The organism is Halorubrum trapanicum (assembly GCF_002355655.1).
GTDB classification, from domain to species: Archaea; Halobacteriota; Halobacteria; order Halobacteriales; family Haloferacaceae; genus Halorubrum; species Halorubrum trapanicum_A.
The window spans coordinates 612,567-1,504,227 of sequence record NZ_AP017569.1 but is presented as its reverse complement, the minus strand read 5'-3'; the positions used below and the strand labels follow the sequence as shown (position 1 = coordinate 1,504,227).

The window sequence follows — 891,661 nt, the reverse complement described above, 5'->3', positions numbered from 1 at the left end:
CGGCTCCACGCTCGCGCTCGGTGGCGTTTCCGGCTGTCTCGGGCGAGCGTTCCGCGACGACCTCCCGGCAGCGACCGTGTCGGTGCGGTCGACCGAGCGGGTCGACGACTCCGCACACGACGCGACCGTCGAGGTAGCCGACCGGACCGCGCGGATCGAGGGGCGGTTCGCCGCGCCGGTCGACTGCGTCGCCCTTGACGCGAGCGTGTTCACCTCGAGGCCCGACGAGGGCCTCGCAGTCGTGGAGATCGCGGCCACGGAGACCGAAGCGGGCTGTGACGGTCCCGCGGCCGTCGCGTACGAGGGCGAGATCGAGTTCGAGTTCACGGTCCGCGATTTCACCCTGACACACTATCTCCGCGACGACGAGGACCAAGTTAACGTGGCGCACTACGAGCGAGGCGACTGACCTCCGTCCCCGTTCGCGGCGCGCGCGAGCGACGAATACCGGTTAGCCGGCGGCTCGCGCCGGTTGCGTAACACACGATCACACATCTTAACAAGACGAACGTCTCTTTTTGACACAAAATAGAATACGCACGTACAACTCTATGCCGTTCATATTCTGTAACACTCTCTAAATAGCGTTAGTGTTATATATTCGTCCATCTACTAACTGGTTGTACCCGATGACGTCCAAATCCGTCGCCACCGCGCTCACGCTGTACCGCTCCCGCACCCTGACGCTCGAACAGGCCGCGACCGTCGGCGGCTGCTCGACGACGCAGCTGGAAGAGAGCGCCCGGGCGTTCGCGCCGACGCCGGGCGAGGCCCCCGCCGACGACTGACCCGCGCGCACGTTACCGGCCGGCGCGCTCCCGTTGACGATCGACGTCCTCCGAAACCCGTACGTACGCCCGAATCCTAACCCGCGTAATGAGTCTGGACGCCGACTGGCGGGCCGACCTCGACGCGGTCGACGCGGCCCTCATCGACGAGTACCAGAGCGGCTTCCCCGTCGAGTCGCGCCCGTTCGAGCGCGTCGCCCGCGAGATCAGCGCCGAAACGGGAGCCGATGTCGACGCCGACGAGCTCCTCGGCCGCGTCCGCGACCTGCGCGACCGCGGCGTGTTCCGGCGGTTCGGCGCCGTGCTCAACCCCCCGGTCATCGGCTCTTCGACGCTGGCGGCGGTGCGCGCGCCCGAGGACCGGTTCGACGAGGTCGCCGAGGTGATCAACGGCTACCGGCAGGTGAACCACAACTACCGCCGCGACCACGAGTGGAACCAGTGGTTCGTCGTCACCGCCGGCTCGCGGGAGCGACGGGACGAGATCCTCGCGGAGATCGAGGAGCGCACCGGCTGCGAGGTGCTCGCGCTCCCGATGCTCACCGACTACTACATCGATCTGGAGTTCCCCGTCGTCAACGGCGACCGATTTGCGAGAGAGTCCCTCGAAGAGACCGACGTGTCGGCCACCCGCATCTCGGAGGACGCGCGCGGCGACCTCACGCCCCTCGAAGCCGACCTCCTCCTCGCGATTCAGGACGGCTTCCCGCTGTCCGCGACCCCCTACGCCGACGTGGCGGACGAGATCGGCGCGAGCGGCTCCGAGGTTGACCCGACCGTCGACGAGGTGCTCGCGGCGGTCGAGCGCCTGCTCGCGGACGGCTGTATCAAGCGGATCGGCTGCGTCGTCAACCACGTCGTCACCGGGTTCACGAACAACTGTATGGTGGTCTGGGACGTGCCCGACGACGAGCTCGACGAGCGCGGCGAGGCCGTCGGGAGCCTCCCGTATGTCACCCTCTGTTACCACCGGCCGCGCCGCCCCGACCAGGGGTGGGAGTACAACCTGTTCACGATGATCCACGGCCGCGAGGCCGAGGCGGTCGACGCGAAGATCGACGAGCTGGCGGCCGATCATCTCCCGTTCGCTCACGAGCGGCTCTACTCGACTGAGACGCTGAAACAGACCGGCGCGCGCTACGCGGACCTCGTCGCGGACGGCGAGTAGAAGGGAAAGCAGCGAGAAAGAAGAAACGGACCGCAGATTAGTCGTCGCCGAGGACGGTCGTCCGCTCTTCGGTCCCGGAGTCGGCGGCGACGAACTCGTCTTCGGCGGCGTCCACGCCGAGCCCGCCGTCGGCGCCGAGGCGGTCGAGCGCGTCGGCGCCCGCGACCGCGACGACGACGAAGCCGACCTTCGAGACGACGTCGAGGTAGACGAACACGAGCATCTCCGTCGCGGGCGTCAGCAGGCCGAAGCCTGTCGGCGCGAGCAGCCACACGACCGGGTACAGCGTCCACAGCACCACCGTGATGTTCCGGAGGGTGCCGAAGACCGCGCGGACCCGGTCGCCCTCCGCCGAGGCCGACCGCGGGAGCGAGACGAGGAGCCCGTAGACGAGCGCGAGGTACGCGACCCCGGCGACGCCGAAGGCGATCCACGAGACCGTTCCGCCGGTGGCGGCGGCGGCGATTCCGCCGGCGATGATCACCACGTCGACGCCGATCAGCCCGGCGAGCACGCGCCGGGACGGCCGCGCGAGCAGCCCGAGGTACAGCAGGATGAGCGGCGTCGTCACGAGCCAGTCGACGTACCGGACGACCTCCAGCTCGCCGGCCGCCGTCGACAGCGTGCCGACGCCGAGCGCCATCGCGAGGTACGCGAGCGCCGCGACGCCGGTGACGCCGGCGAGGGTGCCGTAGTAGACGGCGTGCGACTCGTCGGCCTCCGAGGACCGGGAGAACAACGCCCACAGCGGGGGAACCGTCCCGGCGCCCATCGCGAGGGCGCCGATCCACGCCCAGACGGCGGTGTCGACGAGCATCTCAGTTCACCCCCTCCTCGGCGGCCGCGTCGTCGTCTCCGACGGTCGCCTCCTCGTCTCCGCCGTGCGAGAAGTCGAACTCGGTCCCCTCGCCGTCCGCGGTCCCCCCGTCGGAGACCGCCGTGGCGGTCGCGTCCGCGCCGTCCGCGTTCCCGGCGAGGCCGTCGTCGGCCGCGAACTCGAAGTCGTCGACCGCGTCGCGCAGCGCGAGCGCGCGGTCGGAGAGCGACCCGGCCGCGTTTTCGACCGCCCCGAGGGTCCGTTCCTGTTCGTCGACCGCGCCGGTGACGTCGCCGGCCGCGCTGGCCGTCTGCGCGCTGATCGCGGAGACGTCCTCGACGTGACCGACGACCGCGTCGACGGAGTCCGCCTGCGTCTCGGTCGCGCGGGTGATCTCGGTCATGCTGGTGTCGGTGCGCTCGGAGGCCTCCGCGAGGCGTTCGAGCGCGTCGATCGACGTCTCGACGGTCTCGACGCCGGCGGAGATCCGCTGTTCGGTGCGCGCCATCGCGTCGGCGCCCGTCTCCGCGCGCTCCTGGACGGAGCGGATCCGGGCCTCGATCTCGCTGGCCGACTCCTGGGTCTCCTCGGCCAGCGCCTTCACCTCCTCGGCGACGACCGCGAAGCCGGCGCCCTCGGCGCCGGAGCGGGCCGCCTCGATGGAGGCGTTCAGCGCGAGCAGGTTCGTCTGCTCGGCGATCTCCGAGATGGTGTCGACCACCTCGCCGATCTCCTCGACCTCCTCGGCGAGCGCCTCGACCTCCGCGGTCGTCTCCGCGGTCGTCTCCTCGACCGCGTCCATCTCCGCGAGCGCCTCCTCGGCGGCCTCGCGGCCCTCCTCGCCCACCTCGGCCGCGTGTTCCGCGGTCTCCGCCACGTCGGTGACGGTGGAGGCGACCTCCTCGGCCGACGACGCGAGGTTCTCGGCCTCGTCGGTCGCCGCCTGGAGGTCGTCGCGCTGGGTGCGCGCGCCCTCGGCGATCTCCTCGACCGCCTCGCTCACGGTCCCGGTCGTCGCCCGCAGGTCCTCCGTGCGGTCGTCGACGGTCCCGGCCACGTCGGCGGTGTCCTCGGCGACGGTCGCGACGGACGCGACCGTCTCCTCCAGCTCGTCGGCCATCTCGTTGAACGCGACGCCGACGCGCGCCATCGCCTCGTTGTCGACGTCGGAGTCGACCCGCTGGGTCAGGTCGCCGTCGGCGAGCGCGCGCATCGCCGACTCGTACTCGGTCGCCTTGCGCTCGACCGTCTCGGCGCGCGCGTCCGCCTCCCGCCGCGCCCCCTCCGCCTCCTCGCGAGCCGCTTCCGCGTCGGCGATCTCCGAGCGCAGCGAGCCGCGCATCTCGTCGAACGCCCGGAACAGCCGCCCGATCTCGTCGGTTCGGCCCGTCTCCAGTCGCACGTCGAGGTCCCCCTCGGCCATCCGCTCGGCCTTGGCCGTGAGCTGTCGCAGGGAGATGACCGTGTTCGATCCGACCGTGACGCCGATGAGCGCGAGCCCGATCACCGTCAACAGCGTCATCCCGACGAGCCCGGAGCGCACCGCTGCGCCCGCGGCGCCGGCCTCCTCCGCGCGGAGGTAGACGATGACACCGTATGAAACTGAAACCCCCATGACCCCGATCAAAGACAGCGCGAGCTTCGCGCCGTAACTCGACCGGATGCCGGAGGACGATCCCGCTTGCATGTGTATCGATCGACAGGGATCGTATCGGGATAATAACTGCTCCCCGAATATTAGCTGTGATAACTGTGATCGGCGCTGCGCCCGTTTAGCTCGCGGTTGGCGGCCGAATCGGTCAGGGAGACCGACCCCGCCTCATCCGAGGAGGTACCGCGTCCACGGGTACCGCTCGACGAGGGGCTGGCCGCCGATGTCGTACTCCTCGACGACCGAGTCGAGTCCGAGGATCCGGCCGGCGCCGAAGGCGGCGACCGAGAGGAACACGAGCATGTACGCGAAGTCGCCGTTGATGTAGCCGTGCGAGATGTCCCAGTTGCCGAGGTAGAAGAGGAGCATCATGAACGCCCCCCAGAACGCGGCGAGCCGCGTGAGGAGCCCGACGATCACGCCGAGGCCGATGAGGACCTCTCCCCACGGCACCGCGACGTTCACGAAGTCGACGAACAGCGCGTTCTCGCCCATCGCGGCGAACAGGCCGGCGGCCGGACTCCCGTTCGCGGCGGGCGCGTTCTGGAGGTAGCCCGCGGCGCTGAACTCGCCGCTGAGGACCTTGCTGAGCCCGCTCTGGAGGAACGCGAGGCCGATCATCAGCCGCAACGCGAGGATGAACCAGACGCTGAGCGTGTGGAGCTTCCCCTCGACCGAGACGCCGCCGATCGTGCTTCGGAGCGCGACTTCTTTCGTTGACATACGTCCCCCGACTCTCGGAGGTAACTTAAATAGAACGGCGGATTCTCGGGCGGTACGAGCCGTTCGAGGCCGGTCTCGCGATCTGTTCGAGGTCGCTCCCGCGATCTGTTCGGGGTCGACCCCGTGGTCTGTTCGAGGTCGCTCCCGCGATCTGTTCGGGGTCGACCCCGTGGTCTGTTCGAGGTCGCTCCCGCGATCTGTTCGAGGTCGCTCCCGCGTTCGTTGGCGACCGGTACGTTGAGGGCGTCGCCGTCCGCGTGGGGGACCATGGCAGACGCCTTCGACCGACTCGGGTACGGGACGTACAAGCTGGCCGCCGGCGAGGAGTGCGCCGCCGGCGTCGCCCACGCGATCGAGACCGGCTATCGCCACGTCGACACCGCGCAGGGGTACGACAACGAGGCGTCGGTCGGCGACGGGATCGACCGGAGCGGCGTCGACCGCGACGACCTGTTCGTCGCGACGAAGCTCTCGACGGACAACCTCTCGTACGACGACGCGGTCGAGACCGCCCGCGCCAGCCGCGACCGGCTCGGCGTCGACTCGATCGACCTGCTGTACGTCCACTGGCCGATCAACACGTACGACCCGGAGGAGACGCTGCCCGCGCTCGACGACCTCGTCGACGACGGCGTGATAGACCGGATCGGGCTCTCGAACTTCCGCCCCGACCAGCTCGACGAGGCGATCGACCGACTCGCGAACGACGTGTTCGCCCATCAGGTGGAGTGTCACCCCCTGCTTCAACAGGAGCGGCTCCGCGAGTACGCCGTCGAAGACGACCACTGGCTCGTCGCCTACTCCCCGATCGCGCGCAACCGCGTCGCCGACGTCGGCGCCCTTCAAGACGTCGCCGCGGCGCACGACGCCACCCCGGCGCAGGTGAGCCTCGCGTGGCTGCTCTCGAAGGAGCGCGTCGCGCCGATCCCGAAGGCGGCCGACTTCGGGCACGTCGAGGAGAACTGGACCGCCCGAGAGCTCGACCTGACCGACGACGAGATCGCCCGGATCGACGCCGTGGACCGCGGCGAGCGGATCGTCGACTTCGAGGAGGCGCCGTGGAACCGGGGATGACCCTCTCGTCGCCCGCGCGCTCGGGAGCGCTCAATATCGGTATTGTCGCCTCATAGTCGGTTTTACCTTTCGACCGTGCCACGCACGAACCGTGCCGGACCCGGACCGTGACACCGTCCCCGACCGCGACTCCGGCCCCCGCGACCGCCCGGCCCTCCTCGCCGCCACGCCCGACGCGGAGGCGGTGTCCGACTGGCTCCGGACGCTCGCCGCCCTCGCGGGCCTCCTCGGACTCCTGCTGACGCTGATCGCGGTGGAACTGCTCGTCCGGCTCTGAGTCGCCGCTCCTCGTCCGGATCCGAGCCGCCGCCCGACACCGCTCCGCCGTCCGCGGCTCCCGGCGAACCGGAACTGAACGCGAAATCCCCTCGATCGGGCTTCGGACCCGCCCTCACCGCAGATTTCACTTTCGCTTTCGGGCGCGTTTTTAAAAGGTGCGGGCACGACGTGTCCGGTATGGGCCAGTCCACGTTCGACGACGACGACCTGTTCGGCGAGGCGGCCGAGGAGACCCGCGCGGAGGTCGAAGAGCACCTCGCGGCGGCGCGCGACCAGCTCCCCGACCCCGACGCGGTCTGGGAGACGGACGCGGACAACGTCCTCGGCGCGCTCAACGGGCTGAAGTCCGCCCTCGACGCCGGCGACGCGGTCGACAGCGTCCGCTCGGCGAAGAAGGCGTACGTCCTCGGCGAGCGCGCCGACGCCTTCGAGGACGCCGACGATTTACAAGAAGAGATCGAGGAGCTGGAGTCGCTCGTCGGCGACATCGAGGACGCCGCCGAGGAGGTGGCCTCGCTCACCGGCACCGTGCCCGCGATCCGCGGGGCGCTTCAGGACGCGGCGGACGACGCGGACGAGGAGTAGCGACCGCGCCGCGCTTCTTTTAAGTGGCGTCGCGGTCGACGACGGCCGCCGCCAGCTCCGCGAGCGCCGCGCTCGCGCGGTCGAGCAACTCCGTGCCGCGCTCTGCGTCTCCCTCTCGCGGGTCGCCGACGACGCCGTTGTCGGTGAACTCGTCGGAGTCGTGCGCGAGGTTCACCCCGGCGACCCACTCGCCCCACCGGTCGGCGGCGCCCGCGCTCGCCTCGCCGACCCGCTCCTCGCGGACCAGCTCCGGGTTCGTCGCGCGAAGCAGCGCCGTTTCCAGCGGGCCGGCGTGGCCCATGTCGCTCGCGTGGTCGCCGACCGCCTCGAACCAGGTGAACGCGACGCCGTACCCCGCGTGGGCGTCGTCGCGCGAGAACCGGCGGGCGACCTCCGCGAGCGCCTCGACGTTCCCCCCGTGGCCGTTGACGAACACGACGCGGTCGACCCCGTGCGAGGCCAGCGACTCGGCGGCCTCCCGGACGTACGCTCGGAACGTCTCCGGCGAGACCCACATCGTCCCGTCGAACGCGCGGTGTTCCTCGGCGACGCCGACCGGTACCGGCGGCGCGACCGCGACCTCGCCGCGAGACGCGTCGGCGTCGGCGCTCGCTCCCGCCCCCTCGTAGGCGTCGGCGCCAGCCTCCGCGACCGCGACGGCGTTCAGCGTGTCGGTTCCGAGCGGGGCGTGCGGCCCGTGCTGTTCCGTGCTGCCGACCGGGAGGAACGCGACGTCCACGTCGGCGTCGCGCACGTCGGTCCAGGCGACCTCGCTGAGGCGCATACCGTGCCCTCGACGCGCGGCGCCGTATAGGCGGCGGTCACCCCCGACGACACGGCCGATCGGCCCGCCCGGCGGTCGCCGGGCACGCGGACGCTCCCGGGGTATTATGACCCTCCACGTGGATCGCGACCGCATGAGCGGTGACAACGCGGAACACGACCAGGAGGCGCACGGTTCGGCTCCCGCCGTGACGTTCGGCCCGCTGAAGCGGGCGCTCCGCGAACACCGCTACCCGGTAACGGCGGCGGAGCTGATAGAGCAGTACGGCGCCGCGAAACTGGAGACTCCGACGGGGACGGCGCGGCTCGACAGCCTGCTCGAAGGGAGCGAGGAGACGCAGTTCCGGGAGCCGGCTGAGGTCCGCGAGGCGGTCCTCGACGCGCTCGGCCACGCCGACGCGTCTCCGGAGGCGCCCGCGGACGAGTGGACCGAACTCCCGCGGTGATTCGGTCGTCGGGTCCCGCGGTCCCGACCGGTCGGTCCGGCACGTCGCCGCTGGCGGCCGCGGTCCCGGTCAGTCGTCGTCGCCCTCGGCGTCCTCGACGATCCGGGCGGTGCGCTCCTGGGCGCGGTCAATGAACTCCTGCGGGAGTTCGTCGATCTCGCCGGCCTGAACGCCCCAGAGGTGCGCGTACAGCCCGTCGTTGTCGAGCAGCTCGTCGTGCGTGCCGCGCTCGGCGATCTCTCCCCCCTCCAGCACGAGGATCGTGTCCGCGTCCTTGATCGTCGAGAGCCGGTGGGCGATGGCGAACGTCGTCCGGTCCGTCGTGAGTCGGTCGAGCGAGCGCTGGATCAGCATCTCCGTCTCCGTGTCGACGTCGGAGGTCGCCTCGTCGAGGATCAGGATGTCCGGGTCGGTCAGCACGGCGCGCGCGATGGTGATCCGCTGGCGCTGGCCGCCGGAGAGCTTCACGCCCCGCTCGCCGACCATCGTGTCGTAGCCGTCGGGGAGGTTCTGGATGAAGTCGTGGGCCTCGGCGGCCTCGGCGGCCTCGCGGACCTCCTCGTCGGTCGCGTCGAACGTGCCGTAGGTGATGTTCTCGCGGACGGTGCCGTAGAACAGGTACGACGACTGGCCGACGTAGCCGATCGACCGGCGCAGCGACCGCAGCGTCACGTCGCTGACGTTCTGGTCGTCGATCCGGATCTCGCCCTCGTCGACGTCGTACATCCGGAGGAGGAGCTTGAGCACGGTCGACTTGCCGGCCCCGGTGGGGCCGACCAAGGCGAGCGTCTCGCCGCCCTCGACCTCGAAGTCGATGTCCTCGACGATGGTCTCGTCGTCGTAGCCGAAGGAGACGTCGTCGTACACGACGTTGCCGTCCTCGACGACGAGCTCCTCGGCGTCGCGGTCCTCCGCCAGCTTCGAGGGCTCGTCCATCAGCCCGAAGATCCGCGCGGAGGAGGCGCGGGCGCGCTGGTACATGTTGATGATCTGTCCGAACTGCGCCATCGGCCAGATGAACCGCTGCGTGTAGAGGATGAACACGACGAACATCCCCTCGGAGAGCTCGCCGGTGAACGGCCCGGGCGGCCCCTGGAACACCCAGAGCCCGCCGACGATGAACGTGAGGACGAAGCCGATGCCCGCGAGCACGCGGAGCGCGGGGAAGAACTTGATCCGCGTCTCGATGGCGTCCCAGTTCGCGTCGAAGTAGTCGTACGAGACGTCGTCGACGCGGTCGGACTCGTAGGACTCGGTGTTGGCGGCCTTGATAACCTGGATGCCGCCGAGGTTGTTCTCCAACCGGGAGTTCATCTTGCCGACCGTCGACCGCACCTCGGCGTACTTCGGCTGGATGATCCGGATGAACAGGTAGGTGAACCCGGCGATGACGGGGACGGGAAGCAGCGCGACCAGGGCGAGCTGCCAGTTGATCCAGAAGAGGAGGACGCCGATCCCGACCACCATCACCGACAGGCGGAACACGGAGTTCATCCCGTCGTTGAGGAACCGCTCCAACCGGTTCACGTCGTTCGAGAGGATGGACATCATCTCCCCGGTCTGCTTGTCCGAGAAGAAGTCCATGTTGAGCCGCTGCATCTGGTCGTACGTGTCGGTCCGGACGTCGTGCTGGATGTTCTGCGCGAAGGCGTTGAACCCCCAGTTCCGGACCCAGTGGAAGCCCGCGCCGAAGGCGAACGCCCCGGCCAGCACCGCGATCGTGAACCAGAACTGCGCCGCCTGCTCCGTCGGGAGCCACGCGTCCGGCAGCAACACGAGCGGGATCTGCTCGTCGAACGCGGCCTCGCCGCGGAAGACCGCGTCGAGGGCGATCCCGAGCATCAGCGGGGGAAGCAGGTCGAGCAGCCGCGCGAAGATACTGGCGACGACTCCCACCGTCACCTGCGGGACGTAGTCGCGGCCGTACTCGACGAACAGCCGCTTCATCGGATTCTCGATCTTGTCCCGCTGCTCCTCGAAGGGATCGTCTTCCTCCCATTCGACGCCACTCATCACAGAGTCGTATCAGGTAAGACGGCAAATAGGTTTCCTTCGAACCGAAATACATCGGCAGAAAACGCCGCTAACGGGCGGTCGATCGGGTGATCTCGCCTTCCGGAGTGCGGTCGACGGCGGGGACGCCTCCGGTCGTGCCGGGGTAGAATCGGTGCGCGCGGCGGCGTCGGTCCCGGCGGCTGTGCGGCGGCCTCGGACCCGTCGACTGCCCGGCGGCCGCGGATCCGACGACCGCGCGACTCAGAGTTCGCGCCGTTCGACCTCGGTGTCGATCCCGGCCTCGTCGAGGTCCTCCCGGACGCGCCGCCGGAGCGGATCCGGAACGCCGTCGCGCGGGACCGGCGCGGCCGTTCCGCCCTCCTCGTCGTCGGTCGGGACCGCCCAGTAGAGGACGCGGGCCGTCTCGGCGTAGAACTCCACCGCGTATCGGTCGTTACCCCCCTCGTAGTGGACGCGGGCGGCCGCGCCCTCCGCGCGCCACCCCTCCTGTTTGACCAAGGCGGCGATCGGCTCTCGCATGCCCCCGCTCGGGCGGCCGGACTCATGTGGGTGTCGGCCGACTCCCCGCGAGGCCGAACCGGCGGTTCCCTCCCCCGCATCGACACCGGTTTACAAACGGCGCTCCGACGAGCGGGCATGTCTCTTCGCGTCACCTTCCTCGGGACGGGCGGCGCCGTCCCGACCGTCGAGCGCGCGGCGAGCGCCGTCTTCGTCAACCGCGAGGGCGACCGCTTCCTCTTCGACTGCGGCGAGGGTACCCAGCGCGAGATGATGCGCGCCGGCACCGGGTTCGCCGTCGACCGCGTGTTCGTCTCCCACCTCCACGGCGACCACGTCCTCGGCATCCCCGGCCTCGTCCAGACGCTCGGGTTCAACGACCGCACCGACCCGCTCACGATCCACTGCCCGCCGGGGACCGACGGCCACCTCCACGACCTCGTCCACGCGGTCGGCCACGACCCGGCGTTCCCGGTCCGGATCGAGCCGGTCGCCCCCGGCGAGGTCGCCTACGAGGCCGACGAGTACGCGGTGCGCGCCTTCGAGACGGAACACCGGACGAAGTCGCAGGGGTACGTCTTGGAGGAGGACGACCGCCCCGGTCGGTTCGACCGCCCGAAGGCGGAGGCGCTCGGCGTCCCCGTCGGCCCGAAGTACGGCCGCCTCCACGAGGGCGAGCCCGTCGAGGCCGAGGACGGCACGGTCGTCGAGCCCGAGCAGGTCGTCGGCCCGCCGCGCCCGGGCCGCAAGCTGGCGTACACCGCGGACACGCGCCCGCGAGAGTCGACGGTGGAAGCGGCCGAGGGCGCCGACCTGCTGATCCACGACGCCACCTTCGCCGACGACATGGCCGACCGCGCCCGCGACACGGCCCACTCCACCGGCCGCGAGGCGGGGTCGATCGCCGACCGCGCGGACGCGAAGCGGCTCGCGCTCGTTCACATCTCTTCGCGTTACGCTGCGGACGCCTCCCCGATCCGCCGCGACGCCCGCGAGGAGTTCGACGGAGAGTGCCTCCTGCCCGACGACGGCGACCTGATCGAGGTGCCGTTCCCCGACGCGGACTGAGACGTTGACGGTTCGACCGGTCGGTCCTCCCCGAATGATTTTGTGACCGGCATGGAGACCGCCGAAGCCCTAGCCGCTCGGCTGTACGACGGCGGTTTTATTTATAAACAGCCGATCGATGCGGGCAGCACCGAAGACCTAGTCGCTCGGCTGTACGATGGTGGATTTACTTATAAACAGCTGATCGATATGGACACCACCGAAGCCCCAGTCGCTCGGCTGTACGATGGCGGTTTTATTTATAAACTACCGATAGATACAGAGGCCACCGAAGCCCCAGTCGCTCGGCTGTACGATGGCGGTTTTATTTATAAACTACCGATAGATACAGAGACCACCGAAGCCCCAGTCGCGAGGCGGGCGCACGCTCGCTGCGGTCCTCAGTCGTTCGCTCCGCTCACTCCTTGCGGTCCTTACATCGCCTGCGCCCGCCTCGCGACTGCCCCTTCGAGTCCCACCCCGCACCGCAGCCTCACGCCTCCCCAGCCTCGTCGCTGGCACCCTCCGCTTCGCTCCGGGAGCCAGCGACTCCCTCGCGCGTGCGACTCGCAGCCTTTGGCTGCTCGTCGGCACGCGCCACCGCTCCGCTTCGTCACCTCCGTCGAATCTTCTCCTGTGTGACCCCGAACCGTGTGATCGTTCCACTCGAAACGAAGCCCGCGCACGGCTGACGGGCGTCTGACGCGAGCGAGGTCGTCCCGTCGGTCGATCTTCTCGGATCGAAAGAACACCGCGTAGCGGCCCGCAAGCGGGCGTTTCGTTCCACTTTCACCGCGGTCACGTACATTTTAATACCATCTGGAACCAACCGTCGTACGCCTCCCACTGAAAACAAGACCGGAGGCGGAGACACCCCATGAGCGAACTGCGACAGGAAGCGGAAGCGATAGCGGAACAGTTCTCGGACCACACCGACGTCGACCCCGACGACGTCGAGGAGCGGCTTGAGACGCTCGTCGACGAGTACCGCGTGCCGCTCGACGAGGCGAGCCGGAGCGTCACCAACAGCTACCTCGAAGACGCCGGCATGGAGCGCGACGAGCTCGGCCGCGGCGGCAGCGAGGAGGTCCTCGTCAACGACATCGACGAGGACGAGCAGTGGGTCGACCTGCGCGTGAAGCTGGTCGACCTCTGGGAGCCGCGCAGCGACTCGATCTCGCAGGTCGGCCTGCTCGGCGACGAGTCGGGCACGATCAAGTTCGTCGCCTTCGAGACCTCCGACCTCCCCGAGTTAGAGGAGGAGCAGGCGTACGAGCTCTCGAACGTCGTCACCGACGAGTACGAGGGGAGCTACTCGGTGAAGCTCAACCGGACGACGGGTATCACCGAGATCGACGAGGAGATCGAGGTCGGCGACAACGCCGACACGGTCGAGGGCGCCCTCGTGGACATCCAGTCCGGATCCGGGCTGATCAAGCGCTGCCCCGAGGAGGACTGTACGCGCGTCCTCCAGAACGGTCGCTGCTCCGAACACGGCCAGGTCGAGGGCGAGTTCGATCTGCGGATCAAAGGCGTCCTCGACGACGGCGAGACCGTCACCGAGGTCATCTTCGACCGCGAGGCCACCGAGGAGCTCACCGGCATGACCCTCGAGGAGGCCAAGGACATGGCGATGGACGCGCTCGACACCACCGTCGTCGCCGAGGAGATGGGCGAGGACGTGCTCGGGCGCTACTACCGCGTCACCGGTCCCACCTTCCGTCGGTACGTCCTGGTCGACGAGATGGAGGACCCCGGCACCGTCGACGTTGAAACTGCGCTGATCGAAGCGAGGTCGATTTAAATGAGCCAGTCAGCCCCCACCCGAGAGGTCGCCCGGCGCGTGTTCGCCACCGAGTTCAACGACGCCGGCTACACGTTCACCGAGTCCGACGACGAGCGCGCCCCCGTCTACGCGCTGTTGCCGACGGGCGAGTCATCGAACCGCGTGTTCTTCGTCGGCACCCTCACGGAGAAGGAGGACGTCGGCGAGGACAGCGAGTACTGGCGCGGTCGCATCGTCGACCCGACGGGCACGTTCTTCGTGTACGCCGGCCAGTACCAGCCGGAAGCCGCTTCCAAGCTCCGGGACTTAGAGCCCCCGGCCTACGTCGCAGTCGTGGGGAAGCCCCGGACCTACGAGACCGACGACGGCACGGTCCGGGTCTCCGTCCGCCCCGAGTCGATCACCGAGGTCGACGCCGCCACCCGCGACCGCTGGGTCGCGGAGACCGCCCGCCGCACCGTCGAGCGCGTCGCCGCGTTCGACGACGAGGGCAACGAGTACGCGCGGATGGCCCGCGAGGAGTACGACTTCGACCCCCAGACGTACAAGGCCGCCGCGCTGTCGGCGCTGGAGGACCTCGACGAGAGCGACGACGAGCTCGCGGGCGACGAGTCCGGGAGCGACGACGCCGCGCTCGACGACGCGTCGGACGGGACCGACCCGGCCGGCGCGCCCGAGCCCTGACGCGGCCGGCGGCTCGGCGTTCTGACGCGGTCGACGTGCCGGAGCGCCGACGCGCCGATCCCGGTTTTCGCGACGTTCGGCGCGGTTCTGCCGCCGAACGCGGTTCTCGTTCTTGCGATCGTCTGACAAACGCTTAAGTGATCCGCGGAACGAACGGTCCGATAATGGGCAACAAGAACAAGACGATCTCGTTCCGCGTCAACGAGGACGCGTTCGAGACCCTCCGCGACATCGCCGAGGAGCGAGACATCTCCCTGTCGGCGGTCTTCCGGGACTACGTGGATACGCTCGTTGCCCACGACGGTCAGGTCCGGGTCATCCCGGAGGCCGAACTGGACAGCATGGGCGACAGCGGGGAGTCGTTCCCCCCGAAGATCGAGGTCCCGAAGAGCTTCGTCCGCGAGCACGAGCGGTTAGAGCTCGAGGCCGAACACCTCCGCGAGCAGCTCGAAGAGCACAAGCGCTACGTCAACTACCTCCGCGAGCAGCTGGAGGACGGCGACGAGGAAGTGATCCAGCTGGAGGACCTCGACGGCGAGCCCGACGAGCCCTCGTTCCGCCTCGGGTAGCGGTCCGGTCAGCTTCAGACACCCATCGCGGCCGATCTTCTCGCGCCACTCGCGACCGCCGAACCGTGACACGCACGATCGGCGAGCCGCGGCGCCGCGACGTCCGGCTCCCCCGACGTCCGGCTCCCGCGTCGGCCGACCTACTGCGCGCGAAAACCTTCCTGTTCGTCCGTTACTGACCGACGAAACGCCCATCTTGGCGAAAATATTGCCGAACGACTCGGAGTTTGTTCAGAAACGTCCGATTCTCTCCGAATCTGATGGACGGTCTCTCAGCGCGAAGCCGCTATTTCTGATTATACTAAATTATTTACGAAAACGATATTACCCGGGCGGTGGACGTATCGGACATGCGAAGGTGGGTTCGACCGTGACCGTGTTCGACAGGGCGTACGACGATACGGTTCGCGTCCTCGACGAGGACGGCGAGGTCGTCGGCGACGTTCCCGACCTCGACGACGACTCGCTCGTCGAGATGTACAGGCACATGCGGCTGGCGCGCCACTTCGACGGCCGCGCGGTGAGCCTCCAGCGGCAGGGCCGGATGGGGACGTACCCCCCGCTCTCCGGGCAGGAGGGCGCCCAGATCGGGTCGGCGTACGCGCTCGCCGCGGACGACTGGATGGTCCCGTCGTACCGCGAGCACGGCGCCGCCCTCGTCCACGGGCTGCCGCTCAAACAGACGCTGCTCTACTGGATGGGCCACGAGGACGGCAACAACGCGCCGCCGGACGTCAACGTCTTTCCGGTCGCCGTCCCGATCGCGTCGCAGGTGCCCCACGCGACGGGCGCTGCGTGGGCCTCGAAGCTCCGCGGCGAGGACGACGCGTTCATCTGCTACTTCGGGGACGGCGCGACGAGCGAGGGCGACTTCCACGAGGGGGTCAACTTCGCCGGCGTGTTCGACACGCCGACCGTCTTCTTCTGTAACAACAACCAGTGGGCGATCTCCGTCCCCCGCGAGCGGCAGACCCGGAGCGCGACGCTGGCGCAGAAGGCGGAGGCGTACGGCATCGACGGCGTCCAAGTCGACGGGATGGACCCGCTCGCGGTGTACAGCGTCACGGAAGCGGCCTTGGAGAAGGCGCGGGACCCCGAGGCGGACCGGCCGCGGCCGACGCTCATCGAGGCGGTCCAGTACCGCTTCGGCGCGCACACGACCGCCGACGACCCGACCGTCTACCGCGACGACGACGAGGTCGAGCGCTGGAAGCGCAAGGACCCGATCGACCGGCTGGAGTCGTACCTCCGCGGCGAGGGCGTCCTCGACGAGGAGCGCGTCGCGGAGATCGAGTCGTCGGTCGAGACGCAGGTCGCGGACGCGATCGACGCGGCGGAGTCGATGGCGCGGCCCGACCCCAGAGAGCTGTTCGAGCACGCCTACGCGGAGCTTCCGCCGGAACTGGAGCGGCAGTACGAGGAGTTCGCCGCGCTGCGCGACGAGCGCGGCGACGCGGCGTTCCTGGAGGACTGAATGACCGAGACACAGAACCTCACGCTGGTACAGGCGGTCCGAGACGGATTACACACCGAACTTCGCGAGGACGACGACGTCGTCGTGATGGGCCAGGACGTCGGGAAGAACGGCGGCGTCTTCCGCGCCACCGAGGGCCTCTTCGACGAGTTCGGCGGCGATCGAGTGATCGACACGCCGCTCGCCGAGTCGGGCATCGTCGGGACCGCGGTCGGGATGGCCGCGATGGGGATGCGACCGGTCCCGGAGATCCAGTTCTCCGGGTTCATGTACCCCGGCTTCGACCAGATCGTCTCGCACATGGCGCGGTTCCGAACCCGCAGCCGCGGGCGGTTCACGCTCCCGATGACGCTGCGGGCCCCCTACGGCGGCGGCATCCGCGCGCCGGAGCACCACTCCGAGTCGAAGGAGGCGTTCTACGCCCACGAGGCGGGGCTGAAGGTGGTGATCCCCTCGACGCCGTACGAAGCGAAGGGGTTACTCGCGGCGTCGATCCGCGACCCCGACCCGGTGATCTTCCTCGAACCGAAGCTGATCTACCGGGCGTTCCGCGAGGAGGTGCCCGAGGAGCCGTACACGGTCCCCATCGGCGAGGCGGCCACGCGCCGCGAGGGCGACGACGTCGCCGTGTTCACCTACGGCGCGATGACTCGCCCCACGCTGGAGGCCGCAGAGACGCTCGGCGAGGAGGGGATCGAGTGCGAGGTCGTCGACCTCCGGACGATATCTCCGCTGGACCGCGAAGCGATCGTCGAGGCGTTCGAGAAGACCGGCCGCGCGGTCGTCGTCCACGAGGCGCCGAAGACGGGCGGGCTCGCGGGCGAGATCACGGCGATCCTCCAGGAGGAGGCACTGCTGTACCAGGAGGCGCCGATCGGCCGCGTCACTGGGTTCGACGTGCCGTACCCGCTGTACGCCTTAGAGGACTACTACCTCCCGTCCGCGGCCCGTATCGAGGAGGGAATCCTGGAGGCGGTCGAGTTTTAAGATGGCCGCCGGAGATACACCCATGAACACCGAGGACCGGCGCACGACCGTCGAGCGCCGACGCGCGACCGCCGAGGTGGTCGATCGATGACCGTCAAGGAGTTCAAGCTGCCCGACGTCGGCGAGGGTGTCGCGGAGGGCGAACTCGTCAGCTGGCTGGTCGCGCCCGGCGACCGCGTCGAGGAGGACCAGCCCGTCGCCGAGGTCGAGACCGACAAGGCGCTCGTCGAGGTGCCGTCGAGCTACGACGGGACCGTCGAGGAGCTGTTCGTCGAGGAGGGGGAGATGGTCCCCGTCGGCGACGTGATCATCTCGTTCCGCGTGGACGAGGAGGGCGATGCCGAGGCGGCCGCCGACGACGCGGGAACTGACGCCGAATCCGAGTCCGATTCGGCCGCGGGCGACGAGCCCGAGCCGGAACCCGGCGCGGCCGCCGATGAGGCCGGCGCGACCGCCGCCGAGCCCGAAACCGAACCCGACACGCCCTCCGGACGAACCTTCGCGCCGCCGTCGGCCCGCCGGCTCGCCCGCGAGCTGGGCGTCGACGTCGCCGCGGTCGACGGGAGCGGTCCCGGCGGCCGCGTGAGCGAGGCCGACGTGCGGGCGCACGCCGAGGGCGGGGCCGCCGCGAGCGGCGGGGGCTCCGACGGCGACGCGCCGACGCCGCGGCCCGCGCCGACCGACACCGGATCGGGCGAGCGGAAGTCCGCGGTCAGCAAGCGGGGCCCCGCCGACTCCGCGGATTCCTCCGCGGCCGGCGCTGGCGGCGATGCCCCCGAGCCGGCGGGCCGTGAGACGACGCTCGCGACGCCCGCGACGCGGAAGGTCGCGCGCGAGCGCGACGTGGACATCGACGACGTGCCGACCGACGAGACCCGCGACGGCGAGGCGTTCGTCACGGCCGACGCCGTGAACGCGTACGCGGACGCGTTGGAGTCGCCGGCAGAGCCGACGGCGGAGCCGGAACCGGTCGACGCGGAGCCGGCCGACGCGGACGCGACACCGGAGCCCGCCGCGACGGACGCGGCCGCCGCCTCGGGGACCGCGCCGACCGAGCGCGACGGCGACGAGACGGTCCCTTACCGCGGCGTCAGGCGGACCATCGGGAAGCAGATGGAGCGATCGAAGTTCACCGCCCCGCACGTCACCCACCACGACACCGCCGAGGTCGACGCCTTGGTTGAGGCGCGCGCGGACCTGAAGCCGAAGGCGGCCGAGCGCGACGTGAAGCTCACCTACATGCCGTTCGTGATGAAGGCCATCGTCGCCGGCCTGAAGGAGCGCCCGTACCTCAACAGCGAGCTCCGCGAGGACGACGAGGAGATCGTCTTGAAGAAGGAGTACAACCTCGGGATCGCGGTCGCGACCGACGCGGGCCTCATGGTCCCCGTCGTCGACGACGTGGACGAGAAGGGGCTCTTCGAACTGGCCGACGAGGTGAACGACCTCGCTTCCCGCGCCCGCGAGCGGAAGCTGAAGCCCGACGAGATGAAGGGCGGCACGTTCACCATCACCAACTTCGGCGCCATCGGCGGCGAGTACGCCACGCCGATCATCAACTACCCCGAGACCGCGATCTTGGGGCTCGGCGCCATCGAGGAGCGCCCGGTCGTGCGCGAGCGCGACGGGGAAAGCGAGGTCGTCCCGGCGCCGACGCTGCCGCTGTCCTTATCGATCGACCACCGAGTCGTCGACGGGGCGATCGCGGCCGAGTTCGCGAACACCGTCATGGAACACTTAGAAAACCCCCTGCTGCTACTCAACGAATAATGGTCGTCGGAGACGTCACCACGGGAACGGAGGTACTGGTCATCGGCGCGGGGCCGGGCGGCTACGTCGCCGCCATCCGCGCCGCACAGGAGGGGCTCGACACGACCTTGGTCGAGAAGGACGCCTACGGCGGCGCCTGTCTCAACCGCGGCTGTATCCCCTCGAAGGCGCTGATCACGGGGAGCGGCCTCGCCCACGAGGCCGGCAACGCGGAGTTCATGGGCGTCCACGCGGACCCCGCCGTCGACATGGGGAAGATGGTCGAGTGGAAGAACGGCGTCGTCGACCGGCTGACGGGCGGCGTCGAGAAGCTCTGTAAGGCGAACGGCGTGAACCTGATCGAGGGGACCGCCTCGTTCGTCGGCGAGGACACCGTTCGCGTCGCGCACGGCGGCGACGGGCAGGGCTCCGAGACGCTCTCGTTCGAACACGCGGTTATCGCGACCGGATCGCGGCCGGTCCAGATCCCCGGCTTCGAGTTCGCGGAGGACCACGTCTGGAGTTCCGCCGAGGCGCTCGACGCCGACACGGTCCCGGACCGACTCGGGGTCGTCGGCGGCGGCTACATCGGGATGGAGCTGGCGACGACGTACGCGAAGCTCGGCGCCAACGTGACGGTCGTCGAGATGCTCGACGATATCCTCGACCCCTACGAGGACGACGTGAAGCGGATCGTCCGCGAGCGCGCGAAGGAGCTGGGCGTCGAGTTCCACTTCGGCGAGGGCGCGAGCGAGTGGTCCGAGGCGCCCGACGGCGGCTACCTCCTTCACACGGAGACGGAGGAGGGCGAGGAGTCGACGTACGGCGTCGATAAAATCCTCGTCGCGGTCGGCCGCCAGCCCGTCACGGACGGGCTCGACCTGGAGAGCGCCGGGATCGAGACCGACGAGCGCGGGTTCATCGACACCGACGACCGCACCCGCACCGCGGTTGAGCATATCCACGCCGTCGGCGACGTCGCCGGCGACCCGATGCTCGCGCACGCGGCCTCGAACGAGGGGATCGTCGCCGCCGAGGTGATCGCGGGCGAACCCGCCGCGATGGACCAGCAGGCGATCCCCGCGGCCGTCTTCACCGATCCCGAGATCGGCACGGTGGGAATGACCGAGGCGGAGGCCGAAGACGCCGGCTTCGAGCCCGCGGTCGGCGAGATGCCGTTCAACGCCTCCGGGCGGGCGATGACGACCGGCCACACCGAGGGGTTCGTCCGGATCGTCGCCGACGAGGAGACCGGGTTCGTCCTCGGCGGGCAGATCGTCGGGCCGGAGGCGTCGGAGCTGATCGCCGAGGTCGCGCTCGCGATCGAGATGGGGGCGACGCTGGAGGACGTGGCCGCCACCGTCCACACCCACCCGACGCTCGCGGAGGCGGTGATGGAAGCGGCAGAGAACGCCCGCGGGCAGGCGATTCACACGCTGAACCGCTGACCGCGCTCGACCCTTCCGTGGCTGAACCGCCGACCGCGTTCGACCCCTCCGTGTTCCGTGCGGCCGCGATCCTCGCCCCGCCAAGGTCCCGCGACGAAGCGAAGCGATGCGCCGCCGAGTCCCTGAATGTGACTCTCACTCACGACAGTCGAACTGTCGAAAAGACGACTCGTCGCCGCCGGCAGCGGACACTTACCGCGCGGTAAACCTCTCGGAGCGCCGCTGCGGTCCCTGTTGCCGACTTCGCGGATCCACAAATAGAACTTCATTATTTCGATAGAAACCCTCTGTTATAACGATGATTCTCTTTCCGAAGTAGACAATATTATCTGCGACGAGGGGCGACCATTTCTTGATGGCTAGTAACACCCAAGAGTGGTGGCCGGACCAGTTGGACTTGGAGCTACTCGATCAGAACTCCGCCAATATCGGTCCCTACGACGAGGACTTCGACTACGCGGCGGCGTTCGAGGAGCTCGACCTCGACGAGGTCAAATCCGACCTCGAAGACGTGATGACCGACTCGAAGGAGTGGTGGCCCGCCGACTACGGACACTACGGGCCGCTGTTCATCCGGATGGCGTGGCACAGCGCCGGCACGTACCGCTCGCTCGACGGGCGCGGCGGCGCCGCGGGCGGCCACCAGCGGCTCCCGCCGATCAGCAGCTGGCCGGACAACGTGAACCTCGACAAGGCCCGGCGGCTGCTGGAGCCGGTCAAGACGAAGTACGGTGAGAAGCTCTCGTGGGCGGACCTCATCGTGCTCGCCGGTAACGTCGCGCTGGAGTCGATGGGCTTCGAGACGTTCGGCTTCGCCGGCGGCCGCGAGGACGACTTCCGCGGCGACGACGCCGTCGACTGGGGCCCCGAGAGCGAGTGGGAGATGACCTCCGAGGAGCGCTTCGACGAGCAGGGTGACCTGAAAGCGCCGCTCGGCAACACCGTGATGGGCCTCATCTACGTCAACCCCGAGGGGCCGAACGGCGAGCCGGACCTCGAGGGCTCGGCGAAGAACATCCGCCAGTCGTTCAGCCGCATGGCGATGAACGACAAGGAGACCGTCGCGCTCATCGCCGGGGGCCACACCTTCGGGAAGGTCCACGGCGCCGACGACGGCGACAACCTCGGTCCCGAGCCCGAGGACGCCCCCATCGACCTCCAGGGCCTCGGCTGGGACAACGAGTTCGGCGAGGGGATGGGTCCCGACACGATCACCAGCGGCATCGAGGGGCCGTGGAACGCCACCCCGACCGTCTGGGACATGAGCTACGTCAACAACCTGCTCAGCTACGACTGGGAGCCGGAGAAGGGTCCCGGCGGCGCGTGGCAGTGGACCACGAAGAACGACGAGCTCGACGACGCCGCGCCCGGCGTCGCGGACCCCGACGACAAGGAGGACGTGATGATGCTCACGACGGACGTGGCCCTGAAACACGACGACGACTTCCGGGCCGTCCTTGAGGAGTTCCGCGACGACCCCGACGAGTTCCAGGAGACGTTCGCGAAGGCGTGGTACAAGCTCATCCACCGCGACATGGGTCCGCCGGAGCGATTCCTCGGCCCCGAGGTCCCGGAGGAGACGATGATCTGGCAGGACCCCCTACCGGAGGCGGACTACGAGACGATCGGCGACGCCGAGGTCGCGGAGCTCAAGGATGCGCTCCTCGACTCCGGACTCTCGACCGGCGAGCTCGTCAAGACCGCGTGGGCGGCGGCGTCCACCTACCGCGACAGCGACAAGCGCGGCGGCGCCAACGGCGCCCGCATCCGCCTCGAACCGCAGCGGAGCTGGGAGGCCAACGAGCCCGAGCAGCTCGCCGACGTCCTCTCGACGCTCGAAGACGTCCAGGCCGAGTTCAACGAGTCGCGCGCCGACGACGTCCGCGTCTCGCTCGCCGACCTCATCGTGTTGGGCGGCACCGCGGCCGTCGAGCAGGCCGCGGCCGACGCCGGCTACGACGTCGAAGTGCCGTTCGCGCCCGGCCGCGTCGACGCCACCGAAGACCAGACCGACGTCGACTCCTTCGAGGCGCTCAAGCCCGACGCCGACGGCTTCCGCAACTACCTCGGCGACGCCGACGAGGACGTCGAGGATCTCATGGTCGACAAGGCGGACCTGCTGAACTTAACCGCCAGCGAGATGACCGTGCTGGCCGGCGGCCTGCGCGCGCTGGGCGCGACCTACGCCGACCGCACGGCGTTCACCGACGATCCCGGCACGCTCACCAACGACTTCTTCGTCAACCTGCTCGACATGGAGTACGAGTGGGACGAGGTCACCGACGCCGAGGACCTCTACGAGGTCCGCGACCGCGACACCGGCGAGGTCGCGTGGGAGGCGACGCGCGCCGACCTCATCTTCGGCTCGAACGCGCGGCTCCGCACCGTCGCGGACGTGTACGCCAGCGACGAGGAGAAGTTCGTCGAGGACTTCGCCGAGACGTGGAGCGACGTGATGAAGCTCGACCGCTTCGACCTCGACTGAGGTCCCCCGGTCGCCGTCGGTTTTCTTTTCGAGTCCGCTCGGACCGGTCCCGGTAGTTCCCGGTCCGTCGCTCGGCGACGTCGGTCCGACTCCCTGTCCTCGTCCGACTGAGTCCGCGGCTCACGACGAGGCGTGGCGTACCGGTCGCCGCGCCTGAGAAATTCTATATCGCGGCATGCGATTTATTTCACCGTCCACGGTCGAATCTCTCGTCCGACCGTACGCTCGGTTTTCGGTCCGTTTCGGCGTCTCGACGGCGATCGACCGCCTTTTTTCCCGCCGGACCCTCGCTCGCGACATGGCCGACGAGTTCGACCCGGAGAAGTTCGAGGACAAGTACGCGCACTACTTCAACGAGCTCCAGCGGGCGTACAAGAACGCCTTCGAGCAGATGAACGACCGGTACGACTCGGAGCTGATCCACGGGATCGACCAGACCGTGCTCAACGAGTCGGAGCCGTTCTACGAGGACGGCGAGTTCCGCGTCGAACTCCCGGAGAACCCCCGCGAGCGCATCCGCGGCGCCGTCGCGGTCGACGACGAGACGTTCGAGGAGACGCTCGAGGAGTACGCCGAGCGGATCGAGTCCGAGCTGTACCGCACCCTCGGCGTCGATCGCCCGGAGTGACGGGGCACGACGGGGCGGTGTCGCGGCCCGTATCCGCCCGAACCAAAGGCATAAGCCCGCCGCCCGCCAACTCGCGGGCATGAGCACGGACACCGACGCGGCTGACGCGGAAAACGAACTCCGCGAGCGGATCACGAACTTCCTGCGGCGCAACTTCCCGCAGATCCAGATGCACGGCGGGAGCGCCGCCATCGCCCACCTCGACCGCGAGAAGGGAGAGGTGACGGTCCAGCTCGGCGGCGCCTGCTCCGGCTGCGGTATCTCCCCGATGACGATCCAGGCGATCAAGTCCCGGATGGTCAAGGAGATCCCCGAGATCGAGACGGTCCACGCGGACACCGGCGCGTCCGCCGGCGCCGACGGCGACCTCGGCGGTACCAGCAGCGGCGGCGGGATGTCTCCCTCCTTCCCCGGCGAGACGACCGACGACGACGGCGGCGACGACGAAGGCCCCCAGGCCCCGTTCTGAGCCGGTTCGACCTCCGAGCCTCTCCTCTCTCTTCCCGCTTCGCCAGTCGCATCGCCGCCGATAGTCGACCGTTCTCGCAGGTTTGCGGCATCGTAACGGGTCTTCCGTCGTTTCTTCCGTGTCTCTCTATCGACGCTAGCTAAATTTTATATCGCTATATCAAATTCACTCCGCCGGTCCCGCTCGGTCCGACTGAAGCCTTTTTCTCCCCGGCCGCCGTGGGGAGTTGCTATGTACCATCGCGAGGTCGAACCCACGGCGGAGTACGTCGCGCGGTTCGAGACGGGCGCCGACTGGCGCGAGGAGATAGAGAGCCTCGCCCGCGAGGAGGACGTCGAGGCCGGCTGGTTCACGGCCCTCGGCGCGGTCCAGGACGCGGACGTCTGGTTCTACGACCAGGAGGAGACCGAGTACCGCTCGGTCACCTTCGACGAGCCGCTGGAGGTGGCCGCCTGCGTGGGCAACGTCTCGCTTTTGGAGGGGGACGTGTTCGCGCACACCCACGCCGTACTCTCGCGGCCGAGCGGGCAGGCGCTCGCGGGGCATCTCGACTCGGCGACGGTCTGGGCCGGCGAGTGTCACCTGCGCGCGTTCGCCGAACCGCTGGAGCGCTCGCACGACGAGGCGACCGACCTCGACCTGTGGCTGTGACCCGACGAACGCGCCGCGCGGTTCCCTCGACCGAGGCCCGATGAGACCGGACGACGAGCGCTACTTCGCGCGGATCGAGGAGCGGCTCGACGAGGCGTGGGACGTCGCGGAGACGGCCAAAGAGCAGGGTCGGGACCCGGAGCCCGAGATCGAGATCCCGGTCGCCCGCGACATGGCGGACCGCGTCGAGAACATCCTCGGCATCGACGGCGTCGCGGAGCGCGTCCGCGACCTGGAGGGCGAGATGTCCCGCGAGGAGGCGGCGCTGGAGCTGGTCACCGACTTCGTCGACGGCAACGTCGGCGACTACGACTCCCGCGAGGGGAAGATCGAGGGAGCCGTCCGCACCGCCGTCGCGCTGCTCACCGAGGGCGTCGTCGCCGCGCCGATCGAGGGGATCGACCGCGTGGAGCTGCTGGAGAACGACGACGGCACCGAGTTCGTCAACGTCTACTACGCCGGTCCGATCCGGTCGGCGGGCGGGACCGCGCAGGCGCTGTCGGTGCTCGTCGCCGACTACGCTCGCTCGCTGCTGGGCATCGACGAGTACAAGCCGCGCGACGTGGAGGTCGAGCGCTACGCCGAGGAGATCGCCTTGTACGACAAGGACACGGGGCTCCAGTACACGCCGAAGGACAAGGAGTCGAAGTTCATCGCGAAGCATATCCCCGTCATGCTCGACGGGGAGGCGACGAGCGACGAGGAGGTCTCGGGGTTCCGCGACCTCGAGCGCGTCGACACCAACTCCGCGCGCGGCGGGATGTGCCTCGTCGCAGCCGAGGGGATCGCCCTGAAGGCGCCGAAGATCCAGCGGTACACGCGCGACCTCGACGAGGTCGACTGGCCGTGGCTCCAAGACCTGATCGACGGGACGATCGGGAAGGACGGGGCCGGCGACGGGGACGCCGCGGCGTCCGACGCGGCCGATGGGGACGACGCGGAGGACGGTGACGGCGAATCGGAAGAGGCGGGCGACGAAGCCGCCGCCGACTCCCCCGAGGCTGACGCGGATGGCCCGCCCCGCGCCGAGCCCTCCCAGAAGTTCCTCCGGGACCTGATCGCGGGCCGGCCCGTCTTCACCCACCCGAGCGAGGCGGGCGGGTTCCGCCTCCGGTACGGCCGCGCGCGCAACCACGGGTTCGCGACCGGCGGCGTCCACCCCGCGACGATGCACATCGTCGACGACTTCCTCGCGGCCGGGACGCAGATCAAGACGGAGCGGCCCGGGAAGGCGCACGGCGTCGTCCCGGTCGACTCCATCGAGGGGCCGACGGTCCGGCTGGCGAACGGCGAGGTCCGGCGGATCGACGACCCCGAGGAGGCGAAGGCGGTCCGCAACGGGATCGAGAAGGTGCTCGACTTAGGGGAGTACCTCGTCAACTACGGGGAGTTCGTCGAGAACAACCACCCGCTCGCGCCCGCGTCGTACGCGCCCGAGTGGTGGGTCCAAGAGTTCGAGGCGGCCGGCGCCGACGTTCAGGCCATGGGCGACGACCCGCACGTCGACCTCGAACACCCGGAGGTCGATCAGGCGCTCGCGTGGGCGCGCGAGTACGACTGCCCGCTCCACCCCGAATACACCTACCTCTGGCACGACGTGTCGGTCGACGCGTTCGAGGCGCTCGCCGAGGCGGTCGCCGCGGGCGAGGTCGTCGAGAGCGTCCTCGCGATCGAGCGCACCGACACGGTTCAGGACGCGCTGGAGTCGCTGCTGGTCGAGCACGCGGCGACCCCGGACGCGCTCCGGATCCCGACGTGGCGCCCGCTCGCGCGGTCGCTCGGGATCGACGACGGGCTTCGCCGGGAGTGGGACGCGGCCGACCTCTCGGCCGCGGCCCGCGAGTACGCCGACGGCGAGAACGCGATCCGCGCGGTCAACGAGGTGGCGCCGTTCGAGGTGCGCGAACGCGCGCCGACCCGGATCGGCAACCGGATGGGTCGCCCCGAGAAGTCCGAGAGCCGCGACCTCTCGCCGGCCGTCCACACCCTGTTCCCGATCAACGAGGCGGGCGGCCCCCAGCGCGACGTGGCCGAGGCGGCGAACGTGATGGACGACACCGGCCACCGCGGACGACACGAACTAGAGGTCTCCGACCGCGTCTGCCCCGACTGCGGCGAGCACACCTACGCCGCGCTGTGCCCCGACTGCGAGACGCACACGGAGCCGCACTACGAGTGTAACGACTGCGGCACCGTCTGCGAGCCGGACGAGGCCGGCCGCGTCGAGTGCCCGAACTGCGAGTGGGAGGTGACGGCCGCGACCCGCCAGGAGGTCGACGTCAACGACGCGTACCGCTCCGCGCTGGAGACCGTCGGCGAGCGTGAGTCCGCCTTCGAGATCCTGAAGGGGGTCCAGGGGCTCACCTCGCGGAACAAGACGCCCGAGCCGATCGAGAAGGGCGTCCTGCGCGCGAAAAACGGCGTCACCTCGTTCAAGGACGGCACGGTCCGCTACGACATGACCGACCTCCCGGTCACCGCGGTCAAGCCCGCGGAGCTCGACGTCACCGCCGACCACTTCCGAGAACTGGGGTACGAGACCGACGTCGACGGCGAGCCGCTCCGCCACGACGACCAGGTGGTCGAGCTCCGGGTCCAGGATATCGTCCTCTCGGACGGCGCGGCCGAGCACATGCTGAAGACCGCGGACTTCGTCGACGACCTCCTCGAACAGTTCTACGGGCTCGACCGCTTCTACGAGGTGAACGAGCGCGACGACCTCGTCGGCGAGCTCGTCTTCGGGATGGCGCCCCACACGAGCGCCGCGACTGTCGGGAGAGTGGTAGGTTTCACCTCGGCCGCGGTCGGATACGCTCATCCGTACTTTCACGCCGCGAAACGTCGGAACTGCTTCCATCCGGAGACGAAAATCTGGTACGAGGACGAGACCGGTCAGCTACGATACGACGAAATCGAGGCGTTCGTCGAGACGTACCTCGATCGATCCGACGTCGAGTTCGACGACTTCGGAACGGCTGTCGGCGAACTGGAGGGTGTCGACGGAAACCTGCGCATTCCGTCGCTGACCGCGGACGGCGATCGTGTCTCTCGTCCGGTAGAAGCAGTTAGCAAGCACGACGCACCGAACCACCTCGTGCGGGTTCGTACCGAGTCAGGTCGATCGATAACCGTCACTCCAGACCACGGGGTTCACGTGTACGACGACGACCGGGACGAGGTCGCCAGCAGAGAGGCGCGAGAACTCGACGCGAACGACAGGCTGGTGATCCCCGACTCGATCGGGTCCGACGACATCAGTCGGGACCCGCAGCGGTTCGACCTACTCGCCGAGTTTGTCCGGTCTGACGCGGTTCCGACCGACCGCCTTATGATCAAGGGGCTGGACAAAGACCGGCTGTACGATCTCTTCGAGGACGCTTTCGCGGATGACTGGGACGGGCGGTTCTATCCCCTCCAGAGCATGACCGAAGTGTTCGAGACGAACAAAAAGACGCTGAGTAACTACCTATACCGGGAGAGCTTCCCTGTCTCGTATCTTCAGCAGTGTTTCTCCTCGCTCGACGAGATGCTCGCGTTCGTTCCGGACGACGTCACCCTCGGAATGAAACGCGATCGCACGGAGATCGATCGGTTCGTCGATCTCAACGAGCGCGTTGCGACGCTACTCGGCTACTACGCGGCGGAAGGGTTCGCCCGCGAACAGGAGACGCCGAAGGGGACGATCCACCAGACGACGATCTGCGGGACGGAAACGGAGGCGAGGGAGTTCTTCCTCAACGTTTTGCGAGAGGAGTTCGGGGTCGACCCGTACGAAGAGAATCACGCCAAAGTGACCGTCTCCGGTCGCCTGTTGCGTGCGTTCTTCGACTCGGTGCTCGACTCCGGTGTGTACGCACACACGAAGCGAGTCCCTGATCGGATCTTCGGTGCACCCGATGAGATCGTCGGAGCGTATCTGAGTGGCTACTTCAGCGGCGACGGCAGCGTGGACGACGGGTCGCTCCGAATCACCGCGACGACGGTGAGCGAGGAGCTTCGAGAGGACTTGATCGGTCTCCTGCGGCGGCTCGATATCCACGCGACCGTCGACCGACCGAAGAGGGTCCAACTCCACGATAAGTTCCCCGAGTTCTACGACGAGAGCAATCCGCGGATGACCGCGCAGACGTACGTCCTCAGTGTCTCGTCACACGACGCCGTTCGGTTCTCCGAAATTGCCGGCTTCCACCTCTCTCGGAAGCGCGACCGGCTGATGGAGAACGTCTCGTCCGTCGAGCCGTACGCACCGAAGGTGTCGGACGGCGGATCCGGAGAGTACCTCGTCGAGAATGTCGACGAAGTGGAAGTCGTCGAGAGCGACGTTGAGCACGTGTACTGCCTCACCGTCGAAGACACGCACTCTCTCGTTGCGAACGACCTGTCGGTCGATCAGTGCGATGGTGACGAGGATTGCGTGATGCTGCTCATGGACGGACTTCTCAACTTCTCGAAAGAATTTCTGCCGGACCAGCGCGGCGGGCGGATGGACGCCCCGCTGGTGATGTCCTCACGGATCGACCCCTCGGAGATCGACGACGAGGCGCACAACGTCGACATCGTGCGGGAGTACCCGCTGGAGCTGTACGAGGCGTCGCGGGAGCTGGCCGATCCGGAGGCGGTCGAGGAGCTGATCCAAATCGGCGAGGACACGCTCGGCACCGACGACGAGTATCACGGGTTCGACCACACCCACGACACGACGGACATCGCGATGGGGCCGGACCTCTCGGCGTACAAGACGCTCGGCGACATGATGGAGAAGATGGACGCGCAGCTGGAGCTGGCGCGGAAGCTGCGCGCGGTCGACGAGACCGACGTGGCCGAACGCGTCATCGAGTACCACTTCCTGCCGGACATCATCGGCAACCTGCGGGCGTTCTCTCGGCAGGAGACGCGGTGTCTCGACTGCGGCGAGAAGTACCGGCGGATGCCGCTGACGGGCGAGTGCCGCGAGTGCGGCGGCCGCGTGAACCTCACGGTCCACGAGGGGTCGGTGAGCAAGTACGTCGACACCGCCATCGAGGTCGCGGAGCGGTTCGGCTGCCGGCCCTACACGAAACAGCGGCTGAAGGTGTTAGACCAGTCGCTGGAGTCGATCTTCGAGGACGACACGAACAAGCAGTCGGGCATCGCGGACTTCATGTAGCGGTCCGGGACTGCGTGCGCCCAACCCGGGTCGGGGCCTCACCACCCGTGACCTCACCACCCGTGCCCGCCTATCCGGACGACGGCGCCGCAGCCGGGGCACTCGAACACCTGTAACGGGTCGTCGACCGAGTTGGCGACGACGAGCCGGCTCGGTCGAGTCGATTCGCCGCAGCGGACGCAGACGTCGTTCCCGCCGCTCATGGGATTGCGCTCATGACTACCATACGCTCGCCGACGAGATAACCTACTACTCACGTTTCGCTGTCACGTTTACCAGTCCGAGTCGGGGCCACCGACGCGGTCCGGCCGAGCCGGTCCGGTCGTCTCTACCCGTCGTCTCGCGCCTCCTCGACCACCCGCGTGAACTCGCGGGCAGTCTGGGTGATACTCTCGTAGTCGCCGCGCTCGGCGGCGTCGTAGTCGACGAGCGCGCCGCCGGCGCCGACCGCGAACGCGCCCGCGTCGACGTAGTCGGCGGCGTTGTCGGGACTCACGCCGCCGGTCGGCATCATCGGGATCTGGCCGAGCGGACCCTTCATCGCGCCGAGGTGGTCCGGACCGACCGTCTTCGCGGGGAACACCTTCACGAAGTCGGCGCCCGCCTCGTAGCCGCGGATCGCTTCGGTGGGGGTCATCACGCCGGGCGCCGTGACCGCGCCGTAGCGGTTGCACGTCTCGATGACGTCCTCGTGGAGGCTCGGGGAGACGACGAACTCCGCGCCCGCCATCAGCGTCGTCCGGGCGGTCTCGCTGTCGAGGACGGTCCCCGTGCCGACGACGACCTCGTCGCCGAAGGAGCCGGCGACCTCGCCGAGCTTCTCGGCCACGTCGGGCGTGTCGGCGGTGATCTCGACGGCGGTGACGCCGCCCTCGCGCAGCGCCTCCGTGATCTCGATCAGCTGGTCGGCCTCGACTCCGCGCAACACCGCGACGACGCCGCTGTCGTCGAGCCGTGAGAGCGTCTCGTTCATACCCCACGTTTCCCGAGTCGGCCCTTAAAACCGACCCGATGCTCGCGGGCCGCGGTGACGAGCGTCGCCGGCGCCGACGACCGCGAACGGGCGTCGGTCTCCCGCCTGTCCCGTGACACCGGTCGACACGAAATCGGCGGCGATCGGGGGTACTCGCCCGCGAAACGGCCGCGACGAAACACTACCCTTTTGACCCTCCTTTCGGTAACACTCGGTATAATGGGCCGACGCAAGAAGATCGTTCAGGAATGTGAGCGGCTGATGGACACCCCGGAGAACATCCGGAACATCGCCATCGCCGCCCACGTCGACCACGGGAAGACGACGCTCTCCGACAACCTGCTGGCGGGCGCCGGCATGATCTCCGAGGACACCGCGGGCGAGCAGCTCGCGATGGACACGAAGGAGGACGAGCAGGAGCGCGGGATCACCATCGACGCGGCGAACGTCTCGATGACCCACGAGTACGAGGACACCAACCACCTCGTCAACCTCATCGACACCCCCGGTCACGTGGACTTCGGGGGCGACGTCACCCGCGCGATGCGCGCGGTCGACGGCGCCTTAGTGGTCGTCGACGCCGTCGAGGGCGCGATGCCCCAGACGGAGACGGTGCTCCGGCAGGCGCTCCGCGAGGGCGTGAAGCCGACGCTGTTCATCAACAAGGTCGACCGCCTCATCTCGGAGCTCCAGGAGGGGCCCCAGGAGATGCAGGAGCGGCTGATGTCCGTCATCGCCGACGTCAACGAGCTCATCCGCGGGATGGCCGAGAACATGGACGACATCCCCGAGGACTGGACCGTCTCCGTCGAGGACGGCACGGTCGGCTTCGGCTCCGCGCTGTACAAGTGGGGCGTCTCGATGCCCTCGATGCAGCGGACCGGCATGGACTTCGCCGACATCATGGAGCTGGAACAGAACGACAAGCGCCAGGAGCTCCACGAGCGGACGCCGCTGTCGGACGTCGTGCTCGACATGGTCTGCGAGCACTTCCCGAACCCGGTCGACGCCCAGCCCCGCCGCGTCCCGCGCATCTGGCGCGGTGATCCCGAGTCCGAGCTGGCCGACACAATGCGGCTGGTCGACGAGGACGGCGAGGTCGTCTTCATGGTCACCGACATCTCGATGGACCCGCACGCGGGCGAGATCGCGACGGGCCGCGTCTTCTCCGGCACGCTGGAGAAGGGCCAGGAGCTGTACGTCTCCGGCACCGCGGGCAAGAACCGAATCCAGAGCGTCGGCCTCTTCATGGGGTCTGAGCGCGAGGAGGTGGACCGCGTCCCGGCGGGGAACATCGCGTCCGTCACCGGGCTGCGCGACGCCATCGCCGGCTCCACCGTCTCCTCCGTGGAGATGACGCCGTTCGAGTCGATCGAGCACATCTCCGAGCCGGTCATCACGAAGTCCGTCGAGGCCCAGAACATGGACGACCTGCCGAAGCTCATCGAGACGCTCCAGCAGGTCGCCAAGGAGGACCCGACGATCCAGATCGAGATCAACGAGGACACCGGCGAGCACCTCATCAGCGGGCAGGGCGAGCTCCACCTCGAAGTGATCACCCAGCGGATCCGCGACAACCAGGGCATCCCGGTCATCACCGGGGAGCCGATCGTCGTGTTCCGCGAGCAGCCCCAGGAGGCCTCCCGCGAGGTCGAGGGGCAGTCGCCGAACCGACACAACAAGTTCTACATCACCGTCGAGCCGATGGCTCAGGAGATCGTCGACGCCATCCAGCTCGGCGAGGTCTCGATGGACATGCCCGAACTGGAGCGCCGCGAGGCGCTGCAGGAGGCCGGCATGGACAAGGACACCTCGCAGAACGTCGAGGACATCCACCGGACCAACATCCTCATCGACGACACGAAGGGGATCCAGCACCTCAACGAGACGATGGAGCTCGTCTTGGAGGGGCTTCAGGAAGCGCTCGACGACGGCCCGCTGGCCGCCGAGCCGGTCCAGGGGTCGCTGTTCCGCCTGCACGACGCGAAGCTCCACGAGGACACCATCCACCGCGGCCCGGCACAGGTCATCCCGGCGGTCCGCGACGCGGTCCACCGCGCGCTGATCGACGGCGAGGTCCGCCTGCTCGAACCCATCCAGGACGTCCGGATCGACGTGCCCAGCGAACACATGGGCGCGGCGTCCGGCGAGATCCAGGGCCGTCGCGGCCGCGTCGACGACATGTACCAGGAGGGCGACCTCATGGTCGTCGAGGGCATCGCGCCCGTCGAGGAGATGATCGGGTTCTCCTCCGACATCCGCTCGGCAACCGAGGGCCGCGCCTCGTGGAACACCGAGAACGCGGGCTTCCGCGTGCTCGTCGACAACCTCCAGCGCGAGAAGATCATGGAGATCCGCGAGCGCAAGGGGATGAAGCTGGAACTGCCGCAGTCGATCGACTACTTCTGAGTCGACGGCGCGGTTCGCGGTAGCCGGTCCCCGTTTTTCCTCTCTCTTTGAACTCCATTTCCCGCAGCGGCGCGGCCGTCAGCCGCGGATCCGCTTGACGGTCGATACCCCGCCGCCGAGGGCGAGGAACAGGCCGAGTACGGCCGCGAAGAGCGGGGCGTTCGACGTCTCCGTCTTCAGGAATCCCCCGTCCGGATCGGCGGGGTCGACGTAGGCGGTGGTCGACTCGCCGGCGGCGTACTCCGAGACGACCTCGCGGGCCGCCGACTCGGTGTCGTAGTTCGACGTGATCGCCGACGGGAAGACGCTGGTGCTCGCGTACTCGGTCCCCTCGTACTCGTAGGTGAACCGGACCGTCGGCCGGTAGTCCACGCCCGGACTGCTCCCGCTCGACGCCGACTCGACGCCGACGTCGGTGACCGTGGCGTCGACCGCGACGGCGTCGTCGACCGCGTCCGACTGCTGCGTGTAATCGTACGCGCCGTAGCCGGTGACCGCGAGCCCGATCAGCAACAGGAGGACCGCCCCCTTGAGCGTCTTCGGGCCGTCGATCGAGAGCCCGCCGTCGCTCATTCCCCCGGCTCACCTCGGCTCGGTGAACGGCGGCTCGGCGCGGGTAACTGCGTCACGACGCTCGGCGAACTGCGTGGAGGGTGTCGCACGCCGGAGCCTCGGACCCCGCCGCCCATAACTGTGGGGATGCTCCCGCCCGCCGAATCCGTGCGCCGCGTTGACAGGCGCGAGGGCGAGGCAACGCCTGCCATCGCCGAAGGCTTATACCCGATCGTCCGACTCCGTTCGGGTATGCAGACGGGTACGACTCCCCCCCGGCGCACCGCGACGGAGCCACCCAGCGACCGCTCCACCCCGGGGACAGGAACGTGCCTGCGAGCGCGCGCCCTCGCCCCGGCCGGTCGCGGCGAGGCGCCGGAGGTGGCGGCGTGAGCGACCGTCGCGACGGGACGCCGGAGGCCGCGCTCGACGCGGAAGACGCGGCCGATTCGACCGGCGCCGAGAGCGCGGACGCGGCCTCCCCGGACGGCGGCCACGCGGCCGCGACCCCCTCGACGCACACGGTCCGGCTGGAGCTCGTCGACGAGCCCGGCCAGCTGCTCGCCGCGCTCCACCCGATCGCGGACAACGGCGGCAACCTCCTGTCGATCTACCACGAGCGCGGGAACAAGACGCCCCGCGGGCGGATCCCGGTCGAGGTCGACTTCGAGGCGACCGCCGAGCGGTTCGAGGAGATCGTCGACGCGCTCCGCAGCGAGGGCGTGAACGTGATGCAGGCGGGCACGGAGCGGTACGCGGAGGAGGTGACGATCCTCCTGTTCGGCCACCTCATCGACACCGACCTCTCCGACACGCTCTCGCGGATCGAGGCCTGCGAGTCGGCGTCGGTCGCCGACGTGTCGCTCGCGGCCCCGCAGGGCACCGAGGAGGCGTCGAGCGCGCGGCTCCGCTTAGAGGCTCGCGCCGGCGAGACGGACGCGGCGCTGGCGGCGGTCCGCGAGCTCGCCGACGAGAAGGAGCTCCGCGTCGTCGAGCCGCTCACGGGGGTGGACGCGTGAGGCTCGCCGTGATCGGCGCGGGCGCCGTCGGGCGCTCCGTCGTCGAGCTGGCGGGCGAGTACGGCCACGAGGTCGTCGCGGTCGCGGACTCCTCGACGGCGGTCGTCGCGGACGGGGGCGGTGCGAGCGGGACCGGCGGTGCCGGCAGCACCGACGGCGTCGACCCCGACGCGGTCGTCGCGCGGAAGGCGGAGCGGGGAATCGTCGGCGACGCGGACCCGGCGGACGCGCTGGCGGCGGACTACGACGTCCTCGTGGAGGCGACGCCGACGACGCTGGGCGACGCCGAGCCCGGCTTCTCGCACGTGACTCGCGCGCTGGAACGCGACCGCCACGCGGTCCTCGCGAACAAGGGCCCGGTCGCGGAGCGATTCGGCGACCTGCGGGCCGCGGTCGACGACAGCGACGGCGAGATCCGGTTCGAGGCGACCGTCGGCGGCGCGATCCCCGCGGTGTCGACCGTCGAGGATATCGAGCCCGGCCACGTCACCGCGGTCCGGGGCGTGCTCAACGGGACGGCGAACTTCATCCTGACGCGGATGGCCGCGGAGGGGCTCGACTACGACCACGTGCTCGCGGAGGCGCAGGACCTCGGCGTCGCCGAGGCCGACCCCTCCTTCGACGTGGACGGGACCGACGCCGCGCTCAAGTGCGTCATCCTCGCGAACGTGCTCTCCTTCGGCGCGGCCGACGACCCCGGCGACGCCCGGGAGTTCGCGCTCGACGACGCCGACGTCTCGGGGATCCGCGACGTGCCCGGCTCCGCGCTCCGGCTCGCGGCCGAGGACGGGCGGACGGTGCGGCTGATCGGCGAGGCGACCGGCGAGACGGTCCGCGTTGCCCCGCGGCTCGTCCCCGAGAACGGGACGCTGGCAGTCTCCGGCACGCAGAACATTGTCCAGATCGAGACGACCCACGCCGGCCGGCTCAACATCTCCGGTCGCGGCGCGGGCGGCCCCGAGACCGCGAGCGCGGTCCTCGGAGACGTGGGACGGCTGGAGTAGCCCGGCTCGTTCGGCCGGAGTATGCGACTCCGCCCGCCGAGTCCGCCGCCGCGGACCGGGGGCGTGTGTCGCTCTGTCGTGTCCCGCGTTGTCGAGAATCGCCGGACGGCGGCGCGATACTCTGTGGCCCGTATCGAAACCGTTTTAGTGGAATCAACCGAAACTTACTCACAGAGCGCCTTAGCGCGTGATTACCCCATGAGTGACAAACCGCACCAGAACCTGGCCATTATCGGCCACGTCGACCACGGCAAGAGCACGCTCGTGGGTCGCCTCCTCTTCGAGACGGGGAGCGTCCCCGAGCACGTAATCGAGCAGCACCGCGAGGAAGCCGAAGAGAAGGGCAAGGGCGGCTTCGAGTTCGCCTACGTGATGGACAACCTCGCCGAGGAGCGCGAGCGCGGCGTCACGATCGACATCGCCCACCAGGAGTTCGACACCGACGAGTACTACTTCACCATCGTCGACTGTCCGGGCCACCGTGACTTCGTGAAGAACATGATCACGGGCGCCTCGCAGGCCGACAACGCGGTGCTCGTCGTCGCGGCAGACGACGGCGTCGCGCCTCAGACCCGCGAGCACGTGTTCCTGGCCCGCACGCTCGGGATCAACGAGCTCATCATCGGCGTCAACAAGATGGACCTGGTCGACTACCAGGAGTCCTCCTACAAGGAGGTCATCGGCGAGGTCGAGGACCTGCTCAACCAGGTCCGCTTCGCGACCGACGACACCACGTTCGTGCCGATCTCGGCGTTCGAGGGCGACAACGTCGCCGAGCCGTCCGAGAACACCGACTGGTACGACGGGCCGACCCTGCTGGAGTCGCTCAACAACCTGCCGGAGGCCGAGCCGCCGACGGACGCGCCGCTCCGCCTGCCGATTCAGGACGTCTACACCATCTCCGGCATCGGGACCGTCCCCGTGGGACGCGTCGAGACCGGAATCTTAAACACCGGCGACAACGTCTCCTTCCAGCCGTCCGACGTGGGCGGCGAGGTGAAGACGGTCGAGATGCACCACGAGGAGGTGCCCAAGGCCGAGCCCGGTGACAACGTCGGGTTCAACGTCCGCGGCATCGGCAAGGACGACATCCGCCGCGGCGACGTCTGCGGCCCCGCCGATGACCCGCCGAGCGTCGCCGAGACGTTCAAGGCGCAGGTCGTCGTCATGCAGCACCCGTCGGTCATCACGGCCGGCTACACCCCGGTCTTCCACGCCCACACGGCGCAGGTCGCCTGTACGATCGAGTCCATCGATCAGAAGATCGACCCGTCCTCGGGCGAGGTCGCCGAGGAGAACCCGGACTTCATCAAGTCCGGCGACGCCGCGGTCGTCACCGTGCGCCCCCAGAAGCCGCTCAGCATCGAGCCCTCCGGCGAGATTCCGGAGCTCGGCAGCTTCGCCATCCGCGACATGGGTCAGACCATCGCGGCCGGCAAGGTGCTCGAAGTCAACGAGCGATAACCGATGCAGCAGGCACGCGTCCGCCTCGCCGGCACGAGCCCCGAGGACCTCGACGACATCTGCGACGACGTCCGCGAGATCGCGGACTCGACGGGAGTCGCCCTGTCGGGCCCGATCCCGCTGCCGACGAAGACGCTCGAGATCCCGTCGCGCAAGTCCCCGGACGGTGAGGGGACGGCGACGTGGGAGCACTGGGAGATGCGCGTCCACAAGCGGCTTATCGACATCGACGCCGACGAGCGCGCGCTCCGCCAGCTGATGCGCGTCCAAGTGCCGAACGACGTCAGCATCGAGATCGTTCTCGAAGACTGAGCGCTAGGGCGTTTCTCTTTCCCCCTCTCGTTTTTTCGTCCCGTCCAGCGGCGGCGCCGCCGATCGCGTCTCGCCCGGGGTCCCGCCCCGCTCAGCTCGCGTCGAGCAGGCCCATCCGTCCGGCGACGAGCCCGCAGAACGCGCCCGTCGCGTGTGCGATCAGCGCGACGCCCGGCGCGGCCGTCGTCGCGGTGAGGACGACGGCGACGAGGCCGAACAGGAGCAGCTGGGCCCGCGAGGAGAGCCGCAGCCGGTCGAACAGCGTCGCGCTCACGACGTTGCCGGCGAGCAGATAGCCGCCGAGCGCGAAGACGGCGCCGCTGATTCCCAAGACGGCCGCCGGGGGACCGAGCAGGCTCCCGAGCGTCACCTGTGCGACGCCCGCCAGCGCGCCGGTGGCGACCACGAACGCGTGGAACCGCGGGCGGGTCGTCCGGCGCTCGACGAGGGGGCCGACGAGCAGCAGCGCGAGGGCGTTCGCCACGAGGTGGCCGACGGAGCCGTGCGCGTACACGCTCGTGACGAGGGTCCACGGCGCGACGGAGAGGGGGGTAGACAGCGCGAGGAGTCCGAAGAGGCCGACGAGGCTCAGGAGGGCCTGCGCGGCGCCGACGAGGAGGACGAGCGCGAGCGTTTCGAGGGTGGCGCGCATGGGGTGAGGGTTGGAACCGCGCGGTGAAAAGGGTGTGCGGGGGGTTCGTCTCCCGACCGGCTCGCGACTCAGATCACGTCGTCGGGGTCGTGCGCGTTCGCCATCCGGATCGCCTCGGCGGCGTACCGCTCGCGGTCGTCGGGGTCGTCGACGGTCCCGACGTTCGACGGCGCCGCGTCGACGGCGGCCGTGGTGTCGCGCACGTCGGAGAAGGAGGTGAGCGCGCGCTCCTTGCGGAAGTAGCGCTCGCCGTCCGGCGTCGCGTACGTGAGGATCACCATATTTTGCTCGTCGTCGGAGTAGGTGCGCTCGACGAGCCACATCCGCACGGCGTCGGTCGCGGAGCCGGGGACGGCCTCGTTCGCGTTCATGCGTGGTATTTCGATTTCCACGAACAAACGCGTTGCGTCGACCCGGAGCGGGATCGCGCCGCCGCCGCTCGCCTCCGCGAACCGCCAGCGTTTTATTCTTTAGGGCGACCTAAACGAATGGATGAACCCGCGCGTCGCCGCCGCTCGGCTCCGCGAGCGCCTCGTTCGACTTTGGGAGCGTCTGCCCCGGGGCTCGCTCGCGGTCGCGGGCACGCTCCTCGTCCTCGCGGTCGGCGGCGCGGTGTTGGCGCGGACCCTCGACGTCGGGACGGTCGTCGACGCGGCCGCGACCGCGGACCCGGCGCTGCTCGCCGCGGCGCTCGGCGCGTACCTGCTGTCGTGGCCCGTCCGCGGCCGGCGGTACGGAGATGTCCTCGCCCCGATGGGCCGCCGCTGCCGAACCGCGTTCCTCACGGCGGCGGTGTTCGCGAGCCAGACCGCGAATCTGATCGTCCCCGCCCGGGCCGGCGACGGCGTGCGCGCGTACCTGCTGAACGACCGGCGCGAGGTGTCGTACCCGACCGGCGTCGCGTCGCTGGCGGTCGAGCGCGCCTTCGACCTGGTCGCGCTCGGCGTCCTCGGCGGCGCCGCGCTCGCGGTCCTGCTCGTCGACGGGCGGGCCGCGGCGCCGGACGGGTCGGGGCGAGCGGTCGCGGCCGCCGGGGGGATCGCGGTCGCGGCCGCGCTCGGCTCGGCGGTCACCGTCGCGGTCGCCCGGAGCGACCGCCGGTTCGGTCCGACGCTCCGCGAGCGCGCCGACGGCTCCCGGCTCGCTTCGGTCGCCGACGCCGCGGTCCGGTTCGGCGCCGCCGTGCGCGTCGTGGCGGCGGACGGGGCCGCGCTGGTCCGGGTGTTCCTCGCCAGCGCCGTCGTCTGGGGACTGGACGTGGCCACCGCGGTCCTCGTGCTCGCGGCGCTCGTCGGCGGCTTCGGCGGCGGCGCCGCCCCCGTCACGCTGCTCGTCGTCGGTACCCTCGCGGTCTCGGCCGGGAACCTCGCGAAGGTACTGCCGCTCTCGCAGGGCGGGATCGGGCTGTACGAGGCCGCCTTCACCGGGATCGTCGTCGCCACGACGCCGATCGCTCCCGAGGTCGCGCTCGCCGCGGCGGTGCTCGACCACGCGCTGAAGAACGGCGTCACCCTCGTCGGCGGCGCGGTCGCGGCGGCCGCGTTCGACCTCTCGCTGACGGGCCGTCCGGACGAGTCCGCGCCGGAGACGGAATCGACCGCGGCGCCGACGGCGACGGACCGCTAGATTTTTAGGTCGGCCTAAAAACTATCGCACATGCCGACCACCGCCCAGCGTCCCGACGACTCGGACATCTGCGTGATCGTCCCGACGATACGGGAGTACGAGTGTCTCCGCGTGTACGTCGCGAACGCCCGCGAACACGGGTTCGACGTCTCGCGGCTCCACTTCCTCTTAGTCACCGAGGACTTCTGCGAGACCGACGAGATGCGCGCCATGCTCGACGACCTCGACGTCTCCGGCGAGGTGTTCGACGGCACCCGCCGCGAGGAGTGGTACGAGGCCAACGGCGTCGCGGAGTACGACCACGTCGTCCCGGCCGCGAGCCACGCCGAGACGAGCTTCGGCCTGCTGTACATGTGGGCCGACGACTCCTTCGAGTACGGCGTGTTCATCGACGACGACACGCTCCCGCACGACGACGTCGACTACTTCGGGCGCCACATGGAGAACCTCGCGTTCGACGGCGAGATCGAGCGCGTGCGCTCCGACGAGGACTGGGTGAACGTCCTCTACGACGACGCCGACGAGCACGGGCTCTACCCCCGCGGCTACCCGTACTCGGCGATGGACGAGACGGTCGAGACGGACGCGGTCGACGTCGAGGGCGGCGAGGTCGTCGCCTCGCAGGGGCTGTGGACGAACGTCCCCGACCTCGACGCGGTGCGGATCCTGATGGACGGTGACCTGGAGGGGCAGGCGCAGACCCGCACGACCGCCGACGACTTCGGCGAGGACTTCGTCGCCGCGCGCGGCAACTACCTCACCGTCTGCTCGATGAACCTCGCGTTCCGCCGCGAGGTGATCCCGGCGTTCTACCAGCTCCCGATGGACGACAACGAGTGGGACGTGGGCCGGTTCGACGACATCTGGTCGGGCCTCTTCTTAAAACGCGCCTGCGACGTGCTCGGCAAGCGGATCTACAACGGCGACCCGCTGTGCGAACACAACAAGGCCCCGCGGTCGACGTTCGACGACCTCGCGAACGAGGTCGCCGGGCTGGAGCTGAACGAGCACGTCTGGGAGGTCATCGACGGCGCGGGCGCGGACGCCGACTCGTACGAGGCGGTCTTCGACGAGATGGCCGACGCGCTCGCGGAGGGCGACTTCTCCGAGTGGAACAACGGCGCGTTCCTCAACCACTGCGGCGAGTACATGCGCGACTGGCTCGACTGCCTCGACGGGATCCGGCGGACGCCGGCGCCCGCGGACGACTGAATCGACACGACTAAAAGTATTTAGGTAAGCCTAAAACACATGACGAACCACGAATCCGACGGACACGACGGACGCGACGTTCGACGACGAAAGTTCATCGCGGCCGCCGGCGCGGTCGGCGTGGCGGGGATCGCCGGCTGTAACGGGACCGGCGACGAGGGCGACGGCGGCGACGGGAGCGACGGCGGGTCCGCGGTCGGCCAGATCGGGTCCGGCCGCGCGGGCCGCGGGCTCCCGGGCGGCACGCCGATGGCCGAGATGCCGGCGCTGGAGGGCGAGCTCACCGTCTACTCCGGCCGCGGCGAGTTCCTCGTCGGCGAGCTCGTCGGCTACATCGACGACCTGTACGACGACCTCGACCTCACCGTCCGGTACGGCGGCTCGACCGACCTCGTGAACCAGATCATCAACGAGGGCGAGGGGTCGCCCGCGGACGTGTTCTACTCTGTCAACTCCGGCGCGCTCGGCGCGCTCGCGGACCAGGGGCGCACGCAGGAGCTCCCGTCCGAGGTGACCGACAAGGTGCGCGAGGAGTTCCGGACCGAGCAGTGGATCGGCACCTCCGGGCGCGCCCGGACGGTCCCGTACAACACCGACGAGTACTCGGAAAGCGAGATGCTCGACGACATCATGGCGTACCCCGAGGAGTTCGAGGGCGACCTGGGCTGGGCGCCGTCGTACGGCTCCGCGCAGGCGTTCATCACCGCGATGCGCATCCTCGAGGGCGAGGAGGCCACCCGCGACTGGCTCGAGGCGATGGTCGAGCGCGGCGCCTCGACGTACCCCGACGAGTTCGTCACCTGTCAGGCGATCGCCGACGGCGAGATCGACGCCGCGTTCACGAACCACTACTACATCCAGCGCGTGATCGACGGGAACCCGGAGGCGCCGATCGCCACCTCGTTCACCGAGGGCGACGCGGGCGCGGTGTTCAACGTCGCCGGCGCCGCGGTCGTCGACACCGCCGACGACGACGACCTCGCGGCCAACTTCGTCCGGCACCTGCTGTCGGCCGAGGCGCAGGACTACTTCGCGCGCTCCACCTTCGAGTACCCGCTGATCCCGGAGGTCGAGCCGATCGGCAACCTCCCGCCGATCGACGAGCTCGACGTCCCGGACCTCGACCTGACGCAGCTGTCGAACCTCGAACCGACGATCGACCTCATGCGCGACGCCGGCGTCCAGATCTGAGGTCGCCTCACCCACACCACGCCCATATCACCCCCGCTCACCGTTCGTGTCACTCCTTCCACCGTCCGTGCGGCCCCACCGACTCGCCGTCCGACTCCGCCAGCGGCTCGCCCGCGCCGACCGCGTGACGCTCGCGGCCGCGCTGGTCGCCGTCGCGGCCGGCGCCCTGACGTTCGCGATCGCCGCCACCGTCTTCTCGCACCACTCCGCGAACCACGACGAGGGCGTCTACCTCACGCAGGCCGCGCTCCTCTTAGGCGGCCAGTTGGAGTTCCACGCCGGCCCGCTCGCCGACGCCGTCCACCCGTGGTTCTTCATCGAGGACGACGGCCGGCTCTACCCGAAGTACAACCCCGTTCCCGCGGCGACGTTCGCGGTCTCGATGTGGCTGTTCGACGAGCCGCGCGTCACGCTCGCGGCGATCGCCGCGGGCAACGCCGCCCTGGTGTACCTGCTCGGCTCGCAGACGTTCGGCCGGCGGGCGGGGCTCGCCGCGAGCCTCCTGTTCGCGGCGTCGCCGATGGCGATCGCGACGTCGTCGGCGTTCCTCCCGTACGCGCCCACGACGTTCTTCAACCTGGTCTTCGCGGTCGCGTACCTCCGCGGGGTCCGCGACCGGTCGCTCGCGGCCGCCGGCGTCGCGGGCGTCGCGATCGGGATCGCGTTCTTCTCGCGGCCGTACACCGCGGTGCTGTTCGCCGCGCCGTTCATCGCCCACGCGCTGTGGCGGGTGGGGGCGGCGGTCCGCCGCTTTGGCGCCGAGACGGGGCGGTCGACGCCGCGCGCGTTCGCGGCCCTCGGCCGCCGCGCGGTCGCGGTCGGTCGGTCCGGCGAGCTCCCCGGCCCGATCCGTCGCCAGGGGTTGACGGCGCTGTTCGGCGTCCTGTTCGTCGGCGTCACGTTCGCGTACAACGCCCGGATGACGGGGTCGCCGCTCGTGTTCCCGTACCAGGAGTTCGCGCCGATGGACGGCCCGGGCTTCGGCGAGCGGCGCATCCTCGGCCACTCGGTCGACTACACGCTCGAACTGGCGCTTGAGTCGAACGGGTACGCGCTCGCCGAGATCGCGACCCGGTGGTTCGTCGCCGGCCCGCTCGGCACCGCGCTGGCGGTCGGGGGCGTCGCGGCCGCGCTCTGGGGGTGGCTCGCGGGCGGCGACCCCCGCGGCCTCCTCGGCGGAGCGTCCGCCGGCGCCGCGCGGGTCGCCGACGGCGGCGACGTCGATGACTCGCCGGGAGCGCCCGCCCCGTCCGACTCCCCCGCGTTCCGCCGGACCGCGGCCGCGCTGCTCGCCGGCGTCGCGGGCTCCGTCGTCGTCGGGAACCTGTACTTCTGGGGGACCCACAACGCGCTCGCGGACCTCTCGGACCCGACCGACGGGCTCGCGTCGCTGTTCGGCCCGTTCTACCACTTCGACCTGCTCGTCCCGCTGGCGGTGTTCGGTGGACTCGGCGTCGCCGTCGGGTGGCGGGGGCTCGTCGCGGCCCGCGAGCGGCTCGCGGCCCGGGGCGTCTCGCCCGCGGTCACCCGCGTCGCGCTCGCCGTCGTCGTCGCCAGCGCGGTCGCCGTGGCGGGCGTCGCGGCCGTCGACGCCGCCTCCGAGCCGATCGACCGGAACGCCGCGGTCGGCGAGAAGCTCGAGGCCGCGTACGCGCCGATCGACGAGACGACGTTCGAGGACGGGCTCGTGTTCCTCCCCACGCCGTACGGCGAGTGGCAGAACCACCCGTTCCAGTACCTCCGGAACGGGCCGGGGCTCGACGGCGACGTCGTGTACGCGCTCGAACGCGACCCGGTGGAGAACTTCGCCGTGTTGGACGCCTACCCCGACCGCACGCTGTACCGCTACGGCTACCACGGCGTCTGGGGCGTGAGCCCGGACGCGCGCGTCGTTCCCAAGCTTGAGGCGCTGGACCGGCGGTCGGGGGCCCGCATCGACGCGGAGACGACCGTCGGCGTCCCCGACCGCGTCGCCCGCGCGCAGGTCCGCGTCGACCCGCGTCGGGGCGCCCCGGGCGGCCCGGACCACGTCTCCTACACCGTGAGCGACCTCGGCGAGTCGCTCGCGGTCGACTGGGCGCTGACGCCCGAGGGCGCCCGGCTGTCGGGCGCGGGCGCGGCGGCCGCGGGCGACGGCGCTGCCGGAAACGCGACCGAGCCGGTCCCGTTCGACCCCGACGGCGACGTGATCGCCGTGACCGTGACGCTCGTCGACCCCGCGGGCGCGACGTACACCTACCGGCAGGAGGTCACGGTGCGGGTGACGGAGGGTGACGAGGCGGGAGCCGACGGCGAGCGCGTCGAAGTCGTCTGGCCGCCCGAGCGCTCGACCTGTCGGCTCGTGACGGAGTGCGGCAACGAGGGGACGTACCTCCCCGACGAGCCCCAGACCCACCCCGAGTGGGTCGTCTTCGAGACGGACGCCGAAGCGAGCGACTAATACATCGATTTCTTATAAATAGTTGTCAGCAGATCGGCGGCGAACACCTCCAAAGCCCCAGCCGCTCGCTTATAAATAGTTGTCAGCAGATCGGCGGCGGCCACCTCCAAAGCCCCAGCCGCGAGGCCGCAGTACGCTCGCTGCGCTCCTCGGTCGCGCTGCTCCCTGCGGTGCTTACATCGCCTACTGCGGCCTCGCGACTGCCCCTTTGAGTCCCACCCCGCACAGCCCCGCACGGCACCTCACGCCTCCTCAGCCTCGCGATTCGCTCGGGCTCCCTCCGGTCGCCCCTCACTCACCGCGTCCCTCGCGCGTGCTGGCTCGCGGCCGCCGAGGGCGGCCGCTCGCAGGCGCGCGCCGACCGCATCCGCGCGTTCATTTATAAGTAGTCGGCGCCGCCGCTCACGAGTGTAGAAACGTCGCCGGCGGCGGTCCACTGTGCCCACAGTGTACCTCCGGACCGCCGTCCGACGACGGCGTCGAGGGACGAGGTGCCCTCAGAACCGTCGGAGCTGCTCTTCGAGACAGACGGTGACGATCGACTTCGCGATGGCCGCGCCGCCGCCGATCGGGTCGAGCTTCGTCTCGCCGAGGCGCTCGGCGTAGCGGATCGGCCGCTCGCGCACGTCGTAGCCCCGCATCAGCGGGCGGATGAGCAGTTCGGCGGAGAGGCCGGTGTTCTCCGTCCAGCCGATCTCCTCGACCACGTCGCGGCGGTACGCGCGCATCCCCGTGGTGGTGTCGTGGACGCGCTCGCCCATCAGCAGGCTCGCGAGCGCCGCGAACGCGTGGTTGCCGAAGCGGTTGAACGCCGGCATCGCATCCGCGCCGTGGTAGAGCCGGTCGCCGCTCACCACGTCGGCGCCGTCGTTGATCTCCGCGAGGAACTCCGGCAGCGCCTCCATCGGGTAGGTGTCGTCGCAGTCGGTCGTGACGACCACCGGGCGGTCGGGCGTCAAGATCGCCTCGCGCACGGCGACGCCGTACCCCTGCGGCTCCTGCTCGACGACGGTCGCACCGTGCTCGCGGGCGATCTCCGGCGTTCGGTCGGAGGAGCCGTCGACGCAGACGACCTCCGCCTTCCCGTTCGTGACCTCTTCGATGTCCTCCAGCACCGTCGCGATGGCCTCCTCCTCGTTGTACGTCCCCATCACGACGCTGAGGTCGTCGAAGGTGTACGCCTCTCCGCCGTCGGCGGTCGCGTCCGTGTCGTCCGAGGAGTCCGCCTCGTTCGTCGCGTCGGTATCGTCCAAGGAGTCCGCCTCGTTCGTCGCGTCGGTATCGTCCGTTGCGGCCGCCTCGCTGCCGTTCCCGACCGCGGCCGCGGACCCGTTCGTCGCGTGCGCTGAGTCGCTCATTACCCGCATCTCTGCCCGTACCCACTTGAATTTTTAGGTTTGCCTAAAATAGTGAAAGGCCGCCGTCAGGTCCCCTCCGAGAGGCGGGCGTCCACGTCGTCGGCGACGCGGAGCGCGAGCGCGGCGATGGTGAGCGTCGGGTTCATCGCGCCGCTCGTGGGGAAGACGGAGCTGGAGGCGATCCAGCAGTTGTCGAGGTCGTGGGTCCGACAGTCGGCGTCGACGACGCCCGAATCGGGGTCGTCGCTCATGCGCGTCGTCCCCATATGGTGGTAGGCGGGCCCCGTCGCGTCCGGGCCGGCGACCCACTCGACGTCGGCGCCGAGCTCCTCTAAGATCTCGACCTGGATCTCGTTCGCCCGCTCGATCGTGTCGAGTGCGCGGTCGCCGACGGTCCACTCCATCTGCGGCACGGGGTTGCCGCGGTCGTCGGTGCGGTCGTCGGCGAGGGTGATCCGGCTGTCGGCCCGCGGCGCCTGCTCGACGAGCCCGCCCATCGCAATGTGGTTCCCGTACCCGTCGCGGAGCCGCTCTAGGAGCGGGTCGCCCCAGTCGTCGCCCGTGAGCGCCATCTCCACCGGCGAGGGGCCGGCGTAGTTGAAGAACTCCAGCTTGAACGGCGCCTGCTCGGCGTCGGCCTCGTCGTAGAACTGGTCGCAGGCGCTGGTGTAGAAGCCGACGTGGTTCTGTCTCGTCTCCTCGTCGAGCGTGCCGCCCGCGCCCGCGAACAGGTGGTCCATGAAGAACTCGCCGACGTGGCCGCTCCCGTTCGCGAGCCCGTCGGGGTAGCGGTCGGAGGCGGACAAAAGGAGGAGCCGCGGCGTCTCCACGCCCCCGGCGGCGACGACGAACGCGTCCGCCTCCTGTCGGTGGCGCTCCCCGTCCGGCGTCGCGTAGACGGCGGCCGTCACCCGGTCGTCGCCGTCGTGTTCCAGCCGCTCGACCGGCGCGCGGTCGACCACGGTCGCGCCCTTCTCCTCCGCGCGCTCGACGTGGACCGTCGCGTCGTACTTCGCGCCGCTCGGGCAGACCGGCTGGCAGGTGCCGTAGCCGACGCAGGGCGACCGGTCGTCGTACGGCTCGGAGTTGCGCGCGTTCGGCACCGAGTGCATGTCGATCCCCAGCTCCTCGCAGGCCTCGGCGAACAGCGAGTCGCTGTAGGAGGGCTCGAACGCCGGCATCGGGTGCGGCTCCTCGCGCGGCGGCGCGTAGGGGTTGTCGGAGGCGCCCGCGACGCCCAGCTCCTTCTCCGCCTCGGCGTAGTACGGCCGGAGGTCGGCGTAGTCGATGGGCCAGTCCGGGCCGACGCCGCGCTCCGTGCCGGAGTTGAAGTCGTCCTCGTGGAGCCGCATCACCATCCCCTGCCAGTGGAGCGTCGACCCGCCGACCCCCTTCACGCGGGCGTGGTTGAGCGGGTAGAACCAGTCGCCGGCGTTCTCGTGGGCGTCGCGCGCGCCGCCGACGCCCCACACGTCCGGCCGGCCGTAGAACGGCCGAATCGCCCGCTCCTGTCTGGCGAGGCGGTCGGCGGGGTCGAACCGCGGCCCGGCGTCGAGGACCACCACGTCGCGGTCGCCCGCGAGCCGGTCGGCGACGAGCGCGCCCGCGGGACCGGCGCCCACAACGCAGACGTCGGCGTCGGGGACCGGAGTGCGGTCGACCTCCTCGCCGGCGCCTCCCTCAGCCCCCGACCGCCCGTCGCCGACGCTCTCGGCGCCGCTCATCGCGGCCCCTCCTGGTAGCTCTCCGCGCCGCCGGCATACCCCTGCGGGTTCTCGATGCCGACGAGCTCGCCGCCCGTCGGCGACGAGTACAGCGCGAGCAGCAGCTCGTTGACGACGAAGAAGCGGACGCGCTCCGCGGCCGTCCCTCCGGGGTCCTCCTCGGCCGTGTCCGCGCCGAGCTCGCGGAGCAGGTCGTCGCGCTCGGCCGCCGAGAGTTCGGCGACTGGCGCGTCGTACCACGACCGGGCCGCCGACTCGACCTCGGCGACGGCGGCGCGGACGCCCTCGGCGTGCGCCGACCCGTCGAGGCGCCCGTCGAGGAAGCGGTCGACGAACGCGTCGATCCCGGAGACCTCCTCCGGGTAGAGGACCCGCGCGGCCGCGGTCATCGCCTCACGGACCGCCTCGTCGTCCGGGGCGCCCTCGCCGTCCCACGCCGCGTCGGCCTCGCCGTCTCCCGGTCGGCCCCGATCGTCGGTCGCCCGACGGACGCCGAGCGCGACCCCGCCGGTCGCGCCGATCGCGGCCAGCGCGGCCGCCGCGTCGCGTCGCGTCAGTTCCATGGAACTTTTTAGGCAGCCCTAAATTCATATATCCGTCGGAGTGCGCTCGCCGGGCGATCGGAACCCCTAACGCGGGGCGGCCCCTCGCTCGGACAGAGCGACTCCCTCCTCCGTACAATGACCCTGCGAACCCGGATCCGCGACCGGCTGACCGACGGCGACGACAAGCTCCCGATCGGGCTCACGCTGCTGTGCGCGGCGATCGCCGGCACGCTCGTGTTCCCCCTGACGTGGCTCGTGATCAGGGCGGCGGCCGTCGACCGGCAGCGGGCGATGGACCTCGTGTTCAGCGCCGGCACCGCCGAGGTGCTCGTCAACAGCCTCGTGCTGATGGCGGGCGTCACCGCCGCCTCGATCCTCATCGGCGTGCCGCTCGCGTACCTCACCGCCCGGACCGACCTCCCGTTCCCCCGCTTCTGGTCCGTCGCGGCCGCGCTCCCGCTCGTCGTGCCGAGCTACGTCGGCGCCTTCTCGTTCGTCTCCGCGTTCGGCCCGCAGGGGGCGTTCCACAACGTCCTCGCGCCGCTGGGTGTCGAGCGGGTGCCCAACATCTACGGCCTCTCCGGAACGATTTTCGTGATCACGCTGTACACCTACCCCTACGTCTACCTCACCACCCGGGCCGCGCTGCTGTCGTTCGACACGACGATGCTGGAGGCCGCCCGGACGCTCAACCACGGCCGGCTCGCGGCGTTCCGCCGGGTGACGCTCCCGACGATCCGGCCCGCGATCGCCGCCGGGGCGCTGCTCTCGGCGCTGTACGCCGTCTCCGACTTCGGGACGCCCTCGATCATGCAGCTCCCGGTGTTCACCCGACAGATCTACGTGGAGTACAACTCCTTCGGCAGCGACTACGCCGCGCTGCTTTCCCTCCAGCTGCTCGTCGTGGTCATCCTCGTGCTCGCCCTGGAGTGGGCCGTCCGCTCGGACCGGAACACGAGCGGCGACGACGCGGGGCGGACGGACGACCGGGTGTCGCTCGGCCGCCTGCGCTGGCCCGCGACGCTGCTGCCGGCCGCGGTGTCCGGCACCGCGCTGCTCGTCCCCCTGTGGATCCTCGGGCTGTGGCTGCTCCGGGCCGAATCCGGGCGCCGCCCCTCGCTGGCGTTCGAGCCGATCATGGTGCTCAACTCCGTGTCGGTCTCCGCGGCGGCGGCCGTCGCCGCCGCGCTCGCCGCGATCCCGGTCGCGTACTTCGCCGCGAACCACGACTCGCCGTTCGCGGTGATCTTCGAGCGGGCGACGTACGTCGGCTTCGCGGTGCCCGGCATCGTGTTGGCGCTCGCGTTGGTGTACTTCGGCTCCGGCTACGCGCCGTGGCTCTACCAGACGCTCCCGCTCCTCGTGTTCGCGTACGTCGTCCGCTTCCTCCCCCAGGCGGTCGGGTCGACGCGGACCTCCATCCTCCAGATCGACCGGCGGCTCGTCGAGGCCGCGCGCACCCTCGGTGAGTCGTCGACCGGCGCGTTCAGGCGCGTCACGTTCCCGCTCACGCGCTCCGGCATCGTCGCCGGCGCCGCGCTCGTGTTCCTCACGACGATGAAGGAACTGCCCGTCACGCTCGTGCTCCGCCCGACCGGGTTCGACACGATCGTCACGCAGATCTGGCGCGCGCAGCAGAACGCGTTCTACCAGTACGCGGTCGTCCCCACGCTCATTCTGCTCCTCATCTCCGGGCTCTCGATGGTCGTCCTCCTCACGCAGGAGGGCGGCGAAGAGGGACTGTGAGGGGCGAGAGCGGCTCGGCGCGTCGACCGCGTCGGCGCACGGCGGACCGATCGCTTCCGCTCGGCAGCTGTTCTGAATCAAGTGTACAAGATCGGAGCTGCGGATCCGACGGCGAAACGCGGATCAGTCGGCGGTCGACGTCTGCTGTTGCCGCGTCACGCGGAGCGAAGTGACCGTCGTGTAGAGGACCGCGGCCGCGACGACGACCGCCGCGCCGATGACGAGTACCAGTCCGAGCAGCTCAAGCGTCGAGTTGCCGAGGTAGGACCCTATTTCGCCGATACCCACGGCGATGGAGCCGACCAGCAGCATCCCGCCGAAGTACACCTTGATCTCGTCGGAATCGACGACCGCGGTCGCGGCGGAGCCGATGCGCGCGCCCAGCGCGCTCCCGAACAGCAGCGGGGCGACGATACCGAGGTTCACGCCGCCGCCCTGCCCGTAGAGGTAGCTCCCGAGCCCGCCGGAGAAGACGATCTCGAAGAGGTCCGTGCCGACCGCGACGGGCACCGGGACGCCGATCGCGTAGATCATCGCTGGCATCCGGATGAAGCCGCCGCCGACGCCGAGGAAGCCGGACAGGACGCCGGTCGCGAAGGCGACGGCCGTGATCACCCACGCGGAGACGCGGACGTCGCCGCGGAGCGTCACCATCGGCGGAATGCGAACGGTCCGCTGGATTTTCTTGGCGATCTCGGGGATCTCGTACTCGTCGAGGTCCCTGTCGGTCGCCTCGTGGTCGATTCCGCCCCCGCCGTCGCCCTTGAGGGCGTCGCGGGTGACCATCGCCCCGACGCCGCCGAGCAGGACGACGTAGGCGACGCTGATGACGCCGCCGGCGAGCCCCATCGATTCGAGGTAGTAGACGCTGGCGCGCCCGGCCTCGATTCCGATCGTCGTCCCCGTGATCATGATCGCGCCGAGCTTGTAGTCCACCTGCCCGAGGTCGTGGTGTTTCAGCGTCGCGATCACGGCCGTCCCGAAGACGAACGCCATCCCGCTGCCGACCGCGACGGGGGCGGAGTAGTCTAGCATGAGCAGGGCGGGGGTGACGAGGAACGACCCGCCCATGCCGAAGAACCCGAACAGGACGCCGACGACGAGGCCGAATCCGACGAACAGGGCGAGCATCTCGGGGCTCGTCCCCAGGAAGCCGGGCCCGCTGAGAAGGCTACCGAGCACTCGCGTCACCTCCCACGACGAGTTCCATCAGATAGGGACCGACGAGCCGTTCGAGGCCGCCGTACCCCACGTACAACACGAACGCTTCCAGGAGGATCGCGCCGATAAGCAGGGCCGTCTCCGGGTCCCACGTGGGAATCTCTAATCCTGCCATCGACTCTCCCTCCGACTTCCGAACGCGGAATTTCGCTTCTGGCACATTTCTGCTCACTCTCCCCTACCCGCTTCGTACCTATAACGGTTTTGGGCTTACTGTACAATACTATATTCGGGTAACCTCGGCCGGAGTACCGATAACTTACGGAGAGGTTTTGCCTGCGAGGAGCCTCGCGGACCGTCGGTGGGCGTTGCCCTCGTCGGACTCTGGAAGCTCCTGTCGATCGTTTATAAATGACTGGCTGTGGATCGGTGGAAAGCGCCTCTAACTTCCGAGTCGTTCGCTTATAAACAACTGACCGTGGATCGGCGGCGAACACCTCCAAAGCCCCAGCCGTGAGGCGGGCACACGCTCGCTGTCGTTCGAGACGCCTCCGGCGTCTCGTGATGACGAAACGGCTCCGCCGTTTCGAACCACGCTCCTCGTCACTCGCTTCGCTCGTTCCTACGGTGCTTGCGTCGTCATCAGAACGCTTCGCGTTCTGATTGGCTCACGAGAGCTGCGCTCTCGTGAACGCCTGCGCCCGCCTCACGGCAGCGTGGCGCTACGCGCCACGGGAAACCGGCGGCGGAGCCGCCGGTGACTGCCCCTTTGAGTCCCGCCCCGCACCGCCCCGCACAGCACCTCACGCCTCCCCAGCCTCGTCGGGCGCGTCTTCGGGCTCCCTTCGGTCGCCCTCGTCGCGCCCGACTCCCTCGCGCGTGCGACTCGCGCCGCGTTGCGGCGCTCGTCGGCACGCGCCACCGCGTCAGATTGAACACTTATAAAGAACTGACGCCGCGGCGCGTCCGTTTATAAAAAGAGCGCCGCCGCGGCGTACGCGAGCGCGAACGAGAGGGCGAACGAGCCCGCCCACGCCCCAACCGTCACGAGGATCTTCCGCGCGTCCACCGCGTCGCGGCCCCCGACGGCCGCGCCGCTCCCGATGATCGCGCTGACGACGATCTCGTTGAACGAGACGGGAACGCCGAGCAGCACCGCCAGCTGCGCGATGAGGAACGACGGGACGAGCGCCGAGATGGAGCGGCGCGGCCCGAGCGAGGAGTAGTCCTGCGCGAGCGACTTGATCATCCGCGGCGCGCCGGTCCACGAGCCGACCAGCATCCCGAACCCGCCGCCGACGAGCGCGGCGGTCGTCGAGATCATCCCCACCTCGTCGAGCAGCGGGAGCAGCGGTCCGACCGCCAGCCCGACCTGACTCCCGCCCGCGGAGAACGCGACGAGCGAGCCGAGCGCGAGCAGGACGCGCCGCAGTCCGTCCTCCTCGTCGCGGCTCACGTCCCACCGGACGACGGCCGCGACGGCCAGCGCCGCCAGGCCCGTGATCGCGACCGCCGACGCGAGCCCGTCGACCCCCAGCGCGTGCTGGGCGACGCCGCGGAGCGTGCCCGATTCGGGCCCGTCACCCAGGAAGCTGAATCGGACGTTCGCGAGGACGCTCCCGACGAGCCCGGCGAGGGCCGGGACGCTGTACCGCTCGGGAACGCCGGGCCGCGGGAGGACGGAGGCGATACCGAACGCGATGCCGCCGCCGACGAACGGCGTGAGGACCCAGACGGCGCCGATCTGTTGGTACTTCGACCAGACCGGCGTCCCGCCGAGCGCGAGGCCGACGCCGATGACGGCGCCGGTCACGGTGAACGCGGTCGCGATCGGGATCCCGGTGGTGATGCCGACCGCCATCAGTCCCGCGCCGAGGACGAGCACGAGGATGACGCCGGTGACGGGCAGACTGATGCCGCCGACGAGGCCGCTACCGACGGCTTCGGAGACGTTTCCGCCCTGCGTGACGGCGCCGGCGAAGCCGAAGACGCCGACCAGAAGGGCCGCGCGCATCGTGCCGATCGCGTTCGCGCCGACGGCGGGGGCGAACGGCGTCGCGCCGCTCGACCCGGCGCCGATCACCCACGCCATGAAGAGGCTGGCGAGCGCCGCGCCGACGAAGAGGGCGACGAGAGCGGGGTCCATAGTGCCGGTCGGTCAGTCCGCGCCCGCCGCGGCGGCGTCGCGGGCCCCGGTCCGGCTCCGCCAGTAGCCCTGCGCGTACGCCCCGACGAACATCCCGCCGAGCGCCCAGAGGATCGTGACGTTGCCGACCCCGAGGCTGGCGTACGCGGCGCCCGGGCAGATCCCGGAGAGCCCCCAGCCGACGCCGAAGACGGCGCCGCCGACGAGGACGTTCCGGTCGAACGGTTTCAGCCGGCGCTCGTAGGGGTCGCCCGTGAGGGGCGCGGCGTCCCGGACCCGGGGCAGCAGCGCGAACGCGATCCCGGAGACGATCGCGGCCCCGAACATCACGAACGGGAGCCCGAGATCGTCGAACAGGAGGAAGTTCACCACGACCTCCGGCCGCGCCATGTGGCTGAACCCGAGGCCGAACCCGAAGGTGATACCGCCGACGAACACCAGCGGCTTGAACAGGGGATGGCGGTCCGCGCTCACGTGTCGCTCCCTCCGGTCGCTCCCGTTCGCGCAGTTCGAGACGCTCGCGTCTCGCGCATTACGGACTCACCCCCAGCGCGGCGACGACCTGCGCGGTCCCGATCGCCACGGTCAGGAACGTCGCGACGCCGACCAGCGACGTCTTCGACGCCGAGCCGACGCCGCAGACGCCGTGGCCGGACGTACACCCCTTCCCGACGCGGGTCCCGACACCGACTAAGATCCCGCCGAGGAACAGCCGCCACGGCTGGATCTCCGTCGTCCACAGCGTCACGCCGGCGACCTCGTACAGCTGGCCGGTCGTTCCGGGCTCGTACAGCGGGCTCGTGACCAGTCCGGACTGGAACGTCGCCGCGAACGCCAGCCCGCCCAGGACGATGCCGGCCGTGAACACGACCCGCCAGTCTCGCGAGCCGACGTACCGCTGGAACCGCGACTGGTCGGAGACGTACGACAGCGTCGACTCCAGGAACGTGCTCGCCCCGGCGGGGATCCCCGTCCCGACGTAGATCAGGACGGTCCCGAGGCCGACGAGCAGTCCGCCGACGGCGTACCGGCTGATCCCGTTGGGGAACAGCTCGGCGACAGCCTGCAGCAGTACTGGGTCAGCGACCATGTGCGTCGTCAGTCACCCGCGAGCGAGTCCTGGCTGGCGGCGCAGTTGTTCGGCCCGAGCTCTAAGGTGAACGCCTCCTCGTCGTCGACGGCGTTCTGCCCGAGGTTCGTCGCGATGATGTCCTCGTAGTTGGCCGGCCGCGGCGGCATGTCCGAGAGGATCAGGTCGACGAACTCCCCTTCGTCCATCGTGAGCGCGTCCATCTCCGCGACGAGCTCGCCGATGGGCGCCGTGTAGGTGCCGTCGTCGGCCGGGACCGCGGCGTCGCTGAAGTGCGCGCCGCCGATCAGGGTGTCGTCGGGCAGCGAGAGGACGCGCTCCTGTAGCGACTCGTACAGGGTGCGCGCCGCGTCGGGGGCGCCCTCGTCGCCCTCTTCGAGATCGGGGCGAGCGACGCTCTCGACGAACAGCCCGTCGCCGGTCGCGAGCAGGCTCTCGTCGACGAGGTAGGAGGTCATCCCGGTCGTGTGGCCGGGGGTGTAGACGGCCTCGATCGTCGCGTCGCCGACTTCGAAGGTGTCGCCGTCTTCAGCCGTGGTCAGCTCGTCGGCGTACGTGACGCCGCGGTCGACGGCGGCCGCCGGGATGACGCCCTCCACGCCCTCGGCGTCGAGGTCGCGCACGCCCGAGATGTGGTCGGCGTGGACGTGCGTGTCGATGGCGTACGTCAGGTCGACGCCGAGGTCGTCGGCGTCGTCGAGGTAGCGGTCGGTGAACGCCCGCAGCGGGTCGATGATCGCGGCCTCGCCGCCGTCGTAGAGGAGGTAGCCGAGGCAGCCCGAGGAGGGGCGCTGGTACTGGAGCAGCGTGCCGGCGCCGTCGTAGCGCTCGACCTCGACGGCCTCGTAGATGCTCGCCCAGCCGTTCATCCCGTCTTCGAGGTGGTCGACGTCGTAGCCGCGCTCCGCGAGCGCGCCCGCGACGTACTCGCTGGCGCCGCCCTTCGCGCACAGCACGGTCACCTCGCGGTCGTCGGGGATCCGATCGAGGACGTCGTCGTCGATCTCGTCGTCGAGGAACTCGAAGTACGGGACGTTGATCGACGTGACGTTCTCGCCGTCGATGCGCCACTCCTCGTAGTCAGACCCCATACGCGCGTCGAGGATCGTCACGTCCTCGCCGGCGTCGATTCGATGTTTGAGCGAGTCCGGGTCGACGGAGTCGACGTCGACGTCCGGAGTCGGAAAGTCGTCGGCATTCATATTTCGCAGTCGGTTCTACCGGGTCGACGCACAAAAGCATTTTCATAGTATTTCCTTTTTTGAACAATACTACTGCCGGACGTGGGCGTCAGATATTCCTCTAAAGTATCTAATACGGGTTATGGGGTGCCTGAATACGTTTCGCGTTATATGGTAGTTGGCGCTGTTCACAAGAACCAACAATCTTTTACCTTGCTGGAGGGTATTGTGCGATAGCTCCAATACACACGACCGGAGCAGATACACAATGAGTTCCGAATTCGACATCGCGGAGACGCTCGACGTGAAAGGCGCATCGTGCCCCATGCCAGTGGTGAAGACGAAGTCCGCCATCGACGGTCTCGCCGCGGGCGAGGTCCTCGAAGTGCTGGCGACCGACCCCGGCAGCATGAGCGACATCGACGGCTGGGCCGACGGCACCGCGGGCGTCGAGCTCGTCGACCAGACGGAGGGCGACGACGTGTACAAACACTACGTCCGCAAGACCGAGTAACGATGGGCACGGACACACCCGACGCGTCGGCCGACGACTCCTCCGAGGCGACCGACGGCGACGTCCCCTCCCGCGCGGAGCTGGCCGCGCGCGTCGACGAGCTCGAGGACGCGCTCGCCGAGGCCACCGACGGCGGCAAGAAGATGAGCATCATCGCCACGAAGGGGACGCTCGACATGGCGTACCCGCCGCTCATCCTCGCCAGCACCGCGGCCGCGTTCGGCTACGAGGTGACCGTCTTCCACACGTTCTGGGGGCTCGACATCCTCCACGAGGAGCGCTCGAAGAACCTCAAGCTCAGCTCCGTCGGCAACCCCAACATGCCCGTTCCCAACGCCGTCGCCGCGCTCCCCGGCATGGACCGCGTCACGACGCGGATGATGGAAAAGCGGATCGCGGACAACGACACCGCCACGGTCGAGGAGCTCCTCGAGACGAGCCTCGACATGGGCGTGGAGTTCCAGGCCTGTCAGATGACTATCGACCTGATGGACTACGACGAGGACGACTTCTACGACGGCGTCACCACGGGCGTCGGCGCCGCCACCGCGCTTCAGGACATGGCCGAGGCGGACATCCAGCTGCTGGTCTGACCGCCGAAAAACGAACCGCTGTTCCGATCCCCGAACTCCCGTTCTCCCGCTACGACTCCCCAGCGGTGCGCTCGCGATCGGCTCACTCGCGATCGGCTCACTCGCGATCGGCTCACTCGCGATCGGCTCACTCGCGATCGGCTCACTCGCGATCGGCTCACTCGCGACCGGATCGCTCGCGGCCGATCGCGCCCGCCACCGCCAGCAGGTAGCCCAGCCCGTACTGGACCTCCGGGTCGCGCACGCCGCGGAGCAGCCCGACGGCGCCGACCCGCTCGGGCGACTCGCTTTCCGCCTCGCCGACGCCCTTCAGCAGCGTCTCGACGCCGTCGCGGGCGTCGTCGTCGGCCGCGGTCTGCGCCACTTCGCCGAGCGCGGCGCCGGTGCCGGCCAGCGACCTCACCATCTCGTCGTCAAGGGCCGCGGTCGCCAGCGACCCGACCTCGGCGATCTCGGCCAGCTCGTCGAGCGTCCCGCTCCGCTGGAGTTCGAGCAGCGTGTCGAGCGCCGCCCGCAGCTCGTCGCCGTTCTCGCCGACCGCCTCGGCCAGCGCGACGGTCTCGTCGGTCGCCAGCCCGTCGGCGGACTCCGCGAGCGTCGACCCCGTTGCCGAGAGCTCGCGGACCATCTCGTCGTCGAGCGCGCTCTCGCCTAAGGAGAGCACGTCCAGCAGCTCGTTGACCGCGTCGAGCCGCTCCACGAACGCGGCGACGGCCTCGGGATTTTCTTGGATCGCCGTCTCGAGATCGGCCGATTCGGAGGGTTCCGTCTCGGACATGGTCAGAGCAGCCCCCGCGCGGTGAGCCAGTAGGACTCGTTGTACGCCAGCTTCGACCAGTGGAGCTTCTCCGAGGGCGGCGCGGGCGACGGCGGGGTCTCGTAGTCGAACTCGACGAACGAGGCCGAATCCATCCCGGTCTCGACGAAGCACAGCGTCTTGCCGTCGTACGTCGCCGTCGCCGGGCGACCGCGGACCTCGCTGGCGAGGCGCCGGCCGACGACGCCGGCCTGGTAGTGCGCCACGCTGCCCGCGTTCGGGACGCCGGTGTCGGCGGTGTCGCCGAGCGCGTAGACGTCCTCCGCGGCCTCGGCCTCCAGCGTGTGCTTGTCGACGTCGACCCAGCCGTCGTCGCCGAGCCCGGCCGCCTCGATCAGGTCGACGCCGCCGTGGGGCGGGATCGTCACGAGGAGGTCGTAGTCGAGCTCGGTCCCCTCCATCGACGTGACCGTCTCCGCGTCGGAGTCGACCGACTCGGCGTTGAAGAACGTCTCCACCTCGATGTCCCGTTCCTCCATGATGGGGCGGGCCCACTCGGCGATGTGGGGATTGCCGTGGACGCGCTGGATCGGGTACGTGTAGGTGATGTCGACGTCCTCGCGCAGGCCGCGCTCGCGGAACCAGTCGTCGGCCATGAAGACGAACTCCAGCGGCGCCGCCGGACACATGTGGGGGGTGCCGACGACGCTCAACACGAGCTCGCCCTCGGTGAATTCCAGCAACTCGTCGCGGAGGGCGGTCGCGCCCGACTCGCTGTAGTAGTCGTGGCCGCCCTCCGCGAGGCCGGGAACCCGGTCGGGCTCCAGCGTCGATCCGGTCGCCAAGACGAGGTGATCGTACTCCATCGACGGCTCGCCGCCGTCGAACCGGAGCCGCCGGGCGTCGGTGTCGATCTCGGTCACCCGATCGATCCGGAGGTCGACCGCCTCGTCGACGAGTTCGTCGAGCGCGCGGCGACCGTCCGCCGGTTCGCGCTGTCCGAACGGCACGTACAGCCAGACCGGCTTGTAGACGTGGTCGGGGTCGTCGTTGATCAGAGTGACCTCGACGTCGCCGGCGTCGAGCTCGGGTTCGAGCCGATCGGCGAGGTCGTTGGCGAGGACGGTGCCGCCGGTCCCGCCCCCGACGATGACGACGCGCTCGGTCATGCTTTCTCCACGTAAAACGCGTTGTGGTCGTCGAGCTCCTCGACGGCGAGCAGCTCGTTACCGGCCTCCTCGGCCCACTCGGGGACGTCGGTGAGCGATCCCTCGCTGTCGCTCAACAGTCGGACGACGTCTCCCGACTCCGCGCCCCGAATCGCGCCGATGAGGTCCATCAGGGGGCCGGGGCACGCCGCGCCCCTCGCGTCGACGGTCTCGTCGGGTTCGATGTCGGTCATGGCTGTCTCACACGCGGTAGTTGCCGGCGTGTGGTATTAATATTGTGAGTAAATTCCAATATTCTAAAAACACTCGGACAGGGGGGTCGCGATCGCGGTATCCCGACCGTCCCACCGACGTGTACCGGGCGGGTGCGGGGCGTCGACTATCGGTCCGTCTCGGTCCGCCACGCCGCCGGCAGCCGGGCGTAGACGACCGCGTTGTCGACGAGCGCGTCCACCGGGACGTACTCGTCGGGCGCGTGGAGCGTGTCGGTCCCGAGCGCGAACTCGACGGTCGAGATCCCGGCGTTCCGGAGCTTCTTGGCGTCGCCGCCGCCCGTGGCGCTCCGCCTGAAGACGCGGTCCCCCGTGACGGCCGCCGCCGTCGACGCGACGGCCTCGACGAGCGGACCGTCGGGGTCTTCGGCCGTGCCGACGCTCCACGAGACGTCGGCGACCGTGACCCCCTCGCAGTCGGCGACGCACTCGCGGATCCCCGCGAGCACGTCGGGCGTGTGGACGCCCGCCGTCAGCCGCACGTCGATCTCGGCGCGCGCGGCCCCCGGGACGGCGTTCACCGCGTCGCCGCCCTCGAAGACGCCGAGGTTGATCGACGGGTACCGGAAGAGGTCCCGCGCGGCCGCCTCGCCCATCGACGGGGCGTAGTACGCGACCGACTCCTCGACGATCGGCTCCATCTCGGCGCCGATCGCCAGCCGCTCGGTGCCGAATCGATCGCGCATCGTCTCGACGGCGTCGTACAGTCGGTCGACGGCGTTGACGCCGAGCGTCGGCCGGGAGCCGTGCGCCGCCTCGCCCGACGCCTCGAGCGTCAGCCAGATGCTTCCCCGGTCCGCGACCGTGACGGAGCGGCGGCCCTCCTCGCAGGTCGGCTCGCCGATCACGCAGGCGTCCGCGTCGAGCGCCCCCGCGTCGAGCAGCGCCGGGAGCCCGGCGTCGCCGCCCACCTCCTCGTCGCTCACGAAGGCGAACAGGAGGTCGACGGCCGGGTCGGTTTCGGTGGCCGCGAAGGCTCGGATCGCGAACAGCAACGACGCCACGGCGCCCTTCATGTCGGTCGCGCCCCGCCCGTAGACGCGGTCGTCGTCGCGCTCGCCGAGCGGATCGCGCGTCCACTCCGTCTCGTCGAACGGCACCGTGTCGAGGTGCCCGTTGTACAGCAGCGTGCGGTCGGCGTCGCCGGGGACCCGCACGAGTAGGTTCGGCTTCGCCGGGTCGACGGCGAACCGCTCGACCGCGACCGGGAGGGGGTCGAGGAACCGCTCGATCTCCGCGACGACCTCGCGCGTGTCGCCGGGGGGATTCGACGTGTCGACCGCGAGCAGATCGAGGGCCAGCGAGACCAGCGCCTCGCGGTTGGCCCGCACGTACTCGGCGGGCGCGTCGTCGCCGGTCGTCGCCGATCCGGCCGCACCCGTGTCTTCGGCCATGCGTCTCCCTTCGGTCCCCAGCGATTTATTTATTTTGTATGTTTCACACAATACTGCGGTGAGCGACGCGACCGACCGCCCGCTAGGAACCGGAGGGAGCCGAGCGGTCCCCGCCGTCGCTCGCCCCCCCGTCACACCGATCTTCGAACTCCTGGATGAGCCGCCCGACGGTCGCGTACCAGCTGTTGAGCAGCCGCCGCATCTCGCGGGCGACCTCCTCGCGCGTCCGCGGCCGGTACACGTAGTAGTATCCGCCGTGGTCGTAGTTCACCTGCCGCTGGGCGACCACCTCGGCCTCGACCAGTCGCGAGATCGACCGGTGCGCCGTCGAGCGCTCGCAGCCCAGCCGCTCCGCCACGTCGTCGACGGTGAGCGCCTCGTCCGCTTGCTGGAGCGCCCGAAACACCGCCCGATCCCGCTCGTTGAGCCCGTGGATACACTCCAGGAGGTCCAGACACTCCATGTCGCGTTCGAGGTCCTCGCGCACTGACGCGGTCATCGTATCGGACGATACGGCGGCAGAGCGGGTTAAAGTTGTTCCCAAACAGTACAATACTACCCCCGGTCGCGTCGGCCGCAACGCCGTTCGATCGGGTGATGGGTCGCTCTCTCGCCGAGCCATCCGAAGAGACTTTGTTACGTAGGTCCAAGACGATACACGAATGACGCTTCCCATCGACCCGACGCAGATCGACCCGGACGACATCGGCGAACAGCAGGCCACCCTCGAGATGGATCACGAGGCGGCGATCGAACACGTCCGCGAGGTGTTCACCGACGCCGGATTCGGCGTCCCCGTCGAGTTCTCGCCGTCGGAGATGCTCAACGAGAAGGTGGACGCGGGCCGCGACCCCTACTACGTCTTGGGCGCGTGTAACCCCGAGGTCGCCGACCGAGCGCTCGACGCGACCGACAACAAGCTCGGCGCGCTGATGGCGTGTAACGTCGTTATCTGGGAGGAGGAGCCCGGCGTCCAGCGCGTCTACCACGTCTCGATCATGCGTATCGCCCGGCTCGTCGGGATGGCGCCGGACGACGACGAGATGGAGAATATCGTCGCCGACACCGGTGAAATCGTCGACGAGGCGTTCGAGAACTTATAGCGGCGCCTCGACCGCCGACCCCGTCCCGATTCCACACCTACTTATCCGCGAGCGCCGACCGACCGGTATGAACCTCGCCGATTCGCGCGTCCTCGTCACCGGGGGCGCCGGCCTCGTCGGGAGCCACCTCGCGGCCGACCTGCTCGACCGCGGCGCGGCCGTCCGCGTCGCCGACGACCTCTCGAAGGGGACCCGCGACCGGGTGCCCGCCGGCGCCGAGTTCGTCGCGGCCGACGTGACCGACCCCGACGACGTCGCCCGCGCGGTCACCGGCGACCTCGACGTCGTCTTCCACTTCGCGGCGTACACGGACACGAACTACGACGACGACCGCGTCCTCTTCGAGGAGAACACCGCGATGACGTACAACGTCTTAGATCGCATGCGCGAGGTCGGCGTCGACCGCTTCGCGTTCACCTCCTCGTCGACCGTCTACGGCGAGGCGCCGCGCCCGACGGCCGAGGACTACGCGCCGATGGAGCCCATCTCGATCTACGGCTCCTCGAAGCTCGCCGACGAGGGGCTCATCTCCACGCACGCCCACTCGTACGGGATCCAGTCGTGGGTGTTCCGCTTCGCGAACATCGTCGGCCCGCGCCAGCGCGGCAACGTGATCCCCGACTTCATCGAGAAGCTGGACGAGGACCCGACGGAGCTGGAGATCCTCGGCGACGGCCGGCAGGAGAAGTCGTACATGCACGTCACCGAGTGCGTCGACGCGATCCAGCACGTCGTCGAGGGCGCGGACGACGCGTACAACGTGTACAACCTCGGCACGCGGACGACCACCTCCGTCACCGACATCGCCGACATCGTGAGCGAGGAACTCGGTGTCGACCCCGAGTACAGCTACACCGGCGGCGACCGCGGCTGGACCGGTGACGTGCCGAAGATGCGCCTGTCGATCGAGAAGCTGGCCGACCTCGGGTGGGAGCCGTCGATCGAGAGCGACGCGGCGGTCCGGCGCAGCGCGCGTGAACTGATCGACGAGATCGTCTCGTAAGAATACGACTCCGGGATCGGCTGTTCTGCGGGAGGTGCTTCCGAACTCTCGGCCGCTCGCTTATAAATAATCGGCTCTGTTGAAATCCTCAACAAGTGATGTATTCCGCCCCAGCAGCGGTCAATACAGCCGAATCAATGAACGATCAGTTATCGCGGTGGCGCGCCGGTGAGCGGTCGCCACAGGCGACCGCGAACCGCCCGCGAGGGAGTCGACCGGCCGGAGCGAAGCGGAGGCCGGTCGACGAGGCTGGGGAGGCGTGAGGTGCGGGGCTGTGCGGGGCGGGACTCAAAGGGGCAGCCGCGAGGACGAAGCACGGCGACGCAAGCACCGCAGGGAGCGAACGCAGTGAGCGACCGAGGAGCGCAGCGAGCCGCGCGAGTCCTCGCGGCTGGGGCTTTGGAAGTGTTCACCGCCGATCCGTTATGAGCTGTTTATAAGTGAGCGGCTGGGTCTTGGAGGTGTTCACCGCAGGTCTACCGGCGATTATTTGGCGCTGTTGAAATCCTAGTCTTCAGACAGAGTTTCACCTGAAACGTCTGGTCGCTGAAAAGTGCTTGTTGATCGATAGCGAGGGTGGTTGAATGAGTATGCTTGATCGGTTGCTTATAAATTGGATTGTGGTGTTGCTGGTAGCTGTTTAAAAGATATCTCGCTCAGATCGACGGCGAACACCTCCCCAGCCTCGTCGCCGGCAGCTCCGCCGCCGGCTGCCAGAGGCGCGTCGCGCCTCGCTGCCGCTCGCTCCCTCCGGTCGCTCGCGGCGTCCCTCGCGCGGTGCTGTTCGGCCGCGATGCGGCCTCACAGGCACGCGCCACTGCGGTTCGTAGGGTTTCACGTTTCGCCCCACCGATTTCCCGTCTTCCGTTTCGAGCCGCTTCGGAAGGGCCTTTTAACCCGCCCGTCGAACGGACGGTATGTTCAGGCAGTTCCGGTCGGAGGTCGAGGCGGCGCTCGCGGACGCGCTCGGCTCGCTCGACCTCCCGACCGACGACCTCGGCATCGAACGCCCGCCCGACGACATGGACGCGACGCTCGCCTCCAGCGTCGCGTTCCGACTCGCGGGCGAGGTCGGCGACGCGCCGCCGAACGTCGCGGCGACGGTCGCCGAGGCGGTGTCGGTCGAGGGCACCGACTACGTCGCGAGCGTCGACACCGCGGGGCCGTACGTCAACTTCCACGCGAACGAGCGCTACCTCGCGGACACCCTCGACGCGGCCGCCGTCGACGCCGACTACGGTGCGCTCCCCGACCGGGACACCTCGGTCGTCGTCGAGCACACCAGCGCGAACCCGACCGGCCCGGTCCACGTCGGCCGCGCGCGCAACCCGATCGTCGGCGACGCCGTCGCGAACCTCATGGAGTACGCGGGGTACGACGTCGACCGCCATTACTACGTCAACGACGCCGGCCGGCAGATGGCCGTGTTCACCTGGGCGTACGAGCGGTTCGACGAGTCCGACCTCGACGCCGACCCCGCGCGCGACCGCGCGGAGTACAACCTCGTGCGCTACTACCGCAAGGGGAACGCCTTCCTGGAGGAGGCCGACGCCGACGCGGTCGAGGCCGCGGAGGCGGAGATTCAGGAGATTCTCCAGGGGCTCGAAGCCGGCGACGAGGCGACGTACGAGCGCGTCGGCGAGGTCGTCGACACGGTGCTGGGCGGGATGAAGGAGTGCCTCGCGCGGCTCCCCGCGGAGTTCGACGAGTTCGTCAAGGAGACCCGGTTCATGCGCGACGGTTCCACCGACGACATCGCGGCGCGGCTCAAGGAGACCGACCACGCGGTCTACGAGGAGGACGCCTGGCAGCTGGAACTCGACGAGTGGGGGATCGAGAAGAACCTCGTCTTCCTCCGCTCGGACGACACCAGCCTCTACACCACCCGGGATCTCGCGCACCACGAGTGGAAGTTCGACAACTACGACCGCGCCGTCACGGTGCTCGGCGAGGACCACAAGCTCCAGGCCGACCAGCTCGACGCGACCTTGGAGCTGCTCGGCAACGACACCGACCGGCTCGGCCACGTCATCTACTCGTACGTCAACCTCCCCGACGGGAAGATGTCCACCCGGAAGGGGACGGGCGTGATGCTCGACGACCTGCTCGACGAGGCGATCGACCGCGCCCGCGAGGCGGTCGAGTCCCGGATGGACGACCGCATCCGCGACGACGACCTCACCGACGCGGACGTCGAGCGCATCGCCCATCAGGTCGGGATCGGCGCCGTGCGGTACGACATCGTCTCGAAGCAGCCCGCGAAGGCGATCACCTTCGAGTGGGAGGACGCGCTCGACTTCGAGGCGCAGTCGGCCCCGTTCGTCCAGTACGTCCACGCGCGCTGCGCCGGCATCCTTGACGAGGCCGCGGCCGAAGGCGTCGATGTTCCGGGCGTGACGGCCGACGCCGACGGGCGCGTCGATCCCGACGCGCTCGACGTGGACGCGGGCGCCCTCGAAACCGACGCGGCCCGCGACCTGCTCCGCGAGGTCGCGCGCTTCCCCGCGGCGATTGAGGCCGCCGCGGACGACCTCGAACCGCACACGATCGCGACGTTCACCCGCGAGTTCGCCGACGCGTACAACGCCTTCTACCGCGAGTGCCCGGTCGTGACCGCCGAGACCGACGAGCTGCGCGACGCCCGCGTCGCGGTCGTCGCGGCCGCGAAGCACACGATGGCGAACGCACTCGACGTGCTGGGCGTCGAGGCGCCCGAGTCGATGTAGCTCCGTCGGCGCCCGCCACACACACCGCTCCGCCTGCCTCGCGCACCGCTCCGCCCGCCCCGAACCGCGACCCCCGCAAACGGTTTCCTCCCCGCGGCCGTACCGTCGTCCGATGCTCGAACTCTACCAGTCGGAAGGCTGTCCGCACTGCGCGAAGGTCCGCGAGACGCTCTCCGAGCTCGGCGTCTCCTACGTCGCGCACAACCCGCGGCTTCCCGGCGATGTCGGCGGCGACGTGACCAACGAGGTCACCCACGACGAGCTCACCGCGGGCGGCGACGACCAGATCCCGTACCTCGTCGACACCGACCGCGGCGTTACCATGTACGAGAGCGACGACATCGTCGACTACCTCGAGGAACACTACGCCTGAGGACGGCTCCCGCCTCGTCGCGCCCGATCGCGGCCGGGGGGTGACCGCTCTCCCGGTGAGCCGGCAGGTCAAAGCTTACTTACACGCACGCGACCGTATTTCAGGCAATGAGTAGCGACGCACAGGAGGCGAACGAGGACCGCCGGAAGTACGAGTTCCGCAAGGTCATCGAGGAGCTCAAAGACTACGAGGGCTCCGGCACCCAGCTCGTCACCATCTACATCCCCGAGGACAAGCAGATCTCCGACGTGGTGGCCCACGTCACCCAAGAGCACAGCGAGGCGTCGAACATCAAGTCCAAGCAGACCCGGACGAACGTCCAAGACGCGCTGACGTCGATCAAGGACCGACTGCGCTATTACGACACCTTCCCGCCCGACAACGGGATCGTGATCTTCTCGGGCGCCATCGACGCGGGCGGCGGCCAGACCGACATGGTCACGCGGACCCTGGAATCGCCCCCGCAGCCCGTCGAGTCGTTCCGCTACCACTGCGACTCGGAGTTCCTCACCGAGCCGCTCGAACACATGCTCGAGGACTCCGGACTCTTCGGGCTCATCGTCTTAGACCGCCGCGAGGCGAACGTCGGCTGGCTGAAGGGGAAACGCGTCGAGCCCGTCAAGTCCGCCTCCTCGCTCGTCCCCGGCAAACAGCGGAAGGGGGGGCAGTCCGCACAGCGGTTCGCCCGTCTGCGCCTCGAAGCGATCGACAACTTCTATCAGGAGGTCGCGGGGATGGCCGACGACCTGTTCGTCGACAAGCGCCACGAGCTCGACGGCATCCTCGTCGGCGGCCCCTCGCCGACGAAAGACGAGTTCCTCGACGGCGACTACCTCCACCACGAGCTGCAGGACAAGGTGCTCGGCAAGTTCGACGTGGCCTACACCGACGAGTCCGGCCTGAAGGATCTCGTTGACAACGCCAGCGAGGTGCTCGCCGACCAGGAGATCGTCGAGGACAAACGCAACATGGAGGAGTTCTTCGAGAAGCTCAACACCGGCGAGGAGGCGACCTACGGGTTCGAGCAGACCCGCCGGAACCTGATCATGGGATCCGTCGACCGGCTGCTCATCTCCGAGGACCTCCGCTCCGACGTCGTCGTCTACGAGTGCCCCAACGGCCACGAGGAGTACGAGGTGCTCGACGCCCGCCATTCGACGCCCGACCACGAGTGTAGCGAGTGCGGCGAGGCGGCCGACGTCGAGGAGCGAGAGGACGTCATCGAACACCTGATGGCCATCGCGGAACAGCGCGGGACGGACACGAAGTTCATCTCCACCGACTTCGAGAAGGGCGAGCAGCTGCTCGACGCGTTCGGCGGCATCGCCGGCATTCTGCGGTACTCGACCGGCGTCTAAGGATCGCTGACGGATCTTCTGCGACCGTTCCTACTGCTGTTCCGGCTCGACCGGGGCCGCCGCGACTTCGAGACACGCGCAGGCGTCCGTCTCGGGGTCGAAGCAGTCCGGGCACTCCGGCTGGCGGTCGATGATCGTGTCGAGCCGCTCGGCGACCGTGTCGTCGATGACGGCCTCCAGCTCGCGGGCCTCGGCCTGGAAGTCCTCGACCGCGAGGACGTTCGCGAGGAACCGCTCGATGATACAGTACGTCTGGAGGGCGTCTCTGGCGCGGACGATGCCGTCGTCGGTCAGCCGGACGCCCTTGTACTTCTCGTGTTCGGCGAGCCCGCGCTCCTCGAGCTTGCCGATCATCTCGTTGGCGCTGGCCGGGCTGACGCCGAGCGAGTCGGCTATCGACCCCGTCGAGGCGGGGCCGTCCTCCTGGTCCTGTACGACGTATATCGTCTTGAGGTACTGATCTGCGGTGTTCACGGCTGTCCTCCGTCGGCGCTCGTCGGCGACTCGTCTCTCCGGTTCATCGGCGCTCCATGACCTCCGTGACCTCGCGTACTCCCTCGGCCTCCTCGTCGCGGATCGCCGTCAGGGTGGCGAGCAGCTCCTCGCGGTCGATCGAGAACGCGGCGTCGGAGTCCTCGATCGCCTCGATGAGGTCGTCGTAGAACTTGTACGCCGTCTCCTCGTTGCACAGCTGGTCGTACAGCACGTCGTCGAAGTCCTCCGGCCGCGTCCGCCCGTAGCGGGCGTCGACCAGCGACTCGATCTCGCCGAACGGGACGCTGTCGACGCCGAGCCCCTCGATCAGCGATTCCAGCCGCTCGCGGTGGTCGGCGGACTCCTCGGCGGCGTCCGCGAGCAGCGTCTCCACCTCCTCGTCGAGCTCGGCGTCCAGCTGCTGGTAGTGGCGGTGCGTTCGCGCTTCGACGACCTCCTCGAGCACGATTCCGATCTGGAGCAGCCGCGCGAGCTGGTCGTCGGAGGCGACCCGCTGGCTCACGCTCACCGCGACCACCCGAGACGGCGCGACACGCGGGTTCGCATACCTCCGACTCGGGCGTCGTCGGTCTTAAGAGATTCCCCTCGCGCGCCCGTCGCTTCGCGGGCGGTCGGCGATAAGAAAACGGTCCGCGAAGACGACCTACTGGAGACGCTCGAGGACGAGCTCCTCGACGTCGTCGCGGAACTCGTCGACCGCGATCTCTTCGAGGACGGGCACGAAGAAGCCCTCGACGAGCATGTTCCGCGCGGTCCGGGAGTCGATCGAGCGGCTCTCCAAGTAGAACAGGTCCTCGGCGTCGACCTGCCCGACCGTCGCGGAGTGGGACGCCTCGGTGTCGTGGTTGTGGATGATCAGCTTCGGCGACGCGTCGGCCTCGGCGTCGTCCGACAGCATCAGCGTGTTCTCGCGCTGGTAGCTGGAGGTGTTCCACGCGTCCTCGCCGACGTCCTGAACCCCCTCGTAGACGGAGCGGGCGACGTCGTCGAGCACGCCGCGGGTGACCAGGTCGGCGGTCGTCTGCTCCGCCTGGTGCCACACGCGGGCGTTGATGTCGAAGTGCTGGTCGTCCGTACCGAAGAACGTCCCGACGATCTGGCTCTCGGAGCCGTCGCCGTTGAGCTCGGTCTCGATGTCCGAGCGCGTGAGCTTCGAGCCGAAGTTGCTCTCGATCCAGTCGACCGTCGCGTACGTGTCCGTCACGCCGCGCTTCAGCGAGTAGGTGTACGCGTCGTCGTCGAGGTTCTGGAGCGAGCCGAACTGGACGTTCGCGTTCTCGCCCGCGACGACCTCGACGAGGTTCGAGAAGTACCGGTCGTCGCCGATCTCGGCGTCACCTGTCTCGATCGACTCGAGGATCGTCACCGACGACGACTCCTCGGCGACGACGAGCGTCTGGCTGAACAGCGAGCGGGAGTTCATCTCCGCGCGCACCGTCACGTCCTCCACGTCGACGCCCTCGGGGACGTAGACGAACGTGCCGGTGGTGAACAGCGCGACCGAAAGCGCCGTGAGGTAGTTGTGTTCCGGGTCGAGGACGGAGCCGAAGTTCGCCTCGATGACGTCGCCGTACTCGCCGAGCGCCTCGGTGAACGGGAGGACGACGACCTCGTCGTCTCCCGCGGTCCGCTCGGTCTCGTCGGCCTGGTTCAGCGGGTCGACGAGCGCCTCGAAGTCCAGCGCCTCCAGGTCGGTCCAGCGGCGGCCGGGGGTCTGGATGACGTCGGGCAGCTCCGCGGTCTCCAGCGCTGCCAGCGCGTCCAGACGTGTCTCCAAGAGCCACTCGGGCTCGTCGCGTTCGTCGGCGATGCGTCGTACCGTGTCCTCCGAGAGGCTCTCGATTTGCTTCGTGCTCATGTTATCCGAGCGAACCCTCCATCTCCAGCTCGACGAGCCGGTTCAGCTCGACGGCGTACTCGATCGGCAGCTCCTCCGTGATCGGCTCGATGAACCCCGAGACGATCATCTGTTTCGCGTCGTCGTCGTCGAGGCCGCGCGACTGGAGGTAGAAGATGTCCTCGTCGCCGATCTTCCCGACGGTCGCCTCGTGGGCGACGTCGACCTTCGACTCGTTGATCTCCATGTACGGCATCGTGTCCGACGTCGACTCGTTGTCGAACATCAGCGCGTCGCACTCCACGGCGGTCGAGGAGTTCTCCGCGCCGTCCGCGATGTGGACGAGGCCGCGGTAGTTGGTGCGGCCGCCGTCCTTCGCGATCGACTTCGACTCGACGGTGGACTTCGTGTCCGGCGCGTTGTGGTACACCTTCGCGCCGGTGTCGATGTCCTGGCCCTCACCCGCGAAGGCGATGGTGATGTGGTTGTCGGAGGCGCCGCGGCCCTTCAGGATCGTCGACGGGTACAGCATCGTCGCCTTCGACCCCATCGAGCCGGAGATCCACTCCATGCGCCCGCCCTTCTCGGCGATGGCGCGCTTCGTGTTGAGGTTGTACGTGTTCTTCGACCAGTTCTGGACGGTCGAGTACTGGACGTGGGCGTCCTCGCCGACGAACACTTCCACGCCGCCGGAGTGGAGGTTAAAGGCCGAGTACTTCGGGGCGGAACAGCCCTCGATGTAGTGGACCTCGGAGCCCTCCTCGGCGATGATGAGCGTGTGCTCGAACTGGCCCATCCCCTCGGAGTTCATCCGGAAGTACGCCTGAATCGGCATCTCCACGGTGGTGTTCTCCGGGACGTAGACGAACGAGCCGCCGGACCAGATGGCGCCGTGAAGCGCCGCGAACTTGTTGTCGCTCGGGGGGACGCACTTCGTCATGAAGTGCTCGCGGACGATCTCCTCGTGCTCCTGGACGGCCTTGTCCATGTCACAGAAGATGACGCCCTTCTCCTCCCAGCGCTCCTGCATGTTCTGGTAGACGATCTCGGACTCGTACTGCGCGCCGACGCCCGAGAGCGCGTTCTTCTCGGCCTCCGGAATTCCCAGCTTGTCGAAGGTGTCTTGGATCTCCTCCGGGAGGTCCTCCCAGCTGTCCGCGCCGCCGCGCTTGTCGATGTCCGGCCGGATGTACGGCACGATCTCGTTGATGTCGACCTCCGAGAGGTCCGGCTGGCCGGGCCAGTCGGTCGGCATCGGCATCTCTTGGAACTGCTCGAGCGCGCGCAGGCGCCGCTCCAGCATCCACTCCGGTTCGTCCTTGTCCTCCGAGATGACGCGGACCGTCTCCTCGGTGAGGCCCTTTTCGCTCTTGAAGGCGGAGTTCTCCTCCTTCTTGAACTCGAAGCGCGCCTCGGTGTCTGTCTCCTTGAGGTCGTCCTGTTGTGAACTCATAGTGTATTGTTACGGATTCCCGTGTTTACGTGTGTCGCGTGCCCGCATTCGGTTACGCCGCCTCGAAGGCGTCCTCGCGGACCCAGTCGTACCCCTCGTCCTCGAGCTTCTCGGCGAGCTCCGCGCCGCCGCTCTTGACGACTTCGCCGTCGAGCATGACGTGGACGTGGTCGGGCTCGACGTAGTCGAGGATGCGCTGGTAGTGAGTGATCTGGAGGATGCCCGTGCCCTGCTCGTCGCGGAGCGCGTTGATCCCCTTCGAGACGTCCTTCAGGCGGTCGATGTCGAGCCCGGAGTCGATCTCGTCGAGCACGGCGACGCTCGGCTCCAACATCGCGGCCTGGAGGACCTCGTTCTGCTTCTTCTCGCCGCCGGAGAAGCCGGCGTTGAGGTACCGCTGCATGAACTTCTCGTCCATGTCGAGCAGCTCCATCTTCTCCGAGAGGATCTCCTGGAACTCGGCGACGCCGATCTCGCCGTCGTCCGCGGGGCCCTCCATCGGGGAGGTCTCGTAGCCTTCGTCGTCGTCCGCCTCGGCTTCCTCCTCGTCTTCGTCCTCCTCTTCGAACAGCTCCTCGCGCTCGTCGGCCTTCGCGTTGAGGGCCTGGCGGAGGAAGTTCGTCATGGTGACGCCCTCGATCTCAGCGGGGTACTGGAAGCCGAGGAAGATGCCGAGCGCGGCGCGCTCGTTCGGCTCTAACTCGAGCAGCTCCCAGTGGTAGTCCTCGTCGTCGAGCTCGGCGTCGACGTCCGCGACGTCCGCCTCGCTGAGGTGGAGGGAGATCGACCCGTCGGTGACCTCGTAGGCCGGGTGGCCGGCGATCACCTTCGCCAGCGTCGACTTGCCGGAGCCGTTGGGGCCCATCAGCGCGTGGATGTCCCCGGACTCGACGGTCAGGTCGACGCCGAGAAGGATGCGTTCGCCGCCCTCTTCCGCCACTCGTGCGTGAAGATCGTTGATTTCGAGAGTAGCCATGTGTATTCTCGTGCCTCGTACCTTGACGGTGGGGGTTGAGGGGGTTAATGGTTACGCATCTACCCGTCAAAAGTCGCAGATCGACCAAGAAATTTTCTCTCAATCGAAAACTGCTTTCGACGGGGCGCGTTTCGCCTCGCCGTCGGTCACATGAACGAGCCGAGCCCGGTCTGCTCTTGGCCCGTCTTGACTTCCTCCCACGACATGCCGAGCGCCTCGATGACGCGCTCGATGGGGCCTTTCAGGGTCTTGTCCAGCATCTTCTCCCAGTCGACCTCGAACTCGTCGGGGACCTGGTCGGCGTACTCGAAGCAGATCACGTCCGGGTCGCGCTTGAACTCCCCGTACAGTCGGTCCCGCTGCGGGTCGAGCCCCTCTTCCTCTTCCATCCGCGCCCAGAAGTCGGGGTGGACCTTCTCGATGTACAGCCGCTTCGGCTTCGACCCGCTCCCGAAGTTGGTGCCGAGCATCATGTTGGCGTACTTCGCGCCGCGGACCTGCGCGGTCGGCGTGTCGTAGGCGTCCAGCTTCTTGCCGATCCCGCCGGGGATCCCGATCTCGTCGAGGTCCACGTCGCCGTCGAGCACGCGCGCGATGACGTCCACGAGGTACGCTTTCACCTCCTCCATGTCCTCGTCGATGTCGTCGCCCGTCACGATCGTCTCGATGACGTTCTGTTGGACCTCCTTCGTGATGCCGGCGATGTCCGACCGCTTGTACTCGAAGCCGGTGATGTCGATGTCGTCGACGTCTTTCCCCTCCTTCCAGACGATGTGGCCCGCGTACCGCTTCTTCTTGCCCGCCTGGAAGAACCGCCGGTAGAGCTTCTCGAACTCGATCTCGAAGCGGTGTTCGTCGGCGTTGAGCTCCTCGCGCGCGAAGTCGTCGTAGCGCTCGTTGATGTGGTCCGCTATCTCGAAGGAGGTCTCGATGGCATCTTCTTTCGACAAATCACCGAGTGAAAGCATGACGCTGTCCGTATCTCCATATGTTACTTCTCTGTTAAGTTCGCTGGTCACGTCGGCGGTGAATGCGATCACCTCGCGGTTGGTAGACGTGACGCCAGCGCTCATCTCACGGTCGTATAGACGGAATCGATCCCATCCAAAAACGCCGTACAGGCTATTCATCAAAACCTTGACAGCTCCCTGCTGACGGTCGTACTGCTCGTACGCCTCGGTGCCCGGATCGTGTTCGTTCCGGAGCGCCTTCTTTTCCTCGCGCTCGTCGAGCAGTTCGTTCACCATCTCCCGGATGATCCCGTCCGGCTCCTTCCGGAAATGGACACCCGTCGGGGTCTGGTACGTCTCACCGTCGTACTCGTTGGGATCGACCTTCGTCTCCGGTGAGGCGTTGATCGTCACCATCGACATGGGGTAGAGGCTCTTCAAGTCGAGCACGCTCACCATCTCGCGGACTCCCGAGATCGGGTCGAACACCGCGCCGCCCTCGAACTCCTCGGCGTCCTGCTGTCCCTTCGAGGGAAGCGCGAAGTTGCCGTACGCCATGTGGAGCACGTACATGTCGACCGCGTCGCCGGGCGTCGTCGCGTCCTCCAGCTTACAGCCGACGATCTTGCGGGCGTCGTCCCAGAAGGCGATCACGTCCTGCGCGCGGTCGATCTCGACGCAAAGCTCCACGTCGCGGATGCTGTACTCCAGCAGGCGCTCGGGGTCCTGCTCCCAGAGGTCGCCGATGTCGCCCGTGTAGCGCTCCTTGCCGACGCCCAGCTCGCGCTCACCGACCGCGTCAAGGCGGTACGACTCCAGTTCGGTGAACATCGTGCGCTTGTAGGCGTACAGCAGGTCGAAGACGACTCGACCTTTGATGTCGGGACCCCCCCAGCCGGAGCGCCACACCTCGCCGATCCGGGAGAGTCGGTCGACGGAGAGGTCGTACTCGCTCTCCTCGTCGAGTACCTCCATCCGATCGAGGAGGTACGGCGCGTCGAAATCCTCGAAATTCCACCCAGTCATAACGTCTACGTCGGTTTCTCGGATGTATTCGACAAACGCGTCGAGCATCGCGGCCTCCTCCTCGAAGGTGCGGACCTCGAAGTTGAGCTCCTCGCCGTCGCCGACGATCCCCTCGTAGTCGGGGAGGTCCTCGGGCGGCGGGACCTCGGCCTCGGGCGCGTCGTACAGCCAGACGACGTACTCGTCGTCGTAGGAGTCGTGGCTGGTGAGACAGATGATCGGCTCCTCGCCGTCCTCGGGGAAGCCGCGCCGGTCGTCCACCTCGATGTCGAAGGTGTTCACCCGCATCTCGGCGTCGACCTCGGCCGGTTCGAGGTGGCCCTCGTGGACCTGGATCGTCCCCTCGCCGTCGTCGAGCCGCCGCTCCTCGACGCGGATCCCGCCGTTGAGCCCGTTGTCGATCAGAAATCGGTTCGGGAAGAGGATGTCCGCCTCGAAGCTGGTCGCGAAGTCGTCGCGGATGTTCCCCACGTCGCGGGGCGTCCGGGTGACGATCCGGGTGAGCGGCTCGCCGCGGATGCTCTCGTACGGCTCGCCGTCAGGGTTCTCCTCCCGGGTCCCGATCACCACGTCGTACTCCTCGACGGGGTCGCGGTCGAGGTCGGCCGTGGGGACGTAGAAGTACGGCTCGACGCCCAGCACGCGGAGGTGTTCGACGACGTCGTGGTCGGCGTCCTCGACGTGCTCCGCCGGCCGCCGGCCGAACACGTGGACGACCGGGTACTCGTCGCTGCCGTACCCCTCGACGGCGTAGTCGATCTGGGTGATCATCAGCTCGACGGTTCCGGTCGACTCCGGGAACTTCGCCTCGTCGACGTCGACGACGTCGCTGACGTGGCCCCGCCCGCCGCCCGCGACGGCGGCCGCCTCCTGGGCGGCCAGCTCCTCCCGTTCGGTGTCCGTGTCGCCGTCGGCCTCGCCGCCCGCGTCCCCGGTCGACGAGAAGTCCGACAGCCCCGACTGAGTCATATCCGTCCTTCGGCGTCACCCGGCTAAAAAACTCGGCTTTCGGGTGCGGCGAGGTATCCCGCCACGGAAAGGCATATAATGTGTGACGACTTACCACGGTCCATGTCTTCGGACCCACGTTCCGAACCCCAGGCGGCTCGCCCGGCCGACTCCGACGCGGTCGACGCCGAGGTGGAGGCGTACGAAGACGACGGGAACGTGGTGCTTTTCGACGCCACGAACCCCCTCGCGTGGGTCGAGGCGAGCCGAACGGTTCGGCTCGCCGACGCGGTCTGACGGACGGAACCCCTTTGCCCCGGCACGGCGTACGTCCGGGCGTGTTCAGCCTCGACGAGGACGACGAGGGCGAGATCTCCGTCGGCGAGAGCTCCGACGCCGAGCGGGAGATGACGCCCGAGGTCCCGAAGGCGCCCTCCGTGAAGACGTTCGACGACGGCGGCGACTTCGAGGGCGCGAGCGACGTGGACCGGGGGACCCTCCGCGCGTTCGTCGTCGCCGTCGTCTACGCCAACGCCGCCGTCCTCCTCGTCGCGCTCGGCCCGATGGTGTGGTTCTTCGAGGGCTGGTCGCGGGTCGGTCCGGCGCTGCTCGTCGGCGGACTCCTCGCGGGCGTTCGAACCTACCAGACGTACCGGGCGTGGGAGCGCTCGCGGGACGAAGTGGACGAAGACGCCGAGGCCGAGGCAGACGCCGAAGACGCCGAGGCTGAAGAGAACGCCGAGACCGACGAGGACGACTTCGACCCCGACGCGACACGCCCGGAAGCGTAATGTCCACGGGCCGCCCCTTTTCCACCATGCAGACGGTCCGCGACAGCGACGGCGAGACGTACCTCCTCGTGAAGCGCTCCGCCGAATCCAGCCGCGTGCGGGACCCGGCCACCGGCGCGGAGCGGTACGTCGACAACGAGGAGATCAGCGTCGTTGACGGCGAGTCGCCGCTCGCGACCGCCGCCTCCGGCGTGCCGGAACCGGTCCGCCGGACGCTCGGCGCAGTTCGGGACGACCGGTCGCTCGGTCTCCTCGCTGTGGTCGTCGATGAGGGACCGATCGCCGCGGTCGACCTCCTCGACGCCGCCGACATGTGCGAGTCCGACCTCCACGGGACGCTCACAGAGTTCCGCGCGGCCGGATTGGTCGACGAGGCCGAGGTCGCGGGGCAACGCGGCTACGAGGCGACCCCTGTCGCGGTCGAGGCGTTGGGACTGCTACGGGGCGAGGCGGACGAGGGCGACGGGGTTGGTGAGGACGACGGCGACTGACCCTCTATTTATAAGTACGAGCCGCAGCTGTTCGCGGTCGTTCGCGTCCGTATCCTCGATCGGTCGAGCGTGAGCCTCACGCCTCCCCAGCCTCGTCGGGCGCTTCCTACGGGCTCCCTCCGGTCGCCCTCGTCGCGCCCGACTCCCTCGCGCGGTGCTGCTCGCGCCGACGTGGAGGGGCGGGCTGACGTCGCCGTCCCTCTCGGCGGCGGTGTCGCCGCGGACTTCTACGGTTCCTGCCGTCGTCTGTTGTTTATAAAAGGACCCGGCGCAGCGGTGGCTCAGTCGTCCGCGAGCGAGGCGACGTCGAGGTCCGCCGCGTCCTCCCGGCGGACCGTCGAGCGGTTCGAGCGCGGGTCCTTCTCGACGGTGACCAGCTCGTCGGCCGCGCCGACCAGCTCGTCGTCGTGGCTCACGATGACGATCTGACGCACGCCGAACCCGCGCATCTCCTCGACGAGCCGGACGAGCCGGGAGACGTGGCCGGAGTCGAGGAAGACGGTCGGCTCGTCGAGGATGAGCGGCGGGGTCGGCGCCGCGCCCTCGATCCCCTCCGAGAGCAGCCGGTAGATCGCACAGCGCAGCGAGAGGTTGAACAGGGCGCGCTCGCCGCCGGAGAGCTGCTCGGGGTCGAGCGGCTCGCCGTCCTTCTGGTAGACGGTGAGGACGTACTCGCCGTCGAGCTCGATGTGCGAGTAGGCGTCGTTGCCGTAGACGAGCTCGAACGTCTCGTTGAGGGTGCGTTCCAACTCGGCGACGTTGCGCTGGCGGAGCTCCGCGCGCAGGTCGCCGTACATCGACTCCAGCTCGCTCGTCTCCTCGTGGAGGGTTTCGAGCGCTTCGACGCGCTCGCCGAGCGCCTCGCGCTCCTCGCGGAGCGCCTCCAGCTCGCTGAGTTCGCCTTTCACCCCGCCGATCGCGTTCTGAAGCTCTTCCCGCCGCTCGCCGAGTCGGTCGAGTTCCTCGGCGACCTGTTCGAGGTACCGCTCGGCGTCGGCTTTCCGCTCCTTCGCGTTCTCGACAGCGGCCTCGTCGACGGCGGCCGCCAGTTCGTCGCGGCGCTCGCGCTTGTCCGCGAGCCGGTCGCGCCGCTCGTCGTTCACCTCTTCGAGGTTCTCCCGCTTCTCGCGGCGTCGCTCGATCTCGTCTTCCGCGTCCGCGACCGCGGACAGCCGCTCCTCGACCGCCGTCACCGCCTCGCGGGCGTCGTCGATCGCCGACAGCGACGCCTCCAGCTCCTCGACGCGTTCCGCGGCCGATTCCGCCTCGTCGCGCTTCTGCTCGGCGACCTCGCGGGTCTCTTCCACCTCCTCGCGGAGCTCGGCGGCGCGCTCGCGCTTTGCCTCGGCCGCCTCTCGTTTCCGTTCCGCCTCGTCGCGCTTCTCCTCGACCCGCGCTTCGAGGGTCTCGACCCGCTCGTCGATCTCGTCGAGCCGGTCCGCGGCGCTCGCCAGCTCGTCCAGCTCCGCGATCCGCTCGTCGAGGTCGTCCTCGCGCTCGCGGGCGTCCTCCAGCTCCGCTTCGAGCTCTTCGACGCGCTCGCGGTCCGCCTCGATCCCGCTGGCGTGCGGGGAGTCCTCGACCGGCTGGCCGCACTCGGGGCACTTCCCCGCCGCGAGCAGCTCCTCGGCCTCCTCGACGCGCTCGCGGGCGTTCTTCAGCTCCGCCGACAGCTCGGCGATCCGCTCGCGGAGCTCGCCGCGCCGCTCTCGGAGCCGCTCTAACTCGTCGTCGACGCCGTCGCGGTCGACGTCCGCGTCGGCGGCCGCGAACCGCTCTCGGTACCCGTCGGCCTCCTCGCGCAGTTCCTCGATCGAGGCCTCGCGTTCGTCGGCCTCCTCGGCCGCCGCCTCCGCCTCGTCGGCGAGGTCGTCGGCCTCGGCCTCGACCTCATCGGCGCGCTCGGCGCGGTCGTCCGCCTTCCCGGCGAGGTTCGTCGCCTGGTTACGGAGCCCCTCGGCCGTCACCCGCTCGTCGTCGAGCTCGTCCCGAATCTCCGCCTCCCGGTCGTCGAGCTCCTCGCGGCGGTCGTCGATCGCCGCCTCGCTCGCCGCGTCGAGCCCGGCGTCGTCGAGCCGGTCGTCGATCGCCGCCTCGATCTCGTCGATCCGCTCGCGGGCCTCGCGGATCGCGTCGCGGTGGTCGTCGCGCTCGCGCTCGGCCTCGCGGATCGCCGCTTCGATCTCGTCGATCTCGTCCTCGACCGACTCCAGCTTCTCGCGTTTCTCGGCGTGGGTTTCGAGCGTCTCCGCGGCCGCGTCGCGCGTCTCCTTCGCCTGCTCGCGCTGGCTCTCGTACCGGTCGATCTCCTCGTCGACCTCGGCGAGCTCGCTCTCCAGTTCGTTGAGCCGCCCGTGGAGGTCCCGGTCTTCCTTCGCCGCGATCTGCTCGTCGAGCTGGTCGAGCCGGCCGCGCCGGTTCTCCAGCACGTCCTCGACGCCGAGCCGGGCGTCGCCGGCGCGCTCGCGGTACTCCTCTAACTTCCCGAGCTGGAGCAGGTCGTCGATCGTGTCCTGCCGCTCCCGCGGGGTGGCGTTGATCAGCTTGTTCACCTCCCCCTGCCGGACGTACGCGCAGTTGACGAACGCCTCGGCGTCCATCCGCAGCAGTTCGGTGACGAACTCGCGGACCGCCCGCGCGCCGTCGCGGGTCACGTCGCTCCCGTCGGTCGACTCGAGCGTACACTGGTGGTCGATCCGGTCGTCGTAGGCCCTGAGTCGCCGCTCGATCCGGTAGGAGACGCCGTCGTGGGTGAACCACAGCTCGACCTCCGTCTCCTCCTCGCCGTTGGTGATGACGTCTTCGAGGGTCCCGTCGAGGGCCTTCGACCCGTACAGCGCGAAGAAGCACGCTTCTAAGAGCGACGACTTCCCGCTGCCGTTGAGCCCGTGGATCACCGTGACCCCCTCCGTGAGCCGGAGGTCGGCGTCGCCGTACGGCTTGAAGTTCGCGAGGCGGACGCGGTCGAACTTCACAGGTAGTCCTCCATGGAGACCTGGCCGTCGGTCGACGCCGGATCGGGGTCCGCCGCCTCCGCGCAGTCGGACTCAGCGTTCGACTTGTCGGGGTCCGATTCGCCGGGTTCCGGCTCGTCGGCGTCCCGTTCATCTGGTCCCGGTTCGTCGGGGTCCGATTCGTCGCCGCCGCCATCGGCGGTCTCGTCCTCCGATTCGTCGTCACCGCCGTCGCCGTCATCGACGGGTTCGTCGACCGCCTCGACCGGTTCGAACGCGCCGAGGTCCGCCTCCTCGTCGAGCCGCTCCTCGACCCTGCGTTTCACCGTCTCGCGGACGTTGGCGTCGGGGACCGTGTCCTCGCGGACCGCGCGCTCCACGTCGCGCGCGGCCGTCGAGAGCGCCATCTCGTCGAGCCGGTCGCGGACCGCGTCCTCCGGGTCGGCGAAGCTCACGTCCACCTCGCCGTCGGCGTCGGTCTCGCGCCGGTCCGTGACGCGCGCGATGAGCGCGCCCTCGTCGGTGGCGAACTCCTCGACGGCCGCCGGCGTCACCGGGTCGCCCTCGCCGGTGATTTCGACGTGGACGACGGCCCCCGCGAGGTCGTACTCGCGAACGCGCTCGCGGACTCGGGACTCGCCTTCCCCCTCGCGCAGTTCGACCGAGACGAAGACGAACGGGCGCGTGTCGAGCGCGCGGCGCCGGATCTCGACGCGGTCGTCGCCCCCGGCCGCGTCGGCGTCGAAGACGACGAGGTTGTAGCCGCGCCCCTCGCGCTCGCTCGCGCTCGCGCGCTCGGTCGAGCCCGGGTACGTGACCCACGTGTCGGCGACCTCGGCGGTGTCGGGCGTGTGGTTGTCGCCGAGCAGCATCGCGTCGAAGTCGACGTCGCTCTCGGTGAGCACGGTCTCCGTGTCCCAGTCGGCGTAGCCGAACGGCTCGAAGAGCCCGTGCGCGACGAGCGCCGCGTACTCTGCGTCGTGGTCGGCGAACGCGTAGTCGAGGTCGTCGCGCCGCGAGACGGGGACGTGGTCGAGCCCGTAGAAGGCGGCCTCGCCCACGACGACCGGCTCGTCGCCGAGCCGGGTCGCGAGCCCGAGCCGCTCGAAGAGATCGAGCCACTGTCCGCCTCGGGTCGACTCGTGGTTGCCGACGACCGCGAGGAAGGGGATCCCGGCGTCGTCGAGCCGGCGGAGGACGGAGATGGTCCCCATCAGGTCCCGCAGTTCCGGCCGGCGGTCGTGGAAGAGGTCGCCCGCGTGGACGACGGCGTCGACGCCGTCGTCGACCGCGTCGTCGACCACGGACTCGAACGCGTCGAGGAAGTCCTGGCGTCGGACCGGCGAGTGGTACTGCGAGTACCCGATGTGGGTGTCGCCGGTGTGGATCACCCGTGTCATCTGTCCGCGTCTTGGCCGGTGTCCGGCTTAGGGATTCCGGGGCCGGAGCGGAAGTGGTCGCGGTCGGCGTCGCGATCCGGTCGGAGGTCACCGTCCCTCTCGTCGCCGTCGCGCTCGTCGCCGTCGCCCGCCGCTGCCCGCCGGAACTCCCGATACGCGGCGAGCGCGTCGCGTCCGCGCTCGGCGGCGGCCTCGTCGCCCGCGCGGTCCGCCGCGTCGACCGCGTCCGCGAGTCGGTCGAGCCCGACGGCGTCGACGAACCCGGCCGCGCGCCGGAGATCGGTTCGCGCGGCGTCCGCCTCGTCGATCACGGCGACGTACGGGCGTCTCGCGGTGTCGGTGCGCGTCGCGAGCGCGGCGAGGGCGCGCTTGACGGCGGTAGTCGAGACCACGGGCCGACTGGCGCGCTATCGGATATAAACCGTCGCGGACGGCGCCGCTCCACGCGGCCGCGAGCGGTCGCCCGGGCGCGCCCGTTCAGATCCCCAGCGAGTACAGCCGCTTGCGGGCGTCGGTGAAGGAGAACCGGGAGTCGACGACGCCCTCCTCTTCGAGCCGCGACAGCGCGTAGCGGACGGTCCGCGGCGGGAGCAGCGTCTCCTCGGCCAGTTCGCTCTGCGTCAGCGTGTCGTTGTAGTCTAACACCTTCGCGACTAGCTTTGCGCTCGGCGGGAGGTCGCGAACGGCCGCCCAGCGGTCCGCTGCTCCGTCGTCGGTGGTGACGGCGTCGGTCGTGCTCATGCGTACTTCGATCGTACCAATGCCGGGTAATAATATTTACTATCCTATTTAATTACTATTGGGAATTAAATTGCCCCAACCGACCGAATCCGCCCGGACGCAGACCGCCGCCGTACGGCGTCTCGTTGGCGGAACGCCCCCGTCGTGCCCCCACCCGAAGCCTCTTATCCGCGAGACGCTTTAATAAACACAATGAGCGACACGGTCGACGACGTCGATATGCCCTACGACGAGGGAGCGGCGTCGAAACAGGAGAAGATCGACTCCTTACAGGAGCGGCTCGACGTCTTGGAGTCCCAGAACGAGGAGATGCGCGACAAGCTCCTCGACGCCAACGCGGAGAACAACAAGTACCAGCAGAAGCTCGAACGGCTCACCCACGAGAACAAGAAGCTGAAGCAGTCCCCGCTGTTCGTGGCGACGGTCCAGGAGATCACGCCCGACGGCGCGGTGATCAAACAGCACGGCAACAACCAGGAGGCGCTCACCGAGATCACCGACGAGATGCGCGAGAAGCTCGACCCCGACGACCGCGTCGCGGTCAACAACTCGCTGTCGGTGGTCAAGAAGCTGGAGAAGGAGACGGACGTCCGCGCCCGCGTCATGCAGGTCGAGCACTCCCCGGACGTCACCTACGCCGACATCGGCGGGCTCGAAGACCAGATGCAGGAGGTCCGCGAGACCGTCGAGATGCCCCTCGAACACCCCGACATGTTCGAGGACGTGGGCATCACGCCCCCGAGCGGCGTGCTGCTGTACGGCCCGCCGGGCACCGGGAAGACGATGCTCGCGAAGGCCGTCGCCAACGAGACGGACGCGACGTTCATCAAGATGGCCGGCTCCGAGCTCGTCCACAAGTTCATCGGCGAGGGCGCGAAGCTGGTCCGCGACCTGTTCGAGGTCGCCCGCGAGAACCAGCCCGCCGTCCTGTTCATCGACGAGATCGACGCGATCGCCTCGAAGCGGACGGACTCGAAGACCTCCGGCGACGCCGAGGTCCAGCGGACGATGATGCAGCTGCTCAGCGAGATGGACGGCTTCGACGAACGCGGTGAGGTCCGGATCATCGCCGCGACCAACCGCTTCGACATGCTCGACCCCGCCATCCTCCGCCCCGGCCGCTTCGACCGCCTCATCGAGGTGCCCAAGCCGGAGACCGAGGGCCGCGAGATCATCTTCCAGATCCACACCCGCAACATGAACCTCGCCGACGGCGTCGACTTCGCCGAGCTCGCCGAGCTGACCCCGGACGCCTCCGGCGCCGACATCAAGGCGATGTGTACCGAGGCCGGGATGTTCGCCATCCGCGACGACCGCACGGAGGTCACGCTCGACGACTTCCTCGAAGCCCACGAGAAGCTCAGTCAGGACGAGGAGACGAGCGCAGACGACTCGCTGGCGTTCGCCTGATCGGGTCGCCGTCGCTCCGCTCCGGGAGCCGTCGCCGACTCGCCTTTTCTCCTTCGACCGCCCTCAAAGCGCCGCGACCGCGAGGTACGGCAGGAAGAAGATCAGCAGGAACACCAGCCCGACCGCGAGGGCGTAGCCGGCGCCGACGCCGGCGAGCGCGAGCCACCCGTCGTCGAGCGCGTCAGCGACGTCCATGCCCGAAGGACCGCCGCCCGGAACTTAAATCCGCACGCTCGCGTCCGATATGGCCGCCTCGGTTCTCCGTTCCGCCGCGCCGGTCCCGGTCACACGTCGCCCGCCATCGCCCGGAACAGCCCGTCGGCGAGGGCGTCGCGGTCGACGGTCTCCGGCTCTCCCTCACCCGTGGGGTCGACCTCCGGCTGGATCGTCCCGCCGCCCATCCGGGAGTGGCCCCCGCCGTTACCGTTGTCGACGTCGTCCAACACCGCCGCAATCGCGTTGCCCATGTGGACCCGGTCGTCGCGCGACCGGCCCGAGAGGTGGACGGTCCCGTCCCGCTCGCCGATCACCACGACGGCGCTGACTCCCTCCAGCTGGATCAGCTCGTCTGCCGCCTGCGGGATGGCGTCGACGTTGTTCACGCCGCCGACGTCGGCGACCCCGAACGACCCCTCGATGCGCCGCCCCGCGATCGCCCGGGCCTTCACCTCCAGCACCTCCGCGTCGACCGCGGGGTTCGCGATGCGGTCGAGCCGGTCTTGGTCGACGCCGGGGTAGAGGTAGGCGGCCGCCGCGAAGTCGGGCTCGCTGGCGCCGACGGTGAGGTGTTTCGTGTCGGCTAAGATCCCGTACAGCAGCCCGGTCGCGGTGTCCGTCGACAGCGTCAGGTCGCTCGCCGTCTCGCTCGCGTGCTTGTCGGGGGGGACGGGAACGGCGTCGTTGTCCTGAAAGTACTCGGCGACGACCGACGCGGTCGCGCCGTAGTCGGTCCGCACGTCGGTGAACGACTCGCCGGCGCCGTCCCCCGGGTGGTGGTCGACGACCGCCGTCGGCAACACCCCGTCCGCGCCGGCGAACCCCCGCGGCTCGTTGTGATCGACCAGGACGACCGACTCCGCCGCGAGGTCGCTCACGTGTTCGATCGGGTCCAGTTCGAGGTCGAGGACGGTCCGGAACGCCCGGTTCTCCTGGTGACGGATCTGGCCGGGGTACTGGACGGTCGCGTCGACGTCCACTTGGGCGGCGAGCGAGGCGACCCCGACCGCGGCCGACATCGCGTCGGGATCCGGGTTCGGGTGCATCAACACCGTAATCTCGTCTTCGTCGGCCAGCAGTCGCCGGAACCGCACTCCCGGCGTCCGCCGGGACCGCAGCACCACTACCCCGGCCGCGACGGCGATCAGGACGACGAGCGCCACGGCGACGGCGAGTTCGGGATTCTCCCGGGCCATGGCCTCCGCCTGCGAGAACCGATCGCCGACCCCGCTCATCGCTCGCATGGGTAGTGGCGAATCGCTCCCGACACATGAAGGTTCGTTACCGTTCCGACGGAGCGGAACCGACGGAATTCGGTCGTTTCCGGGCGGTTACACACCGAACCGGCCGTCGTCCGGCCGGGGCGGGCTACTCGGTCCGCGCCCGGTACGCGCGCACGGCGTCGCGGTACCCCGACCGGAACGTCGGGTGGACGAACTCGTAGCCCAGCTCGCGGAGCAGCGCGTTCGAACACCGCTTGCTCGTTCGAATACGGCGCTCGGCGGCCGCGGAGAGGTCGCCGGCCGCGATCCGCTCGTCCTTCGACAGCTTCTCCGGCCGCTGGACGCCGCAGGCGTCGGCGAGCCAGTCGGCGAACGCGTGCTTGTCGACCGGTTCGTCGTCGACGACGAGGACGACGCGGTCGCGAGCGCGATCCGTCTCTAGGAGGTGTCGGATCGACCCCGCGGCGTCCGCGCGGTGGACCATGTTCAGGTAGCCGGCCGTCACCGGCCCCTCCACGTAGCGCTCCAGCCGGTACCGGTCCGGGCCGTACAGCCCCGCGAACCGGACCACGGTCCCGTCTATTCCGGCGTCGCCCGCGCGCTCGGTCGCGATCCGTTCGGCCTCGGCGAGGACCCGGGTCTTCTCCGTGGTCGGATCGACCGGCGTCTCCTCGTCGACCCAGCCGCCGTCGTGGTCGCCGTACACGCCGGTCGAGGAGGTGTACACCAGCCGATCCGGCGGCGAGGACCGCGAACCGTACTCGTCGACGACGTTCGCGAGCCCGTCGACGTATACTTCCCGCGCCGCGTCGGCGCCCCGTCCACCGGAACTGGCCGCGAAGACGACCGCGTCCGCGTCCGGGAGCGTCGAGAGCGACTCCGGATCGGTCGCGTCAGCCCGGACGGCCTCGACGTCGGGACCGACGGCGTCGACCGCGTCGAGCCCGTCGTCGGACCGCCGGACGCCGGTGACGTCGTGGCCGCGTTCGGCGAGCTGCTCCGCCAGCGTCAGCCCGACGTAGCCGCAGCCGACGACGACGACCCTCATGGCTTCCGGCGCTCGATGACCGCGAGGATCTCGGCGAGCTGGCCGAGCGTCATCGCGGTCCGCCCCTCCAGCGCCTGCTGAACCTCCTGGCCGGTGAGGTCGGCGTCGATCTTCGCCGCGATGGCGTCGACGTCGAGGACGGCGGTCGCCATCCCCATCAGCAGGTGGTCGCGCACCTCCGCCACCATCGCGTCGGCGTCGCGGTCCGGGTTCGCCGCCGCGAGGACGGCCGCCCCGTCCGCGAGCGAGAGCGCGGCGACGTCCCCGTCGCGGGCGGCGCTCGCGTCCGCCTCGGACAGTCCGATCTCGTCGACGAGCCGGTCGGTGTCGATCGCCGCCGCCGCCTCCGTTACCATCGCTTCGAAGGCGGCGAGCAGATCCGCCGCCGCCGGCTCGTCGGCGTCGACGTCGGGTCCGGCTCCGCGGCCGTCGACGACCTCGTGGAACATACCGCCACTCGGTCGCCGCGTCTCAAAACGCCTGCGGTCGGGCGGCTCCGGGCCGTTCGCCCCCTCGACCGGTCCTCACGGCCCCGTACACTCGTCGGCCGCTCCCGGCGACGCGCCCAGCGGGCCCGGACACGGCCAGCCGCTCGACCGCTCGTCGCGCGTCCCGCCGACGTCGCCGACGCCCGGCGGCCCGGCGGGGACGGCGACGACGACGACCGTCCGGGTCTCGAACGCGACCGGCTCCGTCACCCCGAGCGCGACCGACTCGCCGTCCACATCGACGCTGACCGTGCCGGGCTCTCGGACGTACTCGAACGGGCGATCGGGCGTCCCGACGTTCGCGCGGAGGGCGAACCGGGGATACTCCCCGCGCACCTCCACGTTCCACGCGTTGACCGTCGCCACCCAGTACCCGGGAACGGGCGCGACCGGAAGTCCCGCCCCGACGGTCCGGACGGGCTTCGGCACGCGCTCGTCCGGCACCGACGCGACCGCCTCCTTCGCGCGGCCCTCGATCGCCGACTCGACCTGCTTCCGGCGGATCGCGCGGGACGCGGCCGTCGTCTCGTCGACGAACCGGGCCGGAACGCGGACCGCGTTCCGTCCCGCTTCCCTCCGCGTCTCGACGCGGAGGTGCGCGGCGAGCCCGAGCCGCTCCGACGACGAAAGGGACCCGACCCGGGCCGCCTCGCTCGCGACGCGATCCGGGTACTCGCCGTCGCCGACCGCGACGGCCCTGTGGCCGAGCGAGTCGTACTCGGCCGCGGCGTCCTCCAACACCTCGTTCCGCTCCTCGCGCGAGAGATCGGTCCGCTCCGCGAGCCGGTCCGCCAGCGCTTCGTCGACCCGGTCGAGCGAGGCGTCGACCCGCCCGGCGAGCGCGCGTCGGTCGGCGCGCAGATCGTCGTCGTCGGCCGCCGCGAGCGCCTCGTCGGCCGCGAGGAGCGACCGTCCGGCGACGCCGAGACGGACCGTGTCGTCGGTGCCGAGGATCCGGTCGGCGATCCCGCCGGCGACGTCGCTGTACGGGAGCGTGACGTAGTTCACGTTCCGGGTTACGAGCGGTCGCGTCGTCGTGCCGTCGACGCCATCGACGCGTTCCCCGTCGACCGCCGTCCGCGGGAGGTACCCCGGCGACCCCTCCGGCGCGAACGTGACGGCGCCGCCCGGCCCCTCGTCGCCGACGCTGTAGGTCCCCGGGTCGCGGGCGGCCTCGCGGCTGGCGATCACCTCGCCGACGGGTGGCCCGCCGAACGCGTCGTTCACGCGGTCGAGCACGCCCTCGGTCGCCGCCTCTCTGTCTTCGGAGGCCGCTTCGAGCTCCGCGATCACGGCGTCGAGGTACGCGACGCGGGCGGCGACGCGTCCCCGGTCGACCGCGCCGTCGTACCTCGGCGGAGCGTCGCGGAGCGCGTTCCGGCGGTCCCGCACGGTCGCGGCGAGGTCGCGGTACGGCGTCGACTCGCCGACGGCGGCGTCCGCCATCGACGCCTCGGTCTCGATCTCGCGGACGCGCTCCGACAGCTCCGAGACGTCCCTCGCGATCCGGTCCAGGTCGGCGTCCGACCGCTCGCCGTACACGACCGTCGACCGCGTCTCGTCGCCCCGTTCGACCGCCTCGCGCGCCAGCCGGTCGATGTCGCCGTCGGTCTCGACGTCGAGTTCCGCCCGCGCGGCCGCCGGAGTGTCCGCGAGGTCCGGGCCGTCGACGCCCTCGGCGGCGCCGAACGTCCCCGTCGGCCTGTCGGGCGCGCCGGTGCGCGGCGCGTACGTCCCGGTCACCGACACGCGGACGCGGTACCGGTCCGTCGCCTCGTCGGTCGTCACGGCGCGGTCGACGCTCACGTTCTGTACCGTCCCGTTCGGCCCCCGCTCGACGACTCGCCGCTCCCACGTCGCGGTCGCGGCGCGCTCGACGACGACCTCCCGGGTCGCGCCGCCGAACGACACGGATTCACCGGCCGACACCGTCTCGCCGTCGGTCCCCGTTCGGAGGTCGCTCCCGTCGACCACGCGGACGCGCTCCGTCCGCGACGCGTCGACCCGTTCCCACGGTTCGTCGAGCAGCGATCGGGGGCGGTCCGGCGTCACGGGGCCGCCGTCGGCCACCCGGGTCGTCTCCGTCTCCGCGGTCGCCTCGACGCGGTGGCTCGCCCGAACGATCGATTCGAGGCCGTCGTGGACGCGCGTAGCGGCCCGGTCGGCCGCGTGCCCGACCTCGACCGACGCGGTCTCGCTCGTCGCGTCCGCGGCCGGGTCGAAGGCGGCGTCCTCGCTCGCCGTCGCGTCCCCGGTCGAGGCCGTGTTTCCCCCCTCGCCGTCCCCCGTCCCCGTCGGCGTCGGCGCTCCGAGGACGGCGTCCGTCCAGGCGGCCTCGGGGACGCCGGTCGGCGACAGCAGGTCGGTCACGCCGGTCCGCGCGGCCGCCCGCGCGACGCCGCCGCGCGCGTCGGGGTCGCTGGTCCCGAACACGTCCCGCTGGACGCGGACGATCCCGGCGTTCGTCGACAGCTCGACGTGGCGGTTCGCGACGACGTTCTCGACGGGAGCGCCGGCGTACTGGCCGTACCCCCGGGCCCATGCCATCGCGTAGAGGCTGGCGGTGACCTGTCGACCGAGCCCGGGCCCCTCGACGGGTCCGCGGTCGAGTCGACGCTCGAACCGCTCGGTCCGTTCGTGGGCGGCCAGGGTCGGCACGGCGACCGTGACCGTCCGCGACCGCGTCCGGTTCACGACCGTTCGGCCCTCCCGCGTCGCGGTCGTCGCGACGCCCGCGAAGGTGACCCGCGTCGCGGTCCCGTTCGCGGTCGGTTCGACGCTGACCCGCTCGCGCGCCGCGACGAGGTCGGCGGCCGAGTCGACCGCCGGCAGCGACGCGTTCGCCTCGGCGCCGCCGACGTCGCTCTCGACCGCGCGCAGCGCCTCCGCCCCCGCGATAGCGAGCCGGACTCGGAACGCGTCCTCGAAGGCGGACCCCTCGCGGACCGCCCGGGTTCCGGGCCCCGATCCGTTCGGCGCGCGCGTCACTGGCTCTCTCGCCGCGTCGTGGGCGGCCTCGCGGGCCGCGCTCCTGAGCGCGGCGGTGGCGTCGGCGTCGACGCGCTCGACCGCGCGTTCGACGCGGCGGTCCTCGCCGACGAGCCCCTGCTCAGCGAGCCCCGCGGCGTACGCCGAACTCGTCACGAGCAACAGCACGCCGACGAGCGCGAAGGGGACGCGCGCCCGTTCGTCGACGGTGAACGTCCGTGCGCGACCCGTGTCCGCGGACTGGCCGCAATCTCGATCCCCCACGCTCACCACCTCCGGACGACGATCCGAACGACGCCTTCCGCCGAGCGATGCGATCCCTGTTCGCCGTCGAACCGGTCCGGAACCGGTTGTCGGACCACGGCGACGGCGACGTCGGCGTTTCGCGGCGGTTCGGGGCCGACAGCGACTGCTACCCCGGATTCGGTCGCGTCGGCCGCTCGGCCCCGCCCGCCGCTCCTCCGCAACGGAACCGCCTCGCCGGCGATCGAGTGCGGAGACACCGCCGCCACGCCCCGGGCCCTCGGAGCGCCGGGCGGTCCCTGCGATCCGCCGTGTCCCGGGCCGACGACGATGTCGTCTGCGTCGCTCTCGCCGCCGCGTCGGACCGTTACGTCGACGCGCGTCCGCGGACCGACTCCCGCGCGGACTGCCTCGACGGCCCTGCGGTCGAACGCGCCCTCCGCGTCCCGGACGGCGACCAGTGCGAGCAGCTCCGCGCGGGTCGCGTGGACGCGACGCGTGCCGTTCGGCGCGTCCTCGTCGGAGTACGAAACGGTCGCGGTCTCGGTGACGAGCCGGTCCGCGGCGTCGGTCGCGGTCGGGCCGTCGGGGCCGCCGGCGTCGCTCGCGCCGAGCCCGACGACGCTCGCGGAGACGCAAAGCAGCAGCACGGTCACGTCGAGGACGGTGCTGGTCACCGCCACACCACCGCCCGGAGCGTCCCGCGGACGTTTCGGCCCGGCGCCACGCGGACCGTCACCCGCCGCTCGGCGACCGCGACCGCGTCCGGCGACCGGACCTCCGGCGGTCCGGGAGCGTCCGGGCCCGACGCCGCCAGCCACCGCTCGCCGCCCGCCTCCAGTTCGATCGCGGTCGCGGTCCCCGGCGCTTCCACTCGTCGCATCCGCGCGGGGTCGACGACGCCGCCGACGGTGATCGCCTCCTCGACGCGGTCGAGCGCCGCCCTCGCGGCCGACCGATCGTCGTCGGGCGCCGCGTCCGCGAACGCGCCGGCGTACAGCCCCAGCGCGAGTCCGACGACCACTACCGCGACGAGCGCGGCGGTCGGTTCGACGGCGGCGCGGTCGGCGGTCGAGAGCGCCGCAGCAGGCCGCTTCGACGCCCCCGACGTTTCCGGTCCGTCTGGTTTCACGGAGTCGTGTGACACGCGAGATCACCCCACGAGCGTGACGCGGACGCCTCCGTAGTGGACCCGTCGAACCGTGACCCGCTCCGGTGCGGGCATCCACGCCGCGTCCGCCGCTCGCGCGCGCTCGGCCGCCGCCGCGAACGCCGCCGGATCGTCGAACGCGGCGTCCGGGGGAGCGCCGTCGAGGACGCGCCGAAGCCGCGGGTCGGTCGTCGCGTTCGGCGTCATCCCCGCGTCCGGCCGGATCACCGGCGTAATCCGCGGGGCGTCGAGCGTCGCCCGCGCCGTCTCCCGATCGTCGCCGAGCGAGACGGATCCCTCCGCGAGCCGGAGCCTCTCCGCGGTGATGCCGTGTTCGGCCGTCGCCGGGTACTCCCCGTCCGCGACCGAATCGATCGTGCGCGCCACGCCGTCGGCGTCCGGCGGCGGCGAGGCCGGAAACGATGCGGCCACGCCGACGGCCGCGACGCTCACGACGGCCAGACCGAGCCACGCGTACGTGGCGTCGAGGTGCGTCTCGAACATGGCGCGGCTGGGCGCGGCTTGGTATATAAATGATCGGCGCGGAGGTCGGGTCCGAACGGGACCTCGTTCCCCCGCCGTCCGATTTCAAAACAGGAGCCCGGCGCCGGCGAACGCGACGAGGAACGTCGCGGTGGCCGTCGGCAGCGCGATGCCGATCCGATACGCCACCAGCGTCCGGTCGAACCCTCGCTCCAGGCCGGTCGCGAGCCCGGTGAGGAGTGCGGCGAGCAGCAGCACGTACGTCCCGACGATCCGTCCGAGGACCGGGACCGACAGGGTTCCCGCACCGCCGTTCGTCCCGGCCGCGCCGCTCCCGCCGGCCGCACCGCCGGCGCCGGCGGTCGCTCCGCCCTCCGCGCCGACTCCGCCGCCGGCGAGGGCGTCGGCGCCCGCGGCCGCCCCGGCGCCGAGACCGCCGACGTCGACGGCGTCGATCCCCGTCGCGAGCGCGACGGTCGCCCCGCCGACGAGCGGCGCGAACACCGCGGCGGTGTTCGAGAGCGTCCCCGTGACGGTCGCCAGCTGGCGGCGCGCGTCGCGTTCGAGCTCGCGCAGCGACTCCAGCTGGTCCGCGAGCTCCAGCAGGACGTCGCCGGCCGGCCGACCCTCACGCGCGGCGACGGCGAGCAGCGCTATCGCGCCACGGAGGCGGGGCGACGGGACGGCGGTCGCCGGTCCGCCCTGTCCTAAGAACGCCTCGCGGACGCCGACCCGCAGCGTGTCGCTCCGCCGTCCGGCGCGCTCGAACAGCTCGCCGGTCGCGCCGTCCAGCCGCTCGCCGGCGTTCGCGACCGCGGTCTCGACCGCCACGCCCTCCGCCACGTCGCCGCCGATCACGGTCATCGCGTCCGGGAGCCCTCGCTCGACGTCGCGCACGTCCGATAACACCGCCCGACGAGGTCGCGCGAGGACGAACAGCGCGCTCCCGACGCCGACGCCGACCCCCGCGACCGGCCGCGCCCACGGCGCGACCGTCCGCGCGGCGACGACGGCCGCCGCCGCTCCGAGGGCGCACCCGACGACGAGCGCGCGGCCGCGCCGGTCCGGCACGTCCGGGTGGTCGCCGCCGATTTCCGGCGGCGGGAACGCGACCGGTCGCCGGAAGAGCAGCCACGCCGAGGCGGCCAGCAGTCCGGCGGGAAGCGCGACGAGGTACAGGCCGGCGACGAGCCCGGGACCGATGGCGACGCCGGCGGCGGCGCCCGCGGGAAGCAGCGCGATGAGCGCCAGCGGGAGCAGCACGCCGAACGCGTACAGCGCGGAGACCGGTCCCCGAACCGCCCCGACGAACGACGCGAGTCGGTCCGTCGTTCCGGAGAGCGTCGCGTCGAGCGCGCGGTCCAGACACCGCCCGCGACGCTCCGGCGGCGCGGTCGCCGCCGTCCGGACCAGCGCCGCGGCGCGGTCGATCGCCGGGAACCAGGGCCGCCACTCGCGGGCGAACGCCCGGAGGCCGCTCGTCGGTCCGTCCGCGCTCCCCCGCTCGTGGCGGGCGAGCGCCGCGGCCAGCGGTCCGTCCCCCGTCCGGCCGGCGAACCGCACCGCCCGCTCGGTCGAGGGGTCCAGCCGCATTCGCAACACGAGCCGCCCGACGAGTCCCGGCGCTGCGCCGAGCGCCCGCGTCCGCCGGAGCGACGCGAGCCACACCGGCGCACGGTGGACCGCGTGTGCTCCGCCGACGAAGGCGGCCAGTCCCGCGGGCGCGGCGGCGACCGCGCCGGCGACGAGCGCCGAGACGACGGTGACGACCGCACCCGTGACGATCCCGACCCGATACCCGACGGCCACGACGCGCTCTGCGGAGGCGTCCCACCCGAGGAACGCGACCGCCCGGCGCAGCTCCTCCGAAACGTCTGATTCGTCGTCGCCGGCGGAGCGGAGGGGCCCGTCGGACGCGGTCGGCCGACGCTCCGTCATCGGTCGCCTCCCGCGTACCGCGTCGGCGCGGTCCGTCCCGTTCGAACCGCGTCGCGGATTCGGTCGCTCCGCCGGTCGACGGCCTCTCGAACCGCGGCGTACGACTCGCTCGCCTCCGCGAGGTCCTCGATCAGTCGGCTCTCGCCGCGGTCGATCCGCCCCGTCGCGACGAGCCCCTGTTCGGTCCGCTCGAAGAGGGGATCGAAGCTCACCCCGTCGTCGCGGTCGCCGACCTCCACGATCGATTCGACGCGGTGGTCGTCGAGAACCGCGATCAGGTCGGTCGCGGCGAACGACGAGCGGGCGACCCCGAGGTCGGTGACGACGCGCTCTTCGACGGCCGCCGGGTCCTCGCCGTGGATCGTCCCGAGGACCGTCTCGCCGGCGGCCCCGACCCGCATCGCCTCGTACAGCGCCTGCGCCTCCTCGCCGCGCACCTCGCCGACGCACATCGCGCCGCCGCCCATGCGGAGCGCGGTCCGCACGGCGTCCGCCGGCGCGAGCTCGGCGCCGTCGCCGACGCGGAGCCGCTGGGCGTCCCGCCCGGCGTCGGCGAGCGCGTCCACCGGGAGTTCCGGCGTGTCCTCGACCGCGATCGTCCGCGTTTCGGAGGGAAGTTCCCACAGCAGGGCCCCGAGCGCGGTCGTCTTCCCGGCCGCTCGACCCCCCGCGACGAGCCCGGTCACGCCGCGCTCGACGGCGACCGACAACAGGCCGGCCGCCGCGGGCGTGAGCGTGTCGACGGACACCAGCCGAGCGAGCGTCCACGCCTCCGGGTCGCCGCGCCGGAAGGTGAACGAGAGGCCGTCGCTCGCCGGTGCCGTGGCGGCGGCGACCCTGACCCGTCCGGTCTCGGACTCGATCGTCGCGTCGAGCGTCGGCGTCGCCCGCGAGAACGCCCGCCCGCTCGCCCGTCGAAGCCTGGACGCGAGCGTGGCGGCTCCCTCAGGCGGAAGCCGCACGTTCGTCCGACACCGTTCGCCGTCGAGGACCACTCGCAGGGGGTTCTCCGCGACCGGCGCCGTCACCGTCGCGTCGCTCACGCGGTCGTCCGCGAAGACGTGTTCGAACGCGCCGTAGCCGTGCGTGTGCCGCCGCAGGACCTCGGTCAGGTCCGCGACCGGGTCGACGTCGTCCGCCACGGCCCGCACCGCTCGTCCGGGCGCCCTGTCGCCGCCGCGGGGATCGCCGAGCAGCCGGTCCCGCGCGGCGGCCAGCGTCGCCACGCTCTCGGCGTCCAGGTCGGCGCTCGGCGGCGTGAGGTGATACGTCCTGAGGGATTCGTCGCCCTCGTAGAGCCGGACGGTCGCCCCGGTCGAGACCGTCCAGCGGTCGGCCAGCGTCGCGCCCGGCGGCGGCGCGGCCGCGACGCGCGCGGTCGCGGCCGTCGGCCCGACGTGCGCCCGTAGCCGCTCGTTCAGGTCGCGGTCGCTCTCCGCTCCGTCCGCGTCTCCCGCGAGTTCCTCGGCGGCCGACAGCAGTCCCGTCTCGGTCGCGATCCGCTTCGCGGGACTCGCGCGTCCGGCCGCCTCCGCCGCCGCGCCGAGCGGATCGCGGGCGACCCGATCGACGAGCCGCTCTTCGTGGAAGCCGATCCGCTCGCGGAACCGTCCCGCGGCGATCAGGAGGTCGGCCGCCCGGTCGGCGTAGGAGCGCTCTCGTCCGCGGTGTCGAGTCCTTATCACGTCCGCGTCCCGGTCGGTGAGCGCCGCGATAACGGTCGCGAGGCAGTCCGGGCTCGCGGCGAGGTCGCCGCGTCCGGGGCAGCCGTCGGCGTCGACATCGAGGACGACCCGGTCCTCGACGCCAGTCCCCACGGGCTCGCGGAACGCCGGTTCGCACCGGCACCTGCCGCCGCCGTCTTCGACCCACGGAAGCCGTCCGATAAGCGTCTCGCCGTCGTCGCCGGCGATCCGCTCGCTGAGACCGAGGTTCATGGCGGGCGTGGCCGCGGTTTGATATATAAACGATCGGCCGATCGTCCGCTCTCGGTTCCCTCTGTCGAACGGGGCTGTCCGACACGACGGATCCCGACCGGTCGGATCTATCCAATTCGACGGATCCGGACCGTCGGCCCTCCGTCGTCGACGTATTTGATCCGAATCCGGTTCGCCCCGCCCGGCCGGAGTTCGACCGGTCCGCCGGCGAGGTCGACCGCCGTCTCCGCGGGCCCCGTGCCGACGCGGAGCGTGCGCTCCGGGCGGTCGTCGATCCGATACGTGAGGGCGACGCCGTCTGGTCGGTCCGGCGGCTCGACGAGCGCGACGCGGTCGACGTCCGCCGCGGCGAACCCCGTCGGAACCCGGAGGAGGACCGTCGTCTGCGCCGCCATCGCGGGGTCGCTCACGGGCGTCGACCCGGCGACGACGCCGCCGATCGCCCGCTCCAGCCGGTCCGCCTCCGCGCCGATCCGCTCCGCCGTCGTCGCGGTTCGGGCCGTCTCGACCGCGGGCATCGACGCCGCCAGCAGCGCGACCGCCACGAGGACGGTGAGGACCACCCGGATCACGGCCCGCTCACAGCGACTCCCGGAGCCGGTCCAGCGCGTCCGTCGCCCACGCGCCGTCGTCGCCGTCTCCGCCGTCCTCGGCGCGCTCGCTGTCGCCGGTACGCGGTCCGGACGTCGGCCGGTCGTCCGGCAGGGCGGCGTCGAGAGCGCTCTCCGACGGAACCGCACCGTCGGGGCCGTCCCCGTCTCGCGCGCCTCGGTCGGGCGCGGCGCTCTCGCCGTCTCGACCGGTCCCGTCGCCGGCGCCTCGATCTCCCCCGTCGCTGGCGCCTCGACCGATCCCGTCGCCACCGCCGTCCCGTCCGCTTCCTCGCCCGGCCTCGGTCGCCCGCGCGAGCGCGAGGTCGGCCCGCCGCTCGACCTCGCGGTTGACGGCTCTGACCGCCCCCGCGTAGCCGCGGACCGCCTGCGTCGCCGACTCCAGCTCCGCGACGCGCTCCTCGAGGTCGTCGAGCCGCGATTCGAGCCGCTCGCGCTCGGCGGTCGCCTCCGCCTCCGAGGCGGCGTCCGCCGGGCGCGCGTCGCTCCCGGTCACCGCGCGCTCGACCGCGCTGAGCCGGGCCTCGATCCGATCCCTCGGATCGTTCCCTTCGTTCTCTCTCGCCCTCGCCTCGGGTTCCGCCCCCGTCGGCGCCGCCTCCGTTCCCGTTCTCGACGGCTCGGCCCCCTTCGCGTGGTCGGTCATGCGACCCGTTGCCCGCGGTTTCACTCTTAAACCTCGGGGAAAGGGTATTGTTCCGGGGAGTGGTACGTCCCCGCATGAAGGCAGTCCTCCTCGGCGTCGGACAGGCGGGCGGCAAGCTGGCGACCGCCCTCGCGGAGTTCGACGCCGACGCCGGCTACGGCGCGGTCCTCGACGCGCTCGCCGTCAACACGGCCGCGGCCGACCTCGACCCGCTCCCGCTCGAAACGGTCCTCGTCGGGCAGTCGCGCGTCAGCGGCCACGGCGTCGGCGGCGACAACGAACTGGGCGCGGAAGTGATGGACGAGGACGCCGTCGAGGTGTTGGACGCGCTCGCGCCGAAGGTCACCGCGGAGGCCGAGGCGATACTCGTCGTCGCCGGCCTCGGCGGCGGGACGGGATCCGGCGGCGCGCCGGTCCTCGTCCGCGAGCTGAACCGCGTGTACGACGTCCCCGTCTACGCGGTCGGAATCCTCCCCGGCCGCGACGAGGGGACGATGTATCAGGTGAACGCCGGCCGCTCGCTGAAGACGCTGGTCCGCGAGGCGGACGCGACGATCCTGTTGGACAACGACGCGTGGCGCTCCTCGGGGGAGTCCATGGAGGGCGGCTACGAGGCGATCAACGCCTCGATGGCGAAGCGGATCGGGCTCATCCTGGCCGCCGGCGAGGCGGTCGAGGGCGTCGGTGAGTCCGTCGTCGACACGAGCGAGGTGATCAACACGCTCCGCGCGGGCGGGATGGCCGCGGTCGGGTTCGCGTCGGCGCCCGCGGCCGAGGACGCGGAGGAGAACGTCACCACGGTGACGAGCGCGGTCCGCAGCGCGGTGATGACCGGGCTCTCGCTACCGAATGCCACCGACGCCGATGCGGCCCTCGTCGCGGTCGCGGGCGATCCGGACCGGATCTCGCGGAAGGGCGCGGAGAAGGCCCGGAAGTGGCTTCAAGAGGAGACGGGGTCGATGCAGGTGCGCGGCGGGGACTTCCCGCTCGACTCCGAGCGGATCGCCGCCCTAGTCCTCCTCGCGGGCGTCGAGCGCTCGCAGCGGGTGGAGGCGTTCCTAGAGCGCGCCAGGCAGGCGGTCCGCGACGAGCGCGAGGAGAAGCCCGACCCGGCGGCCGCGTTCGACAACGACGAGATAGACGACCTGCTCTGAGCGCGCTCCGCCGTCCGGAACCGGGCGACGCGCCCGGTCGACGGGACAGGTTCCGCACCTTTTTGTTCTCGCCCGGTGGAGTCTCGGCCGATGACCAATCCGTGGGACGACTGGGACCACGTGCTGAAGGTCGACCCCGACAAGGACCTCCGGTCGGGCGAGACCTTCGAGGACGTCTGCCGGACCGGGACGGACGCGATCGAGATCGGCGGGACCCTCGACGTCACCGCGGAGAAGATGACGCGCGTCGTCGACGCCGCAGCGGAGTACGACGTGCCGCTGTATCAGGAGCCGTCGAACCCGGGCGTCGTGATCGACTCGCCGGCGCTCGACGGCTACCTGATCCCCACCGTGTTCAACGCCGGCGGCCCCTTCTGGATCACGGGCGCGCACAAGGAGTGGGTCCGGATCGACGACCTCGACTGGAGCCGGACCCACACCGAGGCGTACATCGTGATGAACCCCGAGGCGTCGGTCGCCCAGCTGACGGAGGCCGACTGCGACCTCACCGCCGACGACGTGGGGGCGTACGCCAAGGTGGCCGAGCGCATGTTCGGCCAGGAGATCGTCTACGTCGAGTACTCCGGCACGTTCGGGGACACCGAGAAGGTCGCGGCCGCCCACGACGCCTTGGACGACGCCACCCTCTTTTACGGCGGCGGGATCGGCGACTACGAGTCGGCCAACGAGATGGCCGCCCACAGCGACGTGATCGTCGTCGGCGACCTGCTCCACGACGAGGGCGTCGACGCCGTCCGCGAGACGGTGAAGGGCGCGAAGGACGCGCACGACGACTGACCACCTTTTTCGAGGAGCGGTTCCTTCGCTCACTTCGTTCGCTTCTGGAACCGCTCCTCGAAAAACCCGGAGGAAAAACCCGACGGCTCGGCGTTCGCCTCGCCGTCGGTGAACCGCTCGCTTCGCTCGCGGATGCGCTGTGCGGGGGACAGTCAATCCGCCGGACTGGGTGGACCTCCGATGCGGCCGGCGCGTGCCTCCGAGCGCCCAGCGGGCGCGAGGAGCACGCGCGAGGGAGTCGGTGGTCCGGAGCGAAGCGGAGGACCACCGACGAGGCTGGGGAGGCGTGAGGTGCGGTGCGGGGTGGGACTCAAAGGGGCAGCCGCGAGGGCGAAGGCGCGCGACGCAAGGACCGCAGGCGCGAACGGAGTGAGCGCCGAGGACCGTGGTTCGAGACGCCTCCGGCGTCTCGTCATCACGAAAGCCGCTCCGCGTCTTTTCGAACGACAGCGAGCGCACCGAGCCCTCGCGGCTGGGGCTTTGGTGGCAGTCACCGCAGTCTCGTCTCCGGAGTTACACGACCAAACTGTTCGGCAGTTCGAACCACCGTCTTCCCGTAACGCTTCTCAGGCGTACCCGTCCAGCATGTTCTCGACGTACTTCGCGATCACGTCCACCTCCAGGTGGACCGGGTCGCCGACCGACTTCTCCGAGAGCGTCGTCAGGTCGTAGGTGGTCGGGATGATCGCGACGTCGAATTCCCCCTCGCGCTTCTCGGCGACCGTCAGCGAGATGCCGTCGAGCGTCACGGAGCCCTTGTCGACGAGGTAGTCGCCGTGCCCCTCGGGGATCGCGAAGGTGAACCGCCAGTCTTCGCCGACGCGCTCGATCCCCGTCACCTCGGCGACGGTGTCGACGTGGCCCTGAACGACGTGGCCGTCGAACCGCCCGTCCGCGGGCATCGCGCGCTCGACGTTGACCGCGTCGCCCTCGCGCACGTCGCCGAGGTACGTCTTCGCGACCGTCTCGCTCGCGAGGAACACAGAGAACCAGCCGGACTCGTCGCCGTCCCGCTCTCCGTCGCTCGACTCCCCGTACTCCTCGACGGTGAGGCAGACGCCGCTCACGCTGATCGACTGGCCGTGATGGAGGTCGTCGAACCCGTCGACGCCGATCCGCAGCCGCAGTCCGTCGTCGGTCTCGGTCCGCGACCGGACCGCGCCGGTGCCCTCGACGATGCCGGTGAACATACCGGAACTGGGGGCGGGCGACGGTTATCGGTTCTGGGTCCGCGCGGTCGCGTCGGGCGACGGACCGGCTCCGCGACCTCGCGGCCCGCCGCCGCGTCCCTTTTCTCCCCCGGGGATCAACGGGGCCGCAATGCGACTGGGACTGCTGGACATGATCGGGCTGGCGGCGTCGCTCGTCTTCGCGCTGCCGCTCGCGAACTACGCCGTGGTCCGGCTGGTCGCCGGCGAGGTCGCGCTCGGCGCCGGCCTCCTCGTCGTCGCCGTCGCGATGGTCGTCCTCCCGCAGTACTTCCTCGATCCGGCCCGAATCGCCCGCAGGCTCCTCTCCGGGCTGTTACCCCGGCAGCTGCGCGGCGATACCGACAGCGCGGACGCCGGCCGCGAAAGCGGCGCGGACGAGTCCGAGTCACCGGACGCCGCCGCGGTCGACGGCGACGACGCGACGGGTCGGTAGGTCGGCTCCTCAGCGCGCGTCCGACCGCTTCTCCGGGACAATTCCGAACGGGTACTCGGCCAGTATCTCGTACCCGTCGTCGGTGACGACGATCAGGTCTTCCAGCCTGATCCCCCCGATTTCGGGGTCGTAGACGCCGGGCTCGACCGTCACGACGTGCCCCGGGCGGAGCTCGCCCGCCCCCGACAGCGACGGCCCCTCGTGGAGGCTCACGCCGACGCCGTGGCCGGTGCCGTGCGTGAAGCCGGCCTCGCCCTCGGCCGCGTTCGGGTCGAAGCCGTACGCGGCCAGCTCCGCGGCGGCCTCGCCGTGGACCGTCTTCGCCGGGACGCCCGGTTCGACCTCGTCGAGCGCGGCCTCGCGGGCGGCCTCGACCGCGACGTACGCGCGGCGCTCCCAGCCGCCGTCGCCGCGTACGACGAACGTCCGCGTCGCGTCGCCGTAGTAGCCGTCCGGGCCGCGCGGGGAGACGTCCAGCAGCACCGTCTCGCCGGGTCGAATCGGGTCGTCGCCGACGTAGTGGAGGTCGGCCGCCGACGGCCCGGCGCCGATCACGGTGTTGCCGGCGTCGCGGACCCCGCGAGTGGTGAGGACGCGGTTCACCTCGCGGCGGAGCCGCTCGGTCGTGAGGGGTTCGTCGTCCCAGCGGAGCGGCGGGCGGCGGCCGTCGCCGGAGCGGTCGTCCGCTTCGCGCTCGTCGTCCCCCGCTCCGACGACCTCGCTCTCGGCGAGCACCGCCTCGGCGCGGGCGAGCCCGGCGACCGTCGCGCGCTGGACGCGCCGGAGCCGGTCGACCTCCGCCGGCGTCTTCCGCTCCCGGGCGGCCGCGACCGCGTCCGTCGACGCGAGATCGACGCCCGCCCGTTCGAGGTACACCGCGGCGTCGTGGGGGATCGAGGCGGGCGCGAGGACGGTCGGGTCGTCCGTGTCGCTCCCGTCGGTCAGGTCGTCGACGACCGCGGCCGCGCGCTCGCCGGCGTGGTCGCCGACGCGGTCGGTCCGGACCTCGCGAGCGATCCCGTCGTGGAACTCTCCGTCGGCGTCGCCGGTCGGTCCCGAGTCGGCGTCGTCCGCCGAGTCGGCGGCCGGATCGCGGGCGGCCGCGACGAACTCCCGCTCCGCCTGCTCGCGGAAGAGCGCGGGGGCACAGCAGACGGCGCGCCCGACGCGGTCGGCACTCTCGCCGTCCGGGGAGACGACCAGCGCGTAGGGGCGGTCGGGTCCAGAAAACCGCGTCAGGTAGCGCAGGTCGTCGTCGAAGCGGTCGCCGACGGCGACGAACGCGGCCGCGTCCGCCTCGCGGACCGCCTCGACGATCGGTCGGAGATCGGTCCGGAGGGGAGCGGCCTCTCCCTCGGCGGCTTCCGGCGTCGCGTCCTCTCCGCTCACGGCTCCGGTTCGGGCACCGCCAGCTCGGCCTGGACCTCCTCGACGAGCTCCTGGGCCGGCTCCTCGCGGAGCTCGTTGAACAGCAGGACGCTGATCGGGAGCGTCGGCGCGCCGCCGATGAGGCTCTCCATGATCACGAGCCGCTCGCGGGCGCGGGACATCCCGACGTAGAAGACGCGGCGCTCGTTGTCGGTGAGGACGGGCACGGGGCTCGTCGCCTTCGTGAACTCCTCGACGCCGTCGACGTCGGTCGGGTCGTCGATGGAGGCCGCCATCTGCTCGACCACCTTCTCCGTGAGGTCGGTGGCGACGAACACGTGGTCGGCCTCGCGGCCCTTCGCGGAGTGGATGGTGCCGACGCGGACGCGGGTCGGGTCGGCCCCCTGGTACTCGCCCTCGAAGTACGCGCCCATCGACTTGCGCTGGAAGCTCGTCACCTTCCGCACCATGTCGTCGGCGCTGGCGGTGTCCGGCATGAACGGGATGTACTCGTCGAGCGTGTCGGCCGGGATCTCGATCAGGGAGACGTCGTCGGCGTCGGCCGCCTCCTCGCGGTCGTCGAGGTAGTCGTAGAACTCCTCGCGGTCGTGGGTGCCGAACGCCGACTCCTGGAGCATGTCGGCGAGCCGCCGCGCCTCCAGTCCGGTGACGGGCTCGTCGGCCTCGGCCTTCTCGATCGCGCTCACGTAGTCTTGAACACGGTCGGTCCACATCCGCCCGTCGGTGAGCATCGTGAACGGGATGCCGTGGTCGATGAACTCGTCGATGAAGTCGAACATCTGGTAGCGCGCCCGGAACAGGCACATGATGTCGCCCTCGTCGTCCTCGACGGTGTACCGGACGTTCCGGACCAGCTCGATCATCGACGGCGACTCGATCGCCTCGACGGTGCCGCCCTCCTTGCGCGGGTGGAGGTCCTTCTCCTGGCGCTTGTCGATGTGCCGGATCTCGGCGTTGACGACGTTGAGGATCTCCGAGGGGAGCCGGTAGGAGTTCGGGAGGACGACGTCCTCGTCGACGTCGGTGTCGAGGAGGAGGTCGGGGTCGGCGCCCTGCCACGCGTAGACGACCTGGTCGTCGTCGCCGGCGATCAGCACCCGGTCCATGTGCGGGCGCCACTCCTCGAAGACGTTGTACTGGAGCGTCGTGATGTCCTGGAACTCGTCGATGATCAGGTAGTCGACGCTCGGGACGAGCGAGCGCTGCGCGACGCGTTCGAGCATGTCCGCGAAGCCGACGAGGTCGTTGTCGCCCTTGTACGCGCGCCACGCACGGATCGTCTCGGGGATGTCGATCCGGTCGTCGTCGGAGGGCCACGTCGGCGTGTACTTGTTCCCCTGCTGGGCGTTGGGGTCCTCCTCCGGCGGGAGCCGGACCTCCTCGACGTTCCACTGGAAGGGGACGTCGTACCAGTCGGCCACGTCGCGCTCGGTGCGCTGGAGCCACTGCGAGGTGGCGATGACCTTGTTGCCGATGGTCGTCGAGCGCGCGGTTCGGCGGCCGGCGCCGCCGTGCTGGTCCTCGAACTCGATGCCGTACTCCTCGCAGAACGCCTCCTTGTCGTCCTCGCCGACCACGTCGCCCCGCGAGAGGTCGAGCAGCTCGTACGCCTTCGCGTGCATCGTACTCACGTTCCCCTGGAGGCTGCGCGGCGAGACGTCGAGGCGCTCGGCGAGCCGCTCGCGGATCTCCGCCGCGGCCGCGCGCGTGTACGAAACGACGAGTACGTCGCGGACGTCGGCGTCCTCCGCCTCGAGGATCTCCTCGACGCGGTCTAGGAGCGCGGTCGTCTTCCCGCTCCCGGGGCCCCCGAACAGCCGCGTCACCGTGGTATCAGTCATTATTACCCCCAGATTCCGACTCTCCTTAAACGCCGTGGCTCGGCGATCGTCGACCCCGGTCCCGGTTCGGCCCCGCCGGTGCGGCGTCTCGTCGCTCGGTCGGCTCGTCGCTCGGTCGGCTCGTCAGCTGCTCCGCGTCGCGCGCGCTTCGCGGACGTCGGCGCCGTCGCGGACCATGTCCTCGCAGGCCGGACAGACGCGGGGCCGATCGACCTCGTTCGGGGTGAACACCCGAACGTAATCCGTCGTCACGAACGAACCGCAGTTCTGACACGTCGGCATGGTAGTCACTATCGAGTAATTCCACATAATACTACCGGGGAGTATGACGGAAAGAAAATTCGCGGAACCGGGCGTCGACCCGGGCGTCAGTTCGGCCGCCAGTCGCAGACGGAACACCGCGCGGACCCTTCCTCGTGGAGCGCACCGCACTCGGGACACTGGAGCTTGTTATAGGACCGCTCCCAGTCGACGATCTCTGTCTCGTGGCCGTGGTCGGAGAGGAACTCGTCGAACACGTCGTCGTCCGAGCTGGGTGCACTACTGGACATGCGTGATATGGTATGCCACACCAGCATATATATCTTTCTGCCGTTCTCGTCGCTGCGAATTTCATCGATAAACGGTCGGTTATTCGGAGAATAACCGACGATACGAAACTTCCGACGGCACTGGGCTACGAACGACGGCTACGCCCCGCTCACCACGGTTCGTCCTTCAGCCCGAGCGCGTACGCGCCGACGTTCGTGACGACGTGGAGGACGGGCGTCATCACGAGGACGACGGCGAGGACGCGCGGCGTGAACACCGCGAGCGCCCAGTCGGCGTCGACGAGGAAGACGAGTCCCAGCGCGCCGACGACGAAGTCCAGCTGGTCGAGCCCGGGGAACGCGGCGCCGCGCTCGCGCCCGGACCGGCGCTTGAGGAACGAGGCGCCGATGTCGCCGCACATCGCGCCGAACGCGAGCGCGAACGCCGCCGGGAGCGCGAACGTCGGCAGGTCGGCGCCGAGCGCGGCGCCCGCGGGGTCGCTGAGGCGATTGAGCCCGAGCGCGAGCAGGACGCCGACCAGGGTCCCGACCGCGGTGCCGCGCCACGTCTTCCCGTCGCCGAGCAGCCGCGCGCCGCGCCACTCGCGCCCGCCGTCGATGGGGCGTCCGCCGCCGGCCAGCACCGCGGCGTTGTTGGGGACGTACGCCGGGAGCATCGCCCAGAACGCGGTCGCGACGAGCGAACCGATCATGTCCCCACCGGCGGCGCGCGGCGTGTTATAAACCCCGGATCCGTTTCCGTCGCGACGCCCTTTCCCCCTCCTCCCGGTCGCCCTTCCCGACGCGGACTCGCGGTCACGGCCGCCGGGTCGGCAACAGTAAAGTTCGCGCCGACCGGAACCGTACGTATGATCCCCCCGATCGCCCGGCGGTTCGTCGCCGGCGAGAGCGTTCCGGCGGCCCTCGACCACGCCCGCGCCGCGAACGAGGACGGCGTCGCGGTCATCCTGAACCTGCTCGGCGAGCATTACGACGACGTTGCGGGCGCCCGCGCGGACGCGGACGCCTACCTCCAACTGCTCGACGACATCGCCGACAGCGGCCTCGACGCCTGCGTCTCCGTGAAGCCCTCCCAGATCGGGATGGACGTCTCGGTGGACCTGTTCGAGGAGCACTACCGCGAGATCGTCGCGCGCGCCGCCGAGCTCGACGCGTTCGTCTGGTGCGACATGGAGGACGCCGACACCACCGACGCCACCCTCGACGCCTTCGAGTCCATCGCCGCCGACTACCCGTGGAGCGTCGGCCAGTGCGTCCAGTCGAACCTCAGGCGGACCGCGGACGACCTCGACCGCCTCGTCGACCTCCCGGGCGAGATCCGGCTCGTGAAGGGCGCGTACGACGAGCCGTCGTCGATCGCGTACACGGACAAGGCGCGCGTCGACGAGGCGTACCGCGACGACCTCCGCTTCCTCTTCGAGCGCCGCGACCGGGGGATCGCGGTCGGCAGCCACGACCCCGAGATGATCTCGTTGGCGGACCGGCTCGCGCGCGAGCACGGCGCCGACTACGAGGTCCAGATGCTGATGGGGGTCCGCGAGGACGCGCAGCGCGACCTCGCCGCGCAGGGGGTCGACGTGTACCAGTACGCGCCGTACGGCGACAAGTGGCTCTCGTACTTCTATCGGCGCGTCCGCGAGCGCAAGGAGAACCTGACGTTCGCGGCGCGTGCGGTGCTGGGGCGGTAGTCGGGGCGAATCCGGGCGGGTCGACCGCGGGCCGTCGACGCGTAGAAGCCCCTTTAAGGATTGCCGACACATACCTATCCGATAGATGTCCACGTGGAAACGCGACTTCGCCAGCGGGCTCATCGTGCTGTCGCCGCTCCTCGTTTTACTCTTAGTCCTCCGTTGGATCTACCAGTACATCGCCTCGATCCCGCTCATCGAGGGGCTCCAGCCCGAGGTCATCCCGGCGCCGTTAGAGCCCGTCTCCCGGGTGGTGATCGCGTTCGCGGTGTTCGCGACCGTCGTCCTCGCGGTCGGCTACTTCATGCGGACCACCCTCGGACGCTTAGCGGAGTCGGCGGTGGACGACGCGATAAACCGTATCCCGGCGCTGCGGGTGGTGTACAACGCCTCGAAGCTCGCGATCGAGACGGCCGTCTCCGGCACCGACGAGCTGCAGAGCCCGGTGTACATCGAGACGTGGCCCGGGATCCGGATGACCGCGTTCCGCACCGGGAAGAAGACCCGCGACGGCAAGATCGTCTTATTCATGCCGACCGCGCCGAACATCACCACCGGCTTCGTCATCGAGGTCGAGCCCGAGAAGATCGAGGAGACCGGCGAGACCGTCGAGGAGGGGATGACCCGCGTCCTCTCCGCCGGGTTCGCGGAGTCGGCCCATCAGGTCCCCGTCCACGAGGAGAACCCGGGCGAGGGCGACGGCGCGGACACCGCCGACGGGTTCGGACACGTCCGGACCGACGGGACCCCCGGCGACGGGGAGGGGTCGGCGGCGGAGGGAAGCAGTTCGGCCGAGTGAGGCGATTCGGGGCGTCCGCCCGTGGTCAGACGTCCCGGCTTAGAGGTAGGTGAACCACTCGTCGTGGTCGTCCGTCCGCCGCTCGACCAGGTCGAAGAAGGCCTGCTGGAGCTCCTCGGTGACCGGCCCGCGGGTGCCCGCGCCGATCTCGGTGTCGTCGACCGAGCGGATCGGGGTGACCTCCGCGGCGGAGCCCGTGAAGAACAGCTCGTCGGCGGTGTACAGCTGGCCGCGGGAGATGACCGCCTCGTCGTGGACCTCGTAGCCGCGCTCCTCGGCGAGGGCGATCACGGTGTCGCGGGTGATCCCTTCGAGGATGGACTGGGCGGGCCCGGTGGTGTAGATCTCGCCGTCGTTGACCATGAAGATGTTCTCGCCGGGGCCCTCCGCGACGTTGCCCTCCTTGTTGAGGACGATGGCCTCGACGTAGCCGTTCCGGCGCGCCTCCTCGCCCGCCAGCATGGAGTTGACGTAGAGGCCGGTCGTCTTCACGTTCGTCGGCACCTGCGAGGAGGCGTGTTTCCGCCACGAGGAGACCATCACGTCGACGCCGTCTTCGAGGGCCTCCTCGCCGAGGTACGCGCCCCACGGCCACGCCGCGAGGACGAGGTCGGTCGGGCAGTCCTTCGGGGAGACGCCCAGCGAGTCGTAGCCGTAGTAGGCGATCGGCCGGATGTACGCGGAGTCGAGGTCCTGCCGGTCGAGCAGTTCGAGGGTCGCCTCGGTGATCTCCTCGCGGGAGTGTTCGATGTCCATGTCGTACATCTTCGCGGAGTCGAACAGCCGGTCGAGGTGTTCCTCCCAGCGGAAGATCGCCGGTCCCTGCTCCGTGTCGTAACAGCGGACGCCTTCGAACACGCCGCTCCCGTAGTGGAGCGCGTGGGTCAGAACGTGGGTCGTCGCGTCCTCCCAGTCGAGGAACTCCCCGTTCTTCCAGATCGTGTCGACGTCCATCTCGTCGAATCCCATGGTACGTGGTTGCGGCCGGCGGGCTTAAAACTGTAACAACCGGCCGGGGCTGTCGCGAGGAAGCGAGATCAGACTCCGGTGACGGAGCGACGGCGAACCGCTCCGAAGCTCCAGCCGCTCATTTATAAATAACAGACTGCGGATCGGCGGCAAACACTTCCAAAGCCCCAGTCGCTCGGTTATAAATAGCAGACTGCGGATCGACGGCAAACACTTCCAAAGCCCCAGTCGCTCGGTTATAAATAGCTGACAACGGATCGGCGGAGAATACTTCCAAAGCCCCAGTCGCGAGGACAGCGCACGCTCGCTGCGCGCTTCAGTCGCTCACTTCGTTCGCTCCTTCCAGTGCTTGCGTCGCCTGCGCTGTCCTCGCGACTGCCCCTTTGAGTCCCACCCCGCACCGCACAGCACCGCAGCCTCACACCTCCCCAGCCTCGCGGCTCACGACTCGCGGCTTCGCCGCTCGCGTTCGCCGCGTCCCTCGCGCGTGCTGGCTCGCGGTCGCCGGGGGCGACCGCTCGCAGGCGCGCGCCGCCGCACAGCACGGTGGTCGGTTACTTCAGCGCTTCGACGAGCGCCGCGCCCTCGACGTACGGGATGTCGCGGCGGGCCGCGTAGGCGGCGGCGTCGGCGGGCGCGAGCGCGTCGCCCGTCTCGTCGTCGAGCATCTCGCAGACGACGGCGGCGGGCGCGGCGCCCACGGCCTCGGCCATCGCGAGGCCGAGTTCGGTGTGGCCCGTCCGCCCGGAGAGGCCGTCGCGGTCGCCGCGCAGGACGTGGACGTGGCCGGGCGCGCGGAACTCCGCCGCGAAGTCCTCCGGCCCGTAGCCGGTCGGGTCCTTCCGGACGCGGCCGGCGGCGTTCGCCACCTCGACGATGGTCTTCGCGCGGTCGGCGTCGGTGATCCCGGTGAACGTCTCGCGGTGGTTCACCGGCAGCGAAAAGGAGGAGCGGTCGTCGTAGTCGGGGTCGTCGTCGACCGCGGGGTGGTCGAGCGCGTCCGCGAGGAACGGCAGGTCGAACGCGTCGCCGACCGCGTCGCTCACGGCCACGCAGATCAGGCCCCCCGCGTCGTTGCGCATGTGCGCGACCGCGGCCTCGTCGACGGCGCCGGCCGGGTAGACGATGTCCGTCTCCCCCTCGCGGTCCGCGAAGTCGTGGACGCAGACCGGGTCGCCGGCGCGGAAGGCGTCGAGCGCGCGCTCGACGGGGTCGGTCGCGTCCGCGGACTCGGCGGCGTCGGTCGACTCGCCGGCGCCCGGGCTCGCCTCCGGGTCGGCGTCGACGTCGGCGCGCATCAGGCGGCCTCCGTCTCGACCGCGGTCGCTCCCGGCTCGTCGGCGCGGCTCGTCGGCTCGACGCGGACCTCCACGCTGTCGCCGTCAGTGAGGTCGAGCGCGTCGCGCAGGCGGTCCGGCGCGATCAGCTCGAGCTGGTCGTCGTCGTGGTGGGTCCGGTCGGGGACGATGGCGTGGACCTCCTCGTACCGCTCGTCGCCCGCGACGAGGGTGACCCCGTAGCAGGTGGCGGCGCCGTAGGTGCGGTCCTCGCCCTCCCACGCGTCGATGGGGACGGCGTCGATGCCGGCCATCTCGCCGCGCCGGCGGACGCTCTCCTCGGTGAGGTCGACGTTGAGCGTGCCCGGGAACGGGTCGTAGCCGAGCCGCTCGCGGAACTGCTCGGCGTACCCCGGCAGCGTGATGTAGTGCCGCCCCTCGCCCATCCCGCCGGTGACCGAGCCGCGGAGCGAGAGCTCGACGTCCGACTCGAACAGCCGGCGGTAGTCGGCGTACTCCGCGCGGAGCGCGGCCTCGCCCGCGTCGGTCACCCGAACCCACTGCCCGTCGCTGACCACGTCGCGCTCGACGTAGCCCGCGGATTCGAGCGTCTGGAGGCGTCGGGAGGCGGTCTGCGTGGAGGCGTCGAGCCGGTCCCCCAGCGCCGCACACGACACCTTCGTCTCGGAGAGGCCGCCGACCAGCCCGACGTGTTTGAGGGCCGCGAGCGCAGCCGGGTCCACGTCGGCCGCCGCGTCGGTCGCCGTCGCGTCTGTCATACCCGGAGTTCGGTCGTCCGCGGGCAAAAGGGTAACGAATATGGAGCGCATCTCAAAAACGTTAATCAGTCGGCGGAACCGACCGGTGACTGCTGGACGAGATGGTTCCCGCGCTGGATATGTAATCCCGTCGGTGCCGGTCGGCTTCGCGGCGACTCCGGTGATCCACCGAATCTGTTCGGTTCTCGGATGTGAGCGTCTCCCGCACCGGTCAGCGAAAGGTAAGGTACAAATACGAACGGGGATTGATTCGTGATGAGGGCTCGTAGATCAGTGGCAGATCGCTTCCTTCGCAAGGAAGAGGCCCGGGGTTCAAATCCCCGCGAGTCCACTTCTTCACTCTCTTCGTTCGCTTAGTCGTTCCCTCGCTTGGTCCCACTCGCTCACTCCGTTCGCTCGCGGGACCCCCGCGAGTCCACTTCCCGCAGACTGCTACGTCGATAGCGCGTTCTCAGCGGCGGCTCGGTCCGGGAAACCCTCACCGAGGGCCAAGAAATCGACCAGCCTGTCGGTCGCCAGCGGACGGTAGTCCAGCAGTTCGATCGAGATGTTCACGCGGCGGGCGTCGTGGTCGATGAAGGGGAACCGATCCGGCCAGTTGTTGTGGTGGTGGCCGTGGAGTACCCAGCCCTTCGGGTTCGACGGTCCGTCCGCCGGGTCGTGGACGGCGTGGAACGGGACCCCCCGCCGCTCGAAGCGGAACTCCTCGACGAACTGAACCCCGTCCAACCGCTCCAGTATCGTCCCGTCGTGGTTTCCGATGAGGAAGACGAGCTCGCCGTTGAGTTCGTCGAGCCAGTCCAACAGGGCTCCCGCTGAACTGCGGATCGTCAGGTCGCCGCCGTACAACACCTCGTCGGTCGGATCGACGACGCGATTCCACCGCTCGACCAGCGTCTCGTTCATCTCTTCGACCGAGCCGAACGGTCTATCGCAGTAGTCGATGATATTGTCGTGGTCGAGGTGGAGATCTGAGACCAGGTACTCCATCGAATACGAGTGCTTTCGATTAATCGGGCTTTAGCGTGACGACCACCGGCCGATCGGTCGACGTTCCGCTGGTACCTCCCCGACCCAGACCGCTTATATATCCCGAGTAAGTTGAGCGTCGTATGGGCGTCTCCGAGATACTCGAAGGAACGAACCTCACGCACCGACAGATGGGGATCATCATGGTCGGGTGGATTCTGCTCGTCACCATCATCTCTGTCGGGCTGCTGCTGTACACCTCGTCGCTGTAGCGCCGGCGCCCTCGACTCTCGGCAACCGCGGCGGCTACCCCCGAGGTTATCACCCGACCCGACGAACCCCGGATCCACATGGACGCCGCCGAGCGCCGGATCGTCAAATTCACCGCGGGGTCGCACGGGCTCGTCCACACCTACGAGCTGTCGATCCCGATTCTGTTGACGGTGTGGGTCGGGGAGTTCTCGACGACCGCGGCCGCGCTCGGCGTCGTCGTCACGCTCGGCTACGGGCTGTTCGGCCTCGGTGCGCTGCCGGGCGGCATCTTGGTCGACCGCTTCGGGTCGAAGCCGCTGATCCTCGCCTGCCTCGCGGGCATGGGGGGATCGTTCCTCCTGGTGAGCGCCGCGCCGACGCTGCCCGTCCTCGCCGCGGCCATCGCGGTGTGGGGACTCACCGCCAGCGTCTATCACCCCGCGGGGCTGTCGCTGCTCTCGAAGTCGGTCGACCAGCGCGGGACCGCGCTCGGCTACCACGGGATCGGCGGGAACCTCGGCATCGCGCTCGGCCCCCTCGCGACCGCGCTGCTGCTCTTGGCGTTCGACTGGCGGCTGGTCACCGCGGCGCTCGCGCTCCCCGCGGTCGCCGTCGCCGCGTACGGGGTCACCGTCGACGTCGACGCGGCGCTCTCGTCCGCGGCCGCCGACGGTGCCGGCTCGGACGACGAGACGAACCCGCCCGGCGACTCGTCCGGCGGCGCGAAGGGCGAGGTCTCGCTGTCGTCGATCGCGACGGACACGCGGCTGCTGATCGCCGGCGGCTTCCTGATCGTGTTCGCGTTCGTCACGTTCAGCGGGCTCTACTACCGGACGTTCCTCACGTTCCTCCCGGACCTCCTCGGCGACGTGCTCGGCGGCCTCGTCGACGTCCGGCTCGTCGACCCGTCGAGCCCGTACGCCGACCAGTTCGACGTGGGCCGGTACCTCTACGTCGCGGTCCTCACGGTCGGCGTGTTCGGTCAGTACCTCGGCGGCCGGATCGCCGACCGCGTCCCGCCGGAGTGGGGGCTGATGGCGCTGATGGGCGTCCTGTCGGCGCTCGCGCTGCTTTTCATCCCCGCGACGGGCGCGGTCGCCACCTTCGTCGCGGTGTCGCTCGCGCTCGGCGTCGCACTGTTCACGGTCCAGCCGCTCTCGCAGGCGACGGTGGCGGCGTACTCGCCGAGCGAGGCGCGCGGCCTCTCGTTCGGCTACACGTACGTCGGGATCTTCGGGATCGGCGCGCTCGGCTCCACGCTGGCCGGGACGGTCCTCACCCGGGCCGGGCCCCGGGAGCTGTTCCTCGTCTTAGCTGTCATCGCGGCGCTCGGCGCGCTGTCGGCGACCGCGGTCACGCGGTTCGCGACGCGACGGGACTGAGCGTCGGCTGACGGCCGCTCAGACGGCGTGTTTCGCCTCTTCGGGGTCCTCGACGACCTCGACGCCGCGGTTGTTGACCGCGTACGGGTCGAGCCCCTGCTCCTGGAGGAACTGCTTATAAAGGCGCTCGGCGGTCTCGCCGTCCTTCTGCTTGTCGCTGGCGTGGTCGCAGAGCTCCACGAGGGTCTCCGGCACGTCGTTCTCGTGGACGATCCAGTGGTTGATCGTGTCCGACAGGCGGCGGATGGGCGAGGTGAAGTGGCCGTAGATGTCGAAGTTGAGCGCGTGGTGGCCGCCGAACGGGTCGTTCATGTACTTCGCCCGGGGCATCACCTTCAGCACGGCGCGCTGGATCTTGTTGAGCTGGCGCTCCGGCGACTCTTCGAGGGCGGCGTTGACCGCCTTCCGCGGGTCGTCGCCCCACGCGTCGCCGGGGATGGAGACGCCGTCGAGTTCCTGGATCTCTTTTAAGGCCTCGTTCCACTGGTCGGGGGTCGGCTGCGGGTGGACGCGGTACATCGCCTCGACGCCGCGGTCCCACATCAGGGTGTGCGTCACCGCCTTGTTCGCCTTCAGCATCGACTCCTCGATGATGGTGTGCGCGCGGTCGCGCCGGGGGTTCAAGACGAGCGAGCCGTCCTCCTTGCGCTGCTCGTGCATTCGGTCCGCGAGCTCGAAGGCGAGCTGGTTCTCCTCGCTCAGTGGCAGGTCGGGGTCCTCCAGCCGGTTCTCGCACTCCTTGTAGGTGAGCCGCTCGTCGGAGTTGATGACGGACTTGTAGATGTCGATGTCCTCGAAGGATAGCGTCTCCTCGTCGATCTCCATTTCGACGGTGTGCGCGAGCCGGTCCTCGTTCGGCACGAGCGAGCAGACGGTCTCCGCCAGCACCGGCGGGAGCATGTGGATCGTGTAGTCGGGCAGGTAGACGGTGTTGGCGCGCTCGACCGCCTCCTCCCACATCGCGGTGTCCGGGGTGACGTAGTGGGTCACGTCGGCGATGTGGACCCACAGGCGGTAGGCGCCCTCCTCGCGCTCGATGGAGATCGCGTCGTCGAAGTCCTGCGCGTCGACCGGGTCGGTGGTCCAGGTGGTGAGGTCGCGGAGGTCCTCGCGCTCGTCGACCTCGGCTTCGATCTCCTCGTAGACGCCCTCGGTCCGGGCCTCCGCCTCGCGGAGGACCTCGCTCGGGAACTCGTCGCGGATCTCGAACTCCTCGAACAGCTCCTCGCGCTTCTCGGCGAGTCGGTCCGCGAGCGCCGGCGTGATCGTCACGGGGCCCTGGTCCTCGGCGGACCCTTGCTTCGGCTCGTCGTCTGACATACCTCCACCAACGCGGGTCCGTTAGAAAGGCCTGTCGGGCGGGTGGAACGGGCGCGCGACGCCTCAGACGAGCGTCGTGAGGATCGGCGACAGCAGCAGGGCCCCGATGCCGAGCGCGAGGGCGCCGAGGGCGATCGGAATCGCCGACGAGCCGACAAGCCGGAGCGCGGTTCGCCGCGCGCTCGCGTCCGAGACGACGAACGGCGAGCCGCCGGCGAGCCGCGATTTCACCTCGCCGACGGGCGCGTCCGGGAACGCCTCGGTGTCGCCGACGACGGTCACCTCGTCGCCCGGGCGGAGGGTCCGCTGGACGTACCGGCGCCGCGGGTCGTCGCCGATCGTGAGCGGGCCGACCTCGTAGCCCGTCTCCGTGTCGTCGACCTCGTCGACCGCCTCGATGAACCCCCGGACGCGCTCGGGCGGCTCCTCGCCGGCGTCGATCTTGACCTTCTCGTCGACGGCGAGCGAGAAGGTCGCCGCCCCGGGGTCGACCCGGACGCCGGTCCCGCCGTCGTCGACGCGGAAGGGGACGCCCGCCTCGCCCGCCTCGATCGTGACCCACGACTGTCCGTTCCCCTGACTGCGGAGCTCGGAGACGTCGTACTCGACGCAGAGGCCGGGGTCGCCGCCGAACGGCGCCGGTAGGGTCTCGTCGTCGACCGCGGCGGCGCGGCCCGTGACCCGTATCCGCCGCTCCGCGCCGTCGAGCCCGGCCGGGCTCGTCGCCGTCGTTCGGAGGACCCGGGCCGCGTCGGCGGCGCCGCTCGCGCCGCGCGCGAGGAACGCGAGTCCGAGGACAAACGCGCCGACGCCGATGACGGTCGTGACGGGGTCGACGGCGCCGATGACGGTCGTGACGGGGTCGACGGCGCCGATGACGGTCGGGACGGATTCGACGGTGCCGACGGCGATCGGAAGGGATTCGACGGCGCCGATGACGGTCGAGAGGAAGTCAGCGGTCGCGGCCGCTACGTGGAGGGCGCACATGCGTACGGTCGCGGTACCGAGCCGCGACGGGTAGAATTATCGGTCGCGGTCGCGATCGGAGCGCGTGCGGTCCGAGCGGTCGCGGTCCGAGCGGCTTCCCGCGCCGCCCTCGCCGGTCCGGTCGTCGGCGTCGTCCGCGACCGCGTCGGCGTAGCGGTTGAGGAACTCCTCGGTGGTGAGGCCGTCCGACTCGATCGAGAGGATCAGCGATTCGAGGCCGTCGCGCGGCTGGTGAGAGATCTCGTCGTCGCAGTCGACACAGAGGTACTCGAACTCCTTGTCGCGCCGGTTCCAGCGGTCGCCCTCCTTGTCGTACTCGCGCGCGTCCTCCCGCAACACCGAGTCCCCGCACGCGATGCACACCACCGTCCGCCGGTCCCGACTCCCTCGGGAGCGCCACATACGAATCCCCTCGGTCCCGCCCCACTTAGCGTTTGGTGCGGCGGCTGACGCCCGTCGGACGGGACTGCTGAACGGTCGCCTCCCGCGGCTCTCGGGAGCCGACGTACAGACATATTACGGTGGGCGCGCTGGAGCCCGTATGACGATCACCGAGTCCGACCTCCCGGGGGTCGGGAAGAAGTTCGAGATCGAGTTAGGCGACGGCGAAGAGATGATCGTCGTCATCCACAACACCGGGAAACGAGAGGTGTTCCGCCGCAGCGACCCCGAGGCCGACTCCGAGAAGGCGTTCGAGTTCTCCGACGACCTCGCGCGGACGATCGGCTCGATCATCGAGGGGGCGCACTTCCAGCCGGTCGAGCCGGACACGCAGGAGACGACCCTGCCGGGCGGGGTCCTCTTAGAGTGGTACGAGCTTCCGCCCGGGTCGCCGCTCGTCGGCGAGACGCTGGCGAGCGCCGACATCGGCAACCGGACCGGGCTCGCCGTCGTCGCGATCCAGCGCGGCGACGAGGTGCTCGACAGTCCGGGCGCCGAGACCACCCTCCGCGAGGGCGACACCCTGATCGGGGTCGGGACCCGCGAGAACTGCGAGGCGTTCGAGGAGATCCTCACGGAATGAGCGGCCGGTACGGCGCCGCCTGTTTCGGCGTTACGGTCCGCTCTCCCGGGGGTGACAGGTAGTGGCGCTGCTCGACGTCGGCGTCATGTTCGTCGCGGTCGCGGTCGCCGGCGCGCTCGCGAACCGCCTCGGGCAGTCGGTGATCCCCTTCTACATCGTCACCGGGATGCTGCTCGGGGAGTACGTCCTCGGCCGCCTCGCGCTCCCGGCGATCGGGACCGCCTACGTCCCCGAGACGGAGTTCATCTCGCTCGGGGCGGAGCTGGGGATCGTCTTCCTCCTCTTCTTCCTCGGGTTGGAGTTCAACCTCGATCGACTGCTCGCCCGGCGGGGGCCGATCGGGACGGCGGGCACGATCGACCTCGCGAACTTCGGGGTCGGGCTCGTCCTCGGCTGGCTCGTCTTCGGGGCGTTCCTCCCGGCGTTCCTGGTCGCGGGGATCGTCTACATCTCCTCGTCGGCGGTGATCACGAAGTCGCTCATCGACCTCGGCTGGATCGCCAACGACGAGGCGGAGCCGATGCTCGGGACCCTGGTGTACGAGGACCTGTTCATCGCGGTGTACCTCTCCGTCGCGTCCGCCCTGGTGCTCGGCGGCGGCGACGTCGCCGCGGCCGCGGTCGACGTGGGGATCGCGCTCGGGTTCATCGCCGGGCTGTTCGCGGTCGTCAGGTTCGGCACGCCGCTCTTCGACCGGCTCGTCGCGACGGACAACCGGGAGTTCGTGGCGCTGCGCTCGGTGGCCGCGGTCGTGTTCGTCGCCGGCGCGGCGCTCGCGCTCGGCGTCAGCGAGGCGGTCGCCGCGTTCTTCGTCGGGATGGCGTTCGCCCCGACCGATCGGGCCCACACGATCGAGACGATCCTGGAGCCGGTCCGGGACCTGTTCGCCGCGGTGTTCTTCTTCTGGATCGGGCTCGTCACGGACCCCGCGCTGTTCGCGGACGTGGCGGCGTTCGTCGCGCTCGCCGTCGTCGTGACCACGCCGCCGAAGGTCGTCACCGGCTACCTCGCGGGGCGCGCGTTCGACCTCGACGTCCGCCGGTCGACGCGGGTCGGCCTCGGGATGACCACCCGCGGCGAGTTCTCGCTGATCATCGCGACGGTCGCGGTCTCCGGCGCGAACGCCGGCTCGTTCGACCCGGCGCTCGCGGGGACGATCAACGCGTTCGCGGTCGGCTACGTCCTCGTGATGGCGGTGCTGGGGACGACGCTGATGGGCTACTCCGCGCCGTTCGAGTCCGTCGCGACCTCGTGGCTGGACCGTGGTGAAGCGGACGGCAGCGGGGCGAGCGGGTAGGATTTCGGTGCGCGGGTCGTTTACTTATAAGGAGTTGTCAGCGTGTCGACGGTGAACACGGCCGACGCCTCAGGCGCTCGTTTATAAATAGCTGTTAACTGATCGACGGCGGACACCACTAAAGCCCCAGCCGCTCGCTTATAAACGGTTGACCGCAGATCGGCGACGAACACCTCCAAAGCCCCAGCCGCGACGGCTCGGTGCGCTCGCTGTCGCCCGAAAATCGGATATTTTCGGGATGACGAGAGAGCTTCGCTCTCTCGAACCACGCTCCTCGTCACTCGCTTCGCTCGCTCCTGCGGTCCTTGCGTCGCGCGCCTTCGCCCTCGCGGCAGCGTGGCGCTACGCGCCACGGGCAGCCGGCGGCTTCGCCGCCGGCGACTGCCCCTTTGAGTCCCACCCGACCACCCCGCACAGCACCTCACACCTCCCCAGCCTCGTCGCTGGCCCCTCCGCTTCGCTCCGGCGCCAGCGACTCCCTCGCGCGTGCTCCTCGCGGCCTCCGCTTCGCTCCGGCCGCTCGGAGGCGCGCGCCGATCGCTGTTTTATAAATATCTCTCGTCGTCTCGGCTGCTGTTTATAAATAGAATCGTCGCGCTCGACGCCTACTCGGTCGCGACCGGGCCGCGGCCGACGACCTCCTCGACTTCTTGGACGAAGTCGCTCCGGCTCTCGAACAGCGGGACCTCGGACTCCGCGAGCACGTCGTCGAGCGTCTGCGGGCCGTCGGGCGTTCGGATCTCGGCGTCGCCCTCCTGTTCGCGGACGTCGCTGCGCGTCGCGGGCCAGGTGAGCCGCGACGCGACGCGGGCGACCGGCTCGCCGGCCACGTCCGGCCCGTCGCCGAGTTCGACGGCCGGCTCCGCTTCAGCCTCCTCGTCCCCCTCGTCCGCGTCTGTGTCGCTCATGCCCCGCGGTTCCGCTCGGGCGACACTAATGGTTTCGATGCCGCTCGGGGGGTCGCGGGGACGCACCCGTGAGAACGCACTCGCGAGGACGCACCCCGAGGCCGCCGTCGGCTCGGTCCGACTCCGCGAATACACCCGAAATAATTCGGTAATACTGTTATATTATCCGGCCGTAATCTCCGGTTGGGGGCACGGCACACGACTCCCGCATTCGCGTGTCGGGCGCCGACACGCCGGTCTCCGCGTTTTCCTCTCGCGCCGCTCCGGCGACGAGCGGCACGTCTCGCTCGCCGAGGAGCGGTGCTGCTCGCGCTCGTCACGCCCAGCCGCGGTCGGTGCGGTTCAGTCGCTCGCAGCCGTCCTCGGTGACGACCACGAGGTCCTCGATCCGACAGCCGAACCGCCCGTCGAGGTAGATCCCGGGCTCGACGGAGCAGACCATCCCCGGCTCCAGCGCGCGGTCGTTGCCCGCGACGAGGTAGGGCTCCTCGTGGACGTCGAGGCCGACGCCGTGGCCGGTCCGGTGGACGAACGCGTCGCCGTACCCCGCCGCTTCGATGACCTCGCGCGCGGCGCGGTCGACGGCCGACGCGGGGACGCCCGGTTCGACCGCCTCCACGCCGGCCGCCTGCGCCTCGCGCACGACCTCGTGGACCTCCCGGTACGCCTCGCTCGGCTCGCCGCCGAAGGCGAGCGTCCGCGTCTGGTCGGAGGGGTAGCCGTCGACGCGCGTCCCGAAGTCTAAGACGACCGGCTCGCCCGCGCGGATCTCGCGGTCCCCGTGGCCGTGGTGGGGCTTCGCGCCGTTCTCGCCCGCCGCGACCACCGTCTCGAAGCTGACGCCGCGCCCGCCGCGCTCCGCGAGTCGGTCCGAAATCCGATCGGCGAGTTCGGCCTCGGTCATCCCGACCGCGTCGGCGCCCAGCTCGCGGAGGTCGCCGACGACCGCGTCCGCGACCGCGGCCGCCTCGCGGAGCGCCGCCAGCTCGGCCTCGTCCTTCCGGACCCGCAGGTCGGCGAGCGCCTCGCTCGCGAGCCCCCACGTCGCGTCGGGCGCCGCCGCGCGGAGGTCCTGCGTGAACCGCGCCCACATCGTGTCGTCGACGAGCAGCCGCCCCGCGTCGAGCCCGCGGTCCGCGAGCAGGTCGCGCGTCGCCGCGACCGGGTCGTCGCCGTCGCTCCACGTCCGTATCTCGGCGATACCCGTCGCCTCCCGGACCTGCGTCTCGTACAGCGCCGGCACGAGCAGCGCGGGCTCCGGGTCGGCCGCGCTCGCGGCCGGGAGCACGAGGAAGAAGTGCCGCTCGCCGGGCTCCTCGGCGAAGCCGGTGAGGTACTGGAGGTTGCGGCTCGGGAACGCGACCAGCCCCGCCGCGTCGACCTCGTCCAGCCGCCGCGCGGCCCGTTCGCGTCGTCGCTCGTGCGCGTCGGTCAGTCGCTCTCCCCCCGACCGGTCCGCGTGTGCGTCGTCGGTCACGCGCCGGAGTTCGGACGCGGTATATAAGTAGGGTGGCGTTGACCGGGCAGCAAGCGGCGCATAACTACGGCGGATCGGTCGCTACGCGATAGCATGTCAACCGAGAACGCCGCGACGTTCGACTGCCCCGAGTGCGACGTGAGCGCCCCCTCGACGTCGGTGCCGTACGACTCGCTCGGCTACGTCGTCTGCCCGGTGTGCGGCTACGCCGCCACGCCGGCCCCGGAGCGGTCGTCGAGCGCCGAGCGGTCGCCGAGCGCGGGCGACTGACTCGGCCGCGACCCGCCCCGCCGAACCCGGCGCCGCGCCGCGACCGCGGAACCGCACCGCTTTAGCCGCGGGGCGCGTCCGCCCGGATATGAGCTGGTCGCTGGAGCGCGACGACGGCACGGTCACCGAGTGGGAGCGGTCGGACGGGTACGCGACCGTCAGGCTCCGCGAGCGCGCGGCGGGGGCTTCGTCGTCCGCCTCGACGTGATGGAGCAGGCGGCCGACGAGTCGGCCTACGAGCGGGAGCGGTTCGACGACCGCGAGGCCGCCGAGGAGCGCGCGGCCGCGTGGCGCGACGAGCGCACGCTCGACGAGTAGCCGTCTCGAACGCCGTTCTCTCCGGCCTACTCGATGTCGACGCTGTCGTCCAAGAAGACCTGACACTCGACGGTCCGGCCCTCCGGGTCCTCGGCGAAACACTGGTAAATGCCGTACGTCTCGTTCTCTCTCGGCTCTTTCACGACCGCGTCGCCCAGCCGACCGGCGGCGGCGTCGACCCCCTCTCGGTCCGGGTAGACGAAGGTGAGTATCCCGCAGTCGTCGGCCTCGTCGCGCTCGCAGAAGCCGAACAGGAACCCGTCGAACGCCAGGATCGTGCAGTCGGGCTGTTCGAGCCGCACGGTCGCGCCGAGCCGCTCGCGGTAGAACTCGACGACCGCGTCGCGCCGCTCCGTCGCGTGGAAGACGATACCGGTCACAGCGGTCGCTCGCGGCCGAGGCACTTCATCGGTTCGGGTGGGCCGGTCGCGGGAGTGACGGGCCCGCCTCACCGCTCCGGGTGCGTCGGCGCGTCGAACCCGCCGCGGACGAGGGGCTTCGCGACGTGGCGGCGCGCGCTCGGCGGCACCTCGTACCACCCGGCTTCGAGGTCGCGCTCGATCGGTTCCGCGGCCTTCCCCGGCGCGCTCGTCCCGCAGTCGCGACACCGGTACCCCTGCCCGCTCCCCGCCGAGGACATCGACCGCCCGCAGTCGGGACACGTCGGCACCGCGGGCGCCGTTCGGACGAGGTCGCGGACGGCGAACTTCTCCAGCTTCAGCGTGTTCTCGGACCCGTCCGCGTCGTCTCGCACCTCGTGTTCCCGCACCTCGTGTTCTCGTACCTCGTGTTCGCCGCAGAGGGTAACGCGGTCGCCCGGCCGGAGCGCGCGCACCCGGTCGCGGAACCGCCCCGTGGGCGCGAACGCGACGGCGCGGAGGGTGTCGCGGTCCGCGGCCGGACCGCCCTCGCTCGCCCCGTCCCCGGGGGCGTCGCTCGCGACCTCTACGTGGACGTGCCCCCCCTGTCTCGTCTCCGGCGCGCTCGCCACCACGCCCGCGACGCGGTAGCCGGCGCCGTCGCGGAGGTCGCCGATCCGACCGGGCGCGAGGTGCGCGTCGGTGCCCTGGTTCGTCAGGAACGTCGCGGCGCGGTCGACCGTCTCGCCGTCGATACCGGCCGCGGCCTCGCGACACGCGGCCGGGTCGTCGCCGCGGATCCCGTGGAGGATCGGGCCGGGGGCGTTCGGGACGCAGACGGTCGCGCCGGTCTCGCGGTCGACGGTGTCCCAGACGGTCGGGTACCCCTCGTCGGCGGCGGCGAAGACGCTCTCGGCGTCGATGTCGCGGGGCGTCCCGCAGCGGTCGAGCTCGCGGTAGGAGATGCGCTCGAAGGTCCAGTCGTCGAACGCGGCCGGCGCGCCGACCGCCGCGAGCGCGCCGATCCGCCCCCGTCCCGCGACGGCGTCGGCGTCGTCCGCTCCGTCCGCCCCGCCCGCCGAGCCCACCGCGGCGTGTCGGAACCCGTGTTCCTCGGCCAACTCGACCGCCTCCCCGACGGAGAGCCGCTCGCGGAGCGCGCGGCGGGCGAACCCGGAAATCTCGTCGGGGATCGGCGATCCGGTCGGGTCGAAGGGGTCGCCGTCGACGTCGCGGTCGGCGACGACGACGCCGGGGGAAGTCCGCGGGTCCGCGGCCGCGGCGAACTCCTCGACCGTCTCGACTGCGACGGTCGCGGCCCGCTCCGCGTCGACGCCGGCGACGTGGAGCGCGACCGCGGCGTTCCCGCGCGTCTTGTGCTTCACGGCCGGGTTCAGGCGCACGAGCAGCCGTCGGCGGACTCGCCCCCCGTCGTCCGCGAGCCGCTCCGCGATCCGCGTCGCGACGTACGTCGTGCACATCCCGCGCTCGCGGGAGTCGGTGTCGTCGACGGCGACGATCGGCATGCGACGCGGTTCGTGGCGGCGCGTCAAGCCCCTTTCGAGGGCGGCCGGGAGGTGTCCGCCGACCGCGAAGGCGCTCTCGGCCCCGGTCGAGTATTTAACCGTTTCCCGTGCCGAACGCGGAAAATCGCAGGCGGGCGGCAGTTTCGTCGGGAGCGGGACGACACAACGCATATATACGCCGAGCCGCTTGTTTCGGCTATGTCCCGGACTGCGCTCATCGGGAACGTCACCGCGATGCTGGAGGACGCGGGGTTCCTCGTCAGCGACCGGTGTGCGGTCCGGCCCAAGAGCTTCGACGTGGCGGCCCGCCGCGACGAGGACCTCCTCCTCCTGAAAATCCTGGGTAACGTCGACGCGCTCGACGCGGAGACCGGCGCGGAGATGCGCCGGCTCGGCGAGTACCTCAGGGGGACGCCGATGGTGATCGGGGTCCGCACCCGCGACGAGGAGCTGAAGCCCGGCGTCGTCTACTTCAGGCACGGCGTCCCGGTGATCAACCCGGACACCGCCTACGACCTGTTCGTCGAGGGGATGCCGCCGCTCATCTACGCCGCCCCCGGCGGGCTGTACGTCAGCCTCGACGGCGACCTGCTCGCCGACGAGCGCGAGGAGCGCGGCTGGTCGCTCGGCCGCCTCGCGACCGAGCTGGGCGTCTCCCGGCGCACGGTCTCGAAGTACGAGGACGGGATGAACGCCTCCATCGAGGTGGCGATCCAGCTGGAGGAGCTGTTCGACCAGCCGTTCTCTAGCCCCGTCGACGTGCTCGACGGCGCGGACGAGGTCCGCGACTCGGAGCCGACGCCCTCGGCGCCCGACGCCGACCCGGACGACGAACACGTCCTCGGCGTGCTCACGAGCGCCGGCTTCACCGTCCACCCGACCGCCCGCGCCCCCTTCAAGGCCGTCTCGGAGGACGAGGACAGCCCCGCGACGCGCGTGCTCACCGGCCACTCGGCGTTCACCGCCGCGGCCGAGAAGCGCGCCCGGATCATGTCCTCCATCGGCGAGGTGGCACGGACCCGCTCGGTGTACTTCACCGAGGAGGACGAGAAGCGCGAGTCCGTCGACGGCACCGCCCTCGTCTCCTGTGAAGAGCTCGCGGCGGTCACCGACCCAGAGGAGATCCGCGAGCTGATCCGCGACCGCGCCCGCGCCCCCTCGGAGGCCTGACCGCGCCGCCGCGGTCCGAACGGCTCTCGCGTCCGTTCTCTCCAGCTGAAAACCCTCCCTCTTCAGCCGGCCTCACCGGCCGAGGAGCCGGCTGAAGAACCCGCCGTCCTTCTCCGGCTCCTCGTCGTCGACATCGGCAGACGACTCTTCCTCGTCCGCCGTTTTCCCGTCGTTCGCCCCACTGTCGTCGTCCGCCGCCTGCTCGCCGTCCGCGTCCGCCTCGCTCTCGCCGTCCTCCTCCGACAGCACGGTGTTCATCGTCCCGGAGTCGTCGTCGCGGAACGGGATGCTGCCGGCGAGCTCGTCGTCGATGTCGTCGTCCGCCGCCGTCGGTTCCTCGCCCGCTCGCCCCTCGTCGACGGCGCCGTCGCTCGCGGGTTCGTCCTCGTCGGTCGACTCGCGCGCCGTCTCGTCCGCGTCGGGAATCGCGCCCGAGCCCGCCTCCTCCTCGGCGGCGCTCTCGTCCTCGTCGCTATCGACTTCGTCATCACCGTCGGTCTCGTCGTCGGCACCGCCCTCGTCGCCGGCGGTCGCCTCGTCTTCGGTGACGGCGTTGTCGCCGGTGTCGGTCGTGACGGCGTCGTCGAGGCCGGTCTCGTCTCCGTCGCCGTCGTCGGAGTCCAGCTCCTCGTCGCCGGCGTCGTCCGCATCGGCGTCCGCCGCCTCGTCCTCGCTCGCGACGATGATGTCGTCGCCGTCGCCCGGCTCCGTCACCCCGGTCGCGTCGGGGTCCGCGACGATGATATCCTCGTCGTCTCCGCGTTCGACACCGTCCCGCTCGTCCGCTTCCGCTCGGTCGTCGCCGTCCCCGTCGTCGGCCGGCGCGTCGTCGTCGGCCGGCTCATCGTCGTCGACGATCACCGCGTCGTCCTGTGTCGCGTCCGGTTCGACCTCGTCTTCGTCGTCGCTTTCGGTCTCTTCGACGACTTCGTCCGCGTCCGCGGCGCCGTCTTCCGCGGCGCCGGAGTCCGCGATGTCGCCCGCGCGCGCTCCGGCGACGGTCGCCGCGTCGGCCGCGGGCTCGTCGAGGCCCGCGCCGTCGACGTCCGCGCCGGTCAGCGCTCGGGCCAGGTCTCTGTACGCCCGCGTCGCCGGCGCGTCGGGCGCGGCGTCGAGCAGCGGGCGGTTCGCCGCCGCGGCCCGGGCCACGGCCTCGTCGTCCGGGACCCGCCCGAGGACGGGGGCGTCGAGCAGGGTCGTGACCACCTCGTCGGCGTCGTCCGTCACGCGGGTGATCGCGGCGCCCGCGACGGTCCCGCCGAGCCGCTCGGTCAGCTGTCGCGTCTTCTCGGTGTCGCCGAGGGCGCTCCGCTCCGGGGTCGAGACGAGCAGCGTCTCGTCGGCGATCGCGAGCGGCATCGTGGAGTCGTGCGAGAGCCCGGCGCCCGCGTCGACGAACACGTAGTCGGCGTCGTCGAACGCCTCGATTGCCCGGCGGAGCCCCGAGGGGTCCGCGGCCGCGTACGCGTCGAGGTCGGTCGCGCCGGGGACGACCCGGAGGCCGGACTGCCCCTCGCGGACCGCCGCCTCCGGGTCCGCCTCGCCGGCGAGGACGTCGTGGAGGGTGGTCTCGCCGGGGGTCACCCCGACGGCGCCCGCGAGGTTCGCCATGCCGAGGTCGGCGTCGATCGCGACGACGTCGGCGCCCGAGTCCGCCAGAATCGTCGCCAGCGCGGCGGTCGTGGTGGTCTTCCCGACGCCACCCTTCGCCGACGCGACCGCATACACCGTTGCCATACGGTGTGGGTCCGGCGACTGCTACTTAAATGTAGGCGGCGGCGCCCGGATCCGGACGACGCGTCGGCCGCGTTCGGTCCGTAACTCGTCCGGAATCTCCTCGGAATCGGCGCGCGACCCCGCGGGCTTTCGCAAACACCTTATACGTCGCTTGTAGAGTTTCAGGCGATTAGTAGCATGGCGAGACCAGAGGTGCTCAACTCGATCAAGGAGGCCGAACGGGAGGCGGACGAGATCATCGCGGACGCGGAGTCGGACGCCGAGGAGCGCCTCGCCGAAGCTCGAGAGCGCGCGGACGAGATCCGCGCCGAGGCCGAGGAGGAGGCGGAGGCCGAGGCCCAAGAGCGGCTCGAAGCGGCCCGCGAGGAGATCGAGGAGCGGCGCGAGGAGATCCTCGAATCGGGGCGCGAAGACCGCGACGAGCTCGAACGCGAGGCCCGCGACCGGGTGGAATCGGCCGTCGACTACGCCGTCGAGCGGTTCGAGGCGGCGGTTCACGACCAGGCCGAGGAGGCGGTGGATGCTCAGGCCTGAGCAGATGAGCCGGGTGTCGGTGACGGGCTCGAAGCGCGTCATCGACGACGTCATCGAGGCGGCGTACGCCCACCACTCCCTGCACGTCACGGACTACGACGACCGGTACGAGGGGTTCGAGCCGGGGACCTCGCTCGACGGCGCCGAGGCCGTTAACGAGCGCCTCGTGACGGTCCGCTCGCTGGAGAGCATCCTCGACGTCGACGCCGAGGACGCCGACGTCGCCCGGTCGCTGGACGACGACGAGCTCGTCGACGAGCTGGAGCGCGTCCGCGAGCGGGTCAACGAGCTCAACGACGAGCGCGACGAGCTCCAGACCGCGATCCGGGACCGGCAGGAGGAGATCGACCGGCTGGAGCCGTTCGCGGAGCTCGGGATCGACCTCGAGTACCTGCGCGGCTACGACTCGGTCGAGGTCGTCGTCGGCGAGGCCAAGCCCGCGGCCGTCGAGGCCGCGCTCGAAGACGCCGACTCGATCGACGTCTTCGACGTCTTCGTCGGCGGCGACGTGGTCGCCATCGTCGCGCGGCCGACCGACCCGGACGCCGAGGGCGTCGTTCAGGACGCGCTCGTCGGCGTCGACATCGCGCTGCTCGACGTCCCCGACGCGGACGCGAGCCCCGAGGAGTACGTCGCGGAGCTGGAGGCCGAGCAGGCCGACCTCCGCGACGAGCTCGACGCCGTCGAGAGCGAGCTCGAATCGGTGAAGGAGGAGGCGGCCGGCTTCCTGCTTCGCGCCGAGGAGGAGCTCACTATCGAGGCCGAAAAGAAGGAGGCGCCGCTCTCCTTTGCGACCACCGAGAACGCGTTCGTCGCCGAGGGGTGGGTGCCGACCGAGACGTACCCCGACTTCGAGGCGGCGGTCGTCGACGCCGTCGGCGACCACGTCGAGGTCGAGGAGCTCGAGCGCGCCTCGTTCACCCCCGACGGCGACCACCACACCGAGTCGGTCGACGGCGAGGGTGACGGATCCGCGAACGAGGGCGTCGCGGACGCGGAACGCGAGACGGAAACGGCGGTCGCCACCGACGGCGGCCACGCGGCCCACGGCTCCGACGACCCGCCGGTCGTCCAGGACAACGGGAGCGCGGCCGGTCCGTTCGAACTGCTCGTTCAGGCGTTCGGGCGGCCGAAGTACTCGGAGTTCGACCCGACGCTTCTGGTCTTCCTCACGTTCCCGGCGATGTTCGGGTTCATGATCGGCGACGTCGGCTACGGCGTCCTCTACGCCGCCATCGGGCTCTTCATGTACTCGAAGTTCGACGGCGCGTTCCGCGAACTCGGCTCCGTCGCGATGTGGGCCGGCGGCTTCACGATACTGTTCGGCATCTACTACGGTATCGACCTGTTCGGCTACCACGCCTACCAGCTGCTCGGGATCCACTGGCCGGTCGAGGGGAAGGGCCTCTCGCCCGCCGACCTCGACTGGGGGCTCTCGTTCCTCGTCGTGAGCGTGGTGTTCGGCATCGTCCACCTCAACATCGGCCACGTCCTCTCGTTCGTGAGTACCGCCCAGCAGCACGACGTGAAACACGCCGTCTACGAGGCCGGCTCGTGGCTGCTGATCCTCAACGGCGCGTGGATCTGGATCTTCAGCCAAGTGTTCCCCAACTCGAAGCCCGACTTCCTGTTCGAGGCCGTCTCGACCCTGACGTTCGGCGCCGTCTCGTTCAGCGGGTTCCCGGTCCTGGTCGGCTGGGCCGGCGCGGCCGCCGCGGTGCTCGGACTCGTCCTGCTCGGGATCGGCGAGCCGCCGGAGCTGGCCGAGTTCCTCTCGCCCGTCGTCAACGTCATCTCGTACGCCCGGCTCATGGCCGTCCTGCTCGCGAAGGGCGGGATGGCGCTGGCGGTCAACCTGCTCGCGTTCGGCGCGTACATCGACGACGGCGGCGACGGGAGCTTCCACTTCATCTTCAGCGCGGACTACCTCGCCGAGGTGCAAAACACCGCGGACTACGAGCTCGTCTTCGCGGGGATCACCACGGCGTTCGACCCCGCCTCGATCGGTCTCGTCGGGGTCGTCGCGCTCGTCGGCGGCGTCGTCGTCGCGCTCGTCGGCCACCTCGTCGTCCTCCTGCTCGGGGTCACCTCCGCCGGCATCCAGGCGGTCCGCCTCGAGTACGTGGAGTTCTTCGGGAACTTCTACGAGGGCGGCGGCCGCGCGTACCTGCCGTTCGGCCGCGACCGGAAGTACACCCGCGACGACTGACGACCCGACCGGTCGTCGGTCGCCGCTCGGTCTCGTCGCTTCGCGTGCGGTCGAACCCGGCAATTCCGTCGGGTATCTGACCGCAGCAGCCGCCGCTTTCCCCGCCGTTCTCCCGGATTCCGTTCGGTCGTTTTGGGAAGCTTTATGACTCCTGTAGGGGCAAATAGCAACCGTTCGGAGACGAGCAACAGCAACTACTACCAATGTTTGAAGCTACCAACGAACTCGGGAACCTCGTACTGTCGACCGGTGGAACGCTGACTGACCCCAACGCCGCGGCGGCGCTCGCCGTCGGGCTCGCGGCGCTGGGCGCAGGCTACGCGGAGCGCGGTATCGGGTCGGCCGCCGTCGGCGCGATGGCCGAGGACGACGACCTCTTCGTCAACGGGCTCATCCTGACGGTCCTTCCCGAGACGATCGTCATTCTCGCGCTCGTCGTCGTCTTCATCGTCGGGTAACTCTCCAGCGTTTTTCAACCAATGAGTTTGGAAACCGTCGTTGAGGACGTTGAAGATGAGGCCCGCGCGCGTGCGGAGGAGATCCGCGAACAGGCCGAGGCGGAGGCCGACGAGATCCTCGCCGACGCCGAGGCCGACGCGGAGCGGATCCGCGAGGAGCGGCTCGCCGAGGTCGAGAGCCAGATCGACCAGGAGCGCGAACAGACGCTCTCCTCGGCGAAGCTCGAGGCCAAACAGGAGCGGCTGGGCGCCCGCCGCGACGTCTTAGAGGACGTCCGCGACGACGTCGAGGCGGCGATCGCCGGCCTCGACGGCGACGACCGCCGCGAGCTCACCGAGGCCTTACTCGACGCGAGCCTCGCGGAGTTCGACGACGACGAGGACGTCGCCGTCTACACCCGCGCCGAGGACGTCGAGCTGCTCGAGGAGCTCGTCGCGGACCGCAACGCCGAGGTCGACGGCGAGATCGACTGTCTCGGCGGCGTCGTCGCCGAGAGCGACACCTCCCGCGTTCGCGTGAACAACACGTTCGACTCGGTCCTGGAGTCCGTCTGGGACGACGAGTTGAAGAACATCTCGGAGCGGCTGTTCGACCAATGAGCGCCGCCGGTAGCTCGAACCCCGAGTACGTCGTCGCGCGGGTTCGTGCCCGCCGCGGCAGCCTCTACGGGGACGAGGAGTACCGCAAGCTCACCCGGATGGGGCCGGCCGAGATCGCCCGGTTCATGGAGGAGTCGAGCTACGGCGCGGAGATCAACGCCCTCGGCAGCCGCCACGGCGGCGTGGACCTGATCGAGTACGCGTTGAACCGCAACCTCGCCGAGCAGTTCGACGCGATCCTCGACTGGAGCGAGGGGCCGCTGTACGACCTCATCGCCCGGTACCTCCGGAAGTTCGACGCCTGGAACGTGAAGACGGTCATCCGCGGCGTCTACACCGACGCGGACCAGTCGGCCGTCGAGGTCGACCTGATCCGCGCCGGCGAGTTCGACGACCGCCGGATCCGCCGGCTGCTGGAGGCGGACTCGATCGACGCCGTGATCGAGGTCCTCGAGGACACGATCTACGGGGAGCCGCTCCGGGCGGCGTACGCGGAGTACGAGGAGACGGACGTGCTGGTGCCCTTGGAGAACGCGGTCGACCGCGCGTTCTACGAGCGGCTCCTCTCCGGGCTCGGCGGCGACGAGCCGACCCGGCAGTACGAGGCGTTCCTCAAGGCTGAGGTGGACTTCCGGAACGCGACGAACGCGCTCCGGCTCGCCCGCTCGGGCGCGGACATCGATCCCGCGGCGTACTTCATCGAGGGCGGCGACCTGTTCACCCGGTCGTCGCTCGCGCGGCTGGCGCAGAACCTCGACGAGCTGGTCGAGTACATCGGCGACAGCCAGTACGGCGACGAGCTCGGGCCCGCGTTACGCGAGCTCGAGGAGGCGGACAGCCTCATCGCGTTCGAACACGCGATCGACGGCGCCCTGCTCGCGTACGGCGACCGGCTCGGCACGATCCACCCGGTGTCGGTCACCCCGGTGATCTCCTACATCCTCGCGAAGGAGCGCGAGACGGAGAACATCCGGGCGATAGCCCGCGGGAAGGAGGCCGGCCTCTCGCCCGACGAGATCGAATCGGAGCTGGTGATAACATGAGCCAGGAGATAGCGGTCGTCGGCAGCCCGGAGTTCACGACCGGATTCCGTCTCGCCGGCGTCCGGGAGTTCGAGAACGTGCCGGACGACGAGAAGGACGAGAAGCTCGACGACGCCGTCGAGCGGACGCTCGACGACGAGGGCGTCGGCATCATCGTGATGCACGACGACGACCTCGACCACCTCTCGCGGGGGACCCGCGAGGCGGTGGAGGGGAGCATCGAGCCGGTCCTCGTGACGCTGGGCGGCTCCGGCGCCGGCAGCGGCGGGCTGCGCGACCAGATCAAACGCGCCATCGGCATCGACCTGATGGAGGAAGACGACTAATATGAGCAAAGCAGACACAACCGACGCCGAGACGGACAACGGCGTCATTCAGAGCGTGAGCGGTCCGGTCGTGACCGCCCGCGATCTCAACGCCCGCATGAACGACGTCGTCTACGTCGGCGACGAAGGGCTCATGGGGGAAGTGATCGAGATCGAGGGCGACCTCACGACCGTTCAGGTGTACGAGGAGACCTCCGGCGTCGGCCCCGGCGAACCCGTCGAGAACACGGGCGAGCCGCTGTCGGTCGACCTCGGCCCGGGGATGCTGGACGCCATCTACGACGGCGTTCAGCGCCCCCTGGACGTGCTGGAGGGCAAGATGGGGAGCCCCTACCTCGACCGCGGGGTCGACGCGCCCGGCATCGACCTCGAGGAGGAGTGGGAGTTCGAGCCCGAGGTCGAGGAAGGCGACGTCGTCGAGCCCGGCGACATCGTCGGGGTCGTCGAGGAGACGGTCACCATCGACCACAAGGTCATGGTGCCGCCGGACTACGAGGGCGGCGAGGTCGTCGCCGCCGAGGCCGGCAGCTTCGACGTGACCGAGACGGTCGTCGAGCTCGACAACGGCGAGGAGGTCTCGATGCACCAAGAGTGGCCGGTGCGCGAGGCCCGCCCCGCGGAGGACAAGAAGACGCCCCGGACGCCGCTGGTGTCCGGGCAGCGCATCCTCGACGGGCTGTTCCCCATCGCGAAGGGCGGGACGGCCGCGATTCCCGGCCCGTTCGGCTCCGGGAAGACGGTCACTCAGCACCAGCTCGCGAAGTACGCCGACGCGGACATCATCGTCTACGTCGGCTGCGGCGAGCGCGGCAACGAGATGACCGAGGTCATCGAGGACTTCCCGGAGCTCGAGGACCCGGCCAACGGCAACCCGCTGATGGCCCGCACCTCGCTCATCGCGAACACCTCGAACATGCCCGTCGCGGCGCGTGAATCCTGTATCTACACGGGGATCACGATCGCCGAGTACTACCGCGACATGGGGTACGACGTGGCGCTGATGGCCGACTCCACCTCGCGGTGGGCGGAGGCGATGCGCGAGATCTCCTCCCGGCTGGAGGAGATGCCCGGCGAGGAGGGGTACCCCGCGTACCTCGCCGCCCGGCTCGCGCAGTTCTACGAGCGCGCCGGCTACTTCGAGAACATCAACGGGACGGAGGGCTCCGTCTCGGCGATCGGCGCGGTGTCGCCGCCCGGCGGCGACTTCTCCGAGCCGGTCACCCAGAACACGCTGCGGATCGTGAAGACGTTCTGGGCGCTCGACGCGGACCTGGCGGAGCGCCGCCACTTCCCGTCGATCAACTGGAACGAGTCCTACTCGCTGTACAAGGACCAGCTGGACCCCTGGTTCGAAGAGGAGGTCGCCGACGACTGGGCCGAGCGGCGCCAGTGGGCGGTCGACGTGCTCGACGAGGAGACGGAGCTGCAGGAGATCGTCCAGCTCGTCGGGAAGGACGCCCTGCCCGACGACCAGCAGCTCACCCTGGAGGTCGCGCGCTACCTGCGCGAGGCGTACCTCCAGCAGAACGCGTTCCACCCGGTCGACACGTACTGTCCCCCGGAGAAGACGTACCTCATGCTGACGACGATCCAGACGTTCAACGACGAGGCGTTCGACGCGCTCGACGCCGGCGTCCCGGTCGAGGAGATCATCGACATCGAGTCGGCCCCGCGGATTAACCGCATCGGCGTGCAAGAGGACTACGAGGAGTACGTCGAGGATCTCAAAGCCGAGATCACCGAGGAGCTCCGGAGCCTCTACTGACCATGAAAGAGTATCAAACCATCACCGAGATCAGCGGTCCCCTCGTGTACGCCGAGGTCGACGAGGCGATCGGCTACGACGAGATCGTCGAGATCGAGACGGCACAGGGGGAGACGCTGCGCGGGCAGGTGCTCGAATCCTCGGAGGACGTGGTCGCGATCCAGGTCTTCGAGGGCACCTCAGGCATCGACAGAGACGCGTCCGTCCGCTTCCTGGGCGAGACGATGAAGATGCCCGTCACCGAGGACCTCCTCGGGCGGGTGCTGGACGGCTCGGGCCGCCCCATCGACGACGGCCCGGAGATCGTCCCCGAGGAGCGACAGGACATCGTCGGCGCGGCGATCAACCCCTACTCCCGGGAGTACCCCGAGGAGTTCATCGAGACGGGCGTCTCCGCGATCGACGGGATGAACACGCTCGTCCGGGGGCAGAAGCTCCCGATCTTCTCCAGCTCCGGCCAGCCGCACAGCGAGCTGGCGATGCAGATCGCGCGACAGGCCAGCGTGCCCGAAGAGGAGGAGGGCGGTGACGACGAGGAGGGCTCCGAGTTCGCCGTCATCTTCGGCGCGATGGGGATCACCCAGGAGGAGGCCAACGAGTTCATGGAGGACTTCGAGCGCACCGGCGCCCTGGAGCGCTCGGTGGTCTTCATGAACCTCGCGGACGACCCCGCCGTCGAGCGGACGGTCACGCCGCGGATGGTCCTGACGACGGCCGAGTACCTCGCCTTCGAGAAGGACTACCACGTCCTCGTCATCCTGACGGACATGACCAACTACTGCGAGGCGCTCCGCGAGATCGGGGCGGCCCGCGAGGAGGTGCCCGGCCGCCGCGGGTACCCCGGGTACATGTACACTGACCTGGCGCAGCTGTACGAGCGCGCCGGCCGGATCAAGGGCCGCGACGGCTCGGTCACGCAGATCCCGATCCTCACGATGCCGGGCGACGACGACACCCACCCGATCCCGGACCTGACCGGGTACATCACGGAAGGGCAGATCTACGTCGACCCCGACCTGAACAGCCAGGGCCTCCAGCCGCCGATCAACGTCCTCCCCAGCCTGTCGCGGCTGATGGACGACGGGATCGGCGAGGGGCTCACCCGCGCCGACCACGCCGACGTGAAAGACCAGATGTTCGCGGCGTACGCGGAGGGCGAGGACCTCCGCGACCTCGTGAACATCGTCGGTCGCGAGGCGCTGTCGGAGCTGGACAACCAGTACCTCGACTTCGCGGACGCGTTCGAGTCGGAGTTCATCGACCAGGGCTTCGAGACGAACCGCGACATCGAGGAGACGCTGGAGATCGGCTGGGACCTCCTCTCGATGCTGCCGAAGGACGCCCTCAACCGGATCGACGAGGAGTTCATCGAGGAGCACTACCGCGAGGACGACGCCGAGCGCGAAGTCGTCGAAGCGGCCGACTAACGTCTCGGCTCACTTTTTGACGCCCGTCGCACGCTCGCTCGGTAGCGACGGCGTCGCCGGAAATCGCCCGTCGACGAGGCCGGATCGATCCCCCCTCGCCGGCCCGCCGAACCGACGCGTCTGAAAAGAATTATCCGCCTCGGAGCGGAACCTTCCCCCAAGATGGCCAAGGACGTCAAACCGACGCGGAAGAACCTGATGGCGATCGAGGACCGCATCGAGCTCTCCGAGCGCGGCCACGACACGCTCGAACAGAAGCGCGACGGGCTCATCATGGAGTTCATGGACATCCTCGACCAGGCGCAGGACGTCCGGTCCGAGGTCTCCGAGAACTACGAGACGGCCCAGCGCAAGATCGACATGGCCCGCGCGATGGAGGGCGACGTGGCCGTCCGCGGCGCGGCCGCGGCGCTGAAAGAGCACCCCGAGATCACGACCCAGTCGAAGAACATCATGGGCGTCGTGGTCCCGCAGATCGAGTCCTCGAAGGTGAAAAAGAGCCTCGACGAGCGCGGCTACGGCCTGCTCGGCTCCTCGGCGCGCATCGACGAGGCGGCCGATGCCTACGAGGAGCTGTTAGAGAAGATCATCCTCGCGGCCGAGGTCGAAACGGCGATGAAGAAAATGCTCACGGAGATCGAGACCACGAAGCGCCGCGTGAACGCCCTGGAGTTCACCCTGCTCCCGACCCTCTACGAGAACCAGGAGTACATCGAGCAGAAGCTCGAAGAGCAGGAGCGCGAGGAGATCTTCCGCATGAAGAAGATCAAGGCGAAAAAGGAGGAAGAGGAGAAGGAAGAGGCCGAAGAGGACGCCGCGGTCGCGGCCGCGGAGACCGAAGAGCCCGAGCCCGCCGACTGACGGCTCCCCGACCGATAGCCCGTCGCGCGTCGGCTCCCGAACCGCCATCACCGCTCCCGCGTCGGTCGCCGCTTCTCTCTCTCTGCCGTCGACTTTTACTCGGACCCGCTCGTAGCGACGAGCGTGTCCTGTCCACACTGCGACGCCGACGTCGTCGCGTTCGCCGTGCCGTCCGCGCTCCGCGAGTACGCCCCGGCCGACGCGGCCGCGATCTGTACGCGCTGTCTGCGAGTCGTCGCCGCGGACGAGGCGGGCTTCGAGGGCGCGGCCGACGAGGCGGGGGTCGCGGACGGAGTGCCCGACGATCCCGACCTGTCGGCGGTCGACCCCGCGTTCCCGTCCGGCGAGGCGGGCGTCGCGCTGGCGCTCTGCTGCGGGAAGCTGGAGTCGTTCGCGCTGAATCGGGCGTCGATCGAGGCGCTGATCGGCCACGCCGAGGGAGCGGGCGCCGACGCGTTCGCCTTCTTCGACCGGCTCGACGCGCCCGAGGCCGCGTTCGACTTAGACAGGCGGCGGGCGGCGCTTTACGATGCGATTTAGGACTGATCGGGTTTCAATAAAGGCGATGTTGCCAGTTGTCATTTATAAATAGCTGATTGCGGACCGACGGACGATACCGCCAAAGCCCCAGCCGCTCGCTTATAAATGGCTGCTGATGAATCGATTATGAACAGCTCCAAAGCCCCAGCCGCGAGGACGGCGCACACTCGTTGCGCTCCTCGCTCGTTCGCTCCGCTCACTCGCTGCGGTGCTCACGTCGTCTGCGCCGTCCTCGCGGCAGCGTGGCGCTACGCGCCACGGGCAGCCGGCGGCGAAGCCGCCGGCGACTGCCCCTTTGAGTCCCGCCCCGCACGGCACCGCACCTCACCCTCCCCAGCCTCGTCGGCCTCCCTACGGTCGGCCGACTCCCTCGCGCGTGCGATTCGCGCCCTTCGGGCGCTCATCGGCACGCAGGGAGGCGCGTAGCGCCTCTAGCAGCCGGCGGCAGAGCCGCCGGCGACGCCATCCCGGCAGGCGCGCTTTTTAAACCACGGCGGCGCCGACGGTCGGTATGCTCGTCGTCGTCTCCGACACGCACGCACGCGAGGAGTCGAAGCTCCAGGGACGGACCGCGGAGGCGGTCCGCGAGGCGGAGCTGGTGATCCACGCCGGCGACTTCTACCGCGAGCCGGTCCTGGACGCGTTTGGGTCGGCCGCCGCGAGCCTCCGGGCCGTCTACGGCAACAACGACGACGCGGCGATCCGCGACCGGGTCCCCGAGGTGCGGACCGTCGAGTACGCGGGCGTCCGGTTCGCGGTCACGCACCGCCACCGCAGCGGCGACACCGGGCTCGTCATGCTCGGTCGCGGCCGCGACGCGGACGCCGTGATCTGCGGCCACAGCCACCGCCCGCGGTTCGACGACTCGGGCGGGCTTCCGATACTGAACCCGGGCAGCCACGCGCAGCCGCGCGGCAACCGGCCGGCGCACGCGGAGCTGATCGCGTCGGAAGACGGGAGCGGACTTGACGGGAGGCTGGTGACGCCGGACGGCGAGGTCTTCGAGACGTTCCGGATCGCGGGAGGGGGCGAGGAGTAGCGGGAGGGTCGAACGCGGCGGGGACCGATCGCGACGCCCCGCGTGCGGCCGGACCGGTCGACGATCGTGTGCACGGTGGCGGACCCGAATCGACGCGGGTGTGGGCGCGGACGCCGGCGGTCGGGCGGAGCGGCCGGGGAGGGGTTCCGGGCAGGGGAGGGAGCGGCCGCGAGTCCGACCGGCCGGCGGGTCGACCGGGGTGTTCGAGCGTGTGAGGGCCGAAGCGGGGGTCGCGACTACACGTAGTGCGGGTACCGACATATACGTGGCCGAGGGACAAAGACGCGTTTTAGTCATCGCTCCGAGCGCCCGCGGGCGGCCGCGGCTCGGAGGGGCGCGACCGGCTAGCTCGAAAGTTATAACCGCGTGCCGACGGATTCGAGCGTATGCTCCCGGTCCAACCGCTGTTCGTGCTCTTATTGGTGGGTCTTCTCGGGCTGTTCTTCTTCGGGTTCCTCCTCGTCCGGCGCACGGTGACCGGGCTGAACGAGGGGTACAACGACGGGCGGAACTGATGGTCGTCGTCACCGTTGCGACCCTGTTCGTCGCCGCCGCGGCCAGCCTCTTCATGGCGTGGTCGATCGGCGCCGGCTCCTCCGGCTCGACCCCGTTCGCCCCCGCGGTCGGCGCGAACGCCATCTCCGTGATGCGCGCCGGCCTGATCGTCGGCGTCCTCGGGCTGCTCGGCGCGATACTCCAGGGCGCGAACGTGACGGAGGCGGTCGGCACCGAACTGATCGGCGGCGTGACGCTCACGGCGGCGGCGGCCATCGTCGCGCTCGTCACGGCCGCCGCGCTAGTCGCGATCGGCGTGTTCGCGGGGTACCCGATCGCGACGGCGTTCACCGTGACCGGGGCGGTCGTCGGCGTCGGCCTCGCGCTGGGCGGCGACCCGGCGTGGCCGAAGTACGCCGAGATCGCGACGCTGTGGGTGCTCACCCCGTTCGTCGGCGGCGGCGTCGCCTACGGCGTCGCCCGGATGCTCACCGGCGAGTCGCTGCCCGAACGGCCGCTCACGGCCGTCCTCGCCGGACTCGTCGGCGCGATCCTCGCGAACGTCGGGTTCGCGCTGCTCGGTCCCGCCGGCGAGCAGGCCTCGGTCGCGAGCGTCCTCGGGTCGGGGCTCGGGATCGGCGGCGCGGGGGCGCCCGCGGTGAGCCTCGCGATCGCCGCCTTGGTCGCGGTCGCCGTGTACGCCGACCTCGGCCGCGACCGCGAGGGCGCCCAGCGGCGGTTCCTGCTCGCGATGGGGGGCCTCGTCGCGTTCTCGGCGGGGGGCTCGCAGGTCGGCCTCGCGATCGGCCCGCTCGTCCCGATCTTCAGCGAGGTCGGGGTCCCGCTGTGGGCGCTGCTCGTCGGCGGGGGCGCTGGGCTGCTGGCCGGGTCGTGGACGGGCGCGCCACGGATGATCAAGGCGCTCGCGCAGGACTACGCCTCGATGGGGCCGCGGCGGTCGATCTCGGCGCTCATCCCCTCGTTCGCGATCGCGCAGACCGCCGTCGCCTTCGGGATCCCCGTGTCGTTCAACGAGATCATCGTCTCCGCGATCGTCGGCGCGGGCTACGCCGCCGGCGACGCGGGCGTGAGCCGGAGGAAGATGGGGTACACGGTGCTCGCGTGGGTCGGCTCGCTCGCCGGCGCGTTCTCGCTCGGGTTCGTCCTCTACTCGGCGGTCGACTTCGTCGTGTGAGTGGATTCGACGGCCTCGCGGCCGCTCTCGTCCGTCTCAGGCGCGCAGCTCAGGGTACGTCGGCAGTCGGGCGGACCCCGCGCTCCCGTCGACGAACGGGAGGTCGACGGCGGTCACCGGGACCTCGTCGCCGTCGACGCGGACGGTGACCCCGTCGCGGTCGGCGTCGAACCCGACGAGCGCGAGGGCAATCGGGACGTCGGTCGCGGGGCCGACCGCGGCCCGGGTGACCTCGCCGATCGCCTCGTCGCCGTCGAAGACGGCTGCGCCGGGCGCGGGGAGCGCGTCGTCGATCCCCCGCGGGTCCGCGTTCGCGTCGAGGTCGGCGACCGCCTCGGCGACGCCGTCGAGTTCGAGGCCGACGAGCCGGCGGCTCGGTCGCCCCTGGTTCTCCACGCGCGAGACGACCTCCTGCCCGACGTAACACCCCTTCTCGAAGTCGAGCGCGTTCCGGAGGCCGAGGACGTTGGGGACAGTCCCCGCCAGCTCGTGCTCGAAGAGGGGCGTCCCGGCCTCGGTCGCGAGAGCGTCCCACGTGCGGTAGCCGAACGGGGCGGCGTTGAGTCCGCGGTTGATCAGGGTGTCGAACACGTCTCCCGCGTCGGCGGCGGCGCAGACGATTTCGTACCCCTCCTCGCCGAGCGGCGCGTCCGTCGCGATCACGGTGACACCGGCGTCGACCATCGACCCGCGGACGAACGAGAGCGGCTCCTCGGGGGCGCCCGGCCCGCCGAGGACGGAGGCGACCTTCTCGGTCGACTTGGGGCCGTGGACGCCGAACACGCCGAACTCGTCGGAGACGTCGTCGATCTCGACGTCTTGAATGAACACGTTCTCCGCCCAGTCGGCGGCGACCGACTCGGCGCGCTCCGGGGGAGGAAGACGAGCAGTCGCTCGTCGGCGTTGTACACGTACATGTCCGCCTCGATCCCGCCCTGCGGGTCGAGCAGGAGGGCGTACGTCCCCTCCCCGTCCTCGGTCGGGACGCGGTTGGAGACGGCGTTGTCGACGAACTCGACGCGGTCGGCGCCCCTGACGGCGAGGACGCCGTACCCCATCTCGATCACGCCGGCGATGTTGCGGATCGCCTTGCCGACGCGGACGGGCTTCCCGTAGTGGTCGACGACCTCGCGGCCGCCGCGGTCGCGGTACGCGGCGCCGTGCGCGTCGTGGGTGCCGGAGACGAGCGTCATGGTCGGAGAGACGCGATCGAGGGCCAAAAGGCCGCCGTCTCCGGCGGCTACAGTCCGAGGCGGTCGCGGATCGCGTCAACGAGGCTCTCCGAGGGGTCGTCGTCCGGGGCGTCCGGGTCCGGGACGACCCGCTCGTGGGCGTACACCCGGACGCGTTCCTCGGACTCCACGGTGATGAGCGAGTCGTCCTTCAGCGCCGAGAGGGCCTCCTCGACGGCGTCGATGTCGGCGTCGACGGCCGCGCGAAGCTCGAGGACGGTCATCCCCTCGTCGCCGCGGTCGACGAGCGCGTCGAGCAGCGCGACCTCGACGTCCGGCCGGTCGCGGTATTCCGGCTTTGCGGCCATACGTGTCCCTTACGCGGGGCGGACTTTACGTCTACCGGCGAGGAGGAGCGAACGCGACCCGAGCGAGCGGCGCGTCAGCGAACGATCCGAGAACAGGTGCCACAGAGGTTCTCCTCTTTCACGTCGACCTCGCGGACGGTGGGGGAAAACGACATCACGCACTTGCTGTTGTCGCAGTGTTCCAAGCCGAGCGTGTGGCCGATCTCGTGAACGACCTCCTTGCGGACGCGGTCGCCGAAGACGTCGACCGCGGGCTTCGTGGAGACGCCGCCGTCCGAGGAGGTGCGGAGTCGGTGAGTCGAGATGACGGAGCCGCTGCCGTTGAGGTACGCGAGGCCGAACACGTAGTTCCGGCGGCGGTAGTAGAGGTCCTCGGACGTAATTCCGATGTTCTTCTCGCCGCCGCCGACCCGCGTGACCGTCTCGATGAGGTCCTCGGCGCGGTACTGGTCGCGGTCGGCGTCGAACGCGGAGTCGGGGATCGCCTGATCGTCGTGGACCGTCACGTCGCAGTCGTACACGGAACGCAGCGCACCGGAGGCCTCCCGCTTCACTCGGGGGGTGACCTCTCCGACCGGGACGATGTCCACGAGCATGGAACCGCTTTTGACCGCCGCGGCCATAAAGGCCGCGCCGTGGGCCAACCACCGCCGTCGGAACGGGCGCTGGTCGCCGCGCTCGACCGATACGAGCGACTGATCGAGGTCGGCGTCGGGCGGCGCCCGGACGTCGCTCGCGCGCTCGCCGACCGCGGTCGCGAGGTCGTCGCGATCGACGTCGAGGTGAGCGAGGCGGCGCGAGACGCGTCGACGGAGCCCCGGCCGTCGAGCGCGGGGTCGCTCCGCGTCGTCGCCGCGGACGTGACGGCGCTGGCGACGGCTGACGACGACCGATCGACACGGGACGCGCTCGGTCCCGACGCGAACGCCGAGGGCGGCGCGGACGCCTCGAAGGCGGCCGCCGGCGTCGACGCCGTGTACGCGCGGAACCTCCCCGCCGAGCTCCAGCGCCCGACCGTGGCGCTGGCGGAGCGGCTCGACGCCGCCTGTCTGTTCACCACGCTCGGCTTCGAGGAGCCGGTCGTCGACGTCCGCCGGCGGTCGGGGGAGTCGGGGACCGTCGTGTACGTGGCGCGATGACGGAACGAACCGGCGACGTCGGCCGCGAACCCGAACGTTCATTCCGCCGCCAGCCGGGGTAGCGGTATGCAGGTCGACGCAGTCGTCCTCGACATCGACGGGGTGTTGGTCGACGTGGCGGACTCCTACCGGCGGGCGATCCTCGAGTCGGTCGACCGCGTCTGCGGCAAGCCGATCGACCGGGACGCGGTCCAGGCGTTCAAGGACGCCGGCGGGTTCAACAACGACTGGGAACTGACGGACGCGGCCGCGCTGTTCGTGTTGGCCCGCCGCGAGGGGCTCCGGATGGACGTCGACGAGTTCACCGACCGCGTCCGCGAGCTCGGCGGCGGCCTCGACGCCGCCAAGGAGGTCGTCGGCGACCTCCCGCGGGTCGCGCAGGCTCGCGTCCGCGACCAGTGGGACCGGGACGCGCTCCGCGAGACGTTCCAGGCGCTGTACCTCGGCGCGGAGCTGTACCGCGAGCTGGAGGGCGGCGAGCCGCCGATCGAGGCGGAGGGGTACATCCACGACGAGCCGACGCTCGTCGACCCCGAGACGATCGCCGACCTCACCGAGCGGTTCGACGTCGGCGTCCTCACCGGGCGCCCGGCCGCGGAGGCCGACATCGCCTTGGAGCGCGTCGGCCTCGACGTGCCCGACGACCGCCGGTTCACGATGGACGACTGGGAGGAGGGAAAGCCCCACCCGCGGGCGCTCGTCGAACTCGCCGAGCGGTTCGACGCCGAGCGCGTCGCGTTCGCGGGCGACACCCTCGACGACGTGCGGACCGCGCGTAACGCCGACGAGACAGACGAGACGCGCGTCTACTACGGTATCGGCGTGCTCACCGGCGGACTGACGGGCGAGGCGGGCCGCGAGAAGTTCGCCGAGAACGGCGCCGACGCGGTGGTCGAGGACGTGAACGAACTGGTGGAGTTGTTGGAGTAGTCGGCCGCGCGCTCGCGGCCGCGGCTCCCTGACGGTCGAGCGGTCCGAGATCGTTCCGGGGGCGCGCTCGCAAAAATCTCCGGTGTCCGTGACGCGTCGTGGTGGCGTCAGACGACGAGCGAAGCGGAATCAACGTTCTCAGCGCTTCGAGGCTGCTTCTGCGCGAGGCGGCGGCGTCACGGTCACCGGCACGAACCGGACCGGCTTCGACGGTTTATGCGCCCTCGTCCGCTAACGCAGTCGATGAGTGACGCCAACGCGACGCAGCGGATGGAGGTCAGCGGCGAGAGCGACGGCGAGTCGAAGTTCGTCGCCCGGGCCCGCGACCACGAACTGGTGATGGACGACCCGGAGGCGATGGGCGGCGACGACGAGGGCGCGATGCCCGTCGAGTACCTGCTCGCCGCCTGGACCGGCTGCCTCAACGCGACCGTCCGCGCGGTGGCGCCGGACTTCGACCTCGACGTCGAGGGCGTCGCGGTCGAGGTCGCCGGCGGGTTCGACCCCCGCAAGCACCTCGGCCGCGCCGAGGAGCCCCGGGCGGGCTACCAGGGCGTGGAGGCGTCCGTCGACGTGGACTTCGCCGGCGACGTGGACGACGAGACGTTAGCCGAGTTCACCGCCGCCGTCGAGGCGCGCTGTCCGGTGAGCGACAACCTGGCGAACGAGACCGCGACCGACGTGACGCTTCGACGGGAGTAAACGGCGTCGTGCGCCGCGTTTTCGGCGACCGGACGATCTGATCCGCGGAGGGACCGTCCGGTAACGGGTATACCGTGGATGGGCCCTGCCGGATTCGAACCGGCGATCAACTCGTTATGAGCGAGTCGCTTTAACCGGACTAAGCTAAGGGCCCGTACTCGTCGGTACGTCCGAGACGTTTTTGAGCGTACCGACTCGCGGCGAAGCGGGTGAAACAGAAGGCGCCGAAGCCAGGACTCGAACCTGGGACCGCCTCGTTAACAGCGAGGCGCTCTACCAACTGAGCTACTTCGGCTCACTTCCGGGTACTCGCGTCGTTTTGATAGGGCTTTCGTTTCCGCCCGACGGAGCGGGATCCGCCCGACGAGAGCGGAGAGAAACGCTACCGCGAGCGCGCTCAGCGCGGCCCCGATCCGACCGACACGTTTTCGGCCGGACCGCGAGACCGTTCGGTATGGACGAGTTGGAGGCGGTGCTGTCGCGGGTGCGCGAGCGCGTCCTCCCGGAACCCGAGGAGCGCGAGCGGCTGCGCGCGACGGCCGCGGAGCTGACCGAGCGGACCCGCGAGGCGATCGCCGACCTCCCGGTCGAGGCCGACGTGGTTCAGGTCGGGTCGACCGCGCGCGGCACGTGGGTCGCGGGCGACCGCGACATCGACCTCTTCGTCCGGTTCGACGCGGACCTCGACCGCGCCGAGCTGGAGGAGTACGGGCTCGAAATCGGCCACGCGGTCCTCCCCGACGGCCACGAGGAGTTCGCCGAACACCCGTACGTGAAGGGGAGCTACGAGGGGTTCGACGTCGACCTGGTTCCCTGTCACGACGTGGAGCGGGCGGCCGAGCTGGTCTCCGCGGTCGACCGCACGCCGTTCCACGACGCGTACCTCTCCGCGCGGCTCGACGACGACCTCGCGGCGGACGTTGTGCTGGCGAAGGCGTTCCTGAAGGGGATCGGCGCGTACGGGAGCGACCTCCGCACCGAGGGCTTCTCGGGGTATCTGACGGAGCTGCTCGTGTTGGAGCTCGGCGGGTTCGTCCCGCTGGTCGAGTCGGCCCGGAGCTGGCACCCGCCGGTGGAGTTCGACCCGGAGGGACACGCCGAGCGGACGTTCGAGGATCCCCTCGTCGTCGTCGACCCCACGGACCCGACGCGGAACGTCGCGGCAGTCCTGTCGGCGGCGAACCTCGCGCGGTTCCAGCACTACGCGCGGGAGCTGCTCGCGGCCCCGAGCGAGGCGCTCTTCGAGCCCGACGACCCCGAGCCGCTCGACTCCGAGGAGGTTCGCGCCCACCTCGACCGGCGGGGGACGACGCCGGTCGCGGTCGTCTTCGACGCCCCCGACGTGGTCGACGACCAGCTGTGGCCGCAGCTTCGGCGCTCGCTGGACGGGGTCGTCGGCGGCCTCAACGAGCGCGGCTTCGACGTCCTCCGGGCGCGGGCGATGACGGACGCCGCGGGAGCGGCGGGCATCCCTGGGACGAGCGACGCCGCGGAGACGGCCGATCGCGACGGATCCGACGAGGCGACGCGGGCCGCGCTGTACGCCGAGCTGGAGGTGACCGAGCGGCCGACCGTCGAGCGCCACGAGGGGCCGCCGGTCGCGGTCCGGAAGCACGCCGCGAGCTTCTACGAGTCGTACGTCGACGACGTCGACCCGGACACGTACGGGCCCTTCATCGACGGCGATCGGTACGTCGTCGAGCGGGAGCGAGAGTTCGCCACCGTCCGGGAGTACCTGGAGAGCGAGGCCGCGAGCGACGTGGCGCTCGGCGCGCGGGTGGAGCCGGCGTTCGCCGACCGCGACGTGCTGGTCGGCGAGGCGGTCGCGACGCTCGCGCCCGCGTTCGGCCGGCCGCTCAGGGAGTTCTACGAGCCGCGGCCGTGAGCGCCGTCGGCGGGAACGTCGATCGTCAGCCGGAGACGCCGTCGAGGAGCCGGTAGACGAGCGCGGCGACGGCGGCGACGATCAGCGCGACCGCCGAGAGGAGGCCGGCGGCGCGGGGGAACGACAGCCAGAACGCGGCGTAGAAGGCGAGCGCGAACGCGAACAGACCGACGACCAGCAGTCCGCGAGAGGGGTTCTGCGCGGCGGCGACGAACGCGCGCTGGGGGATCGAGAGGTCGCCGAACTCGGGGACGTCTTCGGGGTCCGGCTGGTCGGAGAGCGGGCCCGAGTCGGCCGGATCCCCCGACTCGGCGTCGACGGAGCGGTCGGTGTCGGTCACGGGCCCGGATACGGGCCGGAGGATGCTGTACCTATCGCTTGCCGAGCCGGCAGCTGGCAGGCGGAAGGGAACTCTCGATCAGGCGAAGACTCCGGCCACGAGGACCGACCCGAGGAGGAATGCGACCAGCGCGGCCGCGAGGTTCGACGCCGCGACGACCGCGGCCGCACGGCCGCCCGTCTCGCTCGTCGCCCGAACGGTCCCGACCGCGAACGAGGAGAACGTCGTGAACGCGCCGCAGAAGCCGACGCCGAGGAGCAGCGCCGCCGTCGACCCGATCGGCGCGGCGGAGACGGCGCCGAGGGCGAAGCTCCCGAGCGCGTTGACGACGAGGACCGATCGGCGTCCCTCGACGCGGAGCCCGACCGCGTGCCGGGAGACGGCGCCGAGCGCGCCGCCGACGCCGACGAGCGCCGTCGCGAGGAGCGGTGCGGCGGTCATCGGCGATTTCGCCCTCCGAGCGCGAGTCCGAGCGCGGCCGCGGCGAACCCGGTCGCGTAGCTGACGGCGACGTACCACGCGCCGGCGGGCGTTCCGAGCGCGACCGCGTCGGCGACGAACGTGCTGTACGTCGTGAACGACGAGAGCGCGCCGGTTCCGACGAACAGGCGGATCCGGTCGCTCGACGCGCGGGTCAACAGGAGCCCGAGCGCGAACGACCCGGCGACGTTCGCGACGAGCGTCCCCGCGCCGGTCGGCGGTCCGTCGAGGACCGCGAGACCGGTCCCGGCGGCGCCCGCGGCGAGGGCCAGACCGACCCCGACGTCGACGGCGTGTCTGGCGACCGCGCCGAGGAACCCGCCGAGCGCGACGAGCATGAACCCGTACGGCGTCCGTTCCATGCGCGTGAGTGAGGCCGAGACGGCTTGTGCGTTCTGAACCGCGTCACTGGAACGTCGCGTCCGACAGCCGACTCGCTCGGGGGCTCTCCCCCTCGTGTGGCGTCCGCCGCTCTCGGATCCGAACCGTGTGGGCCGTCTCGGTGGCGTCGTCGACCACGAGCGCCTCGCCGACACCCTCGGGGAGCCGCGAGGCGAGGTCGCCGGCGAGGTAGGTCGCCTCCGCCTCCGCCAAGCGGTCGACGTCGCGCGCGGCCGTGAGGCGGTGGGAGACGAGGAGGTCGGACTGGGAGACGGCGACGCTCGGCAGCGCGGCCGGTCGCTGGGTCGCACAGACCAGCGAGACGCCGGGCGCGCGGCCGCGGGTGAGGAGCGTTCGGAGCGCCGGCTCGGCGATCCCGTCGAAGAAGGCGTGCGCCTCGTCGACGAGGAGCCACGGGAGCCGAGGGAGGTCGCCGTCGATCCGCGCGTCGTAGAGGCCGCGAGCGACGGCGCGGACGACGGCCGCCGCGGCGGCGTCGGCCACGCCGGCGAGGTCGAGGACAGTCGGGTTCCCGTCGGCCGCGAGCGACGCGACCGGCGGCGCGTCGGCGTCGAAGACGCCCCACGAGTCCGCCAACCGGAGGTGGTTCGCCGCGGCGCGCCGCGTCTCCGCCGGCGCGTCGGCCGCGTCGACCGCCTCCCGAAGCGTCGCGAGCGAGGGCGAGGAGCCGCCGTCGACCGCGTCCGCGACGACGCGCCAGACGAGGCTCCCGGGGCCGCTCGCCGGGTCGAGCCCGAGCAGGTCCGGCCACGTCGACGGCGGTATCGAGGCGGGACGGACCGCGGGGTCGACGGCGCGACCGCCGGCCGCCTCGAGGCCGCCGAAGACGCCCATCGGGTCGGCGACGATCGGAACGACGCCGTCAGCGTCGGCTATTTCCTCCGCGAGGACGCCGAGCGTGTACGACTTCCCGGTTCCGCGTTTCCCGAACACGACCCCCGCGTGCGGCCGGTCGAGGTCGACCCCCACGGGAGCGCCGGCGCTCCCGTCGCGAGCGAGGAAGGATCCGATCCGTGCGGTGTGCTGGAGACGGTCGGCGTCGCGGTCGCTCTCCCCGCCGAGGGCGGTTTCGGCGTCGCGGTCGCTCACGCTGTCGCGGCTGGTCTCTCCGTCGCTGTCGGAGCCCGTCCCGTCGCGGCCGAGTACGTACACGCGGCCGGGTGGCCGCGGCATCGGATAAAAACGGTCGGGGGCAGTCCGAACTCCTCGACGCCGATCGCGTCTCGCGGACGCCCGGGCCGGCGCCGTCGGGTCCGTCCGACTCTTTATAAGTCATACCGCGGCCAGCGGGCCGTATGTCCGATCGAACACACGACTCGCGCACCGCGAACCGCCGGACGTTCAGCACCGACACCCGCGCGATCGAGGGGCTCCCGGTCCGGCTCGTCATCGCGCTCGTCGTCGGCGTCGCCAGCCTCAGCGTGATGATGGGGATGATCGGCGACATCGACGGGCTGGCCGCGACCGAACTCGACGCGCAGCCGCAGCCGGAGGTGACCACGCCCGGCGACCAGTCGATCGACGTCGCGGTCGTCGATCCCGACGGCTCCCGCGTCGCGGACGCGACGGTCATCGTCCGCGGCGGCTCCGCGCAGATCGACGGCGTCGTCACCGCGAAGACGGACGGCGAGGGGATCGCGACCGTCGACGTCGACCCCGAACTCGGACCGAACCAGGCCGACGGGACGCTCACGATCGACATCAAGCCGCCGGCGGAGGGCGACTACGTCGACGAGCGCGGGAACACCGAGGTGCTCGTCGTCGAGGAGTGACGCCGCGAGCGACGCGGGCGAGAGGGGCTTTCAGAGGTGGTCGTCCCAGTCGATCCAGTCCTGCTCCCACCCGTGCCGGCGCTGACGCCCGCGTTCGGCGCGTTCGGCGTCCTCCCGACGGGTCCGGTTCCGTTCCGCCCCGGGCTGCTCGCCGTCGACGAGCATCGGTTGGAGCCGCGCCGGCCCGTGCGTCTCGACCGTCTCGAACCCCGCGGGCGCCGGGTCGTCGTCCGCGTCGGAGTCAGATTCGGACGGAGCAGTCAGGTCGGTTTCGGCGGTGGGCGACGGTTCGATCGCCGCGACCGTCTGGACGCCCGCGCCGCGCGGGTAGACGATCCGGCCGCCGGACGCCAGCTGTTCGCGGAGGGAACGCGGCGGCTCGACGACGGCGGTTTCGAGGAGGATCCGGTCGTAGGGCGCGTACGCGGGGAGGCCGTCGGCGCCGTCCGCGCGGTCGACGAGGACCGCCCCGTAGCCGGCCGCGTCGAGGTTCGACCGCGCGGCGTGGACCGCGGACCGGTCGATGTCGATCGCGTGGACGCGCCGCGCGCCGGCGATCTCGGCGAGCATCGCGACCGAGTAGCCGACCCCCGCGCCGACGACGAGGACCGAGTCGCCCTCCGCGGCGTCGAGCGCGGTGACTAACCGGACCAGCGTCGGGAGGGAAAGCGAGTGCGGGTCGTCGCCGTCGACGCCGCCGCGGGGCGAGTCGTCGACGAAGGGGTCGCGCGGGACGCGCTGGAGGGCGGTCAGCACGGGCGGCTCGATCGGCTCGCCGATCTGGTGTTCGAGCCCCTCGATCATGTCCGCCCTGAGCGACGCGTCGTCCATGACCGGTCTCGGGGCTCGGTCCTCTAAAACCGTGCGTTCGGCGGGCCGGGGGCGGACACCCGGGCGGCGCACCCGGTTACCGCATCGGAACGAACCGCACCCCGCCGTGGTCCTCGCGGTCGATCCCGTCCTCGCGGACCGTGAGCCGGACGAGCCGCTGGCGGCCCCCCTCGCGGACGGGGGCGACGACGCGGCCGCCCGTTCGGACGCGGTCGACGATCGCGTCCGGGACCGACTCGGGCGCCGCGCAGGTGAGGTAGGCGGCGTCGAACGGGGCCTCGTCGGCGAACGCCTCCCGGCCGTCCGCGGCCGCGACGGTCACGTCGTAACCGAGGCGATCGAGCCGGTCGCGGGCGTCCGCGGCCAGTTCCGGGACGCGCTCGGCCGAGAAGACGTTGCCCGGGCCGACGATCTCAGCGACGACGGCGGCGTGGTAGCCGCAGCCGGTTCCCACCTCGAAGACGCGGTCACCGCGCTCGATTTCGAGCAGGTCGGTCATCAGCGCCACCATGTGCGGCGCGCTGACCGTCTGGTCGTGGCCGATCGGGAGCGGTCGGTCGGCGTACGCCGACGCGCGCTGTGGTTCCGGGACGAACTCGTGGCGCGGGACGGCGCCGATCGCCGACAGCGTCCGCTCGCTCGCGTCGAGGCGGTCGCGGAGCGCGCGCACCAGCTCCTCCCTGGCGGCCGCGTGGTCGGCGTCGTTCATGCGGGTAGTTAGCACTGGGAGCGTGGAGAAAGCACCGGCCGGAGAGGAAGGGGAATTAGTTCACGTCGATCCGGTGACCCTCGTCGGCGTCGACCGCGTCGAGCGGGACCGTCACGGTGAGGACGCCGTGTCGGTACGTCGCGGACGCGTCCTCGGTGCGGGCGGTCGCGGGGAGGTCGATAGTGCGCGTGACGGACTCGTGGCGCCGCTCGCGTCGGAGGTACCGTCGCTCGGTGTCCTCGCGCTCCGCGTCGCGCTCGGCGGCGATGGTGAGCCGGTCGCCGTCGACCCGGACGTCGATGCCGTCGCGGTCGAACCCCGGCAGGTCGGCGGTGACGACGAACTCGTCGTCGTACTCGGCGACGTCGACGTCGGCGGTCCGGAGGTCGCGGCCCCAGGCCCGCTCGCCCGCGAAGGGGGTGCGGCCGAGGAACTGCTCGATCTCGTCGAAGGGATTCGTCGTGTTCATACCAACAGGAAGGCGCCGTGAGGTATTAAACAGCGAGTGACGCGTGCTATCTCGCGATCGCGGCGGCGGGCGAAATCGATACCGACGGCGCGATCGAGGCTCAGCTGACGTCGATCGTGTGTCCGCGGTCGTCGTCGGGCGAGCGCTTGGGGAGCGTGACCGTGAGCACGCCGGCGTCGAAGGTCGCCGTCGCCGCGTCGGCCTCGACCGGTTCGGGGATCGGAACCCGGCGGGAGACGGACCTGAGGCGGCGTTCGCGTCGGTGGTAGCGGACCTCGTCGTCGGCCTCGTGTGCGCCGGCGGCGGCGTCGTCCGCGTCGGTCTCACCGGCCTCGCCGTCGTCGTCCGCGTCGGCGACGTCGAACTCGGTCGCCTCCTCGCGGGATCCGGAGATCACGAGCGCGTCGTCGCGGAACTCGACGTCGATGTCGTCGGCGTCGAACCCGGGGAGGTCGGCGACGACCGTGACCGCCTCGTCGTCCTCGATCACGTCGACGTCGACGTTGCGGGCGCCGGGGAACCGCGGGACGTCGGGACCGGTCCCCTCCAGCGTGCCGCCGAGCTCCTCGAACTCGCGGCCCATCCGTTCGAGCAGGTCCTCGATCTCGTCGAAGGGATCGCGTCGGGTCATACGGGACAGGATTCGGGGCGGAGCGTCTTGAACGTACTGGCGGGACGCGGCGCGGAGCCGCGGGGCCGCGGGGCCGACGAGGGTCCAAACGACGACCGCCGACAGACACTATCCGCTCGCGCCCCAGGCGATCGTATGCGCCTGTACTGGCACCGAGGCGACGCGCGGACGCGGGACAACGCCGGCCTCGCGGCCGCGGCTCGGGAAGGTGAGGTCGTCCCGACGTTCGTGTACGACGCCGACCTGCTCGCGACGGTCGGCGCGCGCCAGCGCGCCTTCTTCCTCCGCAACGTGAAGCGGCTGGAGGAACGGTACCGCGAGCTCGGGAGCGACCTGGTCGTCCGCGCGGGCGACCCGGACGAGGTCCTCGTCGACCTCGCCGCGGAGCACGACGCGGAGGCGGTGTACTACAACGACCACTACCGGCCGGCCCGCCGGAACCGGCAGCGCGCGGTCGAGGCCGCGCTCGCCGACGCGGGCGTTGGGGCGGACTCGCGGACCGACCTCGTGCTGGTCGATCCCGGCCGGCTAGAGACGCGCTACCCGAACCACAGCCGGTTCCACGACGACTGGGAGGTCGTGCCGAAACGCGGGCCGTTCGCCGAGCCGGAGCCCGACGATCTCGCCGACGTCCGCGACGGGAAGACCGTCCCCGAGCCCGACGCGGACATCGACCTCCCCGAGGCGGGGTACGAGGCCGCGCGCGAGCGGTTCGACGAGTTCCTCGACGACGGGATCGCCTCCTACAACGACACCCGCGACGACCTCGCGCGAGCCGTCGAGGCGCCGACGCACGCCGTCTCCCGGATGTCCCCGTACCTCGCGACGGGCGCGATCGGGATCCGGGAGGTGTGGGCGGACGCGGGCGACGCGTACGACGCCGCGACCGGCGGCGAGCGGCGCAACGTCGACAAGTACCGGTACGAGCTGTCGTGGCGCGAGCAGATGTACCACCTGTTGTACTACAACCCGGACTTGGCGGTGTCGAACTACGTGTCGTTCCCGAACGAGATCGCGTGGCGCGACGACGACGACGCCTTCGAGGCGTGGACGCGCGGCGAGACCGGCTATCCGCTCGTCGACGCCGGGATGCGGCAGCTGAACGCGGAGGGGTACGTCCACAACCGCCCGCGGCAGGTGGTCGCGAGCTTCCTGACGAAACACCTCCTGATCGACTGGCGGCGCGGCGCGCGCTACTTCACCAAGCAGCTGATCGACCACGACTACGCCTCGAACCACGGCGCGTGGCAGTGGACCGCCTCGACCGGCACCGACTCCGTCGACGTGCGCATCTTCGACCCGGTGAGCCAGATGTCGAAGTACGACGAGAGCGCGCGCTTCGTGACGGCGTACGTTCCCGAACTGGCGGACGTGCCGGCCGACAAGGTCGTCGACTGGCCGACCCTCTCGCGGGCGGAGCGCGAGGAGCTGGCGCCCGACTACCCGCACCCGATCGTCGACCGAGACGAGGGGTACGAGCGCGCCCAGCGCGTCTTCGAGGAGGCGCTCGGGAAGCGGTGAGGCCGGGAGGTCAGCGCGCCTGTACCGCCGTTCCGAAACCGAGTTCTTTTGCGGGGACCGGGCGAACACCGCGCTCATGTCCCCCGTCACGATCGACGACGTCGAGGCCGCCGCAGCGCGGCTCGCCGGCACCGACATCGTCCAGCGGACGCCCGTCGAGCGGAGCCGGTCGCTGAGCGAGCGGTGCGGCGCCGACGTGCGCCTGAAGATGGAACACCTCCAGCGAACGGGCTCGTTCAAGACGCGCGGCGCGTACAACGCGATCTCGCTGGCGATCGGCGAGTCCGGAGAGGGGTCCGAGGGGGAGACCGACGGGCCGGCGATCGAGCGCGTGGTGGCCGCGAGCGCGGGCAACCACGCGCAGGGGGTGGCGCTGGCGGCGGCGGACGCCGGGATCGACGCGACGATCGTGATGCCGGAGTCGGCGCCCGCGGCGAAGATCGAGGCGACGCGCGCGTACGGCGCCGAGGTGGTCCTCCGCGGGAGCGCGTTCCCGGAGGCGATGTCGCACGCGCGGACGCTGACCGACGACCCCGGGACGCGGTTCGTCCACGCGTTCGACGACCCGGACGTGGTCGCCGGGCAGGGGACGCTCGGCTTAGAGGTGCTCGACCAGGTGCCCGACGCCGACACGGTCCTCGTCCCCGTGGGCGGCGGCGGGCTCGCTGGCGGCGTCGCGACCGCGATCAAGGCGCGCTCGCCCGAGACGCGGGTGGTCGGGGTCCAGACCGAGGGCGCCTCCACGCTCTCGGAGAGCCTCGCGGCCGGGGAGCTGGTGACGCGCGACGAGCCGGACACCATCGCGGACGGGATCGCGACCGGCGGGCTGAGCGATCTCACGTTCGACCTCCTCGACGAGCATCTCGACGACGCCGTCGTCGTGAGCGACGACGACGTGGCGAGCGCGATCCTGCTGCTCTTGGAGCGCGCGAAACAGATGGTGGAGGGCGCGGGCGCGACCGCCGCGGCCGCCCTCTTAAACGACGACGCGGTCGACGAGCTCGACCTCGCCGGCGAGACGGTCGTCCCGCTGCTCTGCGGCGGCAACATCGACGTGACGACGCTGAAGGAGGTGGTGACCCACGCCCTCGTCGACCGCGACCAGCTGATCGAGCTCTTCGTCCGGATCGACGACACGCCCGGGACGATGGGCGAGATCGCGACCCTGATCGGCGGCGAGCGCGCGAACATCCGGACGGTGCGCCACGAGCGCAGCCGCCCCGATCTGCCGGTGGGCGACGCCGACCTCGTGTTCGAGGTGGAGACGAACGGCCCGGCCCACGTCGACCGCGTCCTGTCGGCGGTCCGCGAGGCGGGGTACGAGGTGGCGTGGACGACGCGGGAGGCGTGAGGATAGGCAATCGTCTATTTATAAATAGAATCGCGGTGGCGCGTGCCTGCGAGCGGCCGCCCCCGGCGGCCGCGAGGAGCACGCGCGAGGGACGCGGTGAGCGCTCGAAGAGCGCGAACCGCGAGGCTGGGGAGGCGTGAGGTGCGGTTGCTGTGCGGTGCGGGGCGGGACTCAAAGGGGCAGTCACCGGCGGCTTTGCCGCCGGTTGCCCGTGGCGCGTAGCGCCACGCTGCCGCGAGGGCGACGTAGGGGACGCAAGCACTGGAACGAGGGAGCGAACGCAGTGAGCGACCGAGTGAAGCGCGCAGCGAGCGTACGTCGCCCTCGCGGCTGGGGCTTTGGCGGTGTTCGCCGCCGATCCGTTATCAACCATTTATAAGTGGGCGACTGGAGATTCGGCGGAGTTAGTCACCGATCCGGCATCGACACCGACGATTCACTCTCGAACGGTCGAACCGACAGAGAACACGTCTGCCTCGTCTCGCCCGATCCGACGATTTAAAAGGCTCACCTCGGCAACCACGTCGTAATGAGTCTCGTCGTCACCGACACCCTGGAAGACGAGCGCGTCGAGTTCACCGCGGACGGCGACGTCACGCTGTACGTCTGCGGCCTGACGGTGTCGGACGACCCCCACCTCGGCCACGCCCGGCTGTGGTTCCACGCCGACGTCCTCCACCGGTGGCTCGAACACGAGGGGTACGACGTGCGCCACGTCGAGAACGTCACCGACGTCAACGAGAAGATCACGGCCCGCGTCGGCGAGCGCGACGAGTGGACCGCGGAGCGCGACGTGGCCGAGACGTTCACGGCGAGCGTCTTCGATTCGATGCGCGGGCTGAACCTCAAGCGCGCCGAGGTGTACCCCCGCGTCACCGAACACGTCCCGGAGATCGTCGACCTCACCGAGACCCTGATCGAGAAGGGGTACGCCTACGAGTCGAACGGCTCGGTCTACTTCGACGTGACGCGTTTCGACGACTACGGGAAGCTCTCGAACCAGGACCTCGACGCGCTCGAGGCGCAGGGCGAGCCGGACGAGCGCTCGGAGAAGCGCAACCCCGCGGACTTCGCCCTCTGGAAGGCGGACGGCGTGAGCGAGTCCGCGGCGCGCGAGCACGCGAAACACGACCACGGCGCCGAGACGCCGAGCGGCGAGACGTGGGACTCACCGTGGAGCGAGGGGCGCCCCGGGTGGCACGTCGAGTGCTCGGCGATGTCGACGACGCACCTCGGCGACACCCTCGATATCCACATGGGCGGCCGCGACCTCGTCTTCCCGCATCACGAAAACGAGATCGCGCAGTCGGAGGCCGCCACTGACGAGGCGTTCGCGCGCCACTGGCTCCACGTCGGCTTACTGGAGATGGACGGCGAGAAGATGTCCTCCTCGATCGGCAACTTCTGGACGGTACCGGACGCCTTAGACGAGCTCGGCGTCAACGTGATCCGCACCTTCTACGCCGGCGCCGCCTACCGCTCCGAGCAGGCGCTCACCGAGGAGACGATGGCGGAGGCGGAGGAGCGCTGGGAGCGCCTCTCACGCACCTACGACCGCGCGGTCGAGGCGCTCGACTCGACCGACGCCCGCGCGAAGGCCGCGGACGCGGCCCTCCGTGAGGCGGTCGCGACCGCGCGCGAGGAGTTCGCGGCCGCGATGAACGACGACCTCAACCTCCGGGAGGCGACCGCGGCCCTGCTGGACCTCACCGACGCGGTGAACCGGCACGTGGACGCCAACAGCGACTCGGCATACGACTACCGCGGCCTCCGCGAGGCCGTCGAAGCGTTCGAGGCGCTCGGCGGCGACGTGCTCGGCCTCCAGTTCGAGTCGCCGAGCGAGGGCGACGTCGACCTGGCCGGCGAACTGGTCGAGCTCGTCCTCGACGTGCGCGAGGCCGAGCGCGAGGCCGGCAACTACGAGCGCGCCGACGAGCTCCGCGACGCGCTCCGCGAGGTCGGCGTCGAGATCGAGGACGGCCCGGACGGCGCGACGTACCGGTTCGAATAGGACGCGTACACAAATTTTTCCGAGGCGGCCGGTAGTTAGGTGACGAGTGCCGGTGTTCGTGCGCGGCGTTTTGTTGTTCGCAGTGGCACGGAGAACACCTCCAAAGCCCCAGCCGCGAGGACTCGATGCGCTCGCTGCGGTCCTCGTCACTCGTTTCACTCGTTCCTGCGGTCCTTACGTCGCGCGTCTTCGTCCTCGCGGCTGCCCCTTTGAGTCCCGCCCCGCACAGCACCGCACCTCACACCTCCCCAGCCTCGTCGGGCGGCCTCCGCTTCGCTCCGGCCGCCCGACTCCCTCGCACGCGCTCCTCACGGCCGCCGACGGCGGCCGCTCGGAGGCGCGCGCCACCGCACCGCTGCGTTCATCTATAAATAGTCGTCATCGTCGGATCTGATCATATAAATATCTGATCGGCGGCGTTGAATCGTAATCTCCCGAAGTCGAGCCCTCAGTCCAATACGTGCTCGGTATCGTACGAGCCGAGCACCTTCACCCACCCGTTGTCCGCGATGGCCTCCACGTCTTCGACCGCCTTCGCCATGTGGTCCTCGTAGAGGCCGGCGTCCACGTCGAAGTGGAAGAGGTAGTCGCCGAGGCGCTCGCCGCTCGGGCGCGACTCGATCCGCGAGAGGTTGAGGTTGCGGTCGGCGAACGCCTCCAGCAGTTCCAGGAGGAGGCCGGGGTAGTTCGCGTTCGGGTAGACGATCAGCGTGGTCTTCCCGCCGGCGTCCGAGCGCGCGGACTCGGGCGCGACGACGAGGAACCGGGTCGCGTTCGAGGTTCGGTCCTGGATGTCCGCGGCGAGGATGTCGAGGTCGTCGCCGGCGTTGTCCGGGTGGCCGATGCCGGCGACGCGGGCGTCCTCGCGGGCGCGCTCGACCCCGCGGGCCGTGGAGGCGACCGCTTCGAGGCCGGCGTCCGGGTAGTTCGCCTCCAGCCAGTTGCGGCACTGCGCGAGCGCCTGCGAGTGGCTGGCGACGACCTCGAACGCGTCGTCCTGCGCGAGGAGGGCGTGGCGGATCGGCGTGACGACCTCGCGGGTCACCGACACGTCGTAGTCGGCGAGCGCGTCGAGGCTCTCCGTGACGGACCCCTCGATGCTGTTCTCGATGGGGACGACCCCCCGCTCGAACTCGCCGCTCGCGACGGCGTCGACGATCGCGGTGACCGACTCCCGGAACGACACCTCGGCGGCGACGGAGCGCGCGGCGCGGTGCGAGTACGTGCCGGCGGGGCCCAGCGTGACGGCGTTCATTACCCCACCGTACCGGGGGCGGCGAGAAAAGCCTGCGGGGCGCGGCGATGTTTCCGGGGCGGGGGGTCGGGTCGGACCCCCTCAGCAAGTCACTCCTCGTCCGGGTCGGTCGGCACGCCGCCGAGGTTCCCCTCGTCGTCGAACAGCTTCGCCCGGAGGAAGCGCGTCCGGTAGCGGTTCGCCCCCTCCTTCGTGTCGGCCTCGCGGATCTCGTCGATCCGGCCGTCGGCGACCGCGTCGATGATATCTTCGACCTGCTCCTTCTCGCTCGGCGTCAGCTCGAACTCGTAGGTCCGGGGCTGCTCGCTCTCCAGCCGCGTCCACTTGCGCGCGGCCGACACCACGACCGAGCAGGGCTCGCGACAGGGGAAGACGCCGTCGCCGCCGTCGACGTCGAGGTCGGTCTCGTCGTCGTACTGCCACTCCCGGCGCTTGAGACACTGCGAGTCGTCGCAGCACGCCTCCGCGACCCAGTCGACGTGCTCGTGCCCCTCGCCGCGGTCCCACGTCTTCACGACGCCGTAGATACCCGACTGACGCTCCATCGTCTCGCGCCAGTGAGTCACGTCGAGCTCGCCCTCGCGCTCGCGGTGCCAGTTGGCGACCGTCGCGGGGTAGATCGTCTCGACCGCCTCGTAGAGCTCGCGCGGACCGAGGTCGGGGAAGACCCACCCGCCCGCGAGCGACGGCGCCGTCTTGAGCGGCCGGTACCGCCCCTTCTCGTCGTACGTGACGAGTTCGCGCGCGTCGAGCGGGTCCTCGTACGCGTCGAGGTCGTCGACCGGAACGCCGGCGTCGTCGGCGTGGCGCACGTCGTAGCGGCGCTCCCCGCGGTCGGTGACCGTCGCCGTGATCTTCAGTTCGCCCCAGGCGCGCTCGATCCCCTCGGCGAGCGCCGCGTACCGGGTCGCCACGGTCTCGCCGTCGGCGTCCTCGATCCAGCGGACGAAGGCGCGGCGCGGCCCGAACTCGCCGACGACGCGCTCGAAGGCGTACCAGTCGGTGACGGCTGCGGCGCGCTCGGACAGCGCCTCGTGGAGCTCGCGCTCGTCCATCGGCTGCGGGGGCGTGTCCGCAACGAGGGCGTACGCCCCCTCGCCGTCGCGCGCGACGCTGAACCCCTCGAACCGGAGGGGCTTGCCCGGGTCGCGGTCGTCGAGCGCGTCGAGGACCGCGTCGAACGCGTCGCCCGGGAGATCGATTTCGGGGACTGCGGGCGCGTCGTCGCCCGCCTCGTTGCCATTGCCCGCCTCGTTGCCGTCGCCCGCCTCGTCGTCGTCGGTCGCGGAGGTGGAGTCGACCACGGTCAGTCCCCCGTGGCGACGCGGGTCGTCTCGCGCACGTCGTCGAGCGCGGTCCCGAGGTCGGCGCCGGCGTCGGCGGCGCGCTCCAAGACCACGTCGGCCATCAGGGGCTCCGTCCCCACGGCGCCGGCGTACCAGATCCGGGTGCCGTCGACCGTCTCGGGGACGTCGTACCCCTCGGTGTGGTCCTCGCAGAGCCCCACATCCTCCGGGATGTCCTCCTGCGTGTGGTAGCCGTCGGCGATGAAGAGGGGGACGAGGACGACGTCGTCGCTCTCGAAGTGCTCGGGGAGGTCGTCGACCTCGGGCTCCTCGTCCATGTACAGCGCCTTCACCTCGTCGAAGCGGTCGCGCTCGGCGATCCGGTCGGCGTGGTACTCGATCGCCTTCGCCGAGTTCTCGTTGCGCTCGGTGCCGTGGCCGACGACCGCCAGCCCGAACCCGTCGCCCACGTCGGGGTCGTCCGTCACGGACTCCGCGCGCCGGACGATCACGTCGGTCATCGCGCGGTGGGTCCCCACCGGCCCGCAGTAGTGGACCTCGCGGCCGATGTCCTCGGCGACGAGGGTGGCCTGGTCGGCGGAGAGGCCGTCGGAGTCCCACTCGGAGACGTCCCAGCCGGCGAGGCGCAGCTCGCGGGGATCACCTGCTCCGTGAAGTAGCCCTCCGAGACGAACAGCGGGACGACGTATATCTCGTCGCCCTCGACGGTGCGGAGCACCTCTCGGAAGTGCGGTTCCTCCTTCCAGAACCCGGTGCGGACCTCGTCGAAGGCACCGGTGGCGCGGATCGTGTCGGCGTGGTCGTACGTCGGCGCGCTCGACTCGGGGTTGAGGTGGGAGCCGTGCGCGACGATGACGAGCGACTGCATACCCACACTGGGGCCGCGCCGCTCTTAGGGACTTCGGAGGCTGCGAGGCGACGAGAACGGCGAGCCGTCGCCGGCGAACGATCCGCGCGTTCCGCCGGGCGATGCGCGCGCCCCGGCGGGGCCCCGGACCGAAACGATCTTGCCCGCCCGACTCACAGCCTCGCGCATGTCGCTGGCAGCCGAGACGCGCGAGGCGGTCAGGGCGCGCCCGTTCGTCCGCGACGCGCTCCGCGCCGGACTGGTGAACCACAGCGCCGCGGCGACCTGGCTCGCCGAGCGGGCCGACCTCGACGGCGACCCGGACGCGATCGCGGCCGCGCTCCGCCGCTTCCGGGAGGACCTGCCGGCGTACGAGACCGAGTCCCGGACCGCGAGCGTCACCATGCGGAGCGGGGTGGGCGTGGTCGACGACGCGGGCGACGGCGACTCCGGCGCGGGCGACGCGGACGACCTCCCGCTCCTCCGCGTCGGCGACGCGGCGGTCGTCGACGGCGGCGACCGCACGGCGATCCTGGCGACCGGCGACGTCGACGCCGCGGCGCTGGCGGACGCGCTCGGCCGACTCGCCGCCGCGGACGTCGAGATCGCCGCCGCGGGGGTGGCGGGCGACGCGCTCGTCTGCGTCGTTCCCCGGCGCGACGGCGCGAGCGCGGTGCGGGTCGTCGAGGCGGCGCTGGGGGCGGTGCCGGTCGACGAGGGCTAACCGGCCGGCGAAGCGCTACCCGATCCTGTCCGGGACGGTCTTTTTCCCGCTCTCGTGCCCACCCGATCCCGTGCTGCTCACGACCGCCTTCGTCCTCCACGTGCTCTCCGGCGCGCTGTGGACCGGCGCGACGCTGTACGTCGTCTACGCGACGCTGCCGCGGGCGACCGACGGGACGCTCGGCCGCGCCGCGTTCGTCGACGCCGCCCACCGCCTCCTCACGGTCACGCGCTGGACCGGCGTGGTCCTCCCGGTCACCGGCGCGTACATGGTCTGGCGGCTGTACACGCCGCTGGAGCTGCTCGCGACGACCCCGAGAGGATGGGCCGTCCTCGCGATGCTGTCGCTGTGGGGCGCGATGAACGGGCTCGTCGAACTCGGCGTCCTCCGGATGCGCCGCGAGATCGATCCCGACCTCGGGTGGGCTCGGTACATGGCCGAGGGGTTCCCGGTCGACGCGCTCGCCGGAGTCGGGGGCGTCCCCGGGTCCGCTCGGTTGGCGTCGGTCGCGCGCCCCTACCTGCTGGCGAGCGCCGGCCTCGCCGTCCTGCTGCTCGTCGACGCCGCGCTCCTCGCCGGCGGGGTACCCGGGTGAGGTTGAAATAAACGGAGTATATAAACGGCGTCGGATCGCCGTTCTCACGGCGACAGAGATCAATGCTAACTCCCCGCATGAAATGGAGGCGAACACCGCCGTGTCAGGTGGTTTTTCGCGAACGACCTCGTCGCGGGGGGTCTGCGCCTGACGGCCCCTCACCGAGAGGTTTATATAGAATCACAATCAATCAAACGCTGTATGAGTCAGCGAATGCAGCAGGGCCAGCCGATGATCATCATGGGCGAGGACGCCCAGCGCGTCCAGGACAAGGACGCTCAGGAGTACAACATCTCCGCGGCGCGCGGCGTCGCCGAGTCGGTCCGCTCGACGCTCGGACCGAAGGGGATGGACAAGATGCTCGTCAACTCGATGGGCGACGTCACCATCACCAACGACGGGGTCACCATCCTCCAGGAGATGGACATCGACAACCCGACCGCCGAGATGGTCGTCGAGGTCGCCGAGACCCAGGAGGACGAGGCCGGCGACGGGACGACCAGCGCGGTCGCCATCGCGGGCGAGCTGCTGAAGAACGCCGAGGACCTCCTCGAACAGGACATCCACCCGACCGCGGTGATCAAGGGGTTCAACCTCGCGAGCGAGTACGCCCGCGAGCAGGTCGACGAGGTCGCGACGGCCGTCGACCCCGACGACACGGAGACGCTGCGTAACGTCGCCGAGACGTCGATGACCGGCAAGGGCGCGGAGCTGGACAAGGAGACGCTCGCCGACCTCGTCGTCCGCGCGGTACAGGGCGTCACCGTCGAGGCCGACGACGGCTCCCACGTGGTCGACCTCGCGAACCTCAACATCGAGACGCGCACCGGCCGCGCGGCGGGCGAGTCCCGCCTCCTCTCCGGCGCCGCGATCGACAAGGACCCCGTCCACGAGGACATGCCGACCGACTTCGAGTCGGCGAACGTCCTCCTCCTCAACGACCCGATCGAGGTCGAGGAGGCGGACGTCGACACCTCCGTCAACGTCGACTCCCCGGACCAGCTCCAGAAGTTCCTCGATCAGGAGGAAGAGCAGCTCCGCGAGAAGGTCGATCAGATCGTCGAGAGCGGCGCCGACGTCGTCTTCTGTCAGAAGGGCATCGACGACCTCGCGCAGCACTACCTCGCGAAGGAGGGCGTCCTCGCGGTCCGGCGCACGAAGAAGTCCGACCTGACGTTCCTGAAGAACGTCCTCGGCGCGCCGATCGTCACCGACCTCGACTCGCTTTCCGCCGACGACCTCGCGGTCGGCTCCGTCACGCGCGACGACGACGAGGAGCTGTTCTACGTCGAGGGCGAGGACGCCCACGGCGTCACGCTCCTCCTGTACGGCACCACCGACCACGTCGTCGACGAGCTCGAACGCGGCATTCAGGACGCGCTCGACGTGGTCTCGACGACCGTCTCCGACGGCCGGACGCTGCCCGGCGGCGGCGCGGTCGAGGTCGAGATCGCGCGTCGCCTGCGCGACTACGCCGACTCCGTCGAGGGCCGCGAGCAGCTCGCCGTCGAGGCGTTCGCCGACTCCCTCGAACTGATCCCGCGCGTGCTCGCCGAGAACGCGGGCCTCGACGCCATCGACCTGCTGGTCGACCTCCGCGCGGCCCACGAGGCCGGCGACCAGAACGCCGGGCTCGACGTGTTCGCCGGCGAGGTCGTCGACACGGCCGACGCGGGCGTCGTCGAGACGGCCCACGCGAAGGAGCAGGCGATCGCCTCCGCGGCCGAGGCGGCGAACCTCGTGCTGAAAATCGACGACATCATCTCGGCGGGCGACCTCTCGACGTCGGGCGGCGACGACGAGGGCGGCGCCCCCGGCGGCGGCATGGGCGGCATGGGTGGCATGGGCGGCGCGATGTAAGCGAGGTTCTGAAAGAACCTCGAACGGCGAGCGGGGAGCGAGAGCGACCCGCGAGCCGGAAATCTGTCGGAGACAGATTTCCATAGACCGTCAGGCTCCGCCTGACGCAGTCGATGTAGGCGAGGTTCCGACGGAACCACCACACCCACGCCGACCGCGATCGCCCCGACGACTTCCCCCGTTCGAACGCTCCGATTTTCCCCCGTTTTCGCGCACTACCCGGGAGGCTCCCTTATCCCCGAATTCACGGCCGAGACGGGACGATCGTCGACGCGCCCGCCCCGACCGCCCGTGCGCGTCCGACGCATCCGCGGCCGCACCTCTTTACGGATCCGAGCCGTACGCGACGGTGATGGCGAACCTAACGCTCTACGAACTGGAAGGCTGTCCGTTCTGCGCGAAAGTCAAGACGAAGCTGTCGGAGCTCGACTTGGAGTACGAGTCGGTGATGGTGCCGCGTTCGCACGGCGACCGGACGGAGGTGGAGGAGGTCTCCGGGCAGACCGGCGTCCCGGTCCTCGTCGACGAGGAGCACGGGATCGAGGGGATGCCCGAGAGCGACGACATCGTCGAGTACCTCGAAGAGACGTACGGCGGCGCGAGCTGAGCCCGGCGCGCTCGGCCCGCGTCGGAGCCGGCGGACCGCGGCCCCGCAACGAGAGGCTATTTATCCGCCCGCGGCGAGGTAGCGGGCGTGCGACTCGTTCATCGCCCCGCGCCGGGGAGCGACCGGACCGAGACCGTCCTCGCGAGCGACGTCGACGTCGCGCGCTCGACGCTCGAACAGGCGCGAGGCCTGATGTTCCGACGCTCTATCCCGGACGACTACGCGCTGGTCTTCCCCTTCGACGAGCCCGACACGCGGTGGCTCCACATGCTGTTCGTGCCGTTCGCGATCGACGCGGCCTGGCTCGTCGACGGCGAGGTGACGGCGACGAAGCGGCTCGCGCCGTTCGTCGGGCTGGGTCGCGGCCGCGCGGACACGGTCGTCGAACTGCCGGCGGGCGCGGCCGAGTCGGTGGCGGTCGGTGACGAACTGCGACTCGACGAGTGAGAGTTCCTCGACCGACCTACGCCCCGTCCCCGAACTCGTCGGGATCGAACAGGTCCGCGTCCTCCGGCGGTTCCTCCGCGGCGCGCAGCGACAGCTCGATCCGGCTGCCGCCGGCCTTGCTCTCGGCGATGTCGAGGCTCCCGCCGCCCGCGGTGACGATCCAGTTCACGTACCAGAGGCCGAGCCCGCTCGCGTGTTCGAGCGGCGTCTCCTCGCCGGTGAGCACGGCGCGCTCGGCCGGCGGGATCCCCGGCCCGTCGTCCGCGACGACGAGCGAGACCCACGACTCGCTGGGCAGCTCCGCGGCCGAGATCCGGACTCGGGGGGCGTCCGCGTCGCTGTGGCGGACCGCGTTGTCGACGAGCTCGGTGATCGCCTCGGGAAGGAACGCGACCGCAGAGACGGCGAGCCCCTCGGGAACGTCGACATCGACGGTCGCCCGGGCGCGGACCTCCTCGTCGAGCGATTCGAGCGCCGCGTCCACCGCGGGCGCGAGCGCGACCGGCCGCGGCGAGGGCCGATAGGAGAGCAGCCGCTCCACCTTCCGGGAGGTCTCGCCGAGCCGGAGCAGTCGTTCGGCGGTGTCGACGACGCGTTCGAGCTCGGCGACCAGGTCGGGGTCGTCGACCGCCTCGATGGCCCGCCCGGTGAACCCCGTGACCACGTTGAGGTCGTTCCGGAAGTTGTGCCGCAGGACGCGCGTCAACACCGCGAGCCGCTCCTCCCTGAGCGACGCCTCGGTGAGATCCTCGCCGACGCCGACCGCGCCCACGACCCGATCGCCGTCGGTGACGGGCCCGAGCGAGAGCCGGTACGGGACGCGCTCGCCGGAGCGGGTGAGCAGCTGCGCCTCGCAGGAGGCGGGTTCCCCCTCGCGGTACACCCTAGAGAGGGAGTCGCTCACGAGGCCGCTCGTCTCCTCGTCGAACAGCGAGGTGAGCGCACGCCCCGACAGCGACTCGGGGTCGTATCCCGAGTCGGCCGCGAGCCGCTCGTTCCACCGCGAGAGCGTCCCCTCCTCGGTACAGCGGAACAGCGCGAGCGGGACGGTCTCGGCGACGGCGTCGACCAGTCGGCGCTCGGCGGCGCGCTCGGCCTCGGCGGCGACGCGGGCGGTGGCGTCGGAGAGGCCGACGACGAGCCACTCGTCGCCGGCGATCGTCGCCGCGCGGAGCGCCGCGTCGACCCGCAGTCCCGGATTCCCGAGCCGGAGGTCCCACTCGAACTGCTCGACCGCGGCGCCCGAGTCGGCGGAAGCGGGGGATCCCGCGGCCGGCGCGGCGGCAGCGACGTCGGCGATCGACTCGCCGGAAACGGTGACCTCGTTCTCGCCGACGTCCGGGAGACCCATCAGCGTCAGCGTGCCGCGGTCGTGCCCGAGGAGGTCGGCCGCGGGCGCGTTCGCGGCCCGGATCGTCAGCGTCTCCGGATCGCAGACGAGCGTCGGGGTGGGGACCGCCTCGACGAACGCCCGGAGGATCCCGGTCGGGGCGGCGTCGCCGCTCGGCGACGGTCGGTCGTCGGCCGACGGATCTCCCCTGCGGTCCCCCATCTGTCGATGATCGAGACACTCCGTCCATATGTGTTTATGGTTTTATGAGTCCTGTCGGTCCGGAAACAGCTGTCGGCCCGAAACCGGTCAGTCCGCTTTGGCCTGCCAGTCGCGGACGGTGTCGGCGCCCACGCCGTCGACGTCGCTCGCGAGGGCGTCCGGGTCGGCCGACTTGAGCTCGTCGACGCCGTCGACGCCGGCGTCCTTCAGCTTCGCGGCGGTCTTCTCGCCGATCCCCTCGACCGCCTGGAGCTCCGACCCCTCCTGGCGGGCCGTGAACTCGCGGTAGTTACAGATCGGACAGCCGAGCTCCCACGGCTCGTCGCCGGAGTGGACGCGGAGGTGGGGGAGGTCGTGGTCCTCGCAGGTCTCGTCGGTGATTTCGATCTCGCCGCGGCGGGGGAGCGGCAGCGAGTAGTCGCAGTCGGGGTAGCGCGTACAGCCGACGAGCCGGGAGCCGGAGCGGAGGCGCTTGATCGCGAGCTCCCCGCCGTGTTCCGCACCGCAGTCCGGACAGACGCCGATCACCTCGTCCTCCTGCTCGTCGGCCTCGTCCGCCTTACACTGCGGGCAGCCGTGGACGAACGTCTTCCGGCCGGCGAGCATCTTCACGTGGCGGAGCCCGTGCTCCTCGCAGGTCTCGTCGAGGATGAGCGGCTTCCCGGTCGAGGGGAGCGGGAGGGTGTACTCGCAGTCGGGGTAGCCGTCGCAGCCGACGAAGTACGACCCCTGTCGCGACTTCCGGACGAGGAGGTCCGCGCCGCACTCGGGACACGGACCGAGCGTCTTGTCCGCCTTCAGCGAGTTCTGGAGGTGGTCGCCGACCGCCTCGCGCGACTCGGTGAGGTCGTCGAACACGCGCGAGAGCAGCTCGCGGGAGGCCTCGGTCACCTCGTCGTACTCCTTCTCGCCGGCCGCGATGGCCGCCATGTCCTGTTCGAGCTGGGCGGTCATCTCCTCGCTCACGATCCGGTCGGCGAACTCCTCGGCGGCCTCGACGACCGCCTCCGCGAGCCGCGTCGGCCGCGGCGGGTCGCTCTCGACGTAGTTGCGGTCGTACAGCTTCTCGATGGTCCGGTGGCGGGTCGCCTTCGTGCCCAGCTGCCGCTTCTCCATCTCCTCGATGAGCCGCGACTGGCCGTAGCGGCGGGGCGGCTGCGTCTCCTTGCCCTCGGTAACCCGGTTCGACAGCGACAGCGTCTCGCCGACCTCGACGTCCGGGACGATCCGCTCGTCGCTGGAGCGGTACGGGTAGACGTCGTGGTAGCCGGCCTCCAGGAGCCGCTTCCCGTTGGCCTTCAGCCGCAGGCCGCCGTCCGCGACGAGGTCGGCCGGCTTCGACGCGTCGTCCGGATCGCGGAGCGCGGCGAGCCCGTCGGCGCCCTCGGCGATCGGCGTCGCCTCGCCGTTCGCGAGCGCCACGACGCGCAGGCGCTCCCACGTCGCGGGGTCGGCGCAGGTCGCGAGGAACCGGCGAACGATCAGCTCGTACACCTCCCACTCGTCGTCGGAGAGGTCGGAGGCCGAGGGGAGCTCGCCGGTCGGGTGGATCGGCGGGTGGTCCGTCGTCTCCTCGTCGCCCTCGGTCGGCTCGATCTCGCGGTCCTCGGCGAGCAGGCTCGCGGCGTCTTTTCCGAACGTCGAGGCCGCCGAAAGCTCCTCGATCAGCTCCTCGGGCTCCAAGTCGTCGGGGTACACCGTGTTGTCGGTCCGGGGATAGGTGACGTAGCCGGCGGTGTAGAGGTCCTCCGCGAGCGACATGGCGCGCTGCGCGGAGTAGCCGAGCGACCCCGCCGCGCGGATGAACGCGGTGGTGTTGAACGGCGTCGGCGGGTCGTCGGTCTGCGTCCGGCGGGTGACGTCGTCGACGGTCGCTCCCTCGGCCGCGGCGAGCGCCTCGGTGAGCGTCTCGGCGACCGCCTCGTCCCAGACGCGCTCGCGCTCGTTGCCCTCGTCGTTTAAATAGAAGTAGCGCGCCTCGAACGGGTCGCCGCCCGACTTCGCCAGCTCGCCCGTCAGCTCCCAGTAGGACTCGGGGTCGAACGCCTGGATCTCGCGCTCGCGGTCGACGATGAGCTTGAGCGTCGGCCCCTGGACCCTGCCGACGGAGATGAAGTCGTCGCCCATCTGTCGGGCCGAGAGGGAGAGGAACCGCGTGAGCGCCGCGCCCCACGTGAGGTCGATCGTCTGTCGGGCCTCGCCGGCGGCCGCCAGCTCGAAGTCGAGGTCGTCGGGGTTCGCGAACGCCTCCTGGACCTCGTTTTCGGTGATCGACGAGAAGCGCACGCGGTCGACGGGGACGTCCTCGTTCACCTCGCGGACCAGCTCGTACGCCTCCTTGCCGATGAGCTCGCCCTCGCGGTCGTAGTCTGTCGCGATGACGACACGGGAGGCGTTGCGCGCGAGTCGGCGCAGCGCGGCAACGATCCCCTCCTGCGTCGGGGTCTTGGTGACGGGCGCGTCGATCAGCTCGACGGGCTCGACGTCGCGCCAGTCGTTGTACTCGGCGGGGAAGTCCACGCCGACGACGTGGCCGGAGAGCCCGATACACCGCTTGCCGCCCCACTCGTAGACGTTGACGTCGTTCATCCGCTCCGCGGTCGCGGACTCGCCGCTCAGGATGTCGGCGATGCGCCGCGCCGCGTTGTCCTTCTCCGTGATTATCAGCTCGGGGCCGCGACTCATTGCGCCGAGATACGCCGCTCCCGGGTCTAAAGCTTTCGCGACGCGAGATTGCGGGCAGGCTCGGGGACGGATGGCCTCAAAGAACGAATCGGCGCGCGACCGTCACCGGGCCGCGTCGTCGGACTCGGCGAGGAACTCCGCGTCGGTGGCCTCGCGGTACGGTTCCGGCGGTTCGTCGTCCGCGTCGAGTTCGCGCCGTGCGAGGTGGTTCTCGAGTTGGCGGCGCTTGTTCCTCCCTTTCCGCTCGCGGCCCGATTTCGTGTCTGGCATCGTCACCCGTGTCAACTACACCCATACTTATGAGTCTTGTGTCGGTGTGCGGACGTATCCCCAAGCGGCGGGAGCGGACGCCGTCGAAGTAGCGCAGCCCGACAACAGCGACTGGATATTTAAATATCGACAGCCGGCAGCGACGATTACTTATAAATGAACGAGGCGGTGGCGCGTGCCTGCGAGGCCGCTCCGCGGCCGAGCAGCACCGCGCGAGGGAGTCAGTCGCCGGAGCAAAGCGGAGGCGACTGACGAGGCTGGGGAGGCGTGAGGCTGCGGTGCGGTCGCGGTCGGGGTGGGACTCAAAGGGGCAACCGTGAGGAGTTCGGAGGCGACGCAAGCACCGCAGCGAAGGAGCGGAGCGACTGAGCGAGGAGCACAGCGAGCGTCCGAACTCCTCACGGTTGGGGCTTTGGCGGTGTTCGCCGCCGATCCGTAGTCAACTGTTTATAAATAATCACCAGCGACATCGCTCGGTCTCTTATAAATAGGCAGTTAGACAGGAGCGTCGACGCCGAACTCGCTCGTCGCTGTCGCTCCTCGCTCGTATTCGGCGTCGGCAGAACGCCAGGAGAGGGATTTGAACCTCAGTCGTTCCGCTCGCTGCTCGCGGCTTCGCCGCTCGCAATCGAGGTGCTCGCTTCGCTCGCACCTCGCACCGCTCGCTTCACTCCCTGGTTCAAATCTCAGTCTCGGTTTTCGACGAACGGCTCGCTACGCTCGCCGTGTCGTTCGTCGAAAACGCCAGGAGAGGGATTTGAACCGAAATCAGACGTGCTCGCTCACTGCGTTCGCTGCGCGCGACTGATAGGGTTCAAATCCGTCCGCACTTCGCTGTCGCGGTACTCGCTCGTCGCTGTCGCTCCTCGCTCGTTGTTGCGACAGCGAAGCGCCAGGAGAGGGATTTGAACCCCCGATCCCGGATGGGAACACGCTTTCCAGGCGTGCGCCTTACCACTCGGCCATCCTGGCTCACGCGGAGATAATCCGGTGCGACTGTTAAGTCCTTCTTTTCGCACGCACCCGGGCTTCGGCGAGGTACGTAAGACCGGCCGACGCGACCGCCACCGCGACCGCGACGAGCGCCAACCCGCCGAAGCCGACCGGCAGCGATCCGGGACCGAGGAGCCGGTACCCCTGCGCGAGGACAAGGAAGGCGAACCCGCCGACGATCCCCCACAGCGCCGCGGAGCGCGCTCTGGCGCGCGGCGTGGCCGCCGCGCCGGGCGCGGGGACGGACCCATCGGTCGCGGCGTCCGCCTCGCTCTCCGACCCCTCCTCGCCGTCGACCATCTACTCGACGACGGCGACCGCCTCGATCTCGACGCCGGCCCCCTTCGGGAGCGCGCCCGCCTCGACCGCGGAGCGGGCCGGCGGGGACTCGTCGAAGTAGTCGGCGTACGTCTCGTTCATCTCGTCGAAGTCGTCGATGTCGGCCATGAACACCGTCGTCTTCAGCACGTCCTCGGCCCCGGCGCCCGCCTCCTCCAGCACCGCGAGGAGGTTGTCGAGCGCCTGCTCCGTCTGGTCCGCGATCGGCGCGTCGTCGAGCAGGTCGCCCGCGGGCGTCAGCGGAATCTGCCCGGCCGTGAAGACGAGGTCGCCGTCGGTCGTCGCCTGGCTGTACGCGCCCACCGCCGCCGGGGCGTCGTCCGTGTGAATGGTCTCTTTCATGCGGGTGTGCCTTCGACCGGCGGCCTCAAGAGTACTCTGGAGCGGAACCGCCGAACCGGCCGAGCGGAACCGCCGAACCGGCCAATCGAGATCGCCGAACCGGCCGAGCGACCCCACCGCACCGCGCCGACCGACCGGTCCCACCGTCAGACACAAAACGCTGGGATGGTAACATTACGCATATGACGGGTGATCAGCTCCTCCCGCTCGCCGCGATCTTCGCCGGCGTGGCCGCGCTCAACCTCGCGGTGACGTGGCTGCTCGTCCGGCGGAACCGCGACCCCGCGGAGCTGTTCGGCTCGGTCGCGACCCGGTCGTCGGACGGCGACGGCGAGGGCGCCGATGTCGGGCCGACGCTCGCGCTCGACGGCGACTCGGACGCCGATCCGACTGGCGAGGCGGGCGACGGAGGCGGTGGGGACGACCCCCCGCCGCTCGACGCCGACGGGGAGACCGTCGTCTGCCGCCACTGCGGCGCCGAAAACCGGGCGGGATATCAGTACTGCCGGTGGTGCGTCCGGTCGGGGTTCGTCGACGAGGACGCCGGCGTCACCGCGGGGAGCGCGATGGCCGACCGGCCGCTGTGAGCGTTCGCGGCGGGTCGGCGAGGACGCCGGCCCGACCCAATCAGGCCGCGTCGATCTGGCAGCCGGCCGCGTAGTCGATCCCGTCGATGCTGTCGATTCCGTCGTCGCCGCACACCGGGCAGTCGGGGTTGCGCGCGTACGGCACCGTCTCGAACGAGAGGTCCATCGCGTCGTAGAACAGCATCCGCCCGACGAGCGGCTCGCCCACGTCCATGATCACCTTCACCGCCTCCGTCGCCTGGAGGCAGCCGACCGTCCCGGGGAGGACGCCGAGGACGCCCGTGCTGGCGCAGTCCGGTACCGTCCCCGGCTCGGGCGGCTCGGGGAACAGACAGCGGTAGCAGGGGCCGTCGGGCGAGAGCGTCGTCACCTGCCCCTCGAACTTGTAGATCGCGCCGTGCGAGACCGGAACCCCCTCGATCCGGGCGGCGTCGTTCACCACGTAGCGGGTGGCGAAGTTGTCCGAGCAGTCGACGACGACGTCGTGATCTGCGATCAGCTCGCGGGCGTTGCCCGCGTCGAGGCGCAGCTCGTGGCGCTCGACGTCGACGTCGGGGTTGAGGTCGGCGACGAACTCCGCCGCCGAGTCGACCTTCTTGCGACCCACGTCGCCGTCGCCGTGGATCACCTGCCGCTGGAGGTTCGACCGCTCGACGACGTCGTCGTCGACGATCCCGATCGTCCCGACGCCCGCGGCCGCGAGGTACTGGATCGCCGGCGCGCCGAGCCCGCCCGCGCCGACGACGAGGACGCGGGCGTCGAGCAGCCGCTTTTGCCCCTCCGGGCCGACGTCGTCGAGGATGACGTGTCGAGAGTAGCGGTCGAGCTGGGTCGCGTCGAGCGAGAGGCTCATGTCCGCAACCAGTGCCGGCGCGGATATAATCGTGTTCCCGATCGCCGGTCGGGACGCCGCGGCCGGCGCTTCCCGGGGGGCACCGACCGGTCGGCGCTTCCCGAGCCGCCGCCGCGCGGACCGCGTTCACTCCGTCGACGCCGCCACGGCGTCGGTCATCCAGCAGTCGTCCACGTCGCCGAGGGAGCTGTCCGTGTCCCCGCTCCCGCCGCCGACGCGGACGAGCCGGAACTCGTAGCGGCCGGTGACGCTGCCGTTCTCCCGGGTGACGACCTCGACAGAGGCGGCGCCGTCGGCGATCTCGGGAACCGAGTACTCGGCGGTGTCGTACGTGAGCATCGGCGCGTACAGCGGCGTCTCGAACAGCTCGACGTACTCTCCGGTGGAACCGACCAGATCCTTGTTCCGCGGCGACGCGAACGCCCGCAGGGTCCGGATACCGTCGTTCGTCGCGTTGTCGTTGTACCGGAGCGCGTTCATCTGGATCTGGACGACCTGAAGCGCGGACCGCTCGCAGGTGGGCGCGAGGGCGGTGTTCCGCTCGGCCTCGCCTGTCGGGTCGCCGTCCGCGACCGAGACGGTGTTCGCGCCGTCGTCGTCGCCTCCGAGCGACCCCTCGCTCCCGTCGTCGCTTCCGTTTGCCGGCCCGGTCGCGCCCGACTCGGTCGGTTCGGGGTCGGTCGTTCCGTCGTCCCCGACGCCGGCGACGCCGCCGAGGCCGCCGATCCCGGCGGTGCCGGCGGCGAACCCGGCCCCGGCCGCCGCGACGAGGAGCGCGACGACGGCGACCGCCGCGAGGACGGTCCGGGGAGACCGCCGATCGCTCGGCGCGTCGGCGGTGACGGACTCGGTCGCCGCCGGCTCGCCGCTCGGATCGGACGCGGCGGCGTCGCTCGGTCGGTCGTGAGCCCGCGAATCGTCGGCCGATTCGGCGGCGGGCCGGTCGGTGGGTGAGGGAGCGGTATCGCCTCTAGTCGCGTCCGACGCGACGGCGTCCATCGCCGTTCCGTCGTCGGCCGCCGTTCCGTCGCCGTCGACATCGGTCTCACCGCCGCCTCCGTCGTCCACCGCGTCGGTGTCGGAAGCGGCCGCGCAGTCGTACGCTTCGGACCGGACCGAGACGCCGAGGAGCCGGTCGGCGAGCGCGTTCGCTTCCGCCGGCGGGACGGCGTAGAGGAGCCGTTCGCGGAGGTCCGCCGGCGTCACCAGGTCGGCGTCGAGTTCGGAACCGAGGTCGTCGAGCGAGTCGCTCGCGACGACGACCGCGTCGACGGCGTCGTCGGGGGCGGCGTGACCATCGGGGACGCCTCGGTCCGCGGCCGCGACGGCGAGCAGTTCGGTCCGGCGGTCCCCCTCCCACACCGCGATGCGCGGCGGGTCGACCTCCACCTCGTCGGCGGTCGCCGCGTACGCCTCGGCGACGAGCGCCGCGAAGGCGTCGCTGTCGAGCGACTCGAGTTCGGTCGCGAACGCGTCGAGGGGGATGGGGCTGCTCGCGGTCACTTGGCGATCGCCACGTACTATTGGTAGTATGTGACGCGGTCTCTTTGCTCTTGCGTCGAGGAGAGACGGAGCGGCCGCTCGCCGTGAGAGCGGACCGCGAGTAAAACGTCGGAGCGGTCGAGGGCGCTACTTGCCCTGCCGGTCGTTCGAGGTGACGCTCGGGCGCGTCTTCTCGGTGCCCTTGCCGCGCTTGCGCTGGCCGCGGCCCTTGGTGCCGGCGGAGGTGAGGCCGCGGTACGCGCGGCCCTTGTGGTCGTCCGAGCAGATCCAGTTCAGCTCGTCGTCGTTCTCGATCGCGGGGTGGGCGGGGTCCACGAGGATGACCTCGTGCCACTTCTGGGAGCCGTCCTCACCGACCCAGTAGGAGTTGAGCACGCGGAGGTTGCGGTACTTCCGCGAGGCGCGCTCCTCGGCGATGCGCTGGATCGACTTGCGCCGCGAGACGCGGTTGACGCCCTGGCGCTTCGAGCGGCGGCCCGCCTTGAAGCGCTGCTTGCGCGAGCCGCCCTTCCGGACGCTCACGCGGGCGACGATGACGCCCTGCTTGGCCTTGTAGCCCAGTTCGCGGGCCTTGTCCAGCCGGGTGGGGCGCTCGATGCGCTCGATGGCGCCCTGGTCGCGCCACTCCTGTTTGCGCTGCCACTGCAGCTCAGCCAGTTTCCCCTCCTTGGGGGACCGCCACGCCTCCTTGATGTGCGAGTAGAAGCTTCGTGCCATTGTGTGTCCGCGGACGGTTGCGATTCAGCCGCGAGGGGCCACATTTCGTCTCGTCCCGGGGCGCGCGGCGGTCGGTCCGACCGCGTCCCGGCGGCGAGTGCCCGCTGTGTCCGCACCAGCGAGTTGGCGGAGATACCCGCGGTTCGCCCTTAACCGCTTCGCTCCGCGGGTCGCGTGAGAGCTGATGACAATGGAACGCCCCGCCGACTCCGGACCGCCGTGCGTCGATCGATTAAAGTTCACTTGTATCGATGAACCGCCAGTGGTACACATCGACGCCGCGCCGGGAGACCGCGGGCTCGACGGAGGGGGTTCCGGATGGGCGAGGTGAGGCTCGTCGTCGTCGCCGGAACGACCGAGACGGCCGCGATCGACGGGATCAGCGCCGCGGGCGCCGACCCGGAGCTGCGCGTCCACACGCCGAGCGCCGACCTCGAAATCGTCGAGGCGGGGCGCCCCGCGCCGGACTCCCCCGTGCCGGTGAGCCCGAACGGCTGTCCGACGCCCGCGGTCGTCACCCGCGCGGTCCGCGAGCTGCTCGGCCCCGAGTCGCTCCCCGTCGAGTTCCTCGACGCCGGGCTCGGCGCGCCGACCGCGGCGACGGCCCGCGACGTCGGCGCCGCACCGGGCGGCGACGTCCGCGACCCGGAGCCGGTCCCGGAGGCGGCGACCGTCTTCGAGCGCGCCCGAGAGTTAGCTCCCGAACTGGCCGCGTCCGGTGAGGAGGGCGGCTCCGACAGCGGCGACGAACCGGCCGAACTGCTCGTCGCCGAGACGATCCCCGGCGGGACGACGACCGCGCTCGGCGCGCTGACCGCGCTCGGCGAGCGAGCCGCGGTCTCCTCGTCGCTGCCGGCGAACCCGATCGAGCGCAAGCGCCGCGTCGTCGCCGAGGGACTGGACGCGAGCGGCGTCGACCCGGGCGGCGCGGCCGGCGAGCCGATCGAGGCGGTCCGGCTGGCCGGGGACCCGGTCCTCGCCGCGGTCGCCGGCCTGATCGTCGGCTGCGCGGAGACCGGGATCGGCGTCACACTCGCCGGCGGCACGCAGCTCGCCGCTGCGGCGGCGCTCGCCCGGCACGCCGGCGTCGACCGCCCGCTCCCGCTGGCGACCACGTCGCTCGTCGCCGACGACCCGACCGCGGACCTCCCCGCCCTCGCCGAGGACCTCGACCTGCGGCTGGCGGCCGCCGACCCCGGGTTCGCCGAGGGCGACCACCCCGCGATGGCGGCGTACGCCCGCGGCGAGGCGAAGGAGGGCGTCGGCATGGGCGGGGCGCTCGCGCTCGCCGACCGCGCCGGCGTCGCCGACGCCGCCGTCCGCGACCGGATCGCCGCCGTGACCGACCGACTGCTCGCCGACCGCGCTGGAACCGGCAAGGGTGACGGACGCCCCGCCGCGAACGGAGGCGACGCGCGGTGAGGGGGCTCGTCCTCGCCGGCACGGCCTCCGGCGTCGGCAAGACGGTCGCGACGCTCGCGACGCTGCGCGCGATCGAGGGCACCGGGCGGACCGTCCAACCGGCGAAGGCGGGCCCGGACTTCATCGACCCGAGCCACCACGCGGTGGTCGCCGACCGCCCGTCGCGGACCCTCGACCCGTGGCTTCAGGGGACCGAGGGGCTCCGACGCAACTACGCCCGCGGCGACGGCGACGTCTGCGTCGTCGAGGGGATGATGGGGCTGTACGACGGCGGCGCCGCCAGCACGGCCGGCGTCGCGGCCGCGCTCGACCTCCCGGTCGTCCTCGTCGCCGACGCGAGCGCCGGCATGGAGAGCGTCGCGGCGACCGCGCTCGGCTTCGCGACCTACGCCGACCGGACGGACCACGACCTCGACGTGGCCGGCGTGATCGCCCAGCGGGCCCACGGCGGGCGCCACGAGGAGGGGGTCCGGGAGGCGCTCCCCGACGAACTCGCCTACTGCGGCCGGATCCCGCCCCGCGAGGACCTGGAGATCCCCGACCGGCATCTCGGACTCCAGATGGGCGAGGAGACGCCGCTCGACGAGGCGGCGCTCGACGCGGCCGCCGAGACGCTCCGGACCGACCGGCTGCTCGACCTCGCCCGGGAGCCGACGCCGGCCGCGGAGGCGGCGACCGAGCCGTCTCCCGGGAACCCCCCGGAGGGCGGCGATCCTCCGCGGATCGCGGTCGCCGACGACGAGGCCTTCCGGTTCGTCTACCCGGCGACCCGCGAGCGCCTGAGCGAGCGCGCGACCGTGGTCCCGTTCGCGCCCGCGGCCGGCGACGACCTCCCGCCCTGCGACGGCGTCTACCTCCCCGGCGGCTACCCGGAGCTCCACGCCGCGGCGCTCGCCGAGGGCCCCGCGCTCGGCTCGATCGCGGACGCCGCGGCCGAGGGGACCCCCGTCCTCGGCGAGTGCGGCGGGCTGATGGCGCTCGCGGAGACGCTGACGACGGTCGACGGCGACACCCACGAGATGGCGGGCGTCCTCCCCGCGAGCGTCGAGCGCCGCGAGCGGTACCAAGCGCTCGACCACGTCGAGCTTCGCGCCCGACGGAACGCGCTCACGGCGAGCGCCGGCGAGCGGCTCCGCGGCCACGAGTTCCACTACTCCGCGGCCGACGCCGCGTCCGACGCGCGGTTCGCCTTCGACGTGGAGCGCGGGACTGGGATCGACGGCGACCGCGAGGGGCTCGTCGAACACCGAACGCTGGGCACGTACTGTCACCTCCACGCCGCGAGCGGGGCGTTCGACGCGTTCCTCGACGAGGTGGAACGGTGACGGGGGTCGGCCCCCTCCCGGCCCCGGCCGTCACGCTCGTCGCGCCGCTTCTCCTCGCCGTCGCGCTGGACCTCGCGGTCGCGGAGCCGCCCCGCCGGGTCCACCCGGTCGCGCTGTTCGGGAGCGTCGTCGAGCCGTTCGACCGGGAGTGGGCCCGTCCGGGGCTCGTCGGCGTCGCGGTCGCGGTCGCGCTCCCGCTCGCCGCGGCCGCCGTTGCGGGCGGAGCCGTCGCGCTCGCGGCCGAGTACGGACCGCAAGTGGGGGACGTGCCGGTCCTCGCCGTGGCGGTCGCGGCCGGCGTCCTCTTCTCGGCCGCGAGCCTGCGGATGCTGTGCGACGCGACCCGCGAGGTCGTCGCCGAGAGCGAGGCGGACCCCGACGCGGCCCGCGAGTCGGTCCGGGCGCTCGTCGGGCGCGACCCCGCCGACCTCTCGCCGGCCGACCTCCGGAGCGCCGCGGTCGAGAGCGCGGCCGAGAACCTGGCGGACGGGTTCGTCGCGCCGCTGCTCTGGTACGCGCTCGGGGCGACCGGCGGCGCGGCGCTGGGCGTGATTTCCGGAGGCACCGCGGGAGTCGCCGAGACCGCCCTCGCCGCGGGAATCGCCGCCGCGGCCTGGGCGAAGGCCGTGAACACGCTCGACTCGATGCTCGGCTACCGCTCGAAGCCCGTCGGCCGGGCGAGTGCCCGCCTCGACGACGCGGTCATGTTCCTCCCGGCGCGGGCCGCGGCGTGCTGCCTCGCCGTCGCCGCTCGGTCGCCGGCCAGCCTGCGGCGCGCACGGTCGCTGGCCCGCGAGCCCGCCTCGCCGAACTCGGGGTGGCCGATGGCGACGGCCGCGGTCGCGCTCGGCGTCCGCTTAGAGAAGCCGGGCGCGTACGCGCTCACCGGAGGCCCCGAGCCGCCGACGCCCGCGGCCGCCCGCGACGCCGTGCGGCTCGTCGGCGCCGCCGGCGGCGTCGCAGTCGCGGTCGCGGCGGGATCGCTCCTCGCGCTCGCGGGGGTGATCGCGTGGTCCTGACGGCCGCCGCGCTCCGGGGCGCGCTCGGGTTCCTCTCGCGGATCCCCGTCGGCCGCGACGACGCGGACTGGGAGGCGTTCCGGCGGACGCCCGCGGCGCTGCCGGCGGTCGCGTACGCGCTCGGCGCCCTGATCGCGCTCCCGGTCGCCGCGGCGGCGCTGGCGCCCGTCCCGGTGCCCTCGCCGACGATCGCGGCCGCGTTCCCCGCGTGGCTCTACCTCGTCACCGGGATCACGCACCTCGACGGCGTCGCCGACCTCGGCGACGCGGCGGTGGTCCACGGCGACGTCGACCGCCGGCGCGAGGTGCTGAAGGACGCCGCTCTCGGCGTCGGCGGCGCGGCCGCGCTCGCGCTCGCGCTGTTCGGCCTCGCGACCGCGGGGACGGTGGCGGTCGACCTCGCCCGCCTCTCGCTCGTCGACGCCGTCGCCCTCGTCATCGCCGCCGAGGTGGGCGCGAAGGCCGCGACGGCGACGCTCGTTTGCGTCGGCGACGCGCCCCACGAGGGGCTCGGATCCGCACTGACCGAGGAGTCCGGGCCGCGCGCGCTCGTCGGCGTCGCGCTCGCGACGGCCCCCGCGGCGCTGCTCGGCTTCCCGTCGCTCCGCCCCGAGGCCCTCGCGTTCGGGAGCGCCTACTACCCGGCCGCCGCGCTCGCCGCCGCGCTCACCGTCGCCGGGGTCACGTACGCCTGGGCGAACGCGCGGCTCGGCGGCGTCAGCGGCGACGTCCTCGGCGCGACGAACGAACTCGCCCGCGTCGTCGGGCTCCACGCGGGGGTGATCGCGTGGACGCTCTCGTGATGTGCGGCGGCCGGGGGACGCGACTCGGCGACGGCGAGAAGCCGCTCGCGACGGTCGCCGGGCGGTCGATGGTCGACCGCGCGCTCGACGCGCTCGCGGCGAGCCGGGTCGAGACCGCGTACGCGGCCGTCTCGCCGCACACCCCGCGAACGCGAGAACGACTGGTCGAGCGCCAGAGCGGTGGCGGGACCGAGCCGGAACCGGAGCCGCCCGAACTCGCCGTCGTCGACACGCCGGGCGATGGCTACGTCGCGGACCTTCAAGCGGCGCTCGCCGAGGGACCGGCGGCGCCGACGCTCGCCCTCGCGGTCGACCTCCCGCTGCTCGACGGGGCGGCCGTCGACGCGGTCCTCGACGCCCACGCCGCGGCGGCCGCCGACGCGCTGTCGGTCCGCGTGCCCGCGGCGCGCAAGCGGGAGCTGGGCGCGAGCGCCGACGCCGCGACCCGGTACGAGGAAACGCCCGCCGATCGCGTCCCCGCCGGCGTCAACGTCGTCGGCGCGCTCGACGGCGCCGGCGACGAGGCCGCCCGGGTCACCCGCGACGCCCGCCTCGCCGTCAACGTCAACCGCCCGGGAGACCGCCGACTCGCCGAACGGATCCTCGCCGGCGACCCGGACGCGCCCGCGCTCCCGAGCGGCGGGGTCGACTGGCTCGACGCGGGCGACGCGGGCGAGGGGTCGGCGGGAGGTGAGTCGCGATGAACCGGGAGCGCGCGGCGGCGCTCGACCGCGAGCCGCACGGCAGCATCGACGACCCCGACCTGCTCGACTTCAGCGCGAACGCGAACCCCGAGGTCCCCGAGGGGGTCGAGCGCGCCTACCGGGCGGCCTTCGAGCGGGCGCGGGCGTACCCGCCCGAGCCGCCGGCGGCGTTCCGGCGGGCGGCCGCCGACTACGTCGACTGTGACCCCGAGTCGGTCGTTCCGACGCCCGGCGGGCTGGCGGCGATCCGGCTCGGGGTCGCGCTCGCGGTCGACGACGGCGACCGCGCACTCCTGCCGGCGCCGAGCTTCGGCGAGTACGCCCGCGAGGTCCGGCTCCAGGGGGGCGAGCCGTCGTTCGTCGACGCCGACAGCGTCCTCGACGCCGACCCGAGCGGCCACGCGCTCGCGGTCGTCTGCACGCCGAACAACCCCACCGGGACCGGCTACGACCGCGACGCGCTGCTGGGGTTCGCGGAGCGGTGCCGGGCGGCCGGGACCGTCCTGCTCGTCGACGAGGCGTTCCTCGGGTTCACCGAGCGCGCGTCGCTCGCGGGGACCGACGGCGTCGTCGTCGCGCGGGCGCTCACCAAGCTGTTCGGCCTCCCCGGGATCCGGGCCGGCTTCGCGGTCGCGACGGGCGGCCTCGGCGCGGCGCTGCGGGGCGCCCGCCGGACGTGGAACCTGGGCGCCCCGGCGCTCGCGACGGGCGAGTACTGTCTCCGGCAGGAGGAGTTCGTTCGCGAGACCCGCGAGCGCGTGCGGCGGGAGCGCGAGCGGCTGCGGGCCGCGCTCGCCGAGCGGTACGACGTGGCCCCCTCCGAGGCGCCGTTCCTCCTCCTCGACGTCGGCGACCGCGACGTCGACCGCGTCATCGAGCGCGCCCGCGACCGGGGCGTCGCCGTCCGCGACGCGCGCTCCTTCCGCGGGCTCGGCTCGCACGTCCGCGTTGCGGTGCGCCGCCCGGCGGAGAACGACCGCCTGCTGGCGGCGCTCGGCGTCGGCGGTGGCGGGGCCGGGGAGGGCGGGTCGGACGGTGACGGAGGGGTGGAGAGCGATGTTTGAGGCGACAGTTCGCGAGGGCGTCCTCCGGCTCCGGCGGCCGGGGACGCGCTGGCTCTCGACCGGGTGGGACGGCGGGCGGTCGCGGGCGGCGACCGCGTACAACGTGACCGTCCCGGAGGGGTTCGACCGGACCGACCTCGCGGCCTACCGCGACGAGCGGCTGGCGCGGGCGGAGTTCGATGCCGAGGGGAACGTCGAGGGGGACCGCGACGCCGCCCCGACGCTGTTCACGGGCGTCTCGATGGCCCACGCCCGGGGCGCGCGGCTCGGCTCGGTCGTCGCGTACGCGACGGTCGGCCTCTCGAACCCCGCGACGCTGCCGATGGTGTCCGGGGCGGAGAGCGCGGCGGCCGCGGGAACGGCGGGCGGGGCCGAGCCGCGCGAGTCGACGGGGCACACCGAGGGTCCCCCAGATCCCGGAACGGTCAACCTGATCGTCGGCACCACGCGGCGGCTCGCGCCCGGGGCCGCGGCGAACCTCGTCGCGGTCGCGGCCGAGGCGAAGGCGGCGACGCTGCTCGCGGCGGCGGGCGTCCCGGGGACGACGAGCGACGCCGTCGTCGTCGGCGACGACCCAGGCGGGGAGCCGGCCGAGTTCTCGGGCAGCGCCACGGCGGTCGGCGGCGCGGCCCGCGCCTGCGTCCGGGACGCGGTCCGTGCGAGCCTGCGGTCGCGGTACCCGGACGGCGACGTGCCCGGTCCGGCGGCCGACGCCGAACACGGCGTCGTCACCGACGAGCGGGCGGAGGTTTTCGACCCATGACAACGAACCACGACGACGACGCTGACGCACCGGAACCGAGCGAGGACCAGCGGCGCGCCGCCACGCCCGGCGGGGGCACGGCGCCCGAGCCGCAACCGATCGAGCCGGCGGCGCCCGAGGAGTTCGGGCTCGTTCAGGCCTGGTGGGGCGACGGCAAGGGGAAGACCACGGCGGCGATGGGAATGGGCTTCCGGGCCGCGGGCCACGGCTACCGCGTCCATATGCTCCAGTTCATGAAGGGGGGCGCGGACAGCGTCGAGGGGGTCCGCGGCGAGTACAACGCGATCGCCGCGGTGCCGGGGTTCTCCTACGAGAACGCCGGCCACTACGGCTGGCACGGCCTGCTCGACGGCTCGGCGGACGACGAACACGAGGCGAAGGCGGCGGCCGCCTTCGAGCGCGCGGAGGCGCTCGTCGCGGGCGCCGCCGACGCGGACCTGACCGAACCGCTCCCGCTCGACGGCGACCCGGAGGCCGGCGTCCACGTGCTGATACTCGACGAACTGCTGTACGCGGCCGACCGCGGCCTCGTCGACCCGGACGACGTCGTCGCGCTCGCCGAGTCGAAACCCGAGGGGCTCGAACTCGTCCTCACCGGGAGCCACGCCGAGCCCGACTACCTCGACGGCGTCGCCGACCTGATAACGAACGTCCGCAAGGTCGCGCACCCGTTCGACGACGGGCAGCGCGCTCGGCGGGGCACGGAGTACTGAGGGGGAAGCCCGAGAGATGTCCGGCTCCGACGCCGACACCGTCCTGATCGCGGGCACCGCGAGCCACGTCGGCAAGAGCACGCTCGCGGCGGGGCTCTGTCGCCTGCTCGCGCGGCGAGGCGTCTCGGTCGCCCCGTACAAGGCCCAGAACATGAGCAACAACGCGCGCGTCGCGCTGACGCCGGACGGCGAGTGGGGCGAAATCGGCGTCTCCCAGCACGTCCAGGCGCGGGCGGCCGAGATCCCGGCGACGACCGACATGAACCCCGTGCTGCTCAAGCCCCGCGGCGGCGGCGAGAGCCAAGTGATCGTCGACGGCGAGGCGGTCGCGAACGCCCCGGCGTCGGCGTACTACGACGACCACTGGGACGACGCCCGCGCGGCCGCCGTGGCGGCTCACGAGCGACTCGCGGCCGACCACGACGTGATCGTGGCGGAGGGCGCCGGCAGCGTCGCCGAGATTAACCTCCGCGACCGCGACCTCGCGAACGTCGAGTGCGCGCGGTTCGCGGACGCGGCGATCCTGATCGCGGTCGACATCGAGCGCGGCGGCGCGTTCGCGAGCCTCTACGGGACCCTCGAACTGCTCCCCGACGACCTCCGCGAGCGCGTGTGCGGCGCCGTGATCACGAAGTTCCGGGGCGACCCGGACCTCCTCGAACCCGGCATCGAGGAGATAGAGGCGCGGACGGGGGTGCCGGTCGTCGGCGTCGTCCCGCACGACGATCCGGGGCTCCCCGCGGAGGACAGCCTCTCGCTGCCGGGCGGGGCGACCTCCGGGGGCGGAGACGGGAGCGGGAGCGAGAGCGGTGACGGCTCCGAGAGCGGAGGCGGCCTCGGCGGCGACGACGGCGTCCCCGACGACGCGAGCGTCCGGGTCGGGGTCCCGCGGCTCCCCCGGATCTCGAACTTCACCGACCTGGAGCCGCTGGCGCGCGAACCGGGCGTCCGGGTCGCCTACCTGCCGCTCGACGCCGCGCTCGACGGGGTCGACGCGGTCGTCCTCCCCGGGTCGAAGAACACCGTCGACGACCTCCTAGCGCTCCGCGAGGCGGGTTTCGACGCGGCGCTGCGCGCGTTCGACGGCCCCGTGGTCGGCGTCTGCGGCGGCTACCAGCTGCTCGGCGAGCGGCTCGTCGGCGCCGACGTCGAGGGCGTCGGCGACCGCGAGACGGTGCCGGGGGTCGGGCTCCTTCCCGTCGAGACCGAGTTCTCGACTGACAAGCGCGTCGAGCGCGTGACGTGCGCCGTCGACGGCGTCGGACCGATCGCCGGCGCGGCGGGGCGGGCGACCGGGTACGAGATCCGTGCGGGGCGGACGCGACTCCTCGATGACGCCGCGAGCGACGGCCTAGCGACGGCGCCCCTCGGCGCGGAGAGTGTCGCCACCGACCGAGTCCTCGGCACGTACCTCCACGGGCTCTTCGAAACGGCGGCGCTGCGAGACGCCTTCGTTGAGGCCGTCTTCGCGAGCGCGGGCCGGACGCGCCCGGACGCGGGGAGGGCAGAGCGTTCCCCGTACGAGCGGGCGGCGGACCTCGTCGCGGACCACGTGGACCTGGCCGCGGCCGGTCTCGACGGCCTCGGCGAGTCGGCGGAGTGAGGCGTCGAGCGGATCCGGAGGCGGAAGGTATATTGTTCTAAGCACCCAATACTGGTGTATGAGCGACGCAGCCGACGCGAACGATTCGGCGGGGGACGACGCGAAGACGGAGCGCGAGCGCATCCGCGAACGGAAGCGGCGGGAGCTCGAAGCGCGCCTCGGCGACGGCGAGGCGGTCGACGGGAGCGCCGGAACCGATGCCGGCGACGACGGCGGAGCGGCGACTCCGAGCGAGCCGATCCACGTGAACGGAACGGAGGAGCTTCAGCGCACGATCGACGACCACGACGTCGTCCTCGTGGACTGTTACGCGGACTGGTGCGGCCCCTGTCAGGTGATGGAGCCGACGATCGAGGCACTCGCGGCCGAGACCGACGCCGCCGTCGCGAAGGTCGACGTGGACGCCAATCAGGCGGTCGCCCAGCAGCTGGGGGCGCGCAGCATCCCGACGCTCGTCCTGTACGCGGACGGCGAGGCCGTCGACCGGTTCGTCGGCGCGCAGGACCGCGCGACGCTCGAATCCGCGATCGACGAGCACGCCGCCTGAGACGGTGTGGAGCGGAGCGGTCAGTTCTCCGCGAGCGTCTCTTCGAGGAGCTTCCGCTGGGCCGTCGCGAGGTGCTCGGCGAACGTCGAGGGGGAGATGTCGAGCGCGTCGGCGACCGAGCTCGCGTTGGCGTCGCGGGGGCGCTCGAAGTAGCCCATGCGGTAGGCGGTCCGCAGCACCTCGCACTGGCGGTCGGTGAGCCGGCCGCGGTCGACGAGCGTGCGGTCGGAGACGTCGTCACCCCGCGACGCGCCGTGGACGAGGTAGCGGACCTCGACGCGCTCCGCGGTCCCGTCGAGCGCCGAGACGATGTCGCGCAGGCGTTCGAGGTCGGGCAAGTGGAGCGTTAAGAGGAGGACGCCGTCCTCGGCGCGCGCGTCGGCGATCGGGCAGTCGAGCCCCTCGATGATTCGACAGGCGCACTCCCCGTCGCTGGGGCGATCGTACCGGTACACCCGCTCGTCGCCGAGGTCGACGACCGACGCGGGCGACCGGACCCCCTCGGCGGCGTCGACCGCGTCGGGGTCGCGGGCGCGGAACTCCTCGGTGTGCGTGTCGCCCGCGTGCGTCCAGTTGACGCCCGTGATCGGACCGTCGTGAGCGGTCGACGCGGCGACGACCGGACAGTTCCCGGTCCCGTGGATCGCGACGCCCGCCCGGACGCCGTTCGGCGCGGCTTCCACGCCGTCATCCGCCGACTTCCCTCCGGATTCCATCGATTCGGGCTTAGAGCGACGGGTACAAAGGCCTGATCCCCGACGGACGGGGGCGCTGTGTCGGGGTACCCGAGAAGGCCCGCAGTACTGAGGGTCGATCGGTATCGGTAGGCGCCACGGAGCCACGGGCGTGAAACGAGCGATACACGCCCTCGGGGCGACCGCCCTGGCCGGCGCCGGGGGCGCGATGAGCGTCGCGGCGACGGCCGGTCTGATCGCCGACGGCGGAGCGGGAACCGGGACGGACGACGGCGTCGCGCTGCTAGTCTTCGCCCTCGCCGCCGCGGTCGCGGCGACGAGCCTCGGATACACCGTCGCGAAGGAGACTCGATACGCGCTGCGGACGGACGGCTTCCGCGTCACGCGAACCGACATCGGCAACGCGACCGCCGTGGCCGCGGCGGCCCCGGTCACCTACGCGCTCTCCGTCGAGGTGGGCGTGGGGCCGGTCGTGGCGTCGGCGCTCGTCGGACTCTGTGCGTACCTCCTCTCGAAGACGTACGGCGCCCCCGCGTACTGCGGCTCGTTCGTCGGGATGGTCACCCCGGCGGCCGGCGCCGACATCGGAGCGGTCGTCGCCGCGGGGCTCGCGGCCGCCGTCGCGTTCGTGGCCGCCAAGCGCGCGTTCAACGGGTTCGGCGGCAAGCTCGGGACGACGGCGTTCGTCGGCTGCCTGTCGGTGGCGGCGTTCGGCGGGCTGGCCCCCGGGACGGGGACGGTCCCGGAGCCGCGCGTCGCGGCGGGACTCGTCGTCGCGGCCGCCCTCGCCGCCGTCGCCACGTTCCTCGTGAGCGTCCGGCTCGACCACGGTCCGGTCGTCGCGAGCGCGGTCGTCGGGCTCGTCGCCGGGGTCGTCTGTCCGCCGCTGTCCGCCGCGGGCGACGCGGTCGCGGCGGTCGCCTTCTGCGCGTCGTTCGCCGGGATGGCGACGCCGGAGCGGATCCCCGGCCCCGGCGCGATGCTGCTGGCCGGCGGGACCGCGGGCGTCGCGTTCGTCGGCGCGACGCCGTACTTCGTCGGCTTCGGCGGGAAGCTCGGCACCATCGCGTTCGCCGCCTGCCTCGTGACCTCGGGAGTCCTGTCGCTCGGCAGCCGCGTGGCGCCGGTCGGCGGCGACACCGTGACGGGGTGATCGGTCGGCGGCGACACCGTGACGGGGTGATCGGTCGCCGGGCAGCGTGACTGGGTGATCGGTCGCCGGGCGGGCGGCCGCGGCGAGCGCGCGGCGGCTTAAAACACCACGCAACTCCGGTGGCACGGGGAGGGTCGTGGAGCCCCTACCGACAGGCGATGACCGACCCGACCGAGACGACTGACCGGAGCTTCGAGTCGAACCCCACCGTCTGTCCGTTCTGCGGCGTCGGCTGTAGCGTCGAGTACGCCGGGGGCGGCGCCGCGACCGGCGTCGAGGGACCGGTGAACGGGCGCGGCGAGATCTGCCCGAAGGGGGCGGCCGCGTTCGACGTGGTCGACAGCGACGACCGCCTGACGGAGCCGCTCGTCCGGCACGACGGGCGCTTCGTCACGGCGCCGTGGGACGAGGCGCTCGACCGCGTCGCCGAGGGGATCGGGCGCGTCGTCGACGAGCACGGCCCGGACGCCGTCCAGTTCTTCGCGTCGTCGAACTGTACGAACGAGGAGAACTACGTCCTCCAGAAGCTCGCGCGCGTCCTCGGGACGAACAACGTGGACAACTGCGCGCGGCTCTGCCACGCCTCGACGGTCGCAGCGATGAGCGAGCGGCTCGGGGCGGGCGCGATGACGAACACCTTAGACGACCTCGGGGAGGCCGACTGTCTCTTCGTCAACGGCGCCAACCCGGCCGAGCAACACCCCGTCGCGTTCCGGTCGTACCTCCTCCCGGCGATCCGCGACGGCGCGACGCTGGTCCACGTCGATCCGCGCGCGAACGACACGACCGAGGCGGCCGACGTCCACCTCCCGCTGCGGCCCGGCACCGACATCGAGGTCGCGAACGCGGTCGCCGCGGTGCTCGTCGAGGAGGACCTCGTGGACGAGGAATTTCTCGCGGAGCGGACGACCGGGTTCGACCGGCTGCGCGAACACTTCGCCGAGGTGGACGTCGCCGCGAGCGCCGAGGCGGCCGGGGTCGACCCGGAGACGGTCCGCGAGGCCGCGCGGGCGTACGGCGAGGCCGACCGCGCCGCGATCGTGACGGGAATGGGGACGAGCCAGCACCGCTGCGGCACCGACAACGTCCACGCCCTGCTCAACCTCGCGCTCCTGACCGGCAACGTCGGCCGCCCCGGGACCGGCGTGAACCCCCTGCGCGGCCAGAACAACGTCCAGGGCGCGAGCGACGTGGGCGGGCTCCCGAGCGTGCTCCCCGGCTACGAGCCCGTGACCGACCCGGACGCCCGCGAGCGCGTCGCCGCGGAGTGGGGCGTCGAGCCGCCGGCGGAGCCCGGGTTGACCGAGGTCGAGGCCACGCACCGCTTCGGCGACGACGTGCGCGCCGCGGTCGTCTTCGGGGAGAACCCGGCGGTCACCGAGCCGAACGCGACCGCGGTCGCGTCGGCGTTCGACGACCTCGATTACTGCGTCGTCGTCGACCTGTTCGAGACGCGGACGGCGGCGCACGCGGACGTGGTCCTCCCCGGGAGCGCGTGGGCCGAGAAGGCCGGTACGGTGACGAACACCGACCGCCGCGTGATGCGGATGCGTCCCAACGCCGACCTGCCGGGGAACGCGCGGCGCGACTTCGCGATCCTGACCGCGCTCGGCCGGCGGCTGACCGACCGCTCGAAGGCGTTCGACTACGACGGCCCCGAGGACGCGTTCGACGAGCTGACGCGCGTCGCGCCCATCTACGAGGGGATGAGCTACGATGGCATCGGCGACGGCTACCAGCGGTGGCCGTTCGACGCCGACGCGGGGCGCGGTACGGAGGTGTTACACGACGAGACGTTCGCGACGGGCGAGCGCACCGCGCCGCTCGCGGTCGTCGACCCCGTCCCGCCCGCGGACGACCTCGCCGCCGGCGAGCTGACGCTGACGACCGGCCGCGTGCTCCAGCACTTCAACAGCGGGGCGCTCAGCCGGCGCTCGGACCGCCTGATGGCGATGCGCGGCGAGGACGCGCTCCAGATCCACCCGGACGACGCGGCCGAGCGCGGGATCGAGGACGGGGACCGGGTGACCGTCTCGAACGAACGCGGGACCGTCGAGGTCGCGGCCGACGTCACCCCGGCGGTCCGCGAGGGCGTGACGTTCTGTACGTTCCACTACGCGGAGCCGCTCGCGAACGCCCTGACGGGTGACGCGCTCGATCCCGAGGCCGGAATCCCGGAGTTCAAGCACTCGGCGGTCACCGTCGAACCGGCCGCCGCCGGCGAGGCGGGCGACAGAAGCGAGGCGGCCGGCGACGACTGACCAGTCGTCGACCCGGCGTGACCGGTCGCCCGTCCCGGAGCGACGCCGCACGACCTCGGTATCACTCGTGAGACGCGGGAGTTTCCGTTTATATAATCCAAGCGGAGAGGGACCGGTATGGCTACATCTGGAGAGTACGGCCGGAAGGACTTCGGCCAAGGCGGCTTGAATGACGGGCTCGACGCGTCAGCCCTGGTCGACGAGATCGGGCTCGACGACGACGAGATCGCGTGGCGGAAGGAGTTCGTCGGCTTCGACGAGGAGGACGAGCGGCGGCTGAGTCGGTACGAGGACGCGTTCGCGGACAACGCGGACCAGATCGCCGATGACTTCTACGAGAACCTCACCGGCCACCAGCAGACGGTCGACGTGATCGGCCGGTCGGAGAAGGGGCTCGAACAGCTCAAGCGGACGCAGTCGGCGTACCTGGTGACCCTCGCGGAGGGCGACTACGGCGAGGAGTACTTCGAGGACCGGGCGCGGATCGGCAAGATCCACGACATGCTGGAGATGCCGATGAAACACTACCTCGGGCAGTACGGCGTGTACTACGACCTCATCCTCCCGATCATCGGCGACCGCCTTGCCGACTCGCTCACCGATCGGCTGGCCCCCGACGCCGCCGATGCGACGGTTGACGACGCGACCGCGGCGGCGGTCGAGGAGGAGGTCGACGACGCGATCGAGGACCTGCTCTCCGTCCTCCGGATCGTCAACCTCGACATGCAGGTCGTCACGGACACGTACATCCACTCGTACAGCGAGAAGCTCTCGAAGGTCGTCGAGGAGAACGAGCGGCTGATGGCGGAGGTGGAAGACGAGGTCGAAGAGCCGATCGCCGACCTGCGCGAGTCGGCGAGCGACGTCGCCGACAGCGCCGCCGAGGTCGGCGACGCGGCCGAAGACCAGTCAGAGCGGGTCGCCGAGGTCTCCTCGGAGGTGGCGAACCTCTCGGCGACGGTCGAAGAGGTTGCGTCGACCGCCGACGAGGTCGAGCGGACGAGCAGCCGGGCGGAGACGCTCGCGGAGGACGGCCGGGACGCGGCCGACGACGCCGCGGCGGCCATGGACGACATCGGCGACGCCGTCGACGAGGTGGCAGAGGACGTCGAGGCGCTCCAAGAGCGCGTCGAGGAGATCGACGAGTTCGTCGACGCGATCAACGGGATCGCCGACCAGACGAACCTGCTCGCCCTGAACGCCTCGATCGAGGCGGCGCGGGCCGGCGAGGCCGGCGCCGGGTTCGGCGTCGTCGCCGACGAGATCAAGTCGCTCGCGGAGGAGTCGCAGGAACACGCGAGCGACATCGAGTCGATGGTCGACGGGATCCGCACCGACACCGAGGAGACGGTCGAGAGCCTCTCGGAGACGACGGTGCGGGTCGACGAGGGGAGCGAGCGCGTCGACGACGCGACGGAGAGCCTCACGGCCATCGCCGAGGCGGTGACGGAGACGGCGGACGGGATCGACGAGGTCTCCGACGTGACCGACGAGCAGGCCGCCGCAGCCGAGGAGATCGCCGCGACGATCGACGGGGTGGTCGAGCAGTCGAGCCGGATCAGCGAGCGGATGCAGGAGTTAGCGGCCGAAAGCGAGCGCCAGTCCGCGGCGGTCGAGGAGGTGGAACGGACCGTGCGCCGGTTGACCCTTGAAAGCGGGACCGATAGCGGTGTCGGCAGGGCGTCTCTGACGGACGGCGGAACGCGGGTGAAGCGGGCGGACGCGGAGGTGCCTACGGAGGCGGAGAAAAGTCGGTCGCTGCCGGCCGGGCTTCCCGAAGGGACGCCCCAGTTCGTGATCGACCGCCTCTCTGACGAGGAACTGCGTGCGATCGCCGACGGAGAGCTAGAGATGGACGATCTGCGGTGAGTCGACGGGGCTGACCGCTCGACCCGCAATCGGGGGACGCGGACAGAGCTCAGGGTGCGAAGTACGCGTCCGGTCCCCGAATCTCGGGGAGTTCGCGGAGCGCCCGGGCGCCACACCGGCCGCAGACGGTCGGCTCATCGGGGTCGGCGGGCTGCGCGAACACCGTCTCGCAGGCGTCGCAGGCGACGTACCGGAGCGCGAGCGACGGAGTCTCGGCCATGGGTCGGGTAGGAGGCCGACGCACTTGAACCGACGCTTCGCGCGTCCTACTGCCCGGAACCGGGGTCGCCCGACGACGCGATCCGCGACTCGTACTTCGCCAGCGCCTCGTCGAGCGCGTCGTCGGCGTCGACGCCGGCCGCCTCGGCGAGCGCGAGCAGCGCGAACAGCGCGTCCCCGATCTCGTCGGTCGCGATCGACGCGGCGGCGGGGTTGCGTCCGTAGTCGGTCGAGGTGGTCACCTCCTTCGCGATCTCGCCGACCTCGCTCTCCAAGTCGAGCGCGTGGTACGCGAGGTCGGTCTCTAACCCGTACTCGTCGACGAACGCCGCGACGCGGTCCTGCTCGTCCATGGGCGTCGCCTCCGCACGTTCCGTCAAAAGTGCCCCGCTCTACGGTCGCCTTCGACCGTGGCGAGGACGGCCGGTCACGCAACCCATAAGCCGCGAGCGACCCCACGGATCGTATGAAAATCGCCATCTTGGGCGGCACCGGTGACATCGGCGAGGGGCTCGCGCTCCGGCTGGCGGCGGACACGCCCCATCGGGTCGCAGTCGGGTCACGGGAGGCCGAGAAGGCCGAGACCAAGGCGGAGGAGTACACCACCGAGCTGGAGAGCCGCGGGCTCGACGCGACCGTCGCGGGCGGCGAGAACGCCGCGGTCGCGGCCGACGCGCGGATCGTCGTCCTCGCGGTCCCGCCGTACCACGTCGGCGACACCGTCGAGGCGGTGGCGGCGTCGCTGGACGACGGCGACGTGCTCGTCTCGCCGGCGACGGGGATGAAACGCGACGACGAGGGGTTCCACTACCACAGGCCCGGCGCGGGCTCGGTGACGAAGATCGTCGCCGACGCGGCGCCCGAGGGCGTCGCCGTCGTCGGCGCGTTCCACAACCTCGCGGCCGCGCGCCTCGCGAACCTCGACGCCGACCTCGGGGTCGACACCCTCGTCATCGGCGACGACGAGGACGCGAAGCGGACGGTCGCGGACGTCGCCGAGGGGATCGAGGGGCTGCGCGCGCTCGACGCGGGCGGCATCGCCAACGCACCCGAAATCGAGGGGTTGACGCCACTTCTCATCAACGTCGCCTCGAACAACGACGGCCTCCACAATCTGGGCGTGCGGTTCGAGTAGACGGTCGTTCTGAGCGGGAGTTGCTTATAAATGAACAGCCGGGCGTTCAGCGTGGCTTATAAACGGGACCGGGCGGCGGGGACGGTCGCCGCTCCGGTGATCGATCACTTATAAATAACTGAACCCAGATCGACATCTGACACCGCCAAATCTTCATCCGCTCGCTTATAAATAACTGATTGTAGCTCGACGGTGAACACCGCCAAAGCCCCAGTCGCGAGGACGCCGCACACTCGTTGCGCTCCTCGGTCGCTCACTGCGTTCGCTCCCTGCGGTGCTTACGTCGTCTGCGGCGTCCTCGCGACTGCCCCTTTGAGCCCCGCCCCGCACGGCACCGCCCCGCCCCTCACGCCTCCCCAGCCTCGTCGCTGGCGCCGTCGGCGCCAGCGACTCCCTCGCGCTTGCTGTCTCGCGGCCGCCGAGGGCGGCCGCTCGCAGGCACGCGCCGCCGCAGTAATAGGGATAAGTGGCGTCGTCGCCGTCGCCCGAATCCGGCGCTCGGCGGGCGTTCCGTTAGGCCTTTGCGCGCCGGGGCCCTCCGAACGGTAGATGGAGTACTTGCAGCGTCGGGTCGGGCTGGTCGAGGACCGGATCGAGTCGGTCATCGACGACGTCGAGCCCGAGGAGCTGTCCGACGAGGTCGGCCACGTCGTCCTCGCGGGCGGCAAGCGCGTCCGGCCCGCGGTGACCGTCCTCGCCTGCGAGGCGTTCGACGGCGACCCCGAGCAGGCCGTCGACTTCGCGGCCGGCATCGAGTTCGTCCACAACGCCTCGCTCGTGATCGACGACATCATCGACCGCTCGGAGGTCCGGCGCGGCACCGCCGCCGCGTGGGCGGAGTTCGGCTACGGCCCGGCGATCATCGCCAGCGACGGCCTGCTCGGCGAGGCGTTCGCGCTGTTCTCCGCCGAGCCGCGCGCGATGCGCACCGTCGCCGAGGCGATGGTCGAGCTCGGCGAGGGCGAGGCGACGGAGCTCGCGGCGCGCCCGACGAACGAGGCGGAGTACATGGAGCTGGCGCGTCGGAAGACCGGCGCGCTGTTCCGCGCCGCGGCCGAGCTGGGCGCGGTCGCGGGCGGCGCGGAGCCGCACGCGATCGACTCGTTCGGCGAGTACGCCGAGCGCGTCGGCGTCGCCTTCCAGATGCGCGACGACGTGTTAGACGCCACCGCCGACGCCGACGACCTCGGCAAGCCGACCGGGCAGGACGCGGAGATGGACCGCCCGTCGGTCCTCCAGGTCACGTCGCTGTCGCCCGAGGAGATAAACGAACGCGCCCGGACGGAGTCGGAGCGCGCGCTCGCCGCCCTCGACGACGCCGACCCCCCGGAGACCGAGGCGATCGAGTACCTCCGCGACCTCGCGGAGTTCGTCGTCGTGCGCGAGCGGTAAGGAGAGAGCGGTAAGAGAGCGGTCCGCGCGGTTCGTTTTACCTGAATTGAGGCGCTAAGGCCCCTTCCTCAACGAACGAGCGAAGAGAGTGAGTAGGGAGGGGATACAGCGCCGCACGGTTCTCAAACACGTTCGACGCTCGGCCCACAGGCCCACGCAATCGAAACAACCATACGCATAGATACGCATAATACGTATGTAGTGAGGCGGAAGAACATCACCATCCGCGAAGACCAAGCCGAGTGGGTCGAGGAGAACCATCTTAACCTCTCGTCGTTCGTTCGCGGACAACTTGACGAACTCATCGAAGAACGCTCGTGAACTACAACTACAGGTATCGACTCCGACCGTCCGACGCTCTCGAAGAACAGTTAGCGTGGACTGTCGATACCTGTAGACAGGTCTACAACCACTTTCTCCACCGACTCAACCGCACCGACGACACCTCGGCGTACTCTGAGCAGAAGCTCCTGCCGAGTCTCAAGAAGTGGTGGAGCGACCTGAAAAGCGTTCACTCGAAGGTACTACAGAAGGTCGTACAACGGCTGTACGATAACCTCTCGACACTACGAGAGCGCAAAGAGAAGGGCTACCGCGTCGGGACGCTCAAGTGGAAGGCACCGGGCGAGTACCGCAGTTTCACCTACAGTCAATCCGGCTTCAAGCTCAAGAACACGGGCGGTCGGACGCGACTGTGGCTCTCAAAACTCGGAGAAATCCCCCTCACCTTCCACCGCGACCTCCCCGACGACGCTGACATTAAGACCGTCACGGTCAAGCAAGAACCTACCGGGAAGTGGTACGCCATTCTCGGCATCGAGACGCCCGACGACCCGCCGGAGAAGCCGGAGAATCCCGAGAACTGCGTCGGTATCGACGTGGGGATTCTCAAGTACGCTCACGACACCGACGGAACCGCCGTCGAATCCCTCGACCTGTCCAACGAACGCGAACGTTTGGAACGCGCACAGCGCGACCTCTCGCGGAAACAGCACGGGTCGGACAATTGGGAGAAACAGCGTCGGGTTGTGGCAGAACGCCACGCCGAGTTGAAGAACAAACGCCGCGACTTCCTTCACAAGCTCTCGAACTACTACGCTCGGGAGTACGACTTGGTGGCCGTCGAGGACTTGGACGCGAAGGGGTTGGTCGAACTACCGGGCAACTCGCGGAACCGGGCAGGTGCGGCGTGGGGGACGTTCCTGCGGATGCTCAAATACAAGTGCGAACGCGAAGGAACGCACTTCGTTGCTGTGAATCCGCGCGGAACGACGAAAGAGTGTGCGTCCTGCGGCGTTTCGACCGAGAAACCGTTGTGGGTGCGCGAACACTCCTGCCCGGCGTGCGGGTTCAAGGCCGACAGAGACGCGAATGCGGCGTGGAATATTCTTTCTCGCGGTGTGAAGAAGCGGTTAGGAGCGGGACGCTCCGAATCAACGCCTGTGGAGACTGCGCTCCCTGTGTCCTCGGTTGTGGATGCAAAGCGCGTCGTGGAAACAGGAAGCCCCACCCTCAAGCGCGAGGGCGTCAGCCCGACCGGTAGGGTGGGGTAGTTCACCCGGTCCTCAAAGTTCGTATCCCGCCTTCTCCATGAGGTCCGCGAACACGTCCGTCCCCATCGCCCCCTCGTAGACGACGGCGGTGAGCATCCCGCCGGGGTAGATCCCGCCGTTCTGGACGTGGTCCACCTTGTGGCAGTGCATCGGGTAGATACCGGGGTCCGCGTTCGCCTCGAACTCGACGGTGTACCGCTCCGCGGGCGCGACGTTCACCACGTCCTCCGGTAACTGCAACACCTCGGGGTACTCGGCGCCGTCCTTCTCGACGGTGCGGAACCGGTGGTTGTGCGTGTGCATCGGGTGGGCCATGAACCCGGCGTTGACCAGGTGGAGCCGCACCGTGTCCCCTTCGCTGACGACGATCGGCGAGCCGTGGTCCGGGTTGAGCGTGTACGGCGCGACGCGCCCGTTGATCGTGAACGCGTCCGGCCGCCGGTTCTGGACGTCGTAGCTCGCGTCCTCACCGCCGTACGACCGGGAGAGCCGCGTGTCCCAGTCTTTCAGCGTCATGAACTGCTCGACGTCGGCCGCCTCGTACCCCTCGGGGTCGATCCGGAGGATCCCGTACATCCCCATGTCCATGTGCATCGGGGTGTTGAAGTGGCAGTGGTAGAGGTGGGTGCCGGGCACGTCCGCGCCGATCTCGTAGGTGTGTCTCTCGCCGGGCATCACGGTGATCCCCGTCGTCGACGGGACCCCGTCGTCCTTCCACGACTTCGAGACGCCGTGGAAGTGGAGCGTGTGGGGCATCTCCGCGTCGGTGTTGTCGAGCGTGATCGACAGGTCGTCGCCCTCGGTCGCCCGGAGGACCGGTCCGGGGACGCTCGGCGTGCCGTCGTCGGCCTGGAACGCCCACGTCACCGGCATCTCGACCGGCCCGCCCAGCGAGCTGCCGGGATGTGCCGCGTGGCGGGCGTGGACCGAGCGCAGCGTCACCTCGCGGCCGCGCTCGTCGAGGTCGACGACCTCCGGCGACCCCGTCTCCGGGAGCGCGGGCCCCTCGTCGTCGGTCTGCGCCGCGTCCGCGCCGTCACCGGTCGCGGCGGTGTTGACCGTCTGGCTCATACAGCCCGCCAGTCCGGCGACGCCCGAGAGCCCCGCCGCCTGGAGGATCGTTCGCCGCGCGAAGCCGCCGTCGGAGCCGGAGTCGCTGTGCGTCATGTCTCAAGCGAGGGGAAGCGGCGGCATAACCGGGTCGCGGCTTCTCGCCTCGGGGTAGGACTGACGAACTGGTTCGGGCCGTAGTATATAAACGAAGGGACGACCGCGGAACCGAAGGCGATCAGTCGTCCGCCGGTTCGCCGGCGTCGGGCGCTTCCTCGGCCGCCTCGTTCTGACCGATCGGCTCGCTGTCCCAGTACGCGTGGTCGTCGTCCGCCCGGAAGCAGGTCGCCGTCCGGCCGTCGCCCACGTCGTACCCCGGCGGCGCCGACTCTCGGCAGGCCGCGCGCGCCTCCGGACAGCGCGTGTGGAACCGGCAGCCTGCGGGCGGGTTCCGCGGCGAGGGCACGTCGCCGTGGAGCGTCTCGAACTCCTCGTCGCGCGCCTCCGTGCTCGCCCGCGGGACGCTCGACAGCAGCGCCTTCGTGTACGGGTGCGCGGGGTCGTCGAAGATCTCCTCGACCGGGCCGATCTCGACGATCTCCCCTAAGTACATCACCGCGACGCGGTCGCAGACGTGCCGGACCACGCCGAGGTTGTGCGCGATGAAGAGGAACGTGAGCCCGAAGTCGTCCTGGAGGTCCTCCAGCAGGTTGAGGATCTGCGCCTGAACGCTCACGTCGAGCGCCGACACCGGCTCGTCGAGGACGACGAAGTCGGGGTCCAAGGCGAGCGCCCGGGCGATCCCGATCCGCTGGCGCTGCCCGCCGGAGAACTCGTGCGGGTACCGGTCCACCTGGTCGGCGGAGAGCCCGACCCGCTCTAACAGCTCTCGGGCCGTCTCGCGGCGCCCCTGCCTGTCCTCGACGTCGTGGATCCGGAGCCCCTCCGTGACGATGTCGCCGGTGGTCATCCGCGGATCGAGACTTGAGAACGGGTCCTGGAACACGATCTGCGCGCGTCGCCGGAACTGGTTCAGCTCCGCGTCGGTCATCCCGCGGACGTCGGTCCCGTCGAAGGTGATCTCGCCCTCGGTCGGCTCGCGGAGCCGCAGCACCGTCTCGCCGGTCGTCGACTTCCCGCAGCCGGACTCGCCGACGAGCCCGAGCGTCTCGCCCTCCCGCACGTCGAAGGAGACGCCGTCGACCGCCTTCACGCTCTCCGACTCCTCCCCGAGCAGGCGGTCGATGAGCGACGGGTCGTCCGCGTAGTACTTCTTCAGTCCCTCGACGGAGAGCAGCGAGTCGCTCATTCGTCGCCACCCCCGTCGGTCGCGGCCGGGGCACCGTCGTCGGGATCGGCCGCCTCTCCGGCATCGCCGAAGTAGCCGTCCGGGAGCGCGTCTGCCGGGTCGTACTCGCGGTCGGCGAGGACGCACTTGGCGCCGTGGTCGGCGGCGGCGTCGACCGTCGCCTCGGGCGGCTTGTCGAGGCACGCGTCCATCGCCTTCGGGCACCGGTCCGCGAAGTAACACCGGTCGTCCATCTCGGCGTCGACCAGGCTCGGGACGTTGCCGGTGATCGGTTCGAGCCGCGCCCGCGGGTCGTCGACGTCGGGGATCGAGCCGAGTAACCCCTGCGTGTACGGGTGAACCGTGTCCTCGAACACCGAGTCGAGCGTGCCGCGCTCGACGACCTCGCCCGCGTACATCACACAGACGCGGTCGCACATCTCGGCGATGACGCCGAGGTCGTGAGTGATGAGCACGATGCTCATCCCGCGGTCGGCCTGGATCTCCTTCAGCAGGTTCAGGATCTGCGCCTGGATCGTCACGTCGAGCGCGGTCGTCGGCTCGTCGGCGATCAGCACGTCGGGCTCGCCGGCGAGCGCCTGCGCGATCATCGCGCGCTGGAGCATCCCGCCGGAGAACTGGCCGGGGTACTCGTCGACGCGCTCCTCGGGGTCGGGGATCCCGACCTGCCCGAGCAGGTCGACCGCGCGTTCCATGCTCTCCTCGCTCGTGTAGTCGCGGCCGGGGACGATCCCGTCGAGGAGGTACTTGCCGAGCCCGTACCCCTGCGTCCGCGAGCGCGTCGAGCGCGGGTTCGCCCGCGCCCGGCGCTGTACCTCGACCGCCTCGGCGATCTGCTCGCCGACCGTGATCGAGGGGTTGAAGCTGCTCATCGGGTCCTGGAAGATGACGCTGAACGAGGGCCCCCGCAGCGATCGCCGGACGCGCGGCGGCACCGTCCGGAGGTCGACGTGGTCGCCGTCGACCCGCACGGCGTCGTCCCCGCGGAACTCCTCGGCGAGGTCGGGGTCGCGGTACCACACCTCGCCGGCGGTGACGCGACCGGGCGTCTCGACGAGGTCGACGAGCGACAGCGCGGTCACCGACTTGCCGGAGCCGGACTCGCCGACGACGCCGAGGATCTCGTCCTCCCGGAGGTCGAACGACACCGACTCCACCGCGTTGATCTGCCCCTCCTCGGTGAAGAATCGGGTCGAGAGGTCGCGGACCGAGAGCACGTCACCGGCCGCGGGCGTCCCCGTCGGGGCCGCGTCGCCGGTGCCGAGGGCGTCGGCGGCGTCGCTCGCGCCGCCGTCGGTCGCCGCGTCGGGCTCGTCGACCGGCCGCTCGGCGTCGCTCATGCGGCACCCCCTTCGCCCTCGATACCGGGGTCTAAGGCGTCACGCAGCCAGTCGCCGAGCAGGTTGATCCCGATCACCGACAGCATGATCGCGAGCCCGGGGATGGAGGCGATCCACCACTGGCCGGAGGAGACGTAGTCGCGCCCCTGCGCGATGTCGAAGCCCCACGACAGCGTCGTCCCGGAGAAGCCAAGGAACGACAGCGAGCTCTCCAAGAGGATGATCGCCGCCACCTGCACCGTCCCGAGGACGATGATCGGCGTGATCGCGTTCGGGAGGATGTGCCGGAGGATGATCGTGTTGTCGTCCGCGCCGAGCGCGCGAGACGCCTTCACGTACTCCTGCCCGCGCAAGGAGAGCGCCTCCCCGCGGGCGACCCGGGCGAACCACACCCAGTTGACGAGGCCGACGACGATCACCACCGTTATCGGCAACACGAAGCTCTCGGGCATCTCCGGCGCGAGCCCGGCGGCGACGAACGGGTCGGGGATGTCCACCGCCGCCCGCCCCCACAGCCCGATCAGCGCGACCGCCAGCACGAGCGAGGGGAACGCGAGACTCACGTCCGCGATCCGCATCAGGACGTCGTCGACGCGCCCGCGGTGATAGCCGGCGAGCAGGCCGACCGGCACGCCGATCGACGCCGCCAGCAGCGTGCCGAGGACGCCGACGACGAGCGACGTCCGAGCGCCGTACACCACCCGCGAGAACATGTCGCGGCCGAGCCCGTCGGTGCCGAACACGTGGTCGGGGTCGGCGCTGATCTCGACCTCCTCGGTGACCGTCTGGATCTCGCCGTCGACCATCTGCGAGGTGGTCCGCTCCTCCGTCTGCGAGAAGCCGATCGGCGGCAGCTCGCTCTGGTTGAGCTGTTGGTCGGTCGGGTTGTGGGGCGCGATGAACGGGGCGAACACGGCTGTAAGCACGATTATCACCACCAGCGCCAGCCCGAGCTTCGCGAGCCCGCTCTGTCTGAACTCCTTTTTGAGGTTTCGAATGACACGTGAAGAGACCATATTAGTCGGTTATTACCTCCGGGTCGAGATACGCGTACACCACGTCGACGAGGATGTTGACGAGGACGAAGCTCGTCCCGATAACGATGAGACTGCCCTGTAGCGTCGGCCAGTCTCGGGTGTTGATACTGTCGATGACGAGCGAGCCGAGCCCCGGCCACGAGAACACCGCCTCCGTGATGACGGCGCCGCCGATCAGCGTCCCGAGCTGGAGGCCGAGGACGGTGATCACCGGGATCAGCGTGTTCCGGAGCGCGTGTTTGTACCGGATCAGGGTCTGCGGGAGCCCCTTGGCCCGCGCGGCCTGAACGTACCCCTTGCTGAGTTCGTCCAACATCCCCGAGCGCGTCAGCCGGGTGATGAGCGCCATGAAGTACGTGCCGAGGGCGATCGCGGGCAGCGTGATGTACGCGAGCCACGTCAGCAGCGTCCCGAACACCGGCTCCGGCCCGACGACCGACAGCGCGACGTCGACGACGGTGACCCCGCGACCGCTGGTGTTGAAGATGTTGAACTCCACGGCGAACACGAGGATGAGCATGATCCCGAGCCAGAAGTTCGGGGTGGAGATGCCGCCGAGCGAGAGCAGCGTCGCGCCGTAGTCGACCGGCTCGTTGCGGCGGGTCGCGCTGATCACGCCCAGCGGGATGGCGAGGACGATGGCGACGACGCTGGCGGCGAGCGCCAGCTCGACCGTCGCGGGGAGGCGACCGAACACGAGCGTCGCGACGTCCTGTCCCTTGATGTACGAGAACCCCATGTCGCCGCGCAGGAGGTCGAAGATGTACTGGCCGTACTGGACGTACAGCGGCTGGTCGAGCCCCAGCTCGGCGGCGATCGCCTGTCGCGTCTCCTGAGAGGCGTCGAGCGGTGCGACCGCGTTGATCGGGCTGCCGGGCGTGACGAACCGGAGCGCGAACACGACGGTGACGACGCCCCAGACGACGCCGATCCCTTGGAGGCTTCTTTTGAGTGCGAATCTTCCGAGTGACATTAATAACGATGTAGAGCGGTAGGGGTAGGGGTCGCGTTACTGTTGCGTTGCGGTGTCCGGGTCGATGAACTCGTCGGCCCGCGGCTCCCAAGAGATATCGCTGGAGACGCCGTAGACGCTGAACTGCTGGTGCATGAACACCCACGGCGCGAGGTCGTGGGCGAGCTGGTTCGCCTCCTGAAGGATGTCGACGCGCTCGTCGGGATCTCGGGTCGACTCCGCCTCTTCGAGGAGGCCGTCGAGCTCGTCGTTTTTCAGGATCGTGAGCGCACCCTCGGAGGAGAGCAACGGCGTCAGGGTCTGACTCCCGTCGAACTCGGCGTTCCCCCACCCGAGGAGGGTGAAGTGCGGGCGGTCCTCGATGTTCGGCGCGGTGACGTCCTGGACGAGCGAGGAGAACTCGCGCTGTTGCAGCTCACAGGAGACGTTCGACAGCGAGTCGATCTGGTTGGCCGCCGCCTGCGCGATCTCGACGTCGCGGAGGTAGCGCCCGATCGGCGTCTGAAGCGTGATCTCGACGCCCGCGTGTCCCGACTCCTCGACGAGCCGCTCGGCCTCGTCGGGGTCGTACGGGTACGGGTCGATGTCGGGGTTGTACCCGACGTGACCCTCGAGCGTCGGCTGGGCGGTGAGGTTCCCGAAGCCGTTGAGCACGTTTTCGATGATGCTCTCGACGTCGACCGCGTGGTTCATCGCCTGCCGGAACTGCTGGCTGGAGAACGGCTCCACGTCGTAGCGCATCTGGAGGAAGATGATCCGCGCGCTCGCCACGGAGTTGATCGTCGCGACGTCGGAGCTATTCACCCGAGAGACCTCGTTCGGCGGGACGTTCGTCACGATGTCGGTCTCCTCCGCGAGAAGCTGGTTGACCCGCGTGCTCGACTCGCTGGAGGCGCTCATGGAGAGTTCGTCGACCGCCGGCGCGCCGTCCCAGTAGTCCTCGTTCGGCCCGTAGCGGACCACGTTGCCCGACTGGTACTCGGTGAGACGGAACGGTCCCGTCCCGTTCGCGTTCCGGTTGATGTAGTCGGTGCCGTTCTCCTCGACCCACGACTGCTGCATGATGTCGCCGTTCGTCGCGAACAGCTGGAACGCGATCGGGTTGTACCCCTCGAAGGAGACCGTCACCTCCCCGTCGCCGGTCGTGACCTCCGAGACCGGACCGAGGTCGTTCGTCTGCGGACTGACGATGCCGACGTCGTTGAAGACGATCCGGCGGATGCTGAACCGGACGTCCTCCGCGGTCAGGTCGTCGCCGTTGTGGAACGTGACGCCGTCGCGCAGCATGAACCGGACGCTGCCGTCGTCCGTGCGCTCCCACTCGTTGGCGAGGCCGGCGATGATGCCGCCCTCCTTGTCGCGGTCGAGCAGGCCCTCGTACATCTGGCCGGTGATGATCTCGGTGTTCGTCTCGGCGTGGTCCTGCGGGTCGAGGCCGGAGTCCATCTGGCCCATGGTGACGCCGAGTTCGAACGTGTCGTCGCCCCCGTCAGAGCCGTCCTCGCCGTCCGAGCCGTCCCCGCCGTCCATACCGTCCTCGCCGTCCGAGCCGTCCGAGCCGTCACCGCCGTCGCCGCCGTTTCCGGAACAGCCAGCGAGGCCGACCGCACCGGCCGTTCCCGCGTACTTGAGCACCGTCCGCCTGTCGACGTGATCGTCGTTGTCAGTAGGCATAGGCGATACCAAACCATAGAGCGTTATGAACCTACCGGCAGGGGTCGCTCCTTTTTCGACCGGCCGCCGGAGACCGGTTGACGAAACGACACACCGGAGTTCGGGTGTGAGGGGGAAAGCGGGAACCGACGCGAAGGGAAACCGACGCCTATGTAGGGGGGCCGGCGGTAGGCGAGCGGTATGGACGCACCCGATCCCGGACCGCGGTGGGACGCGGTCGAGGAGGACGCGGAGTCGACGGCGGCGGCGTACCGAGAGCGCGGCTGGACCGCGATCGCCGGGCATCCCGGACAGGTGAACCCGGTCGCGGACGCCGCCCGGATCGACGTACTCTTACCCGAGTCGGAGTTCGACGCGGCGCTTTCCGCGGTCGACGACGCCGCGATCGACGGCGTCGACGTGTACGCGGGCGCCGCCGACGACACCGCGTACCGGCTGGTGGTCGCGACCGACGAGGCGGCGCAGGTGGCGCTCTGCGTGCCGACGTACCTCGCGAGCGACGACCTCGCCGCGCTGCGCGCGGCCGCCGAGGCTGCGGGGGCGCTTACCGTCCGGCTGCGCCCCCTCGACGACCGCGACCACGTCGAGATCGCGATCGACGAGCCCGCCGTCTTCTTCGACGCGCCCGAGGCGTGAGGCGGTCGTGAGGATCGGCGTCGAGGTCCGTCGCCCGCCGTCCGAATCCGCGGCCGTGTGACGCACGCACGTGGGTATCCATGTCGCACTTGACTTCGACGTATTCATAGTTGTGCGATCGCGATCATCCGTATGAACCGCGCAGAGAAGGCGGCCCTCCAGCTACAGGCGGTCGCCGTGTTGCGGATGCTGAAGGAGACGCGAACGTACGAGGAGCTCTCGGAGGTGACCGGGCTGCCCGCGGGGGACCTGAACCGGTACGTGAACGGGCACGTGTTACCGGGGACCGACCGCGCGAGCGAGGTCGTCGAGTCGGTCGGCCGCGAGGCGCTCGCCGACGAGCTGGTCGCGCGCGTCGAGTTCGACGACGAGGGGTACGTCGACAACTCCGGCGTCGTCTTCGACCAGTCGTTCCTCGATCTGGTGGCGCCGGTCGCCGCGGAGACGTTCGAGTTCGAGTCGCCCGACGTGGTGCTGACGGCCGCGACCGACGGGATCACGCTGGGCGCGGCGATGGCCTCCTTCTTCGACGCGCGCCTGGCGTACGCGAAGAAGTCGAAGGAGACCGCGGTCGAGGAGTTCATCGAGTCGCGCCAGCGGCTCGCCTCCGGCATCGAGCTCACCTACTACCTCCCCGCGAGCGCGATCGACGCCGGCGACACGGTGCTGGTCGTCGACGACCTGATCCGGTCGGGCGAGACCCAGGAGCTCCTCCTCGACATCGCCCTCCAGGGCGACGCAGACGTCACCGGCGTGTTCGCGCTCATCGCGGTCGGCGACGAGGGGATGGACCGCGCGCGAGCGATCACCGACGCGCCGGTCGGGGCGCTGACGACGTTCGAGTAGCCACGTTCGCGCATACTCTCCGCGAAAAAATCCATTTGAGAGGCATTTTGATCCATATATACGGATCGTATTCCGGTTCGTTCAGCAAGGCTTATCACCCGATCCGCGGGAACACCCACCCGTTCAATGGGCCTTTCAGACACGCTGGCCGCGCGGTTCGACGTGGAGTCGCTCGGGTCGGACGTCCGCACCGAACTGGTCGCCGGGCTGACGACGTTCCTCGCGATGTCGTACATCATCGTCGTGAATCCCGCCATCCTCTCGGAGGCGATCCAGATCGAGGGGTACGGGCAGGGGGAGGTGTTCCAGATGATCGCCATCGCGACGGCGCTGTCGGCGGCGATCGCGACCCTCGTGATGGCGCTGTACGCCAACCGGCCGTTCGGGCTCGCGCCCGGGCTGGGACTCAACGCCTTCTTCGCGTACACGGTCGTGCTCGGGCTCGGCGTCCCGTGGCAGACGGCGCTGGCCGCGGTGTTCGTCGAGGGCGTCCTGTTCATGGTCCTGACCGCGGTCGGCGCGCGGGAGTACGTCATCCGGCTGTTCCCGGAGCCGGTGAAGCGGTCGGTCGGCGCCGGTATCGGGCTGTTCCTGCTGTTCATCGGCTTTCAAGAGCTCCAGATCGTCGTGCCCGACGAGGCGACGCTCGTCACGCTGGGCGGCGTGTTCGGGAACCCGTGGGCGATACTGGGACTGCTCGGGCTCGTGTTCACCTTCGGCCTCTGGGCGCGGGGGATCACGGGCTCGATCGTGATCGGGATCGTGGCGACCGCCGCCGTCGGCTGGGGGCTCACGCTCGCCGGGGTCTTCGGGCGCGGCACGGTCACGCCGGAGTCGCTCCCGAGCGCGCAGTACGACATCTCGCCGCTGGCGGGGGCGTTCGTCGACGGGCTCGGGGGGATCGACCCGCTCACGTTCGTCCTAGTCGTGTTCACCTTCTTCTTCGTCGACTTCTTCGACACCGCGGGGACGCTCATCGGCGTCTCGCAGTTCGGTGACTTCCTCGACGAGGACGGCGACCTCCCCGACATGGACAAGCCGCTGATGGCCGACGCGGTGGGGACGACCGCGGGCGCGGTCCTGGGTACCTCCACGGTGACGACGTACATCGAGTCGTCGACCGGCGTCGAGGAGGGCGGCCGGACCGGCCTGACGGCGCTGGTCGTCGCGCTGCTCTTCCTCGCGTCGCTCGTCCTGATCCCGCTCGTGGCCGCGATCCCGGCGTACGCCTCCTTCATCGCGCTGATCGTCGTCGGCGTGATGATGCTCCAGGGGCTCGTCGAGGTCGACTGGACGGACCCGGCGTGGGCCGTCTCCGCGGGGCTCACGGTCACCGTGATGCCGTTCGCCTACTCCATCGCCGACGGGCTCGCGGCCGGCATCGTCGCCTACCCGCTGATCAAGGTCGCGGTCGGCGAGTACGACGAGGTCGCGCTCGGGCAGTACGTCATCGCGGCGCTGCTCGCGGCCTACTACGTGCTCCAGACGCGCGGCGTCATCCTCTAAAACGGCCGACGAGCCGCGTGATATTTCCGCACACCGCCTTTTGAGCTTATAGATACCCACGGGCGAGCGCTGCGGCTTTTATAAAAGAGGATGCGGTGGCGCGCGCCGACGAGCGCCCGACAGGGCGCGAGTCGTCCGCGCGAGGGAGTCGCTGGCGCCGTCGGCGCCAGCGACGAGGCTGGGGAGGTGTGAGGCTGCGGTGCTGTGCGGTCGGGTGGGACTCGAAGGGGCAGTCGCGAGGCGGGCGCAGGGGACGTAAGTACCGCAGCGAAGGAGCGTCAGCGACTGAGCGAGGAACGCAACGAGCGTGCGCCCGCCTCGCGACTGGGGCTTCGGCGGTGGCCGTGTCGATCGGAGATTTATAAGTAAATACGTAGAGCCGAGCGACTGGGGCTTTGACGGTGTCGTCCGTCAGTCTGGTAGCAACTATTTATAACGCCAGAACGCTCTTGGGGCGCCGGCGCGCATCCCGAGCGAGGCGACCCAACCGATGCCCGATCAGTCCGCCGACACCGCCGTGACCGTCGCCGAGCGCGAGCGACACGCGAGCGACCCGGCCCGCGAGCTCGCGCTCGACTGCGTCACCGCGGGGATCGAGGCCGCGCACCCTGAACGCGTCGTCGCGGACGCCCTCTCCCTCGACGACGGCGTCCTGACGGTCACCGGCGTCGACGACGCAACGGCCACCTACGACCTCGCTACCTACGACCGCGCCCTCGTCGTCGGCGCGGGCAACGCGGCGGGCCACTTCGCGGCCGCGGTCGAGGAGCTCCTCGGCGACCGAATCGACGGCGGCGCGGTCGTCACGGACGACCCGACCGACACCGATCGCATCTCGGTCCTCCCCGGCGACCACCCCACCCCGAGCGAGGCGGGCGTCGAGAGCGCCCGAGAAGTCCGCGAGGTCGCGGCCGACGCCGGCGCGGACGACCTCGTGGTCGGGCTGCTCACCGGCGGCGGGAGCGCGCTGCTGGCCGCGCCCGCCGAGGGGATCGGACTCGCCGACCTCCGCGAGACGACCGAGGCGCTGCTGGCGAGCGGCGCGGCCATCGACGAGATCAACGCGGTCCGAAAGCACCTCTCGGCGGTGAAGGGCGGGCGGCTGGCGCGGGCGGCCGCGCCCGCCGACGTCCTCGGGCTCGCGATAAGCGACGTGACCGGCGACGACCCGGCCGTGATCGCGAGCGGCCCGCTGTCGCCCGATCCGACGACCTACGCGGACGCGCTCGCGGTCCTCGACCGACACGGGATCGACGCGCCGGCGGCCGTCACCGACCGGCTGGAACGCGGCGCCGTGGGCGACCTCGCGGAGACCCCGGGACCGGGCGATCCCCCGTTCGACGGCGACGGCGTCGACGTCCGGATCGTCGCGAGCGCGCGCACCGCCCTCGGCGCCGCTCGGGAGGTCGCCGCGGCGCGCGGGTACGAGCCGCTCGTCCTCTCCTCGCGGGTGCGCGGCGAGGCGCGCGAGGCGGCGAAGACGCACGCGGCGGTCGCCGAGGAGTGCCGCGCGGCCGGCGAGCCGGTCGAACCGCCCGCGGTCCTCCTCTCGGCCGGCGAGGTGACGGTGACGCTCGGCGACGACGCCGGCGCGGGCGGCCCGAATCAGGAGTTCGCGCTGTCGGCCGCGGTCGAACTCGGCGGCGCGGGGGCGATCGGCGTGGGGACCGGCGACGCGGCCGCGGTCGCCGTCGCGAGCGTCGACACCGACGGGATCGACGGCGCCACGGACGCCGCGGGGGCGCTGGTCGACGACCGCCTCGTTGGGGGGGGCTCCGACGGCGGCGACGGTGACGGCGACACCGGGAGCCCGCTGGCCCGCGAGGCGGCCGTGGACGCCCTCGACGCGAACGACGCGTACCCGGCGCTCGACGCGGCTGGCGCGCTGCTCCGGACCGGGCCGACCGGGACGAACGTCAACGACCTGCGGGCGATCGTGGTCGCCGAGCGCGACGCCCGTTCGGCGAGTCCCGACGCCCGTTCGGAAGGCCCCGGCGCGTCTTCGGAAGACACTAAGTAGCGGCTGGCAAATTCTGCGACATGCAGACGCTGCTTCTCAACGCGGACGACGTCGACGAGAACGCCGAGATGGACCGCGTGATCGACGCGGTCCGCGGCGCGTTCACGGCCTACGAGCGCGGCGACGCCAAGATGCCGGCGAAGTCGTACATCGACCTCCCCGAGTACAACGGCGACTTCCGGTCGATGCCGGCGTACCTCGACGTGCGCGAGGAGGACGTCGCCGAGGAGACCGCGACCGGCGACGGCTGGGACGCGGCCGGGATCAAGTGGGTGAACGTTCACACCGACAACCCCGCCGACCACGACCTCCCGACGGTGATGGGGACGATGATCTACTCGGACCCGGAGACGGCGTTCCCGCTCGCGGTCCTCGACGGGACGACGCTGACGATGAAACGCACCGGCGCGGCCGCCGCGGTCGCGACCGACCACCTCGCGGTCCCCGACGCGACGAGCCTGGGGATCGTCGGCGCGGGCGTCCAGTCGTACACGCAGCTGGAGGCGATCTCGACGGTGCGAGACATCGAGGAGGTCGTCGTGAGCGACCTCGACGAGGAGCGCGTCGCCGACTTCGTCGACGCCTTCGAGGACCGGTTCGACGTGCGCGCGGGCTCGGTCGCCGAGGCCGGCCACTGCGACGTGCTCTCGACGGTGACGCCCGTCGAGGACCCGATCGTCGGCCCCGACGACGTGGGCGAACACACCCACATTAACGCGATGGGCGCGGACGCGGCGGGGAAACACGAGCTCGCGGACGAACTCCTCCTCGACGCCACCGTCGTCATCGACGACCACGAGCAGTGCACCCACTCCGGCGAGATCAACGTCCCCTACGCCGCGGGGACGCTCACCGACGACGACATCTACGGCGAGATCGGCGAGATCGTCGTCGGCCGCCGTGCGGGCCGTCCGGGCACCCCCGGGACGCCGGCCGACGCCGACGGCGTGCGCGGCGTCAGCGTCTTCGACTCGACCGGGCTCGCGATCCAGGACGTGGCGGCCGCGCGCGTCGTCTACGAGCGCGCCGACGAACTGGACAACGGCTACCCGTTCGACCTGCTCGGCCTCGACGGCTGAGGCCTCCCTCCCCTGTCGGGTTCCGGCGGCCGAGTCCGCTCGCCCGTCCGGCCTCGACCCCCGAACCCGACGCGCCGCTTTTGCCCCTCCGTCCCGTATCCGACCCGTGAGACTCGTCAGCGTCGCCGCGCTCGCGGAGAACCGGGTGATCGGGAACGAGGGGGAGGTACCGTGGCCCCACATCGAGGCGGACGTTCGGCAGTACCGCGAGCGCGTCGCGGGCTCGCCGGTAATCCTCGGCCGCCGCACCTTCGACTCGATGCGCGACGACCTCCCCGGCAGCCGGCAGATCGTCGTGAGCCGGAGCGTCGAGGCGGTGGACGCCCCGACCGCGGTCGTCGCGAACGACGTCGAGACGGCGATCGACCTGGCCCGCGACCTCGTCGGAACGGCCGCCCCGACGGCGGACGCCGAGGCGGCCGGAGCGGGCGCCGACGCGGACCGGGTCGCCGCCGAGGCGGATCCGATACCCGAGGAGTCGACGGACCCCGGCGGGACCGACACCGCCGGCGGGACCGACGACCCCGTCTACGTCCTCGGCGGGGGCGGGATCTACGAGCTGTTCCAGCCGCACCTCGACGGGATGGTCCTCAGCCACGTCGACGGCGTCTACGAGGGGGACACGTACTACCCCGAGTGGGACGAGAGCGAGTGGGAGATCGCGGCGGAGACGGCGTACGACCGGTTCACGCTGCGCGAGTGGACGCGTCGGGAGCGCTGAACGGCCGAGCGGTCGGTTTCGGTTCCGCGGGGTCGGCAGCTTCCCCATATCGGCGGCGACGCTACGAGCCGTCGGCGCGCTCCTCGGCGTACCGTTCGAGCTGCAGGGCGGTGCTGTCGGCGAGCCGTTCGACCGCGGAGTCGACCCCGTGCTCGCGGGCGTCGACGGACGCCTCGGCGACGAGCGTCCGGACCGTATCGAACGGGCCGATCCGGGCGCCGGTCGTGGCGACCGCGTCCTCGGCGTCGAGCAACTGGTTTATCGCGGTGCGGTAACCGGGGTTCTCGTCGAACCACCCGTCGCGGTCGAGCCGGTCGACCGCGCCCTCGTGGACCGGGAAGTAGCCGGTCTCGCGGTGCCAGCGCGCCTGCCGCTCCGGCGCCGCGAGCCAGCCGAGGAACGCCGCGGCCGCGCGCTGCTCGGCCGTCGACGCGCCGTCCGCGACCCACAGCGACCCGCCGCCGACGACGACGCCGTGCCGCTCGTCCGCGACCGGGAAGTAGCCGACCCCGACGGGGAAGGAGGCCCCCTCCCGGACGTCGACCATCGCGGAGGTTGAGCCGATCAGCATCCCGGCGCGCCCCTCGTGGAACGCCTCGCGGGCCTGCCCGCGGGCCTCGATGCCGGGGTCGTGGTAGAGGCCGTCGGCCGCCATGTCGGCGATCCAGCGGTAGACCCGCTCGCCGACCGGCCCGTCGAGCCGGCTCTCGGTCGGCGTGCCGCCCCGCCCGTTGTCGGCGTCGACGAGCGGCTCGCCGGCCTCGGCGAACCACTGCTCGACGAACCACGAGTACGTCGCGAACGTGATTCCCGTCTCCGTCGCGCCGCGCTCGACGAGCCGCTCCGCGCAGCGGCGGACCTCGTCGAACGTCTCCGGCGGGTCGTCGGGGTCCAACCCGGCGCGCTCGAACGCCGCGCGGTCGTAGTACAGCACGGGCGTCGACGCGTTGAACGGCATCGAGTGGAGGACGCCGTCGGTCCGGTAGTAGTTGGCCACGGGGTCGAGCAGGTCGTCGGGCGAGAACCCCGAACCCGGGCCGCCCGCGGCGTCGGTCGGCCCGACCCCCGCGTCGGTCCCTCCGACGCTGCCGGCGCCGCCCGCGTCGAGGAGGCGCTCGACGGGCGTGAACGCCCCGCTGTCGAGCGCGCGCTGGGTGCCGATCTCGTAGAGGTGCGCGATCGCTGGCGGGTCGCCCCGGTCCGCCGCCGCGAGCGTCGCCTCGAACACGCCGCGGTAGCTCCCCTTCGAGGAGGGCCGGACCGCGATCCCGTCAGTCTCGGCGGCGAACTCGGCCGCGAACTCGTCGAGGAGCCGGGCCTTGCGGCCGCCGAACGCGTGCCAGAAGTCGAGGACGACCGCGTCGTCGGCCGCCGTGCCGTCCGCGTCGTAGGCGTCGAGCGCGTCGTCGAGGGTGCCGGTCCGGTCGGCGAGCGTCGACGCCCCGGCCGCCACCTCCGCAAGCGACGTCTTCTGCGCGTGCGCGACCGCGGTGGCGTCGCCGGCGTCGGCGGCCGTCTCCTCGGCGAGGTCGCCGACCGACTCGACCGCGTCGACCACCGCCTCGATCGAGGTCGCCTGGTCGTCGGTGGCGTCGCGGATCTCCTCGACGCCGCTCGTCGTCTCCTCGACGTCGGCGGCGAGGTCGGTGAACGCCTCCAGCGCCTCCTCGGCGGTGGTTATCCCCTCGTCGGCGCGCTCGCGCATCTCGGCCATCTCGTCGACGGTCGCGTCCGTCTCGGCGCGCACCGACCGGATCGACGACTCGATCTCGCTCGTGGCGTCCCGCGCCTCCTCGGCGAGGCTCTTGACCTCCTCGGCGACCACCTCGAAGCCGGCGCCGGCCTCGCCGGCGCGGGCGGCCTCGATCGACGCGTTGAGCGCGAGGATGTTCGTCTCGTCGGCGATGTCCTGGATCAGGTCGGTGACGTCCTCGATCGCCGCGACCTCCGACTCGAGCGTCTCGACCCGTTCGAGGGCCTCCTCGGTCCGCTCGTCGACGACGCGGAGCTCCTCGATGGCGGCGGTCGCGGCGTCGGTCCCCTCGTCGGTCCGTTCGGCGACGCCGGCCGCGGTCTCGGCCACCTCGTCCGCGGAGGCGGCGACCTCCTCGGTGGCGGCCGAGACGGTCTGGAGCTCGCTCGTCGCGGCCGCGATGTCGTCGCGCTGGCGGGTCGCGGCCGCCTCGATGTCGTCGACCGCGGCGTACACCTCGTCGCTCTGCGCCTTCGCGCGGTCGACGTTCGACCGGACGTGTTCGGTCGCGCCCGCCACCTCGTCGCCGAAGCCGTCGACGGCGGAGACGGTCTCGGCGACCCCGTCGACGAACTCGTTGAGCGTCGCCGCCAGCGCCGCCGCCTCGCCGTCCGCCTCCTCGGCCGGGAACCGCGCTCCGAGGTCGCCGTCGGTCAACCGTTCCGCGGCCTCGCGGAACGCCGAAACGGGAACGTCGCCGCCCGCGGCGGCGCTGGAGGCCGCCGCCGTCTCGTCGGACGCGACCCCGCCGTCGGTGGTCGCGTCCGCGTCCGTCGATGCCGCCGAACGGTCCGCGTCCGTCGATGCCGCCGAACGGTCCGCGTCCGTCGATGCCGTCGAGCCGTCCCCGTCGGCGGAACCGCTCTCGGAACGAGCCCTCGCGTCGTCGCTGTTCATTCGTCGTCACTCGCCCGCGGGGGTATATAAGAATCAGAGTCGAATTATCCCGGCTGATAGCGGCGCCCCCGGGCCCGGTCGGCTGGCGAGCGGTCGGGCGGCCGCGGCGCCGCCGTCGCGAGCGGTCGCCCGACCGCGACGGCTCAGTTCGACGCGTCCGAGCCGTCCCCGTCGACGGGCTCGGCGAAGCCGAACCGCGGCTTGACGTCGGTGACCTCGACCGTCAGCGTCTCGCCCACGTCGCCGTCGACGAACAGCGTGTACCCCTCGACGTAGGCGATGCCGTCGCCCTCGTCGCCCTCCTCCTCGACCGTCACCTCGACGCGGTCACCCTCGGCGACCGGCGAGGTCGTGTACCCCTTCGCGACGAGGTACACCTCCGAGGAGGCGTCCCGCGAGGCGGGCGGCGAGACGGTCCGCACGTACTGGAACGACTCGCTCACGTCGTCGCGGAAGGCGTCGAGGTCCTCGCCCTGGAAGGCCTTCACGACGAAGTCGCCGCCGGGGGCGAGCAGCTCGTCGGCGGCGTCGAACGCCTGCCGCGCGAGGTGGATCGACCGGGCGTGGTCGAGGTTGTACTCGCCGGTCATGTTCGGCGCCATGTCCGAGAGGACCGCGTCCGCGCCGCCCTCGCCGACCGCCTCGCGCAGGTAGTGGCGGGTGCGCTCCTCGGTCATGTCGCCGCGGATCGTCTCGACCTCGTGGTCGTCGAACTCGTCGATGCGCTGGAGGTCGACGCCGACGACGGTCCCCGACTCGCCGACTTCCTCGGCGGCGATCTGAAGCCACCCGCCGGGCGCGGCGCCGAGGTCGACCACGGTGTCGCCGGGGTTGAGGAGGTCCGCCTCCTCGTCGAGCTGTTTCAGCTTGTAGGCGGACCGGGCGCGGTACCCCTGTTGCTTGGATCGGTTGTAGTAGTCGTCTTTGCCGCTCATGTCTCGATCACCGCGGCTCGGAAGGGAGTCGCCGAAATCGAGGGCGAAGTAGCGCTCATACCCGTAACGACGGGGGCGACCGGGAAATGAACGTCGAATGCGGGCGCGGGCCGTCTCCGCGGTCGGGTTCGCCGGAAGGCCGGCAGCGGGCGGCTACTCGCGGCCGGGTCGCAGCCGCCCCGCGACCCGTCCGACGCCGGACGCGACCGCGGCGAGGAGTCCCCGTCCGTCGCTCGGCTCCGGCGCCGCGGCGTCCGTTTCGGACGGGCGGTCGGGCGCCCGTCGGGCCGCGACGATCGACTCGTAGTTGTCGATCACCTGCTGGCGCTGCCGCTCCTTCGACTCGACTTCCGCCTCCAGCGCCGCGACCTCCGCTTCGAGCGCGGCCACTTCGTCCGCGAGCCGCTCGACGCGGTCCTCGGGGAGGTCGCGCTCGGTCTCGGAGGCGTCGCCGCGGACGCGTCGGTCCGCGGCGGGCCGGTCCGCGGTGCTCGGGCTGTCGTCCGCGGACGCGGTCGATCGGAGCCGGGGACCGTCGATCGAGTCCACCGCTTCGACGTCGATGCTACCGGGGTCGGGCGAGCCGGGCGCTGAGGGCATCATCTGTGGGGAACATGTGTACTCATACCATACTGAAAAAGATCAGTCAGCCGCGAGTCGGACGCGCCGCTTACGGTCGGTTCACGCCGACTCGCGGCCGCCCACCGACAGTTTCCCGTCGAGGCGATCCGAGCCTCGGTCCGCGGCGTCTCCCGCCGCTTCCTCCGACCGGATCGTGAACCCCAGCGCCTCGTAGAACGCCCGCAGATCGGCGTCGAACCGGGCAGTGACGGCCTCGATCGCGGGATCTGATTTACCTCGGTCGACCGCGGCCGCGACGAGCGCGGAGCCGATCCCCCGACCGCGTCGCGCCCGCCTGACGGCGACGGCGTCGACGTGAAGCCGGTCCGAGGCGGGTCGCACGGCGACTAAGGCGCCGACGACGCCGCCGGTCCGCGTCGAGCGCGCGACGAGGACGTCGCCGGCCGCGATCCGGTCGTCGACCGCGTCCGCGTCGGTCTCCAGCATCGCCGCGTCGAGAATTCGGAGGACGTCGAGGCGGTCGTCGGGGACTGCGGGCTCGACGGTCACGTCGCCGGGCGGGCCGGGGAGATCGTACTCGTCGGTCACGCGTCGCCGTCCGTCGCGTCGCCGTCCGTCGCGCCGCCCTTTATCAATCGGAGGACCCGGACCCGCTCGGCGTCGACGACGCGGTCGCCCGGGACCGGCGAGCCGTCGACCAGCGCCGACGCCTCCTGCGGGTGGTAGCCCGCCTCGCGGATCAGGTCGTCGTACGTCGCGTCGGCGGGGAGGCTGTACTCGGCGGTCCCCTCGCCGACGACCTCGACGGTCACGTCCATGAGCGCCGTAGCGGGCGCGGCGGCGTCAATCGCACGGTTTCGGCGCGCTCAATAGTACGTAGCCTCCGCGGTGAACCACTCCAAATCCTCGAATACTCGCTTATAAACAATTGACCGGAGATCGACGGCGAAGACCTCCAAAGCCCCAGTCGCTCATTTATAAATGGGTGTTGGCACATCGGCGGCGAAGACCTCCAAAGCCCCAGTCGCGAAGACTCGCGCGGCTCGGTGCGCTCCTCGCTCGTTCGCTCCGCTCACTCGCTGCGGTGCTTCCGTCGCCGTGCTTCGTCCTCGCGACTGCCCCTTTGAGTCCCGCCCCGCACCGCTCCGCACGGCACCTCACGCCTCCCCAGCCTCGTCGGCGGTCCTCCGCGTTGCTCCGGACCGCCGACTCCCTCGCGCGGTGCCGTTCGCGGCCGCCAGTGGCGGCCGCTCACGGGCACGCGCCGACCAAATCGTCTTTTATAAGCTATCGTCGCCGCAGCTCATGTGTATTTAAATACCGTATCGCCGCCACAGATCCGATTAGTCCGCTCCCGAAATCGTTCGAGGTCGGCCCCGTCTCAGCCGTCCAGCTCCTCGCGGAGCAGGCCGTTCACCTGGCCGGGGTCGGCGCTGCCGCCCGTCGCCTGCATCACCTGGCCGACGAGGAAGTTGATCGCGCCCTCGTCGCCGTCGCGGTAGTCGGCGACGGCGTCGGGGTTCTCGTCGATGGCGGCCGCGACCGCGGCCTCGACCTCGCCGCTCTCGGCCTTCCCGAGCCCCTCGCGCTCGATGACGGTCTCGGGGTCGTCGCCCTCGTCGAGCATCTCGCGGAGGACGACCTCCTCGGCGTTCTTGACGGTCAGCTCGTCGGCCGCGACGAGTTCGATCAGGCGCGTGAACTCGTCGAGCCTGTCCTCGACGTCGGTGATCTCCATCTCGCGGTAGTTGAGCTCGCCGAGCAGGTTGTCGGCGACCCACGTCGCGGCGAGGTCGGGGTCGAACTCGCTCGCCACGTCCTCGAAGAAGTCCGCGACCGCCTTCGTGGAGGTGAGCTTCGAGGCGGCCTCGCGGTCGAGCCCGTACTCCTCGCGGAAGCGCTCGCGGCGGGCGTCGGGCAGCTCCGGGATCGCGATCTGCTCCTTCCAGTCGGCCACCTCCAAGGCGGGGAGGTCGCCCTCGCGGAAGTAGCGGTAGTCCTTCTCCGCCTCCTTCGAGCGCATCCCGACGGTGACGCCGCGGTCCTCGTCCCAGTGACGGGTCTCCTGTTCGATCTCGCGGCCGCGCCGGAGGACGTTCTCCTGTCTGGTGACCTCGTAGGCGAGCGCCTGCTCGGCGCCCTTGTGACTGGAGATGTTCTTCACCTCGGCGCGGCTCACGTCGTCGAGCGCGTCGGCGTCGATCGTCCCGTCGTCCGCGACGTGCTCGTCGGGGACGAGGGAGACGTTGGCGTCGACGCGCAGGCTGCCGTCGCGGCCGGGGTCGAAGACGCCGAGGTATTCGAGGACCTCCTCCAGCTTCGCGAGGAACGCGCGCGTCTCGGCCGGCGAGCGGAAGTCCGGCTCCGTGACGATCTCCATGAGCGGCGTGCCGGCGCGGTTGTAGTTGACGAGGGTGTGCGTCGCCGACTCGATGGAGCCGCCCGCGTGCTGGAGGCTCCCGGGGTCCTCTTCGAGGTGCGCGCGGGTGATCCCGATCGCCCGCGGCTCGCCGTCGACGCGGACCTCTAACTCGCCCGACTGGCAGATCGGCGCGTCGTACTGGGTGAGCTGGAAGTTCTTCGGGAGGTCGGGGTAGTAGTAGTTCTTCCGGTGGAACGTCGTCGTCTCGGGGATGTCGGCGTCGATCGCCTTCCCCACCTTCACGGCGGCCTCGACGGCGGCCTCGTTGAGGACGGGGAGCGCGCCCGGCAGCCCGAGGCAGGTCGGGCAGGTGCGCGTGTTCGGCGCCTCGTCGTCTCCGGGCTCCGTCGAGCAGCCGCAGAAGATCTTCGTGTCGGTCTCGAGCTGGACGTGGACCTCCAGCCCGATCACGACTGTCCGGTCCGCCGTCGCGGCCTGCGTACTCATTACCGGCCCGTTGTGAGCGGGCCGCCTAAATCGTGTCGGGACGATCGCCGCCGAGGCGGTCGCCGGACGGCGCTCTCAGATCCGAAAAATCGGAGGGAACGATTATCAGGGGGCCGTCCGTAGCAGGCGCGATGAGCGAACCGATGACCGCTGGAAGCACCGGCCCCGAGCGTGCGACGGGCCCCCGCCGGGCGCCCGGCCGAGCGCGTGAGACGAGGGGGCCGCGGCGGGAATGACCGCCGCGGACCGCCCTCGTCGCGGACGACCGCCGCGGAACGTACTCGTCACGGATGACCGCTGAGTCGACGCTTCACGTCGGCGAGCCCGTCGACGCCGCCTGGGGAGCGCTCCCCGAGGAGACGCGCGTCCGCCGAGCGGGCGACGTCGCGGGCGACGGGGACGCGGATTCGGGCGCGACCGGCCGCCCGGACGCGGACGCCGACTCGGACGCGGCCGCCGGTCCGGAGCGCGTCGTCGTCCGACTGTGCGACGACGACGGGGACCTCGGTGACGACGCTGCGTCCGAGCTGAACGGCGGCGGACCCGGACCGAGCGGCGACGGCGGGTCCGGACCGAGCGGCGGGGGCGCCGCGAACGCCGACCTCGCGGCCGGGAGCGACGCGGTCGCGCTCGACCGCCTCGGGGCGGTCAGCGACCGCTACCCGGACGCGACGGTACTCGCCTACTCGGTGCGAGACCGCCCCGACGCCGGCATCGACGCGAGCCGGCTCGGGGTCGAGTACGTCTCCGGGCGGCGGCTCGCGGCCGACGGCGAGACGCTCGCTGACAGGCTGGCCGAGGGATCGGATGAGAGACGCGTGCGTGAGCGGGACGCCGAGGAGGAGCCGGTCCTCGAACCGTTCATCCGGGTCGTCTCGGACCGGACGACCGACCTCGACGAGAAGCTCGACCGGCTGCTGGAGCTGGGCCGCGACCGGCTCGGGCTGTCGATCGGCTACTCCTCGCGGGTCGACGGCGACCGGCTCGAACTCCGGCGGTACAGCGACGGGACGGGGCTGCTGGACTCGCTCGGCGAGCGCGACCTCGACGACGACGGGACGATCCCGCTCGAACTGACCTACTGCCAGCGGACGGTGCGGAGCGACGACGTGGTCGCGTTCACGGACCCCGAGGCCGCGGGCCTCGGGGACGACCCGGCCTACGAGGCGTTCGGCTTCGGCAGCTACGTCGGCGGGCGGGTCGTCGTCGACGGCGAGACGTACGGGACGCTCTGTTTCCTCGACCCCGAGCGCCGCGACCGCCCGTTCGACGAGTCGGAGCGGCTGTTCGTCGAGCTGCTCGCCGACTGGCTGGGACGCGCGATCGAGCGGCGGATCGCCCGCGAGGAGCGCGAGGCGGCGGTCGAGCGGTTCGAGGACACCCTCGAACGGATCGACGACGCGTTCTTCGCGCTCGACGCCGACTGGCGGTTCACCTACGTCAACGAGAAGGCGGCGTCGCTGCTCGACCGCGAGCCGGACGAGCTGCTCGGCGCCGACGTCTGGGAGGAGTTCCCGGCCGCGATCGGCGAGGAGTACGAGGAGAACTACCGCCGGGCGATGGAGACGCAGGAGCCGGTCTCGTTCGAGGACCGCTACGAGCCGCTCGACCTGTGGACCGAGGTGACCGCGTACCCCTCGCCCGACGGGCTCTCCGTGTTCTTCGCGGACGCCTCGGAGCGGAAGCGCCGCGAGCGCATCCTCGAACGGCTCCTCGGCACCGTCGAACGAATCCAGCGCGCCGACGACAGGGAGGCGGTCGCGGACCGGCTGATCGAGGCCGCCGACGAGGTCCTCGGCTACGAGATCAGCGGCGTCCGGCTGTACGATCCCGAGACGGATCGCCTCCGGCTGGTCGCCACGAGCGACGGGCTCGGCGACCGGTTCGCGGACAGCCGCGGGCCGCGCCGCCCCGGCGAGGGGCTCACCGGCGGGGTGTTCGAGACGGGGGAACCGCGGGTGGAAGACGACCTCGCGGCGGTCGACGACGGGCGGTCGTACCACGGGATGCGCTCCGTCGCGGCGGTTCCGCTCGGCGGGCACGGCGCGTTCATCGTCGGCGCCGTCGAGCCGAACGCCTTCGACGAGAGCGACGTCTCAGTCCTCGAACTGCTGGCGACGAACGCGGTCGCCGCGATGGACGCCGCCGACCGCCGCCGCCGGCTCCGCACCTACGAGGACGCGCTCAAGAACGTCGACGACATGGTGTGCGTGCTCGACGGCGACGGCGCCGTCAGCTACGCCACCGCGCCGTTCCTCGCGTGGATCGGCGCCGACGACCTCGACGACGTCGCCGGGGAACCGCTCGACGCGTTCGTCGACGAGGCCGACGCGCCCCGGGTCGCCGACGCGGTCGCGGCGCTCACCGACGCGGCGACCGAGGCCGGCGGGACGCCGGAGCCGACCCGGACGGTCGACCTGACCGCCGACCGCGACGGCGACCGCCGGCCGCGACACGGCGAACTGCGGCTGTCGCGGCTCTCCGACCGCGGGGCCGGCGTCGTCGGGTCGCTGTCCGACACGACCGACCTCCGCCGGACGCGCACGGAGCTGTCCGCCGAGCGCGACCGCTTCCGGCGGCTGTTCGACCGGATCCCGGACCCGGTGATGGAGGTCATCTTAGAGGACGAGGAGACCGTCATCGACGGGGCCAACCCCGCGTTCGAGACGCAGTTCGGCGTGGACGAGGCGACGCTCCGCGGCCGGTCGATCGGCGCGTTGGACATCCACGACGACCGGCTCGGTGACCCCGAGGAGCGCGGCGGGGTCGTGGCGACGGACCTCGACTCGCTGGTCCGCGAACGCGGGTTCGCGACCGAGGAGGTGCGCCGGCAGACCGTCGACGGGACGCGCGAGTTCCTCTTCCGCGGGTTCAGCTACGAGACCGAGGGGACCCGCCGGGCGTTCGGCATCTACACCGACATCACCGACCGGAAGCGCCGCGAGCGGTACGTCCGGATCGTCAACCGGATCCTCAGACACAACCTGCGAAACGAGCTGAACGTCGTGTTCGGCTTCGCCGCCGAGATCGCCGATCGGACCGACGACGATCGAATCCGTGAGTTCGCTGAGCGGATCGAGGCCACCGGCAAGCGGCTGAGCGGCGTCGCCGAGGGAGCCGCCACCCTCCGTCGCGTCGTCGAGAACGGGTACGTCACCGACCCGGAGCCGATCGACGTGGGCGCCGTCGTCGCGGAGGTCGTCGAGCGCCACGCGAGCGAACGCGCGGACGCCCGGATCACCGCCGACGTGCCGGAGGGGCTGGCGGTGCGCGGGGACGACCGCCTCTCGATCGCGGTCGACCACCTCGTGGAGAACGCCGTCGAACACGGGGGCGACGCCCCGCGCGTCGCGGTGAGCGCCGAGCGCGACCCGGACGCCGGGGCGGTGACGCTGCGAGTCGCCGACGACGGACCGGGGATCGCGACCGCGGTTCGGGAGGTGATCACCGGGGACCGCGAGGTGACGCAGCTCCGGCACAACACCGGCGTCGGGCTGTGGATTGCCGCCTGGGTCGTGGAGGCGTACGGCGGCGAGATCCGGTTCGACACCGGGATCGACGGCGAGGGGACGACCGTGGCGCTCGTCCTCCCGGCGGCAGAGGGGGGCGGGCCGGAGTTCGCCGACGAGGCGGAGCGGTAGCCGACCCGCGGCGTCCGCGCGTTCCGACCCGTTTATTGTCGCCGGCGGCCCGTTTCCCCGTATGACCGACGACGACCGACGACGCGAGCTGATCGCCGCGCTCACCGCGGCCGACGCCGTCCGGTTCGGCGAGTTCGAGCTGTCGCACGGCGGCACGAGCGACTACTACGTGGACAAGTACCTCTTCGAGACCGATCCGGACGCCCTCCGGCTCGTGAGCGAGGCGTTCGCCGACCGCCTCGCGGACACGGACGCGAAGCTGGCGGGCGTCGCGCTGGGCGCGGTGCCGCTGGTGGCCGTCACGGCCGCCGAGCTGGGTCGCCCGTACGTCATCGCGCGAAAGCAGGCGAAGGAGTACGGCACGGGCAACCGGATCGAGGGCCGACTCGACGACGGCGAGGAGGTGGTCGTGATCGAGGACATCGCCACGACGGGGCAGTCGGCGGTCGACGCGGTCGAGGCGCTCCGCGAGGCGGGCGCGGCGGTCGACCGCGTGCTGGTCGTCGTCGACCGCGAGGAGGGCGCCGCGGAGCTGCTCGCCGAGCACGACGTGGAGCTGGAGTCGCTGCTCACGGCGACGGAGCTGCTGGCGGAGCGAGACGACGAGTAGTTCGCAGCTTCTTCGGCTTTGTTAAAATCCTATTCTTCAGACATATTCTCATCTGAAACAGCCGTTCGATGAGAACTGCATAATAACCGGAAAAACCAGTCGGCCAGTGTATGTAACACAGATGGTTTTTTAGCCGCAGTAACCACAGTTCGGGATATGCGTCGTGCCCTCCGGTACGCTGTGTCACTACTTGTTGGACTGTTAGTTACGGCATCCGTCGCAGAATTCGCTGCGACAGATCACTTGCTTACAATCTCACTATTACCGCTCTATGTGGCTGTGAGTTCAATAATGATAGCACATCGCCGAACGTTTATTTCTCTCTCTCGTGAGGCCGCCCCGGCAAGGAAGCGTGGAGCTATTGTTGGCGGTGTTAGTGCGTTCACCGGCGGATTCCTCCTACAGAGCTCGATCCCGGCAGGTGCCGCTGGGTTTGGGTTGATGTTTCTCGGCATGGCGACTACCGTTGCTGACTTCGACGACTTATAAGAAGTTGTGTAGGTTGATTCGGTCGCTGTACCGAACGATCTGTGGGTCGCCTGTACTGAGCGATTGAGGGAGTGAAACTGTCAGCTTCTGAGATTTTCAACAAAGCCGCTTCTTTTTAAACTGACGCCTCACGCCTCCGGCGCCTCGACCGTCGGCACCGCGACCCGGTCGAGCACGTCGGCGATCACGTCGCGCTCGTCGACGTCGTTGACCGCGGCGTCGGGCGTCAACACGAGCCGGTGGGCGAGCGTCGGCTCCGCGACGCGCTTCACGTCGTCCGGCGTGACGAACTCGCGGCCGGCGATCACCGCCGCCGCGCGGGCGGTCTCGAAGAGGCGCTGCGTGCCGCGGGGGGAGACGCCGGCCTCGACGCGGCGGTCCTCGCGGGTCGCCCGCGCGAGCGACGCCGCGTAGCGCAGCAGGTCGTCCTCCACCCGGACGGACTCGGGCACCTCCCGCAGCGCGGCCACGGCGTCGGGGTCGAGGACGCGGTCGACCGTCGGCGACTGCTCGACGCGGCCGGCGCGCCGGCGAAGCAGCTCTAACTCGCCGTCCTCATCCGGGTAGCCGATCGAGGTCTTGATCGTGAACCGGTCGAGCTGCGCCTCCGGCAGCGGGAAGGCCCCCTCGCTCTCGACCGGGTTCTGGGTCGCGATGACGTAGAACGGGCTCGGCAGCTCGTGGGTGTCGCCGTCAACGGTCACCTGCCCCTCCTCCATCGCCTCCAGCAGGGCAGCCTGGGTCTTCGGCGGCGCGCGGTTGATCTCGTCGGCGAGCACGACGTTCGCGAAGATCGGCCCGGGGGAAAAGGAGAAGGAGCCGTCGCTTTCGTCGAACACGTTGGTCCCGGTGACGTCGGCGGGCAGGAGGTCCGGGGTGAACTGGATCCGGGAGAACTCCAAGCCGAGCGCGGTCGCGAACGAGCGCGCGGAGAGGGTCTTGCCGGTGCCGGGCACGTCCTCTAAGAGGACGTGGCCGCGGGCGAGGATGCCGAGCGTGACGCGGTCGAGGAACTCGCGGTCGGCGACGACCGCGCCGCCGACCTCGTCGACGACGCGGGAACAGGCGTCGGCCGCTTCGGGGACGTCCATACCGACCGCACGGGGGCCGGGCCGAAAAGCGTTGCCGGCGGCGGGCGCCGACCGAGCCGGCGGCGGCGAGCGACCGGGACGACGCCGGGCGCCGACCGGGACGACGCCGGGCGCCGACCGGGACGACGCCGGACCGCGGACCGCGCGAAAGCGATCGAAACGCATAACAGCGGAACCGGCCAACGACGAGACGAGCCGAGGTAGCCTAGCCTGGCCAAGGCGGTAGATTCGAAATCTACTGTCCATTCGGACACCGGAGTTCAAATCTCCGCCTCGGCGCTTCTCTCAGTCCCGTTCGGAGAGCGACGGCGCTTCCGTGCCCGTTCGCTCGATCGTCCTCTACGCGATCAGCGACGCCGCGAGGAACATTCCGCCCGCGGCCGCCGGCGGGATGGTGAGGTTGTCGTCGACGGCCACGCCGCGGACGAGCGGCGGGAGCCCGTCGGCGATTGCCGCGGGGATCGCCCCCGCGAGCGCGACGATCACGCCGGGGTCGGGGCCGAACTCGGGGATCGCGTACGGGACGGCGATCCCGAAGCAGACGAACACCATCGCCGCCACCACGGAGAGCCGCTTGGGCTCCGTCGCCGCGTTCTCGCCGAGGCCGCCGCTTATCGGGTCGCCGACCGAGAGCATCCACATCGCGGGCACGGCGAACACCGGCGCGAACGTAAGCGCGGCCGCGGCCATCCCGACCTGGTACAGCGCGTAGCCCGCGATCCCGTCGGCCTCGTACTCGCGGACGAGCGCGTCGTACAGCGGTTCGAGCGGGCCCACGGAGCCGGAGAGCCGCAGCGCTTCGAGGACCCCCGCGACGACGACGCTGAGGATCATCAGCCGCCCGGTCGTCTCCCAAGAGATCCAGCCCAGCAGGTACGGGACCGGGTAGAGGGTGCCGCTCGCGTGGACGAGCCGCCGCTCGAACTCCACGCGCTCGCGCCACGCGGCGTCCGGGAGGGTCACCCCTCAGTTCCCCGCCGTCTCGACGTCGGTGTCGACCGCGTCGTACCGGTCCGCCACCGACGCGAACGGCTCGCCCCCGCGCAGCGCGGTCAGCTCGTCGGCGAGGTCGGCGACCGGGATCCGGACCTGCGCCGCGGAGTCGCGCTCGCGGAGCGTGACGGTGTCCGGGCCGTCGCCCTCGATCCCGTCGCGGTCGACCGTGACGCAGAACGGCGTGCCGACCTCGTCCTGCCGGCGGTAGCGGCGGCCGATCGAGCCGGAGTCGTCGTACGCGACCGCGAGGCCCGCCGCCCGCAGGTCGGCCGCGACCTCGTCGGCGAGCGCGGTGAGGCGCTCGTCGTTGGTCACCAGCGGGAAGACGGCGGCGTCCTGCGGCGCGACCTCGGGTTCGAGGGAGAGGTAGGTGCGCTCCTCGCCGTCGACCTCGTCCTCGCTGTAGGCGTGCGCGAGCAGCGTCTGGACGGTGCGGCCGACGCCGAACGACGGCTCGACGACGTGCGGGGTGATGTGCTCGCCGCTCTCGGTGGTCTCCTCGACCGAGAAGTTCGCCACGTCGGCGTCGACCTCGACCTCGCGGTCGCCGTCACCGAGCGTCACCTCGACGGTGTCGCCCTCGAAGGCGTCCGGGTCGCGCTCGGCGAGCGATTCGAGCGCCTCGGCGACCGCGGCGGCGTCGCCGCCGAACTCGGGCCCGAGAACGGACATGTCGGGGTCGACGGTCGCCCGCTCGACGGTCTTCGGCTCGTCGTAGCGCTTGAACACCGTGAACGAGTCGTCGCCGTACTCGTCGTGCTTCGAGAGGTCGTAGTCGCCGCGGTAGGCGAAGCCGGCGATCTCGATCCAGTCGCCGCCGACCTCGCTCTCGGCGTCCCAGCAGTCGGCCGCGTAGTGGGCGCGCTCGCCGGCGAGGTGCTGGCGGAAGCGGAACCGGTCGAGGTCGACGCCGACGCGCTCGTACCACTCCTGCGCGACGCCGAGGTAGTAGCCGACCCACGGGGAGCCGATGACGCCCTCGTCGACCGCCTCGCCGACCGTCGTGTCGAGGTAGTCGCCGTCGTCGGCCTCCTGCTCGGTCGCGGGGTACAGCCGGACCTCGACGTCGCGGACGCGGTCGAGCGGCGGCTCGTCTTCCTCGGGGTCGATGAACTGCTCGAGCTCGGCCTGCGTGAACTCGCGCAGGCGGAGGAGGCCGCCGCGCGGCGAGATCTCGTTGCGGTAGGCGGGGCCGATCTGGGTGATGCCGAACGGGAGGTTCCCGCGGGCGTACTCCTTCAATCGAGGGAACTCGACGAAGATGCCCTGCGCGGTCTCCGGGCGGAGGTAGCCGGGCTGGGCGTCGCCGGGACCGATGTCGGTGGCGAACATGAGGTTGAACGCCTCGACCGGCTGACCGGCGAGCTCGGTGCCGCAGGCCGGACAGGCGATCCCGTTGTCGGCGATGAGCTCGGCGACCTCCTCGCCGGGGAGCGCCTCGGCGTCCTCGATCTCAGTGGCGTCCTCGACGAGGTGGTCGGCGCGGTGGGACGCGCCGCACTCGGGGCACTCGACGAGCATGTCGTCGAACCCCTCCAGGTGGCCGGAGGCCTCGAAGACGGCCTCGGGCATCACCGTCGGCGCCTCGATCTCGCGGTTCCCCTCGCGGATAGTGAACCGGTCTCGCCACGCGTCCTCGACGTTCCGCTTGAGGGCGGCGCCCTGCGGGCCGAACGTGTAGAAGCCGGCGGTGCCGCCGTACGCGCCGTTCGAGCCGAAGAAGAACCCGCGGCGCTTCGCGAGTTCGGCGAGCGCGTCCGCGGCCATCTACAGCCCCTCCAGCAGGTCGACGTCCCGGACGATCCCGTCGAGGTCGGTGCCCGAGACGAGCGGGACCTGCTCGATGTCGTTGCTGATGAGCTCCTGTGCCACCTCCTTGGCCGTCCGCGTGGCGTTGACGGTGACGAGGTCCGCGGTCATGAAGTGGCGGACCGCCTCCGCCGGGATCTCGACGTTCCGGGTCGGGAGGTAACGGGCGCCGGTCGCCTTGATCCCCTCCCAAGACCACTCGGAGTCCTCCTCGGCGATCGAGTCGCCGGTACTCGCCTCGCCCTCGACGACGCGGGCGACCGCTAAGATGTCGACCTCGGTGAGCATCCCGGCGACCGCGGCCTCGTCGTCGAGGACGACCGCGTACGGGACGCCGGAGAGCGCGATCTCGCGCTCGGCGACCGGCAGCGGCGTCCCCGCGTGGGTCGCGTTGACCTCGCGCGTCGCGAGCTCGCCCACCTCGGTCTCGCCGTCGACCTCGCCGCGGGCGATCGCCCGCACAACGTCGGTGACGGTGAGGATGCCGACGAGCTCGTCGCCGTCGACCACGGGGAGCCGCCGCGACCCCTCCGCGACCATCGTCCGCGCGGCGTCGACGATGTCGTCGGCGGCCCCCGCGGTCGGGACCTCGCGCATCAGCAGCGCGAGCTGGTCCTCGTCCGGCTGGTCGATCAGGTCGTCGCGCGTGACGAGCCCGCGGTACACCTCGTCGCCGTCGACGTCCTTCACGACCGGGACCGAGGAGAACCCGTGCTCCTGGATGTACTCCAACACGTCGTTCCGGCTCCCGGGGATCTCGACGACGACGAGCTCCGACCGGGGCGTCATGGCGTCTGCGACGTTCATGCCCGTCTTTCAGCGTGCCACCTCTTGTATACTGCGAAGGTGTGCGGAGCCGGACCGCCGACCCGCGGCGTCGAGCGGCGGCGTCCGCCTCCGTCCGCCCGAGCGCGGCGACCGCCCCGTCCGCGGGCGTGGTACCGAGACCCGAGAGCCGATGAGAAACTCGACACGTTCGGGCATATCATCGCCCGAGCGGCGGTTTTTCGGGAGATACGTCGGCGGGCAGTACCCGGAATCCCCGATTCGACGACCGACTCCGCGCGCGTTCGCAACTCTTATACGTACTGTGAACTATTCACAACCATGTCACGGAGTTCCACCCCTTGGGACGACCCGGACCCCGACCGCCGTCGGACGGCGCTGCCGACGGACCCGGCGCTCGACGCCGGGAACGAGCCGGACGTGATGGCGTCCATCGACTCCTCGTCGTCGCGACCGGAGCTCGTCATCGCGGACGTCTCGCGGGAGGACGCGTGGGTGTCGGTCGACGAGACCGACGCGACCGTCCTCGAGGAGTGGTGTTGAGAACGTAGCCGCCCCGCTCGCTTTTCTCCGGCCGCCGCGCCTACAGCGCAGGCGGCGCCCCGCTCACCGCAGCCCGCGCGCCGCCTCCCAGCCGCGGATCAGCGACCCGATCGTCCGACAGGTCGGGGCCGAGACGCCGTGGCGGTCCGCCCGTTCGGCGACCGCGCCGTAGATCGCGTCGACCTCGGTGCGTCGTCCGTTCGCAACGTCCTCGTACATGGACGACCGGTTGGCGGCGGTGTCGGCGGCGACGCGCTCGACGGCCTCGACCGCCCGCTCGTCGGGGAGGTCGACCCCGACCGCCCGGGCGACGCGGGCCGTCTCGCGGGCGGCCTCGCGGGCGACCCCGCTCGCGGGGCCGTCGAGCGTCGGGCCGTTCTCGGTTCGGGCGAGCGCCGAGGGGCCGTTGATCCCGGCGTTGACCGCGAGCTTCTCGAAGCGGCGCACCGGCATATCCTCGGCGACGACCGCCTCGATACCGGCCGCGTCGAAGGCCGCGCCGACCCTGTCGGCGGCGGGGCTCGCGCCGCCGGAGAGCGCGCCGACCGTCACCTCACCGACGCCGGTACAGGTGACGCGGCCGGGTTCCGCGAACCGGGCGCCGTAGCTCGCGGTGCCGGCGAGCACCGTCGCGTCGAGCGCGGCGACCAGCCGCCCCTCGGTGAGCCCGTTCTGGAGCGAGCAGACCACGTCGTACTCGCCGGTGGCGAGCGCCCGCGCCGCCGCGTCGGTGTCGTACGCCTTCGTCGTGACGAGTGCGAGGTCGGCCGCGCGGTGCGTCCCGTCGGTGAGCGCCCGCGGGGAGACCCGCGCGTCCACCTCGCCGTCGATCCGGAGCCCGTCCTCGCGGATCGTCCGCATGTGCGGGTCGCGCCCGACGAGCGTCACGTCGTGTTCGCGCGCCAGCAGCCCGCCCACGAGGCTCCCGAGCGCGCCGGCGCCGTAGACGAGCACCTCCATGTGAGAACCGAGTACCGCCGATCGAATAGGGGTAACGGTGCGGCCGGTCGCCGTCCCGCGCGCACCGGGCAGAGCGCCCGGCTCAGCCCTTCAGGCCGCTCCCCGTCAGCGGCACGACGGCGTCCTCGTCGGGACCGATCTCGCCGCGGTCACGGAGGGTCCGCAGCGCGGCGGGCGCGACCGCGCAGGTCGGCTCCGTGTAGAAGCCGGCGGCGTGGAGCCGGTCGAGCTCGCGCGTCGCGGTTGCCTCGGTGACGGCGAGCGCGTCGCCGCCGGTCGCGTCGATCGCCGCCCGGATCTCGCGGTCGCGGACCGGTTCGGCGATCTGGATCCCGTCGGCCGCCTCGTTGACCGCGCCGTCCGGGTCGGCGGCGTCGGGGCCGTGAAGCGCTCGCACGACGGGCGCGACGCCTGCCGCCTGCGCGCCGTAGAGCCGCGGGACCGAGTCGATCCAGCCGGCCCGTTCGAGCCGCCGGAATCCGCGGTAGGCGCCGAGAAAGAGCGTCCCGTGGCCGAGCGGCGTTACGACGGCGTCGGGGGCGTCCCAGCCGCGCTGGTAGGCGATCTCGTACGCGACCGTGGCGGTCCCCTCGAAGAACGCCGGGTTCCAGGCGTGGCTGGCGTACCAGGCGTCGGTCGGCGACTGGTCGCCGTCCTCGCCCGCGCCCGAGCCGCTCGCGCCCGAGTCGCCCTCAGCGAGCGCCGCGACGCAGGCGTCCGTCACGTCCTGACGGCTCCCCTCGATCCGGACCGGCTCGGCGCCGGCGCGGCGGATCGCCGTGAGCTTCGACTCCTTGACGTCGGCGGGGACGTAGATCTCGGCCGCGATCCCGGCGCGGGCGGCGTACGTCGCGATCGCGGCGCCCGCGTTGCCCGAGGAGTCCTCGACGACGCGCTCGACGCCCAGCTCGCGGGCTCGGGTCAGCGTCGCGGTCGCGCCGCGGTCCTTGAACGAGCCGGTCGGGAAGACGTACTCCAGCTTGAACGACGCGTTCCACGGGGGAGCGTCGTCGTCTCGGGCGGCGCCGTCCGACGTCCCCGCGTCCGCGTCGACGAGCGGCGTCATCCCCTCGCCGAGCGTCACCCGGGCTCGGGGGTCGTCGCCGACGGCGAGGAAGTCGTCGAACGCCCACAGGCCGTCGCGCACGTCGAACGACCCTGAATCGGGCGCCGCACCCTCAGGGGTCGGCGGGGCGGCGAAATCGAGGGGCGCGCCGCACCGACAGCGCCAGCGGTCGCGGTACGTCTCGCCGCACTCGGCACAGCGGAGCCGGCGGGGAGCGCGCGCTCCCCGATCCGATTCGTCAGAGGACCCCATCAGTACTCGTCGACGTTGGTCCCGATCGAGCAGACGTACTCGCCGGCGGCCACCTGCGGGAGCCGGCGCGTCCGCCAGAAGATTCCGTCGGTGTCGGCGGTGACGCGGCCTTCCAAGGCGCCGAACGTGTCGGTCACCTCGAAGAGGACGTCGCCGGCCGAGACGCGCTCGCCGAGCTCGCGCTCGAAGCGGACTAAGCCGCCGGCCGGCGAGCCGTACTGGTCGAATCCGCGGGCGCGCGTCTGCGATTCGAGGGATGCGTCGCCGTCGAGGAACCCGTAGTGGCGGAGCACGTTGAACACGCCCTCGACGCCGTACTGAATCGACTCCTCGTCCCAGCCGACGCAGCCGCCGAGCTCCGGGTCGACGGTGGGGATGCCGTGCTCCGGACCGGCCCTAGCGAGCTGGCCGTCCGGGCCCTTGATGTCGAGGACGTGCCCGCAGCCGAACGCCTTCGCGAGCTCTAAACAGTCCCCGTGGAGGCGGTGGCGGACGCCGCAGCGCACGCGCGTCTCGTTTATCATCCGGCTCGTCGACCCCTGGTGGAGGTCGAGGATGTAGTCCGCGCGCTTGGCGACCTGGAACGTCTGGTGGGCGATCCGCTCGCTCGTCGTCCCGTCCGCGTCGCCCGGGTAGCCGCGGTTCATCTTCCGGTCGTCGACGGGGTTGCGGTGTTCGGCGGCCTGGAACGCGAAGTGGTTCACGATGCCGACGACGAGGACGGACCCCGACAGCTCGGCCGGGTCGAGCCGTGGGACGACGCGGTTGACGACGCCTAAGCCGTTCAGCTCGTCGCCGTCGCTCACCGCCTGGACGTACAGCGTCGGCCCGTCGGTCGCACCGTTGATCGCGGCGACCGGCAGCCGGACGGGGCTCCCGTCCCGCATCTCCCCCACCTCGAGACGGCCCGTGTCCGTCTCGCCCGGAGAGGCGCGGGCCGTTCCCAGCGTTATCATTACGCGGAGATGGGGCGGCCGGGACTTTATCCGTTCGGTCCGCGGCGATCCGACCGACGCAAGCTTTATCGCCGCTATCGCCCAACCGGACGGTACTACCCCCCGCGGCGTCGGTTCACGCCCGCCCCGACGACCGCCGCGGCGAGTCCCCATGAGCATCGACATCGACCCGCTGCGCGAGGCCGACGGGATCACCGTCACCGACCACATCGAGAACACGCAGTTCGAGGTGTACACCGACCGGCCGGTCGAGCCGCGCCGACGGCCCGAGTCGGACCACTACTTCCCGGTCGACGCCAGCGTCGCGGTCGAGACCGGCGCGATCGAGATCCCGCGCGTCGCGGTCGTCGAGACACGAGACGGCGACGGAGTACTCCTGACCCACGGGGACTGCTACGAGATGCCTGACGGGACCTATCACGTCGGTATAAACCCCGCGCCGACGAAGCTGTACCTCACCTTCGACGCCGGCTTCTCCGTGTCCACGACCGACCGGACGACTCGGATCGACCTCAACACGCCGGGCACGGTCGGGCTCGGGTTCCGGTCGCTCCACCAGACGCCGGCGGGGACGATCACCACGCCGACCGATCCGGAGTCGCTGATGGACGCCGTCTCGCTGCTCGGGTCGGCGCTCCAGACGACCAGTCCTGAGCGGTCGTTCCCGACCCTGCGGGGCCATCCTCCCCTCATCGAGCCCGGCGAGGAGTTCCGCGTCCCCGAGCGGGTCGAGCCGGTCGAGAGCGGCGTGCGGATCGTCGTCCCGCCCGAGTACCGCTACCTCTACCCCGTCGTCTCGCTGGCGTACTACTTCGCCGCCGACGTCGTCCCCGGCGACGCTCCGCGAATCGAGGGCGAAGGGTGGACGTACCCGCTCGAACCGGGGTTCGAGGAACGGACCGCGCAGGTGCTCAGACAGTCGTTCCACATGGACTGTCTCGCCCGCACGGAGGGGTTCTACCCGGTCGACCTCCACGAGCGCGAGGCGACCGACCTCGACCTCGACTGGGAGCGGCTGTACGACCTCCCGCTCGCAGAGCGGCTCGGCGAGTACCTCGAGGTGCCCTTCGAGGCGGTCGAGCCCGAGCTCCCGCAGTGGACCCTGACGACCGACGTCCGTCCCCACCCGGGAAATGTGGAGATGCTCCCGTTCGTCGCCGGCGAGCTGTCGATCGTCCGCTCGCCGGAGACCGTCACGCCGGTGGACGACGACGGGGGAGTCGGCGTCGGCTTCTTCGGCGGCGCGGACCGAAGCTCGTCGGCGGCCACGAGGCGGGAGGTCCCTGCCGGCGGCGTCGGCCTCGACGGCGGACGTGCCGTCGTCGACCCCGACAGCGGCGGCCTCGACGACGGCGAGTTCGTGCGCGGTGGTGCGGGCGCGGGAGCAGCGATCCCGGGAGCCACCCGCGGCGCAGACGCGACCGAGAACCGCGGCGCCGTCGCAGCCCAGACCGACTTCGTCCGGCCGGAGCCGGTCGACACCGTCGAGCACGCGTGGGTCGGCGACGGCGTCCCGCTCGACGCCAACAAGGCGACGCTCGACGCGTACCACCGCCGGCTCGAAGCCGGGCAGGTCGAGCAGTCGCGCATCTCCGTCCTCGTGGTCTGTAACGACGACCAGATGCGCGAGGAGGGGAACGTCGCCGACCTGTACGGGCTCCGCGACATGGTCCAGTTCGACATCGAGGTGCGCCACGACCTCACCCGCGAGGAGATGCGCGAGACGCTCGAGTCCGACATCGACTTCCTCCACTACATCGGCCACGTCGACGACCGCGGGATGCAGTGCGCCGAGGAGTACCTGGACCTGACCGACGAGGACCTCGAGATCGGCGTCAGCGCCTTCCTGCTCAACGCCTGCCAGTCCTACCAGCAGGGTGAGGCCTTAGTCCACCGCGGCTCGCGCGGCGGCATCGTCACCCTCTCCGACGTGGCGAACTCGCCCGCGACGACGCTCGGCCGGATCATCGCCCGCCTGATGAACAGCGGGTTCAACCTCCGGACCGCGCTTCACGTGGCGAAACGGGAGTTGATTACGGGTCACCAGTACATCGTTGTCGGCGACGGGGGGACGACGATCTGTCAGAGCCGGAGTGGATCTGTAGTTGTGCTTGACATTTCGAACGGATCTGGGGACTCATGGGAATTGGTTGCGGAAATGTTTCCGAATGGCCCCTACGGGAAAGGTTCTCTTACAAAAATGAATATGTCAGGAGAGTCAGACAACCACTACATCCCTACAAGGATATCCATAGAAAGTGTTCAGAAGAGCAAACTCAAGAGTTTCCTCGAGCTTGAGACAGTACCGATTTTTATTGACGATGAGTTAACTTGGAGTGACGAGTTTGTTATCGATTAAGGACCAGGGTTCGTAGCAGCCATATTCGCCGCCGCGGGCGCCGCCTGCGTCAGCAGCAGGAGGGCGGTGAACAGGACGCCGGCCATCTTCGGGTGCTCTGCCACGTAATCTGCCACACTTTCGTGCATATTCGAAAAGTATCAGGATAAATAAATATTAAGATTGTTCTGCGGCTGAATATAGTAGATATTTAAAGTTAGAAATGATTGTATTAAACTGGCAGAGCGGCAGATAAGCGGTATCTATCCAGTACCCGACATCGTGGACCCGGAAACGCTGTCCGCACCGCCGCGGCAGATCGAGAGACCGCGTTTTTTCACCGCGCGGCGCGGAACGGACCGTGCCATGACCGACATCGAAGCCGCGATCCGAGAGGCGTTCGAGCACACCGAGTACGACCTCGGCGACGTCGCGGTCAACCGCCGACAGGTCCGCGTGCCGGTGATCCAGGAGGGCGCCGACCCCGACGCGCTCCGGGCGGTGATCGAGGAGGCGCTCGGCGCGGACGCGCTCGCGGCCGTGACGGTGACCACGGAGCGCATCGCCGGCGAGGACACCGTCGGCACCGTCGTGTCATTCCGATACCGGGACTGACGCGGCCGACGGGCGGGCCGCGACCCGAGCGCGGCGACCCGCTCCGCGACGCGGTACGATTAACAGGGCGGTACCCGTACACAGGGATCATACGATGAGGGCCGAGGACGGACACGACGGCGCACAGTACCTCGCCGGCTCGCCCGTTCGGGTCGCGATACTCCGGGCGCTGCGCGAGGATCCGCGGCGCCCCGCGGAGTTGACCGACGCGGTCGACGCCACCCGAACGACGGTCCAACGGATCCTCGCGGGGTTCCGCGAGCGGGACTGGGTGGTGAAACGCGACGCCGACTACCGGGTGACGCCGACCGGGGAGCGAGTCCACGACGCGTACGAGACGCTGCTGACCGAGGTCGAGCGCGCCGACCGCTACGGGCGGTTCGCGGAGACCGTCGAGCGCGTCGGCGTCGACTTCCCCGCGGAGGGGATCCCCGACAGCGACCTCACGGTGGCGTCCGACCAGAACCCGCTGGCGGCCGTCGACCGGCTCACGGAGCTCCTGCGCGAGAGCGGCGGGGCCGAGATCCGGGCCGTCTCTCCCGTCGTCCTCCAGCAGTTCAACGACGCGGCGGCCGCGGCGCTGGACGGCGGCGCGAACGTGGAACTGATCATCGACCGCGACGTGGTCGACACGTCGGTCACGGAGTTCGGGCCGGCGACCGACCGCGCGCTGAACGACGACGGCGCCGAGGTGTACGTGAGCGCCGAACCGATCGAGTACGGGCTCGTCCGGTGTGACGACGTCGCGTGCGTGACCGCGTACGACGAGCGGAACAACCCGCGGTGCGTGCTCGAATCGACCGAGGAGACGGTGGTCGACTGGGTCGACGACGCGTTCGCGTCGCTCCGAGACGACGCGACGCGGCTCTCCGCGGTCGTCGAACGCGCCTGAGAAGGGGAGCGGCGGCCGCTACGCGTCGTCGCTCGCGGCGGCCTCGTCCTCGGCGGCCGTCTCGACCGCCGCGTCGTCGTCCGGGTCGAAGTTCGCGGGCACGACCGTCGGGTGATCGATGCCGACGGAGGGCGTGGTGGCGCTCATGGTTCTGCGCGATCGTACGCGACTCCCGCCCTAAAAATTACCCATAGGCATAACGCATTCGGACGTGGGCGACGGATGCGCTCGGGTTATATCGGCGTTAGGCGACCTGCTCGTCGTACAGGTCCTGCGCGTGTTCGATGGCCTCCTTGGCCGCCGCCTTGTCCTCCCAGCCGAGCGTTTCGACCTCCTTGCCGGCCTCGAGGTTCTTGTAGGTCGCGAAGAACTCGTCTATCTCGTCGAGGGTCTGCTGGGGGATGTCCTCGAGGTCCTCGATGTGGTCGAACCGGGGGTCCTCGGTCGGCACCGCGATCACCTTGTCGTCCTGCTCGCCGTCGTCGTCCATCTTCATCATGGCGACGGGGCGGGCCTCGACGACGCAGCCGGGGAACGTCTGGTCCTCGACGAGCACCATCACGTCGAAGGGGTCCTCGTCGTCGTAGTACGACTGCGGAATGAAGCCGTAGTCGTACGGGTAGTGGACGTTCGAGTGGAGCACGCGGTCGAGCACGACGCCGGGGATGTCCTTGTCGTACTCGTACTTGTTCCGCTCGCCTTTGAGACACTCGACGACGGCGTAGATCTCGTCCGGCGCGTTCGGTCCCGTCTCGAGATCCTCCCAGAGGTTGACCATGTGCCCGTTGATCGGTCGATGTCGGGCAAAGTCCTTTCGGGATCGCACGGGCACAACGACAGGGTCGGCGTCGGCGACGCAGCGACGGGGAGCCTGCGGCACGGGAACGGAACCGGTCGAACGCCCGATCGCCCGGTTTCGATCGCGTGCCGTACGCGGGGCGCGACCGACGATCCGTCGGCCTATCGGCCGAAAACGGAACCGATCAGTCGAACGCGCTCCGCCGCCGGATCGGACGAGCGTCCGCCGAGAGACCGTCGATACCCAGAGATCCGGACAAACGTTAGAGGTTACGCATCGCTACGATCGTGATTGTTGAGAAAGACTATAAGTTCGGGTCCCCTCCTGTTAGGCATGTCAGAGGCACAAACAGTCACTGATGAATCGACGGCCGCGAGCGATCTCACGGCGTTCCAACAGAACATCCTCACCATCCTCGCCGAGGAGCCGATGTACGGCCTCGCCATCAAGCGGGAGCTGGAGGCGTACTACGGCTCCGAAGTGAACCACGGCCGGCTCTACCCCAACCTCGACGACCTCGTCGACCACGGGCTCGTCGAGAAGAGCGAACTCGACAAGCGGACGAACCAGTACGAACTCACCGACGAGGGCCACGACGTCGTCCTCGGCCAGATCGAGTGGGTCCTCGACCGGTTCGTCACCGACGAGACGCGCGCGGACGAGGTCCGGGCGCTGCTCGAGTAAGGCGGCGCCCGCGCGGCCCGGACGGCACCGACCAACGACCGACCTTTTGGCACACGGCGCGGCGAAAGCCGCGTTCTCTCTCCGCCGAGCGACCGCTACGCCGAGTCGCCGTCGGTGGCCGATTCTTCGCCGTCGAAGGTCTCGACGGCGACGGATTCGTCCACGTCGCCGGCGACCGACTCGATCACGGACAGCGACTCGTCGACGGCGTCGAGCTGTTCGTCGGTCGGCCACCCGTTCCGGACCAGGTACTCCTCGCGGAACTCGGCGCGCATCTTCGGCGTGGCGTCGTCGACCGGGCGGACGTAGTGGTTGCTCATGAACGTCGCGAACGTCTCCGCGGTCCGGGCGTGGACCTCGGCCTCGCGCTCGGCGACCGCCTCGGCGACCGCCTCGTTGTACGCGGCCACCTCGCGGTAGCGGTCGGCGTCGCCGGGGCCGGACAGCGACACCTCGACCGCGCGGTCGGTGTCCCCGACGCGGTCGAGCTGTACCGTCCCCTCGTCCATCCACTCGTCGGGGTACAACACGAGCGCGTCGTCCTCGTCGCGGATCCTGGCGGTGTAGCCGTACTCGGCCGCGAGCGCGTCGCGGCGCTCCCGGTACTGGTCGGCCGCCTGCTCGATCTCCGGCGTCGGCTCCGCGGACTCGGCCTCGCGGGCGAGCCGCGTGAGCCGCTCCGCCTCGTCGACGGCCTCGACCGGCACGTCGGGGACGCGCTCCTCGTCGCGGTCGGGCGACTCCGCGGCGCTCGCGGGGTCGTCCGCGTCGGCGGGGGCGTCCGCTCCCTCGTCGTTCTCCGCCGCCATCATCTCTCGCGCCCGTTCCTTCGCCCACTCCGGCGGGTCGTCGTCAGTTCGCGTCATCGAGTGCCTCGTTCGCCAGATCGTCGGCGCGCTCGTTTATCTCCCGCGGTACGTGGGCGATCGACCACCGATCGAACCGCTCCAGTAGCTCCCGGGCTCGGACGCGGCGCTCGCGGAGCTCCGGGTCGTTGGCGTCCCACTCGCCGCGGACTTGCTTGACGGTGAGCTGGGAGTCCCCCCGGACGTCGATCTCGTCGAAGCCGTACTCGTCGGCCGCCTCCAGCGCGCGGATCAGCGCGGCGTACTCGGCCTGGTTGTTCGTCGCGCGGCCGATCCGCTCGCCGCCCTCGGCGACGACGCCGTCGGACGTGACCAGACACCAGCCGACCGCGGCCGGCCCCGGGTTCCCGCGGGAGGCGCCGTCGAAGTAGACGTGCGCGCGGCCGCCGCCGTCGCGCAGCAGGGCGGTCAGTCGGGTGGGGTCGCTCCCCTGGACGACGACCTTGTCGTCGTACGCGACCGCGACGGCCCCGTCGCGCTCGGCGCGCCACCGCTCGTGGGGGGTGTTCCCCTCGTCGATCCGGACGCCCTCGCCCGCGAGCCGCTCGCGCGCGGCGGTCGGGTCGCAGTCGATCGTCGGCATTCGTCCGGGCTCCGCGCCCGGCGAACAAAGGGCTGTCCGTCCGCTGTCCGCACGAGACCGACCGGGAGCGCTCCATCCGTGGTACTCTCCCGCATAGTAACGAACTTTTAAGTTAAACCGTTTGGATACTATATAAATGCGATGACACGGCCCACCCGGCAACGGGATCACGACCGGCAGCGCGTGGGGGACGAAGACGCCGAGGAAGACGAGATCGACGTCGAGGAGGTCGAGGACATCGACGAGCTGGACCCGGAGGACTTCGATCCGGAGGACCTCACCCGGACGGCCGACGGGGAGCTGATACACGAGGAGACGGGGATGATCATCGAGGACGAGCAGATCGATCCCGGCCCGGAGTGGCGCGCGTTCAACCACTCGGAGCGGCAGGAGAAGTCGCGCGTCGGCGCCCCGACGACGAAGACGATGCACGACAAGGGGCTGACGACGACGATCGACTGGAAGGACAAGGACGCCTACGGTCGGTCAATCTCCTCGAAGAAGCGGTCGCAGATGCACCGCCTCCGCAAGTGGCAGGAGCGCATCCGGACGAAAGACGCCGGCGAGCGCAACCTCCAGTTCGCGCTCTCGGAGATCGACCGGATGGCCTCGGCGCTCGGCGTCCCGCGCTCGGTACGCGAGGTCGCGTCCGTCATCTACCGACGCGCGCTCAACGAGGACCTCATCCGGGGCCGCTCCATCGAGGGCGTCTCCACGGCCGCGCTGTACGCCGCCTGCCGCAAGGAGGGGATCCCGCGCAGCTTAGAGGAGATCTCCGAGGTGTCCCGCGTCGACCGCAAGGAGATCGGTCGCACCTACCGCTACATCTCCCAGGAGCTCGGGTTGGAGATGCGCCCGGTCGACCCGAAGAAGTACGTCCCGCGGTTCTCCTCGGAGCTGGAGCTCTCCGAGGAGGTCCAGTCGAAGGCCAACGAGATCATCGAGACGACCGCCGAACAGGGTCTCCTCTCCGGGAAGTCGCCCACCGGCTACGCCGCCGCCGCCATCTACGCCGCCTCGCTGCTCTGCAACGAGAAGAAGACCCAGCGCGAGGTCGCCGACGTCGCGCAGGTCACCGAGGTCACCATCCGCAACCGGTACCAAGAGCAGATCGAGGCGATGGGCATCCACAGCTAGGGGCGTCGGCTTCTCACGGCCTGCCTTCCTCCGGTCTTCCTCGGCTTCTCCTCCGTTGTCTCCGCGCCGCGCTTCGCGTCCCGTCGCGCCGGAAACGTTCAAGCCGCCGCGCCGCCAACGCCGATCCGAATGCGGCTCGACGAGTTCATCGAGTTCGAGGCGAACGAGCGCGCCGAGCGGCGGCGCCTCGCCGCCGAGAAGGACTACGGAATCTTAGACCACCTCGACTCCTTCGAGCGGCGCTTCGACGAACACGTCTCCGACGACGCCGTCGTCGGGAGCGTCTCGCCCTCCATCTTCGTCGGCCGCGCGGACTACCCGAACGTCTCGACCGGACTGTTATCCCCGGTCGGCCGCGAGGAGCGCGCGGCGGCGTTCGAGACCTCCGCGGCGTGGTACGACGAGGGCGTCTCGATTTCCGACGTGTTCGACCGTCGGACGAGCCTGCTCAACTCGACGCGCGGCGTCGACGTCGCGGACGCCGGTGCGACCGGCGGGGTGAAGTCGGTCGGCGGCGGGAGCGGCCCGGCCGAGAGCGTCCACGACGCGTGGGACGGCTGGCTCGGCGTTCAACGGGAGGTCGCCATCGCGGACCGCCCGGTCGACGTGGAGATCGGGCTCGACGGCCGCCCGGACCTCGACTTCGAGGTCGGCACGGAGGACATCAAGACGCCGACCGGGCCGCGGGCGGCGGCCCGCTCTGCCGACCTGGGCGAGAATCCGCACGTCCCGCGACCGGTGAAGAAGACCTTGGAGGACGACGACTGGCGCGCGGAGGGGGCGATGACGTACCTCTACCGCCGCGGGTTCGACGTGTACGAGATCAACACGATCCTCTCGGCTGGCGCGCTCGGGCGCGGCGAGAACCGCCGCCTGGTCCCGACGCGCTGGTCGATCACGGCCGTCGACGACACGGTCGGCCAGTTCCTCCGCGGCTCGATCCGCGACAACCCCGCGGTCGACCGGATCGAGGTCCACCGCAACGAGTACCTCGGCAACGCGTTCTGGGTGATCCTCGTCCCGGGGCGGTGGGAGTACGAGCTCGTCGAGATGAAATCGCCCGGCTCGATCTGGAACCCCGACCCCGAGGCCGGGGTGTACCTCGCGGCCGCGAGCGAGGGGCGCGAGGGGCGGACCGGCTACGTCGAGGAGACGGCGGGCGCCTACTACGCGTCTCGGCTGGGCGTCTTAGAGCACCTCGACGACCGCGGGCGGCAGGCGAAGGCGCTCGTCTTACGCCACGTCTCCGACGACTACTGGGGGCCGGTCGGCGTCTGGCAGGTGCGGGAGGCGGTCCGGAACGCGTTCGAGGGCGAGTTCGGGGCCGCGGAGACGTTCGGCGAGGCGGTCCGCGGCGTCGCCGACCAGCTCCCCGTCTCCCTCGGCCGGCTCCGGCGGAAGTCGACGATGGCGGCCGGGCTTCAGGCGAACCTCGGGGACTTCGTGGACGCGGACTGAGCCGAGGGGCGACGGCTCGTCGCCCCGACCGTTTTAGTTGCCGGACCGAGTGGGCGGCGTATGGTCTCTCTGGTCCCCGCGTTCGGCGGTATCCCCGTCGGGCCCGAACTCCTGATAATCCTGATCGTCGCCGCCCTCCTGTTCGGCGTGCCGCTCGTCCTCGTCGCGGGCGCGGTGGTGTACCTCGCGACGCGCGCCGAGGACGAGACGGCGGACGCAGAGACGGCGGACAGCGAGACGGCTGACGACGACCGGATCGCGGAACTGGAGACGGAGGTCAAGCGCCTCCGCGAGCAGGTCGGCGACGAGTCGGACGAGCTCAAGGAGGAAGAGGAGAGCTCGTAAGCGCCCGAAACGGCCGGCGCGCGCCTCCGAGCGGCCGACAGGCCGCGAGGAGAACGTGCGAGGGACGCGGTGAGCGCTCGAAGAGCGCGAACCGCGAGGCTGGGGAGGCGTGAGGTGCGGTCGCCGTGCGGGGGCGGGACTCGAAGGGGCAGCCGCGAGGCGGCCGCAGACGACGTAAGTAGCGTGGCGCTACGCGCCACGGAAAGCCGGCGGCTCCGCCGCCGGCAACACCGCAGGGAGCGAGTGAAACGAGCGACCGAGGAGCGCAGCGAGTGTGCGGCCGCCTCGCGGCTGGGGCTTCGACGATGTTCGTCTCGATCAGATATTTATAAACACCAGTAGCGTACGGCCGAGCGGCTGGGGCTTCGATGGTGTTCGCCGCGCCGACGCGGTTAGCCGTTTATAAATAAACGACGAGAACAGGCGGGGTTCCCGCCGTCGTCGTCTCAGTCCTCGGCCCAGTAGTACAGCTCTTCGCGGGGCGCGTCGCAGTTCGGGCAGTTCGCGGGGAGCTGGTCGCCGATCTCGCCCATCTCGCCGCACTCCCAGCAGCGCCACATCACGTACGCGGTCCCGAACACGTCGCGCGCGTCAGTGAGCGCCAGCGTGTCCGTGTCCGACGGCGACGCGACGTAGAAGCCGTCGTCGTCGACCCCCCGGATCGACCCGAGGCGCTCGCCGTCCTCGTTGTACACCTCCTGTCCGATGCTCACGTTCGCGAAGACGGGTTCTTCGGAAGCCATACGCGGCCGTACGCGCTGATCCCCTATAAGTGTGGGAGCAGATAGCACGCCACGTGGAGGATATTCAACTACTGCTCGACGGTGAACGCCGCCAAATCCCTAGCCGCTCGCTTATAAAATGGTGACTGCGAATCGGCGGCGAACACCGACAAAGCCCCAGCCGCTCGCTTATAAATGACTGGCCGTGGATCGGCAGCGAACACCTCCAAAGCCCCAGTCGCGAGGACTCGCGCGGCTCGCTGCGCTCCTCAGTCGCTCGTTTCACTCGCTCCCTGCGGTGCTTGCGTCGCCGAGCTTCGTCCTCGCGACTGCCCCTTTGAGTCCCACCCCGCACAGCACGGCGACCACACCTCACACCTCCCCAACCTCGCCGCTCACGCCCTCCGGGCGTTCGCGGCGTCCCTCGCGCGGTGCTGTCGCCGGCGCTTCGCGCCGGCTTCCAGAGGGACCTCCGGTCCCTCGCGGCTCGGCCGCAACGCGGCCTCGCAGGCACGCGCCACCGCACAGCAAACCAGTGGCGACGCGGTGGTAATTCGATCGGACGTAAGCGAAAAGTCGACGCAAAACCCGAAAACGACCGCTTCAGGCGACCGGGGTGCGTTCGACGACGGTGCCGTCGACGGTCGGGTACTGCTCGACGATCTCGCCCTCGTCGAGGTCACCGTCCTCGACCATCTCCTCTAAGAGCCACCACGCGACCTCGACGTGGTCCGACTTCACCGTGTAGAACTCCTCGGGGACGCCGAGCGACTCGAAGCGATCGCGGTCGGCGAACGCCTTCCCGTAGACCAAGGTCCCGTCGTCCGTCACCTCGTCGAACTCGCGACGGATGTTCTTCGCCATCCGCTTCAGGCGGTTGCGGTGTTGGGCGGCGTCTTTGAACACCGAGGTGCAGAAGTACACCTTCTCGTGGCTCGCCATCTCTTCGAGGATGGCGTCCTTCGACCCCTCGACCGCGGACATGTGCCCCTCCTGGAGCTCGAACCCCTCCTCTTGCATCCGGCGGTAGTTCCCGTCGGACATCTCGAACTCGTTGATATTACAGAACTCCGCGGCGCCCTCGTCTAAGAACTCCAAGAACTCCGGCTCCGCGCGAATTCCGGGGATCTCGAAGGCGGGCGTGAGCCCCTCTTCACGGGCGATATGGAGGATCTCCTCCCACTCGGTGCCGTGCATGTCGCCCCACAGCTCGACGGGCGGGTGGAAGCGGATCTCGTCGAGGCCGGCCTCCGAGAGCTTCCGCATGTTCTCGCGGCCGCCCGTAATTCCGGTGTAGAGGTGCGTGTGGTGGTCCTCGCCGAACTCGTCTTTCAGCAGTTCGAGGTACCGGGTCGTCTTCGCCATCGCCTCCTGCGGCTCGCCGCCGGTGATCGAGGTGCCGAGCGCGCTCATGCGCTTGGCCTCCTCGATCACGTCCTCGTCGGACTCGACCTTCCGCTCGTTGGCGTACACGTCGGTGACGTTCTTCCGGTTCTCTCCGAGGGGGCAGTAGAAGCAGTCCCGCTGGTCGCAGTACCCGTAGACGAAAAGCACCATCTTCCCGCCCTTGGCGCACTGTTCACAGCCCTTGGAGATCATCTACCCCCTTCTACCGGCCGCGACGTGAAAAAGCGTGCGAAGCGCGGAGTCGGGCGAGATCGGTTGTCACGGCGACGTGTTCGGACGACGGCGGTCGCGCGGCCCGCGCCCGGACGACGGCGGCCACAGGTCCGCACGCGGACGACCGAGCGCTCGGCGGCGCCCGCAGCGGCGTTCGCCCGAACACAAAGTATGTACCCCCGCCGCCGCCAGTGGCGGGCATGGACCGAGATCCGACCGACGACGACGCCGAGAACGAGACACCGAGCGACGCGGTCACGCGCCGCCGGGCGCTCGCCGTCGGCGGCGCGGTCGGCCTCGCAAGCCTCGCCGGCTGCACCGCGCTCGACGTCGCGACCGGCGACGGGCCCGCGGAGTTCGCCGCCGGTACCGCGACAGTGGGCGACGCGACCCTCGACGAGAGCGGGTACGACCTCAACGAGGTGACCGACGAGGTGATCGCTCGGGAGGTGGAGGTGGCCGGACGGACCCGCGAGGTGCGCGTGACGAACACCGTCGCCGAGTACGACAAGGCCGTCGAGCTGTTCGGCGAGCGCTACCAGGCCGCCGTGTTCGCCGCGGTGACGACGCCGCAGATCGAGGTGCTCGGGCGGGCGCTCAACCCGATCGCCGAGATGGATACCCGCGAGCGCGCCGAGCTCATCCTGAGCCGCTACGAGGGCGTCGGCGACCTCGAACGCGGCTCGGAGTACTCGACGGAGGTGCTCGGTTCGGATGCCGAGGTCGTCGTGTACACGGCCGACGCGGAGATCGAGGGAACGGGCGTGACCACCGAGCTGGAGCTTCACATCGGCGAGCCGGTCGAGGCCGGCAGCGACTTCGTCCTCCCGCTGGCGGCGTATCCGGCCGCGTTCAGCGACGGCGAGAACGTCCGCCGGATGATGAACGGGCTCGAACACGAGCCCAACGAGGAGGAGTGACGGAGCGAGCGTTCGGACCGGCGCGGTCGCCGGGTTCGCCGGGCGCAACCCGAGCCGAAAACATATGCCGTCCCCCCGCGTAGCCTCGAACGATGCTGCTCGTCCTCTGCGTCGACCTCGACGACGACCTCGGCCGGAAGACGGGGATCCCCACCCCCGTCATCGGCGCCGACGACGTCACCGAGGCCGCGGTCGCGCTCGCGACCGCCGACCCCGAGGACTCCGACGTGAACGTCTTATTCCAGGGCGTCAACGTCCACGACGAGCTGGCCGCCGAGGGCGAGGCCGTCGAGGTCGCGGCCGTCACCGGCGTCGACGGCGCGGACGTGAAGGCGAACCGCGCGGTCGGCCAGGAGGTCGACCGCGTGCTCGCCGAGCTGTCGACCGGCGAGGAGGTGTCCGCGGTCGTGATCACCGACGGCGCCCAAGACGAGTCCGTCCTCCCCGTGATCCGGTCGCGGATGCCGATCGACGGGATGCGCCGGGTCGTCGTCCGGCAGGCGCAGGACCTCGAGTCGCTCTACTACACGATCAAACAGGTGCTCGCCGACCCGGAGACCCGCGGGACGATCCTCATCCCGCTGGGCGTCGTCCTCCTCATCTACCCGCTGGTCGTCGTCGCCAACCTCTTCGACGTCGCGGGCGCGGCCGTGCTGGGGATCCTCTCGGGCGCGGTCGGGCTCTACTCGCTGTTCCGCGGGCTGGGACTGGAAGACACGGTCGACGGCGCCGCCGAGAGCGTCCGCAACGTGCTGTACACCGGCCGCGTGACGCTCGTCACCTACGTCGTCGCGCTCGCCTTGGTCGTCGTCGGCGGGGTCCAGGGGGTCGACACCGTCGACGTCGTCCGGACCGCGCAGGGGAGTTCGCTCGCCGTCGGCACCGCCCTCGCCGCGTTCGTCCACGGGTTCGTCCAGTGGCTCGGCGTCGCCGGCGTCACCTCCAGCCTGGGACAGATCACCGACGAGTACCTCGCCGGCCGGTTCCGGTGGCGCTACCTCAACGCCCCCTTCTACGTGGCCGCCATCGCCGTCGTGCTGTTCGCCGTCTCCGGCTTTTTCCTCCCGGACGCGCCCGGCGTGACGGCGCTGGGTCTCTCGGAGCTGGCGCTGGCGCTCGCGGCCGGGACGCTCATCGGCGTGTTGAGCACGCTCGCGTTCGCCGTCGCGGAGTCGCAGCTCCCGTCGGCGGAACCGGTCTGAAACGCGGAACGGCGGAAAAGAGCGGACGGCGCTCACCGCGGCGTCCAGGAGTCGCACGCCTCCATGTCGTCCATCAGCTCGTCGTAGTGCGCGCAGTAGGGCCGCATGCCGTCGTCGGTCCGGACGTAATCGAACTTCGCGCAGTTGCCGCAGTAGGTGTCGCCCGGGCCGTCGCGCGCGGCGGGCGAGTCGGGCGAGGGCGCGGACTCCGGCGTTGACGGCGAGTCGGGGCCCTCCGGCCCCGCCTCGTCGAGCGGCGAGGAGATGTCGGTGTCTGCGCTGCCGCCGTCGCTCACGCCCGCCGAGCCGGGCGCGGGGGATCCGCCCGTTCCGGACCGGCCCGCGTCGCTCGTCCGCCCGCCCGCGCCGGTGCCTCCCGCGCCGCTCGACCGGCCGCCGGTGGGGCCCGACGCACCGGTGCCGGCGGTCGTCCCGGAGCTGGCCGCCGCGCCGGTGGCGTCTCGATCCGCCGGCTGGTTCGCGTCGCGCGCGGACTGGTTCGCGTCGCGCGCAGGCTGGTTCGCGTCGTCCGGGCGGTTCGTCTGCGTCTCGACGTCGCCGTCGGGGGTGCCGCCGAGGAGGCCCACGCCGCCGCGGCTCCCCAGCTGGTCGCGGGGGACCTCGACCACCTTCGTCTCCCCCTTGTGGGTCACTTCCATCGAGACGGTGCCGCCGGGGTCGTTGCGGGTCTTGAAGTTCGCGACGCCGACGAACACGCTCCACAGCGTCGTCGCGGCGCCGAGGAAGTAGACGCCCGCGGTGTGGAGGGTGAGGTTCCGGAGCTCGGGGCGCGGCCCGCCGACCCACCGCTCCGGGTACGCGTACGTGAACAGCGCGACGCCGAGCCCCATGACGACCGCGCCGACGATCGCCGCGGTGTAGGTGCTGCGGTCGGCCGGCAGCACGGCCATCACGCCGAGCAACACGAGCGGGACGCCGACCCCGCCGAGGCTCCCGCCGAGCTCCCGGGCCGCGCCCGCGGAGTAGCTGGCCGGCACCGCCACCTCGGCCGCCGCGAGGATCCCCGCGACGACGAGTAACGCGCCCGCGACGAACGACCCCACGCCGAGGTACAGCCGCCGCGGGTCGACCCCGGAGCGCCCCCGTCCGCCGTACGCCTCCGAGAGACTGGTCATAGGCGGGGTACGTCGTCCACCGTGAAAACAGTACGTCAGACGATCACGGATCGCGGGCGACCGCGACCGCGGATCGCAGGCGACCGCGACCGCAGACCGCAGGCGGCCCGGACGGGGCGAGCGGGCGAACGGCCCGGGGGATCGCCGGCTCAGACCAGCGCGTCCACGTCGACGTGGTCGCCGAGCAGCTCGGCCATCCGATCGACCGTCCGGACGTCGCGCGTGCGCCCGCCGCGGACGATCTCCTCGGCGCGGTCGATGGCGGTGACCGTGTCGGTGTTGACGGCGAGCACCGGCTTGCCGGCGTCCGCGGCCTTGCCCAACACCGCGCCCGAGGGACGGTGGCCGCCGGTCAAGACGAGACACGCGACCCCGGAGGCTTCCAGCGCCGCCGTCTGGACGTCCGCGCGGTCGCCGCCGGTGATGACGGCGGCGTCGCGGGCGCGCCGGAAGTAGCGGAGCGCCTCGTCGCCGCCCATCGCGCCGACGAGGAAGCGCTCGACGAACGCGTCGGTGGGCGCGTCGGTGAGCAGTTCGGCGCCCAGCTCGTCGGCGAGCTCCCCGACCGTGACGCCCGCGAGCGCCTTCTCGTGGGGGATCGCGCCGAAGACGGTGATCCCCTTCGATTCGAGGAACGGGATCCCGTCCTGATCGAGCGACTCGAAGGCGTCGTCGGACACCTTGTTGAAGACGACTCCGGCGAGGCGGTCGCCGAACGCGTCGGCGGCCGCCAGCACCTCGTCTAAGTCGTTCGGCGAGCCGTACTCCGCGACGAGGACGACCCGCGCGTCGAGCAGCTCCGCGACGTCGACGTCGGTGAGGTCGACGACGCCGCCGGTGGTCCAGCGCCCGCCGCCCTCGACGAACACCCGGTCGTTGTCGGCCGCGATGTCGTCGTACTCCTCGCGGATCCGGTCGCGCAAGGCGTCCGGGTCCTCGGTGCCGCGGACCGCGCCCTCGACGAACGTCGGCGAGTAGACGACGGGCTCCATCTGGTGCATCTCGGCGTCTAAGCCGAGCACCTCGCGGGCGAGCATGGGGTCCTGGTCGAGCGTCTTCCCGACGTTCGACTGGAGCCGGGTGCCCTTCGGTTTCATGTAGCCGACGCTGCGGTCGCGGTCGGCGGCGAGCCGCGCGAGGGCGACGGTGATCGCTGTCTTTCCGGCGCTGTCTCCGGTCGCGGTGACGAGTGTGGTGGGTGTGTCAGTCATCGGTGGGTTCCTCCGCGTCGAGCGGCTTCGGATCGGTCTCCGCGTCGGCTCCCGGCGGGTCGAGGGCCTCCGGGTCGACGGTGAGTCTCACGTCGACGGCGGCGGCGTTCGTGCCGCCGTCGTCGTCGGGCAGTGCGACGAGCGGGTTGATGTCGAGTTCGAGGATCGCCGGGAAGTCGGTGACCAGCTGCGAGAGCCGGCCGATCGTCTCGATCACGGCGTCGACGTCGACCGGGTCGCGGCCGCGGGCGCCGCGCAACAGCGGCGCCGACTGGATCTCCTCGGTCATCTCGCGCGCCTCGGGCTCGGAGACCGGGGCGACGCGGAAGGTGGTGTCCTCCATCACCTCCACGAAGATGCCGCCGAGCCCGAACATCAGCAGCGGGCCGAACTGCGGGTCGCGGTTCATCCCGACGATGGTCTCGACGCCGTCGTCGAGATCCACCATCTCCTGCACTTGGACGCCGAGGACGGTCGCGTCCGGCTGGTAGTTGCGCGCGCGGGTGACCAGGTCCTCGTAGGTGTCGCCCACGTCGTCGTCCGCGACGCCGACGGCGACGCCGCCGATGTCGGACTTGTGCAGGATGTCCGGCGAGACGATCTTCATCACCACGTCGCCGTCGACGCCCGCGGCGACCTCGCGGGCGCGCTCGGGCGAGTCGACGATCTCGCCGGCGGGCGTGGGGATACCGTACGCGTCGAGCAGCTCCATCGCCTCGACGCCCAAGCGGTTGTCGTCGCGGTCGCGCACCGTCCCGAGGATCTCGCGTGCGCGCTCGCGGTCGACGTCGAAGGACATGGGGGGCGCGTACTCGCGCGACTTGATGTCGCGGTAGCGCGCGAGCGTCGCGAGGCTCTCGATCCCGCGAGCGGGGTCGAAGTAACAGGGGATCCCCTTCGCCTGGAGCTGCTGCTTCGGCTCGCGGGTCCGGTCGCCGCCCATCAGGCAGGCGGCGATGGGCGCGTCCATCTCGTCGCTGACCGACTCGATCGCGTCCGCGAGGTCCGCGAAATCGATCGTCGCCGTGGGCGCGGCCAGCACGAGGGCGGCGCCGACGTTGTCGTCGGCGACGGTGATTTCGAGGGCCTCGCGGAACCGCTCCACGTCGGCGTCGCCGATCACGTCGACCGGGTTGTGGATGTTCGCCTCCTCCGGCATCGACGCGGCGAGCGCGTCGCTCGTCTCGCCCGTGAACGACGCCATGTCGAGGTCGGCGTCGCCGACCGCGTCGGTCGCCATCACGCCGGGGCCGCCGGCGTTGGTGACGATCGCGACGCTGTCGGTGTCGGGCAGCGGCTGGCTCCCGAGGATGCCCGCCGAGTCGAACAGCTCGTCGACCGACTCCGCGCGGATGACGCCCGCCTGGTCGAGGCCGGCCTCGTACGCCTTGTCGGAGCCCGCGAGCGTGCCGGTGTGCGAGGAGGCGGCCTGCGCGCCGGCGCTCGTCCGCCCCGACTTCACGGCGACGATCGGGGTGTCCTGGGTCGTCTCGCGGGCGGTCTCGATGAACTCGCGGCCGTCCTCGATCCCTTCGAGGTAGCCGATTATCACGTCGGTCTCCTCGTCGTCGCCCCAGTGGTCGACGAAGTCCGTCTCGTCGAGAACGGCCTTGTTCCCGAGCGACACCACGTCCTTGAACCCGATCCCGTTGTCGTTGGCCCAGTCGAGGACCGCGGTGACGAACGCCCCGGACTGGCTCATGAAGGAGAGCCCGCCGGGGAGGGCGTTCTCGGGGCCGAACGTCGCGTTCATCCCCGATGGGGTCGACATGATCCCCAGGCTGTTGGGGCCGACGAGGTTGAGGTCGTACTCGTCGGCTAGCTCCGCGAGGCGACGCTCCCTCGCCGCTCCGTCCTCTCCGGTCTCGCCGAACCCGGCGGTGATCACGACGACGTTGCGGACCCCCGCCTCGCCGCACGCCTCGATGGCGTCTAAGACGATCGAGGGGGGGACGACGATCACCGCGACGTCGGCGTCCGCGTCGGCGACGTCGTCGACGCACGGCGTGCCGAGCACCGCGTCGTAGTTCGGGTTGACGGGGACCGTGTCGCCGTCGAAGTCGTCGAGGAGATTCGACGTGACGGCGCGGCCGACGGCGCCCTCGCGGGCGGTCGCGCCGACGACGGCGACCCGGTCCGGGTCGAACAGCTCGTTGAGCGTACCCATCAACCCGAGAGTACGCGAAGCGTCGGCTTAAGATCGGTGGGAGGTTCTTCGAAATCGGGTCCTATGGTGAACGATCGATCGGGTTTCGGTCGGCCGCCCGGCGAACCTCACGGCGGACCGGGGGCGGCGTCGGGGTCGTCGGGGGTGCGGTCTCCGGTCGGCTCGCGGTCCCCGGTCGACTCGCGGCCCGCCGCGGGCTCACCGTCGGCGGGGTCGCGCTCGTCGGGTTCGGGGCCGGCGGACTCGGGCGCGACCGCCTCGGAGCCGGCGGCCGGCGCCGTCGCGCCGCCGTCCGGTTCAGCCGCGGCCGGCCGGACTTCGGAGGCCGGCGGCGGGCCGCGGTCGGCCGCCGGGAAGGAGGGCTCGCCGTCGGCGTCGGGGACGCTGATCGTCACCTCGTTGCCGTCGGCGCCGGCGTCGAACGCGAGGTCCCCCCCGGAGCGGTCCGCGATCCAGTAGACGAGCCACAGCCCCATCCCGCCGGTGTGTCTGAGGTCGTCCATCTTCCACCGGTCCGTGATCGGGTCGCGCTCGGCCGCCGGGATGGGGGGCGCGTCGTCGCGGACCGCGATCTCGACGCGGTCGGCGGGCGCCGTGACCTCGATCTCGACCGTCGCCGCCCCCTCGGCGTGTTCGATCGCGTTCTCGATCAGCTCGGCGATCGCGTAGTCGAGCTCCGGGTGCGTGAACGCGCGCACGTCGTCGGGACAGGAGACGGTGACGTCGGCGGGCGCCTCGCCCGCGTCGTCGACGGCGTCCGCCACCGCGCGCTCGACGAGCGGCGCGACCCGGAGCGGCTGGGGCGACTCGTGCTCCCGGAGGAGGTCGATCACCCCGCGCTGCTTCTCGGCCGTGGTGAGCAGGTCGTCGGCGACCCGGCGGACCGTCTCCGCGTGGTCGATCAGGTCGGCGGCGAGTTCGGCCAGGTCGACGTCCGGGGGGACCGCGTCGTCCGTCTCTGTCGCCGTCGACGCCGCGGCGACGGCGTCGTCGACCCGGTCGGCGATCCGCTCCGCGGTGCCGTCGACGATGTTCATGTCGTTGCGGATGGTGTGCCGGAGCAGGTTGTCCATCACCGTGAGCTGGCGCTCGCGGCGGTACTCGTCGGTGACGTCGCGGGCGAACCCGGTGACGGCGACGACCTCGCCGTCCTCCCGCACGGGGCGCGCGGGCACCCTGACCCAAGTTGTCGGCCCGTCCGGGGAGCCGATCCGGTAGTCGAGATTCGTCGGATCGCCGGCGGAGAGCCGCTCCATCGCGCACTCGACGTCCGCCCGGTCGTCGGGGTGGACGGCCTCCAAGAACGCTCGCGGCCGGCGCTCGAGGGTTTCGGGGTCGATCCCGAACACCGACTCGATCGCGCCGTTGACGAACAGCAGTTCGCTCCAGTCGGCGCCGAACATCCACAGCACGTCCGGCGACGTCGAGGCGATGGTCTCCAGGCGCCGCCGGGACTCGACTTCGAGGGTGATGTCGCGAGAGCTCAGCGCGTAGCCGTCGAGGCCGGTCTCCGCCGGCGGAAACACGCGGGTGCGGAACCACACCCAGTCGCCGTCGGCGGTCTCGTAACGGTATTCCAGCGGGGCGTCCGGCCGCGTGCCGTCGGCGACGAGCGCCTCGAACGCCGCCCGGACGCGGTCGACGTCGTCGGGGTGAACCAGGTCGAACGCGTCCGTCCCGACCAGCTCGTCCGGGTCGAAGCCGAGCAGGTTGCTGGTGGCCGCGTTGAGGTACCGGAACCGGCCCGCCTCGTCGATCACCGCGATTTTGTCTTGCGCGAGATCGATGAGGGTCTCTGGCTCCGGCGAGCGAGACATATCGGACACGACCGCGAACTGGTGTAAAACCTTGACCGTTCAATTATCAGATTCGAAACGCAGCCCCGCGGCGCGGTGGCGGGGCGGTGGCGGTGGCAGTGGCGGGGCGGCGCAGTGACGGTGGCGGGGCGGCGCAGTGACGGTGGCGGGGCGGCGCTGCGGCTCGCCGTCGCCGGGAACGGCGGTCAGTCGGCCGAGACGCCGGGGGAATCGAGCGCGGCGGCGAGGGGGTCGGTCCCCCCGTCGTCGACCGTGAGCGCCACGCCGTCGTCGCCGAGTTCGATCGCGGCGTCTTCGGCGTCGCGGACGTACTCGGCGGCGTGGTCGCCGTCCGGGTCGAACCGGACTCCCTCCGCGAGCAGCGGCGTCTCGCTCAGCAGCTCGACCTTCCGGTAGGCGGTCGAGAGCGCGATGTCGCAGTCCTCGGCGAGCTCGCTTGTCGTCTTCGGCGTCGCCGCCGCCGCGAGGATCGCCCGGCAGTCGGCGTCGGCGAGCGCCTCGAACGTGGCGTCCAGCGCGTCGTCTCCCTCGGTCGTCGTCGCGTCGGTCGTGCGCGGGGGGCGTTTCATATCTGTAGAGAGGGGCTCCACCACCCCGAACGGTGGCCCATCATATGCGGGGGGTTTTATACCGCGGCCGCGCGCCCGCCAACGTTTTTGCCCGGGGCGGGTACGGACGAACGAGATGGGATCGGGAATCCGGGCGGAGGTCTCGCTACCGACCGCGCTGTCCCCGTTCGACGGGGTCGTCGACGGGGCGACGCCGGTCACCGAGGTCACGCGCTGCACGCCCGCGGACGACCGCGAGCGCGTGGTCGTCGAGTTCATCGCGGACGCCGACCTCGCGGTCCCCGAGGGGGTCGAGGTCGTCTTCGACTACGGCGGCCGGGCGGCGTACCGGTTCGACGCGGACGTCGACCCCGACTCGCCGTTCGCCGTCCTCGACCGCCACGAGACGCCCGTGTCGGAGGCGACGATCCGCGACGGGCGGCTCCGGCTCACCTTCCACGCGAGCGACCTGCCGACGCTGCGGTCCGTGCTGGAGGCGTTCCGCGAGGGATGTTCGGACATGGAGGTGTTGCGCCTGCTCCAGTCGACGACGACGCCGACGGAGTCGGACCTCGTCACCGTCGACCGGAGCGAGCTGACGGAGCGCCAGCGCGAGGTGTTGGCGGCCGCCTACGAGGCGGGCTACTTCGACCACCCGAAGGGGGCCAACGCCGGCGAGGTGGCCGAGTCGCTGGGGATCGGCCGCTCGACGTTCACGGAGCACGTTGCGGCCGCCCAGCGGAAGCTGTTCGGCGCGCTGCTGGATTGAGGATCGATCATCACATTCCGAAGCTCCGAGAATCCGAATCCCGTTTGATGGGCGTGGGGGTCGTACCCACGGGTATGACGGGGCGATCCACCCACACCTTCGTCTGCCCGGAGTGTCGGCGCTCGATCGAGGTGGACGACGCGATGCGGGCGACGCTGCTCGAGACGGGCTGCGTCGTCTGCGGGGCGCCGATCACCGAGGAGGACGTCGGCGAGGCGCCGGCGATCAGCTGAGCGCGACCGCGAAGCGGCCGCCCCGCGCTCCCTGCGCCGCGTCGTCGACACCGCCTCTCGGTCCCTGCGCCGCGTCGTCGACACCGCCACGCGGTCCCGCACCGCGTCGCCGATCATCCCCTCGTTCTCCCCCCACGTCCGCACCGTCTCGTGCCCTTTAAGCCGCCGTGCGAAGAAATTCGGGGTATGCCGACGAACAGCGAGGTCGAGATGACGCCGGCCGAGGTGGACGCGCACCTGTCCCGCCACGAGACGGGGGTCCTCGCGCTCGCGCGCGACGACGCGCCGTACGCCATCCCGATCTCCTACGGGTACGACGCCGACGAGCGCGCGTTATACCTCCGGCTGGTGTCGACGCCCGACAGCGAGAAGCGCGAGTTCCTCGCGTCGACGCCGCAGGCCCGGATCGTGGTGTACGAGGACGAGGACGACGAGTACGCGAGCGTCGTCGGCGTCGGCGCCCTCGAACGGGTCGACCTCGACGAGCTCACCCCGGAGACGATCGCGCAGTACGGCGAGACGCAGCGCCCGCTCTTCGAGATCTGGGCGGACGACAAGCCGGACCTCGACATCAGTCTCTACCGCTTCACGCCCGAGACGCTGACCGGGCGGACGGTCGTCGTCGAGCGCGACGAGGAGTAGGGAGTCGCGCCAGCAACCGACCGCAGGACGGCTGCGCAGCAGTTTCTTTTCGTACGCTCACGTACTGCGCAGCATGAACCAGGACTCGGACGACGACATGGTGAAACTCGACGTGAAAGTCCCGAAGCGGTTAGTGGAGGACATCGACAAACTGGCCGCAAAGCGGGAGTACACTAGCCGCTCGGAGTTCATCCGTGAGATGCTACGCGATGCCACGGAGCCAATTCTAACGTCGGAAGCGCAGGAAGGTGTCGCTGAGGGCTACGCGGACGTGGCGGCAGGACGGACCATGTCCACGGACGTGGCTCGGGAACGGCTCGGCGTCGAGACGAACTAACCCTTTATCCAGCTTTCTTACCGAGGCCTTAGTCCCGAGCCGAATCACGAGTCGCTCTCGGCGTCGTCGAACGCGGCGCGGGCGGCGTCGAGGGAGTCGTGACGAGACGCTTAATAAACGAGCGAGACGCTCAGAACAGAGGTGTCGTCTCAGTTACTCCGGACCAACCAGTGTGCCGACAACACGTAGGGGAGGTGACCCACACGGTCGCCACGCCCTCGGCGTACAGTCCTCCATCGAGTCGCGGACGAGCGCGGCCGATGCGTGGTCGCGTCGCCGTGTCCGGTTGCGGTACAGGCGACCAAGGTGAAAACGGGGAGTAGGACGCGAGTGAGTCGAAGCAGGTGCGAATCGCGCTGGTCGAAAACTAAATAGTCGATTCTATGAAGCTCGCTTTTATTTGGTGTGGCAGCCGACATAAGGGCATGAAGCGGAGGAAGGCTCTCTCTGTGCTGGCCAGTGGGGTGGCGATACCACTGGCGGGATGCTTATCTGGAGAGGTTTTGCCCGGTGGTACAGATGAGCCGAGCGGTGGGAGTACCATCACGGAAGTTGAGAACTACATCGACCGTGCGACAGAACGTCTTGCTGAGGAGACCGCTCTTTCATTTACTCGCAGTCCTCGTGTCTCAATTCAGACAAGTGAGATTGCGCTCACGCTCGATAACGCGCAAACGGCAATTGACCGTGTCGCCAACAACCCTGACACAGACTCGAGTGTCGAAATACAGGCGTATCGCACCTATGTGACGGCACTAAAGGAACTAACTACGGAACTCAAGAGAGTCGAAGAAGCGCTGAACACGATCTCGGCCGCCCAGGCTTATCGTGAAACAGAGCGGTATGAAAACGCCACAGAGGAAATCAGGGCCGCAGAGGAGCTCCTCATAGCGGCTCTAGAGATAATCTCGGCCACACAGACACGCCTAGAGGAGGTTAACACAAACCTCATTGATACAAGTGCGGTTAATCGGACAGAAATCAGAGAACTATACGGGAATCTGAGTGCGTTAATTGATACGTATCAGCGCTATGCTCACGCAACATACCCGTATTACGAGGGGCTCGGGGTATACTGGGCTGGAGTAGAGGCGTACAACCGGATGGAGTATCAGGAAGTAGACGTGACATTTGTCGAAGCGAGTGGCCGGTTTGATACAGCCCGCTCCCGGTACCGGAGCGCTGAATCAGCAGTACCGGCATCCGCCCGGGAAGTCTTCATTGAACAGACCTGTGTGGCTGAATCGATGCGGGAATCGAGTGAACAGTTCATCGAGGCAGCTATTGATAGTCAGAACGGTGAGGTAGAGCAGGCCGACGACCACGTCAAGCAAGGAATTGACGCGCGAGATCAAGACTGTAGCACGCAGTAACCGGGGAAAATCACATCGTGTCAACGGTGGAAGCGAACGGTTTCAGCGGAGAGCCGTTTGCCAGGATAGTACCAGACACCGTCACGCGACTCGACTGCGAGTTCCGTGCCACGGCAACTGTCAGTAGTCGTCGCATGACAGCGTCCGGCACGTGGTGATCGATGAGAGACTTACTTCAATCTATGCTGTCCATGCTAATTTTTGCCACAGAAACCAGCAGAAGAGTATTATAAAACAGACATGAGAGACAGCCTGTCGAGGCGAACACCACGGGGGGAGACCCCGAGGCAATTCACCCCCAGCACTGAACCTGGAACGAGCCTCTCAGGGGGAAGACGGGGACAGGACAGTATCCGACAAGGCGCTCTGATATCGTTCCCACAACAGAACGGCCGGCGGGAGCGCAACGATGGTGAAGATAAATGAGTAGATTACGCTCAACGCCATCAGTAAGCCGAAGTCCCCAAGGACAGGGGTAATTGCCAACGCAAGCGCACCGGTCCCGAGCGACGTGGTAAGCATACTGCCGAGCAACGCACCACCGGTCCCAGAGAAGGTGATTATCATCGATTCGAGCGCGTCTGCGTTCTCGTTGTACTCGTCGATGAACCGGTGTGTTGCGTGAACAGAGTAGGCAATCCCGAGTCCAATCGAGATAGAGAGGATTGTCGCAGTCAAGGCGTTGAGTGACAGCCCAAGAGCTCGCATCGTTCCGAGGAGGAATGCGATGGCGATTACAATTGGGAACAGGTTCACAATCCCGAGCAGTGGTTTCCCTTCTAAGACCCCGTATGAGATGATCAGGAAGACGCCAGTCAGCCCCATCGCGAGGACCAGCCCCTGAATTGCTGAGTTGAAGATAATGTCCGTGACCGCATCGAACACCACGAGTTGTCCCGTCGCTGTCGCCTCGAGGCGGAAGTTCTCGGCGAATTGTCGCGCATCAGCAGCGGCCTCGCCTTGGCTCGCACTCGCGTCGATGGCGTAGTCGATCTGAGCGTTCCGCCGATCCGGAGTGAGGTACTGTGCGGCCCGGTCGCCGGCCGATGACGCGAACAACTCATCGTAGATCAGCTCAAGATTCCGATCGGGAACCCCGTTCCCGTCGACATCACTACGGGCAACGAGACGGCCAAATTCAGGGTCGCGTTCGGCCTGTGACTGGATCACCGTGACGATGCTCGTCGGCCGAGCACGGCCACCGTCGCCAACGGCAAGTGCTTCAGGCGGATTTTCGTTCGGAGCGACGAGCGCCTCTAAGGCGTGTTCCTCTTCGAAGTTTCCTTCAACATATATTGTCACGGATTGGTCTTGGCTGGTAGAGAAGCGATCCTGTAACAGCGAGATGGTTTCCGTGACGGTGTATTCACTGGGCGCAAACGGCTCTGGAAGCGCCGTAACGTACTCGGGTAACTCCTCGGGAGGGAGGAAATCTTCCGTTTCGAAAGAGGTGTCAACACCGCTGCCATAGGCAGTTGCCATCCCGCCGGTAATAAGCAGCACCACGACGAACGCGATCGGCGCGTACTGACTAACCTGTGTTGGGAAGGTTAGTAACCGACCCAGCGTGGAGTCGCTCGATGAGATCGGTGCCGAGTTGAATTCCGGAACGCCGTACGCGTCGCGTAGTTTGTCAACTTCAAGCTTCGCTGCTGGCAGGAACAAGCCGAAAATCAGGAACGTGAAGATGATCCCGATCGCCGAGGCGATACCGAGATCGCGGATCGGGCCGAGGTCGGAGACGACGTTGGCGCCGAATCCAAACACCGTCGTGACGGTGACGATAATGAAGGCGATCATCAGCTGATTATTCGCTTCTCGCATCGCCTCAACGGCTTGGTAGCCTTTGACCGTCTCCTCACGATAGCGGTTGATGATATGGATTCCAAAGTCAACCCCGACCGCGAGCAACAACACCGGGACAGCGATCATCTGTTGGCTAAACGGGATCCCAGAGAATCCTAGGAAGCCGAACGTCCAGATGACGGTCATCAGCAGCGATAGCAATCCTAACGAGAGATCAATCGGATCGCGATAGGCGACGACCAAGAATATCAGCAGGAGCAGAACCACGACCGGCATGACGATCGTCAGCGAGTCACCAATGACGTTCGCCGTTTCGGCGTTGGTTATACCAGTTCCAAAGGCCCGAATATCAGCCGGGTAATCGTTAGTAATCGACTGGATAGTGGTCTGGAGTTCCTGAAGATTCGAGAAGCCGGCGGGAACATCGTGAGACACGACTGTGATCGATGCCGACGCGCTGACAGCTGTCGGGTTGAAATCGGTCGACAGTGACCGACTGAACTGCGGACTTTGAGACAGTTGACGAACAGTCCGACGGACCGCGGTCGGACTGGCTGACTCGACCGCACGCCGCTGTTCTGCGATCGTCGTTGCTGACGGGTCGAGCGTGGTCGCAACAACCGTGGCGGGACCGTTCACCGATCCGACCCGGAGGTCATCACGCTGTGAGATATCCTCGAGTAGCCGCAACTCTCGTGTGAGTGCCTCTTTCGTGAGGACATTCCCACCGGTATGGATGAGCTGCGTGGACTCACTGTCTGCTTCAAACGGATCGTCGAACTCTTGATTGACCGCGTCGAGTGCTTCCTGTTCGTCAAGTCCCTCAGTGAACGCATCAGTTGCTCCGGTGTCGGTACTGACGAGTCCCATCCCACCGGCGAACACGACAGTGAGCACGAGGAACACGGCAATCACTTGCCGTGGCCGGTCGACGATGGCGTCATTAAGCCGTCGGACGCCCGCCTCGATCCGATCACTGAGTGCCATCAGTTACTGCCGCCTCCGGTAGATGACAAGCGCGGCGGTGCCTACCATGAGCAGTGCGACGACGATGATGGGAATCGGGAGTCCGCCGCCTTCGCTCGCTGTCACGTCGATCGGGGCCCGATAGGTATCAGAAAGGTGGCTGTCTCCATCAACATCGTCATATCGGAAGTCAAGTGAGATGGGGTACGTACTCCCGGGTGTTGCGGACCCAGTCGTAGTCAGTTCAAACGTCATTGTTGTCGACTCGCCGGCCGCAAGCGACTGGACGTATCCCGTATCGGTGTCGCCGGTCGCAAGTGGGTCGTTGGCGAACAGCCGTGCCTCAAGATCGCTTGCGGGCTCTCCGAGATTGTTCGTTACGGTCACTTCAACCGTGCGAGTTCCGCCAGCCTCGATGGTCTGGTTCGCGATCGCGACGCTGAACGCGTCTCGTTCCGGCGCAACCTCGGCGTTGACGGCGACATCACTATAGGCGCGCGCTTCGCCGTCGTCGTTGCGGTACTGGACCGCAAAATCAACTGTTCGGAGTCCCGACTCGGCTTCGCCACCAATCGAAAGCGGCAGCGTGAACGCTGACGATTCACCCGCATCGAGTGGCCCGACCGCCGCTGACTGCTCGATCGGAAGAATGCTTTGAGACGTATCCGTATATTGGACGACGACGTTATCGGCCGGAACCGGGCCGGTATTGACTACAGTACCGGTTATCTCACCGTCTTCGCCGACACGCAGTGTCGACTCAATATCCTCTAAGGCAAACGTCTGCTCCGCAAGGGGTGTCACTCCTGCTGAGAGCCCTTGATCGACGTGAGAGATGCCATCCGATGTTTCAAACGAGACTTGCCCGGAGATAGCATACTGTCTGTCCGGCGCAGTTGACGCGAAAGCGACATTGTACGGGACAGTAACGGATTCTCCCGGCGAAAGTGATCCGACGAGGGCTGTATCTGCGGTCCGCTCTCCGAGCGTGAGTCCAGCGCTTGAAGATTCAAGTGCGACAGTCGTCTCGTACGCAGCCGTTGCGCCAACGTTCTTAACCGTGGCTTCGAGTGTCCCCTGGTCGCCAACCTGCGAATTAGTGGTGATATCGACAATTCTGAACCGTGCGTCGTCAGTTACCGTGACATCGACATCAGCGGTGACTGTCTCCTCACGGTCGTAGGTAACACCGCTACTGTACTGACTTGTATAGGAGTATTCGAGTTCGACCTCAAGCTCGTAATTCCCCGGTTCGGTGCCGTTTGGCACGCTTACCGCTACCGGAACTTCTCGGGGGGCCTCTTCCGCCACAGCACCAAGTGCGACTGTCCCCGTTTCGACCGAAAGCGGTGAGTCATCGCTCGTCGCGGTGAGTCGAACGCTACGTGCGGTAGTGACGATGCTTCGGGACTGCGGTGTTCCCAGATCAACCTCACCGTCGTTGACAACTTGGAGTGTTACCTCGTTTATCCGTCCCGGGGTAACCTCATTCTGGGAAATCAGCACAGACAGGTCCGGAGAGCCGCGAACAAGACCCGTTGCTTGTGGTTGAAGGGGTGACCCAGCCGCGGTCGGGGCAGAAAGATCTGTGGTCGCTGTGTCACCAACTGTCGGATTCGAGGCTGTCGCCCCAGCGACGACGCCAACCGTCCCGCTGGTGAGCAGGAGAGCCGTCACGAACACGGTAAGAATCGACCGCTGTGTCACGGGAACCCCCCGCAGTTCGGCCGCCCCTCGAGGTCTGTTCGAGATGTGTTTCGCCGCCTACAGGTCGTAGTCCAACAGCCACGTCCTTTGACTCGCTCATTTGACGTACACTAGTTCGCAGGCTCACAAATTGATAAACGCTTTGTTCATAGAATTCTAAGTGGCAACCGATGCGGGAAAGTCAGTCAAGAAGCGACGCTCAATCGGCAGACAAATGAGCCGATTTAGCGACCAAGAGAAGGAGCGAATTCGTTCTCAATTGATTGAGGCTGGGCGAGAGTTGTTTGCGCAGTATGGCTTCGACCGGACTCGAATCAGCGACCTGACAGCCGAGGCCGATATTGGTACAAGCACATTTTATCAATTCTTTGATTCAAAAGAGGAACTGTACTTCAGGGTACTCCTACGGGAGCGAGAAGAGCTTGAAAAGAAGATTGCTGAAACCGTTGCCGAAGGAGAGACCCCGCGAGAAGAGGTACAGCTGGTTCTCGAGACAACCTTCAACGAAGTCCAATCGAATCCGCTCATCTCCGCGTTAATTGTCGAGGGAGAGTTGCGAGAACTCCAAGACCGGCTCGCAGCGGCGGAAATGGAGAAACCATTCGTCGAAGAGCAATGTAGTAGTGTGGCCCTCACCTTTTCTGAGCGGTGGGCAGAGCTCGAGTCGTTCCGCTATGACGACCCAGCCCTGATTGATCAGTTATTCACCTCGATCGTGTTTACCGTACGGTCGCAAAACGCGCCCATCGGATCGAGCAACGAGATCGACTATGACCACGTTGAAGACGCGCTTATTGAGACAATTGTAGACGGGCTGTTCACTGAGAGCTGATTGCGTCGCACGGGGGCACGCGTGAGCACAGTCCAATTTTTCTTTCAGTCCTGTTACGGAAATTGAGATCCTGCTCCGTCTGAAGCCGGAGAAAGATCGTTGAACCGCTCCGAAACTGGTATCGAAAGCCGACGACACGCCGAGCGTCGAGCCGATGCCACGGGATACGACGTACGCTGGGTCTCGGAACGCGTCGTCGACAAGTATCGGTTACTTGTGCCGAATAAATAGATATGGCTCCGAACAACACTGCGGTCGGTAGTGCTGTCGCTCGGAGTGTGAGTCGAGCGCGATAAAGAAAGACCGCGTGTGGGTCGGCCCGCGAGGGCCGATGGTTGGAAGCTACGAGTCGCGACCGTTAGGCAACGATGTTACTCGTTGCGGCGGGTCGCGAGCAGCGCAGCGGCGATGAGCGCGACGAGTGCGACGAGCGCACCGAAGCCGGGCGTTCCGTCGTCGGTCTCGCCGGAGCCGTCGGAGCCGTCGGAACCGTCGGAGCCGTCGGAACCGTCGGAGCCGTCGGATCCGTCACTACCGTCGGAGCCGTCGGAACCGTCGCTACCGTCGGAGCCGTCCGCGGCTTCGATGGTCAGCGTACCCGTGGCCTCATCGTCGTCGGTCGCGATGCCGTGCGTGTAATCGCCGGCTTCGAGACCGGACGTGTCAGCCGTGAACTCGACGGTGGTGGTGTCGCCGGGCGCGAGGGTGACTTCAGTCGTGTCGAGCTCGTCGCCGTCAAGCGTGAGCGCGACATCCTGAGTCGCCTCGCGACCGCCGGTGTTCTCGATCGTCGCCGAAACGTCGACCGAGTCACCAGCCGTAGCGGTTGCCTCAGCCGGGCTCAGGTCCGAGACCTCGAAGACCGCGGGCTCTTCGACCTGCTCGACGACCTGACCGTCGGACTCAGCCGTGAAGGCAGCCTGACGGACCTCAGCGGTGAAGTTGTCGCCAACTGCCGCCTCGCTGAAGTCGAACGTTGCCGTCCACGTGCCTTCCGGCGTCACGACGATGTCTTCATCGTTCTGGATGAAGCTCGTCGAGGCGTCGTCGTCGCTGCGGACGCGAACGTCGAGTTCAGTCCCGGGCGCGACGTTGGTCGTACCCGTGATGGACTGATTCTCGGCGTTCGTCACCTGAATCGAGTCTTCGTTGTCGAACTCGCCCTCGGCTGCCTCAGCCGTGAACGAGGCCGACGTCTCGACGAACTCCTCTTCGAAGTCGTCTGCATCGGCCTCTTCGAGGAGGTCGAGGAGACGCGCGTCCTGAACGTTGATCTGGACCTCGTACTGGTCCTCATCTTCGATCTGACGGTCCTCGTCAACAACGTTGTTCAGTTCGTCAATGTTGGTGACGATGTAGTAGGTGTCCGTCTGGTCGTCGTAGACGACCGTGAACACGTCCGAGAACGCGCTCGCGGATCCGATCTCATCGTTAGCGAGCTCGTTCACGTCGATGGACGTGGTCGGCTCGTTCGGGCCGGGGTTATCCAGCTCCATGACCAGCTCGAGCTGGTCCTGCTCGCCGTCTGCGGCGTTTTCGCCAGTGTACACGCTGTTGTTCTGCTGGAGCAGCTCGTAGAGCGCGGCGGTGCTCTCGGCGCTGCCGAGGTTCTCACCGCTGGCGCTCGCAAGCGGCCCTTCCAGACCAGGTGCGGTATACTGGTGGACGAGCACGTCGCTGCGGTCGCCGTCCTCGTCGATGGCGAGCGAGCTGGTCTGCGTGACCAGGTCGCCCTCGACAGCCTCGTTAATCAGCGAGACCGTCGCGCTCTCGTTCTCGTCGTCCAGTTCCTCAGTGATGTCGGACTCGACGCTCTCGCTGGTCCGCCAGAGAGCAAGCTCCGAGTCACCGCGCTCTTCGATCGTGAGCGAGGAGATGGAGTCCGGGTCGTCGATAGTGTTCTCGAAGCGGTCATCACCCGTGTACGGGCCGACCGACACGTCGTACGTACCCGTGTCGAGGATGTCGGTCAGGTCCGTCTCGTTGTCGAGCTGAACGTTTGCATCCTCGTCTTCGGTGTAGACGATGGTGTCTGCGTCAGTCCCATCGGCGAGGGTGCCGGCAGCGTACGTGTTGAAGAGGACGACGACTTCGTCGTCTTCGTCGTCTTCAACGGTGATGTTCGCTTGGTAGCCGTCGTCTTCTTCGTTACCGATCACGAGCGTGCCCGTGTCGGTGTTGTCGAGTTCGACGGTGATAGCGGCAACGTCACCCTGCTGTTCGATGACCGAGTCGGCGATGTCGCCCTCGCCGTCCTCAGCCTCCGTCACGTTGAGCGTGGCGGTGTCCTGAGCTTCGGTGTCGGGCACTTCGAATTCGAAGTCGTACTCGCCCGCATCGATGTCGGTGAAGTTCGCCGCGAAGTCACCGTCAGAGATGCCGACGAGCGTAGCGACCTCTTCGTCCTCGTCTTCGAGGTCAATGTCGCTGACGCTGTCCTCGAAGATGGTTTCGATCTCGGTGTCGTCGAGACCGCTCGCGCTCACGTTGAGGTCGTAGGTCCCGCGGTTGGAGTCGACTTCAAGGTTGATCTCTTCACCTTCTTCGACGCTGTCTTCTTCCCAGTCGATGGAGAGGCTCTGCGTGGAGACCTCGAAGATGGTGTCTTCTTCCTCTGCGTCGGAGATACCCGGGCCGCGGAGGAAGTAGTCACCAGTTTCGAGGTCGCCAGTGTTGATCGTGTACGCGCCAGTCCCGTTCGTGGTGAACTGCTCCACCGGACTGCTCGTACTGATGTTTCCTTCGTCGGTCCGGCTGTCAACCTCGCGGAGCTGGTAATCTGTACCACTCGAGAGTCCGTCGACTACAATCTCCTGACCGGAGTAGTACAGGTTCGATTCAGGGGTGTAGGACGGATTGACACCGCTGTTGTCCGTGTCGAGGATGGTCACGTCGGGCGTATCAACAGTGCCAGACGAGGAATCAGCATCATTGAAGTTCACCGTGAGCGGCGCCGACGTGTCACTGTTGACATTCGGGAAGTCAACGTTCACGTCAACGTCGATGGTGAGCTCAGAAGCATTGACACTGGAGGTGTCAACAGGCACCGTGAGAGTGTCACCGGAGGGATTCGGGGAACCGAGGGCGCTGGAAACGTTCGTACCAGTTCCGTTGGTAACCGAGTTTACACTCTCGACTGCGGTGCTGTTGAAGTCACCAGCCGGTAGGACCACTTCGTAGGTGTGGCCCGAAGCGTTGCTGATGTTCTGAATCGTTACGTCTAGATTATGCGTCCGCGTCGTCTCCTCGTCCACTTCCTGGGGCGAGAAGTTGTTGACGGTCAGGTCGGAGTCTGTCACCGCTGCTGCCGGCGCTACCGCAAAGCCGGCCGCAACCATGGAGACAACCATGACCGCCGCAAAGAAGACCGCGTTGGCCTTCGAGCGTGTGGTATTGTCGTTTGTCATTGTATGTTGTTTCGTTCTGCGTCGCGTTGACAGCTTTCTCCGTCTCCTGATGCCCGATCGTCGACGACCAACATTACCTCGAGGGCGCTACCGGACTTGGGTCAGGGTTACTCGCTCTCACGCATGCGGGTGGGGTACTGCGTTAGAACCGTGTGCCGGTTCTGGTAAATACTTTGTGTCTATGTAGGGTCGTGATAACCCCTACCAAACAGCGATAGAGGGCGTCAGACACCAGATTTTGATTTCCGATACGTTCGTCTGTCGGAGGAGACGACACTCGAACGTCCGACGACGGCGAGGACGGCAGAGCGCAATCCTTACCACTTCCGGCCGTGTACGGAAGTATGAGCCCGCAACGGGGCATGACACCGTTTTCCTTGGGTAGGGTACAGTGATGCCCTGTTGGTTTCGAGACGCGCGCCACGTCGCGCCGGGTTCACTCGGACCCCCTGCTTTCATCCGCCGATTCAGTATCGAACGCTTCCTCGAGCGCCGCTGACCACGAGCCGAACCGTCGCTGGTACGTACTACACCCGTACGCGCCGTGGTCGGTCATATCGTTCATCGAGGGGCGCTTCTCCAGTTCGTCACGCAGCCGATGGAGTTCCGCAAGCAGCTCAGCGTCCGTGGGGCCGCGATCCGGATCGAAGCCGGCCGCGTCGAGCGCCTCGCGCCACGACCCGAAGCGCTCGTAGTACGTGATGTAGGCGTACCCGCCGTGTTCGTCCATCTGCTCGGCGGTCGGGATCCGGCCCACCTCGTCACGAAGCCACCGGAGTTCAGCGACGAGCTTGTCACGCGGGATCTTGTCGGCCTGTGTGTGAAAGTCGAACCCTGCCTGTTCGATCGCAGTTCGCCATGAGCCGAAGCGGCGCCGCACAATCTGTGCCGACATATCCGCCTCATCGCCGAACGTCCGTTCGCTCGGCGGACCATCGACATGAGAGAGATCGGCAACGCGACGGATCTCTTCGAGGAAGTCCGCGTCCGAGTACTGGGGCATATTCGAGGGAGTATTTGCGAGGTGGATGAGTGTTCGGAGATCTTCCACGGTTTGCGGTCCCGTGTGGTACCTCCTCCGAAGCGAGTGCGACGGCCGTTTTCGAAAAGCGGTTCGGAACGAGGGGGGTGGGCAGGGGTTGCGGGATCGTATAAAAGGAGTCGGCTGCGGGGGTGTCGGTGGGTGGATTTCGGATTTGTCTTCGCGGGCGCGTGCGTATGGCTCGGTTCGCTCGACCGGTTCTCGGCCCGATCGGTGCGAGTGGACGACGAATCGCGGTCTCGAAGCCACCATGCGACTTCCCGCTGGAAGCGCTCGACCCAGTGGCGATCTTCGTGGAACACCCGACCTCGTGGTGACCCCCTGAGCGGCGATAGTACGTTCCGCGGTGTCGAACTGGTCGGTATGAGCAGCATCGATCTGCCGTCCGGGGTGCTGGACGCGATCGCGGCACCGCCGGCGGACCGCGAGCCCATCGTCCGGCAGGAGCTCGCCGTCTCGCTGTACCGAGCGGAGTACCTCTCCTTCGGGACGGCACGGGAGCTGGCCGGCCGCTCGACGGCGGCATTCCAATGGCTGCTCGGCGAGCGGGAGGTCGAGCGTCACGACACCGCGGCGGACCTCGCGCTCGACGTCGAGTACGCGCGGAACTGACGGTCGTCATCGGTCGAGGAACGCGCGCGGTCGCCGATTGTACCCGCCAGTTCAAGTTCGGTGCCAGTCGGAGCGACGATGTCGAGCCGGCCATCGTCGGACGATTTGACGGCGTCGATACGAGCGAATCTACGGCTTCAGTCGCGGGCCACTGACTCCCAGATCGTTTCGTACCCGGCGTCGCGGATGACACCGTCGGTCGTGAGGATCGCGTCCGTCTCCCGTGCGCGGTGGCTGGCGACGATCAGCCCGTCGTGGATGCTGAACTCGTCCAGCAGTTGCGCGTACGTTGCCAGCTCCGGCTCGTCGACGGGGGCGACCGAGACCGGCCCGTTTCCGACCAACGCCTGCCGGGCATCCTCGGGCGTCCCGGTGAGTGTGATCCCTCGGACGTCCTTGTCGCGGGAGACCGAGTACAGTACCTCGGCGAGAGCCGTACTCGGTGCTTCGATGACCGTTTCCCCGGCTTCTGCCTCGGCGAACGCCTGGTCGGCCCCTTGCGGGAGCGCATCGACGAGATACGCCAGTAGCGAGACGGCGTCGGCCGTGTACGTCGCCATCTCAAACGTCCTCATAGTTACGGTCGCGGCGGTCGCGGACGCGCTGACCCAGTTCCGCTGCGATCTCCTCGCGCTTCTCCGCGGAGGTGCCCTCGGGAACGAGCATCCCACGGCCACCAGTGCGGGTGCGCTTCTTTACGACGATCCCCTCGTCGGTGTCCATCCAGACGACCTCGTCACCGGGCTGTAAGTCGTACTTTTCGCGGAGTTCGTGAGGGATCGTCGCCTGGCCCTTCTCAGTGACACGCGTAGACTTGCTCATATCTAGTAATACCCCCCGTAATACCTTAGTCTTGTGGGGGTCGGACTATCGCCGTTAAAACGGTTATAACGGGGGAGAAGCAAGCAACTCCGACAACCGCGTCGACCGTCTATTGCTCTCCCCTCGCGAGCCGATCGACGAACTCCCGGCGGTCCCGCTCCGCTCGGTGGCGGTCTCCTCGTACTCGGCCTCGACCCGCTCGCGATAGGCGTCGACGTCCCGGTCGTCTCCGACCAGCCGAATCCCGTCCCGGAGGGCGGCGCGCGCGATCGGGACGGGAAGGTCTTCGATGTCGCTCACGTCGACGAAGGCGTCCGCGTGACTCTGGAGGTCCGCGTCGATCCGGTTCCGTCGGCGGAACCGCTCCGTGGGAGACAAATCGTCCGGGAACCGGAGGGCGACGTCGACGTCGGACGACTCGTGGCCGTCGCCGCGGACCCGCGAGCCGAACAGGACCGCGAATCGGACGTCCGTCTCCGCGAGATACCGCCGCATCGCCGCCACGTCCACGCCCTCGACGGGCGGTTCCCCGTGGTTCGCTCCCGCCGTGCCGTAGACCGGTGTGGCGGGGGACAAAACCGTTTGGTGGCTGGCGGAGCGGTCCGAAGCGATTTCTCGACGATGATTCGCTGGACCATGCGTTTCAAGTCGGTACGAGTCGATTCTCCGGTATGGGAATCGTTCGGGATAGCGACCACAGCGACGGGGCTCCGACCGTCGGAGAAACGGGGATCCGCGTGAAAGACATCGCGTCGGCGTACGAACACAGCGGGTACAGCCCCGACGAGATCACGCAGCTGTACCCCGACCTCACGCTCGGCGACGTTCACCGAGCCCTCGCGTACTACTACGACCACATCGATGACTTCCGGTCGTCGTCCTCCGAGCCGGCCTCGGCATGACGCGACCGCTGTACTGCGACGAGAGTATCTGGATTCCCGTCGCCGACGGACTCCGTCGGCGCGGGTGGACCGTACACACCGCCAGAGATGAGGGGACGCTGGGGGAACCCGACCGCGAACAGTTACGATACACCGTGGAGAACGATTGGACCTTGCTGACCTTCGACGACGACTTCCTCTCACTCGTCGAAGGTCAGGAACTGCCCCACAGGGGACTGATATACGTCCGACAGGCCGGGCGACAGATCGGTGACGTCGTGAAAGTCGTCGACGAGCACCTACAGAACCGCTCGGAAGACGATCTATCGGTTCAGTATCTGTAGCACCTGGTAGGACCCGTCGGCTATTGAGTATCTCTCACGGCATCAGGCGCGGGGATTCGCGTGAGTCCGACAGTCAGCTTGGTTCGTCGGGACTAGGGCGATCCCTCGTTCACGCGCTCGCGCCCGCTCTCGTTGATCCTGTCGGCGATCTCCCGAACGTCGCTCTCGGTGAGCTCGCTCTCGGAAGCGAGTTCGTCCATCACTTCCAGCGTCTCGATCTTCTCGCGGATGGCCTGTCGCGTCACCTCGCTCCAGTTGATCTCGGGGTGGTTCTCCATGCGCGTTTTGAGGTCGTCGTCCACGTTGACCGTGATACTGGGCATACAGAATCTATGCACACACAGAATACTGTGTTTTTCGGCGTGTTTCGTGTTTCCTGATTTCTACCTAGTTCCTGTCGGGGTTCCCGTCTGAGCGGCGATGTTAAGTGCTGAGGCGCCGGACTTAGTCTATATAGATAGGATCGATCTGCCGTCCGGGGTGCTGGACGCGATCGCGGCACCGCCGGCGGACCGCGAGCCCATCGTCAAGCAGGAGCTCGCCGTCTCGCTGTACCGAGAGGAGTATCTCTCCTTCGGGAAGGCACGAGAGCTGGCCGGCCTCTCGAAGGAGGAATTCCACCGGCTGCTCGGCGAGCGCGGGGTTGAGCGTCACTACACCGCGGCGGACCTCGCGCTCGATGTCGAGTACGCTCGGGACTGACGACGATAGCCGAGCTGCGTACGAGTCTGTCGACCGGCAACCCCTTCACCCATTTCTCCGTTCGAGCGGCGACGAGCAGTCGGTGATGGCCTGGGACGAGGAATCGTCAGATACCGCGATCTTGATTACAGTCGTTACAGCTATTACAGCTGCAAACGTACCGACGCGCGTGCCCATCGACATCGACCGGTTCGAAGAGGGGTCGAGTCGCGACCTCCGGGCGGACGGGCGGACGAACGCGGAGACGATTCTCTCCTTCCTGGCCGGGTCGCCCGAGAAGGCGTACACGCCGAAGGAGATCCACGAGGCAACGGGCGTCGCGCGCGGCAGCGTCGGCGTCGTCCTTTCCCGACTGGAGGACCGGGGCCTCGTCCGCCACCGCGGCGAGTACTGGGCCGTCGGCAACGCCGAAGACGTCGAGACGACGCTCACCGCGCTCGCCGGGTCGCGCGCGCTGTCGGAGCGTCTCGGTCCGGAAGACCCCGACGAATGGGGGCACGGCGTCGAGTCCGAGGCCGAGCAAGCCGATGAGTGACCGGCAGGGCGAGGTCTGGTGGGGACCGGCGCCGCACAAGTCTGACCCGGCGTACCGACCGTGGCTTATCGTCAGCGGAGACGCCCACCCGTTCTCGGCCGTCGAGTGTCTCGTCGTGGGGATGACCACGACCGAACACCCGGACGGTATCGCCGTCACCGACGAGGACTGGATGCGAGGCGGATCTGACGTGGCCGCGTACGTCTCGCCGTGGTACGCGACCACGATCAAGTATCGCGACTTCGACGACCAGCAGGGCGAACTGGCTCCGGAAGTGGTTCGGAAGACCGTCGACGCGCTCCACCGATACACGCCGCGTCCCACCGAGACGTGACCGGACGGGGCTTCTCGAGTTCGACGGTGCCGACCTCGGAGATCGTCGTCAACGGACACCACCGTCGCTCGTCGGAACGAGCGACATTCGGAAGGACGGCAGACGGCCGTCACTTCGGAGGGTGTCCCCGGGTGGAAACGAGAGTGCGAACGTCATCGCTGACCCGAACGACTATTATGAACGCGATAATATTATCGCCCGCATAATGATAAACCGAGAGGCGGAGCTCGAGTGGCTCACGTCGCATCTCACGCGCGCGGAGCGACAGCTACTCGTCGTGTACGGCCGACGGCGGGTCGGGAAGACAACGCTGGTGACGACAGCGCTCGAGACGCTCGACGACGCCTCGGTCTACTACCTCTGTGACGAGCGGGGCGCGGCGCACAACGCCCGGCGGTTCGCGGCGCAGTGCGCCGAGGCGTTCGACGACGTCACGCCGGACGTCGACGGGTACGTCGACGCGTTCCGGTACCTCACGGCCCGCGTCGACGGGCCGTGTGTCGTGGCGCTGGACGAGTTCTCGTATCTCGTCGCCGAAGACGACACCGTCCCGTCGGTGTTTCAGACCGTCGTCGACGACGTGCTCGCGGGGACGGACGTCTCGCTCGTGTTGTTGGGCTCGTCGATTTCGATGATGAAGGAGGGCGTGTTGAGCTACGAGAGCCCGTTGTACGGACGCCGAACCGGACAGTGGGAGCTCGCTCCGCTCTCGTTCGCGGACGTTCGCGGGTTCTTCCCAGACGAGGATTTGGAGACGCAGATCCAAGTGTACAGCGTCCTCGGCGGCGTCCCCGCGTATCTCGAACAGTTCGACCCGGAGCGGAGCCTCCTCGAGAACGTCGAGCGGGCCGTCCTCTCGAAAGGCGAGTTCCTGTACGAGGAGCCGGAGTTCCTGTTACGGCAGGAGCTTCGTGAGCCCGCGACGTACATGGCGATCCTCGAGGCCATCGCCGGTGGCGCCACGCGTGTCACCGAGATCGCCAACGAGATCGGCCGCGACGCGAGCAGTCTCTCCCGGTACCTCCAGAACCTCACGCAGCTGGCGATCCTCGAGCGAGAACACCCGGTAACGGATCCTGACGGCCGGGGACTGTATCGATTGACGGACGATTTCCTTCGATTCTGGTTTCGGTACGTGGCACCCAATCGAGGAACGCTCGAACAGGGGCGCACGGAACCGGTCCGGTCGGTGATCGCCGAGACGCTACCGACGCACACGAGTCGGACCTTCGAGACCGTGTGCCAGCAGGCGGTTCGGACGTCGGCGTTTCCCGTCTCCTGCTCGCGGGTCGGCCGGTGGTGGTACGGCGGCGAGGAGATAGACGTCGTCGGGATCAATCAAGAGACCGAGACCCTGTTGCTCGGCGAATGCAAGTGGACCACAGACCCCGTCGGGCGAGCGGTGTTCGACGATCTCACGGCGCTCGAACCGGAGGTCCGATGGCGGGGACGCGACCGGGATGTACGGTACGCGGTCTTTTCCCGAGCCGGCTTCACCGAGGAGTTACGGACTGCCGTCGACGAGCGATCCGACGCGTCGCTGTACGGAATCCGAGAACTCACGTCGCTGTTCGACGCCGAACAGTAGCAAGCGATTTCACCGCTACCCGACGACGGTCACGGACATCCCAGACAGCAGTTCCAACCGATCGACCGCTCCGAGCGAAGTTGAGACGGTGGTATCGACGAGCGCCATCCGCCGATTACTCGAGGAACGTTTCCAGCCGATCCTCGCGGGCGGACTCGTCCAGGAATCCGGCCTCCCGGTCGATCCCCCGATCCGCGAGTTCGCGTTTGAAGGACTCAGTCGAGACGCCGGCCAGTTCTGCCCCCCGGTTGAGACTCACCGCTCCGGTGCGGTACTTCTCGACCGCGAGCGAGAGCCGAAGCTCCGGACGCCGACGCAACAGCTCGCGGACGGCCTCCTCGACCACGGCGTCGGTGTCGTCGTAGCCGCCGGCGGCCGCGATGGCATCGAGGTCCGCTTCGAGCCCGGACATATGACTCGCTATGTCGGAACTACAGATAAATATGCTGCCGCACTCGATATCGCCGCCGACTTATCTCCCGTCCGACTCCCACAGCGAGCCGACCCGCTCGTCGACCCACGGCAGCACGGTCCCCTCGATGACACGCGTGAGGTCCGTCGCGTAGCTCCGGTCGACCGCGGCTGTTGTGTCTGCGTCCGGGAGCGGATGGAAGTGGTCCCGCGTGTTGTGCGGCTGGTCGTGGCGGTCCCATCGACACTGCCGCCGGTCGCCGGCGCGCGTCTCGTGGTACGAGACGTGAAAGTCGCCGTTCGTGTACGCGCGGAGTTCGAGCGAGACGACCCCGACGAGTTCGGGGTAGTACTCGGCGTCGAGCGTCACGGCGAGACGCTCCGGCTTGTTCGCGGGGAACAGCGACGTCTGGCTCACCTCGTCCCGTCGACCGAACGCGCGACCGAGATACCGGAGGGTCGCCTCGTCGACGGACCGCGACGGGGCGGACTCGGTCACGCAGCGTTCTCCTCGGCGGACAAGTCGGAGCCGCGACCGCGCCGGACGGCCTCCAGCCGGTCGATCCGTTCCCTGACGGTGTGCCACTCGCTCAACGCGAGCCACACCGTCTCGATGTCGTCGTACTCCGCGTGGTGGAGCGCATCCACGTCGGTCGGCGACTCGGCGTCGAAGCGCTCGCGAAACGCGGACTCGCGCTCGGTGAGTTCGGTGAGTCTCTCGTGGAGCTCGTCGCGTGACAGGGCTTCGAGCCGATTCCGAAGTCGCCACTCGAAGTATGATTCGTTACGGGCGAACGTGAGCGGCGACTCCGAGACGCGTTCGACGACGCCGATGTCGGCCAGTCGCTTGAGATGTCGCCGCGCGGTGTCCGGCGCGCACGAGGCGCGCTCCGCGATTTCCGACACGCCCGCCGGGTCGTACAGCTGGAGCGCGACCCGGTACACCCGCTCGTCGGCGGGTTCGGCGTCGAGGTCCGCGCTGAACCCCTCGGCGAGTCCGAACTCCTCGCCGGGCCCGTCGGCAGGCATACTCGTCAGTAGCGGAAGAGACTATATAATTCTGGCGTCGCCGAATTATGTAGTCGAAAAGGAGCGAGCCGATCGACGAACTCCCGGCGGTCCCGCTCCCGCTCGGTGGCGGTCTCCTCGTACTCGGCCTCGACCCGTTCGCGATAGGCGTCGACGTCCCGGTGGTCCTCGACCAGCCCCGCGAAACGTTCCGGAGATGGTGTTTGCCGTCGGCACGGTCTCGCGTTCGGTGACGACGACGTGCCCGACGCGATGTCCGACCTCGGAATCCACGTTCCTCTGGTTTAGTCACGAAAACTCGACGCGCACTGGCGCGTCGGGCCGGTAGTCATCGAGGGAACCACCCCCTCGCTCGCCGAGAAAGACGATCGCGTCGAGCTCCCCGCGCGTGAACCGTGCTTCGTACGACCAGTGGAATCCGTCTTCGATGTCGTCGCTCCGGCCATGGAATTCGAAGCTGCCGTGCATATTGTGGTCGAGCCAGAGCTCCTCGTCGACGGTCTGGGGGTTCGGCGCTCCAAGACCGATTCCACGTTGGATGCGCTCATCTGGGGCTGCGTCCTCACAAAACGAGACGTACGCCTCCCACGAGTCGAAGCCGTGATCGGCGGCCGCCGTCTGCTTTTCCTCGGGCGTCTTCTCACGGAACTCCCGCTCGCGTCGCAGGAGCCGTCCGTCTGCGGTCAGCTTGTACGCTTTCATGGCCGGCCGACCGATATCTTTCGTCTGCCACTCGATATCGGACGGACTGGCATCGGCCGGAAACTTCGGCAGCCTGACGCCATCCGCGGCCAGCACGACATCGTACAGGCCCATGGAAGGGTATCAGTGAACGCCGACAAAAAGCACCCTCCCGGATTGACAGTGAGTGGATTGGTGATCGGTGACAATACAGACAGCCCAGAGAAGCCGACTGCGCCGACTCAGTCCGCGCTCGACGTCGACACCGTCGCGGCCGGACCCCGTCCCGCATCATCGCCAGCATCGCCGACTTCGGATTCCTCCGCCGCCGCCAGCGTCTCTACATTCGCGAAGACGAAGCCCGCGAAGCCGACCCGCAAGAGGAGATCAAGATACTCTAAGGTCACCGCCGCGGTGAACGTATCGAACAGCCCGGCGATCTGTAACATCGCCCACGCGATCAACACGCCGAAGGCGAACAGCGCGAGGTTCCGCGTCTTCTTGTAGAACAGCTCGCGTGCGGGCGTCTGCCGCGCCGCCGCGCTCGCCACTGGCCCGAAGAACAGCCCGACGAGCGTCGCGTAGCCGACGAGGATCCCGAGGGTGCCCGCCGTCGCGAGCGGCCCCGCGAACACCTCGGCGAAGTCGTAGCCGAGCCGCATCGCGACGGTGATCGCGACGATCCCCCCGACGTACCGCCGGCCCGCCCCCGCGACGAACGCCGCGAACCCGAACAGGAACGGGTACGCCACGTAGTCGGAGAGCAGCTGGCCGGCCTCCAGCGTGCCGGTCCCGACAGCGAACGTCCCGATCCCGGCGCCCCAGCTCGCGATCCCGACGCCCGCGAGCGCCACGACCGCGACGAACGGGTAGCAGTACCGCCGCAGGTCTGCGGGCTTGCGCCGCGCCAAGGCGAGCAGCACGACCGCGGAGACGGCGTAGATCCCTGCGGAAGCGAACCGCACCGTCGACGGCTCAATCATCGGCGTGCACCTCCGCGTCGCCGGCGGTCGGAGCGGGAGCGCCCGCGGCCCCGCCTCCGACGTCGGCCGCGTCCGCACGCGTTTCGAACTGCGCGAGCCGCTCGGTGAGCGACGCGGTGCGCTCCGACAGCGCCGTCGCCGTCGCCGCGAGATCGCCGACGGTCTCGGCCGTCTCGTCGGCGGTCTCGGCGAGCGACCGCGCGCGGTCCGCGGCGTCGGTGGCGGAGCCGTGGACCGCTTCGACGCGCGCCGCGACCGACTCGATCCCCTCGGCGCCCTCGTCGGTCGCCCGCGCGATGTCCGCCATCGCGACGTCGACGTCCTCGACGGTACCGGTGAGCTCCTCGATCGCCTCGCCCGCGGCCTCGACCGCCGCGGTCGTCTCGTCGAGCTCCGTCATCGTCCGGTCCATCTCGCCGGCGACCGCGGACACGTCCTCCGTCACCTCGCCGATCGTCGCCTCGATCTCCGTCGTCGAGGCGCGCGTCTCCTCGGCGAGCCCCTTCACCTCGTCGGCGACGACCGCGAAGCCGTCGCCGTCGCCGCCCGCCCGCGACGCCTCGATCGAGGCGTTCAGCGCGAGGATGTTGGTCTGCTCGGCGATGTCGGCGATCACGTCGGTCGTCTCCGCGACGCCGTCCATTCGGTCGTCGAGCCCGGCGACGAGCTCGTCCAGCTCCGCCAGCAGCTCGCCGATCGCGGCGATCGCCTCGACCGCCTCGGTCGCCCGCTCTTCGCCCTCCGCGCCGAGGTCGGCCGCGGCGCTCGCGTCGCCGGCCACCTCGTCGGTGGTGGAAGCGATCTCCTCGACGGTCGCGGAGAAGTCGTCGGTGTCGTTGGCCGTCTCCCGTAACCGCTCGGTTTGCGCGTCCAGCTCGTCGGCCAGCTCGCGCATCTCGTCGGCCACCTCCCGGTTCATCCCCGCGACCTCGTCGGCCTCCGCGGCCATCTCCTCGCTCGTCGCCTCCACGTCGCCCGCGAACGCCTGGATGTCCTCGATCGTCGTCGCGAGCCCACCGGTCATCTCGTTGTACGCCGCCGTGATGCGCTCGATCGCGTCGACCTCACCGTCCGCGTCGAGCCGGCGCGTGAGGTCGCCCTCGGCCGCGTCCTCCATGGCGCCGCCGATCTCCTCGGCGCGCTCCAAGAGGGTGTCGGACAGCGCCTCGGCCTCCTCGCGGGCCGCCTCCGCCTCGGACTGCGCCCGCTCGGACTCGGCGACCGCGTCCCGGAGCGACCGCCGGGTCTCGTCGAAGGCGTCGAACAGCCGCCCGATCTCGTCGCCGCGGTCGGACGTGGCGCGAGCGTCGAACTCGCCGCGCCCGACCGCCTCGGCCGTCTCCGTCAGCCGCCGGAGCTCGACCGCGACGTTTCCGACCAGTACGATGCCAAGCAGCCCGAGGTTCAGCGTGACGACGACGCCGACCGACGCCAGCGCCGCCGTCGCGGCCGCCGGGGTCCCGACCGTCGTCACGTGCCCCGCGAAGAGAGCGACGAAGCCGAGCGTCACGGCGAGCGTCAGGAGGACGGCCGCGCCGACCCGCCGACCGTACCGCGCGGTGATCGCGTTCATCATCTGTTGTTCGCCCGCAGAAAGCTGCCCTATTTAGGAGTAAAGACCAAATTACACGATCTGATAACTAACCGAGCGGCCGGGCGAGGACGGTGAGGAACGAGCCCCGGTGCCCGGGCGACGCGACGGGTGGGCCGGTGTTTTTCCCGCGGCCGCGCTACCAGCGAGTATGCCCAGCGTCAGCGACACGTACATCGAGAACCGCCAGCGCGTCCAGCCGACCCACACGAACAACTACGAGTCGGCCCACGGGGGGAACGTCGTCAAGTGGATGGACGAGATCGGCGCGATGTCGGCGATGCGCGCCGCCGGCGAGACCTGCGTCACGGCCAAGATCGACGGGCTCGACTTCAAGCGGCCGGTGCCGCAGGGCGACACCTGCGTCATCGAGTCGTACGTGTACGCGGTCGGGCGCACGAGCCTCCGGACGCGGATCCGCGCGTACCGCGAGTCGCCCCGCACCGGCGAGCGCGAACTCACCACGGAGTCGTACTTCGTGTTCGTCGCCGTCGACGCGGACGGGAACCCGACCCCCGTGCCCGAACTCGAAATCACGGGCGAGCGCTGCCGGGAGCTCCGCGACGAGGCGCTCGCCGCGGAGCCGGACGAGGACCGGTAGGAAGCGCGGCAAACACGACCGGGAAACTCCGACGACGACCCTGCGGCGACGGCGATGTCCGCAATTGTCGTTGTGGTTAGAGAACAACGAAAAGCGTTAACACTGTTGAGTTTGTACCACAACATACGAAACAGATGCCCGCCACGGTCGTGTACCGGGAGAATCCGAGAAACCGGACGGCAGTCGGTATGAAATGGTCGCGTGGCAGGTCCCGGAAAGCGAGGAATACCCGGAAGGGCTGAAGTACAGCTTCCAATACATGGACGCTGACGGCGGCACGCTCCTCCGGTACGACAACGCGCCGCATCACCGAGACGTCGGGCGCCACCATCGCCACACGCAGGCCGGTGAGGTCACCAAACTGGACTTCACCGGTCTCGCCGACCTGATCACCGACTTCCAAGCCGAGGTGAACGACATCCATGACCGACGAACCAACTGACACCCACCCCACCCACGACGAATTTACACCTGACCCGAACGATGCCGAGTACCCCTCGACGCTCCGAATCACGTCGCTGCCGGCGGAACAGGCACAGGCGGCAGCGATCGAGCGCGCCGAGCGCTGGGAGGACGGCGAGGCGGTCCCGCACGTGGTCAACTTCGAGGACCGTGCGCGGCTCCGCCAGTTGCTCACGGACCGCCGGATGGAGCTCTTAGAAGCCGTCATGGAACGGCCGCCCGAGAGCATCCGCGGGCTGGCGGACCGGCTTGGCCGCGACGTCCACGTCGTCCACGACGACCTGTCGCTGTTGGCCGATTACGAGATTGTCCACTTCGAAGCGGACGGCCGCGCGAAGCGGCCGTACGTCCCCTACGAAACGGTGCGGATCGAGGTCGAGTTCGGACTGCCACGCGGCGACGAGTCGGAATCGACGGCGTCGGCGTGACCGCCGCGGCGACGACGTGTGACGACCGCTTAGTGTGTCGACGCGCCGCGCTCAGTAGTCGCCGAGCACGCCGAGCCGCCGCGCCCGCCGGGTCGCGCCCTGAAAGACGAGGTAGCCGCCGACGAGGTAGCCGCCCGCGACCGCGACGAGCAGCGCCACGTCCGCGAGCGGGAACTCCCACAGCCGGATCCCGTCGACCATCGCGCGCTGGAGCATGGCGCTGCCGTGCGCCAGAGGGAGCACGCGCGTCCACGGGAGATCGAAGACGGGCGCCGAGATCAGCGCGACGAAGCCGAACTGGAGCAGGTTGAGCCAGTTGCCGATCCGCTTGTACAGCACCGTCACGCCGCCCGCAGCGAAGCCGAGCCCCAGCACCGAGACGATCGACAGGCCGGCGACGACGACCACGGTCACGGGCGCGAGGCTCAGCCGCGTCCCGGTCGCGAGGAGCATCACCGCGAGGATCACGGCGCTCGTGAGGAACGTCCGCACCACCTTCGCGACGCCCTTCAACAGCGCGACGGGCGCGAAGCCGAACGGCGTGGTGATGTGGCGTTCGAGGGTCCCCCACTGCACCTCGCTGCCGATGTCGTTCGACACCGACGAGTACGCGCCCACCGACAGCGTCCACAGGAAGTAGCCGACGACGATCCCCTCGATCGAGTCCGCGAGCGCCTGCCCGGCGAGCAGCTGCCCGCCCAGGAACAGCGCGGCGAAGAAGAACAGCGACACCACGATCCCCCCGATCGCGTTGGCCGGGTACCGCACGAAGATCAGGAACTCGCGATACAGCACCGCCCGCGCGAGGTGGTAGTAGGTGGCCGGCCGGGGATCGTCGTCGGCGATCGCGTCGGTGGCCGCGGACGCCTCTGCGGGCGACGAGTCAGCCGCGGTCGCGTCCCCGGGCGGCGCGTCCGCGCTCACGAGGATTCACCCCCGGACGCGGCACCGGCTGGACCGGCCGCACCGGGGACGGTTCCGGTGCGTTCGAGGAACACCTCTTCGAGGTCCGGCTGGACCGTGCGGATGTCCGAGACGGTGACGCCGGCCGCCCGGAGCGCGTCGGTCAGCTCGTACAGCCGGTCGCCGCCGGCCGCGACCGTCACCGCGGGCGGGCGCGCGTCGCGGTCGACTCCGACGACCTCGAGCCGCTCGCGGAGGTCGGCGACCGTCTCCGGGGTGAGGTCCGGGCTCGCCACGCGGACCGCGTCGCTCGCGGCCGCCCCCAGCAGCGCCTCGACGGTGTCGTCGGCGACGATCCGACCGTTCGACAGCATGACGACGCGGTCGCACACCGCCTCGATCGTCGTCATGTCGTGGCTGCTGACGACGATGGTGAGCCCCTCCTCGGCCGCGAGCCGCCGCAGCTCCGCCCGGAGCGTCCGCGCGCTCTCGACGTCGAGCCCGAGCGTCGGCTCGTCGAGAAAGACGAGTTCGGCGCCGCCCGCGAGTACGCTCGCGAGCGACACCTTCTGTTTCATCCCCCGGGAGAGGTCGCGGACGGGCGTGTCCGCCTTGTCGGCCAGGTCGAGCCGGTCGAGCAGGCGGTCGTGGCGCGTCGCCACGGAGTCGGGGTCGACGCCGCTGATCGTCGCGAAGTAGCGGAGGTTCTCCCGGACCGTGAGCCGCCAGTAGTCGTTGCGCGCGCCCTCCAGCATCGCGTCCACGTCGGCGTACGCGGCCCGCCGACCGTCGCGCACGTCGTTCCCGAACACACGGACCGACCCCGCGTCGGGGATGACGATGCCCAGCGCGCACTTGATCAGCGTCGTCTTGCCCGCGCCGTTCGGCCCGAGCAGGCCGACGACCGACCCGCGCTCGACGGTGAGGCTCACGTCGTCGACGGCCACCACCGCGTCGTCGCCCTCGCCGAACCGCTTCGTGAGCCCCTCGACCGCGAGGGCCGGCGGGCCGGTCTCGTCGTCGGGCGCTTCCTCGCCGCGTGCCGCGTCCGGCTCGTCGCGCTCGCGGGGACCGCCGCGCGCGCTCGTCGCGCTCCGTGCCATCGCCCTCCGTACGGGCCGGCGGCGGATATATCCGCGCTCGCCGGCGACCGCGCGGGGCACCGACTCGACCGGGCGGTCGCGCGGGAGTCGGCGGTCGGGATTTATGCCGCTACCGCGCGAGGCCGACGCATGGAGATTCTCCACACCTGTCTGAACGTGGCGGACGCCGACCGGGCCGCCGACTGGTACGTCGACGAGCTCGGCTTCGAGCGGTCGTGGGAGTTCACCATCGACGACACCCGCAACGTGTACGTCGCCGACGGGAACGGCGTCGAGTTCCAGCTGTCGGACACCGAGGGCGAGGCGCCGAGCGCGGACGGCGACCGCTACGACCACGTCGCCGTCGGCGTCGACGACGTGGACGCGGCGTTCGCGGAGATCGATCACCACGGCGTCAGGGAGGCGCCGACCGACCACCCGGAGGCCGGCGCGCGGGTCGCCTTCGTGAAGGACCCCGACGGCCACGTCGTCGAGCTGATCGAGCCGCTCTGATCGGTCGCGGCCGGTTCGGAAATGAGGTCCGGGACGCGATCGACACTGTGCGCCTGCCTCGCCGCCGACGGAGATCGGGTCCTCGTACCACCACCGCGTGTCGATGCCGTTCTTCCGGAAGCTCAACACCGTGCCGCCCCAGTCCCCTTCACGGGCGGCCGCGACCAGCGGCTCGCGGGCGACCGGCTTGCCGTTCGGCGCCACCGCGTCCCTCAGTCGAGGAACACCTCGGCGGCGTCGCTGTCGGCCGCCGAGCGCATCATGTCCTCGTCGCGATCTGGCGGACTCGGCACGGTGGCAACCGGAGGGCGGATCGGGGTCGCCGAGGTCGGACGTGGGCCGGACGACCGTGAAAAGAATACTGCGTTCGCCGACGAGGTCTCAGGCGACGAAACCGGCGGTCACCGAGACGGGGGGGAGGGCCGAACGGGGCGACCGACGGAACGCCGACCCGCGTTGTTCGGGTAGAGGGGGAGAACACACGTCTGCGGGGACCTTCGTCGGCGATCGGATACAACGCCCTCGGTCGGATATGAATTACGCTGACACAGTCAAAACAAACGACAATGTGATCATAATCGTCAATATCGTCCCGATAATCAGCTGATATATGAACGATCTCGACGTGCCGAAACGTGTCCATATCGTTCCGCTGGGATACGAATTGGACCGGATCGTCCGTCCGGTCGTCGACGGGAACGCCGACGAGGTGATCCTCCTCGAACCCGACGCCGACAAAGAGGGCGTCGACCGACCGTCATACCACGAGACGGCCCGTCAACGCGTTCGAGACGAAGGGATTCGGACCGAGACCGTCGAGTGCGACATCTTCAATCTCTTCAGTTCGCTCGGGACGATCGCCGAGATCTCGAACCGTCTCCGTGACCACAACGTCTACGTGAACCTCGCGTCGGGGTCGAAGGTGACCGCGATCGGCGGGATGATCGCCTGTATGGTCACCGGCGCGATCCCGTACTACGTCCACGCGGAGGAGTACGCGGGCGGCGAGGAGCGACCGGTGGCCTCGGGCGCGAAGCCACCGGAGACACTCCCGAAGTACCCGATCGAGGAGCCGAACGCCGAACGCGTCGCCGTCCTCGCGTACGTCGAACGGAACCAGCCCGTCACCAAGAGAGAGCTCATCGACTACGGCCGCCGGGAAGGCCTCCCTTTCGTCGAGCGCTACGACACCGATGGGGTTCAGAACCCGAAACGCGGGTACTACCGGCGGCTCAACACGCACGTCGTCGAGCCGCTTGAGAGCCGCGGGTTCCTCGAGGTCGAGAAACACTCCAAGTACCAATACCTTTCCGTCACCGAGAGCGGATCGAACCACCTGCGCGCGTTCCGCTACCTGCTCCGCGAGTAAACTACCCTACCCTACTTCGCTCGCCCCATACGGGGTTCGCTCGTTGAGGGTAGGGCTTTGATGTGGACTCCCAGCGCTCAGTCGCCAGCAATGGACTGGTGACTCTTGCCGTTCAACGTCCCACCATTTACACGCACGTCTACTGGTGCGTCTCCGCTCCCCGACTTGGGCGAGGAGCGGAGTCTGTGTTTCCGCTTTCGGGCATACCGTACCCCGATATTCTTCGCCGCGTTGTAATCCGCGTTGACCTCATAGCCGCATTTCTGGCACTCGAAGTGTTCGCCGTCACGGTTCGCTTCGTGCGTGAACCCACAATCCGTCCGAGAACAGCGCTGGGACGTGTGGTTCGGCTCGACTTGCTCCACGGAGACGCCCTGCTCTGGTGCCTTGTAGGAGACGTACTCGGACAGGCGTCGGAACGCCCACACGTGGTGCCATTTCGCCTGCGGGAGCCGCTCGCGGATGTCGGTTAACTCCTCGAACACGATTACGTCGCAGTCGTGTTCGATGGCTTCCGAAACGAGCTCATTGGCAACCGTGTGGATGTACTGCTTCCGCCACGCTTCTTCGCGCTTTCCGAGGCGAAGCAGGGCGTTGTGCGCGGGTTGCGTCCCGCGCTGTTGCATCTCACCACGCCGCTTCTCGAATTCACGGCACCAGTGATCGTATTCGTCGCCCTGCCAGAACGTGCCGGTCGAAGCGACTGCGAGGCTGTTGACGCCGAGGTCGATACCGAGGACTGTTTGGTGCTCGGTATCTTCCGAAACCTCGGATTCGTCGGTATCGTACTTCCGCGTCGTGATGTGGAAATAGAACTCGTCAGTTGCCTTGTCGTATTGCAGTGTGCTCGCCCGGAACTCGTAGTCCTCCGAGAGAACGTACTGTTCGTAGGGAGTCGGGCTATCCGCCGGAAGTTCAAAGTCGCACTCGACGCGCCCGTTGACGGTCGAAAGAGACACACGGTCGCGGTAGAACGTCGCGCTTCGCTTGTCGTAGACCATGCTCCACGACGTGAACTCCGGCTGGCTCACCCGCTTGCCCTGTTTCCACCGTTCGACGCATCCTTTCGTCGCTTGGACGGCACGACGGATAGCCGCTTGAACGAGGTTCGCAGTAAGATCAGTTTCCTCTCGTAGTTGTTCGTAGAGCGCGTCCCGTGCGGTCGAGTTCGCCGTAACGCAGTTGGCGTAGGAGTCGTCGTCCCAACAGAATTCAGCGGCACGATTCGCACAGTGAAGGAACTGTCGCGCGGATTCGTGGAGGTCGTCGTACCGCTTGTCGGGAACAACAAGTTTGACCGGCGCAGTTCGACGCACCTCCATGTTTCAGATTACTATCTAACGGTACTTATTTATTGGGGAGTCAGGTAGCTACCGTCGTGCGGTTGCGTCGTGCGTTGTCGGTTTCCTCTCCGACCTACTCGCTCGCTGCTCTCGCTCCTTGAGGTCGGAGGCTCCACCTCGAATCATGCTGAGCCGAACCCCGATCGATGAGTCACCTCCGCGATCTATCACGAATCCGACACCCCGGGCTGCCCGAGCATACGCGTTCGGGGTAGGGCGTGCGAACCAGTAGCCCGCCCTGAACAGCACGACCCCGGCAGCGAATCCGTACAGCACGGCCAGCGGCCCGAAAATGAGTGCGATGGGGCCGACGGCGGGCGGCGCGGCCGCTCACGGAACAGCGACACGCGATAGAAAGTCGGGGTTCGAGGCGGGGTCGTCCCCGACCGCGTCAGTCGTCGGCCGGGGCGCGCGGCTCCGCCGGGGGCTCGGGCTCCTCCGTCTCGTCCGCCGGCTCGTCGACCGCGTCGACGTCGGGCGCTTCGTCGAGCTCGTCCGCCTCCTCGGACCGGTGACGCGCCTTGACCTCCGTCCACGTGCGCGCCTCGTCGTAATGGTGGCACATGACAACGGATGACAATGACTTGGGAGTACTAAAGGTTACGCCGATACCGTCGGAAACGAACGTTTGAGCGGATCTGTCTGCGGTGCGTCCGAATGCCCATCGGCGGCTACTGGCCCGGCGACGGCTGCGGAATCCACGACCGCCCCTTATAAATGAGCGACTACACCTCGGCGACGAACACGGCCAAATCTCCAGCCGTTCGCTTATAAATGGGCGTTTGTGGATCGACGGCCAACACCGCCAAAGCCCCAGTCCTTTACTTATAAATGGGCGGCTGTGTCTCGACGGCGGAGACCTCCAAAGCCCCAGCCGCGAGGGCTCGCGTGACTCGCTGCGCTCCTCGGTCGCTACGCTCCCTGCGGTGCTTGCGTCGTCAGGCTTCGCCCTCGCGGCTGCCCCTTTGAGACCCGCCCCGCACGGCACCCGCACCTCACGCCTCCCCAGCCTCGCGGTTCGCTCGGGCTCCCTGCGGTCGCCTCTCGCTCACCGCGTCCCTCGCGCGTGCTCCTCGCGGCCGCCGAGGGCGGTCGCTCGCAGGCACGCGCCACCGCTTAAAAACCGAGTCGAGCAGACGTAGATCGAAGATCCGGTTTCGCGGCCGCCTACGCGTCGCCGTGCGGCTTCACCAGCACCTTGATCGCCTCGCGCTCGTCCATCATCCGGTACCCCTCGGCGACGTCGTCGAGGCCGACCGTCTCGGTGAAGACCGGCGCGGGGTCGAGCGTCCCCTGGAGCACGTCGTCCATCAGCTCCTCGGCGTAGGCGCGGACGGGGGCGACCCCGCCCGCGAGGGTGACGTTCTTGCCGAACATGCCGAACACGTCGAGGCCCTCCTCCTCGACGCCGTAGGGGACGCCGACGTACCCGATCGTGCCGCCGGGGCGGACGGCGTCGATCGCGGTGTTCATCGCGCTCGCGGCGCCGACGCACTCCATCACGTGGTTCGGGCCGCCGTAGGTGAGCTCTCGGATGCGCTCGACCGCGGCCTCCCCGCGCTCGGAGACGGTCTCCGTGGCGCCGAACTCCTCGGCGAGTTCGAGGCGGTCCTCGTGGTGGCCGACCGCGACGATCCGTTCGGCGCCGAGCCGCCGGGCCGCGAGGACGCCGCAGAGCCCGACCGCGCCGTCGCCGATCACCGCGACCGTCGAGCCCGCCTCCACGCCCGCGCTGACCGCGGCGTGGTGGCCGGTGCCCAGCACGTCGGTCAGCGGGAGCAGCGAGCGGAGCGTCTCCTCGTCGTCCGCGTGGCGGTCGGGCACGCGCACGAGCGTGCCGTCGGCGTGCGTCGAGCGGACGTACTCGCCCTGCCCCCCGCCGTTGTCGCCGCCCCACGAGTCGCCGTTCTCGCAGGAGGTGTGGAGCCCCTTCCGACAGAACTCACACTCGCCGCAGGAGATAGCGAAGGGGGCGAGCACGCGGTCGCCGGGGCTGACGGAGGTCACGTCGTCGCCGACTTCCTCGACGATCCCCATCGGCTCGTGGCCGACCGGCGAGCCCGCGTCGCGGTCGCTGTCGCCGCGGTAGAACCAGAGGTCGGAGCCGCAGATCGCGGTGTGGGTGACGCGGACGATCGCGTCCGTCGGCGCCTCCACCTCGGGGCGGGGCCGCTCTTCGACGCCTATCTCGCCGGGACCGTTGAAAACGGCTGCGCGCATACCGTCGGTGCGGCGCGAACGCACAAAAGCGCGGCGTCAGCGAGCCCGGCGGCTCAGATCCCGCCGCCCGCCATCGCGAACAGCGCGACGGCGATGACCGCGAACAGCCCGCCCACGCCCGCCTTGATCGTCCCGGTGTCGAGCGCGGTCGAGACGTACGGCGCGATCTGGCCGCCGAGCGTCGCCGCCGGGACCGTCCAGACGACCATGTTCCACGGCGTCGTCGCCAGGTCGATAGAGTGGCCGCCGACCAGGCCGCCGCCGAACACGTGGACGACGGAGGCGAGCACGGCGGTGGTCGCGACGACGATGTGGTTCGTGCCGATGGCGACGCGGACCGGGACCTGCGTGCGGAGCATCGAGATGATCCCGAGCTCGCCGATCCCGAAGCCGGCGAGCCCCTGGAACACCCCGCCGACGCTGTAGTTGAGGAACCGTTCGAGGTAGCCGCCCCGGGAGTACGTGTAGTCGTCGCCGTCGCGGTCGACCCGAGTCACCGTGCCGGAGTCGTCCGTCTCGACGCCCGCTGGCCCGAGTTTGTCCGCGTCGTCAGGGAGGCCCCGTGAGGATCCGCCGTCCGTCGCGATCCCGTCGCCGCCCCCGCCCCCGGTCGGCTCGTCGTGGCCGAGGTTGGCCTTGAACAGCAGGTACGACGCCGAGAGCAGCGCGATCCCCAACAGCGCGTGGAACAGGGGTTCGGGGATGACGAAGGAGAGGAGCGCCCCGCCGACCACGAAGGGGATACCCCCCAACACGAGCGACAGCGAGAGCCGCCGGTCGACGAGCCCGTACTGGATGAAGGCGAGCGACGAGCTCGACAGGCCGAACGACTCGCTGATGAGCCCGATCTTCACCAGCGTCGTCGGCTCCAGGGGATACGCGACGAGCGGGAAGACGAAGATGAGGAACGGCACGAACAGCGCCGACCCGCTGATCCCGACGGTGTTGACGATGGTGGCGCCGATGGCGAACGCGATGAACAGCCACCAGTACTCGGTCCAGTACTCGACGCCGGCGTCGGCCGGCGTCGGTGCGAAGGCGTACACCCCCGCCACGAACAGGACGGGAGCGAGGAACACGAAGACGTGCTGATAGCGCAGGAAGGCACGCTGGACGCCGCTCGACAGTGAGCTACTCATTGAGTCGTGGAACGCGAATTACGTGGGATATTATAAATGCGTTTCCACACATCACGATCGTTATGAACGATCGTCAACGTCACAGGGTCGGCCGTAGAGTCCGTCATAGCGGCGAAATACGTGCGGCCGTAGAACGTTTTCGCGATCCGAAATGAACGTTCTATGATAGAAAGAAACGGTTAAACGGCGGCATCGGTCACCCGCGGATCGAACGATGACGCGGGTACTCGGAACCGCAGCGCGCGGCGGCTCGGGAACGACGACGCGCCGGACGAACGCGAGAGGTGCGATCCGGCTGACGGACGCGCCGAGCGCGCGGCGACGAGAGCCGACGGCGGCGACTCGGCGGACACGGGGGACGGCGTCGTGAGCGACGGCGCGACCCTCCGGATCGTCGACGAGCCCGACGACGATCCGGGCGGCGCGGTCCCCGCACCGGTGCCGCCGGGCGACCCGGAGGCGTGGTACGCGCCGGACGTCCGGGCGCAGTACGAGGCGGCGCCCGGCGTGGTGGCGACCGTCCGCGAGCGCGACGGCGGCCGGTTCGGCTACGACGTCCGCGAGCCGCCGCTGTCGGCGGCCGACGAGGCGGCGCTCGACCGCGTCCGCGACCGCTTCTCCGCGGTGCGTCACCGCCGCCCGCTCACGCGGGTCGGCGTCGTCGAGCGCGCCGAGCGGGGGTTCGATCCGAAGTACGCGACGGCGATCGACCGGCTGGTCGACGCGAGCGCGGCCGCGCGCCGCCGGGTCGACTACCACGCGCTGCGGGAGTTCCGGCTGCTCGGCGAGCTCACGCCGGTCGCCTTGGACGACCGGATCGAGGTCGCCGACGTGGGCGACGACCGCGAGCTGGTCGTCCACACCGAGACGTTCGCGCCGCTGGAGACCGGCATCGACGCCGACGCCGACTACGTCGAGCGGGTGGCCGCCGAGCGGCTCGCGCAGTACGCCGTCGAGTTCGCCGGCATCGGGATCGAGGTGGTCGTCTACCGCGAGCGGCTGCTCGGCTCCGACGCGTTCGAGACGAAGTACGCCGTGCTGGAGCCCGACCTGCTCCCGGGCGACGAGGAGCTCATCGAGGAGTGCAAGTCGCGGATCTGGGAGACGACAGTGAGCGACGTGATCGAGGACCGCGAGTCGTTCGTCGCCGCCCGCGCCCGGCGGTTCCTCTCGCGGCGGCTGACGGCGCGCAACACCCGCGCGTGGCTCGACGCCGCGCTCCACCGGGCGCGGGCCGCGCTCGCGGACCGCGGGCTCGCCGCGCCGCCGGTCGACTCGCGGTTCGCCCGCGACCGCCTCGACGACCTCGCCTACTACGTCCTGCGCGACTTCGTCGGCGAGGGGATCCTCACGGTGCCGATCCGCGACCCCCACCTGGAGGACGTGGAGGCGAACCGCGTCGGCGAGCGCGTGAAGGTCGTCCCCCGCGCCTCGGTGCTCGCGGGGGCGGCGGACGGGGAGCGCGGCTTCGACGCCGACGGGCAACACGGCTTCGACGCCGACGGGGGACACGGCTTCGACGCCGACGACGCCCCCGAGGCCGGCACCCGCGTCCCGACGAACCTCGCGTTCGACGAGGAAACGACGTTCGTCGACGTCGTCACGGGGATCGCCGCTCGCGACGGGACGGAACTCAACGCCTCGACGCCCTCCGCGAAGGTGAACCTCGAACTCGACGGCGTCCCCCAGACCATCCGGTGTGCGGTGGCGCTGCCCGTCATCTCCGAGGGCGGCCCGCACGTCTCGATCCGGAAGCAGCGCGCGGACGCGCTCACCCCGGTGGACCTGGTCGAGCGCGGCACCCTGTCGGTGGAGCTGGTGACGCTGCTGTGGCTCCTGTACGAACACCGCGGCGTCGTCCTCTTCGCGGGCCCGACCGGCGTCGGGAAGACGACGCTGCTCAACGCCCACGCCCCCTTCATCCCCTTCGACGCCCGCCCCGTATCCGTCGACGAGGGGTCCCGAGAGGTCCGCTTACCCCACGAGACGGGCGTCTCGCTCACCACCCGCGACCACGAGGACGCCTACAAGTCGGTAGGGATGGCGGAGCTGATGACCGAGGCGAATTATCTCAATCCCGACGTGGAGGTCATCGCCGAGATCAACACGCCCGAGAGCTTCGAGACCTTCGCCGAGAGCCTGAACACGGGTCACGGCGTGATCGGCACGACGCACGCGGAGGACGTCGAGGCGCTCGCCAACCGCCTGCGCGAGCGGGAGCTGCCCGCCCGGCTGCTGCGCGAGGTCGACCTCGTCGTCTTCCCCCGACAGGTCGACGGCGAGCGCTACGTCTCCCGGGCGATCGAACCCCTCTCCGAGGCCGCGTACGACGGCCTCGACCCGGAGGCGACGCGGAGCCCGACCGGCGACCCGAAGCGCGGCGGCGCGGGCGTCGTCGAGGCCGGCGGCGAGTCGGTCCGCTTCAACACGGTCGCCTGGCGCGACGGCGACGGGGAGTTCCGGTTCCCCGGCGCGCCGGGCGGCGACGCGGACGAGGGGGTTTCGAGGGCGGGCGCGGCCGGGACGAGCGACGCTCCGGGCGGCGGACGCGGCGCCGGCCCGCGGTTCCGGGTCTTCGACCGGATCGCCAACCGGACCGACCGCGACCGCGAGGCGGTCGCCGCCGAGTTCGAGTCGAAGCGGCGGTACGTGGAGTACCTCGTGCGCGACGGCGTCGACGACCCCGAGGCGCTGTTCGAGTTCCTCGCCGACCTCCGAACCGACGAGGCGGCGACGGTCGAGCGCGCCGCCCGGACGATGGACCGCGGGACCGCGGACCGCGACGGCGACGGGGACCGGGACGAACCCGCGGACCGGGGGCGGCCGTGAGCCGGCGAGGGACGACCGGGGCGGTCGCCGGGAGCCGTGACGCCGAGGACGGATCCGCGGACGACGCGCTCGCGGCGGGCGGCCGGCTGGCGGTCGTCGACCGCGTCTGCTACGCGCTGTTCGCGCGCCACGCGAGCGACCGGCGGCACGACGCCGACCGGAAGCGGTACCGCGGCACCGCGCTCGACACCGGGTTCGAGACGTACCTCGCGCGGGCGTACGGCCTCTCGTGGGTCGTCGCGGCCGCCGCCTTCTTCCCCGCGCTGGTCGTCGCCGCGGGCGCCGCGCCGGCGGTCGCGGCCGCGGTCGAGGCGCGGTTCGGCGCGGCGCTGCTCTCGGCCGGGTCGACCGCGGCGCCCGCGCCGACGCCGGACTCCGTGGGGCCGCTCCGCACGGGTCACGCCGCGCTGCTCGTCGCCCTCGCGGTCGCGCTCCTCGCGAAGCGCGCGACGGTGGCGGTCGCCGGCCTCGGCCTCCGCTGGGTGGTCGCGACGCGGCGGACGGACATCGAGCGCACCCTCCCCGGGGCGGTGCGGTACCTCGACCTGCTCTCCTCGGGGAGCGACGGGCCGCGGGCGATGCTCCGCAAGGCGGCCGACGGCGACGCGTACGGCGCCACCGCCACCTCGCTGCGGAAGGCGCTCAACGCCGCCCGGCTCGCGGGCAGCCTCGACGAGGGGCTCCGGCGCGTGGCGCGGGACACGCCCTCGCGGGAGCTGCTCGCCCCCTTCCTCCTGAAGTTCCGGAAGCGCGCCGCGGCCGGCGACGAGGCGCTCTCGGAGTTCCTCGCGACCGAGCGCCGCATGCTCTCGCACCGGCAGGACCGCGCCCGGAAGCGCGCGCGTCGGTTCCTCGAACTGCTGACGGAGCTGTTCGTCGCCGTGCTGGTGTTGCCGGCGCTGCTCGTCATCGGCGCGACCGCGCTGTCGGTCGTGATCCCGGAGCTGCTCCCGCCGGTCGCAACGCCGGTCGGCGTGGTGCCGACGCGGGCGGTGGTGCTGTACGGCGCCGTCGCGTTCCTCGTCGCCTTCGGGCTCGCGGCCGCGGTCGCGGTCGGCACGCTCCGCCCGCCGAGCCAGCGCGCGAGCTACGAGCTTCCGACGGGCCCGCGGGCGGTCCTCGCGACCGCCGGGCGCAACCCCGCGAGCACGGCGGTCGTCGCCGCGGCGCCGGCCGTCGCGCTCGTGGCCTGGCTCGCGCTCGCGGAGTACACGCTCGTCAACGTCGCGCTCGTCGGCTACGCCGCCTTCGCGGTGCCGGTCGGGCTGGTCGCCGCGCGGCGCACCCGGATCGACGACGCGAAGGACCGCGAGCTGGCCGACTTCGTCCACGCCGTCTCGGGCCACGTCGCGCAGGGGCGCCCGCTCGAAGCCGCGGTGGCGGCCGTCGCGCGCGACGCCGACCTCGGCGTCCTCGACGACGACGTGACCGACCTCGCGTTCGCGCTGCGCTCGACGACGGCGCCCGAGGGGGCGGTCGAGGATGGGTCCGGCTCCGCCGGGGAGTCGGGCGCGGTCGACGTCCGCGCGGCCGCCATCGAGCGGTTCGTCGACCGCGTCGACACGCCGCTGGCCGCGCGGACGCTCGGGCTCGTCACGGGCGCGCTCGACGCCGGGGGCGACGCCGACGCGGTCTTCGAGACGCTCCGGATCGAGGTCGGCCGGCTGTACAGCGAGCAGCGCGCGCTCCGCTCGTCGATGCAGCCGTACATCGCGGTCGGCTGGGCCGCGGCGGTCCTCGTCGCCGGCGTCGTCGCGGTCGTGAACACGCAGGTGGTCGACGCCGCGCGGCTCGCCGAGATCGCCGCCGCCTCGGAGGCGGTGACCGAGCCGGAGGGCGTGTATCCGGAGTTAGAGCGCTTCCGGCTGTACGTCGTCACGCAGGCGACGGTGCTGGCGTCCGGGTGGTTCGCCGGCACCGCCGCGCGGGGGCGATATGCGGCCTTGCTTCACTCGGGCGCGCTGGTGGCGTGCTGTTACGTAGTGTTTACTGTGGGCGGGCTGGTGTGAGGTCGCAACGCCGGCGGTGGGGGCGCCGCGTCGACACGACCCTTTTCTACCGCGCCCGCGTAGATCGACTCCCATGGACGAGAAGACCGCCGACCTCCGCGACCTGTTCGTCGACGCCACCGGCTCGGAGACGGTCACCGAACGCCAAGAGGCGGAGCGGGGGACCCTCGTCGACCGCGACGACGAGGCGGTCGACGACGCGGTCCGCGACCTCGTCGCCGCGATGCGCGAGCGGGACGGCTTCTCGACGCCGCTCGGCGACGACGCCTACGTCCGAGTGGCGCGCGGCCGGTTCGCGGACGAGGGCGACGCGGCGATCGCGGCGGCGATCCGCGACGGGCTGGCCGACACAGACGGCGACAGCGACGTCGATCGCGACGAAATTGACGCCGAGACCGTCCGCAAGGCGCGGCTCGACCTCCACCTCGTCCGCGAGTCGGACCGGGACGTGAAGGCGGACGGGGAAGGCGACGAGGCCGACCCGCCCTTCGAGTACGCCGACCTGAAGCGGCTCACCGCGGCCGGGAACTCGATCGTCGAGTGCGCCGAGGAGCTGGACGCCGAGCCGGACGAAGTTGCCAAGTACGCCGCCGTCGCGCGGACGGACATCGCCTCCACGCGGGCGAACGACCGCTTCCGCGACGCGTTCCGCGACCTGCTCACCGACGCCGACATCGAGGGGTCGCTCGCGAGCGACGCCCGCGAGGACGGCCTCCGCGAGGCGACCGAGGACATCGAAACAGACGTGTCTTTATAAGTAGTTGATCGTGGATCGCCGATGAACGCCGCCGAAGCTCCGGTGGCTCATTTATAAACTGCTGTTTGCTGATCGGCGACGAACACCTCCAAAGCTCCAGCCGCTCGGCTATAAGCAGCTGACAGCAGATCGGCGACGAACACCTCCAAAGCCCCAGCCGCGAGGACTCGGTGCGCTCGCTGCGCTCCTCGGTCGCTCGTTTCACTCGCTCCCTGCGGTGCTTGCGTCGCGCGCCGTCGTCCTCGCGGCTGCCCCTTTGAGTCCCACCCGACCGCACAGCGACCGCACCTCACACCTCCCCAGCCTCGTCGGCCTCCCTGCGGTCGGCCGACTCCCTCGCGCGACGCTCCTCGCGCCCGCTGGGCGCTCGGAGGCGCGCGCCGCCGCACCGCCGTCGTTTGTTTATAAATGAAGCCGCGGCCAGCCCGCCGCGTGACCCTCGTCCCGTTCAGCGACCTGGCCCGCGCGGCGTACTGCCCCCGACAGCTCTACTACGTGCGGCGCGACGACGAGCGGAGCGTCCCGCCGAAGGCGCGCGAGCGCATCGACCTCGCGTTCCGGTACGACGAGCTGGTCGACGCGCCGGATCGGGTCCTTCGGCAACTTCCGCTCCACCGGTCGCCGACCGACTATCGCCGAAATCTGACCCGACTGCGCGAGCGCGACGAGTACGGCGACCTCGTCGACCCCGCGACCGAGCGCGGATTCCTCTCGGGCAAGGACTGCCATGGAACCGTTCACAAGGTGTTGGAGCCGGCCGCGGGCACAGAGGAACCGGACGATGCCGGGCCGTCACCGCCGCCGATTCCGACCCTCGTCTCCTCGGGCGAGCCGCCGGCAAACGGCGTGTGGGAGCCGCAGGCGGTCCGCGCGGTCGGGCTCGCGAAGGCGCTGGCGTGGGAGCGCGAACGCGAGATCGAGCGCGCCCTGGTCGAGTACCCCGCGGTCGGAGTGGTCCGCGAGGTGCGACTGACGCTCCGGAAGAAGGCGGCGTATCGAAAGGCGCTCCGCGCGGCCCGGTCGATCGACGGCCCGCCGCCGCGCGTCGACGACGACCGGTGTGACGCCTGCGACTACGCGGCCGAGTGCGGCACCCGGCGGCGGTCGCTGCGGTCGCTGCTGGGGTGAGGCGGGTGCGGTGGCGCGGCGTGGTCGTCTCGAACGCCGCGAACGAGTCTCACGGCGAGAACGACGTGCCGCACTCCGTACAGGTGAACCGGAATCGCCCCTCGTCGGTGAGTTCCGTGTCGTGGACGCGCTCGCCGCCGCAGTCGCGGCACTCGACGATCGACTCGATCTGGTCCCAGTCGTGGTGCGCGCCCGGCGCGCCGATCGCCCACGCGACCACCTCCTCGTCGGCGTCTTCGGCCACGAACCCGGACTGGAACTCGCCGGGCGCGAATCGGATCGCCTCGTCGGGGCCGACCTCGACGCGCTCGCGGTCGCGCCCGACCTCGAACGTGGCGGTACCCGAGAGCACGTAGAATATCTCCTCCTGGTCGCCGTGGGTGTGGAGCCCGCCGGAGAAGCCGTCCCCGGGCGCGAGCTCGAAGTAGTTCATCGCGACGTGGTCGGTACCGAGTGCGCGCGAGACAGGCTTTCGGAGGTCGTGGACGTCCATCGGGTTCGTGACGACGTCGACGTCGTCGATCGCGACTCGCTCCATGCGAGCCGGTCGCAGGGGAGTCCCCTAACGCTGTCGGCGGGGCGAGAGATCGTCGGCCGAAGCGGGCCGACGCCGAAGATCGCTCGGCCAAACCTGACGCGACCCGACAGTTTATCCGTGTGTACACAGTCCGCACGGGTACGAATGACGCGAGACGAACGCGTTCGTTCGGAGGATAGAGGAAGTCGCCTCACGGCGGCTGGCCGCGAAATTCTCCGGCGATAAGGACGACGGGGCACGACCGCCCCGCGGCGGCACCGACCCCGAGACCACCGCAGAGCCGACGGACCATCTTTTGACCCGAACCACACTCACCGACCTCGACGAGGTACAGCTGTTAGACACCACGCTGCGCGACGGCGAACAGATGCCCGGCGTCTCCCTGACGCCCGGCGAGAAGGTCGACGTCGCCCGCGAGCTCGACGCCGCCGGCGTCCACCTGATCGAGGCCGGCTCGGCGTGCACCTCGGAAGGCGAGCGCGAGGCGATCCGCCGCGTCGCCGACGAGGGACTGGACGCGACCGTGACGAGCTTCGCCCGCGGGGTTAAGCGGGACGTGGACCACGCGCTCGACTGCGGCGTCGACGGCGTGAACCTCGTCGTCCCCGCCTCCGACAAGCACGTCGAGACGAAGGTGGGGTCGACCCGCGACGAGGTCGTCGAGACGACGGTCGAACTCGTCGAGTACGCGAAAGACCACGGGCTGTGGGTAGAGGTGCTCGGCGAGGACGGCTCGCGCGCCGATCTCGACTACCTCGACCGCCTGCTCGGCGCCGGCCTCGACGCGGGCGCGGACCGGATCTGCTACTGCGACACCGTCGGTGCGGCCGACCCCGAGCGCACCGCCGAGGTGGTCTCCCGGCTCGCCGCCCTCGGCCCGACGAGCCTCCACACCCACGACGACCTCGGGTTCGGCCTGGCGAACGTCCACGCCGGGCTGAAGGCGGGCGCCGACACCGTCCACGGCACCGTCCTCGGCGTCGGCGAGCGCGCGGGCAACGTCGCGCTCGAAGAGGTCGCGATCGCGCTCGGCGAGTCGTACGGCGTCGATACCGTGGAGCTGGAGCGACTCTACCGGCTCTGCCGGACCGTCTCGGAGGCGACCGGCGTCGCGCTCCCGCCGAACAAGGCCGTCTGCGGCGCCAACGCCTTCGCCCACGAGTCCGGCATCCACACCGACGGGACCCTCAAGGACGGGACGATGTACGAGCCGTACCCGCCGGAGACGGTCGGGCGGGAGCGCCGGCTCGTCTTGGGCAAACACGCGGGCCGGGCCGGCGTGAAGGCCGCGCTCGCCGAGCACGACGTGGCGGTCGACGACGACGAGCTGCGCGAGGTCGTCGCCCGCGTGAAGGAGCTCGGCGAGCGCGGCAAGCGCGTCACGGACGCCGACCTGCTCGCGATCGCCGACGACGTGCGGGGCCGCGAGCGCGAGCGCCACGTCGAGCTCGTCGACCTCTCGGCGACCTCCGGGGGCAACCTCCCGACCGCCTCGGTCCGGCTCCGCGTCGGCGACGACGAGCGCGTCGCCTCCGGCACCGGCGCCGGCCCGGTCGACGCCGGGCTGGAGGCGGTCCGCGCGGCGCTCGCGGGCGACGAGTCCGACTCCGGAGCGGAGGGAGCGGCCGATCACGACGGCGTCGCGTTCGACCTCGACTCCTACCACGTCGACGCGATCACGGGGGGAACCGACGCGGTCGTCACGGTCGAGGTCGACCTCTCGCGGGGCGACCGCTCCGTGAGCGTCTCCGCGTCGGACGCGGACATCACCCGCGCGAGCGTCGTCGGGATGGTCGACGGGCTCGACCGCCTGCTCGCGGCGGAGGCGGGCGCCGCGGACGCCGAGCCGGGCGCCGTCGCCGACGACTGAGCCCGCGGCGTCTGACGAGGTTTTTACCTGATGGCGTCCGACCTCGGGGTGTGAGCGTCGTCGTCGCGATCAAACCGTCCGCGCGCAAGCGGAACGCGAAGGTGGGACGGCTCGTCTTCGAGGACGGGTCTCGCCACGCGTTCGAGAGCCGCGCGGCCGCCGAGCGCTGGGCGGACGACCTCTCGGCCGGCGACGGCCACGTCTGGGTCGCGAGCGCGCACCCCCGCGACGACGGCGACGCCGACTGTTACCTCGTCTCGCGGGCGACGAACGCGAAGCTGGAGGCCGCCTACGACAAGCGCCGCCGACGGCTCAGGGGCGACCCGGGCTCCGAGCAGGAGTCGCTCGGCGGCGAGCCCTGACCGAACGGCCCCGGCGGCGGCGAGTTGCCGCTACTCGTCCGCGGGCGGGCCGTCGCCGGACGCGGCGTCGGGCTCGGCGCCCGGCCCGGACCCGCGCGCGTCCATCATGTCCGCGGCGCGGCTCGCCCAGTCCGTGTAGCGGAAACCGGCGGCGACGAGGAGCGCCATCCACGCGTACGCCGCGGACACACCGACGTACGCGCCTTCGGGACCGAACCCCGCGGTGCGACCGAGCAGCCACGAGAGGCCTAAGAAGAGCCCGAACATGCCCGAGACGCGCGCGACGAGGGGGATCCGCGTCTCGCTGGCGCCCTGGAGCGACCCGGAGAGCGCGGAGAAGCAGGCGAGCGCGGCGCCCGCGACGCCGTACACCCGCGCGAAATCGACCGCGGACGCGATCGTCGGGGCGTCGTCGGTGAACACCGGGACGATCCGCGGCGCGGCGACGACGAGTCCGAGCCCGATCGCGCCGACCGTGAGCACGCCGAGGCTCGCAACGGCCCAGCCGTTGAACCGCGCGGCCTCCGGGTCGCCCTCGCCGAGCGCCTGCCCGACGAGGATCGACGCCGCGACGTTGTAGCCGCGCGAGAGCGGCCCGGTCACCTGCTGGTAGACGCGGCGGCCGATCTGGAAGCCGGCGTTGACCGTCTCGCCGAAGCCGAGGAGGAGCGCGTTGAAGGGGAACTCCGCGATCTCGGAGCCGAACCCCTCCAGCACGCGGGGGGCGCTCACGACGAGGAGCTGTTTGGCGATCGTGAGGTCGCGCGGCCACGCGAACTCCGCGTCGGTCCACGACCCCCAGATGGCGACGCAGAGCAGGCCGGCCGTGAGCACGTTGGCGCCCGCGGTCGCGAGGCCGACGCCGAGGACCTCCAGCCGCGGGAGGCCGAACAGGCCGAGCCCGAGGACGACCGAGCCGGCGATGTTGACGGAGTTGGCGGCGATGTTGACGTACATCGGCGTCCGGGTGTCGCCGGTCCCCTGGAGCGCGCGGGCGCCGACCAAGGCGACGTGGCGGGCCGGGGCGGTCGCGAACACGACCGCGAGGTACGTCGAGCCGAGGTCGACGACCGCGGGCGCGGTCTCCTCGCCGACGATGCGGCCGAACACGTCGATCGCGAGCTCGCCGAAGAGGAACCCGAAGAGGACGAACGGGACCCCCGCGAGCGCGCCGAGCAGGATCGCCTGCGTCACCGCCTCGTCGCGGTTCTCCGCGGCGCCGGCGCCGGTGTCCTGCGAGGAGAGCGCGATGGCGCCGCCGCCGAGGCCGAGCCCGATCCGCAGCGGGAACCGGGCGTACAGGTCCGCGAGGCCGATGGCGACGACCGCGGCCGGCGAGAACAGCGCGGTGACGAGGATGTCCGTCGTCCGCATCGCGGTGCGGAACGTCTGCTCGGCCATGACGGGCCACGCGAGCGCGAACACGCGCTTCCAGACGCGCCGCAGCCGCGGGAAGTCCATGTGACCTTCCCGACGGTCGCCCGCGGTATTGATATACCGGAGCCGGTCGGCGTCGCCGGCACTCGGCGTCGCCGGCACTCGGCGTCGCCGGCACTCGGCGTCGCGAGGGGCGATCGCACCTCCAGCCGACCGCGTCGGACCGGGAGCGCCCGAACGTTGAAGCCCGCGAGCGACCCACGGCCCCCATGGACGTCTTCGTGTACGGGACGCTGACCGAGCCGGAGCGGGTCGCCGAGGTCGTCGACTCGTACGTCTTCGTCGGCCCCGCGACGCTCGACGGCCTCCGCCTCGTCGAGGGGCGGTACCCGACGCTCGCGCCGGGCGGCGAGACGGCGGGACGGCTCCTCCGGACGGAGGCGGTCGACGCGCTCGACGCGTACGAGGACGTCGACGGCGGGCTGTACGTCCGCGAGCCCGTCCCGCTCGACGCCCCGAGCGAGTACCCCGAGACCGCCGCGGTGTACGTCGGCGACCCCGACCGCCTCGACGCGGACGCGACGTGGCCCGGATCCGGCCCGTTCGCCGACCGGGTGCGATCGGTCCTCGCCGAGCGGGACGTGCGGGTGCGGCTGACCCCCCGAGACCCCGTCTGACGGAGCGATGACGGCGCCGCAGTCGTGCGTTTTCACTTTCGCTCTGGTAGCCTCACCTTTTTGTATTCCCGTCGCCTCGTTTCACTCGCACGTCACACGCGTGCATTCCCCCCTTATCAACCGCGAGCCGCCGGGCCGTCGACCCGGATCGGCGCGACGTCGACTTGGATCGGCGCGCCGACTGACACGGCGGCCGCGACGCGACGACCGCGGCCGCTCGCCGTCGCTCCCCGGTCGGGTCCGACCGGAACCGATTAGCGGTCGGCGCGGCGACGAGGTTCCATGCTCACACTCGCCGACATCCGCGAGGCGCGCGAGCGGGTCTCGGGCGTCGCCCGGCACACGCCCTTGGAGCGGTCGCGCTCGTTCTCCGAGATGAGCGGCGCCGACCTCCACCTCAAGTTAGAGAACTTCCAGCGCACCGGCGCGTTCAAGATCCGCGGCGCGATGAACCGGATCGAGACGCTCTCCGAGGCGGAGCGGGAGGCGGGCGTCGTCACCGCGAGCGCCGGCAACCACGCGCAGGGCGTGGCGCTGGCGGCGAGCCGCGCCGGCGTCGACGCCACCGTCGTGATGCCGAAGTTCGCGCCCGTCTCGAAGGTGAAGGCCACCCGCGGGTACGGCGCGAGCGTCCGCTTAGAGGGCGTCGACTACGACGAGGCGCAGGCGTACGCGCACCGGCTGGAGCGCGAGGAGGGTCGCACCTACGTCCACGCGTTCGACGATCCCGTCGTGATGGCGGGGCAGGGGACGCTCGGCTTGGAGATCGTCGACGACTGCCCCGACCTCGACACCGTCGTCGTCCCGATCGGCGGCGGCGGGCTGATATCGGGGGTCGCGGTCGCGATCAAAGAGCAGCTCCCCGACGTCCGCGTCGTCGGCGTTCAGGCGGAGGGCGCCGCCTCGGCCGCGAAGTCGCTGGAGGCCGGCGAAGTCACGGAGATCGACAGCGTCGACACGATCGCCGACGGGATCGCGACGCGGTCGGTCGGCGAGGAGACCCTCGAAGTGATGGAAGAGTACGTCGACGAGGTCGTCACCGTCGACGACCGCGAGATCGCCTTGGCGCTCACGCTCCTCTTGGAACGCGCGAAGACGCTCGTGGAGGGCGCGGGCGCGGTCGCGCTCGCCGCCGTCCTCTCCGACGCCTTCGAGTACGACGACGGCGAGACGGTCGTCGCCGCGCTCTGCGGCGGCAACATCGACCTCAACCGCCTCGGCACCGTGATCCGCCGCGGGCTGGTCCAGATGGGCCGGTACCTCAAGATCACGATCGATTTAAAAGACCGCCCCGGCGAACTGGAGCGCGTCTCCAGCATCGTCGCGCGCACCGGCGCGAACGTGTACGCGGTCCACCACGACCGCACCTCGCGGGACGTGGCCGTCAACGCCGCCGAACTCGAACTCGAACTGGAGACCGACGACGCCGAACACGCCGCCGACATCGTCGACGCGCTCGAAGCCGAGGGGTACGAGGTGGAGATTCTGTCGTGAGGCGAGCGATCACGACGACCATTTATAAATAGAACCGCGGTGGCGCGCGCCTGCGAGCGGCCGCCCCCGGCGGCCGCGAGGAGCACGCGCGAGGGAGTCGGCCGCCCGGAGCAACGCGGAGGGCGGCCGACGAGGCTGGGGAGGCGTGAGGCTGCGGTGCCGTGCGGGGTGGGACTCAAAGGGGCAGCCGGGAGGCGGGCGCAGGCGATGCAAGCACCGCAGGAGCGAGTGAAACGGGCGACGAGGAGCGTGGTTCGAGAGAGCGAAGCTCTCTCGTCATCACGAAAGGCGCTCCGCGCCTTTCGAACGACAGCGAGCGTGCGCCCGCCTCCCGGCTGGGGCCTTGAAGTCGTTCACCGTCGATCTACGGTCAGCTATTTATAAACGAACGGCTGGGCTTTGAACTCGTTCAACGCCGGTGGAACATCAATCTCCGGACGAGTTCGCGGATTCGTCCGTCTGTTCCGGGGCCGAAACGCTTCCGCTCACGCTCGTCGAGCCGCCGAGGAGCGAGGAGTCCGAGTCGCCGCGCAGCGTCGTGACCGTCTCGCCGTCCTGTTTCACGATCAGGGTCCAGGGGTCGTCGCCCGCGGGGATCCGCATCGTACCGTTGTAGCGGACGACGCCCGAACACGACCGCGACGCGTTCCCGACCTCCTCGATCGGAACGTCGAGGACGTAGGCCGACTCGTTCAGTCGTTCGAACGTCGGGCCGCCGACGGCGTGTGAGGAACTCGGCAGCGAGACGTTTCGAGCGTACGTTATTTCCGTGTTTCTTGGGCCGGCGGCCACCGATGTCGAACCGTTGGCCGCGAACTCGTCGGGACAGCGGACGTCGTCGGTGTCGAACTGAAGCAGCGCCGGCGGCTCGCTCGCCCCGCCGAGGAGGCCGCCGGGCCCGCCCGACACGGGGCCGGCGAGGGCGACGGCGCTACCAGTTACGAACAACGCGAGCGCAGCGGCGACGACGGCCAGACCGCGTCTGTTCATCTCGTCTCGAACGACGGAGGCACCGCGGATAGTACCACGCATAACGCAAAGAGAGGTTTGCGTCACCGATCGCCTCACGGGTGCGGACGGGGCCGTCGGGGCGGCGAACCGGACGCGCCCGAAACGACGAACCGCCGCTCAGTCGTCCGCGGCCGCGGCGTCGACCTCGGCCTCGTACAGCTCGCCGGCGCGCTCGCGCTCGGAGAGGTACTCGTCGGCGTCGAGCGCGGCCTTCACGCCCATCCCGCTGGCGGTGGCCGCCTGCTGGTAGTGGAAGTCGACCACGTCGCCCGCGCCGAAGAGGCCCTCGACGCCCGTACGCGTCTGTCCGCCGCCGCGGCCGCCCTCGGTTATCAGGTAGCCGTCGTCGTCGGTCTCGATGCCGGTCCCCTCCAGGAAGTCGGTGTTCGGCGTGTGGCCGATGGCGTAGAAGACGGCGCCCACGTCGAAGTCGTACTCGTCGACCTCGTCGGCGGTCGCGGGGTCGTCGAGCTTCTCCTTCGGGTGACCGTCGGGGTGCTCGACGAGGGTCACGTGATCGATCCCGTCCTCTGGCGTGCCGTGGATCTCGGTGAGCTCGGTGTTGAGGAGCAGCTCGATGTCGCCGTCCTCGACGGCGTCCATCGTGCGCTCGATCCACACGTCCTCGGCGCGGAACTCCTCGCGGCGGTGGGCGACGTAGACGGTGTCCGCGAACTTCGTCAGGAAGTTCGCCTCCTCCATCGCGGCGTCGCCGCCGCCGACGACGAGCATGTCCTCGTCGCGGAAGAACGCGCCGTCGCAGGTCGCACAGGTCGAGAGGCCGTACCCCATCAGCTCCTCTTCGCCCGGGACGCCGAGCGTCCGGGCGCTGGCGCCCGAGGCGGCGATGACGGCGTCGGCGGTGTACACGTCGCCGTCGGAGAGCGCGACGCGGAAGTGGCCCGCGGGCTCCTTCGAGACGTCCTCGATGACGCCGTTGCGGGCCTCGGCGCCGAACTTCTCGGCCTGCTCTTTCATGTCGTTGATCAGGCCCGGCCCGGAGACCCCCTCGGGGAAGCCGGGGTAGTTCTCCACGTCGGTCGTCAGCGTGAGCTGGCCGCCCGGCTCGTCGCCCTCGATGAGCAGCGGCTCGTTGTTCGACCGCGCGGCGTAGATCGCCGCCGAGAGCCCCGAGATACCGGTGCCGGCGATGATCAGTCGACGGTGTTCGACGATGTCGTCGGTCATGAGAGTGGGTTCGCCGGCGCGCCGTATGTACGTTGCGACCGTTGCGCGGTTTCCGCACGACCGCCGGGAGAGCGAGGGCGCGTCGCGCGACGCCGGGACCCCTACCGCACCGCGACGAACACGCTCCGGTCGTCGCCGGGGCCGTACCCGTCCGCGACGTCGACGTCGCCGAACCCGGCCGCGGCGAGCGCGTCGGCGATCCGGTCGTCGGCGAACGGCGTCATCCGCCGTCGATCCGTGAACGCGTCACCGTCGCGGGTGAACGTCACCGCCCGCCAGTCGAGCCGTCCCTCGCCGGTCGCAACGTGGTGCGCGACGCGGACGTACTCGATCGCGCCCTCGGCGTCGCGGCCCACGTCCAGTCCGGGTCGATTCCCGTCGGGCGGCAGCGGGGAGTTGTCGAAGACGAGGACGCCGCCCGGCCGCAGACGGTCGCGGAGCGCGGCCAGCGCGGGATCGAGATCCCTCGGCGCGAGGTGGTTCACGACGCCGCGGATCGCGACGGCCGCGTCGAACGGTGCCGAGTCCGCCAGGTCCGGGTCCGGAAGGCCAGTCAGGCAGAACTCGACCGATCCCGGGGCGTCGCCGTCACCGAAGTCGTCGTCGCCGACGCCGGCGTCCACGCCGGCGCACTTCTCGCGTGCGACGTCCAGCATTCCCTCGTGGACGTCTATCGCGGTCACGTCGAGCCCGCGGGCCGCGAACCGGCGGGTGTGCTCGCCGGTGCCGCAGCCGACCTCCAGCAGGCGCTTGGGGGCGACGCCGCCGAGGTCGACCCCGCGGTCGGCGAGCGTGTCGCGGACGAAAGCGACGTCGCGGTCGTAGTCCCACTCGGACTGGATCGCGTCGTACAGCCGGGGGCGCTCGACGTAGAGGCCGTCGGACATGGCGGCGACGGCGAGGGGATCGGCGGCCGGCGAGGAGTGTCTTACGCCGCCGCGTGACCGGTTCGCACGCCCCGGCCTCAGTCCGTCGGGAACTCCGGCGGGAGCCCGGTCGGCTGGGCGGGCGCGTCGTCGAGCGCCTCGAAGAACCGCCCGGCGACGAACGCCTCGACGACGTCCGACAGCGACTCCGACTCGGAGACCTCCGAGAGGATGCCGAGCGGGACCTGCGCGCCGGCCATCGAGGCGTGCCCCCCGGCCGAGCCCACGGGGTCGAGCGCGTCGCGTAAGAGTTCGCCGGCGTCGAGGTCGGCGCCGCGGGCGCGGGCGGAGCCGTAGATCACGCCGTCCATGTAGCCGTAGACGAACGTCACCGTCACGTCCTCCAGATCCAAGAGGCGCTCGGCCGCCTGCGAGAGCGCGTCGCGGTCGGAGATCTCGCCGACGCAGGAGGCGGCCACCGACCCGCGGACGTCGCGGTTCTCGATGGCGGCCGCGAGGACGCGCAGCGTCTCCGGGCTCACGCTCGGGCTCTCGACGCGTTCGAGCGTCGACTCGTCGGCGTGCGCGAGCAGCGCGGCGGCCGCCTCGAAGTCGTCGGTGGCGGTCGCGCGCGTGAAGTCCTTCGTGTCGATCCGGATGCCGTACAGAAGCGCCGTGGCGAGGTCCCGCTCCGGCGCGATCCCGTACCGCGAGAGGTACTCGGAGATGAGCGTGCTCGTCGCGCCGATCTCGGGGCGGATGTCGACGAACGACCCCGCGACCGGCCCCCGCGGCGGGTGGTGGTCGACCACGACGTCGACGGGATGGCCCTCCGGGAGGCTGTCGTTGATCCCCGCGCGAGAGTGGTCGACCAGGGCGACGCCGCCGTACGCGTCGAGGTCGACCTCGTCGAACGACCGCAGCCCGATGTCGAGGAGGTTCACCAGCGCGCGGTTCTCCTGATGGGCGATCTCGCCGCCGTAGCAGGCGTCCGCGTCGACGCCGATCGACGCCGCGATCCGCGCCAGCCCGATCGCGCTCGCGATGGCGTCCGGGTCCGGGTTGTCGTGCGCGACGACCAGCAGCGGCCCGGAGAGGCGACGGAGCGTCCCGAGCAGTCGGGCGGGCTTCTCGCCGCCGTCGTCCGCGGGGGCGAACTCCGCGTCGGCGGCGCCGCGGCCGTCGTCGAGGCCGACCGCCTCGAAGACGCGGTCGGCGACCGCCTCGACCGGGTCGACCACGCGGTCGGCGGCCGCCTCGACCGCCGCCCGCTGCTCGTCGGTCGGCGCCGTCCCGAGGTGCGCGACGATCAACGCCTCAGGGTACCGCTCCCGGGCCGCCCGCGCGGCGGCGACGTTTCGCTCGGCGTCGTCGCTCGCGATCAGCACGACGGCTGCGCTGTCGGGGTAGGTCCCGGGGTCGGTCGGGTCGGCCTCGACGGTGGCGACGTTGCGGTCGCGCAGCGTCGACACCCAGCCGGTGTCGTCGGTGATCGCCACCAGGTCGTCGCGCCCGCCGCGCTCGTCGCGGGCGTGTTCGACGAGCGCGCTCCCGACCGCGCTACAGCCGAGCAGCAGGCGCCGGGTCATACGGGCGCGAGGGGGTCGCGAGGCAAAACGCTGCCGTCGGCGCGGCGCGAGACCGGGACCGGAGGCCGGGTCCGAGTCATTCCGCGCCGTCTCCGTCGCGCAGCGCCCCGTTCACCGCGGCGGCGACGTCGACCGCGGCCCGGTTCTCGCCGACGTCGTGGACCCGAACGATGTCGGCGCCGCGGTCGGCCGCGAGCGCGGTGCCCGCGACCGTCGCGTGCTCGCGGTCGTCGGCGTCGCGCCCGACCGCGCCGTACAGCGACTTGTGCGAGTGGCCGACGAGGACCGGGCAGCCGAGCGCCGCGAACTCCCCGCAGCGAGCGAGCAGCTCGAAGTCCTCGGCCGGCGACTTCCCGAAGCCGAGCCCGGGGTCGACGATGACGCGGTCGCGGTCGATGCCGGCCGTGTCCGCCAGCGCGAGCCGCTCGCGGAGGGCGTCCACCGCCTCGCTCACCACGTCGTCGTACTCGGGGTCGGCGTCCGGGTCGACCGGCGCGTCGAGGCTGTGCATCACGATCACCGGGCAGTCGGCGTCGGCGACGACCGACCGCATCTCCGGGTCCTCCAGCCCGGTCACGTCGTTAATGACGTCCGCGCCCGCGTCGAGCGCCGCCTCGGCGACCGCCGGCTTCCGGGTGTCCACCGAGACCAGCACGTCACCCGACTCGACCGCGGGCACCGACTGGATCGCCTCGACCGTCGGCACGACGCGCTCGATCTCCGCCTCGACCGGGACCGGCTCCGCGCCCGGTCGGGTCGACTCCCCGCCCACGTCGACGACGTCGACCCCCGCGTCGACCATCCGCTCGACGCCCGCGACCGCGTCGTCGAGGTCGGCGTGGCGCCCGCCGTCGTGGAAGGAGTCCGGCGTGACGTTGAGCACGCCCATCACCGCGGTGCGGTCGCTCCACGGGAAGTCGGGGGTGGCCTCGTCGGCGTCGCTCTTCTCTTCCGTTCCGCCGATCCCGTCGGTCTCGATTCCGACCGCCGCGGCGAGGTCGGCCGCCACCCCCCCGAGCCCGCCGCCGTCGGCCGCGTCGAGGCGGTCGACGAGCGCCCGGATCTCCGCGACCGTCCCCGCGACGGTGACCGGGACCTGCTCGCCGCTCGCCCCGCGGTCCTCGCCCGCGCCGAGGCCGCCGAGCGCCGCGTCGCCGCCGACCGCCCGGGCCTCGCTCGCGACGCGCTCGGCGCGGTCGCCGCGCAGTCGGAGGGTGAGGACCCGGTGGTCGACGCCGTCCCGGTGGGCCGCGACGCCCTCGGGCGGGACCCCGGCCGTGTCGAGCGCGTGTTCGGCGTCCTCGGCGTCCCGAACGGCCCGCTCCCGGACCGTGCGCATCTGAGCCGCCCGGGCCTCCGCGACCGCGAACAGCGAGCCGACGAGCAGCACGCAGTCCCCCTCGTCGGCGCGGTCGACCGCCGTCGCGAGCGCGTCGGTCACGTCGTCGCCGGCCGTCACCTCGCCGACGCCCGCCGACCGGAGCGCGGCCGCGAGCACCGTGGGGTCCTCCGCCCGGTCGATGGCGGGCCGACAGGTGACCGCGGTCGCCGCCTCGGGGAGCGCCGCGGCCGTCTCCGCGTGGTCCTTGTCGTGCATCGCGGCGTACACGAGGTGGAGGTCGTCGTAGTCGTACTCGTCGAGGGTCGCGGCGAGCGTGCGGGCGGCCGCGGGGTTGTGCGCGCCGTCGAGGACGGTCAGCGGCGCCGTCTCGACCACCTCGAACCGCCCCGGCCACGTCGCCCGCGCGAGGCCGTCGCGCACGGCGCGCTCGCCGAGGTCGGTCCCCAGCGCCGCCGCGGTCCGGTCCGCGAGCGCGACGGCGACCGCCGCGTTCGCGGCCTGATGCCGGCCGACGAGGGGGAGCCGGTAGGTCCCCTCGCGCTCGCCGCTGAGCGAGACCTCGGCGTCGGTGGCGCTGACCCGACCCTCGTAGGTCGCCGCGAGCGCGGGCGGGTCCTCGGTCTCATCGGATTCGGAGCGCCCGGCGCCCCCGTCGCCGGTCACGCGCGTCACCGGCGCGCCGGCTTCGCCGGCGACCTCGCGGACCACGTCGAGCGCCTCGCCCTCGCAGGCGGTGACGAACGGGGCGTCCGGACGGGCGATCCGAGACTTGGTGCGGGCGATCTCCTCGATCGTGTCGCCGAGGACCGCGGTGTGTTCCAATGAGACGTTCGTCACGGCGGTCGCGACGGGGTCGACCGCGCTCGTCGCGTCGTACTCGCCGCCGAGGCCGACCTCCAGGACCGCGACGTCGACCTCGCGGCGCGCGAACTCCCGGATCCCCATCGCCGTCACGACCTCGAAGAAGGTGAGCGGCTCGCCGGCGGCCGCGCGCTCGATCAGCCAGGGGCGCACCTTTGCGACGAAGTCGGCGACCGCGGCCTCCGTCATCTCTCGGCCGTCGACGCGGACCCGCTCGGCGAGCGCCGAGAGGTGCGGCGAGGTGTACAGCCCCACCGACAGCCCCGCCTCCCGCAGGACCGACTCCGTCAGCCGCGCCGCGCTCCCCTTCCCGTTCGAGCCGGCGATCTGGACGAACGGCACGTCGTCCTGCGGGTCCCCGAGGTGCGCTAACAGCGCCTCGACCCGCTCCGTGCCGGGCTTGACCGAGAAGCGGCGGAGGTCGAAGAGGAACGCCGCCGCCTCGTGGTAGTGCATACGCCGTGGGTCGGCGGCGCGTCGCTTATGCGTAACGGAGCGGGCCGGGCCGACCGAAAAGCAACCCTTACGCGCGCCGCGGCCGCATCCGATCGCATGGACGAGACAGCGACCGACGCGGCGGTCGACGCCCCCGCCGACGGGGCGACTCCGGGCGGCCCCGCGGCCGACCCGGTCGTCGTCGGCGAGGGGGTCCGGAAGTCGTACGGCGACGTCGACGCGCTCGACGGGGTCGACCTCGACGTGGCGGCCGGCGAGGTGTTCGGGCTCATCGGCCCCAACGGCGCCGGGAAGACGACGCTGGTCCGCGCGCTCACGGGGACGACCGAGGCGGAGGGCGACCTGCGCGTGTTCGGCGCGCCGCCGAGAGAGGTCGATCCCGCCCGGATCGGGCTGCTCCCGCAGTCGTTCGACCCGCCCGCGCGGCTCACGGCCCGCGAACTGGTCGACTACTACGGCGGGCTCTACGACGCGGCGCGCGACACCGAGGCGGTCCTCGACGACGTGGGGATGGCCGGCGACGCCGACGCCTGGTACGAGACGCTCTCCGGCGGCCAGAAGCGGCGCACCTGCGTCGCGACCGCCGTCGTCAACGACCCGGACCTCCTCTTCCTCGACGAGCCGACGACCGGGATCGACCCCGCCGGCCGACGGGCGATCCACCGGCTGATCGAGCGGCTCGCGGCCGGCGGGACGACGGTCTTCCTCACGAGCCACGCGATGGACGAGGTCGAGCGGCTCGCCGACCGCGTTGCCATGCTCCGCGACGGGCGCGTCGTCGCCACCGGGGCGCCCGACCGGCTGGTCGCCGAGCACGGCGGCGCGCCCCGGCTCGACGCGGCGACGGCGGAACCGGCGACCAACGAGGTCGTCGAGGCCGTCGCGGCCGGCGTCCGGGAGCGACTCGGGGCCGACCCGACCGTGGAGGCGACCGACGAGGGGCTCCGAGTGCGCGGCGTGCGGCCAGAGTCCATCGGCGCCGCGGTCGACGCGCTCGACGGCGCCGGGGTCGCGTTCGACTCGCTCTCGTGGTCGGAGCCGTCGCTGGAGGACGTGTACCTGCGGCTCACCGGCGAGGAGTACACCAGACGCGGCGGGGACGCCCCTGAGGGCGTCGCCGACGCGACGCCGGCCGCAGCGGCGGACGGGCGGCGCGCACCCGACGACGCGGCGCCGGACGGAGGCGACCGATGACCCGCCTCGGGCGGATCCGGACGGAGGCGGTCGCGGCGGGGCGCTCGTTCCTCCGGCGGCGGACGGCGGTGTTCTTCACGTTCTTCTTCCCGGTCATCCTCGTCGTCATCTTCGGCGCGCTGGTCCGGACCCAGCCGACCGGGGGCGGGCTCTTCGCCGAGCCCGCGGGCTACTACATCCCGGGCTACCTCGCGGTCGTCGTCCTGTTCACGCCGCTGTCGCGGGTCGGCTCCGAGATCGCGCGCCACCGCGACGGGGGGCGGTTCGAGAAGCTGGCGACGACGCCCCTCTCCCGCGCCGAGTGGCTGCTCGCGCACACGCTGGTCAACGTGGGGATAATCGGCGCCGCGAGCCTGCTCATCCTCGGGCTCGTGCTGGCGGTGACGGACGCGACGCTGATCGTCTCGCCCGCGCTCGCCGCGCTCCCCCTCTTCGTCGCGGTCGCGGTCGCGCTCTTCTGCGGCCTCGGCGCCGTCCTCGGCGCGCTCGCGGACTCGCAGGACGGCGTGATCGCCGCGAGCAACACGGTCGCGCTCCCCCTGCTGTTCCTCTCCGAGACGTTCGTCACCCCGTCGCTGCTGCCGGAGTGGTTCCTGCCGGCGGTCGCCGCCTCGCCGCTGACGTACTTCGCGCGCGGGACCCGGGCGATAACCTTCGAGGGCGGCGCGTGGGCGGGCGACCTGCTCGTGTTGACCGCGCTCGCGGCCGCCTTCCTCGCGGTCGGCGCGTACGCGGTCCCGCGGACCGAGTGAGCGGACGCCGGCGAGCGCGGGGCGGGCGGCGCCCCGCGTCGCCCCGGAACCGTCCATTTATGTTCGCAGCCCGCGTCCGAGGGGAACGAGAGGAAAAGCCGTTGACCACCGTTCACTTCACCTGTCCGGACTGCGCGCAGACCATCGAGGTCAACGACGCGATGCGGGAGACGATACTCGACGCCGGCTGTCCGGTGTGTACCGCGGCCGCGACGGAGGCGGACTTCGCCGTGACCTGCGAGTAATCGCCCCCGCGCCCGTCCTCGGCGATAGAGACGCGTTCGCACACCGCATCCGGTTGCTGAGGCTTTTTGCGTCGACCGCGACAACCGTTCGGCGATGACGCCCGAACTCGACGAGATCGACCTGGGAACCGTGCCGCTCGGCCGGACCGGCCTGCGGACGAGCGAGCTCCAGTTCGGCACGTGGCGGTTCGGCCGCGTGACCGAGGAAGGGAACGTGGAGATCGACGAGGACCGCGCCCACGAGCTGCTCGACGCCTACGAGGCCGCCGGCGGGCGGTACATCGACACCGCCGACGTGTACGGCGGCGGCGACTGCGAGCGCTGGATCGGCGACTGGCTCGCCGAGCGCGACCGCGAGCGGTACACGGTCGCCTCGAAGGTGTACTGGCAGATCCGCGACGGCGACCCGAACAGCCGCGGCACGAACCGCAAGAACGTCCGGCACCGCGTCGACGCCCTGCTCGACCGGCTCGACACCGACTACATCGACGTCCTCTACATCCACCGCTGGGACGACGAGACGCCCGCCCGCGAGCTGATGAAGACGCTGAACGGGCTCGTCGAGTCCGGCAAGGTCCACTACCTCGGCGCCTCCACGCTCCGTCCGAACGCGTGGAAGGTCGCCCGCGCCAACGAGATCGCCCGGAGCGAGGGGTGGGAGCCGTTCAAAGTACTCCAGCCGCGGTACAACCTCGTCGACCGCGAGGTCGAGGGGGACTACCTGGAGTTCGCGCGCCAGCGCGACCTCGCGGTCTCCCCGTGGAGCCCGCTCGGGCAGGGCTTTTTGACCGGGAAGTACGACCGCGACGCCGACCTCCCCGACGACTCGAAGGCCGCCGAGTCGAGCCGGTTCCAGGAGGCGTACCTCACCGAGGAGAACTTCGACGTCCACGACGAACTCGACGCCGTCGCCGACGAGGTGGACGCCTCGCCCGCTCAGACCGCGCTCGCGTGGCTCACGCACCGCGACGGCGTCACCGCGCCGATCGTCGGCGCCCGGACGGTCGACCAGCTGCGCGAGAACCTCGCGGCCGCGACGATCGAGCTCTCCGACGACCAGGTCGACCGCCTGACGGCCGCCAAGCCGGGCCCGTACGACGAACTCTGAGAAAAGCGAACGCGGTCGCCGACTACTGCTCCGCGCAGTAGTCGACGAAGTTCCGCAGGATCTTCAGCCCCGTCTCGCCGCTCTTCTCGGGGTGGAACTGCGTGCCGAACACGTTGCCGGCCTCGTTGGCGACGACGGCTGGGAAGTCGACGCCGTAGTCCGCGGTGGCGACGACCGCGTCGGCGTCGTCCGGCGCGGCGTAGTAGGAGTGGACGAAGTAGGCGTACTCGCCGTTAACCCCGTCGACGATCGGGTGGTCGCGCGCGACCTCCAGCTCGTTCCACCCCATGTGGGGGACCTTCCGGTCCACGTCGAACCGGACGTTGGTGCCGGGGACTAAATCGAGGCCCGTCACCTCGCCTTCGCCCTCGTGGTCCGCCTCCTCGCTCGTGGTGAGGAGCATCTGCATCCCGAGGCATATCCCGAAGAGGGGGCGGCCCGCCGCGGCGTGGTCGGTCAGCGCCTCGCGCAGGGGGCCGGCGTTCTCCATCCCCTCGCGGAACGCGCCGACTCCGGGGAGGACGACGCCGTCCGCGGCCGCGAACGCATCGGGGTCGTCCGTTATCTCGACGGAGGCGCCCGCGCGTTCCAGCCCGCGGGTCGCCGACCGGAGGTTCCCGAGACCGTAGTCCACGAGGGCGACGGACACCTCTCGATCCGTTGGAGATTCGTCCATGTTACCGATATATCATCTGCGTGGAAGTCAGTTTCTATCCGGGATCGGTTACAGAGCAGTATATACCTGTACGTATATTTGAACAGCAACACTTTTGATAGATCAGTAGAACGCCAATATGTACTCCTCATGGAGCGACGACGCCAATTCCTCAAGGTCGCGGGCGCAGCAAGCATCGTTGGACTGGCCGGCTGTAGCGGCGGCGACGGCGGCGACGGGTCGGACGGCTCCGACGGGTCGGACGGCTCCGACGGCTCCGACGGGTCGGACAGCGAACCGGAGATGACCTTCGGCGGCGACGGCACGGTCGACTTCGGCATCTCGCCGTCCGTGCCGCAGGAAGACCTCAACGTACAGTACTCCCCGCTCGAAGACCACATCGGGAGCTACCTCCGGGAGAACTACGACGTCCCCAGCGACCTCAGCGTTGAGGGGACCATCGGAAGCAACTACAGCGCCATCATCCAGTCTCTCGGCCAGGGAACGCTGGACATCGCCGAGACCGGCCCGTTCGCGGCCGCCCTCGGCGTGAAGACCGGGAACGCGGAGATCATCCTCCAGCGGTACGGCTACGGCGGTTGGACCTACAAGAGTATCATCGCGACGCCGAACGACAGCGACATCACCGAGCTGTCCGACCTCTCCGGGAAGACGGTCGCGTTCTCCGACCGGCTCTCGACGAGCGGCGCGCTGTACCCGCTGTACAGCATGTCGAACCAAGGGGGCCTCGACGTCGGCGAGCTCCCCGAGGGCAACGGCTCGCAGGCCGAGTTCGACGCCCGCTTCGCCGGCGGCCACGTCGGCTCGTACACCCTGCTCGAACAGGGCCGGGTCGACGCGGCCGCGATGGGCGGGTTCGTCCGCGACACGGGCACCGGCCCGTCGCCGGAGGCGTGGCAGGAGGTCGCGACGACCCTCCACGAGGACGAGGGCCTGCCGCGCGCCCCGGTCGTGGTCTCGCCCGAGCTGAGCGACGACGTGAAGTCCGCGCTCCAGGAGTCGTTCCTGGAGGGGCCGGACAGCATCTACTACGGTGCCGACGGCGAGGACGGCACCGAAGACGACCTCTGGTTCAGTCGCGTCCGCGAGGCGACCCAGGACGACTACCAGTCCGTCATCGACGTCGCCGACGAGCTCGGCGTCGGAACCGACATCTTCGGCGAGTAGGGCACCGCTCTCCACCCTAACTTCGGATCACTTTTCACACGATTGGTCCGTTTTCGGACAAAGCCACACCTCATGCCAACGATCGAATTCGAAAACGTCAGCAAGATATACGACGAGGACACCGTCGCCCTCGACGACGTGTCGTTCACCATCGACGAGGGGGAGTTCGTCATCCTCCTCGGTCCCTCCGGTGCCGGCAAGTCGACGATGCTGCGGGTGTTGAACGGGCTCACCCAACCCACCGAGGGCTCCGTCCGCATCGGCGGCGAGGAGCTTCAGGGGAACCGCAGCGGGGTCGGGATGGTGTTCCAGGAACACTACCTCATCGAGAGCAAGACGGCGTTCGGCAACGCGCTGTCGGGAGCGCTCTCCCGGAACGGACTCCTCCGGAGCGCCCTCGGGATACACGACGACGCGGACAAGCGGACCGCCCTGGAGGCCCTCCAGACGGTCGGCCTCCTCGACGAGGCCGGCCAGCGCGCCGAGTCGATGAGCGGGGGCCAGAAACAGCGCGTCGGGATCGCTCGCGCCTTGGTCCAGAACCCCGAGATCGTCCTCGCCGACGAGCCGGTCGCCAGCCTCGACCCGAAGGCCGCCCGCGACGTGATGCGCTACCTCAAGAAGGCGGCGACCGAGCAGGACCTCACCACGATCACCAGCCTCCACCAGGTGAACATCGCGCGCGAGTTCGGGGACCGGTTCCTCGGCATCCGCGACGGCGAGGTGATCTTCGACGGCGACGCCGACGACCTCACCATGGACGAGATGGACCGGATCTACTACGGCGAGGCCCAGGGCGGCAAGACGGTTCCGACCGGCACGAGCGGCGACGAGCTCGGCGAGGCCGACGCCGCCGCCGACGGAGGTGAGCGGGCGTGAGCTCGCCGCCCGACTCGGCGATCGACGACCAGTTCCGCGCGCTCGAACGGCTCCGCCGGCTCAAGTACGTGCTGTGGGGCGTGCTGCTCGCCGCTGTCCTCGGCGTCACCTACTGGGGGCTCGGCTTCATCGGCTTCCAGCCGAACGTCGTCGCGGGGCGGCTCCCCGGGATGTACGAGTTCATCGCGACCGGCTTCTTCCCGCCGGACTTCCAGAACTTCACTATCTACACCAAAGACCAGGGGATCACCGGGCTGCGGGCGATCCCCGCGAGCTTCGGCGACGGCGGCGCGCACATCATCGAGAGCTTCCAGTCGCAGCGGCAGTCGCTGGTGAAGGCGAGCCTGGTGACGCTCCTCCTCGGCTTCATGGGCACCGTGTTCGCCTTCCCGCTCGCGCTCGTCCTCGGCGTCCTCGGGAGCGAGCGCGTCACGCCGTTCCCGTTCAACTTCATCTTCCGGGGCACCCTCAGCGGCATCCGCGCCATCCCCGCCATCGTCTGGATCTTCCTGTACATCCCCATCGGCCCGCCGGGGCAGGTCACGGCGGTGCTCGCGATCGCGACCGACAGCATCGGGAACCTCGGCCGCCTGTTCACCGACGACTTAGAGGAGATCGACGAAGGGCCGATCGAGGCGATCCGGTCGACGGGCGCGTCGGGCACCCAGACCGTGAGCTTCGGCATGCTGAGTCAGGTGTCTCGGTCCTTCATCGCGTGGACGCTGTACATCCTCGAGATCAACACCCGGATCGCCATCTCGCTCGGCGTCGTCGGCGCCGGCGGCCTCGGGCTGATGATCCGGAACAGCCAGGACCTCTTCGAGTTCCAGCAGACCGCGGCCGGGCTGATCATGGTGTTCATCGTCGTCCTCGGCATCGAGCTGATCTCCTCGCGCATCCGCGCCCGGCTCCGGCCCGGCGAGCACGAGGGGAAGGGGCTCGTCGAGGCGATCCGCGGCCTGTTCGACGCGAAGAAGTGGCTCGGCGTCGGCGACCGGTCCGACCGGGACTGATCCGGCGTCAGAACTCGCCGAGCCGCGACTGGCCGTCCCCGCCTTCTTCTCCCCGTTCTCCGACGCCGCTCAGCTCCGCCGCCCGCGCGACCGTCTCGAAGAACCCGTCGCGCTGGCTCCGGTCGTACAGCGTCGCCGCCGGGTGGACGGAGAGGAGGACGCGCCGCGACTCGCCCGCGAGGCGCGCGTCGACCACGTCGCCCGACTCCGACGTGATCGCTACCGAGCGGTCGAGGAGGTGTTCGCTCGGCACCTTCCCGAGGGTCACGATCAGCTCCGGGTCGAGCCGGTCGATCTCCGTTTCGAGGTAGCCGCGGCAGTTCGCCAGCTCCTCGGTCGTCGGGTCTCGGTTGTCGGGCGGCCGGCACCGCACGCAGTTCGTGATCCGCACGTCCGCGCGGGCGAGTCCCGCGTCCCGGAGCGCCTCGTCGAGCACGTCGCCCGACCGCCCGACGAACGGCTCGCCCTCCTCGTCCTCGGTCGCGCCCGGCCCCTCGCCGACGAACAGCAGGTCCGCGTCGGTCGGGCCGACCCCGTCGACGATCCGGCTCCGCGACGCGACGAGCTCGGGGCACCGCTCGCAGGACGGCACGCACAGGTCCTCGTCGAGGCCGGCGCCGTCGCCGCCGTGTTCGCTCATACAGGCGCTGCGGGCGCGGTCGTCTAAGTAGCGTCGGTCGGTCCGGAGCGTTCACTCGCCCGTCACGGCCTCGCGGTGCGCGCTCGCGGCGAGCGCCGCCATCCGGAGCGGCTCGCAGCGCCGGAACCCGTCGCGGGTGAGCCCCCTGACCGCCGCGGCGGCCTCGTCGGAGTCGAGGCCGACCGCGCGGACGAAGCGGGGGTCGTCGGAGTCCGACACGTCCTCGTCCGCGTCCGCGGAGTCGACCGGAACCCGCGGCGGCAGCGACCGGTACGTCGCGAGGCGGTCGGCGAGCGCGTCGCCGTCGAACGCGTCGCGCAGGGCGGGTTCGAGCCCGGGGCTCCGCTCGTAGCTCACGGCGTAGACGGGACGGTCGAGGGTCTCGTGGAGGCGCCGGAGGTCGAGGAGGTTGAACCACGCGGGCGCGACGCCCGCGCAGGCGACGTGGCGGACGTCCTCGCGGTCGAGCGCGCTCCAACAGTCGAGAACGGCGTCGGTCGCGTCGGTCCCGCCGACGGTACAGGTCGCGAACGCGAAGCCGTCCGGCGTCCCGTCGGCGCGGACGACGACGCCGGCCGCGTGGCTCGCGTCGCGGGCGTCAGAGAAGGCGATGCCGAGCGTGCGGCTCGGCGGCGTCACTCACGCGTCCTCGGACTTGATCTCCTGGAGTCGGTCGAGAAGCTCGTCGTTCGAGGCGCCGGGCTCGTAGTCGACGGACCCCTGGTGGGTCTCCTGGGCAGCCCGGACACCGTCGTCGTCGTCGAAGTCCGCGTCCAGGTCCTGATTCTCCTGTTCGGACTCGTCGTAGCTGCCGAAACCCATCTGTGCGTGAGACTAACAGCGGGTGTCAAATAAATCCACGGCCGGTGGTGCCTCCGAAACGCCGCCCCGGGGCCCGAACGCCGCGCGCGCCGCGGCTGTACCCTTTTGTCGCTGCGCGAGCGAGTACGGGCATGGAGCCGATCACCGTCACCGCGGACGCTGAGGAGTTCACCTGTAACGCGTACCTCGTCGCCGGGGACGCGACGACGCTCGTCGACGCCGGAACGATGCCCGGGGTGGACGAGGTGATCGCCGACGCGCTCGACGACGCGGGCGTCGACGGCCTCAACCGCCTCGTCGTGACCCACCAGCACCACGACCACGTGGGGGAGCTCGACGCCGTCGTCGACCGGTTCGACCCGCGGGTGTTCGCGTACGCCGACCACCCGCGCCGCGACGTCGCGCTCGCGGACGGCGACGAGATACTCGTCGGCAGCGAGGCCTGCGAGGTCGTCCACACGCCGGGCCACGCCGACGACCACGTCTCGCTCGTCGGCGAGGAGCGGTGCTACTCCGGCGACGTGGTCGTCTACAACGACGGCGCCTTCGACGACGGCTCGTTCGGCCGCACCGACATGACCGGCCAGTCGCGCGAGCGCCTGATCGAGAGCCTCCACGAGATCCTCGACCGCATGCCCGACACCACCGAAGCCATGTTCCCCGGCCACGGCGACGTCTACCGCGCGGCCGACGGCCCGGACACCGTCCGCGAGGTGATCGAGCGCGCGACGGAGCGCGCCGAGCGCCGCGAGCCGAAGTACCCCGAGGAGTGAGCGGGAGCCGTATTTAAATGCGAGCGAGCGCCGGGACCGACCGCCGACTTCGGCGCGTGCCGACGAGCGCCCGCAGGGCGCGAGTCGCACGCGCGAGGGAGTCGCTGGCGCCGATGGCGCCAGCGACGAGGCTGGGGAGGCGCGAGGCACACGCGCGGCCGGCGGTCGAAGCGGGGCCCACGCACGGCTGGCCGGCAAAGAGTGAACTCGAGAGAAGGGCCGAAATCGGCCCGGGGTCGACCGGATTACGCGGCGCGGCGCTCGGTCGCCTTCGGGCGGAGCTTGGTGTAGCCGCACTTGCGGCAGCGCTCGGCCTCGGAGGCGTTGCGGGCGTTACAGCGCATACAGATCTGTCGGTCGAGCATGCGACGTTCGGCGGCGTCGAAACTGGCCATACAGCTACTGGACGGGCGGTGCTGTAAAAGGTTGCGAGACGCCGCGGCGGCCGCGGGAAGAACGGGTGCGAGCGAGGACCGGCGTCAGGTGTCCGCTTTAGGCGCCGGCTTCGTTGAGCGCGGCCTCGATGTCCTCGCGCTGCGTGACGCCGACGAAGCGGTCGACGACGCCGTCGTCGTTCTCGACGATGAGCGTCGGGAGCGAGCGGACCTGGTACTGGTTCGCGACGTCCTGCTCCTCGTCGACGTCGACCTTCTGGAGCTCGAACGCGTCGCCGAGGTCCTCCTGAATCTCCTCCAGGATGGGGTCTTGGGTCTTACACGGGCCGCACCACTCGGCGTGGAAATCCAGCAGTCGAACGGTCATAGTCGGCGTCAACTATCCCCGGCCCGCGCATAAGGGTTTCCCACTCGTGTGTGCGCGCGGTCATCGCGGCCCGCCGAGACCGACGGAAACGACGGGAGGCCCGCGCCCGGCGGACCGCGCGGCGGTGACGACCGCTGCGACCCGCGCAGCGAACGAAACGTTTAGAACCCGGCGCCGCCCAGATCCGGGCATGAGTGGTTCCAACTCCGGCGGGCTGATGTCCAGCGCGGGACTGGTCCGCTACTTCGAGAACGAGGACCGGAACGCCATCGCGATCGACCCCAAGACGGTCGTCGCGTTCTGCGTCCTCTTCGGCGTGTTCGTCCAGATCCTGTCGCTGACGGTCGCGTAGGCTCGAACCGCCCTCGTTTTGCGGACGGACTGGCCCCCGAATCGACCGACCGCGTAGCGCGCCCTTTTTCCACGCGCCCGCCCCACCGATCCGTATGAAAGCAGGCGTCATCGCCGTTCAGGGCGACGTGGCCGAACACGCCGCCGCCGTCCGGGTCGCCGCGGCCGCCCACGACGAGACGGCCGAGGTCGTCGAGGTTCGGGACGCGGGGATCGTCCCCGACTGCGACGTCCTCCTCATGCCGGGCGGGGAGTCGACGACCATCTCGCGGCTGATCCACCGCGAGGGGATCGCCGCCGAGATCGAGGAACACGTCGAGAGCGGGAAGCCCGTCCTCGCGACCTGCGCCGGGCTCATCGTCTGCTCGACCGACGCGAAGGACGACCGGGTCGAGCCGCTGGGGGTAGTCGACGTCTCCGTCGACCGCAACGCGTTCGGGCGACAGAAGGACTCCTTCGAGGCGAGGGTCCCGGTCGCCGGACTCGACGACCCCTTCCACGCCGTGTTCATCCGCGCGCCCGCCATCGACGACGTGGGCGACGGCGTCGAGACGCTCGCGACGGTCGACGGCCGCCCCGTCGCGGTGCGCGACGGTCCGGTGGTCGCCACCGCGTTCCACCCGGAGCTCACCGACGACCCGCGGATCCACGACCTCGCCTTCTTCCCCGAGCGGGAGGTGGTCGCGTGAGCGACCCGACCGAGGGCGACGGTCCGGACCCCGAGCGCGACGGTCCGACCCCCGAGCGCGACGAGGGCCCCCAAGCCGACGAGGATCCGGACGTCCCGTCCGAGGTCGTCCTCGACGAGCTGTTCGCCACCATCGAATCGCGGCAGGCGGAGCTGCCCGAGGAGTCGTACACGGCCTCCCTCTTCACCCACGAGAAGGGCGAGAACGCCGTCTTAGAGAAGATCGGCGAGGAGACGACGGAGGCGATCCTCGCGGCGAAGGACGACGACCGCGAGGAGCTCACCGCCGAGAGCGCGGACCTCGTCTACCACCTGCTCGTGCTGTTCGCGATGAAGGACCTCGACGTCGGCGACCTCCGCGAGGAGCTTCGCGACCGCTTTTAAATTCCCTCACCGCTCCCGTTCGAGTTCGCGGTCGATGTCGTCGACCTCCTCGGTCTCTAACTCCTCGCCGATGCGGCGCTCGAACTCCGCCTCGCTGATCTGCCCCTCGACGTACTGCTTGCGGAGCCGGTCCTGTCGGCTGGTCCCGGCGTCGGCCGAGGTCGACGACGACCCGATCGAGTCGAGCGAATCGGCGCCGATCGAGTCCCCGTCGTCACCGAGGAGCCACGAGCCGGCATTATAAGCGACGTAGACGATTCCGGCGAGGACCGCAAAGGAGACGATCCCGGAGACGATCGCCGACACGAGACCCAAGATCGCCGAAACCACGCTCACGACGATGCTGACGCCGATCAACACCGCGATCGCGATCGCCGCGTAGTAGAGGGCCTTCTTCCCGTCCATGCCCCCGAGTCGGGCTGCCGGCCGCAAATACCTTCTCCCGCGGATCCGCGGCGACCCGACTCGGGAGCGGTCGTCGTCGGAACGGCCGGTCGCTACAGAGACCGTTTTGAACGATTGCGGGAGTACGTGTAGTACGTGGTGAGTGTTGTCGTTTATAAGTCGGAGCGCGGTGTTGCTGTCTGCTGTTTATAAATATTCGATCGGGTTGCGCTGACGACCTCCAAAGCCCCAGCCGCGACGGCTCGCGCGCCTTGCTGCGCTCCTCGCTCGGTCGCTGTCGCTCCCTCGCTGCGGTGTCGCCGGCGGCTTCGCCGCCGGCTGCCCGTGGCGCGTAGCGCCACGCTGCTTGCTGCGGCGTGCTTCGCCCTCGCGACTGCCCCTTTGAGTCCCGCCCGACCGCGACCGCACAGCACCTCACGCCTCCCCAACCTCGCCGCTCACGCCCTGCGGGCGTTCGCGGCGTCCCTCGCGGGCTGGCTCGCGGCCTCCGCTTCGCTCCGGCCGCTCGCAGGCGCGCCACCGCACCCCTTTTTATAGCCCCTCGTCGCCGTCGCTCGTGGCTATTTAAATACGTTTTCGTCGCCATCGATCTGCGATACTCACTCCCGCCGTGGATCGTCTCCGCGCCTGTGCTGACCGGAGCCGGGCCCGGGGTCTCATTCACTGCGGGATCGAGAGGAGTGGGGCGTCAGAAGTGTTATTCGTGCGGCTCTCGTCGCCACAGAAAATGAATCGGGACGCCGACGCCGGCGACGGCGCGATCGGACCTGACCGGGGCGAAGCGTCCGGCGGGGATCCGCCGAACGGCGTCGACCGTCGGACGGTCCTCGGGGCGCTCGCGGGCGCCGGGAGCGCCGCGGTCGCCGGCTGCTCCGGCTCGGAACCGGACGACGCCGCGACGACCGACCTCGACGCGGACCGGCTCGACGAGCTCGCGACGCGGTTCGCGCCGACGCTGTTCTTCGACGCCGCCGAGCCGTGGTTCCCGACCGACCCGCGCCCGTACGCGGTCGAGGAGGACGGCGAGACGGTCGTCGACGGGTTCGCGGCGTTCGACGGCTACCACGAGCGGTACGACGAGGCGGGCGAGCCGCCGGACCCGACGGTGTTCTACAACGGGATGCGGTACGAGGACTCCCCGCTCGGGGTCGTCCAGTTCTGGTTCTACTCCGCGTTCGACCAGTTCACCGCGAACTTCCACTGGCACGACTGGGAGGTGCTCCACGTCTTCGTCGACCTCGACACGGGCGACCCGCAGCTGTACGTCGCCAGCTCGCACTCCCGGAGCGTGCCGAACAACGAGTTCCTCGATCCGGACCCCGACGTAGTTCCCCGAATCCTCTCGGAGCTCGGCTCGCACTCCAGCACGCTCTCGGTCAACGAGAACCCCGACCAGTTCCGGCGCGTCGGCGACGAGGGGCTGCTCGCGGACATCACCAACACGACGATAGACACCGTCGAGGACCTCCTCGGGATCCCCATCGCGTACGGACTCCCCCGCGACGAGCAGATACGGCTCCCGTTCGTCGTTCCCGAGTACGAGGGCGAACCGATCTACGACCACCCCGACCTCCCCTCGGTCACCGAGGAGTCGCTGGTCGACGGCGCCCTCGCGATCCGCTCGCTCGACGCGCTGCGGTCGCCGCCGACCGACCTCCCGCTCCGGGAGACGGGGACCGCCTACCGATACGGCGGGCGGTCGTCGGGGGGCGACGACGCCGCGCTCGCCGACGGGTTCGCCGACTCGGTCGTCGAGTACGACCTCGTCGAGAGCGCCGAGCTGGAGGACATCTCGGCGTTCACCGGGCCGCAGCTCAGCTTCGAGTTCGCGGTCCCCCAAGTGGTCGAGGACGCCGTCGCGAGCCACATCACGACCACCGGCGCCCCGTGGGAGCAGCCCCGCTACGAGAACCCCGAGCTCGACGTCACCGCCGGGAACCACCGGTCGGAGCTGGCGGCCCGGTACGACGCGATCGCCGACGACCCCTCGTTCGGCGACGACGCGGCCGGAGCGCTCGACGCGGTCGTCGCCCGCGTCACGCAGACGACGCAGAGCGACGAGGCGCCGGCGGGCGAGGGGCTGACGACGACCGAGACGAGCGTCGAGTCGTTCGTCCTAATCGAGAGCGACCCCGAGGCGGTCCCGACGTTCGCCAGCGGCGTCGCGGTCGCGAACGGCGTCCCCGAGGGTGACCACCGCTTCACGGTCAACGGCGCCGGACGGGCCCCCCACAGCGAGACGCTGACCGTCTCGGCGGACGAGTCGGTGACGACCGCCGGCGTCGACGGCGAGATTCCGCTCGTCGCCCGCGAGGACGCGCGGAAGGTGGAGTTCTCGGACGCCGAAAGCGACGTGAACCTTGCTCGGTCCGCGATCGAGGACGACTTCGCCGGGCGGATCTACGACTCCGCGATCGACGGGAGCGACGCGGTGTACGTCGACGCCGGCGGCGCGTACACGACGGAGGTCCGCGACGCCGACGACGAGGTCGGCGCGTACCGGGTCAACCCCGCCGCGGACGATACCGAGACCCAGGAACCGATCCGGATCGAGCGCCCGGAGACGGGAGCGGCCCCGCTCGCCGGCTACGTCGCCGACGTGGCCGAGGAGACGCGCGCCGCGGTCGCGGCCGCGGCGGCCGAGGGCGACGACGGCGACGATGACGACGGCTCCGGCGGAGGCGGCTCCGGCGGAGGCGGCTCCGGCGGAGGCGGCTCCGGCGGCGGCCCGTCGAACGCGGTCAATGGACTGGAACGGGCGCTGGCCGCCGCTGTCGAGGCCGCCGAGCGGGCCGAGGAGCGCGCCCGCGAGGGGGACGGCGAGGGCACGAAGCGACAGCTGGCGAACGTGCTCGACCGGATCGCGCGGATCGAAGAGCGGCTCGCCGCCGCGCGCGACGGGCTCCCGCCCGGGCTCGCGAACGCAACCGGGAAGCGGATCGAAGAGGCGACCAAGCGCGTCGAGCAGGCGCAGAACGCGGAGAAGCTGTAGGATTCGGTCGGGCTCCGCCGCCGGGGACCTCGCGTTCTCACCCCGCGAGGCCGCGTGTCACGGCCCACCACTGGATGGAAAGCTATACGACGCCGAGCCGACCACGGATATATAAGCAGATGTCTCAGGAGGGATACGACCACGCGACGGTCGAGGAACGCTGGCAGGAGGCGTGGGACGACGCCGCCGTCTACCACGTCCCGGACGAGGCCTCGGACCCGACGTACGTCCTCGGGATGTACCCGTACCCGTCCGGGAAGCTCCACATGGGCCACGTCCGCAACTACACCATTACGGACGCGTACGCCCGCTACCGGCGGATGCGCGGCGACGACGTGCTCCACCCGATGGGGTGGGACGCGTTCGGGCTGCCCGCCGAGAACGCCGCCAAGGAGCGCGACACCAACCCCCGCGACTGGACGTTCGACTGTATCGACACGATGCGCGGGCAGATGAAGTCGATGGGGTTCGGCTACGACTGGGACCGCGAGGTCACCACCTGTACCCCCGAGTACTACCGGTGGAACCAGTGGCTGTTCCGCCGCTTCCACGAGGCCGGCCTCGTGGAGCGCCGCGACGCCGAGGTGAACTGGTGTCCCTCCTGCGAGACCGTCCTCGCCGACGAGCAGGTCGAGGGCGACGACGAGCTGTGCTGGCGCTGTGACACCCCCGTCGAGACCCGCGAGCTCGACCAGTGGTTCCTGAGGATAACCGAGTACGCCGACGAGCTGCTGGAGGCGATAGACGAGCTGGAGGGGTGGCCCGACTCCGTCCGCCAGATGCAGCGCAACTGGATCGGTCGGCAGCACGGGAGCGAGGTCGATTTCGAGGTGGAGGGCCACGGATCCGTCACGGCGTTCACGACCCGGATCGACACGATCCACGGCGCGACGTTCTTCGCGATCGCGCCCGACCACCCGATCGCCGAGGAGCTGGCCGCTGAGGACGCCGAGATCCGACGATTCATCGAGGAGGAGGCCGACCCCGACGGCGACGAGCCGAACGGCGTCGCGACCGGCCTCACCGCCACCAACCCCGTCACGGGCGAGGAGATCCCCGTCTACGTCGCCGACTTCGTCCTCTCCGACGTCGGGACTGGCGCGCTGATGGCGGTCCCCGCCCACGACGAGCGCGACCACGCGTTCGCGACGAAGAAGGGCGTCGAGATCCGGCCCGTGATCGCGCCGGAGCCGGACGACCCGGACGGGGAGACGGTCCCCGACGCTCCCGACGTGGAGGCGGAGGCGTTCACCGACGACGGGGTCGTCATCGACTCCGGCGAGTACACCGGCCTCGACAGCGAGACCGCCCGGGAGCGGATTACGGCCGACACCGACGCGGCGAGCGAGGCGACCCAGTACCGCCTGCGCGACTGGGGCATCTCCCGGCAGCGCTACTGGGGGACGCCGATCCCGATCGTGAACTGCGACGACTGCGGGGCGGTCCCGGTGCCCGACGAGGACCTGCCCGTCGAGCTGCCGGAGTTCATCAACACGACCGGGAACCCGCTGGACGCCGCCGACGAGTGGAAGGCGACGACGTGTCCGGACTGCGGCGCGCCCGCGACCCGCGAGACCGACACGATGGACACGTTCGTCGACTCCTCGTGGTACTTCCTGCGGTACGTCTCGCCGGACCTGGAGGACGCCCCGTTCGACCTCGACCGCGCGAACGACTGGATGCCGGTCGACCAGTACGTCGGCGGCATCGAGCACGCCGTGATGCACCTGCTGTACTCGCGCTTTTTCACCAAGGTGCTGGCCGACGAGGAGGGGCTCGACCACCGCGAGCCGTTCACGAACCTGCTGGCGCAGGGGATGGTCCAGCTGGAGGGCGAGAAGATGTCCAAGTCGAAGGGGAACGTCGTCTCGCCCCAGCGGATCGTCGACGAGTACGGCGCCGACACCGCGCGGCTGTTCATGATGGAGGCCGCCCAGCCCGAGCGCGACTTCGACTGGTCCGAGGAGGGCGTCAGGTCCACCCACCGCTTCCTGACCCGCCTCAGCGACCTCGTCGAGGCGTACGCCGCGGGCGAGATCGCGCTCGCCGGCGACGGCGACGCCGCGGCCGCCGACCGCGACGAGATCGACGACTACGTCGCCGACGAGACGGACGCCGCGGTCGCCATCGCGGGCGCGGAGTACGACGACTTAACCTTCAACGTCGCGCTCCGCGAGGCGCAGGACCTCGTGGGGACGCTCCGGAGCTACCGCGAGTACGCCGACCCGCACCCCGCCGTCTTCGAGCGCGGGCTCGACGTCGCGGTTCGACTGCTCGCGCCGGTCGCACCCCACCTCGCCGAGGAGCTGTGGGAGACGCTCGACCGCGACGGGTTCGTCGCCGAGGCGGAGTGGCCGACCGCGAGCGTCGACCGCGACACCGTCGAGCGCCGCCGCCGGCTGGTCGCGAACACCCGCGAGGACGTACGCGACATCGTCGAGGTCGCCGGGATCGAGGACCCCGAGCGGATCGACGTCGTCGTCGCGCCCGACTGGAAGTACGACGCACTCTCGATCGCGATCGACAGCGACGCCGACAACCTCATCTCCGAGCTGATGGGCGAGGACCACATCCGCGAGCAGGGGGACGCCGCCGCCTCGTACGGCCAAGACCTCCAAGCGAACCGCGAGGCGCTCCGCGAGACCCTCGACGGCGACGCCGAGTACGACGCCCTGCGCGCCGCCGCGTGGCTGATCGAGCGCGAGTTCGACGCGCCGGTCCGCGTCGAGCGCGCCGAGAACGTCGACGAGAGCGTGGTCAGCAAGGCGGAGCCGGGGCGGCCCGCCATCGACATCGTCGAGTAGCGCTCGGCAGCTCTTTTTTAAACTACCGCCCGACCCCGGAAACGCTTAGTCGCCGGCGCGGCGCCCTCGTGTATGGACGACCCGTACGCCCCCGCCCGGGACGCGCTCGCGGGCGAGGGGCTCGGCGGCGCAGACGGCGGGACAGCGGCCCGCGACGACGAGGCGAACGACGCCGACCCCGCCCTGATCGCCGCGCGCCTCGACGATAACGACCCGCTCTCCGAGTTCGCGGACCGGTACCGGATCCCCGACGACCTGCTGTACATGGACGGCAACTCGCTCGGGCCCGCGAGCGACGCCGCACTCGAGAGCCTCGACCGCGTCGTCGACGAGTGGCGCGACCAGCTCATCTCCGGCTGGACCGACGCCGACCCGCCGTGGTTCGAGGTCGGCGAGCGACTGGGCGACGCGCTCGCGCCGCTGGTGGGCGCCGACCCCGACGAGGTGGTCGTCAGCAACTCGATCACCGTCAACATTCACACCCTGATCGGCACCTTCCTCGACGAACTGCTCGCCGGGAACGGCCCGGAGCACGAGGGGGTCGCCGAGGCCGACGGGGAGTGGGCACCCGACGGCGACCCCGGCACCGACCCCGCCGTCCTCGTCAACGAGCTCGACTTCCCCTCCGACCACTACGCGATCCGGGCGCAGCTCCGCCACCGGGGGATCGATCCCGACGAGAAGCTCCGGGTCGTGCCGAGCCGCGACGGGCGGACGATCGACCACAGAGACATCGAGGCGGCGCTGGAAGCGCACGACGACGTGGGGATCGTCTTCATGCCGACCGCGCTGTACCGCTCCGGCCAGCTGTTCGACGTCGAGCGGATCGCCGCCGCGGCCCACGAGGCGGGCGCGTACGCCGGCTTCGATGCGGCCCACTCCGCGGGCGCCGTCCCGCACGAGTTCGACGACGCGGGCGTCGACTTCGCGGTGTGGTGTACGTACAAGTACCTCAACGCCGGCCCGGGCTCGATCGGCGCGCTGTTCGTCGCGGAGCGCCACCACGGGCTCACGCCCGCGCTGGCGGGGTGGTGGGGCCACGAGAAGGCGACGCAGTTCGAGATGAACATGGAGTACACCCCGGCTGACTCCGCGGGCGCGTGGCAGATCGGCACCCCGCCGCTGCTCTCGGCCGCGCCGCTGGAGGGCGCCGTCGAACTCCTCCGGGAGGCCGGTATCGAGCGCCTGCGCGAGAAGTCGCTCGCGCTCACGGACTTTCTCATCGCCCTCGTCGACGACCGACTCCCCGAGGTCTCGGTCGGAACCCCCCGCGAACGCGACGCCCGCGGCGGCCACGTCGCCCTCGAACACCCCGAAGCCGAGCGGGTGAGCGAGGCGCTCAAGGACCGGGGCGTGGTCGTCGACTTCCGCCCGCCGAACGTGGTTCGCGTCTGTCCCGCGGCCCCCTACACCTCCTTCGCCGACGTGCTGGAGGTCGTCGACGAGATCGAGTCGATCCTCGATTCGGGCGCGCACGAGGCGTACGCGACGAGCGAGGGCGGGGTGACCTAGCGGGCGCGGAACGTGGGAGTCCGCGGCCGGGGTCGACTGACGAGAGGGTTCTGCCGTTGACATCCGCAGTATTATCAGTCGAGGTGGCGTAGATAGTATAAGAGAGCCAATGGGAGGAGAGTCACACACAGCCGACGGAGCTGGTCGGTCCGGGACGGACGGTGACCGGGTGACCAACGCCTACGAGGCGATGTTCCGAGCGGCGGACGACGCGATATTTCTCCTTGACGTGGTGCGAAGGGACGGCGAATACGAGTTCACGTTCAAGCAGAACAACACCGCGTACCAGCAACAGACCGGGCTGACCGAGGACGCGATGTTCGGGCAGACGCCGCGGGAGCTCCTCGGGGACGAACAGGGGATCGCGGTCGAAGCGAACTACCGCCGGTGCGTCGAGGAGGGGACGACGATCGAGTACGAAGAGCGGCTCGATTTCCCGGCCGGGACAACGGACTGGCAGACGAAGCTGACGCCGGTCACGGAGGACGGAACGGTGACGCAGATCATCGGCGTCGCTCGCGACATCACGGAGCAGAAGGAACGCGAGCGGGAACACCGGCGGACGTACCGTCGGTTCCAGACGGTGTTGGAGACGATGTCCGCGGCGGTGTTCCTGAAAGACACCGACGGGCGGTACCTCCTAATGAACCAGGCGTGCCGCGACGTGTTCGACATCGACGAGGACCCCGTCGGAATGACCGACGAGGACCTCTTTCCGGAGGCCGTCGCGGCGCAGGCCCGAGCGGACGACCGCAGAGTGATCGAAGGCGGTGAGCAGATCGAGATCGAGGAGACGGTTCCGACGCCCGCCGGAGAGAGCGTTCGACTGACGCGGAAGTCTCCCGTATACGATGAGGAGGGATCGATCCGGGGAGTGTGTGGGGTTTCGACCGACATCACCGAACAGAGAGAGCGGGAGCGAACCCTCCAGCAGATCAAAGACCGACTCGAACTCGCGGTCGAGGGCGCGCAGATCGGCGTCTGGGACTGGGACATGACCACCGACGAGGTCGAGTTCAACGATCAGTGGGCGGAGATGCTGGGTCACTCGTCCGACGAGATCGAGCCGCACCTCGTCGCGTGGGAACGCCGCGTCCATCCCGACGACCTCGCAGCGGTCGAAGACGCCCTGTCTGAACACATGGCGGGCGAGACGGAGTACTACGACACGAAACACCGGATGCGAACCGCGGCGGACGAGTGGAAGTGGATCCGCGACGTCGGAAGGGTCGTCGAGCGCGACGACGACGGGGAGCCAGTCCGGGCCGTCGGAATCCACCTCGACATTGACGACCAGAAGCGGCGAGAGGCGGAGCTGGAGCGCACGCAAGCCCTCATCGAGCGCACCCAAGAGAGCGCGTCGATCGGTTGGTGGGAGGTCGACCTGGTCAACGAGTCGCTCACGTGGAGCGACGAGGTGTACCGGATCCACGAGGTGCCGGCCGACGAGACGGTGGAACTAGAAGACGGAATAGAGTTCTATCACCCGGACGACCGGGACGCGATCGAACTGGCGTTCGAGCGGCTGACGGAGGAGGGCAAGTCGTACGACCTCGAACTGCGGATCGTCACGGCGACCGGACGAACCCGGTGGGTCAGGGCGGTCGGCGATCCGCAGTTCAACGACGCGGGGGAGGTCGTCGGCGCGCTCGGACTGTTTCAAGACATCACCGAGCGGAAGCGGTACGAGATGGCCCTTGAGTCGACGCGCGAGGAGCTACGGACAGTCATCGACCTCGTGCCGGACCTGGTGTTCGTGAAGAACCGCGATGGCGAGTATCTCCTGGCGAACGAGGCGACGGCCGCGGCGTACGGACTGACGCCGGACGAGGTCGAGGGGAAGTCCGAAGGCGAGATCATCCCGGACGCCGACGACTCCGCGGCGTTCCGGCAGGACGACTTGGAGGTGATCGAGTCCGGGGAACCGAAGAACGTCGGCGAGGAGACGTTGACGACGGCGGACGGCGAAACGCGCATCCTCCAGACGGTGAAGATCCCCTACAGGGTGCCGGAAACGGGTGAAGACGCCGTTCTGGGATACGCCCGCGACGTCACCGACCTCAAGCGGTACGAGCAGACGCTCGAAGAGCAGCGGGACACCCTCATGCTGCTCAACCAAGTCGTGCGCCACGACATCCGGAATCAGCTGATGGTCGTCACGTCGTACACCGAACTGCTCGAGGACTCGCTACCGGACGACCAGAGCCGGACGTACGCGCGGACGGTCATCGGGGCGGCGAAGCAGGCGGCCGACATCACGGAGACCGCCAGGGACGTCACCGACGTGTTGCTACAGGTCGGAACCGACCAAGAGCCGGTCGATCTCCGCACCGAACTCAACCAGCAGATCGAACGGATCCGATCCAAGAAAGACCGCGCGACGGTCACGGTGAACGGATCGATCCCGGACGTGACGGTGTTGGCCGACGGCCTGCTGGAGGCGGTGTTCCGGAACCTGCTGACGAACGCGGTCGTCCACAACGACAAGCAGGTGGCCGAGATCACGGTTTCGACCAGTTTGTCGGAGGACGCGGTGTGCGTCTCGGTCGCCGACAACGGGCCCGGAATCCCGGACGATCACAAAGAGCAGATCTTTCAGGAGGGCGAGAAGGGACTGGAGAGCGGCGGAACCGGGATCGGCCTGTACCTCGTCAAGACGCTCGTCAACAGGTACGACGGCGACGTGTGGATCGAGGACAACGAGCCGACGGGGAGCGTGTTCGTCGTCAAGCTGCCGCTCGCCGAGTGATCGGCGAGCGACCCCTCCGGCGACGGCAGCGCTCGGCCGCGCGGTCAACCGTCTGAATCTCGTACAGCGACGGGCTTAATCACCCGAGCGCCCAACGTCCGACGATCAGTTAATGGCGGAACCGTCGGGCATGGACGCGTTCGCGCACCTCGGGAGCGAGATCCGCGAGGCGCTCTCCGACCGGGGGTTCACCACGCCCACCGAGCCCCAGCGCGAAGCCATTCCACCGCTCGCCGAGGGAAAGAACGCCCTCGTCCTCGCGCCGACCGGCACCGGGAAGACGGAGACCGCGATGCTCCCCGTCTTCGACGCGATCGTCGACGCCCGCGACGCGCCCGGCGACCAGCCTCGCGAGGGGATCTCCGCCCTCTACATCACCCCGCTGCGCGCGCTCAACCGCGACATGATGGACCGGCTTGAGTGGTGGGGCGAGACCCTCGGCGTCGAGGTCGCGGTGCGCCACGGCGACACCACCCAGTACGAGCGGGGCAAGCAGGCCGACGACCCGCCCGACGTGCTCATCACGACGCCGGAGAGCCTCCAGGCCATTCTGACGGGCTCGAAGATGCGCGTCGCCCTCGAAGACGTCGCGCACGTCGTGGTCGACGAGGTCCACGAGCTCGCCTCGGCGAAGCGCGGCGCCCAGCTCACGGTCGGCATGGAGCGGCTCCGCCGCGTGGCGGGCCCGTTCCAGCGCGTCGGCCTCTCCGCGACGGTCGGCGACCCCGAGGAGGTCGGGAAGTTCCTCGTCGGAACAGGGAAACGCGACCCCGACCGCGAGGGCGACCGCGCGTTCGAGACGGTCGAGGTCGCGGCCGGAACGCGGACGGACGTGCGCGTCCGCGACCCCGAGATCACCGACCGCGACGCGACACTCGCGGGCGAGCTCGCCGTCGACGAGACGACCGCGAGCCACGTCCGGACGATCCGCGAGATCGTCGCGAACCACGAGTCGACGCTGATCTTCGTCAATACGCGACAGACCGCGGAGGCGCTCGGCTCGCGGTTCAAGACGCTCGCGGAGAAGGAGCGGGAGGCGGCGGATAGAACCGACGGAGCCGAGGATCCCACCGAGATCGAGCTCCACCACGGCTCGCTGTCGAAGGAGGTCCGGATCGACGTGGAGGACCGGTTCAAGTCGGGCGAACTCGACGGGCTCGTCTGCACCTCCTCGATGGAGCTCGGCATCGACGTGGGCCGCGTCGACCACGTGGTCCAGTACGGGAGCCCCCGCGAGGTCGCACGTCTGCTCCAGCGCGTCGGGCGCGCGGGCCACCGCCGCGACCTCGTCTCAGAGGGGACCGTCGTGACGCAGGGCGGCGACGACACGCTCGAAGCGCTCGCCATCGCGCGGCGGGCGGGCGAGGAGCTCGTCGAGCCCGCGAACATCCACCACGGCAGCCTCGACACGGTCGCGAACCAGATCGTCGGGCTGGTGATGGACGAGGGCGACGTTCACGCGCGCGAGGCGTACGAGACGGTCACGAACGCCTACCCGTTCAGGGACCTCTCGGAGCCGGAGTTCCAAGAGGTCGTCCGCGAGCTGGACGGGAACCGCCTGCTGTGGCTCGACGAGGAGACGGACACGCTCGAAAAGTCGGGGGGCATCTGGCAGTACTTCTACGCGAACCTCTCGATGATCCCCGACGAGGCCACCTACGAGGTGTACGACATGTCCTCCAGACGCGGCATCGGGACCCTCGACGAGCAGTTCGTCGTCAACTTCGCCGGCCCGGGCGAGACGTTCGTCCAGCGCGGCGAGATGTGGAAGATCACGGAGATCGACGAGGAGGAGGAGCGCGTGAACGTGACGCCGATCCCCGACCCGACCGGCGAGGTGCCCTCGTGGGTCGGCCAGGAGATCCCCGTCCCGAAGCCGGTCGCCGAGGAGGTCGGTCGAATACGCGGCGAGGCCGCAGCTGCCCTGAACGCCGGCTCCACCCCGGAAGCCGTCGCGATCGACCTCGCGGAGCGGTACCCGACCGACCGAGAGACCGTCGCGGCGGCCCTGAAACCGGTCGTCGACCACGTCGAGGCCGGTCACCCGATCCCCACGGACGAGCGGATCGTGATCGAGGGCAGCGCGCGCACCGTCGCGGTCAACGCCGCCTTCGGCCACGAGGTCAACGAGACGCTCGCGCGCCTGCTCGCGGCCTTGGTCGGCCAGCGCGCCGGCTCGTCGGTGGGGATGGACGTCGATCCGTACCGGATCGAGTTCGAGGTGCCCCACGACGCCGGCGTCGGGGACTTCCGCGAGGTGCTGGAGACGACCGACCCCGACCGGCTGGCGGCGTACCTCGAACTCGCGGTGAAGAAGTCGGACGCGCTGAAGTTCACGCTCGCGCAGGTCGCCGCGAAGTTCGGCGCCGTCAAGCGGTACAAGGAGGGACGCGGAAAGTTCGGCGGCGACCGCCTGCTCGCGGCCCTCGAAGACACCCCCGTCTACGACGAGGCGCTCCGCGAGGTGTTCCACGCCGACCTCGCGGTCCCGGAGACGGCCGACCTGCTCGCGGGGATCCAGGCGGAGAGCGGCGGCAGCGGCGGCAGCGGCGGCCGCGGCGGCTCGCTCGACCTCGCGATCGCCCGCGAGCGCACCCCGCTCGGCACCGCGGGCCGCTCCGCCGGCACGGAGTTCCTCGTCCCGGACAACGCCGACGCCGACGTGATCGAGACGGTCAAAGAGCGGATTCGGGACGACCGGGTGATCCTCTTCTGTCTCCACTGCACGGACTGGAAGCACACGACGAAGGTCCGGCGCGTCCGCGACCAGCCCGAGTGCCCCGACTGCGGGTCCACCCGGATCGCGGCGCTGAACCCGTGGGACGAGGAGACCGTCGCCGCGGTGCGCGCGCCCGAGAAGGACGACGAGCAGGAGCGCCGCACCGAGCGCGCCCACCGCGCCGCGAGCCTCGTCCAGACGCACGGGAAGCGGGCGGTAATAGCCCTCGCGGCGCGGGGCGTCGGCCCCCACAACGCCGCGCGGATCATCAACAAGCTCCGCGAGGACGAAGACGAGTTCTACCGCGACGTGCTCAGACAGGAGCGCGAGTACGCGCGCACCCAGTCGTTCTGGGACTAGCTCCCCCCTCGCCGCTGTCCGGCGGCGGCTCGGACTCCCGTTTTTAAGTATCGGACGGCCGATCGGGAGACATGGACCTCTCCGCCGCCGTCACGGCAACGACAGCGACCCTCCGCCGACGCCCCGCAGACGTCCTCCCCTTCTACCTCCTCGGCACCGCGATACCGGTGATCGCCCGCCTCGGCACGTTCGCCGCGCTCGCGGGGATCTACCTCCACCTCGAACTCACCGGGCGACTCGCGGCCGCCGGCGAGGCGCTCGCCGGGGTCGAGCCGCCGCCGGACACGCAGGACGCCGAGGCGTTTCAGGCGTGGGCCGAGGGGCTGACGCCCGCGTTCGAGCCCCTGTTGACGCCGACCGTCGGGATCCTGTTCGCCGCCGGCGTGCTCGTCTCCGTCGTCCTCGCGGTCGTCGCGTACGCCGTCGTCTCTGCGGGCCAGCTCTCGGCCGTCATCGCGAGCCTCCGCGACGAACGGGGGCTCGTCGGCGGGATCGCGGGCGCCCGGTCGAGGTGGCTCACGTTCCTCGGGCTGTACGTCGCCGAGCTGCTCCTCTGGATCGGCGTCGTCGCGCTCGGGTCGCTCGCGGTCGGCGCGGCGTTCCTCGCGAACCCGTTCCTCGGGGCCGCGGTCGCGGTCGCCGCCCTCCTCGTCGGTCTCGTCGCCCTCGCGCTCGTCCGGATCCTCTTCGCGTTCGCGCCGGTGGCCGTCGTCGTCGACGACGCCGGCGTGGTCGGTGGGATCGAGGGCGCGGGCGGCTTCGTGCGCTCGAACCCCGTCGACGCCGCGGCCTACCTCGTGGTCGCGATCGGCGCGCTGGTCGCCGTCGCGTCGGTCGCCTCCGGGATCGCGTTCCTCGGCGGCGGCCCCGTCGTCGCGCTCGCCAGCGCGGTCGTCGTCGCGCCCGCGCTCGACCTGTTGAAGACCGTCCTCTACGGCGACTACCGCGGGACGGTCGACCCGGTCTCGCCGCCCGAGGCCGGCGTCCGCGCCCAGTTCGTCGGCGGCCTCCGCCGCGGGTGGCGCGAGCTGGCCGGGTTCGTCCGCTCGACGCCGGGCAGTCACGCCCTCGCGCTCGCGGTCGCGGTCGGCTTCGGCGCGGTCGGGTGGTACGCCGCCGCGCCGTTCGCCGAAACGGTCCCGACCTCGATCGAGGGGCGGATCGCCGGACAGATCCCGCCCGTGGCGACGCTGACGTACTTCGGGAACAACTGGGGGGTCGCGATCGCGACCGCCTTCTCCGGCGTCGGCCTCGCCCTCCCCGCGCTCTCGTCGCTCGCGTTCAACGGCCTCGCGCTCGGCGCCACCGCCGCCTTGGAGGAGAACCTCCTCGCGCTCGTCGCGTTCGTGGTCCCGCACGGGATCTTCGAGATCCCCGCGCTCATTGCCTCGGGCGCGCTCGGGATCCACCTCGGCGCCGTCTCGTGGCGGACGTTCCGCGGCCGCGCGAGCCGCGCGCGGCTCGCCGACGCCTTGGAGGCCGCGTTCTGGGTGACCGTCGGGCTCGGAATCTTATTCGCCGTCGCCGCCGTCATCGAGGGGTTCGTCAGCCCGTACTACTGGCGGCCGTTCCTGTGAACGGCGTCTGGTGACGTGCCGTCCGCGGCCTCGCCGCGGCCGAGCGCCCGGCCGCCCGCACGCTTATTACCGCGCGGTCGAAGCGACCGTATGCAGCCGTTCGTCGCCGTCATCCTCGTCGGCGTCCCGCTCGCGTGGCTCGTCGGCTTCGCCGCCTACGCGTACGTCGACGCGCCCAAGTACGGCATGAACCCGCGCAAGTGGGCGCTGATCGCCTTCGTCGTCCCGCTGTTCGGCTTCCTCGCGTACGTCTTCGAGCGCGACGAACTCGACTACGACCCCGAGGAGGACCCGTACGCCGGCGGCGACGACGGCCGCACCGGCGGCTTCGCGGTCCACGAGTCGCGCCAAGGCGAGAAGCGCCTCGGCCCCGCCGGAACGGAGGCGGACGGCGGCGACGACGAAGACGACGAGTGGAACGACCCGGACGGCGTCGACCTCTGAGAGGGCGACCGGACGGGTTCCGGTCGGCACGGATACGACGGCGAGCGATGCGACATTTAAATACCTGAGAGCGGGTGGCGTCGATGTTTATAAACAACAGTGCGGTCGGCGCGTGCCTCCGAGCGCCCAACGGGCGCGAGGAGCACGCGCGAGGGAGTCGGGCGGCCGGAGCGAAGCGGAGGCCGACCGACGAGGCTGGGGAGGCGTGAGGTGCGGTTGCTGTGCGGGGCGGGACTCAAAGGGGCAGTCGCCGGCGGCTTCGCCGCCGGCTGCCCGTGGCGCGTAGCGCCACGCTGCCGCGAGGACGGCGCAGACGACGTAAGCACCGCAGCGAGTGAGCGGAGCGAACGAGCGAGGAGCGCAACGAGTGTGCGCCGTCCTCGCGGCTGGGGCTTTGGCGGTGTTCGCCGTTGATCTACTCTTAGTTATTTATAAACGAGCGGCTGGAGCTTTGGCGGTGTTCGCCGTTGATCTGCTCTCAGTTATTTATAAACCAGCGGCTGGGGCTTTGGCGGTGTTCACCGGCGATCCGCAGTCAATCATTTATAAATGAGCCGCTGGGACTTTGGCGGTGTTCAACATCGTTCCGCTATCGCCCGATCTGTTATCAAATGCTTATAAACAAACGACCGGATCTCCGGCCCCAGTCTATCGCTATTCGTCCAATGAAAGCGCCGCGAGCAGCGACTCCAGCTGGACCTGCTCGTTGGCCCCCTCGGCGATCCGGTAGTCGGCCTCGCCGATGCGCTCCATCAGTCGCACCGCCTCGCGCTCGCTCAGCTCGAACTCCCAGACGGAGCGGTGGAGCTGGTCGATCACGTCGCCGCCGGCCATCCCCGTCTCGGTGAGCAGCGTGTCGAGGGTCGACCGCGCCCGCGCGAAGTCGCCGTTCAGCGCGTCGGTCACCATCGACTCGATCTCCTCCGGGCGCGCGGTCGCCGTGATCGCGTACACCGCCTCCTCGTCGACGACGTCGCCGGTCGTCGCCGCCGCCTGAAGCGAGTTGATCGCGCGGCGCATGTCGCCGTCGGCCGCGTAGACGAGGGCGTCGACGCCCGCGTCGGTCACCTCGATCCCCTCCGCGGCCGCGATCTCGCGGACCATCCCGCCGACCGCCTCGTCCGAGAGCGGCGAGAACCGGAAGACGGCGCAGCGCGACTGGATCGGGTCGATGATCTTCGACGAGTAGTTGCACGAGAGGATGAAGCGGGTGTTGTCGGAGAACTGCTCCATCGTGCGGCGGAGCGCTGCCTGTGCATCATCCGTGAGGCTGTCGGACTCGTCGAGAAACACGATCCGGAAGTCGCCGCCGAACGAGGAGCGCGCGAACCCCTTGATCCGGTCGCGGACGACGTCGATCCCGCGCTGGTCGGAGGCGTTCAGTTCGAGGAAGTTCCCGCGCCAGTTGTCCTCGCCGTAGATCTCGCGGGCGATCGCGGTGGCAGCGGTCGTCTTGCCGCTGCCCGCAGGCCCTGAAAAGAGCAGGTGGGGCACGTCGTTCTGCGCGATGTAGCTCTGGAGCCGCTCGACGATCTCCTCTTGTCCGTGGATGTCGTCGAGCGTCTGCGGCCGGTACTTCTCGATCCAGATCTCCCGGCCGGTCGCGGTCGCAGCCGGCTGCTCGTCGGCCTCGCTCATTGCCCGATCGGAGGGCCGGCGGGGTGATAAACGAACCGAGAACGCGACGCGACCCGGTCGGCGCTTGCTCCCCGGCCCCTCGCCTGACGCTCGCTCCTCCGTTCCCTACGTCAGCCGTCCGAACGCCTCGCGGAACCCGCCCGCGGCGTCGCCCTCGGTCTCCGCGTCCCGCAGGCGCGCGATCTCACCCGCGTCGAACCCGGGCGCGAGCACGACCGCGGCGGCGCCGGTCGCGACGGTCTCCGTCCGCCAGTCCACGTACGGCCCGCCGGCCCATTCCGGGAGGTCCGCCCGCAACACGGCGTTCCGCCAGGCGAACTCCCGAACGCCCTTTAACCCCAGCAGGGCCAGCCGGTCGTCGAGTGGGTCGAACAGCGCGTCGATCCCGGCGACGCCGACCGCGTCGTACGCCTCGACGAGCGCGTCCTGCGCCGTCTGGACGAGCCGCGCGAGGATCGCGTTTATCCGGTCGTGGTCTTCGCGCTTGGCGTCGCGGTCGGGGTCGATCCCCGCGTCGCCGAGCGTGTACGTGAGGTCGTACGTGATGTGCGCGTTGATGCCGAGCAGTGCGTCCTGCGCGACCAGCGTCTCTCCGCGGGCCGCGGCGGCGAAGGCGATCAGCCACGGCCGCGGGAGCGAGTCGAACGACCGGCGCTCGAACGCGACCAGCGCCCGCCGGTAGCGTTCCGCGAAGGCGACGAGGTACGACGCCGCCCACTCGGAGTCGACGAACGCGCCGTCGTCGATTGCGCTCCGGACGGCCGCCGTCATCCGGCTGTACACCGTGAGGAACACCGCGCGCCGGTCGCCGCGCTCGCGGAGGTACGACTCGGTCCGCGCCAGCCGCTCGGCGACGTCGTCGACGGACGCGAACGGCTCCGACACCAGATCGAGCAGCGCCGCGTCCGGCTCCTCGCCCGCCAGCTCCGCGGCGATCGCGTCCCAATCGCCGTCGATCGCCCGGCTGAGACCGACGAGCAGCGCTCTCGCCTCCTCGGTCGTCGGGACGGCGGCGCGGATGGGGATCATCGGGGAGCCGACGGCGGACGCCGTCTGCCCGTCCGGTTCTCGACCGGAGTCAAAGAACGTTACTGCCGGAACGGCGCCGCCGGCCTACGCGAACTCGTCGATCAGCTCGGGCACCACGTCGAAGAGGTCGCCGACGATCCCGTAGTCGGCGATGTCGAAGATGGGGGCGTTCGGGTCGGTGTTGATCGCGACGATGGTGTCGGACCCCTTCATGCCGGCGACGTGCTGGACCGCGCCGGAGATGCCGACCGCGATGTACACGTCCGGCGTGACGACCTTCCCCGACTGGCCGACCTGCCGGTTCTTCGGCAGCCAGCCGTTGTCGACGATCGGCCGCGAGGCGGACAGCGTCGCGCCGAGCGCGTCCGCGAGCTCCTCGACGAGTTCGAGGTTCTCCTCCTCCTCGATACCGCGGCCGACCGAGACGAGCACGTCGGCGTCCGCGATGTCGACGTCGCCGCCGCCGACCTCCTCGAAGCCCGTGACGCGGGCGCCCGACTCGGGGATGTCCACGTCGGCCGCCTCGACGGTCGCGTCGCCCACCCCTTCCGCCGGCGGCCACTCGCCGCCGCGGACCGTGAGGACGAACCGGTCGCCGGCGACGTCGACGGTCGTCTCGACCTTCGAGCCGTACATCTCGCGGGTGACGGTGAGCCCGTCGTCGTAGTCGAATCCGACCGCGTCGGTCACGATCGGGACGCCGAGGGCCTCGGCGAGGGCGGGCGCGTAGTCGAGCCCGTTGACGGAGTTCGGCAGCACCACCGCGCCGGCGTCGATCCGGTCGGCGAGCGTCGAGACCGCCGCCTGGTAGGCGTTGTGGTCGAACTCCTCGCCGTCGTCGACGGCGTGGATCGCGTCGACGCCCTCGCGGTTGAGCTCCTCCGCGAACCCGTCGACGTCGCCGCCGACGACGGCCACGTGGAGGTCGCCGCCGCGCGCGTCGGCGAGCTCCCGCCCGGCCGTGATCGCCTCGTAGGTGACGTCCCGGAGCGCGCCGCGGCGGTGTTCGGCGGCGACGAGCACGTCGGCCATCACGCGCCCACCCCCTTATCGCGGAGGACCTCGGCAAGGCGCCCCGCGGACTCGCCGGCGTCGCCTTCGATGATCTCCGCGTCGGACTCGCTCTCCGGCTCGTACATCTCGGTGATCGTCAGCGCGCTCTCGACGTCGTCCGCGGTCAGCCCGAGGTCGGACAGGTCCCTCGCGGCGATCTCCTTGCGCTGCGCCTGTCGGATGCCGCGAAGGCTCGCGTATCGCGGCTCGTTGAGCCCGGTCTGGACGGTCAACACCGCCGGCAGGTCGACGTCGGTTAGCTCCTCGACGCCGCCCTCCAGCTCGCGGTGGACGTGCGCCACGCCGGCGTCCGCGTCCACGTCGAGCTGGTTGACGACCGCCGCGTGCTCGAAGCCGATCCGCTCCGCGAGCGCGACGCCCGTGGCGCCGAAGCCCGTGTCGGCGGCCTGAACGCCGCCGAGGATGAGATCCGGCTCCTCCTCGTCGACGACCGCCTCGAACAGGGCGACCTTCGAGGCGACGTCGGCGAACCCGCCGTCGAGCGCCTCGTCCCAGACCCGGACCGCGCGGTCCGCGCCCTTCGCGAGCGCCATCCGGATCGTCTCCTCGGCGCGCTCCGGGCCGACGGTGACGGTCACGACCTCGTCCGCGATCCCGGCCTCGGCGAGCTGGACCGCGGCCTCGACGGCGTAGTCGTCCCACTCGTTGAGGTCGTACTCGAGGTCGGACTCGGCGATGTCTGTCCCCTCGATCGCGAAGTCGTCGTCCGCCTCCGCGACCTCCTTGACGGTCACCAGAACTTTCATGATCGATACTCGGTCGCTCGCCCTGTAATGGTTTTCGGAACGGGCGACGGCGGACCATCGGTTTCCGCTCGGGCCGGTCGTCGTTCGGTCCGCCGGCCCGCCCGTCGTTCGGTCCGCCGGTCGGCGCGGCCGGTGCCGCCGCTCGTCGGCAGCCGGTTCGCTACTCGCCGGCGCCGCCCTCACCGCCCTCGCTATCCTCGCCGTCGGGCAGCGAGATGAGGTTCTCGCGGCCGAGCCGGAGCTTCTCGACGCGCCCCTCGTCGGCCATCGCCGAGAGCAGCTGCGACACCTTCGCGTCCGACCACCCGGTCTCGGCGACGATGTCGGCCTGTCGCATCCGCCCGCCGTTCGCGTCGAGGAGCCGCTCGACGCGCTCCTCGTCCGAGAGCAGCGAGAGGTCCTCCCCGTCGCCGTCGGCCGCCTCGTCGGCCGCGTCGGCGCCTGCGTCATCTCCCGGGCTCGGGCCGGCGTCGTCGACGTCCATCGCGTTCGGACCGCTCGCCGTTTCCTCGCCGCCGATCGCAGCCGACTCGTTCGGGTCGCTCTCCCCGGCGCCGATCCGCCGGTACCCGACGACGCTCCCGGCCACGAGGGCCGCGGCGAGCACGATCGCGGCCATCAACATCGTCCACGGGGGCCCCGCTCCGGCGGGCCCGTACACTATCACCACGGGCTCGCCCCCCTCGAACGTCTGGGGCCCCTCGATGATCACGTCGCCGTCCGAGAGCTGCGTCACGGCGCTGCTCGGCGTCCCGGTGACCGTGTACCCTTCCGGCGTCGCCACCTCCATCGTCTGGCTCGCTTCGAGGCTCCGGAGCCACGTCTCGTTACCGGGCGTCGTCAGCGCGTCCCCGAGAACGAGGCTCTCGCCGTCCTGCGCGAGGAACGACGTCCAGGTGAAGCGCAGCCGGAGCTCGCCGACCGCGACCGCCTCCTCCGTGGCGACGTCGAACTCGCCCGGGTTCTCGTGGACGACGACCTCGCGTTCGACGTCCTCGATCGCCATCGACCGGTCGACGTTCCGGTTCGCCTCGCGGCGGAACCCCTCGAACAGCTCGGCGCTCGGGCCGACCTCGCCGTCGCGGAAGCGGGCGCCGGCGTCTCTGAACGCCCTCGTCTCGTTCTCGTCCGCCAGCGAGTACCGGACCGCGACGGTCCAGTCGGCGCTGCGGTCGGGGTTCAGCTCGATTCGGATCCGCGTCGCGGAGGGGGAGGCGACGCCGTCGCCGGTCTGCTGTCGGACCGCGGTCGAGCGGTCCCCGACCGCGTCGCGACCGTCGGGGTCGTCGCCGACGGTCGGAACGTCGGCCGGGGCCTCGTCCGCGTCGAGGAGGGAGGGGGTCGTGGTCGCGCCGTCGGACGCGCCGCCGGCGCTCGCGACCAGCGCGAGCGCGACGACGGCGATCAGGAGCGCGCGGAAGGCGGGGTGCCGCATACGTCCCGGGGAACTCGCGCGCCGGGCAAAACGCTTTCCATACACTGTTTTTTGACACGACGTCCGCGAGAACGCTCGCCGCAACCGGGGCCTGGACCGGATTCGACCGCGTCGGAGCGGCCCGCACCCCCCGGCCGACCGTAGTGGGTGGATTTTTGTGTCGCGGGTCGAACTCCCGGACGATGAGAGCCCTCCCGATCGCCGCGGTCGCGGTCCTGTTGCTCGTGGCCCCGGTCGCCGGCGTCACCGCGCCCGGCGCCGTCTCGCACTCCGCCGATTCGGCCGCTTCCGCCGATCCGGCGCCGTCCGTCGATTCGACCGTTTCCGTCAATTCCCCGCTGTCCGCCGATTCGGCATCGACCGCCACCGGGCAGACGACGCCGCAGATCGACACGGCGAACCTCACGCTCCGAACGCTCTCGACGCCGCCAGGGGCGGCGACGCGCGTCAGCGAATACACTCGCGGTCCCGACCTCGGGTCGTCGCTCGGGTTCGCGACGGCCGACGCCGACGCCGCTTTCGAGACCGCCGCCGTCGTCGACCGGATCGAACGCGCCGAGGGGGGCGTCGAACGCCAACAGCAGATCCTCGCGGAGATCAACCGCGTCGAGCGCGCCGAGGTGGCGCTCAACAGCCAACAGGCGAACGCGTTCAGTGCCCACGCGTCCGGTGAACTCAGCGACCGCGAACTGGTCGACGAGCTCGTCCGCGTGGCCGCGACCGCCCGCGAGTACGACGAGCGGCTCGACGCGATCGACGAGCTCGCCGAGGCGACCGACGACTTCAGTTCGCCCGGCCGGCTCGACGAACTTCAGGTGGCGCTTCAGGTGTACGAGGGACCGGTCCGCGACCACGCGCTCGCGATCGCTCGCGGACAAACCGGCCCGAGCGACATCTACGTACAGTCGAGTCAGGGCGCCGTCGTGCTGGCGACGGTCGTCGACGGCGAGTACGTCCGCGAGGTGTTCCGCACCGACCGCTGGGACCGCGGGGGCAGCGACATCACGAACGACGCGGCGATCGAGATGACCGAGGCCGCCTACCCCGAGACGGCGGCGCTCCGCGAGCCCGACGCCTTCGGCGCGGGCTCCGTCCACCGGATCACGATCCCCCACGAGTTCGGTACTCTCCGGACGTTCGTCAGCGGCGGGACCGAACAGGTGTTCGTCGAACACCAGTGGATCGACCTGTCTGCGTTTCCCGACAGCGAACCGGTGTCGGAGACCGGCGACGGGTTCAACGTCACCGTCGAGCGGACGTATCCGGGCGGTCCCGTGACCGTCACCGTCCGCGACGAGGAGACGGGCGAGCCGATCCCTGGCGTGACGGTCACCAAGTCGGTCGGCGACGGCGACAGTCAGGCGATCGGCACCACGAACGACGCGGGCGTCGTCCGGACGCTCTCGCCGGCCGAGACGTACCGCATCACGGTCGTCGACGAGCCCCGCGTCGTCGTCCTCGGCGACATCGAGCCGCTCCCGACGCCGCGGCCGGTCGACGACGAGTGACGGCCCGACTCGGCCGCCTCCCGGGCCGACCCTTTTACCCGAAACCGCCGCAGGGCCGCCGTGCCACCAGTCGTTCGTCGCGCCCGAGGGATCGCGCCCGTTGCGGGCGTGCTGCTCATCGCGATCACGGTCGTGTTAGCCGGCGGCGTCGCGGCCGCCGCGCTCGACGGCCCGAGCGCGACGGTACCGCCGTCGGCGGTGCTGTCGCTGTCGGCGACCGACGACCGGATCGCGATCGACCACCGCGGCGGCGACCCGATCGACGTCTCCGCGGTGACGGTCCGCGTCAGCGTCGACGGCGAGCCGCTCGACGAACAGCCGCCCGTCCCGTTCTTCTCGGCCGCCGGCTTCCACCCCGGGCCGACGGGGGCGTTCAACTCCGCCGGCGGCGACACGCTGCGCGTCGGGGAGACGGCGACGTTCCGCGTCGCGGACACCAACGACCCGACGCTCGAACCGGGCCGGCGGGTCGCGGTCGAAATCACGGCCGACGGCCAGCCGGTCGCGGCGCTGGAGACGGTCGTCGAACCCGGGTAAAAACGCGCGCCTCGGGCGGGGTCGGCGTCGGCGCCGTTACTCGGCGTCGGGCGCCGCCGACGCGGACTCCCCGGCGCCCGACGCGGAATTGCCGCCCGCCTCGTCGCCGCCCGGGACGCGGGCGACGGTCGTGATGGCGCGCGGGCTCTGGGGGGTCGCCTGCTGAATGTGGTGTTCGAACTCCTCGAAGCCGGCCGCCTCGAACATCCGGTCGGCCTCGTCGGCGTCGTAGAACAGCATGATCGCGTCGGCCACCCGCTGGAGGATCAGGTTGTGGGGGTAGTCGGGGCCGACGACGAGGACCTGTCCGCCGGGCTTCGCGACGCGGCGGAGTTCGCGCAGCCCCTCGACGGGGTTGGGCCAGTACTCGATGGAGCCGGACGACCAGACGACGTCGAACGCGTCGTCGCGGAACGGGAGCCGCTCGGCGTCGCCGCGGTAGAAGTTCACCCTGTCGTGTTTCCCGAACTTCTCGAACGCCTTCTCCATCTGGTGGACGCTCTGGTCGAGCCCGTGGACGTCGTCGGCGTGCTCGAGCAGTCCCTCGGTGCCGAACCCGGTGCCGCAGCCCACGTCGAGCACCGTCGGGTCGTCGCCGAACTCCAGCCACGAGAGCGCCTCCGCGCGCATCTCCTCGTTCCAGTTGAAGCTGTTAATCCGGTCGTACACCTTCGAGAGGTACTTGTAGAAGAGCCGGGCGTTCGACTTGTCCTCGAGGATCCCCATTTACCGGTTCATTGGGTTGGCGGCCCCATAACGACACGGATCCGCGACCGGGATCCGAGTCGGATACGCGGCCGAGACCCGAGGGGGACGACCGCGCCGCTCCGCTTCCGACCGGCTTTTCCGCCCGCCGCCCCACCGACGGGTATGGACCCGACGACGAGCGGCCGGTTCCGCGTCCACGACCGCCGCCGACGGCCGGACATCGACGACGAGTCGGGCGCGGCCGACGCGGTCGACGAGGCGGGGAGCGGCGACGACGAGGCGGGGAGCGGCGACGACGAGGCTGACGCGGCCGTCGTCGACGGCGCCGAGGAGTTCGTCCTCGTCGAACTCGCGGACGAGCCGGTCGACCCGACGGACCCCGACGCCGAGGACCGCTTCGACCCCCTCTACGCCACCGCGGAGGGGTACGAGGGCGACCTCGCCGACGCCGTCGACGCGCTCGAACCCGGCTTCGTCGTCGACGCGACGCTGGCGTGGACCGACGGCTCCGCACGCTTCCGCGACGTCGAGGTCGTCCGCGAGACCCGGTTCCGTTTCGCCGACGGGGTCGAGGGGATGTTCGAAGCGGCCGTCGAGACGTGGCGACAGATCCGCGCCGAGGGGGAGCCGGTCGGCTCGATCACGACCCGATCGAACGACGGCGACCCCAACGGCGCGTTATACCTCTTCGCCGACGCGCCCGGCAGCGACACCTTCGACGAGGTGCGGACGGGCCGGCTCCCGATCGAGCCGCTCGTCGCCCGCGTGAACGAGTCGCGGGACGACGACGACCCGCGGGAGGTGTTCGTGTTACGCCCCGCTGAACACGAGTTCGTCGCCGTCTACGTCGTCTTCGACCGCGACGGCGTCCTCGCGCAGACGGTGCGGGACACCTACGACCTCGGGGCCGGCCTCGCCGCGGGGCTCGACGCGAGCTACCCGGGCGGGGACGGCGACGACCTGCTCGACGCCGGCGACCCGGACGACTCGGGGGATGACGACCTTGACGACGGCGACGACTTCGACGCGCTCGACCGCCTGTAGCCCCTCTCGTCGCTCCGCCCGCAACCACCGCCGTGCCTACAGCCAGTCCGCGTCGGGGTCGACCCGACCGTCCGGCGTCTCGCCGTTCAACACGGCGGCCACGTCGGCGGCGCCGCTCCGGTTCAGGTCGTCGCTCGCCTCCTCGCTGTACCACGCGGCGTGCGGCGTGACCACGGTATCGTCGCGGCCGACGAGCGGGTCGTCCTCGGGCGGCTCCTCGGCGAGAACGTCGAGGCCGGCGGCCTTGATCTCGTCCGCTTCGAGCGCGTCGAGCAGCGCGTCGGCGTCGACGACCGGGCCGCGGCTCACGTTGACGACGACCGAGTCTTCGCTCAGCCGCGCAAGCGCGTCCGCATCGACGATCCCCCGCGTCGCGTCCGTCAGGGGCGCGTAGACGCCGACGTGGTCGGCGCGGTCGAACAGCGCCTCGAACGCGACCTTCTCGACGCCGTAGTCGGCCATCTCGTCGGCGTCGACGAACGGGTCGTGCGCGACGAGGTCGGCGCCGAACCCGGAGAGCTGCTCGGCCGCCTGCCGCGCGATCGGCCCGAACGAAAGCAGGCCGATCGTCGACGCGCTCACTCGTCGGGTCGGGGCGCCGACCTCCCAACTCCACCCGCCGTCCTCGACCGCGTCGTCGTACGGCTTCAGCGAGCGCAGGCAGCCGAGGAGCAGCGAGACGGAGTGGGTCGCCACCTCCTCGGTGCAGTAGTCGGGCACCCGGGTGACGGTCACGCCGCGCGCCGCGGCCGCCGCGACGTCGACGTTGTCCACGCCGACGGCCGAGCGAACGACGACGTCGAGTTCAGTGGCGTCGAGCGCCGCCTCGGTCACGGGGGTGTCGATGTCGGTGACGACCGCGTCGGCGCCGGCCGCGGCCTCGATCAGCCGCTCCGTCGACCCCAGCTCCGCGACCTCGACGTCGACCGGCTCGTCGACGGCGTCGGCGAGGACCTCGCGGTACGTCTCCGGGTCTATCATCGGGAACGCCGACAGCACGACTCTGGGCATACGCGTCGGTTTTCCACCGACCCACTTGACGGCTGTCACTAACGGCGTCAGGTTCTCGTACGTCCGTTTCGATCGTGAGGATCCGCCGTCGCTCGCACCGGACTGCCCGCACCGCGGGTCGCGTTCCGATGACTCTTTGCGGTCGCCGGCCGTACGACCTCCCGTGAGCGAGGACAGTTCGAAGCCGCCGATGCTGGTTCTGTTGGAGTCGCTGTCGTTCTACCGCAACGTCCGCGTCGGCGCGGCGGCCGGGGCGCTGCTCGCGGTCCTGTTGTACCTCGTCCGGACCTTCGAACTGCTCGGGCCGGTGATCGACACGCGCGACTACCCGCTGTTCGGGCCGGACGTCTGGTTCCTCCTGCTCGCGTTCGTGCTGGCGGCGACGTCGGCGCTGTCGGTGGCGGTCGTCCTCACGATAGCGGCGGCGGTCCGCGGCGCACGCGAGGGCGAAGCGGAGCGGCCGGAGTAGCCGAACACCGCGGAGCGGCAGGCGTGACGGAGACGCGCCGCTCGGGGTCATCGGCGGGCGGGTTTTTAAAGACTGAGACCGTGCGGACGACGGGAAACGGAGCGTCAGTCGGCGGTACAGGAGGCCTCGCTCTCGTCGGCGGTGAACTCCTGTGCCGGCTCCGTCAGCTTGTAGAGGTTCTGTCTGGCGTCCGCGAAGTAGACGTCCTCGTCGACGACGTCGATCCCTTCGAGCCGTTCGAGCGCGTACCGGACGGTGCGGGCCGACAGCATCGACTCTTGGACGATCCCCTTCTGGGTCAGCGGTCCGTTGTACTCGAGCACCTTGAAGACGAGTTTGGCGCTCGGTGGGAGGTCGTCGAGCCCCTCCGTTTGAGTTCCTTCCATCGTTACGATTCGAAACCGTACACGCTCATAAATGTTGATGGAGTCCCGCCGTCTGAGCGGGTTTCACCGGCAAAACCGGCCGATTTTTGGGCCGAATACCGGCAGAAAGTTCTGGTAATCGGCCGCTGGACTGACCAGTCAGTCAGCGATTTAGCTCGCGCGCGCCTCGGCCGCGCCGTCGCGCGCCGAGTCGACGAGCGGAGCAAACCCCCGGTCGCCCCGTCGCGGCCGCGGGCGGCGGCGGGAACGAACGGCTTTTCACGGGCGCTCGCGGATCCGAAGGCATGAGCGACGATTCGGGCCTGTCCGACCACGCGCGCGGCGTGGTCGTCACGACCATCTGCTGTCTCGCCGGGATCGCGGCCGGCGTCGTCTCGGCCGTCTACGTCGGCACCGATCCGGCGTCCGCCGCGAGCACCACCGCGGTCTTCGTGCTCGGCGCGTTCGTCATCGCCCAGTACCCGATATTCAAGGCGGTCGGCGTCGGCGACCTCGGGATCAAAGACAACCTCTACGTGGCGTTTCTCACGTTCACCCTCTGGTTTATCAGCTACACCGTCCTGCTGACGTCCGCCGTCGACCTGGGGGTCTGAGATGGCCGACGACAGCATCGCGGTCGTGGACCTCGACCGGTGTCAGCCCGACCGCTGCAACTACGAGTGTATGAAGGACTGCCCGCCCAACCGGACGGGCAAGGAGTGTATCACGGAGCGGGGCGAGGACGCCGAGGAGGGCGACCCGGACCAGATCCACATCTCCGAGGAGATCTGTCTCGGCGAGAGCTGCGGCATCTGCGTCCAGTCGTGCCCGTTCGACGCGATCGAGATCATCAACCTCCCCTCCGAGCTCGACGACGACCCGGTCCACCGCTACGGCGACAACGCGTTCTCGCTGTACGGCCTCCCAACGCCGGAGCCGGGCAGCGTCACCGGCATCCTCGGGCCGAACGGGATCGGGAAGTCCACCGCGGTCCACGCGCTCGCCGGCGAGATGGTCCCGAACCTCGGCGACCACGCCGCCGACGGCGACTGGGAGCGCGTGCTCGACCGCTTCCGCGGTACCGGGCTCCAGAGCTACCTCGAATCGCTGCGGGACGGCGACGTGACCGTCGCGCGCAAGCCGCAGTACGTCGACCAGATCCCCAACCAGTTCGACGGCAACACCCGCGAGCTGCTGGAGCGGACCGACGAGCGCGGCGCGCTCGACTCCCTCGTCGACCGGCTCAACATCCGGCCGGTGATGGACCAGGACATCGACTCCATCTCCGGCGGCGAGCTCCAGCGCGTCGCCATCGCGGCGTGTCTCGCCCGCGACGCCGACTTCTACTTCCTCGACGAGATCACGCCGTACCTCGACATCGGCCAGCGGATGATCGTCGCTAGGCTCATCCGCGAGCTGGCGGACGACGACGCCGCCGACCGGTCGATGCTCGTCGTCGAACACGACCTCGCGATCCTCGACCTGCTCGCGGACACGCTCCACGTCGCGTACGGGGAGCCGGGCGCGTACGGGGTCATCACCGACCCGAAATCGGTCCGGAAGGGCATCAACGAGTACCTGAAGGGGTACCTCGACAACGAGAACATGCGGATCCGTCCCTCCGCGATCACCTTCGAGGAGCACGCGCCGCGGGTCGCCTCCCGCAGCGAGACGCTGATCGAGTACCCGGACTTACGGAAGTCGTACGGCGACGGCGAGTTCGAGCTCCGCGTCGAGGGCGGCGAGATCAACCGCTCCGAGGTGCTGGGCGTCGTCGGCCCGAACGGGATCGGGAAGTCCACGCTCGCGCAGCTGTTCACGGGCGACTTAGAGCCCGACGAGGGCGAGCTCGACTTCGCGCTCGACATCTCCTACAAGCCGCAGTACATCGACATCGACCAGCACATGCGGGTCGACGCGTTCCTCTCCTCTATCACCGACGAGTTCGGCTCCTCCTACTGGAACACCGAGATCGCCCAGCCGCTCCAGCTGGAGCGGATCATGGAGCAGAACCTCTCGGACCTCTCCGGCGGGGAGCGCCAGCGCGTCGCCATCGCGGCGTGCCTCTCCGACGACGCCGACCTCTACCTGCTCGACGAGCCCTCGGCGCACCTCGACGTCGAGCAGCGCGTGCGGGCGACGACCGCGATCCGCCGGTACGCCGAGAACCACGACGCGACCGTGATGGTGATCGACCACGACATCTACATGATCGACCTCCTCGCGGACCGCCTGATGGTGTTCGACGGCGAGCCGGCGGAGCGCGGCCGCGCCGCGCCGCCGCAGGACATGCGCGACGGGATGAACGAGTTCCTCGCCGACCTGGAGATCACCTTCCGCCGCGACGAGCGCACCGGCCGCCCCCGGATCAACAAGCCGGGGTCGCAGCTCGACAGCCAGCAGAAGCGCGACGGCGAGTACTACTACTCCGGCTGAGGCGGTCGCCTCGACCCCGAGCTTTTCCTCGCCCGACGCCGCACCCGACGGTATGCCAGAGACGGACGCCGACCTGTTCGGCATGACGTGGGAAGCGGCGGGGGACGCGATCGACGAGGCCGACTTCGCGGTCCTCCCGACGGGCAGTATCGAGCAGCACGGCCCGCACCTCCCGGTGTCGACAGACACGCTCCGCGCGGACCACCTCACCGCCGAGCTCGTCGACGCCGCCGACGAGTTCGACCTCGACATGCTACGGCTCCCGACGCTGCCGTACGGCCAGTCGGAACACCACATGCGGTTCCCGGGGACGATCACCCTCTCGACGGAGACGTACGTCGACGTCGTCCGTGAGATCGGCGAGTCGGTGGTCGAACACGGCGTCGACCGGCTACTGATCGTGAACTGCCACGGCGGGAACCGCGAGCCGCTGTCGATCGCCGCCGATCGGCTCGGCCGCGACACCGACCTCACGGTTCATTTCGTCCACTGGACCGACTTCGCGGAGGAGGATCTCGAGGAGGCGTACGGCGAGGGGTGGGGTCACGCCGGCGACCACGAGACGAGCTTCGTCGAGCTGTACCGTCCGGATCTCGTTCGGACGGAGAAGAAGGAGCCGCAGGAGGCCGCGGAGATGCCCCGCACCCGGAGCTACGAGTACTTCGACGAGGTGACCGAGCTGGGCGGGCTCGGCGATCCGACGAACAGCGATCCGGACGCGCTCGAACCGATCGTCGCCGCGACGACCCGCGAGATCCTCGGCGCGCTCGTCGAGGACCTCGACGCGGGCTGGTGAGCGTCACGCCGGCGGTGCGCCGACCCGCCCCACTCGATCCCGCGGGGAGCCGCCGCGATCCGATCCGCGGTATCGAAGCGATTAAGCCCGGAACACGCGAACGCCGGCACATGCACCACCTCATCATCCGCGGCGACCCCGACATCCGGCGGGACGCGGTGATCGAGCACGACGGCGAGGAGCTGGTCTGTTTCGGAATCAACGTTCAGGGCGGCTGGCACGGTCCGGACGAGCCGCAGCTCTGGTGTACCGTCGGCACCGAGGACGAGCGCGAGGCGTACGACAAACGCGAGTACGTCCCCCACTGGCTCGACGTCGAGACGGTCGACGCCGAGGACCTGAACGTGGTCAAAGCGAAGGGCGAACTCTCCGTCTAACCGGCACAGACGGACGCCTTTTGCCGGCTCTCCTCACTCCTCTACCGGCGGGTCCGCCAGCCACGCCTCGATGGCGCCGGCCATCGCGCCGCGCCGGTGGATCGTCCCCGCCTCGGGGTCGACGACCGTGCTCTCGGTGCCGGGGGCCTCCCCGTCGTCGATCACGGCGGCGACCCCGTCGCGAATTCGGTCGTCGAGGTCGTCCGGATTCGTGACGCTGCCCGTGCCGGAGACGTTAGCGCTCGTTGCGGTGATCGGTCCGGCCTCGTCCAGCAGCGCCCGCGCGAGGTCGTGGTCCGGCACGCGGATCCCGACGCGGTCGCGCCCGGCGGTGAGCGCGTCGGGCACCCGGTCGCCGCGCTCGACGACGACGGTCACCGGCCCCGGGAGGAACGCTCGAGCGAAGGCGACCGCGCGCTCGGTCGGCCGGGTGTAGCGGAGCGCGTCGTCGACGCTCGCGACGCCGAGCGAGAGCGGGTTCGACCGGTCGCGGCCCTTCAGCTCGAAGGCGCGCTCGACGGCGTCGGGGTCGAGCGCGTCGGCGCCCAGCCCGTACACCGTCTCGGTCGGGTAGACGACGAGGTCGCCGCGGTCGACGGCGGCGGCCGCCGCGCGCAGCTCCTCGGATCGGTCCGGCCGGTCGCTGCTCCTGTCGGCTGTCACGGGCGACGGTTCGGGGTCGAGTTGAAAAAGGGTGACGAGTGTGCGCTCGGCGGGCACGGGCTCGCGTCGGTCGGCGGGCGCGGCGCCGATCAGTCGACGAGGTCGGCGACCGCGTCGCCGATCGCCTCGGCGTCGGGGAACTCGGGGTGTTCGCTCGCGACCCACGCGTACTCGACGGTGCGGTCGGAATCGAGGAGGAAGACGGCGGGGCGGCTCTCCGTGATCCCCGTCATCCCGTCGATGTCGTGCGCGAGGCCGTACTCCTCGATCACGCCCGCGCCCGGGTCCGAGAAGATCCGGACGCCGTCGCCGCGCTCGGCGAGCAGGCGCTTGTGGGCGTACGGCGTCGAGACCGAGAGACCGAGGACGTCGAGGTCGTCGCTCCACTCGTTGTCGTCGACCGTGTTGTAGAGGTACGTCCCCTGGAACGTGCCGTCCATCGGGTGGAAGAGGAGCAGGGTCGGACCGTCGACGACGTCAGCGAGCGCGCGGTCCTCCCAGTACTCGCCGTTCACGAGCGGGCGGGTGAAGTCGGGCGCCACCTCGCCCTCGGCGACGTGGTCGGTCTCCGGCAGGGAGACGACGTCGAAGTCGGGCATCTCAGGCACCCCCCTCGGCGTCGACCGCGCGGCCCCCGTCGGTCGCCGCGTCGTCGACTGCGCGGCCCCCATCGGTCGCCGCGTCGCCGTACGTCCCCTTCAGGTACTCGACGATGTTCGCGCTCTCAGACATGGTGACGCCGGTCTCGCGGTCGACGATCGCCGGGACGCTCCGGGCGCCGGAGACGCGCTTGACGACGTTGCGCTCGGAGTGCATCGGCTCGACGTACCGGGAATGGTACTCCAAGTCGAGCTCGCTCAGCGTCCGGACCACGCGCTCGCAGTACGGACACGCCTGGAGCCGGTACAGGGTGATCTGTGGATCGCTCATGTCCCGTGATTCGCCCGCGAGACGGGTAATCGTGTCGGCAGCGGCACCCTCGGCGGCGGCGGGGCCGGCGAGCGGCGGGGGGAGAGCGGGCCGATCCGAGGGTACTCGAAGGGAACGCTTTAATCGCGGGCCGACGGAAGACAAACGAACATGGGCTTGTCGTCTACTGCGCCGCTGGTCGACGTCCTCCAAGTACCGATGCCGGGCGACGGGGTCATCACCGCACTCGGCGTCGTCGCGATCCTCCTTTTAGTCGCGCTCTCGGCGTTCTTCTCCTCGTCCGAGATCGCGATGTTCTCGCTGCCGCAACACCGCGTCGACAGCCTCGTCGACGAGGGGGTGACGGGCGCGAAGACGATCCGCGAGATGAAACAGAACCCCCACCGGCTGCTGGTGACGATCCTCGTCGGCAACAACATCGTCAACGTGGCGATGACCTCCATCGCCACCGCGCTGTTCGGGATCTACCTCTCCCGCGGCCAGTCGGTGCTGGCGACGACGTTCGGGATCACGACGCTCGTGCTGATCTTCGGCGAGAGCGCGCCCAAGTCGTACGCCGTCGAGCACACCGAGTCGTGGGCGCTCAAGATCGCCCGGCCGCTGAAGGCCTCCGAGTACGCGCTGTACCCGCTCGTCGTCCTCTTCGACTACATCGTCAAGGGGGTCAACAGCATCATCGGCGGCTCGGCGGCCATCGAGTCGACGTACGTCACCCGCGACGAGATCCAGGACATCATCGAGACGGGCGAGCGCGAGGGCGTCATCGAGGAGGAAGAGCGGGAGATGCTCGACCGCATCTTCCGCTTTAACAACACCATCGCGAAGGAGGTGATGACGCCCCGGCTCGACGTCACCGCCGTCGCGAAGGAGGACTCCGTCGAGGAGGCGATCGAGACGTGCATCCAGGCCGACCACGAGCGCGTCCCCGTCTACGAGGGGAACCTCGACAACATCATCGGCGTGGTGACGGTGCGCGACCTCGTCCGCGAGCTGCGCTACTCCGAGGGGACGCCCTCCTTAGAGCGCGTCGTCAAGCCCACGCTCCACGTCCCCGAGTCGAAGAACGCCGACGAGCTGCTCGCGGAGATGCAGGACAACCGCCTCCAGATGGTGACGGTGATCGACGAGTTCGGGACCACGGAGGGGATCATCACCCTCGAAGACATGGTCGAGGAGATCGTCGGCGAGATCTTGGAGGGCGACGAGGAGGCGCCGGTGGAGTTCGTCGACGACAACGTCGCGGTCGTTCAAGGCGAGGTGAACATCGACGAGGTCAACGAGATCCTCGGCATCGACCTCCCCGAGGGCGAGGAGTTCGAGACGCTCGCCGGCTTCGTGTTCAACCGCGCCGGGCGCCTCGTCGAGGAGGGCGAGGAGATCGAGTTCGACGAGATCCGGATCCGCATCGAGCGCGTCGACAACACCCGGATCATGTCCGCGCGCGTCACCGTCCTCGACGGAGACGCGCGGGCGAAGGGGTCGAGCGCCCCGGTCGAGGCGGCCGACTCGACCGACGAGGGCGAGACGGTCGAGGCGGACGGCGACGGCGAACCCGCGCAGAGCGACGCGGAATAGGACGCTGAATGCGGCGTTTTCGGGGAGCGGAGCGATCGTTTATAAATGGCTGTCGGCATTTCAGTGGCAAACACGGGCGAAACCACAGATGCTCATTTATAAATAACAAGCTGTGGATCAGCGGACGACACCGTCGTAGCCCAGCCGCTCACGTATAAATAGCTGATTCCGGATCGACGGTGAACACCTCCAAAGCCCCAGCCGGTTACTTATAAATGACTGACTGTGGATCGGCGGATAACACCTCCAAAGCCCCAGTCGCGAGGGCGGCGCACACTCGTTGCGCTCCTCGCTCGCGCTGCTCGCTGCGGTGCTTACGTCGTCTGCGCCGCCCTCGCGACTGCCCCTTTGAGTCCCGCCCGACCGCAACCGCACGGCACCTCACGCCTCCCCAGCCTCGTCGGCGGTCCTCCGCTCCGCTTCGGACCGCCGACTCCCTCGCGCGTGCTGTCTCGCGGCCGCCGAGGGCGGCCGCTCGCAGGCACGCGCCACCGCTGTTTTATTTATAAGTAATCGCCGCAGCCGGTCTCGTCTCCAAAAGGCGTAGTCCGCAACCGAACGTCCGTGTGCGGGATTGATCTTTTAAACCGCGTAGGCGCGGGCGGCCGCGACGAGCGCCTTCCGGTAGTCGCTCTCGGAGGGGTCGTGGCCGAGGTCGAGGAACCGCTCTTTGAACGCGTCGACGTCGACGGCGTCCGTGTCGCTGCCGGCGGCGCGCGCGAGGTCGTAGATGCGGTGGTCGGGGCCGGCGATGTCGTGCCGCTCGACGAGAGCGAGCGCGAACGCGGCGTTGACGGCCGTGATCTCGGGGTCCGCGCCGGCCGTCACGGGCGGCGAGCCGGTGCGCGACACGTCGGGGCGGTCCGCGACGGCGGCCGCCAGCGTCGATTCGAGGAACCCGAGGAGCTTGTCCGCGGGCGCCACCGAGAGCGTGATGTCGTCGGCGTAGATGTCCTTCATGTGGTTCGCTATCTGGTAGCAGTGCGCGAGCTTCCGGCGCTCGACCTCCTCGCCGGAGAGCCCGAGGTACAGCGCCTCCTCCGTCGACTGGAGGTGCGAGGGGTGGCCCTCCTCGTAGCGCGCCATGTGCGCGAGCTCGTGGACCGCCAGCTCGCGCGCCATCGCGCTCGTGGCGGCCCGCCGCGAGACGTTCAGCACGTGGTGGTCGTCGTAGTGGCCGGCCCAGGTCCGCTCGTCCGGGTCCTCGCGGACCACGACGCGGACCGGCGCCTCCACGGAGCGCTCGGTCTCGAAGAGGTCCGCGGCGCCGAGAAACGGGTCGGGGGGAACGTCCCCCTGAACGCGAAGATCCATGCGTACAGTTCACACGGGAGCGGGCGGTAAGTCTCTTGCGCTCGCGGACCCCCGGGTCGCACGCGCCGGGTCCCGACACGCCGGGCCCCGACGCGCCGACGCCTCGCCCCGCACCCCCCGGCGTACCCTTTTGAGCCTCCTGTCCGAACGCCGACCCATGCGCATCTACGCCGCCTACGACGACGGGCTCCGGATCGTCGACCCCGCGGCCGGCGCGGTCGAGACGCGCCTCGCCGGCCAGCGCGTCGAGTGCCTCTCGGTCGCGCGCGGCGAGGCGGACGCCCACGCGGACGGTGCCGGAGACCCAGCTCCGCGCGTGCTCGCCGGGACGTTCGGCGAGGGGCTGTTCCGCTCGGTCGACGGCGGCGAGCGGTTCGCCCGTGCGACCGCCTCGACGCTCGGCCCCGAGGGGTCCGGCCCCGACGCGGTGACCGCGGTCGCGACGAGCCCGCACGACCCCGACGTCGTCTGGATCGGCACGGAGCCCTCGCGGGCGTACCGCTCCGCGGACGGCGGCGAGACGGCGGCGCGCGTCGGGGGGCTGACCGACCTCCCCTCCGCCGACGAGTGGTCGTTCCCGCCGCGGCCCGACACGCACCACGTGCGGTGGATCGAGCCCTGCCCGGCCGATCCGGAGCGGTGGCTCCTCGGCATCGAGGCGGGCGCGCTCGCCGTGACCGCCGACGGCGGTGCGACGTGGACCGACCGCCCGCCGGGGTCCCGGCGGGACAATCACGCGATGGCGACGCACCCGGACGCGCCCGACCGCGTCTACGCGGCCGCCGGCGACGGGTTCGCCGAGAGCGGCGACCGCGGCGACTCGTGGGGCGTCCGCGACGCCGGCCTCGACCACGGCTACGTCTGGGGGCTCGCGGTCGACCCCGGCGACCCCGACACGGCGCTCGTCAGCGCGGCCGAGAGCGCGACGGCCGCCCACCGCCGCGGCGAGGCGTACCTGTACCGCTACCGTCGCGGCGAGGGGGGCGAGGGAGCGGGAGCGGAGTCAGGGAGCGACGCCGGGTCGTTCGAGCGCCTCGACGACCGCGGGGTCCCGACCGGCGAGGGCACGTACCGTGCTGTCCTCGCGTCCGGTCGGACGGCGGGAGCGGTCTGGGCGCTCTCGAACCGGGGACTCTTCGTCACCCGCGACGCGGGCGACTCCTTCGAGCGGGTCCCGGCCGACCTCCCGGACCGGGCGGCGCGGGCGCTGGCGGTCGCCTGAGCGGAGAAACCGGGTCGCACGGCGGTCCCGGCCGACCGGTCAGTTCCGGACGGCGCCGACGATCAGGTAGACGACCGGCGTGTCGAGGAGGGCGATGACGAGCTTGAGGAGGTACTGGCCGACGCCGAGCGCGAGCAGCGCCGGCGGGTCGAACACCGGGCCGACGCCGAGCAGGAGCGGCGCGGCGTAGAAGGCGACGCCGACGAAGATGGCGGTGTCTATCGCCTGACTCGTGGCGGTCGAGCCGATGTTGCGGAGCCACAGCATCCCCTCGCCCGTGCGGTCCCGGATCGCGTGGAAGACGAACACGTCCCAGTTCTGGCTGACGACGTACGCCAGCAGGCTGCCGGCGACGATGTTCGCCGCCGGGCCGAGCGCGGTCTGGAAGGCGCTCGACACCTCGGGGTCGACGCCGGGCGCCGCGAGCGTCGACCACACCAGTCCCAACACGAGGAAGTTCGCGAGGAACGCGACGTTGACGACGACCTGCGTCGCCCGCCGGCCGTACAGCTCCGCGTAGCAGTCGGAGGCGAGGAACGTGAGCGCGTACGCGAGCGCGGCGCCCGGCAGCAGGATCTCCGGACCGACCACCGGCAGCGCGAACGGCAGCGGCAGCGCGAGCACCTTCGCGGCCGTGAGCTGCGCGGTCGCGAGCGCGACCGTGAACAGCGTGATCAGCGCGACCGCCGCGACCGCGGACCGGTCTAGCGGATCGGTCCGGAAGGGGCCGTCCTGCCCGCCAGCAGTCCGGCTACTCATCGGTCTCCTCCGCCGCTCCGGCCGCGGTCGACGCGGAATCGCCGTCGAGGCGGTCGTGTCGGGCGTCGATCTCGTCGAGCAGGTCGAGGTTCTTCCGGATCGACGCGCGCACCGCGTCGCTGCGGTTCACGAACTTCCCGTCGTCGCCGACGTGCTCGTCGAGGTCGGCGAGCAGCTCCGCCGGAATCTCGACGCTTATCTTGGGCATACTCGCGTCGTGGACGCCGGGTAGGGATGAACGTTATTATCCGAGGATTATCGAGGGGGCCTCTCGGTGCTCGAACTCGGATTCGGCCGAGCCGCTCCGAACTCGTAAACCGCTACGTTAAAGTGGGTTTACGAGTCCGTTCGGGTATGGCAACGAACACGGAGTCCGTCGACCTCGTCGGCGACGAGGCGGCGACGAACCTCGCGCGCGCCGCGCTGTTCGCGGCGCTCGTCGGCGCGTTCGCGTACGTCACGTTCCCGAACCCGGTCTCGCCGGTGGACGTGACCCTTCAGGTGCTCGGCGTCTTCCTCGCGGGGATCTTCCTCGGTCCCGTCTGGGGAAGCGCGTCGCTCGTCCTCTACCTCGCGGCCGGGGCGCTCGGGGCGCCCGTCTTCGAGGGCGGGTCGGCCGGCGTCGGCGCGCTCGTCGGGCAGACGGCCGGCTACCTCTGGTCGTACCCGATCGCCGCGGCGGCCGTCGGCGCGGTCGTCCACCGGGGCGCGGCGCTCCGCGACCTCGATTCCGTCGGCCTCCCGACGCTCGTCGGCGCATTGGTCTTCGGCACCGCCGTCATCTACGGGTTCGGCGTCGCCGGCCTGATGATCGTCCTCTCGCTCGGCCCGGTCGAGGCGGTCACGGTCGGCGCCGTCGCGTTCCTCCCGGCCGAGGCGCTGAAGATCGCCGCCGCGGTCGGCGTCGTCAGGTCCGACGCGATCGCCGCGACGTGAGCAGTTTGCGCGCCGCCGCGAGGTGACGACGTGATCGAACTCGACGGCGTCACGTGTCGGTACGGCCGGTCCGGGAGCGGGGACGGTGACGGCGCCGGGGGCGACGCCGACGAGGGCGACGCCGACTCCCCGGCCACCGTCGCGGTCGACGACGTCACTCTCACCGTCCCCGACGGCGAGTTCCTCGTCGTCGCGGGCGCGAACGGGTCGGGGAAGACCACGCTCGTTCGGACGTTCAACGGCCTCGTCGAGCCGGACGCCGGGACCGTCTCGGTGAACGGGACCCCGGTCGCCGAGGACCTCGTCGCCGCGCGCTCGGCGGTCGGGATGGTGTTCCAGGACCCCCGCGACCAGTTAGTCGCCGCGACCGTCGGGGCCGACGTCGCGTTCGGTCCGGAGAACCTCGGCCTCTCGCATTCGGAGATCGATCGGCGCGTCGACGAGGCGCTCGCGGCCGTCAACATGGCGGGCCGTGAGCGCGAGCGGATCGACTCTCTCTCCGGGGGCGAGCGCGAACGGGTCGCGATCGCCGGCGCGCTCGCGATGGAACCGGACCACCTCGTCCTCGACGAGCCGTTCACCGGTCTCGACGAGCCCGCCCGGCGATCGGTCGTCGAGCGGCTCAGGGCGCTCCACCGCGAGGGGACGAGCGTCGTCGTCGTCACCCACGACCTCCGCGACGTCGCCGCGCTCGCCGACCGGATCCTCGGGCTCGCGGACGGGCGGGTCGCGGTCGACGCGCCGCCAGAAGAAGCGGTGTCGGCGCTGCCCGGGCTGGACGTTCGGGTGCCGGAGGGCGGCGAACTCGGAACGCCGACCCGATGACGCTCTCCTTCGTCCCCGGCGACTCGTTCGCCCACCGGCTCGACCCGCGGTCGAAGCTGCTCGTTCAGGTCGCGTTCGCGGCCGTCGCGTACGCGTACACCACGCCGCGGGGGCTCGCCCTCCTCACGCTCGTGGCGGTCGGCTGCCTCGTCGCCGCCGACGGCGGGCCGCGGGACCTGTGGGGCTATCGGGTCGCGTTCCCGGTCCTCCTCTTCGCTCCCCTCGTCGCGGGCGCGACGCTCGGCGCGCCGTGGTTTCGGGTCGAGCGCGCCGCGGCCACGGGACTCGCGAGCTACCGCGTCCTCCTGCTGCTCGTCGTCGCGGCCGCGTACGTGCGCTCGACGCCGGTCCGCGAGTCGCGCGCGGCGCTCCAGCGGACGATTCCCGGCCGGCCGGGCGTCTTCCTCGGCGTCGGCGTCGCGCTCGTCTTCCGCTTTCTCCCCCTGCTGAAACGCGACCTCGTCGCGACGCGCGAGGCGGTCCGGGCCCGGCTTGGCGCGGAGCGCTCCCGCCGCGAGCGGATGCGGCTCGTCGCGGTCGGCGGGCTCTCGCGGGCGTTCTCGCGGGCGGACCGGCTCGGCACGGCGCTCGTCGCCCGGTGTTTCGCGTGGAACCCGACGCTCCCGCGGCTGGCGTTCCGCCGCGTCGACGCCCCGGCGCTGGCGCTCGCCGCGTCGATGTTCGCGGCCGCGGTCCTGCGGATCGCGTGAGGCGGCTGCGCGTCGGCGGAGCGTAGCCCGAGCCCCGAACCGCGTGAACCCCGAGCGACGAACTCCGCGTTGTGGCAAGCTTTAACCCGACCGTATCCCGGTGATCGATCATGACTCCCCTGCAGGCTGCCACCCGAGAGACCTTCTGGACGATCGGTCCGGTGGGGAAGGCGGCGTTCTACTGGCTCGCCGCCGTCGCGGTCCTCGTCTTCCTGTACGGCGTCTACGCGCGGTTCGCGGCGTACGCGCGCGGGAGCGCAGACCCGCGGGATCGACTGTCGAACCTCCCCGGTCGGGTCGTCGCCGCGACGAAGACCGTCCTCGCGAACGAGAACCAGTTCGACGGGGACCTCTACACCGGCGTGATGCACACGTTCGTGCTGTGGGGGTTCCTCGTCTTACTCGTCGCGACGACGATCCTCGGGATCGACATCGATCTGTACCGCCCGCTCACGGGCGAGTCGTTCTGGGTCGGCGACTTCTACCTCGCCTACCAGTTCGCCGTGGACGCGTTCGGCCTGCTGTTCGTCGTCGGCGTCGGCATGGCCGCGTACCGCCGCTACCGGCAGCGCGAGGGGCGGCTGTGGGGGAAACACACCTCCTTCGAGGACGACGCGTTCGTCTGGACGCTGTTCCTGCTCGGCGTCGGCGGCTTCCTCGTCGAGGGCGTGAGCATGGTCGGGCAGCCGCAGCGCGCGACCGAGACGGTGAGCTTCGTCGGGATGGCGCTCGCGACCGGGCTGGAGGCGGCCGGGCTCACGGCCGCCGGCGCCGAGGCGATCTACGGCGCCCTCTGGTGGAGCCACTCGCTGCTCGCGTTCGCGTTCGTCGCGTGGATCCCGTACGCGAAGCCGTTCCACATGATCTCCTCGTTCGCGAACGTCGTCGCCCGCGACGAGAAGGCGGGCGCGCGGCTCCCGAACGTCCCCGCCGACCTCGACCACACCAACGCGGAGTCGCTCGACGACTTCACGTGGAAGGAGCTGATGGACGGCGACGCCTGCACGAAGTGCGGCCGGTGTACCGACGCCTGTCCCGCCGACACGGTCGGTCGCAACCTCGACCCGCGGAACGTCATCCTCGACCTGAAGGCGTATCGCGAGTCGGTGAGCGACGATCCGGTGGCGGGGAGCGGGGGCGAAGCGATGGCGACGGACGGCGGCGTCGCGAGCGCAGATGGTGGTACAGTCCCCATCGTCGCCGACGAGGGCGGCGTGGTCGACGCCGAGTCGATGGAGTCGTGTATGTCCTGTATGGCGTGTATGGACGCCTGTCCGGTCGACATCGAACACCTCACCTCGTTCACGAAGATGAACCGCCAGCTCGTCGACGAGGGGGCGGTCGACTCGAACCTCCAGGACGTGTTCCAGGACGTTATGCAGAAGGGGAACACCTTCGGCGAGTCGCAGTCGGCGCGCGGCGACTGGACGGACGACCTCGACGACGCCGTCGAGGTCCCGGACGCCCGCGAGACGGAGGTGGAGTACCTCTGGTACGTCGGCGACTACCCGAGCTTCGACGACCGGAACAAGAAGGTCGCCCGCGCGCTCGCCCGGCTGTTCGACGAGGCCGACGTGTCGTTCGGAATCCTGTTCGACGACGAGAAGACCGACGGCAACGACATCCGCCGGATCGGCGAGGAGTTCCTCTACCTCGAGCTCGCCGGCCACCACGTCGAGACGTTCGCGGACTGCGAGTTCGAGAACATCGTCTGTACCGATCCGCACTCGTACAACACCATCAAAAACGAGTACCCCGAGGTCGACTTCGCGGAGTTCGCGGACGACCCGATGATGCCGTTCGAGCGCGAGGAGCCGTGGAACCCGGAGGGGGAGATCGACGTGTTCCACTGGACGCAGGTGGTCGAACGGCTGGTGAGCGAGGGCCGGCTCGACCTCGCCGGCGACGAGCTCGACTACACCGTCACCTACCACGATCCCTGTCACCTGGGCCGGTACAACGACGAGTACGAGGCGCCCCGCGAGCTGATCCGCGCGACCGGCGCCGACCTCCACGAGATGCCGCGCTCCCGGGACGACTCGTTCTGCTGTGGCGGGGGCGGCGGCGGGCTCTGGACCGAGCACGAGGAAGACGTGAAGCCGAGCGAGGAGCGCCTCCGCGAGGCGGTCGAGGACACCGACGCGGGCGACGACATCGAGAAGTTCGTCGTCGCCTGCCCGATGTGTACGACGATGTTCGAGGACGGGCGGAAGACGGGGAACTTCGAGGACGACGTCGAGATCGTCGACGTCGCGGAGCTGCTGATCGAGGCGGTGGAGGCCGGCTCGTAGCGGTCGAGGGTCGTTTTTCTGCGAGGCGGGCGGATCCGGGGCTTACGCGCGCCGCGACCGCGCGTCCGTCGCGTCGTCGGTGCGGCGCAGCAGCGCGCGTCCGGGGGCTCGGTCGCGGACCGGCGCGTCGCCGAGGTAGTCGACGAGCGCGTCCCGGAGCAGCGCGATGTCCTCGTCGTCGAGCGCGGCGCCGCGCTCTATCGACTCGATCGGACGGCGGTACGCGGCGTCCTCGTCGGTCGCGCTCTGCGCGGCGTCGAGCAGCGCGGCGTGAGCCACCCACGCCTCCTCCCGGGAGGTGGTCGGCGCCGGCGGCCCGTCGGTGGTGGGAGGGGTCATTCGTCCGGCTTCTCCCGGTACGGGGACTTAAAACCACGTCTCAGTTCGGGGCCGTGAGAGGGACGGACACCCCCTCGGCCCGACGGCGGCGACGACCGCGGCGCCGGCGAACGCGTGTCGCTATATAGTGTATATAGTAGCACATAGTCGTATGGGGCCGTACGCGTCGCCCCATACCCATCATAGCATACTACTTAACCGGAACTCGCCTGCCTTCAGGTGATGGCTTCCAGCCACGACGCGGACGCAACGGGGATCACGCGGCGGAAATCGCTTGCCACGCTTGCGGGCGCCGGAGCGCTCGCGCTCGCGGGCTGTACGTCCGGCGACGGTTCCGATGGCTCAGAGGAGCTCTCCGGAGACATCCGGATCTCCGGGAGCAGTACGGTGTATCCGGTCGCCCAGGAAGTGACTCGTCGGTTCGCCGAACAGAACTCGGAAATCAACTTCAACCTCACCCGGGACGGCAGCGGTGGTGGGTTCAACAACGTCTTCATCCCCGGCGACAGCGACATGAACAACGCGAGTCGGCCGATCACGGAAGACGAGCTTCAGCGGTGCCGCGACAACGGTATCGAACCGGTCGAGTTCTTCCTCGCGCAGGACGCGCTCACCGTCGTCGTCAACAACGAGGCCGACTTCATCGACTCGATCTCGCTGGAGGACCTCGCGACGATCTGGTCGCCGGACACCCCGCCCGAGCTGTGGAGCGACGTCAACTCCGACTGGCCCGACGAGCCGCTCGACCTCTACGGCCCGGCGAGCACCTCGGGGACGTACGACTACTTCATCGAGGCGGTCATCGGAGAGACCGAGGCGGATCAGCCGATCCGCGAGGACTTCGAGGGGACCGAGGAGGACGACCTGATCGCGCAGGGCGTCGCCGGGAACCAGTACGCGCTCGGCTACCTCCCCTTCGCGTACTACACGAACAACCCGGACTCGGTCAAGGCGCTCAGCCTCAGCGAGGGCGGCGACGACCCGGTCGCGCCGAGCCTCGAAGGCGCACAGAGCGGGAACTACCCGCTCGCCCGGCCGCTGTTCACCTACGGCCACATGGGCAAGATCCAGGAGAAGAATCACCTCCAGGAGTTCATCGAGTTCTACATCAATCAGGCCGGGATGGACTACGTCGCCGAGGACATCGGCTACGTCCCGGCCAGCAGCGACATGGTCGAGAGCAACCTCACCAACCTCGAAGAGGCGATCGCCGGCGAGTACGAGTTCAGCCGGTAGGGATCGAAGGGGAACGCTGATTACACACCTTCCGTTTTACCAATCTACATGAGCAAGGAATCGGAGAGCGGACTCGGGTCGCTCCAACGGAGCGGGTTCGTCGTCCGGAAAGAGCGGCTCTACGGCCGTCTGATCGCGGCGTGCGCCGTCCTGACGATACTCGTGACAGTCGGGATCATCTTGGCGCTGTCGGGACGAGCCATCTCGTTCTGGTCGCAGATATCGCCGGTCGCGTACTTCACCGGGACGAGCTGGAGCCCCGTCATCGCTCAAGACTACGGGGTGCTCCCGCTAGTGAGTGGGACCCTCATCGTCACCATCTTCTCGGCGCTCATCGCGCTGCCGGTCGGGCTGGCGGCGGCGATCTACCTCAGCGAGTACGCGAGCGACAAGGCCCGGTCGATACTGAAACCGGCCTTGGAGATCCTCGCCGGCGTGCCGACCGTGATCTACGGCTACATGGCGCTCGTGTACGTCACACCGATGATCGACGCCTTCCTTCCGTTCTCCGTACAGCTCGTCCCGGCCGGCGTTCCGGTCCTCCCGGAGTTCACGCTCGTCATGCCGTCGCTCGGGACGTTCAACGCGCTCTCCGCGAGTATCGTCGTCGGGATCATGATCATCCCGATGGTCTCGTCGATCAGCGAGGACGCGCTGAGTGCGGTCCCGGACAGCCTCCGACAGGGGGGGTACGGGCTCGGGTCGACGAAGTTCGACGTCTCGACGAAGATCGTCGTCCCGTCGGCGACCTCCGGTATCGTCGCGTCGTACGTGCTCGCGCTCTCGCGAGCCATCGGGGAGACGATGGCCGTCACGATGGCGATGGGGATGAGCCCGCAGATGCCGTACTTCCCGAACGTCCTCCGCAACCTCGCGGAGTCGAGTCAGACTATCACGGCGGCGATGGTACAGATCGCCGGCGCCGACTCGTACGGGAGCGGTCCCACGTACGAGGCGATGTTCGCGCTCGGCATCACGCTGTTCGCGATCACGCTGACGATGAACATGCTCGCAGAAGGTGTCCGGCGTCGATTCCGGGAGGAGTACTAACATGGCAACCGAAGACACTACCGGCGACCGACTCGGGCAAACCACCGCACTCCGGATCCAACAGCTGAAGGGACAGCTCTTCGAGGTCGCGCTCGTCGCGGCGACGCTCGTCGGGATCGTCTCGTTGCTCGCGTTGTTCGCGCAGATCTCGAACGACGCGTTCCAACCCGGAACCGCGTCGCCGTCGTGGTTCCTCGTCTACTTCGGCACCCTCGTGGCGCCGACGGCGGCGTTCACGCTGTACGCCCGTCGGAGACCGGCGGTGCGGGAGACGAACGCCGTGACGTTCGCCGCGGTGTTCGGTGGGCTGCTCTTGAGCTTCGTCACGTACGCCGTCGTCGACGCGCTCAGTCCCTACGACGTGTTTCTCTACGCCTACTTCGCGTCGCTCCCCCCGGTCCTCGTCGTCGCGTACGATCGGACGAAGGACGACTGGGCATACACCGGCCCGCTCGTTCCCGTGTCGATCCTCGTCGGTATCGGGCTCGCGGCGTTGGTGGACGGCCCGATCAGCGGGCCGCTCGGGATCGCCGCGGAGTGGATCATGTACTTCGGTCTCGTCACGGTCCCGGTGGCGCTCCTCGTCGCGTGGCTGACCGCCTCGCGTCGCGATCGTCGCGCCGGCGCCGTCGCGGGGGGAGCCGTCGCCGCGGGCGGGTTCGCCGTCGCGGTGGCGTCGATCGTTACCGGAGCCAACGCGTCGCTTTTCGTCGTCCTCTTCTCGGCGTTCGTCGTCCCCACGGGCTACGTCGTCGCGCGGTCGGTCCGAACGAATCCCGAGGGGCGCGTCGGCGTCGCGGGGCCGTTCGTCCCGATCGGGGGCACGCTGCTCGGCGCCGCGGTCGTCTCGCGGTTCGGGATCGAGAATCCGGACACGTTTCTCACGCCGACCCTCCTCCTGGAGTCGTGGGACGGGCTGACCGCGAGTAACGCCGGCGTCTACCCGCAGATCGTCGGATCGATAATCATCGTCGGGTTCATGGCGGTCCTCGCGTTCCCGGTCGGAATCGGCGCGGCGATCTACTTGGAGGAGTACGCGCCGGACACCGGGCTTCGCGGGCGGCTCGCGACGCTGTTAGAGGTGAACATCTCGAACCTCGCCGGCGTCCCCTCGGTCGTGTACGGGCTGCTCGGACTCGCGCTGTTCCGGCGGACCCTCGGCTTCGGAACCGGCGTCGTCGTCTCCGCGGCGGGGACGCTCGGGCTGCTCATCCTCCCCATCGTTATCGTCTCGACGCAGGAGGCGCTGCGCTCCGTTCCCGACGACCTCCGACAGGGGTCGTACGGGATGGGCGCGAGCCGATGGCAGACGCTGCGGGAGGTCGTCCTGCCCGAGGCGATTCCCGGGACCCTCACCGGGACGATCCTCGCGCTGGCGCGGGCGATCGGCGAGACGGCCCCGCTCGTCATCATCGCGGTCGCCACGACGAAGTACAGCCCGCCGAGCGGGCTGTTTTCCAGTGCGACGGCGCTCCCCCTACAGATCTTCGCCGCGTCGGCGAACGCGAAGCCGGAGTTCCGACACGGCGTCGTCCCGGCAGCGGCCGTGGTGTTGCTTATCCTGATGCTGCTAATGAACGCCACGGCAATCGTTATCCGAAACAAGTACGCACGTGAGACCTAACGAATGAGCGAATCAGACACTTCCCCGAAGATACAGACGACGATCGAAACCGGCGACGAGGAGTCGCGCAGCGCGCCTCTCTCCGCCCGAAACACCGTCATCGAGACGCGCGATCTAGACGTTTACTACGGCGAGGAACAGGCGCTAGACGGCGTTTCGATGGAAATCAACGAGCACGACGTGACCGCGCTGATCGGCCCCTCGGGCTGCGGCAAGTCGACGTTCCTCCGGTGTATCAACCGGATGAACGACATGATAGACGTCTGTCGCGTCGAGGGCGACGTGGAGTTCGACGGCAAGAACGTGTACGACGACGACGTCGACCCGGTCGCCCTGCGCCGGAAGATCGGGATCGTGTTCCAGAAGCCGAACCCGTTCCCGAAGTCGATCCGCGATAACGTCGCGTACGGCCTGAAGATTCAAGGATACGAGGGCGATGTCGACGAGCGCGTCGAGGAGTCGCTCAAGCGCGCCGCGCTGTGGGACGAGGTGGAAGACCAGCTCGACACCTCGGGGCTCGACCTGTCCGGCGGGCAACAGCAGCGGCTCTGTATCGCCCGCGCCATCGCGCCCGACCCGGAGGTCATCCTGATGGACGAGCCGACCTCCGCGCTCGACCCCGTCGCGGCCTCGAAGATCGAGGACCTGATCGACGACCTCGCGGAGGAGTACACCGTCATCATCGTCACGCACAACATGCAGCAGGCGGCCCGCATCTCCGACCGGACCGCGGTGTTCCTCACCGGTGGCCGGCTCGTCGAGTACGACGACACCACCAAGATATTCGAGGACCCCGAAGAGCAGCGCGTCGAGGACTACATCACGGGGAAGTTCGGGTAGATGCCCCGCGAGAACTACCAGGAGCGGCTCGACGAGCTCCGGGACGGCGTGGTCGCGATGGGCGAGACCGTCTGCGACCGGCTCGACGACGCGGTCGAGGCGGCGGTCTCGGGCGACGACGAGCTCGCCCGCTCGGTGATCGAGAGCGACCACGAGGTCAACGAGACGTACCTCGACTTAGAGGACGAGTGTACGGAGCTGCTCGCGCTCCAGCAGCCGGTGGCCGGCGACCTCCGGCTCGTCGCCGCCTCCTTCAAGATCATCACCGACCTCGAACGCGTCGCCGACCTCGCGACGAACCTCGCGGCGTACGGCGGCCCGGAGGGCGGCGTTCACCCCGCGGTCGACGCCCGCGCCCTCGGCGAGACGGCCCGCGAGATGGTCAGCGACGCCGTCGCGGCCTACGCGGCCAGCGACCCCGACGCCTGTCGCGAGATCGCGGCGAGCGACGACGCGTTCGACGAGCGCTGTCGGGAGGCGAGCGAGGCGGTCGTCCGCGAGCTGCTGGAGGCCGACCGCGCCCGCAACGCGGCCCGAGACGGCGCGGCGCCGACGGACGGCGAGGCGCTCGAAGCCTCCCTCGACGACGTGTCGCAGGCGCTGCTCGCGGTGCGCGACCTCGAACGGATCGCGGACCACGCGGTCAACGTCGCGGCGCGGACGCTGTACATGATCGAGAACGACGACGAGCTGATCTACTGAGCGCGGCTCGCGGTTCGCCCCGGCGCGGGCGGACCGGCTTTCGTCTCGACGCCTTCGGAAGCCTCAAGAGATCGACGGTGGACGCCTCCAAAGCCCCAGCCGCGAGGCCGCCGTACGCTCGCTGCGCGCTTCACTCGGTCGCTCACTGCGTTCGCTCCCTCGTTCCAGTGCTTACGTCGCCTACGGCGGCCTCGCGGCTGGCCCCTTTGAGTCCCGCCCCGCACAGCACTACCGGAAGACGGTCCTGCTCGCTTCGCTGCGCGGGCTGCGACTTCCGTACTCCCGCTCGCTCCCTCCGGTCGCTCGCGGGATCGCACCTCACGCCTCCCCAACCTCGTTAGTCGCCGGAGCGAAGCGGAGGCGACTGACTCCCTCGCACGCGCTGTTTCGCGGCCGCCGAGGGCGGCCGCTCACAGGCGCGCAGGGAGGCGCGACGCGCCTCTGGCAGCCGGCGGCTACGCCGCCGGCGATGCCACCGTATTTCTTTATAAGGACTGGGTTTCCGCTGCCCGGACCCGGACCTCGATGCCGTCGGCGTCCGTCACGGTGACCCCGTCCGTTCGCTCTTCGACCGCGAACTGGGCGCCGCCGTCGGCCCCGACCGCGTCGAGTCGGTCCCGGACCGCGTCAAGCGCGGCCGCGTCGGGGACGACCGCCTCGAACCACGCGAGCCCGCGCCCCGCGGCGGGGGTCGTCCGCCCCCGCCACGTGTTCGCGCCGAGGTGGTGGTGGTAGCCGCCGGCCGCGACGAACCGCACGTCCGGGCCGCTCATCCCGACCTCGAAGCCGAGGCCGTCGACGTAGACGGCCTCGAACGCCGACAGCGAGGTCACTTCGAGGTGGACGTGCCCCACGTCCGTGCCGGCGGGGGCGCGGTCGACGAGGGCGGCGGAGTCAGCGCCGCCTTCCTCACTCTCGCCGGCCGCCGCCGCGGCGACCCCCTCGACGTCGAGCGGGTCGGTCGCCATCCGGGGCGTTCCGCCGTCGTCGACGGGCCATTCCTCCCGGGGCCGGTCGCGGTATATCTCCACGCCGTTCCCCTCCGGGTCGTCGAGGTACAGCGCCTCGCTGACGAGGTGGTCGGAGGCGCCGTCGAGCCGCCACCGCTCCCGCACGCGCCCCAGCGCCTCGCCGAGCGCGGCCCGCGAAGGGACCCGGAACGCGGTGTGGAAGAGCCCGGCGTCGGTCCGGCTCCGGGCGGGGCGGTCGGCGTCGCGCTCCAAGACGAGCAGGGGCGTCTCGTCGACCCCGAGCGTCGCGCGCTCGGCGTCGCGGTCGAGGACCGCCAGTCCGACCACGTCCCGGTAGAACGCGGTCGTCTCGTCGAGGTCGGCGACCCGGAGCGCGGCGCGGCCGATCCGCGTCTCGGCCGGGAGTCGGTCGTCGCGGTCGCTCGCGGCCGTGGCGGAGTCGCCCTCGGCGTTATCGGTCATTGAGCGGAGTACGGTCGCCCGCGCGTTCAACGCGTCGGTCGCGGATCCGGTTCGGACGGGCTCGCCCGAACCTTCCCCATCGTCCGTTAGAATCAAACCCGCACGCGACCCAGAAGGGTGTATGAGCGCCGAACAGCAGGAACGGGCCGTCCGGTGTCTGGTCGCGAAGGTCGGGCTCGACGGCCACGACCGAGGGGCACACGTGATCGCGCGGGCGTTCCGCGACGCCGGCTTCGAGGTCGTCTACTCCGGGCTCCACCGGGCGCCGGAGGACATCGTCCAGGCGGCGGTCCAGGAGGACGTCGACGTCCTCGGCATCTCTATCCTCTCGGGCGCGCACAACACGCTCGTCCCGAAGGTGATCGAGGGGCTGAAGGAGTACGACGCGTTCGACGACACCCTCGTCCTCGTCGGCGGGATCATCCCGGACGAGGACGAGGACGAGCTGAAGGAGCTGGGCGTCGCCGAGGTGTTCGGTCCCGGGACGCCGATGGAGGAGACGATCGAGTTCATCCGGAACAACGTCCCGGAGCGCGCGTAGATGGCCGGGCCGGACGCACCCGCGTTCGCGGACGCGCCGTCGCTCACCGACGCGGACGCCGCGCTCGTCGAGGACCTCCTCTCCGGGAGCCACCGCGCGCTCGCCCGCGTCATCACCAAGATCGAGAACCGGACGCCGGGGTACCGGGCGATCGTCTCCGCGCTCCACGAGCACACCGGCGGCGCGGACGTGATCGGGATCACGGGCTCGCCGGGCGCCGGGAAGTCGACGCTGGTCGACAAGCTCGCGGCCGCCTACCGCGACCGCGGCGACACCGTCGGCGTGATCGCGGTCGACCCCTCCTCGCCGTACACCGGCGGGGCCGTCCTCGGCGACCGGATCCGGATGGGGTCGAACGTCGGCGACATGGACGTGTTCTTCCGGTCGATGAGCGCGCGCGGCCAGCTCGGCGGCCTCTCGACCGCGACCGCGGACGCCGTGAAGGCGCTCGACGCCTTCGGGAAGGACGTGGTCGTCTTAGAGACCGTCGGCGCCGGACAGAACGAGGTGGACGTGGTCCGCACCGCCGACACGGTCGCGGTCCTCGTCCAGCCCGGCTCCGGCGACGACGTCCAGACGCTGAAGGCCGGCATCTTAGAGATCGGCGACGTCTTCGTCGTCAACAAGGCCGACATGGACGGCGCACAGCGGACCGTCGCGGAGTTGGAGGAGATGGTTCACCGCCGGGAGGGCGGAACGACCGGGCGCGGCGCCGGCCACCACGGCGCGGCCTCGATGGCCTCGACCGGCGCGGGCGGATCCGCGGCGGGGCACGGCGACGGCCACCACGAGGGCGGCCACCACGACGGCGATCACGCGGACGGTTCCGGGCACGGCGAGTCCGACGCGCACGCGGGCGATGCCGACGCGAACGCGGACGGTTCCGACGAGTCGTGGACGCCCGAGGTCTTGGAGACCGTCGCGAACAGCGGCGAGGGGGTCGCGGCGCTGATCGAGGCGTTCGACGCGCACGCGGCGTACCTCCGGGAGTCCGGCGAGATCGAGACGACCGAGCGGCGCCGGTACGCCGCGGAGATCCGCACGCTCGTGCGCGCGGACGTGGGAGCGCTCGCGACCGCCGAGATCGAGCGGCACGGCGGGATCGACCGGCTCGCGGAGCGGGTCCGCGACCGCGAGACGGACCCGTACGCGGTCGCGGAGGCGATCGTCGGCCCGATAGCCGACTGCGTCGACGAGGAGCGCGCCGCCGGCGACGAGCGCGACGACTGAGGGTCGGGCGCGTCGCGGACCGGCCTGCCCGTCGCGGCCGCGGGCCCAACTGGCCCGCTCGACCCGACCGACGGCGCCGCCGCGTCCCACGAGTATAAGTCGCCAGCGAACCAACAGGTTTCCATGAAGCTCAGGAACCTCCTCGGCAGTGTCGTCCTCGGCGTCGGCGCGCTCGCCGCGATCAACACCGGCCTCCGGTACGAGGGCGAGTTGGAGTCCCCGCTCGACGGCGACGACCGCACCTTCCGCTGGCGCGGGATGGACGTCGCGTACACCGAGGCGGGCGATCCGGACGACCCCGATCTCCTCTTACTCCACGGGATCAACGCCGCCGGCTCCTCCGGGGAGTGGCGCGCGGTGTTCGACGACCTGGCGGCCGACTACCACGTCGTCGCGCCCGACTTCCCGGGGTACGGCCGCTCCGACCGGCCGCCGCTCCGGTACTCCGCCGCGCTGTACGAGGACTTCGTCCGCGACTTCCTCGCCGAGTTCGACGAGCCGGCCGTCGTCGCCTCCTCGCTGTCGGCGGCGTACGCCGCCGCGGCGGTCGACGGCGGAGACACGGAGGGCGGGGTCGAGCTGAGCGGGTTCGTCGGCGTCTGCCCGACGGCGACCGCGGGGCCGAGCCCGGCGAAGGGGTGGCTGCGGGAGCTGTTCCGCGCGCCGCTGGTCGGACGGGCGCTGTTCAACGTCATCACCGCGAAGCCGTCGATCCGCTACTTCAACGCCGACCACGGCTACGACGACCCCGCGAACCCGAGCGCGGAGTGGACCGACTACGAGTGGCGCACGACCCACGTCGAGAACGCGCGGTTCGCGCCCGCCTCGTTCATCTCCGGGACGCTCAACAGCGAGGTCGACCTCGCCGCCGCGCTCGCCGACCTCGACGTCCCTCCGACGATCGTCTGGGGCCGGGAGGCGACCGTGAGCCCGCTCACGGACGGCCGCGAGCTGGCGGACGCCGCCGACGCCCGCCTCGTCGTCTTCGACCGCGCGCGGCTGCTCCCGCACGTCGAGCACCCCGACCGGTTCGTCGAGACGGTCGAAGAGGCGTTCGTCGCGGCCGCGGCGGCCTAACTTCGACGCCCGGACTCGACCCGGCTACTCGTCGCGGCGCACGTACAGCGTCTTCTCGCAGGCCGCGTGGACTTCTCCCTCGTCGTCGACGAGCGAGACGAGGTACTTCCGGTCGGTCGACTCGCCCGGCCCGAGCGCGTCGCGGATCGCCTCGGTCTCGGCGGCCGGGAGGTCGAACTCCGCGTACAACGTCTCGCGGCCGGGCTTGATGAACTCCAGCGCGGCCGACTTGTCCCAGATCGTGAACTCGTCGCCCAGCGTCCGCTGAAGCATCGTCATGTAAACCGGATCGATCGCGCCGTAGATGCTGCCGCCGAAGATCGTCCCGACCGCGTTCCGGGTGCGCCACTTGAACGGCACGCGGATCCGGACGTAGCGCCAGTCGCCCGCGATGTGGTCGACGCGCGCGCCCGTGCCCCGGTATGCCGGGAGGAGGTTGAACCCGAGCCGCCAGAGCCGGGTCCGGCGGCTCTCCGCCGGCGGGTCCTCGCGCAGGGGACGGGGTTCCGGGTCGCGGTCGACCCCGGTCGGGGAATCGCTCACGGCGATCCGGGACGGCCCGGCGACAAACCGGTGTCGGAACCGGCGACAACCGGCCGGGGGTTGTCGACGTCGAACGCTCGTTTACACTACCCTCGTGGCGCGTGCCCGTGAGCGGTCGCCCCCGGCGACCGCGAGACGGCACGCGCGAGGGAGTCGCGAACGCCCGCAGGGCGTGAGCGACGAGGCTGGGGAGGCGTGAGGTGCGGTCGCGGAGCGGGGCGGGACTCAAAGGGGCAGCCGCGAGGACGAAGCACGGCGATGCAAGGACCACAAAGAGCGAGCGAAGCGAGCGACTGAGGACCGCAGCGAGCCGCGCGAGTCCTCGCGGCTGGGGCTTTGGAGGTGTTGTCTGCCGATCTGTCAGCACTCATTTATAAGCGAGCGGCTGGGGCTTTGGAGGTGTTCGCTGCCGATCTGTCAGTAATCATTTATAAATGGACGACTGGGGATTTGGAGGCGTTTTCAGCCGATCTACCAGTGACGATTTATAGGTGATCGGCTGAGGCTTCGACCGCGTTCGCCGTCGTTCCGCCAGCGACTGTTCATTTATAAATGGCCGTCGCCTCGGGAGCGTTCGAATCGACGTCGCTTCCACCCACCTCCGGTACCTCCCTCACGTAGCCGGCCCGAAACGGGTATCCCCGCGCGACCGCAACCCGACACCGATGGAGTGCGACAAGTGCGGGAGCGATGCGATCCACCACGCCGCCTACTCCGGGGCGCACCTCTGCGGCCACCACCTCCGGGAGTCGGTCGAGAAGCGCGTGAAGCGTCGGGTCCGCGAGGACGGCCTCCTCGATCCGGACGCGACGCCCGACGACCCCGACCGCTGGGTGATCGGGCTCTCCGGCGGGAAAGACAGCGTCGCCCTGACGCGGATCTTAGACGACGTGTTCGGGAAGGACCCCCGCGTCGAGATGCTCGCCCTGACGATCCACGAGGGGATCGAGGGGTACCGCGACGCCAGCGTCGACGCCTGCGTCGAGCTGGCCGACGAGCTCTCCCTGCGCCACGAGCTGGTCTCCTACGAGGAGGAGTTCGACGTGCGCATGGACGACGTCGTCGAGGACGACCCGGAGGACATGGCCGCCTGCGCGTACTGCGGCGTGTTCCGCCGCGACCTCCTGGAGAACTACGCCGCCGAGTTCGACGCCGACAAGCTGCTCACCGGCCACAACCTCGACGACGAGGCGCAGACGGCGATGATGAACTTCCTCGAAGGCGACGTGCGGCAGGTGGCGAAACACTTCGACGCGTCGCTCGGCCCGTTCGACGAGCGCGCGGAGACCGACGCGTTCGTCCCGCGCGCCAAGCCGCTCCGCGACGTGCCCGAAAAGGAGATCGCCTTATACTGCCACGTCCGCGACCTCCCGACCCACATGGCCGAGTGCCCGCACGCCGAGGAGGCGTACCGCGGCGAGATCCAGTCGACGATCCACGAGTTAGAGGAGAACCACCCCGGCGCGCGCCACTCGATCATGGCCGGCTACGAGGAGCTCTCGGCGCTCGCGGCCGAGGCGTACCGCGGGGACGACGAGAACGACGAAGGCGGCGACGAGGGGGACGACTCCGGCCTCCGCGAGTGCGAGCGCTGCGGCTCGCAGACGAGCCGCGACGTCTGCCGGAAGTGCCGGCTGCTGGAGTCGATCGAGGCGGCGACCTGATTGGGTCGCCGTTCACGCGCCGCCGTCGACGCCACCGGGGCGCTGTTCACACGCCGCCATCACCGTCGACGCGACCGATGAGGTCGAGCTGGTGGGTGAGGTAGACGAGCGTGCCGGAATCGACCTGTCCGCGACGAATATCGTGCCACGCGTCGAGGTCGGCGGCCGAGATCGGGATCGGATCGCCCCCGTCGGCGATCACCTCGCCGACCGCGGCCTCGACGGTGTCGAGGATGTGTCGGAGGAAGAACGCCTCGTCGCTCGGATAGCCGGCCTCGCCGTCGGCCGGGCGCACGACCCAGTCGGAGCCGGCGACCCCGAGGAGGTCCGAGCCGTCCGCCTCGCGCAGCCGCGCGAGGGCGGCGCCGCCGGCGCGGCTGTTCCCGCCCGGCTTCTCGTCCATGTGCCGGTGGTACAGATCCTCTATCGCCCGGTCGTCGGGACGTGCCGGGCGGAACCGGGTCCCGCCGTCGAAGGTGATCGGGAAGTAGTAGGTCCCGCCGGGCGCCAGCGCGTCGAGCAGCGGGTCGAGCCGGTCGAGCCCGAGCACGTCCAGTAGCGCCATCCCGATCAGCGCGTCGGACTCCCCGGCCTGCGCCTCGGCGTGCGCGACCGCGTCGGCGGCGACGGGTTCGACCCTGACCGTGCGCTCATCCGTCTCGACGACGAGCGCGTCGTCGCCGCTGCCGCCATCGTCGATGGACGTCGGTGCGTCTCGTTCCGCCGCCCACTCCCGGAGGAAGGGACCCAGCCCGGCGAGCGCGTCTGGGTCGCGGTCGACCGCGACGTACCGCGTCTCCCCGGGCGGGAGCACCTCCCAGTCGATCAGCCGGGCGATCATCGTCCCGACGCCGGCGCCGACCTCCAAGACGCGCAGAGGGCCGTCGCGCGCCGCCGCGCGGTCCGCGAGCCGCTCTCGGAGGGTCCCGACGAGCCGCCGGTCGAGCGCCCGGTCGTCGACGGTGCGCTTCGCCAGGAGGTAGCGCCGGAAGGCGGCGTCGTCGGCGGCGAGGGCGTCGCCGTCCGCGGGACCGCCGTCGGTCCCCGTCACGCCGACACCTCCGGTTCGGCCGCGTCGACGGCGTCGGGCGCGTCGGCGACGTCGGCGAGGAGCCGACGGACGCGGGCCGTCGTCTCCTCCCAGTCCGGGTGGCGCTCGTACCGCCGTCTCGCGGCGCGGCCCATCTCGGCGAGCCGGTCGGGATCGGCCGCGAACCCGTCGAGCGCGCGGGCGACGGCGGCCGGGTCGTCCGGGTCGACGAGGACGCCCGTCTCGCCGTCGGCGACCGTCTCGCTCGCGCCGCCCGCCCGCGAGGCGATCGCCGGCAGGCCGAAGCTCATCCCCTCTAAGTAGACGATTCCGAACCCCTCGTACCGGGAGGGGACGGCGAGGACGTGGCTCTCGCGGAGCGCGTCGGCCAGTTCGGCGTCCGACAGCCGGCCGGCGAAGCGCACGCGGTCGCCGAGTCCCCGCTCCCGGACCAGTCGCCGCACGTCGGCGACGTGGGACTCGTCGACCGCCCGGCCGACGACCGTGAGGTCGACGGCGGCGTCGGCGCGGGCGACCCCCTCGACGAGCGTGTCGAGCCCCTTCCGCGGCTCGACGTTGCCGACGAACGCGACTCGGAGGGGCTCGGGGTCGGAACCGTCGAGCGACGCGGCCCGCGCCGCGATCGCGTCGTCGTCGATCGCGGGGTCGAACCGGTCGCCGGCGGGCGGCGCGACGACGGTCGATTCGGGATCGACGCCGAGGGCGGCGACGGCGTCGCGGGTCGCCGCGCTGTTGCAGACGACGCCGTCGACGGTCGCGAGGTAGCGGCGTTCGACGACGCGGTACAGCGGCGAGAGCCGACGCGGCTCGCTCGCGCGCAGGTGGTGGACGACGCTCACGACCGGGTACGGCAGGTCGCGGTTGGCGCGGAGGAGTGAGGGGTGCGCGAGCTCGTCCTGTAACATTACGTCGACGTCGACGCGGAGGCGGTCGCGGATCCCCGGGAGCGCGTTGTCCAGCAGCCCGCGCGGGTACGCCCGCCACGGGAGCTCGACGATCTCGACCGCGTCGCCGGCGGCTCGGAGCCCCTCGACAAGCTTCCGGTCGTAGCGGAACCCGCCCGACCGCTCGTCGAGACTGCCGTACAGCGCGAGCCCGACCCTCATACCGGCGCGTCGTAGGCCGCGGCGGCCGCGTCGTCCTCCCAGACCGTCACGGCCAGCTCGGTCACGGTCTCGTCGGTCACCGCGTCGGTCACTCGCTCGAATATCACCCGGGCGAAGCGCTCGACGCTGGGATTTCTCCCCTCGAACTCGGGGAGGTCGTTGAGCAGCTCGTCGCGGTAGCGGTCCGCGAGCTCGGCCAGCGCCGCGTCGGCGTCGTCGATGTCGACGAGGTAGTCGTGCTCGTTCAGCTCGGGGCCGCGGAAGGTCAGCTCCACCTCGAAGTGGTGGGAGTGCGGGACGCTCTCCGGCCCCTCGTCGACGACCGTGAGGTAGTGCTGGGCCACGAAGTCCGTCAGCACCGTCGTCGCGTACATGAACAGATCCACGGGCGCGAGCAACCTAAAGCCGGAGGGCGGCGGAAGGACGCTCGCCGCGCCGGGGTATTTATACCGAGAGGCGAGCGGCGACGAGGCCGTTTATAAGTAGCCGAGCGCGCGCAGCCGGTCCCGGTCCGTCTCGCCCTCGCCGCCGTGGACTCGCGACACCGGCAGCGGCTCGGGCGGCGTCAGGGTCGGCTCACGCCCGCCCTCGTCCGCGCCGTCGACCGTCGCCCACGGGACGGCGAGCAGCGCGGGGACGGGCGCGTGCATCGGGTGGCCGTACAGCCCCCACTCGCCGAAGCAATTGCCGTGGTCGGCGGTGACCGCGATCCGCCCGTCGACGTTCGCCGCGAGGGACTCGACCTCGCCGAGGACGTGTCGGAGGTTCGCCTCGTACGCCGCCCAGACGCGCTCGACCGAGACCTCGCCGCGCCGGAGCAGCACCCACGGGTTCCCCGCGTTGCTGTGGCTCCCGGTCCGCGCCAGCCCGTCGTCGCCGTCGAGGGGGTCGGGGACGAACGGGTGGTGCGGCTGCATGTAGTGGACGACGAGCCGGTCTGGGTCGCGCTCCCGAGCGAGCGCGATCGCCCGGTCGGTCACGGCCGCGGCGGGCACGGTTCCCGCCCCCTCGTCCCACGCGTACTTCCACACCTCGTCGAGCGCGGCGAACGCGTCGGCGTCGAGGTAGCGGTCGGTCCACGTGTTCCCGGTGACCATCGCGGTCCGCGCCGTCTCGGAGTGGTTAACGAAGGTGTTCTCCAACCACTCCGAGGAGGAGCTCCCGACCGATCGAACCGTCTCGACCTCGCCGAGGAACTCGAAGTCGGGCGCGACCGAGCGCAGCAGGTCGGCCCGACAGGCGTCGAGGACGACGAGGACGTCCCACTCGCGGTCGAAGGCGTTCGTCCCGTAGTCGAGCCGCCGACCGATCGCCTGTAACCCCCGCAGGTAGGCGGTCCCGAGGCGGCCCATGCCCGGCTCCGTCACGACCGTGAGTTGTCGCGAGGCGACTAAACCGCTCCGGGGGGAGCGCCACCGTCGCCCTCGTCGACGCCCCGCCGCCGTCGAGACACCTATACGTCTCGCCGCCTCGGTACGACCGTGAACTGCCTGCTCGTCGGCGCGGGGGCGATCGCGCCGGAGTACGCCGCCGGCCTGCCCGAGAGCTCGCTGTCGCTGGCCGGCGTCGTCGACCTCGACGCCGACCGCGCCGCCGCCCTCGCCGCGGACCGCGGCTGCCCGTCGTTCGCCGACCTGGAGACCGCGCTGGAGCGCGTCGACGCGCCGCTTGTCGTGAACCTGACGAGCCACGCGGCCCACGCGGCGGTGACGCGGACCGCGCTCGAAGCGGGCCGCCACGTCTACTCGCAGAAGCCGCTCGCGCTCGACGCCGACGAGGCGCGGTCGCTGGTGGCGCTCGCCCGCGACCGCGGGCTCGCCCTCGGCTGCGCGCCCGGGACGCCGCGAGCGCCCTCGCAGCGCCGCGCGGGCCGACTCCTCGCCGACGGGCGGCTCGGCCCGGTGGGGCTGGGGTACGCCCACGCCCACGTCGGCCGCGTCACCGACTGGCACGACCGGCCCGACTCCTTCCTCGAGATCGGGCCGCTGTACGACGGGGCGGTGTACCCCCTCGCGCTGCTGGTGGCGTGGTTCGGGCCGGTCGAGCGCGTCCGCGTCGCCGACGCGCTCGACGTGTGGCCCGAGCGCGAGGAGCGCCGACCGTCGACGCCGAGCCACGTCGAGGCGACGCTCGCGTTCGCGGCGGGGCCGACCGTCAGGCTCACGGCAAGCTTCTACGCGCCCCACCGGAGCCGGGAGTTCTACGGGCTGGAGCTCCACGGCGACGACGGCTCGCTGTACCTGAAGGGGACCGGTGCGATGGACGACGACCGCGACGGCGTCCGGTTCGGCCGCGTCGGCCGGGAGTACGTGAGCGCGCCGCCAGATTCGCCCACCGAACCCTACGAGTACGTCGACGCCGTGGAACGCCTCGCCGCGTCGGTCGAGGCCGGGTCCCCGTCGCGGGCCGGCGGACGACGGGGCGCCCACGTCGTCGCCGTCTGTAACGCGATCGAGGCCGCCGCCGAGGGGGACGGCCCGGTCGCGGTCGACGACTGCGGCGCGACCGCCGACCCGCCGCCGGCGCCGGTGGTGCGGCCGGCGGCGTCGGGCGAGGGCGACGCGAGCGGAGGGGCCGCGGGTGACGGGAGCGGGGGAGGCGGAGAGGGCGCCGCCGCGGTCCGCCTCCCCGCCGTCGGCTTCGGCTGCTCGCGCTACCGCGACGGGGAGTACGTCGAGCGCGCCGACTCGATCGCGACCGCGCTCGACGCCGGCTACCGCCTCCTCGACTCGGCCGAGCTGTACGGCAACGAACACCGGATCGGGGAGCTGCTCGCCGCGCCGGGCGCGCCCGACCGCGAGCGCGTGTTCCTCCTCGGGAAGGCGTGGCGCACGAACCACCGCCGCGAGCACCTGCTCGCCGCCTGCGCGGGCAGCCGCGAGGAGCTGGGGATCGACGCGTTCGACTGCTACGCGCTCCACTGGCCCTCGGCGCTCGAACACCGGGGCGAGCTTCGCCGCCTCGCCGAGAGGCCGGTCGAGCGGCAGGAGGCGCTCACCTTCCCCGAGGACGCGGACGGCGAGCCAGCGACCGACGACGTGTCGCTCGCGACCGCGTGGGAGAACCTGGAGGCCGTTCACGACAGGGGGTGGGCGCGGACGCTCGGGGTCTGTAACGTCTCGCGGGCGCAGTTGGAGACGGTGCTGGAGGCGGGGACGGTCGATCCGGCGCTCGTACAGGTGGAGCGGCACCCCTACCGCCCCCGGAACGATCTGATCGACTTCTGCCGCGAGCGCGGGATCCGGGTGGTCGCGCACTCGCCGCTGTCGGCGCCCGGCCTCCTCGACGAGCCCGCCCTGAACGCGATCGGGGCGGATCGGGGACTCTCGCCCGCCGAGGTCGTGATCGCGTGGAACGCCTCGCAGGGGGTCGTCCCGATCCCGTCGAGTACCACCGAGTCGCACGTCGTCTCGAACCTGGCGGCCGGGAGCGAGCGGCTGGCCGCCGACGAGATCGCGCGCGTCGACGCCCTTCGGGACCCCGACTTCGAGCGGTGACGGTCGGCGGCGATCGGACACCGGGGTCTGGGGCGGTATTTCTATGTGAGTGAAGCCCGTGCGTGTGGTATGGCAACGACCGAAGCGCGGCAGTCCGCGGTCGACATCGGCTCGTTGAACGGCCTCCACTGGGTGGGCATCGCCGCCGCCCTCGTCTCCGCCGCCGTCCACCTCCTCCTCGGCGTCAGGATGTTCCCCTCGCCGATGGGGATCAGCTTCGTGCTGGCCGGGCTGGGGTTCGTCGGGGGCGTCGTCCTCCTCGCGATCGACTACCGGCGTCGCACGGTGTACGCCGTCGGGATCGCCTTCACGCTCGTCCAGATCGTCCTGTGGTACGTCATCAACTTCGCCGGGGGAGCGAAGTCGTTCCCGGCCGACGTCGGGACGCTCGGCGCCGTCGACAAGGTCGCACAGGTCGCGTTGATCGCCGTACTGGTCCTCCTACTGCGCCGGTAGCCGTGTCGACTCGGAAGCGCCGACCGCGGCGCGGGCGCGCAGCCGGGGTCGCGGGTACCGCCGCCGGAGGTGACAAGTAGATGGCCGGCGCACGCCGGCGGCGCTCCCTCCGCGTCGGGGTCGGCGTCGGGCTCCCGCTCTTCGCCGCGGTCGCGCTCGCGGCGCTCCTCTTTCGGCTGTATCCGATGGACGCGACCGGCCGGTGGGGGCTCTCTCCCGCCGTCGTCGCGGGCGGCTGCTGGGCCGGCCAGCTCTGGTACGTCGGCTACCGGCTCGACCCGGAGCGGTTGGCCGGAGGGTTCTGGCGGCGGCTGCTCGGGCTGGCGAACGCGGTCACGCTCGTCCGGGGTGCGCTGTACGCCGTCGTCGCCGGGTTCGCGGTCGTCCCGTCGGGAACGACGCTCGCGTGGGTGCCGGCGCTGTGTTACGGGACCGGCGTCGCCCTCGACAGGCTCGACGGGGTCCTCGCCCGGACTGTGGGCCGGGAGACCGAGATCGGCCGCCGGCTCGACATGGCGTTCGACACCTTCGGGTTCGTCGCCGCGCCGCTGGTGGCGGTCCTGTGGGGACTGCTGCCGGTCTGGTACCTCTCGATCTCCGCCGCGCGGTACGTCTTCCGCGGTGCCGTGTGGCTGCGCCACGTCCGCGGGCTCCCCGTCGGCGACCTCCCCGACAGCGACCTCGGGAAGTACCTCGCGGGCGTCCAGATGGTGTTCGTGACGGTCGCGCTCGTCCCGCCGGTCCCGACGGGGCTCGTGTGGACCGTCGCGCCCGTCGTCCTCCTCCCGTCGCTCGCGGTGTTTACGCGCGACTACCTCGCCGTCAGCGGGCGCCTCCCCGACCGCGGGTGACCGCGACGGCCGTTCACTCGTACTCTAAGATTACCTGTACCGTCTCGTCGGTCGCCGAGTCGAGCAGCTCGTACGCCTCCGCCGCGCGCTCGAACGGGATCCGATGGGTGATCAGCTCGTCGGCGGGGATCCGGCCGAGCCGTTCGAGCGCCGCGTCCATGCGTCGGTCGCGGTCCCAGCGCCCCCGGAGCTCGGGGCTTATCGTCGACACCTGACTGGAGACGATGTCGATGCGGTCCCGGTGGAACCGCCCGCCGAGCCCGATCGGCTCGCGTTTGGTGCCGTACCACGACCCGACGACGATCCGCGCGTCGTAGCCGACGACGCCGAGCGCGTCGTCGAGCGCGCTCGGCTGGCCGGAGAGCTCGACCGCGAGGTCCGCGTCGTCGAGCGCGGCGCCCGAACCGCCGAGGCCCGCGTCGGCGGGATCGTCGAGAGCCGTCGGCGTCGTCGTCCGGTCGGCGCCGAACGACGCCGCGAGGGCCCGACGACGCTCGATGGGGTCGACCACGACGAGCGACTCCAGCGGGAACGCGGCCAGCAGCCGGGTGACGCAGAGCCCGATCACGCCGGCGCCGAACACCACGACCCGTTCTCCGAGCCGAGGGGCCGCGTCGAGGACGATGTTCGTCGCGGTCTCGACCGAGGGGAGGAGCGACCCGACGGCCGGCTCCGTCCCCGGCGGGAGCGCGACCACCGAGTCGGGGGTGGTCCGGAAGCTCGTCTGGTGAGGGACGAACGAGAACACCGACCGACCGACCCAGTCGGGGTCCACGTCCGCGCCGACCTCGCTGACGACCCCGCTCGCGGCGTACCCGTACTGGAGGGGGTACGAGAGGTCGCCGTCGAGCGCGTCGAGCGTCTCGTCGGCCGGGAAGTCTCCCGGGGTCTGGTCGCGGTACACGAGCAGTTCCGTCCCGGCGCTTATCGCCGACGCCCGGGTGTCGACGAGCAGTTCGTCGGCGTCCGGCGGGCCGACGGACGTCTCCCGCACCTCGACGGTCTCCGGACCCGTGAAGTAGAGCGCCGCGTCGGTCATCGTGTCGTCGCGAATCTGGCCCGTCCGCGGACGGGGGCGGAGCGACGTCGCGCCCCCCGGATCGGCTGGTGACGTGACACGTAGCTCTACACGGACCGTGTGATGTTAAGTCCTCGCGCCGTGCGCGGGGCGGAAGGGTATCGACGGAAAACTGAATCGGAACCGAACCGCAGCGGTCGCGAGGCGCTCAGCGGATGACGTCGAGCCCGTTGTTCTTCTCGATCGGGTCGCTGCCGCCGTCGGACTCCCAGCCGCGGTCGGTGCCGCCGGAGACCGCCGGCTCGCCTCTCTCGCCCGCGGCGCCCGCGCTCTCGTTCGCCTCGGCCGCCCGCGAGCGCGAGTCGCCGAGGTCGTCGGCGTCGACCGCGGCGCGGGACTTGTCGGCCTGCTTCTGGGTGGAGGGGCCGAGCACCTGCGCGCTCTGGACGCCCGTCATGATCGCCATGACGCGGACCTTCCCCTTGTACTCCTCCTGGATGCGGGCGCCCCAGATCACGTTGGCGCTCGCCTCCAGCCGCTCGGTGATGTTGTTCGCGATCCCCTCGGCCTCCTTCAGCGTGAGGTCCGGGCCGCCCGTGATGTGGACGAGCCCGCCCGAGGCGCCGCGGTAGTCGACGTCGAGCAGCGGGTGGTTCATCGCGTCGTTGACCACCTCTTGGGTCTTGTTCTTGTCCTGCGTCTCGCCGACGAGCATGACCGCGACGCCGCCCTGGTTCATGATCGTCGACATGTCCGCGTAGTCGAGGTTGATGAGGCTCGGCTGGGTGATCGTCTCCGAGATCCCCTTCACCGTCTCCGCGATGATCTGGTCCATCACGGAGAACGCCTTCCCGATCGGCAGGTTCGGGACGTAGTCGAGCAGCCGGTTGTTGTCTAAGACGATGATCGAGTCGGCCTCGTTGCGGAGGTCTTCGAGGCCCTCCTCGGCTTTCACCGTGCGGGCGCGCTCGACGTTGAACGGCGTCGAGACCATCCCGACGACGATGGCCCCCTGATCTTTGGCGATCTTCGAGACGACCGGCGCCGCGCCGGTGCCCGTGCCGCCGCCCATCCCGGCGGTGACGAAGACGAGGTCGGCGTCGCCGAGCACCTCCTTGATCGTGCCCTGGGCCATCTCGGTGGCGCGCTCGCCCATCTTGGGATCGCCGCCGGCGCCGAGCCCCTGCGTGAGCGACTTGCCCACGAGGATCTTGGTGTCGGCCTCGATCATCTTGAGGTGCTGTTTGTCCGTGTTGATGGCGATGGTGTCGGCGCCGTCGACGCCGATGTTGTAGAGCCGGTTGACCGTGTTGTTCCCGGCGCCGCCGGCACCGACGATGACGATCCGGGGGTCCCCGAACTCGTCGTCGCCCATGTCGACGTCGTCCATGTCGCGCTTCTCCGCCTCCGCGTTGTCGAGGGCGTCCTGAACGAGATCTTGCATCAGTTTACACCTTCGCCCAGTTGCGGTTGCGGCCGCGCTCGTCGCGCTCGCCGTCCTGTTCGTTCAACATGTCGCGGACGGCCGACCGGATCGCCTCGCTCCGGTTCGGGAACTCGCCCGTCTCCACCATCTGTTCGACCTCGTCGATCTGCTGTTTCGGGATTCGTAGTGTCACACGCTCCATTGGTATTCCCCCGGTAAGACGGCGAACACGCGACGCGTGTGTCTTACAGCGCGAAACCGCCCGACTGCGGGGCGACACCCCGCACCGGCCGGCCGCTGTAAGACGACCGTCTTACGCAATTGAAGTCACCGAGCGAACCATTATAAAACTACCGGAGGGTGTAAGACAGAACGTGAAAACGCCCGAAAATAGGCGTATACGGGCCGTCAGAGTCGATTATTGATCTTTCAAAACGTCCGCCGCCGGGGTCCGGCGTCCGCATCCGGGACAGAACGCCCAGTCGGTTCGGAGCTCGTCGCCGCACTCGCAGAAGGCTCTATGCGACTGCTTTTCACCGCAATTCGGGCAGTAAACGTGGTCAGACGGGACGGTTTCGCCGCATCCGCCGCAGGCGTTTTCGCGCGTTTGCGCGCCCGGACCCCGGTCCGTCTTACGCGCGCTCGCCTCCGCCTCGTCGGTCGTCTCACGCGTCACACGCACCTCGTCGTCTCGGTCGTCCGATCCGGCGTCCGGGGCGTCGAGCGTGACGTTTACGTTGATATCGCCGGCGCTCTCGGGTGTATACGCCCGCGTCGAGGCACCGCCCGCCGGACCGAGTCGCTCGTCGAGCGCGGCGTCGAGCCGCTCCGCGATCAGCTCGTCGACGCGGTCCACGAGGGCGTCGTCGACGCTCCCGGTCGTCGCGTCGGACGCGTCGGACGCGTCCCCCTCGCCGTCGAGATGGGTCCGGAGCGCCTCCCGCATCACCTCGCTTTTGGAGGCGTCACACGCTTCCAGCCGGTCGACGAGGTCGTCGTCCGCCCGGAAGGTGATCTTGCTCATACCGCGGGTGTACCCTCGGTCGGTATAAGTATCTTCTCCTGTCGTCTGACACGTTTCACGGTGCCGAAACGTTCGGCGGGCGGCGGCCGAATCGTGCGGTTTGGTCACACATGTGTCTGACGCAGATTTATACGCGTCGCGCGAGCATGCGTGTGTATATGAGCAACCGCGTCGAGGACCTCGAACGGCAGGTCGCGGAGCTACAGGCGGCGGTCAACGGGCTCACCGAGGAGCTCGTCGAGATGAAAGAGCGCGTCCGACAGCTGGAAGACGAGCGGTCGGTCGCGGTCGAGGAGGCGGCCGCCGAGGCGACGGCCGGTTCCGAAGCGGCGGACGCCGCGGCCGACGAGTCCGCGACCGAGGAGTCCGCCTCCGACGACGCGTCGGCGGTGTCCGGCGGCGAGCGGACGACCCACTCCGACGACCACGTCGACGTCTTCGAGTCGGTCGAGGAATCGTCCGACGGCGCCGACGAGGAGGCGGCGACCGACGACGCAGACGGGGGAGGCGACGTCGTCGTCCCCGAGCAGTCGGCGACCACGCCCGACGCCGACGGCGAGGAGACCGCCGAGGACGACGACGGCGAGTCGAGCGAGGGCGACGACATCATCGTCGCGTAAGCGGTCCCCTCCGACCCCATGCACATCACTGAAGTCGTTCTGGACGGGTTCAAGAGCTTCGGGCGTACGACGAGGATCCCCTTCTACGAGGACTTCACCGTCGTCACCGGGCCGAACGGCTCCGGCAAGTCGAACATCATCGACGGCGTGCTGTTCGCGCTCGGGCTCGCCCGCACCCGCGGGATCCGCGCGAAGAAGCTCACCGACCTCATCTACAATCCCGGCCACGACGACGGCGAGGCCGCGGACGGGCCGAGCGAGGCCTCCGTCACGGTCGTGCTCTCCAACGAGGACGGCACCCTCGACCGGTCACAGGTCGTCTCCGCGGCCGGCACGGAGAACATCGGCGACGTCTCCGAGATCACGATCAAGCGCCGCGTGAAGGAGACCGAGGACAACTACTACTCGTACTACTACCTCAACGGGCGCTCGGTGAACCTCTCGGACGTCCAAGACCTGCTCGCGGCCGCGGGCGTCACCCCGGAGGGGTACAACGTGGTGATGCAGGGCGACGTCACCGAGATCATCAACATGACCCCGTACCAGCGGCGGGGGATCATCGACGAGATCGCGGGCGTCGCGGAGTTCGACGAGAAGAAGGAGGCCGCCTACGAGGAGCTGGACACGGTCGAAGACCGGATCGGCGAGGCGGACCTCCGCATCGGCGAGAAAGAGGACCGGCTCGACCAGCTCGCCGACGAGCGCGAGACCGCCCTCCAGTACCGGGAGCTCCGCGACGAGCTGGAGGAGTACCGCGGGTTCCGGAAGGCCTCGGAGTTAGAAGACAAGCGCGACGCGCTCGCGGACGTCGAGGGCGACATCGACGAGGCCGAGACGGACCTCGAATCGCTCCGCGAGGAGCTCGACGCCAGACAGGGGAAGCTCACCCGACTGGAGGAGGACCTCGAAGACCTCAACCACGAGATCGAGACGAAGGGCGAGGAGGAACAGATCCAGATCCGCTCGGAGATCGAAGAGATCAAAGGCGAGGTCTCGCGGCTGGAGGACAAAATCGAGTCCGCCGAGTCGCGCGCGGAGTCGGCCGAGAACGACCGGCGGCAGGCGTTCGTCCAGATCGATCGCAAAGAGGAGAAGGTCGAGGAGCTGGAGGCGGAGATCCGCGAGACGAAAGTGGAGAAGGCGTCGGTGAAGTCGGAATTGGCGACGAAGCGCTCCGAGCTCGCCGACGTCGAGGCCGAGATCGAGGGCGCGGACACGGAGTTCGACGAGCTGAAAAGCGACCTCGCGGAGAAGAAGGAGGCGATCGAGTCGCTCCGCGAGGAGAAAAACGAGACGCAACGCGAGAAGGACCGGCTGCTCGACGAGGCCCGCCGCCGCTCGAACGCGGTCAGCGAGGCCCGCGAGGAGCTGGAGGAGGCCCGCGAGTCGATCCCGGAACACAAGGCGCGCATCTCCGAGCTGAAAAGCGAGCTCGACAAGGCCGAGAAGAACCGGGAGACCATCGAGGACGCGGTCGCCGACCTCTTCTCTGAGAAGGCGGAGACGGAGGAGCGCTTAGAGAAGATCGAGGAGACGCTCCGCGAGAAGCAGAACGAGTACGCCAAGCTGGAGGCGGCCGCCGACGAGCGCGGCGACGCCTCCTGGCCCCGGGCGGTCACCGAGGTGAAGAACGGCGGCATCGACGGCGTCCACGGCGCGGTCGGCGAGCTGGGCTCGGTCGAGGCCGAGTACGCCGAGGCCTGCGAGACCGCCGCGGGCGGCCGGCTGGCGAACGTCGTCGTCGACGACGACGGCGTCGGCTCGACCTGTATCGACTACCTGAAACAGCGCAACGCGGGGCGGGCGACGTTCCTCCCCATCACGAAGATGGACGACCGGAGCCTGCCGCGGAAGCCCTCGCTTCCGGGGGTCGTCGACTTCGCGCGGAACCTCGTCGACTACGACGCCGAGTACGAGTCGATCTTCTCGTACGTGCTCGGCTCGACGCTCGTCGTCGAGGACATGTCGACGGCCCGGGAGCTGATGGGCGACTACCGGATGGTGACGCTCGACGGCGACCTCGTCGAGAAGTCCGGCGCGATGACCGGCGGCTCCGGCGGCGGCTCCCGCTACTCGTTCACGAAGTCCGGCGGCGGGAAGCTGGAGCGGCTCGCGACGGAGATCTCCGACCTCGAGGACGAGCGGCAGTCGGTCCAGTCGGAGATAGACGCGCTCGACGACGACATCGAGGACGCCCGCGACCGCAAGGCCGACGCGGCCGAGCGCGTCCGGTCGCTGGAGGCGGACGTCGAGCGCGCCGAGGACGACCTCGCGGAGGCCGAAGCCCGGATCGAGGAGCTGGAAGACGAGCTCGAAGAGCTGGAGGCGGAACGCGAGTCCGTCGACGAGCAGATGACGGCGTTAGACGAGGAGCTCGCGGCGACCGACGCGGAGATCGACGAGCTCGCGGGCGAGATCGACGACATCGAGGCCGAGCTCGCGGACTCGAAGATCCCGGAACTCTCCGAGCGCGCCGACGAGATCCGCGCGGAGATCGACGACTTAGAAGAGCGGATGGACTCGTTCGACAGCCGGATCAACGAGCTGGAGTTGGAGAAGGGGTACGCCGAGGACGCCTTGGACGACCTCCACGACGACGTCGAGGAGGCGCAGAACGCGAAGGCCGAGGCCGAGGAGGCGATCGCCGAGCACGAGGCCGCGATCGAGGAGAAGGAGGCCGAACTGGCCGAGAAGAAGGAGTCGATCGCCGACCTCGAGGAAGAGATCGCGGACCTGAAAGAAGAGCGCGAGGAGCTTCGCGAGGAGATCCGCGAGGCGACCCGGAAACGCGACGAGCAGCGGTCGCTCGTCTCGGAGGCCGAGTCGGACCTCTCCGATCTCACCGATCGCCGCGACCGCCTGGAGTGGGAGATCGACGAGCTGGAGTCGCAGGTCGGCGCCTACGACGCCGACGAGATCCCCGACCTCGACGAGGTGGAGTCGCGGATCGAGGAGCTGGAGTCGGAGATGGAGGCGCTCGAACCGGTGAACATGCTCGCGATCGACGAGTACGAGGAGGTCCAGGAGGCGCTCGACGAGCTCCAGGAGCGCCGGGACGTGCTCGTCGAGGAGCGCGACGCGATCGAGGAGCGCATCGAGGGGTACGAGGCGGCGAAGAAGGAGACGTTCATGGAGACGTTCGAGTCGATCAACGACCACTTCGAGGACATTTTCGCGCGACTCTCGGCCGGCAGCGGCGAACTCGTCTTGGAGAACCCGGAGGACCCCTTCGAGGAGGGGTTAACGATGAAGGCCCAGCCCGCGGACAAGCCGGTCCAGCGCCTCGACGCGATGAGCGGCGGCGAGAAGTCGCTCACCGCCCTCTCCTTCATCTTCGCCGTCCAGCGCCACAACCCGGCGCCGTTCTACGCGCTCGACGAGATCGACGCGTTCCTCGACGCGGTCAACGCCGAGCGCGTCGGCGAGATGATCGAGGAGCTGGCCGAGGACGCCCAGTTCGTCGTCGTCGGCCACCGCTCGGCGCTGTTGGAGCGCTCCGACCGCGCCATCGGCGTCACGATGCAGGGCGACAACCTCTCTGCGGTGACCGGGATGCAGTTCGGCGACGACGCCGACGAGGAGGGGGTGAGCGCGGATGACTGAGGAGGGAAGCGACGGCGCGCCGGGCTCGGACCCCGACGGCGGCGTCCCGGACCTCGACCTGACGAGCGAGCGCGACGGCGCCGACCCGTTCGCCGACGACGCTCCGGACGATGGCGGTTCCGATTCGGCCGCCGCGTCCGGCTCGGACGCGACCGACCGGGACGAGACCGACGAACCCGGCTCGGACGTGCCCGACGAGTCCGACCCGGTGCCCGACGTCTCGCCCCCGGACGAGACCGACGACGACGAGGTCGAGCCCGTCGAGCTCCTCGTCCAGCTCGCCGAGGAGGGCGAGATCGAGCCGTGGGACATCGACATCGTCCAGGTGACGGACGCGTTCTTGGAGAAGCTCGACGAGACGGACCTCCGGACGACCGGGCGGGCGCTGTTCTACGCCAGCGTCCTGCTCCGGATGAAAAGCGACGGCATGCTGGCGGACGACGACGAAGAGGAGGAGCCCGAGCCGGAGCCGTGGGAGGTGGCGATGGAGGGCGGTGCGCCCGACCCGGCCGACGGCGACTTCGACCCGGTCGACGAGCTGGAAGACGAGATCGACCGTCGGCTCGACCGCAAGAACACCCGCGGCTCGCCGGAGACGCTCGACGAGCTGGTCCGCGAGCTGCGCGAGGCCGAGCGCGGCTCGTGGTGGAAGGACTCCCGTCAGTACGACACCTCGGAGTCGCCGCACGGCCACGCCCGCGGCACGCAGACGCTCGACTACCACGCGGACGACGAGTTCCGGGAGGACGGAGAGCCGACCGCGGGCGAGGCGACCGACCGCACCCACGACGAGGACATCGAGGAGGTGATAGTGGAGATCGACAACGCCCTCCGGACCCACTTCGACCGCGGGCGGACGGAGGTGCTGTTCGCGGAGATAGAGCGCGCGGGCGGCCGTCCGTTCATGACGTACCTCGCGCTGCTGTTCATGGCCCACCGCGGCTCGGTCCGGCTCCAGCAGGACGACCTGTTCGGCGACCTGTGGGTGAAGGACCCGGCCGCGATGACCGGCGAGTCGGAAGCGATCGCGGACTGATCGGGGCTGCGGTCTCGACACCGCCACGCTGATTGCCCGGCCGTCCGCATCGTCGCCCGTGCTCCAGTTCGTCGCGGACAGTCCGCTCCTCGCCGTCGTCGTCGCGGCGCTGTGGGTCGCGCTGGTCCTGTACGGCGCCTCGTCGGCGTGGTGGCTCTTCGAGTCCGTCGTCCTCGCGCGCGGCGGCCGCGTCGACCCCGATGACATCGAGTGGGGGTACGACGACGTTCAGGTCCGGATCCTCACGATCGACGCCGAGGCGGTCGTTCAGGCCACGGTGAACGCGGTGCCCGAGGGGCTCGACGACGTGCGGGTGATCGCGGAGAAGCCGATCGACGTCGAGGGCGCGGACGTCCACGTGGTCCCCGAGGGGTTCGAGTGCGCCGCGACGAACAAGGGGCGGGCGGTCGAGTGGGCCCGCCGCGAGGTGCCCTGCGACCGCGAGTACGTGCTGTACCTCGACGAGGACACGATCATGGCCGGCTTCGAGGGGCTCCCCGACGCGGACGTGGTCCAGTTCACCGAGAAGCCGCTGTACACGGGGTCGCGGCTGGCGTACCTGAGCGAGATATTCCGCGTCGGCTACCAGTACGAGCAGTTCGCGTTCCACCGCCTGCGGTACCCGCTGTACGCGTGGGGCGGCGGCGTCGCAGTCCGGCACTCGCTGGAGAACGCGATCACGTGGGACGTCGCGACGATCACCGAGGACACGAACTTCATCTGGCGGGCCGCCGACCGCGCGGGCGTCTCCTTCGCCGTGCTCGACGTGCGGTTCCGGAACCAGGCGCCGCCGTCGCTGCGCGCGATGGCGAAGCAGCGCCGCCGATGGATATCCGGCACGCGCGCCGACGGCGGCCTCCTCCCGCTCGCCTACCGGCCGGTGTACTACACCCGGATCGTCGCGTGGGCGTTCTCGCCGCTCGTGCCGCTGTTGGCGGTCGCGTTGATACTTCTCCCGGGCACCGCGCCGGCGATGGGGTGGTATCAGGCCGCGTCGCTGACGCTGTTCGGAATCCTGTTCGTCTACAAGCTCGTCGGGGCGGCCCGGTACGACAAACACCCGCTCACGTGGCCGGTCTACCTCCTCCTCACGCCGGTCGCCTTCTTCGCGCACTCGATCGGCGCGGTCTGGGGGCTCGTCAGCCCGGTAACGACGTTCGAGGTAACCGAGAAGGTGACGCCGGAGGCAATTGAAGACGTTCACGAGTCGATGGAAGCGGGGGAGTTAACGGACCACGACGGTTCCGAGCGGCTGACCCGCGAGTCCGACGAGGAGTTCACGTTCGACGTGTTCGACGACTAATACCCGGTTATCGTAGTCGCCCCGCGATACGCGGTTGCTCCCGCGGAGAACAGCTTCAAAGCCCCAGTCGCTCGTTTATAAATAGTTGATTGCGGATCGACGGAAAACACCTTCAAAGCCCCAGTCGCTCGTTTATAAATAGTTGATTGCGGATCGACGGAAAACACCTTCAAAGCCCCAGTCGCGAGGACGCCGTACGCTCGCTGCGCTTCTCGGTCGCTCGTTTCACTCGCTCCCTGCGGTGCTTACGTCGCCTACGGCGTCCTCGCGACTGCCCCTTTGAGCCCCGCCCGACAGCGACCGCACCGCACCTCTCACCTCCCCAGCCTCGTCAGTCGCCTCCGCTTCGCTCCGGCGACTGACTCCCTCGCGCGTGCTGTCTCGCGGCCGCCGAGGGCGGCCGCTCGCAGGCGCGCGCCACCGCCTCGTCTATTTATAAATAATGGCCCAGCAGCGGCTCGACGCGTTCTTTGGTTTCTTCCGGAATCGCCTCCGTCGGCGTGTTGACGGTGCCCTCCAGCGACGTGTGCGCGTCGCACTCCAGATCCTCGGGGAGCGACCGCACGGCCTCCTCGACGGCGGCCTTGATCGCTTTCTGGTTCTTCTCGGCGTTTTCGAGGACCTCTTCGAGCGTCACCTCGCTGTCCTCCTTCCAGACGTCGTAGTCGGTGACGCCGGCGATCGTCGCGTACGCGATCTCGGCCTCGCGGGCCAGCTTCGCCTCCGGGATCGCGGTCATGCCGACGAGGTCCCAGCCCTGACTCTTATAAAACTCCGACTCCGCGCGCGTCGAGTACTGCGGTCCCTCGATGCAGACGTAGGTGCCGCCCTTCACGACCTTCGTGTCTTCGGGCGCGGCCGACTCCGCGGCCTCGGTGAGGTGGTCGACGAGTTCTGGACTATAGGGGTCCGCGAACGGCTGATGGACCACGACGCCGTCGCCGTAGAAGGAGAGCTCGCGGCCCTTCGTCCGGTCGTAGATCTGGTCCGGGACGACGAGCGTCCCCGGCTCCAGCTCCTCCTTCAGGCTCCCGACCGCGTTCGACGCGAACACGTGCGTGACGCCCGCCTTTTTTAAGGCGTACATGTTGGCGCGGTACGGGAGGTCGGTCGGCGAGACGCCGTGGTCCGAGCCGTGCCGCGGCAGGAACGCCACCTCGCGGCCCGTGTCGCCGAACTCGCCGATCGTCACCGCGTCGCTCGGCTCGCCGTACGGCGTGTCGAACTCGACCTCGCGCACGTCGTTCAGGGGGAGCGCCTCGTAGATGCCGCTGCCGCCGATGAATCCGATGGTTCCCATACCCGGAGTGCGCCCGCTCGCCACTTATATGACGTGAACCCGGTCGGCGGCGTGCGCGCGGCGCGCGGCCGACGACTCGCTGCGCGACGCGGCTTACAGCAGCCAGCGAACCGCCGCGAGCGCGACCGCGCTCACGACGAGCAGGTGGACGAGGACGGCGCCGACCGGCGCCGCGCCCACCGCGCGCATGTCGTCGATCCGGATCGAGAGCCCGAGGCCGACGAACGCCAGCGCGAACAGCGCGTCGGAGACGCGCCCGATCGACGCCAGCGCGGCCGGCGAGAGCTGCCCGCTGTTGGCGACCGCCGCCACGAGGAGGAAGCCGAGCAGGAACTTCGGGAACTCCGCCCACAGCCGCCGGACGCCCGGATCGGCGGCCGAGCGCGCCGTGTACGCCACCGAGTACGCGACCGCGACGCCGCCGAGCAGCGAGTTGCGCGCCAGCTTCGTCACGGTCGCCCACTGGCCCGCCTCGGGCGAGTAGGCGAACCCCGCGGCCGCGACGGGGCCGGTCGAGAACATGCTCACGCCCGCCCAGACGCCGAACTGCCGGCCGGTGAGGCCGAGCCACTCGCCCGCCAGCGGGAACGCGACGAGGGTCACCGCGTCGAACAGGAGGATCGTCGCGGCCGCGAACGTGATGGCGGCCCCGCGCGCGTCGAGTACCCTGCCGATCGCGACGACCGCGGAGACGCCGCAGATGCTCGCCCCGGCCGCGAGCAGGGAGGAGGTGGGCGACCCGATCCGGAAGAGGCCGCGGGCGACGACCTCCGCGAACAGGAGCCCGCCGGCGACGACCGCGGCCACGAGGCCGAGGACGGTCGGTCCCGCGGTCAGGAACTCCTCGACCGCGACCGCCGCGCCGAGCAGCACGATCCCGGTCTCCAAGAACAGCTTGTCGACGCCGACGCCCGGCTCCGCGACCTCCGGGATCCCGACGGTGTTCCCGACCCCGACGCCGAGCGCGACGGCGACGACGAGCGGCTGGAGGCCGGGGACTACGCCCGCGACGAGCGTCGCGGCGACCGCGCCGCCGGCGAGCAGCGCGAGGCCGGGCAGGTACGCCCGGACCGCCTCGGTGACGCCCGTCACAGCGCCTGTCCGACGAGGTGCGCGGCGACGATTCCGAGCCCCAGCGCGAGCGCCTGCCAGCCGCGGTCGAGCGCGGTCCAGCGGTCGACGAGCGAGGGGTCGGTCGCGTCGGCGGTGTTCGGCCGCGCATCCGTCCCGTCGGCCGCGTCCGATACCATACCCGTGACTCGCCGCGCTCGCATTTATGTAGTGTGAATCGGGGCGCTCCGGGGAGCCGGAGGAGCGGACCGCAGTCGGCTGACGACCGAAAGAGGCAGGGTGCGGGAGGGTGTGGTGCCCACAATCGATGCCCACGACTCAGATCAAAGACGCCGTCCACGGCTACATCGAGCTGCCGGACGCGCTCGTCGAGGGGGTCGTCGACACGCGGCCGTTCCAGCGGCTCCGGTACGTCCGCCAGCTCTCCGCGACCCACCTCGTGTACCCGGGCGCGAACCACACCCGGTTCGAGCACTCGCTCGGCGTCTACCACCTCGGGCGGACCGTCTTCGAGAACCTCCGCCAGCAGTCGTACTTCACCCGGGACGCCGCCGTCGACGAACTGGAGGAGATCCAGCGCACGCTGGAGTGCGCCTGCCTGCTCCACGACGTGGGCCACCCGCCCTTCTCGCACCTCTCCGAGGGGTTCCTCGACGAGGGCCTCCTCCGAGAGCGCGTCGCGGAGACCGGGCTGGTCGACGCCTTCGATCGGGCCGGCGTCGGCGGCGCGCCGCTCCGCTCGGCGAACCCGCACGAGCTGCTCGGCTGCGTGATCATCGTCGAGGAGTACGGCGACGCCCTCCGCGCGTTCGACGTCGACCCCTTCGAGGTGTGCGCGTACGTGCTCGGCTACAGCCTCGCGTACGAGCGCGGCGAGCCGTGGCAGTACGGCGTCGGCGCGCAGCTGCTCCACTCCCCCATCGACGTGGACCGGCTCGACTACATCACCCGCGACAACGAGATGACGGGCGCGGGCGTGTTGAGCTTCGACGTCGAGCGGATGGTCGACGCCTACACCGCCCACCCCGAGGCGGGCCTCGCGCTCTCGGAGAAGGCGCTCTCGACCATCGGCAACTACCTCGAAGGGAGAATCGCGCTGTACATGTGGGTCACCCAGCACCACAAGTCGGTGTACGCGAACCGGCTCCTCCAGGCGCTTCTGGGCGAGTACGAGCGCGAGACCGGAGAGAACCCCGTCACGGTCGACGGCATCTTGGACCGCGAGCTCGACGACAACGCGGTGCTCGAACGGCTCCGGACCGCCGCCCGCGAGACCCCCGACTCGACGCTCGCGTCGATGTACGACCGATTTCGCGGGCGGCGCTTCCCCGCCACCTGCTGGAAACACCGGATCGCGCTCGCCGACCGGATCGGCGGCGACCTCGACGACGACCTCGGCGTGGACGGCGACCCGCTCGACGAGTTCACCGACTGGCTCACCGCCGGCGACGACCGCTTGGAGCGGCTCCTCGCCGACGCCCTCGACGTGCCGGTCCACGAGGTGTGGATCGACCGCTCGTACGTCCCCGCCTACGACCCCGACGAGCTAGAGGACATCCCAATCGCGTACGGCGGCACGACGCGGTCGGTCGCCGACTGGGGGCTGTACGGCGACCGCGCGTTCGACGTGCCGATCCCGTTCGTCTTCGTCCCCGACGGGACGAAGCGCCGGGCGATCCGCGTGCTGCGGGAGGCGTTCGAGCGGGAGGTCGCGGAGAAGACGCGCGCTTAGGTCGGCCTTCGAGGCCGTCAGCCGCGGAACTGGCCGACGGTCGGATCAGTCGTCGGCCTCGGCCGCGACTTCCTCCTCGTCCGCCTCGTCGTCCGCTTCCGCCTCGTCGTCCGCTTCCGCCTCGTCGTCGGCCCGCGGGAAGTTCTCGATGGTCGCGTCGCGGAAGGCGTCCTCGTCGAACTCGTGTTCCTCGTCGAAGAAGCCGAGGACGGTGTCGACGTCCCGCATCGCGTTCTTCAGTGCGGTCGACGCGCCGGGCGAGGGCGTGATGTTGAACAGGATTCCGTCCTCGACGATCTTCGCCTCGCCCATGTCCAGCTCCTTGTTCTCGGTGTCGACGATCTGGGGCCGCACGCCGCCGTACCCCTTCGCGCGGTCGATGTCGTCGACGTCGACGCTCGGCACGACCTTCTGGACGTTCGGGAGGAACGCGCGCTTCCCGACCGCGGGGATGTCGTACACGAGGTTGCGCACGACGTACGGGAAGAGGATCTTGTCCGAGAGGATGTTGACGTAGCTCAGCACGGAGTCCGGGTTGAACCCGAACACGTCGACGAAGTCGCTCACCGTCGAGAGGTGGCCGCGTTCGAGCGCGGGCACGAGCTTCGCGGTCGGCCCGAACCGGGTGACGCTCCCGTCGTGGACGTCGGCGTCGCCGTGGACCGCCGCGAACGGGAGCTTCTTCATCTGGAGCGTGTACACCTTCCCGTTCAGCAGGTCGTCCGCGAGGAAGAAGCTCCCCGCCACCGGCAACAGCGACATCCCCTCGCCGTACCCCATCTCCTTGGCGAACTGGAGGCTGTGCGACCCGGCCGCGACGACGACCGCCTCGGCGTCGAACTCGCCGTCGTCGGTGTCGACCGTGAACCCGTCGCCCCGCTCGTCGACGTTCGTCACCGTCGTTCCGAGGTGGACGGAGACGCCGTCCTCCTCGCGGGCCGCGTCGACGAACGACTCCGCGACCGCGCCGTAGTCGACGACGTAGCCGTCGGGCGTCTGGAGCGCCTTCAGATCCGTGTCGGGGTCGCGCCCCTCGACGACCTTCGGCTCCAGCTCGGCGATCTCCTCGCGGCCGATCTCGCGCAGCTTCGGGAACAGGTCGCCGAACCCGTTCTCGCGGTAGCGCTCCTCTAACTTGGCGACCTCCTCGTCGCCGACGCCGAGGACCATCTTGCTCCGCTTGCTGTGCATCTCGCGGTCGGGGTCCGACCCCTCGAGGTAGCCCGCGAGCAGCTCGGCTCCCTCCTTGACCTCCTCCGCCTTCTCCAGGGTGTAGTTCGTCTCGATGTCCCCGAAGTGGAGCGTCTGGGAGTTGTTCGTCCGGTGGGAGTTGATCGCGGCGATCTCCCGTTCCTTCTCGATCAGCGTGACGTCGTCGACGTCGGTGAACTTCGCGACCGTGTACAGAAGCGACGCCCCGCTTATCCCCCCGCCGATGATTACGAGATCGGTGTCAGACATGCGTGATGAAAGTGCTCACCTCGTGAGACGGCCTCCCCCGTTAACCCTTTTACCATCCTCGCGCGAAATCCCCCGGTAGAGAGGCTACAAACGTCGATTATTAATACGACGATCGTCGAACAGCCGTCGGAACCGCGTCTCGGGCCGGTTTCGCCTACCCGTCCCGCGCGGCCCGATACTGCTCGCGAACCGTCGCGAACAGTTCCCTCCCGGCCTCGGTCCGGAGCCGCGGCTCGGTCGTCGCGAAGAACTCGTCGAGGTCGTCGTACTCGCGGAACGCGTCGGGCTCGCCCCGCGCCGGGTCGTACCGGTCGCCTCGTTCGTAGATAACTGCCTGGAGGCAGGTGTCGAGCAGGTCGCACTCCTTGACGAGGACCGCCTCCGGCGACTCGCGGGCCTCGTACGCCTCCCACGCGTCCCGCACGCGCTCCGGGAGCGGGCCGGCGAGGTCCGCCATCGCCTCGCGCTCCGTGGCTTCCTTCGCCTCGCGATCGACCGCGTCGGCGGTCGAATCGGCCCGAGTCGCCACGTCGCCGGTCTCGGCCTCCGCGGCGTCGTGGACGACCGCGAGCCGCAGGGTGCGGTCGAGGTCGACGTTCGGGAGGTCACCGCGGAACCGGTCGCCGAGCGCCAACACGAGGTACGCGACCCCCCACGAGTGGGCGGCGACGGACTCGGGGGAGTCGACCCCGCGGAGCTGCCAGCCCGTGCGCCGCTCGTCCTTCAGATCGTACGCGGCGAGCACGGCGTCGAGGGCGTCGTCGTGGCCGTCGTCGGCGTCCGCGTCGCGGTCGTCGTTACCGGCGTCGTCGTCCGATTCTCCGGCCATCGCTCCGGTCCGCTACTCGGCGAGCGCCCAGCTCTCGTCGCCGACGGGCTCGGCCACGTCCCGGCGAACCATCTCGTCGATGACCTCGTCGAGGCGGTCGGGCTGGGCGACCTCCATCTCGATCCGCCCGATGCCGTGGAACTCCTCTAAGTAGTGCCGCAGGTCCTCCCGCGAGAACGCCGACTCGTCGGCGCGCTCCATCGCGCCCTCGGTGAGGTCGACCATGTCTTCGAGGAAGTTCCACGGGTAGACGACCCACGTCCACTGTTCGAGGCGCTCGCCCACGAAGTCGGGCTGGAACTCGGAGGTGCCCAGCAGCTGGAGCGTCGCGGTGCGGATCTCGGCGGCGTCCCGCTCCTCGACGTACTCCTCGGCGCGGCGGATCGAGCCGCCGGTGTCGGCGATGTCGTCGATGATGAGGACGTTCTTCCCCGCCACGCTCCCCTCGGGCATCGGGTAGCGGATCTGGGGCTCGTCGCTCTTCTCCGCGGCGCCGACGTAGTGTTCCATCTTGAGGCTCGTGAGGTCGTTGAGCCCGAGGAAGTCGCAGACGCAGCGCCCGGCGAACCAGCCGCCGCGGGCCAGGGCGACGACCATGTCCGGCTCGAAGTCGGCCCGCTTCACCGCGTCGGAGACGTTGCGGCAGAGCCCGTAGATGTACTCCCAGTTGGTGAGCGTGCAGTCGAAGTCGTCCGGGAGGTCGCTCATACGAGCGTACCTGCCACCCGCGCGCTGATAAGGGTTTAGCTCCGCCGTCGCGGGGAGCTCGCGCCCTCCCGATCGATGCCGCGTCGCTCGCCTCGCCGTCCCCACCGTCCTCGCCGCCCCCGCCGTCACCGCAGCGCCGAGATCAGCGCGATGCCGCCGGCCAGGAGGAGCGCGAGCGCGGCCACCGGTTGGCCGCCGCCGACCGCGAGGGAGACGCCGTAGACGAGAGCGGCCGCGAGCGCCCCGACGAGCAGGCTCGCCCCCGCGTGGACCGCGACGTTGCGTCGGACGCGGGCGCCCCGACCCACCTGCTCGCCGAGGCCGACGCCGTGGTCGGCGACGTCCCACGCGACCGCGAGCCCGACGGCGGCGACGAGCAGCGCCTCTGCGGACGCGCCGCGGTACCCCGCGAGCGCGAGGCCGACCACGCCGACGGCGGCGCCCCACGTCAGGACCCGCGTCGAGCTCCGGAGCGACCCGGTGAGGAAGCCGAGCGCGGCGACGCCGAGCAGCGCACTGCCGATCGGACTCGCGACCAGCGCGGCGGTCGCCGCGACGCCCGCGGCCGCGAGGCTCGCGACGACCGCGACCGTCGGCGGCCGGGCGTCCGTCTCGTGGAAGTCGCCGAGGTCGTCGTCGCCGGTCGTCGCGCCCGAGGCGTCGTCGCCGGTCGCTTCGGCCGCCGACCCCTCGCCGCTCGGCGCGCCCACCGACCCCTCGCCGCTCATCGCGACCACCGCCTCGTCGCGGCCGCGACGGCGACCGGGAAGGAGTCGTCGCCCCACTCCAGCGCGCGGATCCCCGCCGACCGGAGCGACCGCAGCCGCCCGCGGCGCTCGAAGGTCGTCAGCCGCTGGCCGGCAGTCTCGGCCGTCGTCGGGTCCGGCGAGAGCACCGTCACGAGGTGCCCGTGCGCGTCGATCCGACGGGCGAGCGTCGCCGCGGTGTCGTCGACCAGGGGGGTGAAGAACAGCACCTGCGCGTCGGCCGGGAGCCGCCGGCGGAACCGCCGGAGCCACAGCGACCGGTAGAACCGCTCGCCGCTCGGGGTGGGCGCGAGCGCCGGGTCGGTCGCCAGCGTCTCGCGCCCTCGGGCGGCGTGGACGGTCCCGCTGCCGGGCGGGAGCCAGCAGTCCAGCGGCGACAGCGCCGCGATCCCGACCCGGTCGCCGCCGTCGAGGAGCGCGGAGAACGCCTGGCCGGCGGCCGCGACGCTCGCCTCCACCGCTGTCTCGGCGTCGGGGTCGGCCGCGGCGTACGCGGACTCGCGGGCGTCGACGAGCAGCACGACGGTAGCGGCGCGCTCCTCGCGCAGCTCGACGGTCGACAGCTCGCCCGTCCGCGCCCGCCGGTTCCAGTCGATCCGCTTCAGCGGGTCCCCGCGGCGGTACTCCCGCGTCGCGTGGAACTCGACGCCGGCGCCCCCCACGTCGGTCGGCACCCGCCCGTGGTGGACGGTCGTCAGCCCGCGCAGGGGGAGGTTCCCGCCGGCTGCCAGCTCGGGCGTACAGGCGATCGCGGTCGGCGCGTCGAGCGTCGTTGAGCGCTCGCGCGCTCCGGCCGCGTCGCGCGTGATCGCGGTCAGCGGTTCCCACTCGTGGTCTCCCCGCGCGGCGCGCACCGTGTACTCGAACGTCACCGCCGCCCCGGGCCGTAGCGCCGTCGCGACCCGCGCCGGGCCGTCGACGACCGCCAGCCCCGGCGGGACGCCGTCGACGAGCCGGAGGTCCGGGAGCGCCGTCTCCCCGACGTTCTCGGCGCGGACGGTCACGTGTACCTCGTCGCCGGGGGCCGGCGCCTCGTCGCTCACGGAACGGATCACTGCGAGCGCCGGCGTCGGCGCGTCGCCCGCCCGCGCGTACACGGCGTAGCCGACGCCGACCGCGCCCGCGAGCACCAGCGGCGACTGCCTGACGAGTACGCCGAGGCCGACCAGCGCCAGCGCCGCGCCGGCGATCCCCAGCCAGCGGTCGGTCGCCACCTCGCGCCGGCGCTCGCGATCGGTCGGGGTGTTCGTCGACTCCGCCGCCGAGGCGCTGTCGGCCGCCGCCGCGTCCGCTTCGCCGCCCGCGGTCGAGTCGGCCGCCTCCTCTCGCCTCGCGCTTCTCGCCTCGCCGCCGGCGGAATCCGAGTCCTCCGGCTCGGACGCGACCGCGGCGCCGCTCGGATCGCTCACGCCGCACCACCCTGAATCCGTTCGATCTCGTCGATCGCGGCCCGGAGCCCGTACCAGTAGTTCGAGCGCCCTCGGACTCCGGCCGACAGGCGGACCCGGAGCGGGTAGTCGCTCCGCGTGTCGAAGAAGGCGGCCGCGACGGGGTCGTCCGTCCACGTCCCGTCGTCGACGGCGGTCGCCGCTGCCTCCGGCGAGCAGTTTCGGTCGCGGGCGACCGCGTCGACCGCGACCTCCCGGACTCGGTCGCGGAGGTCCCGCCGGTCGCGATAGCCGCCCGGCGCCGGGCTGGCGACACGCGCGATCCGCTCGTCGAGGTCCGACCCGGGCACCGCGGCCGGCGCGCGGCGCTCCGGCTCGCCGGGGTCCGTCAGCAGTCGCCGCCGGTCCCGGCGCGCGTTCGCGTACCGGACCCCCTGGACCACGCCGAGGACGCCGATCAGCGTGACGACGGCCGACGTGGGAGAGATGGCCGACGCGATGCCGCGATCGAGCGCTGCGAGGAGGCCGACGGCGACCGCCAACACCCCGATGACCGCGAGCGGTCGCACTACGCGTCACCTCCGTCGGAGTCGGCGCCCGCCGCCGCGGCCCGATCGCGGCTCACGAGTCGCCCCCGTGTCGCTCCTCGATCCGGCGCAGCGCCTCGACGGCGCGGCGCTCGCGGTCGTCGGTCGGGTCCTCGCCGCCGTAGCGCACGCGCTCGAACACCTCGGTGAGCGCGGTCACGGGCTCCTCGTCGACGCCGGCGTCGACCGCGGCGGTCGCGAACTCGGCCGGCGTCGAGGAGGCCGGGCGCTCGACGTCGAGAACGTCGGTCATGTCCCGCCACGCCCGGTACACCTCGTTGTCCGCGTCCGACGACTCGATCCGGTCGGCGGCCTCGCCGGCGGTCCGGCCGATCGCGTCGAGGTCGGGGGAGTCCTCGGCCTGCTCCTCGGCCCGACCGGCCGCGTCCCCGTCTGCTTCGTCGTCGCCGCCGGCGAGGAGGAGCGCGGCGACGCTGGCGATCACCGCGACGACGACGACGAGCGCGAACAGGAGCTGCGGCGCCGACGCCGCGCCCTCCCCGCTGCCGAACCCGCCGCCGCCCGCGGCGCCGGCCGGCAGCAGGCTGCTCCCGTTGCCGCCGAGGCCGAGCGACGCCGAGACGGCGCCCGCTGCCGACCGGCACGTCGACAGCACCCAGAAGAGGGTCGCGATCGGGGCGCCGACCACGCCGGTGACGGCGGCGCTCGCGAACGGCGACGCGGTGTCGCGGTACGTCACTGCGGCGATCAGCGCCAGCCCGACGAGGAGCGTCACCACTGCTGGCGGCTCCCTGAGCGAGGGGAAACAGAGTCCGGACACGGAGAGCCGGCCGGCCTCGCCGGACGAGGCGAGCACTCCCGGATCTCCGTCGTCCTCGCCGACGCTCGGCGCCTCCCCGCCGGTCCCGCCGAACCCGCCGCTGCCCGTGTCGACGGCGGTGTCCAGCGTCGCGGCCGCGACGCCGAGCGCGACGAGGGCGAGGAGGGCGACCGCGACGGCGACCATGGCGTCCCGCTTCACGTCCCCGAATACGCCGGCCGCCGGGAATAGCTTTCGGCGGGCGAGGAGGCCGTCGGCGGTCCGGTCCGCGTCAGCTTACGCGTCGTCGCTCCCGTCGACGAGGTCGTCGAGGGGCGTCGTCGGGAACAGCGCGTCCACGTCGGGGTCGGGGTCGACGAGGCGGTACGCGGTCCCGTCGCGTTCGACGACCCCCGCGTTTGCGAGGTGGTCGAGGTGCGAGAACGCCTCTCCGGGGCCGTGGAGGACGTGAATGTCTTCGAGCGAGCCGAACAGCGCGGCCGACACCTCCCACGCGGTCGCGGCCTCGCGGTCGGCGAGGACCTCGATCACCCGGCGGGTCCGGTGGCGGTGGTGGTCGAGGATCGTCGCCGCGCGCCGGCTCGGCTCGTCGATCCGCCACCGGTGGCCAGGGTGGGCCGCGTCGAAGTCGCGGTCGACGATCCGCGCGAGGCTCTCGGCGTACGCCGCGAGCGCGCCCTCGACGCGCACGTCCGCGCCGCCGACGTTCGGGGTGTACTTCGGGAGCAGCGCGTCGCCGGTGAAGACCTCCTCTGTCGCATTCTCTCCCCCCACGGGGTCGTGGTCGGGGACGGTTCGGGGGTCGAACGCGAACCCGGAGAGGCCGGCGGTGTGGCCCGGCAGGTGGAGGGCTTCGAGCTCGACGCCGCCGGCCTCGATCGCGTCGCCGTCCCCGAACGTCGTCACGTCCGCGGGCTCTCCGGAGAGGTCCGCGCTGACCGCCGAAAAGAAGTCAGTCAGTCGCTCGCGGTCGGCCGCGGGCATCCCCCACCGCTCGAACGTCTCGCGCTGGAGGTCGCGGTCGGCGAACAGGGGCGTCTCCGTCCCGTCGACGAGGGCGGCGTCGGCCTCGTGGACGTACACGTCGGCGCCCCCTGCGGCCTGGATCTCGCCCGCGAGCCCCGCGTGGTCCGGGTGCCAATGGGTGAGGACGACGGCGTCGACGTCGGCGAACGCGAGGTCGTACTCGGCGAGGCCGTCGGCCAACTCCCCGCGAACGTCCGGGAGCGCGACGCCGGTGTCGACGAGCGCGGTCGTCTCGCCGTCGAGCAGGTACGCGTCGTTTTCGCCCTCGAAGACGGTGTTGCCGAGCTGGATCCGTTTCACACGATACGGTCGTCGGGAGCCCTTTTGAGGGTTACCACCGCGGAACCCGGAGCGGGGGTTCGGCGACCTCGACTCGGTGAGGCAATCAGTCGAGCACGTCGACTCCGGTGAACTCGAACCGGGCGCCGCCGTCCGCGGCGTCGGCGACACGGACGTCCCAGCCGTGGGCCGCCGCGACCGTCGCGACGATTTCGAGGCCGAACCCGGTCCCGTCGTCGCTCGTGGAGTACCCCGTCTCGAACACCCTCTCGCGGTCGCTCTCGGGGATTCCCGGGCCGTCGTCGGCGACGTAGAAGCCGCCGTCGAGGTCGCCGACCGTCACCGTGACGTCTTTGCCCGTGTGTTCCACGCTGTTCCGCAGGAGGTTCTCGAAGAGCTGTCTGAGCCGGCTCCGGTCCGCACTGATCGCGCGGTCGGTCTCGACCCGGAGCGAGGCCGACGCGGTCTCGACGCCCTCCCAACACGTCTCGGCGAACTCCCGGAGCTGGACCCGTTCCGGGTCCTCGACGCCCTCGCCGTCGCGGGCGAGCGTCAGGAGGTCCTCGATGAGCGTCTCCATCCGCTCGTGGGCGTCGGCGACGGCGTCGAGGTGGTCGGAGTCGTGTTCCTCGCGAGCGAGGTCGAGCCGCCCCTGCGCGACGTTGAGGGGGTTCCGGAGGTCGTGCGAGACGATGCTCGCGAACTCCTCGAGCCGCTCGTTGTTCTCCCGGAGCTCCTCCTCGCGCCGCTTCCGCTCGCGGACGTCCCGGATGACGCCGACGCGGTCGAGCTCGGACGCCCTGTCTCCGATCTCTCCGTCTTCGATCTCTCCGTCTTCGATCTCTCCGTCTTCGATCTCTCCGTCTTCGATCTCTCCGTCTTCGATCTCTCCGTCTTCGATCTCTCCGTCCTCGATCTGCCCGTCGACGAGCCGATTGAACCGCATCTCCACCGGGAACCGGTCGCCGTCCGCGGTGAGGAACTCGTACTCGACCGCGCCGGCGGTTCGCTCTCCCGCTTCGATCTCGCGGCGTACCTCCCTGGCCTTCTCCGCGGCCTCCTCGGTCACCCAGTCGTAGATGTTCGTTCCGATCAGCTCCTCCCGGCTCACGCCCTTCATCTCGGCGTACCGATCGTTGACGTACGCGATGGTCCCGTCGGGACGCACGGCGTAGACCGCGTCGTCGAGCGAGTCGAGGATCGTCTCGTACCGCCGTAGCTCCCTGTCCCGGGGGTCCGTCATGGCTATTCTCGTGCGTTCGTTTCACCCGTTCCGTAATAAATGAGGGGTCACCACGGTCGGCCGTGACCTCGTCTGCTCGGTCATCGGTCGACGATTCCCGCGGTTCATCCCGTCGCCACGGGTTCGGCTCCCGCGCGGATCCGGTGTGTTTTCGTTGCCCTACGCCCTCGATCCCGTATGGAGTACCAACCGGGCGTGTGCAACATCGGACCGACCCAACAGCGACGGCGGCTGCTGCTCGGCGTCGGGTCGCTGCTGGCCGCGGCGGCCTACGTCGCGGCGGTCGTCGCGCTCGCGTGGCCGCGCTGGGCGCTGATCGCTTCGGTGATCCCGCTGTACGGCGCCGCGATGGGGGCGTTACAGTACCGCGAGCGCTTCTGTATCGGCTTCGCCGGGATGGGCGTCTTCGACGTGGGTGACGGGGCGAACGAGATTCAAAACGAAGAGGCGCTCGCCGCCGACCGCAAGAAGGCGGTCCGGCTCAACGCGAAGGCGATGGCCATCGGCGTTGTAGGGACGGTGGTCGTCTTCGCCGCGGTGACCGTTCTTTTATAAACAGTCACAGCGGTGCGGACCGTTCTCTTATAAATAATTGCGAGCGGCTCGGCGACGGACACCCTCAATCCTCCAGCCGTTTGTTTATAAGCGATCGCTAGCAGATCAGCGGCGAATCCCTCCAAAGCCCCAGCCGATTACTTATAAATAACTACGACCAAGTTGACGGACACCACCTCCAAAGCCCCAGCCGAGAGGCGGGCGCACGCTCGCCGCGCTCCTCGGTCGCTCACTCCGTTCGCTCCCTGCGGTGCTCGCGTCGCCTGCGCCCGCCTCACGGCAGCGTGGCGCTACGCGCCACGGGCAACCGGCGGCGAAGCCGCCGGTGACTGCCCCTTTGAGTCCCGCCCCGCACAGCACAGCACCACCGGAAGACGGTCCTGCTCGCTCACTGCGTTCGCTGCGCGGGCTGCGACTTCCGTACTCCCGTTCGCTCCCTCCGGTCGCTCACGGGACCGCAGCCTCACACCTCCCCAGCCTCGTCAGTCGCCGTCGCTTCGCTCCGGCGACTGACTCCCTCGCGCGTGCTGGCTCGCGGCCCGGCGGCCGCTCGCAGGCACGCGCCACCGCACATGCACCGCGGGCCGTTCTCGCGTCGCATGGGCGTCGCGGTCGCTGTCGATGACCACGAACGTGCGTATAGAAAAGCATTAGAACCGGCTCGGTAACCACGTAAGTGAATGAGTCTGTCCGATGCGGACCGCGAGCTCGTGACCGCGGAGCTCGGTCGGGAGCCGACGGCGGCCGAGGCCGCGCTGTTCGAGAACCTCTGGAGCGAACACTGCGCGTACCGCTCCTCGCGGCCCCTGCTGTCGGCGTTCGACAGCGAGGGCGACCAGGTCGTGGTCGGCCCCGGCGACGACGCCGCGGTCCTCGCGCTGCCCGACCCCGAGGCGGCGGACCGGCCGGCGAGCGAGCGCGACGCCGACGACTACGGCGACACCTACGTCACCTTCGGCGTCGAGAGCCACAACCACCCCTCCTTCGTCGACCCGTTCGACGGCGCGGCCACCGGCGTCGGCGGCATCGTCCGCGACACGATGAGCATGGGCGCGTACCCGATCGGCCTCCTCGACTCGCTGTACTTCGGCGGCTTCGACCGCGAGCGATCCCGCTACCTCTTCGAGGGCGTCGTCGAGGGTATCTCCCACTACGGCAACTGTATCGGCGTCCCGACCGTCGGCGGCAGCGTCGCCTTCCACGGCGGCTACGAGGGGAACCCCCTCGTCAACGTCGCCTGCGTCGGCGTCACGAACGAGGACCGACTCGTCACGGCCACCGCCCAGGAGCCGGGCAACAAGCTGGTCCTCGTCGGCAACGGCACCGGTCGCGACGGGCTCGGCGGCGCCTCCTTCGCCTCGGAGGATCTCGCCGAGGACGCCGAGACCGAGGACCGCCCCGCGGTCCAGGTCGGCGACCCCTACGCGGAGAAGCGGCTGATCGAGTGTAACGAGGCCCTCGTGGACGAGAATCTCGTCCTCTCGGCCCGCGACCTCGGTGCGGCCGGCCTCGGCGGCGCCTCCTCCGAACTCGTCGCGAAGGGCGGGCTCGGCGCGCGGATCGACCTCGACAAGGTCCACCAGCGCGAGCCGAAGATGAACGCGATGGAGATCCTGCTCGCCGAGAGCCAAGAGCGGATGTGCTACGAGGTCGCGCCCGGCGACGTCGACCGCGTCGCCGACCTCGCCGAGCGGTTCGACCTCGGCTGCTCGGTGATCGGCGAGGTGACCGACGGGAACTACGTCTGCGAGTTCGCGGACGACACGGACGCCGATCCGGCCGACCGCGAGGTCGTCGTCGACGCGCCCGCCGAGTTCCTCGCCGACGGCGCCCCGATGAACGACCTCGCGAGCGAGCCGCCGAGCGAGCCCGAGCGCGACCTCCCCGACGAGGAGCCCCCGCTCGACGAGGCGGTCGCGGCCGTCCTCTCGGCCCCCTCGACGGCGAGCAAGCGCTGGGTGTACCGCCAGTACGACCACGAGGTCGGGACGCGGACCGCGGTGAAACCGGGCGACGACGCCGCGCTGCTCGCAGTTCGCGAGACAGAGCGGGAGGACGATTCCGCCGACGGCGTCGGCCTCGCGCTCGCCTCCGGCGCGAACCCGAAGTGGACCGCGGTCGCGCCGTACGAGGGCGCCCGCGCCGTCGCGCTGGAGAACGCGACGAACCTCGCCGCGACCGGCGCGGTCCCGCTCGCGGCGGTCGACTGCCTCAACGGCGGCAACCCGGAGAAGCCGGACGTGTACGGCGCGTTCGAGGGGATCGTCGACGGGCTCGCGGACGCCTGCGCCGCGCTCGATACGCCCGTCGTCGGCGGCAACGTCTCGCTGTACAACGACAGCGTCGAGGGGCCGATCCCGCCGACGCCGACGCTCGCGGTGCTGGGCACGACGCGGGGGTATTCGGCCCCGCCGGCCGCGCTCGACGCCGACCGCGCGGGCGACTCCGAACTCCTCCTCGTCGGCGCTGGCGGCGACGCGCTCGGGGGCTCCGAGTACCTCGCGCACGCCGGCGGGAGCGACCGGTTCCCGACGCTGCCCGACGAGTCCGGCGCGGCCGACGACCTCGGCGGCCTCGTCGCGTCGCTTTCGGCGGCCGCCCGCCACGAGTCGACACTGGCGGCCCACGACGTGAGCGAGGGCGGGCTCGCGGTCGCGCTCGCCGAACTGGTGACCGACGACGCGGGCGTCGAGGCGACGCTGCCCGACCGCGTCGCGGTCTTCGACGAGACGCCCGGCCGCCTCCTCGTCCAGACGACAGAGCCCGAGGCGGTCGCGGCGGAGGTCGGCGACCTCCCGGTCTTCCGGCTCGGCGACGTGACGACGGACGGCACCCTCTCGCTGACGGTCGACGACGAGTCGATCGCGCTCTCGGCCGACGCGGTCCGCGACCGCCGCGACGTGATCGAGCGCGAGCTGGCCTAAGCCGGCGCGAGGCGGCGGACGAGCGACGAGCCCCGCGCTCCGTACCCCCGCGACCAGCCGATTTCGACGGCGCGAGAGCGAGCGATACGCTTTTAGGTACTCCTAAAGTATGTGTCGGCAACTGCGGGACGCCGGTTTCCCCGGTGCCCGCCACTCACTGATGGCATCCACGGAACCAGTCGGCACGACGCGCTCGGTCGAGTCGGACGACGCGGCGGCCGAGGATTCGGAGGACCCGGCGGTCGAGCACCGGGCGAGCGCCGCCTCAAACGACGCGGCGAACGACGTCGCGGATCCCGTCCTGTCGCTGTCGGACGTCACGAAGGCGTTCGGCCCCGAGACCGCCGTCGACGACGTCTCGCTCGACGTTCGCTCCGGCGAGCTGCTGACGTTCCTCGGCCCCTCCGGGTGCGGCAAGACGACGACGCTGCGCACCATCGCGGGCCTCGAAGAGCCCACGGAAGGGGAGATCGCGCTCGGCGACGAGGTCGTCGCCGGCGACGGATCGTTCGTCCCCCCGGAGCGGCGCGACGTGGGCATCGTCTTCCAGAACTTCGCCTTATTCCCCCACCTCACCGTCCGCGAGAACATCGCGTTCGGACTCGCCGACGCCGACGCCGCGGAGAGCGAGGCGCGCGTCGACGAGCTGCTCGAACTCGTCGAGATGGTCGACCACGGCGAGAAGACGCCCGACCAGCTCTCCGGCGGGCAGAAACAGCGCGTCGCGCTCGCCCGCTCGCTCGCGCCCGAGCCCGAGGTGCTCCTCTTGGACGAGCCGTTCTCGAACCTCGACGTCCGCCTCCGCGTGGAGATGCGCGAGGAGGTCCGGCGCATCCTGAAGGAAGCCGGCGTCACCGCGGTCTCGGTCACCCACGACCAGGAGGAGGCGCTCTCCATCTCCGACCGCGTCGCCGTCATGAACGACGGGAAAATCGAGCAGGTGGGCCGCCCCGAGTCCGTCTTCGAGCGCCCCGAGTCGAAGTTCGTCGCCTCCTTCCTCGGGCGGGCGTCGTTCCTCGAGGGCGAGCTCCGCGACGGGAAGGTCGACACCGGGATCGGCCGCTTCGACGCCGTGACGCTGGAGGGGTACGACACCGTCTACGACGGCGCGCCCGTCGACGTCCTCGTGCGTCCCGACGACCTCCGCGCGACGCCGGCGAGCCCCGAGCTCGCCGACGGCGTCGTCACCTCGCGGCAGTACGTCGGCCCCTCGTTCGTCTACCGGGTCGAGCTCGACTCGGGCGAGGCGGTCCACTGCCTCCATAACCACGTCGAGGAGTTCGAACTCGACGAGCCCGTCTCCTTGGAGCTCACCGCGGACCACCCGCTGGCCTGGTACCCGCGGTAGTCGCACCGCTACACCGCGTCGGGAACTATTTCACACGCAGCGAACGCTGCGCTCAGAAGGTCGCGAGGAACGGGATCGCGTACGCGATCAGCAGGCCGACGAGCGTGACGGCCGCGCCGATGCCGACCTCGCGGCTGCCGAACTCCTGCATCGGGGCGGTCACGCGCGCGTCCGGGTCGGGCTCGTGGGAGTGGTCGTCCATGCTCGCGGATCCGGCCGGGGGATACATAAGCGCACCTGAACCCGACGGCGTCGGCTCTCCCGGGTGCGGGTGGGACAACCCGGGTCTCATCGCGCGGCGCGGGAGCGTCGCCGGTGGGGAGCCGTCACCGACGGTCTCGCCGCGCGTCGAGGAGCCGGACCGGGTGGGCGGGCCGCCGCGTGAGCAGCGCGTCGAGCTGTTCGAGACAGGAGGTGCCGCTGGCGACGACCGTCCGGTCCGCGGTCTCGTCCGTCGTGAACTGGTCGGCGAGCGTCTCGCCGACGTCGACGCTGAGGTCGTAGTACTCGGACTTGTAGCCGAAGCTGCCGGCCATGCCGCAACACTCCACGTCCGAGGTCGCCACGTCGAACCCGGCGTCGTCGAGGACCGCCGTCGTGTACGGCTCCAGGTCGAGCGTGCGCTGCTGGCAGTGGCTGTGGTAGGCGACCCGCTCGCCGTCGCCGCCGGGGAGCGCGCCGAGGTCGGCGCCGTTCTCCAGCAGGCCGTACACGTACTCCATCACCTCGTAGCTGTTCCCCCTCAGCGCCTCGTACTCCTCCGTCGGGAGGAGCCGCTCGTACTCGCGGTGGAACATCGCCAGGTCGGACGGCTCGATCACGACCACGTCCCGGTCCGCCGCGACCGCGGGCGCGAGCGCGTCGTACACGCCCTCGGCGTTCGACCGCGCGGTCGCGACCATCCCCTGCGAGAGCGGCGCGCGCCCGCTCTCCCCGGCGGCCGGCACGTCGACGTGGACGTCCAGCGCCTCGAGGACGCGGACGGCGGCCTTCCCCCGCTCGGTGCGCACGTAGTTCGTGTACGCGTCGGGGTACAGCGCGACGCGCTCGCGCGCGGCGTCGGGGTCGACCCGCGACCCGCGGTCCGCGAACCAGTCGACGAGGGACTCGCGCTCGAACTCCGGGAGCTCGCGGCGGCTGTCGACGCCGAGCGTCCGCTCTAACACCGACCGGGCGGGACCGGCCCCGGCGACCCAGTTCGAGAGCGGCGCGAACGCCGACCCGAGCTTCGCGAGCGTGTCGAAGTTCCCGAACAGCCGCTTCTGGAGGTCGACGCCGCCCGGGTCCTCGTCCGGGGTGAGCCCCTCCACGAGGAAGTCGAGGTCGCCGTCCTTCCCCCGGTTGATCCGGTCGCGGACGACGGTGTTGATCCACGGGATGTCGATCTTCACCGGACACTGGTTCACGCAGCGGCTACACCCCGTACAGAGGTCGTTGAACTCGGCGGCGCTGTCCTCGCCGTGGACGCCCGCCTCCCAGCCGGTCGCGATCCCGCCGGAGTACGTCTCGCCGCCGAAGGCGTGGCCGCCGACGTGCTGGAAGTTCGCGCAGGAGTTCGCGCACGCCGAACACCGGATGCAGTACAGCGTCTCCCGGAGCTGGTCGTCGTCGCGCATCTCCATCCGGCCGTTGTCGATCAACACGAGGTGGAAGTCGCGCCCGTCGCCGGACTCCAGCGCCTCGTCGCCGAACGTCGGCGAGTCGGTCGGGGGCGTGAAAAGCGAGACGTAGGAGGTGATGTCCTGCCCCGTCCCCGACCGGCCGATGAGCTCGACGAACGGCTGGAGGTCCTCGACGCTGGGGATCACCTTCTCGACGCCCGCGACCGCGACGTGGGTGTCGGTCGCCTGGACGCACTTCCGGGCGTTGCCCTCGCTCGTCACGAGCGCGAGCGACCCGGTGTCGGCCGTGACGAAGTTCGCGCCCGTCATCCCGACGTCGGCGTCGCGGATCTTCTCGCCGAGGTGTTCGCGGGCGAACCGCGTCAGCTCCTCGGCGGTCTCCGGCGGGTCCTCCGGGTCGAACACCTCCTCGAACAGGTCGGCGATCTCCTCGCGCGACTTGTGGATCGCCGGGGCGACGATGTGCGACGGGGCCTCGTCGGCGATCTGGAGGACGAACTCGGCGAGGTCGGTCTCCCAGACGTCGGCGCCGTCCGCCTCCAGCGCCTCGTTCACCTCGATCTCCTCGCTGGTCATCGACTTCGACTTCACGGCGGTGCGGCCGTCGACGACCTCCGTGATGTAACGGTTCGCGTCGGCGGCGTCGTCGGCGAGGTAGACGGTCCCCCCGTTCGCCTCGACGGCCTCGGTCACCTCGTCGACGAGCTCCGGGAGCCGCTCGATGGCGTCCTCCTTGATCGCCCGGGCCTCGTCTTTCAGCCGCTCGTAGTCGTCGAGCTTCGCGGTGGACTCGTAGCGCCCCTCGTTGAACACCCGCGTGTTCTGCTGGACGCTGTCGCCCTCGGTTTCGAGGAGGTTCCGGATATGCTCGGCCTTCTGCCGGCGGTTTTCGGCGCTCATCTACCTGTCCTCCAGTAAGACGACGGTGACGTCCATCGGCCCGTGGGCCCCCTTCACGAGCGCGCCCATGTCCGCGGTGGCGCTCGGCCCGGTCGCGATGATCGACTGGCCCGCGCCCTCGCGGACGTCCGCGGCGAGGCGGTCGAACGCGGCGTCCATGTCCGGGAGGACGTCGTCCGCGCCGACGACCGCGACGTGCTCGTCCGCGTACAGGCTCACCGGCTCCTCGCCGGCGGCCCCGCCCTGGATCACCACGGAGCCGTAGTCTGCGATGCCGTACCCGGCGGCGGTGACCCCCGTCGCCGCGGCCTCGAGCTCCGCGACCGTCGGGTCGGCGTTCACGCTCTCGGGGAGCGAGACGCCGTCGAACGGGAGCGGCGCGCCGACCGCGGGGTCGTCGAGGAGCGGCGCCAGCGTCGACTCGAACCCGCCGGCGGTCGTCCGGACGCACTCGACGCCGACCTCGTCGAGCGACGACTCGAAGGTCGCGATTGACTCGGCTGACATACGCCGTAGTTGCTACAACAGCCTAATGGGTGTTTCCCTGTACGCGGTTCCGGATCCCGATATATAATATATTTTTATTATCATTTTCCCGTCCGGTACGCCGATCTCCGGAGCTACTATCGTTCAAAAAGAAAGTTACATATGGATCCTTGTGAGACACCCAGACACGGTCGTAATACCCAACTATGACCAACGTTCTCACACTGGCGTTCGTCGGCGTCATCCCGATCGCCGTCGCGTTCGTCCTGCTCGCCGGACTCAGGTGGTCGGCCGCCCGCGCGATGGGGGTCGGGTGGTTGCTCGCCGGCGGGATCGGGCTCACCTACTGGCGCATGGAGCTCGACTGGCTGGTCGCGTCGGCGGTGTACGGCGCGTTTCAGGCGGTCGACATCATCCTCATCGTCTTCGGCGCCATCCTCCTGATGAACTACCTCGAGGGGAGCGGCGCCATCGCCACCATCAGGTGGTACTTCGGACAGATCGAAGAGGACAGACGCATTCAGGTGCTGCTCATCGGGCTCGGCTTCATGACGATCATCGAGGGCGCCGCCGGGTTCGGGACGCCGGGCGCGCTCGCCGCGCCCCTGTTCATCGGCCTCGGCTTCCCGCCGCTGGCCGCCGCGGTGTTCGGCCTCTTCTTCAACGCGCCGAACCCGCCGTTCGGCGCGGCCGGGACGCCGGTCATCGGCGGCACCGGCGCCGTCATCGAACCGGCGCTGTCGGGGTCGGTGAGCGTCTCCGAGTTCCTCTCGATGGTCTCCGCGTGGTCCGGCGTCGTCACGGGGGTGACGTACGTGTTCTGGGGCCTGCTCGGCGTGTTCTTCCTGACGTACTGGTTCGGCGACGCCGACGGCGGCCGGAGCCTCGGCGGCGCCGTCCGCGACACGCTTCCGATCGCTCCGTTCGCGGTCCTGCTCGGCGCCGTCACCGGCGGGACGCAGCTGGTCGTCGCGTGGGTCGTCGGCCCCGCGCTCCCCGACATCGCGGCCGGCTTCGTCGTTCTCGGCGTCGGGCTCCTGCTCGCGAACAACGACGTCCTCGTCCCCGACCGCGAGTGGGACTTCCCGAGCGACTCGACGTGGAGCGACACCTGGCTCGGCGGGCTCGACCTCGACGAGATCTCCCGCGACCAGCCGCAAAAGGAGATGTCGGTGCTGCTGGCGTGGACGCCGTACCTGCTCGTCGCGCTCGCGCTGCTCGCCACGCGGTGGCCGGACCTCACCGTCGCCGGCACCGAGGTGCTCGCGTGGATCCAGAGCTTCTCGGTCAGCATCGACTCGATCCTCGGCACGGAGCTCGGCTACACGCTCCAGTACCTCTACCTCCCCGGCACGATGCCGTTCATCCCCATCGCCGTCCTCACGGGGCTCATCCACAGGATGGACACCGACGAGATGGGGGCCGCGTGGCGGCGCTCGGTCGAGCAGGTCGCGCCCGCCGCGCTCACGCTGATCATCGCGGTGTCGATGACGCAGGTGATGATCCAGTCGCAGACGAACACCGCGGACCTCCTCGGCATGATGGAGGCGCTCAGCCGGGCGCTCGCGATCGGCGCGGGCGGGCTGCTCCCGATGATATCGCCGTGGATCGGCGCCATCGGTTCCTTCATGACCGGGAGCAACACCTCCTCGAACATCCTCTTCAGCGTGCTCCAGTACAACGCCGCCGAGACGGTCGGCCTCTCCCGGACGATCGTCGTCAGCCTCCAGAACGTCGGCGGCGGCCTCGGCAACATGGTCTCGGTGCTGAACGTCGCCGCCATCTGCGGCGTCGTCGGCATCACCGGCCGCGAGGGCGACCTGCTCCGGAAGGCCATCGTCCCGATGGCCCTGTTCGCGCTGTTCGCCGGACTGTTCGGAATGCTCCTGAGTTACGTCCTCGTCCCCGGGCTGTTCTGACCCGGGACGGAGCGTTTTTCGGAGAAACGCTTTCCCGCAGCCGACTCGAAACGTGGGTCGAACGACTCGACGTCGAAGACCGCTATGAGCGACTCACAGACACCTGAAGAGGGCTCGGCCGGAAGTGACGACAGTCCCGAGCGACCGCCCCGCTACGAGCAGGTGATCCGGTGGGCCGAATACATCAAAGCACAGCCGCCGGAGGTGTGGGGCCCACAGCAGAACGCGGTCGTGAACGGCGGGATCGAGAGCGCACAGGCGGTCGACGTGAGCGTCGAGGAGAAGCGGGCGATTCGGGAGTTCGCGGACGACGTGTTGGAGGCGGAAGGAGAAAACGGCGAGACGGAAGTGGGGCCGAGCGAGGAGTAGCTACCTGCTGGAGCGTACTCGGATCGATCCGGTTCATCAGCGCCGTGTCGGTAAGCGCCCGAAGGACTAAACGGATATCGGCCGTATCTCGGTGTATGGCTTCAATCGTTCAGGACGACGAGATTCGTTCCGGCGAGCCGCGCGTGGAGGGAACGCGGATTACCGTGCGCGACGTCAAGCGGCGCGTGATCGATGCCGGGGAGGATCCGCACGTCGTCGCTGGTGAGTACGAGATATCGATGGCCGACCTCTTCGGCGCGCTCGCGCACTACTACGAACACCGCGACGCGTTCGAGAGCGACGACCGGGAGACAGAGCGGCGACGGCGCGACGGCGAGCGACGGACGCGCGCCCTCGTCGACGAACTCCGCGGCGAGAACTCGGGGTCGACAGAGGACGCAGCGTAGTCGTGTCGCGGATCCTCGCCGACGCGAACGTGCCCGAAGAGTACGTCTCCGCGCTCCGAGGCGACGGACACGACGTCGTGTACTCCCGGGAGATATCTAGACTGGGTCCGGAGGCGACCGACGACGCGATCGCGGCGTACGCCGAATCCGAAGCGATGGCGATCCTCACGACCGACGTGAAAGATTTTGCCGACCGTGACGCTTCCGTCCCGGTGTTCGTCGCACCGCAGGACATGAGCGGCGGGGCCGTCCGCGCGGCGGTCGCACGCGTCGAGGCGCTACCGTTCGATCCGGCGGAGACGGATCCCGTCTGGCTCTCGGCGCTGTGACCGCCTCGTCGTACACGTGATCCGCGTAGAGGACGCCGGTGTCGACGAGGACAGTCATCCGTAGAGGATGTCGTCGATGTCCTCCTCGTCGGTCTCGACCCCGGAACTGACCCGCCCCTGCCCCATCCGCTCTTTCTCTTCCTCGCTCAGGGGAAGCGTCGACGAGCGGAAAGAGTCGATCACCTCGTCGCGGGAGTCGTACGCGTCGCTAATGAGCCGCGAAAGCAGCTCCTGCTGGGTGACGCGTTTCCCGGTCCGAAGCCGTATCTCCGCCTGTAGCTCTTCGAGCCGGGACTTCGCGTCCTCGTCGACTTTGACTGTCGACGCCATGCCAGCGAGTTGCTATTAATACTAAGTAAACGTTTCTTCCAATTGAACCGCCCCGACTGCTTCAGTTCGACTCGAACGACTCCAACTTCCGGACGATACTCGCGTACAGGTCTGGCGCGACGTACCAGCCGCAGTCGATCATCGCGTCGATCGCCTCGCATCCCCTCGGCCGACAACTTCCCGCGCTTCACCGCGGAGAGGACGACGTACGCCGTCCCGCGCGCAACCCGATGTTCGCTTCGGTCGGTACAGGGGACCGTCTAATTCTGGAACATACTCGATCGATAAGACTCCCCACAGGAATGTCTGGGGAGTGGCGAGAAACGCACCTGCCTAATACAAGAATCTCGGAGATTTCGCTCTCCGAACGTATGTTACTCGCTATTCTCAGCGATGATGGTTATGCTGCCGGTTTCCCATTCCGCGGGGTTATCCGGCATCTCGTCGGGCGTTTCGATGTACACGCCAATACTCGCGTAGGTCCCAGCACTAATGCCGACGTTTCCTTCGCTCAGGTCCGTGTCTCGGCCGCCCGCATCGCCGACCTCCCAGTAGAAGCGAATACTATCGGGATTATCGAGACCGCTATCGTCAATCGAAATTCCGGCGACATTTCCGTATTCGTCGAACTGTCCAGCGTGTTCGATTGCGAATACTCCGTCGAAATAGTACTCTGAGTTTTGAGTAAGCCCTTCTGCGCCGTCGTTGAGGAATCCTCCGCCGGGCTGGTTTGCTTCCGAGTTGAACTGGAGTTGGAGTTCTCCGTCCTCGGTTTCGCTCGCGTACTGACTGTTCTGAAGTCCCTCGTAGCTCGTGTCTAGCCCGACGAACCCTTCAGAGTCGTCAGCAATCGCGACACTTACACTCCGTCCGCTAACGGTTGCCTGTGAGAACGCACCCGTCCCCGTCGCCGCCGCAGTTCCAGTTGCCAATGCGCCCAGCCCGACCACAAATTTGCGTCGTTCCATGGGTTGTCTACCTCTGTTACCGCACACGACCCGCCGGGGACACGAGACATCCCGTGTCACCCCGGGTCGCTCTACTTCACCCATGGGGCGTATCTCATATCGTTATGAGCGACCGGAAGAACCACCGCCGAACCCTGAAACACGTTCACAGGCACTCTGACACTATTCAGGAACCTCCTTCGACCGCTCTTGCCCAGCCAGAACCGTCGTGTTAGCACCCGCTTCAGCATCAACAGGTCTCTGAAACAGTGTTGAGCCGACATCGAAGGAAACGTGACTGGACGAGCGCGACGCTCTTCAGCGTCGTACTCGAAGACGCCGCAGATACGATCGGGCCTCAGTCGTCGACGAATTGCTCGTAGAAGGAAGCGTCCTCTAGCTTGACTGTCCCGTCTGTCGTCCCGCTGTAGTTGTCGCTGTCTCCAGACGCCGAAGTCTGCCCGCGGTCGAATACGCCGCTGATCCCCTTGACCTCGATCCCGACGATCCGTTTGCCGTTGTCGAGACTGTCGTCGAAGTCTTTCAGTTTGATCTTCTTGTCGGCCGAGACCTCGGCCTCATCAGTCTTCTTGACTTCCCCACCGTCCTCGTAGTAGGCGCTCGCCGTGATTTCGGTGCTACTGTTGCCTCCAGCCGACGCGGTTTCCGGACTGCTGTCGCCCTGTTGCGTGTTGAGAACGACGCCCGAATTCCCGGACTTGAACTCCACGCCGGAGACGGTAGCAGTCCCGTTGTCGTCGTCCGCTTCGATCCTGAGTTTGAACGCTCGCGTGTCCCCGAAGATACTCGCCGAGACTCCCGTGTCCTTGGTCCCGCGGACGCGAACTGTGATCTCAATCTCGTACTCGTCAGGCGGACCGTGTACGCCCGCCGTCACGTAGGCATATTCTCCGGGACCGAACGCGTACTCGTCACGGACCGGCCCGCCGTCCTCGAAGGGCCCGCGACGGACCTCGCTGTCGCCCATCTGTTCGTACTCGTCGTCGGTCGACAGCTCGACCGCTAGGTCGCTGAACAGGTCCTTGTTGCCTGCGAAGTCGATCCCCACGATACCGATCCCGGAGTTTTCCGGGAACCGATTCGCGACTCTGAGGAGCGTGACTCGATCACCATCCTCGACGGTGATCGACTTCTTCTCTTCGCCGTCATCGTCACTCAGCTCCTTGACTTCCGGGAGCGCCATGTACCCCACGTACGCGTTCTCGTCCTCGACGACGGACACCTCCACAGAGCGGTCCGCGCTCGCGCTGGAGAAGGCGCCGGTGCCGGTGCTGAGCGCGGCCGACCCGGTTCCGCCGAGCAGGAGAATGAGATTGCGTCGTTTCATGATGTGCGTGGGTCCAACACTGGGTTACTGGTTGACAACACGTGTCGCACACTTAAGGTTATGAGCCGTCGGAAGCGGGTATCGGACCGCTTGAACGCCCGTGACATTGGCCTGAACCCCGTTCTCGCCGCCGACCGCGGGACCTCGGTCGCCCGCGCTCCGCTCCGGTCCCCGGTCGCTCACTCGTCGCCCACTTCGGGCGGCTCCTCGCCGCGGCCGACCTCCATCTCCGCGGTGTAGTACTTGTGGGCCAGCGCCGAGAACGCGAACGCGACGACGATCGCCAGCGTCCACGCCATCTCGGGGAGCAGCGTGAACGGCCACACGCCCACCCACACCGCCGAAACGAGCGCGGCGGCCACGCCGGAGAGCCCGAGGTAGTACTCGCTCCACGGGATCTCTCGGCCCTCGACGACGTCTAAGTACACGTCCACGTCCGTCAGCGCCGGGGTCGGCTCGACGACCCCGCGCGCCTTGTTGAACTCCACGACCCCCGCGTCGTCCATCTTCGGCAGGTGCGACTGCTGAAGCGCCGTGTACACTCGCTTCCGCTCGCTGCTCGATATCTCGGCGGTGTCGATCCCGTTTTCCCAGGCCGCGATCTGCTCCGCCATCTCGCCGATCTCGACCGCGTCGTCCGGCTCGCGTTTCAGCAGGTGTACCGCGAACCGCCGCCGCTGGTTGGCCAGAACGTCGAACAGATCGTCTTCGGAGATCTCCGCCGCCGGCTCTGCCCCTCCCGTCTCGATCTGCTGTGCCGACGCCATTTACGTCAGACAAATATGAACACACCAACATAAAACCACAGGTTGTGATAACTCGACAACGTTTATTTGCGTTCACGATTCCCCACGCGAACGAGACTGAAACGCCCGTATAATCGGGTTTGAGTGTGTTTAGTCGGTGTCTCAAATCCCGAACGGCTTATTTGATCACGATACAGGATGTGAAATTCTCATATTCCAAATCACTTTTCGGGCCGGTGACTCCGCGGTCTCGCGTCGCTCTTGGGTCCCTTGACGAACCCCTTCGAAACTTCAAGCACCGCATAACCAAGACCGTCCGACGGTAACGATCGACCAGTCACACATGTCTACTGCCCGTCGAACTCTCCTCATCGCAGTCCTCGTCGCGGCCGCCGGAGGGCTCGTCTTCGCGACGGGGGCGGCGGTGGTCGACGGGCCGGGGGACACGTTCGCAGAGGAGCGCCTCGCCGTCCACCCCGTGGACGGCCCCAACGACGCCTACGCGTACCTGAACGACGACGACGAGATCGTCGTCGACGTCTCGGGGTCGAACCCGAAACTCCCGAGCGACTTCGAGGGGGTCAACCCCGGAACGCTCGCCTCGGCCGACGGCGTGTTCACGATCACCTACACCGCCGACGAGTACGCCCGGGTCTGGATCGAGCACCCGGAGGAGAACGTCACCTTCGTTGCCGACGGCGAGTCGATCGAGGGCGAGGCGAACAACGTCACGCTCGGCCCGGAAGAGACCGTCGCGGTCGGCCTCGAGGTCGACGCGCGCGGCGCCGTCGCCGGCACGCAGCTCGGCGGCGACGACTTCGACATCCGCGCCGAGATCGCGGAACCGGAGTCGATGTCGTCGAACGCGGACGGCGAGGAGGAGGACGACGACGGCGACGGCCTCGTCACCACTGTCCGACGCCCCGCGCCCGCCAGCCGGGCGTTCGAGGGACGGGGCCTCTCCCCCGGCGAGGGGGTGACCTTCGACGCGGGCGCCATGGAGATCGTCGGCGACGACGTCACCCTCGACCGCGTCCGGATCGAGGGCGTGACCGGCGGCGACGTCGCGTTCGAGACCGTCGGGCGACCGGGGCCGTTCGCGTCGGCCGGGCCGCTGAACGACGCCCTCGGCGCGGCGCCGAACGGCTACTTCGAGTTCGACCACGCGTTCACGGCCGAGGAGGTGTCTCGCGTCCGGTTCTCGGTGAGCGTCGACCGCGAGTACCTCAACGAGACGGGCGGCGACCCCGACGACATCTCGCTGTACCGCCGGTCCGAGTCGGCGCCCGGCGGCTGGGAACGGCTGGAGACGGAGCGCGTCGACCCGGCCGTCCGTCGCCTGCTCGACCTGCCCGAGGACCGGATCCACGTCACGGCCCCGACCGACGACTTCTCGGTGTTCGCCGTGGCGACCGACCGGGCCCGCATCCGCGCGACCGACGCCTCGCTCGACAGCGAGGCGGTCGACGCGGGCGAGTCGGCCGTCGTCCGCGCGACGGTCGCGAACGAGGGGCGCGACGACGGCGCGCGCGACGTGACGCTCACCGCGGACGGCGAGCCGCTCGCGACGCAGCGGGTCGAGCTCGACCCGGACGAGACGGCTTCCCTCGCGTTCGAAGCGGCCTTCGACGAGCCGGGGACGTACGATCTCGCGGTCGACGGCGTCTCGGCGGGGACGCTCGCGGTCGGCGACCCGGCCGGTGACGGCGACGAGGACGACACCGCGTCCGTCGAGGGAGGGACGGATGACGGCGGCACGGCGGCGCCCGACGGCGACGCGTCCGGTCCGCCCACCGAGGAGCCGAGCGGGATCGACCCGTCGAACCTCGTCGGACTCGCCGTGTTCCTCGCCATCGTCCTAGCGAGCGTCGCGCTCGTCCGGCGGATGCCGCGGTCGTGACGCCCGCTCGCGTCGGTGCCGGATGCCGGTCGCGCGGACGCCGGTCGACGGTTATCGCCGTTGGATCTCGGGACCACAGAAATTAACCGAGGGTCGCGGAAGCACACACGCGTGAGCGACCTCTCGTCGGAGACTGACCGTTCGGTCCCGGGCAGGGACGGGAGCGACGGCGCCGTCCGCGACCGCGACGCGCGCGGTCGATCGGGATACGCGGCGTTCCTCGACGAGCTGTCCGCCCGCGCTCGCCTCATCGACCTCGTCGCGCTCTGCCTCCCGCCGACCGTCCTCGTCGCCGTGTTCGCTCTCCCACGAGCGACCCGCCGGTCGCTCGCGTTCGCGTACACCGACCCCACAGTGTCCTCGGCGTTCACGGCGCACTACGTCCACCTCGGCGCCGACCACCTCCTCGGGAACCTCGCCGGGTACGGGCTGCTCGCCGGGACCGGCTACGCGCTTGCGGTCCTAAGCGGCCGCCGGCGCCTCTTTTTCACGGCGTTCGTCACCTACCTCGGCGCCTTTCCGTTCGCGCTGTCCGCGCTGAACCTCGCCGTCCCCCGGAACGCGATCGGCTTCGGCTTTTCCGGGGTCAACATGGCGCTCGCCGGACTGCTTCCCATCGTGTGGTACTGTTACGCCCGCGAGCGGTTCGCGCCCGGTGCCTCCGTCGCCGCGCTGCCGGCGGTCTTCTTCGCGCTCGTCGGGTGGATCGCGCTCCTCGCGCTACCCGTCTCGACCGCGGGTATCGGTCTTGCGGGCCTGTCGATCGGGGTCGCGGGCGCGCTCCTCGCGCTGCTGTACGCGGCCAGCAGCGGGGTGCGGCTCCCGCGGTCGATCCGGGCGCACGCGAAGTCGGTCGCCTCGCGGCCCGGCTACGGCGACCTGCTCGCCGTCGGCGCGGTGGTGGCCGTCGGCTACCCGGTCGTCGGGTTCCCCGCCGACCCCGCCGGCGCCGGCAGCGTCGTGAACCTCTACGTCCACCTCCTCGGGTTCTGTCTGGGCTTCATCGGCCCGTTCGCGCTGCTCGCGGGCGGCGTCTTCGACGAATAAGGCCACTCGCAACCGTCTGGACTCGCCTCCACCCACGAACTTATTAGGACACGCCGCCGTTCAGCGATCGACGGCTACCTGACGCTCGGGCGACAGGAACCGCTTCGCGGCGGTAGCCGCCCCGAGATCGCCGGCGCCCTGCGATCGCCGCTGCGGCGAGACTCCTCCGACCCGAGACCGACACCATGTCCATCAAACGAACGCTGTCCGTGGCCCTTCAGGCGGCCGCGGTGCTGGTCGTCGTCTCGCTCGTCGTCGGCCAGTTCCTCGGACAGCCGATACTTCTCAGCTACGTCGAGACCGGGAGCATGCAGCCGACGCTCTCCCCCGGCGACGGGTTCGTGGCGATCCCCGCGCAGATCGCGGGCGAGATCGGGCCGGGCGACGTCGTGACGTTCGAGGCCCAGGAGATACAGGGCGGCGGCCTCACGACCCACCGAGTCGTCGAGGAGACCGAACGCGGGTACATCACCCGCGGGGACAACAACCCCTTCACCGATCAGGACGGGGGTGAGCCGGTCGTTCAGGACGCGCAGATCGTCGCGAAGGCGCTCCAGATCGGCGGTGGCGTCGTCGTGATCCCCCATCTGGGTACCGCCGCCATGGGCTTCCAGTCCGCGCTCGGCGCGGTTCAGACGCGGCTGGCGGTGACGTTTGGTGCCCGAGCGTTTCTGGGGACGCAGGGGCTGGCATACATCGTCTTCGGGCTGTCGATGGTCGCGTACGCGGTCGACTGGTACCTCCACGCCGGCACGCGCGACCGCGGCTCGCGCGACCGCTCCCGCGACGACGGCACCTCCGTGTTCGCGATCCTCGGCGTGCTGGCGCTCGTGCTGATGGCGACCGCGACTGCCGCGATGGTCGTCCCGGCCGGGACACAGGAGTACGGCGTCGTGAGCGCCGAGTTCGAGTCGGAGAACCCGACCGTCATCGAGAGCGGCACGAGCCAGGAGATAGAGTACGTCGTCCCCAACTCGGGGCTCGTCCCCGTGTACGCGTATGTCACGCCGGCCAGCCCGGGCGTCGACGTCGACCCGCAGCGGCTCTCGGTCGGCAGTCGCGGCGAGGCGTCGACGACGGTGACGCTGTCGGCGCCCGACGAGACGGGGTACTACCGCCTGTTCGTCGTCGAACACCGCTACCTCGCCGTGCTGCCGCCCGGGATCGTCGACGAGCTGTACGGCGTCCACCCCTGGGCGCCGCTGCTCGTCATAAACGGGCTGCTCGGCGGCGGCATCGTCGCGGTCGGGCTGCTGCTGCTGCGCGGCGAGCCCGCCCGGATCCGGTCGCGCGACTCGCGCGAGCGCCCCCCGCTCTACAAGCGACTCCTCCGCGAGCTCTACAGGTAACACATGTCCGCAGACGCTCCCAACGAACGCCGACTTCGACTCCGCGCCGTCCTGAACGCACAGTCCACCGCGATCCTCGTCGCCTGTCTCCTCCTCGTCGCGGTCGGGGCGGGGCTCGCGTACACGACGCACGTCGACCCCGGCACGGAGACGGAGCGCCGGACGGTCTCGTCGCTCACCGTCGAGAGCGAGTACCGACACAGCGCGACGGTGACGGAGCCGAACGCCGTCTTCGAGACCGGCACTGTGCTCGACGGGCGCGACACGTACTTCACGCGGGTCGCGCCGGAGCTCGACGTCACCGTGGCGACGAGCTACGCGGCGTCGACCGCCGAGAACGTCACCGTCGAGCTCGCCTCGACGCTCGTGATCCAGAACGTCGGCGAGGAGGGGACCGTCTACTGGCGCGAGACGGAGCCGCTCGCGTCGGAGACGGTCTCGAACGTCGCCCCCGGCGAGCCGGTGAACGCCTCGTTCACGCTCAACAGCACGGCGATAGACGGGCAGGTGGCCTCGATCGAGGAGGAGCTCGGCGCCTCTCCCGGCGAGACGGAGACGTTCGTCACGACCGAGGTGGCCGTCGACGGGTCGATCGGCGGCGTCCCGACGGCGTCGACGCAGACGGTCGACATGACGATCACTCACGGGGGGGACACCTACTCCGTCGACGAGCCCGGCGTCCAGTCCGACACGACGGAGCGGACAGAGCCGGTGACCGTCGAGCGGGAGTACGGCGTGCTCCGGTCGTTCGGCGGGCCGCTTCTCCTGCTCGTCGGCCTCGTCGGCGCCGGCGGAATCGGGTACGCGACGCGGGAGTACGACCTCGCGCTCACCGACGCGGAGCGGGAGTACCTCTCCTACCGCGACGACCGCTCGGAGTTCGCGGAGTGGATCACGACGTTCCGTCTCCCGACGTCGGTCCACGACCGCCCGACCGCCGAGGCGGGGTCGCTTCGCGACCTCGTCGACTTCGCGATCGACAACGACACCGGCGTCGTGGAGGACCCCGAGACCGGCGCGTTCCACGCGGTCGCCGGCGAGTTCCTCTACACCTACCGCCCGCCGGCCCCGGAGGCCGCGGACGGCGAGGGCCCCGCCGACGCCGAAGCGGTCGCCGACGCGGACCAGGGAGCGACGGCGGCGGCGAGTCCGGACTCGGCCGCGACCCCCTCGGCTCCCCCCGAGGACGGCGACTCGCCGGACCGCGGGGTCGACGCCGCCGACCTCGGCACCCCAGACGTCGACGTACCGGACGAAGGAGACGTCTGGGCGACGGACTCCCGGCCGACCGACGCCGACGCGGCGGACTCGGACGAACGGGACGACGACGGCGACTGATTCTCCCCGACAGGCTCGCCTCGACCCCCGTTCAGTCGCCGTCCCCCTCCGATTCGACCTCGTCGCGCCAGGAGTGTTCCGGCTCCCACCCGAGCAGCCGCTTCGCCTTCGAGCAGTCGAAGACGGACTCGTCGCCGTCGAGGTCGCAGTCGGCGGGGAGGCCGCCGTGGACCGCCTCGATCGTCGCGGCGGTGTCGCGGCCGAGGAAGTTCTCCGCGGCGACGATCAGCGCCGCCTCGTGGCCGTCGACCTCGGTCTCGGGGTCGATCGCGGCCTCGATCGCGGAGACGACGTCGCGCACGTCGACGGACGACCAGCAGTTACCGCTCGGCTCCGCGGTCGCGGGGTCGAACTCCTCGCGCGCCTCGCGGCGCCGCTCGTCTCCCGGGTAGGTCACCCACGAGAGGCGCAGCGAGACGGCGGGGACGCCGTGCCGGCGGGCGGCCGCGGCCGCGACCTCCTCGCCGACGACCTTCGAGAGGCCGTACGGGTCCTCGGGTTCCGTCGGCGTCTCCTCGTCGATCGGGAGGCGGTCGGGGAGCCAGTCGTCCGCGGCGAAGACGGTGCCGTAGCAGCTCTCGCTCGACGCCCAGGCGATCCGGGCGCCCGCGGCGCCGGCGGCGTCGAAGACGTTGTACGCGCTCTCGACGTTGTTCGCGAACACGCGCGAGCCGGCGTGGTCCTCGGGGTGCGGGATCGCGGCGAGGTGGACGACCGCGTCGGGCGCGGCGGCCTCGACCACCTGACGCGTCTCCCCGTAGTCGGTGAGGTCCGCCGCCACGTAGTCGACGTCGTCGCGGCGCTCGTTCGTCGGGGGCGCTTCGCGGTCGACGGCGACGACCTCGCGGCCGGCGTCGGCGAGCGCGTCGACGGTCCACGCGCCGACGCCGCCGGCGCTCCCGGTGATCAGTACGGTGTCCATGTCTCCGCGAGCGCGTTCGGGGGAAAAGAGGCAGCGATTCGCTTACGCCGAGGCCTCGTAGCCGGCGTCCTCGATGGCGGCCACGACGGCGTCGACGTCGACGTCGCCCTCGACGGTCGCGGTGCCCGCCTCGTGGTCGGCGCTCGCGGACTCGACGCCCGGCAGCTCGCCGAGCGCGTCGGTCACGTTGTCCTCGCAGCCCGTACACGACATGCCGTCGACGTCTATCGTCGTCATGCCCGACCGTTGGCGCCGCGGGCACAACTGCCTTTCCGTCGCCCCCGTGGGCGACCGGTTCTCGGGGTCGCTTTCGCGTCCTTCGATCGCCGGACGGCTTTTGCCCGCGCCGGTCGAACGCCCGGCCATGCGCACGCTCGACGAGACGGACCGAGAGATTATCCGGCTGCTGCTGGCCGACGCGCGGCGCCCGTACAGCGACATCGCCGAGCGCGTGGACCTGTCGGCGCCGGCGGTGTCGGACCGCGTCGACCGGCTCCGCGAGATAGGGGTGATAGAGGGGTTCACGCTTCGGATCGACGGCGACGCGCTCTCCGACGGGCTGCGGGTCCTCGCGACGCTTTCCGTCGCGCCCGCGGACGCCGAGCGCGTCCACGAGGCGGTCGCTGGCCACGAGCGCGTCGAACACGCGTTCCTCACCGCGGACGGCGAGGTGACGGTCGTCGCGCGCGTCGAGGAAGGGACCGCCCGCGACCTCGTCGACGACGCGGTCGGGCTGGAGAGCGTAACCGAGCTTTCGGTGCGCCCGCTCGACGCCCACGAGTGGTCGCCCGCGGTCGGCGACGCGGACCTCGCGGTCGAGTGCGTCGAGTGCGGCAACACCGTCACCGCGGAGGGGGAGTCGGCCCGGATCGACGGGACGCTGTACCACTTCTGTTGCGGCTCCTGCCGGGAGAACTTCGAAGGGCGGTACGACCGGATCGAGGAGGGGGCGTAGGCGGGAGACGGTCCCTCGACGCGCCGCGGAGAGTAACGTACTTGAGTGCCCGCCGGTTACCCGGAGTCGCAGTCCCGTGGTGTAGTGGCCAATCATAATGGCCTTTGGAGGGAATCCGTCCGCGTCCGCGACTCGCGCGCGGCTGTTGGGCGTTCCGGCAAGGACGCCCGTCGGATGCCCGAAGTCAGCCATTGACGGCGGTTCGAATCCGCCCGGGACTATTCTCCGAACGAAGTGAGGACGAACAGTCCCGACCACGGGTTCGAAGCAGGGAACGGAGCGAAGCGGAGTGACCGAGGTTCGAATCCGCCCGGGACTACTTCTGCCGCGAGCAACGACGCGAGCCGACGGTATCCTCGGTCTGGAGCCGCCTACGCCTCGTCGAAGAACTCGTCGAAGAGCGCGACGACTCGCCCCTCGATCTCGTCGCGGATCTCGCGGACGCGCTCGATCTCCTGCCCGTGCGGGTCGTCGAGGGCCCAGTCGCGCCCCTCCACGCCGTCGGCGAGCGCCAGCGTCGAACAGCCCATCGTGGCGACCACGTCGCACGCGTCGAGTTCTGCGGTCGAAACCTCTCGGGGGACGCGGTCGGAGAGGTCGACGTCCACCTCTCGCATCGCTTCGACGACCTCGGGGTGGACTTCGTCGGCCGGGTGCGTGCCGCCGGTGACGATCTCGACGCGGTCGCCGAGGCCGCGCTCGCGGCGCTCGCGCTCCGCGAACGCCGCCGACATCTGGCTGCGACCGGCGTTCTGGACGCAGACGAACCCGAACGTGACGTCGTCGTTCATACCCGAGCGTTCCGAGGTACCGTCATAACGGTTCCTAAGAGGGATATATAGGGCTACGTTCGAGTGACCGGGGATCGTCCGGCGGCCGCTCCGACGGCTCTCCGGTGTCTCCGGCCTCGCCGTGACGGTCGCCTGCCGCTTCCGATCCACCTATGTCATTTTTTACCATGGGGGTCGTGGGCATCCTATGGACATCAGCGATTACCGGGACGCGGTCGCGGAGAACCGGCGCGAGCACGGCTTCGAGGCGGTCGACGAGCGGACGGACGCGTTCGAGCGCCTGTGGGCGACCCGCGAGACGGACGACACGCTCGGCGAGGTCGCGGTGTTGGCGACGCTCGTCGAGGCGGACGAAACCGAGGCGAGCGAAACCGAGGGGAACGGAATCGACGCGGCGACGCTCGCAGAGACCGCGGCGTCGCTCCGGGACGTGCTCGCCGAGACCGTCGACCCCCGCCCGGGGCGCGCCGACGGCGGCGAGGCGCCGACGCCCATCGGCTACGTGGCGTTCGCGACCTCGGACCCCGACCCGTCGCTGCTCGACGCGATGACCGGATTCACGGTCGCGAAGCGCCGGACGAACGTGTTCCCGCTCGTGTACGACGCGGAGGCGGAGCGGCTCCACCGCCACGAGGTCCCACGGCTGAAGGGTCGCGGCATCTACCGCCGCCAGGCGAACGACGCCGAGCGCCTCTTTGACGTATAAATAGTAGGCCGTGGATCGGGTGAGGGCGCTGCTGAAGTACCGGTTACCCACTTATAAATAATCGATACTGGATCGACCGCGAACACCGCCAAAGCCCCCAGCCGCTCGCTTATAAATAACCGCGAGCAGATCGGCGGGGAACACCTCCAAAGCCCCAGCCGCTCGCTTATAAATAACCGCGAGCAGATCGGCGGGGAACACCTCCAAAGCCCCAGCCGGGAGGCCGCAGTACGCTCGTTGCGCTCCTCAGTCGCTCGCTTCGCTCGCTCCCTCCGGTGCTTACGTCGCCTACTGCGGCCTCCCGGCTGCCCCTTTGAGCCCCACCCGACCGCGACCGCACAGCACCTCACGCCTCCCCAGCCTCGTCGCTCGCGCTTAAGAGCGCTCGCGACTCCCTCGCGCGTGCTGTCTCGCGGCCGCCGGGGGCGGCCGCTCGCAGGCACGCGCCACCGTAATTGGTCTCGATCAGCGTAGCGCGGATCGGCTACTGTGGGGTTTAAAAATGGAAAAATGCCGAACCGCTCGCGCGCCGTTCAGACGAGCCGTTCCGCGATACGCGCCGCGCCGTCCGCGGCCGCGAGCGCGGGCTCGTCGGGCGAGACGACCTCGACGTCGCGGTCGAGCTCGTCGCTGAGGCGCTTCTCGAACTCCTCGGTGAGCCCGGGGATACACGCCATGCCGCCGGTGACGGCGAGGGGGCGCCCGAGCGCCAGCTGGTAGGGCTTCATGTGGTCGTTCGCGAGCTCGGGGAGGAACTCGTTGGCGACGACGTCGACCGCCTCGTCGATGTAGCGGTCGATCGGCTCCTGAACGCCGCGGTCGACGGTGAACTCGTGGCTCCCGCCCCCGGGCTGTTGAACCACGTCCGTGAACGGCTCGAAGTCGTACACGTCGCCGTGCTGCTCTTTGTACTCCCGGGCGGTCGTCCGGTCGATGTGGACCCGCCCTTGGGTCTCCTCCTCGACGGCGGCGACGATCCGGCGGTCGACCTCGTTGCCCGTCACCGAGCCGGTCGAGAACGGCGAGAGCTGCTCGCCGCGCCGGTAGGCGCACGCCTCCATCGTCGTCGAGCCGAGGTTCACCGAGACGAACACCTCGTCGATCGCGTCGAGGTCGTCGCCGTAGGCGGGGATCGCCCCGCACAGCGACTCGGGGTAGCTCCGCGTCTCGACCTCGCCGATCGACGAGCCCTCGATCACCGACTTGAGGTTCTCGACGCCCGCCTCGTTGTCGATGGTCGGCACCGCGTAGACGACCGCGCTGTCCGCGGGCACGTCGTGGGCGTCCACGACCGCCTCGAAGAAGCGCTCCGCGTCCGCGACGCTGTCGTCGTCCTCGGGGAGCCCCGAGCGCAGCATGAAGCGCACGCGGTCGGGGTACTCCACCGCGGCCTCCTCGCCGAACAGCACCTTCTCCTCGCCGGTGATGGCGTCCTCGTAGGTCGCCAGGCAGGTCAGCACCGAGTGGCGCTCGCGGCCGCCCCGTCCGTCGGGGACGTCGAGCACCGTGCGGGTGCTGCCCAGTTTCACGCCGACCGCAGCCGATTCGTCCGATTCGTTGATGTCCGTGGATTCGTCGTCGCTCATTGGTCACTCGCACACGAAGCGATCCGGACGATGGAGACGAGGCTGATCCGGTGGTCCGCGGGCGTGAACGGCCGGTCGCGCGTGGGGGCGTCGAACCCCTCCAGCCGGCGCGAAAGCGCCGCGACCGCGTCGTCGCCGACCCAGTCGATCTCGCCGTAGTAGGACAGCGCGTCCCGGCTCCGCACGTGGCCGCCGACGTCGACGAGGTAGCCGAGCCACTCGCCGATCTCGCGTTCCGCCGCGGGCGACGCCGGGATCGCCGTCAGGTACGGCCGGTCCCCGCTGTCGCCGTTCAGCCGCGCACCACGCTGACGCTGGAGCAGCTCCGTGAACGCGGCCGAGCGCGCCGCCTGCTCGGCCCGGTTCCGGTTCGGCCGCCGGAGCGCCCGCTCCCGAGGCGCTCCGTCCGCACCGTCTCGCGGCGCGTCCGCGATCCGGCGCAGCTCCCGTACGTCGTATCGTCGTGGATTCAGACTCATGTTTCCGTCCGTCGTTCGCGTCCGTACCCGAACCCTCTCGGCGGGGTTATATGATAGTTGGCTCTCAGTTATCAGCGGTGAGAAACTACGACCGAGGTCGCTTCACGGACCGAGGCGGCCGCGGGAAACGCCGTTACCGACGGCGCGGCGCCGGCGTCACCGGTCGTCCGGCTCGGCCCACGGGAGGGGCTCGGTACACCAGTGACAGAAGTCGAGGTCGGCGTCGACCGCTTTGCCGCAGTTGGGACAGGTGACCTCCAGCGGCTCCCCGTCCTCGGCGTCCACGGCCGCGGCCGGCGGGGACTGGCCGCTTCCCGGCCCGTCGTCGCCGTCCGCGTTCGCGCTCCGCCGCCGCATCGCTTCGGCGGCGGCGTCGACGCGGTCGCGCTCGGCTGCGTCCGCCCGCCCGACGAGGTACGCGTCGAGCGCCGACAGCGCGGAGAGGAGGACGATGGGGAGCGCCACGTCGGTGGGGACCGCGGCCGACACCGCCGCGAGGTCGGCGAAGGGGTCGACCGGTTCGACGTCGTACAGCGCGAACAGCGCGACCCCGCCGCCGACGATCGTCAGGTGCCACAGCAGCGCCCGCCCCCACCGTCGCAACGAGAGGTGGCCGAGCCCCGGAAAGACCAGCGCGAGCAGGGCCGCGAGGACGGGGCGCAACTGGTTTCGCATACGGCTCGGCTTCGGCCGGCCGGTACTTAGGCCTGCGGTGTCGGCGGCGACGGTTTCCGATTGCGCCCGCGCCCGCTCCGTCCGGGATAACAACCGTTAATCGCGGTCCGCTCGTCGACGCCCACATGAGCAGCCAGCGGGCGACCGCGTTCGTCCCCGGCCACGTCACCGCCTTCTTCAGCGCGCACCCCGCCGACGACCCGGCGGTCGCCGGCTCGCGCGGCGCCGGCGTGACGCTCACCGACGGCGTGACGGTCCGCGTGTCGGTCCCGGACGGCGCGGTCGACGCGACGGCGGGCGACGGCGACGCGAGCGACGGGATCGGTTCGCGCACTATCGACGGCGAATCCGGGTCGATCGGCGCGGTCGACGACGTCCTCGCCGAACTCGACGCGTCCGGCGCCGACGTGGCCGTCGAGACCGACCTCCCGATCGGCGCCGGCTTCGGCGTCTCGGGCGCCGCGGCGCTGGGGGCCGCGCTCGCCGCGAACGACGCGTTCGACCGCGGCCGCTCCGAGAACGAGCTCGTCGGGACCGCCCACGCGGCGGAGGTCGGCCGCGGGACCGGCCTCGGCGACGTGGTCGCGCAGGCGCGCGGTGGTGTCCCCGTCCGGCTCGAACCGGGCGCGCCGGGAGTCGGCGAGCTCGACGGCGTCCCGGCGACCGCGCGCGTCGAGTACGTCACGTTCGGCGAACTGTCGACGGAGGCGGTGTTGGGCGGCGACACGACTGCGCTCTCCGCCGCCGGGGAGGACGCCTTGACCCGGCTCCGAGCGGACCCGCGGCTCCCGACGCTGATGGACGCGGCCCGCGGGTTCGCCCGCGACGCGGACCTCCTCGCGCCCGAGGTGGCCGAGGCGATCGCGGCGGTCGACGCGGTCGCAGGCGACGACTCCGACGACCTCGGCGCCGCCATGGCGATGCTCGGCCGCACCGTCTTCGCGCTCGGGACGGGGCTCTCCGACGCGGGCTACGACCCCGATGTCTGTCGGATCGACGCCGCGGGCGCAAGACTCGTCGACGAGCGCGGCCGGGAGTAAGGACTTTGTTTCGGTCGGCCGGAATAGCGGTATGGCCGAATCGCTCCGTTCGTTCTTCGACGAGCTCGAAACGCCGGACCGGCATCTCGTCCTCCTGAACCGGTCGTCGCCGGACCCGGTCCGGAACCTGCTCGACTCGCTGCTCGACGGCCAGCCCGTCTCGATCAGCGAGGCCGGGGCCGACTCCGGGGCGGACGACGACGTGGTCGCGCTCGTCGAGGACGGGTCGATCGTCGCGCGCTCGACCCTCGACGAGCTGCTCGAATCGGTGCTGCTCATCAACTCCGACCTGTACAAGACCGGCGGGATCGACCTCGACGAGGTCGCGCTCCCGGCCGTGTTCGAGGGACTCGACGAGGTGCCGTTTCGGGTCCGCGGCTACCCCACCTCGAACAAGGAAAAACTCCTCCTCATCATCATCTCGCGGGTGATAGAGCGGATCGCGGCCGAACGCGGGGACGGCACGCTTCGGGCCTCCTTCCAGCGGCTCTCGCGGATCGACGACGAGCGCGGTACCCGGGAGGTGTACGAGCGCGTCGCCGGGACCGGCGTCGACGTCCACGTGTACGGCGTCGGGGACGCTGACTCGCTCTCGGGGCTCCCGATCACCGTCCACACCGGGACCTCCTACCCGTATCAGCGGTCGTGGTTCGTCGTGTTCACGCCGCCGGACGGCGGCGACGGCGACCACGTCGCGCTGCTCGCGCTCGAAGACGAGCCGAACGTCTGGGACGGCTTCTGGACGTTCCGCCCGGAGCTCGTGACGCGGATCGAGCGGTACATCGCGGAGGAGGTCTGAGGCGGACGGATAGCGGAAACTCGTCGGATTGAGGGACCGACTTTGATTTATGATCATTCCGCGGTGGCGCGTGCCGACGAGCGCCCGCAGGGCGCGAGTCGCACGCGCGAGGGAGTCGGGCGCTCCGAGGGCGACCGAAGGGAGCCTGAAGGATGCGCCCGACGAGGCTGGGGAGGCGTGAGGTGCGGTTGCTGTGCGGGGCGGGGTTGGGACTCAAAGGGGCAGTCGCGAGGCGGGCGCAGGCGACGTAAGCACCGCAGGGAGCGAACGAAGTGAGCGACCGAGGAGCGCAGCGAACGTGCGCCCACCTCGCGGCTGGGGCTTTGGCGGTGTTCACCGCCGATCCGCACTCGACCATTTATAAGCGAGCGGCTGGGGCTTTAGAGGCATTCTCCGTCGATCCAGCAGCAGCCATTTATAAGCGAGCGACGAGGGTGAGGAACGCACTCCCCACTGACTACACTCTCGAAACGTATCCCGCCACCGCCGACGAACAAAGCTTTACCGCGTCGCCCGCCTAGCTCCGGCAAATGGTACTCGACGACCTCGGCACGTCCCTGCGGAGCAGCCTCGACAAGCTCCAGGGGAAGTCCCGACTCTCCGAGAGCGACGTCGAGGAGATCGTCAAGGAGATCCAGCGCTCCCTCCTCTCCGCCGACGTCGACGTCTCCCTCGTGATGGAGCTGTCGGACTCGATCAAGTCTCGCGCGCTCGAAGAGGAGCCGCCGGGCGGCACCACCGCGAAGGACCACGTCCTCAAGATCGTCTACGAGGAGATGGTCGAGCTGGTCGGCGACTCCACCGAGCTCCCGCTGGAGAACCAGACGATCCTCCTCGCCGGCCTCCAAGGGTCGGGGAAGACCACCTCCGCGGCGAAGATGGCCTGGTGGTTCTCGAAGAAGGGGCTCCGCCCCGCCGTCATCCAGACCGACACCTTCCGCCCCGGCGCGTACGATCAGGCGAAGCAGATGTCCGAGCGCGCCGAAGTCGACTTCTACGGCGACCCCGACGCCGACGACCCGGTCCAGATCGCCCGCGACGGGCTCGAAGCGACCGAAGACGCCGACGTCCACATCGTCGACACGGCCGGGCGCCACGCGCTCGAAGACGACCTCATCGCCGAGATCGAAGAGATCGAGGGCGTCGTCGACCCCGACCGCTCGCTGCTCGTCCTCGACGCCGCGATCGGCCAGGGCGCCAAGGAGCAGGCCCGGCAGTTCGAGGAGTCGATCGGCATCGAGGGCGTCGTGATCACCAAGCTCGACGGGACCGCGAAGGGCGGGGGCGCGCTGACCGCGGTCAACGAGACCGACTCCTCGATCGCCTTCCTCGGGACCGGCGAGACCGTTCAGGACATCGAGCGGTTCGAGCCCTCGGGGTTCATCTCCCGGCTGCTCGGGATGGGCGACCTCAAGCAGCTCTCCGAGCGCGTCGAGCGCGCGATGCAGGAGACCCAGGAGGAGGACGAAGACTGGGATCCGGAGGACATGCTTCAGGGGGAGTTCACCCTGAAGGACATGAAGCGGCAGATGGACGCGATGAACAAGATGGGGCCGCTCGACCAGGTGATGGACATGATCCCCGGGCTCGGCGGCGGGATGATGGACGAGCTGCCCGACGACGCGATGGACGTCACCCAAGACCGGATGCGCCGCTTCGAGCGCATCATGGACTCGATGACCGAGGAGGAGCTGGAGAACCCCCGCGTCGTCGGCCAGTCGCGCACGGAGCGGATCGCCCGCGGCTCCGGTACCGACGAGGAGACGGTCCGCCAGCTCTTAGAGCAGCACTCGATGATGGAGGAGACGATCGGCCAGTTCCAGGGGATGGGCGAGGGCGACATGCAGCGCATGATGAAGAAGATGGGCGGCGAGGGCGGCGGCCTCGGCGACATGATGGGCGGCGGCAAGGGGCCGTTTTAAGTAGTAACTCCGTCGAAATCCCGCCCTTCAGACGGATTCTTGCCCGAGATGGCCGGTCGGTAAGAACCGCGTAGCAGGGGAGACGACGTTCCACTGGAATCACAGTGGGCCATCATTTAGTATCGATAGCGGGAACACATCGGCTATGGTCCCCTATGTCAGCGAGGTTCTGTTCAACGAGCCACAGGGCCGGCCCGTCTCACTCGTCCAGTTCGGGGCGTCGGTCTGCTACCTGTGTCTATTCGTGTATACATGGAGCGTCGGCGAGGCTGAAGCGGTAGTCCCGTGGGTACTGTTCTTTATCGTCGGAACCGCGCTGTCCGGAATTGCCGAATCGCTTCCGAAAACCCGACGACAGGCGGCCGGTCTACTGCGCCTCACGGCCGTCCTCGTATTGGCCTGTTTTCTCGCCATTCTGTTCCTCGCCCCGGAGTACGTCATCGGGTGACGGACGGTCGTTCTTACCACTAGGCAGGTCCACGGTCCGTCGGCGTGTGGATCTCCCGTACTGAGCGAATCCGACGAGGAACACACGAAAAGAGGGAATTCAACGGAGCCAAACAGTGTCTCATCAGCAAACAGATTGTGTATTTATAAATCACTGCGCGGTGCCGGTGGTGCTCAAGCACGAAGTTCAGCCGGTTGTTTATAAATCGTCGCGGTCGCGGCGGCAGTGAATCTCTCCAACTTCCCGGCCGCTCGCTTATAAACGGTTGCTGGCAGATCGGCGGAGGACGTCTACAAATCCCCAGCCGCGAGGAGGGCGCACACTCGTTGCGCTCCTCGCTCGTTCGCTCCGCTCACTCGCTGCGGTGCTTACGTCGTCTGCGCCCGCCTCGCGGCTGCCCCTTTGAGTCCCGCCCCGCACAGCACCGCGACCGCACCTCACGCCTCCCCAGCCTCGTCAGCCGGCCTCCGCTTCGCTCCGGCCGGCTGACTCCAGCGAGGGACCGAAGGTCCCTCTGGCAGCCGGCGCGTAGCGCCGGCGACCTCGCGCGTGCGACTCGCGGCCTGTCGGCCGCTCGTCGGCACGCGCCACCGCGGAACAACGGAGATGACCAGATCGGTCCTTACCGGCAGCCGCAGAGCGCTTCAGGCCCTTTATACGGGTGACCGGGCTACGCTCCGGCGATGACCCGAGACCGGATCGGCGAGTACGACGCCTTGGTCCTCGTCTCGCTCGTCTGGTTCCTCGGGAAGTTCGTCCGGTACCTCTTCCCGCCGCTGTTCGAGTCGATACAGGGCGCTTACGGCGTGAGCAACGCCACCGTCGGGACCGCCTTCACCGGCTTCATGCTCGTGTACGCCCTCCTCCAGTTCCCGAGCGGCGCGGTCGCGGACCGGCTCGGTCCGGTCCGGGTGATCGTCGCGGGCGCGCTCGTCGCCGGCGCGGGGTCGCTCGCGGTCGTCTTCGACGCGCCCTTCGCCGCGTTAGTCGCCGCGATGCTCGTCATCGGGGCCGGCACCGGCGTCCACAAGACCGTCTCGGTGCGGCTGATCGCCCGCGTCTACCCCGCCCGCACCGGGCGGATGCTCGGCGCGCACGACACGCTCGGCGCGATGGGCGGCGTCGCAGCACCCGCGGTCGTCGTCGCCGTCCTCTCCGCACCGCCCGCGCTCGCGGCCGTCCTCGCCCGGTTGCCCGGCGCCGACTGGCGCGCCCCGTTCCTCCTCACCGGCGTCCTCGCGGTCGGCCTCGCGGCCGCGACCGCGGTCCGGCTCTCCGGCTCGCCCGCGGCGGCCGGCTCGACCGAGGGGGACGGGCCCGACCCCGACACGCGCGAGTACCTCCGGCTGTTCCGGAACCCCCGGTTCTCGGCGTTCGTGCTGGTGGCCGTCGGGTTCTCGTTCGCGCACAACGGGCTCGTCGCGTTCCTCCCGCTGTACCTCTCGGAGGCCGCCGACCTCGCCACGTCGACCGCGAACCTCCTCTACTCGCTCGTGTTCGCGGTGACGTTCGTCCAGCTGGTCACCGGCGACCTCTCGGACCGCGTCGGGCGGTTCCCCGTGATGGTCGGCACGCTCGGGCTGGCGGCCGCGGCGCTCGTCGCGCTCGTCTCGCTCCCGAGCCTCGGGCTCGGCGCCGTCGCGGCCGCGGTCGTCGTCGCACTCTTCGGCCTCGGCTCGCACGGGTTCCAGCCGGTGCGCAGCGCCTACCTGATGGAGCTGCTCCCCGAGCGCCTCGCGGGCGGCGGGCTCGGCGTCGTCCGGACGCTGCTCATGGGCGCCGGCGCGCTCGCGCCGAGCGCGGTCGGCATCGTCGCCGATGCGGTCGGCTTCCGGCCGGCGTTCGCGCTGCTCGCCGGCTCGATGGGGCTGGCGGCGGTCGTCGCCGCCGGGCTCTGGCTGACGGAGTAACGGGTCGGCGGCCCTCCCGCGGCGCCGGCGCTCAGTCGAGGCTCCCGGGCTCGAACGTCTCGGGGTCGAACTCGTGCTCTCGGAGGCGGTCGGCGTCGACGGCCCGCAACACGGACTCGTTCGTCGCTTCGAGGACGACCGGCGGCGCGGCGCCCGCCTCGGCCGCCTCGACCCACCGGCCGACGCAGAGGCACCAGCGGTCGCCCGGCTCCAGCCCGGGGAAGTCGAACTCGGGGCGGGGGGTTATCAGGTCGTTGCCCCGGTCCCGGCTGTACCGCAGGAAATCGGCCGTCACGACCGCACAGAGCGTGTGCTCGCCGACGTCGCCGTCGACGTCGCGGCAGCGCCCGTCGCGGAGGTAGCCGGTCGTCGGCTCGCCGCCGCAGGGCGCGAGTTCGCCGCCGAACACGTTTCGGTCCCCGGGCTCGCCGTCGGCGTCGTCGATCGACATGGTACGGGGTTCGGCCGCCGACGGCATAAGCGACCGGCGGGTCGCCGCGCGCCGGCCGTCGGGCGTTCGGCCGGCGGTATAAGTGCCGCGCCGTCGAACGGTCGCGTCATGAGCCGGAACGACGAGGTCGCGACGCGGCTGGAGGAGTTCGCCGACCTCCTCGAGGCGACGGGCGTCGAGTACAAGCCGACCGCCTACCGACGGGCGGCCGAGAACGTCCGCGACCACCCCGCGCCGATCGAGGGGCTCGCGGCCGACGGCGAGGACGCGGTCGCCGAGATCGACCGCGTCGGCGACGCCATCGCCGCGAAGATCGTCGAGTACGTGGAGACCGGGGAGATCGAGGAGCTGACCGAGCTGCGCGAGGAACTCCCGGTCGACATGGCGGGGCTGACCGCGGTGGAGGGCGTCGGCCCGAAGACGGTCGGGTCGCTGTACGACGCGCTCGGGGTCTCCGACCTCGACGAGCTGGAGGCCGCCGCGGAGGCGGGCGAGATTCGGGAGGTGTCGGGCTTCGGCGCGAAGACCGAACAGAACATCCTCGACAACATTCCGTTCGCCCGAGAGGCCCGCGAGCGCACCCGCCTCGGCGACGCCCGGCCGCTCGCGGACGACGCGCTCGCGTACCTCGCCGCGCTCGACCCCGTCGAGTCCGCCGAGGTGTGCGGGTCGATCCGGCGGTGGAAACCCACGATCGGCGACGTCGACCTGCTCGTCGCCAGCGAGGCGCGCGAGCCGATCGTTGAGGCGTTCACCGACTGGGACGCCGCGGACGCGACGATCGAGGCGGGCACCGGGAAGGCGAGCGTCCGCGCCGACGGCACCCGCGTCGACCTCCGGATCGTCGACCCCGACGAGTTCGGCGCCGCGCTCCAGTACTTCACCGGCTCGCGGGCCCACAACGTCGCCGTCCGCAACCGGGCGATCGACCGCGGGCTCAAGCTGAACGAGTACGGGCTCTTCGACGTGAGCGACCTCGACGAGGAGGGCGACGGCGGCTCGGACGGCGACGACGGTCCGGCCGCCGGCGACGCGGAGGAGCCGGACGCCACTCGCGCCGGCGAGCGCGTCGCCGGCGAGGACGAGGCCGAGGTGTACCGCGCGCTCGACATGGAGCCGGTCCCGCCCGAACTGCGCGAGGACCGCGGCGAGGTCGAGGCGGCCGCCGAGGACCGGCTCCCGCTCCTCGTCGGCGAGGGCGACCTCCGCGGCGACCTCCACACGCACACCGACTGGTCCGACGGCTCCTTCTCCGTCGTCGAGATGGCCCGGGCGGCCGCGGAGCGCGGCTACGACTACCACGTCGTCACCGACCACGCGACCGGGCCGGGGATGGTCGGCGGGGTCGGCCTCGACGAGTCCGACATCGAGGAGCAGGCCGCGGCGATAGCCGAGGCGCGCGACGAGGTCGAGATCCCGATCCTCCACGGGATCGAGGCCAACATCGGCGCCGACGGCGGCCTCGCGACCGACGACGAGACGCTCGCGGCGCTCGACCTCGTCGTCGCGTCGCCCCACGCCGCGCTCGGCCAGGACCGCGACGCGGCCACCGAGCGGCTGGTCAGCGCGGTCGAACACCCGCACGTCGACGTGCTGGGCCACCCGACCGGCCGCCTCATCAACGAGCGGCCGGGGCTCGACCCGGACGTGGAGGCGGTCGCCGAGGCCGCCGCCGCGAACGGGACCGCGGTCGAGGTGAACGCGAATCCCGCGCGGCTCGACGCCGACGGCGAGTTCGTCCGGGCTGCGATCGAAGCGGGGGCGACGATCGCCGTCAACACCGACGCGCACGCCCCGCGAGAGCTCGATAACGCCCGGTACGGGGTTCACACGGCCCGGCGGGGCTGGGCCGAGACGTCGAACGTGCTCAACGCGCGCTCGCTCAACGGCCTCCGGTCGTTCATCCTGTAGGTGGCGGACCGGCCTCGGCCGCCGGACCTCGGTCGCCCGAGCGTAACCGGTTTGCCCGCCCGTCGCCTACGCCTCGCCAATGGAACGCGAACGGGCCGTCGACCGCCTGGAGACGCTCGTCGACCGCGTCGCGAGCGAGCCGATGCCGGTGCCCGTCCGCGAGGTGTGGGCGTTCGGCGACGTCGCGCTCGGGCTCGACCCGGTCGACCGGCTCGACGTCTACCTCACGAAGGACGTGATCATGGGCGGCGACGCCGACGCGGCCGCCGACTTCGAGGCCGAGTACGGGGTGAAGGGCGTCGGTACCACGGTCGACGCCGCGTGGGCCGAGGCGCACCCGGACCGCGTGCGAACGAGCGACAACGGGTACGCGGCGCCCGAGAAGTGCCTCGCCGCCGAACTCGTTGAGGACGACGAGCCGATCCATCTGGAGGTCTGTAACGCCGGCTTCGAGGACAACGTCCGCCAGCGCCTGAAGGGGGCGCTCGCCCGCGACGCCTACGAGGAGGTGCTCGACCCCCGCGGCGTCTGCCTCTGGGTCGACGGCGAGCGCGACGACGAGGCGTTCCAGCGCCTCCGCGAGGCCTCGCTCGCGATGCCGACGCTGCCCGCCGCGCTCGGGATGCTCGGCGCGGACGAGGACGCGGCGAACGAGGCCGCGGAGGTCCTCAAACAACGGCGCGCCGAGCAGGAGGGCGCGTCCGTGCGCGGCGACATGGTGTGACTCGGACGCGCCGCGCCGCCATTTATAAATGACTGCGGTGGCGCGTGCCCGCGAGCGGTCGCTCCCGGCGACCGCGAGACGGCACGCGCGAGGGAGTCGCTGGTCCGGAGCGTAGCGGAGGACCAGCGACGAGGCTGGGGAGGCGTGAGGTGCGGTCGCGGTTGGGCGGGACTCAAAGGGGCAGCCGCGAGGGCGAAGGCGCGCGACGCAAGCACCGCAAGGAGCGAGTGAAACGAGCGACTGAGGAGCGCAGCGAGCGCACCGAGCCCTCGCGGCTGGGGCTTTGGAGGCGTTCGCCGCAGCGCCGTCAACCGTTTATAAACTGTCTCCGACGCTGCCGACGCTACCGCTCGCTATTTATAAACAACCACGCCGACGCACCGATTCAGATCCAACATCTCACTTCACTCGCCCGACGGTCACGTCGAAGGGGACGTACTCGACGCGCTCGTACTCGCCGCCGTCGATCGCCGCCGCAACCTCCCGACCCATCTCGCGCCAGCGCCCGCGGAGGTCGTCGTAGGCCGCCTCCGAGGTCGCCGCCACCAGCTCCTCCCGATGGTCGGCCAGCCCCGCGCCGGAGGCCTTCCGCGCCGCCGACCGCAGCGCGGCCTCCGCGTACGGCGGCTCCGTCCGCTTCTCGTGGACGTACCGCCGCGTCCGCACGTCGACCAGCCCGGCCGCGTCGAACGCCTCGCGCACGCGGTCGCCGAGCGCGACGTCGGTATCCACCCCGTCGACGTACGCCTCACGGGCCTCGCGCTCCAGCCGCTCTTCCGCGTCGACCGTCGAGGCCACCCGCACGTCGGCGTTGTCCGGCTCGACAGCTGCGATGAGGTCCGAAGAAACGCGGGCGAGGTCGCGGACCGCTGCGGCCGGGTCCGGGAGGTTGATCAGCAGGGCCTGACAGACCGCGAGGTCGACCGCGTCGTCGCCGACCGGGAGCCGCGTCGCGTCGCCCGCGAGGTAATCGATCCGCGCGCCGGCGTCCGTCCCCCGTTCAGCTTCACGAGCGACCGAGAGGAGCTCCGGGTCGGCGTCGACGCCGATCACGTTCGCGTCCGGCTCGCCCGCCCCGTCCGCCTCCGCGGCCAGCACGCGGGTCAGCTCCCCGGTGCCGCAGCCGACGTCGAGGACGTGCTCGCGGCTCGCCAGCTTCAGGTCAGCGAGCGCGTCGCGGCCGTCCTCCCACATCCCGCGGCGGGTGTGTTCGAGGTACTCGGCTGAAAAGCGTCGCACGGGCCCGCTTCGTCGCGGGCGGAAATAAACGTCCGGAGATCGGTCGCCGGCCGGACCGGTCCTCCTCACTCGTCGCCGCCTTCCTCGTCCGCGTCACCGGACCCGAACCCGACGAGATCGGCGGCGAGGACGGCGGTCACGCCGGCGCAGTAGCCGACGAACGCGCTGGTCACCCCGATCGCGGCGAAGCTCACCGTCACGTCGCCGATCGCCGGGTTCCCGCCGTTGACGCCGGGGACGCCGACGAGCGTCCCGAGGAGGACGAACCCCCCGAGGACGAGCGCCGGCACGACGCCGACGGCCAGACACGCCGGGCCCCCGCAGCGCGCGTACGCCCCGGCGGCCGCGAGGGGCCCGGGCGCGTAGAACACCAACACCGGGAGGAGCCGGTCGGTCAGCGCTGTCGCCGGCGTGACGCCCGCGGACTCGGCGACGAACGCTGCGACGAGCGCGAGCGTCACGACGCCGGCGAACCCGACCACCAGCCCGACCGCGCGGTCGCGGCGGCGTCCGAACAGCAACGCCTTCGTGGTGGGCATGTCCGTGGATCGACAACGGAATCACTTAAATCCGCGTCGGACGGACGACTGCCGTCCGGCTCGGACCGGCGACGGCGCGTCGCGTCGCTTCAGTCAGTCGCGGCGGAGTCCGCGCACTCGATCGATGTTCCACGCGAAGCTCTTCCCGTCCTCGGTCGGCGTCTCCAGCGCGAGCGGCACGTCCGTCAGGTCGGGATGGTTGAGGAAGCGCTCCATCCCCGCCTCGCCGATGTGCCCCTCGCCGATGTGGGCGTGCTCGTCCTTGTTGGTGCCGCACTCGTGTTTCGAGTCGTTGAGGTGGACGTACTCCAGGTGTTCCAACCCGACCACGTCGTCGAACTCCCCGATCGTCTGATCGACCGCCTCGGGCGTCGAGAGGTCGTAGCCCGCCGCGAACGCGTGGGCCGTGTCGACGCAGACGTCGATCTCCGTCTCCGTGCGGTCGATGATCCCCGCGAGGTGCTCGAACTCCCCGCCGAGCTTCGTCCCCGCGCCCGCGTCGCTCTCGATCAGGACCGTCACGCCCTCGGGCACGTCGAGGTCGTCGATCACCGACGCGGCGTTGTCGAGGCCGCCCTCGACGCCGGCGCCCGTGTGCGCGCCGAGGTGGACGTTGACGTACGGGATTCCCAGCTTGTCGGCCGCGTCGACCTCCTTTTGCATCGAGTCGAGCGACTTCTCGCGGAGCCCCTCCTTCGGCGTACAGAGGTTCACGAGGTAGGAGGTGTGGATCACCCACGGCCCTTCCATGTCGCGTTCGGTGCCCTCGCGGAACCGCTCGGCCTCCTCGTCGCCGATGTTCGGATCCTGCCACACCTGCGGCGAGTGGGTGAATATCTGTCCGCAGTTGCCGCCGACCTCGACCTGATTTTCCACGGCGTTGTCCACGCCGCCGGCGATGGAGACGTGCGCGCCGACCTTGAGACTCATACCGGACACTGGGGGGGCGGTCGAAAAAGCCCCTTCGGAACCGGGCGGATACCCCACGATACCCCGCGAAGCCGTCTACGCCCCGCCGTTCCCGGGTCGGGTCCGGATCCACGCCTCGTCCCGGTACTTCTCCGCGACGATCTCTTCCGCCCGCTCTAATTCCGCGTCCGTCCACGACCCGTCGAGGTCCACGGTCGCCTCGGGCGCATCCCCGGCCCAGTCGGAAAGCGCCGCCTCGACGGCCGCCACCGCGTCCGCGCGGTCGACGTCGACCAACTCGTCCGTCCCGACGACGCGCTCGCGGAACCCCTCGGGCGTCACCGGCGGGTCGGCGAAGACGCCGAGGTGATGCGCCGCGTCGACCGAGAACGTCAGCGACCCGTGTTGGATCACCGCCTCCCGCTTGCGGTACTGCGCGTTGCCGGCGATCTTCCGGTGTCGATCGCCCTCGGGACCCTGCGCCACCACGTCGTGCGCCGGATGGAGTTCCCGGAGGTAGCAGGCCGGGCGGTACAGCTCCGGCATCGGCTCGTCGACGTAGTCGGCGTCGACCCCGAGCCGGTCGAACGCGTCGAGGACGGGTTCACACAGGAGATGGTAACAGTCGAGCAGTTCGCCCGGCACCGACTCCGCGGGAACCGCGATCGAGTACGCGATGTCCCCCCGACCGTCGTGGTAGATCCCGCCCCCGCCCGTCTGTCGGCGCGTGACGTCGATCCCCTCGCGCTCGCAGAACTCCCAGTCGACCGTCTCCGGCTCCTGGTGGCGGCCGAGGGTGAGGCAGCTCGGCTCCCAGCGGTACGTACGGAGCGTGGCGGGCCCTCCCGCGGCGGCGGTCTCGGCGGCGACCTCGTCGAGCGCCATCTGCATCGGTCCGGGGCGGGCCTCCTCGCGGATCAGCCGCCAGTCGACGGCGGGCGCGGTCATACCGCCCTCCTCGGGCGCGACTCGCAAAGCGGTTGCGCTCGTCGCCGCGACCGGCCCGAAGTACAGAAGTTGAGACCGGTTGTCTCAATGCGTATGCCTCAAACCCTCTCTGCTCAGTCGTTCAGAGTTGGTCGATCGGCTTGTTGATGATCTGGAAGACTTCGCTCGCCCGGTAGAACCGATTCCGATCTTTCCCGGTGAGTTCTTCGAGTATTCCGTCATCTTCGAGCTGTCCGATCAGTCGGTTAGCCGTGCTGTATTCGACATCCAACCAGTCGGCTGCTGTGTTCACGTCCAGGTACGGATCTTCGAAGAGCCGCATCACCAGTTCAAGGATATTCTCAGACCGCTCGCTCTGATAGCGCTGTTGATAGTCTTCTCGGAGGTCGACTAGCAGGTTGGCCCGCTGGTGGGCCTCATCTGCTTGCGACTGCACGCCACGCAGAAAAAACAGGAGCCACTCTTCCCATTCACCGTGCTGACTGACTGACAAGAGATGATCAACGTAATCTGACCGTCGTGCGTTGAAATACGAACTCAGGTAGAGATACGGCACGGGCAAGAGACCATCACGTTGCAAGAGAAGACTGATCAATAGCCGCCCGAGTCGTCCGTTCCCATCGAGAAACGGGTGAATCGTCTCGAACTGGTAGTGGATCAGCCCGATTCGGAGAAGTGGATGTAGATTTATCTCTTGGTTCGCATACTCGAGCAAGTCTTCGAGAAGGTCGGGGATCTCGTTCGGGGGCGGCGGCACGTACTTGGCGTCTTGGATGTATGGCGTACTGCCGATAAAGTTCTGAGCCGTACGGAGTTCTCCTGGGTCAGCCTCATCCCCACGGACACCCGAAAGCAACCGGTCGTGCATCTCGCATAGCAATTCGACGGTGATTGGATCGCCAGCTGTGATCGCATCCAATCCGTGCGTCAGCGCGTGTAGATAGTTCACGACTTCTTGGGTGCCCTGCTGCCTGTCTTCGTCGATGAGAGCCTCCTGTCCAGCCTCATAGGCGTAGATGTCTGAAAGAGTAGCATGTGTGCCCTCGATTTGCGAGGACTCCAGCGCTTCTTTTCGGATGAACGGCTCGATCAGGATCTCCCTTGAGCCGACACGTGGACCGATGCCGTGAAGTCGGCCAAGTGCCTGTGTCGCCTCCGCTAGCGGTGTAATGAGTTCCTCAGTACTGATTGAGGGCGGAAGCGGGTCAGGGCGGAACGCCGAATACGTCCCCTTCGGTGTCGTCGTGGGGACGATCTCACCGGGAACGGCCTCGTCGAAGTCATCTCGCTCCATTAGTGGCATCCCAACAAATACGCTGGCTACTATTGGCATTTTTGGTGCTAAATCAAAATAGTAGGGTGAGTGATTGCACTGTCACAACTACTCAGAATCTCTGAGGATAGATTTGACCCACACATTCTATTCACTACTTTGTGTATGAAAAACCCGCTAGGAAGGACTGCGAACTGAACAAATTGAGTGACAAAGGCTATTCAAGCAGTCTTCTAATCGTGACATATGATTGAGCGACAAGAGGGGAACGTCAAGCGAGATGGCGTCCTATTCCGATCCAATTCAATTCCACTATGACTGCCATCGACACCACCGGGCTGACGAAGCGCTACGAAAATACACTCGCCGTCAACGATCTCAACCTCTCGATTCCGGGGGGAGTCGTCTACGGCTTCCTCGGCCCCAACGGCGCGGGGAAAACCACAACGATGCGAATGCTGACCGGGCTCACGCGGCCGAGCAGTGGCACCGGCTCCGTCTCCGGCATCTCGATCACAGATCGGGACGCCCTTCGCACGCACATCGGGTACCTACCCGAGGAACCACCGCTGTACGAACAAGCGACCGCCTACGAACAACTCGAATACGCCGCCGGCCTCCGCGATCTCCCTGAGGAAGCGACACGAGAACGAATTGACGGACTCCTCGACGAACTCGATCTCACGGCAGACGCCGACACACGGATTGCGGACTACTCTAAAGGAATGCGCCAGAAGACCGCCTACATTCAGGCTATCCTCCATAAGCCCGACGTCGTCTTCCTCGACGAACCCACGTCCGGACTGGACCCACGCGCTGCGCGGACGCTCCGGGAGATGATTACGGACCTCGCCGACGCGGGGACGACCGTCTTCCTCTCGACGCACATTCTCCCTGTCGTCGAGGAGATTGCCGACACCGTGGGGATCCTCTACGACGGTGAGTTAGTCGCTGAAGGGTCACCTGCTGACCTCGAACGCCGCGCGGAGACCGGCGAGACGCGCTCGCTGGAAGATGCCTTCCTCGAACTCACGACCGACGAGTTCGGTGGCGCAGGAGAGTCGGACGGTGAGGCCAGCGCCGCCGACACCACTAACCAAAGCGTCGTTGAGGAGAACACCGATGGCTGAGTCCGGCTGGCTCGGGCACGCCGTTCGGATGGGCTGGTTCGACTACCGGCATTCCGTCCGAGCGATTCGGGAGGATACCGGTCGACTGATCTTGATGGCTGGCGGCGTGGTGCTCCCGACATTACTGCTAGCTGGACTTGTAGCCCTGTTCGTTCCGGAACTCCGTGGGACTGATCCCGAGTTTTCAATAAATCGGATCGTTAGAGGAACGCTCGCTATGCTCTGGGTGTTCGGGGTGTTTATGCTCGCACAGCGGACGACGACGGCCCACAGCAAACCGGTCGCCGATACGTTCGTGCTGACAACTGTCTCACCTAGAACCGCCGTCATTGGGGGCATCGTCGCCGAGAGCCTGCGAGCGCTAACGTATGCGCTCCCGGTCGGACTCCTACTCGCCATTGCCGGGACGTACGCATTTCGTTCGCCACTGACCCTGCTGGCAGTCCCACTGGTCGGCAGTCTGTACGTCGCCAGTGCGGTCATGGCCGGTCGGGTGTTGGGATACATCGCCGCATGGCTTGTGGCCACCGTGCCGTTCGTTGCTCGTCACAAGGGCGTGCTAGGCGGGACGGTTGTGATGCTGTTTTTCGGGGGATATTTTATATTTCAGGTACCACAGCTTCCCATTTCGGTTAGTCCAGCCACACTTGGAGTGATTCCGATCGGGTGGCTCGCCGACCTACTAGCAGTTGGCACACCCATCGGTTGGTCGTCGACACATGCTATCGGGGGAGTAGCCGCGGTTGGCGTAGCGATCGTTGGTGGAGGCTGGCTGGCCGAGCGCATTGCCGCCTCGCTCTGGTTCGGCGAGCCGGTCAACGTCTTGGACACCGACGAGACCACTGTCTCTACCCACACGAGGGGGGATCAGCGAGCGCTCACGCGGGCCATCAGCCCCCTCGGCGTTCCGGTCGTCACCGGCTCCACTCGGTCCGTTGCGGAGTGGTCTCTCTTGCGGGCTCGACGGGAACCCCAGCGATTGAACTTCCTGCTGATCCCGGTGTTCGGTGGCGGCTCAGCATTGGTGAATATGATGCTACAGGGATCCGGTTCGCTCAGGATACTGGGACCAGCCGTTGCCGTGTTGCTGGGATGGATCGCCGGTGCGGCGTTCGGTCTCAACCCGTTCGGCGATGAGGGGGCCGTCCTGCCGGCGACCTTGACCGCCGTGTCGGGTCGGGCGTTCGTCCGCGGACTCATTGCCCCGAGTCTGTTGTTCGCGCCTGTCGTCGCCGTCGTCACGCTCGTATCGGCACTGGTGGGGGGTCACGGACTACTATCGGCGATAGCACTGACACTAATCGGATGCTTCCTCACCATCGTCGGGGCGGCACTCGCGCCAATGATCGGGATGTGGTTCCCGCGCTACAGTGCCATCCGGATCGGCAACAGCGACGAAGTACGACCACCCCGGTTGCTCGCGGGCGTACTTCACGTTGTGTTGGTGTGGCTTCCCGGCGCGGCACTGGTTGGACTCGTGGCAGCACCGGAGCTGGTGCGGCTGGCGCTTTCGGGGATCGGTTACGTTCCGGGATTCATCCTTGAGTCGATCGCCAACGGCGGCGTGCTCACCACCTTCGCGTCATCGTTGAACGACACTGGCGCGACGATCCAAGGACTCCCGCTCACTGCCTTCCGGAGTGGATTCGGCGGGCTGTTGATTGTTGCTGGACTACTGGTCGCTCGACGTGCCTATCGCGGAGCGCTACGACGGTTCGAAACCCACGAACTACACTGATCACACGTGAGATATGGACAGGTGCCACCACTGTACTGAGTGGTTGTGGATGTGAAAATATTAACCACTGAGGATTTCAACAAAGCCAAGAACTCGGCTCTATTAAAATCCTTAGAAACTGATGATTTCTACCCAGTTCCGATCAACACAGGAGATTCACGGATCGCTCAGTACAGGGTAGTAGTCTATCGACGCTTCAGTAGCACAGAAATGAGCATAAGCGCCGCAAAGACGATTGTGAAGCCCATCACTCCGACTCCAAAAACGTAGTACGGGTTCGTAAAATCGGGACTGTTGAGGAACAGAAAGAGGCAAAAACTCGAACCCATCAGGACAATCATCGCAGACTGAATACTCGGATTATACCAGTCTTCAAGCGATTCCCGAACAGTCCCATACATACTAAAACGATAACTCCAATACAGTATAGCGTTTGTGGTCGGTAAAATCCGACAAGTTCGCAGTTCTCATCGACCAGCATTTTCAGGCGGGAATATATCTGAAGAATAGGATTTCAACAGAGCCAGGAGTTCTTATTCCTTCAAGAGCACGTGCTACGTGACGCTGAACGGCATTACCAGCCAGTATGTCGGGCGGCGGGGAAAGCGTACTGTTAATTCGTTCAAATACCGAGATCGCGGAACGTCCAGTCATTCGAGAGATCTGCATCGAAGCCCATCTCTTCGACGAGGTCGCGGATGCGCTGTTCGACTGTCTCGTCGAGTTCGAAGGCGTAATCCAACTCATCGTACCAGTCGTAGTACCGTGGCATCCCCGGCCAGTGGCCATCTGTTTTCAGTCCGTAGACGCAGTCGAGCAGGTAGCGACGATATGGCATATCGTCACGGGTGACGCGAGGGAGCGTCCCATTGCTCGATTCGTCTCGTACCAGCTGTTCAAGCAGATCGACGGCAGCGTACTGGTCAGCGTAGAAGGCGTGTTCGACTGTTGGGTTGACGGAGAAGATGTCCTCCGTCGTACGGGCGTGGAGCTGGTCGACGACCGAGTGGTTTGGATGTCCGATTCCCCACCCATAGGCATGGACTTCCTCGCGCGCGACATCGTCGCTTTCGGGAGCGTTGACCGCGACAGTGTTCAGGTATTCGAGTGCCTTGACCGGAATCGCCTCGACACCATCGGTTATCCGCGTTCGAATAAGATATCGCCCGACAGCGTTTGCTATTGTGGGCGTGACGAGCGGAAATTTGTCCTTCTCAGTGGGCTCATGCGCATCGATTACATCCGCAAGGAATGGCCAACCGTGTACTCTCGCTGCATCGTCGAGTTCGTTGCTGACGCGCTCGTAGTATGGCCAGAACACGTCCCGAAACGTGTCTCCACTGCTGTCTTCCTCGACTGCAGTCGAGAGTGCTGCTTCGAATTCGACGACTGCGTAGTGTAGAGCATCCACGTCACCGTCGGAGAAACGATCAAGCAGGTTATCGAGTTCGGCAACCTCCTTGTTCCGTTTTTCGCTTGGAGATGAGTCAGATTTAGACCTCCCCGAATCGGTCGAGGTTGAGAACGTGTCCGATTGGACATCGCCACAGTCGTGAAGTCGGAGACGAGTGAGTGTCTCGAACGACTCCCCGCAATCGTCGCACTCGTGAGCCATAGTCCGACTAGAGGCATGTGAAGGAAATGTGTTCCCTCTGGAGCCGGATTTCGGAACTAATCTCTCTCCCCTAGCGAGTACCGACCTTCCCCAATCTCGATGTCTCTTATCGAGATGGACGAGGACTTCTGCGTGTCGGAGTCAGTATCTCGTAGTGGCTTCGACTCCCGAGTCTCGTCGAACGATCTTTCGACGTATCGCTCAGCGATCGTACGTTGAGTGGCCGGCGTATGATTCGACACCACTGTATGACCGAACGTCGCTCGCGGGACTGGAATCAGATGTTCGGACGATTTCGGAGACGTGGTTCAGCCACGAGAGCCACAACTCGGTCGAAAAGTTCGTCTGTTCGCTGCCGCTCGCTTACTTCAAATTCGAGATCCATGACCGCTATGCGGGATCGACGAGCTACGAGATGGACACCCTCTTTCGAGTGTTCATGTTGAAAGAACTCCACGGACGGGACCACGAGACAGCACTCGTCGGATTCCTCGAGTGCCACCCTGAATTGCGTGAGCAACTCGGACTCGAGAGCGTTCCGAATCAGTCGACGCTCTGGCGTAGCTGGCACGAGCGCTTCACGGTGAGTTACGCGAGACGGTTGAGACGGCTGCCCAGACGGCCCTGATCAATGCCCAAAACGCGGGTGTGAGCGTTCCGCGTGACCCGGACAGGACGCTCCCTCAGCGAGGAGACAGTACCGGAGACTCCGATCCGGACGAGCAGACCGTGCTGGAACAGGCGGGAACGATCACGGATCACGTCAGTCGCGTTGTCTTCCCGGCGTTCTCGATGGATCGCGGAGAGGGTTGTGAGATCCACGAGAATGCCTACTGGGACTTACAGACCTATCTCGGCCTCCGCGAGAACTTAGCTGCCAATGAGGGGGCTCGGAGCTTCATTTACGAGTCGACGCGTAGTCGGACACCGCTGGGACACGCCCGTCGTGATCAGATTCGTGACCTCTCGATAGCGGAGATTCGCGAGATGTACCGCCAGGCCGTGAAACGGCTACTGGATGAAGTCGCGGAGACAGAGCAGTACTTCCGAGCCGGAATCGTGGCCATCGACATCACTGAAGCTGAGCCCTTCACCGGTGATAGAACAGGTCACGAGGATGAGATCATCGGGACAAAAGAGAAGACCGACGAATACGCCTATCAGTGGGCGACCGTCCAGCTCGTCGGTAATGCGGTCCCGATTGTCTTAGACGCAAGGCCGGTGCGGCGTGGCGAGAGTCGGCTCGAAATCGTCGAGGATCTACTTGACTCGGCTGAGGACCTCGTCCACGTCGACAGCGTGCTGATGGACAGAGAATTCGACAGCCAACACGTCTTGGAGATGATTAGCCAACGCGGGCTCACGTACGTCGTTCCAAAGCGGATGCACACGAGCGAGAGAGCCCAGGCGAAACGGCTCTTGAAGAGTGAGACAGATCGATACGTGAACGACCGTAAGCTCCACTTGGGCAAGAATGAGTGGTACCAGACGACGCTCGTGTACCGTCGAAACGAGGATTCTGAGTACACTGACCACCGGCAGTATTCGGTGTTCATGTGCAACGGTAATGTGGGACTGCTGAGTGAGTACGGCTATCGCTGGGAGATCGAGAGCGGTTACCGGAGTATTAAGCGGTTCATGGCCGCGACAACCTCGAAGAACTTCATACTGCGATTCTTCTACTTTGCGTTCGCCTGTCTGCTGTACTCAATCTGGCGGGCCGTCGACCTCCTCGTGCAAGTCGAGTTGGCGGGTGAGTACGAGCATTCTCCGATTGTGACTGCGGACAATACGCTCACACTGTTGAAGAAGGAAACTGGAGTCGGGTAATCGCTGATATTGAGCCAGTGAGAACAGGGGAAACGAGCGGCAGCGCTGTTCTGATCTCTTCAAATACGCAGTTCTAGTTGGGATACTAACTGGAAGTGGTGTCCCGACCCGAATGTGAACCGTGTCAAGTTCGGTGGTTCGGCTGATATCGTACATACCAGCGGTGCTATAGCCGCCGTAGTCTCAACTTCCCCCGAAGTAGATTTGCTATCGCGGTATACGCTATATCACCCGCTCCCGCCGAACGCGCGTCCCTTTTAGGAATCGCCGGAGTAGGGACGCGTATGGTGCGAAACGTCGCCGGCGACATGGCGGAGCTCGACCCCGAGGACTTCTACCTCCTCTCGGGCGTCGAGCAGGGGATGCGCTTCTCGGAGTGGGTCCGCCGCGACAAGCTCCCGGAGTACGCCGACCTCACGCGCGAGGAGGTCGACTACCGCATCGACCGGTGTCTCGACCGCGAGCTGATCGAGCGGAAGACGATCCAGTACGAGGGGTACCAGCTCACCTTCGAGGGGTACGACGCCCTGGCGCTCCGGACGTTCGCCGAGCGCGAGACGATCGACGGCGTGGGATCGCCGCTCGGGCTCGGGAAGGAGGGCGACGTGTACGAGGCGCAGTCGTTCCGGCCGCTCGCCCTGAAGTACCACCGCGAGGGATACACCAACTTCCGCGAGGTGAACCGCGAGCGCGAGTACACCGCCGACCGGGACCACGTCTCGTGGCTCTACACCGCGCGCAAGGCGGCCGAACGCGAGTACGAGGCGATGGAGGAGCTGTACCCCGACGTGAGCGTCCCCCGACCGGTCGACCACAATCGACACGCCATCGTGATGGAGAAGTTCGCGGGGGCGGAGCTGTCGCGCGCGACACTCGACCCCGAGCAGGCGGTCGGCGTCCTCGACCTGATCCTGCGCGAGCTCGCGACCGCGTACGACCTGGGCTGGATCCACGCCGACGCCTCCGAACACAACGTCGCGGTCGCCGAGAGCGGCATCACGATCTTCGACTGGCCGCAGGCGGTGTCCGTCGACCACGAGAACGCCCGGGAGTTCCTCGAACGCGACGTCGAGAACCTCGTGCGCTACTTCGCCCGGAAGTATCCCCACGAGGTGCCCCGAGACGCCGACACCGACGGAGTCGCCGCCGCTATCGCCGACGGCTCGTTCGAGAGCGTTCGGGCGTTCGGCGCCGAATAAATCACATAGCGCGATACGAAATCTGTTCTCGTCCGTGATCACAGTTTCGGAGGATAGGCCAGTTTCTAGGATCTTGCGCGTTCGGCTTCTGTCGCCCTCCGAGCGCGTCTCCGTCCCGCGTTGCGGCACCTCCTCGTCTCGTCGGCCGTTCCGGCCGGTCTCCATCGCGGGTCGCGCGCTCGGCCACCGCCAGCGGGCGCCGAGAATTTAGGGCCGCCTAAGATTCGAAACCGCTTTAAATCTTTAGGGTGGCCTAAATCGTATGGGATCAGACGCGGACCGACTCGCCGGCACGCGACGCGACGCGATCAGGTACGTCGGCGCCGTCGCCGGCGCGGGACTGCTCGCCGGGTGTAGCGGGAGGGAGGCGGCGCCGAGCGAGTCCGAGGACGGGAACGGATCCGCGGACGGCGGCTCCGGCGGCGACTCGTCGGACGGGGACGCGAACGCGGACTCGTACACGGCCGCGATGGCGCCGGTCGGCGAGGTGACGTTCGACTCGGTCCCGGAGGACGTGCTGGTGTACAGCCTGCTGTACGCCGACCTCGCGGTGGCGCTCGGCCACGGCGACGCGGTCAACTCGCTCGGGTTCGACGCCGACGCCGGCGGGAACACGCTCGACGCCTACTACGCGGCCCTTGACGGCGTCTCCTTCGACCGCGAGGGACTCACGCAGCTCAACACCGGATCGAGCGGCGGAATCTCCGTCGACCGCGAGCTCCTCTACGAGCTCGACTCCGACCTCCACCTCGCCGACCCCTGCCTGTTCGCCTCCTTCGACGGGTGGGACGCGGACGACGTCGACGAGGTCCGCGACAGGATCGGCCCGTGGTTCGGGAACGTCTACAGCCGGCGGCACTCCGAGCCCCCCGAGTCCTGCCGCGACGAGTACGAGTACTACGCTCTCCCCGAGATCGGCGAGCGCGTCGCCGCCGCGTTCCGCGAGGAGGAGCGGTTCGCCGCGCTCGACGCGGTCCGCGAGGACCTGGTCGAGACGGTCCGGAGCGACCTCCCGCCGGAGTCGGAGCGCCCGACGGTCGCCGCGCTCATCTACATGGACGGCACCTACTACCCCTCCCGGACCGACGAGCCGGGATTCGCGAACGCGCACGTGCGCCCCTTCGAGGTTCCGGACGCGTTCGCCGCCGAGGAGGTCACCTACGAGACCGCCTACGGCCACGAGCAGCTGCTGGAGGTCGACCCCGACGTAATCCTCCACCAGTACGGGATCGCCTCCTACTACGACGTGGGGGCGATCCGCGAGGAGCTGTCTGCCCACCCGGTCGCCGGCGAGCTCGCCGCGATAGCGAACGACCGCTTCTACCCCTCCGGCGATCCGGTTCAGGGACCGATCATGAACCTGTTCCAGCTGGAGATGACCGCGAAACAGCTGTTCCCCGACCGGTTCGGCGAGTGGCCAGGCTACGAGCAGGGCGACGACTACCCCCAGATCCCCGCCGACGAGCGCCTGTTCGACCGCGACGCGGTGGCCTCGATCGTCGCCGGAGGGGCGGAATGAGCGGCGCTGCCGGGCGCGAGGCGGACACCGCCCGGACGGCCGAGCGCGACGTCGTCGTGGTCGGCTGTGGTCCGGCCGGCTGCGCCGCCGCGGTGTTCGCCGCGCGCGACGGCCTCGACGTCGCCGTCTTCGACCGCGGGCGGTCGTCGCTCGCGCAGTGCGCGCACCTGGAGAACTACCCTGGGTTCCCGGCCGGCATCGACGCCGGGACGCTCGCCGAACTCATGCGCGAGCAGGCCGAGCGGGCGGGCTGTGCGGTCGTCGAGGACCTCGTCGAGTCCGTCGAGCGCGCGGAGGGCGACGCCGGCGACCCCGGCAGTTCCGGCGACGACCCCGAAACCGAGCGCTTCGTCGTCACCCCGCAGTCTGGCGATCCGGTCACCGCCCGCCGGGTGGTCGCGGCGACGCGCTACGACGGCGAGTACCTCCGCGGGCTCGACGACGACGACGCGATGTTCGAGGTCCACGATCACGGCGGCGAGACGCACGAACACTTCGACCGGGAGTACGCCGACCGCGACGGCGAGACGCCCGTCGACGGGCTGTACATCGCGTCCCCGTCGGACGCCGACCGACAGGCGATCACGGCCGCGGGGCGCGGCGCGCGGGTCGGTAAGCGGGTCGTCGCCGACGCCCGGGTCGCCGACGGCTGGTGGCGCGAGGCGGCCGAGGGGGTCGACTGGGTCCGTCGCGAGGCGGAACTCGACGGCGAGTGGGCCGACCGCGACCGCTGGGTCGAGTGGTTCGACGCGGAACACGCCGACGGCCCGGTCGACCCCGACTCGGAGCGGTTCGCGCGCGTTCGCGAGGCCGCGGTCGACGACGCGCTGGCGGCGTACGTCGACGCCGACGAGGAGCGGGCCCGCGCCGCCGCCGGCCACCGCGCGCTCGCCGAACACCTCGACCCCGAAGCGGTCGTGGAGGCGCACGGGGCCGACGCGCTGCTCGACGCGATGGACGACGAGGCGGTCGCGGCGTACGCGGGCGGTGAGGGGTCGAACTCCACGCGAGCCGAGGAGGGAGCGCGATGAGCGCCGACCGACCGGCGACCGACGGCGGATCGGTCACGGGCGACGGGAGCCGGACGGTCGGCGGGGAGTCCCCCGCGCGGCGGCCGGCCGAAGGAGGGCGACTCGGGTGGCTGTTCGAGGCGCGGCTGTTGACCGTCGCCGCCGCGAGCCTCCTCTTGGTCGTCGTCGCGGGGCTCGTTCAGGTGAGCTTCGGGGCGTACTCGATGACGGCCGGGCAGGCGTGGCGAGCCGTTCTCGACCCCGCCGTCCTGCTCGACCCGCGGTGGCTGCTCAACTTCCTCCTCGGCGAGGGGCTGATGCGGACCGTCACGGGGTTTCAGGGGGAGCTCCCCGAGCTCGCACACGAGACGCTCATCGTCTGGAACATCCGCCTGCCGCGGGTGCTCGTCGCCGTCGTCGTCGGAATGAACCTCGCGGTTTCTGGGGCCATCTTCCAGGCGGTGACGCGGAACGAGCTCGCGAGCCCGTTCATCCTCGGCGTCTCCTCCGGGGCCGGGCTGATGATTCTTCTCACCCTCGTCGTGTTCGGCGGACTCACGGCGTTCCTGCCGCTGATCGCGGCGCTGGGCGGGTCGGTTGCGTTCCTGATCGTCTACGCCATCGCGTGGAAGAACGGGACCAGCCCCGTACGGCTGGTGCTCGCGGGCGTGATCGTCGGCACCGTCTTCAACAGCCTCCAGACGGGGCTGTTCTTCTTCGCCGACGACATCGCGGTCGTCCAGTCGGCGATCCAGTGGACGACCGGGTCGCTGACCGGAACCGACTGGGAGCAGGTCCGGACGGCGCTCCCGTGGACGGTCGCGGCGATGGGGCTGTCGCTCGCGGGCTCGCGGCAGCTGAACCTCCTCCTGCTCGGCGAGCAGACGGCGAAGTCGCTGGGGATGTCGATCGAGAAGGTGCGGTTCGCGCTCTCCGGCGTCGCCGTGCTGGCGGCGGCCGCCAGCATCGCCGTGGCGGGGATCGTGAGCTTCGTGGGCCTCATCGTCCCCCACGTGGTCCGGAATCTGGTCGGCAGCGACTACAAGCGGGTGATCGTCGGCTGCCTGTTCGTCGGCCCGGCGCTGATGGTCGGCGCCGACGTCGGCGCGCGCCTCGGGATGAGCGTGCTCACGGGCGCCGACGCGCAGATCCCGGTGGGGATCGTCACCGGGCTGGTCGGCGGGCCGTACTTCCTGTACCTGATGCGGCGGCGGCAGAACGTGGGTGACCTCTGAATGTCTATCTTCCGCGCGAACGCGACCGAGTCGGAGGAATCGAGCGGCGCGACCGAACCGGCGGCGGACGGCCCGGGCGACGCGGCCGAACCGAGCGGCGCGGACGGGGCGGACGCCCCGGGCGGCCCGGCGGCCGACGCGAGCGACCTCGACGCCGAGGACCTCGTGTTGGGCTATCCGACGGCCTCCGAACCGGTGATCGACGGCGAGTCGATCGCGGCCGAGCCGGGCGCGGTGACCGCGCTCGTCGGGCCGAACGGCTCCGGGAAGAGCACCCTGCTGAAGGGACTCGCGAACCAGATCTCTCCCGAGGACGGCTCGGTGCTGCTCGACGGGCGCGACGTTCACTCGATGGACACGAAGGCGCTCGCGAAGAAGCTCGGGCTGCTCTCACAGGAGAGCACGTCGCCGGACAGCATCACCGTCGAAGAGTTGGTGTACCACGGCCGCTACCCGCACCGCGGGTTCTTCGAGCGGACGACCGACGAGGACGCCCGCGCGGTCGAGCGCGCGATCGAGCTGGCGGGCTGCGGTCACCTGCGGGACCGCGAGGTCGGGAGCCTGAGCGGCGGACAGAAGCAGCTGGCGTGGATCGCATTGGTCTTAGCGCAGGACACCGACGTGCTCCTCTTGGACGAGCCGACGACGTTCCTCGATTTACACCACCAGATGGAGGTGATGGAGATCGTCGAGACGCTGCGCGACGAGAGCGACGTGACCGTCGTCGTCGTGCTCCACGACATCGAGCAGGCCGCGCGGCTCGCCGACCGCGTGATCGCGCTCGCGGACGGCGAGATACGGGCCAGCGGCCCGCCCGAGGAGGTCGTCACCGAGGAGCTGCTCTCCGAGGTGTTCCGCGTCGACGCCGAGGTCGTGGACACCGATCGCGGCCCGCGAGTGACGCCGCTCCGCGCGCGCCACGAGGAGTAGCCGACGAGGCTGCGGGGGCCGGCGTGTCAACTAATTTTAGGCCGACCTAAAGATCGGAACGGTTAACTTGGTTTAGGGTAGCCTAAAAATATGCTCAACGAGGACGCGGTACCCGAGGAATCGACCCGCAGAGCGTTCGCGAAGTACGGCGGTACGGTCGCTCTCGGCGGCCTGCTCGCCGGGTGTACCGGCGGCGACGCCGAGTCGGACCCGGCCGGTTCCGGCGGGAACGAGACCGACTTGACCGGCGGCGAGGCGGACAGCTCGGACGCCTCCGCGACGGACGATACCGACGACGGGAGCTACACGGCGTCCATCTCGCCCACCGGCGAGGTGACGTTCGAGTCGCCGCCGGAGACCGTGTTCACCCGGCTCACGCACCACGCGGGCATGGCGTTCGCGCTGGGGCGGAGCGACGGGCTCACCGCGATGCACGCGCCGGACTACTACGACGGCCTCTGGAACCAGTTCGTCGAGCGGCTCCCCGGCGTTTCGCTCGACTGGTCGGGGCTCTACTCCTCGTGGCAGCCCGACAAGGAGAAGCTGTACGCGCTCGACAGCGACGTCCACCTCGCGGACCCGGCGTGGATCACCCGGCAGGACGCCTGGGACCGCGAGGACATCGACGAGATCGCCGAGCGCGTCTCGCCGTGGTTCGGCAACTCGCTCTCGGACCGCCACCAGGAGCCGACCGGCGAGTGGGCCGACGGCTACCAGTACTACGGCCTCTGGGAGCAGTTCGAGATCGTCGCCGACGCGTTCCGGGAGCGCGAGCGCTACGAGGCGCTCGCGGGCGTCCGCGAGGACCTCCTCGCGACGATCGACGAGCGGCTCCCGCCGGAGTCTGAGCGCCCGACGGCGATCATGATCGCCGCCGCCGACATCGAGCAGATCTACGCGTACACGCTGAGCAATCCCGGCTTCCTCACGTCGCACACGCGCCCGCTCGGGCCCCGCGACGCCTTCGAGGGGAGCGTCGAGTCCGGTACCGTCGTCGACTTCGAGACGATACTGGAGGCCGACCCCGACGTCATCCTCTACCTCGGCGGCTTCGAGCCCGGGACCGCCATGGCCGGGCGGCGGGCCGCCTTCGAGGACGACCCGGTCGGCGCGGAGGTCACGGCGGTGAAAAACGGCCGGATCCACCCGCAGGGCGCCCGGTACCAGGGGCCGATCCTCAACCTCTTCCAGCTGGAGATGACCGCGAAGCAGCTGTACCCCGAGGTGTTCGGCGAGTGGCCGCGCTACGAGGAGGGGCTGTACCCGGAGATCCCGGCGGAAGAGCGGCTGTTCGACCGGCAGCGGGTCGCGGACGCGATCAACGGGGACCTGTAGATGCGCGCCCGCGAGTGGACCGTCGCGGCGACCTACGGCGATCCGGCCGACTACGACGTGCCCGCGCTGCCGGCGTGGCGCGTCGAGCGCGGCGAGGCCGGCGGGATCGCGTTCGCGGCGACCGACCGGGAGGAGTCGTTCATCTCGGCCGAGCGGCCGGTTCGGGTGCGTCGGTGACCGGCGCCTCCTCGACCGGCCGGCCGCCGGGACCGAGCGCGACGCGCGACCGAAGCCCCTACGTCGGCGCGCCCCTGCCGGCGGGTATGAACGCGACCGAGACGCGGGCGACCGACCGCCCCCCACGGAACCGACGGGTGTCCGGCCGATGACCGGCGAACCGACCGCATCGCGCGACGTCGTCGTCGTCGGTGGCGGGGTCGCTGGCCTCTCGGCGGCCGTCTACACCGCGCGGCAGGGCCTCGACACCCTCGTCGTCGACCCGGGCGGTTCGATTCTCCGGCGGAACGCCCGCCTGGAGAACTTCCCCGGCTTCCCGCTCGGCGTCGACGCGCGTCGACTACTTGACCTGCTCGGCGAGCAGGCGGAGACCGCCGGCGCGGACCGCCTCGACGCGCGCGTCGCCCGGGTCTCGCCCGTCGACGGCGACCCTGATCCCGCCGCCGACGCAGCCGACGGCGCTCGATTCGTCGTCGCGACCGACGACGGCGACCGGACCCGGGCGCGGCACGTCGTCGCCGCGACGAAGAACGAGGTCGGCTACCTGGCGGATCTCGACGGCGTCGCGATCGTCGACCGCGGGAAGGAGTACGTCGACGCGGACGAGCGCGGCCGGACCGGTGTCGCCGGGCTGTACGCCGCGGGACGACTCGCCCGGAAACCACATCAGGCAGCGGTGTGCGCCGGCCACGGCGCCGAGGTCGCCGTGACGCTGCTGGAGGAGTCCGACGAGCCGTTCTACCACGACTGGGTCGCGCCCGAGGGGTACTTCACCGACCGCGACCGCGACGTGCCGCCGGGATGCGAGGAGATCGACGCAGACGAGCGCCGCGAGCGGGAGGCGGCCGCGCTCGACGCGACCCGCGAGCGGTTCGCCGAGCCGCACCCGGACCCGCAGGAGACGCACCCGAGCCTGGAGGACTGAACGCACGCGACCGGACCCACTCGACCGTGATCGGAACCACCCTACTCGACATCGCGGACCACATCGAATCGCTCGCGAGCGAGGACGGCGAGTTCTCGCTCGTCTGCGCGCGGTACGGCGACCGCCCGGTCCCCGCTGCGGGGCTACGGTTCGACAGCCGCGAGACCGCCCGCGCGGCGGCCCGGGCGACGGAGCAGTACCGCGACGCGCTCCGCCGGTACGACCCCGAACTCCCATTCTACGACGTGGTCGTCAGACAGGGGTTCGCGGAGCCGCCCTCGCGGCCGACGGGGCGGGACGACGGAGCGCGGACGTCCGCTCCCGACGACGCCCCGACGCCTGCCCCCGACGATCCCGCGACGTTCGCCCCCGACGACGGGGTGGCGCCGCCCGACGAGCTGACGGATCGGATCGTGGACGGCGCCGCCCACCGCCGGCCCGGCGGCGACGGCGGGCCGACGGACCGCCGACACGCGGACGGATCCGGGGGGCGCGGACGGGCCCGCGACCGCGTCGAGTTCTGTCACGCGACGGCCGCGGCGACGTTCGAGGCGCTCTCCGCCGGCGGCCACGACCGCGCCGAGTCGGCGGTCATGGACGCGTACTTCTCGCTCGCCGAGCGCGTCTCCGACCCCGACGACCTCTGCCTCTGTCTACTCGAAGCGATGGCGGCCGCTCTCGACCGACACCTCGGTCCGACGACGCAGGCGGCGGTGGTGGCCGACGCCGCCGAGCGCCTCCCCGACCCGCCGGAGCCGTCCGCCGGCGACCCGGTCGGCGCGGCGTTCGACCGCCTCGCGGCCGTCGGACTCGTCGAGGGCTACGAGCGCGTCGACGACGCGGGACCGGCCTCGAACGCCGGGGGCCCGGACGACGACGCGACGGTCCGGATCACCGGGTACGCGCTGTCGCCCGCCGACGGACGGGTCGCGACCCTCCCGGCCGCCCTAGAGGTGTGCCGTCGGGATTCGCGCGGGCGGATCGCCGGGATCGCCCTCCTCGCGGGTGCCGGCGACTCGGCAGATTCGGACTGGTGGGTCAGGGTCGACCCGGACGCTCCCTCCCTCGACGGCGGCCCGTCGACCGCGTCGGTCCCCTCGGGGAACTGACCGCCGCCGCGGCGACGCGCCGCCCGCCGCGCGATCCGGCTCGCCGCCCCGGATTCCGGCGCTCCGATTCACCGCGACTCGGCGCCCGCGTCGCCGCCTTATTCCGCGTCGGATTCGATCCGGACGAGGTCGGCCTCGACGTCCTCGACGAACGCGCCCTGGCCCCCGACGGTGACGTCGCCGTCGTCGGTCTCGACGACGAGCGAGTGCTCGACCGGGAACTCGTTGTTCGTCGGCTCGACCATCCCCTGTCGTGCCTCGACGACGCGGCCGACGACCTCGGCCGGCTCGTCGTCGTCGGTCCACCGGCCGCCGACGGTCACCCGCGGCTGGTCGCCGGCGCGGAGCCGCAGCGTCGCCTGGAGGACGGTGTGCCTGAAGTCGGTGTACTCGGCCGGGAGCGGCGCCGGATCGGCGACGGCGAGCTCGGTCGCGGCGGGCCAGTAGTTCCCGAGGAAGGAGCCGACGATCACCGGCGCGAGCTGCTCCTGCGCGAAGGCGATCGCCTGTCGGTCGGTCGTCGACCGGCGGAGCAGCTCGGGCGGGGAGACGACGCCGGCCGCGGAGTCGACGGTGAGCAGCGTCGGCATCGCCTCGCTCCACGTCCGGACGACGTTCGCGACGCCCGACAGCGCGGGGTCGTCCGCGTCGAGGTCCGCGGCCGCGTCGGAGACCACGAGCAGGACGAGCACGCCGCGGTCGACCGCGTCGGCGAGCGCCTCCTTCACCTCGGGGAGCTGCTTCGCGGTGATCGACAGCGCGACCTCGCTTTCGGCGTCAGCGAGCAGCGACCGGATCCGCTTGATCACGGTGGCCCGCGACTTGATCACCTCGAACTGCTCGGCCTGGCGCTCCACGCGGGAGTAGCGCTCCGCCAGCCCGGGCCGCATCGCGTCCACGTCGGACCGGAGCCGGTCTATCACCTCGTCGGGCGGGTTCGCGCGGATCGTCGTCGGCACGACGTGGTCGTTCACCTCGACGAAGCCGCGCTCCTCCAGCGACTCGCTCACGCTGTAGACGTACCGCTTCGAGACGCCCGCCGCGTCGGCGACGGTGCTCGCCTTCGCCTCGCCGTGTTCCAGCAGACTGAGATAGGTGTCGACCTCCTTGTCCGAGAGCCCGAAGCGACGGAGGAGGTCGGTCAGCGTCCGGTCGTCCATACGCACGCCTCTTCCGAGCGGCACTTATAAGGGTCGGTCCGGGGCGTCAGACCGCCGCCCCGGCGTCGGCGCTCTCGCGGGCGCCGTCCGCGGTTCGACGGCAGTCAGCGGAGGACCGCGACCGCGTCGACCTCGATTCTGGTCTCGCCGTCTTCCGCCTCATCGTCGCTCGCGTCGCTCGCTCCGAGTATCTCCTCGTCGCCCCCGAACAGGTCGGCCTCGACTCCGTCGGGCACGGCGACGGTCGCCGACGCCTCGGCGAAGTTGGCGACGACGAGGAGCGGGTCGCGATCGGCGTCGCCGCCGTCGGCCGCCCCGTCCGCCGGCGGCGTCCGCTCGTAGGCGAGCACGCGCTCGGCGTCCCCCTCGACGACGCGGGCGTCGGCCGCCCGGTCGTCAAACCTCACGGCTCCGTCGCGGAGGAGCGGTTCCGCCTCGCGCAGCGCGGCCAGCCGGCGGTGGAACTCGGTGAGGCCGTTGTCGCCGTCGTGCCACCGGATCGGGCCCCGGTACGTCTCGTTGCCGCGCTCCTGTCCCGCGTAGATCATCGGCGCGCCCGGCAGCGTGAACGTCACGGCCGCGGCCGCGCGGAGGGCCGCTCGGCCGTGCTCGGCGAGGTACCGGTCCTCGTCGTGGTTCTCGACGTAGCGCATCTGGGAAGCGGGGTCGTCGAAGCCGAGCCACTCGCCGCGCGCGAGGGCGGTCTCGACCGCGTCCGCCGGCGCCTCGCCCGCGCCGACCGCGCGGAGCGTCTCGTACAGCGAGGTGTCGTAGTGGCGGTGGAACTCGCCCTCGCCGTAGAACGGGTCGTGCGGGATCGTCTCGTCGAGGAGGAGGACGTCGTCCGGGACGCGGTCGGCGACCTCCTTCCAGAAGCCGTGCGGGACCCCCCACGCCACGTCGGCGCGGAACCCGTCGACGACGCCGGCCCACTCGTCGACGACGCCGAGCAGCCACTCGCGGACGGTCGGGCTGTCGTAGTTGAGGTTCGGGATCCGCCCCCACTCGAAGTAGTAGTCGGGCATGTCCCCCTCGCCGAGCTCGGCCCAGTCGATCCCGGTCACGTCGGCGGCCCCGTCGGTCCGCCGGTAGTGGTCGGCGTACGCGTCGACGCCGGCAGAGTGGAGCTGGAAGGCGGGGTGGTCGCGGGAGGTGTGGTTGATCACCAGATCGAATATCACGCGGATCCCGGCGTCGTGGCAGGCGTCGACCAAGGACTCGAACGCCTCGCGGGAGCCGAGGTCCGCGGCGGTGTCGTCGTAGTCGGTGACGTGGTAGCCGTGCTCGGTCGGCGACGCGAGGACGGGGGTGAGCCACAGCGCGTCGACGCCGAGGTGCTCCAGGTACTCGACCCGGCGCTCGATCTCCCGGAACGTCGTCGGCAGCGTGTCGCCCGCGAACGACCGCACGAACACCTCGTAGACCGTCGGCGACTCGGCCCACTCGGGCGTCGGGTTCGGGTCGGCGACCGCGACCGCGTCGTCGACGCCCCCCTCGGAGTTCGCGTCGGTTCCACCCGTCTCGATCCGCACCGTCTCCGCGGCGCCGTACCGCTCGCCGCGCGGGACCGCGTGGATCCGGACCGACTCGGGGAGGTCGTCGAGCGGGACCGTGAGCGTCCGGCCGTCCGCGCGCGACTCGACCGCCGCGACCGTCTCCGGGTCGGCGTCGCGGTCGTCGACGAGGAACGTCGCGTCGAGCGCGTCCGGGTCGCCGCCGCGCTCGACCTCGTCGACCGCCGGAGCGGGCTCGACCGCGGCGGTCAGTCGGAGCCGGTCGCTCCCTCCGTCGTCACCGGGCTCGTCGGCCTCGACGACTGTCGCGTCCAGCGAGAGGCGCGGTCGGCCGGGGCCGGGCACCTCGCACTCCCCGTGAACCGCCGCCGAGCGGTCGCCGTTCGGGACGAAGCCGTAGCCGTGTCGCCCCGGCGGGACGCGGACCGAGGCGACCCACTCGTCGCCGTCGCGCTCGGCGTGATCGAGCGCGAGCCGGTTCTCGTTGTGCGGCCACAGCAGGGAGACGCGGTCGACCTCGCCCTCCTCGACGGCGAGGTCGTCGGCCGAGACGCGGATCGCCGCCTCGCGCCGCTCGTCGGGGAAGACCCTGACGCGCTGGCGGTGGACGCCGTCGGGCGCGTCGAGCGCGAGGACGTAGGTCCCGGGGGCGTCGGGCGCGAGGTGGACGACCGGGTCGTCGCCGCGGCCCGTCTCGCCCGCGCGCAGCACCGCCGACGAGGCGTCCGCGGTCGATGGCTCCTCGTCCTCGACCGCGGTCGCCGAACTCGGCGGGCCCGTCGCGTCCGGGTCCGGACCGTCTCCGGGGGAGAGGTCGCTGTCGGCGGGCGCGTCGCGGACGGTCCAGCGGTAGGTCCCGTCGGGGTCGGGGGATCGCGGCGCCAGCTCGACGGGCTCGCCGACGCTCGTCGTTCGCGGGGGGCCGGGTTCGTGCACGCTCCGCCTCTCGTCGCGCCGCGGTTTGAGGGTTTCCGTTCGCTAAACGAATGAACAATAATTACACCAAAGCTTCATACCGGCCGGCGGCGTGTGTTCGCGTAATGCAGCTCCGCGACGCGCTCGACGACTACAAGCGTCACGCCGGCGACGGGACGCGCTTCCCCGGCGAGCGGCGCACCGTCTCCGGCCGGTTTTCGGGCGGCGACGGCCGGCTCGTCCACGTCGGCGACGACGGCGAACTCCGCGACTTCGGCTACCCGCTCACCGGCCGGACGGGGCTCGTCCGGTCCCGGATCGGCCTCGCCGTCGGCGACGAGGTGGCGTGGCTCGACGAGGCCGAGACGACCCAGCGGTACGTCGGCGACACCGCGCTGGTCGAGACGGTCCACGAGACGCCGCGCGCGACCGTGACCCGCCACGACGTCACGCTCGGCGACGCGCATCTCACTCGGGCGTCGGTCGAGTTCGCGGACAACGACGTCGACCCCGCGGACGCCTCGCTCGTCGTCTACGCCCGCTTCGCGCCCGACGGCCGCGACGACCGCGTGGGACAGCTCCGGTTCGACGACGCCGTCGAGGTGTACCACGCCGACGAGCACGACTTCCTCGCGAGCGCGACCGGCTTCGCGGACCTACGCGGCCAGCTCCCGGCGACGTTTCCCGAACTGCTCGCCGACGACCCGACCGACCTCCCGCGCGACCGCGACGGCGACCGGTACGAGGAGGAGCGGCTCTCCGGCGAGGTGATCGCCGACGTCCCGTTCTCGGACGGCGTCGCGACGGTCGCCACGCTGCTGACGGACCGGACCGAGACCGACCGCGAGGCGGCCCGCGAGCGCCTCGACGCGCTCTTCGCCGACCTCGACACCGTCGACGCGCTCGCGGACGCGGCCGCCGACGCGCTCCCCTCGGTGCCCGAGTCGACGCCCGCCTGCGACTCCGTGGTCGCCGACCTGCGCGTCCTCTCGCTGCTCTCCGCCCCCAGCGGGCTCCGGATCGCGGGCCCGGACTTCGACCCCTACTACGAGCACTCCGGCGGCTACGGCTACACGTGGTTCCGCGACGACGCGGAGATATCCGGGTTCCTCCTCGGCGCCGCCGACGCGCTCGGCCTCGACCTCGACGACTGGCACGCCCGCTCCGCGCGGATGTACGTCGCCACGCAGCGCCCCGACGGCTCGTGGCCCCACCGGGTGTGGCCCCGCGACGGCGCGCTCGCGCCCGGGTGGGCGAACGCCCGCATCGAGGACGGGCCGGACGTCGACTACCAGGCCGATCAGACCGGTAGCGTCGTCGCGTACCTGGCGCGGGCCCGGGCGGCCGGCGTCGACACTGAGGGGCTCGACCGCACGCTGGTCGCCGCGCTCGCGGGGCTCGACCGGACGCTCGAACCGGACGGCCGCCCGGTCGTCTGTCAGAACGCGTGGGAGGACTCGGCAGGGCGGTTCACGCACACCGCCGCGACGTTCTTGGAGGCGTACAGCGAGCTCGGCCGACACGGCGAGGGTCTCTCCGCCGACGCGCTCGACGACCCCGACGCCGTGCCGGGCGCCGACTCGCTGCCCGAGGACCTCGCCGCGCACGCCCGCGACCGGGCCCGCGAGGTGTACGACGCGCTCGACGACCTCTGGGTGCCCGAACGCGGCTGCTACGCGGTCTGCGAGACGCTCGACGGCGGGATCGACGACCGGCTCGACTCCGCCACGCTGGCGCTCGCGGCCGCGCACCGCTCGTTCGACGCGGTCGGCGCGGTCGACGACGAGCGCCTCGACCGGCTGGTCTCGCACGTGGAGACGGTCGTCGACGGGCTCCACCACGAGACCGACGAGGTCACCGGGTTGATCCGCTACGAGGGCGACGGCTGGCGACGGGCGGACCAGCTCTCCGAGAAGGTGTGGACCGTCTCGACCGCGTGGGGGGCGAACGCCTGCGCGGAGCTCGCGGCACTGCTCGCGGCGCACGACGACCCGCGCGCCGCCGAGATGACGGCCCGGGCCCGCGACCTGCTCGCGCACGTCTCGCCGGGCGGTACGCTCTGCGAGCCGACGACGTACCTCCCCGAGCAGTTCTTCGACGACGGGACGCCCGACAGCGCGACCCCGCTCGGCTGGCCGCACGCGATCCGGCTGGCGACGGTCGCGCTGCTCGACGACGAACTGCCGCAGTTCGCCGACCGCGCCGCCGCGGACGACGACTGATCGGACTGCGACGCTATTTATAAACGACCACGCTGCGGTCGGCGCGTGCCGACGAGCGCCCGCAGGGCGCGAGTCGCACGCGCGAGGGACGCGGTGAGCGACGGGCGACCGGAGGGAGCCCGAGCGAACCGCGAGGCTGGGGAGGCGTGAGGTGCGTTGCTGAGCGGGGCGGGACTCAAAGGGGCAGTCGCGAGGCGGGCTCAGGCGACGCAAGCACCGAAACGAGTGATCGGAGCGAACGAGTGAGGAGCGTGGTTCGCCTGTGCCCGCCTCGCGGCTGGGGCTTTGGAGGTGTTCACCGTCGATCCGCAGTCAGCGATTTATAAGCAATCGGCTGGGGCTTTGGCGGTGTTCGCCGTCGATCCGCCAGCGACTATTTATAAGCGAGCGGCCGGGGCTTTGGAGGCGTTCACCGTTGCGTCGCTGGTAGCGCTTTATAAATGAGCGTCAAAAACGCAGTAAAACCGCTCCTATCGCCACTCGTCGCGGGGGACGCAGTCGGACTCGCGGACCGTGATCCACCGGGTGGTCCGCTCGTCCGGGTCGACGTCCCGCTCGAAGAACGTCACCTCGCCGCCGTCACCGTCGTCGGTCCGTTTACAGACGAGCTCCGGCGAGCCGTCGCGAACACGCGTGGGTGACGTGGACGTGGACATACGTCACAGTTCGCGCTCCGTCGGATAATAACTGTTGGTTTCGAACGCGGAAAAATACACACTACTGAAGTAGTTAACGTCTGTTCGGAACGCCGCGTTCAGGGCGACATCGGAACGCCGCGCTCAGCGTCACACCGAGACGCCGCGCTCAGCGGCGCACCGGCACGCCGCGCTCGTCGAGGTACGCCTTCGTCTCTTCGATGGAGTAGTCGCCGAAGTGGAAGATGGAGGCCGCGAGCCCGGCGTCGGCGTTCGCCTCGGTGAACACCTCGTACATGTCCTCCGGGCTCCCGCAACCGGAAGAGGCGATGAGGGGAGTCGAGACGGCCTCGCCCACCGCCTTCATCAGCGGGACGTCGTAGCCGTCCCTCGTCCCGTCCTTGTCGATGGAGTTGACGAACAGCTCGCCCGCGCCGCGCTCCTCGGCCTCCGTCGCCCACGAGACGGCGTCGATGCCGGTGCCCTCGCGGCCGCCCTTCTTCGTGCACTCGAACCACACCGTCTCGCCGTCCTCGTCCTCGTAGAAGTGTTCGCCCTCGTCGTCGTACCGGCGGCGCGCGTCGACCGAGATGACGATGCACTGGCTGCCGAACGCGGCCGCGCCCTCTTCGATGAGTTTCGGGCGCTCCAGGGCGCCGGTCGTGATGGACACCTTGTCCGCGCCGGCCCGGAGCGTCTCCTTGATGTCGGCCTTCGTGCGGATGCCGCCGCCGACCGTCAGCGGGATGAAACACTCGTCGGCGACCCGGTTGACCACGTCGAGCATCGTCTCGCGGCCGTCGGCGCTGGCGGTGATGTCGAGGAAGACGAACTCGTCGGCGCCCGCCTCGTTGTACTTCTTCGCCAGCTCGACGGGGTCGCCCGTGTACTCCAAGTTCTCGAAGTTGACGCCGGTGTACACCGCGGCGTCACCGTCGTCGTCGAGGTCGACGTCGATACAGGGGATGATGCGCTTCGTGAGTCCCATTCGTTGGCGGAGCGTAGGCCGCGGCTCCGGTTAAAAGGCCCGGGGCTCACTCGGCGAGGTCCTACTCGGCGTCGTCGACCGCAGCACCCTCGTCTTCGGCCCCGACGCGCTCGCCGCCCGTCTCGGCCCGCCGGTCGTACTTCGCGACGGCGCGGTCCGCGCGCGTCGAGACCCCGTTCGGGTTCCGCGCGGGGCTCCGGTCGCGACGCCGCGCGACGAGCCCGTCGGAGGTGCCGCCGGTGAGCCCGACCAGCACGTCGCGGCCCGTCGCGGCCCAGCGCGAGGGGGTCGACTCGCCGCGGACCACGTCCCTCGCGGCGCCGAGCGCGTCGCCGACCGCGTGCGATCCCGTTCGGAGGAGGACGGTCGGCCGCACGCCGTAGTTCTTCAGCAGGCGGTAGGCGAGCCCGCGGTACTTCCAGCCCCACTCGTGGGCGCTGCGCCCGCCGTCCGCGGCGGTCGGGGTCGGGAGCTCCTTCCGCGCGGCCATCGCCGGCCGCCACGCCACCTCGCGGTCCATCCGCGCGAGCCGGTGGGCCGCGTCGCGCGCGCCGCCGACCCGGAGGTACTCGTCGAAGCCGTCGAGGTCCCGGAGGGCGTCCCGCCGGAACGCGACGTTCCCGCTCTCGAAGTAGGTGACGTCCCGGCCGGCGATCCGGTTGCGCTCCGGCTCGCTCGGGTCGTCGCCCGGCGCGTCGTCCGGGCGGTCAGCTCCCGCGTCCGCCCCGCTCGGCGGGACGGGCGTTACCGGTCCCGAGACCACGGGGGCCGCGTCGAGCCCCTCGGTGACCGCGTTCCGCCACCCCGGCTCGATCCGGTTGTCGTAGTCCACCAGCGCGACCGCGTCGCCCGTCGCCACCTCGATGCCGGCGTTGCGGGCGACGTTGACGGTGCGGTCGGAGATCTCGACCAGCACGTCGACGCCGTCGCGGTCGCGAACCATGCCGGTCGTGCCGTCGGCCGAGGGACCGTTCACGACGATCACCTCGGCGTCCGGCGCGTCGACCGCCAGCGCGTCGAGGCAGGCGGCCAAGCGGTCCCGACCGTTGAGCGTCGGGACGACGACCGAGAGGTCCATACGAGCCGCTATCGGGACGAGGAGGTAAAAAGGACTGCGTGTGCGTTCGGCCGGCTCGGGTCGGCTCCGAGTCGGCTGCGGTCAGCGGTCGCGGCGCGCGAACCGTTCAGGTCGTCAGGTAGTAGACCTGCTTGCGCGCGTCCTTGAAGCTGTACCGCGAGTCGACGAGGCCCTCCTCCTCGAGGCGGTTGAGCGCGTAGCGGACGGTGCGGTCGGGCAGCAGCGACTCCTCGGCGAGGCCGCCCTGCGAGAGGGGGGCGTCCCCCTCCAGTACCTTCGCGACGAGCTTGGCGCTCGGGGGCAGCTCGCGCAGGCGGTCGCGGTACTCGGACTCCGACAGGCGGTCTTGGTCAGCGGTCTCCGCGGGACTGGTACTCATGTCTCACACGAATCTCGTGGGTAGTGGTAAAGGTTGGCTACATATAGGGGAATCTGCCTGTGATAATATAATGTGTTAATATCACTTTTCGTCCGCCAATCATAGACGATCTATGAGGTAGGTTTTCCGACGCGGGGCCCTATCACGTCGCGTGATACCCGAGTCCCACGTCGACATCCTCGAAGCCGAGTCGTACGCGCACTTCGCGACCGTCGGACCTGACGGGCTCCCCCACGTCACCCCGGTGTGGGTCGACCACGAGGACCGCGAGTACGTCCTCGTGAACACCGCCCGCGGGCGACGCAAGGAGCGGAACGTCCGACACAACCCGAAGGTCGGCGTCAGCGTGCTCGACCCCGACGACCCGTACCGGTACGTCTCCGTCCGCGGCGAGGCGGAGCTGACCGAGGAGGGCGCGCGCGAGCACATCGACGAGCTCGCCCGCCGGTACTTCGGCGTCGACGAGTACCCGCACCACGACGAGGAGGAGGGCGCGCGCGTGATCGTCAAAATTCCGGCCGAGAACGTCGCCACGAGCGGGTAACCGCGGACCGCCGGGCCGTTCCCGGCCGCCCGAATCGGGACCGCCGCCGGGCCGTTCCCGGCCGCCCGCACCGGAGCCGTCGCCGGACCGCATCCAGTACGGTTTTGTCGGTCCGGCCTCCATCACGGACAACGTGAAGGGACAGGACTGGTACCAGGCCGACGAGGTCGCCGAGGAGTACGACGATGTCCGCTTCTCCGGCGGCGGACAGCTCATCGACCGCCGCGAGAAGGAGGCCGTCCTCGCCGCGCTCGGCCCGATCGACCCGGGCCACCGCGTGCTGGAGGTCGCCTGCGGCACCGGTCGGTTCACGACGATGCTCGCCGACCAGGGCGCGGATGTCGTCGGGCTCGACGTCTCCCGCGAGATGCTCGAACAGGCCCGCGAGAAGGTCGCCGCCGCCGGGCACGCCGACGCGGTCGAGTTCCTCCGCGGGGACGCCTCGCGGCTCCCGTTCCCCGACGACCACTTCGACACGGTCGTCGCGATGCGCTTCTTCCACCTGATGGAGGACCCGGTCCCGTTCGCGAAGGAGCTCCGCCGGGTCAGCCGCGATCAGGTGTTCTTCGACACGTTCAACGGCCGCAGCCTGCGGACGCTGTACACCTGGCTGCTCCCGATGGGCTCGCGGCTCTACTCGGAGCGGCAGGTCGCCGCCATGCTCGGCGAGGCGGGGCTCACGCTCGCGAACGAGGAGCACGACTTCGTGTTGCCGTACGGCTTCTACCGCGAGCTCCCGGGCGCCGTCGCGAAGCCGTTCCGGACGCTCGACGAACTCGTCGGCGACACGATTCCCGGCGACTACGTCGCCTCGGTGTCGTACTGGGACGCCCGGGTGACGGGCGAGGAGTGAGCGGCGCGACGGGTTCGACACGTCCTGTCCCGCCGCTGAAAGAACGATCGTAGCCGCTCAGCCCGCCTCTTCGACGACTTCGCCGACGGCGAAGTTGGACTTCACTTCGGTCACTTCGATCTTCACGCGCTCGCCGACCTCGGTGTCGGGGACGATGATCACGTACCCGCGCTCGACGCGGGCGATCCCGTCGCCCTGCTTGCCGAGGTCCTCGATCTCGACGTAGCGCATCTCACCCGGCTCGACCGGGGGCTGCGGTCCGTCGTCGTTCCGCGAGGGGGAGGCGTCGGCGCCGTCCGCCGACGCCGCGGTCCCGTCGCGGGCGACGAGCGCGACGCGGTACGTCTCGCCCGGTTCCAGCGATCCGGCGTCGATCTCTCGGTCGGGCACGTCGACGACGTACTCGCCGTCGTCGGTCTCGCGAACTTCCGCGCTGAACAGACAGAGGAGCTTCTCGGAGATTTCCATAGTAGACTCCACCGGAGACTGATCGCGAGCCAGTATAGTTGTACCGCCGACACAGTCAGGCGTCGCGCCGATCCGAGTCTCGGCCGGTTCCCGGAGCGCCGTCGCCTTCGGAGCGCCGTCGCCTTCGGAGCGCCGTCGCCTTCGGAGCGCCGTCGCCTTCGGAGCCCCGCCGCCTCCGGATCCCCACTACCCCCGGAACTCCTCGTCACGGGACGAAGGTCTTTGTCACGCCCGGCCGAATCAGGCCCCATGACAGCACCGGAGTTCCGACACGGCGCCGTTTCACCACCGATCGTCACCCCGTTCGACGCCGGCGGCGACGTCGACACCGACGCGCTCGCGGACCACGTCGACGCGCTCGTCGAGGCCGGGCTCGACGGGATCGTCCCCTGCGGGACCACGGGCGAGTTCGCCAGCCTCACCGACGAGGAGCGGTGGACCGTGGTCGAGACGGTCGTCGACGCGGCCGACGGGCGCGTGCCGGTGATCGCCGGCGCGGCGGACACCTCGGTCGCGGGGGTCCGCGAGCGCCTCGACGCCGTCGACGCGGCCGGCGCGGACGCGGCGCTGGTCACCCTCCCGTACTACCACAACTCGACGGCGCCGGCGGGACAGCGTGACTTCCTCGACGCGGTCGCCGACGACGCGCCGCTCCCGATCTACCTCTACGACATCCCCTCGACGGTCGGCGAGCCGATCGACCCCGACGTGCTCGCGGCCGTCGCCGAGCGCGACTCGATCGTCGGGCTGAAGGACACCAGCGGCGACGTCTCGGCGGTCGACACCGCCGTCGACCGGACCCCGGACGAGTTCACGGTCTTCCAGGGCGTCGACGCGCTGTTGTACCCGAGCGCGAGCCTCGGCGTCGACGGCGGGATCCACGCGCTCTCACAGGTGATCCCGGAGGTCTTCGTCGCGCTCGGCGAGGCGATCCGCGACGGCGACGACGAGCGCGCGCTGACCCTCCACCGCCGCGCGGTCAGGCCGCTGTTCGCCCGCTGCGGCGACCACGGCTTCGCGCCCGCGACGAAGGTCGCGGCCGCCCACCGCGGCTTCGTCCCGGATCCGGCCGTGCGCCCGCCGCTCACGCTCCCGGACGAGGCCGCCCGCGAGGACATTCGCGCCGACGTGGACGCGGCGCTGGACGTCGTCTGAGAGCGACGCGGATCCGGGCGGTCGCTACCCTTCGCGGACGGGGGTCCCGTCGGCCTCCTTCGGGCCCTCGGAGTCGAAGACGACGACGTCGCCGGCGGCCCGCTCTCGCGCGCCGGGGTCGTAGCCGTCGCGGACGCCGATCGCCTCCTCCAGCTCGCGCACCGCGCGCTCCTTCAGCGCGCCGGCCAACTCCTCGGCGTCGTCGCGGGAGATGTCGCGGCCGAGCCCCTCGCACTCGTGGGCGCGGACGACGCCCGCCTCGTCGACCGCCTCGCCCATCGGCTGGCTCGTCCCCTCTAAGGCGACGCTGAACGGGTAGGTCCGGCAGATCAGCGGGCGCGCGTCGTGGACCGTACAGGCACCCTGGCCGTCCGACTCCTCGTAGAAGGTGCAGTCGCCGCAGCCGTCGGTCGCGAGCGCCCACTCGAACGTCTCGCCGGACGGTCCTCCCTCTCCGTCCGCGTCGAGGCCGAACGGCATCGGCCGGGCCACGTCGCGCCAGTCGTACGCCTCGCCGAACTCCTCCTCGGCGGCGTCGGCGACGCGGCGGACCTCGTCCGGGAAGACGGTCGCGGTGTGGGGCTCGCGGTCGGCGTCGTCGCCGTCGTGGCAGCCGGACTCGCTCTCGGCGCCTCCCGCTCCGTCGTCCTCGGCCGCGTCCTCATCTTTCCCCGCTCCCTCCGGCGCGCCGCCCGGTTCGTCGGGCGCGTAGCCGGTACAGCAGCCGCCACAGCGCGTGCACTCGAAGCCGATGGACTCGATGGCGTTCGCCAGCTCCGCGACGTCGAGGTCGCGGGCCGCGGCGAGTTCGGCTTCGAGCGACTCCATGCGACCCGGTTGCGGCGCGACGCGGTTAACGTCGTCTCTTCGAGTGACGCCCGCTTCGTTCGGCCGGCGACGACCGGGGGGCGAAGGAGCGAAGTGCGCCCGTCCCCTACCGGCTCGGCGTGAAGGAGTTCGAGCGAAAACAGCTCTTGGAACGGGTCGAGCGGGAGTCCTCGACGATCGGCGTCGACATCCCCGAGTCGATCGAGATCCAGGGCGAGGCGATCGACCTGCGGTCGTTCGTCTTCGAGATCAAGCGCCGCGACACCGTTCCGCCCGGCGAGCGCGACCGCGTCGAGCGCGCGAAGCGGAACCTGCGGCGCGAGCGGATCGACCGGCTCGAACGCATCGAGGAGAACGAGGTGAGCTACGAGGAGGGCGAGCGGCTGGCGGCGTCGATCATCGGCATCGACCGCGCGCTGGAGGCGTTAGAGGGGCTCGACGCGCCCGACCCGGAGACGGAGGCGAAACGGCAGGAGGCCGCCGACCGGAAGCGCTGGATGAACTTCTTAAAGAAGGCGCTCGGCCGCGACGACGCGAGCGGGGGCGGCGGTCGCACGCGCTTCTGACCGGATGCGCTCGCGCGGGCACTCGCGCTCGCGGCGCTCAGTTCCCGGTGAAATCGATCCGCGACCCGCTGCCGTCGCCCTTTCCGTCGGAGGGGCCGAGCCGGACGAACTCGTAGGCGTCGTCGTCGAGGTACACCGCGTCGTCCGCGACCGCGACGTCGACCGATTCGAGGACGGCGCCCTCGCAGGGGCCGAAGTTGCAGTAGCCGCCGTCGGCCTCGAACGTCGCGCCGTGCGTCTGACAGAACACCTCGCCCTCCCGCACGAACGCGCCGTCGTCCTTGTCGAGGCGCACGTCCGTCCAGTGTTGGCAGTAGTTCCGGAACGCGCGCACCTCGCCGGCGGCGCGGGTGAGGATCGCCTCGACCTCGGGGCCCCCGTCCTCGCCCTCGCCGAGGTCGCCCTCCCCCTCGTCGACCGACTCGGGTCCGACCGGGCGTAGCGTCGCGAGCAGCGTGCTCTCCTCGGGAACCTCCTCGACGCCGGCCATCCGGCGAGCCTCGTCCATACGAGTCGGTGGCGTGGGCTCGATTTGAACGCTGTGGTCGGGCTCGGCACCTCGTCGGAGAGCGTCCGCGCGGCGCCCGCTCGCTTATAAATAGCTGACTGAAGATCAACGGTGATTATCGCCAAAGCCCCAGTCGCTCTCTTATAGGTAGTTGCTGGCGGATCGGCAAAGAACACCGCCAAAGCCCCAGCCGCGAGGGCTCGCGCGGCTTGCTGCGCGCCTCGCTCAGTCGCTCGCGTTGCTCGCTCATTCGCTGCGGTGCTTGCTACGCCGTGCTTCGCCCTCGCGACTGCCCCTCTGAGTCCCGCCCGACCGCGACCGCACAGCACCTCACACCTCCCCAGCCTCGTCGCTCCCTCCGCTTCGCTCCGGTCGCGACTCCCTCGCGCGTGCTGTCTCGCGCCCTTCGGGCGCTCGCAGGCACGCGCCACCGCACCGCACACCATTTTTAAATACGGTGTCGCGATCGACGACGATCGGGCAGGGCGACCCCGGTCAGCTGCGGTCGCCGACCGTCACAGCCGCTCGCCGTCGTAGTGTCGCTCCTCGATCCGCCGGTCGTAGAGGCGCGAGATGAGCGTCGTGAGCGGGCCGGCGGTCCCCTCCCCGTCGCCGTCGACCGCGATGCCGTCGACGGTCGCCACGGGCCGGACCTCCCACGTCGAGTTCGTGAGGAAGACCTCGTCGGCCTCGCGCACGGCGTCCGGCGCGTAGGTCCCCTCCTCGACCGGGATCCCCTCCGACTCCGCGATCTCGATCACCGTCGCTCTGGTGACTCCGGGGAGTATCGGGCCGTCGAGCGACGGGGTCTTGAGGGCCGTCCCGTCGACGAAAAAGAGGTTCGAGGTGGCGCCCTCCGCGACGTGGCCGTCCGGGTCGAGCATGAGCGCCTCGTCGGCGCCGGTCACCCGGAGCTCCAGCCGGGCGAGGATTCCGTTGAGGTAGTTGTGCGTCTTCGCCGCGGCCGGGACCGCGCGGTCCGCGGGCTTGCGCGTCTTCGTCGTCTGGAGCGCGGCCGGGCCGTCGTGGACCGGGTCGCTCCCGACGCCGCCGCGCGGGAGCGGCTTCGCGATGGCGACCACGGTCGGGTCGACCTCGGGTTTCGGGTCGAGCGTGCCGGGCTGAACGCCCCGGGTGATCGAGAGCTTGACGTACGCGTCCGCGAGGTCGTTCGCGGCGAGCGTCTCGTCGACCCGCCGTTTCAGCTCCGCGTCGCCGATCCCGTGGTCGAGCGCCAGCGTCTCGCAGGTGTCCCGGAGCCGGTCGGCGTGCGCGTCCCACCGGAAGAGGTCCCCGCCGTACGCGCGCATCGTCTCGAAGGCGGCGTCGCCGTAGGCGAACCCGCGGTCCTCCACCGAGACGGTCGCCTCCGGGGCGGGGACGAGTTCGCCGTCGACGTGGTACCGCAGCGGGTCGTCACTCATGCGTTTCGCACACCTCCACGAAGTTCCGGACCAGTCGCTTCCCGCGCGGCGTGAGGATGCTCTCCGGGTGGAACTGGACGCCGACGTGCGGCTTCTCGCGGTGGCGCACACCCATCACGACCCCGCGCTCCTCGTCGGTGCGCGCGGTCTCGACGAGCTCGTCCGGGAGGTCCTCGCGCTCGACGCACAGCGAGTGGTACCGGCCGACGCGCAGGCGGTCGGGGAGCCCCGCGAACACCCCCTCGCCGTCGTGGGTGATCGTCGAGGGCTTCCCGTGGACGACCTCCGGCGCGTGGCCGACGGGACTCCCGCGGCTCGCGCACAGCGCCTGATGGCCGAGGCAGACGCCGAACACGGGGCGGTCGAGCTCGAAGACCGCGGTCGAGATTCCGGCGTCGGCCGGGGTGCCCGGTCCGGGCGAGACGACGACGCCGTCCGGGTCGAGCGCGCGGATCCCCGCGAGGTCGACCGCGTCGTTGCGCCGCACCGTCACCGCCCCGGCGACCTCGCCGACGTACTGGACGAGGTTGTACGCGAACGAGTCGTAGTTGTCGACGACGAGGACCCGCGCGTCCGAGTCGCCCGCGCCCGGGCGCCAGCCGCGTTTCGTCGTCTCGGCCGCCGATTCGGTCATCGCTCCACCGCCTCCTCAGCGGGGTCGTCGCCGGCCGTCTCCGCCGCGGACTCGTCCCCGGCCTCGACCGCCATCCCGCCCGCGGCGAGCGCCTCGTCGACCGCGCTCACGAGCGCGCGCGCCTTCGCGAGCGTCTCCTCGTACTCGGCGTCCGGGTCGGAGTCGTGGACGATCCCGGCCCCGACGCGGAGGTGGTACTCGGCGGCGTGGCGGACGAGCGTCCGAATGACGATGTTCAGCGTCGCGCGCCCGTCGAACCCGGCCGCGAACATCGACCCGGTGTACGGCCCCCGTCGCGTCGGCTCCAGCTCGTCGATGATCTCCATCGTCCGCGGCTTCGGCGCGCCCGTGATGGTTCCGCCGGGGAAGCAGGCGGCGACCGCGTCCGCGAGGCCGACGTCCGGCCGCGCCTCGCCCTCGATCAGGCTCACGAGGTGCATCACCTCGCTGTACCGGTCGACGCGGCGGTACTCCGCGACGTCGACGGTGCCGAACCGCGACACCTTCCCGAGGTCGTTGCGCTCCAAGTCGACTAACATCGCGTGCTCGGCGCGCTCCTTCTCGTCGCCGGTCAGCTCGGCCTCCAGCCCGGCGTCGGCCGCCTCCGTGTCTCCCCGCGGCCGCGTCCCCGCGATGGGCTCCGTGACGAGGCGGGCGCCGCGGTCGGGGTCGGCGGTCGGCTCGCGCTCCAGGAGGAGCTCCGGGCTCGCGCTCACGAGGTCGACGCCGCTCGGCCGGTCGGCTTCGGTTTCGCCGGTCCCGGTCTCTCCGCTCCCGCCGAACTCGATCAGCCCGGAGTACGGCGCGGGGTTCACCGTCCGCAGGGCGTCGTACGCCTCGACCGGGTGGACCGCGGCCGGCGCGGTGAGCCGCTGGGAGACGTTCGCCTGGAACGTGTCGCCGTCGCGGACGTACCCCTTGACCCGCCGGACCGCGTCGGCGTACCCCTCGCGCCCCACGTCGCTCTCGAAGGTCGCGCTCTCGGCGGTCGGGTCGGGCGCGGCCTCGGCGCTCGGGTCGCCGGTCTCGATCCGGTCTATCAGGTCCGCGGCCCGCGTCCGCCCCTCGTCGAACAGCGCGTCGAGCGCGTCGCGGTCCTCGTCGGGGTCGTCGAGTCCCTCGGGTACGCGGGGGCAGGCTGTCACGTGGAGGATGACCTCCTCGCCGCTTTCGGCGCCGTCCGCTCCGGTCGGACACTCCCACGCCGCGATCCGGTCGAACAGCGCGGCCCGGAGCCGCGGGAGCCCCCGGTCGTCGACCGCGCCGGGCCCCTCGGGCGCCGCCGGCGGGAACTCCTCCAGTTCGCGGGCGACGTCGTAGGAGAGCCAGCCGAACGCGCCGCACGGGTACGGCACCTCGCAGTCGCCGCGCGCCAGCCGCTCGCCGTCGAGGACGCCCTCCAGCGCCGCCAGCGAAGGGGAGGGCCGCCGGTAGTCGCCGGTCGCCGGCGGGTCGTCGCGCTCGTCGGGGGAATCGCCCGCACCGCCCGCGACGACCGCCTCGCCGGCGACCGTCAGCTGCTCGACCGGGTCGACGCCGAAGTACCCCCACCCGGACTGGCCGCCGGTCGTCTCGTAGAAGACGCCGCCGGGGCCGTCGCGCGCCCGGCGGTACGCGTCGAAGGGGTCGTCGACGGCGACCCGGAGTTCGACCGGGACCCGCGCGCCGTCCGGCGCTGAGGCCGCGACCGCGCGGAACCGCTCCCGGTCGGTGTGTACCGTTCGCCTCATGGGACTCCGTTCGGCGGCGGCGACGAAACAGTTGCGGTCGCCCGACCTTCAGAACTCGCTCGCGCGGTCGATCCACGTCGCGGCGCGGTTCTCGCCGACGCTCGTCCCCTCGGCCACCGTGGCGGCGTCCGCGTCGGCGAGGTCGCCGACCGTCTCGATGCCGATCTCCGCGAGGCGCTCGGCGTACGCCGGGCCGATCCCCTTGATCTCCTCGACGCTCGGGCCGCGGTCGTCGGCGTCGGTCTCGGTGGCGGCCTCGTCGGCGTCGGTCTCGGCGGCGGCCTCGTCCGCGCCCGTGGCCTCGTCGTCCTCGGCGTCGTCGATATCGGCCTCGTCGTCCTCGGCCGTCGCGGCTTCCGCCGGCTCGGCCGCCGTCTCGGCGGCGCTCGCGGCCGCCTCCTCGTCGACGAGCGACTCGGTCGAGGCGGCGGCCTCCGTCTCCGCGGCGACCGGCTCGTCGTCGTCCTCCTCTGCCTCGGACTCCTCCTCGTCCGCTGCGGCGGCCGCCGACCCGGTCTCGTCCGCCGGTTCGTCGTCCGCTTCGGGCGCCTCGGCGGCCGGCTCGGACTCGGCCGGCGGCTCCGATTCGCGCTCGACCGTCACTTCCGTCTCGCCGGACTCGCGCTCGCCCGAACCGCTCCCGAATCCGAGCTTCTCTTTGAGCTTCTGGAGTAGAGCCATTGCCGGCGGCTACACGTGCGAGATATTTAAAAACCGTCTCCGACGCAATCGACCGCCGTCACCGTCCCGCCGGTTTATAAGTGCGATCAGCCCGTTCCGGTGGTATGGACGTTCTCAACCCCGTGATGTGGTCGGTCCACGTCGGCTTCGCCGTCCTCTGGGTCGGCAGCGTGCTGTTCGTCACTCTCGCGGTCCTCCCGCCCGCGCTCCGCGGTGACATCGGCGGCGACGCGCTCGGCTCGGTCGTCGGCCGCCTGCGCTGGATCACCCGGATCGGCGCGGTCGCGTTCGTCGCCACCGGCGGGCACATGGCCGGGACGCTGTACACGTTCGAGGCGCTGACGGGGACGCCCCGCGGCCACCTCGTGTTGACGATGCTCGGCCTGTGGTTCGTCGGGACCGGGCTCGTCGAGGTCGCCGGCTCGAAGCTGGCGGAGGGGCTCGACGCCGGCAAGCTCCGCGAGCCAGCCCGCGACGCTAAACCCTTCCTCTACGGCGCGTCCGCCGTCTCCGTGGGGCTCATCGTCACCGCCGGGCTGCTCGCGAGCCCGGGATTGGTTTAAAAGGGCTTAGTTCGGGTAGTCGGTTCTTTTTAAGATGCCGTTGCTCGCTTATAAATAGCTGACAGCAGATCGGCGGTGAACACTTCCAAAGCCCCAGCCGTGAGGCGGGCGCACGCTCGCTGTGTTCCTCGGTCGCTCACTCCGTTCGCTCCCTGCGGTACTTGCTTCGCCTGCGCCCGCCTCACGGCTGCCCCTTTGAGTCCCGCCCCGCACCGCAACCGCACCGCACCTCATACCTCCCCAGCCTCGTCGCTGGCCCCTCCGCTTCGCTCCGGCGCCAGCGACTCCCTCGCGGACGGTTCGCGGCCGCCGGTGGCGGCCGCTCACCGGCGCGCCACTGTATCGTCTATTTATAAATAACTTGCCGCCGCGTCACTCCAACTCCGCGCGCAGCGCCGCGTTCATCGCGTCGACCGGCGCGTCCTCGTCCGTCCAGATCTCGAACGCCTCGACGCCCTGATACAGCAGCATCCACGCGCCGTCGACGGTCGTCGCGCCCGCGGCGGCGGCCTCCCGAAGCAGCCGGGTCTCGATCGGCGCGTACACCGCGTCGAGGACCGCGAGGTCGCCGTGGAGGTGCTCCGCGGGGACCGGGGTCTCCTCCGGCGCCTCCATCCCCACGCTCGTCGCGTTGACGAGCAGGTCGGCGGCCGCGACGCGGTCGCTCAGGTCGTCGAGGCCGCCGCCGGTCGCGTCCGGCACGTCCTCGGCCAGTTCGACCGCGCGCTCCGCGGTCCGGTTCGCGACGTGGACCGCCGCGCCCGCGTCGGCGAGCGCGAACGCCGCCGCCCGCCCCGCGCCGCCCGCGCCCACCACGAGCGCGTCGCGGCCGTCGACGGCGACGTCGTGGTGCGCGAGCGCCCGCGTCACCCCGGCGGCGTCGGTGTTGTGCCCGCGCGGGCGGTCGGCCTCGCCGGTCCGGACCGGTCCGTAATCGACCGTGTTGACCGCGCCGATGCGCTCGGCGAGCGGGGCGGGGTCGACCGCGCTCAGCGCGTCTCGCTTGAACGGCACCGTCACGTTGAGCCCCGCGACGCCGAGGTCGACCGCGCCCGCGATAGCCGCGGCCGCCGCGTCGGCGTCCGGCTCGAAGGTGACGTACCGGGCGTCGAGGCCGAGCGCCTCGTAGCCCGCCTCGTGCATCGGCGGCGACAGCGAGTGGCCGACCGGGTTCCCGATCAGTCCGTACACGTCCATGCCCGCTCACGCGGCCGCGACCGACAAAAGGCGGTCGGTCGGTGGTGGCCCCTCTCGTCTGTTTCCGACCGCGCTCTCACTCCCGCTGCCCTTCGGCGTCCCGCTCCGCGTCGATGACGTCTTCGAGGGTCTCGGTGCCGACGTCGCTGGCGACCTTGACGCCGACGAGCGACACGACGATGCCGCCGACGATGAACGCCGCGAGCTGCTGGACCGGCGTCATCGTCATCCCGTACACCGACAGCGGCTCGTGGATCGCCTCCTGCGCGAGGAAGTAGCCCGCGAACCCGCGGACGACGAGGGCGACCGCGCCGATGACGAACGGGAGGTTGAGGTACGGCGTCCGGATCCCCTCGTCGCGGATCAGCTCGTCGAGGAGTCGCCCCACAGCCGCGGTCACGCCCGCGACCGCGAACCACGGGACCGCCGCGTAGGCGAACTCCACGACCTCGACGAGCCGGGGCGATCCGGGGTTCAGGTCCGAGGCGGCGAGGAAGCCGAAGAAGCCGCCGACGAGGGCGAGCCCGCCCGCGACGACGTACGTCACGACCGACACCTGCCCGGCGTACAGCGCCTCGCGGACGCGCTCCGGCATCCCCGCCACGAACCGGTCGATCGCGAGGCCTTTATAAAGGAGCGCGGCGCCGAGCAGGCCGGCGACGCCGGCGATCGCCTCGCCGGCGGAGAACCAGGCGAACAGCGCGGGGACTAGGAGGAGCGCGACGCCGAACGGCACGAGGATCGTCGAGCGAAGCTGCTCGTCGGCGAGGAACTGCTTGAGCAGGTAGTAGGTGGACTCGATGTCGCGGGCCTGTCGGACGACGACGCGGTCGACGGAGTCGACCGGGATCCGCGACTCGACGACGGGGAGGACGCGCTCGTCCTCGGCGGAGTCGACGACGACGATCGCGGCCCGCGGGTCGTACCGGTCCACGAGGTCGTCGAGCTGGGAGGCGATAGAGCGGTCGGCGCCGACCGCCGTGTCGCTCTCGGCGGAGACGACCGCCACGACCGACTCCTCGCGCTCGTCCCTGAGGTCGCGGGCGACGCGCAGCGACTCCAGCAGGCAGTTCACGCTGGCGTCCTCGGGGTCGTCCAGCCCGGCGTCCGTGACCAGCGACCGGACGGCCTCCCAGCCGGCGACCGGCATCGGGACGTTGGTGGCGCGACCGATCGCTCCGGACCGGTCGACGCAGATGACCAGCGTCGTCACGTGTCGTCCCACACCGCGACCGGACAAAAATCCTCCCCGTCTCCGGCCGCGCGGCGTTCCGCGCTCGCGGACCCGCTTCCGCCCGTTATCGGAACTCCACGTCGATGTCGCCGCCGTCGTCGACGAAGGCGTCCGAGACGCCGCTCCCGGCCGCGAACGCGACGCGCTCGGCGCCGATACCGAGCCGCTCGGCGAGCCCGCGCTCGGGGGTGAACTCCTTGACCTCCGGCTCGGCCCCGAGCAGGTCGGCGAGCCGGTCCTCGACGTCGTCCTCGGTGCCCAGCTCGTCGACGAGCCCCAGCTCCGCGGCGTCGTCGCCGAGGTACACGCGCGCCTCGGTCTCCCGGATCGCCTCGGGGTCCATGTCGCGCCCCTCGCTCACCGTCTCGACGAACTGCTCGTAGTAGCCGTCGATGATCCCCTGGAGGTACTCGCGCTCGTCCTCCTCGATCTCCTTCAGCGGGACGCCGGCGTCCTTGTACTCGCCCGCCGTGAACTGCTCGTAGGAGATGCCGAGCTTGTCCGCGAGCCCCTTCGCGTTCGGGCGGGAGCCGACGACGCCGATGGAGCCGACGAGGCTCGCCTCGCGCGCCCACAGCTCGTCGCAGCCGCTCGCGATCCAGTAACCGCCGGACGCGCAGGTGTCGGTCGCGTACGCCACCGTCGGCCCGTCGAAGTCGGCGGCGGCCCGCCGGATGTCGTCGCTCGGGACGACCTCCCCGCCGGGGGTGTTGAGCTCGACGAGCAGCGCCTCGACGTCCTCGTCCTCGTCGGCCGCCTCGATCTGTTCGACCACGTCGTCGGCGGTCGCGCCGCTCGGGCCCGACAGCGGCGAGGGTCGCCCCTGACGCCGCCGGATCGGCCCCGACACGGTCACCTTCGCGGTGTTGTACTCGTCCGCGTCACCGAACCGCCCGCCGGTGAGCCGCCCGAGGAGCGCGCGGCCCGCGATCGTCGTCGCCGCGCCCACCGCGGCGGCCGCGAGCAGCCCCTTCCGTCCGTTCGTCGGCGCGTCGTCCATACCGGCGGTAGGGAACGCGGACGGTTATATACTGGCGTTGTGGAAATCGGCGGCGGCGGAGTGCGCTGACGGATCCGACGCAGACACCGCGGCCGCCGTTCCATCGAACGGTTGTTCCGCGCCGTTCCGAACTGGGCGTTTTATTTTGGACGACGTGGTACCGGTCAGCGATGAGCGACGGGCAACGGTCATCCCCGGGGACCGAACGGTGGCGCTTCGAGGCCGACCGCTGGGACACCTGTTGGCCGACGGTGAGGGACGGAACGGTGTACGTCGGGAGCACCGACGGGACCGTGTACGCGGTGGACGCGGCCGACGGGTCGGCACGGTGGCGCTTCGAGACTCAGGGGCACTTCGCCACGACGCCGGTCGTAGCGGGCGAAACGGTATACGTCGGGCACCGGTCGGGAGGTCTGTATGCGATAGACACGAAACACGGGACCGAACGGTGGCGCTTCGACGGTGGAAAACGGCCGATCGTGGCGGACGCGACCGTGTACACCGGCGGCCGTACGGACGGGTGTCTGTACGCGCTCGACGCCGCGACCGGAGACGAACGGTGGCGTTTCGAGACCGACGGGTACGTCCAACGGTCGGTGAGAACGGCCGACGGGACCGTCTACGTCGGAAGCCACGACGGCAGCCTGTACGCCCTGAACGCGACCAGCGGGATCGAACGGTGGGGCTTCGAGACCGGAGACCTGATCCGGAGTCCGCCGGTGGTCGCGGAGTCGACGATATACGTCAAGAGCGGCGACGGGAATCTGTACGCGGTAGACGCGAACGACGGGACCGAGAAGTGGCGCTTCGCGGTCGGAGTCGGGGACGCTCCATCGGCGGTAACGGGATCGACGGCGTACGTCGGGGGCGGCGACGGAACCGTGTACGCGGTGGACGCGAGAGACGGGATCGAACAGTGGCGGTTCGAAACCGAGGGGGAGTTCCGCTTTTCTCCCGTCGTGGTCGATTCGACGGTGTACGTCGCGAGCAGCGACGGGACCGTGTATGCGGTGGACGCGAACAGCGGGACCGAACGCTGGCGCTTCGCTGTCGGAGGAGAGATCCAAACCGCACCGACCGTGGCGGATTCGAGCCTGTTCGTCGGCGGCCACGGCGGGATCGTGTGTGCGGTGGACGCGAACGACGGGACCGAGGAGTGGCGTTTCGAGGCCAGCGCCGGGGACTGGTCCGTGGCGACGCTGACGGACTCGACGGTATTCTTCGGGAACTATAACGGGAACGTGTACGCCGTAGCCCGGACCGAAACGGGCCGCTCCGGCGCCATAGAGGTGAGGGACCGATCGGACCGGACGGGGGACGTGGAGCCGGCTGAGATGCAGGCCGGGAGCTGCGAGAGCTGTGGTGCGGATCTGCCCGCGTCCGGCGAGTCGGAGTTCTGCCCGTCGTGTGGAGTCCACCGGACGTGTCGAAACTGCGGGATGAACTTCGCCGAACGCGGGCTCGACGACCCGGCGTACTGCCCGGAGTGCGGGGCCGAGCAGTAATCGCACCTCGGCCTATATTCCCGGCGCCGTCGGTCGTCACGGCCGGTCCTTCCGCTTGACGGGGGCGACGCTGTCGACCGAGAAAAACCGCAGAAAACCGCGTCGGAACCGGGGGAATCGACCGACTTACAGGAGGCCGGTCTTCTGGAGCTTCATCAGGTCCTCGGTGTCGAGCGTCTCGCCCTCCTTGAACTTCTGATAGATCTCTTCGGCCTCTTCCTTCTCTTCCTCGCGCTTCTCGGCGCGCTCGTCCTGCCGCTCTTCCTCCTCCTTCTTGTCGAGCTCGCGCAGGCGCTTCTGGACGCGGACGAAGTCCTCGTGGTGGCGGTCGGCCGCCTCCTGGGCCTCGACGAACAGCTCGTGCATCTCGTCGGCCTCGTCGCGGATGTCGTCGGCCTCGCGGTAGGCCTCGATCATCTGGTTGTGGTGCTCCTGGGCCTTGTCCGCGAGCTCCGTCACCTTCTGGTGGTGCTGGGACGCCTCGGAGCGGACCTCCTCGGCCTCCTCGACGAGCTCGTCGAGCTCGCTCGTGTCGTCGACCTTCTCCTTCTTCTCGGCGAGCTTCTCGCGTTTGTCGTCGATCTTCTCGATCAGCTCGCGCTCGTCCTCCGCGTCGAGCACTTCGGTCTGCTGGCGGAACTCGAGGTCCTCGATCTCCTCTTCAAGCTCCTCGATGGACTTCCCGGAGCCGAGCTCGAGGTCCTGTTTGAGCTCCTCGACCTCGTCGAACAGCTCGTTGGCCTCGGCGTTGAGCTCGTTGCGCTTGTCCTTGTGTTCCTGGACCTGCTCGTTGAGCTCGTCGCGCTGCTCGCGGTGTTCCTGGGCCTCGTCGACCTTCTCGCGCGTCTTCGCGTTGAGGTCGTCGCGCTTGGAGGCGCGCTCGGACGCCATCTGGTTCAGCTCGTTGCGTCGGTCTCGCAGCTGGCCGGCGCGTTTGATGAGCTGACCCTTGGAGCCGTTCTCCAAGTCGTCCTCAGAAAGGTCCACGTTGTCCGCCTCGTCCATCGGTTCCACGTCGTACTGCTCGATGACTTCTTCTTTCGTTACCATTTGTTATCTCTCCATCACCGCTCCGGCGATAGCGGACGCTCGCTGTGGTGCGTCGGGCCGTCTGCAAGAACTCCCGTTCATTTCAGCGTGCGATTCCACCAGCGCCAGAGGCGTTCTGGTACCCGCAACTACCCCCGGGCGATACATAAATACTTCGGTGATTTTCGTGTACACCGGTGTCACGGAGCGTGTAACGGCCGATTTCCGTGGTTACGGTTCACACGGTCGTCGGCCGCGGCCCGCCTCTCTCGCCGTCCGTCGTCACGATCCGTCCTCCTCGTCGACCGCGTACGAGAGGACGACGCCGTCGTCGAGCCGCTCCGTCCCCGTGAGCGTCAGGTCGGGGAACTCCTCGGTGAACCCCGCGCCGTCCGCCAGCGTGGGCGCGTCGCGGCCGCCGATCACGAGCGAGCCGACGTAGACGTGGAGCTCGTCGACGACGCCGGCCTCGAAGCAGGAGAAGATCACCTCGCCGCCGCCCTCCACCATCAGGCGGTCGACGCCGCGGTCGGCGAGCCGATCGAGCCCCTCGGCGACGTCGACGCGCTCCTCGCCGGCCACGATCACCTCCGCCCCGGCGTCGGTGAGCGTCTCCCGCCGCTCCCGGTCGGTCGCGGCCGACACGAGCAGGTACGTCGTCGCCGCGTCGTCGAGGATCCGCGCGTCGGTCGGCGTGCGCCCGGTGGAGTCGACAACGACGCGGGCGGGGTCGCCCGACCGCCCGTTCCGCAGGCGCTCGACGCGGCGGTCCTCCTCGTCGAGCGTGAGGTGCGGGTCGTCCGCGAGGACCGTCCCGACGCCCACGAGCACCGCGTCAGCGGCCGCCCGGACGCGGTCGACCCGGTCGAAGTCCTCTGATCCGGAGATCCGGAGCTGCTCCCGGCGGCGGGTGGCGAGCTTCCCGTCGACGCTCTGGGCCGCGTTGACGACCACGTGCATACGCGAGGGTCGTCCGGACGCGGAATGGTCGTTTCGGTCGGGGAGGTCTGCGCGACCTTCGACCGCGGCGGTCGCCCCGACCCAAAGCGTATCCGGCGCGAGGCCGAACCGGACCCAATGAGAACCTCGACGATCGTGGTCCTGATCGGCGTCGCCCTGTTCCTCCTCCCGATCCCGGGCACGTTCATCCTCGGCGCGCTGGTCGTGCTCGCCGGGCTCGCCGCCCGCCTGTTCGGGCTCTGACCCGACACGGTTTCCCGGGAGCCGACCGTCCGACCGGCCGTGTCCGACCCAACCGCGCACCACGTCGGCGTCACCGTCGCCGACCTCGACCGCGCCGTCGAGTTCTACGCCGAGACGTTCGACCTCGACGTCGTCGCCGAGTTCTCGGTCGGCGGCGACGCCTTCGCCGAGGCGGTCGCCGTCGAGGGCGCCGCGGCGGAGTTCGCTCATCTCGACGCCGACGGCGTCCGCCTCGAACTCGTCGCGTACGATCCGGACGGCAGCCCGGCCGCCGAGCCCGAGCTGAACCGGCCCGGCGCGACCCACTTCGGGCTCACCGTCGACGACGTCGAAGCGTTCTACGCCGACCTCAGGGACGACGTCGAGACGCTGAGTCCGCCGCGGACGACCGAGAGCGGGACGACCGTCCTGTTCGTTCGCGACCCGGAGGGGAACCTGATCGAGGTGCTCGACGCCTGAGGACAGTTCCGGACCGCGCGGACCGTGCGCCGGCCTATCCCGCCATCGACTCGCGCAGCACGAGCAGCGACGTCGGGACGCTCGCGGCGACGAGTCCGTAGACGCCGCCGAGGATCGGTTCGACGCCGAACTCGGGACCGAGCAGGTAGCCGGCGCCGAAGCCGATCGGATCGAACACCAGCGCGAGGACGACGATCTGTGCTTGGAACGACAGCGCCTCGAACCAGCGGGGAAGGAGGGCCATTGCGGTCCCGCGTTCAACGGTCAGTCAAATAAAACTTCGAGAAACCGCGCCGCGGTCTGCCGCGGTTCGGGCTACTTCACCTTCGTACCCGGTTCGGCGTCCTCGTAGGTGGTGAGGAGGTCGGCCTCCTCGCCGGCCGCGAGGACCATGCCGTTCGACTCGACGCCGAACAGCTCCGCCGTCTCCATGTTCGCGAGCACGATAACCTTCGTGTCGGGCAGGCCGTCGACGTCGTGGAGCTGCTTGAGCCCCGCGACGATCGTCCGGATCTCCGCGCCCAGATCGACCGTGAGCTTCACGAGGTCGTCGGCGCCCTCGATTCCCTCGGCCGCTTCGATCCGCCCCACGCGGATGTCCAGTTCCTGGAACTCGTCGAAGCTGATGCGGTCGTCGCTGAGGGGTTCGATATCGGTCACGTCGGTGTCGTCGGTGTCGGTTTCGTTGTCGTCGCTCTCTTCGTCCGTCTCGTCGCCCTCACTCCCGTCGCCGTCGTCGCTCTCCGACTCGGCGACGCGCGCTTCGAGCTTCTCGTTCAAGGACTCGACGCGCTCGTCTTCGACCTGCTCGAACAGCTCGGTCGGCTCGCTCAGGTCGCCGGCGGGCCCCTCGCGTGCGGCCTCGACCGTCGCGTCGTGGACGGTGCCGGGCTCGCCGAGCTGGTCCCAGAGGCGCTCGCTCTTCTCGGGGGCCAGCGGCTCGAAGAGGACCGCGATCGCCTTCGCGAGCGCGACGCAGTCGTAGATGACCTGCTCCGCTTCCGCGGGCTCCTCGTCGACGAGCTTCCACGGCTCGTTGCGCTGGATGTACTCGTTGCCGAACCGCGCGAGGTCGGTGACGGCGTCGCCGAGCGCGCGGACGGAGTAGTCGTTGACCGCGGCGGCGAACTCCTCGACCGCCTCGTCGATCCGCGCCGCCACCTCGTCGCTCGGGGCGTCGGCGTCGGGGCCGTCCTCGTAGTTGCGGTGGGCGAACAGCAGGGAGCGGTAGAGGAAGTTGCCGACGGTCCCCACCAGCTCGGTGTTGACGCGCTCGGCGAACTTCTCCCACGAGAAGTCCACGTCCTGCTGGAACCCGCCGTTGGTCGCGAGGTAGTAGCGCAGCGGGTCCGGGTGGAACCCCTCGTCGAGGTACTCGTCGGCCCAGACCGCGCGGTCGCGGCTCGTGGAGAACCCCTTGCCGTCGAGGGTGACGAAGCCGGACGCCAATACCGCGCGCGGCTCCGCGTGGTCGGTCGCCTCCAGCATCGCGGGCCAGAAGATCGTGTGGTGCTGGATGATGTCGCGGCCGATCACGTGGACGATCTCGCCGCCCTCCGGATGCTCGTCGCTGACGCCCTCCTTCCACGCCGTCTCCCAGTCGAACGCGTCGGCGCCGACGCGCTCGGAGTACTGCTTCGTCGAGGAGATGTACTCGATCGGGGCGTCGACCCAGACGTAGAGGACCAAATCCTCCGGGTTCTCTCCGGGGTAGTCGACCCCCCAGTCCATGTCGCGGGTGATACACCAGTCCTGAAGCCCCTGTTCGATCCACTCGCGGGGCTGGTTGCGGGCGTTCGAGGTGCCTTCGAGGCGGTCGAGGAAGTCGGAGAGGTAGTCGGCGAACTCGGAGACCGCGAAGAACTTGTGGGTGCGCTCGCGGTACTCCGCGGGGTTGCCGGTGATCGTCGACTCGGGGTCCTCCACTTCTCCGGGTTCGAGGTGGCGCTGGCACCCCTCGTCGCACTCGTCGCCGCGGGCGTGCGCGCCGCAGTACGGGCAGGTCCCCTCGACGTACCGGTCGGGGAGGTACTGGTCGTCGACGGGGTCGTACGCCACCATGATCTCCTTCTCGTAGAGGTGGCCCGCCTCGTCGAGGTCGCGGACGAGCTCCCGGGTGATCTCGGTGTTCGTCTCGTCGTGGGTGTGGCCGTAGTTGTCGAAGTCGACGTTGAACTTCGGGAACGTCTCGGCGTACTGCTCGTGCCAGTCGAGCGCGAACTCCTCGGGCGAGACGCCAGCCTGCTCGGCGTTGACCGCGACCGGCGTCCCGTGCATGTCGGAGCCGGAGACGAACGCGGTCTCCTGGCCGAGTCGTTCGAGTGCGCGGCTGTACACGTCGCCGCCGACGTAGGTGCGGAGGTGGCCGATGTGGAGGTCGCCGTTGGCGTACGGCAGTCCACAGGTCACCACCGCGGGCGCGTCGGTGGGGAAGTCGTCGTGGCTCATGTGATGTGTGTCGTGTGTCGGTCGATCGGGTCTAAAGCCCGCTGGTTCGGGGCCGACGAGGATCGCGCAGGTCGCGAGGAGGTTTGCGCGGTCCGCGAGGCTGTCGACGGCCCGGGCGCTGCGGAGAGGCGACGGGATTCGCCGCCGCGGCGGCGTCGACCGCGTTACCGGTCGGCGACGACGCGACGGGTCCGCCCGTCGCTAGGAGGAGCGCATCCGCATCCCGGGCCGTCGGATCCGAGTCACACCCCTCGATTCGTGCGGTCCGGTCTAAAAAGCGTCGGCGGCGGTCGGTCCGCGGCGGGCCGCGGGCGGCCCGCACCGGCTCACAACAGTTCGCGGACGATCCGCGCGGCCTCGGCCGCGGTCGGCGCGAGGACGTAGACGATCGGTTCGACGCCGACCGCGCCGGTCTGGTAGGCCACGAGCGTCTCCGAACCGGCCGGGCGGTCGGCCGCCGCGACCGCGTCGGCGACGGCCTCGCGGGTCGGTCGCTCCGCGTCGAACTCGACGGTCGGGTGATCGGCCGCGAGCGCCTCGACGGTCCCCGGGTCGTACCGGAGATTGACCGCGCCGCGGACGTCCGCGCCCGCCTCGCGCGCCGCGAGCAGCACCGTCGCGACGTGTTCGCTCACGCCGAACTCCGGCTCGCCGGGCACCATCGCCCGGCCCTTCACGTCGACGAGCCGGCCGGGGACCGCCGCGACGTCGTCGACGGTGGCCGCGTCGGCGAGACACTCGGCGACGTTCGCGCCGACGTTCGGGATGAGCCCGGCGAACCCGGAGGCGTTCGTCAGGGTCCGGAGCCCGCGCCGGACCGAGGTGAGGACGCGCTCGCGCTCGCGGAGGCCGCTGTCCGGGTCGTGGACCGAGAACTCCACGTCGGCGTCGGCGAGCGCGGGCATGGCCGCCTCGTGGAGGTCCGCGAGGAGGTCTCCCTCCTCCAGCTGGCGGATCAGCACCTCGATCTCGACGAGCGCCGCCACGGGCGTGAGGTCGCCGCTCGCGAGCCCCTCGCCCACGCGCTCGACGAGGTCGCGCACGCGCTCGTCGCCGACGATCCGCTCGTGTCTCGCCACGTCGCCGGCGGCGTACTTCGAGACCGCGGACTGCGAGATGCCGAGCGCGTCGGCGACCTCCGACTGCGTGAACCCGCGGTCGCGGAGGTCCTCGGCGAGCATCGAGCGGACGGTCGGCAGGAACTCGTCGACGACGACCTCCTCGATGAACCTCATCGCTCTCCGCCCTCCGAGCCCGCCGCCCGGTCGCCATCCTCGCCCGCGAACTCGGGGTCGTCGCCGATCCGCGACGCCTGCGGCCCGTCCTGTCCCTGGTACTTCGAGCCGCGTTCGGCGCCGTACGGGCGCTCTGCGGGCCGCTTCAGCTCCGTGAAGGTGAGCTGCGAGACGCGCATGCCCGGCGACAGCGCCACGGGGGCGGTGCCGAGGTTCGACAATTCGAGGGTGATCTGGCCCTCGTAGCCGGGGTCGCACAGACCGGCTGTTGCATGGACCACGATCGCGAGCCGCCCGAGCGAGGAGCGCCCCTCGACGTGCGCGACGAGGTCGTCGGGGATCGCGACGCGCTCGGCGGTCGTCCCGAGCACGAAGTCGCCGGGGTGGAGGATGAACTCGTCGCCCTCGTCGACGGTCGTCTCGATGACGTACTCGCCCACCTCGCCCGCGTCGGTGGGGTGGATACAGGGGATGTTGGTGCGCTGGAACTCCAGGAACCGCTCGCCGAGCCGCAGGTCCACGCTCGCGGGCTGGACCTGCTGGTCGACGTCGTCGAGCGGCTCGATCGCGAGGTCGCCCTCGGCGAGCCGGTCGAGGATGTCGGCGTCGGACAGGATCATACCGAGACGGGGAGCGCCGGCGGCTTAAAAACTCCCGAATCCGCGGTCGCGAGCGCCCGGGCGGCGTCGGCGAGGCGCTCGGCGCCTCCGGTCGCGACCAGTCTGGCGGGAGGCTCGGCGGGCGGTCAGATCGCCGCGAGCAGCAGCGCGACGACGGCGAAGAACGTCGTCACCCCCGCCGCGGCCCCGCGGCCGAGGTCGTACTCGGCCTCCAGCCCGCCGACGACGATCACCCACTGGACCGCGATCGCGACCGCGGACGCCACGAGCAGCGGGCCGGTCGCGCCCGTGATCGCGGCGACGACGTCGCTCGCCACCGCCTCGCCGGTCGACCCGGATATCGCCGCGTTCGAGAGCGTGTACCAGATCGCCGCGAGGCCGGCGGCGAGCCGGAGCAGTTCGGCGCCGATCGCCCAGCCGGCGATCACGAATGAGTCGCCGACGGAGCCGGAGCCGCCCGCGACGCGCGCCCCGACGTGGAGCGCGACCGCGAACAGCGCCCACCAGAGCGGGACGCCGAACAGCCCGTAATGGACGAGTCCCGTCGCGGCGTCGCGGAGCTCCTCCCCCGCGTCGACCTCGGTCCGCGCCGGCTCGTCGCACTCCTCGGCGAAGACCGAATCCGAGTCGTCGCCGAACGCCTCGCAGGTCGACTCCAGGGGGCGGTCCGGGTTGTCGACGGTGATCTGCTGGTCGACGGTCGCGTCGAACACGGCCCCGAGCGCGAGGATCCCGACGCTGGTGCCGATCGTGACGACCACGACGAGCGCGACCGCGACCCCGCCGGCGCGGGGGGAGTCGAAGGCGTCGCGGACGCGGTCGATGAGGCTACCGGGCAGGCTCGCGAGAGCGGAGAGCGGGGAGGGCATCGCCGGGGAATCGGCGGCGACGGACAAGTGCTTTTCCGGTCGCGGTTCGGGCGGGGGAGCGGCGTTTCCGCCGGGGCGCCTCACTCCCGGTCGAACTCCGGCTCCCGTTCCGCGTCGGTCTCCGGCTCCGCGCCGTCTCCTTCCGCCTCGCTCGCGGCGGTCTCATCCGCGTCGGCGTCGCTCGCGGCCGCCTTCCGCGCGCGGTCGGCCGCCAGCTCGCGATCGATGTCGTCCTCGACGTACCCGGTCGACTCCACGGTGACGACGTTGCCGCCGCCGGGGTCGACCACCATCACCTCCTCGCCCTCGTCGATCTCGCCGTCCATCGAGCGCGCGGAGTAGTGGGGGTTGAACCCGCCGCCGGAGAGCTTCACCTCGCCGCCCGTGGGGGTCACCCGCTCCGTGACCGTCCCCGTCTTCCCCTTCAGCGAGTCGCTGTCGCTGGTCTGCTGCTGCCCTTTTCCGCCGTAGAGGTCGAACTCGTGGTAGCCGTAGAACGCGGCGGCGCCGAAGGCGAGCGTCAGGAGCGCCATGAGCAGCGTGAGGAGGGCGCCGGCGACGCCGAGCGAACTCAACACGAGCCCGCCGAGCCCCGCGCCGATGAGCGCGATGCCGACGACGATGAAGTTCGCTCCCGGGGCGAGCGCCTCCGCCATCGAGAGCAGCAGCCCCGCGGTCAAAAGCAGGAGCGGGAGGGTGTCCGGCGAGAGGAGCCCGGACTGTGCGAGCGCGTTCATGTTCGGTCCTACGGCCGCGGCCTGATAAGTGGTGCGCGCGCCCGCGGCGTCGGTCGGGTCGGCCGCCGTCGGTGCGGGTTCGCGCCCGAGCGGCGACGGTCGCGTTCAGAACCCGACCAGCAGGACGCCGACCGTGAGCGCGACGCCGAGGACGACGAAGACCGCGTGTTCGAGGGTGACGTCGCCCGGCTCTATCGGCTCGTCCGCCGGCGTGGCGGTGTCCTCGGTGACCCCGTCCGGGCCGACGTCGTCGACCGCGAAGCGCCACTCGCGCCCGTCGTCCGCGCTCTCGTCGCCGGCGTCGTTGGCCCGGCTCCGCTCGCCGAACTCCGCCGACTCCGAGGCGTCGGCGGAGTCCCGGTCGCGGGCCTCGTCGCCGGATTCGTCGCTCATGGTCGGACGTACGCGACTCCGTAATAAATGGCTGGCGGGCGCGGGCGGTCGGGTCGGATGGGGCGGTCTGGTCGGGTGAGACGGTCGGGTCGGGTGAGACGGTCGGGTCGGGTGAGACGGTCGGGTCGGGTGGGATGGTCGGAGCGGTCGGTGCGTTCGGGTCGGGCGACCTACCGATCTCGGGCCGCCCGGAGCACGTCGCCGTCGTAGACGACGCCGCGCTCGCCGTCGACGGTCACCGTGGTGCCGTCCGCGACGGACTCGGGCAGGCCGGCGCCCGAGACCATCGGGACGCCGAGCTCGCGGGCGACGACGGCGGGGTAGCCGGTCATCCCCTCGCGGGCGTCGATGATGCCGGCGATCCGGTCGAGGTCGCCGGAGAACTCGCCGTCGAAGTCGGCGCCGAGCGCGACGACGCAGCCGTCCGGCAGCGCGTCGAGGTCGCCGTCTTCGGTCCGGTGAACGGGGGCGGCGACGCGGCCGGCGACGACCGCCTTCCCGGTCACGACCGTCTCGGCGGCGACGTGGACCTTCAGGGTGTTCGTCGTGTTCGTCCCCTCGAACTCGGTGAGCATGCCGGAGAGGACCACGAGGGTGTCGCCGGACCTGGCGCCGCCGCGGTCGAGCGCGGCGTCGACCGCGTTGTCGAGGATCCCCTCCATGTCGTCGGCGTACTCGGTCAGGACGGGGCGGACGCCCCACGAGAGCGCGAGCTGGCGGCGGGCACGGTCGTTCGGCGTCGTCGCGACGACCGGGACGCCCGGCCGGAACATGGCCGTCTTGCGCGCGGTGAAGCCGGACTCGGAGACGGCGACGACGGTCGACGCGCCGATGTCGCGCGCGAGGTAGCGCGCCGACCGCGCCAGCGCCTCCGTGCGCGAGCCCTCCTCCGCGGTCGGGACGCGCTGCTCGCGCGTCTCCGCGTACTCGTCGCTGGCCTCGATCTGCCGGACGATCCGGTCCATCGTCTCCACGACGTTGACGGGGTCCTCGCCGACGGCGGTCTCGCCCGACAGCATCACGGCGTCGGTGCCGTCGAGGACGGCGTTGGCCACGTCGGACGCCTCCGCGCGGGTCGGTCGCCGCGAGGAGACCATCGAGTCGAGCATCTCCGTCGCGGTGATGACGGGGACGCCCTCGTTGACGCAGGTCCGGATGATGCGCTTCTGGATCACGGGCACGTCCTCTAAGGGACACTCGACGCCGAGGTCGCCGCGGGCGACCATCACGCCGTCGGCGGCGTCGACGATCCCCTCCAGGTTCTCGACCGCCCCGGCGCGCTCGATCTTCGCGACGATCGGGATGTCGGCGCCGCCGCGGGCCTCCAGCTCGTCGGCGATCTGGTACACGTCGTCGGCGTCGCGCACGAACGAGGCGGCGACGAAGTCCGCGTTCGTCCGGGCCGCGAGGTCGAGCTCCGCCTCGTCCTCGGGCGTGATCAGGTCGACGTCGATGGCGACGCCGGGGAGGTTCACGCCCTTCCGCGAGCCGAGCTTCCCGCCGGAGACGACCGTCGCGACCACGGACTCGCCGTCGACGCGCTCGACGCGGCACTCGATCCGGCCGTCGTCCAGCAGGATCGTGTCGCCCGGTTCGGCGGCCCCGATCGAGTGGGTGAGGCCGACGCGATCGGGGGTCGCGTCGTCCCCCTCGGCGAAGGTGACCTCCGACCCCGTCGCGAGCGAGATCGGCTCGTCGATCTCGGCGGTGCGGACCTCCGGCCCTTTCAGGTCGACCATCACCGCGAGCGGGTCGTCGATCTCCTCGTCGACCTCGCGAGCGCGCTCGATCACCGTCTCCCGGTGGTCGGTCGTTCCGTGGCTGGCGTTGAGCCGGACGACGGACATCCCCGCGTCGGCGAGGCCGCGGATCGTGTCCCGGTCGTCCGAGGCGGGACCGATCGTACAGACGATCTTGGCGTTTCGCATGTCGCCGGGTTCGACGTAGCGCCGGAAAAAGGCACCCGGTTGCGTCGCTCCCGAGTAAACGTTCGTGAAGGACGGTCGTGTCGCGGGTTCAGGCTCCGGAGCGCGACGTCCGTTTATAAATCAACACGCGGTCGGCGCGTGCCTGCGAGCGGCCGGAGCGAAGCGGAGGCCGCGAGACAGCACGCGCGAGGGACGCGGCGAACGCGAGCGGCGCAGCCGCGAAGCGTGAGCCGCGAGGCTGGGGAGGCGTGAGGCTGCGGCGCTGTGCGGCGCGGGGCGGGACTCAAAGGGGCAGTCGCGAGGACGCCGCAGACGACGTAAGCACCGCAACGAGGGAGCGAACGAAGTGAGCGACCGAGTGAGGAGCGCAGCGAGTGTGCGGCGTCCTCGCGGCTGGGGCTTTGGAGGTGTTCGCCGTCGCTTCGTCGGTAACCACTTATAAAAGATCGACCGAGTACGCGGGGGAGTCCGGCGCCGGAGCGTCAGCGGTGACTCGTCAGTCGTCTGCGGGCGCGGGCCCGCTCCCGACCGACAGCTCGACCTCGGGCGCGTCGACCTCAAGCTCGTCCAGCGCGGTCTGTGCGGCGCGCTTCCCCGACACTAACATTGCGCCGAACGTCGGCCCCATCCGCGGGAGGCCGTGCGCGGTCGCGACCGCCATCCCGGAGGCGATCAGGCCGTCGTGGACGACGCCGGTGTGCTCGACGACGGCGTCCTCGCTCTCGCCGACCCACATCGAGTCGTGGCCGGGCGAGTCGTGGCCGGGGGCGCCGTACTCGCCGTCGCCCGTCTGGTCCATGCCGGTGTTGTGCTCCTTCGCGTGCTCGATGCCGGGCGCGGAGAGGACGCCGCGCTCGTCGAGCTTGCTGATCGCGACGGCGTCGTGGCCGGTCGCGTCGATCACGAGGTCGGACTCGACCGCGATCGGGTCGACGCAGGTGATCTCGCGCGGGAGCGCGTGGACCGGCGTCCAGTTCATCACGATGCCGCCGACCTCGTGGTCGTCGCGGACGACGAGGTCGGTGAACTCCGTCATGTTCTGGACGCGCGCGCCGGCGTCGCACGCGGCCTTGATCAGCCCGGAGCAGGCCTCGGGCCCGGCCGCGGTGTAGAGGCCGTCCACGTCCGCGACCGGCTCGTAGTCGACGTCGAGGTCGTCGAGGATCTCCTGTGCGGGATCTCTGACGGTCACCGTGTTCATCAGGAAGCCGCCGAGCCAGAACCCGCCGCCGAGGTAGTTGTTCTTCTCGACGATCATCACCTTCACGCCGCGCTCGGCCAGCTCCTTCGCGGCCATCAGCCCGGAGGGGCCGCCGCCGAGGACGATGACCTCGGAGTCCGTGAAGTCGAGGAATCCGTCCGTCCACTCGTTTCCGATCGCTCTCGTCACGTCCGTCTCGCTCACGTCCGCGAAGCCGTTGAATCCCTTCATACAACTTGGTAGTATTACTTGGTAGTGAAAGAGGTTGCGGTCGGTACGTCGCTGTGTGTATGATTCCTACCGACAACATCGACACGAACACCTCTAAAGCCCCAGTCGCTCGGTTGTCCGAACTCGACTACGGATCAACAGCGAACACTGGCAAAGCCCCAGCCAGGAGGCAGGCGCACGCTCGTTGCGCTCCTCGCTCAGTCGCTGTCGCTCCTTCGCTGCGGTGCTTACTTCGCCTGCGCCTGCCTCCTGACTGCCCCTTTGAGTCCCACCCCGCACCGCCCCGCACAGCAGCCTCACGCCTCCCCAGCCTCGTCAGTCGCCGTCGCTTCGCTCCGGCGACTGACTCCCTCGCGCGGTGCTGGCTTCGCGGCCTCCGCTTCGCTCCGGCCGCTCGCAGGCACGCGCCACCGCCTTCGGCTCGTACTCCGTCGTCGCCGCCCGCCCCCAACTCGCAGCCTTTTTACCTACGCTGGCGGTAGAAGTGGCTACTATGGCTGAGGACAAGGCTCGAAGCACCGGCAGCGCGGGCCGATTCGGCGCCCGCTACGGCCGGGTCTCCCGCAAGCGGGTCCAGGACATCGAAGCGGAGATGCGCAACGCGACCGTCGACGGCGACGACGTCACGCGCAAAGGCACCGGCATCTGGGTCAACGAGGAGACCGGCGAGACGTTCACGGGCGGCGCGTACCGCCCCGAGACGCCCGGCGGTCGCACCGTCCGCCGCTCCATCCGCGCCGCGCTCGCCGACGAGGAATAGGACGATGAGCTACAAGTGCTCCCGCTGTAAGCGCGACGTCACCCTCGACGAGTACGGCGGCGTGCGCTGCCCGTACTGCGGCCACCGCGTCCTCCTGAAGGAGCGCGGCGGCGACATCAAGGAAGTCGACGTCGAGTAAGCGACCTCCCTCCATTTCGGACCGTGACGGCGACGCGCGCACACGAGACGGTCCTCTCTTTCAGTTACCCCACCGAGCGGCGCGCCCGCGTCGTGGCCGACGCGCTCGGTCCCGAGGTCGGCGAGATCGACGACGCCCGATCGAGCGCGACGGTCGACCGCGAGGGCGAGTCGGTCCGCGTCCGCGTGCTCGCCGACGACCTCGTGGCGCTGCGCGCCGGCGTCAACAGCTGGTCGCGGCTGGTCGCGGTCGCCGAGGACGTCGGCGCGGGGCGCGATTGAGGCTCACCGAATACGCCGATACCGCGACTCTTCGGGCCGCTGCGAGCCCATCTCTCCCTCGTCGGAGAAGTAAGGGGTTTTTCTGTCCGGGCCGCCTCGGTCCGCCCATGCAAGGGAACATGCCGCCCGAGGCACAGGAGAAGATCGAGGAACTGCAGGAGCTTCAGGAGACCGCACAGCAGGTCGCCGAGCAGAAGGAGCAGGCGCAGTCCGCGCTCAACGAGTCGAAGACCGCCCTCGACGCCCTCGAAGACGTCGACGAGGACGCGGGGATGTACCGCGAGATCGGCGAGGTCCTCGTCGAGACGGACTACGAGTCCGCCTACGACGACCTCGAGGAGAAGGTCGACTCGCTCGAGGTCCGCGTCGAGCAGCTCGAGAAGCAGGAGGAGCGCGTCGAAGAGCAGTTCGACGACCTCCAGAGCGAGCTCCAGCAGATGCTCCAGGGCGGCGCGGGCGGCGGCGGCGGCCCGATGGGACCGGGCGGTCCGGGCGCCGGCGGCGCGTAAGGCCGTGCCCGACGACGCCGACGCCGACTCGGAGCCGAGCGACGACGAAGTCGTTCGCACCGCCGCCGAGGCGGCCGAGGGGATCGTGTTCAAACACTACGACCAGTCGACGGTCACGGATCTGGACGTCACCGTCACGTTCGAGGAGGGCGTCCTCGACGTGGACGTCTACCTCAACGCGCCCGAGGACGCGGAGCCCGACCGCGAGGCGGTCGCGCAGGAGGCCGTCGAGACCGCGGGTGAGGCCGTCGACGAGCTGTTCGCGGAGTAGGCGGCGCGCCTGACTGTCAGGCGGCACGTCCGTCCGTCCGTCAGGTGGGCGGCACACCCGTTTTCCGGAGTCGATGTCGGACGCGAGGAGCTACTCCTGCCGCTGGGCGCGGCTGCTACCCCTCGTAGTAAACTATTAATAATGCTATTGAGTACCGTTACCACATGTCATCTCGTACCGGCGGTACCACGGCGTTCGACCGGCTCCGGGCGCGCTTCGACGGCCGACCGCACGTCTGCGAGGAGTGCGGGTTCGTCGACGAGGAGAGCGAGTGGACGGCCGCGACGACGGGCGCGACCGTCGAGTACCGCCACGAGTGCCCGGGCTGTGGCGAGGCGACGGTCCGGCGGTACCGGCTCTGAGACGGGGGCGCGAGACCGACACCGATGTACGACGCAATCTTATGTCCGACCGACGGGAGCGCCGGGAGCGCCGCCGCGATCGAGCAGGCCTGCGGGCTCGCCGCGCTGACGGGCGCCCGGATCCACGGGCTGTTCGTCGTCGACGAGGGCGTCGCCGGCGCCGACGAGTGGGATATGGTCGTCGAACGCGAGGAGGAGCGCGGCGAGCGCGCGCTTGACGCGGTCGCGGAGGCGGCCGCGGAGCGGGGCGTCGAAGCCGAACTCCACCTCCGTCGCGGTCGCCCGCACGAGGAGATCCTCGACGCCGCGGCCGACTACGGGGCCGACCTGATCGCGATGGGGACCCACGGCCGCACCGGGATCGGGCGCTTCGTCACGGCGGGGTCGGTCGCCGAGCGGGTCGTCCGATATAGCGAACTCCCGGTTTTGACGGCGCACATCAGCGAATAGTTCTCGGCTGCCTGCCGACGTTCCTACGCCGACTCGCAGATCGCGACGAAGTTCTCGAAGACCTCCTCACCGCGCTCCGTGTGGGCGACCTCGGGGTGCCACTGGACGCCGTACAGCCCCGCGTCCGGGTCGGCCATCGCCTCGATGCCGCAGACGTCGGAGGTGGCGGTGCGGGCGAACCCGTCGGGCAGCTCGGTCACCTCGTCGGCGTGCGAGGCCCAGACGCGCGTCTCGGGCGCGAGCGACCCGACGAGCGGGTCCTCGTCGTCGGTGATCTCGACGTCGACGTCGGCGTAGCCGCCGTAATCGCCCGCGCCGACCGACCCGTCGAGCTCCGCGGCGATCAGCTGCATTCCCAGACAGATCCCGAGGACGGGGACGTCCAGTTCGAGGTAGTCCGGGGCGTTGCCGACGCGGTCCATGTCCGGGCCGCCCGAGAGGACGACTCCGTCCGCGTCGACCTCGTCGGTCGGCGTGTCCGCGGAGACGATTTCGGTGTCGACGCCGAGGTCGCGGAGCGCCCGCCGTTCGAGGTGGGTGAACTGGCCGTGGAGGTCGATGACGACGATCCGGGTCATGCCTTCGGTTGCGGGCTGTCGCACAAAAACGGCTCGGAACGGAACACAGTAATGTGGTGGTTTCGACCGCTGAACTCACTTAGTAGTACACAATCGTGGATCGATCAGAGGTCGAGCGGGCCGCGCTTCGTGAACTCGCGGAGCAGCACGGTCGCGTACGAGCCGCTCGGGAGCGCGAACGCGAAGCGCGGGTCGCCGTCCGCGAACGTCACGTCGAGGTCCGTGCGCAGGAGGATCGCCCGCCGGGTCCCCTTGGAGTCGAACTCGCCGGGGAGCGCGAAGTCGCCCGGCTCGATCCCGGCGTCGGCGAGGATCTCCCGCTCGATCTCCCCCGGCTCGCCGTCGCCGAGCTCCGTCTCGGTGCCGACGAGCGGCGCGGTGACGAACGCCCGCCCGCGCTCGCAGTGGCGGGCGACGAGGGAGACCCGGTCCTCGTCGACCCGCTGGAGCCGGTCGGTGTCCGGCGCGTACAGCGCCTCGGGCGCGTCGCCGTCGGCGAAACAGACCACGTCGCCGGCGACGGGGCGGTCGAACGGGAGCCCGCGGCGCAGTCGCTCGCTCGCGATCCGGTTGAAGAGGGACGACTGCGCGGCGTTGACGAACAGCCGCTGGAGGTTCGAGGGCACCGCCTCCAGCGCGTGCCACCAGTCCTCGTCGTCGGGCGGCGCGTCGGGGGGGACGCCGCGGTCGGCGAGCCGGTGGACCATCGAGCGCTCGAACCGGAGCTTGCCGGGGATCGCGTCGAGACAGGCGGTCCAGTCGCCGTCGCCCGTGCCGTCGGCGGCGGGACCGTCGCCGGCGTCGCCGGACTCGCTCCCCCCGCTCACGCCGAACGCCGCGTCGACGCGGTCGCGCGCGGCCCGGGTGTCGTCCGGCTCCGTCTCGGCCGGGTTGCCGGCGTACAGCCGGACCGCTTCACGGGGGTCGCGCCGGGCGATCGCGAGCCCCACGAGGTGCGTCACCGGCCGCCGGCTGCCGAAGCGCTGCTGGCCGAAGTAGTTCGGGACGCCGACGGTCGCCTCGATCGAGAACTCGTGGGCGTCCGCGTCGCCGCTGTTATCCCCGTCGTCAGCGCCCTCGCCGCCCGCGAACGCCCGGAGGTCGGCGACCGCCTCGGCGACGCGCTCGGGCGCCTCGTCGACCGCGTCGGCGACGCGGATCTCGAAGGCGTTGCCCGCCAGGTCGCCGAACGAGAGGCTCCGACCCGCCCGGCCGAGCGCCTCAATCTCGGCGCCGCGGATCTCGGGGAGGTCGTCGGCGTCGATGCCGCGGACCGTGAACAGCTGCGTGGTGACGGCGCGCTTGTCCTTCGTCCCGGCCCACGAGACGCGCTCGCGGCTGATTCCGAGCGCGTCCGAGAGCCGGCGCGCGAAGTCGTTGGTGTCCCAGTCGCGGAGCGTCGCCCGGAGGACTACGTCGGGGTAGCTCCCGGGGTCGGCGTCGAGCGGCGCCGCGTCGAACGCCTCCAGCTCGCGGACGCGGAAGTCCTCGGGCGACTCGCGGAGCCGCCCGCCGATCCCGTCGGCGCCGCTGACGTAGTGGTCCATCCCCACCGCGCGCTCGGTCGGGTGCGCCTCGCGGAGCGTGCGTTCGGAAGTCATTCAGTACAGCGAGAGGTCGCCGGTGACGCGGTCGACGCTGTCGTCGCGGGCGGGCCCGACCGCGAGCGCCGTGACGGTGCCCGGCTCCAGCTGGGTGTGGCCGGCGTCGCGGACGACGGCGTAGGGCAGCCCCTCCGTGTCGGCCTTGTCGGCCAGCTCGAACAGCTGGCTCTCGGAGTCGCCCCTGAGGACGACCTTCTTCTGGCCCTCCCCCTGCCACTTCTTCCGCGCGCGCCGCCCCGCGTCTTGGTACGCCGACAGCGACGCGTGCGCGACCTGCGCGGCGAGCTTCCCCTCGCCCATGCCGATGTCCGCCCGGGCGACGATGGCCTGCTTCATGTCTCGTCTCACCGCCGCCGGGGGTTTAGCGCTTCGCTCTCGGGTGCCGTGGCGGCGGCTCGTCGTCGGTTAAAATACAGAGAGGCGGAGAACGGACCGCGGCCGGTCAGTCGTCGGCGGGCGCCGCGCCGCCGCGGGAGCCCGAGCCGAGCCCGGACGCCACGTCGGCGACCGTCCGCTCGTTGTTGACGACCCAGCGCAGCAGGAGGAACGCGAAGAGGTACTTCGCGACGATGTCCATCCCGCTGTACGCCCACGAGGTGACCGCGACGTCGAGCACGGCGAGCCCCTCGGCGCCGAGCGCCCAGAAGATCGGGTAGCCGAGCCACAGGACCACGGTGAGCACCTTCAGCGTGTTGAAGATGTCCGCGGTGCCGGCGACCTCGGCGTCCTCGGCCCACTCGGCGAGCAGGATGTAGAGGACGACGACGAAGAACGCGCAGCTGATGACGTACCAGACCCAGCGCAGCAGGTACGAGGACGTGGTCAGCGCGGCCGCGAGCCCCGTGACGCACATCCCGATGTCGGCGACGACCGCGGTGAACAGCTTCGTGGTGTTCGACCCGGCCAGCAGCCCGAGCGCGATCAGGATCATCGGCGTCGACAGCGCCCACGTGAGGTACCGCCCCCACGGGGTGAGTACCTCTTGGCCGGCCAGCGCGTGGCCGGCCGGCATCTCGAGGAAGCTCACCGTGAGCCCGGAGACGAGCCCCGTGTAGCTGGAGATCGACACCAGCGGTACCATCAGCGTGGCGACGAAGATCAGCTGGGCGCGGGGGTCCTCGACGTTTCGCCCCATATAGACGAACAGGAGTATCGAGAGGCCGGCGAGCGCGATGTTGATCCAGAGCGACGAGGCGAGGAGGGTGTCGCTCTGAATCGCCTCGAAGATCTGGGTCTGGGTCATTTCGAGCGGGACTGTTCCGCTTGCGAGCAGGTCGGCCGCGGCTGTTTCGATCATGCGACGCCGAAAAGTACGCCGCGTATTTATTAAATGTACTAACCTTACTGGTAAGGTTTTCTTGATGAATTCCGTTATCGGGCGGTATTTCTCAAAACATTCCGATTACCGGATCGAGGAGTGGACGGACGTTACGGCGACGCGTCGGTCACCGACCGACCAGCGGAAGCCGGTCGAACGGCCCGCCGCTGACGTCCGCCGCGACGGCGTCGGCGACGTGTTCGCCGCCGAGCAGGCACATCGGGACGCCGATCCCGGGGTTGCTGCTCCCGCCGACGTAGTAGAGTCGGTCGGTGCCGCGAACGCGCGGCCCGGGACGGAGCGGACCGGTCTGTCGCACCGTGTGCGCTAGCCCGAGCGCGCTCCCGCCGGGCTGGTCGAACCGCTCCGCGAACTCGGAGACGCACGCGGACTCCTCGGCGACGATCCGGTCGCGGAGGTCGACGCCGGTCCGCGACGCCACCGCGTCGAGGACGCGCTCCCTGAGCGCCGCCCGGCGCTCCGGCGTGTCGTCGAGCCCCGGCGCGAGCGGCACGAGCGTCACGACCGCCTCGTGGCCCTCGGGCGCGACCGAGGGGTCGGTCCGGGACGGGACGTTCACGTACACGACCGGCTCGACCTCCCCCGTCGGCCACGCCGGATCGTCGAAGATCGCCGCGAAGTGCGGGTCCCAGTCCGTCGGCAGCGCGAGCGTGTGGTGTTCCAGCTCCGGCAGCTCCCCCTCGACGCCGAGGTACAGCAGGTGCGCCGAGGGGCCGTACGTCCGCCGCTCCCAGTAGTCGCCGAGCCGCGGCACGGTGCCGTCCGGGAGCAGCTCGCGCTCGACGTGCGCGGGCGGCGCGTTACAGACGACTCGGTCGTGGACGTAGCGGTCGCCGCCGAGCTCGACCTCGACGCCCCCCTGGACCGGCTCCAGCCCCGTCACCTCGACGCCGGTGTGGACGTCGGCGCCGGCCTCGCGGGCGACCGTCTCGACCGCCTCGATCACCTCGTACATCCCGCCCATCGGGTAGTAGACGCCGAGCCCGTAGTCGACGTGGCTCATCAGCTGGTACAGCGCCGGCGTGTTGTGCGGCGACCCGCCGAGGAAGACGAGGGTGTACTCCAGCAGCTGTCTGAGCTTCGGGTGGTCGACGTACGACCGCACCCGCTCGTCGAGACTGGACAGGAGATCCAGCTCCCGCCCCCCGGCGAGCACGTCGAGCGAGAGGTAGTCGCGGAACCGCGACCGCCCGGGGAGGACGAACCGCTCCATCCCGGCGTCGTACGCTCGCTCGGCGTCGTCGAGGTACTCGCGGAACGCCGCGCCCGCCCCCTGCTCGTACGACTCGAACAGGTCGGCGGCCGCGTCCGGATCGGCGGGAACGTCGGCGCTGTCGCCGTCGTCCCAGCACACGCGGTAGTGCGGGTCGAGCCGGGTCAGCTCGTAGAACTCGTCGGGCGACCGACCGAAGTCGTCGAAGAACCGCTCGAACAGGTCCGGCAGCAGGTACCACGACGGACCGGTGTCGAACCGGAACCCGTCGACCTCCAGCCGGCCGGCCACCCCGCCGACCCGCTCGGCGCGCTCGTACACCGTCACCTCCGCGCCGTCGGCCGCGAGGTAGGCCGCCGCGGAGAGCCCGCCGACGCCCGCCCCGACCACTCCGACCGACCGCCCGCGGAGCGACTCCTCGTCCATGTGCGTGCCACGGGCTCGCGCCGTGTGAGTCGTCGCCAACTCTCGACGGGGCTTTATGAAGGCGTCCGCCGGACCGCCGCGACGCGTACTCGTTCGGCTCGCTTTTTTTCCGGGTTCGACCGATAGATCGGAATATGGGACAGCGGTCGCGCTCGTCCGACTCCGGCGCCCCCGAACCCCGGGAGTCCGGACCGGCCGGCCCCTCCGGCTCCGACGGCGTCGCCTCCGCGGACGCGGCTCGAAGCGGATCGGACGCGGCTCGAAGCGAGTCGGACGCGCCGCGGTCGCCCGGCCGGTCCGACGAGGCCGGCGTCCGCGTCGAGGTCGTGGTCCGCGACCCGACGCCCGCGCCGGTGGCGGGGGCGCTGCCGCCCGGGGCGGTCGCGGAGGACGTCGACCGCGTCCGCGTCGACGACGCGGTCGTCTCGCAGTTCCGCGCCGACCGCGCCGTCGACGCCGAACTCGTCTTCGACGGGGGCGACGAGCTCGTCTACCGCTGCCGGAGCCGAGCGTCCGGGAAGTTCCCCTCCGACGCCGTCGAGTCTCTCGGCTACCCCGTCTCGTCGGTCACGGTCCGGACGGCGCCGGACCGCGTTCGGCTCGGGCTCTCCCTGCCCGCGGCCGACCCGCTCGGCGACGTGATCGACGCGCTGGAGGCGACGGGCGGCTCGGTCCGACTCGAACGGCTCACGAGCTCCGGCGGGGCCGACACCCGCTCGGACCCGGTCGTCGTCGACCGCGGACGGCTCACGGAGCGGCAGCGCGAGGTGGTCCGGACCGCCCACCGGCTCGGCTACTTCGAGCACCCGCGCGGCGCGAGCGCGACGGAGGTGGCCGACGCCATCGGCATCGCCCGCGCGACGTTCTCGGAACACCTCGCGGCGGCGCAGCGCCGCGTCTTCGAGGACCTCGTCGGCGGATGAACCCCGTTCCCACGCGGCGGGGTCGACCGCGATATTGAAACCGTTCAGGCCCCCAGATGGGGTATGTATCGCAGACGGTTCCTCCGGCGGACGGGCGCCGTCGGGAGCGCGGCGGTCGGGGTCGCCCTCGCCGGCTGCGCGGGCGTCGGCGGCGAACCGGACTACGACGTCGGTATGCTCGCGACCGCGTACCAGCCCCGCGAGATCACGGTCTCCGTCGGCGACACCGTCGTCTGGGAGAACACGAGCGCCCGCGCACACACGGTCACCGCGACGGCGGGGGGGCTTCCGGACGGGGCCGAGTTCTTCGCCTCGGGCGGCTTCGACGACTACGAGACCGCGGAGTCGGCGTGGCAGTCCGACTTCGGCGGGAGATTGGAGAGCGGCGACCGCTTCCAACACACCTTCACGGTCCCCGGTGCCCACGAGTACGTCTGTATCCCGCACCGAAAGGCCGGCATGTACGGGACGGTCGTCGTGGAGGAGTGATCGGTGTGACCCGTCTCGACGGTGCCCGACGAACCGCGGCCCGCCCCGCCGACTCCGGCCGACGAAACCCGTTTCCGCCCGCGCCTCGAACTGGAGGTGACTGGCTCGCATGACCCTCTCGGCGCTCCTCGGGACCGACGTCCTGCTGTTCGCAGCCATCGGGCTGCTCGGCGGCGCCCACTGCATCGGGATGTGCGGCCCGCTCGTCACGGTGTACGCGAGCCGGATGGACGCGGGGCGGACCGACGGCGGCGAGGCCGGCGCCGCGCGCGCCTCGAACGCGCCGACCGGTCGCGAGGGGCACCTGACAACCTACGAGGTCCGCCAGCACGCGCTGTTCAACCTCGGTCGGGCGGCGAGCTACGCGACGATCGGGACCCTCCTCGGCGCGCTCGGCGGCGCGGTCCTCGTCACGACCGCGACCCTGACGGGCGCCGCGGAGGCCGTCCGCGGCGGAGTCGGCCTCCTCGTCGGCGCGGCCGTCATCGCCGTCGGGGTCCGGTACCTCCTCGGCGGCGCGACCGGCGGCGTCCACCTCCCCGGGCTCGAACGCGTCACGGGGTGGCTCACGGGGCACGTCGACCGGCTCGCGAACGGCCCCGGGATCGTCGCGCTCGGCGCGGTCCACGGGTTACTCCCCTGTCCGATCCTCTACCCGGCGTACCTGTACGCGTTCGCGAGCGGCTCGGCGGTCGCGGGCGGCGTCGCGCTCGGCGCGCTCGGGCTCGGGACGATCCCCGCCGTCTTCGCGTACGGCACCCTGATCGAGAGCGTCGACCCGGTCCACCGCCGCCGGATCCACCGGCTGTTGGGGGTCGCGTTCGTCGCGCTCGGCTACGTGCTGTTCGCGCACGGGCTGATGTCCGTCGGGATCCACGTGCCGCACCCGCGGCTCCCGTTCTGGAACCCGCTCGACGCCGGGATGATGGGGGGAATGTGAGATGAGCGAGGCGCCCCCGTCTCCGGGCGCAGGCGGGAACGGCGACCCCGCCGCCTGTACCCTCTGCGAACTCCCGACCGAGGGCGTCGACGTCACCGACGAGGAGGGGAACCGGTTCTGCTGTACCGGCTGCCGGGACGTGTACGGCGCGCTCGGCGACGTCGACGTGGACGCCGACGCGGTCCGCGAGCGGCGACGGGATCGGGGCGGCGCCGCGGAGGACGACGGCGGAGCGGGCGCCGACGCCGACGGCGACCGCGACGTCCCCGACGGCCACGAGGCGACGTACCTGGAGGTCGACGGGATGCACTGCGCGACCTGCGAGGCGTTCATCGAGACGGTGGCGACCGACGCCGACGGCGTCAGCGGCGCGAGCGCGAGCTACGTCACCGACACGGTGCGGATCGACCGCGACCCCGACGCGGTCACCGTCGACGACCTCACGGAGACGGTGAGCGGGCTGGGGTACAGCGCGTACGCCCGCGACGACGCCTTCTCGCGCCGACAGGCGGACAACATGGCGACGGCGCGGCTCGCGGCGGGCGTGCTCGTCGGGATGGCCGTCATGCTACAGTACATCGTCCTCATCTACCCGACGTACTTCGCGTTCCCGTTCTACAACCAGCGGACCCTCGACTACCTGAACGAGGCGATGGCCTCGACCTCGGGAACCTACTTCTTCATCGTCATCGCCGTCCTCACGACCATCGTCCTCTTCTTCACCGGGAAGCCGATCCTGCGGGGCGCGTACGTCAGCGCGAAGACGCGCTCGCCGAACATGGACCTCCTCGTCGCGGTCGCGGCGGTGAGCGCCTACCTCTACAGCACGCTCGCGGTGATCTTCGTGGAGTCGCCCTCGATATACTACGACGTGACCGTCGCGATCGTCGTCATCGTCACGGTGGGGAACCACTACGAGGACTCCGTGAAGGACCGGGCGACGGAGCTGCTCTCCGAGGTCACCGCGGTCCAGGTCGACGACGCCCGGCGGCTGACCGGTGACGGCGAGACGGAGTCCGTCGCCGTCGACGCGCTCGAACCGGACGACCGGCTCCTCGTGCGCGCCGGGGAGCGGGTCCCGGTCGACGGCGAGGCGGTCGACGGCGACGCCGCGGTCGACGAGTCGGTCGTCACCGGCGAGTCGCTGCCGGTCCGGAAGGTCGCCGGCGACGCGGTCGTCGGCGGCTCCGTCGTGACGGACGGCTCGCTCACGGTCGCGGTCGGCCCGGACGCGACCTCCAGCCTCGACCGCGTCGCGGAGCTGGTGTACGACCTCCAGAGCGGCAACCACGGCGTCCAGAAGCTCGCCGACCGGCTCGCCACGGTGTTCGTCCCGGCGGTCCTCGTCATCGCGGTCGTCGCGGCCGGCGCGTCGCTCGCGCTCGACGGCGCCCCGACCGACGCGATGCTCGTCGGACTGACGGTGCTGATCGTCTCGTGTCCGTGCGCGCTCGGGCTGGCGACCCCGCTCGCGGTCGCCGCCGGGATCCGCGACGCCCTCGAACGCAACATCGTCGTCTTCGACGACACCGTCTTCGAGCGGATCCGCGACGCCGACACGGTCGTCTTCGACAAGACCGGGACGCTGACGACCGGCGAGATGCGGCTGGTCGACCGCGCGGTCGACGACGACCTGCTCCGGCTCGCGGCCGCCCTCGAATCGCGGTCCGCCCACCCGGTCGGACAGGCGATCGCGGCGGCACGGGGGGCGACCGACGCGGTCGAGGCCGGTCCCGGCGAGGCGGTCGACGACGGCGCGACCCCGGCGGTCGCGGACGGCGGGGCGGAAGCCGTCGACGCCGGGACCGGCGAGGGAGGCGACGCTCACGCCGTCGAGTCCTTCGAGAGCCACGCCCGCGGCGTCTCCGGCGTCGTCGACGGCGTCGAGGTCGTCGTCGGCCACCCGGACCTCTTCGACGAGCGCGGCTGGGCCGTCCCCGACGCGGTCCGCGAGGCGGTCGCCGACGCGCGCGACGTGGGCCGCGTCCCGGTCGCGGTCGGCCGCGACGGCGCCGCCGAGGGGTTCGTGGTGGTGGGCGACGAGCTGCGCGACGGCTGGGAGGAGACGGTGACCGCGCTCGACGAGTCGGGCGTCGAGGTGATCGTCCTCACCGGCGACGACGAGCGCGCGGCGACCCTGTTCGCCGACCACGACGCGGTCTCGTCGGTGTTCGCCGGCGTGCCGCCGGAGGGGAAGGCCGAGGCGGTCGGGCGGCTGAAGGAGCGCGGCGTCACCGTGATGGTCGGCGACGGAACCAACGACGCGCCGGCGCTGGCCGCGGCCGACCTCGGGATCGCGCTCGGCGGCGGCACCGCGATGGCGGCGGACGCCGCCGACGTGGCCATCGTCGACGACGACCTCGGCTCCGTGGCGACCGTCTTCGAGCTCGCCCGAGCGGCCGGGCGGCGCGTGAAGGGGAACATCGGCTGGGCGTTCTGCTACAACGCGGTCGCCATCCCGCTCGCGGCGACCGGCCTGCTCAACCCGCTGTTCGCCGCCGTCGCGATGGGCGCGTCGAGCCTGCTCGTGGTGACGAACTCCTCGCGGGCGCTGCTGGCCGAGGAGTAGCCGGGCGCCGCCGACCCCGAGCGGGACGCCGCCCGCCCCAACCGCCACGCCGCCCGCCCCAACCGCCACGCCGCCCGCCCCAACCGCCACGCCGCCGACCCCAAGACACATGTCGTCGCCCGCGCTGGCCCCCGACATGCCCCTCGGCGAAGCCGAGCGGCGCGGACGCCGCCGCTCGACGCCCTCCGACGACGAGACGAGCGAGGAGTCCGACGACCGCCGGCTCGGCGTCGCCCTCGTCGCCACGGTCGGCCTGTTCAGCGGACTGGCCGACCTCGGCAGCGGACTGCTGATGACCCTCGGTCCGCTCTTCCTGATCGGCGTCCCGGTCGCCGGCATCGGCGCGGTGAAGTGCTGGGCGGCGATCGGCCTCTACCGGCTCCGACCGCGGGCGATCGGGCTTACGGCGCTGTTCTTCGGTGTCGCCGCCATGCTGGCGGCGGGGCAGGTCCTGTTCGCGCTCCGCGCCGGCGACGGCGTCGCCGCGCCCGCCGTCTCGCTCGCGATCGACCTCGCCGTCGTCGGGTACATGCTCGTGCTCGTCGACGAGGTCGAGTGATCGCGTCGCTCGGCGCCGCCCCGCGGCCCGCGCTCGCTCCCCGGTGTCGCTCCGCTCCGGCCCGTCCCGCGCGACCCGGCCGCGTCCGCCCCTACCGCAAGCGATTTTCGGCTCACGCGAGTAGACGGGAGTGATGACCGACCAACAGCAGCACCCCGCGGTACCGACCCGCAACGGAATGCCCGTCCTCGGGCTCGGAACGTGGGAGAACGACGACCCGGCGCAGTGTACCGAGTCGGTCGCGAACGCGCTTGACGCCGGCTACCGACACGTCGACACCGCCCAGATCTACGGCAACGAGGCGGCCGTCGGCGAGGGGATCGCGGAGAGCGACGTCGACCGCGACGAGATCTTCCTCGCGTCGAAGGTGTGGATCGACGAGCTCTCGCCCGAGGACGTAGTCTCCTCGACCCGCGAGAGCCTCGACAAGCTCGGCGTCGACGCGGTCGACCTCATGTACGTCCACTGGCCGGCCGGGGAGTACGAGCCCGAGGAGACGCTGCCGGCGTTCGCCGAGCTGCGCGACGACGGCCTCATCGACCGCATCGGCGTCTCCAACTTCGAGCCGCATCACCTCGACGCCGCGGCGGACGCGCTCGGCGAGGCGCCGTTCGCGAATCAGGTCGAGATGCACCCGCTGCTCCGCCAGGAGGAGCTGCGCGAGTACGCCGACGCCAACGACGTGGAACTCGTCGCCTACTCGCCGCTCGCCCGCGGGGAGATCCTCGACGACCCCGCGATCGTCGACATCGCGGAGAAGCACGGCGTCAGCGCCGCGCAGGTGAGCCTCGCGTGGCTCCGCGAGAAGGGCGTCACCGCCATTCCGAAGGCGACCGGGATCGACCACATCCGCGACAACCTCGCGAGCGTCGACCTCCGGCTCGACGACGAGGACGTCGCGGCGATCGACTCCCTCGGCCGCACCGACCGCCAGCTCAACCCCGACTTCGGGCCGGACTGGTAAGCGAGCGACGCCTCTTTTAAATAAACGATGCGGTGGCGCGTGCCTGCGAGTGGCCGCCCTCGGCGGCCGCGAAGCAGCACGCGCGAGGGAGTCGGCCGACCGGAGCGAAGCGGAGGGAGGCCGACGAGGCTGGGGAGGTGTGAGGTGCGGTTGCTGTGCGGGCGTGGTGGGACTCAAAGGGGCAGCCGTGAGACCGCAGTAGGCGACGTAAGCACTGGAAGGAGCGAACGGAGTGAGCGACTGAAGCGCGCAACGAGCGTACTGCGGTCTCACGGCTGGGGCTTTGGCGGTGGTCGCCGCCGAGCCACTGTTATCTATTTATAAACGGCTGAGTAGGGGTTTGAAGATATCCGCCGCCGCACTGCGCTCTCTCAGTTATAAATAAAGAACTGTGACCGTTCAGTCAGATTCGAGCCTCCGACCGAACTCCTCGTCTCAGACGTGTTCGGCGAGGAAGTCGACGATCTCGCGGTACGCCTCGATCCGGTTGTCGAGCTTCGCGAACCCGTGCCCCTCGTCGTCGAAGATCAGCTTCCGGACGGGGACGCCCTGTTCGCGCGCCTCCTCGACGATCTGTTCGGCCTCGCCGACGGGCACCCGCGGGTCGTTCTCGCCGTGGAGGACGAAGAGGGGGGCCTCGATCCGTTCGATGTTGTTGATCGGCGAGACGGACTCCAAGAACTCGCGGTCCTCGTCGAGCGAGCCGTACTCGGCCTCGCGCAGCGAGCGCCGCCAGTCGCCGGTGTTCTCCAAGAACGTGACGAAGTTCGCGATGCCGACGATGTCGACGCCGGCGGCCCACAGCTCCGGGTACTCGGTCAGCGACGCGAGCACCATGAAGCCGCCGTAGGAGCCGCCCATCGCGACGACGCGGTCGGGGTCGACCTCGGGGTGGTCGTGGAGCCAGCCGACCCCCTCCCGGATGTCCTTCACCGAGTCCATCCGGTTCTCTACGTCGTCGAGCCCGGAGTACGCCTTCCCGTAGCCCGAGGAGCCGCGGACGTTGGGCTCGAAGACCGCGTACCCGTTGTTCAGGAGGTACTGCGTGACCGAGGCGAAGGAGGGCCGCCGCTGCGACTCCGGCCCCCCGTGGATGTCGACCACGACCGGGTAGCCCGACTCCGGCGGCTCGGTCTCGGGCACGGAGAAGAACGCGGGGATCTCTCGACCAGCGCGAGACGACGTCTCGCTGGCCGACGAACGTCGTTCGTCGACGTCGAAGGTGGGATAGTGAACCAGCTCGCGCTCGACGAACGTGTCCGGGGGGATGCCCGCCGTCGAGGCGCGCGTCCAGCGCTCGGCCTCGCCCGTGGTCGCGTCGACCACGTAGACGTTCGCGTTGTGCGTGCTGCCCGTCGCCGTCACCGCGAACCGGTCGCCGTCGGGGCCGAAGCTCACGCCGCCCGCGACGCCGTCCGGGAGGTCCGGTTCCGGGAACTCGTCGATCCGGTCGGGCGCGACGAGTTCGCCGGCGGTGAGCTCGGTGTAGCCGTCGACGTTCCGGGAGTAGACGAGCCGGCGGGACTCGTCGTCTATCGCGACGCCGTCGACGTTCCACTCGCCGCCGTCGGCGACGACGTCGAACTCGTCGGTCGCCAGGTCGAGCCGCTCTAACCGGAGGGTGTCCGTGTCGCGGTCGGTGACGAGGTATATTCCCTCGCCGTCGGGGCCCCACTCCGGGCCGGAGTAGCGCACGTCGCCCTCGTGGGGCGTGTGGTGGGTGAGGTCGCCGGTCGACAGATCGAGGGTGTACACGTCGTGGTCGAACGAGGAGCGCGCCTCGTGGACGATCAGCCGGTCGTCGCTCGGCGACCAGCCGGCCACCGAGAGCCAGCCGTCCCCCTCGTACACGAGTTCGGCGTCGTCGCCGGTCTCGTCGCGGCCCTGGACGTACACGTCGAAGACGGCCTCGTCGCGGCGGTTCGACGCGAACGCGAACCGGTCGCCCGTCGAGTCCCAGCCGCCCCATCGGTGTTTCGCCTCGGGCATGTCGGTCAGGTTCGTGATCGCGCCCGACTCGTAGTCGAGCCGGTACAGCTGCGCGCGCTCGTTGCCCCCCTCGTCCATGCCGAAGACGGCCTCGGAGCGCTCCGGCGAGGAGTCGACGAAGGAGACGGACTCCTCGAAGAAGGTGTGCTGTTCGGGCCACGACTCCGGCTCGCGGACCGACCACACCTGGCCCGTCCCGGTCGTGTCGAGGAGGAAGGACAGCCGGCCGTCGGGACCGAGGTCGGCGCCGCCCGCGTTCCGGACGTTGAGGTAGCGTTCGATGTCGTACTGTCGCATGCCACTCGGTTCCGCGCGCCCCGTGAAACCGTTTCGGGTGACGGAACCCCGCCCCGGGACGTGTTGGCGCGCGGCCGGGACGTGTTGGCGCGCGACCGGGGCGGGTTGCCGCGCGGCCGGGCGGACTGCCGCGTCGACGCTTCCGCTCGCCGCTCCGGCCTCGCTCCTCCGCGGGATGCCGTGTCTTTTTACCGGCGCCCGCCGTCCGGTCGGCGTATGCGCGTCGCGTTCGTCTCGCTCTTCGCCCCCGGACACGGGGAGACTCCAGCGCGAACGCGAACACTGCGGACCGCCCGCGCGCTCGCCGACCGCGGTCACGACGTGACCTGGCTCTGCGCGCAGTGGTGGGGCGGCGACCACGATTCGTTCTCCGAGGACGGCGTCGAGTACCGGTCGGTCACCGTCGATCCCGCGCCGGTCGCGTTCGCCGCGAAGCTCCCGGTCGCGCTCCGGCGCGTCGGTCCCGACGTCGTTCACGCGGTCAACACCCCGCCGACGCCCGCGCTCGCCGCCACGGTCGCGGGGTCGCTCTCGCGGGCCCCGGTCGTCGTCGACTGGTGGCGCGACCACCCGGCCGACGCCCGCCGCTGGTACCGGCCCCTCGCGCGGCGCGCGGACGCGGTGACTGCCCCCTCCCGGACCACGAAGACGCGCGTCCGCGAACACGGCGCCGACGGCGACGACGTGCGCGTGCTCCCCGAGAGCATCGACTTCGACGCCGTCGAGGCCGCGGGCGTCGACGACCGCTTCGACGCGGTGTACTCGCGGCGGCTCGACCGCCACGCCAACGTCGAGACGTTCCTCCTCGGGCTCGCCGAGCTTCGCGGCCGCGACTGGACCGCCGCGGTGATCGGCGACGGGCCGGAGCGCGGCCGGATCGAGGAGATCGCCCGCGACCTCCGGATCGACGACCGGGTCGAGTTCCTCGGCGACCTGCCGGTCGAGGAGCGGATCCCGGTATTTAAAGGAACGCACGTCGCGGTCGCGACCGCGACGTGGGAGACGTTCGCGACCGACCTGCTGTGGGCGGTCGCGTGCGGCTGCGTCGCCCTCGTCGAGTACCAGGCCGACTCCAGCGCCCACGAGCTCGTCGAGGGGCGCGAGCGCGGGCGGCTCGTGACGAGCCCGGCCGAGCTGGCCGACGAGTTCGTCGCGGTCGGCGACCTCGAACGCCGCGCGGTCGACCGCGAGTTCGCCTCGTTCGACCACGACGCGGTGATCGACCGCTACGTCGCGCTGTACGAGGAGCTCGTCGACGGGGAGTGAGAGCGGACACCGCGAAAGAAATCGGTCGCCGTCCGCTACGCCTGGTCCTGTCCGGTGATCGTGCCGCCGTACTTCATGAAGACGAACGCCAGCCCCAGCGTGCTCACCATCGCGATGAACGTCGCGATCCCGAGCGCGCGGGCGGCGTCCGGGACGAACACCGCGTTCGAGCCGCCGCCACCGCCGGTCTCGACGGTGGCGACGTCCCCGCCGACGGCGAGGCCGCCGTGCATGCCGACCGCGGTGTGGGGGACGCAGTGGTAGTGGGTGATGCCGGCGTCCTCGCCGGACGTCTCGTACTCGTAGGTGGCCCCCTCCTCGCCGACGGGGTTACCGCTGTCGAGGCTCGCTGGGCCGTTGACCGTCTGGACGTTGTGCGAGCCCCCGGCGCCCGTCCACTCCCAGGTGATCGTCGTCCCCTCGTCGACCCACACGAGGGTCGGGTCGAACGCGAGCCCCTGGTCGCCGGCGCCGACCGAGATAGTCACCGAGTCCTGACCGCGGGCGTCGGTGTACGAGCCCACGTTCCCGACGGCGGCGCTCGGCCAGTCGGGTTCCACTTCCTGTGCAGCCGCCGTCCCCGCCGTCGCCGTCGCCGCGCCGGCGGCGGCCGCCGCACCGCCGGCCGTCCGCATGAACGTGCGCCGAGAGACGTCGTCCGAACTCATACGAGGCGGTTCGTGGCGACCCGTAGTGAATATGTTGATCCGAACGCGGGATCACTGTTGAACGACGACCGCCACCGAAGCCCCGGACGCTCGGCTGTACGTGGCTACTTATAAATCGACGATCGACGCGACCGCCACCGAAGCCCCGGACGCTCGGCTGTACGTAATTGCTTATAAACTAACAATCGACGCGACCGCCTCCGAAGCCCCAGCCGCGAGGCGGCCGCACGCTCGCTGCGCTCCTCGTCACTCGCTCCGCTCGTTCCTGCGGTGCTTGCGTCGCCTGCGGCCGCCTCGCGACTGCCCCTTCGAGTCCCTCCCCGCACAGCACCGCCCCGCGCCTCACCCCTCCCCAGCCTCGTCGCTGGCGGCTGGCGCCGCCAGCGACTCCCTCGCGCGTGCTCCTCGCGGCCTCCGCTTCGCTCCGGCCGCTCGGTGGCACGCGCCACCGCTCGGCGTGTTCGTTTATAAGGGTGACTCGCCACCGCGGTCGAGTATTTAAAAGGATCTACCGCCGGATCCGGTCGAGGTCGTCGAGGAACGCCCGCAGCGCCGCCCGCGTCACGTGCGGCATACACACCACGCGGAGCTCTCCCGCGCCGGTCCGCGACACCTTCCAGCCAGCCTCGCGAAGGGCGGCGAACTCGGACTCGGGCACGTCGGCCGCGACGAGCGGGAGTTCGGGCTCGACGGCGTCGTACCCGCGGTCCGCGAGTTCGGCGGCGAGCCAGTCGGCGTTGTCGGCCGCGCGCTCCGCGGCCTCGCGGTAGCCGTCGGGCCACAGCGCGTCCATCGCCGCGGCGGCGCCGGCGACGCCCGCGCCGCTCCGGGTCCCGGTCAGCGTCGCCTGCGACCGGGACTCCAGGTACGGGGTGTCGACCGCGAGCGCGTCGAGCGCGGCGTCCTCGCGGGCCAGCAGACCGCCGGCGGGGACCGGTGCCTGCCCGAACTTGTGGGGGTCGATCGTCAGCGTGTCGACCGGCGCGTCGGCGAACGACCACGCGTGGTCGGTGAAGGGGAGGACGAACCCGCCCCACGCGGCGTCGACGTGGAGCCGCGCGCCGGCCTCCTCGGCGATCGCCGCCAGCTCGGGGATCGGGTCGACCCGCCCGTACTCCGTGCTGCCGGCGACGCCGACGACGAGCGCGGTCGCGTCGTCGACCGCGGCCGCGACGGCCTCGGGGTCGGCCCGGTGGTCGTCGCCGAGGGGGACCGTCCGCAGTTCGACGCCGAGAACCTCCGCGGCCTTGTGAAACGAGAAGTGCGCGCTCGCCGGCGCGACGACGTTGACCTCGTCTCCGCGCTTCGTACTCCCTTCGCTGCGCCGGTTCCGCGCCGACCGCACCGCCTGAACGTTCGCCTCGGTGCCGCCGGAGGTGACGTACCCGGCGGCGTCGGCCGGGGTCGGGTGGGCGGCGAGCGTCGCGAGCCCCTCGACCGCGCGCGCCTCCAGCTCCGCGACCGCCTCGTACGTGGCGGGGTCGCCGGGGTTCGTGGCGAGGAACCGCTCGGCGGCCGCGCGGGCGTCCGGGTGCGGCTCGGTGCACATCGAGGAGAGCACCCGGTCGAACGACTGCGGCTCCGGTTCCGGCTGTCGCATCTGCCCCCCAGTTGCCGCGGACGGCTCTTACCGGTTCCGTTCTCGGGTGCGTCGGGAAACCGACCGCGAGCGGCCTCAGCGGACCGAGTCGAGCAGCAGGCGCTGTTCGGTCCGTTTGACCTCGTGTTGGACGTCGCGGACCGCGTCGATGTTCGCGGAGATGGAGGAGACGCCCTTCTCGACGAGGAACTCGACCATCTCGGGCTTCGAGCCGGCCTGCCCGCAGATGCTGGTGTCGACGCCGAGCTCGCGGCACGTCTCGATCGTGTCGCCGATGAGCCGCAGCACGGCCGGGTGGAGCTCGTCGAACCGGTCGGCGACGTGCTCGTTGTTGCGGTCGACCGCGAGCGTGTACTGCGTGAGGTCGTTGGTGCCGAAGGAGGCGAAGTCGATGCCGGCCTCCGCCAGCTCCTCGATCTGGAGCGCGCTGGCGGGCGTCTCGATCATCACGCCCCAGCGGCGCGCCTCGGGGTCGATCCCGGCCTCGCGCATGTGGTCCGCGATCCCCTCGACGTCCGCGGCGTCGTTGACGAGGGGGAACATCACCTCCAGGTTGTCGTACCCCATGTCGTAGAGGCGCGCGAACGCGGCCAGCTCCTGCCGGAACGGCTCCGGCTTGTCGAGGCTCCGGCGGATCCCGCGCCAGCCGAGCATCGGGTTGTGTTCGGCGGGTTCGCCCTCGCCGCCCTCCAGCTCGCGGAACTCGTCGGTCGGCGCGTCGATGGTCCGAACCCGGACCGGTCGGGGGTAGAACTCGTCGGCGACGCGGCGGACGCCCTCGATCAGCTCGTCCTGATACGCGCGGGCGCCGTGGTCGTTGATGTACTTCTCGGGGGTCTTCCCGAGCGAGAGCACCATGTGCTCGATCCGGAGCAGCCCCACGCCGTCGGCGCCCGTCGCCGCGGCGCGCTCGGCAGCCTCCGGGATCGAGACGTTCACCTTCACCTCCGTCGCCGTCATCGGCTTGACGGGTGTCTCGGGGCGCGCGGCCTCAACCGGCTCGAACTCCTCGCCGGACTCGGCCGACTCCGACTCGCCCGCGCGGATCGTCCCCTTGTCGCCGTCGAGGGTCACCTGCTGGCCGTCTTCGAGGACGCGGGTCCCGTTGCCGGTGCCGACGACCGCGGGGACGCCGAGCTCGCGGGAGATGATCGCCGCGTGGCTCGTCATTCCCCCCTCGTCGGTGACGATGCCGGCGGCGCGTTTCATCGCGGGCACCATGTCCGGCATCGTCATCTCCGTCACCATCACGTCGCCCTCCTGGACTTGGTCGAGGTGGTCGAGCTTGTGGACGAGCCGGACGGCCCCGGAGACGACGCCCGGGCTGGCGCCGAGCCCGTCGACGAGGACGTCCGCGTCGTCCCCGCCGACCGTCCCGCCGTTCGGGCCGCTTCCCGGCGCGCCCCCGGCGCCGTCGGCGGTCGTCGCGCCCGCACTCTCTCCGCCCGCGGCGCCCCCGCCCGCGGCGTCGCCGCTCGCGCCCGCCTCGTCGCCGGCGTCCTCCCGGATCGTCGTGATCGGGCGCGACTGGAGCATATATATCTCGCCGTCGTAGATCGCCCACTCGACGTCTTGGGGCGAGCCGTAGTGCTCCTCGACCCGCTCGCCGAGCTCGACGAGATCGCCGATCTCGGCGTCCGAGAGCACCCGCTCGTGTCGGCGGTCCTCGCCGACGTCGAGCTGGACCGTCTCGCCGGTCTCCTCGTCTTTCACCATCTCGACCTTCTTGTCCGCGACGGTGACCGCGTCGACCTCGCCGCGCTCGCGGTCGTAAACGTAGTTGTCGGGGGAGACGGTGCCGGAGACGACCGCCTCGCCGAGCCCCCACGCGGCCTCGATGGTGACCTGCGGCTCGCCCGTCGAGGGGTGGCTGGTGAACATCACGCCGGACTTGTCGGCGTCGACCATCCGCTGGACGACGACCGCGATGTCGACCTCGGCGTGCGGGAACCCCCGCTGCTGTCGGTAGTAGATCGCGCGCTGGGTGAAAAGCGAGGCCCAGCACTCCTTCACGCGCCGGAGGAGGTCGTCCTCGCGGACGTTGAGGAACGTCTCCTGCTGGCCGGCAAAGGAGGAGTCGGGGAGGTCCTCGGCCGTGGCCGAGGAGCGCACCGCGACGAACGCCTCCTCGCCGTCCTCGGCCATCGCGCGGTACTGCTCTACGATCTCCTCGCGCACCTCTTCGGGGAACGGCGTGTCGAGGATGAGTTCCTCCGCGCGCGCCTCGGCCTCGCGGAGCGCCGCGGAGTCCTCGGGGTCGACGTCGACCGCGTCGAACAGCTCGTCGTCGATCCCGGCCTCCTCGATGAAGGTGCGGTACGTCCCCGCGGTGACGGCGAACCCCGGCGGCACCGGGAGCCCAGCACCGATGAGTTCGCCGAGCGACGCGGCCTTTCCGCCGACGGTCCCGACGTCGTCGGCATCGACATCCTCCAGCAAGAGTACTGCCATTCGTGTACCCGGAGGATCCGCGAGGCGACGTATGAAGGTTCCGGCGGCCGCAACGCTGAATAAAAGATTACTCGCCGCCGAGTTGTCTCCGTTCGTCGCGGTCGCCGTTCCCGGTCCCTTCACCAGCGAGGGGGAGGCCTGCGTCGGTTGTCGCCGGATCGGGCCGATGGCAGGCGAGGGCTCTCCACAGCTCGAACGCGATGCGCGGCGCTGCCGATACCCGGCGCCTCCGGTACGACCACGAGTGGGATCGGTGCCGCGACGAACGGGTCTCGGCCGCGAACGAAAACGAGGGCCGAAGGTCGGGGACAACGAACCGAAACGCGGTTCGTACAACGCAGTAATCGAGGGATCCGCCTATACTTACCTCCCGTTTCGGGATTAGGTCCCGTAACTTGTTACCGGATCTGTAACACTTCGGCTTGGTCGACTCAGACCACGACCCGCTTGGCCCGCACCGCGACTCGGTCGACCGCCCTCCCCGATCAGTCGTCGCTCAGTCGCCGCCGCTCGTCGCGCAGGAGCCGCTCCCAGAGGCGGAACAGGACGCTGTCGAGGTCGTACGCCTCGTCGACGCGGCTGACCCAGCGGTCGTCGGCGAACAGGTGACGCTGGAACCGCCGCACGTCGGGCGAGAGGCGGTCGCGGTCGCCGCCGTAGTACGACAGCGACTCCTCGCGGGTCCGCGCGACGAGGTCGGCGGGGACGTCGATCCCGTCCGCGGCTGCGACGTGCTCGAACCACTCCAGGTGGAGCAGCGAGTCGGCGAGGAGGAACCGCTCGCGGAAGCCGTCGACCCGCGACAGCGCCGGCGCGCCGTCGATTCGGACGTCGGTCGGGCGCGAGAACCGCGGCGCGGTCACCGTCACGCCCGCCTCGTCGGCGACCGCGCCGGCGACCCGTCGCAGCCGCCAGTCGCCGTACCGGACCGGCGCGATCAGCGCGAGCTCGTACCAGGTCGGCAGCCACTCGCAGTACGGTTCCGAGAACGCGCCGTCCGCGAGCAGCGTCGCCGCCACGGAGCGCGCCTCGGCGGGCGTCAGCTCGTCGGGGGCCGTCCGGAGCCGGCGGACGATCCGGTCGTCGTCGAGTCCGTCGACGCCGGGAAAGCCCATCCCCGCCGCGACGCCGGTCGTGTACGCGCGGCCGGCGGCGTACCAGGCCGCGAAGTCGGCGGGCGCGGTCAGCCGCAGGAGTCGAAGGACCGTGATACGGGACGGAGGAGACGGGCGGAAATAACCGTTCGGTCTGGGTGCGTCGGCCCGACCGGCCGTTCGACCCGGTACGTCGACCCGGCGGAGCCGTCCCGTCAGCCGTCGACGCGGGCCAGCGCGTCGCCGAGCGAGACGCCGTGCTCCGAGCGGGCGGCGACGGCGTACACGACGCCGGCGGCGACGGCCGCGAAGGCGACGGCGAACGCGACGCCGGCGAACGAGAGCGGGCCGAACACCGGGAGCCCGAGGGCCCACGCGCCGAGGACGACGCCGGCCGCCAGCGCGAGCGCGCCGAGGGCGGTCCGCTCGACGTTCGCCGTGTCCGGCTCGATTTCGATCACGAGCTCGTCAGGGAGGTCCGAGGTCAGCCGAACCGTCCCGTCGCGGCCGTCGAACTCGACCAGCCCGGCGTCGGCCATCTTCGGGCAGTGGAACTGCCGCAGCGACGTGTACACGCTCTTGCGCTGGTCGTAGTCGACGTCCTCGGGGTCAACGCCGTTCTCCCACGCCGCGATCTGTCTGGAGGCGTCCGAGAGCGCCGCCTCCGCCTCCTCCGTGCGGAGGTGCCGCCACAGGAGCCGCCGCCGTCGGTTGCCGAGCAGCTCCAGGAGCTCGTTCGCGCAGACCCCGTCGTCGGCCTCCGCGTCTCGGTCGTCGGTCGACCCGTGGTTCCTTCGATCGCCGGCCGATCCGTCGCCCTCCCCGCCCTCGCCACGTTCGGGCCCGTCGGCGCGACCGGTCGCTCCGGCGTCGGATCCCGCGTCTCCGGCGTTGAGCGGCCCCTCGCTCTCCCCGGTCTCTCCGTTCCCCGCCTCGACTCCCTCTCCGGTTGACATGTTATCTATTCACATAACCTGCGTTCAAAAAATTACCGGCGAAATGAGCGTTTTTAACGCGCGTCGAATTCTCGCGCCCGGCCTTCAGCCAGCGGACCCGCCGTCAAACGGTCCGGAACGGGTCGCGGAATCGAGGGACTCGCGTTCTTCGGCCCCTCCGTCGGCGGCGCTCTCAGCGCCCTCGACCGCGCCGCGGTTCGCGTCCTCGTCCGTCCCGGATCCGGGCCCGACCGCCCCGCCGGCGTCACCTTCATTCCGGTCGCTCGGCCCGTCGAGCGCGTCGTCGAGCCCCCACTCGGCCGCGCGGTCGCGGGCCTCCGAGCGGGCCTGCTCCCGGATCGCGTCGATCCGCTCCTCGTCCGCGAGGAAGGCGGCGACGGCGTCGTCCTCGCCGTCGATGTCTCGCAGCCGCTCGTCGGGCGCCGCCTCGCGGGTCCGCTCGGCGAGGGCGGCGTCGTCGGCCAGCTCGGTCGCGGCCGCGTCGGGCGCGACGCGCAGCGCCTCCTCCTCGTGGGCCGCGGCCAGTCCGCTCGCGTCGACGGCGTACAGCTCGACGCGGTAGGGGCCGGGGACCGCCAGCTCCGCGAGCGCGTCCGGGCCGCCGCTGTCCGTCACGGTGTTGTACGCCAGCACGGGCACGCCGTCGTCGAAGGTGATGACGCCGCGGGCCTCGCCGGACAGGAGCAGCGTCTCCTGCGGGACCAGCGTCGCGTAGCCGGTGAGGTCGCGGTCCAGCGCGCGCGACAGCGTCGTCCCCACGTCGGAGACCACCCGCGAGCGCAGCAGCGTCCCCCGCGGGATGGTGAGCGCGGCCGACTCCGAGCCGTCGCCGCCGGGGCTGTCGCCGTCCGAGCCGTCGCTCTTCGGGTTCCCGCTCATGGCGTGTCGGGGACGACCGCGCTGCGGAACCGGTCCGCCACCGCGTCGCCGTCGCCGTCGCGCACGTCGAGCCGGTCGGCGGCCCGCCGGTAGCGCGCGGCGGCCTCACTCTCCGGGGCGTGCGCGAGGAGGGGCTCTCCCGCTCTGCGCGCCGCCCGGACGTCGTCGCTCTCGGGGACGTTCGCGAGGACGGGGCCGCCGAAGTGGCGCTCCGCCTGCGCGGCGACGTCGTCGGCCTCGTCCCGGACCTTGTTGAACAGGACGCCGGCGGTCTCCGTGCCGTACGAGCGGGCGTACTCCTGGACCTTCAGGCCGTCCGAGAGCGCGGGGATGGTCGGCTCGACGACGACCACGACGCGGTCGGCCAGCACGACCGGGAGCACGGCCGACTTCGAGCCCAGCGCGGCCGGCGAGTCGAGCAGGAGCACGTCGGTGTCGCGCGCGAGTTCCGCAACCACGTCGCGGAGGCGCTCCGGCTCCGCGGCCTCGAAGCCGGCGAGCGAGGTGCCGCAGGGGACGACCGAGAGCCCGAACCGCTCGTAGACGGCCTCGCTCACGTCCGTCGCGGTGCCCTCGACGAGCAGGTCGTGGAGGGTGACCGCCGCGTCGTCGAGCCCCGCGTGAAAGAGGAGGTTCGCCATCCCGGTGTCGGCGTCCACGACCGTCACGTCGTGGTCGGCCGCGAGCGCCATCCCGAGCGCGAGCGTGCTCGTCGTCTTCCCCGTGCCGCCCTTTCCGCTGGCGACCGCGAACGCCTCGACCATACGCCCGCTCTCCGGCCGCCGCGAATAAAACCTATTCATCGCGGTCGCGGCGGAACCGACCCGTTAGCAGTCGCGGTGGCGCGTGCCTCCGAGTGGCCGCCGGAGGCGGCCGCGAGGAGCACGCGCGAGGGAGTCGCGAACGCCCGCAGGGCGTGAGCGACGAGGCTGGGGAGGTGAGAGGTGCGGTTGCTGTGCGGGGCGGGACTCAAAGGGGCAGCCGTGAGGCGGGCGCAGGCGACGAAAGGACCGCAGGAGCGAACGTAGTGAGCGACGAGGACCGCAGCGAGCGTGCGCCCGCCTCACGGCTGGGGCTTTGGCGGTGTTCGTCGTCGATCCACAGTCGACTATTTATAAGCGAGCCGCTGGAGGGGACCCGTACGCAGCGCCGATCTCGCCGCCGACGATTCTCCCCTCCCTTCGTCCACCGAGCGCTTTTGCTCACGCGGAACAATACTCCGGTATGGTCGAGACGATAGCCGCCGACGAGTTCCGCGACAGGATCGACGCGCGGCGGCGCGGCGACCGGGATTTCACCGTGGTCGACACGCGACCCGAAGAGAGCTTCGAGGGGTGGCGCGTGGCGGACGCGATCCACTACTTCTACAAGCCGTTCCACGAGTTCGACCTCGACGACTTCGAGCACGAGACCGGCCTCTCGCCCGACGACACCGTCGTCACGATCTGCGCGAAGGGGAAGGCCTCGGAGGACTTCGCCGCCGAACTCGACGCGGCCGGGTACGACGACGTGGTCGTCGTCGCCGACGGCATGCGCGGCTGGTCGGCCGTCTACGACCGAACTCCCGTGCCGCTCCCAGACGCGTCCGACGCTGCCCCGCCGTTCGACGTCGTCCAGGTCCAGCGCCGCGCGAAGGGGTGTCTGGGGTATCTCGTAGTCGGCGGACGCGAGGCGGGCGAGGCGGACCACGTTCCCGCCAACCCTGACGAGGGCTCCGACCGCGTCGCAGTCGCTGTCGACGTCTCCAGACACGGCGACGAGTGGGTCGAGGCGGCCGCCGAGTACGACGCGTCGATCGCGGCCGTCCTCGACACGCACGTCCACGCGGACCACCTCTCGGGTGGCCGGGCCCTCGCGGACGACCTCGGGGTGCCATACTACCTGCCCGCCGCGGCCGCCGAACGCGACGTGGCGCACGCCTTCGAGCCGATCGGGCGCAACGAGACGCTCGACGTCGGCGGCGTCAACCTGAAGGCGCTCGCGACGCCCGGCCACACCGACGACGGGGCGAGCTACCTCGTCGGCGACGCGGCGGTCCTCACGGGCGACACGCTGTTCACGAATAGCGTCGGGCGGACGGAGCTCCAGTTCTCCGCGGGCGGCGACGAAAACGAGTCAGAGTCCGACGCCGCGGGCGCCGCCCGTCGCCTGTACGACTCGCTTCACGGGACGCTGCTCGCCCAGCCGGACGGTGTCGTCGTCTGCCCCGGGCACTTCGCGGTCGCGAACGACGGGACGACCGGCGACGTCGTCCCGGGCGAACCCGTCTTCACGACGGTCGGAGCGGCACGACGCGAGATCGAGATACTCGGCCTCGACGCGGCCGACTTCGTCGAGCGGATCACCCGGACGCTCCCGGAGAAGCCGCCGAACTACGAGTCGGTGATCGCGGCCAACCGCGGCGTCGAGTCGCCGCCGGACGAGACCGCGGCGATCCAACTCGAACTCGGGCCGAACCGCTGTGCTGCCGAGCCGGACGCCGGGTCCGCTGCGGACGACTGAAGCCGATCCGCACCACTGAGCGGCCGATAGGGGGCTATCGGTCGTCCGGTCGGTCGTCTCCACCGGTCGCGTTGTCTCGATCGGTCGCGTCGTCTCGGTCGGCTTCCAACTCCGCCACGCGCTCGCGGAGATCACTCCGGTCCCGGGCGAGCGAGTTGACGGTCGCTTCGAGGTCGGCGATACGGCTCGTGAGATCGAGGTACGCGTAGCCGGCGAACAAGCCGACGACGAGGCCGATGACCCCGCCGATGAGGAACCCGATGAGCGTCGTGACCGACATGAAGAGCGCATCGGCGATATCCTCGGCGCTGATGGGGAGGGCGAACGGCATACGCCCGCTGGTACGTGATTCCTGAAAAGGGTTCTCACCGTTCTGTCCGACTCGCTACCGCCTGACTCGCCCCCCGACTCACTCGTCGTGGATGAAGACGAGCCGCTTCGACTCCGTGTTGACGAGACAGAGGTCGATCCCGTCGCGGGTCGCGCCGATCTGCTGCCAGCCGTGATCGCTGACGAACAGCGTCTGGAAGACGCCGCGGTCGCAGTCGGGGTTCGGACAGCCGACGCCCGCCGCGTTCTTGTAGACGGTCGTCCCTCCGCCAGAACTCTGTCGCACTAGCCCGTCGGTCAGCGACCGGAACTCCTCGGCGGACATCGGACTCTCCGCGTCGTCGTCTCCCATGCGTTCGCGTTCGCAGTCGATCGTATAAAAATCGCCTGCCCGTGGCAACTGGTGGCACAGAAGCGATGCCACGCCGACGCCGCCCCTCGCCCGTTGCCGCCGCACGCGTCTCACTCCGCGTCCCGCTTCACCGTATCGGCGTACGCGTCCGCGAGCCGCGTCGGCTCGGGAAGCTTGTATCTCGCACACAGCGCCGCGACGAACTCGACCGCGGTCGCCGCCGACACGCGGTGGCCGGGGCTCACGTACAGCGGGTTCACCCGTTTGCTGTTCGGGTACTGCCGCGACTGGAACGCGTGGCCGATGACGGTTCCCGGCTCGGCGGTCGTCACCGCGTCGTCCGCCCGGATCGGCGTCCGCCAGCCCTCGGGCCGCTCGCCCGTCGATTCGTCGGGCTCGCCGCAGAGGAGGCGCTTCGCGACGCCGACGCTGGGCACGTCGCGGAGGACGCCGACGTGCGTCGCGAGCCCGGCCTCCCGGTAATGGATGCGGCCCGAACCGTCACAGACCAGCAGGTCCGGCTCGGCGTCGAGCGCGTCGAGCGCGGCCAGTATCGGCTCCCCCTCGCGGAACGCGAGCAGGCCCGGGACGTAGGGGATCGACAGCGGCGTCGTCGCGCTCGCGTACTCGACCACGGTCCCGCCCCGGAGCGCGACCGCGGCGGAGACGGCGGCGTCGGGGCGGTCCTCGCCGCGGTCGGTGAGGAACGCCTGGTCGACGCCGACGACGGTCGGGGCGTCGGGATCGGGCGTCGTGTCGGCGCTGCCCCCGTCGTCGCCGGTCCCCAGCCGCTCCTGCGCGTCGTCGCGCGCCGGCGGCAGGCCGTCCGCGAGCGAGGCCGCCTCGTCGACCGCGATCGCGGACGGGTCGAGCGCGTGGTCGTCGTCGAACGTCGCGGCCGCCGCGATCTCGCGCTGGAGCGCCTCCATCTCGTCGCGCGACAGCGACGGATCGGGTCGGAGGTCGGGCCGCGCGAGGTCCATCAGCGCCGCCCGCCGGGGCCGCCCGGCCCACCCGGACCGCGCGGGCCGCGCGCGCCGCCCATCGAGACGCCGCCCATGCCGCCCGCGGAGCGCGCGAGCCCCTCGTTGCGCTTGCCGAACGCGAGCCCGATCGCGAAGCCGATCAGGTGCGCGAGGTGCGCGATGCCGCCGACGCCGCCGGTGCCCGTCGTGACCACCAGCGCCGCGGAGACGATCGCGATCCCCCACGTCAGGTACTTGATTTTCATCGGGATCACGAAGAAGAGGAGGACCTGCATGTTCGGCCGCCAGACGGTGAGCACGCCGAGGATCGCGAAGCCGGCGCCGCTGGCGCCGAGCACGCCCGTCGGCGGGGCGTTCGTCGCGATCGCGAAGAGGACGTGGCCGAGCCCCGCGGCGATCCCCGCGCCGAAAAAGAACCCGACGAACTTCTTCGACCCGACGGCGCGCTCGACGAGCGGGCCGAAGAACAGGATCACGATGCTGTTGCCGATTATGTGGAACAGCTGTCCGGGGGCGTGCGAGAACACCGAGGTCACCCACGTCCAGACGTTCGCGATCGCCTCCGACCGGAGCACGAACAGCGTGTTGTGGAGCGCCTCCCCACCGACGAACAGCGCGATCCACTGCGCGACGAACGTCACCCACATCGCCAGCAGGATGGCGTACGTCGCGTTGTTGCGGAAGTACCCCAAGACGCCGCCGGTGCCGGTCTCGCGGTCGATCCGACCCTTGACCCGATCGAGGACGCCCGCGCCGTCCCCGGCGTCGCCGGCGGGCCCTCCCTCGACGCTCTCGTCGAAGCCGCTGTCGAAGACGCCGCCGGGGTCGTCCCACTCGGCGAGGCCCGGACAGTCGTGGTTCTCGGGCAGTCGGTGTTCGGCACAGAACGTCTGGCCGCACCGCTTACACTGGTACGGGAGGTTCTCGTACTCCCCACACACGTCGCACGTCGCCATTGGCGTGTGTTACGGGGGCGGTCGTAAAGCGGTTTGGCTCTATACGTGGTTTCTTCTGCGACGGACGGCGGCTCTAGTAATGGTTTATAAATGGCACTTGATGGCATCACGGTGGTGGATTCCTCCAAAGCCCCAGCCGCTCGCTTATAAATAGCCGACTGCGGATCGCCGGCGGACACCGCCAAAGCCCCAGCCGCGAGGACTCGCGCGGCTCGCTGCGCTCCTCGGTCGCTCACTTCGTTCGCTCCCTGCGGTGCTTGCGTCGCCGTGCTTCGCCCTCGCGGCTGCCCCTTTGAGTCCCACCCGACCGCACAGCGACCGCACCTCACACCTCCCCAGCCTCGTCAGTCGCCTCCGCCTCGCTCCGGCGACTGACTCCCTCGCGCGTGCTGCTCGCGGCCTGTCGGCCGCTCGCAGGCACGCGCCACCGCACCGTCTTTACTTATAAATAGTCGCCGAATCCGCGGCCAATCGCTTATAAATAGCCAGTCACTCGTCAGCTTCGCCCTCTCTCAGCCCGTCGACCAGCTCTCTGAGCGTCGCGAGCGGATACTGGCCCGGTGCGGTCGCGTTCGCGGGGTCGACGGGCGCGTAGCCGATCTTCGAGCCGTAGAGGGGCGTGACCGCGCGGGTGTGCCGCCCCGGCTCGCCCATACACACCGTCGCGACGCGGTGGCCGGCGGCGGTCGCCTCGTGGGTCGCCTCGATCATCGCGAGCGCGTCGGCCGGCGCGGTCGCGGTCGTCGCCAGCTTCCCCACGTCGCCCTCGCTCGCGGCGTCGGCGAGCAGGTCGACGAGCGCGGCGGGCTCGGGCGTCGACTCGAAGTCGTGGACCGAGGCGATCACGTCGACCCCCGCCTCGCGCGCGGCGTCGCGCAGCGCGGTCGCGTGCGACTCCTCAGCCGGGTCCGGGCGCGTCCCGCGCAGCGCGGCGAGCTCGACGTCGACCGCGGCGACGGTGTCGCGCCCGATCGCGTCCGAGAGCGCGTCGTAGCGGCCCAGCCCGTCGGCCTCGCCGCCCTCCCACGACGCCCGGTTCGTGACGACGAGCGGGAGCTCGCCGTCGTACGCGTCGAGCTGGGAGAGCGGGGAGTTTGCGAGGTCCATCCGGAACTCCACGGCGTCGGCGTCCTCGCGGGCGCGCGGCTCCTCCGTGAGGTCGGCCGTGCTCGCGGCGAGGACGAACTCCTCGAACATACGCGAGGCTTCCGCGGGCGGGAACTTATGTGTGTGCGTCCGGGCGGACCGAACTCCGTGCGAGAAATACCGGTCGGCCTACGCGACGAGGCCGTCCTCGGCCTCTAACAGCTCGTGGTACCGGTTCCGGATGGTGACCTCGGAGATGTCGGCGACCTCCGAGACCGCGGCCTGTGTCGTCTTCTCGTTGGTGAGCAGCGCGGCGGCGTAGACGGCGGCCGCGGCGAGGCCTACGGGCGACTTGCCCGAGTGGACGCCCTTCTCCTTGGCGTTGCGCAGGAGGCTCTTCGCGCGCATCTCGGACTCCTCGGAGAGCTCCAGGTCGGAGGCGAATCGGGGGACGTACTGCTCGGGGTCGGCCGGCTTCACTTCGAGCTTCAGCTCGCGGACGACGTAGCGGTACGTCCGCGCGATCTCGGCCTTCTCGACTCGCGAGACGTCGGCGATCTCGTCGAGGCTGCGCGGGACGCCGGCCATCCGGGCGGCGGCGTACACGCAGGAGGTGGAGACGCCCTCGATGGAGCGGCCGGGGAGGAGGTCCTCGTCGAGCGCGCGGCGGTAGATGACGCTCGCGGTCTCGCGGACGTTGTCCGGGAGCCCCTGTGCGCTCGCCATGCGGTCGATCTCGCCGAGCGCCTGCTTCAGGTTGCGCTCCTTCGAGTCGCGGGTGCGGAACCGCTCGTTCCACTTGCGGAGCCGCTGCATCTTCTGGCGCTGGCGCGCGCCGAGCGAGCGGCCGTACGCGTCCTTGTCGCGCCAGTCGATGTTCGTCGAGAGCCCCTTGTCGTGCATCGTGTTCGTGGTCGGGGCGCCGACGCGGCTCTTCTCGTCCTTCTCGCGGGAGTCGAACGCGCGCCACTCCGGCCCGCGGTCGACCGAGTCCGCCTCGACGACGAGCCCGCAGTCGCTGCAGACCGTCTCGCCGTGCTCCTCGTCGTTGATGACGTGGCCCCCGCACTCCGGGCAGCTGAGCGTCTCGTCGGTGCTCTCCGATTCCTCCTCGTTCGTCTCCGTTCGGGAGCGACTCCCCCGTGTGTGTAGTCGTTCACTCATAGCTCGGTTGCCCCCGGAAACTGAAACTGCCCGAGAGCGATCTTGGTTTACCGTCGGCGGAACACAACTTAAAACGACCGGAACGTGTCGCTCGAATCCCGACGAAAGGACACGATCTATCACGCGTTTTCGGCGATAGTGGCTACGGTTCGAACCACCCCTCGGGTTCCCCCCGACGGCACGAATCTACCACGGGAGTAGCCGCCGCCACCAAGACTCTGACTCCTCGTCGTCCTGTTCGGCCGGATCATCGCGGGCGATAGACCCGTCGAGGGCGACGTCCGGAGACGACTGACCGGTCTCGGTCGGCGTCGTTCCCATCGTCGTCACGTCTTCCGAGTCCATCGGCTGCGGACCTCGATCCTCCGGATCCTCGTCCGCAGCGAGCCGTTCACCGGAACAGCCGTGATTTTCCGGGAGACGATGGTCGGAACAGACCGGATCACCGCAGTAGGCGCACCGGTACGGCATCCCGTCGGTGTTCGCGGACGACCCGCAGACGATACACTGTCCGTCGGTCATACGGTCGCCTCTCGGTCGTGTTCACTTAGTTGTGTTCGCCGCCCCGCACGTCCCAGTGATTGACGCGTTTCGCCCGCCCGACTTCCGGGAACGGCGACCGAAACCGTTGACACGCTCGCGGCCGGATCGAACGCCATGTCTTCGCCCCGCGTCGTCTCGCTCGCGCCGAGCGCGACCGCGACGGTCGCCGCGCTCGGCGGGGCCGACCGCCTCGTCGGCGTCACCGCCCACTGCGACCTCGCCGAGGACCCCGACGCCGGGTCCGCGCACGGCGAGGAGTCCCCGACCGTCGTCGGCGGCTGGCTGAACCCCGACCTCGACCGGGTCGTCGACCTCGACCCCGACGTCGTCCTCACGAGCGACGGGCTCCAGTCGGGCCTCGCCGACGACTGCCGCGACCGCGGCCTCGACGTCGCGCACCGCGAGCCGTCGACGCTGGACGACGCGGTCGAGGGGTTCGCCGCACGCGGGACCGACGTCGGCCGCCCGGACGCGGGCGAGCGGCTCGCGGCCGACGCGCGCGACCGCCTCGACCGGATCGCCGACGCCGTCGCCGACCGCCCCCGTCCGACCGTCTACTGCGAGGAGTGGTCCGACCCGCCGATGGCGGCCGGCAACTGGGTCCCGGACGCAGTCCGCGCCGCGGGCGGGCGCTATCCCTTCGTCGACCCGGGCGATCGCTCCCGCGAGGTCGACCCCGCCGCCGTCGAGCGCGCCGACCCCGACCACGTCGTCGTCCACGTCTGCGGGCACGGCGACCGCGTCGACCCCGCGACCGTCGCCGAGCGCGACTGGGTCGACGCCCCCGTCCACGTCCTCGACGACTCCCTCCTCAACCAGCCGAGCCCCGCGCTCCTCGACGGGGTCGAGCGGCTGGCTCGCTCGCTCCATCCCGACGCGTTTTCGGCCGCGGGCGACGACGACCGCGTATGACGACCCTGCGAGTCGGCGTCGGCAGCGGCAACCCGGTGAAGCGGCGCGCGGTCGAACTGGCGCTCGGATCGGCGGCGGACGACGACCTCCCCGGCGACCCGACCGGCGTCGCGGTCGAGTCGGTCCCCGTCGACTCCGGCGTGAGCGAGCAGCCGACGGGCCACGCGGAGACGATTTCGGGCGCCGAGAACCGAGCGGCTGCGGTCCTCGAAGCGGAACCGAAAGGCGGCGCCGACGCGCCGGGCGACGGGGCGACGTACGACATCGGCGTCGGCATCGAGGGCGGCGTCGCGGCGTTCGACGGGGCCGACGACCTGTTCCTGATCATGTGGGCGGCGGTGACCGACGGCGACCGCGTCGGCCGCGCCGCCGGCCCGAGCCTCGCGCTTCCGGCCGACGTCGCCGCCCGCATCGACGACGGGGAGGAGCTCGGCCCGGTGATGGACGACCTCCTCGACACCGACGGCGTCGCGAAGCGCGGCGGCGCGGCCGGCGCGCTCACGAACGGCCGCGTCGACCGCGCCGAGGCGCTCGCGGCCGGTGTGAGCGGGGCGCTCGGGCCGTTCGTCACCGGGCTGTACTGACCCCGGCGCGGCGGCAGCGCCGCGCCGGTGCCGCCGCGCCGGCGTCGCGGTTCGAAGGCCGTACCCAAACGCGGTCGTGGGGCGGTACTCACGCCCCTGAAGACACACAAAATCGCACGACAGCGACGTGTTAACCCGGTCTACCAACCGCCTTATGCGGCGCGCCGACGTGGTACCCGTATGAGCACGGCTCACCCGGACGCGGTCGCCGCCGAATCGACCGGCCTCTCCGCGAAACAGGAGCGCATCCTGCGGTACCTCCGCGAGAACGCGGCCGACCGAACGTACTTCAAGTCGCGGCTGATCGCCGACGACCTCGGCCTCTCGGCGAAGGAGGTCGGCGCGAACATGAGCGCCGTCGCCGACGCCGCCACCGAGGTCGACGTCGAGAAGTGGGGGTACTCGTCGGGGACGACGTGGATGGTCACGAACTGAGCGGACGCCGATCCCCCGCCCGCGACGGGGCGCGTCCTACGGGTCGTACGCGACCAGCGACGCCGCCTCGTCGGCGAACGCGACGGCCTCGGCGTCGAAGGAGTCGGCGTAGCGGACGACGAGCGTGAGCAGCCGCTCCGGCTCGGTCAGCGCGTAGCCGTCGGTCCGGTCGAGGAGGCCGGCGCGTTCCAAGTCGGCGGCCGCGGCGCTTATCGTCGGCCGTGAGACGCCGAGCGCGCTCGCGAGGTCGGCGCCGGTCGCGTCGGGGTCGCGCAGCAGCGCGAGGATCATCCCGCGCGGCGTCTCCCGGCGGAGGTAGCCGAGCGCCCGCTTGTCGGTCGCGTCGAACCGGCCGGCGGGGAAGAAGCGCCGGTAGTCGGCGTCCTTCACCGACTCGATCGCCCCCGCCTCCTCCAGCTTCCGGAGGTGGTACTGCGCCTCGCCGGTGCCGAGCCGGAGGTCGTCGCGGAGCTTCGAGAAGTGCGCGCCGGGGGTCGTCGGCACGTAGCCACGGATCGCCTCCCGCGTCTCGTTCTCGTCGGCGTCGGCGTCGTCGGCGCTCGCGGTCCCGACGAACGGCGCGGCGGCTCCGACCGCGGCGAACCGCCGGAGCGTCTCGCGCTTCTGGCCGTCGAACCCCTCTGTCACGGCCGTATTAGTCGGCGCCTCGACAAAAGCACTTCGCTCGCGGCCGAATCGCGTCGGAGAATGCGGCTACGGCCGCGCTTCGCGCCGAACTACTCCTCTTTCTCGACTTCCGCCGGCGCCTCTTCCTCGTCCATCTCTTGGATGACTTCGTCGGCGGACCTGATGCTCGCGCCGGCGTCGCCCGTCTTCACGGCCTCCGCCTCCTTCTCCAGCTCCTCGACGTTCATCTCCGCGGACTCCTCGATCTGGCCGAGGATCTCGTCGATGTCGTCGAGTCCGAGCATCTTCCGGGTGTCGTCGTCGAACTCCTTCCCGTCGAGCCCCTCCATCTCCTGGACGTCGGAGCCGGAGAGGGCCTTGCCGTAGCGCCCCACCAGACTCGTGAGCTCCTGCGGGAGGACGAACGTGGTGGACTCGCCCTTGCCGATCTCTTCTAAGGTCTCCATGCCGCGCTCGATGATGGCGCGCTCGCCCATCGACTCGGCGGAGCGCGCGCGGAGGACGGTCGAGATGGCGTCCCCCTGCGCTTCGAGGATCTGGGACTGCTTTTCACCCTGCGCGCGGATGATGTTGGACTGCTTGTCACCCTCGGCCTGCTCGACGGCGGAGCGGCGTTCCCCCTGCGCTTCGAGGATCATCGCGCGGCGGCGGCGCTCGGCGGAGGTCTGCTGCTCCATCGCCTGCTGGACGTCCTTCGAGGGGTTGACCTCGCGGACCTCGACGCTCTCGACGCGGATCCCCCACTCGTCGGTGGGCTCGTCGAGTTCCTTGCGGATCTTCGCGTTGATCTCCTGGCGCTTGTTCAGCGTGTCGTCGAGCTCCATGTCGCCGAGGACGGCGCGGAGCGTGGTCTGCGCGAGGTTCGAGACGGCCTTCTTGTAGTCGTCGACCTCCAGGAACGCTTTCTTCGCGTCCATCACCTTGATGTAGACGACGGCGTCCGCGGTCACCGGGGAGTTGTCCCGCGTGATCGCCTCCTGGCGGGGGACGTCCAGCGTCTGGGTCCGCATGTCGAACGGGTACGTGCGGGAGACGAACGGCGGGATGAGGTTGATGCCCGGTTCGAGCAGCTTGCGGTACTCGCCGAAGACGGTGAGCGTCTTCTTCTCGTAGGCGTCGACGATCTCGAACGACTGCCAGAGCGTGACGACCACGAGCAAGAGCGCGAGCAGGCCGACGCTCACGAGCCCGAGCCCGAGCCCGGCTTGGAGGGTGATCGGATCCATGCCTCCCGTTTAGGCCATCGCACGCTTAATAGTTCGCCCACCGCCACCGAATCGGTACGCCGTCTCCCGGTCGGCTCGCCGTCTCGTGGCCGACGTGTCCCGCATCGCCGCCGGCGACGGACCTGCGAGCGTCCTCATCCGTCCGCGTCGAACTCCGCGGCCACGTTCTCCAGGGCCGCCCGGAGCTGTCGCTCGTTGAACCGGCGGATCGCGGGCGCGCCGACCCTCGTGAGCGCGTTCTCCGGCAGGTCGTACGTCGCGGCGTACGTCAGCTCCGTCCCCCCGTCGACGGGGGCGAGCCGGAGGTCGATCGTCCCGGTGAGGCGGCCGCGGAGCTCGAAGACGTGGCGCTCGGGCGGCTCGTGGACGGTCTGGACGATCTCGCCGTCGATCCCGACCCCGGCCATCCGGTAGGTGTACGAGAGCCGTTTCCCGCCGTTCCCCAGGGGTTCGACGTCTCGAACGTCCGTGAGCCCGGGCGTGATCGCCGCGTGGTTCGCGGGGTCGTCGAGGAACGCGAACACGGTCTCCGGGCCGGCCGCGACGACGACCGAGTCGCTCGCGGCGAAGGGGTCGTCGCCCGCGTCCGGGAGGTCGTCGCTCACGCGCCATCCCCCGGGTTTCCGGCGCGCTCCCGGCTCATTCGCACGATCGGGGGTCGACGTACGCCTCGACGAGCTTCCGCTCGGCCGCGCGGAGATGCTGGTGGAACGTCTGTCGGGTGATCCCCATCTGCTCCGCGATCTCCGAGCCGTCGACCGGTCGCGGCCACTCGAAGTAGCCGTTCAGCTCGGCGGTCTTCAGGGCGGCGCGCTGGCGCTCGGTGAGCCGCTCGTCGACCGCGGCCGCGAACTCGGCGACGGTGCGGTCGCGGCTCTCGCGCTCGACGCGCGACCGGAGCTCGACGCCCTCGTACTCGCCGCGGAACACGTCGAGGATCGAGCGGACGTCGTGCTCGGGCGGCGCCTCGATCGTCAGGGTCGACCCCTCCGGCGTGGCGATCGCCTCGGCGACGACGCTGCCGTGGTCGGCCAGCTTCGTGAGCGGCGGCGACTCGGTGACGGTGACGGCGAAGCTGACGCCGTCGTTCGTCTCCGAGACCGTCCGCATCGACTCGACCAACGGGAGGGCGGCGAGCTCGTCGAGATCCGGGTCATCCCCGTCGGCGCGGAAGTACAGCTCGCAGGCGTCGTCGTCGAGCCGCGTCGTCCCGAGGTGTTCCACCTCCCCGCCGACCGCGTCGGCGATCCGCGCGAGCGGCCCCGTCGAGTCTCGGATCTCGACCACGAGCTCCACGACGCGGTCGGTCGTGAGCATCTCCGCCGTCTCGAGCGAGTGGAGCCCGTTCGCGATCATCTTCCCGACGGACTCGCACACCCGCCGCTCGCGGCGGTCGAGGACGTCCGCCCCGCTGCCGTAGATCCCCAACAGCCCGTACCGTCGCTCCCCGTACGTGAGCGGGACGACGAGGAGCCGCCGCCCGCCGACGGCCGCCGGTTCGAGCGGCCCGTCGGCAGCGCCCTCTATCGAGCCGCCGCGGAGCTCCTCGGTCTCGATCGCCTCCCGGACCTCGGTCGGCGTCTCGTCGACGTCGAACGACGCGCCGGCCTCGACCGACACGCCGCTCGCGGCGCGGATCTCGAGGCGACCGGTCGCCGACGACACCTCCCCGATCCAGCCGCCGGCGTACCCCGGCTCGCCGGCGACGACCTCGCACACGCGCTCCGGGATGACGCTCGGATCCCGGTTCTCGACGAGGATGCGACTGATGTCGCTGAGGAGCCCGTTCACCCGCCCGAGGACCCTGTCGAGCGAGCGCCGCTCGGTCGCGAGCTTCTCGGCGCGCTCCTCGGCGAGCCGCTCCGCCTCCTTCCGGTCGCTGATGTCGTTCTGGAAGCCGACGTAGTGGGTCAGGTCGCCGTCCTCGTCGTACACCGGCGCGACCGTCAGCTCGTTCCAGAAGGGGGTTCCGTCGCGCCGGTAGTTCCGGATCTCGACGGTCGCCTCCTCCTCGTTCCCGATCGCCTCGGCGATCTCCTCGACGGTCTCCGGATCCGTCCCGGGCCCCTGGAGGAACCGCGGGTTTCGGCCGAGGGCCTCCTCGACCGGGTAGCCGGTGTGTTCCTCCCAGGCGTCGTTGACGTACACGAGGGGGTAGTCCGGGAGGTCCGGATCGCTGATGCTGATCCCGATCGGCGCGTCCTCGACGGCCCGCCGCACCTCCGACGCGGTCGGCTCGTGGTCGGAGATGTCCTGTCGCGGCTCCGAGGTCGGGACCCCCGAACAGACCGTCGAGACGTCGGAGACGAGCTGATCGATCGACGCCGACCCGTTCTTCTGGAGGAACCTGTCGACGCCGCTCTCGAAGGCGGCCTCCGGCACCCCCTCCTCGTCCGTCTCCGTGAACATCACGACGGGCACGCCGGCGTCGGACTCTTCGATCGCGGTCGCGAGGGCCACTCCGTCGTCGCCGGCCAGCGCGTACTCGCTGACGACGCAGTCGTACTCGCCGGTCGTCGCCTTCGCGACCGCGGACGCCGCGGTGTCCGTGCGGGTCACGTCGAACCCCGCGGCGCCGAGCGCCGTCTCGATCCGATCGCTCCCCTCCTCCGGGTGGACGAGGAGCGCCCGAGCGTTCGCCATGCGCGACCGTTCGCGCCGATAGGGGTTAATGGTTGCCTGTCTTCCGAGAGTCCGAAGCGCCGGCGCCCGACCGGCCGACGGCGGGAACCGTCGAGGTGCGGCTGTCCAGTTAGGCCCGGGTACTTTGGGGTCGCTGGGCGTGAGATCGGCGTATGGTATCGACCGTCGTCGCCGACGAGCCGTCCCGCGAGCGGGCCCGCGGAACATGAGCGTGCGCGTCACCGTCAGAGAGCCGCCCACGTCGGTCCCCGGGGACCGGATCGGGCTCCCCGAAGCCGTCCTCGCCGACCTCGGGATCGGCCTCGGCGACACGGTGACCGTCGAGGGCGAGCGGCGCGTCGCCGCCCCGGTCGTCGCCGTCGACGACGGGGCGCGGGCCGTCTTCCTCCCCGAGCGGCTCCGGCGGACGGCCGGGGTCGACACGGGCGAGGCCGCGACCGTGGCGCCGTCGTCCCTCCCGGTCGCCGCCTCGGTCACGCTGCGGCTCCGCCAGTCGGTCGACCTGGAGCGGAGCGAGGACGCCATCCGTCGCCGGCTCGACCGGCGCGTCGTGGCCGTCGGCGACGAGGTCGAGGTCACGCGCCTCGGCGGCGCGCTCACGCTCCGGTTCGAGGTGCGCGACGTGGCCCCCTCGTCGCCGGCGGTCGTCGACGACGAGACCGAGATCACCGTCGCCGACGGGAGCGAACCGGACGTCGTCGCCGAGCGGCCCGGCGGGGCCGGCGCCGGCGACGGCTTCGTCCCGACGGCGACGTTCGAGCGCCTCCGCGACGCGGTCGCGACCCGGTTCGACGCGGCCGAGACGTTCGAGTCCGCCGGGTCCCCGACGCTGGGGCTGCTCCTCCACGGCCCGCGCGGGTCGGGGAAGACGACGCTCGTCGAGGCCGTCGCGAGCGCGACCGACGCGACGCTCGTCCGCGCCTCCGCGGCCCGGCTCCGGGGCGAGCGGGCGAGCGACCGGTCGGACCGGCTCGACCGCGTCGTCGAGGCCGTGCCGGCCGGCGAGCCGACCGTGGTCCTCCTCGACGACCTCGAAGCGCTCGGGGCCGAGGACGGCGGCTCCGCGCTGGCGGACCGCTTCCGATCGACCGTCGACGAGCTCCGCGCCGGGGACCGGACGGTCGTGATCGGCGCGACCGCGGACCCGGACGCCGTGCCGTCGGCGCTGCGCCGCGGCGGCCGGTTCGACCGCGAACTGGAGGTCGAGCCGCTGACGACCGCGGAGCACGCGGCCGCGCTCGAAGGGCTGTCCGAGGGCGCACCGCTCGCGATGGACGTGGACTTCGAGGCGGTCGCCGCGCGGCTCGACGGCTACGTGTTCGCCGACCTCGCCGTCCTCGCGGACGCGGCGCTGGAGCGTGCGGTCCGCCGCGACGGCCGGACCGCGATCCGGATGGCCGACTTCGACGCCGCGCTCGACGAGGTCGAGCCCACCGGCCTCCGCGAGGTCACCGTCGAGTTCCCCGCGGTCGGCTGGGACGAGGTCGGCGGGCTCGACGCCGCCAAGCGCGAGCTGGTGCGCGCGGTGTACTGGCCGCTGGAGTACGCCGACCGCTTCGCCGAGCTGGGGATCGAGCCGCCGTCCGGCGTGCTGCTGTACGGGCCGCCGGGGACCGGGAAGACGCTGCTCGCGCGCGCCGCGGCGAGCCGCAGCGACGCGAACTTCATCCCGGTGAACGGGCCCGAGCTGCTCGACAAGTACGTCGGCGAGTCGGAGAAGGCCGTCCGCGACCTGTTCGCCACGGCGCGCGAGAACGCGCCGGCGGTGATCTTCTTCGACGAGGTCGACGCCGTCTCGCCGCGGCGCAGCGGCGACGACACGGACGCCGGCGAGCGCGTGGTGTCGCAGCTGCTGACCGAGCTCGACGGGTTAGAGCCGCTCACCGACGTCGCCGTCATCGCGGCGACGAACCGGCCGGACGCCATCGACGAGGCGCTGCTCCGGCCGGGACGGATCGAGAAGGCGGTCGAGACGCCGCTCCCCGACCGCGAGGCGCGCCGAGAGATCCTGGAGATTCACGCCCGGGAGACGCCGGTCGCGTCCGGGGTCAACCTCGACGCCCTCGCCGACCGCACCGCCGGGTACAGCGGCGGCGACCTCGCGGCGCTGGTCCGCGAGGCCGGGCTGCTCGCGATCGAGGACGCGATCGTCGGCGACGGCCCGTCCGCCGAGCCGACGGTCGGGCGCGACCACTTCGAACGCGCGCTCGCCGAGACGTCGCCCTCGACCCGCGACGGGCGCGGCGACGCCGAGCGGCCGGAAAGCGATCCGTCGGCGGAGTGAAGGCGGAGTGAGGGCGGAGTGAGGGCGGCATTCCGGGCTTCGGGACGGGCCGCCGTCGCTACTCCGGCTCCTCGTGGAGGTTTAAAACGAAGTAGACGACGCCGCCCATGGCGATCAGCTCCAGCGCCGCCATCGTCCAGAATCGGGCGTTGAGCCCGCCGCCCGGCTCCTGTAGCGTCGGGATCAGGAATATTCCGACGAGTGCGATCGCGGCGCACGCGCCCAGCCCGACGACGGACCGCGTATTCAGTACTGCCGGCTGTTCGGGTGTCGTGTCGGCCATGTGGAAAAATGAACGGTGGAAACGGTTGAACCGTGCTGTTCGGTTGCGTCGGGGTAGCCGGCCGATCAGTCGGCGGCGGAGGCCTCGGCGCCCGCGGAGGGCTCCGGGGCCTCGGTGTCGCCGAGGATGGCGCGGCTGCGGAGCAGGATGAAGCCGAAGCCGACCTTGGCCGTCACGTCGAGAACCATGAACAGCAGGGTCTCGATGCCGAGGCCGACGACGCCGGCTCCCTCGGTGCCGATGATCCACAGGATCGGGTACGCCGTCCAGAGGACGAGTACCAACCCGGTCAGCGTGTTGAAGGTGCTCGCGACCTCGGAGCCGCGCTCCTTCGCCGCGGCGCGCAGGCTCGTGGCGAGGAAGTACAGCACGACGATCATGCAGATCGTGCTGAACAGCCACCAGGAGTACCGCGCGAGCGGCGTGTGCGAGAGCGCACCGATGAGACCGGTGACGATCATCAGCGCGTCGACGCCGACGAGCGTCCCGATGGTGACGCGGTCGACCTTCGCCAGCAGCGCGAGGTCGAGCAGCAGCAGCGGCGTGGTGAACAGCCAGTCCGCGTACCGCGCGTAGTAGATGTCGAGCATTTCGCCGCCGACCTGGACCTCCGTCAGGCCGATGCCGAAGAACATCGACAGGTACGCTGCCGATGCGATCCCCGGCACGAGGATCGTGATCGCGTAGTACTCACGGGCCTCCTTGTCAGTCACGCCCCAACCGCGGGCGATGAAATAGAAGGTCCCGATGAGCATCAGTAGCGTGCCGATACCCAACCAGAGCGTCTCGGGGCGTCCGTCCCCGAGTAGGTCGTATCCCGCCTGTAGTGCTATCGGGTCCATACCCACATCATGATACAGTATATACTCTATTGAGACCGATGCCAACCCAGTCAGGTATTGGCGTCCGCCGGCGGTCGACCGTCGGGGTTCCTCGGCGGTCGCTGCCCGCGCCCTGTCGCCCGTCGGGGGATACGTTGTCGGCCCGAAAGTAATCAACCTGGGGCCCTAGTGATGCTGTATGGCCGACGACGACACTGAAGCGGAGGCGGAATCGACCACCGAGACCACCGCGGAGGAAGAGACCGAGGCGGCGACCGACGACGTCGCCATCGACGTCGAGGCGATCGACGAGTACGAGCAGCGCATCGAGGAGCTGTCCACCGCGGTCGAGGAGCGCGACGAGACGATCGAAGAGCTCCGGTCGGTCGTCGAGGAGCAGTCCGAACAGATCGAGAAGCTGGAGAACCAGTTCCTCGACCTGTCCGCGCGGGTCGCGGACGGCCGGAACCTCGGCGTCTGTCCCGAGTGCAACGGCCCCACCGAGAAGAAGGAGCGGCTGTTCCGGTCGGACACGATCGAGTGCACGCGCTGTGGCGAAGTGATCCACACGTACTGAGCCCGCTCCGAGCCCCTCGCTCTCCTCGCAGCGCGTCGCCGAACAGACAGGCGGCTCCGTTGGAATCCTCATAGGCGACTCGTTCTGAACTGGCGTTGGCCAGTACAGACGTAGCGACGAGCGATTTCGGGAGTAGGTGTAGTATATCGTGAGTGAGGTCGTTTATAAGTAAATAGCGGTGTTGTTGTCGGCTGTTTATAAATGACTGACACTGCCGAGATGATGTTCTCCAAAGCCCCAGCCGCGACGGCTCGCGCGCCTTGCTGTGCTCCTCAGTCGCTCGTTTCACTCGCTCCTTGCGGTGCTTACTGCGGCGTGCTTCGCCCTCGCGACTGCCCCTTTGAGTCCCGCCCCGCACAGCCACGCACAGCACCTCACGCCTCCCCAACCTCGTCGCCGGCGGCTGCGCCGCCGGCTGCCAGAGGCGCGTCGCGCCTCGCTGCCGCTCACGCCCTGCGGGCGTTCGCGGCGTCCCTCGCGGGCTGGCTCGTGGCCTCCGCTTTGCTCGGCCGCTCGCAGGCGCGCCACCGCACCCCTTTTTATAAGCGCTCGTCGCCGTCGCTCGTGGTTATTTAAATACCACATCGCGGCCGCCGATCTGCGATACTCACTCCCGAAACCGATCGAGAGGCACTCTTCAGCCCCGGACGTTTCAGGCGAAATACATCTGAAAAATGGGGGTTCCGACAGAGCCGGGTATATAAAAGCCCGAATAATGGCGACGAGGCCCTAACCCCGTAACGCCCCTACTGGCACCTATGTCGACGTCGACGGCGAGTCCGGTGCGGCGGCTCCTCGGCGAACCGGAACGGACGGCTATCGGTGCCTCTCGCGCGGCGTTGCTCCTGCTCGCGGTGGGGTTCGGCGCCCTGTCCGCGGCCGGCACCGACGTGTCGCTCCGGACGCAGATGATCGCGTACCTCGTCGGGATGGTCGCGCTGAACCTCCCGCACGGCGGGTACGAACACTTCTCGAACCTCCGCCGGCGGGGGCTCCCGTTCGGCGCGCGGTACGTGGCGCTGTACCTCGGGTTCGTCGCCTCGTTCGTGGCGCTGTTCGTCGTCGCGCCGCTGCCCGCGCTCGCCATCGCCTTCGGGACGGCTGTCGCGAAGGGCGGCCACGGCGACCTCCGCGTGATGGACGCCTTAGTCGGCACCGATCACCTCCCGACCAGGCCGCAGCGCGCCCTCGCCGCGCTGGTCCGCGGCGGGGCCGTGATGGTCGTCCCCGCCGTCTTCTGGACGGACACCTTCTACGGCTTCACCGGCATCATGCTGGGCGTCTTCGACGGGCGGTTAGCGGGTCCGGCGGCGTCGAACCCCGAGGCGTTCACCACGGCGCTCGGCGGCGCGTTCGGGCTGGCGGTCCTCGCGCACCTCGGCGGCGGCCTCGCGACCAGTCTGCGCTCGACCGGCGGGGTCGGGCGTTCGTGGCTCCTCGACGCCGCCGAGACGCTGCTGCTCGTCGCGTACTTCGCCTTGGTGCCCGTCGTCGTCGCCATCGGGCTCTACTTCCCGCTGTGGTACTCGCTGCGACAGTCGGCGCGGAGCATGGTCGTCGAGCAGGAACAGCCGGACCGGACCGAGGGGGTCTCGCTCGTCGTCGCGTGGGGCGTCCTCGTCGTCGGCGCGCTGGTCACGGCGACCGTCGCGGCCGCCCTGTGGACCGTCGCGCCGAACCCGCTGGCCGGCGGCTCGCTGCTCTCCGGCGCCGTCGCCTTCTACACCATCTTCGTCTGCGTCATCGCGATGCCGCACGTCGTGGTCGGCGAGTGGCTCGACTTCGGGCGCGGGATCTGGTACGTCCCCTGACGGCGGCCGAGCGCGGCGGCCGGGAGGCGTTCCGACGCGAGCCGACCGCCCGCGGTCGACGAGATAACAAGCCCTAAAACCCGGCTCGTCGACCGATACGGTATGCCTCTGCGGTTCGCTCGGCGCCTCGGGCTCGCGGACGCGGTGACCGTGGCCAACGCCGCCGTCGGCTTCCTCGCCGTCGTCGCCGCCACGGTCGACGTCGCGCTCGCGGCCCGGCTCGTCCTCCTCGCCGCGGTCGCTGACGGCCTCGACGGCGTCGTCGCCCGGCACCGCGGGTCGACCCCCGCCGGCCCGTACCTCGACTCGCTGGCCGACGTCGCCTCCTTCGGCGTGGCGCCCGCCGCGCTCGTGGCTGCCGTGGTCCGCGACGGGCGCTCGTTCGCGACGGACCCCGTCCTCGTCGCCGCCGGGGTCGGCGCGGGGGCGGTGTTCGTCGCCGCCGCCGTCGCCCGCCTCGGCCTCTACACGGTCGACGAGGACGGCGCCCGCGAGACGGTGGGCGTCCCGACCACGCTGGCGGCGACGGTGCTCGCGGCCGCCGTCATCGCGGGGTACACCGCCCCGCTCCTCCTCGTCGCGGCGACGACGACGTTCGCGTTGCTCATGGGCTCGACGGTGACGTACCCCGACCTCCACGCGCAGGACGCCTTGGTGATGGGCGTCGTTCAGGCCGCCGTGATCCTCACGCCCGCCGGCCACATGGCGACGGACGCGCTCCCGGCGTGGATCGGCGAGGGGTTCGCGTTCGCGCTGCTGTTCCTCTCGTGCGGCTACCTCCTCCTCGGCCCGCGGTTCTACTGGGGCGACGGCATCCGCGCGCCCCCGGGCCTGCGGCGGTGAGTTCGGAACGGACAGACGAACGTTCGGAACGGACAGTCGAACGTTCGGAACGGACCGACGACCGTTCGAAACGGACCGGTGAACGGACTCGTCGGTAGCGAGCGGACTATCGTCGAAGGTCGCAGCGAAAAGCGGTCGGCGAACTCACCTCGTCGGCGGGCCGCCCTACAGCAGGTCGTCGAACTCCTTGTACCGGGTGATCTCGACGCCGTCGTCGGTGACGACCGCGACGTTGATCCCGTTGCCCGATGCGAGGTCGCGCTCGACGGCGGACTGGATCGCCTTCGCGGCGATGGTCTTCGCCTCGTCGATGGTGACCTCGTCGTCGTACTCCTGTTCGAGGACGCCGAGCGCGTACTGCGACCCGGAGCCCGTGACGGTGTACTCCTCCTCGGTCGTGCCGCCGAGGGCGTCGATGGAGTAGATGTGCGCGCCCTCGTCGTCGACGCCGCCCAGGATCGGCTGGACGACGAAGAACGCCCCGGAGCGGAGGAGGTTCCCCGTCAGGGTCGACAGCGCCTCCATCGACATGTCCTTGCCGCGGCGGGCCTCGTAGAGGCTCGTCTCGGCGCGGAGCGTCGAGATGAGGTTCTGGGCCGCCGAGACGGAGCCCGCGATGGTGAGGGCGCCGCGCGGGTGGATCTCCTCGACCTTCTGGACGTCCTTCGAGGAGACCATGCCGCCGAGGGAGGCGCGCATATCGGTCGCCATCACGACGCCGTCGTCGGCCTTGATGCCGACGGTCGTGGTCCCGGTCTTCATCTCGCCGTCCTCCTCCGCCTTCGCGGCGCGTCGCTCGCTGTGTTCGAACTCGCCGAGCTCCGGTCCGAAGACGGGCTGGTCGCGGCCCAGGTCGGCGGCCGGCCCGTCGGAGAGGTCGCCAGTCGGTGTTCGCATTACACGCTCGTTGGCTCGGCGCGCTGATAAAGGCAACCCTTCGGGGGCCGCCGACCGGTTCCGACGGGCCTATCCGTCGCCGGGCCGCGACCGGCCGACGGCGAGGAGGTACGGGGCTCGGATCGAGGCGGCGACGGGAGCGGCGCTCCGGGGAGATCGACGGCACGGTCGCTCCGAGTGGGTTCGGCGTAGTCGGCTGCGCAAAACGAGTCGCTACGGCGGCGCGGTCACTCCTCGGCGACGGTCTCGAACGCCTCGGTGGTGATCTCGACGAGTCGGCCGACGGGGACGTTGATACCGAGGCGCTGACGCGCGAAGACGGCCACCGGGAACAGCGAGATCCCGGCGGCGACGGTCGCTTGGTGCAGCCCGAAGAGGGCCGCGGTTCGGATGCGGTCGAACATTGGACTTCTGCTCCAGCGGAACGCGGGGATGTATAAATATCTTCCGTGCTTGCTCCCGAGACAACCGCGCCGCAGTCTTGCGGTTTTCGGTCGTAAATTAACGATCCTGAAACTTCTCCCGTTCCGCGTCGATCGACGCGTATCCCAACCCGGATTGACCCCGTTTATCTCCATAACTTATGGGAATCCTCGTCGCCTCGTGCGCCTCGCATCGGCCCCGCTCGCCCCGTCCGTCGTCCCGCGGGGCTCGCTCCCCGAGCCGCTCGCTCCGGACCGAACGGGATATAACCGGGCGCGGGCCTACCAAATCGCGTGCAGAACGTCACGGACCGGATCCGGAACCCCTTCGGGATGCGCCCCGACTGCCCCTCGTTCGTCCCCGGCTACGGCGACGCCAACGCCGACTTCCACGTCGTCGGCGATCGTCCCGGCGTCCACGGCGGGACCGCTGCGGGCGTCCCCTTCACCGGCGAACCGTGGTCGCCCGCGTTCCTGTCGGCGCTCGCGGAAGCCGGACTGATCGGCGGGATCGCCGACGGCGTCGACCCCGACGGCGTCGCCCGCGAGGGCGACCCGAACGCGGTCGACCCCCTCCGAACCGACCGCACGTTCCTCTCGTACCTCCACATGTGCGAGAGCGAGGGGCCGCCGGACGACGACGCCTACGACGACATGGAGCGCTTCTTCGACGCCGAGCTCCGCGCCATCGCGGCCCACGTGCTGCTCCCGGTGGGCGCGCGGGCGACCGAACACGTCCTCGAGACGTACACTGCGCGGGCCTGGAAGACCGAGATCGACATGGACGCGCTCCACGGCGAGGAGCTCCTCGGCGCCGGCTGGCTCGTCGTCCCGATCAAGGATCCCGCGGACTGGACCGACGGCGACGCCGACCGGCTCGTCGAGTCGCTGCGGGAGCTCCGCTCGACCGACTTCCGACGCGAGAGCGATCTCGGTCGGTTCATCGCCGGCAGCGACCCGTACCTGGTCCGCTGACGCGGCGACCGCCAGCGAGTCCGCGAACCGGTCGGTTCTCGCCCGGATGGACGTGAACTTCCCCCGGCAAAGCGGGCTATCGATGCGGAGATCCGGCAGTAATGGGTCGTATCTGCGGACGATCGTTTTCTGTCCGGCCGCAACGGAGTCATATTTGTCGCTACTGCCCGGATTTTATACCTGTCCTGTCGATATCTCAGTAGACGCCCGTTCGTTCGGGCGTCGGCCGCAGGACTGGTACTCCGCGCGGCGACTTGGTCAGTTCCGGCCCTCACCGGCCGGTTTTTCCTCGGAACACAGCGCGTCGACGTACTTCCCGACGTGGTCGTCCATCCGCCGCTTGTAGCCCGCCCGCCGCGCGAGGCGGTCGAGCTCGCGGGAGACGTACGTGCCGTACTGGACCGCCTTCTTGTCCGCGGCGTGAACCGATCCCGGTACGCGCCCGGCCGCGACGCGTCGGAGCGCGACCTTCCGCTCGTCCCCGTCCACGAGCAGGTCGTCGGGGAGCGCCAGCGCGGCGGCGACGACCCGGTCGTCGAGCAGCGGCGTCGCGGGCTCGACGCCGGCGGCGCGGAGCGCGAGGACGTCCCGCTCCAGCTGGTCGGGCAGCGTACGCACCGTCTCCGTCCGCGCCCCGCGGACGGTGTCGGCGTCGACGCGGGGGTCCTCGGCGGGGTCGACGACCTTGCTGTAGCCGCCGAACAGCTCGTCGGCGCCCTGCCCGAGCGCGAGCCGGTCGTACCCGTCGGCCGCGGCCGCCTCGGCCGTCAGGAACAGCGGCACCGCGATGGCGACGTCCATCGGGTTCCGGCGGCCGGTCGCGGCTGCGACCGCGCGGACGGCGCGCGTGAGATCCCCGTGCGTGATCTCGACGACCCGCAGGTCGCGGCCCATCGCGCTCGCGGCGTCGCGCGCGGCCGCGACGTCGTGGCTCCCCTCGAAGCCGGCGACGTAGCAGGGGGCCTCGGGGACGGCGGCCGCGACGAGCCCGGAGTCGACGCCGCCGGAGAAGGCGACCGCGAGGTCGCCTTCCTTGGACCCCGCGGAGAGGTCGTCGAGCGCCGCGCTCACCGCGTCGTCGACCGCCGACAGCGCGGTCCCCCGGTCTGCGGTCGGCCCGGAGTCGGGAAGCCCCCAGACGCGTTCGGTCCCGCTCGCCGAGACGACGCTCCCGGCCGGGACCGGTTCGGGCTCGTCGAGAGCGGTCCGGTCGAAGCTCCGCGCGTCGGGAGCGGTCGGATCCCGCCCCGTCTCGGCGTCGAGCGCCTCGCGCTCGACGAACAGCGGCTGCCGGCCGAGGACGTCGCGGACGAGGACCGGGCCCCCGAGGCTCGGCGGGTCGGCCAAGAGGCCGGCGAAGCCGCGCCCGCCGGGGAGGCGGTCGCCGTCGCGGAGGGCGTCGCGGACGCGGTCCGCGGGGGCGCCGCGCAGATCGGACGAATCGGGGGGCGTCATCGCGGTCACCGGAGGGCGTCGAGCGCGCGGAGCGCGCGGCGCTTGGCGCCGCCGCCGAACTGCCTGAGCGAGACCCGCCACGGGGTGCGCTTGCCGACGACGCTCGTCCGGCCGTCGGCGATCCCGTCGAGGATCGCGGCGGCGGAGCGCTCGTCGGCGCCCACCTCCGTCACCGCCTGGCCGACCATCTCTGAGATGTGGGCGTCGCTGCCGGCGGTCATCGGGAGGCCGTTGCGGACGGCGAACTTCTCGGCCTGTCGGTTGGAGCGCCCGGTGAACAGCCGGGAGTTGTACACCTCGACGGCGTCGGCGCTCGCCAGCTGGTCGTCGGTGATGTGCGCGGCGACGCCGTGGCGGGACTTCTGGAAGGGGTGGGGGACGACCGCGATCCCGCCCTGATCGCGGATCCGGTCGAGCGTCTCGTCGAAGGGGAGGCCGCTCTCGACTCGCTCCTCGATGCCGAACGCGAGGACGTGGCCGACCGCCGAGGTCACCTCCATGCCGACGATGCCGACGAGGCCGTAGTCGGGGGCCTTCTCGGCCGCCTCGATGCTGGCGTCGATCTCGTCGTGGTCGGTGACGGCGAGCGCGTCGAGCCCGACCGCGGCCGCCTGCTCCAAGAGGAGCTCGACCGGGTCGCGCCCGTCGTACGACAGCGCGGAATGCGCGTGAAGCTCGACCGATAGCACGTCCGTCGATTCGAGCGTGGTCATAAAAAGCGCCCCGGTCCGCGCCGCTCCACGTCGATTCGCGGCGGCTGAACCCCGCTCCGACGATGTGGTATTTAAAAACAACTGCGGTGGCGCGTGCCTCCGAGCGGCCGACAGGCCGCGAGGAGCCCGCGCGAGGGAGTCGCTGGCGCCAGCGGCGCCAGCGACGAGGCTGGGGAGGTGTGAGGCTGCGGTGCTGTGCGGTTGCGGTGCGGGGCGGGGTGGGACTCAAAGGGGCAGCCGCGAGGACGAAGACGCGCGACGTAAGGACCGCAGGCGCGAACGGAGTGAGCGCCGAGGACCGCAGCGAGCGCATCGAGTCCTCGCGGCTGGGGCTTTGGAGGTGTGCGCCATCGAGTGATGGTTACCTGTGTATCGCCGAGCGGCTGGGGCTTTGGAGGTGTGCGCCATCGAGTGATGGTCACCTGTGTATCGCCGAGCGGCTGGGGCTTTGGCGGTGGTCGCCGTCGATCCGCAGTCAACCATTTATAAGAACTCGGTTGGTACGTTGGTGGTGTTCACCGCCGATCCGCCATCATCCATTTATAGGGATTTGTTGAAATCCTCAGAGGTTGATAGTTTCACACCCCAAATCGCTCAGTACAGGTGAACTACTGAAGGTTTCTGGGGTTTACTCAGTGGAGGAGTGCTTATACTTCTATTTTTCCTCAGATACGACACCTGATTGGCTCGGGCCAAATCGCCGTAAAGCAAACGCAACAGTAGATGATACAATCCCTATTGGGACACCATACAACATTGCTCCCCCCACGCCGGTTAAAAGCCCATAGTCAGGTTGGGGGTGATTAAGCGAGATGACACTATACAGGGCGGAGCCGCTTATGACGATCACGGCGACGGCGATACTCACGAGTATCCCGTCGTTGCGATATGTGTGTATCCCTGCCAGAATAATCGCTGATACCGTGACTCCAAGAAATGAGTTTCCCATACCGGAATTTCCAACAAGATAGAGTTGACCGAAGAACAAGGCCATGAGAATGACCGAGTACCCGAGATACCGAAGTGATAGGTTCAACGACTTCCCGAGAAGAAGCGATTCTAGCCGTGAGTCCATACACCACGCTGACTCACTGGTCATATAAGCTTTTTACCGAGAAGATCGCGGGAAATTAGACATATAGATAGTACCCAAAACGAGCAGGTACTCTATGACCGGGTTCAATACGCACTCTTCAGCGACCGGCTGTTTCAGACGATAGTGTGTCTGAAGAATAGAATTTCAACAGAGCCATTTATAAGCAAATAGCCGAATCGACGACCCCGAAAAAAATACGCCTCGATTACTGATTAGAACGCGCTCTCGCCCACCGTCTTCCGGTAGGTCGCCCGGCCGGTGTGCGCCGAGTCGTCCCACGACTCCACGTCGACGATGATCCGCGTGTTGATCGCGTCGGCCGGCGCGCCCTCGATCCGCAGCGTCGAGTCGCCGATGCGGGCGACGTGGCCGCCGCGGCCCTCACCGGCACTACCGCCGCCTTCGCCGGCACCGCCGTCCTCCTCTCCGGTCACCATCACTTCGAGGACGTCGCCGGCCGCGTAGTCCGGCGTCGACCCGCGGAACGACCAGCCGGCGAGGAACTTGTCGAAGACGCTCACGCGCGCGACACCTCCTCGGAGACGCGGTCGGGAATGTACTCCCGCCCGAAGCCGGTGATCGCGGCGAGGACGAATATCGCCACGAGGAACCAGCCGTGGAACACGTACGGCACGACCTCGATCGGGTTGACGACCATCCCGGGGCCGTACTCGGCGCCGAGCCCGTCGGGGCCGACCATCACCTGGTACCCCACGAGCACGCCGCCCGCCCACGGGAAGATGTAGCCGAGCGCGGAGGTGTTGGCGTCGAGGATATTCGCGCGACGGTAGCCGTTGATGTTGAACTTCTCGCCGATGCGGGCGATGTACGGGGCGATCGCGATCTCCGCGGCGGTGTTGATCGTGATCATCCCGTTGATCGTCGCGGTGCCGAGGACCATCGTGAGCTCCGCCCGGCGGACGGTGGTCGCGACGCGGTCGAGGAGGAACGTCTGGATCGCCTCGAAGCCGCCGCCGCGGATCATGATCTGCGCCATCGCGACGATCAGGAGCGTGAGGACGATCAGCGGGAAGAACCCGACCGCGCCGGAGTAGAGGCTCCCGCCGACGCCGGCGGTCTCACCGACCTCGACGACCGGCAGCCCGGAGAGCGACCCGGCCTCCGTGACGGTGAAGACGACGATGTCGCTCGCGCTCGATAACCCGAACAGGAGGTTGAAGGCGATCGCGACGAGCAGCCCCCACGAGATCGCCTCGACGATGTGGCGGCCGGCGACCGCGGTGAGGATGACGATCCCCATCGAGAGCAGGTGAACGAGCCCGAGCGCGTTCGCGGACTCGCGGAGCGCGACGGCGCCCTCCAAGCTCACCCCGGACATGACGGAGCCGGCGATCAGGTAGGCGGCGAACGCGGGGACCGCCGCCCCGATCGCGTACTTGAACCGCGAGGCGACGACGCCGCCGATGTCGGCGTCCTGCGTCACCGCGCTCACGATCGTCGTGTCGCTGACGGGCGCGAGGTTGTCGCCGAAGACGGCCCCGGACAAGATCGCGGCGAACAGCAGCACCGGGTTCGCGCCGATGAGGACGCCGGCCGGGAAAAAGAGGGTGACGAACGCGACGGTCGCGCCGTACCCCGTGCCGATGCCGGTCGCGAGGAGGCCGCAGAGGACGAACGCGGCCGCCGGGAACGTCGACGCGCCGACGTTCAGAGCGTCGGCCGCGAAGATGAGCCCCTCGACGAAGCCGCCGGTCTGGAGCGTCTGGGCGAACATCCCGGCCCACAGCCACGCGACGATGGCGGTCGCGGCCACGCGCTGGGTCATCCCCTCGAAGATGGTGTCGGCGTACGCCTTCCAGTCGCCGCGGACGAGGAACATCCCGAGGGTCGTCCCGATCAGCGCGCCGACGACGAGGCCGTTGGTGTCGCCGATCCCGAGGACGCCGCTCTGGAGGATCGCCCAGGCGATGAAGAAGACGAGCGGGACGGTGCTCGCCCACTTCCCCCCGCGGAACTCGATCCGCGGGCCGTCGCCGTCCTGCTCGCCGACGCCGAACTCGCTTCCGTCGGGCGACTCCACGCCGTCTGTCGACCTCCCGCCGTCGGTCGCCGGCGGGTCCCCGTCTCTGGTTTCGGTCATCTATCGGTCACACCGCTCCGAACATCCACGACTCACCTAAATCCTCCCTTCCGCGGAGCGCTCGCGCGGAACAAATCCGCGGGCGGCGCGGCACGAACGAGAGATGGACGGGCGCGAGGGCGGCCGCACCGCTCCGCCCCACAAGAACACTCTTAAGGACCCCGGCGGCGACTCCGCAGACGGGAACAGCACAGCTGCAGATCCGACTCGCCGGGGCCCTTTCGCCCGCGGCTTGGGAATGTAGCAGTGCGCCGACGCCTCCGACGTCGCGGTCGGGCGGGCCGCTCGCGCGGGCCGTCCGGTCGGATCGCTCGCTCCGCGAGGGATTCGTAGCCGCGTCGCGCGGAGTCGCGGTCACGTTGCGGTTGTGCCGTTCCAACCAGACAGACAATGGCACGAATGCACACGCGCCGTCGCGGTTCGTCCGGTTCGGACAAGCCGGCGACGGACGAGACCCCGGAGTGGAGCGACGTCGACGCCGAGGACATCGAGTCCCGCGTCGTCGAACTGGCGGAGCAGGGCCACGACCCCAGCGTCATCGGCCTCAAGCTGCGCGACGAGGGCGTCAAGGGCGTCCCGGTCCCCGACGTGAAGCTGGCGACCGGCAAGAAGGTCACCGAGATCCTCGAAGAACACGACGCCGACGCCGACATCCCGGAAGACCTCCGCAACCTCATGTCGCAGGCGATCCGCCTGCGCGAGCACATGGAGGAGAACGGGCAGGACCACCAGAACAAGCGCGCGCTCCAGAACACGGAGTCGAAGATCCGCCGCCTCGCGAACTACTACCGCGGCGACGAGATCGACGAGGAGTTCACGTACACCTACGAGAACGCCGTCGAGTACCTCGAGGAGTAACGCGGCCTCACGCGGCGACTGCCGAGCCGCCACCGACACCGAGACCCAACCCACATGACCGAAGCGACGTCCGCCACGCCCGCCCCCGACGCGCTCGCCGGCGTCCTCGCAGACGCGCCGTTCGTCCGGCTCGTCGCGACCGACGACGGCGACGCGCTGGCAGCGGCCGGGCTGCTCGCGCGAGCGCTCCGAGCGACGGGCACGCCGTTTCAGGCGCGCGTCGACCCCGACCCGGTCCCCGACGACGTCGACGACGGCGTCGCGGTGGCCGTCGGCGTCGACCGCGGCCCGCACGCGATTCCGGGCACGGGACGGCCGGCGAGCGCGGCGGCCTTCGCGGTCGCCCGCGAACTCGGCGTCGAGCCCGACCCCGTGGTCGCGCTCGCCGGCGTCGTCGCGGCCGGGTCGATCCCCGGCGCCGACGGCTCCGGCGACGCGCTCGACGCCGCGGAGCGGGCCGGCCGCGTCGAGCGGCGGCCCGGCGTCGCGCTCCCGGTCTCGGGAACGGTCGACGAGGAACCGTCCCGAGCGGAGGCCCTCGCGGCCTCGACGCTCGCGCGGACCCGGTACTCCGGCGACCCCGAGGCGGCGCGCGACGCGCTCGCCCCCCTCGAACTCCCGACCGACCCCGACGCCGACGACCGCCGGCGCCTCGCGTCGCTGGTCGCGGTCGACGCGGTCGACGGCGACGACGCGAGCGAGCGCGCGGCCTCGGCAGTCGAGCGCGCGCTCCGCCCGTACGCGATGGACGGCCCGTTCGAGACGGTCGGCGGCTACGCCGACGTGCTCGACGCGCTCGCCCGGGAGGCGCCCGGGACGGGCGTCGCGCTCGCGCTCGCGGGCGACCCGGACGACTCGCTCCGGACGGCCGCGCTCGACGCGTGGCGCCGCCACGGCCTGGCGGCGCACCGCGCGCTCGACGCGGCGACCGTCGGCCGGTACGACGGCTGCGTCGTCGCCCGTGTCGACGCCGCGGCGGCCGACGGCTCGCCCGCGATCCTGCCGACGGTCGCCCGACTCGTCCGGGACTTCCGGTCGCCGGAGCCCGTCGCGATCGCGCTCGACGAGGGCACCGGTCGGCTGGCGGCGGCCGCGATCGAGCCGACCGGCCTCGGCAACGCCTGCCGCACCGCCGCCGGCGAGGTCGGCGGCGACGGCTGGGGGACCCCCGAACGCGGGGGGATCGCCGTCGAGACGGACGCGAACGACGGCGGCGACGCCGACATCACGGCGGCGCTGGCCGCGCTCAGGGAGGCGATCTGAGATGCCCGAGGAGACCCGCCGGACCGCCACGGTCCGGACTCGGCACGCCGACGCCGCGACGGTCGCGGCCGCGCTCGGGCCGGACGAGACCGACTCGATGCGCACGCGCGTCGACGGCGACGTCGTCGCCTGTACCGTCGCGCGGCCGACGACCGGGGGGCTCCAGTCGACGCTGGACGACCACCTCGTGAACCTGCGCGTCGCCGACCGGGTCATCGACCGAGCGCGCGATCACGCCACCGCCGACGCAGACGCCGCGAACGCCGACGCCGCGGACGCCGCGGCTCCACTCGACTCCACAGACGAACCGCAGACGACCGACACCGACACACAATCCGACACATGAGCGAACGATCCGTATCCAAGAGCAGAGAACAGAAGCGCTGGTACACCGTGCTGGCGCCCGAACAGTTCGACCGGCAGGAGCTCGGCGAGACGCTCGCCGAGGAGCCCCAGCAGGTCGTCGGCCGCACGATCACGACGACGCTCGACGAGCTGACGGGCGACTCCAACGCGAACAACACCAAGCTAACCTTCAAGATCACCGACGTCGGCAGCGACTCGGCGTACACCGAGTTCATCAAGTACGAGCTGACGCGGGACTACCTGCGCTCGCTCGTCCGCCGCGGCGCCTCGAAGGTCGAGGCGTCGATCACGGTGCTGACGACGGACGATTACCGCGTCCGCGTCCAGCCCGTCGCCTTGACGACGAAGAAGGCCGACCGCTCGCAGGAGAAGGCGATCCGCCGCGTGATGATCGACAAGGTCCACGCCGCCGCCGAGGAGCGCACCTTCGAGGCGTTCGTCGACGCGATCGTCGACGGGAACCTCTCGTCGGCCATCTACGGCGACGCCAAGGAGATCTACCCGCTCCGCCGCGTCGAGGTCCAGAAGCTGACCCTCGAAGCGCGTCCGAGCGAGGTCGCCGCCGAGGAGGAGGCCGCCGTCGACGTCGACGCCGACGAAGTGGCCGTCGACGCCGACGAGTAACGTCTCGCTGTCGGAGCGACCCGTTTTGCGTTTATCGACCGCAGAGCGGCCGCACCGGCGCGCGCAGGTCATCGTGAACCAGGCCACGGTCGGTGGCTCTATTTATAAACACAACTCCCGATCGCTGTGAGGGGATGCGGTGGCGCGCGCCTCCGAGCGGCCGCCCTCGGCGGCCGCGAGACAGCACCGCGCGAGGGAGTCAGTCGCCGGAGCGAAGCGGAGGCGACTGACGAGGCTGGGGAGGCGCGAGGCGCGGTGCTGTGCTGTGCGGTGCGGGGTGGGGTGCTGTGCTGTGCGGTGCGGGGTGGGACTCAAAGGGGCAGCCGGGAGGGCGGCGCAGGCGACGTAAGCACCGCAAGGAGCGAGCGACGTGAGCGACTGAGGAGCGCAGCGAGCGTGCGCCGCCCTCCCGGCTGGGGCTTTGGAGGTGTTCACCGCTGATCCGCTATCAACCATTTATAAATAATTGGTTGGGATGTTGGCAGGATTCTCCGCCGATCCGCCAACCGCTATTTATAAGCAAACGATTGGGTATTTGGCGGAGTCCATCGTCGATCCGGAATCTCCGACTTATAAATAGTCGCTCACTTCACGTCTCGCGTCAGCTGGTTCCGATACGGCTCGAACCCCCGTTTCTCGTAGAACGCCGCCGCGCGCTCGTTGTCGACGTCCACGTCGAGCCGGAGTTCGCCGCAGTCCCGCTCGCGCGCATCTACCGCTGCTCGCTCCAGCAACCGGTCCGCCAACCCACTCCCTCGGTACGATTCGTCCACGTAGATGTCTCCCACAACGAGCCGGTCCGGCCGGTCGAACACCTCCGGACACGCGTCGACGCTCGTCGAGACGAACGCGACAAGGTCGTGGTCCGGATCGGGGACCCCGGCGGGCGCGGGCTTCTCGGGGTCGAGGCGTTCGGGACCGAGCGTCCCGGAATCGACGCCGTCCGGAGCGAGTTCCGAATCGACCGATACGACCCACAGCCGGCGGTCCGCGTTCTCGCGGAGCAGGTCGCGCCGAAACTCCGTCTCGGCCGCGATCAGCTCCTCGTCCGGCCGGTCGGCGAGCGCGTGGCTCTCCGCAGCGGCCGCGAGATCGCGGTGGTAGGGGAGCCACAGTTCGGCGGCGTAGCGGCGGAGGGCGTCCTCGTCGGTCGGTAGCCGTCGGATCTCCATAGGGCGGCCACCGGAGCGGGCGGCATACGCTTTCGGGTCGCGTGCCACCCGTCCGCATCCGTCGATATTCGGGAGACGAAAGCTTGAAACGCCGCTCGCCCGACCTCTCGGGTATGGAACTGCGGGTCATCGAGAAGACCGACACGGAACTCCACATCGAGATCGCGGGCGAGGACCACACGTTCATGAACGTGCTGAAGGGCGCCCTGCTGGAGTCGGACGACGTCGCGGCCGCGACCTACGACATGAACCCCGAGCAGTCCGGGGGCCAGACCGAGCCCGTCCTCACCGTCAAGGCCGAGGAGGGCGACCCGCTCGACGTGCTCGCGGACGCCGCCGAGTCGATCACCGAGCGCACGGACGCGCTGCGCGACGCGGTCCGCGCGGCCTGAGCGGGGCCGACTCCCCTTTCGGCCGGGCTCTCTCCGGTTCCTTCCACTCCTCTCTCCGATTCCCTCTACTCCCTCTGTCCCGCTCCACCGCACGCCACGAGGGGCATACCTAAGTGCCGACTCCCGAAACGGGGGTGTATGCCGCCGAGCGTACTCATGCTGGGGTGGGGGTTCCCGCCGAACATCACCGGCGGGCTCGACGTCCACGTGGGGGAACTGTTCACCGGGCTGCGCGACGACCTCGGCGTCGACGTGACGCTGGTGTTGCCCGCGGAGTTCGCGCCCGACGACGAGCCCGGGCTCGAACCCGTCGAGACCGGCGAGGGCGACGTCGCGGCGCGCGTCGGACAGCTCTCCGACCGGTTCGCCGAGCTCGCGCCCGACCACGACGTGATCCACACGCACGACTGGTTCGGCTACGGTCCCGGTCGCGCCGCCGCCCGCGAGTCCGACGCCACCTGGGTCTCCTCGTTCCACTCGCTGGCGAGCGACCGCAACATCGACCCGCCGAGCCGCGAGGTCGAGACCGAGCGCCGGCTCGCGAACGCCGCCGACACGAACATCGCGGTCAGCGAGATCGTCCGCGAGGACATCCGAGAGCTGTACGACGCTGACTCGCGGGTCGTGTACAACGGCTTCTCGACGCCGCAGTTCTCCGGGAAGGACGTGCGCGAGGACCTCGGCATCGACGGCGAGATGCTGTTCTTCGTCGGCCGCCACACCGACCAGAAGGGGATCTCCCACCTCCTGTACGCGACCAAGAAGCTCCGCGGCCGCGACGTGACGCTCGTCGTCGGCGGGTCGGGCCACCAGACCGAGCAGCTGAAGCGGTTCGCGGAGCTGCTCGGCATCGACGACCGCGTCGAGTTCGTCGGCTACGTCCCCGAGGCGGAGCTGGGCGACTACTACGCCGCTTCCGACGCGTTCGTCTCGCCCTCCTACGCGGAGCCGTTCGGGATCACGATCACCGAGGCGCTGGAGGCGGGGACGCAGGTCGTCGCGACCCGCTCCGGCGTCGCCGAGGTCCTCCCCGACGGCTGCCTCGTCGAGGTCGAGACGGACTCCGAGTCGATCGTCGACGGGCTCATCGAAGCGCTCGACCGCGAGGAGCCGCCGCAGTACGAGCGCCGCGAGTGGGGCGACGTCGCAGAGGACACGCTCGCCGTGTACGAAGACGTCGCCTGACCCGTCCGAATCCCCCTTTCGCGAAGCCTTCCGTCAGTCCTCTCCGCCTCGGAACACGTCGAACTCGGTCACCGGCTGCGGGTGCGTGACCCGGAACCCGTCCGCGGTCTCCATCACGCCGCGCGTGCTGCCGGTCGCCCCGCCGTACGGGCTCTCCTCGCCGCCGGCGCCGGCGCCCTGGTACGGCGAGGTGTACGGCGACCCCCCGACCGGGTCGTCGAACCCCTCGGGCGGGAGGTAGATCCGCTCGCCGTCGTCCGACCGCACGACGACGGCGACGTCCCTCGTGCCCGTCACGTCGATGACCGTGCGGTCCTCGGCGATCCGCGCGTCGACATTGATGTCGGTGTCGTCCATGTGGACTCCTGCGACCGGGAGCGGTTTAGCTGTGCCGGCGACGCGACGGGGGTCACCGGCCGTCGAGGCCGCGACGCCCCGGGGAGCGCCGACCCGGCGCGGGTCGCCCGAGCGGTGGTGAATCCTTTTGTGCGGCGGCGCCGAACCTCGCTTCGATGGACGTCAACAGCCATGCCGAGGAGCTCGCCTCCGACCTCGGCGTCGACAAAGAGGAGGTCAAAGCCGACCTGGAGAACCTACTGGAGTACAGCGTCCCGATCGACGAGGCGAAACAGAGCGTCCGCCGGAAGCACGGCGGCGGTGGCGGCGGGTCGTCGCCCACGCCCGACGCCGTCGACGTCGGCGAGATCACGACGGACCACGACGGCGTGACGGTCACCGTTCGCGTGCTCACGCAGGGGACGCGCACGATCCGCTACCAGGGCGACGACCTCACGATCCGCGAGGGGGAGGTCGCCGACGAGACCGGCGTCATCTCCTACACCGCCTGGCAGGACTTCGGCTTCGAGCCGGGCGACTCGCTGACGATCGGCAACGCCGGCGTCCGCGAGTGGGAGGGCGAGCCGGAGCTCAACCTCAACGACTCCACCACCGTCGCCATCGCCGACGAGCCGGTCGAGGTCGACCGCGAGGTCGGCGGCGACCGCAGCCTCGTCGACGTCACGGCCGGCGACCGCGGGCGAAACGTGGAGGTCCGGGTGCTGGAGGTCGACGAGAAGACCATCTCCGGCCGCGACGGCGAGACGGACATCTTAGAGGGGGTCGTCGGCGACGAGACCGCGAAGCTCCCCTTCACCGACTGGCAGCCGCGCTCCGAGATCGAGGCCGGCGCCGACCTCCGGATCGAGGACGTGTACGTCCGGGAGTTCCGCGGCGTCCCCTCGATCAACCTCACCGAGTTCTCGACGGTCACCCCGCTCCCCGACCCGGTCGAGGTCGCCGAGGACGCCCCCCGCCTCTCGGTCGCCGACGCGGTCGGCTCCGGCGGGATGTTCGACGTCGAGGTCGTCGGCAACGTCTTGGAGGTCCGCGACGGCTCCGGGCTCATCGAGCGCTGTCCGGAGTGCGGCCGCGTCGTCCAGAACGGCCAGTGCCGGAGCCACGGCGACGTCGACGGCGAGGACGACCTCCGCGTGAAGGCGATCCTCGACGACGGGACGGACACCGTCACCGTCGTCCTCGACGACGAGCTCACCGCCGAGGTGTACGGCGGCGGCCTCGACGACGCCCTCGACGCCGCGAAGGACGCGATGGACAAGGAGGTCGTCGCCGACGACATCGCCGACACGCTCGTCGGGCGCGCCTACCGCGTCCGCGGGAACCTCTCGGTCGACGACTACGGCGCCACCCTCGACGCGGTCGAGTTCGAGCTCGCGGACGACGACCCGGCCGACCACGCCCGCGCCGCGCTCGCGGAGGTGGGCGAATGAGCGACGACGGGCCGGGCGCGCGGGAGGTCGCTTACCGGGTGTTCGCGGCCGAGTTCGACGACGCGTCCCTCTCCTACTCCGAGAGCGACGAGGAGCGCGCCCCGAACTACGTCGTCACGCCGACCGGCGCGCGGGTGAACCGCCTGTTCACCGCCGGCGTGCTCACCGAGGTCGAGCGCGTCAACGACGAGACGCGCCGCGGCCGCGTCGTCGACCCCTCCGGCGCGTTCGTCACCTACGCCGGCCAGTACCAGCCGGAGGCGCAGACGTTCCTCGAACGCGCCGAGCCGCCGGCGTTCGTCGCGCTCACGGGCAAGGCCCGCACCTTCGAGCCGGAGGACTCCGACCGCGTGTTCACCTCCGTCCGCCCGGAGAGCCTCAACGAGGTCGACGCCGACACCCGCGACCGGTGGGTCGTCTCCGCCGCGGAGGCCACGCTCGACCGCCTCGCGGTGTTCGCGAAGGCGCTCGACTCCGACCTGCGCGGCGAGGAGCTCCGCGCGGCGCTGGAAGCGGGCGGCGCCCCGGCCCCGCTCGCGGCCGGGATCCCGAAGGCGCTCGACCACTACGGCACCACCGCGGCCTACGCCGAGGCGGTCCGCCGGCTCGCGGTCGACGCGCTGGAGCTGATCGCGGGCGACCGCGACGAGGTCCGCGCGCTCGACATCGCCCCCGACGAGGGCGAGGCGACCGCGATCGGCCCGCTCCCCGAGACCGACGTGACGGTCGCGGAGCCGGTCGCGACGGTCGAGGGCGACGAGGCCGCGGGCGAGAACGCCGGCGACGAGCCGGAACCGCCCTCCGAAGAGACCGATGTCGAACCGACCGCGGAGTCGGAATCGAGTGCCGACGCTGCGTCGAGTGCCGACGCCGGATCGACCGAGTCGGAAATCGACGAATCCAGCGAACCCGAGACGGACGACGCGGTCGAGCCCGAACCGACTCCGGCCGACGAGTCAGAGTCGCTCGGCGATGCGGGAGACGCATCCGAGACGACCGACGACGTCGCCGATACTGACGACGGTACCACGACCGACGACGGCGGCCTTGGCGACTTCGACGCTGGCGGGGAAGCGGACGCGACGACGGAATCCGACGGCGACGCGGACGCGACCCCGGACCTCGACCCGGACGCGGACGCCGACGACATGTACCAGCTCGACGACGAGGAGCGCGAGGAGATCGAGTCCGAGTTCGGCACCGACTTCGCGACCGGGACCGAGGTCGACGAGCCCGGCGAGGCCGACATCGACGTGCCCGACCCGGAGGAGCTCGGCGAGGAGGCCGAGGACCCCGCCGCGGCCGCGGACGACGCGGTCGCGGCCGGGTCCGAAAGCGACGAGGCCGACGCGGCCGACTCCGCGACCGCCGACGTCGAGACCGAGACCGACGCCGACGCCGAGGCGGACGACGTCGACCTCGAAGCCGCGGCGGTCGCGGCGATGGGCGACCTCGACGACGGCGACGGCGCGCCCCGCGAGGCGGTCGTCGAGCGCGTCGCCGACGAGCACGGCGTCGACCCCGGCGCGGTCGAGGACGCCATCCAGGACGCGCTGATGAGCGGGCAGTGTTACGAGCCCGGCGACGGGCTCCTCAAGCCGATCTGATGGCGCGGGGCGAGCCGACCACCGTCGAACCGGTCGTCGGCGAGCCGGCGGCCGTGGCCGACCTCAACGACGAGCGGGCGCTGCTCGTCGCCGACGTCCACGCCGGCATCGAGGTCGGCCTGCGCTACGAGCGCGGCGTCGAACTGGACTCCCGCGCCGACGCGCGGCGCGAGCGACTCTGCGGTCTCGTCGCCGAGACGGCCGCCGACCGGCTCGTCGTCCTCGGCGACCTCGCGCACCGGATCGGAGCGCCCGACGGCGACGAGCGCGCGGAGCTGGAAACCCTGATCCGCGCCGTCACCGACCGCGTGCCGATGACGCTCGTCGAGGGGAACCACGACGCGGGCGTCGCGGCGGCGTTCGCGGACGACCTCGACGTGATCGGCGCCGGCGGCGGCGTGCTCGGGGATACCGTCGCCGTCTGCCACGGCCACACGTGGCCGGACCCGGCGCTCCTCGACGCCGACGTGGTGTGTATGGGCCACGAACACCCCCAAGTGCGACTGGAGGACGCGGTCGGCGGCTCGCGCGTCGAGCGCGCGTGGCTCCGCGGCGAGCTCGACCCCGCGGCGTTCGCCGAGGACGGCGCGGACGGTGTCGGGGACGCCAGCGACACCGACCCGCCCGAACTCGTCGTCTTCCCCGCGTTCAACGAGCGGTCGGGCGGGACGTGGGTGAACGTCGAGGGGCAGTCGTTCCTCGCGCCGTTCCTCCCCGCCGCGCTCCCGGCCGGGGACGCGTACCTGCTCGACGGGACGCGGCTCGGCGACTACCGCCGGATCTGAGCGCCGCGAGCCAGTCTCCCTAGCGCCGCGGGCGCGTCCTCTCGTCGGGCGTGACGGCCGGGACGGTTTTGCCTCGCGGCGCGCAACCCGTCTTATGGTCACAGACCGCTCGCCCACCGAAATCGACGAGGAGGGGTGGCACTGGCTCCGGGTCAAGCACGTGACCGGATTTCCCAGGCAGGCCCGCGACGGCTACTTTCCGGACCACGACGTGACGCGGCCGGCCGCGACGAGCGAGGCAGACCTGCCGGGAGTCGACCCGAAGCGAGTGGCGTCGCTCCCGGCCGACCCCGAGACCGTCCGCGACGTCGACCGCCTCGCGCTGGAGACGACGTACCTGAGCGGGAAGTGGCTCGTCGAGCGCCCCGCCGAGACGGTCGACGAGTTCTGGGAAGCGGTCGTCGAAGATGTCGAAGCCGGGCGGTTCTGGGACGCGGAGGTCACGACCCGCGCCGGCCGCGAGGCGTTCGGCGAGACGGACCACGCCGTGCTGGTGTTCACGCCGAACTACTTCGGTCGGGCGGACGTCGAGCGGGTGCGGCGCCGGCTGCGGGAGGTCCACGGGGCGACCGAGGAGATCCGGTACCGACCCGACGTGTACACGCTCGACGGGGTCCACGAGGAGCGGCTCGGCGCGCTCGCCGCCTCCGACGCGGCGCGGTTCCGGGTCTGAGGCTCGAATCGGGGGAGAAGTCCGGCTACTCGACCGGTCGGAACCGGAACCCGTCCCAGTCCTGGCTCTCCGGCTCGCGGATGCCGGCGCCCGGCTCGCGCAACTCGTCGGCGTACACCGGCTCGACGCGGTCGCCGATGTCGACGTCGAACGACTTCCCGGAGTCGTCCTCGCGCTCCGCGATCTGCCCGAGCGCGCGGACCGGCGGGCCGTCGTACTCGTCGCCCATCTCGAACTCGACGATCGCGAGCGTGTTCGGCTCGCGGACGCCCGGGGGCGTCGCGGTCGAGGTCGTCCACGTGATCACCCGGGCCTCGTGTTCGCGGAGGTCGACCGTCCCGACGCGCTCGGCGCCGTTCGGGCTCACGGTGTGGGGCGGGTAGGTGACCGTCCCGTCCGCGTACTCCGCCGCCTCGAACGTCGGTTCGTCGCCGCCGGACTCCTCGCCGTCGCTTCCGGTCGCGTCGTCGTGCTCGTTGTCGCTCATTGGCTTCCCTCCAAGACGGTGGTGGTCACGCAGTTCCCGAACCCGCCGACGTTACAGGCGAGCCCCGTGTCGGCCTCGACCTGTCGCGGACCGGCGTTCCCGGTGACCTGCTGGTAAATCTCGTACACCTGTGCGACGCCGCTGGCCCCGAGCGGGTGGCCCTTCGACTTGAGCCCGCCCGAGGTGTTGATCGGGAGCTCGCCGTCGCGGTCGGTGACGCCCTCCTCGACCGCCTTCCACCCCTCGCCCTTCTCGAAGAAGCCGAGGTCCTCGCTCTGGAGGAACTCGAGGATGGTGAACATGTCGTGGAGCTCCGCCACGTCGACGTCGTCCGGGCCGATCCCGGCCATCTCGTAGGCGATATCGGAGGAGTCGACGACGCCGCCCATCGTCGTCGGGTCCGCGCGCTCGTGGACGACGTGGGTGTCGGTCGCGCCGCCGATCCCGCTGATCACGGCGTAGTTGCCGTCGGGCGCGTACTCCTCGGCGACGGACTCGGGACAGAAGACGAGCGCCGCGGAGCCGTCCGTGATCGGACAGAAGTCGTACAGCCGGAGCGGGTCGGCGACGACCGGCGAGTCGAGCACCGTGTCGAGGTCGACCTCCTTCTGAAACTGCGCGTGGGGGTTGTCCACGCCGTTTTTGTGGTTCTTCACGGCGACCTTGCCGAGGCTCTCGCGCGGCGCGTCGTACTCGTCGAGGTAGAGGCGCGCGGTGAGCCCCGCGAAGGAGGGGAGCGTGACGCCCTGCTTGTACTCGACCGGGTGGGTGAGCGACGCGATCACGTCGGTCGCCTCCGATGTCGTCCGGTGGGTCATCTTCTCGCCGCCGACTAACATCGTGAGGTCGCTCGCGCCGGAGGCGACCGACTGCCACGCGGCGTACACGCCCGCGCCGCCGGACGAGGAGGTCTGGTCGATCCGCGCGGTGTAGGCCGGCTGGGCGGCCAGGTCGTGGGCGAGCGCGTTCGGGACGCCGGTCTGTCCCTCGAACTCGCCGCTGGCCATGTTCGAGACGTACAGGTGGTCGAGGTCGTCGCCGTCGACGCCGGCGTCGTCGAGCGCGGCCGCGCCCGCCTCCGCCAGCAGCTCCCGAACCCAGGCGTCGCGCTGCCCGAACCGGGTCATCGACGCGCCGACGATCGCTACGCGTTCCATGTCCGCGGGTCGGACGCGGTCGCCTAAAACGTACCTCTCTGCGGTCGGTGGGATGGGGAGGCCTTCCCAGCCGACTCACTCCGCGCGCCGCCCGCCGTGGCCCGGGTAGTCGCGCTCGAAGCGCGACCCGATCTCGTCGCGGTCGAGCCGGATCACGACCGGGCGCCCGTGCGGGCAGGCGTACGGGTTCTCGCAGGCGTCGAGGCGGTCGAGGAGGTCGACGACCCGCCCCTCGGTCAGCGAGGTGTTCCCCGTGACGGAGGGGTAGCAGGCGAGGTCGGCGAGCAGCTCGTCGACGACGTCCGCGACCGGCTCGTCGCCCGCGGCCGCGTCGTCGACCAGCGCTGAGAGGACGTCCCGCAGGAGGTCGGGGTCGAGCGCGGCGTCGAAGACCGCGGGGACCGCCGTCACCGCGACTTGCCGGTCGCCCGCGCGTTCGGCCCGGAACCCGATCGCGTCGAGGTCGTCGACGAACTCCTCGAACAGCGCCGCCTCGCGCGCGGTCAGCTCGATGCGGACCGGCTCCGCGAGCGCCTGCGCGTCCGCGCCGTCCGCGAAGGCCGCCTTCAGCCGCTCGTAGTTCACGCGCTCGTCGGCCGCGTGCTGGTCGATCAGCACGAGCCCGTCGGGCGCCTCGGCGACGACGTACGTCTCGTGGAGCTGGCCGAGTACCCGCAGCGAGGGCAGCGAGTCGAACTCCCGCTCGCGCTCGGTCGCCTCGCCGTCGAGGGTCCGCTGTCGCGCGGCGGGTCGGGGTCGGGAGTCCGACCGTCGCGCGTTTCCGCCGACGGACGCCTCCCCGCCGCTCGCCGCCTCTCCACCGCCCGCCGTTCCGTCGCGGTCAGGTTCGCCGCGGTCAGGTCCGGTGCGGTCCAGTCCGTCACCGGGCGACGGGGAGCCGTTCGGGTCCTCGACGCTCGCGGCGTCGGCGTCCCGGTCGACCGCGCTGCTCAGGGTCTCGGCGTCGTCGGCCTCGTCCCCGGCGCCGACGTCGGTCGGTCCTCCCGGGTCGCGCTCCGTCGCGTCTTCCTGCCAGCTTCGGGGAGAGGGCCGGTCGCCGACCGCGTCGTCGCCCGCGCCGCCGCCCAGCCCGTCGACCGCCCACGCCGCGTCGTCGTCCGGGTCCAGCTCGGTCGGACTGGCCGGGTCCACGCCGTCCGCGTCGGACGAATCCGCGACGTCCGCGTCGGTCGGACTCGCGCCGGTCTCGCGGTCCCCGTCCGTAGTCCCTCCGGAGTCGGTCGATTCGGTCGAGTCGGTCGTGTCAGTCGGCTCGGTCGGTTCCGTCGACTCGGCCGATTCAGCCGCGCTCGCGGGCTCGCGCCCCTCGCGCGCGGCGCGCTCGTGGCCGGTGTCCGCCCCGCCGACAGCCTCGGCGTCGGGCGTCTCGGGACTGACCGCGGTCTCGTCCGGCGCCGACTGGCCGCGGGGCGCCGTCGAGCGGATCAGGCCGTGGTCGAGCAGGGCCGACTCGACCGCGTCCTCGACCGCCGATCGGACCGCGGGCTCCTCGTCGAAGCGGACCTCCAGCTTGCGCGGGTGGACGTTCACGTCGACGTCGCCGGGCGGGACCTCGACGAAGAGGACGGCGAACGGGTAGCGGTCGGGCGCCAGCTGGCCGCCGTAGGCGTCGAGGGTCGCCTCGCGGAGCGCGCTCGCGGTGACGTACCGGCCGTTGACGTACGTCGAGAGGTAGTCGCGGGTCGAGCGCGCCGTCTCGGGGTGGGAGACGAGCCCCGTCACGCGCCGGACCGGCGCGTCGTCTCCCGTTCCGTCCTCGTCCCCGTCCCCGCCGTCGGGCGCCCAGTCGACGTCGATCATCGACTCGGCGACCTCGCGGCCGTAGACGGCGAGGACGGCCGAGCGGAGGTCGCCGTTCCCCTCCGTCGCGAACGTCTCGCGGCCGTCGTGCTCTAAGGAGACCGCGACGTCGGGGTTCGCCAGCGCGTAGCTCGTCACCACGGTGTTCACGTGGTCGAACTCCGTGGCCGTCCGCTTGAGGAACTTCTCGCGGGCGGGCGTGTTATAAAAGAGGTCGTCGACCTCGACGGTCGTGCCCGCCGGGCAGCCCGCGGGCCGGACCTCTCCGACCTCGCCGCCCTCGACGGTGATCTCCGCGCCCGCCTCGGCGTCCGGGGGGCGCGACCGCACCGTCAGTCGGGAGACGGCGCCGACGGTGTACAGCGCCTCGCCGCGGAAGCCGAGCGTGGCGACGCCGCGGTCGAGGTCCTCGATGTCGCCGATCTTCGAGGTGGCGTGCTCCGCGACGGCCGCCTCCAGCTGATCTTCGGGGATGCCGACGCCGTCGTCGCGGACGCGGATCCCCTCCGTGCCGCCCGACTCGACCGACACCGCCACGCGGCTCGCGCCCGCGTCGAGGCTGTTCTCGACCAGCTCCTTCACGACGCTCGCGGGGCGCTCGACGACCTCGCCGGCCGCGATCCGCTGGACGGTCCGCTCGTCCAACCGCTCGATGTCTGGCGGCTCCATGTTACCGTCCGTCCGACGAGCGCGCACTTCAAGCCGTTGTCGCCCGCGGCGACGCGAGACGGATTGAAGCCCAGCGAGCATGCCCTTTATAAACAAATGCGGTGGCGCGTGCCTGCGAGGCCGCTCTGCGGCCGAGCAGCACGCGCGAGGGAGTCGGTGGTCCGGAGCAACGCGGAGGACCACCGACGAGGCTGGGGAGGCGTGAGGCGCGGTGCGGTCGCGGCCGGGCGGGACTCAAAGGGGCAGTCGCGAGGCGGGCGCAGGCGAAGTAAGGACCGCAGAGAGCGAGCGAAGCGAGCGACTGAGGACCGCAGCGAGCGTGCGCCCGCCTCGCGACTGGGGCTTTGGCGGTGTTCTCTGTCGCTCCGCCAGAAATCATTTATAAATAAGCAGATCAGAAACCGGAAGCGGCCATCGCGGCGTCAGCAGTTTTCAGGTAGACCTGTCAGGTTCCGATAAGACTCGATCTCGCCACGGGGAGAAAGTACGAACGATCGGTTCACACGTCGGGGGTGTCCCCGAAACCCGACTCTAATTAAGCGACCGCGGCCGCGATCTCCTCGTCGGTGAGGAACACGTCCTCGCCGGTCTCGGGGTCGAACAGGTGGATGTCCGCCTCGTCGAAGGAGACGCCGACCTCGTCGCCGGCCTCGGGGAGCACGTCCGCCGGCGCTCGCGCGAGGAAGTCCTCGGTCACGTCGAGGTGGACGTAGTTGTCGGAGCCGATCGGCTCGACGACCTCGACGGTCGCGGTCAGCGTCTCCTCGCCGGTCGGCTCCTCGACGACCTCGATGTTCTCCGGGCGGATCCCGAGCGTGTACGGGCCGCTCTCGAACTTGTGGCCGGCGACGTACTCCCGGCTGAGCGAGAGCGAGAGCCCGGAGGACTCGTCGCGGACCGTCGCGGTCGTCCCGTCGGTCTCGACGTCGACGTCGAGGAAGTTCATCGACGGCGAGCCGATGAAGCCGGCGACGAACTCGTTGACGGGGTTCTGGTACACCTCGGTGGGTTCGCCGACCTGCTGGAGCTCGCCGTCGTTCAGGATGGCGAGGCGGTCGCCCATCGTCATCGCCTCCTCCTGGTCGTGGGTGACGTACATCGCGGTGACGCCGAACTCCTTCTGGAGCTTCTGAATCTCCGCGCGCATCTCCGTGCGGAGCTTCGCGTCGAGGTTCGAGAGCGGCTCGTCGAAGAGGAACACCTCGGGCTCGCGCGCGATGGCCCGACCGAGCGCGACGCGCTGCTTCTGCCCGCCGGAGAGCTCGTCCGGCTTGTCGTCGAGGAGGTCCTCGATCCCCATCATCTCCGCCATCTCCCGGACGCGCTCGTGGCGCTCCTCCGTCGTCATATCCGTGCTCATCTTGAGCCCGAACGCCATGTTCTCGCGGACCGTCTTGTGGGGGTATAACGCGTAGTTCTGGAACACCATCGCGACGGGACGCTCCTTCGCGTGGACCTCGGTGACGTCCTCGTCGTCGAAGCTGACGGTACCGGTGGTCGGCTCTTCGAGCCCGGCGACCATCCGGAGCGTGGTCGTCTTCCCGCAGCCCGACGGCCCGACCACGGTCACGAACTCCCCGTCGTCGATCTCAAGGTCCAGGTCGTCGACGGCGACGATGGTCCCTCGGTCGAACTCCTTCCGGAGCGTGTCGAGCGTGACGCGTGCCATTTCCCTGATGACCGGTCCGCTGGCATATGAGTTCTTTGCTGTTTTTCTGATATATGGTGAATAATCTCTTCTCAAATATCGGCAACACCCACTCGCCGAGTCGATCGTCGATCTTCACAGTCGACACGGATCGATCCGGATCGATCGGGACGTACCCCAAACACTAAATGTATGAAAATATAATTCATCATTTGTTCTAGCCACATGAACGAGAAACGTAGAACGCTGCTCAAGGCGATGGGGGGAACGACTGCGCTCGCGGGACTCGCGGGCTGTATCAGCACCGGCGGCGACGGCGGTGACGGGTCCGACGGAAGCGATGGCGGCGACGGCGAGAGCGGCGGCACCGCGACGCTGTGGACCGACCTCTCGGACGGCGAGGACGAGGCCATGTCCTCGTACATCGACGAGTACGAGTCCGAGAGCCCCAACACGATCGAGAAGAACGAGCCGGGCGGCGAGCTCGACCAGCAGCTCGAAACCGCGATCCCGGCCGGCGAGGGGCCCGACTCGTGGATCTGGGCGCACGACTGGATCGGCCGGTTCGCGGTCCGCGAGGAGCCGCCGTTCCTCTACGACGCGAGCGACGACGTCGACGCCTCGCTGGACGTCTTCACGGAGACCGCCCAGGAGGCCGTCCAGTTCGACGGCGCGCTCCACGGGCTCCCGTTCGCCTCGGAGACGGTCGCGCTGTTCTACAACGAGGACATGGTCGACGAGCCGCCCGAGACGTTCGAGGAGATGCTCTCGGTGATGGACGAGTATCACAACCCGGAGAACGGCGAGTACGGCCTCTCGTACCCCGTCACGGACCCGTACTTTGCTAGCGGGTTCATCCAGGCGTACGGCGGCGACATCTTCGACACGGAGAGCCTCGAGACCGCCCTCGACAGCGACGCGTGTAAGCGGGGGATGGACGCGCTTGAACAGCTGTTCGACTACGTGCCGGCCGACCCCGGCTACGAGTCGCAGATCGTCGCGTTCGCCGACGGCGCCGCGCCGTTCGCGATCAACGGCCCGTGGGAGATCGCGAACCTCGGCGAGGAGATCGAGAATCTCGGCGTCACGACGCTGCCGACCGTCGACGGCAACAACCCCCGGACGTACTCGGGGATCCAGACGTTCTACTTCAGCGCGATGCTGTCGGACGCCGACCAGCCGACGGTCGACGCCGCGACGGGCCTGGCCGAGTGGTACACCACGAACGAGGACATCATCGAGACCAACGCCGAGGAGCAGGGGTACATTCCCGTCCTCTCCTCCGTCGTGGAGGACGGCGACCTCTCCGCCGACGTTCAGGCGTTCGCTCAGCAGGTCGACCACGGCGTGCCCATCCCGACCCACCCGAACATGAACGCCGTCTGGACGCCGCTGACCGAGGCGCTGACCCGCGTCTTCAACGGCAATCAGGAGAGCGGCCCGGCCCTCGACCAGGCCGCGTCGGAGATCCGGGAGAACCAGTAGGCGGCCTCTCCACCAGCTACCATGGCCTCTTCACAACTCGACGCCGGCGGCGGGCTCTCGCGGCTCCGGTCAGCGCTGCCGTTCTCCGGTCGCGACTGGGGACTGCTGCTCGTCATCCCCGGCGTGGTCCTCTTCTCGAGTTTCATGCTGTACCCGATCGTCTACCTGTTTTACATCTCGCTGACCGACGCGACGTTCGCCGGGTCGGTGATCGGCGGCGGCGCCGAGCTGATCGGGCTCGCGAACTACGCACAGCTGCTGGCGGACCCGCAGTTCTGGACGTCGATGTCGACGACGTGGCTGTTCGTCGCCGTCTCGCTCGTGGTCAAGGTGTTCGTCGCCGTCGGCATCGCGCTCCTCTTGAACCACGCGCGGGTCGTCGGCAAACGCTACATGCGCGCCGCGGTGATCGTCCCGCTGGGGTTCCCCGGCATCTTCACGATCACCGTCTGGCGCGGGATGTTCAGCGACGCCCGATTCGGCGTGTTCAACACGCTGCTCGGCCGCTACAACGAGTTCATGTCGGCGCTGTCGGCGCCGCAGGTCCTCCTCTTCGACGTGCCGATCGGCTTCCTCAGCGGCCGCTGGGAGGCATTTTTCGCGTACGTCACCACGGAGGTGTGGCTCGCGTACCCGTTCATGGTGATCATCATCGTGAGCGCCTTACAGGACGTGCCAAAGTCGCTCCACGAGGCCGCGATGGTCGACGGCGCCGGGTGGCTCCAGCGGTTCCGGACGGTCACCCTCCCGGCGATCAAGGGACCCGTCCTCTTCGCCTCCATCCTCACCGCGGCGACGTCGTTCCAGCAGTTCCTGATCCCGTGGGTGTTCAACCGGGGCGGCCCGGCCAGGCAGAACGAGCTGATCATCGTGTACGGCTACCGCGAGGCGATCAGCTTCAACGAGTTCGGGCTCTCCGCGGCGATCCTCATCGTCGCCATCGCCTTCGTCGGACTCTTCATGCTCGTCGCCGTGCGCTACGGCGGCCTCGCCGAGGGGGTGGGTGAGCAATGAGCGCGGTCCGCTCGTTCGCGGCGCTCGTCGCCGCCAAGCTGGTCGCGTTCGCGACCGCTCCGAAGCGGTTCGTCGTCACCGTCCAGCGGGCGATCTACGACCTCCGCGCGGGCAAACGCACGCCGTGGGACGTCTCGAAGAGCGTCCTGATGACGCTGTTCGGGCTCGCGATGGTGTTGGTGCTTCTGTTCCCGCTGTTCTGGATCTTCACCGCGTCGCTGGCGGAGGGGACGCGGCTGTTCACCACCAGCGGCATCTTCCCGGACCCGTCGACGTACAACCTCGGCGCGTACCGCTGGGTGATCTTCGAGTCCGACTTCTTCTTCGTCGACGGCGACTGGGGGTACCCCCAGCTCGTCCTCGGCGGCGGGGGCGGGCTGGTGAGCTTCCGGTGGGCCGGCACCGAGACCGGTCCCGGCGCGCTGTTCAACAGCCTCTACATCGTCAGCGTGACGCTCGCGGCCGGGTTCGGGATGATCGTCCCGGCGGCGTACGCGTTCTCGCGCCGGAAGTTCGTGGGCCGCAAGCGCATCCTCTACGGCTACGTGCTGTTCACGCAGATCGGCGCCGGACTGTCGATCGCGACGCTCGTGGCGTTGTACTCGCTGTTCAGCAGCTACGGGCTCACGAACAACCTGTTTGTCCTCGGGCTGTTCTACGCCGCGTCGGCGATCCCGTTCAACACGTGGCTGTTGAAGACGTACATGGACAACATCCCCGTCTCCTACGAGGAGGCGGCGATGGTCGACGGCGCGAGCTTCCTCGACACGATCCGGGAGGTGATCCTCCCGCTGACGAAGCCGGGGCTCGCCGTCGTGCTCATCTTCGTCTGGCTCGCCGGCTGGAACGAGTTCATCATCGCGCAGACGCTGCTGCGCCCCGAGAACTACCCGCTGTCGGTGGAGCTGTACAACATCGCGACCGAGGGCCGGTTCTCGACGCCGTGGACCCGCTTCGCGGCGTTCGCGAACCTGTTCGCGCTGCCGGTCGCGATCGTCTACTTCGCGGCCCAGCGCTCCGTCGAGGACGGCCTCTCGTTCGGCGGCATGGAGGGGTAACGGACCGAGCGCGGTCCGTCTTCGGTCGATCTGCGTTTCTCGTTTCTCGTTTTCGCGGTTCGTTTTTGCCTGAGCGGTCCGGCCCGCGACCGATCGTCTCGACCGCTCCGCACGGCACCGCACCTCACGCCTCCCCAGCCTCGGCGGGCGGCCCGGCGCGGGCGGAGCCGCGCCGGACCGCCGCCTCCCTCGCGGGCTTCTCGCGGCCGCCGACGGCGGCCGCTCGACGGCGCGCCACCGGGAACTGACTAATAAAAACCGCACCGCTCGAACCCGTCCGCCGGTCAGTCGTCGGCGGTCGGAGCCGGCGGCGTTCCCGTGAGCCGGTCGCGGTCGTGGGCGGCCTCGAAGTCGAGGTCGGGGCCGCGCGCGATGATGCCCGAAGGGGTCACGTCCGGGTGCGTGGTGTAGTAGTGCTCCTTGATGTGCTCCATGTTCACCGTCTCCGCGACGCCCTCGGTCTGGTAGAGGTCGCGCAGGTACGGCCAGAGGTTCTCGTACTGGTGGATGAACTTCCGGTTGCACATGAAGTGGGTGTGGTACACCTGATCGAAGCGGATCAGGGTGGTGAACATACAGATGTCCGCCTCAGTCAGGGAGTCGCCGACGAGGTAGCGCTGGTCGGCGAGCCGCTCGTCGTAGCGGTCGAGCGCGCCGAACAGGTCGTCGATCGCCTCGTCGTAGGCGCTCTGCGAGGTGGCGAAGCCGGCGCGGTAGACGCCGTTGTTGATCGGCTCGTAGATGTCCGTGATCACCTCGTCGACGTCCGCGACGGTCGCGTCGTCGTCCGCGTCGGGTAACAGCGAGACGCCGTTGCCGAGGTCGTCGAACGCGGTCGAGAGGGTGCGGAGGACCTCGCGCGACTCGTTGTTGACGATCGTCTCCTCCTCTTTGTCCCACAGCACGGGGACGGTCACCCGGCAGGTGGCGTCGGGGTCGGCCTCCACGTACAGCTCGCGGAGGAAGTCGCTGTCGTGGAGGTGATCGCGGGTACAGCCCTCCTTCTCCGGGGTGAACTGCCAGCCGTCCTCGTCGCGGTACGGGTCGACGACCGAGACGCCGATCGCGTCTTCGAGGCCCAAGAGCGACCGCGCGAGCAGCGTGCGGTGCGCCCACGGGCAGGCGTACGAGACGTACAGGTGATACCGGCCGGCCTCCGGCTGGAAGCGCTCGTCCGGCTCCGCGTCGACGTGGTCGGGCACGTCGCTGCCCGCGACCCAGTTCCGGAAGGTGGTCTCGCCGCGCTGGAACGCGCCCTCCTCGTCGGTCGCCTCGTAGGTGTCCGTGCGCCACTCGCCGTTCACGAGCTGATTCATGTCCGGTACGTGGGCCTCCGTCCGTATAACGTGGGCGGGGACACGCGTGTCACCCGCCGAACGCGGAGCGAACCGCCGGATCTCGATCCCCTCCTACTCGTAGACGCTCACGTCGTCGAACCGGCCCTCGTAGGCGACGTTCGACGGGAGGGTCGGCTCGTTGCCGGAGAGGAACATCCGGTCGAGCTTCGCCCACGTGTTCTCGTACGCGAGGTGCGCGAACTCCACGAGCCCGCGGAGCTGGTGGCCGGCGCCGCCGCGGTGGATCACCGTCCGGGGCCGGCGCTCGCGGAACGCGTCGACGACCGCCTCCTCGTCGGCGAGGTCGCCCTCGAAGGCGGTCCACGCCTCGCCGACCGTGCCGGGGAGGTGGGCGTACGACGAGCCGAACCCGGCGCAGCCGGTCTCCTCGGCGGTCCGGCGCGCTCGCGCGTTCTGGTGGGGGAGCAGCTTCGTGTTGTACGTCTCGACCGCGTCGAGCCGCGCGGCGTGGGCGTCCACCTCGGGCTGCGTGAGCGAGATGGTGGCGAACCCGGGGTGAGGGACGAGGACCGCCGCGTCCTGCCGCTCGAACTCGGCCATCGCGCCCTCGAAGGTGATGTAGTCGGGGACCGGGTCCGAGAGCCCGATGGCGAGGAGGTGCCGCCGGTTCCCCCAGTCGCCGGTGAACACCTCGCGGGCGGGGACGACGGTCAGCTCGTCGTCGGTGTACCGCGCCGCGCGCTCGCGGATCGTCGGGAGCCGCGTGAAGTGCGGCGCGTACACGAGCGCGTCGATCCCGCGGGCCTTCGCGCGGGCGACGACCTCGTCGTCGAGCACCTTCACGTGGGCGTCGACGCGCGTTTGCGGTCGGGTCACGGTCGCACGGTCGTCGCGGCGGCGCAAAGGCGTATCGTTCGACGACGACGGTGCCGCCGCCGCGGGGCGGAGCGCGGCGCCGGTGCGCCGCGGCGTCGGGCCCGGTCGACGCCGCGGCACGGCCCGACGAGGTGGGAAACCGTTAATCCCCCTCGGGCGAGAGTTCGGGGTATGGCCCCTCGCTGGACGTGCGGCATCGGCGACTGCGACGCCGCCTTCGACGACGTGGAGGCGGCGATCGTCCACCAGACGAACGAGCACCAGCGCCACGAGTGTAAGGTCTGCGGCACCATCGTCCCGGACGGCTACTTCGCGATCCGCCACGCGTTCGACGAGCACACCCGCGCCGAGTTCGTCCGCGCGTACGACGCCGACTCGGCGGCCGTCCGCCGCCGCGAGGAGATCAAAGGCGAGATCGAGTCGGCGGCCGACCTCCAGCGGGTCGTCGAGGAGCTCGACCGCGGCGTCTGACCCGCTCTCCCGACCCGCCGCTCTCCGAACCCGATTTATAAAACTCGCTTCCCGAACGCGCTCGCCGCCAGCTCCGTCGCCAGCTCGGCCGTCTCGTTGTGCTGGTCGAGCGTCGGGTTCACCTCGACGATCTCCATCGAGCGGAGGGCGTCGGTCTCGTCGACGATCTCCATCGCGCTGTGCGCCTCGCGGTAGGTGACCCCGCCGCGGACGGGCGTCCCGACGCCGGGCGCGGCGTTGGGATCGAGCCAGTCTAAATCGAGGCTGACGTGGATCCCGTCGACGCCGTCCGCGGCGACCTCGAGCGCCTCCTCCGTGACTTCGGTGATCCCCCGCTCGTCGATGTCCGACATCGTGTACGCGGCGAAGTCGCGCTCTCGGATCAGCTCCGCCTCCGCCTCGTCGACCGACCGGAGCCCGACGAGGGCGACGTTCTCCGGCGACAGTCCCGCGGCGTTCGCCCACTCGGTGTCCGCGAACTCGTCGACCCCGAGCGCGGCCGCCAGCGGCATCCCGTGGACGTTGCCCGAGGGCGTCGTCGCGGGCGTGTTGAGGTCGGCGTGCGCGTCGAACCAGACGGCGCCGATCTCCGCGTCGCGCGCGGACCCGGTGAGGCTCCCGATGGCGATGGAGTGGTCGCCGCCGAGCGCGAGCGGCACTTCGCCGTCGGCGAGCGTCGCGGCGACCTCGTCGCCGAGCCGCCGGCAGACGTCCGCCGTCTCGCGGAGGAACTTCGCCTTCCCCTCGCTGGGCGCGTCCGCGTCCGGGTCGCGTTCCTCCGCCCGCGGGACGGGGAGGTCGCCCGCGTCGACCGCCTCCACGCCGGCGCCGGCGAGCTGCTCGGCGAGCCCGCCGTACCGGATCGCCGACGGTCCCATGTCGACCCCGCGTCGGTTCGCCCCGTAGTCGGTCGGCGCGCCGATGATCCTGACCGTGGTCATACCGGCAACGCGGCGCGCCAGCGCTTCAATGGTTGGGATCGACGCGCCCGTCGCGGGTCGACGCGGTCACGTCGCGCTCGAACGCCGCCGTTGCCCCGCGCCCGCGGCTCGCCGGATCGGACACCGTTTTGCGCCCGGCCCGCCACGGGACGTTCATGGGCAGCTCCGATCCCTACTCGGTCGACCCCGGCGACATCGAGCCGATGGGCGCCACCATCGCGGTCGCGTTCACCGGCGCGGCGATCGGCCTCGTCGGCGCCGCGGTCTCGTTCGTCGCCGTCGACTTCGGGGTCGCGCTGGTCGGCGTCGGCGTCGTCGTCGCGCTGTCGAGCCCGCTCGCGTACGTCCGGATGAAGCGGCTGCGCGGAGAGTAGGGCGGGGCGCTCAGCGCCGACTGTACCCGACCGTCGGGGCGATTCCGCATGATCATTTATAAGTGAATTCCATCGCATTTAAGCGGGGGCGCTCTGTAATTGGCACCATGTCATCGATCGAGCTCACGTCGAGCCAGAAAAGCATCCTCTCGGCCCTCATCAACCTGTACGGGGAAGAAGAGGACGCCGTGAAGGGCGAGGCGATCGCCGAGGAGGTCGACCGCAACCCCGGGACGATCCGCAACCAGATGCAGAGCCTCAAGGCCCTCCAGCTGGTCGAGGGCGTACCCGGCCCGAAGGGCGGCTACAAGCCCACCTCGAACGCCTACGAGGCGCTCGACATCCAGCGCATGGACGAGCCGGCCGACGTCCCGATCTACCACGAGGGCGAGCAGGTCGAGGGGATCAACGTCGACGGGATCGACCTCTCCAGCGTCCACCACCCCGAACTGTGCCGCGCCGAGATTCACGTTCAGGGCTCGGTCCGCGACTTCCACGAGGGCGACAGCGTCACCGTCGGCCCGACGCCGCTCTCGAAGCTCGTCATCGACGGCACCGTCGACGGGAAAGACGACACCGCGAACATTCTCATCCTGCGGATCGACGACATGCGGGCGCCCGACGAGCCGGCCGAGCACTGACCGTCCGACGGAGTTTCTGCGAGTCGTAATCTGTCGGAGCGCGTCGCTCAGTAGCCGCCGAAACGGTGAAAACGATTCCGTCGAGCCGAGCCGCTACCCCGAGTCGCCCGCGTTCACATGTCGCCGAACGCGCCGACCGCGCGGCCCGGGGAGGAGACCTTGTTGATCCAGCGCGTGGCGATCGCCTTCTTCAGCAGCTTCGCGGGCGTGCCGCCGAACGTCTTGATCGGCATACCCATCACGTCGTGGGCGACCGCCTCCTCGCCGACGGAGATGACCGTCCCCTTGTCCTCGTGGGTCCACGAGCGGAGCGGCGCGCCGCGGGCGGCGCGAGCGAGGTTCTCGCCCGCGACCTCGGCGGCCTGCCACGCGGCCTGCGCGGTCGGCGGGGCGACGTCGTCGTCGCCCTGCTCGACGAGCGCGGTGTCGCCGATGGCGAACACGCGGTCGTCGCTGGTGGCGAAGTCGGAGCCGGCGTGGACGCGGTTCGAGCGGTCGTCCTTCTCGACCTCGACGTTCTCCAGCTCGGGCTGGCCCGTAATGCCGCCGGTCCAGATCAGCACGTCGTAGCCCAGCTCCTCGGGTTCTTCGTCCTCGCCGCCGCCGAGGTAGACCGCGTCCTCGTCGGCCTCCGAGATGAAGTCGCCGGTGAGGATCTCGACGTCGGCGTCTTCGAGCCGCTGGCGGAGCGCGCCCTGGATCTGGGGGTCGTTGCCGGGGAACACCTCGTCGAGCCCCTCGACCAGCTTGATGTCGAGCGGCGCGCGGTGTTTGTCGCGGTACTCGGCGATCTCGCCGGCGGTCTGGATGCCCGAAAGGCCGGCGCCGCCGACGATCACCCGCGCGGGGTCCGAGCGGGTCGCGTCCGCGGCCGCCTCGCGGACGTCCTCGTGGATCGCCTTCGCGTCGTCGAGCCCCTTCAGCTGGTGGGCGTGCTCCTTCAGCCCCTCGATGCCGAAGAAGGCGGTCGTCGAGCCGATGCCTAAGAGGAGGTAGTCGTAGTCGACGGTCGTCCCGTCGTCGGTCTCGACGACGCGGTCGTCGGTGTCGACGTCGACGACCCGGCCCTGGACGAAGTCGGACTCGGGCGACTTGATCTCGTCGACGGGGATCGTGATCTTGTCCTCGACGGCGGGGTTGCGGATCGCGCGGTGGACCTCGTGTAAGACGAGGTGGTAGTCGTGTTCCGAGATCCACGTGAGCTCGGCTTCGCCCTCGCCGACCTCGTCTTCGAACGCCTTCACCGCCCCTGCGCCGGCGTACCCGGAGCCGACGACGACGACCTGTGTACTCATGGCCGTAACTCCACGGCGCGCAGATAAAGTCGCTTTGGAACGCTCGCAGGCGAGAATCGCCGACGCGGCGGTGACGGTCCGCAACGCCGGGACCGCGCGCCCGCTACAGCGAGAGGCCGGCGTGCCAGCGGTCCGCGCCCGCCTCCCGCTTCACCTCGTCCATCCGCGCGAGCAGCTTCACCGCGAGGCTCGCGGTCTCGGCCGCGCGCGACTCGCCCTCCGTCCGGAACTCGCCGGTCACGCGGTTGGCGTAGACTGAGCAGACCGCGCCCGCGCGGAGCCCGTACACGTTCGCGATCGTGAGGATAGCCGACGCCTCCATCTCGATGTTCTTCACGTTCGCGTCTTGTAATTCCCGGACGAGCTCGTCCGAGCCGGCGGCCTCGAACCCCTCGAACCCGGGGCGCCCCTGGCCGGCGTAGAAGGAGTCCGCGCTCATCGTCACGCCGGTGTGGTAGTCGTGGCCCAGCCGCTCGGCGGCGGCGACGAGCGCGGAGACGACCTCGCCGTCGGCCGCGGCCGGGTAGTCCTCGCGGACGTACTCGTCGCTCGTCCCCTCCTGGCGGACCGCGCCCGTGGTGATGACGAGGTCGCCCACCTCCATCTCCGGCTGGATCGCGCCGCAGGAGCCGACCCGGATGAACGTGTCGACGCCGACGCGCGCGAGCTCCTCGACGGCGATTGCGGCCGAGGGGGAGCCGATCCCGGTGGAGGTGACGGAGATCGGCGTCCCGTCGTACGTCCCGGTCGCGGTTCGGTACTCGCGGTGGCGCGCGACCTCCTCGTGGTCGTCCCACAGCGCCGTGATCTTGTCGACGCGCTCCGGGTTGCCGGGCAGGAGGACGGCGTCCGCGACGTCCTCGGGCGCGGCCTCGACGTGGTAGCCGGCCCCGTCGTTCGGGTCCTCGCTGTCTTCGGTCATGTCTCCGCCGTTCGGCGAGCCGTTTAAAAGTAGTTCCGTCTCGGTCGCCCGGGGCCGTCCCGTCGGCGTCAGTGCCCGCTGGCGTCGTCGAGCGTCCCCTCCGAGATGGTGTTCGGGAGCAGCTCGCCGAGGGTGTACTCCGTCACGGCGTCGCCGCCCTCGTCGCAGGCGACGACGAGGTCGTCGGCCGCGAACTCCGCGAGCGACTGCCGGCACATCCCGCAGGGGGTGACGCCGTCGCGCACGCCCGAGGAGACCGCGATCCGGTCGAACTCGCGGTGGCCGTGCTTCACCGCCTCCGCGAGCGCGACCTCCTCGGCGTGGAGGCTGTTGGAGTAGTTCGCGTTCTCGATGTTACAGCCGGTGTAGACGGCGCCGTCGGCGGTCCGGAGCGCGGCGCCGACGCGGTACTCGGAGTACGGGACGTGGGCGGCCTCTAGGGCCTCGCGGGCCGCGGCGATCAGATCGTCATCGTCCATACCGACGGATGACGCGGCGCGCCGATAACTGTGCTGTGTCGCGGTCGCGGGGGCAGGGTCTCCCCGTCAAGCGTCGTCAGTCCACGCCGAGAAGCCGCCGTCGATGAGCGTGTCGGCCTGCTGGCGGATGTACTCGCGCTGGGTGTCGTGGACCGCGGTCGCGAACTCGTCGCCGGCGTCGAGGCGGTCGCGGACGCGGTCGCGCTTCCAGCTCGCCGGGGTCGTGCGGTTCGCGACGCGCCAGCGGAGCGGCGCGATCCACTCGGCGGCCTCGTCGTCGGCGCAGCCCGCGGTCCGGAGCCCCGCCTCAGCGTGGTCGAGGAGGTCGGCGTACATCGCGTCCGCGTCCGTCGTGCGCTCCCCGTCGCGACCGATCCACTCCATGTCGGCGTCGATGCCGTCCGCGACGGCGGCGTAGAAGTTGTCTCGGGCGGTCTCCCAGTCGAGTCCGATGACGGGGTGTTCGTGCTGGGCGAGCGCCTGCATCAGGCCCGCGAACGCCCCTTGGAACGCGATGGAGTCGCGGACCGTGGGCTGGCCGGGGATCGGGCGGAACTCGATCCGGGCGTTGGCGGCCGAGCGGCTCGCCCCCTCGAAGACGGGGCGGACCCACCGCCAGTAGCTGCCGTGTTTCGTCCGGAACGTCGCGAAGTCGTCGTCGAACCGGTCGCTGCCGCCCGGGTCGGGCATCGGGATCAGCGTCTCGTCGCCCGCGATGCGGTCGACCGCGGTCTCGACGTCCCGGAAGTCGCGCGGGAACCGCACCTTGTCCGCGTCGGTCCGGGCGTTGAGGACGGACTCGAACACGTGGATCCGGTTCTCGGTCGCCCCCTCGGCGAGGACGCGTTCGCCGTCCCAGCCGTCGTCGTACAGGTCCGGCGGGAAGAACGGGGAGTTGACGCCGAGCGCCAGCAGCGGCCCGGCGATCCGGAGCGCGTACCGGAAGTGCCGCGGGAGCGTCTCGGCGTGCGCCACCTGGTAGTGGGGCTGGATCGAGGTAATGAGGCTCTCGGGCATCACCGTGTCCGCCGCCATCGACACGCCCGGGGCGGAGAGTTCGACCTCGGCGCTCCCGGACGGCTCGGCCGGAGTCCCGTCCCCCCCGGCCGACTCCGCGCCATCGGCTTCCTCGTCGCCGGCCGCGTTCGCCATCGCGTGGTACCGGACGGAGTCGCTCATGTTGACCGCGACGACGACGCCGTCGACCTCGACGCTGTCGGTGAGGTACTCGCGAGCGGTCTCGCCCGCCGGCGGGATGGTCCAGAGCCCGTCGGAGACGAGCCGCATCCCCTCCACGCCGGCGGTGTTCTCGGCGGCCTCCAAGCGCGCGCGGACCTCGGCGAGCTGCGCGCGGAGGCCGTGGTCGGAGAGGGGCTGCGGGCTCGTCGACATCTCGGCGTTGTGGAGCCCGAGCTCCTTCTCGAACCCCATCAGCTCCAGCATCCGGCGGGGCACGCGCATCAGCGCGTACTCGCCCGCCCGCGACTCCTCGCTCCACCGCCCGTCGCCGACCGCGTAGAACTCGTACTCGAAGCCGACGATCGACTGGTGGTTGTCGAAGGAGCCGTCGCGGAGCTCCTGTTTGACGATCTCGGCCTCCTCGGCCGCGCGCTCGGCGAACGCCTCGGCGTCGACCGAAAGCGCCTCCCGGACCCCGTCGGCGAGCGCGGACTCGGTGGTCATGCGACCGAGGAAGGACGCGGCGACGTGAAAAGGTCACCGGCCGCGAGAGCGTTCGGGTCGCGTTCCCACGACCGCTCCGAGGGGGTCTCTCCCCGCCGGCTCGCCGAACTCTCGGCCTACTGGTTCGCCGTGCGCGCGTCGAGCGCGACGGGGATCGACCGGCTCGCCACGTCGCCGGCGAACGCCTCGCCGTCCGCTTCCAGCCCCTCGAAGGTGTCGTAGTGGATCGGGACGACGAGGTCGGGGTCCATCGCCTCGGCCAGCTCGGCCGCCTCGCGTCGGTCGGCGACGATGCCGCCCCCGCCGATGTTCGCGAGGAAGACGGAGACGTCGAGCTCGGCGAACCCGTCGAGCGCGTCGGAGTCGCCGGGCCAGAAGACGGTGCGCCCGCCGAGCGACAGCAGGAAGCCGCAGCCGAAGCCGGGCGGGTGCGCGACCGAGCCGTCGGCGTCCGCGTTCGGGCCCTCCGGGTCGTTGTGGGCGGGGACGGACCACACCCGCACCTCGCCGGCGGGCGTGTCGACGTCGACGCGCTCCTCCTCGCTGACCCGGACCACCTCGTAGTCGGCCGCGAGCGCGTCGATCGGCTCGACGTCGCGGTCGATCCCGGCGGGGTCGACCGCCTCGTAGATCACGAGCGTCGCGTCCTCGCTCGCGACCGATCGGATCCCGTCGCCGTCGTAGTGGTGGTCGTGCGTGACGACGACGAGGTCGCCGTCGCGCGCCCAGTAGTCGTCGAGGACGCCGTAGCGGCCGGGATCGGTGTAGACGACGTGCCCCGCGTCCGTCTCCAGCCGCGCCGTCGCGTATCCGATCCACTCCACCGCGAGCTCCTCGTAGCGGACCGTCATGTCACCGTCTGCGGCCGCGGGCGCCTTGAGGGTGGCTATCGGTCGCGGTCGCGCTCGGCGCCGCGGTCGACGCCGTCGACCTCCTCGGCGTCCGCGCCGTCGATCACGGAGAGGTCCCACGCCGCCGCGAGCGCCTCGTCGTCGAGCGAGCGCCCCAGCGCGTGTTCCGGAACCAAGGGCATCGGAATCGGAAGGTACCCCGCCTCGCGCAGCGCGGCGAACCCGCCGACCGTCTCGACGACGACCCCGTCGTCGCCGCGCCGGACGCGGAACCGCTTGTCGTCAGGATCCCGGCGGTACGCGAAGGGGAACGCGTCGTCCGGCGGGGTCCGGAGGCTGTCGACGCCCGCGAGGACGGCGACCGCCTCTCCGTCGGCCTCGCAGACGAGCCGCGGGACCGCGGGCCGACCGTCGTCGTCGACGGCCGCGGCGTCCACGTCGGGGCGGGCCGGAACGGGGCCGGCGGGGGTGTCCGTCTCCCGCCACGCGAACGTCGGGTCGCCGAGCCCCTCGGCGCGGACGCAGGCGTAGCCGCCGCCCGAGACCGGGACCCGGTCCGGGCCGAGGTGGAAGGTTCGGCGGCCGTCGGTCCGGGCGGCGAGCAGCGGCGGATCGGCGAGGAGGTCGCGCACGGCGGTCGCGGTGTCGGCGTCCCTGGCGACGAACAGGACGCGGCGGTCGCGGTCGAGCGCGTGGCCGAGCCGCGAGATTATCACGGTAGGCGTGGCGTCGCCCGTAGCGAGCGGCTCCACCGCGATCCGGTCGTCGCCGCGGGTCGCGACCGCCGGCGGCTCGGCGCCGCTCTCCGGGCGGGCGACCTCGAACCCCTCGGCCGCGAGCCGGTCCGCGGCCGCGTCGGTGAGGTCGCGCCGCGTCGCGTCGCCGAGCGGGCCTGGCATGCGAGCGCCTACGAGCCGGACCGTGAAGGGGTTTCGCGTGGCGGAACGCCGCGGGGGCCGCGTCGCTCGTCGCCCTCTCGCGTCGGCTCAGTCGTCGCCGGCGAGCCGGCGGACCCGCGCGAGCGAGTCGGCGTCGTCGACCCCCTTGTCCTCGCGGACGCCGACGAACCGGGGGAACCGGAGGGCGTAGCCGGCGGAGTACGTCGGCGAGGCCTGGATCTCCTCGTAGCCGACCTCGACCACCAGTTCCGGGTCGAACGCGACCGTGGTCCCCTCCTCGCGGACGACGTGCGGCTCCAGCCGCTCGGTGAGATCCGCGAGCGCCTCGTCCGTGATCCCCGTGGCCACCTTGCCGACCGTGGCGTACCCCGCGGGCGCGGGGTCGTCGGCGTCGCGGTCGCCCGCGCTGCGGTCGGGGGCCTCGCTCGCGTCGCCCTCTTCCCGGACTGCGAGCAGGAAGGTGCCGAACAGCTCCGCGCGGCGCCCTTCGCCCCACTCGGCGCCGACGACGACGGCGTCGAGCGTCTCCACGTCCGGCTTGCGCTTCAGCCAGTCGCGGCCGCGGTCGCCGGGCGTGTACGCCGCGTCGGGGTTCTTCAGCATGACGCCCTCGTGGCCCGCGTCGAGCGCGGCCCGTTCCGCGGCCGCGATCGCCTCGGCGTCGTCGGCCAGCGTGAGGTCCGCCGCCGCGTCGGGGAGGACCTCCCGGAGCCGGTCGTGGCGGACGCGGAGAGGCTCGTCGAGCAGGTCGTCACCGTCGGCGTGGAGGCAGTCGAACGCGTGGAGCCGCAGGGAGACGGTCTCTCGCATGCGGTCGACGTCGTGCTTCCGGCGGAACCGCCGAAGCACCTCCTGGAACGGGAGCGGGTCGCCGTCGTCGCCGACCGCGACGACCTCGCCGTCGAGGATAACCGGGGCGTCGACGCGCTCGGCGACGTACTCGACGATCTCGGGGAGCGCCTCGGTCACGTCGTCCATGTTCCGCGAGTAGAGCCGCGGGCCGATCGCCGCGTCGCCGTCGTCTTCCGGAGCCTCACCGTCGGTGGCGTCGCCGCCGCCGCCCTCGGACCCGCCGTCGGCTCCGGGGTCGTAGTGAACCTGAACGCGGGCGCCGTCGAACTTCGTCTCGACGGCGACCTCGCCGAACGCGTCGAGCGCGTCCGTCGCGGTGCCCGCCTGCGCGAGCATCGCCTGGACCGGCCGGCCGACGCGCAGCGACTCCTCGCGGAGCCCCGCGAGCCCCTCGTCGCGGGCGCGGACCGCGACCCGGCCGTAGTCGTTCGTCACCTGAAGCGCGCGCTCGACGGCCGCGACGGCGTCCTCGGGCGCGTAGAGTTCGGGGTCGTCCTCGCTCGATCCCTCTTCGTCCGCTTCTCCTGACGCCCCGGGCGGCGCGAGGAACGCCTCGGCGACCGCGTCGCGGACCGTCCCCTCGCCGACGCCGAGCCGCATCTCACCGAGGACGAGTCGGGCGAGGAACGCGGACTCGCTCGGCGAACACCGGGTGAACAGCCCGAACAGGGCGTCCCGCTTGCGCGACTCGCTGCCGTCGCCGCTCTCGGCCGCGAGGCCGCGCAGCTCCTCGTCGAGCGCGGCGACCGTGAGCGCGTCGCGGCCGCCGCCGAACGCGGCGAGCCCCCGCTGGCCGCCGAAGTCGTAGGCGGCCGCGACGGCGCCGATCTCGCCGCGCTCCGCGAGCCGGTCCTCGACGTCGGCGGCGGCGACGTTCGGGCCCGCGGCGCGGGCGATCGCCTCGCGGCAGAGCGCGGGACCGACGTCGAGGGTGCGGGTGTCGTGGGCGGGGAAGACGCGCCCGAGGAGGAACCGGACGACGACTGGGAGGTCGTCGGCGGACCCGTCGCCCTCGCCGCCGCCCTCCTCGTCCCCGTCGGCGTCGCCTCCGGCGCCGGCGTCCGCGAGCAGGTCGGCGACCGCGAGCGTCGTCTCGATGTCGCCGTCGTTCGCGGCCACCCGTTCCGCCCGTTCCGCCAGCGCGGCGAACTCCATACGCGTCCGGTCGGCTGCCGCTACGCAAAAGCGGTCCGATGCGCGCCGGGGGAGCGGGCACGAGACGAGGAGGCTGGCGTCACGGCCGGGAGACGCGGGAGGAGCCGCCGGGGAACCGCTTTTTACCTCCGGTCTCGTACGGTTCTCTATGTACGTCCGCGACGCCAAGAACCGTGACGAGGCGTGGTTGTTGGACGCGATCGAGCAGCTGGGGCTCGACGACGTCGCCTTCCGGTCACGGGACTACGTGATCGCGGTCGACGAGGAGTCCGGCGACCGGGCCGGGTTCGGCCGGCTCCGGCTCCACCGGGGCGACGAGGACGAGGCCAACCGGATCGAGCTCACCGGGATCGGCGTCCTCCCCGAGTGGCGGCACCGCGGGGTCGGCGCGCACGTCGTCGAGCGCCTCGTCGACACCGCGGCCGCGGACGGGTTCGAGACGGTGTACGTACTCACCGACCAGCCCGACTACCTCGCGCAGTTCGGCTTCGAGCGCGTCGACACCGACGACCTCCCGCCCGCGCTCTCGGACCGCCTCACCGAGAAGCGGGAGTTCCTCGGCGGCGACGTGGTCGGCCTCGCGCTCGCCGTCGACGAGTTCGAGATGCCGAGCAGCCTCCGAAAGGCGTTCAAGGACGCCGAGCCGACCGGCGACGACGAGCCGGAGGAGTCCGCCGAGGACTTCGGGATCGACCCGGACTCGGCGACTTATAAATACGACACCGGCCGCTGAGCCGCGAGACCGACTCTTTTCTGCGGTCGCCGTGGCGCGTGCCTGCGGGCGGCCGGTAGGCCGCGAGCAGCACGCGCGAGGGAGTCGCTGGCGGCGTCAGCCGCCAGCGACGAGGCTGGGGAGGCGTGAGGTGCGGTCGCCGTGCGGGGAGGACTTGAAGGGGCAGCCGCGAGGCCGGCGTAGGCGACGCAAGCACCGCAGGAACGAGCGGAGCGAGTGACGAGGAGCGCAGCGAGCGTACGCCGGCCTCGCGGCTGGGGCTTCGGTGGCGTCCGTCGCCGATCCGGCAGCAAGAGCTTATAAACGAGCGGCTGGGGCTTCGGTGGCGTCCGTCGCCGATCCGGCAGCAAGAGCTTATAAACGAGCGGCTGGGGCTTCGGTGGCGTCCGTCGCCGATCCGTCATCGATTATTTATAAGTAGGCTCCCGAGCAGACAGCATCCATTTATAAACAAACGCTCGCGGTGTCGACGCTCACGCCGGCGACCGCAGCGTCACAGCGTCACCACTCAGCCAACGAGAATCGGTATGAATGGCGGACAGGCGGGGTAGCCCGGCGTTCCGGCACGGGGTATCCCGATTGCCTCCTCCACCCCGCGACCCGACGAGCGACTGGCGTCCGGCGGTGGGCTGCTCGCTTCCGCGCCTGACCCAGTGCCGCCGACGAACCGCGACGGACCGCTCCTGCGAGCGGGCGCCGCGGACCGCTGTCCCCGGCGGACGAGGCTTCCACGTTGGCTCTCGGGGCCCGCGCCGGTCTGACCGGACGTGCCCGCTGTTCGGTCCCCGCTGAAGACTGCCTCACGGGTAACGAGCGGGGCCTAACCGCCCGACCTAGTCCGTTCGACGATATTCGGGTGCGGCATAAGGGCCTTTCGTTCGGCGACCGGTCCTACGACAGCACCGCCCGAGCGTACACCGCGGCGGCGAGCGGCACGGGGACCGACAGCGCGACGACGGCGCGCGCGTGCCACACGAGCCAGAGGTGGTCGCGGAACACCGGGCTCGGCTCGACCGCCAGCGCCCACGTCGCCGCGCTGACGGTCGTCGCGAGCCCGAGGACGACCGCCACGCCGGCGAGCGTCCCGGGGTCGACGTTCCCTTGTTCGACGGAGGCGATGACGACCGCGGACAGCAGCGCGAACAGCGCGATCCCGCCCCAGCCGACGACGCCGGACGCGTAGTACGCCGCCAGCTGGGTCGCGTACTCCGGCCCCGTGATGACCGCGTACGGCGCGACGAGCGCGACGACGGTGACGACGGCGGCGGCGATCCCGACGCGACGCGAGACGGCGCGGAGGTCCATACCCGCCCTCGGGACGGCGCCGCGGTAAAAGGACCGGATCGGCCGCGGCCGACTCCCGTCCCGTAGGGTTTTGGCCCGGCGGCGCCCACCACCGGGCATGTCACTCGACGTCGAGCCGCCGGAGCCCCCCGAACTCGCCGCCGTCGACCCGAACGAGTACGAGGACGCCGAGGTGGCGGGCGGGGAGTACCGCCGCGACGACCTGGAGGCGCTCCTCCGCGAGGGGGCGTGGGAGGACGCGTTCTCCGAGTGGGCCGACGCGACCGACATGGACGAGTCCGACTGGGCGATCGCGGTCGATCTGGACCTCGTCTCCCGCTTCGACTTCTTTTGTAATAACCAAATGACTCGTTTGTTATTCTAATCGAAGTCGGGGAGATCGTCCGGCGCTTCATATTCGCTCTCCCAGTCAATATACTCGTTTTTTAGTACATCACACGCGGTTTGCCCCAGTTCTGTGAGCGCAGCATTGATTCCTGAAGTGGTTCCCCAACTATCCAAGTCCGGGTGGTAGTTTCGTTCCTTCCAGTCCTCCGGGATTCCCGGCGCGTGGTAGCCGACGCGCTCGGCGAAGGCATCCCAAAAAAAGTCAAACTGCTGTATCATGTCCAAGTCGGTCAGGATCTCAAATTCTTCCTCATCAAGATCCGTGTCCTCCGCCCACTCCGTGAACGCGTCTTCCCACGCGCCCTGTCGAAGTAATTCCTCTATCTCTTCGCGCTTATAGTCCGTATCGCCTACTACATCGGCATCGTCGTATTCATTCGGGTCAATCTCTTCAAGCTCGGGCGGATCGGGTGTTGGTACGTTCAACGTCATACCTAAGGTTTGACCGGCGGCGACATAACTTCACTACCATAGCGACAGCAAGGCCCAAACCTTTCTTTGACACAACGATACTCTTAGTTTGAATCAAATACCGGTGTATCTGTCGGACTGCGCATGGAGTTTTTATTCCAAAATAAATCAGCTCAAAGTAAACAACAGCGACTACATCGGTAAGCCCACCTACCACCAATCCCGCTACGACTGTATTCACAAATATGTGGTTCTGTTGAAATCCTCAGCAGGTGATATATTCTGACCCGGTTGCGGTCAATACAGGGGACTCACGTACCGGTGCGGATCTGTAGAATCTGCGACTCTGGGTTCGCCCCCTCGCTCTCGCTGTGATATCTCAAGAAGTAGTGAACTACCCCACCCTACTCGCTCACGGCTGAAGCCGTTCGCTCCTTGAGGGTGTCCTCAGAAATCGCAGATTTCTGATGTGCGAACGAGAGCTTGCTCTCGTTAACGCTACTCGGTCGCTTTGCTCCCTGTGTTGCTCCTTGAGGAAGGGGATTTAGCGCCTAATTCCAGTTAAAACGACCTATCAATCGTTTCTTGTCTCGTGTCGCTTTCAGGGCCGCTCCGATCTCCAGATCGGTCATCGTAGTATTTCCGGCCGATATACTCGTCACTCACATTACCACGAATGGCAGTAAGCAAGTGATCTGGAGACTGATACGTCTCTTTACCACTCCGTTCAAGAATGGCAGAGAGTGTCTCTGAATCCTCTTCGTCAGGTGCGTGAATCTCGGTGTCACCAGCCTGATCGATGATCGATTCTCTCGTGATCGGGAACGCGAATTCTGTTTCGGTCCACTCAGGGAGCTCTTGAATCTTCATGGTTCTTAACGAATCGGGGACCTGTTACGCTCCCGTCCGACGTAAATGCTGTGGCGAAGAGGGCCCTCACGGAGGTGTTTGTACGCACCCTCAGCGACCAGTCGTTTCATTTGATTATATGTCTGAAGAATAGGATTTCAACAGAGCCAAATATGTCTAAGTATGAGTAACTACACGAACAGAGAGAACAGAGCCTGTACGACGCTAAAAAAGTGACTGGCCCGACTAATCTTCTTGGAGCTTCTCAATTAGTGCTTGTTTGACAGCGGGATTTTCGAGTAGTTCGTCAACGTCGTCAATGGCTTGAACATCGCCGGCCTTCCCTGCTTCTTTATAAGTGTCTTTGACTTGCTGTTCCGTTTCCTCTTCAACCGCCCGCGCGTCGGGGCTGAACAGCATCCCACAGTTTGGGCACGCCTTCGCGGTCGGTGCGACTTTCTCGCCACAACTACACTGCTTGGGTGTGAGTGTGCTCCGGCTGGTTTCGTCAATCAATCCGGCCTTTTCTTCGGCCTTCTCCCGAAAGTCCATGTCTGACAGGTGGCTGTAGGTTGTTTCCATCACCTGACTGTCTTTGGTGTGTCCAATCAACCACTTGATCGTGTCATTATCCATATCGTAATCGCGCTTACAGATCGTCACGAAGTTGTGACGCAGTGAGTGCGGGTTGAGTGGCTTCTCGATGCCCGTCTCATTTTGGAGCGTGTTCAACACGTACCGAAGACAGTTATTCCCGACCGGGCTTCTTGGGTTCGACTTCCCGTAGTTCGGTTTTCCAGTAATCAGGAAACACTCTTCAAAATCAGCATCTCCTCTTGCGGGGTGGTAATTATTCACCCACTGCCGAACCGCCCCCTCGGCCAATAGGAGTGGCCGCCACCCGTTCCTGTCGTCGGCACCTTTCAGGCCGTGGTCCACGCTGGGATTGAAGCGATAGCGGCCCGTCTTATTCTCGTCGTTGAGGTGTTTTACGTCCTTCACACGGAGCGTACGGAGCGCGTTGCTCCGCATCCCGGTGTACAGGAGCAACGTCAGGATCATCTTGTCACGCGGGTGGTCCGCAGCGTCTTTGAGCCGTTCTATTTCGTCCCGTGTGAGCATATCGTCGGGGTCCACGGAGCTATCACCATCTTCGCTGTAAATCGCTATGTGCTCCGGGTCAACGCCGAGATCGGAGTGATATCGGTAGAAAATGCGGAGAGCAAACTGATAGGTCCGGATAGTCCCCTTGCTCATGCCGTTACAGTTCGGCACCTCTGCTTTGTAGTAGCCCCGTTCCATCAAATCGTTGAGATCCGCCGCTTCGGCTTCGGTCAACGTGTCCACAGTGAAATCAGCGTTCTTTAGATCTCTCCCCATCCGCGAAAGGCGATACATCCATCCCCACAATGTCGAATAGCTCTTGTCCTTCCGCTTGTCGGGCTCGAAGGACTGTTTCTTTTCGGTGTGGTTCTGACGGTCAAGCTTCTCGCCGTCAAAGGCGTCACACAGCTCTTGGATCCGCTCGGCTTCGGCTTGGGTTAATTTTCCAGTATCAACGTAGCCGTCAATCTCAAAGGTGTCCTCATCACCCCAAACGGTTTGCTGTATCGATGCGTACTTTTCTTCGGGTGTGTCGGTCATAGGTTGGAGCCTCCGCCACACCCACTTTCGCGTATCAGTGGGTGCTTGTCATATCATACGTCGAGTAGCACTTATAGATTCAGTGAATAACCAACGAGTCGTCTAGTTAAGAAACGACGACTTCGCCGACCGCGTCGGCTACCACGCGCCGGGGCTCCCCGAGGACTGGAAGGAGCGCGACCTCCACCCGGACCTCGATTCGTGGGGGACCGTCTCCGCGATCAACGCCGGCCTGACCGAACTCGGACAGATCGTCTGCGAGACGCTGAAGGAGGAGTACATCGACTGGGAGGCCGACTTCGAGGCGCCGGACGACCTCCCCGACTTCGACGAGTAGCGGCCGCGCTCCGATTCGGACGCGGCCGCCCGTCGCTGGTCCCCGCGCTCAGTGTCCCCAGAGCGTCCCGTCGGGGGCGTACCGCGCGTCCATGATCCGGTCCCACTGCTCGTCGGAGAGGTCGAGGTCGGCGGCCGCGACGTTCTCGTCGAGCTGGTCGACCGTCCGCGCGCCGACGATGGGGACGCAGGTGAACTCGTCCCACTCGGTGAGCCACGCGAGCGCGACCTGCGCGGGCGTGGCGTCCAGCTCGTCGGCGACCTCGCGGACCGCGTCGAGCACCTTCCAGCCGCGCTCCGAGAGGTAGAAGCGCTCGAACCGGTCGTCGAAGCTCGCGCGCGAGCCGTCCGGCGCGATCACTTTCTCGGGGTCGTCCGGGTCGGCGCGCTCGTACTTCCCGGTGAGGAACCCGCCCGCGAGCGGGGAGTACGGGCAGACCGCGAGGTCCTGATCGATACAGACGTCGAGGTACTCGCTCACGTCCTCGTAGTAGCCGGCGTGGTGGAGCGGCTGGACGGCGTCGAAGCTCGCGTAGTCGTTGACGTCCGCCGTCCACTGCGCTTTGGTCAGCTGCCAGGCCGCCATCGTCGACGCGCCGAGGTGGTGCACTTTCCCCTCCGCGACCAGCTCGTCGAGCGCGCGCATCGTCTCCTCGATCGGCGTCTCCTCGTCCCAGCGGTGGATGTAGTAGACGTCGAGGTAGTCGGTGCCGAGCCGGTCGAGGGTGCCCTCGATCTGCGCGCGGACGTGCTTCCGACCGAGCCCCGAGTCGTTCGGGCCGGGCTCGCCGCGCCCGTCGAACGGGAAGTACACCTTCGAGGCGATCACGTAGTCCTCGCGGTCGCGGTCCGCGAGCCACTCGCCGATGTACTCCTCGCTCGTCCCGTTCGGGTTCCCGTACACGTTGGCCGTGTCGATGAAGTTGATCCCGCGGTCCGCGGCCGCGTCGAGCAGTTCGTGCGACTCCTCGCGGCCCGTCTCCACGACGCCGTTCGTCTCGCGCCCGAACCGCCACGTCCCGAAGCAGAGCTCCGAGACGCTGAGCCCGGTGTCGCCGAGTCGTCGGTAGTCCATACCCACACCTCTCGGGGGAGTACGTAAAGCGTGGCGGCACCGGCGGGCGAGGCCGCGGGGCGATGTCGGCCGTCCGGACGCCCGCTATCCGAAGTTCTCGACCTTCGCGGCGTCCGCGTCGCCCCCGGCCGCGTCGACCGCGGCCTCCGCGTCGGCGACGAGGTCGGCGAACCCGTAGACGAACACGGTCTCGCCGTCCGCGCCGATGATGACCTCGGCGACGGCGTCGGTCAGGGGGTCGCCCGCGTCGAGGAGCCGAATATCGGCGCCGCGCTCGCGGAGTGCGTCGATCCGGTCGGCGTGCGCGACGTCGTCGTCGCGGTAGACGACCGCGGCCTCGGCGCCCTCGTCGAGCGCGCGCTCCGCGATGGCGACCGCGGGGCCGATCCCGGGACCCCCCGCGATCACGACCGCGCGGGGCTCGCCGTCGTAGTGCTGGTCGCCGTACGGGCCGGAGAGGGTCATCTCGGTGCCGGCCTCGGCGTCCGAGAGGAACGCCGAGAACTCCCCGCCCTCCTCGGGGTCGATGCCGACCGTGACCTCGAACGTCTCGCCCACGCGCGGCGACGAGAGGGTGTAGAAGCGCGCGACCGACTCCCCCTCGATCTCGGTGCCGAGCTTCACGAACTGTCCGGGTTCGGCCGCGAACCCCTCGGGCGCGCGGAAGCGGAGGGCGTACGTGTCGGGGCCGACCGCCTCGACCGCCTCGACCGTCGCTGTCGTGTCCATACGACGGATCGGCGGGGGAGACACAAACCCCTTCCCGTCGGGGTCGGTCCTGCCCGTGCCGAAACCGCTTCCCGCGGCGCGCCCCGAGTCGAAACGCGCGCACTCGGCGACGCCCACGCTCTCGTCACACCGCCGCCTTCGCCGACGCGTCCGGGAGGTACGCTCCCGGCCGAGAATGTTCGATAATCGTCGAAAACGGGTCCGACGCGAGGGGTCGATCGTGAGGAATACGGTGGATGTATGTTCAATTATATTCGTATATAAGCCGAATACAGCGCTTAGAGCCGACAGTATTCGCGAGAGCGAACACGTTCGTCCAGAAACACCTCGGTGGCTCCTTCCAGAAGCCTTTTGATGAGTCCGCCGGAACCTTGCCCATAGCACATGGCCGCGGATTTCAACTGGGCTGTCGGCGGAGAGGCCGGCGACGGCATCGACTCGACGGGGAAGATCTTCGCACAGGCGCTTTCCCGCGCGGGTCGGCACGTGTTCACGTCGAAGGACTTCGCATCGCGGATCCGAGGCGGGTACACCGCCTACAAGGTGCGGACCTCCGTCGACAAGGTACAGAGCGTCGTTGACCGACTCGACGTGCTCATCGCGTTGACCCCCCGGACGATCGAGGAGAACCTCGACGAGCTCCACGAGGGGTCGGTGATCATCTACGACGGCGAGCGGACCACGATGCAGGACGTCGAAATCCCCGAGGGGATGATCGGGCTCGATGTGCCCCTCAAGAGCCTCGCCGAGGAGGCCGGCGGGGCGATCATGCGGAACGTCGTCGCGCTCGGCGCCGCCTGCGAGGTGGCGGATTTCCCCATCGAGAACCTCGATTCGGCGCTGGAGAAGCGGTTCAAGGACAAGGGACAGAAGCTCGTCGACAACAACAAGGAGGCGGCCCGCGCGGGCCAGTCGCACGTCGCCGACGAGTACGACCACGAGTTCGACTACTCGCTGGAGACCACCGACGAGGACTACGTCCTCCTCAACGGCGACGAGGCGATCGGTATGGGCGCCATCGCGGCCGGCTGCCGCTTCTACGCCGGCTACCCGATTACGCCCGCGACCGACGTGATGACGTACCTCACCGGCCGCATCGAGCGGTACGGCGGTCACGTCGTTCAGGCGGAAGACGAGCTGTCGGCGATCAACATGGCGCTGGGCGCGGCCCGCGGCGGCGCCCGCGCGATGACGGCGACCTCCGGGCCGGGGATCGACCTGATGACGGAGACGTTCGGGCTCATCGCCACCTCGGAGACGCCCCTCGTCATCTGTAACGTGATGCGCTCGGGCCCCTCGACGGGGATGCCGACGAAACAGGAGCAGGGCGACCTGAACCAGATGCTGTACGGCGGCCACGGCGAGGTCCCGCGGTTCGTCCTCGCGCCGACGACGATCGACGAGTGCTTCTGGAAGACGGTCGAGGCGTTCAACCTCGCCGAGAAGTACCAGCTCCCCGTCTACCTCACCGCCGACCTCTCGATGGCGGTCACCGAGCAGACGTTCTCCCCGGAGACCTTCGACATGGACGAGGTGGAGGTCGACCGCGGCAACGTCGTCGACGAGACGACGATCGACGACCACACCAGCGAGTCGGGCGGCTTTCAGCCCCACGAGATCACCGACGACGGGATCTCGCCGCGGGCGTTCCCCGGCACGGCCGACGGCGCGCACATGTCCACCGGCCTCGAACACGACGAGCAGGGGCGCCGGACCGAGGACACCGACATGCGCGTCGCGCAGGTCGACAAGCGAAACCGGAAGGTGGAGACGGCCCGCGAGCGCGAGGACTGGAGCCCGCGCGAGTTCGGCGCCGAGGACGCCGACACCCTCGTGGTCACGTGGGGGTCGAACGAGGGCGCGCTCGCCGAGGCGGTCGAGTTCCTCGAAGAGGACGGACTGGACGTACGGGTCCTCTCGGTCCCGTACGTCTTCCCGCGGCCGGACCTCTCCGAGGACGTCGCGGCGGCCGAGCGAACGGTCGTCGTCGAGTGTAACGAACAGGGGCAGTTCGCGGACCTCGTCGAGCACGACGTGCTCGAACGGGTCGACCGCGTGAACAAGTACAACGGCGTGCGGTTCAAGGCCGACGAACTCGCAGCGGAGATCAAGTCGACCCTCGAAGCGGGGGTGGAGGCGTAACCAATGAGCTCAGAGATTCGATTCACCGACTTCAAGTCCGACAAGCAGCCGACGTGGTGCCCGGGATGCGGCGACTTCGGGACGATGAACGGCATGATGAAGGCGCTGGCGGAGACGGGCAACGACCCCGACAACACCTTCGTCGTCGCCGGCATCGGCTGTTCCGGCAAGATCGGCACGTACATGCACAGCTACGCGCTCCACGGCGTTCACGGGCGCGCGCTCCCAGTCGGGACCGGCGTCAAGATGGCCCGGCCCGACATCGAAGTGATGGTCGCCGGCGGCGACGGCGACGGCTACTCCATCGGCGCGGGCCACTTCGTCCACGCCGTCCGACGCAACGTCGACATGACGTACGTCGTGATGGACAACCGCATCTACGGACTGACGAAGGGGCAGGCCTCGCCCACCTCGCGCGAGGACTTCGAGACCTCGACGAGCCCCGAGGGCCCCAAACAGCCCCCGGTGAACCCGCACGCGCTGGCGCTCGCCTCCGGCGCGACGTTCATCGCCCAGTCGTTCTCTTCGGACGCGCTCCGCCACCAGGAGATCATCCAGGAGGCCATCGAGCACGACGGGTTCGGCTTCGTCAACGTCTATTCCCCCTGCGTCACCTTCAACGACGTCGACACGTACGACTACTTCCGCGACTCGCTGGTCGACCTCAAGGAGGAGGACCACGACCCGACCGACCGCGAGGACGCGAAGGACGTCATCCTCGACAACGAGAAGGAACATCAGGGCGTCATCTACAAGGACGAGTCGTCGGTGCCGTACCACGAACAGCACGGCGTCGACGAGGACATGTCCGTCATCCCGGACGGCGCCCCCGAGGGGGCGACCGACCTCGTCCGCGAGTTCTACTGAGACCGCCGGACGAAGCCGGGGGATTCCGACCTCTCTCGACGGCCAAAACCGGCCGAACGGGCGGGTTCACGCGGATTTTTCGGGGAGTTTCAGCAAGCCTAATTAGGAGGGTCCGCAACTGGCGTGTATGGTTGACCGCTACGACGTCGCTATCGCCGGGGCCGGTCCGGCGGGCGCGCAGTGCGCCCGCGACCTAGCGACGCGCGACTACGACGTCGTCGTCTTGGAGACGGAGTCGGAAGCCGAGTTCCCGCGACAGAGCAACAAGTCGACGGCGGGCACGTTCCCGTCGATGATGTCCTCCTTCGGGATCCCCGACGACGTCGTGATGTCGTACACCGACGACGTCGTGTTGGAGTCGCCCAACGAGTACTACGAGAGCTACCAGCCGGGGGCGGTGTTGGAGTTCGCGGAGTTCAAGCGGTTCCTCGTGGCGGACGGCCGCGAGAACGGCGCGGAGTACCGCTTCGACGCGCGCGTCTCGCGGCCGATTCTCGACGACGACGGCGTCATCGAAGGGGTTCGGTACAACGGCGACGAGGAGGTGTACGCCGACGTGGTGATCGACGCCACCGGCCCGGCCGCGCCGCTCGCGAGCGCGCTCGACGTCGTCGACCTCGAACGCGAGAACCAGGCGATCGGCATCGAGTACGAGATGGAGGGCGTCGAGATGAACCACCCCGACTACGCGGACCTCCGGCGCGCGATGATGCTGCGGCTGGACCACAACATCGCGCCGGGCGGCTACTCGTGGATCTTCGCGACCGGCGAGGACACCGCGAAGGTCGGCCTCTGTTACATCCAGAACGACCGCCACCGCGAGTTCGCCGAGGCGGGGAAGACCGTCGACGGCTACCTCGACGACTGGGTGAGTCGCGACCCGCGGTTCTCCGACGCCGAACAGATCGACGAGAAGGTCCACCGCGGCTCCGCGCATATCCAGCGCCCGGGGCAGATGCACACGGACCGGTTCATCGCGATCGGCGATACGGTCCCCTCCATCGACCCGCTGTGGGGCGAGGGGATCCACAAGGGGATGAAGTCTGCCCGCGCCGCCGCGGCGACCGTCGACCGCTGTCTCACCGACTCTGAGCGGCGCATCGACGCGGAGAGCCTCGCGGTGTACGAGACGCTGTGGCACCGCGACGTGGCGCCGCGCGCGGAGTCGCGGCTGGCGCTCACGGAGCTGCTGTACCTCGCGCCGAACGAGCGGTACGACCGGTTGATGCGCGACCTCCAAGAGACCGACGACGACATCTTGGCGAAGGCGAACCGCGGCGAGAAGGCGGGGATGGCTCGGCTGCTCCACCTCGACGACGTCCCGCTGCTCGCGAAATACGCCCGCGAGCGGCTCGGGGTCTGAGGCCGCGGCTGGGGAACGGCGACGACCGGGAGAGAAACGGAACGGGGGAACGTGTCGCCTACCGCTCGTCGACGGGGACGAACTCGACGTCCTCGGGGCCGGTGTAGCGGGCGCGCGGGCGGATGAGGCGGTTGTCCTCCTGGTACTCGGCGACGTGGGCGATCCACCCGCCGACGCGGCTCATCGCGAAGATGGGCGTGTACATGTCGACCGGGATACCGAGCGAGTCGTAGACGGAGCCGGAGTAGAAGTCGACGTTCGGGGCGATCCCCTTCTCGACGAGCCCTTGGTCGGTGAGGTACTCCTCGATCGCGGTGGTGTAGTCGAGCCACTTCGTGTCGCCCGACGACTCCGAGAGGTCGCGGAGCTTCTCTTCGAGGATCTTCGCGCGGGGGTCTTTCACCTTGTAGACGCGGTGGCCGAATCCGGGGATGCGCCGCCCCTCGTCCCGGGCGTCTTTCACCCACTCGACGGGGTCCTTCGAGGACGCGTCGACCTCGTGGAGCACCTCCATCACGTCCTGGTTGGCGCCGCCGTGGAGCGGGCCGGAGAGCGCGCCGATGCCGCCGGTGACGCCGGAGTAGACGTCGGCCATCGTCGAGCCGATCACCATCGCGGTGAACGTGGAGGCGTTGAGCCCGTGGTCGGCGTGGAGCGTCAGCGCCATGTCGAACGTCTCCTCGCTCACCGCGTCCGGTTCCGTCCCGGTGAGCATGTAGAGGAAGTTCCCGGCGTGCGAGAGCTCCGGGTCGGGGGCGACCGGCTCCTCGCCCTGCCGGACGCGCTCGAACGCGGCGAGGACCGTCGGGATTTTCGCCGTGATCCGCCGGCCCTGGCGGAGGGCGGCCTCGCCGTCGTCGCCCTCCTCGTCGTCGTCCGGGTCGTACGCGGACAGCATCGACGTCGCGGTCCGGAGCGCGGCCATCGGTCGCTCGCCGGCGTCCGCGAGCGCGCGCACCGTCTCGATGACGTCGTCGTTCACCTCGCGTTCCGCCGCGAGGTCGGCGGCGAACGAGTCGAGCTCCGCGGCGGTGGGCAGGGAGCCGTGCCACAGCAGGTACAGCACCTCCTCGTAGGACGCGCCGCGCGCGAGGTCCTCGATGTCGTACCCGCGGTATACGAGCTTCCCGACCTCGCCGTCGACGTAGCTCAGATCCGACTCCGCGACGAGGACGCCCTCGAGCCCGCGTTTTAACTCATCGGCCATACTACGTCGTTCCGACCACCGGCAAAAAAGCGTTATCTTTCAGGAGGAATACGATACGTCGATCGTGGTACGCCACCGCGTCGCACGACGACGTGACAAGGTTCGGAAACGTCCGCGTCCGGTCGCGAGCGGGCCGGACGGCCGCCGTCTCGGTGCGCCGCCGCCAGACGGCTCCCGGCTCAGCGCGCCGGGACGACCGTCACCGTCCGGTTCCGGTCGATTGCGTCCTCCAACTCCTCGGCGATGGCGGAGCCGCGGGAGACCTGGACCTCGCCGCCGCGGCCGACGGTGGCGGTGAAGAGGTACTCGCCGTCGGCGCGCACCTCGACCGTCTCGCCCACCCCGTCGTCGACGTCGATGACGACGTGCCGCGAGGTGATCTCCGGCGCAACGGCCGTCCCGCGCTCGGCGCCGACCTGCCCGTCGCCGCGGCCGTTCTCGGCCGCGCCGCCGGCGGAGCCGCCCCCCGACCTGCCGGGCTTCTCGTCGTGCGTCCGCACGTCGATGTCGATCCCGAGGCGGTTCTCGATGTCGGCGATGCGGCCGCCGCCCTTCCCGATCACCGTGCCGATGTCGCCCTCGGTGACGTAGACGACCGCCTCGTCGTCGCCGTTGAGCGTCACGTCGACCCGGCCGTGCGCGACCGACTTGATCTCGCGTTCGATCTCCTTTTTCGCGATGCGGCCGACGCCGGACTCGCTTTCGGCCTCGCCGCCGTCCTCGTCGAGCGGCACCGTGACGACCTGCCGGTTGAAGGTGTATATCTCGTACTCGGGCCGGCCGGTCTCGAAGTTCGACACCTGGATGACCGGGCGGGCGAGGTCCTCGGCGGTGAGCCCGGCGGGCACCTTCACCTCGGTGGTCACGTCGTAGACGGTGTGGACCTCGCCGGCCTCGATGTAGACGACGGTGTCGACGATCTGCGGGATCATCCCGAGCTCGACGCGCCCGACGAGCCGCTGGAGCGCGTCGATGGCCCGAGATGCGTGGACGACCCCGACCATGCCGACGCCGGCCATCCGCATGTCCGAGAACACCTCGAAGTCGTTCGTCTTCCGGACCTCGTCGTAGATGGTGTAGTCGGGGCGAACGAGGAGGAGGGAGTCGGCGGTGTTCTCCATCTCGCCGCCGAGCGCGCCGTACTGCGTGATCTCCGGACCGACCTGGAGGTCCCGCGGCTTCTCCATCGTCTTCACGGCGTAGTCGCTGTCGTTCAGGAACTCGGCGACCGCCTGCGCGAACGTCGACTTGCCGGCGCCGGGCGACCCCGAGATGAGCACGCCGCGCTTGCGCTCTTTGAACCGCTCGCGCAGCTCGTCGGCGAACTCGTAGTCGTCGAGGGTCGTCTTCGCGATGGGGCGGACGGCGGTGATCTCGATGCCGTCGGCGAAGGGGGGCCGCGCCACCGCGATCCGGTAGTTCCGGAACTGGACGATGTCCATCCCGTCGTCGGAGAGCTCGATGAACCCCTCGTTCGACTGGCGGGCGAGGTCGACGATCGAGTTGCCCCACTCGCGCATCTGTTCCTCGTCGGTCTCCTCGTCCGCGATCTCGACGTAGCGCATCTCGCCGAGCGTCCCGCGCTTCGCCTTCGGGACGGTGCCGGTCTTGAGGTGGACCGACATCGTCTCGTCGGTGAAGAAGTCCTGAATCGGAAGCTCGTCGACGACGCCGCGGGCGACGGGCTCGACGTACTCGACGTCGAGCCCCTTCGCGCGGGCGACCTCGGCCTGGACCACGTCGCTCGACAGGAGGGTCGCGTCGTGGTCGGCCGCCAGGTCGCGGATAAGCGCGTCCACGTCGCCCTCGTGGGCGTTCGAGCGGGCGTCGCCGCTCGCGCGCTCGCCGACGTACCGCAGCTCGATCGTCCCGTCGTCGGCGTAGTCCGCGAGCCGCTTCAGCTCGCTCAGCCCGTCCCAGCCGGATTCGAGCCCGTCGTTCGCCTGCGACTCCAGCTCGCCCACGACCGCCTCCGGGACGAACACGGTGACCGACTCGTAGGTCCCGTCCGCGACGCGTTCGGACACGCGGCCGTCGACGACCGCGCTCGTGTCCGGTACTACGTTCATACCGAGGATCGGTCCGGGAACCGTATAAGGGTGTTCGACCGGGGCGCTCGGCCGTGGGGTCCGTCCGCTCGCTCTGACTCCTCTCTCAGTCGTCCGCGGCGGCCCGCTCCGCCCGTTCGGCCGCCAGCCGCTCGGCGTGGGCGGTGAAGTTCTCGAACAGCGCCTTCGCCTCGCAGGCCGCGTCGTACGCCTCGGGGGTGATCGATTCGAGGACGCCGTCCACGCGGGCGTCACCGATCTGGTCGCGCTTGCCGTCGGTCACGTCGCGGGCGGTCTCGACGTCGTACTCGGGGTGGAACTGGACGCCCCAGCAGTGGCCGTCGCGGAACGCGTGGACGCCGCGGTCGTTCTCGGCCAGCAGCGTCGCCGACGGCGGGAGCTCGACGACCGCGTCGCCGTGGGTCGTGAAGGCGGTGAACGACTCGCCGATCCCCTCGAACAGCGGGTCGTCGCGCACGCGGCGGATCTCGTTGTAGCCGATCTCGAAGCCGTCCATCCCCGCGACGCGGCCGCCGAGCGCCTCCGCGAGCACTTGGTGGCCGTAACAGACGCCGAGGACCGGGACGCCGTCGTCGGCGGCCTCGGCGACGTAGTCGACGAGCGGCGGGATCCACGCCTCGTCCCAGTACACCGACGAGCGCGACCCCGTCACCACGACGCCGTCGAACTCGGTGTCGTCGGGGAGGTCCCCGGCGGTGGCGTCGAACTCGACGAGGTCGGCGTCGAGCTCCCGGCGGAAGTTCCGACGGGTGTTCGCGCCGTCGTGGGCGGCGTTCAACAGGGCGAACCGGAGGCGAGTCATCGACCGAACGGAGACGCGAGAGTCACAAAACGGTTGCGGCGCCGGACGTGCCGGCCGACGACGCGGACACGGGGCACCGCTCGAACCGCGGCGTTGGCCCGCCGGAGGGCGCCGGCACTACGCGAACCGGTCGGTCGCGTGTTCGGCGAGCCAGCCCGTGAGCAGGTCGTTGACCGCCGCCGACGCCTCGACCCCGACGAGGTGCCGGGCGCCCTCGACGGCGTGGAACTCGCCGCGCGGGAGCCCCTCCGCGAGCGTCTCGCCGGCCGTGACCGGACAGACGGTGTCGTCGCCCCCGTGGACGACCAAGGCCGGCGTCGTGACCTCGAAGAGGTCGTCGGTCAGGTCGAACGCCTCGACCGCCGCGCGGTGCGCCTCGTACGCCTCCCGGTCGGCGTCCTCCGCGAGGCGCCACTCCGCGATCCGCGAGAGCGCGTCCGGGTGCGCCTCGCGGAAGTCGGGCGAGAGCAGCCCGGAGAGCGACCCCTCGACCGTGGCCGGGTCGCTCGGGTCGGCCCAGACGCCGGCGGGGTTGTACGCGTCGCCCGCGGGCGGCGTTCCCACCAGGGCCAGGCTCGCCGGTCGCGAGCCGGTCAGCGCGGCCGTCAGCGCGACCATCCCGCCGAGGCCGTACCCGACGAGGTGGGCGTTCCTGACGCCCTCGGCCGCACAGACCGCGTCGAGGTCGGCGGCGAGCGTCTCGGCCCGGTACGGGCCGGGCGGCGCGTCCGACCGCCCGACGCCGCGCGTCTCGGGCGTGATCACCGTGTGCGGCCCGGCCAGCGCGGCGTGCTGCCAGCCGAACTGCCACGCGCCGAGCCCGACGTCGCCGCAGAACACGACCGCCTCGTCGTCCGTACCGGCGTCGGGCGCGTCCACCTCGTACCGGATCTCGGTGCCGGCGTTGGTCGCGTAGGGCATATGGAACTCGCTGGGACGGAGCTAGGCCTCCTGGAGGCTGCGGAGGACGTCGGGCGCCGCGTCGAGCGCGTCGTCGAGCGCCTCCGCGTCGGGGCCGCCGCCCTGCGCGAAGTCGGGCGGGCCGCCGCCGCCGCCGCCGACGCGCCCGGCGAGCTCCGAGACGACCTGCCCGGCGTTCACGTCGACGCCGTCGGGGACGCCGACGACGAAGCTCGCGGAGCCGCCGGCGCCGCTGCCGATCACCGCGACCTTCCCGTCGTCGACGTGGGCGTTCGCGGTCGCGCGCAGCTCGTCGGCGTCGCCGTCGAGCCGCTGGATCACCGCGGTCGCCCCGGCGACCTCGACCTCCTCGGCGTCGGCGCCGCCGGCGGCGCGCGCGGCCGCCAGCTCCTCCTTCAGCGACTCGACCTCCTTCCCCCGCGCCTTCCACTCCTCGAAGAAGCGCTCGGCCGTCTCGGGCACGTCGAGCGGGTCGACGTCCAACACGTCGGCCGCGTCGTACAGCGCGTCCTCGGTGCGCTGGGTCGCCTCGACCGCCGCGGCGCCCGCGGCGAAGGCGATCCGCTCGACGCCGTCCTGAACCGGCTCCGTCTTCAGCACCTTCACGGCGCCGATCTCGCCGGTCCGGTCGACGTGGGTGCCCGCGCAGGCCTGGACGTCGGCGTCGCCGACGTGGATCAGCCGGACGTTCGTTCCCGGCGGCACGCCCCCTTGGTACAGGTCGAAGCCGTGTTCCGCCTCGGCCTCGTTGCGGTCGGGCCACTCCTGTCTGACGGGGACGTCGTCGCGGACGAGCTCGTTGGCGACGCGCTCGATCGCCTTCACGTCCTCGCGGGTGATGCGCTCGAAGTGGCGCACGTCGAGCCGTGCGGAGTCGGTCCCCTTCTGGGCGCCCGCCTGCCGGACGTGGTCGCCGAGCACCTCGCGGGCGGCGTGACCGATCAGGTGGGTCGCGGTGTGGTGCGCGCGGAGCCGCTCGCGGCGGTCGCCGTCCACCTGCCCCTTGACGAACTCGCCTTTCCCGGGGTCCGCGTCCGTGCGGTGGAGGACGACGCCGTCACGCTCTTGCACGTCGGTGACGTCGACGGTGGTCTCGCCGACCGTGAGCTGGCCCCTGTCGGCCGGCTGGCCGCCGCCCTCGGGGTAGAACATCGTCTGGTCCAACACGACGTCGTACCCCTCCTCGGCGTCCAACACGTCGAGGACGACCGCCTCGAACTCCGTGCGCCCCTGGTCGTCGTAGAACAGCTTCTCCGTCTCGGGGAGGTCGGCGAGCCGCTCGTCGCGCTCGTCGCCCCCGGTCGCGGCGTCGGCCTCCTCGTGTCGGTCGGCGACGAGCGCGTAGAAGTCGTCGGGCACGTCGACGGCCGCGCCGCGCTCGTCGGCGATGTCGGCGACCATGTCGGGCTGGATCCCGTGGGAGTCGTACAGCTCTAACAGCTCCTCGGTGGGGATCGGCTCGCCGGCCCCGGCGTACTCGTCGGCGAGCTGCTCGACCTTGCGGGCGCCGCGCTCCAGCGTCCGCTCGTACTTCCGCTCCTCGCTGCGGACGATCTCGCGGATCGTGTCGCGGTTCTCGTAGCCGAGCCGCTCGGCCTGCATGTCGACGAGCTCGTCGAGGGGCGCGTCGACGCCCACCTCGTCGACGAGCCGCTTCATCCGGCGTAACACCATCCGCGCGAGGTAGCCCGTGCCGACGTTCGAGGGGACGATCTCGTCGCCGAACATGTACGCGAGCGTCCGCGAGTGGTCGGCGATCGCGTAGATCGATTCGAGCGGCTCGACCAGTTCGCGCAGGCGGTCGACGTCGACGTCGAGTCGGTCGGCGATCTCGCCGCGGGCGGCCTCCACGTCGTCGACGTCGTCGATGTCGAGCCGGCCGGAGAGCTTCGCGGCGCGGTGGACGATCTCGCGTTCCGCCTCGGTGCGTTCGATCCCGGCGTTGTCCTTCAAAAAGTCGATGGCGTCGGGATAGATCGCCTCGTACACCGTCGCGGTCCCCTGGCTCATCCACGTCCACCGTTCGAGCCCGTACCCGGTGTCGACGATGTACGTGTCCATGAACGAGTACGTGTTCCCGTCCTTCATCTCGTAGTCGCCCTCGGGGTCCTGCTCCATGCACATGAAGACGAGCGTCGCCAGCTCGGCGCCCTTATAAATGACCTCGATGGCGGGCCCGGCGTTGCCGCCGCCGACCCACGGGTCCTCGATGTAGGTGATCTCCTCGAGATCCGCGCCGAGGCTCTCGAACAGCTCGTCGCAGTACTGTACCGTCTCGTCTTTCCAGTACACCTCGCCGTGGTAGGCGTACTCGTCCTCGTCGACCTCCTCGCGCGTGTTGAACGCGTGGTGGGCCATCATCTCGAACGCCATCGTGTGCCGGCCCGTCTTGCCGACGTTGTCGATGTCCTGCATCCGGATGCAGGGCTGCGAGATCGTCAGCGGGTTCGCCGGCGGCGGCGTCTGCCCCGAGGTGACGAGCGGCTGGAAGTCGTAGATCGACGCCTGCGTCAGGAGGACGTCGTCGCGCCAGCGGTTCGCGGCGACCGGATACGGGTCGATCCGCTCGTGGCCGTGGTCCTCGAAGAAGGAGAGGAACGCCTCGCGCATCTCCGACAGCGAGCGGGCCTCCGGGAAGCCCGGGTCGTCGATGAAGCTGTAGTCCTCGCAGGGCGGCTCGCCGCACAGTTCTCGCCCCGCGTCGCGGGTCCAGAAGTGCGCGCCACAGGAGGTGCATTCCTTGCGCTCGAACCCTTCTTCCTCGAAGTAGTCGAGACGGTACTCCGCTTCGAGATCGCTCATTACACGAACGTGGCCCGTGTTGCTCCAAAAGGGTTCCGGGGTCGCTCGTGGCCCGTGACGGCGCCGCTCGCCCCCGCGAGACGGGCTCGATGGGGATTCTCGGCCGGAGCGACGGCGACCGGTCGCACGGGCGGACTGGAAACGTTGCGATCGATCGGAAACGGGCGACGGCACCGGTGTTCCGCCGATCGGTACGAAGATTTATACGCTGGGCGGGACCTATGACGTACAATTGTGACCTCCGCGTTGGGCGAGCACGCCTCGGTCCTCGTGCTCGACGACGACCCCGAGCTCGCCGGCGAGCTCGGGTCCCTCCTCGGCGCCGAGCGCCGCGAATCCGACGACGGCGGTGCGGTCGAGACGCACGCCGCCGCCCCGGACGGCGTCGACGACTCCCGCCTCGCCGGGGCCGACGTGACGGTCGTCGTCGTCGACGAGGCGGGGCTCGACCGGGTCCGGGCGGTCGATCGCGTCGGCGTCGTGGTCGCGTACGTCGACGACCCGACGGGCCGCGTCGCGACCGACCCGCTCGTGGACGCGGTCGCGGGCTCTCCCGATGCGCTCTCGGAGACGGTCTCGTGGCTGATCGGTCGGAACCGACGGTCCGTCGTCCGGTCGGCGCCGACGCGGACCCCCTCGCGGATCGAGCAGCTCAACGCCGGGATGGCCGAGCTCGCCGCCGTCAGGTCGGTCGACGAGGCGTACCGGGCGACCGTCGCGGTCGCCGAGCAGGTGTTCCCCGAATACCAGAGCGTGGTCGCGGTCCGCGACGGGGAGTGGGTCGAACCCGTGGTCGCCTCCAGCGGGACGCCCGTCGAGGACTGCAACCGGGTCCGCGTCGGGACCGGCGTGGCCGGCAGGGCCGTCCGGACCGGCGACGCCTCGATCGCCCCGAACCCGAACCCCGAGAGCCGGTTCGACACGGTGCTCACCGTCCCCGTGGGCGACGACGTCGTCTTCCAGCTCGCGAGCGACGATACCGGCAGCGGCGGCGAGTTCGACGACGCCGACCGCCGGTCGGCGGAGCTGCTCGCGTCCCACCTCGAGGAGACCCTCGATCGGATCGACGTCACCGAGACGCTCAGGGCCGAGCGGGACCGGCTGCTCGCGCTGTTCACGAACGTTCCCGACCCCGCCATCGCGTACGATTACGCCGACGGCGACCCGATCGTCCGCCAGGTGAACGAGGCGTTCGAGGCGACGTTCGGGTACGAGCCGGAGACGGTCATCGGCGAGTCCATCGACGACTACATCGTCCCTCCGGACGCCGAGTCGGAGGCCGACGACCTCAACGAGCGGTTACAGCGCGGCGAGAACGTCCGCCGGGAGGTGACGCGGACCACTACCGACGGGCCGCGCCACTTCATCCTCCACGTCATTCCGATCCACCTCGACGCCGCCAACGCGGCGGGCTACGCCATCTACACCGACGTCACCGACCGGCGCGAGCGAGAGGAGACCCTCCGGCGGCAGAACGAGCGGCTCGACGAGTTCGCCTCCATCGTCTCCCACGACCTCCGGAACCCGCTGTCGGTCGCGGAGGGGTACGTCGACCTCGCTCGCGAGACGGGCGACGTCGACCACCTCGAAAAGGCCGCGGACGCGATCGACCGGATGGACGAGCTCGTCGCCGACCTCCTGTCGCTGGCCAGAGAGGGGCGCTCGGTCGGCGAGACGGAGTCCGTCTCGCTGGCCGACGTCGCGCGCGAGGCGTGGGGCAGCGTCGACACGGGCGACGCGAGCCTAACGATCGAGGCCGACGGGACGCTGGCGGCGAACCGGACGCGGCTGCGCGAGCTGTTGGAGAACGTCTTCCGGAATAGTGTGGAACACGGCCGCGACTCCCCCGACGACCCGCTCTCGGTCCGCGTCGGGGCGGGGACGCTTCGGGACGGCGACGGGGAGGAAATCCTGGGGTTCTACGTCGAAGACGACGGGATCGGGCTCCCGGAGGACGCCGACCGGGTGTTCGAGAGCGGCTTCACGACTGAGGAGTCGGGCACGGGGCTCGGGCTCGCCATCAGCGAGCGCATCGCCGAGGCGCACGGCTGGACCGCCCGCGCGCTCGACGGCGAGGACGGCGGGGCCCGGTTCGAGTTCCGCACGGGCTGAGCGGCCGTCACCGCAAGGGCGACCCCGCGGCGGTCCGAAACGACCTTACGCCGCGCGCGAGGGTATCCGGTATGGTCGAGAACGTCGTCTACCCCGCCTACTTCGACGCCGAGCTGTCCCGCTCGGAGGGCCGCCGCGTCCCGACGGACCTGGCGGTCGAAGCGCCGACCGTCGACGAGATCGCGAAGGCCGTCCAGCAGGTCGGCTACGACGCCGTCGTCGAGCGCGACGCGACCTACTCCCGGGAGTTCGAACCCCGCGGCTCCGTCGTGGTCAAGGGGACTGAGGACACCGCGAAAAACGACCTCGTTCAGGCGATCGCCGCGTACCTCGGCGTGCTCCGGGAGTAACCGTGCGGCGCGTCGGTACCGTCGTCCGGACCGCCGGTGGGCTCGCGATCGCCCGCGGCGACGCCGGAGCGGACCCCCCGCGGATCGGCGCGAGCGTCGTCGACGAGTCGCTCTCGACGGTCGGGCGCGTCGTCGACGTGTTCGGCCCGGTCGATCACCCCTACGTGGCCGTCACGCCCGGCGACGGCGTCGGGCTCGCCGACCTCGTCGGCGGGAAGCTGTACGCGCGGTAGCGCCGCGGCGCCCGACGGCTACGCCTCCGTCGCGTCGCCGCCGGTCACGTCGAAGTCCCCGATCTCCTTGTCCGTGCGAGCGAGCCGCTCGGCGACCAGCAGCTTCTCGCGCCGCTCCAGTCGATCCCAGTCGAGATCCCCCGGCGGCGACGCCTCCAGCGACTCGAACCGCTCGACGACGGCCTCGTTGGCGAAACGCTCGAACGAGCCGCAGTTCGGGCAGGTCCGCGAGAGGTGCGACGTGTCGAACGAGCGCGTGACGACCTCGTCGAGGCAGTTCAGACACCGGTAGGTGCGAGTCCGAGACACGGACGGGTCGAGGGGCCGAACGGGGGAGTATCTGTGGGCGCCGGCGGGCGGCTCGGGGAGCGAAAGCCGGTCCGTCGAGCGAGAGCCGGCCCGCCGGTCGAAACCATCCGTATACGGAGCGGTCGCTGCGGGCGTCGAACGCGTCGAAAGAGAAGGGAACCGGCCGCTCAGAACAGCGCGGACGCCGCCGCCTCGGCCGTCTCGATGACGGGGCCGAAGCCGGGTAAGAGCAGCACCGTCGCGACCGCCGCGAAGACGACCGCGGCGTACAGCGCCGTCGGCCGCACGTCGATCGCGTCGAGCGCGCTCGGCGACTCGGGGTCGTCCAGGAACAGCGCCTTCACGACCCGGCTGTAGTAGTACAGCGACACGACGCTGTTTATCGCGCCGAGGCCGGCGAGCCACAGGAAGCCGTTGTCGATGGCCGCCTGGAACAGGAAGTACTTCGAGAAGAACCCGGCGAACGGCGGGAGCCCCGCGAGCGAGAACATGAACACGGCCATCGCGACGGAGGCGACCGGCGCGCGCCGCCAGAGCCCCGCGTAGTCCGCGAAGGTGCGACCGACGCCCCACCGCTCCGCCATCGCGACGAAGAGGAATGCGCCGGTGTTCATGAACCCGTAGACGAGCAGGTGCGCCATCGCGGCGCCCATGACGGTGCCGTTCGCGGGGCCGTCGACCGTGAGCGCGGCGACACCGATGAGCGCGTACCCGGCGTGCCCGATGGAGGAGTACGCGAGCATGCGCTTGACCTCCTCTTGGACCGCGGCCGCGAAGTTACCGAGCGTCATCGTGACTGCCGCGAGAATCGCGAAGGCGAGCATCCAGTCGACGTTCGCCGACACCGCCAGCTCCAGCGGGAACGCCTCGGTGAACACGCGGAACGCGACGACGAACCCGGCGGCCTTCGAGGCCGACGAGAGGAACGCGCTCACCGGCGCGGGCGCGCCCTCGTACGCCTCCGGCGCCCAGAAGTGGAACGGGACGGAGGCGGTCTTGAACGCCACGCCGCCGATCATCATCACGACGCCGACGCCGAGGACGCCGGCCAGCCCGTCGATCGACGCCGACGCGATGTCGGCGAGGATCAGCGAGCCCGTCGCGGCGTACACGAGCGAGATGCCGAACAGGAAGATGGCGGACGAGAGCGCGCCGACGAGGAAGTACTTCAGCCCCGCCTCGACGCTCCCGCGGTTCTGCTTGAGATACGCGACGAGCACGTACGACGGCAGCGACACCATCTCTAAGGCGACGAACACGACCGCGAGCGAGTTCGCGGCCGCGAGCAGCGCCATCCCGGTCGCGGCGAACGTCACGAGCGAGTAGAACGCCGCCGGGTTGGCGTGGTCGTGGAAGTAGTCGTGCGCGGCGACGAGGACCAGCGCGGTCACCGACGCGAAGATGGCGGTGAAGAACAACGCCATCGTGTCCACCTTGATCGCGTCGGCGAACAGGAGCACCGCGCCGCCGTCCGGGCTCACGCCGCCGCTCGCGGTGAGCCAGACGGTGGCCGCCAGCGCGGCGAGCGAGCCGAACGTGCCGACGACCGCCATCGACGTGTTCGACCGCGCGTCCGGCCGAATCGTGTCGACCAACAGCAGCGCGAGTCCGGTGAACGCCAGGAGCAGCGCCGGCAGCAGCGCCGTCACGGCTGGCAGTCCGTTAACCATCGACGGTCACCCCCTCGACGACCGGCAGGGCAGCGTCACGGATCATCTCGAAGAAGATGTCGGGCGCGACGCCCAGCACGATGATCGCCACGAGCAGCACCGCGAGCGGGGCGACGTCGTGGAACGCCGCGGGCCCGACGTCGTAGTCGGTCTCCAGTTCGAACGGGCCGAACAGCGTGCTCTGCATCGCCGACAGCAGGTAGCCGGCGACGATGACGATACCGAACATCGCGGCCGCGGTGAAGAGCGGCGCGTACGGGAGCGCCGGCGCGGACAGCGAGCCGACGAAGATGAAGAACTCGCCGGCGAAGCCGGCCATCAGCGGCAGTCCCATGTAGCCGAAGGCGCCGGCGACGAGGATGCCGACGGTGACCGGCATCCGGTCGGCCATCCCGGCCATGTCGCCGACCATCCGGGTGTGGGTGGCGTTGTAGATGACGCCGACCGCCATGAACATCAGCCCCGAGATGAGGCCGTGCGCGACCATCTGGAACGTCGCGCCGCCGACCCCGTACTCGGTGAAGACGACCAGTCCGAGGATGACGTAGCCCATCGAGGAGACGGAGGAGTAGGCGACGATCCGCTTGAGGTCCTTCTGTGCCAGCGCCAACATCGCGCCGTAGATGACGCTAACCACGGCGATGGCGGCGATCGGGACCGCGAGCATCGACGCCTGCTCCGGGAGCATCGTGAAGTTGAACCGGAGCAGCGCGTACGTCCCCATCTTCAGGAGGACGCCGGCCAAAAGCACCGACGCGGGCGTCGGCGCCTGAACGTGGGCGTCCGGCAGCCACGTGTGGAACGGGACGATCGGGACCTTCACCGCGAACCCGAGGAACATCGCGAGGAACGCGACCATCGCGATCCGGTCCGGCGGGATGCCGAACCACGTTCCCAGGTCGCCCGCTGCGATCGCCTGTGCGATCTCCGGCAGGGCGAACGACGACACCGAGTCGCCCAGCGCGAACACGAGGCTCATGAAGCCGATGAACATCAAAAGCGACGCCGCGTTCGTGTAGACGAAGAACTTGATCGCGGCGTACTTGCGGCGCGGACCGCCCCAGATCCCGATGAGGAAGTACATCGGGACCAGCACGGCCTCCCAGAAGACGAACCAGAGGAAGAAGTCGAGCGCGGCGAACACGCCGAGCAGGTTCGCCTCCATGAACAGCATGAGGCCGTAGAACTGGCTCTGCCGCGTGTCGACGGGCGTCCACGCGCTGAGAATCGCCAGCGGCACGAGGAACGTCGTGAGCACGAACAGCGGGAGGCTGATCCCGTCGAGCCCGACGAACCACGAGACGCTGCGACCGCCCACTTCCAGCCACTCGATCCGCGTCGCGTACGCGATATCGCCGCCGAGCAGCGCGTTGCCGCCGGCCTCGAAGCCGGACCAGAGGTAGAGGCTGCCGACGAACGGGATCAGGCTGATGGCGAACGCCAGCCGACCGGCCCACTCGTCGGGCGCGAGGAACACCGTCAGCGCGCCGACGAACGCGGCCGCCATGAGCGCTTCGAGTATCACAGGAACCACCCCCCGGTCGCGCCGAGTACGAGCAACAGCGCGACCAGTCCGAAGGTGAGCAGCGCGGCGTACTGCGAGACGACCCCCGACTGGAGCTTCCGGATCCGGCCGCCGCCGGTCAGGCTCACCGACGAGACGCCGTTCACGACGCCGTCGATGATCCCCTGGTCGAAGGTGTTCGCGCCGCCCGCGACGTCTTCCGTCCGATACGCGAGCCAGACCTGCAGTTCGTCGAGGTAGTAGTTGTTGTACAGCACGTCTTTGACCCCGCCGAGTTTGGCGGTGTGTTCCGTCGGCGACGCCACGTTGTAGAGCCGCCAGGCGAGTCCGAGTCCGAGCAGCGCGAGGCCGAGCGAGACGGCCGCGCCGACGAGGACGGTGCCGACCTCACCGCCGACGAGGTACGCGCTGCTGTACGGGCCGATGTCGGCGTAGTGGTGCGAGGAGAGCCCCTCGATGCCGCCCCACTCGTTGTCGAGCCAGCGGTGGAGCAGGTCGATCCCCTCGAGTCCGAGCACCTTCTGAACCGGCACCATGTTGATGAGGCCGGTGACGACCGCGAGCGAGCCGAGGACCGTCAGCGGCCCCTTCACGTTCCAGCCGACGGGCTCGGGGTCGCGGGCGGTGTCGCTCCGGGGCTCGCCGTGGAACGTTAAGAACACCATCCGGAAGGTGTAGAACGCGGTGACGGGCACCGCGAGCAGCCCCATCAGATAGCCGCCGAGCAGCAGCGGGTCGTTGAGGCCGTGGACGAGCGCCTCGTAGAGGATCTCGTCTTTCGACCAGAAGCCGGCGAACGGGAAGATGCCCGCGAGCGCGAGCGAGCCGGCGAGGAACGTGTAGTAGGTGACGGGCAGCCGCGACTTGAGCCCGCCCATGTCCCACATGTCCTCGTTGTGGTGCATCGCGATGATGACCGATCCGGCGCCGAGGAACAGCAGCGCCTTGAAGAACGCGTGGGTGGTGAGGTGGAAGACGGCGGCCACGTACCCGCCCGCACCGAGCGCGAGCATCATGTAGCCGTACTGCGAGATGGTGGAGTACGCGAGCACCTGCTTCAGCTCGTCTTTCACCACGCCCATCGTCGCCGCGAACAGCGCGGTGAAGCCGCCGACGAAGGCGATGACCGCCATCGTCGTCGGCGTCAGCACGTAGAAGCCGTACATCCGCGCGACGAGGTAGACGCCGGCCGCGACCATCGTCGCGGCGTGGATGAGCGCGGAGACGGGCGTCGGGCCCTCCATCGCGTCGGGGAGCCACGTGTGAAGCGGGAACTGCGCGGACTTGCCGACGACGCCGCCCAACACGAGCAGGCCGACGACCGTCAGCCACGTCCCGAGGTCGAGGCCGCCGGGCGTCCACGCGACCTCGCCGGAGCCGTTGAGCGCCGCGTCGGCCAGCGCCGGGAACGACTCGGGGCCCGCGAACTGCGCCGTGCCGAAGGTGGCGAACACCGCGACGACGCCGACGAGGAAGAAGTAGTCCCCGAAGCGGGTGACGAGGAACGCCTTCTTCGCGGCCGACGGCGGTCCCGGCTCCCGGAAGTGGAAGCCGATGAGCAGGTACGAGCAGAGCCCGACCAGCTCGAAGAACATGAACGCCATCAGCAGGTTGTCGGCGACGACGAAGCCGAGCATCGACGCCGTGAAGAGGCCGAGCCCGGCGTAGTAGCGCGGCAGGCCCGTCTCGCCCTCGTCGTTCATGTAGCCGAGCGAGAACACGTGGACCAACAGCGCCACGAGCGTCACGATGACCAGCATGAGCGCCGACAGCGGGTCGATCAGGACGCCGAACGTGAGCTCGATGTCCGTCGGACCGATCCCGGCGCCGCCCTCGCTCGCCCAGTGGTACAGCGTCTCGTTGTACGCCCGCCCGCCCGCGACGGTCGTGGCGACCCAGATCGACAGCAGGAACGAGCCGGCCGTCGCCGCGATGCCGCCGAAGGCGCCGCCCTTCGGGAGGTACCTGCCCGCGCCGAGCGCGACCAGGAACGAGAAGAACGGTAAGAGTACGATCGCCGGAACGTATGCGAATGCGTTCACCATCTTACCACCTCATCTCCGCGGGAACAGTCACGTCTGTCGTGCCAAAGTTGCGGTATAACACGAGTATGATGCCGATGCCGATGGCGACCTCCGCGGCGGCGAGCGCGATGACGAACAGCGCGAACACCTGCCCCGTGAGGTCGCCGTAGTACAGCGCGAACGCGACGAAGTTGATGTTGGCCGCGTTCATCATGAGCTCGACGCTCATGAGGAAGTAGAGCGCGCTCCGCCGCGTCAGGACGCCGAACAGCCCGATACAGAACACGGCCGACGCCAACAGCAGGTACCACGACGGCGGGATCGAGGCGGCGACGGCGGTCACCGGCGGTCACCCCCGTCGGTGAACGCCTGGCCGAGCGCGGAGACGATGGAGTCGTCCTCCTCGCGCTTCGCCAGGTAGACGGCGCCGTCGACCGCGACGTCGAGCGCGACCGCGGCGATCAGGAAGGCCGCGAGGAACCCCTCGGACGGCACCGAGCCGAGCTCGTACTCGGCGAGGTTGAAGAGGGCGTACCCGATGTTGTGGACGATCGAGGCGTCGGCCGGGAAGCCGACCGACTCGAAGCCGAACGTCGCCCCGCTCACCGTCGCGGCCAACACCGCGAAAAGCCCGCCGACGGCGATCGCGGGTGCGATCCGCGAGCCGCGGCTCTCGTCGTTGCTCACGCGCTACTCACCTCCGTTTCCGTGTCCGATCGCGTGAGCATCACGGCGAACGTGACCAGGATGAGGACCCCGCCGACGTAGACGAGGATCTGCATGGCGGCGATAAACTCCGCCCGCAGCATCACGTAGTGCACCGCGACGCTCGTGAGGGCTCCGCCCAGAAGCAGCGCGGCGTGGAACACGTCGCGCGCCAGGACGACCCCGAGGGCGAACGCCAGCGTGACCGCGGCGAACAGCCCGAACGCGATGGTAGCATAAACCATTGTGTTTGTCTCCTATGAGAACCCCTTTGAAGATTTCGAGACGTGCCCGCTACTGGTAGTCGACCTCGCCGTCGCCCTCCCCGATCCACGCGCCGCGATCGGGGTTGCGGGACTCCAGCGGGTCGATTCCCTTGTACCACGGGACGTTCTTGAGCTGTTCTTTGTTGAACACGAAGTCGTCCTTCGTGTCGGCGGTGAACTCGAAGTTCTGCGTCAGCAGGATGGCGTCGACGGGGCAGACCTCCTCGCAGAGCCGGCAGTAGATGCACTGCCCGATGTGGAGGTTGTACTGCTCCCCGTTGCGCTGGTCGTCCTGAACGATCTGGATCGTGTCGTTCGGACAGACGTTCTCGCACTGCCGACACCAGATACACCGCTCTTGGCTGAACTTGTGGACCCCGCGGAACCGCGGGCTCACCTCGGGCGCGTCCTCCGGGTATTCCACCGTGAACGTCGACCCGTCCAGCGCGTGTTTCATCGTCGTCGCCATGGATTTCATGAGTCCGATCATGTTACGCGATCACCCCCACGATTACGGCCGTGAGCACCAGGTTCGCGAACGACAGCACCAGCATTCCCTTCCAGCCGATCTCGATCAGCTGGTCGATACGGACGCGCGGCAGCGCCGCGCGGGCCCACTGCGTGAACAGGAAGAAGCCCCAGATCTTCACCACGAACCAAATGAAGCCGATGCTCTCCGGACCGGGCCCGGAGGCGCCGCCGAGGAACGTCACGGCGAGGATCGCCCCGCCGAGGAAGATGTGGACGAACTCTCCGAGGTAGAAGAGGACGAAGTACGCCGAGGAGTACTCCGTCTGGTACCCCGCGACGATCTCCGTCGGCGCCTCGGGGATGTCGAACGGGTTCCGCCCGATCTCGGCCATGTTCGCCGTGAGGAACAGCACGAACGCGAACGGGTTCACGAACGCGTACCACGACGGGATCGAGACCCCGGCGATCGTCACCAGCGTCTCCGTCTGCGCGCCGACGATACCGCTCATCTGGAGCGTGCCGGCGAAGATCACGACCGACATCGCCGTGACGATGAGCGGGATCTCGTACGCGAGGTTCTGCGCGACCGCGCGGAGCCCGCCGAGCAGCGAGTACTTGTTGTTCGACGCGTAGCCGGCCATCACCAGCGAAATCGACGCGATCGACGCGAACGCGAACACTAACGCGAACCCGACCTCCGGGTCCGCGAGCTGGAGGTTGATCGGGCCGAGCTGCCCCATCGGGATGACGGAGAAGCCGAGCAGCGCCGACGCCGGTAGGAGGATCGGCGCGATATCCCACGAGGGGCGGTCGACGCCCTCCGGGATGATGAGCTCCTTCGCGAGGAGCTGGACCGCGGCGGCCGGGATGATTAACAGTCCGTAGGGGCCGATCCGGTCGACCGCGATCCGGTCGGTGAACGCGGCCGTGATCTTCCGTTTCGCCCACGGGCCGGCGACGCCCGTGAACGCGAGGATGATGTTGCCGACGACGAACGCGGCGACGAGCGAGGCCGCGACCTCGCCGATGACGCTGTCGAGCCCGAGCGTGTCGACGATGAACTCGGGGAACAGCTGCGCGGGCGCCGTGCCCATCAGCGGTCCACCTCCCCGAGAACGACGTCGAGGCTACCGAGCGCGGCGATGACGTCGGGGATGTACTCTCCGTTCGCCATCTCCGGCAGCGTCTGGAGGTTCGAGAAGCACGGCGATCGGATCTTGAACCGGGCCGGCTTGTCCGTCCCGTCCGCGCGGATGTAGATGCCGAGCTCTCCCTTGGCGCCCTCGACGGCGCGGTAGATCTCCGTGTCGTCGTCCGGGCGCAGCGTGCGCGGCACGTTCGCCTGAATGTTCCGCTCGTCTTCCGGCCAGTCCTCGAGCAGGTCGACGCACTGCTCGATGATCTTCGCGGACTCCTCGACCTCGCGCATCCGGACGAGGAGGCGGCTGAAGTTGTCGCAGCCGTCCTCGGTGACGACGTCCCAGTCGAGCTCGTCGTAGTAGCCGTACGGGTCGTCGCGGCGGAGGTCGTAGTCGACGCCCGAGCCGCGGGCGACGGGCCCGGTCGCGCCGTAGTTCTTCGCGACGTCCGGCGGGAGGATTCCGGTGTCGATCGTCCGCATCTGGAACACCTCGTTCGAGGTGATCAGGTTGTGGTACTCCTCGATCGACTCGGGGAGCTGGTCGAGGAAGTCGCGGGTGTCCGAGAAGAACTCCTCGCGGGGCTCGGGCAGGTCCCAGACGACGCCGCCGAGCCGGAAGTAGTTGAACATCAGCCGCTGGCCCGTCAGATCCTCGAGGAGGTTCTGGACGCGCTCGCGGTCGTTGATGGCGTACATGAACGTCGCCGTGAAGTCGCCGTTGATGTCGAGCGCGAACGTCGCCAAGGCGAGCATGTGCGCGGCGATCCGGCACATCTCCGCGCCCATCGTGCGGATGACCTGTGCGTACTCCGGCACCTCGATGTCCGCGAGGTCCTCGGCCGCGCGGGCGTACGCCCACTCGTTGAGCAGCCCCGCCGAGATGTAGTCCCAGCGGTCCGGGTACGGCATGATCTGGTGGCGGTACGTGCCGGACTGGGCCATCTGCTCCTCGCTGCGGTGGAGGTAGCCGATGTCGGGCTCGACGTCGACGACCTGCTCGCCGTCGAGGACCGTCTTCAGGTGTAAGACGCCGTGGGTCGCCGGGTGGTGCGGCCCGATGTTGAGGAACATCGTGTCGGACTCCGCGTCCTTGTGGTGGTCCTCCAGCGGGTTCGCGTGCTCCGGCAGCGTGGCGATCTGCGGCCGGTCCTTGTCGTAGTCCATCGACAGGGGGTGGCCCTGCCAGGTCTCCGGCAGCAGTATCCGGCGCAGGTCGGGGTGGTCGTCGTACTCGATCCCGATCAGATCGTACGCCTCCCGCTCGTGCCAGTCGGCGGTGCGGAAGACGGGCTCGGCGGACTCGGAGACGGGGTCGTCCTTGTCTGCGGGGACGACGATACTGACCTCCTGGGTCGGGTCGTCGTACTTCTTCAGGTGGTAGATCGACTCGTAGCGGTTCTCGTACTCCTGTGCGGAGACGACGGAGAGGTGGTCGTACCCCGCCTGCTCTTTCAGGGTCCGAAGCGTCTCCTGAACGGTGTCCGGCCGGATGACGAAGCCGGGCGCGTTCAGGTGGTCGTCGCGGTCGACGACGAGGTCGCCGAGGAGCGCCTCCAGCTCGTCCGGCGTCTGCTCGACGGCGCCGTCGTCGACGGTGTCCGGTCGTTCGAGGCTCATGGCGAATCAGCGAAGTTGTACCGCATGACGAGCTCGTCGTCGTCGATCTGGTCGGCCAGCTTGTCGACGAGTTCGTCGCGTTCGAGGTCCGAGAACTCCTCCAGCTCGTACGGCTTCACCGTCACGGGCGAGGCCTCGCCGTTGGCGACGCGCTCCTGCAGCTTCACGACGCCGTAGACGAGCGCCTCGGGGCGGGGCGGGCAGCCGGGGACGTGGATGTCGATCGGGATGACCTCCTCGGCGCCCTTGATGACGTTGTACCCCTCCTGGAACGGGCCGCCGGAGATGGTGCACGAGCCCATGCCCACGACGAACTTCGGCTCGGGCATCTGGTCGTAGACGCGCTTCATCCGCGGGGCGAACTTCGAGACGATCGTCCCGGGGACGATCATCACGTCGGCCTGTCGCGGCGAGGCGCGGGGGACGCCCGACCCGAAGCGGTCGAGATCGTGTTTCACCGCGTAGGTGTGCATCATCTCGATGCTGCAGCAGGCGATGCCGAACTGCAGCATGAACATCGAGGAGCCCCGACACCAGTTCAGGAACTTGTCGAACTTGGTGAGGATGAACGGCGAGGAGCCGAACGCCTCCCGGAGCCGGGAGTTGAACCGGTCTCCCTGCCCGGTCATCCGGGCGTCTCTGGTCTCGGTTACGACTTGCGAATCGTCGGTGATAAACGGTTGATCGCTGCTCATTAGTTGATGTCCTCCGTCGTCTTTCTGCTGGTCGCGCGGGGGCTGCGGGCCCAGCTGATCGCCCCCGACCGCCACGCCCAGACGAGTCCAACCGCGAGGATCCCGACGAAGGCCAACATCGGCCACAGCAGGTCGGCCATCGGCACGCCGGCCTGGACGGCCGGGCGGTAGATGACCGCCCACGGGAACAGCAACACGGTCTCGATGTCGAACACGACGAACAACAGCGCGACCATGTAGTACTGGATGTTGAACCGGATCCGCGTCCCGCCCGTCGGGGTCTCGCCGGACTCGTAGGTGGTACTTTTACCGGTCTCAGGCACGCTCGGACGGAGCAACGCCGACACTGTCATCATCGCTATCGGGATGAGCAGGCCGACGACCGCCAAGGCGCCAATCGCTATCCAATCGCTCATATAGGTCTCCGTAACGTGCTGGGGTTTGGACCGCCCCCTCATAAGCGTTGAGTCTTGTGCGTCCGCGGGCGTGCGGGCCGGTATCTCCCGTTCGCGGTCGAAGCGCCGGCGAAGAGAGTGAGAACACTCGATCCGAAACCGCGTGCGAGTCGATGGAGGCGCAGCGACTCGACGGGGAACGAGCCGGTCTCCGTTTATAAGTAATTACGCGGTGGCGCGTGCCTGCGAGCGGCCGCCACCGGCGGCCGCGAGTCAGCACGCGCGAGGGAGTCGGTGGTCCGGAGCGAAGCGGAGGACCACCGACGAGGCTGGGGAGGTGTGAGGTTGCGGTGCTGGGTGGGGCGGGACTCAAAGGGGCAGTCGCGAGGACGAAGCACGGCGCAGTAAGCACCGCAGCGAAGGAGCGAAGCGACTGAGTAAGGAGCGTGGTTCGAGAGAGCTTTGCTCTCTCGTCATCACGAAAGGCGCTCTGCGCCTTTCGAACGACAGCAAGCCGCGCGAGTCCTCGCGGCTGGGGCTTTGGAGGCGTTCACCGTCGATCTACTGTCAGCTATTTATAAATGAGCGGCTGAGGCTTTGGCGGTGTTCGCCGTTGATCTTCGGTTTACCATTTATAAGCAAACGGCTGAGGCTTTGGCGGTGTTCGCCGTTGATCTTCGGTTTACCATTTATAAGCAAACGGCTGAGGCTTTGGCGGTGTTCGCCGTTGATCTTCGGTTTACCATTTATAAGCAAACGGCTGAGGCTTTGGCGGTGTTCGCCGTTGATCTCCGGTTTACCATTTATAAACGAGTGACCGAGGCCTTGGAGATGTTCTTGACCGATCTACCGTCACCGGCGTAACGCTGAGCGGCTGAGAGTTTTTAAGAGTCTACCGAATCCCAGTACGGCACTATTTATAAACGAACGGTCGGGTATTCGGACGCGGCCACCACGCCGGTCGCTCCTTACCGATCCCGGAACCCGTCGAGACCCAGATCGTGAAGATCGGCGGAGACGTCCGCGACCCCCGCCTTCTGCTCGTCGTGGAGTTCGACCAGCCGCTCCTCGATCTCGTCGTGTTCGCGCGCGAGCACCTGTGCCGCCGACAGCGCCGCGTTGTACGACTTCCCGGCGTCGACGGCGACGATCGGCGCGCCGGTCGGCATCCCGATGACGGAGTCGACCGACTTCTCCTGGACCGGCACGCCGATGACGGGCACCGGGTAGGCGATCGACGCGGTCATGTTCGGCAGGTCGGCGGACTTCCCGCCGGCGCCCGCGATGACGACGTCGAGACCGCGCTCCGTCGCCGTCTCCCCGTACGCGTACATGAGCTCCGGCGTCCGGTGCGCGGAGACGACGTAGCTCTCGTAGGTGAACCGCGCGTCCGGCGCCTCGCCGAAGTCGGTCTGCTCCGCGAAGCCGAGCTCGTCGAGCGCGTCGTAGGCGTCCTCCATGACGGGGAGGTCCGAGTCCGAGCCCATGATGATCCCGACGTCCGGGGTGGTCGCCGGGTCCGCGTCGGCCGCCGCTTCCGCTTCGAGCCGCTCGATCAGGTCGTCCACCGTGGTCATGGGCGATGGTTCGGCGGAGGGCTACAAGGAACTCCCGGATGCGGCGACCGGTATCGGCTCGGCCGTCGCGTTCGTTCTCTGCCCAACCCTTATCAACCGAATCGCCCGAACTGTACGGTAATGGCGAGTTCGACGGACGACGGAGCGGACCACGACGGCGAGATCCGCCTCTGGCGAGAGGAAGGGTGGTGGATCGTCCGAGACGTGGGGACGGGCGTCACGACGCAGGGGGAGTCGCGGTCCGACGCGCTGGAGAACCTCGACGAGGCCGTCGCGCTCCATCGGGGAGAGATCGGCCGCGAGCCGACCGACGAAGAGCTTCGAGAACTCGGAATCGATCCCGAGGAGAACGCGACCGAGAACGAGAATCCGCCCGACGTCCTCGAATAACGTGGCGAGGCGCACGTTCTCCGGACGAGAGGTCGTGAAGGTTCTCGTCAACCGCGGCGGATTCGAGTGGCGACGAACTACCGGCGACCACGCGCAGCTCTACCACGAACACCCGACAAACGAGACGGACAAACGGCACGTCACGGTTCCGCTCCACGACGAACTCCGGGAGGGAACGCTCAGGGGCATCGCGGACGACGCGGGAGCGCACGATTTCGACGCCTTCTGCGCGTGGATCGACCGCAATTCGTGAGCGCCGACCGGGACGCGACTACGTATCCCGGAACGTCAGCCCGTCGCGGAGCTCTCGGGCCCGCGAAAGCAGCGCGTCGCGGTCGGTTTCGCCATCGCCCGGCGAGTCCGCGTCCCATTCCGTCACCGTCAGGTGCCCCATCTTCCGGAGCGGGTACACGTCGTCTTTGCCGTACCAGTGGAGGTCGGCGTCGGGCGCGTTGAGGACCGACTCGACGTTACGGAGCGTCGCGGACTGCGTCTCGTCGACATCGCCGAGGAGGTTCGCCGTGACCGCGGGCGCGACGAGATCGGTCGGACCGAGCGGCCAGCCGAGGACGGCCCGAATATGGTTCTCGAACTGCGACGTGCGCGCGCCCTCGATCGTCCAGTGACCCGAGTTGTGAGGCCGGGGCGCGATCTCGTTGACCAGCACCTCGCCCTCCTTCGTCTCGAACAGCTCGATCCCGTAGACGCCGCGGCCGTCGAGGACGTCGAGCACGTCGCGCGCGACCGATTCCGCCTCGGCGACGATCGCGTCGCCGGCGCGGGCAGGGCTGACGCTCTCGCGGAGGATCTCCTCGCGGTGGACCGTTTCCGTGACGGGGTAGGTCCGCGTCTCGCCGTCCGCGCCCTTCAGGCCCATCACGGCGACCTCGCGCTCGAAGTCGAGGAACTCCTCGGCCATCGCCGCGCCGCCGACCGCGTCGAGCGCGTCGGCGGCCTCGTTCGGCGCCTCGATGGGGACGTTCCCGCGGCCGTCGTAGCCGCCCTCGCGGGCCTTCAGCATGACGCCGCCGAACTCCTCGACGACGCGTTCGAGCCCCTCGGCGGTCGCGACCGCGACGAACTCGGGGACGGGGATCCCGGCGTCCGCGAGCGCCTCCTTCTGGACCAGCTTGTCCTGAATCGTCTCCAGCGTGGCCGGGTCGGGGTGGACCGGCACGCCGTGCTCCGCGCTCGCGGCCGCGAGGATCTCGGGGTCCGCGAGTTCGATCTCGAAGGTCAGGGCGTCGACGCGGGCCGCGAGCTCGTCGATCGCGTCGGCGTCGTCGAACTCCGCGACGATCTGGTCGGCCGCGACGGGCGCCGCCGGACAGTCGGGCGTCGGGTCCAACACGACGAGGTCGACGCCGAGCGGCGCGGCCGCCTCGCACAGCATCCGACCCAGCTGCCCGCCGCCGACGACGCCGAGCGTCGGTCCCGGAAGGGTGATCGACATGTACGCGTCGGTACTGGACAGGAGTGAATAAGTATTGCCAAACGAGCCGGCGAATACGCACGGACACGGATCGATCTGCCGAGCGCGCGCCGGCGAGTCAGACCGATATCCGTTCGAGGTCGCTCTCCAACTCCTCGACGAACTCGTTGTACGCCTCCACGAACCCGCGGAACCGGTCGGCGTACTCCCGGACGTCGGCCGCGGAGGGGGCGCCGTACTGCGAGAGGAGGTAGAGGCCGCCGGAGCCGCCGACACGGAGGTACGACACCGCCCCCTCGTCGTACTTCAGCTCCCAGCGGTCGCCCTCGACGCGCGCGGTGAACGTCCCGTAGTCGTCCCCCTCGTACCGGTGGATCTCGCCGGCGATGACCGCGCAGGTGTCGCGGATCCCATCGAGGACGCGGTCGCGCTCGGCCACCACCCCCTCCGTGGTCGCCGGGTCGGGGAACTCGGCGCTCACGCCGTCGAGGACGCCGGACAGCGAGTCGACGTGGTCGTTCCACGCTGCCACGAACGCCGCGTAGTCGTCGAGCGCGGTCGCGAGCGCCGCCGGCTCCGGCGGCTGCTTCGTCGAGATGACGTACGTGTCGGAGCCCGATTTCGGCGAGAACAGCAGGAACTCCAGCTCGCCCGCCTCGTGTTTCACCGTCCACTCCCCGCCGGGCGTCGACAGCGTCTCGCGGCCGTAGTCGCCGCCCTGGAGCCGCGCGAGCTGGTAGGCGATCCGCCCCGCGTGGTCGCGCACGGCGGCGACGAGCTCGTCGCGCTGCTCCGCGACCGCCGCGGCGTCGCGCACGTCGACGTTGATCCCGAGGTCTGCCTGCGTCGTCACGGTCTCAGTGGGCGCGCCATCCGGTTAACCGGTTCGGGTCGGCGAGCGGGGATCGACCGCCGGCTCGCAGCGGCAACGCGCCAGTCACCCGATCGTCTCGCGGATCTCGCGGATCCGCTCCGGCTCGTCGATCCCTGAGCGGACCACGACCGCGAACACCGCCTCGCCGTCGGGAACCGGCGCGTCGCCGCTTAAAATCGCGTCCGAGCCGGTCTCCTCGGCGAGCCAGCGCCGCCCGTCGGCGATCGCCTCCCGGTTGAGCCACGCGGGCGGGCCGCCGACCACGAGCAGGGTCCGATCGGCGCGCCCCTCGGGGACCGCGACCGTGTTCTTCCCGCGGGCCGCCTTCCGGATGACCGTCTCTATCGCCGACACGGCCGCGCTCGTGTCGATCTCGGCCGGCTCCGAGGACCCGAACAGCCCGAGTCCGAACTTCGAGCCCGAATCGGGGGGCTCCACCGCCTGCGTCGCGTGCCCGATCGCCGCGATCTCGCCGTCGCCCCCCGCCGCGCGGGCGACGTCGCTCGCGTCGAGCACCTGCTGGGGCGTCGCCGTCCCCTCGGGCGTTTCGCCGGCGCCGAACAGCGCCGCGACCCGCTCGACGGCGACCTCGTTGAGCCGGTCGCGGGCCCCGACGAGCGTCTCGCTCGGGCGGAGCCACGCCCCGTTGTCGAACGGGAAGACCGCCGCGCACTCGTCCGAGAGCGCGTCGAGGGTCCGCGCGGCGTTCCGCTCGGCCAGCGGGCGGTGGGGCGTCGGCGGCGCCGGTTCGTCGCCGGCTCCTGCGCCCGACCCCGCGCCGCCCGCCCCCCCGGAGGACGCGCTTCGCGGCCCGTCGTCGTCCGGTTCCTCCGCCTCGTCGCGGGTGGGGAGAAACCCGAAGGCGTAGACGGGGGCGTCGTAGAGCCGCGAGAGCTCCGCGGCGAGCGCCGGGGCCGCGCCCGCGCCGGCCGCGCCGCCGAGGCCGACGACGAGAAGGAACGCCTCGGCGATCGACGGCGCCTGGTCGTCCATGGCCCGGCCGAGCTCGCTCGCGTGCGCGTCGCCGAGGCGGCGGCCAGCGTGGAGGTCGCCTTCGAGCCCGTCCCCGCCCGCGGCGTCGCCGAACCGGTACCGACGCTCCTCGCCGAGCGCGTCCAGTTCCCCGAGCGCGTCCATATCGGTGTCGAAGGCGTGGACGCCCGCGAGGAACGGGTCGTCGCCGTGGTCGGCGGCGAGGCGGTCGGCGATCCTCCCCCCGGCCCCGCCGAGGCCGATAACGTGTAGTCGCATACGTGGGGCGGTCGTCGACCGGGGATATATGACTTCGGCTCGGCGCGAATTGCGGCCGAGCCGTCGGGCGCTCCGCCTGCGAACGGAACCGGGTGCCCGCGACGGCTCAGAACTCGTCGATCCGGCGCTGATCTGCGGGGATCTCCGGCCCCGGATCCGGCTCGACGCCGAGCAGGCGCAACAGCGCGGTGTCCGCGAACGTCAGCGCCAGCACGAGGATGATCGGCGCGAGGAACAGCCCGTGGAAGCCGAACACGACCGGACCGAAGATGTACGCCAGCATGAGCAGGCCGACGTGGGTCGTCTTGCCGCTGAAGTACGGCCGGAGGACGATGTCCGGGATGGTGTCGACGACCACGGCCGCGACGGCGAGGAACCCGGCGACGTAGGCGAGCAGCGAGAGGTCACCGTCGAGCGCGATCGGTATCGACATCGCCGCCGCGATCGGGATGTAGACGATCTTCATCCCGATCACGGGGATCAGGCTGGCGACGCCGGTGAGCGCGCCCGCGAGCGTCGGATACGGGATCTCGACCGCGGCGGGAGCGATCGCGTTGTACGCGAGGTAAGTGACGACGGCGATGATCGAGATGGCGATGACGTTGAGCAGGTTACCGTACAGCACCGCCTCCAGCTCGTCGTCCGCGGTCTCGAGGTACTCGCGGACGACCGCGTCGTCGTCGAAGGTGAGCAGCCAGTCGTGGAACTTGGAGCCGTCGATCAGCAGGTAGTACGTGACGACGACGGTGATGAGCAGGTTCAGGGCGAGCCCCGACAGCGTGCTCGCCAGCAGCGACGCCTGCTCGGAGACGAGCTCGATGAGGGGGTCGAACTGGCCGGAGCGGTACGCCGCGAGCAGCTCGTCCATCGTCGGGTTCGACAGCTCCGCGAGGTCGCCGATCACCGAGTTCTCCGCGCCGATGGTGTCGGCCACCGGGTACGTCTCGATGAACCGCCGCGCCTCCAAGATCAGCAGCACCAGCGTGTAGCTCACGAGGCCGATGAGCGGGACGCCGATGACCGACAGCGACACGACCGCGCGGATCCGGGCCGGCAGCCGGAAGCGTTCGAGCCGGTGGTAGAACCGCCGCGTCGAGTAGTAGAGGAAGACCGCGACGGTGAGCGGGGCGACGAACCGATAGGCCACGTAGCCGGCGACGACCGCGACCGCGAGGCCGAAGAGGGCGACGACGAACCGCTTTTCGTCCATGGGCCACGGTCACCAGCGCCTGACATAAACCATGGTGGTCGTCGCGGCTACCACGGCCGCGGCAAACACCGTAATCGCGGTCGCGCGGATCCCAAAGCCCCTAACGGCGGGGGGTGAAGGGGGACGCATGAGCGAGATTCACCCGGACCAGCGCGTCGCCGTGCTGGCGGACTCGCAGAACCTGTACCACTCCGCGCAGAGCGTCTACTCGCGGAACATCGACTACTCCGGCCTGCTCGACGAGGCCGTCGCGGACCGGTCGCTCGTCCGCGCCATCGCGTACGTGATCCGCGCCGACTCGCCCGAGGAGGAGAGCTTCTTCGAGGCGCTCCGCGACATCGGCTTCGAGACGAAGATCAAGGAGATCAAGACGTTCGCCGACGGCTCGAAGAAGGCCGACTGGGACCTCGGGATGAGCCTCGACGCCGTCTCCTTGGCGAGCCACGTCGACACCGTCGTCCTCTGCACCGGCGACGGCGACTTCGCCCGGCTCTGCTCGCACCTCCGCCACGAGGGGGTCCGCGTGGAGGCGATGGGGTTCGGCAACTCGGCCGCCGACGAGCTGATCGAGGCCGCCGACGACTTCGTCGACCTCGCCGAGGAGGAGGACACCTTCCTGCTGTAGTCGGTCGCGCGTCTGCGGCGTCCCGCTACTCGTCGCCGAGCAGCGAAGCGACGGTTCGCTCGACCGCCGTCGCGGCCGCCTCGACCTCGCGCACCCGCACGTACTCCCGCTCGGCGTGCGCGACCGCGCCCGCCTCGTCGGCGAGGTCGCCGGGTCCGAAGACGACCGTCGGCGCCGGCGCGAAGTAGGAGGCCTCCGTCGCGGCGCCGAACGGGCGGGCGTCGCCGCCGCGTCCGCCCGGAAGGCCGACCGCGTCACCCGCCTCGCGCGCCGCGGCCGCCACGGTCCGGACGAGTTCGTGGTCAGGGTCCGTCGCGAACGCCTCCAGGAACGGCGACTCGCGGTCGGTGAGCGAGACAGCGCCGTCGACGCCGTCGCGACCCTCGCCGACGTCGCCGACGTCGTCCGTGCCGCCGGAGAGCGACGCCCGCACCGCGTCCGCGAGCGACGACCGGAACCCCTCGGCCGTCTCCGGCGGGACGCTCCGCCGGTCGACGGTGATCGCGCAGTCCGCCGGCACCTGGTTCGTCGCCGCGCCGCCCTCGATGACGGTGGGCGTGAGCTTCGGCGGGCCCAGCTGCGGGTGGGCGTCGCCCCCGTCGTCGAACGTCCGGATCGCCCCGAGCGCGTCCTCGGCGGCCGCGACCGCGTTCGCGCCGGCGAACTCCGCGGCGTGCGCGGCGGTCCCCGACAGCTCCACCGTCGCCTGAAACCGCCCCTTCGCCGCGGTACACGCGTCGAGGCCGGTCGGCTCTCCGACCAGGTACAGGTCGCCGTCGAGCCGGTCCTCCGTCCCCGGGAGCCGCCCCGTCAGCGCCGCCGCGCCGAGCGAGAGCTCCTCCTCGTCGGGGGTGAGCACGAGCGTGAGCCGCCCGCGGTCGGGGTCGGCGGTGAGGAATCCCGACAGCAGCGCCGCGAGCGGCCCCTTCGCGTCGCAGGCGCCGCGTCCGCGGATCACTTCCTCCGGGCCGTCGACGGTCGACGCCGAGGTTCCCCGCTCGTCCTCGGTCGCCGCGCCCCGCTCGAACGGGACGTGCGGCGTCACCGTGTCGAGGTGCGTGTTCAACACGAGGTGCGGGCCCGCCTCGGGCGCCGGCGAGCGCTTCTCCGCGACGACGCAGCCGTCGGCGACCGCGGGGTCGGCGCCGCGGTCGTCCAGCAGATCGACGACGAACTCGCGGGTCTCGTCGACCGACTCGTGGGAGGGGATCCGGACCGCCTCTTCGAGGAACGAGACCGGATCGAAGTCGGAGCCGCGCCCCGGTTCGGGTTCGCGCTCCCCGCTCATCGCGGGTCTGCGGGGAGCGTCCCCGAGAACTCGTGGGCGACGGGGCCGGTGAGGGTGGCGTGGCCGCGGTCGGGGACGGTGATCTCCAGTTCGCCGCCCGGCGGGCGGCTCACCGCGGCGTCGCCGTCGATTAGCCCCAGTCGGCGGGCGGCCGCGACGACCGCGACCGCGCCGGTGCCGCAGGAGCGCGTCTCGCCCTCGACGCCGCGCTCGAAGGTGCGCTGGTCGAGGACCGCGGGGCCGTCGCCGGCGCCGTCGTCGACGATCGCGGCGAGGTTCACGTTCGCGCCCTCGGGGAAGACGTCGGCGTGGCGAACCGGTGGCGCGACCGCGTCGAGGTCGACCGCGTCGATCCCGTCGGGGTCGTCGCGGCCGCCGTCGACGAACGCGACCGCGTGCGGGACGCCGGTGTTGACGGCCGTGACGGTCAGCCCTTCCACGAGTTCGTCGACCAGCGGCTCGTCCGCGAGCGCGCCGTCACGGGCGACCGGGACCCGTCGGGGGTCGAACGTCGGCTCGCCCATCTCGATGGTGGCCGCGGTCGCGTCGGGGGTCACGGTGGCGCGCCGGGTGCCGGCCTGCGTGTCGATCATGAACTCGTGATCGCCGGTCCGGTCGTGGGCCCAGCGCGCGACGACGCGGGCGCCGTTGCCGCACATCGTCGCCGTCGAGCCGTCCGGCTGGACCAGCGTCATCACGACGCGCGTCGGATCGAACCGCTCCTCGACGCTTACAAAGAGGACGCCGTCGGCGCCGCGTCGCCCGCCCGCGTCCCGGGAGTCGGCGGGCGCGGCGCGGTCCGCGGCGTCGGCGGGCGCGGCGCGGTCCGCGGCGTCGGCGGGCGCGGCGCGGTCCGCGGCGGCGTCGACGCCGAAGTCACGCCCGTCGACGCCCGTCTCCCGGTCGCAGTGCGCCCGCGCGAACGCCGCGCGGTCGCCGACGTTCTCGGCGGCCGCGTCGACGACGAGGAAGTCGTTGCCCGTGCCGTGGTACTTCTCGACCGGGACGGCGTGGGTACTCATCGGTCGCCCTCCGGTCGGTCGGTTCGGCCGCGACCCGCCTCCCGCTCGACCGTCGTCAGGTCGCCGAGCGTCTCTCTGCGTCGGGCGACCGCCGCGGTTCCGTCGTCGAGCGCGACCTCCGCGGGCCGCGGTCGTGAGTTGTATTGGCTCGCCATCTCGTATCCGTACGCGCCCGCGACGCCGACCGCGAGGAGGTCCCCGCGGTTCGGGTCGGCGAGCGCTCGGTCTCTACAGAGGGTATCGCCGGTCTCACAGATAGGTCCGGCGACGGTGACAGGGGTTGCCGGCCGGTCGTCGGGGGCCGGGGCGTCGCTCCCGTCGCGCTCCCGCCCGCCGCCGAGGTTGCGGACCGGGTGGTAGGCGTCGTACATCGCCGGGCGGAGGAGGTCCGTCATCCCCGCGTCGACGCCGACGACCGTCTCGTCCGGCGTCTCCTTCACGGTGTTCACTCGCGTCAGGAGGACGCCCGCGTCGGCGACGACGTAGCGTCCGGGTTCGATCGCGAGGTCGACGCCCGCTGGCAGCGGCGCGACCGCCTCGCGCGTCGCGTCGGCGACGGCCGACAGGTCGAGCGCCGGGGCGTCCTCCTCGTAGGGGACGCCGAACCCGCCGCCGACGTCGACGTATTCGAGGTCGACGGGGGCGACGTCCGCGGCCGCGTCGGAGTCCTCGCCGTCCGGGTCCGCGAGGTCGCGGGCCAGCTCCCCCATTCGCGCGACGAGCTCGCGGTGGCTGTCCAGCTGGTCCGGGTCGATGCCGGAGCCGGCGTGGGCGTGGATCCCGACCACGTCGAACCGCTCGGCCGCCGCTCGGGCCGCCTCGGCGGCGCGGTCGTACGGGATCCCGAACTTCGCGGCGCCCCCGGTGGTGACCTTCTCGTGGTGGCCCGCGCCGACGCCGGGGTTCACGCGGACGCAGACCCGGCCGTCGTAGCCGCGCTCCGCGAGGCGGTCGAGGGTGTCGACCGCGCCGACGGTGACCGTGAGCTCCGGTTCCGCCTCGGCGACGCCGACGACGTAGTCGAGGTCGCGGGCGGGCGGGTTGACCGCGGTGTAGTGGAGCCGCGAACCGTCGAAGCCGGCCGCGAGCGCGCGGTCTACCTCGCCCGCCGAGGCGCACTCGGCGTCGAGGCCGGCGTCGCGGACCGATTCGAGGACGCGTCGCCCGGTGTGCGCCTTGACGGCGTACCGCACGTCCGCGTCGGGGAACGCCGCGAGCAACCGTTCGCAGTTCTCGCGGACGCGGTCGAGGTCCTGGACGTACAGGGGGGTCTCGTGGGCGTCCGCGAGCCCGCGGAGGCGCTCGGCGTCCCAGTCGCTCACGCGGCGGGCCGGTGGATTTTCCAGCGCGGCCGCTGCGCCCGCGTCGCGGTCGCTCATTCGCGGAGCGCGTCCTCCCGCCGCGTCGCTTCGAGGGTGTCCTCCTCGACGTGCGTCGCCACGACGGCGGGCTTGTACGCGCCGCCCTCGAAGAGTTCGTGGTCGCCGACGGACGACTCGACCATCCGGGTGAACGCGCGGCGCTCGGCCGGGAGGTGGCCGTAGATCACTTCCTCCTCGACGAGGTCGTAGACCGGAATCCGCGGCGTCAGGAGCGTGTTCTCGCCGACGATCGAGTTCTCGCCGACGCGGAAGCCCGACGTGACCCGGCAGCCGGCGCCGAGCGAGACGCCGTCCTCGACGATCACGGGCGCGTCCTCGACGGGTTCGAGGACGCCGCCGATCAGCGTGTTGGCGCCGAGCTTGACGTTCTCGCCGAGCTGCGCGCAGGAGCCGACCGTGTCACAGGAGTCGACGAGGGTGCCGTCGCCGACGTACGCGCCCATGTTGACGAACGAGGGGCTCATCATGATACAGTCGCTGCCGAGGTACGCGCCGCGGCGGATCGCGGTCCCGTCCGGGGTGTTCCGGGTGCCGCGCTCGCCGAGGTCGTCCGTGTCGCGCAGCGGGAGCACGTCGTGGTAGGTGACGCCACCGTACTCGCGCGGCTCCGTCTCGCGCAGGCCGAAGTTGAGCAGGATTCCCCGCTTGACCCACTCGTTGGCCTCCCACGAGGTGACGTCGTCGCCGGTCTTCTCGGCGGCGCGGACCTCGCCGGCCTCCAAGGCGGCGAGGAACTCGTCGACGACGGCCGCGTCCGCGTCGGTCGCGTCCGCGACGGTCAGTCCGTCCTGATAGCGGTTCCAGAGGTCGGCTACGTCGGCTTCGAGGCTCATTGGGTAGTGTATGGATGAGTGTCGGTATTTACTCGTCGATATGCTGATTCCCCGCAGTTATTCCTCGCCCGCGTCCAGCACGTCGCCGAACCCGTACCAGCCCGGGTCGCGGTCGGCGAGCCACGCGGCGGCGTCGAGCGCGCCCTCGGCGAACACCCCGCGGTCGCCGGCGCGGTGCGTGAGTTCGAGCGTCTCGCGGTTCCCGGCCAGCAGGACCTCGTGCTCGCCGGTCACGTCGCCCGCGCGGCGGGCGTGGACGCCGACCTCGCCCGGGCTCCGGGGGGCGTCGCCCTCGCGGCCGTGGACGCGCTCGTCGAGGTCGTCGCGGGCGTCCTCCACGTCGTCGAGGATCGACTTTGCGGTGCCCGAGGGGGCGTCGCGCTTCGCGTTGTGGTGCGTCTCCGTCAGCTCCACGTCGTAGCCGGGGAGCGCCGCGGCGGCCTCGCGGACCGCCCGGCGCAGCGCGGCCACGCCGCGCGCGAAGTTCGACGCCTTGAGCACGGGCACCGCCTCGCTCGCGGCCCGGAGACTGTCGATCTGCGACTCCGCGAAGCCGGTCGTCCCGGTGACGAGCGCGACGCCCGCGTCGGCGCACGCCTCGGCGTACGCGACCGCCGACTCGGGGCCGGTGAAGTCGACGAGGACGTCCGGGTCCTCGCTCGCGAGCAGGTCGTCGAGGTCGTCGGCGTCGGCGACCGGGACGCCCGCCACGGGGTCGGTCGCGGTGCGGTTGACCGCGACCGCGACGGCGACGCCCTCGCGGTCGGCCGCGGCCTCGATCACTTCGCGGCCCATGCGGCCGCCCGCGCCGGTGACGGCGATCCGGAGGTCGGCGTCGGCCGAGTCGCTCGCGTCGCTCATTCGGCGCCCTCCGTCGCCGCCGAGCCGAGATCCGTCGGGTCGAGCGCCCCCGCCGCGCGCTCGTCGTACGCGGCCAGCAGCTCGCGGAGCGCGTCGCGTCGCTCCTCGGAGAGCCGCGAGAGCGGCGACCGGACGCGGGGCCCGCCGCGCCCGCGGATGTGCATCGCCTCCTTCACCGGGATCGGGTTCGTCTCGGCGAACAGCTCGCGGACGAGCGGCGACAGCTCGTGGTGGAGCGTCCGCGCGCGACCGTAGTCGCCCGAGAGCGCGGCGCCGACCATCGCGCAGGTCCGCTCGGGCTCGACGTTGGCGACCACGCTGATCGTCCCCGTCCCGCCGATCGAGAGGACCGGCAGCGTGAGGCCGTCGTCGCCCGACAGCACCGCGAACGACTCCTCTCGGGTGCGCTCGATCACCTCGCTTATCAGGTTCAGGTCGCCGGAGGCCGCCTTGTACCCTCGGATGTTCGGGTGTTCGGCGAGCTCGACGGTGACGTCGACCGGGATCGACTGCCCCGTGCGGCTCGGCACGTTGTAGACGATCTGCGGGAGGTCGACCTCGTCGGCGATGGTCCGATAGTGTTCGAGGAAGCCGGCGGGCTCGGGCTTGTTGTAGTACGGCGAGATGAGCAGCAGGCCGTCGGCGCCGGCGTCGGCCGCGCGCCGCGACAGCGACAGCGCCTCCGCGGTGTTGTTCGAGCCGGTGCCCGCGATGACGGGGATGTCGTCCAAGGCGTCGCGGACCGTCTCGATCACCGCGACGTGTTCGTCGTGGCTCATCGTGGCCGACTCGCCCGTCGAGCCGACGGGGACGACGCCGTCGACGCCGGCGCGTTCGAGGTAGCGGGCGTTGTCGGCGAGCTGGTCGTGGTCGACCGCGCCGTCGTCGGTGAACGGGGTCGTCATCGCCGGGTAGACGCCCTCGAAGGGGGCGTCGGTCGCGTCGCCGTCTGGCTGTTCCGTCGTGTATGGGGTCGTGGTGGTGGTGTCCGTCATGGGTGCTGCGGTGGGTTCGGGTCGGTGAACGGGCCGATGCGCGCGAGTCGGGGGTCGTCCGGGACGGGGTCGCCACTCCCGCCGGCGGACGGTTCACGCGCGTTTTTTCGAGAAGAGCCGCGTCGCTGGCGTCGACTGCTGGCCGCGTGCGGACGCGGAGCGAATCACACCGGCATATGGAACCGACGCGCGCTTATACGTTGTGCCTCGGGTCGAAACTGCCGCGGCGATCGGTCGCCGGGCCGCCACGCGGGGTCCTCGCGTGTGCGGCGCAGTCACGCCCCGAGCCGGTCCGCGAGCTCGTGGAGCGTCTCGACCGTGAGGTCCGGGTCGCCGCCGAACGGCTCCCACGGCGTCCCCTTCCGGTCGACCCACGCGGCCTGCATCCCGGCGTGGCGCGCGCCCAACACGTCGAACCAGCCGGCGGTCGCGTGGACCACCTCGTCGACCGGCGTCCCGGTCCGGGCCGCGCCGTGGCGGTAGAGCTCGGCGGCCGGCTTGAACGTCTCCACCTCGTCGGCGCTGATCGCGTCCTCGACGAGGTCCGCGATGTCGGCGTGGTCGACGAGCGAGGCGAGCATCTCGGGGTCGCCGTTCGAGAGGACGTAACAGTCGTACCCGGCGTCGCGGAGCCGACCGATCGCGTCGCGCACGTCGTCGAACACCTCCAGCTCGTGGTACACCGCGAGGATTTCGTCGCGCTCCGCGTCCGGGAGGTCGACGCCGTGCGCGTCGAGCGCGTACGTCAGCGCGTCGCGGTTCATCTCGTAGAACGGCTGGTACGCGTCGACCGCGTTCGCCACGAACGTGTACGCCAGCGACCGCGACCGCCAGAGCCGCGACACCGGTTCGGGGTCGGCGACTCGGTCCGCGAGCGCCGCCTCGGCGGCCTCCACGTCCACGAGCGTGCTGTACGAGTCGAACGTCACCGTCGAGACGCGGTCGGGATCGAACGCCATGCGCGATGCCACAGCGGGCGGCCGGATAAGCGGTCGGGGCGCCGGCAGGCTCCGTCGCGGTTCGGCCGACGAGACCGCGGCGGTCCGGACACCGGAACCGCGCGGCTCGCACATTTATCCCCGGCGGGCGACTCTGGAGGACGCATGAGCGACCCTGCCGAGGACGCGCCCGATCCGACGGACGACGATGAAGTCCCCGACCCGACCGCGGAAGACGCGCCCGACCCGACCGCGGGAGCGGTCGAGGACGCGGACGTCGACCTCGGTGCCGACACCGACGCCGGCCGCCACGAGTACGACCCGGACGCCGACCACGCGTTTCCCGACGAGCGGCTCAACGAAGTCCTCGCGCGGCTCGAATCCGACGAGGAGGTCGTCGCCTACCTGGAGGCGCAGAACGTCAACCCGGTCGCGCGGAAGGGGTACAACGACCACGGGTCCAAGCACGTCGAGATCGTCCGCGACCGCGCGCTCCGGCTGTACGACCTGCTCAAGTCCGGCGGCGTCGAGTTCAACGGCGCCCGCCAGCAGGGGTTAGAGGAGGCCGACGAGCCGGTGATCGTCGCGCTGGCCGCGACGCTCCACGACATCGGCCACGTCGTCCACCGCCACGACCACCCGTACTACTCGATCCCCCTGGCGGCGGACCTCCTAGACGACCTGCTGCCCTCCTTCTACGGCGTGGCCGATCAGGTCCGGATCAAGGCCGAGGTGCTCCACGCGATCTTATGCCATCACACGGAGGAGCAGCCGCTCACGCTGGAGGCCGGCGTCGTCCGGATCGCGGACGGCCTCGACATGGAACGCGGGCGCTCGCGCGTCCCCTACGAGGAGGGCGGCCGCGGGATCAACACCGTCTCCTCGCAGGCGATAGAGCGCGTCTCGCTCCGCGAGGGCGACGAGACGCCGGTTCAGGTCGTGATCCGGATGAACAACGCCGCCGGCGTCTACCAGGTCGACTCGCTGCTGAAGGCGAAGATCGAGGGGTCGCTGCTCGAAGACCGGATCCGCACCGTCGCGATCAACACCCACAGCGACGGGAACGACGGGAACGGCTCGATCGTCGACCGGATCGAACTCTGATCGCTCGGGTTCGGGCCCGAACGTCCAGATTCAGGGACCCCGAAGCGTGTCGCCCGCGCCGTTCCGGTGGGGCTCCTCGTCGACGACGCTCGTCGCGGCGACGGTCGTCGTCTGCGCGAGGCGGCCCGGCGTGAGCCCCCCACAGAGCTGGCTCCCCTCGGCGGTCCCGCCGCCCAGCACCGGCGCCGCCTCGAACCCGTTCGAACGCGCGCCCGTCGCCGCGATCCCCGGCTGATTGACGACCAACCGGCCGGGAGCGAGGCGCTCCGCGACCCTGCGGGCGCGGCGCTGTTGGGTGGTGTGGACCGCCGCGGCGTGGGGCGAGCCGATCTCGGCCGCGAGCGCGGTCGCGGCGTCGAACCCGCTCCGCCCGTGGACCGCGACCGCGGGGATCCCCGGCAGCGCGGCGAGCCGGTCGTCGGCGCCGTCGGGCTCGGCGACGAGGAACGCCGCCTCGCGGGCCGCGCTCGGGAGGTCGAGCGCGGCCGCCAGCCAGCGCGGCGAGTTCCCGCGGGGGTCCGCCTCGGCGTTTTCGTCCGTTTCGTCCTCGTCGAGGAGCGCGCGGAGCCGGTCGCGCTCGGCCGCGTCGAGGACGTACCCGCCCTCCGATTCGAGCGCGGAACGCAGCCGGTCGACCGCCGGGGACACCGTGACGACCGCGGCGTCGCCCGCGGGGTGGGCGCCGAAGTCGTAGGTCGCCCCGACCGCCACCCGCGTCGCCACGGCCTCGGCCGGGACCGAGCCGTCCGCGACGGAGACGACGCCGTCGGCGCTGGTGGCGACGTTCGGCGTCCCGCAGCGCTGCCCCGCGGCGACCGTCGCCTCGGAGCCGGCCGCGACGACGAGGTCGGCCCGCTCGAACAGCGCGTCGGTCTCGGGCTTCGCCGCCGGCGCGGGCAGCATCGACACCGCGCCGGTCGGCGCGCCCGCGTCGGCGAGCGCGCGGCGGACGGTCTCGACGACGACGTCACACGTCTCCACGGTCGACGGCGAGGGCGCAAAGACGACCGCGTTCCGGGCGGCGAGCCCGTACAGCGAGAGGACTGCGGGCATCACCACCGCGTGCGTCGCGGGGACCGCCGCGCCGACGACGCCCGTCGGCCCGGCGACAGTCACCGTGCCCGCCGCCCCGTCGCGGTCGACCACGCCGGCGGTCGGCGCGTCCCGCAGCGTCCGCCGGGCGGCGTCGAGCGCGGTCGCCGCCTTCTCGGCCTTCGTTCCCGGGTGCCCCCGCCCGGTCTCGTTGGCCGCCGACCGCGCGAGGCGGCTGACCGTCTCCCTGTCGGCCAGCCGCTCGCCGACCGACCGGACGAGGGCGTCGACGTCGTCGGGGTCCCACGCCGCCAGTTCGTCCGCCGCCGTCCGCGCGGTCGCGACGGCCCGCGACGCGCGGCTCGGCTGGTCCGCGGCGCTCGTCGCGGACCGGCCGGCGGCCGGTTCGCGCGAGTTCCCCTCCGCCGCGGGGTCGGTATCGGCTCGGTCGGCGGTCGCGTCCGCCTCCGCCTCCGGCGTCGCTTCGTCGCCCTCGGCCGCAGCCGCTCCGTTTCGTCCGGTCGATTCGCCCTCGCCGAGCCCGGCCGCCGTGCCCGGCTCGTCGCCGTCGCCCGCTCGGTCCCCGTCCATGGATCCAACTGCGTCGGTATCCGGTTTATTCTCACCCCGTGGAACACTGTGTCACCGCGCGCGAGAGTCGTCACTGAGGAAATAGTTATGTCGGTCGGGGCGGTGCGGACGGACGTATGACGGAGCCGTCGGAACTCGTGGGCGTCGTCGAGCGTCGCCTCGACTTCCTCGAACGGCTCACCGCGGGACCGCTTCGCAAACACGAGCTCGTCGACGCGCTCGGCCACTCCCGGTCGACGGTGAACCGCGCGATAGACGAGCTGGAGGCCGCGGGGCTCGTCACCGGCGAGACCGACGGCTACCGGACGACGCTCTCGGGGCGGCTCCTCGCGGGCGAGTACCGCGAGTTCCTGACGGTCGCCGACGACCTCGCGGCCGCCGGCGACGTGCTCGACCCGCTCGGCCCGGACGCCGACGTCGACCCGGCGATCCTCCGCGAGGCGGAGACGTACCGGGCCGCGGCCCCCGACCCCTACCGACCGCTGGAGGTCCTCGACGAGGCGCTCGCCGACGCGGACGCGGTTGCCGCCGCGCTGCCCGCGTTCCCCTATCCCCGGGTCGCGGAGCGGCTCCGGCACGCGGCCGCCGGGGGAGGGACCGTCGACCTGGCGCTGGCGGACCGCGCGTACCGGCACGCGGCCGAGCGCTTCGCGGACGACCTCGGCGCAGTCGCGCGCCGGGACGGCTGCCGGGTCGCCGCCGTCGACGCCGTCGACGCGGGGGTCGTCGCGGCCGACGGGACCGCGCTGCTCCTCACCTTCGACGACGACGGGACGCTCCGCGGCGCGGCGGCGTCGACCGAACCGGAGGCGGTCGCGTGGGCGGAGACGGAGGTGCGCGAGCTGGTCGAGCGCGGGCGCGACGCGGACGAGGCGCTCGCGGCGATGGACCGCTCCGAGACGAAGCGCACGGAGGGCGACGCGGACGCGTCCGACCGGGCGGGTCGCGACGGCGAGGCGGCCGGGAGGGGATCGAGCGCCGCGGGCGAGCTCTTCGGGCGGATCGGTTCGGGCGGCGGCGGTCGGAGCGCGCTCTCGGCGCAGGGGTTCCACGCGGTCGACGAGGAGCGACTCTCCGGCGACCCGGACCCGTACGGACCGCTCCGCGCCACGGCGTCGTTCCCGGAGGTCGACGCGGGGTACGTCCTCGACAGGACGACGGTGCGCGACGGCGACCGACGCTCGATCGCCGGGCTGCTCGTCGACGGACTCGCCGAGGGGACGGACCACGCGCTGGTCGGCCCGCCGGGGAGCGGGAAGAGCACCGTCTGCCGGAGCGTCGCGGTCGAGTGGTACCGGTCGGGACGCGGCCCGGTGACGTACCGACCGGGCGACGGCGGCGACCCGTTTTCGGCGACGGAGCGGCTCCGCGAGCGCGTCACCGAGGGCGACGGCCACCACCTCGTCGTCGTGGAGGACGCCGTCGATCCGGGGGTCGCGGAGGCGTTCGGCGTCGCCCGCGAACTGGCCGACCGCGACGACGTGTCCTTCCTGTTCGACGCCCGCGAGGAGCCGTACGACGACCCCGACGGACTGCCGCTCTCGCCCGCCGACCTCCGCTACCGCCGGGAGATAGCGACCGCGCGGATGCCGCGGCTCGACGGGCGCGAGGTGGAGCGGTTCGTCGACCACGTCGCCGACTGTACGGGGTCCGCGCCGGCGGCCGATCCGGCGGCGCTGCTCGACGACGTGCGGCGCGCCGACGACGAGCGCGTCGGCGAACTGCTCGCGCTCGTCCATCGCCTCGTCCGCGCGACCGGCGACGGCGCGAGCGTCGTCGGCGAAGCGGGCGAGAGCGCCGGCGGCGCGTCGGGGACGGAGGCCGACGCGAGCGACGCCCCGGCCGGCCGCGACGACGCGGGCCCCGAGTCCGGACTGGAGGCGGCGGTCGCGGAGGCGGTCCGGGAGGTCCGGAACCGCCCGCCGCCGACCGCGGACGTCGCGGTGCTGGTGAACCTCCTCAACGTCGCCGGCGTGGGCGACGTCCGCACGCTGGCGTACGCGCTCGTCGACGGCCCGGACGGGGTCGCCGGATCGGAGACCGGGGGAGCGGGGACCGACGCCGAGGGGGCGGACCGCGACCCGTCGCCGACCGTCGACGGCGTTCGCCGTGCGCTCGACCGCCTCGTCGGGACGGCCCTCGTTCGCTCGGGCGACGGGGAGTACCGCGCGGTCCACGACGAGTGGTCGGTGCTGTTCTTGGAGCGGCTCGTCGAGCGGGAGCCGGCGCCGGTCGTCGCCAGACGCGTGGGGCGGGCCGTCTCGCGGGTGCTCGCGCTCGCGGACGACCCCGCGCGCCGCTCGCGGATCCGCCGCGCCGTCGGCGGGGACGCGCCGACGGTGGCCCGAATCGAGCGCGCCCCGGGCGCGTGGGCGGCCGAGACGGTCCGTGCGGTGTACGGCGTCGGGCGCCGTTACCCCCGTCTCGCGCCGCTGTACGGGCGCGTCCGGTACGCGTGGATCGACCTCCCGGACGCGTGCCCGGACGACCTGCGCGACCGGCCGCCGGAGTGGGTGGCGCGGATGTACGTCGAGGCCGGCGACCTCGACGGCGCGACGGCGGCGCTGGACGCGTGGCGGCCGGTCGACGAGGCGGGCGCCGCCGAGCGGCAGCGCGGGTACGGCGACGTGGCGCGGCGGCGCGGCGAGTACGACGCGGCGCGCGAGCGGTACGAGCGGGCCGAGGAGCTGTTCGCGGCCGCGGGCGACCGCGGCGGGCTCGCGGCGGCGGTCCGGGGCCGGGCACAGGCGGCGCACTTCGACGGCGACTACGAGGAGGCCTACGAGGCGGGTTCGCGAGCGTACGCCATCGCCGCGCGGACCGGCGACCCCATCGCGCGGGCGAAGGCGCTGATGGACGTCGGGAACGCGCTCGACGGGCTCGACGGGACCGACGCCGTCCTCGACCACTACCGAGTGGCCGGCGATCTGTTCCGCGCTTACGACGACACGCACGGGGAGGCGAACGTCCGGGCGAACCTCGCGGTCGCGCTGCGGCGGCGCGGCGACCTCGACGCGGCCGAGCGGACGGCGAGACGCGCGCTCGACGGCTACCGGACGGTCGGCGACGAACACCGCGAGGCCATCTCGCTTTTGAACCTCGCGGCGGTCGCAGAGCAGCGCGGCGCCGTCGGCGAGGCGGTCGCCCGCGCGTCCGAGGCGCGGGACATCGCCGAGCGGATCGGCTCGGACATGTACGAGGCGTTCGCGCTGAGCCACCTCGGCAGCGCGGCGCACCTCGCCGGCGACCTCGACCGGGCGGAGCGGTTCCTGACGGCCGCGCTCGACCGCCTCGACCGCCTCGGCGCCGACACGCGGTGCGCGATGGTGACCGCGATCCTCGCCGAGGTGGCGCTCGACCGCGGCGACCCGCCGGAGGCGGAGCGGCGGACCGAGCGGACCGCGTCGCTGCTCGACGACCACGCGGGGCGGAAGCGCCTCGCGGAACTGGACCGCGTCCGGGGGCGGCTGGCGCTCGCTCGCGGCGACGGGGACGCCGCTGCGGCGGCGCTGACGGACGCGGTCGACGCCGCGAGGGAGGGCGGGTTCACGCAGGTCGAAGCGCAGGCGTTGGCGGCGCTGGGCGCCGCGGAGGCCGAGCGCGGCGACGCCGCCGCGGCGGCCGACCGGCTGACCGCGGCCCTCGATCTGGCTCACCGGATCGAGGGCGCGCGGGCCGTCGTTTCGGCGGCCGACCGGCTCGCCGACCTGCTCGCGGGGACGGCCGCCGGGTCGGATTCGATCGACCGGGAGGTGCTGACCGAGGCCCTGCGGGAGTCGTCGCCCGGACCGGTCCCGGACGACTCGGCCGCGGACCCGGCCGCGTACCGGGAGATCGCCGACCGCTGGCGCGTCGACGGCGACGGCGTCGCCGCGGCGTACCCCGCGCTCGGCTGAGGGGAACGGCCGCGACGCGAACGGGGGGCGCGGGAGCAGGGGGGAATATCGAGGCCGGACGGGCGCGAGCGACCGCACCGCGGCCGGTCGGTGTCGCACGCGGCCCGACGGTGTCGCAATCGCTTTCAGCGCGCGCGGAGAACCGCGGCCATGACCGACGCCGACACGCTCGCGGACCTGCGGACCGCCGCCGACTACCAGTTCGGGGCCGGCGCGGGCGACGCCCTGTTCCCGCCGGACGACGCCCTCACCGTGCGCCGGTCGAGCGGCGGCCGCCCGCGGCAGGTGATCGACGGCGACGTCGACGACACGCCGGGTAGCAGCGAGGGGGACCGGCTCGTCTCGTACGGCACCGACGGCCGGTTCACGCTCGGGCTCGCGGGGGGGAAGCGGATCGCCGAGGCGTTCCCCGAACCGCGACACCGGATGGTCGTCGGCGAGGAGAGCGAGCCGTTCGTGCGCGAGGGGCGCAACGCGTTCGCGAAGTTCGTCACCGCGGCCGACGAGGGGATCCGCCCGGGCGACGAGGTCCTCGTCGTCGACGAGGGCGGAGCGATATTCGGGGTCGGCCGCGCCGAGCTCTCCGGCGCGGAGGCCGAGGCGCTCGGCTCAGGCGTCGCCGTGAAGACGCGCGACGGGAACCCCGCAGACAACGAATAGCGGATTTTCTGCGGTGGCGCGTGCCTGCGAGCGGCCGACAGGCCGCGAGCAGCACCGCGCGAGGGAGTCGGTGGTCCGGAGCGAAGCGGAGGGCCACCGACGAGGCTGGGGAGGCGTGAGGTGCGGTCGCTGTTGCGGTCGGGCGGGACTCGAAGGGGCAGCCGCGAGGGCGAAGCACGGCGAAGCAAGCACCGCAGGAAGCGAGTGAAACGAGCGACCGAGGAGCGCAGCGAGCCGCGCGAGTCCTCGCGGCTGGGGCTTCGGCGGTGTTCGTGGCGATCGGTGGTTTATAAATAACATCGCCGTAGTGCCGAGGGGCTGGGGCTTCGGGGGTGTCCGCGTCAGTCAGCAGTTTATAAAGAAATTATCGGACGCCCGAATCTATTTAAAAGAAGCCCGCGAGCCCCAGCGCCTCGATCAGCGGGACGCCGGCGACGAGCGAGCCGATCAGGTAGCCGCCGATCGCGCCGCCATTTAAAAGTGGCAGCCCCGCGTGCGGGCGGCCCTGTATCACCCATCGCATGAGGACGAGCAGCCCCGCGAGCGTCCCGACCATCGCGAGCAGCGCGGGGAGGTTGACGCCGAGGAGCGGGACCGCGAGGTCGGCCGCCGGCGAGAACGTCGCCGCGCTCGCTATCAGCACCGTCGGGATGACGGCGTCGCCGAGGCCGATGAAGAAGGCGTCGCGGTCGCCGCCCTCCGTGGATTCGACGGGCCCGTTGTCTCCGTCGGTGGACTCCGTGTCGGCCGCGTCCTCGTCGCCCTCGTCGGCGGAAGCGCGCTCGGCGTCCGTCTCCGCCGCCGCTTCCGCCTTCTCACCGACCCCCGCGGCCTCGTCGCTAGCCGACTCGCCGTCGAGCAGCGAGTACGACACCGACAGCGGGATCACTAACACGACGGGGATGTTCAGGTCCATCACGCCCTCCGCGAGCGACAGCATGTGCTCGGTGCCGTAGACGGAGACCGCGTCGTAGACGGCGAGGACGGCGAGCAGTATCAGCGCGGGCAGCAGCCCGAAGGAGATGCCGAACAGCCCGGCCGCGCCCGCGCCCATCAACACCCCGGCGGTGTCGATCACGTACCACTCGGGGTGGACGAGCAGGCCGACGGCGACCGCGATCGCGGGAATGGCGGCCGCGAGCGGCGAGACGAGCGCGGAGAACACGTACCACGAGAGCCACGCGGAGGTGCCGACGATCAGCAGGCGGATCGCCCAGTCGAAGTCGTACCGGAACGCCGCCAGCATCAGCCCGGTCATCGCGACGATGGCGGCGACGTACACCACGCTGTTCACCGGATTCTCGGGGTTCTCGACCGCCTGATAGCCGCTCTCGGCGAACTCGGGGACCAGCGCCAGCGCGCCCACCTGAACGACGAGGAACAGCCCGACGACGAAGGCGACGCCGCGGTACTCGCGGGGGAACATTCGACCGCCGGTTCGTCGGCCGAGGGTTTCGGCCTTGCGCTTCGACGCCGCGCTCCGATACTCGCCGCTGTCCGGTGAAGCGAGGCGCGTACCGAAAGGGGTTCGGGCTCGGTGTGGGAGCGGGTGGACCCGAACCCAAGCCGACGGACGACGGACGGTGGAAGCGAGTGGCCGACCGGCCCGCCCGGAACGGGATGGGGCCGGCCGGATTCGTCCGCGGCGTTTGCTTGCTCCTCCGAGCGACGTAAGAACCTACCGGCCAAGTTATCAGTACAGATACTCGGCTCCGGACGAAGCGAGTCCCGCGGCGTCGTCCCCGAATCGCTCCGAGGTTCGTTAGTGCGACGTGGAGAGGGCGACGGCTGAGCGCGTCGAATGCGGATGTGACTGGGCGTCGGTAGAAGGGGGGAAAGGGGTGGAAGTGGGAAGGGGAGGCGGGCGAAAGGCGAAGCGGCGGGAGGCGGACGGGCGGCGGCCGGACAGCGGACCCCCGGGCTGTCGTCGGCGACGCCGCCCAGTGGTCGGGACGGGCGCGCGGATCGATTAACGCCGAATCCCAACGAGAAAAGCGTCGGTCTTCGGCAAGACAGGGTACGTGCCTCATAGGTATAAATGTGTAAGATTCGGATCTGTGGAATCCGGACGTGTGCGATCCGAATGCCCTCAACCCCGTGTCGATCGGCGGGCGCCCGCGGACGCACTCAGCGGCGGTCGCGGAGCGCGGGAAAGTCTTCGCGGACCGCCGCGACCCGCTCGGGATCGACGGTCGCGGTGACGACCCCGGGTTCGTCGCCGACCGACGCGAGCGCGGTGCCCCAGGGGTCGTACACCGCGCTCCGGCCGCAGAGCGCGTCGTCGCCGAACCGGCCGCTCCCGTTGATCGCGGCGACGTACGCGAGGTTCTCGATGGCCCGCGCGCGGCCGAGCGTCCGCCAGTGTTCGATCCGCGGGTACGGCCACGCGCTCGGCACCAGCACGCACTCGACGCCCGCGTCGACCATCGCGCGGAACTGCTCCGGAAACCGGAGGTCGTAGCAGGTCGTCACCCCGACCGTGACGCCCGCGAGATCGATCACAGGCGTCCGCTCGCCGGGCACCATTCGGTCCGTCTCCTCGGAGCCGTACCCGAACAGGTGGTGCTTCCGGTAGACGAGCCGGCGCTCGCCGTCGGCGTCGAACAGCACCGCTGCGTTGGCGAGGCCGGACTCGGCCGGCACGTCGAGGCCGTCCGCGGCCGACGCGGACAGGTCCTCGACGACCGTCCCGGCCAGCACCGCGACGTCGTGGTCGTCGGCCGCGGCCGCGAACCGGGCGAGGCGGTCGCCGGCGAGGCTCTCCGCCGCGCGGCCGTACGAGTCGAACGCGAAGTAGCCGACGTCGAACAGCTCGGGGAGGACGACGAGGTCGGCGCCCTCGTCGGCGGTCGCCCGGACGCGGTCGAGCGCCCGCTCGACGTTCTCCTCGACGTCGCCGCCCTCGACCGCCAGCTGGACGCCGGCGAGTTTCATGCCGGCGAGGCGAGCGAGGCGCGGAGCGCGTCCTCTAAGTTGTCCAGCTCGGCGTCGAAGTTGCGCTTGAAGAAGGACTCGACGCCGGGGAGGCTCCCGTCGACGACGAACTCGTTGGCGAGCCGGCAGCCGCCGTCGTCGGTCTCCGTGATCTCGTGTTCGCCGGTGACGCGGAACGCCCGCGACTTCCCGACGAACTTCACTCGGTTCGGGGGGTCGCGCTCGACTTCCTCCGTCTCGACGTCGATCGTCGAGCGGATCATCGGTATCGGGAGCGCGACGTGCCAGGTCGCGTTCCGGTCGTCGTGAACCTCGAAGGAGTCCACCACGCTGATGGCGCCCGCGCGCTGCTCCGCGTCCGAGATGAACGCCCACACGTCGGCCGGCGGCGCGTCGAACTCGAACGTCCGGGAGACTCGAACGGTCATACGATCCCGTTTGGGGCGACGGGGGTTAAAAATGCGCGTCGACGGAGTCGGATTCGGGGAACGCGTCGACGGAGCCGGCGAGCGCGTCGGGACGCGACCGCGACTCTCCCCTCTCAGCCGTCCGGCGTCACGCGCCAGGTGGTCGACTTGGCGCGGCCCCACTTCTCGATATCGACGTCGTCCGACTTCTCGGCGAGTCTGGGGAGCCGCGAGCCCACCTGCTTCGCGGTGAGTCCGATCGCGTCGGCGATCGTCTTCGAGCGAACGTACCGCTCGCCACGGGTAACGCTGTCCGTGAGGTACGCGAGGATCCGCTGTTCCTCCTCGGTGTACTCGCTCATTATCAGACCTACGCGTCTGACGTCCTTAACGGTTTCTCGTTGTTCGGACCGGGCGACCGGTCCGCGCCGCGGATCGGTCGCTCAGTCGAACAGTTGGGCCGCGCCGACGGCGAGCGTCGCGAAGACGAACGCGCCCGCGAATCCCCACGCCTTCCCGAGCTGTCCCGGGTACGCTAGCATCACCACGGCGCCGACGACCGCGATGGCGCCGAGCGCGAGCGCGACGCCGACCTCCTTGTCCGATTCGATGGAACCCTCGCTCATACGAACCGCTTCGCGGGGGGCCACTTAGTTCATGCGAACCGCGCGACACGGGCCGGGGAGGAACCCGCGCGACGGCCCGTGCCGCGGGCGACGCGCCGCGGTCAGATTATCTCGACGTGGTCGGACGCCTCGTTGAGCGCGAGGTTCGCCGCGATCTCCGCGTTCCGCATGGCGTACTCCGCGGTGTGCTGGAGGCTGACCAGCACCTCGCGGGTCATCAGCAGCGTCTCGTTGTCCAGGTCGTCCGGCAGCTCGGCGAGGATCTCCTGTTCGCGGTCCTCCAAGCGGGAGAACAGGTCGCGGCACTCGACGGTGAGGTCGTAGTCGCGCTCGACGACGGCCCGCACCGCGAGCGCGGTCAGCTCGTCCACCTGGTCGGTGAACTCGCGGATCTGCCGCATCGTCGCGCTGTCGACGTCGAGGGTGTGTCCGTCGGCCTCCATCACGATCTCGGCGATGTCCTCCGCGTTGTCCGCGGTGAGTTCGAGGTTCTTCGCGACGGAGCGGTAGCCGATCAGGGGGAACCCCTCCTCGAGACCCACTGCGCGAGCGAGGTTCGGGTTCTGATACGCCGTGAAGATGAGCCGGAGCAGGAGGACGAAGATCTTGTTCGCCTGCCGCTCGCGGTTGAGCGCGCGCTGCGCGAGGTCGGGGTTGCCGTGCGCGAGCGCCTTCACGCCCTCGCCGCGCATCGTCGAGCCCGTGTTCTCCAGCCGTTCGAGCAGGTTGTCGAGGGTGAAGTCCTCCGGGTCGACCGAACAGCGAATCGAGATGTCCTCCGGGGTCTCTTCGATGACGCCGAGCCCCATCAGCTGGGTCTCGGCTTTGTACACCGCGTTGATGTGCTCGCTGTCGAGCGTCCCCTCGCTGCGGACGTGGATCACGCGCCGCCCCAGCACGTACTGCGCGACGATCGCGCGTTCGAGCGAGCGCGCGTCGAGCCCGTCCGCGTTGATCACCGCCTCCGACTCCTCGGTGCTCACCGACTCGGGGAGCACCGTGAGCGTCCCCTTGCCGCCCATCCGCAGCGACACCTCGTCGCCTTTGTTCACGCCGTGTTCCTGTGCCCACTCGGCCGGGAGGGTCATCGCCAGCGTCGACGGCCCCAACCGCTGGACCTTCCGCGTTTCCATACGCGACCGTATCGCGGGATACACCTTAACGTTGTTCCCATGTTCATTATATGCTTCATCGAATATACAAGGGATGGCGGTTGCGAGGGCGTCACATACCGACGCCGAGCTCGTCCCCCGCGCCGGCCCGCGTGTCCCAGCCCGTATCGTGCCGAGCGATCCGCGCGCTTATGTCGGTCTGGCGGGGAGAACGCGTATGACCGAGCGGGTGCTCGTCGTCGACGACTCCTCGTTCCAGCGGACCGTCGTCCGGGACGCGCTGGAAGGCCGGTTCGAGGTCGTCGACGAGGCGGAACACGGCGCAGAGGCGGTCGAGCTCTTCGAAGCGTACGAGCCGGACGCGGTGTCGATGGACGTCGTGATGCCGGAGATGACCGGGATCGAGGCGACCGCGGCGATCAAGGAGCGCTGGCCCGACGCGGTGATCGTGATGTGTACGAGCGTCGACCAGCAGGAGAAGATGATGGAGGCGGTGAAGGCGGGCGCCGACGGGTACGTGACCAAGCCCGTCGACGCCGACGAGCTGGTCGGCGAGTTCGAGAGCCATCTCGGGTGAAGAGCCCTTTTAAATAACTCCCAGTGGTCAGGCGGGATCGAACAACCGGAGGATGGACGCGAGCGCGCTCGCCAGCTCCTCGAAGCGGTCCATCTCCATCGAGTCGGTCGTCACCCAGACGCCGTGGTCGTTAGCGATCACCCGCGTGAGGTAGCCGTTCTCGAACACGCGGACCGTGAACTGGTAGTCGCCGAGCTGCGTGTTGGCGTACATCGACTGCGCGTGGAACCCCTGTCGCTCGTTCTCGGCGAAACCGACCAGGTCGGCGGTCCGGCTCAGATCGCTGCGGAGGTACAGCTGCTCGACGTCTTCCTCCGTGAAGTACGTGAGGCTCCGCAGCTCGTCGCCCGTCGCCGTGCGGGCCGCGCTCAGTAGTTCGTCGGCGCGCTCGTCCGGTGGTTGGGACATACGACCACGATCAATGCTCACATACATGAGCGTGTGGGTGGCCGCAGCGTCGGCCGGCGACCGGGAGGGACAGAGTTTACCGACTCCCCCGTGATCGCTCGCCTGATGAGCGACCACGACGACGTCTGCGTCCTGTTGCCGACGATGAACGAGGCCGAGACGGTCGCACGCGTCGTCACGGACTTCCGCGACGCCGGGTTCGAGGAGGTCTTGGTGATCGACGGCGGCTCGACCGACGAGACGCGGTCGATCGCCCGCGAGGCCGGCGCGCGCGTCGTCGAGCAGTCGGGCCGCGGGAAGGGGCAGGCGGTCAGGGAGGCCGTCCGGGACCACGTCGAGGCCCCGTACGTGCTGATGGCGGACGCCGACGCCACGTACGACGCCGACGACGCCGCGGCGATGCTCGACCCGCTCTTGGACGGCGAGGCCGACCACGTCATCGGGAACCGGTTCGCGGACATGCGCCCGGGCGCGATGACGCGGCTGAACCGGATCGGGAACCGCCTGATCAACCTCGCGTTCCGGGCGATCCACCGCGAGGGCTACCGCGACATCCTCTCGGGGTACCGCGCGTTCACCCGCGAGTCGTTCCTGCGGCTCCACCTCACTGCGGACGGGTTCGGGATCGAGACGGAGATGGCCGTCGAGTGCGTGAAGAACCGCGTCTCGGTCGCCGTGGTCCCGATCACGTACCGGGAGCGACCCGGCGGCTCCGCGACGAACCTCCACCCGATCCGGGACGGCGGCGTGATCTTCCTGGAGCTGTACCGGAAGGCGAAGACGAACAACCCGCTGTTCTACTTCGGGAGCGCCGGCGCGGCCGCGACCGCGGCGGGGCTCGGGATGGGAGGATTCGTGCTCTACCGGTACTTGGCGTTCGGCATCAGCCACCAGATCATCGCCGTCGGCGCGGTCGGCGCGACGATCCTCGGGATCCAGCTGCTCGTGTTCGGCGTGCTCGCCGACATGATCCACTCGCTCCATCGCGAACAGATCGCGCGGTACGAGCGCGCGATCGACGGCGACACGGTCGAGGGGTCGTCGGTCGCTGACGGCGACGGTCCGGCGGTCGCGACCGACGGGAACGCCGAGGCGAGTCGCACGACGCGGACTCCCGGCTCCGAGCCCGACGACGGCACCGGCCGAGACGGCCGCGGCGACTGAGGGACACTCCCGCGACGGGCGAGGGACGGACGGCACCGCACCGCCAACTTCGGAAATCATCCCGGTAAGCGTCGGCTACTCGCGTACGACGCGAGATTGCCTAATCGAGTCAAATTTTGCGACTCCGACGGCGTCGAACTCTCCGATACGCGATGAAATATGCGACTGTGGTCCGATTTTCCCCGTTGGATGCGCCAATTATCAAAACGGATGTAAGATGATCGTCCCCGACAACTGTCCCGAAGTCTGAAGTTTTTTATACACGCACTCGTACTAAATGGTATGCCACATCGAAACATTGAAAATCGTGATGGTTCCCGGCATATCGACCGGCGGCAATGGCTCTCCGCGCTCGGTCTCGCCGGCGCAGTAACGCTCGCTGGCTGTTCCGGAAACGGCGGCGACGGTTCGGACGGCGGCGACGGCTCCGACGGCTCCGACGGCGGCGACGGCATGGACGGCGGCGACGGCGAGAGCCTCGAGGTCCCCGACTTCCCCCGGTTCGGTGTCGACGACCTCTACGGGTCGGAAGTCGCCCGAACGCTTGCGGAGCGCGCCTTCGAGCAGTCCGAGTACGACTACAGCTTCGACGGGGACACGATGGTCAACCCCGACGGAGACCAGGTCGAAATCAACATATACCACAGCGCGGGGGCGGAGACCTCGCAGCTGACGGCGAACTTCATCGCCCAGGAACTCGGCGAGAACCTCGGAATTAACGTCGTCGTCGAGGCCATCGACGGCACGCGGTTCAACAACGAGTACTGGACCGCCGAGCCCCAGGGCGGGACCGACACGGTCAACGGCGAGGAGGTCACGTGGGAGAACCCGACGCCGACGAACCCCGGCCCGCAGTCCGTCACGAGCAACGAGCCGTGGGACATGTCCGTCGTCTTCGGGCTGAACACCTACCCGCTCAACCCGCTCACGAACTCGGCGTTCTTCGACGGTGCCACCGCGTTCTACAACCCGGTCGGCTACTACCCGCAGTTCGACGCGCAGGAGCTGTTCGACCAGGCGCAGCAGGCGTCGAGCGTGGAAGAGCTCCAGCAGGCGTTCGTCGAGATCTTCGAGAACATCGCCTACGAGCAGCCGTACATCACCCTGCTGTTCGGCGACGACCTCGTCGGCTACAACCCCGACCTCGAAGGGCCGATCGAGAACTTCTCGAACGGCTGGAACCTGCCCGCGTGGTACGAGGGCGAGCCGGAGGTCAGCGGTTCCTACGACACGGTCAGCGCGTCGCGGTTCACCACCCTGAACCCGCTGTTCAACACCGAGAACGGCGCCGGCATCGCGATCGGCCGCGCGCTCGATCAGGGGTACACCTTCGACGAGAACCAAGAGGTCTTCCCGCTGCTGTACGACATGTCCACCGAGGACGGCGAGGTGTGGACGTTCGACGTGCGGGAGAATCTCCAGTTCAGCGAGCCGTACGGACAGGTCACCGCCGAGGACTTCGTCTACCTCGTCCAAGAGCTCCACCAGGCCGACTGGGCGCCCACCGCGGCGTCGAGCAGCTGGGACGGCGTCACCGTCGAGCAGACGGGCGAGTTCCAGTTCGAGGCGACGCTCGAGTCCCCGAACATCCTGTGGCCCAAGACGTACGACCCGCTCCTGTACCCGATCCCGAAGGACCTCCTCCAGCCGTACGTCGAGGAGGAGGACGTCCAGGGTCTCGAGCAGGACGAGGAGCTGCTCGAACTCCAGTTCGCCGGGAACCTCGGCGCCTTCGAGCTCACGTCGTGGAACCGCGGCTCCGGAACGGAGTACACCCGTAACGACGAGTACTACCTCCGCGACATCGACGAGGGCCCCGACCTGTTCTCGGAGGGACCGTACTTCGAGTCCGCCTCGATCAGCGTCGTTCGAGAGCAGGCGTCCCGTCTCGGTGCGCTCGAGACCGGCGAGGCCGACTCGGCGGCGATCCCGCCGGAGCAGTACGAGTCGTACCAAGAGAACGAGAGCGTCGACGTCCTCCAGGTCCCGACGCCGTACAACACGATCCTCTCCGTGAACCAGCGCGCGAACGGCTGGAACGCCGGTCCGGGCAACCTCTTCCAGCTGGTCCCGTTCCGTCAGGCGTTGGCGGCGGCGATCAGCAAGCAGGACCTCATCCAGGGCGTCTACCGCGGGCTCGCCTCGACGCACTTCACGTGGCAGCCGCGCTGGTCCCAGTTCTACCCGTCGACGGACGAGTAAGCCCGAACCGCCCCGTTTTCACCTCACCAGTTTAGAAATCACATGGGATTTGGAAGATACGTTAGCGCTCGGGTCCTCTGGGCGGCAGTGGTATCGCTCATTATCGTCACGGTCACGTTCCTGCTGCTCTCGGCCGCCCCGAACCCGGCCGTCCGGCGGGCAGCGACGCAGGCGGCGCTCCAAGGCGGCGACCCGGCCGAGGCCGCCGAGCGGGTCCGCGAGCTGCGCGGACTCAACGAGCCGCTTCACGTCCGGTACTTCGATTACATCCGGAGCGTCTACACGCTCGACTGGGGCTGGTCGGTGAGCACCAGTATGCCCGTGACCGAGGCGGTCACGAACGCGCTGTACTACACCGCGCAGTACTCGATCCCCTGGACGATCCTCACGGTCATCTTGGGGCCGCTCGTCGGCGTCTACTCCGCCGCGAACATGTACAGCTGGAAGGACCACGCGGCGACCGGGTTCGCCTTCTTCGGCTACGCCATCCCGAACTTCTTCTTCGGGATCATCCTGCTACTGATCTTCGGGGTGTGGCTGGAGTGGATACCGATCATCTACAAGACTGAGGTTCCGGTGTTCAGCGTCCAGAACGCGATACAGTTGGCGTTGCCGGTGTTCGTGTTGGTCACCGGATCGATCGGCGCCGTCATGCGCGTCTCCCGGAACGAGTCCGCGGAGTTCCAGAACGCCGACTTCATGAAGACGGCGAAGGCGAAGGGAGTCTCACCGTTCCGTGCGTACGCCTACCACGTCATGCGGCCGACGCTGGTCCCGCTCTCGACGACGCTCGTCGGACAGCTCCTCGCGCTGTTCCTCGGCGCGTCGCTGCTCGTCGAGGTCGTGTTCGGTATCCCCGGGCTCGGACGGTTGACGTACAACGCGCTGATCCAGCAGGACACGAACCTCGTGTTGGGGACGACGCTGTTCTTCACGTTCGTCGCCGTCATCGGGAACCTCATCGAAGACCTCGTGTTCACCGTGCTCGACCCGCGGATCAGCTACGATGACAGGTAACACAACGGAGAACAATGGCAACTGAGAAATCCGAACGATTCGATCAAGTCGACTGGAACGAGCTCTCGCGGTCGGGGCGGTTCGACCTGTCCGTCAACTCGCTCGGGATGCTGCTGACGACGATCCCGCTCGCGCTGCTCGGCGTGTACGACTGGCGGTTCCTCGGTCAGCGGACCCCGACGTTCGAGTTTATCGGTCTCGACAGGACCCTTGAGACGATCGACTTCTTCTTCATCTTCACGCTGTTCCTGGCGTTCTGGTACCTCGTCTTACCGCTGTACCAGAACCCGCGGATGACGCGGTACTACTGGAAGGAGTTCAAGCGCAACCGGCCGGCGATCGTGAGCCTCGGCTGGCTCGGGATCGTGTTCGTCGGCGGGCTCGTCGGGCCGCTGATCCTGAACGCGCCACAACAGGACCTGCTCATCGCCTACCAGCCGCCGGTGTTCACGTCCGTCGTGGACACGACGCCGGCGACCTGCGTCGGAGAGACGATGAACGGCCGGTGTTTCGGCACCTGGCAACACCCGCTCGGAACCACGGGGGGCGGAAAAGACGTGTTCACGATGATCGTCTACGGGATGACGATCAGCATGCAGATCGGGTTCATCACGACGACCATCGTCGCCACCATCGGCATCTCGTTCGGCACGCTGAGCGCGTACGCCGGCGGGTGGGTGGACGAGATCATGATGCGGTTCGTCGACATCATCCTCTCGTTCCCGACGTTCCTGATGTTCCTGCTCATCCTGTACATCTACGGCGCGGGACTGGGCATGTTCATCGTGGTGTTCTCGCTGTTCGCCTGGGGCGGCACCGCCCGGTACATCCGGAGCAAGTCGCTGTCCATCTCCGAAGAGGAGTTCATCAAGGCGAGCCGCATCAGCGGCGCGAGCACGTATCAGGTGATCCGGGGACACGTCGTGCCCAACGCGGCGAGCAGCATCATCACCAATCTCACGCTGCTCATCCCCGGTTTCCTGCTCGCGGAGGCGCAGCTCGCGTTCCTCGGGGTCGGTGACTCGACGGTTCCCTCCTGGGGACAGCTCATCGCCGCCGGCCGGAGCGACCTCTCGTTCGCACCGTGGATCGTGTTAGCGCCCGGTATCGTGCTGTTCCTAACTATCCTCGCGTTCAACTTCCTCGGTGACGCGCTGTTGGACGCGTTGAACCCCGAAGCTGAGGCGGAGAACGCATAATGTCCGGAAACCAACGACTACTCGAGGTCGAAGACCTCACGACGACGTTCAGTACCGACAACGGAACGCTCACCGCGGTCGACGGGATCGACTTCAATGTCGACACCGGCGAGACCGTCTGTATCGTCGGCGAGTCGGGCTCCGGGAAGACGGTCGCGACGGAGTCGATCACCGGGATCATCAACACGCCGCCGGGTGAGATCGAGGGGACGGTCCGGTACAAGGGGCGCGACCTGCTGTCGCTCCCCGAGTCGGAGCTCCGGGAGATCCGCGGCAACGAGATCGCGCACATCTTCCAGAACCCGCAGGAGGCGATGAACCACTGCTACACCGTCGGGTGGCAGATCACCGAGGCGCTCCAGATTCACCAGGACGTCTCCGACGAGGAGGCCCGCGCGAAGGCGGTCGACCTCATGGACCGCGTCGGGATCGCGAACGCGAGTTCGCGGTTCGACGACTACCCGCACGAGTTCTCCGGCGGCCAGAAGCAGCGCGTGATGATCGCGATGGCGCTCGTCGGCGACCCCGACCTGCTCATCGCCGACGAGCCCACGACGGCGCTCGACGTGACGGTTCAAGCGCAGATCCTGAAGCTCCTCAACGACCTCCAAGAGGAGTTCGAGATGGGAATCCTGTTCGTCACGCACGACCTCGGCGTCGTCGCGGAGATCGCCGACCGGATCGTCGTGATGTACGCCGGCAAGGTGATGGAGCGAGGCGGCGTCCTCGACATCTTCGACCACCCCGCGCACCCGTACACCCAACAGCTGTTGGAGTGTCTCCCGGAGTTCGGCGGGAGCGGGGGCGGGATACCGGGAACGCTTCCGGACCCGCACAACCCGCCGGACGGCTGCCGGTTCGCGCCTCGTTGCGAGTACGCAGAAGAGGCGTGTCGCACCGGCGATCAGCCGGAGGAGATCGAGGTCGCACCCGACCAACACGTCTCCTGCGTCCACTACGGGCCGGGCGGCAACCCCTCGATCGTCAGAAGCGAGGGGCTCGGGCCCGGCGACGAGCCCGGCGCGGCCGACGGCGACAGCGAGGTGGGTCCCGCCGATGACTGAGCCGTTGCTTTCGGTCCGCGACCTGAAGAAGCACTACCCGATCCGGAAGGGGATCTTCAACCGGAAGGTCGGCGCCGCGCGCGCCGTCGACGGGATCAGCTTCGACATCGCGGAGGGCGAGACGCTGGGACTCGTCGGCGAGTCCGGCTGCGGGAAGTCCACCGCGGCGAGCTCCGTCATCCACCTCGAGGAGCCGACCTCGGGCGAGGTCATTTTCAACGGGAACGGTCGCGAGGGCGCGACGCGCAATCCCGACGGGACCCACCCCAACGACGTGACGAAGTTCGACGACGACGAGATGATGGAGTTCCGACGGGGCGCCCAGATGATCTTCCAGGACCCGTCTTCGAGCTTCGACCCGCGGGTGTCGGTGGGGAACGCGGTCGGCGAACTCCTCAAGGTTCACGGCATGAGCGACCGCCACCGACGCCGAGCGATCGTCGAGGACCTGCTCGAACGCGTCGGGCTCTCGGCGAGCGACTTCGACCGGTATCCGCACGAGTTCTCCGGCGGGCAGAAACAGCGGATCGCGCTCGCGCGGGCGCTCGTGCTGAACCCGGACCTCATCATCGCCGACGAGCCGGTGAGCGCCCTCGACGTCTCCATCCAGGCGGAGATCCTCTCGCTGATCAACGACCTCCAAGACGAGTTCGGGCTGTCGCTGCTGTTCATCAGTCACGACATGTCCGTCATCCGCCAGATCTGCGACCGCGTGGCCGTGATGTACCTCGGCGAGATCGTCGAGGTCGGGCCGGTCGAGGAGATATTCACCAACCCGCAACACCCGTACACGGAGGCGCTGCTGTCGTCGATTCCGACGCCGGACCCGCGCGCGAGCGTCGGCGGCATCGAACTGAAGGGGACCGTCCCCAGCCCGACGAACCCGCCGAGCGGCTGCCGGTTCCACACGCGGTGTCACAAGGTGATCCAGCCGGACGGCGTCGACATCGACCAGGAAGACTGGCGCGGCCTGTTGAACTTCCGCGATAAGGTCAACACCGGCGAGATCGACGTCGAAGGGGTTCGCGAGAACGTCGCCGCCAGCGGGACCGAGCCGACGGACGCCGAGATACAGACGGAGATCCGGCGGGAGTTCGACATCGGCGAGACGGTCGACGACCCCGAACTCGAACGGACGCTCTCGGAGGCGCTCGACCTGCTCATCGATGGCGACGAGGAGCGGGCGGGAAGCATTCTGTCGGACGCGATCACGACACCGTGCGCCGAGACCGTGCCCGAACGCACGGCCCACACGGCCGACCACGAGTCCGCCTGCCTCCTCCACGAGGAGCGGACGCCCGCGGAGCCGAACCCAGCGGACGACTGATCCGGGCGCGATCCGGACCGGAGTTTACTCGGCCGCCGACCCGATCGACGCCGGATCGACCCGGCGCGGTTCGGGGACGTCGACGCCCGCCGGAGCCGCCGCCACGTCCCCGCGTGGGTCGTCGGCCGACTCGCCGTCGCCGCTCGGCGGCGCGAGCACTGCCGTCGCACCGACCGAGAGCGGTGCGACGAGCCCGGCCGCGAGCGCCGGCGAGTCGGAGAAGGGGCGGCGGAGGACGACCCGCGTCTCCTCGTCCATCGCGCCGGCCTCGAAGGCGGCCGCGGCGATCGAACACAGGTCGCGGTGGCTGACCGTCCGACCGGGCCCGACGATCGCGGCGTCGTCCGGTTCCACGTCGCTCGGCGGCATCCCGGGGTTCTCGCTCCACAGCTCCTGCTCCCAGTGCGTGGTCTCGGGCCGCTCCGGCGGCCCGCCGAACGCGGCGAGGTTCGTGCCCGGCGCCGGATCGAGGGCAGCGGCGGTCGCGACCGGCGCGAGCACGACCCGGTCGCCGGCCTCGATTCCCGCCGCCGGGTCGAACCGGACCGGCGCGCCGACGGCGGCCGCGCCGAGGAACGCGAGCGTCGTGTGAAAGCCCGGCGTCGGGTCGACGGCGACCGTCGCGCCCCTGCGGACGCCGAGGTACCGGAGCACGTTCGCCGCCTTGTAGCCGTTCGTGATCAGGTCGTGGTGGGTCCGCTCTCGACCGTCCGCCGTGACGAGCGCCGTATCGCGGGTGCGCCGGTCGCGCGCGAGCAGGTCCCCGACGAGTTCCATACGCTGTTCTCGGGGCGCGCGAGCCTTAACGCTGCGGCGTCGACGAGAAGCGTCCCCGACCGCACCGGGCCGAGTCGCGACCGGCGTCAGGGTGCGCCGGCGATGACTATCATCGAGCCGGCGTCAGGGTGCGCCGGCGATGACTATCATCGAGCCGGCGTCAGGGTGCGCCGGCGATGACTATCATCGAGCCGGCGTCAGGGTGCGCCGGCGATGACTATCATCGAGCCGGCGTCAGGGTGCGCCGGCGATGACCATCATCGAGCCGGCGTCAGGGTGCGCCGGCGATGACCATCTTCGAGCCGTCGGCCGAGAAGGTGAGGTCGCGGGTGGATCCGGGGTCGACGCGGACCGCGTCACCGGGATCGAGGTCGAGGGCATCCCCGTCGACGGTGAGCGTCGCCTCGCCGCCGAGCAGCACGTACACCTCCTCGTGGTCGCCGTCGGCGTGATCGTGTTCCATCCCCTCCCAGCCGTCGTCGGCCTCGACGACGGTCACGCCGAGGTGCTCGCAGTCGAGCGCGTCACGGAGGAAGTACATGCCGGGCGCGCGCGGTTCGACGTCGTCGTAGGCCGTCGTGTCGTAGCCCATGCGTCGGTGATGGACCCGGAAGACGGAAAAGCTACGGGCAGCGGAAGTCGAGGCTGCTCCGAGTTCCGGACCGGAAACGCACCCGCTCAGAAGGAGCTCTTCAGCTTCTCGAAGAAGCCGCCGCCGACGTCGATGTCCTCGCCGCCGGCCTCGGCGAACGCCTCCAGCGCCTCGCGCTGTTCCTCGTTGAGCGACTCGGGAACGACGACCCCGACCTGGACGTAGAGGTCGCCGCGGCCGCGGCGACGGAGCCGCGGCATCCCCTTCCCCTGAAGCCGGAACGTCTCGCCGCTCTGGGTGCCGGCGGGGACGTCCATCTCGACGCTGCCGTCGACCGTCTCCACCTCGACGGTGTCGCCGAAGACCGCCTGCGGGAAGGAGACCGCCTCGTTGACGCGGAGGTCGTCGCCGTCGCGCTCGAACCGGTCGCCGGTGTCGACGTCGACCTCGATGAGCAGGTCGCCCTTCGGGCCGCCGTTCTCGCCGGGCGCGCCCTCGCGCTCCATCCGGAGGCTCTGCCCCGAACGGATGCCGGCCGGGATCTCGACGGAGAGCGTCGCCTCCTCGCGGACGACGCCGTCGCCGCCGCAGTCGGCGCAGTCCTCGCTGTACAGCTCTCCCTCGCCCTCGCAGCGAGGGCACGTCGACGTCTGCTGGACGCGCCCGAGCGGCGTCTGCTGGACCTGCTGGACCTGTCCGCGACCGTTACACTGCGGGCACGTCTCCACGTCCGCGTCCGGGGGATGCCCCGCGCCGTCGCAGGTGGCGCAGGTGGTCGGCCGCGTGAGCGTGACCTCCTTGGTCGCGCCCTCGAACGCCGCTTCGAGATCGATCGTCAGCCCCGTCTTGAGGTCGCGCCCCTGTCGCGGGCGGTTGCCGCCGCCACCGCCGCCGCGGCCGCGACCGCCACCGCCGCCGAAGAACTGGTTGAAGATGTCCTCGAACCCTCCCGCGCCGCCCGCGCCGCCCGCGCCCCCGAAGGGGCCGCCGGGGCCGCCGGGGCCGCCGGGGCCGCCGCCACCGCCGGTCGCACCGCGCTTGTCGGCCTCGGTGAACCGGTCGTGGCCCATCTGGTCGTACTGCTGGCGCTTCTGCTCGTCGGTGAGAACCTCCTTGGCCTTCTGGATCTTCTTGAACCGCTCCTCGGCGTTCTCGTCGTCGCTGACGTCGGGGTGGTGTTTCGCGGCCTGCTTGCGGTACGCCTTCTGTATCTCCTCCTCGCTGGCGTCCCGCGACACGCCGAGGACGTCGTAGAAATCTTCGCTCATGCGTTGCGTTCGTTGAGTGGTGTTGATCGACGGGTCGATTTAAGCGGCGGGGTCGAGGCGTCGAAGGCCGGGTCGGCGAGGGTTACTCCTCGTCGTCGTCGTCCACGTCCTCGAAGTCGGCGTCGACGTACTCCTCGTCGTCCGCGTCGGCGCCGGGACCGGCACCGCCGGGGCCCGCCGCGCCGCCCGGACCGCCGGCACCGCCCATGCCGCCCATACCGCCGGGACCGGCGCCGCCGGCGCCGCCCGGACCGGCCTGCGCGGCCTGGCCCTCGTACATCTGCTTGCCGATCTCTTGGAGCTCCTCGGTGAGCGCCTCGGTGGCGGACTCGATCTCGTCGGTGTCGGCGTCCTCGTCTTCGAGCACGTCCTCGACGTCCTCGATGGCCGCCTCGATGTCGGCGACGAGCTCGTCGTCGTCGAGCTCTTCCTCGTTCTCCTCGAGCAGGGTCTCGGCGCGCTGGATCGTCGTCTCGGCCTCGTTGCGGGCCTCGATCCGCTCGCGGCGGGCCTCGTCCTCCTCCTTGTGTTTCTCGGCTTCCTCCTGCATCTGGTCGATCTCCTCGTCGGAGAGGCCGACGCCCCCCTCGATGGTGATCGACTCGGCGTTGCCCGAGCCCTGGTCTTCGGCCTCGACGTTGACGATGCCGTTCTCGTCGATGTTGAACGAGACCTCGATCTGCGGGGTTCCGGCGGGCGCCGGCGGGATGCCGGAGAGCTGGAACGCGCCGAGCAGCTCGTTCTCCTCGGCGATCTCGCGTTCGCCCTGGAAGACGCGGACGTTGACGGAGGTCTGGTTGTCCGCGGCCGTGGTGAACACCTTCGACTCCTCTGTGGGGATCGTGGTGTTCTTCTCGATGAGCCGCTCGAAGAGGCCGCCCTTCACCTCGATCCCCAGCGAGAGCGGGGTGACGTCCAGCAGCACGATGTCGTCGACGTCGCCGGAGAGCACGCCGCCCTGGACCGCCGCGCCGAGCGCGACCGCCTCGTCGGGGTTGACGTTCTTCTTCGGCTCCTGCCCGACGAGCTCCTCGACCTGCTCTTGGACCTGCGGCATCCGGGTGGAGCCGCCGACGAGGATGACCTCGTCGATGTCGGACTTCGAGTAGTCGGCGTCGGAGAGCGCCTGCTCCGTCGGCTCGACGGTGCGCTCGATGAGGTCCGACGTGAGGTTCTCGAACGTCGCGCGGGTGACTGACTGTTCGAGGTGGACCGGCCCGCTGTCGGTCGCGGTGACGAAGGGGAGGTTGACCGTGGTCTCCTTCTTGTTCGACAGCTCGATCTTCGCCTCCTCGGCGGCGTCCTTCAGCCGCTGGAGCGCCTGCCGGTCGTCGCGGAGGTCGATCCCATGGTCGTTCTGGAACTCGTCGGCGAGGTGGTCGATGAGCGCCTCGTCCCAGTCGTCGCCGCCGAGGTCGTTGTCCCCGTTCGTGGCGACGACCTCGTAGACGCCGCCGCCCAGGTCGAGGACCGACACGTCGAACGTCCCGCCCCCGAGGTCGTACACAAGGACCGTCTGGTCGGACTCGTCGTCCAGGCCGTACGCCATGGAGGCCGCGGTCGGCTCGTTGACGATGCGTTCGACCTCGAAGCCGGCGATCTCGCCGGCGTCTTTGGTCGCCTGCCGCTGCTTGTCGTTGAAGTACGCGGGGACGGTGATCACCGCCTTCTCGACGTCGTCGCCGAGGTACTCCTCGGCGTCGCGTTTGATCTTCTGGAGGATCATCGCCGAGACCTGCTCCGGCGTGTACTCCTCGTCGCCGATCTCGACGGTGTAGCCGTCCTCGCCCATGTGCCGCTTGATCGACTGGATCGTGCGGTCGGGGTTCTGGACGGCCTGGTTCTTCGCCGGCTTGCCGACGAGGCGCTCGCCGTCGTCGGCGAAGGCGACGACCGACGGAGTGGTTCGGTCGCCCTCGGCGTTGGCGATGATCTCGGGCTCGTCGCCCTCCATCACCGCGAACGCGGAGTTGGTGGTACCGAGGTCGATACCGAGAATCTTGTTGCTCGCCATCTTGCTCATAGGTAGCGGCTTGTTTCGGTTAAAGGTTACTAGATGCTGCCATTCGCCGGAACGAGAGAACCCGCCGCTGTCGTGCGATTTCTCGATCGTGTGAGTCGCTCACATCGGTGTCTTTATACAGATCCGCAAACGCAGCGCCCCTCGGAATCGGTCGCGGAGGGTTCTGGAGTGCGGGCGCGGACGTACTTCGCCGAAGTCGTGTCGCTGAGGCCCCGGACAGCAGATTCAGATCCCGCTCACGAGGTCCTCGAGCACGGCCTCGGGGTCGTCCGCCTTCGCGACGCCGGAGGCCAGCAGGACGCCGGCGGCGCCGAGTTCGCCGGCGGTCGACACGTCCTCGCCGGTCGAGACGCCGGCGCCGCAGAACACGTCGACCGCGGGGTCGACGGCCTCGGCGGCCGCGACCGCGTCCTCGACGATCCCCGGGTCCGCGGTCGCGACGGAGATGTCACCGCCGATGAGTTCGGGAGGCTCGACGGCGACCGCGTCGGGGCCGAGCGCGGCGGCGGCGCCGACCTGCGCGGGGTTGTTCGCGCAGACGATCGTCTCCAGGTTCGCGCGCTCGGCGGCGCGCACGGAGCCGTCGACGTCGGCGAGCTTCAGCCGGTTCTCCGAGTGGTTGATCAGCGTGCCCTCGGCGCCGTTGTCGGCGACGGCCTCGGCCAAGGTTGAGCCGGTGTGCGAGCCGTGCGCGTTCGGCGAGACGTGCTGGGCCCACGTCTCGACGCCGGTGTCTGCGACGCGGGCGACGTCGGCCGCCTGCGGCGAGACGGCGATCCGCGCGCCGGACGCCTCGGCGACGTCGCGGGCCGCGGTCGCTACCTCGATCGGGTCGCACGGGTACGCCTTGAGGTTCACCAGGATGAACATACGCCCACTCGGGTGGCGCGGCGCAAATAGGTTCGTGCTTCGCGCTCGCTCGGCACGTCCCCCGGTACCGGTTCCGGAGGGTCCTTCTCGGTCCCGAGAGCAGAAACGACCTTATACCCCGATGCTGTGGGTCCGGGCAAGGGATGTCCCTCATCGAGCTCATCGCTGGCGTGGAGGCGCACGAGGCCACGCTAACCGTGTTCAACGCCGACCCGGCGGTGACGGACGAACTCCGGGAGCACTTCGCCGACCGCAACGTCCGGATCGTCGACGACCAGACCGCCTCCGGGCCAGAGGAGTTCGCCGTGCTGGCGCGGGACGGAGAGTTCGTCACGGCCGCGACCGTCGACGACCTGTTGTCGCGGCCCGGCGGGGACGGATCGGAGGACACGAGGGGCGGGGGCGACGCTCCGGGAGTCGCGGGCGGAGGCGGGGACCGCGTCGGGCGGCCGGTGTTGGACCACCTCGACGAGACGATGTTCACCTCCTACTCGCGCGAGGACATGGTCGCCGCGTCGCGGGAGATCGAGGACCGCGCCTGGCGGGTCGGCGACGGGGCGCTCCACGCGGGGTTCCAGACGCTCGACGTGCTCACCGGCGAGGCGGACACCTACGACCTGCTCGGCGAGAAGGAGCGGCTCGACGTCCACGCGTACGCCGCCGACGAGGGGGAGGCGCCCGACGTCGAACACTACACGGTCCACGTCGGCGAGACCGCAGAGATCCGCGAGACGTGGTTCGTCGCGTACGACGGCGGCGGCTACGAGGACGCGAAGTGCGCGCTGCTCGCCGAGGAGCGCGCGCCCGGCGAGTTCTACGGGTTCTGGAGCTACGACCCCGAGACGGTCGACTACATCATCGACTACCTCACCGAGCGGTACGGGGGGTCGGAGCAGACGGACGAGGGCGGCGCGACGGCGTGACCGCCGCGAACGTCCGCCGATCCGCTCGTCGGAACTCGGCGGTACGTCGGAAAGAGAGCGCGGGCGACGGCCCGGTGGCTAATCCTTCCGCTTGACGACGTCGCCGAGCGTCATCGTGCCCGCGTCGTTCGTCTCCCAGTCGGCGTCGTCGGACGACTGCCCCTCGACTAAGGAGATGTCGAGCGCGCGTTCGAGCTTGCGCTGGACCTCGTCGGTCGGGAGCGTGTCGCTGCGTTCGAGCTTCCGGATGAGACTCGCCTTCTCGTTGAGCTGGTCGGCCAGCTCCTCCTGGCTCACGCCACGCGACTCCCGCGCCTCGCGGATCCGCTCGTCGTAGTCGGTGGCGATCTCGTCCATGTCGTCGAACATGTCGCGGGGGCGGGTCGACCCGCCGGAGCTCCCGGACCCGCTCGACGAGCCGGACGAGCCGGACGACGAGGACGACTTCCCGGTGCTGGAGCTGGTGGAGTACTTGCCGCCGCCGGAGCTCGTCGACTCGTCGCGGACCTCGGTGCCGAAGTCCGTACACGAGCTACAGAGCTCCAGCTCGGCGCCTTCGACCTTCGTCGTCGTCAGCGAGGCCTCCTCGGCGCCGCACATCTCACACTGGGGCATACGCGACGCTAGCGCTCCCGATGGTATAAAGGGTGTGCCGCGGCGCCGCGGTGGGGGTCCGGGACGTGTCGCCCGCTGAGCCGTCCCGGCCGCAATCGTGCCGCGGTCGGTACCGACTTGTCGCCCCGGCCGGCAGAGTGGGGTATGGACGTTCACGTCACGCGCTCGGAGCTCCGAGGGACCGCCCGCGCGCCGCCGTCGAAGAGCTACACTCACCGCGCGCTGCTCGCGGCCGGCTACAGCGACGGCGCGACCGTCGAGTCGCCGCTGGTCTCCGCCGACACGCGGGCGACCGCCCGCGCGGTGACCGCGTTCGGCGGGTCGGTCGCGCCGGCCGGGAGCGAGCGCGGCGGCGACGGCGCGGCCGAGATCCCGAGCGACGCCGACGCGCTCGCGGTCGAGGGGTTCGACGGCCGCCCCGAAGTGCCCGACGACGTGATCGACTGCGCGAACTCGGGGACGACGATGCGGCTCGTCACCGCCGCGGCCGCGCTCGCGGACGGCACGACCGTCCTCACCGGCGACGGCTCTCTCCGATCGCGGCCGCAGGGCCCGCTCCTCGACGCGCTCGCCGACCTCGGCGTGCGCGCGGAGTCGACCCGCGGCAACGGACAGGCGCCGCTCGTCGTTACCGGCCCGCTCGAAGGCGGCGCGGTCGCCATCCCTGGCGACGTCTCCTCGCAGTACGTCACCGCGCTGCTGATGGCCGGCGCGGTCACCGACGAGGGGGTCGAGGTCGAGCTCACGACCGAGCTCAAGTCGGCGCCGTACGTCGACATCACGCTCGAACTGCTCGCCGACTTCGGCGTCGAGGTGACGCCGATAGACGAGGCCGGCGATTCCCTCGACGGCGCCGCGGGCGCCGCGGGTTTCTCGGTCCCGGGCGGGCAGACCTACGAGCCCGCGGGCGGCAGCTACGCCGTGCCGGGCGACTTCTCGTCCATCTCGTACCTGCTCGCCGCTGGCGCGGTCGCGGCCGCGCCCGACGAGCCGCTCCGGATCGCGGGCGCGCGGCCGAGCGCACAGGGCGACGCCGCCATCGTCGATATCGTCGAAGAGATGGGCGCGCCCGTCGACTGGGACCGCGAGGCCGGCGAGATAGCGGTCGAGCGTGCCGACCTCTCCGGCGTGACCGTCGACGTGGGCGACACGCCGGACCTGCTCCCGACGATCGCCGCGCTCGGCGCGGTCGCGGACGGCGACACGCGGATCGAGAACTGCGAGCACGTCCGCTACAAGGAGACCGACCGCGTCTCGGCGATGGCCGAGGAGCTCGGAAAGATGGGCGCGGAGACGACCGAAGAACCCGACGCCCTCACGGTCCACGGCTCGGAGAGCGATCTCAAGGGAGCCACCGTCGACGGCCGCGCCGACCACCGGATCGCGATGGCGCTGTCCGTCGCCGCGCTCGCCGTCGAGGGCACGACGACCGTCCGCGGCGCCGAACACGTCGACGTCTCGTTCCCCGGCTTCTTCGACGCGATGGCCGACCTCGGGATGGACGTCGAGCGCGACGGTGCGATCGAATAATCCTTTATAAATAAACGGCGGTGCGGCGGCGCGTGCCTGCGAGCGGCCGCCCCCGGCGGCCGCGAGGAGCACGCGCGAGGGAGTCGGTCGCCCGGAGCAACGCGGAGGGCGACCGACGAGGCTGGGGAGGCGTGAGGCGCGGTTGCTGTGCGGTGCGGGGCGGGACTCAAAGGGGCAGTCGCGAGGGCGGCGCAGGCGACGTAAGCACCGCAGGAACGAGCGAAGCGAGTGACGAGGAGCGCAGCGAGCGTGCGCCGCCCTCGCGACTGGGGCTTTGGAGGTGTTCGCTGTCGATCCGTACTCGACCATTTATAAATTGGTTGCTAGGGATTTGGCAGTGTTCTCTGCCGATCCGCGATCGACTATTTATAAGTGAGAGACTGAGCCTCTGGGAGCGCTCGCCGTCGCTCCGTACTCAACTATTTATAAATAATTGAATGGTTATTCGAGTGAGTTCGCCGCGGAAACGACGTCGATAGCTTATCGGGACCGACGGGTACACAAGCCCGCCGGAACGACACGCTACCATGGACGACATCGACGTCGAACCCGTCGACCGGGTCGACGAGCCCGAAGACGAGACCGCCGTCGAGCCGGCGGAAGACGACGAATCCCTCGCTGTCGACGAGGACCTCGCCGACCTCCCGGCGGGCGTCGACGCGCCCGACTACGTGCTGTACGGCGGGAAGGGCGGCGTCGGGAAGACGACGATGGCGGCCGCGACGGGGCTCGCCTCGGCCGCGGGCGGCGTCCGCACGCTCGTCGTCTCCACGGACCCGGCGCACTCGCTGTCCGACACCTATGAAACCGACATCCCCGCCGAGCCGGCGCGCATCCGCGAGGACGTGCCCCTCTACGCCGCCGAGATAGACCCCGACGCCGCGATGGACGAGGGGATGTTCGGCGCCGACGGCGACCCCCTCGGCGGGCTCGGAGAGATGGGCGACGCGATGGGCGGGATGGGCGGCGACGGGCCGATGGGCGGCGCGGGCGGCGCCGACGCCGGGGCGGCGGGCGAGGGCGGCGAGGGGCTCGGCGGCCTCCTCGGCGGGACGATGCCCGGCGCCGACGAGGCGGCGGCGATGCGCCAGCTGCTGGAGTACCTCGACGACCCCCGGTTCGACCGCGTCGTCGTCGACACCGCCCCGACGGGCCACACCCTCCGGCTGCTCCAGCTGCCGGAGATCATGGACTCGATGCTCGGCCGCGTGATGAAGCTCCGCCAGCGCTTCTCCGGCATGATGGACGGGATCAAGGGGATGTTCGGCGGGGGCGACGACGACCCCGACCCCTCGGCCGACCTGGAGGAGCTCCGCGAGCGCATCGAACGCCTGCGGGCCGTCCTGCGCGACCCCGCGAAGACCGACTTCCGCGTCGTGATGATCCCCGAGGAGATGAGCGTCGTCGAGTCCGAGCGGCTCGTCGCCCGACTCGACGAGTTCGGGATTCCGGTGAACACGCTGATCGTCAACCGCGTGATGGAGGGCGTCGGCGACGTGACCGGCGGGGACAGCGGGATCGACCCCGACTGGGTCGTCGAGCCGAACCCCGACACCTGCGAGTTCTGCGCGCGACGCTGGGAGGTCCAACAGAACGCGCTCCGCGAGGCCACCGACCTGTTCCGCGGGCGCGACGTGAAACGAGTTCCCCTCCTCGCGAACGAGGTGCGCGGCGAGGCCGCGCTGCGGGTCGTGGCGGCCTGTCTGAACTGAGGGGCCGGGGCGGCTTGGCCCGGCCCACTCCCGTCGTCGCTACTCGGGCGCGCTCCCGAGCAGCCGGTCCCGGACCAGTTCCGCGACGCCGGTGAGGTGCGCCTGTCCGAAGAGGCCGACGAGGACCGCGCCCGCGGTGTTGTACGTCAGGTCGAGCACGGTGTCGTCGAGGCCGTGCTGCGCGAGCGGCATGTCGATGCCCGTCTCGGTCGCGACGATGTCGAGCCCGAACTCGAACAGCTCCCAGAGCACGCCGAACGCGAGCACGACGACGACGATGAAGACGAACGCGAACCGCGCGGGGATGCGGATCCCGTCGCTGTGGAGGTCGACGGCCCGGATCGTCGTGTACCCGACCGCGGCGACCAGCGAGGCCGACAGCGCGTGCGTCATGTGGTCCCACCACTCGACGCGGGCGTAGAACCCGGCGGACCCGACGGTGTGGAGGAACACCGCCATCGTGATCCACAGGGCGAGCCACGGGTCGAGGGGCAGGTCGTACCGCCGTTCGAGCGCCGCCGGGACCAGCGTGACGAGGAAGGCGATGATCCCGTTGCTTATCGCCTTCCCCTCGCCCGCGAGGAAGCCGTAGGCGACGATGCCGACGAGGAGGACCTGCATCGCGCCCGTGAGGCGCCGCTGCGACCGGATGGAGGGGCGCGGGAGCAGCGTCATCGGCGGATCACCCGCCGGATGACGCGACGGAGGCGGCGTCCGCGCCCCCGGAAGTACCCGTCGAAGAGGAGCCCGGCCGCGAGCCCAGCCAGCGTGACGTAGATCCACTCGATCATCAGCGCGTCGTTCGTCGTCAGGAACTCGGTGCCGACGCGCCGGTCGAGGTTCCACCGCAGCACCGTCCACACCGCCGCCGTCGCCAGCGTCGCCATCACGACGAACGCGACCGCGAACCAGTGCGTGAGCCGCAGCGACGTGAACATGTGGAGGTCGACGGCGATCACGAGCGCCAGCGCCGCGATGGCGACGTACGTCGCGAACGTCCCCAGTTCGCCGCCGAAGACCGCGCGCACGAGGACCGGCAGCAGCGCGAGGCCGACCAGTTCGGCCGGGAGCATCGCCCGCCAGTCGCGCGCCGCCGCGGTCGGCGCGAGCACGACCGCGCCGAGCCCGACGACGATCGCCGCCGAGAGGAGGTCGTACTCCAGCGCGCTCTCGACGAGGATCCCCGCCAGGACCGCGATCGTCGCCCACGCGACGATCGCGTTGAACCGGCCGTCGCGGACCAGCTCCGTCAGTCGGTCCTCGACCGCCTCCAACCTGTCGGCCAGATCCTCGTCGTGTTCCGCGTCACCGACGTCCGCCTCGGAGCCGGCGTCGGCGTCGCGGCGTCGGTCTCCGTCCATGTCCGGTACGGAGGTCGGGGAGGGTAATAAGGGGTCGCTCCGGCTCGGTGCGGCGAACGCCGACCGCGCCTCGACGGGCCGGTCGCACGCCGAACGGACGCCCTTTTATCTTCCACGGCCGTCCGATCGGTATGAACTGCCGGCGGTGTGGGACCCCGATCGAGAAGCCCGGGGACTACTGTCTGACCTGCAACACCGCCAACGCCGACGCGGTCGTCGCCGAGTTCGAGACCGACCGCGCGCACCTGACATTGCTCCGCGAGGACGACGTCGTCGGCGAGACGACGGTCACCACGCGCCCGGAGGAGGGCGAGCGGCTGAGCGAAGTCCAGCTGCGGAACTTCGCGGGGCGCGTCGCGGACGAGATCCGGCGGAAGCGCCCCGAGACCGTCTACGCCGCCGGCGAGCGCGAACCGCTCCGCGAGACGCGCGCGCAGCTCCACCACGAGTTCTACCGCGTCCCCGACGGCGGCGCGGGCGGGAGCGGTCGCGGCGGCGAACGCGGCGCGGCGACCGGGGACGCCCCCGCGGACGACGGCCGCGAGCCGGACGTGAGCCCGGTCGTTCGGTGGGTCCTCGACCGGCGTGGCGACCGTTCGCTGGCGGTCGTCGAGACGCCGCCGCGCGAGAAGATCGGGGGATCGCACTCCACGCTCATCGGCGACCGCAAGGGACGTAAGGCCGTCCAGACCGTCGCGGAACACCCGCACGTCAAGAAGATCGTCCCCGGCCCCATCGACGCCGGCGGGACGGGGTCGCGGACGGGCCTCCGCGCGAAGGCGACGCGCGCGGGGACGAACGGCAACGTCCGGCTCCTCCTCCGGGACGGTTCCAGCGTTCAGGAGAACCGGATCGTCACCACCGCGATGGACCGCGAGACCGGCGAGCGCGTCCGCGAGGACCTCAACGAGGCGCTCCGCGACGCGGAGCTCCAGGACGCGTAGCCGCGAGCCACGGTCCCGGTCGGGCTCCGACCCCAGTGTTCGGATCCGTCCGTCGATGCGTCGATCTCGGGCGTGCCGTCCGGAACCGGCCGTTACCGACCGCCTCTCCGTCGCGAGGTTTTTCACGAAACCGGGCGTTGCGAGCGGTGTGAGTACCCTCGTTACGCTCGGTGCGGGCGTCGTCTTCGGCCTGGCGCTCGCGGCGCCGCCCGGCCCGATGAACGCGGTGATTGCCGAGGAGTCCGTCCTCCGCGGGCGCCTCGCCGGCTTCCGAGCCGGGCTCGGCGCGGCGACCGCCGACGCGATATTCTTCGTCCTCGCGTACGTCGGCGTCGTCGCGGTCGTGGAGTCGCTCCCGCTGCTCCGGGCCGCGATGGTCGCGGTCGGCGGCGTCTTGATGTTGTACTTCGCGGTCGACGCCGCCCACGGCGCCCGCGCGTCGTTCCGCCCGACCTCGGGCGAGGAGCCGATCGCCGCGGAGGGGAAGGGGTTCCGCAAGGCGCTGGTGCTCGCCTTAACGAACCCGTATCAGGTGCTGTTCTGGCTGACCGTCGGAGTCGGGCTGTTGCGACCGGGGGAGCTCGACGTGCTCTCCCGGCTACCGGTGGTCGGGCCGGAGCTGGCGGGGACGTTCGTCGTCGCCACCGGCTCGCCCGCGCTCATCGGCGGGTTCTTCCTCGGGGTGTTGGCGTGGATCGTGGGTTTCCCGACCGGGCTCGTCGCCGCCGAGCGCCGGATCGAGACGTTCGCGCCGATCGTCGCGGTCGGCTCCGCGGTCGTCCTCGCCGGCTTCGGCGTCTACTTCCTCTACGACGCGGCGACGACGGTCGACGCCCTAACGTTCCTCGCCGGTGTCGTGTGAGGGACGCGGGGCGACCGAGGCGGCGACGAAGCGATCGGAGGCTCCCGGCGTCGCGGGCGCTCATTTATAAGTGGTTGATACCGGAGCGGCGGCGAACACCTCCGAAGCCCCAGCCGCTCACTTATAAACGATCGACCGCGGATCGACTGTGAACACCGCCGAATCCCCAGCCGCTTGCTTATAAATATCCAATCACAGATCGGCAGCGAACACCGCCAAAGCCCCAGCCGCGAGGCGGGCGCACGCTCGCTGTGCTCCTCGGTCGTTCGCTGTGCTCCTCGGTCGCTCGCTGTGCTCCTCGGTCGCTCGCTGTGCTCCTCGGTCGTTCGCTTCGCTCACTCCCCGCGGTGCTCACGTCGCCTGCGGCCGCCTCGCGGCAGCGTGGCGCGTAGCGCCACGGGCAGCGAGGGACGCAGTCCCTCGGGCAACCGGGCGTCGCCCGGTGACAGCCGGCGGCGGAGCCGCCGGTGACTGCCCCTTTGACTCCCGCCCCTACAGCGACCGCACCTCACACCTCCCCAGCCTCGTCGGCCGGCCTCCGCTTCGCTCCGGCCGGCCGACTCCCTCGTGCGGTCGGTTCGCGGCCCTGCGGGCCGCTCACCGGCGCACGCCACCGCCGTTCATTTATAAATAATCGTCGTACTCCGACCCCGTTTACGGCGGTACCTCCGACTCCGCGGCGCCGCTGTCCGTCCGAGAATCCGCATCTTCTAGACCCTCCGGTCGCGTATCTGAGCCATGTTCGAGAAGACGACGTGGATCAAGCTCCCGCGGAACGTCCTCGTGGGACACGACGTCATCGACGACCTCGGGGAGGCGGTCGGCGAGCTCTACCTCACCGGGCGGCCGCTGATCGTGACGAGCCCGACCCCCAACGAGATCGCCGGCGACCGCGTCCGGGCGCAGTTCGACGACCCCGCGACCGCCGTCGTCGACGAGGCCTCCTTCGACGCCGTCGAGGAGCTGAAGGCGACGGCCGAGGCCGTCGACCCCGGCTACCTGATCGCCCTCGGCGGCGGGAAGCCGATCGACATCGCGAAGATGGCCGCCGACCACCTCGACGTCGGCTTCGTCTCCGTCCCGACCGTCGCCTCCCACGACGGCATCGTCTCGGGGCGCTCCTCGATCCCCGAGGGCGACACCCGTCACTCGGTCGCCGCGGACCCGCCGCTCGCCGTCGTCGCGGACACGACGCTGCTCGCGGAGGCGCCGTGGCGGCTCACCACCGCGGGCTGTGCGGACATCATCTCCAACTACACCGCGGTGAAGGACTGGCGGCTCGCCCGCCGCCTGCGCAACGTCGAGTACAGCGAGTACGCGGGCGCGCTCTCGGAGATGACAGCGGAGCTGCTCGTCGAGAACGCCGACATGATCCGCCCGGGCTTAGAGGAGTCCGCGTGGGTCGTCGTGAAGGCGCTCGTCTCCTCCGGGGTCGCGATGTCGATCGCCGGCTCCTCGCGGCCCGCCTCCGGCGCCGAGCATCTCATCTCCCACCAGCTCGACCGGATCGCGCCCGGCAAGGCGCTCCACGGCCATCAGGTCGGCGTCGCCTCGATCATGACGGAGTACCTCCACAGCGGCGAGAACGGGCGGTGGAGCGCCATCCGCGACGCCCTCGACGAGCTCGACGCCCCCACGACCGCGGGCGAGCTGGGGATCGACGACGCGGAGCTGATCGCGGCCCTGACGAGCGCCCACGAGATCCGCGACCGCTACACCATCCTCCAGGGCGGGATCAACGAGGAGGCCGCGGTCGAGGTCGCGACCGCGACGGGCGTCATCGAGCGGTAGTCGCGACGCCGCTGTCGCGACGACGCTTTCGGGACGGGCGGGGGCGAAACGTCCCGCCCGACGGGAGCACCCGAAGCCGACTTATCGCTCCGTTCCCTCCGTCCGATATGTCCACCGCCAGCGTTCGCGAGCGGGCCAAAGCGCGGGCCACAGAGATAACCGTCCTCCTCACGCTCGTGGGTTACGGCGCCGTCGGCGGCGTGTTCCTCGTGCCGGAGTTCCAGGCGCTGTTCCCCACGCTCACGCAGGAGACCGTGAACCTCCTCGCGCACGCCATCGCCGCCGTCAACACGGTCACCGTGATCACCCTCTCGCTCGGCTGGTACTGGATCCGCAACGACGAGGTGAAGAAACACGCCGCCGCGATGACGACCTCGTTCGGCCTCATCCTCCTGTTCCTCGGGATGTACCTCCCGAAGGTGGCCGGCGGCGGCACCAAGGAGTTCGTGTTGGACTCGGCGTACGCCTGGGTCCCGCTGTGGGACCCGGTGTATCCCGCGTACCTGATCATGCTCGCGATCCACATCATTCTCTCCGTGGTCTCCGTCCCCGTCGTCCTCTACGCGATCGTCCTCGGGCTCACGCACACGGAGCGGGAGCTGCGGACGGAGACGCCGCACCGACGCGTCGGGCGGATCGCCGCGAGCGCGTGGATCCTCTCGCTCGTCCTCGGGGTCGTCACCTACCTCCTCTTGAACCACCTGTACGACTCGACGTTCGCGGCCGCCGAGGCCGCGACGGTCCTCCTTCCGGCCGTCCCGGTCTGAGCGCTTCGACGAATCCGTCGGCTCCGCCCCCCGCTTCCGGCCGCCCCCGCCGCCACCGAAACGCTTGAGCGGCGGCCGCGACACCCACACCCATGACAGAGTGGATCGGCGAGACGTTCACGAGCGACGCGGGCTGGAACCACCTCCTCGACCTCGTCGACGTCGGCGACCGGATGGCCGGCTCGCCGGGCGAGCGCGAGGCCTTGGAGCTCACGCGCGACGCGTTCGCCGACGCGGGCGCGCGCAGCGCGGCGATCGAGGAGTTCGAGATCCAGGGCTGGGAGCGCGGCGACAGCGCGGTCCGGGACGCCGCGACCGGCGAGCCCGTCGCGGTCGGCCCGAACGAGTGTATCGCGCTGCCGCGCAGCCCCAGCGGCGAGGCGACCGGCGAGTTCGTCGACCTCGCACACGGCGTCCCCGAGGACTTCGAGGCCGACCTCGACGGAAAAGTCGTGATGGCCTCGTCGGACACCCCCGACTCGGTCGACCGGTTCATCCACCGCCGCGAGAAGTACTACCGCGCGGTCGACGCGGGCGCGGCCGCCTTCGTCTTCGCCAACCACGTGGAGGGGACGCTCCCGCCGACCGGCAGCGTCGGGACCGCCGACGACCCGATCGGGGCGATTCCGGCGGTCGGCGTCTCGAAGGAGACCGGCGCCCGGCTCGCGCGACGCAACGAGGGCGACGACCTGACCGTCGCGGTCGACTGCGAGACGCCGACCGCGACGAGCGGGAACGCGGTCGCGGAGCTCGGCCCCGACACCGACGAGCGCCTGATCGTCTCCTCGCACGTCGACGCCCACGACCTCGCGGAGGGCGCGATGGACAACGGGGCCGGCACGGCGACGATCGTCGAGGTCGCGCGGGCGCTCGCCGCGCGCGAGGACGAACTCGACGTGAAGGTGCGGTTCGCCGCGTTCGGCGCCGAGGAGGTCGGTCTCGTCGGGTCGTCGGTGGCCGCCGAGGCGGCCGACCGGGACGCGGTCCGCGCGGTCGTCAACGTCGACAGCAACGTGTACGGCCGGACGCTCCGGCTCGACCACCACGACTTCGACGCGCTGGCGGCGGCCGCGGAGCGCGTGAGCGACCGCTTCGATCACCCGGTCGCGACGGGGAGCGAGCTGGTCCCCCACAGCGACCACTGGCCGTTCGTGAAGCGGGGGATCCCGGGGTACATGATCTCGGGCGAGACCGAGGGGCGCGGCCGCGGCTGGGGGCACACCCACGCGGACACGCTCGACAAGCTTGAGTCGCGGAACCTCCGGGAGCAGGCGATCCTCCTCACCGAACTCGTCGTCGACCTCGCCGAGACGGACGCGTCGATCCCGCGCCGGGACACCGATGAGATCGCGGCGGCGCTCGAAGCGGAGGGGAAGGCGACGGGGATGAAGCTCACCGGCGACTGGACGTTTTGACGAAGGAAGCGTCGGGACAGGGCGATCGAGCAGGACGCCGGAAACCCGCCGCCTTCTCGGCCCTAACAAACAGCAACTTGGTTTGTCTAGAAGTGTTAATTAAGAACTGACGGAAATGTAGACGATGCGCTCGGAGACCGGGAACAACTACCGAGAGAGACTACGTGGCTGTTAGGCCGGTACAGCAAGAACAGTCGCCGAATAGGCGGTGACCGAATCGTTCGGGTCTTCAGCAGTTACGACAAGCGTGGTCTCACCGCCAGGATCAACGGTTTTTGTTTCGGTTTGTGTCACGACCGCGTTCTCGTCATTGCTGACCTCCCAGATGACCTCGGCATCCGTGTCAGCGGTTCTCTCTGAGTTGTTGCTGACGGTGATCGCCAGTTCGTATCCAGTATCAGTGGCAGAAAGATCGGTTGACGCGGAAACGCTCACCATCGGCCCCTCGACAACCATCTCACCGTCAAGACTGGGACCGAACCCGCCGTCAAGACACCCGGCGGTCGCGAGGATCGTTCCGCTGGTTACCAGCGTGGCGGTTGATCTCAGTGCGCCGCGACGCGTACTGGTATTTTTTTCCACCACCCCAAATATCTGGACGAACGCATATAAATCACTGTGGAGAGGGGTAGGTGGAGCGTGACGAAAGGACCGGGCGAGGGGGGAGATAGAGGGAGCGTCGGAGCGGTGGAGAAGGGGAACGGGAACGTCACGCGCCGAGCGCAAATTCGCTCAATTCGGAGCGCGCCCGTCAGGCGACGACGAACTGGTTCCAGATCCCTTCGACGACGAAGAACAGCGCGAAGTACGACGTCCACACTAACACGACCAGCGAGGCGGCGATCGAGCTCTTCGGCGCCTCGATCTCCATGTCGTTGCGGGCCTCGACGTTGCGCGCCTCCAGCTCGAAGAAGTCGGCGATGAACATCGCCAGGACGAGGACCGACAGGATCGTCCCTCGCACGGGCGCAACGAGGATGTATACGAACGACAGGAGGACGAGCCCGACGTTGGTGAACACGTGCGGCGTGTACGCCTCCACGCTGTCCGCCTCCTGTCCCTGATCGACGTGTCGCCTGTGCGCGAGGTGCCGGGTCGCGAGGTTCGCGACGGTCATCACGAAGATCGCGTACGGCAGCGCCGGCCCGGCGGCCGCCAGCCAGCCGAGGGGAACGAGGAACTGCAGTGGGTCCATATCCACCATTTCCGTTCACGACGTATTAGAGTGTTTCCGATCGGCGCTCCCGCGACGGGGCCGCGGACGCCGTTGGGCGCGAGGGAGCAGCCCCCTCACTCCGCCGTCGCCGAGAGGAGATCGACCGTCGCCGCGATCTCGACGCCGACCGCGCGGTGCGGCTCGACGGTCCCGCGGCGATCGCCGTCGACGACCAGCGCGACCGGTTCCGCCTCGCGCTCGATCGTGACGCGGACGCCGCCGCTCGCGACCCACGTCTCGGGGCGAGTCGTGAACGGCGAAACGGGGACGACCGAGAGGCCGCCGCCGGGTGAGACGACCGGTCCGCCGGCCGCCGCCGCGTAGCCGTCGCTCCCGAGCGGCGTCGCGACCACGGCGCCGTCAGCGCGCACCGAGACCGACTCCCCGTCGGAAAAGGCGATCCCGTACTCGGAGATCCGGGCCGGCTCCGCCGTCACGAAGGCGACGTCCGCGGCCGCGAACCGACGGGGGGCGTCGCCGGCGCCGTCGACCGCCAAGACGGGGTGCGCGACGCGAGAGAACCCGTCGACCGCGTTCGCCGATCCGCCGAGCCAGTCGTCGGCGTCCGCGATGCGGTCGGCCGCGAGGTCCGGGTTGACCGCGTGACGACCGTCCCCGATCGGGAGGATCGGACTCGAACGCCCGTCATCGGTCGCGGCCGCGCGCATCGCCTTCCGAAGCGCGGCGTCCCCGACGGCGACGACCGCGTCCGCCTCGGTGTGGTCGACGAGACGGGCGCCCGCGCCGTCGACCGCCGATCGGATCGCCGCCGCCGGGTCGCCGTCGCCCAGAACCGCGAGGCGGCGCGTCGGCTCACTCATGCGCGAGGCTGGGGCGAGCGGCGGTGAAAAGCTCTCGGTTCGTCGGCGAGGACCGTCGCCGCCGCTCTCGGACGGCGGAACGGACGGAGAAAGGGAGACGAGGGGGGGGTACGTTCAGTTCGCGGCCGCGTCGTCGTCGCCGTCGTTGAGGGCGTCACGGAGCTGCCGGCTGGCGGGGATGAGTACCCAGAACGTCAGCGCGCCGAGGATCATCAGCCAGAACAACACGTCGCCCGCGAGCAGACCGACCTCGCCGTACGCCGTGTTCACGCCCTCCGCCGGGTTCACGAGCTGTGACACCTGGTAGTACGACGGTGTCCGGTACCAGCCGCCGAAGGTGATCCACCCGAGACCGCCGATCGTGAACAGGGCGAAGCCCTTCATGAACTCGTCTGCCATTATCTCACGTTTCGCTGGAGTCGTCTTGAGACTTTCCCATCCCTCGTCCGCGGAACCGGGTCCCGAGCACGTACACGGCGGTCCCGAGGACGATGAAGCCGACGCCGGTGATCGCCAGCACCGCCACGAGGACGTCTTCCGGCGGTACGATCCCGGCGCTGTCGAGCAGGTAGACGATTGTCGCCCGGACGAAGCTTATCTGAAGCGTCGCGGCGTCGATGAGCGTGAACCCGACGAGGTAGGTGACGACCGCGGCGAGCGTCGAGAAGACGGTCACGGCCTTGTACAGCCGGAAGGGGACGACGACCTCCCGGCCGCTCGCTCCCTCTCGCGGGCCCGTCGGCTCGTTACGCGGGTCGGCGTCGTCGTCGGCCGCGATCGGATCGCCGGTCTCGTCGAACGCCTGCGAGGCGTCGCCGTCTGTTGAGGATGACATGGGAATACGGAGCGTCGGAACGGCGGGGGCGGGAGCCCGGCCGCGCTTCGGCAGCGGGACCGCAGCGGACTGTGTCGGTCGCTACTTCGGCGGCCGCAGCATGTAGTACCGGCGGTTGAGGTCGTACATGTACCCTTCGCGCATCGTCTTCAACACCGCGTAGGTGATGACGCCGCCCGCGATCGGGACCATGAACACGAGCGACATCAGCAGCTCGGTCGGCACCGGGAAGAAGTTCTGGATGGCCAGCACCGCAAGCGTGATCGCCAGGATGACCCCGGTCACGCCGAGCGCGGCCCAGCCCGGCTCCTCGACGGGGCGCCGCGCGTTCCCCTTGTTGAGGAAGGGGACGAGCGTGATGACGCCGAAGATGGCCCCGTGGGCCACGAGCCCGTACAGCTCGTTGGACATGATGATGTTCCCGCCCAACACCTCGAGCCCGGGGTTGATCGGGCTGAGCTTCAGGAGGCCGAACGACCAGTAGAGGTACCAGTCGGGCAGGATGATCGCCGGCGTGGAGCCGGGGTTCGCCGGGTCGCCGAAGTGCGACGGCAGGATCGAGGCCACGAGCAGGATGGTCCCGAGGAAAAAGGAGGTGATCGCGAGGTTGCGGATCGTCTCGTGGGGCCACGTCGGGAAACCCAGCACGTCGCGCTCGACGTACGTCGACTCGGCGCGCAGGTCCTCGTCCTCGCGCCGGGAGCGCTCGAAGTACTGGTAAGTGAGCTGTGCGAGCCCCTGGCTGCGCTCCTTCCGCTCGGACCAGGTCGGCGTCTCGTCGTCCGGCGGGACCGTCGCCGGCGGACCGCCGTCGGTGCGCGCCTCGTCGTCGGTGCCTCCGTCCGTCGTGGGTGTGGTGTCGTCGGTCATTGGATTAGTGCGGCTCCGCGATGCCCTGCACCCAGACGATGCCGACGTGGATCGCGATGAGCGCGGTGACCACGAACGGCAACACGAACACGTGCAGGATGTACATTCTCACGAGCGTCGCCTGTCCGAGGGTGAAGCCGCCGAACAGCAGCTGGGCCGCCCACTCGCCTACGATGGGGGTCGCGAGGGCCAGCTCGACGCCGATCTGCGCCGCCCAGAAGGACAGCTGCTTCCACGGGAGGACGTACCCGGAGAAGCCGAACAAAAGCGTCAGGGCGATGAGCACGACGCCGAGGATCCAGTTGACCTCGCGCGGCTCCTTGTACGCGCCGGTGAAGTAGACCCGCAGCATGTGGAGGAACACCGCCGCCACCATGAACTGCGCCGCCCAGCGGTGGATCGACCGGAGCATGAAGCCGAACTGGACGTCTTTCATGATCATCACCATCGAGTCGTACGCGGCGGTGGGGTCGCCCTGTGCCGCCGCGCCCGCGGTCGACGGGGCGTAGTAGAACCCGAGCAGCGCGCCCGACACCGCCGCGAGCAGGTACGCGATGATGGAGAGGGACCCGAGCGAGTACAGCGGGTACCAGTACCAGAACTTGTTGTCGAGGTCGTACTGCTCGGTGTGGCTCTTCGGCATCTGGAGGTTCGCGCGGTAGTACATCGTCTCCAGCAGCTCGAGGTAGTCGACGATGCGGAGCCGCTTGTCCAGCCAGATGAGCGTGGTCAGGAACGCCGTCTCGATGGCCGTGAGGTCCTGACTCTTGAGCCACGCGTTGTGGTCCATGTCGTCTTGTTTTTTCAGACTCATTGTCGAATCACTTCTTGTAGTACGGGTACACCGCGCGCTTCACCGTCTCCGCGAGGCCGCCCGTGTCGATTCCCTTGCCCTCCTTGTCCTCTTCGCGGACGTACAGGTCTTCCCACTTCCGCCGACGTTTCTTCACAATCATCACGTCTGGAAGGAACTCTTTCCGGTACAGGAGCAGAATGAACGCAAGATCAATAAAGATGAAGGCCAACAGCGCGCCGACGTACATGTTCCCCGCCTCCGTCGACGCCCACGCGGACATCAGTCCGTAGGTGAACAGGGCGACGAACACGACCTCGATGACGGTGAGGAGGACGATCGCGATCGCGGCGGCGGTGCTCTCGCGGGCCGGCTCGTACCGGTGGATGTCGCCGTACGAGGAGCCGCCGGAGCTCATCTGGCACCTCCGTGGCCCGTGTGGGCCGACTCGCCGTACTTGAGCATGTAGAACGTGAACACGAACGTCATCCCGATGCCGAGCATCGCGGAGATCCCGACCCAGTGAGCGTGGAGGGGGACGCCGACCTTGGCGATGTTCTCCGGCCACCCGGTGTTGCCGCCCCCGCCGACCTCGACGGTGGCGACGTCCTCGCCGACGGCGATGCCGCCGTGCATGCCGACCGCGGTGTGGGGGACGCAGTGGTAGTGAGTGATGCCGGCGTCCTCGCTCGACGTCTCGTACTCGTAGGTGTACCCCTCCTCGCCGACGGGGTTACCGCTGTCGAGGCTGGCCGGGCCGCCGCCCTCGACGGTCTGGACGTTGTGCGAACCGCCGTTACCGGTCCACTCCCAGACGATGGTCGTCCCCTCGTCGACCCAGACCAGCGTCGGGTCGAACGCGAGGCCGTTGCTGCCGGCGCCGACCGAGATGGTCACCTCGTCCTGGCCGCGGGCGTCGGTGTACGACCCGACGTTTCCGTCGGCCGCCCCGCTGGGCCAGTCGGGCTGTACCTCCTGTGCAGCCACCGTTCCGGTCGCCCCGGCGGAGGCCGCGACGGCGGCGGTCGCGCCGCCGGCCGTCCGCACGAAGTCCCGCCTTTTCATACAGGCTCACTCGGGACGGGGTTCGCTTAAACCCACCGACTGAAACCGCCGACGTGGAGGAGGTCTCGGGGTCTGAAACCGTCGAAATCGTCGGATTACTCCTCTCGGTCACGCTCGGTTGCGTCGGCGTCCTCGTCGGCCGCGACGCCGTCCTCGACGGGGACGAACTCGGGGCGCTGTTTCGCCTCGCGGAGCGCGCGCAGTCGGTCCCGGTACTCCTCCGAGCGGAACCGGTCGGAGAGCCGTGCGTTCGCCACCATCGCGAGCAGGAAGACGCCGATCAGGAGGAAGACGATGCCCATCGCCGGCGCGACGATCGTCCCGAGGTCGGCCACGGCGCTCGCGACGAGGAGCGCCGCGCCGGCGAGCACCTGGACCGCGGCGACGGCCTGCACCACGAGGTTGCCGAACTCGCCGGAGCCCTCCGGGACGCTGTCCGGGTGCGGGAGCGACCAGTTCTCCGGCGGCTCGGGGACCTCGTACGACTCCATCGCCGCGAGCGCGACGACCGGCTCGATGTCACGAAGCACCGTTCCCTCGCCGCGCACCTCGCCCGTCGGGCGGATGATCGCGTACCCCTCGTCGGAGTAGACGAGGATGCGCTCCTCGCCGTCCTCGCGGACGCGCTCCAAGACGCCGAACACGTCGCGGGTCGCGATGCGGGACTTCAGCTCGGCGTCGACGCGGTCTAAGAGTCGGTCGCCGGTGATCCACGTGTCCGGGTCGAACGCGGCGTCCCACTCCTCCGCGTTCATCTGCGCCATGTCCGACGGGCCGAAGTCGTCGAAGTCGTACTCCGACTCGACCCGCTCGCGGAGGGCCTCGATGTCGGTCTCGTCTTCCGGGGCCCCGTCGGCGTCGGCCGCTGCGGGATCGGCGTCCCCGGCCGCCGAACCGCGCTCGTCCCGACCCTCGGGCGCCGGATCGGCCGACTCCTCCGGCGGCGACTCCGACTCCGACCGCGTCGAGGTGTCCTCCATCGACCGACGCTACGTGCTCCTGACGCTAACTGTTTTCGTCCGCGCCCGGGAGCCGGGGGCGCGGGACGGCAGGTCGGGAGTGCGGGACTGCGGGCCGGAAGAGCGCGGCGACACGGCGGAACGCCGGACGACGCACCGGGAGGACCCCCTCGCCGGGCGCGGATCGCGGGGCTTTACGCGCCGGAGCCCGTACCGTCGGTATGGTCGACGAGTCGGTCATCGCGGCGCTCGCCGGGATGTCCGTGACGGCGAGTCTCCCCTTCCTCCTGTACGGCGCCTGGATCATGATCGACACGGAGACCGTGACGTGGAACGTGCTGATGCGGCACCTGCGGTACATCCTCGCCGGCCTGGTGCTCACGACGGTCCCCATCGTCACCTGGATGATCCCCCGCGTCCTCGACCAGGTGAGCGGGATGGCGATCCTCCACGCGTTCTTCGGCGTTCAGGCGTACGCGCTCCTCGCGTTCGCGCTCACCGGGATCGTTCGGATCTTCCAGGCGAAGCGGAACGCCGACGCCTACGAGGACCCCGACGTCGACATCGACGAGATCCACGAGGACATGGGCCACTGGCGCAAGCGGCTCCGCGCCGGCGTCGCCGGGTTCATGCTCCTGTGGCTGTGCGCGTGGGTGACCGGCCTCTACCGCCTCGTCACCCTCCACTTCGGCTCGTTCCTCTGACCTCGGCGCGCGGCCGCGACCGGGGCGTCGCGCGGGCGTCGACGCCGGTCGCACCGACCGACAGCTTCAATCCGGGTTTGCCCGTAACAGGGGTATCGTGGCAGTCACCTTCGACCTCTTCGGGACCCTCGTCGACGTCGAGTACCCGTCCGACCCGGCGGAAGCGGTCGCGCGCGAACTGGAGTCCCGCGGCGTGACGGTCCCCGACGACTGGCACGTCGCGTACGGGGAACAACACGTCGAGGCGCCGGCGGGCGCGGAGGTCCCCCTCCCAGCGCACGTCGCTCGCGCGCTCGACTCCCGCGGCGTCGACGCGGACCAGAACGTCGCTAGGCACGCCGTGGTCGCGGCGTTCGACCCGGACGTGACCCGACGCGACGGCGCGCTCGACGCGGTCCGCGGCGCCGGCGAGCGCGGCCCGGTCGGGCTGCTCTCGAACTGCGCGGTGCCCGAACTCGTCCCGCGGACGCTGATCCGCGCCGGGCTCCGCGGCGAGTTCGACGCGGTCACGACGAGCGTCGGCTGCGGCTGGCGGAAGCCCCACCCCTCCGCGTTCGAGGCCGCGGCGGAGGCGCTCGGGACGTCGACGACCGGGCTCGTCCACGTCGGCGACGACCCGGAGACCGACGGCGGGATCGTCGCCGCCGGCGGCCGCTTCGTCGACGTGACCGAGACGCCGCTGTCCGAGGTCGTCGCCGAACTCGGAGCGGAGCAGTAGCGCGGTTCGACTGGCGGCGAGAACCGCGGCGTCGTCAGTCGAACCCCCGGTCGGCCAGCCGCGCGCGCCACGCCTCGCCGATCCGACCCTCCGCGACCAGCTTCTCGACGTGGGCCGCGACCGTCGCCAGCGCGAGGTCCCGCACGCCGGAGAGGTCCCTCTCGTAGGCGCCGTCGACGACCGCGTCGAGGTCGGCCGCGCCGCCGTCTATCGCGGCGATCACGTCGCGCTCGCGGGCCAGTCGGTGTTCGATCAGCCGGTCGCACGTCGCCGCCGGGTCGTCGATCGCGGGCCCGTGCCCGGGGAGGAGCCGGTCGTAGCCGGCGTCGCGCACGCGTTCGAGGCTCGCGAGGTACGCGGACAGGTCGCCCTCGGGCGCCGCGACCGCGACGCTCCCATCCGCGACGGCGAGGTCGCCGCAGCATAGCACGGTGCGGACCGCAGTCGACGGCCCGCCGGCCGCGAACGCGACGTGGTCCGGCGCGTGTCCCGGCGCGTCGACGACGCGGACCGCGGTGTTGGCGACTGTCTCCCCCGGTGCGACCGTCTCGTCGGGGGCGACACCGGTCGCCTCGGTGAACCGGTCCGCGTGGCCCTCGCGGGCGACGACGGTCGCGCCCGTCAGCGCCGCGTAGTCGGCCACCGCGCCGACGTGGTCCTGGTGGGCGTGGGTGACCGCGATCGCCTCGATCGGAGGGGCGTCGGCGGGGCTGGCGGGGCCGAGGCCAGCGTCGTCCGACGGGAGCGACCCGCGCGCCGCGAGCGCGGCGTCGAGCGCGTCCGTCCGGGCCGCCGGGTCGACGAGGAGCCCGTCGAGCAGGTACGCGTTCGTGGTCCCGCCGGGGGCGCGCGTGTCGACGGGGACCTCGACGCGGGCAACCGCGGGGTCGCCGTCGTCGGCCGAAGTCGGGTCGTCGCCCACCATCTATCAGTCCCCGCGTCCGAGCGAGGACCGCGCGGCCGGACCGGGACCGGAGCCGGGGCGCTCGCGGCCCGGGATCGGCACGTCGGTGTCGCCGGCGACGGCGTACGCCGAGAGGTCGACGGTCCCCGGAGCGACAGCGTCGACCGCGTCGACGGAGTCGTACGGCCGGCCGACCACGACGTCGCCGGCCGTGCTCCGGTTGATCCCGGGGATCGCCGTCAGCTCGTCCATCGAGGCCGCGTTGACGTCGAGCGGGTACGGGACGCCGGTCACGGAGCGGTAGCCGTGGTCGGTGATCGCCACGTCGATCGTGGTCCCCAGCTCGCGCTCGCCGGGGACCGCGACGAGGAGCGCGTACGTGCCCAGCTGGCGACCGAACGTCTTCCCGTCCTGATGGTATTCGAGGTGGAGGTCGGGCAGGACGGTCCCCGGCGGGACGACGCGGTCGAGCATGGGGTTGTCGATGGTCTCGCGCACCTCGCGCTTGTACGCCTGGAACTGGTCTTTGTGCTCCTGTGCGATGTCGGCGCCCGTCTCCGCCATCTCCGTGCCCGCGAACGCCATCACCTGGCGGATGTTGATCCGGCGGAGCATCAGCCCCTCGTCGTACACCGTCTGGAGGAACTCCTTGTTGTGTTCGTACGTCTCGGGGCGCTCGCCGGCGAGCCCGTGGACGAGGTTGATCCCGGGGAGGAGCTTCGGGAGCCGCGGCGAGGCGTCCGGGCCGGTCGAGGGGCCGGTGACGCGGGTGGTGTCGCCGGGCGTCGTCTCGGGGCCGTCGCCCGGGCGCCAGCCGCCCTCCTCGTTGACGACGCGGACGGCCTCCAGACACTCCTCGGCGGTGACGAGCAGGTTGTTCTCCTCCTGAACGACCGGATCGGCCGATTCGAGACCGAACGCGGCCGTGTCGCCGGGCGTGTTGTGCTCGGCGATGACGCGGATCGCCTCGCGGGAGGCCTCGGGGTAGTCCGTGATCGTCACCGGGTTCATGTTGTCGAGGTGGAGCGTCCGGAGGTCGGGCGCGACCTCGCGGATCCCGCCGTACAGCTCCCGGAGCGCGTCGGGGTTCGGCGCCTCGCCGTCGCCGCCGAACGCGAGGATGTCGGCCTGCCGCCCGAGCCGGAAGTGTCTGACCCCGCGGTCCGAGAGCGCGTCGACCTCGTCGACGACCGACCGCGCCGCGCGGAACGCCGGGTCGCCGTACAGCGGCTCCGTACAGAACGAACAGCGGTACGCGCAGCCGCGCGAGGTCTCCATCTCGCAGATGAGGTAGTCCGGGTGGTTGGGGTGCTGCTCGACGACGAACGCCCCCTGCCGGGCCCAGCGGTCGACCTCCTCGTTGGTCCGCATCCGGTTGCCGTACCCCTCCAACCCCTCGCGGACGAGGTCGTGGGCCGCGGCCTCGACGTCGCCCATCGCGACGAAGTCGTAGTCGAGGTCGTCGCGCTTCGTCTCCTGTGCGCCCGCGTTCTCCTCGCCGACCCCGAAGCGCACCGGGCCGCCGAGCAGCGTCACGCCGTCGGCGGTCCAGCCGAGCTCGCGCACCTCGTCCGGCTCCGCGGGGGTGCCGCCGACGTACTTCCCGGGCACCGTCATCCCGCCGACGTACACCATGAGGTCGGCGTCCGCCACGTCGGCGTGTTTCGACCGGTCCTCGCGGAGCTCGTCGATGGTGTGGTAGGTGATCTGCGACTCCGGGACGCCCGCGTCGACGAGCGCGCCGGCCGTGTACCGGGGGTACGTCGAGAGGTACGGCGGGACGCCGAAGTGGGCCGGCTCGTCGACGTACCCGTCGACGACGGTGACGGCGAGGTCGTTCGGGTCGGCCGGGAGCGACCCCCGGGCCGACGCGGGCGAATCGGTCATGTTACCCTCCGTAGTCGGCCGAGAGGGGAAAAGCGTGCGGAGTCCGCCGGGGGCGGAACGGACCGACGGAACCCGCCGGCCCGATCGCTTATGCCGGATCGCTCGAAACCGCGACTCGTGTCCTCCAATACGCCCGCTCGACGACAGCGGCTCGGACAGTACCTCGCGGTCGCCCTCGTCTGCGCCGTCGGCGCGGGCCAGTTCTACGCCGCCGACCCGCGCCCGTGGGGCGCCGCGGCCGCGTGGGCGGTCGGCACCGCCCTGCTCGTCGGACCGCTCGCGTGGCTCGCGCGGGACCGGCTCCCGTCGGACCGGTACGAGACGCTCGCGTACGTCGCCGCGGGAGCCGCGATCCTCGTCGCGGTCGTCTGGCTCGGCGTTTCCCTCGCGTTCGCACCCGCGCTGTTCCCGTACGGTCCGGGGTTCGCCGCCGGCGTCGCGTCCGGGACCCTCCTCGTGTTGCTCGCGGAGCGGACCGTCGTTCCGGAGCGCATGCGCGGCGCGGGGCTCTGACCGGCCCGTCGCGCGGGGCGCCGATCGCCGCGCGCTTCGCGCCACCTCGTCGCCGCCGCCACGCCGTTTAAGCCCTCGCCGGCACAACGGATCGGTATATGCCATCGACGATGGAGGTCAAGTGCGTCAGCGACGACTGCGAGCTGGACATGTTCGAGAACCACTACACGTACGACGTGCCCGACGACCACGCGGTAGAGGACCTCTCGTGTCCGTACTGCGGGGGGAGCGACCTCGTCGAAATCGAGGTGTGAGCCGGTGAGCCGACTCGTCGAGACCGGTCGGTCCGCGCTCCGGAGCGCCCTCGAACGCGTCGGCCGCGGGTGGGGCCGCGTCCAGGAGCGCCGCCCGCTCTCGTCCGACCTCCTCGAGAGCGACGACGCCTACCTCGTCGTCTTCGACGCCCCCGGCGTCCGCGGCGAGGACGTCGACGTGACCTTCCTCGACCGCACCGTCGAGGTAAACTTAGAACGCTTCCGCGACTTCTACGACGGCTACGACCTCGTGTTCCCGGGCCGCGGCGTCTCCCTGTCTGGGAGCGTCGACCTCCCGCGCGACGCCGACGTGACGCCCGAGGGCGCGAACGCGACGCTCACGCGCAACGGCACGCTCCACGTCGAGATCCCCAAGCGCGGCGGGCCGAGCGACGTCGACGTGGTCGAAGAGGACGACTGACAGCGCCGACTACCTTTCAAATATCGTCCGTCCGGGTCGACAGCGACATCCCCTCCGCGATCTCGAACTCCTCGTCGCCGTCGAACCGCTCCGGGTCGAACGCGCCGATCCACGGGGAGTCCGAATCCCCGACCGCGACGCCCGCGAGCGACGCGAGCACGCCCTCGGCGACCGTCTCGCCGATCGCCGGCGCGCGCATGAACCCGTGCCCCTGCCAGCCGGCCGCGACGAAGAGGGTGGGACCGGCCTCCCCGCTCGCATCCACCGGCCCCACGAGCGGGTCGCCGTCGGGCGTCGCGGTACAGAGTCCGGCCCACGCCCGCGAGACGTCCGTGTCGGGATCGATTCGCTCGGCGCGACCGTCGCCGTGCTCGGTGCCGACGAGCCGCTCGCCGAGGACGGCGACGACGTCCTCGCGGAACCAGTCGTCCGCCTCCCGTCGGTAGTCGTCTGGGTCGGCCGGGACGGGCTCCGTGCCGTCGCCCGCGAGCAGTCCGTCCGGGTGCGGGCGGAAGTACGCGTCCGCGGTGGCGTCGTAGACCATCGGGCCGTCGTAGGCCCCTCCGGCGACGAGCGCCTGAACGCGGTAGGGGACGACCGGGACCGAGAGGCCGGCGTCCGCCAGCAGCGACCGGGTGTGCGCCCCGGCGGCGACGACGACCGCGTCGAACGCGCGCGTTTCGGCCCCCCGGTTCTCGTCGGCTTCGGCCTCGCGGACAGATATCTCGCGCCCCGCGTCGGTCCGCGGGCCGAGCGCGACAGCCGTCTCCGTCTCGACCGCGACGCCCTCCCGAGCGGCCCGCTCGCCGAGCGCGCGGACGTAGCTCGGCGGGTCGGTCCACCCCGCGCCCTCGGCGACCGCCGCGACGGCGAGGTCGTCGGTCCGGAGCGCGGGGAAGCGCTCGCCGAGCGCGTCGGGGTCGACGACCGACACCTCGCACCCGTGTCCGCGCATGCGCTCGACCATCGCCGGGACGGCGTCGGCGTCGGGGTCGCCCTCCCGGACCGCGATGACGTACGGGCACGCGGAAAACGAGAAGCCGGGGAGCGACCGGTCGAACGCGCGGAACCGCTCCAGCGCGCGGGCGCCGACCGCGGCGTCGACGTCCTCGGCGTAGGCGTCGTAGAGGACCCCCGCCGCGCGCCCGGAGCTCTCGGCCGCCAGCTCCCCGCGCTCGAACAGCGTCACGTCGGCGCCCCGGGCCGCGAGGTCGCCGGCCGCCGTGACGCCGACCGCGCCGCCGCCGACGACCGCGACCGACGGCGCGGCCTCGTCTTCCTCGGTCATGGGTCGGGACACGCGAGCGACGACGAAAAGCCACCGGGACGGCGACGGAAACACTGCGGTGGCGCGTGCCTGCGAGCGGCCGCCGGAGGCGGCCGCGAGTCAGCACCGCGCGAGGGAGTCGCGAGCGATGCGGGCGACCGGAGGGAGCCCCAAGCGAGCGACGAGGCTGGGGAGGCGTGAGGTGCCGTGCCGTGCGGTGCGGGGTGGGACTCAAAGGGGCAGTCGCGAGGGCGGCGCAGGCGACGCAAGCACCGCAGAGAGGGAGCGAGTGAAACGAGCGACCGACTGAGGAGCGCAGCGAGCGTGCGCCGCCCTCGCGACTGGGGCTTTGGAGGAGATCGCCGCCGAGCCGTTAGCAGCTATTTATAAGTAAGCGGCTGGGGCCTTGGCAGTGTCCGCGGCTGATCTACTATCTATCACTTATAAACGAGCGGCTGGGAATTTGCGAGTGCTTGCGGTCGACCCCCGGACATTCATTTATAAACGAACGGCTGAAAATCCGAAACTGTGCGCCGCCGATCCGGTGTCGCTTACTTATAAACAACCGACTGAACCTTCCACGCTATCGTCGACGCCGCCGATCGCCGGACGACCGCCTCAGCCGCGATTTATTTATAAACCCAACCCCGCTGCGGCCTGCGAGGCAGCCGAGAGGTCGAGATCGAGGTTGACGACGTAGGTGTGGATCGCCCAGAAGCCCGCCAGCTCGATCGCGGTGATGATCACGGTGACGAGGTCGGCGTACTTGCTGCTCGTCGTCACGCCGCTCGGCAGCCCGAACTCCCTGTCCGAGAGCGGGTGGAACAGCGCGATGCCGCGCCGGCTCCCGACCACGTCGAGGAGGTAGTGGGTCAACACGCCGATCCACACGTACTGGAGGTTCCCGAAGACGATCGGGTACGCGAGGAAGACCGCCAGCACGGGGAGGCTGTGGAGCGTCTTCCGGTGGCGCCCGAAGGCGGTGTCGACGTCGGGGAACAGCGCTCCAAGCACGACCGGGACGGTGATCTCGGCGACGGTGGTCGCCGTCGCCATGTCGAGGCCGGGCTCCACGATGAACCCGAGCCCGAGGGCGAGCAGCAGGCCGTTGAGGACGTGGCCGCGTTTGTTCATACCGCTCGCTTCGCGCGTCGATAGGTCAAACCACCGGATCGCGGCGACGATCGCGGGACGGGCGTCCCCCGGTCCACCTCGGCCACGGCGCAACGACCCGCTCCGCCGCGGTCCGCACCGCCGCTCCGCCGCGGTCCGCACCGCCGCTCCGCCGCTCCCGGGTCGAAAGAGCCACGGCGGGCGCGCCCGACCCGACCGTATGGAGTACGAGGAGCCGAAGTTCTTCCACGTGATGCAGTACGCCGCGGCCGCCGACGGCGACGTCATCGACATGGTGAGCGGCAACCCCGACTGGGAGCCGCCCGCCGCGCTCCGGGAGGCGCTCCGCGAGTACGCCGACCTCCCGCCCGCCGACTTCCAGTACCCCCCGAGCGACGGGCTCCGCGAGCTCCGGGAGGCGATCGCCGAGCGCCGCGGCGTCGACCCCGAGCGCGTGGTCGTCACCAACGGCACCGGCGAGGCGAACTACCTCGCCATGGCGCGCGCGCTCGACCGCGGGGCGGGCGACGAGGCGCTGTTGATGGACCCGGTGTACCCGTACTACCCCGGGAAGACCCACCTGCTCGGCGGCGAGCCGACGCTCGTCCCGACCGACCGCGACGGGAGCCTCGACGTCGACGCGGTCCGCGAGGCGGCGAGCGAGGACACCGCCCTGATAGTCTTAAACACGCCGAACAACCCGACCGGCGCCGTCTACGACCTCGACACGGTCCGGGAGGTCGTCGCGGTCGCCGAAGCGGTCGACGCCTTGGTCGTCGTCGACGAGGTGTACGACCGGTTCGACCTCGCCGGCTCCTTCGAGTCCGCCCTCACCCTCGATTCGGACCGCGTCGTCGTCACCAGCGGCTTCTCGAAGTCGATGGCGATCACCGGGCTCCGCGTCGGCTACGGCGTGTTCCCCGAGGCGCACGTCGGCGACGCCAAGACCCGGCACATGCTCGTGAACGTCACCGGCGCGCGCCCCTCGCAGTACGCGGTACACCACGCGCTCGCCGAGACGCCGCCGGAGTACTACGCCGAGTCACGGGAGCTGCTCGCCGACCGCGTCGACGCGTTCACCGACGCGCTCGACGCGGCCGGCGCGGAGTACAGCCGCCCGGAGGGCGCCTTCTACGTCCTCGCGCGCTTCGAGGGGTTCCCCGGCACGATGGCGAACGTCAAGCGGCTGGTCGACGAGGCGGGCGTCGCCGGCATGCCCGGCGAGGCGTTCGGCACCGCCCGCGACGAGTGGATCCGCTTCGCGCTGGTGACGCCGCGCGCGACCGAGGCCGCAGAGCGGCTCGCGGACTACTTCGCGGACGGGGCGCCGGAAACGCCGGCGGACCCGCGGTAAGCGGCGGCGACCGCTACCCGCCGCCGCCCCCGCCGAAGCCCCCCTTCCCCGCCTCGGCCTCTCGCTCGCGGCGCTCGCGCTCGTCGTCCGCGTCCGCCGCCGGTCGCTCCGACGGCGACCGCTCCGGCGCCGACGCGGACCGCCGCGCCGAGAGCGCCCACCCGAGCGCGTACGTCGCGACCGCGGCGGCGACCCCCGCGGCGGTGCCGAGGAACTGTGCGCCGACTGCGAACGAGACGGCGGCCAGCACCGGCCCGCCGAGGAGCGCGTACCCCAGATTCTCGCGCACGACTCGCGGCGTTTCCATGCCCCGATCGTTCGGTTCCCGGTGGAAGTGTCTTGTCCCGTTTCGCCGCCGCTGAACCGTTCCGGGGACTCCGCAGCCGCTGAATCGTTCCGGGGACTCCGCAGCCGCTGAACCGTTCCCACGACTCCGCCGTATTCAAATACGCGCGCGCAGACCAACGCGTATGGAGCAGATCGACGACCAGTACGCGCCCGCGGACGTCGAGTCCGCGGTCGACGAGTACTGGGACGAGCACGACGCCTACGAGGCGGCGAAGGAGGCGCACGCCGACGACCCGCCGTTCTTCTTCGTGGACGGCCCGCCGTACACCTCCGGGCAGATGCACCTCGGGACGGCCTGGAACAAGACGCTGAAGGACGCCGTCATCCGGCACAAGCGGATGACCGGCCACCGCGTCACCGACCGCCCCGGCTACGACATGCACGGGCTCCCGATCGAGGTGAAAGTCGAGGAGGAGCTCGGCTTCGAGAACAAGCGGGACATCGAGGAGTACGGGATGGAGTCGTTCATCGAGACGTGCAAGGAGTTCGCCCTCGAAAACCGGGCGGCGATGGACGAGGACTTCAAGTCCATCGGCGTGTGGATGGACTGGGAGGACCCCTACGAGACCATCTCGCCGGAGTACATGGAGGCCGCCTGGTGGGCGTTCTCCGAGGTCGCCGACAACGGGCTCGTCGAGCAGGGGAAACGCTCCATCTCGCAGTGCCCGCGCTGCGAGACGGGGCTCGCCAACAACGAGGTCGAGTACGAGGACGTGGAGGACCCCTCCATCTACGTGAAGTTCCCGCTCGCGAACCGCGAGGGAAGCCTCGTCGTCTGGACGACGACGCCGTGGACCATCCCCGCGAACACCTTCGTCGCCGTCGACGAGGAGCTCACGTACAACGCCGTCCGTGCCGAGAAGGACGGCGAGGCGGAGCTCATCTACGTCGCCGCGGAGTGCGTCGAGGACGTGCTCGGGGAGGGCCGGTACGAGGAGTACGAGGTCGAGGCCGAGCTGACCGGCGAGGAGCTGGTCGGCTGGGCGTACGACCACCCGCTCGCCGACCGCGTCGCCGAGTACCCGGACTTCGAGGGCGCCGGCGAGGTGTACGCCGCCGACTACGTGGAGGCCGACCGCACCGGGCTCGTCCACTCCGCGCCGGGCCACGGGGAGGAGGACTTCGAGCGCGGCACCGAGCTCGGCTTAGACATCTTCTGTCCGGTCGGGCCGAACGGCGAGTTCACCGAGGCGGCCGGCGAGTACGCCGGCCAGTTCGTGCGCGACGCCAACGACGACATCGTCGAGGACCTCGTCGCCGACGGCCACATGCTCGCGCACGGCACCGTCGAGCACAGCTACGGCCACTGCTGGCGCTGCGACACCGGGATCATCCAGCTGGTCACCGACCAGTGGTTCATCTCGATCACGGACGTGAAGGAGGACCTCCTCGAGAACATGGAGGACTCCGAGTGGCACCCCGAGTGGGCGCGGGACAACCGGTTCCGCGACTTCATCGAAGACGCGCCGGACTGGAACGTCTCCCGCCAGCGCTACTGGGGCGTCCCGATCCCGATCTGGGTGCCCGAGGACGCGGCGGCCGGGAACCTCGACGAGGACATGATCGTGATCGGCACCCGCGAGGAGCTCGCCGAGCGCGTCGAGGAGGACGTCGACCCCGAGTCGATCGACCTCCACCGCCCCTCCGTCGACGATCTCACGATCGTCGAGGACGGCACCACCTACCGGCGCGTCGAGGACGTGTTCGACGTGTGGCTCGACTCCTCCGTCGCGACGTGGGGCACGCTCGGCTACCCGAGCGACGAGGCCGCGCACGACGAGCTGTGGCCCGCCGACCTGATCATCGAGGCGCACGACCAGACGCGCGGCTGGTTCTGGTCGCAGCTCGGGATGGGCACCGCCGCGGTCGATCAGATCCCCTACGAGGAGGTGTTGATGCACGGCTTCGCCAACGACGAGGACGGTCGGAAGATGTCGAAGTCGGTCGGCAACATCGTCACGCCGGAGGAGGCGATCGAGCGCGCCGGCCGCGACCCGCTCCGCACCTACCTCCTCTCGCACGACCAGCAGGGGGTCGACCTCGCGTTCGAGTGGGACGGGCTCGGCGAGCTACAGGGTAAGCTCAACATCCTCTGGAACGTGTTCCGCTTCCCCTTGGAGTACATGGAGCTCGACGGCTACGATCCCGCCGACGCCGACCTCTCCGACGGCGAGCTGGAACTCGTCGACGAGTGGGTGCTCTCCCGGCTCCAGTCGGTCGAGGCCGAGGTCGTCGACGCCTGGGACGACTACCGCGTGAGCGACGCGGTCAACGCCGTCATCGAGTTCGTCACGCAGGACGTCTCGCGGTTCTACGTGAAGGCCGTCCGCGACCGCATGTGGGAGGAGGCCGACTCCGCCTCCAAGCGCGGCGCGTACGCGACGCTCGCGACCGTCCTCGACGAGGTGATCCGGCTGCTCGCGCCGATCGCCCCGTACCTCTCCGAGCGGATGTACCAGCGGCTCGACGGCGCGGCGACGACGGTCCACGCGCTGTCGTACCCCGAGCCGGACGCCGACCTGCGCGACCCCGACCTCGAACGCGACGTGGCGGTCTTCCGCGACGTCGAGGAGGCGGCCGCGAACGCGCGCCAGCAGGCCGGCCGGAAGCTCCGCTGGCCCGTGCCGCGGGTCGTCGTCGAGACGGACGACGAGACGGTCGCGGCCGCGGTCGACCGGCTGGAGGAGCTGATCGCCGACCGCGTCAACGCCCGCGAGGTGGTCGTCACCGAGGCCTTCGACGAGCTCGTCGAGACCGCGGAGCCGCAGATGGCCGCCATCGGCCCCGCCTTCGGCGGCGACGCGCAGAAGGTGATGGAGGCGGTCCAGGGCGCGAGCCGCGCCGCGGTCGAGGGCGGCGAGGTGGCCGTCGACGGCGAGCCCGTCGACCTCGACGACGAGATGGTCGAGTACGTCGCGGAGCCGCCGGCGAACGTCTCCGGCGCCGACTTCGAGGGCGGCACCGTCTACGTCGACACCTCGCTGACCCCCGACATCGAGTCCGAGGGGTACGCCCGCGACGTGATCCGCCGGATCCAGGAGATGCGCAAGGAGCTCGACTTGGACGTCGAGGCGCGGATCCGCGTCGGCGTCGCCGTCGACGACGAGCGCGTCGCCGGCTTCGTCGACGACCACGCCGACCTCATCGCCGGCGAGGTGCGCGCCGACGCGTGGCTCGACGACCCGAGCGACGCCGCCGACGCCGAGGGCGGCCTCGTCGAGGAGTGGGACGTCGAGGAGACGACCGTCACGATCGGCGTCGAGCCGGTCGCGTAGGGGCTCGGTCGGGGGACGCGCCGGTCTTCGGTCGGCCGACGAAGCGGATCGCGCGCCCCGCCGCCGGCCGCGGGTCGCGCCGACGCCGAAACCTATAGGTGCGTTCTTTACTCACGGTCGACCATGTATGTCCGGGCGGCTCGCCCCGACGACGCGGAGGCGTTGCGGACCGCGGTGTCGCGAGCCCGCGAGGAGACGGTGTTCGACGACATCGGCGCGCCCCTGCTCGACGTGTCCGCCGCCGGCGTCCGCGAGGCCGCCGCCGAGGCGGAGTGGTCGTTCCTGATGGAACACGACGAGGAGGGTCCCGTGGGCCTCGCGATCGCGCACCCGGACCCGGACGACACCGAGGCGGAGCTGCTGGCGCTTTGGGTCCACCCGAACCGCGCGGGAGAGGGGGTCGCGGACGAGCTGCTCGCCCGCGTGGGGAACGCGCTCGCCGACCGGGATATCGAGACGCTCCGCGCGACGGTCCCGCCGGACCGCCCCAGCGCTGAGGAGTTCTTCAGCGCGCACGGGTTCGCGCGGCGCGGGACCCGCCGGAGCCCGGCGGGCGACGAGTCGGTCGTCGTCGCGGACCCGCGGGCGCTCGCCTGACGCGGACGCGGCGACGAACGGGGCCGGACCGCCCCCCGCGTCACTTCAGCCGCTCTTGGAGGAAGGAGGGGTGCGCCGCGGTGACGCCGTCGACGCCGAGCAGCTTCTCGGAGATGACGTCGCCGAGCTCGTCGCCGTCGCCGGCGCGGACCTCGGCCATCAGCATGTGGTCGCCGGAGGAGGTGTACAGCGCCTGTACCTCGTCGAGCGACTTCAGTTCGCGGGTGGCCGCAACGTACTGGCCCGAGTCGACGTCCATGCCGACCATCGCGATCGACTGCGACGAGAGCTTCTTCGGGTCGACCTCCGCGGAGTAGCCGACGATAACGCCCCGCTCTTCGAGGCGGTCGATGTACTTCCGCACCGTCGGCTTCGAGACGTCGGCCCGCTCGGCGATCTCCCCGCAGGACGCCTGCGCGTCCTCCTCTAACACGGAGAGGATCCGTTCTTCCGTCGATACCGTACTCATACCACTACGTTTGTCACCAATGAAAAAATACCTTGCGAATCAAAAAACGAACTCACCGCGCCGTGAACGGCCGCCGGCCCCGCTCAGGCGTGTTTGTCGAGGAACATGTCGTGGGAGCGCTCCCACTCGTAGTCGTCGTCCCAGTAGCGCTCGGCGAGCGGCTCGTCGGGCATCTCGCCGATGGCCTGCTTCTCGGCGCCGTAGGAGGGGCGCTCCTCGTCGACGTAGAAGCGGCCGGTGAGGACCTCGCCCTCGTACAGCGACTCCTCGGTCTCGCGCATCATCTCGGCGGCCTCGACGCGGTCCGTCTTGTCGAACTCGTAGTCGTCGGACTCGTTGACGTCGATGTACGGGACGTACTGGCGCGCGTCCTTGTTCCACGTCGGACACTGGGTGAGGAAGTCGACGTGCGCGAACCCGTCGTGTTCGATCGCCTCGGTGATGATCTCCTTCGCCTGGTTCGGGTTCACCGCGGCCGTCCGGGCGACGTAGGACGCGCCGGCGTTCAGCGACATCGAGAGCGGCTTGATCGGCTCCTTGGCGCTGCCCGAGGGCTGCGTCTTCGACTTGTGGCCCTTCGGGCTGGTCGGGGAGGTCTGTCCCTTCGTGAGCCCGAAGATCTCGTTGTTGAACACGATGTACGTCATGTCGTGGTTCTCCCGGGCCGTGTGGACGAAGTGGTTCCCGCCGATCCCGTAGCCGTCGCCGTCGCCGCCGGCGGCGATCACTTCGAGGTCGGGGTTCGCGAGCTTCGCGGCGCGGGCCACGGGCAGCGAGCGCCCGTGGATCGTGTGGAACCCGTACGTGTCGAGGTAGCTGTTCAGCTTGCCCGAACAGCCGATCCCCGTACAGAGCAGCGTCTCCTCGGGCGTGCGCCCGACCTCCGGCAACGCCTGCTTGAGCGCCTTCAGGACGCTGAAGTCACCGCAGCCCGGACACCAGGTCGGCTGCGGCTCCACGCCGGGGGTGTACTCGTCGCGGTCGATCTCTCGCTCCTCTCCGATCGCTGAAAACGTGCTCATTGGTTAGTCACCTGCGGCTGGGACGAAGGTGGTCTGATGGCCGGACGCGTCGCCGTCGCCCTCGACGACCGCGGCCTCGAACCCGTCGACGATCTCCGCCGGCTCGAACGGGTTCCCGTTGTACTTCAGCAGGCTCGACAGCTTCTCGCCGTAGCGGCCGAGGTTCTTCTGGACGAGCCCGCGGAACTGTCCGGACGCCGTCATCTCGACGACGAGGACCTCGTCGACGCTCGCGACGAACGCCTCGACCTGCTCGGTCGGGAACGGGAGCATGTCGGAGACGCCGTACGACTTCACCGAGATCCCGGCGTCGTTGAGGCGACCGACCGCCTCCTCGACGGTCCCCTGCTGGCTACCGAACGTGAGGATGCCGTACTCGGCGTCCTCGGGACCGGCGTACGAACCGGTGTCCTCCTCGTCGAGGTCGTCGCGGATGGCCTCCAGCTTCTGGGTCCGCCGGTCGATCTGCGCGACGCGGTTGTCGGGCGACTCCGCGATGTGCCCGGTCGGGTCGTGTTCGTTGCCGGTCGCGAGGAAGCGACCGCCCTTCTGGCCGGGGATCGACCGCGGGGAGACGCCGTCTTCCACGTCGTGCTGGAAGCGGTGGAACTTCCCGTCGGCCGAGTGCGGCTCGTCGGCCAGCGCGTCCTCCGAGAGCGTCTTCCCGAGCGTCGGGTTCGGCTCGCGGTCGAAGTGGCTCTTCGGGACGTTCTTCATCTCGCCGCCGAGCTTCTGGTCGTACAGGAGGATCGACGGGATCTGGTACTCGTAGGCCAGCCGGAAGGCGAGCCGCGACTGCTCGTACGCCTCCTCGACGGTCCCGGGCGCCAACACGACGCGCTGGGAGTCGCCCTGCGAGGTGTAGAGGACGTGTTCGAGGTCGGACTGCTCCGGCTTCGTCGGCATCCCGGTCGAGGGGCCGGCGCGCATGGCTTCGACGAGGACGACGGGCGTCTCCGTCATCTCCGCGAGCCCGAGCGGCTCGGACATCAGCGCGAACCCGCCGCCCGAGGAGCCGGACATCGCCTTGACGCCGGCGTGCGAGGCGCCGACCGCGAGCGCGGCCGCGGCGATCTCGTCTTCCACCTGCTCGGAGATCCCGCCGAGCTTCGGCAGGTTCTGCGTCATGATGGTGAACACCTCGGTCCACGGCGTCATCGGGTAGCCGGCGATGAACCGGCAGCCCTCGTCGATGGCGCCGTAGGAGATGGCGTCCGAGCCGGACATGAGCAGCTGGGTCTCGTCGTGTTCGCCCGTCGGCACCGAGACGTCCGGGGCGTCCACGTCGTACTCCTCGCGGACCTGGTCGTACGCGATCTGGAGGATCTCGAGGTTCGGTTCGAGGATCTTCTCCGGCATCGCGTCGCGCATGAGGTCCTGTACGTGGTCGAGATCCATCCCGGTCAGCGCGCAGGTCGCGCCGACGCCGGCGGTGTTCCGCATGACCTCGCGCCCCTGGTCGCGGGCGAGCCCGCGGAGGTCGAGGGGGAACACGTGCCAGTCGTTCTCCTCGACGCGCTCGTCGAAGTTCGGGATCTCGGAGGCGTCGAGGAGTCCCTCGTCGTAGACGATGACCCCGCCCTCGCGGAGCTCGTCTAAGTTCTCCGAGAGCGGCTTGATCTCTTCGTTGCCGTAGACGGCCTCCTCCTGCGGGTTGCGGGCGAACGAGTCGCCCAGCGCGAGCAGGAAGTTGTAGCCGTCGCCCCGGGATTCGACGGGGTCCGCCGACGCGCGGACCTCGGTGTAGGTGTGACCGCCGCGGATCCGCGACGGGTAGTGCCGATGCGTGAAGACGTTGAGCCCCGATCGCATCAAGGCCTTCGCGAAGTTCTGGCTGGTCGAAGCGATCCCGTCACCGGATCCCCCCGATATCCGCCAGATGAGTTCGTCGTCAGTCATAGTGGTGTGTGAGCCCGAGTGGGCCTCGTGGTCCGAAGTTGTGTTGGTTCCCTCTTAGGGCTTGCTATGGAATCCCAAGGGACAATCATGAAGGTCTATTAGGATGCCACTCTATCCCACACCGCCGACCGGGGTTCCGCGTCCTTTTACTGCGCCGCGCGCCGAGCGCGGACATGCTCACGTTCATCGGGCTCGGCCTCTACGACGAGCGCTCCGTTACCGTCGAGGGGCGGGAGGCGCTGCGCGAGGCCGACCGCGTCTTCGCGGAGTTCTACACCAGTCGGCTCGTCGGCGCCGACGTCGCCGACCTGGAGGCGCACCACGGCGTCGACGTCGAGGTCCGCGACCGCGACGGCGTCGAGCGGGACCCGGAGCCGATCCTCGACGCGGCCGCGTCCGGCGACGCGGCGTTCCTCACCGCCGGCGACACGATGATCTCGACCACTCACACCGACCTCCGCCTCCGCGCCGAGGAGCGCGGCATCGACACGCGGGTGGTCCACGGGGTCACCGCCCAGTCGGCGGCGTCGAGCCTCACCGGCCTCCAGAACTACCGGTTCGGCAAGGCGACGACGCTGCCGTTCCCGTACGCGCACGGCGGCGACGACGTGCCCGCGAGCGTGGTCGAGACGATCGAGGCGAACCGCGAGCGCGGGCTCCACACCGTCGTCTACCTCGACATCAAGGTGGGAACGGGACCGACCGGCCCCGATCCCGACCACGAGGAGTACATGACCGCGGCCGTCGCCGCGGGCCTGCTCGCCGACAACTGGGCCGACGAGCTCGCGGTCGTCGTCGCGCGTGCCGGCTCCCCCGACGCCGTCGTGGCGGTCGACCGACTGAGCGCGCTCGCCGACCGCGAGTTCGGCGACCCGCTCCACCTGCTCGTGATCCCCGGCGACCTCCACCACGTCGAGGCGGACGCCCTCGTCGGCCTCGCCGGCGCCCCCCAGTCGCTCGTCGAGGAGTGAGTCCTCGCGGTCGGACCCGCGCGGCGGTCACGGACCGACCGGACGTTTGATTATCGTGCCGCGCGTTGGCAGGCGGCATGAACGACGTGCCCGTCGACCGGCTGATGTCGACCGACCTCACGACGATCGAACGCGGGGCCGCCGCGGCCGACGCGGCGAAGCGAATGCGGGAGACAGGCGTCGGCTCGATCCTCGTCGTCGAGCCCGACGGGACGCTGGCGGGCCTGATCACCGCGACGGACTTCGTCGCGCTCGTCCGCGACAACGACCCGAAGGACCGGACACCGGTCGAGGCGTTCATGACGACCGACATCGTCACCGTGGGCCGCGACGACACCGTCGCCGAACTGGCGGAGCCGACCGCGCACGGCTACACCCACCTCCCGGTGACCGACGCCGACGGCAGGCCGATCGGGATGGTGTCGACGACGGACCTCACAGCGTACCTTTCGAGGGCGCGGTGACCGACCGGAACCGCGGCGCCCGCCCCGCGTTGTGCGTTCCGGAAGAGTAATGTGATACGGTACCACACAGCGAGGTATGGATCTCGACGACAGAACACGCGTCGCGGACGTGATGTCGACCCCGCTGGAGACGATCGGCGCGAACGCGCCGGTTCGGGACGCCGCCCGTCGGATGCGCGACGAGGGGATCAGCGCGCTGGTCGTGACGACCGGCGGCGGCTGTATCGTCACGCAGAGCGACGTCGTCGGGGCGGTCGCCGACGGGCGCGACCCAGAGGCGACGGCGGTCCGCGACGTGATGACCGAGGACGTCGAGACGGTGACGCCCGACCTGATGATGCAGGAGGTCGCCGCCATGATGACGATGTACGGCGTGAAACACCTCCCAGTCGTCGACGACGACTACGTGGGGATGGTGTCGTCGACGGACATCGCCGAACACCTCTCCTGAAAGCGGCTTGACCGTCGACTCCGCCCGACTCCGCGGCGAAAGCGATCAGAGTACTAACAGCGGTAGCCCGGCGATCACGCCCACGGCGATCAACAGGAGGTTCCAGAGGAACACCGGCCGTACCAGTTCGCGCGCGATGCTCGCGGCGAAGGCGGTCTTGATCAGGATGCTGGCGGCGGTGCCGGCCACCACGCCCGCGACCGCGGCCTCGACGCCGATCTGACCGGTCCCGAGCAGCGAGACGGCCGTAGTCGTCGAGGTCCCCGACGACACCAGCCCGGCGAGGAAGGAGGTGGCGACGAACCCGCCCGCGCCGAACGTCTCCTCGGCGACCGCCGAGACGAGCAGCACGAGCAGGAAGAGCGCGCCGAAGGTGAGCGCGTTCCCGAGGCTGAACGGAGAGGTGAGCTCGGCCTCCATCGCCGTCCGCCAGTCGCTTCGCCACACCGCGACGCCGATCCCCGCGAGCGTGATCGCGCCGAGGGGCACTCCGACGACGAGCGCCGCCTCCGGGACGAAGACGGCCACCACCGCGGCGTTCCGGAACGCCATCGCCGCGTTCGCGAGGAGGATCGACCCCACCGCGATCTCGCGGAGGTCCGCCCGCCCCTTCGCGCGCTTCGCCATCTCCGCGACGACCGCGGTCGAGTTGACGAGCCCGCCGAAGAAGCCCGTCACCGCGTAGCCGCGCCCCTGGTACCGCTTGACGAGGACGTAGTTGACGAAGCCGATGGCGCTGACCGCGACCACCAGCGACCAGACGAGCCGCGGCTGGACCGCGCCCCACGGGTCGATCGTCTCGGCGGGGAGGAGCGGGAAGACGACGAACGCGAGGATGGTGAACTCCACGGCGCTGCGCACCTCCTCGCGGGAGAGTCCCCACGCGAACTCGTGGAGCTCCCGCTTCAACACGAGCAGCAGCGACGACAGCACCGCCACCGTCACCGACTCGATGAAGAGTCCTTCCGCGACGAGGACGCCGACCCCGTACGCGACGAGCATCGACGCCGACGTCGTCAACGAGAGCCCGTCCACGTCGGGCTCGACGAAGCTCCGGACCGCGAGCAAGACCGCGCTGGCGACCACCAACACCCCGCCGACGACGAGCAGCCCGGGCTCGTCGAGCAGCGAGAACACGGCCGCCGCGAGGCTGACGAGCGCGAACGTCCGGATCCCCGCCGACTTCTGGGACCACTCGCGCTCCAGCCCGAGGAACATGCCGAGCGCGGTCGCGAGGACCAGCTTGGCGACGTTCGTCTCCAGGTAGACGAACGGGTCGACCGCGCTCAGCACCGGCGACCACCCCGTCGCGGCCGGGCTCCGCGGCCGGAGCCCGGCGGTCCGTCTCGCGTCCTCGCAGTCATGGTCGCTCGTACCCGTCGCCAACGTCTATAGCTTGCTATATAGCGCTATATATTTTCGGGAACACGACCGCCTCGGTCGCCCGCCGGTGTCGGCGACCGGATTCCGGGCTACCGGTTCGTCGGCTCGCGCGGGAGGTCGAGCGACTCCGTCAGGTCGTGTTCCTCGCCGGTGATGAGGTAGAGGACGTCCTCCAAGATCACCGCGAGCTCGGGCAGCTGGCGCACCGCGAGGAACGTGATCGCGATGAGCGCCACGACCGCCAACAGCTGGCTCATGATCCGGTCCGAGATGAGGAAGGAGACGCGGTACGGGTCGGTCGCGCCGAACATCGTCAACACCAGGTCCGGGTACCAGTGCATGTACTGGTTGCCCGCCACTACCGAAATGAACGTCGTCCGGAGGAGGTTCAGGACGTAGATGAGCGGGAGCGACACCGCGAGCGCGCGGAGCTTCCGCGAGAGCGGCGCCTCGACGGCGGCCACGAGGCCGCCGAAGATGGCCATGCTTCCGAGCCCCGTACACGCCAGCACGATGTGGATGACGACGGTGTGGCCGTCGTCGAGCGTCCACGAGTACGCCGCGTCGTACCCCTCGCTGCTCGTCACCGCCTCCGGCGCGTACCCGAGGAGATCGATGAGGGCCCCGGTCTGCGCCGCGACGATCTCGATGAGGACCCGACGGGGCTCCGGCACCGCGATCCCGGCGAACGTGAACGCCGGGATCGTCTCGAACGGGAGGTAGATGAACAGCATAATCGCGATGGCCCGAGTCAGGGTGAAAAGCGACGCCCGCCCGTCGTACAGGAGGTACCCCGCGTACACGCTGGCGGGGAAGCCGGCGAGCGCGAGGATCGACTCGACGTAGCTCTGGTGTTCGAACGCGAAGTACGGCACCGTCGACAGCCAGAACAGCCCGAACAGCGCCCACGTCGCGGCCGCGAGCGTCCGCCCCGCGGACAGCCCGCGGCTGTCGAGCAGCCACGCCGTCGCGAAGAGGATCGCGACGATCCACGCGAACGTGAACGTGTCGGGGATCACGCTCAACACCGCCGGCGCGCCGTGGCCGAACATATCCGTCTGGTCGGTCGTCGTCGAATAAAGCCCTTGTCGTTGCGTGCGGGCCCCGCGTCAGACACCGGACCGGTCCGCCGCGGCTCCGCTGCCCGTCGCGCCGCTCGCTCAGTACGAGGCGCTACCGCTCCTCGCTGTCGAGCACGCGGATCTGGTCGCCGCGGACCGTCACCGGAATCGGCACGGTCGCCTCGTACAGCTCGACGGTTACCTGGTCTTTCCCCTCGTCGATCCGCTGGACGCGCGCCTTCTCGCCCTTGAACGGGCCGGCGATCAGCTCGACGATGTCGCCCTCGCCGATCCCCTCCACGTCCGGGGTCGGCGAGAGGAAGTGCTCGACCTCGGAGAAGGGGCTCTCGGCGGGCCCGTCGCCGCCCTGGATGACGCCGCGGGCGTGCGGGATCTCGTCGAGGATCCGGCCGAAGGCGGTCCCGTCGGTCGCCTCGACCATCACGTAGCTCGTGAGCTGGTCGGGGGCGATGACGGCCTGGATCTCCGGCGCCTCCTTCTCGGCGATCATGTCGGCGACGGTGCGCTCCTGGCTCGCAGTCGTCTTGACCGAGTAGATCGGCATTACGCGCCGACCCCCGGGATCAAGCTCATGATCGCGAAGATCAGGAACCCGATGAACCCGATGAGCAGAATCCCGGCGCCGGCGATCTTCGACACCTGGAGGAACTCGTCGGTGCTCGGCGTGCTCGCCAGCTTCAGCACCCGAATGTAGCTGTTGAGGTCGTACGGAACGTCCATGTTAGCCGAGGATTTGAGACGAGACGGTTTTTACCTTTTGATGCGCGCCCCTAAGCCGAACGGTCAGGCGGTCGCGGTCGCCCGGTGGCCCGAGGCGATCGACTCCGTCGCCTGACGCCCGTTACTCTACGTAGTCGATGTCTTCGACGTCGCTCGGCGCGCCGCCCTCCGGCGGTTCGCCGTTGCTGCCGTAGATCTGCGGCGACTCGACGCCGGTGACGACGATCATCGTCCGCATCTCGCCCTCCAGCTCGTCGTCGACGGAGGTCCCCCAGATGATCCGCGCGTCGGGGTCGATCCGGTCGTAGATCTCCTCGACGACGCCCTCGGCCTCCTCGATGGACATGTCGGTGCCGCCGGTGACGTTCACGAGCGCGGAGTTCGCGCCCGAGATGTCCACGTCGAGCAGCGGCGAGCGCAGCGCCGACTTCACCGAGTCCTGCGCCTTCGAGTCGGAGTCGGACTCGCCGAGGCCGATCATCGCGACGCCGCCCTTCTCCATGACCGTGCGGACGTCGGCGAAGTCGAGGTTGACGAGCCCCGGCATCGTGATCAGCTCGGTGATCCCCTTCACCGAGCGCATCAGGACCTCGTCGGACACCTTGAACGCCTGCCGGACCGGGAGCTTCCCGACCGCGTCGAGCAGGCGGTCGTTGGGGACGACGATGACCGTGTCGCTCACGTCGCGGAGCCGTTCGAGGCCGGCCTCGGCGTTCGTCCGCCGGACCTCGCCCTCGGCCGTGAACGGCGTCGTGACGATGGCGATGGTGAGCGCGCCCGACTCGCGGGCGGCCTTCGCGACGACCGGCGCCGAGCCCGTCCCCGTGCCCCCGCCGAGCCCGGCGGTGACGAACACCATGTCGGAGCCGTCGATGGCGTCTTGGATCTCCTCTTGGGACTCGATGGCGGCCTCCTCGCCGACCTGCGGGAGGGAGCCGGCGCCGCGCCCCTGCGTCTTCTGCTGGCCCATGAGGATCTTCGTGTCGGCCTCGATGTTGACGAGGTGCTGGACGTCGGTGTTGGCGGCGACCAGCTTCGCGCCGTGGATCCCCTCCTCGGTCATCCGGTTGACCGTGTTGCCGCCGGCGCCCCCGCAGCCGACGACCGTGATGTTCGTCTGGAGGTCCTGGAGGACGTCCTGTAGCTCGTCGTCGGTCATCGTCCCGCTCTGCGGCGGCGCGCCGGCGCTCCCTCCGGCGGCGCTCTCGCCGGCTCCCCCGGCGTCCTCTGCGGGGGCCTCTTCGGCTTCGTCGATGGCGTCCTCAACGATGGAGTCCATTATATGGTGTGGTTGCGACCCGGACGTATTTATTTTTGCCCGTTCGTCTGACGCGAGTCGGACGCCGAAATCACCGGCGTCCGCCGCCGACCGCCGTGAGTACGGGCGCCGCGACCGTGCCCGCCGATCGCGGCGTTATTTATAAATCAGTCGCGCGAGCCGGCGTCGATCGGGAACCGGTCCGTGCGCGTCCGCGACACGTCCTCCGGCCCGACCGTCTCCCCGTCGACCTCGACGGTCTCCCCGTCGGCCAGCCGCCCGAACGCCGGTCCCTCCGGGACGCCCCGCTCGGCCGCCAGCGCCGGGTCGAACGCCGTCTCGCTGGCGACGACCGCGTTCCGGTCGGGCGCCACCTCGACCGCGTCGTAGCCCGTTTCCAACACTTCCGCCAGTCCCTCGACGAGGTCCGCGTACCCCGGCGTCTCCGAGGCCGTCGCGAACGCGACGCGCCCGGTCGCGCGGGTTCCGCCCTGCTCCGTGTCGAACGCGATCGCGACGCGCTCGACCGCCTCCCGCGCCGCGTCGGCGTCGAGGCCCTGCGCCCGGGCGAGCAGGTCCGCCGGGAGGTCGCGGACGCGGACCGCGTCGCCGATCGCGTCGGCGTCGCCGCGCTGCTCGCCGGCCAGTTCCGGCTCGACCGCGCCGAACCGCAGCCCCTCGTCGACGGGACCGATCTCGACCTCCAGGTGCTCGACGAGCGGGAGCGGCGCGCCGCCGACCTCGCGGACCCATGTCTCGCTCACGACCCGGTGGCCGAGGTCCTCGACGACCGCGGCGAGTTCGGGACGGTCACCGTCGATCACGGCGCGGTCGGCCCGGCTCCGTTCGAAGGCGGCCTCGATCACGTCGCGGTTCGCGTCGGGTGCGCCGAGGTCGGCGAGCGCCCAGTCGGCGCCGACGTGCCCCACCGCCCACTCCGTCTCGCGGACGATCCGGGTGAACCGCGGCGCGTAGTGGCCGCCGCCGAAGCCGACGACGTGGCGGGGACGGCCGCCGGAATCATCGGTCAGATCGGCGCCCGTCCCCCGCAGGTCGAGGACCGCCCGCGCGACCGCCCGGGCCGCCGCCGGGTCCGCCCACTGGGGCTCGTCCGAGCCGAGTTCGACGAACAGGGAGGGGACCGACACGTCGGTCGGCCCGTGGTGCGTGCATTCGATACCGACCTCGTACCCCTCCGGCGCGTGCCGCGCGAGCGCCTCGACGACGCGCTTCTCGGCCCCGGGCGCGGCCCGCGCCAGCGACTCCGGCTCGCCGCCGTACTCGGCGCCGCCGAAGTTCCCGGTGACGTGCGCGGTGAGCAGTTCGCCGGTCTCGCCCGAATGCCGGGAGACGAACGCGATAAAGGCCGGGTCGCAGTCGAACGCGGCGGTCGGGTCCGACATGTGGATGTGGAGGTCGTCGAACTCGCGGAGCTCGACCCCGTCGGTCCGGTAGTACGTTCCGCCCCCGTCGGCGTCGGACCGCGAGCCGTCCTCCCGGGTCTCCCAGTCGCCGACCTCCAGCAGCCGCTCGCCGATGTGTTCGGAGGCGCTGTCGGCCCGGCTGACGACGATCGCTATCACGACACCGGCTCCGCCGTCCGCGACCGAATACCCGTCGGTTCGCGTTCCGTCACGCCTCCGCTCCGGTCCGCTGGACGGCTCCCGCGCTACGGGAGCAACAGGTAGACGAAGATCCCGTACCCGACGGTGAGGGCCGCGCCGTCGACGCGGGTGATCCGCTCGCGGTACGCCATCACCCCGACGATGGCGGCGGTGAACGCGAGCAGCGCGGGAAACTCGAAGCCCCGGACGCCCGGGGCGACGCGGATGGGGGTCACCACGGCGACGATGCCGATGACCGCGAGGACGTTGTAGATGTTCGAGCCGACGACGTTGCCGACGCTGAACTCCGCCTCGCCGCGCACCGCGGCCACGACGCTCGCGGCCAGTTCGGGCAGCGACGTGCCGAGCGCCAGCACGGTGAGCCCGATGAAGATGTCCGAGAAGCCGGCGGCCGCCAGAAGCGACTCGCTGCCGTCGATCAGCCACCGCGACCCGAGGACGAGCGCGGCGATCCCGGCGACGACGATCGCGGCGTCGCGGAGCTTCGCGTCGGGCATCTCGTCACGCTCGCTGTCGGTGATCGCCGACTGGTTCTCCTGGACGCGCCACAGGACCGCGGCGGTGAACGCGACGAGCGCCGCGAGCAGCACGGCGCCGTCGACGAGCCCGATCCGACCGTCCCAGCCGAGGCCGACGAGCAGCAGCGCGGCCAGCACCATGAACGGCACGTCTCGGCGGAAGACGGTGTCGGAGACGTCGAGCGGGCGGATCAGCGCGGAGACGCCCAGCACGAGCCCGATGTTCGCGATGTTCGAGCCGACGATCGCGCCGAGCCCGATGTCGGTCGACACCGTGACGGCGCCGAGGAGGGAGACGAAAAGCTCCGGGGCGGTCGTCGCGAACGCCACGACGGTGACGCCGACGGTCGACGCCTTCAGCCCGACGGCGAGCGCGAGGTCCCTCGCGCCCGCGACGAGCAGTTCGGCGCCGGCGTACAGGAGGGCGACGCCGCCGGCGATCAACAGCAGTTCGACGAGTGGCGACCCGGGCAGCACGATTCCGGGTTCGCCACGCCGTCTCAAAAGGCTCGTGATTCCCGGTCGGTCGCGGCGACAACCGCTATCGCTTCGCGATCGGGCGCTCGTCTCCCGCCTTCGGCGTCGGCTCAGGCGTGTCCGGCCCGGAACTCGCCGTGTTTCACGCCGAGCGCGAACGCGAGCGCGCCGAAGACGAGCATCGACGGGACGACCATCATCAGCGTCGTCTGGAGGGGCATCATCCCCGCGCCGATGAGGCCGCCGGCGCCGACCGCGACGATCAGTACGAGGATCGCTGCCGCGCGTGGAAGGTCGAACTCCATAGTCACGGTACGTCGCGAACGATGCTAAACGTTCGGTCCGCGGCCCGCGAGTCCGGCCGTGAGCGACGGGACCGTCCCGGTCGGCGGTTCGGGACAGGCGGTTTACGCCTCGATGATCTCGTCGTCCTCGTCGTCGGGGATCCGGATCTCCCCGTCGAGCGCGACCGTCGCCCGCCCGCCGACGCGGACGCCCTCCGCCTCGACGCGGACGCGGACGTGACCCGGCCGGTCGACGAAGTGGCCCTGCTCGAACCGGAGCTCCTCGGGCTCGTCGCCGTCGAAGGCGTCGACGTGGCGGAGGTACCCGCCGACCGCCCCGCTCGCGGTGCCCGTGACCGGGTCCTCGGGGATGCCGAGCGACGGCACGAACGCCCGGCCGTGGAGCGTCGAGTCCGCGTCGAGCGCGTCGAAGGTGAACGCGTAGACGCCCGCGACGTCGAACTCGTCGGAGAGCGCTTCGACCGCGTCGTCGTCCGGGTCGGCCTCGCCGAGCCGCTCCAAGAAGTTCACGGGGACGACGAGGAACGGAAGGCCGGTCGACGCGACCGCGACGGGGAGGTCCGCGCCGACGTCGCGCAGCGCGGCGGGGTCGACCCCGAGGGCGTCCGCGACCCGGTCGAGGTCGACGTCGACGACCTCCACGCTCGGCGCCTGCTGTCGCATCCAGACGGTGCCGTCGTCGTCGACCGCGACCGTGACGTCGCCGACGTTCGTGCGGACAGCGCGCTCGCCGCCGTCGATCGCACCCTCGGCGAACAGGGCGCCGTAGGTCGCGATCGTGGCGTGCCCGCAGAGGTCGACCTCCGTGGTCGGCGAGAAGTAGCGGAGCCGGTCGTCGGCCGCGCCGTCGCCGGCCGAGTTATCGCCGTCACCGGTCGCGCCGTCGCCGTCGGTTAGGAACGCCGTCTCCGAGGCGCCCAGTTCGGCGGCGACCGCGGCCATCTGGTCGTCGCTCAGCCCCTCGGCGTCCGGGACGACGCCGGCGGCGTTCCCGGCCAGCGGCTCCGCGGCGAACGCGTCGACGAGCAGCGCGCGTCGGGTCTCCATGTCGGGCCCTCCGCGGGTCACGGACAAAAAGCCCCCCGAGGGAGTCTTCGAGCGCGGGTCGGTCCCCGCGCTCTCTGCCGCGCCGATGTCAATCCTTTTGCCTTCGACCGCGGATGGGTGTGTATGGGCCTCTTCGACCGGCTGCGTGGGAGCGAGACGCCGCGGGTGGCGTTCATCGGGATCGACGGCCTCTCGTACCGGCTCGTCGCCGACAACCCCGAGACGTTCCCGACGCTGTCGGCGATCGCGGACGACGGCGAGGGCGGCGGGATCGACAGCATCGTCCCGGCGGAGTCGAGCGCGTGCTGGCCGAGCCTCACGACCGGGAAAAATCCCGGAGAAACGGGCGTGTACGGCTTTCAGGACCGCGAGGTCGGCTCTTACGACACGTACGTGCCGATGGGCCGCGACGTCCAGGCCCCGCGGGTCTGGGACCGCGCGACCGACGCGGGGTTCGACGCGACCGTGATGAACGTCCCCGTCACGTTCCCGCCCCAGCGGACCGTTCAGCGAATGGTCTCGGGCTACCTCTCGCCCGACCTCGACGCGGCCGCACATCCCGAAGAGCTCCGCGAGTACCTCACCGGCAGCGACTACCGCCTCTCGGTCAACGCGAAGCTCGGCCACAAGGAAGACAAGACCGCGTTCTTAGAACACGCCCGCGAGACCCTCGACGCCCGCGCCGCGGCCTTCGAGCGGTACGTCGAGCGCGACGACTGGGACCTCTTCGTCGGCGTCTTCACCGCTCCCGACCGCGTCAACCACTTCCTATGGGGCGACTACGAGGACGGCGGGACGTACCGCGAGGAGCTGCTCTCCTTCCACACCGCCTTAGACGACCACATCGGGACGGTCCGCGAGGCGCTCTCCGACGACGTCACGCTCGTCGTCGGATCGACGCACGGGTTCAGGCGGCTGCGCTACGACGTCTACTGCAACGAGTGGCTCGAACGTGAGGGGTGGCTCTCCTACGAGGACGACGGCCACGACGCGCTCGCCGACATCGACGACGCCCGCGCGTACTCGCTCGTCCCGGGCCGCTTCTACCTCAACGTCGAGGGGCGCGAGCCGGACGGGGTCGTCCCCGAATCCGAGTACGAGGAGAGGCGCGCGGAGCTGCGCGAGGCGCTGGAGTCGTGGACCGGCCCCGACGGGAACCCCGTCGCCGACCGCGTCGTCGACCGCGAGACGGTGTTCCGGGGCGACCACGCCGCCATCGCGCCCGACCTCGTCGTCCTCCCGAACGACGGGTTCGACCTCAAGTCCGGGTTCCGCCCGCACGACGAGGTGTTCGACCCCGACGGCCCGCGGACCGGGATGCACGCCTTCGACGACGCCGCGCTGTTCGTCGACCACCCGGACGCGACGGTCGAGGACGCCGACCTCCTCGACGTCGCGCCCACCCTCCTCCGCCTGCTCGACGTCGACTACGGCCGCACTGACTTCGACGGCGCCAGCCTCGTCTAACTGGCCGCGCCTCCCGCATCTCCCCCCACCCGCACCTCTCGCGTCTCCCCGCTCCGGCCGACCGAATTGAAGTGAGTCCGCCCCCACCGGCCGGTATGGAGCGCACTCCCGACGGGACTCCCGTCGGCGTCGACGACCCGTACGCGGTCGCCGGCGTCTGCGACCACCTCACCGACGACGGCCGGTGCCGCTCCGCGCTCACGCGCGCGGGACACGACCCCGAGTTCGCGGCCGCCCGACGCGTTGACGGATACGACTGTCACGTCGGCCCCGACCGCGAGTGGCACGCGTGCCCGCACTATCGGTCCACGACGGACGCGAAGGCCTGCTCCCGGTGCGGACTGGACGACGTGCGACTGGCCCACGACGACTCGCGGCCGCTCGTGGAGGAGCATCACCTCTCGTACGGCGGCGACGACGCTCACGAGATCACGGTCGGCCTCTGTCGCTGGTGTCACGCGAAGGTCCACAAGTCGATCGCTCGGATCGACGACGACGCGAGTCCGGCCCCCGAGGCGATCGCGGAACGCGAGCGCCGGCGGGAGACGGAGCGCTCGGCGTCGGCGTTCGAATCGGCCAGCGAGAAGTACGATTCCGAAGAGTAGTACGATTCCGAAGAGTAGTACGATTCCGAGGAGTGAACCGACCGAATCAGGCGTCGTCGGTCGGCCGGATCAGGTTCGCCAGCGCGACGAGCAGGCCGAGGAACCACCCGAGCGGCACCGAGATGCCGATCCACATCAGCACGTAGCCGAGCCCGGGGAGCCCCCACTGCTCGCCGAACGTCTCCAGGTCGAACGCGCCGCGGAGCGCCTCGTTGATCCCGCCCACCGAGAGGAACGTGTCGAGGATCCACCGCGCCAGCTCGTAGCTCGGCGGTAAGATTAGTTCCTCCAGCGTCGGCGTGACGAGCGCGGCGACGACCGGCGGTAAGAACAGCGCCGTCATCGCGAACGGGTACGCGAGCAGGACGCTGACGAACCGCCCGCCGACCTTCGAGAAGCCGGCCGCGAGCGCGGCCGAGACGACCGCCACCGTGCTGGCGGCGCCGACCGCGATCACCGCGTCGAACGGGAGTTGGAGGTGCGTGATCACCGTCAGCGTCCCCCAGACGACGGCGGCGACGAGCACGGCGCCGGCGACGCCGATGCGGGTGACCGCGGAGTCGAGCTTCGCCGCGTAGTAGCGCGTGGCGAACCCGACGAGCAGGAGCGGGTACGCGACCGCGACGAGCGGCGCGCCCAGCACCGCCCAGAGGTAGTAGCCGACCGACTGGACGGTCGTCTCGGGCTTCCACTTCCCGAGGACGGCGCTCGGGTCGAGCTGCCGCGGGAAGACCACCTCCATCCACGTCTCGTGGAGGCGAACCACGTCTAAGAAGAGCGCTTCCACCAGCCCGGTTTGTCCTCGACGTTCCATTTGCCTCACGTCGCGCGCGGCCCGACGTGAACTTTGTGCCTTCGGCTGCGGGGTTCTCGCGACTAATAGACGCGTCGATAGGCTTAAAGAACTGTGCAGACCTACCAGAACACATGAAACGACGTGGACTGCTCGCAGCCGTGGCCGCCTCGGCGTCCGTCGCGGTCGCCGGCTGCGCCGGCCAGGACGGGAGCTACGAGTTCGACGCGGAACCGGCGCGCGTCCCTGAGAGCGCGTACGCCGACTCCGAGTACAACGGACAGGAGCCGGAGTCGTTCAGCATCGACCGCGAGTTCAACGTCACGGGCGTGAACGCGAGGGTAACGGCGACGACGTGGATCGCCCGGTACGTCAACCCGACGACCCAGTCGGCGCTGTTCGTGGCGAGCACGCCGAACGCCTCGGTCGCCGGCCAGTCGGTCAATCCCCTCGTCCGAGTGGAGGGTGCGGACCTCATCCGCCAGCTCCTCAACCAAGTCACTCAGCAGGGCGTCGGCGGCGGCAACGCCGACATCCAGACGGACGATATCGAGTCGCGCGGCGAGCAGACCCGGACGATCCTCGGCAAGGAGACGACCGTCTCGAAGTTCGAGACGACGGTCAGCGCCGACGTCGAAGGCTCGAACGGGCAGAGCGGGTCCGTCGAGGACATCCCCGTCTTCCTCTATCTCGCGACCGTCCAACACCAAGCGGCCGACGCGGACAGCGAGGACGTGATCGCGCTGGTGGGACTCCATCCGGTCCAGGTCGATCAGTCCGAACAGCTGCTCGCGATGATGGAAGCAGTCGAACACTGACCGGCTTCGGCGACCACTCAGTTCCCGCCCTTCCGCTCGGTCCTTTTCCGGATTCACTCCGGTGAACCAGCTTGTATCACTCCTTCATGCGGTGCCGCAGTCTTGCGATTATTTCTCCGAACGGAAGCTTTCACGTCCGTAAGCCATTTATAAGCGATCGACCCGAGTGAGAGATCCCGCGGTGTGACAAGAGCCGCTTCGCCGGGCCGGGCCGACTACCGACGTCGCGCTGCCCCGAGAGCGATCGCTCTGGCATCCGTGGCTCGTTCGCTATGATCCAGACGCGATCGCTTCGATGGCTGTGGGCCGGTATCGTGATCTGTGTCGTGGTGGGTGCTGTTGTTCTATTATTGGGAGTGAGCACAGTCGGAGCTCAAACTCACGATTACAAACCTATTTTAAATGAAACTGGTAACCCAAACCCTATTCGAATAGACAAATCTAGACAAAATATCAGCAATATTGAAATATTACTCTCAAACCAGACAAACACCGCCAGCAAAATCAGATTATATGTGAATTTAGGTAGTATTGAGTCAAGAGGGGTCAACACATCCTCAGCCTCATTGTCCATTATAGATATTCAAAATGGGTCTGTAATTAATACTACCCTGGTAGAATCTGCGAATAGAGAGCTTCTAACAGCAACTATACGTCCAAATGGATCACCCCGCTCAATACAGATTGACTCCGCTCAAATATCCGGAATAGATACAAGTAATGCTCAGAAATCAATCAATTTGGATTATAATATCACTATTACAAATGGCACTGATTATTCTTCTACAGAAGCCACGGAGGCAAAGAGTACAGATTCATTCAATATAATTGATGGTTCAATTGAGATTCATGATCAAGCAACTGGTTCTCCTCAACTACACAGAGACATTCGAACAACTATCGGCATAACGGTTAGCGATCTCAGCGGCAACACAAACTCAACTCTTTTCATTACACGTGGAGATAACAATGAAATAATTGGAATCCGACAACTCCCCAAAAGTGTGCTTAAGACAAAAGAAACCGTTTCTGTTGGTACATCCTACCCGGGGGGTGACGTTAGAGGATTTCTGATTGCGAACTCTACTTCCGGGACTTCTGATCACGGTATTGGAGACTTTCTTCCTACTAACATGACCGATTCAGCGTTGTCAGCAGATAAAGGACGGATAGTAAATGCTGGTATTGAGTTTGCTAATCTTTCATATGAAAACCCACAATCAGATAGTATCACAGTCCCTAGCGCTAAAGTTTCTGATACAATTGCGGACGAAACCCCATTTTTGGTTTCATTATATCCTGTCAATTCAACTAGATATATCCGACATAACGAGGTTGTTGCTAATTCAAGAGTTCTAACTGGATGGAATAAAGATGTTAAACTCTATTTTAATACTACAAGTGATAAAAGTGGTATTCTCCGAAGTAATCGCTATGCGGCGGCCATACAGCTAGCACGTGGACATAGCGTTGGAGATTGGATTTCTCCAAAAGATTCTGAACTATTACGAAACTCTGATCTAAATAAGCACTTTGTTTCTGATGGTGTCGCAGATGCTGGCGTGATCTCAATAGACTCTATCCGCACAAATGGATCCAGCTCAGAGGGTGTTCAAATTAAGCGCAATCAATCACTGGAAAAACCTGTATACTCTGGTCAAATGGTCAATTTTAATTCTTCTCTAAATGCGGAAGGAGTTGAGTTACACAGACTAAACGAGGACAACACGACTCGCGTAGTGTCTGTGGGAACTCGATTAAATAATTCAGATCAAGTCGGGTATAATACGTCACTGCTCTCTTCCGGTACATACTATATTCACTCAAGAAGGGGAAACTCAGAAAATTTCCAGATTATTGGAGACGAGAGAAAAGAAATCTCCCTAAGCGATATCTCAAACCAAGCTATGTCTGGAAATCATATCAGAATCTCTCTGTCTCATCGTGTACCAGACTTGGAGCTGATATTCTCTAATACGAGTAATAATACCACTACAACACTCGAACTGACAACCACCGAAACGGGTCCGACACCAGTCACGGTCAACACGTACGTCTCGCCCGAATCCCCATCGGAGTTCGTCACGACCGGGTCCGGAATCGGCGTCGAATCGGTCACTGGAGATACCGCTCCGCTCTCGCCCGGGACGTACGACCTCACGCTGCGGTCGGAGCACGGCACCGAGGTCGCCAACGACACCGCGACGGTCACCGTTGAACCTCGCTCGACGGGCAACTTGACCGCGTACACCACTCGGGCGGTCGCTCCCGGCGGTTTCGGGAACGCGACCGCGGTCAGAGGGGCGATCGCCGACGGAACGCTCACGCCCGCGACGACCGCGACCGCGAACGACACCGTCGTGTACGCCGTGAACGCGACCGGGCTGACGGGCCTGCCGGCGGCCGCGAACGCGTCGCTGGAGCGAGGTGCGGACCTCGACCGCCTCGACGGCCTCTCGTTCGGAGTGGCGCCGACGGAGACGGACGACGGCAACGAGTCCACCGACGGCGACGCGCTCGGTCGAACACCGAACGAATCCGCGGTCCACCTCGACCGAGAGGGGCTGTACCTCGTCGCCGACGGCGAGCGCGCGTTCGGTACCGAGACGCTCCCCGAACCCGGCGCGACGTTCGAGGCCGGGTTCCGGGTCGACGACGACCGACTGCGTCGGACCGCGGCCGACGACCGGCACCGCGCGACGACTGATCTGACCTACGGCGCCGCCGATCCGACGAACGGGGGTACGGACGCGGCGACCGACGACGACTCGACCGAAGCGGGCTCGTCCATCGATTCGGAGGTGTCGGGCTCACCCGGGGCGGTGGACGGTTCCGGTTCGATCGCCGGCGGCGGTTCGGCCGCCAGCGGCGATTCGACCGGTGGCGGTTCGACCGGCGGTCCGAGCGGATCCGGAGGGGCCGTCGGTCCCGCCGGCTCGGCCGGCACCGGTAACGTCACCGACGCGGGCGGTTCGGGTTTGCCCGAAGGGCCGCCCGCGTCGGACGCCGACCGATCGGGGCCTCGTCCGGGGATGGGTATCACGATCGCTCCGGGGGACACGGCGATCCCGCCGTCTGCGGGGCCACCGGAGCTCGTCGGTACCGGCGGGCCGGAACGCGGATCGAACGGTGCCGCGGCGGACGGGTCCCGTCCGACCGACGGGCGGCCCGGCGACGACGCCGGGAGTGAGGGCGACGGCGGGACGTCAACCGCGTCTCCCGACTCTGCCGAACCGGGAGATCCGTCCGCGGCGAGCGATCGGTCCGCGGACGAGGCCGACGCGAGCGACCTCGGGTACGACGAGGCGCCGATCCGATCGACCGCGTACGACCTCCCCGGCTTCGACGCCGTCGCGTCGCTCGCGGCGGTGATGGGCGCGTCGCTGCTCGCTCGGCGTCGTGGACGCGGGTCGTGATCGCGATGGCGCGGTCGATCCGGAAGTCGCCGCCCGATCGGGTGTCACCGCGTGCGGTCACTCGCCGCCGATCGCCGGTATCCTTTTGCTCGCCGGTGCCGTTCGCTCGGGTATGAGCGTGACCATCACACCGCCGAAGGAGCGCACGTGCGAGCTGTGCGGGCGCGAGGAGCGGTGGGACGACGAGGCCGACGGGTGGCGGATCGCGGACGAGCCCGGCAACGTCTACTGTATCCACGAGTGGGACATCAACGGCTCGTTCGTCCCCCTCGAAGGGTAGCTCTCGACTGGACGTTCTACCACTCAGATCGAGATCTGTGAGACGCACACGGTAGATCCTGGGATAACACGTCAATCTGTGGCTCCGAAGCGGGGAACTCCTGATCGATCCCGTGGTGTGTGATCTTGTCACCACCCGTGATGAATAATTACCTTATATTCCCTAATGTGTGTACGATGGATCCTACCCCTATCAGGGTCATACCTTTAACTGTTCACTCGTACGCGAGTGTATGACCAAGTCACGTAGTACCACCCGGGGCGTACGCGACTCGGAGTCCTCGGGTCAGGAGGGGGGGCTCGCGGCGCCGACGGACGACCGATCGAACTGCGGCATCGGGGGAGTCGTCGACCTCGACGGCGCGCCGTCGCACGAGGCAGTCACGGACGCGGTCGAACTGCTCGAGAATCTCGAACACCGCGGGACGACGGGCGCGGAGGAGAACACCGGCGACGGCGCGGGGATCATGGTCGCGCGCCCCGACGAGTTCTTCCGCGAGGTCGTCGACGCCGACCTCCCCGAGGAGTACGCGGTCGGCTCCGTGTTCATGCCGCCCGAACCGGGCGTTCAGGCCGAGATACACGACGTCATCGCCGAGGTGTGCGCGGTCTACGGGCTGGAAGTGCTCGCGTGGCGCTCCGTTCCCACCGATAACAGCGACCTCGGCGCCACGGCGCTCGACTCGGAGCCCGAGGTGTCGCAGGTGTTCGTCGCGCCCGTGGACGGCGCGGGGCTCGCCCAGCGGTTCACCAGCGAGGCGGACCGGTCCGACGACGTCGACCCCGACCTGCTCGGGTTCGACCGCGCGCTGTACGCCGCCCGTCGCGAGATCGAGAACGCCGTGTCCGACGTCGACGGCGCCGGCCGCTTCTACGTCTGTTCGCTCGACCGCCAGCGCGTCGTCTACAAGGGCCTGCTGAAGGGCTCGCAGCTCGACGGCTACTACCCGGACCTGACGGACGAGCGGTTCGCGAGCCACGTCGCCTTGGTCCACGCGCGGTTCTCGACGAACACGCTCGGCGCGTGGCACCTCGCGCACCCGTACCGCAACATCGTCCACAACGGCGAGTTCAACACGATCCGCGGGAACGTCAACTGGATGCGGGCCCGCGAGAACGACCTCGAACACCCGGCGTTCGGGGCCGAGCTCGACACGATCAAGCCGGTGATCGACGACCCGAACCAGTCGGACACCGCGAGCGTCGACAACGCGCTCGAACTCCTGCTCCAGACCGACCGCGACCTCCCGCACGCGCTCCGGATGCTGATCCCGGAGGCGTTCCGCGGCGACGACCTGATGGACGACGACCGCGCCGACTTCTACGACTACCACGCCTCGCTCGTCGAGCCGTGGGACGGTCCGGCCCTCGTCATCGGCTTCGACGGCGAGCGGGTCGCCGGCGTCTTGGACCGCAACGGGCTCCGCCCGTGCCGCTACGAGGTGACGACGGACGACCGCCTCGTCGTCGGCAGCGAGGTGGGCGCGCTCCCCACCGAGCCCGCCGACGTGCGGCGCCGCGGTCGGCTCCAGCCCGGCGAGATCTTCGTCGCCGACCCCGAGGCGGGCCGCATCGTCCCCGACGACGAGGTGTTCGAGGAGCTCACCGACGAGAAGTACGGCGAGTGGGTCGAGGACGGCCAGGTCGAACTCGACGCGCTCACCGACGAGGACGGCGTCGCGGCCGGGGTCGACGCCGACGAGGTCGCCGAGGCGGACGGCGAGACGGACGAGGCGGACGGCGAGACGGACGAGGCGGACGGCGAGACGGACGAGGCGGAACCCACCGTCCGCGCCCACCAGGCCGCGTTCGGCTACACGACCGACTCGCTGAACCACCTCGTGGAACCGATGGCGAAGGACGGGAAGGACCCGGTCGGCTCGATGGGCGACGACACGCCGCTGTCCGTGCTGGCCGACGTCGACCGCCCCCTCTTCACCTACTTCAAGCAGCTGTTCGCGCAGGTGTCGAACCCGCCGATCGACTACATCCGCGAGGAGCTCGTCACCTCGCTGGAGACGCGCATCGGCAACCAGCGCAACCTCCTCGACGAGACGCCCGAACACGCCGAGCAGATCGTCGCCGACACGCCGGTCCTGACCGACGCCGAGACGGCGGCGCTCCGCGACCTCCCTGGGCCGGGCGAGCGGAGTCCGGGCGATCGCCGCGAAAGCGACGACGGAACCGCCGACGGCCCCTCGTTCACCTCCGTGACCGTCGACGTCACCTACGACCGCGACGGCTCGCTCGTCGACGCCGTCACCCGGGTCCGCGAGGACGCCGCGGCGGCCATCGAGGACGGCGCCGACGCCGTCGTCCTCTCTGACCGCGGGGTCGGTCCGGACCGGCTCGCGGTGCCGAGCCTGCTCGCGACCGGCGCGGTCCACCACCACCTCGTCCGCAAGGGGCTCCGCAACCGCGCGGGCGTCGTCGTCGAGTCCGGTGAGCCGCACGAGGTTCACCACATCGCGACGCTCGTCGGCTACGGCGCGGACGCGATCGATCCGTACCTCGCGTACGCGTCCATCGCCGACGTGGTCGCCGGCCCGGACGGCGCCGACGAGGAGGAGGCGCTCGCGGCGTACCGGCACGCGCTGGAGGACGGCCTCCTCAAGACGATGGCGAAGATGGGCATCTCGACGATGGAGTCGTACCAGGGCGCCCAGATCTTCGAGGCGGTCGGGCTCGACTCCGAGTTCGTCGCCGAGTACTTCGAGGGGACCGAGATCCGCACCGAGGGAATCGGGGTCGAACAGATCGAAGACGACCTCCGCACGCGCCACGCGATGGCGTTCGGCGCGGACCCCGAACTGGAGACGATCGGCGAGTACGAGCACCGTTCCTCGGGCGTGAAGCACGGCTGGAACCCCCAGACGGTCGGCACGCTCCAGCAGGCGGTCCGCGGCGGCGACTACGAGCAGTACCGCGAGTTCGCCGAGCTGGTGAACGACCAGACCGAGGAGCTGCAGTCGCTGCGCGGCCTCCTGGAGTTCGACTCCGACCGCGACCCGGTCCCGGTCGAGGAGGTCGAGCCCGTCGAGTCGATCGTCGAGCGCTTCTCGACGGCCGCGATGAGCCTCGGGAGCATTTCGCCGGAGGCCCACGAGAACAACGCGGTCGCGATGAACCGGCTCGGCGCGAAGTCGAACACCGGCGAGGGCGGCGAGCCCCCGGAGCGGTTCGACACCGAGAAGGAGTGTACGGTCAAGCAGGTCGCCTCGGGGCGCTTCGGCGTCACCTCGGAGTACCTCGCGAGCGCGGAGGAGCTCCAGATCAAGATGGCGCAGGGGTCGAAGCCCGGCGAGGGCGGCCACCTCCCCGGGAAGAAGGTCAACGAGATGATCGCGCACGTGCGGTGTTCGACCCCCGGCGTCGGGCTCATCTCGCCGCCGCCCCAGCACGACATCTACTCGATCGAAGACCTCAAGCAGCTCATCTTCGACCTGAAGGCCGCGAGCCCCGAGGCCGACGTCAACGTGAAGCTGGTCTCGGAGGCGGGAATTGGCACCATCGCGGCCGGGGTCGCGAAGGCGAACGCCGACGTCGTCCACGTCTCCGGCCACGACGGCGGCACCGGCGCGTCACCGAAGACCTCGATCAAGAACGCCGGCCTGCCGTGGGAGCTGGGGCTCGCGGAGGCGAACCAGATGCTCCGCGCCACCGGCCTGCGCGACCGGATTCGCGTCTCCGCGGACGGCGGCCTGCGGACCGGTCGCGACGTGGCGGTCGCGGCCGCGCTCGGCGCCGAGGAGTACGTCTTCGGGACCGCGTCGCTCGTCACGTCGGGCTGCGTGATGGCCCGGCAGTGCCACGAGAACACCTGCCCGGTGGGCGTCGCCACCCAGCGCGAGGACCTCCGGCAGCGGTTCCCCGGCCAGCCGGACCACGTCATCAACTACATGACGTTCATCGCCCAGGAGCTGCGGGAGATCATGGCCGAGCAGGGGTACACCGAGCTCGAGGAGTTCATCGGCCGCCCCGAGCTGCTCACGCAGCGGGAGACCGACCACGAGAAGGCGAAGCACCTCGACCTCTCGGCGGTCATCGCCGAGCCCGCCGGCGAGGCCCGCACGAAGGTCCGCGAGCAGGCCCACGACGGCATCGACGACCTGCTCGACTGGGACCTCATCGACGAGGCCGCGCCCGCCATCGAGGACGGCGCGCCGGTCGCGCTCACCCGCGACATCAGAAACGTCGACCGCGCGGTCGGCGCGACGCTCTCGAACCGCGTCGTCTCCGAGCACGGCGGCGAGGGGCTCCCGGACGACACGGTCTCCTGCCGGTTCGACGGCGAGGCGGGACAGAGCTTCGGCGCGTTCCTCGCGCCCGGGATCACGATGGAGCTGTCTGGCGCCGCCAACGACTACGTCGGCAAGGGGCTCTCCGGCGGCCGCATCGTGATCGACACGCCTCCGGAAGCGGCGTACGACCCGACCGAGAACGTCGTCGCGGGCAACGTCTGTCTGTACGGCGCCACCGCGGGCGAGATGTACGTCAACGGCGTCGCGGGCGAGCGGTTCGGCGTCCGCAACTCCGGGGTCCGGGCGGTCGTCGAGGGCGTCGGCGACCACGGCTGCGAGTACATGACCGGCGGCGTCGTCGCCGTCCTCGGCGACACGGGGCGCAACTTCGCGGCCGGGATGTCCGGCGGCGTCGCGTACGTATACGACCCCGACGACCGCCTCGACGACCGCGTCAACCGCGGGATGGTGTCGGTCTCCGAGACGCTCGACGACTCCGACGAGCGGATGCTCCGCCGCCTCATCGAGAACCACCGCGCGTACACCGACAGCGAGCGCGCGGCCGACCTGCTCGACGACTGGGAGGCCGCGCTCGACGACTTCGTCCGCGTCTTCCCCGACGCGTACGCGGAGGTCATCGCGGAGGGCAAGGGCGCCGACGTCCGCGAGGAGCCGCCCGCGCCCGCCGCCGCGGTGCCGGACGCCGACGCCGACGCGACCGGACAGGCGTCGAGCGACGACTGAAGGTCTGAAAAAAGCCGCCCGCCGTCAGTCGAGCGTCTCCGAGTCGACCTCGCTCTCCGCGGTTGCCCGCTCGACCGCGCGGTCGACGTGGCGCTCGCGGGCGCGCTCGACGAACTCCTCCGGTAGCTCGTCTATCTCGCCGGCCTGAACGCCCCACAGCTTCGCGTAGAGGCCGTCCGCGGCGAGCAGCTCGTCGTGGGTGCCGCGCTCGACGACCTCGCCGTCCTCCAACACGAGCGCGGTGTCGGCGTCGGTGACCGTCGAGAGGCGGTGCGCGATGACGAAGGTGGTCCGGTCGGCCGCGAGGCGGTCGAGCGAGCGCTGGATCAGCATCTCCGTCTCCGTGTCGACCGCCGAGGTCGCCTCGTCGAGGATCAAGATTGCGGGGTCCTGAAGCACGACCCGTGCGATGGCGAGCCGCTGGCGCTGCCCGCCCGAGAGCTTCACGCCGCGCTCGCCGATTCGCGTCTCGTAGCCGTTCGGCAGGGAGGCGATGAACTCGTGGGCCTCCGCGGCCTTCGCGGCCTCGATAACCCGCTCGCGGACCTCGTCCTCGTCGAGGCTGTCGCCCTCGTCGCCGTCCTCGTCGATCCGCGTGAACCGCCCGTAGCGGATGTTCTCGGCGATGGTGCCGTCGAACAGCGTCGTGTCCTGCGCGACGTAGCCGACCGACGAGCGGAGGCTCTCGACGGTTACGTCGCGGACGTCGTGGCCGTCGACCCGGATGGCGCCGTCGGTGACGTCGTACAGCCGGAGGAGGAGCTTCAGTAGCGTCGACTTGCCGGCGCCCGTCGGACCGACGAGCGCGACGGTGTCGCCGGGGTCGGCCGTAAAGGAGACGCCGCTGAGGACCTCCTCGTCGGCGTCCTCGGGGTCGACGAGGGCGTTCTCCGGGTACGCGAACGAGACGTCGTCGTACTCGACGGCGCCGGCGACGCCGCCGTGGTCGGCGGTCGCGCCGTCGTCGCCCGAGCCGCTGCCGCCGTCAGGGCCGCTTCCGCCGTCGGCGGCCGCTCCGTCGCCGCCGCCGCCCCGGCCCCCGCCGCCGAGTTCGATCGCGTCGTCGTCGTCCTCGATGCGGACCGGGATGTCGCGCAGGCCGAACACGCGCTCGCAGGAGGCCTTGGCGTTCTCGTACTGGTCGATGATGTTCGACACCTCCGCGAGCGGGGCGACGAACTGCTGGGTGAGGAGGACGAAGGTGACGAACGTCCCGACCGTCAGCTCGGTCGTGAACGGGCCCGGCGGGCCGTTCGCGAGCCAGAAGCCGCCGACCGCGAAGGTGGCGGCGAACGCCAGTCCGGCGAGCAGCTCCATCCCGGGCCGGTAGACGTAGTTGAGCCGGAGGATCGACATCGTGCGCTTGAAGTACGAGAACGAGGCGTCCTCGACGCGCTCGCTCTCGTGGGCCTCCGTGTTGGAGGTCTTCACCAGCTCGACGCCCGAGAGTGCGTTTTCGAGCGCGGTGTTCAGGTCGCCGACGACGGAGCGCTGCGCGACGTACCGCGGCTCGACCGCGCGCATGAACCAGAGCGTGAAGAGGAACATGAGCGGGACCGCGGCGAGCGTGACGACCGCGAGCTCGTAGTTGTAGTAGACGAGGACGCCCGCGATTCCCACGAGCATCACGCCGAGGCGCGCGGAGTTCTGGAGGGCGTTGTCTAAGAAGACCTCCAGGTTCGAGGCGTCGTTGTTGAGGACGGACATGACCTCGCCGGTCTGTTTGTCGTCGAAGAAGGTCATGTCGAGCCGCTGCATCTGGTCGAAGGAGTCGGTGCGGACCGCGTGCATCACGCGGTGCGCGAAGTTGTTCGCGGCGATGCCGTAGACGTACGTGAACACGCCCGTCACGATGAACGACCCGAAGATGAGCAGCACCGAGAGGCGGAACTGTGCGCCCGCCTCGGTGGGGAGCCACGCGTCGGGGACTATCGGGAGCGTGTAGGGGCCGGAGCCGGTGAAGACGGCGTCGATGGCGACGCCGAGGACGACCGGCGGGATCAGCCCCGCGACGCGGGCGACGACGTTGGCGGCCATCCCGATCACGAGCCAGTGGGCCTCCGAGGCCCCGTACTCGCGGAACAGTCGGCCAAGGGGCCGATCCACCCGATCGCGGTACACTTCGAAGGCGTTGCGCTCGTCGGCAGCCATAGGCGTACGAGCGCCGGAGGCCCCATGTATCCGGCGGCTTCGGCGGCCCGTTCCGGGTTCCGACGATCGCGGTACTCGACCCGCTGATCACTTATAAAGAACAACCGAGTGCGGTGGCGCGTGCCGACGAGCGCCCGGAGGGCGCGAGTCGCACGCGCGAGGGAGTCGGGCGCGACGAGGGCGACCGAAGGGAGCCCGAAGACGCGCCCGACGAGGCTGGGGAGGTGTGAGGTGCGGTTGCTGTGCGTTCCCGCGAGCGAAGCGAGCGGGAGCACGGAAGTCGCAGCCCGCGCAGCGAAGCGAGCAGGAACGTCTTCCGGAGGGGCGGGACGCAAAGGGGCAGCCGGGAGGGCGGCGCAGGCGACGCAAGCACTGGAAGGAGCGAACGGAGTGAGCGACTGAAGCGCGCAGCGAGCGTGCGCCGCCCTCCCGGCTGGGGCTTTGGCGGTATTCTCCGTCGAGCTGCGATCAGCTATTTATAAGCGAGCGGCTGGGGCTTTGGCGGTGTTTGCCGCCGATCCACCGTCGACCATTTATAAGCGAGCAGCTGGGGCTTTGGCGGTGTTCGTCGTCGCTCCGCGACCAGCCATTTATACCCGAGCGGTCGAGGCCGGGATAGCGACCACCACAGAGATATTGAACGAGTACCGTCGCCGGTCCGTTTAATAAGCGCCGCGCGAACTCGGGTACGTGGACGAACTCGTCGTGAGTACGGAGGTGTACGCCGATCCGGAAGCGGTGTACGAGTTCCTGCTCGATTTCCCGCGGTACGCGAACTACTCCGAGTACCTCCGAGAGGTCCGAACCGTCACCGGCGACGGCGGCCCCGGGACCCAGTACGCGCTCACGTTCGCGTGGTGGAAGATTTCCTACACCGCCCGCTCGGAGGTGACCGGCGTCGAGCCGCCCGAGCGGATCGACTGGGAGATCACGAAGGACATCGACGCCGGCGGCTGTTGGCGAGTGACGCCGCCCGAGAGCGTCGAGGGCGACGAAAACGACGACGACGACGCAGACGCGGACGCGGACGCGACCGACGACGCCCCCTGCGAGGTCGCGCTCGAAGTCGCGTTCGACCCCGGGTCGGCCAGCTCTGACGCGCTCGACCTCCCGCGGCTGGTCTCGTTCGACTGGGTGTTGAAGAAGGCGATCCCGCTGATCAGAGACGAGGCCGAGCGCGTCGTCGAGCGCGCGGTTCAGGACTTAGAGGGGTCGACGCGGGACGTCGACCTCGACGTGTACGTCGACTCCGACCGGATCTGAGCGCGGGTGGAGCGCGACCCCGTCGGTCCGCGATTCGAAGCCCTTAAGATATTCACCGCGGAACGAACGAATGCGTTCGCGGGCTCGTAGATCAGTGGTAGATCATCCCCCTGGCACGGGGAAGGCCCGGGGTTCAAATCCCCGCGAGTCCATTCGGCTCCCTCCGGTCGCCTCATTCCCTCGCGTGGTCCCACTCGCTCACTCCGTTCGCTCGCGGGACCCCCGCGAGTCCACTCCGATTGCTCTCTCGTAGCCGTCGTTCTCAAACGACAGCGGACACGTTCCGGTATTCGAGAGTGCTTTTATTGTATCTCATATTTCATTTGGCCTATGGGGTATCCAGTATGCCCGCGTTGTGGTAGTCAGGATACGAAAGGACTTACCCTGAGGAGCGGGAGAAAGTGTTTGAACTGCGGGAACAAATTCAAGTCCTGATCCGGCTGCGGCCCCACTCGTCGAACGTCCAACCGTTTCTTCGTACCGGAGTCGTTGGTGTCTCCTTGGCTCTGCTGATCGCGAGCCCCTTGTCTCTGTATCAGCGAGATGTACCTCCCAGGCCCGCGCGGACGAACGCTAAAGTGGAATCGCGAGAGACGCCCAGTCGACCGTGTTGACCGACGCCGAGGAACGGCTCGTCGAGGAAGTCGTAGCGGTGGGCGAGGTCATCGAGCGGGACACGTTCGAGTTCATGACCGAGGAGGGCCTGTCCGCCGAAGAACTCCGGATTCTCGGGGGCGACGGAACCGCCGAAACGGCCATCGAGCGCTTGGAAGCGAAGGGGCTTGTCACCACCGAGCGGGTCGAGGAGATCGTGCGCGACAGCAGTTCCATAGACGATTCGCTCGCCATCCCCGGAACGGAGTTCGAACGCGTCGAACGCCGGTACGTCTACTTCACCGAGGAACTCGAAGCGGCATACCGGGAGTAGGCGACCGACTCGCCTTGGTCCCGACTACCCGCGCGTGTCGTCGACAGTCTCGTCGCGGGTGTCGTCGACGGTCTCGTCGCGCAGCTCGGACCTGAGCACCGCCGTGAGCGTCTCGTCCGAGTCGCCGTTGTCGGCGGTCCCGCTCGACGAGGGATCGAATCCCGGGTCCGGATCGGGCTGATACTCCTCTCCGGGCACGGGTTCACGAGACATCTTCTCGCGCCGTATCTGGTCGAGCGCATCCGTGACGAACGGCGTCTGGGCAGAGCTTTTCAGCTCCGCCTCGGCCATCGTCAGCTGGTAGTCGCTCGCGGTCCGGATCTTCTCGCTGAGGTGGGGGTCGAGCATCTCACTCCGCGCCGATCGAGAATTTGAAGCCGCAGTTCGAGCACGACGTGGTGAAGTTGTACGTGCTGATGTTGCGCGATACGCCGGTGATCTTCGCGCCCTTTTCCGGAAGCGTGCCACGGGTGTCTTCGCCGCAGTTCGGACAGGCGACGTTCGTCGTCGGCATACGCGCGACAGTTGCCGCGGCGATCACAAGTATTCTCGGACCGTGACGGGTCGGCGGGGCGACGCGGGGCAGTAAGCGAGCGCTCGCGGAACACGCTCGACCAAATCGGCGCGCCCTCGCTTCGCTCGGTCGCGTCCGACCGGTCCTGTCGCTCAGTACAGGAGTAGCGGTGAGCGATAATGGGAGTAGTTGTTGGCGGTCGGCGACAGCGATTCGATATTTAAATAGTCGTGAGCGGAGGCGACGATTGTTTATAAAGAACTAGGCGGTGGCGCGCCCCGGTGAGCGGCCGTCAGGCCGCGAACCGACGGTGCGAGGGAGTCGCTGGCGGCGGCCGCCGCCAGCGACGAGGCTGGGGAGGTGTGAGGTGCTGTGCGGTGCGGGGCGGGACTCAAAGGGGCAGTCGCCGGCGGCGGAGCCGCCGGCTGCCCGTGGCGCGTAGCGCCACGCTGCCGCGAGGGCGAAGGCGCGCGACGTAAGCACCGAGGCGCGTGGTTCGAGAGAGCGAAGCTCTCTCGTCATCACGAGACGCCTTCGGCGTCTCGAACGACAGCGAGCGCACCGAGCCCTCGCGGCTGGGGCTTTGGCGGTGTTTACGGTCGCTCAATGGTCGATCATTTATAAGCGAGCGGCTGGGGCTTTGGCGGTGTTTACGGTCGCTCAATGGTCGATCATTTATAAGCGAGCGGCTGGGGCTTTGGAAGAGTTCACCGCGGCAACGCCGCCCACTTATAAAAGCGCGACCTCGCTCCGCTCGATCGCGTCGACGCCCCCTACTCCGCGACCGCCTCTTCGACGATCTCGATCTCCTCTTCGGTCAGGTCGTAGAGCTCGTAGACGATCTCGTCGATGAGGCGGTCCGTCTCCGCGATCTTCGCGTCGAGTTCGTCGGCGCGTGCCTTCGTCTCGACGTAGCGCCGGAGGTCGTCGGCCACGTCGTCGGGGTCGGGCAGCGTGATCGCCTTCAGGCGGTCGACGAGCGAGTTCGTCTTGGTGGCGTTGTCGCGGAAGCCCGCGATCTCGTCGCCGACCGCGACCGGGACGAACGCGGCGACGAGCGCGGCCTCCGCCTCCGAGCAGTCGACGAGCGTGAACGCCTCGACGAACTCCGTCTCGGTGTAGCCGTACGTGTCGGTCTCGTGGGCGTCTTCGTCCTCCGGCTTGTACCGCGCCGTCGCGGAGATCGTGACGCTCGTCCCGTCGCGCTCGGCGCGCACGTCGCTGACGCGGAGCTTCTCGTACTCCTCGGTCGTCGCGTCGAGAACGTTCGACTCGCTCGGCTGGAAGAGCCCGACGTCGGGGAGGTCTGGGCCGTCCTCGTAGTGACCTGTACAGGCTATTCTTCCGGGGAGAGCTGTCCTGCGAGCGCGACGTCGGTTCCGCTCACAGTCTCGGGATCAACGAGTTCGATCTCTTCCGTTAGTTTATGATGGAGTCGCTGAACTGTGCCATTGGTTCCATACCGACGACGGCGACGGTAGATCGTTCGCAACTGATTTTCGGCCCAATCGCTCATCTCGCGTTCGTGCAATAAGTCCACGATCTCAGCAGCTTTGTCGCTGATATCCTCATCGCTTTCCGCTAAGCTCCGGCATAGCTGCCTGATGTTCGTGATGACATCGCTTTGACCGGTCTGCCGGCTTAGGATGTCGTTCTCCCAAGTGCTTGGATTCCCTAATTCCTCGGTGAAATCACGCAGCTCGTCGAGGTCGTCTTCCGGGATCGCGTGTCGAGTCGTATCCGAGGACGCTATCGTTTCAAAGACCTGTACGTCATCTGTTTCGAGTCGAGGGAACTGGGTGAATATCGCTTGTCCGCCGATCATCGCTCGTTGTAGTCGATCCGAATCGAACACGGTCGTGCGCCACTCTGTGCGGCCACTACTGTGTTCGAGATGTGTGAGTGTGACGTAGTCGTTAGATTTCCCCGGTGTGGTGAAGTGTTGTGGCTCAGCGCGCGAATCGACGATCTCTCGGGTTTTTCGAAGTTCCTCGATACCGACCTCGTTTTCCTCACAGAACGATCGAACCGTGTTTCTGAGATCGTCGTACTTGGACCCGATCCCTTCTAACCGCTCGTCACCGAACTCGTCTCCACCGTCTTCGAGACGCTCGTAGGTGATAAGCGTCTTGTGTACCTGTTCTTCGGCACTGTCTAAAATGGGTGCTGCGTGTCCGAATGTACTGGCGATATCTCGGATCTTCTCTTCGATCCGCTCGATAAGTCCCAACTGCCTCCGCAGATCGCCGGTCGGTGCGAAGTTGTAGATCCAGAGCGCGTCGTGTCTCGTCGTGATGCGGTCGATCCGGCCGATCCGCTGCTCCATCTTCATCGGATTCCAGTGTAGATCGTAGTTGACGAGGACGCGCGCGTCCTGGAGGTTCTGTCCGACGCCGAGCACGTCGGTGGCGAGGAGGATGTCTATCTCCTCGTTTTCGCCGACATCTGCGTCTTGTGCTTCCGGTGCGAACTGCTCGACAATGCGCTCGCTGTACCCGCTTCCGCCGTGTACATAGCCGACGGTCGGACCCCCCGGCCCTTCGCCAATGGTCGCAACTTGCGTGTGGGCCGGATTTTCGCCGGTGACCTGCTCGAAGAGGTGCGTGACCGTCGGCACGTACTGACTGAAGAGGATCACCTTCTCGCCGGTGAGTTCCCGATCGATCAGTAACCGAAGCCGCTCGGCTTTCGCGTCCCTCGTTCGGCCTCCCTCGTCGGTTTGGAGTGCGTCTCGGGCCTGTTCTCTGATCCGTTCGAGAACGGCGAGGTCCTCCTCGATGTCCGCGACGATCTCCTCGCGCTTGTCGGGACTCACTTGCGTGATCGCTTCGGCGACGTCCTCGAAGTCGATGTCTCGCGTGAAGTCCTCGTCGAACGTGTCCCGAATCTGTTCGACGGCGTCATGTCGAGCGTCGGCGTCCTCTAAGTCGCCCGTCGCGATGTGCCGGGTGATTCGCTCGCGTTCCATGAGCCGGTCGACGGAGTCCTCGAAGGCCGCGAGGCTGCTCTCAAGCCGCTTGAGGAGGTTGATGAGCATCAGGATGCTCGCGTTCTGATACTCGATGATCAGCTCCTCTTTCTCGTCGCCGTCTGCGTCGTAGCGGTCCGCGCTGACGTACGGGATGTTGAGCCCGGAGTCCTCGAACTCGTCCGTGCCGATCACAGCGTCAACGATGTCGCTGTACAGTTCGTCGAGGCGCGGGTCGTCCGGAGTTATCAGACGGGGCTGTCGCTCGGGGACGCTGATCTGCCGGCCGCCGATCGTGATGTCGTCGTAGTTGTCGAGGATGTACTTCCGGTCGCGCGAGATGATCACTTCGCGCATTATCGACTCGATCCGAGTTTCGAGTTCCGAGAGGCGGCGCGACTCCCCCGTCGTCTCCTCGTCCTCTTCGGTGTTGCCGGAGAGCCGGTCGTACTCCTTGAAGATCTCGCTGGGCGACATCCCGCCGAGTTCGATGTCGAAGTCGTCGTCGTCGGCGAACACCTTGATCAGGTTGTCCACGTCGCGGACGGAGTTGTGGATCGGCGTGGCGGTGAGCATCACGAACTTCTTCCCCTGCCGCCCGATCGACTGGAGCTTGTCGTAGCGCTGCGTGCCCGTGTTCCGGAGGTTGTGCGCCTCGTCGACAAGCACAACGTCCACGCCCCGGAACCGCTGTATCTCACTCTCGGAGAGCCGAGAGAGCTTGTTGAAGCTGATAAACGTCTTATCGGCGGTCGTGGGGAACTCGCCTGTCTCGGCGTCGAGGAGTTCGCGCTTCCACATCGGCTTGAGGCGGTTCGGCGCGATGATCAGCACCTCGTCGCGGGACGTCGTGGCGTCCTGAACGAGCGGCGCGCCGATGTACGACTTGCCGAGGCCGACGCTGTCCGCGAGGACGACGCCGTTGTACTTCTCCAGCGGGCGGCGCGCGGCGCGGAACGCGTCCTGCTGGAAGGCGGTGAGCTGTTCCTCGTAGTCGCCGGAAATGTCTTCGAGGAGGGTTCCCTCGCGGACGTCGCGATCGAACTGCTCGACGATGAAGCGCTTCGTCGCCTCGTAGGGCGAGATGGTCTCGACGGCGTCGACCTCGGTGTCGTCCTCGTCGTCTCCGTCGTCGCTCTCGTCGAGGTCGGGGAGGTCATCGCCGAACTGCGAGCGCTCGATGGCGGCGGTCATCAGGTCGGTGTCGAACTCGCTGGCCTCGCCCCAGATGTCGTCGAACCACTCTTCCAGATACCGGATCGTGGCGTTGTCCTTCTTCTCGACGTTGAGTTCGACGTTGCCCCGGAGGCCGCTGGGCGAGAGGTTCGAGGAGCCGATGATCGCGTGGCCGAGGTCGGGCGAGCCGGCGGGGTCCCTGAACAGGTAGAGTTTCGGGTGGAAGCGCGCGTCGTCGTACACGCGCACGTTGACCTTCTCCTCTTGGATGAGTTCGTAGAGGCGGCCGATTCCGTCTTCGGCCTCGGCTTTGTCGTACTCGTCGAGGTCGTCGGTGAACCCGCGCTCCAACTCCTCGATGGTGCGCTGGTCGGTGTCGGTGCCGACGAGGATTTCGACGTTGTCGACGCCGCGGAGGTTCTCTTTTAAAAGATCGAAGCCGCCGAGGAAGAAGTAGCCGACGGCGATTTTGACGGTGTCGGCCTCGCGTGCGAGGATGTTGGCCCGGTCGGCAACGTCGTAGTTCCGATTATCGAGGACGTCGGAGTAGTCGGACCAGTCAATGTCGTCTACGCTTCCCTGATCTTCAGTCATCAAATGGGGTTGTATTCTGCTTCAATTCCAAAGATGTCCTGAACTTGTTTATCGATCTTCTCCTGAATCTCGTTGAAGGAATTGTTTCCTTCGTCTTTCTTAGCTTGGATTGCGTCATCAACTAGTGAAACGAGTTCATCTCTCTCGTTTTTCGCAGGTATAGGAATTGGAATATTCCGCATGTCGCTTGCCTGTACATTAACTGTATGGTTTATAAAGTTGTCCAGCAAGTACTTACAGAAATTTGAATTGAGGATCCCTAGAAGATATTTTGGAGAGATTTGATCACCAATTGGGAGCATGAGAACACCGCTAGTATCAACAACAGAGTTGTTCACGTAACGCGCCTTTATTTTATACTCCCCAGTACCACCGCGAGAGGCGAAGAGCCCTTCTTGGAAATAATATCTGGGATCACGGAGCCGCCCATTACGATTTTCCTTAATTCGTTTGAGAGACTTCTTCGTCCACCGAAGATAAATTGATATTTCTTTATAGTAAATATCTTCCTTGTCTGATCCTTTCTCGTATGGGACCCACACTTTATCCCCATATGTGCCAGAGTCCACGCCGTTAAGACGCTCATTCTTGGTTAATTGTTCAGGATTCAGAATATGACTTGGTTTGATTACTCTACTCATCCATTTGTATTGTTCTTCGTTCTTCTCTACATAATCGAACGAATCTGTATTTCTTTCTTTTACTCTCTGTGCGGAATTACATCCATCAACGTATGCTAGAAATTCGTCATTGTTTCCGGTTACGAGTCCAACTCCACCGTAAGTTAACAACCCTAGGATGGATGTATCGCCTGGTTCTAATTCCTCCACGTGGGTGTCACGAATTTGATCCAGACTTTCTTCGAGAGCATCTGTATCATATATCTCATTTCTCCACTCCTCGACGAGTGAATTTATATTAGACATATAGTCAGAATATATCTTCATATTTGCTGTGTTAGGTATAAACAGCGATTTCTTTAATGTGTTATTGAATACCTTACTTGAGACAGCATATCCATGCGCAGATGTATCTAATTGTAGTTGATCAGTTGGTTTCTCTTCGAAGTTGACCGAGTCGAGGCCTGGTAATATACCAGTTATTAAGCTTCGATAATTTTCTATACCAGTCTCAGATGCGTCTATGTATGCAAATACCGAATCGCTTTCTGATGACGTTTTCTTGAGAGTAAATATCGCAGGACGTACTGAAGCATCAAATGTATCTGGATTTGCAAGTACCAAGTCCTGTAGCTGGTTTGATAAGAGAAGCTCACGCGTCGGCTGCTTGGATCCAATTGTCCGGAAAGTGTCACTTGTTATGTAAGAGAAGACTCCATCTTCGTGCGTTAGTTCCCATCCGCGAATTATGAATTTCTGATATAAGTCATAACGCATACCATCTATTCTATTATAAAAGTCATACTTCGAATCGTAGAAGTTTGCTAGTTCTGTCAGGTAATCCTGCTGTGACTGCCCCTCGTACGGTGGATTCCCGATCACGATGTCGAAGCCGCCGTCCAAGATGACCTCCGGAATCTTCGACGTCCACGCGAACGTCGACCCCGTCTCCTCGGCGACCTCGTTCATCCAGTCGTCGCCGCCCTTGACCGCGAGTTGGGTCTCCAACTGGCCGGTCAGGTCTTCGAGGCGCTCGCCGAGGTCGTCCTTCTCGTCGCCGTGGGCGGTCAGGAACTCGCTGCGCGTCTCGTGGATCTCGTCCAGCGTCGATTCGAGGCCGCCGGTGAGCGTCTCCTGATACGACCCGACGTCGATTCGCGTGGGGTCGTGCTCGCCGACGAGGCTGTTACCGACGAAGAACTTGAATCCGAGGTTGGGGAGAGCGAGCTCGTCGTTCCGGTCAAGGAACTCCTCGTGGGAGACGTTCAGGTCCTGCATCAGGTGGAGCCACACCCGAAACTTGCACAGCTCGATCCCGCCGGCGTCGATGTCGACCCCGTAGAGGTTGTCCGCGATGAACTCCTCTTTCCGCTCGAACCGGTCCGTCGCCTCGGAGTCGTCGCGAGCGTCGTCGACCGCCTCCGCGACGGCGACGAGCTCCTCTAACATCGCGATGATGAACGCCCCGCTCCCCACGGCCGGGTCGAGCACGCTCGCCGACCGCAGCGCGTCGTCGACCGCGTCCGCCTGCGCCGGCGTCAGCGACTCCGGCGCCGCGTGGTCGCTCACGAGCGAAACGACCTGATCGTGGGTGAGGTCAGTTTGCTGTAAGAGGTGCTGTTTGAGCGCGTTCTTCGTCATGTACGCCGTGATCGGCTTCGGCGTGTAGAACGCGCCCACCTCCGAGCGCTCGTCCTCCTGCATGAACATCTCGAAGATGCGCCCGATGAACTCCGGGTCGACCACCAGCTCCTGCTCGCTCGGATTCGACTCCCGCAGCGAGATCTTGTACCGACGGAGGAACCCCTTCGGCTCGCCCGACTCGTCCTCCTCGGGATCCAACAGCGCGTCGAAGAACGCCTCGTCGATTGTGACGTCCTCCTCGATGTGGCTCCGCTCGAAGAGCCCGCCGTTCAAGAAGGGAATCCGACCGAGGAACTCGTCGTCGGTCGTATCGGTGTTCGAGAGCGCCTCGAAGAACAGCGGCTCGAAGAGGTCGTGATAGAGGTGTTTGTCCGGGTCCCCCTTTGCGGCTTCGTACCGGTTCTCGACGTAGTCGACGTCGCCGTCGAGCCATCCCTTCTCCTCGATGAACATGAGGAACAGCACGCGGTTGACGACCGTGCGCGTGTAGGCGTTGAGGTTCTCGTCCGGATCTTCGAGGTCGTGAATCGCGTCCTGTAGCGTCCCCCGGAAGATTTCCCCGAACTCCTCGTAGAAGCTCCGCGTGATCTCTCGGATCGAGAACACGTCCTCGACGTCTCGTTCGAGGCTCGTTCGGCCCTGCCCCGACCCGACGGACAGCTCACCGAGAAAGTCGATATACGCCGGCTCGACGCCGAACCGCTTGACGGTGAAGTACTTGAGGTCGAAGGTGACTTCGACGTCTTCCGACGAGAGCTGCTCGTCGATGAAGAGGAATGTGAGACCGTCGTCCACCGGACTCGTGAGCGGATCCGGTCCGGTCCGGTATGCGATCACGGTAAACAGTTCGTCGATCGGACTCCCGTGACGCTTCAGCTGTTGCTTCAGGTCGCTGAACGACGCCGTATCGTCTGACCGTTCGAGTTCGATGTACCGGATAACGCCGTCGCCGTCGGCGTCGACGAGATGTGCCTCGTACCAGTCGTTTCGACCTCGATTCCGTTGGATGCCGTTCGGAACCTCGACGTACGACCCGTAGTTCATCCCGTCTGATTCGAGCAGATAACTGATGACATCCCCACCGTTTTCGATAGACTGGAGGGGCTCGATCGAGGTCCGAACAGACATGTTTCGTTGAACGGCAGTTCGCTGCATCGCTATTTATACTCTTGGCTGACTGCGAGGATCTGGCTGCGTGTCATTTCGCTGTGACGTGGCCCCGTCTTCGGTTATGGACCTACGCAAGCGAGCGGCTGAGATTTTCCCAGACCGAGACGGACCAGTAGCCAAAAAATGCCGACCACCGATCAAATCGGCTGCCGGATCCTCGCTCCGGTCACTCCGCTCGCAGGACGCCTAATTTGTCGTACCGCACTCTCCCGCCTTACTCCGGCCACGCCTCCCGCTCACCCCGCTCCGCGTCGCCAGTCAACTCCGGCGGCACCTCCGCTAACAGCACCGGCGCCAGCGACGCGCCGACGTGCCACGCGACGACCTCCTCGTCTAGCGCCTCCAGCCGCACGTCCTCCTGCCCGTAGTACTCGCCGTCGACCGTACAGGAGCCGCCGCCGTCGGCGAAGCAGACGTCGCCGCGCTCGTCGTAGGTGATCTGGATGTGCGCGTCCCGCGCGCTGTCGACGAACTCCCACGCGAACCGGTCGCTCCCGGTGACATCGTCGCGCGCCGCGAAGTAGTCGAGCGTGGCGGCCACCTCGTCCTCGACGGGGCCCGTGACCGCGCCGTCGTCGGCGCGCAGGTGGACCTTCACCGGCTGGTGCGTCGCGAGCGTGCTCGTCGCGGCCATCAGCCCCGCGGGCCCCTCCCCGTGTTCGAGCCCCTGAACGTGGCCGAGCTCGTGGATGATCGTCGCGTTCATCTCCGCGTCGGAGATCCGGGGGTCGACGGTCGCGGTCATCGGCGTCCGCGGCTCGTCGACGAGGAGGTCCGCGCAGCCGAAGTACCGCGTCTCGTTGGTCTCCTCCACGCCGCACCGCTCGACGCGCTCGAACCGGAGGACGACGTCCGCGTCGTCCGCGTCGTCGACGCGCTCGTACTCGACCGGGTAGCCGAGGTAGCGCTCGTCGGTTCGCTCCCAGAATCCCGTCGCGGACGCGACGACCCCGGAGACGTTCCGGTCGACCGCCTCGTCGTCGACGTACAGGTCGAGCGTCGTCTTCCCGTACGGGCTCGGGTGGATCACCGAGACGGCCCGCTCCCGCGTCCGGTTCGCGGTCGTCACGACGACCGGGTAGTCGCCGCCGTCGAGCCGCACGTCCGCGAACGTGACGGACACCGCCCCCTCCGCGCCGCCGTCGAGCGCGACCGTCCGGTTCGCGCTCGCGCCGGTCCCGTACCGGATCCGGACGGTCTGGTCACCCGCTAAGTCGCCCTCGTTCGCCACGGTCGCCGTGACGGTGAGGTCCTCGCCGTACGCCACGCTCTCGGGGACCTCGACGTCCGAGACCGCGAACGTCGCCGGCCGCGCCTCCTCGACGACGACGGCGCGGGTCGCCGTCGCCTCGCCGACGGTCACCCTGATCTCGTGTTCGCCCGGGTCGAGCGCCGCGGCGTCGACCGCGGCCGTCACCGTCATCGACCCGTTCGCCGGGACGGACCGGTTCTCCGCGAGCAGCGTCGCGTCGCCGACGCGGACCGTCACCCGGACCGGGTCGAGCGTCGCGTTCGCATTCGCCGACCCCCCGCCCGCGGCGTCGTCGCCGTCGTCCGCGAGCCCCTCCCACCGAACCGTCGCCTCGACCGTCGCCCGCTCGTCGTGGCCGAGCGACTCCGGCGCGTCGACGGACTCGATCGACGGCGACGGCGCTCCGAGGGGCCCGGATATCTCCCCGCCGAGCCCGCCGCAGCCGGCGAGTACCACGAGCAGCGCGACGGCGGCGACGGCGCTTGCGTTACGCATCGGTCGTCTTCCCCTCGGAACCGGACACGGATAACGTTCGTTTCAGCCGTCGGTCACGTGGGCGGGCCGGTCACCGCAGCGTCGACGTCGGGACGACCGACGGGAGCACGCCGCCGCCGGTCGCGTCCTCGACGACGGCGTCGGCGACGTGTTCGCCGCTGAGCAGGCACATCGGCATCCCGATGCCGGGGTTGGTGTACGCGCCGACGTAGTAGAGCCCGTCGACGCCCGGCGCGCGGTGCGAGGGCCGGAGCGGCCCCGTCTGTCCGAGCGTGTGCGACAGCGCCAGCGCGGTGCCGCGCGGCGCGTTGAACCGCCGCCGGAAGTCGGAGACGCACGCGGTCTCCTCGAAGACGATCCGGTCGCGGAAGTCGACGCCGGCGTGCTCGGCGAGGTCGTCGAACACCAGGTCGCGGAACCGCTCGCGCGTCTCCGGGTCGTCCTCCAGCCCGGCCGCCAGCGGGACGAGAAGGAAGACGGCCTCGTGGCCGTCGGGCGCCGCCTCCGGGTCCGTCTTCGAGGGGACATGGACGTAGTACGCGGGGTCGTCGGGCCACGCGGGGTCGTCGAAGATGGCGTCGAAGTGCGGCCGCCAGTCGGTCGGGAACACCAGCGTGTGGTGGTCTAAGTCCACGTCGCCCTCGACGCCGAGGTACGCGAGGTACGCCGAGGGCGCGTACGTCCGCGACTCCCAGTACGACTCGCGGTCGACGGTCCCCTCCGGGAGGAGGTCGTGTTCGACGTGCGGCGGGGCCGCGTTCGCGACCACGCGGTCGAAGCGGTCGCTCGACGCCGTCGCGGCCGGGTCACCGTCCCCCCCGCGCCGCTCCGTCTCGACGGCGAACGTCGGCTTCGCGGCCGGAACCGACGGCTCGATCGCGGTCACCGGCTCGCTCGTCCGGATCGAGACGCCGAGTTCGCGCGCGAGGTCGGCCATCGCGTCGACGACGCTCGCGATCCCCCCGACCGGGTGGTAGACGCCGAGGTTCATGTCGACGTGGCTCATCAGCGTGTAGATGGCCGGCGTGTTGTACGGCGAGCCGCCGAGGAAGACGAGCTTGTACTCGGCGATCTGCCGGAGCTTCTCGCTGTCGAAGTAGTCGCCGACGTACGCGTCCATCTCGCGGAGCTTCGGCAGGGCCCGCCCGGACCGGAACACGTCGGCGTCGACCATGTCGCGCAGCCGCGACCGGCTCGGGTAGACGAACCGGTCCATCCCGAGCTCGTACGCCTCCGCGGCGTCTTCGAGGTAGTCGTCCAGGGTCTCCCCCGCGCCCGCCTCGTAGGACTCGAACAGCGCCTTCTGTCCCTCTCGGTCGGCCGGCATCGACGCGCGGTCGCCGTCCTTCCAGATCACCTCGTACAGCGGGTCCAACTCGACGAGGTCGTAGTAGTCGTCGGTCGACCGCCCGAAGTGCTCGAAGAACCGGTCGAACACCTCCGGCATGAGGTACCACGAGGGGCCGGTGTCGATCCGGAACCCGTCGCGCTCGATCCGCCCGGCGTACCCGCCGGGGTGGTCGTTGCGCTCGAAGACGGTCACGTCCGCCCCCGCGTCGGCGAGGTAGCAGGCCGCGGAGAGCCCGCCGAAGCCGGCGCCGACGACCGCGATCGACTCCCCGGCCAGCGGTTCGTCTGCCCCCGACGGTCCCGCGTCCGGTTGGGTGGACATCACCGCCGACTACGTGTCCGGAGCGGTTTACCCTGCGGTCTACCACGTTAGGGACCCCGCAGTCGGGCGGCTTCCCCGCCCGGCGGACGTCGTCCTGAACCCGTCAGGCGTCCTCCCCGAGGCCGTCCCCCTGGAGCCGTCGGGCGCCGAGCGCGAACAGCCCCAGCCCGATCAGGTAGAGCCGCCACCCGCTGTTCGCGATCGGGAACCGCCGGTCCACCGGCTCCTCGACGTCGACGTCCGGGTCTCGCGGCTGGACCGGGTTGCTGACGTGGACCGACTCGCTGGTGCCGCCGGCCCCCGCGTCCACCGTCCGCGTCCCGGTGTCGGGGTCGATCCGCACGTCGACGAACGTCTGGACGAACCCGTCGGCGGTCGAGTAGAGAATCTCCCCGTCGAGGGCGAAAAAGCGGTCGCGGAGCGGCCAGAACGCGTTCACTCCGTCGAGGTGGGTCCAGTCGATCGCGACGTGCGCGAAGACGTGGACGAAGAGGGCGACCCACGCGACCGCGACCCACCGCGGCGAGAGCCGCCGGCGGATCCACGACTCCTCCCGGGCCCGCGTGTCGTAGTACAGCGCCAGCGCGGCGACCGCGGGGAGGACGAAGTTGTGGCCGACGGTGCGGTGCGCGCCGTCCATGACCAGCCCGAGGAAGCTGTCCGCCTCCGGTATCACGAGGACGACGAGCAGGACCGCGAGCGCCCGCCGGTCGTAGTACGCCCCGAGCAGCCCCGCCGCGAGCAGCAGCGCGAACCCGGCGTGGACGACAGTCGAGGGCATTCAGCGGCTCACCTCGCCGTCCGTCGCCGCGTCCCCGCCGTCCGTCGCCCCGCTCCCGCCGCGCCCCCGGAACCGGACCGCGAGCGTCGCGGCCGCGGCGGCGACGACGACCAGCTGCCACCCGCCGTCGACGAGCCTGACCTCCCGGTCGGCGCCCGGGTCGAGGCCGGGGCGCCCGTCGGGGTTCACCCACGAGGCGACCGGGTCGGCGACCGCCCCGCCGACGCGCGCTAACGGCAGGATCCCCGGTCCCTCCGCGTCCGGCGCGACGAACGTCTGGACGACCCCTTCCCGCGTCGAGAACACGAGCCGCCCGCGGACGACGTAGCGCGCGTCCTCCAGCGGGTAGAGGAGCGCCGCGCCCTCGCCGGCGAACAGCGCCGACCCGATCCCCGCGACGACGAACGACGCGAGCGCGACCCACGCGACTCGCACGCCGCGCGGACCCCACCGCTCGCGGAGGGCCGACGACGATCGCAGCGTCGCGTCCCAGTACAGCAGTCCGCCGACGAGAAGGGGCACCCAGACCGCGTGGAGGAGGGCGTTCGTCGCGCCCGGCACGGCGAGGCTCGCGGCCGCGTCGAGGGAGGGAGCGAGCGCGGCCGCGACGACGACCGCGACCGCGCGCCGGTCGAAGGCGTCCCCCAGCAGCGCGGCCGCGAGCAGCGCCCCCACGGCCGCGCTCACGAGCGTCGGCGCCATGTCCGTCCTGACGGTCGGAAGCGAATAAGCGCTCCGGGCGGCTCAGTCGCGTTCGTCCCGGTCCGCGTCGGGATCGCGGGGGCTCGCGTCGGAGTCGGCGGGGTCCGCGTCGAACTCGAAGCCGTCGGCGTCGGAGTCGGAGTCGGACCCCTCACCCGACTCGTTCCCTTCCTCCGAATCGCGGTCGCCGTCGCGGTTCCGGCCGGCATCGCCCTCGCGATCGGCCGCGTCGCCGTCGACGGTGACGCGCTCGGCGCCGCTCTCCGCACCGCCGTCGTCGCCGGCCGGCTCGGCGTCGCTCTCGGCGTCGTCGCCGAGCAACGCTTCGGCCATCAGGCGGGCGCCGCTCGCGATCAGGTTCGTCAGGTGGAGGCCGACGAGGAGTCCGGCGACACCGAGTCCCGCCGCGAGCGCCGCCTCGGGCGCGGTGTCGATCGCCCACACCGCTGGCTCGCCGTTCACCTCGCCGAACTGCGTCGAGTAGGGGTACCGGACCGGGGCGGCGACGAGCGAGAGCGCCTGCGCGAGGACGGCGAGCGGCGCGAACGCCACTACCGTGACCCAGAACTTCAGCGAGAGGAACCCGAGCCCGCGCCACGTCGACGGCGCCGCGAGGTAGGCGCGAACCGTCGCGACCGCGCCCGCGTCGCCGTCGTCCGCGGCGGCGCGGAGGTCGTCCGGCGCGGCCAGATCGGTCCCGAGCAGACGGTTCGCCAGCCAGCGTTCGAGCCCGGCGACGAGCCGCGAGCCGACGACGGCCGCGACCAAGAGGCCGACTCCGACGAGGACGACCGAGAAGACGAGTCCGAACACGAGCGCGAACGACCCGATTCCCGAATAGAGGAACCCCAGCGGAACCGCGATCAGCAGGTACAGCAGGTGACGATACGTGCGCGCGTCGGCGACGACGCCGACGACGGGGAGGGCTGCGAGCGGTCGGAGGGAGACCATACCGCGACTGGTTCCGCGTCCGACAAAAATCGGTCGCTCTCCCGGCGACTCACCCGAGGAAGAAGTCGATCGCGTTCCCGGACGACTGCCCCTTGTACAGCTCGGAGTAGCCGCACTCTGCGCAGGAGACGACGACGAACTTCCGGTTCTGGACGTCGAACATCTTGGTGAGGCCCGTGCCGCTGGTGGCGATCTCGTCGGTCTCCGTCTCGGTGTCGCCGCACTTCGGACAGCCGTCCTCGCCGTCGCCGAGCCCCGCCGCGTCTGGGTCTACGCGGTCGTCGTCCGCGGGTCGGCCCAACTCGTTGGCCGCGTCGTTGCCGAACATCGAGTACGTCGTCTCGTCGTCTTCGGAGGGCATCGATCACGACTGATACTGCGAGTGATAAACTTCTTTTGGCGCCGTGTGAATTATCACTGACCGATCAGGTGGCACCGTTCAGGGACTCGCTGGTTCGAACGAAAATACATCCGAAAAGCAGACCGCTACGGGCTCCTCTCTGACGCGCTCGTTTGGTTCTCCCGGGAGCCGTTCGACGCGCTGAGTCGTTCTCGGTACGCGTCGTTCCCGCTATGCGTCGATCTCGTCGACGAGCTCCTCGGCGACGCCGGTGTAGCCGGCCGGCGTCAGTGCCTTCAGCTCCGCGCGGACCGCCTCGTCGACGTCGAGGTCGTCGAAGAGGTCGCGGAAGTCGTCGAGCGTCACCGACCGGCCGCGCGAGAGCGCCTTCACGCGCTCGTACGCCTCGGTGTCGCCCTCGCGGCGCAGGACCGTCTGGACCGCCTCGCCGATAACCTCGGGGGTCGCGTCCAGCTCCTCGCGCATGACCGCCTCGTTCGGGACGACCTTGGCGAGGCCGTCCGCGGCCTTCGAGTAGCCGATCAGGCAGTGCGCTAAGGCGGCGCCGACGTTGCGCTTGACCGTGGAGTCGGAGAGGTCGCGCTGGAGCCGCGAGGTCGTCACGTAGTCGGCGAGGAACGTCAGGTCCGAGTTCGCCTTCGAGAGGTTCCCCTCGCTGTTCTCGAAGTCGATCGGGTTCACCTTGTGGGGCATCGTCGACGACCCCGTCTCGCCCTCGACGGCCTCCTGCCCGAGGTAGCGGTCGGAGACGTACAGCCACGCGTCGAGGTCCAGATCGAGGAGGACGTCGTTGACGCCGCGAAGCGCGTCGAACAGCGCCGCGAGGTCGTCGCAGGGGTTCACCTGCGTCGCGAGCGCGGTGTGTTCGAGGTCGAGGTCACGGACGAACGACTCCGAGAACGCCCGCCAGTCGACGTCGGGGTAGGCGGCCTCGTGGGCGGCGAAGGTGCCGGAGGCGCCCGCGAGCTTGCCGGAGAGGTCCTCGTTCGCGACGACGATCCGCCCGAGCGCGCGGCCGAGCCGCGCCGCGTACACCGCCATCTCCTTGCCGAACGTGGTCGGCGTCGCGGGCTGGCCGTGCGTGCGCGCCAGCATCGGCGTGGCTCGGTGTTCGTGCGCCAGTTCGACGAGGGCGTCGCGCACCTCGCGGACCGCGGGAACGATCACCTCGCTCACCGCGCGCTTGACGAGGAGCCGGTGCGCGAGGTTGTTCACGTCCTCGCTGGTGAGCCCGAAGTGGATCCACGGGAACAGCGACTCGGCGTCGTCGAGCGGGGCGGCGGCGTCCCCGTCCGCCCCGCCATCGGCGACCTCCGCCAGCCGGACGCGGAGGAAGTACTCGACCGCCTTCACGTCGTGGTTGGTCGCGTCGTACCCCGCGCCGCCCTCGGTCTCCAGCGCCTTGATCAGCCGCGCGTCCTCGGCGTCGAAATCCCTGTAGACGCCGCGCAGCGCGGTCTCGGTCGCCTCGTCGAAGCCGACAGGGGTCGCGTCGAGGCCCGCCAGCGCGATCAGGTACTCGACCTCGACGCGAGTCCGGGCGCGCATCAGCGCGGCCTCGCTCGCGTACGGGGACAGCGGTGCCGTCCGGCCGGCGTACCGCCCGTCGAGGGGGGAGACGGCTGCGAGCGGGTCCGAGCGCGACAGGCCGGCGATGGCGTCGTCGCCCGTCGGTTCGGAGTCGTCGGCCGCCGGTTCGGAGTCGTCGGTCATGTCCGCGACTGCCCACGGCGCCAGCAAAAGCGTGTCGATGAGGCGTCGCACGGACGTGGATCCGTAGCCGCCTCGAAGCGCGTCGATCGCCCGTTCCGATCCGCAGACGTGTACACAACCGCGGCGCGGACCGCAATCGATATACCCGATCGGTCGGACGTTCGCGTATGAAGATCGCGGGACTCGCGAGCAACCGGGGACGGAACCTCAGACACATCGCCGACGCCGCGCCCGGGGGCGCGGAGCTGTCGGTCGTCCTGACGAACCGCGAGCAGGCGCCCGTGTTAGGGGCCGCGACCGAGCGCCGGATCCCGACCGAGGTCGTCGAGCGCGACGAGGGCGAGTCGCGCGAGTCGCACGAGCGCCGCATCGTCGAGCGCCTGTCGGACTACGACGTCGACCTCGTCTGCCTCGACGGCTACATGCGCGTGCTCACCGACGAGTTCCTCGACGCCGTCCCGACGACGCTGAACGTCCACCCGTCGCTGCTCCCGGCGTTCCCCGGCACGGACGCCCACGAGCAGGTCCTCGACGCCGGCGTCCGGACGACAGGCTGTACGGTCCACGTCGTCACCGAGGAGGTCGACGCCGGCCCGGTCGTCACGCAGGAGCCGATCCCGGTGTACGAGGACGACGACGCCGACTCGCTGAAGGCGCGCGTCCTCCGCGAGGCCGAGTTCACGGCGTACCCGCGGGCGGTCCGCTGGTTCGCCGAGGACCGGGTGACGGTCGAGCGGAACGCCGACGGCGAGCCCGTCGGCGTCGCGGTCGAGGGCGACGTGGGCGGCGACTTCCCGGAGCGGCGGTTCGTCTCGGAGGAGCGCACCGACACGCTCCGGTACGGCGAGAACCCGCATCAGGACGCCGCCCTGTACGTCGACGACGGCTGCGAGGAGGCGAGCGTCGTCGACGCCGACCAGCTGAACCCCGGCGCGAAGGGGATGGGGTACAACAACTACAACGACGCCGACGCCGCGCTCGACCTCGTCAAGGAGTTCGACGAGCCGGCGGCCGCGGTGATCAAGCACACGAACCCCGCCGGCTGCGCGGTCGGGTCCGACCTCGCGGACGCGTACGACCGCGCGCTGCGCACCGACGCGAAGTCCGCCTTCGGCGGCATCGTCGCCCTCAACCGCGAGTGCGACGCCGACACCGCCACCGCGGTCGCCGACTCGTTCAAGGAGGTCGTCGTCGCGCCCGGCTACACCGACAGCGCGCTCGACGTGCTCCGCGAGAAGAAGAACCTCCGCGTGCTCGACGTCGGCCCGCTCGGCGATGGCGACGACCGCTTCTCCGAGCGGTTCACCGAGAAGCCCATCGTCGGCGGCCGCCTCGTCCAGGAGCGCGACCGGCAGTCCCCGACCGCCGACGGCCTGGAGGTCGTCAGCGAGCGCGAGCCGACCGACGAGCAGGTCGAGACGATGCTGTTCGCGTGGAAGACGCTGAAACACGTGAAGTCGAACGGCATCCTCTTCGCGACCGGCACCGAGACGGTCGGCGTCGGGATGGGGCAGGTGTCCCGCGTCGACGCCGTGACGCTCGCGGCGATGAAGGCCGAGAAGGACGCCGAGGGCAAGTCCGCCGAGGGCGCCGTGATGGCCTCGGACGCTTTCTTCCCGTTCCCGGACGCGGTCGAGGAGGCGGCCGACGCCGGCATCGAGGCCGTGATCCAGCCGGGCGGCTCCGTCAACGACGAGGACGTGATCGCCGCGGCCGACGAGCGCGACATGGCGATGGCGTTCACCGGGTCGCGCTGCTTCCGACACGACTGATACCGGCGAGCCAGGGCGCTAACCCCGGGACCGCCGTCGCCCGCACTCCTACTCCGGCCAGTCGCTCGGGACGTACTGCTCGAACGCGGGTTGGGCCGAGCGGGCGAGCGGTCGGAACGCCCGCTCCCCGTCGACCCGGAACTCCTCGATCCGCGACTGTCCGGGGCCGGTGAGGTAGCCGACGTAGGACATGGCGAGCGCGTACCCTGCGTCGTGTCGGGCGGGATTGACCGGGATGACGGCGTACTCGTTTCGGAGCAGCGGTGGCGGGTCGTCGATCCCGAAGTCGACGTGCCGCGCCAGAGTGCCGTCGCCGCCCACGGCGAGGAAGGTGCCGCGGTCGACGAGGGTGTAGGCGCCCGACTGCCGAGCGATCGTCAGCGTGTCGCCCATCCCCTGACCGGTCTCGAGGTACCACTCGCCGCCGGGATCGACCCCCGCCTCGTCCCAGATCCGGCGCTCCCGGATGTGCGTTCCCGACCGATCGCCCCGCGACAGGAACCTCGCCCCCGCGTCGGCGATGGCTTTGAACGCCGACAGGGGATCTTTTCCGGCGACGCCCGCGGGGTCGTCGGGCGGCCCGACAACTAGGAAGTCGTTGACCATCACCCGGCGTCGATTGATCCCGTGTCCGGCGCGGATGAACTCGTCTTCAAGCGGGCGGGCGTGGACGAGCACGACGTCGCAGTCGCCGTCCCGGGCGGTGCGGAGTGAGGCCCCCGTCCCGCGCACGACCGACTCCACCCCCGCGCCGAACTGGTCGGCGTACCCTCGGTTCAGGACGGGCAGCAGCCCGCTGTCGTACGCCGTCGTGGCGGTGGCGAGCGTCAGCGAGCCGAGGTCGGGCGGGCTCTCCGCGGTCCGGTTCGCACAGCCGGCCAGCGAGGCGGCACCGCCGAGGCCGAGCGCTCGCACGTACTGTCGACGACGCATGCGATGTAGCCGGAATTGTATACACTCTCGTATGAATTAACCGGCCATTATTTCGACGCTGGAACGCCGCTCGTCGCGGGTCGGCGTCGCGCCCGACTCGCGTCTCGCCCGCTTGAAACGATAACCCCACGCGGACCGCCGGATCGACGGCGCTTTTTTTTCGGGCTCCCCTTGACTCGGATCAGAGACGACCGTGTCCCAGTTCGGCAACTCGGTACGGCTGCTCGGGGACCGGGAGTTCGCGGCGCTCGCCGGGACCGCGTTCGCCCGTAGCCAGGCGTACTCGACGATCCTCATCGCGCTGGCGCTGTACGCGGACCTGTTCGGCACCACCGGGTTCGTCGAGGGACTCTTCGGCACCGCCTTCGCGATCGTCCAGCTGGTCATCGTCCTCCCGCTGGGTCGGAAGGTGGACACCGGCAACGCGAAGCGGTGGCTGCTCGGCGGGTTCCTGATCAACGTCGCCGTCTTCGTCGGCTTCGCGCTGGTCGACAGCTCGGTCCACATCATCCTCGTGCGGATGGTCCAGGGGCTCGGCGCGAGCGTCCTCTGGATCACGGGCGCGACGGTGATCGGCGAGATCAGCCCCGACGACGAGCGGGGGCGGTGGCTCGGCTCGTACAACCAGTTCGCCTCCGTCTCGTCGCTCGCGGGCGACCTGGTCGGCGGCTACCTCCTCTACGCCTACGGCTTCTCCGAGACGTACCTCGTCTTGACCGTCGTCACGCTCGCGGCGTTCGCGCTCGTCTTCGCGTTCCTCCGCGACAACCCCGGCGGCCGGAAGAGCCCGGAGGACGCGGGCGGGATCGAGACGTTCCGGTCGCTGCTCGGCCTCCCGATGTTGCGCGCGCTCGTCTTCTTCCGGTTTACCTTCAGCGTCGGCAAGATGGCGGTGATCATCTTCCTCCCCATCTACGCGCGGACGTCGTTCGGCATCTCCGCGTTCGCGATCGGTTGGATCATGGCGGGCGGGAAGCTGACGAAGGCGCTCACGCAGGGGTTCGTCGGCGACCTCACCGACCGCTACGAGCGCACCTACCTGTTCGTCGCGGTCGGCGCGCTCCTGTACGGCGTCGGCACCGCGGTCATCCCGCTCGCGGCGTACTTCGAGGGGACGCTGTCGCCCGTCACCGCCTCGTACCTCGGGGACTCGCAGACGCTCGGCGGGGCCTTCTTCGTGCTGTTCGGCGCCTACTCGCTGCTCGGGATCGCCGACTCGATCCGGCTGCCGGCGAGCATGTCGCTGTTCGTCAGCGAGGGCGAGGCGTACGACTCCGTCGCCAGCGCGATGAGCTTACGCTCCGTCTCGTGGAAGGTCGGGCAGGTCGTCGGGCCCGTGCTGGTCGGTACCACGATGGACTGGACGACCACCGAGACGGGGTTCCTGCTCGCGGCCGGGTTCATCGCGTTCGCGACCACGGGCTTCGCGTGGCAGGCGCGGGGGGCTCACCGCGCTCGCCGGGATCCGGGCGGGGCCGTCCCCGGCGACGACTGATCTCGGACACGGCGGGGCGACGGAGTACCCGTTCAGAGCGTGTAATCGTGTTCGCCCGTCTCGGACTCCAAGAAGGCCGTCAGCAGGTCGATCGTCGCCTCGACGTCGCCGCCGTCGGCGGTCTCGGTGACCGTGTGGAGGTACCGCGTCGGGATCGAGATGGCCCCGACGGGCTTCGCGCCCGCCGTGTGCTGGAACCCCGCGGTGTCGGTGCCGCCCGCGGGCAGCACCTCGTGCTGGTGGTCGATCTCTTGGTCCTCGGCGACCTCGGTGAGCCGACGGTGAACCTTCGGGCTGGTGATCACCGAGGAGTCCTTCAGCTTCACCGCCGTCCCCTCGCCCAGTTCGGTGACGGCGTCGGCCGGGTCGCCGATCTGGGGCACGTCGTTGGCGACGGTGACGTCTAAGGCGACCGCGAGGTCCGGGTCGACGTCGACGCCGAGCGCCCGCGCGCCGCGGAGCCCGACCTCCTCTTGGACGGTCGCGGCGAAGTGGATCGTCACCTCAGGATCCTCGATCCGGCGGGCGGCCTCCAGCATCGCGAACAGGCAGATCCGGTCGTCGAGCGCCTTCCCCGTGATCCGGTCGCCCATGCGCGTCGTCGTCTGGTCGAGGGTGACGAGGTCGCCGACGCTCACCAACTCCTCGACCGCCTCGGCGTCGCGGCCGAGGTCGATGAAGACGTCTTTCACCTCGTCGTCTTTCTCCTGCTGCTCCTCCGTGAGCGTGTGCGGCGGGACGGATCCGATGACGCCCGTGAAGTCCTCGTCGCCGTGGACGGTGACGCGCTGCGCGCGCAGCACACGGGCGTCGAACCCGCCGAGCGGGTCGACCTGGACGAACCCCTCGTCGGTGACGTGGCGGACCATGAACCCGATCTCGTCCATGTGGGCGGCGACGGCGACCGAGTAGTCCGAGTCGCCCTCGATCGTGCCGACGACGTTGCCCATCGCGTCGCTCCGGACGCGGTCGACGCTCTCGGCGAACTCGCGGCGGACGATCTCGCGGACGTCGTCCTCGTAGCCGGGGACGCCGCGGGCCTCGGTCAGCTCTCGGAGCAGGTCGAAGTCGAAGTCGAACTCGCGTGGCATACCACCGAGTGACCGCGCCAGCGACAAAGGTCCGCAGGATCCGGCACGACCGTCGCTTTTCGCCGAACCGCGAGCGATCCGATATTTAAATAGCCGAGAACGGTGACGAGCATCGCTTATAAATCTCGGCGGTGGCGCGTGCCTGCGAGCGGCCGGAGCGAAGCGGAGGCCGCGAGGAGCACGCGCGAGGGAGTCGGCGGTCCGGAGCGAAGCGGAGGGCCGCCGACGAGGCTGGGGAGGCGTGAGGTGCTGTGCGGTGCCGTGCGGGTGGGACTCAAAGGGGCAGGCGCGAGGACGGCGCAGGCGACGCAAGCACTGGAGGGAGTGAGCGAAGCGAACGACCGAAGCGCGCAGCGAGCGTGCGCCGTCCTCGCGGCTGGGGCTTTGGCGGTGTTCGTGATCGATCCGTACGTAGCAGTTTATAAGCGAGCGGCTGGGGCTTTGGCGGTGTTCGCCGCCGTCCCACTGTTAGCCATTTATAAGGGAGCGGCTGAGAGTTTGGCACTGCTCGCCGCCGATCTACTGCCAGTTATTTATAAGAGAACGACCCACGGGATATACAACTCAGATCGGCAGCTCGGCGTCCGCGCCGACCACGCGGTCCGGTTCGGCGGGCGCGCGCCAGTCGGTCGTCCGCTCCAGCAGCTGGACGACCATCCGGCCCGTCACGCCCCAGACGGTGTAGCCGCCGACGTGGAAGTAGTGGACGCGGTGGTCGCCGTACTCCGGGTGGTCGACGCGGCGCTCCGACTCGTAGTTCGCGGGATCGGTGAGCGCGTCGACGGCGAGGATCGCCACCTCCGCGACCTCCGACTCGTCCGGGACGTACTCGCGGTCGGGCGCGACGCCGACGAACGGGCGGACCGCGTACTTGCTCGACGTGCGCGTGTCGTCGAGCCGGCCGACCACGTCGACCTCCGTCGGGCGCATGCCGACCTCCTCGTCGGCCTCGCGTAACGCGGTGTCCGTCAGCGTTCGGTCGATCGGCTCGCGGCCGCCGCCGGGGAAGCTCATCTGTCCGGGGTGTTCGCCGAGGTGCGCGGCGCGCTTGGTGAACAGCAGGTGGGCCTCGCCGTCGCGCGCGATCACCGGCGCCAGCACCGCGGCCTCCCGCCGGCCGGCGAGCGACTGCGGCGCGTGTCGGCGCAGCCCCGACAGGTCCATGGCCGAGTTTGGCGACGCGAGGCGGTTAACGTTTCCGCGGATTCCGTCGGTGCGGGACGTGAACGCTCGACGGTGATTCGGGGCGCCGCGGCGCTCGGGTTCGGACCTTTTAAGCCCGCGACACCCGCTTTCGAGAGTAATGAGCGACGACGACCAGGAACTCGGGATCACCGAGTCCAAGACGCACAACACCGGCGAGTGGTACGCCGAGGTCGTACAGAAGGCGGGCCTCGCAGACTACGGACCCGAGGGGATGAGCGGCTTCATCGTCACCCGTCCGCGGGCGTACGCGGTCTGGGAGCGGCTCCAGGGGTTCCTCGACGCGAAGTTCAAGGACACCGGCGTCCAGAACGCCTACTTCCCCCTCTTCATCCCCGAGTCGTACCTCGAACGAGAGAAGGACATCGTCGAGGGGTTCGACCCCGAGGTCGCGTGGGTCGACGAGGCGGGCAACAAGGAGCTCGAAGAGCGGCTCGCCGTCCGCCCCACCTCCGAGTCGATCATCACGCCGTACATCTCGCAGTGGGTCCGCAGCCACCGCGACCTCCCGCTGCGCGTGAACCAGTGGTGCTCCGTCGTCCGGTGGGAGGCGACCGAGACGAAGCCGTTCTTCCGCACGAAGGAGTTCCTCTGGCAGGAGGGCCACACCGCGCACGCGACGAGCGAGGACGCGTGGGAGGAGACGATGACGCGGCTCGACCAGTACGAGTCCGTCTACGAGGACCTGCTGGCGCTCCCGGTCCTGAAGGGCCAGAAGCCGGACCACGACAAGTTCCCCGGCGCGGACACGACGACGACCGTCGAGGCGCTGATGCCCGACGGGAAGTCGGTCCAGGCCGGCACCTCCCACCACCTCGGCCAGTCGTTCGCGGAGGCGTTCGACATCACCTACTCCGACGAGGACGAGGAGGAGCGGACCGCCCACACCACCTCGTGGGGCCTCTCGTGGCGCGCGCTGGGCGCGCTGATCATGACCCACTCCGACGAGCAGGGGCTCGTCCTGCCGCACACGGTCGCGCCCACGCAGGTCGTCGTCGTCCCCATCTGGCAGGAGGACACGAAAGACGACGTGCTCGACTACGCCGAGGGCGTGGTCGACGAGCTCGACGAGGCCGGGATCCGCGTCGAGCTCGACGACCGCGACGAGCGCAATCCCGGCTTCAAGTTCAACGAACACGAGCTGAACGGGATCCCGCTCCGAATCGAGATCGGCCCCCACGAGGTGGACGACGAGGAGCTGACGCTCGTCCACCGCCCCGACGGGGAGAGCGTCACGGTCGACCGCGACGGCGTCGCCGACACGGTCCGCGACCACTTCGACGAGATCTACGCCAAGCTGTACGCGACCGCCGAGGAGACCCTCGACGACGGCGTGCGCGAGGCCGACGACCGCGCCGATATCCTCGGCACGCTCGGCCAGCACGGCGGCTACGTGAAGGCGCCGTGGTGCGGCGACGAGGCCTGCGAGGAGCCGATCAAGGAGCCGCTGGCCGCCGAGATCGTGATGGTCCCGTTCGAGGACGAGGACCCCCTCGCCGACGGGGACCACGGCGAGACCTGCGCGATGTGCGACGAGGCCGCCGAGCGGACCGCCTACTTCGCGAAGACGTACTGACCCCCGACGCCCCGTCACGTCGTGCGATTAATCCGCGTTGATCCGGCTTAACGGAGTTTCGGGTATATAGGGACGGAGTGCGGACACGCAGGTAATGAATCGATGGATTGCAAGCCTCGTCGTCGCGGCCGTCGCCGCGGTGGTGATCGCGGGGGCCGCCGCCGCCGCGCCGGCGGGAGTGGTGACCGCACAGACCGACGCGCCCAACGGGAGCGGTGCGAACTCGGGCGCCGCGAACGAGACGCTCGACCTCAGCCCCGGCGAGCGGCTCGCCGGGGTCGTCGGCGTCCAGGGCGCCGAGATCGAGGGCGAGGTCGAGTCGCGGGCGTTCGAGGTCGCGCTTCGACGGTCCGAGACCAACGAGAGCCGCGCCGCCGTCGTGGCGGAGCGGCTGAACCGGACCGAAGAGCGGCTCGCGGAACTCGAAGCGCGACAGCAGGAACTGCGCGAGCGCCGCGCGGCCGGCGAGTTGAGTCAGGGGGAGTACGCCGCGCGGATGGCGACGACGACCGCCCGGATCGAGACGCTCTCCCGGACGCTGAACCGGAGCGCGAGGGCGGCCGCCGAACTCCCGGCCGCCGTCCGCAATGAGACGGGCGTCGACGAGGAGCGGCTGGCGACGCTGCGCGAGCGCGCGAACGAGCTCAGCGGCCCCGAGGTCGCCGCCATCGCCCGCGGCGTGGCCGGCGAGGGCGTCGGGGGGCCGGTCGGTCCGGAACGCCGGGGGCCGCCCGAGAACGGGACCGAACGCGGCCCGCCCGGCGACGCGGGGCCGCCCGGCGAGGGATCGCGCGGTGGCGGTCCGGGAGACGGATTCGGGGGAGCGCCGGGAGCGTCGAACGGATCGATCGGACCACCGGGAGCGGACCCGGGAAACGGGTCGCTCGGTGGTTCCGATAACGGGTCCGCCGGACCGCCGGGTGCGGGGAGCGTGAACGGGCCGGAGACTGGTGACGTGAACCGGTCGAATCCGTTTACCCCGCCGGCGTCCGGGAACGCCACTGACAACGGATCCGGCAACGCGTCGACCGGCCCGCCTGTCGACTCCGGAACCGGGTCCGAGAGCGACGGCGGTCCGAGCGGAGCCGGTCCGAGCGACGGCGGTCCCGACGGGAACGATTCGACCGACGACGCGGACGCCCCGACGCCCGACGGTGCGGCGGGCGCTCCGGCGACGGTCGCCGGGAGTCTCTCGCGCATCGCTGCGTGATCCGCGCCGCGCCGTGAGCGCCGCTCCCGACGCGAGCCGACCCGCGCCCGCGGGCCGATCCCGTCCCGGATGGGAAGGAATTTACCGGCCGTCCGTGTGAATCAGTCTGTGCAGCGAGCGCCGATCTTCCTCGCCGTTCTCGCCCTCCTCGGAGCCGTCGGTCTCGCGCTCGGCGCAGGCGGCGCGGGCGCGGTCCCGTTCGAGGGCGGCTTCGCCCAGATGGACGTCGAACCGGACGACGTGTCGCTGGAGGTCGCCGTCCAGCCCGACGGCGACGCGGAGTGGACCGTCGAGTACCGGATCCGCCTCGCGACCGACGAAGAGGAGCGGGCGTTCGAACAGCTCCGCGCGGACGTGGCGAACGACACGGAGGCGTACACGACCCGATTCCGCGACCGGATGGCCTCGACCGCCGAGACCGCCGAGTCGGCGACGGGCCGCAACATGACGATCTCGAACGCGACCGTCACCGCCGAGCGGCGCGAACTCCCGCAGGCGTACGGCGTGTTGACCTACCGGTTCGAGTGGACGAACTTCGCCGCCGTCGACGGCGACCGGCTGCGCGTCGGCGACGCGGTCGACGGGCTGTTCTTAGACGACTCCTCGTCGCTCATCGTCTCGTGGCCGGAGGGGTATCGCCTCGCGGAGACGACGCCGGATCCCAGCGAGGTGCGCGAGCGGTCCGTCGTCTGGAACGGGCCGGTCGACTTCTCGGCCGGCCAGCCGCGGATCTCGGTCGCGCCCGCGGGGCCGCTCTCCGGGTTCCCGGCGGCCGGACTCGTCGCGCTCTTCGCCGTCCTCGTCGTCGCCGGCGGCGCCGTCGTTTACCGTCGGCGGGACGACGGGGACGGCGAGGAAGCGGGAGTCGCCGCGGGCGGTGGCGGAGACCCCGCGACCGAGAGCGACGCGACCGCGGAGGCGGCGGGCGCTGCGGGCGCCGGCGCGGCCGCGAGCGACGGGCCGGAGTCCGACGGCGACGACGCGAACGCCGCCGGCGAATCGGAGAGCGGGTCGGACGAGGCGGCGCCCGTCGACGGCGACCTGTTGAGCAACGAGGAGCAGGTGCTTCGGCTGATCGAGTCGGAGGGCGGGCGGATGAAACAGAAGCAGGTGGCCGAGGAGTTAGACTGGACCGCCGCGAAGACGAGTCAGGTGGTGACGGGGCTGCGCGACGAGGGCGACCTCGACGGCTTCCGACTGGGCCGCGAGAACGTCCTCTCGCTGCCCGACTACGACCCCGAGGCGGACGCGGGCGAGGACGGCGACGGAGGCGACGACGAGAACGGCGACGGGGAGAGCGGCGGGACGAGCGAGAGCGACGAGCGCGACGCTAGCAACGACTGACCGGACCGACGGCGGTCCGCGGCCGATTCTGTTCGATCCGATTCTGTTCGACCCGACTCACAGGTCCCGGGAGCGGCCGATGTGGAGCAGTTCACCCCCGCACTCGCACTCGCCGGGCGAGCCGGTCCGCCGACCGCATTCGAAACACTCGTACACTTCTTCTCCGTCGCAGTCGTATTTTGGTCGCATATTAACCGATATGCGTCCGTGGCAGATAATCACACGCCTAATATTGTTTGGATAATATAAACTGCTTCGCGCGAGGAGGTGACCGAACGATCGGAATCGGTCGATCGAGGGGACGAAAGTAGCGACAACGCGGCGGGCAAGGCTCTCCGGTTTGCGGCGTTCGGTCAGAAGAGCCGGAGGGGGGATTTGAACCCCCGACCTATTCCTTACGAAGGAATCGCTCTGCCAGCTGAGCTACTCCGGCACGCATACTTCGTTTCCCGGACGGAAAAATAAGGGTTCCGAAACGGGGACGGAGCGGCGATCCGACGGGCCGAGTCGCGCACCGAAGCCGGCGAATTATTCCGATACTAACCGGACGTGCGTCGTGAATACACTCGATTTCTATTCAGATACGCACAAGAAATCGGAACACAATACAGGTGTATAAGGAAAAAGACTAAATACGTGTTCGGACTTCAATCTGAGTGTGATGACACCGCCCGCGCGCCGAGACGGCGGGGATCGAATCCCCCGGCGGTGCGTGCCCGGTCGAAGCCCGTACCGGGCGGCGATAGCCTCGCCGGTCGTCACCCCCACGGCGACTCGGCGCGGCCGTCATCCCCATCAGCGTTCCGTCGCGGCTACCGTGTGAAACGCGTCTCCGACGCGCCAAGCGCAGAATCGCCTCTGGTCCGAGACCGCCGCCGCGACCGCTTGTCATGTGACGGGCCCCGGCCGCGCCGCCCCGACCCCCCTCGGGGCGGCGCGGCGTTCTCGCTGTCTCGACGTCTCCTCGCGAGCGACGCGCCCGGAATCAGTCCTCGACGCGCGTCAGGCGCACGTCGAGACAGACGTTGTACTCGTGGGGGGCGTACGACCGGACGACGCGCTCGGTCTCGACCTCGACCGCGTAGTCATCGCCGGCGGCCGCCTCGATCGCGCGCCGCCCCGGCCCGAACGGGTCGTCCTCGTGTTGGATGTCGTAGTAGTGAATCACGCAGTCGTCGCCCGCGAGCGCGACGGCGGTCTCCAAGAACTCCTCGGCGGAGTGCGGGAGGTTCATCACGAGGCGGTCGGCCGTGTCGGCGTACTCGTCGGCGAGCTCGCGGGCGTCCCCCGCGACCGCGGTCACCCGCTCCGCGACGCCGTTGCGCTCGGCGTTCTCGCGGAGGTACTCGACGGCGCGCTCGTTGAGGTCGCAGGCGACCACGTCGGCGCCGCGAGAGGCCATCGGGACCGCGTACGGCCCCACGCCGGCGAACATGTCGACCGCCGACTCCCCGGGTTCGACCCCCTCGACCACGCGGTGGCGCTCGGTCGCGAGCCGCGGCGAGAAGTACACCTCGGCGACGTCCAGCAGGAACTCGTGGCCGTACTCGCGGTGGACGGTCTCGGTACCGTTCCCGGCGAGCACGTCCCACCGGCGGACCCGCAGTTCGCCCTCGATCGGCGACGCGCGGTTGAGGACGGTGTCGCAGGGGAGATCGGCGGCCATCACGGCGTCGGCGATCTCGCGGGCGCGCTCGTCGTCGTCCTCGTCGATTATGACGATGTCGCCCAGCCGCTCCAGGGAGGGCTCGTAGCCGAGGATCTCCGCGGGCGTCGTCGGGCGGTCCCGCGCCGCGGCGTCGCGCTCGACGATCCGGTCCGCGAGGTCGGCGGGCACTCGGTCGCGGGCGGAGACGGGGATGTAGATCGTGTCGTCCTCGACCGCGATCTGATGGTCGCCGTCGAGGGCGTCGGCGTCGGCGAGCCGGCTCCGGACGCTCTCGCCGCGCTCGCGGTCGACGGCGACGCAGGGAACGCTCATCGTCGGAGGGACGCGGGCGAGCGAATAAACGGTGACGCTTCGCGGGCGGCGGGAGGGCGAGAACTCACTCGCCGTCCGCGGTCGCGGCCGCGACCGCGTCGAGTAGTTCCCCCCCGCCGACGTCGGCCGAGACCGGAACGACTCGGTCCGCGGCCGCGGCCACCTCGGCGTTCGGACCGTCAGCGGTCGGGCCGTCCGCGGTCGGGCCGTCCGCCCCGTCGCCCGAGCGCTCGGTCCCGACCGCGAGCGTCGCGTCCGCGTCGGCCGCGAGCTCGCGTGCCGCCGCGAGCGTCGCCTCGGAGGGCGCCTCGAACGGCGGGGCCGTCACGGCGGTCGCTCCCGCGTCAGCGGCGGCGCCCGCGGCCGCGTCGCCCGGGGGGACCACGCCGACCGACGGCTCGTGGCCCGCGGCGGCCAACCGGGCGACGACGCGCGCGGTCGGCCGGCCCGTGCCGATCACGTGGACGCGGCGGGGCTCGACGTCGCTGTGCGGGAACGCAGTCACCGCCGGCGTCCCCGTCGCCGGGTCGCGGCCGACGAACGCCTCCGCGTCGAAGGCCGCGCCGACGGTCGAGGCGGACAGCACCGACTCGGGGGGGCCGGCGGCCCGGACGCCGCCGTTCGCGAGGACGACGACCTCGTCGCAGTAGCGTGCGGCGGCGTCGAGGTCGTGGATCGCGGCGATCGCGCCCCGGTCGCCGTCGTCGACGAACTCGCGGACCAGTTCGAGCGTCTCGACCGCGTGGTTCACGTCGAGGCTCGCGGTCGGCTCGTCGAGGAGGAGGAGCGGGGCCGCCTGCGCTAAGGCCCGGGCGAGCAGCACGCGCTGGCGCTCGCCCCCGGAGACCTCGGTGATAGACCGGTCCGCGAAGCGCTCGACGTCGGCCGCGGCCATCGCGGCGTCGACCGCGGCGTCGTCCTCGACGCCGTGCGCGTCGAAGCGACCGAGGTGCGGCGTCCGGCCCATCTCGACGACGTGGCGCACGCGGAAGTCGAACGCGAGGTTCGTCGCCTGCGGGACGCTCGCGACGCGCCGGCCCACCTGCTTGGCCGACAGCGACGCGGCCGGGTCGCCGCCGATCTCGACGGTCCCCGCGTCCGGCTCGACCGCGCCGGTCACCGCGCGCAGCACAGTGGTCTTGCCGGCGCCGTTGGGGCCGACGAGGCCGACGAGCGAGCCGGGCTCGACCCGGAGGTCGACGCCGGAGACGACGTCGAGGTCGCCGAACGAGACGGCCACGTCAGCGGCCGACAGGAGCGGCGCGTCGCCGAACGAGAGCGCCGTGTCGGGGAGCGACGCCGGGCCGTTCGCGGCCGACCGCACGTCGTCGTCGGGGGACTCCCGGACCTCCTCGGGGCGGTCGGCGCTCACAGTTCCGTCACCTCTCGGGTCACGAGCAGGTAGACGAAGAAGGGCGCGCCGACCGCGGCGGTGATGATCCCGACCGGGTACTCCGCGGGCGCGGAGCGTGCGACCGTGTCGGCCGCGACGAGGAAGGTACCGCCGGCGAGCGCTGCCGACGGGAGCAGCACCCGGTGATCCGGGCCGACGACGAGCCGGAGCATGTGCGGGATGATGAGCCCGACGAACCCGATCACGCCGGCGAACGCGACGCCGGCGGCCGTGACGAGCGCCGAGGCAGCGAGCAGCACGCGCTTCGTGCGCTCCACGGCGATGCCGAGCCCGCGCGCCTCCTCCTCGCCGAGCAGGAGGACGTTGAGGTCGCGGGCGTACGCGAGCAGCACGAGAAAGAGCGGCGGCACGACGGCGGCGGTGACGGCGACTTCGCTCCACGCGGCGCCCGAGAGGTGGCCCATCAGCCACGCGACGATCTGTCGGAGCGACTCGCCGGCCTGCAGCTGGAGGTACGAGACGACCGCGCCGAGGAACGTCTGGACCGCGACACCGGCCAAGAGGAGGGTCGCGACTGGGGTCCGACCGCCTCGCGTCGCGATCGCGTACACGCTGAAGGCGGCGACGAGCGCGCCGACGAACGCGAAGAGGCTGGTCCCGGTACCCCGCGAGAGCGCGACCTCGACGGGGCCGACGAGCGGGAGCGCGACGGTCGTCGAGAGCGCGACGGGGAAGACGATGAACGCGACCGCGCCGACCGCCGCCCCCGAGGAGACGCCGATGATCGACGGGTCCGCCATCGGGTTGCGGAAGAACCCCTGCATCACCGTGCCGGCGGCCGCGAGCGCGAAGCCGACGAGCGCGGCGAGCAGGATCCGCGGGAGCCGCACGCCCACGACGATCTGCTGGTGGACGGAGTCGACGGGATACGCGAACGGCGAGGCGAACGCGAGGTCGACGCCCGGGATCGTGAGGGGACCGACGCCGGGTATCGGCAGCGGGCCGACGCCGCCCGCGCTCGTCTCGATCCCCGCCGGTACCGCGAGCGCGTTCAACACCGACTTCAGCACGGTCTCCGGCGGGATTCGAACCGGTCCGATCGCGGCGCTGCCGACGACGACGACCGCGAGCAGCGCGGCTCCCGCCGCCGACCACGCCGCCGACCGCACCCAGGGTCGCATGCGTACTCCAACACAACTTGTAGTAGGTAAATACTTATTGGACGAGGCCGGTCGTCGATCCGATGCGAAACAGCTTCGCGATCGCGATGGCCGTGCTTGTGACGACCGCCCTGATCGGCGGCGTCGCCGGGACGGTCGCGGGCGCACAGCCGACGATATCGACTGACGGACCGACTGCGAGCGCGCAGCCGACGGCGGGCGCGGGGGGGTCGGTCGGCGCCGCGGGCGCGACGGGGACCGGCCTCGCACAGACCGACGGCGCCTGCGGGTTCCCGTTCAGCGCGACCGACGCCACCGGCGAGACGGTGACGCTGGAGGAGCGTCCCGAGCGGATCACGACGATCAACCCGTCGGCCGCGCAGACGCTGTGGGAGCTCGGCGAGCAGGACCGCGTCGTCGGCGTGAGCCAGTTCGCCTTCTACCTCGACGGCGCCGAGGAGCGCGCGAACGTCTCCGCCGAGTTCGGCGCGAGCGTCGAGCGCGTCGTCGCCACCGAGCCCGACCTCGTGCTGGCGCCGAACGCCTCGGCGGCGGACGTCGAGCCGCTCCGCGAGCAGGGGCTGACCGTGTACCACTTCCCGGCGGCGACCTCCGTCGAGGACATCGCCGAGAAGACGGAGACGATCGGCCGGCTCGTCGGCGCGTGCGACGCCGCCGCGGAGACCAACGAGGAGATGTACGACGCGGTCGACGCCGCCGAGGAGCGGACGGCCGACGTCGACCGCCCGGCCGCGCTGTACCCCCTCGGCGGCGGCTACGTCGCGGCGAACAACACCTTCATCGACGCGATCATGAACGTCGGCGGGACCGAGAACGTCGCCGCCGACGTCGGCTCGGGGTACCCGCAGCTCTCCGACGAGGTGATCCTGGAGACGGACCCCGAGCTGATCTTAGTCACCGACTCCGAGGCCGCCATCCTCGAGCAGGAGCCGTACGCCAGCACGACCGCGGGCGTCGAGGACAGCTACGTCGTGATGAACACGAACTACCTCAACCAGCCGGCGCCGCGCAGCGTGATCGAGTCCACGACGACGCTGTCGAACGCGGTGGTCGAACTCCGGAGCGAGGGCAGCGAGTCGACCGACGGCTCGACCGACGGAGACTCCTCGGCGGACGGCGACTCGTCGGGCGACGGTGACGCGTCCGACGGCTCGGACGACGGCTCGTCGACCGACGGCGAGGACGGGAACGAGACGGAGCTGACGGCCGCGGACGGGAACGAGAGCGACGGCGACGGAAGCGACGGGAACACGGGCGCGGAGTCGCCCGGCTTCGGCGCCGTCGCGGCCGCGCTCGCGCTGCTCGGGACCGGGCTGCTCGCGCGGCGAGACTGAGTCGAACCCGTCGCGGATTCGACACCGGCCCGGATCGGCGGTTTCCTTTTAAATACCCTGGCCCATCAGGTGGCTGCGCAGGATGTCCGGCGTCTTCAGACCGGCGTCGCTGTTGAGCAGGACGACGGTCTCGTCGCCGTCGAAGAAGTCCTCCTCGGCGAGCGCCCACGCGCCGGCGGGAGCCGCGCCGCCCGCCGCGCCAACCTCGACGACCTCGTTCTGTGCGACGGCGACCGCGCTCGCCAAGATGTCGTCGTCGTCGACGCCGACGGCGGTCCCGCCGCTCTCCGTGACCGCCTCGACGGCCGCGGCGCCGCCCGCGGGGTCAGGGATCTCCAGTTCGCCGCAGATGGTGTCCGGCGTCCCCCACGGCTCGGGCTCGTCGAGGCCGCGCTCGACCGCGGCCGCGATCGGAGCGCAGCCCGACGCCTGCGCGGCGACGACCCTCGGCGTGCCGTCGATCGCGCCGACCCGCTCCAACTCCGAGAACCCCTTATAAATGCCGGCGACGACCTCGCCGGAGCCGGTCGGGACCACGACGACGTCCGGCGCGTCGCCGAGGTCGGCGACGAGCTCGAACGCGACGGTCTTCGCGCCCTCGTGGCGGTACGGCGTCGCGAACTCGCCGAGGTCGGTGTAGTCGGTCTCCAGCTGCTCGTCGACCGCGGCGGCCGCGTCGGGGAAGCGCCCGCCGACCACGCGCATCTCGCCGCCGTGGACGTTCGTCATCGACTTGTTCGAGAACGCACAGCGCGAGGGGACGAACGCGTACGAGCGCAGGTCCGCGCGGCCCGCGTACGCCGCCATCGACTGCCCGGCGTTGCCCGGGCTGGCGCAGACGAGCGGCTCGACGTCGGCCCCGGTCGCCGCCCGCTTCGCCGTCGCGGTCACCGCCACCGAGAGACCGCGGTCGAGGACGGTCCCGGTCGGGTTCCGGCCCTCGTCTTTGACGTACACGGCGTCGACGTCGAGCTCCTCGGCGAGCCGCTCGGTAGCCACGAGCGGCGTGCTGCCCTCGCCCGCGGTGAGCGCGTCATCGGCCGGGAAGGGAAGGAGCGCGTCGAACCGCCAGTGTCCCCGCGCCGTCGCGGGCGCGGTCCGGGCGTCGCCGCTCCCTCCGCGCGCGGCGGGGTCGAACAGGTCGTCCGGATCGACCGCGTCGTAGTCGTACACCGGGTCGAGGCCGCGCGCCCGCTCGTCGTCGTCGATCGCCGCCGCGTCGGCGGTCTCGTGGACGCGCCCCGACGCCCGACTTTTTAAACCCCGAAACGCCGGCGTGGTCTCGAAATCAGCCATACCGAACGTTGCGGCGGCGGCGACTAATCGCTTCGCACTCCGGGACGGGCCGCCGGCGGACTGACACCACGACAACGCGGTGGCGCGTGCCGACGAGCGCCCGCAGGGCGCGAGTCGCACGCGCGAGGGAGTCGGCCGACCGGAGGGAGGCCGACGAGGCTGGGGAGGCGTGAGGCTGCGGTGCTGTGCGGGGCGGGGCTCGAAGGGGCAGCCGCGAGGCGGGCGCACGCTCGCTGCGCGCTTCAGTCGCTCACTTCGTTCGCTCCTTCCAGTGCTTGCGTCGCCTGCGCCCGCCTCGCGGCTGGGGCTTCGTGGGCGTTCGCGTCGGCCGTCTGTTTATAAAGAGGAGAATCCGCTCGCACGACGGAACCGAGTCCGGACCGCTCACCGGTTCCGATACATCACCACTGCGAGGAGGGTGGCAGTCGGAAGAGCGCGATCAACTGACCGAGCGCGTACACCGCGGCGTACAGGAACGCAGACGAGGGCGCCGCGACGAGGAGCGCGAGGTACGTCCCGAACGTGGCGGCACCGCCGAACGCTCGGAACCAGACCGTCCGGCTCACGGCTCGAAGCCGCCCCCATCGGTACGTAAGAGCCGTCAGCCCGCCGCCGAGAACCGCCCCGGCGACGACGGCGACGAGGACGGACGCCCCCGGAGACCGGAGGGACGCGCCGACGGCCGAGAGAGATTCGAACCCGCCCAAAACAACAGTGAGAAACGCAAACACCAGGAACGCGGCGCCGAGCTGGAAGAGGTCCGCGGCTCTCGCGTCGATGGAACCCCACGACGACGCGGCGTCCGGGTCGAACAGCCGGTCCGACAGCCTGAACCCGGCCAGTCCGAACAGGACGACCGGCACGCCGAGCTGGGCTCCCGCGTTCGAACCGCTGACGGATAGCCAGACGCCGAGCGGGACGAGGGCGAGCGACAGCCACCGGGCGAGTGCGACTCGATCCACGCGTGAAGATCTCGCGGCCCCGAGAAAAGCGTGGTCACCGCGACCTCCGCGAGCCGATCTCGCCGCCGCTTATAAACCCGCGACCCGATACTCGACGTATGAACGGAGACGCCACGGTCGTCGGCGGCGGGCTGGCGGGGCTCGTCGCGGCGACGCGGCTCGCCGAGGCGGGCGCGAACGTGACGCTGTACGAGCGACGGCCCGAGGTCGGCGGCCGGGTGCGCACGGAGACGGTCGACGGCTTCACCCTCGACCGCGGCTTCCAGGTCCTCTTCTCGGGCTACCCCGCCGTCGAGCGCGAACTCGGCGCCGACGGGCTCGACGCCCTCGACCTCCGGACGTTCGCCCCCGGCGCGACGATCTGTCGGCCGGGGTCGCGCTCGACCCTCGGCGACCCCCTGCGCGACCCGCTCTCCGCGCTCCCCTCGCTTTTGAACGACGAGGTGTCCTTCTCAGACAAACTCCGGACGCTCGCGCTCCGGTACGACCTCGCGAACCGCGACGAGGACGCGTTCTTCGCCGGGCCGGACGCGCCGATCCGCGAGTACCTGCGCGACTGGGGGTTCGCCGATGACTACGTCGAGAACTTCGTGGAGCCGTTCTACGGTGGGATCACCCTCGACCGCACCCTCTCGACCTCGAAGCACGTCTTCGAGTACACGTTCCGCGCGATGGGGCGCGGGTCGATCGGCGTCCCCGCCGAGGGGATGGCCGCGCTTCCCGCCGCGCTCGCCGACCGCGCCCGGAAGGCCGGGGTCGACATCGAGACGGGCGAGGACGTGGAGTCCGTCCGGATCGCGGGACAGGGCCGGATCCCCTTCCGGTCCGGCTCCGCCGACGCCGACGGCGCGACCGTCGAACTCGCGGACGGCGCGACCCGCGAGGCGGACGCCGTCGTCGTGGCGACCTCGCCGCCCGAGGCCCGGCGACTCACGGGCGTCGAGTCGGTTCCCACGGAGGGCGTCCCGAACGTCACCGGCTGGTACGCGCTCCCCGCGGGGGAGCCGTTCGAGACGGGCGAGCGCATCCTGCTCAACGCGGCCGACGAGTCGCCGAACGCCGTGGTCCCGATGTCGGAGGTCGCGCCCGAGTACGCGCCCGACGACCGCGCGCTGCTCGCCGCGACGTTCCTCGGCGAGGACGCGCTCGACCGCGACGACACGAACCTCCGCGACGACGTCCGCGACGCGCTCGCGGCGTGGTTCCCCGAGCGCCAGTTCGAGGGGCTGCAGACCCTCGAGGTCCACCGGATCCGGTTCGCGCAGTTCGCGCAGCCCCCGGGCGTCCACGCCGACCTCCCGGACCCCGACGACCCGGAGGGGCCGGTCGTCCTCGCCGGCGACTACACGGAGTGGTCGTCGATTCAGGGCGCCTTGGAGAGCGGCCGGACGGCGGCCGACGCGGCGGCGGAGCACCTGTAACCGAACGGGCGGCACCGCGCCGGGCGCCTCTCACGGCAGCGCGCCGGACCGCCGTCCCCGGACGAGCCCGTACCCGACGAGCGCGGCGAGGACGGTTACTCCCACCGTTGTCTCCCTCGCGTACCGGAAGCCGATCCCGAACAGGAGGAGGGCGTTCGTCGCCAGCAGGAGGAGGATCGCGTCGAGGCGAGTCCGGAGGGCGGCGTCGTTCATGCGGGCACACCTCTCGGCGGACCAATAGGCGTGCCGGTCCTCGGACCGCGGCGGCACCGCCTCGCGGTCGACCGCTACTCCTCGCGCAGGAACGCGTCCTCGCCGTGCTCCTCGACGGCCGCGAGCAGTTCGTCGCGCTGGCGGCGGACCTCGGGCGGGAGCTCGGCGTACGCGTAGTCGAACATGTCGGCCGGGTCGGCCGTGGCCGACTCCGCGAAGTCGATGGCGTCGGCGACGACGTCGTCGGCCTCCTCGCGGATCGCCGCGACGCCCTCGTCGTCGATCCGGCCGGTCTCGCGGAGGAACGCCTCCATCCGGTCGAGCGGGTCGAGCGCGCGCCACGGGTCCACGTCGTCGGGGTCGCGGTAGGCGGTCGGGTCGTCGGCGGTCGTGTGCGCGCCGAACCGGTACTCGACGAACTCGATGAGGACGGGGCGCGGGTCGTCTCCGTTCGAGCCGTCCCCCGAATCGTCACCGCGAGCTCGCTCGGCCGCCTCCCGCGTGACCGCGTAGCTCGCGAGGGGGTCCATCCCGTCGACGCGGACGCCCTCGAAGCCGTATGCGGCCGCCTTCTGGGCGAACGTGTCGCTCGCGGTCTGTCGCGACTCCGGGATCGAGATGGCCCAGCCGTTGTTGTGACAGCAGAACAGCGTCGGGGTGTCGAAGACGCCGGCGAAGTTCATCGCCTCGTGGAAGTCCCCCTCGCTGGTCGCGCCGTCGCCGAAGTGGCAGGCGACAACGCGGTCCTCGTCCTGATAATCGAACGCCCACGCGGCGCCGACCGCGTGCGGGAGGTGCGCCGCGATGCCGATGTTGAGCGGGAAGACGTTGCCGTCGGCGATCGCCTCCGTCCCGGACTCGTGGCCCATCCAGTAGGGGAGGTACTCCGAGAGCAGATCGCGGACGACGACCGCCCCGTGTTCGCGGTACTGGTAGCTTATCAGGTCGTCGTCAGCGAGCGCGTGCGTCGAGCCGACCGCGGACCCCTCCTGGCCCGCGCAGGGCGCGTACGTGCCGATCCGGCCCTGCCGCTGGAGGCTCACCGCGCGCTCGTCGAACCGACGCGTGACGACCAGGTCGCGGTAGATCGCGCGGAACGCCTCGTCCGAGAGGTCCGGGACCGTCGCGTCCGGCAGGGGGCTGCCGTCCGGGCCGAGCACGCGGTAGAGGTCCTCGTCGGCGAGGGGATCGGTCCGACCCTCACGGCCGGGTGCGTCCGCGCCGGCGCCGTTCTCGTCCATGGGCGAACGATGTGGGCCGGCGTCACAAGGAGTTAGCGGTCGCGGCCGCGCCTCACCTCTCCGCGTAGCGCCGCCGGACGAGGATCAGCGGCGGGCCGATCAGCGCCCCGGCGGCCGTCGTTCCCCCGACCACGAGGCCGACGAGGAGCGGCGTGGGTCCGGCAGCGAGCAGGTCGACGCTCCAGACGACGAGGAACAACGCGGTCCAGCAGAGTCCGGTTCCGAGCGCCGTCAGCGCCCCGTATGCGACCCCGGCGGGGTAGGTGTACGCCGCCCGGCGCTCGACGAGCGCCCACCAGACCGCGCCGCCGACGAGGAGGGCCGGCGCCGCGAGGAGGGGGACGGGGAACGACTCGGGGAGCCCGATCACCTGAACGAAGACGCGCAGGACGGCGGACAGGAGGAGCGACGTGGCCGCGCCGCAGCCGAAGGCGTAGGCGCCGGCGTAAAGCGACCACCGCCGCGAGGGAGCGGGCCCGGACGCGGACGAGACGGAGGTGTCCATACGCCGGGATCACGAACGGGCGACAAATGCCTTCCCGTGAGTGAAGCGCCGATTTGAGCCTCCCCGAGTTGCGTCCGCCCCGCCGGGGTCGTCCCGGTCCGCGCGCGCGCCGAGAGCGCTCGGTCGGCCGGGGGAGGACCGGGTCCGCTCACTCGACCGCGATCGCCGCCTCGAACGGGTACGCCCCGTGTTCGCTCGGGGTCTGCCCCGGAACGTTCCACGAGACGTAAAACAGGCCGCGGCCCACGTACGTCCCCGCGGGCAGGTCCGACGGGACCGCGTACGTCGCCGCCATCTCGCCGCCCGCGGTGAGCGACTCCAACGCCTGCCCGTCGCTGCGGCTCGGGTGCGGCCCCTCGACGCCCTCTGTCTCCACGATCTCCAGCGAGCGTCGCTCGCCATCGTGGAAAACCCAGAGGGCGCTCGGAAGCGCGCCCCGGCTCGTGAACGTGTACGGCCCCTCGGCGTCGCCGTCGGCGTTCTCGGGTTCGGGCGCCACGGTGAGGGTGAGCTCGCGGGGCGCGTCCTCGCTCGTCGCGACCGAGACCGACACCGGGAGCCGGTCGTACAGCGACTCGCCGACGATGACGCTGTACACGGTCCCGTCGATCCGGTAGTAGACCGGCTCGTCGCGCCCGGCGGCGAACTCCTCGTAGGCGTCCGGCACGTCGTCGGCGAAGAGCTGGCTCCGGTCCGCCGTCGGCAGCGCGGGCGCCCGGTGTTCCGAGGCCAGCGCGCGCTCGAAGAAGGTGACGACCTCGTCGGCGAGCGTCGACTCGTCGACGACCGGTCGATCCCACATCTCGCCGTCGGTCAGTTCGCTCGCCGTGATCCCGTACGGCGGGGCCTCGTTCTCGACGGCCGTCCGGATCCGGGAGACGCCGAGCCCGTCCTCCAGGTAGTCGTACTCCTCGAGGAACGCGGCGACCGACTCCGGGCGGACGCACCGTCGGTACTCCCCCCGCGCCACGTTCGGGCCGTACGCGGTCAACGCGTCGACGAAGGTCTCGACCGCCTCGGAGCGGCGGTCGTCGCGCTGTCCCGCCTCGCGGAGGACGCGGTCCTCGTCGTACTCGTCGGCCTCCTCGTCGAGGAGCTCCGCGGTGAACGTCGGGAGCGTCGGGTCGAACGCGTAGCGCGTCCCGTCGATATCGACGTACGGCTTCAGCTCGCCGCGGTCGTAGACGCGGAACTCGTCGACCGCGGCCAGCAGCGCGTCGCTCGGATCGTCGGTCTCGAACCCGCCGTCGAGCGCGGCGGCGAGCGGGTCGCGCAGCGCGTCCGGAACCTCCGACTCGGGGACGACGTGGTCCGGGTCGATCCCGCGGCTCGGCGACGGCTCGTAGGCGGTGACGACGTGGGGCACCGTTCGGAGTTCGACGTCGAGCGACGGGCTCGTCCCGTCTCCGTCGTCCGATTGGCCGTCGGTCCCGTTCGCGCCGCCGTCGGTCCCGTTCGCCGCCGGGTCCGTTCCGGGCTCGCCGACGCAGCCGGAGAGCGCGACGGCGGATCCGCCTATCGCCGTGAGGAGGGCTCTGCGCTCCATAATCGGGAGTGTTCGAAACCAACGATAAAAATCTTCCGTGGACTGCGGCTCGGCGTCCGGGCCCGACTCAGGGCGTGATGACGGCGCGCCCGTCGATCTCCCGGTGTTCGAGCTTCTCGGCGACGGTGTTGATCTCGCCGAGGTCGTACCGGCTGGTGTGGAGGTCGACGTCGCCCTGCTCGACGAGCGCGACGAGCTCCTGTAGCTCGGCGTACCGACCGACGATGTTGCCGACGAAGGAGAACTCGCCGTTCACCAGCGCCTGCGCCGGCTCGTGGACGTGGCCGCCGTAGCCGATGATGTGGTGGTCGCCGCCGGCGGCGGTGATGTCGGGGGCGTACGAGGTCGTCACGTCCTCGCCGACGAAGTCGAGCACCTGCGCCGCACCCGTCCCGTCGGTGATCCCCTCGATCTCGGCCGCGACGTCGGCCTCGCTCGGGTTTATTAAGTGGTCGGCTCCGTACCCGTCCGCGAGGTTCAGGGCGGACTGCTTCAGGTCGACCGCGGTGATCCGGGCCGCGCTCATGGCGTTCAGGCACTGGAGGCCGATGTGGCCGAGGCCGCCGACGCCGATGACGACCGCGTGGTCGCCCGGGTTCAGGTCGGCGACCGCCTTCTTCGCGGCGTGGTACGCGGTGATGCCGGCGTCCGCGTGGGGCGCGATGTCTATCGGCTCGACGCCCGACGGCAGCGGGATCACCGAGCGCTCGCTGGTGTGGAGGTACTCGGCGAAGCCGCCGTCGACGGTGAGCCCGTTGAACGAGTCGTTCTCGCAGTACATCGTCTCGCCGAGCCGGCAGGGACGACAGGTGCCGCAGGTCTGGACCGGGTGACAGATCACCGGGTCGCCCTCCGAGACGATCTCGACGTCCTCGCCCGTCTCGACGACGGTGCCCGCGTTCTCGTGGCCCAGCGTCATCGGGAGGTCCTGCGGGACGTACTCCTCCCACATCCCCTCGATGATGTGGTTGTCAGTCTGGCACCAGCCCGCCCCCTCGACCTCGACGATCACGTCGCTCGCGCCGGTCGCGTGCGGTCGGTCTACCTCGTCGATCGTGAGCCCCTCGCTCATGTCGTCGGTGTACTCGTGGAGTCTGGCAGCTTGCATGTGTTTCACACTCTTTCACACACCTACATAAACATTCGTTACGGATGTGCGTGGTTCGAGTGACCAGCGTACGTGTCGAGACCTCTCATCTTACCATTGGTAACGATACTGAACGATCCTTATAGTTATATGTGACCAACACTCACGCTAACTTGTATGTACGAGATGGACGGCGAGGAGATATTCGTCATCGACGGCCACGTTCACCTGTGGGACGCGCGGGAGGAGAACATCATTCACGAGGGGGGCGAGCAGTTCCTCCAGTGCTTCTACGACTACCACACCGGGTTCACCCCGGAGGAGAAGCAGTGGGACATCGACACGTACCGGCACTACGGCGCCGACAAGATGACCGAGGACCTGTTCGGGAACGCGGCCGCCGACATGGCGATCTTCCAGCCGACCTACCTCGACGACTTCTACGACGAGGGGTTCAACACGACCGAGCAGAACGCCGAGCTCGCGGAAGAGTACCCGGAGCGGTTCGTCTTGAACGGGAGCTTCGACCCGCGCGACGGCGAGGAGGGACTCCGATACCTCGAACATCTCAAGGAGGAGTACGACATCCCCGGCGTGAAGCTGTACACCGCCGAGTGGCGCGGCGAGTCGAAGGGGTGGCGGCTCGACAGCGACGAGGCCTTCGAGTTCTTAGAGAAGTGCGCCGACCTCGGGATCGAGAACATCAACGCCCACAAGGGACCGACGATCCGCCCGCTCAACCGCGACGCGTTCGACGTGAAGGACATCGACGACGCAGCCTCGTCGTTCCCGGAACTCAACTTCATCGTCAACCACGTCGGGCTCCCGCGGCTCGACGACTTCTGCTGGATCGCCGCCCAGGAGCCGAACGTGTACGGCGGACTCGCGGTCGCCTCCGCGATGACGACGAACCGCCCGCGGAAGTTCGGCGAGATCATGGGCGAGCTGCTGTACTGGCTCGGCGAGGACCGGGTCCTGTTCGGCTCCGACTACGCGCTGTGGAACCCCGACTGGCTCGTCGACCAGGTGATGAACGCGGAGCTCACCGACGAGCAGCGCGACGAGTACGGGGTCGAACTCGACGTCGAGACGATGAAGAAGGTCATGGGCGAGAACGTCGCGGAGCTGTACGACATCGACATCGAGGAGAAGAAGCGCCAGTTCCGCGACGACGACATCACCGAGCGGTTCGACCTCGGCGCCCACTACGGCGGGGACGCGGGGGCCGCCGCGGACTGATGTCGGGGAGCAGCACGGACCCGACGGCCGACGCCGGGAGCGACACCGGCGGCGACTCCCCGAGCGACCCGGCCGGCGAGCCGCAGCGAATCTCGGCGGTCAGGGACCGACTCGACCGCGTCGAGGACCCGGAGCTCGCCCGCTCGATCGTCGAACTCGACTACGTCGACGCGATCGAGGTCGACGGCGACCGCGTCGAGGTCCGGTTCACGCTCCCGACCGCGTGGTGTTCGCCCGCGTTCGCGTGGATGATGGCGACCGACGCCCGCGACGAGGTCGAGGGGCTCGACTGGGCCGACGAGGCGCGGATCGAGCTGTGCGACCACATGCACGGCGACGAGATCACGACCGGCGTCAACGCCCGCGACACCTTCGGGGAGACCTTCCCGGACGCGGACGGCGGCGTGGCGGAGGTGCGCGCGGCCATCGCCGACAAGGCTCGCGTCTCCACGCAGCGCGAGGCGGTCGACGCGCTGCTCGACGCCGGCGTCGACCCGGAACAGGTCGTCGCGCTCGACCGCTCGGACGTCGAGGTCGCCGGCGACGAGGCCCACGTCGACCTCGGCGGGCTCTCGGTCGTCGTCGACGCCGACCCGGTCGCCGACTACCTCGACCGCGTCGAGACGAGCGGCCACGTGACGGGGCCCGACGACACGCTGTTCCTGACGCCGGAGGGCGACCCCATCTCGGCCGAGCGACTCGACGTGGTCCAGAAGCGCTCCCGGCTGGCGAGCGTGAACATGGGCGGACAGGGCGCAGTCTGCGACGCGCTCCACCGCGCGCGCCACGGCCCCGACGGCCCGGACGGCTCCGGCGCGTCGTACGTCGATCAGTCTGGCGACGGTCCCTCGGCGTACGACGGCGACGTCGACGAGTTCACCTCGACGTGGACGCTCAGCGGCGACGACTGAGCCGCGGTTCGAGAGCGGTGTCGGACCCCTCGCGGCTTCCCGCCTCAGCGGATCGGCCCGAGGCCGCCGAGCCCGCCGCCGCGGGACTCCCCGTCCTCCTCCGGCTCGCCGTGCCCCTCCTTCTCCAGCCCGTGTCGGCCGCTCGCGGCCCACTCGTCGCGGTCCCAGCCGCACTCGGGGCACTCGCCGTCGCCCCAGTCGAACGGCTCGCCGCAGCCCAGGCAGGCGTTCTCCGTGTTCATAGCTCACAGTACGCACGACAGAACAAAAGCGTTCACAACAGCTCGCGGAACTCGCCGAGGGGCGGGAACCGGAGGACCGCTCCGGCGTCGCCCGCGCCGCCCCCCGCGTCGGCGGCGGGCCCGTCCCCGCCGTCGGGGTCGATAACGACCGGCGCCAGTCGGTCCGCGTCGGTGACGAGCGGGGAGTCGAACGCGTCGGTCCGCATGTCGTTGACGGCCACGCCCGGGGCGAGCCGGGTGAACGCGGGCAACACGAGGAGGTCGGCGCCGCGGTAGGTCCCCTCGCCGCGGAGGACGCAGGGGCGGCGGTCGCCCTCGATCTCGATCGTCGGGTGGACGTGGCCGATCGCGTACCGGTCCGCCGCGGTCGCGGGCGCCTCGTGGCCGTGACAGACGACGGTCCGGGGCGCGTCGCTCGCGGTCCGGTCCCCGGACTCATCGAGGACCAACTCGTCGCGGACCCGACTGTCCCACGCGTCCGCGAGCGCGGCGTCGTGGTTGCCCGCGACGAGTTCGAGGGCGGCGCCGCGTGCGTCGCAGGCGTCGCGGAGCGCCTCCAGCGCCCCGCGGGCCCTGTCGCTGACCCGGTCGAAGGTGTGGACGACGTCGCCGGCGACGACGACCGTCGCCGGATCGAACCGGTCGAGGAGGTCGCGGAGCCGGTCGATCAGGTCCGCGCGCTCGCCGAGCGGGAGCGAGACGGCGGAGGCCTCGCCGCGGCCGACGTGGAGGTCGGCGACGACGAGCGCGTCGTTCGCGGGGAGGTAGATCGCGCGCTCCGCGAAGGCGACGTCGGAGAACGCGGAGTCGACCTCGGCGCCCGCTCGCGTCACCGCCCGTACCCGGTCTGTCGCTCGCGGCGGCGGTCCGCGTCGCGGTCGGCCGGACCGCCGTCGACGTGGTTGCGGGCGGTCGCGTACGCCTCGCGGACGCGCCGGAACGACTCCTCGTCGCCGCCCTGGTCGGGGTGCGTCTCCTTGACGCGCTCGCGGTAGGCGCCCTTCACCGCGTCGAGGTCGGCGTCGCGCGAGACGCCGAGCTCGTCGAAGGCGTCGCCGACGGGGTCGGCGCGGCCGGCGGCGCCGCCCGGCCGTGAGGCGCCGGCCGATCGGCCGGTCCCGAAGCCGCCACCGCCGAACCGACCGGTGCGGTCGCGCCCCGAACCGGACTCGTCGGTCGCCCAGTCGGGTTCGTCGACGTCGAACGGAAGCCGGCGGCCGAGCCCGCGGCCGGGCATCTCGTGCTCGCAGAGGACCGTGTAGACGCCCTCGCCCTCCAGCCGGAAGTAGTCGTGCGCGTCGAAGGTGATCGCGACGCCGCGCTCGGGAAGGTAGAAGGGAACGGAGACGCCGTCGAACGCGTGGTCCTCCGCGAAGCGCTCGCCGGCCGCGGTCAGATACGTCCGGATCTCGCGGCGGCGGCGCTCGTCGCCGGCGGCGCCGCGGCGGCCGGCCGACGCGGCCGGAGCCGGCACGAACCGGTCGCCGAGGTAGAAGGCGAGCGCGACCACCCCGGTGGCGGCGATCCCGAGGCCGACCCCCCAGAGGACCCACCGCGGCACCAGGCTCGTGATCTCGGCGAACACACCCGCCGTAGCGGCTCCGCGGTAATCAACCTCCCGCCGGCGCGTCGGCTACGGAACCGAAAACAGCGCGGAGTGTCGACGGAAAAGTTCCGTGTCGGTCGGCCGTCTCAGATCATTCCTTTCGATTCGAGCCCGTCGAGGATGTCGTCGACGAGCTCCTCGGCGGTGTCGTAGGGGAACTCCTGTTCGCTGCCGAGCTTCGCCGCCATCTCCATCGCGGTGAAGCTCACGTCGCCGGCCTCGAACTTCGTCGCCGGACCGTCCGGCAGCGCGGGGACGAGGTCCATCTGGTTCTCGACGGGGAAGTCTGCGCCGCCGAACGCCTCCAAGAACTGTTCGCGGAGTTCCGCTTTCACGTCGCTCATACACAGTTCATCCCGGGACCCCCGCAAAAGGGTTGCGGAACAACGGTAAACTCATTTAGGGTTGTCTAATTTCGCGACGGCGGCAGACGACTGAGACGGTTCCGGCGTGGCAGTTACTCGTCGGGCTCGACCGCCAACCGAAGCGTGAGGTCGGCCCCGTCGGCCAGCGCGCCGACGAGGTCGCGGTCGAGGTCGGCGGCCGCGCCGTCGCCGTCGACGAGGATCGTCCGCTCGTCGTCGGTGTAGCCGCTCGTCCGGCCGACCATCGAGCGGTCGTCGAGCAGCGCGAGGTCGGGGTCGCCGCGGCCGGTGATCGTCTCCTCGTACGTCTCGTCGCCGGCGTCGACGACGAGCGTCGCCTCGACCGTCGCGTCCGCGTCCCGACACGCCTCGCGGAACTCGGGGGAGAAGTCTCGCGGGGTCCGGTCCGCCTCGACGCCGACGATACAGTCGCCGGCGGGGGTGAGCCAGTCGTCGGTCGTGAGCTCGAACGTGCTCGCGTGTTCGGCGGTGACGTTCTCGTGGCCGACCGCGCGGACGACCTCGACGTGGGGATCGTCGGCGCGGGTCCGCGGGACGTCCGCGTCCTCGTCGCTCATTGTCGTCGGTCGGCCGCGACGCGACAAGTGGCCGTCGCTTCGGCGCCGAGGGGGAATCCGCGGGCGGCGGTTCCCGTCGTCAGACGTCCGCGCCCTCGGCGAGCGCGGGGACGAGGCGCGCGGGGTTCTTCGCCAGCACGCGGGCCATCAGGTCCTCGGAGACGTCGAGGGTGAGCACTTCCATCACGCCGACGTTGGGGTGGACGTCGGGCGCGCCGGAGCCGAAGAGGACGCGGTCGGGGTGTTCCAGCACGCCGCGTTCGAGCACCTCGCGGTACCGGACCGCGCTCGTGTCGACGTACACGCGGTCGTAGTCGTCCAACAGGTCCAGCGTCTGATTCATCAGCTCGGCGTCCAGCGGGTAGCCCCCGAAGCTCCCCAGCACGACCGGGAGGTCGTAGCCGAGCAGCTCCGTCTCGACCGCCTCGGGGGGGAACTCCCGACCGGCGTGGACGAAGAGGGGGAGGTCCGCGTCCTCCAGCCGAGCCAGCACGTCCTCGTTCGGGAGGCCGTCGGCGTGGGGCGCCAGCGTGAAGCCGTGGAAGCGGTCGTCGTAGGAGTACTGCTCGACGTCGTCCGGCCGGGTGTGGTGGTCGTCGCGCTCGGCGCGGAGGTTCCGGACCGCCGACACCGGTCCGGTCCCGGGGTCGCGCGGGCCGTTGAGGCGGGCGAACGCGACGAACGGCCGGTCGATGGAGAGGCGCGCGACGGCGTTGTTCGCGCGGAGGTAGCTCCGCCCGGCGGCGCGCTGGCCGGGGCTCGCGACCGCGCGGACGATGCCCGCCTGGAGCATCTCGCGCTCCAGCCGCTCCGGCGAGATGTCTCGGCCGTGGGTGGCGACCGACGACTCGTCGGGGTCGAGGGTCGCGCGGGTGTCGACGATCCGGAAGTCGTGTTCGAGCCCGAGCATGGCCGCTCTCTACAAGCCCGTCTCGGGCGATCGGGATGTGCCTATCGGTCGCACGCGGGAGCCGCGCCGCGTTCCCGGACGTGACGCCGACCCGCGCCGAGGGAAGGCTGAAGGGACCCTCCGCCGTCCCGGCGGACATGGAACTCGTCGAAGCCGGCGAGGGCGACCTGGACGCCCTCGTCGAACGGTGGTACGACCTTGCGACGGCGATGGAGGCGCACTCAGAGCTAAACGAGATCGTCTACGAGGACGCGGGATCGGTGCCGGACGACGGCTTCCGCGCGCACCTCGACGACCCCGCGACGACCGACTACCTCGTCGTCGCCGACGGCGAGACGGTGGGGTTCGTCACCGTCGAGACCGGAGAGCGCCCCTCCCGAGAGCGTGGCCGGTACCTCGACGTCGTGAACCTCGAAATCGACCCGGACCACCGGAACGAGGGGTACGGCACGGCGGTCGTGAACCGGATGACGGCGATGGCCCGTGAGGCCGACCGCGACTACCTCACCGTCTCCTGCGAGTGGGGCAACGACGGCGCGCGGCGGTTCTACCGGGACGCGGGCTTCGAGCCCAAACAGGTGACGTACGCGCGACCGTTGGAGTGAGCGGCGGCGAGGCCCGGAAGGACCCAGCAGGACCGAGAGGGCGTCGCTTCGTCCCGATCAGGGGCCGGCGGTCGAGACGATCTTGACCACGTCGCCCTCGCTCAGCTCGTGGTCCTCGCCGATCCGGCGCGAGGCGCGCGCGTCGACCGCGTGGAGGTACCCCTCGCCGATGTCGGAGTGGACCGCGTACGCGAGGTCCCGCGGGGTCGACCCCGAAGGCAGCAGGAACGCGTCCGGGAGGACGTTCCCGGTCCCGTCGGTCCACTTGCCGGCGTCCTGGACCGGGTAGGCCGTGATCCGGTCGAGCAGGTCGTAGACGGCGGCGTTCAGGGCCGTCTGAACGCCAGTCCCGTCGTGTTCGGCCATCGACTCGCGCAGCGCGTCGAGGCCGGCGCGCTGGTCATCCGAGACGTCGCCGACGACCTCGAACGACTCGTCGCCCGGGTCGTAGTCGACGACGCCGGCCTCCGCGGCGCGGCGCAGGGCGAGTTCGCCGTCGGCGGTCGCGGGGATCACGGGTTTGTCCGTCCCCTCGCGGATGCGCTCGACCGCGCCGTCCGGCGCCGCGTCGACCTTGTTCGCGACGACGACGATGGGTTTGGTGCGGCGGCGGACCGCCCGCGCGAGCGCCTCGCGGTCGCCGTCGTCCCACGCCTTCGGGTCGTCGGGATACTCCAGTTCGCGCAGGACCGCGGTCACGTCGCGCTCGGTCGCGCCGAAGCCCGTGAGCATGTCCGAGAGCGCCCCTTCGAGGTCGAAGTCGGGGGAACGCGACTGCCGCTCGACGCCCTCCCAGTTGCGGTCGACGATGCCCGCGAGCCACAGGTCCATCTCCTCCTCGACGAAGTCCACGTCGTCGAGGGGGTCGTGGCTCCCGACCTCGACGGGGTCGCCCTCGGCGTTTGTCGCGCCCGAGGCGTCGACGACGTTCAACACGACGTCCGCGTTCGTCAGCTCGTCGAGGAACTGGTTGCCGAGGCCCTTCCCCTCGTGGGCGCCCGGCACGAGCCCCGCGACGTCGAGCAGCTCGACCGGGACGTAGCGCTTCCCGTCGCGGCAGTTCTCGTTGCCACAGCGCTCCTCGCGGTCGAGACAGGGACACTCGGTGCGGACGTAGGTCACGCCTCGGTTCGGGTCGACCGTCGTGAACGGGTAGTTGGCGACGTCGACGTCGGCCATCGTGGCGGCGGTGTAGAAGGTGGACTTGCCGGCGTTCGGCTTGCCCGCGAGCGCGACCGTGAGCATACCGGACGGTCGCGGCCCCGCGAAAAGCGCCTTTCGGTCGGGCGGGGCGACACGAAAGAGGGATCACGGGAGTCAGACGACGCGGTGGCTCGCGCCGCCCCCGCGGCTGGGAATTTGGGGGTGTTCACCGTCGACTCGCTGTTAGCGACTTATAAACGGACAGTCACGAGACGGACTCTGATTTATAAACGATGCTCAATCTTGCTAACGTACGCTTACGCTTCACATTCGGCGAGCCACTCGTGGGCCCAGTCGTCGATCTCCTCGAAGACGGGGGCGAGCGACTCGCCTTTATCAGTCAAACTGTAGTACGTCGCCACCGGCGAGTCCTCCTCCAGCCGTCGATCGACGAAGCCGGTCTCCTGGAGGTCGTCGAGCACGCGCGAAAGCGTCCGAGCGTTCGCGTCCGTCTCCCGCTTCAGCTCGTTGAACCGCGCCTCGCCGTTCAACAGCTCGTGGAGGACGACGAGCCGCCACTGCGATCCGATCTGCTCGATGGAGTCAATTACCGGGCAGGGCGTGTCGGGCGCGGTCGCCTCAGCCGCCACGTCAGCGCCCGAATCCGCCGTCTCCGCCGACTCCGCCGCCGAAAGGTCCTGTGATGACATCGGTGTTACCTACTAACCCAATGGTCCGGGAAGCGATAAATAGGTTACGTCCGTATAGCAGGTTACACGATGTTAGCTGAACTCGCGACGTTACCGCTCCAGTTCGACACCCCCCTCGCGGGCGAACTCTTTCTGCTCGGCCGGATCGTCTTCGGCGCGACGCTCGCGTTCATGGGCCTCAACCACTTCATGGACCTCGAGACCATGGCCGGCTACGCCGAGTTCAAGGGCCTCCCGGCCCCGCAGTTCTCGGTGATCGCGTCCGGCGCCGTCCTCGTCCTCGGCGGCCTCGGCGTCGCGGCGGGCGCGTTCCCCGTCCTCTCCGCCGGCGCGCTCGCCGTCTTCCTCCTCGTCTCCGCCGTGACGATGCACGACTTCTGGTCGATGGACGACCCCGAGGAGAAGCAGAACGAGATGACGAGCTTCCTGAAGAACGTCTACGGCGCCGGCGCGGCGCTCGCGTTGCTCGCTGTCGGCGGCAGCGCGTGGCCGTACGCGGTCGGTGTCGGCCTGTTCTGAGCCGCGGTCGAACCGGTTGGCCGGTCTGAGCCGCGGTCGAACCGGTTGGCCGGTCTGAGCCGCGGTCGAACCGTTCCGCCACCGACGCGCACGCAACGCGCTCCTTTTCGTACCGACGTCCGCCGTCCGCCGGGTCGCCAGTACGACTAACTACTTCCCTGACGAGCGTTCACACAGACCATGAGCGACGCGCCGCCGACGACCGGGCTCCACCACGTCACGAACATCTGTACCGACATCGAGGAGACCACCGCGTTCTACGAGGACGTGCTCGGCTGGCACACGGTCAAGCGGACCCAGAACTACGACGACCCCGGGACGCCGCACTACTACTTCTCGCCGACGCCGGAGGGCGAGCCGGGGACCAACGTCACCTACTTCGAGTACCCGGACTCGCAGGGGACGCCGGGCCCGGGCGCGAGCCACCACTTCGCGTTCGGCGTCGAAGACGAGGCGACGCTCGAGGAGTGGCAGGCGCACCTCGAAGCCCACGACGTCGAAGTCTCCGAGGTGAAGGACCGAACCTACTTCAAGAGCGTCTACTTCACCGACCCCGACGGCCTCGTCTTCGAGTTGGCGACCCAGGGGCCCGGCTTCACCCGCGACGAGGACGAGCCCGGCAGCGCGGTCATCGACCCGTTCGAGGAGGGCTACGAGAACTGAGACGCCCGAACGCCTCAGCGCCGGAGCGCCGCCCGGGTCACTCCCCCTCGACGAGCGCCGCGAACCGATCGAGCGCGCGCCGGCAGACCGGGACGTACGCGGCCGCGACCAGCGGGACCTCGATCACCGCTCGACACCGGTCCGGCTCTCCCGAGTACCGATCGACCCGGTGCCCGGTCGCGGGGATCCGCGCGACTCGCCAGTCCCACCGGAGACGCGTCGCCCCCGTCACCCGGAACGGGACCCAGACGCCCGCGACCCGGACCCGCCCGGTCGTTCCGGTCTCGACGTACCGGTCGATGCTCTCGACGCCGCTGACGGACGGACTCCAGTCGGGCCACCGCCGCGTGTCGCGGAGCGCCCTGGCTGTCCGCTCCGGCGGCGCGTCGACGTCGCGACCGACCGCGAGCGTCGCGCCCTCGCGGACCACGGAGGCTCGGCCGTCGCGGTCGACGTTTCCGGTCGCGTCGAGGTTTCCGAACACGCTACTTCGTCCGGCGGCCGTCCGCCTCATCGCTGCGGTCGCTCGACGTTATCCGTACGTTCGTTAATTTTCCAACGGGTACAAGGAGATATACTCGGAATACGTTCAGATTCTCGGGCGGCGTCGCGACGTTCCATATTAATACCTAATATGGTATCAGGACTCATTATCTCTTTCCACGAAGGGTTAATACGGGGTTCCGAGCTATCGGAGGGCAATATGGCAAGCGATCGCGACACCATGAAAGACGTCTCGCACACGGCACCGAACGACACGTCCGCCCACGCGGTCTGGGAGCGAGGACGGGGGCCGGTCGAAGAAGAGGAAGAAGAAGAGTAGCGCCGCCCGACCGTCGTTTCTCGCCGGAACGGTCGTGGCATCGCCAGTCACGCGACCGGAGAGCCACGCGGCCGCGTCGTTTCAGTCGCACGAGGCGGCCCCCGTCGACACCCTCTTTGGCCTCCTTTCTCGATACGAGGCATGGTCGGAGCCGCACTCGGCGTGATCGGGGCCGCAGCGGTGATCGTGTTGCTGGGATTCAGCGCGTTCTTCTCCAGCTCCGAGACCGCCATCTTCTCGCTGCCGGCCGAATGGTTCGAGCGGCAGGCCGGCACTGACGACCCGCGGGGGGACGTGCTGAAGGAGCTACACGACGACCCCCACCGGCTCCTCGTGACGCTGCTCGTCGGGAACAACGTCGTCAACATCGCCATTTCGAGCATCGTGACCGTCCTGATCGCGAGCTACCTCCCGTCGGGGGCGGCAATCGTGGTGACGACGCTGTGTACGAGCTTCCTCGTCCTCGTCTTCGGCGAGATAGTCCCCAAGGCCTTCGGGCTCGGAAACGCCGAGACGTGGTCGCTGCGGGTCGCGTCGCCGGTGCGGCTCGTCGAGCGCGTCCTCTCGCCGCTCATCACGCTGTTCGACGGGATCACTCGTCGGATGAACGCGTACATCAGCGGCGACGCGAACATCGAGAAGCCGTACACGGACTGACGCGCCGGTTCGCGGCGCGCTCGCTCCGCGCCCCGGTCCCGTTTCGCACGCCGCGTTCTCGCCGCCGATAACCGCGGGAGTGGGTTTAACCCGACCGACTGCGGAGCCGTGCGCATGATCGAGGCCTCGGGGCTCCGGAAGACCTACGGCGACTTCGCGGCCGTGGTCGACAGCGACTTTTCCGTCGACGACGGCGAGGTGTTCGGGATCGTCGGTCCGAACGGGGCCGGGAAGACGACGACGCTCAAGATACTCGCCGGCCTCGTCGAGCCGACGGCGGGCGAGGTGACCGTGGCCGGATTCGACGCCTCGGACCCCGAGATGCGACGCCACCTCGGGTTCCTGCCGGAGGAGTCGCCGCTGTACGAGGAGATGACCGCGCTGTCGTACCTCCGCTTCTTCGCCGACCTCTACGACGTGCCCCGTGAGGTCGCCGACGAACGGATCGAGGCCGCGCTCGACCGCCTCGAACTCGACCACCGCGAGCGGCGCCTCGGCGACGTCTCGAAGGGGATGAAACGCAAGGTCGCCATCGCGCGCTCGCTCGTCAACGACCCGGACGTGCTGGTGTACGACGAGCCGGCCTCCGGGCTCGACCCCGTGACGACGAACTCCGTGCTGGCGTTCACCCGCGAGCTCCGCGAGACGGGCAAGACAGTCGTCTTCTCGGCGCACAACCTCTACCACGTCGAGTCCGTCTGCGACCGCGTCGTGGTGATGAACGAGGGGCGGATCGTCGCCCGCGGGAGCGTCGACGGGATCCGCGAGCGACACGGCGAGACGACGTACCGCGTGTTCACCGACGTCGAGCCGGCCGCGACGCCCGCGCTCACCGAGCTCGACGCGACGACAGAGGAGGTCGGCGACCGGTACCGGACGGCGGTCCCGAGCATGGACGCGGTCGCGGCCGTCCGCGATGCCGTCGGCGACGCCGGCGGTGAGGTCGTCGACATCCGGAGCCGCGAGCCGAGCCTCGAAGACGTGTTCCTCGACATCGTCGGACGGCCGATGCCCGGACGGTACACCGGCGACCTCGGCGGTGACGGAACCGAAGCCGCGAGCGGCGCCGACGGCGACGGCGACGGCGACGAACCGGAAACCGAGACGACGGAGCCGGCGACCACGGAGGCGACCGAGTGATCGACAGGCTTCGCCGCGTCGGCCGACGGCTCGCGGTCGGCGTCCGCCGCGTCCTCCGGGTCGCGAGGTGGGAGTCCGCCCGCGCGTCCGGGGGCGTCGACCGCCGGACGCTCGCGGCCGGCGTCGCCCTCCTCCTCGTCGCCGGCGGCGTCGTCGGCGTCGGCGTCGCGACCGGCGTCGCCGGGCTCGACGTCGACCGGGACGTGTACCGGGTCGGCGTCGACGCCGAGTCGCCGTACGCGGACGCGATCGAGGACGCGCCGTCGCTGCGCCCGATCCCGGGCGGGACGGCCTCGCTCGGCGACACCGCCGACGCGGTCGTGGTGACCGTGGTGGAACCCGGCTCCGGCGACGGCGGATCGATCGACGCCGCCGACGTCGAGGAGGTCGTCGTGCGCGCGAGCGACACGCGGAAGGGCGAGGCGGCGGCCGCGTCGGTCCGCGAGGCCGTCGCGTCGCACAACGAGCGGCTGATGCGCGCCGAGCCGAACCGGACGGCCGCGTTCCCGGTCGTCGTCACGCTCCGGTACGTCGGCCGATCGGCCGGCGTCGACGACGGCGCGACGCTCGGCGGCGGCGACGGCGGGACCGAGGGCGGGTCGACCGGCGACTCCGACGGAGGGACCGGCGGGAGCGACGGCGGGGGTGGGGCGACGGACGGCGACGGCGGCGACGGCACGAGCGGCGGCGACGGCGGCGACGGCACGGGCGACGCGGGATCAGTCGAGGGCGGCGCGGGTTCGGAGGACGGCGGCGGTTTCGCGGTGCCCTCCATCGGCGGCGCGGCCTTCGGCGCGGACACCGTCGGCTCGCCCGGCTCGATCACGCCGCCGTTCCCGTTCACCTCGCTGCTCTTGGCGTTCGTCTTCCTCGTGCCGATGAACTTCCTGATCCAGGCGTACGGCTCCTCGATCCTCGACGAGCGGACGAACCGCCGGGGGGAGCCGCTGCTCGTCACGCCGCTGTCGCCGGCGGAGATAGTCGCCGGCAAGACGCTGCCGTACGCGGCGGCCGCCGCGGTCGTCACGAGCCTCATCGCGCTCCTCGTCGGCGGCGGCGCGCTCTCGGTGGTCGCGGTGGCGCCGGTCGCGGCGACGTTCCTCGGGGCCACCTTCGTCGGCGCGATGTTCGCGCGCTCGTTCAAGGAACTCACCTTCGTGACGGTGGGCGTGAGCGTCCTCCTGACCACGTACGCGTTCGTGCCGGCCATCTTCACGAACGTGACGCCCGTCGCGCTCGTCTCGCCGCTGACGCTCGTCGTCTTCGACCTCCAGGGCGAGGCCGTCTCGGCGGGCGAGGTGCTCTTCTCGACCGCGCCGATGGCGGTCGGCGCCGCCCTCCTCTTCGGCCTCGGCCTCGGCGTCTACCGCGAGGAGGACATGTTCTCGCAAAAGCCCGTGACGCGGAAGTTCCTCGACGCGCTCGCCGTCCGGCTCTCCCCGATACCGGCTGGCGGCGGGCTCCTCAATCGCGACCGACTCCGCGCGCTCGGCTCGGTCGCGCTCCTCACCGCCTGCACGATCCCCTTCGTGTTCGTCGCGGAGCTTCTGGCCGTCGCGGTGCTGTTCGCGCTGCCGGTCACCGTGTCGATCCCGGTGCTGCTCGTGACGATCGCGTTCGTCGAGGAGGTCGCGAAGAGCGTCGGGCTCTACGCCGGCTTCGAGCGCGGCGTCTTCGAGCGGACCGACGGGTTCGGCGACGGAGGAGGAGAGAGCAGAGGGGGAGGCGACGGAGCGCTCCGCGTCGCTCTCGCGGTCGGATTCGCCTCGGGAACCGGGTTCTTCCTCGCGGAGAAGGTCACGGCGGTCGTCCAAGCGGTCGGTCTCACCGAGCTCTTCCTGGGCCGCGCCGCCTTCGCCGACGTGGCCGGGCTCTCCGGGCTGCCGCCGCTCGCGCTGGCGGCGCTGTTCTTCGCGCCGCTCGTCCTCCACGTCGCCGCGACGAGCGTCGCGAGCGTCGGCGCGAGCCGGGGGCGGACCGCCTACGCGCTGGCGCTGACGCTGGCGACGCTGGGGCACGCCGCGTACAACGTCGGGGTGGTGAGCCTTGGATAGCCGCCTGACGATCGCCGGGCGCGAGCTCGCCGGGCTGCGCGCCGAGAAGACGATCCTGCTGGCGATCGGGATCCAGCTGTTCATCGCGACCTTCTCGTCGTTCCTCGTCGTCGGGCTCGTCTCGATGTACGACCCGGGCGCGCTCGACGGCGCCGAGATCGAGGTCGCGGCCGCGGGCGACGCCGTCGACGACTTGGAGCGCGCCGCGAGCGAGGTGCCCGGCGCCACCGTCACGCCGTACGAGGACGCGGGCGCCGCGCGGAGGGCCTTCGACCGGAACGCGGCCGACGCGGTGGTGGTCGCGACCCGCACGGAGTCGGGGCGGGTGTCGGCCGCCGTCACCGCCCCGGACTCCACCGTGGAGACGACGGTGATCGTGGTGCAGCTGCGCGAGCTGCTGCGGACCTACGAGCTGAACGAGCGCGACGCCCGCGCCTCGTACTTGGAGGAGTCCCCCCTGCCGCTGCCCGACCGGAGCGACACCAGCCCGTACTTCACGTTCACGTACACCGTGTTGATCCCCCTGCTCGTCTTCCTCCCGGTGTTCATCTCGGGGTCGCTGATCGTCGACTCGATCACCGAGGAGCTCGATCGGGGGACCATGGAGCTGCTCCGCGTCGCGCCCGTCACGCTCGCGGAGATCGTCGACGGGAAGGCCGCCGCGGCGATCGGGATCGCTCCGGGCCAGGCCCTGCTGTGGCTGCTCCTCCTCGAGGCGAACGGCACCTCGGTCGCGAACGTCGGCCCGATCTTGGCGCTGATGACCGCGCTGACGACGCTCGTCGTCGCGGTCGCGGTCGGCATCGCGGCGGTCGCGCCCGACCGACAGGCGGCCCAGCTGCTCTACTCGGTCGCGGTCCTCGTGCTGTTCGGCGGCGCGACGGCGATGGCCGGCGGCCCCGCGAACGCGGTCGCCCGGCTCGCCATCGACAGCGCGGACGCGACGACGGGCGTCCTCGTGGTCGCGTACGCCGCTATCGCCGCGGCGGCGTACCTCGGCGTCCGACGAGTCGTCGCGGTCGAGGGATTCGGTCGCTGAGGCGATCAGTCGCCGAAGCGGTCGCCGAACCGCTTCGCGGTGGGGAGCCGCCACCCGCGCGCGACGGCGACGAGCCGGAGGGCGACGGTCACCGCCGCGCACGCCGCGGCCGCGACTCCCGAGGGCCCGCCGAGCGCACCGACCAGCCAGTAGGTGACGCCGCCCAACACGGCGCAGCTCGCGTAGAAGTCCTCGAAGAGAATGAACGGGGCCCGGTCGAGGAGGATGTCGGCGAGCGCGCCGCCGCCGACGGCGTTGATCGTCGCGACGGCGACGACGCCGAAGACTGACACCCCGGCGTCCGTCGCGACGATGGCCCCGGTGGTAGCGAACGCCGCGAGGCCGACGGCGTCGGCGACGAGCGTCACCGGGTGTTCGTCGGGGCTGGCGAGCCACGCGCTCAGTCCGACCGCGAGCCCGACGCCGACGAGTCCGAGGAGGATCTCGACCGGCGAGCGCAGCGCGAGCGGGACGCGGGCGACGAGGAGGTCGCGGGTGACGCCGCCGGCGAACGCCATCGCCAGCCCGACGACCGCGACGCCGAAGAGGTCGAACTCCTCGCGGACCGCCTTGCTCGCGCCGACCAGCGCGAACGCGACGAGCCCGACCGTGTTCATGACGGCGAACGGGTCGCCGAACAGCAGCGAGAGGACGCCCCCGGTCACCCGCCGAACGCCCCGAGGCTCGACTGTAGCTCCCGCTCCGGCACCGCGTCGGTCAGCTCGTAGCCGACGAGGTCGCGCGCGTCGACCGCGTACGTCGAGCCGCCGCGGTCGAGAACGATCACCCGGCCCTTCCAGCCGCGGACGGTCCCCGCGGCCATCGTCTCCGCGACGGGTCGCTCGTCGAGGTCGAGCCCGTAGTCGAACGCGAACCGCTCGATCGGCTCGAACCGGTCGAGCAGCGCCTCCCACGCGGCCTCGTCGACCGACCGGCCGAACCCGTCGAGCTTCGTGGGGACGCGGACGCGGTCGACGAGGTCCTCGCCGGCGGCCAGCTCGGCCTCCACCTCGCGGGCGATCCGGCCGTTCGGGAACGTTCGGATGTGCGCCGCGCGGTCGGCGCCCTGCTCGCGGAGGCGGGTTCCGAGGCGCCATTCCCTCGTGACCCCCACCTTCAGCACGTCGGGCGCGAACGCGGCGAGGTACATCGCGTGCGTCTCGTGGCAGTCCATCTCGTCTTTCAGGCACGTCCCGGTGCACCGGGCGCACACCCAGACGTGAGAGTGGTCGTCGCAGTAGGGCGCGTCGGGGGCGTCGCAGGCCACGTGGTCGCCCTCGTGGACCGTCCCCGCGCAGCGCCGCTCGCCGAGCCCGAAGGCCAGCTCGGCGCCCGGACCCGCGTCCACGAAGTCGACGGTCCCGCCGCTCGCGACGTAGAGCCCGCCCCCGATCGGTCCGTCCGCCTCGGCATTCGGAGCCCGTTCCGAGTCGCCGTCCGCCTCCGGCGAGCCGCTCGCGACGTCCGTCTCGTAGCCGACGACCTGCACGCGACCGGGTAGGTGGAGCCGACGCTTATAGGCGTCGTCGGCCGTCTCGCTTGCGGCCTTCCGAGCGGATCCGCGGGGCGGACCGGCGAGATATTTTACCCCCGGGCGCCGCAGACGCGACCATGCTCGACGCGGCGCTCGCGGCGGCGGAGACGGACGACGGAGTGACGCTATCGTTACGGATCGAAAACGCGGGCCCGGATCCGGTGACGCTCGACTTTCGGACCGGCCAGCGCGCGGAGTTCACCGCGTACCCGGCGGACGGGGACGCCGCCGACGCCGACAGCGACCGGCCCGATCCGGTCTGGCGCTACGGCGCGGGTCGGATGTTCACGCAGGCGCTCGGCAGCGAGACGATCGGCCCCGGCGAGACTGTCGGCTACGAGGGGACGTGGCGGGACCCGCCCGCGGGGACCTATCGAATCGTCGGCGAGGCGACGGCGACGGACCGCGACGTGCGCGCAGCGGCGGTCGTCGCCGTGGAGTGAGCCGGAATCAGGGCCGTTCGGCGCCCTCTCACGACCGAGTTTTATAAGTAATACCCGCGTGGGCTCACGGGTATGCGCACGGCAGCCCTCCCCCCGATCGTCGCCGCGGTCGTCGCGCTCGCGGTCAGCGGAATCAGGCGGCTCTCGCCGATCCTCCTCGAATCCCCCGTCTCGCTCCCGTCGGCCGAGGCGCTCTCGACGTACCTCGTGAGCGCCCAGTTTACGGCGTTCATGCTGGTCTACGGCCTGCTGTTCGGCGCCGCGCTCCTCGCGGGCCTGGGGGACGCCGACGTCTCCGCCACGTCGACCGCGCTGGCGACGGGCGCGAGCGCGACCGGCTCGTTCCTGCTCGGTTCGGCCGTCGTCCTCTGGTACCTCAGTCCGGACCGCGGCCCCGTCGTCACCGCCGTCTTCGCGCTCGGCGCGAGCCTCGGCGTCGGGATCCAGTTCGCGGTGGTCGCGTACGCCGGGGTCTCGCTCGGCGCGCGCCGCGGCGAGGGACCGAGCCCGATCGTCCCCTGATCCCGGCGAGTCGGACGCTCGCGTGACTACGCCGAGTCCGTCTCCTCGCCGTGGACCGCGCGCTCGACCGCGGCCGCCAGCCGCTCGCGCGTGCGGTGGCTTGACTCGGCGTCCGTGTCGACTTCGATCAGGTGCGACCCGTCCTCCTCGTGCGCCCGCGAGACGGCGGCGGCGACGTCGTCCGCGGCCGCCTGTGCGCGCTCGGCCGGGCTCTCGCCGCGGTCGGCGAGCGCGTCGGGGCGCGCGTCGATCCGCTCGTAGCCGAGCCCGTGAAGGTCGGCGAGCGGCTCGAACTCCATCCCGTGCGGCGTCTTGAACGACTCGGTGAACGGCGGCTCGAACGACTCGATCGGGAGCTTGTGGAAGATGCCGCCGCCGTCGTTGTTGACCGCGACGACCGTGACGTCGACGTCGCAGCGGTCGACCGCGAGCAGGCCGTTCGAGTCGTGGTACAGCGCAATGTCGCCGACCACGAGCGTGAGGTCGTCGGTCGTCCCGCTGCCCGCGCCGAGCGCAGTGGAGACGATCCCGTCGATGCCCGAGACGCCGCGGTTGCCGAGCGCGGTGACGTTCGCGGTCGTCGGCCCGACGAACCGGTCGAGGTCGCGGACGGGCATCGAGTTCGAGACGAACAGCGTCGCCGGATCGGGGAGCGCGCCCGCGACCGCGCGGAGCGCGTCGCCCTCGTGGAAGCCGTGTTCGCTTCCGTCGCCGTCGCGGACGGCGTCGCTTTCTCTCGTGTGAACCGCCTCGGCGACGCGGTCCGTCTCCTCCCACTGCGCGCGCCAGTCCGGCTCGCCGCTCCCGCCCCCGACGAGCCGCGAGAGGCGGGCGCAGAGCCGGCTCGGTTCGGCGACGACGAGGTCCGTCGCGGCGAACTCGGCCTCGCGCCAGCGCCCCGCGGGGTCGACCTGATACTGGTCGGCCCCCGTCTCGGCGAGGTACTTGCGGAGCCGCTTCGAGGTGGGCGAGGCGCCCAGCCGGAGGACGAGGTCCGGGTCGGCCCACCCTTCGCTCGCCTCGTCCGGGAGGTCGGCGTCGTCCGCGTCCTCCCCGCCGCTCGCCCCCTCACCGCCGGCGAGGTCGGCCGAGAGGTACGCGTCGTAGCTCCCGATAACGGGGGCGACGCGGGTGTGCCCGCCGTACCGGAGCCCGGAGAGCGGGTCGGCCAGCACCGGGAATCCGGTCGCGTGCGCGAGCGCCGTGACCGATTCCGGGTCGATCCCCGGCGGGTCGGCCGGGCCGGCGACGATCAGCCCGCGGTCCGCGTCGCCCAGTTCGGTCGCGAGCGCGCGCAGCTCGTCGTCGCCGGGCTCGGGCGCGCCGTGCGTCACGTCGACGTACGGACCGTCGCGCCCGCGCTCAGCGGCGTCCGGCAGGTCGTCGGGCACGTCGCCCGGAACCGGGGTCGGCTCCAGCGGCTTTTTAAGCGGGACGTTGAGGTGGACCGGTCCCTGGTCGGCGCCCTCGGCAGTCGCGACGGCGCGGGCGACGGTGGTGCGAAGCGAGCGGAGCGCCCGGTCGTTCGCGGCCGGCTCCGGGAGGTCCTTATAAAAGCGCACGGCGTCGCCGTACAGCTTCTCCTGGTCGGCGGTCTGGTTCGCGCCCGAGTCGCGGAGTTCGGGCGGCCGGTCGGCGGTGAGCGCGAGCAGCGGGACGCGGGCCTCGCTCGCCTCCATCACGGCCGGGTGGTAGTTGGCGGCGGCGGTGCCCGAGGTGCAGATCAGCGGCGTCACGCGGCCGGTCCTGCGGGCCCGGCCGAGCGCGAAGTACGCGGCGGAGCGCTCGTCGAGCTGCGAGAACACGCGGAGCTCGTCGTGGCCCGCGGCGGCGACGGTCAGCGGCGTCGAGCGGCTGCCCGGCGAGGCGACGACGGCGTCGACGCCCGCGGCGACGAGCTCGTCGACGAGCGCGTTCGCCCACAGGACGTTCCGGTTCGGCGCGGTCATTACCGTCGCTTCGGGCGCCGACGTAAATACTCCGGCGAGTTCGGTCGACGGGCGGCGCGGTCGGCGGGCAGCGGGGTCGGCGGCCCTGGGGGTCGGCGCCCGACCCAGCGAGGGGTCGAGGCCGCCCTCACTCCGACTCCGATTCGGACTCCCGCCCCGTCACCTTCCGGACACACGAGGAGCCGAACGGGCCGAGCTCGCCCGCGTCCAACCGGATGAAGTGCCCCGTCGAGATCGACGCGCCGCACCGCCGACACTCGAACTCGCCCTCGCGGGCGACGACCTGACTGTCGTACTCGACGTGGGTCCCGTTGCGGCGGACCCGCAGTCGGGCGCCCTCGCGGTCGATGACGCCGCGCTTCTCGGCCGCGTCGAGGACCTCGCGGGTGAGCGCCGGGCTCGTCGTGATCGTCTCGATCCGGTCGACCGCGGCGGCGAGGTCGAGCTCCTCGCGTTCGAGGTGCGCCAGCAGCTCGACGCCGAGTTCCAGCTTCTCCTCGCGGGTCGACGGCTCCGTCACGCCCGGCGAGACGGCGCGGCTCCTCTTAAGTCGGCTGGAAGTCGGCGGAGCCTTCGGAAGCGATACCAGTTTCGGCGTCCCCGCGGACCGGCAGATTCAGGTCGGGCGGCCGACACCTCGGACCGTGGTCAGATCCCGCGACCGGTCCCGTCGACGCCCCGCCTACCGCCGCCGCCCCAACGAGTTCTACTGGCTGTGGATCGCGGCGACCGCGACGTACGGCGTCGGCGACGTCGTCTCCACGATCGCCTTCCTCCGGTACGTCCCGACGATCGACGAGGCGAACCCGGTCGTGCGGCTCGCGCTGGAGTCGTTCGGCCTCTCCGGGCTCGTGGCGCTGAAGATCGCGGTGTACCTCGTCATGCTCTGGATCAGCGTCGAGGGCGCGCGCGAGGGCGACGGCCTGCTGTACTACTTCCCGCCGGTGCTGCTCACGGCGACCGGGACGTACCTCACCGCGAGCAACGTGCGGCTGCTGTGGGTCGCGTGAGTCGGTGCGCGCCGTCCCGCCGGCGCGGGCCGCCGGCGATCGCCCCGACCGACACCGACTTTCCCGCGCGGCGCCGATCTGAGCCATGCTCTCTGACACCCCCGGACTCCACCACGTCACGGGGATCGTCGGCGACGCGGGCGCCCACGCCGCCTTCTACGGCGAGACGCTCGGGCTCCGCCTGCTCCGCCGGACGGTGAACTACGAGGACCGCCTCCAGTACCACCTCTACTTCGGCGACGCGACCGGCTCGCCGGGCTCCGTGTTCACCGTCTTCCCCGACCCGAACGGGGACCCCGGTAGAACCGGGAAACCGGGGTACGAGGCGGTCGCGTTCGCGGTGCCGCCGGACTCGCTCGGCTACTGGCGCGACCGCCTCGCCGACCGCGGCGTCGAGGCGGGCCCGATCGATTCCGACGCGCGCTTCGGCGACCGCGGGCTGACGCTCGCCGACCCCTCCGGGACGCGGGTCGAACTGGTCGCGACGCCGGAGAACGACGAGTCGGACCCGTGGACCGACGGTCCGGTGCCCGCCGCGCACGCGATCCGCGGGCTCCGCGGGGTGACCGCGCTCCCCGCGGACCCGTACGGGACCGCGAGCGTGCTGGAGACGCTCGGCTTCGAGTACGAGGCCGAGTCCGGCGACCGGGTGCGGTACCGGGCCCCTGGCGACCGCGCGACTGCCGTCGACCTGCTCGACCGCGACGCCGCGTACCTCCGAGAGGGGCCGGGAACCCTCCACCACGCCGCGGTTCGCGTCGCGGACCGCGAGACGCTGCTGGAGTGGCACGAGCTGTTCCGCGACCGCGGGTACGACGTCTCGCGCGTGAAGGACCGCCACTTCTTCCACTCGCTGTACGTCCGCGGCCCCGGCGGGCTCCTCGTCGAACTCGCGACCGAGGCGCCGACCCCCGACGGACCGCCCGGCCCGGGGCTCGCCGACCCGGAGACGACCGGGCACGCCACGAAGCTCTCCCTCCCGCCGCGGTTCGAGGGCGACCGCGAGCTGATCGAGTCGCAGCTGCCCGCGTTCGACGGGCCGGGAGCGGCCTGCGGACGCGACGAGACGAGGGGGACGGAGGAATGAGCCGTCGGATCCCCGGCGTCGACGGACCGCACGCGGAGGCGACGCTCGTCACCGGCGGCGCGCCGGTCGCCGCCGCCGAGGTCGCGGTCGTGCTGGTCCACGGCCGCGGCGGGACTGCGGAGGGGCTCGTCCGCCTCGCCGACGAGTTCTACCGGTCCGGCGCGACCCTCCTCGCGCCCGGCGCGGTCCGATCGACGTGGTTCCCGGCGCCCCACGAGGCGCCGCTGTCGGCGAACGAGCCGGCGCTGACCTCGGCCGTCGACTGCGTCGCCAGCGCGGTCGACGTCGCGCGCGACGCCGGGGTCCCGCCCGAGCGCGTCGTCCTCGTGGGGGTCTCGCAGGGCGGCGCGGTCGTCGCCGAGTTCCTGCGACGCCGACCCGGTCGATTCGGAGGTGCGTTCGTCGTCTCGGCGGCGCTGCCGGGCGAGGACCTCGCGGGGGTCGAGGTCGGCGCAGTCGACGGAACGGAGAGCGAGGAGGACGGCCCGCTCGCCGAGACGCTGGTCGCGCTCGACGGTACCGAGGACGACCCGTACGTTCCGCCCGGGCGCGTCCGGGCGACCGCTCGCGTCTTCGCGCGCGCGGACGCGGCGGTCGAGTGTCGGATCGACACGGGCGACGGCCACGGCCTCTCGGACGCGACGATGGACCGGATCGGCGATCGGATCGAGGGACTGCTCGGCGACGGCTGAGGTGTCGGGGTCGCCGAGCGGCCCGCGTCGCCCCCCGGTCCCGAACGTGTTCGCGCCGCCCGACATGGGGGTGTAGCGTCGAGGGTGAGGCGATGTCCGAACTCGACGTCAGAGAGATACCGCCGAACGAGCGACACGACCGGATCCACGACGCGTTCGCCGACCTGGACCCCGGCGAGTCGCTCACGATAGTCAACGACCACGACCCGAAGCCGCTCTACTACGAGCTGTCGGCCGAGGTCCCCGCGTTCGACGACGAGGCGTACGCGGTCGAGCGCGAGGGGCCGGAGCGGTTCGTCGCCGAACTGCCGAAGGCTGAGTCCGGTGGCGAACCGGAGGCGGTCCGGCTCGGCGACCTCGACGACGAGCCGCACGCGTCCGTGTTCCCGGGCGCGGAGCCGAAGACCGTCCGGCTCTCGCTGGCGGCCGGCGAGGGCGTCGCGGAACACGACCACCCGGACAGGACGGTCCTGTTCCACGCGCTGGAGGGTGCGTTCGACGTCGCGCTCGACGGCGAGAACCATCGCGTCGAGGCCGGGGAGCTGCTCCGGTTCGACGGCGAGCGGAGCGTGGAGCCGACCGCGCGCGAGGACGCCACCGCGCTGATCGTGCTGGCGCCGCGGGGGGAACGGTAGATTGAGCGCGACGGAACGGCGGACGGACCGGGTTCGGGACCGGTTGGCGAACATGTTCGTCGGAATTCCCGCGCGACTGGGCAGCGCACGGGGCGTTACAACTACTACCCACCAACGACCGACCACATGACGGACGACACGACACTCGATCGACGACGGTTCGTACAGGCGACGACCGCCGCGGGCGCGACGCTCCTGCTCGCCGGGTGTTCCGGCGGCGGTGACGGCGGCGACGGTTCGGACGGCTCCGGCGGAAGCGACGGCTCCGACGGCGGTGACGGCGGAGGCGGCTCGGACGGCTCCGACGGCGGCGGAAGCGGCGGCGACACGCAGTACCTCAGTGAGGAGCCCGATTACGGCGGCTGGCTGGAGGGCGCGAACAACTACGAGCAGACCGTCGACGCCACCGGGCAGGACGAGGTCACCGTCGACGTCGGTGCGGGCGACGGCCTCTCGTTCGGCCCGGCCGCGGTGGCCGTGAGCGCCGGCACGACCGTCGTCTGGGAGTGGACCGGACAGGGCGGCGGCCACAACGTCTCCGCCGATTCGGGCGCGTTCGAGAGCGAGACCGTCTCCGAAGGGGGCCACACCTTCGAGTACACCTTCGAGGAGACGGGGACGTTCAACTACGAATGTACGCCCCACTCCTCGGTCGGCATGAAAGGGGCCGTCGTCGTTCGCTGACGCCGCGACGGAGCCGAACCGCGCGGAGCATCGACGCGGAATCGGACGAACCGCGCCCGGGACGCGGGCGCGGCGGAACCGGACTCTTTCTGACCGGGGTTTCGAGCAGCGAACGGGCCGCGTTCTCACATCGTCGGAACGCGGGGGGCGATCGCCGAACGTGTTCGCGCCCTTCCAGCCGCGCAGCAAGCCGCTTGAGGGGCTATATACGGCAGCCCGCAACGTCCGCCTGTCGCGAGGGAATCGCCGCTCGCGGATCCACCCATGTCGAACGACACACAGCGGCCCACGGACGCGGGAGAATCGGGCGAACAGACGACGGACTCGACTGACGGGTTCGACTCGATGCTCCCCGGGGTCCGTCGCCGCGACTTCATGAAGGCCGGCGCAGCGGCGGGCGGACTCAGCGGGCTGGCGGGCTGTACCAGCCTGCTGAGCGAGGACGACGTCCAGGGGACGGCCTCGGCGAGCGGCGTCGACAACTCCGTGCCGCCGGGCGAACACGACGAGTACTACGCGATCCTCTCCGGCGGGCAGGCGGGCGACGTTCGCGTGTACGGGCTCCCGTCGATGCGCGAGCTCATCCGCATCCCGGTGTTCAACCGGGACGCCTCGCGCGGCTACGGCTTCGACGACGAGAGCGAACAGATGCTCGAGGACGCCGGCGGCTACACGTGGGGCGACACCCACCACCCGCGGATCAGTCAGACCGACGGCGACTACGACGGCCGGTTCGCGTACGTCAACGACAAGGCGAACGGCCGGATGGCCCGGATCGACCTGACGTACTTCGAGACGGACGCCATCGTCAACATCCCGAACCAGCAGGGGACCCACGGCGCCTGCGCGCAGCTGCCCGACACCGACCTCATCTTCGGCGTCGGCGAGTTCCGGACGCCGATCCCCAACGACGGGACCGGCGACCTCGAAGACCCCGACTCCTACGGCTCCGTCCTCGCCGCCATCGACCCCGAGTCGATGAACGTCGAGTGGGAGGTCCTCATCGACGGCAACATGGACAACGGCGACGGGAGCAAGGAGGGCCGGTACTTCTTCACGAGCGCGTACAACACCGAGGAGGCGGCCACGGAGTCCGGGATGACCCGCGCCGACCGCGACGACGTGAAGGCGTTCGACATCCCGCGGATCGAGGCGGCCGTCGAGGCCGGGAACTACGAGACCATCAACGAGGTCCCGGTCGTCGACGGGCGGAAGGACAGCCCGCTCAACCAGGGCGACGACCCGATCGTCCACTACATCCCGACGCCGAAGAGCCCGCACGGGGTCAGCGTCACCCCGGACAACGAGTACGTGATCGTCAGCGGGAAGCTCGACCCCACCGCGTCGGTGATCGACATCGACAAGATCGACGAGGTCGACGACCCCGCCGACGCCATCGTCGGGCAGCCGAAGCTCGGGCTCGGCCCGCTCCACACCGCCTACGACGGCCGCGGCCACGCGTACACGACCCTGTTCATCGACTCGCAGGTCGTCAAGTGGGACATCGAGGAGGCCGTCGAGGCCGAGAACCGCTCCGAGAGCCCGGTGATCGAGAAGATCGACGTCCACTACAACCCCGGTCACCTCATCGCCTCGGAGTCGTACACGGAGAACCCCGCGGGCGACTGGCTCGTCTCGCTGAACAAGCTCTCGAAGGACCGGTTCCTCCCGGTCGGCCCGCAACATCCGGAGAACGACCAGCTGATCTACATCGGCGACGACGAGGAGGGGATGCAGCTGGTGAAGGACTCGCCGGCGCAGGCCGAGCCCCACGACGCGTCGATCTGTCACAAGTCGAAGATCAACCCGAAGGAGGTGTACGACCCCGAGGACCTCGAACTCAGCCACACCGCCGAGGGCGAGTCGTCGATGGAGCGGGTCGGCGACGACCGCGTCGAGATCGAGATGTACTCCACCCGGAACCACTACGGGTTCCAGGAGATGGTCGTCCGGGAGGGCGACGAGGTGGAGATGCAGGTGACGAACGTCGAGACCACGAGCGACATGCTCCACTCGGTGGCGATCCCGAACCACGATGTCCACATGCGGGTCGCGCCGCAGGAGACGCGGAAGGCGACGTTCACCGCCGACGAGCCGGGCGTCTACTGGATCTACTGCGCGCACTTCTGCAGCGCGCTGCACTTGGAGATGCGTTCGCGGCTCATCGTCAAACCGGAGGAATAACGCCATGAGCTCGTCGCTCGCGCGGTTGACCGAGATCCGACGCGCGCTCCCGCTGGCGGCGGCGGCGCTGCTCGTCGGCGCGCTGCTGGTCCCGGTGTGGAAGATCACGCTCACGGCGCCGCAGTACCCCGGTCAGGAGCTGCTCATCGAGCTGTACGCCTACCCGCGTCTGGGCGGCGACTTCGCCGAGGTACAGGGGCTGAACAAGTACGCGGGGTTCCACTACCCCGACCCGGTGTTCGTCGACCCGAACTACGCCGTCAGCGAGGCGGCGATCGACGTCCCCGAGTGGCTGCTCGGACCGGTCGTGTTCGTCGGGCTCGCGCTCACGGGGGCGTTCGTCGCGTTCGCGCCGACGGTCCGCAAGCTGAAGGCCGGGCTCACCGCCCAGCTCGTCGGGACGATCACCGTCTTCGTGGGGATGTTCGCGTTCATCCAGTACCGTCTCTATCAGGCCGGCCACTCGCTGGATCCGGACGCGCCGCTCCGCGGGATCGACCCGTTCACCCCGCCCCTGCTCGGCCCCTACGAGGTGGCCAACATCAGCGGCTTCGCGTGGTTCGGCCCCGGCGGGTACATGACCGTCGTCGCGGTCCTGCTGCTCGCCACCGCGTACCTGACGCGGGACATCGAGGCGACCGTGAGCGAGCTCCCGGCGCTGGCCCGTGCGCTTCCCGGAAAAATCCGCGAGCGCGCCACCGGCGGAGAGGTCGCCGACCGAGACCGCGAGCTCGGAGGGGACGACCATGTCGAATGACCGCCTCGAAGTCGGCTTCCTCGCCGCCGCCTGCGCCGTCGCCGTCGTCGCGGTCGCGCTCGGCGTGGCGCTTCCGGTGGTCGGTGCGGGCGCAGGGGGTGCGGGCGGCGCCGCGGACGCGAGCGGGGCGGTCGCCCCGAACGCCTCCGCCGCCCCCGGGCTCGACGTCACTACCGACTTCGCCGCGACCGGCGCGACCGCGCCCGACCGCGACGGGACCGCGAGGGTCGGCGGCGAATCGTTCGCGTCGGCGGGGGCGGCGATCGACGCCGCCGACCCCGGCGAGACGGTCGTCCTCGACGGCCGGTTCGAGGAGCGCGTGAACGCGAGCGTCGACGACCTGCGGATCGTCGCGAGCGAGGGCGGCGCCGTGATCGACGGCGGCGGCGAGGGGCGCGTGCTCACGGTTTCCGGCGAGAACGTCACCGTCTCGGGCGTGTGGATCCGCGGCTCCGGCAGCGACCTCGGCACCGAGGACGCCGGCGTCTTCGTCGCGGGGAACCGCGCCCGGATCGAGTCGGTCCGGATCACAGACACGGCGTACGGGATCTGGATCGACAGCGCCGACCGGGCCGTCATCGAGGACGTGCGGATCGACGGCCGTAAGGACGTGTACCCGGTCACCGACCGCGGCAACGGGATCCACCTGTTCGAGACGACCGGGACCGTCATCCGCGACAGCGAGATCACGCACACCCGCGACGGGATCTACTTCTCGTGGGCGACGGACGTGCTCGCCGAGAACAACACGATCCGCCACACGCGCTACGGCGTCCACTACATGTACTCGGACGACAACCGCCTCGTCGACAACGTCGCGGCCGACAACGGCGTCGGCTACGCGCTGATGGTGAGCGAGGGGCTGACGGTCCGGAACAACACCGCCCTGCGCAACGACGGCTCCAGCGGGCACGGCATCATGGCGAAGGACATCGAGGAGTCGACGATCGCCGGCAACCGCCTCGTCGCGAACCGCAACGGGCTCTACCTCTACAACGCACAGGGGAACCGACTCGTCGACAACCTGATCTACCGCAACGGGATCGGGGTCCACAGCGCCGCGGAGAGCGGGAACGAGGTCGTCGCGGGCAACAGCTTCGTCCGCAACGAGCGCGCGGTCCGGACGGCCCGCAACTCGCTCGTCGCGTGGAACGGCACCGAGCGCGGCAACTACTGGTCGGGCGCTCGGGTCGCCGACCGCGACGGCGACGGCGTGAGCGAGATCCGGCACCGACCGATCGGGATCGTCGAGAACCTCGTGGCCGACAACCCGCAGGCCGCGGCGTTCGCGAACAGCCCGGCGTTCGAGGCGGTGCGGCTGGCCGAGAGCTCGTTCCCGGTAATCGAGACGCCCGGCGTCGTCGACCACCACCCGCTCGTCGAGCCGAACCACGACTGGCGGGCCTACGAGCCGCGCGACGCGGGGAGCGGCGGCGGGCGCGCGGGCAGCGAGTCGACCGGCGGCGACGCGCGCGCCGCGAACCGAACCGCGGACACGGAGGACACACTATGAGAATCGACGCGACCGACGTGCGGAAGGCGTACGGGGACGTGACCGCCCTCGACGGGCTCTCGCTGTCGATTCCGAGCGGATCGACCTTCGGGATCGTCGGCACCAACGGGGCCGGGAAGTCGACGCTGTTCCGGCTGCTCGTCGGCCACGACCGACCGGACGCGGGGACGGTCAGCGTCGGCGGCATCGACGTGACGGAAGACGGCCGACGGATCCGCGAGCGGGTCGGCTACCTCCCCGAGGACATCGGGTTCCCGGACGGGCTCAGCGGCCGGGAGGTCCTCGGCGTTCACCGGGCGACCCGCGGCCTCCCGAAGGACGGCCGGACCGCCGAGGCGATCGAGCGCGTCGGGTTGACCGCGGACGAGGCCGACCGCCGCGTCTCGGGCTACTCGAACGGCATGGGGCGGCGGCTCGGGCTGGCGACGGTGTTGCTCCCGGACCCCGACGTGCTCATACTCGACGAGCCGACGGCGGGGCTCGACCCCCGCGGCGTCGACGAGTTCCACGCCATCGTCGAGGAGATCACGACGGAGACGGACGCGACGGTGGTGTTCTGCTCGCACGTGCTGGGGGAGGTCGAGCGGCTCTGCGACCGCGTCGCCGTCCTCCACGACGGGCGGGTGCGCGCGGCCGGGCCCGTCGACGAGCTCGCCGCGGAGGCCGAAGCCGCCGCTGTCGCCGACCGCGACGGCGACTCGGCGACCCGGCCCGGTCGCGAGCGCGACGGCCTCCGGGCGGCGTTCCGCGAGGCGGTCGGGGACGACGCGCCCCCGAGTTCGGCGACGGACGCCGAGGAGGTGGCGCCATGAGCGACTCGCGCGAGCAGTCCGACGACGGGACGGAGGAAGCGACGCGACCCGACGGGGGCCACCCGGACGCGGCGGCCGCGGTCGACGCGCTCGACGGCGGCACGGAGGTCGACGCCGGCAGTTCGGAATCGACGGCGACCGCCGCCGCGGCCGAGACCGAGACGGCCGCCGGGGGCGTGCGCGGCGCGCTCAGACACGTCTTCGTCGTCGCCGTCACGGAGTACCGGCTCGCGGTCCGGAGCCGCTGGGCGCTCGCGCTGACCGCGCTGTTCGTCGTGTTCGGCGGGGTGATCCTCACGTTCAGCGGCTCCGCGGTCGGACCGGCGGGCGCCGAGCGCGTCGTCGCGTCGCTGACGAGCCTCGCGGCGTACCTCGTCCCGCTGGCGGCGCTCGCGCTGGGCTACGACGCGATCGTCGGCCGCGAGGCGGAGGGGTGGCTCGCGGTCGTGTTCTCGCTGCCGGTCCGCCGGAGCGAGGTCGTCGCCGGGACCTACCTCGGGCGTCTGGCGGTGCTGGCGGGCGCGACGGTGCTCGGGTTCGGATTCAGCGGCGCCCTGATCGTCCGCGAGTTCGGCGCCGGCGCGCTCGACGCGTTTCTCGGGTTCCTCGGGGGGACGGTCGCCGTCGGGGCCGCGTTCCTCGCGGTCGCGCTGCTGCTGTCGACCGTCGCCCGCGAGAAGACCCACGCGCTCGGCGCGGCGCTGCTCGTGTGGGTGTGGTTCGTGTTGGTCCACGACCTGCTCGCGCTCGGGGTCGTCGCGGCCGTCGACCTGCCCGACGCCGCGCTGTCGGCGCTGGTCTACTCGAACCCGGTGAGCGCGTTCCGCGTGCTCGTCCTGAGCGGACTCGGCACGACCGCCGGCGGCGGGTTCACCGCCGTCCTCGCCGGGACGGGGCTCTCGGCGGGCGCGCTCGCGGCGTCGCTCGTCGGTTGGTGCGCGGTGCCGGTCGCCGCCGCGGGAGTCCTCGTCCGTCGCCGCCGGCTCTGAAGAGGGGCGTTCGATCGCGCGCGGCGACCGGTCCGAATCTCCTCGTCGACCGCGTTACTGAATCCGCTCGATCCCGTCGTCCTCGGGCGACTCGAAGTCGATCGGACGCCGCGGGAGGTCGTCGACGAACTCCCGGACGATGGTGCGCTCGACGCGCTGGAGCACCTCGCTACAGGTCGACTTCGCGATGCCGACGTGCTCGGCCACCTCGGTGAGCGTACACTCGCGGGGCACGTCGTAGTAGCCGCGGTCGACCGCCTCGAAGAGGACCTCGCGCTGGCGCTCCGTGAGCGACCCGCCGGGGTTCACGCGCTGCTGGACGTACTCCACCTCGAACTCCGCGCCCACGTCGCGGAGCGCGTCGCCGAACTTCGCGACGCGCTCGTGGTCGCCCGTCACGTCGACGCGGGCGACGCCGTCGCGGATCTCGACCGGCATCTCGATGGGGACGCCGGCCCGCCGCGCGACCGTCTGGAGGAGCGGGACGAGCGCCTCGACCTGGACGGTGACCATCCCGTCGTCCTCGGCCATCACCGACGAGTGGGTGATCGTCTCGTGGTCGTCGATCGCGTCGAGGATCGGGGCCGTGTCGTCCGCGGTGACCCGGACCAGCGCGAACCCCGCGCCGTCTTCGGGCGTCGCGGTCAACACCTGGAACCGCGCGTCCGGGAACTCCCGCGAGACGTCGCCGACCCACGGGCCGTCCGGGATGTCCACGCGGAGGCGTGCCTGTGCCATGCGCGCCCGTTCGGCACCGGGGTGGAAGTACCTTCGGCTCCGCGCTCGTCGGAACATGTTCGTCACAAACAATCCGGGGATGAGGTTCGTATCGTCGAACATGAGCTCCGAACCCGGCGATCAGGCGGCGGTCGAACGGGCGGTGGCCGAGCGGACGGACGCGCCGACGAGCGGGGAGACCGTCTCCCTCGACGTGCGGAACCTCGGGCCGCCGAAGCCGCTGCGCGAGACGCTCGAACGCGTCGAGGCGCTCGGCGACCGCGACGTGTTGGTCCAGTACAACGACCGGACCCCGCAGTTCCTCTTCCCACGCTTAGCGGACCGCGGGTTCGCCCACGCCGCGGTCGAGACCGACCCGACGGACGCGGTCGTCACGGCGATCTGGCCGGCGGACGGCGAGAAGGCAGTTTCCGACGACCGGGCAGGCGAGGGTGACCGGGCAGGCGAGGGCGAGCCGGCCGCGGGCGACGCGAACGGGACCTGAGGAATCGCGATCGGTGGTTTCGGCGCGGTCCGGCGACAGAGAGCTCTCCTTGACCGATCATGGGTACGGGCGAATCGTGTCGCCCGCGTAATCGTTTATAAATGGCCGAGAAGCATCGTCGTGCTCACTTATAAATTGACGACTCCGCTGTGGCGAACACCGCCAAAGCCCCAGCTCCTCGCTTATAAATGATCGACTGTGTATCGGCGGCGAACACCGCCAAAGCCCCAGGCGCGAGGAGCTCGGACGCTCGCTGCGGTCCTCAGTCACTCGCTCCGCTCGTTCCCTGCGGTCCTTACGTCGCCTCCGAGCTCCTCGCGCCTGCCCCTTTGAGTCTCCCCCCGCACCGCTCCGCACAGCACCTCACGCCTCCCCAGCCTCGTCGCCGGACTACGCGCCGGCGACCTCGCGCGTGCGACTCGCGCCCTGCGGGCGCTCGTCGGCACGCAGGGAGGCGCGACGCGCCTCTTGTAGCCGGCGGCAGAGCCGCGGGCGACGCCGACCGCATCGTCTTTTATAAGGGATTGTCGTTGCCTTTCAGGAGCATTTAAATGCCGCATCGCGGCCGGCGATCGGATACACGCCTCCGCTATCGCTCGCTGCTACCGCCGGGGAACACGTTCGGGAACGACCCCAAACGGATCGGGATCGTAGGCGGGCGTGAGCGATGTTCGACGACCTCGACACGGACCGGCGGCCGCTGGTCCTCGTCTGGGAGGTCACGCAGGCCTGCGGGCTCGCGTGCCGGCACTGCCGAGCCGACGCGCGGCCGCAGCGGCATCCCGACGAGCTGACGACGACGGAGGGGAAGCGACTGCTGGAGGACGCCGCCGCGTTCGGCGACGGGCAGCTGGTCGTCCTCTCGGGGGGCGACCCGCTCGCCCGCGACGACCTGACGGAGCTGGTCGCGCACGGCGACGACCTCGGCCTTCGGATGACGATCACGCCGAGCGGGACGCGCTCGCTCACGCCCGAGCGCGTCCGCGACCTCGGCGACGCCGGGATCGCGCGGATGGCGCTCAGCCTCGACGGCTCGACCCGCGAGCGCCACGACGCGTTCCGCGGCGAGGAGAGCTTCGCGGACACGGTCGAGGCCGCGCACGCCGCCCGCGACGCCGGGATCCCGCTCCAGGTCAACACCACCGTCTGCGCGGACACGGTCGACGACCTGCCGGCGATCCGCGACCGCGTCCGCGAGCTCGGCGCCGTCCTCTGGAGCGTCTTCTTCCTCGTCCCGGTCGGCCGCGGCCGCGTCCTCGACCCCGTCTCGCCCGAGCGCGCCGAGGACGCCATGGCGTGGCTCCACGAGGTCTCCGAGGCGGAGCGGTTCGGCGTGAAGACGACCGAGGCGCCCTTTTACCGCCGGATTGGCATCCAGCGGGCGGAGGCGGGCGAGACCGACGGCGCCGCCGGGCGACGGGGCGGGATCACGGCCGGGCGCGGGTTCGCGTTCGTCAGCCACACGGGCCAGGTGTACCCGTCCGGGTTCCTGCCCGAGTCGGCCGGCGACGTCCGCGAGCGGTCGGTCGTCGACGTCTACCGGAACGCGGACCTCTTCGAGTCGCTCCGCGACCCCGACGGCTTCTCCGGGAAGTGCGGCGCCTGCGAGTTCCGCCACGTCTGCGGCGGGAGCCGGTCGCGCGCGTACGCCGCCACCGGCGATCCGACGGGCAGCGACCCGCTCTGCCCGTACGTCCCGGAGGGGTACGACGGGCCGCTTCCGGAGCGGCAGCGCGGGCCGGGAGACGACGGCGACCGACCGGAGCCCGCGGACTGAGAGCGGACTCGAGTTCAGGCGTACGCCTCGAACTCCTCGCCGAACGCGAGGAAGTAGCCGGTGCCGGCGACGCCGACGACGGCCGCGACGGTGAACGCGACCTCGGGGCTGACGAAGTCCCACAGGTACCCCCCGATCGCCGCGCTCGGGATCACGATCGTGTTCCGGAGCAGGTAGTACGTCCCGGTCACGCGTCCCCCGGTGCCCCGCTCCGCCGGCCCGACGATCAGCGCCTTGTGCGACGGCAGCCCGGCGAACCGGAGCCCCGAGAACGCGAACACGGCGACCATCACGGCCCAGAGCGGCAGCGCCGACCCCGCCAGCGTCGGCGCGTAGATCAGCACGACGGGGAAGACGGCGTACACCGCGAACCCGACCGCGACCACCGGCTTGAGGCCGACCCGCTCCGCGAGCCTCGATGCGGGAACCATGATCAGCAGCGCGACGAGCATCTCGACGCCGAGGAGGTAGCCGAAGAACGCCTGCGGCGAGAGGTCGACGGCGTAGGAGAACCCGCCGAGCGCGACGGTCGCGTCGAGGCCGACCTCGAAGAACTGCGTGACGACGAGGACGAAGAACACGTAAACCATCCCGTTCGCGAACCGGACGAGCGTGTCGCCGACGAGCAGCGGCCGGAGCGGCGCCGGCATCTCCCGCAGGTCCTCGCGGATCCGATCGAGCCCCGCGAACGAGTCGCCGAAGGAATCGCCGCCCGCGTCGTAGAGGACGTGCTGAACGACCGTGCCGAGGACGCCGAAGCCCACGGCGACCGCGAGGACGAACCGGAAGCTCACGGTGAACTCGGAGCGAAACCCGATGAGGAGGGCCGCCAGCACCGGACCGACGAGGAACGCCGTCCGCCGGAACGTCTCCGTGCTGGCGAACCCCGCGGCCAGCCGAGAGGGGTCCGTCGCCTGTTTCACCACCGCGAACGTCGCGCCGAGGCCAAACGACTTCCACGCCTGCGCGAGGACGAGGCCGACGAAGATCCAGACCCACGGCTCGACGGTGAACCCGGCGACGGCGATCGGGCCGATCCCGGGCGCGACCAGCCAGACGAGGAAGCCGAACGTCGAAAGCAGGCCGAACAGGGTGAGCGCGTATCGCGACCCGATCCGATCCGAGACGGCGCCGCCCGGGTACGGGTACAGCGCCGAGATGACGTTGCCGAACGTGCCGAACAGTCCGACGACGAACCCGGACGCGCCGAGCGCGACCATGTACTCCGGGAGGTACCGGTTCGTCATCTGGAAGCCGAGGCTGAACGCGAACATCGCGACCGATAAGACGAGGACGTCCCGCTCCAAGGCGAAAAACCGCCGGAACGCGTCGAGCGCCCCGGACCTCTCAGCGCCGCCCGCGTCGCCCGCGCCGTCGTCGCTCACACGTCGTCCCCCGGCGTCGCGAGACGGTCTCTGCCGGCGGCTCCGACTCGGGCCGGCGGTGCGAGGGAAACCAGCATGCCCGCTCTCCGGCCGGAACCGACAAAAACCCAACTCCGTCGGTCGGACTCCGACGCGGCCGACCCCCGGTCAGTCGGACTCCGACGCGGCCGACCCCCGGTCAGTCGGACTCCGACTCGGCCGCGCGAACGAACGCGCGCAGCTCCCCGATCGAGTGCGGCTCGACCCGTTCGCGCGTTCCGTCGCTCGTGTAGAACAGGCTCGTCTCGACCGCCTTCTCCGGGAACCACTCGTCGAGGACGTGGGAGTAGACGCTGAGCTGCTTTCTGTACTCCGGCTGCGCGCGCCGCGTCGCGTCCGTCTTGTAGTCGATCACCTCGACCCGGTCGGCCGTCACGTGGACGAGGTCGACGATCCCGGAGACGGTGACGCGGCGGCCGTCGACGTCGATCGGGAGCGTCACCGGCTCCTCGACGTGCTTCTCGCCGGATAGGCCGTCGAGGAGCTCGACGACCCGCCGCTCGTGGTCGTTCGACGGCGTCACGTCGTCGTCGAGCGCGTACGCCTCCGCGAACTCGTGGACTCGGGAGCCGAAGTCCATCCCCCGCGTCTCCGGTTCCGGTTCGGGCTCAGGCCCGGCCTCCCGGCGCTCTCCGGCCTCCTCGAACACCGACTCGTCCATCAGCGAGTGCGGAGAGTGGCCGATCGGTCCGTCCGGCGCCGTCACCGCGAACGGCAGCTCAGCGTCGCCCGGCTCGCCGCGGTCGAGCGGCTCCACGTCCGGTTCGACCTCCTCGACGGCGACCGGGAGCTCTTCGAGGAACGTGTTCGGCTCTTCCCCGGCCGCGAACACGACGTGGCTCTCCGCCCGCGTGACAGCGACGTACAGCAGCCGCCGCTCCTCGTCGTACTCGCGCGGCAGACAGCCCCTGATGACGTCGTGCCGCCAGTTGTCGTACACGTGCGGGTGAGCGCCCTCCTCCGAGTAGATCTTTCGCTGTCGGAGGCCGACCGGGTCTCGGTACTCGATCACGCTCGACCCGCCGGCCCGCGGCGGGAAGCGCCCCTCGTTCATGTTCGCCATGACGACGATCGGGTACTCCAGCCCCTTCGCGGTGTGAATCGTCTGAACGGTCACCGCGTCGTCGCCCGCGGTCGCGCGGACGTCGACGGTGCTGCCGGTCTCGACGCCGCGCTCGATGTGCCGGATCAGTTCGCCGCGGGTCGCCGTCGTCGCGTCGTGGACGGACTGGACCGTGTGGAGGAGGACGTCCGCCACGTCGCCCGCGTACCCGTAGCGGTCGAGGACGCGGCGCGCCACCGCGCCGACCGACTCCAGTTCGCGGAGCTCGTCGCGGAATTCCGTCGGCTCGGTCGGGTACGACCCCGTCTCCAAGGCGTGATCGATCTCGTCGAACGCGTACCCGGCCCGTTCGAGCACCACCGCCCAGCCGCGGTCGGCGTCCGAGTCGAGGACCCGGAGCCACGCGAGCAGCAGCTTCGCCGGGTCGGTCCGGAACAGCTCGATCCCGCCGTCGTAGGCCAACGGGAAGTCGTACTCGGCGGCGACGTCGAGCAGTTCTCGGCCGTAGTCTCGCGTGCGCGTGAACACCGCGACGTCCCCGTACTCCGGCGGCCGCGGCTCGCCGTCCTCGCCCTCGACGGCGTACTCGTCGCTGCCGACGATCGCCTGTACCTTCGAGAGGACGGCCTCGTGTTCGTCCTCGTGGCGGACCCCCTCGACGACCGTGTTGTCGAAGGCGGCGTTCGAGGAGAGGCCGACGACGTCGGCGGGATCGGTCTCGACCGCGTCGCCGCTCGACGCCGGCGTCACGATCGCCCGCTCGGAGAGGTCGATGACGGACTCGGTGGACCGGTAGTTCTCCCGCAGTTCGATCCGGGTCGGGTCGGGCGCGTCGAACGGGACCCTGTCCGCGTCGTCGTTGAGGTCGGCGGCGAACCGCTCCAACCGGTCTTCGAACGCCTGGATGTTGCGCACGTCCGCGTACTGGAACGAGTAGATGCTCTGCTTCCAGTCGCCGACGACGCAGAAGTTATCAGTTCCCGACAACAGCAGCGCGAGCTTGAACTGGACCTCGCTGGTGTCCTGGAACTCGTCGACCATGACGTACTCGAACGTCGCCGCCTCTCGGGCGCGCTCGTCCTCGCAGAGGAGGACGAACGCGAACAGCTGGAGGAAGCTGAAGGATAGGTAGTTGCGCCGCAGCGCGAACCGCAGGTACTCGACGTAGACGTCGTGAACGAACGCCTTGAGGTCCGACCGGTCCTCGTAGAAGACCTGCCGCGCCACGTCGTCGTCGAGCCGCTTCGTCCCGCGGCCGCCCCGGAGCGTCGACTTCGACGGCGCGTCCGCGCGGTACGTCTTGTCCCGACCGAACCGGCTCAGGTCGTCGCGCAGCTTCGACTGTTTCCGGCCGTCGTTCCGGGGTTGATTCGCCTCGTCGAACCGCGCTTCGAACGCCTCGAAGTCGCCGTCGAGGTGCGCCTCGCCGTTCCGGTACCAGCCGTCGGTCGTCGGGAAGATCCCCTTCGACGCGAGCTCCTCGATCAGGGCGAGCAGCTCGCCGGGCTCGGAGAGCGCCCGATAGCAGTCGGCGTGCTCCGGGTGGTCGTCGCGGAAGCCGCCGAAGAACTCGCGGAACCGCTCGGCCTCGATCAGCTCGTCTTCGAGGATCCGCGTCGAGCCCGTGATCCGCTCGTTGAGGCCGAGGTGCGTCGGCGCGGCGTACCCGTGCTCCTGAAGGATCTCGTGGCAGTGCGAGTGGAACGTCCGGATCGGGGCGTCGGCCAGCTCCCGCAAGCCGTACGCGCTGTGGTCGACGATCCGCTCTTTCATCTCGGTCGCGGCGCTCCGCGTGAACGTCGCCAGCAGCACGTCCTCCGGCTCCACGTCCGGTCGGTCGACGATCCGCCCGTACCGGCGGGTGACGGCGAACGTCTTCCCGGTCCCGGGGCCGGCGTCGACGAGGTACGGCCCCTCCGTGGACTCGATGAGCTCCCGCTGCGCGTCGTTCGGCGTGGGCTCGCTCATCGGTCTTCCTCCAGCAGCAGGTCGCGGTTGTCCACGCGCCGGTAGTTCGGCTCGCCAGCGAGCCCGTCGACCGGGAACCGCTCCTCGCCCGCCCGCCGGGCGTTGAGCTCGTCGAGGCGCTCGTCGACGAACGCCTCGAAGGCGTCCAGGTCCTCGCGGAAGAACGCTCGCTTTCGAGCGCCGTTGAACTCGCGGATCGCCTGGTCCGCCCCCTTCTCGGCGTCGACGTCCGCCGAGGTCCTCGCGTCGACCGCGGCGGTGAACCGGTCGGCGAACTCGGAGTCGCGCAGCTCACCTCTGTCGGTCGTCTCGGGGAACGTCAGCGGCGCCACGGTCTCCTCGTACGCGGCGTAGCCGAGGTCTTCGAACGTCTCCTGACAGTCGTTGTAGCCGTCGAGCAGCCGCTCGTACGCCTCCCGGGAGCCGACGTACTCGTCGAAGGAGTTCGGGTGGTAGGTGACGGTCGTGAGCGCGTCGTCGAGGTCGGCGTCGCCCGCGACGACGTCGGCCATCGGTTCGAGGAAGTGGAAGAGCGTGAACTCCAGCCGCTCGTCCGGGCGGACCGTCCGGTAGTAGGTCAGGTACAGCGCGGCCTGGAAGTCGGGCGCGTCCGCCGGCGGGTCGAGCGCCGCGCCGCCCACGACCTGCGTGAGCCGCTTCTTGCGGCCGCTCTTGTAGTCGAGGAGCTGCGTCGGCGACCGCACGAGGTCGATCTTCCCCTTCACGCCGAGCGCGTCGTCCTCGAACCAGCGCTCGGTGAGCGGGGAGTCGGCGGGCTCGTCGAAGTAGTCGGCGAAGAAGTTGGTCCCCCACCCCGACGCCGGCGTGAGGAAGTCGTCGGACGCCGGCCCATCCTCGTCGAGGTACTCCGTTATCAGGTCCAGGCCGATGCGGTACGTCCGGCGGCGGAGCGGCTCGTCGGCGGGCGAGAAGAACGCCTCGGCCTCCGCGATCATGGCGTCGACGAGGTCGTCGGCGTCGGCCGCCGCGACGACGTCGGGGTGGTTCACGTAGAACTCCGCGAAGTCGTGGAAGAGGTTCCCCTCGACGAACCGCTCCCGGTCGGGGGTTTCGAGGAGCCGCCCGAAGCAGTAGTCTCGAGGGCTGTTGACGTAGCTGTTGAGCGTCGACTGGCTGACCGTCTCGACGGTCTCGGCGTCGACCCCCGTCGACTCGCGCTCGAACCCCGCGCCCGTCGACCGCGGACGCCGCCGGTGTTCGACCGAGTCGAGGTCGCTGAACCGCTCGAACTCCTCGTCGAGCAGGTCGCCGAGGTACAGGCAGGGGGTGATCGGCTCCCCGCCGGCCGCGTCCTGGACGAGGTAGTACTGCCGGTCGCCGCTCTGGAGCAGGCGCTGGAAGCTCCCGACGTAGCGGTCGAACTGCGCCTCGGTGTCCACCCACGGCCGCTGGGGGGCCGAGTGCGTCCACTCCTCGCCCATGCCGAGGTGGAAGACGACGGGACGGTCGACGTACGCGGAGGACTTCGCGTCGGCGAGGAGGACGCCCTCGTTGTCCCTGTCGACCGGGACCTCGTACGTCTGGAGGTAGTAGGCGAGCCGGTCGACGGCGCCGTCCGTCACGGGGTCGTCGGCGAGCCCCAGGGTCCGCAGCTCCTCGGCGAGCCGGCTCAGTTCGACGCCGGCCTCGGACGCGTACGCGTCGAGCGCCTCGGCGAACGTCCGGTCCTCGACGCCGTCGCGGAACGCGCGCAGCCACGCCGCGCCCGGTCCGTCGACCGCCCCAAGGCGCCGCTCGCGGTCGGCGATCAGCGCGTCGATCCCCATCTGCGAGAGGACCGGGGCGGCGTCGCCGACGGTCGTCTCGGACCCCCGGAAGCAGAGCCGGAGGAGCCGGACGAACGCCCTGTGGTGCGGGTCGTCGGCGAACCCCGGACCGCCGTAGAAGGGGACGTCCGCCGCCTCGAACGCGGACTCGACGAGCGAGGAGTACTTCCCGCCGCCGTCGAGGACGACGGCGACGTGCTCGGCGTTGCGCGCCGAGACCGTGTCGAGGAGCGCGGCGACGACGTCCGTCGCCGACTCGAAGACGTGGAAGGGCGGGTGGTCGAACGCCTCGTCGGTGAAGGGGTCGACGCGGTCGAACTCCTCCGGGAGGACGCTCCGCTCCAGCTCGGTCAGCTGATCGTGGCCGACGACGGCGACGGACCGATCCCCGTCGACCGACCGATCCCCGTCGACCGACCGATCCCCGTCGGCCGTGTACTCGCTGAGGCGCTTCGACGTCGTGCGGAGGCTCCGCATCACCTCCACGACCTCGCGGGTCGCGTCGTCGACGTACGCGTCGTATTCCAAGATCGCGTCGAGGCGGCCCGTGTGTTCCCAGCACTGGAGGACGTTCCCGACGGCGTACGCGACCGCCTTCCAGTCGTGGTCCGTCTCGGTGACCAGCTCGAGGAACGCGCGGCGGTCCTCCGCCTGTTCGCGCCGGCCGGCTGCGAGGCGGCGCGGCGTGGTCGCGAACGTTCCGAAGTGGGGTCGGTCGAGGCGGCGGTTTATCGCGCTCGCCAGCGCGGCGTCGGGAGTCACGACGAGGTCGTGGTCGGCGACCTCCGCGTAGAGTGTCTCCGCGGGTTTCGCTCTCCGAATGGGCACGACTACCGCGACCCGGACGAGTCACAAAAAGATAGCGGGGACGACGTCAGACCGACTCGCGTAACGCCCACACGTCGCTCGCCGGGTCCAGATTCGACGGTTCCGCGCCCCGCGAAGTCAGGATTCCGGCGTGGTACAGCACCGCCTTCAGCTGGAACACGGTGGGCGAGTGGTAGACCTCCCCGTCGGTGAGGGGCTCGCGCTGTAGCTCCCCGTCGGCGTTCAGGACGCGGCTCCGGACGTCGTCGTCCCCGCGGACGAACAGTTCGACCGTGAACGACGGGTGTAGCGCGTGGAGGTACTCGACGACGTCCGGGAGGCTCGGCTCGCCGATCCCGTCCTCGTGCATGTGCTGGAGCTCCTCGACGAGGAGCTGCGTCGCCGGATAGTCATAGACGACGCGCCTGGTGAGCATTCCCCACTTCGGCGCCAGGTCGCAGAAGCGCTCCCGCGAGCGCTTCCAGTCGTCGAACACCCGGAGCGCGGCCTCGACCGACCCGTACTCCCGCAGCGCGAACCGGACGACCTCCCGGCCGAGCGGCGTCAGTCGAGCGGCGTCGGGTCGGTCGTCGACGAGGTTCAGGAAGGCCGCCCCGGTTCGGGCGTCGTCGGTGGCGCGCACGACGTGTTCCGCGAGGACCCGCTCCGCGTCTCGCTCGTGGGCGACCGCGAGGGGGTACGCGAGGTAGTTCTTCGGGTGGTTGAGGCCGAACGACTTGCCGGCGACGCCCTGCGCGCCGGCCTGGAACCGGATGGCCGTCGTCTCGGTCGTGGTTCGGTTCCCGACCACGCGGGGGGTCTCGACCGGATCCACGGTGCCGTCGGGGGTCACGCCGAGGACGCCGACGTTCAGCTCGCGAGCGAGGGTCCGTGCGGACTGCGAGACGGTGTCCGCCGGGACCGCGACGTACGCGGCGTTCGCCTCGTGGAGCCGGTCGTACGCCTGAACGATGCCGCGCTCGACGTCGGCGTCGCGCCGGTTCGTGTGGCCCTTCGCCTCGACGACCACCAGCGGCGGGTCGTCGCCCAGTCGGTCCACGGCCAGTAGCTCGTCGCTCAACAGTCGCACGCCGACGAGGTCGGGGTAGCCGGAGCCGACGCGGACGTGGTTGAACGGCGCCAGCTCGTCCGTGACCGCCGGATCGATGGACTCGTTCGCGAGCCACCGGTCGGACGAGAACTGCGTGTCGACGACCGCGTACCCGTCGTCCGCGTCGTCGGGGAACAGGCGGCGCTTCGCGTGCGCCAACACGCGCGGTTCCGAGAGCGGCGACGCCGCGCTTGCCATGACGGAACAATGCTCTCACCGGCTCATGAAGGTGGGGGTAACGGTGAGCGCGGGAGGAAGATGCGGGTCGTTATCACAATAACCATTATCCAGAGTATGACCCGCTACGACCGGCCGGAGGAACTCGACGCCCTCGACGCGGACGATCTCGAAGGGTAGCGGACTGATCCGGCGGCGCTACTCGACGCCGAGTTCGCGGGCGGCGGCCGCGGAGATGGTGAGCCCGGCGTCGGCCGTGGTCACGCGCTCGTCGAGCACGTCGTCGAGTACCTCGCGCAGTTCCGCGATGAACGAACTCGGCCGTTCGACCTGAACGCGCGTCGTCGACTTGTCGGCGTAGTTCAGCCCGCGGTGTCGAACGTAGGTCCGCGCGAACGACCGCCTGACCGGCCGAGGAACGTCCCACACGACCGCGGGAAGGTGGTCGAGCGACGTCTTCGCGCCGGTCGGCGCGCCGGTCGCGACGAGACACCGGCCGAGGACCGTTCCGTCACAGGTCGGGACGACCTCGGTCGCGCGCCCGGCCGTGTCGGCGTTGCGGGTGCGCGTCTCGACGCCGATGCGCTCGAAGGCCGCTCGGATCTCCGCGACGGTCACGCGTTCACCCGGCGTCACCGCGGGAACGTAGTTGTCGGCGGGGATGCTCCCGCCGGCGAGGACGTGAGCGAGCAGGTCGACGAGGGCGGCGGCCGTCTCGCCGTCGGGGTCCGGATCGAGCCAGCCGCGGTCGATCGCCGTGTCGATCCCTCGGACCGGATCGGGGACGGCGTCTTCGAGCCAGCCCCGGACGCGCTCGGCGGGGAGATCGAGCGCACGGCCGACATGGACGCGGCCGGCGTTCGAGTGTTCGGCGGCGTACTCGCGGACGCGGCGATAATCGAGGACCTTCTCCCACGGGTCCGGATACACGCGATCGCTGTAGGTCCGGGAGAGGGCTTTCGCCGTGGGTTCCATAGCAACTGTAATCGAGTCAACGAATTTGATTGTATCTGTCCAATTTTCTCCACTGATATTCGTGGCAATAAGTACATAAGCCACTCCTGCTTCTCTGCGAGTAACCAGCAACCGATCTGAACGAGCGGAGGGTTGTCTCGGGCGTCGACGACGGCGCCCGGGTCCCCGAGAACTCGTTTGACGGTGGCCGCTGGGTTCAAACAATGAAACCAAGCAACCAATCCAACGCGGACGACAGGGCAGTCAGTCCCGTTATCGGCGTCATCCTCATGGTCGCGATTACCGTCATCCTGGCGGCCGTCATCGGGACGTTCGTCCTCGGACTCGGCGATCAGTTAGGTGATACCGCGCCGCAGGCAACCTTTACAATTGATAGTAATGGCACGGATACGATCAATATAACTAAAACAGGTGGACAGTCGCTCGAATCGGCTGATCTCGTGCTCTCCGTTAATGGTGAGAGAGTCAATAGCTCGATTGCCTCTGACACTTGGGAGACCGGTGAACGGAAGCAGATAACAAAGGATAGTGGTGACTGGGCCGGCGGTGAAGCTGAGGTACGGATAATCCACGACCCGAGCGGGAACGCAATCTTCGAGCGGACATGGGACTTCAGCTAACTGCTTAGCGCGGTAACCACTACCAACTGCTCTGTTGAATCCGCGGAAGGCGGCGGGATAGCGTCGCTCTGAAGGTGGAAGCGAAGCGGAAGAGTAGGTTGGTCACATTCGACTTTTCCGCTTCGTTAAGCAAGTCGCGTCGCTGGCTCAAAAGTGCTGTGCCGCCAGTCCAACGGCGGTGAGTGATCCGACTGGCCACGGATTTCCCGGGTGGAAGCATGTCATGCTCCACTTTTTGCGGGTTCACATGGATGCGACGTACCGCGAGATCGTTGACTGGGCGAGTGAGATGGACGGCGTTCGTGGGCTGTTACAGCTCGCTCGAACGGCATTTCCCGCACCCTCAACGCTGTACCGGTCGTTTGAGAGGGTCCCCATGTCGGGGTGGCGCGGCTTCCTTCGTGAGTCGGCGACCATCTGCGATCCGGGCTCGCACGGTGCCATCGATGCCACGTTCTTCGACCGCGAAACGGCATCGAGACACTACCAACACCGCTCGGATCGCCACATACGCACGCTCAAAACGGCGGCACTCGTCGATACGGACTCGTGTGCCATTCTCGATCTTCACTGCTCGGCACACTGGCCTCACGACACCCAAACTGGCCGTCGAGTTGCCCTTCGCAACACCGAGAAAATCGAGAGTCTCGCCGGTGAAAAGGGCTATGACGACCAATCTCTCCGGGACGCTCTCCGTTCAGCGGGCGTCCGGCCCCTACTGCGCCATCGGTTGTTCGCTGCGTACGATCACGCGCACAACGTACGGTTGGACAGCGAGCCATACGGCCAGCGCTGGATGGCCGAGACCGCCTTCTCGGCCATCAAGCGTCGGTTCGGCCCCGCTGTCCACCCTCGGGCATGATACCGCAAGTTCCGCGAACTCGTGGTGACCGCCACAGTCTACAACCTCGAACAGGCACTCAAACAGTAACCCCGACGCCATCATCGGATTCAACGAAGCACTCTCAGCTAATCTGGTGGGAATGCTTAGCGGTCGGTGAGCCGGATTTCGAGACGGTCGAGAATTCCCCAGAGCAACGGTACTGGCTGGAGGCTGTCGAAAGAGACCGCCTCGTACTCGTATTCATCGTCCGCGGAGAGACGTTCTTGATAGTGTGCCCATCCATCTACGTGCGGATTCGGCTCGTGGTGCCACCCACAGTCGAAGCCTGAATTTTCGCTGTAATGAAAGACGAACTCCGGGTCTGCGTCGGCAGCCTCGCCCGCGTACCACCGAAGGGTGAGTGTTCCCTCGTCCGCTTCGCTTCCGAGGATAGCAGGGTCAAGTGTCGCAACGACACGGATGAATTGGCCAGGTGGCTCCCCACTCGCATGTTGGACGGCAGGGTGTCGCTCAATCGTGCGTCTGAGTTCGAGCAGAACCGTGTGCGATGCCTGTCCGGGGTCGTAGCCGCCGTCGAACGCGAACATCCGGTCAGGCAGGTGCCGGGGTACTTCCAGCGTAGTCAGCGTAATGCTCGATAGCGTCCCCTACAAGTTGGAGACGATACGCGATGATGTCCCAGTCGTTCGCAGTCTGGCGCATCTCTCGCGTTGCCTCGGCAGTATCGGCATGTGCCGCCCGCTCGCGAAGCTCGCTCGGTGAATCCGCGTCGTACTCGGTCTGCCACTCCTCGACCTGCTCCTGTAGGTCGCCACGCAGTTTGAGAAGATCGTCGCGAGTCCGGTCGTCGAGGAGGTTGCGGAGAGCTTGCATTCGCGTGTAGAGCGGGTCTGGTTCATACCGGGTCGCGGTCCCTCCGGTAGCGGTTCGGAGAACGTTCATCTCAACGAGGCGCTGGAGATGGTCACGCGCAGTGTTTCCCGCGACGTGAGCCTGCTCTGCAATCCAGTCAGCCGGCTTGGGCTCGGAAACTGTAACGGCGACCGCGCGCACGCGGTCGAAGGCGCTCTGGTGCTCTTTCCAGAGTTCGGCCCCTGATTCATCTGTCATACGTAGCGGTTGGCGCTAGACCACAATAATTCTATTGGGAATACAAACTATTGAACAAGAACGATGGCGGAGGTGGCGAGCTGACCGCGAGAGAGGCTGAAGCGTTCTCCAGAAAGTCAATTCCAGTAGCTTCATTATGAACTGCGGTAATCTTGACTCTAGTAAATCGCACGACGGAGGAGATGGGAATGACGTGGCATAATGAACTCTACTCCGATACCGGAGGAAGGTTTAAATACACCTCGTCGCCGTCTGTTGACTCCTCGGTGTTATGCGGCAGGATGGGCGCTACAGGATTTGAACCCGTGGCAACTTGGTCCGAAGCCAAGCACTCTGTCCAAACTGAGCTAAGCGCCCTCACCGCCGTGTACTTCCGAGAGCGTGTTAAGTCCCGCGATCCGAAATCGCCGCCGCGCAGTCCGACGGTTCCGCGCCGACTCCGGGAGTCGATCGATTCGCGGACGTGACACGTTCTCGCGATCTGGAGGTGTGGGATCCGAAGCACGCGCCCGAATTCGGCGGCTGATCGGGTCGACAGCCGCGCCGAGACGCGCCGCCGTCTCGCAAGGGGCGATCAAAAAGAATATTATTCGGAGCGGGCATGTTTCGGTAGTAGATGTGTCCTGGTCGTACGGCCTCGCGGCCGAACGAGTGGCTCGCGCCGACGACGTCGCCCCCGAGGTGCGTCCATGTATGAGCTGACGCCGCACTTCGACGCCGAGGTCGATCCCGGGACCAACATCCTGTTGACCGGCCCGCCGCTCAGCGGGAAGCGGTCGATCATGATGGACGTCCTCGCCGCGGGGACCGACCGCGACGAGGGCGCCATCGTCGTCACCACGAAGGACGGCGCCGACCGGGTGCTCCGCGACTACGAGAAGCGGACGCCCTACGAGGGGAAGCCCGTCGCGGTCGTCGACTGCGTCACCCGCCAGCAGGGCGGCGACACCCGCGAGTCCGACCGGATCAAGTACGCCTCCTCGCCGGTGGACATGACGGGGATCGGGATCAAGCTCTCCGAGTTCCTCCAGGCGTTCGGCGACCGCGGCATCGAGCGGAACCGCGTGATGGTCCACTCGCTGTCGACGCTGTTGATGTACTCGGACCTCCAGACGGTGTTCCGCTTCCTCCACGTGTTCACCGGCCGAGTCCAGAGCGTCGACGGCCTCGGGCTGTACAGCATCGACTCGACGGCCCACGACGACCAGGCGATGAACACGCTGAAACAGCTGTTCGACGGGATCGTCACCGTTCCCGAGGACGGCGAGCCCGAGATCCGGCTCCCCTGAGCGGGCAGTCGTCGACTGCCCGCGCCGGTTCCCGGACCGCGACGACGTGGGGTCCGCTTAATCGTGTCGCGCCCGTACGAGGAGCCATGCCCATCACCGACGACGCGGGGCTCGACCGCCTGCTCGACGCCGAGACGATAGCGGTCGTCGGCTGTTCGACGACGCCCGGAAAGGCCGCGCACGACGTGCCGGCGTACCTCCAGGAGCAGGGGTACCGTATCGTCCCGGTGAACCCGTTCGCCGACGAGGTCCTCGGCGAACCGGCGTACGACGCGGTCGGCGACGTCGAGGAAGAGATCGACCTCGTGGACGTGTTCCGGCCGAGCGAGGAGGTGCCGGGCGTCGTCGACGACGTCCGTGAGCGCCACGCCGAACGGGGCGACGCTGGCGCGGTTTGGCTCCAGCTCGGAATCAGCCACGACGAGGCGGCCGCGGCCGCCGAGGCCGACGGGATCGACGTGGTTCAGGATCGCTGTCTCAAGATCGAACACGGTCGACTGCGCGAGTGAGCGGCAGCGACTTCGCTGAATCCGCGGTGTTGCTGTCGGCCATTTATAAGTGATTGACAGCGGAGCGGCGCCGAACATCTCCAAAGCCCCAGCCGTGAGGCGGACGCACGCTCGCTGTCGCCCGAAAACCAGAGATTTTCGGGATGACGAGAGAGCTTTGCTCTCTCGAACCACGCTCCTCACTCGGTCGCTACCGCTCCCTCGTTGCGGTGCTTACATCGCCTGTGCCCGCCTCACGGCAGCGTGGCGCTACGCGCCACGGGCAGCCGGCGGCAAAGCCGCCGGCGACTGCCCCTTTGAGTCCCACCCGACAGCGACCGCACCACCGGAAGACGGTCCTGCTCGCTCGCTTTGCTCGCTGCGCGGGCTGCGACTTCCGTGCTCCCGCTCGCTCCCGGCGGTCGCTCGCGGGAACGCAGCCTCACCCCTCCCCAGCCTCGTCGGCGGTCCTCCGCTTCGCTCCGGACCGCCGACTCTCTCGCGCGAGCTGACTCGCGGCCGCCGGTGGCGGCCGCTCGCAGGCACGCGCCGCCGCCCGTTTATAAGTGACAGTCGCCGCTCAGATCCTGTTTAAATATCGCACCGCTCGCGATCACGGTGTCGCTCCCGCACAAATTACCCCTCCCACTCCTCGAAGCTCCGGTAGACGCCCTTCGAGAGGTAGCGCTCGGAGGAGTCGGGGAAGACGGTGGCGACCGCGTCGTGCGGGGCGTCGATCGCGCCGTCGCGGATCTCGCGGGCGACGCGCTTCGCCGCGATCGCGTTCGCGGCCGACGATGAGGCGACGAGGTGGCCCTCCTCGCTCGCGAGCCGGCCCATCTCCTCGTGGACGTCGCGGTCGTCGATCGCTCGGATCTCGTCGACGAGGTCGGGGTCGAACAGCTCGTTCCGCTCGGTGTCGTGCGTGCCGATCCCCTCGGTCTTGTACTCCTCGTGCTCGACGTCCTCGCCGAGGAACTCGCGGTAGGCGGAGCCGGCGGGCTCGACCGCGACGACGTGGGTGTCCGGGTCGCGCTCGCGGAAGTAGCGCGCCATCCCCATCAGCGTCCCGCCGGTGCCGCAGCCGGCGACGACGGCGCCCACCTCGCCGTCGAGCGCCGCGTCGATCTCGGGCGCGGTCGTTTCGTAGTGCGCCTCGGCGTTGAGCGGGTTCGAGAACTGCTGGGGGACGACCGCGTCGTCGAGCTCCTCGGCTATCTGGTGCGCGCGGTCGATCGCGAGCCCCATCCCCTCGTCGCTCGGCGTGTTCACGACCTCGGCGCCGAGCGCGCGCATGAGCTGCTGTTTCTCCACCGAGAAGCGCTCGGGGACGACGAAGATCGCCTCTAACCCCAGCTGCTTGGCCGCGACGGCGAGCCCGATCCCGGTGTTGCCGGCGGTCGGCTCGACGACGGTGCCGCCCTCGCCGACGTCGCCGCGCTCCAGCATGCGTTCGAGCATGTACTTCCCGATCCGGTCTTTGATGCTCGCGCCGGGGTTGAACGACTCCAGCTTGGCGTACACCGGCACCGACTCCGGCGCGTCGTGGACGTCGACGAGCGGCGTCTCCCCGATCGTCTCCAACACCGACGACAGGGGCTCCCGATGATCGGTCATAGGCCGGCAAACGTTGCCGCCGGATTTGTGTGTTGCCATCGCTCCGTCCGGATCCGGGGATCCGGAGCGGCGGCGCGACTTGCCGGGAACGGGGATCGCGGGGACGGCCGCGGCGGACTGCCGCGACCGTAGCGGACCGCCGCGACCGTCCGACCGTGTGACGCCGCGCCGCGGATCGAACAGGCTTATGCCGGTCGTCCGGCTCCGATGCTGTATGAGCGAGACCGATGCGGAGGCCGAGGTGACGGTCGTCCTGCCGGACGGATCAGAGCTGACCGTTCCGGCGGGGTCGACAGTCGAGGACGTCGCCTTCGAGATCGGCCCCGGGCTCGGTCGCGACACCGTCGCGGGGAAGATCGACGGCGAACTCGTCGAGAAGCACGCCGAGGTCCACGACGGCGCGCGGATCGAGATCGTCACCGACCAGTCGGACGAGTACCTCACGGTGTTGCGCCACTCCGCGGCCCACGTGTTCGCGCAGGCGCTCCAGCGGCTCCACCCCGAGGCGACGCTGACGATCGGCCCGCCGACCGACGACGGCTTCTACTACGACGTCACGGACGTCGACGTCGACGAGGACGACCTCGCCGCGATCGAAGACGAGATGGCGGAGATCATCGCGGCGGACTACGACATCGAGCGCGAGGTCCGGTCGCGCGAGGAGGCGAAAGAGATCTACGCCGACAACGAGTACAAGCGACAGATCTTAGACGAGGAGGCCGACGGCGAGGAGGTCACCTTCTACGTCCAGGACGGCTGGGAGGACCTCTGTCAGGGCCCCCACGTCGAGTCGACCGGCGAGATCGGCGCCGCGACCCTCCTCGAGGTGTCGGCCGCCTACTGGCGCGGCGACGAGGAGAACGACACGCTGACGCGGGTGTACGGCACCGCCTTCGCGAGCGAGTCCGACCTGGAGGAGTACCTCGAACTGCGCGAGCAGGCCCAGGAGCGCGACCACCGGAAGATCGGCCAGGAGATGAACCTCTTCTCGATCCCGACGGTGACCGGCCCCGGCCTCCCGCTGTACCACCCGCCGGGGAAGACGGTCCTTCGCGAGCTGTCCGACTTCGCGACCGAGCTCAACCGCGACCACGGCTACGAGGAGGTCGAGACGCCGCACGTGTTCCGGACGGAGCTGTGGAAGCAGTCCGGCCACTACGAGAACTACAAGGACGACATGTTCCTCCTCGACGTCAACGACGAGGAGTACGGCCTGAAGCCGATGAACTGTCCGGGCCACGCGACCATCTTCGACCAGCAGAACTGGTCGTACCGCGACCTCCCGCAGCGCTACTTCGAGAACGGGAAGGTGTACCGGAAAGAGCAGCGCGGCGAGCTGTCCGGCCTGTCGCGCGTCTGGTCGTTCACCATCGACGACGGCCACCTGTTCGTCCGGCCGGACCAGATCCGCGCCGAGATCGAGTCCGTCATCGAGATGATCTTCGAGGTCGTCGAGACGCTCGACTTAGAGGTCGAGGTCGCCCTCGCGACCCGTCCCGACAAGTCCGTCGGGGGCGACGAGATCTGGGAGTCCGCGGAGGACCAGCTCCGCGACGTGCTCGAGTCGGGCGGCTACGACTACGACGTCGAGCCCGGCGACGGCGCCTTCTACGGCCCGAAGATCGACTTCGGCTTCGAGGACGCGCTGGGCCGCGTGTGGGACGGCCCCACGGTCCAGCTCGACTTCAACATGCCCGACCGGTTCGACCTGACCTACACGGGCGAGGACAACGAGGACCACCAGCCCGTGATGATCCACCGAGCGCTGTACGGCAGCTACGAGCGCTTCTTCATGGTCCTCATCGAGCACTTCGACGGCAACTTCCCGCTGTGGCTCGCGCCGGAGCAGGTCCGGATCCTCCCCGTCTCCGACGAGACGCTCGGCTACGCCCACCGCGTGAAAAACGAGCTGGAGGACGCGGGCTTCCGCGTCGAGGTCGAGGACCGCGACTGGACCGTCGGCCGCAAGATCCGCGCGGGCCACGACGACCGCCTCCCGTACATGGTCATCGTCGGCGACGACGAGCAGGAGGCGGGCACCGTCTCCGTCCGCGACCGCTTCGAGAACCAGCGCGGCGACGTCGACCTCGACGCGTTCGTCGACCACCTGGTCGCGGAGCGCGACGAGAAGCGCACGGAGCCGGACTTCGTCGGCGGGGAGTGAGTCTCCGCGGCGCGAACGGGCCGAAGCGACGCGGGCTCAGGCCGGTTCGACGCCGCCGACCTCGAACCGCGCGCCCCCTTCCTCGGACTCGACCGCTCGGACCGTCCAGCCGTGCGCGTCGGCGATCTCCGCGACGATGTTCAGGCCGAATCCGGTCCCTTCGGGATCCGTCGTGTACCCCGTCTCGAACACCTGCTCGCGCTCGGATTCGGGGATTCCCGTCCCGTCGTCGGCGACGTAGAACCCGTCGCCGTCCGCGAGCGGCCCGACGGTGACGGTCACCGCCTCGCCGCCGTGTTCCGCGGCGTCGTCGGGCTCCCCCCGACTGCTCGTGGAGCCGTGCTCCACGGCGTTGCGGAACAGGTTCTCGAAGAGCTGTCTGAGCCGCGCCTCGTCGGCCAAGATTTCGAGTTCGTCGACCGCAGTGCGGAGCGTTCCGCTCCCGCTGTCCGTCGTCTTCCAGGCGTCGGTCGCCAGGGCGACGAGGTCGACCGGCTCCGGTTCGTCGACGGCGTCCCCCTCGCGCGCCAGCGTGAGCAGGTCGTCGATGAGCGTCTCCATCCGCGAGAGCGACCGCTCGACCGGCTCGATATGCTCGCTGTCGCACTCCTCGGCGAGGAGGTCGACCCGGCCCCTCGCGACCGTGAGCGGGTTCCGGAGGTCGTGGCTCACGACGCTCGCGAACCCGTCGAGCCGGTCGCGCTCGCGTTCGAGTCGCTCCGCCGCGCGCTGCCGCTCCAACTCGTAGCTCACCCACCGCGTCAGCAGTTCGACGAACGTCCGCTGGGTGTCGGTGAACGGCTCGCCGCGCGGGGTCGTGGCGGCGAAGCAGAGCGTCCCGTACTGCTCGCCGTCGACCTCCACCTTCCCCCCGATGTACGTCTCGAGCCCGAAGTTCTCGTGTGCGGGGTCGCCGGCCCACCCCTCCTCGGTCGCGTCGACGACCGTCAACAGCGTGTCGCGCGCGATGGTCCGCTTACAGTACGCCTCGTCGAGCGGACAGGTCTCGCCTGGCTGTAAGAGCGGGTGGTCGGCGTGAGAGGCCTCGACGTGTTGGGTCCCGTCCTCGATGCGGGTGAGGAACCCGTTCGGCACGTCGAGGTACTCGCAGCCGAGCGTCAAGATCGCCTCGACCTTCTCGTCGAACGTGCGCTCGTGGTCCGAGGAGACCGCGTACAGCCGCTGGATGGCGCGGAGGCTCTCCCGCTGTCGCCGCTCTAAGTCGCGCCGCTCGGTGATGTCCCGAAGGTACACGGAGAGGCCGCTGTCGGAGGGGAACGCGCGGGCCTCGAACCAGGTGTCCAGCGGCTCGTAGTACGAGTCGAACGAGACGGGCTCTTGGGTCGCCATGGCCCGGTGGTACTCGTCGTAGAACTGCGTCTCGGCCGCCCCCGGGATCGACTCCCAGAGGTTCGCGCCCTCGACCGATCCGTCCGGCCCGACGGCGTCGTCGCTCATCGCGGACCGGAGGATCTCCCTGCCTCGGTCGTTCGCGAACGCGATCCGCCAGTCGCCGTCGAGCGTGAAGAACCCGTCCGACATCCGGTCGAGCACCGTCCGGAGGTCCTTGTTCGACGCCGACTCGCCCGCACCGTCGCTCATGTCCCGAGAGACGTATCGCGGACGGTTAAGTTAGGGTGGATTCGGGGTCGCCCCTTCCGTCGGCTTTTTGCGTTCGCTCGTCCGGGTATGAGGTATGTCGAACCAGCAAGCCGAGCCCGGCGTCGACGAGCGAGCGCCCGAAGTCGGAGAGCTGACGCCGCCGGACCGCACGCTGATGGGGCCCGGGCCGAGCGACGTCCACCCCCGCGTACTGAAGGCGATGAGCACGCCGCTGGTCGGCCACCTCGACCCCTCGTTCGTCGAGATCATGGACGAGGTCCAGGAGCTGCTGCGGTACACCTTCCGGACGGACAACCGGTGGACGATCCCGGTGTCGGGGACGGGGTCGGCGTCGATGGAGGCCGCGATCGGCAACCTCGTCGAGCCGGGCGACACGATGCTCGTCCCGACGAACGGCTACTTCGGCGGCCGGATGAAGTCGATGGCCGAGCGCGCGGGCGGCGACGTCGTCGAGGTGGAGGCCCAGTGGGGCGAGCCGCTCGACTCCGTCGACGTCGAGCGCGCGTTCGACGAGCACCAGCCGGACGTGTTCGGCTTCGTCCACGCGGAGACCTCGACGGGGGTCCTCCAGCCGAACGTCCCCGAGCTGACGGACATCGCGCACGACCACGACGCGCTGGTGATCGCCGACTGCGTCACCTCGCTCGGCGGCGTGGAGATGCGCGTCGACGAGTGGGGCGTCGACGTCGCCTACTCCGGCCCCCAGAAGTGCCTCTCGTGTCCGCCGGGCGCGAGCCCGCTCACGCTCAACGACCGCGCGATGGACAAGGTGCTCGACCGCGAGGAGCAGCCCCGGTCGTGGTATCTCGACCTCTCCCTCCTTGAGGGGTACTGGGGCGACGACCGCTCGTACCACCACACCGCGCCGATCACCAACGTGTACGCGCTGCGCGAGGCGCTCCGGCTCGTCGCCGAGGAGGGGATCGAGGAGCGGTGGACCCGCCACCGCGAGGTCGCCGGCGAGCTGAAGTCGGGGCTTCAAGAACTCGGGCTGGAGATGAACGCTCCCGACGAGTACTGGCTCCCGAGCCTCAACGCGGTACGGGTACCCGACGGCGTCGACGACGGCGCCGTCATCGACCACCTCTTGGAGGAGTACGACTTGGAGATCGCCTCCGGCCTCGGCGACTTGGAGGGCGACATCTGGCGGATCGGCTGTATGGGCTACTCCGCTCGCCCGAAGAACGTCGAGTACGTTCTCGCCGCGCTGGAGGACGCGCTGGCGGCGCAGGACTACGAGGCCTGAGTCGGACATCTCCCGAGAGGCGAGTAGGGAGCTGCGTCGGACCGATTACTACCTTCCCAGTCGGTGGCGTTCGAATTCGGCGCCGGCCGAGAGGTGGACTCCGAGAATCGATAGCGGGAGTGAGTGTAGTACATTATGAGTGAGGTCGTTTATAAAACAGAGCGCGGTGTTGCTGTTGGCTGTTTATAAATGACCGACTGCGGGGATACCGATCTCCAAAGCCCCAGTCGCGACGGCTCGCGCGCCTTGCTGCGCTCCTCGCTCGGTCGCTGCCGCTCCCTCGCTGCGGTGCTTGCTGCGGCGTGCTTCGCCCTCGCGACTGCCCCTTTGAGTCCCGCCCCGCACAGCCACGCACAGCACCTCACGCCTCCCCAACCTCGCCGCTCACGCCCTGCGGGCGTTCGCGGCGTCCCTCGCGGGCTGGCTCGCGGCCGCCGATGGCGGCCGCTCGCAGGCGCGCCACCGCCTGCCATTTATAAGCGATCGTCGCCGTCGCTCACGGCTATTTAAATACCACACCGCGGCCGGCGATCTGCGATACTCACTGCCGTAGTTCTTCATGTGGTACCGTTCGGCGCGCTACTGTTTCAGAGGGAAGCCCGGTCGCGATAGCCGACTGTAGCTGAGCCTGCGGGTCGTGAATCGGTACCGACGCTCACGCTCGCTTTTTAATTGTCGGAGCGACCGTGGCGGCATGCCCGACGCCTTCGGACGCGCGATCTACGATCACCACCGCGGCGAGCGGACGGAACCGCTCTACCAGGGCGACGGCGAGGAGACGCGCGAGCACCCGATCGAGGACTTCTACTTCTCCGAGTTCGACCCCGAGAGCGACGCGGGTTCGTGGCTCGCGTCCCGGCTGGACGGGCCGCTCGTCGACCTCGGCGCCGGCGCGGGGCGCCACGCGCTGCGCTTCCAAGAGCGGTTCGAGACGGTGGCCGTCGAGCCCAGCCCGGCGCTCGTCGAGACGATGCGCGAGCGCGGCGTCCGCGACGCCCGAGAGGGAGACATGTTCGCGCTCCGGGCGGCGTTCGAGCGCGACCGGTTCGCCTCCGCGCTCGTGATCGGCACGCAGGTCGGCCTGTCGGGGTCGACGCGGGGGCTCTCCGCGTTCCTCGGCGACCTCGCGTTCGTGACGACACCGGATGCGACCGCCATCGTCGACTGCTACGATCCGAGCCACCCCGGCGCCGCCGACCTCCTCGGCTACCGCGCGGACCCGATGCCCGGGCTCGCGGGCCGCGTCATGTGGTTCGCGTACGACGGCGAGCGGGACCCGACGCTCCGGTTTACGCTGTTCTCGCCGGACCGACTCCGCGAGGCGGCGGTCGGGACCGGCTGGGCGGTCGAGGCGGTCGGCCGCGAGGGGTCCGGCGACGGCCCGCACTATCGGGCCGCGCTCCGGAAGCGGTAGGCGGTCGCGACGCACGGACCGCGGGCCGAGGAGTCGCGCGCCCTACCACGCGGTCAGGGCCGCGCGGCCGTGGTCGGACGCGAGCACGCCGAGGAAGGCGATGACGCCGGTGATCGCGAACGCGCCGCCGACGTAGAAGACGGAGCCCATGCTCACCTCGACCATCAGCCAGCCGGCGATGAGCGGCCCGGCCACGGAGCCCGGCCGCCACACCAGCTCGCGGATGCCGAAGCTGGAGGCGACGCTGCCGTCGTCGGTCCCCTCGTCGGCGAACAGCGCCATGCTCGCCGGCTCGCGGAAGGAGTCCGCGACGCCGAGCAGCCCCGAGAGGGCGACGAGCGGGAGGTACGCCGGCGGGAGTTCGCCGAGGATCGGGAGCGTCACGCCCGCGCCGAGCGCGGTCCCGATCGCGGCCGAGAAGGGGATCGCCATCGCGATCGCGCCGTAGGCGCCGCCGCCGGCGAAGACGAACAGCGACCGGCCGTACGCGTCGGAGAGCCGGCCGGTGAACAGCTGGCCGACCATGTTGGTCGCCTTCTCCGCGGTGACCGTCACCGCGACGGCGGTCGCGCCGACGGCGAGCCCCCCGGAAGCCAGCTCGGTCCCGGCGTAGATGGGGACCCAGGTCCGTACCATCGTCACCGCGAAGGCGTACTGGGCGCGGAACGTCGAGATGGTCAAGATTTTGCGGTTCACTGCGAGGTCGCTGAACGGGAACCCGTCGACCCGCGTGGGGTCGCCGTCGAGCATCCCCCACGTGACGAGCCACGCGGCGATCATCAGCGCCGTGACGATCGCGAACACCGGCCCGAAGCCGACGGCGTCGTACACCGCGCCCGCCCCGAGCGACCCGAGGATCGAGGCCGCGAACGAGGCGGCGTTCGCCTTCCCGATCTTGTCCGCCCGCGTGCCGGCGCCGGCGATCTGCCCGACCAGCGAGAGCGTCATCAGCCCCGCGCCGGTGACGACGAGCCCTTGGAGCGCGCGGACGAGAATGAACGACCCCGACGAGTCGACGAGCGGAAACAGCGCGTACACCCCAGCGCCGGCGCCGAGCACGCCGAGCAGCACGAGGCGCTTGTCGAACCGGTCGCCGGCCCACGCGAGCGGGACCACGGCGACCGTCTGCGCGAGCGTGAACCCGGTGGTGTACATCCCGATGACGAACCCGGCCGACACCGTGACGCCGAGCACCGTCGTCGCCTGCGGGTCCAAGGCGTTGATGTACGTCGGCAGCAGCGTCAGCAGCGTGATGAACCCGAACCCCTCGGCGAACCGGGTGAGGTAGAGCGCCCAGAACTGCGATCGGCTCGTCCGGTCGGTCGCGCCCGCGTTGCTCACACCGGATCGGGGCCGACGGGTTCAAAAGGAATTTCGATTCGAAGCCGCGCGTCGCGGGGCGCCGAAGGTATTTCCCGGTCGGCGTCGTCGGGCCGGGCATGGGCGACCGCGCCTGCGACCGGGCGTTCTGTCCGGAGTGCGACTTGGCCGTCTCCCGCGCCGACGAGACGTGTCCGGAGTGCGGCGCGCCGATGGGGGGCCGTGACGACGCGACCACCGACGATGCCACCACCGGCGACGCCACCACCGGCGACGCGTCGACCGACGACGCGTCGACCGAGGGGTGACGCGGCCGCTGCTCGCGCCGCCGCGCCGTCACCCCGGCTCGCTCACATCGTGTCGGCGTACTTGTCCCGGCGGTAGAGGTCGATCTCGTGGGCCGAGGAGCCGGGGCGCGACGCCGCGAAGGCGATCGCCTCGGCGACCTCCTCGGGTTCGGTGACGCTGCCGGGCTCGAACCGCTCTTCGAAGGGCTCGCCCTCTTCGCTGCCGAACTCGGTCCGGACCTCCGAGGGGTTGACGACGGAGACCGCCACGCCGTCGTCGCCGGCCTGCGCCGCGACGCTGTGGGCGAACCCGCGGATCCACCACTTCGTCGCGGCGTACACGGGGTTGAACGATCGGGGGAACTCCCCGGCGAAGCTGCCGACCGCGACGAGCGTTCCCTCGCTCTCCCTGAGGTGCGGGAGCGCCTCGCGCGTGAGGAAGAACGCCCCGTCGACGTTCGTCTCCTGCATCGCGAAGTACTCCTCGTCGGTCATCTCCGCCACGTCGCTCCCCCGGGCGAGCCCCGCGTTGACGACGGCGACGTCGAGGCCGCCGAACGCCTCGACCGCGGCCTCGACCGCCGCCGCCGAGGTGGCCCTCTCGCGCACGTCGCCGTCGGCGACGACCGCCTCGACGCCGTACGCCGAACGCACGTCGTCCGCGACCGCTTCGAGCGCGTCGCGCCGCCGCGCCACGAGGACGAGGTCCGCGCCGCGCTCGGCGAGCGCGTGCGCCGTCGCTTCGCCGATTCCCGAGCTCGCTCCGGTGATCACCGCCGCCGCGCCGTCGAGGTCCGTCATGGGCGTCCGATCGGCGGCGGGGCTGATAAACGTCGGCGTCGTGCCCGAGCGCGTCGGGACGGGGCACCGTCCAGCGGTCAGAAGTCGTCGGCGGTGCTCACGTGGAGGCCGACGAAGCGCCACCCGTCGTCCCGGCGGACGAGCGTCCCGCTCCACCGAGTGTCGAACTCGCGGCGTCGCCCCGTCTCCGCGTCCGTCCACGCCATCGCGACCGCGTCGCTGAACCACGCGTGGTGGTCGCGCTCCGTGACGCGGAGCTCGCGGCTGGTCACGCGCCAGTCCGTCGTGGTCTCGGTCTGCGTCCGGAGCCCCTCGCGGATCCCGTCGCTCCCGACGAGCCGCTCCGAGACGCCGAACTTGACGTACGGGTCGTCGCCGTCGCGCTCGTCGGCGACGTACGGCGCCAGCGGGTCGCCCGCCCGGAGCGCGTCGTAGTACGAGCGGACGGTCTCGCGTGCGTTCATACGGGGCGCCACGCGCTCGGCGGAGAAGTGTTTCGGGGTCGCCGGCGGACCGCACTCTCGGGCCCCGGTCTGTCCGCGCCGTCGGACCGCGCTCCCGTCTCAGTCCACCGGACAGCGGTCGATCCCGAGGGCGCGGTACAGCAGGCATCGCCGCGTGGCGCCCTCGACGACGAGCACGGCGCCGGCGACCGCGAGCCCGACGGCGGAGACGACGGGCACGCTGACGTCCGTCGTCGCGACGAGGACCGCGAGGATCGCGACGGCGACGCCGCCGACGATCCGTGCTGCCGCGTCGATTCGGCCCACGTTTCGTTTCACATCGGTATCTGGGTGCTGCGCCGGAAAAGCGTTGAGTCAGGCGAAAAGTCAGTATCGACCCGCCTTGTGCGGCAGTGAGCGAAGCCGCCGGCCTCGTTGACTGTGATCGTATGAGATATTTTTGTCGATATAACTCTGTAAGAAGATATTCTCAGACCGCCGCGGGCTCCTCGCCAGCGTCGCTCACGACGAGTTCCACGTCGAGACGGATACGCTCGTACGGGAGGTACGGTCGCTTGGCGCGGTCGCCGTCTTCGACGAGGAACACGATTCCGTAGTCGGCTAGGAGGGTAACGTCGTCGTGGACCGTCTTGTAGTTGCGGTCGAGCGTCTCGGCGAGCGCGCTAATGCTCTCGGCGGCGCCGTCGACGTCCAGCAGCGTCTGAAGCACCTCGATCCGCCGGTCGGTGAGGATCTTCCGGAGCTCGCCGACCGTCCCGAACGACACCACCGCGGGTCGCGCCTCGCCGTCGTCGACCGCCTCGACCGCATCGAGCGTGTCCTCGAACGCCTCGTCGAACGACTCGACAGTGAGACGGAGGACTGCCGGGTGCGGGCGGTCGCGAGGGTCGCTGTACTCGTCGGGCCAGCCGTCGTGGTCGTGGTCAGTCATGGGTGTTCTCCGTGTCCGCCAGCGCCGCGATCTCGTTCAGGAACCGCGTCACGTGAGCCGCGAGACCGTGAAACTCGATTTCTGCGTCCTCGCCGAACCGAACGTGTCGGTGGTGCCAGCCGAGATTGTCGTCGTCGTGTGCGTCGTCGTACCTGAGCAGTTCGTCGGTTTCCGGGTGATAGTATTGAAACCGGTAGAACCACCCGTCCGGGTAGTCGTCGTCGCGGATCGCGAATATCTCGACGCGTCCCCCGGGGACGGCGCGGTTCAACTCGATCGGGCGGTGATCCGGCATTTCCCTTATTTATAACGTATGACCTCATACTACATAATTCTGATCGCGTTTCGCTCTCGGCGTTCTTCGAAGATCGCTTGAGCCGCATTCCCTTCGGCGTCGAGAACGACGTCGATCTGTTGCTCAACGCTGCTCATAACCCCACCCCTGAGCCGGTGAAAAAGCGCCGAAACCTGTCCGTAGAAGGTGGAAAACGGTTATATGAGGAGCGGGCCGGGCGCGATTGTGAACTACGAGAAGACGGTCGCTCGCTTCGCTCGCGCTGCGACTTCTCTACTTCAAATCGCTTCCGTCCGGTTCCCTCACCGCATCGCTGTCGCTCTGCGGTTCAGTGTACGGGCCGGGCGCGATTTGAACACGCGACCGACGGATTAAGAGTCCGTCGCTCTCCCTAACTGAGCTACCGGCCCTCACGAGTTCGTATCCGGGTCACGGTAAAAGGCCTTTTCATTCGACCCCGTCGCCGCCGGGCGGATACCGGTCGAATCGCACGAATGCGGCTGTGTCGCATTCTCGATCGGGAGGGCGAAGCCGCCGCTCTTCGCGGCTTCGTTGACGGGGGTCGACGGCGAGAGCGCACTCGTTAAGTGTCGTGCCGCGGAAATCCCTCCAATGAGTAGTGGGGCATCCGGATCCGCGCGGACCCGGTACGCGATCCTCGGCTGTGGGAGCGTCGGGCACGCCGTCGCTGAGGAACTGACCGAGCGCGGGAAGGACGTCCTCATCCTCGACCGCGACGAGAGCCGGGTCGAGGCTCTGCGCGACCAGGACCTCAACGCCCGGGTTCAGGACATCGCCGAGCCGGACGTCGTCGAGGAGCTCGACGACCGCGACATCGTGCTGATCCTCGCCAGCGACGTGGAGGCGAACAAGGCCGCCGTCTCCGCGGTCAGGGAGACCGGCGGCGACCACTACGTCGTCGTCCGGGCGTCGGACCCCGTCAGCGAGGACGAACTACGCGAGCGCGGCGCGGATGTGGTGATCAACCCCTCGACGGTGATCGCGGACAGCGCGCTCCAGTCGCTGGAGACGGGCGAGCTGGAGTACATGGCCCGCCAGCTCGCGGAGATAATCGAGGAGGGCGGCGACCGGATGGCGATCCTCACCCACGACAACCCGGAGCCGGACTCGATCGCGTCCGCGACCGCGCTCCAGGCGATCGCGGAGGCGTTCGGCGTCGACGCCGACATCATCTACTCCGGCGACGTCGGCCACCAGGAGAACCGGGCGTTCGTCAACCTCCTCGGGATCGACCTGCTCGAACGCGGCGAGGCGCCGCCGCTCTCGGAGTACGAGACCGTCGCGGCCGTCGACCTCGCCAAGGCCGCCGCCGAGGACCTCGACCTCGGGGTCTCGATCGACATCTACCTCGACCACCTAGAGTCCGAGGTGCCGTTCGACGCCCGGTTCGTCGACGTGCGGACCAACGTCTCCTCGACGTCGACGATCCTCACGAAGTACCTCCAGGAGTTCGACCAGTCGCCCTCCGAGGCGGTCGCGACCGCGCTCCTCTACGGGATCCGCGCCGAGACGCTCGACTTCAAGCGGGACACGACCCCCGCCGACCTGACCGCCGCCGCGTACCTCCACCCGTTCGCGAACCACGACACGCTCGAACAGGTGGAGTCGCCGTCGATGAGCCCGGAGACGCTCGACGTGCTGGCGGAGGCGATCCAGAACCGCGAGGTCCAGGGGAGCCACCTCTTCTCGACGGCGGGATTCATCCGCGACCGCGAGGCGCTCGCCCAGGCGGCTCAGCACCTCCTCAACCTGGAGGGGATCACGACGACGGCCGTGCTGGGTATCGCCGACGAGAAGATCTACCTCGCTGCGCGCTCGAAGGACATCCGGCTGAACATCGGCAACGTCCTCGACGAGGCGTTCTCGGAGATGGGCGACGCCGCCGGCCACTCGACGCAGGGGTCGCTTTCGATTCCGCTCGGCATCTTCACCGGCATCGAGGCCAGCGGCGAGAACCGCGACACGCTCCTCCACCTCACCGAGGAGGCGGTCCGCCGGAAGCTGTTCGACGCGCTCGGCGTCGAGGGCGGGAGCGGCGACGGCTCGAACGGGTCCTGAGCCGCTCGACCGCCGGCCTCCAAGGATCCCCGTTCGACGCGGTCGTTTTCCCGTTCGCGGCCGTAGCGCTGACGACCGCACCGCATGTACGTCCCCGACGACCCGCCGGCGAACTGCCCCGCCTGCGGCGCCCCGTACGACTCCGTCTCGCGACACGCCGACGGCTTCGTGGCGAACCTGCTCGACAACGAGCGCTACCGACGGGTGTGTTTCTACCCCGCGACCGACGACGGCGACCCCGCCTTCGACTGCTACCACCACACGCACGGGCAGGCCGGGACCGACTGACGGGTCCGGCACGGACTGACGGGCCCGGTACAGACTGACGGGGTCGGTCGGAGCCGGATTCGTCGGAGCGGACGGCCGACCGCAGAGCCCGCTTAGAAGTCGTCGCCCTCGGTGATCGAGGTGTGCGAGCCGATCAGCGCGCCGGAGAGGTCGACCCCCTCCAGGGTGGCGCCCGTGTCTATCACGGAGTTGCGGACCTCGGAGTCGGTGATCGTCGCGTCCTCGAAGACGACGGCGCGGTCGAGCGTCGAGTCCGTGACCGTCGCGCCCGACATGACGTGGACCACGTCGCCGAGGTCGCTCCCCTCGACGGTCGCGTCGTCGGCGACGAGCGCCCCGCCGTCGAGGGCGTACTCGACGGCGTCGAGGTAGCTGTCGGCGGTGCCGATGTCGAACCACGCGCCGTCGAAGGTGTACGCGTGGACCGGCCCGCGCTGCTGGAGCCACTGGAGGAACCAGCCCGGCTCGTCCGGGTTGTTGTCGTCGTCGAGGTACGTCGTGAGCTTCGGGAGCGTCTCCGCTGGGAACGCGTAGCAGGCGATGGAGACGAGCGTCGACTGCGGGTCCTCGGGCTTCTCCTGAAAGTCGACCACCTCGTCGCCGTCGAGCTGGACGAGCCCGTACGACTTCGCGCGCTCGCGGTCGCCGACGTCGTAGGCGGCCAGCGTCGGCGTCCCCTTCTCGTGGAAGAAGTCGGCGAAGTCGCCGAGATCGAAGCTGATCATGTTGTCGCCGGCGACGACGATCAGGTCGTCGTCGACGCCCTCGCGGTCGACGAGCTGTTCGAGCGCTCCCACGACGCCGAACTTCTCGTCCTCCTCGACGGTCTCCTCCACCGAGAGCGTCGGCTTTTCGAAGGGGCTGTCGTCTAGGTACTCCGCGAACGTGTCGGCGAAGCGCTCGTTCGTCGAGACGAACACCTCGTCGACCCGGTCGTCGGCCTCCAAGTCCTCGAATATCTCGTCGATGACGGTGTTGTCGCCGACCGGCAGGAACATCTTCGGTCGGTGTTCGGTGATCGGCCAGAGTCTGGTCGCGTAGCCACCCGCGAGTACGACGGCTTTCATACCCCTCCCGTCTCACCCCGGTGACATACCTCTTGTGCCCGCGTCGTCGTCCCGCCCGCTCGCACGGCCGGCGTCGTGCGTCGCCGACCCCGAGCGCCCGCGCCGCGATCCCCGACGGTTATACTCGCCGCGCCGCGAGGGGTCCGCATGGAGACGACGCGCCAGCGGATCGCCGACGCCCTCCGCGAGGCCCCCCGGACCGCGAGCGACCTCGCCGAGACGCTGTCGCTGCCGACGCCCGTCGTGTACGAACACCTCGAACACGTCTCGCGGTCGGTGGCGGACGGCGACCGACCGAGCGGCGACGGGAGCGGGAGCGAAGGCGAGGAGTTCCTCGTCGCGCCGCCGACCTGCCGGGAGTGCGGGTTCGACGGCTTCGACGACCCGGTCAACGACCCGTCGCGGTGTCCCGAGTGTAAGAGCGAGCGGATCGAGGAGCCGGCGTTCGTGATCCGATAGCGGGAGAGGGCGGGCCGCGACCGCAGAGCGGCGCGCCTACAGCTCGTCGAGCAGCGTCGCGGCCGCCGCCGACGAGGAGCCCGGGCCGCGGGCGGTGATCAGGTCGCCGTCGACCGTGACGCTCTCGTCGGCGTCGAGCTCGGCGTCGAAGTCGGCGCCCGCGAGGGCGACCTCGTCTTCGACCCAGTACGGGAGCTTCCGGCCGTCGGGCATCACGTCGTCCTCGTCGACGATGTCGGCCTCCCACTCGTTGGGGAACCCGGTGATTGCGCGCCCCTCGACGAGCGGCGTCCCGTCGGCCTCGTTCGTGAACGCGAGGATCCCGACCGCGTGGCAGACGACCAGTGCCACGCCCGCCTCGCCCGCGACCGCGTCGAGCAGCAGCTGACGGGCGTGACGGTCCTGGTTCACGTCCCAGACGGTGCCGTGGCCGCCGGGGAAGACGACCGCGTCGTAGTCGGCGGCGTCGACCGTCGCGATCGGCTCCGGGTCGTTGAGCTCGGGGTGCTCCTCGTCGACCTCGCGGAGCTCCGCGACTCGCTCCTCGCCCCCGGCGGCCTCGGGGTCGAGCGAGCGCTCGTCGACGACCGGCGGCGACCCGGACGGGGTCGCGACGGTCACGTCGACGCCCTCCGCCTCCAGCGTCGTCAGCGGCTCGATACACTCCTCGGCCCAGTACCCCTCCTCGCTCACGACGAACAGCGCTTCAGTCATGTGTACCCCACCCTTCGTGACCTCGACATAAAAGGCGCCCGCGCCCGGCAGCGACGAGGGACGGCGCGAGGCTTATAAACAAACACTGCGGTGCGGTCGGCGCGTGCCCGTGAGCGGCCGCCCTCGGCGGCCGCGAACGGCACCGCGCGAGGGAGTCGGGCGCCCGGAGCGAAGCGGAGGGCGGCCGACGAGGCTGGGGAGGTGAGAGGTGCGGTCGCTGTGCGGGGCGGGACTCAAAGGGGCAGCCGTGAGGGCGGCGCAGGCGACGCAAGCACTGGAAGGAGCGAACGGAGTGAGCGACTGAAGCGCGTGGTTCGAGACGCCGGAGGCGTCTCGTCATCCCGAAAATCGGAGATTTTCGGGCGACAGCGAGCGTGCGTCGCCCTCACGGCTGGGGCTTTGAAGGTGTTCGCCGTTGATCCGCAGTCAGCCATTTATAAGCAAGCGGCTGGGGCTTTGAAGGTGTTCGCCGCCTCTACGTAGTCGAGTATTTATAAGCGGATACCCGAAGGTTTCGCGGGTTTTACCGCGGCGCTGCTCCGAACGACTTATTCGTCGCCCTGCGCGTCCACGACGACGACCTCGCCGTCCTCGACGGTGACGTTGATCAGCGTCTTCACGTTGTAGTCGGTGCCGTCCAGTTCGTTGTCGCCCGCCTTCTTGATCACGGCGACGACGTCGACGACGTCCGCGCCGACCTCGTCGGTGAGCGCGTCGAGGATGGCCTTCATCGTGCCGCCCGTCGAGAGCACGTCGTCGAGCACGAGCACGCGGTCGCCCTCCTCGACGTCGTTGATGTACATTTCCGACTCGGAGTAGCCGGTCTCCTGGAACAGCGGCACCTCGCCGTCGAGGCCGTACTGGCGCTTGCGGATGACGACGAGGGGGATGTCGGTCATCAGCGAGAGCGCGGTGGAGATGTGGATCCCCATCGCCGCGGGGGTGACGATCTTGTCGACGTTCTCCAGCTCGGCCTTCCGGATGATCCGGATGACGATCTCCCGGAGCAGCTCCGGTTCGAGCATGGGGACGCCGTCGCTGATCGGGTGGACGAAGTACTGGTACTCGCCTTTCTCGATGATCGGCGCGTCGAGGAGCGACTGCCGCAACTGGTCCATGTCGCCGGTACTCGGGCGGATTAATAAAGCGTGGCGATCCCCCGATTCCGTGGACCTCGATCGCACGGTACAGGACACGGCACGCGACGAGCGATGACGCTCCAGCCAACACCGCCAAAGCCCCAGTCGCGAGGACTCGATGCGCTCGCTGTGCGCTTCACTCGGTCGCTGGCGCTCCCTCGTTCCAGTGCTTGCGTCGCGCGTCTTCGTCCTCGCGACTGCCCCTTTGAGTCCCGCCCAGCACAGCACCGCTCCGCACCTCACGCCTCCCCAGCCTCGTCGCTCACGCCCTGCGGGCGTTCGCGACTCCCTCGCGCGTGCTCCTCGCAGCCGCCTTCGGCGGCCGCTCGGAGGCGCGCGCCAACCACTGCGGTTCGAGCCTCGTCCTACTCGAACTCCGGCTCGCGCTTCTCTAAGAACGCCGCCATCCCCTCGCGCTGGTCGTGCGTGCCGAACAGGCCGGCCCACGCCCGGCGTTCGAGGGCCAGCCCGGTCGACGCCGAGCCCTCGCCGGCCGCGTTGAGCGCCTCCTTCGCGGCGCGCAGCGCGGTCGCGGGCTTCGCGGCCAGCTCGCCCGCCAGCTCGTCGATCCGGTCGTCGAACTCGGCGTCGGCGACGACCTCGCCGACGAACCCGACCTCGGCCGCCTCGGCCGCGTCGATGCGCTCGCCGAGGAAGATCAGGCGGCGGGCGACCTCGTCACCGACCAGTGCCGGGAGCCGCTGGGTGCCGCCCCAGCCCGGGATGATCCCCAAGTCGATCTCCGTCTGTCCGAGCACCGCGCTCTCGGCGGCGACCCGGAGGTCGCAGGCGAGCGCGAGCTCGCAGCCGCCGCCGAAGGCGTAGCCGTCGACCGCGGCGACCGTCGGCGCCGGAAACGTCTCGATCGCGTCGGCGACGCGGTGGCCGAGTTCGGCGTACGCCTGCGCCTCGGGGGTCGACATGTCGACCATGTAGGAGATGTCCGCGCCCGCGACGAACGCGTCGTCGCCCGCCCCGGCGATCACGAGGACGCGCGCGTCGCGGTCGGCGGCCTCGTCGAGCGCGCCCTCGATCGCTTCGAGCGTCTCGACGGTGAGCGCGTTGAGCTGTTCCGGTCGGTCGACGGTGATCGTCGCGACCCCGCGGTCGTCGACGTCGAAGGAAATGGTGTCTCGACTCATACGCGCTCCGTCGCGGGGCGGCGTGAAAACGGTTCGGCAGGCGGGTCCGAGATTGACCTCCTCCCGCGCCTGAAGACGCGGGAATCCCACCACGGGATTTCAGGCCGAGAGCGGCCCTGCGGTTTCAAGACGCATTCGTTCCACGCGTCCCTTGCTGGGTCTCAGCATCGGCGTGGCTGTCTTGTGGGGCGGTCAAACGCCCCCCATCCTCAGCCGAGTCATCGCCATCCGTGTGTTCTCTTGAATGGCTCTCTCCGCTGAGGTAGCGGTCTGCGATATTTATCGCTCCGTTCACGTCCGCTTGATACTCACCCACCCAGCAAGCGTCGTTCGTACACGTGAACGTCGCCTGACGCGGGCGGTAGCCTACCTCACCGCACGCGTGGCACTCCTTCGAGGTGTTGCGCGGGTGTACCGTCTCAACGGGGATACCCTTCTCGACGGCCTTGTAGCGTATCTGCGCATGGAGTTTGGCGAATCCCCATCCGTGGAGACGCCGATTCATATACTCGCCGTAGTCCATCGATTCCCGAATGTAGGTCAAGTCTTCTAGAACGAGCACGGGGTTCTTGATGGACTCGGCGTACTCCACGACTTCGCGGGTGACATGGTGGAACACATTTTCGATCCGGTTCCACAGGTCGTCGCCAAAGGACTCTGCGATACGCTCGCTTCCGCGCGTCTGGAGTCGGCGCTTGGCGGTGAAGTAGGTTTTGCGGAGCTGACGAACGGTCTTACCCTCGTCGGCCCACAGTTTGGGCGCGGTCGGGGACCCGTGATCGTCGCGGTGACACACCGTGACGAGTGACGCTTCCCCGATGTCCACTCCGATAGGTGTCCGTTTCTCGGCAGACGCCCCGGAGCGTTCCTCCACGTTGCGAGTGGCAGTAACGTGGATAAACCACGTCCCATCTCGCTCGAACAGCCGGCTCTCACCCATCGTCGCGTCACCAGCGTTCACCGCTTCGAGCCAGTCTCGTTGTTCGGGATTCGGCTGTGCTGGCAGCCAGAGGTGGTAGTCCTCGTGGTGCGGGATTTTGACGTACCACTCGATCGCGTTCTCGGGCTTGTGGTCGAGTCGTAGCCCCTCGTTCGTGAAGCGCACAGGGTGGTCGTCGTGTAGCTCGCCCGCGTTGTAGGTCGTCGTGAGTTGCGGGACGTACTGTTTGAGTGCGTTCTTCGCGTACCCGCTCAGATTGTAGGTGACCACCACGTCGTTCGCCTCAGTCTGTGTGGTACAGTTCTGGTTGAAGGCGTCTTGGAGGGCGTGCTGGTACGCCTCTCGCGTCTCTCGGAGTTTCCGCCGCTTGTGAGCGTTCGGCTCTACCAGTTTGAGTTCCAGCGTCTTTGTGAGTTCGGTCACGAATCACCCTCCGTGTGTTGCTGGATGTAGTTCTCGACAGTCTCGCTGGAAACGTGTCCGGCGGTTCCTGCGTAATATCCTCGCGCCCAGCCGATTTTCTCGCCGTCGTGGTCGGCGTAGCGGTGGTTGTACTTGCGTGAGGAGATCCCCTTGAACCAGTTGGCGAGGAGCGCCGGTTCGTTCTTGGGCGGACTACTGACGAACAGGTGAACGTGGTCGGGCTGGACGGTGAGATCGAGAATTTCGAGGCCCTTGTCGTCGGCAATTTCGTGGAGGATGGTTCGCACACGGTCAGCGACCTCGCCTTTGAGTACCGAGTTGCGGTACTTCGGCAACCACACTATGTGGTAGTTGAGGTTGTAGGTCGCGTGCCGTGTGGTCTTCATTTGCGTTGTACACTATGTATCAGGGTATCTTAATACTGGTGGTGAATCGATGGGAAATCCAGCCGTAGCGTCGTCGGTGGAGGTGTACGCTATTGTCCGCTCGACCCCCGCCTAAAGACGGGGGTATGCGCTCGTAACTCTATCAGGATCCACCCCCGTTCGCGGCCGCGACCCGCCAGTCAGATCTCCTCGCGGCTGTCGATCCCGGTGTAGATGAACCAAGCGGTCGTGTACACCCCGACGAACAAGAGGTAGCCGACGATCAGCCCCCCGAGCTGTCGGCTCGCGAGCCCGTCGGGGAGCGTCCGCGAGAGGATCCCGAGGGCGAGGACGAAGACGACCAGCGAGAACAGTCCCGAGAGGGCGTACACGCCGAGGTCAGAGGTGAGACGGTCGCGCACGCCCCCATCAACGGGGTCCCGTTACATACTCCCATCGGTCGCGCGGCGGCTCGCCGATCTGCGGTCGTCCGACACCGCCTCGACCGCCGACCGTCCCCGACCGCCCCGTTGCGCGGATTGCAACCCATATATGCCCCCGGCCACACGTGAGGGTATGAACGGGAACCGGTTCGGCCGACTCTTCCAGCTGACGACCTACGGCGAGAGCCACGGCGACGCGATGGGCGTCACCGTCTCCGGCGTGCCCGCGGGCGTCGAGCTCGACGAGGAGGCCATCCAGGCGCAGCTCGACCGGCGCAAGCCGGGCCAGTCGATGATCACCACCTCACGGGGCGAGCCGGACGAGGTCGTCGTCAACTCCGGCGTTCAGGACGGCTACACGACCGGGACGCCGATCGGCATGGTGATCCAGAACAAGGACGCGCGCTCGGGGAAGTACGAGCCGTACGTCACGGCGCCGCGCCCCTCGCACGGCGACTACACCTACTCCGCGAAGTTCGGCACGCGCAACTGGGGCGGCGGCGGGCGCTCCTCCGCGCGCGAGACCGTCAACTGGGTCGCGGCGGGCGCGGTCGCCGAGCAGGTCCTCGACGCCTCCGATCACGACGTGGAGATTAAAGCCCACGTCAACCGCATCGGCGACGTCGAAGCCGACGCGGTGAGCTTCGAGCAGCTCCTCGCGAACAGCGAGGAGAACGACGTGCGCTGCGCCGACCCCGAGGCGGCCGCGGAGATGCAGGAGCTGATCGAGGAGTACCAAGAGAAGGGCGACTCCATCGGGGGCTCCATCTACTTCGAGTGTCGCGGCGTCCCGCGCGGGCTCGGCGCGCCGCGCTTCGACGGGTTCCCGAGCCGGCTCGGCCAGGCATTGTTCGCCATCCCGGCGACGACCGGCGTCGAGTTCGGTCTCGGGAAGGAGGCCGTCGACGTGACGGGAAGCGAGCGCAACGAGGACTGGACGTTCGACGACGGCGAGTCGTTCGACCACGTCGAGAGCGACGAGGGCGACCCGGTCCCGGAGGGGAACGACCACGGGGGGCTCCAGGGCGGGATCACCACGGGCGAGCCCATCTACGGCGAGGCGACGTGGCACGCGCCCACGTCGATCCCGAAGAAGCAGCGCTCGGCCGACTGGGAGACCGGCGAGGAGAAGGAGATCCAGGTCGTCGGCCGCCACGACCCGGTCCTCCCGCCGCGGGCCGTGCCCGTCGTCGAGGCGATGCTCTACTGTACGGTCCTCGACTTCATGCTGCTCGCCGGCCGGATCAACCCCGACCGCGTGGACGGGAACCCGGGCGAGTACGACACCGACTACCACCCGAGCAGCCCGCGGAACGAGTAGCGGGCGAGGCGGATTCGGAGCGGCTTTTCGCGGTGGCAACTGATTCGAGGGGCGATAAGTCGTTGACTCGCCCACAAATTTAGTACAGAATATTACAGACTATGACGCATGCCGATCGGTATCGACGCGTTCGACGACGAACCGGAGGCGGCGCTCGACGTCGCCCCCGGGACCCAACCGTATCGGGTCCTCTCCTTCCTCGCCGAGTACGACGACCAGGCGTTCACGCAGACCGAGATCCACGAGGAGACGGGAATCAAACGCGGGAGCGTCGGCGCCGTCCTATCGCGACTCGATGACCGCGGACTCGTCCGCCATCGGGGTCGGTACTGGGCGATCGCAGAGGACGAGCGGCTCGCGTCGTTCGCCGCGCAGCGCGCGGCGAGTTCCGCGTCGACGACGGACGACTACTACGGCGAGGACGAGACGTGACCGACGAGCGCGGCGCGGTCGCGAAGGGACCGGATCTGTTCGCAGACAACGACTTCCGACCGTACGTCCGGATCAGCGACGACACGCAACCGTTCGCCGACGAGGAAGCCGTCTACGTCGCCGCGACGACGACGCGGCGATCGGCCGCGATCCCGCTCACGGAGGCGGACTTCGCCGACGGTGGCCTCCCGCACGAGCCGGAACGACCGTGGTCGGTCGGTCACGCGTCGGGCGACCACTCGCAGGCGTCGCCCGCGGTGAGCTCGTTCTCGTCGACGTACGCAGAGAGGCACGCGTAGTTACAGAAGTAGGCGGGCGCGCCGCAGTCGGCGTCGCAGTCGCGCACGCAGACCGGATCGTGGTCGAAGATCCGCGAGCCGCAGTACGCGCACGTCTCGTCGGCGTCGGGCGTCGACACGGTCGTGGACATGTGCGACGCGACGCGTCCCGCCGGCGAAAGCGTTTCGCGGTCTGGCGCCCGGTCGACAACTCCGTCGGCGGGCGCGGTCACACCGTCACGACGGCGTCGACGACGACGAGGAGGACGAACCCGACGAGGAACGCCGCGGTCGCGGCGTCGGCGTGCCCGTGGCCGTGCGAGGAGGGGATCAGCTCCCGGAACACGACCGCGAGCATCGCGCCCGCGGCGAACCCGGAGGCGACCGGGAACAGCCCGGTCGAGAGTCCGACGAGCCAGAAGCCGAACGCGGAGGCGACGACCTGCGGCGCGAACCCGGAGAGCGCGGTGTACCAGAGGACGCGTGCGTTCGACATCCCGGTCTCGGCCATCGGCACCGCGAACGCGAACCCGTCCGGGACGTTCTGCAGCCCGATCACCACCGCCAGCACGAGCGCCACCTCGTTCAACCCGGAGGCGAACGCGACGCCGATCGCCAGCCCCTCGGGCGCGTTGTGGAGGGTGATCGCCCCGCCGATGAGCAGCGCCTTCCGCAGCGGGGCCTCCATCCCGTCGGCGCTCTCGGCGGCGTCATCCGCGGCGGGATCGGAAGCGACCTCGCCGTCCGCGGGCGCGTCGGCGGTGGCGTCGCCGTGGACGGATCCGCCCGCGGCGTCGACCGGGTCCGCGGCCGGGAAGCCCATCGCGGCCGCGTCGGCGCCGGTCGCGCCCCCGTCCGGGAGCCACTCCCGGTACTGTGCGTGGATGTGCGGGATGAGGTAGTTCCCGCCGAGCAGGACGAGGCCGCCGACGAAGACGCCCGTCATCACCTCCGCGAGCGTCCCCTCCTCCAGCCCCGGAATCACGAGTCCGAACACGCTGGCCGCGACCATCAGCCCGGCGGCGAGCCCGAGCGCGGCGTCGTAGGTGCGGTGCGTCACTCGCGCTCGGAGGAAGACGGGGAGCGCGCCGAGCGCGGTCACGAGCCCGGCCGCGCTCGTCACGCCGATCATGGTCGCGAACGACGTCATGCGATCCGCATCCGCGCACGGGTTGATAAAGGGGGTGGACCGAGGGCGCGACGGCGGCCGGTCGCCCGGGCGGCTCGCACGCGCGACCTCGGCCGGTCAATGCGTCACGATTCTCCGGAGGTCGCCGCCGTACGCGGCGACCGCGACCGCGAGCGTCGCGAGCGCGCTCACCGGCAGCACCGTCAGCCAGCCCGCCGTGGTCCCGACGCCGAAGCGCACGCCCAGCCCCGCGGCGACCCACAGCGTCGCGGCCGCGCCGAGCACGAGGACCCCGCCCGTCACCCGACGGTCCTCGCGTCCGAGGGCGACGCCGCTCGTCGCGCTCCCGGTCGCGAGCAGGTGGAAGCCGAGCGCGAGCGGCCAGGCCCGGATCGACGGCGGGAGCGTCGCGAACGGTCGCGGCTGGTCGAGGAAGTACGCCCACACGGGGTAGCCGCCGAGCCCGCTCCCGTCGCCGCCGAGCGTCACGAACCCCCAGAGGCTCACCAGCGTCGGGGCGTCGTCACCGCCCGGAACGACCGCCATCGGGGCCGCGAGCAGCGCGACGACGAGGAGCCACTCGACGGCGCCGCTGACCGGCGTCGGGTCCGCGCTCTCCCGCGAGACGGATCGCGACGGCGGCTCCGAGGCCGGGCCCGAATCGCCGTCCGGTCGCTCCATGGGGGCGCTTCGACGCCCGGAAATAAGTATGGTCCGGACGGCAGCCTTCCGCTCGCCCGCCGCCCGTCAGGCGTAACCCGTCCCCGCCCGTAGCGCGCGTGTGAACACCGACGACGGCGGCCACCACGACGCGGCGGTCGACGCGCTGGCGGCCCGGGAGTACGAGCGCGCGGGGGACCGCTACACCCGCGGCGGGCGACGCGTGCTCGCGGACCCGCGACCCGAGGTCGACCCCTTCGAGCCGGACGACAAGGGATGGATCGGGCAGGGGCTCCAACAGCTGCTCGCGGCGACGGTCGCCTACCGGGTCGCCGGCATCGACGAGCGCGCGGCCCGGCGCGCGGCCGAGGGGATCGCCGCCGCCCGCGACTTCGAGTCCGTCCTCACCGACCCGGGACAGGGCGCCTGCCTCGCGGAGTTCGTCGCCGACTTCCGGGTCGCGGGCGGGCTCGGCGGCGCCGACGAGGCGTACGACGACGCCGCCGAGTGCTACGCGGCCGCGGGCGACGAGGTCGACTCCCCGCAGGCGCTCGCGACGACCCCCCTCTTCGAGGCCGCAGCGGCGACGATCAAGCAGGTCGCGCGTGGGCCAGCTGACGGCGAGATAGCGATAAAGTGGGAGGACCTCCACGGATCGGATCCGGGACGGCCCGGCGAGTTCCTCGCGCACCGCGCTCGGTTCAAGAAGCAGCGGTTCGCCGGGCTCGTCGAGCGCGCGGTCGACGACGCCCACCTCGCCGCGCCGCGGGGGACGACGGAGTACGACAACGAGAACCACCGCTGCCCGCACTGTGGGTCGAACCACGTGAACTGGGCGGGCACCCGAATCCTCTGTCTGCGGTGTTCGCGGCCGACAGAGGTGATCTGAGGGCGCGCGTCGCGGGCGACAGAGTAGGTCCCGTCCCTGCGACGGCCGTCAGCCCAGCAGGCTCTCGCCGTCGAACTCGTCGTCAGCGTCGACGTCCATCAGGTCGAGCAGCGTCGGCGTCACGTCGAAGAGGTTCGCGTCCGTCAGGTCGAGGCCGGGCTCGGTCGAATACAGCAGCGAGTTCTCGAACTTGTGCATCCCGTTGCGCGGACCCTCGGTGAAGACGGCCTCCTTGCCGGAGAAGCCGGACTTGAGATCGAAGCCGTCCGCGGGGATGACGACGAGGTCGGGGGCGATGTCGTCGTGGGCGCCGTCGAAGACGGTCTCGCCTTTCACGATCCGCTTGCACACCTGTCGGCCGTCGGGGCCGGTGAGCGATTCGAGGTCGTCGATGAGCTCCTCGCGCGTCGCCTCGTACTCGGACTCGGGGACGACGCCCTCCGGCTCGCGGCCCTCTAAGTTGAGGTAGAAGCGGCCGGGGATGAGCGAGTAGGCGCGCGTCTCGTCGTCGATGTCCGTCAGCGAGTCGTGGTCGTCGTCCGCGTACGAGAGCCACCCCTCGTCGGCGAGGAACTGGTTGAAGTTCACCTCCCACTCCAGCTCGGTGAACCCGTGGTCGGAGGCGACGACAAAGGTTGTGTCGTCGTCGAGCGAGTCGCGGATCTCGCCGATGTACCCGTCGAGCTTGCGGTAGAACTCGAGGAACTCCGCGGCGTACTCGCCGTCGTTTACGTAGTCACCGAACAGGAAGTGGTTCACGCGGTCGGTACTCATGAAGACGCCGAAGAAGAGGTCCCAGTCGTCCTCGTCGAGGTAGTGGGAGAACGCCTCGTAGCGAGCGTCGAGGGTGGCGTGCGCGTTCTCGACGAACTCCGTCTTGTCGTCGTCGTGGCCGAGCTTGGCGTTGACGTCGATTTTGTAGTCGAAGCCGTCGAGCGTCGCGCGCACCTCCTCGTCGCTCGCGGCCGCGTCGAGGTCGGGCGAGAGGAAGCCGGAGACCATCCGCTGGATCCGCGTCGACGGCGGGAACGTGACGGGGACGTTGAGGACGGTCGCGTCGCGGCCGGCGTCGGTGACGCGGTCCCACAGCCGTGTCGCCTCCACGTGGCGCCCGAGCGGGACGTACGTCTCGTAGGAGTCGCGCTCGCGGTCTTGGAAGCCGTACACGCCCGTCGCGCCGGGGTTCACGCCGGTCGTGAGGCTCGGCCAGCACGCGCTCGACTCCGGCGGGACGATGCTCTCCAAGCGCCCGCCGGAGCCGGTCTCGGCGATCTCGGTCAGGTTCTCGAAGACGTCGGGGTGGTCCTCGACGAGGTCGAGCGGTACGCCGTCGATCCCGAGGAAGACGACGCGGCCGTCGTCGTCGCCGCGGAGCCGGTCGAACAGACCCATGCCAGCCGGTTCCGGGGCGGCCGGCATATCCCTTGTGTTCCGGCGAATTTCGACCCCCGAGAGCGATTCAGAAAGCCTATTCGTCTCGACGGCGACAGCTACGCCGTATGAGCGACGACTTCCCGGCGAGCGTCGACGTCGATTACACCGACGGCGAGGGGGAGGCCCCCGAGGACTACCCGTCGATCCAGCACAAGATCGAGAAGGCGGTCGAGGTCACCCGCCGCGGCCTCGAACAGTACGACAACCCCGCGGTGATGTGGACCGGCGGCAAAGACTCCACGCTGACGCTGTACTTCATTAACCAGGTCGCCGAGGAGTACGGCTACGAGAAGCCCACCGCGGTGTTCATCGACCACTTCCAGCACTTCGACGACATCACCGACTTCGTCGAGCACTGGGCCGACGAGTGGGAGATCGACCTCGTCTACGCCCGCAACGAGGACGTCGGCGACTACGTCGCAGAACACGGCCTCGAACCGGGCGACGACATCCCGGTCGACGCGCTCTCGGAGCACAATCAGCACCACATCCGGGAGATTCTGGAGTTCGAGGAGGACTCGTTCCCGTTCCTGCTCGACACGTACGTCGGGAACCACCTGCTGAAGACGGTCGCGCTCAACGACGCCCTCGAGGAGTACGACATCGACGGCGTCATCTCGGGCGTCCGCTGGGACGAGCAGGAGGCCCGCGCCGACGAGACGTTCTTCTCGCCGCGCCACGACCCGGACCTGTTCCCGCCCCACGACCGCATCCAGCCCATCCTCCAGTTCGCCGAGGCCGACGTGTGGGAGGCGTTCTGGAACTTCGTGGTGCCCGACACCGTCGAGGCGTTCCCCGACGAGGGATACATCCCGCAGAGCGACGACGACCTCCCCGAGGGCGTCACGCAGGAGGACGTGCCCATCTCGCCGAAGTACTTCGCCGGGTTCCGCTCGCTCGGCAGCGAGGTCAGTACGGAAAAAACGACCGAGGAACCCGCGTGGCTCCAGGACCTCGAGGGAACGACCGAGCGCGCCGGCCGCGCCCAGGACAAGGAGGACCTGATGGAGCGCCTGCGCGACCTCGGCTACATGTGATCGCCCCCGGGAACTGACTCTCCGACCCTCTTCTGGAACCCGACCTTCTTGTTCGTTCGCGTCAGTCGGATCGAAGATGACCGCGTATCGATTCCGCGTCAAGTTTGATTCGGACCCGACCGGCCTCTGGCGAGACGTCGTCGTCGGAGGCGGCCGCACGCTCGACGAGTTCCAAGCGACGATCAACGACGCGATGGGGCTCGATCGGGGCCACCTCTGGTTCATCGGCGCGGGCGAGGCGTACTGGCAGAGCGACGATAAGTTTCAGTCACCGCAGGAGTTCGACGAGTCGGCGGAGCCGACGTTCGTTCAGGCGGACGAGACGACGTACGACGCCGGCGAGACCACGGTCGACGAGCTGGCCGACCTCCTCGGTCTCGACGAGCGCGACCGGATCTGTTACGTGTACGACTACGGCGACGACTGGCGGTTCTACGCGATCCTCAAGGAGATCGACGGCGACGGGGCGGCGGACGAGGCCCCGCACGTCGTCGCCGAACGTGGCGAGGCGATCGAACAGTACGGGAGCGATCGATTGCGGGAGTAGGTGTAGTATATCGTGAGTGAGGTCGTTTATAAGTAAATAGCGGTGTTGTTGTCGGCTGTTTATAAATGACTGACACTGCCGAGATGATGTTCTCCAAAGCCCCAGTCGCGACGGCTCGCGCGCCTTGCTGTGCTCCTCAGTCGCTCGTTTCACTCGCTCCTTGCGGTGCTTACTGCGGCGTGCTTCGCCCTCGCGACTGCCCCTTTGAGTCCCGCCCCGCACGGCACCGCACCTCACGCCTCCCCAACCTCGCCGCTCACGCCCTGCGGGCGTTCGCGGCGTCCCTCGCGGGCTGGCTCGCGGCCTCCGCTTTGCTCCGGCCGCTCGCAGGCGCGCCACCGCACCCCTTTTTATAAGCGCTCGTCGCCGTCGCTCGTGGTTATTTAAATACCACATCGCGGCCGCCGATCTGCGATACTCACTCCCGCCGTCGATCAGTGCGCAGATCGCTCCTCCGGGTTTAAAAAGACTGCTTGAGCAGATAGCGACAGATCCGGTCTACTGATACGGCTCGCACACCATCTCGACGCCCTCCTCGAAGCTGATTTCGGGCTCCCAGCCGGTCGCCTCGTGGAACGTCGAGTAGTCGGCCATCGTGTCGTGGACGTAGCCGTCGAACGGGCACTCGATGTAGACGGGGTCGATATCGGTGCCGAGCGCGTCGTTGATCATGTCGACCATCTCGTTGAACGAGTACGCCTCCTGCGTGCCGACGTTGTACACGCCCGTCAGCTCGTGGTCGGCCGCGAGCTCGCAGGCGCGGGCCACGTCCGAGACGTGCGTGAAGTCGCGGGTCTGGGTGCCGTCGCCGAACAGCTCGGGCGCCTCGCCGTTGGCGATGGCGTCGGCGAACTGCGCGACCGTGTTCGCGTACTCGCCCTTGTGCTCCTCGTTGCCGCCGAAGCCCTGGTACACCGAGAAGAACCGGAGGCCGGCCACGTTCATATCGTGGTGGTTGGCGTAGTACTCGGCGTAGCGCTCGCGCGCGAGCTTCGAGGCCTCGTAGGCGGTGTGGGCCTCCACGTCCATGTCGACCGGGGAGGGCTCGGTGCGGCTGCCGTAGATGGACGAGGTGGAGGCGTACACGACGGTTTCACATCCTTCCTTCCGGGCGCGCTCGACGGTGTTGACGAACCCCTCGACGTTGACGCGGCAGCCGCGCTGGGGGTCGCTCTCGTGCATGTTCCGCGAGGAGAGCGCGGCGAGGTGGAAGACGACGTCGACGTCGACGGGGAACTCACCGTCGACGACGGAGGCCTCGACGAACTCGACGTCGGAATCGAGGTTCTCGGGCGTGCCGAGATAGGTGTCGTCGACCGCGATCACGTCGTTGTCGCTTGCGAGGCGGTTCGCGAGGTTCGAGCCGATGAACCCGGCCCCGCCCGTGACGAGGACGCGTTTGTCCTGCATATTCCGTTTTCGTCGGAGCACCGGGATTATCGTGTCGGTTTCGGCGTCGGCAGGGTCTCGCAAACGAGTGACTAGTATGAGACCAGCGCTCCCTTCGAGGAGATGTTCCACACGCTAGATGCCTCGGTATCGGTTCCCTACGTAGGGGTCGTCGAACCTCCGCCACGGAACGTCCTTCACCAGTTGTTCGCGTACTACGTGGCGAACGACAGGGGACGGTCGATAGATAGTCGCTTAACCTCGGGAAGAGCGCTACCCTCGAGTGGCTGCGATCCTCTTTTCCCTACCAAGTCAGTCCCTCGTACGTGATTCCGTCGCGGCGCTCGATAATCCGTCGGCCGTCGACGACGATCGGGGTCGCCATCGCGTCGAACTCCGCGTCGAGCGCGGCGAACTCGTCCCAGTCGGTGACGACGACCGCGCCGTCGGCGCCGTCGAGCGCCGCCGCGGCCGAGTCGGCGTAGGTTACGTCGTCGACGTAGTTCGGGGCGTTGTCGGCCGCGACCGGGTCGTAGGCGGTCACCGCCGCGCCGCGCGCTTGGAGGTCCTCGATCACCGGAATGGCGCGGGAGTTCCGCATGTCGTCGGTGCCGGGTTTGAACGCCAGTCCGAGCACGGCGATTGTCGCCCCGTCGAACCCGCGGTCGCGGCGCTCGGTGAGGTGGTCGGCGAGGAGTTCGACCAGCCGCCCCGGCTGGCGATCGTTGACCTCTGTCGCCGCGTTGAGCACCGCCGGGTCGTAGCCGGTCTCCTCCGCGGCCGCGATGATCGCGGCGACGTCCTTGGGGAAACAGCTCCCGCCCCACCCCACGCCGCTCTGGAGGAACTGCTCGCTGATCCGGTCGTCGAGGCCGATCGCGTCGGCGACCTCGTAGGCATCGACACCGAGCTCCTTACAGATGTTCCCGATGTCGTTGATGAGGCTGATCTTCGCCGCGAGGAAGCCGTTGTTGGCGTACTTGATCATCTCGGCGGTTCGCGTGTCGGTCTCGACGACCGGCGCGTCGGCCGCCTCGACGAGCGGGGCGAACACCGCGCGCATGTCCTCTAGCGCGCGGTCGTCGTCCGCGCCGAGGACGACCTTGTCCGGATTGAGGAAGTCGTGGACCGCCGTCCCCTCGCGGAGGAACTCCGGGTTCATGCCGACGCCGAACGCCTCGCCGGCGGTCTTACCGCTCTCCGCTTCCAAGATCGGGGTGATGGTGTCTGCCGTCGAGCCGGGAACGACCGTGCTCTTGACGACGACGGTGTGCCAGCCCTCTTTGGCGGCGAGTTCCTCCCCGAGTTGGCTCGCGCCCGCCTCCATGATCGACAGGTCGATGCTGCCGTCGTCGTTCTGCGGGGTCGGGAGACAGAGGAAGGTGACGTCGGTGTCGAGGACGGCCGCATAGTCGGTGGTCGCCCGGAGCCGACCCGTGCCCTCCGGGCCGGCGTGTTCGGCGATGAGGTCGGCGAGCCCCTCCTCGTGGATCGGCGCCTCGCCGGCGTTGATCGTCTCGACGACCGACTCGTCGATGTCGATGTTCACCACGTCGTGGCCCAGATCGGCGAAGCAGGCGGCGACCGTCGTGCCGACGTAGCCGCTGCCGATGATGGAGATGTTCATACGACTACATTCGTCGATCTTTGATAAGAAACGTTTGATCGGGAGAATACGCCGACCGAATTGGTATTATCGTCTCAATAGAGTCAGGATCCACCACCTGTCTGTGCTGGCTGGCGGCACAAGACAGCGGTTCATCTCATCGATGTGGGAGCGTTCTTGCGCGCGTCTGGGGTGTTATTTACGTTACGACACCCCCGGTGGCCGGTTAGTTATCGGCGACTGCTTCGTCTGCGTCGCCGTCTTCCGCTTCCGCCTCTTCAGCATCCAATTCGTCGAGCCGCCCCTCAGCGCGGTCACGATCTTCGGGATACCCGACGTCAATACGCCAGCCGTCCAGCCGAATCGCGTCGATAGTGCGGCCGGACTGGATGAGCAGATCGATCGCGTCGGGGAGTTCGTACTCGCCACGGTCCGAGGGCTGAACGAGGTGACACGCGTGGAAAATGGCGGGTGTGAACGTGTAGAAGCCGGTCATCACGAGGTTGCTCGGCGGGTCATCGGGCTTCTCGACGACCTCGACGACCTCGCCGTACTCGTTGGTGTCGAGGACGCCGTAGCGGGACGCCTCCTCGTACGGGACCTCCTCGACGAGGAACGCGGCGTCGGCGCGGTCTTCTCGCTGGCGGTTGGTCACGTCGGGGAGGTTGCCACGGAAGACGTTGTCACCGAGCATCAGCATGAAGTCGCCGTCGACATGGGGCTCGGCCTGAAGAATAGCGTGTGCGAGTCCGAGCTGTTCGCGCTGGTGGGTGTAAGTGATCGGGACGTCGCGGTAGGCGTCACCGTAACGGTCGATTATTTGTTCGGCTTTGTAACCGACGACGACAATGAGCTCGGTCGCACCCGCGTCGAGCAGGTTGTCGAAGACGTCCTCGATGAGCGGCGTGCCGTTAACCTCAACGAGAACTTTGGGTTTGTCGTCAGTGAGCGGTCGGAGGCGCGTGCCCTTGCCCGCGGCGAGTACGACTGCTTGCATGGTTTGTGGATGTCGAGGTGGTGGGAAATACTTTGTGAGCGGGGTATCGGCGGGGTTCAGATAAGGATTGAAAAGCGAGGCGGTGCGCTTTGAAAGACGGTGTTCAGAAAGGATTGAAAAGCGAGGCGGTGCGTCTTTAAAGTGTTCTATCCCCGAAAACGACCGCCACAACGGCTGTTTAGACGATATTATCTTAGAGTTTGTGGAGAGAGAAGCAACACCGAAGCTGTTGATGAAGCTCAGTATTCAGCTTCATTTGTCCGGATTATCGCTTTGGAATACTGTTTCGTTTCTTGGGGTGCTCGGTATTGATCGGGTCAGATCAACCGTTCATAACTAGGTTCACAAGGCCGATCTACAGCCGAAATCTGGTCGGTGCCCGAATCACGTTGCGGTCGATGAAACCGTGATTCAGCTTGACGATGAACAATATTGGCTGTACGCCGCCGTCGATCCCGATTCAAACGATTTACTCCATACAAAGCTTGAGCCGACAAGAACGAACGTGATAGCGGATCCGTTTTTCGCGGAACTCCGCGAAAAACACGACGTAGATGACGCGATCTTTCTTGTTAACGGCGCGGTTCCACTTCAGCGAGCTTGTGACAAATATGACTCGATTTTAGATACAAACGACATGGAACTCGGAACAGCGTCGAACGTGTCTTCCGTGAGGTAAAACGCAGAACTGCCAGTTTCTCAAACTGTTTCAGCAACGCCGAAGCAGAAACTGCGAACGGGTAGCTCAGATCTTTCGCCTTCGCATGGAATCAACTTATCTGAACACGACCGACGATTCCGGGCGTGGGTTTATACTCGTCGCTGCTGGTCACCTTGGAGATCGGTGAGATTGACCGATTCAATGAGGCAAAGCAGGTGGTGAGCTACGCGGGATTAGATCCGGTCGTCCGTGAGTCACCTGACTCGCGGACGGAAGGGTCGATCTCGAAGCGTGGAAGTGGAGACTTACGCTGGATCCTGGTTCAGTGTGTTCAAACAGGATTCACCGGTGTAACGATCCGTATCTTGGACCGTTTTACGCTCGATTGAAACAGCGGAAGAACCACCAGATAGCGATTGTCGTAACGGCGCGAAAACTAGTCGTGTTGATCTCCCATATGCTGGGGCGTGAAGAGGTGTACGATACATCAGAGGTGAGTGCCTAAGGGTCGTCGACGCCGACACCGACGCTTAACCAACACCACGCGAGGAGGGCGGTCGCGTGTTGTACAGATCTCACCGACTTTATCGAGGAACCTACGCGCGCGCGAGGCGTCTCACGGCGGGCCGGTCGTTCTGGAATTTTATTAATTATTCCGACTTCTACACCCAAATTTTTTAATATAAGCCACTCTTGGGCGGTTTTTTCCACAGATAATAATTGAAGGCTATATATTTATGTCTTACAAGAAAGTGAAATAATCTGCGGCGGCCTACTCCTTGATGCCGTCGCACCCAACCCGGTGCGTCGCGTGTCGGGTGTCGTCGGCGAGGATCTTGATGCCGCACCCGGTACACCGAACAAACCGCTCGCCGGCAGGGTTCCCATACTTGTCGTATTCAGTAGAGGGACCCCTCAACCGGGGACTCTCCTCTACGATCGTCGCGTGTCCGGTGTAAACGTCGGGATCTGTAGTAAACTACGACGTTCGCTGGACGGTGTGATGTACCTCAAAGACCGGGTACAATTTTTATTTATCCGCACGAATTAAGTGTACACTTGGGCGATTAGCATTAGGATCCAGTTGAGTGATTGAAAAACCATGTTCACGCAGGAGGTCATATACCTCATATGGATCATCATCATAATCTCTAGCAGACCGCGAATTTCCCATCGGAAAATGAATCTCACAGAAGACTGTTCTACATTTAGAAGTTTGAAGAGTCTTTTCTAAACCACGAAGGACGCGAACTTCGGATCCTTCAACATCAATCTTCAATATTGTAGGCTCAGGGATTTTCCCTTGTTCAATAAGAGAATCAGCTGGGACCTTGGGTATGGATTGTACTTCTTTCGTGTCGTTCGAGATCTCTCTCTCCCCTGTATTAGTCACCCGAATTGATGATTTCTCATTATCAAGCCCCACTTCGGAATTTCCTTGGTCGTCCCAGAGGACTTTTTCAACAACTCTCGCTGTTATTTGATTCGTGTTGATATTTTGCTTTAACATTTCGGAACGGTCCGAAAACGGCTCAAAAGCTATAATTTCCCCTTCGCTGATTATATTGCCAGCAAAACAGGTGTATATCCCATAACCGGCACCAATATCAAAAAATATATCATCTTTCTTCAGTTCATCCAAAAATTCTAATAAGATACCTTTTTCTCTTCCAAAGTCTCTCACCCACTCATATTGTTTTACATTTGAAGTTTTGAATGAGACTGATCCTGAATTTAGGGATAGTGTTATTTCATTTATTACTTTGGGGATCAACGGACGAAGAAGCCGAGATCTAATACCCATATAAAAGAGAGGATATTCACATATTAAAACATTTGCCTCCGGAACGGACTCTGACACTACCCAAACAGAAGGCGTCGTGTATATGACCCCGATCGAGGAGTCTAACCGTGTCCGCCGACCAGAGCGAAGCAAATTAGAGCGACATCGCCAGCGTCAATAATCCCGTCGTCGCTCGCGACGACCTGAGGCCGACGGTCAAAGTTCGTTAGTTTGGTTTCGGTACGCCCTTTGGGTTGGGGTTCGTATGCGGAAATGGTCGTTCTCTCCAAAGATCGACCGGTTCGGGAGTCCTACTACTCGAGCGTTTTTGCCGCCCGCGGAGCCGTCTTTACCTACTATTTTGCTTATGTCACATGGCATTAGTCTGTACCAAATTGGTGTCGGTAGCGTTGCGATTACTGTAGCCGGCCGTTGCTGACGACTCGACTGACCGTCTTCCCGCCCTCAGGAGATAATTCAGGCCGACACGGAGTCAAGGAAGACAGTCGTCTCCCGACTGTACGGAGGTACACTCCCGCTTCCAACATCCGCGCGGCCAGTCATCGTATCCGTTCCGCGATCCGCTCCGCACTCCCTCCGAAGACGTAGGACCGATCGAGATGCTCACGCTGGGTACTCCGAATCGAGTCGGCACCGATCACCCGGTCAAGCTCCTCCGTCAGTTCCGGAACTGCAGTCGTGTACGGGACGTGGTTCCCGTCGATGTAGGACGAGCGGAACGTGAACGGTTCGAATGGGTTGTACGAGATACAGTACGTGTCCAAGATAATGGCCTCGACTCCGATGTTCGAGTTGATGGTCAGCAGAATGTCCGCTTTCGAGAGCACTTCACGGAGCCCCTTCACCCGGATCACGATATCGAACTCGTAGCTGGTTTCGGCCTCTGCAATCAACTGTCGATAGAAATCCGTCCCCTCGGAGGGGTGAATCTTCACCACGACGGTCTGATCATATCCACAGTTCGCTATCGCATCCAGTGAATCGAGGAAGAACTGTTCGCGCATCCAGTCGTCGTAGGCCTGTGTCCCAATGACGATCCTGTGAGATTCGGACTTGGCTTCCACACCATCCAGGTTTGCGAGCAGGTCGTCCACGTTCGGTTTCCCCGTGGGAATTAGGACTGGCCGGTCCGATTCCTCGTAGTGCTTCTTGAAGAGACGGTTGTCTGCAGGCCCGGTGGTGTACACTTTCGTCTCGACGCTCGGAGGGACGAACTCGTCCTCGTGGGTGATCGAGTGGGGAATATAATGCAGTCCTGCGTCGAGTTCGTCGGCAGTCCGCAGGGATTCGATGTCCTTGGGACTCAGTCCTCCGACGACGATCTCCTCAGGGTCCATCTCTTGAACCGCCGCTCGCATTATCGCGGATTTCAGTACGCTGTCCGTATGCTCGGCAAGAATTTTTTCACAGGCGTACTCGACGGTGTGGGGGGCGGTAAGTCGATGGTTCCCTTCCAGGTACTCCGACAGCCGAGTGGACAGTTCCAGCTCTCCCACGAGGAGGGACCACTGCAACCCGAGGAGGGACCGGACCATCCTGAGGATTCGCCTTCCGTTCGCGTACGCGGATATCGAACGGCGATCGGGGTCGCGGTAGAGGTCGACGAAGTCTCCCCTGAGGAGGTGACTCGACCAGGATCTCGTCGTGAGTATCCGCACGGCACCGCCCACCTCTTCAACCACTGGATACATGCTCTCGGTTCGGCCTAGGAACGGAACAAACAGGACAGCGTCTTCTGGCTCCGCCGCCGTGGACGGGAGGATCCTGCCTAACACCGACGAGAGCACGAAGTCGAACAGTAACAGTAGCGTTGAGAGCGTGAAGATGACACGCCGGTTGCTTCCCCCGGACGACGCCGAGTCGCGGACGAGTTCGACATCTGCTCCGTCACATAGATCTTTCAGAACCGTCAGATACCCCTCGTTGAGGTCGTGGGGGACGATCCGCTTGAATCCCCGATTTTCGATCTTCGTCTCCAGTTTCTGATACGTTTCGAGGTACACGTAGAGGTTCCCTCCACTCGGACGGAGGAGATAGGCGTAGAACTTGTCGTAGGAGAAACGGCTCTCATGGGGCAATTCCAGTCCGGTGAGCGTGTTGAACCAGAAATCGTCCTCGGCCCCTAGGTTGTTCCGGATGACGTAGTTTGAACCGTCTTCGGGGTCCGGGCAGTCACCTTCTTCGAAGTACACGTGGAGTTCCTCACTCATCTTCTGGACAGGTATCGCATGCTTTCAACGTAGTTGGGTTGGCGGCGACGGGAGGAGGACCCAGGTACCGGACGGCCCGCATGGGATTCAAGACGACCATCTACTGGTATCCCAGCGCGGTCAATCGATGCTCGATCAACTCCTCGTCGTAACTGTCCCGCTCGATGGGTGCCTCGGCCCGGATCTGCTTCCGGTCGGTCCCATCGAATTCCACGTGTGGCACGATACAGAGTTCGTCGGTGCGGAGCCCCGGCGGATGACCATATATTCGCTTGCCCAACGGGAAAATACGTTCACCGAACATTTCGCCGTGATCCGCAGTTATGACGGTTTTACCACTGAGTCCCTCCACCAGTTCAGCCACGTGCGACAGCGTAATCGATAGCGACTCGCGGTACATCTGGAGATAGTCCTCCACTGTCAGGGGGAATTCGTCTCTCGTGATCCCCTCAAAGGTGATCCGATCGACATCGATGGACGACCTCTCCTCCGTGTAATCTCGCCAGTCAAACTCCCACCCTCCGATCGCGATATCGAGTTCACGCTGGATCGATCTCGCCGTGTCGCCAATATACGGCAAGTGAGGTTGGACGAAGTGGATCAGAAGTCGCTTCTGTGGAAAATCTTCCTCGATCGACAGCGCCCGTTCCGTCATCGTTTTCGGCATCACCGTATGGTACTCTTCATTCCAGTCGTCGAGTACCGGAATCAGGGCGTGAAATATCGGATCGGATCCGTAGTCACCACGTTCGAGCTTGAGTGATTTGGGGTTTGCCGTGAGATAGACTGTGTTGAACAGCTCTCTGTCCAAGAAGTTGCGCTGCAGGAATTCCGGGGTGCTGGACCCGAAGGTGACCCGAGAGTTCACTGGTGTATCCATGTCGAACAATCTGGAGAACTCGTCGTACCGGCACGCATCGAGAACGATCAGGTTATCCCAGTCCATCTCGGGAATCGGCGTTGGCGAGTCGTGGTTCTGTTCCCAGTGATTATTGTACGAATCCAAAAAAAAGTGCGTGGTTGCCGATCGGCAGAAGGAGAAGAACCCCTCATTAGTTAGTATTTCTCTTGACCGTCTGATCTTGTCCATTACGTGGAGGGATTTTCCGGAATTACTTAAACTTGCTGTGGCAGAAACTGACTCGTCTGAGCGGTAGGCCGATGGGGGCCGTCCTCGCGGTTAATGGCGAGGACACCGTAGAAACCTACAGGTCCGCTTCCAGGCTTTGGCAGGTGTGAACGTCAGACATACCCCCACTCCGTCGCCGTTTCGATTGCGGTCGGGCAGCAGTGGGCGGCGTCAGGTGGCCGCTGCGCCTCGCTTCTTCACAACTCTTATCAAGCGAGATAAAAAACATCTTATCTGAATGTCTGGCTCCGAGGAGAATATTACCTGGGAGGAGAAGATCACTGCCCTCCGGCGAGTTGTAGTGTATCGCCCAAAGCTCACTCTTATTATTGTTGCTTTCGGCGGTTTCACTGCGTTACTTGAGGGGATCGGACTGAGCTTCATCTGGCCAATCCTAGAGGTCGCACAGGCTGAAGATCCGATCACCCAGGCAGACGGGTTTTTGGGAGTCTTCCTGCGAGTGTACTCAATCCTCAGTATCCCGTTCGATCTGGAGTTTCTGATCATCGGAGTTGGACTAGCTATGACAATTCGGTTCACATCGTCATTTGTCGTGGCATGGCTCCGATCAATTCTCCAAATGAACTACGAGGAAACGCTGCGGACTCGAACGTTCGACACGGCGCTGGACGCCCAAGTCCAGTACTTCGATCAGGAGGGGTCGGACGACATTCTCAACGCGATCATCACGGAGACCCGATACTCTGGAAAGGTGATCAAATTCGCAGTGAAGTCGCTGGAAACCCTCTTCCTGGCGCTGGTCTACCTCGCGGTGATGTTCTACATTGCTCCGCGGATGACGGTGTTGGCCATCGTGCTACTCGGTGGAATCACGTACCTCCTGCGGGAGGTCATCGAACCGGCCTACACAGTCGGTTCGCGAGTGGCTAACGCAAACGAACGGGTTCAGGAGGCTGCGCAGGCCGGGACACAAGGGATCCGGGATGTTAAACTGTTCGGTCTCGCAACGGAGGTTTTCAGGAAGTTCGACGAGTGGATCAGCGAGTACCGCTCGTCGTCGATCGACCTCGCGCGAAACAAGGCCGCCATTCAGAATTTCTACGACCTCGCCGCCGCGCTCACGCTCTTCTTCCTCATCTACATCGGATTTACCTATAGTCGTCTCAACCTCGGCGCGCTCGGGATCTTCTTTCTCGCGATGTTTCGACTTACACCGCTTGTCAGTCGTCTGAACAGCAGCGTCTACCACGTCGAGGGAAACCTGTCACACCTGGTTCGCACGCAGGAGTTCGTCGACACGTTTCAGGCCCAGCGAGAATCGGATGGCGACGTCGAACCGGACGAGGTTTCGTCCATCGCCTTCGACGACGTTCACTTCTCGTACACGGATGACGAGACTGTGCTGAACGGGATTTCGTTCTCGGTCGACCGGGACGAGTTCGTCGCCTTCGTCGGCCAGTCGGGCGCAGGGAAGTCGACCATCGTTTCGCTCCTCGCGAGGTTCTACGACCCCGACACTGGACGGATCACCGCGGACGGAACGCCAATCGAGGAGTTCGACCTGCGCGCGTGGAGGGAGCGCATCGCAGTCGTCAGACAGCAGCCGTACATCTTCAACGATACGCTCCGAGGGAACATCACGGTCGGCAACAGAGACGCCGATCAGCGCGAAGTCAACAGAGTCTGTGAGATAGCCCGGGTCGACGAATTCATCGACGACCTCCCGGACGGATTCGACTCGCAACTTGGTGACGACGGTGTCAGACTGTCCGGCGGGCAGCGTCAGCGGGTCGCCCTGGCCCGAGCGCTCCTGACCGACGCCGACTTTCTTGTCTTGGACGAGGCCACGAGCGACCTCGACTCCAACCTCGAACGAGAGGTCCAGGCCTCCATCGAGGCCATGGAACGCGACCACGGAATAATTACGATCGCCCACCGCCTGTCCACGGTGCAGAACGCCGATCAGATACACACGGTCGAGGAGGGCCGAATCGTCGAGTCGGGGACGCACGAGGAATTGATCGTGGAGGACGGGGAGTACGCCGACCTCTACGCCATCCAGTCGAGCGGGTAGCGTCTAGGAGGAAAGTTATATCGGAGCCAGTAATCTCTACAGAGCCATGGGAGATACGATCCGGCTGGTAATCAGCGACGTGGATGGCGTCCTCACTGACTCGAAGCTTCACTACGGGAAGGACGAAGAGCTGTTTAAGTCGTTCAACGTAAAAGATGGTTACGGGATCGTGCGGTGGATCCAGGAAGAGGACCGGGACTTTGTCATCGTCACGTCTCGCGAGTCCCAGGCGGTCGCGCGACGCGCAGAAGAACTTGATGTCGAGGAGTTCTATCAGGGCGTTTCCGACAAAAGCGGAATAGTCAGATCGATAGTCCAACGACGGGGGATCGATCGGTCGCAGGTGGCGTACATTGGGGACGAGCCGACGGACCTGGAAGCGATGGAGAGCGTCGGAGTTGCCTGCTGTCCAGCGGACGTAGTGCGGCGGGTGAGGCGCCGGTGTGACTATGTGAGTAGCTTCGACGGTGGCGAGGGGGCCGTGCGAGATATTCTGGACACGCTACGGAATGGTTCCGGCACCGTTCTGGGAGTAATACCCGCTAGATACGGCTCCACGCGGCTTCCAGGAAAACCACTCGTCGACATCGACGGAAAGCCGATGATCACCCACGTATACGAACGCGCGAATCGGGCAACGACCCTCGATCGGGTCGTGGTGGCGACCGATGACGAGCGTATCGTCGATACGATTGAATCGGTCGGCGGAACGGCGATGATGACGAGTCCCGACCATCAAACCGGGACAGACAGGGTCGCCGAGGTGGCCCGTGAAGTCGGTGCGATGTTTACCGTCAACATCCAGGGTGACGAGCCCCTCATTCGACCGGATGTCATCGATTCGGTGGTGGAGACGCTCCGGACGACCGCCCCACGGGTTGCGACGCCGATATCACCCATCGACGAGGAATCAGAACTGAACGACGAGAACGTGGTGAAGGTCGTCACCGACAGCGAGAACCGGGCACTCTACTTCTCTCGGTCACTCATCCCGTCAGACGGCCAGCTCGGCTCAACTTACAAGCACATAGGCCTCTACGCCTTCGAGACCGAACAGCTGTTGGATTACGTGAGTATGCGCTCCGATTTGGAAACTCGCGAGAACTTGGAGCAACTACGCCTGCTCGAAAACGGATACGATATTCAGACCGTCGAAACCGACTACGAGTCGAAGGAGGTCAATGTAGAAAGAGATATTGCGGTCGTAGAGCAACAACTTCGTGGTAATGACGAGAATGAAAATTAGCGACCGGATATCCGTCGCTAACGACTCGGAGTTCTTTCTGATCGCTGGTCCCTGCGTTATCGAGTCCGAAGAGCAGGTACTGGAGACGGCGGAGACGCTGAAAACCGTCGGCGAGACACACGACATCGACGTGGTTTTCAAGAGCTCGTTCGATAAGGCGAACCGGTCATCGATCGACTCGTATCGCGGGCCTGGACTGGATCGGGGGCTCGAAATCCTCCAAATGGTGAAGACTCGATACGACCTCCCGATCATCACCGATTTTCACACGCCAGATCAGGCGTCTCGCGTCGCGGATGTCGTGGACGTTCTCCAAGTGCCTGCATTTCTCTCCAGGCAGACGGACATGCTGACAGCCGCCGGAGAAACCGGGCTCCCGATCAACGTGAAGAAGGGGCAGTTTCTCTCCGCGGAGGGAATGGAAAACGTCGTCGACAAGATCGAATCCACGGGCAATGAACGGATCCTCCTTTGCGAACGCGGCGCCATGTACGGCTACAATAATCTCGTTGTAGACTTCCGAAATATAGACATCATGAAGGACATCGGCAAACCGGTCGTCTTCGACACGACACACTCCGTACAGCGACCCGGTTCACATGGAGACAGCAGCGGTGGTGATCGTCGGTTCGCACCCACGCTGGCGCGCGCAGCGCTTGCGACCGGAGTTGCCGGGATATTCGCGGAAGTACATCCAGATCCACCGTCAGCGAAGTGTGACGCCGCGACGCAGCTACCGCTCAGCCGCGTGGACTCGTTGGTTGAGCAGTGGCTAGCGATCGACTCCACCGTCAAAGATGAGTAGAGACCGTGCGGACTCGACGGGCGACGACACGATCACGACCATAGAACGGACGATCGAACTCCAAGCCGCTTGCGTCGCGGACCTCCTGAATGAGGAGACGGTCGACCAGATAAAGAGGGTCGCAGAGATGATCGACGCCTCCGACGGTCGGATCGTGTTCACCGGCGTCGGAAAATCGGGAGATGTCGCCAAAAAAATAGTGTCGACGTTCAATAGCATCGGCGTCTCCTCCCACTTCATTCACCCGGTTGAGGCGTTACACGGTGACATCGGAGTCCTGGCCGAGGACGATATCGTGATTTTCGTGTCGAACAGCGGGAACACGAACGAAATCGTGGAACTCCAAAAGTTCATAGAGCCGTTCGATCCCATGACGATCACCATCACGTCGAGTCCCGATTCGAAACTTGGTCGCAGTGCTGACCGGATCGTCGACACGCGGATTTCAGAGGAGGGGTCTGTCGTCGATCTCGTTCCTATGGCCAGCACCACGACGACCATCGTGATCGGTGACTGTATCGCGAACGCACTCATGGAACGGAAGGGGTTCACGAAAGACGACTTCGGGCAGTTCCACCCGAGCGGTACTATCGGGAAACGACTCCTCCTAGACGCGAGCGACCTACTCTACGGCGACATTCCGAGGACCCACCCGGATGATACGCTCGCCGAGGTCGCACTGAAAATGAGCAAGGGTGGCAAGGGCATCGCCGTCGTACAGAACCAGCACGGGCAGGTCTTAGGGATACTGACCGACGGCGACATCCGGAGACTCCTTCAGGACGACACGGATCTCCACGACGTCGTGGCCGAGGAGGTGATGATCACCGACCCGGTGACCATCACCCCCGACGTTTCGGCGGTCGAAGCGCTCGAACTCCTCGAAGAAAATAACATTACGCAACTCGTCGTCGCCGACAGCGACAACACGTTTGAGGGAATCATCCACCTCCACGACATCATGGAGGAGGGACTGACCAGCACACGGAACCCTTAGGACCGGATGTCATCCGATCAATGTCCCGCGAAAACGACCTAGAGCAGTGTCGGTTTGAAGCAGGAAATCTCTAGACTGGATCGGGAGGACGTGTTCGTTTCACCTCCGCTGGGTACCGAGATATCAGCCGTTCCGGATCCGAAACCCGAATATACTGTTACAAACAATACAAACGTAATAATGAGAGTGGGAGCGCTCGTCGGCAAAGCGCGAAGGAAGTGGGAACGAGATGGCCCACTCGCCACGTACCGGGCCGGGCGAGCGCTGGCCCTCGACAGAGCGTCTAAAGCGGTGGCCCCTATCGTACTGACGCAGTTCGATCTGGCCAGAACGGAGGATCTGATCGACGACCACCGGATCACCTGGCAGGTGAAGTTGGACGAGTCCACGGCAGCCCCCGACGCACGGACACCGTTCGGCGTCGACCCGTCTTCCAGGGGGTTCAGGAACCTGCCCCGATACTCCTACACCGACCAACATCTATTCGTCGTTCCCGAGGTTGAACTTGTGGGACCAGACGCGATTCCCGTCATCGACGACGACACCATCGTCTGTGAGGCCATAGAGCCATCCGGAGAGGAGGGGTACAGATTGAAGCAGGCAGTAGCGCGCACCCTGACCGACCGAAGAACCATCGCCGAGATGATCAGCCGCGATCCCCACCAAGAACTGTCGTACGCCTGCTCGCTGGTCAACAGTTGGGACAACTACTATCACTGGGTGATCGAGCATCTGCCGAAACTTCGGGCGCTGGAGTACCTGAAGCGGAACCGCGACGTCCAGGTGGAACTCGTCGTCCCGGCGGAGCCACCGTCGTACATCGAGGAATCTCTCGAACTGCTGGGGTACAGTCTCGAGGACTGTATTGGTTGGGAGGGTGGCGTCGTCTCCGTGGACAACCTAGTTCAGCCGAGTTTCACGGAACCAACGGTCCCGGTCTGTCGATGGCTGAACGAACGGGTGGGGTCGGAAGTCGACCGGAACGGCGCAGCGCCTGCCTGCGGCGACGAGCGGATATTCGTCTCCCGCGAGAAGGCTCGAACCCGGAAGATAACGAACAGAGCGGAGGTTTCGACCGTCCTAAAGGAGTACGATATCAAGACTTACACGACCGAGGATCTGCGGTTCGACGAACAGGTCGAGCTGTTCAGCAGGGCGTCGCTGATCGTCGGCGTCCACGGCGCAGGGTTGACCGACATGATCTGGGCAGACGATTGTGCCATCGTCGAGATATTCAACGACGTGATCAAACCGCCGTACTTCGAAATTGCACGCCTGCTCGGGCACGATTACCACTGCCTACGAGGCGTTTCCACCGCTGACGACACGTACAACAGCGACCTTCACGTTGACGTGTCCCAGTTGCGACATTTACTGGACGAAATCGATCGCTCGTCGGGTGGGGAATCGAACTGACTTCACAGCTCGTTGTAGGAGCGGGCGTCCTCGACCCCCATCTTCTTGGAGTACGGGACCTTCTCGTCCGGATCTGGGTACCCAATCGCCATCATCATGACGACGCATTCGTCGGGGTCGAGGTTCAACAGGGTCTCGATTTTCCGCTCTCGATGCGGAATAGCGGGCCAGTTGATACAGCACGAGGCCAGTCCCTGCGTCTCCAGGGAGAACTGGAAAGCCATCGCCGCAAGACTGGCGTCGATGTAGATGACGTGTCGATCCCGGTCGTCGAAGTACGCACGCTGCTTACCGACGATTACTCCAAGACACGGGATGTTCTCTCGGTAGCCGGTTGCCCCCATCGCGAGCGACGAGACCGAATCGATCAGTTCCCGGTCGTCGAACAGTCGAAATTCGTAGGACTGCCGGTTACAGGCGCTGGGAGACTGTAACGCCACCTTGATCGCACTGTCCAGTTTCTCTCGGGGGACGTCTTTGTCTTCGAACCACCGGGTACTCGTTCGCTGTCTCGAAAGCTGTTCCAACGCTTCCGGGCGGACCCCGGATCCGTCGATCTCGTCCCGACGAAACGGCGTTTGATCGGTCGGGCGATACGCTATCTCGGCGAGGAACTCGTCGAAATTCGACTTCGCGGCAGAGATTGGCGGCGTCATTTCGACGGTATCGAAGTACTCCGCCAGTACATCCACTGCCCACTCAAGTCGTTTATCACCGTCACGGTCCCACGTGGACCGAAGATCGGCAACGACCTGCTCGATATACGATTCGGCGAACACCGGCCGCCGATCCTTCATGGACAGCCCCTTCTCGATCCGGTGGACGTTACGGATGATGCGGAAGTGGGGTTCGTCACCCGTCTCTTCGGACTCGCTATAGGAGGCGATCCCCCAGAGTACCGACCGCTGCTCCCGGTAGAAGGTCCCCGAAAGCAGAAAGTAAAGTGCCGTCAGAACTCGAGATCGGGCGATGAGCCGAAGCGTCCGATCTTTCGGTACGGCGTTCCAGACGACCGTCTGAAAGAATCGATCCGTGATGAAATTGCTCGACCGCCTCAGAAGCGCGACAAGACCCTCCTCCTTGTAAATACTGCTAATCTTCTTCGTGATAGATTTCATCCACAGTAACTACGGACGCCAGCACTTGAATTCCACCTTTCGTCTACCGAGTGTATTATATTCGCTGACAGTCTTGGCTGTACACATGTCGATTCGCGACGTCGTGCGTAACATCTCTCTCGTTTCCTCCGCGGAAGCCCGAGCATTATACGATCGCCTGACGAGCGACGATCATTCGGGAACACGTGACGATGGGTCGTCGATCCTCATTTCCGGTGGGGAGCTATTCAACAAGGGTGCTCAGGCGATGACGTACACCGTGGTCGACGAGATCTCGAGAAGATACCCGAACAAGAGAGTCTATCTGCTGTCCGAACAGGACTATCTTCGCGACCCTGCGGAGAAGGACGCGTACACGTTTGAAATCCTTCCATGGGACTCGGAGATTCAGCTTTCACTCCTAGCACCGTACGCGAACCTGACGAACACTCAGTCGCACCCGACTGAAGTCCACCGGTCAGTTCGAAACGCGTTCGAAGACTGTCGCATGATCTTGGACATCAACGGATACGCTCTGTCCTCACAGATGGGGGCCAGAATGTCGTTTTCGTATCTCACGACGGTCCTCCTCGCGCGGATGTACAGTGTTCCGATGTACATTCTCCCCCAGTCAATCGGTCCGTTCGACTACTCCCTGCCGATGAGACTCCTCCTCGATCCGCTCATGAGAACATATCTTCCGTACCCGAAGATGATCTGTCCTCGGGAGGAAGACGGGGTCAGGGCACTCGAACCGTACACGAGAGCAAACGTCCGGCGAGAGTTCGACATTGTTCTTCAGGGCGGCGAGTACGACTTGGAGAACATCTACGTGACCGACCGTGGTATCGAGGTTCGGACCCTCCCCGACGATGCCGTCGGAATCGTGCCCAATTCAAAGGTGTTCGAACGAACGTCAAATGAATTGTTCTATGCGATGTACGAGCAGCTAATCGATTGCCTGCTGGAGCTGGACAAGGAGGTATATGTTCTGCGTCACTCGACCGAGGACTTAGAACTCTGCAAGGCGATCTGCGAACCATTTACGCGAGTCAATGCCGTCCATATGCTCGACGACGACTTCGACGCGCCCGAACTTGAGGCGTTGATCGCACAGTTCGAATACATGATTGCGTCGAGATATCACTCCATCGTTCACGGATACAAACACGGAGTACCGGTCGTGGCGATCGGGTGGGCCGTGAAATACGACGAACTGCTGCGACGGTTCGACCAGAGCCAGTATTTTTTCGACGTACGAGACGGACTCGACGTGCAGCGACTGACGGATGCCGTCGTCCGGATGGACCGCAACAGCGGCACCGAGTCGGCGGGGATAGCCAGCACAGCGGAGAGCATCAAGGAGCGAGCCCTGTTCGACAACGTGTTCGAGGAGTGATCGAAACCACAGTGTGGTGTCGAGGCCGGAGCTATCTGTAACCAAGTGCCTCCAGATGCGCCTCGACGGATTCGTCCACGCGTGTCGAACCGATGGGCTCTTCGGCAACGATCTCTCGTCGGTCACCATCTTGGAAGACGTACCAAGGTACCTCTCGCAACTCGCTGACGTTACAGTTGCTGTAGTGGCCAAAGTCGTACTTCGAGAACTGGTTCCCCCAGCGGTGGTGGAGCACTTTCATCCAGAGCGGCATCCCTTCCCCAAGTAGCTCCCCGTGATCGGCCGTGAACACCACCTTTCCGTCGACGTCTGCGAGGGCCTCCTTGGTTAATTGGACCGCGTTCAGCAGGTTTTCTTCGTAGACATCCAACATCTCGGCCGGCGAGATTCCGTGTTTCATCGCCGCTTTGTAGTTCCGGTAGGGTGAGTCTTCGGGAACTGGGCCTCCGTCTTTCAGTTCGTGAGGGGTGTGCGGGGGAAGCAGATGGACGACGTGGCGTTTGTTCGGGTGCTTCTCGTGGAGTTCGACGGATCGTTCCAGCAGCGGTTTGGGATCCATGATCCCTGGGCTCTCCTGTCCTTTCCTCGTCGTACTGGAACGACTCTCCCACGATTTCACAAGTTTGTACGTGTTCAGGTGTTCCTCGTTCTTCCCGACGATGGGATTCGCGGACAGGTAGACGGTGTCGTGGGCAGTTCGTTTAGAGAACGTCCGCCTGAGGAAGTTCGCAGTGACGGAGGCAACGGACCGTCGAGGAGAGACATCTTCCCCGACAACGTCTGTGAAGACATCATATCGCGCACAGTCAAAGATGACCAACGTGTCCCAGTCCTCGTCCAGCACGTTGAACCCGTCGTCCGGGTATCTCCACTCCAAGATTGGTTGCCCTAATTTTTTTGAGGCGGACTCCAACACGTAATTGCTTGACCGCCGCAGAAGCGCGACTAGACCCTCCTTCCTGTAGATACTGCTAACCCGCCTCATGATAGATTTCATCCACAGTAACTACGGACGCCAGCACTTCAATTCTACCTTTCGTCGGTGCGTCGCGTTAAGTTTGAGGATGAGGCGCTCGACTTCAGAGTGTCGATGGCCGAAACCGAGTGCCTAAGCGAACGTATCGCATGAATCGACTTGTCGTTTGTGAAGCGAGATCGAACTCCGCGCTGGGCGATTGAAGTAGGGATCTGCTGTCACTTGGCCGGCATGTCACTACGTGAGGTAAGTAAGCATCTTGAACTGTTTGGATCAAGCGGAGTCATGTTGCGATCCATAACTGGGTTCATAAGGCCGATCTACAGCCGATCTCAACCGTCTCCGAGGATCAACTCGCGGTTGACGAAAAGATGATCCGCCTCCACGACCAGCAGTTCTGGCTGTGCGACGCGGTTGATCACAGACGAACGAAATTCTTCACGTAAGCCTCTATCCGACCGCAAATAAACAGACAACACGATGGTTTCTGACCGAGCTACACTGGCGCTACCAGCTCAATAACGTGGAATTTCTCGTCGATGACGGAGACTATCTCGGATCTGTTCTCGCCGAAGATGGCTATCGAGTTTAAATCATTCAACATGGAAATCGGAATGCTATCGAACGCATCTTTTAAGAAATAGGACAATAAACATCATCGTGTGCGAATAGTTTTAGCAATATCGCGTTAGAGACAGATCAAAACTGGCGATCTTATCGAGACTGTCCCAGACGAAGGTGATTATGGACCCCTGTATCAGGTTGACGTTTACAGGTGTTTTCATCGACGATTCCTACCCCATGACGACGTGCCTTCGTCGTTCGGAAGCCGATATCTCTCCTGACCCGCCATCATGTTGTGACCATACGTCTCGCTTTCAGTGCAGCATCGTACGCGTTCATACCAAACAGAGAGAGGAGGAAGTAAGCGACCAGTTTTGATTCGAACGGGTACGCAGCGAGTCCACTCAAAAAATACCTTCTCGCGGTCTTGGTATCACGATTCACGAGAGCTGCGTCCCCGACCTCCATCCGGAGTCTGGCGAGAGCTCGCCGCTTGAACATCGCACCGTACGCGGCTGCATCGCGACGAATCTTGGACTCGAAGAACGGATACGTTGTCTCTAGGAGGGGCTCAAGATTCTTGCTGATTTGGTCGTCTTTTCCCGAGCGTTTGACTGTCAGGTGGTCGTCGACAGCTCGGAAGTCATACTTGTCGGCAACCCGAAGATAGAACTCCCAATCCTGCCAGCTCGGGAGTTCTCGCTTTAGGGGTTTGATGGTATCGAACACTCGAGACTTCACGACCACGCTGGAGAACGTGCCGACATAGTCTCCAAGTAGCAGCCGTCGTTTTGGGTCGTCTGGCGAGGTTGTTGGAACCTTATCAATAGTCTCGCCGTCGAAATTTTGGATCTCGATAGCGGTATGGACGAGGCCGCAGTAATCCGGAGCGTTTTCAAACGCCTGCATCTGTCGTTCCAGTTTCTCGGGTCGCCAATAGTCGTCCGCGTCAAGGAACGCCACGAACGCTCCCTCAGCGAGTTCAATTCCCTTGTTTCGGGCCGCGTTCGCCCCCTGATTCTCCTCAAAACAGTGGTACAAGATGTCCCCGCCGTACTCCCCGACGAGCCGTTCCGTCTTGTCCATGGAGGCGTCGTCGACGACGACGACTTCGACGTTCTCATAGGTTTGTGCGAGAGCGCTATCGATCGATTTGCCGAGTACCTCTGCCCGGTTGTACGTCGGAATCACGACACTCACCGTTCCGGGAGTACTCATCATGTTCGGCTCTGTGGGGAATTGATAAAATAATATTGTTCTAACCCCGCGTAGCGCGGGGTTGATCAGATCGACTTCTCGCTTTGATGCTGCTCGGCCTAATCGTAGTCCTCGGGGTACCTCCGTCCATATCCTAACCGTCTATCTGGATTACATCTATCACGTGGACGCTCTCTATGCGTGAACCGATCGATTCAAAAATCCACACTTATCGCAGTTAAACGGCTGCATCAGTTGGTACGCGTGAAAGATGGCTGGTGTAAACGTATAGTTCCCGGTCATTTTGCGGTCCCGTCCCGGCGCGAGGACGACAGTTTTCGTTACCCGTGGGAGTCGATGTGGCGACAAATGAGTTTGGTGTAGGGACCAGTACGCACTGATGTAGTCGGCTGTTTTGGGCGGTATTAGTATGTTGCCTGCCTGGTAAACAGAGCTGTTTTGTAGCGGTCTGTTGAACGAGGTGATAATGCTTGTTGGCGCAAACCGCATCGCTCGAAATATCATCAATAACGGAGTTTTTGAGGCGTGCTCTAGAGTTCTCCGGAAGCAACGAGCTACGAATGATTGATGAAGAGACTGTCTTTGCAATCACTGCCGACGAGGGAGCCTTTGGTGCGCAGGCACTCGTACTCGTGCGCTCCATCCGAGAACACCACCCAGAGTCAGATATAGTCGTATTTATCCCCGAAATGGGTGCTTCGGCGATGTCGAAAAACCTACTGGCAGAGTTAGAAAAGGATACGACCGTCGAGGTAGGGCCGTATCCAGACGACGACTATCCAATTACAGCCCAACTTCGCGCGTTTGAACTCGCTGCAGAACGGAGTGGTGTAGAGCAAGCGGTGATGCTAGATACCGACATCGTCTTGCTGGATCGCCTGTCGTTCCCCGCTGGAGACGCGGCACTGAGCGCGCGAGCGTGTACGCTTCGTGGGTCCTTCTGGACGCACGACGTGTCCGTTCCGGTCTGGGAACTGCTGTACACCCGCTACAATATCTCGGAGCCTGAGCACAGCATATCCGCGGTGCTCGGCGGTGAGTTACCGTACCCGTTCTACAACTCCGCTGCCGTGGTCGCCCGCGACCTATCTCTCCCCGGACGTCTTTTAGAATTGAGCATGAAAATTCGAGCTGACGAGAGTGCTGATGTCGCCGAGGCTGCCGGGAGCCGAACGCCACTGTTTTACAGTGACCAGGTTGCCTTATCGCTACTCGCCCAGGAGACCTCGTTTGCGACACTCCCGCTCACGAACAACTACCCGGTGCCCGCGTTTCTCCGGGTGCCTCGGTCAGTTGCAGGCCTTCATTATGGCAACCGAGCGCTTCTCAGTACCGCCCTTCCGGAGCATGAGTGGGACGAGTATGCGGAGTTGTTAGAGCTTGATTCGACCCCGATGAACTGGGGGAAGCGTGCCATGAGTGCTGGCTGGTTCCGGGTCGCAAACAGGCTACCATACCGCACTCAGACGTTCATCCGCCGCCTTGCGAACTCACGCCACGCACCCTGATTATTTATATCCGAGTGCTTCCAAGCGGTCGGATACGTCCTCGTTTGTTGGGGCCTCGTTGGTTGTTTCGGGTTCGTATTCGCGTACCTGTTCGGCATTCGTGGTGACCCAGGGAACGTCGCGCAGCGCTGAGAGACAGATTCCTGCGGGGTGTCCGTAGACGCCGTACTCTCCCACAGCATTCCCGTGGTCGGCAGTCATGGCGACGACGTCAGCGTCGATCGTCTCTATAAGCAATTCGACGTCGTTGAGGACGGCTCGGAGGTTCTCTCGGTAGGCATCCCAGAGCGCATCGTATTCTATCTCGCCGTCTCGAAGCAATTCCCAGACGTTCCTCGAATCGAACGTCTCGCCCCAGTTCTCGAGCGACAGGCCAGCACCAGCAATCGAGGAACCGATGAATGGGTAGTGTGGCTGCATGTAGTGGACTATCATGCGATCTGCGTCCGCCTCCGATCGCCATCGGGCGATAGCTTGGTCAGTCAGTGGCCGCGGACGGATTGTTTCCGCCGCCTCATCCCACTCGTTGCGCCACACTTCGTCGACTACAGCAAAGTCTTCGGACGATACATGGTCGTCGCTAAATGGATTTCCCGTGACGTAGATGGTGTTTGCGACTACATCTTGGTGCTTTGCCGTGAACGTGTTATTCATCCACTCGGCAGAGGTACTTCCTACTGAACGCCGGGTTTCGATGACGTCCAGAAACGGATACTCACCAGTGACCTCTCGAAGGAGGTCGACACGACAAGCGTCGAGAATCAACAGAACGTCCCAGTCGTCCTCGTAGATATTGTCGCCCTGTCGGTCGCCGAAGAGTGAACAACCGGCTCTGAGTGTAGACTCATAACAATAATAAAAAGCCTCACGTGTCAGTTGCCAGAGCCCCTGTGTCCGATAAATCTGTAATCCGGACTGGAGAAGGGAGGTTCCCGAATTTGCCATCGGTATTTTATTCCCTGAGAGCAATAAAATAGTTTGTACTTGTCCAACCAATTCCGGGAGTTGACCGACTAGTCGAACGCTTCCCTCAATTCTGCGTCAGCTTCCCATGTACCGTCGCCCTTTCCGCGTAACAATTCTACACACGCACGCAACAACGACACCTGCGTATCGAGCAAAGAATACAGTGCTTGTACAGGTCCGAGCACGTCCTTCTGCCCCAAGTACGTGAACAGTCCGAAGACGAGCGGCAACGCGAGCCCCGCCACACCGAACGCGATCACGGAGCCGACCGTCCCGACCGCTAGCGTCAGTGCCAGCAGCCACGGCGACGCAATCATGAACCACCAGTTGAACGGCAACACTACCATCCCGTATCTCCCGTACCGTCCAAGTGCGTCTCGGTGCTGGACCAGTAGTTGAATCAATCCCATCGCCCGGCGATCCTTCTGCTTCCGGCGCTTGACGAACGCCGAGTGACTCGCCTCCATGTATTCTACCGCGGGATCGAACACCACTCGGCCGCCCTGACGACGGATCTTCAGCGCGAGCTCCGTGTCGTCGGCCAGCGAGTTCGGGTCGATCGACAACAGCGCGTCGTTCTCAAACGCAGAGAAGGGCCCGTGGAAGATGAGCGTTGAGTCGAGGTGCGACTCCAGCTGCTGGATGTGCGACTGCACGCCGCGATAACCCGATTCCACCTCGCTGCCGCCGAGGACCTCGACGTTCCGCCCCGTGACGGCGTCGACCTCCTCGTCGGCGAGGTTCGCCGCCGCCTCGCGGAGCACGTCCGGCGGCAGCTTCGAGTCACAGTCGGTCTTAACGACCATCTCGTTTTGCGCCGCCTCGTACGCCTCGTTGAGCGCGGGTGCGAGCCCCCGCCGCTCGTCCTCCTCGATCAGCACGAGATCGAGAGCGTCCACGTCCTCGAAGTACTCGCGGATCAGCGATCGCGTCTCGTCGGTCGAGGAGTCGACGACGACGAGCTCGATCTTTGCCATCGGGTAGTCGAGCTCGAGGAGGTCGTCGAGCTTCGCATGGATGATCCGAGCTTCGTTGTACGTGGGGAGGACGACGCTCACCGTCGGCTCCGCCGGCTCCTTGGCGGCGGGTGAGCCCTCGGGGCGGACCCACGCGTACAGTCCGAGGAAGACGAGATACGGTGCGGCCGTCACGCCCAGAAGGCCCAGCGCGGCCGCCGCGAACACGTTCATATGTCGGTGTTGTCGGCACCGAATAAAAAGGCACCTTCACGAGATCTTCCCGTTGAACTCCCACAGATCGTCTCTACGCCGCTCAACTGCCCTCAGTGATAGCACGACATGTACAACTCCATCGGCTACCGGTATATAACAAGCCTTATGGAGGTTTTGGAAGTGACTTCGTGTAATGAGTCAGCAAACCGACGCCGTCGGAGATGATGGGGGATCGCCCCTCGACGTCCTCAGACGGTGGTATCATGTCCCGCTCCTCTTCGGGGCATTCGTATTCATGCTGTGGACCCGCCTCCGGTCGTACGGCAACTTCGTCCAAAACGGCGAAGTGTACTTCCGCGGCAACGACGCGTGGTACCACCTCCGCGAAACGTCATACCTCTTGGAGAACTGGCCGAACACGCTCCCGTTCGACCCGTGGACGGGGTTCCCGTACGGAAACAGTGCGGGTCAGTTCGGTACTCTCTGGGACCACATCATGGCCGTCGGCGTGTGGATCGCTCGGCCGATCATGGGCGGCACCGAGGAGGTCATGCTCGTTATGGCCCCCATCGTCGGCGCACTCGTCGCCGTACCGACGTACTTCATCGCGCGGCGGTTCACCGAGCGCGTTCCCGCGCTCGCCGGAGCGGCGACGCTCGCGCTCTTCTCGGGCACCTTCTTCCGATACTCGCTCGTCGGCTTCCCCGACCACAGCGCGGCCGAGGTCCTCTTCCAGAGCACCGCCGTCCTCGCGTTCCTCGTCGCCTTCGGCGTCGCCGAGCGCGAGAAGCCGGTGTGGGAGCTCGTCGTTGATCAGGATTGGGACGCGCTGAAGCGCCCGCTGGCCTTCGCCGCCGCCGCCGGGGTTGCGCTCGGTCTGTACATGTGGACGTGGCAGCCGGGCGTCCTCCTGGTCGGTATCACGGGGGTCTTCCTCGCGGTGAAGCTCACGAGCGACGTCTACCACGGCGAGAGCCCCGAACCGATCGCCTTCGTCGGGGCGGTCGCCATGACCGTCGCCGGGGCAATGCAGCTGGTCCCGCTCGACACGTTCTCTTTCCAAACCACTCAGTATTCGCTCCTCCAAGTGATTCTCCCGCTCGGCGTCGCGCTCGGCGCCGTCTTCCTTGCTTGGCTCGCGCGCCAGTGGGAGTCACGAGACCTCGAAGCTGCGACCTTCCCGCCAGCCGTCGGCGGGCTCATCGTCGCGTCTGCTGTCGTCATTTGGCTTGCGCTCCCCTCGCTCTGGGGGACACTCACTAACAACCTCCTGAACTTCGTCGGATTCAGCGCCACCGCACAGTTCCGCACCATCGGCGAAGCCCAGCCCCCCCTCCAGGGCGCCTCGTTCTCGAACTTCGTCCTCTCGCAGTACGGGCTCGCCTTCTTCCTCGCGCTCGCCGCGGTCCTCTACATCCTTGCGCGCCCGCTGTACCGCTCCGACGACACCAATCACACCCTCTACATCCCGGCCGCGCTCGCAGTCGTCGGCTCCGTCTACGCGGTCCCGCAGGCGTACGGCGCGGTCGGCGGCCTCGTCGGCGTCGACTGGCAGGTGATCGGCCTGCTCATCGCCGCCGCCTTCCTCGTCGGTGCGACGCTGCTCGTCGAGTACGACGCCGAGGAGCTGTACTTCGTCGTGTGGGCGGCGTTCATCGGCAGCGCGGCGTTCACGCAGACGCGGTTCAACTACTACCTCGCCGTCGTCGTCGCGGTCGGCACGGCGTACTTCCTCCAGGTCGCGCTCGACGCCCTCGATCTCACCTCGCTCGACGCCGTCCGCGACATCGAGGGGTGGCAGGTGCTCACCGTCGCCGCCGTGCTCGCGGTCCTCATCGTCCCGCTCGTCGGCGTCGCCACCCCGGTCTGGCAAGCGGGCAACTCCAGCGGCCCCGGCAGCGTCGTCCAGTGGGACGAGAGCCTCCAGTGGATGAACGACAACACCCCGAAACCGGGCGAGCTCGAGGGCGCGGACAACCCGATGGAGCTGTACGGCACCTACGAGCGCCCCGCAGACGGCGACTTCGAGTATCCGGAGGGCGCGTACGGCGTCCAGTCGTGGTGGGACTACGGCCACTGGATCACCACGCGCGCCGAGCGCATCCCGAACGCGAACCCGTTCCAGCAGAACGCGGGCGCAGCGGCGGACTACCTCCTCGCACCGAGCGAGGAGGAAGCGGCCGAAGTCCTCGCGAGCCAGAGCACCGAGGGCAACGAGACCCGCTACGTGATGGTCGACTGGCAGATGGCGTCGACGAACTCCAAGTTCAACGCGCCGGTGACGTTCTACTCGGGCAACGAGACGGTGCGTGACTTCAACGAGGTGCTCTACCAGCGCGTCCAAGGCCAGAACGGTCAGGGCGGCGGGCTCCGGTTCGCGCTCCAGCTGCGCACCCAGCGCTACCACGAGAGCCAGATGATCCGGCTCTACCAGCACTACGGCAGCGCGGTCGAGCCACAGCCGGTCGTCGTCGACTGGGAGCCGCAGACCGCGCAGACCCAGGCGGGCGAACAGGTCGAGATCAAGGTGCTCCCGACGGAAGGTCAGGCGATCCGCCGGTTCGATAACCTCTCGGCGGCGCAGGCGTACGTCGAGGAGGACGGCTCCGCGCAGGTCGGCGGCGTGATGGGCGTCCCCTCCGAGCGGCTGGACGCGCTCGAACACTACCGGCTGGTCCACGCCACGGAGGCGCCGGGCCGGTCGCCGTACGCCCAGCAGGCGAGCATCCTCGCCCAGCGGTTCGGCGTCGACCTCCAGGCGACGTTCGGCGAGTCGTTCTTCGGCGCGCTGCGCGACGACTTCGTCAAGACGTTCGAACGCGTGCCGGGCGCGACCGTCGAGGGGTCGGGCGCCGACCCCGGCCAGGAGGTCAAGGCGACCGTCGAACTCCGGAAGCCGGACGGGCAGACGTTCGAGTACACGCAGTACGCGACCGCCGACGAGGACGGGACCTTCGAGTTCACGCTCCCGTACTCGACGACGGGCTACGAAGAGTTCGGCCCCGAGAACGGGTACACGAACACGAGCGTCCGCGCGACCGGGCCGTACAATATTACCACCGAGCGGACGACCGGCGACGACCTGTACACCACCGAGCGGTTCGGACAGGTCGAGGTGACCGAGGGCCAGGTCGTCGGCGTCGACGACGCGGCGGCGACGGTCGAGCTCGAAGAGCGGATCATCGACTGTCCCAGCGGCGACCCCGAGTGCCCGGTCGACGACGGCGGCGGAAGCGACGGCGGCGACTCGACGAACTCGACCGACGCGGGGTCGCTGATCGGCGCCGAGCCGGTCGCGAGCGCGGCCGACCTGACCGCGAGCGCGGCGAACTGACCGCGGACGCCGAGGCCGCGGCCGATGCGGCCGTCTGATACCCGGCCCTTCTTTACCGCGGCCGCGTTTCTCCAGAGCAGATGGCCGACCTCCGCGAGTGGGCGACGATATACCTCAAGGGCGTGGCGATGGGGAGCGCCGACGCCGTGCCGGGCGTCTCCGGCGGCACCATCGCGCTGATCGTCGGGATCTACGAGCGGCTGATCGCGGCGGTCACCGCCGTCGACCCCGACCGCGCCCGCCGCGTGCTCGCCGGCGTCCGACCGGGCGGCCGCGCCGACGCGCGGGCCGCGTTCCGCGAGGTCGACGGCGCCTTCCTCCTCGTGTTGGGCGGGGGGATCGGCACCGCGGTCGTGACCGTGTTGAGCGCGGTCAACCGCCTGCTCACGACCCAGCCGGTGGCGACGTACGGCTTCTTCTTCGGGCTGATCGCGGCCAGCGCCGCGGTGCTGCTCGGCGACGTCGACCTCGCGACGCCGCGCCGGAAGGCCGCCGCGGTCGCCGGCTTCGCGCTCGCGTTCCTCGCGTCCGGCGTCGCGGCGACCGCGCTCGGCAACCCCCTACCGGTCGTCTTCGTCGCCGGGGGCCTCGCCGTCAGCGCGATGGTGCTGCCCGGGATCTCGGGCTCGCTGCTGCTCGTCGTCCTCGGCCAGTACGAGTACATGTCCGGCGTCGTCGCGCGGTTCGTCGACGCCGCCGGCGCGCTCGCGCTGGGCGACGGCGCGGACGCGCTCGTCGAGACGCTGCCGCCGGTGGCGGCGTTCCTCCTCGGCGGCGTCTGCGGGCTATTCACCATCGCGCACGCCGTCCGCTACGCGCTGGCGCGGGCGCGGGCCGCCACGCTCGCGTTCCTCGTGAGCCTCGTCGTCGGGGCGCTGCGCGCGCCGCTGGTGGAGGTGTTTGCGCGGCTGGCCGAGAGCGGCGAGTCCTGGCGCGCGGCCGCGCCGCGGTTCGCGCTGGCCGCGCTCGTCGGCGCCGGGCTCGTGGCCGTTCTGAATCGGTACTCCGCGACCATCGAGTACTGAGCAGCGGGTCCGGTCGCAGTTAAGAAGCGAAAGCAGGTCACAGCCAGTCAGTCGTCACCACCCACCGCCAAATGTGCGGCCTTGTCGGTGGCCCCGGTTCTGGCCGACCCTACAGAGAACAGCGGAGAGAGCCCACGACAGTCGTGGGAGGAAGTCAAGCTGGTTCGGTCCGGAACCGAGTGATCGGGACATCGGTGACGTCGTCGTAGTCGTCGTCGGCACCGACCAACAGCATCCCGTCGACGTGCGCTGCTGTCCCGAGCGCAAAAGCATCACCGAGTGCTGGCGAGTAGCGGAATTTGAAGTCGGCTGCTGACGCCCATGTCTGTTCGGTGTCGACGCGACGGATGCCACTTTCCTCGAGAACGTCGACGACGGCATCAGCGCGCTCCTCGCCGTCGATCGCCCGGACAATATAATGGACCTCGGCAAGATTGGCCGCCGAGATGTAGCCGTCTGCTGCGCCTTCGATGGCCTCAACGTACGTTTCGACGGTGTCGCTCCCTGGTTCGTTACAGAAATAGGCGATGAGTGGTTCGGCGTCGAAGACGATCGTTTCGGGAATCTCAGCCCCGTTGGTCATGCGTCACCCTCGTCGTCACCGGCGTAGCGCCGCCGCAACTCTTCTTCACTGGCTTTGTCCGCTGTCCGTTCCTCTTGGAGGCGCTCGGTTGCTGAGCGCCCCTGCTCGTCGGTTTTCCCTTCCAGAACCCCACGCAGGTCCGTAACCGAGTGGATGGGGCGAACAACGATGTCGCCCTCTTCGGTCCGAATGAACTTCACACGGCCGGGCGTGTCGATACCCAACTCCTCACGGAACTCCTTCGGGATTGTGGCTTGCCCGCGCGACGATACGGACACCACTTTTTCAGACTCTGTCTTACTCATACTATTTTCTATTATTACTTTTCTTCAGACATATAAAATACTAGCGTTGAATTAGGTAGTTAACAGATCAGATCAGTCATTGATTCGCCGGTCTCGAGTGAACGGCTCGTCGTGGATCGCTGACTCGACATCTGAAGTGGCTCGCAACGCCTTTTCCGTTCCCGCGCGTACGCCCCGATATGGTCCAGATGGAATCCGACTCGGCGCTCGACCGCGGCGACGCCGCGCCCGACTTCGAACTGCCCGGCGCGGACGGGGAAACGTACGCGCTCGACGACTTCGACGCGGACGCGCTGCTCATCGTGTTTACGTGTAACCACTGCCCGTACGCGAAGGCGAAGATCGACCTGCTGAACGAGCTCGCCGCCGGGTACGACGACCTCGCGGTCGTCGGGATCAACCCCAACGACGCCGACGCGTACCCCGAGGACTCCTTCGAGGCGATGCGCGAGGCGGTCGCGGACGGCACCGTCGCGTACGACGCGTACCTCCGCGACGAGACCGGCGAGGTCGCGGCCGCCTACGACGCGGTGTGTACCCCCGACCCGTTCCTCTTCGGCCGCGAGGACGGCGCGTGGCGGCTGCGCTACCACGGCCGCCTCGACGACGCGCTCAACCCCGACGACGAGCCGACCGAGTTCTACATTCGCGACGCGGTCGACGCCGTCCTCGCGGGCGAGGACGTCGAAATCCCGGACCGGCCCTCCCGGGGCTGTTCGATCAAATGGCCCGACGCCTGAGTCGCCCCCGCTGCGATCACCGGTAACACCGGATCGGCGTTCCGCCGGAGACGACTTAACAAGCGTCCGGGCCGAACGGGTGGTATGGGAATGAAAGGCGACGAGCCGGACCTCCACGAGATCGATCGCTACGACGGCGGCGTCGGCTGGATCGCGTACCCCGACGAGACGATGGAGCGCGCGAGCCACGCGTTCGCGGTCCACAACGACGAGACGGGCGCGGACGACGTGTGGGTGGTCGACCCGGTCGACGCGCCCGGGGTCGACGAGCTGCTCGCCGACCTCGGCGACGTCGCCGGCGTCGTGGTCGGGCTCGACCGCCACGTGCGCGACAGCGGCGAGGTCGCCGCGCGCCACGACGTCCCGGTGTACGTCCCCGAGTGGATGACGGGCGTCGCGGAGGAGCTCGGCCCGGACGTCGAGGTCGAGCGGTTCGGCGCACGGCTCGCGGACACCGGCTTCGAGGCAATCAAAATCCGCGACTCCTCGCTGCCGCCGTGGCAGGAGGTCGGGCTCTTCGACGGGGAGACGCTGATCGTCCCCGAGTCGCTCGGCTCCGCGTCGTACTTCCGGGGCGACCGCGAGCGCCTCGGCGTCCACCCGATGCTGCGGCTCACGCCGCCGACTGGCGCGCTCTCCGGGCTCGACCCCGAGCGCGTCCTCGTCGGCCACGGCGTGGGCGTCCACGAGCGCGCGGCCGTCGCCCTCGAGGACGCGCTCTCCGACTCGCGGCCGAAGGCGCCGGGACTGTACGCGAAGACGCTCAAATCGGCGCTGCCGTTCTGAGCGCGGGCAGAGACGGGCTGTGAGGTCGGACGCACCGACCGCACCGACCGATCCGTGCGTGACCTTTTGCCAATGCGTCCCGTAGCGAGGCTCGACCAGTGATCTACGTCACCCGCGACCTGTTGACCGTGCTGCGCGAGCGCGCCGCGAGCGAGGACCCCGAGGCGGTGAACCTCCGGCTCTCGGCCACGCCGGCCGGCGAGTTCGAGGCCGACCTCGGCCTCGACCCGGCTACGCCGGTGGTGACCCACTTCACGCTCCCGTCCGTGGGGAACTCCGTCAGCTCCGTGTTCGGCGTCGACCTCGGCACGCCGGCGGGCGCGGGCGGCGCGCGGTTCCTCTCGCACCCGGACGGGTTCCTCGGGGTCTCCCGCACCGACGACCTCGCGGGCGTGGTGATCGTCGCGGTCCCGCCGTACGACGGCGACTCGGTCGCCGCGTTCGACCGGTCCGGGGACGGGGTCGAGCTCGCCGTCGTCGACGCCGCGCCGCCGACCGAGTCCGTGCCGGAATGAGCGGGACGCGCCGAGAACAGGGGTTTCAAGCCGCCGGAGGGAGTAACACGCCGTAATGGCAGCACGGCCACCCGGCGGCGGCGATACGGAGGAGCCGGAGGCGATCGAGTTCGGCATCGCCGCGCTCGACGCACGGCTCGACGAGGCGGACGTGTCGTTTCCCGCGACGGCCGCGGAGCTACGGGACGCGCTCGGCGATCAGGAGGTGCCCTACGACGCGCAGGGACGCTCCATCGCGCTCGCGGACGCGCTCGACCGCGTGCCCAAGCGGGAGTTCGAAAACGAGACGACGTTTCTCGACGCCATGTACCCGGTGTTCGACGAGGCGCGCCGGGAAGAGCGCGGCGTGATCGCCAGCCTCCGCGACGCTCTCCCCTTCTGAAGCGGCCCCGGGCGCGGCGCGCGCGGTCGGGAACCTGTTACCGGGACTCCGCCCGGGCCTCGACCTCGCTCCCTTCCTCGTCGGACTCGCCCGTGTCGTACCGCTCGATGACGTCGTTGATCAGGACGACGTCGCCGACCGCGCGGACCCAGCGGTACGGGACGATGACGCCGGTCGATCCGCCCACCTGTCCGGCGAACAGTTCGTGGTTGAGTTCGGCGAGCGCGAGGCCGGTGACGGAGCGCGCGTCCAGATCGAGCTGGATGTCTTCGATCTCGCCGACGAAAACGCCGTTGCTCGAGTACACCTCGCGACCGACGAGCGACGTGATCTCTTCGGGGGCTGCGTTCATACCTGATAGGGTCACGAGCGCGCCTAATAAGCGTTCGTTGTCGAACGACGCGCGTCGGACGCCGGCGGGTCCCGCGGGGTCGACGCCGCGCGCGTCGCCGTCAGTCACTCCCGCGGCGCGACGACCTCGATCGGATGTCTCGGCGCCGCGTCCAACAGGGCGTCGAGCTGCTCGGTACAGGACGTGCCCGGTGCGACGACGGTGCGGTCGGTGTCGCCGAACTGCTCGACGAGGGGCTCGCCGACGTCCACGCTCAGCTCGTAGTAGTCCGTCTTGTAGCCGAACGAGCCCGCCATCCCGCAACACTCCGTGTCGGAGACGCGCACGTCGTAGCCGAGCCGTTCGAGGGTCGCGGTCGCGTACTCGCTCACCCCGACCGTGCGGGCCTGACAGTGCGGGTGGTAGGCGATCCGCTGCCCCGACGCCACCGGGCCGGTCCCCTCGCTCGGCGCGCGCAGCGCCGCCGGGTCGGCGCCGTTCTCCAGCAGGCCGAAGGCGTACTCCATGACGTCGTAGCTCGCGTCCGCGAGCCGCTCGTAGGAGGCGGCCGGGAGGAACCGCTCGTACTCGCGACGGAACGTCGCGAGGTCGCTCGGCTCGATGGCGACCACGTCGCGGCCGGCGTCGAGGTGGGGCGCCAGCCCGGCGTAGAGGTCCTCGGCGGCGGCCTCGGCGGTCGCGATCATCCCCTGCGACAGCGGCGGGCGGCCGCTCCCGGGAAGGTCCGGCACGCGGACGCGGACGCCCAGTGCCTCCAGCGCCCTGACGGTCGCCTTCCCGCGCCCGACGTCGACGTAGTTCGTCGCGGTGTCGGGGTAGACGACGGCCTCGCGGGTCGCCTCGTCGGCCGGGACCGCCGGGCCGCCCCGCGCGTCGAACCACTCCACGAGCGACTCGCGCGCGAACTCGGGGAGCTCTCGGCGGCGGTCGATGCCGGCCACCCGCTCGGCGAGCGCGCGCACCGGGCCGGCGTTCGCGAGGCGGTTGGCGACCGGCGCCGTCTTGTGGCCCCACTCCGCGAGCGTCGCGTAGTTGCCCACGAGGCGCGTGGCCAGGTCGAGCCCGCCGGGCTCCTCGTCCGGGACCAGCTCCTCGAACATCCAGTCCGTCTGGCCGGGCTCCGCCTCGCCGCGGTTGATCCGGTCGCGGACCGCGGTGTTGATCCACGGGATGTCGATGCCGACCGGACACGCCGGGACGCAGCGCGAGCAGCCGGTACAGAGGTCGTTGAACTCGGCCGCGGTGTCGAGCCCCTCGATGCCGGCCTCCCAGCCGGTGGCGATCCCGCCGGAGTACGTCTCGCCGCCGAACGCGTGGCCGCCGACGCTCTGGAAGTTGCCGCAGGCGTTCGAGCAGGCCGAACAGCGGATACAGTACAGCGTCTCCTTCAGCTCCTCGTCGTCGCGCATCGCCATGCGCCCGTTGTCGATCAGGACGAGGTGGAACTCGCGGTCGGACTCCGAGCCGTCGGCGAGCGGCTCGTCCGCCGCTTCGAAGTCCGGCACGGGCGAGTCGACGGGCGGCGTGAGCGTCGAGATGTAGGAGGTCACGTCCTGACCGGTCCCCGACCGGCCGATCAGCTCGACGAACGGGGAGAACTCCTCGACGGTCGGGACGAGCTTCTCGACGCCCGCGACCGCGACGTGGGTGTCGGTCGCGGTCACCGTCTTGCGGGCGTTCCCCTCGCTGGTGACTAAGAGCATGGTGCCCGAGTCGGCGGCGATGAAGTTCGCGCCGGTCATCCCGAGGTCCGCGTCCTCGATCAGCTCGCCCAGCCGCTCGCGGGCGAACATCGTGAGCTCCTCGGCGGTCTCGGGCGGGTCTTCCGGGTCGAACCGCTCGGCGAACAGCTCCGCGATCCCCTCACGCGACTTGTGGATCGCCGGCGCGACGATGTGCGAGGGCTCCTCGTCGGCCAGCTGGAGCACCCACTCGCCGAGGTCGGTCTCGACGACGTCGACGCCGTCCGCTTCGAGCGCGTCGTTCACCTCGATCTCCTCGGAGGTCATCGACTTCGACTTCACCGCGCGCTCGGCGTCTCGCTCGGCCGCGACCTCGCGGATGTATCGGTTCGCGTCGGCCGCGTCGTCGGCGAGGTAGACCGTGCCCCCGTTGGCCTCGACGCTCGCTCTCACCTCGTCGATGAGGTCGGGGAGCCGCTCGATCGCGTCCTCCTTGATCGCCCGCGCCTCGTCTTTCAGTTCCTCGTAGCCGTCGAGCCGCCCGGTCGACTCGTAGCGGCCCTCGTTGAACCCGCGGGTGTTCTCTGCGACCGCGTCGCCCTCGGTCGTCAACAGCTCGCGGATCCGCTCGGCCTTCGCCTCGCGGTCGGGATTGTCCGCCGGTTCGGTCGCCGCCGCCTCCTCGGCGCCGGTCTCGGCGTCGCTACTCATTGGTCGTCCTCCGCGTCGACAGCGGCGTCCGAGCCGTCCGCCGCGTCCTCGCCGCGCAACAGGATCACGTGGACCTCCTTCGGCCCGTGCGCGCCGTGAACGAGCCCGCCCATGTCCGCGGTCGCGCTCGGCCCGGTCGCGAACACCACGTCGACCGACTCGTCGCGCGCCCGCGGCCCGAGCCAGTCGAAGGCGTCGGGCATGTCCGGGACGAGGTCGGCCTCTCGGAGGACGACGACGTGGCGGTCGACGAAGAGGCTCACCGGCTCCGTGCCGGCCGCGTCCGCCTCCAGCGCGACGCTCCCGTACTCGGCGACGCCGAGCGACGCCGCGGTGACGCCGGTGTGCGCCGCCCGGAGGTCGGCGGTCGTCGGCGCCGTCTCGACGCGGTCCGGCAGGGCCGCGGGCGAGTCGGCGAACGCGGCCGGCCCCGAGCGCGCCAGCGGCACCCCGACCGCGGGCTCGCCCGCGGCCGCCTCGACCATGGCCGCGCACTCCGCGGGCGGCCCCGTCGAGACCGCGACGCCGAGGTCGTCGAGCCGACCGGCGAACGTCGACGTGTCTGCGAGTGACATGGATGTGAGTTCGCCGGCCGGCATATGGGTGTTACGGCGGCTCCCGGCAGGCGACAGCGCGGCCGGGACGCGGCGGTCTCGGCCGCCGCGGGGCGACCGAATTCCGCCGACGCGCGGACGGCAGGAGGTTTTTTCATGGTTCGACCGCGAGGGAGTCGCATGGCGACTAACACCCCGGGTCCCGACCCGACGGACGGCGGGGACTTCGACTACACCGGCGGCGCGGTGGAGCGACCGGACCTCGTCGACGCGCTCGCCGAGCGCGTCGCGGGCGACGTGCGGTTCGACGACTACTCGAAGCGGCTGTACGCGACCGACGCCTCGGCGTACGAGGTCACGCCGATCGGCGTCGTGATCCCGGAGTCGACCGCGGACGTCGCGGCCGTCCACGAGTACTGCTTCGAGGAGGGGATCCCCGTCCTCCCGCGGGGCGGCGGCACCTCGCTCGCCGGGCAGACCGTCAACGAGGCGGTCGTCCTCGATCTGACGGGCGAGATGGACGACGTGGTGTCGACCGATCCCGACGCGAAGCGGGCCCGCGTCCAGGCCGGCGCGTACGTCGGCGACCTGAACGCCGCGGTCGAGCCCGACGGCCTGAAGTTCGCGCCCGACCCGGCGTGGCGCGACAAGTCCGCGGTCGGCGGCGCGATCGGCAACAACTCCACCGGCTCGCACTCGCTGAAGTACGGGAAGACCGACCACTACGTCGAGGAGGCGGAGGTCGTCCTCGCCGACGGCACCGTGACGACGTTCGGCGAGGTCGCGGTCGAGGACCTCCGCGCGTCCGCCGACCCTGACGCCGACGACCTCCTGCCCCGGATCCACGCCGAGGTCGTCCGAGTCCTCGACGAGGAGGCCGACCGGATCGACGAGCGGTTCCCGGAGCTGAAGCGGAACGTCTCCGGCTACAACCTCGACCGCCTGCTCGCCGAGCATCGCGGCGAACACGGCGAGGCGGGCGTTGTCAACCTCGCCCGCCTGCTCGCCGGCAGCGAGGGGACGCTCGCGACGGTGACGGAGGCGACCCTCTCGCTCGTCGAGATCCCCGAGACGAAGGCGGTCGCGCTGCTCACCTACGACGACCTCCTCGACGCGATGGAGGACGTGGCGGCGTGCCTCGAACACGACCCAGCCGCCGTCGAGGTGATGGACGACGTTCTGCTGGGGCTCGCCGCCGACACGCCGGAGTTCGAGGACGTCGTCGGCATGCTCCCCGACGGCACCGACTCCGTGCTGCTCGTCGAGTTCTACGCCGACAGCGACGCGGCGGGGAAGCGGAAGGTCGCGGACCTGATCGCGGATCGGGTGGGCGCGGCCGCGAACGGGGGCGACGGGGACGGCGCCGGCGTCGCCACCGCGGTCGAGCCGAGCGCGGGCGCCGCCGAGACGACGAGCCACCCCCGTCGGGCGGTTCACGCGATGGAGGCGCACGACCCCGAGAAGCGCGACCGGTTCTGGAAGATGCGCAAGGCGGGGCTCCCGATCCTCCTGTCGCGGACCACCGACGAGAAGCATATCTCCTTCATCGAGGACTGCGCCATTCCCCCGGAGCACCTCCCCGAGTACACTCGCGAGTTCCAGGAGATCCTCGCCGACAACGACACGTTCGCGACCTTCTACGCGCACGCCGGCCCGGGCGTGCTCCACGTCCGCCCGCTGATCAACACGAAGGACGTCGACGGCGTCGACGCGATGGTCGACATCGCCGACCGCGTCACCGACGCGGTGGTCCGGCTCGGCGGGTCGGTATCCGGCGAACACGGCGACGGGCGCGCCCGGACGCAGTGGAACCGGAAGCTGTACGGCGACGACCTCTGGGAGGCGTTCCGCGACCTCAAAACCGCGTTCGACCCCGACTGGCTGCTCAACCCCGGGAACGTCTGCGGGGAGTTCGACATGCGCGAGAACCTCCGGTTCGACGACGACTACGAGTACGACGCCGGCTTCGACCCCGCGATGGAGTGGGCCGTCGACAACGGGATGCAGGGGATGGTCGAGCTCTGTCACGGCTGCGGCGGCTGCCGCGGCCCGCAGGAGACGACCGGCGGCGTGATGTGCCCGACCTACCGCGCCGCCGACGAGGAGATCCAGTCGACCCGCGGGCGGGCGAACACCCTCCGCGGGGCCATGACCGGCGAGCTCCCCGACGACCCGACCGACGACGAGTTCGTCACCGAGGTGATGGACCTCTGTGTCGGCTGCAAGGGCTGTAAGGTCGACTGCCCGAGCGGCGTCGACATGGCGAAGCTGAAGGCCGAGGTCGAACACGCCCACCACGAGGAACACGGTATCGACCTTCGAACGCGACTGCTCGGCCGCTTCGAGTCGCTCGCGCCGCTCGCCTCGAAGTTCGCCCCGCTCTCGAACCTCCCGAACAAGATCCCCGGGAGCGGCCTCCTCGCGGAGAAGGCGCTCGGTATCGCGAGGGAACGGGACCTCCCGACCTTCCGCTCGGAGACGCTCGTCGACTGGTTCGAGGCGCGCGGCGGCGCCGGCGTCCCGCGCGACGAGGCCGCCCGCGACGTGCTCCTCTTCCCCGACGTGTACACCACCTACACCAACCCCGGCGCGGGGAAGGCCGCGGTGCGCGTGCTGGAGGCCGCCGACTGCCACGTCAGGATTCCGGATGTCGACGGCAGCGGGCGCCCGCCTCACTCCAAAGGCTTGCTCGACGTGTCGCGCGCGACCGCGAGAGACGCCGTCGAAACGCTCGCGCCCGACGTGCGCGACGGCTGGGACGTGGTGGTCGTCGAGCCCTCCGACGCCGTCATGCTCCAGTCCGACTACCACGACCTGCTCGACGGCGACGCCAGCGACGTGCCGGACGAGGACGTGGCGGCCGTCTCGGAGCACGCCTACGGGGTCATGGAGTTCGTCGACGCCCACCGGCTCGACGAGGAACTCCCGCTCGACGCGCCGACCGAGTCGCTCACCTACCACGGCCACTGCCACCAGAAGGCGACGAAGAAGGACCACCACGCGGTCGGCGTGCTCCGGCGCGCCGGCTACGGCGTCGACCCGCTCGACTCCTCCTGTTGCGGGATGGCGGGCTCGTTCGGCTACGAGGCCGAACACTACTCGATGAGCAAGGCGATCGGCGAGAACCTGTTCGAGCAGGTCTCGGCCAGCGACGGCGACGGACTCGTCGCGCCCGGAACCTCCTGTCGGACGCAGTTGGAGGAAGGCCCCGGCGAGGTTCCGGAGCCGTCGCATCCGATCGAGAAGCTGGCGGCCGCGCTGGCGTAGGCGGTGGCTGCGGGTCGTCGGTCAGCGTTCGTCGGCGCCGGCCTCGGCCCTCACTCCGCGTTCGATCGCACGTTCGCCCCGACGAGGGCGATCAGGTACGAGAACGCGGGGAACGTCACCCCGACCGCGACGAGGAACGCCGGGTCGAGTCCGGCTGGGTCGGCCCAGAGCCAGCCGGTGTACTGGAGGACCGCCAGCGTGAGGACCACGACCGCCGTGTTGAGCGCGTACTCGAAGAGCGACGGGTTCGGGAACCGCATACGGCCGGCTGGCGCCGCCGCTCACTCAACCCTTTCGGCCCGGTCCCGCTCGCGTTCCCGCCGCCGCCGCAGTAGCCGCTTGAACCCCTTCCCGGGCCCGCCCTCTATCGGCCACCCGCTCGTGCGCCATTGGGGCGGCTCCGGCGAGAACTCCGAACAGGAGCCGGAACACTCCCGCGCGGTGGGGAGCTTCTCCTTCGCCGCGCAGTGCGGGACGAGCGCGCGCCCCTCGCGGCGGAGTTCGAAGTGCCGGCAGTCGGGGCGCATCGTGTCGTGGTACGAGCGCCACCCCTTCCCGTAGGCGCGCTCGGCGATCTCCAGCCGCAGCGTCTCGGTCTCGGCGTCGCGGCGCTCGCCTTCCCCCGGGGAGAGGTCGCTGGGGTGCCACGCCACGTCGGCCGCCCCGGCGTCGACGCCCGCGGAGAAGTCGGTCGCGAGGATCCCGGCCTCGACGGGCATCTCGCGGAGCAGCGCGGGTTCGACGCGCTCGCCGGTCGTCTCGGTCGCGAGCCACGCCTCGTCGGCGAGCGCGGTCTCGATGTCGTGGTCGAGCTGGTCGGCGAGCCGGTCGGCCGCGGAGCGGTCCAGGTCCGGCTTGTTCTCGACCGCGACGATCCGCTCGACCCAGCCCGGGTACGGTCGCTTCCGGCGGATCTGGATCCGGTTGCCGTCGCGCCGCTTCTCGATCAGGTCCCGGCCCGCCGCGCGGTGGACCGCCTGCCGCACGTAGCGCCACGGGTAGCCGGGGTGCGGCAGCGCGTCGCGATAGAACGCCCACTCGGCGGGCGCCCCCCGGACGACGTGGAGGAGGTCGGAGCCGATGGCCCGGTCGCCGAACGCGCGCCGCCGCGCGAACGCGGCCGGGTCGACCTCGATAACGACGGTGTCCCACCGTCGGTCTTGGGTGCCGAGCTGGCGGGCGACCAGCGCGGGACGGGGGCACTCGCTCGGGTGCCACGCCAGCTCGGCGTACCGGCAGACCAAGAGCTCGTAGCCGAACTCGGCGTCGGGCGTCACTGGTCGCCCCGTCGAGCGGGGCGGACAAAAACGAACCGCTCGGGGACGGGGCGGTCGCCGTCCGCGGGCCGGCCCCGCGTCCCGGTCAGACGTACTTCCCCTCCTCCTCGTCTTTCCGCTCGTCGAGGTAGTCGTGGGCCTCCTCTAAGATGTCTCGCGGCCCGTCCTGGGTGATCGTGTTGAGCGCCTGGTCGTAGTCGCGCCACTGGAGGTCGCGGTGTTCCTTCGAGAGCTCGGCGCTCGCCTCGAACGAGCGGGCGATGAACAGGTGGACCGTCTTGTGGATGGTCTTCCCGTTCGCCTCGAACACGTAGTCGTACTCCCTGCGGAACCCGTCGATCAGCCGGAAATCCTCGATCCCGGCCTCCTCGCCGACTTCTCGTATCGCCGTCTGCTGGAGCTCCTCGTCCCCCTCGACCCCGCCTTTGGGGAACTCCCAGTCCCCCGGTCGGCTCTTCAGGAGCAAGTACTCCCGTTCGCCGCGGGTATCGCGGAAGAGGATGGCTCCGGCACTGGTCGCTTCGACCGTCATTGGCCGCAGGTAAGCGATCACCCCTAAAGAGCGTGTCGGACTCCCGAACAGCGGCGAGCGACTCGGCTGCGTCGACCGGTCTCCGGGTGGGATTCGCCGTGCGGCCAGCCGGACCGACGACGGGTAGATGCGTTTTTACCGCTCGGGCGGCCATTGGCGGACGACCCCCAGCCATGACCTTCGTCACGAAACTCGACTTCGCGTCCGGCGACCGCGACGTGCTCGTCGAGACCGTTCAGGACCTCAAGGAGACGCTCGAACGCAAGGGCGCCGAGTGCAAGGGCCCGCACGCGAGCCCCTCGGAGAACGTCACCGTCCCGCTGTACAAGAACCTCGAGCCCGGCGACGAGTTCTCGCCGTGGCGCTACGACGTGTACCGCCGCTCGATGGAGATCCACGGCGCCGACGACATCGCGCGCGACGTCGTCGGCCGCGACTTCCCCGACTCGATCCACGTCGAGGTCGAGGTCGACCAGAAGAAGCCGCTCGGGCACCGGCGGGACTGAGGCGCGCGACGTCTCCGAACCGGCGGTCGACTCGGTCACGGCTGCGGTTTTCTCGCGGCACTCGATGCGCTTTCAGGCCGGCGAGCAACCCGCTCGTCAGCCGAGCGTCCGCAGGTTCTCCGTCTCGACGCGCTCGGGCAGGCGGTCGAGCGCGCGGTCGCACCACGCGTCGTGGCCGAGCGTGAGCGCCGTCTCGGGGTTGGCCGCCGCCAGCGCGACGACCCCCTCCGCGGCCGCGACCTGCGCCGCGTCGTCGGTCCGCTCGGGCACCTCCGCGGTGAGCGGATACGTCTCCGAGAGCGCGGGCGGATAGGGGCCGAACGGCGGCTTCACGCGCCAGACGGCGTCGTACTCGTGGTTCGAGGGCGCCTTCGACTCCGTGAGGAGGAGGTCGTCGGGCGCCGCCAGCCGGGCGAGTCGGTCGCGGTGCCGTTCGACTTCCGGCCGGCGGGCCGCCTCGTGGGAGGTGTAGAAGAACGCGTCCTTCGAGCCGGGATCGGTGCGCTCCAGTTCGTCGGCGCGGTCGAGCAGCGCGCGGTAGCCGTCGAGCATCGCCGGGTGGCCGCGGGCGCGGCGGTCGACCAGTTCGAGCAGCGTCCCCGAGCGGATCGCCTCCTTCACGCGGCGCAGCTCCTCGAAGGTGACGTGGAGGTTGTGCTCGGCGAGCAGCCGCTCCGTCTCGCCGTCGTCGAAGTCGCGGAGGTCGGCCGGCGAGTGATCCGCGCACACCGGACACGAGCAGGGAAAGTAGTCGAGGTCCTCCAGGTGTTCTGTCCCCGAGACGGTGAGGTAGCGGCCGTCGCGCGCCATCAGCGCGTACGCGGCCGAGTCGAACAGGTCGCAGCCGGCCGCCACCGCGAGCGCGAGCATCATCGGGTGGCCGGCGCCGAAGAGGTGGACCGGCGCGCCCGGGCCGAGCCCGCGCTTGGCCGCGCGCACCGCCTCCACCATCTCGGCGTAGCGGTAGGAGTTCAGGAGGGGGACCATCGCGCCGACCGGGAAGACGTCGAGGTCGGTCGCGGCCGCGTGCCGCCCAGCACCCTCGCGGAGGTCGCCGTACGTCGACCCCTGGACCGGCGCGTTGACGAGCATCTCGCCGGTCTCGGCCTCTTCCGCGTCCGCGAGCGCCTGCTTCGTCGTCGCCAGTTCGCGCTCCGCCCGCTCGCGGTCGGCGTCGGGCGGCGTCGGCACGTCGACCGGCGTCGCCACGTCGCTGCCGATCCGCCGCTGGAACTCGATGATCTCTTCGGTCGTCACGTCGATGTCGCCGTACTCGGCCAGCTGGAAGGAGCCGGAGTCGGTCATGATCGCGCCGTCGAAGCCGAGGAACTCGTGGAGCCCCTGGTCGAGCACGCGGTCGCGGATGCGGTCCGTGCTGCGGATGATGTAGGAGTTCGTGATCAGCATCTCCGCGCCGAACTCCCCGCGGAGCCGCTCGGGCTCGATCGTGAGCACGTTGGGGTTGACCACGGGCAGGAGCGCCGGCGTCTCGACCGTGACGTCGGCGCGCGGGACCTCCAGCCGGCCGATCCGCCCGGCCGCGTCGTGGTCCCGGATCTCGAAGTGATCGCGCATACCCCGACTGCGCGGACGCGAGCGGTAAGGGTTGCGTTCGGCGGCGGGCGCGCCCCCGACGCCCGGCCACCTCAACGCCCGGCCGCTCCGACGGCCGACTCACAGCCCGGTCGGGTGCGAGACGTACGTCGTCTCGACGCCCCAGTCGTCGGTCACCGACTGGAGCGCGCGGACGCCGAACGTCTCCGTGGCGTAGTGGCCGGCGAGGAACACCGTAATCTCCGCCTCCCGCGCGTCGTGGTAGACCTGCCCTTTCCCCTCGCCGGTGATCAGCGCGTCCGCGTCCGCCGCGACCGCCTCGTCGAGCCAGTCGACCCCGGAACCGGTGACGACCGCGACCCGCTCGATCTCGTCGGGACCGAAGTCGAGCACCCGCGTGGGCGACGCCTCGCCCGCCGGCTGCCCCTCGAACCCGTCGAGCGTCTCGCGGATCTCGGCCGCCGACCGCGGCGACGCGGTCTCGCCGATCGTCCCGATCGTCACCGGCCCCATCTCGCCGAACGGCTCGCGGTCGGAGAGCCCGACCGCGTCCGCGACCCCCGCGGCGTTACCCAGTTCCTGATGCCCGTCGAGCGGGAGGTGCGAGACGTACAGCGCGACGTCGTTCTCGACGAGGGCCGCGATCCGGTCGTGCGACCGTCCCGTGACGCGCTCGATGCCGCCCCACGAGAGTCCGTGGTGGACGACGAGGACGTCGGCGCCCGCGTCCGCGGCGGCCTCGACGGTCGCCGTCGCGGCGTCGACCGCGAACGCGACGCGCTCCACGTCGGCGTCGTCCGGACCCACCTGTAACCCGTTCGCGCTCGCGTCGACGTCGGCGTACGCGGCCGTGTCGAGCCGGTCGTCGAGCCGATCGACGTACTCGGAGAGCTTCATACCTGACCGTGGGTCTGACGGGGAATAAAGCGCGGCGGTCCGTCGGGATCGAATCGGACCAGGGTCGCCGTCGATCCGCGACCCTCGCTGACGACGATTTATAAATAAGGCGGCGGTGGCGCGCCTGCGAGCGGCCGCCAGTGGCGGCCGCGAGAGGCGCGTCGCGCCGGCGACGAAGCGAAGCGACCGGCCTCCGGTCGTGCTGTCCGGGTGGGGCTATGGGAGTGTTCGCCGCCGAGCCACGGTTGATTATTTATAAGTAATCGGCAGAGAATTGGCAGCGTCTTCTGCCGATATCTGGTATCTATTTATAAGTAAGCGGTCGCGACGCGGGCGCTCGCCGTTACAAACTGATTACGAAAAGTGAATCACCCACGCCGTACTCCACGTATCGAAAACGAGTCGGCGGTGAGTCGTCACCGCCCGATTCCCCTCGCTCGGTCTCGCCCCCAGTTCAGCCGAGGACGTACCGGAGCGCGGGGAACTTCTCGACGAGCGCCTGCCCGCCGACCTCGACGTTCTCGATGTAGGCGTCGAGGCCGAGGACGCGGCCCGCGCCGAACGCGGCGACCGTGAGGAACACGACCGCGTACACCAGCGTCGAGCCGAACAGCGACAGGAACTCGCCGCTCCACCCGCCGAGGTAGAACAGCATCATCTGCATCGCGCCGCCGAACGCGGCCAGGCGGACGAACGCGCCGGTGATGAGCGCGACGCCGACGAGCAGCTGCGTCGCGGGCACGAACACGTTGACGAACTCCATCAGCGCGGCGTTCGACGCCATGGCGGCGTAGATCCCGCTGACCGGGCTCGCGGGGTCGACGTTCGCGAGGTAGCCGGCCGCGTCGAACGGCCACTCGGAGACCTTCCCGAGGCCCGCGAACAGGATCATCCCGCCGATGGTCGCCCGGAGCAGGACGATGAACAGCGCCGACAGCGAGTGCGCCTTCCCCAGCAGCGTGATCCCGCCGATCTCTCCGCCGAACTCGTTCGTGGTTTTGGTGGACATAGTGTCTCTCCTCACTTGCGAATACGCCGGACGGACGTATAAACCGGAAAGCGAGTTCCCCCTCGGCGGGACGAATTCGGCCGCCTCCCCTCATCCGAGGGGCCTTTAAATACTACCTCCCGAACGCCATCGGCATCGCCCCGGTTCCGTCTCCTACCACGCCTCGCCGCTCGCCAGATCCACGTCGCCGTCGCCCTTCTCGGAGGGACAGACGTCGGCGAGGACGCAGTCGGCGCAGTCGGGGTTGATCGCGGTGCACGTCGCGCGGCCGTGGTCGATCATGAGGTGCGTGAACTGCTGCCAGTCGCTCTCGGGGACGACCTCCAGCAGGTCCTGTTCGATCGCTTCGGGGCGCTCCTCCTCCGTGATTCCCAGCCGGCGCGTGAGCCGCTGGACGTGGGTGTCGACGACGATCCCCTCGACGACGTCGTGACCGTGCTGGAGCACGACGTTCGCGGTCTTCCGCCCCACGCCGGCCAGCTCCGTCAGCTCCGACATCGTGTCCGGCACCTCGCCGTCGTGCTCCTCGGCGATGTCCGCGCACGCCGAGCGGATGTACTTCGCCTTGTTGTTGTAGTAGGTGATCGAGTTTATGGCCTCGGCCATCTCCTCTTGTGGCGCGTTCGCGTACTCCTCGGGCGTCTCGTACGTCTCGAACAGGTCGGCGCACACCTCGTTCACGCGCTCGTCCGTACACTGCGCCGAGAGGATGACCGCGATCAGCAGCTCCAGGCGGTTCGAGTAGTTGAGCGAGATGGTCGAGTCGGGGTACTCCTCGTAGAGCCGGTCGAGGACCTCGGCGACCTGCTCGTCGCGCGAGTCGAGTGGCGTTCCCATACGGATCCCCTCCGCCCGGGCGACATTGAACGATCCGACTGCGGTACCTCTGCCGAGTAGTAAGACAGTTACCACGCGCCGCGTTTGAGGGCGTATGGACGTACTCGACGTCGCGGCGCGCGCGACCGAGACCGGCCCGGTGTGCGACGCCTGTCTCGGCCGGCTCGTCGCCGACCGGAGCTTCGGGCTGTCGAACGCCGACCGCGGCTCGGCGCTCCGGGTGTCGCTCGCGCTGCGCGACGACGAGGACCACGAGGCGGTCGAGACCGCGGACTGCTGGGTGTGCGAGGGGCGCTGCGCCGAGTTCGACGCGTGGGCGGAGCGCGCCGCGGAGGCGGTCGAGGGGATCGAGTTCGCCACGTACAACGTCGGCACGCGTCCGCCGCCGCTGATCGAGGAGAACGAGGCCCTCCTCCGCGCGGACGTCGGCCTCGACGAGGACGCGGGCGAGCCGTTCAAGTCGGAGTTCAACCGCGAGGTCGGCAAGCGGGTCGGGCGGCTGACGGGCGCCGAGGTCTCCTTCGACCGCCCGGACGTCCAGTTCACGATCGACTTGGCGGACGACGAGATCGACGCAAAGGTGAATTCCACGTTCGTCTACGGTCGATACCGGAAGCTGGAGCGCGACATCCCGCAGACCGAGTGGCCCTGCCGCGAGTGCAAGGGGTCCGGGCGACAGGGCGCGGACCCCTGCGACCACTGCGGCGGCTCCGGCTACCTCTACGACGACAGCGTCGAGGAGTACACCGCACCGGTCGTCGAGGACGTGATGGACGGCACCGAGGCGACGTTCCACGGCGCGGGCCGCGAGGACGTGGACGCCCTCATGCTCGGCACTGGCCGCCCGTTCGTGATCGAGGTCGAGGAGCCGCGGCGGCGCCGGGTCGACACCGACCGCCTCCAGTCGGATATCAACGCGTTCGCCGACGGCGCGGTCGAGGTCGAGGGGCTCCGGCTCGCGACGTACGACACCGTCGAGCGCGTGAAGGAGCACGACGCCGCGAAGCGCTACCGCGCGCTGGTGACCTTCGACGCCGACGTCGACGCCGAGGCGCTCGCCGAGGCGGTCGAAGCGCTGGAGGGCGCGACCGTCGAGCAGTACACGCCCAACCGGGTCGACCACCGCCGCGCGAGCATCACGCGCGAGCGCGACGTGTACGAGGCGACCGCCGAACTCGACGACCCCCGCCACGCGACCGTCGAGATCCGCGGCGAGGGGGGCCTCTACATCAAGGAGCTGATATCGAGCGACGAGGGGCGCACGGAGCCGAGCCTCGCCGGCCTGCTCGGCGTCGGCGCCGAGGTGACCGCGCTCGACGTCCTCGCGGTGGAGGGCGAAGAGGAGCCGTTCGAGCGCGAGGAGTTCTTCCGGGAGTGACGCGGGGGGCGGCTCGCCGGCTCGGCTCCGCTCGTCGACCGCCGCTCCGCGGCGGACGCGGAACCAACGGGATTTATCTGACGAGCGTCAGACGTTCACGCATGAACGGGAGCGACGCCGACGGCGGAAGCGCCCGAGAGGGCGGGACGCGAAACGGCGGCGCCCGCGGGGAGTCGAGCGGTTCGGCCGGAGCCGGGGGGGCCGGTCACGCGGGCTCGCCCGCGGTCGGTGACGCCATGATCCGGCCCGCGGTGGAAGACGCGGGAGACGCCCCCTCCGTCGCCGACGTGTCGCTGAACGGCGCCGACCGCGCGGAGCGCCCAGACCGGGTCTCCTCGGTCCTCGTCGCCGTCGGTCCCGGCCCGCACTCGGGGGCGACCGTCGACGTCGCGCGGGAGATCGCGGCGTCGACCGACGCGTGGCTGGAACTGTTCCACGTCGTCCCCTCCGACGCGGCGCTCGCCGACGCCGGCCCCGACGGGGACGCCTCCGGGACCGCCGTCGAGGCGGGCGACCCGAACGCCACGGACTACGTCGCGGCCGGCGAGCGGCTCCTCGACGCGGCCGAGGAGCGGCTCGGCGGGTTCGACCGCGCGGACCGCTGGCTCGTCGAGGACCGGACCGCGGCGGGCGCGGTCGTCGAGCAGTCGGCGTACTACGACCTGGTCGTCGTGGGCGCGCCGACGACCGGGACCGTCGGCCGCTTCGTCTTCGGCTCCACCACCGACACGGTCGTCGGCGACGCCGAGGTCCCGGTCGTCGTGGTCGAGGCCGACGGGTCGACAGCGCTCGACGCGGAGTAGGCTCGGTCACCGCTCTCTTCGCAGTCCAGACGTTCTTCACCGTTTTCGTCCGCGGTCACTGCGCGTTATCGTCTACCGCCCCGGCGACAGCGTTAAATTAGTGTACACACTTGTACATCACAACGCGGAATACTACATCGGTGGACACAATGAATCTCAACGACACGGTCGAGCGCGTGACGGACGGGACGGATCTCACTGTCGAGGAGGCGCGCGAGGCCGCGCGGCTCGTCTTCGAGGAGGCGACGGAGGCCCAGATCGGGGCGCTGCTGGCCGCGCTCCGCACGAAGGGCGAGACCGAGGCCGAGATCGCCGGGTTCGCGCAGGGGATGCGGGACGCGGCGCGCACGATCGAGCCCGACCGCGAGCCGCTCGTCGACACCTGCGGCACCGGCGGCGACGACTACGACACGATCAACGTGTCGACGACCGCGGCCATCGTCGCCGCGGGCGCCGGGGTGCCGATCGCGAAGCACGGCAACTACTCGGTCTCCTCCTCCTCGGGGAGCGCGGACGTGCTGGAGGTCGCGGGCGCCGACGTCGAGGCCGAGCCGCCCGCCGTCGAGGCGGCGATCGAGGACGACGGGATCGGCTTCATGCTCGCGCCGGTGTTCCACCCGGCGATGAAGGCCGTCATCGGCCCCCGCAAGGAGCTCGGGATGCGGACGATCTTCAACGTCCTCGGGCCGCTCACCAACCCGGCGGGCGCCGACGCGCAGGTGCTCGGCGTGTACGACCCCGACCTCGTCCCCGTCATCGCGCGGTCGCTCGCGCACATGCCCGTCGAGCGCGCCCTCGTCGTCCACGGCGCCGGCATGGACGAGATCGGGATCCACGACGAAACGGTCGCCGCCGAGGTCGACGGCGAGGACGTGACGGAGTTCACGATCGCGCCCGACGACCTGGGACTCGACCGCGCGCCGATCGAAGACGTCTCGGGCGGCACCCCCGAGGAGAACGCCGCCGACCTGCGCGGGATCGTCGACGGCTCCGTCACCGGCCCGAAGCGAGACCTGATACTGGCGAACGCGGGCGCCGCGATCTACGTCGCCGGCGAGGCCGACACGCTCGCGGCGGGCGTCGAGCGCGCGGCCGACGCGATCGACTCCGGCGCGGCCGCCGAGAAGTTCGCGGCGCTGTGCGGCGACGGGGAGTCTCTCGGCGACGGCGTCGAGACCGCGACCGCGGAGGACGACGACTGATGGCGCGTGTGAAGATCTGCGGGATCACCAGTGAAGCCGACCTCCGCGCCGCGGTCGACGCGGGCGCCGACGCGGTCGGCGTCATCACCGAGGTCCCCGTCGACTCGCCGCGCGAGGTCGACCCGGCCGAGGCGGCGGAACTGCTCGCGGACGTGCCCCCGTTCGTCACCGCGACCCTCGTGACGATGCCGGACTCCGCCGAGCGCGCGGTCGAGCTCGTCCGGACGGTCGCGCCCGACGCGATCCAGCTCCACGGCGACTGGACCGCCGACGAACTGCGGTTCATCCGCGCGGAGACGGAGCGGCGCGTGTTGCTCACGGTCGACGCCGACGATCCGGCGCGCGCCGAGGAGCTCGACGGCGCGGTCGACGCCTTCGTCGTCGACTCCACCGACGACTCGGGCGCCGGGGGGACCGGCGAGACGCACGACTGGCGCGCGACCGGCGAGCTCGCCGAGCGGCTCACCACGCCCGTCGTGCTGGCGGGCGGGCTCACGGCCGACAACGTCGCCGAGGCGGTCCGCGTCGCTGACCCCTTCGCGGTCGACGTCGCCTCCGGCGTGGAGATCGAGGGCGGACGCAAGGACCACAACGCGGTCGCCCGCTTCGTCGCCAACGCGGGCCGGGAGATGGAGCTGGCATGAGCGACGCGCCCCCGCTGGACAGGACGAAGGCCGAGTTCGTCGAGCTCGCCGCCGACGCCGAGAAGCCGGTCGTGGTCCGCGCGTCGGCCTCGCTCGGCGCCGACGTCAGCCCGCTCGGCGCGTACGCGACCCTCGTCGGCGAGGGCCCGTACGGGTTCCTCCTCGAATCGGGGGAGAAGGTCGCCTCCAGCGACCCCGACGGCGCGTTCACGTCGGGCGGGAAGGCCGACAGGCACGCCCGCTACTCGTTCGTCGGCTACGACCCGGAGGCGATCGTCTCCGTCCACCCGGACCGGACCGAAGTAACCGAACTGGGGCCCGCGGCCGAGTTCCTCGGGGAGGACGCGGGCGGAGACGCGACCGGCGACGACGGGGCGGCCGAGGCGACCGCGCCCGGGCTCGGTCCCGACGCGGGCGACGCGGTCGACCGCGTCCGCGCGGCGTTTCCCGACGTGAGCCTCCGCGGGTTCCCGGACACCGACCGGCAGATCCTCTCGGGCGGGTTCGTCGGCTTCCTCGCGTACGAGGCCGTCTACGACCTCTGGTTAGAGGAGGTCGGCGTCGAGCGCCCGGAGACCGAGTTCCCCGACGCCGAGTTCGCGCTCACCACCCGGACCGTCGTCTTCGACGAGAAGGAGGGCGGCGCCGAGCTCGTGTTCACCCCCGTGATCGGCGTCGACGACGATCCCGCCGCGGTCTACGACGACCTCGTCGCGGAGGCCGAGCGCGTCGCGGCCGAGCTGGCGGCCGCGTCGCCGCCGGACCCGGACGGGGTCAGCGTGCGCGAGGAGTCCGCGGACCCCCGCGACGAGTACGAGGAGGCGGTCCGGACGGCCAAGCGGCACGTCCTCGACGGCGACATCTACCAGGGCGTGATCTCTCGCAGCCGCGAGCTCCGCGGCGAGGTCGACTCGCTCGGCCTCTACGCGGCGCTCCGCGACGTGAACCCCTCGCCGTACATGTACGTGCTGCGCCACGACGACCGGACCGTGGTCGGCGCGAGCCCGGAGACGCTCGTGTCGGTGCAGGGCGACCGCGTCGTCTCGAACCCCATCGCCGGCACCTGCCCGCGCGGGACCAGCCCGGTGGAGGACCGCCGGCTCGCGGGCGAGATGCTGGCGGACGGGAAGGAGCGCGCCGAGCACACGATGCTCGTCGACCTCGCGCGCAACGACGTGCGGCGCGTCTCGGAGCCGGGCTCCGTCCGCGTCGAGGAGTTCATGAACGTGCTGAAGTACAGTCACGTCCAGCACATCGAATCGACCGTGACGGGGACGCTCGCGGGCGACGCCGACGCGTTCGACGCGACGCGCGCGACGTTCCCCGCCGGGACCCTCACCGGCGCGCCGAAGGTGCGCGCGATGGAGATCATCGACGACCTGGAGACGACCCCGCGGGAGGCGTACGGCGGCGGCGTCGGCTACTACTCGTGGACCGGCGACGCCGACTTCGCGATCGTGATCCGGACCGCGACGCTCGACGAGTCGGGCGAGGAGTCGGTCGTCGGCGTGCGCGCGGGCGCCGGCCTCGTCGCCGACTCGGACCCGGCCGCGGAGTACGAGGAGACCGAACAGAAGATGGACGGCGTGTTGACCGCGATCGACCGGATCCGGGAAGGGGAAGAAAAAGAAGGCGACGCGGCCGACCCGGTCGCCACCGGCACGGAGGCCGAGCGATGAGGGTCGTCGTCGTCGACAACTTCGACTCGTTCACCTACAACCTCGTCGAGTACGTCTCCGACCAGACGGTCGACGGGGAGCCGGTCGCCGTCGACGTGTTCAAGAACACCGCGTCGCTCGCCGAGATCGAGGCCGCGGAGCCGGACGCGGTGATCGTCAGTCCGGGGCCCGGCCACCCGAAGAACGAGCGCGACGTGGGCGTGACGATGCCCGTGTTGCGCGAGCTCTCCCGGACGGTGCCGACGCTCGGTGTCTGCCTCGGTCTGGAGGCCGCCGTCTACGAGTACGGGGGGACGGTCGGCCACGCCCCCGAGCCGGTCCACGGCAAGGCGTTCCCGGTCGACCACGACGGGGAGGGCGTGTTCCGCGGGCTCGACCAGGGGTTCCGAGCCGGTCGCTACCACTCTTTGGCGGCCACGGAGGTCCCGGAGTCGTTCGCGGTGACGGCCACCACCGACCACGACGACGAGTCGATCGTGATGGGGATCCGCCACCGCGATCACCCGATCGAGGCGGTCCAGTTCCACCCGGAGAGCGTGCTGACCGGGTCGGGCCACGACCTCGTCCGGAACTTCCTCACGGGCGTCTGAGCCGCGGCTGTGTCGGGCTTCGCCGGCCGCCTACGACCCGCCGTTCGCCGTCTTGTCTGTCGCAGTTTCGTCGCCGACTTGCTTCTGGTCGCTCTCCGCCTCGTCGAGTCCTCGGCCGGCGAGCCCGGCGAGGTGCCCGACCTCGGGAAGAATTATCTCGTCGACGCCGAGCCGGACCGCGTTCTCGGAGCCCGGGAGGCAGAACACCGGCGTGGCGGAGACGACGCCGGCGGTCGCGCGCGAGCCGACTGTCCGCGTGCCGACCTCCTCGTACGAGAGCCGGCGGAACAGCTCGCCGAACCCGGGAAGTCGCTTCGCGAGGACGCCGCGAACCGCCTCCGGCGTGACGTCGTCGGGCGTGACCCCCGTCCCGCCGGTCGTCACGACGGCGTCGGTGTCCTTCCGCCGGGCCAGCCGGTCGACGGTCCCCTGAACGCTGTCGTAGTCGTCGTCGATCAGCTCGCGGACGACGACCTCGTGACCCGCCTCCTCGAACGCGGCCGCGACGTAGTCGCCGGCCGGGTCCTCGTCCGTGCTACGCGAAGATGACACCGTGACGACCGCGGCCGCGACCGAGTCGACGTCGTGGTGGTGGTGGTCGTCGTCGTGGTCGTGATGGCCGCTGTCGTGGTGGTGGTGGTCGTGGTCGTGATGGCCGCTGTCGTCGTGCTGATGGTCGTGATCGTCCGCCTCGCCGTTATCGGTCATACTCTCGCCTTCGTCGCCCGCGTCAAAACACCTCCCGGTCTGTCAGGGCCAGTCGTCGCGGGCCTGCTCCTCGGGCGCCTCGTCCTCCGCCTCACCGGTGGCGAGCGTCCACCCGGCCGCTTCGGCGGCGTCCTCGACGTGGAGGAACTCCCAGCCGGTCGCCTCGGCGACCGCCTCGTCCTCGTCGTCGACCCCCACGAAGACGTGGCGGTCCGTGTCGAACTGCCCGCTGATGTTCTCTAGGCTCTCCTCGACGCCGCGCGGGCCGGAGAAGAAGTCCTGTCGCACGCGGTGTTTCCGCGTGAAGTTCGTGACGACGTAGGTGGGCTTCTCGCTGACGACCCCGACGTACTCGGTCCACTGTCGGGCGTTGTTGAACACCGCGTTGGGGTCCGCGAGGGCTTTCAGCGCCTCCAACTCGAACGCCAGCGTCATGTCTGTAGATCCGCCGCTGTCCATGCGCCCCGCTTACCCCCGACCGGCGAAAACAACTTCGCTTCCGGGCGGACGCTTCCGACCGCGCGACCGCCCTCACCGCGATCGAACCTGATAGTAGTCAGTGAACTTCACCACGTCGCCGTCGGCGAGGTCGCCGGTCTCCGGCGCCGTCCACGGCACGTCCGCCAGCTCTCGGACGACCCCCTGCTCGTCGTCGTCCAGTTCGTCGTAGTGACGAACCCGCGCGTCCGCCGGAACGCGGCCGGTGCGTCGGAGCCGCAGCCGTCGCCCGGTGTCTCTAAGTGACATATGATAGCATATAACACGATTAATCATAAGCGTTTCGCGGCGGGCGTCGCCCCGGTTCGGTTCGTTCGGCCCGCGAACGCGACGGCGGCGGTTCAGTCGTCGGCTCGGGGGAAGGTAAGCGTCACTACGGTGCCGCGGGGCTCCGCGTCCGCGACCGCCGCGGCGCCGCCCGACTGCTGAACGACCCAGTAGACGAGCCAGAGCCCGAGGCCGCTGCCGTGGTACAGCGCGTCGACCGCCGTCCCGTCGACGAGGACGTCTCGGTTCATGCCGGTCAGCCCCGGCCCGTCGTCCTCGACGCGGACCTCGATCGCGTCGGAGCGGGCCTCGACCGACACCACGACCGTCGGCCGGTCGCGGTCGTGGTGTTCGACCGCGTTCCGGACCAGCTCGTCTATCGCCCGGGAGAGCCAGGTCGTCGCGGACGCCGTCGCGACCCCGTCGTCCGGCACCGACGCCTCGATCGTCGCGTTCGGGAACTCCGTCGTCCGCGCCTCGACCACCTGTCGGGCGACGCGCCCGACGTCGACGGGTTCGGTCTCCGGCGCGTCGCTCAGTATCTCGGTGATGTGGTGGGCCTTCTCGCTCGTCTCCAAGAGGTCGTCCGCCCGCGACACGATGTACCCGGCCGCGTCCGCGGGGTCGGCGGCGCCCGCCGCGATCTGTTCCGCCCGCCCGCGGACGACCGTCAGCGCGTTCCGGAGGTTGTGCTGGAGGACCCGGTCGACGACCCGAAGCTGTCGCGCGCGGTTCTCGCTGTCCGTCACGTCCCGAAGCACGCCGACGACCCCGGCGGGCTCCCCGTCGTCCGGGCCTCCGAGCGGGTAGTACCGAACGTCGAACGTCCGCCTGCCGCGGGTCGGGTGCGTCCGCGTCGTCCGGTACTCCACCGACTCGTCCCGGAGCGCGCGCTCCACCTGTCGCTCGACGTCCTCGTAGCCGTCGGCCGGGACCACGTCGGCGAGCGTCAGTTCCGTCACGTCGCGGTCCTCGAGCCCGTGGTACTCGCGGTACTGCGGGTTCGCGAACAGGAGCCGCCCGTCGCGGTCGACCGCCGCGATGAGGTCCGTCGCGCCGTTGATCGCGCGCTCGTACCGCTCCAACTCCAGTTCGCGCTCCTTGCGGTCGGTGACGTTCCGACAGATGGCGAAGGTGCCGGCGAGGTCGCCGTCGGCGTCGTAGTAGGGGTACCGCTGCGTGCTGAACGTCGCCTCCCGATCGGTCTCCGGAAACGTCGGCGAGACCTCGTACTCGGCCATCTCCTCGGCGTCGAGCACGCTCTGGCGGCGCTCGTCGACCTCGCCCGCCGTCTCCGCGTCCATGAACGCGAACTCGTCGGTCCCGTACAGCGCCTCGCGGTCGACGCCAGCGAACTCGCTTACGGCCTCGTTCAACAGCTCGAACTCCCCGTCGCGGTTCTGGAGGAGGACGGGGTCGTCGAGCCGCTCGACGATGTCCCGGTACTGTTTCAGCTGCCCCATCGCCGCCTTCCGCGCCGTGACGTCCGTCTGGATCGCGACGAACCGGGACACCTCGCCGTCGTCGCCGATCACGGGCGCGATCGTCTGGTGGGCGCGGTACGGCTCGCCGTCTCGCCGTCGGTCGATTATCTCCTCCTCCCACACCTCGCCGTCCAGCAGGGTCGACCACAGCGCGTCGAAGTACTCGTCCGGCATCTCGCCGGAGTTGAGTATCTCCGGGGTCTCGCCGAGGACCTCCTCGGACTCGTAGCCAGTATGGTCGGTGAACGCCGGGTTGACGTACTCGATCGTCCCGTCGACGTCGGTGATGTAGATGGCGTGGCCGGCGTGTTCGACGAGGTTGCGGAACGTCTCCAGCGTCTCTCCGCCGGCTTCGTCGACGCCGTCGCGAAAGATCCCCGTGTAGACGGCGTCGCGGTCGCCGGTCGCCCCGTCGGGGACGCCGCCGCTTCCGTCGCCTCCGGTGGCGTGTTCGTGGAATCGGACGGAGAAGGTCACGGTGTGCCCGTTCGCGTGGCGGACGGGAACGGAGAAGCTCCCGCAGTCGTCGAGCCCCTCGACCCGCGCGAACCGCTCGCGGACCGATCGGGCGCGTCCGTCCGCGGCCTCCGAGGCCACGAGGGAGGCGAGGTCGCGGCCGCGGAGGTCTTCGGGGTCGTACCCGAGAACCGCCTCGGTGGCGGGGTTCGCGTAGACGACCGTCCCCTCCCGGTCGACGGAGACGACCGGATCGGAACACCCCTCGACGAAGGAGGCGAAGAAGCCGGCCGGAGGCCCTTGCGATCCGGGTGACATATAAACGAGATAGCGCGTCGACCGTGAAAAGCACCGTGGCACGTCGCTGGCCGCGAGTCCGTCGCCGGGAGCGGCGCCCCCCGAGACGGGGCCGGGGTCGGCGGACTACTGCTCGGTCGGGGCCGCCAGGTCGTCGACCGAGAAGCCGGGCTCCATGAGCCGGTCCGTCTGGTCGCTCACGTCGCGCCCCTCGCGCATCAGCTGCTTGAACGCGGACTGCGGCGAGAGGTCGCCGATGAGCACCCCGCCGACCACCTTGCCGTCCTTCAGCGCGACGCGGCGCCACTCCCCCTCGGCGGTGGTCGCCTCAACCGACTCGTCGCCGAGCGTCGGGTGGCCGAAGGAGAGGAACGGGAAGTCGAAGTGGGTGATCGAGTACGAGGAGACCCACTCGAACGCCTCGCTGCCGTACTCGACCATGTTGCGGGCGGCGATCGTCCCCTGCTCCTTGGCCGACCCCCACGAGCCGTTCTTCGCGCGCTCGCCGAGGATCAGGTCGTTGAACGTGGTGATGTCGCCCGCGGCGTACACGTTGTCGACGTTGGTGCGCATGAACTCGTCGACGACGATGCCGTCGTCGAGCTCCAGCGGCGTGTCCTCGACGAACTCGGTGTTGAAGTTCAGCCCGATGGCGACGCCCGCGAAGTCGCACTCGTAGCGCTCGCCGTTCGGGTCGACCGCGGCCTCGACGCAGCCGTCGTCGTCGACCTCGAAGTGGTCCACACCGGAGCCGAAGACGGGCTCGACGCCGCGCTCGCGCATCGCCTCGTGCATGATCTCCGCGCCCTCCTCGGAGAGCGCGTAGCGCCACCAGTTGTCGCCGCGCATCAGGTACTTCGCCTCGACGTCCTGCGCGCCGCAGATGGCCGCGAAGTCGATGCCGAGCAGCCCGGCGCCGACGATGACGCCCTTCTCCGCGCCCTCGACGCTCTCTTTGATCTTGCGAGCGTCCTGGAACGTCCAGAAGTGGTGGATCCCGTCGGCGTCCGCGTTCCCGACCGGGAGCTGCTGGGGCGTGCCGCCGACCGCGAGCAGGAGGGAGTCGTACTCGAACGTCTCGCCCTCGTGGGTGTGTACCGCGTCCTCGTCGACGTCGATGTCGACGACGACGGTGTTGAGTCGCAGGTCGACGTCGTGGTCGTCGTACCAGCTCTCTTCGTGGATCGAAATCGGGGCCTCGGGGAGCTTCCCCTTCGCGTACTCCTTGATCAGGATCCGGTTGTAGAGGGACTCACCCTCGTCCGTGAGAACCGTGATCTCGGCGTCGGGCGCTTCCTCGCGCAGCGTCTCGGCCGCGGACGCGCCCGCGATACCGTCACCGATGATCACGTACGAATCGCTCATAGCCGGCCGTTCGGATTCATGGTTAATGTGGGTTGTCATCCGCGTCTCGGGGCGTGAGAACTCCCCTCACCCGCGTCGAGGATCGGGCTCCGATCCGCCCCGCGCGGTGGAATTCTCCCGTCCGGTCAGTGGTCCGTGCCCGGTCAGTGGTCCGCGCCCGCCGGCTCCGCCGGGAAGTCCTTCTCGCCCGCCTCGATCGCGACGTCGAGCCAGTTCTCCGTCGGAACGAGCGGGCACTCGTACGCGTGGTTGTACGCGCAGGTCGGGTTGTACGCGTGATTGAAGTCCACGATCCACTCGCCGTCGACGCGGTCCCGGTCGGGCTCCAAGTCGAGGTATCGGCCCGCGCCGTACGTCGCCTCGCCGCTGGTCGCGTCGCGGAACGGCACCCAGAAGCGGTCCGCGCCGTCGGCCGGGCGGTACGCCTGAACCGTCGCCGCCTCGCCGTCGACCTCGAACCGGAACTCCCCCCACCGGCGGTACGTCTGCTCGCCGTCGGCGGTCGTCTCGACGGTCACGGTCTCTTTCTCGTCGTGCTCGTGGATCGGAAGCTCGAACCGGTACGCCGGGTCAGGGTCGAAGTACGCCAGCCCGGGGAACGCGTCGCCCCGCATCGAGGCCGGCAGCGGCGACCGCGCCGAGTCACGGAACTGCTCGATCTTCGCCTCCCGCTGCGCCTCCACCTGCGCCGCCCAGTCGTCGTCCGCCTCTTTCGGTTCCATGGCTACCACAATATTGTTCGTTGAGCGCAATAACAGTTCCGCGGTGCGGTCGGCGTCGCACACGGTCCCGACACGAACACGATCCCGACGGAACCATCTCGCACGAGCACACGCGCCGCCCGCTCGCGGCGGGAGCGCGTACGGGCGCCGCGGTCCCGACGCCACACATTCAAGAGCGTCCCGGCCCAACAGCGCGTATGAAAATCCGGCAGAACATCCGCCACTGGGCCGCCAAGAAGGCGTTGACCACGCCGGTGGTCGGCGACGTCGCCAACGACAAGCTCGTCGACCTCCACACGAGCATCTTCCTCAACAAGGCGGACGAGGACCGGCGCGAGGAGCGCCGCGACCACCTCGACAGCTTCTTCGACGCGACGATGGACACCTACGTCGCCGCCCTAGAGGCCGGCTTCCCGGAGGCCGAGGCCCGCGAGATCACCCACGTCCAGGCGAACTTCGACTTCTTCAACCACGGGTGGACGGAGATGATGGAGATCCCGGGCGACGAGTTAGAGGCGCACTACCGCCGGTACGAGTCGTTCTTCTCGGAACACGGGATCACGATCGACGACCCGCTGGGCGAGTTCCGCCCGCCGGAGGGGATCGTCGAGGCGCCGGAGACGCCCGCGAAGCTCGACGAGCCCGAGTACGAGAACGCGCTGGCCGGCTTCGCGGACGACGTGTACGTCGAGACCGACGACGGGGAGACGGTCGTCGGCGGCGACACGGAGGAGCCGGACGAGGTCGACGCCGCGACCGCGCCCGGCCTCGACGAGGACGAGGCGAGCGCCTGAGCGCGGTCGACGCTTTTTAAATACATCTCAGTCTGCGTCCGGCAGCCGCGTCGGCGATTAGGGTGGCCCGCCGCCCACTTTATACTCCGCCGGGGAGACGGGGACCCATGAACCGCGGGCAATCGTTCCTGCTCCTCCTCATGGGGTCGGTGGCGCTTCTGACTCTCTTCGTCATCCTGCCGTTCGTCGAGTACGTGATCGCCTCGGCGATCCTCGCCTTCATCCTCTACCCGTTCCACCGGCGGCTCACCCGCTGGCTCCGGAAGCGCGTCTCGAACCGGTTCGGCCAGATGCTGTCGGCGCTGATCCTCATCCTCTCTTCGATCGTCGCCGTCATCCTCCCGCTCGCGTACATCACGTGGGTGTTCGTCCGCGACCTCACCGCGATCGCGGCCGGCGAAACGGGGATAGACGTCGCCGCCATCGAGGCCGAGATCGCGGCGATCACGGGACAGGACCCGGAGGTCGGCGACCTCCTCCAGACCGCCGGCGAGATCCTCGTGCAGACGCTTTTCGGCGGGTTCAGCGGCGTGTTGAACACGGCGATCCGGGCGTCGGTCGGGCTGTCGCTCGCGCTGTTTCTGGTGTACTACACGCTCATCGACGGGCCGGCGTTCGTCGAGTGGATCCGGGCGACGAGCCCGCTGCCGTCCGACGTGACCGCCGACCTCGTCGACCGCGTCGACGTGATGACCCGCGGCGTCGTCATCGGCCACATCTCGGTCGCGCTCCTCCAGGCGCTGGTCGCGGGGTTCGGGCTGTGGGCCGCCGGGATCCCGAACGTGGTGTTCTGGACGTTCGTGATGGCGGTGTTGGCGCTGTTGCCGCTCATCGGCGCCTTCTTCGTGTGGGGGCCGGCGGCCGCGTACCTCGTGGTCGTCGACCAGGTGACCGCCGGGATCTTCCTCGCCGTCTACGGCGTGGCGGTGATCGCGATGGTCGATAACTACGCCCGCCCGCTCGTCATCGACCAGCAGGCGCACCTGAACCCGGCAATCATCCTGCTGGGCGTGTTCGGCGGCATCTACTCGGTCGGGTTCACCGGCCTCTTCGTCGGCCCCATCGTGATCGGCGTGCTCGCGGCCACGCTGGAGACGTTCCGCGAGGACTACGACGCGATCTGACGGATTTAACACCGCTCCTCGCGAACGAGACCCATGGCGACGACCGCGACCTCCCGACTCCTCGACCGCCGGGACGCCCTCCTCATCGCCGGCGCGGCGATCGCGGTCAACCTGATCGGCGCGCTCGGCGTCCCCTTCACGACCACCCAGAGCGCCTGGTTCGCGTCGCTGGAACTGCCCTCCTTCTACCCGCCGGGGTGGGCGTTCGGCGTCGTCTGGCCGATCCTGTACGCGTTACTCGGTGCGGCGGCCGCCCTCGTCTACCTCGCCGGCCGCGACGGGGGAGCGTCGGCGGGACGCGTCCGGACCGCGCTCGCGCTGTTCGGCGTTCAGCTCGCCGTCAACGTCGCGTGGTCGCCGGTCTTCTGGGGGCTCGAACGCCCCGACCTCGGGCTCGCCGTCCTCGTCGTCCTCCTCCCCTTGGTCGTCGCGACGATCCGGGCCTTCGACCGCGTCGACCGCCGCGCCGCGGCGCTGCTCGTCCCCTACCTCGCGTGGGTCTGCTTCGCGACCGCGCTCAACTACGCGATCTGGACGCTCAACTAAGCGGCTCAACCGGACCCGTCTTCGCTCCCCGCCGCGTCGCCGACCGACGGCGGCCCGCGCTCCAGCCGCTCGGCGACGAAGCGGCGCTCCGCCCGGCTCAGTTCCCCGTCGGTCTCGCGGAACGCCGCCAGTCCCTCGCGGTACCGCTCCGGGTCCGCGTCGGCGGGCGTCGCCGCGGGGCGCTCCAGTTCGAGCTCGGCGATCCCCGTGCGCTCGCCGGTGTACGCGAAGCCGCACTTGTGGCACGCCTCGTACGCGAACGGGTTGTTCACGGCGATCTTCACGCGCTCGAAGCCCGCGACGGCGAGGTCGGCGACCGTCTCGCCGATCAGCCGCGGGCCGATCCCCTCCCCGCGCCGCGCGGCGTGGACCGTGACGTACCGCAGCCGACAGCAGGCCGGGTCGGTCCGGTCGGGCGAGAAGGAGACGGCCGCGATCACGTCCTCGTCGAACGCGTCGGGGTCGACCGTGTCCGGCAGCGGCTCGGCCGGCTCCCAGTCCGGCGCGGCCGGGCGCCCGTCCGGCGTCCGGATCACCGACTTCCCCGGCGCGCCGACGACGAACTTGCCGGCGTACGCGAACGCCCGGTAGTCGAGGCGGAGGGTCTCCCCCTCGTCGGGCGGACACACGAGCGCGTACTCCATGGGCGGCGTACGTCGGCGAGAAGGTAAATAGGGCGGTGGCTCTTTATCGCTCGCGGCGCTCGTCTCCTCCATGTACGGAGTCGGGGACGTCGACTTTTTCGACCGGGTGGCGCCGCTGTACGACCTCGCGATGCCGCCGGCGGACGGCGAGGCGCTGGCGGCCGGCCTCGACCACGCCGCGCGGCCGATCGAGCGCCTCCTCGACGTCGGCGGCGGCACGGGGCGCGCGGCGGCCGCGCTGACCGGTCCGGAGATCACGGTCGTCGACGCCTCCGTCGGGATGCTCTCGCGGGCGCGTCGCGGCCGCGGGCTCGCGGGGCTCGCGGCCGACGCGGGACGGCTTCCGTTCCGCGACGCGAGCGTCGACGCGGTGACGGTCGTCGACGCGTTCCACCACCTCCCGGACCAGGACGCCGCGCTCGCGGAGGTGGCGCGCGTGCTCGCGCCCGGCGGCGCGCTCGTCGTCCGCGATTTTAATCCGGACCACCCGCTCGGGCGACTGCTGGTCGCCGGCGAACACGCGATCGGGATGGACTCGCAGTTCCGAGCGCCCGCTGATCTCGCGGCCGCGATGGACGACGCCGGGCTCGACCCGCGGATCGTCGACCGCGGGTTCGGCTACACGGTCGTGGGCGTTCGACGGTGATCGGTCGGTACAGAGAAAGAGACAGCCGATCTGCGGTACCGTGGCGCGTGCCTGCGAGGCCGCCTTGCGGCCGAGCAGCACCGCGCGAGGGAGTCAGTCGCCGGAGCGAAGCGGAGGCGACTGACGAGGCTGGGGAGGGGTGAGGTGCTGGGCGGAGCGGTGCGGGGTGGGATCCGAAGGGGCAGCCGCGAGGCGGGCGTAGACGACGCAAGGACCGCAGGAACGAGCGGAGCGAGTGACGAGGACCACAGCGAGTGTACGCCCGCCTCGCGGCTGGGGCTTCGGCGGTGTTCGTGTCGATCGGCCGCTTATAAATAGAGCTGTATTGCCGAGCGGCTGGGGCTTCGGCGGTGTTCGTGTCGATCGATGTCGAGGAATTTGGTCGTTTGCCTCAGTCCTGCGTCCGTCCCTGCGGTTCGGCGCCGCGGGTCGGGTCCGGGGAGTCCTCGTCGTGGCCACCCTCTCCGCCGTGGTCGTGGTCGCTGTGATCGTGATCGCCGTGGTCGTGACCACCTTCCTCGCCGTGGTCGTGGGCGTCGTTCGACCCCGTCTCGCCGAGGACCTCGGCGCCCTCCCCGTCGATCATGTCCATGTTCTTGAGGTTGTCGCGCTCCTCGAAGTCCTCGACGGCCTCCATCACGTCCGCCTGCGTGATCGTCATCCGGTCCTCGGTGAGGGCGCCGAGGACGGCCTCCCGGAGCACCATCCGGAGGTCGGAGCCGGTGAGCCCGCTGGTCCGGTCGGCGACCTCCTCGGGGTCGAAGTCGGCGATCTTCATCTCCTTGGTCACCACGCGGAGGATGTCCGCGCGCATGTCGCGGTCCGGCTTGGGGAAGTTGACGATCTCGTCGAACCGGCGCCACGCGGCGGCGTCGAGCTGGTCCGGGTGGTTCGTCGCGCCGATGAGGAGGACCTCGTCGCGCACGAGCGACACCTCGTCGATCGACTTCAGCAGGGTGTTGACCGCGCGCTTCAGGGCTGCGTGCTCGTCCGAGCGGCGGGTCTTCGCCACCGAGTCGAACTCGTCGATGAAGAGGATACACGGCGAGAGCCGCTTCGCGACCTCGAAGCTCTTCTCGACGTTCTTCGACGTCTCGCCGAGGTACTGGCTCGTGATCATCGAGAGCTTCACCTCGACGAACGGGAGCCCGAGCTCGTGGGCGAGCGCGCGCGACACGGTCGTCTTCCCGGTCCCGGGCGGGCCGACGAACAGCAGCTTGCCGATCTCGCGG

848 protein-coding genes, 10 tRNA genes, 1 other RNA gene and 14 pseudogenes (2 of these 873 only partly in view) are annotated in these 891,661 nt (G+C 69.6%); 399 read left to right on the top strand and 474 right to left on the bottom strand.

All coding sequences use genetic code 11. The annotated features are described in order from the left end of the window. From CPZ01_RS07275 to ahbB, 3 genes are all read left to right on the top strand, one after another. Nucleotides 1-409, top strand: the 3' portion of a protein-coding gene (locus tag CPZ01_RS07275) for a hypothetical protein (protein ID WP_096394116.1). It extends 83 nt beyond the left edge of the window; the window shows 409 of its 492 coding nt (coding positions 84-492); its start codon lies beyond the left edge, outside the window; its stop codon occupies nucleotides 407-409. Nucleotides 410-629: 220 nt separating this feature from the next. Further along, nucleotides 630-788, top strand: coding sequence for a DUF7317 family protein (locus tag CPZ01_RS15415; RefSeq protein WP_172863941.1), 159 nt, complete (start codon nucleotides 630-632; stop codon nucleotides 786-788). Between the two features lie 88 nt (nucleotides 789-876). After that, complete coding sequence (ahbB, locus tag CPZ01_RS07270; protein WP_096394115.1) at nucleotides 877-1,956, top strand: siroheme decarboxylase subunit beta; 1,080 nt, start codon at nucleotides 877-879, stop codon at nucleotides 1,954-1,956. A 37-nt stretch (nucleotides 1,957-1,993) separates the two neighbouring features. Here the strand turns inward: ahbB and CPZ01_RS07265 are convergent, their stop codons facing one another. From CPZ01_RS07265 to CPZ01_RS07255, 3 genes are all read right to left on the bottom strand, one after another. Continuing rightward, entirely contained in the window at nucleotides 1,994-2,773 is a 780-nt protein-coding gene (locus tag CPZ01_RS07265; RefSeq protein ID WP_096394114.1) for a bacteriorhodopsin, read from the bottom strand. 1 nt (nucleotide 2,774) lies between these two features. Next, entirely contained in the window at nucleotides 2,775-4,460 is a 1,686-nt protein-coding gene (locus tag CPZ01_RS07260; RefSeq protein ID WP_096394113.1) for a methyl-accepting chemotaxis protein, read from the bottom strand. Between the two features lie 132 nt (nucleotides 4,461-4,592). Then, complete coding sequence (locus CPZ01_RS07255; protein ID WP_096394112.1) at nucleotides 4,593-5,147, bottom strand: DoxX family protein; 555 nt, start codon at nucleotides 5,145-5,147, stop codon at nucleotides 4,593-4,595. 267 nt (nucleotides 5,148-5,414) lie between these two features. On the opposite strand from CPZ01_RS07255, the gene CPZ01_RS07250 reads away from it, so the two are divergent. The 3 genes from CPZ01_RS07250 to CPZ01_RS07240 all read left to right on the top strand — a co-directional run bounded on the left by CPZ01_RS07250 (nucleotide 5,415) and on the right by CPZ01_RS07240 (nucleotide 7,085). Next, on the top strand, nucleotides 5,415-6,221 hold the full coding sequence (locus CPZ01_RS07250; RefSeq protein WP_096394111.1) for an aldo/keto reductase: 807 nt from the start codon (nucleotides 5,415-5,417) through the stop codon (nucleotides 6,219-6,221). Between the two features lie 91 nt (nucleotides 6,222-6,312). Then, complete coding sequence (locus tag CPZ01_RS07245; RefSeq protein ID WP_096394110.1) at nucleotides 6,313-6,498, top strand: hypothetical protein; 186 nt, start codon at nucleotides 6,313-6,315, stop codon at nucleotides 6,496-6,498. A gap of 179 nt (nucleotides 6,499-6,677) precedes the next feature. Beyond that, nucleotides 6,678-7,085: a DUF5790 family protein gene (locus CPZ01_RS07240; RefSeq protein WP_096394109.1), complete on the top strand. Its 408-nt coding sequence runs from the start codon at nucleotides 6,678-6,680 to the stop codon at nucleotides 7,083-7,085. Nucleotides 7,086-7,104: 19 nt separating this feature from the next. Here the strand turns inward: CPZ01_RS07240 and CPZ01_RS07235 are convergent, their stop codons facing one another. After that, entirely contained in the window at nucleotides 7,105-7,869 is a 765-nt protein-coding gene (locus CPZ01_RS07235; RefSeq protein WP_096394108.1) for a creatininase family protein, read from the bottom strand. Nucleotides 7,870-7,975: 106 nt separating this feature from the next. On the opposite strand from CPZ01_RS07235, the gene CPZ01_RS07230 reads away from it, so the two are divergent. After that, a complete protein-coding gene (locus CPZ01_RS07230; protein ID WP_172863940.1) occupies nucleotides 7,976-8,314 on the top strand; it encodes a DUF5789 family protein in 339 nt (112 codons plus the stop codon). A 69-nt stretch (nucleotides 8,315-8,383) separates the two neighbouring features. Here CPZ01_RS07230 and CPZ01_RS07225 read toward each other — a convergent pair whose 3' ends face one another. After that, nucleotides 8,384-10,327, bottom strand: a complete 1,944-nt coding sequence (locus CPZ01_RS07225) for an ABC transporter ATP-binding protein (RefSeq protein WP_096394106.1) — start codon at nucleotides 10,325-10,327, stop codon at nucleotides 8,384-8,386. A 243-nt stretch (nucleotides 10,328-10,570) separates the two neighbouring features. After that, on the bottom strand, nucleotides 10,571-10,849 hold the full coding sequence (locus tag CPZ01_RS07220) for a DUF7538 family protein (protein ID WP_096394105.1): 279 nt from the start codon (nucleotides 10,847-10,849) through the stop codon (nucleotides 10,571-10,573). A gap of 117 nt (nucleotides 10,850-10,966) precedes the next feature. On the opposite strand from CPZ01_RS07220, the gene rnz reads away from it, so the two are divergent. The 13 genes from rnz (at nucleotide 10,967) to polC (ending at nucleotide 29,951) form a co-directional block, all read left to right on the top strand. After that, nucleotides 10,967-11,896: a ribonuclease Z gene (gene rnz, locus CPZ01_RS07215; RefSeq protein ID WP_096394104.1), complete on the top strand. Its 930-nt coding sequence runs from the start codon at nucleotides 10,967-10,969 to the stop codon at nucleotides 11,894-11,896. Between the two features lie 856 nt (nucleotides 11,897-12,752). After that, complete coding sequence (locus CPZ01_RS07210) at nucleotides 12,753-13,679, top strand: replication factor A (RefSeq protein ID WP_096394103.1); 927 nt, start codon at nucleotides 12,753-12,755, stop codon at nucleotides 13,677-13,679. Beyond that, complete coding sequence (locus CPZ01_RS07205; RefSeq protein ID WP_096394102.1) at nucleotides 13,680-14,345, top strand: RPA family protein; 666 nt, start codon at nucleotides 13,680-13,682, stop codon at nucleotides 14,343-14,345. Between the two features lie 164 nt (nucleotides 14,346-14,509). Further along, nucleotides 14,510-14,914, top strand: coding sequence for a hypothetical protein (locus CPZ01_RS07200; protein ID WP_004598641.1), 405 nt, complete (start codon nucleotides 14,510-14,512; stop codon nucleotides 14,912-14,914). Between the two features lie 370 nt (nucleotides 14,915-15,284). Next, entirely contained in the window at nucleotides 15,285-16,388 is a 1,104-nt protein-coding gene (pdhA, locus tag CPZ01_RS07195; RefSeq protein WP_096396179.1) for a pyruvate dehydrogenase (acetyl-transferring) E1 component subunit alpha, read from the top strand. Then, on the top strand, nucleotides 16,389-17,375 hold the full coding sequence (locus tag CPZ01_RS07190; protein ID WP_096394101.1) for an alpha-ketoacid dehydrogenase subunit beta: 987 nt from the start codon (nucleotides 16,389-16,391) through the stop codon (nucleotides 17,373-17,375). It abuts the gene before it with no gap. A gap of 87 nt (nucleotides 17,376-17,462) precedes the next feature. Further along, complete coding sequence (locus CPZ01_RS07185) at nucleotides 17,463-19,145, top strand: dihydrolipoamide acetyltransferase family protein (RefSeq protein ID WP_096394100.1); 1,683 nt, start codon at nucleotides 17,463-17,465, stop codon at nucleotides 19,143-19,145. Beyond that, complete coding sequence (gene lpdA, locus CPZ01_RS07180) at nucleotides 19,145-20,572, top strand: dihydrolipoyl dehydrogenase (protein WP_096394099.1); 1,428 nt, start codon at nucleotides 19,145-19,147, stop codon at nucleotides 20,570-20,572. The genes CPZ01_RS07185 and lpdA overlap by 1 nt, the downstream gene beginning before the upstream one ends. A gap of 355 nt (nucleotides 20,573-20,927) precedes the next feature. Further along, a complete protein-coding gene (katG, locus tag CPZ01_RS07175; RefSeq protein WP_096394098.1) occupies nucleotides 20,928-23,057 on the top strand; it encodes a catalase/peroxidase HPI in 2,130 nt (709 codons plus the stop codon). 298 nt (nucleotides 23,058-23,355) lie between these two features. Then, nucleotides 23,356-23,685, top strand: a complete 330-nt coding sequence (locus tag CPZ01_RS07170) for a DUF5783 family protein (RefSeq protein ID WP_096394097.1) — start codon at nucleotides 23,356-23,358, stop codon at nucleotides 23,683-23,685. Between the two features lie 79 nt (nucleotides 23,686-23,764). Then, entirely contained in the window at nucleotides 23,765-24,154 is a 390-nt protein-coding gene (locus CPZ01_RS07165; RefSeq protein WP_004598656.1) for a NifU family protein, read from the top strand. Between the two features lie 231 nt (nucleotides 24,155-24,385). Next, nucleotides 24,386-24,805: a PPC domain-containing DNA-binding protein gene (locus CPZ01_RS07160; protein ID WP_004598657.1), complete on the top strand. Its 420-nt coding sequence runs from the start codon at nucleotides 24,386-24,388 to the stop codon at nucleotides 24,803-24,805. Between the two features lie 40 nt (nucleotides 24,806-24,845). Further along, the gene (gene polC / locus CPZ01_RS07155) at nucleotides 24,846-29,951 is read left to right on the top strand and encodes a DNA polymerase II large subunit (protein WP_096394096.1); all 5,106 of its coding nucleotides are present in this window, start codon (nucleotides 24,846-24,848) and stop codon (nucleotides 29,949-29,951) included. Between the two features lie 53 nt (nucleotides 29,952-30,004). Here the strand turns inward: polC and CPZ01_RS14980 are convergent, their stop codons facing one another. Together CPZ01_RS14980 and CPZ01_RS07150 are read right to left on the bottom strand one after the other, a co-directional pair. Next, nucleotides 30,005-30,154 carry a hypothetical protein gene (locus CPZ01_RS14980; RefSeq protein ID WP_157745937.1) on the bottom strand — a complete coding sequence of 50 codons (150 nt, stop codon included), beginning with the start codon at nucleotides 30,152-30,154 and terminating at the stop codon, nucleotides 30,005-30,007. 125 nt (nucleotides 30,155-30,279) lie between these two features. Then, nucleotides 30,280-30,924 (bottom strand): bifunctional 4-hydroxy-2-oxoglutarate aldolase/2-dehydro-3-deoxy-phosphogluconate aldolase, encoded by a 645-nt coding sequence (locus tag CPZ01_RS07150; RefSeq protein ID WP_096394095.1) that lies wholly within the window; start codon nucleotides 30,922-30,924, stop codon nucleotides 30,280-30,282. 219 nt (nucleotides 30,925-31,143) lie between these two features. Here CPZ01_RS07150 and CPZ01_RS07145 point away from each other — a divergent pair, with 219 nt between their 5' ends. Beyond that, nucleotides 31,144-33,333 (top strand): elongation factor EF-2, encoded by a 2,190-nt coding sequence (locus CPZ01_RS07145; protein WP_096394094.1) that lies wholly within the window; start codon nucleotides 31,144-31,146, stop codon nucleotides 33,331-33,333. Between the two features lie 78 nt (nucleotides 33,334-33,411). Here CPZ01_RS07145 and CPZ01_RS07140 read toward each other — a convergent pair whose 3' ends face one another. Continuing rightward, nucleotides 33,412-33,906, bottom strand: a complete 495-nt coding sequence (locus tag CPZ01_RS07140; protein WP_096394093.1) for a DUF3592 domain-containing protein — start codon at nucleotides 33,904-33,906, stop codon at nucleotides 33,412-33,414. A gap of 368 nt (nucleotides 33,907-34,274) precedes the next feature. Here CPZ01_RS07140 and CPZ01_RS07135 point away from each other — a divergent pair, with 368 nt between their 5' ends. From CPZ01_RS07135 to rpsJ, 4 genes are all read left to right on the top strand, one after another. Further along, on the top strand, nucleotides 34,275-34,904 hold the full coding sequence (locus tag CPZ01_RS07135; protein ID WP_096394092.1) for an amino acid-binding protein: 630 nt from the start codon (nucleotides 34,275-34,277) through the stop codon (nucleotides 34,902-34,904). Continuing rightward, on the top strand, nucleotides 34,901-35,908 hold the full coding sequence (locus tag CPZ01_RS07130; protein ID WP_096394091.1) for a homoserine dehydrogenase: 1,008 nt from the start codon (nucleotides 34,901-34,903) through the stop codon (nucleotides 35,906-35,908). Before CPZ01_RS07135 ends, CPZ01_RS07130 begins: the two co-directional genes overlap by 4 nt. 198 nt (nucleotides 35,909-36,106) lie before the next feature. Further along, nucleotides 36,107-37,372 (top strand): translation elongation factor EF-1 subunit alpha, encoded by a 1,266-nt coding sequence (gene tuf / locus CPZ01_RS07125; protein WP_096394090.1) that lies wholly within the window; start codon nucleotides 36,107-36,109, stop codon nucleotides 37,370-37,372. Between the two features lie 3 nt (nucleotides 37,373-37,375). After that, nucleotides 37,376-37,684: a 30S ribosomal protein S10 gene (gene rpsJ / locus CPZ01_RS07120; RefSeq protein WP_004048854.1), complete on the top strand. Its 309-nt coding sequence runs from the start codon at nucleotides 37,376-37,378 to the stop codon at nucleotides 37,682-37,684. A 91-nt stretch (nucleotides 37,685-37,775) separates the two neighbouring features. On the opposite strand, the gene CPZ01_RS07115 is transcribed toward rpsJ, so the two are convergent. Then, nucleotides 37,776-38,336, bottom strand: a complete 561-nt coding sequence (locus CPZ01_RS07115) for a rhomboid family intramembrane serine protease (protein ID WP_096394089.1) — start codon at nucleotides 38,334-38,336, stop codon at nucleotides 37,776-37,778. A gap of 68 nt (nucleotides 38,337-38,404) precedes the next feature. After that, on the bottom strand, nucleotides 38,405-38,707 hold the full coding sequence (locus CPZ01_RS07110) for a hypothetical protein (protein ID WP_096394088.1): 303 nt from the start codon (nucleotides 38,705-38,707) through the stop codon (nucleotides 38,405-38,407). Nucleotides 38,708-38,828: 121 nt separating this feature from the next. Between CPZ01_RS07110 and CPZ01_RS07105 the strand changes: the two genes are divergently transcribed. Genes CPZ01_RS07105 through CPZ01_RS07090 form a run of 4 tightly spaced genes read left to right on the top strand, consistent with a single transcriptional unit; the run spans nucleotide 38,829 to nucleotide 44,805 of the window. Beyond that, nucleotides 38,829-39,962 (top strand): lysylphosphatidylglycerol synthase transmembrane domain-containing protein, encoded by a 1,134-nt coding sequence (locus CPZ01_RS07105; RefSeq protein WP_096394087.1) that lies wholly within the window; start codon nucleotides 38,829-38,831, stop codon nucleotides 39,960-39,962. 30 nt (nucleotides 39,963-39,992) lie between these two features. Next, on the top strand, nucleotides 39,993-41,174 hold the full coding sequence (locus tag CPZ01_RS07100) for an alpha-1 4-glucan-protein synthase (protein WP_096394086.1): 1,182 nt from the start codon (nucleotides 39,993-39,995) through the stop codon (nucleotides 41,172-41,174). 39 nt (nucleotides 41,175-41,213) lie between these two features. After that, nucleotides 41,214-42,365: an extracellular solute-binding protein gene (locus CPZ01_RS07095; RefSeq protein WP_096394085.1), complete on the top strand. Its 1,152-nt coding sequence runs from the start codon at nucleotides 41,214-41,216 to the stop codon at nucleotides 42,363-42,365. Nucleotides 42,366-42,411: 46 nt separating this feature from the next. Then, nucleotides 42,412-44,805, top strand: a complete 2,394-nt coding sequence (locus CPZ01_RS07090) for an ArnT family glycosyltransferase (protein WP_096394084.1) — start codon at nucleotides 42,412-42,414, stop codon at nucleotides 44,803-44,805. Between the two features lie 497 nt (nucleotides 44,806-45,302). Here CPZ01_RS07090 and CPZ01_RS07085 read toward each other — a convergent pair whose 3' ends face one another. From CPZ01_RS07085 to CPZ01_RS07075, 3 genes are all read right to left on the bottom strand, one after another. Next, nucleotides 45,303-45,956 carry a dolichyl-phosphate hexose transferase gene (locus tag CPZ01_RS07085; RefSeq protein WP_231899235.1) on the bottom strand — a complete coding sequence of 218 codons (654 nt, stop codon included), beginning with the start codon at nucleotides 45,954-45,956 and terminating at the stop codon, nucleotides 45,303-45,305. 272 nt (nucleotides 45,957-46,228) lie between these two features. Beyond that, entirely contained in the window at nucleotides 46,229-47,887 is a 1,659-nt protein-coding gene (locus CPZ01_RS07080; protein ID WP_096394082.1) for a GMC family oxidoreductase, read from the bottom strand. Then, nucleotides 47,884-48,450 (bottom strand): gluconate 2-dehydrogenase subunit 3 family protein, encoded by a 567-nt coding sequence (locus tag CPZ01_RS07075; protein WP_096394081.1) that lies wholly within the window; start codon nucleotides 48,448-48,450, stop codon nucleotides 47,884-47,886. Before CPZ01_RS07075 ends, CPZ01_RS07080 begins: the two co-directional genes overlap by 4 nt. 117 nt (nucleotides 48,451-48,567) lie before the next feature. Between CPZ01_RS07075 and CPZ01_RS07070 the strand changes: the two genes are divergently transcribed. Then, on the top strand, nucleotides 48,568-50,178 hold the full coding sequence (locus tag CPZ01_RS07070; RefSeq protein ID WP_096394080.1) for an ABC transporter permease: 1,611 nt from the start codon (nucleotides 48,568-48,570) through the stop codon (nucleotides 50,176-50,178). A 123-nt stretch (nucleotides 50,179-50,301) separates the two neighbouring features. Here CPZ01_RS07070 and CPZ01_RS07065 read toward each other — a convergent pair whose 3' ends face one another. From CPZ01_RS07065 to CPZ01_RS07045, 6 genes are all read right to left on the bottom strand, one after another. Beyond that, nucleotides 50,302-51,360 (bottom strand): sulfite exporter TauE/SafE family protein, encoded by a 1,059-nt coding sequence (locus CPZ01_RS07065; protein WP_096394079.1) that lies wholly within the window; start codon nucleotides 51,358-51,360, stop codon nucleotides 50,302-50,304. Continuing rightward, nucleotides 51,350-51,514: a DUF7512 family protein gene (locus CPZ01_RS15410; RefSeq protein ID WP_172863939.1), complete on the bottom strand. Its 165-nt coding sequence runs from the start codon at nucleotides 51,512-51,514 to the stop codon at nucleotides 51,350-51,352. The genes CPZ01_RS07065 and CPZ01_RS15410 overlap by 11 nt, the downstream gene beginning before the upstream one ends. Before the next feature lie 795 nt (nucleotides 51,515-52,309). Beyond that, a complete protein-coding gene (locus CPZ01_RS07060) occupies nucleotides 52,310-53,485 on the bottom strand; it encodes an inorganic phosphate transporter (RefSeq protein WP_096394078.1) in 1,176 nt (391 codons plus the stop codon). Between the two features lie 12 nt (nucleotides 53,486-53,497). After that, nucleotides 53,498-53,959, bottom strand: a complete 462-nt coding sequence (locus CPZ01_RS07055) for a DUF6691 family protein (protein ID WP_096394077.1) — start codon at nucleotides 53,957-53,959, stop codon at nucleotides 53,498-53,500. A 58-nt stretch (nucleotides 53,960-54,017) separates the two neighbouring features. Then, nucleotides 54,018-54,575 (bottom strand): YeeE/YedE family protein, encoded by a 558-nt coding sequence (locus CPZ01_RS07050; protein WP_096394076.1) that lies wholly within the window; start codon nucleotides 54,573-54,575, stop codon nucleotides 54,018-54,020. 8 nt (nucleotides 54,576-54,583) lie between these two features. After that, nucleotides 54,584-55,777, bottom strand: coding sequence for an MBL fold metallo-hydrolase (locus CPZ01_RS07045; protein ID WP_096394075.1), 1,194 nt, complete (start codon nucleotides 55,775-55,777; stop codon nucleotides 54,584-54,586). 247 nt (nucleotides 55,778-56,024) lie between these two features. On the opposite strand from CPZ01_RS07045, the gene CPZ01_RS07040 reads away from it, so the two are divergent. Further along, a complete protein-coding gene (locus CPZ01_RS07040; protein ID WP_092920632.1) occupies nucleotides 56,025-56,270 on the top strand; it encodes a sulfurtransferase TusA family protein in 246 nt (81 codons plus the stop codon). A gap of 2 nt (nucleotides 56,271-56,272) precedes the next feature. Continuing rightward, nucleotides 56,273-56,863, top strand: coding sequence for a DsrE/DsrF/DrsH-like family protein (locus CPZ01_RS07035; RefSeq protein WP_096394074.1), 591 nt, complete (start codon nucleotides 56,273-56,275; stop codon nucleotides 56,861-56,863). A 157-nt stretch (nucleotides 56,864-57,020) separates the two neighbouring features. On the opposite strand, the gene CPZ01_RS07030 is transcribed toward CPZ01_RS07035, so the two are convergent. The 5 genes from CPZ01_RS07030 to CPZ01_RS07010 all read right to left on the bottom strand — a co-directional run bounded on the left by CPZ01_RS07030 (nucleotide 57,021) and on the right by CPZ01_RS07010 (nucleotide 60,954). Next, nucleotides 57,021-57,641, bottom strand: coding sequence for a helical membrane plugin domain-containing protein (locus CPZ01_RS07030; RefSeq protein ID WP_096394073.1), 621 nt, complete (start codon nucleotides 57,639-57,641; stop codon nucleotides 57,021-57,023). 2 nt (nucleotides 57,642-57,643) lie between these two features. Then, entirely contained in the window at nucleotides 57,644-58,789 is a 1,146-nt protein-coding gene (locus CPZ01_RS07025) for an NAD(P)/FAD-dependent oxidoreductase (protein ID WP_096394072.1), read from the bottom strand. Next, nucleotides 58,786-59,022: a sulfurtransferase TusA family protein gene (locus CPZ01_RS07020; RefSeq protein ID WP_096394071.1), complete on the bottom strand. Its 237-nt coding sequence runs from the start codon at nucleotides 59,020-59,022 to the stop codon at nucleotides 58,786-58,788. Before CPZ01_RS07020 ends, CPZ01_RS07025 begins: the two co-directional genes overlap by 4 nt. Nucleotides 59,023-59,168: 146 nt before the next feature. Next, nucleotides 59,169-60,455, bottom strand: coding sequence for a M20 family metallopeptidase (locus CPZ01_RS07015; protein WP_096394070.1), 1,287 nt, complete (start codon nucleotides 60,453-60,455; stop codon nucleotides 59,169-59,171). A gap of 82 nt (nucleotides 60,456-60,537) precedes the next feature. After that, on the bottom strand, nucleotides 60,538-60,954 hold the full coding sequence (locus tag CPZ01_RS07010) for a helix-turn-helix domain-containing protein (RefSeq protein ID WP_172863938.1): 417 nt from the start codon (nucleotides 60,952-60,954) through the stop codon (nucleotides 60,538-60,540). Nucleotides 60,955-61,117: 163 nt separating this feature from the next. Between CPZ01_RS07010 and CPZ01_RS07005 the strand changes: the two genes are divergently transcribed. From CPZ01_RS07005 to prf1, 5 genes are all read left to right on the top strand, one after another. After that, nucleotides 61,118-61,558 (top strand): DUF302 domain-containing protein, encoded by a 441-nt coding sequence (locus CPZ01_RS07005; protein ID WP_096394069.1) that lies wholly within the window; start codon nucleotides 61,118-61,120, stop codon nucleotides 61,556-61,558. Between the two features lie 67 nt (nucleotides 61,559-61,625). After that, nucleotides 61,626-62,561 (top strand): NAD-dependent epimerase/dehydratase family protein, encoded by a 936-nt coding sequence (locus CPZ01_RS07000; protein ID WP_096394068.1) that lies wholly within the window; start codon nucleotides 61,626-61,628, stop codon nucleotides 62,559-62,561. Nucleotides 62,562-63,478: 917 nt separating this feature from the next. Then, a complete protein-coding gene (gene argS, locus CPZ01_RS06995; RefSeq protein ID WP_096394067.1) occupies nucleotides 63,479-65,287 on the top strand; it encodes an arginine--tRNA ligase in 1,809 nt (602 codons plus the stop codon). A gap of 112 nt (nucleotides 65,288-65,399) precedes the next feature. Further along, nucleotides 65,400-65,660, top strand: coding sequence for a glutathione S-transferase N-terminal domain-containing protein (locus tag CPZ01_RS06990; RefSeq protein WP_096394066.1), 261 nt, complete (start codon nucleotides 65,400-65,402; stop codon nucleotides 65,658-65,660). 107 nt (nucleotides 65,661-65,767) lie between these two features. Further along, nucleotides 65,768-67,018, top strand: a complete 1,251-nt coding sequence (gene prf1, locus CPZ01_RS06985) for a peptide chain release factor aRF-1 (RefSeq protein WP_096394065.1) — start codon at nucleotides 65,768-65,770, stop codon at nucleotides 67,016-67,018. Nucleotides 67,019-67,048: 30 nt separating this feature from the next. On the opposite strand, the gene CPZ01_RS06980 is transcribed toward prf1, so the two are convergent. From CPZ01_RS06980 to CPZ01_RS06955, 6 genes are all read right to left on the bottom strand, one after another. Further along, nucleotides 67,049-67,492: a metal-dependent transcriptional regulator gene (locus CPZ01_RS06980; protein ID WP_096394064.1), complete on the bottom strand. Its 444-nt coding sequence runs from the start codon at nucleotides 67,490-67,492 to the stop codon at nucleotides 67,049-67,051. Nucleotides 67,493-67,535: 43 nt separating this feature from the next. Then, nucleotides 67,536-68,021: a ferritin family protein gene (locus CPZ01_RS06975; protein ID WP_096396174.1), complete on the bottom strand. Its 486-nt coding sequence runs from the start codon at nucleotides 68,019-68,021 to the stop codon at nucleotides 67,536-67,538. Between the two features lie 135 nt (nucleotides 68,022-68,156). After that, complete coding sequence (sufD, locus tag CPZ01_RS06970) at nucleotides 68,157-69,371, bottom strand: Fe-S cluster assembly protein SufD (protein WP_096394063.1); 1,215 nt, start codon at nucleotides 69,369-69,371, stop codon at nucleotides 68,157-68,159. A 1-nt stretch (nucleotide 69,372) separates the two neighbouring features. Then, the gene (gene sufB, locus CPZ01_RS06965) at nucleotides 69,373-70,803 is read right to left on the bottom strand and encodes a Fe-S cluster assembly protein SufB (protein ID WP_096394062.1); all 1,431 of its coding nucleotides are present in this window, start codon (nucleotides 70,801-70,803) and stop codon (nucleotides 69,373-69,375) included. Nucleotides 70,804-70,855: 52 nt separating this feature from the next. Beyond that, entirely contained in the window at nucleotides 70,856-71,779 is a 924-nt protein-coding gene (locus CPZ01_RS06960) for an ABC transporter ATP-binding protein (RefSeq protein ID WP_096394061.1), read from the bottom strand. A 146-nt stretch (nucleotides 71,780-71,925) separates the two neighbouring features. Beyond that, a complete protein-coding gene (locus tag CPZ01_RS06955) occupies nucleotides 71,926-74,724 on the bottom strand; it encodes a DNA-directed DNA polymerase (protein WP_096394060.1) in 2,799 nt (932 codons plus the stop codon). Nucleotides 74,725-74,826: 102 nt separating this feature from the next. On the opposite strand from CPZ01_RS06955, the gene CPZ01_RS15405 reads away from it, so the two are divergent. From CPZ01_RS15405 to CPZ01_RS06945, 3 genes are read left to right on the top strand one after another with little or no spacing between them, the layout of a single operon-like run. Then, nucleotides 74,827-75,000, top strand: coding sequence for a DUF7331 family protein (locus CPZ01_RS15405; protein WP_004599863.1), 174 nt, complete (start codon nucleotides 74,827-74,829; stop codon nucleotides 74,998-75,000). A gap of 41 nt (nucleotides 75,001-75,041) precedes the next feature. Further along, nucleotides 75,042-75,494 (top strand): DUF7322 domain-containing protein, encoded by a 453-nt coding sequence (locus tag CPZ01_RS06950; RefSeq protein WP_096394059.1) that lies wholly within the window; start codon nucleotides 75,042-75,044, stop codon nucleotides 75,492-75,494. A gap of 26 nt (nucleotides 75,495-75,520) precedes the next feature. Beyond that, nucleotides 75,521-75,985 (top strand): DUF7346 family protein, encoded by a 465-nt coding sequence (locus CPZ01_RS06945; RefSeq protein ID WP_096394058.1) that lies wholly within the window; start codon nucleotides 75,521-75,523, stop codon nucleotides 75,983-75,985. 281 nt (nucleotides 75,986-76,266) lie between these two features. Here the strand turns inward: CPZ01_RS06945 and rad50 are convergent, their stop codons facing one another. From rad50 to CPZ01_RS06925, 4 genes are all read right to left on the bottom strand, one after another. Then, on the bottom strand, nucleotides 76,267-78,960 hold the full coding sequence (rad50, locus tag CPZ01_RS06940) for a DNA double-strand break repair ATPase Rad50 (protein ID WP_096394057.1): 2,694 nt from the start codon (nucleotides 78,958-78,960) through the stop codon (nucleotides 76,267-76,269). Further along, entirely contained in the window at nucleotides 78,957-80,339 is a 1,383-nt protein-coding gene (gene mre11, locus CPZ01_RS06935; protein ID WP_096394056.1) for a DNA double-strand break repair protein Mre11, read from the bottom strand. Before mre11 ends, rad50 begins: the two co-directional genes overlap by 4 nt. Next, nucleotides 80,336-80,731, bottom strand: a complete 396-nt coding sequence (locus CPZ01_RS06930) for a hypothetical protein (protein WP_096394055.1) — start codon at nucleotides 80,729-80,731, stop codon at nucleotides 80,336-80,338. The genes mre11 and CPZ01_RS06930 overlap by 4 nt, the downstream gene beginning before the upstream one ends. 85 nt (nucleotides 80,732-80,816) lie before the next feature. Further along, nucleotides 80,817-81,080, bottom strand: coding sequence for a helix-turn-helix domain-containing protein (locus CPZ01_RS06925; protein ID WP_096394054.1), 264 nt, complete (start codon nucleotides 81,078-81,080; stop codon nucleotides 80,817-80,819). Nucleotides 81,081-81,272: 192 nt separating this feature from the next. On the opposite strand from CPZ01_RS06925, the gene pan1 reads away from it, so the two are divergent. Beyond that, nucleotides 81,273-82,490, top strand: coding sequence for a proteasome-activating nucleotidase Pan1 (pan1, locus tag CPZ01_RS06920; RefSeq protein ID WP_096394053.1), 1,218 nt, complete (start codon nucleotides 81,273-81,275; stop codon nucleotides 82,488-82,490). A 63-nt stretch (nucleotides 82,491-82,553) separates the two neighbouring features. Here the strand turns inward: pan1 and CPZ01_RS15680 are convergent, their stop codons facing one another. The 12 genes from CPZ01_RS15680 to CPZ01_RS06865 all read right to left on the bottom strand — a co-directional run bounded on the left by CPZ01_RS15680 (nucleotide 82,554) and on the right by CPZ01_RS06865 (nucleotide 95,461). Beyond that, complete coding sequence (locus CPZ01_RS15680) at nucleotides 82,554-82,685, bottom strand: hypothetical protein (RefSeq protein WP_269459576.1); 132 nt, start codon at nucleotides 82,683-82,685, stop codon at nucleotides 82,554-82,556. An 89-nt stretch (nucleotides 82,686-82,774) separates the two neighbouring features. Next, nucleotides 82,775-83,950, bottom strand: a complete 1,176-nt coding sequence (locus tag CPZ01_RS06915) for a DHH family phosphoesterase (protein WP_096394052.1) — start codon at nucleotides 83,948-83,950, stop codon at nucleotides 82,775-82,777. A 124-nt stretch (nucleotides 83,951-84,074) separates the two neighbouring features. Beyond that, the gene (locus tag CPZ01_RS06910; protein WP_096394051.1) at nucleotides 84,075-84,977 is read right to left on the bottom strand and encodes an NAD-dependent epimerase/dehydratase family protein; all 903 of its coding nucleotides are present in this window, start codon (nucleotides 84,975-84,977) and stop codon (nucleotides 84,075-84,077) included. Next, entirely contained in the window at nucleotides 84,974-85,426 is a 453-nt protein-coding gene (locus CPZ01_RS06905; protein WP_096394050.1) for a DUF5791 family protein, read from the bottom strand. The genes CPZ01_RS06910 and CPZ01_RS06905 overlap by 4 nt, the downstream gene beginning before the upstream one ends. Nucleotides 85,427-85,501: 75 nt before the next feature. Continuing rightward, nucleotides 85,502-88,726, bottom strand: a complete 3,225-nt coding sequence (locus CPZ01_RS06900; protein WP_096394049.1) for a DUF7286 family protein — start codon at nucleotides 88,724-88,726, stop codon at nucleotides 85,502-85,504. Then, complete coding sequence (locus CPZ01_RS06895) at nucleotides 88,720-89,379, bottom strand: DUF7284 family protein (RefSeq protein ID WP_096394048.1); 660 nt, start codon at nucleotides 89,377-89,379, stop codon at nucleotides 88,720-88,722. The genes CPZ01_RS06900 and CPZ01_RS06895 overlap by 7 nt, the downstream gene beginning before the upstream one ends. Continuing rightward, nucleotides 89,370-89,843 carry a DUF7285 family protein gene (locus tag CPZ01_RS06890; protein ID WP_096394047.1) on the bottom strand — a complete coding sequence of 158 codons (474 nt, stop codon included), beginning with the start codon at nucleotides 89,841-89,843 and terminating at the stop codon, nucleotides 89,370-89,372. The genes CPZ01_RS06895 and CPZ01_RS06890 overlap by 10 nt, the downstream gene beginning before the upstream one ends. Nucleotides 89,844-89,849: 6 nt before the next feature. Then, nucleotides 89,850-90,350, bottom strand: a complete 501-nt coding sequence (locus CPZ01_RS06885; RefSeq protein WP_096394046.1) for a DUF7283 family protein — start codon at nucleotides 90,348-90,350, stop codon at nucleotides 89,850-89,852. A gap of 84 nt (nucleotides 90,351-90,434) precedes the next feature. Then, nucleotides 90,435-92,267, bottom strand: a complete 1,833-nt coding sequence (locus CPZ01_RS06880) for a type II secretion system protein (RefSeq protein ID WP_096394045.1) — start codon at nucleotides 92,265-92,267, stop codon at nucleotides 90,435-90,437. Next, nucleotides 92,264-94,204: an ATPase, T2SS/T4P/T4SS family gene (locus CPZ01_RS06875; RefSeq protein ID WP_096394044.1), complete on the bottom strand. Its 1,941-nt coding sequence runs from the start codon at nucleotides 94,202-94,204 to the stop codon at nucleotides 92,264-92,266. The genes CPZ01_RS06880 and CPZ01_RS06875 overlap by 4 nt, the downstream gene beginning before the upstream one ends. A gap of 107 nt (nucleotides 94,205-94,311) precedes the next feature. Further along, a complete protein-coding gene (locus CPZ01_RS06870; protein ID WP_096394043.1) occupies nucleotides 94,312-94,776 on the bottom strand; it encodes a DUF7311 family protein in 465 nt (154 codons plus the stop codon). A gap of 7 nt (nucleotides 94,777-94,783) precedes the next feature. Beyond that, a complete protein-coding gene (locus CPZ01_RS06865; RefSeq protein WP_096394042.1) occupies nucleotides 94,784-95,461 on the bottom strand; it encodes a DUF7310 family coiled-coil domain-containing protein in 678 nt (225 codons plus the stop codon). A 74-nt stretch (nucleotides 95,462-95,535) separates the two neighbouring features. On the opposite strand from CPZ01_RS06865, the gene CPZ01_RS06860 reads away from it, so the two are divergent. Further along, on the top strand, nucleotides 95,536-96,615 hold the full coding sequence (locus CPZ01_RS06860) for a tubulin/FtsZ family protein (protein ID WP_096394041.1): 1,080 nt from the start codon (nucleotides 95,536-95,538) through the stop codon (nucleotides 96,613-96,615). Nucleotides 96,616-96,705: 90 nt separating this feature from the next. Continuing rightward, nucleotides 96,706-97,413 carry a phosphoglycerol geranylgeranyltransferase gene (locus CPZ01_RS06855; RefSeq protein WP_096394040.1) on the top strand — a complete coding sequence of 236 codons (708 nt, stop codon included), beginning with the start codon at nucleotides 96,706-96,708 and terminating at the stop codon, nucleotides 97,411-97,413. Nucleotides 97,414-97,979: 566 nt separating this feature from the next. Here the strand turns inward: CPZ01_RS06855 and CPZ01_RS06850 are convergent. Further along, on the bottom strand, nucleotides 97,980-98,603 hold the full coding sequence (locus tag CPZ01_RS06850; protein ID WP_096394039.1) for a riboflavin synthase: 624 nt from the start codon (nucleotides 98,601-98,603) through the stop codon (nucleotides 97,980-97,982). Between the two features lie 130 nt (nucleotides 98,604-98,733). On the opposite strand from CPZ01_RS06850, the gene CPZ01_RS06845 reads away from it, so the two are divergent. Continuing rightward, nucleotides 98,734-99,057: a DUF7533 family protein gene (locus CPZ01_RS06845; RefSeq protein ID WP_096394038.1), complete on the top strand. Its 324-nt coding sequence runs from the start codon at nucleotides 98,734-98,736 to the stop codon at nucleotides 99,055-99,057. A 9-nt stretch (nucleotides 99,058-99,066) separates the two neighbouring features. On the opposite strand, the gene CPZ01_RS06840 is transcribed toward CPZ01_RS06845, so the two are convergent. From CPZ01_RS06840 to CPZ01_RS06825, 5 genes are all read right to left on the bottom strand, one after another. Further along, the gene (locus tag CPZ01_RS06840) at nucleotides 99,067-100,446 is read right to left on the bottom strand and encodes a M24 family metallopeptidase (protein WP_096394037.1); all 1,380 of its coding nucleotides are present in this window, start codon (nucleotides 100,444-100,446) and stop codon (nucleotides 99,067-99,069) included. Next, complete coding sequence (locus tag CPZ01_RS06835) at nucleotides 100,443-102,287, bottom strand: UvrD-helicase domain-containing protein (protein ID WP_096394036.1); 1,845 nt, start codon at nucleotides 102,285-102,287, stop codon at nucleotides 100,443-100,445. The genes CPZ01_RS06840 and CPZ01_RS06835 overlap by 4 nt, the downstream gene beginning before the upstream one ends. A 123-nt stretch (nucleotides 102,288-102,410) precedes the next feature. After that, on the bottom strand, nucleotides 102,411-102,569 hold the full coding sequence (locus CPZ01_RS15400) for a DUF7563 family protein (RefSeq protein ID WP_004598729.1): 159 nt from the start codon (nucleotides 102,567-102,569) through the stop codon (nucleotides 102,411-102,413). A gap of 86 nt (nucleotides 102,570-102,655) precedes the next feature. Continuing rightward, a complete protein-coding gene (locus tag CPZ01_RS06830; RefSeq protein ID WP_049905922.1) occupies nucleotides 102,656-102,838 on the bottom strand; it encodes an HVO_0416 family zinc finger protein in 183 nt (60 codons plus the stop codon). 149 nt (nucleotides 102,839-102,987) lie between these two features. Further along, on the bottom strand, nucleotides 102,988-103,530 hold the full coding sequence (locus CPZ01_RS06825) for a CDP-2,3-bis-(O-geranylgeranyl)-sn-glycerol synthase (RefSeq protein ID WP_096394035.1): 543 nt from the start codon (nucleotides 103,528-103,530) through the stop codon (nucleotides 102,988-102,990). A 156-nt stretch (nucleotides 103,531-103,686) separates the two neighbouring features. On the opposite strand from CPZ01_RS06825, the gene CPZ01_RS06820 reads away from it, so the two are divergent. After that, entirely contained in the window at nucleotides 103,687-104,526 is an 840-nt protein-coding gene (locus CPZ01_RS06820; RefSeq protein ID WP_096394034.1) for a proline dehydrogenase family protein, read from the top strand. Between the two features lie 85 nt (nucleotides 104,527-104,611). Further along, the gene (locus CPZ01_RS06815) at nucleotides 104,612-105,325 is read left to right on the top strand and encodes a DUF502 domain-containing protein (RefSeq protein ID WP_096394033.1); all 714 of its coding nucleotides are present in this window, start codon (nucleotides 104,612-104,614) and stop codon (nucleotides 105,323-105,325) included. 39 nt (nucleotides 105,326-105,364) lie between these two features. On the opposite strand, the gene CPZ01_RS06810 is transcribed toward CPZ01_RS06815, so the two are convergent. The 3 genes from CPZ01_RS06810 to CPZ01_RS06800 all read right to left on the bottom strand — a co-directional run bounded on the left by CPZ01_RS06810 (nucleotide 105,365) and on the right by CPZ01_RS06800 (nucleotide 108,350). Further along, nucleotides 105,365-106,294 (bottom strand): branched-chain amino acid transaminase, encoded by a 930-nt coding sequence (locus CPZ01_RS06810; RefSeq protein WP_096394032.1) that lies wholly within the window; start codon nucleotides 106,292-106,294, stop codon nucleotides 105,365-105,367. 554 nt (nucleotides 106,295-106,848) lie between these two features. Beyond that, nucleotides 106,849-107,592, bottom strand: a complete 744-nt coding sequence (gene ribB / locus CPZ01_RS06805) for a 3,4-dihydroxy-2-butanone-4-phosphate synthase (RefSeq protein WP_096394031.1) — start codon at nucleotides 107,590-107,592, stop codon at nucleotides 106,849-106,851. Then, complete coding sequence (locus tag CPZ01_RS06800) at nucleotides 107,592-108,350, bottom strand: DUF120 domain-containing protein (RefSeq protein ID WP_096394030.1); 759 nt, start codon at nucleotides 108,348-108,350, stop codon at nucleotides 107,592-107,594. Before CPZ01_RS06800 ends, ribB begins: the two co-directional genes overlap by 1 nt. Nucleotides 108,351-108,609: 259 nt before the next feature. Between CPZ01_RS06800 and CPZ01_RS06795 the strand changes: the two genes are divergently transcribed. Next, nucleotides 108,610-108,681: transfer RNA gene (locus tag CPZ01_RS06795), tRNA-Ala, on the top strand. A 101-nt stretch (nucleotides 108,682-108,782) separates the two neighbouring features. Here the strand turns inward: CPZ01_RS06795 and CPZ01_RS06790 are convergent. Beyond that, entirely contained in the window at nucleotides 108,783-109,340 is a 558-nt protein-coding gene (locus CPZ01_RS06790) for a metallophosphoesterase (RefSeq protein WP_096394029.1), read from the bottom strand. 122 nt (nucleotides 109,341-109,462) lie between these two features. On the opposite strand from CPZ01_RS06790, the gene CPZ01_RS15675 reads away from it, so the two are divergent. Both CPZ01_RS15675 and CPZ01_RS06785 read left to right on the top strand, forming a co-directional pair. Continuing rightward, nucleotides 109,463-109,591, top strand: coding sequence for a hypothetical protein (locus CPZ01_RS15675; RefSeq protein ID WP_269459583.1), 129 nt, complete (start codon nucleotides 109,463-109,465; stop codon nucleotides 109,589-109,591). 78 nt (nucleotides 109,592-109,669) lie between these two features. Beyond that, a complete protein-coding gene (locus CPZ01_RS06785; protein ID WP_096394028.1) occupies nucleotides 109,670-110,953 on the top strand; it encodes an MFS transporter in 1,284 nt (427 codons plus the stop codon). Nucleotides 110,954-110,971: 18 nt separating this feature from the next. On the opposite strand, the gene CPZ01_RS06780 is transcribed toward CPZ01_RS06785, so the two are convergent. From CPZ01_RS06780 to CPZ01_RS06770, 3 genes are all read right to left on the bottom strand, one after another. Then, complete coding sequence (locus CPZ01_RS06780) at nucleotides 110,972-112,273, bottom strand: RNB domain-containing ribonuclease (protein WP_096394027.1); 1,302 nt, start codon at nucleotides 112,271-112,273, stop codon at nucleotides 110,972-110,974. 63 nt (nucleotides 112,274-112,336) lie between these two features. Further along, on the bottom strand, nucleotides 112,337-113,260 hold the full coding sequence (locus CPZ01_RS06775) for a GIDE domain-containing protein (protein WP_096394026.1): 924 nt from the start codon (nucleotides 113,258-113,260) through the stop codon (nucleotides 112,337-112,339). 36 nt (nucleotides 113,261-113,296) lie between these two features. After that, nucleotides 113,297-113,662, bottom strand: coding sequence for a DUF7562 family protein (locus CPZ01_RS06770; RefSeq protein ID WP_096394025.1), 366 nt, complete (start codon nucleotides 113,660-113,662; stop codon nucleotides 113,297-113,299). Nucleotides 113,663-113,801: 139 nt separating this feature from the next. Between CPZ01_RS06770 and CPZ01_RS06765 the strand changes: the two genes are divergently transcribed. After that, a complete protein-coding gene (locus CPZ01_RS06765; protein ID WP_096394024.1) occupies nucleotides 113,802-114,284 on the top strand; it encodes a TrkA C-terminal domain-containing protein in 483 nt (160 codons plus the stop codon). A 61-nt stretch (nucleotides 114,285-114,345) separates the two neighbouring features. After that, nucleotides 114,346-115,581: a cation:proton antiporter gene (locus tag CPZ01_RS06760; protein WP_096394023.1), complete on the top strand. Its 1,236-nt coding sequence runs from the start codon at nucleotides 114,346-114,348 to the stop codon at nucleotides 115,579-115,581. A 605-nt stretch (nucleotides 115,582-116,186) separates the two neighbouring features. Here CPZ01_RS06760 and CPZ01_RS06750 read toward each other — a convergent pair. Continuing rightward, a complete protein-coding gene (locus tag CPZ01_RS06750; protein WP_096394022.1) occupies nucleotides 116,187-116,489 on the bottom strand; it encodes a DUF5789 family protein in 303 nt (100 codons plus the stop codon). A gap of 316 nt (nucleotides 116,490-116,805) precedes the next feature. Further along, a complete protein-coding gene (locus CPZ01_RS06745) occupies nucleotides 116,806-117,966 on the bottom strand; it encodes an aminopeptidase P family protein (RefSeq protein WP_096394021.1) in 1,161 nt (386 codons plus the stop codon). 93 nt (nucleotides 117,967-118,059) lie between these two features. On the opposite strand from CPZ01_RS06745, the gene CPZ01_RS15395 reads away from it, so the two are divergent. Continuing rightward, nucleotides 118,060-118,236, top strand: a complete 177-nt coding sequence (locus CPZ01_RS15395; protein WP_017341991.1) for a hypothetical protein — start codon at nucleotides 118,060-118,062, stop codon at nucleotides 118,234-118,236. 88 nt (nucleotides 118,237-118,324) lie between these two features. Beyond that, nucleotides 118,325-118,554 (top strand): annotated as a pseudogene (locus CPZ01_RS06740) (DUF7543 family protein). 26 nt (nucleotides 118,555-118,580) lie between these two features. Here the strand turns inward: CPZ01_RS06740 and CPZ01_RS06735 are convergent. Both CPZ01_RS06735 and CPZ01_RS06730 read right to left on the bottom strand, forming a co-directional pair. Then, nucleotides 118,581-118,934 carry a VOC family protein gene (locus CPZ01_RS06735; RefSeq protein ID WP_096394020.1) on the bottom strand — a complete coding sequence of 118 codons (354 nt, stop codon included), beginning with the start codon at nucleotides 118,932-118,934 and terminating at the stop codon, nucleotides 118,581-118,583. Nucleotides 118,935-119,002: 68 nt separating this feature from the next. Continuing rightward, complete coding sequence (locus CPZ01_RS06730; RefSeq protein ID WP_096394019.1) at nucleotides 119,003-120,439, bottom strand: tRNA(Ile)(2)-agmatinylcytidine synthase; 1,437 nt, start codon at nucleotides 120,437-120,439, stop codon at nucleotides 119,003-119,005. A gap of 198 nt (nucleotides 120,440-120,637) precedes the next feature. Between CPZ01_RS06730 and CPZ01_RS06725 the strand changes: the two genes are divergently transcribed. Beyond that, entirely contained in the window at nucleotides 120,638-121,609 is a 972-nt protein-coding gene (locus CPZ01_RS06725) for a transcriptional regulator (RefSeq protein ID WP_096394018.1), read from the top strand. Between the two features lie 72 nt (nucleotides 121,610-121,681). Here the strand turns inward: CPZ01_RS06725 and minD are convergent, their stop codons facing one another. Continuing rightward, on the bottom strand, nucleotides 121,682-123,346 hold the full coding sequence (gene minD / locus CPZ01_RS06720) for a cell division ATPase MinD (protein ID WP_096394017.1): 1,665 nt from the start codon (nucleotides 123,344-123,346) through the stop codon (nucleotides 121,682-121,684). Between the two features lie 177 nt (nucleotides 123,347-123,523). On the opposite strand from minD, the gene ahaH reads away from it, so the two are divergent. The 13 genes from ahaH (at nucleotide 123,524) to CPZ01_RS06660 (ending at nucleotide 135,838) form a co-directional block, all read left to right on the top strand. Continuing rightward, the gene (gene ahaH, locus CPZ01_RS06715) at nucleotides 123,524-123,880 is read left to right on the top strand and encodes an ATP synthase archaeal subunit H (RefSeq protein WP_096394016.1); all 357 of its coding nucleotides are present in this window, start codon (nucleotides 123,524-123,526) and stop codon (nucleotides 123,878-123,880) included. Between the two features lie 4 nt (nucleotides 123,881-123,884). Continuing rightward, nucleotides 123,885-126,089 carry a V-type ATP synthase subunit I gene (locus CPZ01_RS06710; RefSeq protein ID WP_096396170.1) on the top strand — a complete coding sequence of 735 codons (2,205 nt, stop codon included), beginning with the start codon at nucleotides 123,885-123,887 and terminating at the stop codon, nucleotides 126,087-126,089. A 203-nt stretch (nucleotides 126,090-126,292) separates the two neighbouring features. Beyond that, the gene (locus tag CPZ01_RS06705; RefSeq protein ID WP_004598766.1) at nucleotides 126,293-126,547 is read left to right on the top strand and encodes a hypothetical protein; all 255 of its coding nucleotides are present in this window, start codon (nucleotides 126,293-126,295) and stop codon (nucleotides 126,545-126,547) included. Nucleotides 126,548-126,568: 21 nt separating this feature from the next. Beyond that, on the top strand, nucleotides 126,569-127,147 hold the full coding sequence (locus tag CPZ01_RS06700) for a V-type ATP synthase subunit E (protein WP_096394015.1): 579 nt from the start codon (nucleotides 126,569-126,571) through the stop codon (nucleotides 127,145-127,147). Continuing rightward, nucleotides 127,144-128,190 (top strand): V-type ATP synthase subunit C, encoded by a 1,047-nt coding sequence (locus CPZ01_RS06695; RefSeq protein WP_096394014.1) that lies wholly within the window; start codon nucleotides 127,144-127,146, stop codon nucleotides 128,188-128,190. Before CPZ01_RS06700 ends, CPZ01_RS06695 begins: the two co-directional genes overlap by 4 nt. After that, nucleotides 128,187-128,516: a V-type ATP synthase subunit F gene (locus CPZ01_RS06690; protein WP_096394013.1), complete on the top strand. Its 330-nt coding sequence runs from the start codon at nucleotides 128,187-128,189 to the stop codon at nucleotides 128,514-128,516. The genes CPZ01_RS06695 and CPZ01_RS06690 overlap by 4 nt, the downstream gene beginning before the upstream one ends. A 1-nt stretch (nucleotide 128,517) precedes the next feature. Beyond that, entirely contained in the window at nucleotides 128,518-130,281 is a 1,764-nt protein-coding gene (locus CPZ01_RS06685) for an ATP synthase subunit A (protein ID WP_096394012.1), read from the top strand. A 2-nt stretch (nucleotides 130,282-130,283) separates the two neighbouring features. Continuing rightward, a complete protein-coding gene (locus CPZ01_RS06680) occupies nucleotides 130,284-131,708 on the top strand; it encodes a V-type ATP synthase subunit B (protein ID WP_096394011.1) in 1,425 nt (474 codons plus the stop codon). A gap of 162 nt (nucleotides 131,709-131,870) precedes the next feature. Beyond that, nucleotides 131,871-132,569, top strand: coding sequence for a V-type ATP synthase subunit D (locus CPZ01_RS06675; protein ID WP_096394010.1), 699 nt, complete (start codon nucleotides 131,871-131,873; stop codon nucleotides 132,567-132,569). Nucleotides 132,570-132,692: 123 nt separating this feature from the next. Beyond that, nucleotides 132,693-133,109 (top strand): DUF6276 family protein, encoded by a 417-nt coding sequence (locus CPZ01_RS06670; protein ID WP_096394009.1) that lies wholly within the window; start codon nucleotides 132,693-132,695, stop codon nucleotides 133,107-133,109. 511 nt (nucleotides 133,110-133,620) lie between these two features. Beyond that, nucleotides 133,621-134,148: a metallophosphoesterase gene (locus CPZ01_RS06665; protein WP_096394008.1), complete on the top strand. Its 528-nt coding sequence runs from the start codon at nucleotides 133,621-133,623 to the stop codon at nucleotides 134,146-134,148. A gap of 386 nt (nucleotides 134,149-134,534) precedes the next feature. Then, nucleotides 134,535-134,663, top strand: coding sequence for a DUF7859 family protein (locus CPZ01_RS15670; RefSeq protein ID WP_255331289.1), 129 nt, complete (start codon nucleotides 134,535-134,537; stop codon nucleotides 134,661-134,663). Beyond that, the gene (locus tag CPZ01_RS06660) at nucleotides 134,663-135,838 is read left to right on the top strand and encodes an inorganic phosphate transporter (protein WP_096394007.1); all 1,176 of its coding nucleotides are present in this window, start codon (nucleotides 134,663-134,665) and stop codon (nucleotides 135,836-135,838) included. The genes CPZ01_RS15670 and CPZ01_RS06660 overlap by 1 nt, the downstream gene beginning before the upstream one ends. Before the next feature lie 36 nt (nucleotides 135,839-135,874). Here the strand turns inward: CPZ01_RS06660 and ygfZ are convergent. The 3 genes and pseudogenes from ygfZ to CPZ01_RS06645 form a co-directional block, all read right to left on the bottom strand. After that, nucleotides 135,875-137,031, bottom strand: a pseudogene (gene ygfZ / locus CPZ01_RS06655) (CAF17-like 4Fe-4S cluster assembly/insertion protein YgfZ). Between the two features lie 47 nt (nucleotides 137,032-137,078). Continuing rightward, the gene (locus CPZ01_RS06650; protein ID WP_096394006.1) at nucleotides 137,079-137,378 is read right to left on the bottom strand and encodes a DUF6432 family protein; all 300 of its coding nucleotides are present in this window, start codon (nucleotides 137,376-137,378) and stop codon (nucleotides 137,079-137,081) included. 74 nt (nucleotides 137,379-137,452) lie between these two features. After that, nucleotides 137,453-137,974, bottom strand: coding sequence for an archaemetzincin family Zn-dependent metalloprotease (locus CPZ01_RS06645; RefSeq protein WP_096394005.1), 522 nt, complete (start codon nucleotides 137,972-137,974; stop codon nucleotides 137,453-137,455). 39 nt (nucleotides 137,975-138,013) lie between these two features. Between CPZ01_RS06645 and CPZ01_RS06640 the strand changes: the two genes are divergently transcribed. The 3 genes from CPZ01_RS06640 (at nucleotide 138,014) to CPZ01_RS06630 (ending at nucleotide 140,149) form a co-directional block, all read left to right on the top strand. Next, on the top strand, nucleotides 138,014-138,517 hold the full coding sequence (locus CPZ01_RS06640) for a UPF0146 family protein (RefSeq protein WP_096394004.1): 504 nt from the start codon (nucleotides 138,014-138,016) through the stop codon (nucleotides 138,515-138,517). A gap of 66 nt (nucleotides 138,518-138,583) precedes the next feature. After that, nucleotides 138,584-139,447 (top strand): TIGR01548 family HAD-type hydrolase, encoded by an 864-nt coding sequence (locus CPZ01_RS06635; RefSeq protein ID WP_096394003.1) that lies wholly within the window; start codon nucleotides 138,584-138,586, stop codon nucleotides 139,445-139,447. Between the two features lie 243 nt (nucleotides 139,448-139,690). Beyond that, complete coding sequence (locus CPZ01_RS06630) at nucleotides 139,691-140,149, top strand: OsmC family protein (protein WP_092920890.1); 459 nt, start codon at nucleotides 139,691-139,693, stop codon at nucleotides 140,147-140,149. A gap of 79 nt (nucleotides 140,150-140,228) precedes the next feature. Here CPZ01_RS06630 and CPZ01_RS06625 read toward each other — a convergent pair. Both CPZ01_RS06625 and CPZ01_RS06620 read right to left on the bottom strand, forming a co-directional pair. Next, nucleotides 140,229-140,303 (bottom strand) — tRNA-Ile (locus CPZ01_RS06625). Nucleotides 140,304-140,371: 68 nt separating this feature from the next. Further along, nucleotides 140,372-140,444: transfer RNA gene (locus tag CPZ01_RS06620), tRNA-Asn, on the bottom strand. Nucleotides 140,445-140,603: 159 nt separating this feature from the next. Between CPZ01_RS06620 and cca the strand changes: the two genes are divergently transcribed. Continuing rightward, a complete protein-coding gene (cca, locus tag CPZ01_RS06615) occupies nucleotides 140,604-142,034 on the top strand; it encodes a CCA tRNA nucleotidyltransferase (RefSeq protein WP_096394002.1) in 1,431 nt (476 codons plus the stop codon). Between the two features lie 25 nt (nucleotides 142,035-142,059). Here the strand turns inward: cca and CPZ01_RS06610 are convergent, their stop codons facing one another. From CPZ01_RS06610 to CPZ01_RS06595, 4 genes are all read right to left on the bottom strand, one after another. Further along, a complete protein-coding gene (locus CPZ01_RS06610) occupies nucleotides 142,060-142,374 on the bottom strand; it encodes a hypothetical protein (protein ID WP_096394001.1) in 315 nt (104 codons plus the stop codon). Between the two features lie 78 nt (nucleotides 142,375-142,452). After that, entirely contained in the window at nucleotides 142,453-142,815 is a 363-nt protein-coding gene (locus CPZ01_RS06605) for a CrcB family protein (protein WP_096394000.1), read from the bottom strand. Then, on the bottom strand, nucleotides 142,812-143,216 hold the full coding sequence (locus CPZ01_RS06600; protein ID WP_096393999.1) for a fluoride efflux transporter FluC: 405 nt from the start codon (nucleotides 143,214-143,216) through the stop codon (nucleotides 142,812-142,814). The genes CPZ01_RS06605 and CPZ01_RS06600 overlap by 4 nt, the downstream gene beginning before the upstream one ends. A 43-nt stretch (nucleotides 143,217-143,259) precedes the next feature. Beyond that, nucleotides 143,260-144,429, bottom strand: coding sequence for an ATP-binding protein (locus CPZ01_RS06595; RefSeq protein WP_096393998.1), 1,170 nt, complete (start codon nucleotides 144,427-144,429; stop codon nucleotides 143,260-143,262). A 122-nt stretch (nucleotides 144,430-144,551) separates the two neighbouring features. Here CPZ01_RS06595 and CPZ01_RS06590 point away from each other — a divergent pair, with 122 nt between their 5' ends. Continuing rightward, nucleotides 144,552-145,028 (top strand): DUF7382 domain-containing protein, encoded by a 477-nt coding sequence (locus tag CPZ01_RS06590; protein WP_096393997.1) that lies wholly within the window; start codon nucleotides 144,552-144,554, stop codon nucleotides 145,026-145,028. A gap of 30 nt (nucleotides 145,029-145,058) precedes the next feature. On the opposite strand, the gene CPZ01_RS06585 is transcribed toward CPZ01_RS06590, so the two are convergent. From CPZ01_RS06585 to CPZ01_RS06570, 4 genes are all read right to left on the bottom strand, one after another. Then, the gene (locus CPZ01_RS06585) at nucleotides 145,059-145,859 is read right to left on the bottom strand and encodes a protein-L-isoaspartate O-methyltransferase family protein (RefSeq protein ID WP_096393996.1); all 801 of its coding nucleotides are present in this window, start codon (nucleotides 145,857-145,859) and stop codon (nucleotides 145,059-145,061) included. Between the two features lie 76 nt (nucleotides 145,860-145,935). Next, nucleotides 145,936-146,568, bottom strand: a complete 633-nt coding sequence (locus tag CPZ01_RS06580; RefSeq protein WP_096393995.1) for a protein-L-isoaspartate(D-aspartate) O-methyltransferase — start codon at nucleotides 146,566-146,568, stop codon at nucleotides 145,936-145,938. A gap of 55 nt (nucleotides 146,569-146,623) precedes the next feature. Next, the gene (gene hsp14, locus CPZ01_RS06575; RefSeq protein WP_096393994.1) at nucleotides 146,624-147,037 is read right to left on the bottom strand and encodes an archaeal heat shock protein Hsp14; all 414 of its coding nucleotides are present in this window, start codon (nucleotides 147,035-147,037) and stop codon (nucleotides 146,624-146,626) included. 100 nt (nucleotides 147,038-147,137) lie between these two features. After that, nucleotides 147,138-147,668 carry an Hsp20 family protein gene (locus tag CPZ01_RS06570; RefSeq protein ID WP_096393993.1) on the bottom strand — a complete coding sequence of 177 codons (531 nt, stop codon included), beginning with the start codon at nucleotides 147,666-147,668 and terminating at the stop codon, nucleotides 147,138-147,140. A 135-nt stretch (nucleotides 147,669-147,803) separates the two neighbouring features. Here CPZ01_RS06570 and CPZ01_RS06565 point away from each other — a divergent pair, with 135 nt between their 5' ends. The 3 genes from CPZ01_RS06565 to cysS all read left to right on the top strand — a co-directional run bounded on the left by CPZ01_RS06565 (nucleotide 147,804) and on the right by cysS (nucleotide 152,551). Next, complete coding sequence (locus CPZ01_RS06565) at nucleotides 147,804-149,189, top strand: cryptochrome/photolyase family protein (RefSeq protein ID WP_096393992.1); 1,386 nt, start codon at nucleotides 147,804-147,806, stop codon at nucleotides 149,187-149,189. 76 nt (nucleotides 149,190-149,265) lie between these two features. Beyond that, nucleotides 149,266-150,540 (top strand): threonine ammonia-lyase, encoded by a 1,275-nt coding sequence (gene ilvA / locus CPZ01_RS06560; RefSeq protein ID WP_096393991.1) that lies wholly within the window; start codon nucleotides 149,266-149,268, stop codon nucleotides 150,538-150,540. Between the two features lie 529 nt (nucleotides 150,541-151,069). Further along, entirely contained in the window at nucleotides 151,070-152,551 is a 1,482-nt protein-coding gene (cysS, locus tag CPZ01_RS06555) for a cysteine--tRNA ligase (RefSeq protein ID WP_096393990.1), read from the top strand. 448 nt (nucleotides 152,552-152,999) lie between these two features. Here cysS and pheA read toward each other — a convergent pair whose 3' ends face one another. The 3 genes and pseudogenes from pheA to CPZ01_RS06540 form a co-directional block, all read right to left on the bottom strand. Continuing rightward, nucleotides 153,000-153,806 (bottom strand): prephenate dehydratase, encoded by an 807-nt coding sequence (pheA, locus tag CPZ01_RS06550; RefSeq protein WP_096393989.1) that lies wholly within the window; start codon nucleotides 153,804-153,806, stop codon nucleotides 153,000-153,002. Between the two features lie 89 nt (nucleotides 153,807-153,895). Continuing rightward, entirely contained in the window at nucleotides 153,896-155,110 is a 1,215-nt protein-coding gene (locus CPZ01_RS06545) for a DR2241 family protein (RefSeq protein ID WP_096393988.1), read from the bottom strand. Between the two features lie 2 nt (nucleotides 155,111-155,112). Next, nucleotides 155,113-155,981: pseudogene (locus CPZ01_RS06540) on the bottom strand (CbiX/SirB N-terminal domain-containing protein). 166 nt (nucleotides 155,982-156,147) lie between these two features. Between CPZ01_RS06540 and CPZ01_RS06535 the strand changes: the two are divergent. The 5 genes from CPZ01_RS06535 (at nucleotide 156,148) to CPZ01_RS06515 (ending at nucleotide 160,193) form a co-directional block, all read left to right on the top strand. Then, entirely contained in the window at nucleotides 156,148-156,684 is a 537-nt protein-coding gene (locus tag CPZ01_RS06535) for a DUF7523 family protein (RefSeq protein ID WP_096393987.1), read from the top strand. 70 nt (nucleotides 156,685-156,754) lie between these two features. Further along, nucleotides 156,755-157,279, top strand: a complete 525-nt coding sequence (locus CPZ01_RS06530; RefSeq protein ID WP_096393986.1) for a copper resistance protein CopD — start codon at nucleotides 156,755-156,757, stop codon at nucleotides 157,277-157,279. A gap of 213 nt (nucleotides 157,280-157,492) precedes the next feature. Continuing rightward, complete coding sequence (gene thsB / locus CPZ01_RS06525) at nucleotides 157,493-159,139, top strand: thermosome subunit beta (RefSeq protein ID WP_096396168.1); 1,647 nt, start codon at nucleotides 157,493-157,495, stop codon at nucleotides 159,137-159,139. Between the two features lie 352 nt (nucleotides 159,140-159,491). Next, a complete protein-coding gene (locus CPZ01_RS06520; protein WP_096393985.1) occupies nucleotides 159,492-159,746 on the top strand; it encodes a glutathione S-transferase N-terminal domain-containing protein in 255 nt (84 codons plus the stop codon). A gap of 87 nt (nucleotides 159,747-159,833) precedes the next feature. After that, entirely contained in the window at nucleotides 159,834-160,193 is a 360-nt protein-coding gene (locus CPZ01_RS06515) for a DUF192 domain-containing protein (RefSeq protein WP_096393984.1), read from the top strand. A 16-nt stretch (nucleotides 160,194-160,209) separates the two neighbouring features. Here CPZ01_RS06515 and CPZ01_RS06510 read toward each other — a convergent pair whose 3' ends face one another. From CPZ01_RS06510 to CPZ01_RS06490, 6 genes are all read right to left on the bottom strand, one after another. Beyond that, nucleotides 160,210-161,745 carry an ATP-binding protein gene (locus CPZ01_RS06510; protein ID WP_096393983.1) on the bottom strand — a complete coding sequence of 512 codons (1,536 nt, stop codon included), beginning with the start codon at nucleotides 161,743-161,745 and terminating at the stop codon, nucleotides 160,210-160,212. 87 nt (nucleotides 161,746-161,832) lie between these two features. After that, on the bottom strand, nucleotides 161,833-164,430 hold the full coding sequence (locus CPZ01_RS06505) for a DNA topoisomerase I (protein ID WP_096393982.1): 2,598 nt from the start codon (nucleotides 164,428-164,430) through the stop codon (nucleotides 161,833-161,835). 102 nt (nucleotides 164,431-164,532) lie between these two features. Further along, nucleotides 164,533-164,700 (bottom strand): hypothetical protein, encoded by a 168-nt coding sequence (locus tag CPZ01_RS15390; RefSeq protein ID WP_006111840.1) that lies wholly within the window; start codon nucleotides 164,698-164,700, stop codon nucleotides 164,533-164,535. A gap of 890 nt (nucleotides 164,701-165,590) precedes the next feature. Beyond that, nucleotides 165,591-165,672, bottom strand: a tRNA-Ser gene (locus CPZ01_RS06500). Nucleotides 165,673-165,699: 27 nt separating this feature from the next. Next, complete coding sequence (locus CPZ01_RS06495) at nucleotides 165,700-165,993, bottom strand: hypothetical protein (RefSeq protein WP_096393981.1); 294 nt, start codon at nucleotides 165,991-165,993, stop codon at nucleotides 165,700-165,702. Beyond that, nucleotides 165,994-166,374 carry a Rid family detoxifying hydrolase gene (locus CPZ01_RS06490; protein ID WP_096393980.1) on the bottom strand — a complete coding sequence of 127 codons (381 nt, stop codon included), beginning with the start codon at nucleotides 166,372-166,374 and terminating at the stop codon, nucleotides 165,994-165,996. A gap of 182 nt (nucleotides 166,375-166,556) precedes the next feature. Here CPZ01_RS06490 and CPZ01_RS06485 point away from each other — a divergent pair, with 182 nt between their 5' ends. Then, nucleotides 166,557-166,961, top strand: coding sequence for a DUF7577 domain-containing protein (locus CPZ01_RS06485; RefSeq protein ID WP_096393979.1), 405 nt, complete (start codon nucleotides 166,557-166,559; stop codon nucleotides 166,959-166,961). Nucleotides 166,962-167,001: 40 nt separating this feature from the next. Here CPZ01_RS06485 and ubaA read toward each other — a convergent pair whose 3' ends face one another. The 3 genes from ubaA to CPZ01_RS06470 all read right to left on the bottom strand — a co-directional run bounded on the left by ubaA (nucleotide 167,002) and on the right by CPZ01_RS06470 (nucleotide 170,034). Then, nucleotides 167,002-167,814 (bottom strand): SAMP-activating enzyme E1, encoded by an 813-nt coding sequence (gene ubaA / locus CPZ01_RS06480; RefSeq protein WP_096393978.1) that lies wholly within the window; start codon nucleotides 167,812-167,814, stop codon nucleotides 167,002-167,004. A gap of 126 nt (nucleotides 167,815-167,940) precedes the next feature. Beyond that, entirely contained in the window at nucleotides 167,941-169,317 is a 1,377-nt protein-coding gene (locus tag CPZ01_RS06475; protein WP_096393977.1) for a hypothetical protein, read from the bottom strand. A gap of 126 nt (nucleotides 169,318-169,443) precedes the next feature. After that, on the bottom strand, nucleotides 169,444-170,034 hold the full coding sequence (locus CPZ01_RS06470) for a 50S ribosomal protein L15e (RefSeq protein ID WP_096393976.1): 591 nt from the start codon (nucleotides 170,032-170,034) through the stop codon (nucleotides 169,444-169,446). 318 nt (nucleotides 170,035-170,352) lie between these two features. Here CPZ01_RS06470 and CPZ01_RS06465 point away from each other — a divergent pair, with 318 nt between their 5' ends. The 10 genes from CPZ01_RS06465 to trxA are packed head-to-tail and all read left to right on the top strand — an operon-like array spanning nucleotide 170,353 to nucleotide 179,997. Further along, complete coding sequence (locus tag CPZ01_RS06465; RefSeq protein WP_096393975.1) at nucleotides 170,353-171,456, top strand: nicotinate-nucleotide--dimethylbenzimidazole phosphoribosyltransferase; 1,104 nt, start codon at nucleotides 170,353-170,355, stop codon at nucleotides 171,454-171,456. Continuing rightward, nucleotides 171,453-172,781, top strand: a complete 1,329-nt coding sequence (locus CPZ01_RS06460) for a cobyrinic acid a,c-diamide synthase (RefSeq protein ID WP_096393974.1) — start codon at nucleotides 171,453-171,455, stop codon at nucleotides 172,779-172,781. The genes CPZ01_RS06465 and CPZ01_RS06460 overlap by 4 nt, the downstream gene beginning before the upstream one ends. Further along, nucleotides 172,778-173,800 carry a CobD/CbiB family cobalamin biosynthesis protein gene (locus tag CPZ01_RS06455; RefSeq protein ID WP_096393973.1) on the top strand — a complete coding sequence of 341 codons (1,023 nt, stop codon included), beginning with the start codon at nucleotides 172,778-172,780 and terminating at the stop codon, nucleotides 173,798-173,800. The genes CPZ01_RS06460 and CPZ01_RS06455 overlap by 4 nt, the downstream gene beginning before the upstream one ends. Continuing rightward, complete coding sequence (gene cobS, locus CPZ01_RS06450) at nucleotides 173,791-174,603, top strand: adenosylcobinamide-GDP ribazoletransferase (protein WP_096393972.1); 813 nt, start codon at nucleotides 173,791-173,793, stop codon at nucleotides 174,601-174,603. The genes CPZ01_RS06455 and cobS overlap by 10 nt, the downstream gene beginning before the upstream one ends. Next, nucleotides 174,603-175,307 carry an NTP transferase domain-containing protein gene (locus CPZ01_RS06445; protein WP_096396166.1) on the top strand — a complete coding sequence of 235 codons (705 nt, stop codon included), beginning with the start codon at nucleotides 174,603-174,605 and terminating at the stop codon, nucleotides 175,305-175,307. The genes cobS and CPZ01_RS06445 overlap by 1 nt, the downstream gene beginning before the upstream one ends. Then, the gene (locus CPZ01_RS06440; protein ID WP_096393971.1) at nucleotides 175,304-176,371 is read left to right on the top strand and encodes an aminotransferase class I/II-fold pyridoxal phosphate-dependent enzyme; all 1,068 of its coding nucleotides are present in this window, start codon (nucleotides 175,304-175,306) and stop codon (nucleotides 176,369-176,371) included. Before CPZ01_RS06445 ends, CPZ01_RS06440 begins: the two co-directional genes overlap by 4 nt. After that, nucleotides 176,364-177,134 (top strand): adenosylcobinamide amidohydrolase, encoded by a 771-nt coding sequence (locus tag CPZ01_RS06435; RefSeq protein ID WP_096393970.1) that lies wholly within the window; start codon nucleotides 176,364-176,366, stop codon nucleotides 177,132-177,134. Before CPZ01_RS06440 ends, CPZ01_RS06435 begins: the two co-directional genes overlap by 8 nt. Further along, entirely contained in the window at nucleotides 177,131-177,847 is a 717-nt protein-coding gene (locus tag CPZ01_RS06430) for a cob(I)yrinic acid a,c-diamide adenosyltransferase (protein WP_096393969.1), read from the top strand. Before CPZ01_RS06435 ends, CPZ01_RS06430 begins: the two co-directional genes overlap by 4 nt. A 16-nt stretch (nucleotides 177,848-177,863) precedes the next feature. Next, nucleotides 177,864-179,450, top strand: a complete 1,587-nt coding sequence (locus CPZ01_RS06425) for a cobyric acid synthase (RefSeq protein ID WP_096393968.1) — start codon at nucleotides 177,864-177,866, stop codon at nucleotides 179,448-179,450. Nucleotides 179,451-179,508: 58 nt separating this feature from the next. Beyond that, the gene (trxA, locus tag CPZ01_RS06420; protein WP_096393967.1) at nucleotides 179,509-179,997 is read left to right on the top strand and encodes a thioredoxin; all 489 of its coding nucleotides are present in this window, start codon (nucleotides 179,509-179,511) and stop codon (nucleotides 179,995-179,997) included. Nucleotides 179,998-180,017: 20 nt separating this feature from the next. On the opposite strand, the gene CPZ01_RS06415 is transcribed toward trxA, so the two are convergent. Beyond that, nucleotides 180,018-180,713 (bottom strand): helix-turn-helix domain-containing protein, encoded by a 696-nt coding sequence (locus tag CPZ01_RS06415; RefSeq protein WP_096393966.1) that lies wholly within the window; start codon nucleotides 180,711-180,713, stop codon nucleotides 180,018-180,020. A gap of 187 nt (nucleotides 180,714-180,900) precedes the next feature. Between CPZ01_RS06415 and CPZ01_RS06410 the strand changes: the two genes are divergently transcribed. The 3 genes from CPZ01_RS06410 (at nucleotide 180,901) to CPZ01_RS06400 (ending at nucleotide 185,975) form a co-directional block, all read left to right on the top strand. Next, nucleotides 180,901-181,845, top strand: a complete 945-nt coding sequence (locus CPZ01_RS06410) for a hypothetical protein (protein WP_096396164.1) — start codon at nucleotides 180,901-180,903, stop codon at nucleotides 181,843-181,845. Between the two features lie 158 nt (nucleotides 181,846-182,003). Continuing rightward, entirely contained in the window at nucleotides 182,004-184,106 is a 2,103-nt protein-coding gene (fdhF, locus tag CPZ01_RS06405; protein ID WP_096393965.1) for a formate dehydrogenase subunit alpha, read from the top strand. A gap of 117 nt (nucleotides 184,107-184,223) precedes the next feature. Next, nucleotides 184,224-185,975: a globin-coupled sensor protein gene (locus CPZ01_RS06400; RefSeq protein ID WP_231899221.1), complete on the top strand. Its 1,752-nt coding sequence runs from the start codon at nucleotides 184,224-184,226 to the stop codon at nucleotides 185,973-185,975. A gap of 49 nt (nucleotides 185,976-186,024) precedes the next feature. On the opposite strand, the gene CPZ01_RS15385 is transcribed toward CPZ01_RS06400, so the two are convergent. Both CPZ01_RS15385 and CPZ01_RS06395 read right to left on the bottom strand, forming a co-directional pair. Then, a complete protein-coding gene (locus CPZ01_RS15385; RefSeq protein WP_172863937.1) occupies nucleotides 186,025-186,195 on the bottom strand; it encodes a hypothetical protein in 171 nt (56 codons plus the stop codon). A gap of 46 nt (nucleotides 186,196-186,241) precedes the next feature. Next, nucleotides 186,242-186,547 (bottom strand): MazG-like family protein, encoded by a 306-nt coding sequence (locus tag CPZ01_RS06395; RefSeq protein WP_096393964.1) that lies wholly within the window; start codon nucleotides 186,545-186,547, stop codon nucleotides 186,242-186,244. A 113-nt stretch (nucleotides 186,548-186,660) separates the two neighbouring features. On the opposite strand from CPZ01_RS06395, the gene npdG reads away from it, so the two are divergent. From npdG to CPZ01_RS06380, 3 genes are all read left to right on the top strand, one after another. Then, nucleotides 186,661-187,329 (top strand): NADPH-dependent F420 reductase, encoded by a 669-nt coding sequence (gene npdG / locus CPZ01_RS06390; protein WP_096393963.1) that lies wholly within the window; start codon nucleotides 186,661-186,663, stop codon nucleotides 187,327-187,329. 549 nt (nucleotides 187,330-187,878) lie between these two features. Continuing rightward, a complete protein-coding gene (locus tag CPZ01_RS06385) occupies nucleotides 187,879-188,721 on the top strand; it encodes a polyprenyl synthetase family protein (RefSeq protein ID WP_096393962.1) in 843 nt (280 codons plus the stop codon). 317 nt (nucleotides 188,722-189,038) lie between these two features. Beyond that, nucleotides 189,039-190,274, top strand: coding sequence for an RNA-guided endonuclease InsQ/TnpB family protein (locus CPZ01_RS06380; protein WP_096393961.1), 1,236 nt, complete (start codon nucleotides 189,039-189,041; stop codon nucleotides 190,272-190,274). Between the two features lie 12 nt (nucleotides 190,275-190,286). On the opposite strand, the gene CPZ01_RS06375 is transcribed toward CPZ01_RS06380, so the two are convergent. From CPZ01_RS06375 to CPZ01_RS06350, 6 genes are all read right to left on the bottom strand, one after another. Beyond that, nucleotides 190,287-191,441 carry a multicopper oxidase domain-containing protein gene (locus tag CPZ01_RS06375; RefSeq protein WP_096393960.1) on the bottom strand — a complete coding sequence of 385 codons (1,155 nt, stop codon included), beginning with the start codon at nucleotides 191,439-191,441 and terminating at the stop codon, nucleotides 190,287-190,289. Nucleotides 191,442-191,562: 121 nt separating this feature from the next. Next, on the bottom strand, nucleotides 191,563-192,633 hold the full coding sequence (locus CPZ01_RS06370) for an ABC transporter ATP-binding protein (RefSeq protein WP_096393959.1): 1,071 nt from the start codon (nucleotides 192,631-192,633) through the stop codon (nucleotides 191,563-191,565). Beyond that, complete coding sequence (locus tag CPZ01_RS06365; protein WP_231899219.1) at nucleotides 192,630-193,973, bottom strand: ABC transporter ATP-binding protein; 1,344 nt, start codon at nucleotides 193,971-193,973, stop codon at nucleotides 192,630-192,632. The genes CPZ01_RS06370 and CPZ01_RS06365 overlap by 4 nt, the downstream gene beginning before the upstream one ends. Then, entirely contained in the window at nucleotides 193,970-194,989 is a 1,020-nt protein-coding gene (locus CPZ01_RS06360; RefSeq protein WP_096393958.1) for an ABC transporter permease, read from the bottom strand. The genes CPZ01_RS06365 and CPZ01_RS06360 overlap by 4 nt, the downstream gene beginning before the upstream one ends. Nucleotide 194,990: 1 nt before the next feature. Then, nucleotides 194,991-195,983 (bottom strand): ABC transporter permease, encoded by a 993-nt coding sequence (locus CPZ01_RS06355; protein WP_096393957.1) that lies wholly within the window; start codon nucleotides 195,981-195,983, stop codon nucleotides 194,991-194,993. 36 nt (nucleotides 195,984-196,019) lie between these two features. Next, nucleotides 196,020-197,657, bottom strand: coding sequence for an ABC transporter substrate-binding protein (locus tag CPZ01_RS06350; protein ID WP_096393956.1), 1,638 nt, complete (start codon nucleotides 197,655-197,657; stop codon nucleotides 196,020-196,022). A gap of 180 nt (nucleotides 197,658-197,837) precedes the next feature. Here CPZ01_RS06350 and CPZ01_RS06345 point away from each other — a divergent pair, with 180 nt between their 5' ends. From CPZ01_RS06345 to CPZ01_RS06320, 6 genes are all read left to right on the top strand, one after another. Next, nucleotides 197,838-198,293, top strand: coding sequence for a DUF7529 family protein (locus CPZ01_RS06345; RefSeq protein WP_096393955.1), 456 nt, complete (start codon nucleotides 197,838-197,840; stop codon nucleotides 198,291-198,293). A 132-nt stretch (nucleotides 198,294-198,425) separates the two neighbouring features. Continuing rightward, the gene (locus tag CPZ01_RS06340; protein ID WP_007344990.1) at nucleotides 198,426-199,139 is read left to right on the top strand and encodes a phosphoribosyltransferase family protein; all 714 of its coding nucleotides are present in this window, start codon (nucleotides 198,426-198,428) and stop codon (nucleotides 199,137-199,139) included. Between the two features lie 126 nt (nucleotides 199,140-199,265). Then, complete coding sequence (locus tag CPZ01_RS06335) at nucleotides 199,266-200,645, top strand: NCS2 family permease (protein ID WP_096393954.1); 1,380 nt, start codon at nucleotides 199,266-199,268, stop codon at nucleotides 200,643-200,645. A gap of 490 nt (nucleotides 200,646-201,135) precedes the next feature. Continuing rightward, a complete protein-coding gene (locus tag CPZ01_RS06330; RefSeq protein WP_096393953.1) occupies nucleotides 201,136-202,665 on the top strand; it encodes a glycerate kinase type-2 family protein in 1,530 nt (509 codons plus the stop codon). A 20-nt stretch (nucleotides 202,666-202,685) separates the two neighbouring features. Beyond that, nucleotides 202,686-203,744, top strand: coding sequence for an ornithine cyclodeaminase family protein (locus CPZ01_RS06325; protein ID WP_096393952.1), 1,059 nt, complete (start codon nucleotides 202,686-202,688; stop codon nucleotides 203,742-203,744). A 106-nt stretch (nucleotides 203,745-203,850) separates the two neighbouring features. Further along, nucleotides 203,851-204,465, top strand: coding sequence for a dihydrofolate reductase (locus CPZ01_RS06320; protein WP_096393951.1), 615 nt, complete (start codon nucleotides 203,851-203,853; stop codon nucleotides 204,463-204,465). Nucleotides 204,466-204,526: 61 nt separating this feature from the next. On the opposite strand, the gene CPZ01_RS06315 is transcribed toward CPZ01_RS06320, so the two are convergent. From CPZ01_RS06315 to gatB, 6 genes are all read right to left on the bottom strand, one after another. Beyond that, the gene (locus CPZ01_RS06315) at nucleotides 204,527-207,115 is read right to left on the bottom strand and encodes a methyl-accepting chemotaxis protein (protein ID WP_096393950.1); all 2,589 of its coding nucleotides are present in this window, start codon (nucleotides 207,113-207,115) and stop codon (nucleotides 204,527-204,529) included. A 143-nt stretch (nucleotides 207,116-207,258) separates the two neighbouring features. After that, the gene (locus CPZ01_RS06310) at nucleotides 207,259-208,050 is read right to left on the bottom strand and encodes a 23S rRNA (uridine(2552)-2'-O)-methyltransferase (RefSeq protein WP_096393949.1); all 792 of its coding nucleotides are present in this window, start codon (nucleotides 208,048-208,050) and stop codon (nucleotides 207,259-207,261) included. Nucleotides 208,051-208,203: 153 nt separating this feature from the next. After that, nucleotides 208,204-208,653, bottom strand: a complete 450-nt coding sequence (locus CPZ01_RS06305; protein WP_096393948.1) for a hypothetical protein — start codon at nucleotides 208,651-208,653, stop codon at nucleotides 208,204-208,206. 78 nt (nucleotides 208,654-208,731) lie between these two features. Next, a complete protein-coding gene (locus CPZ01_RS06300; RefSeq protein ID WP_096393947.1) occupies nucleotides 208,732-209,220 on the bottom strand; it encodes a GNAT family N-acetyltransferase in 489 nt (162 codons plus the stop codon). Continuing rightward, nucleotides 209,217-209,450 (bottom strand): ubiquitin-like small modifier protein SAMP2, encoded by a 234-nt coding sequence (gene samp2 / locus CPZ01_RS06295; RefSeq protein ID WP_096393946.1) that lies wholly within the window; start codon nucleotides 209,448-209,450, stop codon nucleotides 209,217-209,219. Before samp2 ends, CPZ01_RS06300 begins: the two co-directional genes overlap by 4 nt. Before the next feature lie 563 nt (nucleotides 209,451-210,013). Beyond that, a complete protein-coding gene (gene gatB / locus CPZ01_RS06290) occupies nucleotides 210,014-211,501 on the bottom strand; it encodes an Asp-tRNA(Asn)/Glu-tRNA(Gln) amidotransferase subunit GatB (protein WP_096393945.1) in 1,488 nt (495 codons plus the stop codon). A 290-nt stretch (nucleotides 211,502-211,791) separates the two neighbouring features. On the opposite strand from gatB, the gene CPZ01_RS06285 reads away from it, so the two are divergent. Together CPZ01_RS06285 and pyrE are read left to right on the top strand one after the other, a co-directional pair. After that, nucleotides 211,792-215,142 (top strand): PAS domain-containing protein, encoded by a 3,351-nt coding sequence (locus CPZ01_RS06285; protein WP_096393944.1) that lies wholly within the window; start codon nucleotides 211,792-211,794, stop codon nucleotides 215,140-215,142. Nucleotides 215,143-215,203: 61 nt separating this feature from the next. Then, nucleotides 215,204-215,752, top strand: coding sequence for an orotate phosphoribosyltransferase (gene pyrE / locus CPZ01_RS06280; RefSeq protein WP_096393943.1), 549 nt, complete (start codon nucleotides 215,204-215,206; stop codon nucleotides 215,750-215,752). A gap of 617 nt (nucleotides 215,753-216,369) precedes the next feature. On the opposite strand, the gene CPZ01_RS06275 is transcribed toward pyrE, so the two are convergent. Then, nucleotides 216,370-217,332 carry an AAA family ATPase gene (locus CPZ01_RS06275; RefSeq protein WP_096393942.1) on the bottom strand — a complete coding sequence of 321 codons (963 nt, stop codon included), beginning with the start codon at nucleotides 217,330-217,332 and terminating at the stop codon, nucleotides 216,370-216,372. 194 nt (nucleotides 217,333-217,526) lie between these two features. On the opposite strand from CPZ01_RS06275, the gene CPZ01_RS06270 reads away from it, so the two are divergent. Next, a tRNA-Ser gene (locus tag CPZ01_RS06270) sits at nucleotides 217,527-217,611 on the top strand. A 60-nt stretch (nucleotides 217,612-217,671) separates the two neighbouring features. On the opposite strand, the gene CPZ01_RS06265 is transcribed toward CPZ01_RS06270, so the two are convergent. Genes CPZ01_RS06265 through CPZ01_RS06255 form a run of 3 tightly spaced genes read right to left on the bottom strand, consistent with a single transcriptional unit; the run spans nucleotide 217,672 to nucleotide 220,944 of the window. Then, nucleotides 217,672-218,295 carry a diacylglycerol/polyprenol kinase family protein gene (locus CPZ01_RS06265; protein WP_096393941.1) on the bottom strand — a complete coding sequence of 208 codons (624 nt, stop codon included), beginning with the start codon at nucleotides 218,293-218,295 and terminating at the stop codon, nucleotides 217,672-217,674. 3 nt (nucleotides 218,296-218,298) lie between these two features. Next, entirely contained in the window at nucleotides 218,299-220,095 is a 1,797-nt protein-coding gene (gene glyS / locus CPZ01_RS06260) for a glycine--tRNA ligase (RefSeq protein ID WP_096393940.1), read from the bottom strand. Then, nucleotides 220,096-220,944 carry a CBS domain-containing protein gene (locus CPZ01_RS06255; RefSeq protein WP_096393939.1) on the bottom strand — a complete coding sequence of 283 codons (849 nt, stop codon included), beginning with the start codon at nucleotides 220,942-220,944 and terminating at the stop codon, nucleotides 220,096-220,098. It abuts the gene before it with no gap. 300 nt (nucleotides 220,945-221,244) lie between these two features. Between CPZ01_RS06255 and CPZ01_RS06250 the strand changes: the two genes are divergently transcribed. Next, nucleotides 221,245-221,466 (top strand): DUF7556 family protein, encoded by a 222-nt coding sequence (locus tag CPZ01_RS06250; RefSeq protein WP_096393938.1) that lies wholly within the window; start codon nucleotides 221,245-221,247, stop codon nucleotides 221,464-221,466. 63 nt (nucleotides 221,467-221,529) lie between these two features. Here CPZ01_RS06250 and CPZ01_RS06245 read toward each other — a convergent pair whose 3' ends face one another. From CPZ01_RS06245 to CPZ01_RS06235, 3 genes are all read right to left on the bottom strand, one after another. After that, a complete protein-coding gene (locus CPZ01_RS06245; protein WP_096393937.1) occupies nucleotides 221,530-222,426 on the bottom strand; it encodes a ketopantoate reductase family protein in 897 nt (298 codons plus the stop codon). Between the two features lie 82 nt (nucleotides 222,427-222,508). Next, complete coding sequence (locus CPZ01_RS06240; protein ID WP_096393936.1) at nucleotides 222,509-223,744, bottom strand: pyridoxal-phosphate dependent enzyme; 1,236 nt, start codon at nucleotides 223,742-223,744, stop codon at nucleotides 222,509-222,511. After that, complete coding sequence (locus CPZ01_RS06235; protein ID WP_096393935.1) at nucleotides 223,744-224,700, bottom strand: succinylglutamate desuccinylase/aspartoacylase family protein; 957 nt, start codon at nucleotides 224,698-224,700, stop codon at nucleotides 223,744-223,746. Before CPZ01_RS06235 ends, CPZ01_RS06240 begins: the two co-directional genes overlap by 1 nt. Before the next feature lie 151 nt (nucleotides 224,701-224,851). Here CPZ01_RS06235 and CPZ01_RS06230 point away from each other — a divergent pair, with 151 nt between their 5' ends. Then, complete coding sequence (locus CPZ01_RS06230) at nucleotides 224,852-227,059, top strand: caspase family protein (protein WP_096393934.1); 2,208 nt, start codon at nucleotides 224,852-224,854, stop codon at nucleotides 227,057-227,059. Here CPZ01_RS06230 and CPZ01_RS15785 read toward each other — a convergent pair. Next, nucleotides 227,056-227,187 (bottom strand): DUF7503 family protein, encoded by a 132-nt coding sequence (locus CPZ01_RS15785; protein ID WP_425544852.1) that lies wholly within the window; start codon nucleotides 227,185-227,187, stop codon nucleotides 227,056-227,058. The genes CPZ01_RS06230 and CPZ01_RS15785 overlap by 4 nt on opposite strands. A gap of 217 nt (nucleotides 227,188-227,404) precedes the next feature. Between CPZ01_RS15785 and CPZ01_RS06225 the strand changes: the two genes are divergently transcribed. Continuing rightward, complete coding sequence (locus CPZ01_RS06225; protein WP_096393933.1) at nucleotides 227,405-227,653, top strand: hypothetical protein; 249 nt, start codon at nucleotides 227,405-227,407, stop codon at nucleotides 227,651-227,653. 94 nt (nucleotides 227,654-227,747) lie between these two features. Continuing rightward, nucleotides 227,748-228,545, top strand: a complete 798-nt coding sequence (locus CPZ01_RS06220) for a helix-turn-helix transcriptional regulator (RefSeq protein WP_096393932.1) — start codon at nucleotides 227,748-227,750, stop codon at nucleotides 228,543-228,545. A gap of 18 nt (nucleotides 228,546-228,563) precedes the next feature. Here the strand turns inward: CPZ01_RS06220 and CPZ01_RS15665 are convergent, their stop codons facing one another. Both CPZ01_RS15665 and CPZ01_RS06215 read right to left on the bottom strand, forming a co-directional pair. Continuing rightward, nucleotides 228,564-228,692, bottom strand: coding sequence for a hypothetical protein (locus tag CPZ01_RS15665; protein WP_269459582.1), 129 nt, complete (start codon nucleotides 228,690-228,692; stop codon nucleotides 228,564-228,566). A gap of 97 nt (nucleotides 228,693-228,789) precedes the next feature. Next, a complete protein-coding gene (locus CPZ01_RS06215; RefSeq protein ID WP_096393931.1) occupies nucleotides 228,790-229,323 on the bottom strand; it encodes an inorganic diphosphatase in 534 nt (177 codons plus the stop codon). 354 nt (nucleotides 229,324-229,677) lie between these two features. Between CPZ01_RS06215 and CPZ01_RS06210 the strand changes: the two genes are divergently transcribed. Next, the gene (locus CPZ01_RS06210; protein ID WP_096393930.1) at nucleotides 229,678-230,028 is read left to right on the top strand and encodes a PadR family transcriptional regulator; all 351 of its coding nucleotides are present in this window, start codon (nucleotides 229,678-229,680) and stop codon (nucleotides 230,026-230,028) included. Between the two features lie 95 nt (nucleotides 230,029-230,123). Here CPZ01_RS06210 and CPZ01_RS06205 read toward each other — a convergent pair whose 3' ends face one another. Then, nucleotides 230,124-230,894, bottom strand: a complete 771-nt coding sequence (locus CPZ01_RS06205; RefSeq protein ID WP_096393929.1) for a DUF7108 domain-containing protein — start codon at nucleotides 230,892-230,894, stop codon at nucleotides 230,124-230,126. Continuing rightward, the gene (gene rnhA / locus CPZ01_RS06200) at nucleotides 230,881-231,477 is read right to left on the bottom strand and encodes a ribonuclease HI (RefSeq protein ID WP_096393928.1); all 597 of its coding nucleotides are present in this window, start codon (nucleotides 231,475-231,477) and stop codon (nucleotides 230,881-230,883) included. The genes CPZ01_RS06205 and rnhA overlap by 14 nt, the downstream gene beginning before the upstream one ends. Before the next feature lie 141 nt (nucleotides 231,478-231,618). Here rnhA and CPZ01_RS06195 point away from each other — a divergent pair, with 141 nt between their 5' ends. The 3 genes from CPZ01_RS06195 to CPZ01_RS06185 all read left to right on the top strand — a co-directional run bounded on the left by CPZ01_RS06195 (nucleotide 231,619) and on the right by CPZ01_RS06185 (nucleotide 234,417). Further along, on the top strand, nucleotides 231,619-232,614 hold the full coding sequence (locus CPZ01_RS06195) for a transcription initiation factor IIB (RefSeq protein ID WP_049897700.1): 996 nt from the start codon (nucleotides 231,619-231,621) through the stop codon (nucleotides 232,612-232,614). A 129-nt stretch (nucleotides 232,615-232,743) separates the two neighbouring features. Further along, nucleotides 232,744-234,072: a DNA repair protein NreA gene (gene nreA / locus CPZ01_RS06190; RefSeq protein ID WP_096393927.1), complete on the top strand. Its 1,329-nt coding sequence runs from the start codon at nucleotides 232,744-232,746 to the stop codon at nucleotides 234,070-234,072. Nucleotides 234,073-234,132: 60 nt separating this feature from the next. Continuing rightward, nucleotides 234,133-234,417: a preprotein translocase subunit TatA gene (locus CPZ01_RS06185; RefSeq protein WP_096393926.1), complete on the top strand. Its 285-nt coding sequence runs from the start codon at nucleotides 234,133-234,135 to the stop codon at nucleotides 234,415-234,417. A 446-nt stretch (nucleotides 234,418-234,863) separates the two neighbouring features. Here the strand turns inward: CPZ01_RS06185 and CPZ01_RS06180 are convergent, their stop codons facing one another. Further along, entirely contained in the window at nucleotides 234,864-235,160 is a 297-nt protein-coding gene (locus CPZ01_RS06180) for a DUF7130 family rubredoxin-like protein (protein WP_096393925.1), read from the bottom strand. Between the two features lie 582 nt (nucleotides 235,161-235,742). Next, on the bottom strand, nucleotides 235,743-236,738 hold the full coding sequence (locus tag CPZ01_RS06175) for a radical SAM protein (protein ID WP_096393924.1): 996 nt from the start codon (nucleotides 236,736-236,738) through the stop codon (nucleotides 235,743-235,745). 221 nt (nucleotides 236,739-236,959) lie between these two features. Here CPZ01_RS06175 and CPZ01_RS06170 point away from each other — a divergent pair, with 221 nt between their 5' ends. Further along, nucleotides 236,960-237,679 carry a DUF6517 family protein gene (locus CPZ01_RS06170; protein ID WP_096393923.1) on the top strand — a complete coding sequence of 240 codons (720 nt, stop codon included), beginning with the start codon at nucleotides 236,960-236,962 and terminating at the stop codon, nucleotides 237,677-237,679. Nucleotides 237,680-237,771: 92 nt separating this feature from the next. After that, the gene (locus CPZ01_RS06165; protein WP_096393922.1) at nucleotides 237,772-238,881 is read left to right on the top strand and encodes a DUF373 family protein; all 1,110 of its coding nucleotides are present in this window, start codon (nucleotides 237,772-237,774) and stop codon (nucleotides 238,879-238,881) included. A gap of 32 nt (nucleotides 238,882-238,913) precedes the next feature. Here CPZ01_RS06165 and CPZ01_RS06160 read toward each other — a convergent pair whose 3' ends face one another. The 5 genes from CPZ01_RS06160 to CPZ01_RS06140 form a co-directional block, all read right to left on the bottom strand. Then, complete coding sequence (locus tag CPZ01_RS06160; protein WP_096393921.1) at nucleotides 238,914-240,017, bottom strand: cell division protein CdpA domain-containing protein; 1,104 nt, start codon at nucleotides 240,015-240,017, stop codon at nucleotides 238,914-238,916. 149 nt (nucleotides 240,018-240,166) lie between these two features. Further along, nucleotides 240,167-241,228: a phosphotransacetylase family protein gene (locus tag CPZ01_RS06155; protein ID WP_096393920.1), complete on the bottom strand. Its 1,062-nt coding sequence runs from the start codon at nucleotides 241,226-241,228 to the stop codon at nucleotides 240,167-240,169. Further along, the gene (locus tag CPZ01_RS06150; protein ID WP_096393919.1) at nucleotides 241,221-243,395 is read right to left on the bottom strand and encodes an acetate--CoA ligase family protein; all 2,175 of its coding nucleotides are present in this window, start codon (nucleotides 243,393-243,395) and stop codon (nucleotides 241,221-241,223) included. The genes CPZ01_RS06155 and CPZ01_RS06150 overlap by 8 nt, the downstream gene beginning before the upstream one ends. Before the next feature lie 107 nt (nucleotides 243,396-243,502). Beyond that, nucleotides 243,503-245,212: a PAS domain-containing sensor histidine kinase gene (locus CPZ01_RS06145; RefSeq protein WP_096393918.1), complete on the bottom strand. Its 1,710-nt coding sequence runs from the start codon at nucleotides 245,210-245,212 to the stop codon at nucleotides 243,503-243,505. 185 nt (nucleotides 245,213-245,397) lie between these two features. Next, nucleotides 245,398-245,781, bottom strand: coding sequence for a winged helix-turn-helix domain-containing protein (locus CPZ01_RS06140; protein WP_096393917.1), 384 nt, complete (start codon nucleotides 245,779-245,781; stop codon nucleotides 245,398-245,400). Nucleotides 245,782-245,896: 115 nt separating this feature from the next. Here CPZ01_RS06140 and CPZ01_RS06135 point away from each other — a divergent pair, with 115 nt between their 5' ends. From CPZ01_RS06135 to CPZ01_RS06125, 4 genes are all read left to right on the top strand, one after another. Next, entirely contained in the window at nucleotides 245,897-246,529 is a 633-nt protein-coding gene (locus CPZ01_RS06135; RefSeq protein WP_096393916.1) for a helix-turn-helix domain-containing protein, read from the top strand. A 74-nt stretch (nucleotides 246,530-246,603) separates the two neighbouring features. Then, on the top strand, nucleotides 246,604-246,762 hold the full coding sequence (locus tag CPZ01_RS15380; protein ID WP_172863936.1) for a DUF7560 family zinc ribbon protein: 159 nt from the start codon (nucleotides 246,604-246,606) through the stop codon (nucleotides 246,760-246,762). Between the two features lie 186 nt (nucleotides 246,763-246,948). After that, nucleotides 246,949-247,404 carry a pyridoxamine 5'-phosphate oxidase family protein gene (locus tag CPZ01_RS06130; protein WP_096393915.1) on the top strand — a complete coding sequence of 152 codons (456 nt, stop codon included), beginning with the start codon at nucleotides 246,949-246,951 and terminating at the stop codon, nucleotides 247,402-247,404. A gap of 73 nt (nucleotides 247,405-247,477) precedes the next feature. Then, the gene (locus CPZ01_RS06125) at nucleotides 247,478-247,741 is read left to right on the top strand and encodes a ribbon-helix-helix domain-containing protein (protein ID WP_096393914.1); all 264 of its coding nucleotides are present in this window, start codon (nucleotides 247,478-247,480) and stop codon (nucleotides 247,739-247,741) included. Between the two features lie 160 nt (nucleotides 247,742-247,901). On the opposite strand, the pseudogene CPZ01_RS15755 reads toward CPZ01_RS06125, so the two are convergent. Further along, nucleotides 247,902-248,041, bottom strand: a pseudogene (locus CPZ01_RS15755) (IS200/IS605 family transposon protein TnpB); the annotation flags it as partial. A 125-nt stretch (nucleotides 248,042-248,166) separates the two neighbouring features. On the opposite strand from CPZ01_RS15755, the gene CPZ01_RS14975 reads away from it, so the two are divergent. Next, entirely contained in the window at nucleotides 248,167-249,114 is a 948-nt protein-coding gene (locus CPZ01_RS14975; RefSeq protein WP_157745935.1) for a hypothetical protein, read from the top strand. Between the two features lie 324 nt (nucleotides 249,115-249,438). Here the strand turns inward: CPZ01_RS14975 and CPZ01_RS06120 are convergent, their stop codons facing one another. Further along, nucleotides 249,439-251,907, bottom strand: a complete 2,469-nt coding sequence (locus CPZ01_RS06120) for an efflux RND transporter permease subunit (protein ID WP_096393913.1) — start codon at nucleotides 251,905-251,907, stop codon at nucleotides 249,439-249,441. Between the two features lie 3 nt (nucleotides 251,908-251,910). Then, a complete protein-coding gene (locus CPZ01_RS06115; RefSeq protein ID WP_231899216.1) occupies nucleotides 251,911-253,593 on the bottom strand; it encodes a COG1361 S-layer family protein in 1,683 nt (560 codons plus the stop codon). Nucleotides 253,594-253,807: 214 nt separating this feature from the next. On the opposite strand from CPZ01_RS06115, the gene CPZ01_RS06110 reads away from it, so the two are divergent. Continuing rightward, nucleotides 253,808-254,425, top strand: coding sequence for a TetR/AcrR family transcriptional regulator (locus tag CPZ01_RS06110; protein ID WP_096393912.1), 618 nt, complete (start codon nucleotides 253,808-253,810; stop codon nucleotides 254,423-254,425). 371 nt (nucleotides 254,426-254,796) lie between these two features. Here CPZ01_RS06110 and CPZ01_RS06105 read toward each other — a convergent pair whose 3' ends face one another. Further along, nucleotides 254,797-257,832: a DUF7827 domain-containing protein gene (locus CPZ01_RS06105; protein ID WP_096393911.1), complete on the bottom strand. Its 3,036-nt coding sequence runs from the start codon at nucleotides 257,830-257,832 to the stop codon at nucleotides 254,797-254,799. A gap of 436 nt (nucleotides 257,833-258,268) precedes the next feature. Further along, nucleotides 258,269-258,835, bottom strand: coding sequence for a homing endonuclease associated repeat-containing protein (locus CPZ01_RS06100; protein WP_096393910.1), 567 nt, complete (start codon nucleotides 258,833-258,835; stop codon nucleotides 258,269-258,271). A gap of 402 nt (nucleotides 258,836-259,237) precedes the next feature. Between CPZ01_RS06100 and CPZ01_RS06095 the strand changes: the two genes are divergently transcribed. Further along, nucleotides 259,238-259,486: a UPF0175 family protein gene (locus CPZ01_RS06095; protein ID WP_096393909.1), complete on the top strand. Its 249-nt coding sequence runs from the start codon at nucleotides 259,238-259,240 to the stop codon at nucleotides 259,484-259,486. A 137-nt stretch (nucleotides 259,487-259,623) separates the two neighbouring features. On the opposite strand, the gene CPZ01_RS06090 is transcribed toward CPZ01_RS06095, so the two are convergent. From CPZ01_RS06090 to mntA, 3 genes are all read right to left on the bottom strand, one after another. After that, on the bottom strand, nucleotides 259,624-260,046 hold the full coding sequence (locus tag CPZ01_RS06090) for a hypothetical protein (protein ID WP_096393908.1): 423 nt from the start codon (nucleotides 260,044-260,046) through the stop codon (nucleotides 259,624-259,626). 1 nt (nucleotide 260,047) lies between these two features. Beyond that, the gene (locus CPZ01_RS06085; RefSeq protein WP_096393907.1) at nucleotides 260,048-260,308 is read right to left on the bottom strand and encodes an AbrB/MazE/SpoVT family DNA-binding domain-containing protein; all 261 of its coding nucleotides are present in this window, start codon (nucleotides 260,306-260,308) and stop codon (nucleotides 260,048-260,050) included. Nucleotides 260,309-260,371: 63 nt separating this feature from the next. Continuing rightward, nucleotides 260,372-260,803, bottom strand: a complete 432-nt coding sequence (gene mntA, locus CPZ01_RS06080; protein ID WP_231899214.1) for a type VII toxin-antitoxin system MntA family adenylyltransferase antitoxin — start codon at nucleotides 260,801-260,803, stop codon at nucleotides 260,372-260,374. 176 nt (nucleotides 260,804-260,979) lie between these two features. On the opposite strand from mntA, the gene CPZ01_RS06075 reads away from it, so the two are divergent. Together CPZ01_RS06075 and CPZ01_RS06070 are read left to right on the top strand one after the other, a co-directional pair. Beyond that, the gene (locus tag CPZ01_RS06075) at nucleotides 260,980-261,210 is read left to right on the top strand and encodes a DUF433 domain-containing protein (RefSeq protein WP_008445084.1); all 231 of its coding nucleotides are present in this window, start codon (nucleotides 260,980-260,982) and stop codon (nucleotides 261,208-261,210) included. Continuing rightward, a complete protein-coding gene (locus CPZ01_RS06070) occupies nucleotides 261,207-261,533 on the top strand; it encodes a DUF5615 family PIN-like protein (protein WP_096393906.1) in 327 nt (108 codons plus the stop codon). The genes CPZ01_RS06075 and CPZ01_RS06070 overlap by 4 nt, the downstream gene beginning before the upstream one ends. A gap of 92 nt (nucleotides 261,534-261,625) precedes the next feature. Here the strand turns inward: CPZ01_RS06070 and CPZ01_RS06065 are convergent, their stop codons facing one another. Beyond that, complete coding sequence (locus tag CPZ01_RS06065; RefSeq protein WP_096393905.1) at nucleotides 261,626-261,856, bottom strand: hypothetical protein; 231 nt, start codon at nucleotides 261,854-261,856, stop codon at nucleotides 261,626-261,628. Nucleotides 261,857-261,986: 130 nt separating this feature from the next. On the opposite strand from CPZ01_RS06065, the gene CPZ01_RS06060 reads away from it, so the two are divergent. The 4 genes from CPZ01_RS06060 (at nucleotide 261,987) to CPZ01_RS06045 (ending at nucleotide 264,692) form a co-directional block, all read left to right on the top strand. Next, nucleotides 261,987-262,235 carry a UPF0175 family protein gene (locus tag CPZ01_RS06060; RefSeq protein WP_096396156.1) on the top strand — a complete coding sequence of 83 codons (249 nt, stop codon included), beginning with the start codon at nucleotides 261,987-261,989 and terminating at the stop codon, nucleotides 262,233-262,235. A 169-nt stretch (nucleotides 262,236-262,404) separates the two neighbouring features. Next, on the top strand, nucleotides 262,405-262,770 hold the full coding sequence (locus CPZ01_RS06055) for a MarR family transcriptional regulator (RefSeq protein ID WP_096393904.1): 366 nt from the start codon (nucleotides 262,405-262,407) through the stop codon (nucleotides 262,768-262,770). Then, complete coding sequence (locus tag CPZ01_RS06050) at nucleotides 262,763-263,104, top strand: hypothetical protein (protein ID WP_096393903.1); 342 nt, start codon at nucleotides 262,763-262,765, stop codon at nucleotides 263,102-263,104. The genes CPZ01_RS06055 and CPZ01_RS06050 overlap by 8 nt, the downstream gene beginning before the upstream one ends. Nucleotides 263,105-263,309: 205 nt before the next feature. Then, nucleotides 263,310-264,692, top strand: coding sequence for an ATP-binding protein (locus tag CPZ01_RS06045; protein ID WP_096393902.1), 1,383 nt, complete (start codon nucleotides 263,310-263,312; stop codon nucleotides 264,690-264,692). A 115-nt stretch (nucleotides 264,693-264,807) separates the two neighbouring features. Here the strand turns inward: CPZ01_RS06045 and CPZ01_RS06040 are convergent, their stop codons facing one another. The 6 genes from CPZ01_RS06040 to CPZ01_RS06010 all read right to left on the bottom strand — a co-directional run bounded on the left by CPZ01_RS06040 (nucleotide 264,808) and on the right by CPZ01_RS06010 (nucleotide 269,372). Further along, nucleotides 264,808-265,104: a UPF0175 family protein gene (locus tag CPZ01_RS06040; RefSeq protein WP_096393901.1), complete on the bottom strand. Its 297-nt coding sequence runs from the start codon at nucleotides 265,102-265,104 to the stop codon at nucleotides 264,808-264,810. A 60-nt stretch (nucleotides 265,105-265,164) separates the two neighbouring features. Next, the gene (locus tag CPZ01_RS06035; protein ID WP_096393900.1) at nucleotides 265,165-265,602 is read right to left on the bottom strand and encodes a hypothetical protein; all 438 of its coding nucleotides are present in this window, start codon (nucleotides 265,600-265,602) and stop codon (nucleotides 265,165-265,167) included. Then, a complete protein-coding gene (locus CPZ01_RS06030; RefSeq protein ID WP_096393899.1) occupies nucleotides 265,599-266,132 on the bottom strand; it encodes a DUF7342 family protein in 534 nt (177 codons plus the stop codon). The genes CPZ01_RS06035 and CPZ01_RS06030 overlap by 4 nt, the downstream gene beginning before the upstream one ends. A 288-nt stretch (nucleotides 266,133-266,420) precedes the next feature. After that, entirely contained in the window at nucleotides 266,421-266,948 is a 528-nt protein-coding gene (locus tag CPZ01_RS06020; RefSeq protein ID WP_096393898.1) for a hypothetical protein, read from the bottom strand. A gap of 107 nt (nucleotides 266,949-267,055) precedes the next feature. Beyond that, nucleotides 267,056-267,796, bottom strand: coding sequence for a G protein-coupled receptor family protein (locus tag CPZ01_RS06015; RefSeq protein WP_096396152.1), 741 nt, complete (start codon nucleotides 267,794-267,796; stop codon nucleotides 267,056-267,058). After that, nucleotides 267,789-269,372, bottom strand: coding sequence for a methyl-accepting chemotaxis protein (locus CPZ01_RS06010; protein ID WP_096393897.1), 1,584 nt, complete (start codon nucleotides 269,370-269,372; stop codon nucleotides 267,789-267,791). Before CPZ01_RS06010 ends, CPZ01_RS06015 begins: the two co-directional genes overlap by 8 nt. A 166-nt stretch (nucleotides 269,373-269,538) precedes the next feature. Between CPZ01_RS06010 and CPZ01_RS06005 the strand changes: the two genes are divergently transcribed. From CPZ01_RS06005 to CPZ01_RS05995, 3 genes and pseudogenes are all read left to right on the top strand, one after another. Further along, nucleotides 269,539-269,988 (top strand): acyl-CoA thioesterase, encoded by a 450-nt coding sequence (locus CPZ01_RS06005; RefSeq protein ID WP_096393896.1) that lies wholly within the window; start codon nucleotides 269,539-269,541, stop codon nucleotides 269,986-269,988. Nucleotides 269,989-270,122: 134 nt separating this feature from the next. Next, nucleotides 270,123-270,430, top strand: a pseudogene (locus tag CPZ01_RS06000) (toxin-antitoxin system TumE family protein). Next, entirely contained in the window at nucleotides 270,411-270,878 is a 468-nt protein-coding gene (locus CPZ01_RS05995; protein WP_096393894.1) for an HVO_A0114 family putative DNA-binding protein, read from the top strand. The pseudogene CPZ01_RS06000 and the gene CPZ01_RS05995 overlap by 20 nt, the downstream one beginning before the upstream one ends. A 51-nt stretch (nucleotides 270,879-270,929) precedes the next feature. Here the strand turns inward: CPZ01_RS05995 and CPZ01_RS05990 are convergent, their stop codons facing one another. Beyond that, entirely contained in the window at nucleotides 270,930-271,802 is an 873-nt protein-coding gene (locus tag CPZ01_RS05990) for an ABC transporter permease (RefSeq protein WP_096393893.1), read from the bottom strand. Continuing rightward, on the bottom strand, nucleotides 271,799-272,884 hold the full coding sequence (locus CPZ01_RS05985; RefSeq protein ID WP_096393892.1) for an ABC transporter ATP-binding protein: 1,086 nt from the start codon (nucleotides 272,882-272,884) through the stop codon (nucleotides 271,799-271,801). Before CPZ01_RS05985 ends, CPZ01_RS05990 begins: the two co-directional genes overlap by 4 nt. A 129-nt stretch (nucleotides 272,885-273,013) precedes the next feature. On the opposite strand from CPZ01_RS05985, the gene CPZ01_RS05980 reads away from it, so the two are divergent. After that, the gene (locus CPZ01_RS05980) at nucleotides 273,014-273,376 is read left to right on the top strand and encodes a VOC family protein (RefSeq protein ID WP_096393891.1); all 363 of its coding nucleotides are present in this window, start codon (nucleotides 273,014-273,016) and stop codon (nucleotides 273,374-273,376) included. A gap of 610 nt (nucleotides 273,377-273,986) precedes the next feature. Next, nucleotides 273,987-274,745, top strand: a complete 759-nt coding sequence (locus CPZ01_RS05975; RefSeq protein WP_096393890.1) for an HFX_2341 family transcriptional regulator domain-containing protein — start codon at nucleotides 273,987-273,989, stop codon at nucleotides 274,743-274,745. Nucleotides 274,746-274,822: 77 nt separating this feature from the next. On the opposite strand, the gene CPZ01_RS05970 is transcribed toward CPZ01_RS05975, so the two are convergent. The 4 genes from CPZ01_RS05970 to CPZ01_RS05960 form a co-directional block, all read right to left on the bottom strand. Beyond that, entirely contained in the window at nucleotides 274,823-276,067 is a 1,245-nt protein-coding gene (locus CPZ01_RS05970; RefSeq protein WP_096393889.1) for an RNA-guided endonuclease InsQ/TnpB family protein, read from the bottom strand. A 412-nt stretch (nucleotides 276,068-276,479) separates the two neighbouring features. Further along, nucleotides 276,480-276,653 (bottom strand): hypothetical protein, encoded by a 174-nt coding sequence (locus CPZ01_RS15375; protein WP_162832650.1) that lies wholly within the window; start codon nucleotides 276,651-276,653, stop codon nucleotides 276,480-276,482. Between the two features lie 602 nt (nucleotides 276,654-277,255). Further along, nucleotides 277,256-278,308, bottom strand: coding sequence for a zinc-dependent alcohol dehydrogenase family protein (locus CPZ01_RS05965; RefSeq protein ID WP_096393888.1), 1,053 nt, complete (start codon nucleotides 278,306-278,308; stop codon nucleotides 277,256-277,258). Nucleotides 278,309-278,361: 53 nt separating this feature from the next. Further along, entirely contained in the window at nucleotides 278,362-279,447 is a 1,086-nt protein-coding gene (locus tag CPZ01_RS05960) for a sulfite exporter TauE/SafE family protein (protein WP_096393887.1), read from the bottom strand. A 366-nt stretch (nucleotides 279,448-279,813) separates the two neighbouring features. Here CPZ01_RS05960 and CPZ01_RS05955 point away from each other — a divergent pair, with 366 nt between their 5' ends. The 4 genes from CPZ01_RS05955 to CPZ01_RS05940 all read left to right on the top strand — a co-directional run bounded on the left by CPZ01_RS05955 (nucleotide 279,814) and on the right by CPZ01_RS05940 (nucleotide 286,170). Next, a complete protein-coding gene (locus CPZ01_RS05955; RefSeq protein ID WP_096393886.1) occupies nucleotides 279,814-282,276 on the top strand; it encodes a type II/IV secretion system ATPase subunit in 2,463 nt (820 codons plus the stop codon). Continuing rightward, the gene (locus CPZ01_RS05950; RefSeq protein ID WP_096393885.1) at nucleotides 282,273-284,285 is read left to right on the top strand and encodes a type II secretion system F family protein; all 2,013 of its coding nucleotides are present in this window, start codon (nucleotides 282,273-282,275) and stop codon (nucleotides 284,283-284,285) included. The genes CPZ01_RS05955 and CPZ01_RS05950 overlap by 4 nt, the downstream gene beginning before the upstream one ends. A gap of 73 nt (nucleotides 284,286-284,358) precedes the next feature. Further along, nucleotides 284,359-285,042 carry a hypothetical protein gene (locus tag CPZ01_RS05945; RefSeq protein WP_096393884.1) on the top strand — a complete coding sequence of 228 codons (684 nt, stop codon included), beginning with the start codon at nucleotides 284,359-284,361 and terminating at the stop codon, nucleotides 285,040-285,042. 432 nt (nucleotides 285,043-285,474) lie between these two features. Then, a complete protein-coding gene (locus CPZ01_RS05940) occupies nucleotides 285,475-286,170 on the top strand; it encodes a CRISPR-associated protein Cas4 (RefSeq protein ID WP_096393883.1) in 696 nt (231 codons plus the stop codon). Nucleotides 286,171-286,219: 49 nt separating this feature from the next. Here the strand turns inward: CPZ01_RS05940 and CPZ01_RS05935 are convergent, their stop codons facing one another. Next, entirely contained in the window at nucleotides 286,220-286,708 is a 489-nt protein-coding gene (locus CPZ01_RS05935; RefSeq protein ID WP_096393882.1) for a cupin domain-containing protein, read from the bottom strand. A 295-nt stretch (nucleotides 286,709-287,003) separates the two neighbouring features. Here CPZ01_RS05935 and CPZ01_RS05930 point away from each other — a divergent pair, with 295 nt between their 5' ends. Together CPZ01_RS05930 and CPZ01_RS05925 are read left to right on the top strand one after the other, a co-directional pair. Then, nucleotides 287,004-288,578, top strand: coding sequence for an alpha-isopropylmalate synthase regulatory domain-containing protein (locus tag CPZ01_RS05930; protein WP_096393881.1), 1,575 nt, complete (start codon nucleotides 287,004-287,006; stop codon nucleotides 288,576-288,578). A 50-nt stretch (nucleotides 288,579-288,628) separates the two neighbouring features. Beyond that, entirely contained in the window at nucleotides 288,629-288,940 is a 312-nt protein-coding gene (locus CPZ01_RS05925; protein WP_096393880.1) for a hypothetical protein, read from the top strand. 30 nt (nucleotides 288,941-288,970) lie between these two features. Here the strand turns inward: CPZ01_RS05925 and CPZ01_RS05920 are convergent, their stop codons facing one another. After that, nucleotides 288,971-290,401 carry an MATE family efflux transporter gene (locus CPZ01_RS05920; RefSeq protein WP_096393879.1) on the bottom strand — a complete coding sequence of 477 codons (1,431 nt, stop codon included), beginning with the start codon at nucleotides 290,399-290,401 and terminating at the stop codon, nucleotides 288,971-288,973. A 185-nt stretch (nucleotides 290,402-290,586) separates the two neighbouring features. Between CPZ01_RS05920 and CPZ01_RS05915 the strand changes: the two genes are divergently transcribed. Both CPZ01_RS05915 and ilvA (CPZ01_RS05910) read left to right on the top strand, forming a co-directional pair. After that, nucleotides 290,587-290,994, top strand: coding sequence for a gamma-glutamylcyclotransferase family protein (locus tag CPZ01_RS05915; protein WP_096393878.1), 408 nt, complete (start codon nucleotides 290,587-290,589; stop codon nucleotides 290,992-290,994). Between the two features lie 282 nt (nucleotides 290,995-291,276). Next, nucleotides 291,277-292,488 carry a threonine ammonia-lyase gene (gene ilvA / locus CPZ01_RS05910; protein WP_096393877.1) on the top strand — a complete coding sequence of 404 codons (1,212 nt, stop codon included), beginning with the start codon at nucleotides 291,277-291,279 and terminating at the stop codon, nucleotides 292,486-292,488. A 426-nt stretch (nucleotides 292,489-292,914) separates the two neighbouring features. On the opposite strand, the gene CPZ01_RS05905 is transcribed toward ilvA (CPZ01_RS05910), so the two are convergent. From CPZ01_RS05905 to folP, 5 genes are all read right to left on the bottom strand, one after another. After that, nucleotides 292,915-293,478, bottom strand: a complete 564-nt coding sequence (locus CPZ01_RS05905; RefSeq protein WP_096393876.1) for a hypothetical protein — start codon at nucleotides 293,476-293,478, stop codon at nucleotides 292,915-292,917. A 138-nt stretch (nucleotides 293,479-293,616) separates the two neighbouring features. Beyond that, nucleotides 293,617-294,687 carry an NAD(P)/FAD-dependent oxidoreductase gene (locus tag CPZ01_RS05900; RefSeq protein ID WP_096393875.1) on the bottom strand — a complete coding sequence of 357 codons (1,071 nt, stop codon included), beginning with the start codon at nucleotides 294,685-294,687 and terminating at the stop codon, nucleotides 293,617-293,619. Nucleotides 294,688-294,788: 101 nt separating this feature from the next. After that, nucleotides 294,789-295,574 (bottom strand): class I SAM-dependent methyltransferase, encoded by a 786-nt coding sequence (locus CPZ01_RS05895; protein WP_096393874.1) that lies wholly within the window; start codon nucleotides 295,572-295,574, stop codon nucleotides 294,789-294,791. Between the two features lie 77 nt (nucleotides 295,575-295,651). Next, on the bottom strand, nucleotides 295,652-297,142 hold the full coding sequence (locus CPZ01_RS05890; protein WP_096393873.1) for a DHH family phosphoesterase: 1,491 nt from the start codon (nucleotides 297,140-297,142) through the stop codon (nucleotides 295,652-295,654). A 76-nt stretch (nucleotides 297,143-297,218) separates the two neighbouring features. Continuing rightward, the gene (gene folP, locus CPZ01_RS05885; RefSeq protein ID WP_096393872.1) at nucleotides 297,219-299,801 is read right to left on the bottom strand and encodes a dihydropteroate synthase; all 2,583 of its coding nucleotides are present in this window, start codon (nucleotides 299,799-299,801) and stop codon (nucleotides 297,219-297,221) included. A 96-nt stretch (nucleotides 299,802-299,897) separates the two neighbouring features. On the opposite strand from folP, the gene CPZ01_RS05880 reads away from it, so the two are divergent. From CPZ01_RS05880 to CPZ01_RS05865, 4 genes are all read left to right on the top strand, one after another. Next, complete coding sequence (locus CPZ01_RS05880) at nucleotides 299,898-300,995, top strand: ABC transporter ATP-binding protein (protein ID WP_096393871.1); 1,098 nt, start codon at nucleotides 299,898-299,900, stop codon at nucleotides 300,993-300,995. Next, the gene (locus CPZ01_RS05875; protein WP_096393870.1) at nucleotides 300,992-301,747 is read left to right on the top strand and encodes an ABC transporter permease; all 756 of its coding nucleotides are present in this window, start codon (nucleotides 300,992-300,994) and stop codon (nucleotides 301,745-301,747) included. Before CPZ01_RS05880 ends, CPZ01_RS05875 begins: the two co-directional genes overlap by 4 nt. Nucleotides 301,748-301,848: 101 nt before the next feature. Further along, nucleotides 301,849-301,992: a DUF7560 family zinc ribbon protein gene (locus tag CPZ01_RS05870; RefSeq protein WP_157745933.1), complete on the top strand. Its 144-nt coding sequence runs from the start codon at nucleotides 301,849-301,851 to the stop codon at nucleotides 301,990-301,992. A 94-nt stretch (nucleotides 301,993-302,086) separates the two neighbouring features. Beyond that, the gene (locus CPZ01_RS05865) at nucleotides 302,087-303,100 is read left to right on the top strand and encodes an aldo/keto reductase (RefSeq protein WP_096393868.1); all 1,014 of its coding nucleotides are present in this window, start codon (nucleotides 302,087-302,089) and stop codon (nucleotides 303,098-303,100) included. 22 nt (nucleotides 303,101-303,122) lie between these two features. Here CPZ01_RS05865 and hisH read toward each other — a convergent pair whose 3' ends face one another. Next, entirely contained in the window at nucleotides 303,123-303,776 is a 654-nt protein-coding gene (hisH, locus tag CPZ01_RS05860; RefSeq protein ID WP_096393867.1) for an imidazole glycerol phosphate synthase subunit HisH, read from the bottom strand. A gap of 129 nt (nucleotides 303,777-303,905) precedes the next feature. On the opposite strand from hisH, the gene CPZ01_RS05855 reads away from it, so the two are divergent. From CPZ01_RS05855 to phnE, 3 genes are all read left to right on the top strand, one after another. Continuing rightward, entirely contained in the window at nucleotides 303,906-304,943 is a 1,038-nt protein-coding gene (locus CPZ01_RS05855) for a phosphate/phosphite/phosphonate ABC transporter substrate-binding protein (RefSeq protein WP_096393866.1), read from the top strand. Between the two features lie 72 nt (nucleotides 304,944-305,015). Beyond that, complete coding sequence (gene phnC, locus CPZ01_RS05850; RefSeq protein ID WP_096393865.1) at nucleotides 305,016-305,822, top strand: phosphonate ABC transporter ATP-binding protein; 807 nt, start codon at nucleotides 305,016-305,018, stop codon at nucleotides 305,820-305,822. After that, the gene (gene phnE / locus CPZ01_RS05845) at nucleotides 305,819-306,835 is read left to right on the top strand and encodes a phosphonate ABC transporter, permease protein PhnE (RefSeq protein ID WP_096393864.1); all 1,017 of its coding nucleotides are present in this window, start codon (nucleotides 305,819-305,821) and stop codon (nucleotides 306,833-306,835) included. Before phnC ends, phnE begins: the two co-directional genes overlap by 4 nt. A gap of 7 nt (nucleotides 306,836-306,842) precedes the next feature. On the opposite strand, the gene CPZ01_RS05840 is transcribed toward phnE, so the two are convergent. From CPZ01_RS05840 to CPZ01_RS05830, 3 genes are read right to left on the bottom strand one after another with little or no spacing between them, the layout of a single operon-like run. Further along, nucleotides 306,843-307,475, bottom strand: a complete 633-nt coding sequence (locus tag CPZ01_RS05840; protein WP_096393863.1) for a uracil-DNA glycosylase — start codon at nucleotides 307,473-307,475, stop codon at nucleotides 306,843-306,845. A 51-nt stretch (nucleotides 307,476-307,526) separates the two neighbouring features. Further along, nucleotides 307,527-308,114, bottom strand: coding sequence for an endonuclease dU (locus CPZ01_RS05835; RefSeq protein WP_096393862.1), 588 nt, complete (start codon nucleotides 308,112-308,114; stop codon nucleotides 307,527-307,529). Then, on the bottom strand, nucleotides 308,115-308,297 hold the full coding sequence (locus tag CPZ01_RS05830) for a DUF5786 family protein (protein ID WP_007995123.1): 183 nt from the start codon (nucleotides 308,295-308,297) through the stop codon (nucleotides 308,115-308,117). A gap of 131 nt (nucleotides 308,298-308,428) precedes the next feature. Between CPZ01_RS05830 and CPZ01_RS05825 the strand changes: the two genes are divergently transcribed. Then, complete coding sequence (locus CPZ01_RS05825) at nucleotides 308,429-309,070, top strand: MBL fold metallo-hydrolase (RefSeq protein WP_096393861.1); 642 nt, start codon at nucleotides 308,429-308,431, stop codon at nucleotides 309,068-309,070. Between the two features lie 245 nt (nucleotides 309,071-309,315). Here the strand turns inward: CPZ01_RS05825 and CPZ01_RS05820 are convergent, their stop codons facing one another. Both CPZ01_RS05820 and CPZ01_RS05815 read right to left on the bottom strand, forming a co-directional pair. After that, the gene (locus CPZ01_RS05820) at nucleotides 309,316-309,465 is read right to left on the bottom strand and encodes a 50S ribosomal protein L40e (protein ID WP_006629440.1); all 150 of its coding nucleotides are present in this window, start codon (nucleotides 309,463-309,465) and stop codon (nucleotides 309,316-309,318) included. Nucleotides 309,466-309,562: 97 nt separating this feature from the next. Beyond that, nucleotides 309,563-309,832, bottom strand: a complete 270-nt coding sequence (locus CPZ01_RS05815) for a thioredoxin family protein (RefSeq protein ID WP_096393860.1) — start codon at nucleotides 309,830-309,832, stop codon at nucleotides 309,563-309,565. A 190-nt stretch (nucleotides 309,833-310,022) separates the two neighbouring features. On the opposite strand from CPZ01_RS05815, the gene CPZ01_RS05810 reads away from it, so the two are divergent. The 3 genes from CPZ01_RS05810 to hisE all read left to right on the top strand — a co-directional run bounded on the left by CPZ01_RS05810 (nucleotide 310,023) and on the right by hisE (nucleotide 311,255). Further along, entirely contained in the window at nucleotides 310,023-310,184 is a 162-nt protein-coding gene (locus CPZ01_RS05810; RefSeq protein WP_004598786.1) for a preprotein translocase subunit Sec61beta, read from the top strand. A gap of 94 nt (nucleotides 310,185-310,278) precedes the next feature. Continuing rightward, on the top strand, nucleotides 310,279-310,872 hold the full coding sequence (gene pdxT / locus CPZ01_RS05805; RefSeq protein ID WP_096393859.1) for a pyridoxal 5'-phosphate synthase glutaminase subunit PdxT: 594 nt from the start codon (nucleotides 310,279-310,281) through the stop codon (nucleotides 310,870-310,872). Beyond that, nucleotides 310,869-311,255, top strand: a complete 387-nt coding sequence (gene hisE, locus CPZ01_RS05800) for a phosphoribosyl-ATP diphosphatase (RefSeq protein WP_096393858.1) — start codon at nucleotides 310,869-310,871, stop codon at nucleotides 311,253-311,255. The genes pdxT and hisE overlap by 4 nt, the downstream gene beginning before the upstream one ends. A gap of 6 nt (nucleotides 311,256-311,261) precedes the next feature. Here the strand turns inward: hisE and CPZ01_RS05795 are convergent, their stop codons facing one another. After that, nucleotides 311,262-311,660 carry a hypothetical protein gene (locus CPZ01_RS05795; protein ID WP_096393857.1) on the bottom strand — a complete coding sequence of 133 codons (399 nt, stop codon included), beginning with the start codon at nucleotides 311,658-311,660 and terminating at the stop codon, nucleotides 311,262-311,264. A 727-nt stretch (nucleotides 311,661-312,387) separates the two neighbouring features. Between CPZ01_RS05795 and CPZ01_RS05790 the strand changes: the two genes are divergently transcribed. The 8 genes from CPZ01_RS05790 to CPZ01_RS14970 all read left to right on the top strand — a co-directional run bounded on the left by CPZ01_RS05790 (nucleotide 312,388) and on the right by CPZ01_RS14970 (nucleotide 327,370). Then, nucleotides 312,388-314,652, top strand: a complete 2,265-nt coding sequence (locus CPZ01_RS05790) for a hypothetical protein (protein WP_231899210.1) — start codon at nucleotides 312,388-312,390, stop codon at nucleotides 314,650-314,652. 119 nt (nucleotides 314,653-314,771) lie between these two features. Beyond that, nucleotides 314,772-317,456 (top strand): leucine--tRNA ligase, encoded by a 2,685-nt coding sequence (gene leuS / locus CPZ01_RS05785; protein ID WP_096393855.1) that lies wholly within the window; start codon nucleotides 314,772-314,774, stop codon nucleotides 317,454-317,456. Between the two features lie 72 nt (nucleotides 317,457-317,528). Then, nucleotides 317,529-318,968, top strand: coding sequence for a kynureninase (kynU, locus tag CPZ01_RS05780; RefSeq protein ID WP_096393854.1), 1,440 nt, complete (start codon nucleotides 317,529-317,531; stop codon nucleotides 318,966-318,968). A gap of 109 nt (nucleotides 318,969-319,077) precedes the next feature. Beyond that, the gene (locus CPZ01_RS05775) at nucleotides 319,078-321,717 is read left to right on the top strand and encodes a PAS domain-containing protein (protein WP_096393853.1); all 2,640 of its coding nucleotides are present in this window, start codon (nucleotides 319,078-319,080) and stop codon (nucleotides 321,715-321,717) included. A 112-nt stretch (nucleotides 321,718-321,829) separates the two neighbouring features. Beyond that, nucleotides 321,830-324,796: a DEAD/DEAH box helicase gene (locus CPZ01_RS05770; protein WP_172863935.1), complete on the top strand. Its 2,967-nt coding sequence runs from the start codon at nucleotides 321,830-321,832 to the stop codon at nucleotides 324,794-324,796. A 71-nt stretch (nucleotides 324,797-324,867) separates the two neighbouring features. Continuing rightward, a complete protein-coding gene (locus tag CPZ01_RS05765) occupies nucleotides 324,868-326,373 on the top strand; it encodes a stage II sporulation protein M (protein WP_096393852.1) in 1,506 nt (501 codons plus the stop codon). A gap of 90 nt (nucleotides 326,374-326,463) precedes the next feature. Beyond that, nucleotides 326,464-326,817, top strand: a complete 354-nt coding sequence (locus CPZ01_RS05760; protein ID WP_096393851.1) for a hypothetical protein — start codon at nucleotides 326,464-326,466, stop codon at nucleotides 326,815-326,817. Nucleotides 326,818-327,184: 367 nt separating this feature from the next. Beyond that, nucleotides 327,185-327,370: a hypothetical protein gene (locus CPZ01_RS14970; RefSeq protein ID WP_157745931.1), complete on the top strand. Its 186-nt coding sequence runs from the start codon at nucleotides 327,185-327,187 to the stop codon at nucleotides 327,368-327,370. A 101-nt stretch (nucleotides 327,371-327,471) separates the two neighbouring features. Here CPZ01_RS14970 and CPZ01_RS05755 read toward each other — a convergent pair whose 3' ends face one another. The 5 genes from CPZ01_RS05755 to CPZ01_RS05735 all read right to left on the bottom strand — a co-directional run bounded on the left by CPZ01_RS05755 (nucleotide 327,472) and on the right by CPZ01_RS05735 (nucleotide 332,739). After that, complete coding sequence (locus CPZ01_RS05755; protein WP_096393850.1) at nucleotides 327,472-328,455, bottom strand: replication factor C small subunit; 984 nt, start codon at nucleotides 328,453-328,455, stop codon at nucleotides 327,472-327,474. Between the two features lie 105 nt (nucleotides 328,456-328,560). After that, nucleotides 328,561-329,484, bottom strand: a complete 924-nt coding sequence (locus tag CPZ01_RS05750; protein ID WP_096393849.1) for a DUF5995 family protein — start codon at nucleotides 329,482-329,484, stop codon at nucleotides 328,561-328,563. 84 nt (nucleotides 329,485-329,568) lie between these two features. Beyond that, nucleotides 329,569-330,516 carry an electron transfer flavoprotein subunit alpha/FixB family protein gene (locus CPZ01_RS05745; protein ID WP_096393848.1) on the bottom strand — a complete coding sequence of 316 codons (948 nt, stop codon included), beginning with the start codon at nucleotides 330,514-330,516 and terminating at the stop codon, nucleotides 329,569-329,571. Further along, a complete protein-coding gene (locus CPZ01_RS05740; RefSeq protein ID WP_096393847.1) occupies nucleotides 330,516-331,304 on the bottom strand; it encodes an electron transfer flavoprotein subunit beta/FixA family protein in 789 nt (262 codons plus the stop codon). The genes CPZ01_RS05745 and CPZ01_RS05740 overlap by 1 nt, the downstream gene beginning before the upstream one ends. A 160-nt stretch (nucleotides 331,305-331,464) precedes the next feature. Further along, nucleotides 331,465-332,739 carry a helix-turn-helix transcriptional regulator gene (locus CPZ01_RS05735; RefSeq protein WP_096393846.1) on the bottom strand — a complete coding sequence of 425 codons (1,275 nt, stop codon included), beginning with the start codon at nucleotides 332,737-332,739 and terminating at the stop codon, nucleotides 331,465-331,467. 182 nt (nucleotides 332,740-332,921) lie between these two features. Between CPZ01_RS05735 and CPZ01_RS05730 the strand changes: the two genes are divergently transcribed. Next, complete coding sequence (locus tag CPZ01_RS05730; RefSeq protein WP_096393845.1) at nucleotides 332,922-334,247, top strand: DUF7094 domain-containing protein; 1,326 nt, start codon at nucleotides 332,922-332,924, stop codon at nucleotides 334,245-334,247. Between the two features lie 90 nt (nucleotides 334,248-334,337). Beyond that, on the top strand, nucleotides 334,338-334,784 hold the full coding sequence (locus CPZ01_RS05725; protein WP_096396148.1) for a type IV pilin domain-containing protein: 447 nt from the start codon (nucleotides 334,338-334,340) through the stop codon (nucleotides 334,782-334,784). A 36-nt stretch (nucleotides 334,785-334,820) separates the two neighbouring features. Here CPZ01_RS05725 and CPZ01_RS05720 read toward each other — a convergent pair whose 3' ends face one another. After that, nucleotides 334,821-335,510 (bottom strand): methyltransferase domain-containing protein, encoded by a 690-nt coding sequence (locus tag CPZ01_RS05720; RefSeq protein ID WP_096393844.1) that lies wholly within the window; start codon nucleotides 335,508-335,510, stop codon nucleotides 334,821-334,823. Nucleotides 335,511-335,654: 144 nt separating this feature from the next. Here CPZ01_RS05720 and CPZ01_RS05715 point away from each other — a divergent pair, with 144 nt between their 5' ends. Beyond that, the gene (locus CPZ01_RS05715; RefSeq protein WP_096393843.1) at nucleotides 335,655-336,536 is read left to right on the top strand and encodes a DUF6663 family protein; all 882 of its coding nucleotides are present in this window, start codon (nucleotides 335,655-335,657) and stop codon (nucleotides 336,534-336,536) included. Nucleotides 336,537-336,572: 36 nt separating this feature from the next. Here CPZ01_RS05715 and CPZ01_RS05710 read toward each other — a convergent pair whose 3' ends face one another. Next, entirely contained in the window at nucleotides 336,573-337,547 is a 975-nt protein-coding gene (locus CPZ01_RS05710) for a C-terminal binding protein (protein WP_096393842.1), read from the bottom strand. 163 nt (nucleotides 337,548-337,710) lie between these two features. Between CPZ01_RS05710 and CPZ01_RS05705 the strand changes: the two genes are divergently transcribed. Further along, nucleotides 337,711-338,016: a DUF7536 family protein gene (locus CPZ01_RS05705; protein ID WP_463605025.1), complete on the top strand. Its 306-nt coding sequence runs from the start codon at nucleotides 337,711-337,713 to the stop codon at nucleotides 338,014-338,016. Nucleotides 338,017-338,120: 104 nt separating this feature from the next. On the opposite strand, the gene CPZ01_RS05700 is transcribed toward CPZ01_RS05705, so the two are convergent. Beyond that, nucleotides 338,121-338,402, bottom strand: coding sequence for a MarR family transcriptional regulator (locus tag CPZ01_RS05700; protein WP_096393841.1), 282 nt, complete (start codon nucleotides 338,400-338,402; stop codon nucleotides 338,121-338,123). A gap of 284 nt (nucleotides 338,403-338,686) precedes the next feature. Between CPZ01_RS05700 and CPZ01_RS05695 the strand changes: the two genes are divergently transcribed. The 4 genes from CPZ01_RS05695 to CPZ01_RS05680 all read left to right on the top strand — a co-directional run bounded on the left by CPZ01_RS05695 (nucleotide 338,687) and on the right by CPZ01_RS05680 (nucleotide 341,990). Beyond that, on the top strand, nucleotides 338,687-338,995 hold the full coding sequence (locus CPZ01_RS05695) for an EMC6-like membrane protein (RefSeq protein ID WP_008443028.1): 309 nt from the start codon (nucleotides 338,687-338,689) through the stop codon (nucleotides 338,993-338,995). 1 nt (nucleotide 338,996) lies between these two features. Continuing rightward, nucleotides 338,997-340,817: a ribosome biogenesis/translation initiation ATPase RLI gene (locus tag CPZ01_RS05690; RefSeq protein WP_096393840.1), complete on the top strand. Its 1,821-nt coding sequence runs from the start codon at nucleotides 338,997-338,999 to the stop codon at nucleotides 340,815-340,817. Nucleotides 340,818-340,869: 52 nt separating this feature from the next. Next, nucleotides 340,870-341,613, top strand: coding sequence for a creatininase family protein (locus CPZ01_RS05685; protein ID WP_096393839.1), 744 nt, complete (start codon nucleotides 340,870-340,872; stop codon nucleotides 341,611-341,613). 110 nt (nucleotides 341,614-341,723) lie between these two features. Beyond that, the gene (locus tag CPZ01_RS05680; RefSeq protein ID WP_096393838.1) at nucleotides 341,724-341,990 is read left to right on the top strand and encodes an HAH_0734 family protein; all 267 of its coding nucleotides are present in this window, start codon (nucleotides 341,724-341,726) and stop codon (nucleotides 341,988-341,990) included. A gap of 33 nt (nucleotides 341,991-342,023) precedes the next feature. On the opposite strand, the gene CPZ01_RS05675 is transcribed toward CPZ01_RS05680, so the two are convergent. From CPZ01_RS05675 to CPZ01_RS05665, 3 genes are all read right to left on the bottom strand, one after another. Further along, nucleotides 342,024-342,653, bottom strand: coding sequence for an L-threonylcarbamoyladenylate synthase (locus CPZ01_RS05675; RefSeq protein ID WP_172863934.1), 630 nt, complete (start codon nucleotides 342,651-342,653; stop codon nucleotides 342,024-342,026). 89 nt (nucleotides 342,654-342,742) lie between these two features. Further along, complete coding sequence (locus tag CPZ01_RS05670) at nucleotides 342,743-343,252, bottom strand: redoxin domain-containing protein (RefSeq protein ID WP_096393837.1); 510 nt, start codon at nucleotides 343,250-343,252, stop codon at nucleotides 342,743-342,745. Between the two features lies 1 nt (nucleotide 343,253). Continuing rightward, nucleotides 343,254-343,583 carry a glutathione S-transferase N-terminal domain-containing protein gene (locus CPZ01_RS05665; protein ID WP_096393836.1) on the bottom strand — a complete coding sequence of 110 codons (330 nt, stop codon included), beginning with the start codon at nucleotides 343,581-343,583 and terminating at the stop codon, nucleotides 343,254-343,256. 150 nt (nucleotides 343,584-343,733) lie between these two features. Between CPZ01_RS05665 and CPZ01_RS05660 the strand changes: the two genes are divergently transcribed. Further along, a complete protein-coding gene (locus CPZ01_RS05660) occupies nucleotides 343,734-345,158 on the top strand; it encodes a hemolysin family protein (RefSeq protein ID WP_096393835.1) in 1,425 nt (474 codons plus the stop codon). A 582-nt stretch (nucleotides 345,159-345,740) separates the two neighbouring features. On the opposite strand, the gene CPZ01_RS05655 is transcribed toward CPZ01_RS05660, so the two are convergent. Continuing rightward, nucleotides 345,741-346,472, bottom strand: a complete 732-nt coding sequence (locus tag CPZ01_RS05655; RefSeq protein ID WP_096393834.1) for a DUF5781 family protein — start codon at nucleotides 346,470-346,472, stop codon at nucleotides 345,741-345,743. 157 nt (nucleotides 346,473-346,629) lie between these two features. Between CPZ01_RS05655 and CPZ01_RS05650 the strand changes: the two genes are divergently transcribed. Next, the gene (locus CPZ01_RS05650) at nucleotides 346,630-347,694 is read left to right on the top strand and encodes a beta propeller repeat protein (protein ID WP_096393833.1); all 1,065 of its coding nucleotides are present in this window, start codon (nucleotides 346,630-346,632) and stop codon (nucleotides 347,692-347,694) included. A gap of 39 nt (nucleotides 347,695-347,733) precedes the next feature. On the opposite strand, the gene CPZ01_RS05645 is transcribed toward CPZ01_RS05650, so the two are convergent. Continuing rightward, entirely contained in the window at nucleotides 347,734-348,453 is a 720-nt protein-coding gene (locus CPZ01_RS05645) for a queuosine precursor transporter (protein WP_096393832.1), read from the bottom strand. After that, the gene (locus CPZ01_RS05640) at nucleotides 348,446-348,661 is read right to left on the bottom strand and encodes a ribbon-helix-helix domain-containing protein (RefSeq protein WP_096393831.1); all 216 of its coding nucleotides are present in this window, start codon (nucleotides 348,659-348,661) and stop codon (nucleotides 348,446-348,448) included. Before CPZ01_RS05640 ends, CPZ01_RS05645 begins: the two co-directional genes overlap by 8 nt. 146 nt (nucleotides 348,662-348,807) lie before the next feature. Here CPZ01_RS05640 and CPZ01_RS05635 point away from each other — a divergent pair, with 146 nt between their 5' ends. The 4 genes from CPZ01_RS05635 (at nucleotide 348,808) to CPZ01_RS05620 (ending at nucleotide 353,215) form a co-directional block, all read left to right on the top strand. After that, on the top strand, nucleotides 348,808-349,389 hold the full coding sequence (locus CPZ01_RS05635; protein WP_096393830.1) for a biotin transporter BioY: 582 nt from the start codon (nucleotides 348,808-348,810) through the stop codon (nucleotides 349,387-349,389). Between the two features lie 30 nt (nucleotides 349,390-349,419). After that, nucleotides 349,420-350,214, top strand: coding sequence for an energy-coupling factor ABC transporter ATP-binding protein (locus CPZ01_RS05630; protein WP_096393829.1), 795 nt, complete (start codon nucleotides 349,420-349,422; stop codon nucleotides 350,212-350,214). After that, the gene (locus CPZ01_RS05625; RefSeq protein WP_096393828.1) at nucleotides 350,211-350,924 is read left to right on the top strand and encodes an energy-coupling factor transporter transmembrane component T family protein; all 714 of its coding nucleotides are present in this window, start codon (nucleotides 350,211-350,213) and stop codon (nucleotides 350,922-350,924) included. The genes CPZ01_RS05630 and CPZ01_RS05625 overlap by 4 nt, the downstream gene beginning before the upstream one ends. Before the next feature lie 110 nt (nucleotides 350,925-351,034). Then, nucleotides 351,035-353,215 (top strand): (Fe-S)-binding protein, encoded by a 2,181-nt coding sequence (locus CPZ01_RS05620; protein ID WP_096393827.1) that lies wholly within the window; start codon nucleotides 351,035-351,037, stop codon nucleotides 353,213-353,215. Nucleotides 353,216-353,257: 42 nt separating this feature from the next. On the opposite strand, the gene CPZ01_RS05615 is transcribed toward CPZ01_RS05620, so the two are convergent. Then, a complete protein-coding gene (locus tag CPZ01_RS05615) occupies nucleotides 353,258-353,554 on the bottom strand; it encodes a DUF7853 family protein (protein ID WP_096393826.1) in 297 nt (98 codons plus the stop codon). A gap of 222 nt (nucleotides 353,555-353,776) precedes the next feature. Between CPZ01_RS05615 and CPZ01_RS05610 the strand changes: the two genes are divergently transcribed. Genes CPZ01_RS05610 through CPZ01_RS05590 form a run of 5 tightly spaced genes read left to right on the top strand, consistent with a single transcriptional unit; the run spans nucleotide 353,777 to nucleotide 359,006 of the window. Continuing rightward, the gene (locus tag CPZ01_RS05610) at nucleotides 353,777-354,790 is read left to right on the top strand and encodes a PstS family phosphate ABC transporter substrate-binding protein (RefSeq protein ID WP_096393825.1); all 1,014 of its coding nucleotides are present in this window, start codon (nucleotides 353,777-353,779) and stop codon (nucleotides 354,788-354,790) included. A 48-nt stretch (nucleotides 354,791-354,838) separates the two neighbouring features. Further along, complete coding sequence (pstC, locus tag CPZ01_RS05605; protein WP_096393824.1) at nucleotides 354,839-355,840, top strand: phosphate ABC transporter permease subunit PstC; 1,002 nt, start codon at nucleotides 354,839-354,841, stop codon at nucleotides 355,838-355,840. 1 nt (nucleotide 355,841) lies between these two features. After that, nucleotides 355,842-357,464, top strand: coding sequence for a phosphate ABC transporter permease PstA (gene pstA, locus CPZ01_RS05600; RefSeq protein WP_096393823.1), 1,623 nt, complete (start codon nucleotides 355,842-355,844; stop codon nucleotides 357,462-357,464). A 3-nt stretch (nucleotides 357,465-357,467) separates the two neighbouring features. Next, nucleotides 357,468-358,304, top strand: coding sequence for a phosphate ABC transporter ATP-binding protein PstB (pstB, locus tag CPZ01_RS05595; RefSeq protein ID WP_096393822.1), 837 nt, complete (start codon nucleotides 357,468-357,470; stop codon nucleotides 358,302-358,304). Continuing rightward, a complete protein-coding gene (locus tag CPZ01_RS05590; RefSeq protein ID WP_096393821.1) occupies nucleotides 358,305-359,006 on the top strand; it encodes a phosphate signaling complex PhoU family protein in 702 nt (233 codons plus the stop codon). Nucleotides 359,007-359,491: 485 nt separating this feature from the next. Here CPZ01_RS05590 and CPZ01_RS05585 read toward each other — a convergent pair whose 3' ends face one another. Next, nucleotides 359,492-360,439: a VOC family protein gene (locus CPZ01_RS05585; protein ID WP_096393820.1), complete on the bottom strand. Its 948-nt coding sequence runs from the start codon at nucleotides 360,437-360,439 to the stop codon at nucleotides 359,492-359,494. Nucleotides 360,440-360,560: 121 nt separating this feature from the next. Here CPZ01_RS05585 and CPZ01_RS05580 point away from each other — a divergent pair, with 121 nt between their 5' ends. From CPZ01_RS05580 to CPZ01_RS05570, 3 genes are all read left to right on the top strand, one after another. After that, on the top strand, nucleotides 360,561-360,980 hold the full coding sequence (locus tag CPZ01_RS05580) for a cobalamin B12-binding domain-containing protein (RefSeq protein WP_004595202.1): 420 nt from the start codon (nucleotides 360,561-360,563) through the stop codon (nucleotides 360,978-360,980). After that, a complete protein-coding gene (gene meaB, locus CPZ01_RS05575; protein ID WP_096393819.1) occupies nucleotides 360,981-362,210 on the top strand; it encodes a methylmalonyl Co-A mutase-associated GTPase MeaB in 1,230 nt (409 codons plus the stop codon). 123 nt (nucleotides 362,211-362,333) lie between these two features. Next, entirely contained in the window at nucleotides 362,334-363,287 is a 954-nt protein-coding gene (locus CPZ01_RS05570; protein ID WP_096393818.1) for an alpha/beta fold hydrolase, read from the top strand. Nucleotides 363,288-363,311: 24 nt separating this feature from the next. Here CPZ01_RS05570 and CPZ01_RS05565 read toward each other — a convergent pair whose 3' ends face one another. Further along, a complete protein-coding gene (locus CPZ01_RS05565) occupies nucleotides 363,312-363,830 on the bottom strand; it encodes a DUF4442 domain-containing protein (protein WP_096393817.1) in 519 nt (172 codons plus the stop codon). Between the two features lie 665 nt (nucleotides 363,831-364,495). Here CPZ01_RS05565 and ncsA point away from each other — a divergent pair. Next, on the top strand, nucleotides 364,496-365,494 hold the full coding sequence (gene ncsA / locus CPZ01_RS05560) for a tRNA 2-thiolation protein NcsA (RefSeq protein WP_096393816.1): 999 nt from the start codon (nucleotides 364,496-364,498) through the stop codon (nucleotides 365,492-365,494). Nucleotides 365,495-365,540: 46 nt separating this feature from the next. Here ncsA and CPZ01_RS05555 read toward each other — a convergent pair whose 3' ends face one another. From CPZ01_RS05555 to CPZ01_RS05540, 4 genes are all read right to left on the bottom strand, one after another. After that, a complete protein-coding gene (locus CPZ01_RS05555) occupies nucleotides 365,541-366,545 on the bottom strand; it encodes a hypothetical protein (protein WP_096393815.1) in 1,005 nt (334 codons plus the stop codon). Next, a complete protein-coding gene (locus CPZ01_RS05550; RefSeq protein ID WP_096393814.1) occupies nucleotides 366,542-367,651 on the bottom strand; it encodes a glycosyltransferase family 4 protein in 1,110 nt (369 codons plus the stop codon). The genes CPZ01_RS05555 and CPZ01_RS05550 overlap by 4 nt, the downstream gene beginning before the upstream one ends. Further along, the gene (locus tag CPZ01_RS05545; protein ID WP_096393813.1) at nucleotides 367,648-368,025 is read right to left on the bottom strand and encodes a 6-pyruvoyl trahydropterin synthase family protein; all 378 of its coding nucleotides are present in this window, start codon (nucleotides 368,023-368,025) and stop codon (nucleotides 367,648-367,650) included. The genes CPZ01_RS05550 and CPZ01_RS05545 overlap by 4 nt, the downstream gene beginning before the upstream one ends. A gap of 102 nt (nucleotides 368,026-368,127) precedes the next feature. After that, complete coding sequence (locus CPZ01_RS05540; protein ID WP_096396142.1) at nucleotides 368,128-369,003, bottom strand: alkaline phosphatase family protein; 876 nt, start codon at nucleotides 369,001-369,003, stop codon at nucleotides 368,128-368,130. A gap of 129 nt (nucleotides 369,004-369,132) precedes the next feature. Here CPZ01_RS05540 and CPZ01_RS05535 point away from each other — a divergent pair, with 129 nt between their 5' ends. The 3 genes from CPZ01_RS05535 to CPZ01_RS05525 all read left to right on the top strand — a co-directional run bounded on the left by CPZ01_RS05535 (nucleotide 369,133) and on the right by CPZ01_RS05525 (nucleotide 372,455). Further along, nucleotides 369,133-371,148, top strand: coding sequence for an aldo/keto reductase (locus tag CPZ01_RS05535; RefSeq protein WP_096393812.1), 2,016 nt, complete (start codon nucleotides 369,133-369,135; stop codon nucleotides 371,146-371,148). 69 nt (nucleotides 371,149-371,217) lie between these two features. Continuing rightward, on the top strand, nucleotides 371,218-371,604 hold the full coding sequence (locus CPZ01_RS05530; protein WP_096393811.1) for a DUF7475 family protein: 387 nt from the start codon (nucleotides 371,218-371,220) through the stop codon (nucleotides 371,602-371,604). Nucleotides 371,605-371,684: 80 nt separating this feature from the next. After that, nucleotides 371,685-372,455, top strand: a complete 771-nt coding sequence (locus CPZ01_RS05525; RefSeq protein ID WP_096393810.1) for a CDP-alcohol phosphatidyltransferase family protein — start codon at nucleotides 371,685-371,687, stop codon at nucleotides 372,453-372,455. Nucleotides 372,456-372,468: 13 nt separating this feature from the next. On the opposite strand, the gene CPZ01_RS05520 is transcribed toward CPZ01_RS05525, so the two are convergent. The 4 genes from CPZ01_RS05520 to CPZ01_RS05505 all read right to left on the bottom strand — a co-directional run bounded on the left by CPZ01_RS05520 (nucleotide 372,469) and on the right by CPZ01_RS05505 (nucleotide 375,923). Continuing rightward, nucleotides 372,469-373,494 carry a zinc-dependent alcohol dehydrogenase gene (locus tag CPZ01_RS05520; protein WP_096393809.1) on the bottom strand — a complete coding sequence of 342 codons (1,026 nt, stop codon included), beginning with the start codon at nucleotides 373,492-373,494 and terminating at the stop codon, nucleotides 372,469-372,471. 187 nt (nucleotides 373,495-373,681) lie between these two features. Next, nucleotides 373,682-374,917, bottom strand: coding sequence for a cell division protein FtsZ (gene ftsZ / locus CPZ01_RS05515; protein ID WP_096393808.1), 1,236 nt, complete (start codon nucleotides 374,915-374,917; stop codon nucleotides 373,682-373,684). A 4-nt stretch (nucleotides 374,918-374,921) separates the two neighbouring features. After that, complete coding sequence (locus CPZ01_RS05510) at nucleotides 374,922-375,101, bottom strand: ribbon-helix-helix domain-containing protein (RefSeq protein WP_004595187.1); 180 nt, start codon at nucleotides 375,099-375,101, stop codon at nucleotides 374,922-374,924. Between the two features lie 216 nt (nucleotides 375,102-375,317). Next, the gene (locus CPZ01_RS05505; RefSeq protein WP_096393807.1) at nucleotides 375,318-375,923 is read right to left on the bottom strand and encodes a double zinc ribbon domain-containing protein; all 606 of its coding nucleotides are present in this window, start codon (nucleotides 375,921-375,923) and stop codon (nucleotides 375,318-375,320) included. A gap of 158 nt (nucleotides 375,924-376,081) precedes the next feature. Between CPZ01_RS05505 and CPZ01_RS05500 the strand changes: the two genes are divergently transcribed. From CPZ01_RS05500 to CPZ01_RS05485, 4 genes are read left to right on the top strand one after another with little or no spacing between them, the layout of a single operon-like run. Then, on the top strand, nucleotides 376,082-376,543 hold the full coding sequence (locus CPZ01_RS05500; RefSeq protein ID WP_096393806.1) for a DUF7518 family protein: 462 nt from the start codon (nucleotides 376,082-376,084) through the stop codon (nucleotides 376,541-376,543). A gap of 18 nt (nucleotides 376,544-376,561) precedes the next feature. Then, nucleotides 376,562-380,146: a chromosome segregation protein SMC gene (gene smc, locus CPZ01_RS05495; RefSeq protein ID WP_096393805.1), complete on the top strand. Its 3,585-nt coding sequence runs from the start codon at nucleotides 376,562-376,564 to the stop codon at nucleotides 380,144-380,146. Next, nucleotides 380,139-381,182 (top strand): segregation and condensation protein A, encoded by a 1,044-nt coding sequence (locus CPZ01_RS05490; protein ID WP_096393804.1) that lies wholly within the window; start codon nucleotides 380,139-380,141, stop codon nucleotides 381,180-381,182. The genes smc and CPZ01_RS05490 overlap by 8 nt, the downstream gene beginning before the upstream one ends. 58 nt (nucleotides 381,183-381,240) lie before the next feature. Continuing rightward, a complete protein-coding gene (locus CPZ01_RS05485; RefSeq protein WP_096393803.1) occupies nucleotides 381,241-382,485 on the top strand; it encodes a glycosyltransferase family 2 protein in 1,245 nt (414 codons plus the stop codon). A 433-nt stretch (nucleotides 382,486-382,918) separates the two neighbouring features. Here the strand turns inward: CPZ01_RS05485 and mtnP are convergent, their stop codons facing one another. From mtnP to CPZ01_RS15370, 3 genes are all read right to left on the bottom strand, one after another. Further along, nucleotides 382,919-383,785, bottom strand: a complete 867-nt coding sequence (gene mtnP / locus CPZ01_RS05480) for an S-methyl-5'-thioadenosine phosphorylase (protein ID WP_096393802.1) — start codon at nucleotides 383,783-383,785, stop codon at nucleotides 382,919-382,921. 93 nt (nucleotides 383,786-383,878) lie between these two features. Then, entirely contained in the window at nucleotides 383,879-384,877 is a 999-nt protein-coding gene (locus CPZ01_RS05475) for a YeiH family protein (RefSeq protein WP_096393801.1), read from the bottom strand. Further along, nucleotides 384,874-385,035 (bottom strand): hypothetical protein, encoded by a 162-nt coding sequence (locus CPZ01_RS15370; RefSeq protein ID WP_172863933.1) that lies wholly within the window; start codon nucleotides 385,033-385,035, stop codon nucleotides 384,874-384,876. Before CPZ01_RS15370 ends, CPZ01_RS05475 begins: the two co-directional genes overlap by 4 nt. A gap of 128 nt (nucleotides 385,036-385,163) precedes the next feature. Between CPZ01_RS15370 and CPZ01_RS05470 the strand changes: the two genes are divergently transcribed. After that, the gene (locus CPZ01_RS05470) at nucleotides 385,164-386,588 is read left to right on the top strand and encodes an HD domain-containing protein (RefSeq protein ID WP_096393800.1); all 1,425 of its coding nucleotides are present in this window, start codon (nucleotides 385,164-385,166) and stop codon (nucleotides 386,586-386,588) included. A 45-nt stretch (nucleotides 386,589-386,633) separates the two neighbouring features. Here CPZ01_RS05470 and CPZ01_RS05465 read toward each other — a convergent pair whose 3' ends face one another. From CPZ01_RS05465 to CPZ01_RS05425, 9 genes are all read right to left on the bottom strand, one after another. Continuing rightward, nucleotides 386,634-388,049 carry an FAD-dependent oxidoreductase gene (locus tag CPZ01_RS05465; protein ID WP_096393799.1) on the bottom strand — a complete coding sequence of 472 codons (1,416 nt, stop codon included), beginning with the start codon at nucleotides 388,047-388,049 and terminating at the stop codon, nucleotides 386,634-386,636. Nucleotides 388,050-388,203: 154 nt separating this feature from the next. After that, nucleotides 388,204-388,878, bottom strand: a complete 675-nt coding sequence (locus CPZ01_RS05460; protein ID WP_096393798.1) for an HD domain-containing protein — start codon at nucleotides 388,876-388,878, stop codon at nucleotides 388,204-388,206. A 12-nt stretch (nucleotides 388,879-388,890) separates the two neighbouring features. Beyond that, nucleotides 388,891-389,586, bottom strand: coding sequence for a phosphoribosyltransferase (locus CPZ01_RS05455; protein ID WP_096393797.1), 696 nt, complete (start codon nucleotides 389,584-389,586; stop codon nucleotides 388,891-388,893). 125 nt (nucleotides 389,587-389,711) lie between these two features. Next, nucleotides 389,712-390,371 (bottom strand): DUF7519 family protein, encoded by a 660-nt coding sequence (locus CPZ01_RS05450; RefSeq protein ID WP_096393796.1) that lies wholly within the window; start codon nucleotides 390,369-390,371, stop codon nucleotides 389,712-389,714. Next, nucleotides 390,311-391,762, bottom strand: coding sequence for a DUF58 domain-containing protein (locus CPZ01_RS05445; protein ID WP_096393795.1), 1,452 nt, complete (start codon nucleotides 391,760-391,762; stop codon nucleotides 390,311-390,313). Before CPZ01_RS05445 ends, CPZ01_RS05450 begins: the two co-directional genes overlap by 61 nt. Further along, nucleotides 391,759-392,310 carry a DUF7269 family protein gene (locus CPZ01_RS05440; protein WP_096393794.1) on the bottom strand — a complete coding sequence of 184 codons (552 nt, stop codon included), beginning with the start codon at nucleotides 392,308-392,310 and terminating at the stop codon, nucleotides 391,759-391,761. Before CPZ01_RS05440 ends, CPZ01_RS05445 begins: the two co-directional genes overlap by 4 nt. Nucleotides 392,311-392,362: 52 nt before the next feature. Next, entirely contained in the window at nucleotides 392,363-393,310 is a 948-nt protein-coding gene (locus CPZ01_RS05435; RefSeq protein WP_096393793.1) for a DUF4129 domain-containing protein, read from the bottom strand. A gap of 75 nt (nucleotides 393,311-393,385) precedes the next feature. Then, nucleotides 393,386-394,435, bottom strand: coding sequence for an MBL fold metallo-hydrolase (locus tag CPZ01_RS05430; protein ID WP_096393792.1), 1,050 nt, complete (start codon nucleotides 394,433-394,435; stop codon nucleotides 393,386-393,388). Nucleotides 394,436-394,520: 85 nt separating this feature from the next. Next, nucleotides 394,521-395,657 (bottom strand): PAS domain-containing sensor histidine kinase, encoded by a 1,137-nt coding sequence (locus CPZ01_RS05425; RefSeq protein WP_096393791.1) that lies wholly within the window; start codon nucleotides 395,655-395,657, stop codon nucleotides 394,521-394,523. 177 nt (nucleotides 395,658-395,834) lie between these two features. Here CPZ01_RS05425 and CPZ01_RS05420 point away from each other — a divergent pair, with 177 nt between their 5' ends. The 3 genes from CPZ01_RS05420 (at nucleotide 395,835) to CPZ01_RS05410 (ending at nucleotide 400,484) form a co-directional block, all read left to right on the top strand. Next, nucleotides 395,835-396,212 (top strand): hypothetical protein, encoded by a 378-nt coding sequence (locus CPZ01_RS05420; RefSeq protein ID WP_096393790.1) that lies wholly within the window; start codon nucleotides 395,835-395,837, stop codon nucleotides 396,210-396,212. 680 nt (nucleotides 396,213-396,892) lie between these two features. Next, complete coding sequence (gene purL, locus CPZ01_RS05415) at nucleotides 396,893-399,136, top strand: phosphoribosylformylglycinamidine synthase subunit PurL (protein WP_096393789.1); 2,244 nt, start codon at nucleotides 396,893-396,895, stop codon at nucleotides 399,134-399,136. 160 nt (nucleotides 399,137-399,296) lie between these two features. Continuing rightward, nucleotides 399,297-400,484: an ABC transporter ATP-binding protein gene (locus CPZ01_RS05410; protein ID WP_096393788.1), complete on the top strand. Its 1,188-nt coding sequence runs from the start codon at nucleotides 399,297-399,299 to the stop codon at nucleotides 400,482-400,484. A 52-nt stretch (nucleotides 400,485-400,536) separates the two neighbouring features. Here the strand turns inward: CPZ01_RS05410 and CPZ01_RS15365 are convergent, their stop codons facing one another. The 3 genes from CPZ01_RS15365 to CPZ01_RS05400 form a co-directional block, all read right to left on the bottom strand. Further along, nucleotides 400,537-400,686, bottom strand: coding sequence for a DUF7550 family protein (locus CPZ01_RS15365; protein WP_172863932.1), 150 nt, complete (start codon nucleotides 400,684-400,686; stop codon nucleotides 400,537-400,539). Nucleotides 400,687-400,810: 124 nt separating this feature from the next. Continuing rightward, nucleotides 400,811-403,006, bottom strand: coding sequence for an LUD domain-containing protein (locus CPZ01_RS05405; protein WP_096393787.1), 2,196 nt, complete (start codon nucleotides 403,004-403,006; stop codon nucleotides 400,811-400,813). Next, nucleotides 403,007-403,513: a LutC/YkgG family protein gene (locus CPZ01_RS05400; RefSeq protein WP_096393786.1), complete on the bottom strand. Its 507-nt coding sequence runs from the start codon at nucleotides 403,511-403,513 to the stop codon at nucleotides 403,007-403,009. It abuts the gene before it with no gap. 185 nt (nucleotides 403,514-403,698) lie between these two features. Here CPZ01_RS05400 and CPZ01_RS05395 point away from each other — a divergent pair, with 185 nt between their 5' ends. The 4 genes from CPZ01_RS05395 (at nucleotide 403,699) to CPZ01_RS05380 (ending at nucleotide 406,516) form a co-directional block, all read left to right on the top strand. Further along, entirely contained in the window at nucleotides 403,699-405,411 is a 1,713-nt protein-coding gene (locus tag CPZ01_RS05395; RefSeq protein WP_096393785.1) for an L-lactate permease, read from the top strand. A gap of 84 nt (nucleotides 405,412-405,495) precedes the next feature. Further along, nucleotides 405,496-405,780, top strand: coding sequence for a hypothetical protein (locus CPZ01_RS05390; protein ID WP_096393784.1), 285 nt, complete (start codon nucleotides 405,496-405,498; stop codon nucleotides 405,778-405,780). A 95-nt stretch (nucleotides 405,781-405,875) separates the two neighbouring features. After that, nucleotides 405,876-406,187 carry a DUF433 domain-containing protein gene (locus tag CPZ01_RS05385; protein ID WP_096393783.1) on the top strand — a complete coding sequence of 104 codons (312 nt, stop codon included), beginning with the start codon at nucleotides 405,876-405,878 and terminating at the stop codon, nucleotides 406,185-406,187. A 2-nt stretch (nucleotides 406,188-406,189) separates the two neighbouring features. Next, nucleotides 406,190-406,516 carry a DUF5615 family PIN-like protein gene (locus CPZ01_RS05380; protein WP_096393782.1) on the top strand — a complete coding sequence of 109 codons (327 nt, stop codon included), beginning with the start codon at nucleotides 406,190-406,192 and terminating at the stop codon, nucleotides 406,514-406,516. 54 nt (nucleotides 406,517-406,570) lie between these two features. Here CPZ01_RS05380 and CPZ01_RS05375 read toward each other — a convergent pair whose 3' ends face one another. From CPZ01_RS05375 to CPZ01_RS05355, 5 genes and pseudogenes are all read right to left on the bottom strand, one after another. Beyond that, nucleotides 406,571-406,846, bottom strand: coding sequence for a hypothetical protein (locus tag CPZ01_RS05375; RefSeq protein WP_096393781.1), 276 nt, complete (start codon nucleotides 406,844-406,846; stop codon nucleotides 406,571-406,573). Nucleotides 406,847-406,907: 61 nt separating this feature from the next. Continuing rightward, nucleotides 406,908-407,067, bottom strand: a pseudogene (locus CPZ01_RS15750) (PIN domain-containing protein); the annotation flags it as partial. 153 nt (nucleotides 407,068-407,220) lie between these two features. Then, nucleotides 407,221-407,814, bottom strand: coding sequence for a DUF1102 domain-containing protein (locus tag CPZ01_RS05365; protein ID WP_096393780.1), 594 nt, complete (start codon nucleotides 407,812-407,814; stop codon nucleotides 407,221-407,223). A 337-nt stretch (nucleotides 407,815-408,151) separates the two neighbouring features. Then, on the bottom strand, nucleotides 408,152-409,141 hold the full coding sequence (locus CPZ01_RS05360; RefSeq protein ID WP_096393779.1) for a hypothetical protein: 990 nt from the start codon (nucleotides 409,139-409,141) through the stop codon (nucleotides 408,152-408,154). A gap of 179 nt (nucleotides 409,142-409,320) precedes the next feature. Continuing rightward, entirely contained in the window at nucleotides 409,321-409,908 is a 588-nt protein-coding gene (locus CPZ01_RS05355) for a DUF7344 domain-containing protein (RefSeq protein WP_096393778.1), read from the bottom strand. 322 nt (nucleotides 409,909-410,230) lie between these two features. Here CPZ01_RS05355 and CPZ01_RS05350 point away from each other — a divergent pair, with 322 nt between their 5' ends. From CPZ01_RS05350 to CPZ01_RS05335, 4 genes are all read left to right on the top strand, one after another. Further along, a complete protein-coding gene (locus tag CPZ01_RS05350; RefSeq protein WP_096393777.1) occupies nucleotides 410,231-411,787 on the top strand; it encodes a DUF1102 domain-containing protein in 1,557 nt (518 codons plus the stop codon). Between the two features lie 111 nt (nucleotides 411,788-411,898). Further along, entirely contained in the window at nucleotides 411,899-412,834 is a 936-nt protein-coding gene (locus CPZ01_RS05345) for a hypothetical protein (protein ID WP_096393776.1), read from the top strand. A gap of 185 nt (nucleotides 412,835-413,019) precedes the next feature. Continuing rightward, nucleotides 413,020-414,183 carry a signal peptidase I gene (locus CPZ01_RS05340; protein ID WP_096393775.1) on the top strand — a complete coding sequence of 388 codons (1,164 nt, stop codon included), beginning with the start codon at nucleotides 413,020-413,022 and terminating at the stop codon, nucleotides 414,181-414,183. 3 nt (nucleotides 414,184-414,186) lie between these two features. Continuing rightward, complete coding sequence (locus CPZ01_RS05335; protein ID WP_096393774.1) at nucleotides 414,187-415,521, top strand: DUF5305 domain-containing protein; 1,335 nt, start codon at nucleotides 414,187-414,189, stop codon at nucleotides 415,519-415,521. 31 nt (nucleotides 415,522-415,552) lie between these two features. Here the strand turns inward: CPZ01_RS05335 and CPZ01_RS05330 are convergent, their stop codons facing one another. Further along, complete coding sequence (locus CPZ01_RS05330) at nucleotides 415,553-416,443, bottom strand: NAD-dependent epimerase/dehydratase family protein (RefSeq protein WP_096393773.1); 891 nt, start codon at nucleotides 416,441-416,443, stop codon at nucleotides 415,553-415,555. A gap of 42 nt (nucleotides 416,444-416,485) precedes the next feature. Continuing rightward, entirely contained in the window at nucleotides 416,486-416,680 is a 195-nt protein-coding gene (locus tag CPZ01_RS05325) for a heavy-metal-associated domain-containing protein (protein WP_007344879.1), read from the bottom strand. 127 nt (nucleotides 416,681-416,807) lie between these two features. Here CPZ01_RS05325 and CPZ01_RS05320 point away from each other — a divergent pair, with 127 nt between their 5' ends. Continuing rightward, entirely contained in the window at nucleotides 416,808-417,398 is a 591-nt protein-coding gene (locus CPZ01_RS05320) for an AsnC family transcriptional regulator (RefSeq protein WP_096393772.1), read from the top strand. 70 nt (nucleotides 417,399-417,468) lie between these two features. Beyond that, nucleotides 417,469-417,619: transfer RNA gene (locus CPZ01_RS05315), tRNA-Gln, on the top strand. A 150-nt stretch (nucleotides 417,620-417,769) separates the two neighbouring features. Here CPZ01_RS05315 and CPZ01_RS05310 read toward each other — a convergent pair. Continuing rightward, nucleotides 417,770-418,189, bottom strand: coding sequence for a low molecular weight phosphatase family protein (locus CPZ01_RS05310; protein WP_096393771.1), 420 nt, complete (start codon nucleotides 418,187-418,189; stop codon nucleotides 417,770-417,772). 187 nt (nucleotides 418,190-418,376) lie between these two features. On the opposite strand from CPZ01_RS05310, the gene CPZ01_RS05305 reads away from it, so the two are divergent. After that, nucleotides 418,377-418,895: a hypothetical protein gene (locus tag CPZ01_RS05305; protein ID WP_096393770.1), complete on the top strand. Its 519-nt coding sequence runs from the start codon at nucleotides 418,377-418,379 to the stop codon at nucleotides 418,893-418,895. A gap of 533 nt (nucleotides 418,896-419,428) precedes the next feature. On the opposite strand, the gene CPZ01_RS05300 is transcribed toward CPZ01_RS05305, so the two are convergent. The 3 genes from CPZ01_RS05300 to CPZ01_RS05290 form a co-directional block, all read right to left on the bottom strand. Next, a complete protein-coding gene (locus CPZ01_RS05300; protein ID WP_096393769.1) occupies nucleotides 419,429-420,481 on the bottom strand; it encodes a cell division FtsA domain-containing protein in 1,053 nt (350 codons plus the stop codon). Continuing rightward, entirely contained in the window at nucleotides 420,478-420,960 is a 483-nt protein-coding gene (locus CPZ01_RS05295) for a FlaD/FlaE family flagellar protein (RefSeq protein WP_096393768.1), read from the bottom strand. The genes CPZ01_RS05300 and CPZ01_RS05295 overlap by 4 nt, the downstream gene beginning before the upstream one ends. Before the next feature lie 156 nt (nucleotides 420,961-421,116). After that, a complete protein-coding gene (locus CPZ01_RS05290; protein WP_096393767.1) occupies nucleotides 421,117-421,635 on the bottom strand; it encodes a zinc ribbon domain-containing protein in 519 nt (172 codons plus the stop codon). 125 nt (nucleotides 421,636-421,760) lie between these two features. Here CPZ01_RS05290 and CPZ01_RS05285 point away from each other — a divergent pair, with 125 nt between their 5' ends. The 5 genes from CPZ01_RS05285 (at nucleotide 421,761) to CPZ01_RS05260 (ending at nucleotide 427,754) form a co-directional block, all read left to right on the top strand. After that, the gene (locus CPZ01_RS05285; protein ID WP_096393766.1) at nucleotides 421,761-422,675 is read left to right on the top strand and encodes a pantoate kinase; all 915 of its coding nucleotides are present in this window, start codon (nucleotides 421,761-421,763) and stop codon (nucleotides 422,673-422,675) included. Nucleotides 422,676-422,706: 31 nt separating this feature from the next. Continuing rightward, nucleotides 422,707-423,474 (top strand): DICT sensory domain-containing protein, encoded by a 768-nt coding sequence (locus CPZ01_RS05280; protein ID WP_096393765.1) that lies wholly within the window; start codon nucleotides 422,707-422,709, stop codon nucleotides 423,472-423,474. A gap of 530 nt (nucleotides 423,475-424,004) precedes the next feature. After that, nucleotides 424,005-425,396 carry a signal recognition particle protein Srp54 gene (locus CPZ01_RS05270; protein ID WP_096393763.1) on the top strand — a complete coding sequence of 464 codons (1,392 nt, stop codon included), beginning with the start codon at nucleotides 424,005-424,007 and terminating at the stop codon, nucleotides 425,394-425,396. A gap of 145 nt (nucleotides 425,397-425,541) precedes the next feature. Then, nucleotides 425,542-425,844 carry a hypothetical protein gene (locus CPZ01_RS05265; RefSeq protein ID WP_096393762.1) on the top strand — a complete coding sequence of 101 codons (303 nt, stop codon included), beginning with the start codon at nucleotides 425,542-425,544 and terminating at the stop codon, nucleotides 425,842-425,844. Between the two features lie 683 nt (nucleotides 425,845-426,527). After that, nucleotides 426,528-427,754 (top strand): MFS transporter, encoded by a 1,227-nt coding sequence (locus CPZ01_RS05260; RefSeq protein ID WP_096393761.1) that lies wholly within the window; start codon nucleotides 426,528-426,530, stop codon nucleotides 427,752-427,754. A gap of 31 nt (nucleotides 427,755-427,785) precedes the next feature. Here CPZ01_RS05260 and CPZ01_RS05255 read toward each other — a convergent pair whose 3' ends face one another. Further along, nucleotides 427,786-428,205: a DUF2237 family protein gene (locus CPZ01_RS05255; RefSeq protein WP_096393760.1), complete on the bottom strand. Its 420-nt coding sequence runs from the start codon at nucleotides 428,203-428,205 to the stop codon at nucleotides 427,786-427,788. 108 nt (nucleotides 428,206-428,313) lie between these two features. On the opposite strand from CPZ01_RS05255, the gene CPZ01_RS05250 reads away from it, so the two are divergent. Continuing rightward, on the top strand, nucleotides 428,314-430,116 hold the full coding sequence (locus tag CPZ01_RS05250) for a helix-hairpin-helix domain-containing protein (RefSeq protein ID WP_096393759.1): 1,803 nt from the start codon (nucleotides 428,314-428,316) through the stop codon (nucleotides 430,114-430,116). 79 nt (nucleotides 430,117-430,195) lie between these two features. Further along, nucleotides 430,196-430,840, top strand: coding sequence for a DUF7095 family protein (locus CPZ01_RS05245; protein WP_096393758.1), 645 nt, complete (start codon nucleotides 430,196-430,198; stop codon nucleotides 430,838-430,840). A 399-nt stretch (nucleotides 430,841-431,239) separates the two neighbouring features. Here CPZ01_RS05245 and CPZ01_RS05240 read toward each other — a convergent pair whose 3' ends face one another. The 5 genes from CPZ01_RS05240 to CPZ01_RS05220 form a co-directional block, all read right to left on the bottom strand. Continuing rightward, the gene (locus tag CPZ01_RS05240; RefSeq protein WP_096393757.1) at nucleotides 431,240-432,079 is read right to left on the bottom strand and encodes a class I SAM-dependent methyltransferase; all 840 of its coding nucleotides are present in this window, start codon (nucleotides 432,077-432,079) and stop codon (nucleotides 431,240-431,242) included. Between the two features lie 65 nt (nucleotides 432,080-432,144). After that, on the bottom strand, nucleotides 432,145-432,618 hold the full coding sequence (locus CPZ01_RS05235; RefSeq protein ID WP_096393756.1) for a hypothetical protein: 474 nt from the start codon (nucleotides 432,616-432,618) through the stop codon (nucleotides 432,145-432,147). A gap of 93 nt (nucleotides 432,619-432,711) precedes the next feature. Continuing rightward, complete coding sequence (locus CPZ01_RS05230) at nucleotides 432,712-433,548, bottom strand: deoxyribonuclease IV (protein WP_096393755.1); 837 nt, start codon at nucleotides 433,546-433,548, stop codon at nucleotides 432,712-432,714. A 75-nt stretch (nucleotides 433,549-433,623) separates the two neighbouring features. Next, nucleotides 433,624-434,475 carry a lipoate--protein ligase family protein gene (locus CPZ01_RS05225; RefSeq protein WP_096393754.1) on the bottom strand — a complete coding sequence of 284 codons (852 nt, stop codon included), beginning with the start codon at nucleotides 434,473-434,475 and terminating at the stop codon, nucleotides 433,624-433,626. A gap of 121 nt (nucleotides 434,476-434,596) precedes the next feature. Further along, nucleotides 434,597-435,769: a Fic family protein gene (locus tag CPZ01_RS05220; protein WP_096393753.1), complete on the bottom strand. Its 1,173-nt coding sequence runs from the start codon at nucleotides 435,767-435,769 to the stop codon at nucleotides 434,597-434,599. Between the two features lie 293 nt (nucleotides 435,770-436,062). On the opposite strand from CPZ01_RS05220, the gene CPZ01_RS05215 reads away from it, so the two are divergent. Together CPZ01_RS05215 and CPZ01_RS05210 are read left to right on the top strand one after the other, a co-directional pair. Next, the gene (locus tag CPZ01_RS05215) at nucleotides 436,063-436,878 is read left to right on the top strand and encodes an ABC transporter ATP-binding protein (RefSeq protein WP_096393752.1); all 816 of its coding nucleotides are present in this window, start codon (nucleotides 436,063-436,065) and stop codon (nucleotides 436,876-436,878) included. Next, nucleotides 436,871-438,616, top strand: a complete 1,746-nt coding sequence (locus tag CPZ01_RS05210; RefSeq protein ID WP_197702925.1) for a hypothetical protein — start codon at nucleotides 436,871-436,873, stop codon at nucleotides 438,614-438,616. Before CPZ01_RS05215 ends, CPZ01_RS05210 begins: the two co-directional genes overlap by 8 nt. Nucleotides 438,617-439,238: 622 nt before the next feature. On the opposite strand, the gene CPZ01_RS05200 is transcribed toward CPZ01_RS05210, so the two are convergent. After that, a complete protein-coding gene (locus CPZ01_RS05200; RefSeq protein ID WP_096393750.1) occupies nucleotides 439,239-440,231 on the bottom strand; it encodes a hypothetical protein in 993 nt (330 codons plus the stop codon). A 154-nt stretch (nucleotides 440,232-440,385) separates the two neighbouring features. Here CPZ01_RS05200 and CPZ01_RS15605 point away from each other — a divergent pair. The 10 genes and pseudogenes from CPZ01_RS15605 to CPZ01_RS05155 all read left to right on the top strand — a co-directional run bounded on the left by CPZ01_RS15605 (nucleotide 440,386) and on the right by CPZ01_RS05155 (nucleotide 451,500). After that, a pseudogene (locus CPZ01_RS15605) lies at nucleotides 440,386-442,061 on the top strand (transposase). Nucleotides 442,062-442,345: 284 nt separating this feature from the next. Beyond that, nucleotides 442,346-443,260: a serine/threonine-protein kinase RIO2 gene (locus CPZ01_RS05190; RefSeq protein WP_096393749.1), complete on the top strand. Its 915-nt coding sequence runs from the start codon at nucleotides 442,346-442,348 to the stop codon at nucleotides 443,258-443,260. A 262-nt stretch (nucleotides 443,261-443,522) separates the two neighbouring features. Beyond that, on the top strand, nucleotides 443,523-444,779 hold the full coding sequence (locus tag CPZ01_RS05185; protein WP_096393748.1) for an ABC transporter substrate-binding protein: 1,257 nt from the start codon (nucleotides 443,523-443,525) through the stop codon (nucleotides 444,777-444,779). Then, nucleotides 444,776-445,810 carry an FAD-dependent oxidoreductase gene (locus CPZ01_RS05180; RefSeq protein WP_096393747.1) on the top strand — a complete coding sequence of 345 codons (1,035 nt, stop codon included), beginning with the start codon at nucleotides 444,776-444,778 and terminating at the stop codon, nucleotides 445,808-445,810. The genes CPZ01_RS05185 and CPZ01_RS05180 overlap by 4 nt, the downstream gene beginning before the upstream one ends. Beyond that, on the top strand, nucleotides 445,807-447,024 hold the full coding sequence (locus tag CPZ01_RS05175) for a FecCD family ABC transporter permease (RefSeq protein ID WP_096393746.1): 1,218 nt from the start codon (nucleotides 445,807-445,809) through the stop codon (nucleotides 447,022-447,024). Before CPZ01_RS05180 ends, CPZ01_RS05175 begins: the two co-directional genes overlap by 4 nt. Further along, nucleotides 447,025-447,954 (top strand): ABC transporter ATP-binding protein, encoded by a 930-nt coding sequence (locus CPZ01_RS05170; protein WP_096393745.1) that lies wholly within the window; start codon nucleotides 447,025-447,027, stop codon nucleotides 447,952-447,954. Nucleotides 447,955-448,044: 90 nt separating this feature from the next. Beyond that, nucleotides 448,045-449,289: an ABC transporter substrate-binding protein gene (locus tag CPZ01_RS05165; protein ID WP_096393744.1), complete on the top strand. Its 1,245-nt coding sequence runs from the start codon at nucleotides 448,045-448,047 to the stop codon at nucleotides 449,287-449,289. Next, on the top strand, nucleotides 449,290-449,466 hold the full coding sequence (locus CPZ01_RS15360; RefSeq protein ID WP_172863931.1) for a hypothetical protein: 177 nt from the start codon (nucleotides 449,290-449,292) through the stop codon (nucleotides 449,464-449,466). A 148-nt stretch (nucleotides 449,467-449,614) separates the two neighbouring features. Further along, nucleotides 449,615-450,391, top strand: coding sequence for an FAD-dependent oxidoreductase (locus CPZ01_RS05160; RefSeq protein WP_096393743.1), 777 nt, complete (start codon nucleotides 449,615-449,617; stop codon nucleotides 450,389-450,391). 26 nt (nucleotides 450,392-450,417) lie between these two features. Continuing rightward, a complete protein-coding gene (locus CPZ01_RS05155) occupies nucleotides 450,418-451,500 on the top strand; it encodes a DUF7551 domain-containing protein (RefSeq protein WP_096393742.1) in 1,083 nt (360 codons plus the stop codon). Nucleotides 451,501-451,598: 98 nt separating this feature from the next. Here CPZ01_RS05155 and CPZ01_RS05150 read toward each other — a convergent pair whose 3' ends face one another. Together CPZ01_RS05150 and CPZ01_RS05145 are read right to left on the bottom strand one after the other, a co-directional pair. After that, the gene (locus CPZ01_RS05150) at nucleotides 451,599-452,660 is read right to left on the bottom strand and encodes a TrmB family transcriptional regulator (protein WP_096393741.1); all 1,062 of its coding nucleotides are present in this window, start codon (nucleotides 452,658-452,660) and stop codon (nucleotides 451,599-451,601) included. A gap of 104 nt (nucleotides 452,661-452,764) precedes the next feature. Continuing rightward, complete coding sequence (locus tag CPZ01_RS05145; protein ID WP_096393740.1) at nucleotides 452,765-455,110, bottom strand: alpha-amylase family glycosyl hydrolase; 2,346 nt, start codon at nucleotides 455,108-455,110, stop codon at nucleotides 452,765-452,767. A 104-nt stretch (nucleotides 455,111-455,214) separates the two neighbouring features. Here CPZ01_RS05145 and CPZ01_RS05140 point away from each other — a divergent pair, with 104 nt between their 5' ends. Then, nucleotides 455,215-457,311 carry a glycoside hydrolase family 15 protein gene (locus CPZ01_RS05140; protein WP_096393739.1) on the top strand — a complete coding sequence of 699 codons (2,097 nt, stop codon included), beginning with the start codon at nucleotides 455,215-455,217 and terminating at the stop codon, nucleotides 457,309-457,311. A 470-nt stretch (nucleotides 457,312-457,781) separates the two neighbouring features. Here CPZ01_RS05140 and CPZ01_RS05135 read toward each other — a convergent pair whose 3' ends face one another. The 4 genes from CPZ01_RS05135 to CPZ01_RS05120 all read right to left on the bottom strand — a co-directional run bounded on the left by CPZ01_RS05135 (nucleotide 457,782) and on the right by CPZ01_RS05120 (nucleotide 460,391). Next, entirely contained in the window at nucleotides 457,782-457,967 is a 186-nt protein-coding gene (locus CPZ01_RS05135) for a DUF7511 domain-containing protein (protein WP_096393738.1), read from the bottom strand. A 148-nt stretch (nucleotides 457,968-458,115) separates the two neighbouring features. Beyond that, on the bottom strand, nucleotides 458,116-458,934 hold the full coding sequence (gene hisF / locus CPZ01_RS05130) for an imidazole glycerol phosphate synthase subunit HisF (RefSeq protein ID WP_096393737.1): 819 nt from the start codon (nucleotides 458,932-458,934) through the stop codon (nucleotides 458,116-458,118). 61 nt (nucleotides 458,935-458,995) lie between these two features. Then, nucleotides 458,996-460,012 (bottom strand): glycosyltransferase family 2 protein, encoded by a 1,017-nt coding sequence (locus tag CPZ01_RS05125; protein WP_096393736.1) that lies wholly within the window; start codon nucleotides 460,010-460,012, stop codon nucleotides 458,996-458,998. A gap of 106 nt (nucleotides 460,013-460,118) precedes the next feature. Continuing rightward, nucleotides 460,119-460,391 carry a helix-turn-helix domain-containing protein gene (locus CPZ01_RS05120; protein ID WP_017342472.1) on the bottom strand — a complete coding sequence of 91 codons (273 nt, stop codon included), beginning with the start codon at nucleotides 460,389-460,391 and terminating at the stop codon, nucleotides 460,119-460,121. A 151-nt stretch (nucleotides 460,392-460,542) separates the two neighbouring features. Between CPZ01_RS05120 and CPZ01_RS05115 the strand changes: the two genes are divergently transcribed. Together CPZ01_RS05115 and CPZ01_RS05110 are read left to right on the top strand one after the other, a co-directional pair. After that, complete coding sequence (locus tag CPZ01_RS05115; RefSeq protein ID WP_096393735.1) at nucleotides 460,543-460,935, top strand: PPOX class F420-dependent oxidoreductase; 393 nt, start codon at nucleotides 460,543-460,545, stop codon at nucleotides 460,933-460,935. A 133-nt stretch (nucleotides 460,936-461,068) separates the two neighbouring features. Beyond that, a complete protein-coding gene (locus CPZ01_RS05110; protein WP_096393734.1) occupies nucleotides 461,069-461,788 on the top strand; it encodes a class I SAM-dependent methyltransferase in 720 nt (239 codons plus the stop codon). 57 nt (nucleotides 461,789-461,845) lie between these two features. On the opposite strand, the gene CPZ01_RS05105 is transcribed toward CPZ01_RS05110, so the two are convergent. Further along, a complete protein-coding gene (locus CPZ01_RS05105; protein WP_096393733.1) occupies nucleotides 461,846-462,256 on the bottom strand; it encodes a TRAM domain-containing protein in 411 nt (136 codons plus the stop codon). A gap of 249 nt (nucleotides 462,257-462,505) precedes the next feature. On the opposite strand from CPZ01_RS05105, the gene CPZ01_RS05100 reads away from it, so the two are divergent. Further along, the gene (locus CPZ01_RS05100; protein WP_096393732.1) at nucleotides 462,506-463,411 is read left to right on the top strand and encodes a dihydrodipicolinate synthase family protein; all 906 of its coding nucleotides are present in this window, start codon (nucleotides 462,506-462,508) and stop codon (nucleotides 463,409-463,411) included. Nucleotides 463,412-463,435: 24 nt separating this feature from the next. Here CPZ01_RS05100 and CPZ01_RS05095 read toward each other — a convergent pair whose 3' ends face one another. Then, entirely contained in the window at nucleotides 463,436-464,239 is an 804-nt protein-coding gene (locus CPZ01_RS05095; RefSeq protein WP_096393731.1) for a YkgJ family cysteine cluster protein, read from the bottom strand. Nucleotides 464,240-464,358: 119 nt separating this feature from the next. Here CPZ01_RS05095 and CPZ01_RS05090 point away from each other — a divergent pair, with 119 nt between their 5' ends. Then, the gene (locus CPZ01_RS05090; protein ID WP_096393730.1) at nucleotides 464,359-464,805 is read left to right on the top strand and encodes a DUF5788 family protein; all 447 of its coding nucleotides are present in this window, start codon (nucleotides 464,359-464,361) and stop codon (nucleotides 464,803-464,805) included. Between the two features lie 37 nt (nucleotides 464,806-464,842). On the opposite strand, the gene CPZ01_RS05085 is transcribed toward CPZ01_RS05090, so the two are convergent. The 5 genes from CPZ01_RS05085 to CPZ01_RS05065 all read right to left on the bottom strand — a co-directional run bounded on the left by CPZ01_RS05085 (nucleotide 464,843) and on the right by CPZ01_RS05065 (nucleotide 469,782). Next, nucleotides 464,843-465,313, bottom strand: coding sequence for a Rieske (2Fe-2S) protein (locus CPZ01_RS05085; RefSeq protein WP_096393729.1), 471 nt, complete (start codon nucleotides 465,311-465,313; stop codon nucleotides 464,843-464,845). A 515-nt stretch (nucleotides 465,314-465,828) separates the two neighbouring features. Next, a complete protein-coding gene (locus CPZ01_RS05080; protein WP_096393728.1) occupies nucleotides 465,829-466,737 on the bottom strand; it encodes an aminotransferase class IV in 909 nt (302 codons plus the stop codon). Beyond that, on the bottom strand, nucleotides 466,730-467,371 hold the full coding sequence (locus tag CPZ01_RS05075; RefSeq protein ID WP_096393727.1) for an anthranilate synthase component II: 642 nt from the start codon (nucleotides 467,369-467,371) through the stop codon (nucleotides 466,730-466,732). The genes CPZ01_RS05080 and CPZ01_RS05075 overlap by 8 nt, the downstream gene beginning before the upstream one ends. Then, the gene (locus tag CPZ01_RS05070; RefSeq protein ID WP_096393726.1) at nucleotides 467,368-469,101 is read right to left on the bottom strand and encodes an anthranilate synthase component I family protein; all 1,734 of its coding nucleotides are present in this window, start codon (nucleotides 469,099-469,101) and stop codon (nucleotides 467,368-467,370) included. Before CPZ01_RS05070 ends, CPZ01_RS05075 begins: the two co-directional genes overlap by 4 nt. A gap of 48 nt (nucleotides 469,102-469,149) precedes the next feature. Then, complete coding sequence (locus CPZ01_RS05065) at nucleotides 469,150-469,782, bottom strand: helix-hairpin-helix domain-containing protein (RefSeq protein ID WP_096393725.1); 633 nt, start codon at nucleotides 469,780-469,782, stop codon at nucleotides 469,150-469,152. A 104-nt stretch (nucleotides 469,783-469,886) separates the two neighbouring features. On the opposite strand from CPZ01_RS05065, the gene CPZ01_RS05060 reads away from it, so the two are divergent. Beyond that, the gene (locus CPZ01_RS05060) at nucleotides 469,887-470,345 is read left to right on the top strand and encodes a transporter (protein WP_096393724.1); all 459 of its coding nucleotides are present in this window, start codon (nucleotides 469,887-469,889) and stop codon (nucleotides 470,343-470,345) included. A gap of 372 nt (nucleotides 470,346-470,717) precedes the next feature. Here CPZ01_RS05060 and CPZ01_RS05055 read toward each other — a convergent pair whose 3' ends face one another. The 3 genes from CPZ01_RS05055 to sppA all read right to left on the bottom strand — a co-directional run bounded on the left by CPZ01_RS05055 (nucleotide 470,718) and on the right by sppA (nucleotide 473,776). Further along, complete coding sequence (locus CPZ01_RS05055) at nucleotides 470,718-471,542, bottom strand: shikimate dehydrogenase (protein WP_096393723.1); 825 nt, start codon at nucleotides 471,540-471,542, stop codon at nucleotides 470,718-470,720. A gap of 76 nt (nucleotides 471,543-471,618) precedes the next feature. Further along, entirely contained in the window at nucleotides 471,619-472,755 is a 1,137-nt protein-coding gene (locus CPZ01_RS05050; RefSeq protein ID WP_096393722.1) for a DUF373 family protein, read from the bottom strand. 85 nt (nucleotides 472,756-472,840) lie between these two features. Next, nucleotides 472,841-473,776: a signal peptide peptidase SppA gene (gene sppA, locus CPZ01_RS05045; protein ID WP_096393721.1), complete on the bottom strand. Its 936-nt coding sequence runs from the start codon at nucleotides 473,774-473,776 to the stop codon at nucleotides 472,841-472,843. Nucleotides 473,777-473,946: 170 nt separating this feature from the next. On the opposite strand from sppA, the gene CPZ01_RS05040 reads away from it, so the two are divergent. Then, nucleotides 473,947-475,281 carry an outer membrane protein assembly factor BamB family protein gene (locus CPZ01_RS05040; RefSeq protein ID WP_096393720.1) on the top strand — a complete coding sequence of 445 codons (1,335 nt, stop codon included), beginning with the start codon at nucleotides 473,947-473,949 and terminating at the stop codon, nucleotides 475,279-475,281. Between the two features lie 126 nt (nucleotides 475,282-475,407). Here the strand turns inward: CPZ01_RS05040 and CPZ01_RS05035 are convergent, their stop codons facing one another. Continuing rightward, nucleotides 475,408-476,331: a coiled-coil protein gene (locus CPZ01_RS05035; protein WP_004596565.1), complete on the bottom strand. Its 924-nt coding sequence runs from the start codon at nucleotides 476,329-476,331 to the stop codon at nucleotides 475,408-475,410. A gap of 261 nt (nucleotides 476,332-476,592) precedes the next feature. After that, complete coding sequence (locus tag CPZ01_RS05030) at nucleotides 476,593-477,270, bottom strand: 2,5-diamino-6-(ribosylamino)-4(3H)-pyrimidinone 5'-phosphate reductase (RefSeq protein ID WP_096393719.1); 678 nt, start codon at nucleotides 477,268-477,270, stop codon at nucleotides 476,593-476,595. Between the two features lie 117 nt (nucleotides 477,271-477,387). On the opposite strand from CPZ01_RS05030, the gene CPZ01_RS15540 reads away from it, so the two are divergent. Both CPZ01_RS15540 and CPZ01_RS05020 read left to right on the top strand, forming a co-directional pair. Further along, nucleotides 477,388-477,513 carry a transporter gene (locus tag CPZ01_RS15540; protein ID WP_197702923.1) on the top strand — a complete coding sequence of 42 codons (126 nt, stop codon included), beginning with the start codon at nucleotides 477,388-477,390 and terminating at the stop codon, nucleotides 477,511-477,513. Between the two features lie 39 nt (nucleotides 477,514-477,552). Further along, nucleotides 477,553-477,972, top strand: a complete 420-nt coding sequence (locus tag CPZ01_RS05020; protein WP_096393717.1) for a VOC family protein — start codon at nucleotides 477,553-477,555, stop codon at nucleotides 477,970-477,972. A gap of 34 nt (nucleotides 477,973-478,006) precedes the next feature. On the opposite strand, the gene CPZ01_RS05015 is transcribed toward CPZ01_RS05020, so the two are convergent. The 9 genes from CPZ01_RS05015 to CPZ01_RS04975 all read right to left on the bottom strand — a co-directional run bounded on the left by CPZ01_RS05015 (nucleotide 478,007) and on the right by CPZ01_RS04975 (nucleotide 487,634). Beyond that, on the bottom strand, nucleotides 478,007-478,216 hold the full coding sequence (locus CPZ01_RS05015; protein ID WP_096393716.1) for a hypothetical protein: 210 nt from the start codon (nucleotides 478,214-478,216) through the stop codon (nucleotides 478,007-478,009). Nucleotides 478,217-478,287: 71 nt separating this feature from the next. Next, a complete protein-coding gene (metG, locus tag CPZ01_RS05010) occupies nucleotides 478,288-480,420 on the bottom strand; it encodes a methionine--tRNA ligase (RefSeq protein WP_096393715.1) in 2,133 nt (710 codons plus the stop codon). 326 nt (nucleotides 480,421-480,746) lie between these two features. Next, nucleotides 480,747-481,655 (bottom strand): thiamine-phosphate synthase family protein, encoded by a 909-nt coding sequence (locus CPZ01_RS05005; RefSeq protein WP_096393714.1) that lies wholly within the window; start codon nucleotides 481,653-481,655, stop codon nucleotides 480,747-480,749. Continuing rightward, the gene (gene dcd / locus CPZ01_RS05000) at nucleotides 481,652-482,275 is read right to left on the bottom strand and encodes a dCTP deaminase (protein ID WP_096393713.1); all 624 of its coding nucleotides are present in this window, start codon (nucleotides 482,273-482,275) and stop codon (nucleotides 481,652-481,654) included. The genes CPZ01_RS05005 and dcd overlap by 4 nt, the downstream gene beginning before the upstream one ends. Nucleotides 482,276-482,400: 125 nt before the next feature. After that, nucleotides 482,401-483,144: a YIP1 family protein gene (locus tag CPZ01_RS04995; RefSeq protein ID WP_096393712.1), complete on the bottom strand. Its 744-nt coding sequence runs from the start codon at nucleotides 483,142-483,144 to the stop codon at nucleotides 482,401-482,403. An 80-nt stretch (nucleotides 483,145-483,224) separates the two neighbouring features. Then, on the bottom strand, nucleotides 483,225-483,881 hold the full coding sequence (locus CPZ01_RS04990; protein ID WP_096393711.1) for an NfeD family protein: 657 nt from the start codon (nucleotides 483,879-483,881) through the stop codon (nucleotides 483,225-483,227). A gap of 105 nt (nucleotides 483,882-483,986) precedes the next feature. Next, nucleotides 483,987-484,274, bottom strand: coding sequence for a DUF7312 domain-containing protein (locus CPZ01_RS04985; protein WP_096393710.1), 288 nt, complete (start codon nucleotides 484,272-484,274; stop codon nucleotides 483,987-483,989). A gap of 170 nt (nucleotides 484,275-484,444) precedes the next feature. Continuing rightward, on the bottom strand, nucleotides 484,445-486,202 hold the full coding sequence (gene pyk, locus CPZ01_RS04980) for a pyruvate kinase (RefSeq protein ID WP_096393709.1): 1,758 nt from the start codon (nucleotides 486,200-486,202) through the stop codon (nucleotides 484,445-484,447). 496 nt (nucleotides 486,203-486,698) lie between these two features. Further along, nucleotides 486,699-487,634 (bottom strand): thiazole biosynthesis protein, encoded by a 936-nt coding sequence (locus tag CPZ01_RS04975; RefSeq protein WP_096393708.1) that lies wholly within the window; start codon nucleotides 487,632-487,634, stop codon nucleotides 486,699-486,701. Nucleotides 487,635-488,127: 493 nt separating this feature from the next. Here CPZ01_RS04975 and CPZ01_RS04970 point away from each other — a divergent pair, with 493 nt between their 5' ends. From CPZ01_RS04970 to CPZ01_RS04940, 7 genes are all read left to right on the top strand, one after another. Beyond that, complete coding sequence (locus tag CPZ01_RS04970) at nucleotides 488,128-488,394, top strand: eL43 family ribosomal protein (RefSeq protein WP_007994537.1); 267 nt, start codon at nucleotides 488,128-488,130, stop codon at nucleotides 488,392-488,394. Nucleotides 488,395-488,398: 4 nt separating this feature from the next. After that, entirely contained in the window at nucleotides 488,399-488,533 is a 135-nt protein-coding gene (locus CPZ01_RS04965) for a DNA-directed RNA polymerase subunit P (protein WP_007994536.1), read from the top strand. Between the two features lie 23 nt (nucleotides 488,534-488,556). Beyond that, a complete protein-coding gene (locus CPZ01_RS04960) occupies nucleotides 488,557-488,814 on the top strand; it encodes a KEOPS complex subunit Pcc1 (protein WP_096393707.1) in 258 nt (85 codons plus the stop codon). Between the two features lie 119 nt (nucleotides 488,815-488,933). Then, on the top strand, nucleotides 488,934-489,323 hold the full coding sequence (locus CPZ01_RS04955) for a prefoldin subunit beta (RefSeq protein ID WP_026046168.1): 390 nt from the start codon (nucleotides 488,934-488,936) through the stop codon (nucleotides 489,321-489,323). A gap of 4 nt (nucleotides 489,324-489,327) precedes the next feature. Next, on the top strand, nucleotides 489,328-489,594 hold the full coding sequence (locus CPZ01_RS04950) for a DUF3194 domain-containing protein (protein ID WP_096393706.1): 267 nt from the start codon (nucleotides 489,328-489,330) through the stop codon (nucleotides 489,592-489,594). A 164-nt stretch (nucleotides 489,595-489,758) separates the two neighbouring features. Continuing rightward, nucleotides 489,759-489,956, top strand: a complete 198-nt coding sequence (locus CPZ01_RS04945; RefSeq protein ID WP_096393705.1) for an HVO_0649 family zinc finger protein — start codon at nucleotides 489,759-489,761, stop codon at nucleotides 489,954-489,956. A 24-nt stretch (nucleotides 489,957-489,980) separates the two neighbouring features. Continuing rightward, on the top strand, nucleotides 489,981-490,406 hold the full coding sequence (locus tag CPZ01_RS04940) for a universal stress protein (RefSeq protein WP_096393704.1): 426 nt from the start codon (nucleotides 489,981-489,983) through the stop codon (nucleotides 490,404-490,406). A gap of 23 nt (nucleotides 490,407-490,429) precedes the next feature. On the opposite strand, the gene CPZ01_RS04935 is transcribed toward CPZ01_RS04940, so the two are convergent. The 5 genes from CPZ01_RS04935 to CPZ01_RS04915 all read right to left on the bottom strand — a co-directional run bounded on the left by CPZ01_RS04935 (nucleotide 490,430) and on the right by CPZ01_RS04915 (nucleotide 495,566). Then, nucleotides 490,430-490,984, bottom strand: coding sequence for a GMP synthase subunit A (locus tag CPZ01_RS04935; protein WP_096393703.1), 555 nt, complete (start codon nucleotides 490,982-490,984; stop codon nucleotides 490,430-490,432). Nucleotides 490,985-491,088: 104 nt separating this feature from the next. Further along, nucleotides 491,089-492,585: a tRNA pseudouridine(13) synthase TruD gene (gene truD / locus CPZ01_RS04930; RefSeq protein ID WP_096393702.1), complete on the bottom strand. Its 1,497-nt coding sequence runs from the start codon at nucleotides 492,583-492,585 to the stop codon at nucleotides 491,089-491,091. Then, a complete protein-coding gene (pth2, locus tag CPZ01_RS04925) occupies nucleotides 492,586-492,924 on the bottom strand; it encodes a peptidyl-tRNA hydrolase Pth2 (protein WP_096393701.1) in 339 nt (112 codons plus the stop codon). 106 nt (nucleotides 492,925-493,030) lie between these two features. Next, on the bottom strand, nucleotides 493,031-493,831 hold the full coding sequence (locus CPZ01_RS04920) for a bacteriorhodopsin (protein WP_096396138.1): 801 nt from the start codon (nucleotides 493,829-493,831) through the stop codon (nucleotides 493,031-493,033). 202 nt (nucleotides 493,832-494,033) lie between these two features. Next, a complete protein-coding gene (locus CPZ01_RS04915; RefSeq protein ID WP_096393700.1) occupies nucleotides 494,034-495,566 on the bottom strand; it encodes a phytoene desaturase family protein in 1,533 nt (510 codons plus the stop codon). Between the two features lie 134 nt (nucleotides 495,567-495,700). On the opposite strand from CPZ01_RS04915, the gene CPZ01_RS04910 reads away from it, so the two are divergent. From CPZ01_RS04910 to CPZ01_RS04885, 6 genes are all read left to right on the top strand, one after another. Beyond that, nucleotides 495,701-496,489 (top strand): helix-turn-helix domain-containing protein, encoded by a 789-nt coding sequence (locus CPZ01_RS04910; protein ID WP_096393699.1) that lies wholly within the window; start codon nucleotides 495,701-495,703, stop codon nucleotides 496,487-496,489. A 63-nt stretch (nucleotides 496,490-496,552) separates the two neighbouring features. Continuing rightward, nucleotides 496,553-496,978 carry a cupredoxin domain-containing protein gene (locus CPZ01_RS04905; protein WP_096393698.1) on the top strand — a complete coding sequence of 142 codons (426 nt, stop codon included), beginning with the start codon at nucleotides 496,553-496,555 and terminating at the stop codon, nucleotides 496,976-496,978. A gap of 109 nt (nucleotides 496,979-497,087) precedes the next feature. Continuing rightward, nucleotides 497,088-497,918, top strand: coding sequence for a sulfite exporter TauE/SafE family protein (locus CPZ01_RS04900; RefSeq protein ID WP_096393697.1), 831 nt, complete (start codon nucleotides 497,088-497,090; stop codon nucleotides 497,916-497,918). Nucleotide 497,919: 1 nt separating this feature from the next. Beyond that, the gene (locus CPZ01_RS04895; protein WP_096393696.1) at nucleotides 497,920-500,487 is read left to right on the top strand and encodes a heavy metal translocating P-type ATPase; all 2,568 of its coding nucleotides are present in this window, start codon (nucleotides 497,920-497,922) and stop codon (nucleotides 500,485-500,487) included. A gap of 136 nt (nucleotides 500,488-500,623) precedes the next feature. Next, nucleotides 500,624-501,046 carry a hypothetical protein gene (locus CPZ01_RS04890; RefSeq protein WP_096393695.1) on the top strand — a complete coding sequence of 141 codons (423 nt, stop codon included), beginning with the start codon at nucleotides 500,624-500,626 and terminating at the stop codon, nucleotides 501,044-501,046. Nucleotides 501,047-501,224: 178 nt separating this feature from the next. Continuing rightward, the gene (locus tag CPZ01_RS04885) at nucleotides 501,225-502,010 is read left to right on the top strand and encodes an aldo/keto reductase (RefSeq protein ID WP_096396136.1); all 786 of its coding nucleotides are present in this window, start codon (nucleotides 501,225-501,227) and stop codon (nucleotides 502,008-502,010) included. Between the two features lie 435 nt (nucleotides 502,011-502,445). Here CPZ01_RS04885 and CPZ01_RS04880 read toward each other — a convergent pair whose 3' ends face one another. Then, complete coding sequence (locus tag CPZ01_RS04880; protein ID WP_096393694.1) at nucleotides 502,446-504,296, bottom strand: S9 family peptidase; 1,851 nt, start codon at nucleotides 504,294-504,296, stop codon at nucleotides 502,446-502,448. A gap of 216 nt (nucleotides 504,297-504,512) precedes the next feature. Here CPZ01_RS04880 and CPZ01_RS04875 point away from each other — a divergent pair, with 216 nt between their 5' ends. Beyond that, entirely contained in the window at nucleotides 504,513-505,562 is a 1,050-nt protein-coding gene (locus tag CPZ01_RS04875; RefSeq protein WP_096393693.1) for a glycosyltransferase, read from the top strand. Nucleotides 505,563-505,597: 35 nt separating this feature from the next. On the opposite strand, the gene CPZ01_RS04870 is transcribed toward CPZ01_RS04875, so the two are convergent. The 7 genes from CPZ01_RS04870 to CPZ01_RS04840 all read right to left on the bottom strand — a co-directional run bounded on the left by CPZ01_RS04870 (nucleotide 505,598) and on the right by CPZ01_RS04840 (nucleotide 513,974). Then, nucleotides 505,598-506,230, bottom strand: coding sequence for a halocyanin domain-containing protein (locus CPZ01_RS04870; protein ID WP_096393692.1), 633 nt, complete (start codon nucleotides 506,228-506,230; stop codon nucleotides 505,598-505,600). A gap of 508 nt (nucleotides 506,231-506,738) precedes the next feature. After that, the gene (gene mfnA / locus CPZ01_RS04865; protein ID WP_096393691.1) at nucleotides 506,739-507,830 is read right to left on the bottom strand and encodes a tyrosine decarboxylase MfnA; all 1,092 of its coding nucleotides are present in this window, start codon (nucleotides 507,828-507,830) and stop codon (nucleotides 506,739-506,741) included. Between the two features lie 75 nt (nucleotides 507,831-507,905). After that, on the bottom strand, nucleotides 507,906-510,281 hold the full coding sequence (gene ppsA, locus CPZ01_RS04860; RefSeq protein WP_096393690.1) for a phosphoenolpyruvate synthase: 2,376 nt from the start codon (nucleotides 510,279-510,281) through the stop codon (nucleotides 507,906-507,908). Nucleotides 510,282-510,766: 485 nt separating this feature from the next. After that, entirely contained in the window at nucleotides 510,767-511,396 is a 630-nt protein-coding gene (locus CPZ01_RS04855; protein ID WP_096393689.1) for a hypothetical protein, read from the bottom strand. Nucleotides 511,397-511,590: 194 nt separating this feature from the next. After that, nucleotides 511,591-512,331: a DUF7344 domain-containing protein gene (locus CPZ01_RS04850; RefSeq protein WP_231899208.1), complete on the bottom strand. Its 741-nt coding sequence runs from the start codon at nucleotides 512,329-512,331 to the stop codon at nucleotides 511,591-511,593. 84 nt (nucleotides 512,332-512,415) lie between these two features. After that, a complete protein-coding gene (locus CPZ01_RS04845) occupies nucleotides 512,416-513,210 on the bottom strand; it encodes a hypothetical protein (protein ID WP_231899207.1) in 795 nt (264 codons plus the stop codon). After that, nucleotides 513,207-513,974: a nucleotide-binding protein gene (locus CPZ01_RS04840; RefSeq protein ID WP_096393688.1), complete on the bottom strand. Its 768-nt coding sequence runs from the start codon at nucleotides 513,972-513,974 to the stop codon at nucleotides 513,207-513,209. The genes CPZ01_RS04845 and CPZ01_RS04840 overlap by 4 nt, the downstream gene beginning before the upstream one ends. Nucleotides 513,975-514,434: 460 nt before the next feature. On the opposite strand from CPZ01_RS04840, the gene CPZ01_RS04835 reads away from it, so the two are divergent. Beyond that, a complete protein-coding gene (locus CPZ01_RS04835) occupies nucleotides 514,435-515,712 on the top strand; it encodes an MBL fold metallo-hydrolase (protein ID WP_096393687.1) in 1,278 nt (425 codons plus the stop codon). 34 nt (nucleotides 515,713-515,746) lie between these two features. Here the strand turns inward: CPZ01_RS04835 and CPZ01_RS04830 are convergent, their stop codons facing one another. The 7 genes from CPZ01_RS04830 to CPZ01_RS04800 all read right to left on the bottom strand — a co-directional run bounded on the left by CPZ01_RS04830 (nucleotide 515,747) and on the right by CPZ01_RS04800 (nucleotide 521,108). After that, a complete protein-coding gene (locus CPZ01_RS04830) occupies nucleotides 515,747-516,043 on the bottom strand; it encodes a hypothetical protein (protein WP_096393686.1) in 297 nt (98 codons plus the stop codon). A 78-nt stretch (nucleotides 516,044-516,121) separates the two neighbouring features. After that, entirely contained in the window at nucleotides 516,122-516,394 is a 273-nt protein-coding gene (locus CPZ01_RS04825) for a DUF7385 family protein (protein ID WP_004596496.1), read from the bottom strand. 110 nt (nucleotides 516,395-516,504) lie between these two features. Next, nucleotides 516,505-517,377 carry an endonuclease V gene (locus tag CPZ01_RS04820; protein ID WP_096393685.1) on the bottom strand — a complete coding sequence of 291 codons (873 nt, stop codon included), beginning with the start codon at nucleotides 517,375-517,377 and terminating at the stop codon, nucleotides 516,505-516,507. Next, complete coding sequence (locus CPZ01_RS04815; protein WP_096393684.1) at nucleotides 517,377-518,336, bottom strand: rhomboid family intramembrane serine protease; 960 nt, start codon at nucleotides 518,334-518,336, stop codon at nucleotides 517,377-517,379. Before CPZ01_RS04815 ends, CPZ01_RS04820 begins: the two co-directional genes overlap by 1 nt. A 489-nt stretch (nucleotides 518,337-518,825) precedes the next feature. Continuing rightward, nucleotides 518,826-519,533, bottom strand: a complete 708-nt coding sequence (locus CPZ01_RS04810; RefSeq protein ID WP_096393683.1) for a type I 3-dehydroquinate dehydratase — start codon at nucleotides 519,531-519,533, stop codon at nucleotides 518,826-518,828. Nucleotides 519,534-519,611: 78 nt separating this feature from the next. Beyond that, complete coding sequence (locus tag CPZ01_RS04805) at nucleotides 519,612-520,586, bottom strand: transcription initiation factor IIB (protein ID WP_004596489.1); 975 nt, start codon at nucleotides 520,584-520,586, stop codon at nucleotides 519,612-519,614. Nucleotides 520,587-520,772: 186 nt separating this feature from the next. Continuing rightward, on the bottom strand, nucleotides 520,773-521,108 hold the full coding sequence (locus CPZ01_RS04800) for an AN1-type zinc finger domain-containing protein (RefSeq protein ID WP_096393682.1): 336 nt from the start codon (nucleotides 521,106-521,108) through the stop codon (nucleotides 520,773-520,775). A gap of 135 nt (nucleotides 521,109-521,243) precedes the next feature. Here CPZ01_RS04800 and CPZ01_RS04795 point away from each other — a divergent pair, with 135 nt between their 5' ends. The 3 genes from CPZ01_RS04795 (at nucleotide 521,244) to CPZ01_RS04785 (ending at nucleotide 523,060) form a co-directional block, all read left to right on the top strand. Continuing rightward, on the top strand, nucleotides 521,244-522,041 hold the full coding sequence (locus CPZ01_RS04795) for a cobalamin-binding protein (RefSeq protein ID WP_096393681.1): 798 nt from the start codon (nucleotides 521,244-521,246) through the stop codon (nucleotides 522,039-522,041). After that, nucleotides 522,038-522,625: a DUF84 family protein gene (locus CPZ01_RS04790; RefSeq protein ID WP_096393680.1), complete on the top strand. Its 588-nt coding sequence runs from the start codon at nucleotides 522,038-522,040 to the stop codon at nucleotides 522,623-522,625. Before CPZ01_RS04795 ends, CPZ01_RS04790 begins: the two co-directional genes overlap by 4 nt. Before the next feature lie 180 nt (nucleotides 522,626-522,805). Continuing rightward, on the top strand, nucleotides 522,806-523,060 hold the full coding sequence (locus CPZ01_RS04785; protein ID WP_096393679.1) for a DUF7123 family protein: 255 nt from the start codon (nucleotides 522,806-522,808) through the stop codon (nucleotides 523,058-523,060). 36 nt (nucleotides 523,061-523,096) lie between these two features. Here CPZ01_RS04785 and CPZ01_RS04780 read toward each other — a convergent pair whose 3' ends face one another. From CPZ01_RS04780 to CPZ01_RS04765, 4 genes are all read right to left on the bottom strand, one after another. Further along, complete coding sequence (locus tag CPZ01_RS04780) at nucleotides 523,097-523,708, bottom strand: winged helix-turn-helix transcriptional regulator (RefSeq protein WP_096393678.1); 612 nt, start codon at nucleotides 523,706-523,708, stop codon at nucleotides 523,097-523,099. Nucleotides 523,709-523,797: 89 nt separating this feature from the next. Further along, nucleotides 523,798-524,934 (bottom strand): SPFH domain-containing protein, encoded by a 1,137-nt coding sequence (locus tag CPZ01_RS04775; RefSeq protein ID WP_096393677.1) that lies wholly within the window; start codon nucleotides 524,932-524,934, stop codon nucleotides 523,798-523,800. A 134-nt stretch (nucleotides 524,935-525,068) separates the two neighbouring features. Continuing rightward, nucleotides 525,069-525,539, bottom strand: a complete 471-nt coding sequence (locus tag CPZ01_RS04770; protein ID WP_096393676.1) for an SRPBCC family protein — start codon at nucleotides 525,537-525,539, stop codon at nucleotides 525,069-525,071. Between the two features lie 34 nt (nucleotides 525,540-525,573). Beyond that, nucleotides 525,574-527,577, bottom strand: coding sequence for a bacterio-opsin activator domain-containing protein (locus tag CPZ01_RS04765; RefSeq protein ID WP_096393675.1), 2,004 nt, complete (start codon nucleotides 527,575-527,577; stop codon nucleotides 525,574-525,576). A 205-nt stretch (nucleotides 527,578-527,782) separates the two neighbouring features. On the opposite strand from CPZ01_RS04765, the gene CPZ01_RS04760 reads away from it, so the two are divergent. Continuing rightward, nucleotides 527,783-529,861 (top strand): AAA family ATPase, encoded by a 2,079-nt coding sequence (locus CPZ01_RS04760; protein ID WP_096393674.1) that lies wholly within the window; start codon nucleotides 527,783-527,785, stop codon nucleotides 529,859-529,861. Nucleotides 529,862-529,919: 58 nt separating this feature from the next. On the opposite strand, the gene CPZ01_RS04755 is transcribed toward CPZ01_RS04760, so the two are convergent. After that, nucleotides 529,920-530,144: a hypothetical protein gene (locus CPZ01_RS04755; RefSeq protein WP_096393673.1), complete on the bottom strand. Its 225-nt coding sequence runs from the start codon at nucleotides 530,142-530,144 to the stop codon at nucleotides 529,920-529,922. Between the two features lie 65 nt (nucleotides 530,145-530,209). Continuing rightward, complete coding sequence (locus CPZ01_RS04750; RefSeq protein ID WP_231899229.1) at nucleotides 530,210-530,899, bottom strand: bacteriorhodopsin; 690 nt, start codon at nucleotides 530,897-530,899, stop codon at nucleotides 530,210-530,212. 265 nt (nucleotides 530,900-531,164) lie between these two features. Here CPZ01_RS04750 and CPZ01_RS04745 point away from each other — a divergent pair, with 265 nt between their 5' ends. From CPZ01_RS04745 to CPZ01_RS04735, 3 genes are all read left to right on the top strand, one after another. Next, complete coding sequence (locus CPZ01_RS04745; protein ID WP_096393671.1) at nucleotides 531,165-531,542, top strand: SlyX family protein; 378 nt, start codon at nucleotides 531,165-531,167, stop codon at nucleotides 531,540-531,542. A gap of 758 nt (nucleotides 531,543-532,300) precedes the next feature. Beyond that, a complete protein-coding gene (locus CPZ01_RS04740; RefSeq protein WP_096393670.1) occupies nucleotides 532,301-533,353 on the top strand; it encodes a Brp/Blh family beta-carotene 15,15'-dioxygenase in 1,053 nt (350 codons plus the stop codon). Nucleotides 533,354-533,455: 102 nt separating this feature from the next. Then, nucleotides 533,456-534,196 carry a protein sorting system archaetidylserine synthase gene (locus CPZ01_RS04735; protein WP_096393669.1) on the top strand — a complete coding sequence of 247 codons (741 nt, stop codon included), beginning with the start codon at nucleotides 533,456-533,458 and terminating at the stop codon, nucleotides 534,194-534,196. Nucleotides 534,197-534,361: 165 nt separating this feature from the next. On the opposite strand, the gene psmB is transcribed toward CPZ01_RS04735, so the two are convergent. Both psmB and CPZ01_RS15355 read right to left on the bottom strand, forming a co-directional pair. Continuing rightward, entirely contained in the window at nucleotides 534,362-535,093 is a 732-nt protein-coding gene (gene psmB, locus CPZ01_RS04730; RefSeq protein WP_017342545.1) for an archaeal proteasome endopeptidase complex subunit beta, read from the bottom strand. A gap of 227 nt (nucleotides 535,094-535,320) precedes the next feature. Further along, nucleotides 535,321-535,497 carry a hypothetical protein gene (locus CPZ01_RS15355; protein ID WP_172863930.1) on the bottom strand — a complete coding sequence of 59 codons (177 nt, stop codon included), beginning with the start codon at nucleotides 535,495-535,497 and terminating at the stop codon, nucleotides 535,321-535,323. Nucleotides 535,498-535,809: 312 nt separating this feature from the next. On the opposite strand from CPZ01_RS15355, the gene CPZ01_RS04725 reads away from it, so the two are divergent. After that, nucleotides 535,810-536,490, top strand: coding sequence for a uracil-DNA glycosylase family protein (locus CPZ01_RS04725; protein ID WP_096393668.1), 681 nt, complete (start codon nucleotides 535,810-535,812; stop codon nucleotides 536,488-536,490). 258 nt (nucleotides 536,491-536,748) lie between these two features. On the opposite strand, the gene CPZ01_RS04720 is transcribed toward CPZ01_RS04725, so the two are convergent. The 5 genes from CPZ01_RS04720 to CPZ01_RS04705 form a co-directional block, all read right to left on the bottom strand. Then, nucleotides 536,749-537,945, bottom strand: coding sequence for an asparagine synthase C-terminal domain-containing protein (locus tag CPZ01_RS04720; RefSeq protein WP_096396134.1), 1,197 nt, complete (start codon nucleotides 537,943-537,945; stop codon nucleotides 536,749-536,751). A 5-nt stretch (nucleotides 537,946-537,950) separates the two neighbouring features. After that, a complete protein-coding gene (locus CPZ01_RS04715) occupies nucleotides 537,951-538,634 on the bottom strand; it encodes a PHP domain-containing protein (protein WP_096396132.1) in 684 nt (227 codons plus the stop codon). Between the two features lie 679 nt (nucleotides 538,635-539,313). Continuing rightward, complete coding sequence (locus CPZ01_RS14965; RefSeq protein ID WP_157745927.1) at nucleotides 539,314-539,733, bottom strand: hypothetical protein; 420 nt, start codon at nucleotides 539,731-539,733, stop codon at nucleotides 539,314-539,316. Nucleotides 539,734-539,966: 233 nt separating this feature from the next. After that, nucleotides 539,967-540,275: a DUF7513 family protein gene (locus CPZ01_RS04710; protein WP_096393667.1), complete on the bottom strand. Its 309-nt coding sequence runs from the start codon at nucleotides 540,273-540,275 to the stop codon at nucleotides 539,967-539,969. Continuing rightward, nucleotides 540,272-541,855, bottom strand: a complete 1,584-nt coding sequence (locus tag CPZ01_RS04705) for a Na+/H+ antiporter NhaC family protein (RefSeq protein ID WP_096393666.1) — start codon at nucleotides 541,853-541,855, stop codon at nucleotides 540,272-540,274. Before CPZ01_RS04705 ends, CPZ01_RS04710 begins: the two co-directional genes overlap by 4 nt. 390 nt (nucleotides 541,856-542,245) lie before the next feature. Between CPZ01_RS04705 and CPZ01_RS04700 the strand changes: the two genes are divergently transcribed. Genes CPZ01_RS04700 through CPZ01_RS04685 form a run of 4 tightly spaced genes read left to right on the top strand, consistent with a single transcriptional unit; the run spans nucleotide 542,246 to nucleotide 544,966 of the window. Further along, complete coding sequence (locus CPZ01_RS04700) at nucleotides 542,246-542,713, top strand: 30S ribosomal protein S15 (protein ID WP_026046173.1); 468 nt, start codon at nucleotides 542,246-542,248, stop codon at nucleotides 542,711-542,713. 54 nt (nucleotides 542,714-542,767) lie between these two features. Continuing rightward, nucleotides 542,768-543,976, top strand: coding sequence for an exonuclease RecJ (locus tag CPZ01_RS04695; protein ID WP_096393665.1), 1,209 nt, complete (start codon nucleotides 542,768-542,770; stop codon nucleotides 543,974-543,976). 1 nt (nucleotide 543,977) lies between these two features. After that, complete coding sequence (locus CPZ01_RS04690; RefSeq protein ID WP_096393664.1) at nucleotides 543,978-544,322, top strand: KEOPS complex subunit Pcc1; 345 nt, start codon at nucleotides 543,978-543,980, stop codon at nucleotides 544,320-544,322. Next, the gene (locus CPZ01_RS04685) at nucleotides 544,319-544,966 is read left to right on the top strand and encodes a 30S ribosomal protein S3ae (RefSeq protein ID WP_096393663.1); all 648 of its coding nucleotides are present in this window, start codon (nucleotides 544,319-544,321) and stop codon (nucleotides 544,964-544,966) included. Before CPZ01_RS04690 ends, CPZ01_RS04685 begins: the two co-directional genes overlap by 4 nt. A 584-nt stretch (nucleotides 544,967-545,550) precedes the next feature. Here the strand turns inward: CPZ01_RS04685 and CPZ01_RS04680 are convergent. Then, the gene (locus CPZ01_RS04680; RefSeq protein WP_096393662.1) at nucleotides 545,551-546,138 is read right to left on the bottom strand and encodes a GNAT family N-acetyltransferase; all 588 of its coding nucleotides are present in this window, start codon (nucleotides 546,136-546,138) and stop codon (nucleotides 545,551-545,553) included. Nucleotides 546,139-546,251: 113 nt separating this feature from the next. On the opposite strand from CPZ01_RS04680, the gene CPZ01_RS04675 reads away from it, so the two are divergent. Together CPZ01_RS04675 and CPZ01_RS04670 are read left to right on the top strand one after the other, a co-directional pair. After that, complete coding sequence (locus CPZ01_RS04675) at nucleotides 546,252-546,530, top strand: DNA-directed RNA polymerase subunit L (RefSeq protein WP_096393661.1); 279 nt, start codon at nucleotides 546,252-546,254, stop codon at nucleotides 546,528-546,530. A gap of 156 nt (nucleotides 546,531-546,686) precedes the next feature. Next, on the top strand, nucleotides 546,687-547,715 hold the full coding sequence (locus CPZ01_RS04670) for a glycosyltransferase family 4 protein (RefSeq protein ID WP_096396130.1): 1,029 nt from the start codon (nucleotides 546,687-546,689) through the stop codon (nucleotides 547,713-547,715). A 33-nt stretch (nucleotides 547,716-547,748) separates the two neighbouring features. Here CPZ01_RS04670 and CPZ01_RS04665 read toward each other — a convergent pair whose 3' ends face one another. Next, nucleotides 547,749-548,072, bottom strand: a complete 324-nt coding sequence (locus tag CPZ01_RS04665; RefSeq protein WP_096393660.1) for a DUF7510 family protein — start codon at nucleotides 548,070-548,072, stop codon at nucleotides 547,749-547,751. Between the two features lie 155 nt (nucleotides 548,073-548,227). On the opposite strand from CPZ01_RS04665, the gene CPZ01_RS04660 reads away from it, so the two are divergent. From CPZ01_RS04660 to CPZ01_RS04645, 4 genes are all read left to right on the top strand, one after another. After that, nucleotides 548,228-549,502, top strand: coding sequence for a Single-stranded DNA binding protein (locus CPZ01_RS04660; RefSeq protein WP_096393659.1), 1,275 nt, complete (start codon nucleotides 548,228-548,230; stop codon nucleotides 549,500-549,502). Then, complete coding sequence (locus CPZ01_RS04655) at nucleotides 549,499-551,109, top strand: hypothetical protein (protein ID WP_096393658.1); 1,611 nt, start codon at nucleotides 549,499-549,501, stop codon at nucleotides 551,107-551,109. The genes CPZ01_RS04660 and CPZ01_RS04655 overlap by 4 nt, the downstream gene beginning before the upstream one ends. Then, nucleotides 551,109-551,894: a metallophosphoesterase gene (locus CPZ01_RS04650; RefSeq protein ID WP_096393657.1), complete on the top strand. Its 786-nt coding sequence runs from the start codon at nucleotides 551,109-551,111 to the stop codon at nucleotides 551,892-551,894. The genes CPZ01_RS04655 and CPZ01_RS04650 overlap by 1 nt, the downstream gene beginning before the upstream one ends. A gap of 94 nt (nucleotides 551,895-551,988) precedes the next feature. Further along, nucleotides 551,989-552,567 carry a putative phosphothreonine lyase domain-containing protein gene (locus CPZ01_RS04645; protein WP_096393656.1) on the top strand — a complete coding sequence of 193 codons (579 nt, stop codon included), beginning with the start codon at nucleotides 551,989-551,991 and terminating at the stop codon, nucleotides 552,565-552,567. Between the two features lie 25 nt (nucleotides 552,568-552,592). Here CPZ01_RS04645 and CPZ01_RS04640 read toward each other — a convergent pair whose 3' ends face one another. From CPZ01_RS04640 to CPZ01_RS04625, 4 genes are all read right to left on the bottom strand, one after another. After that, complete coding sequence (locus CPZ01_RS04640) at nucleotides 552,593-553,054, bottom strand: Zn-ribbon domain-containing OB-fold protein (RefSeq protein WP_096393655.1); 462 nt, start codon at nucleotides 553,052-553,054, stop codon at nucleotides 552,593-552,595. After that, nucleotides 553,051-554,211: a thiolase family protein gene (locus CPZ01_RS04635; RefSeq protein WP_096393654.1), complete on the bottom strand. Its 1,161-nt coding sequence runs from the start codon at nucleotides 554,209-554,211 to the stop codon at nucleotides 553,051-553,053. Before CPZ01_RS04635 ends, CPZ01_RS04640 begins: the two co-directional genes overlap by 4 nt. A gap of 75 nt (nucleotides 554,212-554,286) precedes the next feature. After that, a complete protein-coding gene (mutL, locus tag CPZ01_RS04630; RefSeq protein ID WP_096393653.1) occupies nucleotides 554,287-556,701 on the bottom strand; it encodes a DNA mismatch repair endonuclease MutL in 2,415 nt (804 codons plus the stop codon). 535 nt (nucleotides 556,702-557,236) lie between these two features. Beyond that, the gene (locus tag CPZ01_RS04625; protein ID WP_096393652.1) at nucleotides 557,237-558,370 is read right to left on the bottom strand and encodes an ABC transporter ATP-binding protein; all 1,134 of its coding nucleotides are present in this window, start codon (nucleotides 558,368-558,370) and stop codon (nucleotides 557,237-557,239) included. A gap of 204 nt (nucleotides 558,371-558,574) precedes the next feature. On the opposite strand from CPZ01_RS04625, the gene CPZ01_RS04620 reads away from it, so the two are divergent. From CPZ01_RS04620 to CPZ01_RS04610, 3 genes are read left to right on the top strand one after another with little or no spacing between them, the layout of a single operon-like run. Further along, nucleotides 558,575-559,834: an extracellular solute-binding protein gene (locus CPZ01_RS04620; RefSeq protein WP_172863929.1), complete on the top strand. Its 1,260-nt coding sequence runs from the start codon at nucleotides 558,575-558,577 to the stop codon at nucleotides 559,832-559,834. Between the two features lie 21 nt (nucleotides 559,835-559,855). After that, entirely contained in the window at nucleotides 559,856-560,848 is a 993-nt protein-coding gene (locus CPZ01_RS04615) for a carbohydrate ABC transporter permease (RefSeq protein ID WP_096393651.1), read from the top strand. Beyond that, nucleotides 560,845-561,906: a sugar ABC transporter permease gene (locus tag CPZ01_RS04610; protein WP_096393650.1), complete on the top strand. Its 1,062-nt coding sequence runs from the start codon at nucleotides 560,845-560,847 to the stop codon at nucleotides 561,904-561,906. Before CPZ01_RS04615 ends, CPZ01_RS04610 begins: the two co-directional genes overlap by 4 nt. A gap of 284 nt (nucleotides 561,907-562,190) precedes the next feature. Here the strand turns inward: CPZ01_RS04610 and CPZ01_RS04605 are convergent, their stop codons facing one another. Both CPZ01_RS04605 and CPZ01_RS04600 read right to left on the bottom strand, forming a co-directional pair. Further along, on the bottom strand, nucleotides 562,191-563,222 hold the full coding sequence (locus CPZ01_RS04605) for a glutathione S-transferase family protein (RefSeq protein ID WP_096393649.1): 1,032 nt from the start codon (nucleotides 563,220-563,222) through the stop codon (nucleotides 562,191-562,193). Between the two features lie 93 nt (nucleotides 563,223-563,315). Further along, the gene (locus CPZ01_RS04600; RefSeq protein WP_096393648.1) at nucleotides 563,316-564,107 is read right to left on the bottom strand and encodes a PHP-associated domain-containing protein; all 792 of its coding nucleotides are present in this window, start codon (nucleotides 564,105-564,107) and stop codon (nucleotides 563,316-563,318) included. Nucleotides 564,108-564,251: 144 nt separating this feature from the next. Between CPZ01_RS04600 and CPZ01_RS04595 the strand changes: the two genes are divergently transcribed. Beyond that, nucleotides 564,252-564,551, top strand: coding sequence for a DUF7565 family protein (locus CPZ01_RS04595; RefSeq protein WP_004596437.1), 300 nt, complete (start codon nucleotides 564,252-564,254; stop codon nucleotides 564,549-564,551). A gap of 35 nt (nucleotides 564,552-564,586) precedes the next feature. Here CPZ01_RS04595 and rocF read toward each other — a convergent pair whose 3' ends face one another. Beyond that, nucleotides 564,587-565,492: an arginase gene (gene rocF, locus CPZ01_RS04590; protein ID WP_096393647.1), complete on the bottom strand. Its 906-nt coding sequence runs from the start codon at nucleotides 565,490-565,492 to the stop codon at nucleotides 564,587-564,589. 155 nt (nucleotides 565,493-565,647) lie between these two features. On the opposite strand from rocF, the gene CPZ01_RS04585 reads away from it, so the two are divergent. Both CPZ01_RS04585 and CPZ01_RS04580 read left to right on the top strand, forming a co-directional pair. Further along, a complete protein-coding gene (locus tag CPZ01_RS04585) occupies nucleotides 565,648-565,866 on the top strand; it encodes a hypothetical protein (protein WP_096393646.1) in 219 nt (72 codons plus the stop codon). A gap of 107 nt (nucleotides 565,867-565,973) precedes the next feature. Then, nucleotides 565,974-566,507, top strand: a complete 534-nt coding sequence (locus CPZ01_RS04580; protein WP_096393645.1) for an Rrf2 family transcriptional regulator — start codon at nucleotides 565,974-565,976, stop codon at nucleotides 566,505-566,507. Nucleotides 566,508-566,620: 113 nt separating this feature from the next. Here the strand turns inward: CPZ01_RS04580 and CPZ01_RS04575 are convergent, their stop codons facing one another. The 7 genes from CPZ01_RS04575 to ligA all read right to left on the bottom strand — a co-directional run bounded on the left by CPZ01_RS04575 (nucleotide 566,621) and on the right by ligA (nucleotide 574,643). Beyond that, entirely contained in the window at nucleotides 566,621-567,802 is a 1,182-nt protein-coding gene (locus CPZ01_RS04575; RefSeq protein ID WP_096393644.1) for an NAD(P)/FAD-dependent oxidoreductase, read from the bottom strand. 103 nt (nucleotides 567,803-567,905) lie between these two features. Further along, nucleotides 567,906-568,724, bottom strand: a complete 819-nt coding sequence (locus CPZ01_RS04570; RefSeq protein WP_096393643.1) for a nucleoside phosphorylase — start codon at nucleotides 568,722-568,724, stop codon at nucleotides 567,906-567,908. Between the two features lie 68 nt (nucleotides 568,725-568,792). Next, nucleotides 568,793-569,203: a cytidine deaminase gene (gene cdd, locus CPZ01_RS04565; protein WP_096393642.1), complete on the bottom strand. Its 411-nt coding sequence runs from the start codon at nucleotides 569,201-569,203 to the stop codon at nucleotides 568,793-568,795. Nucleotides 569,204-569,269: 66 nt separating this feature from the next. Next, nucleotides 569,270-570,886: a hypothetical protein gene (locus CPZ01_RS04560; RefSeq protein ID WP_096393641.1), complete on the bottom strand. Its 1,617-nt coding sequence runs from the start codon at nucleotides 570,884-570,886 to the stop codon at nucleotides 569,270-569,272. Nucleotides 570,887-571,002: 116 nt separating this feature from the next. Beyond that, nucleotides 571,003-571,737: an MBL fold metallo-hydrolase gene (locus tag CPZ01_RS04555; RefSeq protein WP_096393640.1), complete on the bottom strand. Its 735-nt coding sequence runs from the start codon at nucleotides 571,735-571,737 to the stop codon at nucleotides 571,003-571,005. 35 nt (nucleotides 571,738-571,772) lie between these two features. Then, entirely contained in the window at nucleotides 571,773-572,636 is an 864-nt protein-coding gene (locus CPZ01_RS04550; RefSeq protein WP_096393639.1) for a hypothetical protein, read from the bottom strand. An 87-nt stretch (nucleotides 572,637-572,723) separates the two neighbouring features. Next, nucleotides 572,724-574,643: an ATP-dependent DNA ligase LigA gene (ligA, locus tag CPZ01_RS04545; protein ID WP_096393638.1), complete on the bottom strand. Its 1,920-nt coding sequence runs from the start codon at nucleotides 574,641-574,643 to the stop codon at nucleotides 572,724-572,726. A gap of 148 nt (nucleotides 574,644-574,791) precedes the next feature. Between ligA and CPZ01_RS04540 the strand changes: the two genes are divergently transcribed. Beyond that, entirely contained in the window at nucleotides 574,792-575,376 is a 585-nt protein-coding gene (locus CPZ01_RS04540) for a GNAT family N-acetyltransferase (protein WP_096393637.1), read from the top strand. Nucleotides 575,377-575,908: 532 nt separating this feature from the next. On the opposite strand, the gene ffs is transcribed toward CPZ01_RS04540, so the two are convergent. Together ffs and CPZ01_RS04530 are read right to left on the bottom strand one after the other, a co-directional pair. After that, nucleotides 575,909-576,220, bottom strand: an RNA gene (ffs, locus tag CPZ01_RS04535) — signal recognition particle sRNA. Nucleotides 576,221-576,267: 47 nt separating this feature from the next. Then, nucleotides 576,268-576,681: a DUF7548 family protein gene (locus tag CPZ01_RS04530; protein ID WP_096393636.1), complete on the bottom strand. Its 414-nt coding sequence runs from the start codon at nucleotides 576,679-576,681 to the stop codon at nucleotides 576,268-576,270. A 97-nt stretch (nucleotides 576,682-576,778) separates the two neighbouring features. On the opposite strand from CPZ01_RS04530, the pseudogene CPZ01_RS04525 reads away from it, so the two are divergent. Beyond that, nucleotides 576,779-577,036: pseudogene (locus tag CPZ01_RS04525) on the top strand (hypothetical protein); the annotation flags it as partial. Between the two features lie 5 nt (nucleotides 577,037-577,041). Here the strand turns inward: CPZ01_RS04525 and CPZ01_RS04520 are convergent. The 3 genes from CPZ01_RS04520 to CPZ01_RS04510 all read right to left on the bottom strand — a co-directional run bounded on the left by CPZ01_RS04520 (nucleotide 577,042) and on the right by CPZ01_RS04510 (nucleotide 579,972). Continuing rightward, nucleotides 577,042-577,500: a hypothetical protein gene (locus CPZ01_RS04520; RefSeq protein WP_096393635.1), complete on the bottom strand. Its 459-nt coding sequence runs from the start codon at nucleotides 577,498-577,500 to the stop codon at nucleotides 577,042-577,044. Between the two features lie 540 nt (nucleotides 577,501-578,040). Continuing rightward, complete coding sequence (locus CPZ01_RS04515; protein WP_096393634.1) at nucleotides 578,041-578,349, bottom strand: DUF5789 family protein; 309 nt, start codon at nucleotides 578,347-578,349, stop codon at nucleotides 578,041-578,043. 225 nt (nucleotides 578,350-578,574) lie between these two features. Next, a complete protein-coding gene (locus CPZ01_RS04510) occupies nucleotides 578,575-579,972 on the bottom strand; it encodes a site-specific integrase (protein ID WP_096393633.1) in 1,398 nt (465 codons plus the stop codon). Between the two features lie 115 nt (nucleotides 579,973-580,087). Between CPZ01_RS04510 and CPZ01_RS04505 the strand changes: the two are divergent. Next, nucleotides 580,088-580,309 (top strand): annotated as a pseudogene (locus CPZ01_RS04505) (hypothetical protein); the annotation flags it as partial. 48 nt (nucleotides 580,310-580,357) lie between these two features. On the opposite strand, the gene CPZ01_RS04500 reads toward CPZ01_RS04505, so the two are convergent. Both CPZ01_RS04500 and CPZ01_RS04495 read right to left on the bottom strand, forming a co-directional pair. After that, entirely contained in the window at nucleotides 580,358-581,383 is a 1,026-nt protein-coding gene (locus tag CPZ01_RS04500; RefSeq protein ID WP_096393632.1) for an aldo/keto reductase, read from the bottom strand. 84 nt (nucleotides 581,384-581,467) lie between these two features. Next, nucleotides 581,468-582,112: an FAD-dependent oxidoreductase gene (locus CPZ01_RS04495; protein ID WP_096393631.1), complete on the bottom strand. Its 645-nt coding sequence runs from the start codon at nucleotides 582,110-582,112 to the stop codon at nucleotides 581,468-581,470. Between the two features lie 384 nt (nucleotides 582,113-582,496). Here CPZ01_RS04495 and CPZ01_RS04490 point away from each other — a divergent pair, with 384 nt between their 5' ends. From CPZ01_RS04490 to CPZ01_RS04480, 3 genes are all read left to right on the top strand, one after another. Continuing rightward, the gene (locus tag CPZ01_RS04490) at nucleotides 582,497-584,254 is read left to right on the top strand and encodes a 2-oxoacid:acceptor oxidoreductase subunit alpha (RefSeq protein WP_096393630.1); all 1,758 of its coding nucleotides are present in this window, start codon (nucleotides 582,497-582,499) and stop codon (nucleotides 584,252-584,254) included. Between the two features lie 3 nt (nucleotides 584,255-584,257). Continuing rightward, the gene (locus tag CPZ01_RS04485; protein ID WP_096393629.1) at nucleotides 584,258-585,121 is read left to right on the top strand and encodes a 2-oxoacid:ferredoxin oxidoreductase subunit beta; all 864 of its coding nucleotides are present in this window, start codon (nucleotides 584,258-584,260) and stop codon (nucleotides 585,119-585,121) included. Nucleotides 585,122-585,248: 127 nt separating this feature from the next. Then, nucleotides 585,249-586,484, top strand: a complete 1,236-nt coding sequence (locus CPZ01_RS04480) for a digeranylgeranylglycerophospholipid reductase (RefSeq protein WP_096393628.1) — start codon at nucleotides 585,249-585,251, stop codon at nucleotides 586,482-586,484. Nucleotides 586,485-586,542: 58 nt separating this feature from the next. Here CPZ01_RS04480 and citZ read toward each other — a convergent pair whose 3' ends face one another. The 5 genes from citZ to alaS all read right to left on the bottom strand — a co-directional run bounded on the left by citZ (nucleotide 586,543) and on the right by alaS (nucleotide 594,285). Then, on the bottom strand, nucleotides 586,543-587,691 hold the full coding sequence (gene citZ, locus CPZ01_RS04475) for a citrate synthase (RefSeq protein ID WP_096393627.1): 1,149 nt from the start codon (nucleotides 587,689-587,691) through the stop codon (nucleotides 586,543-586,545). 179 nt (nucleotides 587,692-587,870) lie between these two features. Then, nucleotides 587,871-589,760, bottom strand: a complete 1,890-nt coding sequence (locus tag CPZ01_RS04470; RefSeq protein ID WP_096393626.1) for a PINc/VapC family ATPase — start codon at nucleotides 589,758-589,760, stop codon at nucleotides 587,871-587,873. A gap of 85 nt (nucleotides 589,761-589,845) precedes the next feature. After that, nucleotides 589,846-590,562: a type 1 glutamine amidotransferase gene (locus CPZ01_RS04465; protein ID WP_096393625.1), complete on the bottom strand. Its 717-nt coding sequence runs from the start codon at nucleotides 590,560-590,562 to the stop codon at nucleotides 589,846-589,848. 117 nt (nucleotides 590,563-590,679) lie between these two features. Beyond that, nucleotides 590,680-591,483 (bottom strand): alpha/beta fold hydrolase, encoded by an 804-nt coding sequence (locus tag CPZ01_RS04460; protein WP_096393624.1) that lies wholly within the window; start codon nucleotides 591,481-591,483, stop codon nucleotides 590,680-590,682. 21 nt (nucleotides 591,484-591,504) lie between these two features. After that, the gene (gene alaS / locus CPZ01_RS04455; RefSeq protein WP_096393623.1) at nucleotides 591,505-594,285 is read right to left on the bottom strand and encodes an alanine--tRNA ligase; all 2,781 of its coding nucleotides are present in this window, start codon (nucleotides 594,283-594,285) and stop codon (nucleotides 591,505-591,507) included. A gap of 234 nt (nucleotides 594,286-594,519) precedes the next feature. Between alaS and CPZ01_RS04450 the strand changes: the two genes are divergently transcribed. From CPZ01_RS04450 to CPZ01_RS04440, 3 genes are all read left to right on the top strand, one after another. Next, nucleotides 594,520-596,397 carry an ATP-binding protein gene (locus CPZ01_RS04450; RefSeq protein ID WP_096393622.1) on the top strand — a complete coding sequence of 626 codons (1,878 nt, stop codon included), beginning with the start codon at nucleotides 594,520-594,522 and terminating at the stop codon, nucleotides 596,395-596,397. 71 nt (nucleotides 596,398-596,468) lie between these two features. After that, nucleotides 596,469-596,747, top strand: coding sequence for a signal recognition particle subunit SRP19 (gene srp19 / locus CPZ01_RS04445; RefSeq protein WP_004596410.1), 279 nt, complete (start codon nucleotides 596,469-596,471; stop codon nucleotides 596,745-596,747). A 2-nt stretch (nucleotides 596,748-596,749) separates the two neighbouring features. Beyond that, nucleotides 596,750-596,980, top strand: coding sequence for an H/ACA ribonucleoprotein complex subunit GAR1 (locus CPZ01_RS04440; protein WP_096393621.1), 231 nt, complete (start codon nucleotides 596,750-596,752; stop codon nucleotides 596,978-596,980). Between the two features lie 18 nt (nucleotides 596,981-596,998). Here the strand turns inward: CPZ01_RS04440 and CPZ01_RS04435 are convergent, their stop codons facing one another. The 12 genes from CPZ01_RS04435 to CPZ01_RS04380 all read right to left on the bottom strand — a co-directional run bounded on the left by CPZ01_RS04435 (nucleotide 596,999) and on the right by CPZ01_RS04380 (nucleotide 607,819). Further along, on the bottom strand, nucleotides 596,999-597,289 hold the full coding sequence (locus CPZ01_RS04435) for a hypothetical protein (protein WP_096393620.1): 291 nt from the start codon (nucleotides 597,287-597,289) through the stop codon (nucleotides 596,999-597,001). 167 nt (nucleotides 597,290-597,456) lie between these two features. Further along, nucleotides 597,457-598,959, bottom strand: coding sequence for an NADH-quinone oxidoreductase subunit N (locus CPZ01_RS04430; RefSeq protein WP_096393619.1), 1,503 nt, complete (start codon nucleotides 598,957-598,959; stop codon nucleotides 597,457-597,459). Then, nucleotides 598,952-600,466, bottom strand: coding sequence for a complex I subunit 4 family protein (locus tag CPZ01_RS04425; RefSeq protein WP_096396126.1), 1,515 nt, complete (start codon nucleotides 600,464-600,466; stop codon nucleotides 598,952-598,954). The genes CPZ01_RS04430 and CPZ01_RS04425 overlap by 8 nt, the downstream gene beginning before the upstream one ends. 14 nt (nucleotides 600,467-600,480) lie before the next feature. Next, a complete protein-coding gene (gene nuoL, locus CPZ01_RS04420) occupies nucleotides 600,481-602,529 on the bottom strand; it encodes an NADH-quinone oxidoreductase subunit L (RefSeq protein WP_096393618.1) in 2,049 nt (682 codons plus the stop codon). Nucleotide 602,530: 1 nt separating this feature from the next. Beyond that, on the bottom strand, nucleotides 602,531-602,851 hold the full coding sequence (gene nuoK / locus CPZ01_RS04415; RefSeq protein ID WP_004596404.1) for an NADH-quinone oxidoreductase subunit NuoK: 321 nt from the start codon (nucleotides 602,849-602,851) through the stop codon (nucleotides 602,531-602,533). Next, nucleotides 602,848-603,195 (bottom strand): hypothetical protein, encoded by a 348-nt coding sequence (locus tag CPZ01_RS04410; protein WP_096393617.1) that lies wholly within the window; start codon nucleotides 603,193-603,195, stop codon nucleotides 602,848-602,850. Before CPZ01_RS04410 ends, nuoK begins: the two co-directional genes overlap by 4 nt. Then, entirely contained in the window at nucleotides 603,192-603,458 is a 267-nt protein-coding gene (locus CPZ01_RS04405) for an NADH-quinone oxidoreductase subunit J (protein ID WP_008440357.1), read from the bottom strand. The genes CPZ01_RS04410 and CPZ01_RS04405 overlap by 4 nt, the downstream gene beginning before the upstream one ends. 49 nt (nucleotides 603,459-603,507) lie before the next feature. After that, a complete protein-coding gene (locus CPZ01_RS04400) occupies nucleotides 603,508-603,969 on the bottom strand; it encodes a NuoI/complex I 23 kDa subunit family protein (protein ID WP_004596401.1) in 462 nt (153 codons plus the stop codon). Nucleotide 603,970: 1 nt separating this feature from the next. Continuing rightward, a complete protein-coding gene (locus tag CPZ01_RS04395; RefSeq protein WP_096393616.1) occupies nucleotides 603,971-605,044 on the bottom strand; it encodes a complex I subunit 1/NuoH family protein in 1,074 nt (357 codons plus the stop codon). Further along, nucleotides 605,044-606,708, bottom strand: a complete 1,665-nt coding sequence (locus tag CPZ01_RS04390; protein WP_096393615.1) for an NADH-quinone oxidoreductase subunit D — start codon at nucleotides 606,706-606,708, stop codon at nucleotides 605,044-605,046. The genes CPZ01_RS04395 and CPZ01_RS04390 overlap by 1 nt, the downstream gene beginning before the upstream one ends. After that, nucleotides 606,705-607,403 (bottom strand): NADH-quinone oxidoreductase subunit B, encoded by a 699-nt coding sequence (locus CPZ01_RS04385; protein ID WP_096393614.1) that lies wholly within the window; start codon nucleotides 607,401-607,403, stop codon nucleotides 606,705-606,707. The genes CPZ01_RS04390 and CPZ01_RS04385 overlap by 4 nt, the downstream gene beginning before the upstream one ends. Further along, complete coding sequence (locus tag CPZ01_RS04380) at nucleotides 607,403-607,819, bottom strand: NADH-quinone oxidoreductase subunit A (protein ID WP_004596397.1); 417 nt, start codon at nucleotides 607,817-607,819, stop codon at nucleotides 607,403-607,405. Before CPZ01_RS04380 ends, CPZ01_RS04385 begins: the two co-directional genes overlap by 1 nt. A gap of 582 nt (nucleotides 607,820-608,401) precedes the next feature. On the opposite strand from CPZ01_RS04380, the gene CPZ01_RS15350 reads away from it, so the two are divergent. Further along, nucleotides 608,402-608,662 carry a hypothetical protein gene (locus tag CPZ01_RS15350; RefSeq protein ID WP_096393613.1) on the top strand — a complete coding sequence of 87 codons (261 nt, stop codon included), beginning with the start codon at nucleotides 608,402-608,404 and terminating at the stop codon, nucleotides 608,660-608,662. A 104-nt stretch (nucleotides 608,663-608,766) separates the two neighbouring features. Here the strand turns inward: CPZ01_RS15350 and purE are convergent, their stop codons facing one another. Further along, nucleotides 608,767-609,375, bottom strand: a complete 609-nt coding sequence (gene purE, locus CPZ01_RS04370) for a 5-(carboxyamino)imidazole ribonucleotide mutase (protein WP_096393612.1) — start codon at nucleotides 609,373-609,375, stop codon at nucleotides 608,767-608,769. A gap of 120 nt (nucleotides 609,376-609,495) precedes the next feature. Here purE and CPZ01_RS04365 point away from each other — a divergent pair, with 120 nt between their 5' ends. Together CPZ01_RS04365 and CPZ01_RS04360 are read left to right on the top strand one after the other, a co-directional pair. Further along, nucleotides 609,496-609,765: a type II toxin-antitoxin system HicB family antitoxin gene (locus tag CPZ01_RS04365; RefSeq protein WP_096393611.1), complete on the top strand. Its 270-nt coding sequence runs from the start codon at nucleotides 609,496-609,498 to the stop codon at nucleotides 609,763-609,765. Between the two features lies 1 nt (nucleotide 609,766). Then, nucleotides 609,767-610,018 carry a type II toxin-antitoxin system HicA family toxin gene (locus CPZ01_RS04360; protein WP_096393610.1) on the top strand — a complete coding sequence of 84 codons (252 nt, stop codon included), beginning with the start codon at nucleotides 609,767-609,769 and terminating at the stop codon, nucleotides 610,016-610,018. An 18-nt stretch (nucleotides 610,019-610,036) separates the two neighbouring features. Here the strand turns inward: CPZ01_RS04360 and purK are convergent, their stop codons facing one another. From purK to CPZ01_RS04340, 4 genes are all read right to left on the bottom strand, one after another. Beyond that, nucleotides 610,037-611,218: a 5-(carboxyamino)imidazole ribonucleotide synthase gene (purK, locus tag CPZ01_RS04355; protein ID WP_096393609.1), complete on the bottom strand. Its 1,182-nt coding sequence runs from the start codon at nucleotides 611,216-611,218 to the stop codon at nucleotides 610,037-610,039. Between the two features lie 97 nt (nucleotides 611,219-611,315). Then, complete coding sequence (locus CPZ01_RS04350) at nucleotides 611,316-612,050, bottom strand: hypothetical protein (protein WP_096393608.1); 735 nt, start codon at nucleotides 612,048-612,050, stop codon at nucleotides 611,316-611,318. Nucleotides 612,051-612,134: 84 nt separating this feature from the next. Beyond that, a complete protein-coding gene (locus CPZ01_RS04345) occupies nucleotides 612,135-613,322 on the bottom strand; it encodes an FtsZ/tubulin family protein (RefSeq protein ID WP_096393607.1) in 1,188 nt (395 codons plus the stop codon). Between the two features lie 106 nt (nucleotides 613,323-613,428). Next, nucleotides 613,429-614,532 (bottom strand): AI-2E family transporter, encoded by a 1,104-nt coding sequence (locus tag CPZ01_RS04340; RefSeq protein WP_096393606.1) that lies wholly within the window; start codon nucleotides 614,530-614,532, stop codon nucleotides 613,429-613,431. 127 nt (nucleotides 614,533-614,659) lie between these two features. Here CPZ01_RS04340 and CPZ01_RS04335 point away from each other — a divergent pair, with 127 nt between their 5' ends. After that, nucleotides 614,660-615,157: a LabA-like NYN domain-containing protein gene (locus tag CPZ01_RS04335; RefSeq protein WP_096393605.1), complete on the top strand. Its 498-nt coding sequence runs from the start codon at nucleotides 614,660-614,662 to the stop codon at nucleotides 615,155-615,157. 25 nt (nucleotides 615,158-615,182) lie between these two features. Here the strand turns inward: CPZ01_RS04335 and CPZ01_RS04330 are convergent, their stop codons facing one another. From CPZ01_RS04330 to CPZ01_RS04300, 7 genes are all read right to left on the bottom strand, one after another. Then, on the bottom strand, nucleotides 615,183-616,445 hold the full coding sequence (locus tag CPZ01_RS04330) for a M20/M25/M40 family metallo-hydrolase (protein ID WP_096393604.1): 1,263 nt from the start codon (nucleotides 616,443-616,445) through the stop codon (nucleotides 615,183-615,185). Beyond that, a complete protein-coding gene (gene dapF, locus CPZ01_RS04325) occupies nucleotides 616,442-617,467 on the bottom strand; it encodes a diaminopimelate epimerase (RefSeq protein ID WP_096393603.1) in 1,026 nt (341 codons plus the stop codon). The genes CPZ01_RS04330 and dapF overlap by 4 nt, the downstream gene beginning before the upstream one ends. Further along, a complete protein-coding gene (gene lysA, locus CPZ01_RS04320; RefSeq protein WP_096393602.1) occupies nucleotides 617,464-618,846 on the bottom strand; it encodes a diaminopimelate decarboxylase in 1,383 nt (460 codons plus the stop codon). The genes dapF and lysA overlap by 4 nt, the downstream gene beginning before the upstream one ends. Beyond that, nucleotides 618,843-619,682, bottom strand: a complete 840-nt coding sequence (locus CPZ01_RS04315; RefSeq protein ID WP_096393601.1) for a 2,3,4,5-tetrahydropyridine-2,6-dicarboxylate N-succinyltransferase — start codon at nucleotides 619,680-619,682, stop codon at nucleotides 618,843-618,845. The genes lysA and CPZ01_RS04315 overlap by 4 nt, the downstream gene beginning before the upstream one ends. A gap of 57 nt (nucleotides 619,683-619,739) precedes the next feature. Then, nucleotides 619,740-620,543: a 4-hydroxy-tetrahydrodipicolinate reductase gene (gene dapB, locus CPZ01_RS04310; RefSeq protein ID WP_096393600.1), complete on the bottom strand. Its 804-nt coding sequence runs from the start codon at nucleotides 620,541-620,543 to the stop codon at nucleotides 619,740-619,742. After that, nucleotides 620,540-621,538, bottom strand: a complete 999-nt coding sequence (gene dapA, locus CPZ01_RS04305) for a 4-hydroxy-tetrahydrodipicolinate synthase (RefSeq protein ID WP_096393599.1) — start codon at nucleotides 621,536-621,538, stop codon at nucleotides 620,540-620,542. Before dapA ends, dapB begins: the two co-directional genes overlap by 4 nt. Before the next feature lie 275 nt (nucleotides 621,539-621,813). Further along, complete coding sequence (locus tag CPZ01_RS04300) at nucleotides 621,814-622,497, bottom strand: haloacid dehalogenase type II (RefSeq protein ID WP_096393598.1); 684 nt, start codon at nucleotides 622,495-622,497, stop codon at nucleotides 621,814-621,816. A 144-nt stretch (nucleotides 622,498-622,641) separates the two neighbouring features. On the opposite strand from CPZ01_RS04300, the gene CPZ01_RS04295 reads away from it, so the two are divergent. After that, nucleotides 622,642-623,580: an HD domain-containing protein gene (locus CPZ01_RS04295; protein ID WP_096393597.1), complete on the top strand. Its 939-nt coding sequence runs from the start codon at nucleotides 622,642-622,644 to the stop codon at nucleotides 623,578-623,580. A 30-nt stretch (nucleotides 623,581-623,610) separates the two neighbouring features. Here the strand turns inward: CPZ01_RS04295 and CPZ01_RS04290 are convergent, their stop codons facing one another. Further along, nucleotides 623,611-625,203, bottom strand: coding sequence for an aldehyde dehydrogenase family protein (locus CPZ01_RS04290; RefSeq protein ID WP_096393596.1), 1,593 nt, complete (start codon nucleotides 625,201-625,203; stop codon nucleotides 623,611-623,613). A 116-nt stretch (nucleotides 625,204-625,319) separates the two neighbouring features. Between CPZ01_RS04290 and CPZ01_RS04285 the strand changes: the two genes are divergently transcribed. Next, nucleotides 625,320-629,099: a tetratricopeptide repeat protein gene (locus CPZ01_RS04285; RefSeq protein WP_096393595.1), complete on the top strand. Its 3,780-nt coding sequence runs from the start codon at nucleotides 625,320-625,322 to the stop codon at nucleotides 629,097-629,099. 150 nt (nucleotides 629,100-629,249) lie between these two features. Next, complete coding sequence (locus CPZ01_RS04280; RefSeq protein ID WP_096393594.1) at nucleotides 629,250-629,759, top strand: PUA domain-containing protein; 510 nt, start codon at nucleotides 629,250-629,252, stop codon at nucleotides 629,757-629,759. A gap of 385 nt (nucleotides 629,760-630,144) precedes the next feature. Here the strand turns inward: CPZ01_RS04280 and CPZ01_RS04275 are convergent, their stop codons facing one another. From CPZ01_RS04275 to CPZ01_RS04250, 6 genes are all read right to left on the bottom strand, one after another. Then, a complete protein-coding gene (locus CPZ01_RS04275) occupies nucleotides 630,145-631,185 on the bottom strand; it encodes a presenilin family intramembrane aspartyl protease PSH (RefSeq protein ID WP_096393593.1) in 1,041 nt (346 codons plus the stop codon). A 701-nt stretch (nucleotides 631,186-631,886) separates the two neighbouring features. Further along, entirely contained in the window at nucleotides 631,887-632,693 is an 807-nt protein-coding gene (locus CPZ01_RS04270; protein ID WP_096393592.1) for a nitrilase-related carbon-nitrogen hydrolase, read from the bottom strand. Further along, nucleotides 632,690-633,121: a CoxG family protein gene (locus tag CPZ01_RS04265; RefSeq protein WP_096393591.1), complete on the bottom strand. Its 432-nt coding sequence runs from the start codon at nucleotides 633,119-633,121 to the stop codon at nucleotides 632,690-632,692. The genes CPZ01_RS04270 and CPZ01_RS04265 overlap by 4 nt, the downstream gene beginning before the upstream one ends. A 113-nt stretch (nucleotides 633,122-633,234) precedes the next feature. Next, nucleotides 633,235-633,462, bottom strand: a complete 228-nt coding sequence (locus CPZ01_RS04260; protein WP_004598402.1) for a DUF7123 family protein — start codon at nucleotides 633,460-633,462, stop codon at nucleotides 633,235-633,237. An 81-nt stretch (nucleotides 633,463-633,543) separates the two neighbouring features. Continuing rightward, nucleotides 633,544-633,726 carry a DUF7525 family protein gene (locus CPZ01_RS04255; protein ID WP_096393590.1) on the bottom strand — a complete coding sequence of 61 codons (183 nt, stop codon included), beginning with the start codon at nucleotides 633,724-633,726 and terminating at the stop codon, nucleotides 633,544-633,546. A 101-nt stretch (nucleotides 633,727-633,827) separates the two neighbouring features. Beyond that, a complete protein-coding gene (locus CPZ01_RS04250) occupies nucleotides 633,828-634,859 on the bottom strand; it encodes a phosphate signaling complex PhoU family protein (protein WP_017342631.1) in 1,032 nt (343 codons plus the stop codon). Nucleotides 634,860-635,055: 196 nt separating this feature from the next. Here CPZ01_RS04250 and CPZ01_RS04245 point away from each other — a divergent pair, with 196 nt between their 5' ends. After that, on the top strand, nucleotides 635,056-635,415 hold the full coding sequence (locus CPZ01_RS04245; protein WP_096393589.1) for a response regulator: 360 nt from the start codon (nucleotides 635,056-635,058) through the stop codon (nucleotides 635,413-635,415). Nucleotides 635,416-635,442: 27 nt separating this feature from the next. On the opposite strand, the gene CPZ01_RS04240 is transcribed toward CPZ01_RS04245, so the two are convergent. Beyond that, nucleotides 635,443-635,823 (bottom strand): DUF7522 family protein, encoded by a 381-nt coding sequence (locus CPZ01_RS04240; RefSeq protein WP_096393588.1) that lies wholly within the window; start codon nucleotides 635,821-635,823, stop codon nucleotides 635,443-635,445. 105 nt (nucleotides 635,824-635,928) lie between these two features. Between CPZ01_RS04240 and aglJ the strand changes: the two genes are divergently transcribed. The 6 genes from aglJ to CPZ01_RS04210 all read left to right on the top strand — a co-directional run bounded on the left by aglJ (nucleotide 635,929) and on the right by CPZ01_RS04210 (nucleotide 643,796). Next, on the top strand, nucleotides 635,929-636,987 hold the full coding sequence (gene aglJ, locus CPZ01_RS04235; protein ID WP_096393587.1) for an S-layer glycoprotein N-glycosyltransferase AglJ: 1,059 nt from the start codon (nucleotides 635,929-635,931) through the stop codon (nucleotides 636,985-636,987). A 282-nt stretch (nucleotides 636,988-637,269) separates the two neighbouring features. Then, nucleotides 637,270-639,189 carry an ABC transporter substrate-binding protein gene (locus CPZ01_RS04230; RefSeq protein ID WP_096393586.1) on the top strand — a complete coding sequence of 640 codons (1,920 nt, stop codon included), beginning with the start codon at nucleotides 637,270-637,272 and terminating at the stop codon, nucleotides 639,187-639,189. A gap of 42 nt (nucleotides 639,190-639,231) precedes the next feature. After that, a complete protein-coding gene (locus tag CPZ01_RS04225) occupies nucleotides 639,232-640,206 on the top strand; it encodes an ABC transporter permease (RefSeq protein ID WP_096393585.1) in 975 nt (324 codons plus the stop codon). A gap of 14 nt (nucleotides 640,207-640,220) precedes the next feature. Further along, nucleotides 640,221-641,405: an ABC transporter permease gene (locus CPZ01_RS04220; protein WP_096393584.1), complete on the top strand. Its 1,185-nt coding sequence runs from the start codon at nucleotides 640,221-640,223 to the stop codon at nucleotides 641,403-641,405. Further along, complete coding sequence (locus CPZ01_RS04215) at nucleotides 641,405-642,469, top strand: ABC transporter ATP-binding protein (protein ID WP_096393583.1); 1,065 nt, start codon at nucleotides 641,405-641,407, stop codon at nucleotides 642,467-642,469. Before CPZ01_RS04220 ends, CPZ01_RS04215 begins: the two co-directional genes overlap by 1 nt. Then, entirely contained in the window at nucleotides 642,462-643,796 is a 1,335-nt protein-coding gene (locus CPZ01_RS04210) for an ABC transporter ATP-binding protein (RefSeq protein WP_096393582.1), read from the top strand. Before CPZ01_RS04215 ends, CPZ01_RS04210 begins: the two co-directional genes overlap by 8 nt. 24 nt (nucleotides 643,797-643,820) lie before the next feature. Here the strand turns inward: CPZ01_RS04210 and CPZ01_RS04205 are convergent, their stop codons facing one another. The 5 genes from CPZ01_RS04205 to tpiA all read right to left on the bottom strand — a co-directional run bounded on the left by CPZ01_RS04205 (nucleotide 643,821) and on the right by tpiA (nucleotide 649,326). Next, a complete protein-coding gene (locus tag CPZ01_RS04205; protein WP_096393581.1) occupies nucleotides 643,821-644,573 on the bottom strand; it encodes an acyl-CoA synthetase family protein in 753 nt (250 codons plus the stop codon). A gap of 271 nt (nucleotides 644,574-644,844) precedes the next feature. Then, nucleotides 644,845-645,165: a cupin domain-containing protein gene (locus CPZ01_RS04200; protein WP_096393580.1), complete on the bottom strand. Its 321-nt coding sequence runs from the start codon at nucleotides 645,163-645,165 to the stop codon at nucleotides 644,845-644,847. A gap of 86 nt (nucleotides 645,166-645,251) precedes the next feature. Then, nucleotides 645,252-646,433 carry a molecular chaperone DnaJ gene (dnaJ, locus tag CPZ01_RS04195; protein ID WP_096393579.1) on the bottom strand — a complete coding sequence of 394 codons (1,182 nt, stop codon included), beginning with the start codon at nucleotides 646,431-646,433 and terminating at the stop codon, nucleotides 645,252-645,254. 82 nt (nucleotides 646,434-646,515) lie between these two features. Then, complete coding sequence (gene dnaK / locus CPZ01_RS04190) at nucleotides 646,516-648,447, bottom strand: molecular chaperone DnaK (protein WP_172863928.1); 1,932 nt, start codon at nucleotides 648,445-648,447, stop codon at nucleotides 646,516-646,518. Nucleotides 648,448-648,681: 234 nt separating this feature from the next. After that, on the bottom strand, nucleotides 648,682-649,326 hold the full coding sequence (gene tpiA / locus CPZ01_RS04185; protein ID WP_096393577.1) for a triose-phosphate isomerase: 645 nt from the start codon (nucleotides 649,324-649,326) through the stop codon (nucleotides 648,682-648,684). Nucleotides 649,327-649,469: 143 nt separating this feature from the next. On the opposite strand from tpiA, the gene CPZ01_RS04180 reads away from it, so the two are divergent. Then, complete coding sequence (locus CPZ01_RS04180; protein WP_096393576.1) at nucleotides 649,470-650,249, top strand: DICT sensory domain-containing protein; 780 nt, start codon at nucleotides 649,470-649,472, stop codon at nucleotides 650,247-650,249. Between the two features lie 78 nt (nucleotides 650,250-650,327). Here the strand turns inward: CPZ01_RS04180 and CPZ01_RS04175 are convergent, their stop codons facing one another. Further along, nucleotides 650,328-650,864, bottom strand: coding sequence for a multiprotein bridging factor aMBF1 (locus CPZ01_RS04175; RefSeq protein WP_096393575.1), 537 nt, complete (start codon nucleotides 650,862-650,864; stop codon nucleotides 650,328-650,330). Between the two features lie 144 nt (nucleotides 650,865-651,008). Between CPZ01_RS04175 and aroA the strand changes: the two genes are divergently transcribed. After that, nucleotides 651,009-652,394, top strand: coding sequence for a 3-phosphoshikimate 1-carboxyvinyltransferase (aroA, locus tag CPZ01_RS04170; RefSeq protein ID WP_096393574.1), 1,386 nt, complete (start codon nucleotides 651,009-651,011; stop codon nucleotides 652,392-652,394). Nucleotides 652,395-652,921: 527 nt separating this feature from the next. Continuing rightward, nucleotides 652,922-654,106, top strand: coding sequence for an ArsA family ATPase (locus CPZ01_RS04165; RefSeq protein WP_096393573.1), 1,185 nt, complete (start codon nucleotides 652,922-652,924; stop codon nucleotides 654,104-654,106). A 39-nt stretch (nucleotides 654,107-654,145) separates the two neighbouring features. Here the strand turns inward: CPZ01_RS04165 and CPZ01_RS04160 are convergent, their stop codons facing one another. Both CPZ01_RS04160 and CPZ01_RS04155 read right to left on the bottom strand, forming a co-directional pair. Further along, entirely contained in the window at nucleotides 654,146-654,781 is a 636-nt protein-coding gene (locus CPZ01_RS04160; RefSeq protein ID WP_096393572.1) for a hypothetical protein, read from the bottom strand. Further along, nucleotides 654,778-655,467 (bottom strand): hypothetical protein, encoded by a 690-nt coding sequence (locus CPZ01_RS04155; RefSeq protein WP_096393571.1) that lies wholly within the window; start codon nucleotides 655,465-655,467, stop codon nucleotides 654,778-654,780. Before CPZ01_RS04155 ends, CPZ01_RS04160 begins: the two co-directional genes overlap by 4 nt. A 131-nt stretch (nucleotides 655,468-655,598) precedes the next feature. Here CPZ01_RS04155 and CPZ01_RS04150 point away from each other — a divergent pair, with 131 nt between their 5' ends. The 5 genes from CPZ01_RS04150 (at nucleotide 655,599) to CPZ01_RS04130 (ending at nucleotide 661,246) form a co-directional block, all read left to right on the top strand. Further along, nucleotides 655,599-656,411 (top strand): DUF2103 domain-containing protein, encoded by an 813-nt coding sequence (locus tag CPZ01_RS04150; RefSeq protein WP_096393570.1) that lies wholly within the window; start codon nucleotides 655,599-655,601, stop codon nucleotides 656,409-656,411. 148 nt (nucleotides 656,412-656,559) lie between these two features. Next, the gene (locus tag CPZ01_RS04145; RefSeq protein ID WP_096393569.1) at nucleotides 656,560-657,273 is read left to right on the top strand and encodes a LysE family translocator; all 714 of its coding nucleotides are present in this window, start codon (nucleotides 656,560-656,562) and stop codon (nucleotides 657,271-657,273) included. Nucleotides 657,274-658,011: 738 nt separating this feature from the next. Next, nucleotides 658,012-659,064, top strand: a complete 1,053-nt coding sequence (locus CPZ01_RS04140; RefSeq protein WP_096393568.1) for an NAD(P)-dependent glycerol-1-phosphate dehydrogenase — start codon at nucleotides 658,012-658,014, stop codon at nucleotides 659,062-659,064. A gap of 107 nt (nucleotides 659,065-659,171) precedes the next feature. Next, on the top strand, nucleotides 659,172-659,831 hold the full coding sequence (locus CPZ01_RS04135) for a DUF420 domain-containing protein (protein ID WP_096393567.1): 660 nt from the start codon (nucleotides 659,172-659,174) through the stop codon (nucleotides 659,829-659,831). A gap of 92 nt (nucleotides 659,832-659,923) precedes the next feature. Then, nucleotides 659,924-661,246, top strand: coding sequence for a M28 family peptidase (locus CPZ01_RS04130; protein ID WP_096393566.1), 1,323 nt, complete (start codon nucleotides 659,924-659,926; stop codon nucleotides 661,244-661,246). Nucleotides 661,247-661,417: 171 nt separating this feature from the next. On the opposite strand, the gene CPZ01_RS14960 is transcribed toward CPZ01_RS04130, so the two are convergent. From CPZ01_RS14960 to CPZ01_RS04085, 10 genes are all read right to left on the bottom strand, one after another. After that, nucleotides 661,418-661,828, bottom strand: coding sequence for a hypothetical protein (locus tag CPZ01_RS14960; RefSeq protein ID WP_157745925.1), 411 nt, complete (start codon nucleotides 661,826-661,828; stop codon nucleotides 661,418-661,420). A 169-nt stretch (nucleotides 661,829-661,997) separates the two neighbouring features. Continuing rightward, the gene (locus CPZ01_RS04125) at nucleotides 661,998-662,441 is read right to left on the bottom strand and encodes a DUF7313 family protein (RefSeq protein ID WP_096393565.1); all 444 of its coding nucleotides are present in this window, start codon (nucleotides 662,439-662,441) and stop codon (nucleotides 661,998-662,000) included. Nucleotides 662,442-662,536: 95 nt separating this feature from the next. After that, nucleotides 662,537-663,283 carry a diacylglycerol kinase catalytic domain-containing protein gene (locus CPZ01_RS04120; protein ID WP_096393564.1) on the bottom strand — a complete coding sequence of 249 codons (747 nt, stop codon included), beginning with the start codon at nucleotides 663,281-663,283 and terminating at the stop codon, nucleotides 662,537-662,539. Between the two features lie 114 nt (nucleotides 663,284-663,397). Continuing rightward, nucleotides 663,398-663,682: a DUF7314 family protein gene (locus tag CPZ01_RS04115; protein WP_096393563.1), complete on the bottom strand. Its 285-nt coding sequence runs from the start codon at nucleotides 663,680-663,682 to the stop codon at nucleotides 663,398-663,400. A gap of 4 nt (nucleotides 663,683-663,686) precedes the next feature. Continuing rightward, nucleotides 663,687-664,118, bottom strand: a complete 432-nt coding sequence (locus tag CPZ01_RS04110) for a DUF7315 family membrane protein (RefSeq protein WP_096393562.1) — start codon at nucleotides 664,116-664,118, stop codon at nucleotides 663,687-663,689. 81 nt (nucleotides 664,119-664,199) lie between these two features. Next, nucleotides 664,200-664,988 (bottom strand): cytochrome b family protein, encoded by a 789-nt coding sequence (locus CPZ01_RS04105; RefSeq protein WP_096393561.1) that lies wholly within the window; start codon nucleotides 664,986-664,988, stop codon nucleotides 664,200-664,202. Nucleotides 664,989-664,992: 4 nt separating this feature from the next. Next, the gene (locus CPZ01_RS04100) at nucleotides 664,993-665,802 is read right to left on the bottom strand and encodes a cytochrome b (protein WP_026046182.1); all 810 of its coding nucleotides are present in this window, start codon (nucleotides 665,800-665,802) and stop codon (nucleotides 664,993-664,995) included. A gap of 7 nt (nucleotides 665,803-665,809) precedes the next feature. Further along, nucleotides 665,810-666,199, bottom strand: a complete 390-nt coding sequence (locus tag CPZ01_RS04095; protein WP_096393560.1) for a DUF7318 family protein — start codon at nucleotides 666,197-666,199, stop codon at nucleotides 665,810-665,812. After that, nucleotides 666,196-666,846 carry a halocyanin domain-containing protein gene (locus CPZ01_RS04090; protein WP_096393559.1) on the bottom strand — a complete coding sequence of 217 codons (651 nt, stop codon included), beginning with the start codon at nucleotides 666,844-666,846 and terminating at the stop codon, nucleotides 666,196-666,198. The genes CPZ01_RS04095 and CPZ01_RS04090 overlap by 4 nt, the downstream gene beginning before the upstream one ends. Before the next feature lie 95 nt (nucleotides 666,847-666,941). After that, entirely contained in the window at nucleotides 666,942-667,826 is an 885-nt protein-coding gene (locus tag CPZ01_RS04085) for a DUF7319 domain-containing protein (RefSeq protein WP_096393558.1), read from the bottom strand. A 200-nt stretch (nucleotides 667,827-668,026) separates the two neighbouring features. Between CPZ01_RS04085 and CPZ01_RS04080 the strand changes: the two genes are divergently transcribed. Beyond that, on the top strand, nucleotides 668,027-668,509 hold the full coding sequence (locus tag CPZ01_RS04080; protein WP_096393557.1) for a DUF7321 family protein: 483 nt from the start codon (nucleotides 668,027-668,029) through the stop codon (nucleotides 668,507-668,509). Nucleotides 668,510-668,606: 97 nt separating this feature from the next. After that, entirely contained in the window at nucleotides 668,607-669,227 is a 621-nt protein-coding gene (locus CPZ01_RS04075; RefSeq protein ID WP_096393556.1) for an HAD family hydrolase, read from the top strand. Nucleotides 669,228-669,261: 34 nt separating this feature from the next. Here CPZ01_RS04075 and CPZ01_RS04070 read toward each other — a convergent pair whose 3' ends face one another. Together CPZ01_RS04070 and CPZ01_RS04065 are read right to left on the bottom strand one after the other, a co-directional pair. Beyond that, nucleotides 669,262-670,152 (bottom strand): MBL fold metallo-hydrolase, encoded by an 891-nt coding sequence (locus CPZ01_RS04070; protein WP_096393555.1) that lies wholly within the window; start codon nucleotides 670,150-670,152, stop codon nucleotides 669,262-669,264. A 3-nt stretch (nucleotides 670,153-670,155) separates the two neighbouring features. Next, nucleotides 670,156-672,018 (bottom strand): radical SAM protein, encoded by a 1,863-nt coding sequence (locus CPZ01_RS04065; RefSeq protein ID WP_096393554.1) that lies wholly within the window; start codon nucleotides 672,016-672,018, stop codon nucleotides 670,156-670,158. 117 nt (nucleotides 672,019-672,135) lie between these two features. Here CPZ01_RS04065 and CPZ01_RS04060 point away from each other — a divergent pair, with 117 nt between their 5' ends. The 3 genes from CPZ01_RS04060 (at nucleotide 672,136) to CPZ01_RS04055 (ending at nucleotide 673,206) form a co-directional block, all read left to right on the top strand. After that, nucleotides 672,136-672,531, top strand: coding sequence for a hypothetical protein (locus CPZ01_RS04060; RefSeq protein WP_096393553.1), 396 nt, complete (start codon nucleotides 672,136-672,138; stop codon nucleotides 672,529-672,531). Between the two features lie 98 nt (nucleotides 672,532-672,629). Then, nucleotides 672,630-672,785 (top strand): DUF7559 family protein, encoded by a 156-nt coding sequence (locus CPZ01_RS15345; RefSeq protein WP_017342671.1) that lies wholly within the window; start codon nucleotides 672,630-672,632, stop codon nucleotides 672,783-672,785. A gap of 4 nt (nucleotides 672,786-672,789) precedes the next feature. Continuing rightward, a complete protein-coding gene (locus CPZ01_RS04055) occupies nucleotides 672,790-673,206 on the top strand; it encodes an Hsp20/alpha crystallin family protein (RefSeq protein WP_096393552.1) in 417 nt (138 codons plus the stop codon). A gap of 16 nt (nucleotides 673,207-673,222) precedes the next feature. Here CPZ01_RS04055 and CPZ01_RS04050 read toward each other — a convergent pair whose 3' ends face one another. Both CPZ01_RS04050 and CPZ01_RS04040 read right to left on the bottom strand, forming a co-directional pair. Next, on the bottom strand, nucleotides 673,223-674,494 hold the full coding sequence (locus CPZ01_RS04050) for an NAD(P)/FAD-dependent oxidoreductase (RefSeq protein ID WP_096393551.1): 1,272 nt from the start codon (nucleotides 674,492-674,494) through the stop codon (nucleotides 673,223-673,225). A 612-nt stretch (nucleotides 674,495-675,106) separates the two neighbouring features. Then, nucleotides 675,107-675,607, bottom strand: coding sequence for a metal-dependent hydrolase (locus tag CPZ01_RS04040; protein WP_096393550.1), 501 nt, complete (start codon nucleotides 675,605-675,607; stop codon nucleotides 675,107-675,109). Between the two features lie 199 nt (nucleotides 675,608-675,806). Here CPZ01_RS04040 and CPZ01_RS04035 point away from each other — a divergent pair, with 199 nt between their 5' ends. Continuing rightward, complete coding sequence (locus tag CPZ01_RS04035) at nucleotides 675,807-676,940, top strand: pyridoxal phosphate-dependent aminotransferase (RefSeq protein ID WP_096393549.1); 1,134 nt, start codon at nucleotides 675,807-675,809, stop codon at nucleotides 676,938-676,940. A 13-nt stretch (nucleotides 676,941-676,953) separates the two neighbouring features. On the opposite strand, the gene CPZ01_RS04030 is transcribed toward CPZ01_RS04035, so the two are convergent. Continuing rightward, the gene (locus tag CPZ01_RS04030; protein WP_096393548.1) at nucleotides 676,954-677,247 is read right to left on the bottom strand and encodes a hypothetical protein; all 294 of its coding nucleotides are present in this window, start codon (nucleotides 677,245-677,247) and stop codon (nucleotides 676,954-676,956) included. A 163-nt stretch (nucleotides 677,248-677,410) separates the two neighbouring features. Here CPZ01_RS04030 and ileS point away from each other — a divergent pair, with 163 nt between their 5' ends. Both ileS and CPZ01_RS04020 read left to right on the top strand, forming a co-directional pair. Continuing rightward, a complete protein-coding gene (gene ileS / locus CPZ01_RS04025) occupies nucleotides 677,411-680,563 on the top strand; it encodes an isoleucine--tRNA ligase (protein WP_096393547.1) in 3,153 nt (1,050 codons plus the stop codon). A gap of 123 nt (nucleotides 680,564-680,686) precedes the next feature. Beyond that, the gene (locus CPZ01_RS04020; RefSeq protein WP_096393546.1) at nucleotides 680,687-681,160 is read left to right on the top strand and encodes a GNAT family N-acetyltransferase; all 474 of its coding nucleotides are present in this window, start codon (nucleotides 680,687-680,689) and stop codon (nucleotides 681,158-681,160) included. Between the two features lie 40 nt (nucleotides 681,161-681,200). Here CPZ01_RS04020 and lrpA1 read toward each other — a convergent pair whose 3' ends face one another. The 3 genes from lrpA1 to CPZ01_RS04005 form a co-directional block, all read right to left on the bottom strand. Then, nucleotides 681,201-681,629 carry an HTH-type transcriptional regulator LrpA1 gene (lrpA1, locus tag CPZ01_RS04015; protein WP_096393545.1) on the bottom strand — a complete coding sequence of 143 codons (429 nt, stop codon included), beginning with the start codon at nucleotides 681,627-681,629 and terminating at the stop codon, nucleotides 681,201-681,203. 83 nt (nucleotides 681,630-681,712) lie between these two features. After that, entirely contained in the window at nucleotides 681,713-682,651 is a 939-nt protein-coding gene (locus CPZ01_RS04010) for a thiamine pyrophosphate-dependent enzyme (RefSeq protein WP_096393544.1), read from the bottom strand. 3 nt (nucleotides 682,652-682,654) lie between these two features. Continuing rightward, nucleotides 682,655-684,550, bottom strand: coding sequence for a 2-oxoacid:acceptor oxidoreductase subunit alpha (locus tag CPZ01_RS04005; protein WP_096393543.1), 1,896 nt, complete (start codon nucleotides 684,548-684,550; stop codon nucleotides 682,655-682,657). Between the two features lie 173 nt (nucleotides 684,551-684,723). Between CPZ01_RS04005 and dph5 the strand changes: the two genes are divergently transcribed. The 3 genes from dph5 (at nucleotide 684,724) to CPZ01_RS03990 (ending at nucleotide 686,436) form a co-directional block, all read left to right on the top strand. Further along, complete coding sequence (gene dph5 / locus CPZ01_RS04000; protein ID WP_096393542.1) at nucleotides 684,724-685,521, top strand: diphthine synthase; 798 nt, start codon at nucleotides 684,724-684,726, stop codon at nucleotides 685,519-685,521. 77 nt (nucleotides 685,522-685,598) lie between these two features. Beyond that, complete coding sequence (locus CPZ01_RS03995) at nucleotides 685,599-685,985, top strand: CBS domain-containing protein (RefSeq protein WP_096393541.1); 387 nt, start codon at nucleotides 685,599-685,601, stop codon at nucleotides 685,983-685,985. A gap of 76 nt (nucleotides 685,986-686,061) precedes the next feature. Continuing rightward, nucleotides 686,062-686,436 (top strand): CBS domain-containing protein, encoded by a 375-nt coding sequence (locus CPZ01_RS03990; RefSeq protein ID WP_096393540.1) that lies wholly within the window; start codon nucleotides 686,062-686,064, stop codon nucleotides 686,434-686,436. A 45-nt stretch (nucleotides 686,437-686,481) separates the two neighbouring features. Here the strand turns inward: CPZ01_RS03990 and CPZ01_RS03985 are convergent, their stop codons facing one another. The 9 genes from CPZ01_RS03985 to CPZ01_RS03945 form a co-directional block, all read right to left on the bottom strand. Further along, on the bottom strand, nucleotides 686,482-687,729 hold the full coding sequence (locus CPZ01_RS03985) for an MgtC/SapB family protein (RefSeq protein WP_096396124.1): 1,248 nt from the start codon (nucleotides 687,727-687,729) through the stop codon (nucleotides 686,482-686,484). A gap of 179 nt (nucleotides 687,730-687,908) precedes the next feature. Continuing rightward, entirely contained in the window at nucleotides 687,909-688,871 is a 963-nt protein-coding gene (artA, locus tag CPZ01_RS03980) for an archaeosortase A (RefSeq protein ID WP_096393539.1), read from the bottom strand. A 121-nt stretch (nucleotides 688,872-688,992) separates the two neighbouring features. Continuing rightward, nucleotides 688,993-689,445: a transcription elongation factor Spt5 gene (locus tag CPZ01_RS03975; RefSeq protein ID WP_004598345.1), complete on the bottom strand. Its 453-nt coding sequence runs from the start codon at nucleotides 689,443-689,445 to the stop codon at nucleotides 688,993-688,995. After that, nucleotides 689,445-689,621: a protein translocase SEC61 complex subunit gamma gene (locus CPZ01_RS03970; protein WP_004598344.1), complete on the bottom strand. Its 177-nt coding sequence runs from the start codon at nucleotides 689,619-689,621 to the stop codon at nucleotides 689,445-689,447. Before CPZ01_RS03970 ends, CPZ01_RS03975 begins: the two co-directional genes overlap by 1 nt. 121 nt (nucleotides 689,622-689,742) lie before the next feature. Next, nucleotides 689,743-690,900: a cell division protein FtsZ gene (gene ftsZ / locus CPZ01_RS03965; RefSeq protein ID WP_096393538.1), complete on the bottom strand. Its 1,158-nt coding sequence runs from the start codon at nucleotides 690,898-690,900 to the stop codon at nucleotides 689,743-689,745. 146 nt (nucleotides 690,901-691,046) lie between these two features. Beyond that, nucleotides 691,047-692,462: a D-aminoacyl-tRNA deacylase gene (locus tag CPZ01_RS03960; protein WP_096393537.1), complete on the bottom strand. Its 1,416-nt coding sequence runs from the start codon at nucleotides 692,460-692,462 to the stop codon at nucleotides 691,047-691,049. 86 nt (nucleotides 692,463-692,548) lie between these two features. Next, a complete protein-coding gene (locus tag CPZ01_RS03955; RefSeq protein ID WP_096393536.1) occupies nucleotides 692,549-693,499 on the bottom strand; it encodes a calcium/sodium antiporter in 951 nt (316 codons plus the stop codon). A gap of 110 nt (nucleotides 693,500-693,609) precedes the next feature. Next, a complete protein-coding gene (locus tag CPZ01_RS03950) occupies nucleotides 693,610-693,804 on the bottom strand; it encodes a DUF7333 family protein (protein ID WP_096393535.1) in 195 nt (64 codons plus the stop codon). Between the two features lie 102 nt (nucleotides 693,805-693,906). Beyond that, on the bottom strand, nucleotides 693,907-694,851 hold the full coding sequence (locus CPZ01_RS03945; RefSeq protein WP_096393534.1) for a PhzF family phenazine biosynthesis protein: 945 nt from the start codon (nucleotides 694,849-694,851) through the stop codon (nucleotides 693,907-693,909). Nucleotides 694,852-694,974: 123 nt separating this feature from the next. On the opposite strand from CPZ01_RS03945, the gene CPZ01_RS03940 reads away from it, so the two are divergent. Together CPZ01_RS03940 and CPZ01_RS03935 are read left to right on the top strand one after the other, a co-directional pair. Beyond that, on the top strand, nucleotides 694,975-696,318 hold the full coding sequence (locus CPZ01_RS03940) for an alkaline phosphatase family protein (protein ID WP_096393533.1): 1,344 nt from the start codon (nucleotides 694,975-694,977) through the stop codon (nucleotides 696,316-696,318). 95 nt (nucleotides 696,319-696,413) lie between these two features. Further along, nucleotides 696,414-696,923 (top strand): DUF7097 family protein, encoded by a 510-nt coding sequence (locus CPZ01_RS03935; RefSeq protein ID WP_096393532.1) that lies wholly within the window; start codon nucleotides 696,414-696,416, stop codon nucleotides 696,921-696,923. 46 nt (nucleotides 696,924-696,969) lie between these two features. Here the strand turns inward: CPZ01_RS03935 and CPZ01_RS03930 are convergent, their stop codons facing one another. Continuing rightward, the gene (locus CPZ01_RS03930) at nucleotides 696,970-697,710 is read right to left on the bottom strand and encodes a hypothetical protein (RefSeq protein ID WP_096393531.1); all 741 of its coding nucleotides are present in this window, start codon (nucleotides 697,708-697,710) and stop codon (nucleotides 696,970-696,972) included. 140 nt (nucleotides 697,711-697,850) lie between these two features. Between CPZ01_RS03930 and CPZ01_RS03925 the strand changes: the two genes are divergently transcribed. The 4 genes from CPZ01_RS03925 (at nucleotide 697,851) to gltB (ending at nucleotide 707,214) form a co-directional block, all read left to right on the top strand. Then, a complete protein-coding gene (locus CPZ01_RS03925; RefSeq protein WP_096393530.1) occupies nucleotides 697,851-698,534 on the top strand; it encodes a DUF6517 family protein in 684 nt (227 codons plus the stop codon). Nucleotides 698,535-700,540: 2,006 nt separating this feature from the next. Then, the gene (locus CPZ01_RS03920; protein ID WP_096396122.1) at nucleotides 700,541-701,950 is read left to right on the top strand and encodes an ICP22 family protein; all 1,410 of its coding nucleotides are present in this window, start codon (nucleotides 700,541-700,543) and stop codon (nucleotides 701,948-701,950) included. A gap of 112 nt (nucleotides 701,951-702,062) precedes the next feature. Continuing rightward, a complete protein-coding gene (locus tag CPZ01_RS15340; protein ID WP_172863927.1) occupies nucleotides 702,063-702,230 on the top strand; it encodes an HEWD family protein in 168 nt (55 codons plus the stop codon). Between the two features lie 232 nt (nucleotides 702,231-702,462). After that, entirely contained in the window at nucleotides 702,463-707,214 is a 4,752-nt protein-coding gene (gene gltB / locus CPZ01_RS03915; RefSeq protein ID WP_096393529.1) for a glutamate synthase large subunit, read from the top strand. A gap of 24 nt (nucleotides 707,215-707,238) precedes the next feature. On the opposite strand, the gene CPZ01_RS03910 is transcribed toward gltB, so the two are convergent. After that, nucleotides 707,239-709,365: an ABC transporter ATP-binding protein gene (locus CPZ01_RS03910; protein WP_096393528.1), complete on the bottom strand. Its 2,127-nt coding sequence runs from the start codon at nucleotides 709,363-709,365 to the stop codon at nucleotides 707,239-707,241. A 690-nt stretch (nucleotides 709,366-710,055) separates the two neighbouring features. Here CPZ01_RS03910 and CPZ01_RS03900 point away from each other — a divergent pair. From CPZ01_RS03900 to CPZ01_RS03890, 3 genes are all read left to right on the top strand, one after another. After that, complete coding sequence (locus tag CPZ01_RS03900; RefSeq protein ID WP_096393526.1) at nucleotides 710,056-710,628, top strand: SRPBCC family protein; 573 nt, start codon at nucleotides 710,056-710,058, stop codon at nucleotides 710,626-710,628. Nucleotides 710,629-710,708: 80 nt separating this feature from the next. Then, nucleotides 710,709-710,780 (top strand) — tRNA-Ala (locus tag CPZ01_RS03895). A 455-nt stretch (nucleotides 710,781-711,235) separates the two neighbouring features. Then, on the top strand, nucleotides 711,236-711,556 hold the full coding sequence (locus CPZ01_RS03890) for a hypothetical protein (protein ID WP_096393525.1): 321 nt from the start codon (nucleotides 711,236-711,238) through the stop codon (nucleotides 711,554-711,556). Between the two features lie 24 nt (nucleotides 711,557-711,580). On the opposite strand, the gene CPZ01_RS03885 is transcribed toward CPZ01_RS03890, so the two are convergent. The 12 genes and pseudogenes from CPZ01_RS03885 to purB all read right to left on the bottom strand — a co-directional run bounded on the left by CPZ01_RS03885 (nucleotide 711,581) and on the right by purB (nucleotide 728,169). Next, the gene (locus CPZ01_RS03885; protein WP_096393524.1) at nucleotides 711,581-711,904 is read right to left on the bottom strand and encodes a hypothetical protein; all 324 of its coding nucleotides are present in this window, start codon (nucleotides 711,902-711,904) and stop codon (nucleotides 711,581-711,583) included. Nucleotide 711,905: 1 nt separating this feature from the next. Further along, the gene (locus CPZ01_RS14955; protein ID WP_157745923.1) at nucleotides 711,906-712,070 is read right to left on the bottom strand and encodes a hypothetical protein; all 165 of its coding nucleotides are present in this window, start codon (nucleotides 712,068-712,070) and stop codon (nucleotides 711,906-711,908) included. Between the two features lie 773 nt (nucleotides 712,071-712,843). Next, nucleotides 712,844-713,398 (bottom strand): annotated as a pseudogene (locus CPZ01_RS15595) (restriction endonuclease); the annotation flags it as partial. A gap of 8 nt (nucleotides 713,399-713,406) precedes the next feature. After that, a complete protein-coding gene (locus CPZ01_RS03870; protein ID WP_231899204.1) occupies nucleotides 713,407-716,808 on the bottom strand; it encodes a helicase-related protein in 3,402 nt (1,133 codons plus the stop codon). Beyond that, nucleotides 716,808-720,200: an Eco57I restriction-modification methylase domain-containing protein gene (locus CPZ01_RS03865; RefSeq protein ID WP_096393522.1), complete on the bottom strand. Its 3,393-nt coding sequence runs from the start codon at nucleotides 720,198-720,200 to the stop codon at nucleotides 716,808-716,810. Before CPZ01_RS03865 ends, CPZ01_RS03870 begins: the two co-directional genes overlap by 1 nt. 256 nt (nucleotides 720,201-720,456) lie before the next feature. Then, nucleotides 720,457-721,989, bottom strand: coding sequence for a Matrixin (locus CPZ01_RS03860; protein WP_096393521.1), 1,533 nt, complete (start codon nucleotides 721,987-721,989; stop codon nucleotides 720,457-720,459). Nucleotides 721,990-722,059: 70 nt separating this feature from the next. Continuing rightward, the gene (locus CPZ01_RS03855; RefSeq protein ID WP_096393520.1) at nucleotides 722,060-723,661 is read right to left on the bottom strand and encodes a phytoene desaturase family protein; all 1,602 of its coding nucleotides are present in this window, start codon (nucleotides 723,659-723,661) and stop codon (nucleotides 722,060-722,062) included. A 103-nt stretch (nucleotides 723,662-723,764) separates the two neighbouring features. After that, the gene (locus CPZ01_RS03850; RefSeq protein WP_096393519.1) at nucleotides 723,765-724,442 is read right to left on the bottom strand and encodes a metal-dependent hydrolase; all 678 of its coding nucleotides are present in this window, start codon (nucleotides 724,440-724,442) and stop codon (nucleotides 723,765-723,767) included. Next, nucleotides 724,443-725,144, bottom strand: coding sequence for a hypothetical protein (locus tag CPZ01_RS03845; RefSeq protein ID WP_096393518.1), 702 nt, complete (start codon nucleotides 725,142-725,144; stop codon nucleotides 724,443-724,445). Between the two features lie 42 nt (nucleotides 725,145-725,186). Next, the gene (locus CPZ01_RS03840) at nucleotides 725,187-726,095 is read right to left on the bottom strand and encodes a sensor domain-containing protein (RefSeq protein WP_096393517.1); all 909 of its coding nucleotides are present in this window, start codon (nucleotides 726,093-726,095) and stop codon (nucleotides 725,187-725,189) included. Nucleotides 726,096-726,144: 49 nt separating this feature from the next. After that, nucleotides 726,145-726,456 (bottom strand): zinc ribbon domain-containing protein, encoded by a 312-nt coding sequence (locus CPZ01_RS03835; RefSeq protein WP_096393516.1) that lies wholly within the window; start codon nucleotides 726,454-726,456, stop codon nucleotides 726,145-726,147. Between the two features lie 210 nt (nucleotides 726,457-726,666). Beyond that, nucleotides 726,667-728,169 (bottom strand): adenylosuccinate lyase, encoded by a 1,503-nt coding sequence (gene purB, locus CPZ01_RS03830; protein ID WP_096393515.1) that lies wholly within the window; start codon nucleotides 728,167-728,169, stop codon nucleotides 726,667-726,669. A gap of 167 nt (nucleotides 728,170-728,336) precedes the next feature. On the opposite strand from purB, the gene purN reads away from it, so the two are divergent. After that, entirely contained in the window at nucleotides 728,337-729,941 is a 1,605-nt protein-coding gene (gene purN, locus CPZ01_RS03825; RefSeq protein WP_096393514.1) for a phosphoribosylglycinamide formyltransferase, read from the top strand. A 48-nt stretch (nucleotides 729,942-729,989) separates the two neighbouring features. Here the strand turns inward: purN and CPZ01_RS03820 are convergent, their stop codons facing one another. Further along, nucleotides 729,990-730,874, bottom strand: coding sequence for an ABC transporter substrate-binding protein (locus CPZ01_RS03820; RefSeq protein WP_096393513.1), 885 nt, complete (start codon nucleotides 730,872-730,874; stop codon nucleotides 729,990-729,992). A gap of 193 nt (nucleotides 730,875-731,067) precedes the next feature. Between CPZ01_RS03820 and CPZ01_RS03815 the strand changes: the two genes are divergently transcribed. Further along, on the top strand, nucleotides 731,068-732,369 hold the full coding sequence (locus tag CPZ01_RS03815) for an MFS transporter (RefSeq protein WP_096393512.1): 1,302 nt from the start codon (nucleotides 731,068-731,070) through the stop codon (nucleotides 732,367-732,369). 32 nt (nucleotides 732,370-732,401) lie between these two features. On the opposite strand, the gene CPZ01_RS03810 is transcribed toward CPZ01_RS03815, so the two are convergent. Next, nucleotides 732,402-733,460, bottom strand: coding sequence for a M42 family metallopeptidase (locus CPZ01_RS03810; protein WP_096393511.1), 1,059 nt, complete (start codon nucleotides 733,458-733,460; stop codon nucleotides 732,402-732,404). 564 nt (nucleotides 733,461-734,024) lie between these two features. Beyond that, on the bottom strand, nucleotides 734,025-734,624 hold the full coding sequence (locus CPZ01_RS03805) for an NUDIX hydrolase (protein WP_096393510.1): 600 nt from the start codon (nucleotides 734,622-734,624) through the stop codon (nucleotides 734,025-734,027). Nucleotides 734,625-734,763: 139 nt separating this feature from the next. Between CPZ01_RS03805 and proS the strand changes: the two genes are divergently transcribed. From proS to CPZ01_RS03790, 3 genes are all read left to right on the top strand, one after another. Next, the gene (gene proS / locus CPZ01_RS03800) at nucleotides 734,764-736,239 is read left to right on the top strand and encodes a proline--tRNA ligase (protein WP_096393509.1); all 1,476 of its coding nucleotides are present in this window, start codon (nucleotides 734,764-734,766) and stop codon (nucleotides 736,237-736,239) included. 94 nt (nucleotides 736,240-736,333) lie between these two features. Then, nucleotides 736,334-737,449, top strand: coding sequence for a hypothetical protein (locus tag CPZ01_RS03795; RefSeq protein WP_096393508.1), 1,116 nt, complete (start codon nucleotides 736,334-736,336; stop codon nucleotides 737,447-737,449). Between the two features lie 108 nt (nucleotides 737,450-737,557). Beyond that, nucleotides 737,558-738,793, top strand: a complete 1,236-nt coding sequence (locus CPZ01_RS03790; protein ID WP_096393507.1) for a helix-turn-helix transcriptional regulator — start codon at nucleotides 737,558-737,560, stop codon at nucleotides 738,791-738,793. Between the two features lie 57 nt (nucleotides 738,794-738,850). Here the strand turns inward: CPZ01_RS03790 and CPZ01_RS14950 are convergent, their stop codons facing one another. The 5 genes from CPZ01_RS14950 to btuC form a co-directional block, all read right to left on the bottom strand. Beyond that, complete coding sequence (locus CPZ01_RS14950) at nucleotides 738,851-738,982, bottom strand: rubrerythrin-like domain-containing protein (protein WP_157745921.1); 132 nt, start codon at nucleotides 738,980-738,982, stop codon at nucleotides 738,851-738,853. A gap of 171 nt (nucleotides 738,983-739,153) precedes the next feature. Next, a tRNA-Thr gene (locus tag CPZ01_RS03785) sits at nucleotides 739,154-739,226 on the bottom strand. Nucleotides 739,227-739,778: 552 nt separating this feature from the next. Next, nucleotides 739,779-740,774: a class I SAM-dependent methyltransferase gene (locus CPZ01_RS03780; protein WP_096393506.1), complete on the bottom strand. Its 996-nt coding sequence runs from the start codon at nucleotides 740,772-740,774 to the stop codon at nucleotides 739,779-739,781. 64 nt (nucleotides 740,775-740,838) lie between these two features. Next, nucleotides 740,839-742,098: an ATP-binding cassette domain-containing protein gene (locus tag CPZ01_RS03775; RefSeq protein ID WP_096396120.1), complete on the bottom strand. Its 1,260-nt coding sequence runs from the start codon at nucleotides 742,096-742,098 to the stop codon at nucleotides 740,839-740,841. Between the two features lie 44 nt (nucleotides 742,099-742,142). Continuing rightward, on the bottom strand, nucleotides 742,143-743,309 hold the full coding sequence (gene btuC / locus CPZ01_RS03770; protein ID WP_096393505.1) for a vitamin B12 ABC transporter permease BtuC: 1,167 nt from the start codon (nucleotides 743,307-743,309) through the stop codon (nucleotides 742,143-742,145). 62 nt (nucleotides 743,310-743,371) lie between these two features. Here btuC and CPZ01_RS03765 point away from each other — a divergent pair, with 62 nt between their 5' ends. Then, nucleotides 743,372-744,643, top strand: coding sequence for a PGF-CTERM-anchored ABC transporter substrate-binding protein (locus CPZ01_RS03765; RefSeq protein ID WP_096393504.1), 1,272 nt, complete (start codon nucleotides 743,372-743,374; stop codon nucleotides 744,641-744,643). Between the two features lie 48 nt (nucleotides 744,644-744,691). Here the strand turns inward: CPZ01_RS03765 and CPZ01_RS03760 are convergent, their stop codons facing one another. Both CPZ01_RS03760 and CPZ01_RS03755 read right to left on the bottom strand, forming a co-directional pair. Further along, the gene (locus CPZ01_RS03760) at nucleotides 744,692-745,939 is read right to left on the bottom strand and encodes a pyridoxal-phosphate dependent enzyme (protein ID WP_096393503.1); all 1,248 of its coding nucleotides are present in this window, start codon (nucleotides 745,937-745,939) and stop codon (nucleotides 744,692-744,694) included. A 401-nt stretch (nucleotides 745,940-746,340) separates the two neighbouring features. Beyond that, entirely contained in the window at nucleotides 746,341-746,901 is a 561-nt protein-coding gene (locus CPZ01_RS03755) for a hypothetical protein (protein WP_096393502.1), read from the bottom strand. Between the two features lie 98 nt (nucleotides 746,902-746,999). Between CPZ01_RS03755 and CPZ01_RS03750 the strand changes: the two genes are divergently transcribed. Continuing rightward, nucleotides 747,000-748,322 (top strand): NAD(P)/FAD-dependent oxidoreductase, encoded by a 1,323-nt coding sequence (locus tag CPZ01_RS03750; protein WP_096393501.1) that lies wholly within the window; start codon nucleotides 747,000-747,002, stop codon nucleotides 748,320-748,322. Between the two features lie 30 nt (nucleotides 748,323-748,352). Here the strand turns inward: CPZ01_RS03750 and CPZ01_RS03745 are convergent, their stop codons facing one another. The 5 genes from CPZ01_RS03745 to CPZ01_RS03725 form a co-directional block, all read right to left on the bottom strand. Continuing rightward, nucleotides 748,353-748,535, bottom strand: a complete 183-nt coding sequence (locus CPZ01_RS03745) for a hypothetical protein (RefSeq protein ID WP_096393500.1) — start codon at nucleotides 748,533-748,535, stop codon at nucleotides 748,353-748,355. 74 nt (nucleotides 748,536-748,609) lie between these two features. Continuing rightward, a complete protein-coding gene (locus tag CPZ01_RS03740) occupies nucleotides 748,610-749,776 on the bottom strand; it encodes a thiamine pyrophosphate-dependent dehydrogenase E1 component subunit alpha (protein ID WP_096393499.1) in 1,167 nt (388 codons plus the stop codon). A 52-nt stretch (nucleotides 749,777-749,828) separates the two neighbouring features. Next, on the bottom strand, nucleotides 749,829-750,281 hold the full coding sequence (locus CPZ01_RS03735) for a hypothetical protein (RefSeq protein WP_096393498.1): 453 nt from the start codon (nucleotides 750,279-750,281) through the stop codon (nucleotides 749,829-749,831). A 148-nt stretch (nucleotides 750,282-750,429) separates the two neighbouring features. Beyond that, nucleotides 750,430-751,827 carry a hypothetical protein gene (locus tag CPZ01_RS03730; RefSeq protein WP_096393497.1) on the bottom strand — a complete coding sequence of 466 codons (1,398 nt, stop codon included), beginning with the start codon at nucleotides 751,825-751,827 and terminating at the stop codon, nucleotides 750,430-750,432. Nucleotides 751,828-751,894: 67 nt separating this feature from the next. Further along, nucleotides 751,895-752,935: an NAD(P)-dependent alcohol dehydrogenase gene (locus CPZ01_RS03725; protein WP_096393496.1), complete on the bottom strand. Its 1,041-nt coding sequence runs from the start codon at nucleotides 752,933-752,935 to the stop codon at nucleotides 751,895-751,897. Nucleotides 752,936-753,091: 156 nt separating this feature from the next. Between CPZ01_RS03725 and CPZ01_RS03720 the strand changes: the two genes are divergently transcribed. Beyond that, a complete protein-coding gene (locus tag CPZ01_RS03720) occupies nucleotides 753,092-754,153 on the top strand; it encodes an amidohydrolase family protein (RefSeq protein ID WP_096393495.1) in 1,062 nt (353 codons plus the stop codon). Continuing rightward, the gene (locus CPZ01_RS03715; RefSeq protein ID WP_096393494.1) at nucleotides 754,153-755,064 is read left to right on the top strand and encodes an iron-sulfur cluster assembly protein; all 912 of its coding nucleotides are present in this window, start codon (nucleotides 754,153-754,155) and stop codon (nucleotides 755,062-755,064) included. Before CPZ01_RS03720 ends, CPZ01_RS03715 begins: the two co-directional genes overlap by 1 nt. A 44-nt stretch (nucleotides 755,065-755,108) precedes the next feature. Here the strand turns inward: CPZ01_RS03715 and CPZ01_RS03710 are convergent, their stop codons facing one another. The 6 genes from CPZ01_RS03710 to CPZ01_RS03685 form a co-directional block, all read right to left on the bottom strand. After that, complete coding sequence (locus tag CPZ01_RS03710; protein ID WP_096393493.1) at nucleotides 755,109-755,306, bottom strand: hypothetical protein; 198 nt, start codon at nucleotides 755,304-755,306, stop codon at nucleotides 755,109-755,111. A 32-nt stretch (nucleotides 755,307-755,338) separates the two neighbouring features. Then, a complete protein-coding gene (locus tag CPZ01_RS03705; protein WP_096393492.1) occupies nucleotides 755,339-756,139 on the bottom strand; it encodes a metallophosphoesterase in 801 nt (266 codons plus the stop codon). After that, nucleotides 756,136-756,891 carry a J domain-containing protein gene (locus CPZ01_RS03700; protein ID WP_096393491.1) on the bottom strand — a complete coding sequence of 252 codons (756 nt, stop codon included), beginning with the start codon at nucleotides 756,889-756,891 and terminating at the stop codon, nucleotides 756,136-756,138. Before CPZ01_RS03700 ends, CPZ01_RS03705 begins: the two co-directional genes overlap by 4 nt. Nucleotides 756,892-756,998: 107 nt before the next feature. Beyond that, entirely contained in the window at nucleotides 756,999-757,256 is a 258-nt protein-coding gene (locus CPZ01_RS03695; RefSeq protein ID WP_017342743.1) for an MTH865 family protein, read from the bottom strand. A gap of 113 nt (nucleotides 757,257-757,369) precedes the next feature. Continuing rightward, complete coding sequence (locus CPZ01_RS03690; RefSeq protein WP_096393490.1) at nucleotides 757,370-757,855, bottom strand: DUF371 domain-containing protein; 486 nt, start codon at nucleotides 757,853-757,855, stop codon at nucleotides 757,370-757,372. A 79-nt stretch (nucleotides 757,856-757,934) separates the two neighbouring features. Beyond that, on the bottom strand, nucleotides 757,935-758,765 hold the full coding sequence (locus tag CPZ01_RS03685; RefSeq protein ID WP_096393489.1) for an amidohydrolase family protein: 831 nt from the start codon (nucleotides 758,763-758,765) through the stop codon (nucleotides 757,935-757,937). Nucleotides 758,766-758,902: 137 nt separating this feature from the next. On the opposite strand from CPZ01_RS03685, the gene CPZ01_RS03680 reads away from it, so the two are divergent. Continuing rightward, a complete protein-coding gene (locus tag CPZ01_RS03680; protein WP_096396118.1) occupies nucleotides 758,903-759,370 on the top strand; it encodes a GNAT family N-acetyltransferase in 468 nt (155 codons plus the stop codon). 57 nt (nucleotides 759,371-759,427) lie between these two features. Here CPZ01_RS03680 and CPZ01_RS03675 read toward each other — a convergent pair whose 3' ends face one another. Both CPZ01_RS03675 and CPZ01_RS03670 read right to left on the bottom strand, forming a co-directional pair. Beyond that, nucleotides 759,428-760,615: a redox-regulated ATPase YchF gene (locus CPZ01_RS03675; protein ID WP_096393488.1), complete on the bottom strand. Its 1,188-nt coding sequence runs from the start codon at nucleotides 760,613-760,615 to the stop codon at nucleotides 759,428-759,430. Between the two features lie 215 nt (nucleotides 760,616-760,830). Next, the gene (locus CPZ01_RS03670) at nucleotides 760,831-761,223 is read right to left on the bottom strand and encodes a winged helix-turn-helix transcriptional regulator (protein ID WP_096393487.1); all 393 of its coding nucleotides are present in this window, start codon (nucleotides 761,221-761,223) and stop codon (nucleotides 760,831-760,833) included. A gap of 69 nt (nucleotides 761,224-761,292) precedes the next feature. Between CPZ01_RS03670 and CPZ01_RS03665 the strand changes: the two genes are divergently transcribed. Beyond that, on the top strand, nucleotides 761,293-761,742 hold the full coding sequence (locus CPZ01_RS03665; protein ID WP_096393486.1) for a DoxX family protein: 450 nt from the start codon (nucleotides 761,293-761,295) through the stop codon (nucleotides 761,740-761,742). A gap of 180 nt (nucleotides 761,743-761,922) precedes the next feature. After that, nucleotides 761,923-762,405, top strand: a complete 483-nt coding sequence (locus CPZ01_RS03660; RefSeq protein WP_096393485.1) for a VOC family protein — start codon at nucleotides 761,923-761,925, stop codon at nucleotides 762,403-762,405. Between the two features lie 37 nt (nucleotides 762,406-762,442). On the opposite strand, the gene CPZ01_RS03655 is transcribed toward CPZ01_RS03660, so the two are convergent. Further along, on the bottom strand, nucleotides 762,443-762,889 hold the full coding sequence (locus tag CPZ01_RS03655) for an SRPBCC family protein (protein WP_096393484.1): 447 nt from the start codon (nucleotides 762,887-762,889) through the stop codon (nucleotides 762,443-762,445). 480 nt (nucleotides 762,890-763,369) lie between these two features. On the opposite strand from CPZ01_RS03655, the gene CPZ01_RS03650 reads away from it, so the two are divergent. The 4 genes from CPZ01_RS03650 (at nucleotide 763,370) to CPZ01_RS03635 (ending at nucleotide 768,118) form a co-directional block, all read left to right on the top strand. After that, nucleotides 763,370-763,885: a CNNM domain-containing protein gene (locus CPZ01_RS03650; protein ID WP_096393483.1), complete on the top strand. Its 516-nt coding sequence runs from the start codon at nucleotides 763,370-763,372 to the stop codon at nucleotides 763,883-763,885. 114 nt (nucleotides 763,886-763,999) lie between these two features. Next, nucleotides 764,000-765,025, top strand: coding sequence for an ABC transporter ATP-binding protein (locus CPZ01_RS03645; protein WP_096393482.1), 1,026 nt, complete (start codon nucleotides 764,000-764,002; stop codon nucleotides 765,023-765,025). After that, nucleotides 765,022-767,079 (top strand): ABC transporter permease family protein, encoded by a 2,058-nt coding sequence (locus CPZ01_RS03640; RefSeq protein ID WP_096393481.1) that lies wholly within the window; start codon nucleotides 765,022-765,024, stop codon nucleotides 767,077-767,079. The genes CPZ01_RS03645 and CPZ01_RS03640 overlap by 4 nt, the downstream gene beginning before the upstream one ends. Further along, a complete protein-coding gene (locus CPZ01_RS03635) occupies nucleotides 767,072-768,118 on the top strand; it encodes an ABC transporter permease (protein ID WP_096393480.1) in 1,047 nt (348 codons plus the stop codon). Before CPZ01_RS03640 ends, CPZ01_RS03635 begins: the two co-directional genes overlap by 8 nt. A gap of 5 nt (nucleotides 768,119-768,123) precedes the next feature. On the opposite strand, the gene CPZ01_RS03630 is transcribed toward CPZ01_RS03635, so the two are convergent. Further along, entirely contained in the window at nucleotides 768,124-768,783 is a 660-nt protein-coding gene (locus CPZ01_RS03630; protein ID WP_096393479.1) for a trimeric intracellular cation channel family protein, read from the bottom strand. Further along, on the bottom strand, nucleotides 768,780-769,607 hold the full coding sequence (locus CPZ01_RS03625) for a DUF2797 domain-containing protein (RefSeq protein ID WP_096393478.1): 828 nt from the start codon (nucleotides 769,605-769,607) through the stop codon (nucleotides 768,780-768,782). Before CPZ01_RS03625 ends, CPZ01_RS03630 begins: the two co-directional genes overlap by 4 nt. A 122-nt stretch (nucleotides 769,608-769,729) precedes the next feature. On the opposite strand from CPZ01_RS03625, the gene CPZ01_RS03620 reads away from it, so the two are divergent. Both CPZ01_RS03620 and CPZ01_RS03615 read left to right on the top strand, forming a co-directional pair. After that, a complete protein-coding gene (locus tag CPZ01_RS03620) occupies nucleotides 769,730-770,095 on the top strand; it encodes a BsuPI-related putative proteinase inhibitor (RefSeq protein ID WP_096393477.1) in 366 nt (121 codons plus the stop codon). Between the two features lie 72 nt (nucleotides 770,096-770,167). Further along, on the top strand, nucleotides 770,168-770,617 hold the full coding sequence (locus tag CPZ01_RS03615; protein WP_096393476.1) for a hypothetical protein: 450 nt from the start codon (nucleotides 770,168-770,170) through the stop codon (nucleotides 770,615-770,617). Nucleotides 770,618-770,643: 26 nt separating this feature from the next. Here CPZ01_RS03615 and menD read toward each other — a convergent pair whose 3' ends face one another. Both menD and CPZ01_RS03605 read right to left on the bottom strand, forming a co-directional pair. Beyond that, a complete protein-coding gene (gene menD / locus CPZ01_RS03610) occupies nucleotides 770,644-772,566 on the bottom strand; it encodes a 2-succinyl-5-enolpyruvyl-6-hydroxy-3-cyclohexene-1-carboxylic-acid synthase (RefSeq protein WP_096393475.1) in 1,923 nt (640 codons plus the stop codon). 127 nt (nucleotides 772,567-772,693) lie between these two features. Continuing rightward, nucleotides 772,694-773,086: a DUF5830 family protein gene (locus CPZ01_RS03605; protein WP_096393474.1), complete on the bottom strand. Its 393-nt coding sequence runs from the start codon at nucleotides 773,084-773,086 to the stop codon at nucleotides 772,694-772,696. A gap of 124 nt (nucleotides 773,087-773,210) precedes the next feature. On the opposite strand from CPZ01_RS03605, the gene CPZ01_RS03600 reads away from it, so the two are divergent. From CPZ01_RS03600 to CPZ01_RS03555, 10 genes are all read left to right on the top strand, one after another. After that, nucleotides 773,211-773,576: a hypothetical protein gene (locus CPZ01_RS03600; protein ID WP_096393473.1), complete on the top strand. Its 366-nt coding sequence runs from the start codon at nucleotides 773,211-773,213 to the stop codon at nucleotides 773,574-773,576. An 85-nt stretch (nucleotides 773,577-773,661) separates the two neighbouring features. Beyond that, nucleotides 773,662-774,663: a VOC family protein gene (locus CPZ01_RS03595; RefSeq protein WP_096393472.1), complete on the top strand. Its 1,002-nt coding sequence runs from the start codon at nucleotides 773,662-773,664 to the stop codon at nucleotides 774,661-774,663. Further along, nucleotides 774,660-775,355 carry an alpha/beta hydrolase gene (locus CPZ01_RS03590; RefSeq protein ID WP_096393471.1) on the top strand — a complete coding sequence of 232 codons (696 nt, stop codon included), beginning with the start codon at nucleotides 774,660-774,662 and terminating at the stop codon, nucleotides 775,353-775,355. The genes CPZ01_RS03595 and CPZ01_RS03590 overlap by 4 nt, the downstream gene beginning before the upstream one ends. A 92-nt stretch (nucleotides 775,356-775,447) precedes the next feature. Beyond that, nucleotides 775,448-775,990 (top strand): DUF2249 domain-containing protein, encoded by a 543-nt coding sequence (locus CPZ01_RS03585; protein WP_096393470.1) that lies wholly within the window; start codon nucleotides 775,448-775,450, stop codon nucleotides 775,988-775,990. A 126-nt stretch (nucleotides 775,991-776,116) separates the two neighbouring features. Continuing rightward, nucleotides 776,117-776,674: a halocyanin domain-containing protein gene (locus CPZ01_RS03580; protein ID WP_096393469.1), complete on the top strand. Its 558-nt coding sequence runs from the start codon at nucleotides 776,117-776,119 to the stop codon at nucleotides 776,672-776,674. Nucleotides 776,675-776,938: 264 nt separating this feature from the next. Continuing rightward, nucleotides 776,939-778,858: a TAT-dependent nitrous-oxide reductase gene (gene nosZ / locus CPZ01_RS03575; RefSeq protein WP_096393468.1), complete on the top strand. Its 1,920-nt coding sequence runs from the start codon at nucleotides 776,939-776,941 to the stop codon at nucleotides 778,856-778,858. A gap of 4 nt (nucleotides 778,859-778,862) precedes the next feature. Further along, on the top strand, nucleotides 778,863-779,615 hold the full coding sequence (locus tag CPZ01_RS03570) for a hypothetical protein (RefSeq protein WP_096393467.1): 753 nt from the start codon (nucleotides 778,863-778,865) through the stop codon (nucleotides 779,613-779,615). Beyond that, nucleotides 779,605-781,128, top strand: a complete 1,524-nt coding sequence (nosD, locus tag CPZ01_RS03565; RefSeq protein WP_096393466.1) for a nitrous oxide reductase family maturation protein NosD — start codon at nucleotides 779,605-779,607, stop codon at nucleotides 781,126-781,128. The genes CPZ01_RS03570 and nosD overlap by 11 nt, the downstream gene beginning before the upstream one ends. Further along, nucleotides 781,125-781,940 (top strand): ABC transporter ATP-binding protein, encoded by an 816-nt coding sequence (locus tag CPZ01_RS03560; RefSeq protein WP_096393465.1) that lies wholly within the window; start codon nucleotides 781,125-781,127, stop codon nucleotides 781,938-781,940. The genes nosD and CPZ01_RS03560 overlap by 4 nt, the downstream gene beginning before the upstream one ends. After that, on the top strand, nucleotides 781,937-782,929 hold the full coding sequence (locus CPZ01_RS03555; protein ID WP_096393464.1) for an ABC transporter permease: 993 nt from the start codon (nucleotides 781,937-781,939) through the stop codon (nucleotides 782,927-782,929). Before CPZ01_RS03560 ends, CPZ01_RS03555 begins: the two co-directional genes overlap by 4 nt. 54 nt (nucleotides 782,930-782,983) lie before the next feature. Here the strand turns inward: CPZ01_RS03555 and CPZ01_RS03550 are convergent, their stop codons facing one another. Then, on the bottom strand, nucleotides 782,984-783,724 hold the full coding sequence (locus CPZ01_RS03550) for a helix-turn-helix domain-containing protein (protein WP_096393463.1): 741 nt from the start codon (nucleotides 783,722-783,724) through the stop codon (nucleotides 782,984-782,986). On the opposite strand from CPZ01_RS03550, the gene CPZ01_RS03545 reads away from it, so the two are divergent. Both CPZ01_RS03545 and CPZ01_RS03540 read left to right on the top strand, forming a co-directional pair. Then, a complete protein-coding gene (locus CPZ01_RS03545; RefSeq protein ID WP_096393462.1) occupies nucleotides 783,723-784,151 on the top strand; it encodes a DUF2249 domain-containing protein in 429 nt (142 codons plus the stop codon). The two genes, CPZ01_RS03550 and CPZ01_RS03545, sit on opposite strands and share 2 nt — an antisense overlap. 667 nt (nucleotides 784,152-784,818) lie before the next feature. After that, on the top strand, nucleotides 784,819-785,928 hold the full coding sequence (locus CPZ01_RS03540) for a radical SAM protein (protein WP_096393461.1): 1,110 nt from the start codon (nucleotides 784,819-784,821) through the stop codon (nucleotides 785,926-785,928). 14 nt (nucleotides 785,929-785,942) lie between these two features. On the opposite strand, the gene CPZ01_RS03535 is transcribed toward CPZ01_RS03540, so the two are convergent. The 5 genes from CPZ01_RS03535 to CPZ01_RS03515 form a co-directional block, all read right to left on the bottom strand. Beyond that, complete coding sequence (locus tag CPZ01_RS03535; protein ID WP_096393460.1) at nucleotides 785,943-787,313, bottom strand: MFS transporter; 1,371 nt, start codon at nucleotides 787,311-787,313, stop codon at nucleotides 785,943-785,945. A gap of 178 nt (nucleotides 787,314-787,491) precedes the next feature. Continuing rightward, on the bottom strand, nucleotides 787,492-790,383 hold the full coding sequence (locus CPZ01_RS03530; RefSeq protein WP_096393459.1) for a UvrD-helicase domain-containing protein: 2,892 nt from the start codon (nucleotides 790,381-790,383) through the stop codon (nucleotides 787,492-787,494). Next, entirely contained in the window at nucleotides 790,380-792,998 is a 2,619-nt protein-coding gene (locus CPZ01_RS03525) for a PD-(D/E)XK nuclease family protein (protein WP_096393458.1), read from the bottom strand. The genes CPZ01_RS03530 and CPZ01_RS03525 overlap by 4 nt, the downstream gene beginning before the upstream one ends. A gap of 46 nt (nucleotides 792,999-793,044) precedes the next feature. Then, nucleotides 793,045-794,286 carry a hypothetical protein gene (locus CPZ01_RS03520; RefSeq protein WP_096393457.1) on the bottom strand — a complete coding sequence of 414 codons (1,242 nt, stop codon included), beginning with the start codon at nucleotides 794,284-794,286 and terminating at the stop codon, nucleotides 793,045-793,047. Between the two features lie 177 nt (nucleotides 794,287-794,463). After that, a complete protein-coding gene (locus CPZ01_RS03515; protein WP_096393456.1) occupies nucleotides 794,464-795,240 on the bottom strand; it encodes a hypothetical protein in 777 nt (258 codons plus the stop codon). Between the two features lie 203 nt (nucleotides 795,241-795,443). On the opposite strand from CPZ01_RS03515, the gene CPZ01_RS03510 reads away from it, so the two are divergent. Together CPZ01_RS03510 and CPZ01_RS03505 are read left to right on the top strand one after the other, a co-directional pair. Next, on the top strand, nucleotides 795,444-795,860 hold the full coding sequence (locus CPZ01_RS03510; RefSeq protein ID WP_096393455.1) for a type IV pilin domain-containing protein: 417 nt from the start codon (nucleotides 795,444-795,446) through the stop codon (nucleotides 795,858-795,860). 106 nt (nucleotides 795,861-795,966) lie between these two features. Next, nucleotides 795,967-796,791: pseudogene (locus CPZ01_RS03505) on the top strand (IS5 family transposase). Between the two features lie 56 nt (nucleotides 796,792-796,847). On the opposite strand, the gene CPZ01_RS03500 reads toward CPZ01_RS03505, so the two are convergent. The 3 genes from CPZ01_RS03500 to CPZ01_RS03490 form a co-directional block, all read right to left on the bottom strand. Continuing rightward, nucleotides 796,848-797,291: a hypothetical protein gene (locus CPZ01_RS03500; protein WP_172863926.1), complete on the bottom strand. Its 444-nt coding sequence runs from the start codon at nucleotides 797,289-797,291 to the stop codon at nucleotides 796,848-796,850. Nucleotides 797,292-797,295: 4 nt separating this feature from the next. After that, nucleotides 797,296-797,814, bottom strand: a complete 519-nt coding sequence (locus tag CPZ01_RS03495; protein WP_096393454.1) for a DUF7342 family protein — start codon at nucleotides 797,812-797,814, stop codon at nucleotides 797,296-797,298. A gap of 282 nt (nucleotides 797,815-798,096) precedes the next feature. Beyond that, a tRNA-Arg gene (locus CPZ01_RS03490) sits at nucleotides 798,097-798,171 on the bottom strand. Nucleotides 798,172-798,503: 332 nt separating this feature from the next. Between CPZ01_RS03490 and CPZ01_RS03485 the strand changes: the two genes are divergently transcribed. Beyond that, entirely contained in the window at nucleotides 798,504-799,103 is a 600-nt protein-coding gene (locus CPZ01_RS03485) for an RAD55 family ATPase (protein WP_096393453.1), read from the top strand. A gap of 86 nt (nucleotides 799,104-799,189) precedes the next feature. After that, a complete protein-coding gene (locus tag CPZ01_RS03480) occupies nucleotides 799,190-799,612 on the top strand; it encodes a CoA-binding protein (RefSeq protein WP_096393452.1) in 423 nt (140 codons plus the stop codon). Between the two features lie 615 nt (nucleotides 799,613-800,227). Here the strand turns inward: CPZ01_RS03480 and CPZ01_RS03475 are convergent. Beyond that, nucleotides 800,228-801,208: a PLP-dependent cysteine synthase family protein gene (locus tag CPZ01_RS03475; protein WP_096393451.1), complete on the bottom strand. Its 981-nt coding sequence runs from the start codon at nucleotides 801,206-801,208 to the stop codon at nucleotides 800,228-800,230. A 187-nt stretch (nucleotides 801,209-801,395) separates the two neighbouring features. On the opposite strand from CPZ01_RS03475, the gene thrS reads away from it, so the two are divergent. Next, nucleotides 801,396-803,372: a threonine--tRNA ligase gene (gene thrS, locus CPZ01_RS03470; RefSeq protein ID WP_172863925.1), complete on the top strand. Its 1,977-nt coding sequence runs from the start codon at nucleotides 801,396-801,398 to the stop codon at nucleotides 803,370-803,372. Nucleotides 803,373-803,408: 36 nt separating this feature from the next. Here thrS and CPZ01_RS03465 read toward each other — a convergent pair whose 3' ends face one another. Then, on the bottom strand, nucleotides 803,409-804,974 hold the full coding sequence (locus tag CPZ01_RS03465; RefSeq protein WP_096393449.1) for a PAS domain-containing sensor histidine kinase: 1,566 nt from the start codon (nucleotides 804,972-804,974) through the stop codon (nucleotides 803,409-803,411). A gap of 94 nt (nucleotides 804,975-805,068) precedes the next feature. On the opposite strand from CPZ01_RS03465, the gene CPZ01_RS03460 reads away from it, so the two are divergent. Together CPZ01_RS03460 and CPZ01_RS03455 are read left to right on the top strand one after the other, a co-directional pair. Continuing rightward, nucleotides 805,069-806,241 carry a pyridoxal-phosphate-dependent aminotransferase family protein gene (locus CPZ01_RS03460; RefSeq protein WP_096393448.1) on the top strand — a complete coding sequence of 391 codons (1,173 nt, stop codon included), beginning with the start codon at nucleotides 805,069-805,071 and terminating at the stop codon, nucleotides 806,239-806,241. A gap of 694 nt (nucleotides 806,242-806,935) precedes the next feature. Then, nucleotides 806,936-807,655, top strand: a complete 720-nt coding sequence (locus CPZ01_RS03455) for a methyltransferase domain-containing protein (protein ID WP_096393447.1) — start codon at nucleotides 806,936-806,938, stop codon at nucleotides 807,653-807,655. Nucleotides 807,656-807,697: 42 nt separating this feature from the next. Here the strand turns inward: CPZ01_RS03455 and CPZ01_RS03450 are convergent, their stop codons facing one another. Then, entirely contained in the window at nucleotides 807,698-808,996 is a 1,299-nt protein-coding gene (locus tag CPZ01_RS03450; RefSeq protein ID WP_096393446.1) for an MFS transporter, read from the bottom strand. 98 nt (nucleotides 808,997-809,094) lie between these two features. On the opposite strand from CPZ01_RS03450, the gene CPZ01_RS03445 reads away from it, so the two are divergent. Next, nucleotides 809,095-809,283 (top strand): hypothetical protein, encoded by a 189-nt coding sequence (locus CPZ01_RS03445; protein WP_096393445.1) that lies wholly within the window; start codon nucleotides 809,095-809,097, stop codon nucleotides 809,281-809,283. A 42-nt stretch (nucleotides 809,284-809,325) separates the two neighbouring features. On the opposite strand, the gene CPZ01_RS03440 is transcribed toward CPZ01_RS03445, so the two are convergent. From CPZ01_RS03440 to CPZ01_RS03415, 6 genes are all read right to left on the bottom strand, one after another. Continuing rightward, nucleotides 809,326-810,063, bottom strand: coding sequence for an SDR family oxidoreductase (locus CPZ01_RS03440; protein WP_096393444.1), 738 nt, complete (start codon nucleotides 810,061-810,063; stop codon nucleotides 809,326-809,328). 77 nt (nucleotides 810,064-810,140) lie between these two features. Continuing rightward, a complete protein-coding gene (locus tag CPZ01_RS03435; RefSeq protein WP_096393443.1) occupies nucleotides 810,141-810,527 on the bottom strand; it encodes a nuclear transport factor 2 family protein in 387 nt (128 codons plus the stop codon). Nucleotides 810,528-810,626: 99 nt separating this feature from the next. Beyond that, entirely contained in the window at nucleotides 810,627-810,845 is a 219-nt protein-coding gene (locus CPZ01_RS03430; protein ID WP_096393442.1) for a YgaP family membrane protein, read from the bottom strand. A gap of 151 nt (nucleotides 810,846-810,996) precedes the next feature. Then, entirely contained in the window at nucleotides 810,997-811,458 is a 462-nt protein-coding gene (locus CPZ01_RS03425) for an HVO_A0114 family putative DNA-binding protein (RefSeq protein WP_096393441.1), read from the bottom strand. Then, the gene (locus tag CPZ01_RS03420) at nucleotides 811,451-811,753 is read right to left on the bottom strand and encodes a toxin-antitoxin system TumE family protein (protein WP_096393440.1); all 303 of its coding nucleotides are present in this window, start codon (nucleotides 811,751-811,753) and stop codon (nucleotides 811,451-811,453) included. The genes CPZ01_RS03425 and CPZ01_RS03420 overlap by 8 nt, the downstream gene beginning before the upstream one ends. Before the next feature lie 336 nt (nucleotides 811,754-812,089). Further along, nucleotides 812,090-812,163, bottom strand: a tRNA-Lys gene (locus CPZ01_RS03415). A gap of 202 nt (nucleotides 812,164-812,365) precedes the next feature. On the opposite strand from CPZ01_RS03415, the gene CPZ01_RS03410 reads away from it, so the two are divergent. After that, nucleotides 812,366-813,832 (top strand): DHH family phosphoesterase, encoded by a 1,467-nt coding sequence (locus CPZ01_RS03410; protein ID WP_096393439.1) that lies wholly within the window; start codon nucleotides 812,366-812,368, stop codon nucleotides 813,830-813,832. An 84-nt stretch (nucleotides 813,833-813,916) separates the two neighbouring features. Next, nucleotides 813,917-814,120: a hypothetical protein gene (locus CPZ01_RS03405; RefSeq protein ID WP_096393438.1), complete on the top strand. Its 204-nt coding sequence runs from the start codon at nucleotides 813,917-813,919 to the stop codon at nucleotides 814,118-814,120. A 92-nt stretch (nucleotides 814,121-814,212) separates the two neighbouring features. On the opposite strand, the gene CPZ01_RS03400 is transcribed toward CPZ01_RS03405, so the two are convergent. After that, nucleotides 814,213-815,187 (bottom strand): sugar phosphate nucleotidyltransferase, encoded by a 975-nt coding sequence (locus CPZ01_RS03400; RefSeq protein ID WP_096393437.1) that lies wholly within the window; start codon nucleotides 815,185-815,187, stop codon nucleotides 814,213-814,215. Nucleotides 815,188-815,334: 147 nt separating this feature from the next. On the opposite strand from CPZ01_RS03400, the gene CPZ01_RS03395 reads away from it, so the two are divergent. Next, the gene (locus CPZ01_RS03395; RefSeq protein ID WP_096393436.1) at nucleotides 815,335-815,646 is read left to right on the top strand and encodes a transcriptional regulator; all 312 of its coding nucleotides are present in this window, start codon (nucleotides 815,335-815,337) and stop codon (nucleotides 815,644-815,646) included. 36 nt (nucleotides 815,647-815,682) lie between these two features. Here CPZ01_RS03395 and CPZ01_RS03390 read toward each other — a convergent pair whose 3' ends face one another. From CPZ01_RS03390 to CPZ01_RS03365, 6 genes are all read right to left on the bottom strand, one after another. Next, nucleotides 815,683-816,360, bottom strand: a complete 678-nt coding sequence (locus tag CPZ01_RS03390; RefSeq protein WP_096393435.1) for a type 1 glutamine amidotransferase domain-containing protein — start codon at nucleotides 816,358-816,360, stop codon at nucleotides 815,683-815,685. Between the two features lie 548 nt (nucleotides 816,361-816,908). Next, nucleotides 816,909-817,478: a hypoxanthine/guanine phosphoribosyltransferase gene (gene hpt / locus CPZ01_RS03385; protein WP_096393434.1), complete on the bottom strand. Its 570-nt coding sequence runs from the start codon at nucleotides 817,476-817,478 to the stop codon at nucleotides 816,909-816,911. Between the two features lie 386 nt (nucleotides 817,479-817,864). Then, nucleotides 817,865-818,641 carry an enoyl-CoA hydratase/isomerase family protein gene (locus tag CPZ01_RS03380; RefSeq protein ID WP_096393433.1) on the bottom strand — a complete coding sequence of 259 codons (777 nt, stop codon included), beginning with the start codon at nucleotides 818,639-818,641 and terminating at the stop codon, nucleotides 817,865-817,867. Nucleotides 818,642-818,765: 124 nt separating this feature from the next. Then, nucleotides 818,766-820,004, bottom strand: coding sequence for an RNA-guided endonuclease InsQ/TnpB family protein (locus CPZ01_RS03375; protein WP_096393432.1), 1,239 nt, complete (start codon nucleotides 820,002-820,004; stop codon nucleotides 818,766-818,768). Further along, entirely contained in the window at nucleotides 820,001-820,390 is a 390-nt protein-coding gene (gene tnpA / locus CPZ01_RS03370; RefSeq protein WP_096393431.1) for an IS200/IS605 family transposase, read from the bottom strand. The genes CPZ01_RS03375 and tnpA overlap by 4 nt, the downstream gene beginning before the upstream one ends. Before the next feature lie 179 nt (nucleotides 820,391-820,569). Next, complete coding sequence (locus CPZ01_RS03365; protein WP_096393430.1) at nucleotides 820,570-820,791, bottom strand: hypothetical protein; 222 nt, start codon at nucleotides 820,789-820,791, stop codon at nucleotides 820,570-820,572. A gap of 154 nt (nucleotides 820,792-820,945) precedes the next feature. Between CPZ01_RS03365 and aroC the strand changes: the two genes are divergently transcribed. From aroC to CPZ01_RS15745, 3 genes are all read left to right on the top strand, one after another. Beyond that, nucleotides 820,946-822,133 carry a chorismate synthase gene (aroC, locus tag CPZ01_RS03360; protein WP_096393429.1) on the top strand — a complete coding sequence of 396 codons (1,188 nt, stop codon included), beginning with the start codon at nucleotides 820,946-820,948 and terminating at the stop codon, nucleotides 822,131-822,133. 108 nt (nucleotides 822,134-822,241) lie between these two features. Next, a complete protein-coding gene (locus tag CPZ01_RS03355) occupies nucleotides 822,242-822,565 on the top strand; it encodes a MarR family transcriptional regulator (RefSeq protein ID WP_096393428.1) in 324 nt (107 codons plus the stop codon). Then, nucleotides 822,562-822,864 carry a hypothetical protein gene (locus CPZ01_RS15745; RefSeq protein WP_394338333.1) on the top strand — a complete coding sequence of 101 codons (303 nt, stop codon included), beginning with the start codon at nucleotides 822,562-822,564 and terminating at the stop codon, nucleotides 822,862-822,864. The genes CPZ01_RS03355 and CPZ01_RS15745 overlap by 4 nt, the downstream gene beginning before the upstream one ends. On the opposite strand, the gene CPZ01_RS03345 is transcribed toward CPZ01_RS15745, so the two are convergent. The 3 genes from CPZ01_RS03345 to CPZ01_RS03335 form a co-directional block, all read right to left on the bottom strand. Then, nucleotides 822,786-822,995 carry a hypothetical protein gene (locus CPZ01_RS03345; protein WP_096393427.1) on the bottom strand — a complete coding sequence of 70 codons (210 nt, stop codon included), beginning with the start codon at nucleotides 822,993-822,995 and terminating at the stop codon, nucleotides 822,786-822,788. The two genes, CPZ01_RS15745 and CPZ01_RS03345, sit on opposite strands and share 79 nt — an antisense overlap. Before the next feature lie 77 nt (nucleotides 822,996-823,072). Beyond that, nucleotides 823,073-823,993 (bottom strand): ZIP family metal transporter, encoded by a 921-nt coding sequence (locus CPZ01_RS03340; protein WP_096393426.1) that lies wholly within the window; start codon nucleotides 823,991-823,993, stop codon nucleotides 823,073-823,075. 96 nt (nucleotides 823,994-824,089) lie between these two features. Continuing rightward, nucleotides 824,090-824,653, bottom strand: coding sequence for a TIGR04206 family protein (locus tag CPZ01_RS03335; RefSeq protein ID WP_096393425.1), 564 nt, complete (start codon nucleotides 824,651-824,653; stop codon nucleotides 824,090-824,092). Between the two features lie 100 nt (nucleotides 824,654-824,753). Here CPZ01_RS03335 and CPZ01_RS03330 point away from each other — a divergent pair, with 100 nt between their 5' ends. Next, nucleotides 824,754-825,521, top strand: a complete 768-nt coding sequence (locus CPZ01_RS03330; RefSeq protein WP_096393424.1) for a hypothetical protein — start codon at nucleotides 824,754-824,756, stop codon at nucleotides 825,519-825,521. 48 nt (nucleotides 825,522-825,569) lie between these two features. On the opposite strand, the gene CPZ01_RS03325 is transcribed toward CPZ01_RS03330, so the two are convergent. Further along, nucleotides 825,570-826,913 (bottom strand): alkaline phosphatase family protein, encoded by a 1,344-nt coding sequence (locus CPZ01_RS03325; protein WP_096393423.1) that lies wholly within the window; start codon nucleotides 826,911-826,913, stop codon nucleotides 825,570-825,572. Between the two features lie 107 nt (nucleotides 826,914-827,020). Between CPZ01_RS03325 and CPZ01_RS03320 the strand changes: the two genes are divergently transcribed. Further along, complete coding sequence (locus tag CPZ01_RS03320; RefSeq protein WP_096393422.1) at nucleotides 827,021-827,992, top strand: phosphoadenosine phosphosulfate reductase family protein; 972 nt, start codon at nucleotides 827,021-827,023, stop codon at nucleotides 827,990-827,992. A 76-nt stretch (nucleotides 827,993-828,068) separates the two neighbouring features. Continuing rightward, on the top strand, nucleotides 828,069-828,539 hold the full coding sequence (locus tag CPZ01_RS03315) for an IS1096 element passenger TnpR family protein (protein ID WP_096393421.1): 471 nt from the start codon (nucleotides 828,069-828,071) through the stop codon (nucleotides 828,537-828,539). Between the two features lie 498 nt (nucleotides 828,540-829,037). Here the strand turns inward: CPZ01_RS03315 and CPZ01_RS03310 are convergent, their stop codons facing one another. The 3 genes from CPZ01_RS03310 to aglF form a co-directional block, all read right to left on the bottom strand. Next, nucleotides 829,038-829,949: an NAD-dependent epimerase/dehydratase family protein gene (locus CPZ01_RS03310; protein WP_096393420.1), complete on the bottom strand. Its 912-nt coding sequence runs from the start codon at nucleotides 829,947-829,949 to the stop codon at nucleotides 829,038-829,040. 283 nt (nucleotides 829,950-830,232) lie between these two features. Then, nucleotides 830,233-831,555: a UDP-glucose 6-dehydrogenase AglM gene (gene aglM / locus CPZ01_RS03305; protein WP_096393419.1), complete on the bottom strand. Its 1,323-nt coding sequence runs from the start codon at nucleotides 831,553-831,555 to the stop codon at nucleotides 830,233-830,235. Between the two features lie 205 nt (nucleotides 831,556-831,760). Beyond that, nucleotides 831,761-832,531, bottom strand: a complete 771-nt coding sequence (gene aglF / locus CPZ01_RS03300; protein WP_096393418.1) for a UTP--glucose-1-phosphate uridylyltransferase AglF — start codon at nucleotides 832,529-832,531, stop codon at nucleotides 831,761-831,763. Nucleotides 832,532-832,679: 148 nt separating this feature from the next. Here aglF and CPZ01_RS03295 point away from each other — a divergent pair. Continuing rightward, a pseudogene (locus CPZ01_RS03295) lies at nucleotides 832,680-833,275 on the top strand (IS6 family transposase). Between the two features lie 48 nt (nucleotides 833,276-833,323). Next, a pseudogene (locus CPZ01_RS03290) lies at nucleotides 833,324-833,697 on the top strand (transposase); the annotation flags it as partial. A gap of 525 nt (nucleotides 833,698-834,222) precedes the next feature. Here CPZ01_RS03290 and CPZ01_RS03285 read toward each other — a convergent pair. The 3 genes from CPZ01_RS03285 to CPZ01_RS03275 form a co-directional block, all read right to left on the bottom strand. Beyond that, entirely contained in the window at nucleotides 834,223-835,053 is an 831-nt protein-coding gene (locus tag CPZ01_RS03285; protein ID WP_157745917.1) for an FkbM family methyltransferase, read from the bottom strand. A gap of 482 nt (nucleotides 835,054-835,535) precedes the next feature. Further along, the gene (locus CPZ01_RS03280; protein WP_096393416.1) at nucleotides 835,536-837,206 is read right to left on the bottom strand and encodes a hypothetical protein; all 1,671 of its coding nucleotides are present in this window, start codon (nucleotides 837,204-837,206) and stop codon (nucleotides 835,536-835,538) included. 100 nt (nucleotides 837,207-837,306) lie between these two features. Next, complete coding sequence (locus CPZ01_RS03275; protein ID WP_096393415.1) at nucleotides 837,307-838,296, bottom strand: alkaline phosphatase family protein; 990 nt, start codon at nucleotides 838,294-838,296, stop codon at nucleotides 837,307-837,309. 277 nt (nucleotides 838,297-838,573) lie between these two features. Between CPZ01_RS03275 and CPZ01_RS03270 the strand changes: the two genes are divergently transcribed. The 5 genes from CPZ01_RS03270 to CPZ01_RS03250 are packed head-to-tail and all read left to right on the top strand — an operon-like array spanning nucleotide 838,574 to nucleotide 844,834. Continuing rightward, complete coding sequence (locus CPZ01_RS03270; RefSeq protein ID WP_096393414.1) at nucleotides 838,574-840,370, top strand: ABC transporter ATP-binding protein; 1,797 nt, start codon at nucleotides 838,574-838,576, stop codon at nucleotides 840,368-840,370. A gap of 46 nt (nucleotides 840,371-840,416) precedes the next feature. Beyond that, a complete protein-coding gene (gene kdsB, locus CPZ01_RS15335) occupies nucleotides 840,417-841,616 on the top strand; it encodes a 3-deoxy-manno-octulosonate cytidylyltransferase (RefSeq protein WP_172863924.1) in 1,200 nt (399 codons plus the stop codon). Then, complete coding sequence (gene kdsA / locus CPZ01_RS03260) at nucleotides 841,597-842,421, top strand: 3-deoxy-8-phosphooctulonate synthase (protein ID WP_096393413.1); 825 nt, start codon at nucleotides 841,597-841,599, stop codon at nucleotides 842,419-842,421. The genes kdsB and kdsA overlap by 20 nt, the downstream gene beginning before the upstream one ends. Then, nucleotides 842,414-843,418, top strand: coding sequence for a KpsF/GutQ family sugar-phosphate isomerase (locus CPZ01_RS03255; RefSeq protein ID WP_096393412.1), 1,005 nt, complete (start codon nucleotides 842,414-842,416; stop codon nucleotides 843,416-843,418). The genes kdsA and CPZ01_RS03255 overlap by 8 nt, the downstream gene beginning before the upstream one ends. Before the next feature lie 54 nt (nucleotides 843,419-843,472). Then, nucleotides 843,473-844,834, top strand: coding sequence for a glycosyltransferase family 61 protein (locus CPZ01_RS03250; protein ID WP_157745915.1), 1,362 nt, complete (start codon nucleotides 843,473-843,475; stop codon nucleotides 844,832-844,834). Nucleotides 844,835-844,836: 2 nt separating this feature from the next. On the opposite strand, the gene CPZ01_RS03245 is transcribed toward CPZ01_RS03250, so the two are convergent. Beyond that, nucleotides 844,837-845,952 carry a nitroreductase family protein gene (locus CPZ01_RS03245; protein ID WP_096393410.1) on the bottom strand — a complete coding sequence of 372 codons (1,116 nt, stop codon included), beginning with the start codon at nucleotides 845,950-845,952 and terminating at the stop codon, nucleotides 844,837-844,839. Nucleotides 845,953-846,037: 85 nt separating this feature from the next. On the opposite strand from CPZ01_RS03245, the gene CPZ01_RS03240 reads away from it, so the two are divergent. Continuing rightward, complete coding sequence (locus CPZ01_RS03240) at nucleotides 846,038-847,330, top strand: polysaccharide pyruvyl transferase family protein (protein WP_096393409.1); 1,293 nt, start codon at nucleotides 846,038-846,040, stop codon at nucleotides 847,328-847,330. Nucleotides 847,331-847,361: 31 nt separating this feature from the next. On the opposite strand, the gene CPZ01_RS03235 is transcribed toward CPZ01_RS03240, so the two are convergent. Next, a complete protein-coding gene (locus CPZ01_RS03235; RefSeq protein ID WP_096393408.1) occupies nucleotides 847,362-848,327 on the bottom strand; it encodes an alkaline phosphatase family protein in 966 nt (321 codons plus the stop codon). Between the two features lie 132 nt (nucleotides 848,328-848,459). Between CPZ01_RS03235 and CPZ01_RS15780 the strand changes: the two are divergent. Beyond that, nucleotides 848,460-848,955 (top strand): annotated as a pseudogene (locus CPZ01_RS15780) (IS6 family transposase); the annotation flags it as partial. A gap of 203 nt (nucleotides 848,956-849,158) precedes the next feature. On the opposite strand, the gene CPZ01_RS03225 reads toward CPZ01_RS15780, so the two are convergent. Then, entirely contained in the window at nucleotides 849,159-850,091 is a 933-nt protein-coding gene (locus CPZ01_RS03225; protein WP_096393407.1) for a glycosyltransferase family 2 protein, read from the bottom strand. 557 nt (nucleotides 850,092-850,648) lie between these two features. Between CPZ01_RS03225 and CPZ01_RS03220 the strand changes: the two genes are divergently transcribed. Further along, nucleotides 850,649-851,596, top strand: a complete 948-nt coding sequence (locus tag CPZ01_RS03220) for a hypothetical protein (RefSeq protein ID WP_157745913.1) — start codon at nucleotides 850,649-850,651, stop codon at nucleotides 851,594-851,596. Here the strand turns inward: CPZ01_RS03220 and CPZ01_RS03215 are convergent, their stop codons facing one another. Together CPZ01_RS03215 and CPZ01_RS03210 are read right to left on the bottom strand one after the other, a co-directional pair. Further along, nucleotides 851,597-852,541: a hypothetical protein gene (locus CPZ01_RS03215; RefSeq protein WP_096393405.1), complete on the bottom strand. Its 945-nt coding sequence runs from the start codon at nucleotides 852,539-852,541 to the stop codon at nucleotides 851,597-851,599. 68 nt (nucleotides 852,542-852,609) lie between these two features. Continuing rightward, a complete protein-coding gene (locus CPZ01_RS03210; protein WP_096393404.1) occupies nucleotides 852,610-853,752 on the bottom strand; it encodes a glycosyltransferase in 1,143 nt (380 codons plus the stop codon). 175 nt (nucleotides 853,753-853,927) lie between these two features. Between CPZ01_RS03210 and CPZ01_RS03205 the strand changes: the two genes are divergently transcribed. Together CPZ01_RS03205 and CPZ01_RS03200 are read left to right on the top strand one after the other, a co-directional pair. Further along, nucleotides 853,928-857,068 carry an oligosaccharyl transferase, archaeosortase A system-associated gene (locus tag CPZ01_RS03205; protein WP_096393403.1) on the top strand — a complete coding sequence of 1,047 codons (3,141 nt, stop codon included), beginning with the start codon at nucleotides 853,928-853,930 and terminating at the stop codon, nucleotides 857,066-857,068. Nucleotides 857,069-857,148: 80 nt separating this feature from the next. After that, nucleotides 857,149-858,093: a DUF368 domain-containing protein gene (locus CPZ01_RS03200; RefSeq protein WP_096393402.1), complete on the top strand. Its 945-nt coding sequence runs from the start codon at nucleotides 857,149-857,151 to the stop codon at nucleotides 858,091-858,093. A 154-nt stretch (nucleotides 858,094-858,247) separates the two neighbouring features. Here the strand turns inward: CPZ01_RS03200 and CPZ01_RS03195 are convergent, their stop codons facing one another. Then, nucleotides 858,248-858,676 carry a PIN domain-containing protein gene (locus CPZ01_RS03195; RefSeq protein ID WP_096393401.1) on the bottom strand — a complete coding sequence of 143 codons (429 nt, stop codon included), beginning with the start codon at nucleotides 858,674-858,676 and terminating at the stop codon, nucleotides 858,248-858,250. Continuing rightward, a complete protein-coding gene (locus tag CPZ01_RS03190; protein ID WP_096393400.1) occupies nucleotides 858,673-858,981 on the bottom strand; it encodes an AbrB/MazE/SpoVT family DNA-binding domain-containing protein in 309 nt (102 codons plus the stop codon). The genes CPZ01_RS03195 and CPZ01_RS03190 overlap by 4 nt, the downstream gene beginning before the upstream one ends. A gap of 179 nt (nucleotides 858,982-859,160) precedes the next feature. Between CPZ01_RS03190 and CPZ01_RS03185 the strand changes: the two genes are divergently transcribed. The 4 genes from CPZ01_RS03185 (at nucleotide 859,161) to CPZ01_RS03170 (ending at nucleotide 861,404) form a co-directional block, all read left to right on the top strand. Continuing rightward, nucleotides 859,161-859,721: a thioredoxin family protein gene (locus tag CPZ01_RS03185; RefSeq protein ID WP_096393399.1), complete on the top strand. Its 561-nt coding sequence runs from the start codon at nucleotides 859,161-859,163 to the stop codon at nucleotides 859,719-859,721. A gap of 90 nt (nucleotides 859,722-859,811) precedes the next feature. Beyond that, nucleotides 859,812-860,507 (top strand): hypothetical protein, encoded by a 696-nt coding sequence (locus CPZ01_RS03180; protein ID WP_096396112.1) that lies wholly within the window; start codon nucleotides 859,812-859,814, stop codon nucleotides 860,505-860,507. Between the two features lie 98 nt (nucleotides 860,508-860,605). Then, nucleotides 860,606-861,022 (top strand): MPN domain-containing protein, encoded by a 417-nt coding sequence (locus CPZ01_RS03175; protein WP_096393398.1) that lies wholly within the window; start codon nucleotides 860,606-860,608, stop codon nucleotides 861,020-861,022. A gap of 55 nt (nucleotides 861,023-861,077) precedes the next feature. Then, a complete protein-coding gene (locus tag CPZ01_RS03170) occupies nucleotides 861,078-861,404 on the top strand; it encodes a DUF5789 family protein (RefSeq protein WP_096393397.1) in 327 nt (108 codons plus the stop codon). A gap of 37 nt (nucleotides 861,405-861,441) precedes the next feature. On the opposite strand, the gene CPZ01_RS03165 is transcribed toward CPZ01_RS03170, so the two are convergent. The 3 genes from CPZ01_RS03165 to CPZ01_RS03155 form a co-directional block, all read right to left on the bottom strand. Then, nucleotides 861,442-861,756 (bottom strand): PRC-barrel domain-containing protein, encoded by a 315-nt coding sequence (locus tag CPZ01_RS03165; RefSeq protein WP_096396110.1) that lies wholly within the window; start codon nucleotides 861,754-861,756, stop codon nucleotides 861,442-861,444. Between the two features lie 104 nt (nucleotides 861,757-861,860). Then, nucleotides 861,861-864,149, bottom strand: a complete 2,289-nt coding sequence (locus CPZ01_RS03160; protein ID WP_096393396.1) for an LUD domain-containing protein — start codon at nucleotides 864,147-864,149, stop codon at nucleotides 861,861-861,863. Beyond that, the gene (locus CPZ01_RS03155; RefSeq protein ID WP_096393395.1) at nucleotides 864,146-864,724 is read right to left on the bottom strand and encodes an LUD domain-containing protein; all 579 of its coding nucleotides are present in this window, start codon (nucleotides 864,722-864,724) and stop codon (nucleotides 864,146-864,148) included. The genes CPZ01_RS03160 and CPZ01_RS03155 overlap by 4 nt, the downstream gene beginning before the upstream one ends. Nucleotides 864,725-864,883: 159 nt before the next feature. Here CPZ01_RS03155 and CPZ01_RS03150 point away from each other — a divergent pair, with 159 nt between their 5' ends. Beyond that, on the top strand, nucleotides 864,884-867,970 hold the full coding sequence (locus CPZ01_RS03150; protein WP_096393394.1) for an FAD-binding and (Fe-S)-binding domain-containing protein: 3,087 nt from the start codon (nucleotides 864,884-864,886) through the stop codon (nucleotides 867,968-867,970). A 50-nt stretch (nucleotides 867,971-868,020) separates the two neighbouring features. Here the strand turns inward: CPZ01_RS03150 and CPZ01_RS03145 are convergent, their stop codons facing one another. From CPZ01_RS03145 to CPZ01_RS03135, 3 genes are all read right to left on the bottom strand, one after another. Continuing rightward, a complete protein-coding gene (locus CPZ01_RS03145) occupies nucleotides 868,021-868,230 on the bottom strand; it encodes a hypothetical protein (protein ID WP_096393393.1) in 210 nt (69 codons plus the stop codon). A 21-nt stretch (nucleotides 868,231-868,251) separates the two neighbouring features. Beyond that, entirely contained in the window at nucleotides 868,252-869,247 is a 996-nt protein-coding gene (locus CPZ01_RS03140; RefSeq protein ID WP_096393392.1) for a DUF5787 family protein, read from the bottom strand. Between the two features lie 85 nt (nucleotides 869,248-869,332). Further along, nucleotides 869,333-869,779, bottom strand: a complete 447-nt coding sequence (locus tag CPZ01_RS03135) for a bis(5'-nucleosyl)-tetraphosphatase (RefSeq protein ID WP_092921845.1) — start codon at nucleotides 869,777-869,779, stop codon at nucleotides 869,333-869,335. Between the two features lie 173 nt (nucleotides 869,780-869,952). Here CPZ01_RS03135 and CPZ01_RS03130 point away from each other — a divergent pair, with 173 nt between their 5' ends. Beyond that, a complete protein-coding gene (locus tag CPZ01_RS03130; RefSeq protein WP_096393391.1) occupies nucleotides 869,953-870,285 on the top strand; it encodes an uS10/mL48 family ribosomal protein in 333 nt (110 codons plus the stop codon). 96 nt (nucleotides 870,286-870,381) lie between these two features. Here CPZ01_RS03130 and tgtA read toward each other — a convergent pair whose 3' ends face one another. The 4 genes from tgtA to nth all read right to left on the bottom strand — a co-directional run bounded on the left by tgtA (nucleotide 870,382) and on the right by nth (nucleotide 874,582). Then, nucleotides 870,382-871,860 carry a tRNA guanosine(15) transglycosylase TgtA gene (gene tgtA, locus CPZ01_RS03125; protein ID WP_096393390.1) on the bottom strand — a complete coding sequence of 493 codons (1,479 nt, stop codon included), beginning with the start codon at nucleotides 871,858-871,860 and terminating at the stop codon, nucleotides 870,382-870,384. 99 nt (nucleotides 871,861-871,959) lie between these two features. Then, nucleotides 871,960-872,736, bottom strand: a complete 777-nt coding sequence (locus tag CPZ01_RS03120; RefSeq protein WP_096393389.1) for a Nif3-like dinuclear metal center hexameric protein — start codon at nucleotides 872,734-872,736, stop codon at nucleotides 871,960-871,962. Between the two features lie 454 nt (nucleotides 872,737-873,190). Beyond that, nucleotides 873,191-873,745 carry a DoxX family protein gene (locus CPZ01_RS03115; protein WP_096393388.1) on the bottom strand — a complete coding sequence of 185 codons (555 nt, stop codon included), beginning with the start codon at nucleotides 873,743-873,745 and terminating at the stop codon, nucleotides 873,191-873,193. A 153-nt stretch (nucleotides 873,746-873,898) separates the two neighbouring features. Beyond that, on the bottom strand, nucleotides 873,899-874,582 hold the full coding sequence (gene nth / locus CPZ01_RS03110) for an endonuclease III (RefSeq protein WP_096393387.1): 684 nt from the start codon (nucleotides 874,580-874,582) through the stop codon (nucleotides 873,899-873,901). Between the two features lie 94 nt (nucleotides 874,583-874,676). On the opposite strand from nth, the gene CPZ01_RS03105 reads away from it, so the two are divergent. From CPZ01_RS03105 to trpG, 6 genes are all read left to right on the top strand, one after another. Then, nucleotides 874,677-875,960 (top strand): tRNA pseudouridine(54/55) synthase Pus10, encoded by a 1,284-nt coding sequence (locus CPZ01_RS03105; RefSeq protein ID WP_096393386.1) that lies wholly within the window; start codon nucleotides 874,677-874,679, stop codon nucleotides 875,958-875,960. Between the two features lie 101 nt (nucleotides 875,961-876,061). Next, nucleotides 876,062-876,763 carry a universal stress protein gene (locus tag CPZ01_RS03100; RefSeq protein ID WP_096393385.1) on the top strand — a complete coding sequence of 234 codons (702 nt, stop codon included), beginning with the start codon at nucleotides 876,062-876,064 and terminating at the stop codon, nucleotides 876,761-876,763. 149 nt (nucleotides 876,764-876,912) lie between these two features. Next, complete coding sequence (gene trpD, locus CPZ01_RS03095) at nucleotides 876,913-877,965, top strand: anthranilate phosphoribosyltransferase (RefSeq protein WP_096393384.1); 1,053 nt, start codon at nucleotides 876,913-876,915, stop codon at nucleotides 877,963-877,965. Then, entirely contained in the window at nucleotides 877,965-878,609 is a 645-nt protein-coding gene (locus tag CPZ01_RS03090) for a phosphoribosylanthranilate isomerase (RefSeq protein ID WP_096393383.1), read from the top strand. The genes trpD and CPZ01_RS03090 overlap by 1 nt, the downstream gene beginning before the upstream one ends. Beyond that, nucleotides 878,606-880,288, top strand: coding sequence for an anthranilate synthase component I (gene trpE / locus CPZ01_RS03085; RefSeq protein ID WP_096393382.1), 1,683 nt, complete (start codon nucleotides 878,606-878,608; stop codon nucleotides 880,286-880,288). The genes CPZ01_RS03090 and trpE overlap by 4 nt, the downstream gene beginning before the upstream one ends. Further along, nucleotides 880,285-880,878 carry an anthranilate synthase component II gene (trpG, locus tag CPZ01_RS03080; RefSeq protein ID WP_096393381.1) on the top strand — a complete coding sequence of 198 codons (594 nt, stop codon included), beginning with the start codon at nucleotides 880,285-880,287 and terminating at the stop codon, nucleotides 880,876-880,878. Before trpE ends, trpG begins: the two co-directional genes overlap by 4 nt. Before the next feature lie 30 nt (nucleotides 880,879-880,908). On the opposite strand, the gene CPZ01_RS03075 is transcribed toward trpG, so the two are convergent. The 6 genes from CPZ01_RS03075 to CPZ01_RS03050 all read right to left on the bottom strand — a co-directional run bounded on the left by CPZ01_RS03075 (nucleotide 880,909) and on the right by CPZ01_RS03050 (nucleotide 886,675). Continuing rightward, the gene (locus tag CPZ01_RS03075; RefSeq protein ID WP_096393380.1) at nucleotides 880,909-881,586 is read right to left on the bottom strand and encodes a MogA/MoaB family molybdenum cofactor biosynthesis protein; all 678 of its coding nucleotides are present in this window, start codon (nucleotides 881,584-881,586) and stop codon (nucleotides 880,909-880,911) included. A 42-nt stretch (nucleotides 881,587-881,628) separates the two neighbouring features. After that, nucleotides 881,629-882,045, bottom strand: a complete 417-nt coding sequence (locus CPZ01_RS03070; RefSeq protein WP_096393379.1) for a DUF7124 domain-containing protein — start codon at nucleotides 882,043-882,045, stop codon at nucleotides 881,629-881,631. A gap of 72 nt (nucleotides 882,046-882,117) precedes the next feature. Beyond that, entirely contained in the window at nucleotides 882,118-882,333 is a 216-nt protein-coding gene (locus CPZ01_RS03065; protein ID WP_017342862.1) for a hypothetical protein, read from the bottom strand. Between the two features lie 92 nt (nucleotides 882,334-882,425). Next, nucleotides 882,426-884,609: a PAS domain S-box protein gene (locus tag CPZ01_RS03060; protein WP_096393378.1), complete on the bottom strand. Its 2,184-nt coding sequence runs from the start codon at nucleotides 884,607-884,609 to the stop codon at nucleotides 882,426-882,428. 105 nt (nucleotides 884,610-884,714) lie between these two features. After that, nucleotides 884,715-885,953, bottom strand: a complete 1,239-nt coding sequence (locus tag CPZ01_RS03055; RefSeq protein WP_096393377.1) for an NAD(P)/FAD-dependent oxidoreductase — start codon at nucleotides 885,951-885,953, stop codon at nucleotides 884,715-884,717. A gap of 143 nt (nucleotides 885,954-886,096) precedes the next feature. Next, the gene (locus tag CPZ01_RS03050; protein ID WP_096393376.1) at nucleotides 886,097-886,675 is read right to left on the bottom strand and encodes a DUF1684 domain-containing protein; all 579 of its coding nucleotides are present in this window, start codon (nucleotides 886,673-886,675) and stop codon (nucleotides 886,097-886,099) included. Between the two features lie 197 nt (nucleotides 886,676-886,872). On the opposite strand from CPZ01_RS03050, the gene CPZ01_RS03045 reads away from it, so the two are divergent. From CPZ01_RS03045 to CPZ01_RS03035, 3 genes are all read left to right on the top strand, one after another. Next, nucleotides 886,873-887,469, top strand: a complete 597-nt coding sequence (locus CPZ01_RS03045) for a DUF6149 family protein (RefSeq protein ID WP_096393375.1) — start codon at nucleotides 886,873-886,875, stop codon at nucleotides 887,467-887,469. A 107-nt stretch (nucleotides 887,470-887,576) separates the two neighbouring features. Further along, a complete protein-coding gene (locus CPZ01_RS03040) occupies nucleotides 887,577-888,593 on the top strand; it encodes an AI-2E family transporter (RefSeq protein WP_096393374.1) in 1,017 nt (338 codons plus the stop codon). A gap of 33 nt (nucleotides 888,594-888,626) precedes the next feature. Then, nucleotides 888,627-889,139, top strand: coding sequence for a TspO/MBR family protein (locus CPZ01_RS03035; RefSeq protein ID WP_096393373.1), 513 nt, complete (start codon nucleotides 888,627-888,629; stop codon nucleotides 889,137-889,139). A 5-nt stretch (nucleotides 889,140-889,144) separates the two neighbouring features. On the opposite strand, the gene CPZ01_RS03030 is transcribed toward CPZ01_RS03035, so the two are convergent. After that, the gene (locus tag CPZ01_RS03030) at nucleotides 889,145-889,783 is read right to left on the bottom strand and encodes a GNAT family N-acetyltransferase (RefSeq protein WP_096393372.1); all 639 of its coding nucleotides are present in this window, start codon (nucleotides 889,781-889,783) and stop codon (nucleotides 889,145-889,147) included. Between the two features lie 70 nt (nucleotides 889,784-889,853). Between CPZ01_RS03030 and CPZ01_RS03025 the strand changes: the two genes are divergently transcribed. Further along, nucleotides 889,854-890,429, top strand: a complete 576-nt coding sequence (locus CPZ01_RS03025; RefSeq protein WP_096393371.1) for a class I SAM-dependent methyltransferase — start codon at nucleotides 889,854-889,856, stop codon at nucleotides 890,427-890,429. Nucleotides 890,430-890,820: 391 nt separating this feature from the next. Here the strand turns inward: CPZ01_RS03025 and CPZ01_RS03020 are convergent, their stop codons facing one another. After that, nucleotides 890,821-891,661: the 3' portion of an ATP-binding protein gene (locus tag CPZ01_RS03020; protein WP_096393370.1), read on the bottom strand. 635 nt of this gene lie beyond the right edge of the window; only the last 841 of its 1,476 coding nucleotides appear in the window; the start codon falls outside the window, past its right edge; the stop codon is at nucleotides 890,821-890,823.

Excerpts from the sequence above, each read along its gene's own strand:
- CPZ01_RS15415 (WP_172863941.1), top strand. The coding sequence starts at position 630 with ATGACGTCCAAATCCGTCGCCACCGCGCTCACGCTGTACCGCTCCCGC.
- ahbB (WP_096394115.1), top strand. The coding sequence starts at position 877 with ATGAGTCTGGACGCCGACTGGCGGGCCGACCTCGACGCGGTCGACGCG.
- CPZ01_RS07265 (WP_096394114.1), bottom strand. The coding sequence starts at position 2,773 with ATGCTCGTCGACACCGCCGTCTGGGCGTGGATCGGCGCCCTCGCGATG.
- CPZ01_RS07260 (WP_096394113.1), bottom strand. The coding sequence starts at position 4,460 with ATGCAAGCGGGATCGTCCTCCGGCATCCGGTCGAGTTACGGCGCGAAG.
- CPZ01_RS07255 (WP_096394112.1), bottom strand. The coding sequence starts at position 5,147 with ATGTCAACGAAAGAAGTCGCGCTCCGAAGCACGATCGGCGGCGTCTCG.
- CPZ01_RS07250 (WP_096394111.1), top strand. The coding sequence starts at position 5,415 with ATGGCAGACGCCTTCGACCGACTCGGGTACGGGACGTACAAGCTGGCC.
- CPZ01_RS07240 (WP_096394109.1), top strand. The coding sequence starts at position 6,678 with ATGGGCCAGTCCACGTTCGACGACGACGACCTGTTCGGCGAGGCGGCC.
- CPZ01_RS07235 (WP_096394108.1), bottom strand. The coding sequence starts at position 7,869 with ATGCGCCTCAGCGAGGTCGCCTGGACCGACGTGCGCGACGCCGACGTG.
- CPZ01_RS07230 (WP_172863940.1), top strand. The coding sequence starts at position 7,976 with ATGACCCTCCACGTGGATCGCGACCGCATGAGCGGTGACAACGCGGAA.
- CPZ01_RS07225 (WP_096394106.1), bottom strand. The coding sequence starts at position 10,327 with ATGAGTGGCGTCGAATGGGAGGAAGACGATCCCTTCGAGGAGCAGCGG.
- CPZ01_RS07220 (WP_096394105.1), bottom strand. The coding sequence starts at position 10,849 with ATGCGAGAGCCGATCGCCGCCTTGGTCAAACAGGAGGGGTGGCGCGCG.
- rnz (WP_096394104.1), top strand. The coding sequence starts at position 10,967 with ATGTCTCTTCGCGTCACCTTCCTCGGGACGGGCGGCGCCGTCCCGACC.
- CPZ01_RS07210 (WP_096394103.1), top strand. The coding sequence starts at position 12,753 with ATGAGCGAACTGCGACAGGAAGCGGAAGCGATAGCGGAACAGTTCTCG.
- CPZ01_RS07205 (WP_096394102.1), top strand. The coding sequence starts at position 13,680 with ATGAGCCAGTCAGCCCCCACCCGAGAGGTCGCCCGGCGCGTGTTCGCC.
- CPZ01_RS07200 (WP_004598641.1), top strand. The coding sequence starts at position 14,510 with ATGGGCAACAAGAACAAGACGATCTCGTTCCGCGTCAACGAGGACGCG.
- CPZ01_RS07190 (WP_096394101.1), top strand. The coding sequence starts at position 16,389 with ATGACCGAGACACAGAACCTCACGCTGGTACAGGCGGTCCGAGACGGA.
- CPZ01_RS07185 (WP_096394100.1), top strand. The coding sequence starts at position 17,463 with ATGACCGTCAAGGAGTTCAAGCTGCCCGACGTCGGCGAGGGTGTCGCG.
- lpdA (WP_096394099.1), top strand. The coding sequence starts at position 19,145 with ATGGTCGTCGGAGACGTCACCACGGGAACGGAGGTACTGGTCATCGGC.
- katG (WP_096394098.1), top strand. The coding sequence starts at position 20,928 with ATGGCTAGTAACACCCAAGAGTGGTGGCCGGACCAGTTGGACTTGGAG.
- CPZ01_RS07170 (WP_096394097.1), top strand. The coding sequence starts at position 23,356 with ATGGCCGACGAGTTCGACCCGGAGAAGTTCGAGGACAAGTACGCGCAC.
- CPZ01_RS07165 (WP_004598656.1), top strand. The coding sequence starts at position 23,765 with ATGAGCACGGACACCGACGCGGCTGACGCGGAAAACGAACTCCGCGAG.
- CPZ01_RS07160 (WP_004598657.1), top strand. The coding sequence starts at position 24,386 with ATGTACCATCGCGAGGTCGAACCCACGGCGGAGTACGTCGCGCGGTTC.
- polC (WP_096394096.1), top strand. The coding sequence starts at position 24,846 with ATGAGACCGGACGACGAGCGCTACTTCGCGCGGATCGAGGAGCGGCTC.
- CPZ01_RS14980 (WP_157745937.1), bottom strand. The coding sequence starts at position 30,154 with ATGAGCGGCGGGAACGACGTCTGCGTCCGCTGCGGCGAATCGACTCGA.
- CPZ01_RS07150 (WP_096394095.1), bottom strand. The coding sequence starts at position 30,924 with ATGAACGAGACGCTCTCACGGCTCGACGACAGCGGCGTCGTCGCGGTG.
- CPZ01_RS07145 (WP_096394094.1), top strand. The coding sequence starts at position 31,144 with ATGGGCCGACGCAAGAAGATCGTTCAGGAATGTGAGCGGCTGATGGAC.
- CPZ01_RS07140 (WP_096394093.1), bottom strand. The coding sequence starts at position 33,906 with ATGAGCGACGGCGGGCTCTCGATCGACGGCCCGAAGACGCTCAAGGGG.
- tuf (WP_096394090.1), top strand. The coding sequence starts at position 36,107 with ATGAGTGACAAACCGCACCAGAACCTGGCCATTATCGGCCACGTCGAC.
- rpsJ (WP_004048854.1), top strand. The coding sequence starts at position 37,376 with ATGCAGCAGGCACGCGTCCGCCTCGCCGGCACGAGCCCCGAGGACCTC.
- CPZ01_RS07115 (WP_096394089.1), bottom strand. The coding sequence starts at position 38,336 with ATGCGCGCCACCCTCGAAACGCTCGCGCTCGTCCTCCTCGTCGGCGCC.
- CPZ01_RS07110 (WP_096394088.1), bottom strand. The coding sequence starts at position 38,707 with ATGAACGCGAACGAGGCCGTCCCCGGCTCCGCGACCGACGCCGTGCGG.
- CPZ01_RS07105 (WP_096394087.1), top strand. The coding sequence starts at position 38,829 with ATGAACCCGCGCGTCGCCGCCGCTCGGCTCCGCGAGCGCCTCGTTCGA.
- CPZ01_RS07100 (WP_096394086.1), top strand. The coding sequence starts at position 39,993 with ATGCCGACCACCGCCCAGCGTCCCGACGACTCGGACATCTGCGTGATC.
- CPZ01_RS07095 (WP_096394085.1), top strand. The coding sequence starts at position 41,214 with ATGACGAACCACGAATCCGACGGACACGACGGACGCGACGTTCGACGA.
- CPZ01_RS07085 (WP_231899235.1), bottom strand. The coding sequence starts at position 45,956 with ATGGGGACGTACAACGAGGAGGAGGCCATCGCGACGGTGCTGGAGGAC.
- CPZ01_RS07080 (WP_096394082.1), bottom strand. The coding sequence starts at position 47,887 with ATGAGCGGCGCCGAGAGCGTCGGCGACGGGCGGTCGGGGGCTGAGGGA.
- CPZ01_RS07075 (WP_096394081.1), bottom strand. The coding sequence starts at position 48,450 with ATGGAACTGACGCGACGCGACGCGGCGGCCGCGCTGGCCGCGATCGGC.
- CPZ01_RS07070 (WP_096394080.1), top strand. The coding sequence starts at position 48,568 with ATGACCCTGCGAACCCGGATCCGCGACCGGCTGACCGACGGCGACGAC.
- CPZ01_RS15410 (WP_172863939.1), bottom strand. The coding sequence starts at position 51,514 with ATGGCAGGATTAGAGATTCCCACGTGGGACCCGGAGACGGCCCTGCTT.
- CPZ01_RS07060 (WP_096394078.1), bottom strand. The coding sequence starts at position 53,485 with ATGGACCCCGCTCTCGTCGCCCTCTTCGTCGGCGCGGCGCTCGCCAGC.
- CPZ01_RS07050 (WP_096394076.1), bottom strand. The coding sequence starts at position 54,575 with ATGGTCGCTGACCCAGTACTGCTGCAGGCTGTCGCCGAGCTGTTCCCC.
- CPZ01_RS07045 (WP_096394075.1), bottom strand. The coding sequence starts at position 55,777 with ATGAATGCCGACGACTTTCCGACTCCGGACGTCGACGTCGACTCCGTC.
- CPZ01_RS07040 (WP_092920632.1), top strand. The coding sequence starts at position 56,025 with ATGAGTTCCGAATTCGACATCGCGGAGACGCTCGACGTGAAAGGCGCA.
- CPZ01_RS07035 (WP_096394074.1), top strand. The coding sequence starts at position 56,273 with ATGGGCACGGACACACCCGACGCGTCGGCCGACGACTCCTCCGAGGCG.
- CPZ01_RS07030 (WP_096394073.1), bottom strand. The coding sequence starts at position 57,641 with ATGTCCGAGACGGAACCCTCCGAATCGGCCGATCTCGAGACGGCGATC.
- CPZ01_RS07025 (WP_096394072.1), bottom strand. The coding sequence starts at position 58,789 with ATGACCGAGCGCGTCGTCATCGTCGGGGGCGGGACCGGCGGCACCGTC.
- CPZ01_RS07020 (WP_096394071.1), bottom strand. The coding sequence starts at position 59,022 with ATGACCGACATCGAACCCGACGAGACCGTCGACGCGAGGGGCGCGGCG.
- CPZ01_RS07015 (WP_096394070.1), bottom strand. The coding sequence starts at position 60,455 with ATGGCCGAAGACACGGGTGCGGCCGGATCGGCGACGACCGGCGACGAC.
- CPZ01_RS07010 (WP_172863938.1), bottom strand. The coding sequence starts at position 60,954 with ATGACCGCGTCAGTGCGCGAGGACCTCGAACGCGACATGGAGTGTCTG.
- CPZ01_RS07005 (WP_096394069.1), top strand. The coding sequence starts at position 61,118 with ATGACGCTTCCCATCGACCCGACGCAGATCGACCCGGACGACATCGGC.
- CPZ01_RS07000 (WP_096394068.1), top strand. The coding sequence starts at position 61,626 with ATGAACCTCGCCGATTCGCGCGTCCTCGTCACCGGGGGCGCCGGCCTC.
- argS (WP_096394067.1), top strand. The coding sequence starts at position 63,479 with ATGTTCAGGCAGTTCCGGTCGGAGGTCGAGGCGGCGCTCGCGGACGCG.
- CPZ01_RS06990 (WP_096394066.1), top strand. The coding sequence starts at position 65,400 with ATGCTCGAACTCTACCAGTCGGAAGGCTGTCCGCACTGCGCGAAGGTC.
- prf1 (WP_096394065.1), top strand. The coding sequence starts at position 65,768 with ATGAGTAGCGACGCACAGGAGGCGAACGAGGACCGCCGGAAGTACGAG.
- sufD (WP_096394063.1), bottom strand. The coding sequence starts at position 69,371 with ATGAGCACGAAGCAAATCGAGAGCCTCTCGGAGGACACGGTACGACGC.
- sufB (WP_096394062.1), bottom strand. The coding sequence starts at position 70,803 with ATGAGTTCACAACAGGACGACCTCAAGGAGACAGACACCGAGGCGCGC.
- CPZ01_RS06960 (WP_096394061.1), bottom strand. The coding sequence starts at position 71,779 with ATGGCTACTCTCGAAATCAACGATCTTCACGCACGAGTGGCGGAAGAG.
- CPZ01_RS06955 (WP_096394060.1), bottom strand. The coding sequence starts at position 74,724 with ATGACTCAGTCGGGGCTGTCGGACTTCTCGTCGACCGGGGACGCGGGC.
- CPZ01_RS15405 (WP_004599863.1), top strand. The coding sequence starts at position 74,827 with ATGTCTTCGGACCCACGTTCCGAACCCCAGGCGGCTCGCCCGGCCGAC.
- CPZ01_RS06945 (WP_096394058.1), top strand. The coding sequence starts at position 75,521 with ATGCAGACGGTCCGCGACAGCGACGGCGAGACGTACCTCCTCGTGAAG.
- mre11 (WP_096394056.1), bottom strand. The coding sequence starts at position 80,339 with ATGACACGGGTGATCCACACCGGCGACACCCACATCGGGTACTCGCAG.
- CPZ01_RS06925 (WP_096394054.1), bottom strand. The coding sequence starts at position 81,080 with ATGAGCACGACCGACGCCGTCACCACCGACGACGGAGCAGCGGACCGC.
- pan1 (WP_096394053.1), top strand. The coding sequence starts at position 81,273 with ATGAGCGACACGGTCGACGACGTCGATATGCCCTACGACGAGGGAGCG.
- CPZ01_RS15680 (WP_269459576.1), bottom strand. The coding sequence starts at position 82,685 with ATGGACGTCGCTGACGCGCTCGACGACGGGTGGCTCGCGCTCGCCGGC.
- CPZ01_RS06915 (WP_096394052.1), bottom strand. The coding sequence starts at position 83,950 with ATGCGAGCGATGAGCGGGGTCGGCGATCGGTTCTCGCAGGCGGAGGCC.
- CPZ01_RS06910 (WP_096394051.1), bottom strand. The coding sequence starts at position 84,977 with ATGAGGGTCGTCGTCGTCGGCTGCGGCTACGTCGGGCTGACGCTGGCG.
- CPZ01_RS06905 (WP_096394050.1), bottom strand. The coding sequence starts at position 85,426 with ATGTTCCACGAGGTCGTCGACGGCCGCGGAGCCGGACCCGACGTCGAC.
- CPZ01_RS06885 (WP_096394046.1), bottom strand. The coding sequence starts at position 90,350 with ATGTTCGAGACGCACCTCGACGCCACGTACGCGTGGCTCGGTCTGGCC.
- CPZ01_RS06880 (WP_096394045.1), bottom strand. The coding sequence starts at position 92,267 with ATGACGGAGCGTCGGCCGACCGCGTCCGACGGGCCCCTCCGCTCCGCC.
- CPZ01_RS06875 (WP_096394044.1), bottom strand. The coding sequence starts at position 94,204 with ATGAACCTCGGTCTCAGCGAGCGGATCGCCGGCGACGACGGCGAGACG.
- CPZ01_RS06865 (WP_096394042.1), bottom strand. The coding sequence starts at position 95,461 with ATGACCGACCACGCGAAGGGGGCCGAGCCGTCGAGAACGGGAACGGAG.
- CPZ01_RS06860 (WP_096394041.1), top strand. The coding sequence starts at position 95,536 with ATGAAGGCAGTCCTCCTCGGCGTCGGACAGGCGGGCGGCAAGCTGGCG.
- CPZ01_RS06855 (WP_096394040.1), top strand. The coding sequence starts at position 96,706 with ATGACCAATCCGTGGGACGACTGGGACCACGTGCTGAAGGTCGACCCC.
- CPZ01_RS06850 (WP_096394039.1), bottom strand. The coding sequence starts at position 98,603 with ATGTTCACCGGCATCGTCGAGGGCACCGGCGCGGTCCGGTCGCGGACC.
- CPZ01_RS06845 (WP_096394038.1), top strand. The coding sequence starts at position 98,734 with ATGCGACTGGGACTGCTGGACATGATCGGGCTGGCGGCGTCGCTCGTC.
- CPZ01_RS06835 (WP_096394036.1), bottom strand. The coding sequence starts at position 102,287 with ATGACTGATACCACGGTGACGCGGCTGTTCGGGGGCCCCGGGAGCGGG.
- CPZ01_RS15400 (WP_004598729.1), bottom strand. The coding sequence starts at position 102,569 with ATGCCGACGTGTCAGAACTGCGGTTCGTTCGTGACGACGGATTACGTT.
- CPZ01_RS06830 (WP_049905922.1), bottom strand. The coding sequence starts at position 102,838 with ATGTCCAGTAGTGCACCCAGCTCGGACGACGACGTGTTCGACGAGTTC.
- CPZ01_RS06825 (WP_096394035.1), bottom strand. The coding sequence starts at position 103,530 with ATGATCGGTTCGCTCGTCGCGACCGCGTTCTGGGCGATGCTCCCGGCG.
- CPZ01_RS06820 (WP_096394034.1), top strand. The coding sequence starts at position 103,687 with ATGATCCCCCCGATCGCCCGGCGGTTCGTCGCCGGCGAGAGCGTTCCG.
- CPZ01_RS06815 (WP_096394033.1), top strand. The coding sequence starts at position 104,612 with ATGTCCACGTGGAAACGCGACTTCGCCAGCGGGCTCATCGTGCTGTCG.
- CPZ01_RS06810 (WP_096394032.1), bottom strand. The coding sequence starts at position 106,294 with ATGGGATTCGACGAGATGGACGTCGACACGATCTGGAAGAACGGGGAG.
- ribB (WP_096394031.1), bottom strand. The coding sequence starts at position 107,592 with ATGCGCGCCGACGTCGACGCCGACCCGGAGGCGAGCCCGGGCGCCGGC.
- CPZ01_RS06800 (WP_096394030.1), bottom strand. The coding sequence starts at position 108,350 with ATGACAGACGCGACGGCGACCGACGCGGCGGCCGACGTGGACCCGGCT.
- CPZ01_RS06790 (WP_096394029.1), bottom strand. The coding sequence starts at position 109,340 with ATGGAGTACCTGGTCTCAGATCTCCACCTCGACCACGACAATATCATC.
- CPZ01_RS15675 (WP_269459583.1), top strand. The coding sequence starts at position 109,463 with ATGGGCGTCTCCGAGATACTCGAAGGAACGAACCTCACGCACCGACAG.
- CPZ01_RS06785 (WP_096394028.1), top strand. The coding sequence starts at position 109,670 with ATGGACGCCGCCGAGCGCCGGATCGTCAAATTCACCGCGGGGTCGCAC.
- CPZ01_RS06780 (WP_096394027.1), bottom strand. The coding sequence starts at position 112,273 with ATGTCAGACGACGAGCCGAAGCAAGGGTCCGCCGAGGACCAGGGCCCC.
- CPZ01_RS06775 (WP_096394026.1), bottom strand. The coding sequence starts at position 113,260 with ATGTGCGCCCTCCACGTAGCGGCCGCGACCGCTGACTTCCTCTCGACC.
- CPZ01_RS06770 (WP_096394025.1), bottom strand. The coding sequence starts at position 113,662 with ATGTGGCGCTCCCGAGGGAGTCGGGACCGGCGGACGGTGGTGTGCATC.
- CPZ01_RS06765 (WP_096394024.1), top strand. The coding sequence starts at position 113,802 with ATGACGATCACCGAGTCCGACCTCCCGGGGGTCGGGAAGAAGTTCGAG.
- CPZ01_RS06750 (WP_096394022.1), bottom strand. The coding sequence starts at position 116,489 with ATGAGCGACACAGACGCGGACGAGGGGGACGAGGAGGCTGAAGCGGAG.
- CPZ01_RS15395 (WP_017341991.1), top strand. The coding sequence starts at position 118,060 with ATGTCAACCGAGAACGCCGCGACGTTCGACTGCCCCGAGTGCGACGTG.
- CPZ01_RS06730 (WP_096394019.1), bottom strand. The coding sequence starts at position 120,439 with ATGCCGATCGTCGCCGTCGACGACACCGACTCCCGCGAGCGCGGGATG.
- CPZ01_RS06725 (WP_096394018.1), top strand. The coding sequence starts at position 120,638 with ATGTCCCGGACTGCGCTCATCGGGAACGTCACCGCGATGCTGGAGGAC.
- minD (WP_096394017.1), bottom strand. The coding sequence starts at position 123,346 with ATGGCAACGGTGTATGCGGTCGCGTCGGCGAAGGGTGGCGTCGGGAAG.
- ahaH (WP_096394016.1), top strand. The coding sequence starts at position 123,524 with ATGGCGAGACCAGAGGTGCTCAACTCGATCAAGGAGGCCGAACGGGAG.
- CPZ01_RS06710 (WP_096396170.1), top strand. The coding sequence starts at position 123,885 with ATGAGCCGGGTGTCGGTGACGGGCTCGAAGCGCGTCATCGACGACGTC.
- CPZ01_RS06705 (WP_004598766.1), top strand. The coding sequence starts at position 126,293 with ATGTTTGAAGCTACCAACGAACTCGGGAACCTCGTACTGTCGACCGGT.
- CPZ01_RS06700 (WP_096394015.1), top strand. The coding sequence starts at position 126,569 with ATGAGTTTGGAAACCGTCGTTGAGGACGTTGAAGATGAGGCCCGCGCG.
- CPZ01_RS06695 (WP_096394014.1), top strand. The coding sequence starts at position 127,144 with ATGAGCGCCGCCGGTAGCTCGAACCCCGAGTACGTCGTCGCGCGGGTT.
- CPZ01_RS06690 (WP_096394013.1), top strand. The coding sequence starts at position 128,187 with ATGAGCCAGGAGATAGCGGTCGTCGGCAGCCCGGAGTTCACGACCGGA.
- CPZ01_RS06685 (WP_096394012.1), top strand. The coding sequence starts at position 128,518 with ATGAGCAAAGCAGACACAACCGACGCCGAGACGGACAACGGCGTCATT.
- CPZ01_RS06680 (WP_096394011.1), top strand. The coding sequence starts at position 130,284 with ATGAAAGAGTATCAAACCATCACCGAGATCAGCGGTCCCCTCGTGTAC.
- CPZ01_RS06675 (WP_096394010.1), top strand. The coding sequence starts at position 131,871 with ATGGCCAAGGACGTCAAACCGACGCGGAAGAACCTGATGGCGATCGAG.
- CPZ01_RS06665 (WP_096394008.1), top strand. The coding sequence starts at position 133,621 with ATGCTCGTCGTCGTCTCCGACACGCACGCACGCGAGGAGTCGAAGCTC.
- CPZ01_RS15670 (WP_255331289.1), top strand. The coding sequence starts at position 134,535 with ATGCTCCCGGTCCAACCGCTGTTCGTGCTCTTATTGGTGGGTCTTCTC.
- CPZ01_RS06660 (WP_096394007.1), top strand. The coding sequence starts at position 134,663 with ATGGTCGTCGTCACCGTTGCGACCCTGTTCGTCGCCGCCGCGGCCAGC.
- CPZ01_RS06650 (WP_096394006.1), bottom strand. The coding sequence starts at position 137,378 with ATGGCCGCAAAGCCGGAATACCGCGACCGGCCGGACGTCGAGGTCGCG.
- CPZ01_RS06645 (WP_096394005.1), bottom strand. The coding sequence starts at position 137,974 with ATGCTCGTGGACATCGTCCCGGTCGGAGAGGTCACCCCCCGAGTGAAG.
- CPZ01_RS06635 (WP_096394003.1), top strand. The coding sequence starts at position 138,584 with ATGCAGGTCGACGCAGTCGTCCTCGACATCGACGGGGTGTTGGTCGAC.
- CPZ01_RS06630 (WP_092920890.1), top strand. The coding sequence starts at position 139,691 with ATGAGTGACGCCAACGCGACGCAGCGGATGGAGGTCAGCGGCGAGAGC.
- cca (WP_096394002.1), top strand. The coding sequence starts at position 140,604 with ATGGACGAGTTGGAGGCGGTGCTGTCGCGGGTGCGCGAGCGCGTCCTC.
- CPZ01_RS06605 (WP_096394000.1), bottom strand. The coding sequence starts at position 142,815 with ATGACCGCCGCACCGCTCCTCGCGACGGCGCTCGTCGGCGTCGGCGGC.
- CPZ01_RS06600 (WP_096393999.1), bottom strand. The coding sequence starts at position 143,216 with ATGGAACGGACGCCGTACGGGTTCATGCTCGTCGCGCTCGGCGGGTTC.
- CPZ01_RS06595 (WP_096393998.1), bottom strand. The coding sequence starts at position 144,429 with ATGCCGCGGCCACCCGGCCGCGTGTACGTACTCGGCCGCGACGGGACG.
- CPZ01_RS06590 (WP_096393997.1), top strand. The coding sequence starts at position 144,552 with ATGTCCGATCGAACACACGACTCGCGCACCGCGAACCGCCGGACGTTC.
- CPZ01_RS06585 (WP_096393996.1), bottom strand. The coding sequence starts at position 145,859 with ATGGACGACGCGTCGCTCAGGGCGGACATGATCGAGGGGCTCGAACAC.
- CPZ01_RS06580 (WP_096393995.1), bottom strand. The coding sequence starts at position 146,568 with ATGAACGACGCCGACCACGCGGCCGCCAGGGAGGAGCTGGTGCGCGCG.
- hsp14 (WP_096393994.1), bottom strand. The coding sequence starts at position 147,037 with ATGAACACGACGAATCCCTTCGACGAGATCGAGCAGTTCCTCGGCCGC.
- CPZ01_RS06570 (WP_096393993.1), bottom strand. The coding sequence starts at position 147,668 with ATGACCCGACGCGATCCCTTCGACGAGATCGAGGACCTGCTCGAACGG.
- CPZ01_RS06565 (WP_096393992.1), top strand. The coding sequence starts at position 147,804 with ATGCGCCTGTACTGGCACCGAGGCGACGCGCGGACGCGGGACAACGCC.
- ilvA (WP_096393991.1), top strand. The coding sequence starts at position 149,266 with ATGTCCCCCGTCACGATCGACGACGTCGAGGCCGCCGCAGCGCGGCTC.
- cysS (WP_096393990.1), top strand. The coding sequence starts at position 151,070 with ATGAGTCTCGTCGTCACCGACACCCTGGAAGACGAGCGCGTCGAGTTC.
- pheA (WP_096393989.1), bottom strand. The coding sequence starts at position 153,806 with ATGAACGCCGTCACGCTGGGCCCCGCCGGCACGTACTCGCACCGCGCC.
- CPZ01_RS06535 (WP_096393987.1), top strand. The coding sequence starts at position 156,148 with ATGTCGCTGGCAGCCGAGACGCGCGAGGCGGTCAGGGCGCGCCCGTTC.
- thsB (WP_096396168.1), top strand. The coding sequence starts at position 157,493 with ATGCAGCAGGGCCAGCCGATGATCATCATGGGCGAGGACGCCCAGCGC.
- CPZ01_RS06520 (WP_096393985.1), top strand. The coding sequence starts at position 159,492 with ATGGCGAACCTAACGCTCTACGAACTGGAAGGCTGTCCGTTCTGCGCG.
- CPZ01_RS06510 (WP_096393983.1), bottom strand. The coding sequence starts at position 161,745 with ATGGGGGACCGCAGGGGAGATCCGTCGGCCGACGACCGACCGTCGCCG.
- CPZ01_RS06505 (WP_096393982.1), bottom strand. The coding sequence starts at position 164,430 with ATGAGTCGCGGCCCCGAGCTGATAATCACGGAGAAGGACAACGCGGCG.
- CPZ01_RS15390 (WP_006111840.1), bottom strand. The coding sequence starts at position 164,700 with ATGCCAGACACGAAATCGGGCCGCGAGCGGAAAGGGAGGAACAAGCGC.
- CPZ01_RS06495 (WP_096393981.1), bottom strand. The coding sequence starts at position 165,993 with ATGGTCGACGGCGAGGAGGGGTCGGAGAGCGAGGCGGACGCCGCGACC.
- CPZ01_RS06490 (WP_096393980.1), bottom strand. The coding sequence starts at position 166,374 with ATGAAAGAGACCATTCACACGGACGACGCCCCGGCGGCGGTGGGCGCG.
- CPZ01_RS06485 (WP_096393979.1), top strand. The coding sequence starts at position 166,557 with ATGACGGGTGATCAGCTCCTCCCGCTCGCCGCGATCTTCGCCGGCGTG.
- ubaA (WP_096393978.1), bottom strand. The coding sequence starts at position 167,814 with ATGAGCCTCTCGCTCGACGCGACCCAGCTCGACCGCTACTCTCGACAC.
- CPZ01_RS06470 (WP_096393976.1), bottom strand. The coding sequence starts at position 170,034 with ATGGCACGAAGCTTCTACTCGCACATCAAGGAGGCGTGGCGGTCCCCC.
- CPZ01_RS06465 (WP_096393975.1), top strand. The coding sequence starts at position 170,353 with ATGGGCGAGGTGAGGCTCGTCGTCGTCGCCGGAACGACCGAGACGGCC.
- CPZ01_RS06445 (WP_096396166.1), top strand. The coding sequence starts at position 174,603 with ATGTGCGGCGGCCGGGGGACGCGACTCGGCGACGGCGAGAAGCCGCTC.
- CPZ01_RS06440 (WP_096393971.1), top strand. The coding sequence starts at position 175,304 with ATGAACCGGGAGCGCGCGGCGGCGCTCGACCGCGAGCCGCACGGCAGC.
- CPZ01_RS06435 (WP_096393970.1), top strand. The coding sequence starts at position 176,364 with ATGTTTGAGGCGACAGTTCGCGAGGGCGTCCTCCGGCTCCGGCGGCCG.
- CPZ01_RS06430 (WP_096393969.1), top strand. The coding sequence starts at position 177,131 with ATGACAACGAACCACGACGACGACGCTGACGCACCGGAACCGAGCGAG.
- CPZ01_RS06425 (WP_096393968.1), top strand. The coding sequence starts at position 177,864 with ATGTCCGGCTCCGACGCCGACACCGTCCTGATCGCGGGCACCGCGAGC.
- trxA (WP_096393967.1), top strand. The coding sequence starts at position 179,509 with ATGAGCGACGCAGCCGACGCGAACGATTCGGCGGGGGACGACGCGAAG.
- CPZ01_RS06415 (WP_096393966.1), bottom strand. The coding sequence starts at position 180,713 with ATGGAATCCGGAGGGAAGTCGGCGGATGACGGCGTGGAAGCCGCGCCG.
- CPZ01_RS06410 (WP_096396164.1), top strand. The coding sequence starts at position 180,901 with ATGAGCGTCGCGGCGACGGCCGGTCTGATCGCCGACGGCGGAGCGGGA.
- fdhF (WP_096393965.1), top strand. The coding sequence starts at position 182,004 with ATGACCGACCCGACCGAGACGACTGACCGGAGCTTCGAGTCGAACCCC.
- CPZ01_RS06400 (WP_231899221.1), top strand. The coding sequence starts at position 184,224 with ATGGCTACATCTGGAGAGTACGGCCGGAAGGACTTCGGCCAAGGCGGC.
- CPZ01_RS15385 (WP_172863937.1), bottom strand. The coding sequence starts at position 186,195 with ATGGCCGAGACTCCGTCGCTCGCGCTCCGGTACGTCGCCTGCGACGCC.
- CPZ01_RS06395 (WP_096393964.1), bottom strand. The coding sequence starts at position 186,547 with ATGGACGAGCAGGACCGCGTCGCGGCGTTCGTCGACGAGTACGGGTTA.
- npdG (WP_096393963.1), top strand. The coding sequence starts at position 186,661 with ATGAAAATCGCCATCTTGGGCGGCACCGGTGACATCGGCGAGGGGCTC.
- CPZ01_RS06385 (WP_096393962.1), top strand. The coding sequence starts at position 187,879 with ATGGAGTACTTGCAGCGTCGGGTCGGGCTGGTCGAGGACCGGATCGAG.
- CPZ01_RS06375 (WP_096393960.1), bottom strand. The coding sequence starts at position 191,441 with ATGACGCACAGCGACTCCGGCTCCGACGGCGGCTTCGCGCGGCGAACG.
- CPZ01_RS06370 (WP_096393959.1), bottom strand. The coding sequence starts at position 192,633 with ATGAGCGACTCGCTGCTCTCCGTCGAGGGACTGAAGAAGTACTACGCG.
- CPZ01_RS06365 (WP_231899219.1), bottom strand. The coding sequence starts at position 193,973 with ATGAGCGACGCCGAGCGGCCGGTCGACGAGCCCGACGCGGCGACCGAC.
- CPZ01_RS06360 (WP_096393958.1), bottom strand. The coding sequence starts at position 194,989 with ATGGTCTCTTCACGTGTCATTCGAAACCTCAAAAAGGAGTTCAGACAG.
- CPZ01_RS06355 (WP_096393957.1), bottom strand. The coding sequence starts at position 195,983 with ATGTCACTCGGAAGATTCGCACTCAAAAGAAGCCTCCAAGGGATCGGC.
- CPZ01_RS06350 (WP_096393956.1), bottom strand. The coding sequence starts at position 197,657 with ATGCCTACTGACAACGACGATCACGTCGACAGGCGGACGGTGCTCAAG.
- CPZ01_RS06345 (WP_096393955.1), top strand. The coding sequence starts at position 197,838 with ATGGACGCACCCGATCCCGGACCGCGGTGGGACGCGGTCGAGGAGGAC.
- CPZ01_RS06340 (WP_007344990.1), top strand. The coding sequence starts at position 198,426 with ATGAACCGCGCAGAGAAGGCGGCCCTCCAGCTACAGGCGGTCGCCGTG.
- CPZ01_RS06335 (WP_096393954.1), top strand. The coding sequence starts at position 199,266 with ATGGGCCTTTCAGACACGCTGGCCGCGCGGTTCGACGTGGAGTCGCTC.
- CPZ01_RS06330 (WP_096393953.1), top strand. The coding sequence starts at position 201,136 with ATGCCCGATCAGTCCGCCGACACCGCCGTGACCGTCGCCGAGCGCGAG.
- CPZ01_RS06325 (WP_096393952.1), top strand. The coding sequence starts at position 202,686 with ATGCAGACGCTGCTTCTCAACGCGGACGACGTCGACGAGAACGCCGAG.
- CPZ01_RS06315 (WP_096393950.1), bottom strand. The coding sequence starts at position 207,115 with ATGAACAGCGACGACGCGAGGGCTCGTTCCGAGAGCGGTTCCGCCGAC.
- CPZ01_RS06310 (WP_096393949.1), bottom strand. The coding sequence starts at position 208,050 with ATGAGCGGCAAAGACGACTACTACAACCGATCCAAGCAACAGGGGTAC.
- CPZ01_RS06305 (WP_096393948.1), bottom strand. The coding sequence starts at position 208,653 with ATGATGCCCTCAGCGCCCGGCTCGCCCGACCCCGGTAGCATCGACGTC.
- samp2 (WP_096393946.1), bottom strand. The coding sequence starts at position 209,450 with ATGGACGTGACCGTCGAGGTCGTCGGCGAGGGGACCGCCGAGTACAGC.
- gatB (WP_096393945.1), bottom strand. The coding sequence starts at position 211,501 with ATGAGTACGCAGGCCGCGACGGCGGACCGGACAGTCGTGATCGGGCTG.
- CPZ01_RS06285 (WP_096393944.1), top strand. The coding sequence starts at position 211,792 with ATGACCGCTGAGTCGACGCTTCACGTCGGCGAGCCCGTCGACGCCGCC.
- pyrE (WP_096393943.1), top strand. The coding sequence starts at position 215,204 with ATGACCGACGACGACCGACGACGCGAGCTGATCGCCGCGCTCACCGCG.
- CPZ01_RS06275 (WP_096393942.1), bottom strand. The coding sequence starts at position 217,332 with ATGGACGTCCCCGAAGCGGCCGACGCCTGTTCCCGCGTCGTCGACGAG.
- glyS (WP_096393940.1), bottom strand. The coding sequence starts at position 220,095 with ATGGCCGCGGACGCGCTCGCCGAACTCGCGAAGCGCCGCGGGTTCTTC.
- CPZ01_RS06255 (WP_096393939.1), bottom strand. The coding sequence starts at position 220,944 with ATGAACGTCGCAGACGCCATGACGCCCCGGTCGGAGCTCGTCGTCGTC.
- CPZ01_RS06250 (WP_096393938.1), top strand. The coding sequence starts at position 221,245 with ATGTCACGGAGTTCCACCCCTTGGGACGACCCGGACCCCGACCGCCGT.
- CPZ01_RS06245 (WP_096393937.1), bottom strand. The coding sequence starts at position 222,426 with ATGGAGGTGCTCGTCTACGGCGCCGGCGCGCTCGGGAGCCTCGTGGGC.
- CPZ01_RS06240 (WP_096393936.1), bottom strand. The coding sequence starts at position 223,744 with ATGGGGTCCTCTGACGAATCGGATCGGGGAGCGCGCGCTCCCCGCCGG.
- CPZ01_RS06235 (WP_096393935.1), bottom strand. The coding sequence starts at position 224,700 with ATGATAACGCTGGGAACGGCCCGCGCCTCTCCGGGCGAGACGGACACG.
- CPZ01_RS06230 (WP_096393934.1), top strand. The coding sequence starts at position 224,852 with ATGAGCATCGACATCGACCCGCTGCGCGAGGCCGACGGGATCACCGTC.
- CPZ01_RS15785 (WP_425544852.1), bottom strand. The coding sequence starts at position 227,187 with ATGCACGAAAGTGTGGCAGATTACGTGGCAGAGCACCCGAAGATGGCC.
- CPZ01_RS06225 (WP_096393933.1), top strand. The coding sequence starts at position 227,405 with ATGACCGACATCGAAGCCGCGATCCGAGAGGCGTTCGAGCACACCGAG.
- CPZ01_RS06220 (WP_096393932.1), top strand. The coding sequence starts at position 227,748 with ATGAGGGCCGAGGACGGACACGACGGCGCACAGTACCTCGCCGGCTCG.
- CPZ01_RS15665 (WP_269459582.1), bottom strand. The coding sequence starts at position 228,692 with ATGAGCGCCACCACGCCCTCCGTCGGCATCGATCACCCGACGGTCGTG.
- CPZ01_RS06215 (WP_096393931.1), bottom strand. The coding sequence starts at position 229,323 with ATGGTCAACCTCTGGGAGGATCTCGAGACGGGACCGAACGCGCCGGAC.
- CPZ01_RS06210 (WP_096393930.1), top strand. The coding sequence starts at position 229,678 with ATGTCAGAGGCACAAACAGTCACTGATGAATCGACGGCCGCGAGCGAT.
- CPZ01_RS06205 (WP_096393929.1), bottom strand. The coding sequence starts at position 230,894 with ATGACGCGAACTGACGACGACCCGCCGGAGTGGGCGAAGGAACGGGCG.
- rnhA (WP_096393928.1), bottom strand. The coding sequence starts at position 231,477 with ATGCCGACGATCGACTGCGACCCGACCGCCGCGCGCGAGCGGCTCGCG.
- CPZ01_RS06195 (WP_049897700.1), top strand. The coding sequence starts at position 231,619 with ATGACACGGCCCACCCGGCAACGGGATCACGACCGGCAGCGCGTGGGG.
- nreA (WP_096393927.1), top strand. The coding sequence starts at position 232,744 with ATGCGGCTCGACGAGTTCATCGAGTTCGAGGCGAACGAGCGCGCCGAG.
- CPZ01_RS06185 (WP_096393926.1), top strand. The coding sequence starts at position 234,133 with ATGGTCTCTCTGGTCCCCGCGTTCGGCGGTATCCCCGTCGGGCCCGAA.
- CPZ01_RS06180 (WP_096393925.1), bottom strand. The coding sequence starts at position 235,160 with ATGGCTTCCGAAGAACCCGTCTTCGCGAACGTGAGCATCGGACAGGAG.
- CPZ01_RS06175 (WP_096393924.1), bottom strand. The coding sequence starts at position 236,738 with ATGATCTCCAAGGGCTGTGAACAGTGCGCCAAGGGCGGGAAGATGGTG.
- CPZ01_RS06170 (WP_096393923.1), top strand. The coding sequence starts at position 236,960 with ATGGACCGAGATCCGACCGACGACGACGCCGAGAACGAGACACCGAGC.
- CPZ01_RS06165 (WP_096393922.1), top strand. The coding sequence starts at position 237,772 with ATGCTGCTCGTCCTCTGCGTCGACCTCGACGACGACCTCGGCCGGAAG.
- CPZ01_RS06160 (WP_096393921.1), bottom strand. The coding sequence starts at position 240,017 with ATGACCAGTCTCTCGGAGGCGTACGGCGGACGGGGGCGCTCCGGGGTC.
- CPZ01_RS06155 (WP_096393920.1), bottom strand. The coding sequence starts at position 241,228 with ATGACTGACACACCCACCACACTCGTCACCGCGACCGGAGACAGCGCC.
- CPZ01_RS06150 (WP_096393919.1), bottom strand. The coding sequence starts at position 243,395 with ATGGGTACGCTCAACGAGCTGTTCGACCCGGACCGGGTCGCCGTCGTC.
- CPZ01_RS06145 (WP_096393918.1), bottom strand. The coding sequence starts at position 245,212 with ATGTCTCGCTCGCCGGAGCCAGAGACCCTCATCGATCTCGCGCAAGAC.
- CPZ01_RS06140 (WP_096393917.1), bottom strand. The coding sequence starts at position 245,781 with ATGAAACGCCCCCCGCGCACGACCGACGCGACGACGACCGAGGGAGAC.
- CPZ01_RS06135 (WP_096393916.1), top strand. The coding sequence starts at position 245,897 with ATGGGATCGGGAATCCGGGCGGAGGTCTCGCTACCGACCGCGCTGTCC.
- CPZ01_RS15380 (WP_172863936.1), top strand. The coding sequence starts at position 246,604 with ATGACGGGGCGATCCACCCACACCTTCGTCTGCCCGGAGTGTCGGCGC.
- CPZ01_RS06130 (WP_096393915.1), top strand. The coding sequence starts at position 246,949 with ATGCCGACGAACAGCGAGGTCGAGATGACGCCGGCCGAGGTGGACGCG.
- CPZ01_RS06125 (WP_096393914.1), top strand. The coding sequence starts at position 247,478 with ATGAACCAGGACTCGGACGACGACATGGTGAAACTCGACGTGAAAGTC.
- CPZ01_RS14975 (WP_157745935.1), top strand. The coding sequence starts at position 248,167 with ATGAAGCGGAGGAAGGCTCTCTCTGTGCTGGCCAGTGGGGTGGCGATA.
- CPZ01_RS06120 (WP_096393913.1), bottom strand. The coding sequence starts at position 251,907 with ATGGCACTCAGTGATCGGATCGAGGCGGGCGTCCGACGGCTTAATGAC.
- CPZ01_RS06110 (WP_096393912.1), top strand. The coding sequence starts at position 253,808 with ATGAGCCGATTTAGCGACCAAGAGAAGGAGCGAATTCGTTCTCAATTG.
- CPZ01_RS06105 (WP_096393911.1), bottom strand. The coding sequence starts at position 257,832 with ATGACAAACGACAATACCACACGCTCGAAGGCCAACGCGGTCTTCTTT.
- CPZ01_RS06100 (WP_096393910.1), bottom strand. The coding sequence starts at position 258,835 with ATGCCCCAGTACTCGGACGCGGACTTCCTCGAAGAGATCCGTCGCGTT.
- CPZ01_RS06095 (WP_096393909.1), top strand. The coding sequence starts at position 259,238 with ATGAGCAGCATCGATCTGCCGTCCGGGGTGCTGGACGCGATCGCGGCA.
- CPZ01_RS06090 (WP_096393908.1), bottom strand. The coding sequence starts at position 260,046 with ATGGCGACGTACACGGCCGACGCCGTCTCGCTACTGGCGTATCTCGTC.
- CPZ01_RS06085 (WP_096393907.1), bottom strand. The coding sequence starts at position 260,308 with ATGAGCAAGTCTACGCGTGTCACTGAGAAGGGCCAGGCGACGATCCCT.
- mntA (WP_231899214.1), bottom strand. The coding sequence starts at position 260,803 with ATGCGGCGGTATCTCGCGGAGACGGACGTCCGATTCGCGGTCCTGTTC.
- CPZ01_RS06075 (WP_008445084.1), top strand. The coding sequence starts at position 260,980 with ATGGGAATCGTTCGGGATAGCGACCACAGCGACGGGGCTCCGACCGTC.
- CPZ01_RS06070 (WP_096393906.1), top strand. The coding sequence starts at position 261,207 with ATGACGCGACCGCTGTACTGCGACGAGAGTATCTGGATTCCCGTCGCC.
- CPZ01_RS06065 (WP_096393905.1), bottom strand. The coding sequence starts at position 261,856 with ATGCCCAGTATCACGGTCAACGTGGACGACGACCTCAAAACGCGCATG.
- CPZ01_RS06050 (WP_096393903.1), top strand. The coding sequence starts at position 262,763 with ATGAGTGACCGGCAGGGCGAGGTCTGGTGGGGACCGGCGCCGCACAAG.
- CPZ01_RS06045 (WP_096393902.1), top strand. The coding sequence starts at position 263,310 with ATGATAAACCGAGAGGCGGAGCTCGAGTGGCTCACGTCGCATCTCACG.
- CPZ01_RS06040 (WP_096393901.1), bottom strand. The coding sequence starts at position 265,104 with ATGTCCGGGCTCGAAGCGGACCTCGATGCCATCGCGGCCGCCGGCGGC.
- CPZ01_RS06030 (WP_096393899.1), bottom strand. The coding sequence starts at position 266,132 with ATGCCTGCCGACGGGCCCGGCGAGGAGTTCGGACTCGCCGAGGGGTTC.
- CPZ01_RS06020 (WP_096393898.1), bottom strand. The coding sequence starts at position 266,948 with ATGGGCCTGTACGATGTCGTGCTGGCCGCGGATGGCGTCAGGCTGCCG.
- CPZ01_RS06015 (WP_096396152.1), bottom strand. The coding sequence starts at position 267,796 with ATGATTGAGCCGTCGACGGTGCGGTTCGCTTCCGCAGGGATCTACGCC.
- CPZ01_RS06010 (WP_096393897.1), bottom strand. The coding sequence starts at position 269,372 with ATGATGAACGCGATCACCGCGCGGTACGGTCGGCGGGTCGGCGCGGCC.
- CPZ01_RS06005 (WP_096393896.1), top strand. The coding sequence starts at position 269,539 with ATGCCCAGCGTCAGCGACACGTACATCGAGAACCGCCAGCGCGTCCAG.
- CPZ01_RS05995 (WP_096393894.1), top strand. The coding sequence starts at position 270,411 with ATGACCGACGAACCAACTGACACCCACCCCACCCACGACGAATTTACA.
- CPZ01_RS05985 (WP_096393892.1), bottom strand. The coding sequence starts at position 272,884 with ATGGCACGGAGCGCGACGAGCGCGCGCGGCGGTCCCCGCGAGCGCGAC.
- CPZ01_RS05980 (WP_096393891.1), top strand. The coding sequence starts at position 273,014 with ATGGAGATTCTCCACACCTGTCTGAACGTGGCGGACGCCGACCGGGCC.
- CPZ01_RS05975 (WP_096393890.1), top strand. The coding sequence starts at position 273,987 with ATGAACGATCTCGACGTGCCGAAACGTGTCCATATCGTTCCGCTGGGA.
- CPZ01_RS05970 (WP_096393889.1), bottom strand. The coding sequence starts at position 276,067 with ATGGAGGTGCGTCGAACTGCGCCGGTCAAACTTGTTGTTCCCGACAAG.
- CPZ01_RS15375 (WP_162832650.1), bottom strand. The coding sequence starts at position 276,653 with ATGTGCCACCATTACGACGAGGCGCGCACGTGGACGGAGGTCAAGGCG.
- CPZ01_RS05965 (WP_096393888.1), bottom strand. The coding sequence starts at position 278,308 with ATGCGCGCAGCCGTTTTCAACGGTCCCGGCGAGATAGGCGTCGAAGAG.
- CPZ01_RS05960 (WP_096393887.1), bottom strand. The coding sequence starts at position 279,447 with ATGAGTAGCTCACTGTCGAGCGGCGTCCAGCGTGCCTTCCTGCGCTAT.
- CPZ01_RS05945 (WP_096393884.1), top strand. The coding sequence starts at position 284,359 with ATGGACGAGAAGACCGCCGACCTCCGCGACCTGTTCGTCGACGCCACC.
- CPZ01_RS05935 (WP_096393882.1), bottom strand. The coding sequence starts at position 286,708 with ATGGAGCGAGTCGCGATCGACGACGTCGACGTCGTCACGAACCCGATG.
- CPZ01_RS05920 (WP_096393879.1), bottom strand. The coding sequence starts at position 290,401 with ATGGACTTCCCGCGGCTGCGGCGCGTCTGGAAGCGCGTGTTCGCGCTC.
- CPZ01_RS05915 (WP_096393878.1), top strand. The coding sequence starts at position 290,587 with ATGGACGTCTTCGTGTACGGGACGCTGACCGAGCCGGAGCGGGTCGCC.
- ilvA (WP_096393877.1), top strand. The coding sequence starts at position 291,277 with ATGCTCACACTCGCCGACATCCGCGAGGCGCGCGAGCGGGTCTCGGGC.
- CPZ01_RS05905 (WP_096393876.1), bottom strand. The coding sequence starts at position 293,478 with ATGAACAGACGCGGTCTGGCCGTCGTCGCCGCTGCGCTCGCGTTGTTC.
- CPZ01_RS05900 (WP_096393875.1), bottom strand. The coding sequence starts at position 294,687 with ATGACCGACGACATCGTCGAACACCGTCGACTGATCATCGCCGGCACC.
- CPZ01_RS05895 (WP_096393874.1), bottom strand. The coding sequence starts at position 295,574 with ATGTCCGACGGCCTCTACGTCGAGCGCCCCCGGCTGTACGACGCGATC.
- CPZ01_RS05890 (WP_096393873.1), bottom strand. The coding sequence starts at position 297,142 with ATGACCCGGCGCCTGCTGCTCGGCTGTAGCGCGGTCGGGAGCGCGCTC.
- folP (WP_096393872.1), bottom strand. The coding sequence starts at position 299,801 with ATGCACTACCACGAGGCGGCGGCGTTCCTCTTCGACCTCCGCCGCTTC.
- CPZ01_RS05880 (WP_096393871.1), top strand. The coding sequence starts at position 299,898 with ATGGACGAGACAGCGACCGACGCGGCGGTCGACGCCCCCGCCGACGGG.
- CPZ01_RS05875 (WP_096393870.1), top strand. The coding sequence starts at position 300,992 with ATGACCCGCCTCGGGCGGATCCGGACGGAGGCGGTCGCGGCGGGGCGC.
- CPZ01_RS05865 (WP_096393868.1), top strand. The coding sequence starts at position 302,087 with ATGACGCCCGAACTCGACGAGATCGACCTGGGAACCGTGCCGCTCGGC.
- hisH (WP_096393867.1), bottom strand. The coding sequence starts at position 303,776 with ATGGACGAATCTCCAACGGATCGAGAGGTGTCCGTCGCCCTCGTGGAC.
- CPZ01_RS05855 (WP_096393866.1), top strand. The coding sequence starts at position 303,906 with ATGGAGCGACGACGCCAATTCCTCAAGGTCGCGGGCGCAGCAAGCATC.
- phnC (WP_096393865.1), top strand. The coding sequence starts at position 305,016 with ATGCCAACGATCGAATTCGAAAACGTCAGCAAGATATACGACGAGGAC.
- CPZ01_RS05840 (WP_096393863.1), bottom strand. The coding sequence starts at position 307,475 with ATGAGCGAACACGGCGGCGACGGCGCCGGCCTCGACGAGGACCTGTGC.
- CPZ01_RS05830 (WP_007995123.1), bottom strand. The coding sequence starts at position 308,297 with ATGGGTTTCGGCAGCTACGACGAGTCCGAACAGGAGAATCAGGACCTG.
- CPZ01_RS05825 (WP_096393861.1), top strand. The coding sequence starts at position 308,429 with ATGGAGCCGATCACCGTCACCGCGGACGCTGAGGAGTTCACCTGTAAC.
- CPZ01_RS05820 (WP_006629440.1), bottom strand. The coding sequence starts at position 309,465 with ATGGCCAGTTTCGACGCCGCCGAACGTCGCATGCTCGACCGACAGATC.
- CPZ01_RS05815 (WP_096393860.1), bottom strand. The coding sequence starts at position 309,832 with ATGACCGTTCGACTGCTGGATTTCCACGCCGAGTGGTGCGGCCCGTGT.
- CPZ01_RS05810 (WP_004598786.1), top strand. The coding sequence starts at position 310,023 with ATGAGTGGTTCCAACTCCGGCGGGCTGATGTCCAGCGCGGGACTGGTC.
- pdxT (WP_096393859.1), top strand. The coding sequence starts at position 310,279 with ATGAAAGCAGGCGTCATCGCCGTTCAGGGCGACGTGGCCGAACACGCC.
- CPZ01_RS05795 (WP_096393857.1), bottom strand. The coding sequence starts at position 311,660 with ATGGACGGGAAGAAGGCCCTCTACTACGCGGCGATCGCGATCGCGGTG.
- CPZ01_RS05790 (WP_231899210.1), top strand. The coding sequence starts at position 312,388 with ATGAATCGGGACGCCGACGCCGGCGACGGCGCGATCGGACCTGACCGG.
- leuS (WP_096393855.1), top strand. The coding sequence starts at position 314,772 with ATGTCTCAGGAGGGATACGACCACGCGACGGTCGAGGAACGCTGGCAG.
- kynU (WP_096393854.1), top strand. The coding sequence starts at position 317,529 with ATGGACGACCCGTACGCCCCCGCCCGGGACGCGCTCGCGGGCGAGGGG.
- CPZ01_RS05775 (WP_096393853.1), top strand. The coding sequence starts at position 319,078 with ATGGGAGGAGAGTCACACACAGCCGACGGAGCTGGTCGGTCCGGGACG.
- CPZ01_RS05770 (WP_172863935.1), top strand. The coding sequence starts at position 321,830 with ATGGCGGAACCGTCGGGCATGGACGCGTTCGCGCACCTCGGGAGCGAG.
- CPZ01_RS05765 (WP_096393852.1), top strand. The coding sequence starts at position 324,868 with ATGGACCTCTCCGCCGCCGTCACGGCAACGACAGCGACCCTCCGCCGA.
- CPZ01_RS05760 (WP_096393851.1), top strand. The coding sequence starts at position 326,464 with ATGCAGCCGTTCGTCGCCGTCATCCTCGTCGGCGTCCCGCTCGCGTGG.
- CPZ01_RS05755 (WP_096393850.1), bottom strand. The coding sequence starts at position 328,455 with ATGAGCGAGGCCGACGAGCAGCCGGCTGCGACCGCGACCGGCCGGGAG.
- CPZ01_RS05750 (WP_096393849.1), bottom strand. The coding sequence starts at position 329,484 with ATGATCCCCATCCGCGCCGCCGTCCCGACGACCGAGGAGGCGAGAGCG.
- CPZ01_RS05745 (WP_096393848.1), bottom strand. The coding sequence starts at position 330,516 with ATGGCCGACGTGCTCGTCGCCGCCGAACACCGCCGCGGCGCGCTCCGG.
- CPZ01_RS05740 (WP_096393847.1), bottom strand. The coding sequence starts at position 331,304 with ATGAAAGTTCTGGTGACCGTCAAGGAGGTCGCGGAGGCGGACGACGAC.
- CPZ01_RS05735 (WP_096393846.1), bottom strand. The coding sequence starts at position 332,739 with ATGCGGCACCCCGCCTTCCGCGCGCTCCTGATCGCCGTCGTCGCGCTC.
- CPZ01_RS05730 (WP_096393845.1), top strand. The coding sequence starts at position 332,922 with ATGAGAGCCCTCCCGATCGCCGCGGTCGCGGTCCTGTTGCTCGTGGCC.
- CPZ01_RS05720 (WP_096393844.1), bottom strand. The coding sequence starts at position 335,510 with ATGGGGATCCTCGAGGACAAGTCGAACGCCCGGCTCTTCTACAAGTAC.
- CPZ01_RS05715 (WP_096393843.1), top strand. The coding sequence starts at position 335,655 with ATGGACCCGACGACGAGCGGCCGGTTCCGCGTCCACGACCGCCGCCGA.
- CPZ01_RS05710 (WP_096393842.1), bottom strand. The coding sequence starts at position 337,547 with ATGCCCAGAGTCGTGCTGTCGGCGTTCCCGATGATAGACCCGGAGACG.
- CPZ01_RS05700 (WP_096393841.1), bottom strand. The coding sequence starts at position 338,402 with ATGGAAGGAACTCAAACGGAGGGGCTCGACGACCTCCCACCGAGCGCC.
- CPZ01_RS05695 (WP_008443028.1), top strand. The coding sequence starts at position 338,687 with ATGAGCGACGATTCGGGCCTGTCCGACCACGCGCGCGGCGTGGTCGTC.
- CPZ01_RS05690 (WP_096393840.1), top strand. The coding sequence starts at position 338,997 with ATGGCCGACGACAGCATCGCGGTCGTGGACCTCGACCGGTGTCAGCCC.
- CPZ01_RS05685 (WP_096393839.1), top strand. The coding sequence starts at position 340,870 with ATGCCAGAGACGGACGCCGACCTGTTCGGCATGACGTGGGAAGCGGCG.
- CPZ01_RS05680 (WP_096393838.1), top strand. The coding sequence starts at position 341,724 with ATGCACCACCTCATCATCCGCGGCGACCCCGACATCCGGCGGGACGCG.
- CPZ01_RS05670 (WP_096393837.1), bottom strand. The coding sequence starts at position 343,252 with ATGCCCGACTTCGACGTCGTCTCCCTGCCGGAGACCGACCACGTCGCC.
- CPZ01_RS05665 (WP_096393836.1), bottom strand. The coding sequence starts at position 343,583 with ATGAGCGATCCACAGATCACCCTGTACCGGCTCCAGGCGTGTCCGTAC.
- CPZ01_RS05660 (WP_096393835.1), top strand. The coding sequence starts at position 343,734 with ATGGGCTTGTCGTCTACTGCGCCGCTGGTCGACGTCCTCCAAGTACCG.
- CPZ01_RS05655 (WP_096393834.1), bottom strand. The coding sequence starts at position 346,472 with ATGGATCTTCGCGTTCAGGGGGACGTTCCCCCCGACCCGTTTCTCGGC.
- CPZ01_RS05650 (WP_096393833.1), top strand. The coding sequence starts at position 346,630 with ATGCGCATCTACGCCGCCTACGACGACGGGCTCCGGATCGTCGACCCC.
- CPZ01_RS05645 (WP_096393832.1), bottom strand. The coding sequence starts at position 348,453 with ATGAGTAGCCGGACTGCTGGCGGGCAGGACGGCCCCTTCCGGACCGAT.
- CPZ01_RS05640 (WP_096393831.1), bottom strand. The coding sequence starts at position 348,661 with ATGCCCAAGATAAGCGTCGAGATTCCGGCGGAGCTGCTCGCCGACCTC.
- CPZ01_RS05635 (WP_096393830.1), top strand. The coding sequence starts at position 348,808 with ATGGCAACGAACACGGAGTCCGTCGACCTCGTCGGCGACGAGGCGGCG.
- CPZ01_RS05625 (WP_096393828.1), top strand. The coding sequence starts at position 350,211 with ATGACGCTCTCCTTCGTCCCCGGCGACTCGTTCGCCCACCGGCTCGAC.
- CPZ01_RS05620 (WP_096393827.1), top strand. The coding sequence starts at position 351,035 with ATGACTCCCCTGCAGGCTGCCACCCGAGAGACCTTCTGGACGATCGGT.
- CPZ01_RS05615 (WP_096393826.1), bottom strand. The coding sequence starts at position 353,554 with ATGACCCCTCCCACCACCGACGGGCCGCCGGCGCCGACCACCTCCCGG.
- CPZ01_RS05610 (WP_096393825.1), top strand. The coding sequence starts at position 353,777 with ATGGCTTCCAGCCACGACGCGGACGCAACGGGGATCACGCGGCGGAAA.
- pstC (WP_096393824.1), top strand. The coding sequence starts at position 354,839 with ATGAGCAAGGAATCGGAGAGCGGACTCGGGTCGCTCCAACGGAGCGGG.
- pstA (WP_096393823.1), top strand. The coding sequence starts at position 355,842 with ATGGCAACCGAAGACACTACCGGCGACCGACTCGGGCAAACCACCGCA.
- pstB (WP_096393822.1), top strand. The coding sequence starts at position 357,468 with ATGAGCGAATCAGACACTTCCCCGAAGATACAGACGACGATCGAAACC.
- CPZ01_RS05590 (WP_096393821.1), top strand. The coding sequence starts at position 358,305 with ATGCCCCGCGAGAACTACCAGGAGCGGCTCGACGAGCTCCGGGACGGC.
- CPZ01_RS05585 (WP_096393820.1), bottom strand. The coding sequence starts at position 360,439 with ATGACCGATAACGCCGAGGGCGACTCCGCCACGGCCGCGAGCGACCGC.
- CPZ01_RS05580 (WP_004595202.1), top strand. The coding sequence starts at position 360,561 with ATGAGCGCCGAACAGCAGGAACGGGCCGTCCGGTGTCTGGTCGCGAAG.
- meaB (WP_096393819.1), top strand. The coding sequence starts at position 360,981 with ATGGCCGGGCCGGACGCACCCGCGTTCGCGGACGCGCCGTCGCTCACC.
- CPZ01_RS05570 (WP_096393818.1), top strand. The coding sequence starts at position 362,334 with ATGAAGCTCAGGAACCTCCTCGGCAGTGTCGTCCTCGGCGTCGGCGCG.
- ncsA (WP_096393816.1), top strand. The coding sequence starts at position 364,496 with ATGGAGTGCGACAAGTGCGGGAGCGATGCGATCCACCACGCCGCCTAC.
- CPZ01_RS05550 (WP_096393814.1), bottom strand. The coding sequence starts at position 367,651 with ATGAGGGTCGGGCTCGCGCTGTACGGCAGTCTCGACGAGCGGTCGGGC.
- CPZ01_RS05545 (WP_096393813.1), bottom strand. The coding sequence starts at position 368,025 with ATGTACGCGACGACGGTGCTGACGGACTTCGTGGCCCAGCACTACCTC.
- CPZ01_RS05540 (WP_096396142.1), bottom strand. The coding sequence starts at position 369,003 with ATGGGCCGCCTCGGGACCGCCTACCTGCGGGGGTTACAGGCGATCGGT.
- CPZ01_RS05530 (WP_096393811.1), top strand. The coding sequence starts at position 371,218 with ATGGCAACGACCGAAGCGCGGCAGTCCGCGGTCGACATCGGCTCGTTG.
- CPZ01_RS05525 (WP_096393810.1), top strand. The coding sequence starts at position 371,685 with ATGGCCGGCGCACGCCGGCGGCGCTCCCTCCGCGTCGGGGTCGGCGTC.
- CPZ01_RS05520 (WP_096393809.1), bottom strand. The coding sequence starts at position 373,494 with ATGACCGACGCGGCGCTCTACTTCACGGGTCCGGAGACCGTCGAGGTG.
- ftsZ (WP_096393808.1), bottom strand. The coding sequence starts at position 374,917 with ATGCAAGATCTCGTTCAGGACGCCCTCGACAACGCGGAGGCGGAGAAG.
- CPZ01_RS05510 (WP_004595187.1), bottom strand. The coding sequence starts at position 375,101 with ATGGAGCGTGTGACACTACGAATCCCGAAACAGCAGATCGACGAGGTC.
- CPZ01_RS05505 (WP_096393807.1), bottom strand. The coding sequence starts at position 375,923 with ATGAGCAAGATCACCTTCCGGGCGGACGACGACCTCGTCGACCGGCTG.
- CPZ01_RS05500 (WP_096393806.1), top strand. The coding sequence starts at position 376,082 with ATGAGCAACCGCGTCGAGGACCTCGAACGGCAGGTCGCGGAGCTACAG.
- smc (WP_096393805.1), top strand. The coding sequence starts at position 376,562 with ATGCACATCACTGAAGTCGTTCTGGACGGGTTCAAGAGCTTCGGGCGT.
- CPZ01_RS05490 (WP_096393804.1), top strand. The coding sequence starts at position 380,139 with ATGACTGAGGAGGGAAGCGACGGCGCGCCGGGCTCGGACCCCGACGGC.
- mtnP (WP_096393802.1), bottom strand. The coding sequence starts at position 383,785 with ATGGGAACCATCGGATTCATCGGCGGCAGCGGCATCTACGAGGCGCTC.
- CPZ01_RS15370 (WP_172863933.1), bottom strand. The coding sequence starts at position 385,035 with ATGGTATCGGACGCGGCCGACGGGACGGATGCGCGGCCGAACACCGCC.
- CPZ01_RS05470 (WP_096393800.1), top strand. The coding sequence starts at position 385,164 with ATGCCCACGACTCAGATCAAAGACGCCGTCCACGGCTACATCGAGCTG.
- CPZ01_RS05465 (WP_096393799.1), bottom strand. The coding sequence starts at position 388,049 with ATGTCTGACACCGATCTCGTAATCATCGGCGGGGGGATAAGCGGGGCG.
- CPZ01_RS05460 (WP_096393798.1), bottom strand. The coding sequence starts at position 388,878 with ATGGCCGGAGAATCGGACGACGACGCCGGTAACGACGACCGCGACGCG.
- CPZ01_RS05455 (WP_096393797.1), bottom strand. The coding sequence starts at position 389,586 with ATGAGCGACCTCCCGGACGACTTCGACTGCACGCTCACCAACTGGGAG.
- CPZ01_RS05425 (WP_096393791.1), bottom strand. The coding sequence starts at position 395,657 with ATGACGGACCCCCGGGACAGGGAGCTACGGCGGTACGAGACGATCCTC.
- CPZ01_RS05420 (WP_096393790.1), top strand. The coding sequence starts at position 395,835 with ATGGAGTACCAACCGGGCGTGTGCAACATCGGACCGACCCAACAGCGA.
- purL (WP_096393789.1), top strand. The coding sequence starts at position 396,893 with ATGAGTCTGTCCGATGCGGACCGCGAGCTCGTGACCGCGGAGCTCGGT.
- CPZ01_RS05410 (WP_096393788.1), top strand. The coding sequence starts at position 399,297 with ATGGCATCCACGGAACCAGTCGGCACGACGCGCTCGGTCGAGTCGGAC.
- CPZ01_RS15365 (WP_172863932.1), bottom strand. The coding sequence starts at position 400,686 with ATGGACGACCACTCCCACGAGCCCGACCCGGACGCGCGCGTGACCGCC.
- CPZ01_RS05405 (WP_096393787.1), bottom strand. The coding sequence starts at position 403,006 with ATGAGCGCCGAAAACCGCCGGCAGAAGGCCGAGCATATCCGGAACCTC.
- CPZ01_RS05400 (WP_096393786.1), bottom strand. The coding sequence starts at position 403,513 with ATGTCAGCCGAGTCAATCGCGACCTTCGAGTCGTCGCTCGACGAGGTC.
- CPZ01_RS05395 (WP_096393785.1), top strand. The coding sequence starts at position 403,699 with ATGACCAACGTTCTCACACTGGCGTTCGTCGGCGTCATCCCGATCGCC.
- CPZ01_RS05390 (WP_096393784.1), top strand. The coding sequence starts at position 405,496 with ATGAGCGACTCACAGACACCTGAAGAGGGCTCGGCCGGAAGTGACGAC.
- CPZ01_RS05385 (WP_096393783.1), top strand. The coding sequence starts at position 405,876 with ATGGCTTCAATCGTTCAGGACGACGAGATTCGTTCCGGCGAGCCGCGC.
- CPZ01_RS05375 (WP_096393781.1), bottom strand. The coding sequence starts at position 406,846 with ATGGCGTCGACAGTCAAAGTCGACGAGGACGCGAAGTCCCGGCTCGAA.
- CPZ01_RS05365 (WP_096393780.1), bottom strand. The coding sequence starts at position 407,814 with ATGGAACGACGCAAATTTGTGGTCGGGCTGGGCGCATTGGCAACTGGA.
- CPZ01_RS05360 (WP_096393779.1), bottom strand. The coding sequence starts at position 409,141 with ATGAAACGACGCAATCTCATTCTCCTGCTCGGCGGAACCGGGTCGGCC.
- CPZ01_RS05355 (WP_096393778.1), bottom strand. The coding sequence starts at position 409,908 with ATGGCGTCGGCACAGCAGATCGAGACGGGAGGGGCAGAGCCGGCGGCG.
- CPZ01_RS05350 (WP_096393777.1), top strand. The coding sequence starts at position 410,231 with ATGTCTACTGCCCGTCGAACTCTCCTCATCGCAGTCCTCGTCGCGGCC.
- CPZ01_RS05340 (WP_096393775.1), top strand. The coding sequence starts at position 413,020 with ATGTCCATCAAACGAACGCTGTCCGTGGCCCTTCAGGCGGCCGCGGTG.
- CPZ01_RS05335 (WP_096393774.1), top strand. The coding sequence starts at position 414,187 with ATGTCCGCAGACGCTCCCAACGAACGCCGACTTCGACTCCGCGCCGTC.
- CPZ01_RS05330 (WP_096393773.1), bottom strand. The coding sequence starts at position 416,443 with ATGGACACCGTACTGATCACCGGGAGCGCCGGCGGCGTCGGCGCGTGG.
- CPZ01_RS05325 (WP_007344879.1), bottom strand. The coding sequence starts at position 416,680 with ATGACGACGATAGACGTCGACGGCATGTCGTGTACGGGCTGCGAGGAC.
- CPZ01_RS05320 (WP_096393772.1), top strand. The coding sequence starts at position 416,808 with ATGCGCACGCTCGACGAGACGGACCGAGAGATTATCCGGCTGCTGCTG.
- CPZ01_RS05310 (WP_096393771.1), bottom strand. The coding sequence starts at position 418,189 with ATGAACGACGACGTCACGTTCGGGTTCGTCTGCGTCCAGAACGCCGGT.
- CPZ01_RS05305 (WP_096393770.1), top strand. The coding sequence starts at position 418,377 with ATGGACATCAGCGATTACCGGGACGCGGTCGCGGAGAACCGGCGCGAG.
- CPZ01_RS05300 (WP_096393769.1), bottom strand. The coding sequence starts at position 420,481 with ATGAGCGACGACGAATCCACGGACATCAACGAATCGGACGAATCGGCT.
- CPZ01_RS05295 (WP_096393768.1), bottom strand. The coding sequence starts at position 420,960 with ATGAGTCTGAATCCACGACGATACGACGTACGGGAGCTGCGCCGGATC.
- CPZ01_RS05290 (WP_096393767.1), bottom strand. The coding sequence starts at position 421,635 with ATGCGAAACCAGTTGCGCCCCGTCCTCGCGGCCCTGCTCGCGCTGGTC.
- CPZ01_RS05285 (WP_096393766.1), top strand. The coding sequence starts at position 421,761 with ATGAGCAGCCAGCGGGCGACCGCGTTCGTCCCCGGCCACGTCACCGCC.
- CPZ01_RS05280 (WP_096393765.1), top strand. The coding sequence starts at position 422,707 with ATGGCCGAATCGCTCCGTTCGTTCTTCGACGAGCTCGAAACGCCGGAC.
- CPZ01_RS05270 (WP_096393763.1), top strand. The coding sequence starts at position 424,005 with ATGGTACTCGACGACCTCGGCACGTCCCTGCGGAGCAGCCTCGACAAG.
- CPZ01_RS05265 (WP_096393762.1), top strand. The coding sequence starts at position 425,542 with ATGGTCCCCTATGTCAGCGAGGTTCTGTTCAACGAGCCACAGGGCCGG.
- CPZ01_RS05260 (WP_096393761.1), top strand. The coding sequence starts at position 426,528 with ATGACCCGAGACCGGATCGGCGAGTACGACGCCTTGGTCCTCGTCTCG.
- CPZ01_RS05255 (WP_096393760.1), bottom strand. The coding sequence starts at position 428,205 with ATGTCGATCGACGACGCCGACGGCGAGCCCGGGGACCGAAACGTGTTC.
- CPZ01_RS05250 (WP_096393759.1), top strand. The coding sequence starts at position 428,314 with ATGAGCCGGAACGACGAGGTCGCGACGCGGCTGGAGGAGTTCGCCGAC.
- CPZ01_RS05245 (WP_096393758.1), top strand. The coding sequence starts at position 430,196 with ATGGAACGCGAACGGGCCGTCGACCGCCTGGAGACGCTCGTCGACCGC.
- CPZ01_RS05235 (WP_096393756.1), bottom strand. The coding sequence starts at position 432,618 with ATGCCCACCACGAAGGCGTTGCTGTTCGGACGCCGCCGCGACCGCGCG.
- CPZ01_RS05230 (WP_096393755.1), bottom strand. The coding sequence starts at position 433,548 with ATGAGTCTCAAGGTCGGCGCGCACGTCTCCATCGCCGGCGGCGTGGAC.
- CPZ01_RS05225 (WP_096393754.1), bottom strand. The coding sequence starts at position 434,475 with ATGACCGCGCCCGCCGTCGACTGGCGGCTGATCCGCGAGGAGGCCCGC.
- CPZ01_RS05220 (WP_096393753.1), bottom strand. The coding sequence starts at position 435,769 with ATGGAGCGAGATGACTTCGACGAGGCCGTTCCCGGTGAGATCGTCCCC.
- CPZ01_RS05215 (WP_096393752.1), top strand. The coding sequence starts at position 436,063 with ATGACTGCCATCGACACCACCGGGCTGACGAAGCGCTACGAAAATACA.
- CPZ01_RS05210 (WP_197702925.1), top strand. The coding sequence starts at position 436,871 with ATGGCTGAGTCCGGCTGGCTCGGGCACGCCGTTCGGATGGGCTGGTTC.
- CPZ01_RS05200 (WP_096393750.1), bottom strand. The coding sequence starts at position 440,231 with ATGGCTCACGAGTGCGACGATTGCGGGGAGTCGTTCGAGACACTCACT.
- CPZ01_RS05190 (WP_096393749.1), top strand. The coding sequence starts at position 442,346 with ATGGTGCGAAACGTCGCCGGCGACATGGCGGAGCTCGACCCCGAGGAC.
- CPZ01_RS05185 (WP_096393748.1), top strand. The coding sequence starts at position 443,523 with ATGGGATCAGACGCGGACCGACTCGCCGGCACGCGACGCGACGCGATC.
- CPZ01_RS05180 (WP_096393747.1), top strand. The coding sequence starts at position 444,776 with ATGAGCGGCGCTGCCGGGCGCGAGGCGGACACCGCCCGGACGGCCGAG.
- CPZ01_RS05175 (WP_096393746.1), top strand. The coding sequence starts at position 445,807 with ATGAGCGCCGACCGACCGGCGACCGACGGCGGATCGGTCACGGGCGAC.
- CPZ01_RS05170 (WP_096393745.1), top strand. The coding sequence starts at position 447,025 with ATGTCTATCTTCCGCGCGAACGCGACCGAGTCGGAGGAATCGAGCGGC.
- CPZ01_RS05165 (WP_096393744.1), top strand. The coding sequence starts at position 448,045 with ATGCTCAACGAGGACGCGGTACCCGAGGAATCGACCCGCAGAGCGTTC.
- CPZ01_RS15360 (WP_172863931.1), top strand. The coding sequence starts at position 449,290 with ATGCGCGCCCGCGAGTGGACCGTCGCGGCGACCTACGGCGATCCGGCC.
- CPZ01_RS05160 (WP_096393743.1), top strand. The coding sequence starts at position 449,615 with ATGACCGGCGAACCGACCGCATCGCGCGACGTCGTCGTCGTCGGTGGC.
- CPZ01_RS05150 (WP_096393741.1), bottom strand. The coding sequence starts at position 452,660 with ATGGACGACCGGACGCTGACCGACCTCCTCCGTCGCTTCGGGCTCTCG.
- CPZ01_RS05140 (WP_096393739.1), top strand. The coding sequence starts at position 455,215 with ATGCAGCTCCGCGACGCGCTCGACGACTACAAGCGTCACGCCGGCGAC.
- CPZ01_RS05135 (WP_096393738.1), bottom strand. The coding sequence starts at position 457,967 with ATGTCCACGTCCACGTCACCCACGCGTGTTCGCGACGGCTCGCCGGAG.
- hisF (WP_096393737.1), bottom strand. The coding sequence starts at position 458,934 with ATGGGACTCACGAAGCGCATCATCCCCTGTATCGACGTCGACCTCGAC.
- CPZ01_RS05125 (WP_096393736.1), bottom strand. The coding sequence starts at position 460,012 with ATGGACCTCTCGGTCGTCGTCCCGACGCTCAACGGTCGGGACCGCTTG.
- CPZ01_RS05120 (WP_017342472.1), bottom strand. The coding sequence starts at position 460,391 with ATGAGTACCAGTCCCGCGGAGACCGCTGACCAAGACCGCCTGTCGGAG.
- CPZ01_RS05105 (WP_096393733.1), bottom strand. The coding sequence starts at position 462,256 with ATGGAAATCTCCGAGAAGCTCCTCTGTCTGTTCAGCGCGGAAGTTCGC.
- CPZ01_RS05100 (WP_096393732.1), top strand. The coding sequence starts at position 462,506 with ATGACAGCACCGGAGTTCCGACACGGCGCCGTTTCACCACCGATCGTC.
- CPZ01_RS05095 (WP_096393731.1), bottom strand. The coding sequence starts at position 464,239 with ATGGAGTCGCTCGAAGCCGAACTCGCCGCGGCCCGCGACCTCGACGTC.
- CPZ01_RS05085 (WP_096393729.1), bottom strand. The coding sequence starts at position 465,313 with ATGGACGAGGCTCGCCGGATGGCCGGCGTCGAGGAGGTTCCCGAGGAG.
- CPZ01_RS05080 (WP_096393728.1), bottom strand. The coding sequence starts at position 466,737 with ATGAGTGACGACCCGCTGCGGTACCACGTCGACGGCGAACTCGTCCCC.
- CPZ01_RS05075 (WP_096393727.1), bottom strand. The coding sequence starts at position 467,371 with ATGACCGAATCGGCGGCCGAGACGACGAAACGCGGCTGGCGCCCGGGC.
- CPZ01_RS05070 (WP_096393726.1), bottom strand. The coding sequence starts at position 469,101 with ATGAGGCGAACGGTACACACCGACCGGGAGCGGTTCCGCGCGGTCGCG.
- CPZ01_RS05065 (WP_096393725.1), bottom strand. The coding sequence starts at position 469,782 with ATGGCTCTACTCCAGAAGCTCAAAGAGAAGCTCGGATTCGGGAGCGGT.
- CPZ01_RS05060 (WP_096393724.1), top strand. The coding sequence starts at position 469,887 with ATGGACGTTCTCAACCCCGTGATGTGGTCGGTCCACGTCGGCTTCGCC.
- CPZ01_RS05055 (WP_096393723.1), bottom strand. The coding sequence starts at position 471,542 with ATGGACGTGTACGGACTGATCGGGAACCCGGTCGGCCACTCGCTGTCG.
- sppA (WP_096393721.1), bottom strand. The coding sequence starts at position 473,776 with ATGGACGACGCGCCGACGAACGGACGGAAGGGGCTGCTCGCGGCCGCC.
- CPZ01_RS05040 (WP_096393720.1), top strand. The coding sequence starts at position 473,947 with ATGAGCGACGGGCAACGGTCATCCCCGGGGACCGAACGGTGGCGCTTC.
- CPZ01_RS05035 (WP_004596565.1), bottom strand. The coding sequence starts at position 476,331 with ATGGTAACGAAAGAAGAAGTCATCGAGCAGTACGACGTGGAACCGATG.
- CPZ01_RS05030 (WP_096393719.1), bottom strand. The coding sequence starts at position 477,270 with ATGCACGTGGTCGTCAACGCGGCCCAGAGCGTCGACGGGAAGCTCGCC.
- CPZ01_RS15540 (WP_197702923.1), top strand. The coding sequence starts at position 477,388 with ATGAGAACCTCGACGATCGTGGTCCTGATCGGCGTCGCCCTGTTCCTC.
- CPZ01_RS05015 (WP_096393716.1), bottom strand. The coding sequence starts at position 478,216 with ATGGCCCTCCTTCCCCGCTGGTTCGAGGCGCTGTCGTTCCAAGCACAG.
- metG (WP_096393715.1), bottom strand. The coding sequence starts at position 480,420 with ATGAGCCACGACGACTTCCCCACCGACGCGCCCGCGGTGGTGACCTGT.
- CPZ01_RS05005 (WP_096393714.1), bottom strand. The coding sequence starts at position 481,655 with ATGAGGTTCATCGAGGAGGTCGTCGTCGACGAGTTCCTGCCGACCGTC.
- dcd (WP_096393713.1), bottom strand. The coding sequence starts at position 482,275 with ATGATCCTGTCCGACGCCGACATCCTCGACCGGCTCGCCGAGGGCGAC.
- CPZ01_RS04995 (WP_096393712.1), bottom strand. The coding sequence starts at position 483,144 with ATGCCCTCCCCGCTCTCCGCTCTCGCGAGCCTGCCCGGTAGCCTCATC.
- CPZ01_RS04990 (WP_096393711.1), bottom strand. The coding sequence starts at position 483,881 with ATGAACGCGCTCGCACAGTCCGGGCTCCTCTCGCCGGACACCCTCCCG.
- CPZ01_RS04985 (WP_096393710.1), bottom strand. The coding sequence starts at position 484,274 with ATGAGCGACGAATCCGGCGACGAGGCCCGCGACCGGGACTCCGCCGAC.
- pyk (WP_096393709.1), bottom strand. The coding sequence starts at position 486,202 with ATGCGAAACGCCAAGATCGTCTGTACGATCGGTCCCGCCTCGGACGAC.
- CPZ01_RS04975 (WP_096393708.1), bottom strand. The coding sequence starts at position 487,634 with ATGAAGGGATTCAACGGCTTCGCGGACGTGAGCGAGACGGACGTGACG.
- CPZ01_RS04970 (WP_007994537.1), top strand. The coding sequence starts at position 488,128 with ATGGCTGAGGACAAGGCTCGAAGCACCGGCAGCGCGGGCCGATTCGGC.
- CPZ01_RS04965 (WP_007994536.1), top strand. The coding sequence starts at position 488,399 with ATGAGCTACAAGTGCTCCCGCTGTAAGCGCGACGTCACCCTCGACGAG.
- CPZ01_RS04955 (WP_026046168.1), top strand. The coding sequence starts at position 488,934 with ATGCCGCCCGAGGCACAGGAGAAGATCGAGGAACTGCAGGAGCTTCAG.
- CPZ01_RS04945 (WP_096393705.1), top strand. The coding sequence starts at position 489,759 with ATGTCATCTCGTACCGGCGGTACCACGGCGTTCGACCGGCTCCGGGCG.
- CPZ01_RS04940 (WP_096393704.1), top strand. The coding sequence starts at position 489,981 with ATGTACGACGCAATCTTATGTCCGACCGACGGGAGCGCCGGGAGCGCC.
- CPZ01_RS04935 (WP_096393703.1), bottom strand. The coding sequence starts at position 490,984 with ATGACCCGGATCGTCGTCATCGACCTCCACGGCCAGTTCACCCACCTC.
- truD (WP_096393702.1), bottom strand. The coding sequence starts at position 492,585 with ATGACTTCCGAACGCACGCTCCGCGAGGCGCACCCGACCGAGCGCGCG.
- pth2 (WP_096393701.1), bottom strand. The coding sequence starts at position 492,924 with ATGAAGCAGGCCATCGTCGCCCGGGCGGACATCGGCATGGGCGAGGGG.
- CPZ01_RS04920 (WP_096396138.1), bottom strand. The coding sequence starts at position 493,831 with ATGACCCAGACCCAGATCTTCGAGGCGATTCAGAGCGACACCCTCCTC.
- CPZ01_RS04915 (WP_096393700.1), bottom strand. The coding sequence starts at position 495,566 with ATGGACGAGGAGTCGCTCCGCGGGCGGTCGGTCGGAGTGGTCGGGGCG.
- CPZ01_RS04910 (WP_096393699.1), top strand. The coding sequence starts at position 495,701 with ATGGGACAGCGGTCGCGCTCGTCCGACTCCGGCGCCCCCGAACCCCGG.
- CPZ01_RS04905 (WP_096393698.1), top strand. The coding sequence starts at position 496,553 with ATGTATCGCAGACGGTTCCTCCGGCGGACGGGCGCCGTCGGGAGCGCG.
- CPZ01_RS04900 (WP_096393697.1), top strand. The coding sequence starts at position 497,088 with ATGACCCTCTCGGCGCTCCTCGGGACCGACGTCCTGCTGTTCGCAGCC.
- CPZ01_RS04895 (WP_096393696.1), top strand. The coding sequence starts at position 497,920 with ATGAGCGAGGCGCCCCCGTCTCCGGGCGCAGGCGGGAACGGCGACCCC.
- CPZ01_RS04890 (WP_096393695.1), top strand. The coding sequence starts at position 500,624 with ATGCCCCTCGGCGAAGCCGAGCGGCGCGGACGCCGCCGCTCGACGCCC.
- CPZ01_RS04885 (WP_096396136.1), top strand. The coding sequence starts at position 501,225 with ATGCCCGTCCTCGGGCTCGGAACGTGGGAGAACGACGACCCGGCGCAG.
- CPZ01_RS04880 (WP_096393694.1), bottom strand. The coding sequence starts at position 504,296 with ATGCGACAGTACGACATCGAACGCTACCTCAACGTCCGGAACGCGGGC.
- CPZ01_RS04875 (WP_096393693.1), top strand. The coding sequence starts at position 504,513 with ATGCGCGTCGCGTTCGTCTCGCTCTTCGCCCCCGGACACGGGGAGACT.
- CPZ01_RS04870 (WP_096393692.1), bottom strand. The coding sequence starts at position 506,230 with ATGAGTTCGGACGACGTCTCTCGGCGCACGTTCATGCGGACGGCCGGC.
- mfnA (WP_096393691.1), bottom strand. The coding sequence starts at position 507,830 with ATGCGACAGCCGGAACCGGAGCCGCAGTCGTTCGACCGGGTGCTCTCC.
- ppsA (WP_096393690.1), bottom strand. The coding sequence starts at position 510,281 with ATGGCAGTACTCTTGCTGGAGGATGTCGATGCCGACGACGTCGGGACC.
- CPZ01_RS04855 (WP_096393689.1), bottom strand. The coding sequence starts at position 511,396 with ATGGGCTTTCCCGGCGTCGACGGACTCGACGACGACCGGATCGTCCGC.
- CPZ01_RS04850 (WP_231899208.1), bottom strand. The coding sequence starts at position 512,331 with ATGTCAACCGGAGAGGGAGTCGAGGCGGGGAACGGAGAGACCGGGGAG.
- CPZ01_RS04845 (WP_231899207.1), bottom strand. The coding sequence starts at position 513,210 with ATGAGCGGGAACCCGAAGAGCGACGGCTCGGACGGCGACAGCCCCGGC.
- CPZ01_RS04840 (WP_096393688.1), bottom strand. The coding sequence starts at position 513,974 with ATGGTCGAGGCGTTCGCGGTCGCCAGCGGAAAGGGCGGCACGGGGAAG.
- CPZ01_RS04835 (WP_096393687.1), top strand. The coding sequence starts at position 514,435 with ATGGTCGAGACGATAGCCGCCGACGAGTTCCGCGACAGGATCGACGCG.
- CPZ01_RS04830 (WP_096393686.1), bottom strand. The coding sequence starts at position 516,043 with ATGCCGTTCGCCCTCCCCATCAGCGCCGAGGATATCGCCGATGCGCTC.
- CPZ01_RS04825 (WP_004596496.1), bottom strand. The coding sequence starts at position 516,394 with ATGGGAGACGACGACGCGGAGAGTCCGATGTCCGCCGAGGAGTTCCGG.
- CPZ01_RS04820 (WP_096393685.1), bottom strand. The coding sequence starts at position 517,377 with ATGGACCTCGCGCGGCCCGACCTCCGACCCGATCCGTCGCTGTCGCGC.
- CPZ01_RS04815 (WP_096393684.1), bottom strand. The coding sequence starts at position 518,336 with ATGGCGACGTGCGACGTGTGTGGGGAGTACGAGAACCTCCCGTACCAG.
- CPZ01_RS04810 (WP_096393683.1), bottom strand. The coding sequence starts at position 519,533 with ATGTTCGAGGAGTTCGTCCTCGCCGCGAGCACGGCCGACCTCACGGAG.
- CPZ01_RS04805 (WP_004596489.1), bottom strand. The coding sequence starts at position 520,586 with ATGAGTGAACGACTACACACACGGGGGAGTCGCTCCCGAACGGAGACG.
- CPZ01_RS04800 (WP_096393682.1), bottom strand. The coding sequence starts at position 521,108 with ATGACCGACGGACAGTGTATCGTCTGCGGGTCGTCCGCGAACACCGAC.
- CPZ01_RS04795 (WP_096393681.1), top strand. The coding sequence starts at position 521,244 with ATGTCTTCGCCCCGCGTCGTCTCGCTCGCGCCGAGCGCGACCGCGACG.
- CPZ01_RS04790 (WP_096393680.1), top strand. The coding sequence starts at position 522,038 with ATGACGACCCTGCGAGTCGGCGTCGGCAGCGGCAACCCGGTGAAGCGG.
- CPZ01_RS04785 (WP_096393679.1), top strand. The coding sequence starts at position 522,806 with ATGAGCACGGCTCACCCGGACGCGGTCGCCGCCGAATCGACCGGCCTC.
- CPZ01_RS04775 (WP_096393677.1), bottom strand. The coding sequence starts at position 524,934 with ATGGATCCGATCACCCTCCAAGCCGGGCTCGGGCTCGGGCTCGTGAGC.
- CPZ01_RS04765 (WP_096393675.1), bottom strand. The coding sequence starts at position 527,577 with ATGGCGAACGCTCGGGCGCTCCTCGTCCACCCGGAGGAGGGGAGCGAT.
- CPZ01_RS04760 (WP_096393674.1), top strand. The coding sequence starts at position 527,783 with ATGAGCGTGCGCGTCACCGTCAGAGAGCCGCCCACGTCGGTCCCCGGG.
- CPZ01_RS04755 (WP_096393673.1), bottom strand. The coding sequence starts at position 530,144 with ATGGCCGACACGACACCCGAACAGCCGGCAGTACTGAATACGCGGTCC.
- CPZ01_RS04750 (WP_231899229.1), bottom strand. The coding sequence starts at position 530,899 with ATGCTCATCGGGACCTTCTATTTCATCGCCCGCGGTTGGGGCGTGACT.
- CPZ01_RS04745 (WP_096393671.1), top strand. The coding sequence starts at position 531,165 with ATGGCCGACGACGACACTGAAGCGGAGGCGGAATCGACCACCGAGACC.
- CPZ01_RS04740 (WP_096393670.1), top strand. The coding sequence starts at position 532,301 with ATGTCGACGTCGACGGCGAGTCCGGTGCGGCGGCTCCTCGGCGAACCG.
- CPZ01_RS04735 (WP_096393669.1), top strand. The coding sequence starts at position 533,456 with ATGCCTCTGCGGTTCGCTCGGCGCCTCGGGCTCGCGGACGCGGTGACC.
- psmB (WP_017342545.1), bottom strand. The coding sequence starts at position 535,093 with ATGCGAACACCGACTGGCGACCTCTCCGACGGGCCGGCCGCCGACCTG.
- CPZ01_RS15355 (WP_172863930.1), bottom strand. The coding sequence starts at position 535,497 with ATGTTCGACCGCATCCGAACCGCGGCCCTCTTCGGGCTGCACCAAGCG.
- CPZ01_RS04720 (WP_096396134.1), bottom strand. The coding sequence starts at position 537,945 with ATGACGCCCCCCGATTCGTCCGATCTGCGCGGCGCCCCCGCGGACCGC.
- CPZ01_RS14965 (WP_157745927.1), bottom strand. The coding sequence starts at position 539,733 with ATGGACTCACGGCTAGAATCGCTTCTTCTCGGGAAGTCGTTGAACCTA.
- CPZ01_RS04705 (WP_096393666.1), bottom strand. The coding sequence starts at position 541,855 with ATGACCGAAACCAGAGACGGGGACCCGCCGGCGACCGACGGCGGGAGG.
- CPZ01_RS04700 (WP_026046173.1), top strand. The coding sequence starts at position 542,246 with ATGGCACGAATGCACACGCGCCGTCGCGGTTCGTCCGGTTCGGACAAG.
- CPZ01_RS04695 (WP_096393665.1), top strand. The coding sequence starts at position 542,768 with ATGACCGAAGCGACGTCCGCCACGCCCGCCCCCGACGCGCTCGCCGGC.
- CPZ01_RS04690 (WP_096393664.1), top strand. The coding sequence starts at position 543,978 with ATGCCCGAGGAGACCCGCCGGACCGCCACGGTCCGGACTCGGCACGCC.
- CPZ01_RS04685 (WP_096393663.1), top strand. The coding sequence starts at position 544,319 with ATGAGCGAACGATCCGTATCCAAGAGCAGAGAACAGAAGCGCTGGTAC.
- CPZ01_RS04680 (WP_096393662.1), bottom strand. The coding sequence starts at position 546,138 with ATGGAGATCCGACGGCTACCGACCGACGAGGACGCCCTCCGCCGCTAC.
- CPZ01_RS04675 (WP_096393661.1), top strand. The coding sequence starts at position 546,252 with ATGGAACTGCGGGTCATCGAGAAGACCGACACGGAACTCCACATCGAG.
- CPZ01_RS04670 (WP_096396130.1), top strand. The coding sequence starts at position 546,687 with ATGCTGGGGTGGGGGTTCCCGCCGAACATCACCGGCGGGCTCGACGTC.
- CPZ01_RS04665 (WP_096393660.1), bottom strand. The coding sequence starts at position 548,072 with ATGGACGACACCGACATCAATGTCGACGCGCGGATCGCCGAGGACCGC.
- CPZ01_RS04660 (WP_096393659.1), top strand. The coding sequence starts at position 548,228 with ATGGACGTCAACAGCCATGCCGAGGAGCTCGCCTCCGACCTCGGCGTC.
- CPZ01_RS04655 (WP_096393658.1), top strand. The coding sequence starts at position 549,499 with ATGAGCGACGACGGGCCGGGCGCGCGGGAGGTCGCTTACCGGGTGTTC.
- CPZ01_RS04650 (WP_096393657.1), top strand. The coding sequence starts at position 551,109 with ATGGCGCGGGGCGAGCCGACCACCGTCGAACCGGTCGTCGGCGAGCCG.
- CPZ01_RS04645 (WP_096393656.1), top strand. The coding sequence starts at position 551,989 with ATGGTCACAGACCGCTCGCCCACCGAAATCGACGAGGAGGGGTGGCAC.
- CPZ01_RS04640 (WP_096393655.1), bottom strand. The coding sequence starts at position 553,054 with ATGAGCGACAACGAGCACGACGACGCGACCGGAAGCGACGGCGAGGAG.
- CPZ01_RS04635 (WP_096393654.1), bottom strand. The coding sequence starts at position 554,211 with ATGGAACGCGTAGCGATCGTCGGCGCGTCGATGACCCGGTTCGGGCAG.
- mutL (WP_096393653.1), bottom strand. The coding sequence starts at position 556,701 with ATGGAGCCGCCAGACATCGAGCGGTTGGACGAGCGGACCGTCCAGCGG.
- CPZ01_RS04625 (WP_096393652.1), bottom strand. The coding sequence starts at position 558,370 with ATGGCACGCGTCACGCTCGACACGCTCCGGAAGGAGTTCGACCGAGGG.
- CPZ01_RS04620 (WP_172863929.1), top strand. The coding sequence starts at position 558,575 with ATGAACGAGAAACGTAGAACGCTGCTCAAGGCGATGGGGGGAACGACT.
- CPZ01_RS04615 (WP_096393651.1), top strand. The coding sequence starts at position 559,856 with ATGGCCTCTTCACAACTCGACGCCGGCGGCGGGCTCTCGCGGCTCCGG.
- CPZ01_RS04610 (WP_096393650.1), top strand. The coding sequence starts at position 560,845 with ATGAGCGCGGTCCGCTCGTTCGCGGCGCTCGTCGCCGCCAAGCTGGTC.
- CPZ01_RS04605 (WP_096393649.1), bottom strand. The coding sequence starts at position 563,222 with ATGAATCAGCTCGTGAACGGCGAGTGGCGCACGGACACCTACGAGGCG.
- CPZ01_RS04595 (WP_004596437.1), top strand. The coding sequence starts at position 564,252 with ATGGCCCCTCGCTGGACGTGCGGCATCGGCGACTGCGACGCCGCCTTC.
- rocF (WP_096393647.1), bottom strand. The coding sequence starts at position 565,492 with ATGACCACGGTCAGGATCATCGGCGCGCCGACCGACTACGGGGCGAAC.
- CPZ01_RS04585 (WP_096393646.1), top strand. The coding sequence starts at position 565,648 with ATGGGCAGCTCCGATCCCTACTCGGTCGACCCCGGCGACATCGAGCCG.
- CPZ01_RS04580 (WP_096393645.1), top strand. The coding sequence starts at position 565,974 with ATGTCATCGATCGAGCTCACGTCGAGCCAGAAAAGCATCCTCTCGGCC.
- CPZ01_RS04575 (WP_096393644.1), bottom strand. The coding sequence starts at position 567,802 with ATGAGTACACAGGTCGTCGTCGTCGGCTCCGGGTACGCCGGCGCAGGG.
- CPZ01_RS04570 (WP_096393643.1), bottom strand. The coding sequence starts at position 568,724 with ATGACCGAAGACAGCGAGGACCCGAACGACGGGGCCGGCTACCACGTC.
- cdd (WP_096393642.1), bottom strand. The coding sequence starts at position 569,203 with ATGGACGATGACGATCTGATCGCCGCGGCCCGCGAGGCCCTAGAGGCC.
- CPZ01_RS04560 (WP_096393641.1), bottom strand. The coding sequence starts at position 570,886 with ATGACCACCGAGTCCGCGCTCGCCGACGGGGTCCGGGAGGCGCTTTCG.
- CPZ01_RS04555 (WP_096393640.1), bottom strand. The coding sequence starts at position 571,737 with ATGACGGTCCGCTACGAGGAGCTCGCGGTGGAGTGGATCGGATACGCG.
- CPZ01_RS04550 (WP_096393639.1), bottom strand. The coding sequence starts at position 572,636 with ATGCCAGGCCCGCTCGGCGACGCGACGCGGCGCGACCTCACCGACGCG.
- ligA (WP_096393638.1), bottom strand. The coding sequence starts at position 574,643 with ATGGAGTTCGCCGCGCTGGCGGAACGGGCGGAACGGGTGGCCGCGAAC.
- CPZ01_RS04540 (WP_096393637.1), top strand. The coding sequence starts at position 574,792 with ATGTACGTCCGCGACGCCAAGAACCGTGACGAGGCGTGGTTGTTGGAC.
- CPZ01_RS04530 (WP_096393636.1), bottom strand. The coding sequence starts at position 576,681 with ATGGACCTCCGCGCCGTCTCGCGTCGCGTCGGGATCGCCGCCGCCGTC.
- CPZ01_RS04520 (WP_096393635.1), bottom strand. The coding sequence starts at position 577,500 with ATGACGTTGAACGTACCAACACCCGATCCGCCCGAGCTTGAAGAGATT.
- CPZ01_RS04515 (WP_096393634.1), bottom strand. The coding sequence starts at position 578,349 with ATGAAGATTCAAGAGCTCCCTGAGTGGACCGAAACAGAATTCGCGTTC.
- CPZ01_RS04510 (WP_096393633.1), bottom strand. The coding sequence starts at position 579,972 with ATGACCGACACACCCGAAGAAAAGTACGCATCGATACAGCAAACCGTT.
- CPZ01_RS04500 (WP_096393632.1), bottom strand. The coding sequence starts at position 581,383 with ATGGACTACCGACGACTCGGCGACACCGGGCTCAGCGTCTCGGAGCTC.
- CPZ01_RS04495 (WP_096393631.1), bottom strand. The coding sequence starts at position 582,112 with ATGGACACGACAGCGACGGTCGAGGCGGTCGAGGCGGTCGGCCCCGAC.
- CPZ01_RS04490 (WP_096393630.1), top strand. The coding sequence starts at position 582,497 with ATGGCCGCGGATTTCAACTGGGCTGTCGGCGGAGAGGCCGGCGACGGC.
- CPZ01_RS04485 (WP_096393629.1), top strand. The coding sequence starts at position 584,258 with ATGAGCTCAGAGATTCGATTCACCGACTTCAAGTCCGACAAGCAGCCG.
- CPZ01_RS04480 (WP_096393628.1), top strand. The coding sequence starts at position 585,249 with ATGGTTGACCGCTACGACGTCGCTATCGCCGGGGCCGGTCCGGCGGGC.
- citZ (WP_096393627.1), bottom strand. The coding sequence starts at position 587,691 with ATGGCCGATGAGTTAAAACGCGGGCTCGAGGGCGTCCTCGTCGCGGAG.
- CPZ01_RS04470 (WP_096393626.1), bottom strand. The coding sequence starts at position 589,760 with ATGAACGTAGTACCGGACACGAGCGCGGTCGTCGACGGCCGCGTGTCC.
- CPZ01_RS04465 (WP_096393625.1), bottom strand. The coding sequence starts at position 590,562 with ATGACTCGCCTCCGGTTCGCCCTGTTGAACGCCGCCCACGACGGCGCG.
- CPZ01_RS04460 (WP_096393624.1), bottom strand. The coding sequence starts at position 591,483 with ATGCCCTACGCGACCAACGCCGGCACCGAGATCCGGTACGAGGTGGAC.
- alaS (WP_096393623.1), bottom strand. The coding sequence starts at position 594,285 with ATGAGCGATCTCGAAGCGGAGTACCGTCTCGACTACTTCGAGGAAGAA.
- srp19 (WP_004596410.1), top strand. The coding sequence starts at position 596,469 with ATGGTCGAGAACGTCGTCTACCCCGCCTACTTCGACGCCGAGCTGTCC.
- CPZ01_RS04430 (WP_096393619.1), bottom strand. The coding sequence starts at position 598,959 with ATGGTTAACGGACTGCCAGCCGTGACGGCGCTGCTGCCGGCGCTGCTC.
- CPZ01_RS04425 (WP_096396126.1), bottom strand. The coding sequence starts at position 600,466 with ATGGCGGCCGCGTTCGTCGGCGCGCTGACGGTGTTCCTCGCGCCCGAC.
- nuoL (WP_096393618.1), bottom strand. The coding sequence starts at position 602,529 with ATGGTGAACGCATTCGCATACGTTCCGGCGATCGTACTCTTACCGTTC.
- CPZ01_RS04405 (WP_008440357.1), bottom strand. The coding sequence starts at position 603,458 with ATGGTTTATGCTACCATCGCGTTCGGGCTGTTCGCCGCGGTCACGCTG.
- CPZ01_RS04400 (WP_004596401.1), bottom strand. The coding sequence starts at position 603,969 with ATGATCGGACTCATGAAATCCATGGCGACGACGATGAAACACGCGCTG.
- CPZ01_RS04395 (WP_096393616.1), bottom strand. The coding sequence starts at position 605,044 with ATGGGCACGGCGCCCGCGCAGCTGTTCCCCGAGTTCATCGTCGACACG.
- CPZ01_RS04390 (WP_096393615.1), bottom strand. The coding sequence starts at position 606,708 with ATGAGCCTCGAACGACCGGACACCGTCGACGACGGCGCCGTCGAGCAG.
- CPZ01_RS04385 (WP_096393614.1), bottom strand. The coding sequence starts at position 607,403 with ATGAGCAGCGATCAACCGTTTATCACCGACGATTCGCAAGTCGTAACC.
- CPZ01_RS04380 (WP_004596397.1), bottom strand. The coding sequence starts at position 607,819 with ATGAGCGATTGGATAGCGATTGGCGCCTTGGCGGTCGTCGGCCTGCTC.
- purE (WP_096393612.1), bottom strand. The coding sequence starts at position 609,375 with ATGACCACGGTGGACGACCTGATCGAGCGGCTCGAAGCGGAAGCGGCG.
- CPZ01_RS04365 (WP_096393611.1), top strand. The coding sequence starts at position 609,496 with ATGGCGAGTTCGACGGACGACGGAGCGGACCACGACGGCGAGATCCGC.
- purK (WP_096393609.1), bottom strand. The coding sequence starts at position 611,218 with ATGTCGATCACCCTTCCGGGACCGACGCTCGGCGTCGTCGGCGGCGGG.
- CPZ01_RS04345 (WP_096393607.1), bottom strand. The coding sequence starts at position 613,322 with ATGCGACTACACGTTATCGGCCTCGGCGGGGCCGGGGGGAGGATCGCC.
- CPZ01_RS04340 (WP_096393606.1), bottom strand. The coding sequence starts at position 614,532 with ATGGACGAAAAGCGGTTCGTCGTCGCCCTCTTCGGCCTCGCGGTCGCG.
- CPZ01_RS04335 (WP_096393605.1), top strand. The coding sequence starts at position 614,660 with ATGAGCGAGATTCACCCGGACCAGCGCGTCGCCGTGCTGGCGGACTCG.
- CPZ01_RS04330 (WP_096393604.1), bottom strand. The coding sequence starts at position 616,445 with ATGAGCGGGGAGCGCGAACCCGAACCGGGGCGCGGCTCCGACTTCGAT.
- dapF (WP_096393603.1), bottom strand. The coding sequence starts at position 617,467 with ATGAGTACCCACGCCGTCCCGGTCGAGAAGTACCACGGCACGGGCAAC.
- lysA (WP_096393602.1), bottom strand. The coding sequence starts at position 618,846 with ATGAGCGACCGCGACGCGGGCGCAGCGGCCGCGCTGGAAAATCCACCG.
- CPZ01_RS04315 (WP_096393601.1), bottom strand. The coding sequence starts at position 619,682 with ATGAGCCTCGAAGCCGACGTAGCCGACCTCTGGAACCGCTATCAGGAC.
- dapB (WP_096393600.1), bottom strand. The coding sequence starts at position 620,543 with ATGAGCGACGCGAGCGACTCGGCCGACGCCGACCTCCGGATCGCCGTC.
- dapA (WP_096393599.1), bottom strand. The coding sequence starts at position 621,538 with ATGACGGACACCACCACCACGACCCCATACACGACGGAACAGCCAGAC.
- CPZ01_RS04300 (WP_096393598.1), bottom strand. The coding sequence starts at position 622,497 with ATGGCGTTCGATCCCGACCGCGTCTCGACGGTGACGTTCGACTCGTAC.
- CPZ01_RS04295 (WP_096393597.1), top strand. The coding sequence starts at position 622,642 with ATGAGCGACCCTGCCGAGGACGCGCCCGATCCGACGGACGACGATGAA.
- CPZ01_RS04290 (WP_096393596.1), bottom strand. The coding sequence starts at position 625,203 with ATGGACGGGGACCGAGCGGGCGACGGCGACGAGCCGGGCACGGCGGCC.
- CPZ01_RS04285 (WP_096393595.1), top strand. The coding sequence starts at position 625,320 with ATGACGGAGCCGTCGGAACTCGTGGGCGTCGTCGAGCGTCGCCTCGAC.
- CPZ01_RS04280 (WP_096393594.1), top strand. The coding sequence starts at position 629,250 with ATGACCGACGCCGACACGCTCGCGGACCTGCGGACCGCCGCCGACTAC.
- CPZ01_RS04275 (WP_096393593.1), bottom strand. The coding sequence starts at position 631,185 with ATGTTCCCCCGCGAGTACCGCGGCGTCGCCTTCGTCGTCGGGCTGTTC.
- CPZ01_RS04270 (WP_096393592.1), bottom strand. The coding sequence starts at position 632,693 with ATGAAACTCGCCGGCGTCCAGCTGGCGGTCGAGGGCGGCGACGTCGAG.
- CPZ01_RS04265 (WP_096393591.1), bottom strand. The coding sequence starts at position 633,121 with ATGACCGTTCGAGTCTCCCGGACGTTCGAGTTCGACGCGCCGCCGGCC.
- CPZ01_RS04260 (WP_004598402.1), bottom strand. The coding sequence starts at position 633,462 with ATGAGCGAGTACACCGAGGAGGAACAGCGGATCCTCGCGTACCTCACG.
- CPZ01_RS04255 (WP_096393590.1), bottom strand. The coding sequence starts at position 633,726 with ATGAGCGAGGGTTCCATCGAATCGGACAAGGAGGTCGGCGTCGCGCTC.
- CPZ01_RS04250 (WP_017342631.1), bottom strand. The coding sequence starts at position 634,859 with ATGGAAACGCGGAAGGTCCAGCGGTTGGGGCCGTCGACGCTGGCGATG.
- CPZ01_RS04245 (WP_096393589.1), top strand. The coding sequence starts at position 635,056 with ATGACCGAGCGGGTGCTCGTCGTCGACGACTCCTCGTTCCAGCGGACC.
- CPZ01_RS04240 (WP_096393588.1), bottom strand. The coding sequence starts at position 635,823 with ATGTCCCAACCACCGGACGAGCGCGCCGACGAACTACTGAGCGCGGCC.
- aglJ (WP_096393587.1), top strand. The coding sequence starts at position 635,929 with ATGAGCGACCACGACGACGTCTGCGTCCTGTTGCCGACGATGAACGAG.
- CPZ01_RS04230 (WP_096393586.1), top strand. The coding sequence starts at position 637,270 with ATGCCACATCGAAACATTGAAAATCGTGATGGTTCCCGGCATATCGAC.
- CPZ01_RS04225 (WP_096393585.1), top strand. The coding sequence starts at position 639,232 with ATGGGATTTGGAAGATACGTTAGCGCTCGGGTCCTCTGGGCGGCAGTG.
- CPZ01_RS04220 (WP_096393584.1), top strand. The coding sequence starts at position 640,221 with ATGGCAACTGAGAAATCCGAACGATTCGATCAAGTCGACTGGAACGAG.
- CPZ01_RS04215 (WP_096393583.1), top strand. The coding sequence starts at position 641,405 with ATGTCCGGAAACCAACGACTACTCGAGGTCGAAGACCTCACGACGACG.
- CPZ01_RS04210 (WP_096393582.1), top strand. The coding sequence starts at position 642,462 with ATGACTGAGCCGTTGCTTTCGGTCCGCGACCTGAAGAAGCACTACCCG.
- CPZ01_RS04205 (WP_096393581.1), bottom strand. The coding sequence starts at position 644,573 with ATGGAACTCGTCGGGGACCTGCTCGCGCGCGACCGGCGCACCCGCGAT.
- CPZ01_RS04200 (WP_096393580.1), bottom strand. The coding sequence starts at position 645,165 with ATGGGCTACGACACGACGGCCTACGACGACGTCGAACCGCGCGCGCCC.
- dnaJ (WP_096393579.1), bottom strand. The coding sequence starts at position 646,433 with ATGAGCGAAGATTTCTACGACGTCCTCGGCGTGTCGCGGGACGCCAGC.
- dnaK (WP_172863928.1), bottom strand. The coding sequence starts at position 648,447 with ATGGCGAGCAACAAGATTCTCGGTATCGACCTCGGTACCACCAACTCC.
- tpiA (WP_096393577.1), bottom strand. The coding sequence starts at position 649,326 with ATGTTCATCCTGGTGAACCTCAAGGCGTACCCGTGCGACCCGATCGAG.
- CPZ01_RS04180 (WP_096393576.1), top strand. The coding sequence starts at position 649,470 with ATGTCCCTCATCGAGCTCATCGCTGGCGTGGAGGCGCACGAGGCCACG.
- CPZ01_RS04175 (WP_096393575.1), bottom strand. The coding sequence starts at position 650,864 with ATGCCCCAGTGTGAGATGTGCGGCGCCGAGGAGGCCTCGCTGACGACG.
- aroA (WP_096393574.1), top strand. The coding sequence starts at position 651,009 with ATGGACGTTCACGTCACGCGCTCGGAGCTCCGAGGGACCGCCCGCGCG.
- CPZ01_RS04165 (WP_096393573.1), top strand. The coding sequence starts at position 652,922 with ATGGACGACATCGACGTCGAACCCGTCGACCGGGTCGACGAGCCCGAA.
- CPZ01_RS04160 (WP_096393572.1), bottom strand. The coding sequence starts at position 654,781 with ATGACGCTGCTCCCGCGCCCCTCCATCCGGTCGCAGCGGCGCCTCACG.
- CPZ01_RS04155 (WP_096393571.1), bottom strand. The coding sequence starts at position 655,467 with ATGGACGGAGACCGACGCCGCGACGCCGACGCCGGCTCCGAGGCGGAC.
- CPZ01_RS04150 (WP_096393570.1), top strand. The coding sequence starts at position 655,599 with ATGAACTGCCGGCGGTGTGGGACCCCGATCGAGAAGCCCGGGGACTAC.
- CPZ01_RS04140 (WP_096393568.1), top strand. The coding sequence starts at position 658,012 with ATGTTCGAGAAGACGACGTGGATCAAGCTCCCGCGGAACGTCCTCGTG.
- CPZ01_RS04135 (WP_096393567.1), top strand. The coding sequence starts at position 659,172 with ATGTCCACCGCCAGCGTTCGCGAGCGGGCCAAAGCGCGGGCCACAGAG.
- CPZ01_RS04130 (WP_096393566.1), top strand. The coding sequence starts at position 659,924 with ATGACAGAGTGGATCGGCGAGACGTTCACGAGCGACGCGGGCTGGAAC.
- CPZ01_RS04125 (WP_096393565.1), bottom strand. The coding sequence starts at position 662,441 with ATGGACCCACTGCAGTTCCTCGTTCCCCTCGGCTGGCTGGCGGCCGCC.
- CPZ01_RS04120 (WP_096393564.1), bottom strand. The coding sequence starts at position 663,283 with ATGAGTGAGCCGACGCGCCGCCTCGCGGTTCTGGGCGACGGCGACCCG.
- CPZ01_RS04115 (WP_096393563.1), bottom strand. The coding sequence starts at position 663,682 with ATGGCAGACGAGTTCATGAAGGGCTTCGCCCTGTTCACGATCGGCGGT.
- CPZ01_RS04110 (WP_096393562.1), bottom strand. The coding sequence starts at position 664,118 with ATGTCATCCTCAACAGACGGCGACGCCTCGCAGGCGTTCGACGAGACC.
- CPZ01_RS04105 (WP_096393561.1), bottom strand. The coding sequence starts at position 664,988 with ATGACCGACGACACCACACCCACGACGGACGGAGGCACCGACGACGAG.
- CPZ01_RS04100 (WP_026046182.1), bottom strand. The coding sequence starts at position 665,802 with ATGAGTCTGAAAAAACAAGACGACATGGACCACAACGCGTGGCTCAAG.
- CPZ01_RS04095 (WP_096393560.1), bottom strand. The coding sequence starts at position 666,199 with ATGAGCTCCGGCGGCTCCTCGTACGGCGACATCCACCGGTACGAGCCG.
- CPZ01_RS04090 (WP_096393559.1), bottom strand. The coding sequence starts at position 666,846 with ATGAAAAGGCGGGACTTCGTGCGGACGGCCGGCGGCGCGACCGCCGCC.
- CPZ01_RS04085 (WP_096393558.1), bottom strand. The coding sequence starts at position 667,826 with ATGGAGGACACCTCGACGCGGTCGGAGTCGGAGTCGCCGCCGGAGGAG.
- CPZ01_RS04080 (WP_096393557.1), top strand. The coding sequence starts at position 668,027 with ATGGTCGACGAGTCGGTCATCGCGGCGCTCGCCGGGATGTCCGTGACG.
- CPZ01_RS04070 (WP_096393555.1), bottom strand. The coding sequence starts at position 670,152 with ATGGTGGGCGACGACCCGACTTCGGCCGACGACGGCGACCCCGCGGTT.
- CPZ01_RS04065 (WP_096393554.1), bottom strand. The coding sequence starts at position 672,018 with ATGACCGATTCGCCCGCGTCGGCCCGGGGGTCGCTCCCGGCCGACCCG.
- CPZ01_RS15345 (WP_017342671.1), top strand. The coding sequence starts at position 672,630 with ATGCCATCGACGATGGAGGTCAAGTGCGTCAGCGACGACTGCGAGCTG.
- CPZ01_RS04050 (WP_096393551.1), bottom strand. The coding sequence starts at position 674,494 with ATGACCGAGGAAGACGAGGCCGCGCCGTCGGTCGCGGTCGTCGGCGGC.
- CPZ01_RS04040 (WP_096393550.1), bottom strand. The coding sequence starts at position 675,607 with ATGAACAAACGCGGCCACGTCCTCAACGGCCTGCTGCTCGCCCTCGGG.
- CPZ01_RS04035 (WP_096393549.1), top strand. The coding sequence starts at position 675,807 with ATGGAGTACGAGGAGCCGAAGTTCTTCCACGTGATGCAGTACGCCGCG.
- CPZ01_RS04030 (WP_096393548.1), bottom strand. The coding sequence starts at position 677,247 with ATGGAAACGCCGCGAGTCGTGCGCGAGAATCTGGGGTACGCGCTCCTC.
- ileS (WP_096393547.1), top strand. The coding sequence starts at position 677,411 with ATGGAGCAGATCGACGACCAGTACGCGCCCGCGGACGTCGAGTCCGCG.
- CPZ01_RS04020 (WP_096393546.1), top strand. The coding sequence starts at position 680,687 with ATGTATGTCCGGGCGGCTCGCCCCGACGACGCGGAGGCGTTGCGGACC.
- lrpA1 (WP_096393545.1), bottom strand. The coding sequence starts at position 681,629 with ATGAGTACGGTATCGACGGAAGAACGGATCCTCTCCGTGTTAGAGGAG.
- CPZ01_RS04010 (WP_096393544.1), bottom strand. The coding sequence starts at position 682,651 with ATGAGCACGTTTTCAGCGATCGGAGAGGAGCGAGAGATCGACCGCGAC.
- CPZ01_RS04005 (WP_096393543.1), bottom strand. The coding sequence starts at position 684,550 with ATGACTGACGACGAACTCATCTGGCGGATATCGGGGGGATCCGGTGAC.
- dph5 (WP_096393542.1), top strand. The coding sequence starts at position 684,724 with ATGCTCACGTTCATCGGGCTCGGCCTCTACGACGAGCGCTCCGTTACC.
- CPZ01_RS03995 (WP_096393541.1), top strand. The coding sequence starts at position 685,599 with ATGAACGACGTGCCCGTCGACCGGCTGATGTCGACCGACCTCACGACG.
- CPZ01_RS03990 (WP_096393540.1), top strand. The coding sequence starts at position 686,062 with ATGGATCTCGACGACAGAACACGCGTCGCGGACGTGATGTCGACCCCG.
- artA (WP_096393539.1), bottom strand. The coding sequence starts at position 688,871 with ATGTTCGGCCACGGCGCGCCGGCGGTGTTGAGCGTGATCCCCGACACG.
- CPZ01_RS03975 (WP_004598345.1), bottom strand. The coding sequence starts at position 689,445 with ATGCCGATCTACTCGGTCAAGACGACTGCGAGCCAGGAGCGCACCGTC.
- CPZ01_RS03970 (WP_004598344.1), bottom strand. The coding sequence starts at position 689,621 with ATGGACGTTCCGTACGACCTCAACAGCTACATTCGGGTGCTGAAGCTG.
- ftsZ (WP_096393538.1), bottom strand. The coding sequence starts at position 690,900 with ATGGACTCCATCGTTGAGGACGCCATCGACGAAGCCGAAGAGGCCCCC.
- CPZ01_RS03950 (WP_096393535.1), bottom strand. The coding sequence starts at position 693,804 with ATGGAGTTCGACCTTCCACGCGCGGCAGCGATCCTCGTACTGATCGTC.
- CPZ01_RS03945 (WP_096393534.1), bottom strand. The coding sequence starts at position 694,851 with ATGGAGACCCGACGCGCGCTGCTCGTCGACGCGTTCGCCGCGGAGCCG.
- CPZ01_RS03940 (WP_096393533.1), top strand. The coding sequence starts at position 694,975 with ATGGGCCTCTTCGACCGGCTGCGTGGGAGCGAGACGCCGCGGGTGGCG.
- CPZ01_RS03935 (WP_096393532.1), top strand. The coding sequence starts at position 696,414 with ATGGAGCGCACTCCCGACGGGACTCCCGTCGGCGTCGACGACCCGTAC.
- CPZ01_RS03925 (WP_096393530.1), top strand. The coding sequence starts at position 697,851 with ATGAAACGACGTGGACTGCTCGCAGCCGTGGCCGCCTCGGCGTCCGTC.
- CPZ01_RS15340 (WP_172863927.1), top strand. The coding sequence starts at position 702,063 with ATGAGCGTGACCATCACACCGCCGAAGGAGCGCACGTGCGAGCTGTGC.
- gltB (WP_096393529.1), top strand. The coding sequence starts at position 702,463 with ATGACCAAGTCACGTAGTACCACCCGGGGCGTACGCGACTCGGAGTCC.
- CPZ01_RS03910 (WP_096393528.1), bottom strand. The coding sequence starts at position 709,365 with ATGGCTGCCGACGAGCGCAACGCCTTCGAAGTGTACCGCGATCGGGTG.
- CPZ01_RS03885 (WP_096393524.1), bottom strand. The coding sequence starts at position 711,904 with ATGCTCGACCCCCACCTCAGCGAGAAGATCCGGACCGCGAGCGACTAC.
- CPZ01_RS14955 (WP_157745923.1), bottom strand. The coding sequence starts at position 712,070 with ATGCCGACGACGAACGTCGCCTGTCCGAACTGCGGCGAAGACACCCGT.
- CPZ01_RS03870 (WP_231899204.1), bottom strand. The coding sequence starts at position 716,808 with ATGACTGAAGATCAGGGAAGCGTAGACGACATTGACTGGTCCGACTAC.
- CPZ01_RS03865 (WP_096393522.1), bottom strand. The coding sequence starts at position 720,200 with ATGTCTGTTCGGACCTCGATCGAGCCCCTCCAGTCTATCGAAAACGGT.
- CPZ01_RS03860 (WP_096393521.1), bottom strand. The coding sequence starts at position 721,989 with ATGCGTAACGCAAGCGCCGTCGCCGCCGTCGCGCTGCTCGTGGTACTC.
- CPZ01_RS03855 (WP_096393520.1), bottom strand. The coding sequence starts at position 723,661 with ATGTCCACCCAACCGGACGCGGGACCGTCGGGGGCAGACGAACCGCTG.
- CPZ01_RS03850 (WP_096393519.1), bottom strand. The coding sequence starts at position 724,442 with ATGCCCTCGACTGTCGTCCACGCCGGGTTCGCGCTGCTGCTCGCGGCG.
- CPZ01_RS03845 (WP_096393518.1), bottom strand. The coding sequence starts at position 725,144 with ATGGCGCCGACGCTCGTGAGCGCGGCCGTGGGGGCGCTGCTCGCGGCC.
- CPZ01_RS03840 (WP_096393517.1), bottom strand. The coding sequence starts at position 726,095 with ATGGTCTCCCTCCGACCGCTCGCAGCCCTCCCCGTCGTCGGCGTCGTC.
- CPZ01_RS03835 (WP_096393516.1), bottom strand. The coding sequence starts at position 726,456 with ATGCCCTCCGAAGACGACGAGACGACGTACTCGATGTTCGGCAACGAC.
- purB (WP_096393515.1), bottom strand. The coding sequence starts at position 728,169 with ATGACCGACGACTCCGAACCGGCGGCCGACGACTCCGAACCGACGGGC.
- purN (WP_096393514.1), top strand. The coding sequence starts at position 728,337 with ATGAAGATCGCGGGACTCGCGAGCAACCGGGGACGGAACCTCAGACAC.
- CPZ01_RS03820 (WP_096393513.1), bottom strand. The coding sequence starts at position 730,874 with ATGCGTCGTCGACAGTACGTGCGAGCGCTCGGCCTCGGCGGTGCCGCC.
- CPZ01_RS03810 (WP_096393511.1), bottom strand. The coding sequence starts at position 733,460 with ATGCCACGCGAGTTCGACTTCGACTTCGACCTGCTCCGAGAGCTGACC.
- CPZ01_RS03805 (WP_096393510.1), bottom strand. The coding sequence starts at position 734,624 with ATGGACCTGTCGGGGCTGCGCCGACACGCGCCGCAGTCGCTCGCCGGC.
- proS (WP_096393509.1), top strand. The coding sequence starts at position 734,764 with ATGAGCGACGACGACCAGGAACTCGGGATCACCGAGTCCAAGACGCAC.
- CPZ01_RS03795 (WP_096393508.1), top strand. The coding sequence starts at position 736,334 with ATGAATCGATGGATTGCAAGCCTCGTCGTCGCGGCCGTCGCCGCGGTG.
- CPZ01_RS14950 (WP_157745921.1), bottom strand. The coding sequence starts at position 738,982 with ATGCGACCAAAATACGACTGCGACGGAGAAGAAGTGTACGAGTGTTTC.
- CPZ01_RS03780 (WP_096393506.1), bottom strand. The coding sequence starts at position 740,774 with ATGAGCGTTCCCTGCGTCGCCGTCGACCGCGAGCGCGGCGAGAGCGTC.
- btuC (WP_096393505.1), bottom strand. The coding sequence starts at position 743,309 with ATGCGACCCTGGGTGCGGTCGGCGGCGTGGTCGGCGGCGGGAGCCGCG.
- CPZ01_RS03765 (WP_096393504.1), top strand. The coding sequence starts at position 743,372 with ATGCGAAACAGCTTCGCGATCGCGATGGCCGTGCTTGTGACGACCGCC.
- CPZ01_RS03760 (WP_096393503.1), bottom strand. The coding sequence starts at position 745,939 with ATGGCTGATTTCGAGACCACGCCGGCGTTTCGGGGTTTAAAAAGTCGG.
- CPZ01_RS03750 (WP_096393501.1), top strand. The coding sequence starts at position 747,000 with ATGAACGGAGACGCCACGGTCGTCGGCGGCGGGCTGGCGGGGCTCGTC.
- CPZ01_RS03745 (WP_096393500.1), bottom strand. The coding sequence starts at position 748,535 with ATGAACGACGCCGCCCTCCGGACTCGCCTCGACGCGATCCTCCTCCTG.
- CPZ01_RS03740 (WP_096393499.1), bottom strand. The coding sequence starts at position 749,776 with ATGGACGAGAACGGCGCCGGCGCGGACGCACCCGGCCGTGAGGGTCGG.
- CPZ01_RS03735 (WP_096393498.1), bottom strand. The coding sequence starts at position 750,281 with ATGGACACCTCCGTCTCGTCCGCGTCCGGGCCCGCTCCCTCGCGGCGG.
- CPZ01_RS03730 (WP_096393497.1), bottom strand. The coding sequence starts at position 751,827 with ATGGAGCGCAGAGCCCTCCTCACGGCGATAGGCGGATCCGCCGTCGCG.
- CPZ01_RS03725 (WP_096393496.1), bottom strand. The coding sequence starts at position 752,935 with ATGCAAGCTGCCAGACTCCACGAGTACACCGACGACATGAGCGAGGGG.
- CPZ01_RS03720 (WP_096393495.1), top strand. The coding sequence starts at position 753,092 with ATGTACGAGATGGACGGCGAGGAGATATTCGTCATCGACGGCCACGTT.
- CPZ01_RS03715 (WP_096393494.1), top strand. The coding sequence starts at position 754,153 with ATGTCGGGGAGCAGCACGGACCCGACGGCCGACGCCGGGAGCGACACC.
- CPZ01_RS03710 (WP_096393493.1), bottom strand. The coding sequence starts at position 755,306 with ATGAACACGGAGAACGCCTGCCTGGGCTGCGGCGAGCCGTTCGACTGG.
- CPZ01_RS03695 (WP_017342743.1), bottom strand. The coding sequence starts at position 757,256 with ATGAGCGACGTGAAAGCGGAACTCCGCGAACAGTTCTTGGAGGCGTTC.
- CPZ01_RS03690 (WP_096393490.1), bottom strand. The coding sequence starts at position 757,855 with ATGAGCGACGAGGACGCGGACGTCCCGCGGACCCGCGCCGACGATCCC.
- CPZ01_RS03685 (WP_096393489.1), bottom strand. The coding sequence starts at position 758,765 with ATGCTCGGGCTCGAACACGACTTCCGGATCGTCGACACCCGCGCGACC.
- CPZ01_RS03680 (WP_096396118.1), top strand. The coding sequence starts at position 758,903 with ATGGAACTCGTCGAAGCCGGCGAGGGCGACCTGGACGCCCTCGTCGAA.
- CPZ01_RS03675 (WP_096393488.1), bottom strand. The coding sequence starts at position 760,615 with ATGCTCACGGTCGCGCTCGCGGGCAAGCCGAACGCCGGCAAGTCCACC.
- CPZ01_RS03670 (WP_096393487.1), bottom strand. The coding sequence starts at position 761,223 with ATGTCATCACAGGACCTTTCGGCGGCGGAGTCGGCGGAGACGGCGGAT.
- CPZ01_RS03665 (WP_096393486.1), top strand. The coding sequence starts at position 761,293 with ATGTTAGCTGAACTCGCGACGTTACCGCTCCAGTTCGACACCCCCCTC.
- CPZ01_RS03660 (WP_096393485.1), top strand. The coding sequence starts at position 761,923 with ATGAGCGACGCGCCGCCGACGACCGGGCTCCACCACGTCACGAACATC.
- CPZ01_RS03650 (WP_096393483.1), top strand. The coding sequence starts at position 763,370 with ATGGTCGGAGCCGCACTCGGCGTGATCGGGGCCGCAGCGGTGATCGTG.
- CPZ01_RS03645 (WP_096393482.1), top strand. The coding sequence starts at position 764,000 with ATGATCGAGGCCTCGGGGCTCCGGAAGACCTACGGCGACTTCGCGGCC.
- CPZ01_RS03620 (WP_096393477.1), top strand. The coding sequence starts at position 769,730 with ATGCTCGACGCGGCGCTCGCGGCGGCGGAGACGGACGACGGAGTGACG.
- CPZ01_RS03615 (WP_096393476.1), top strand. The coding sequence starts at position 770,168 with ATGCGCACGGCAGCCCTCCCCCCGATCGTCGCCGCGGTCGTCGCGCTC.
- menD (WP_096393475.1), bottom strand. The coding sequence starts at position 772,566 with ATGACCGCGCCGAACCGGAACGTCCTGTGGGCGAACGCGCTCGTCGAC.
- CPZ01_RS03595 (WP_096393472.1), top strand. The coding sequence starts at position 773,662 with ATGCTCTCTGACACCCCCGGACTCCACCACGTCACGGGGATCGTCGGC.
- CPZ01_RS03590 (WP_096393471.1), top strand. The coding sequence starts at position 774,660 with ATGAGCCGTCGGATCCCCGGCGTCGACGGACCGCACGCGGAGGCGACG.
- CPZ01_RS03585 (WP_096393470.1), top strand. The coding sequence starts at position 775,448 with ATGTCCGAACTCGACGTCAGAGAGATACCGCCGAACGAGCGACACGAC.
- CPZ01_RS03580 (WP_096393469.1), top strand. The coding sequence starts at position 776,117 with ATGACGGACGACACGACACTCGATCGACGACGGTTCGTACAGGCGACG.
- nosZ (WP_096393468.1), top strand. The coding sequence starts at position 776,939 with ATGTCGAACGACACACAGCGGCCCACGGACGCGGGAGAATCGGGCGAA.
- CPZ01_RS03570 (WP_096393467.1), top strand. The coding sequence starts at position 778,863 with ATGAGCTCGTCGCTCGCGCGGTTGACCGAGATCCGACGCGCGCTCCCG.
- nosD (WP_096393466.1), top strand. The coding sequence starts at position 779,605 with ATGTCGAATGACCGCCTCGAAGTCGGCTTCCTCGCCGCCGCCTGCGCC.
- CPZ01_RS03560 (WP_096393465.1), top strand. The coding sequence starts at position 781,125 with ATGAGAATCGACGCGACCGACGTGCGGAAGGCGTACGGGGACGTGACC.
- CPZ01_RS03555 (WP_096393464.1), top strand. The coding sequence starts at position 781,937 with ATGAGCGACTCGCGCGAGCAGTCCGACGACGGGACGGAGGAAGCGACG.
- CPZ01_RS03545 (WP_096393462.1), top strand. The coding sequence starts at position 783,723 with ATGTTCGTCACAAACAATCCGGGGATGAGGTTCGTATCGTCGAACATG.
- CPZ01_RS03550 (WP_096393463.1), bottom strand. The coding sequence starts at position 783,724 with ATGTTCCGACGAGCGCGGAGCCGAAGGTACTTCCACCCCGGTGCCGAA.
- CPZ01_RS03540 (WP_096393461.1), top strand. The coding sequence starts at position 784,819 with ATGTTCGACGACCTCGACACGGACCGGCGGCCGCTGGTCCTCGTCTGG.
- CPZ01_RS03530 (WP_096393459.1), bottom strand. The coding sequence starts at position 790,383 with ATGAGCGAGCCCACGCCGAACGACGCGCAGCGGGAGCTCATCGAGTCC.
- CPZ01_RS03520 (WP_096393457.1), bottom strand. The coding sequence starts at position 794,286 with ATGGCAAGCGCGGCGTCGCCGCTCTCGGAACCGCGCGTGTTGGCGCAC.
- CPZ01_RS03515 (WP_096393456.1), bottom strand. The coding sequence starts at position 795,240 with ATGGAACCCACGGCGAAAGCCCTCTCCCGGACCTACAGCGATCGCGTG.
- CPZ01_RS03510 (WP_096393455.1), top strand. The coding sequence starts at position 795,444 with ATGAAACCAAGCAACCAATCCAACGCGGACGACAGGGCAGTCAGTCCC.
- CPZ01_RS03500 (WP_172863926.1), bottom strand. The coding sequence starts at position 797,291 with ATGTTCGCGTTCGACGGCGGCTACGACCCCGGACAGGCATCGCACACG.
- CPZ01_RS03495 (WP_096393454.1), bottom strand. The coding sequence starts at position 797,814 with ATGACAGATGAATCAGGGGCCGAACTCTGGAAAGAGCACCAGAGCGCC.
- CPZ01_RS03485 (WP_096393453.1), top strand. The coding sequence starts at position 798,504 with ATGTATGAGCTGACGCCGCACTTCGACGCCGAGGTCGATCCCGGGACC.
- CPZ01_RS03480 (WP_096393452.1), top strand. The coding sequence starts at position 799,190 with ATGCCCATCACCGACGACGCGGGGCTCGACCGCCTGCTCGACGCCGAG.
- CPZ01_RS03475 (WP_096393451.1), bottom strand. The coding sequence starts at position 801,208 with ATGACCGATCATCGGGAGCCCCTGTCGTCGGTGTTGGAGACGATCGGG.
- thrS (WP_172863925.1), top strand. The coding sequence starts at position 801,396 with ATGCCGGTCGTCCGGCTCCGATGCTGTATGAGCGAGACCGATGCGGAG.
- CPZ01_RS03465 (WP_096393449.1), bottom strand. The coding sequence starts at position 804,974 with ATGAGCGACGGTGCGGGCGAGTCGGCGTCGAACAAGGACCTCCGGACG.
- CPZ01_RS03460 (WP_096393448.1), top strand. The coding sequence starts at position 805,069 with ATGTCGAACCAGCAAGCCGAGCCCGGCGTCGACGAGCGAGCGCCCGAA.
- CPZ01_RS03455 (WP_096393447.1), top strand. The coding sequence starts at position 806,936 with ATGCCCGACGCCTTCGGACGCGCGATCTACGATCACCACCGCGGCGAG.
- CPZ01_RS03445 (WP_096393445.1), top strand. The coding sequence starts at position 809,095 with ATGGGCGACCGCGCCTGCGACCGGGCGTTCTGTCCGGAGTGCGACTTG.
- CPZ01_RS03440 (WP_096393444.1), bottom strand. The coding sequence starts at position 810,063 with ATGACGGACCTCGACGGCGCGGCGGCGGTGATCACCGGAGCGAGCTCG.
- CPZ01_RS03435 (WP_096393443.1), bottom strand. The coding sequence starts at position 810,527 with ATGAACGCACGCGAGACCGTCCGCTCGTACTACGACGCGCTCCGGGCG.
- CPZ01_RS03425 (WP_096393441.1), bottom strand. The coding sequence starts at position 811,458 with ATGACTGACCACGACCACGACGGCTGGCCCGACGAGTACAGCGACCCT.
- CPZ01_RS03420 (WP_096393440.1), bottom strand. The coding sequence starts at position 811,753 with ATGCCGGATCACCGCCCGATCGAGTTGAACCGCGCCGTCCCCGGGGGA.
- CPZ01_RS03410 (WP_096393439.1), top strand. The coding sequence starts at position 812,366 with ATGAGTAGTGGGGCATCCGGATCCGCGCGGACCCGGTACGCGATCCTC.
- CPZ01_RS03405 (WP_096393438.1), top strand. The coding sequence starts at position 813,917 with ATGTACGTCCCCGACGACCCGCCGGCGAACTGCCCCGCCTGCGGCGCC.
- CPZ01_RS03400 (WP_096393437.1), bottom strand. The coding sequence starts at position 815,187 with ATGAAAGCCGTCGTACTCGCGGGTGGCTACGCGACCAGACTCTGGCCG.
- CPZ01_RS03395 (WP_096393436.1), top strand. The coding sequence starts at position 815,335 with ATGGAGACGACGCGCCAGCGGATCGCCGACGCCCTCCGCGAGGCCCCC.
- CPZ01_RS03390 (WP_096393435.1), bottom strand. The coding sequence starts at position 816,360 with ATGACTGAAGCGCTGTTCGTCGTGAGCGAGGAGGGGTACTGGGCCGAG.
- hpt (WP_096393434.1), bottom strand. The coding sequence starts at position 817,478 with ATGGACCAGTTGCGGCAGTCGCTCCTCGACGCGCCGATCATCGAGAAA.
- CPZ01_RS03380 (WP_096393433.1), bottom strand. The coding sequence starts at position 818,641 with ATGAGTCGAGACACCATTTCCTTCGACGTCGACGACCGCGGGGTCGCG.
- tnpA (WP_096393431.1), bottom strand. The coding sequence starts at position 820,390 with ATGAAGACCACACGGCACGCGACCTACAACCTCAACTACCACATAGTG.
- aroC (WP_096393429.1), top strand. The coding sequence starts at position 820,946 with ATGAACGGGAACCGGTTCGGCCGACTCTTCCAGCTGACGACCTACGGC.
- CPZ01_RS03355 (WP_096393428.1), top strand. The coding sequence starts at position 822,242 with ATGCCGATCGGTATCGACGCGTTCGACGACGAACCGGAGGCGGCGCTC.
- CPZ01_RS03345 (WP_096393427.1), bottom strand. The coding sequence starts at position 822,995 with ATGTCCACGACCGTGTCGACGCCCGACGCCGACGAGACGTGCGCGTAC.
- CPZ01_RS03340 (WP_096393426.1), bottom strand. The coding sequence starts at position 823,993 with ATGACGTCGTTCGCGACCATGATCGGCGTGACGAGCGCGGCCGGGCTC.
- CPZ01_RS03335 (WP_096393425.1), bottom strand. The coding sequence starts at position 824,653 with ATGGAGCGACCGGACGGCGATTCGGGCCCGGCCTCGGAGCCGCCGTCG.
- CPZ01_RS03325 (WP_096393423.1), bottom strand. The coding sequence starts at position 826,913 with ATGGGTCTGTTCGACCGGCTCCGCGGCGACGACGACGGCCGCGTCGTC.
- CPZ01_RS03320 (WP_096393422.1), top strand. The coding sequence starts at position 827,021 with ATGAGCGACGACTTCCCGGCGAGCGTCGACGTCGATTACACCGACGGC.
- CPZ01_RS03315 (WP_096393421.1), top strand. The coding sequence starts at position 828,069 with ATGACCGCGTATCGATTCCGCGTCAAGTTTGATTCGGACCCGACCGGC.
- CPZ01_RS03310 (WP_096393420.1), bottom strand. The coding sequence starts at position 829,949 with ATGCAGGACAAACGCGTCCTCGTCACGGGCGGGGCCGGGTTCATCGGC.
- aglM (WP_096393419.1), bottom strand. The coding sequence starts at position 831,555 with ATGAACATCTCCATCATCGGCAGCGGCTACGTCGGCACGACGGTCGCC.
- aglF (WP_096393418.1), bottom strand. The coding sequence starts at position 832,531 with ATGCAAGCAGTCGTACTCGCCGCGGGCAAGGGCACGCGCCTCCGACCG.
- CPZ01_RS03280 (WP_096393416.1), bottom strand. The coding sequence starts at position 837,206 with ATGAGTGAGGAACTCCACGTGTACTTCGAAGAAGGTGACTGCCCGGAC.
- CPZ01_RS03275 (WP_096393415.1), bottom strand. The coding sequence starts at position 838,296 with ATGGACAAGATCAGACGGTCAAGAGAAATACTAACTAATGAGGGGTTC.
- CPZ01_RS03270 (WP_096393414.1), top strand. The coding sequence starts at position 838,574 with ATGTCTGGCTCCGAGGAGAATATTACCTGGGAGGAGAAGATCACTGCC.
- kdsB (WP_172863924.1), top strand. The coding sequence starts at position 840,417 with ATGGGAGATACGATCCGGCTGGTAATCAGCGACGTGGATGGCGTCCTC.
- kdsA (WP_096393413.1), top strand. The coding sequence starts at position 841,597 with ATGACGAGAATGAAAATTAGCGACCGGATATCCGTCGCTAACGACTCG.
- CPZ01_RS03255 (WP_096393412.1), top strand. The coding sequence starts at position 842,414 with ATGAGTAGAGACCGTGCGGACTCGACGGGCGACGACACGATCACGACC.
- CPZ01_RS03245 (WP_096393410.1), bottom strand. The coding sequence starts at position 845,952 with ATGAAATCTATCACGAAGAAGATTAGCAGTATTTACAAGGAGGAGGGT.
- CPZ01_RS03240 (WP_096393409.1), top strand. The coding sequence starts at position 846,038 with ATGTCGATTCGCGACGTCGTGCGTAACATCTCTCTCGTTTCCTCCGCG.
- CPZ01_RS03235 (WP_096393408.1), bottom strand. The coding sequence starts at position 848,327 with ATGAAATCTATCATGAGGCGGGTTAGCAGTATCTACAGGAAGGAGGGT.
- CPZ01_RS03225 (WP_096393407.1), bottom strand. The coding sequence starts at position 850,091 with ATGATGAGTACTCCCGGAACGGTGAGTGTCGTGATTCCGACGTACAAC.
- CPZ01_RS03220 (WP_157745913.1), top strand. The coding sequence starts at position 850,649 with ATGATTGATGAAGAGACTGTCTTTGCAATCACTGCCGACGAGGGAGCC.
- CPZ01_RS03215 (WP_096393405.1), bottom strand. The coding sequence starts at position 852,541 with ATGGCAAATTCGGGAACCTCCCTTCTCCAGTCCGGATTACAGATTTAT.
- CPZ01_RS03210 (WP_096393404.1), bottom strand. The coding sequence starts at position 853,752 with ATGAACGTGTTCGCGGCGGCCGCGCTGGGCCTTCTGGGCGTGACGGCC.
- CPZ01_RS03205 (WP_096393403.1), top strand. The coding sequence starts at position 853,928 with ATGAGTCAGCAAACCGACGCCGTCGGAGATGATGGGGGATCGCCCCTC.
- CPZ01_RS03200 (WP_096393402.1), top strand. The coding sequence starts at position 857,149 with ATGGCCGACCTCCGCGAGTGGGCGACGATATACCTCAAGGGCGTGGCG.
- CPZ01_RS03195 (WP_096393401.1), bottom strand. The coding sequence starts at position 858,676 with ATGACCAACGGGGCTGAGATTCCCGAAACGATCGTCTTCGACGCCGAA.
- CPZ01_RS03190 (WP_096393400.1), bottom strand. The coding sequence starts at position 858,981 with ATGAGTAAGACAGAGTCTGAAAAAGTGGTGTCCGTATCGTCGCGCGGG.
- CPZ01_RS03185 (WP_096393399.1), top strand. The coding sequence starts at position 859,161 with ATGGTCCAGATGGAATCCGACTCGGCGCTCGACCGCGGCGACGCCGCG.
- CPZ01_RS03180 (WP_096396112.1), top strand. The coding sequence starts at position 859,812 with ATGAAAGGCGACGAGCCGGACCTCCACGAGATCGATCGCTACGACGGC.
- CPZ01_RS03170 (WP_096393397.1), top strand. The coding sequence starts at position 861,078 with ATGGCAGCACGGCCACCCGGCGGCGGCGATACGGAGGAGCCGGAGGCG.
- CPZ01_RS03165 (WP_096396110.1), bottom strand. The coding sequence starts at position 861,756 with ATGAACGCAGCCCCCGAAGAGATCACGTCGCTCGTCGGTCGCGAGGTG.
- CPZ01_RS03160 (WP_096393396.1), bottom strand. The coding sequence starts at position 864,149 with ATGAGTAGCGACGCCGAGACCGGCGCCGAGGAGGCGGCGGCGACCGAA.
- CPZ01_RS03155 (WP_096393395.1), bottom strand. The coding sequence starts at position 864,724 with ATGTCACTCGCAGACACGTCGACGTTCGCCGGTCGGCTCGACGACCTC.
- CPZ01_RS03150 (WP_096393394.1), top strand. The coding sequence starts at position 864,884 with ATGGCGACTAACACCCCGGGTCCCGACCCGACGGACGGCGGGGACTTC.
- CPZ01_RS03145 (WP_096393393.1), bottom strand. The coding sequence starts at position 868,230 with ATGCGGTTCCCGAACCCGTCGCTCTTCGAGTACGCGCTCAACACGGCG.
- CPZ01_RS03135 (WP_092921845.1), bottom strand. The coding sequence starts at position 869,779 with ATGACGGTCGAAGCGACCAGTGCCGGAGCCATCCTCTTCCGCGATACC.
- CPZ01_RS03130 (WP_096393391.1), top strand. The coding sequence starts at position 869,953 with ATGACCTTCGTCACGAAACTCGACTTCGCGTCCGGCGACCGCGACGTG.
- tgtA (WP_096393390.1), bottom strand. The coding sequence starts at position 871,860 with ATGCGCGATCACTTCGAGATCCGGGACCACGACGCGGCCGGGCGGATC.
- CPZ01_RS03120 (WP_096393389.1), bottom strand. The coding sequence starts at position 872,736 with ATGAAGCTCTCCGAGTACGTCGATCGGCTCGACGACCGGCTCGACACG.
- CPZ01_RS03115 (WP_096393388.1), bottom strand. The coding sequence starts at position 873,745 with ATGTCCACCAAAACCACGAACGAGTTCGGCGGAGAGATCGGCGGGATC.
- nth (WP_096393387.1), bottom strand. The coding sequence starts at position 874,582 with ATGGGAACGCCACTCGACTCGCGCGACGAGCAGGTCGCCGAGGTCCTC.
- CPZ01_RS03105 (WP_096393386.1), top strand. The coding sequence starts at position 874,677 with ATGGACGTACTCGACGTCGCGGCGCGCGCGACCGAGACCGGCCCGGTG.
- CPZ01_RS03100 (WP_096393385.1), top strand. The coding sequence starts at position 876,062 with ATGAACGGGAGCGACGCCGACGGCGGAAGCGCCCGAGAGGGCGGGACG.
- trpD (WP_096393384.1), top strand. The coding sequence starts at position 876,913 with ATGAATCTCAACGACACGGTCGAGCGCGTGACGGACGGGACGGATCTC.
- CPZ01_RS03090 (WP_096393383.1), top strand. The coding sequence starts at position 877,965 with ATGGCGCGTGTGAAGATCTGCGGGATCACCAGTGAAGCCGACCTCCGC.
- trpE (WP_096393382.1), top strand. The coding sequence starts at position 878,606 with ATGAGCGACGCGCCCCCGCTGGACAGGACGAAGGCCGAGTTCGTCGAG.
- trpG (WP_096393381.1), top strand. The coding sequence starts at position 880,285 with ATGAGGGTCGTCGTCGTCGACAACTTCGACTCGTTCACCTACAACCTC.
- CPZ01_RS03075 (WP_096393380.1), bottom strand. The coding sequence starts at position 881,586 with ATGACCGATAACGGCGAGGCGGACGATCACGACCATCAGCACGACGAC.
- CPZ01_RS03070 (WP_096393379.1), bottom strand. The coding sequence starts at position 882,045 with ATGGACAGCGGCGGATCTACAGACATGACGCTGGCGTTCGAGTTGGAG.
- CPZ01_RS03065 (WP_017342862.1), bottom strand. The coding sequence starts at position 882,333 with ATGTCACTTAGAGACACCGGGCGACGGCTGCGGCTCCGACGCACCGGC.
- CPZ01_RS03060 (WP_096393378.1), bottom strand. The coding sequence starts at position 884,609 with ATGTCACCCGGATCGCAAGGGCCTCCGGCCGGCTTCTTCGCCTCCTTC.
- CPZ01_RS03055 (WP_096393377.1), bottom strand. The coding sequence starts at position 885,953 with ATGAGCGATTCGTACGTGATCATCGGTGACGGTATCGCGGGCGCGTCC.
- CPZ01_RS03050 (WP_096393376.1), bottom strand. The coding sequence starts at position 886,675 with ATGGAACCGAAAGAGGCGGACGACGACTGGGCGGCGCAGGTGGAGGCG.
- CPZ01_RS03045 (WP_096393375.1), top strand. The coding sequence starts at position 886,873 with ATGAAAATCCGGCAGAACATCCGCCACTGGGCCGCCAAGAAGGCGTTG.
- CPZ01_RS03040 (WP_096393374.1), top strand. The coding sequence starts at position 887,577 with ATGAACCGCGGGCAATCGTTCCTGCTCCTCCTCATGGGGTCGGTGGCG.
- CPZ01_RS03035 (WP_096393373.1), top strand. The coding sequence starts at position 888,627 with ATGGCGACGACCGCGACCTCCCGACTCCTCGACCGCCGGGACGCCCTC.
- CPZ01_RS03030 (WP_096393372.1), bottom strand. The coding sequence starts at position 889,783 with ATGGAGTACGCGCTCGTGTGTCCGCCCGACGAGGGGGAGACCCTCCGC.
- CPZ01_RS03025 (WP_096393371.1), top strand. The coding sequence starts at position 889,854 with ATGTACGGAGTCGGGGACGTCGACTTTTTCGACCGGGTGGCGCCGCTG.